Origin of the sequence: Mycobacterium sp. 5-140-3-2 (assembly GCF_035666375.1) — a bacterium.
Taxonomy (GTDB): Bacteria; Actinomycetota; Actinomycetes; order Mycobacteriales; family Mycobacteriaceae; genus Mycobacterium; species Mycobacterium intracellulare.
Genome location: NZ_CP142025.1, coordinates 1595548 through 2518293, shown reverse-complemented (window position 1 = coordinate 2518293; position 922746 = coordinate 1595548). Strand labels below are relative to the sequence as shown.

At 66.9% G+C, this 922746-nt stretch carries 792 protein-coding genes, 4 tRNA genes, 1 other RNA gene and 26 pseudogenes (2 of these 823 cut by a window edge); 358 read left to right on the top strand and 465 right to left on the bottom strand.

The window, feature by feature from the left end:
- Together P6281_RS11820 and P6281_RS11815 are read right to left on the bottom strand one after the other, a co-directional pair.
- Positions 1-8213: the 5' portion of a type I polyketide synthase gene (locus P6281_RS11820; protein ID WP_324738900.1), read on the bottom strand. The gene continues 4330 nt to the left of window position 1, outside the view; 8213 of the gene's 12543 nt are visible here — the first part of the coding sequence; it begins with the start codon at positions 8211-8213; its stop codon lies beyond the left edge, outside the window.
- 361 nt (positions 8214-8574) lie between these two features.
- Positions 8575-8925: a hypothetical protein gene (locus P6281_RS11815; protein ID WP_324738899.1), complete on the bottom strand. Its 351-nt coding sequence runs from the start codon at positions 8923-8925 to the stop codon at positions 8575-8577.
- A 172-nt stretch (positions 8926-9097) separates the two neighbouring features.
- Here P6281_RS11815 and P6281_RS11810 point away from each other — a divergent pair, with 172 nt between their 5' ends.
- Complete coding sequence (locus tag P6281_RS11810; RefSeq protein ID WP_007770897.1) at positions 9098-9433, top strand: RNA polymerase-binding protein RbpA; 336 nt, start codon at positions 9098-9100, stop codon at positions 9431-9433.
- Between the two features lie 9 nt (positions 9434-9442).
- On the opposite strand, the pseudogene lnt reads toward P6281_RS11810, so the two are convergent.
- The 3 genes and pseudogenes from lnt to P6281_RS11795 all read right to left on the bottom strand — a co-directional run bounded on the left by lnt (position 9443) and on the right by P6281_RS11795 (position 14703).
- A pseudogene (gene lnt / locus P6281_RS11805) lies at positions 9443-12302 on the bottom strand (apolipoprotein N-acyltransferase).
- Complete coding sequence (locus P6281_RS11800) at positions 12295-13827, bottom strand: amidohydrolase (RefSeq protein ID WP_085976846.1); 1533 nt, start codon at positions 13825-13827, stop codon at positions 12295-12297. The pseudogene lnt and the gene P6281_RS11800 overlap by 8 nt, the downstream one beginning before the upstream one ends.
- A gap of 354 nt (positions 13828-14181) precedes the next feature.
- On the bottom strand, positions 14182-14703 hold the full coding sequence (locus tag P6281_RS11795) for an FxsA family protein (protein ID WP_008256375.1): 522 nt from the start codon (positions 14701-14703) through the stop codon (positions 14182-14184).
- Between the two features lie 73 nt (positions 14704-14776).
- Here P6281_RS11795 and P6281_RS11790 point away from each other — a divergent pair, with 73 nt between their 5' ends.
- Complete coding sequence (locus P6281_RS11790; RefSeq protein ID WP_008256373.1) at positions 14777-15484, top strand: dienelactone hydrolase family protein; 708 nt, start codon at positions 14777-14779, stop codon at positions 15482-15484.
- Between the two features lie 3 nt (positions 15485-15487).
- Here P6281_RS11790 and P6281_RS11785 read toward each other — a convergent pair whose 3' ends face one another.
- Positions 15488-15868 (bottom strand): PPOX class F420-dependent oxidoreductase, encoded by a 381-nt coding sequence (locus P6281_RS11785; RefSeq protein ID WP_008256371.1) that lies wholly within the window; start codon positions 15866-15868, stop codon positions 15488-15490.
- Between the two features lie 234 nt (positions 15869-16102).
- Positions 16103-19678: a cobaltochelatase subunit CobN gene (gene cobN / locus P6281_RS11780; protein ID WP_014941855.1), complete on the bottom strand. Its 3576-nt coding sequence runs from the start codon at positions 19676-19678 to the stop codon at positions 16103-16105.
- A gap of 56 nt (positions 19679-19734) precedes the next feature.
- Here cobN and P6281_RS11775 point away from each other — a divergent pair, with 56 nt between their 5' ends.
- Positions 19735-19935 carry a hypothetical protein gene (locus P6281_RS11775; RefSeq protein WP_014941854.1) on the top strand — a complete coding sequence of 67 codons (201 nt, stop codon included), beginning with the start codon at positions 19735-19737 and terminating at the stop codon, positions 19933-19935.
- Positions 19936-19939: 4 nt separating this feature from the next.
- Here P6281_RS11775 and P6281_RS11770 read toward each other — a convergent pair whose 3' ends face one another.
- The 4 genes from P6281_RS11770 to P6281_RS11755 all read right to left on the bottom strand — a co-directional run bounded on the left by P6281_RS11770 (position 19940) and on the right by P6281_RS11755 (position 23963).
- Positions 19940-21490 (bottom strand): molybdopterin-dependent oxidoreductase, encoded by a 1551-nt coding sequence (locus P6281_RS11770; RefSeq protein WP_014384620.1) that lies wholly within the window; start codon positions 21488-21490, stop codon positions 19940-19942.
- Positions 21491-21590: 100 nt separating this feature from the next.
- Positions 21591-22265, bottom strand: a complete 675-nt coding sequence (locus P6281_RS11765) for an alpha/beta hydrolase family protein (RefSeq protein ID WP_041785582.1) — start codon at positions 22263-22265, stop codon at positions 21591-21593.
- 103 nt (positions 22266-22368) lie between these two features.
- Positions 22369-23124 (bottom strand): ABC transporter ATP-binding protein, encoded by a 756-nt coding sequence (locus P6281_RS11760; RefSeq protein ID WP_041784969.1) that lies wholly within the window; start codon positions 23122-23124, stop codon positions 22369-22371.
- 11 nt (positions 23125-23135) lie between these two features.
- Entirely contained in the window at positions 23136-23963 is an 828-nt protein-coding gene (locus P6281_RS11755; RefSeq protein WP_043954818.1) for an ABC transporter permease, read from the bottom strand.
- A gap of 102 nt (positions 23964-24065) precedes the next feature.
- On the opposite strand from P6281_RS11755, the gene cobG reads away from it, so the two are divergent.
- From cobG to P6281_RS11740, 3 genes are read left to right on the top strand one after another with little or no spacing between them, the layout of a single operon-like run.
- Positions 24066-25166 carry a precorrin-3B synthase gene (cobG, locus tag P6281_RS11750; protein WP_201358451.1) on the top strand — a complete coding sequence of 367 codons (1101 nt, stop codon included), beginning with the start codon at positions 24066-24068 and terminating at the stop codon, positions 25164-25166.
- Positions 25167-25185: 19 nt separating this feature from the next.
- Positions 25186-25812: a precorrin-8X methylmutase gene (locus P6281_RS11745; protein WP_036458870.1), complete on the top strand. Its 627-nt coding sequence runs from the start codon at positions 25186-25188 to the stop codon at positions 25810-25812.
- Positions 25809-27302 (top strand): precorrin-2 C(20)-methyltransferase, encoded by a 1494-nt coding sequence (locus P6281_RS11740; RefSeq protein WP_324738897.1) that lies wholly within the window; start codon positions 25809-25811, stop codon positions 27300-27302. The genes P6281_RS11745 and P6281_RS11740 overlap by 4 nt, the downstream gene beginning before the upstream one ends.
- Before the next feature lie 176 nt (positions 27303-27478).
- Here the strand turns inward: P6281_RS11740 and P6281_RS11735 are convergent, their stop codons facing one another.
- Entirely contained in the window at positions 27479-29131 is a 1653-nt protein-coding gene (locus P6281_RS11735) for a PPE domain-containing protein (protein ID WP_201358449.1), read from the bottom strand.
- 61 nt (positions 29132-29192) lie between these two features.
- Here P6281_RS11735 and P6281_RS11730 point away from each other — a divergent pair.
- Both P6281_RS11730 and sigC read left to right on the top strand, forming a co-directional pair.
- Positions 29193-29951 (top strand): annotated as a pseudogene (locus P6281_RS11730) (DUF2275 domain-containing protein); the annotation flags it as partial.
- 162 nt (positions 29952-30113) lie between these two features.
- Positions 30114-30668 carry an RNA polymerase sigma factor SigC gene (sigC, locus tag P6281_RS11725; protein ID WP_225331104.1) on the top strand — a complete coding sequence of 185 codons (555 nt, stop codon included), beginning with the start codon at positions 30114-30116 and terminating at the stop codon, positions 30666-30668.
- Here sigC and P6281_RS11720 read toward each other — a convergent pair.
- The 4 genes from P6281_RS11720 to P6281_RS11705 are packed head-to-tail and all read right to left on the bottom strand — an operon-like array spanning position 30657 to position 34084.
- Positions 30657-31385: a cobalt-precorrin-6A reductase gene (locus tag P6281_RS11720; protein WP_038536122.1), complete on the bottom strand. Its 729-nt coding sequence runs from the start codon at positions 31383-31385 to the stop codon at positions 30657-30659. The two genes, sigC and P6281_RS11720, sit on opposite strands and share 12 nt — an antisense overlap.
- Complete coding sequence (gene cobM / locus P6281_RS11715; RefSeq protein ID WP_038536120.1) at positions 31385-32140, bottom strand: precorrin-4 C(11)-methyltransferase; 756 nt, start codon at positions 32138-32140, stop codon at positions 31385-31387. The genes P6281_RS11720 and cobM overlap by 1 nt, the downstream gene beginning before the upstream one ends.
- On the bottom strand, positions 32137-33303 hold the full coding sequence (cbiE, locus tag P6281_RS11710) for a precorrin-6y C5,15-methyltransferase (decarboxylating) subunit CbiE (protein ID WP_201358448.1): 1167 nt from the start codon (positions 33301-33303) through the stop codon (positions 32137-32139). The genes cobM and cbiE overlap by 4 nt, the downstream gene beginning before the upstream one ends.
- Positions 33304-33334: 31 nt before the next feature.
- On the bottom strand, positions 33335-34084 hold the full coding sequence (locus P6281_RS11705) for an SDR family NAD(P)-dependent oxidoreductase (RefSeq protein ID WP_014384608.1): 750 nt from the start codon (positions 34082-34084) through the stop codon (positions 33335-33337).
- Between the two features lie 35 nt (positions 34085-34119).
- On the opposite strand from P6281_RS11705, the gene P6281_RS11700 reads away from it, so the two are divergent.
- Positions 34120-34530, top strand: coding sequence for a F420-dependent biliverdin reductase (locus tag P6281_RS11700; RefSeq protein ID WP_008256343.1), 411 nt, complete (start codon positions 34120-34122; stop codon positions 34528-34530).
- A gap of 33 nt (positions 34531-34563) precedes the next feature.
- Here P6281_RS11700 and P6281_RS11695 read toward each other — a convergent pair whose 3' ends face one another.
- From P6281_RS11695 to P6281_RS11685, 3 genes are all read right to left on the bottom strand, one after another.
- Positions 34564-35100 carry a TNT antitoxin family protein gene (locus P6281_RS11695; RefSeq protein ID WP_080588013.1) on the bottom strand — a complete coding sequence of 179 codons (537 nt, stop codon included), beginning with the start codon at positions 35098-35100 and terminating at the stop codon, positions 34564-34566.
- The gene (locus tag P6281_RS11690) at positions 35097-38156 is read right to left on the bottom strand and encodes a glycohydrolase toxin TNT-related protein (protein ID WP_014384606.1); all 3060 of its coding nucleotides are present in this window, start codon (positions 38154-38156) and stop codon (positions 35097-35099) included. Before P6281_RS11690 ends, P6281_RS11695 begins: the two co-directional genes overlap by 4 nt.
- 106 nt (positions 38157-38262) lie before the next feature.
- Positions 38263-39390 carry a M24 family metallopeptidase gene (locus tag P6281_RS11685; RefSeq protein WP_014384605.1) on the bottom strand — a complete coding sequence of 376 codons (1128 nt, stop codon included), beginning with the start codon at positions 39388-39390 and terminating at the stop codon, positions 38263-38265.
- A gap of 163 nt (positions 39391-39553) precedes the next feature.
- On the opposite strand from P6281_RS11685, the gene P6281_RS11680 reads away from it, so the two are divergent.
- Positions 39554-40510: a 5'-3' exonuclease gene (locus P6281_RS11680; protein ID WP_020188912.1), complete on the top strand. Its 957-nt coding sequence runs from the start codon at positions 39554-39556 to the stop codon at positions 40508-40510.
- A 7-nt stretch (positions 40511-40517) separates the two neighbouring features.
- Here P6281_RS11680 and P6281_RS11675 read toward each other — a convergent pair whose 3' ends face one another.
- The 11 genes from P6281_RS11675 to dop all read right to left on the bottom strand — a co-directional run bounded on the left by P6281_RS11675 (position 40518) and on the right by dop (position 52613).
- Positions 40518-41279 carry a DUF4333 domain-containing protein gene (locus tag P6281_RS11675; RefSeq protein WP_008256331.1) on the bottom strand — a complete coding sequence of 254 codons (762 nt, stop codon included), beginning with the start codon at positions 41277-41279 and terminating at the stop codon, positions 40518-40520.
- Positions 41280-41344: 65 nt separating this feature from the next.
- Positions 41345-44125 (bottom strand): DEAD/DEAH box helicase, encoded by a 2781-nt coding sequence (locus P6281_RS11670; protein WP_065503838.1) that lies wholly within the window; start codon positions 44123-44125, stop codon positions 41345-41347.
- A gap of 19 nt (positions 44126-44144) precedes the next feature.
- A complete protein-coding gene (gene tatC, locus P6281_RS11665) occupies positions 44145-45101 on the bottom strand; it encodes a twin-arginine translocase subunit TatC (protein ID WP_104150816.1) in 957 nt (318 codons plus the stop codon).
- A gap of 55 nt (positions 45102-45156) precedes the next feature.
- Positions 45157-45435: a Sec-independent protein translocase subunit TatA gene (gene tatA, locus P6281_RS11660; protein ID WP_009953370.1), complete on the bottom strand. Its 279-nt coding sequence runs from the start codon at positions 45433-45435 to the stop codon at positions 45157-45159.
- A gap of 94 nt (positions 45436-45529) precedes the next feature.
- Positions 45530-46501 (bottom strand): helix-turn-helix transcriptional regulator, encoded by a 972-nt coding sequence (locus P6281_RS11655; protein WP_324738896.1) that lies wholly within the window; start codon positions 46499-46501, stop codon positions 45530-45532.
- Positions 46498-47496, bottom strand: coding sequence for a helix-turn-helix transcriptional regulator (locus P6281_RS11650; protein ID WP_014941842.1), 999 nt, complete (start codon positions 47494-47496; stop codon positions 46498-46500). Before P6281_RS11650 ends, P6281_RS11655 begins: the two co-directional genes overlap by 4 nt.
- 75 nt (positions 47497-47571) lie before the next feature.
- Positions 47572-48930 carry a Pup--protein ligase gene (gene pafA / locus P6281_RS11645; RefSeq protein ID WP_008256314.1) on the bottom strand — a complete coding sequence of 453 codons (1359 nt, stop codon included), beginning with the start codon at positions 48928-48930 and terminating at the stop codon, positions 47572-47574.
- 214 nt (positions 48931-49144) lie between these two features.
- On the bottom strand, positions 49145-49924 hold the full coding sequence (prcA, locus tag P6281_RS11640) for a proteasome subunit alpha (RefSeq protein WP_324738894.1): 780 nt from the start codon (positions 49922-49924) through the stop codon (positions 49145-49147).
- Positions 49921-50796 (bottom strand): proteasome subunit beta, encoded by an 876-nt coding sequence (prcB, locus tag P6281_RS11635; protein ID WP_008256310.1) that lies wholly within the window; start codon positions 50794-50796, stop codon positions 49921-49923. The genes prcA and prcB overlap by 4 nt, the downstream gene beginning before the upstream one ends.
- Positions 50793-50987: a ubiquitin-like protein Pup gene (locus tag P6281_RS11630; protein WP_009953377.1), complete on the bottom strand. Its 195-nt coding sequence runs from the start codon at positions 50985-50987 to the stop codon at positions 50793-50795. Before P6281_RS11630 ends, prcB begins: the two co-directional genes overlap by 4 nt.
- A 117-nt stretch (positions 50988-51104) precedes the next feature.
- Positions 51105-52613 carry a pup deamidase/depupylase gene (dop, locus tag P6281_RS11625; RefSeq protein ID WP_008256308.1) on the bottom strand — a complete coding sequence of 503 codons (1509 nt, stop codon included), beginning with the start codon at positions 52611-52613 and terminating at the stop codon, positions 51105-51107.
- Between the two features lie 123 nt (positions 52614-52736).
- On the opposite strand from dop, the gene P6281_RS11620 reads away from it, so the two are divergent.
- A complete protein-coding gene (locus P6281_RS11620; protein WP_009953378.1) occupies positions 52737-53342 on the top strand; it encodes a hypothetical protein in 606 nt (201 codons plus the stop codon).
- A 7-nt stretch (positions 53343-53349) separates the two neighbouring features.
- Here P6281_RS11620 and P6281_RS11615 read toward each other — a convergent pair whose 3' ends face one another.
- The gene (locus P6281_RS11615) at positions 53350-55155 is read right to left on the bottom strand and encodes a hypothetical protein (protein ID WP_201358445.1); all 1806 of its coding nucleotides are present in this window, start codon (positions 55153-55155) and stop codon (positions 53350-53352) included.
- A 34-nt stretch (positions 55156-55189) separates the two neighbouring features.
- Positions 55190-57019, bottom strand: coding sequence for a proteasome ATPase (gene arc, locus P6281_RS11610; RefSeq protein ID WP_008256304.1), 1830 nt, complete (start codon positions 57017-57019; stop codon positions 55190-55192).
- 309 nt (positions 57020-57328) lie between these two features.
- Between arc and P6281_RS11605 the strand changes: the two genes are divergently transcribed.
- Both P6281_RS11605 and P6281_RS11600 read left to right on the top strand, forming a co-directional pair.
- Positions 57329-57940 (top strand): hypothetical protein, encoded by a 612-nt coding sequence (locus P6281_RS11605; RefSeq protein ID WP_201358444.1) that lies wholly within the window; start codon positions 57329-57331, stop codon positions 57938-57940.
- A gap of 8 nt (positions 57941-57948) precedes the next feature.
- Positions 57949-58248: a DUF503 domain-containing protein gene (locus tag P6281_RS11600; protein WP_202377301.1), complete on the top strand. Its 300-nt coding sequence runs from the start codon at positions 57949-57951 to the stop codon at positions 58246-58248.
- A gap of 25 nt (positions 58249-58273) precedes the next feature.
- On the opposite strand, the gene trmI is transcribed toward P6281_RS11600, so the two are convergent.
- The gene (trmI, locus tag P6281_RS11595; protein WP_041784964.1) at positions 58274-59119 is read right to left on the bottom strand and encodes a tRNA (adenine(58)-N(1))-methyltransferase TrmI; all 846 of its coding nucleotides are present in this window, start codon (positions 59117-59119) and stop codon (positions 58274-58276) included.
- 74 nt (positions 59120-59193) lie between these two features.
- Here trmI and P6281_RS11590 point away from each other — a divergent pair, with 74 nt between their 5' ends.
- Positions 59194-60090, top strand: a complete 897-nt coding sequence (locus P6281_RS11590) for a RecB family exonuclease (RefSeq protein WP_009953385.1) — start codon at positions 59194-59196, stop codon at positions 60088-60090.
- Positions 60091-60093: 3 nt separating this feature from the next.
- Here P6281_RS11590 and P6281_RS11585 read toward each other — a convergent pair whose 3' ends face one another.
- From P6281_RS11585 to P6281_RS11565, 5 genes are all read right to left on the bottom strand, one after another.
- Positions 60094-61464: an FAD-containing oxidoreductase gene (locus tag P6281_RS11585; protein ID WP_324738892.1), complete on the bottom strand. Its 1371-nt coding sequence runs from the start codon at positions 61462-61464 to the stop codon at positions 60094-60096.
- A complete protein-coding gene (locus P6281_RS11580; protein WP_026071592.1) occupies positions 61461-61979 on the bottom strand; it encodes a membrane protein in 519 nt (172 codons plus the stop codon). Before P6281_RS11580 ends, P6281_RS11585 begins: the two co-directional genes overlap by 4 nt.
- Positions 61980-62098: 119 nt before the next feature.
- On the bottom strand, positions 62099-62953 hold the full coding sequence (gene hisG, locus P6281_RS11575; protein WP_026071591.1) for an ATP phosphoribosyltransferase: 855 nt from the start codon (positions 62951-62953) through the stop codon (positions 62099-62101).
- Positions 62954-62955: 2 nt separating this feature from the next.
- The gene (locus P6281_RS11570; RefSeq protein WP_009953388.1) at positions 62956-63237 is read right to left on the bottom strand and encodes a phosphoribosyl-ATP diphosphatase; all 282 of its coding nucleotides are present in this window, start codon (positions 63235-63237) and stop codon (positions 62956-62958) included.
- Positions 63238-63283: 46 nt separating this feature from the next.
- Positions 63284-63886, bottom strand: a complete 603-nt coding sequence (locus tag P6281_RS11565; protein ID WP_014382447.1) for a TetR family transcriptional regulator — start codon at positions 63884-63886, stop codon at positions 63284-63286.
- A 303-nt stretch (positions 63887-64189) separates the two neighbouring features.
- On the opposite strand from P6281_RS11565, the gene P6281_RS11560 reads away from it, so the two are divergent.
- Genes P6281_RS11560 through P6281_RS11515 form a run of 10 tightly spaced genes read left to right on the top strand, consistent with a single transcriptional unit; the run spans position 64190 to position 74703 of the window.
- Positions 64190-65032: an MlaE family ABC transporter permease gene (locus tag P6281_RS11560; RefSeq protein WP_008256279.1), complete on the top strand. Its 843-nt coding sequence runs from the start codon at positions 64190-64192 to the stop codon at positions 65030-65032.
- A gap of 1 nt (position 65033) precedes the next feature.
- A complete protein-coding gene (locus tag P6281_RS11555) occupies positions 65034-65897 on the top strand; it encodes an ABC transporter permease (RefSeq protein WP_014380031.1) in 864 nt (287 codons plus the stop codon).
- Positions 65898-65920: 23 nt separating this feature from the next.
- On the top strand, positions 65921-67504 hold the full coding sequence (locus P6281_RS11550) for an MlaD family protein (protein ID WP_324738891.1): 1584 nt from the start codon (positions 65921-65923) through the stop codon (positions 67502-67504).
- A complete protein-coding gene (locus P6281_RS11545; protein ID WP_009953394.1) occupies positions 67501-68556 on the top strand; it encodes an MlaD family protein in 1056 nt (351 codons plus the stop codon). Before P6281_RS11550 ends, P6281_RS11545 begins: the two co-directional genes overlap by 4 nt.
- Positions 68549-69604, top strand: coding sequence for an MCE family protein (locus P6281_RS11540; RefSeq protein ID WP_036455746.1), 1056 nt, complete (start codon positions 68549-68551; stop codon positions 69602-69604). The genes P6281_RS11545 and P6281_RS11540 overlap by 8 nt, the downstream gene beginning before the upstream one ends.
- A complete protein-coding gene (locus P6281_RS11535) occupies positions 69601-70740 on the top strand; it encodes an MCE family protein (protein WP_020822419.1) in 1140 nt (379 codons plus the stop codon). The genes P6281_RS11540 and P6281_RS11535 overlap by 4 nt, the downstream gene beginning before the upstream one ends.
- Complete coding sequence (locus tag P6281_RS11530) at positions 70737-71978, top strand: MlaD family protein (RefSeq protein ID WP_324738890.1); 1242 nt, start codon at positions 70737-70739, stop codon at positions 71976-71978. The genes P6281_RS11535 and P6281_RS11530 overlap by 4 nt, the downstream gene beginning before the upstream one ends.
- On the top strand, positions 71975-73234 hold the full coding sequence (locus P6281_RS11525) for an MlaD family protein (protein ID WP_202349920.1): 1260 nt from the start codon (positions 71975-71977) through the stop codon (positions 73232-73234). Before P6281_RS11530 ends, P6281_RS11525 begins: the two co-directional genes overlap by 4 nt.
- Before the next feature lie 30 nt (positions 73235-73264).
- Positions 73265-73939, top strand: coding sequence for a hypothetical protein (locus tag P6281_RS11520; RefSeq protein ID WP_009953402.1), 675 nt, complete (start codon positions 73265-73267; stop codon positions 73937-73939).
- Positions 73936-74703 (top strand): mannan-binding family protein, encoded by a 768-nt coding sequence (locus P6281_RS11515; protein ID WP_202378119.1) that lies wholly within the window; start codon positions 73936-73938, stop codon positions 74701-74703. The genes P6281_RS11520 and P6281_RS11515 overlap by 4 nt, the downstream gene beginning before the upstream one ends.
- A 248-nt stretch (positions 74704-74951) precedes the next feature.
- Here P6281_RS11515 and metH read toward each other — a convergent pair whose 3' ends face one another.
- Complete coding sequence (metH, locus tag P6281_RS11510) at positions 74952-78746, bottom strand: methionine synthase (RefSeq protein WP_009953405.1); 3795 nt, start codon at positions 78744-78746, stop codon at positions 74952-74954.
- Between the two features lie 479 nt (positions 78747-79225).
- Here metH and P6281_RS11505 point away from each other — a divergent pair, with 479 nt between their 5' ends.
- Together P6281_RS11505 and P6281_RS11500 are read left to right on the top strand one after the other, a co-directional pair.
- The gene (locus tag P6281_RS11505; RefSeq protein WP_014380025.1) at positions 79226-80128 is read left to right on the top strand and encodes a PAC2 family protein; all 903 of its coding nucleotides are present in this window, start codon (positions 79226-79228) and stop codon (positions 80126-80128) included.
- A 75-nt stretch (positions 80129-80203) separates the two neighbouring features.
- The gene (locus P6281_RS11500; RefSeq protein WP_009953407.1) at positions 80204-81649 is read left to right on the top strand and encodes an amino acid permease; all 1446 of its coding nucleotides are present in this window, start codon (positions 80204-80206) and stop codon (positions 81647-81649) included.
- Here P6281_RS11500 and P6281_RS11495 read toward each other — a convergent pair.
- Both P6281_RS11495 and P6281_RS11490 read right to left on the bottom strand, forming a co-directional pair.
- The gene (locus P6281_RS11495; RefSeq protein WP_008256256.1) at positions 81646-82524 is read right to left on the bottom strand and encodes an SDR family oxidoreductase; all 879 of its coding nucleotides are present in this window, start codon (positions 82522-82524) and stop codon (positions 81646-81648) included. The genes P6281_RS11500 and P6281_RS11495 overlap by 4 nt on opposite strands.
- Positions 82525-83334: 810 nt before the next feature.
- Positions 83335-83826 (bottom strand): annotated as a pseudogene (locus tag P6281_RS11490) (acyl-CoA synthetase); the annotation flags it as partial.
- A gap of 124 nt (positions 83827-83950) precedes the next feature.
- Here P6281_RS11490 and P6281_RS11485 point away from each other — a divergent pair.
- A complete protein-coding gene (locus tag P6281_RS11485; RefSeq protein ID WP_041320958.1) occupies positions 83951-85348 on the top strand; it encodes an IS1380 family transposase in 1398 nt (465 codons plus the stop codon).
- Between the two features lie 102 nt (positions 85349-85450).
- Here the strand turns inward: P6281_RS11485 and P6281_RS11480 are convergent.
- From P6281_RS11480 to P6281_RS11400, 17 genes and pseudogenes are all read right to left on the bottom strand, one after another.
- A pseudogene (locus tag P6281_RS11480) lies at positions 85451-86736 on the bottom strand (AMP-binding protein); the annotation flags it as partial.
- Between the two features lie 2 nt (positions 86737-86738).
- Positions 86739-87506 carry a siderophore-interacting protein gene (locus P6281_RS11475; RefSeq protein WP_029384411.1) on the bottom strand — a complete coding sequence of 256 codons (768 nt, stop codon included), beginning with the start codon at positions 87504-87506 and terminating at the stop codon, positions 86739-86741.
- Between the two features lie 48 nt (positions 87507-87554).
- Complete coding sequence (locus P6281_RS11470) at positions 87555-87884, bottom strand: hemophore-related protein (RefSeq protein ID WP_176476793.1); 330 nt, start codon at positions 87882-87884, stop codon at positions 87555-87557.
- Entirely contained in the window at positions 87881-89179 is a 1299-nt protein-coding gene (locus tag P6281_RS11465; RefSeq protein ID WP_008256248.1) for a cytochrome P450, read from the bottom strand. Before P6281_RS11465 ends, P6281_RS11470 begins: the two co-directional genes overlap by 4 nt.
- 18 nt (positions 89180-89197) lie before the next feature.
- Complete coding sequence (gene pks2, locus P6281_RS11460) at positions 89198-95548, bottom strand: sulfolipid-1 biosynthesis phthioceranic/hydroxyphthioceranic acid synthase (RefSeq protein ID WP_324738888.1); 6351 nt, start codon at positions 95546-95548, stop codon at positions 89198-89200.
- A 380-nt stretch (positions 95549-95928) separates the two neighbouring features.
- Positions 95929-97437 carry an MFS transporter gene (locus P6281_RS11455; protein ID WP_139826522.1) on the bottom strand — a complete coding sequence of 503 codons (1509 nt, stop codon included), beginning with the start codon at positions 97435-97437 and terminating at the stop codon, positions 95929-95931.
- Positions 97437-115271, bottom strand: coding sequence for a non-ribosomal peptide synthetase (locus P6281_RS11450; RefSeq protein ID WP_324738887.1), 17835 nt, complete (start codon positions 115269-115271; stop codon positions 97437-97439). The genes P6281_RS11455 and P6281_RS11450 overlap by 1 nt, the downstream gene beginning before the upstream one ends.
- Before the next feature lie 17 nt (positions 115272-115288).
- Entirely contained in the window at positions 115289-115522 is a 234-nt protein-coding gene (locus P6281_RS11445) for an MbtH family protein (protein ID WP_008256233.1), read from the bottom strand.
- A 214-nt stretch (positions 115523-115736) separates the two neighbouring features.
- A complete protein-coding gene (locus P6281_RS11440) occupies positions 115737-115988 on the bottom strand; it encodes a hypothetical protein (protein WP_324738886.1) in 252 nt (83 codons plus the stop codon).
- Between the two features lie 20 nt (positions 115989-116008).
- Complete coding sequence (locus P6281_RS11435) at positions 116009-118642, bottom strand: helix-turn-helix transcriptional regulator (protein ID WP_324738885.1); 2634 nt, start codon at positions 118640-118642, stop codon at positions 116009-116011.
- A 462-nt stretch (positions 118643-119104) separates the two neighbouring features.
- Positions 119105-121762 carry a helix-turn-helix transcriptional regulator gene (locus tag P6281_RS11430; RefSeq protein WP_014380012.1) on the bottom strand — a complete coding sequence of 886 codons (2658 nt, stop codon included), beginning with the start codon at positions 121760-121762 and terminating at the stop codon, positions 119105-119107.
- 549 nt (positions 121763-122311) lie between these two features.
- Positions 122312-123547, bottom strand: coding sequence for a cysteine--1-D-myo-inosityl 2-amino-2-deoxy-alpha-D-glucopyranoside ligase (gene mshC, locus P6281_RS11425; RefSeq protein ID WP_008256229.1), 1236 nt, complete (start codon positions 123545-123547; stop codon positions 122312-122314).
- 163 nt (positions 123548-123710) lie between these two features.
- Complete coding sequence (locus tag P6281_RS11420) at positions 123711-124478, bottom strand: 3'(2'),5'-bisphosphate nucleotidase CysQ (RefSeq protein ID WP_085976493.1); 768 nt, start codon at positions 124476-124478, stop codon at positions 123711-123713.
- A 75-nt stretch (positions 124479-124553) separates the two neighbouring features.
- A complete protein-coding gene (locus P6281_RS11415; protein ID WP_263646723.1) occupies positions 124554-125369 on the bottom strand; it encodes an SCO1664 family protein in 816 nt (271 codons plus the stop codon).
- Positions 125353-125940: a DUF3090 domain-containing protein gene (locus tag P6281_RS11410; RefSeq protein WP_008256222.1), complete on the bottom strand. Its 588-nt coding sequence runs from the start codon at positions 125938-125940 to the stop codon at positions 125353-125355. Before P6281_RS11410 ends, P6281_RS11415 begins: the two co-directional genes overlap by 17 nt.
- A gap of 61 nt (positions 125941-126001) precedes the next feature.
- Positions 126002-126754, bottom strand: coding sequence for a histidine phosphatase family protein (locus P6281_RS11405; protein ID WP_041784961.1), 753 nt, complete (start codon positions 126752-126754; stop codon positions 126002-126004).
- Positions 126755-126828: 74 nt separating this feature from the next.
- Complete coding sequence (locus P6281_RS11400; RefSeq protein WP_014384579.1) at positions 126829-127131, bottom strand: hypothetical protein; 303 nt, start codon at positions 127129-127131, stop codon at positions 126829-126831.
- A gap of 136 nt (positions 127132-127267) precedes the next feature.
- Here P6281_RS11400 and P6281_RS11395 point away from each other — a divergent pair, with 136 nt between their 5' ends.
- The 3 genes from P6281_RS11395 to P6281_RS11385 are packed head-to-tail and all read left to right on the top strand — an operon-like array spanning position 127268 to position 129671.
- Positions 127268-128308 carry a YncE family protein gene (locus P6281_RS11395; RefSeq protein ID WP_225336872.1) on the top strand — a complete coding sequence of 347 codons (1041 nt, stop codon included), beginning with the start codon at positions 127268-127270 and terminating at the stop codon, positions 128306-128308.
- A complete protein-coding gene (locus P6281_RS11390) occupies positions 128305-128574 on the top strand; it encodes a DUF5703 family protein (RefSeq protein WP_008256210.1) in 270 nt (89 codons plus the stop codon). The genes P6281_RS11395 and P6281_RS11390 overlap by 4 nt, the downstream gene beginning before the upstream one ends.
- A 32-nt stretch (positions 128575-128606) precedes the next feature.
- Positions 128607-129671, top strand: a complete 1065-nt coding sequence (locus P6281_RS11385) for a quinone-dependent dihydroorotate dehydrogenase (protein ID WP_162137764.1) — start codon at positions 128607-128609, stop codon at positions 129669-129671.
- A 2-nt stretch (positions 129672-129673) separates the two neighbouring features.
- Here the strand turns inward: P6281_RS11385 and P6281_RS11380 are convergent, their stop codons facing one another.
- Together P6281_RS11380 and P6281_RS11375 are read right to left on the bottom strand one after the other, a co-directional pair.
- Positions 129674-130204 (bottom strand): YbhB/YbcL family Raf kinase inhibitor-like protein, encoded by a 531-nt coding sequence (locus P6281_RS11380; protein ID WP_014380005.1) that lies wholly within the window; start codon positions 130202-130204, stop codon positions 129674-129676.
- Positions 130205-130240: 36 nt separating this feature from the next.
- Positions 130241-131614 carry a M20/M25/M40 family metallo-hydrolase gene (locus tag P6281_RS11375; protein ID WP_268819585.1) on the bottom strand — a complete coding sequence of 458 codons (1374 nt, stop codon included), beginning with the start codon at positions 131612-131614 and terminating at the stop codon, positions 130241-130243.
- A 112-nt stretch (positions 131615-131726) separates the two neighbouring features.
- On the opposite strand from P6281_RS11375, the gene P6281_RS11370 reads away from it, so the two are divergent.
- Positions 131727-131812 (top strand) — tRNA-Leu (locus P6281_RS11370).
- 196 nt (positions 131813-132008) lie between these two features.
- A pseudogene (locus P6281_RS11365) lies at positions 132009-132692 on the top strand (phosphoribosyltransferase); the annotation flags it as partial.
- A 3-nt stretch (positions 132693-132695) separates the two neighbouring features.
- On the opposite strand, the gene P6281_RS11360 reads toward P6281_RS11365, so the two are convergent.
- From P6281_RS11360 to P6281_RS11285, 16 genes are all read right to left on the bottom strand, one after another.
- Entirely contained in the window at positions 132696-133034 is a 339-nt protein-coding gene (locus tag P6281_RS11360; protein ID WP_202377292.1) for a phage holin family protein, read from the bottom strand.
- Positions 133035-133126: 92 nt separating this feature from the next.
- Positions 133127-133924 carry a DivIVA-like cell division protein Wag31 gene (wag31, locus tag P6281_RS11355; RefSeq protein WP_008256153.1) on the bottom strand — a complete coding sequence of 266 codons (798 nt, stop codon included), beginning with the start codon at positions 133922-133924 and terminating at the stop codon, positions 133127-133129.
- 264 nt (positions 133925-134188) lie between these two features.
- Positions 134189-134479 (bottom strand): YggT family protein, encoded by a 291-nt coding sequence (locus P6281_RS11350; RefSeq protein ID WP_003878110.1) that lies wholly within the window; start codon positions 134477-134479, stop codon positions 134189-134191.
- 165 nt (positions 134480-134644) lie between these two features.
- Positions 134645-135289 carry a cell division protein SepF gene (locus tag P6281_RS11345; RefSeq protein ID WP_008256149.1) on the bottom strand — a complete coding sequence of 215 codons (645 nt, stop codon included), beginning with the start codon at positions 135287-135289 and terminating at the stop codon, positions 134645-134647.
- A 66-nt stretch (positions 135290-135355) separates the two neighbouring features.
- Positions 135356-136132: a YggS family pyridoxal phosphate-dependent enzyme gene (locus tag P6281_RS11340; RefSeq protein WP_324738882.1), complete on the bottom strand. Its 777-nt coding sequence runs from the start codon at positions 136130-136132 to the stop codon at positions 135356-135358.
- Positions 136133-136137: 5 nt separating this feature from the next.
- On the bottom strand, positions 136138-136845 hold the full coding sequence (gene pgeF / locus P6281_RS11335) for a peptidoglycan editing factor PgeF (protein WP_202284867.1): 708 nt from the start codon (positions 136843-136845) through the stop codon (positions 136138-136140).
- A 100-nt stretch (positions 136846-136945) separates the two neighbouring features.
- On the bottom strand, positions 136946-138103 hold the full coding sequence (gene ftsZ, locus P6281_RS11330) for a cell division protein FtsZ (RefSeq protein ID WP_008256146.1): 1158 nt from the start codon (positions 138101-138103) through the stop codon (positions 136946-136948).
- 268 nt (positions 138104-138371) lie between these two features.
- Positions 138372-139334 (bottom strand): cell division protein FtsQ/DivIB, encoded by a 963-nt coding sequence (locus P6281_RS11325; protein ID WP_036458811.1) that lies wholly within the window; start codon positions 139332-139334, stop codon positions 138372-138374.
- Entirely contained in the window at positions 139334-140812 is a 1479-nt protein-coding gene (gene murC, locus P6281_RS11320) for a UDP-N-acetylmuramate--L-alanine ligase (protein WP_008256144.1), read from the bottom strand. Before murC ends, P6281_RS11325 begins: the two co-directional genes overlap by 1 nt.
- Positions 140809-142026: an undecaprenyldiphospho-muramoylpentapeptide beta-N-acetylglucosaminyltransferase gene (gene murG / locus P6281_RS11315; protein WP_008256143.1), complete on the bottom strand. Its 1218-nt coding sequence runs from the start codon at positions 142024-142026 to the stop codon at positions 140809-140811. Before murG ends, murC begins: the two co-directional genes overlap by 4 nt.
- Positions 142023-143720, bottom strand: a complete 1698-nt coding sequence (gene ftsW, locus P6281_RS11310; RefSeq protein ID WP_008256142.1) for a putative lipid II flippase FtsW — start codon at positions 143718-143720, stop codon at positions 142023-142025. The genes murG and ftsW overlap by 4 nt, the downstream gene beginning before the upstream one ends.
- 8 nt (positions 143721-143728) lie before the next feature.
- A complete protein-coding gene (gene murD / locus P6281_RS11305) occupies positions 143729-145186 on the bottom strand; it encodes a UDP-N-acetylmuramoyl-L-alanine--D-glutamate ligase (protein WP_036458810.1) in 1458 nt (485 codons plus the stop codon).
- A complete protein-coding gene (gene mraY / locus P6281_RS11300; protein ID WP_009956117.1) occupies positions 145186-146265 on the bottom strand; it encodes a phospho-N-acetylmuramoyl-pentapeptide-transferase in 1080 nt (359 codons plus the stop codon). Before mraY ends, murD begins: the two co-directional genes overlap by 1 nt.
- The gene (locus P6281_RS11295) at positions 146262-147809 is read right to left on the bottom strand and encodes a UDP-N-acetylmuramoyl-tripeptide--D-alanyl-D-alanine ligase (RefSeq protein WP_201408077.1); all 1548 of its coding nucleotides are present in this window, start codon (positions 147807-147809) and stop codon (positions 146262-146264) included. The genes mraY and P6281_RS11295 overlap by 4 nt, the downstream gene beginning before the upstream one ends.
- Positions 147806-149374, bottom strand: coding sequence for a UDP-N-acetylmuramoyl-L-alanyl-D-glutamate--2,6-diaminopimelate ligase (locus tag P6281_RS11290; RefSeq protein WP_201408076.1), 1569 nt, complete (start codon positions 149372-149374; stop codon positions 147806-147808). Before P6281_RS11290 ends, P6281_RS11295 begins: the two co-directional genes overlap by 4 nt.
- Positions 149375-149439: 65 nt before the next feature.
- Entirely contained in the window at positions 149440-150045 is a 606-nt protein-coding gene (locus P6281_RS11285; protein WP_196771126.1) for a TetR/AcrR family transcriptional regulator, read from the bottom strand.
- Positions 150046-150107: 62 nt separating this feature from the next.
- Here P6281_RS11285 and P6281_RS11280 point away from each other — a divergent pair, with 62 nt between their 5' ends.
- The gene (locus tag P6281_RS11280; RefSeq protein ID WP_324738947.1) at positions 150108-151238 is read left to right on the top strand and encodes an FAD-dependent monooxygenase; all 1131 of its coding nucleotides are present in this window, start codon (positions 150108-150110) and stop codon (positions 151236-151238) included.
- Here P6281_RS11280 and P6281_RS11275 read toward each other — a convergent pair.
- The 5 genes from P6281_RS11275 to P6281_RS11255 form a co-directional block, all read right to left on the bottom strand.
- The gene (locus P6281_RS11275; RefSeq protein WP_008256131.1) at positions 151235-153238 is read right to left on the bottom strand and encodes a peptidoglycan D,D-transpeptidase FtsI family protein; all 2004 of its coding nucleotides are present in this window, start codon (positions 153236-153238) and stop codon (positions 151235-151237) included. The two genes, P6281_RS11280 and P6281_RS11275, sit on opposite strands and share 4 nt — an antisense overlap.
- Positions 153239-153306: 68 nt before the next feature.
- Positions 153307-154557, bottom strand: coding sequence for a hypothetical protein (locus tag P6281_RS11270; protein WP_008256128.1), 1251 nt, complete (start codon positions 154555-154557; stop codon positions 153307-153309).
- Entirely contained in the window at positions 154557-155843 is a 1287-nt protein-coding gene (gene rsmH, locus P6281_RS11265) for a 16S rRNA (cytosine(1402)-N(4))-methyltransferase RsmH (protein WP_155254939.1), read from the bottom strand. The genes P6281_RS11270 and rsmH overlap by 1 nt, the downstream gene beginning before the upstream one ends.
- The gene (gene mraZ / locus P6281_RS11260) at positions 155818-156249 is read right to left on the bottom strand and encodes a division/cell wall cluster transcriptional repressor MraZ (protein ID WP_008256120.1); all 432 of its coding nucleotides are present in this window, start codon (positions 156247-156249) and stop codon (positions 155818-155820) included. Before mraZ ends, rsmH begins: the two co-directional genes overlap by 26 nt.
- A 438-nt stretch (positions 156250-156687) precedes the next feature.
- Positions 156688-157092, bottom strand: coding sequence for a DUF3040 domain-containing protein (locus tag P6281_RS11255; protein WP_008256119.1), 405 nt, complete (start codon positions 157090-157092; stop codon positions 156688-156690).
- 326 nt (positions 157093-157418) lie between these two features.
- Here P6281_RS11255 and P6281_RS11250 point away from each other — a divergent pair, with 326 nt between their 5' ends.
- A complete protein-coding gene (locus P6281_RS11250) occupies positions 157419-158027 on the top strand; it encodes a GNAT family N-acetyltransferase (RefSeq protein ID WP_008256118.1) in 609 nt (202 codons plus the stop codon).
- A 166-nt stretch (positions 158028-158193) separates the two neighbouring features.
- The gene (locus P6281_RS11245; protein ID WP_009953480.1) at positions 158194-158844 is read left to right on the top strand and encodes an LppM family (lipo)protein; all 651 of its coding nucleotides are present in this window, start codon (positions 158194-158196) and stop codon (positions 158842-158844) included.
- 10 nt (positions 158845-158854) lie between these two features.
- Here P6281_RS11245 and P6281_RS11240 read toward each other — a convergent pair whose 3' ends face one another.
- Positions 158855-159751, bottom strand: coding sequence for a mycobacterial-type methylenetetrahydrofolate reductase (locus tag P6281_RS11240; RefSeq protein WP_008256116.1), 897 nt, complete (start codon positions 159749-159751; stop codon positions 158855-158857).
- A gap of 261 nt (positions 159752-160012) precedes the next feature.
- Between P6281_RS11240 and idsA2 the strand changes: the two genes are divergently transcribed.
- Positions 160013-161062 (top strand): bifunctional (2E,6E)-farnesyl/geranyl diphosphate synthase, encoded by a 1050-nt coding sequence (idsA2, locus tag P6281_RS11235; protein ID WP_008256115.1) that lies wholly within the window; start codon positions 160013-160015, stop codon positions 161060-161062.
- A gap of 4 nt (positions 161063-161066) precedes the next feature.
- Positions 161067-162614, top strand: a complete 1548-nt coding sequence (locus tag P6281_RS11230; RefSeq protein ID WP_008256114.1) for an alpha-(1->6)-mannopyranosyltransferase A — start codon at positions 161067-161069, stop codon at positions 162612-162614.
- Here the strand turns inward: P6281_RS11230 and P6281_RS11225 are convergent.
- Complete coding sequence (locus P6281_RS11225) at positions 162608-163012, bottom strand: Rv2175c family DNA-binding protein (RefSeq protein WP_008256113.1); 405 nt, start codon at positions 163010-163012, stop codon at positions 162608-162610. The two genes, P6281_RS11230 and P6281_RS11225, sit on opposite strands and share 7 nt — an antisense overlap.
- Before the next feature lie 80 nt (positions 163013-163092).
- On the opposite strand from P6281_RS11225, the gene P6281_RS11220 reads away from it, so the two are divergent.
- Complete coding sequence (locus P6281_RS11220; RefSeq protein WP_008256112.1) at positions 163093-164382, top strand: protein kinase domain-containing protein; 1290 nt, start codon at positions 163093-163095, stop codon at positions 164380-164382.
- Positions 164383-164388: 6 nt separating this feature from the next.
- Here the strand turns inward: P6281_RS11220 and P6281_RS11215 are convergent, their stop codons facing one another.
- The 3 genes from P6281_RS11215 to P6281_RS11205 all read right to left on the bottom strand — a co-directional run bounded on the left by P6281_RS11215 (position 164389) and on the right by P6281_RS11205 (position 167216).
- Complete coding sequence (locus P6281_RS11215) at positions 164389-165777, bottom strand: class II 3-deoxy-7-phosphoheptulonate synthase (RefSeq protein ID WP_008256111.1); 1389 nt, start codon at positions 165775-165777, stop codon at positions 164389-164391.
- Between the two features lie 74 nt (positions 165778-165851).
- Positions 165852-166346: a polyadenylate-specific 3'-exoribonuclease AS gene (locus P6281_RS11210; protein ID WP_008256110.1), complete on the bottom strand. Its 495-nt coding sequence runs from the start codon at positions 166344-166346 to the stop codon at positions 165852-165854.
- A 9-nt stretch (positions 166347-166355) separates the two neighbouring features.
- Positions 166356-167216, bottom strand: coding sequence for a hypothetical protein (locus P6281_RS11205; protein ID WP_172417573.1), 861 nt, complete (start codon positions 167214-167216; stop codon positions 166356-166358).
- Positions 167217-167333: 117 nt separating this feature from the next.
- On the opposite strand from P6281_RS11205, the gene P6281_RS11200 reads away from it, so the two are divergent.
- Complete coding sequence (locus P6281_RS11200; RefSeq protein ID WP_193375232.1) at positions 167334-168626, top strand: glycosyltransferase 87 family protein; 1293 nt, start codon at positions 167334-167336, stop codon at positions 168624-168626.
- On the opposite strand, the gene P6281_RS11195 is transcribed toward P6281_RS11200, so the two are convergent.
- The 5 genes from P6281_RS11195 to P6281_RS11175 all read right to left on the bottom strand — a co-directional run bounded on the left by P6281_RS11195 (position 168623) and on the right by P6281_RS11175 (position 172008).
- Positions 168623-169345, bottom strand: a complete 723-nt coding sequence (locus P6281_RS11195) for a lysophospholipid acyltransferase family protein (protein WP_008256099.1) — start codon at positions 169343-169345, stop codon at positions 168623-168625. The two genes, P6281_RS11200 and P6281_RS11195, sit on opposite strands and share 4 nt — an antisense overlap.
- An 87-nt stretch (positions 169346-169432) precedes the next feature.
- The gene (locus tag P6281_RS11190; RefSeq protein ID WP_014384562.1) at positions 169433-169816 is read right to left on the bottom strand and encodes a hypothetical protein; all 384 of its coding nucleotides are present in this window, start codon (positions 169814-169816) and stop codon (positions 169433-169435) included.
- Positions 169813-171072 (bottom strand): ArsA family ATPase, encoded by a 1260-nt coding sequence (locus P6281_RS11185; RefSeq protein WP_324738946.1) that lies wholly within the window; start codon positions 171070-171072, stop codon positions 169813-169815. Before P6281_RS11185 ends, P6281_RS11190 begins: the two co-directional genes overlap by 4 nt.
- The gene (locus P6281_RS11180; protein ID WP_009953491.1) at positions 171065-171502 is read right to left on the bottom strand and encodes an SRPBCC family protein; all 438 of its coding nucleotides are present in this window, start codon (positions 171500-171502) and stop codon (positions 171065-171067) included. The genes P6281_RS11185 and P6281_RS11180 overlap by 8 nt, the downstream gene beginning before the upstream one ends.
- A 116-nt stretch (positions 171503-171618) precedes the next feature.
- Positions 171619-172008 carry a hypothetical protein gene (locus P6281_RS11175; protein ID WP_009953492.1) on the bottom strand — a complete coding sequence of 130 codons (390 nt, stop codon included), beginning with the start codon at positions 172006-172008 and terminating at the stop codon, positions 171619-171621.
- Positions 172009-172155: 147 nt separating this feature from the next.
- Here P6281_RS11175 and P6281_RS11170 point away from each other — a divergent pair, with 147 nt between their 5' ends.
- Positions 172156-173958, top strand: coding sequence for an AMP-dependent synthetase/ligase (locus P6281_RS11170; RefSeq protein WP_014384560.1), 1803 nt, complete (start codon positions 172156-172158; stop codon positions 173956-173958).
- A gap of 12 nt (positions 173959-173970) precedes the next feature.
- On the opposite strand, the gene pimB is transcribed toward P6281_RS11170, so the two are convergent.
- The 4 genes from pimB to P6281_RS11150 all read right to left on the bottom strand — a co-directional run bounded on the left by pimB (position 173971) and on the right by P6281_RS11150 (position 177613).
- Positions 173971-175101, bottom strand: a complete 1131-nt coding sequence (gene pimB, locus P6281_RS11165; RefSeq protein WP_014711454.1) for a GDP-mannose-dependent alpha-(1-6)-phosphatidylinositol monomannoside mannosyltransferase — start codon at positions 175099-175101, stop codon at positions 173971-173973.
- A 55-nt stretch (positions 175102-175156) separates the two neighbouring features.
- Positions 175157-175972, bottom strand: a complete 816-nt coding sequence (locus tag P6281_RS11160; RefSeq protein WP_008256084.1) for a DUF4157 domain-containing protein — start codon at positions 175970-175972, stop codon at positions 175157-175159.
- A 58-nt stretch (positions 175973-176030) separates the two neighbouring features.
- Positions 176031-177179: a peptidoglycan hydrolase RipC gene (gene ripC / locus P6281_RS11155; RefSeq protein ID WP_014711452.1), complete on the bottom strand. Its 1149-nt coding sequence runs from the start codon at positions 177177-177179 to the stop codon at positions 176031-176033.
- Positions 177180-177358: 179 nt separating this feature from the next.
- Complete coding sequence (locus P6281_RS11150; RefSeq protein WP_014941796.1) at positions 177359-177613, bottom strand: hypothetical protein; 255 nt, start codon at positions 177611-177613, stop codon at positions 177359-177361.
- 107 nt (positions 177614-177720) lie between these two features.
- Here P6281_RS11150 and P6281_RS11145 point away from each other — a divergent pair.
- A pseudogene (locus P6281_RS11145) lies at positions 177721-179589 on the top strand (DEDD exonuclease domain-containing protein); the annotation flags it as partial.
- Here P6281_RS11145 and trpD read toward each other — a convergent pair.
- Entirely contained in the window at positions 179527-180609 is a 1083-nt protein-coding gene (gene trpD, locus P6281_RS11140) for an anthranilate phosphoribosyltransferase (RefSeq protein ID WP_162130197.1), read from the bottom strand. The pseudogene P6281_RS11145 and the gene trpD sit on opposite strands and share 63 nt — an antisense overlap.
- 139 nt (positions 180610-180748) lie before the next feature.
- On the opposite strand from trpD, the gene ctaE reads away from it, so the two are divergent.
- Genes ctaE through qcrB form a run of 4 tightly spaced genes read left to right on the top strand, consistent with a single transcriptional unit; the run spans position 180749 to position 185176 of the window.
- On the top strand, positions 180749-181360 hold the full coding sequence (gene ctaE / locus P6281_RS11135) for an aa3-type cytochrome oxidase subunit III (RefSeq protein ID WP_008256075.1): 612 nt from the start codon (positions 180749-180751) through the stop codon (positions 181358-181360).
- A 29-nt stretch (positions 181361-181389) separates the two neighbouring features.
- Positions 181390-182253, top strand: a complete 864-nt coding sequence (gene qcrC / locus P6281_RS11130; protein WP_026071573.1) for a cytochrome bc1 complex diheme cytochrome c subunit — start codon at positions 181390-181392, stop codon at positions 182251-182253.
- Positions 182250-183476, top strand: coding sequence for a cytochrome bc1 complex Rieske iron-sulfur subunit (gene qcrA / locus P6281_RS11125; RefSeq protein WP_008256067.1), 1227 nt, complete (start codon positions 182250-182252; stop codon positions 183474-183476). The genes qcrC and qcrA overlap by 4 nt, the downstream gene beginning before the upstream one ends.
- The gene (qcrB, locus tag P6281_RS11120; RefSeq protein WP_014384554.1) at positions 183473-185176 is read left to right on the top strand and encodes a cytochrome bc1 complex cytochrome b subunit; all 1704 of its coding nucleotides are present in this window, start codon (positions 183473-183475) and stop codon (positions 185174-185176) included. The genes qcrA and qcrB overlap by 4 nt, the downstream gene beginning before the upstream one ends.
- A gap of 167 nt (positions 185177-185343) precedes the next feature.
- Here the strand turns inward: qcrB and P6281_RS11115 are convergent, their stop codons facing one another.
- The 4 genes from P6281_RS11115 to ctaC all read right to left on the bottom strand — a co-directional run bounded on the left by P6281_RS11115 (position 185344) and on the right by ctaC (position 188636).
- Complete coding sequence (locus P6281_RS11115; RefSeq protein WP_008256063.1) at positions 185344-185988, bottom strand: DUF2561 family protein; 645 nt, start codon at positions 185986-185988, stop codon at positions 185344-185346.
- On the bottom strand, positions 185988-186920 hold the full coding sequence (locus tag P6281_RS11110) for an MmpS family transport accessory protein (protein WP_008256057.1): 933 nt from the start codon (positions 186918-186920) through the stop codon (positions 185988-185990). The genes P6281_RS11115 and P6281_RS11110 overlap by 1 nt, the downstream gene beginning before the upstream one ends.
- 188 nt (positions 186921-187108) lie before the next feature.
- Entirely contained in the window at positions 187109-187528 is a 420-nt protein-coding gene (locus tag P6281_RS11105) for a cytochrome c oxidase subunit 4 (protein WP_008256055.1), read from the bottom strand.
- A gap of 13 nt (positions 187529-187541) precedes the next feature.
- Complete coding sequence (gene ctaC / locus P6281_RS11100) at positions 187542-188636, bottom strand: aa3-type cytochrome oxidase subunit II (RefSeq protein WP_026071572.1); 1095 nt, start codon at positions 188634-188636, stop codon at positions 187542-187544.
- A 145-nt stretch (positions 188637-188781) separates the two neighbouring features.
- Here ctaC and asnB point away from each other — a divergent pair, with 145 nt between their 5' ends.
- A complete protein-coding gene (gene asnB, locus P6281_RS11095; RefSeq protein WP_008256053.1) occupies positions 188782-190740 on the top strand; it encodes an asparagine synthase (glutamine-hydrolyzing) in 1959 nt (652 codons plus the stop codon).
- 150 nt (positions 190741-190890) lie between these two features.
- Here the strand turns inward: asnB and P6281_RS11090 are convergent, their stop codons facing one another.
- A complete protein-coding gene (locus P6281_RS11090; RefSeq protein ID WP_008256052.1) occupies positions 190891-191865 on the bottom strand; it encodes a carbohydrate kinase family protein in 975 nt (324 codons plus the stop codon).
- Between the two features lie 183 nt (positions 191866-192048).
- Here P6281_RS11090 and P6281_RS11085 point away from each other — a divergent pair, with 183 nt between their 5' ends.
- Complete coding sequence (locus P6281_RS11085) at positions 192049-192735, top strand: Rv0361 family membrane protein (protein WP_008256051.1); 687 nt, start codon at positions 192049-192051, stop codon at positions 192733-192735.
- A 79-nt stretch (positions 192736-192814) separates the two neighbouring features.
- On the opposite strand, the gene P6281_RS11080 is transcribed toward P6281_RS11085, so the two are convergent.
- Both P6281_RS11080 and P6281_RS11075 read right to left on the bottom strand, forming a co-directional pair.
- The gene (locus P6281_RS11080) at positions 192815-193171 is read right to left on the bottom strand and encodes a HesB/IscA family protein (RefSeq protein WP_008256050.1); all 357 of its coding nucleotides are present in this window, start codon (positions 193169-193171) and stop codon (positions 192815-192817) included.
- 79 nt (positions 193172-193250) lie between these two features.
- Positions 193251-194327: a glycerate kinase family protein gene (locus P6281_RS11075; RefSeq protein WP_008256049.1), complete on the bottom strand. Its 1077-nt coding sequence runs from the start codon at positions 194325-194327 to the stop codon at positions 193251-193253.
- A 242-nt stretch (positions 194328-194569) separates the two neighbouring features.
- Here P6281_RS11075 and P6281_RS11070 point away from each other — a divergent pair, with 242 nt between their 5' ends.
- Genes P6281_RS11070 through P6281_RS11055 form a run of 4 tightly spaced genes read left to right on the top strand, consistent with a single transcriptional unit; the run spans position 194570 to position 197585 of the window.
- Entirely contained in the window at positions 194570-195202 is a 633-nt protein-coding gene (locus P6281_RS11070) for a DUF3043 domain-containing protein (RefSeq protein ID WP_225331213.1), read from the top strand.
- Between the two features lie 27 nt (positions 195203-195229).
- The gene (locus tag P6281_RS11065) at positions 195230-195766 is read left to right on the top strand and encodes a bifunctional adenosylcobinamide kinase/adenosylcobinamide-phosphate guanylyltransferase (protein ID WP_014382384.1); all 537 of its coding nucleotides are present in this window, start codon (positions 195230-195232) and stop codon (positions 195764-195766) included.
- Complete coding sequence (gene cobT / locus P6281_RS11060; protein ID WP_014384553.1) at positions 195766-196827, top strand: nicotinate-nucleotide--dimethylbenzimidazole phosphoribosyltransferase; 1062 nt, start codon at positions 195766-195768, stop codon at positions 196825-196827. Before P6281_RS11065 ends, cobT begins: the two co-directional genes overlap by 1 nt.
- Complete coding sequence (locus tag P6281_RS11055) at positions 196824-197585, top strand: adenosylcobinamide-GDP ribazoletransferase (protein ID WP_014384552.1); 762 nt, start codon at positions 196824-196826, stop codon at positions 197583-197585. Before cobT ends, P6281_RS11055 begins: the two co-directional genes overlap by 4 nt.
- A gap of 79 nt (positions 197586-197664) precedes the next feature.
- Here the strand turns inward: P6281_RS11055 and P6281_RS11050 are convergent, their stop codons facing one another.
- The gene (locus tag P6281_RS11050) at positions 197665-198771 is read right to left on the bottom strand and encodes a branched-chain amino acid aminotransferase (protein WP_008256044.1); all 1107 of its coding nucleotides are present in this window, start codon (positions 198769-198771) and stop codon (positions 197665-197667) included.
- A gap of 55 nt (positions 198772-198826) precedes the next feature.
- Positions 198827-199930 carry a glycine cleavage system aminomethyltransferase GcvT gene (gene gcvT / locus P6281_RS11045; protein ID WP_014379950.1) on the bottom strand — a complete coding sequence of 368 codons (1104 nt, stop codon included), beginning with the start codon at positions 199928-199930 and terminating at the stop codon, positions 198827-198829.
- Between the two features lie 50 nt (positions 199931-199980).
- On the opposite strand from gcvT, the gene P6281_RS11040 reads away from it, so the two are divergent.
- Positions 199981-201528, top strand: a complete 1548-nt coding sequence (locus tag P6281_RS11040) for a leucyl aminopeptidase (RefSeq protein WP_043954769.1) — start codon at positions 199981-199983, stop codon at positions 201526-201528.
- Between the two features lie 8 nt (positions 201529-201536).
- Here P6281_RS11040 and P6281_RS11035 read toward each other — a convergent pair whose 3' ends face one another.
- Entirely contained in the window at positions 201537-203132 is a 1596-nt protein-coding gene (locus tag P6281_RS11035; protein WP_014384549.1) for a phytoene desaturase family protein, read from the bottom strand.
- Positions 203129-203578 (bottom strand): SRPBCC family protein, encoded by a 450-nt coding sequence (locus tag P6281_RS11030; RefSeq protein WP_008256037.1) that lies wholly within the window; start codon positions 203576-203578, stop codon positions 203129-203131. The genes P6281_RS11035 and P6281_RS11030 overlap by 4 nt, the downstream gene beginning before the upstream one ends.
- A 141-nt stretch (positions 203579-203719) precedes the next feature.
- Here P6281_RS11030 and P6281_RS11025 point away from each other — a divergent pair, with 141 nt between their 5' ends.
- Positions 203720-204061, top strand: a complete 342-nt coding sequence (locus P6281_RS11025; RefSeq protein WP_008256029.1) for a hypothetical protein — start codon at positions 203720-203722, stop codon at positions 204059-204061.
- A 5-nt stretch (positions 204062-204066) separates the two neighbouring features.
- Here the strand turns inward: P6281_RS11025 and P6281_RS11020 are convergent, their stop codons facing one another.
- Entirely contained in the window at positions 204067-205845 is a 1779-nt protein-coding gene (locus tag P6281_RS11020) for an SDR family oxidoreductase (RefSeq protein ID WP_014384548.1), read from the bottom strand.
- Between the two features lie 195 nt (positions 205846-206040).
- Here P6281_RS11020 and sucB point away from each other — a divergent pair, with 195 nt between their 5' ends.
- From sucB to P6281_RS10995, 5 genes are read left to right on the top strand one after another with little or no spacing between them, the layout of a single operon-like run.
- The gene (gene sucB, locus P6281_RS11015) at positions 206041-207834 is read left to right on the top strand and encodes a 2-oxoglutarate dehydrogenase, E2 component, dihydrolipoamide succinyltransferase (protein WP_008256027.1); all 1794 of its coding nucleotides are present in this window, start codon (positions 206041-206043) and stop codon (positions 207832-207834) included.
- A gap of 8 nt (positions 207835-207842) precedes the next feature.
- Positions 207843-208760, top strand: a complete 918-nt coding sequence (locus tag P6281_RS11010) for a TIGR01777 family oxidoreductase (protein WP_008256026.1) — start codon at positions 207843-207845, stop codon at positions 208758-208760.
- 48 nt (positions 208761-208808) lie between these two features.
- Entirely contained in the window at positions 208809-209510 is a 702-nt protein-coding gene (lipB, locus tag P6281_RS11005; protein WP_008256025.1) for a lipoyl(octanoyl) transferase LipB, read from the top strand.
- A complete protein-coding gene (lipA, locus tag P6281_RS11000) occupies positions 209507-210448 on the top strand; it encodes a lipoyl synthase (protein ID WP_008256024.1) in 942 nt (313 codons plus the stop codon). Before lipB ends, lipA begins: the two co-directional genes overlap by 4 nt.
- 28 nt (positions 210449-210476) lie before the next feature.
- Complete coding sequence (locus P6281_RS10995; protein WP_008256022.1) at positions 210477-211229, top strand: DUF4191 domain-containing protein; 753 nt, start codon at positions 210477-210479, stop codon at positions 211227-211229.
- A 23-nt stretch (positions 211230-211252) separates the two neighbouring features.
- Here P6281_RS10995 and P6281_RS10990 read toward each other — a convergent pair whose 3' ends face one another.
- Positions 211253-211675: an RDD family protein gene (locus P6281_RS10990; protein WP_038536009.1), complete on the bottom strand. Its 423-nt coding sequence runs from the start codon at positions 211673-211675 to the stop codon at positions 211253-211255.
- Between the two features lie 244 nt (positions 211676-211919).
- On the opposite strand from P6281_RS10990, the gene glnA (P6281_RS10985) reads away from it, so the two are divergent.
- Positions 211920-213356, top strand: a complete 1437-nt coding sequence (gene glnA / locus P6281_RS10985) for a type I glutamate--ammonia ligase (RefSeq protein ID WP_008256020.1) — start codon at positions 211920-211922, stop codon at positions 213354-213356.
- Positions 213357-213485: 129 nt separating this feature from the next.
- On the opposite strand, the gene P6281_RS10980 is transcribed toward glnA (P6281_RS10985), so the two are convergent.
- Entirely contained in the window at positions 213486-214118 is a 633-nt protein-coding gene (locus P6281_RS10980; RefSeq protein ID WP_009954921.1) for an NAD(P)-dependent oxidoreductase, read from the bottom strand.
- Between the two features lie 338 nt (positions 214119-214456).
- On the opposite strand from P6281_RS10980, the gene P6281_RS10975 reads away from it, so the two are divergent.
- Entirely contained in the window at positions 214457-214900 is a 444-nt protein-coding gene (locus tag P6281_RS10975) for a MarR family winged helix-turn-helix transcriptional regulator (protein WP_008255975.1), read from the top strand.
- Between the two features lie 23 nt (positions 214901-214923).
- Here P6281_RS10975 and P6281_RS10970 read toward each other — a convergent pair whose 3' ends face one another.
- The 6 genes from P6281_RS10970 to P6281_RS10945 all read right to left on the bottom strand — a co-directional run bounded on the left by P6281_RS10970 (position 214924) and on the right by P6281_RS10945 (position 224135).
- Complete coding sequence (locus tag P6281_RS10970; protein WP_009954923.1) at positions 214924-215784, bottom strand: TIGR03619 family F420-dependent LLM class oxidoreductase; 861 nt, start codon at positions 215782-215784, stop codon at positions 214924-214926.
- Positions 215781-216425 carry a PaaI family thioesterase gene (locus tag P6281_RS10965; RefSeq protein ID WP_008255971.1) on the bottom strand — a complete coding sequence of 215 codons (645 nt, stop codon included), beginning with the start codon at positions 216423-216425 and terminating at the stop codon, positions 215781-215783. The genes P6281_RS10970 and P6281_RS10965 overlap by 4 nt, the downstream gene beginning before the upstream one ends.
- Entirely contained in the window at positions 216422-219406 is a 2985-nt protein-coding gene (locus P6281_RS10960; protein ID WP_104150845.1) for a bifunctional [glutamine synthetase] adenylyltransferase/[glutamine synthetase]-adenylyl-L-tyrosine phosphorylase, read from the bottom strand. Before P6281_RS10960 ends, P6281_RS10965 begins: the two co-directional genes overlap by 4 nt.
- Before the next feature lie 50 nt (positions 219407-219456).
- Complete coding sequence (glnA, locus tag P6281_RS10955; protein ID WP_008255967.1) at positions 219457-220797, bottom strand: type I glutamate--ammonia ligase; 1341 nt, start codon at positions 220795-220797, stop codon at positions 219457-219459.
- Between the two features lie 81 nt (positions 220798-220878).
- Positions 220879-222441 (bottom strand): alpha/beta hydrolase, encoded by a 1563-nt coding sequence (locus P6281_RS10950; protein WP_085978340.1) that lies wholly within the window; start codon positions 222439-222441, stop codon positions 220879-220881.
- A gap of 137 nt (positions 222442-222578) precedes the next feature.
- Positions 222579-224135 (bottom strand): alpha/beta hydrolase, encoded by a 1557-nt coding sequence (locus P6281_RS10945; protein WP_008255962.1) that lies wholly within the window; start codon positions 224133-224135, stop codon positions 222579-222581.
- A 189-nt stretch (positions 224136-224324) separates the two neighbouring features.
- Between P6281_RS10945 and panB the strand changes: the two genes are divergently transcribed.
- Both panB and P6281_RS10935 read left to right on the top strand, forming a co-directional pair.
- Positions 224325-225170, top strand: a complete 846-nt coding sequence (gene panB / locus P6281_RS10940) for a 3-methyl-2-oxobutanoate hydroxymethyltransferase (RefSeq protein ID WP_008255960.1) — start codon at positions 224325-224327, stop codon at positions 225168-225170.
- 187 nt (positions 225171-225357) lie between these two features.
- A complete protein-coding gene (locus P6281_RS10935) occupies positions 225358-226566 on the top strand; it encodes a 1,4-beta-xylanase (protein ID WP_324738945.1) in 1209 nt (402 codons plus the stop codon).
- A 10-nt stretch (positions 226567-226576) separates the two neighbouring features.
- Here the strand turns inward: P6281_RS10935 and P6281_RS10930 are convergent, their stop codons facing one another.
- On the bottom strand, positions 226577-226957 hold the full coding sequence (locus P6281_RS10930) for a heme-binding protein (protein WP_026071569.1): 381 nt from the start codon (positions 226955-226957) through the stop codon (positions 226577-226579).
- A gap of 128 nt (positions 226958-227085) precedes the next feature.
- Here P6281_RS10930 and P6281_RS10925 point away from each other — a divergent pair, with 128 nt between their 5' ends.
- The 3 genes from P6281_RS10925 (at position 227086) to P6281_RS10915 (ending at position 230311) form a co-directional block, all read left to right on the top strand.
- Complete coding sequence (locus P6281_RS10925; protein WP_324738878.1) at positions 227086-228297, top strand: FAD-dependent oxidoreductase; 1212 nt, start codon at positions 227086-227088, stop codon at positions 228295-228297.
- 105 nt (positions 228298-228402) lie between these two features.
- Positions 228403-228657: a hypothetical protein gene (locus P6281_RS10920; protein WP_008255952.1), complete on the top strand. Its 255-nt coding sequence runs from the start codon at positions 228403-228405 to the stop codon at positions 228655-228657.
- Between the two features lie 91 nt (positions 228658-228748).
- On the top strand, positions 228749-230311 hold the full coding sequence (locus P6281_RS10915) for a CYTH and CHAD domain-containing protein (protein WP_008255950.1): 1563 nt from the start codon (positions 228749-228751) through the stop codon (positions 230309-230311).
- Between the two features lie 19 nt (positions 230312-230330).
- On the opposite strand, the gene rnpB is transcribed toward P6281_RS10915, so the two are convergent.
- An RNA gene (gene rnpB, locus P6281_RS10910) (RNase P RNA component class A) lies at positions 230331-230732 on the bottom strand.
- An 87-nt stretch (positions 230733-230819) separates the two neighbouring features.
- Here rnpB and P6281_RS10905 point away from each other — a divergent pair.
- Entirely contained in the window at positions 230820-231530 is a 711-nt protein-coding gene (locus tag P6281_RS10905) for a 2OG-Fe(II) oxygenase (RefSeq protein WP_008255948.1), read from the top strand.
- A gap of 3 nt (positions 231531-231533) precedes the next feature.
- Here P6281_RS10905 and P6281_RS10900 read toward each other — a convergent pair whose 3' ends face one another.
- The gene (locus P6281_RS10900; RefSeq protein WP_008255946.1) at positions 231534-232163 is read right to left on the bottom strand and encodes a class I SAM-dependent methyltransferase; all 630 of its coding nucleotides are present in this window, start codon (positions 232161-232163) and stop codon (positions 231534-231536) included.
- Between the two features lie 46 nt (positions 232164-232209).
- Here P6281_RS10900 and P6281_RS10895 point away from each other — a divergent pair, with 46 nt between their 5' ends.
- The 3 genes from P6281_RS10895 (at position 232210) to P6281_RS10885 (ending at position 234067) form a co-directional block, all read left to right on the top strand.
- Complete coding sequence (locus P6281_RS10895) at positions 232210-232782, top strand: helix-turn-helix domain-containing protein (RefSeq protein WP_014379934.1); 573 nt, start codon at positions 232210-232212, stop codon at positions 232780-232782.
- 84 nt (positions 232783-232866) lie between these two features.
- Entirely contained in the window at positions 232867-233709 is an 843-nt protein-coding gene (locus P6281_RS10890) for a helix-turn-helix domain-containing protein (RefSeq protein WP_324738944.1), read from the top strand.
- Positions 233663-234067 (top strand): VOC family protein, encoded by a 405-nt coding sequence (locus tag P6281_RS10885; protein ID WP_014379932.1) that lies wholly within the window; start codon positions 233663-233665, stop codon positions 234065-234067. The genes P6281_RS10890 and P6281_RS10885 overlap by 47 nt, the downstream gene beginning before the upstream one ends.
- Here P6281_RS10885 and P6281_RS10880 read toward each other — a convergent pair.
- From P6281_RS10880 to cobC, 4 genes are read right to left on the bottom strand one after another with little or no spacing between them, the layout of a single operon-like run.
- A complete protein-coding gene (locus P6281_RS10880; RefSeq protein ID WP_008255937.1) occupies positions 234056-235195 on the bottom strand; it encodes a bifunctional RNase H/acid phosphatase in 1140 nt (379 codons plus the stop codon). The two genes, P6281_RS10885 and P6281_RS10880, sit on opposite strands and share 12 nt — an antisense overlap.
- Positions 235192-235929 (bottom strand): zinc ribbon domain-containing protein, encoded by a 738-nt coding sequence (locus P6281_RS10875; RefSeq protein ID WP_008255935.1) that lies wholly within the window; start codon positions 235927-235929, stop codon positions 235192-235194. Before P6281_RS10875 ends, P6281_RS10880 begins: the two co-directional genes overlap by 4 nt.
- Positions 235926-237074 carry a Nif3-like dinuclear metal center hexameric protein gene (locus P6281_RS10870; RefSeq protein WP_008255933.1) on the bottom strand — a complete coding sequence of 383 codons (1149 nt, stop codon included), beginning with the start codon at positions 237072-237074 and terminating at the stop codon, positions 235926-235928. The genes P6281_RS10875 and P6281_RS10870 overlap by 4 nt, the downstream gene beginning before the upstream one ends.
- Entirely contained in the window at positions 237071-238099 is a 1029-nt protein-coding gene (cobC, locus tag P6281_RS10865) for an Rv2231c family pyridoxal phosphate-dependent protein CobC (protein WP_008255931.1), read from the bottom strand. The genes P6281_RS10870 and cobC overlap by 4 nt, the downstream gene beginning before the upstream one ends.
- A 90-nt stretch (positions 238100-238189) precedes the next feature.
- Between cobC and P6281_RS10860 the strand changes: the two genes are divergently transcribed.
- From P6281_RS10860 to P6281_RS10850, 3 genes are read left to right on the top strand one after another with little or no spacing between them, the layout of a single operon-like run.
- Positions 238190-238855 (top strand): HAD-IA family hydrolase, encoded by a 666-nt coding sequence (locus P6281_RS10860; RefSeq protein ID WP_026071565.1) that lies wholly within the window; start codon positions 238190-238192, stop codon positions 238853-238855.
- Positions 238848-239345 carry a low molecular weight protein-tyrosine-phosphatase gene (locus P6281_RS10855; protein ID WP_008255927.1) on the top strand — a complete coding sequence of 166 codons (498 nt, stop codon included), beginning with the start codon at positions 238848-238850 and terminating at the stop codon, positions 239343-239345. The genes P6281_RS10860 and P6281_RS10855 overlap by 8 nt, the downstream gene beginning before the upstream one ends.
- Positions 239345-240175, top strand: a complete 831-nt coding sequence (locus P6281_RS10850) for an SURF1 family cytochrome oxidase biogenesis protein (protein ID WP_008255925.1) — start codon at positions 239345-239347, stop codon at positions 240173-240175. The genes P6281_RS10855 and P6281_RS10850 overlap by 1 nt, the downstream gene beginning before the upstream one ends.
- Here the strand turns inward: P6281_RS10850 and P6281_RS10845 are convergent.
- A complete protein-coding gene (locus tag P6281_RS10845; RefSeq protein ID WP_008255923.1) occupies positions 240157-241101 on the bottom strand; it encodes a cobalamin biosynthesis protein in 945 nt (314 codons plus the stop codon). The two genes, P6281_RS10850 and P6281_RS10845, sit on opposite strands and share 19 nt — an antisense overlap.
- A gap of 139 nt (positions 241102-241240) precedes the next feature.
- On the opposite strand from P6281_RS10845, the gene P6281_RS10840 reads away from it, so the two are divergent.
- Positions 241241-241636 carry a VOC family protein gene (locus P6281_RS10840; RefSeq protein ID WP_008255921.1) on the top strand — a complete coding sequence of 132 codons (396 nt, stop codon included), beginning with the start codon at positions 241241-241243 and terminating at the stop codon, positions 241634-241636.
- A 5-nt stretch (positions 241637-241641) separates the two neighbouring features.
- On the opposite strand, the gene P6281_RS10835 is transcribed toward P6281_RS10840, so the two are convergent.
- On the bottom strand, positions 241642-242769 hold the full coding sequence (locus P6281_RS10835; protein WP_008255919.1) for an epoxide hydrolase family protein: 1128 nt from the start codon (positions 242767-242769) through the stop codon (positions 241642-241644).
- Positions 242770-242853: 84 nt separating this feature from the next.
- Here P6281_RS10835 and P6281_RS10830 point away from each other — a divergent pair, with 84 nt between their 5' ends.
- The gene (locus tag P6281_RS10830) at positions 242854-243567 is read left to right on the top strand and encodes an adenosylcobinamide amidohydrolase (RefSeq protein WP_008255917.1); all 714 of its coding nucleotides are present in this window, start codon (positions 242854-242856) and stop codon (positions 243565-243567) included.
- A 65-nt stretch (positions 243568-243632) separates the two neighbouring features.
- Here the strand turns inward: P6281_RS10830 and P6281_RS10825 are convergent.
- The 4 genes from P6281_RS10825 to P6281_RS10810 all read right to left on the bottom strand — a co-directional run bounded on the left by P6281_RS10825 (position 243633) and on the right by P6281_RS10810 (position 245304).
- Positions 243633-243704 (bottom strand) — tRNA-Val (locus P6281_RS10825).
- A 44-nt stretch (positions 243705-243748) separates the two neighbouring features.
- Positions 243749-244210 carry a peroxiredoxin gene (locus tag P6281_RS10820; RefSeq protein ID WP_324738877.1) on the bottom strand — a complete coding sequence of 154 codons (462 nt, stop codon included), beginning with the start codon at positions 244208-244210 and terminating at the stop codon, positions 243749-243751.
- Positions 244210-244632, bottom strand: coding sequence for a DUF3052 domain-containing protein (locus P6281_RS10815; protein WP_008255913.1), 423 nt, complete (start codon positions 244630-244632; stop codon positions 244210-244212). The genes P6281_RS10820 and P6281_RS10815 overlap by 1 nt, the downstream gene beginning before the upstream one ends.
- Positions 244633-244716: 84 nt before the next feature.
- Complete coding sequence (locus tag P6281_RS10810; protein WP_036390648.1) at positions 244717-245304, bottom strand: hypothetical protein; 588 nt, start codon at positions 245302-245304, stop codon at positions 244717-244719.
- A gap of 183 nt (positions 245305-245487) precedes the next feature.
- On the opposite strand from P6281_RS10810, the gene aceE reads away from it, so the two are divergent.
- The 7 genes from aceE to P6281_RS10775 all read left to right on the top strand — a co-directional run bounded on the left by aceE (position 245488) and on the right by P6281_RS10775 (position 255363).
- On the top strand, positions 245488-248277 hold the full coding sequence (gene aceE, locus P6281_RS10805; RefSeq protein WP_008255911.1) for a pyruvate dehydrogenase (acetyl-transferring), homodimeric type: 2790 nt from the start codon (positions 245488-245490) through the stop codon (positions 248275-248277).
- 192 nt (positions 248278-248469) lie between these two features.
- Positions 248470-249792: a PucR family transcriptional regulator gene (locus P6281_RS10800; protein ID WP_008255910.1), complete on the top strand. Its 1323-nt coding sequence runs from the start codon at positions 248470-248472 to the stop codon at positions 249790-249792.
- A 143-nt stretch (positions 249793-249935) separates the two neighbouring features.
- Positions 249936-250844 (top strand): ACP S-malonyltransferase, encoded by a 909-nt coding sequence (locus tag P6281_RS10795; protein WP_008255909.1) that lies wholly within the window; start codon positions 249936-249938, stop codon positions 250842-250844.
- A 75-nt stretch (positions 250845-250919) separates the two neighbouring features.
- Positions 250920-251267, top strand: coding sequence for a meromycolate extension acyl carrier protein AcpM (acpM, locus tag P6281_RS10790; RefSeq protein ID WP_008255908.1), 348 nt, complete (start codon positions 250920-250922; stop codon positions 251265-251267).
- Entirely contained in the window at positions 251264-252514 is a 1251-nt protein-coding gene (gene kasA, locus P6281_RS10785) for a 3-oxoacyl-ACP synthase KasA (RefSeq protein ID WP_008255907.1), read from the top strand. Before acpM ends, kasA begins: the two co-directional genes overlap by 4 nt.
- A 135-nt stretch (positions 252515-252649) precedes the next feature.
- On the top strand, positions 252650-253909 hold the full coding sequence (gene kasB / locus P6281_RS10780) for a 3-oxoacyl-ACP synthase KasB (RefSeq protein ID WP_008255906.1): 1260 nt from the start codon (positions 252650-252652) through the stop codon (positions 253907-253909).
- Between the two features lie 32 nt (positions 253910-253941).
- Complete coding sequence (locus P6281_RS10775; RefSeq protein ID WP_008255905.1) at positions 253942-255363, top strand: acyl-CoA carboxylase subunit beta; 1422 nt, start codon at positions 253942-253944, stop codon at positions 255361-255363.
- Between the two features lie 62 nt (positions 255364-255425).
- Here the strand turns inward: P6281_RS10775 and P6281_RS10770 are convergent, their stop codons facing one another.
- Positions 255426-256988 (bottom strand): FAD-dependent monooxygenase, encoded by a 1563-nt coding sequence (locus P6281_RS10770; RefSeq protein WP_014941773.1) that lies wholly within the window; start codon positions 256986-256988, stop codon positions 255426-255428.
- Between the two features lie 100 nt (positions 256989-257088).
- Between P6281_RS10770 and P6281_RS10765 the strand changes: the two genes are divergently transcribed.
- Positions 257089-257520 carry a nucleoside deaminase gene (locus P6281_RS10765; RefSeq protein ID WP_008255903.1) on the top strand — a complete coding sequence of 144 codons (432 nt, stop codon included), beginning with the start codon at positions 257089-257091 and terminating at the stop codon, positions 257518-257520.
- Here P6281_RS10765 and P6281_RS10760 read toward each other — a convergent pair.
- Together P6281_RS10760 and P6281_RS10755 are read right to left on the bottom strand one after the other, a co-directional pair.
- Positions 257517-259058, bottom strand: a complete 1542-nt coding sequence (locus tag P6281_RS10760) for a glycerol-3-phosphate dehydrogenase/oxidase (protein ID WP_043954758.1) — start codon at positions 259056-259058, stop codon at positions 257517-257519. The genes P6281_RS10765 and P6281_RS10760 overlap by 4 nt on opposite strands.
- On the bottom strand, positions 259055-259621 hold the full coding sequence (locus tag P6281_RS10755; RefSeq protein ID WP_324738876.1) for a TetR/AcrR family transcriptional regulator: 567 nt from the start codon (positions 259619-259621) through the stop codon (positions 259055-259057). Before P6281_RS10755 ends, P6281_RS10760 begins: the two co-directional genes overlap by 4 nt.
- A 47-nt stretch (positions 259622-259668) precedes the next feature.
- Here P6281_RS10755 and P6281_RS10750 point away from each other — a divergent pair, with 47 nt between their 5' ends.
- Entirely contained in the window at positions 259669-261249 is a 1581-nt protein-coding gene (locus P6281_RS10750; RefSeq protein ID WP_085978370.1) for an FAD-binding oxidoreductase, read from the top strand.
- Positions 261246-262166 carry a diacylglycerol kinase gene (locus tag P6281_RS10745; protein WP_014379915.1) on the top strand — a complete coding sequence of 307 codons (921 nt, stop codon included), beginning with the start codon at positions 261246-261248 and terminating at the stop codon, positions 262164-262166. The genes P6281_RS10750 and P6281_RS10745 overlap by 4 nt, the downstream gene beginning before the upstream one ends.
- 13 nt (positions 262167-262179) lie before the next feature.
- Here the strand turns inward: P6281_RS10745 and P6281_RS10740 are convergent, their stop codons facing one another.
- Positions 262180-262473 carry a hypothetical protein gene (locus P6281_RS10740; RefSeq protein ID WP_009957848.1) on the bottom strand — a complete coding sequence of 98 codons (294 nt, stop codon included), beginning with the start codon at positions 262471-262473 and terminating at the stop codon, positions 262180-262182.
- Between the two features lie 167 nt (positions 262474-262640).
- Here P6281_RS10740 and P6281_RS10735 point away from each other — a divergent pair, with 167 nt between their 5' ends.
- Positions 262641-263126 (top strand): nitroreductase family deazaflavin-dependent oxidoreductase, encoded by a 486-nt coding sequence (locus P6281_RS10735; protein WP_009957846.1) that lies wholly within the window; start codon positions 262641-262643, stop codon positions 263124-263126.
- 96 nt (positions 263127-263222) lie between these two features.
- On the opposite strand, the gene P6281_RS10730 is transcribed toward P6281_RS10735, so the two are convergent.
- The 3 genes from P6281_RS10730 to P6281_RS10720 form a co-directional block, all read right to left on the bottom strand.
- Positions 263223-263735: a DUF3145 domain-containing protein gene (locus P6281_RS10730; RefSeq protein ID WP_008255895.1), complete on the bottom strand. Its 513-nt coding sequence runs from the start codon at positions 263733-263735 to the stop codon at positions 263223-263225.
- A gap of 152 nt (positions 263736-263887) precedes the next feature.
- A complete protein-coding gene (locus tag P6281_RS10725; protein WP_008255893.1) occupies positions 263888-264706 on the bottom strand; it encodes a serine hydrolase domain-containing protein in 819 nt (272 codons plus the stop codon).
- The gene (locus P6281_RS10720; RefSeq protein WP_008255885.1) at positions 264706-265764 is read right to left on the bottom strand and encodes a class I SAM-dependent methyltransferase; all 1059 of its coding nucleotides are present in this window, start codon (positions 265762-265764) and stop codon (positions 264706-264708) included. The genes P6281_RS10725 and P6281_RS10720 overlap by 1 nt, the downstream gene beginning before the upstream one ends.
- Before the next feature lie 77 nt (positions 265765-265841).
- On the opposite strand from P6281_RS10720, the gene P6281_RS10715 reads away from it, so the two are divergent.
- The 4 genes from P6281_RS10715 to P6281_RS10700 all read left to right on the top strand — a co-directional run bounded on the left by P6281_RS10715 (position 265842) and on the right by P6281_RS10700 (position 269148).
- On the top strand, positions 265842-266927 hold the full coding sequence (locus tag P6281_RS10715) for an S-(hydroxymethyl)mycothiol dehydrogenase (protein WP_008255882.1): 1086 nt from the start codon (positions 265842-265844) through the stop codon (positions 266925-266927).
- Positions 266927-267550 carry an MBL fold metallo-hydrolase gene (locus P6281_RS10710; protein WP_008255879.1) on the top strand — a complete coding sequence of 208 codons (624 nt, stop codon included), beginning with the start codon at positions 266927-266929 and terminating at the stop codon, positions 267548-267550. The genes P6281_RS10715 and P6281_RS10710 overlap by 1 nt, the downstream gene beginning before the upstream one ends.
- Before the next feature lie 60 nt (positions 267551-267610).
- The gene (locus P6281_RS10705; RefSeq protein ID WP_008255876.1) at positions 267611-268705 is read left to right on the top strand and encodes a hypothetical protein; all 1095 of its coding nucleotides are present in this window, start codon (positions 267611-267613) and stop codon (positions 268703-268705) included.
- Positions 268706-268779: 74 nt separating this feature from the next.
- A complete protein-coding gene (locus P6281_RS10700; RefSeq protein WP_008255874.1) occupies positions 268780-269148 on the top strand; it encodes a hypothetical protein in 369 nt (122 codons plus the stop codon).
- A gap of 36 nt (positions 269149-269184) precedes the next feature.
- Here the strand turns inward: P6281_RS10700 and P6281_RS10695 are convergent, their stop codons facing one another.
- Together P6281_RS10695 and P6281_RS10690 are read right to left on the bottom strand one after the other, a co-directional pair.
- A complete protein-coding gene (locus tag P6281_RS10695) occupies positions 269185-270897 on the bottom strand; it encodes an Hsp70 family protein (RefSeq protein ID WP_008255872.1) in 1713 nt (570 codons plus the stop codon).
- Positions 270898-271006: 109 nt separating this feature from the next.
- The gene (locus P6281_RS10690; RefSeq protein WP_008255870.1) at positions 271007-272092 is read right to left on the bottom strand and encodes an NAD(P)H-dependent amine dehydrogenase family protein; all 1086 of its coding nucleotides are present in this window, start codon (positions 272090-272092) and stop codon (positions 271007-271009) included.
- A 90-nt stretch (positions 272093-272182) separates the two neighbouring features.
- On the opposite strand from P6281_RS10690, the gene P6281_RS10685 reads away from it, so the two are divergent.
- From P6281_RS10685 to P6281_RS10670, 4 genes are all read left to right on the top strand, one after another.
- Positions 272183-272530 (top strand): MmpS family transport accessory protein, encoded by a 348-nt coding sequence (locus tag P6281_RS10685; RefSeq protein ID WP_026071561.1) that lies wholly within the window; start codon positions 272183-272185, stop codon positions 272528-272530.
- Between the two features lie 38 nt (positions 272531-272568).
- Positions 272569-273876 carry a cytochrome P450 gene (locus P6281_RS10680; RefSeq protein WP_014384515.1) on the top strand — a complete coding sequence of 436 codons (1308 nt, stop codon included), beginning with the start codon at positions 272569-272571 and terminating at the stop codon, positions 273874-273876.
- Positions 273877-273916: 40 nt separating this feature from the next.
- Positions 273917-274459 carry an ester cyclase gene (locus tag P6281_RS10675; protein WP_014384514.1) on the top strand — a complete coding sequence of 181 codons (543 nt, stop codon included), beginning with the start codon at positions 273917-273919 and terminating at the stop codon, positions 274457-274459.
- A 78-nt stretch (positions 274460-274537) separates the two neighbouring features.
- Positions 274538-274942: a septum formation family protein gene (locus P6281_RS10670; RefSeq protein ID WP_225337581.1), complete on the top strand. Its 405-nt coding sequence runs from the start codon at positions 274538-274540 to the stop codon at positions 274940-274942.
- 4 nt (positions 274943-274946) lie between these two features.
- Here the strand turns inward: P6281_RS10670 and P6281_RS10665 are convergent, their stop codons facing one another.
- Both P6281_RS10665 and P6281_RS10660 read right to left on the bottom strand, forming a co-directional pair.
- Positions 274947-276434: a flavin-containing monooxygenase gene (locus tag P6281_RS10665; RefSeq protein WP_201406993.1), complete on the bottom strand. Its 1488-nt coding sequence runs from the start codon at positions 276432-276434 to the stop codon at positions 274947-274949.
- A 66-nt stretch (positions 276435-276500) separates the two neighbouring features.
- A complete protein-coding gene (locus tag P6281_RS10660) occupies positions 276501-276767 on the bottom strand; it encodes a hypothetical protein (RefSeq protein ID WP_014379905.1) in 267 nt (88 codons plus the stop codon).
- A gap of 220 nt (positions 276768-276987) precedes the next feature.
- Between P6281_RS10660 and P6281_RS10655 the strand changes: the two genes are divergently transcribed.
- The gene (locus tag P6281_RS10655; protein WP_014379904.1) at positions 276988-277746 is read left to right on the top strand and encodes a cutinase family protein; all 759 of its coding nucleotides are present in this window, start codon (positions 276988-276990) and stop codon (positions 277744-277746) included.
- 1 nt (position 277747) lies between these two features.
- On the opposite strand, the gene P6281_RS10650 is transcribed toward P6281_RS10655, so the two are convergent.
- A complete protein-coding gene (locus tag P6281_RS10650) occupies positions 277748-278515 on the bottom strand; it encodes an Rv3717 family N-acetylmuramoyl-L-alanine amidase (RefSeq protein WP_201359542.1) in 768 nt (255 codons plus the stop codon).
- 58 nt (positions 278516-278573) lie between these two features.
- Between P6281_RS10650 and P6281_RS10645 the strand changes: the two are divergent.
- Positions 278574-279744, top strand: a pseudogene (locus P6281_RS10645) (acyl-CoA dehydrogenase).
- Here the strand turns inward: P6281_RS10645 and P6281_RS10640 are convergent.
- From P6281_RS10640 to P6281_RS10625, 4 genes are all read right to left on the bottom strand, one after another.
- A complete protein-coding gene (locus P6281_RS10640; protein ID WP_179300660.1) occupies positions 279724-280266 on the bottom strand; it encodes a TetR/AcrR family transcriptional regulator in 543 nt (180 codons plus the stop codon). The pseudogene P6281_RS10645 and the gene P6281_RS10640 overlap by 21 nt on opposite strands.
- Before the next feature lie 113 nt (positions 280267-280379).
- A complete protein-coding gene (locus P6281_RS10635; protein ID WP_324738875.1) occupies positions 280380-280925 on the bottom strand; it encodes a carboxymuconolactone decarboxylase family protein in 546 nt (181 codons plus the stop codon).
- Complete coding sequence (locus P6281_RS10630) at positions 280922-281443, bottom strand: carboxymuconolactone decarboxylase family protein (RefSeq protein WP_231122308.1); 522 nt, start codon at positions 281441-281443, stop codon at positions 280922-280924. Before P6281_RS10630 ends, P6281_RS10635 begins: the two co-directional genes overlap by 4 nt.
- 126 nt (positions 281444-281569) lie before the next feature.
- Positions 281570-282805: an IS256 family transposase gene (locus tag P6281_RS10625; protein WP_046187329.1), complete on the bottom strand. Its 1236-nt coding sequence runs from the start codon at positions 282803-282805 to the stop codon at positions 281570-281572.
- A 210-nt stretch (positions 282806-283015) separates the two neighbouring features.
- Here P6281_RS10625 and P6281_RS10620 point away from each other — a divergent pair.
- Both P6281_RS10620 and P6281_RS10615 read left to right on the top strand, forming a co-directional pair.
- Positions 283016-283325: pseudogene (locus P6281_RS10620) on the top strand (MlaD family protein); the annotation flags it as partial.
- A gap of 1221 nt (positions 283326-284546) precedes the next feature.
- A complete protein-coding gene (locus tag P6281_RS10615) occupies positions 284547-284795 on the top strand; it encodes a hypothetical protein (RefSeq protein ID WP_324738874.1) in 249 nt (82 codons plus the stop codon).
- 875 nt (positions 284796-285670) lie between these two features.
- Here the strand turns inward: P6281_RS10615 and P6281_RS10610 are convergent.
- The 10 genes from P6281_RS10610 to P6281_RS10565 form a co-directional block, all read right to left on the bottom strand.
- Positions 285671-287107 carry a DNA phosphorothioation-associated putative methyltransferase gene (locus P6281_RS10610; RefSeq protein WP_202378692.1) on the bottom strand — a complete coding sequence of 479 codons (1437 nt, stop codon included), beginning with the start codon at positions 287105-287107 and terminating at the stop codon, positions 285671-285673.
- A gap of 76 nt (positions 287108-287183) precedes the next feature.
- On the bottom strand, positions 287184-287603 hold the full coding sequence (locus P6281_RS10605; protein WP_202378691.1) for a T3SS (YopN, CesT) and YbjN peptide-binding chaperone 1: 420 nt from the start codon (positions 287601-287603) through the stop codon (positions 287184-287186).
- Positions 287600-288517 carry a phospholipase D family protein gene (locus P6281_RS10600; RefSeq protein ID WP_202378690.1) on the bottom strand — a complete coding sequence of 306 codons (918 nt, stop codon included), beginning with the start codon at positions 288515-288517 and terminating at the stop codon, positions 287600-287602. The genes P6281_RS10605 and P6281_RS10600 overlap by 4 nt, the downstream gene beginning before the upstream one ends.
- Complete coding sequence (locus tag P6281_RS10595; RefSeq protein WP_202378689.1) at positions 288510-289103, bottom strand: hypothetical protein; 594 nt, start codon at positions 289101-289103, stop codon at positions 288510-288512. Before P6281_RS10595 ends, P6281_RS10600 begins: the two co-directional genes overlap by 8 nt.
- A gap of 9 nt (positions 289104-289112) precedes the next feature.
- On the bottom strand, positions 289113-290951 hold the full coding sequence (locus P6281_RS10590; protein ID WP_202378688.1) for an ATP-binding protein: 1839 nt from the start codon (positions 290949-290951) through the stop codon (positions 289113-289115).
- Positions 290945-292555: a DEAD/DEAH box helicase gene (locus tag P6281_RS10585; RefSeq protein ID WP_237394608.1), complete on the bottom strand. Its 1611-nt coding sequence runs from the start codon at positions 292553-292555 to the stop codon at positions 290945-290947. Before P6281_RS10585 ends, P6281_RS10590 begins: the two co-directional genes overlap by 7 nt.
- 115 nt (positions 292556-292670) lie before the next feature.
- Positions 292671-293519 (bottom strand): phosphoadenosine phosphosulfate reductase family protein, encoded by an 849-nt coding sequence (locus tag P6281_RS10580; RefSeq protein ID WP_202378687.1) that lies wholly within the window; start codon positions 293517-293519, stop codon positions 292671-292673.
- The gene (locus P6281_RS10575; protein ID WP_324738873.1) at positions 293512-296964 is read right to left on the bottom strand and encodes a hypothetical protein; all 3453 of its coding nucleotides are present in this window, start codon (positions 296962-296964) and stop codon (positions 293512-293514) included. The genes P6281_RS10580 and P6281_RS10575 overlap by 8 nt, the downstream gene beginning before the upstream one ends.
- Positions 296961-298034, bottom strand: coding sequence for a DUF4007 family protein (locus tag P6281_RS10570; RefSeq protein WP_202378686.1), 1074 nt, complete (start codon positions 298032-298034; stop codon positions 296961-296963). The genes P6281_RS10575 and P6281_RS10570 overlap by 4 nt, the downstream gene beginning before the upstream one ends.
- A gap of 12 nt (positions 298035-298046) precedes the next feature.
- Positions 298047-299192, bottom strand: a complete 1146-nt coding sequence (locus tag P6281_RS10565) for a cysteine desulfurase family protein (protein WP_202378685.1) — start codon at positions 299190-299192, stop codon at positions 298047-298049.
- 479 nt (positions 299193-299671) lie between these two features.
- On the opposite strand from P6281_RS10565, the gene P6281_RS10560 reads away from it, so the two are divergent.
- Positions 299672-301333 carry a GmrSD restriction endonuclease domain-containing protein gene (locus P6281_RS10560; protein WP_324738872.1) on the top strand — a complete coding sequence of 554 codons (1662 nt, stop codon included), beginning with the start codon at positions 299672-299674 and terminating at the stop codon, positions 301331-301333.
- Positions 301334-301482: 149 nt separating this feature from the next.
- Complete coding sequence (locus tag P6281_RS10555; RefSeq protein WP_324738871.1) at positions 301483-301779, top strand: hypothetical protein; 297 nt, start codon at positions 301483-301485, stop codon at positions 301777-301779.
- Positions 301780-301816: 37 nt separating this feature from the next.
- Here P6281_RS10555 and P6281_RS10550 read toward each other — a convergent pair whose 3' ends face one another.
- Complete coding sequence (locus tag P6281_RS10550) at positions 301817-302269, bottom strand: VOC family protein (RefSeq protein WP_202378683.1); 453 nt, start codon at positions 302267-302269, stop codon at positions 301817-301819.
- A gap of 157 nt (positions 302270-302426) precedes the next feature.
- On the opposite strand from P6281_RS10550, the gene P6281_RS10545 reads away from it, so the two are divergent.
- Positions 302427-303695 (top strand): cytochrome P450, encoded by a 1269-nt coding sequence (locus P6281_RS10545; RefSeq protein ID WP_202378682.1) that lies wholly within the window; start codon positions 302427-302429, stop codon positions 303693-303695.
- Between the two features lie 4 nt (positions 303696-303699).
- Here the strand turns inward: P6281_RS10545 and P6281_RS10540 are convergent, their stop codons facing one another.
- Entirely contained in the window at positions 303700-304296 is a 597-nt protein-coding gene (locus P6281_RS10540) for a TetR/AcrR family transcriptional regulator (protein ID WP_324738943.1), read from the bottom strand.
- 69 nt (positions 304297-304365) lie between these two features.
- Between P6281_RS10540 and P6281_RS10535 the strand changes: the two genes are divergently transcribed.
- The gene (locus P6281_RS10535; RefSeq protein WP_201368376.1) at positions 304366-304857 is read left to right on the top strand and encodes a DUF1707 domain-containing protein; all 492 of its coding nucleotides are present in this window, start codon (positions 304366-304368) and stop codon (positions 304855-304857) included.
- Positions 304858-304930: 73 nt separating this feature from the next.
- Here the strand turns inward: P6281_RS10535 and P6281_RS10530 are convergent, their stop codons facing one another.
- Entirely contained in the window at positions 304931-306412 is a 1482-nt protein-coding gene (locus tag P6281_RS10530) for a serine/threonine-protein kinase (protein ID WP_201368377.1), read from the bottom strand.
- Between the two features lie 187 nt (positions 306413-306599).
- Between P6281_RS10530 and P6281_RS10525 the strand changes: the two genes are divergently transcribed.
- The gene (locus P6281_RS10525; RefSeq protein WP_324738870.1) at positions 306600-307985 is read left to right on the top strand and encodes an FAD-binding oxidoreductase; all 1386 of its coding nucleotides are present in this window, start codon (positions 306600-306602) and stop codon (positions 307983-307985) included.
- A 14-nt stretch (positions 307986-307999) separates the two neighbouring features.
- Here P6281_RS10525 and P6281_RS10520 read toward each other — a convergent pair whose 3' ends face one another.
- Complete coding sequence (locus P6281_RS10520; RefSeq protein ID WP_201408985.1) at positions 308000-308653, bottom strand: carboxymuconolactone decarboxylase family protein; 654 nt, start codon at positions 308651-308653, stop codon at positions 308000-308002.
- A gap of 2 nt (positions 308654-308655) precedes the next feature.
- Positions 308656-309057 (bottom strand): nitroreductase family deazaflavin-dependent oxidoreductase, encoded by a 402-nt coding sequence (locus P6281_RS10515; RefSeq protein WP_201359203.1) that lies wholly within the window; start codon positions 309055-309057, stop codon positions 308656-308658.
- A gap of 85 nt (positions 309058-309142) precedes the next feature.
- On the opposite strand from P6281_RS10515, the gene P6281_RS10510 reads away from it, so the two are divergent.
- On the top strand, positions 309143-309727 hold the full coding sequence (locus P6281_RS10510) for a TetR/AcrR family transcriptional regulator (protein WP_201408984.1): 585 nt from the start codon (positions 309143-309145) through the stop codon (positions 309725-309727).
- A gap of 236 nt (positions 309728-309963) precedes the next feature.
- Here P6281_RS10510 and P6281_RS10505 read toward each other — a convergent pair whose 3' ends face one another.
- Entirely contained in the window at positions 309964-310629 is a 666-nt protein-coding gene (locus tag P6281_RS10505) for a TetR/AcrR family transcriptional regulator (protein ID WP_201408983.1), read from the bottom strand.
- A 120-nt stretch (positions 310630-310749) separates the two neighbouring features.
- Here P6281_RS10505 and P6281_RS10500 point away from each other — a divergent pair, with 120 nt between their 5' ends.
- Positions 310750-312060: a cytochrome P450 gene (locus P6281_RS10500; protein WP_201407504.1), complete on the top strand. Its 1311-nt coding sequence runs from the start codon at positions 310750-310752 to the stop codon at positions 312058-312060.
- A 3-nt stretch (positions 312061-312063) separates the two neighbouring features.
- Here the strand turns inward: P6281_RS10500 and trxB are convergent, their stop codons facing one another.
- The gene (gene trxB / locus P6281_RS10495; protein WP_014941746.1) at positions 312064-313056 is read right to left on the bottom strand and encodes a thioredoxin-disulfide reductase; all 993 of its coding nucleotides are present in this window, start codon (positions 313054-313056) and stop codon (positions 312064-312066) included.
- A 291-nt stretch (positions 313057-313347) separates the two neighbouring features.
- Between trxB and P6281_RS10490 the strand changes: the two genes are divergently transcribed.
- Together P6281_RS10490 and P6281_RS10485 are read left to right on the top strand one after the other, a co-directional pair.
- Positions 313348-315015, top strand: a complete 1668-nt coding sequence (locus tag P6281_RS10490) for a nitrite/sulfite reductase (protein WP_201407413.1) — start codon at positions 313348-313350, stop codon at positions 315013-315015.
- Positions 315012-315728 carry a sirohydrochlorin chelatase gene (locus tag P6281_RS10485; protein WP_324738869.1) on the top strand — a complete coding sequence of 239 codons (717 nt, stop codon included), beginning with the start codon at positions 315012-315014 and terminating at the stop codon, positions 315726-315728. Before P6281_RS10490 ends, P6281_RS10485 begins: the two co-directional genes overlap by 4 nt.
- 102 nt (positions 315729-315830) lie before the next feature.
- Here P6281_RS10485 and P6281_RS10480 read toward each other — a convergent pair whose 3' ends face one another.
- Complete coding sequence (locus P6281_RS10480) at positions 315831-316772, bottom strand: LysR family transcriptional regulator (RefSeq protein WP_014379885.1); 942 nt, start codon at positions 316770-316772, stop codon at positions 315831-315833.
- 224 nt (positions 316773-316996) lie between these two features.
- On the opposite strand from P6281_RS10480, the gene fdxA (P6281_RS10475) reads away from it, so the two are divergent.
- Both fdxA (P6281_RS10475) and P6281_RS10470 read left to right on the top strand, forming a co-directional pair.
- Positions 316997-317323, top strand: coding sequence for a ferredoxin (gene fdxA, locus P6281_RS10475; RefSeq protein ID WP_008255784.1), 327 nt, complete (start codon positions 316997-316999; stop codon positions 317321-317323).
- Between the two features lie 44 nt (positions 317324-317367).
- Complete coding sequence (locus tag P6281_RS10470; RefSeq protein WP_014379884.1) at positions 317368-318642, top strand: alpha/beta hydrolase; 1275 nt, start codon at positions 317368-317370, stop codon at positions 318640-318642.
- Positions 318643-318661: 19 nt separating this feature from the next.
- On the opposite strand, the gene P6281_RS10465 is transcribed toward P6281_RS10470, so the two are convergent.
- Entirely contained in the window at positions 318662-319096 is a 435-nt protein-coding gene (locus P6281_RS10465) for a protease inhibitor I42 family protein (RefSeq protein WP_020415603.1), read from the bottom strand.
- Positions 319097-319243: 147 nt separating this feature from the next.
- Between P6281_RS10465 and P6281_RS10460 the strand changes: the two genes are divergently transcribed.
- From P6281_RS10460 to P6281_RS10435, 6 genes are all read left to right on the top strand, one after another.
- Positions 319244-320848, top strand: coding sequence for a Na+/H+ antiporter (locus tag P6281_RS10460; RefSeq protein WP_014379881.1), 1605 nt, complete (start codon positions 319244-319246; stop codon positions 320846-320848).
- 33 nt (positions 320849-320881) lie between these two features.
- Entirely contained in the window at positions 320882-322060 is a 1179-nt protein-coding gene (locus P6281_RS10455) for an AAA family ATPase (protein WP_008255771.1), read from the top strand.
- A 206-nt stretch (positions 322061-322266) separates the two neighbouring features.
- On the top strand, positions 322267-322899 hold the full coding sequence (locus P6281_RS10450; RefSeq protein WP_014384464.1) for a TetR/AcrR family transcriptional regulator: 633 nt from the start codon (positions 322267-322269) through the stop codon (positions 322897-322899).
- Positions 322892-324418 carry an FAD-dependent monooxygenase gene (locus P6281_RS10445; protein WP_014384463.1) on the top strand — a complete coding sequence of 509 codons (1527 nt, stop codon included), beginning with the start codon at positions 322892-322894 and terminating at the stop codon, positions 324416-324418. Before P6281_RS10450 ends, P6281_RS10445 begins: the two co-directional genes overlap by 8 nt.
- Positions 324419-324507: 89 nt before the next feature.
- Positions 324508-325647 carry a glycosyltransferase gene (locus P6281_RS10440; protein ID WP_014384462.1) on the top strand — a complete coding sequence of 380 codons (1140 nt, stop codon included), beginning with the start codon at positions 324508-324510 and terminating at the stop codon, positions 325645-325647.
- Between the two features lie 58 nt (positions 325648-325705).
- Positions 325706-326554, top strand: a complete 849-nt coding sequence (locus P6281_RS10435; protein WP_014941741.1) for a sulfurtransferase — start codon at positions 325706-325708, stop codon at positions 326552-326554.
- A gap of 1 nt (position 326555) precedes the next feature.
- On the opposite strand, the gene P6281_RS10430 is transcribed toward P6281_RS10435, so the two are convergent.
- Entirely contained in the window at positions 326556-327812 is a 1257-nt protein-coding gene (locus P6281_RS10430) for a cytochrome P450 (RefSeq protein WP_202284806.1), read from the bottom strand.
- Entirely contained in the window at positions 327809-328384 is a 576-nt protein-coding gene (locus tag P6281_RS10425) for a TetR/AcrR family transcriptional regulator C-terminal domain-containing protein (protein WP_202284804.1), read from the bottom strand. Before P6281_RS10425 ends, P6281_RS10430 begins: the two co-directional genes overlap by 4 nt.
- 134 nt (positions 328385-328518) lie before the next feature.
- On the opposite strand from P6281_RS10425, the gene P6281_RS10420 reads away from it, so the two are divergent.
- The gene (locus tag P6281_RS10420; RefSeq protein WP_324738866.1) at positions 328519-329397 is read left to right on the top strand and encodes an LLM class F420-dependent oxidoreductase; all 879 of its coding nucleotides are present in this window, start codon (positions 328519-328521) and stop codon (positions 329395-329397) included.
- A complete protein-coding gene (locus P6281_RS10415; RefSeq protein ID WP_324738865.1) occupies positions 329397-330125 on the top strand; it encodes a hypothetical protein in 729 nt (242 codons plus the stop codon). Before P6281_RS10420 ends, P6281_RS10415 begins: the two co-directional genes overlap by 1 nt.
- Here the strand turns inward: P6281_RS10415 and P6281_RS10410 are convergent, their stop codons facing one another.
- From P6281_RS10410 to P6281_RS10400, 3 genes are read right to left on the bottom strand one after another with little or no spacing between them, the layout of a single operon-like run.
- Entirely contained in the window at positions 330126-330539 is a 414-nt protein-coding gene (locus P6281_RS10410) for an ArsI/CadI family heavy metal resistance metalloenzyme (protein WP_201359192.1), read from the bottom strand.
- 2 nt (positions 330540-330541) lie between these two features.
- Positions 330542-332050 (bottom strand): ACR3 family arsenite efflux transporter, encoded by a 1509-nt coding sequence (gene arsB / locus P6281_RS10405; RefSeq protein ID WP_201359191.1) that lies wholly within the window; start codon positions 332048-332050, stop codon positions 330542-330544.
- Positions 332038-332394: an ArsR/SmtB family transcription factor gene (locus P6281_RS10400; RefSeq protein WP_009952272.1), complete on the bottom strand. Its 357-nt coding sequence runs from the start codon at positions 332392-332394 to the stop codon at positions 332038-332040. Before P6281_RS10400 ends, arsB begins: the two co-directional genes overlap by 13 nt.
- A gap of 74 nt (positions 332395-332468) precedes the next feature.
- Between P6281_RS10400 and P6281_RS10395 the strand changes: the two genes are divergently transcribed.
- Both P6281_RS10395 and P6281_RS10390 read left to right on the top strand, forming a co-directional pair.
- Positions 332469-332981 (top strand): lipoprotein LpqH, encoded by a 513-nt coding sequence (locus P6281_RS10395; RefSeq protein ID WP_041784940.1) that lies wholly within the window; start codon positions 332469-332471, stop codon positions 332979-332981.
- 44 nt (positions 332982-333025) lie between these two features.
- Positions 333026-334015, top strand: coding sequence for an alpha/beta fold hydrolase (locus tag P6281_RS10390; RefSeq protein WP_324738864.1), 990 nt, complete (start codon positions 333026-333028; stop codon positions 334013-334015).
- Positions 334016-334027: 12 nt separating this feature from the next.
- On the opposite strand, the gene P6281_RS10385 is transcribed toward P6281_RS10390, so the two are convergent.
- Positions 334028-335233, bottom strand: a complete 1206-nt coding sequence (locus tag P6281_RS10385) for a cytochrome P450 (RefSeq protein ID WP_008255745.1) — start codon at positions 335231-335233, stop codon at positions 334028-334030.
- Between the two features lie 37 nt (positions 335234-335270).
- Positions 335271-335933 (bottom strand): TetR/AcrR family transcriptional regulator, encoded by a 663-nt coding sequence (locus tag P6281_RS10380; RefSeq protein ID WP_201359189.1) that lies wholly within the window; start codon positions 335931-335933, stop codon positions 335271-335273.
- Between the two features lie 196 nt (positions 335934-336129).
- On the opposite strand from P6281_RS10380, the gene P6281_RS10375 reads away from it, so the two are divergent.
- Complete coding sequence (locus P6281_RS10375; protein WP_065498899.1) at positions 336130-336918, top strand: spirocyclase AveC family protein; 789 nt, start codon at positions 336130-336132, stop codon at positions 336916-336918.
- Positions 336919-336988: 70 nt separating this feature from the next.
- Here the strand turns inward: P6281_RS10375 and P6281_RS10370 are convergent, their stop codons facing one another.
- From P6281_RS10370 to P6281_RS10360, 3 genes are read right to left on the bottom strand one after another with little or no spacing between them, the layout of a single operon-like run.
- Positions 336989-337963: an LLM class flavin-dependent oxidoreductase gene (locus tag P6281_RS10370; protein WP_324738862.1), complete on the bottom strand. Its 975-nt coding sequence runs from the start codon at positions 337961-337963 to the stop codon at positions 336989-336991.
- Positions 337964-338008: 45 nt separating this feature from the next.
- A complete protein-coding gene (locus P6281_RS10365) occupies positions 338009-339088 on the bottom strand; it encodes an NAD(P)H-dependent amine dehydrogenase family protein (protein ID WP_201407402.1) in 1080 nt (359 codons plus the stop codon).
- Between the two features lie 13 nt (positions 339089-339101).
- A complete protein-coding gene (locus P6281_RS10360) occupies positions 339102-339434 on the bottom strand; it encodes a hypothetical protein (RefSeq protein WP_051473039.1) in 333 nt (110 codons plus the stop codon).
- A gap of 151 nt (positions 339435-339585) precedes the next feature.
- Here P6281_RS10360 and P6281_RS10355 point away from each other — a divergent pair, with 151 nt between their 5' ends.
- Complete coding sequence (locus P6281_RS10355) at positions 339586-340680, top strand: NAD(P)H-dependent amine dehydrogenase family protein (protein ID WP_038535901.1); 1095 nt, start codon at positions 339586-339588, stop codon at positions 340678-340680.
- A 66-nt stretch (positions 340681-340746) separates the two neighbouring features.
- Positions 340747-341886 carry a MalY/PatB family protein gene (locus P6281_RS10350; protein WP_442757124.1) on the top strand — a complete coding sequence of 380 codons (1140 nt, stop codon included), beginning with the start codon at positions 340747-340749 and terminating at the stop codon, positions 341884-341886.
- A gap of 11 nt (positions 341887-341897) precedes the next feature.
- Here P6281_RS10350 and P6281_RS10345 read toward each other — a convergent pair whose 3' ends face one another.
- On the bottom strand, positions 341898-342626 hold the full coding sequence (locus P6281_RS10345) for a DUF2652 domain-containing protein (RefSeq protein ID WP_324738857.1): 729 nt from the start codon (positions 342624-342626) through the stop codon (positions 341898-341900).
- A gap of 111 nt (positions 342627-342737) precedes the next feature.
- Between P6281_RS10345 and P6281_RS10340 the strand changes: the two genes are divergently transcribed.
- The 6 genes from P6281_RS10340 (at position 342738) to P6281_RS10315 (ending at position 347539) form a co-directional block, all read left to right on the top strand.
- Positions 342738-343643 carry a haloalkane dehalogenase gene (locus tag P6281_RS10340; protein ID WP_008255736.1) on the top strand — a complete coding sequence of 302 codons (906 nt, stop codon included), beginning with the start codon at positions 342738-342740 and terminating at the stop codon, positions 343641-343643.
- A gap of 139 nt (positions 343644-343782) precedes the next feature.
- A complete protein-coding gene (locus P6281_RS10335) occupies positions 343783-344268 on the top strand; it encodes a MarR family winged helix-turn-helix transcriptional regulator (RefSeq protein ID WP_009952290.1) in 486 nt (161 codons plus the stop codon).
- Positions 344269-344471: 203 nt separating this feature from the next.
- On the top strand, positions 344472-345188 hold the full coding sequence (locus P6281_RS10330) for an NAD(P)-dependent oxidoreductase (RefSeq protein WP_009952291.1): 717 nt from the start codon (positions 344472-344474) through the stop codon (positions 345186-345188).
- A 19-nt stretch (positions 345189-345207) separates the two neighbouring features.
- On the top strand, positions 345208-345576 hold the full coding sequence (locus P6281_RS10325; protein WP_009952292.1) for a DoxX family protein: 369 nt from the start codon (positions 345208-345210) through the stop codon (positions 345574-345576).
- Complete coding sequence (locus tag P6281_RS10320) at positions 345573-345998, top strand: hypothetical protein (RefSeq protein ID WP_009952293.1); 426 nt, start codon at positions 345573-345575, stop codon at positions 345996-345998. The genes P6281_RS10325 and P6281_RS10320 overlap by 4 nt, the downstream gene beginning before the upstream one ends.
- A complete protein-coding gene (locus P6281_RS10315; RefSeq protein WP_014941722.1) occupies positions 345995-347539 on the top strand; it encodes a multicopper oxidase family protein in 1545 nt (514 codons plus the stop codon). The genes P6281_RS10320 and P6281_RS10315 overlap by 4 nt, the downstream gene beginning before the upstream one ends.
- Positions 347540-347570: 31 nt before the next feature.
- Here P6281_RS10315 and P6281_RS10310 read toward each other — a convergent pair whose 3' ends face one another.
- Positions 347571-348299 carry a 3'(2'),5'-bisphosphate nucleotidase CysQ gene (locus tag P6281_RS10310; RefSeq protein WP_008255731.1) on the bottom strand — a complete coding sequence of 243 codons (729 nt, stop codon included), beginning with the start codon at positions 348297-348299 and terminating at the stop codon, positions 347571-347573.
- 146 nt (positions 348300-348445) lie between these two features.
- Here P6281_RS10310 and P6281_RS10305 point away from each other — a divergent pair, with 146 nt between their 5' ends.
- Complete coding sequence (locus tag P6281_RS10305; protein ID WP_009952298.1) at positions 348446-349033, top strand: hypothetical protein; 588 nt, start codon at positions 348446-348448, stop codon at positions 349031-349033.
- Between the two features lie 51 nt (positions 349034-349084).
- Here P6281_RS10305 and P6281_RS10300 read toward each other — a convergent pair whose 3' ends face one another.
- Positions 349085-350260: a thiolase family protein gene (locus P6281_RS10300; protein WP_009952300.1), complete on the bottom strand. Its 1176-nt coding sequence runs from the start codon at positions 350258-350260 to the stop codon at positions 349085-349087.
- Positions 350261-350411: 151 nt separating this feature from the next.
- Here P6281_RS10300 and P6281_RS10295 point away from each other — a divergent pair, with 151 nt between their 5' ends.
- Both P6281_RS10295 and P6281_RS10290 read left to right on the top strand, forming a co-directional pair.
- Positions 350412-351542: an NDMA-dependent alcohol dehydrogenase gene (locus tag P6281_RS10295; protein ID WP_065508046.1), complete on the top strand. Its 1131-nt coding sequence runs from the start codon at positions 350412-350414 to the stop codon at positions 351540-351542.
- Between the two features lie 29 nt (positions 351543-351571).
- Positions 351572-351964 (top strand): DoxX family protein, encoded by a 393-nt coding sequence (locus P6281_RS10290; RefSeq protein WP_008255727.1) that lies wholly within the window; start codon positions 351572-351574, stop codon positions 351962-351964.
- Positions 351965-352216: 252 nt separating this feature from the next.
- Here the strand turns inward: P6281_RS10290 and P6281_RS10285 are convergent, their stop codons facing one another.
- Positions 352217-352576 (bottom strand): bleomycin resistance protein, encoded by a 360-nt coding sequence (locus P6281_RS10285; RefSeq protein ID WP_014711398.1) that lies wholly within the window; start codon positions 352574-352576, stop codon positions 352217-352219.
- 119 nt (positions 352577-352695) lie between these two features.
- Between P6281_RS10285 and P6281_RS10280 the strand changes: the two genes are divergently transcribed.
- A complete protein-coding gene (locus tag P6281_RS10280; RefSeq protein WP_008255725.1) occupies positions 352696-353439 on the top strand; it encodes a sensor domain-containing protein in 744 nt (247 codons plus the stop codon).
- Positions 353440-353483: 44 nt separating this feature from the next.
- On the opposite strand, the gene P6281_RS10275 is transcribed toward P6281_RS10280, so the two are convergent.
- The 3 genes from P6281_RS10275 to htpG all read right to left on the bottom strand — a co-directional run bounded on the left by P6281_RS10275 (position 353484) and on the right by htpG (position 356765).
- Positions 353484-354503 (bottom strand): TIGR03617 family F420-dependent LLM class oxidoreductase, encoded by a 1020-nt coding sequence (locus P6281_RS10275; RefSeq protein WP_008255724.1) that lies wholly within the window; start codon positions 354501-354503, stop codon positions 353484-353486.
- Positions 354504-354545: 42 nt separating this feature from the next.
- Entirely contained in the window at positions 354546-354761 is a 216-nt protein-coding gene (locus P6281_RS10270) for a hypothetical protein (protein ID WP_008255723.1), read from the bottom strand.
- A gap of 69 nt (positions 354762-354830) precedes the next feature.
- Positions 354831-356765 (bottom strand): molecular chaperone HtpG, encoded by a 1935-nt coding sequence (htpG, locus tag P6281_RS10265; protein WP_008255722.1) that lies wholly within the window; start codon positions 356763-356765, stop codon positions 354831-354833.
- Positions 356766-356880: 115 nt separating this feature from the next.
- On the opposite strand from htpG, the gene P6281_RS10260 reads away from it, so the two are divergent.
- Entirely contained in the window at positions 356881-357501 is a 621-nt protein-coding gene (locus P6281_RS10260) for a TIGR03085 family metal-binding protein (protein WP_008255721.1), read from the top strand.
- 81 nt (positions 357502-357582) lie between these two features.
- On the opposite strand, the gene P6281_RS10255 is transcribed toward P6281_RS10260, so the two are convergent.
- The 3 genes from P6281_RS10255 to P6281_RS10245 form a co-directional block, all read right to left on the bottom strand.
- Positions 357583-359124, bottom strand: coding sequence for a class I adenylate-forming enzyme family protein (locus P6281_RS10255; RefSeq protein WP_324738852.1), 1542 nt, complete (start codon positions 359122-359124; stop codon positions 357583-357585).
- Positions 359125-359126: 2 nt separating this feature from the next.
- Positions 359127-359969, bottom strand: a complete 843-nt coding sequence (locus P6281_RS10250) for a thioesterase family protein (RefSeq protein ID WP_201359178.1) — start codon at positions 359967-359969, stop codon at positions 359127-359129.
- 100 nt (positions 359970-360069) lie between these two features.
- Positions 360070-360783 carry a VIT1/CCC1 transporter family protein gene (locus tag P6281_RS10245; protein ID WP_008255713.1) on the bottom strand — a complete coding sequence of 238 codons (714 nt, stop codon included), beginning with the start codon at positions 360781-360783 and terminating at the stop codon, positions 360070-360072.
- 203 nt (positions 360784-360986) lie between these two features.
- Between P6281_RS10245 and P6281_RS10240 the strand changes: the two genes are divergently transcribed.
- Entirely contained in the window at positions 360987-361637 is a 651-nt protein-coding gene (locus tag P6281_RS10240) for a chitin-binding protein (RefSeq protein ID WP_324738851.1), read from the top strand.
- Positions 361638-361733: 96 nt separating this feature from the next.
- Here P6281_RS10240 and P6281_RS10235 read toward each other — a convergent pair whose 3' ends face one another.
- The 6 genes from P6281_RS10235 to P6281_RS10210 form a co-directional block, all read right to left on the bottom strand.
- On the bottom strand, positions 361734-362369 hold the full coding sequence (locus P6281_RS10235) for a class I SAM-dependent methyltransferase (RefSeq protein ID WP_014711393.1): 636 nt from the start codon (positions 362367-362369) through the stop codon (positions 361734-361736).
- Positions 362366-363298 carry a class I SAM-dependent methyltransferase gene (locus P6281_RS10230; protein WP_324738849.1) on the bottom strand — a complete coding sequence of 311 codons (933 nt, stop codon included), beginning with the start codon at positions 363296-363298 and terminating at the stop codon, positions 362366-362368. Before P6281_RS10230 ends, P6281_RS10235 begins: the two co-directional genes overlap by 4 nt.
- 133 nt (positions 363299-363431) lie before the next feature.
- Entirely contained in the window at positions 363432-363731 is a 300-nt protein-coding gene (locus P6281_RS10225) for a hypothetical protein (RefSeq protein WP_242657631.1), read from the bottom strand.
- Positions 363732-363874: 143 nt separating this feature from the next.
- Positions 363875-364306, bottom strand: a complete 432-nt coding sequence (locus tag P6281_RS10220; protein WP_324738848.1) for a nitroreductase family deazaflavin-dependent oxidoreductase — start codon at positions 364304-364306, stop codon at positions 363875-363877.
- An 87-nt stretch (positions 364307-364393) separates the two neighbouring features.
- Positions 364394-364711 (bottom strand): STAS domain-containing protein, encoded by a 318-nt coding sequence (locus P6281_RS10215; protein WP_324738847.1) that lies wholly within the window; start codon positions 364709-364711, stop codon positions 364394-364396.
- Complete coding sequence (locus P6281_RS10210; RefSeq protein WP_324738846.1) at positions 364711-367281, bottom strand: SpoIIE family protein phosphatase; 2571 nt, start codon at positions 367279-367281, stop codon at positions 364711-364713. Before P6281_RS10210 ends, P6281_RS10215 begins: the two co-directional genes overlap by 1 nt.
- Before the next feature lie 116 nt (positions 367282-367397).
- Here P6281_RS10210 and P6281_RS10205 point away from each other — a divergent pair, with 116 nt between their 5' ends.
- The 3 genes from P6281_RS10205 to P6281_RS10195 are packed head-to-tail and all read left to right on the top strand — an operon-like array spanning position 367398 to position 377237.
- Entirely contained in the window at positions 367398-374903 is a 7506-nt protein-coding gene (locus tag P6281_RS10205; protein ID WP_324738845.1) for a BTAD domain-containing putative transcriptional regulator, read from the top strand.
- The gene (locus P6281_RS10200) at positions 374900-375589 is read left to right on the top strand and encodes a Type 1 glutamine amidotransferase-like domain-containing protein (RefSeq protein WP_014379851.1); all 690 of its coding nucleotides are present in this window, start codon (positions 374900-374902) and stop codon (positions 375587-375589) included. The genes P6281_RS10205 and P6281_RS10200 overlap by 4 nt, the downstream gene beginning before the upstream one ends.
- 46 nt (positions 375590-375635) lie before the next feature.
- Positions 375636-377237, top strand: coding sequence for a bifunctional aminoglycoside phosphotransferase/ATP-binding protein (locus tag P6281_RS10195; RefSeq protein WP_324738844.1), 1602 nt, complete (start codon positions 375636-375638; stop codon positions 377235-377237).
- On the opposite strand, the gene P6281_RS10190 is transcribed toward P6281_RS10195, so the two are convergent.
- Positions 377234-378118, bottom strand: a complete 885-nt coding sequence (locus P6281_RS10190) for a TPM domain-containing protein (protein ID WP_238963675.1) — start codon at positions 378116-378118, stop codon at positions 377234-377236. The genes P6281_RS10195 and P6281_RS10190 overlap by 4 nt on opposite strands.
- 216 nt (positions 378119-378334) lie before the next feature.
- Between P6281_RS10190 and P6281_RS10185 the strand changes: the two genes are divergently transcribed.
- Positions 378335-379741: an aldehyde dehydrogenase family protein gene (locus P6281_RS10185; protein ID WP_014379848.1), complete on the top strand. Its 1407-nt coding sequence runs from the start codon at positions 378335-378337 to the stop codon at positions 379739-379741.
- A gap of 109 nt (positions 379742-379850) precedes the next feature.
- Here the strand turns inward: P6281_RS10185 and P6281_RS10180 are convergent, their stop codons facing one another.
- From P6281_RS10180 to P6281_RS10170, 3 genes are all read right to left on the bottom strand, one after another.
- On the bottom strand, positions 379851-380138 hold the full coding sequence (locus P6281_RS10180; RefSeq protein ID WP_014384425.1) for a hypothetical protein: 288 nt from the start codon (positions 380136-380138) through the stop codon (positions 379851-379853).
- Positions 380139-380212: 74 nt separating this feature from the next.
- Positions 380213-380752 (bottom strand): hypothetical protein, encoded by a 540-nt coding sequence (locus P6281_RS10175; RefSeq protein ID WP_041784937.1) that lies wholly within the window; start codon positions 380750-380752, stop codon positions 380213-380215.
- 15 nt (positions 380753-380767) lie between these two features.
- Complete coding sequence (locus tag P6281_RS10170; RefSeq protein WP_029385664.1) at positions 380768-382240, bottom strand: putative alpha/beta hydrolase; 1473 nt, start codon at positions 382238-382240, stop codon at positions 380768-380770.
- A gap of 170 nt (positions 382241-382410) precedes the next feature.
- On the opposite strand from P6281_RS10170, the gene P6281_RS10165 reads away from it, so the two are divergent.
- Entirely contained in the window at positions 382411-382587 is a 177-nt protein-coding gene (locus P6281_RS10165; protein ID WP_201359284.1) for a 5'-phosphate oxidase, read from the top strand.
- Positions 382588-382747: 160 nt separating this feature from the next.
- Here P6281_RS10165 and P6281_RS10160 read toward each other — a convergent pair whose 3' ends face one another.
- Positions 382748-385294, bottom strand: coding sequence for an excinuclease ABC subunit UvrA (locus P6281_RS10160; protein ID WP_201407401.1), 2547 nt, complete (start codon positions 385292-385294; stop codon positions 382748-382750).
- Positions 385295-385414: 120 nt separating this feature from the next.
- Here P6281_RS10160 and P6281_RS10155 point away from each other — a divergent pair, with 120 nt between their 5' ends.
- Positions 385415-386566, top strand: coding sequence for an alpha/beta fold hydrolase (locus tag P6281_RS10155; protein WP_036455106.1), 1152 nt, complete (start codon positions 385415-385417; stop codon positions 386564-386566).
- Between the two features lie 245 nt (positions 386567-386811).
- Here P6281_RS10155 and P6281_RS10150 read toward each other — a convergent pair whose 3' ends face one another.
- From P6281_RS10150 to P6281_RS10140, 3 genes are all read right to left on the bottom strand, one after another.
- Positions 386812-388266, bottom strand: a complete 1455-nt coding sequence (locus tag P6281_RS10150; protein WP_324738843.1) for a hypothetical protein — start codon at positions 388264-388266, stop codon at positions 386812-386814.
- 277 nt (positions 388267-388543) lie between these two features.
- Entirely contained in the window at positions 388544-389395 is an 852-nt protein-coding gene (gene istB / locus P6281_RS10145) for an IS21-like element helper ATPase IstB (RefSeq protein WP_324738710.1), read from the bottom strand.
- On the bottom strand, positions 389392-390753 hold the full coding sequence (locus tag P6281_RS10140) for a Mu transposase domain-containing protein (RefSeq protein WP_324738709.1): 1362 nt from the start codon (positions 390751-390753) through the stop codon (positions 389392-389394). Before P6281_RS10140 ends, istB (P6281_RS10145) begins: the two co-directional genes overlap by 4 nt.
- 221 nt (positions 390754-390974) lie before the next feature.
- Between P6281_RS10140 and P6281_RS10135 the strand changes: the two genes are divergently transcribed.
- The 4 genes and pseudogenes from P6281_RS10135 to P6281_RS10120 form a co-directional block, all read left to right on the top strand.
- Positions 390975-391667 (top strand): hypothetical protein, encoded by a 693-nt coding sequence (locus tag P6281_RS10135; protein WP_324738842.1) that lies wholly within the window; start codon positions 390975-390977, stop codon positions 391665-391667.
- A gap of 62 nt (positions 391668-391729) precedes the next feature.
- Positions 391730-392298, top strand: a pseudogene (locus P6281_RS10130) (transposase); the annotation flags it as partial.
- Positions 392299-392426: 128 nt separating this feature from the next.
- Positions 392427-393662, top strand: a complete 1236-nt coding sequence (locus P6281_RS10125) for an IS256 family transposase (protein WP_046187329.1) — start codon at positions 392427-392429, stop codon at positions 393660-393662.
- Positions 393643-394077 (top strand): annotated as a pseudogene (locus P6281_RS10120) (integrase core domain-containing protein); the annotation flags it as partial. The gene P6281_RS10125 and the pseudogene P6281_RS10120, both read left to right, overlap by 20 nt.
- A 451-nt stretch (positions 394078-394528) precedes the next feature.
- Here P6281_RS10120 and P6281_RS10115 read toward each other — a convergent pair.
- From P6281_RS10115 to P6281_RS10075, 9 genes are all read right to left on the bottom strand, one after another.
- Positions 394529-395688, bottom strand: a protein-coding gene (locus P6281_RS10115) for an IS3 family transposase (protein WP_085978335.1) whose coding sequence is annotated in 2 segments (ribosomal slippage) — positions 394529-395397 and positions 395397-395688 — 1161 coding nt in all. Because the reading frame shifts where the segments join, the coding sequence is not laid out codon by codon here.
- A gap of 82 nt (positions 395689-395770) precedes the next feature.
- Positions 395771-395962, bottom strand: coding sequence for a helix-turn-helix domain-containing protein (locus P6281_RS10110; protein ID WP_324738841.1), 192 nt, complete (start codon positions 395960-395962; stop codon positions 395771-395773).
- A 192-nt stretch (positions 395963-396154) separates the two neighbouring features.
- Complete coding sequence (locus tag P6281_RS10105) at positions 396155-397435, bottom strand: tyrosine-type recombinase/integrase (protein WP_324738840.1); 1281 nt, start codon at positions 397433-397435, stop codon at positions 396155-396157.
- A gap of 98 nt (positions 397436-397533) precedes the next feature.
- Positions 397534-397607 (bottom strand) — tRNA-Ile (locus tag P6281_RS10100).
- Positions 397608-397737: 130 nt separating this feature from the next.
- A complete protein-coding gene (locus P6281_RS10095; RefSeq protein ID WP_014382319.1) occupies positions 397738-398157 on the bottom strand; it encodes a DUF732 domain-containing protein in 420 nt (139 codons plus the stop codon).
- A gap of 325 nt (positions 398158-398482) precedes the next feature.
- The gene (locus tag P6281_RS10090; protein ID WP_009953104.1) at positions 398483-398881 is read right to left on the bottom strand and encodes a hypothetical protein; all 399 of its coding nucleotides are present in this window, start codon (positions 398879-398881) and stop codon (positions 398483-398485) included.
- A gap of 438 nt (positions 398882-399319) precedes the next feature.
- Positions 399320-400186 (bottom strand): carboxymuconolactone decarboxylase family protein, encoded by an 867-nt coding sequence (locus tag P6281_RS10085; protein WP_036455100.1) that lies wholly within the window; start codon positions 400184-400186, stop codon positions 399320-399322.
- A gap of 41 nt (positions 400187-400227) precedes the next feature.
- On the bottom strand, positions 400228-401601 hold the full coding sequence (locus P6281_RS10080) for a TldD/PmbA family protein (protein ID WP_324738839.1): 1374 nt from the start codon (positions 401599-401601) through the stop codon (positions 400228-400230).
- Positions 401598-403115 carry a TldD/PmbA family protein gene (locus P6281_RS10075; protein WP_009954605.1) on the bottom strand — a complete coding sequence of 506 codons (1518 nt, stop codon included), beginning with the start codon at positions 403113-403115 and terminating at the stop codon, positions 401598-401600. Before P6281_RS10075 ends, P6281_RS10080 begins: the two co-directional genes overlap by 4 nt.
- 58 nt (positions 403116-403173) lie before the next feature.
- On the opposite strand from P6281_RS10075, the gene P6281_RS10070 reads away from it, so the two are divergent.
- The 3 genes from P6281_RS10070 to P6281_RS10060 are packed head-to-tail and all read left to right on the top strand — an operon-like array spanning position 403174 to position 406206.
- Positions 403174-404058, top strand: a complete 885-nt coding sequence (locus tag P6281_RS10070; protein ID WP_324738838.1) for a carbohydrate ABC transporter permease — start codon at positions 403174-403176, stop codon at positions 404056-404058.
- Entirely contained in the window at positions 404045-404869 is an 825-nt protein-coding gene (locus tag P6281_RS10065; protein ID WP_008255662.1) for a carbohydrate ABC transporter permease, read from the top strand. The genes P6281_RS10070 and P6281_RS10065 overlap by 14 nt, the downstream gene beginning before the upstream one ends.
- The gene (locus tag P6281_RS10060) at positions 404866-406206 is read left to right on the top strand and encodes an extracellular solute-binding protein (RefSeq protein ID WP_008255661.1); all 1341 of its coding nucleotides are present in this window, start codon (positions 404866-404868) and stop codon (positions 406204-406206) included. The genes P6281_RS10065 and P6281_RS10060 overlap by 4 nt, the downstream gene beginning before the upstream one ends.
- A gap of 8 nt (positions 406207-406214) precedes the next feature.
- On the opposite strand, the gene P6281_RS10055 is transcribed toward P6281_RS10060, so the two are convergent.
- The 4 genes and pseudogenes from P6281_RS10055 to P6281_RS10045 form a co-directional block, all read right to left on the bottom strand.
- A complete protein-coding gene (locus tag P6281_RS10055) occupies positions 406215-407669 on the bottom strand; it encodes an amino acid permease (RefSeq protein WP_008255660.1) in 1455 nt (484 codons plus the stop codon).
- A gap of 42 nt (positions 407670-407711) precedes the next feature.
- Positions 407712-407786 (bottom strand): annotated as a pseudogene (locus P6281_RS26160) (hypothetical protein); the annotation flags it as partial.
- A 10-nt stretch (positions 407787-407796) separates the two neighbouring features.
- Positions 407797-408651 carry an energy-coupling factor transporter transmembrane component T family protein gene (locus tag P6281_RS10050; RefSeq protein WP_008255659.1) on the bottom strand — a complete coding sequence of 285 codons (855 nt, stop codon included), beginning with the start codon at positions 408649-408651 and terminating at the stop codon, positions 407797-407799.
- Positions 408648-410684, bottom strand: coding sequence for an ATP-binding cassette domain-containing protein (locus tag P6281_RS10045; RefSeq protein ID WP_225336764.1), 2037 nt, complete (start codon positions 410682-410684; stop codon positions 408648-408650). The genes P6281_RS10050 and P6281_RS10045 overlap by 4 nt, the downstream gene beginning before the upstream one ends.
- A gap of 109 nt (positions 410685-410793) precedes the next feature.
- Here P6281_RS10045 and P6281_RS10040 point away from each other — a divergent pair, with 109 nt between their 5' ends.
- The 3 genes from P6281_RS10040 to P6281_RS10030 all read left to right on the top strand — a co-directional run bounded on the left by P6281_RS10040 (position 410794) and on the right by P6281_RS10030 (position 415735).
- Positions 410794-411282 carry a MarR family winged helix-turn-helix transcriptional regulator gene (locus P6281_RS10040; protein ID WP_009954612.1) on the top strand — a complete coding sequence of 163 codons (489 nt, stop codon included), beginning with the start codon at positions 410794-410796 and terminating at the stop codon, positions 411280-411282.
- A gap of 114 nt (positions 411283-411396) precedes the next feature.
- Positions 411397-413733 carry an ATP-binding cassette domain-containing protein gene (locus tag P6281_RS10035; RefSeq protein WP_238963673.1) on the top strand — a complete coding sequence of 779 codons (2337 nt, stop codon included), beginning with the start codon at positions 411397-411399 and terminating at the stop codon, positions 413731-413733.
- A 49-nt stretch (positions 413734-413782) separates the two neighbouring features.
- The gene (locus tag P6281_RS10030; RefSeq protein WP_136244017.1) at positions 413783-415735 is read left to right on the top strand and encodes an acyl-CoA dehydrogenase family protein; all 1953 of its coding nucleotides are present in this window, start codon (positions 413783-413785) and stop codon (positions 415733-415735) included.
- A gap of 44 nt (positions 415736-415779) precedes the next feature.
- On the opposite strand, the gene P6281_RS10025 is transcribed toward P6281_RS10030, so the two are convergent.
- Entirely contained in the window at positions 415780-416247 is a 468-nt protein-coding gene (locus tag P6281_RS10025; RefSeq protein WP_008255654.1) for an LppP/LprE family lipoprotein, read from the bottom strand.
- Between the two features lie 329 nt (positions 416248-416576).
- Here P6281_RS10025 and P6281_RS10020 point away from each other — a divergent pair, with 329 nt between their 5' ends.
- The 10 genes from P6281_RS10020 (at position 416577) to P6281_RS09975 (ending at position 429429) form a co-directional block, all read left to right on the top strand.
- Positions 416577-420818: a bifunctional nitrate reductase/sulfite reductase flavoprotein subunit alpha gene (locus tag P6281_RS10020; RefSeq protein WP_014379817.1), complete on the top strand. Its 4242-nt coding sequence runs from the start codon at positions 416577-416579 to the stop codon at positions 420816-420818.
- 117 nt (positions 420819-420935) lie between these two features.
- Complete coding sequence (locus P6281_RS10015; protein WP_369798898.1) at positions 420936-421193, top strand: hypothetical protein; 258 nt, start codon at positions 420936-420938, stop codon at positions 421191-421193.
- Between the two features lie 148 nt (positions 421194-421341).
- A complete protein-coding gene (stf0, locus tag P6281_RS10010) occupies positions 421342-422145 on the top strand; it encodes a trehalose 2-sulfotransferase (RefSeq protein ID WP_008255650.1) in 804 nt (267 codons plus the stop codon).
- 139 nt (positions 422146-422284) lie between these two features.
- Positions 422285-422437, top strand: a complete 153-nt coding sequence (locus P6281_RS10005; protein WP_162130190.1) for a hypothetical protein — start codon at positions 422285-422287, stop codon at positions 422435-422437.
- Positions 422431-423561, top strand: coding sequence for a YeiH family protein (locus tag P6281_RS10000; protein WP_008255648.1), 1131 nt, complete (start codon positions 422431-422433; stop codon positions 423559-423561). The genes P6281_RS10005 and P6281_RS10000 overlap by 7 nt, the downstream gene beginning before the upstream one ends.
- A 485-nt stretch (positions 423562-424046) precedes the next feature.
- The gene (gene cysK, locus P6281_RS09995; RefSeq protein ID WP_008255646.1) at positions 424047-424979 is read left to right on the top strand and encodes a cysteine synthase A; all 933 of its coding nucleotides are present in this window, start codon (positions 424047-424049) and stop codon (positions 424977-424979) included.
- 2 nt (positions 424980-424981) lie between these two features.
- Positions 424982-425665: a serine O-acetyltransferase gene (gene cysE, locus P6281_RS09990; RefSeq protein WP_008255645.1), complete on the top strand. Its 684-nt coding sequence runs from the start codon at positions 424982-424984 to the stop codon at positions 425663-425665.
- 142 nt (positions 425666-425807) lie between these two features.
- Positions 425808-426929, top strand: a complete 1122-nt coding sequence (locus P6281_RS09985; protein WP_008255643.1) for an LLM class flavin-dependent oxidoreductase — start codon at positions 425808-425810, stop codon at positions 426927-426929.
- Positions 426926-428047 (top strand): LLM class flavin-dependent oxidoreductase, encoded by a 1122-nt coding sequence (locus P6281_RS09980; RefSeq protein ID WP_008255641.1) that lies wholly within the window; start codon positions 426926-426928, stop codon positions 428045-428047. The genes P6281_RS09985 and P6281_RS09980 overlap by 4 nt, the downstream gene beginning before the upstream one ends.
- Positions 428044-429429 carry an NtaA/DmoA family FMN-dependent monooxygenase gene (locus tag P6281_RS09975; RefSeq protein ID WP_008255635.1) on the top strand — a complete coding sequence of 462 codons (1386 nt, stop codon included), beginning with the start codon at positions 428044-428046 and terminating at the stop codon, positions 429427-429429. Before P6281_RS09980 ends, P6281_RS09975 begins: the two co-directional genes overlap by 4 nt.
- A gap of 28 nt (positions 429430-429457) precedes the next feature.
- Here the strand turns inward: P6281_RS09975 and P6281_RS09970 are convergent.
- A tRNA-Asn gene (locus P6281_RS09970) sits at positions 429458-429530 on the bottom strand.
- Between the two features lie 142 nt (positions 429531-429672).
- Here P6281_RS09970 and P6281_RS09965 point away from each other — a divergent pair.
- Complete coding sequence (locus P6281_RS09965) at positions 429673-429951, top strand: hypothetical protein (protein ID WP_009953068.1); 279 nt, start codon at positions 429673-429675, stop codon at positions 429949-429951.
- Here P6281_RS09965 and dnaG read toward each other — a convergent pair.
- From dnaG to P6281_RS09950, 3 genes are all read right to left on the bottom strand, one after another.
- Positions 429935-431887, bottom strand: a complete 1953-nt coding sequence (gene dnaG / locus P6281_RS09960; protein ID WP_014382309.1) for a DNA primase — start codon at positions 431885-431887, stop codon at positions 429935-429937. The two genes, P6281_RS09965 and dnaG, sit on opposite strands and share 17 nt — an antisense overlap.
- 30 nt (positions 431888-431917) lie before the next feature.
- Positions 431918-432535: a superoxide dismutase[Cu-Zn] gene (gene sodC / locus P6281_RS09955; RefSeq protein WP_008255630.1), complete on the bottom strand. Its 618-nt coding sequence runs from the start codon at positions 432533-432535 to the stop codon at positions 431918-431920.
- A 67-nt stretch (positions 432536-432602) separates the two neighbouring features.
- Positions 432603-433880: a deoxyguanosinetriphosphate triphosphohydrolase gene (locus P6281_RS09950; RefSeq protein WP_014382307.1), complete on the bottom strand. Its 1278-nt coding sequence runs from the start codon at positions 433878-433880 to the stop codon at positions 432603-432605.
- 87 nt (positions 433881-433967) lie between these two features.
- Between P6281_RS09950 and P6281_RS09945 the strand changes: the two genes are divergently transcribed.
- Positions 433968-435944, top strand: a complete 1977-nt coding sequence (locus P6281_RS09945) for a TPM domain-containing protein (RefSeq protein WP_036458650.1) — start codon at positions 433968-433970, stop codon at positions 435942-435944.
- A gap of 51 nt (positions 435945-435995) precedes the next feature.
- On the opposite strand, the gene P6281_RS26155 is transcribed toward P6281_RS09945, so the two are convergent.
- The 3 genes from P6281_RS26155 to P6281_RS09930 all read right to left on the bottom strand — a co-directional run bounded on the left by P6281_RS26155 (position 435996) and on the right by P6281_RS09930 (position 439656).
- Positions 435996-436283 (bottom strand): hypothetical protein, encoded by a 288-nt coding sequence (locus tag P6281_RS26155; protein WP_369798897.1) that lies wholly within the window; start codon positions 436281-436283, stop codon positions 435996-435998.
- 503 nt (positions 436284-436786) lie between these two features.
- Positions 436787-438013 (bottom strand): PPE family protein, encoded by a 1227-nt coding sequence (locus P6281_RS09935; protein ID WP_014382304.1) that lies wholly within the window; start codon positions 438011-438013, stop codon positions 436787-436789.
- A gap of 251 nt (positions 438014-438264) precedes the next feature.
- Positions 438265-439656: a glycine--tRNA ligase gene (locus tag P6281_RS09930; RefSeq protein WP_041784918.1), complete on the bottom strand. Its 1392-nt coding sequence runs from the start codon at positions 439654-439656 to the stop codon at positions 438265-438267.
- Positions 439657-439839: 183 nt separating this feature from the next.
- On the opposite strand from P6281_RS09930, the gene P6281_RS09925 reads away from it, so the two are divergent.
- Entirely contained in the window at positions 439840-440265 is a 426-nt protein-coding gene (locus P6281_RS09925; protein WP_173662756.1) for an ArsR/SmtB family transcription factor, read from the top strand.
- The gene (locus P6281_RS09920) at positions 440262-440657 is read left to right on the top strand and encodes a Fur family transcriptional regulator (RefSeq protein WP_008255605.1); all 396 of its coding nucleotides are present in this window, start codon (positions 440262-440264) and stop codon (positions 440655-440657) included. Before P6281_RS09925 ends, P6281_RS09920 begins: the two co-directional genes overlap by 4 nt.
- A 3-nt stretch (positions 440658-440660) precedes the next feature.
- On the opposite strand, the gene P6281_RS09915 is transcribed toward P6281_RS09920, so the two are convergent.
- The 3 genes from P6281_RS09915 to recO all read right to left on the bottom strand — a co-directional run bounded on the left by P6281_RS09915 (position 440661) and on the right by recO (position 442921).
- Positions 440661-441089, bottom strand: coding sequence for a hypothetical protein (locus P6281_RS09915; RefSeq protein WP_008255604.1), 429 nt, complete (start codon positions 441087-441089; stop codon positions 440661-440663).
- The gene (locus P6281_RS09910) at positions 441089-441958 is read right to left on the bottom strand and encodes a decaprenyl diphosphate synthase (protein WP_201407036.1); all 870 of its coding nucleotides are present in this window, start codon (positions 441956-441958) and stop codon (positions 441089-441091) included. Before P6281_RS09910 ends, P6281_RS09915 begins: the two co-directional genes overlap by 1 nt.
- Positions 441959-442123: 165 nt before the next feature.
- A complete protein-coding gene (recO, locus tag P6281_RS09905) occupies positions 442124-442921 on the bottom strand; it encodes a DNA repair protein RecO (protein WP_008255600.1) in 798 nt (265 codons plus the stop codon).
- Between the two features lie 62 nt (positions 442922-442983).
- Here recO and P6281_RS09900 point away from each other — a divergent pair, with 62 nt between their 5' ends.
- On the top strand, positions 442984-444474 hold the full coding sequence (locus tag P6281_RS09900) for an amidase (protein WP_014379806.1): 1491 nt from the start codon (positions 442984-442986) through the stop codon (positions 444472-444474).
- Positions 444475-444551: 77 nt separating this feature from the next.
- A complete protein-coding gene (locus P6281_RS09895) occupies positions 444552-446024 on the top strand; it encodes an aminotransferase class I/II-fold pyridoxal phosphate-dependent enzyme (RefSeq protein WP_324738837.1) in 1473 nt (490 codons plus the stop codon).
- On the opposite strand, the gene era is transcribed toward P6281_RS09895, so the two are convergent.
- The 8 genes from era to hrcA form a co-directional block, all read right to left on the bottom strand.
- Entirely contained in the window at positions 446021-446920 is a 900-nt protein-coding gene (gene era, locus P6281_RS09890; protein WP_324738836.1) for a GTPase Era, read from the bottom strand. The two genes, P6281_RS09895 and era, sit on opposite strands and share 4 nt — an antisense overlap.
- Entirely contained in the window at positions 446913-448223 is a 1311-nt protein-coding gene (locus P6281_RS09885; protein WP_008255591.1) for a hemolysin family protein, read from the bottom strand. The genes era and P6281_RS09885 overlap by 8 nt, the downstream gene beginning before the upstream one ends.
- Positions 448224-448261: 38 nt before the next feature.
- Complete coding sequence (locus P6281_RS09880) at positions 448262-449482, bottom strand: hypothetical protein (protein ID WP_263646491.1); 1221 nt, start codon at positions 449480-449482, stop codon at positions 448262-448264.
- A gap of 50 nt (positions 449483-449532) precedes the next feature.
- Positions 449533-450066: an rRNA maturation RNase YbeY gene (gene ybeY, locus P6281_RS09875; protein ID WP_008255587.1), complete on the bottom strand. Its 534-nt coding sequence runs from the start codon at positions 450064-450066 to the stop codon at positions 449533-449535.
- Positions 450067-450086: 20 nt separating this feature from the next.
- Entirely contained in the window at positions 450087-451145 is a 1059-nt protein-coding gene (locus tag P6281_RS09870) for a PhoH family protein (RefSeq protein WP_036428749.1), read from the bottom strand.
- A gap of 113 nt (positions 451146-451258) precedes the next feature.
- A complete protein-coding gene (locus tag P6281_RS09865; RefSeq protein WP_324738834.1) occupies positions 451259-452020 on the bottom strand; it encodes a 16S rRNA (uracil(1498)-N(3))-methyltransferase in 762 nt (253 codons plus the stop codon).
- Between the two features lie 13 nt (positions 452021-452033).
- The gene (gene dnaJ, locus P6281_RS09860; protein WP_008255583.1) at positions 452034-453182 is read right to left on the bottom strand and encodes a molecular chaperone DnaJ; all 1149 of its coding nucleotides are present in this window, start codon (positions 453180-453182) and stop codon (positions 452034-452036) included.
- Positions 453183-453238: 56 nt separating this feature from the next.
- Positions 453239-454270 (bottom strand): heat-inducible transcriptional repressor HrcA, encoded by a 1032-nt coding sequence (hrcA, locus tag P6281_RS09855; RefSeq protein WP_324738833.1) that lies wholly within the window; start codon positions 454268-454270, stop codon positions 453239-453241.
- A gap of 171 nt (positions 454271-454441) precedes the next feature.
- Here hrcA and P6281_RS09850 point away from each other — a divergent pair, with 171 nt between their 5' ends.
- From P6281_RS09850 to P6281_RS09840, 3 genes are all read left to right on the top strand, one after another.
- Positions 454442-454756 (top strand): type II toxin-antitoxin system VapB family antitoxin, encoded by a 315-nt coding sequence (locus P6281_RS09850; RefSeq protein ID WP_008255581.1) that lies wholly within the window; start codon positions 454442-454444, stop codon positions 454754-454756.
- Positions 454757-454839: 83 nt separating this feature from the next.
- Positions 454840-455436, top strand: a complete 597-nt coding sequence (locus P6281_RS09845; RefSeq protein ID WP_014384383.1) for a carboxymuconolactone decarboxylase family protein — start codon at positions 454840-454842, stop codon at positions 455434-455436.
- Positions 455433-456344 (top strand): sigma-70 family RNA polymerase sigma factor, encoded by a 912-nt coding sequence (locus tag P6281_RS09840; protein WP_014379799.1) that lies wholly within the window; start codon positions 455433-455435, stop codon positions 456342-456344. The genes P6281_RS09845 and P6281_RS09840 overlap by 4 nt, the downstream gene beginning before the upstream one ends.
- On the opposite strand, the gene P6281_RS09835 is transcribed toward P6281_RS09840, so the two are convergent.
- The 10 genes from P6281_RS09835 to P6281_RS09790 all read right to left on the bottom strand — a co-directional run bounded on the left by P6281_RS09835 (position 456338) and on the right by P6281_RS09790 (position 479069).
- Positions 456338-456856: a hypothetical protein gene (locus tag P6281_RS09835; protein WP_014379798.1), complete on the bottom strand. Its 519-nt coding sequence runs from the start codon at positions 456854-456856 to the stop codon at positions 456338-456340. The two genes, P6281_RS09840 and P6281_RS09835, sit on opposite strands and share 7 nt — an antisense overlap.
- Before the next feature lie 280 nt (positions 456857-457136).
- Positions 457137-457673, bottom strand: coding sequence for a hypothetical protein (locus tag P6281_RS09830; RefSeq protein ID WP_009976241.1), 537 nt, complete (start codon positions 457671-457673; stop codon positions 457137-457139).
- Between the two features lie 249 nt (positions 457674-457922).
- A complete protein-coding gene (locus P6281_RS09825; RefSeq protein ID WP_008255573.1) occupies positions 457923-458138 on the bottom strand; it encodes an MbtH family protein in 216 nt (71 codons plus the stop codon).
- Complete coding sequence (mbtG, locus tag P6281_RS09820; RefSeq protein ID WP_008255571.1) at positions 458119-459405, bottom strand: NADPH-dependent L-lysine N(6)-monooxygenase MbtG; 1287 nt, start codon at positions 459403-459405, stop codon at positions 458119-458121. Before mbtG ends, P6281_RS09825 begins: the two co-directional genes overlap by 20 nt.
- Positions 459402-463841: an amino acid adenylation domain-containing protein gene (locus P6281_RS09815; RefSeq protein ID WP_324738832.1), complete on the bottom strand. Its 4440-nt coding sequence runs from the start codon at positions 463839-463841 to the stop codon at positions 459402-459404. Before P6281_RS09815 ends, mbtG begins: the two co-directional genes overlap by 4 nt.
- Positions 463838-470413 carry a non-ribosomal peptide synthetase gene (locus P6281_RS09810; RefSeq protein ID WP_008255566.1) on the bottom strand — a complete coding sequence of 2192 codons (6576 nt, stop codon included), beginning with the start codon at positions 470411-470413 and terminating at the stop codon, positions 463838-463840. The genes P6281_RS09815 and P6281_RS09810 overlap by 4 nt, the downstream gene beginning before the upstream one ends.
- 1 nt (position 470414) lies before the next feature.
- The gene (gene mbtD / locus P6281_RS09805) at positions 470415-473462 is read right to left on the bottom strand and encodes a mycobactin polyketide synthase MbtD (protein ID WP_324738831.1); all 3048 of its coding nucleotides are present in this window, start codon (positions 473460-473462) and stop codon (positions 470415-470417) included.
- Entirely contained in the window at positions 473462-474781 is a 1320-nt protein-coding gene (locus P6281_RS09800; protein ID WP_014382294.1) for a beta-ketoacyl [acyl carrier protein] synthase domain-containing protein, read from the bottom strand. The genes mbtD and P6281_RS09800 overlap by 1 nt, the downstream gene beginning before the upstream one ends.
- A gap of 5 nt (positions 474782-474786) precedes the next feature.
- Positions 474787-475557: a thioesterase II family protein gene (locus tag P6281_RS09795; RefSeq protein ID WP_008255555.1), complete on the bottom strand. Its 771-nt coding sequence runs from the start codon at positions 475555-475557 to the stop codon at positions 474787-474789.
- A gap of 8 nt (positions 475558-475565) precedes the next feature.
- Complete coding sequence (locus P6281_RS09790; protein ID WP_036458636.1) at positions 475566-479069, bottom strand: non-ribosomal peptide synthetase; 3504 nt, start codon at positions 479067-479069, stop codon at positions 475566-475568.
- A 94-nt stretch (positions 479070-479163) separates the two neighbouring features.
- Here P6281_RS09790 and P6281_RS09785 point away from each other — a divergent pair, with 94 nt between their 5' ends.
- A complete protein-coding gene (locus P6281_RS09785; RefSeq protein WP_014384379.1) occupies positions 479164-480801 on the top strand; it encodes a (2,3-dihydroxybenzoyl)adenylate synthase in 1638 nt (545 codons plus the stop codon).
- Positions 480802-480940: 139 nt separating this feature from the next.
- Here the strand turns inward: P6281_RS09785 and P6281_RS09780 are convergent, their stop codons facing one another.
- Complete coding sequence (locus tag P6281_RS09780) at positions 480941-482008, bottom strand: 3-deoxy-7-phosphoheptulonate synthase (RefSeq protein ID WP_202349796.1); 1068 nt, start codon at positions 482006-482008, stop codon at positions 480941-480943.
- A 307-nt stretch (positions 482009-482315) separates the two neighbouring features.
- Positions 482316-483176 carry a LysR family transcriptional regulator gene (locus P6281_RS09775; RefSeq protein WP_014384377.1) on the bottom strand — a complete coding sequence of 287 codons (861 nt, stop codon included), beginning with the start codon at positions 483174-483176 and terminating at the stop codon, positions 482316-482318.
- 106 nt (positions 483177-483282) lie between these two features.
- Between P6281_RS09775 and P6281_RS09770 the strand changes: the two genes are divergently transcribed.
- Together P6281_RS09770 and P6281_RS09765 are read left to right on the top strand one after the other, a co-directional pair.
- On the top strand, positions 483283-483993 hold the full coding sequence (locus P6281_RS09770; RefSeq protein ID WP_009976223.1) for an SDR family oxidoreductase: 711 nt from the start codon (positions 483283-483285) through the stop codon (positions 483991-483993).
- Between the two features lie 42 nt (positions 483994-484035).
- Entirely contained in the window at positions 484036-484401 is a 366-nt protein-coding gene (locus tag P6281_RS09765) for a cupin domain-containing protein (RefSeq protein ID WP_014379789.1), read from the top strand.
- Here P6281_RS09765 and P6281_RS09760 read toward each other — a convergent pair.
- From P6281_RS09760 to P6281_RS09750, 3 genes are all read right to left on the bottom strand, one after another.
- Complete coding sequence (locus tag P6281_RS09760; protein WP_009955693.1) at positions 484398-485015, bottom strand: TetR/AcrR family transcriptional regulator; 618 nt, start codon at positions 485013-485015, stop codon at positions 484398-484400. The genes P6281_RS09765 and P6281_RS09760 overlap by 4 nt on opposite strands.
- Before the next feature lie 95 nt (positions 485016-485110).
- On the bottom strand, positions 485111-485857 hold the full coding sequence (locus tag P6281_RS09755) for a maleylpyruvate isomerase family mycothiol-dependent enzyme (RefSeq protein WP_014384376.1): 747 nt from the start codon (positions 485855-485857) through the stop codon (positions 485111-485113).
- 132 nt (positions 485858-485989) lie between these two features.
- The gene (locus P6281_RS09750) at positions 485990-486781 is read right to left on the bottom strand and encodes a hypothetical protein (RefSeq protein ID WP_041784912.1); all 792 of its coding nucleotides are present in this window, start codon (positions 486779-486781) and stop codon (positions 485990-485992) included.
- Positions 486782-486890: 109 nt separating this feature from the next.
- On the opposite strand from P6281_RS09750, the gene P6281_RS09745 reads away from it, so the two are divergent.
- Positions 486891-488522: a diflavin oxidoreductase gene (locus P6281_RS09745; protein WP_014384374.1), complete on the top strand. Its 1632-nt coding sequence runs from the start codon at positions 486891-486893 to the stop codon at positions 488520-488522.
- Between the two features lie 10 nt (positions 488523-488532).
- Here the strand turns inward: P6281_RS09745 and P6281_RS09740 are convergent, their stop codons facing one another.
- Entirely contained in the window at positions 488533-490191 is a 1659-nt protein-coding gene (locus P6281_RS09740; protein WP_041784909.1) for an NAD-dependent malic enzyme, read from the bottom strand.
- 906 nt (positions 490192-491097) lie between these two features.
- Between P6281_RS09740 and P6281_RS09735 the strand changes: the two genes are divergently transcribed.
- The 10 genes from P6281_RS09735 to P6281_RS09690 all read left to right on the top strand — a co-directional run bounded on the left by P6281_RS09735 (position 491098) and on the right by P6281_RS09690 (position 503817).
- Entirely contained in the window at positions 491098-492489 is a 1392-nt protein-coding gene (locus P6281_RS09735) for a condensation domain-containing protein (RefSeq protein WP_036455071.1), read from the top strand.
- 33 nt (positions 492490-492522) lie between these two features.
- Entirely contained in the window at positions 492523-494169 is a 1647-nt protein-coding gene (locus tag P6281_RS09730) for an ABC transporter permease (protein WP_201408172.1), read from the top strand.
- Positions 494169-495515, top strand: coding sequence for a hypothetical protein (locus P6281_RS09725; RefSeq protein ID WP_036458629.1), 1347 nt, complete (start codon positions 494169-494171; stop codon positions 495513-495515). The genes P6281_RS09730 and P6281_RS09725 overlap by 1 nt, the downstream gene beginning before the upstream one ends.
- Positions 495512-496765 (top strand): hypothetical protein, encoded by a 1254-nt coding sequence (locus P6281_RS09720; protein ID WP_036458627.1) that lies wholly within the window; start codon positions 495512-495514, stop codon positions 496763-496765. The genes P6281_RS09725 and P6281_RS09720 overlap by 4 nt, the downstream gene beginning before the upstream one ends.
- Before the next feature lie 195 nt (positions 496766-496960).
- Entirely contained in the window at positions 496961-497290 is a 330-nt protein-coding gene (locus tag P6281_RS09715) for a hypothetical protein (protein ID WP_014384368.1), read from the top strand.
- A gap of 354 nt (positions 497291-497644) precedes the next feature.
- Positions 497645-499036 carry a PPE family protein gene (locus P6281_RS09710; protein ID WP_201408173.1) on the top strand — a complete coding sequence of 464 codons (1392 nt, stop codon included), beginning with the start codon at positions 497645-497647 and terminating at the stop codon, positions 499034-499036.
- A 443-nt stretch (positions 499037-499479) separates the two neighbouring features.
- Positions 499480-499974 (top strand): hemerythrin domain-containing protein, encoded by a 495-nt coding sequence (locus P6281_RS09705; protein WP_014941676.1) that lies wholly within the window; start codon positions 499480-499482, stop codon positions 499972-499974.
- 122 nt (positions 499975-500096) lie between these two features.
- Positions 500097-502421, top strand: a complete 2325-nt coding sequence (locus P6281_RS09700; RefSeq protein ID WP_014941675.1) for a nitric-oxide reductase large subunit — start codon at positions 500097-500099, stop codon at positions 502419-502421.
- A gap of 2 nt (positions 502422-502423) precedes the next feature.
- Entirely contained in the window at positions 502424-503050 is a 627-nt protein-coding gene (locus tag P6281_RS09695; protein ID WP_014941674.1) for a hypothetical protein, read from the top strand.
- The gene (locus P6281_RS09690; protein ID WP_009976204.1) at positions 503047-503817 is read left to right on the top strand and encodes a slipin family protein; all 771 of its coding nucleotides are present in this window, start codon (positions 503047-503049) and stop codon (positions 503815-503817) included. Before P6281_RS09695 ends, P6281_RS09690 begins: the two co-directional genes overlap by 4 nt.
- Before the next feature lie 34 nt (positions 503818-503851).
- Here P6281_RS09690 and P6281_RS09685 read toward each other — a convergent pair whose 3' ends face one another.
- Entirely contained in the window at positions 503852-504949 is a 1098-nt protein-coding gene (locus tag P6281_RS09685) for a 3-keto-5-aminohexanoate cleavage protein (protein ID WP_009976203.1), read from the bottom strand.
- A 330-nt stretch (positions 504950-505279) separates the two neighbouring features.
- Between P6281_RS09685 and P6281_RS09680 the strand changes: the two genes are divergently transcribed.
- From P6281_RS09680 to P6281_RS09665, 4 genes are all read left to right on the top strand, one after another.
- On the top strand, positions 505280-506803 hold the full coding sequence (locus P6281_RS09680; RefSeq protein ID WP_324738830.1) for a PucR family transcriptional regulator: 1524 nt from the start codon (positions 505280-505282) through the stop codon (positions 506801-506803).
- 180 nt (positions 506804-506983) lie between these two features.
- Positions 506984-507610 carry an Rv1733c family protein gene (locus tag P6281_RS09675; protein ID WP_036458622.1) on the top strand — a complete coding sequence of 209 codons (627 nt, stop codon included), beginning with the start codon at positions 506984-506986 and terminating at the stop codon, positions 507608-507610.
- A 132-nt stretch (positions 507611-507742) separates the two neighbouring features.
- The gene (locus tag P6281_RS09670) at positions 507743-509020 is read left to right on the top strand and encodes an NAD(P)/FAD-dependent oxidoreductase (protein ID WP_014941671.1); all 1278 of its coding nucleotides are present in this window, start codon (positions 507743-507745) and stop codon (positions 509018-509020) included.
- Positions 509021-509116: 96 nt separating this feature from the next.
- Positions 509117-509584, top strand: coding sequence for a GreA/GreB family elongation factor (locus tag P6281_RS09665; protein ID WP_014384357.1), 468 nt, complete (start codon positions 509117-509119; stop codon positions 509582-509584).
- A 205-nt stretch (positions 509585-509789) separates the two neighbouring features.
- Here the strand turns inward: P6281_RS09665 and fdxA (P6281_RS09660) are convergent, their stop codons facing one another.
- A complete protein-coding gene (fdxA, locus tag P6281_RS09660) occupies positions 509790-510143 on the bottom strand; it encodes a ferredoxin (RefSeq protein WP_043954708.1) in 354 nt (117 codons plus the stop codon).
- A gap of 52 nt (positions 510144-510195) precedes the next feature.
- Between fdxA (P6281_RS09660) and P6281_RS09655 the strand changes: the two genes are divergently transcribed.
- Positions 510196-510603 (top strand): hypothetical protein, encoded by a 408-nt coding sequence (locus tag P6281_RS09655; RefSeq protein WP_324738829.1) that lies wholly within the window; start codon positions 510196-510198, stop codon positions 510601-510603.
- A gap of 116 nt (positions 510604-510719) precedes the next feature.
- Positions 510720-511466, top strand: a complete 747-nt coding sequence (locus P6281_RS09650; RefSeq protein WP_041784902.1) for a succinate dehydrogenase/fumarate reductase iron-sulfur subunit — start codon at positions 510720-510722, stop codon at positions 511464-511466.
- A 15-nt stretch (positions 511467-511481) separates the two neighbouring features.
- On the opposite strand, the gene P6281_RS09645 is transcribed toward P6281_RS09650, so the two are convergent.
- Positions 511482-511919, bottom strand: a complete 438-nt coding sequence (locus P6281_RS09645) for a group III truncated hemoglobin (RefSeq protein ID WP_014384353.1) — start codon at positions 511917-511919, stop codon at positions 511482-511484.
- Positions 511912-512646: a helix-turn-helix transcriptional regulator gene (locus P6281_RS09640; RefSeq protein WP_014384352.1), complete on the bottom strand. Its 735-nt coding sequence runs from the start codon at positions 512644-512646 to the stop codon at positions 511912-511914. The genes P6281_RS09645 and P6281_RS09640 overlap by 8 nt, the downstream gene beginning before the upstream one ends.
- Positions 512647-512776: 130 nt before the next feature.
- On the opposite strand from P6281_RS09640, the gene P6281_RS09635 reads away from it, so the two are divergent.
- From P6281_RS09635 to P6281_RS09605, 7 genes are all read left to right on the top strand, one after another.
- Positions 512777-513757 carry an Acg family FMN-binding oxidoreductase gene (locus tag P6281_RS09635; protein WP_014384351.1) on the top strand — a complete coding sequence of 327 codons (981 nt, stop codon included), beginning with the start codon at positions 512777-512779 and terminating at the stop codon, positions 513755-513757.
- An 86-nt stretch (positions 513758-513843) separates the two neighbouring features.
- Positions 513844-516639, top strand: coding sequence for an aconitate hydratase (locus P6281_RS09630; RefSeq protein WP_041785536.1), 2796 nt, complete (start codon positions 513844-513846; stop codon positions 516637-516639).
- A gap of 44 nt (positions 516640-516683) precedes the next feature.
- Positions 516684-517010, top strand: a complete 327-nt coding sequence (locus P6281_RS09625; RefSeq protein WP_041785533.1) for a carboxymuconolactone decarboxylase family protein — start codon at positions 516684-516686, stop codon at positions 517008-517010.
- 4 nt (positions 517011-517014) lie between these two features.
- The gene (locus tag P6281_RS09620) at positions 517015-518148 is read left to right on the top strand and encodes a mandelate racemase/muconate lactonizing enzyme family protein (RefSeq protein WP_014384348.1); all 1134 of its coding nucleotides are present in this window, start codon (positions 517015-517017) and stop codon (positions 518146-518148) included.
- A gap of 89 nt (positions 518149-518237) precedes the next feature.
- The gene (locus tag P6281_RS09615; protein WP_014384347.1) at positions 518238-518684 is read left to right on the top strand and encodes an OsmC family peroxiredoxin; all 447 of its coding nucleotides are present in this window, start codon (positions 518238-518240) and stop codon (positions 518682-518684) included.
- A 37-nt stretch (positions 518685-518721) separates the two neighbouring features.
- The gene (locus P6281_RS09610; protein WP_014384346.1) at positions 518722-519195 is read left to right on the top strand and encodes a hemerythrin domain-containing protein; all 474 of its coding nucleotides are present in this window, start codon (positions 518722-518724) and stop codon (positions 519193-519195) included.
- Positions 519196-519232: 37 nt separating this feature from the next.
- Positions 519233-519424, top strand: coding sequence for a ferredoxin (locus P6281_RS09605; protein ID WP_041784900.1), 192 nt, complete (start codon positions 519233-519235; stop codon positions 519422-519424).
- Positions 519425-519520: 96 nt separating this feature from the next.
- Here the strand turns inward: P6281_RS09605 and P6281_RS09600 are convergent, their stop codons facing one another.
- Positions 519521-520288 (bottom strand): DUF2249 domain-containing protein, encoded by a 768-nt coding sequence (locus P6281_RS09600; RefSeq protein ID WP_014384344.1) that lies wholly within the window; start codon positions 520286-520288, stop codon positions 519521-519523.
- Between the two features lie 96 nt (positions 520289-520384).
- Between P6281_RS09600 and P6281_RS09595 the strand changes: the two genes are divergently transcribed.
- Genes P6281_RS09595 through P6281_RS09585 form a run of 3 tightly spaced genes read left to right on the top strand, consistent with a single transcriptional unit; the run spans position 520385 to position 524767 of the window.
- Entirely contained in the window at positions 520385-521095 is a 711-nt protein-coding gene (locus tag P6281_RS09595) for a helix-turn-helix transcriptional regulator (RefSeq protein ID WP_041784898.1), read from the top strand.
- Complete coding sequence (locus P6281_RS09590; protein ID WP_179960065.1) at positions 521085-522176, top strand: hypothetical protein; 1092 nt, start codon at positions 521085-521087, stop codon at positions 522174-522176. The genes P6281_RS09595 and P6281_RS09590 overlap by 11 nt, the downstream gene beginning before the upstream one ends.
- Positions 522173-524767, top strand: coding sequence for a multicopper oxidase domain-containing protein (locus tag P6281_RS09585; protein ID WP_014384341.1), 2595 nt, complete (start codon positions 522173-522175; stop codon positions 524765-524767). The genes P6281_RS09590 and P6281_RS09585 overlap by 4 nt, the downstream gene beginning before the upstream one ends.
- A gap of 152 nt (positions 524768-524919) precedes the next feature.
- Here the strand turns inward: P6281_RS09585 and P6281_RS09580 are convergent, their stop codons facing one another.
- The 3 genes from P6281_RS09580 to P6281_RS09570 all read right to left on the bottom strand — a co-directional run bounded on the left by P6281_RS09580 (position 524920) and on the right by P6281_RS09570 (position 528222).
- Positions 524920-526275: an IS1380 family transposase gene (locus P6281_RS09580; RefSeq protein WP_155254931.1), complete on the bottom strand. Its 1356-nt coding sequence runs from the start codon at positions 526273-526275 to the stop codon at positions 524920-524922.
- 121 nt (positions 526276-526396) lie between these two features.
- Complete coding sequence (locus P6281_RS09575) at positions 526397-526729, bottom strand: cupin domain-containing protein (RefSeq protein ID WP_014384340.1); 333 nt, start codon at positions 526727-526729, stop codon at positions 526397-526399.
- 83 nt (positions 526730-526812) lie between these two features.
- On the bottom strand, positions 526813-528222 hold the full coding sequence (locus P6281_RS09570) for a WS/DGAT/MGAT family O-acyltransferase (RefSeq protein WP_041785530.1): 1410 nt from the start codon (positions 528220-528222) through the stop codon (positions 526813-526815).
- A gap of 322 nt (positions 528223-528544) precedes the next feature.
- On the opposite strand from P6281_RS09570, the gene P6281_RS09565 reads away from it, so the two are divergent.
- Complete coding sequence (locus P6281_RS09565) at positions 528545-529600, top strand: Acg family FMN-binding oxidoreductase (RefSeq protein ID WP_043954702.1); 1056 nt, start codon at positions 528545-528547, stop codon at positions 529598-529600.
- On the opposite strand, the gene P6281_RS09560 is transcribed toward P6281_RS09565, so the two are convergent.
- From P6281_RS09560 to P6281_RS09550, 3 genes are all read right to left on the bottom strand, one after another.
- Complete coding sequence (locus P6281_RS09560) at positions 529597-530793, bottom strand: cytochrome P450 (protein WP_201407038.1); 1197 nt, start codon at positions 530791-530793, stop codon at positions 529597-529599. The two genes, P6281_RS09565 and P6281_RS09560, sit on opposite strands and share 4 nt — an antisense overlap.
- A gap of 386 nt (positions 530794-531179) precedes the next feature.
- A complete protein-coding gene (locus P6281_RS09555; RefSeq protein WP_014941663.1) occupies positions 531180-531791 on the bottom strand; it encodes a nitroreductase family protein in 612 nt (203 codons plus the stop codon).
- A gap of 44 nt (positions 531792-531835) precedes the next feature.
- Positions 531836-532921: an NAD(P)H-dependent amine dehydrogenase family protein gene (locus P6281_RS09550; protein WP_201358767.1), complete on the bottom strand. Its 1086-nt coding sequence runs from the start codon at positions 532919-532921 to the stop codon at positions 531836-531838.
- A 123-nt stretch (positions 532922-533044) separates the two neighbouring features.
- On the opposite strand from P6281_RS09550, the gene P6281_RS09545 reads away from it, so the two are divergent.
- Together P6281_RS09545 and P6281_RS09540 are read left to right on the top strand one after the other, a co-directional pair.
- Positions 533045-533953 carry an enoyl-CoA hydratase gene (locus P6281_RS09545; RefSeq protein ID WP_009956460.1) on the top strand — a complete coding sequence of 303 codons (909 nt, stop codon included), beginning with the start codon at positions 533045-533047 and terminating at the stop codon, positions 533951-533953.
- A gap of 43 nt (positions 533954-533996) precedes the next feature.
- The gene (locus P6281_RS09540; protein ID WP_009956461.1) at positions 533997-534413 is read left to right on the top strand and encodes a PaaI family thioesterase; all 417 of its coding nucleotides are present in this window, start codon (positions 533997-533999) and stop codon (positions 534411-534413) included.
- Here P6281_RS09540 and P6281_RS09535 read toward each other — a convergent pair.
- Positions 534392-535411 (bottom strand): acyl-CoA dehydrogenase, encoded by a 1020-nt coding sequence (locus P6281_RS09535; protein WP_009956462.1) that lies wholly within the window; start codon positions 535409-535411, stop codon positions 534392-534394. The genes P6281_RS09540 and P6281_RS09535 overlap by 22 nt on opposite strands.
- 104 nt (positions 535412-535515) lie before the next feature.
- Here P6281_RS09535 and P6281_RS09530 point away from each other — a divergent pair, with 104 nt between their 5' ends.
- Positions 535516-536676: an acyl-CoA dehydrogenase family protein gene (locus tag P6281_RS09530; protein ID WP_009956463.1), complete on the top strand. Its 1161-nt coding sequence runs from the start codon at positions 535516-535518 to the stop codon at positions 536674-536676.
- On the opposite strand, the gene P6281_RS09525 is transcribed toward P6281_RS09530, so the two are convergent.
- Complete coding sequence (locus P6281_RS09525; protein WP_009976174.1) at positions 536665-537459, bottom strand: TetR/AcrR family transcriptional regulator; 795 nt, start codon at positions 537457-537459, stop codon at positions 536665-536667. The two genes, P6281_RS09530 and P6281_RS09525, sit on opposite strands and share 12 nt — an antisense overlap.
- 299 nt (positions 537460-537758) lie before the next feature.
- Between P6281_RS09525 and P6281_RS09520 the strand changes: the two genes are divergently transcribed.
- Complete coding sequence (locus P6281_RS09520; RefSeq protein WP_009956467.1) at positions 537759-538946, top strand: amidohydrolase family protein; 1188 nt, start codon at positions 537759-537761, stop codon at positions 538944-538946.
- Positions 538947-538962: 16 nt separating this feature from the next.
- On the opposite strand, the gene P6281_RS09515 is transcribed toward P6281_RS09520, so the two are convergent.
- The 4 genes and pseudogenes from P6281_RS09515 to P6281_RS09500 all read right to left on the bottom strand — a co-directional run bounded on the left by P6281_RS09515 (position 538963) and on the right by P6281_RS09500 (position 542871).
- Complete coding sequence (locus P6281_RS09515) at positions 538963-539790, bottom strand: enoyl-CoA hydratase/isomerase family protein (protein WP_009956468.1); 828 nt, start codon at positions 539788-539790, stop codon at positions 538963-538965.
- Between the two features lie 40 nt (positions 539791-539830).
- Positions 539831-540908, bottom strand: a pseudogene (locus tag P6281_RS09510) (hydroxyacid dehydrogenase).
- Positions 540909-540924: 16 nt separating this feature from the next.
- On the bottom strand, positions 540925-542040 hold the full coding sequence (locus tag P6281_RS09505; protein ID WP_014941661.1) for a TauD/TfdA family dioxygenase: 1116 nt from the start codon (positions 542038-542040) through the stop codon (positions 540925-540927).
- Between the two features lie 42 nt (positions 542041-542082).
- Complete coding sequence (locus P6281_RS09500) at positions 542083-542871, bottom strand: HpcH/HpaI aldolase family protein (protein WP_179960064.1); 789 nt, start codon at positions 542869-542871, stop codon at positions 542083-542085.
- Positions 542872-542960: 89 nt separating this feature from the next.
- On the opposite strand from P6281_RS09500, the gene P6281_RS09495 reads away from it, so the two are divergent.
- Positions 542961-544103, top strand: coding sequence for an acetyl-CoA acetyltransferase (locus tag P6281_RS09495; RefSeq protein WP_009956472.1), 1143 nt, complete (start codon positions 542961-542963; stop codon positions 544101-544103).
- A gap of 2 nt (positions 544104-544105) precedes the next feature.
- Positions 544106-544510: a Zn-ribbon domain-containing OB-fold protein gene (locus P6281_RS09490; protein WP_023879882.1), complete on the top strand. Its 405-nt coding sequence runs from the start codon at positions 544106-544108 to the stop codon at positions 544508-544510.
- Between the two features lie 18 nt (positions 544511-544528).
- Here P6281_RS09490 and P6281_RS09485 read toward each other — a convergent pair whose 3' ends face one another.
- Positions 544529-546052: a class I adenylate-forming enzyme family protein gene (locus P6281_RS09485; RefSeq protein ID WP_014941657.1), complete on the bottom strand. Its 1524-nt coding sequence runs from the start codon at positions 546050-546052 to the stop codon at positions 544529-544531.
- 116 nt (positions 546053-546168) lie between these two features.
- Between P6281_RS09485 and P6281_RS09480 the strand changes: the two genes are divergently transcribed.
- Complete coding sequence (locus P6281_RS09480; protein WP_014384329.1) at positions 546169-547035, top strand: SDR family NAD(P)-dependent oxidoreductase; 867 nt, start codon at positions 546169-546171, stop codon at positions 547033-547035.
- A gap of 9 nt (positions 547036-547044) precedes the next feature.
- Here P6281_RS09480 and P6281_RS09475 read toward each other — a convergent pair whose 3' ends face one another.
- A complete protein-coding gene (locus P6281_RS09475; protein WP_014384328.1) occupies positions 547045-547878 on the bottom strand; it encodes an enoyl-CoA hydratase/isomerase family protein in 834 nt (277 codons plus the stop codon).
- Between the two features lie 92 nt (positions 547879-547970).
- Here P6281_RS09475 and P6281_RS09470 point away from each other — a divergent pair, with 92 nt between their 5' ends.
- The 11 genes from P6281_RS09470 to P6281_RS09420 all read left to right on the top strand — a co-directional run bounded on the left by P6281_RS09470 (position 547971) and on the right by P6281_RS09420 (position 558439).
- Positions 547971-549221, top strand: coding sequence for a hypothetical protein (locus P6281_RS09470; RefSeq protein WP_009956478.1), 1251 nt, complete (start codon positions 547971-547973; stop codon positions 549219-549221).
- A gap of 4 nt (positions 549222-549225) precedes the next feature.
- Positions 549226-550032: an enoyl-CoA hydratase/isomerase family protein gene (locus tag P6281_RS09465; protein WP_009956480.1), complete on the top strand. Its 807-nt coding sequence runs from the start codon at positions 549226-549228 to the stop codon at positions 550030-550032.
- Between the two features lie 13 nt (positions 550033-550045).
- A complete protein-coding gene (locus P6281_RS09460; RefSeq protein ID WP_014384327.1) occupies positions 550046-551293 on the top strand; it encodes an acyl-CoA dehydrogenase family protein in 1248 nt (415 codons plus the stop codon).
- Entirely contained in the window at positions 551290-552105 is an 816-nt protein-coding gene (locus P6281_RS09455; protein ID WP_008255430.1) for an enoyl-CoA hydratase/isomerase family protein, read from the top strand. The genes P6281_RS09460 and P6281_RS09455 overlap by 4 nt, the downstream gene beginning before the upstream one ends.
- Complete coding sequence (locus tag P6281_RS09450) at positions 552102-552902, top strand: enoyl-CoA hydratase/isomerase family protein (protein ID WP_009956482.1); 801 nt, start codon at positions 552102-552104, stop codon at positions 552900-552902. Before P6281_RS09455 ends, P6281_RS09450 begins: the two co-directional genes overlap by 4 nt.
- Positions 552899-554362 (top strand): class I adenylate-forming enzyme family protein, encoded by a 1464-nt coding sequence (locus tag P6281_RS09445; protein ID WP_014384326.1) that lies wholly within the window; start codon positions 552899-552901, stop codon positions 554360-554362. Before P6281_RS09450 ends, P6281_RS09445 begins: the two co-directional genes overlap by 4 nt.
- A 366-nt stretch (positions 554363-554728) precedes the next feature.
- A complete protein-coding gene (locus P6281_RS09440) occupies positions 554729-555388 on the top strand; it encodes a hypothetical protein (protein WP_009956485.1) in 660 nt (219 codons plus the stop codon).
- Positions 555389-555422: 34 nt separating this feature from the next.
- The gene (locus P6281_RS09435; RefSeq protein WP_009956486.1) at positions 555423-555827 is read left to right on the top strand and encodes a hypothetical protein; all 405 of its coding nucleotides are present in this window, start codon (positions 555423-555425) and stop codon (positions 555825-555827) included.
- 1 nt (position 555828) lies between these two features.
- On the top strand, positions 555829-556434 hold the full coding sequence (locus P6281_RS09430; protein WP_324738828.1) for an SDR family oxidoreductase: 606 nt from the start codon (positions 555829-555831) through the stop codon (positions 556432-556434).
- Positions 556431-557189, top strand: a complete 759-nt coding sequence (locus P6281_RS09425) for an SDR family NAD(P)-dependent oxidoreductase (RefSeq protein WP_014941653.1) — start codon at positions 556431-556433, stop codon at positions 557187-557189. The genes P6281_RS09430 and P6281_RS09425 overlap by 4 nt, the downstream gene beginning before the upstream one ends.
- A gap of 65 nt (positions 557190-557254) precedes the next feature.
- On the top strand, positions 557255-558439 hold the full coding sequence (locus P6281_RS09420; protein WP_009956491.1) for an amidohydrolase family protein: 1185 nt from the start codon (positions 557255-557257) through the stop codon (positions 558437-558439).
- Positions 558440-558458: 19 nt separating this feature from the next.
- Here the strand turns inward: P6281_RS09420 and P6281_RS09415 are convergent, their stop codons facing one another.
- From P6281_RS09415 to P6281_RS09400, 4 genes are read right to left on the bottom strand one after another with little or no spacing between them, the layout of a single operon-like run.
- Complete coding sequence (locus P6281_RS09415) at positions 558459-560021, bottom strand: class I adenylate-forming enzyme family protein (RefSeq protein WP_009956493.1); 1563 nt, start codon at positions 560019-560021, stop codon at positions 558459-558461.
- Positions 560018-561220, bottom strand: coding sequence for an acyl-CoA dehydrogenase family protein (locus tag P6281_RS09410; RefSeq protein ID WP_009956496.1), 1203 nt, complete (start codon positions 561218-561220; stop codon positions 560018-560020). Before P6281_RS09410 ends, P6281_RS09415 begins: the two co-directional genes overlap by 4 nt.
- A complete protein-coding gene (locus P6281_RS09405) occupies positions 561217-562176 on the bottom strand; it encodes an acyl-CoA dehydrogenase family protein (RefSeq protein ID WP_008255411.1) in 960 nt (319 codons plus the stop codon). Before P6281_RS09405 ends, P6281_RS09410 begins: the two co-directional genes overlap by 4 nt.
- Before the next feature lie 7 nt (positions 562177-562183).
- Positions 562184-563380 carry an amidohydrolase family protein gene (locus P6281_RS09400; RefSeq protein ID WP_008255409.1) on the bottom strand — a complete coding sequence of 399 codons (1197 nt, stop codon included), beginning with the start codon at positions 563378-563380 and terminating at the stop codon, positions 562184-562186.
- 268 nt (positions 563381-563648) lie between these two features.
- On the opposite strand from P6281_RS09400, the gene P6281_RS09395 reads away from it, so the two are divergent.
- Positions 563649-564749, top strand: a complete 1101-nt coding sequence (locus tag P6281_RS09395; RefSeq protein WP_008255407.1) for an acyl-CoA dehydrogenase family protein — start codon at positions 563649-563651, stop codon at positions 564747-564749.
- 10 nt (positions 564750-564759) lie between these two features.
- Positions 564760-565662 (top strand): TIGR03619 family F420-dependent LLM class oxidoreductase, encoded by a 903-nt coding sequence (locus P6281_RS09390; RefSeq protein WP_008255406.1) that lies wholly within the window; start codon positions 564760-564762, stop codon positions 565660-565662.
- 3 nt (positions 565663-565665) lie between these two features.
- Here P6281_RS09390 and P6281_RS09385 read toward each other — a convergent pair whose 3' ends face one another.
- Entirely contained in the window at positions 565666-566112 is a 447-nt protein-coding gene (locus tag P6281_RS09385) for a nuclear transport factor 2 family protein (RefSeq protein ID WP_008255405.1), read from the bottom strand.
- A gap of 74 nt (positions 566113-566186) precedes the next feature.
- Here P6281_RS09385 and P6281_RS09380 point away from each other — a divergent pair, with 74 nt between their 5' ends.
- The 3 genes from P6281_RS09380 (at position 566187) to P6281_RS09370 (ending at position 568555) form a co-directional block, all read left to right on the top strand.
- Positions 566187-566798: an isochorismatase family protein gene (locus P6281_RS09380; protein WP_009956502.1), complete on the top strand. Its 612-nt coding sequence runs from the start codon at positions 566187-566189 to the stop codon at positions 566796-566798.
- A 90-nt stretch (positions 566799-566888) separates the two neighbouring features.
- The gene (locus P6281_RS09375; RefSeq protein ID WP_008255403.1) at positions 566889-568082 is read left to right on the top strand and encodes an amidohydrolase family protein; all 1194 of its coding nucleotides are present in this window, start codon (positions 566889-566891) and stop codon (positions 568080-568082) included.
- Positions 568079-568555: a MaoC family dehydratase gene (locus P6281_RS09370; protein ID WP_008255402.1), complete on the top strand. Its 477-nt coding sequence runs from the start codon at positions 568079-568081 to the stop codon at positions 568553-568555. The genes P6281_RS09375 and P6281_RS09370 overlap by 4 nt, the downstream gene beginning before the upstream one ends.
- A gap of 22 nt (positions 568556-568577) precedes the next feature.
- Here P6281_RS09370 and P6281_RS09365 read toward each other — a convergent pair whose 3' ends face one another.
- On the bottom strand, positions 568578-570977 hold the full coding sequence (locus P6281_RS09365; protein WP_014941651.1) for a CaiB/BaiF CoA transferase family protein: 2400 nt from the start codon (positions 570975-570977) through the stop codon (positions 568578-568580).
- Complete coding sequence (locus tag P6281_RS09360) at positions 570974-572434, bottom strand: aldehyde dehydrogenase family protein (protein WP_008255400.1); 1461 nt, start codon at positions 572432-572434, stop codon at positions 570974-570976. Before P6281_RS09360 ends, P6281_RS09365 begins: the two co-directional genes overlap by 4 nt.
- A gap of 257 nt (positions 572435-572691) precedes the next feature.
- On the opposite strand from P6281_RS09360, the gene P6281_RS09355 reads away from it, so the two are divergent.
- Genes P6281_RS09355 through P6281_RS09320 form a run of 8 tightly spaced genes read left to right on the top strand, consistent with a single transcriptional unit; the run spans position 572692 to position 579402 of the window.
- Positions 572692-573864, top strand: coding sequence for a cytochrome P450 (locus tag P6281_RS09355; protein ID WP_008255399.1), 1173 nt, complete (start codon positions 572692-572694; stop codon positions 573862-573864).
- Positions 573864-575063, top strand: coding sequence for an acyl-CoA dehydrogenase family protein (locus P6281_RS09350; RefSeq protein WP_008255398.1), 1200 nt, complete (start codon positions 573864-573866; stop codon positions 575061-575063). Before P6281_RS09355 ends, P6281_RS09350 begins: the two co-directional genes overlap by 1 nt.
- The gene (locus tag P6281_RS09345) at positions 575060-575611 is read left to right on the top strand and encodes an FAS1-like dehydratase domain-containing protein (protein WP_009976136.1); all 552 of its coding nucleotides are present in this window, start codon (positions 575060-575062) and stop codon (positions 575609-575611) included. Before P6281_RS09350 ends, P6281_RS09345 begins: the two co-directional genes overlap by 4 nt.
- Positions 575611-576024, top strand: a complete 414-nt coding sequence (locus P6281_RS09340; RefSeq protein WP_014711340.1) for a Zn-ribbon domain-containing OB-fold protein — start codon at positions 575611-575613, stop codon at positions 576022-576024. Before P6281_RS09345 ends, P6281_RS09340 begins: the two co-directional genes overlap by 1 nt.
- 20 nt (positions 576025-576044) lie before the next feature.
- The gene (locus tag P6281_RS09335) at positions 576045-577154 is read left to right on the top strand and encodes an acyl-CoA dehydrogenase family protein (RefSeq protein ID WP_009976133.1); all 1110 of its coding nucleotides are present in this window, start codon (positions 576045-576047) and stop codon (positions 577152-577154) included.
- The gene (locus tag P6281_RS09330) at positions 577151-577603 is read left to right on the top strand and encodes a MaoC family dehydratase (RefSeq protein ID WP_009956512.1); all 453 of its coding nucleotides are present in this window, start codon (positions 577151-577153) and stop codon (positions 577601-577603) included. Before P6281_RS09335 ends, P6281_RS09330 begins: the two co-directional genes overlap by 4 nt.
- The gene (locus P6281_RS09325; RefSeq protein WP_014382240.1) at positions 577600-578778 is read left to right on the top strand and encodes a lipid-transfer protein; all 1179 of its coding nucleotides are present in this window, start codon (positions 577600-577602) and stop codon (positions 578776-578778) included. The genes P6281_RS09330 and P6281_RS09325 overlap by 4 nt, the downstream gene beginning before the upstream one ends.
- Positions 578779-578799: 21 nt before the next feature.
- Positions 578800-579402 (top strand): TetR/AcrR family transcriptional regulator, encoded by a 603-nt coding sequence (locus tag P6281_RS09320; RefSeq protein ID WP_009956515.1) that lies wholly within the window; start codon positions 578800-578802, stop codon positions 579400-579402.
- 206 nt (positions 579403-579608) lie between these two features.
- Here the strand turns inward: P6281_RS09320 and P6281_RS09315 are convergent, their stop codons facing one another.
- Positions 579609-580517 (bottom strand): helix-turn-helix domain-containing protein, encoded by a 909-nt coding sequence (locus tag P6281_RS09315; protein ID WP_324738827.1) that lies wholly within the window; start codon positions 580515-580517, stop codon positions 579609-579611.
- Between the two features lie 87 nt (positions 580518-580604).
- Here P6281_RS09315 and P6281_RS09310 point away from each other — a divergent pair, with 87 nt between their 5' ends.
- From P6281_RS09310 to P6281_RS09280, 7 genes are read left to right on the top strand one after another with little or no spacing between them, the layout of a single operon-like run.
- Complete coding sequence (locus P6281_RS09310; RefSeq protein ID WP_014384318.1) at positions 580605-581843, top strand: alkyl sulfatase dimerization domain-containing protein; 1239 nt, start codon at positions 580605-580607, stop codon at positions 581841-581843.
- Complete coding sequence (locus tag P6281_RS09305) at positions 581840-582589, top strand: SDR family NAD(P)-dependent oxidoreductase (RefSeq protein ID WP_009976125.1); 750 nt, start codon at positions 581840-581842, stop codon at positions 582587-582589. The genes P6281_RS09310 and P6281_RS09305 overlap by 4 nt, the downstream gene beginning before the upstream one ends.
- Complete coding sequence (locus tag P6281_RS09300; protein WP_324738826.1) at positions 582586-583791, top strand: sulfotransferase family protein; 1206 nt, start codon at positions 582586-582588, stop codon at positions 583789-583791. The genes P6281_RS09305 and P6281_RS09300 overlap by 4 nt, the downstream gene beginning before the upstream one ends.
- A gap of 1 nt (position 583792) precedes the next feature.
- On the top strand, positions 583793-584557 hold the full coding sequence (locus P6281_RS09295; RefSeq protein ID WP_036458592.1) for an SDR family NAD(P)-dependent oxidoreductase: 765 nt from the start codon (positions 583793-583795) through the stop codon (positions 584555-584557).
- A 25-nt stretch (positions 584558-584582) separates the two neighbouring features.
- Positions 584583-585395, top strand: a complete 813-nt coding sequence (locus P6281_RS09290; RefSeq protein ID WP_009976120.1) for a sugar phosphate isomerase/epimerase family protein — start codon at positions 584583-584585, stop codon at positions 585393-585395.
- A 58-nt stretch (positions 585396-585453) separates the two neighbouring features.
- On the top strand, positions 585454-585939 hold the full coding sequence (locus P6281_RS09285) for a VOC family protein (protein ID WP_324738825.1): 486 nt from the start codon (positions 585454-585456) through the stop codon (positions 585937-585939).
- On the top strand, positions 585936-586946 hold the full coding sequence (locus P6281_RS09280; RefSeq protein ID WP_036458588.1) for a zinc-dependent alcohol dehydrogenase: 1011 nt from the start codon (positions 585936-585938) through the stop codon (positions 586944-586946). Before P6281_RS09285 ends, P6281_RS09280 begins: the two co-directional genes overlap by 4 nt.
- A gap of 345 nt (positions 586947-587291) precedes the next feature.
- Here the strand turns inward: P6281_RS09280 and P6281_RS09275 are convergent, their stop codons facing one another.
- The 3 genes from P6281_RS09275 to P6281_RS09265 all read right to left on the bottom strand — a co-directional run bounded on the left by P6281_RS09275 (position 587292) and on the right by P6281_RS09265 (position 590418).
- Positions 587292-588524: a cytochrome P450 gene (locus tag P6281_RS09275; protein WP_009976113.1), complete on the bottom strand. Its 1233-nt coding sequence runs from the start codon at positions 588522-588524 to the stop codon at positions 587292-587294.
- Positions 588521-589753, bottom strand: coding sequence for a CaiB/BaiF CoA transferase family protein (locus P6281_RS09270; protein ID WP_014379739.1), 1233 nt, complete (start codon positions 589751-589753; stop codon positions 588521-588523). Before P6281_RS09270 ends, P6281_RS09275 begins: the two co-directional genes overlap by 4 nt.
- A 134-nt stretch (positions 589754-589887) precedes the next feature.
- Positions 589888-590418 (bottom strand): nuclear transport factor 2 family protein, encoded by a 531-nt coding sequence (locus P6281_RS09265; RefSeq protein ID WP_009956519.1) that lies wholly within the window; start codon positions 590416-590418, stop codon positions 589888-589890.
- 114 nt (positions 590419-590532) lie between these two features.
- Between P6281_RS09265 and P6281_RS09260 the strand changes: the two genes are divergently transcribed.
- Entirely contained in the window at positions 590533-592152 is a 1620-nt protein-coding gene (locus P6281_RS09260; protein WP_009956520.1) for a class I adenylate-forming enzyme family protein, read from the top strand.
- Here the strand turns inward: P6281_RS09260 and P6281_RS09255 are convergent.
- Positions 592142-592549, bottom strand: a complete 408-nt coding sequence (locus tag P6281_RS09255) for a hypothetical protein (RefSeq protein WP_233425324.1) — start codon at positions 592547-592549, stop codon at positions 592142-592144. The genes P6281_RS09260 and P6281_RS09255 overlap by 11 nt on opposite strands.
- A gap of 137 nt (positions 592550-592686) precedes the next feature.
- On the opposite strand from P6281_RS09255, the gene P6281_RS09250 reads away from it, so the two are divergent.
- Both P6281_RS09250 and P6281_RS09245 read left to right on the top strand, forming a co-directional pair.
- On the top strand, positions 592687-593475 hold the full coding sequence (locus P6281_RS09250; protein WP_201408190.1) for an SDR family NAD(P)-dependent oxidoreductase: 789 nt from the start codon (positions 592687-592689) through the stop codon (positions 593473-593475).
- 31 nt (positions 593476-593506) lie between these two features.
- Entirely contained in the window at positions 593507-594592 is a 1086-nt protein-coding gene (locus P6281_RS09245) for an NAD(P)H-dependent amine dehydrogenase family protein (protein WP_023879872.1), read from the top strand.
- Between the two features lie 145 nt (positions 594593-594737).
- Here the strand turns inward: P6281_RS09245 and P6281_RS09235 are convergent, their stop codons facing one another.
- The 4 genes from P6281_RS09235 to P6281_RS09220 all read right to left on the bottom strand — a co-directional run bounded on the left by P6281_RS09235 (position 594738) and on the right by P6281_RS09220 (position 597935).
- On the bottom strand, positions 594738-595448 hold the full coding sequence (locus tag P6281_RS09235; protein WP_009976107.1) for an alpha/beta fold hydrolase: 711 nt from the start codon (positions 595446-595448) through the stop codon (positions 594738-594740).
- Positions 595445-596368: a dihydrodipicolinate reductase gene (locus P6281_RS09230; RefSeq protein ID WP_014379733.1), complete on the bottom strand. Its 924-nt coding sequence runs from the start codon at positions 596366-596368 to the stop codon at positions 595445-595447. Before P6281_RS09230 ends, P6281_RS09235 begins: the two co-directional genes overlap by 4 nt.
- 252 nt (positions 596369-596620) lie before the next feature.
- Positions 596621-597685, bottom strand: a complete 1065-nt coding sequence (locus P6281_RS09225; protein WP_014384315.1) for a spirocyclase AveC family protein — start codon at positions 597683-597685, stop codon at positions 596621-596623.
- A gap of 1 nt (position 597686) precedes the next feature.
- Positions 597687-597935 (bottom strand): hypothetical protein, encoded by a 249-nt coding sequence (locus P6281_RS09220; protein WP_009976100.1) that lies wholly within the window; start codon positions 597933-597935, stop codon positions 597687-597689.
- Positions 597936-598274: 339 nt separating this feature from the next.
- Between P6281_RS09220 and P6281_RS09215 the strand changes: the two genes are divergently transcribed.
- Positions 598275-599033, top strand: coding sequence for an SDR family oxidoreductase (locus P6281_RS09215; RefSeq protein WP_009976099.1), 759 nt, complete (start codon positions 598275-598277; stop codon positions 599031-599033).
- Positions 599034-599062: 29 nt separating this feature from the next.
- Positions 599063-599866, top strand: a complete 804-nt coding sequence (locus tag P6281_RS09210) for an SDR family NAD(P)-dependent oxidoreductase (RefSeq protein ID WP_324738824.1) — start codon at positions 599063-599065, stop codon at positions 599864-599866.
- A gap of 6 nt (positions 599867-599872) precedes the next feature.
- On the opposite strand, the gene P6281_RS09205 is transcribed toward P6281_RS09210, so the two are convergent.
- The 3 genes from P6281_RS09205 to P6281_RS09195 are packed head-to-tail and all read right to left on the bottom strand — an operon-like array spanning position 599873 to position 603233.
- Positions 599873-600871: a hypothetical protein gene (locus P6281_RS09205; protein ID WP_238963642.1), complete on the bottom strand. Its 999-nt coding sequence runs from the start codon at positions 600869-600871 to the stop codon at positions 599873-599875.
- 43 nt (positions 600872-600914) lie between these two features.
- On the bottom strand, positions 600915-601979 hold the full coding sequence (locus P6281_RS09200; protein WP_324738823.1) for an NAD(P)H-dependent amine dehydrogenase family protein: 1065 nt from the start codon (positions 601977-601979) through the stop codon (positions 600915-600917).
- Positions 601980-601994: 15 nt separating this feature from the next.
- Positions 601995-603233, bottom strand: coding sequence for a cytochrome P450 (locus P6281_RS09195; protein ID WP_009976092.1), 1239 nt, complete (start codon positions 603231-603233; stop codon positions 601995-601997).
- Between the two features lie 131 nt (positions 603234-603364).
- On the opposite strand from P6281_RS09195, the gene P6281_RS09190 reads away from it, so the two are divergent.
- Positions 603365-604423, top strand: a complete 1059-nt coding sequence (locus P6281_RS09190) for an NAD(P)H-dependent amine dehydrogenase family protein (protein ID WP_014379726.1) — start codon at positions 603365-603367, stop codon at positions 604421-604423.
- On the opposite strand, the gene P6281_RS09185 is transcribed toward P6281_RS09190, so the two are convergent.
- Complete coding sequence (locus P6281_RS09185) at positions 604415-605560, bottom strand: ABC transporter substrate-binding protein (protein WP_324738822.1); 1146 nt, start codon at positions 605558-605560, stop codon at positions 604415-604417. The genes P6281_RS09190 and P6281_RS09185 overlap by 9 nt on opposite strands.
- Positions 605561-605705: 145 nt before the next feature.
- Here P6281_RS09185 and P6281_RS09180 point away from each other — a divergent pair, with 145 nt between their 5' ends.
- The 5 genes from P6281_RS09180 (at position 605706) to P6281_RS09160 (ending at position 610890) form a co-directional block, all read left to right on the top strand.
- On the top strand, positions 605706-606830 hold the full coding sequence (locus tag P6281_RS09180) for an NAD(P)H-dependent amine dehydrogenase family protein (protein ID WP_009976085.1): 1125 nt from the start codon (positions 605706-605708) through the stop codon (positions 606828-606830).
- Positions 606831-606885: 55 nt separating this feature from the next.
- On the top strand, positions 606886-607518 hold the full coding sequence (locus P6281_RS09175; protein WP_014382226.1) for a TetR/AcrR family transcriptional regulator: 633 nt from the start codon (positions 606886-606888) through the stop codon (positions 607516-607518).
- 118 nt (positions 607519-607636) lie between these two features.
- Positions 607637-608917, top strand: a complete 1281-nt coding sequence (locus P6281_RS09170; RefSeq protein WP_038535730.1) for an amidohydrolase family protein — start codon at positions 607637-607639, stop codon at positions 608915-608917.
- 16 nt (positions 608918-608933) lie between these two features.
- On the top strand, positions 608934-609704 hold the full coding sequence (locus tag P6281_RS09165; RefSeq protein ID WP_373368690.1) for an SDR family oxidoreductase: 771 nt from the start codon (positions 608934-608936) through the stop codon (positions 609702-609704).
- 22 nt (positions 609705-609726) lie between these two features.
- The gene (locus tag P6281_RS09160; RefSeq protein ID WP_009976079.1) at positions 609727-610890 is read left to right on the top strand and encodes an NDMA-dependent alcohol dehydrogenase; all 1164 of its coding nucleotides are present in this window, start codon (positions 609727-609729) and stop codon (positions 610888-610890) included.
- Positions 610891-610900: 10 nt separating this feature from the next.
- On the opposite strand, the gene P6281_RS09155 is transcribed toward P6281_RS09160, so the two are convergent.
- Together P6281_RS09155 and P6281_RS09150 are read right to left on the bottom strand one after the other, a co-directional pair.
- On the bottom strand, positions 610901-612520 hold the full coding sequence (locus P6281_RS09155) for a thiolase C-terminal domain-containing protein (protein ID WP_038535724.1): 1620 nt from the start codon (positions 612518-612520) through the stop codon (positions 610901-610903).
- Complete coding sequence (locus tag P6281_RS09150) at positions 612517-612762, bottom strand: hypothetical protein (RefSeq protein WP_202349014.1); 246 nt, start codon at positions 612760-612762, stop codon at positions 612517-612519. The genes P6281_RS09155 and P6281_RS09150 overlap by 4 nt, the downstream gene beginning before the upstream one ends.
- Before the next feature lie 7 nt (positions 612763-612769).
- Between P6281_RS09150 and P6281_RS09145 the strand changes: the two genes are divergently transcribed.
- Entirely contained in the window at positions 612770-613033 is a 264-nt protein-coding gene (locus P6281_RS09145; protein ID WP_009976076.1) for a hypothetical protein, read from the top strand.
- A 762-nt stretch (positions 613034-613795) separates the two neighbouring features.
- Here P6281_RS09145 and P6281_RS09140 read toward each other — a convergent pair.
- The 10 genes from P6281_RS09140 to P6281_RS09095 are packed head-to-tail and all read right to left on the bottom strand — an operon-like array spanning position 613796 to position 624392.
- A complete protein-coding gene (locus P6281_RS09140) occupies positions 613796-614458 on the bottom strand; it encodes a hypothetical protein (RefSeq protein WP_324738821.1) in 663 nt (220 codons plus the stop codon).
- Entirely contained in the window at positions 614455-615060 is a 606-nt protein-coding gene (locus P6281_RS09135) for a mammalian cell entry protein (protein ID WP_324738820.1), read from the bottom strand. Before P6281_RS09135 ends, P6281_RS09140 begins: the two co-directional genes overlap by 4 nt.
- A 42-nt stretch (positions 615061-615102) precedes the next feature.
- Positions 615103-616557: an MlaD family protein gene (locus tag P6281_RS09130; RefSeq protein ID WP_324738819.1), complete on the bottom strand. Its 1455-nt coding sequence runs from the start codon at positions 616555-616557 to the stop codon at positions 615103-615105.
- Position 616558: 1 nt separating this feature from the next.
- Positions 616559-617698: an MCE family protein gene (locus P6281_RS09125; RefSeq protein WP_317727642.1), complete on the bottom strand. Its 1140-nt coding sequence runs from the start codon at positions 617696-617698 to the stop codon at positions 616559-616561.
- Complete coding sequence (locus P6281_RS09120) at positions 617695-619020, bottom strand: MCE family protein (protein ID WP_324738818.1); 1326 nt, start codon at positions 619018-619020, stop codon at positions 617695-617697. Before P6281_RS09120 ends, P6281_RS09125 begins: the two co-directional genes overlap by 4 nt.
- A complete protein-coding gene (locus tag P6281_RS09115) occupies positions 619017-620342 on the bottom strand; it encodes an MCE family protein (RefSeq protein WP_324738817.1) in 1326 nt (441 codons plus the stop codon). The genes P6281_RS09120 and P6281_RS09115 overlap by 4 nt, the downstream gene beginning before the upstream one ends.
- Positions 620339-621367 carry a virulence factor Mce family protein gene (locus P6281_RS09110; protein WP_324738816.1) on the bottom strand — a complete coding sequence of 343 codons (1029 nt, stop codon included), beginning with the start codon at positions 621365-621367 and terminating at the stop codon, positions 620339-620341. Before P6281_RS09110 ends, P6281_RS09115 begins: the two co-directional genes overlap by 4 nt.
- A complete protein-coding gene (locus P6281_RS09105; protein WP_324738815.1) occupies positions 621364-622728 on the bottom strand; it encodes an MCE family protein in 1365 nt (454 codons plus the stop codon). Before P6281_RS09105 ends, P6281_RS09110 begins: the two co-directional genes overlap by 4 nt.
- 36 nt (positions 622729-622764) lie before the next feature.
- Positions 622765-623625: an ABC transporter permease gene (locus tag P6281_RS09100; protein ID WP_324738814.1), complete on the bottom strand. Its 861-nt coding sequence runs from the start codon at positions 623623-623625 to the stop codon at positions 622765-622767.
- Complete coding sequence (locus P6281_RS09095; protein ID WP_009953951.1) at positions 623622-624392, bottom strand: MlaE family ABC transporter permease; 771 nt, start codon at positions 624390-624392, stop codon at positions 623622-623624. The genes P6281_RS09100 and P6281_RS09095 overlap by 4 nt, the downstream gene beginning before the upstream one ends.
- A 1557-nt stretch (positions 624393-625949) precedes the next feature.
- Here P6281_RS09095 and P6281_RS09090 point away from each other — a divergent pair.
- Positions 625950-626558: a TetR/AcrR family transcriptional regulator gene (locus P6281_RS09090; RefSeq protein ID WP_324738813.1), complete on the top strand. Its 609-nt coding sequence runs from the start codon at positions 625950-625952 to the stop codon at positions 626556-626558.
- Positions 626559-626562: 4 nt separating this feature from the next.
- Here the strand turns inward: P6281_RS09090 and P6281_RS09085 are convergent, their stop codons facing one another.
- The 10 genes from P6281_RS09085 to P6281_RS09040 all read right to left on the bottom strand — a co-directional run bounded on the left by P6281_RS09085 (position 626563) and on the right by P6281_RS09040 (position 634186).
- Positions 626563-627357 (bottom strand): fumarylacetoacetate hydrolase family protein, encoded by a 795-nt coding sequence (locus tag P6281_RS09085; RefSeq protein WP_324738812.1) that lies wholly within the window; start codon positions 627355-627357, stop codon positions 626563-626565.
- 44 nt (positions 627358-627401) lie between these two features.
- On the bottom strand, positions 627402-627977 hold the full coding sequence (locus tag P6281_RS09080; RefSeq protein ID WP_244324385.1) for a YceI family protein: 576 nt from the start codon (positions 627975-627977) through the stop codon (positions 627402-627404).
- 100 nt (positions 627978-628077) lie between these two features.
- Positions 628078-628674: an aromatic-ring-hydroxylating dioxygenase subunit beta gene (locus P6281_RS09075; protein WP_244324384.1), complete on the bottom strand. Its 597-nt coding sequence runs from the start codon at positions 628672-628674 to the stop codon at positions 628078-628080.
- Positions 628671-630077: an aromatic ring-hydroxylating oxygenase subunit alpha gene (locus tag P6281_RS09070; RefSeq protein WP_324738811.1), complete on the bottom strand. Its 1407-nt coding sequence runs from the start codon at positions 630075-630077 to the stop codon at positions 628671-628673. The genes P6281_RS09075 and P6281_RS09070 overlap by 4 nt, the downstream gene beginning before the upstream one ends.
- A 15-nt stretch (positions 630078-630092) precedes the next feature.
- Entirely contained in the window at positions 630093-630914 is an 822-nt protein-coding gene (locus P6281_RS09065) for an SDR family NAD(P)-dependent oxidoreductase (RefSeq protein WP_324738810.1), read from the bottom strand.
- Positions 630914-631492 (bottom strand): VOC family protein, encoded by a 579-nt coding sequence (locus tag P6281_RS09060; protein ID WP_324738809.1) that lies wholly within the window; start codon positions 631490-631492, stop codon positions 630914-630916. The genes P6281_RS09065 and P6281_RS09060 overlap by 1 nt, the downstream gene beginning before the upstream one ends.
- A gap of 38 nt (positions 631493-631530) precedes the next feature.
- Positions 631531-631917, bottom strand: coding sequence for a nuclear transport factor 2 family protein (locus tag P6281_RS09055; RefSeq protein ID WP_324738942.1), 387 nt, complete (start codon positions 631915-631917; stop codon positions 631531-631533).
- A 47-nt stretch (positions 631918-631964) separates the two neighbouring features.
- Positions 631965-632411 carry a nuclear transport factor 2 family protein gene (locus P6281_RS09050; protein WP_324738808.1) on the bottom strand — a complete coding sequence of 149 codons (447 nt, stop codon included), beginning with the start codon at positions 632409-632411 and terminating at the stop codon, positions 631965-631967.
- 19 nt (positions 632412-632430) lie between these two features.
- Positions 632431-633612, bottom strand: coding sequence for an acyl-CoA dehydrogenase family protein (locus P6281_RS09045; protein ID WP_324738807.1), 1182 nt, complete (start codon positions 633610-633612; stop codon positions 632431-632433).
- A gap of 337 nt (positions 633613-633949) precedes the next feature.
- Positions 633950-634186, bottom strand: coding sequence for a hypothetical protein (locus P6281_RS09040; protein ID WP_324738806.1), 237 nt, complete (start codon positions 634184-634186; stop codon positions 633950-633952).
- Positions 634187-634424: 238 nt separating this feature from the next.
- On the opposite strand from P6281_RS09040, the gene P6281_RS09035 reads away from it, so the two are divergent.
- Positions 634425-634649, top strand: a complete 225-nt coding sequence (locus P6281_RS09035) for a ferredoxin (protein ID WP_009953936.1) — start codon at positions 634425-634427, stop codon at positions 634647-634649.
- 29 nt (positions 634650-634678) lie between these two features.
- Here the strand turns inward: P6281_RS09035 and P6281_RS09030 are convergent, their stop codons facing one another.
- The gene (locus P6281_RS09030; protein WP_324738805.1) at positions 634679-635257 is read right to left on the bottom strand and encodes a TetR/AcrR family transcriptional regulator; all 579 of its coding nucleotides are present in this window, start codon (positions 635255-635257) and stop codon (positions 634679-634681) included.
- A gap of 298 nt (positions 635258-635555) precedes the next feature.
- On the opposite strand from P6281_RS09030, the gene P6281_RS09025 reads away from it, so the two are divergent.
- Together P6281_RS09025 and P6281_RS09020 are read left to right on the top strand one after the other, a co-directional pair.
- On the top strand, positions 635556-636737 hold the full coding sequence (locus P6281_RS09025; protein WP_324738804.1) for a cupin domain-containing protein: 1182 nt from the start codon (positions 635556-635558) through the stop codon (positions 636735-636737).
- Positions 636734-637705: a dihydrodipicolinate synthase family protein gene (locus P6281_RS09020; RefSeq protein ID WP_324738803.1), complete on the top strand. Its 972-nt coding sequence runs from the start codon at positions 636734-636736 to the stop codon at positions 637703-637705. The genes P6281_RS09025 and P6281_RS09020 overlap by 4 nt, the downstream gene beginning before the upstream one ends.
- 336 nt (positions 637706-638041) lie before the next feature.
- Here the strand turns inward: P6281_RS09020 and P6281_RS09015 are convergent, their stop codons facing one another.
- From P6281_RS09015 to P6281_RS08995, 5 genes are read right to left on the bottom strand one after another with little or no spacing between them, the layout of a single operon-like run.
- Entirely contained in the window at positions 638042-639496 is a 1455-nt protein-coding gene (locus P6281_RS09015; protein WP_324738802.1) for an aldehyde dehydrogenase, read from the bottom strand.
- Positions 639493-639690 carry a tautomerase family protein gene (locus tag P6281_RS09010; RefSeq protein ID WP_324738801.1) on the bottom strand — a complete coding sequence of 66 codons (198 nt, stop codon included), beginning with the start codon at positions 639688-639690 and terminating at the stop codon, positions 639493-639495. The genes P6281_RS09015 and P6281_RS09010 overlap by 4 nt, the downstream gene beginning before the upstream one ends.
- Positions 639691-639694: 4 nt before the next feature.
- On the bottom strand, positions 639695-640480 hold the full coding sequence (locus P6281_RS09005; protein ID WP_324738800.1) for a 2-keto-4-pentenoate hydratase: 786 nt from the start codon (positions 640478-640480) through the stop codon (positions 639695-639697).
- On the bottom strand, positions 640477-641271 hold the full coding sequence (locus tag P6281_RS09000; protein ID WP_324738940.1) for a 2-keto-4-pentenoate hydratase: 795 nt from the start codon (positions 641269-641271) through the stop codon (positions 640477-640479). Before P6281_RS09000 ends, P6281_RS09005 begins: the two co-directional genes overlap by 4 nt.
- Positions 641271-642197, bottom strand: coding sequence for a VOC family protein (locus P6281_RS08995; RefSeq protein WP_324738799.1), 927 nt, complete (start codon positions 642195-642197; stop codon positions 641271-641273). Before P6281_RS08995 ends, P6281_RS09000 begins: the two co-directional genes overlap by 1 nt.
- Positions 642198-642614: 417 nt before the next feature.
- Here P6281_RS08995 and P6281_RS08990 point away from each other — a divergent pair, with 417 nt between their 5' ends.
- From P6281_RS08990 to P6281_RS08980, 3 genes are all read left to right on the top strand, one after another.
- Entirely contained in the window at positions 642615-644045 is a 1431-nt protein-coding gene (locus P6281_RS08990; protein ID WP_324738939.1) for an aldehyde dehydrogenase family protein, read from the top strand.
- Between the two features lie 101 nt (positions 644046-644146).
- Positions 644147-644722, top strand: coding sequence for a MarR family winged helix-turn-helix transcriptional regulator (locus P6281_RS08985; RefSeq protein WP_179300135.1), 576 nt, complete (start codon positions 644147-644149; stop codon positions 644720-644722).
- A gap of 28 nt (positions 644723-644750) precedes the next feature.
- The gene (locus tag P6281_RS08980; RefSeq protein ID WP_324738798.1) at positions 644751-645731 is read left to right on the top strand and encodes an amidohydrolase family protein; all 981 of its coding nucleotides are present in this window, start codon (positions 644751-644753) and stop codon (positions 645729-645731) included.
- Between the two features lie 21 nt (positions 645732-645752).
- On the opposite strand, the gene P6281_RS08975 is transcribed toward P6281_RS08980, so the two are convergent.
- The 9 genes from P6281_RS08975 to P6281_RS08935 all read right to left on the bottom strand — a co-directional run bounded on the left by P6281_RS08975 (position 645753) and on the right by P6281_RS08935 (position 652931).
- Positions 645753-646751 (bottom strand): 4,5-dihydroxyphthalate decarboxylase, encoded by a 999-nt coding sequence (locus tag P6281_RS08975; protein WP_324738797.1) that lies wholly within the window; start codon positions 646749-646751, stop codon positions 645753-645755.
- Positions 646748-647533 carry an IclR family transcriptional regulator gene (locus P6281_RS08970; protein ID WP_163714991.1) on the bottom strand — a complete coding sequence of 262 codons (786 nt, stop codon included), beginning with the start codon at positions 647531-647533 and terminating at the stop codon, positions 646748-646750. Before P6281_RS08970 ends, P6281_RS08975 begins: the two co-directional genes overlap by 4 nt.
- Positions 647534-647540: 7 nt before the next feature.
- Positions 647541-648785 (bottom strand): NAD(P)/FAD-dependent oxidoreductase, encoded by a 1245-nt coding sequence (locus tag P6281_RS08965; RefSeq protein ID WP_324738795.1) that lies wholly within the window; start codon positions 648783-648785, stop codon positions 647541-647543.
- Positions 648785-648982, bottom strand: coding sequence for a ferredoxin (locus P6281_RS08960; protein ID WP_009953912.1), 198 nt, complete (start codon positions 648980-648982; stop codon positions 648785-648787). Before P6281_RS08960 ends, P6281_RS08965 begins: the two co-directional genes overlap by 1 nt.
- A 37-nt stretch (positions 648983-649019) precedes the next feature.
- Positions 649020-649826, bottom strand: a complete 807-nt coding sequence (gene hcaB / locus P6281_RS08955; RefSeq protein ID WP_324738937.1) for a 3-(cis-5,6-dihydroxycyclohexa-1,3-dien-1-yl)propanoate dehydrogenase — start codon at positions 649824-649826, stop codon at positions 649020-649022.
- Positions 649823-650080: a hypothetical protein gene (locus P6281_RS08950; protein WP_196771120.1), complete on the bottom strand. Its 258-nt coding sequence runs from the start codon at positions 650078-650080 to the stop codon at positions 649823-649825. Before P6281_RS08950 ends, hcaB begins: the two co-directional genes overlap by 4 nt.
- Positions 650081-650130: 50 nt before the next feature.
- A complete protein-coding gene (locus tag P6281_RS08945) occupies positions 650131-650718 on the bottom strand; it encodes a 3-phenylpropionate/cinnamic acid dioxygenase subunit beta (RefSeq protein ID WP_009953908.1) in 588 nt (195 codons plus the stop codon).
- Positions 650715-652118, bottom strand: coding sequence for an aromatic ring-hydroxylating dioxygenase subunit alpha (locus tag P6281_RS08940; RefSeq protein ID WP_324738794.1), 1404 nt, complete (start codon positions 652116-652118; stop codon positions 650715-650717). The genes P6281_RS08945 and P6281_RS08940 overlap by 4 nt, the downstream gene beginning before the upstream one ends.
- Before the next feature lie 312 nt (positions 652119-652430).
- Positions 652431-652931 (bottom strand): Lrp/AsnC family transcriptional regulator, encoded by a 501-nt coding sequence (locus tag P6281_RS08935; protein WP_317727675.1) that lies wholly within the window; start codon positions 652929-652931, stop codon positions 652431-652433.
- A gap of 159 nt (positions 652932-653090) precedes the next feature.
- On the opposite strand from P6281_RS08935, the gene P6281_RS08930 reads away from it, so the two are divergent.
- The 3 genes from P6281_RS08930 to dmpG all read left to right on the top strand — a co-directional run bounded on the left by P6281_RS08930 (position 653091) and on the right by dmpG (position 658968).
- Positions 653091-656555 carry an indolepyruvate ferredoxin oxidoreductase family protein gene (locus P6281_RS08930; protein WP_442757120.1) on the top strand — a complete coding sequence of 1155 codons (3465 nt, stop codon included), beginning with the start codon at positions 653091-653093 and terminating at the stop codon, positions 656553-656555.
- A 404-nt stretch (positions 656556-656959) separates the two neighbouring features.
- Positions 656960-657892: an acetaldehyde dehydrogenase (acetylating) gene (locus P6281_RS08925; RefSeq protein WP_324738793.1), complete on the top strand. Its 933-nt coding sequence runs from the start codon at positions 656960-656962 to the stop codon at positions 657890-657892.
- Positions 657889-658968 carry a 4-hydroxy-2-oxovalerate aldolase gene (dmpG, locus tag P6281_RS08920; protein WP_324738792.1) on the top strand — a complete coding sequence of 360 codons (1080 nt, stop codon included), beginning with the start codon at positions 657889-657891 and terminating at the stop codon, positions 658966-658968. The genes P6281_RS08925 and dmpG overlap by 4 nt, the downstream gene beginning before the upstream one ends.
- Before the next feature lie 270 nt (positions 658969-659238).
- Here the strand turns inward: dmpG and P6281_RS08915 are convergent, their stop codons facing one another.
- From P6281_RS08915 to P6281_RS08895, 5 genes and pseudogenes are all read right to left on the bottom strand, one after another.
- A complete protein-coding gene (locus P6281_RS08915) occupies positions 659239-659844 on the bottom strand; it encodes a TetR/AcrR family transcriptional regulator (RefSeq protein WP_225342550.1) in 606 nt (201 codons plus the stop codon).
- Between the two features lie 902 nt (positions 659845-660746).
- Positions 660747-661163 (bottom strand): annotated as a pseudogene (locus tag P6281_RS08910) (ATP-binding protein); the annotation flags it as partial.
- Between the two features lie 44 nt (positions 661164-661207).
- Positions 661208-662224: pseudogene (locus tag P6281_RS26150) on the bottom strand (Mu transposase domain-containing protein).
- Between the two features lie 132 nt (positions 662225-662356).
- Complete coding sequence (gene istB, locus P6281_RS08900) at positions 662357-663208, bottom strand: IS21-like element helper ATPase IstB (protein ID WP_324738710.1); 852 nt, start codon at positions 663206-663208, stop codon at positions 662357-662359.
- Positions 663205-664566: a Mu transposase domain-containing protein gene (locus P6281_RS08895; RefSeq protein WP_324738709.1), complete on the bottom strand. Its 1362-nt coding sequence runs from the start codon at positions 664564-664566 to the stop codon at positions 663205-663207. The genes istB (P6281_RS08900) and P6281_RS08895 overlap by 4 nt, the downstream gene beginning before the upstream one ends.
- 269 nt (positions 664567-664835) lie before the next feature.
- Between P6281_RS08895 and P6281_RS08890 the strand changes: the two genes are divergently transcribed.
- Complete coding sequence (locus tag P6281_RS08890) at positions 664836-665291, top strand: nuclear transport factor 2 family protein (protein ID WP_324738790.1); 456 nt, start codon at positions 664836-664838, stop codon at positions 665289-665291.
- A gap of 272 nt (positions 665292-665563) precedes the next feature.
- On the opposite strand, the gene P6281_RS08885 is transcribed toward P6281_RS08890, so the two are convergent.
- The 3 genes from P6281_RS08885 to P6281_RS08875 form a co-directional block, all read right to left on the bottom strand.
- Positions 665564-666961 (bottom strand): IS1380 family transposase, encoded by a 1398-nt coding sequence (locus P6281_RS08885; RefSeq protein ID WP_041320958.1) that lies wholly within the window; start codon positions 666959-666961, stop codon positions 665564-665566.
- A gap of 361 nt (positions 666962-667322) precedes the next feature.
- Positions 667323-667715, bottom strand: a complete 393-nt coding sequence (locus tag P6281_RS08880; protein WP_317727681.1) for a DUF732 domain-containing protein — start codon at positions 667713-667715, stop codon at positions 667323-667325.
- A 172-nt stretch (positions 667716-667887) separates the two neighbouring features.
- Positions 667888-669333, bottom strand: coding sequence for a class I adenylate-forming enzyme family protein (locus P6281_RS08875; protein ID WP_324738789.1), 1446 nt, complete (start codon positions 669331-669333; stop codon positions 667888-667890).
- 118 nt (positions 669334-669451) lie between these two features.
- Between P6281_RS08875 and P6281_RS08870 the strand changes: the two genes are divergently transcribed.
- The 4 genes from P6281_RS08870 (at position 669452) to P6281_RS08855 (ending at position 673076) form a co-directional block, all read left to right on the top strand.
- On the top strand, positions 669452-670273 hold the full coding sequence (locus P6281_RS08870) for an SDR family NAD(P)-dependent oxidoreductase (protein ID WP_163714954.1): 822 nt from the start codon (positions 669452-669454) through the stop codon (positions 670271-670273).
- On the top strand, positions 670270-671412 hold the full coding sequence (locus P6281_RS08865; protein ID WP_324738788.1) for an acyl-CoA dehydrogenase family protein: 1143 nt from the start codon (positions 670270-670272) through the stop codon (positions 671410-671412). The genes P6281_RS08870 and P6281_RS08865 overlap by 4 nt, the downstream gene beginning before the upstream one ends.
- Positions 671409-671855: a Zn-ribbon domain-containing OB-fold protein gene (locus P6281_RS08860; protein ID WP_324738787.1), complete on the top strand. Its 447-nt coding sequence runs from the start codon at positions 671409-671411 to the stop codon at positions 671853-671855. The genes P6281_RS08865 and P6281_RS08860 overlap by 4 nt, the downstream gene beginning before the upstream one ends.
- A 102-nt stretch (positions 671856-671957) precedes the next feature.
- Positions 671958-673076: a phosphotransferase gene (locus tag P6281_RS08855; RefSeq protein WP_324738785.1), complete on the top strand. Its 1119-nt coding sequence runs from the start codon at positions 671958-671960 to the stop codon at positions 673074-673076.
- 19 nt (positions 673077-673095) lie between these two features.
- Here the strand turns inward: P6281_RS08855 and P6281_RS08850 are convergent, their stop codons facing one another.
- From P6281_RS08850 to P6281_RS08825, 6 genes are read right to left on the bottom strand one after another with little or no spacing between them, the layout of a single operon-like run.
- Positions 673096-673917 carry a mycofactocin-coupled SDR family oxidoreductase gene (locus P6281_RS08850; protein ID WP_324738784.1) on the bottom strand — a complete coding sequence of 274 codons (822 nt, stop codon included), beginning with the start codon at positions 673915-673917 and terminating at the stop codon, positions 673096-673098.
- A 15-nt stretch (positions 673918-673932) separates the two neighbouring features.
- Positions 673933-674343, bottom strand: coding sequence for a Zn-ribbon domain-containing OB-fold protein (locus P6281_RS08845; RefSeq protein ID WP_324738783.1), 411 nt, complete (start codon positions 674341-674343; stop codon positions 673933-673935).
- On the bottom strand, positions 674340-675476 hold the full coding sequence (locus P6281_RS08840) for a thiolase C-terminal domain-containing protein (RefSeq protein ID WP_324738782.1): 1137 nt from the start codon (positions 675474-675476) through the stop codon (positions 674340-674342). Before P6281_RS08840 ends, P6281_RS08845 begins: the two co-directional genes overlap by 4 nt.
- Before the next feature lie 13 nt (positions 675477-675489).
- A complete protein-coding gene (locus tag P6281_RS08835; RefSeq protein WP_324738781.1) occupies positions 675490-677640 on the bottom strand; it encodes an acyl-CoA dehydrogenase in 2151 nt (716 codons plus the stop codon).
- 19 nt (positions 677641-677659) lie between these two features.
- Positions 677660-678268, bottom strand: a complete 609-nt coding sequence (locus P6281_RS08830; RefSeq protein ID WP_163714934.1) for a nitroreductase family protein — start codon at positions 678266-678268, stop codon at positions 677660-677662.
- Positions 678268-678633: a DUF4286 family protein gene (locus tag P6281_RS08825; RefSeq protein ID WP_163714930.1), complete on the bottom strand. Its 366-nt coding sequence runs from the start codon at positions 678631-678633 to the stop codon at positions 678268-678270. The genes P6281_RS08830 and P6281_RS08825 overlap by 1 nt, the downstream gene beginning before the upstream one ends.
- A gap of 240 nt (positions 678634-678873) precedes the next feature.
- Between P6281_RS08825 and P6281_RS08820 the strand changes: the two genes are divergently transcribed.
- A complete protein-coding gene (locus P6281_RS08820; RefSeq protein ID WP_163714928.1) occupies positions 678874-679794 on the top strand; it encodes a TIGR03619 family F420-dependent LLM class oxidoreductase in 921 nt (306 codons plus the stop codon).
- Between the two features lie 23 nt (positions 679795-679817).
- On the opposite strand, the gene P6281_RS08815 is transcribed toward P6281_RS08820, so the two are convergent.
- Complete coding sequence (locus tag P6281_RS08815; protein ID WP_163714924.1) at positions 679818-681008, bottom strand: cytochrome P450; 1191 nt, start codon at positions 681006-681008, stop codon at positions 679818-679820.
- 167 nt (positions 681009-681175) lie between these two features.
- On the opposite strand from P6281_RS08815, the gene P6281_RS08810 reads away from it, so the two are divergent.
- The gene (locus P6281_RS08810; protein WP_163714922.1) at positions 681176-681766 is read left to right on the top strand and encodes a TetR family transcriptional regulator; all 591 of its coding nucleotides are present in this window, start codon (positions 681176-681178) and stop codon (positions 681764-681766) included.
- A 6-nt stretch (positions 681767-681772) separates the two neighbouring features.
- Here the strand turns inward: P6281_RS08810 and P6281_RS08805 are convergent, their stop codons facing one another.
- The gene (locus P6281_RS08805; RefSeq protein ID WP_324738780.1) at positions 681773-682813 is read right to left on the bottom strand and encodes a spirocyclase AveC family protein; all 1041 of its coding nucleotides are present in this window, start codon (positions 682811-682813) and stop codon (positions 681773-681775) included.
- Positions 682814-683049: 236 nt separating this feature from the next.
- Here P6281_RS08805 and P6281_RS08800 point away from each other — a divergent pair, with 236 nt between their 5' ends.
- The 3 genes from P6281_RS08800 to P6281_RS08790 are packed head-to-tail and all read left to right on the top strand — an operon-like array spanning position 683050 to position 685068.
- Positions 683050-683964, top strand: coding sequence for a spirocyclase AveC family protein (locus tag P6281_RS08800; RefSeq protein WP_324738779.1), 915 nt, complete (start codon positions 683050-683052; stop codon positions 683962-683964).
- Between the two features lie 16 nt (positions 683965-683980).
- The gene (locus tag P6281_RS08795) at positions 683981-684148 is read left to right on the top strand and encodes a DUF7156 family protein (RefSeq protein ID WP_155254932.1); all 168 of its coding nucleotides are present in this window, start codon (positions 683981-683983) and stop codon (positions 684146-684148) included.
- Between the two features lie 56 nt (positions 684149-684204).
- Positions 684205-685068, top strand: coding sequence for a 3-carboxyethylcatechol 2,3-dioxygenase (locus P6281_RS08790; protein WP_324738778.1), 864 nt, complete (start codon positions 684205-684207; stop codon positions 685066-685068).
- On the opposite strand, the gene P6281_RS08785 is transcribed toward P6281_RS08790, so the two are convergent.
- Complete coding sequence (locus P6281_RS08785) at positions 685060-685509, bottom strand: CoA transferase (protein WP_324738777.1); 450 nt, start codon at positions 685507-685509, stop codon at positions 685060-685062. The genes P6281_RS08790 and P6281_RS08785 overlap by 9 nt on opposite strands.
- Before the next feature lie 160 nt (positions 685510-685669).
- Here P6281_RS08785 and P6281_RS08780 point away from each other — a divergent pair, with 160 nt between their 5' ends.
- Positions 685670-686860: a CaiB/BaiF CoA transferase family protein gene (locus P6281_RS08780; protein WP_167526057.1), complete on the top strand. Its 1191-nt coding sequence runs from the start codon at positions 685670-685672 to the stop codon at positions 686858-686860.
- Between the two features lie 13 nt (positions 686861-686873).
- On the opposite strand, the gene P6281_RS08775 is transcribed toward P6281_RS08780, so the two are convergent.
- The 3 genes from P6281_RS08775 to P6281_RS08765 are packed head-to-tail and all read right to left on the bottom strand — an operon-like array spanning position 686874 to position 689143.
- The gene (locus P6281_RS08775; RefSeq protein ID WP_163714907.1) at positions 686874-688214 is read right to left on the bottom strand and encodes a TetR/AcrR family transcriptional regulator; all 1341 of its coding nucleotides are present in this window, start codon (positions 688212-688214) and stop codon (positions 686874-686876) included.
- A gap of 12 nt (positions 688215-688226) precedes the next feature.
- Positions 688227-688712 carry a MaoC/PaaZ C-terminal domain-containing protein gene (locus tag P6281_RS08770; protein WP_324738776.1) on the bottom strand — a complete coding sequence of 162 codons (486 nt, stop codon included), beginning with the start codon at positions 688710-688712 and terminating at the stop codon, positions 688227-688229.
- Positions 688709-689143: an FAS1-like dehydratase domain-containing protein gene (locus P6281_RS08765; protein ID WP_317727695.1), complete on the bottom strand. Its 435-nt coding sequence runs from the start codon at positions 689141-689143 to the stop codon at positions 688709-688711. The genes P6281_RS08770 and P6281_RS08765 overlap by 4 nt, the downstream gene beginning before the upstream one ends.
- Before the next feature lie 78 nt (positions 689144-689221).
- On the opposite strand from P6281_RS08765, the gene P6281_RS08760 reads away from it, so the two are divergent.
- From P6281_RS08760 to P6281_RS08750, 3 genes are all read left to right on the top strand, one after another.
- A complete protein-coding gene (locus P6281_RS08760) occupies positions 689222-690685 on the top strand; it encodes an aldehyde dehydrogenase (RefSeq protein ID WP_324738775.1) in 1464 nt (487 codons plus the stop codon).
- Between the two features lie 16 nt (positions 690686-690701).
- Positions 690702-691835: an NDMA-dependent alcohol dehydrogenase gene (locus tag P6281_RS08755; RefSeq protein ID WP_163714895.1), complete on the top strand. Its 1134-nt coding sequence runs from the start codon at positions 690702-690704 to the stop codon at positions 691833-691835.
- Between the two features lie 148 nt (positions 691836-691983).
- Positions 691984-692832: an SDR family oxidoreductase gene (locus P6281_RS08750; RefSeq protein WP_324738774.1), complete on the top strand. Its 849-nt coding sequence runs from the start codon at positions 691984-691986 to the stop codon at positions 692830-692832.
- Between the two features lie 30 nt (positions 692833-692862).
- Here P6281_RS08750 and P6281_RS08745 read toward each other — a convergent pair whose 3' ends face one another.
- On the bottom strand, positions 692863-693366 hold the full coding sequence (locus P6281_RS08745; RefSeq protein ID WP_163714892.1) for a hypothetical protein: 504 nt from the start codon (positions 693364-693366) through the stop codon (positions 692863-692865).
- Positions 693367-693549: 183 nt separating this feature from the next.
- Positions 693550-694632 (bottom strand): Gfo/Idh/MocA family protein, encoded by a 1083-nt coding sequence (locus P6281_RS08740; RefSeq protein WP_324738773.1) that lies wholly within the window; start codon positions 694630-694632, stop codon positions 693550-693552.
- A gap of 143 nt (positions 694633-694775) precedes the next feature.
- On the opposite strand from P6281_RS08740, the gene P6281_RS08735 reads away from it, so the two are divergent.
- The 5 genes and pseudogenes from P6281_RS08735 (at position 694776) to P6281_RS08715 (ending at position 698786) form a co-directional block, all read left to right on the top strand.
- Positions 694776-696050, top strand: coding sequence for a cytochrome P450 (locus tag P6281_RS08735; protein WP_324738771.1), 1275 nt, complete (start codon positions 694776-694778; stop codon positions 696048-696050).
- Positions 696047-696850, top strand: coding sequence for an enoyl-CoA hydratase/isomerase family protein (locus P6281_RS08730; protein WP_324738770.1), 804 nt, complete (start codon positions 696047-696049; stop codon positions 696848-696850). Before P6281_RS08735 ends, P6281_RS08730 begins: the two co-directional genes overlap by 4 nt.
- A complete protein-coding gene (locus tag P6281_RS08725) occupies positions 696844-697278 on the top strand; it encodes a Zn-ribbon domain-containing OB-fold protein (RefSeq protein ID WP_324738768.1) in 435 nt (144 codons plus the stop codon). Before P6281_RS08730 ends, P6281_RS08725 begins: the two co-directional genes overlap by 7 nt.
- Positions 697275-698198, top strand: coding sequence for an SDR family NAD(P)-dependent oxidoreductase (locus P6281_RS08720; RefSeq protein ID WP_317727701.1), 924 nt, complete (start codon positions 697275-697277; stop codon positions 698196-698198). The genes P6281_RS08725 and P6281_RS08720 overlap by 4 nt, the downstream gene beginning before the upstream one ends.
- Positions 698195-698786: pseudogene (locus tag P6281_RS08715) on the top strand (YybH family protein). Before P6281_RS08720 ends, P6281_RS08715 begins: the two are co-directional and overlap by 4 nt.
- Before the next feature lie 28 nt (positions 698787-698814).
- Here the strand turns inward: P6281_RS08715 and P6281_RS08710 are convergent.
- From P6281_RS08710 to P6281_RS08670, 9 genes and pseudogenes are all read right to left on the bottom strand, one after another.
- A complete protein-coding gene (locus P6281_RS08710; protein WP_324738767.1) occupies positions 698815-700416 on the bottom strand; it encodes an AMP-binding protein in 1602 nt (533 codons plus the stop codon).
- A 16-nt stretch (positions 700417-700432) separates the two neighbouring features.
- Positions 700433-701252, bottom strand: a pseudogene (locus P6281_RS08705) (mycofactocin-coupled SDR family oxidoreductase).
- Positions 701249-702088, bottom strand: a complete 840-nt coding sequence (locus tag P6281_RS08700; RefSeq protein ID WP_163714873.1) for an NAD(P)-dependent oxidoreductase — start codon at positions 702086-702088, stop codon at positions 701249-701251. The pseudogene P6281_RS08705 and the gene P6281_RS08700 overlap by 4 nt, the downstream one beginning before the upstream one ends.
- Before the next feature lie 55 nt (positions 702089-702143).
- Positions 702144-703301, bottom strand: coding sequence for a cytochrome P450 (locus P6281_RS08695; RefSeq protein WP_324738766.1), 1158 nt, complete (start codon positions 703299-703301; stop codon positions 702144-702146).
- Positions 703302-703525: 224 nt separating this feature from the next.
- Entirely contained in the window at positions 703526-704341 is an 816-nt protein-coding gene (locus tag P6281_RS08690) for a mycofactocin-coupled SDR family oxidoreductase (RefSeq protein ID WP_324738765.1), read from the bottom strand.
- Between the two features lie 20 nt (positions 704342-704361).
- The gene (locus tag P6281_RS08685; RefSeq protein ID WP_324738764.1) at positions 704362-704571 is read right to left on the bottom strand and encodes a hypothetical protein; all 210 of its coding nucleotides are present in this window, start codon (positions 704569-704571) and stop codon (positions 704362-704364) included.
- A 4-nt stretch (positions 704572-704575) separates the two neighbouring features.
- On the bottom strand, positions 704576-705025 hold the full coding sequence (locus P6281_RS08680; protein ID WP_324738763.1) for a Zn-ribbon domain-containing OB-fold protein: 450 nt from the start codon (positions 705023-705025) through the stop codon (positions 704576-704578).
- Positions 705022-706185: a thiolase C-terminal domain-containing protein gene (locus P6281_RS08675; RefSeq protein ID WP_324738762.1), complete on the bottom strand. Its 1164-nt coding sequence runs from the start codon at positions 706183-706185 to the stop codon at positions 705022-705024. Before P6281_RS08675 ends, P6281_RS08680 begins: the two co-directional genes overlap by 4 nt.
- A gap of 40 nt (positions 706186-706225) precedes the next feature.
- Positions 706226-707362, bottom strand: coding sequence for an amidohydrolase family protein (locus P6281_RS08670; protein ID WP_317727714.1), 1137 nt, complete (start codon positions 707360-707362; stop codon positions 706226-706228).
- Positions 707363-707498: 136 nt separating this feature from the next.
- Here P6281_RS08670 and P6281_RS08665 point away from each other — a divergent pair, with 136 nt between their 5' ends.
- Positions 707499-708185: a TetR/AcrR family transcriptional regulator gene (locus P6281_RS08665; RefSeq protein ID WP_163714860.1), complete on the top strand. Its 687-nt coding sequence runs from the start codon at positions 707499-707501 to the stop codon at positions 708183-708185.
- A 4-nt stretch (positions 708186-708189) separates the two neighbouring features.
- On the opposite strand, the gene P6281_RS08660 is transcribed toward P6281_RS08665, so the two are convergent.
- Positions 708190-710655: a CaiB/BaiF CoA transferase family protein gene (locus P6281_RS08660; protein ID WP_317727715.1), complete on the bottom strand. Its 2466-nt coding sequence runs from the start codon at positions 710653-710655 to the stop codon at positions 708190-708192.
- Positions 710656-710879: 224 nt separating this feature from the next.
- Here P6281_RS08660 and P6281_RS08655 point away from each other — a divergent pair, with 224 nt between their 5' ends.
- Positions 710880-711416: a hotdog domain-containing protein gene (locus P6281_RS08655; protein WP_324738933.1), complete on the top strand. Its 537-nt coding sequence runs from the start codon at positions 710880-710882 to the stop codon at positions 711414-711416.
- Between the two features lie 9 nt (positions 711417-711425).
- On the opposite strand, the gene P6281_RS08650 is transcribed toward P6281_RS08655, so the two are convergent.
- Genes P6281_RS08650 through P6281_RS08615 form a run of 8 tightly spaced genes read right to left on the bottom strand, consistent with a single transcriptional unit; the run spans position 711426 to position 719676 of the window.
- A complete protein-coding gene (locus P6281_RS08650) occupies positions 711426-712241 on the bottom strand; it encodes a mycofactocin-coupled SDR family oxidoreductase (RefSeq protein ID WP_317727716.1) in 816 nt (271 codons plus the stop codon).
- A 13-nt stretch (positions 712242-712254) separates the two neighbouring features.
- The gene (locus P6281_RS08645; RefSeq protein WP_324738761.1) at positions 712255-713754 is read right to left on the bottom strand and encodes a class I adenylate-forming enzyme family protein; all 1500 of its coding nucleotides are present in this window, start codon (positions 713752-713754) and stop codon (positions 712255-712257) included.
- Positions 713755-714915: an acetyl-CoA acetyltransferase gene (locus P6281_RS08640; protein ID WP_163714852.1), complete on the bottom strand. Its 1161-nt coding sequence runs from the start codon at positions 714913-714915 to the stop codon at positions 713755-713757.
- Positions 714912-715940 carry an acyl-CoA dehydrogenase family protein gene (locus P6281_RS08635; protein WP_324738759.1) on the bottom strand — a complete coding sequence of 343 codons (1029 nt, stop codon included), beginning with the start codon at positions 715938-715940 and terminating at the stop codon, positions 714912-714914. The genes P6281_RS08640 and P6281_RS08635 overlap by 4 nt, the downstream gene beginning before the upstream one ends.
- A 6-nt stretch (positions 715941-715946) precedes the next feature.
- Entirely contained in the window at positions 715947-717119 is a 1173-nt protein-coding gene (locus P6281_RS08630; RefSeq protein WP_324738758.1) for an acyl-CoA dehydrogenase family protein, read from the bottom strand.
- A 45-nt stretch (positions 717120-717164) separates the two neighbouring features.
- Positions 717165-717929, bottom strand: a complete 765-nt coding sequence (locus P6281_RS08625; RefSeq protein WP_324738757.1) for an aldolase/citrate lyase family protein — start codon at positions 717927-717929, stop codon at positions 717165-717167.
- On the bottom strand, positions 717926-718747 hold the full coding sequence (gene hpaH / locus P6281_RS08620) for a 2-oxo-hept-4-ene-1,7-dioate hydratase (RefSeq protein WP_163714847.1): 822 nt from the start codon (positions 718745-718747) through the stop codon (positions 717926-717928). The genes P6281_RS08625 and hpaH overlap by 4 nt, the downstream gene beginning before the upstream one ends.
- A complete protein-coding gene (locus P6281_RS08615; protein WP_324738756.1) occupies positions 718744-719676 on the bottom strand; it encodes an alpha/beta fold hydrolase in 933 nt (310 codons plus the stop codon). Before P6281_RS08615 ends, hpaH begins: the two co-directional genes overlap by 4 nt.
- Positions 719677-719871: 195 nt before the next feature.
- On the opposite strand from P6281_RS08615, the gene P6281_RS08610 reads away from it, so the two are divergent.
- The 13 genes from P6281_RS08610 (at position 719872) to P6281_RS08550 (ending at position 731730) form a co-directional block, all read left to right on the top strand.
- Positions 719872-720117 carry a hypothetical protein gene (locus P6281_RS08610; protein WP_163714841.1) on the top strand — a complete coding sequence of 82 codons (246 nt, stop codon included), beginning with the start codon at positions 719872-719874 and terminating at the stop codon, positions 720115-720117.
- Between the two features lie 29 nt (positions 720118-720146).
- The gene (locus P6281_RS08605; RefSeq protein WP_324738931.1) at positions 720147-721265 is read left to right on the top strand and encodes a thiolase family protein; all 1119 of its coding nucleotides are present in this window, start codon (positions 720147-720149) and stop codon (positions 721263-721265) included.
- Complete coding sequence (locus tag P6281_RS08600) at positions 721262-721702, top strand: Zn-ribbon domain-containing OB-fold protein (protein WP_324738755.1); 441 nt, start codon at positions 721262-721264, stop codon at positions 721700-721702. The genes P6281_RS08605 and P6281_RS08600 overlap by 4 nt, the downstream gene beginning before the upstream one ends.
- Positions 721699-722994 carry an aromatic ring-hydroxylating oxygenase subunit alpha gene (locus tag P6281_RS08595; RefSeq protein WP_324738754.1) on the top strand — a complete coding sequence of 432 codons (1296 nt, stop codon included), beginning with the start codon at positions 721699-721701 and terminating at the stop codon, positions 722992-722994. Before P6281_RS08600 ends, P6281_RS08595 begins: the two co-directional genes overlap by 4 nt.
- Positions 722991-723506 carry an aromatic-ring-hydroxylating dioxygenase subunit beta gene (locus P6281_RS08590; protein ID WP_317727727.1) on the top strand — a complete coding sequence of 172 codons (516 nt, stop codon included), beginning with the start codon at positions 722991-722993 and terminating at the stop codon, positions 723504-723506. The genes P6281_RS08595 and P6281_RS08590 overlap by 4 nt, the downstream gene beginning before the upstream one ends.
- A 14-nt stretch (positions 723507-723520) precedes the next feature.
- Positions 723521-725128: a class I adenylate-forming enzyme family protein gene (locus P6281_RS08585; RefSeq protein WP_324738751.1), complete on the top strand. Its 1608-nt coding sequence runs from the start codon at positions 723521-723523 to the stop codon at positions 725126-725128.
- Entirely contained in the window at positions 725125-725907 is a 783-nt protein-coding gene (locus P6281_RS08580) for an enoyl-CoA hydratase/isomerase family protein (protein ID WP_163714830.1), read from the top strand. Before P6281_RS08585 ends, P6281_RS08580 begins: the two co-directional genes overlap by 4 nt.
- 6 nt (positions 725908-725913) lie before the next feature.
- Positions 725914-727404 carry an aldehyde dehydrogenase gene (locus tag P6281_RS08575; protein ID WP_324738749.1) on the top strand — a complete coding sequence of 497 codons (1491 nt, stop codon included), beginning with the start codon at positions 725914-725916 and terminating at the stop codon, positions 727402-727404.
- A gap of 19 nt (positions 727405-727423) precedes the next feature.
- Complete coding sequence (locus P6281_RS08570) at positions 727424-728014, top strand: flavin reductase family protein (RefSeq protein WP_324738748.1); 591 nt, start codon at positions 727424-727426, stop codon at positions 728012-728014.
- A complete protein-coding gene (locus P6281_RS08565) occupies positions 728014-729177 on the top strand; it encodes an acyl-CoA dehydrogenase family protein (RefSeq protein WP_324738747.1) in 1164 nt (387 codons plus the stop codon). The genes P6281_RS08570 and P6281_RS08565 overlap by 1 nt, the downstream gene beginning before the upstream one ends.
- A gap of 11 nt (positions 729178-729188) precedes the next feature.
- The gene (locus tag P6281_RS08560; protein ID WP_324738745.1) at positions 729189-730124 is read left to right on the top strand and encodes an LLM class F420-dependent oxidoreductase; all 936 of its coding nucleotides are present in this window, start codon (positions 729189-729191) and stop codon (positions 730122-730124) included.
- Positions 730121-730885, top strand: coding sequence for an alpha/beta fold hydrolase (locus tag P6281_RS08555; protein ID WP_324738744.1), 765 nt, complete (start codon positions 730121-730123; stop codon positions 730883-730885). Before P6281_RS08560 ends, P6281_RS08555 begins: the two co-directional genes overlap by 4 nt.
- Positions 730886-731016: 131 nt before the next feature.
- A complete protein-coding gene (locus P6281_RS08550) occupies positions 731017-731730 on the top strand; it encodes a thioesterase family protein (RefSeq protein WP_244324468.1) in 714 nt (237 codons plus the stop codon).
- Positions 731731-731737: 7 nt separating this feature from the next.
- On the opposite strand, the pseudogene P6281_RS08545 reads toward P6281_RS08550, so the two are convergent.
- The 9 genes and pseudogenes from P6281_RS08545 to P6281_RS08505 all read right to left on the bottom strand — a co-directional run.
- Positions 731738-732049: pseudogene (locus P6281_RS08545) on the bottom strand (CoA transferase); the annotation flags it as partial.
- A 9-nt stretch (positions 732050-732058) separates the two neighbouring features.
- Positions 732059-732289 (bottom strand): annotated as a pseudogene (locus P6281_RS08540) (CoA transferase); the annotation flags it as partial.
- A gap of 145 nt (positions 732290-732434) precedes the next feature.
- Positions 732435-733232, bottom strand: coding sequence for an alpha/beta fold hydrolase (locus tag P6281_RS08535; RefSeq protein WP_324738740.1), 798 nt, complete (start codon positions 733230-733232; stop codon positions 732435-732437).
- A 46-nt stretch (positions 733233-733278) separates the two neighbouring features.
- Positions 733279-733920 carry an enoyl-CoA hydratase-related protein gene (locus P6281_RS08530; protein WP_324738738.1) on the bottom strand — a complete coding sequence of 214 codons (642 nt, stop codon included), beginning with the start codon at positions 733918-733920 and terminating at the stop codon, positions 733279-733281.
- A gap of 10 nt (positions 733921-733930) precedes the next feature.
- Positions 733931-735073, bottom strand: coding sequence for an acyl-CoA dehydrogenase family protein (locus tag P6281_RS08525; protein WP_324738737.1), 1143 nt, complete (start codon positions 735071-735073; stop codon positions 733931-733933).
- A 9-nt stretch (positions 735074-735082) separates the two neighbouring features.
- The gene (locus P6281_RS08520) at positions 735083-736378 is read right to left on the bottom strand and encodes an FAS1-like dehydratase domain-containing protein (RefSeq protein ID WP_324738736.1); all 1296 of its coding nucleotides are present in this window, start codon (positions 736376-736378) and stop codon (positions 735083-735085) included.
- Between the two features lie 8 nt (positions 736379-736386).
- A complete protein-coding gene (locus tag P6281_RS08515; RefSeq protein WP_324738735.1) occupies positions 736387-737238 on the bottom strand; it encodes a mycofactocin-coupled SDR family oxidoreductase in 852 nt (283 codons plus the stop codon).
- 1 nt (position 737239) lies between these two features.
- Positions 737240-738048, bottom strand: a pseudogene (locus tag P6281_RS08510) (enoyl-CoA hydratase-related protein).
- Positions 738049-738084: 36 nt separating this feature from the next.
- Positions 738085-739602, bottom strand: coding sequence for a class I adenylate-forming enzyme family protein (locus P6281_RS08505; RefSeq protein WP_317727740.1), 1518 nt, complete (start codon positions 739600-739602; stop codon positions 738085-738087).
- 93 nt (positions 739603-739695) lie between these two features.
- On the opposite strand from P6281_RS08505, the pseudogene P6281_RS08500 reads away from it, so the two are divergent.
- A pseudogene (locus tag P6281_RS08500) lies at positions 739696-740482 on the top strand (acyl-CoA dehydrogenase family protein); the annotation flags it as partial.
- Here P6281_RS08500 and P6281_RS08495 read toward each other — a convergent pair.
- The 3 genes and pseudogenes from P6281_RS08495 to P6281_RS08485 form a co-directional block, all read right to left on the bottom strand.
- A pseudogene (locus tag P6281_RS08495) lies at positions 740434-741621 on the bottom strand (acyl-CoA dehydrogenase family protein); the annotation flags it as partial. The pseudogenes P6281_RS08500 and P6281_RS08495 overlap by 49 nt on opposite strands.
- A 44-nt stretch (positions 741622-741665) precedes the next feature.
- Positions 741666-743957: an acyl-CoA dehydrogenase family protein gene (locus P6281_RS08490; RefSeq protein WP_324738734.1), complete on the bottom strand. Its 2292-nt coding sequence runs from the start codon at positions 743955-743957 to the stop codon at positions 741666-741668.
- A 76-nt stretch (positions 743958-744033) separates the two neighbouring features.
- A complete protein-coding gene (locus P6281_RS08485; RefSeq protein ID WP_009953795.1) occupies positions 744034-744228 on the bottom strand; it encodes a ferredoxin in 195 nt (64 codons plus the stop codon).
- Positions 744229-744448: 220 nt separating this feature from the next.
- Here P6281_RS08485 and P6281_RS08480 point away from each other — a divergent pair, with 220 nt between their 5' ends.
- Positions 744449-745603 (top strand): acyl-CoA dehydrogenase family protein, encoded by a 1155-nt coding sequence (locus tag P6281_RS08480; protein ID WP_324738733.1) that lies wholly within the window; start codon positions 744449-744451, stop codon positions 745601-745603.
- Here the strand turns inward: P6281_RS08480 and P6281_RS08475 are convergent.
- A complete protein-coding gene (locus P6281_RS08475) occupies positions 745600-746799 on the bottom strand; it encodes an amidohydrolase family protein (protein WP_009953793.1) in 1200 nt (399 codons plus the stop codon). The two genes, P6281_RS08480 and P6281_RS08475, sit on opposite strands and share 4 nt — an antisense overlap.
- 121 nt (positions 746800-746920) lie before the next feature.
- Here P6281_RS08475 and P6281_RS08470 point away from each other — a divergent pair, with 121 nt between their 5' ends.
- Both P6281_RS08470 and P6281_RS08465 read left to right on the top strand, forming a co-directional pair.
- Positions 746921-747235 (top strand): hypothetical protein, encoded by a 315-nt coding sequence (locus tag P6281_RS08470; protein WP_009953792.1) that lies wholly within the window; start codon positions 746921-746923, stop codon positions 747233-747235.
- A 29-nt stretch (positions 747236-747264) separates the two neighbouring features.
- Positions 747265-748563, top strand: coding sequence for a TetR/AcrR family transcriptional regulator (locus P6281_RS08465; protein WP_163714777.1), 1299 nt, complete (start codon positions 747265-747267; stop codon positions 748561-748563).
- A gap of 10 nt (positions 748564-748573) precedes the next feature.
- Here P6281_RS08465 and P6281_RS08460 read toward each other — a convergent pair whose 3' ends face one another.
- From P6281_RS08460 to P6281_RS08450, 3 genes are read right to left on the bottom strand one after another with little or no spacing between them, the layout of a single operon-like run.
- A complete protein-coding gene (locus P6281_RS08460; protein WP_324738732.1) occupies positions 748574-750136 on the bottom strand; it encodes a class I adenylate-forming enzyme family protein in 1563 nt (520 codons plus the stop codon).
- Between the two features lie 3 nt (positions 750137-750139).
- Entirely contained in the window at positions 750140-751333 is a 1194-nt protein-coding gene (locus P6281_RS08455) for a thiolase family protein (protein ID WP_163714771.1), read from the bottom strand.
- Entirely contained in the window at positions 751330-751788 is a 459-nt protein-coding gene (locus P6281_RS08450) for a MaoC family dehydratase (protein WP_163714768.1), read from the bottom strand. Before P6281_RS08450 ends, P6281_RS08455 begins: the two co-directional genes overlap by 4 nt.
- Before the next feature lie 109 nt (positions 751789-751897).
- Between P6281_RS08450 and P6281_RS08445 the strand changes: the two genes are divergently transcribed.
- Genes P6281_RS08445 through P6281_RS08435 form a run of 3 tightly spaced genes read left to right on the top strand, consistent with a single transcriptional unit; the run spans position 751898 to position 754560 of the window.
- Complete coding sequence (locus P6281_RS08445; RefSeq protein ID WP_324738731.1) at positions 751898-753085, top strand: thiolase family protein; 1188 nt, start codon at positions 751898-751900, stop codon at positions 753083-753085.
- A gap of 1 nt (position 753086) precedes the next feature.
- Positions 753087-753521: a Zn-ribbon domain-containing OB-fold protein gene (locus P6281_RS08440; protein WP_163714764.1), complete on the top strand. Its 435-nt coding sequence runs from the start codon at positions 753087-753089 to the stop codon at positions 753519-753521.
- A 10-nt stretch (positions 753522-753531) separates the two neighbouring features.
- Positions 753532-754560 carry a DUF2889 domain-containing protein gene (locus P6281_RS08435; protein WP_324738730.1) on the top strand — a complete coding sequence of 343 codons (1029 nt, stop codon included), beginning with the start codon at positions 753532-753534 and terminating at the stop codon, positions 754558-754560.
- Between the two features lie 5 nt (positions 754561-754565).
- On the opposite strand, the gene P6281_RS08430 is transcribed toward P6281_RS08435, so the two are convergent.
- The 4 genes from P6281_RS08430 to P6281_RS08415 are packed head-to-tail and all read right to left on the bottom strand — an operon-like array spanning position 754566 to position 756158.
- The gene (locus P6281_RS08430; RefSeq protein ID WP_317727752.1) at positions 754566-754712 is read right to left on the bottom strand and encodes a hypothetical protein; all 147 of its coding nucleotides are present in this window, start codon (positions 754710-754712) and stop codon (positions 754566-754568) included.
- Between the two features lie 36 nt (positions 754713-754748).
- Positions 754749-755075 carry a hypothetical protein gene (locus P6281_RS08425; RefSeq protein ID WP_163714759.1) on the bottom strand — a complete coding sequence of 109 codons (327 nt, stop codon included), beginning with the start codon at positions 755073-755075 and terminating at the stop codon, positions 754749-754751.
- A 25-nt stretch (positions 755076-755100) separates the two neighbouring features.
- The gene (locus P6281_RS08420) at positions 755101-755541 is read right to left on the bottom strand and encodes a pyridoxamine 5'-phosphate oxidase family protein (protein WP_163714756.1); all 441 of its coding nucleotides are present in this window, start codon (positions 755539-755541) and stop codon (positions 755101-755103) included.
- On the bottom strand, positions 755538-756158 hold the full coding sequence (locus P6281_RS08415; protein ID WP_324738729.1) for a TetR/AcrR family transcriptional regulator: 621 nt from the start codon (positions 756156-756158) through the stop codon (positions 755538-755540). Before P6281_RS08415 ends, P6281_RS08420 begins: the two co-directional genes overlap by 4 nt.
- 148 nt (positions 756159-756306) lie before the next feature.
- Between P6281_RS08415 and P6281_RS08410 the strand changes: the two genes are divergently transcribed.
- Entirely contained in the window at positions 756307-757536 is a 1230-nt protein-coding gene (locus P6281_RS08410; protein WP_324738728.1) for an amidohydrolase family protein, read from the top strand.
- A 133-nt stretch (positions 757537-757669) separates the two neighbouring features.
- Positions 757670-758611: a class I SAM-dependent methyltransferase gene (locus P6281_RS08405; RefSeq protein ID WP_324738727.1), complete on the top strand. Its 942-nt coding sequence runs from the start codon at positions 757670-757672 to the stop codon at positions 758609-758611.
- Positions 758612-758677: 66 nt separating this feature from the next.
- Here the strand turns inward: P6281_RS08405 and P6281_RS08400 are convergent, their stop codons facing one another.
- Both P6281_RS08400 and P6281_RS08395 read right to left on the bottom strand, forming a co-directional pair.
- Positions 758678-758980 (bottom strand): hypothetical protein, encoded by a 303-nt coding sequence (locus P6281_RS08400; RefSeq protein WP_317727755.1) that lies wholly within the window; start codon positions 758978-758980, stop codon positions 758678-758680.
- A gap of 49 nt (positions 758981-759029) precedes the next feature.
- Entirely contained in the window at positions 759030-760529 is a 1500-nt protein-coding gene (locus P6281_RS08395) for a class I adenylate-forming enzyme family protein (RefSeq protein WP_317727756.1), read from the bottom strand.
- A gap of 173 nt (positions 760530-760702) precedes the next feature.
- Here P6281_RS08395 and P6281_RS08390 point away from each other — a divergent pair, with 173 nt between their 5' ends.
- The 7 genes and pseudogenes from P6281_RS08390 (at position 760703) to P6281_RS08360 (ending at position 769062) form a co-directional block, all read left to right on the top strand.
- The gene (locus P6281_RS08390; RefSeq protein WP_073875854.1) at positions 760703-761857 is read left to right on the top strand and encodes a thiolase family protein; all 1155 of its coding nucleotides are present in this window, start codon (positions 760703-760705) and stop codon (positions 761855-761857) included.
- A gap of 26 nt (positions 761858-761883) precedes the next feature.
- The gene (locus tag P6281_RS08385) at positions 761884-763104 is read left to right on the top strand and encodes a cytochrome P450 (RefSeq protein WP_317727757.1); all 1221 of its coding nucleotides are present in this window, start codon (positions 761884-761886) and stop codon (positions 763102-763104) included.
- A gap of 26 nt (positions 763105-763130) precedes the next feature.
- Positions 763131-764621 carry a class I adenylate-forming enzyme family protein gene (locus P6281_RS08380; protein ID WP_317727758.1) on the top strand — a complete coding sequence of 497 codons (1491 nt, stop codon included), beginning with the start codon at positions 763131-763133 and terminating at the stop codon, positions 764619-764621.
- Positions 764618-765724 (top strand): annotated as a pseudogene (locus tag P6281_RS08375) (acyl-CoA dehydrogenase family protein); the annotation flags it as partial. The gene P6281_RS08380 and the pseudogene P6281_RS08375, both read left to right, overlap by 4 nt.
- Positions 765725-765799: 75 nt before the next feature.
- Positions 765800-766936, top strand: a complete 1137-nt coding sequence (locus P6281_RS08370; protein ID WP_442757123.1) for an acyl-CoA dehydrogenase family protein — start codon at positions 765800-765802, stop codon at positions 766934-766936.
- Positions 766933-768135 (top strand): acetyl-CoA hydrolase/transferase C-terminal domain-containing protein, encoded by a 1203-nt coding sequence (locus P6281_RS08365; RefSeq protein WP_324738726.1) that lies wholly within the window; start codon positions 766933-766935, stop codon positions 768133-768135. Before P6281_RS08370 ends, P6281_RS08365 begins: the two co-directional genes overlap by 4 nt.
- A 15-nt stretch (positions 768136-768150) precedes the next feature.
- Positions 768151-769062: an SDR family NAD(P)-dependent oxidoreductase gene (locus tag P6281_RS08360; RefSeq protein WP_163714731.1), complete on the top strand. Its 912-nt coding sequence runs from the start codon at positions 768151-768153 to the stop codon at positions 769060-769062.
- An 8-nt stretch (positions 769063-769070) separates the two neighbouring features.
- Here P6281_RS08360 and P6281_RS08355 read toward each other — a convergent pair whose 3' ends face one another.
- From P6281_RS08355 to P6281_RS08340, 4 genes are read right to left on the bottom strand one after another with little or no spacing between them, the layout of a single operon-like run.
- Entirely contained in the window at positions 769071-769847 is a 777-nt protein-coding gene (locus tag P6281_RS08355) for an SDR family NAD(P)-dependent oxidoreductase (protein ID WP_317727807.1), read from the bottom strand.
- Positions 769848-769862: 15 nt separating this feature from the next.
- Complete coding sequence (locus P6281_RS08350) at positions 769863-770822, bottom strand: VOC family protein (protein WP_324738725.1); 960 nt, start codon at positions 770820-770822, stop codon at positions 769863-769865.
- The gene (locus P6281_RS08345) at positions 770822-772033 is read right to left on the bottom strand and encodes a CaiB/BaiF CoA transferase family protein (RefSeq protein WP_046183646.1); all 1212 of its coding nucleotides are present in this window, start codon (positions 772031-772033) and stop codon (positions 770822-770824) included. Before P6281_RS08345 ends, P6281_RS08350 begins: the two co-directional genes overlap by 1 nt.
- Entirely contained in the window at positions 772030-773523 is a 1494-nt protein-coding gene (locus tag P6281_RS08340; RefSeq protein WP_046183645.1) for an aldehyde dehydrogenase family protein, read from the bottom strand. The genes P6281_RS08345 and P6281_RS08340 overlap by 4 nt, the downstream gene beginning before the upstream one ends.
- Positions 773524-773638: 115 nt before the next feature.
- Here P6281_RS08340 and P6281_RS08335 point away from each other — a divergent pair, with 115 nt between their 5' ends.
- The 5 genes from P6281_RS08335 (at position 773639) to P6281_RS08315 (ending at position 778672) form a co-directional block, all read left to right on the top strand.
- Positions 773639-774844 carry an acyl-CoA dehydrogenase family protein gene (locus tag P6281_RS08335; protein ID WP_046183644.1) on the top strand — a complete coding sequence of 402 codons (1206 nt, stop codon included), beginning with the start codon at positions 773639-773641 and terminating at the stop codon, positions 774842-774844.
- Complete coding sequence (locus tag P6281_RS08330; protein WP_324738724.1) at positions 774841-775848, top strand: acyl-CoA dehydrogenase family protein; 1008 nt, start codon at positions 774841-774843, stop codon at positions 775846-775848. The genes P6281_RS08335 and P6281_RS08330 overlap by 4 nt, the downstream gene beginning before the upstream one ends.
- Positions 775849-775858: 10 nt before the next feature.
- The gene (locus P6281_RS08325) at positions 775859-777001 is read left to right on the top strand and encodes an acyl-CoA dehydrogenase family protein (RefSeq protein WP_046185448.1); all 1143 of its coding nucleotides are present in this window, start codon (positions 775859-775861) and stop codon (positions 776999-777001) included.
- A gap of 109 nt (positions 777002-777110) precedes the next feature.
- Positions 777111-777851 carry a FadR/GntR family transcriptional regulator gene (locus P6281_RS08320; RefSeq protein ID WP_324738722.1) on the top strand — a complete coding sequence of 247 codons (741 nt, stop codon included), beginning with the start codon at positions 777111-777113 and terminating at the stop codon, positions 777849-777851.
- Complete coding sequence (locus P6281_RS08315) at positions 777848-778672, top strand: PaaI family thioesterase (RefSeq protein ID WP_163714717.1); 825 nt, start codon at positions 777848-777850, stop codon at positions 778670-778672. Before P6281_RS08320 ends, P6281_RS08315 begins: the two co-directional genes overlap by 4 nt.
- A 25-nt stretch (positions 778673-778697) precedes the next feature.
- Here P6281_RS08315 and P6281_RS08310 read toward each other — a convergent pair whose 3' ends face one another.
- The 3 genes from P6281_RS08310 to P6281_RS08300 are packed head-to-tail and all read right to left on the bottom strand — an operon-like array spanning position 778698 to position 781897.
- A complete protein-coding gene (locus tag P6281_RS08310; RefSeq protein WP_085164566.1) occupies positions 778698-779507 on the bottom strand; it encodes an enoyl-CoA hydratase/isomerase family protein in 810 nt (269 codons plus the stop codon).
- A 12-nt stretch (positions 779508-779519) separates the two neighbouring features.
- The gene (locus P6281_RS08305; protein WP_047322080.1) at positions 779520-780680 is read right to left on the bottom strand and encodes a thiolase C-terminal domain-containing protein; all 1161 of its coding nucleotides are present in this window, start codon (positions 780678-780680) and stop codon (positions 779520-779522) included.
- On the bottom strand, positions 780677-781897 hold the full coding sequence (locus P6281_RS08300; RefSeq protein ID WP_324738719.1) for an OB-fold domain-containing protein: 1221 nt from the start codon (positions 781895-781897) through the stop codon (positions 780677-780679). Before P6281_RS08300 ends, P6281_RS08305 begins: the two co-directional genes overlap by 4 nt.
- A gap of 126 nt (positions 781898-782023) precedes the next feature.
- Between P6281_RS08300 and P6281_RS08295 the strand changes: the two genes are divergently transcribed.
- The 4 genes from P6281_RS08295 to P6281_RS08280 are packed head-to-tail and all read left to right on the top strand — an operon-like array spanning position 782024 to position 785907.
- Positions 782024-782863 carry an SDR family oxidoreductase gene (locus P6281_RS08295; protein WP_317727765.1) on the top strand — a complete coding sequence of 280 codons (840 nt, stop codon included), beginning with the start codon at positions 782024-782026 and terminating at the stop codon, positions 782861-782863.
- 9 nt (positions 782864-782872) lie between these two features.
- Positions 782873-784024 (top strand): acyl-CoA dehydrogenase family protein, encoded by a 1152-nt coding sequence (locus P6281_RS08290; RefSeq protein ID WP_324738718.1) that lies wholly within the window; start codon positions 782873-782875, stop codon positions 784022-784024.
- Positions 784021-785115, top strand: a complete 1095-nt coding sequence (locus P6281_RS08285) for an acyl-CoA dehydrogenase family protein (RefSeq protein WP_085164557.1) — start codon at positions 784021-784023, stop codon at positions 785113-785115. Before P6281_RS08290 ends, P6281_RS08285 begins: the two co-directional genes overlap by 4 nt.
- 12 nt (positions 785116-785127) lie before the next feature.
- Positions 785128-785907 carry an SDR family oxidoreductase gene (locus tag P6281_RS08280; RefSeq protein ID WP_085164555.1) on the top strand — a complete coding sequence of 260 codons (780 nt, stop codon included), beginning with the start codon at positions 785128-785130 and terminating at the stop codon, positions 785905-785907.
- Between the two features lie 46 nt (positions 785908-785953).
- Here P6281_RS08280 and P6281_RS08275 read toward each other — a convergent pair whose 3' ends face one another.
- Positions 785954-786781, bottom strand: coding sequence for an enoyl-CoA hydratase/isomerase family protein (locus tag P6281_RS08275; protein WP_317727767.1), 828 nt, complete (start codon positions 786779-786781; stop codon positions 785954-785956).
- 170 nt (positions 786782-786951) lie between these two features.
- Between P6281_RS08275 and P6281_RS08270 the strand changes: the two genes are divergently transcribed.
- The 3 genes from P6281_RS08270 to P6281_RS08260 are packed head-to-tail and all read left to right on the top strand — an operon-like array spanning position 786952 to position 789765.
- On the top strand, positions 786952-787782 hold the full coding sequence (locus tag P6281_RS08270; RefSeq protein WP_085164551.1) for a mycofactocin-coupled SDR family oxidoreductase: 831 nt from the start codon (positions 786952-786954) through the stop codon (positions 787780-787782).
- Between the two features lie 12 nt (positions 787783-787794).
- Positions 787795-788592 (top strand): SDR family oxidoreductase, encoded by a 798-nt coding sequence (locus P6281_RS08265; protein WP_046181806.1) that lies wholly within the window; start codon positions 787795-787797, stop codon positions 788590-788592.
- Between the two features lie 60 nt (positions 788593-788652).
- On the top strand, positions 788653-789765 hold the full coding sequence (locus P6281_RS08260) for a cytochrome P450 (protein WP_231588315.1): 1113 nt from the start codon (positions 788653-788655) through the stop codon (positions 789763-789765).
- Positions 789766-789769: 4 nt separating this feature from the next.
- Here P6281_RS08260 and fadD4 read toward each other — a convergent pair whose 3' ends face one another.
- Positions 789770-791296 carry a fatty-acid--CoA ligase FadD4 gene (gene fadD4, locus P6281_RS08255; RefSeq protein ID WP_317727770.1) on the bottom strand — a complete coding sequence of 509 codons (1527 nt, stop codon included), beginning with the start codon at positions 791294-791296 and terminating at the stop codon, positions 789770-789772.
- A gap of 109 nt (positions 791297-791405) precedes the next feature.
- Between fadD4 and P6281_RS08250 the strand changes: the two genes are divergently transcribed.
- Positions 791406-792023 carry an isochorismatase family protein gene (locus P6281_RS08250; RefSeq protein ID WP_324738716.1) on the top strand — a complete coding sequence of 206 codons (618 nt, stop codon included), beginning with the start codon at positions 791406-791408 and terminating at the stop codon, positions 792021-792023.
- On the opposite strand, the gene P6281_RS08245 is transcribed toward P6281_RS08250, so the two are convergent.
- Together P6281_RS08245 and P6281_RS08240 are read right to left on the bottom strand one after the other, a co-directional pair.
- On the bottom strand, positions 792007-792618 hold the full coding sequence (locus P6281_RS08245; RefSeq protein WP_324738715.1) for a TetR/AcrR family transcriptional regulator: 612 nt from the start codon (positions 792616-792618) through the stop codon (positions 792007-792009). The genes P6281_RS08250 and P6281_RS08245 overlap by 17 nt on opposite strands.
- Positions 792608-793621: a Rieske 2Fe-2S domain-containing protein gene (locus tag P6281_RS08240; RefSeq protein WP_085164545.1), complete on the bottom strand. Its 1014-nt coding sequence runs from the start codon at positions 793619-793621 to the stop codon at positions 792608-792610. Before P6281_RS08240 ends, P6281_RS08245 begins: the two co-directional genes overlap by 11 nt.
- A gap of 179 nt (positions 793622-793800) precedes the next feature.
- On the opposite strand from P6281_RS08240, the gene P6281_RS08235 reads away from it, so the two are divergent.
- The 5 genes and pseudogenes from P6281_RS08235 (at position 793801) to P6281_RS08215 (ending at position 796724) form a co-directional block, all read left to right on the top strand.
- A complete protein-coding gene (locus tag P6281_RS08235) occupies positions 793801-794796 on the top strand; it encodes an LLM class flavin-dependent oxidoreductase (protein ID WP_324738714.1) in 996 nt (331 codons plus the stop codon).
- A gap of 75 nt (positions 794797-794871) precedes the next feature.
- Positions 794872-795654: a FadR/GntR family transcriptional regulator gene (locus P6281_RS08230; protein ID WP_324738713.1), complete on the top strand. Its 783-nt coding sequence runs from the start codon at positions 794872-794874 to the stop codon at positions 795652-795654.
- A 37-nt stretch (positions 795655-795691) separates the two neighbouring features.
- Positions 795692-795829, top strand: a pseudogene (locus tag P6281_RS08225) (CoA transferase); the annotation flags it as partial.
- Positions 795830-796241: 412 nt separating this feature from the next.
- Positions 796242-796385, top strand: coding sequence for a hypothetical protein (locus P6281_RS08220; protein ID WP_324738712.1), 144 nt, complete (start codon positions 796242-796244; stop codon positions 796383-796385).
- A gap of 42 nt (positions 796386-796427) precedes the next feature.
- Complete coding sequence (locus P6281_RS08215; RefSeq protein ID WP_324738711.1) at positions 796428-796724, top strand: integrase core domain-containing protein; 297 nt, start codon at positions 796428-796430, stop codon at positions 796722-796724.
- A gap of 59 nt (positions 796725-796783) precedes the next feature.
- Here the strand turns inward: P6281_RS08215 and istB (P6281_RS08210) are convergent, their stop codons facing one another.
- From istB (P6281_RS08210) to P6281_RS08140, 15 genes and pseudogenes are all read right to left on the bottom strand, one after another.
- Positions 796784-797635 carry an IS21-like element helper ATPase IstB gene (istB, locus tag P6281_RS08210; protein WP_324738710.1) on the bottom strand — a complete coding sequence of 284 codons (852 nt, stop codon included), beginning with the start codon at positions 797633-797635 and terminating at the stop codon, positions 796784-796786.
- Positions 797632-798993: a Mu transposase domain-containing protein gene (locus P6281_RS08205; RefSeq protein WP_324738709.1), complete on the bottom strand. Its 1362-nt coding sequence runs from the start codon at positions 798991-798993 to the stop codon at positions 797632-797634. The genes istB (P6281_RS08210) and P6281_RS08205 overlap by 4 nt, the downstream gene beginning before the upstream one ends.
- A 410-nt stretch (positions 798994-799403) precedes the next feature.
- Positions 799404-799814 carry an MmpS family transport accessory protein gene (locus P6281_RS08200; protein WP_085164599.1) on the bottom strand — a complete coding sequence of 137 codons (411 nt, stop codon included), beginning with the start codon at positions 799812-799814 and terminating at the stop codon, positions 799404-799406.
- Positions 799815-799918: 104 nt separating this feature from the next.
- Positions 799919-800350, bottom strand: a complete 432-nt coding sequence (locus tag P6281_RS08195) for a hypothetical protein (RefSeq protein WP_317727810.1) — start codon at positions 800348-800350, stop codon at positions 799919-799921.
- 942 nt (positions 800351-801292) lie between these two features.
- A complete protein-coding gene (locus P6281_RS08190) occupies positions 801293-801883 on the bottom strand; it encodes a hypothetical protein (RefSeq protein WP_276038143.1) in 591 nt (196 codons plus the stop codon).
- A gap of 163 nt (positions 801884-802046) precedes the next feature.
- Positions 802047-802706, bottom strand: a complete 660-nt coding sequence (locus P6281_RS08185) for a hypothetical protein (protein ID WP_324738929.1) — start codon at positions 802704-802706, stop codon at positions 802047-802049.
- A 47-nt stretch (positions 802707-802753) separates the two neighbouring features.
- Complete coding sequence (locus P6281_RS08180; RefSeq protein ID WP_047324173.1) at positions 802754-803707, bottom strand: MlaD family protein; 954 nt, start codon at positions 803705-803707, stop codon at positions 802754-802756.
- Positions 803704-804705: an MlaD family protein gene (locus P6281_RS08175; protein WP_324738708.1), complete on the bottom strand. Its 1002-nt coding sequence runs from the start codon at positions 804703-804705 to the stop codon at positions 803704-803706. The genes P6281_RS08180 and P6281_RS08175 overlap by 4 nt, the downstream gene beginning before the upstream one ends.
- Entirely contained in the window at positions 804702-805799 is a 1098-nt protein-coding gene (locus P6281_RS08170) for an MlaD family protein (protein WP_324738707.1), read from the bottom strand. The genes P6281_RS08175 and P6281_RS08170 overlap by 4 nt, the downstream gene beginning before the upstream one ends.
- A complete protein-coding gene (locus tag P6281_RS08165; RefSeq protein WP_163716891.1) occupies positions 805799-806758 on the bottom strand; it encodes an MlaD family protein in 960 nt (319 codons plus the stop codon). Before P6281_RS08165 ends, P6281_RS08170 begins: the two co-directional genes overlap by 1 nt.
- The gene (locus P6281_RS08160) at positions 806755-807807 is read right to left on the bottom strand and encodes an MlaD family protein (RefSeq protein ID WP_095795445.1); all 1053 of its coding nucleotides are present in this window, start codon (positions 807805-807807) and stop codon (positions 806755-806757) included. Before P6281_RS08160 ends, P6281_RS08165 begins: the two co-directional genes overlap by 4 nt.
- Positions 807804-808850 carry a Mammalian cell entry related domain protein gene (locus P6281_RS08155; RefSeq protein WP_163714664.1) on the bottom strand — a complete coding sequence of 349 codons (1047 nt, stop codon included), beginning with the start codon at positions 808848-808850 and terminating at the stop codon, positions 807804-807806. Before P6281_RS08155 ends, P6281_RS08160 begins: the two co-directional genes overlap by 4 nt.
- A gap of 10 nt (positions 808851-808860) precedes the next feature.
- Positions 808861-809700, bottom strand: a complete 840-nt coding sequence (locus P6281_RS08150) for an MlaE family ABC transporter permease (protein WP_085164596.1) — start codon at positions 809698-809700, stop codon at positions 808861-808863.
- 32 nt (positions 809701-809732) lie between these two features.
- Entirely contained in the window at positions 809733-810548 is an 816-nt protein-coding gene (locus tag P6281_RS08145; protein ID WP_231614284.1) for an ABC transporter permease, read from the bottom strand.
- Positions 810549-811217: 669 nt separating this feature from the next.
- Positions 811218-811787 (bottom strand): annotated as a pseudogene (locus tag P6281_RS08140) (integrase core domain-containing protein); the annotation flags it as partial.
- On the opposite strand from P6281_RS08140, the pseudogene P6281_RS08135 reads away from it, so the two are divergent.
- Positions 811775-811981 (top strand): annotated as a pseudogene (locus tag P6281_RS08135) (transposase); the annotation flags it as partial. The pseudogenes P6281_RS08140 and P6281_RS08135 sit on opposite strands and share 13 nt — an antisense overlap.
- Positions 811982-812316: 335 nt before the next feature.
- On the opposite strand, the gene P6281_RS08130 reads toward P6281_RS08135, so the two are convergent.
- From P6281_RS08130 to P6281_RS08100, 7 genes are all read right to left on the bottom strand, one after another.
- On the bottom strand, positions 812317-812994 hold the full coding sequence (locus P6281_RS08130) for a CAP domain-containing protein (RefSeq protein WP_167526049.1): 678 nt from the start codon (positions 812992-812994) through the stop codon (positions 812317-812319).
- Between the two features lie 246 nt (positions 812995-813240).
- Positions 813241-814400 (bottom strand): IS3 family transposase gene (locus P6281_RS08125; protein ID WP_085978335.1). Its coding sequence is split into 2 segments (ribosomal slippage): positions 813241-814109 and positions 814109-814400, totalling 1161 coding nucleotides; the frame shifts between segments, so codons are not numbered across the junction.
- Positions 814401-814437: 37 nt separating this feature from the next.
- Positions 814438-815322, bottom strand: a complete 885-nt coding sequence (locus P6281_RS08120; RefSeq protein WP_324738706.1) for an AAA family ATPase — start codon at positions 815320-815322, stop codon at positions 814438-814440.
- Entirely contained in the window at positions 815319-817448 is a 2130-nt protein-coding gene (locus P6281_RS08115) for a Mu transposase C-terminal domain-containing protein (RefSeq protein WP_442757119.1), read from the bottom strand. The genes P6281_RS08120 and P6281_RS08115 overlap by 4 nt, the downstream gene beginning before the upstream one ends.
- Positions 817445-818185 carry a TnsA-like heteromeric transposase endonuclease subunit gene (locus tag P6281_RS08110; RefSeq protein WP_324738704.1) on the bottom strand — a complete coding sequence of 247 codons (741 nt, stop codon included), beginning with the start codon at positions 818183-818185 and terminating at the stop codon, positions 817445-817447. Before P6281_RS08110 ends, P6281_RS08115 begins: the two co-directional genes overlap by 4 nt.
- Positions 818186-818400: 215 nt before the next feature.
- Positions 818401-820182, bottom strand: a complete 1782-nt coding sequence (locus P6281_RS08105; RefSeq protein ID WP_324738703.1) for a UvrD-helicase domain-containing protein — start codon at positions 820180-820182, stop codon at positions 818401-818403.
- A complete protein-coding gene (locus tag P6281_RS08100) occupies positions 820163-822046 on the bottom strand; it encodes an ATP-dependent nuclease (RefSeq protein ID WP_324738701.1) in 1884 nt (627 codons plus the stop codon). The genes P6281_RS08105 and P6281_RS08100 overlap by 20 nt, the downstream gene beginning before the upstream one ends.
- A gap of 979 nt (positions 822047-823025) precedes the next feature.
- Here P6281_RS08100 and P6281_RS08095 point away from each other — a divergent pair.
- The 5 genes from P6281_RS08095 to P6281_RS08075 are packed head-to-tail and all read left to right on the top strand — an operon-like array spanning position 823026 to position 828249.
- Positions 823026-824030, top strand: coding sequence for an alpha/beta hydrolase (locus P6281_RS08095; RefSeq protein WP_080587993.1), 1005 nt, complete (start codon positions 823026-823028; stop codon positions 824028-824030).
- Positions 824031-824032: 2 nt separating this feature from the next.
- Positions 824033-824872 (top strand): SDR family NAD(P)-dependent oxidoreductase, encoded by an 840-nt coding sequence (locus P6281_RS08090; RefSeq protein ID WP_014384200.1) that lies wholly within the window; start codon positions 824033-824035, stop codon positions 824870-824872.
- A 25-nt stretch (positions 824873-824897) separates the two neighbouring features.
- Positions 824898-825818, top strand: coding sequence for a ferritin-like domain-containing protein (locus P6281_RS08085; protein ID WP_324738700.1), 921 nt, complete (start codon positions 824898-824900; stop codon positions 825816-825818).
- Positions 825815-827317 (top strand): flavin-containing monooxygenase, encoded by a 1503-nt coding sequence (locus P6281_RS08080; protein WP_009956564.1) that lies wholly within the window; start codon positions 825815-825817, stop codon positions 827315-827317. The genes P6281_RS08085 and P6281_RS08080 overlap by 4 nt, the downstream gene beginning before the upstream one ends.
- A 14-nt stretch (positions 827318-827331) precedes the next feature.
- Positions 827332-828249 (top strand): MerR family transcriptional regulator, encoded by a 918-nt coding sequence (locus tag P6281_RS08075; protein ID WP_009956565.1) that lies wholly within the window; start codon positions 827332-827334, stop codon positions 828247-828249.
- A gap of 443 nt (positions 828250-828692) precedes the next feature.
- Here P6281_RS08075 and P6281_RS08070 read toward each other — a convergent pair whose 3' ends face one another.
- Positions 828693-830045, bottom strand: coding sequence for a salicylate synthase (locus tag P6281_RS08070; protein ID WP_324738699.1), 1353 nt, complete (start codon positions 830043-830045; stop codon positions 828693-828695).
- Between the two features lie 346 nt (positions 830046-830391).
- On the opposite strand from P6281_RS08070, the gene P6281_RS08065 reads away from it, so the two are divergent.
- Both P6281_RS08065 and P6281_RS08060 read left to right on the top strand, forming a co-directional pair.
- Complete coding sequence (locus P6281_RS08065) at positions 830392-830604, top strand: hypothetical protein (protein ID WP_009956568.1); 213 nt, start codon at positions 830392-830394, stop codon at positions 830602-830604.
- Positions 830605-830886: 282 nt separating this feature from the next.
- Positions 830887-832098, top strand: a complete 1212-nt coding sequence (locus P6281_RS08060) for a sodium-dependent bicarbonate transport family permease (protein ID WP_014384199.1) — start codon at positions 830887-830889, stop codon at positions 832096-832098.
- 8 nt (positions 832099-832106) lie between these two features.
- On the opposite strand, the gene hemW is transcribed toward P6281_RS08060, so the two are convergent.
- Complete coding sequence (gene hemW, locus P6281_RS08055) at positions 832107-833279, bottom strand: radical SAM family heme chaperone HemW (RefSeq protein WP_014711149.1); 1173 nt, start codon at positions 833277-833279, stop codon at positions 832107-832109.
- A 252-nt stretch (positions 833280-833531) separates the two neighbouring features.
- Between hemW and P6281_RS26145 the strand changes: the two genes are divergently transcribed.
- From P6281_RS26145 to P6281_RS08045, 3 genes are all read left to right on the top strand, one after another.
- Entirely contained in the window at positions 833532-833624 is a 93-nt protein-coding gene (locus tag P6281_RS26145; protein WP_350494745.1) for an Ms4527A family Cys-rich leader peptide, read from the top strand.
- A gap of 112 nt (positions 833625-833736) precedes the next feature.
- Positions 833737-835404 carry a nitrite/sulfite reductase gene (locus tag P6281_RS08050; protein WP_008255305.1) on the top strand — a complete coding sequence of 556 codons (1668 nt, stop codon included), beginning with the start codon at positions 833737-833739 and terminating at the stop codon, positions 835402-835404.
- Positions 835401-836144 (top strand): phosphoadenylyl-sulfate reductase, encoded by a 744-nt coding sequence (locus P6281_RS08045; RefSeq protein ID WP_008255302.1) that lies wholly within the window; start codon positions 835401-835403, stop codon positions 836142-836144. The genes P6281_RS08050 and P6281_RS08045 overlap by 4 nt, the downstream gene beginning before the upstream one ends.
- 4 nt (positions 836145-836148) lie before the next feature.
- On the opposite strand, the gene P6281_RS08040 is transcribed toward P6281_RS08045, so the two are convergent.
- From P6281_RS08040 to P6281_RS08020, 5 genes are all read right to left on the bottom strand, one after another.
- Positions 836149-837231, bottom strand: coding sequence for a sulfate/molybdate ABC transporter ATP-binding protein (locus P6281_RS08040; RefSeq protein WP_008255301.1), 1083 nt, complete (start codon positions 837229-837231; stop codon positions 836149-836151).
- Between the two features lie 13 nt (positions 837232-837244).
- On the bottom strand, positions 837245-838063 hold the full coding sequence (gene cysW / locus P6281_RS08035) for a sulfate ABC transporter permease subunit CysW (protein WP_324738698.1): 819 nt from the start codon (positions 838061-838063) through the stop codon (positions 837245-837247).
- Positions 838060-838932 (bottom strand): sulfate ABC transporter permease subunit CysT, encoded by an 873-nt coding sequence (cysT, locus tag P6281_RS08030; protein ID WP_009952316.1) that lies wholly within the window; start codon positions 838930-838932, stop codon positions 838060-838062. The genes cysW and cysT overlap by 4 nt, the downstream gene beginning before the upstream one ends.
- A complete protein-coding gene (locus tag P6281_RS08025) occupies positions 838929-839969 on the bottom strand; it encodes a sulfate ABC transporter substrate-binding protein (protein ID WP_324738697.1) in 1041 nt (346 codons plus the stop codon). The genes cysT and P6281_RS08025 overlap by 4 nt, the downstream gene beginning before the upstream one ends.
- 335 nt (positions 839970-840304) lie before the next feature.
- Entirely contained in the window at positions 840305-840499 is a 195-nt protein-coding gene (locus P6281_RS08020; protein ID WP_009952319.1) for a hypothetical protein, read from the bottom strand.
- 217 nt (positions 840500-840716) lie between these two features.
- Between P6281_RS08020 and P6281_RS08015 the strand changes: the two genes are divergently transcribed.
- A complete protein-coding gene (locus tag P6281_RS08015) occupies positions 840717-842675 on the top strand; it encodes a glycoside hydrolase family 15 protein (protein ID WP_172417567.1) in 1959 nt (652 codons plus the stop codon).
- 17 nt (positions 842676-842692) lie between these two features.
- Here the strand turns inward: P6281_RS08015 and P6281_RS08010 are convergent, their stop codons facing one another.
- The 3 genes from P6281_RS08010 to lepA are packed head-to-tail and all read right to left on the bottom strand — an operon-like array spanning position 842693 to position 846085.
- Positions 842693-843436 carry a sensor domain-containing protein gene (locus P6281_RS08010; protein WP_014384191.1) on the bottom strand — a complete coding sequence of 248 codons (744 nt, stop codon included), beginning with the start codon at positions 843434-843436 and terminating at the stop codon, positions 842693-842695.
- A gap of 16 nt (positions 843437-843452) precedes the next feature.
- Complete coding sequence (locus P6281_RS08005; protein WP_009952323.1) at positions 843453-844211, bottom strand: sensor domain-containing protein; 759 nt, start codon at positions 844209-844211, stop codon at positions 843453-843455.
- A gap of 2 nt (positions 844212-844213) precedes the next feature.
- A complete protein-coding gene (lepA, locus tag P6281_RS08000) occupies positions 844214-846085 on the bottom strand; it encodes a translation elongation factor 4 (RefSeq protein WP_080587992.1) in 1872 nt (623 codons plus the stop codon).
- A 117-nt stretch (positions 846086-846202) separates the two neighbouring features.
- Between lepA and P6281_RS07995 the strand changes: the two genes are divergently transcribed.
- Positions 846203-846805: a type II toxin-antitoxin system PemK/MazF family toxin gene (locus P6281_RS07995; protein ID WP_008255287.1), complete on the top strand. Its 603-nt coding sequence runs from the start codon at positions 846203-846205 to the stop codon at positions 846803-846805.
- 126 nt (positions 846806-846931) lie between these two features.
- On the opposite strand, the gene P6281_RS07990 is transcribed toward P6281_RS07995, so the two are convergent.
- Positions 846932-847360, bottom strand: coding sequence for a CBS domain-containing protein (locus tag P6281_RS07990; protein ID WP_008255284.1), 429 nt, complete (start codon positions 847358-847360; stop codon positions 846932-846934).
- Between the two features lie 168 nt (positions 847361-847528).
- On the opposite strand from P6281_RS07990, the gene P6281_RS07985 reads away from it, so the two are divergent.
- Positions 847529-848371 carry a ribonuclease Z gene (locus tag P6281_RS07985; RefSeq protein ID WP_014384189.1) on the top strand — a complete coding sequence of 281 codons (843 nt, stop codon included), beginning with the start codon at positions 847529-847531 and terminating at the stop codon, positions 848369-848371.
- Positions 848372-848375: 4 nt separating this feature from the next.
- Here the strand turns inward: P6281_RS07985 and P6281_RS07980 are convergent, their stop codons facing one another.
- Positions 848376-849074, bottom strand: coding sequence for a hypothetical protein (locus tag P6281_RS07980; RefSeq protein ID WP_014384188.1), 699 nt, complete (start codon positions 849072-849074; stop codon positions 848376-848378).
- 96 nt (positions 849075-849170) lie between these two features.
- Positions 849171-849539 (bottom strand): DoxX family protein, encoded by a 369-nt coding sequence (locus P6281_RS07975; protein ID WP_041785440.1) that lies wholly within the window; start codon positions 849537-849539, stop codon positions 849171-849173.
- 105 nt (positions 849540-849644) lie between these two features.
- Between P6281_RS07975 and P6281_RS07970 the strand changes: the two genes are divergently transcribed.
- Complete coding sequence (locus P6281_RS07970) at positions 849645-850004, top strand: winged helix-turn-helix transcriptional regulator (RefSeq protein ID WP_014384186.1); 360 nt, start codon at positions 849645-849647, stop codon at positions 850002-850004.
- A 16-nt stretch (positions 850005-850020) separates the two neighbouring features.
- On the opposite strand, the gene P6281_RS07965 is transcribed toward P6281_RS07970, so the two are convergent.
- From P6281_RS07965 to P6281_RS07955, 3 genes are read right to left on the bottom strand one after another with little or no spacing between them, the layout of a single operon-like run.
- Positions 850021-850860, bottom strand: a complete 840-nt coding sequence (locus P6281_RS07965; protein ID WP_014382199.1) for a transglutaminase family protein — start codon at positions 850858-850860, stop codon at positions 850021-850023.
- A complete protein-coding gene (locus P6281_RS07960; RefSeq protein WP_014382198.1) occupies positions 850860-851837 on the bottom strand; it encodes an alpha-E domain-containing protein in 978 nt (325 codons plus the stop codon). The genes P6281_RS07965 and P6281_RS07960 overlap by 1 nt, the downstream gene beginning before the upstream one ends.
- On the bottom strand, positions 851824-853512 hold the full coding sequence (locus P6281_RS07955; protein ID WP_014382197.1) for a circularly permuted type 2 ATP-grasp protein: 1689 nt from the start codon (positions 853510-853512) through the stop codon (positions 851824-851826). The genes P6281_RS07960 and P6281_RS07955 overlap by 14 nt, the downstream gene beginning before the upstream one ends.
- A 145-nt stretch (positions 853513-853657) precedes the next feature.
- Between P6281_RS07955 and rpsT the strand changes: the two genes are divergently transcribed.
- Positions 853658-853918, top strand: coding sequence for a 30S ribosomal protein S20 (rpsT, locus tag P6281_RS07950; RefSeq protein WP_008255272.1), 261 nt, complete (start codon positions 853658-853660; stop codon positions 853916-853918).
- Positions 853919-853927: 9 nt separating this feature from the next.
- On the opposite strand, the gene holA is transcribed toward rpsT, so the two are convergent.
- From holA to P6281_RS07935, 3 genes are read right to left on the bottom strand one after another with little or no spacing between them, the layout of a single operon-like run.
- Entirely contained in the window at positions 853928-854881 is a 954-nt protein-coding gene (gene holA / locus P6281_RS07945) for a DNA polymerase III subunit delta (RefSeq protein ID WP_085977676.1), read from the bottom strand.
- A gap of 30 nt (positions 854882-854911) precedes the next feature.
- Positions 854912-856417, bottom strand: a complete 1506-nt coding sequence (locus P6281_RS07940; protein ID WP_014711139.1) for a ComEC/Rec2 family competence protein — start codon at positions 856415-856417, stop codon at positions 854912-854914.
- 47 nt (positions 856418-856464) lie between these two features.
- Positions 856465-857328, bottom strand: a complete 864-nt coding sequence (locus P6281_RS07935; protein ID WP_009953600.1) for a ComEA family DNA-binding protein — start codon at positions 857326-857328, stop codon at positions 856465-856467.
- A gap of 200 nt (positions 857329-857528) precedes the next feature.
- Between P6281_RS07935 and P6281_RS07930 the strand changes: the two genes are divergently transcribed.
- From P6281_RS07930 to P6281_RS07920, 3 genes are read left to right on the top strand one after another with little or no spacing between them, the layout of a single operon-like run.
- Positions 857529-858689 carry an acyl-CoA dehydrogenase family protein gene (locus P6281_RS07930; protein ID WP_008255257.1) on the top strand — a complete coding sequence of 387 codons (1161 nt, stop codon included), beginning with the start codon at positions 857529-857531 and terminating at the stop codon, positions 858687-858689.
- 7 nt (positions 858690-858696) lie between these two features.
- On the top strand, positions 858697-859812 hold the full coding sequence (locus P6281_RS07925) for an acyl-CoA dehydrogenase family protein (protein ID WP_014379697.1): 1116 nt from the start codon (positions 858697-858699) through the stop codon (positions 859810-859812).
- Positions 859813-859815: 3 nt separating this feature from the next.
- Positions 859816-860238 carry a PPOX class F420-dependent oxidoreductase gene (locus tag P6281_RS07920; protein WP_008255252.1) on the top strand — a complete coding sequence of 141 codons (423 nt, stop codon included), beginning with the start codon at positions 859816-859818 and terminating at the stop codon, positions 860236-860238.
- Between the two features lie 93 nt (positions 860239-860331).
- On the opposite strand, the gene P6281_RS07915 is transcribed toward P6281_RS07920, so the two are convergent.
- Positions 860332-871356, bottom strand: a complete 11025-nt coding sequence (locus P6281_RS07915) for a type I polyketide synthase (protein ID WP_014379696.1) — start codon at positions 871354-871356, stop codon at positions 860332-860334.
- A 320-nt stretch (positions 871357-871676) separates the two neighbouring features.
- Between P6281_RS07915 and P6281_RS07910 the strand changes: the two genes are divergently transcribed.
- The 7 genes from P6281_RS07910 to P6281_RS07880 all read left to right on the top strand — a co-directional run bounded on the left by P6281_RS07910 (position 871677) and on the right by P6281_RS07880 (position 883843).
- Complete coding sequence (locus P6281_RS07910) at positions 871677-873098, top strand: condensation domain-containing protein (protein ID WP_014384183.1); 1422 nt, start codon at positions 871677-871679, stop codon at positions 873096-873098.
- 97 nt (positions 873099-873195) lie between these two features.
- Positions 873196-876204 carry an MMPL/RND family transporter gene (locus P6281_RS07905; RefSeq protein ID WP_324738694.1) on the top strand — a complete coding sequence of 1003 codons (3009 nt, stop codon included), beginning with the start codon at positions 873196-873198 and terminating at the stop codon, positions 876202-876204.
- Between the two features lie 57 nt (positions 876205-876261).
- A complete protein-coding gene (gene pe / locus P6281_RS07900; protein ID WP_009953593.1) occupies positions 876262-877389 on the top strand; it encodes an acyltransferase PE in 1128 nt (375 codons plus the stop codon).
- Positions 877390-877397: 8 nt separating this feature from the next.
- Positions 877398-879164: an AMP-binding protein gene (locus tag P6281_RS07895; RefSeq protein ID WP_009953592.1), complete on the top strand. Its 1767-nt coding sequence runs from the start codon at positions 877398-877400 to the stop codon at positions 879162-879164.
- 82 nt (positions 879165-879246) lie between these two features.
- Complete coding sequence (locus P6281_RS07890; RefSeq protein ID WP_009953591.1) at positions 879247-880305, top strand: NAD(P)H-dependent amine dehydrogenase family protein; 1059 nt, start codon at positions 879247-879249, stop codon at positions 880303-880305.
- Between the two features lie 164 nt (positions 880306-880469).
- Positions 880470-880934 (top strand): MmpS family transport accessory protein, encoded by a 465-nt coding sequence (locus tag P6281_RS07885; protein WP_172417500.1) that lies wholly within the window; start codon positions 880470-880472, stop codon positions 880932-880934.
- Complete coding sequence (locus P6281_RS07880; protein WP_009953589.1) at positions 880931-883843, top strand: MMPL/RND family transporter; 2913 nt, start codon at positions 880931-880933, stop codon at positions 883841-883843. Before P6281_RS07885 ends, P6281_RS07880 begins: the two co-directional genes overlap by 4 nt.
- A gap of 51 nt (positions 883844-883894) precedes the next feature.
- Here the strand turns inward: P6281_RS07880 and P6281_RS07875 are convergent, their stop codons facing one another.
- From P6281_RS07875 to P6281_RS07830, 10 genes are all read right to left on the bottom strand, one after another.
- On the bottom strand, positions 883895-884728 hold the full coding sequence (locus tag P6281_RS07875) for a DegV family protein (protein WP_014711134.1): 834 nt from the start codon (positions 884726-884728) through the stop codon (positions 883895-883897).
- Positions 884729-884733: 5 nt separating this feature from the next.
- Positions 884734-885471, bottom strand: a complete 738-nt coding sequence (gene octT / locus P6281_RS07870) for a diglucosylglycerate octanoyltransferase (protein ID WP_008255242.1) — start codon at positions 885469-885471, stop codon at positions 884734-884736.
- A complete protein-coding gene (gpgP, locus tag P6281_RS07865; RefSeq protein ID WP_008255240.1) occupies positions 885461-886135 on the bottom strand; it encodes a glucosyl-3-phosphoglycerate phosphatase in 675 nt (224 codons plus the stop codon). The genes octT and gpgP overlap by 11 nt, the downstream gene beginning before the upstream one ends.
- Positions 886132-886527, bottom strand: coding sequence for a ribosome silencing factor (gene rsfS / locus P6281_RS07860; RefSeq protein ID WP_008255239.1), 396 nt, complete (start codon positions 886525-886527; stop codon positions 886132-886134). The genes gpgP and rsfS overlap by 4 nt, the downstream gene beginning before the upstream one ends.
- On the bottom strand, positions 886524-887156 hold the full coding sequence (nadD, locus tag P6281_RS07855) for a nicotinate-nucleotide adenylyltransferase (protein WP_014382188.1): 633 nt from the start codon (positions 887154-887156) through the stop codon (positions 886524-886526). The genes rsfS and nadD overlap by 4 nt, the downstream gene beginning before the upstream one ends.
- Positions 887157-887409: 253 nt before the next feature.
- Positions 887410-888858, bottom strand: coding sequence for a vWA domain-containing protein (locus P6281_RS07850; protein ID WP_009953585.1), 1449 nt, complete (start codon positions 888856-888858; stop codon positions 887410-887412).
- Positions 888859-888868: 10 nt separating this feature from the next.
- Positions 888869-889744, bottom strand: a complete 876-nt coding sequence (locus P6281_RS07845) for an AAA family ATPase (RefSeq protein WP_008255233.1) — start codon at positions 889742-889744, stop codon at positions 888869-888871.
- Between the two features lie 36 nt (positions 889745-889780).
- Entirely contained in the window at positions 889781-891064 is a 1284-nt protein-coding gene (locus tag P6281_RS07840; protein ID WP_026071540.1) for a glutamate-5-semialdehyde dehydrogenase, read from the bottom strand.
- Between the two features lie 46 nt (positions 891065-891110).
- Positions 891111-892514 carry a mechanosensitive ion channel domain-containing protein gene (locus P6281_RS07835; RefSeq protein ID WP_009953582.1) on the bottom strand — a complete coding sequence of 468 codons (1404 nt, stop codon included), beginning with the start codon at positions 892512-892514 and terminating at the stop codon, positions 891111-891113.
- Positions 892514-894703: an adenylate/guanylate cyclase domain-containing protein gene (locus P6281_RS07830; protein ID WP_008255227.1), complete on the bottom strand. Its 2190-nt coding sequence runs from the start codon at positions 894701-894703 to the stop codon at positions 892514-892516. The genes P6281_RS07835 and P6281_RS07830 overlap by 1 nt, the downstream gene beginning before the upstream one ends.
- Positions 894704-894857: 154 nt before the next feature.
- On the opposite strand from P6281_RS07830, the gene P6281_RS07825 reads away from it, so the two are divergent.
- The gene (locus tag P6281_RS07825; protein ID WP_324738693.1) at positions 894858-895736 is read left to right on the top strand and encodes a ribokinase; all 879 of its coding nucleotides are present in this window, start codon (positions 894858-894860) and stop codon (positions 895734-895736) included.
- Positions 895737-895761: 25 nt separating this feature from the next.
- On the opposite strand, the gene P6281_RS07820 is transcribed toward P6281_RS07825, so the two are convergent.
- Entirely contained in the window at positions 895762-897804 is a 2043-nt protein-coding gene (locus tag P6281_RS07820) for an NAD(+) synthase (protein WP_014382185.1), read from the bottom strand.
- A gap of 59 nt (positions 897805-897863) precedes the next feature.
- Here P6281_RS07820 and P6281_RS07815 point away from each other — a divergent pair, with 59 nt between their 5' ends.
- On the top strand, positions 897864-898409 hold the full coding sequence (locus tag P6281_RS07815) for a cysteine hydrolase family protein (RefSeq protein ID WP_008255223.1): 546 nt from the start codon (positions 897864-897866) through the stop codon (positions 898407-898409).
- 16 nt (positions 898410-898425) lie between these two features.
- Positions 898426-899274 carry an NAD-dependent protein deacetylase gene (locus P6281_RS07810; protein ID WP_014379682.1) on the top strand — a complete coding sequence of 283 codons (849 nt, stop codon included), beginning with the start codon at positions 898426-898428 and terminating at the stop codon, positions 899272-899274.
- On the opposite strand, the gene P6281_RS07805 is transcribed toward P6281_RS07810, so the two are convergent.
- Positions 899271-900548 (bottom strand): cytochrome P450, encoded by a 1278-nt coding sequence (locus P6281_RS07805; RefSeq protein ID WP_014384176.1) that lies wholly within the window; start codon positions 900546-900548, stop codon positions 899271-899273. The genes P6281_RS07810 and P6281_RS07805 overlap by 4 nt on opposite strands.
- A 103-nt stretch (positions 900549-900651) precedes the next feature.
- Between P6281_RS07805 and P6281_RS07800 the strand changes: the two genes are divergently transcribed.
- Complete coding sequence (locus P6281_RS07800; protein WP_014384175.1) at positions 900652-901302, top strand: TetR/AcrR family transcriptional regulator; 651 nt, start codon at positions 900652-900654, stop codon at positions 901300-901302.
- Between the two features lie 30 nt (positions 901303-901332).
- On the opposite strand, the gene proB is transcribed toward P6281_RS07800, so the two are convergent.
- The 16 genes and pseudogenes from proB to clpX all read right to left on the bottom strand — a co-directional run bounded on the left by proB (position 901333) and on the right by clpX (position 921482).
- Positions 901333-902436 carry a glutamate 5-kinase gene (gene proB, locus P6281_RS07795; protein ID WP_014384174.1) on the bottom strand — a complete coding sequence of 368 codons (1104 nt, stop codon included), beginning with the start codon at positions 902434-902436 and terminating at the stop codon, positions 901333-901335.
- A complete protein-coding gene (obgE, locus tag P6281_RS07790) occupies positions 902433-903932 on the bottom strand; it encodes a GTPase ObgE (RefSeq protein ID WP_014384173.1) in 1500 nt (499 codons plus the stop codon). The genes proB and obgE overlap by 4 nt, the downstream gene beginning before the upstream one ends.
- 90 nt (positions 903933-904022) lie before the next feature.
- On the bottom strand, positions 904023-904289 hold the full coding sequence (gene rpmA, locus P6281_RS07785; RefSeq protein ID WP_008255217.1) for a 50S ribosomal protein L27: 267 nt from the start codon (positions 904287-904289) through the stop codon (positions 904023-904025).
- Between the two features lie 13 nt (positions 904290-904302).
- Positions 904303-904614 (bottom strand): 50S ribosomal protein L21, encoded by a 312-nt coding sequence (gene rplU, locus P6281_RS07780; RefSeq protein WP_009953572.1) that lies wholly within the window; start codon positions 904612-904614, stop codon positions 904303-904305.
- A 214-nt stretch (positions 904615-904828) separates the two neighbouring features.
- Positions 904829-907693, bottom strand: a complete 2865-nt coding sequence (locus P6281_RS07775; RefSeq protein WP_080587990.1) for an Rne/Rng family ribonuclease — start codon at positions 907691-907693, stop codon at positions 904829-904831.
- 343 nt (positions 907694-908036) lie between these two features.
- The gene (gene ndk, locus P6281_RS07770) at positions 908037-908447 is read right to left on the bottom strand and encodes a nucleoside-diphosphate kinase (protein ID WP_014382181.1); all 411 of its coding nucleotides are present in this window, start codon (positions 908445-908447) and stop codon (positions 908037-908039) included.
- Between the two features lie 21 nt (positions 908448-908468).
- A complete protein-coding gene (locus P6281_RS07765) occupies positions 908469-908771 on the bottom strand; it encodes a DUF4233 domain-containing protein (protein ID WP_263645441.1) in 303 nt (100 codons plus the stop codon).
- 44 nt (positions 908772-908815) lie between these two features.
- Positions 908816-910285: a bifunctional tetrahydrofolate synthase/dihydrofolate synthase gene (gene folC, locus P6281_RS07760; protein ID WP_009955948.1), complete on the bottom strand. Its 1470-nt coding sequence runs from the start codon at positions 910283-910285 to the stop codon at positions 908816-908818.
- Positions 910282-912930: a valine--tRNA ligase gene (locus tag P6281_RS07755; protein WP_014384170.1), complete on the bottom strand. Its 2649-nt coding sequence runs from the start codon at positions 912928-912930 to the stop codon at positions 910282-910284. The genes folC and P6281_RS07755 overlap by 4 nt, the downstream gene beginning before the upstream one ends.
- Before the next feature lie 58 nt (positions 912931-912988).
- Positions 912989-914248: a saccharopine dehydrogenase family protein gene (locus P6281_RS07750; RefSeq protein ID WP_009955950.1), complete on the bottom strand. Its 1260-nt coding sequence runs from the start codon at positions 914246-914248 to the stop codon at positions 912989-912991.
- A 113-nt stretch (positions 914249-914361) separates the two neighbouring features.
- On the bottom strand, positions 914362-914916 hold the full coding sequence (locus P6281_RS07745) for a transglycosylase family protein (RefSeq protein WP_324738692.1): 555 nt from the start codon (positions 914914-914916) through the stop codon (positions 914362-914364).
- Between the two features lie 857 nt (positions 914917-915773).
- Positions 915774-916382 carry a molybdenum cofactor guanylyltransferase gene (mobA, locus tag P6281_RS07740; RefSeq protein ID WP_009955455.1) on the bottom strand — a complete coding sequence of 203 codons (609 nt, stop codon included), beginning with the start codon at positions 916380-916382 and terminating at the stop codon, positions 915774-915776.
- Between the two features lies 1 nt (position 916383).
- A complete protein-coding gene (locus P6281_RS07735; RefSeq protein WP_014379675.1) occupies positions 916384-917484 on the bottom strand; it encodes a 2-oxoacid:ferredoxin oxidoreductase subunit beta in 1101 nt (366 codons plus the stop codon).
- Between the two features lie 49 nt (positions 917485-917533).
- The gene (locus P6281_RS07730; RefSeq protein ID WP_085976484.1) at positions 917534-919489 is read right to left on the bottom strand and encodes a 2-oxoacid:acceptor oxidoreductase subunit alpha; all 1956 of its coding nucleotides are present in this window, start codon (positions 919487-919489) and stop codon (positions 917534-917536) included.
- Between the two features lie 230 nt (positions 919490-919719).
- Positions 919720-920169: pseudogene (locus P6281_RS07725) on the bottom strand (MFS transporter); the annotation flags it as partial.
- A gap of 32 nt (positions 920170-920201) precedes the next feature.
- A complete protein-coding gene (clpX, locus tag P6281_RS07720) occupies positions 920202-921482 on the bottom strand; it encodes an ATP-dependent Clp protease ATP-binding subunit ClpX (protein WP_008255183.1) in 1281 nt (426 codons plus the stop codon).
- A gap of 359 nt (positions 921483-921841) precedes the next feature.
- Here clpX and mmuM point away from each other — a divergent pair, with 359 nt between their 5' ends.
- Positions 921842-922746, top strand: partial view of a homocysteine S-methyltransferase gene (mmuM, locus tag P6281_RS07715; RefSeq protein WP_162130209.1) — the 5' portion only. 4 nt of this gene lie beyond the right edge of the window; the window shows 905 of its 909 coding nt (coding positions 1-905); its start codon is at positions 921842-921844; its stop codon lies off the right edge, out of view.

Here is a 922746-nt window from a genome sequence, read left to right as displayed (position 1 = left end):
AGCAGCGGCCGCACCTCGTCTTCGGTGGCCTGCACGGCGACCATCGCCCCGCCCGAAGGCAGCGCCTGCATGAATCGGCCGCGGGCGGCGACGAGGACGGCGGCGTTCTTCAGCGACAGGACGCCGGCGGCGTGGGCGGCGGACAGCTCGCCGATCGAATGGCCCATCACGAAGTCGGGGTGTATGCCCCAGGATTCGAGCAGCCGGAACAGCGCGACTTCCACCGCGAACAGCGCCGGCTGCGCGAATTCGGTGGTGTTCAGCAGGCTTTCGTCGCTGCCCCAGATGACGTCGCGCAGGGGGCGCAGCAGGTGCTGGTCCAGTTCGGCCAGGACGGCGTCGAAGGCCTCGGCGAACATCGGGTACGCGTCGTGCAATCCCCTACCCATGCCGAGTAGTTGGGAGCCCTGACCGGGGAAGACGAACACGGTCTTGCCGCCGGGCGCCGCCGTCCCGCGAATGATTGATTGGGCCAGTTCGTCTGCGGCCAGCTCGTCCAGCCCGGCCAGCAGGCGGTCACGGTCGTCGGCGACGATGACGGCCCGCTGTTCGAAGGTCGACCGGCCCGCCAGCGTCCAGCCCACATCGACGGCGTCCAGATCCGGGTGGGCGCGCAGATGGGTCGCCAGCCGGGCAGCCTGAGACCTCAACGCCGACGGCGATTTCGCCGACACCACCCACGGGAGGACCGGCACCTCGGGGCGCTCGGTGACCTCAACGGTTTCGGCGGGGGCGGCCTCGATGATCACGTGGGCGTTGGTGCCGCTGATGCCAAACGACGACACCCCCGCCCGCCGCGGACGATCCGCACCCCACGGCTGGGCCTCGGTCAGCAACGACACCGCACCCGCCGACCAGTCGACATGCGGGCTGGGCTCATCGACATGCAGTGTCGCGGGCAGCGTTTCATGGCGCATGGCCTGCACCATCTTGATCACACCCGCCACACCCGCCGCGGCCTGCGTGTGACCCATATTCGACTTGATCGACCCCAGCCACAACGGCCCGCCCGAACCACGGTCCTGCCCGTACGTGGCCAACAACGCCTGCGCCTCGATCGGATCACCCAGCGTGGTCCCAGTGCCGTGCCCTTCCACGACGTCGACCTCCGACGCGGCCAGGCCCGCGTTGGCCAGCGCCGCACGCACCACCCGCTGCTGCGAGGGACCATTGGGCGCAGTCAACCCATTGGAGGCACCATCCTGATTGACCGCCGAACCCCGCACCACCGCCAACACCGGATGACCCAACCGCTGCGCATCCGACAACCGCTCCACCACGAGCATGCCGCCGCCCTCGGAGAATCCGGTGCCGTCGGCCGCGCCGGCGTACGCCTTGCACCGGCCGTCGACGGACAACCCGCGCATGCGGCTGAACTCGACGAAGATGTCGGGCGTCGCGTTGACCGTGACGCCGCCGGCCAGCGCCAGATCGCACTCCCCCGAACGCAGCGACTGCACCGCCATATGCAACGCCACCAACGACGACGAGCACGCCGTGTCCACCGACACCGCCGGACCCTCCAGCCCCAGCACATACGACACCCGCCCCGAGGCCACACTCGAGGACTGACCGGTCAGCCGGAAGCCCTCCGCGGTGGGCGCGGCGTCGATGCCGTAGCCCTGCGTGTACACGCCGGCGAACATGCCGGTGGCGCTGCCACGCAGCGCGCCGGGTTCAATTCCCGCCCGCTCCAAGGCTTCCCAGGACAGCTCGAGGAACATGCGTTGCTGCGGATCCATCGCCAGGGCCTCACTCGGCGCGATGCCGAAGAAGGCCGGATCGAAATCCGCGACACCATCGACGAAACCGCCGGTCCGGGTGTAGCAGGTGCCCGGGACGTCGGGATCCGGGTTGTACACGCCGGCCAGATCCCAACCGCGATCGGTCGGGAAATCGGAGAGGACGTCGCGGCGCTCGGTGAGCATCTGCCACAGATCCTCGGGCGAATTCACCCCGCCGGGATAGCGGCACGCCATGCCGACGATCACGATCGGATCGTCCTCGGTGGCGCGCGCGACCGGGGCGTGCTTGATCTCCTGCGGGGCCCCGGCGAGTTCGGTGCGGATGTAGCCGGCCAGGCCGTTGGGTGTCGGGTAGTCGAATATCAGCGTGGGCGAAAGCGCCAATCCCGTCGCGGTTTTGAGCCGGTTGCGCATTTCGACCGCGGTCAGCGAGTCGAAGCCCAACTCCTGGAACGCCTTGTCCGGGTCGATCGCCTCGGCGGAGGTGTTGCCCAGCACGGTGGCGATGTGGGAGCGCACCAGGTCCAGCAGCACGGCGTGCTGCTCGGCCTCGGACAGGCCGTCGAGGCGATGCGCCAGAGCCGATTTGGACTTCGCGGCCGCGAGCGAGTCGTCGACCCGGCGCCGCGTGGGCGCGTTGACCAGGTCGGTGAACATCGGCGGCACCGCGACCGCGTGGGCGCGCAGCGCGCCGAGATCGATGCGGGCGGGCGCCAGGAAGGGTTCGTCGACGATCAATGCCGTGTCGAACAGTTCCATGGCCTCGTCCGAGGACAGCGCCAGGATCCCGTCGCGGCCCAGCCGGGCGAGGTCGGCGGCGTCGAGCCCGCCGGTCATGGCGCTGGCCTGGTCCCACAGGCCCCAGCCCAGCGAGATCGCCGGCAGCCGGTGCGCGCGCCGATGCGCCGCCAGCGCGTCGAGGAACGAGTTCGCGGCGCCGTAGTTGCCCTGGCCCGACGAGCCCACCAGCCCGGCCATCGAGGAAAACATCACGAACGCCGACAGATTCAGGTCGCGGGTCAGTTCGTGCAAATTCCAGGCCGCGTCGATCTTGGCCCGCAGCACCGCGTCGATCCGCTCGGGTGTCAGCGAGGTGAGCATCGCGTCGTCGAGCACGCCGGCCGCGTGGATCACGCCGGACAGGGGCCGAGTCGCCGAGAGTTCGGTGATCACCGCGGCCAGCGCCGTCCGGTCGGCCGCGTCGCAGGCGATCACTCGCGCCCGGGCGCCGGCCGCTTCCAGCTCGGCGATCAGCTCGGCGGCTCCCGGCGCGTCCGGTCCGCGCCGGCTCAGCAGCGCCAGGTCCTCGACGCCGTGGTGCGCCACCAGGTGACGCGCCAGCGTCGATCCCGCCATGCCGGTCCCGCCGGTGATCAGCACGGTGCCCGAGGCCAGGCCGGCACCCGGTCCGGTAGGCACAGTCATGACGACCTTGCCGATGTGGCGGGCCTGGCTCAGATACCGCAAGGCCGCGCGACCGCGCCGCACGTCAAAGGTGGTCACCGGCAACGGTTTCAGGACCCCGGCGTCGAACAGGCCGGCGAGCTCGATCATCCACTGATGCATGCGGGGACGTCCGGGCTCGAACAGGTCGAAGGCGCGGTAGCGGACGCCCGGGTATTCCTGGGCCACCGCGCCCGGGTCGCGGATGTCGGTCTTGCCCATTTCCAGGAACATGCCGCCGGGGGCGACCAGGCGCAGGGAGGCGTCGACGAATTCGCCGGCCAGCGAGTCCAGCACCACGTCCATGCCGGCCCCGCCGGTGACCGAGCGGAACTTGTCCTCGAACTCGAGGCTGCGGGAGTCCGAGATGTGGTCGTCGTCGAAGCCCATGGCCCGCAACGTGTCCCATTTGCCGCGGCTCGCGGTGGCGAACACCTCCAGGCCGAGGTGCCGGGCGAGCTGGACGGCGGCCATCCCGACCCCACCCGCGGCGGCGTGCACCAACACTCGCTGCCCGGGCTGGACCTCGGCCAGGTGGATGAACGCCATGTAGGCGGTGGTGAAAACCGCTGAGATGCCGGCGGCTTCGGCGTAGGACCAGTCGGCCGGCTTGCGCTGCAGCAGACGGACGTCGCCGGGCACCAGGGTGCCGCTGCCGTCGGGGAAGAAGCCGTACACCGAATCGCCGACCTCGAATTCGGTGACTCCCGGTCCGACCTCGACCACGACTCCGGCGCCTTCGCCGCCGAGCAGCGCCTCGTGGGTGAACATGCCCAGGGTGATCATGACGTCGCGGAAGTTGGTGGCGATCGCGCGCAGGGCCACCCGAACCTGACCCGGCTCCAGCGGAGCGTCGGCGTTGGGAACCGGCTCGAGTTGCAGGTTTTCGAAGGTGCCCGCGCTGCTGATGCCCAGCCGCCAGGGGCCGCTTTCCGGGGGTGTCATGATGCCGTCGACCGCACGGCTGCCCCGCACCCGTGCGGTGTGGGCCTTGCCGTCGCGCAGCAGCACCTGCGGCTCGCCGACGGCGAGAGCGGTCGCTATCGCGCTATCGTCCAGCGCGACATCGGAATCCACCAGCACGATCCGGCCGGGATGCTCGGTCTGCGCCGACCGGACCAGCCCCCACACCGCCGCGCCGGCCAGGTCGGAGACGTCCTCCCCCGCCAGTCCCATCGCGCCGCGCGTCGCGACGACCAGCACCCCGGAGTCGTGCTCGGACAGCCACGACCGCACGGCGGCCAGGGCCTCATGCGTGCGACGATACGATCCCGTGACCGGGTCTTCCTCGGCCGCAAGGGATTCGAAGACTTCGTGCGGGGGCGTCTCGCCCGCGCCGGCGGTCGCCGGCGACCACTCCAGCTCGAAGAGCCGGTCGGGACCCGAGGCCGACACCGCCGCGCGCAGCTGCCGCTCGCTCATCGAGCGCGCCACCATCGCGCGCACCGACAGCACCGGCAATCCGAGGCCGTCGGCCAGTTCGATCGACACCGCACTGGCGCCCGCCGGCGCGATGCGTGCGCGCACCGCCGATGCGCCCGCGGCGTGCAGCGACACGCCCTGCCAGGAGAACGGCAACACCACTTCGTCGGTGTGGTCGGCCATTTGGTGGCCGATGACCAGCGCGTGCATGGCCGCGTCGAGCAGCGCCGGGTGCACGCCGAACCCATTGACGCTCCCGGCGGCGTCGGGCAGCCGCACCTCGGCGAAGATCTCGTCGCCGCGCACCCAGGCCGCGGTCAGGCCCTGGAACGCCGGGCCGTAACCGTAACCGCGGGCGGCCAATTGCTCGTAACCGTCGGCCGGGTCGACCGCGACGGCGCCCGCCGGCGGCCAGGCCGACAGGTCCGCGCCCGGCTCGACCGAGCCGGTGCTCAGTGTGCCCTCGGCGTGGCATACCCAGCCCGAGCCGGTGTCCGGCCGCGAGAAGATCGACACGACGCGCTGACCGGTTTCCGTGGCCGGGCCCACCACGACCTGTACGGCCACCGATCCCGCTCCGGAGCCCTTGGCGGGCAACATCAATGGCGCCTGCAGGGTCAGTTCGTCGACCGTCGAACACCCGACTTCGTCGCCGGCGCGGATCGCCAATTCCACAAAGCCGGCCCCGGGGAACACGACCGCACCGGACACGGCGTGGTCGGTCAGCCAGCCCTGCAGGCTGGGCGAAAGGCGGCCCGTCAGCACGACCCCGCCCGAGGACGGCAGTTCGACCACTGCGCTCAGCAGCGGGTGCTCGCTGGCTCCCAGGCCCAGGCCGGTGGCGTCGGCCGCGGCTCCTTCGCCGGACAGCCAAAACCGCCGGCGGTCAAAGGCATACGTGGGCAGCTCGACGAAGCCGGCCCCGTCCAGCACACCACGCCAACCCACGCTCACTCCCGCGACGAACGCGGTGGCAGCGGACGTCAGGAATCGGTCGAGCCCGCCGTCGTCGCGGCCCAGGGTCGGAATGACCTTGGCTTCGGAGGCCTCGGCGTCGCGGCCGGCATGGTGGTTGGCGGTGTCCTCGATGCCCGCGACCAGGGCCGGGTGCGGGCTGGATTCGATGAACGTCCGGTATCCGTGCTCGCTCGCGCTCCGCACGGCCTGGTCGAACTGCACGGTCTGCCGGATGTTGCGGTACCAGTAGTCGGCGTCCAAACCCGCTGTGTCCAGGCGGTTTCCGGTCACGGTGGAAAAGAACGCGATGCGCGAGGAACGCGGCTCGATGCCGGACAGCGCCTGGGCGAGGTCGTCGCGGATCGTCTCGACCTCCACCGAGTGCGAGGCGTAGTCCACGTCGATGCGCCGGGTCCGCAGTTCGAGGTCGGCGCAGAACCCGACGAGTTCGTCGAGCGCGGCCACGTCGCCCGACACCACGACCGCCGACCGGCCGTTGACGGCGGCGATGCTGACCCGACTACCATAGGGCGCCAACAACTCCCGGGCCCGCTCGGTGCTGCAGGCGATCGACAGCATGCCCCCGGGGCCGGCCAGCGAGCGCAGCAGCTTGCTGCGCAGCGTGACCACCCGGGCTGCGTCGCGCAACGACAAGGCTCCCGCGACGTAGGCCGCGGCGATTTCCCCTTGCGAGTGGCCGATCACCGCGTCCGGGCTCACCCCGACCGATTTCCACAGCTCGGCCAGCGACACCATCACCGCGAAGAGCACCGGCTGCACCACGTCGACGCGATCCATTCCGGGTGCGCCGGGTGCCCCGCGCAGCACGTCGATCAGCGACCAGTCGACGAATTCGGCGAACGCCTCTTCGCACGCCTGGATCTGTTGTGCGAATACAGGTGCGGTATCGAGCAGTTCGATGCCCATGCCCAGCCATTGGGAGCCCTGTCCGGGGAAGACGAACACGGTCTTGCCCGCCGGCGTCGCGATGCCCCGCAGGACGGACCCGGTCGGGTCATCGTTGGCCAGCTCGTCCAGCCCGGCCAGCAACCGGTCCCGATCGGCGGCCACCACGACGGCGCGATGCTCGAACGTCGCGCGACCGGCCAGCGTCCATCCCACGTCCGCGACGTCCAATTCGTGGTGGGCACGCAGGTATTCGGCCAGCCGCGCCGCCTGGGCCGCCAGCGCCCTGGCCGACTTCGCCGACAACGCCCACGGCACCACGGGCACCGTGGGCACCGTGGGGCGCTCGGTGACCTCAACGGTTTCGGCGGGGGCGGCCTCGATGATCACGTGGGCGTTGGTGCCGCTGATGCCAAACGACGACACCCCCGCCCGCCGCGGACGATCCGCACCCCAGGGCTGGGCCTCGGTCAGCAACGACACCGCACCCGCCGACCAGTCGACATGCGGGCTGGGCTCATCGACATGCAGTGTCGCGGGCAGCGTTTCATGGCGCATGGCCTGCACCATCTTGATCACACCCGCCACACCCGCGGCGGCCTGCGTGTGACCCATGTTCGACTTGATCGACCCCAGCCACAACGGCCCGCTAGTACCCCGATCCTGCCCGTACGTGGCCAACAACGCCTGCGCCTCGATCGGATCACCCAGCGTGGTCCCGGTGCCGTGCCCTTCCACGACGTCGATCTCCGACGCGGCCAGGCCCGCGTTGGCCAGCGCCGCACGCACCACCCGCTGCTGCGAGGGACCATTGGGCGCAGTCAACCCATTGGAGGCACCATCCTGATTGACCGCCGAACCCCGCACCACCGCCAACACCGGATGCCCCAACCGCTGCGCATCCGACAGCCGCTCGACGACCAGGATCGCCCCGCCCTCAGACCAGCCGACGCCGTCGGCCGCGCCGGCGTACGCCTTGCATCGCCCGTCGGGTGCCAGTCCCCGGTGCCGGCTGAATTCGACAAAGACCGTCGGCGTGGCGTTGACGGTCGCGCCGCCGGCCAGCGCCAGATCGCACTCCCCCGAACGCAGCGACTGCACCGCCATGTGCAAGGCCACCAACGACGACGAGCACGCCGTGTCCACCGACACCGCCGGACCCTCCAGCCCCAGCACATACGACACCCGCCCCGAGGCCACACTCGAGGTCATGCCGGTCAGCCGGTAACCCTCGATCTCCTCGGCGAGCATGCCGTAGCCCTGCACGATGAGCCCCGCGAACACCCCGGTGGCGCTGCCACGCAGGCCACTGGGGTCAATCCCGGCCCGCTCCAACGCTTCCCAGGACAGCTCCAGCAACATCCGGTGCTGGGGATCCATCGCCAGGGCTTCACTGGGCGCGATGCCGAAGAAGGCCGGATCGAAATCCGCGACACCGTCGACGAAACCGCCGGCGTTCACATAGCACTTGTGGCGGGCGTCGGGATCGGGGTCGTACAGCGCCCCGAGGTCCCATCCTCGGTCGGCGGGAAACTCCGAGATCACGTCGCGGCCGTCGGCCACCATTTGCCAGAGCGACTCGGGGCTGTCGACGCCGCCGGGAAAGCGGCAGGACATGCCGACGATCGCGATCGGCTCGCTTGACCGCTCCAGTAGCGCGCGATTGGTGCGCTTCAGGCGTTCAACCTGGACCAGCGCTTTCCGCAGCGCCTCGGTCGCATGCTGGAGTTGGTCCACCATCACTAAACCTCGCCCTAACCCTCACCTAATGTCTGGCCGTCTTGTCCCGCCGGCTGCGGTTGTCGCCGATTCACGGGATTCGCTGCACGAGGCGACGCCGTGTTTCGTTCGACCAGCGTCGTGCAGCTTTCCGACCCAAGAATGTTGCTGGTGAGTATGGCCAACTCCGACTGGATTTCAAAACGTCCGCTGCTCCCGATTGCTACAGGAGGACCGGCTTGGACAGGTGCGGCGCCCGCTCAGGCGAGGTGCGCCGCGCCCAGCCCGGTGAACTCGATGGACCACGGCCCGCTGCAGACGTGGCCCGTGGTCCATGGCGAGACTGTACCCGTCTAGCCATAGTCGGTGGTCAGGCGCAGTGTCAGACACCCGCTCGGCGCCAGCCGTCGGCGGCGCGGGCCGCGTGGATCAGCGCGTCGCACAACTGGCGCAGTTCGGTGGCCTCGGCGCCTTCCTCGAGGGCGGTGGCGACATCCTCTGCGGCGCACCGCACCTGGTAGACGCGGTCGGAGAGGTCGGCCGCGTCGTCGGCCGACAGCACCACCGCGTCGTCGGGCACCGCCGCAGCGCCGTGCCGGTTCAACGCGGCACGTTGCTCGTAGGCCCGCTGCCGGCACGACTGCCGGCAGTACTGGCGGCGGCGGCCCATCCCCACGTCGGCGACGTCTCGACCGCACCAGCGGCAGGGCTGCGGGTGGGTACGGCGACTCACGCCTGCCGACTTTAGTCGGGGATCTCCTGCGATCCCGGTATCATTGAAGGTCGCGTCGCGTACGCCGGCTGTACGCCGGGAACTGCGCAGATCGCCACAGCGTTGCTAATCGAGAGAGAATTGCACCACAGGGGGCCGCAGGGCTCCGAAACGACTTAAAGGAGTAGCACCCATGGCTGATCGCGTACTGAGAGGCAGTCGCCTCGGAGCCGTGAGCTACGAGACCGACCGCAACCATGACCTGGCGCCGCGCCAGCTCGCGAAGTACCGCACCGAGAACGGCGAGGAGTTCGAGGTCCCCTTCGCCGACGACGCCGAAATCCCCGGCACCTGGCTGTGCCGCAACGGGCTGGAAGGCACCCTGATCGAGGGCGACCTGCCCGAGCCCAAGAAGGTGAAGCCGCCGCGCACGCACTGGGACATGCTGCTGGAGCGCCGCTCGGTCGAAGAACTCGAAGAGCTGCTCAAGGAGCGCCTCGAGATCATCAAGACCCGTCGACGGGGCTGACCGCGCGGTTTAGCTGCGGTTGTCCGCCCTGGTGGCCCGCGCGCCCGACCGGCGGCCCTGAATGCCCCATCGGGTCACTTTGACCAGGGCTTCGCGGATGTTGGATCCGCTCATCTTGGACACGCCGAGCTCGCGTTCGGTGAACGTGATGGGCGCCTCGACGATGGTGAACCCGTTGCAGATGGTCCGCCACGTCAGGTCGATCTGGAAGCAGTAGCCCTTGGAGTCGACGCCGTCGAGGTCGATCGCCTCGAGGACCTCGCGCCGGTAGGCGCGGTAGCCGGCGGTGATGTCGTGCACCCCGATGCCCAGCGCCAGCCGCGCGTAGGTGTTGGCGGTCCAGGACAGCGCCCACCGCCGCCAGGGCCAGTTGCGCACCGTCCCGCCGTCGACGTAGCGCGAGCCGATGGCCAGATCGGCGCCGCCGTCGACCGCGTCCAGCAGGCGGTGCAGCTGTTCGGGGGCGTGGCTGCCGTCGGCATCCATTTCGACGAGCACCGAGTAGTCACGGCTCAGTCCCCAGGCGAAGCCCGCCAGGTACGCCGCGCCCAGGCCGTCCTTGGCGGTGCGGTGCATGACGTGCGTGCGACCGGCGTCGGCCGCGGCCAGTTCCTCGGCCAGCTGGCCGGTGCCGTCGGGGCTGCTGTCGTCCACGATGAGCAGGTGCACGTGCGGGCACGCGTCCTTGAGCCGCCGGTGGATCACCGGCAGGTTCTCCAGCTCGTTGTAGGTCGGGATGATCACCAAGACGCGCTGGCTGGGACGATTGCCCGGGGCGTGGGGCGCCGGCTGGCCGGTGGTCATGTAGCTCCTCTGTGTCGCCCGAATTGAAAGCAAGTCGGCCGTCCCCGGGTGGGACGGAGTGTCGTCACCCGCCGTTGTCTGCCGGCGTGCGATCCCCGCCCTCGTCGGGCGCGGTGTCTGAGTCGTGCTCGTCGGGCGGGGATGTGCCCGGGGTCGCACCGGCCGTTTTGGAAGGACGTGCCGATCGACCCGAGGACCTGGTCCTGAGACGACTCGGACGCGGGAACCATCCATTGTGCCGTATCCCTGCCAAAATGACCGCCCCGGCCGCTGCCGCCATGATCCACTGCAACAGCGGCGCCCAGCGGGTTGCCGGCGTCAACTTGGTCTTGAGGCGCACCGGCATGTCCAGGTAGGCGGGCTGGAAGAAGTCGGTACGCGCCAACTCGCCGCCGTCGGGGGCGATCACGGCGCTGATCCCCGTCGTGCCCGCGACCACCACGTATCGGTCGTGTTCGACGGCCCTGACCTTGGCGAACGCCAGCTGCTGTTCGCTCATCGTCTTGTTGAAGGTGGCGTTGTTGGCCGGCACCGTCAGCAGCTGGGCGCCGCCCAGGACCGCGTGCCGCGGGACGCGGTCGAAGATCACTTCCCAGCACGTCGCGACCCCGACGGGGACCCCCGCCATGTGCACGACGTCACTGCCCGGCCGGGGCACCATGCTCCCGGCGCGGCCGGCGTACCCGGACAGATGCTTGAACAGCCAGGGCATCGGCAGGTACTCGCCGAACGGCTGGACGATTTCCTTGTCGTGGCGTTCGGCCGGGCCGGTGGCCGGGTTCCACACGATCATCGTGTTCGTGTAGTGCGGATCCTCCGGGGGGCGTCCGGGGACTTCGAGCACGCTGCCGATCAGGATCGGGGCGCCGATCGCGGCCGCGGCCTGCGATATCTCCAGCGCGGCGTCCGGGTTCACCAGCGGGTCGATGTCGGATGAGTCCTCCGGCCAGATCACGAATTGCGGTTGCGGCGCGGCCCCGGCGCGCACGTCGTCGGCCAGCGCCAGCGTCTCGCGGACATGGTTGTCCAGCACCGCCCGTCGCTGCTCGTTGAACTCGAAACCCAGCCGCGGCACATTGCCTTGCACCGCGGCGACGGTCACGGACGGCTCGCCTCCCGAGCCGGTGCCGGCGTGCCGCACCTGCGGCCAGACCATGGCCGACGCGAACAGCACCAGGCAGATGCAGACGCCGGGCAGCACCACCGCGGGCGGCGGCGGCTCGGTTTCCGCTCCCTCGGCCGCGCCGCGCACCGGGTGGCCCGCGCGCCACCACTTCACGATCTCCCGCGCGATGGCGGTCGCGCTGAAACCCACCAGCATGATGGCCATGGACAGCAGCGCGACGCCGCCGAGCTGAACCAGCGGCAGGAACGGTCCGTGCGTCTGGCCGAACGCCACGGAGCCCCAGGGGAAGCCGCCGAACGGGAAGACCGACTTCAGCCATTCCTGTGCGGCCCACAGCAGCGCGAACCAGATGGGCCAGGCGGGCAGCCGGCGCACGACGACGGCGCACAGACCGAAGGCGGCGGGAAACAGCGCCGACACGGCCGACAGGGCGACCCACGGCACGGAACCGACCAGGAGCCCGACCCACGGCAACAGCGGCAGGTAGAAGGCCAGGCCGAACAGGAACGCGTAGCCCAGCCCGCCCGCCGGCGTCGTCGCGGGATCGGTCAGCACCCACGCCAGCAGCGCCGCGGCAATCACGGCAGCCCACCACCAGTTCAGAGTCGGGAAGCTGGCGCACAGCAGCAGGCCGCCCACCACGGCGCAGATCAGCCGGGTCAGCCGGGGCAGCAGTGCGGCCTGGGCGGCGGGCAGCCTCGCGATCACCGCGGTCACCAGCCCGGTCGCCGCCCGGCGGGCCACGGTCCCCAGTCGGTCGGTCAGCCGCGCGCGCTCGCGGGGCCGTTTCGGGTGCGCGTCGGCGGGCTCGTCGTCGCGCTCGGATTCGGCGTCGTCGCTGATCGGGTCGGGCCGTTCCTCCACCGGGTCGGCGGCGGCGGTTTGGTCCGGTTCGTCTTGGTCCGGGGGCTCCTCACCGCCCGACCAGTGCCTAGCCATGGATGACAGCGCCCCGATGCACGGTTCGCCGGCACCGCGGCAGGGCGTCGTCCGGGCCCAGGCGCGGCAACGCGGGCACGCGGGACCGCGGGTCGGTCGACCACCGCTGCACGGTGTCGCGCGGGGCGTGCACCTCCAGCGCCCCGGCATCCCAGATGGCGTACGACGCCGGCGCACCCGGCGTCAGGGTGCCCGCCTTGCCGTCGCGGTCACCGGCCCCGCGCCAGCCACCGCGGGTGGCCGCAGCAAACGCGGCCCGCGCCGAGACGGCGCTGCCCGCGGTGCGATGGTTGACGGCCGCGCGCACGCTCATCCACGGGTCGAAAGCCGTCACCGGGGCGTCGGAACCTAGCGCGAGGGGCACGCCTTGGGATGCTAACAGCGCAAACGGGTTGAGCCGACTGCCCCGCTCGGCGCCGAGCCGGCGCGCGTACATGCCGTCGGCGCCGCCCCAAAGGGCGTCGAAATTGGGCTGCACGCTGGCGACGACGCCCCAGTGACCCAGTTTGGTGGCCTGCTCGGCGTCGATCATCTCGACGTGCTCGAGGCGGTGCCCGCAACGCGCGACGGCGACCGGCCCGAGGTCCGCGGCGACCCGCTCGAAGGCGTCCACGACGGTGGCGACGGCGGCGTCCCCGATGACGTGGAACCCGGCGGTGATCTCGGCCTCGGTGCACGCCCGCACGTGGGCCTCCACGGCGTCGGCGTCCAGATAGCAGGTGCCCGCGCGGTCCGGCGCGTCGGCGTAGGGCTCGTGCAACCAGGCGGTGCGCGACCCGATCGCGCCGTCGACGAACAGGTCACCGGCCAGGCCGCGCGCCCCGGTCGCGGCCATCAGCTCGCGGGCCTGCGCCGGGGTGCGCACCGCCTCGCCCCAGTAGCCGATCACCTCGACACCGTGCTCGAGAGACCGCAGCTGCAACCAGTCGTCGATCCCGCCGATCTGGGGACCGGCGCACTCGTGCACCGCGACGATGCCAGCCGCCGCGGCGGCCTCGAGCGCCGCGGCGCGGGCATCGGCGAGCTGCTCGGGGGTCAGCAGGGCGCGGGCGGCGGCGCGCACCAGATGGTGCGCGTCGCCGGCAAGGGGCCGCTGCTCACTGAAGCCGGGCGCCGAAGGAAGTTCCGCGACGAGGCGTCGCAGGCCCGTCGAGGCCGCCGCGGAGTGCACGTCCACGCGTGCCAGGTAGGCGGGTCGGTCGCCGAGAACGGCGTCGAGGTCGCTGGTGCCGGGCGGGGTGTTGTCCGGCCACGAGGTTTCATCCCACCCGTGCCCCCATACCGGTTGGCCGGGGTGGGCGGCGGCGTAGTCGGCGACCATCTGAATGCATTGCGCGCGCGAGCCGGCCCGGCGCAGGTCCAGCCCGCTCAGTGTCAGGCCGGTCGCAGTCAGGTGAATGTGGCTGTCGACGAATCCCGGCGCCACGAAACCGCCGTCGACGTCTTCGACGTCGGCATCGGGAAACATGCTGCGCCCCACCTCGTCGCTGCCCAGCCAGGCGATGACGCCGCCGCGGACCGCCATCGCGGTCGCGTCGGGGTGCGAGGGGCTGTGCACCCGGCCGTTGACGAGCAGAGTCACCGGGCTATTGAGACCATCGGTCACGTGCCCTGACGATGCAGGCCGCGAAACGGCCTGAGGAGGAAGGGGACCATCGGTCACGTGCCGTGACGATGCAGGCCGCGAAACGGCCTGAGGAGGAAGGGGACCATCGGTCACGTGCCGTGACGATGCAGGCCGTGAAACGGCCTGAGGAGGAAGGGGACCATCGGTCACGTGCCGTGACGATGCAGGCCGTGAAACGGCCTGAGGAGGAAGGGGACCATCAGCCACAGCCCAAAGCTACGTGCAAAGGCAACTGTGGTCGGCCCCGCCGGCTCAGCGCCCGTCGAAGCGCTGGGTTCGCACCGGTTCGACGTCCTTGACGTCGATGACCTCGCCGTCGATGTAGTCGCCCTGGCCGCGGACGTCATCCGGGTAAGGACCGGCCGGATAGGGATCGGCGCGGAAGGTGGTGGCGTAACTGATTCCGGGCACCCGGCGCCGCAGCGTGCGCACCGCCATGGCGCCCAGCCCGGGGCCGGCGGCCGACCGCACCGGCGGAATGAGCAGCAACAGGCCCAGCGCCGTGCTGACTAGCCCGGGCATGAGGACGAGCAGCGCGGCCAAACTGACCACCGCGCCGTCGCCGGCCGCGTCGCGTGAGCCGGCCGGCCCGGAGCGCAGTCTCCCGATTCGACGGATGAGGTGGGACCCTGCCATCGGAGCGACGATGCCCCACCCGAGCAGGAACGTCGCCAACAGCATCAGCAGGGTCCAACCCCATCCGATCGTCGACACCAGCGCGAAGATCACCGCCAGTTCGACGACGGCATAGACGAGCAACAGCCGCGACACCATGTCAGGCCAACGTCCGCGGACCGCGTTGGAGTTCCCGTGGTGCTCGTCCTCGCGATTGCAGTTAGATGACGCTATGACGACGATTCAGATCGATACCCCCGACGGACCGATCGATGCGTTATTGAGCACGCCGTCGGGACAGGGCCCGTGGCCGGGCGTGGTGGTGATCCACGATGCGTTCGGTTACGGCCGGGACAAGCAGTCGGCCAACGACCGCATCGCCCGGGCGGGATATCTGGCTCTCACCCCGAACATGTATGCCCGCGGTGGCCGGATCCGTTGCATCTCGCGGGTCATGAAGGAATTGCAGACGCAGCGCGGCCGGGCCCTCACCGACATCCTGGCCGCGCGCGATCACCTGAAAGCCATGCCGGAATGTTCCGGTCAGGTGGGCATCGCCGGTTTCTGCATGGGCGGCCAGTTCGCACTTGTCATGTCGCCCAAGGGTTTTGGTGCCGCCGCGCCCTTCTACAGCACTCCCCTGCCCCGCAACCTCGACAAGACGCTCGATGGGGCGTGCCCGATCGTGGCCAGCTTGGGCGGTCGTGACCCATTGGGACGGGGCGCGCCCGAGAAGCTGCGCAAGACGATCGCCGACAAGAACATCACCGCCGATGTGAAGGTCTACCCCGGCGCCGGGCACAGCTTCGCCAACGAACTTCCCGCCCAGGGTCTGCTTCGTATCACCGGCTTCGGCTACAACGAGGACGCCACCGAGGACGCCTGGCGCCGCGTGTTCGCGTTCTTCGGCGAACACCTGGCGGCCGGCGCGACGGCCTAGCGTTCACGCCACTTTCAGCTCGAGCCCCACATTGTTTTCCATGCCGCCGCGCAACTTGCTGAAGAAGTTGAACACCTTGCCCACGATGCCGTAGCGCTTGCCGATCGCGTCGTAGACCGCGGCGGTGTGCGACTTGTCGAGGATGACGGCGGTCCCCTCGACGGCCTCACTGGTGGGGCGGCCGTTCATCGTGCAGGTGGCCAGCGTGACACGCGGGGTGTTGCGGATGCGCTTGACCTTCCACGACTGTTCCTGGGTGATGACCAGGAGCCGGCCTTGATCGGCGGCGGCCCAGATCGGCGTCGGCTTGGGCCTGCCGTCCTTGGTGAACGTGGTCAACAGGATGTATTGCGCCTTGGCGAGATCGGCGAACGTCGGTGTCACGGTGCCAACCTACCGCTCGTGGCAATTCGACGTTGACATCCTTGCCGCCGACGACAACTTTCACCAGCACTGCGACCTCGGCCGTGCCGGCCTCCCCGAAGGGGTCGCCGCCATCACCGCCTACCGGATGGCGGATCGGATTGCATCTGACGGCTCCGCCGGCTCGTGCCCAGCGTGCCGCCAGCCGCACATTGAGTGCCGGGTGTGCGGCCCGCCGCATACTCGCGGGAGGGGTCAGCCCTCCAGGTCGCCCTCGGTTTCCAGTAGCGCCCGGCGCAGCCCGTCGAGGGTTTCCGGCTGCGGCTGCGCCCACATGCCGCGCCCGGCCGCCTCCAGCAGCCGTTCGGCCATGCCGTGTAGCGCCCAGGGATTCGACTCGGCCATGAACTTCCGGTTCTCCGGGTCCAAAACGTAACGCTCGGTGAGCTGTTCGTACATCCAGTCGGCCATCACCTGAGCGGTCGCGTCGTAGCCGAACAGGTAGTCCACGGTCGCCGCCATCTCGAACGCGCCCTTGTATCCGTGGCGGCGCATCGCCGCCATCCAGCGCGGATTGATCACCCGGGCCCGGAACACGCGCGTGGTCTCCTCCGACAGGGTGCGGGTGCGGATCGCGTCGGGCCGGGTGTTGTCGCCGATGTAGGCCGCGGGCGCTTGGCCGGTCAGCGCCCGCACGGTCGCCACCATGCCGCCGTGGTACTGGAAGTAGTCGTCGGAGTCGGCGATGTCATGTTCCCGGGTGTCGGTGTTCTTGGCGGCCACTGCAATACGCCGATATTGCCGGTTCATGTCGTCGACTGCCTCGCGGCCGTCCAGGTCGCGCCCGTAGGCGAACCCGCCCCAGGCGGTGTAGACCGCGGCGAGGTCGGCGTCGTCACGCCAGTTGCGGCTGTCGATGAGCTGCAGCAGCCCGGCGCCGTAGGTGCCCGGCTTCGATCCGAAAATCCTTGTGGTCGAGCGGCGTTGATCGCCGTGCTGAGCCAGATCTGCCTCGGCGTGGGCCCGCACGAAGTTGTCGTCGGCCGGTTCGTCGAGCCCGGCGACCAGCCGCACGGCGTCGTCGAGCATCGTCACCACGTGCGGGAAGGCGTCCCGGAAGAAGCCGGAGATCCGAACCGTCACGTCGATGCGGGGGCGCCCGAGCTCGGTCAGGGGAATCGGGGCGAGGTCGACGACACGGCGTGACGCGTCATCCCACACGGGCCGAACGCCCAGCAGGGCAAGCACTTCGGCGATGTCGTCGCCGGCCGTGCGCATCGCCGAGGTCCCCCAGACCGACAGTCCCACCGATCGCGGCCACCGGCCGTGGTCGTCGCGGTAGCGGGCGAGCAGCGAATCCGCCAGCGCCACACCGGCTTCCCAGGCCAGTCGGGAGGGCACGGCCTTGGGGTCGACGGAGTAAAAGTTGCGCCCGGTGGGCAGCACGTTGACCAGGCCACGTAGCGGGGAGCCCGAGGGGCCGGCCGGGATGAATCGTCCGTCCAGGGCGCGCAGCACCTGCTCGATTTCGGCGGAGCTGCCGGCCAGCCGGGGCACCACTTCGGTGGCGGCGAACCGGAGGACCCGTGCCACCTCTGGGTTGTCGCTGAGCCGTTCGGCCGCATCGGGATCCCAGCCGGAGGCCTGCAGCGCCGCGACCAACTCCCGCGCCACCGTCTCGGTCGCGTCCACCCTGGTTCGTTCGTCGGTGCCGTCCTCGGCCAGACCCAACGCCTGGCGCAGGCCGGGAATGGCGTGCTCGCCGCCGAAGAGCTGACGGGCACGCAGGATCGCCAGCACGAGGTCCAGTTCGGGCTCCCCCGTGGGCTTTTGGCCCAGGATGTGCAGGCCGTCGCGGATCTGGACATCCTTGATCTCGCACAGCCAGCCGTCGACGTGCAACAGCATGTCGTCGAACGAGTCCTCGGCGGGACGTTCGGTGAGCCCGAGATCGTGGTCCATCTTCGCGGCCCGGATGAGGGTCCAGATCTGCTGGCGGATCGCGGGCAGCTTGCCGGGATCCAGCGCGGCGACGTTGGCGTGCTCGTCAAGCAGCTGTTCCAAACGGGCTATGTCGCCGTAGGTTTCGGCGCGCGCCATCGGCGGGATGAGGTGGTCGATGAGCACCGCGTGCGCGCGCCGCTTGGCCTGGGTGCCCTCGCCGGGGTCATTGACCAGGAAGGGGTAGATCAGCGGCAGGTTGCCCAGCGCGGCATCGGGCGCGCAGCCCGCCGACATGCCCAGGGTTTTGCCCGGCAGCCATTCCAGGTTGCCGTGTTTGCCCAGATGCACCACGGCGTGCGCCCCGAACCCGGTGTCCAGCCAGCGGTAGGCGGCCAGGTAGTGGTGGCTGGGCGGCAGGTCGGGATCGTGGTAGATGGCGACCGGGTTCTCGCCGAAGCCGCGGGGCGGCTGCACCATCAGCACCACGTTGTCCGATTGGATTGCGGCGATGACGATTTCACCGTCGGGATCGTTACTGCGGTCGACGAACAGCTCCCCCGGTGGCGGTCCCCAATGCTGGACGACGGCGTCGGTGAATTCGGCGGGCAGGGTCGCGAACCAGGCGCGGTAGTCCGTGGCGGACACGCGGATCGGGTTGCCGGCCAATTGGCCTTCGGTGAGCCAGTCGGGGTCTTGGCCGCCGCGTTCGATCAGCGCGTGAATCAGGGCGTCGCCGTCGTTCGCCTCGACGCCGGGCAGGTCACCGACGTGGTACCCGCGGTCGCGCATCGCCCGCAGCAGCGCGACGGCGCTCGCGGGCGTGTCCAGGCCCACCGCGTTGCCGATGCGGGCGTGCTTGGTGGGGTAGGCCGAGAACACCAGGGCGACCCGTTTGTGGGGCGGGGCGACGTGGCGCAGCTGCGCGTGCCGCACCGCCAGCCCGGCGACCCGGGCGCAGCGTTCCGCGTCCGCGACATAGGAGATCAGGCCGTCCTCGTCGATCTCTTTGAAGGAGAACGGGACCGTGATGATGCGGCCGTCGAACTCGGGTACGGCCACCTGACTGGCCACGTCGAGCGGGCTCAGGCCGTCGTCGTTTTCGCACCACTGGGCGCGCGGGCTGGTCAGGCACAGCCCCTGCAGGATCGGAATATCCAGCGCGGCAAGGTGTTCGACGTTCCAGCTGTCGTCATCGCCGCCCGCGGACGCGGTGGCCGGTTTGAGTCCCCCGGCGGCCAGGACGGTCACGACCATCGCGTCGGCGGCGCTGAGCCGTTGCAGCAGTTCGGGTTCGGCGGTGCGCAGCGATGCGCAGTAGACGGGCAGCGGCCGTGCGCCGGCGTCCTCGATGGCCCCACATAGCGATTCGACGTAGCCGGTGTTGCCGGCCAGGTGCTGAGCGCGGTAGTACAGCACGGCGATCGTCGGCCCATCGACATCCTTGGCATTCGGCCGCGCCAGCTCGCCCCACGTCGGCGTCACGACCGGCGGGGTGAACCCGAACCCGGTCATCAGCACGGTGTCCGAGAGGAAGGCGTGCAGCTGGCGCAGGTTGTCCACGCCGCCGTGGGCCAGGTAGATGTGCGCCTGGACCGCGATGCCGGCCGCCAGCGTGGACAAGCCGGTCAGCTCGGCGTCGGCGGCCTGCTCGCCGCTGACCAGCACCGTGGGCACGCCGCTGGCGATCACCGTGTCGATCCCGCCCTGCCAGGCCCGGTAGCCGCCGAGGATCCGGACCACCACGATGGCGACGCCGGCCAGCAGGTCGGGCAGGTCGTCCTCCGAGAGCCGCGAGGGGTTGGCCCACCGGTAGTTTTTCCCGCTGGAACGGGCGCTGATCAGGTCCGTGTCGGATGTCGACAGCAGCAGGATGGTCGGTTCAGCCACCCGTCATTCGTACCGCAGCGGCTTCGGACGGCCGAATCGGCACGTAGGGTCCCTCTATGAGCAGAGGATTCGTCGTCACTTTCGCGGTTGGGCTGATCGTCGCGTTGTTCGGGGTGATCTGGGCACTGCAAGGGTTCGGGGTGCTTGGCGGCAGCCCGATGAGCAACACCACCACCTGGTCCGTCATCGGGCCGATCACAGCGCTCGTCGGCATAGTGATCGCGGTGATCAGTTGGCGGAAGCTCTCGTCGAAATAGGTTGCTACGCCGGCACGACGGCGAAGTTCACCGTGTGCCAGCCGGTGGCGCCGTCGGGGACGGGATTGGCGCGCTCTTCGGTCTGGACGGCACCGGTGTTGTCGATGGCTCTCACGGTGATGGTTTCCCGCCCGGGGCTTTTCGCCTGCCACGGGAAGCGCCACAATCGCCATGTCTCATTGGAATAACTCGCGCCCAGTTCGGCCGGTTGCCAACCGCCGTCGCCGATGCGGACTTCGACCGCCCGCACGCCACGATTTTGTGCCCACGCAACGCCGCCGAACACCACCGGCCCCACCGGCACCGTCTGGCCGCCCCTGGGCACGTCGATGCGCGACTCCGTCTTGATGGGCGCTTGCGCCGCCCAGCCCTGCCGCGTCCAGTAGGCCTTGGCCCGATCGAACCGGGTCAGCTCCAAATCCACCACCCACTTGGTGGCCGAGACGTAGCCATAGAGTCCCGGCACCACCATGCGGGCCGGGTAGCCGTGCTCGGCCGGCAGCGGTTGACCGTTGAGGCCGACCGCCAGCAACGCGTCGCGGCCGTCCGTGACCGCCTGAACGGGGGTGCCGACGGTGAATCCCTCGATCGACGTTGAGAGCACCATGTCGGCATCGCGGTGTACACCGGCCGTCGCCAGCAGCTCCGCCAGCCGGTAGCCGGTCCAGATGCCCGTTGAAATGAGATCTCCACCAACGGGATTGGATACACATGTCAACGTGGTCACCGTCTCGACGATGTCGAAGCGGGCGAGGTCGTCGAAGCTCAAGGTGATCTCGCGGTCCACCATCCCATGGATCCGCAGGCGCCAGTCGCCGCGGCTGAGCTGGGGAACGCTGAGCGCGGTGTCAACCCGGTAGAAGTCAGCACTTGAAGTGATAAAGCTCGGCAACGCAACGCCTTTCGGCTGCACTTCGGCCGGTATCGGACGCGCCGGGGATCGTGGCCGGGGTAGGGCGAACGTCTTACGGTCGGCTTCCACCGAATGCGCCAGCCGGGTACCGAACGCCCCCGCTACCCCACTGACGACGCCCAGTCCGAGCAACCCGTACATGACCAGCCTGCGCCGGCTTGGATGTGCCACCTCCTGGTCGTCTGCGTCGTCGTCCGGCTCAGCCGAGAACCGCCGGGTGAGCACCCGCAGCACCCCGACGCCACACGCGGCACCGACGATGGTGGGGAGGGTGTCGAGCGCCGTCCCGCCTGGCCGCGACAGCACGGCGATGCAGCCGAGGACGCCCGCCGCGGCGATCACCACGCTGCCGAACGGGCGGCGCCGCGTCTCGAGGGTCCCGGCGATCGCCGCGATCGTCGCGATCACCACGAGCACGACGACGGCCAGGAAGGGTTTGTCCAGCGGGCCAAGCGTTTGGATGGCCCACTCTTTGAGGGGGCCCGGCGTCAGGTCGACGACCGCAGAACCCACGGCGGCGCGGGGTTCGGCTCGCGCACCGAACGGGATGCTGGCCAGTTGGATGACACCGAGCGCGACGGAGGCAGCGGCGACCCCGGCGATCATCCGGTCATTCGACGAAGCCGCGGCCACCGACGTCACTTTACTCGCGCTTCCGCACCACCCGGAAAACTCTTGCGGCACAGCGCTGGTGGCGTCGACGGGGGGCGTCTGAGCCTCGCGGACGGGTGATTCGCGTCGGTCAGTGACCGATCAGGGCCGCAATCCGCGTGGCGACCTCCCCGGCGACGCGCAGCGCCTCCTCGCTCGTGCCGGGCTCGTAGCGATCCGCCACCGGGTCGTAGTCGGCGCCGGCGATCGAACCATGGTCGGCGTCGAGCTCCACCAACTCGACCGGCCAGCCGACGCGGCGCAGGGCGGCGGCGAACTCCCGGCTGGCACTCACGGGGACGGCGTCGTCGGCCAGCCCGTGCAGCAGCGTGAACGGCGTGCCGGCGCGGCCATCCGATAGCGCCTCGGTCGGCGCCTGACCGGAGAGCGGATCGGGCACCATGAACGCGCCGGCCAGGCACACGGTGTGGACGAGGGTGACGTCGAACCGCGCCGCGTTGAGCGTCAGACCCGCCGCGGCGCAACCGCCCATGGACCACCCGACGAGCACGATGCCGTTGCCGGGGCCCGCGAAGTCGCGGGTGAAGTCGAGCGATCCCAACAGATCCGCCCGGCCGCCGTCGTCGGCATGGGAATTCCAGTCCGGCGCCACGACGGCCGCGCCGCGGTCGCTGAGCATGCCGGCCAGGGGTCCGAAGGCCGCGCGGGCATCGGTCTGCATGCCGTGCCACAGCAGGACGGTGGGACGTCGGGAGTCGCCGAAGACGTCGGCTAGGCGTCCGGGGGCGTATTCCACCGTGTCCACGGCCACGAGTGTGCCCCGGGGGCCGTGATCCCAAACGGCGAGCCGGGCGATGCCGTTGCGGTGGAGTTCGATTCGACGTCGCAAGGATCGGCCTGTTCTCGGTTCACGATTGCACACCTAGTCGATCCAGCAACTCGGCGCGATGCCGCTCGGTATGGGCACCGGGATGACCGGGTGTGCGGCGCGGCTCGTCGATCGTCACCGTGTGGATGATGCGCCCGTCCTCGAGCACCAGCACGCGGTCGGCCAACGCCACCGCCTCGTCGACGTCATGGGTGATCAGCAACACCCCGAACCCGTGCCGGCGCCACAGATCCAGCAGCAAGGCGTGCATCGTCAACCGGGTCAACGCGTCCAGCGCCCCGAACGGCTCGTCGAGCAGCAGCAGCCGCGGCTCGGCGACCAACGCCCGCGCGAGCGAAACCCGTTGCGCCTGCCCGCCGGACAGGGTCAACGGCCAGGACCCGGCGTGGTCGGTCAGCCCGACGTCGGCCAGCGCACGCTCGGCGCGCTGTCGCACCTGCGGCCGCGGGAGGCGGCTGCGGGTGAGGCCGTAGCCGACGTTGGTGCGCACGTCGCGCCACGGAAAGAGCCGCGGCTCCTGGAAGGCCAGGGCCAGGGCGCCGGCCACCACGCGCTCGCCGCTGTGGTCACGCGAGAGCCCGGCCAGCACCCGCAGCACCGTCGACTTGCCGGAGCCGCTGCGCCCGACCAGCGCGACGATCTCGCCGCCGCGCACCCGCACCGAAACGTCTTTGAGGACATGGCGGTTCCCGTACCACTTGTCGACGTGGCGCAGCTCCCCCGCGACCTCGGTCCGCACCCGCGGGTGGGCGTCGGATTCTGCGATGACTGTCAACCGTGAACCTTTCAGTGTCGGTAGCGCAGGGCGCGGCGCTCGATGAGGCGGACGATCGCGTCGGTGACGATGCCCAGCAGCGCATAGATGGTCAGTCCGAAGATGATGATGTCGATCCGCAGAAAATCTCGGGCGTTGTTGATCAGGAAGCCAATTCCCTTGTCGGCGTTGATCTGCTCGGCGACGATCAAGGTCAGCCACGCGATCGCCAGCGACTGCCGAAAGCCGACGAGCACTTGCGGCGCCGTGCTGGGGACGAGAATGCGGGTGAACCGCTGCGCGAACGAAAAGCCCAGCACCTGAGCGGTTTCCACCATTTTGGGATCGACCTGGCGGATCGCCGAGAAGGTGTTCAGGTAGAGCGGGAAGACCACCCCCAGCGCCACCAGCAGGACCTTGGGCAGCTCGCCGATCCCGAACCACAGGATGAACAGCGGGATCAGGCCCAGGTGCGGCAGCGCGCGGATCATCTGCATGGGCGGATCCACGGTGGCCTCGAGCCAACGGGACAGCCCGACCGCCGCGCCCGCGCCGACGCCGATCACCCCACCCAGGACCAGCCCCTCGACAACCCGGACGGAGGAGACCTGCAGCGCGGCGGCGAGCTGGCCGTCACGGATCAACTCGACTCCGGCCTCGACGATCAGCGACGGCGCGGGCAGCACATCTTGCGGGATGACACCGACCGCGCTGCCCAGCTGCCACAGGGCCAGCAACGCCAGCGGGGAAGCGATGCGCACGATTTCCCATTTGCGGCGCGCCCATAACCCGCCAGGTGCGCCGGTTTGGGCGCTCCTGGGCTGTTTCGGCGCAGCGTCGAGCGCGGTGGCAATGCTCACCGTGCCGACGGTAGGGCGCGACCGTTGCCGTGGGTAAGGGTTTACGTCTGCCTGAAGCCAATGTCGGCCGCCGTGTTCAGCCGGTGGCCGTACCGTGGACGGGTGGCCAGGACGCGTGACACCGACGCTTGCCCGGGTGCGCTGCAGGTGCACCAGGCCGCCGACGGCGCTTTGGCCCGGGTGCGGTTACCCGGGGGCATGCTCACGGCCGCGCAGCTGGCGGCGTTGAGCGCCGCCGCCACGCAGTCAGGGTCGGGAACGCTCGAACTCACCGCGCGGGGCAACGTGCAGTTGCGCGGGCTGACCGACGTCACCGCGGTGGCCGAGACGCTGGCGGCCGCAAACCTGTTGCCGTCGACGACGCATGAGCGCGTCCGCAACATCGTCGCGTCGCCGCTGTCGGGGCGGGCCGGGGGCGACGTCGACGTGCGCGGCTGGGTCGGCGACCTGGACGCCGCGATCTGCGCGGCGCCACGCCTCGCGGACCTGGGCGGCCGGTTCTGGTTCAGCCTCGACGACGGGCGGGCCGACGTGTCCGGTCTGCGCGCCGACATCGGCGTGCACGCGTCGCCCGACGGTTGCGCGCTGCTGCTCGCCGGACGTGACACCGGCGTGCGGCTGGCCCCCGGCGAGGTGGTGGAGACGCTCGTCGCTCTCGCGACGCGCTTCGTCGAGATCCGCGAAACCGCCTGGCGCGTCCAGGAATTGGCTGACCTCCGTCGGCTACTACCCGACGCCGAGCCGCGTGGGACACCTTTTCCCGTCGTCACCAAGGCGCCGGTGGGCTGGATTGGTCAGGATGACGGCCGGGTGACGCTGGGGGCCGCGGTGCCGCTGGGTGTCCTGCCCGCGCGGGTCGCGGAGTACCTGGCCGCGATCGAGGCGCCGGTGGTGATCACCCCGTGGCGCTCGGTGCTGGTGTGCGATCTGCAGGAATCCGTCGCCGACACCGCGCTGCGCGTGCTGGCACCGTTGGGGCTGGTGTTCGACGAGAACTCCCCCTGGCTGACCGTGAGCGCCTGCACGGGCAGCCCCGGGTGTGGGCACTCGGCCGCCGACGTGCGGGCCGACGCCGCCCAGGCGTTGGACGCCGACGTCACGCAGCACCGGCACTTCGTGGGCTGCGAGCGCGCATGCGGCAGCCCGCCGGCCGGTCAGGTGCTGGTCGCCACCGGCGACGGATACCGGATGCTGCGAACCTGACAAGCCTTAGGGTGGGCGGGTGCTCGACTACATCCGCGATGCCGCGGAGATCTATCGCCAGTCGTTCGCGACCATTCGCGCCGAGGCCGACCTGGCCCGATTCCCCGCCGACGTGGCCCGCGTCGTCGTCCGGTTGATCCACACGTGTGGCCAGGTCGACGTCGCCGAGCACGTCGCGTTCACCGACGACGTCGTCGAGCGCGTCGGCGCGGCCCTGCGCGGCGGCGCCCCGGTGTTGTGCGACTCGTCGATGGTGGCCGCGGGGATCACCACCGCACGGCTGCCCGCCGGCAACGAGGTTGTGTCGCTGGTGGCCGACCCGCGGGCGGCCGAGCTGGCCGCGCGCCGGCAGACCACCCGTTCGGCGGCCGGGGTCGAGCTGTGGGCCGAGCGGCTCGACGGCGCCGTGATGGCCATCGGCAACGCACCGACGGCCCTGTTCCGGCTGCTCGAATTGATCGACGAGGGGCTTGCGCCGCCGGCCGGCGTGCTCGGTGGGCCGGTGGGATTCGTCGGGTCGGCGCAGTCCAAGCAGGAGCTCGTCGACCGTCCGCGCGGAATGTCGTATCTGGTGGTGCAGGGCCGCCGGGGCGGCAGCGCCATGGCCGCCGCGGCCGTCAACGCGATCGCGAGCGACGCCGAATGACCGCCCGGGGGACGCTGTGGGGCGTCGGGCTGGGGCCTGGCGACCCGGAACTGGTGACCGTCAAGGCCGCGCGGGTGATCGGCGAGGCCGACGTGGTCGCCTATCACAGCGCCCGGCACGGCCGCAGCATCGCGCGCGGCATCGCCGAACGGTATCTGCGGCCCGGCCAGATCGAGGAGCACCTGGTCTACCCGGTGACGACCGAGGTGACCGACCATCGGGGCGGCTATGCCGGCGCGCTCGAGGACTTCTACGCCGAGGCCACCGAACGCATCGCCAAGCACCTGGACGCCGGGCGCAACGTGGCCCTGCTGGCCGAGGGCGACCCGCTGTTCTACAGCTCCTACATGCATCTGCACACGCGGCTGACCGAGCGATTCGATGCGGTCATCGTTCCGGGCGTGACGTCGGTGAGCGCCGCGTCGGCGGCCATCGCCACGCCGCTGGTGGCCGGCGACGAGGTGCTGTCGGTGCTGCCGGGCACGTTGCCGGTCGCCGAACTGACCCGCCGGCTCGCCGACGCCGACGCCGCCGTGGTCCTCAAGTTGGGGCGCTCGTATCATGCTGTGCGGGAAGCGCTTTCGGCGTCGGGGCAGCTTGACGACACGTTTTATGTCGAACGCGCCAGCAGCGCCGGTCAGCGCATCCTGCCCGCCGCGGAGGTCGACGAGACCAGCGTGCCGTACTTCTCGCTGGCCATGCTGCCGGGCGGCCGCCGGCTGCACCGACGCGCCCCCGAGGGGCAGGCGACGGGCAGCGTTGCGGTGGTGGGCCTGGGCCCCGGCGATGCGGACTGGATGACGCCGCAGAGCCGGCGGGAGCTGGCCACCGCGACCGACCTGATCGGCTACGGCGGTTACCTGGATCGCGTCCCGGTGCACGAGGGCCAGCAGCGGCACCCGAGCGACAATCGTGACGAGCCCGAGCGCGCGCGGCTGGCCTGCGCGCTGGCCGAGCAGGGCCGGGCCGTGGCGGTGGTGTCGTCGGGCGACCCGGGTGTCTTCGCGATGGCGACCGCGGTGCTGGAAGAGGCCAAACAATGGCCGGGCGTGCAGATCCGGGTGATCCCGGCGATGACCGCGGCCCAGGCGGTGGCCAGCCGGGTCGGCGCGCCCCTGGGCCACGACTACGCGGTGATCTCGCTGTCCGATCGGCTCAAGCCGTGGGAGGTGATCTCCGCGCGGCTTGAGGCCGCCGCGGCCGCCGACCTGGTGCTGGCGATCTACAACCCGGCGTCGAAGACGCGGACATGGCAGGTCGGGGCGATGCGTGACATTCTGCTGGCCCACCGCGAGCCGGGCACGCCGGTGGTGATCGGCCGCAACGTGTCGGGCGACGACGAAGACGTCCGCGTCGTCCGGCTGGCCGATCTCAACCCGGCCGAGATCGACATGCGCTGCCTGCTGATCGTCGGGTCATCGCAAACGCAGTGGTACTCAGCCGATTCCACCGAGGACCGGGTCTTCACTCCCCGGCGCTATCAGCCGTAGGGCTCAGTCTGATTGCCCTACCCCTCCGCACCCCGCTACGCGGGCTGCATCGTCGTAGGGCTCAGTCCGATTGCCCTACCCCTCCGCACCCCGCTACGCGGGCTGCATCGTCGTAGGGCTCAGTCCGATTGCCCTACCCCTCCGCACCCCGCTACGCGGGCTGCATCGTCGTAGGGCTAGTCGCGGTCCCAGGTGCTCGGCATCATCGGCACGCTGGGGCCGTCGCTGAACCCGTCGCGGGTCAGCGTCGCCAATCCGGCCGCCCGGGCGGCGTCGGATTTGGCTGCGGCACCGGCGAATCCGAGCGGTCCCGCACTGTCCTCGGAGGGCCGTGCGGCGAATGGGTCCCCGCTATCGACGCCCGGGTCCCCATCCTGGTCCAGGTCCATGAACTCGTAGCGGTAGGCGCGCTCGGTGGCGGTTCCGCCGCGGCGCCGGCGGGCCCGGGCCTTCTTCTTGGCCGCGGCGGCCGCGGCCGCGCCGGCGGGCGCGTCGAGGTCGTCCGAAGACGGTTCCTCCGACTTGCGCCGTGACCGGCTGCTCGCGCTGCCGCGCGCCGACAGTCCCGACAGCCCCACCGCATACAGGGCGTTGGAGAGGCCCGCGCCGATTCCGTCGGTCGCCGTCGGACCGAAGCCCACCCCGGGTCCGCCACCGACCGGTCCGCCACCGGCCGACCCGGCAACCGTCGTCGCGGGGGCGGTGGACGGTGCCGACACGTGGCTGACACTGGCGGGCGCGGTGGCAATCGTCGGCGCCGGAGCAACCACCGGTGCGGGCGCCGCCGCGACGGCCGGCAGGGACGGGGCAGACGCGAGCGGGATCCCGACGCTGATCGCGGTGACCGCCGCAGCCGCCCCACCGGCCGCGGCCGCGCCGATGGCGGCAACGACGACCGGCGCCAGCACCACGGCCATCTGGATCGCCAGCTGGATGAACGGCCAGAAGATCATCAAGGTGTGGAAGATGGCCCAACCCAGCGCCGTCGACAGCGCCGGGGACAGTCCCAGCTGCCCGAAGAACGAGGCGAGACTGTTGACCCACGGCACCGGCGGGAAGGGCCACCCACCGGGGTTGAGGTCCTTGGACACCGGCCACGCGAAATTCTGGGTGTACTGCTGCAGCCACTTGGTCAGCTGGTCCATCCAGGACGGGTACTGCGTCGTGGTGGTGGCCTGCTGCTGGGCGCTCGAGGTGTCGGCGTTGTTGAGGTTGGAGCCGGAATCCGTCGCCGGCGCCACGGCGGCCGCTTGCATCGCCGCGGCGCCGGCGGTCCCCGCCTCGGCGCCCGGGACGACGATCGGCGGCGCGGGGGTGGTCGGCGGGACCGCGGCCAGGGCGGATTCGCTGACGGCTTGGTAGGTGGTCATCGTCGTCGCGGCCTGCACCCACATGCGCGCGTAATCGGCTTCGTTGACGGCGATCGGGATGGTGTTGATGCCGAAGAAGTTCGTGGCGACCAGCGCCCCGTGCACCGCGTGGTTTGCCGTGAGTTCGCCCATCGTGGGCATGGCGGCCAACGCGGCGGTGTAGGCGGTGGCCGCGGTCTCGTGCAGGCTGGCCGCGGTTGCGCTCTTGGCCGCGCTCTCCACCAGCCAGGCCTGGTAGGGGACGTGCGCGGCCACGTACTGGTCGGCGCTGGGCCCGTCCCACGCGCCGGCCTGCACGGCGCCCAGCAACCCGCTGAGCTCGGCCGCCGCGGTCGCGTAGTCGGTGCTCATCGACGACCATGCCGTCGCCGCGGCCAGCAACGGGGCGGGGCCGGGGCCGCTGCTGAGCAAGGTCGAGTGCACTTCGGGCGGAAACGCGGCAAAGATCGGGGCGGTCATCGTCTAGGGCCTTCAGGCAAGAACACGAATACCTCTTCGGAATCTCGTGGATGGGCTGGCGATGCGTACGACCAGAGGTCGGTTGCGGCGGCGGTTTAGTTCCCCGCCATTTCGTTCGGGTGCCAAAAAGCCGGGCTTCTTTGCGCGCGAACGGTCGTGCTGCAACGATGCAGGGATGCGGTGTGACGTTGCGCGTGAAGCGCTGTCGGCTCGATTGGATGGCGAGCGACCCCAGGTGCTCGCGCAGCAGGTCGACGCCCACCTTGAATCGTGCCGCAGTTGCCGTTCCTGGCTTATCGGGGCGGCGGCGCAGACCCGTCGGTTCGCCTCGGTGGCGCCCGGCGAGGGACCCGACCTGGTCGACAAGATCATGGCCAGCATCGACGACCAAGCCTCCGGACACCCGAGGTGGATGCGCTGGTTGCGGTCGCACTACCGGCGCTGGGGTTTGATCGCGGTGGGCCTGTTCCAGGTGGCGATTGCCGCGGCCCAGATCAGTGGCGTCGATTTCGGCATGGTGTCCGGTCACATGCACGGCGCGATGTCGGGCGAGCACCTGATGCACGAGTCCACGGCGTGGTTGTTGGCGTTGGGCCTGGCGATGGTCGCCGCCGGCGTCTGGCCCGCCTCCGCGTCGGGGGTGGCGGCGATCACCGGCGTGTATTCCGTTGCGCTGCTTGGTTATGTGATTGTCGACGCCTTCGACGGACAGGTCACGGCCACCCGGATCGCCAGCCACATGCCGCTGTTGTTGGGCCTGGCATTCGCGTTGTTGGTGGCGCGCGAGCGCGTGGGCTCGCACCGGCGGCACGGCTCCGACGGCGCGGTCGACGCCGACCATCCCGCCTCGGCGGCCGACCCGTCGAGCGGTCGACGGCGCGGGCACCTGCGGCCGATCAACCACGCCGCCCCCGACCACGCCGCGCCCTCTACGACGACCCGTCGTAGCATCGGAAAACCCGCGCAACTAAGGTGGTTGAGCATGATCGCGCCGAGCGACGACGAGGCGGTAACCGAGCTCGCTTTGTCCGCCGCGCGCGGGAACGCGCGAGCGCTCGAGGCGTTCATCAAAGCCACCCAGCAAGACGTGTGGCGGTTCGTCGCCTATCTCTCCGATGCCGGCAACGCCGACGATCTGGCCCAAGAGACGTTCCTGCGCGCCATCGGCGCCATCGAGCGGTTCTCCGGACGCTCGAGCGCCCGGACGTGGCTGCTGTCCATCGCGCGCCGGGTCGTGGCCGATCACATCCGCCAGCTGCAGTCGCGGCCGCGTGCCGCGCTGGGCGCCGATCCCGAACACGCGGTGCGTGGCGACCGCAACGCCCGCGGGTTCGAAGACCTCGTCGAGGTTACGACGATGATCGCCGGCCTCAATCCCGAACAGCGGGAAGCGCTTTTGCTCACCCAGTTGCTCGGGCTGCCCTACGCCGACGCCGCCGCGGTGTGCGGTTGCCCGGTGGGCACCATCCGGTCGCGGGTCGCGCGCGCCCGCGATGCGTTGCTGGCCGACGGCGAGCGCAGCGACCTAACCGGCTAGCGCGCCAACCCATTCCGCGGCCTCGGCCACGGTGCCGACGGTGGTGACGCCCTCCGGTAGCGGCGGGCGCGCCACCATCACCACCGGCACCTTGAGCGCGGCGGCGGCATCCAGTTTGGCCCGCGTCATCTGCCCGCCGCTGTTCTTGGTGACCAGCGCGTCGATGCGGTGCTCGCGCAACAGCGCGACTTCCTCGTCGTAGCGGTACGGGCCACGCGAGAGCACCAGCCGGTGATGGCGCGGCAGCGAGGCGCTGTCGGGTTCGGTGACCGCCCGGATCAAAAACCACGCGTCGCTGCCGGCGAAGGCGTGCACGCCGGAGCGACCGGTGGTGAGGAAGATGCGCGAATAGCCCTGCCGGGCAACCGTTTGCGCCGCATGCGTGTCCGACCCGACGACAAGTGCCTCGCCGGGATCCCAGGCCGGGCGCGCCAGGATCAGATGAGGTATCCGCAGTTGGCCGCATGCGGTGGCGGCGTGCGCTGTCATGGTGGCCGCGAACGGGTGGGTGGCGTCGACGACGGCGTCGATGCCCTCGTCGTGCAGCCAGCGCCGCAGGCCGTCCACGCCGCCGAAGCCGCCGATGCGCACGGGGCCGACGGGCAGCGCCGGGTCCGGCACCCGGCCCGCCAGGGAGCTGATGACGTCGACGCGGGGGTGCAGGGTTTTCGCCAGCGCGCGCGCCTCGCCGGTGCCGCCGAGCAGCAAGACGCGCATCAATGCCTGCTCCCCCGGGCCCGCCCGGTCGAATACAGATAGCTGTCGGTGAATTCCCCCGCGGTCAGCGCGTCGCCGACGACGATGACCGCGGTCTTGGTGATGTCGGCCTCGTGCATCTGGGCGGCGATGTCGGCAAGCGTGCCGCGCAGCACCGTCTCCTGCGGCCAGCTCGCGAAAGCCACGACGGCGACGGGTGTTTCGCGGCGGTAGCCGCCGTCGAGCAGTTGCGGAACGATGGCGTCGATCTGGGCGGCCGCCAGATGCAGGACCAGGGTGGCGCCGGATCGGGCGAGCGTCGCCAGGTCTTCGCCGGGCGGCATCGCGGTCGACAGGGTCGCCACCCGGGTCAGCGTCACCGTCTGCGCGACGCCGGGGACGGTGAGCTCGCGCTTCAGGGCGGCCGCAGCGGCGGCGAAAGCCGGTACGCCCGGCACGATTTCGTAGTCGATGCCCAGCGCGTCGAGCCGGCGGCACTGTTCGGCCAGCGCGCTGTACAGCGACGGGTCGCCGGAGTGCAGCCGCGCCACGTCGTGTCCTGCGGCATGCGCGTCACGTAGTTCGGCGATGATCTGTTCCAGCGTGAGCGGGCCCGTGTCAACGATTTTCGCGTCCTGAGGGCAGAGCGCCAGCAGGTCGTCGGGCATGATCGACCCGGCGTACAGGCACACGGGGCAGGTTTGGAGGAGCCGTTGACCGCGGACGGTGATCAGGTCGGCGGCGCCCGGCCCGGCGCCGATGAAATATACCGTCATTTGGTCATCACCCACTGGGTGACCGGGTAGTGCGGCTGCCAGCCCGTGAAGGCGCCTAGGGCCTTGCCCTGATAGTGCTGGAAGCGTCGCAGCTCACCGCCGAGGCGCGTATATGCCTGTGTGACAGCGGCTTCCGATTCGGTGGTGACCACGTTGGCGACAAGCCGCCCGCCGGCGGGCAGGTGGTCGAGGCAGGCGTCGAGCAGGCCGGGCTGGGTCAGGCCGCCGCCGATGAAGATCGCCGACGGCGGCGCGGCGCCGTCAAAGGCCTCGGGGGCGTCGCCGCGCACCTCGATGCCGACGCCGAAAGCCGCGGCATTGCGCTCGAGGTTGTGACGGCGTTGTTCGTCGCGTTCGAAGGCTATTGCGCCGCAACCCGGTCCGCTCAGGCACCACTCGACACCGATGCTGCCCGAGGCCGCGCCGACGTCCCATAACCGCTCCCCCGGCCGCGGCGCCAGGGCGGCCAGCGTCACCGCGCGGATGCCCTGTTTGGTGATCTGGCCGTCGTGGGTGAATGCGTCGTCGGGTATTGGGGAGACGCGTTCGTCGGGCAGGTAGCGCACGGCGATCACGTTGAGGTCGTCGACGTGGCCGGGCGCGCCGCCGGCCCAGTCGCGGGCGGTGCCGTCGCGGCGGTGTTCGTCTGGGCCGCCGAGCCTTTCGAGCACGGTGAGCTGCGAATCGCCGCGGCCGTGCGCGTTGAGCAGGGCGGCCAGCTCGGTGGGCGTGGATTTGCCTTGCGACAACACGATCGCCTTCCCGCCGCGGCGCACCGCGGTGTGCGGTTGCGCGGTGACAAGGCTGATCACCTCGGTGTCGTGGACGTTCCAGCCCATCCGCGCGCACGCCAGTGTCACCGAGGACACGTGCGGCAGGACCCGTACCTTCTCGGGGCCGTGCAGGCGGATGAGCGTGCCGCCGATGCCGTGCAGCAGCGGGTCGCCGCTGGCCACCACGTGGATGTCGTCGTCCACCGGCAGCGCTTTCAGGGCGGGCAGCATCGGCGAGGGCCACTCCCGGCGGCGCGCGGGCACCGTGTCGTCGAGCAGGTCAAGTTGGCGCTGGGAGCCGTAAATAACTGTGGCCCTTCGTAATTCGGCTCGCGATGCTTCGGCGAGACCGGCCATGCCGTCGGCGCCGATACCGACGACGATGATCACGAGCGCGGCCCCTCATCGCCGCGGGCGCGCATCATCGCGGCATCCTGCGCCAGACGAACGCGGGCAGCAATCGCATCACGGCGGCCGCGGGTCCCAGCGCCCATGGGATCCACACGGTGCGGCGGCCTTTGGCCAGTGCCCGCGCGGTCGCGGCGGCCACCTTCGTGGGCGTGCTGGGCAGGGGCGCGGGCGTCATGCCTTCCGTCATACGCCCGATGACGAATCCCGGGCGGGCGATCAGCACCCGCACCCCGGTGCCGTGCAGCGCGTCGGCCAGACCGTTGGCGAAGCCGTCCAGGCCGGCTTTGGCCGAGCCGTAGACGTAGTTGGCGCGCCGCACCCGGGCACCGGCGATCGAGGAGAACACCACCAGTCGGCCTTTGCCGGCGTTGCGCATGGCGGCGGCCAGGTGGGTGAGCATGCTCACCTGGGCGACGTAATCGGTGTGCACGACGGCGACCGCGTGCGCGGCGTCGGTCTCGGCGCGAGCCTGGTCGCCCAGGATTCCGAAGGCCAGCACCGCGGTGCCGATGGGCCCGTGGTCGGCGACGACCGAGGCGACCAGGGCGGCGTGCGAGGCCAGGTCGTCGGCGTCGAATTCCCTGGTGTCGACCGCGGCGGCGCCGGCCGCTTTGAGCGCGCTGACCTGGTCAGCGAGCTGATCGGCGCGGCGCGCGGCCAGCACCACCGTCGCCCCGGGGGCCAGGCGTCGCGCCAACTCGACCCCGATTTCGCTGCGTCCGCCCAGGATTAGTACTGGACCCGCGCCCGTGTCGTCCACGGCTGCGATTATTACCTGCGCTAGCGTGAGCGGTGATGGCGAATACCACGACCCGGCTCACCGACGAGGCCCTCGCGTTTCTGTCGGAACGCCATCTGGCCATGCTCACCACGTTGCGAGCCGACAATTCGCCGCACGTGGTGGCGGTCGGCTTCACCTTCGACCCCAGGACGCACATCGCGCGGGTGATCACCACCGGCGGGTCCCAGAAGGCGGTCAACGCCGATCGCGGCGGGCTGGCCGTGCTGAGCCAGGTCGACGGCGCGCGCTGGCTGTCGCTGGAGGGCCGGTCCAAGGTGAACAGCGACGCCGACGCGGTGCGCGACGCCGAGTTGCGCTACGCCCAGCGCTACCGCACGCCGCGCCCCAACCCGCGGCGCGTGGTCATCGAGGTTCAGGTGGAGCGGGTGCTCGGGTCGTCGGATCTTTTGGACCGGGGCGCGTAGCGCGCCGATCGGAACTACAGAGCATCAATTAAGTTATCGACGCTCGAAAAGCGGCTTTCCGTCCGGATCGATCGATGACGATTCAATTTGGTCGATTGTCGCCGACAGATACACCGCGAGTTTCTTTAGTTCCGCTGTTGCAGTTATTTTGTCGGCGCTACCGATTGCTACCGTCGAGCCGTCAGCACCGATTAGCGCAAAGCGCTCGACGCCTTCGTATTCGCGAGTTTCGATACTGAAATTCGAGCATACTGTGTTGGCTGGCATTGGCACGCCCACCCGAGGCAGACCCCTTGCGCTACGGATGTACATCCCGAACCTTCCGAACAGGTACTTCTCGATCGTATCGATCGATGGAGCTGCTAAAACGAAGGTTTCGGATCCCATTCGGTCGGAATCAGTAATGACTAACCAACCGTCTTGCTTTCTGCCAATGAAGAGCCGAGTCTCGCCTAGAGCCGACCAAAATACGGGTCGCCCGTCAGGTGTACTCGGACCAGATGTGAGTGCGTAATCAGCCAATTTAGCCCATTGCTCAAGGCGCTGGGAGACGTCTACGCCGCTTGTCATTTCAGCACTCCAATGTCAGGATCAGTGAGCTCTTCGACCGTCATTGGCCTGCCTTCGGAGTTGAATACCCGTACCTGTAGCGAGCCACCCGGTTGACCTGCTCCGGGCGCGACCTCCGACACTTCAATCGTCCAATTATCCGGCAGGTGGTCAAAGGTATAAGCGTGGTAGGGATCGTGAAGTGAGTTTACATGGAGGGCGCGCTGCTCCCATGATGCCGGTTGTCCGTCCTCTATAACGGCCAAGTATTTTCCATCCGCCTTGCCGATACGATCCAGCAAAGAACCATAATCTCGCAAGTAGGTTGCGGCATCGGTGTAGGCGACTCGCGTGTGGGGGACGGCGCCATGGTTGCCAGGAAAGTTCATCCAAGGTTGACCTTGATCCCCAACCTTATTAAAGCGTTCTGCGTATTGGTCCGCGGTGTAAGCGTGCCCATTGGGGTCGCGACCGAATGGCGCTTCGGGATCACGAATCAGCTTGGCAACAGCGCCGTCGATCTTAGAAGGGTCGACTGGATCGTCGGTGAAATCCCAATGATCGTCCAGCGGCTCACCATAGTGGGGATCAATTTCCTCGTCCGGCAACCGATGCCAACCGTCTCCAGACGACTCGTGCGAATGGACGGGATCCTGGCGTTCGCCGCCCGAGAAGGCACCATGACCGTGCCCCGACGGGTCGTCACCGTCCGGGGCCTTGCCTTCCGGCCGATCGCCCGGCGGGCCCCCATTGTCATCGCCACGTCCGGTTCCATCGCCGCCGCGCGGCTCTCCCGGCGTGTGTCCACCCGGAGGGCCGCCGTCGCCAGGCCCATGCGCGCCACCGCCGCTCGGCGTTGGTAGTTCTGCCGGGCGGCCGCCTGGAGCCTCTACATGCGGCGCCGGCGAGTGGGCGGAGACAGCTGCGGCCTCCCCGGAAGATCCGCTCGGCGACACCGGCACCTGTGCTGACGAATGCTCGAGCAGTTGCGGAGTCGCAGACGGCAGCCCGTCGCCAGCAGCCTGCATGGGCGTAAGGCGTGAACCGGCCGCTGACACCGAGGCCAGTCCATGCGAGCTACCCGCGGGTTCCGCGACTGGATCATGGGCGCCGCCGGCGGGCACGGATACCGGCTCACGCGGCTCCTCCGCCGGCACCGACACCGGTTCGCGCGGACCGCCAGATGGCGTTGACACCGGATCGTGCGGGCCGCCAGATGGCGTTGACAGCGGATCGTGCGGACCGCCCGGGGCGACGGGCGCAGCTGGAGGCGCGGGCTCAGCCGCTGGTTCGTGCAGACCAGAACCACCTGGCGGAGCGCCCGCTGCGGGCGCGGGCGGAGGCGCTGGGTCGTGCAAACCACCAGAACCACCCGGCGACGTCGCGGGGGTGGGCGACGAATCCGGCCCATGGGGACCGCCGCTGGGGCCACCCGAAGGAGTAGGCGAACCGCCGGCCGATCCCGGGGAGGTTGTCGCGGGCGTTGACCCTTGAGGAGCAGGCGGGGCGCCATCGGCGGGCCGCGGCGCCGATTCGACCGGCGACTCAAGCGGCTTGCCGGGTGGCACTGCCACCGGGCTGCCGCTCGCAGGAGGCTTGATCTCGGGCAGATTCCCGGAGACGCCTTCGAGCTTTGTGGGCAGATCGGCGCTCGCCTTGGTGATGTCGGTCAGGGCTCCCCGGGCGCCGGTGATCCCACCAAGCCCTTCGGCGCCTTTCCCAGTGACACGTCCAGCGGCGCCGACGGCCTCGGCCTCCGCTTCGGCGCCGCGTGCGGCCGCACCCGCACCGTCCGTCGCGGCGCCCGCCTCACCAAGACCGGGCGCGATCAACGTGGCGATGTCGAACACGTTTTCCCCGGCACCCAATCCCGGCCGGTCGCCGGTCCAATCCTCGGCATGCACAATGCCTTTCAGCTCCGCAAGCTGTGTGTCCGCGAATTCCTCGGGATTGATGGCAGCGTTGAACAAACTCCCTTTCCACGCGGTCTTCGCCAGCCCGGTCCAGGTGGCGCCCACACCCTGAGGGTCGACGGCGAGCCAATGCGGGCTCAGGTCCACGAGGCCTAACCCCATGCCGACCGCAGCCTTCAGAACACCCTCATGGGCATTGATATAGGTATCGAATACAGTCGCCACCGGGTTACCGACGTCCTCACCCAAGAACTGGACGAGACCGCGCCGCGCGTACTTCTCGCAGGTGACGATCTGGCGATCGGCCGCTTGCATGAGCAACCTGCTCCCCTGTTCGCAGGCCCGCGCTTCCTGTCCCAGATGATGCAGTACGTCGTTGATGTCCTTGGCGATCTTTTTGATCTCGTCCCATGCGTCGCCGTCGATTATCAGCATGATGTCGTGACCCAGGTCGCCCAAAGACCCGATCCGGTGGAGCAGGTCCCGGATCGCGTGCTGGGCATGGTCGACCTGGTCGGCAAACTTGTCGATCGTGGTCGCCAATTTGCCGCACTGCTCTCCGATAGCCGCTGCGGCAGAACCTATTTCGCTTAGCGCATGATCGAGCTTCTCGCCTTCAGGAATGTGTTGGCTATCGAACAGCGCCTTCGCCCCGTTGAGAGTTCCCTGAACCCCTTTGGCCGCCGCGGCGAAGCCACGCCAACGAGATGCGGCCGCACGCAAACCCGCTACATCGCCATCGGGCCACAACTCGAGAACAAACGACTGCACGACCGCCCACAGCAGCGGTGGCGGCTCGCCGGGCCCCATCGTTCCCGGGGCTTTGGGCGCGGCGAGCTCGGCCGGCGGGGACGGCGACTGCAATACGCCGCCACCGCCGCCCAGCGTCGAAGCCGCGTCGACGTTCGAATAGTTCGCCGCGCCCTGCTGGATGATGGCCCCGCATTTCCGGCACGCGTTGACGGCCGCCGCCGCCGCCTTCAGCAGCGATTCCGCCGTGTCTTGATACCCCAAGCCGAACACCTCGCCGGCGCGGTCCACCCCGGTGTGGGCCGAGAAACCAGCGGTCAGGATGGTCAGACTTGCGGCAAGGCCATCACCGGCGGCAACGACCGCGCTGCCCGCGGCGTACATCGCCTCCGGATCAACCGCCAAGGGAGCCACGCGGGAAATTTTCGCTCAGGCCGGTTCGTCGCCGCTACTCACCCAATGATCGCTGCCGCCAAGCTAGCCGCGCCCCCGAGCCGCCACAACTCACTCATCCCCAGCGTCAGCCGACCGGAACCACGATCAGTTCGTGCGGCCGGTTGTTGACGGCCAGGGCGCCGTCCTCGGTCACGACGACGATGTCCTCGATGCGCGCGCCCCAGCGGCCCGGGAAATAGATGCCCGGCTCGATGGAAAACGCCATGCCCGCGGTCAACGGCAGGTCGTTTCCGGCGACGATGTAGGGCTCTTCGTGCACCGACAAGCCGATGCCGTGCCCGGTACGGTGCACGAAATAGTCGGCGAGTCCTTCGGCGGCCAGCACATCGCGGGCGGCCGCGTCGACCTGCTCGGCCGTCACGCCCGGGCGCACCGCCTCATAAGCGGCGCGCTGGGCGCGCTGCAGCACCGAATACTGTTCAGCCACTTCTGGATTCGGCTCACCGATGCTGTAGGTGCGCGTCGAGTCGGAGTTGTACCCGGGTTCATAGGCGCCGCCGATGTCGACGACGACGATGTCACCGGCCTGCAGTTCGCGATCCGAATATTCGTGGTGCGGGTCGGCGCCGTGCGGCCCGGATCCGACGATGATGAACGCCACCTCCGAATGCCCTTCGGCCACAATGGCGTCCGCGATGTCGGCGGCGACGTCGGCCTCGGTGCGGCCGGGCACCAAAAACTCCGGCACCCGGGCGTGCACCCGATCGATGGCGGCACCGGCTTTGCGCAACGCGTCGACTTCGCACTCCTCCTTGACCATTCGCAGCGTGCGCAACACCTCGGTGGCCAGCACCGGCAGGGCGCCGAGCACACCGGCCAGCGGGAGCAGATGTAGCGCCGGCATCGCATCGGTCACGGCGGTCGCCGCGGGGGCACCGCCCAGCGCGGCGCCCACCAGATCGTAGGGATTGTCACCGTCGACCCAATCGCGCACCGCCAGGCCGAGTTCGGCGATGGCCGACCCCTTCAGCGAGGCCAGCTCCAGTCGCGGCACCACCACCGTCGGATCACCGGACGCGGGCAACACCAGCGCGGTGAGCCGCTCCAAGGTCTGGGCGCGCGACCCGACCAGGTAGCGCAGGTCATACCCCGGCGTGATCACCAGCCCGGCCAGACCGGCATCGGCGGCCGCGGCGGCGGCCGCGGCCAATCGACGGGCATACACGGCTGCGTCGAAGCGGTGTGACTCCATGGCAGTCAGGCTAACCCGCCCGCCGAACGTCGACTCGTTGCGCCGATTTCGCCCGCCGGCCGACAACAACTCGACGTTCGACGGGGTGGGGTTGGCCGGCCGACAACAAGTCGACGTTCGACGGGGTGGGGGTTGGCCGCGGCGGCGTGAGACCATATTCGGCATGCCAGGACCACTAGTGCTGCTCGATGGCGCCAGCATGTGGTTCCGTTCGTATTTCGGGGTCCCGTCCTCGATCACCGCGCCAGACGGCCGGCCCGTCAACGCGGTTCGCGGATTCATCGATTCCGTCGCCTTTGTGATCACCCAACAGCGACCAAGCCGGCTGGTGGTCTGCCTGGACCTGGATTGGCGGCCGCAGTTCAGGGTCGACCTCGTGCCGTCCTACAAGGCCCACCGCGTGGCCGAGCCCGAGCCGCCGGGCGAACCGGACATCGAGGAGGTCCCCGACGACCTGACGCCCCAGATAGACATGATCGCCGAATTGCTTGACGCCTTCGGGATTCCGACGGCGGGCGCGGAGGGTTTCGAGGCCGACGACGTGCTGGGCACGTTGGCGGCGCGGGAACGCGACGACCCGGTCGTGGTGGTCAGCGGTGACCGCGACCTGATGCAGGTGGTGTCGGACGATCCGGTCCCGGTGCGGGTGCTCTACCTCGGCCGCGGGCTGAGCAAAGCCACGTTGTTCGGGCCGGCCGAGGTGGCCGAGCACTACGGCGTGCCGGTCGAGCGGGCCGGGCCCGCCTACGCCGAACTCGCGTTGCTGCGCGGCGACCCGTCCGACGGCCTACCGGGCGTTCCGGGCGTCGGCGAGAAGACCGCGGCCTCGTTGCTGGCCCAGCACGGCTCGCTGGAACAGATCCTGGCCGCCGCCCACGATCCGAAGTCGAAGATGCCCAAGGGCCTGCGGGCGAAACTGCTGGGCGCGCTGGACTACATCGAGGCGGCCGGCGACGTGGTGCGGGTGGCCACCGACGCGCACGTCACGTTTTCGACGGCCAGCGACGAACTACCGCTGGTCGCGGCCGATCCGCAACGAACCGCCAAGCTGGCGACCGAACTGGGCGTCGGATCGTCGATCGCGCGCCTGCAGAAAGCGCTCGACGCGCTGCCGACCTAAGGGTCCGCTACTGCGGGCGGCCGACCTCGTAGGTGCCCTTGTTGTCCTGGAACGTCACCGTCACGTGCTTCGGCGCGCCGTCGATGCTGACGTCGCAGTCGAACGTGGCGCCCTTCTTGACGGTCGGGTTTTGCCCGTGGTTGCACTTGACGTCCTTGACGTTCTTGGCGCCGTAGCCGTTCGTTTCGTCGCTGAGGACCTGCTGAACCCCGGCCTGCGCCTTGCTGACGTCGAGCTTGGTGGTGACGAAGAAGCCCGGCTGCCAGAATCCCAGCACCAGCACGACGACGACGAGCAGCAACGCGATGCCGCCGCCCACGCCGGCGATCAGCCCAACCGGTCGCTTCTTGCCGGGCTGCTCATAGGGCGGGTACTGCTGCGGGTACTGGCCCGGCTGGCCGTATTGACCGTACTGCCCGTATTGACCCGGCGGTGGGTATTGGCCCGGCTGCCCGTACTGGCCGGGCTGCGGGTACTGGCCCGGCTGCCCGTACTGACCCGGCTGGGCGTATTGACCCGGCTGCCCGTACTGCCCGGGCTGGGCATAGCCCGGCTGCTGGGGGTACTGCTGCGGATAGGCCTGTTCAGCCGGCTGCTGGTACTGCGGGTATTCGGCCGGCGGCGTGTAGGCGGGCGCCTGCCACGAGGCCTCCTGGGTCTGCTGGTCGTGCCAGGACGGCGCCACCTGGGTCGGGTCCGACGAGTGGTCGCTGCCTTGACCTTGGCCGGGCGGTTGCCACTGCTGGTCCGATCCCTGCGGTCCGCTCATCTTTCTCCTCAGCCCCTTGTGTCTCGGCATGAACTATCGGCGTTTAACGGTAGCTCCGGCCTAGCCTACCCGGCGTCAACTGCAACGACGCCGCGCCGAATGTCGTTGATGGCCCGCTTCGCGGTGGCCCGAACCTCGGCGTCCGGGGCGGCGTTGCGCACCTGATCCAGCAGGTCAAGCGCCTGCCGGCACCAGCGCACGAAATCGCCCGCCAGCAGGGGCGAGCCGCTGCCCGCCGGGTCGGCCGCCGCCAGCGCCGCGGCCAGATCACCCGTCCGGGCCCAACGGTAGATGACGTTGACGAAGCCGTCGTCGGGTTCGCGGCTCGGGGCGATCCGGTGCGTCTGCTCGTCGGCGCGCAACGCCATTGACAGCCGCGACGTCTGCTGCAACGCCTGGCGTAGCGGCTGTGTGGGGGCGTCGGCGGCAAACGCCGCGCCCGGCCCGTCCCCGCCCCGGCTCTCGTACAGCACCGACGAGACCACCGCCGCCAGCTCGGCGGGCTTCAAACCGGACCACGCGCCGGTGCGCAGGCATTCGGCGACCAGCAGATCGCTTTCGCTGTAGATGCGCGCCAGCAGCCGCCCGTCGTCGGTGACGCGGGGATCGCCGTCGCGGCCTTCGATGAAGCCACGCTCGGTGAGCAGCCCGACGATCCGATCGAAGGTCCGAGCCAGCGAATTGGTCGCTGCCGCAACCTTTTTCTCCAATTGCGCGTTGTCGCGTTCGATCCGCAGATAGCGCTCGGCCTGCCGGACCTGTTCTTCCCGGCCGGGCGTGTTGTGCGACGGGTGCCGCCGCAGCTGTTCGCGCAGCTTCGCCAGCTCGGGGTCATGAAATTCTCCGTCGGCGTCCCCGCGGCCGCGGCGCTTCGCCGGAATGGCCAGCCCGGCGGCGGCCGACCGCAGCGCCGACGCCAGATCGCGGCGGACGCGCGGCTGCCGGTGCTCGACCCGCTTCGGCAGGGGCATCGACCCGACCGGCGCCGACATGCCCGAATAGTCGGCCGAGGAAATCCTACCCGCCCAACGGTTTTCGGTCAGCACCAGCGGCCGCGGGTCGGAGCTGTCGCGGGCGGATTCCAGCACCACGGCCAGCCCACCGCGCCGGCCGTGGGTGATGTTGATGATGTCGCCCCGGCGCAGCGCGGCCAGCGCGTCGCTGGCCGCCTGCCGGCGTTGCAGACGCGAGGCACGCGACTGGGCGCGCTCCATCTCGGAGATGCGCGCGCGCATCCGGGCGTATTCGAGGATCGGCGCTTTGGGGCCGCCCAGCTCGCCGGCGATCTCACCCAGCATCGCGTCGCCCCGCTCGATGCCGCGCACCAGCCCGACGACCGAACGGTCGGCCTGATACTGCGCAAATGACTGCTCCAGCAACCGATGTGCTTGCTCGGGGCCCATCTGCTGCACGAGGTTGATCGTCATGTTGTACGACGGGGCGAACGAACTGCGCAGCGGGAAGGTGCGGGTGGAGGCCAGCCCGGCCACCGCGGAGGGTTCGGTGGTTTCTTCGGTGGGATTCCAGAGCACCACCGCGTGGCCCTCGACATCGATGCCGCGCCGGCCGGCGCGCCCGGTCAACTGCGTGTACTCCCCCGGCGTCAGCGCCACATGCTGCTCGCCGTTGAACTTGACCAGCCGCTCGAGCACCACGGTGCGGGCAGGCATGTTGATCCCCAGCGCCAACGTCTCGGTGGCGAACACGGCCCGCACCAGCCCGGCGGTGAACAGCTCTTCGACCGTGTGCCGGAAGGCGGGCAACATGCCGGCGTGGTGGGCGGCCAGACCGCGCAGCAGCCCCTCGCGCCACTCGTAGTAGCCGAGCACGGCGAGGTCGGCGTCGGCGAGATCGCCGCAGCGATGCTCGATCACCTCCGCGATCTGCGCCCGCTCTTCCTGGGTGGTCAGCTGCAGGGGGGAACGCAGGCATTGCTGGACGGCGGCGTCACAGCCGGCCCGCGAGAACACGAACGTGATCGCCGGCAGCAGCCCTTCGGCGTCCAGGCTCGCGATCACGTCCGGACGCGCCGGCGTGCGGTAGAGCCGGGGCCGGCCCGACCGCGCCGGCGGACGCCCACGTCCGGCACTTCGCCGCGGCTGCCAATCCGACATCCGATCCGCCTCACGGCGATGGGTGATGTGCCGCAACAGATCCGGGTTGACGCGGGGCTCGCGCGGGGCGCCCGGCTGCTCGGGGGCGTCCGAATGCCGGTAATCGAAGAGGTCGAAAAGTCGCTTGCCGACCAACACGTGTTGCCAGAGCGGCACCGGCCGGTGTTCGTCGACGACGACCGTCGTATCGCCGCGCACGGTCTGGATCCAGCCGCCGAACTCCTCGGCGTTGCTCACCGTCGCCGACAGGCTGACCACGCGGACTTCGTCCGGAAGGTGCAGGATCACCTCTTCCCACACCGGGCCCCGCATCCGGTCGGCCAGGAAGTGCACTTCGTCCATTACCACGTAGGAAAGGCCCCGCAGCGCAGGCGAATCCGCGTAGAGCATGTTGCGCAGCACCTCGGTCGTCATGACCACGACGGGCGCATCGGCGTTTACCGACATGTCCCCGGTGAGCAGGCCGATGCGGTCGCGGCCGTAGCGCGCCGTCAGGTCGGTGTGCTTCTGGTTGCTCAGCGCTTTGAGCGGCGTGGTGTAGAAGCACTTGCCGCCGGCCGCCAGCGCCAGGTGTACCGCGAATTCCCCGACGACGGTCTTGCCGGCGCCGGTCGGCGCGCAGACCAGCACGCCGTGGCCGCGTTCGAGCGCCGCACACGCCCGATGCTGAAAGCCGTCGAGCGAAAAGGGCAGATCCGTGGCGAATCGGGTGAGCTCGACCAGCTCCGTCACCTCGTGGGGCACCGACGGTTCAGGTGACATCGTCGTGTTGCCCCGCGCTGACCGAGGGCTCCGGTATCGCGGCGGGCCGCTCGATGACCGATGCTTCGTCGTCGGGGACCACCGCCTGGGCGTCGCGCTTGGCCTTCCGCTTGTCGTGGAGCCGGGCGATCTGGATGGCGAACTCGAGGAGCACGGACAGCGCCAGCCCGAGCGCGGTCATCGAGAACGGATCGGAGCCTGGTGTGAATACCGCCGCGAACACGAACATCGCGAAGATCAGGCCGCGCCGCCACGACTTGAGCCGCTGGTAGGTCAGCAGGCCGACGGTGTTGAGCATGACGATCAGCAGCGGGAATTCGAAGCTGACGCCGAACACCACCAGCAGATTGATCAGGAACCCGAAATAGCGGTCACCGGACAGGGCGGTCACCTGGACGTCGCTGCCGACCGTCAGCAAAAAGCCCAGGGCCTTGGACAGCACGAAGTAGGCCAGCGCCGCGCCCGCACCGAACAGCACCACGGCCGGGACCACGAACGCGATCGCGAAGCGGCGCTCCTTCTGGTAGAGCCCGGGGGTGATGAACGCCCACAGCTGGTAGAACCAGACCGGGCAGGCCAGCACCACCCCGGCGGTCAGTCCCACCTTGAGCCGCAGCATGAACTGGTCGAACGGCGCGGTGGCCAGCAGCCGGCATTGCCCGTTGGCGCTGATGTCCGCGCGCGCCGACTGCGGCAGCGAGCAGTAGGGATGACGCAGCCACTCGCCGAGGCTTTCCAGCCCGAAGATCGGATGCGAGTACCAGACGAACCCGAAAATCGTGGTCAGCACGATGGCCGCCAGGGAAATCAGCAGCCGCCTGCGCAGTTCGGTGAGGTGGTCGACCAGCGACATGGTCGCGTCCGGGTTGGTGCGACTGCGTCTGTTGCGTGGGTTGAGGCGCTTCAGCAGGCCAGAAGTGCGCGCTGAAACCTTGAGTGATTTCACGATGCTCGTCTAGGGCTCGGTCAGGGGCGCTCGGGCACCGCGACGATGACGGCGGCTACGCCGGGCGTGCTTCGCTGTGCCCCTGCTCGCTGGGCGCCGGAGGGTCGACCCGCTGCGACTGCACGGGCGTGGGGTTCGCCGCGGGGGCGTCGCTTTGGGTCCCCAAAGCCGAGTTCTCCGGCTTGTTCTCGCTCTGCATTTCCCGGATCTCGGACTTGAAGATCCGCATCGACTTGCCCAACGAACGCGCCGCGTCGGGGAGCTTCTTGGCACCAAACAGCAAGATCACCACGACCGCGAGGATCGCCCAGTGCCACGGACTCAGACTGCCCACTTTGATTACCTCCAGACGTTGACCCGATGCTACCGCAGCAGCGCCGCGTGGCGGTGGGCCCGCGCCGCGCCGAGGGGCCGCGTTGCCTGGACTTTTATGAGCTCAGGGCGTCATACGACGCCACCGCGGCGGCCGCGGCGTCTCGCACCCGCTGCGCCAGCGACTCCGGTGCCAGCACCCGCACGGCCGGCCCCAGGCCCAGCACCAGCCGCGTCATCCAGTCCTCGGAGGCGTAGGTCATCACCGCCTCGCAGGATCCGTCGGGCAACTCGCGCACGTCGCGCATCGGGTAGTACTCGAACATCCAGGACGCCGTGGGCGCGACCCGTAGCTTGGCGAACGGCAGCGAGGGATCACCGTCGAACAGCGAGGTGTCGGGGGGCGCATGCAGCGCCGGCTCGGGCGGCGCGGCGGGCTCGTCGAGTTCGCTGGCCTCCACGATCCGGTCGAAGCGGAACAGCCGGACCCCTTCGGCCTCCCGCGACCAGGCCTCCAGGTAGCTGTGGCCGCCGATCAGCAGCACCCGGATGGGATCGACGACCCGGCTGGTGAGGGTGTCGTGCGAGGCGGAGTAGTAGTCGATGGCCAGCGCGTGTCGCGACTGCACGGCGGCGCGCACCGCGGCGGCGGCCCGGCTTTCCGCCGGCGCGGGCTCGTCGACGGCCGTCGCGGCGGGTGTGGTGTCGTGGCCGAGGGCTCCCGCGGCGTCCTCGATCTTGGCGATCGCACTGCGCGCGGCTTCCGGGTCGACGACGCCGGGGATGTCGGCCAGCGCCCGCAGCGCCACCAGCAGGCCCGTGGCCTCCGGCGAGGTGAGCTTGAGCGGTCGGTCGATGCCGGCGGAGAACGTCACCTCGATGGTGTCCCCGGAGAACTGGAAATCGATGAGGTCGCCCGGGAAGTAGCCGGGAAGGCCGCACATCCAGAGCTGGTTGAGGTCCTCTTCGAGTTGCTTGGCCGAGACCCCGAGGTCGGCGGCGGCCTTGGCCCGGGTGACCCGCGCGTTGGCCTGGAAGTACGGGACCATGTTCAGCAGCCGGACCAGGCGGGTGGAGATGGCGGTCATGCGGACACGCCCGCATGCGCCCGCAACCGGGCCAGCACGTCGTCGCGCAGCGATTGCGGCTCGAGCACCAGGGCGTCGGCGCCGTAGCCGGCGATGTCACGGGCGAGCTGGTCGGTGGATCGGATGTCGAGCTCGATCACCTCGCCGTCGCGCTCACCCAGCCGCCGTTCGCCGACGTGCCTGCCGGCCCGGCGCAGCGCGGTGGCCCGCCCGGCGGCCACCCATACCTGGGCCACCCCGCCGGCCGGTGTCGCTGCAACGTCGGTGACCGTCTGGGCCACGATCCGGCGCAGGTCAATGCCTTCCGGCACGGTGACCGCGCCCGCCGGGCCGATCGGCGTGACGTCGGGACCGATCCGGGAGAGCCGGAAAGTCCGGGTGGCGTCGCGGTCGCGGTCGTGGCCCACCAGATACCAGCGGCCCTTCTCGGTGACGACGCCCCAGGGCTCGACGGTGCGGGTGGCGTAGGGCTCGGCCCGCGACGGCCGGTGCGGAAACTGGACCGCCCGTCGGGAATCGATGGCCGACAACAGGATTCCGAGAACATCCTCCGAGCCACGCAGGCCCGGCACTCCGACCGGCGACGCGATGGCGACCGGCGCGTCGGGATCGACGTCGACGCCGGCGGCGCGCAGTTTGAGCAGCGCCCCCTGGGTGGCGGTGATGAGCTCGGGTGACTCCCACAGCTGGGTCGCGACGGCGACCGCGGCCGCCTCGTCCGGGGTCAGGTCGACCGGCGCGAGCGAATAGGCGTCGCGGTTGATCCGGTAGCCCTCGGTGGGGTCCCACGCCGACACCCTGCCGACCTCGAGCGGGATGCCGAGGTCGCGCAGCTCGTTCTTGTCGCGCTCGAACATGCGGGAGAACGCCTCGGCGCTCGCGCTCTCCGAGTAACCCGCCACACTCGACCTGATCTTTTCCGCCGTGATGTACCCGCGGGTGGACAGCAGGGCGATGACCAGGTTCACCAACCGTTCGACTTTTGACGTCGCCATTGGCACCAGATTATTCGATGGTCGCCGCCCGGCGCTTCCACCCGCGCACCGCGTCGCGCAACCGCATCGGAGCGGCTACATGCTGGCGATCAGCCGCTTGACCCGCTCGTCGACCGCACGGAAGGGGTCCTTGCACAGCACGGTCCGCTGCGCCTGGTCGTTGAGCTTGAGGTGCACCCAGTCGACGGTGAAGTCACGGCCGGCGGCCTGGGCGGCGCTGATGAACTCGCCACGCAGCCGCGCCCGGGTGGTCTGCGGCGGATTGTCGACCGCCTCGGCGATGTCCTCGTCGGTGGTGACGCGGGCCGCAAGTCCCTTGCGCTGCAGCAGATCAAAGACGCCGCGCCCGCGCTTGATGTCGTGGTAGGCCAGGTCGAGCTGGGCGATCTTCGGGTCGGACAGCTCCATGCTGTAGCGGTCCTGGTAGCGCTGGAACAGCTTGCGCTTGATCACCCAGTCGATCTCGGTGTCCACCTTGGCGAAGTCCTGGCTCTCGACGGCGTCGAGCTGGCGACCCCACAGGTCGACGATCTGCTCGATCTGGGCGTTGGGTTCGCGGGTCTGCAGGTGCTCGACCGCGCGACTGTAATACTCGCGCTGGATGTCCAGGGCGCTGGCCTGACGCCCGCCCGCCAGCCGCACCGGCCGCCGGCCGGTGATGTCGTGGCTGACCTCGCGGATGGCGCGGATGGGGTTGTCCAGCGAGAAATCCCGGAACGGCACGCCCGCTTCGATCATCTCGAGCACCAGCGCGGCGGTGCCCACCTTGAGCATGGTGGTGGTTTCGCACATGTTGGAGTCGCCGACGATCACGTGCAGGCGCCGGTACTTCTCGGCGTCGGCGTGCGGCTCGTCGCGGGTGTTGATGATCGGCCGGCTGCGGGTGGTGGCCGACGAGACGCCCTCCCAAATGTGCTCGGCACGTTGGGAAAGGCAGAACGTCGCGGCCTTCGGGGTCTGCAGCACCTTGCCGGCCCCGCAGATCAACTGGCGCGTGACCAGGAACGGCAGCAGGACGTCGGAGATCCGGGAGAATTCGCCGGCCCGCACGATCAGGTAGTTCTCGTGGCACCCGTAGGAGTTGCCCGCCGAATCGGTGTTGTTCTTGAACAGGTAGATGTCGCCGCCGATGCCCTCGTCGGCGAGGCGCTGCTCGGCGTCGACGAGCAGGTCTTCGAGCACCCATTCCCCGGCGCGGTCGTGGGTGACCAGCTGCACCAGGCTGTCGCACTCGGCGGTGGCGTACTCGGGGTGGCTGCCCACGTCGAGGTAGAGGCGGGCGCCGTTACGCAGGAAGACGTTGGAGCTGCGCCCCCACGACACGACCCGCCGGAACAGGTAGCGGGCCACCTCGTCCGGGCTGAGCCGGCGATGGCCGTGGAATGTGCAGGTGACCCCGAACTCGGTCTCGATGCCCATGATTCGTCGCTGCACGTAATCGAGCGTACTGGTTGTCCGAGCGTGACGGTGAGCAAGCCGCGCGTATCGATCGACGAACTTTTGCGCGGGCCGGTTTTATGGCCGCGCCGCCCACGCGGCAATGACGCGGCCGGGGCGCAACCCCGGGGAGATGCGAAGCCTCATCGGCACCTTGAGCACCGGCAGCCACACCAGCACCACCGCCTCAGACGCCATGCCCGACGGTGGTCTAGCCGGGCGAGCCGCCGTTCGACTCCGACTCGTCACCGTCGCCGTCGCCGTCGGAGGCTCCGTTCGAATCCAGTTCGCGCAGCAAATTCTCCAGAGTGGCGCGGTTGATCCGCCGGAACGCCCGCCGCGGGCGGTTGACGTCCAAGATGGCGACCTCCAGGCTGGCCACGTCCAGGGTGGACTGGTCGCCGTTGGAGGATTCGCTGCCGGCCCGCAACGCTTTGACGGCGATGCGGGTGGCCTCGCGCAGGTTGGCGTTTTCGGCGTACGAGTCCTTGAGCGCGGTGGTGATCGGCTCGGTGGTGCCACCCATCACCACGAAATGCGGCTCGTCGGCGATCGATCCGTCATAGGTAATGCGGTACAACTCAGGCGGTTTCGACTCGCCGTAGTGCGCCACCTCGGCGACGCACAATTCCACCTCGTAGGGCTTGGCCTGTTCGGTGAAGATGGTGCCCAGCGTCTGCGCGTAGACGTTGGCGAGCTGGCGGCCGGTGACGTCGCGGCGGTCGTAGGCGTAACCGCGGGTGTCGGCGAATTGGATTCCGCCCCGGCGCAAATTGTCGAATTCGTTGAACTTGCCGGCGGCCGCGAAGCCCACGCGATCGTAGAGCTCGCTGATCTTCTGCAGCGACCGCGACGGGTTCTCCGCGACGAAAAGCACCCCGCCGGCATAGACCAGGGCGACCACGCTCTTGCCCCGGGCGATGCCCTTGCGCGCGAGCTCGCTGCGCTCGCGCATCGCCTGTTCGGGCGAGATGAAATACGGGAAGCTCACTTCTCACCACCATCGGGGCCGAAAGTGTCAGCGCGCGAACGGCTTTGAATCACCTCGCGAGCCAGCTCGGCGATGCGGCCCTCCGGCACTTCCAGCGCCCCCTCGGCGCCGATGGTGACCGCCGTGGGATAGATGCCGCGGACCAGATCCGGCCCGCCGGTCGCGGAGTCGTCGTCGGCCGCATCGTAGAGCGCCTCGATCGCGACCCGCACCGCGGAGTCGGCGTCGGTGACCTGCGAGTACAACTTCTTCATCGACGACTTGGCGAAAATGGAGCCCGAGCCCACCGACTGGTAGCCCTCCTCCTCCAGGTTCCAGCCGCCGGCGGCGTCGAACGACACGATGCGGCCGGCGCCTTCCGGATCGGGCGCGTCGATGTCGTAACCCACCAGCAGCGGCAACGCGACCAGCCCCTGCATGGCGGCGGCCAGGTTGCCGCGCACCATGATCGCCAGCCGGTTCACCTTGCCGGCAAACGTCAGCGGCACGCCTTCGAGTTTCTCGTAGTGCTCGAGTTCCACGGCGTAAAGGCGGGCGAACTCCACGGCGATGGCGGCGGTTCCGGCGATGCCGGTCGCGGTGTAGTCGTCGGTGATGTACACCTTTTTGACGTCGCGCCCGGCGATCATGTTGCCCTGCGTCGAGCGCCGGTCACCGGCGAGCACCACACCGCCGGGGTACTTCAGCGCGACGATCGTGGTCCCGTGGGGCAGCTGCGCCCCGGCGCTTTCCGACTGGACGGCCCCGAAGGAGGCCGGCAGCAACTCCGGCGCCTGACGGCGCAGGAAGTCGGCGAACGACGAAAGGTCTACGGCGGGGTTTCCCGGAAGTGCGGAGTTGATGGGTAGGCGATCAGAGAACTGCCAGGTCACTGGCCGCCCTTTTGGACGTATGCCCGCACGAAGTCCTCGGCGTTCTCCTCGAGAACGTCATCAATCTCGTCGAGCAAATCGTCAGTCTCCTCGGCCAGCTTCTCCCGGCGCTCTTGGCCCGCGGCCGTGCTGCCGGCGAAGTCGTCCTCGTCCCCGCCACCGCCGCCACGCTTGGTCTGCTCCTGAGCCATCGCCGCCTCCTGCGTTGTCTGGGCTTGTTGAATGGCCTTTCAATTGTCCAGCCACGCCGCCCGTTGGTCTTTCCTACCCTACCGGTCAACCCCGACGTTCCCCGGCCGAACCGGCGGCTAGCTGGTGAGTTGTTCGACCAGTTCCGCCGCGCTGTGCACCGAGTCCAGCAGCGCTCCCACGTGCGCTTTGCTGCCCCGCAGCGGCTCCAGCGTGGGAATGCGGACCAGGGAATCGCCCCCCAGGTCGAAGATCACCGAGTCCCAACTGGCCGCCGCGATGTCGGCGCCGAACCGGCGCAGGCATTCACCGCGGAAGTACGCGCGGGTGTCCGTCGGCGGGCTGTCCACCGCTTCGAGCACCTGGTGCTCGGACACCAGGCGCTTCATCGAGCCCCGCGCGACCAGCCGGTTGTACAGGCCCTTGTCCAGCCGGACGTCGGAGTATTGCAGGTCGACCAGGTGCAACCGCGGCGCCGACCAGCTCAGGTTCTCCCGCTGCCGGAACCCTTCGAGCAGGCGCAACTTGGCGGGCCAGTCCAGCAGCTCGGCGCACTCCATCGGATCGCGCTCGAGTTGGTCGAGCACGTGCGCCCAGGTTTCGACGATGTCGGCCGCCCGCGGATCGGGGTCGCGGCTGTCGACGAGCTTCGCCACCCGATCGAGGTAAACCCGTTGCAGCGCAAGCCCGGTCAGCTCTCGACCGTCGGCCAGGGCCACCGCGGCGCGCAGCGACGGGTCGCGGCTGATCGCGTGGACCGCGTGCACCGGCCGCGCCAGGGCCAGATCGCTCAGGTCGATTCCGTGCGCCGGGCCCTCTTCGATCAAGTCCAGCACCAGCGACGTGGTGCCCAGCTTCAGATAGGTCGACGTCTCCGCGAGGTTGGCGTCGCCGATGATGACGTGCAGGCGCCGGTACCGGTCGGCGTCGGCGTGCGGCTCGTCGCGGGTGTTGATGATGCCGCGCTTGAGGGTGGTCTCCAGGCCGACCTCGACCTCGATGTAGTCCGAGCGCTGCGACAGCTGAAAGCCGGGCTCGTCGCCGGAGGGTCCGATGCCCACGCGTCCCGACCCGGTGACCACCTGCCGCGAGACCAGGAAGGGGGTCAGCCCGGCGATGATCGCCGAGAACGGCGTCTGCCGCGACATCAAATAGTTTTCGTGCGACCCGTAGGAGGCGCCCTTGCCGTCGACGTTGTTCTTGTAGAGCTGCAACTTCGCGGCCCCGGGCACGCTGGCGACGTGTCGGGCGGCGGCCTCCATCACCCGTTCGCCGGCCTTGTCCCAGATCACGGCGTCGAGCGGGTCGGTGCATTCGGGCGCGGAGTATTCGGGGTGCGCGTGGTCGACGTAGAGCCGTGCCCCGTTGGTCAGGATCATGTTGGCCGCGCCGACCTCGTCGGCGTCGACCACCGGCGGCGGGCCGGCCGAGCGGCTCAGGTCGAACCCGCGCGCGTCGCGCAGCGGCGATTCCACCTCGTAGTCCCACCGGGTCCGCTTGGCGCGCTGAATGCCCGCCGCGGCCGCATAAGCCAAGACCGCCTGCGTCGACGTGAGGATCGGGTTCGCCGTCGGGTCCGATGGCGAGGAAATGCCGTATTCGACCTCCGTCCCGATAATCCTTTGCATGCTTCAAAGACTAGGCGAGGTGCGGAATTGACCTTCTCCCGGGCGTCGGCGCCCTGGCGCCGCTGGTCATCGGTGATCGCGTTTGCTGTTGACGCCGCCGACGACGGTGATTAGCTTCACGGGATGACCGACCTATCCGGGAAGCGTTACGGCGAAGTGCTTCTCGTGACCCCCGGGGAGGCGGGACCGCAGGCCACGGTGTACAACAGCTTCCCGCTCAACGACTGTCCGGCCGAGCTGTGGTCGAAGCTCGACGCACAGGCCATCGCCAAGGAGCACGGGGCGGCCACGGCGCTGCTCAACGGTCCGCGCTACTGGCTGATGAACGCCATCGAGAAGCAACGGCAAGGGCCGCAGATCACCAAGACCTTCGGCGGGATCGAGATGATTCAGCAGGCCACGGTCCTGCTGTCGTCGATGAACCCCGCGCCCTATACCGCCAATCAGGTCAACCGCCACACGGTCTTCGTCTTCAACCCGGGTGAAGAGGTCTACGAACTGCTCGATCCCGGCGGGCAGCGCTGGGTCATGCAGACCTGGAGCCAGGTCGCCGACCCCACCTTGTCGCGCGCCGACCTGCCCGGCTTGGCCGCCCGGCTCAACCTGCCGCACGGGTGGGCCTATCAGCCGCGCGTGCTGACCGAGGAGTTGCGGGTGGACACCCGCACCCGTTCCGCGCATGTCACGCAGGACGATCTGACGAACAGCTACTCGCTCCAGTTGGACTGACGCCGCGTCACAGGCGGTTTGCCATCCAACTCTGGTGCCGCACTGCCGCTTTGCGCGCGGCCTTGGCCAGTGCTCGGTCCGGCAGGTGACGGCCGAGCGCGTCGAGGACGAGCGCGGTCTCCGGTGCCGGATGACGCCAGATGTCGTCTAGCAACTGGGACGGGTCGGATAAACCGGCGAACAGGCTGCACAACTCCTCGGGCGACTCCAAGGACTCCGCGAGGACGTCGACGAGCACGGCAACGTCGACGAAGCTCGCGAGCGTCTCGGCGTCGGCGCGGTCCCGCTGGATCAGCCAGAGCGCGGCGTGGCCGGCGACCGGGCTGTCCAGCAGCTGACGAACGAAGGGTTCGGCGACGTCGATGTCGAACTCGTTCAGGGCGACGAAGCCCATCGTCCGGCCGGCCGCGGTCTCCATGGCCGCGGCAGCCTCGGTGACCATCTGCACCCGCTCGGCGGCCGGCCGGTCGGACCGCCAGTTTGCTATCAATGGCACATGAGTGTCCTTGCCCACCAACAGCATTGCGCCGATCAGGTCCGTCGCATCCCAGTCGTTGATTCGGTCGAGACGGCGCAGCGCGAATCCGGCGTCCTCCAGGTATTCCGGCACGACGTGACGACCCAGCGCGGTCAGCGCCACCGTCCCACCGGTCCAATTGCTAGGCCCAAGCGGCTGCGGCCGTTCGAGGGCGTCGGTCCAGCGCACCACACCGGCCTGCCGCAGCACGTCGAGGAGTCGGCCCATGTCGTCCTCGACGTATGCCTCCAGCGTGTCCTCCTCGTCGGCATACCAGCGCGGCGACGGCCGTTGCGCGGCAACCAGCGCGTGCACCCACTCCAGCAAGGATTCGAAGGGAAGATTCGCGCCGTCTTGCAGCAGCGGCGCCAGCCAACACGCGATCCCGTCGTCGAGCAGGTCGTGCATGACGTGCTGCTCGGGATAGAGCTGCGCCGAATGCAACGACCGCAACGGACGTGACAAGAGGATCGCCGCGAACAGCGACTCCGCCCGCTCCACGGGCGAGCGCATCCCCCACTCCTGCCCCGGCAGCACCCGGTGGCGATGCACGTCCACCGCGCCCGCCTCGATAGCCACTTGGACGAGGAAATTCAGACGACGCAGCGCCGCCGTCGACCGCGCCGGATATTTCAGCTCGCCCAACTCGAAATCCAACACGTCGCCGGTGTCGAGGCGCTCCACCAGCGCGCGACCATCAGCCAGTTCGAGTTCGTCCTTGTCGGTGAGCGGCTTGCCGTCGGGCCCGAGATAGTCGCGCAAGGCATCGAGTTTGGCGAGCAGCGGGACCGCCGTCGCGGCGGCCGCCAGATCGGTCGCGGACGGCGGAACGTAGAGGAACGGCAGTTCGAAGGGCTCGGGCGCGTCGCCCGGGACCGGAAGATCCTCGACAACGGTAGGGTCGCGTGCTTCGGCCAGCAGGGTCGGCGCAAGGTCGTCGGCCAGCCTGCGCAACCTGGCGGCGCGGTCGGCACCGCCGACCAGACGCCCCGTTGCCTCCATGAAGTCGACGTATACGCCGACCGCGAAGCACAGACTGGCGGCGTCGTCCGGCCGGCCTTCGAACCGCCGCGGACACCACTCCAGCAGAAACTCCGCGATATCGGCGGGCGCGAAATCGTCGAGCACACCGGTGGAGTCGAAGTAACGCCAGTCCAGAAAGACGGCGACGTCGGAGACGACGGCTTCCCGATCCGAGTCGACTCCGGACCACCAACCGTCGAGCTCGTCCAGCAGCACGCCACGAACCTGGTCGTAGGCGTCGTTGTCACCCGGAGCCTCAAAGCGGAGCCGCACGGGTGCGACGCTAGCCGGTGGCGCCGACAAATGTTTACAAGTACTGACCCAGGTTCGACTCGGTGTCGATGGCCCGCGACGCGCTCGAGCTCTTGCCGGTGACCAGCGTGCGGATGTAAACGATCCGCTCGCCCTTCTTGCCCGAAATCCGCGCCCAGTCATCGGGGTTGGTGGTGTTGGGCAGGTCCTCGTTCTCGGCGAACTCGTCGACGATCGAGTCGAGCAAATGCTGGATGCGCAGGCCCGGTTGACCGGTTTCCAGCACTGACTTGATCGCGTTCTTCTTCGCCCGGTCGACGACGTTCTGGATCATCGCCCCGGAGTTGAAGTCCTTGAAGTACATGACTTCCTTGTCACCGTTGGCGTAGGTGACCTCCAGGAACCGGTTGTCGTCGATCTCGGCGTACATCCGCTCGACGACCTTCTCGATCATCGCCTTGATGCAGGCCGTGCGGTCGCCGCCGAACTCGGCGAGGTCGTCGGCGTGCAGCGGCAGCTCCTCGGTCAGGTACTTCGAGAAGATGTCTTGCGCCGCTTCGGCATCCGGGCGCTCGATCTTGATCTTCACGTCGAGCCGGCCCGGCCGCAGGATCGCGGGGTCGATCATGTCCTCGCGGTTGGACGCGCCGATCACGATGACGTTCTCGAGCCCCTCGACGCCGTCGATCTCGCTGAGCAGCTGCGGGACCACGGTCGTCTCGACGTCCGAAGACACCCCCGTGCCACGGGTGCGGAAGATCGAGTCCATCTCGTCGAAGAACACAATCACCGGGGTGCCTTCCGACGCCTTCTCGCGGGCGCGCTGGAAGATCAGCCGGATGTGGCGCTCGGTCTCGCCGACGAACTTGTTCAGCAGCTCGGGGCCCTTGATGTTGAGAAAGTACGACTTGGCCTCGCGCGCGTCGTCGCCGCGGACCTCGGCCATCTTCTTGGCCAACGAGTTCGCCACCGCCTTGGCGATCAGCGTCTTACCGCAGCCGGGCGGACCGTAGAGCAGCACACCTTTGGGCGGCCGCAGCGCGTACTCCCGGTAGAGCTCCTTGTGCAGGAAGGGCAGCTCCACGGCGTCGCGGATCTGCTCGATCTGGCGGGTCAGGCCGCCGATGTCCAGGTAGCTGACATCGGGCACCTCTTCCAGCACCAGGTCCTCGACCTCGGCCTTGGGGATGCGCTCGAACGCGTAGCCGGCCTTGGTGTCGACCAGCAACGAGTCGCCGGGCCGCAGCTTGCGGGGCCGGGTGTCGTCGTTGAGGGCGTCGGGATGACCGTCCGGCAGGTTCTCGGCGACCAGCGGCTCGGCGAGCCAGACGATGCGTTCCTCGTCGGCGTGCCCGACCACGAGCGCCCGGTGCCCGTCGGCCAAGAGCTCACGCAGTGTGGAGATCTCGCCGACCGACTCGAAGGTGCCCGCTTCCACGACCGTCAGCGCCTCGTTGAGGCGAACGGTCTGGCCCTTACGCAGCAACGCGACTTCGATGTTCGGCGAGCACGTCAGGCGCATCTTGCGGCCGGACGTGAACACGTCGACGGTGTCGTCCTCGTGCGTGCCGAGCAGGACGCCGTAGCCGCTGGGCGGCTGCCCCAACCGGTCGACTTCCTCCCGCAACGCCAGCAGTTGCTGGCGGGCCTCTTTGAGGGTCTCCATCAACTTCGAGTTACGGGACGCGAGGGAGTCGATGCGCGCTTCGAGCTGATGCACGTCGCGGGCAGAGCGGGCGCCGCCTTGCGCACCGACCGTGTGCTCGAGCTGCTCGCGCAACATCGCCGCCTCGCGGCGTAGCTGCTCCAACTCGGCCTCGTCGCCGCTGGACATGTCTGATTCGTGGGGGGTTCCGAAAGCTTCAGAACGCTCTGAGCTACCCATCTTGCGCTCCTTTCCCACACCGAATTGGCGCGGCGGATACTTCAAAGCTACCGGCGATTGACGATTGATGTGCGTAGTCAAATACCCACGAAAAGTTAAGATTTTCGTCACGCTGGTAATCTCGGCCACTAATCGTGATGATCGAAACGGTTTCGGGAGGTGGCACAGTGACCGCAAAAAGCCTCGCCACCGGCTCGGCTCGCGTCGCAGTCACCGCCGGTGTGACTTCAGTTGCACCCATCGGCCCGACCTTAGCGACATCGCTCCAACCCGAAGCGGCCAGAGCCGTTTAGCCGGCCGACACACTGGATGCATCGACCACTGTCCGTAGCGCTCAGCACCGCCACAGCCCTGGCGGTGGTCGGTCTCGCCGCGTGTTCGTCGAAGCACCCCGCAAGCGAGTCATCGACCGTCTCGTCGCTGCCGCCGGCCACGTCCAGCCAAGTTGCTGCGCCCGTCACGGCTCCCCTGCCACCGCCCGAAGCCCTCACCGATGTCCTGGCCCGCCTGGCCGATCCGAACGTCCCCGGCGACGCCAAGGTGAGTCTGGTGGAGGGCGCCACCCCGGAGAGCGCGGCCACGTTGGACAAGTTCACCAACGCGTTGCGGGACAACGGCTACCTGCCGATGACGTTCGCCGCGAACGACATCGCGTGGTCGGACAAGAACCCGTCCAATGTGAAGGCCAGCGTCGCCGTCCACACCGCCCAGGCCGACAACGCGAACTTCACCTTCCCGATGGAATTCGCTCCCTTCCAAGGCGGTTGGCAGCTTTCCCGGCACACCGCCGAAACGCTGTTGGCCCTGGGCAAGTCGCCGGCGGCCCCGTCCTCCGGGGCCCCCGCGAGCCCGCCCGAACCCGCACCGCCGCCGCCACCGCCGGCTCCCGAACCCGGTCCGTCCCAAAACCCGCCGGGCTGACGCGCCGGATGTGGATCGGCTGGCTCGAGTTCGACGTGTTGCTGGGCGACGTTCGCTCGCTCAAACAGAAGCGATCGGTCGTCCGTCCCGTCGTCGCCGAACTGCAGCGCAAGTTCAGCGTCTCGGCGGCCGAGACGGGTTCGCACGAGTTGTATCGACGGGCCGGCATCGGGGTCGCCCTGGTTTCGGGTGACCGCGGCCACGCGGTCGACGTGCTGGACGCGGCCGAGCGGCTGGTGGCCGCGCATCCCGAGTTCGAGCTGCTGTCGGCGCGACGCTCGCTGGTGCGCCCCGAAGATCTGGCCTAGTCGACGGCGACCGCTGCGATCGCCACTAACCGTCGCGGCCTTCGCGCTTGCGGCCCAGCGGCGCGGGCGCAACCACCCCGGGGGCGAGCCGTCGCGTGAAGATCAGGAACGCCGTGTGCCCGCGCATCGAATGCTGCGGGCGCACCGCGAGCCCGACGACATTCCACCCGCGTTGCAACGTCTCCCACGACCGCGGCTCGGTCCAGCACTGCTGCGCCCGCAGCGCCTCGACGGCGCGCGACAGTTGGGTGACGGTGGCCACATAGATCATCAGCACGCCGCCGGGGATGAGCAGCCGCGCGACCGACTCCAGCACCTCCCACGGCGCGAGCATGTCGAGCACGGCGCGATCGAAGGATCCGTCCGGCAGCTCGGAGTCGGCCACATCGCTGACGATCAATTCCCAGTTGTCCGGCGCCTCGCCGCCGGCGAACACCGACACATTGCGTTGGGCGTGCTCGGCATGGTCGGCGCGCTGCTCGTAGGAGACCACCCGCCCGCCGGGCCCCACGGCGCGCAGCAGCGAACAGGTCAGCGCGCCCGAACCGGCCCCGGCCTCGAGCACCCGGGCGCCGGGGAAGATGTCGCCCTCGTGAACGATCTGAGCCGCGTCCTTCGGATAGATCACCTGCGGGCCGCGGGGCATCGACATCACGTAGTCGATCAACAGCGGCCGCAGCACCAGGTACGCGGCGCCGTTACTGGACTTGATCACGCTGCCCTGCTCGAGCCCGATGACCGCGTCGTGTGGGATCGACCCGCGATGGGTGTGGAACTCGGCGCCCTCGGCGAGCACCATCGTGTAATGCCGGCCCTTGGCGTCGGTGAGCTGCACACGCTCGCCCACGGTGAACGGGCCGGTTACGGACACGCGGTCTAGCGTGCCAGCCGACTCGCCCGCACGGGTGCTTGGGGGTTGTCGGAGCCCGGTCATAGGCTTTCGACATGATCGTCCAGCCGGAGGCTCCGCAGTCGGTGACGGGCCCGGCGAGGCAGGTGTCCCGCCCGGCGCTGTCACCGTCGCGGGCGGCGGACTTCAAGCAATGCCCACTGCTGTACCGCTTCCGGGCCATCGACCGCCTGCCCGAGGCCCCGTCGCCGGCGCAGCTGCGCGGGTCCCTGGTTCACGCCGCCCTGCAGCAGCTTTACGAGCTGCCCGCCGCGCAGCGCGGCCCCGACACCGCCCTGTCGCTGGTGCAGCCCGCCTGGGAGCAGGTGATGGCCGCGACGCCGGAGATGACTGCGGGATTGGACCCGGCACAGCGCTCCCAGCTGCTGGCCGAGGCCCAGGCGTTGCTCGCCGGCTACTACCGCCTCGAGGACCCGACGCGTTTCGACCCGCAATGCTGCGAAGAACGCGTGGAGGTCGAACTCGCCGACGGCACGCTGCTGCGCGGATTCATCGACCGCATCGACGTCGCCGCCACCGGAGAGCTCCGGGTGGTCGACTACAAGACCGGCAAGGCGCCACCGGAAGCGCGGGCCCTGGCCGAGTTCAAGGCCATGTTCCAAATGAAGTTCTACGCGGTGGCCCTGTTGCGTTCGCGCGGCGTGCCGCCCACCCGGCTGCGGCTGATCTACCTGGCCGACGGTCAGGTCCTGGACTATTCGCCGGATCACGACGAGCTGCTGCGCTTCGAGAAGACCCTGATCGCGATCTGGCGCGCCATCCAATCCGCCGGCCAGACGGGCGATTTCCGTCCCACCCAGTCGCGATTGTGCGACTGGTGCCCCCACCAGCAGCACTGCCCGCTTTTCGGTGGGACACCGCCGCCCTACCCGGGCTGGCCGGAATCGTTTGACCCGCAAAGCGATTCGCGCTCGAGCGAGCCGGCGGCGTAGCGCCTAGTCCAGCGGCGACAACTCCTGCAGCACCGTCGGAATGAGCTCGCTGACCGTGGGATGGATGTGCATGGTGCGGGAGAGCGTGGTGTACGGCGCGTTGGCCGACATGACGTCCAGGATGCAGTGAATGGCCTCGTCGCCGCCGACCCCGAAGACGGCGGCGCCAAGGATCTCCTTGGTTTCGGCGTCGACCACGACTTTCATGAAGCCTTGTGTCTCACCCTTTTCCACCGCACGGCCGACTCTGGTCATCGGCCGCTTTCCGACGAGCGCCTTGCGCCCCGACGCGCGGACCTGCTCGACGGTCAGGCCGGCGCGCCCCAGCGGCGGATCGATGTAGAGCGCGTAGGTGGTGATGCGGTCGCTCACCCGCCGCGGGTCGCCGTCGAGCAGGTTGGCGGCGACGATCTCGAAGTCGTTGTACGAGGTGTGGGTGAACGCGCCCTTGCCGTTACAGTCGCCCATCGCCCAGATGTGCTCGACGCTGGTCTTGAGCTGATCGTCGACGACGATATAGCCGCGGGCGTCGGTCCGCACACCGGCGGCCTGCAGGCCCAGGTCGTCGGTGCTGGGGCGCCGGCCCGCCGCCAGCAGCAGATGACTCCCGCGGATGGGCGTGGCGCCATCGCGCGGGATGAGTTCAAATCCGTTGTCAGTCTTGGTGACCCGCACGTCGTCGGCGTCGACGACGATGTCGATGTCCTCGGCTTGCAGGATTTCTTCGATGGTGGCCGAGACATCCTCGTCTTCGCGCGACGCCAGCCGCGGACCCCGCTCCACCACCGTCACCCGCGCCCCGAAGCGCCGGTACATCTGCGCGAACTCCAGCGCGATGTAGCTGCCTCCCACGATGACGAGATGTGTTGGCAGTTCATCGAGTTCGAGGATCGACGCGTTGGTGAGGAAGTCGACCTCGTCCAGGCCCGGAATGTCGGGCACCACGGCGCGGCCGCCGACGTTGAGGAAGATGCGGTCGGCGTGCAGCACGTCGTCACCGACCCGCACGGTGTGCGGATCGGTGAATACCGCGTGCCCGCGGACGACGGTGCAGCCGTCCATGCCCTCGAGCCAGTCTTCGACACCCTTGCGGTCGTCGAGCATGATCTCGTCCTTGCGGGCCTTGACTTTCGCCATGTCCACGCTGATCTCGCCGGTGCCGACGCCGTAGTCGGCGCCGCGGCGCGCCAGGTGCGCGGCATGCGCGGAGGCCACCAGCGTCTTGGTCGGGATGCACCCGGTGTTGACGCACGTGCCGCCGATCAGTTTGCGTTCGACGATCGCGACGCGCTGCCCGGCTGCCGTCAGCCGCCCCGCCAACGGCGGGCCCGCCTGGCCCGCACCGACGATGATCGCGTCGAAATGTTCTGTCACTTAACCGCCGTCAGCAGGTACTCCGTCAGCACGTGGCCCGTCACGGCCACGATGACGAGTCCCCCGACGATCGCGACCGCGTCCTCGAGCAGCGCGATGGGCAGGTCCCGGCCCGCCGCGGCGGCCAGCCGCTTGCGCGCCTGGTAACCGCCGAGCGTGCCCAGCACCGCGCCGATGACGCCGGCGCCGAGCGCGGTAAAGGTCCAGTGCGGCCAGGCGCCCAGCGCCGCGCCCGCGAGGCCACCCATCACGATGCGGCCCGCGAAGATCGGTGCCGCCGTGCGCGGCGGGGTCTTGGGCAGCTTGTCGTTGATCAATTCGCCGACGGCGAGGACCGTGAAGACGACCACCGCGACGATGCTGGCCATCCAGGACGCCCACGTGCCGTGCAGGTCGATCCACCCCAGGAGGGCGGGGGCGGCGGCCCAGGCGACCACCGCGGGCGCCGTCAGCGAACGCAACCCGGCAACGACACCAATCAACAAAGCCAGCAACACAACAAGCGCGTGAGTCACGAAGACCTCCTGGAGGACGAAACAGCCGGCGACCTTTTCAGGGACGGCCCATACGCCAACCCGGGCAGTCCCCCGAGGCGGACGCTAACACAGCCGCGGCGATCGCACCGCGTGTGCAATCAGAACCGGCAAAACCTGATATCGGACGCCAGGATCGCCTTGGCGCCGATGGCGGCCAGCTCATCCATGATTTCGTTCACTCCCCGGCGCGGGACGAGCGCCCGGATGGCAACCCAATCCGGATCGGCCAGGGGCGCAATCGTGGGCGACTCCAGCCCCGGCGTGATCGCGGTGGCCTTGTCCACCACCGAGCGGGGGCAGTCGTAATCGAGCATCAGATACTGCTGGCCGAACACCACACCCTGGATGCGCGCCACCAGCTGATCGCGCGCGGCCTGCGTCCCGGAGCGGCTGGCCTGGTCGCTCTCAATCAGCACGGCTTCCGAATCGCACAGCGGATCACCGAAGGCCACCAGGTTGTGCAGGCTCAGGGTGCGACCGGACCCGACCACGTCGGCGATGGCGTCGGCGACGCCGAGTTGCACCGAAATCTCCACCGCGCCGTCGAGTCTGATGACGGTCGCCTCAATGCCGCGGCCCGCCAAGTCTTTTCGGACCAGGTTGGGATACGCCGTAGCGACCCGCTTGCCGGCCAGATCGGCGATCTTCCAGTCCCGCCCGGCCGGGGCGGCGTAGCGGAAGCTCGACGAACCGAATCCCAGCGCCAATCGTTCCCGCACCGGGGCGTCTGAATCGCCCACCAGGTCGCGCCCGGTGATGCCGAAATCCAGCTCCCCCGAACCCACATAGATGGCAATGTCTTTGGGCCGCAGGAAGAAGAACTCCACCTGATTGGCCGGGTCGATGACGGTCAGATCCTTGGAGTCGGTACGGCGACGGTAACCGGCCTCCGCCAAGATCTCGGTGGCCGGCTCGCTCAGCGTGCCCTTGTTGGGAACCGCAACCCGCAGCATGGTCACAGCTTCCGATACACGTCGTCGAGGGACAGCCCGCGGGCGACCATCAGCACCTGTGTCCAGTAGAGCAACTGGCTGATCTCCTCGGCCAGCGCGTCGTCGGGTTCGTGTTCGGCGGCCAGCCACACCTCGCCGGCTTCCTCGAGGATCTTCTTGCCCAGCCCGTGGATGCCGCCGTCGAGCGCGGCGACCGTCGCGCTGCCGGCCGGCCGGGTGCGGGCACGCTCGCCCAGTTCGGCGAACAGATCCTCGAAGGTCTTCACGGCCAGCGATTGTTTCACGCGGCGGTCGGCAAAGTCACGGCGGTTTCGTTCAACACTGCCTGGTTCAGTCGAATCCGGCGAGGGTGAGCCGCAGCGCTTGCTCCAATTGCTCGTGAAAAGGCGGACTTTCGCCGACATCGGAGGTCAGCCATCCGTCGAGGACGAATTGGACTGTGGCCAAACTGGTGTGGACCAACAACGCGGGTCGAATGTCGGCCATCGCATCGACACCCATCCGGTGAGCGACCTGCTGGATCAGGTTGCCGTGGTCGGTTTCGCTGATCAGCACGGATTTACTCAACAGGTGCGGCGCGGTGGCCACGGCGAGGCGCCAGGTGTCCAGGTTGTCAACGTCGCTGACGTCCCTGGCGTGCGTGACGAACAGTTGGATCAGCGCCTCTACGGGCGACTCGTGTTGCGGTCTCGCACTGTAGGAACCCACGATCTCGGCGGCCGCATCCCGGACGGGGTCGACCAGCAGGCCCTCCTTTGTGGGCGCGTACCGAAAATAGGTGCTGATGGAGATCCCGGCGGCCGACGCGATGTCCTCGGTCGTCACCGCCTCGAATCCCCGTTCGGCGAAGAGCTGGTGCGCGGTCTGCTGGATCTGGGACAGCAGCTCAGCACGGCGTCGGTCCCGCAACGAACCGGTGTTTGCTGAGGGCATGCCATCACCTTCGTCAATCCGACAAAACAACCCCGCGTGCGTCCAGCGACGAACTCAGATGAGGGACTCTACACTATTGAAAGTCCCTATCAAATAGGCTAGTGTGATGCAGCACACACCGATGAACTGCAGAGACTGGGCGCTTGTTGACACTATTTTAATAAAGTTAGCGTCCAACGGCCGCCCAACGGCCTCTGCTCGGCACTCAGGACTTAGGGGTGGGAAGAGGGCCGATGACAGCGGTAGCTGGTACGCGATGACCTATGCCATGGGTTTGCTAGGCCGACCGCAGGTCGCGCCGCTATGACGACGGCACAGCTTGACGGCGTTGTCGCCATCCGGGACTGGTCCGTCGGATACGTCAAACGTCATCCGGTCGCCTCCCTGACGACCGTGGGCGAACAGTTCGTCCTGGGTGTGCGCACCGTTCAATATTTCTTCGTCGACCTGATCACCGGGCGGTTCCAATGGCACGAATTCGTCCGGCAGGGCGCATTCATGGCCGGCACCGCCGTGCTGCCGACGATCCTGGTCTCGCTGCCGATCAGCGTCACCCTGTCCATCCAGTTCGCACTGCTGGCCGGCCAGGTCGGCGCCACCTCGCTGGCCGGCGCGGCCAGCGGACTCGCCGTCATCCGCCAGGGCGCGTCGTTGGTGGCGGCGGTGCTCATGGCGTCGGCGGTCGGGTCGGCGATCACCGCCGATCTGGGTTCGCGCACCATGCGCGAGGAAACCGACGCGATGGAGGTGATGGGGGTCTCGGTGATCCGGCGCCTGGTCGTCCCCCGCTTCGCAGCCGCGGTGATGATCGGTGTGGCGCTGACCGGCGTCGTGTGCTTCGCCGGATTTTTCGCGAGCTACATGTTCAACGTGTACTTCCAGAACGGCGCGCCGGGCAGCTTCGTGTCGACGTTCGCGTCGTTCGCGACGACCGGTGACATGGTCCTGGCGCTGCTGAAGGCGATCGTGTTCGGCGCCATCGTGGCCATCGTGTCAAGCCAAAAAGGGTTGTCCACCAAGGGCGGACCGACGGGCGTCGCGAACTCGGTGAACGCCGCCGTCGTCGAGGCGATCCTGCTGCTGATGATCGTCAACGTCGCCATCAGCCAGCTCTACATCATGCTGTCGCCCAGGACGGGGCTCTGACGTGACGGCCTCGGCGTATGTGCCTTTCGCACCGATTTCGACACCGCTGGTCCGGCTCTACCGCAGGGGCAAAGTGCCGATCATCCGGCTCGGCCATCTGCTGGTCTTCTTCGTCCGGGCGGCGGTCGCCGTGCCGCTCGCCGTGCGCCAGTACAGCGGCGAATTCTTGCGGCTGCTGTCGAACATCACCTGGGGCAACGGCTCGATCGTGGTCGGCGGCGGCACCGCGGGCGTGGCGGTGGTGCTGGGCATGACGGTCGGCGCACTCGTCGGGATCGAGGGGTATAACTTCTTGGACCTGCTCGGTCTGGGGCCCGCCACCGGGTTCGTCTCGTCGTTGGTCAACACGCGCGAGCTGGCTCCGCTGATGGCGTCGCTCGCCTTCGCCATGCAGGGCGGCTGCCGCTTCACCGCCCAACTGGGATCCATGCGCATCGCCGAGGAGATCGACGCGTTGGAGTCGATCGCGATCCGCCCCATTCCCTACCTGGTGACCACCCGGCTCATCGCCTCGGTGGTGGCGATCATTCCGCTCTACGCCGCCTGCCTGGCGATCGGCTACCTGAGCACGCAAGTCGTGGTGGGCATCGGCAGCGGCGGTTCGACCGGGTCCTACCTGCACTACTTCACGCTGATGCTGGCCGGCCAGGACATCGTCTATTCGTTGATCAAGGCCGTCATCTTCGTGTGGATCGCCTCCACCATCCAGTGCTACTACGGCTATTACGCCAGCGGCGGACCCGAAGGCGTCGGGGTCGCCGCGGGGCACGGCATGCGGGCCAGCATCACGGTCGTGATCATCGTGAACATGCTGCTCACCATGGCGCTGTGGGGTGTGGACTCCGGCGCAAGGTTCGGCGGGTAGGCCCGTGGCGAGGTCGGTGGAAGATGCCCAATTCCCTTGAGCTGGACGGACGCGGCCCGTCCGAGCGCCAGCTGTTCGGCGTCGGCATCGCCGTGGTGGTGGTCAGCGCCCTGGTCACGGCCATGATGTTGGTCAAATCCACCGGCAGGCTGAACGATTACGTAAGGGTGGTTGCCGATCTGATCAACGTGGGCGATGGCCTTCCGCAGAAGTCGGACGTCAAATACCACGGCGTGCTTGTCGGGATGGTCAACGACGTCGTCCCGGCGGCACACGGCGAACCCAACTATGTCCACATCGACCTCAAACCCGAATACGCCCAGGCGATTCCGGCCGCCGTGACCGCACGCGTGGTGCCCAGCAATGTGTTCGCGGTGTCGTCGGTGCAGTTGGTGGGCTCCTCAAACCAAAAGGGCCCGGGGGCGAAAATCCGCCAGGGCGCACATATTCCGGAGGACAAGCAGTTGCCGACCGTGCTGTTCCAAACCACCGTCAGCAAGTTGCGCGACCTGCTGGCCGCCGCGGGGCGCGGCCGCGACGACAGGTCGGTGGGGATCTTGGCCGCCCTGGGCGCGGCCACCGACCACCGTCGCGTCAGCCTGCTCAATGCCGGCGCGCAATTGAATCGCCTTCTCGACCAGCTCAATTCGATTGTCAGCACCGATACCGGCCCGTCGACGGTGTCCGCCCTGCTGGATGCGACGACGGGGCTCGCGCAGACCGCCCCCGATCTTCTCGACGCATTGCATCAGGCCGTCGAACCGATGCGGACCTTCGCCGAGACGCGCGAGCAGCTGGCCTCGCTGGTGTCGGGTGCGGACTACACGGTCGGCACGACGCGCCAGTCGTTCGACAACCACATCGACCAACTCATCCGGATCACCACCGATTTCACGCCGGTGCTCGGCGTGCTGGCGCAAAAGTCGAACAACTTCGTTCCCGCCGTGACCAAGCTGGACAACCTGGCCAACCAGTTCATGGAGCAGGTCTGGAACCCGGAGAAGAACCTGGGCAACATGCACGCGATGCTGACGTTCACGCCCAGTTCCACCTACACACGCGCCGACTGTCCGCACTACGGCGAACTCAAGGGGCCCAGCTGCTTTACGGCGCCGCTGATTCCGGTGCGCCCCGACCTGCCCGAGGTGCTGCTGCCGCAGAACTATCATCCGCCCAAGGATCTGGCGCCCCCGCCGGGCACGGTGATCGGGCCGGACGGAAACCTTGTCGCGGTGGGCCCGCCGCTGATCAACCCGACTCCCAATCTGACCGATCCCAATCCCCCGCTGGCCCCGGGGATCACGCCGTCGCCGCCCGTGCCAGGGAGCGCGAATCCCGACAACCCGTCGCCGGGGGCGCCGGCGACTCCGCAGCCGCACCAGCCGTGGGTCGCCCCGGTGGCGCCCAAGGCGCCGTGGATTCCGCAGTCCGCCTTCGGGGGCTCTCGATTCGGGGGGAACGTGGGGCCCGTCGGGAGCCAGTACGAACGAAACATGTTGGGCGTGATCACCGGAACGCCCGCCTCGCCGGCCACCGAGCTGCTGCTCGGACCGGTCGCCCGTGGCAGCACGGTGTCGCTGGGCCGTCCGGCCGGGGAGGCCCCATGAAGTTTCGCGGTCCACTCATCGCGCTGGCGCTGTTCATGGTCGTCTCGTTGACGCTGACCTGGCTGGTGTATGTGAGCCTGCGCCGTGACGTGGCCGGCGACACCGCACGGTATTCGGCGGTGTTCACCGACGTGTACGGGCTGCGCGAGGGCGACGACGTCCGCATGGCCGGGGTGCGCGTCGGCCGTGTCGAAAAGGTCGAGCTCGACGGGAAATTGGCGAAGGTCTCGTTCGTCGTGCAGCAAGAACAGCGGCTGTTCGGAAACACCCTGGCGTCGGTGACCTACCAGAACATCGTCGGCCAGCGTTACCTCGGACTGTCGTTGGGCAAGGAAGGGAGTCCGGAGCTGCTCGCGCCGGGCAGCACCATACCGGTGGAACGCACCGAGCCGTCGTTCGACGTCACCACGTTGCTCAACGGCTACGAGCCGTTGTTCAGCCTGCTGAACCCGCACGACGCCGACAACCTCACCAAGGGCATCATTCAGTCGCTTCAGGGCGACACCTCGTCGCTGGCCACGCTGGTCGGCCAGACGTCCACGCTCACAGAGACATTCGCGGGCCGGGATCAGGCGCTGGGCAGCGTGATCACCAACCTCAACAAGGTGGTGGGCAACCTCGCGGCGCAGAACGACGATCTCGACGGCGTCATCACCGAGACCCGCAGCGTCGTCGGCGAGCTCGACCGGCGGCGCCCCGACCTGGTCGCCTCCGTGGGCTCGCTGGCGCGGGTGACCGGCCGCCTGTCGACCTCGGCGTCCGACGTCTATCCGGCGCTGCGCGAATTCATCGATCGCAAGCCCGGCGTGGCCCGGCACATCATGGACGTCGAGCCGCAGGTGGCGTTCTTCGGCGACAACATCCCGCTGCTGCTGAAAGGACTTGTCCGGGTCGGCAATCAGGGCGCCTACGGCAACGCCTACGTGTGTGACGTGAACTTCCTGGGGTTCTTCCCCGGCCTCAACGATGTCGTGCCGATCATCATCAACGCCGCCACGCCGGGAAACAGGGCGTGGCACACCCCGAGATGCAGGAGCACCGTCGATGGCTGACAAGACTGTGCGGCAACGGCTTTCGGGGATGAAGCGACGCCCGCTGGAAAGCTACAACAAGACGTGGCTCGGATTCATCGCGGTCGCGGTGGTGGCGGTGGTGATCGGCGTCATGCTGCTGGTGCACGCCATCGGCGCCGGCTATCGCCACTACACCGCGGAGTTCCTGCAAGCCGCCTCGCTGCGGGCCGGCAATCCGATCGTGGTCGCGGGCATCCCGGTGGGCAACGTCACGAGCATGAAACTCGTCGGCGACCACGTCGAGGCCGGGCTGAAGGTTCGGGACAACATCGCGCTGGGCAAGGACTCCCGCGCCCGGATCAAGGTCACCACCATCCTGGGGTCGCGGTACCTCGCGCTGGAACCCAGCGGCCCGGCGCACCTGCCCCACAACACCTTCGACCTGGCTCACACCGAGGTGCCCTACGACCTGCAAGCCGCACTGCAGGACGCGACCACGACGTTCGAGCAGGTCGACTCCGACAGGTTCGCCCAATCGCTGGCGGTGCTGGGCAAGCAGCTCGAGGGCCTGCCCGCGGTTGTGCCGCAGGCGATCACGAACATCAACACGCTGTCGTCGATCATCGCGGTGCGCCGTGACCAGCTGGGCCAGCTACTGCGCAGCACCGAGCAGGTGACGAACACCCTGCGCCGCCAGCAGGCCGGCATCGGCAATCTGATCAACCAGGGCCAAGACCTGCTCGGCCAATTCGTCGCGCGGCGCGCCGTCTTCCACGCGATGATGCAGTCGTTGACAAGTCTCGTTGACACCATGAGTCAGGTCGTGGTCAACGACCGGGCGGGTCTGGACGCGCTGATCAAAGATATGCGGGACTTCACCGCCTTGATGTCCGCGCACGACGACCTGCTGCACAGCATGCTGCAAATCAGCCCGATCTTCTTCCGCGAGGCGGCCAACCTCACGGGCGAGGGCAACGCGGTCAACTTCAACGCCCCCAACGTTCCGCTGATCGACTCGTGGATGTGCGCGATCAGCGGTCGCGCCAAGCAGTTCGGCATGATCCAGTACTTCAAGGACTGCAAGTGAAGGACCGCACGAACAACCCCGGCGCCACGCTCGTCGTCAAGGTGGTGGCCATCGTCGCTGCCGTGGCGGCCATCGCGGTGGTGGCCGTCGCCGGTTGGTGGTACCTGCGCTCCGACGAGGACACGATCACGGTGACCGCCCAATTCGACAGCGCCTCGGGCCTTTACGAGGGCAACGTGGTCGCGGTGCTGGGCATGCCGGTGGGCAAGGTCACCAAGATCAACGCCAAGGGCGGCTATGTCGAGGTCGACTTCACCGTCGACCGCCACGTCAAGATTCCCGCCGACGCGCAGGCCGTGACGGTGTCGACCTCCATCCTCACCGACCGACAGATCGAACTCACGCCGCCCTATCACGACGGGCCGACCCTGCAGAACCACGACACCATCGGGTTGCCCCGCACCAAGACGCCCGTCGAATTCAGCAGCGTCCTCAACGTTTTGGATAAGGTGACCAAATCGCTCGAGGGCGACGGCCACGGCGGCGGCCCGATCGCCGACGTGCTGAACGGTGGCACCGCGGTGGTCAGCGGCAACGGCGAGAAGATCAAAGCCGCTCTCGGCGAGCTGTCCAAGGCGCTGCGCCTGTCCAGCGACGGCGGGACGACGACCCGCGAGCAGATCACCACGATCGTCAAAAACATCAGCACGCTGTTCGACGCCGTGGCCGCCAACGACACGAAATTGCGCGAATTCGCAACCACCATCCACCAAGTCAGCCACATCATGGCGGACGAGGACCTCGGCAGCGGCAGCACCGGACGCAAGCTCGACCACCTGATCCAGCGGGCGGGCGACCTGCTCGACGCCAACCGCGACAACGTCAAGCAGGCCGTCGGCAGCGGCAACACCACGCTGAAGACGGTGGCCGACCAGCGGCGCGACCTGGCCGAGCTCCTGGATCTGGCCCCGCTGCTGGCCGACAACGCCTACAACATGATCGACCGGGCCAACGGCGCCGTGCGGGCCCGCTTCCTCACCGACCGTTTGATCTTCGACAGCCAGTACACCAAGGAGATCTGCAACCTGATGGGTCTTCGGCAACTGGGCTGCAGCACCGGGACCATCCAGGACTTCGGCCCCGATTTCGGGTTGACCTATGTGCTGGACGGTATGGCCGCCATGGGGCAGAAATGATGACCACCCGCGGGCGGGCAATGCCGGCGCTGCTGGCCGCGGTCATGGTGAGCGCCGGATGCGCCACGAATGGCCTTGCCAGCCTGCCCCTTCCGGCGCCGGGGCTGGGTTCGGGCGGCTATTCGCTGAACGCGGTCTTCTCCAACGCGCTCAACCTGCCGATGAACGCCAAGGTCAAGCTCGCCGGCGCCGACGTCGGGCAGCTCGAATCGATGATCGCGCGCAACTACACCGCACTGACCCGGCTGCGGATCAGGGACGGCGTGCAGCTCCCCCGCGGCAGCACTGCCGAATTGCGCACCGCGACACCGCTGGGCGACGTGTTCGTCGCCCTGAAGCCACCGGCCGCCGGTGAAACGGATGCGCCGCTGCTGCGCAACGGCGACACCATCGGCCTGGATTCCACGGCGGCCGCCGCGACGGTCGAGTCGGTGCTGAGCTCGGCGGCGATTCTGGTCAACGGCGGGGCGGTCCGCAATTTCACCAACATCATCAACGGTTTCGGCAAGGCGACCGGCGACCAGGGCCAGGCGTTCGGGGACATGATCCGCAAATCCAACGAGCTGCTCGGGACGCTGGATTCGCGGTCCGATCAGATCAAGAACGCATTGACCCAATTGTCGCACCTGGCCGACCAACTCGACGCCAAGAATCACACCATCAGCGACCTGATGTCGGCCGCCCGTCCCGCCACATCGGCCCTGGCCGACAACACCGCCCAGCTCTCCAATCTGGCCGTGCAGGTGGGCGACACCTCCCGGCTGCTGGCCAGGTTCCCGTCGATTGGCGGAACCGACACCAGCGGCCGCAGCCTGATCCGCGACCTGAACACGGTCGCCGGGGCCGCCAACGATGTGGCGGTGAGCCCCGACACCAGCTGGCTGTCGGTGAATCGACTGATCCCCCCGTTAATCAAATCGACTGCGGGGAACTCGATTTCGGTGAACGTCAGCGTGGACAAGATTCTGCTCGGGTCGCTTCCCGATATCGGATACCCCGGTGACATCGGGCTGCACGGCCCCCACCACTACAACGTGAACCTGCTCGTCGGCACGCTGAAGTACACCCTGTGGCGCCTGCAGGAGCGCGTGGTGGGCCGGGGGCCGGATTCGCCACAGGTTCCGGTGATTCCGGACCCGACCATCCCGGGCCAAATCGACGTCGCCCCCGGTCCCCCGCCTGGGCCCGCCCCGCCACCGGGGCCGCCCGAACCGCCGCCGCCGGGACCCCGCCCATGATCCGCACCATCGCCACGTTCGCGAATTTCGTTGTCCGGGTGGTGCGCAGGGGCCACCGGCAACAGGTTTGGTTGTCGGTGGCCGGATTGGTGCTGATCCTCGTCGTCGCCACCGCCTACCTGCTCGTGGGCGCGTTGCGGGTTAAGCCCTTCGCCTCGTCCTACCGGGTCACGGTGCAGTTGCCGGAATCCGGCGGGCTGCTCCCCAATCAGGATGTCGCGCTGCGCGGGGTGCGCATCGGCCGTGTGGAGTCGCTGCAGATCACCGACGACGGGGTGAACGCCGTCGCCAGCATCACCTCGAAGGTGCGGATCCCCGCGAACGCCGTCGTGCACGTCTCGGCGCTCTCGCCGGCCGGCGAGCAGTACATCAACTTCGAGGCCGCGTCCGACGCCGGACCGTATCTGCACGACGGCAGCCGTATCGCCCTGGACCACACCACCGTTCCCGTCAGCCTGGCGCGGTTACTGGGCGACGCCGACGGGCTGCTGTCCCAGGTCGATCCCCACAAGATCGAATTGATCAAGAAGGAACTGAGCCTGAGCAAGGAGGGCCCGGCGAAGCTGACCGCCATCGTCGACGGCGGCACCTTCCTGCTCTCCACGCTCGACTCGGTGCTGCCCCAGACGACCAGCATCATCAAGACCAGCCGGGTGGTGCTCACTCTGGCAAGCGACAAGAACTCCGGCTTGGGCGCGGCCGCAACGGAACTCAACCGCACGCTTTCCGGCGTGGCCAGGATGCAGGCAGGCTATCGCCGGTTGACTGCGCAGACGCCGCGCACCCTGTCGGCCGTCGACAATCTGTTCGCCGACAATTCCGACACGATGGTGCAGTTGCTGGGCAGCATGGCCACCATGTCGCAGCTGCTGTATCTGCGGGTTCCGGCGCTCAACGCGCTGTTCCCGGACTACCGTGGGTCGGTGTTGGACGCAGTGACGAGCGCGTTCCACGACAACGGGGTGTGGGCGATCGCCGACCTGTACCCCCGCTACGTGTGCGATTATGGGACACCGTCGCACCCGCCGTCGGCCGCCGACTACTACGAGCCCTTCATGTACACCTACTGCCGCGACGACGACCCCGCCGTCTCGATCCGGGGCGCCAAGAACGCGCCGCGGCCGGGCGGCGACGACACGGCCGGCCCGCCGATGGGGGCCAACCTGGGCCGCCGGACCGATCCGACCCCCAAGGGCCGCTTCACCATTCCGACCCCCTACGGCGGCCCGCAGCTGCCGATCGAACCGCCGCACTAGGCCCCGAACCGTCCGCGCCGATCCTAGGAGATGACCGTGATCGTGACCTCCCAAAAGAATCCGAAATCCGAGGCCGTCAAGACGGAGCCGGACGCCGAATCGACGCAAGACGTGTCTGACGATGTCGACGACGTGACCGCCGACGAGGCCGAGGATCAAGACGAGGGCGGTCTGCTCAGGCGCAAGCGTCCGGACGCCGAGCGCCGCAAGCGGCCTCGGAAACAGGATCTGAGGCAATATCTGCGCCGCAGCATCCTGCCGCTGTTACTCGTTGCCTCGCTTGCCGTTTCGGGATTCCTGGGATGGCGGCAGTGGCAGGACCATCGGGTCAGGCTGGCCGGCGAACAGGCCCAGCAGGCGGCGATCTCCTACGCGCAGGTGCTGACGAGCATCGACTCGAACAAGGTCGACGAGAACTTCCGGCAGGTGCTCGACGGCGCGACCGGCGAATTCAAGGACATGTACACCCAGTCCAGCGTGAAACTTCGGCAGCTGCTGATCGACAACAAGGCGACCGCGCATGGGGTGGTGGTGGACTCGGCCATCCAGTCCGAATCCATGAACAAGGTCGTCGTGTTGGTGTTTATCGACCAGACCGTCACCAACACGGCCGCACCCGATCCGCGCATCGACCGCAGCAGGATCAAGATGACCATGGAAAAGGTCGACGGCCGCTGGCGGGCGAGCAAGGTGCAGCTGTTGTGACGCGCCAGCTCATCGCGGCGTTCGTATTGGTCGCCGCCGCAACGCTTCCCACCACCGCCCGTGCGCACGCCTCGGCGCCGTCGTTCTGCGGCGAGCTCGGCGGGAACTGGGACGGCCAGTACTGCCACACCTCGGTCACCTCGGAACGCAACGCCGTGCGCGACATCAAGGTCGCGGTGCCCGAGGACCTGGTCGACAATCCAACCACAGGACCGGTGATCCGCGACTACCTGCACACCCTGGTCAACAACTGGCGAAACGCCAACTCCAGCATGGCCGCCGACAGCTACGGCGAGGAGAACTTCGAAGTCTTCCGGCACGCCAACCTGCTCAGCGCGGTGTTTCACGAGGACTATCACGCTGATGGCCCCCAGTCCAACAACGCCTATCGGACCTTCACGTTTGACATGTCGAGCGGCAGGCGGGTGCAGCTGGCGGACCTGACGACGTCAGACCCGCTGACCGCCATTCCCCCACTGGCTCAACCGTTTGTCCAAACCGCGCTCGATCAGGCGCCGCCGCCGCACGACCCCGGCACCTACCCATTCACCGTCGACCGCTGGACCCCGGACAAGGTCTATTCCGGGGCGTACAAGGCCTGGGCGGTGACCCCCGACGAGTTGATCCTCTACATGCCGGACTACCCGGTCGGCCACGACAGCCCGATCAACTTCACACCCGGTGTCATGCAGTGGTACATGGACGGCGGCACGGTGCAGGCGCACATCCCGCTGTCGGCGCTCAGTTCCGTGCTGCGCATATGAGCCCCGTGTAAGTCGTTGCGCCACAGGCATACCGCCAGTCACAGGAGTATCTGGACCGGGGTACTGCCGACGTGCCCACCTCCGAGCGACAACCTCAGATGGAGGCGGGCGTTGTCGCTCGGAGGCGGGCAAAAGGTGTGATGCCATTGCGGCCGGACTCTGGCCACAGTCCGAGCCCGCCGGGCGCGCCGCGCGTCAGACGTTGACGTACTCGGCGTCGCGGTGACGCGGCACGAAGGCGCCGGAGCTCAGTCCTCCGGGTTGTAGGCGAGGTTGGAGCTGAGCCAGCGCTCACCTTCCTTCAGGGTCCAGCCCTTGCGCCTCGCGTAGTCGGCGACCTGGTCCTGGGCCATCCGGCCGACCACGAAGTACTGCGACTGCGGGTGCGAGAAATACCAGCCGCTGACGGCCGCGCCGGGCCACATCGCCATCGACTCGGTGAGCTCGATGCCGGTGCGCTCGTGGACGTCCATCAACTTCCACAGCGTCGCCTTCTCGGTGTGCTCCGGGCACGCCGGGTAGCCCGGGGCGGGGCGGATCCCCTGGTACTTCTCGGCGATGAGTGCGTCGTTGTCCAAGTGCTCGTCGGGCTTGAATCCCCAGAACTCCTTGCGGACCCGCTGGTGCATCCGTTCGGCGAACGCCTCCGCCAGCCGGTCGGCGAGCGACTCCAGCAGGATCGCGCTGTAGTCGTCGAGGGCCGCCTTGAACTCCGCGATCTTTTCACCGCTGCCGAGCCCGGCGGTGACGGCGAACGCGCCGATGTAGTCGGCCAGGCCGGTGTCCTTGGGCGCGATGTAGTCGCTTAGCGACCGGTTCGGGATGCCCTCCCGGTGCTCCCCCTGCTGACGCAGGTGGTGCAGCGTGGTCAGCACCTCGGTGCGGGTGTCGTCGGTGTAGACCTCGATGTCTTCGATACCCGAGCCGACCGCGTTTGCCGGGAAGAACCCGATCACCGCGTTGGCGGTCAGCCACTTCTCCTTGATCAGGGTATCGAGCATCTCCTGCGCATCGTCGTACAGCTTGCGGGCGGCCTCGCCGGTGGCCGGGTTGTTGAGGATGTCGGGGAAGCGGCCCTTCATCTCCCAGGCGTTAAAGAACGGCTGCCAATCGATGTACTCGCGCAACTCGGCGAGGTCGTACTCCTTGAACTCCCGCACCCCGAGGCCCTGGGCGGGCACCGGTGGCGTGTAGCCGTCCCACTCGATCGGGGTCCGGTTGGCGCGGGCCTTCTCCAGCGTGAGCATCGGGCGCTCGTTCTTCTGAGCGTGCCGCTCTCGCAGCGATGCGTAGTCCTTCTCGGTGGCTTCCAGCAGGCCCGGCCGCTGCTTGTCATCGAGGAGGGCCGCGGCGACCGGCACCGAGCGGGACGCGTCCTTGACCCACACCACCGGACCGGACCGGCGCGGCGATATCTTCACGGCCGTGTGAGCGCGCGAGGTGGTCGCGCCGCCAATGAGCAGCGGGATCTCGAGGCCTTCACGTTCCATCTCGACGGCGAAGTTGGACATCTCATCCAGAGACGGGGTGATCAGCCCGGACAGTCCGATGATGTCGGCGTCGTGCTCCCTGGCCGCGGCCAGGATCTTCTCGGCGGGCACCATCACCCCAAGGTCTATCACTTCGAAGTTGTTGCACTGCAGGACGACCCCGACGATGTTCTTGCCGATGTCGTGGACGTCGCCTTTCACGGTCGCCATCACGATCGTGCCGTTGGTGTCCTTCGCCGCTGCCGTACCGTTCTGTTCTTTCTCTTTCTCGATGAACGGCAGCAGGTACGCCACGGCCTTCTTCATCACCCGGGCCGACTTCACCACCTGGGGCAAAAACATCTTGCCCGAGCCGAACAGGTCACCGACGACGTTCATGCCGTCCATCAGCGGGCCCTCGATCACCTCGATCGGGCGGCCCCCGGCGGCGGCGATCTCGGCCCGCAATTCCTCGGTGTCGTCGTCGACGTGGGCGTCGATGCCCTTGACCAAAGCGTGGGTGATCCGCTCGCGGACCGGAAGGCTGCGCCATTCGGCCGCGGCGGGGTCTTCGGATTTCTCTGACTTGTTGAACCGCTCGGCGATCTCGAGCAGCCGTTCGGCCGCGTCCTCGCGGCGGTTCAGGACGACGTCCTCGATGCGGTCGCGCAGCTCGGGGTCGATCGAGTCGTAGGGCACCAGCGCGCCGGCGTTGACGATGCCCATGTCCAGGCCGGCCTTGATGGCGTGAAACAGGAACACCGCGTGGATCGCCTCGCGGACCGGGTTGTTGCCGCGGAACGAGAACGACACGTTCGAGATGCCGCCGGAGATGTGCACCCCGGGAAGGTTCTCCTTGATCCAGGCGCAGGCCTCGATGAAGTCGATCCCGTACGTCGCGTGCTCCTCGATTCCGGTCGCCAGCGCGAAGCAGTTCGGGTCGAAGATGATGTCCTCGGGCGGGAAGCCGACCTCCTCGGTCAGGATCCGGTAGGCGCGCCCGCAGATCTCCTTGCGGCGCTCCAGGTTGTCGGCCTGACCCTGCTCGTCGAACGCCATCACGACGACGGCGGCGCCGTACTTGCGGCACAGCCGCGCCTCACGGATGAATTTCTCCTCGCCCTCCTTCATGGAGATCGAGTTGACGATCGGCTTGCCCTGCACGTTCTTCAGGCCGGCCTCGATGACCTCCCACTTGGAGGAGTCGATCATCACCGGGACGCGGCTGATGTCCGGCTCGGCCGCGATCAGCTTGGTGAACCGGTCCATCGCGGCGACGCCGTCGATCATGCCTTCGTCCATGTTGATGTCGATGACCTGCGCACCGACCTCGACCTGCTGCAGGGCGACCGACAGCGCGGTGTCGTAGTCCTCGGCCTTGATCAGGTTGCGGAACCGGGCGGAACCGGTGATGTTGGTGCGCTCACCGATGTTCACGAACAGGGAATCGTCGGTGATGTTGAGCGGCTCCAGGCCCGACAGACGGGTGGCCACCTCGATCTTCGGCACCTCGCGCGGCGGTTTGCCCTCGACGACCTTGGCGATCTCGGCGATGTGCGGCGGCGCCGTTCCGCAGCACCCGCCGACCAGGTTGACCAGGCCCGCCTCGGCGAAGTCGGCGATGTAGCCGGCCTGACGCTCCGGGGTCTCGTCGTACTCGCCGAAGGCGTTGGGCAGGCCGGCGTTCGGATAGCAGGAGACGAAGGTGTCCGCGATCCGCGACATCTCGGCGATGTAGGGCCTCATCTCCGGCGCGCCCAGGGCGCAGTTGAGGCCGACCGCGATCGGCTTCGCGTGCCTGATCGCGTTCCAGAATGCTTCGGTGACCTGACCGGACAGCGTCCGCCCGGAGGCATCGGTGATGGTGCCCGAGATGATCACCGGCCAGCGGCGTCCGCGGTCCTCGAACAGCGTCTCGACGGCGAACACCGCCGCCTTGGCGTTCAGCGAGTCGAAGATCGTCTCGATGATGAGCAGGTCTGCACCGCCGTCGACCAGGCCGTTGGCGGCTTCCAGGTAGGCGGCGACCAGCTGGTCGTAGGAGACGTTGCGGGCGCCGGGGTCGTTGACGTCGGGCGAGATCGACGCGGTCCGCGTCGTCGGCCCGATCGCGCCGGCCACGTAGCGGGGCTTCTCCGGGGTGCTGTACTCGTCGGCCGCCTTGCGGGCCAGGGCGGCGCCGGCGTAGTTGAGCTCGTAGGCCAGGTCGGCCATGTCGTAATCGGAGAGCGAGATGGCGTTCGCGTTGAACGTGTTGGTTTCCAGGATGTCGGCGCCCGCCTCGAGGTACTCGCGGTGGATGCCCTCGATGATCTGCGGTTGCGTCAGGTTGAGCAGGTCGTTGTTGCCCTGCAGGGCGGTCGGCCATTCCGTGAACCGATCGCCGCGGTAGCCGGCCTCGTCCGGCCGGTCCCGCTGGATCGCCGTGCCCATCGCGCCGTCGATCACCATGATCCGCTGGCGCAGGGCCGCCGTCAGTTCGTCGGTGCAGTCGGGGCGGATGTTCGGCGCGAAGGCATCCGACGCGGAAGTGTTCGTCGCGGAAGTCTTCGTCTCAACGGCCGTCATGTGCATTCCTTCCGTAGCGGAAGGCGTCCTTGACTCTGCCGAGCGTGGCGGAGACCGGCAGGGGACCAGGCCCCCTCCAGAAACCGTTGCAACGCCTCTCGACCAGAAAAGTCTACGTCGTCACCCGACGCCTGGACGCCCTGGCTCGACCCGACCCGCGCTGCCCCGGCTCGCCAGCGCACGGGTCTTGTCGGCAATGGAGTAGTTACCAAGGTTAACGAGGTTGCAGCCGGCCGTATTTCGCCTTGACCGCGGCGACGCCGTTGTAGCGATCGTCCAGCACAAAGTCCACGGCACGGCCTTCGTCAGCGGCAGTCACGCCATAAGAATAGTCGGCCTATGTAAAGCCCCCGGTGAAACGCTCGGCGGGCGCCAATTCACCGCCACCGCGCCCCGAAGATGGGGGCTAGATCCAATTGCCCGACTCCTCATCGAACCGCGCGCGGTCCGCATCGTCGTCGCGCGGAAGGCCGTACGCTAATTCTGTGACCCCGCCCGATGGCCCTCCCTTTGGCCTCCCTAGTGGTAAGGCCGCTCTGCCCGAACTGCATCAGACCATCGTCGTGGCCGCATTCGAGGGCTGGAACGACGCCGGCGACGCGGCCAGCGACGCGCTCGAACACCTCGAGGCCATCTGGGAAGCCGACCCCATCTTGGAGATCGACGACGAGGCGTACTACGACTACCAGGTGAATCGCCCGGTGATCCGGCAGGTGGACGGCGTGACCCGCGAGCTGGTGTGGCCGGCGATGCGGATCTCGCACTGCCGGCCCCCGGGCAGCGACCGCGATGTCGTGCTGATGCACGGGGTCGAACCCAACATGCGCTGGCGCACCTTCTGCGCGGAGTTGGTGGCCATCGCGGACAAGCTCAACGTGGACACCGTGGTGATCCTGGGCGCCCTGCTGGCCGACACCCCGCACACCCGGCCGGTTCCGGTCTCGGGCGCGGCCTACTCCCCCGAGTCGGCGAAGCGCTTCGGCCTTGAGGAGAGCCGCTACGAGGGGCCCACCGGAATCGCCGGGGTGTTTCAGGACGCCTGCGTGGCCGCCGGGATCCCGGCGGTGACGTTCTGGGCGGCCGTGCCGCATTACGTGTCGCAGCCACCGAACCCGAAGGCGACGGTAGCCCTGCTGCGCCGCGTCGAAGACGTGCTCGACATCGAGGTTCCGCTGGCGGACTTGCCGACCGACGCCGAGGAATGGGAGCAGGCGGTCACCGAGATGACCGCCGAGGACGAGGATCTCGCCGAATACGTGCAGTCGCTGGAACAGCGCGGCGACGCCGAGGTCGACATGAACGACGCGCTGGGCAAGATCGACGGCGACGCCCTGGCCGCCGAGTTCGAGCGCTACCTGCGCCGTCGCCGTCCCGGCTTCGGGCGTTAATGACGCGGTCGCCGAACTTGCCGGCGACCGATCAACTACGGAAACATCGCTTCGCACCCACCGATTGGACGTTTCATGCCCTCGTTGCCCGATGACGGCAACCCCAACCCAGGAGCCGGCGACTTCGGCGAAGACGCCGGCTACCGCAAGGGCCTCAAGCCCCGGCAAGTGCAGATGATCGGCATCGGCGGCGCGATCGGCTCCGGGCTGTTCCTGGGCGCGGGCGGTCGGCTGGCCAAGGGCGGCCCCGGGATGTTCCTGGTGTACGCCGTGTGCGGGTTCTTCGTCTTTCTCATCCTGCGGGCGCTGGGCGAGCTGGTCCTGCATCGCCCGTCGTCGGGCTCGTTCGTGTCGTACGCGCGCGAATTCTTCGGCGAGAAGGCCGCTTACGCGATCGGCTGGATGTATTTCCTGGGGTGGTCGATGACGGCCATCGTCGACACCACCGCGATCGCCACCTATCTGCGGCGGTGGACGAGCTTCGAATCGATCCCCCAGTGGGTGTTGGCGCTACTGGCCCTCATCGTCGTGCTGTCGATGAACCTGATCTCGGTGGAATGGTTCGGTGAGCTGGAGTTCTGGGCGGCCCTGATCAAGGTTTTCGCCCTCATCGCCTTCTTGGTCGTGGGCATCATCTTCCTGGCGGGGCGCTATCGGATCGACGGCCACAGCACCGGACTGAGCGTGTGGGCCGACCACGGCGGCATGTTCCCCTCCGGCGTGCTGGCGATGCTGCTGACCACCTCGGGCGTGGTATTCGCCTATGCCGCCGTCGAATTGGTGGGCACGGCCGCCGGGGAGACCGCGGAGCCGGAAAAGGTCATGCCGCGCGCGATCAATTCGGTGATCGCTCGCATCGCGATCTTCTACGTCGGGTCGGTCGCGCTGCTGGCGTTGCTGCTGCCGTACACCTCGTACAAGGCTACCGAAAGCCCTTTTGTCACTTTCTTTTCCACGATCGGCTTCCACGGCGCCGGGGACGTGATGAACGTGGTGGTGCTCACCGCCGCGCTGTCGAGCCTGAATGCGGGGCTGTATTCCACCGGCCGCATCATGCACTCGATGGCCTCCAGTGGCAGCGCCCCCGGCTTCGCGACCCGGATGTCCAAGAACGGGGTGCCCTACGTCGGCATCACGATGGCGGCCGCCATCTGCCTGTTCGGCATTGCCCTGAACGCGGTCAATCCCGGCGAAGCCTTCGAGATCGTGCTCAACATCGTGGCGCCGGGCATCATCGCGTGCTGGGCGACCATCGTGCTGTGTCAGCTGCGCGCCTACCGGATGGCCAAGGCCGGGCTGTTGCAACGGCCCCGGTTTCGCATGCCGTGGGCGCCCTATTCGGGCTATCTCACCCTGGCGTTCTTGGCCGGCGTCCTGGTCATGATGGCCTTCGACAAACAGACCGGCACCTGGACCATCGCCACGGTCGTGGTGGTCATCCCGGCGCTGAGCGCCGGGTGGCTCCTGGTGCGCAACCGGGTGGCGGCCATCGCGTCGCAGCGCGCGGCCCAGACCGGCTAGGACTTGCCAAGTCCCTGGTTATAGGCGCTGGTGGAACGGCCGAGCGCCGCGACCTGGGCGTCCAGTTGGGGTAACAGCTCGGCGGTCGATTTGTGCAGGGGCGCTTCGCCGACCGCGCTGGACAACACCGGCTTGACCCACCGGAACAGGGCCACCCAGCGCGGGCAGTAGACGCGGGTGCGCCGGCGCCGGATGCCCTTGACGAACGCGGCGGCGCATTTGTCGACGGTCGTCGTCTTGTTCAGCGGCCACGGGAAGCTGGCCAGCAGTTGGTTGAACGCGGACAGGTCGGTTTGGGTGTCGCGGACCAGCGCGGTGTCGATCCAGGACATGTGCGCCGAGCCGACCCGCACGCCGTGGCGGGCCACCTCCAGCCGCAGCGCATTGGCGAACATCTCGACGGCGGCCTTGGAGGCGTTGTACGGCGCCAGCCCGGGGCAGGCCGTGTAGGCGGCCAGCGAGGAGACGATCAACACGTAGCCGCGGCGCTCGGTCAGGGCGGGCAAGGCGGCGCGGACCGTGTGAAAGACGCCGAGCACGTTGATGTCGAGGACCCGCTTGAACGCCTCGGGGTCGACTTGGGTCACCGACCCGTAACTCATGATGCCGGCGTTGGCCACGACGACGTCGATGCCGCCGAACCGCTCGACGGCGCGGGCGGCGGCCGCCTGCATCGCCGACAGGTCGCGCACGTCGGCCACCGCGGTCAGCACCCGGTCCTCGCCCAGCTCGTCGGCGAGCGCCGTCAGGTCGGCCTCGTTGAGATCGGTGAGGACGAGCTTGGCGCCCTTGGCGGCCAGCCGGCGCGCGACCTCGGCGCCGATCCCCCGCGCGCCGCCGGTGATGAAAACGACTTGGTCCCGCAGCGATGTCATGGCCGACAACGTACCGCGCGGTGGACCGGAGTGACTGCGGCCGCCCGCGCGGGACGGTCGCCATCGGCCTCGGCGGCACGGGCCGAGGACGCTGATCGGTCGGTCGAGGCTCTGCCGCGGATCACCAGGCGGACGAATTATGCACGAATGGAATTAGCGTCAACGAAATTGATTACAGAAAGCGGGCGGTATTTAGCGCGCGTCTCATAAAGTGTCGCCGGGGCGATGGTTATCTCCGCCCACTCTTTGCGGATCGATGAGTCTGTGTAAACACTACGCTAACTTGCCGCCCCCACTACTCTATTCGTTCGCACCTTGCCCGCCGCCACCAATGCCGACCGTAGGCTCCCGGCATGACACGCAGTTGCGCATGTCGGCGGGGGCCACGGGATGACGGTCGACAGCTCTGCCCCACCGCCAGTGACCGTTGTAGAAGTCGAATTCGGCCATACCCGATAAGCCACCGGCGCGCGGTGGCCCCGCCAACCCAGCCACCGCGCGCCGGATTTAACAACGCATCCACCCTCGGCCTAGTCGGCTTCAGTAATTGACGGGAGGGATGATGCACAGAAAATCGACTCCATCGAATCTACCCGTGTGGAAATTTGTGTCCCATGCCAGCTTCGGTGACGTGGACACCTATCTCTGGCATCGTCAGGGCAGCAACCTATTCTGCTGGCGCCCGGTGGGAAAGACGTGGAATGAAGCGACAAAGAAGAACGTCGCGTAATGACGGGCGTAACCAAATTCGCCGGCTAAAAGACGGAGAAATAAGGCGATCAACGCTGTGTCGGCGGCGTGGGTGGTCCCCTACGCGTTCAAGCGGGCGAACTGACCTTGCCGATACTGCTCGACGCACGCCGAGCGCCGCACCTTGCCACTGGTGGTGATCGGTATCGACCCGGGTGCCACCACAACCAGATCCGCGACGCCGACGCCGTGCGAGTGGGAGACCGCGGAGGTGACGTCACGCTCCACGACGGCGAGCGTGTCCACCGCCTCGGCGCGGGACGCGGCCTTGTTCTTGACTTCGGCGATCACGACGAGCTTTTCCATGCCCTGATGCGGAACCGCAATCGCCGCGCACCGGCCCCGGGTGATCTCCTGGACCGTCGCTTCGATGTCGTCGGGCGAGTGGTTACGCCCGTAGACGATCAGCAGATCCTTGATGCGGCCGATGATGAACAGCTCGCCGTCGAAGAAGAACCCCGAGTCCCCCGTTCGCAACCACGTCGCTTCCGGTGCGCCGGCCGACGGAGCGACAAGCCGACCGCCGAAGGCGCTTTCGGTCTCCTGGGGCTTTAGCCTTGATCCACCGATAAACGGGCTGGTTGTCGGGGTGTCGGAATGATGAAAGTGCCCTCTGAGCTGGAAAGATTGGTGTTCTCTACGCAACGATCTAACCGGTTCAAGAAAGGCACTTCCAGTGCAAGTGTCCCACAGGTTCGGCCCTGACTCTGCTGTGTTCGACGAGGACAATCTCGTGTCCTGCGCGGGCCTGGTCCCGGTGATGGCCCTGGCCGAGCAAGCAGGCCTGACACGGTTGTTGGACAACAAGATTCACATCGAGTCGACGCGGGTCAAGTCCGGGGCAGCCAACCCGGCCCCGAAACTGGCCACCCTGATCGCGGGCATGTGCGCCGGCGCGGACTACATCGACGATGTCGACTTGGTCCGCGCCGGCGGCATGAAGACCCTCTTCGGGCCGGTGTATGCCCCCTCCACCGTGGGAACCCTGCTGCGCGAGTTCACCTTCGGTCACGCCCGCCAACTTGACGCGGTACTGGCCGAGCATCTGGCCGGCCTGTGCGAGCAGGTGAGTCTGCTGCCCGGATCAGACGTGCGCGCCTTTGTCGACATCGATTCGCTGGTACGCCCGGTCTACGGACACGCCAAACAGGGCGCCTCCTACGGACACACCAAGATCGCCGGCAAACAGGTTCTCCGCAAAGGACTGTCCCCGCTGGTCACCACGCTGAGCACCGACACCACCGCACCGGTGATCACCGGCATCCGGCTACGAGCCGGCAAGGCTAACTCCGGTAAAGGGGCCGCCCGCATGGTCGCCCAAGCGCTGAGCACCGCGCGCGCGGCCGGAGTCAGCGGACAGATCATCGTCCGTGGTGACAGCGCCTACGGATCACGGGCGGTGATCCGGGTGTGCCGCCGCTACGGTGCGGTGTTCTCCCTGGTACTGACCCGCAACGCGGCGGTGCAACGCGCCATCGATGCCATCGACGAGCACGCCTGGACCCCCGTGCGCTACCCGGGTGCAGTCCGTGACCCCGAGACTGGGGCCTGGATCTCTGATGCCGAGGTCGCCGAAATCACCTACACCATCGCCGAATCCGGCACCCACCAGGCGCTCACCGCCCGCTTGATCGTGCGCCGCGTCAAAGACGCCACCCAACCCGAAGACGGCCTGTTCCCGATCTGGCGGTATCACCCGTTCTTCACCAACTCCACCGAGTCGGCCACCGACGCCGATATCACCCACCGCCGCCACGCCATCATCGAAACCACCTTCGCCGATCTCATCGACGGCCCCCTGGCCCACATACCTTCAGGACGCTTCGGCGCCAACAGCGCCTGGGCCGTCTGCGCGGCCATCGCCCACAATCTGCTGCGCGCCGCCGCAACGCTGGCCGGCGCCCGTCACCGCACCGCCCGAGGAGCCACCCTGCGCCGACACCTCGTCAACGTCCCGGCCCGCCTGGCCCGACCCCAACGCAAACCGATCCTGCACCTACCCACCCACTGGCCCTGGGAACCAGCATGGAACACCCTGTGGCACAACATCATCGGCTACCAATCCAGCGCCTGAACCACCATCCACCCGCCCCGCCAACCAGGACCCAACAGGAAACGCTGGGCAGACCAGCGGCCCTGCCACGCCCACCACCAGCCCAAATCAAGATCAACAGCTCAACCGCCGACCGCAGGGTCTATCGGTGGAATCAGGTTTAGCCAATAGCCCATGGCGACGTTGTCACCATGCACCCAGATCTCACCGACCGTTCCCTGGGGGCACTCAATGTTGGTGTCGGGATCAACGACACGAATCACCGGAGACCGCGGCGCCCCGTAGCTGACAAGTGGTGTGCCGGTTGAACTTTCGCACTGCTGCGCAATCCCGGTGGCCAGTTTCTCGGAGTCGAAGTGGGCGATTTTGGGTGGTTGCGCCGGTGTGCGGGTCAACGCGTACACCGTTGCCTCCGCGAGCCCATAGGCGGGCCGCACCGCTTTGTCGGGCAGATTGAAGCGCGTGAACCGCCCGGTGAAACGCCGCAAGGTCGCCGGATGCACCCGTTCGCTACCACTGAGGATGACCAGTACATCCCCGAGATCCAGTCCGGCCATGTCCTCGTCTGAGGTTTTGCGGGCCGCCAATTCGAAAGCGAAGTTCGGCGACGCGGAAAATGCGTGACTTTCCTTGGCCAGCAATTGCATCCATCGGGCCGGTCGCTGCAGGAACGACACCGGACTCATCAGCACCGTGTGAATACCGCCCAGGACCGGTGCGCACACCCCCAGTACCAAACCCATGTCGTGGTAAAACGGCAGCCACGACACGATGGTCGTATCGGGTGGAGCGACGCCGCCGTACTCCACACAAAAGTCGGACATCACCTGCCCGAAATTGGCCAGCAAGTTCCGATGCGAGACCATGACCCCGGCGGGCTGACGGGTCGACCCGGACGTGTACTGCAAATACGCAAGATCTGCGTGATTCTCGCTCCCGGCGCCGGATCCTGTGCGGGCGTCCAGGCCCAGCAGGTCGACCTCAACCACCGACGGCACGGGCCCGCCGGACTCCGACTTGACATAGTTCGCAACGGTTTCCGCAGCGGCGGACGTGGTGAGGACGACCGTCGGTGACGCATCGCGCAGCACCGAACTGACCCGCTCATCGCTGACGCCACCCAGCGGAACCGAAAGCGGAACCGCGACCCGCCCCGCCTGCAGTGTGCCGAGAAACGCCACGACGTAGTCGAGGCCCTGCGGGGCCATGATGACGGCGCGATCACCCGTCGACCCGCAATCGTGAAGCTGCCGGGCAAGGTTCACCGTTCGCCGCTGCAGCTGAGACCACGTCAGGCTTTCGGCAATTCCGTTCCAGTCCTGCTCGTAGTCAATGAAGGTGAACGCCGTGTCGTTGGGCTGCAAGCTGGCTCGTTCACACAGCAGGTTCGAAATGGACGTCTCAACCATGATCACTCCATGCCGGCTCGGCCGGGGGTCCAAAAGGGTTTGGTGCATATCTGGCGTCGATCCCAGCCACGTTCGGTGGTCAGGATCTTGCGCAAGGTTTGTATGGTGCGGGCCTCGCCGGCGAGGTAGGCGACGCCGGGATGGGCGGGTAGCGGGAGGCTACGTAGGGCATCGGCGAGCACGGCAGAGTCTGCCGCTGGAGCGTCACCGCGCTCGACCCGGGTCAGGGGGGTGGCGAGGGGAAGGTGGTCGGTGTCGGTCGCGGCCTCGACCACGCCGTAAACCTCGGCGGACGGGTGCAGAGAGCGCAGCATCGCGGCGAACGCGACCGACGCGGTTTCTTCGCCGGCGAACACGTGGTAGGGCGCGCCGCGGCGGATGACGAATTTGCCCTGGGGGCGGGTGAACTGGGCCTGGTCTCCGACGGAGGTGGCCGTCGCCCAGCGTCTGGCGGGCGTCGCGTTCTTCGGGTCGCCGTCGTGGTCGACCATCACGATGTCGAGCGCACCGAGGTCGGGGTCGACGTCGTAGATGGAATACGTGCGGAGCACCGGGTACGGGCGCAGCCGAACAACGGAATCACGCAGGTTCGCGACCTGCAGCCGGACATGCTGACCCGGCGTCCAGGTCAGTCCCTGCAGCCGCGGGCCGCTGAACCGGATGCGGCGCATTCTTGGTGTCAGACTTTCGATCTCGCTGACCGTCGCGGAGAGGAAAACAGCGTCTCGCAGCGTGCTGATCAGTGGGAAACGATCGATGAGGGTGGCCACAAAGAACTCCAAAACGCTTTCGGTGGTCGACGGTGGGTGCCGGTCTGCTCAGTAGTTGTTGCAGGTGCCGAAGACGCGCTGGACGAGTTCAAACTGCTGGTCGGCCCCCGGCTGGCCGGCCAGCATCTGGGCCATCTGCTGGCGTTGACCCGGCGGCGAAGCGAGGAACTGACGCAAGAAGGCCCCGCTCTCCGGCGAAGAGTTGAATTGTGCGGCGGCTTGCGGATCCGCCGCCTGCAGCGCCGATATCACCTGTCCGTAATTGCAGGTGGTGTTGACGAACGGACTCAGGTCCCGATCGGCGGACGCAAGACCGGCACCGGCGGTCAACGACAATGCGAGGGCGCAAACGCCGACAGCCACTCGGGTCGTGGTCAATTGGACACCTCCTGAACGGGTGCGAACTCGAGGTGCAATTCCTTGAGGCGCCTGAACAACAGGGTGCGGTCCCAGTCGAGCCGGCGAGCGCCCGGGGGACCGTGCTCGGCCTCGGAAAGCCGAATGTCGCGCATCCGAGCCAGGATTCGTTCCAGGCTCACCCGCACTTCGGCGCGGGCGATGGGCGCGCCCGGGCACGTGTGAACACCACGGCCGAACGCCATGTGATGCAGTATGTTCGGGCGGCCGAGGCGGAATTCGTCGGGATCGTCGAACCGCCGGGGATCGCGGTTTGCCGCACCGTTCATCACCAGAATGCTGGTACCGGCTCGCACATCGACGTCTCCGATCCTGGTGCTACGCCGCGCCAGGCGGAAGTTCGATTTGATCGGGCTCTCGATGCGCAGCATCTCCTCGATGAAGGCGGGAATCTTTGAATTGTCCTCGCGCAGCTGCTCTTGCAGGTCCGGTCGCTCCGCCAACGTGAGCATCGACAGACTCAGCAGGTCGATCGTCGTGCCGTGGCCCGCGGCGTACATGAAGGTGGCAACGCGGGCGACGTCTAACGCGTCGGGGGTCGTGCCGTCGGGAAACTTTGCCAACGCAAGCTCGGTGAGGACGTCGTCGCGCGGATTGCGCCGCCGTTCCTCGATGTACTCCACGAACCACTCCTCTTTCACGCCGACGAAACCGCTGCGGTCGCCTTCGAGCCTGCTGGCTCTCGCCGCGTGGCGGAATCGCTCACGATCGGCCTCGGGTACGTCCAGCAGGTCGGTGATCGCGTCGAGCGTGAACGGGAAGTTGTAGTCGAAGACGATCTCGCACTTACCCTTTGCGACGAAGCGGTTGAGTTGTTCATCGGCAAGGCGCCACAGGAAGTCCTCGTTGTTCTTGAGCTGTTTCGGCGTGAACAACCGGCTCAACAGCGAGCGGTGCGCGGTGTGCTTCGGTGGATCGAACGTGATGAAGTAGTCGCCGAACGTAACCTTCTTGCGGTGCCGCTCGATCACGTCCGAGATGTCATCGCTGTCGGTTTTGGTCGGAATCCCCGACCATGGCCCGCTGACGATGTTGCATACCGACAGGGCCTGCTCGGTGTCGCGTTGCACCGCGAGGGCCTCGTCGTACCCCGACACCATCACCACACCGTGCGCCGGCTCACGCCATACCGGGCAACGCCGGATCGCGTCGTAGTAGTCGTAGGGGTCGTCGACGAGCGCCTTGTCGGTGAAGAAGTCGAGGTGCTCGGGTCCGCTCGGAGCGGACTTTCCTGTGACCATGTGATCGGAAGCCATGATGAAATCCTTTCCGCCTCACGCCGCGTCCGCGGGCGCCAGCTTTGAGCACAGCAGTTCCGCCAGACCGCGAATGGTGCCAATGCTGGCGATGTCGGCGGGCGTCACGCGTATGCCCGTTTCGGTCTGGATGCGGGTAAGTAGTTCGAGACCGCCCAGCGAGTCGAGTCCGTACTCGGACAGCGGACGGTCGGGGTCAATGTTGCGGCGCAGGATCAGGCTGACCTGGTCGGAGATCAATCGCCGCAGCCGGGTGGGCCACTCGTCCAGGGTCAGCTCTTCGAGCTCGGCGCGCAGTCTGCTTGTGCCCGTGGCGCTTTGCCCGTTGGAGCGGAACGCTTCGGCGAAGGGGCTGCGTTGGGCGAAAGCGGCCAACCACGGTGTGGCCGTTATCGGGGCGTAGCCGGTGCAGGCGCGGTCATGGCGCAGCAGCGCTTCCAATGCATAAGCGCCTTCGTCGGGAGCTATAGCAGCGTCGGCGCGGTCGGCCAAGGCGGTGGCGCGTCCTATCTGCGCCCAGGCGCCCCACGCGATCGCGGTGGCCGGCAGACCTCGAGCCCGGCGCCAACGGGTGAAGGCGTCCAGCCAGCTGTTGGCGGCGGCGTAGGCGCCCTGACCGGGCGAGCCGACCAGCGCGGCGGCCGAGGAGAACGAGCAGAACCAGTCCAATGGCTGCGAAGCGGTCGCGGTGTGCAAATTCCATGCACCGTAAACCTTTGGTGCCCAGTCACGCTCGATGAGCTCGTCGGTGATATTGGTCAGCGTGGCGTCCTCGATCACCGCCGCCAGGTGCAGCACACCGCGCACCGGAAGCCCGGTGGCGGTTGCCGTGGCCACCAATCGCCGGGCCGTCTCGGCCTCGGTGATGTCGCCGCAGTCGACCACGACGTCGGCACCGATCGCGCGGATGCGCTCGATCATCTCCAGCGCCTCGGGAGTTGGTTGCGAGCGCGAGGACAGCACGATACGCCCGCAACCGGCTCCCGAACCGGGAGTAGCCATCTTCTCGGCCAGGAACAGCCCCAAGCCTCCCAGCCCACCGGCGACGATGTAAGCCCCGTCGCTGCGGAAGACCCCGACCTGCGCGGGCGGCACCATCACGCGGCTGCGGCCCGTGCGCGGGACATCGAGCACGAGTTTGCCGGTGTGCTGCGCGCCGCTCATCACCCGAATCGCGGTGGCGGCGTCGGCAAGTGGGTAGTGCGTGCTCTGCGGCATCGGCAACGAGCCGTCCGCGGTGAGCCGGTACACCGTGTTCAGCAGGTCTCGCAGCCTGTCCGGGTGGCTGAATGACATCAACCCCAGGTCGAGGGCGTAGAACGTCAGGTTTCGCCGGAACGGGAAGAGTCCCAACCGGGTGTCACCGTAGATGTCGCGTTTGCCGATTTCGACGAATCGGCCACCGAACGCCAGCAATTCGACGCCCGCGCGCTGGGCGGCGCCGACGACCGAGTTGAGCACGATGTCCACGCCATAGCCGTCGGTGTCGCGACGTATCAGGTCGGCGAACTCCACGCTTCGCGAGTCGTAGACATGCTCAATACCCATGTCGCGCAATAATTGTCGACGTTGCTCGCTGCCCGCGGTGGCGAAGATCTCGGCCTTCGCGGCCCGGGCAATGGCGATTGCCGCCTGTCCAACCCCACCGGTCGCGGAGTGGATCAGCACCCGCTCGCCGGCTTTGATTCGGGCCAGCTCATGCAGGCCGTAATAGGCGGTGGCATGCGCGGTGGTGACCGCCGCCGCCTGGTCGTCGGCCAGGCCGGGCGGCAGCGTGACGGCCAGGCGCGCGTCGCAGGTGAGGAACGTAGCCCAACAACCGTTGGCGCTCAGGCCGCCGACATGATCCCCCACCCGGTGGCCGGTCACGCCCGGTCCGACCGCGGTCACCACGCCGGCGAAGTCGGTGCCCAGCGCAGGCAGCCGGCCCTCGAATGCGGGGTAACGGCCGAACGCGACGAGGACGTCAGCGAAGTTGATGCTGGACGCACTGACGGCGACCTCGATCTCTCCGGGTCCCGGTGGAACGCGGTCGCAGGCAACGAGTTCGAGTGACTCCAGGTCGCCGGGCGTACGGATCTGCAGCCGCATCCCGTCGGACTCGTGGTTGGCGACGGCGGTTTTCCGCTCCTCGGCAAGCAGCGGAGCGGGGCACAACCGCGCGGTGTACCACGCGCCGTTTCGCCAGGCGGTCTCGTCCTCGTCCGAACCGGCGAGCAGTTGCCGTGCCAGCTGCTCGGCGTCGGTGGTTTCGTCCACATCGATCAGACTGGCGCCCAGATGCGGGTGTTCCATGCCGATTACCCGGACCAGGCCCCGCAGCCCGGCCTGCGCGAGGTCGGGCACGTCGTTGGACACCACCGTTTGGGCGTTGCGGGTGACGACGTACAAGCGCGGCGGTTCGCCGGGAACGTCCACCAGCTCGCGGGCAATGCGTGCCAGATGTTGCACGTAGTCCCGGCCCAAAAGCGCACACTGCTCCTCGGATTCACCGTTGTCCGGCCCGGTGAGGATCACCACTGCGGCGAATCCACCGGTACGCAGATGATTTCCGAGCTGACCCACGGTGGAGCTGTGGTCGGCGTGCCGCGGCCAGGACATGGTCGTGCACTGCATCCCGTGGTTTTTCAACGCGTCGGCGAGCGAGCTGGCGGCCACGTCCGCGGTGGCGGAAGTGCAAAGCAATAGCCAGCTTCCGGCGTCGGTGTGGTCCGGCTCCGGCAATTCGCGTTGCCGCCATTCGACGGTCAGCAGCCGCTCGGCCAGCACCCGATCTTTGTTGCCGCTCTCGGATGCGCTGGTACCCACCCGCAGGCCCTGCACGGTGAGCAGGACTGCCCCGTGCTCGTCGAGCACGTCGATGTCGGCCTCGACCCCGGAAGTCTCGGCCTTGGTCACCCGTGTGTAGCAGTAGTGGGCATTGCGGGCGGCGCCGTAGGCGCGGAGTCGACGAATACCCAACACCAACCCCAGCGCGCCGTCGCCCAGGGCCCGGACGTCCGGATGAGCTTCAACGGACTGGAAACAGGCATCCAGCAATGCGGGGTGTACGCCGTAAAGAGCTTGTTGCGAGCGGATTTGGCGGGGCAGCGCCACCTCGGCCAGGACGGTGCCGGGCGCCTCCTTGCCGGTGTGGACGACACCCAAACCGGCGAATGCGGGACCGTACTGAACGCCACGTCGGTCCATGCGCGCGCGCACCTCGTCGCCATCATCGCTACCCGTATGCGCGGCGAGGAGCGCGCACATGTCGTACGCGGGGGGCCGGTCATCCTCTGCGGCACGGAGGATTGCGGCGGCATGCCGCGCCTGTTCGCCGCCCCGATTCGACTCGACGGTGAACTCGACGACGCCCGGTGAGGACAACGACGCCAAGGCGCCGATCGTGGTCTGCTCATCCAGCAGGAGCGCCTGCTCGAACCGGATGTCGCGAACCTCGGCCGTCTCGCCCAGCACGGTGCGCGCGGCGGCCAACGCCATCTCGCAGTACGCGGCTCCCGGGAGCACAACCACATTGCGGATCTGGTGGTCGGCGAGCCACGGCTGCGCGGCGGTGCCGACCTCGGCCTGCCACACGTGGCGCTCGGGCTCCTCCTGCAGGTGCACGTGCGAACCCAGCAGTGGATGCACGGAAACGGTGCAGCCGCCGTGTGTCGGGGATTCCTGGCCGCCGCCGCTCAACCACAGCCGGCGGTGCGTCCAGGTCGGCAGCGGCGCGTCCACCAGCCGCCCACTCGGGTAGAGCACGGAGAAATCGACCGCCGCGCCCGCGCTGTGTAGATCCGCCACAAAACCACGCAGCCCGTAGGGAAGCGATTGTTGACGGCGCATCCCGGCCAGAGCGGCCATCGGCATCTCCCGACCGCGCGCGGTCTGCTCGAGAGCGCGGGTAAGCAGCGGGTGCGGCGCCAGCTCGGCAAAGACCCGGAAGCCGTCCTCCAAAGCGGCCTGCACGGCCGTGGCGAACCGCACCATACGGCGCATGTTGTTCGCCCAATAGCGGGCGTCGCACACGGGCTGCTCGCGCGGGTCGAACAGGGTCGCCGAGTAGTACGGAACCTCCGGTGTCATCGGGCTGATCTCTGCGAGCATCGCGGTCAGCTCGTCCATGATCGGATCGACTTGAGGCGAATGAAAGGCGACGTCCGTGGGGACCTCGCGGGCCATCACATCGCGCTGCTCCCAGGCCGCGACCAGGTCGCGAACCGTTTGGGCGGCACCGGCAATCACGGTGGACTGCGGCGAGGCCACCACCGCCACCACGACGTCGTTGACGCCACGCGCCGTCAGCTCCGAAAGCACTTGCTGGGCGGGCAATTCCACCGATGCTGTGGCACCCGCACCGGCGATGCGGGACATCAGCCGCGAGCGGCGGCAGATCACCCGCGCCCCGTCTTCCAGCGACATCGCACCCGCGACGACAGCTGCCGCGGCCTCGCCGAGGGAGTGCCCGATCACCGCGCCCGGGCGCACTCCATATGCCTTCATCGTGGCCGCCAGCGCGACCTGCAAGGCGAACAGGGTCGGCTGGACACGGTCTTGGCCGGCCACGGTCTGCGGCGCCGACATGGCTGCGATCACCGAGAATCCGGACTCCCGCGCGATCAGCGGTTCGACTTCCGCGACGGTGGCGGCAAACACAGGTTCGGTCGCCAGCAGGTCTGCGCCCATCGCCGCCCATTGCGAACCCTGCCCGGAGAACACCCAAACCGGCCCGCGGTCGTCCTGTCCGACCGCGGGCTGATACGGAGCATCGCCGTCGGCAACCTCGCGCAGCGCCACGACGAGCCCGGCCCGGCTATCCGCGATGACCGCGGTACGTACCGGGCGGTGGACGCGCCGGCGCGCCAGGGTGTAGGCCAGGTCGGGCAACGCCAGATCGTCATGTGCTCGCACCCAGCCGGCCAGCCGGCCGGCCGTGCGGCGCAGTTCATCGGCCGAGGTGGACGACAGCGGAAATATCAGCGGTTCCGTGGTCGACGATTCGGCCTGGGATACAACGGTTTTCAGGGCTTGTTCGGGTGCTTGTTCCACGATGGCGTGCACGTTGGTTCCCGACAGGCCGTACGACGAGACCGCCGCCCGTCGTGGGTGGTCCCCGTTGGTAGTCCACGGCGTAGTCTCAAGGGGCACAAAGAGTTTCGTATCGATCTTGGCCAGGTCATCGGGTAGCCGGGTGAAATGCAGATTCCGGGGAACCACACCGTGCTGCAGCGCCAGGATCGCCTTCATCATCCCGAGGGCTCCGGAGGCCGCCTGCGCATGGCCGAAGTTGGTCTTCACCGACGCCAGCGCGCAGGGCCCCTCGACGCCGTAAACGTCGGCCAGGCTGGCATATTCGATCGGGTCACCCACCGGGGTGCCGGGCCCGTGGGCCTCGACCATGGCAACCGTTCGGGCGTCGACACCCGCGGCGGCCAACGCCGCCTGATACACCGCGGTCTGCGCGGTCTTCGACGGGGTGGCGATATTCACGGTGTGACCGTCCTGATTGGCGGCGGTCCCCCGCACGACGGCCAGAATCCGGTCGCCATCGCGCAGCGCGTCGGACAGCCGCTTGAGTAACAGCATGACGCTGCCCTCGCCGCCCACGAACCCGTCGGCCGCGACGTCGAAGGCGTGGCAGCGCCCGGTCGGCGACAGCATGCCCTCGGCCGACCCCGCGGCGAATTTCCGCGGGTCCAACGCCAGCGTGGCGCCGCCGGCAAGGGCGAGGTCGCTTTCGCGCTCGTGCAGGCTGCGGCAAGCCAGGTGGATCGCGGTCAGGCCGGAAGAACAGGCGGTGTCCACGGTCAGTGCGGGACCGTGAACCCCCAGGGCGTAGGCGATGCGCCCGGAGGCCAGGCTGAAGTTGCTGCCGGAAAAGCCGTATGCCCCCTCGACGGAGTGCGCGTCGGCGGCCAGCAGTTGGTAGTCACCATGCGTCAATCCCATGAACACGCCGGTGCGCGAGTCGGCGATTCGCTCCCGCGTAAGACCGGCGTGTTCCATGGCCTCCCACGAGGTTTCCAGAAGTATCCGGTGTTGCGGATCCATCGCGGTCGCTTCCCGCTCGTTGATCCCGAAGAACTCGGGATCGAAGCCGGCGACGTCGTCGATGAATGCGCCCCACCGCGAGACCGACCGGCCCGGCACACCCGGCTCGGGATCGTAGTATTCGTCGGCGTCCCAGCGGTCGGGCGGGATCTCGGTAACCAGGTCGTCGCCGCGCAGCAACGCCTCCCACAACTGCTCCGGGGAATCGATGCCTCCCGGTAGCCGGCACGCCATGCCGATCACAGCAATGGGAGTGACAGGTGTGGCGCCGATCGGCGGCGAGTCGGCCGACGGCCAGCGCTGCATGACGTCGTCGATCGGGTAGGTAGTCATTTCGCGCCCTCACAGCAACGACTGAGTTGGCTGCCAGGGTCGTCGTCGAACGGATTGATACTCACCGGTCCTCCAAATCTCGCGTGGGCAAGGGCCGAACACATCGGTGCACAGCTGTTGCAAGCGCTCTGGGGCATCGCCCGGAACGGCTCGACAAGGTGCATGATTCAGAGCGTTGTGGTTTTGCAATCCTGTTGTCAGGCTTATCAAGTCGGTAGCGTAGTCAGGACCCGCACATAGAGTGGTCGACGCGAGCCAACAGAGTGGTGGCTGCGCCGGCGGCGGGCAGTACTCCACCAGAAACCGGATCGCTGCGCGGATCACGCTCTGCAACAGCATTTTTCGTCGACGCCGCACACTTCGGCCGTGGCCGCGACGAGCTAGATCTCCCCCGCGTCGACGGCTTTCCTGACTTCCTGCGCGCGGGCCACCTGCGCTGCCGTGTACCCGATCAGCAGCGCCACCGCGCCGAGCAGCACGACGACCCCGGCCAGCCACAACAGGCCGTAGGTGTAGCCGCGGTCCAGCGCATGTAACTGCGCGACGTTCATGGACTTCACCGGACCCAGGGTGCCGCCCAGCCGCAGCGTGTGCGATGTGATGGCGGCCTGGATGATGACCAGTACCAGCGGCCCGCCCAAGGTCTGCAGCATCACGGCAATCGCCGAGGTGGGCCCGATCCGGTCGGAGCCGACGCTGGCGATCACCGACAGCGTGAGCGGGACGAAGATCGCGCCGATACCAAGGGCGCCGATGCTGAGCGGCACAAGCAGGTTCGGGAAGTACGGGATCCCGGCGTTGAGTGTCGCGCCGTACAGCGTTGCGATCAGAATCAGGCCGCTGCTGGCGAGCACCACCACCCGCGGCGGGAACCACATCACCAGCTTCGACGCCGCGCCGACCCCGATGGCCACCCCGATGCCGAACGGGATGAAGGCGACACCAGCGCGCAGCGGGCTGTAGCCCATGATGGTCTGCACATACATGCCGACCAGCACGGTCAGGCTGAACAGCACGCCACCGCCGAGGAACATGGCCGCGAACGCGGCCAGCCGGTTGCGGTCGAAGAACAGGCCGAACGGCACGATGGGGTTCTCGGCGGTGCGCTCCGCCACGACGAACGCCACGAGGGCGGCCAGGGCCACCAGGCCCGAACCGATCGTGATGGCCGACTGCCACCCGTGCTCCGGGCCCATCGACAGGCCGAACACCGCGGCGGTACAGCTCAACGTGGCCAGCGCGGCCCCGGTGGCGTCGAGCTTCATCCGCTCCTTCTGGGTTTCCTGCAGCATGATGACGGCCAGGCAGATCACCGCCAGCCCGATCGGCACGTTCACCAAAAACGCCAGCCGCCACGACACGTCGGTCAGCGCGCCGCCCACCACCAGGCCCAGCACCCCGCCGAGACCGGACATCGCGCCGAACACCCCTGTTGCGACGTTGCGTGCCGATCCCCTCGGGAACGTGGTCGCTATCAGCGCCAAATTGGTCGGCGCCATGATCGCGGAAGCCGCGCCGTGCAGCAGCCGCGCCGTTATCAGGGTCCCCCCGTCCCAGGCGATGCCGCACAAGGTCGAGGCGAAAGTGAACAGCGCGACCCCGACGATGAAAGCGCGCTTGCGGCCGATGGTGTCACCCAGGCGGCCACCCAGCAGCATCAGGCCACCGAAGGTCAGCATGTAGGCGGTAATCACCCAGCTCCGCCCGGCATCCGACAAGCCCAGCTCGTTCTGGATCCTGGGCAGCGCAAAGATCGCGACGGGGCCGTCCATCGCCACCATCAGTTGCATGCCGCCGATCGCGACAACGACGGCGACGAACGGGCGAGACCGCAGCAAAGGCGGAAGGCGCCTCTTCGCGGGGCGCGGCGCGCTCGGTTTGACGGCCATCATTCTGTGCGCGCACCTTCGAGTTCTAATAGAACTTTGAGTTGTTGGCCATACTGGGTGAGCGATTCTGTATTCAGCATTTCTTGATGCCTGGAATCGACCGCGTAGCAATGGATTTCGCCAGTAATGTGAGGTCGCCAACTTTGCAGCGGAGACGAACTCTGGTCGTCGTCATCCCCCACGGCAGCGAAAACGTCCACGTCACCGTTGAAAACCCCTGGTTCATGGTCTCGGGCCAACGCCAGATTCGTGTCGTCGTTGCGGACGATCGAATCGAGGAGCGGCTTGTATCGAGCCAATTCGACGATTCCTCGTTCGCGGAGTAGTTCTTCTGCAAGCTCGTAGGTGAGCGGCTCATCGGGAATGTCGATGCGGCAGAACCGCAAAACTTCTTCCAGCGCCTTCTCGACCAACACATCGCTGTTCAGGACGTCGCTGTTCGGGACGGTCAGGAGGGCGTCGAGAAGGATCAGGCGTGCGATCGAGCATCCGCGTCGCTGGAGCTCGATGGCGATCTCATGGGCGACGACGCCTCCGAAAGACCAGCCGAGAAGGTTGTAGGGCCCGGTCGGATCGACCCCCTGAATCCGGTCGGCATAGTTTTTCGCCATGTCGCGGATTGACGCGGGTTCGGCCTCGCCGTTTTGCGGGGCTTGCTGAATTCCGATGACCGGGCAGTCCAGGTAATTTCCGAGGGCGTGATACGGCCAGCTCAGCCCGCTCGCGGGATGGATGCAGAACAGCGGAATACCGGTGCCCTCCTTGAGGAACTCGACGGGCACGACTTCCACCTCGCCGGCATCTTGGGCCAATTCCCGGCTCAAGCTCCTGACGGACGGCGCGTGGAACAGCGTGCGCACCGCGAGGCCGGCGTCCAGGGATTTGTTGATGGCGGCGATGACGCGCATCGCCGATAGCGAATCCCCACCCAGATCGAAGAAGGAGTCGTCGACCCCGACGCGCTCGAGCCCGAGCACCTGGGCGTAGATGCCGGCCACGATCTCCTCGGTGGGCGTGGCCGGGGCCCGGTAGCGATCACCCTCGCAGTACTCGGGCGCCGGAAGCGCCCGGGTGTCCAGTTTGCCGTTGACCGTCAACGGCAGCGCGTCGATCACCACCACCGCCGCCGGGACCATGTAGGCCGGCAGCCGCTGACCCAGCCGGGCCCGAACATCGGCCGGGTCAGCGGTGCCGGTGAGATAGCCGACGAGGCGCTTGTCACCGGGGCGGTCCTCGCGGGCGATCACCGCCGCCTGCTCCACCCCATCCAGCGCGGCCAGCGCCGCGCGGATCTCACCGAGTTCAATGCGATACCCGCGGACCTTGACCTGCTCATCGGCCCGACCCAGATAATCCAGCTGCCCGTCGCGCCCCCAACTCACCAAATCCCCGGTGCGATACATCCGTTGTCCCGGCGCGCCAAACGGGCACGCCACAAACCGCGACGCCGTCAACCCCGGGCGGCGCACATATCCGATACCGACGCCGGTACCGGCCACATACAACTCCCCGACCACCCCGACCGGCACCGGACGCAGCCACCGGTCCAGCACGAAGAACGCCGCGCCGGGTACCGGCGAACCGATCGGCACGACATCCGACCCGGCGGTCAGCGGCGCGCTCAAGGCCACCCACATCGTCGTCTCGGTCGGGCCGTATTCGTTGATCATCACGCGCCCGGGTGCCCACCGTTCGGTCAGCTCGGCGGGGCAGGCCTCGCCGCCCACCAGCAGGGCCACCGACTCCAGACCCTCCGGCGACAACGTCCCCACCGCCGAGGGGGTTTGGCATAGGACGCTGACCTGTTCGGTGATCAGCAGCGCGCGGAAGTCTTCCGGTGCGGCCGCCACCGACTCGGGCACCACCACCAACCGCCCACCGTGTAGGAGGGCGCCGTAGATCTCCCACCCCGAGATGTCGAAGCTGTAGGAGTGCCACTGCGACCACACCTGCTCGGGCCCGGCCAAACTCGGATCAAGAGACCCGAGCAGCTCGGTGACGTTGCGGTGGGTGATGGCGACGCCTTTGGGCACACCGGTGGTGCCCGACGTGTAGATCACGTAAGCGATGTCATCGGGATCCGGCGTCGGCAATCCCGTGTCGGGGAAGCCGTCAATGCGGGGATCGGCCACATCGATGACCGTTAGGTCGCACCCATCCAGCCGCCCGGCCAGCGCCGCGGTGGTGATCGCGGCGATCGGCGCGGCATCGGCCACGACGAACGCGATCCGCTCCGCCGGATGCGCGGGGTCGATCGGCAGATAGGCCGCTCCGGTCTTGAGCACCGCCAACATTGCTACGACTGCCTCGGCGCAACGGTTGAACAGCAGCGCCACGCACTGTCCCGGACCCGCGCCTTGGGCGGTCAGCAGGTGCGCCAGCAGGTTCGACGCCTCGTCGAGCTCCCGGTAGGTCATCGACCGGCCGTCGGAGCTGATCGCCACGGCCTCCGGGGCGCGGGTGAGCTGCGCGGCGAACACCGCCGGAATCGACGGCGAGGGTGACGCCGTCGGGGTCAACGCCGCCCGGTTGCCGATCTCATCCAGCCGAGCGTGCTCGCCCGCGTCCAGCACGTCCACGGACGACAACACTCGGGACGGCTCGGCGGTGACCGCGATCAGCACTCGCTCCAGCCGCTCGATCAGCGCTTCGATGGTGGCCGCGTCGAACACGTCGGTGCGGAACTCCACCGAGCCGCCGATGCCAGCGGGATCACCGGCGGAAGTCCAGCGTTCGCCCAACGTGAAGGTCAGGTCCATCCGGGCAACCCGGGTGTCCGCCGCCAGCGGTGTGACCTGCAGATCACCCAGGGTCAGCCCGGCGGGGACGCCGTCCTCCCGCGCGAAGTTCTGCCAGGCCAATACCGCCTGTATCAGCGGGTGGTGGGCCAGGCTTCGGGTCGGGTTGAGCCGCTCCACGAGCACCTCGAAGGGCACGTCCTGGTGCTCGTAGGCGGCCAGACTGCGCGCGCGCACCTGATCCAGGGATTCGGTGAAGCTCGGGTCGCCGGCCAGGTCGACCCGCAACACCAGGGTGTTGACGAAAAAGCCCACCAATCCATCGAGTGCGGGATCATCGCGCCCGGCGATCGCGAATCCGACCGCCACGTCGCTGCTGGCGGTCACCTTGGCCAGCAGTACGGCCAGGGCGGCCTGGATCACCATGAAGCTGGTCGCGTTGTGCTCCCGGGCCACCGCGCGCACCCGCTGCTGCAGCTCGGGCGGCCACTCCACCATGACGCTGGCGCCGCGGTAGTCGGCCATGGGCGGATAGGGCCGATCGGTGGGCAGCGCCAGGCGCTCGGGCAGCCCGGCCAGCTCCTGCTCCCAGTACGCCAGCTGGGCGGCGATCGGGCTGTCGCTGTCGGTGACATCACCGAGCTGGGTGCGCTGCCACAGCGTGTAATCGGCGTACTGCACCGGCAACGGCGCCCAACCGGGTGCCTGCCCCGCACACCGGCTGGCGTACGCCACCGCCAGATCAGCCACCAGCGGCGACATCGACAAGCCGTCGGCGGCGATGTGGTGCACCACGGCCACCAGCACGTGTTCGTCGTCCGCGATGCGGAAAAGCCGTGCCCGCAAAGGAATCTCGGTGGCCAGATCGAACGAGTGACGCACCGTCGGGTCGACGGCCTCCTGCAGCCGGGTTTCCGGCCAGTCGGTGGCATCGACGACCTGCCAACCGAAGTCGGCCTGCTCGATCGGGATAACCACCTGTTCGGGTATCCCGTCGATGGCCGGGAAGAGGGTGCGTAGGGTCTCCTGGCGGGCTACCACATCGGCGAGCGCCGCCCCTAACGCCTCGGCATCCAGCCGTCCGCTGAGGCGCAGCGCCACCGCCATGTTGTAGATCGGCGAAGGCCCCAGCAACTGGTCGATGAACCACAAGCGTTGCTGGGCAAACGACAACGGCACCACCTCAGGCCGCTCCAGAGCCACCACCGGCTGGCGTCGACCGCCGCCTCCGCCGACGCGGAGCGCCAACTGGCCAACCGTGGGCGCTTCGAACACGGTGCGCACCGAAAGTTCTGCCTTCAGACCCATCTCGATCGCGGCGACCAAGCGCATCGCCAGCAGCGAATCCCCACCCAGATCGAAGAACGACTGGTCGACCCCGACGCGCTCAATCCCGAGGACCTCGGCGAACGCGCCGGCCAGGATCTCTTCGACCGGGTTGGCCGGCGCGCGATAACCGGCGCTCTGGTATTCGGGTGCGGGCAGGGCGCGGGTATCGAGTTTGCCGTTGACCGTCAACGGCAGCGCGTCGAGCACGACCACCGCGGCCGGCACCATATATTCCGGTAGCCGCTCGCCCAGCGCGGTACGCAGCTCGCCGGGATCGACGGTGCCGGTGATGTAGGCGACCAGGCGTTTGTCGCCGGGGCGGTCCTCGCGGGCGATGACCACCGCCTGATCCACCCCACTCAGCGCGGTCAGGGCGGTCTGAATTTCGCCGAGTTCGATGCGGTAGCCGCGGATCTTGACCTGCTCATCGGCGCGCCCCAGGTAATCCAGCTGCCCGTCGGCGCGCCAGCGCACCAGATCCCCGGTGCGATACATCCGTTGGCCCGGCGCCCCGAATGGGCAGGCGACAAACCGTGATGCGGTCAATGACGCACGACCCGCATACCCGGCCGCCACCCCGGCACCGGCCACATACAACTCACCGACCACCCCCGCGGGCACGGGATGCAACCAGCCGTCGAGGACGAACAGGGCGGCCCCCGGTACCGGCGCACCGATGGGCACCACACTCGAGCCGGCCTTTAAGGGCGCGCTGATCGCCACGCACATCGTGGTCTCGGTCGGGCCATAGGCGTTGACCATCACCCGCCCCGGCGCCCACCGATCCACCACCTCGGCCGGACACGCCTCACCCACTACCGCCAAGGCCAGCGACTCCAAACCGTCGGTGGGCAGCGCCGCCACCGCCGATGGCGTCTGGGTCAACACGCTGACGCCTTCGGCGACCAGCACCCGATGCAGATCCTGCGGTGAGGCGCTCACCGCCTCGGGCACCACCACCAGCCGGCCACCGCGCAGCAGGGCCCCGAAGATCTCCCACACCGACACATCGAACGCCAACGAATGACACAGCGCCCACACCCCCGCGGCCGGCAGCCCGGCCCGCAACGACCCCAACAACTGGGTCACGTTGCGATGGCTGATCCCAACACCTTTGGGCACCCCGGTGGTGCCCGAGGTGTAAATCACATACGCGATGTCGTCCGGGGCCGGCCCCGACAAATCCGTGTCCGGTTGGGCGTCGATGGCGGGATCGTTGACGTCGATGACCGCCACGTCATGGCCGTCGAGCCGCTCGGTCAGCGCCGCGGTGGTGATCGCCGCGATCGGCGCGGCATCGGCGAGCACGAAGCCGATCCGCTCCGCGGGCAGGCCCGGGTCGATCGGCAAGTACGCCGCCCCCGTCTTGAGCACCGCCAGGATCGCCACTACCGCCTCGGCCGACCGCGACAACACCACCGCCACAGTCCGCCCCGGCCCCGCCCCCCGCCCAACAAGCAGATGCGCCAGCCGATTCGACGCCTCATCAAGCTCGCGGTAGGTCACCGACAGTCCTTCACTGACCACCGCCACGGCATCCGGAATCCGGGCCACCTGGGCGGCGAACAACTCCGGCACCGACACCGCAACGCTGTGCGGAATGGCCAAAACCGCCTTATTACCAAGCTCTTCCAGGCGAGCGCGCTCACCCTCACCCAGCACATCCACCGACGACAACCGCCGACCCGCATCGGCGGCCATCCCCACCAATACCCGCTCCAACCGACCGATCAACGCCAAGACGCTGTCCGCGTCGAACACGTCGGTGCGAAATTCGACTTGCCCCGAAATCCCGGCGGGCTCACCGGCGTCGGTCCAGCATTCTTTGAGGAAGAAGACGAGATCCATTTTCGCGGTCTGGGTGTCCCCGAGCAGCGGCGTGACCTGAAGGTCTCCCAAGCTCAGCCCGGTCTCGGGGACGCTGACCTGTCCCGGAAAGTTGTTCCAGCCCAACATCACCTGGACCAGCGGGTGGTGGGCCAACGATCGGGTGGGGTTGAGCCGCTCGACGAGTACCTCGAACGGCACGTCCTGGTGCTCGTAGGCGGCCAGCCCGCGTGATCGCACCTGCGCCAGCAGCTCGGCGACGGTGGGATCGCCGGCAAGATCGACACGCAGCACCAAGGTGTTGACGAAGAATCCCACCAGCTCGTCGAGCGCGGGATCGCGGCGCCCGGCGATCGCGAATCCCACCGCCACATCGCTGCTGGCGCTGAGCTTCGACAGCAGCACCGCCAGGGCGGCCTGCGTCACCATGAATCCGGTCGCGTTGTGTTCGCGGGCCATCCGCGCAATCTGCTGCTGCAACAACGCCGGCCACTCGACGGTCACCCTGGCGCCGCGCTGATCGGCCACCGGCGGATAGGGCCGGTCGGTGGGCAGCTGCAGCCGCTCGGGCATCCCGGCCAGCGTCTGCTCCCAGTAGGCCAGCTGCGCGGCGATGCGGCTTTCACTGTCGTCGAGATCGCCAAACTGCGCGCGCTGCCACAGCGTGTAGTCGACATACTGCACCGGCAATGGGGCCCAGTCGGGGGCCCGGCGCGCGCACCGGCTTGCATAGGCCACACTCATGTCTCGCACCAGGCGGGTCGTCGACCAACCGTCGGCGGCGATTTCGTGCAGCACGGCCACCATCACGTGTTCATCGTCGGCGACGCGGAAAAGCCGTGCCCGCAACGGGATCTCGGTGGCCAGGTCAAACCCGTAGCGCACCACGGCGCCGACGGCGTCCTCCACCTGGCCAGCCGGCCATCCGGTGGCATCAACGACGTCCCAGCCGAAATCGGCCTGGTCGGCGGGCACCACCAGTTGCTGCGGTATCCCGTCGACCGCCCGGAACAGGGTGCGCAGGCTCTCATGGCGGCTGACCACATCGACCAGCGCCGCACCCAGCGCGTCCGCATCGAGGCGCCCACTCAGCCGCAACGGCACCACCACGTTGTAAAGCGGTGAAGGCCCTTGCAATTGGTCGATAAACCACAACCGACTCTGGGCAAACGACAACGGAATCACCGCCGGCCGCTCCGCCGGCACCAGCGGCTCCAGGCCTCCGCCCTGACCGATACGGGGCGCCAATTCGGCAACCGTGGGGGCCTCGAACACGGCACGCACCGACAGGTCGGCATCCAGAACGTTGTTGACCGCGGCGATCAGCCGCATCGCCGACAGCGAATCCCCACCCAGGTCGAAGAACGAGTCGTCGGCCCCGACCTTGTCGATCGCCAGCACCTCGGCGAACAGGCCGGCGACGATCTTTTCGGTCTGGGTCTGCGGCGCTCGGAAGACTGTGGTGGCAAAAACGGGCGCCGGCAAGGCCTTACGGTCGATCTTGCCCGAGGACGTCATCGGGAACTCGTCGAGCACCACGATGTGCGTCGGCACCATGTACTCGGGCAACCACGCGCTCAACTGCTGACGCACGGCGGTGATTTTGGTGTTGGTCTGCGGGTCGTTGGCGTGACTGGTGACTCGGTGGGCCGCGTCGGGCGGCAGATACAGATCGGTCAGCGCCCAGCTCCGCTCAGCGTCGGCGGCAGTGACGAACACCGCGTCCACGGTGCCCGGTTGGGCTCCCCAGGTGACCGCGACGCGGTATCCGGCACTCTCGCCAAGGCGGTGGAGCTGTTCGGGGACAACGGCGTCCGCGCTCTCGGCCAGGGCCAGCGCGTCGGACAGGGCGAGCCCGTCGGCGAGGGCGTGTTCGGCATGCACGTCGCTGATCACTCCCGCGCGGGGGATCTCGGTGACGCGAACAATGGCGGGACGCTCGGCCACCAACCGGTCGTTCAGCCCGCCCAGGCCCGCGCACTGGGCCCACGCCCAGCTGTCTGCGCCGGCCAGTGAGCGCACCGGCGCCGGGGTTTTAAAGACGACGAGGTCGTAGCGATACCGGTTGAGTTCGTTGTCGGCCGCGCCGCGCTTGACTTCAATATCCAGCCCGGCCACCGATGCATGGCCAGCGGCCCAGGCGGTGAAAAACTCTGGGGCCAATAGTAATTCGGCTTCGCCGAGCATGGCGCGCTGAACTCGTTGGCGAATCTCGTCAACGTCGGCGGTGTCGTTGGCGGCCCGGACAAGCGCGACGCCGGTTTGAAACGCGCCCTGCAGGCTGTGATTACGCACGTCGCCGACGAACAGTGCCCCGCCTGGTGCCAGCAATCGCATCGCGACCGCCAGCACGTCGGTGAGATAGCGCGCGCTCGGGAAGTACTGGACCACCGAGTTGAGCACCACCACATCGAAATGGCTCTCCGGCAACGCATCTGCCACATCGGCGGGCTGCACCCGCAACCGCACCCGATCCCCCCACGGCTGCCCGGCCACGGCGGCCTGCAGCCTCTGGATCGTCGGCGCGGAGAAGTCCGTGGCCCAGTACTCGGCACAGACCGGCGCCAACTGGGAAAGCAATAGCCCCGAACCCACGCCGATCTCCAGCACCCGCGCGGGATGCAACTCGAGGATCCGATCCACCGTGGCCGAACGCCACTCGATCATCTCCTCGAGCGGGATCGGATCGTCGGTGTAGCTGCTGTTCCAGCCGCGGAAATCCATGCCGAATTCCGGCGCGTCCACGTCGGCGCCATACGCCTCGTCATACAGGTGTTGCCACGCTTGGACGGTTTCGGCGTCGTGCTCGGCGGTGGTGGCCTGCTCGAGGGTGACATAGGCGACGAGGTGCGAGCCGGTTCTGCTCTCGTGCACGCTGGCGGCCGCCCGGGCGACCTGCGGGCAGCCCAGCAAGGTGTTTTCGATTTCGCCCAGTTCGATGCGGTGCCCGCGCAGCTTGATCTGAGCGTCGGCACGGCCGAGGTAGTCCAGGGTTCCGTCGAGCGTCCAGCGCGCCAGGTCGCCGGTGCGATACAGCCGCGCGCCCGCGGGCCCGTAGGGATCGGCCACGAACCGTTCCGCGGTCAGATCCGCGCGGCCCAGGTAGCCGCGCGCCAGCGCCGGTCCGCCCAGATACAACTCGCCGATCACCCCGATGGGGGCGGGGTTCAGCCGCGCGTCGAGCACCAGCGCGCGCATCCCCGGGAGCGGGCTGCCGATGCGGACCGGCTGCCCCGCCACGAGCGGCACCGTGGTGGCCCAGATTGTGGCCTCGGTCGGGCCGTAGCCGTTGAACATGCGCCGCCCCGGCGCCCACGCGGCCACCAACTCGTCGGGGCAGGCCTCACCGCCGACGATCAAGGTGGACAACACATCCAGCCGGCTTCGATCCAGCGACGACAGCAACGTCGGGGTCATCACGGCCGCGTTGACCCGTTGCTCCTGCAGCAATGCGGTCAACGCCTCGCCGGCATACACCTCCGGCGGCGCGACCACCAACGCGCCGCGCGAACCCACCGCGACCAACAACTCACCGAGCGCGGCGTCGAATGTCGGGGAGAGCACCGCCAGCATTCGGGTGTCCGCGCCCAGCCCAAACGCCTCGCGGTGCGCCGCGGCGACCCCGGGCAGACCGCCGTGGGTGACCGCCACGCCCTTCGGGGTGCCGGTGGACCCCGACGTGAAGATCACATACGCGGTGTTGTCCGGTCCCAACTCCGCCAGCCGGTCGGCGTCCGTGATCGGTTCGGCGCACCGCCCGGACAGGTCCAGGCCGTCGATGCGCAGCACCGGGCGCGTGCCGGCGCCGGCCACCGTGTCTGCGTCGCGGGTCAACACGCACACCGCGCCCACGGCGTCCAGCACCGTCACGATCCGCTCGACCGGGTGAGCGGGATCCACCGGCACATACACGCCGCCGGCTTTCTGCACCGCCCACCACGCCACCACGAGTTCCGTGGACCGGCCCATCGCCACGCCCACCGCGCGTTCGGGGCCCACCCCCGCCTCGATCAGCACCCGCGCCATCCGCGTCGACCACGTGTCGAGCTCGCGGTAGGACAAGCTCCGGGCCCGATCCACGATCGCCACCGCGTCCGGGTCGGCGGCCACCGCCGCGTCCAACAACTCCGGCGCCACCCCCGCCGGCGCCCCAACTCCGGCGCCAGACCACCGCGACAGCACCAGATCACGCTCGTCGCGATCCAGCAGCGCCAGGTCGCCCACCACCACCGACGCATCCGCGACGACCGCTTCGATCACCCGCGTGAACCAGGTGACGAAGCGCTCGATGGTGGCCCGTTCATACAGGTCCGTGGCATAGGTCACGACCCCGGCGGCCATCGGTGCGGCCGGGTCGTCGGAGGGCACCTCCCGCAGGTCGACATCCAGATCGAATTTGGCGGTGCGGCTGTCCACCGCCAGCGGCTCGACGCTGAGCCCGTCGAGCGCCACCTCGGGGCGCACATTGTTCTGGAAGGCCAGGGCCACCTGAAACAGCGGATGGTGCGCCGTGGAGCGCACCGGGTTGAGCTGCTCGACCAGTCGCTCGAACGGCACATCCTGATTGGTGTAGGCGTCCAGCGCCTTCTGGCGCACCTGCTCGAGCACATCGCTGAACCGGTGCGCAGGCCTCACACCCACCCGCAGCACCCAGGTGTTGACGAAGAACCCGACCAGCTCATCCAGCGCCGCATCCATCCGCCCGGCGATCGGGGTGCCCATGGTCACGTCCTCGCCGACCCCGGCCCGGTGCAGGACCACCACCATGGCCGCCTGCAACACCATCGAGGCGGTCGCGTTATGCGCCGCCGCCAACGCCTTGATCCCCGCCCACAGCCGCGGGTCGAGGTGCATGTCCACCGCATCGCCGCGGTAGCTGGGCACCGGCGGGCGCGCCCGATCCGTCGGCAGCGACACCACCTCGGGCAAATCGGCCAACTCCTGCCGCCAATAGGCCAGCTGCCCGGCAATCACACTGTCGGGATCGGACTCGACGCCCAACCAATCCCGTTGCCAGAGCGTGTAATCGGCGTACTGCACCGGCAACGGCGCCCATTGCGGGGCCCGGCCCCCCCGCCGCGCCAGATAGGCCTCGCCGATATCCCGGGCCATCGGAGCCAGTGACCAGCCGTCAAATGCGATGTGGTGCACCACAATTCCCACGACATGCTGCTCGGGGCCCACCTCATAGATCTGCGCGCGAATCGGGATCTCGGTTGCCAGATCGAACCGATATCCCGCCAGTTCCACCAACTCGCCGAGCAGATCCTGTTCGGTCAACGACACCACTGCCGCGTCGCCACGCCGCCACATCCCGGCCTCGGCCGACAGCACCTGCTGGAACGGCACACCGTCCATGTCGGGAAATATGGTGCGCAGCGCCTCGTGGCGGGCGATGACGTCATCGACGGCCGCCGTCAACGCCTCGACGTCCAGCGCCCCGCTGATCCGAAACGCGGTCGGCATGTTGTAGGTCGCCACCCCGCCCTCGAACCGGTCGAGGAACCACAACCGGCTCTGCGCATACGACAACGGCACCATCGGCGGCCGCGTGCCGGCCACCAACGGCTGACGCGTACCGCCGTCCCCGCCGATACGGGGCGCCAACTGGGCAACGGTGGGTGACTCGAACACGGTGCGCACCGCGAGGCCGGCGTCCAGGGATTTGTTGATGGCGGCGATGACGCGCATGGCTGATAGGGAATCCCCGCCCAGGTCGAAGAAGGAGTCGTCGACCCCGACGCGCTCGAGCCCGAGCACCTGGGCGTAGATGCCGGCCACGATCTCCTCGGTGGGCGTGGCCGGGGCCCGGTAGCGATCGCCCTCGCAGTACTCGGGCGCCGGAAGCGCCCGGGTGTCCAGTTTGCCGTTGACCGTCAACGGCAGCGCGTCGATCACCACCACCGCCGCCGGGACCATGTAGGCCGGCAGCCGCTGACCCAGCCGGGCCCGAACATCGGCCGGGTCAGCGGTGCCGGTGACATAGCCGACGAGGCGCTTGTCACCGGGGCGGTCCTCGCGGGCGATCACCGCCGCCTGCTCCACCCCATCCAGGGCGGCCAGCGCCGCGCGGATCTCACCGAGTTCAATGCGATACCCGCGGATCTTGACCTGCTCATCGGCCCGACCCAGATAATCCAGCTGCCCGTCGCGCCCCCAACTCACCAAATCCCCGGTGCGATACATCCGTTGTCCCGGCGCGCCGAACGGGCACGCCACAAACCGCGAACCGGTCAAAGCGGCCCGGCCCAGGTATCCGTACGCCAGCCCGCCGCCGGCCACATACAACTCCCCGACCACCCCGACCGGCACCGGACGCAACGACGCGTCCAGCACAAAAAAGCCAAGGTGCACCAACGGCACCCCGATGGGGCTGACACTGCGGTCGACGTCGGCGACGCTGATCTCGCGGAACGAGGCATGCACGGTCGTCTCGGTGATGCCGTACATGTTGATAAGCCGCGGTGACCGGCGGTGGCGGTCCAACCAGGTTCCCAGGCGCTGGGGTTCTAGCGCCTCGCCGCCGAACACCACCGTCTCGAGCTTCAGCTGAGATCCCCGCTCGGGTGCCCGCGCATCGGCGGTTTGCAGCGCATAAAACGCCGACGGCGTCTGGCTCAATACGCTGACCTGTTCGGCGATGAGCAACGCGTGCAGGTCTTCGGGTGAGCGCGTCACGGACTCCGGTACCACCACCAGCCGCCCGCCGTGCAACAGCGCACCGAAGATCTCCCACACCGAGTAGTCGAAGGCCAGCGAATGGCACTGCGTCCACACCTGCTCCGGCGACAGCTCCAGGTCGGCGCTCAGTGCCGTCAGCAGGCGGGTCACGTTGTGGTGGGGAATGGCAACGCCTTTGGGAACCCCGGTGGTGCCCGACGTGTAGATCAGGTAGGCGATCTCCTCGGCAGCCGGCGTCGGCAGGCCCGTGCACGGGCAGCCCAGGATGCGCGGATCGTCGACATCGATGACCGGCAGGTCACGGCCGTCGAACCGGTCAACCAGCCCTGTGGTGGTGATCGCCGCGATCGGTCCGGCATCGGCAACCATGAACTCCATTCGCGCCGTCGGGTGCGCCGGATCGATCGCCAGATACGCCGCCCCGGTCTTGAGCACCGCCATTACCGCCACGACCGCCCCGGCCGACCGTGGCAAGAGCAGCGCCACACACTGTCCCGGGCCGGCGCCCAGGGCGGCCAACAGGTGCGCCAACCGGTTCGACGCCTCGTCGAGCTCCCGGTAGGTCGTCGACCGGCCTTCAAAAGTGATCGCCGCCGCCTCCGGCGTGCGCGCCACCTGAGCGGCGAACACCGCCGGAATCGACGCCGCGGTTGGCACCGGCCGGGCCAACACCGCCCGGTTACCGATCTTGTCCAGGTGTGCGCGCTCAGCGGCATCCAGGACATCCACCGACGACAATCGCCGGCTGGGATCGGCGGTCATCGCCGCCAGCACCCGCTCCAACCGCTCGATCAATACCTCGATGCTGGCCGCGTCGAACACGTCGGTGCGGAACTCCACATCCCCGGCGATCCCGGCGGGCTCACCAGCCTCGGTGAACCGTTCGGCCAGCGTGAATGTCAGATCCATGCGCGCCGACTGAGTGTCCACCGGCAAACGCGTGACCTGTAGCTCACCCAAGTCCAGCCCGGCGGCGGGATCGCTGGTGTGGCCGGGGAAGTTCTGCCAGGCCAACACCACCTGTATCAGCGGGTGGTGCGCCAGGCTTCGGGTCGGGTTGAGGCGCTCCACGAGCACCTCGAAGGGCACGTCCTGGTGCTCGTAGGCGGCCACGCTGCGCGCCCGCACCTGAGCGAGCAACTCGGCCACGGTGGGATCCCCGGCCGCATCGACCCGCAGCACGAGGGTGTTGATGAAAAACCCCACCAGCTCGTCGAGCGCCGGGTCGCGCCGCCCGGCGATCGCGAACCCGACCGCCACATCGCTGCTGGCGGTCAGCTTGGACAGCAGTGCGGCCAGGGCGGCCTGGATCACCATGAACCTGGTCGCGTTGTGCTCACGGGCCACTTGAGCAATCCGCAGCTGCAGCTCAACCGGCCAGTCCACGACCACGCTGGCGCCGCGGTAATCGGCCACGGGCGGATATGGCCGGTCGGTGGGCAATGCCAGGCGCTCGGGCAGCCCGGCCAGCTCCTGCTCCCAGTACGCCAGCTGCGCGGCGATCGGGCTGTCGCTGTCGGTGACGTCACCGAGCTGGGTGCGCTGCCACAGCGTGTAATCGGCGTACTGCACGGGCAATGGCGCCCAACCGGGTGCCTGCCCCGCATACCGGCTGGCATAAGCCAGTCCCAGATCACGCACCAGAGCGGTGATCGACCAGCCGTCGGCGGCGATGTGGTGCACCACGGCCACCAGCACGTGTTCGTCGTCGGCGATGCGGAAAAGCCGTGCCCGCAAAGGAATCTCGGTGGCCAAATCGAACGTGTGGCACGCTGTGGCTTTGACGGCCTCACTCAGCCGGCTTTCCGACCAGCCGGTGGCATCAATGATCTGCCAGCCGAAATCGACTTCTTCCCTTGGGATAACCATCTGCTGCGGTGTTCCGTTGGGCGCCGCAAAGAGCGTGCGGAGGCTCTCATGGCGGGCCACGACGTCGGACAGCGCCGCCCCTAACGCCTCGGCATCCAGCGGTCCGCTGAGCCGCAACGCCGCCGGTATGTTGTAGATCGGTGAAGGCCCTTGCAGTTGGTCGATGAACCACAAGCGTTGCTGGGCAAACGACAACGGCACCACCGCGGGCCGCTCAACCGCCACCACGGGCTCGCGTCGACCGCCATCCCCGGCGACGCGGAGCGCCAACTGGCCAACCGTGGGCGCGTCAAACAGGGCGGGTACCGAAAGCTCGGCATCGAGGCTGGTGTTGATTACGGCGACCAGGCGCGTCGCCAGCAGCGAGTCGCCACCCAGATCGAAGAACGACTGGTCGACCCCGACGCGCTCAATCCCGAGGACCTCGGCGAACGCGCCGGCCAGGATCTCTTCGACCGGGTTGGCCGGCGCGCGATAACCGGCGCTCTGGTATTCGGGTGCGGGCAGGGCGCGGGTATCGAGTTTGCCGTTGACCGTCAACGGCAGCGCGTCGAGCACGACCACCGCGGCCGGCACCATATATTCCGGTAGCCGCTCGCCCAGCGCGGTACGCAGCTCGCCGGGATCGACGGTGCCGGTGCCGGATTCGGTGATGTAGGCGACCAGGCGTTTGTCGCCGGGGCGGTCCTCGCGGGCGATGACCACCGCCTGATCCACCTGACTCAGCGCGGTCAGGGCGGTCTGAATTTCGCCGAGCTCGATGCGATAGCCGCGGATCTTGACCTGCTCATCGGCGCGCCCCAGATAATCCAGCTGCCCATCGGCGCGCCAACGCACCAGATCCCCGGTGCGATACATCCGTTGGCCCGGCGCTCCGAATGGGCAGGCCACAAACCGCGACCCGGTCAACCCTGGTCGGCCCACATAGCCGCATCCCACGCCGCGACCGGCCACATACAGCTCGCCGACCACACCGGCCGGCACCGGGCGCAACCACCCATCGAGCACGAACAACGCCGCCCCCGCCACCGGCGCACCGATGGGCACCACACTCGAGCCGGCCTTTAAGGGCGCGCTGATCGCCACGCACATCGTGGTCTCGGTCGGGCCATAGGCGTTGACCATCACCCGCCCCGGCGCCCACCGATCCACCACCTCGGCCGGACACGCCTCACCCACTACCGCCAAGGCCACCGACTCCAGCCCCTCGACCGGCAGCGCGGCCACCGCCGACGGCGTCTGGGTCAACACGCTGACGCCTTCGGCGACCAGCACCCGATGCAGATCCTGCGGTGAGGCGCTCACCGCCTCGGGCACCACCACCAGCCGGCCACCGCGCAGCAGGGCACCGAAGATCTCCCACACCGACACGTCGAACGCCAACGAATGACACAGCGCCCACACCCCCGCGGCCGGCAGCCCGGCCCGCAACGACCCCAACAACTGGGTCACGTTGCGATGGCTGATCCCAACACCTTTGGGCACCCCGGTGGTGCCCGAGGTGTAAATCACATACGCGATATCCTCAGGCTCCGGGCCCCGCAACCCCGTACACGGTTGGGCGTCGATGGCGGGATCGTTGACGTCGATGACCGCCACGTCATGGCCGTCGAGCCGCTCGGTCAGCGCCGCGGTGGTGATCGCCGCGATCGGCGCGGCATCGGCGAGCACGAAGCCGATCCGCTCCGCGGGCAGACCCGGGTCGATCGGCAAATACGCCGCCCCCGTCTTGAGCACCGCCAGGATCGCTACCACCGCCTCGGCCGACCGCGACAACACCACCGCCACAGTCCGCCCCGGCCCCGCACCCCGCCCAACAAGCAGGTGCGCCAACCGATTCGACACCTCATCCAGCTCGCGATACGTCAGCGACTGGTCCTCGCACACCACCGCCACGGCATCCGGAATCCGGGCCACCTGGGTGGCGAACAATGCCGGCACCGACACCGCAACACCGTGCGGGCTCGTTAAAACCGCTTTATTACCAAGCTCTTCCAGGCGCGCGCGCTCACCCTCACCCAGCACATCCACCGACGACAACCGCCGACCCGCATCGGCCGCCATCCCCACCAACACCCGCTCCAACCGACCGACCAAATCGCGGATGTCACAACGAGAAAGCCACTGCCCAGCGCCGCCGAACCCACTCGTCTTCGCGCCGGGTTGCAGGCCGAGGAAGAGCCGATCGTGGTCGCTGAAGAAGTCCAGCCCACATTGATCGACGAGATTCGTATGGGTCAGGGTGCCAGAAATCTTGGCACCGGCGATATTCGCCAGATTTGTAGTCGGGATGAAATTGAGGATTACGCGATTCGACCTCTGCGCGGAGCCGCGGGGTCGCCTGTACTCGATGAGATGCACCGGGAACCGCTGATGGTCCAACGCTTCTCGCAGTCGCCTGTCGACATGCTCACAAAAACTGGCAATCGTGGATTCCGGCGAAGCCTTCAAGACTAATGGGACGAACCCGGTAACCATTCCGGGCACCGTCTGTGTCTCCGGACGGACCCGCCTGCTTACCGGAAAATCGAAAACCACCTCCGAGCCCTCGACGTCGCACCCTCCCACCAGGAGCGCGCATGCCGCGGCAATCACCGACGAGCGACGCACCCCCAACGCCTGCGACAACTCTCGGATCCCAGAGACAGCAACAGGGTCCAATTCCACCGGTGCAGAAGATTCGTAGGGTTCACGGCCGTCCGCGGCGGGCGCCAACCCATAAGGCGGTTCGCTTTCGGCCGGCAGGTTCTTGGTCCAATAGGCCTGATCGTCGAGATAATCGGTGGACGCTTCGTATTCCGCCTCGCAAGCAATCAGATCACTCAGCGATCCGAAAAAAGCGGGGGGAATCGGCGCGCCCGACGCCATGGCATTGTAGACATCGCCGATCCGATGACAAATAAGAGCGAGGCCGATTCCGTCCGCCACTATATGGTGGCAGCAGACGAACAAATAAAATTCATCTGCCCGCGTCTGCAACAACGCGAATTTGAACAGCGGCCCGCTGAGCGGCATCACCGTGCGCTGAATCGAGGATGCCAGCCGATAGGCTTCCTGGACAGGATCCTGCGAGCCCATCCGCTCATAGCGAGCAAGCTCGACATCCGGGTAATCAACCGCCGCTTGGAACACCTGGCCATCCACCTGGAAAAAGGCGGCTCTAAATGGTTCGGCCTCGCGCACCACTTGACGGATCGTGTGCTCCAGCAACCAAGGGTCGAGCGTGCCCTCGATTCGCAGAAGATAGCCCAGTTGCCACCTCGCGCCTCCGCGATCGGTTTCCTGCGCAAGCCATATATCCAGTTGCCCGCGTGTCAGCGGGAATGGCCCACCGTCAGATTCCGTCAGTCGTTCGCGCCCAACCGACAGCGCCCGGTCATCGATCGTCATCGGATTCCCTTTGCCGTCTACCTGTCAGAAGCCTGGCGCGCTGCCGCCAGCCTGTTCCGCAGCGTCTTCGGCCGGATATCGGGCCAGTTCTGTTCGATGTACTCCAGGCACGCGGCGCGATCCGCTTCGCCATAAACCGTCTGCCAGCCGGCCGGAATATCGGCGAACGCAGGCCATAGGCTGTGCTGCTCTTCGTCGTTGATCAAGACGAAAAAGCTGCAAGTGTCGTCGTCGAACGGATTGGTACTCACCGGGCCTCCAAACGTCGTTGTCGCATGGGTCGCGCACTTCACTGCACGTGCTGTTTTGGACCGGGCGCCAGGGGGCTTGACCCAGCATCGGTCTCGACATGACCGGGAGCGTATGGGTTTCAATCCTGTTGTCGGCCTTATCAAGCCGGGTAGCGTAGTCCGGACGCGCACATAGAGTGGTGAGCGCGATTTGCGAGAGTGACCGTTGGTAGCGTCAGGCAGAGTTCGCCGAGAATTCGCGTGGTAGCGCGGATTTGATTCTGCTGCAGCGTGTTTCGCGATATTGCTGCCTTTGTTGTTCGGCGAAGACGCGGGCGCCGGCCTGTGTTGACGGCCGCAGGGAGAGACAGAGGGGCGTGCCGCAGACGACGGGCCACGGCTCCCCCGCGGCGATGGACCCGCAAATGCGGCAGCCGGGCCGGGAAAGGTCGGCTTGAGCGGCCAGCGCGGCCTGTTCGATGGCCATCCGCCGGCGCGGAACCGTCGTCATGACGTGCTCGAATCGTCGTCGTGCGTCGCGGACCAATCCAGGTTCAGTAGCTGAACGAGCTGGTCGCGATTGTTGACGCCGAGTTTGGTGAAAAGCCGGTACAGGTGCCCCTCGACGGTGCGCACCGAAATAACCAGCCGGTCGGCGATCTGACGATTGGACAATCCGGCCGCGACCAGCAGCACGATCTGACGTTCACGCCCACTGAACGGGAGGGGGCGCGCCGCGGCCTCGAGCGCCGGTGTACGCACGCCGCACTGGCCCGCCAAAGCATGGGCCCAGCTCGACGACTCGACCTCCTTGCGCCGCTCGCCGCGCCGGGCATGCTCGCCGGCCGCCTGGGCCGACGCGTCGGCGGCAAAAGCCAACGCACCGAGATCGGCGAATTTGTGCGCGGCGACATCGAGCAGATCACCGTCGTGCTGCGCCAGACCGCGGGCTTGGTCAGCGACCGCCTGCGCCGATGGAGAGCCCAGCATTCGGGCGAGCTCATCCACCCGGGTGGCCTGTGACCGGTCCCCGAAGCGAACGGCGGCATGGCGCGCCCGCATCTCCGCCACGTGCATCCCGGCCGCTCGCGCGATCTGCGCCGCCTGCATCGCATGCGATTGGGCGGCCGTCGTGTCGCCGGCGGCTGCCCGCTCCCAGGCCCGGGCCAGCTCGAGTTCGGGCAAAAACACCCCGACGTGGGGTCCATACGTTTCCTCCGCACGCCGTAACGCCGCGACGGCCGCCGCGCCGTCGCCCCGCGCCCCCTCGGCCTGGGCCAGCAGGGCAGCCACCACCAGTAGCCACGGCGACGGAAAGCCTTGGGACAGCTGCGAAATGGACCGGTCAAGTGTGGCGCACGCCGACGACAGCTCGCCGCGGCTCACCTGCACGAGCCCGAGCATGGCGTCAACCATGGCCTTCGCCGCGGGGAGACCGGTGGCCAGCGCGGCGTAGCGCCTATGGATTCGGTCGGCCGCCGGGTAGTCGCCGGCCGCGGTCGCGACCATGACCTCGGCCATTCCGATGGCGAATCGCTGCGCGCCCGCCCTGCAGAGTGCCGTCGCGCGCACACCGGCAGCGGCGATGCGGCTGACTTCGGAAAAGCGCCCGGCCGCCATCAAGGCGCCGCATGTCGCGACGGCCGCCCACACGGTCGCCATCGGCACTACGTCGGCCTCGCACAGACGCGGCCCGAGCTCGATCGTCGTCTCAATGTCGCCGCAGAAGAACCCGATTGATATCTCCAGCGCGGCGAGCAGCTGGAGGGCGCCCTCGGCCACGAGGCGCTGCCTCGCCTCGGCCACTACGCGCGTCGCGGTTTCGGCGTCACCGCAACCCCACGCCAAGTTGGCGGCGCGCAGGCAGCCCCACCGCGCGATCAGCCAGTCGTCGGCGTCACTGAGGTCGACGTCCAGCAGAATGGATTCGGCCTCCTCGCCGCGCCCCTGCCAACTCACCGCCTCGGCAAGCACCAGAGCGGCCGGCAGGCCACCACCGCGTTCGACCGCGAACTTGGCCAGTTCCTCACCAAGCGCCACGTTCGACATCGCCAGTGCGCTGGCCGCCGCATCGATGACCACCTCTAGGTCGGGCTCCAGGTCGCTGCGCAACATGAACTGAGCCAACCGGATTCGGCCTCGCGGATCGGCGAAGTGCGAGCGCCGCCCGCCCGCCCTCAGGTGCCTCCGAAGGGTTTTCGCCAGGATGCCGTTGAGCTGCCGCGAGCGCACTATCCCCGCGTGGCGGGTGGCCGCTTCACCGAGCATGGGGTGATTGAGTTGCGCCAGGGTGTGGGTTCCGTCGGCGACCAACTGGATCAGACCACGACGCTCGAGGTTTGCCATCGCGTCGGCATCGCAGATGTCGCGCAGGATCTCCCACTCCAACACCTCGGCGATGGCCAAGACCTCGACCACCTCCAACTCCTCTGGAGTCAGCGACTGCAACCGGAATTCCAAAGCGTCGCGCAGTTCGCGATCCGCCCGCAGCGGGCCTTGTAGTTGCCAGCCATGCTCGGCGTGAACCAAGGTCCCGCTTTCGCGGCCGGCCGTCAGAAAGCCCCGCAGTAGCAACGGGTTGCCGGCGCTGCGCTCGAACAACTCGTCGACCAGTCGCGGGTCGACCGGACCACCCAGAACCGTGCCGGCCAATAGCTCGGTCTGCTCGCGCGTAAACGGGTCGATGTGAACGGTCAACAACAGGCGCTCTTTCAGCAACACCGTCAACGCGTCCAGCACCGGCTCACCGGATCGGATCGTCACGATCAACCGCGCGCCGCCGCCGGCCGCAAGCTGATTGACCAAGGTGGCCGACAGCGGATCGAGCAGCTGCGCGTCGTCGACCACCACCACCAGGTTCTTGTCCTGGCTCAGGGTGTTATGGGCGGCGGCCAGCATGATTGCCGGTTCATGCCCCACCCCGAGGCTCACCGCGCGCGAAAAGGCGCCCAGCGGCACGGCCCAGCCCGTTTGGGTGCCCAGTGCAAATCGCACCGTGCGCCCGGCCGACTCCACCGTCTTCGCGAGCATGCGCGCCAAGGTCGACTTGCCCACGCCACTGTCGCCGATCAGCGCCACACCGTGGAAGTCCCCGTTGTTCAGCGCGGCCAGCGACCGGCGCAACTCCGCATCGCGTCCCACGATGGGCCACGTCGACCCATTTGCCCTCTGTGTCAAACGATGTATCTCCCCGCTCCCCCCAGCCGGCGACGTCGCGGCCAGACTGCTGCTGGTCCGTGACGGGCGCGAGCCAGTGCCGTTGTCGTCCACCGGACGACGCCCTGGGCCGCCGCTACACAAACCCGGACCGCGCGCCCGCCAGATAAAGCCTGAAGGCGTCCAACGAAGTCGAGGCCGGCGCCAACGGCTCCGATGCGCGTCGGTCCTCGACTGTCGGCGACTCCCACGGCGAGGCCGTCTCTGCGGGTACGGACGGGCCGACATCGTGATTAACGATCGCGACCGCGTGCTTGCGACTGCCACTCATGTGCCGGAGGGTATGGTCCCTCGAGCAGGCATCGCCGGAATCCGGACACAAGTCGAGTGGTGCGCGCCTGGAGATCGAGTGGCGGCCCGTCGAATCGATCGGTTGCCGACGAAGACTCAGCCGGTCCGCGGGTGATCGTGGCGCTCGTAACGCAGCGACTCGTCGCCGCGACGTGACAACTCGCTTCGCATGGACGGCTCCCTGCGCATCAGGCAGATGAGCTGCTCGCGAGTGTTGATCCCGAGTTTGGCGAAAAGCCGATACAGGTGTCCCTCCACCGTGCGCACCGAGATGACCAACTGGTCGGCGATCTGCCGGTTGGACAAACCGGCCGCGACCAGCATGACGATCTGGCGCTCACGGCCGCTGAAGGGAAGTGGGCGTGCCGCGCTCTCGACCGCCGGTGTGTGCAACTCGCAATGGCTCGCCAAAGCGTGCGCCCGGGTCGACGACTCAAATTTCTTGCCGCGATCGCCTCGGCGGCCATGCTCGCCCGCCGCCTGCGCCCACGCGTCCGCGGCAAGCGCCAATGCGCCGAGATCAGCGAACCGACCCGCAGCGGCATCGAGCAGGGCACCGTCGTGTTTCGCCAGAGCGCAGGCATGGTCGGCGACCGCCGCGGCCAACGGGGTGTTCAGGATACGAGCGAGTTTCTCCAGCGGCGTGGCCTGCGAGGGATCGCCGAAGCGCACGGCCGTGTGGCGTGCCCGCATCTCCACCGCATGCATCTTGGCCGCTCGCGCGATCTGCGCCGCTTGCGTCGCGTGCGCTTGGGCGGCCGACGTGTCACCGGCAGCTGCCCGTTCCCAGGCCCGGGCGAGCTCGAGTTCGGGCAGGAACACCGCGACATGCGGTCCGTAGTTTTTCTCCGCTCGCCGCAGCGCCGCGGCGGCCGCCGCACTGTCGCCCCGCGCCCCCTCGGCCTGGGCATGGAGGGCGGCCACCACGATCAGCCACGGCGACGGAAACCCCTGGGCGAATACCGCAGTGGCATTGGTGAATACAGCGCACGCTGACGCCAGCTCACCGCGGGCTACCTGCACCAGCCCGAGCATCGCGTCGACCATGGCCTCCGCGGCAAGAAGGCCGGCGGCCATCGCGGCGTAACGCTCGTAGATCTGCTCCGCCGCCCGATAGTCGCCGGCGGCCGTCGCCGCCATGACCTCGGCCATGCCGATGTTGAATCGATGCGGTCCCAATCCGCACAGCTCGGCCGCGCGCGCCCCGATGGCCGCCAAGCGGGGAACCTCGGAAAACCGCCCGGCTCCCGCCAACGCACAACATGTCGGGAAAACCGCCCACACGGTCGCCATCGGCAGTGCATCGGGTTGGCATAGGCCCGGCCCGAGTTCGATCGTCGTCTCTACGTCGCCACGGAAGTACGCCATGGAGACCTCCAGCCCGTTGATGAGGCGGAGGCACAACTCGGACGAGACAAGCTTTTTCACGTCATCGAGTACCTGGGTGGCGGATTCGACGTCCCCGCAACCCCAGTACAAGTTGGCAGCGCGCAGGCAGCCCCACCGCGCGATCAGCCACTCGTCGCCGCCGTCGGGCTCGGCGTCGACGAGCACGGCGTCGGCCTCCTCGCCGCGCCCCTGCCAGCTCACCGCCTCGGCGAGCACCAGAGCGGCCGGCAGACCGCCGCCGCGATCGACCGCGAACCTCGCCAACTCCTCGCCCAACCCCACATTCGACATCGCCAGCGCGTCCATCCCCGCCTTGATGACCATCTCCAGGTCGGGCTGTAGGTCGCTTCGCATCATGAACTGGGCCAGCCGAATTCGTCCCTGTGGGCCGGGCAACCCCGGCAGCCGGCTCCCTGCCCGCTGCTGCTTTTGAAGGGCTCGCGCCAATTCGCCGTTGAGTTCCCGGATGCGCACCATCCCGGCGTGGCGGGTCGCCGCTTCACCAAGCATCGGGTTGTTCAACTGCGCCAGAGCGTGGGATCCGTCGGCGACCAACTGGATCAGACCACGACGCTCCAGGTTCGCCATCGCGTCGGCATCGCAGATCTCCCGCAGGACCTCCCACCCCAGCACCTCGCCGGTGGCCAAGATCTCCACGACCTCCAGCTCCGCTGGGGTCAGCGAGCGCAGCTGAAACTCCAGAACGTCGTAAAGTTCGCGATCTGCGCGCAGCGGGCCTTGGAGTTGCCAGCCGTGTTCGCCCTGAACCAGGGCCCCATTTTCGCGGCCGGCGGTCAGAAATCCGCGTAGGAGCAACAGGTTTCCCGCACTGCGCTCCGACAACTCGTCGACCAAGCGTGGGTCGACCGGACCACCCAGGACCGCACAGGCCAATAGCTCGGTTTGCTCGCGCGTGAACGGATCGATGTGAACGGTCAGCAACAGGCGCTCTTTCAACAATGCGGTCACCGCGTCCAAGACCGAATCGCCGGACCGGATGGTCACGATCAACTTCGCGCTGCGGCCGGCCGCAAGCTGATTGACGAAGGTGGCCGACAGCGGATCGAGCAGCTGCGCGTCGTCGACCACCACCACCAGGTTCTTGTCCTGGCTCAAGGTGTGATGCGCGGCGGCCAGCATGATCGCCGGCTCGTGTGCCACCCCAAGGCTCACCGCGCGAGAAAACGCACCCAACGGCACAGCACGACCCGTTTGAGTGCCCAGCGCAAATCGCACCGTGCGCCCCGCCGACTCCACCGTCTTGGCCAGCATCCGCGCCAGCGTCGACTTGCCCACGCCACTGTCGCCGACCAACGCGACGCCTTGGAACTCGCCGTTACTGAGCGCCCCCAGCGATCGTCGCAACTCGACATCGCGCCCAACTACAGGCCACGCTGACCCCTTACCCCCGTGCATCTGAAGCCCTACTTAATTCAAGGGCGCAGTGCGCGTATTTCGTGCATACATATCAGGCAGCTTCCGTGGGTTCGGTCGTAACTCTCCATCGGGGCCGGCACGGCCCAGCGGTAGCCGCCACACGTTGTTTGTGCCGCCGACTACGATCGCGACTTGCCGGTCAGCCTCGCCGTCTGCCCGATATCCACCGAGCTGACCCGCTCCTCGTACGCGCGGGACCTCACCCCTCTAGAACCAGTATTACTTGAAATATACTCGGGTAGGCCGCGGACAGCAAATTATTTTCTACCCCTCAATTCACACATATGTAAATTAAATATGCTGATTGTACAGCTGTTTCATAAGTTTGCCGGGGCACCGGCCGAGGCCCCCTCAGCAAACTCATAGGAACGGCTTGAATCGGCTCAAGCGCCGTCCGCGGATGCATGACTTTCGCGTCGACTCCGCTAGAGGTTGCAGAACGTGCGAGCGGTTTTCCTCGCGATAGGTTTACCGCGACTACAGGGCCACGCCCAGGAGCGCATCGACCGCGGTCGCCACCAAGCGGGGCGCCTCGGCGTCGTGGCCACCGTACTCGAGCGCATCGGTTGACCAACCATCAAGCGCCGCAAGCGCTTTGGGCGTGTCGAGGTCGTCGGCCAGATATTGGCGCACCCGCGCGATCACGTCGGCGGCGTCGGGGCCGGTCGGGAGCGCGGTCGCGGTGCGCCAGCGCTGCAGCCGGGCGACGGCCTCGTCGAGCACCTGCTGGCTCCAGTACCGGTCGCCGCGGTAGTGGCCGGCCAGCAGGCCCAGCCGGATGGCCGCCGCCTCGACGCCTTGGGCGCGCAGCGTCGACACCAGCACCAGGTTGCCGCGGCTCTTGGACATCTTGTGCCCGTCCCAGCCGATCATCCCGGCGTGCACGTAGTGGCGCGCGAATCGCCTTTCGCCGCGGACACATTCGGCGTGCGCGGCGGTGAATTCGTGGTGCGGAAAGATCAGGTCGCTGCCCCCGCCCTGAATGTCCAGGCCGCTGCCGATGCGGCTGAGGGCGATCGCCGCGCACTCGACGTGCCAGCCGGGCCGTCCGTCGCCGAACGGCGAGGGCCAGCTGGGCTCCCCGGGCCGCGCCGCCCGCCATAGCAGGGCGTCGAGCTGATCGGTCTTGCCGGGCCGCTGCGGGTCGCCGCCGCGCTCGGAGAACAAGCGCAGCATGGTTTCTCGGTCATAGCCCGACTCGTAGCCGAACTGGGGCGTGGCGTCGGCGCGGTAGTAGATGTCGGGGTATTCGCCCTCGACGACGTAGGCCGCCCCGGACGCCAGCATCTTCTCGACCAGCTCGACGACCTCGGCGATCGCCTCGGTCGCCCCGACGTACTCGCGGGGTGCCAGCATGCGCAGCGCGGTCATGTCCTCACGGAACAGCGACACCTCGCGCTGCGCCAGCTCCCGCCAGTCGATGCCGTCGCGCTCGGCGCGCTCCAGCAGAGGGTCGTCGACGTCGGTGACGTTCTGGACGTAGTGGACGTCGTGGCCGAGATCCAGCCATTGGCGGTAGATGAGATCGAACGCCAGATAGGTTGCGGCGTGGCCCAGGTGGGTCGCGTCGTACGGGGTGATGCCGCAGACGTACATCGTGGCGGTCGACCCGGACGCCACGGGGCGCACCTGCCGGTCAGAGGTGTCATACAGCCGAAGCTCCGGGCCGCGCCCCGCCAATACGGGGACCTGTGGGGAAGACCACGACTGCATGGCAATCAGCCTAAGCGCGTCGACGAAGCGGCCCGCGCAGTGGGCCGCGGAGGAGCCGCGCAATCAGCCCCAGCGCGTCGACGATGCGGCCCGCGCAGTGGGCCGCGGAGGAGGCGCGCAATCAGCACAGCGCGTCGACGAAGCTGCCCGGAATCGCCCACCCTTAGCGCCAGGCGTCGCGGATGGCTCCCAGCAGGATCGGGGCCAGCTCGGCGCGGCACATGACGAAGTCGGGCAGGTACGGGTCGAGCTGGTTGTAGCGCATCGGCGATCCGTCGAGCCGCGAGGCGTGCATCCCGGCGGCCATCACCACCCCGGCCGGGGCGGCCGAGTCCCACTCCCACTGGCCGCCGGCGTGCACGTAGGCGTCGACGTCGCCGTCGATGATGGCCATCGCCTTGGCGCCCGCCGAGCCGATCGCGACCGGCTGAATGGGCAGCGTCTGCCGCATCCGGTGCAGGACCGCCGGGGGCCGGGTGGCGCTGACGGCGATGCGGATGGTGTCGGTGACGCCGGCGCGGGCGGCGCCGGCCGTCACGGTGTCGCTGCGGTAGACGATGTTGCCACGCGCGGGCAATGACACCGCCGCGTCGGTGATCTCGCGTTGGCCATCGCTGGGTCGCTGCCACAGCGCGATGTGGACCGCCCAGTCGTCGCGGCCCGGCGTGGAGAACTCGCGGGTGCCGTCCAGCGGGTCGATGATCCACACCCGGTCGTGCTGCAGCCGGGACAGGTCGTCGTAGGCCTCCTCGCTGAGCACCGCGTCGCCGGGCCGCTCGACGCGCAGCCGCCGCAGGATCAGGTCGTTCGCCAGGCTGTCACCCGCGTCGCCCAGCGCCCAGGGATAGCCGAACCCGACCTCGTCGCGGACCTTGAGCAATAACTCCCCCGCTTCGGCGGCGAGATCGGCGGCCAGCGCGGCATCGGTCATCTCGTCCGACTCGTCGTCGGGGGCATGGCTCACCGGTTCAGTATCGCCGACGCCGTGCCGCGCTTGCGATCACCGCTAGAAAGCCGGCCACGGGATCGGGCGATGCCGGTTGGGTCCCGGCATCACCGGATTGTCCAGCAGCGCGTGCGCGCGCATGCGCAGCGCGGCGATCTCCGCGGACGTGATGTGCTCGGCCAGTTCGTCGCCGAACGAGCCGGTGAGGGCCTCGGCGAGGCCGGCGACGGCCTTGCACGTCTGACTGTCGATCGGCTTGCCGGCCCACCCCCACAGCACGGTCCGCAGCTTGTCCTCGACGTGCAGGCACACACCGTGGTCGACCCCGAAGATGTGGCCGTCGAGGTCGCGCAGGACGTGGCCGCCCTTGCGGTCGGCGTTGTTGACCAGCACGTCGAACACCGCCATCCGCCATAGGCGAATGTCGTCGGCGTGCATCAACACGACCTCGTCGCCGGCGTAGTCGTAGGCGCGCAGCACCGGCAGGTAGCCGGGCTGGGCCTTGCCCGCGGGAAACAGGTCGACCAGATCCGGGCCCGGCCGCGGCTCGGTGTCCACCGTGTCGCCGGGTTGCTGCACCCACTGCTGCAACATGCCCGGGCCCGCCGGCCCGTGGCGAATGATCGTGTAGGGCACGATGTTCCAGCCCAACTGCGCCGACACCAGGTATGCGGCCCGCTCGCGGCCGGCCAGCGTTCCGTCGGGAAAGTCCCATAGCGGCGCCTCGCCGGCGACCGGCTTGTAGACGCAGTGCACCGCGCGCTCGTCGAGCGTAGATTCGCACAGGAAGGTGGCGTTGCTGGCCGAGCGGATCCGTCCGATGACCGTCAGCTCGCCGTTGCGCAACACCTCATGGTCGTCACACCTCGGGGTCATCGTCAGACCCGAGAAGCGCATTGCGCCGATAGCCGTTGGCGCGCGCGCAGATATGTCCCTCCGGGTCCAACGGTTCGTCGCACAGCGGGCACGGCGGACGCCCGGCCGAGATCACCCGGTTGGAGCGGCTGGCGAACTGCCGCGCCGACTCCGGCGTCAGGAACACCCGCACCGCGTCGGGACCCTCCTCGGTGTCGTCGAGCACCACCGACGCATCGAACTCGGCGTCGGTGACGGCCAGCAGCTCGACCACCACGGTCTGGGCCTCCGAATCCCAGCCCAGACCCATGGTCCCGACCCGGAACTCGGCGTCCACGGGCGTGATCAACGGCTTGAGGTCCTCGACCTCGGCGGGCTCGGGCGGAACCGGCGTGCCGAACCGGCGATTCACCTCGAGCAACAGCGCGCCGATGCGTTCGGCCAGTACGGCAACCTGCTGCTTTTCCAGGATCACCGACACCACGCGCGCGTCGTGCACCGCCTGGATGTAGAACGTGCGATTTCCGGGCTGGCCAACGGTCCCGGCCACGAAGCGGTCGGGGGTGCGGAAGACGTGAATTGCGCGGGACATGGCACCTCCAAAATACCGGCTGTTGCCGTCGCCGTGCGATCCGATAGTGGTGGCAGTCGAATTAATCCGTCGAACCGCCGACCACGGCGTCGCTGGACGGGACTCCGGCGGCCGGTGGTGCCTGCGCCTCGCCGTTGGGCTGCCCGTCGGTTTCCGCCTTTGCCTCTTCCTTCGGCTGCGGTCCGGCCCGCAGTGCGGCGGACAGCCGCGCGCCGGTGTGGTTGACGTGCAACACAAACGGGCGCAGTTCGGTGTACCGGATCACACTGACCGACGCCGGGTCGGCGGTGACGCGCTGGAACCCGTCCAGGTGTATGCCGTACGCGTCGGCGATCACCGCCTTGATGACATCACCGTGGGTGCAAGCGACCCACAGCGCGTCGCCACCGTGCTCCGAGGCCAGCCGGCGGTCGTGCTCGCGGACGGCGGCGACCGCCCGGGCCTGCACCTGCGCCAGGCCCTCGCCGCCGGGAAAGACCGCCGCGCTGGGATGGGCCTGCACGACCTTCCACAACCGCTCGCTCACCAGCTCGGCGATCTTGCGGCCCGTCCATTCCCCGTAGTCCACTTCGGCGAGCCGGTCTTCGACGAGCGGCGCGAGACACAGCGCGTCGGCCAGTGGTTCGAGGGTGCGACGGCAGCGCAACAGCGGCGAGGTGATCAACTCGCGGATCGGCAGATCACCGATCCGGTCGATCAGCGCGGCGGCTTGCTCGCGGCCCTTGTCGTCGAGGTCGACGCCCTCCGAACGTCCGGCGAGGATGCCGGCGGTGTTCGAACTGGATCGGCCGTGTCGCAGCAGAATGACGGTCATGTCGACCACGACGCTACCCGGTAGGAGGCCCCGAGACCGCAGCTGAGTGGCCCGACGCCGGCGACGCGCGCGGCCTAGCGGGAAACCGGCTCCGCGTGCGCCACGGAGTCGCGCACCGCCGCGCTCAGGCTGCGCTCGTCGGTGAGGTCGATATCGACCAGGCTGCGGACTGCGGTGGCGACCACCTCGTCGGCCTGCGGAACGGGCCCGGCCAGGCGTGGCCGGTAAACTTCCACGACAAGTGATCGGTTCTCGATGTGGAACGAGAAACTTCGCCCATCACCGACTTGTCCGTATCCGCTAGCGAAAATACCTGTCGACATGTCTTCGACAGCAAACTCTTCCTGCGTCATATGACGGTCAGCGGTGACGGCCATGAGCCGACGATACCTCGCCGGTCCGGCCAGACGCGGGCAGCATGGCCCTGTGGGACCGACCTCGTTCCTTAGAATTTGTGTTCCACCGCCGCACCACGAGGGAAAGCACTTGCTGTCACAACCATGGCGCCACAAGCTGGCAGCTCAAGGCGGTGTGTTGAGCCTCGCGGTTTTGCTCGGTGCGACGGTCGGTTGCTCGTCGAATCCGCTCGCCGGCGCGCCGCGCACCATCGAACCCGCGGCGGCGGCCGTGTCGCCGCCGCCGTCGCAGTCGCCGGCCGGCGCGGTGCGGCCGCTGCCCGCCCATGCCGCCGCGGCGGTGTTCGATGCCGGCACCCGCCGGCTGGCGGTCCTGGCGCCGGGCAGCGACCCGGCAGCGCCGGGCAGCATCACCGTTTTCGGTGAGGCGCAGGCCCCGCCGCGCGTCGTCGACCTGCCGGGGCCGGCCAGCGCGTTGACCGACGACGGCCAGGGCACCGCCTATCTGGCCGCGCGCGGCGGCTACTTCGCGGTCGACCTGTCCACCGGCCACACGGCGCAGGTGAGCGTGAGCGACGCGGCCCAGACCGAGTTCACCGCGGTGGCGCGACGCGCCGACGGCCGGCTCGTGTTGGGCAGCGCCGACGGCGCCGTCTACACCCTCGCCTCCCCCAAGCCGGGCGCGGTGAGCGCCGCGAGCGTCGCCAGTCGCAACAAGGTCTTCGCGCGCGTCGATTGTCTTGTCACACAAGGCGATACGACGGTGGTGCTGGATCGCGGGCAGACGTCGGTGACGACGATCGACGCCGACGGCCACGTCCAGCAGGCCCTGCGTGCCGGCCGGGGCGCCACCACCATGGCCGCCGACGCGCTGGGCCGCGTTCTGGTCGCCGACACCCGCGGCGGTCAGCTGCTGGTCTACGGCGTGGACCCGCTGATCCTGCGGCAGGCCTACCCGGTGTCGCAGGCGCCCTACGGCCTGGCGGGTTCCCGCGCGTTAGCCTGGGTTTCGCAGACCGTTTCCAATATCGTCATTGGTTACGACCTGTCCACCGGAATCCCCGTCGAAAAGGTGCGCTACCCGACCGTGCAGCAACCCAACTCACTGGCCTTCGACGAAGCGTCGGACACCTTGTACGTGGTGTCGGGATCCGGTGCGGGAGTTCAGGTCATCGATCACGCGGCGGGTAGGCGTTGACCGCGGCGCGGCACAGCCGCCTGCCCGCGGGCTGGGACACCGAGATGTCCGACGAATACGAATGGGTGCCGCTGCGCCTACCCCCGGAAGTGACCCGGGTCAGCGCGTCGACCCGATTGTCCATCGAGGCCGAATACCGCGGCTGGGAGTTGACCAGGGTGCGGCTCTACAACGACGGCAGCAGACGAGTGTTGTTGCGCCGCAAGAAGTCTCGCCTGGACGGTACCGGTTACGAGGGGCGGCGGCCCGACCAGCCGCAACTGTGACACCCGACCGGCCACGCGCGGGCGGCCACCGGCTGTACGGCCTGCTGCGGCAGCTGTTTTTCGTGATCCCGCCCGAGCGCATTCACACGCTGGTCTTCGGCTTCCTGCGCGGCGTCACGGCCGTCGCCTGGGCGCGCCGGGCCTTGCGCCGGTTGCTGGCCCCGACCGATCCGGCGCTGGCCAGCACCGTGTTCGGGGTGTGTTTCCCGGGTCCGCTGGGCCTGGCGGCCGGCTTCGACAAGGACGGACTGGGCGTACTCACCTGGGGCGCGCTGGGTTTCGGGCATGCCGAGGTCGGAACCGTCACCGCCCACCCGCAGGCCGGCAACCCGGCCCCCCGCATGTTCCGGCTGCCCGCCGACCGGGCCCTGCTCAACCGGATGGGCTTCAACAACCTCGGCGCCGGCGCGCTCGCGATGCGGCTCGCGCGCCAGCGGCCGGAGGTGCCGATCGGGGTCAACATCGGCAAGACGAAGGCAACGCCGGCCGATCAGGCAGTCGACGACTACCGGGCGAGCGCGCGGCTGGTGGGTCCGCTGGCCTCCTACCTGGTGGTCAACGTCAGCTCGCCGAACACCCCGGGGCTGCGCGACCTGCAGGCGGTCGAGTCGCTGCGGCCCATCCTGTCGGCCGTGCTCGCCGAGACGACCACACCGGTGCTGGTGAAGATCGCGCCGGACCTCTCCGATGCCGATGTGGACGCCATCGCGGACCTGGCGGTCGAGCTGGGCCTGGCCGGCATCGTCGCCACCAACACCACGATCTCGCGGCAGGGTTTGCGGACGCCCGGCGTCGACGAGCTGGGCGCTGGCGGCATCTCCGGGCCGCCGGTGGCGCGCCGCGCGGTCGAGGTCCTGCGCCGGCTCTACGGCCGGGTCGGCGACCGCCTGGTGTTGATCAGCGTCGGCGGCATCGAAAACGCCGACGACGCCTGGGAGCGGATCACCGCGGGCGCCTCGCTGCTGCAGGGCTACACCGGCTTCATCTACGGAGGAGGCTTGTGGGCCAAGCAGATTCACGACGGCGTCGCCCGGCGGCTGCACGACGGGGGGTTCGCCTCGCTTAGTGAGGCGGTCGGCGCGGCGGCTCGGGGCTGAGCCTACTTCTGTTCGTAGGTGGCGTGGATGACCGCGCGGGCGATGGCGTGCTGGAACAGGTTGAACCCGAGGAAGGCCGGGCTGGCGTCCTCGGGCAGATCCAGCTTGTCGGTGTCCACGGCGTGCACGGCGATGTAGTAGCGATGCGGGCCGTGCCCGGCCGGCGGCGCGGCGCCGAGGTAGCGGCGCAGCCCGGCGTCGTTGACCAGCGTGAGCGCGTCACCGGGCAGGTTGCTGCCGTCGCCGGCGCCCTCGGCCAGCTCGGTGACGTCGGCGGGCAGGTTCGCGACCGCCCAGTGCCAGAACCCGGAGGCCGTCGGCGCGTCGGGGTCATAGACGGTGACGGCGAAACTGCGGGTCCCTTCCGGGAATCCCGACCAGCTCAGCTGGGGGCTGACGTCCTCACCACCGGCGCCCATGATGCCGCTGACCTGGGGCTTGGCCAGGGGCTGACCGTCGGTGACCGATTGCGAGGTCAACGTGAACGTCGGCAGCTTGGGCAGCGATGCGTATGGGTCGGGCGCAGTGCTCATGGCGGTCCTCTCGGGTGATCGGCTTGCGTTCGTCAACTAGCAGTGGGTCAGGAAGTGGGTCAGCACGTCGGTGCCGAACCGCAACGCGTCGATGGGTACCCGTTCATCGACGCCGTGGAACAGCGCGGTGAAATCCAGGTCCGGCGGCAACCGCAGCGGGCTGAAGCCGAAACAGCGAATACCCAAGCGCGCGAAGGATTTCGCGTCGGTACCACCGGAGAGCATATACGGCACGGTGCGGGCGTCCGGGTCGAGCGCCAGCACGGCGGCGTTCATCGCGTCGACGAGGTCACCGTCGAAGCTGGTCTCATAGGACGAGAAGTCCTTGATCCATTCGCGGGTCACGTCCGGCCCGAGCAGCTCGTCGATCTCGGCCTCGAACGCCTCCTTGCGACCGGGCAGGATCCGGCAGTCCACCACCGCCTCGGCGATCGCCGGGACGACGTTGGCCTTGTACCCGGCCTTGAGCATCGTGGGGTTGGCGGTGTCGTGCAGCACGGCCTTGAGCATGCGGGCCATCGGACCCAGCTTCTCGACCGCTCCCCGCAGGTCGCCCGACTCGGTGTCGAAGGTCAGCCCGGTTTCCTCGCTGACGGCCGCGAGGAACTGCGCGACGGTGTCGGTCAGCACCAGCGGAAACTGGTGCCGGCCCAGCCGGGCGACGGCCTCGGCGACGGCCGTGACGGCGTTCTGGTCGTGCACCATCGATCCGTGACCGGCGGGGCCACGGGCGGTGAGCCGCATCCACGACAGCCCCTTTTCGGCCGTCTCGATCAGGTAGAGCCGACGTTCTCCCCCGTCGCGGCGCGGCACGGTCAGCGAGAACCCGCCCACCTCGCCGATCGCCTCGGTGACCCCGTCGAACAGATCCGGCCGGTTGTCGACCAGCCACTGCGCCCCGAAGGTGCCGCCGTGCTCTTCGTCGGCGATGAACGCGAAGACCAGGTCGCGCGGGGGGACGATGCCGGCCCGCTTCAACTGCCGGGCCACCACGATCATCATCCCGACCATGTCCTTCATGTCGATCGCCCCGCGGCCCCAGACAAAGCCGTCTTTGACCGCGCCGGAGAACGGGTGCACGCTCCACTCCGTGGGCTCGGCCGGCACCACGTCGAGGTGCCCGTGGATGAGCAGGCCACCGCGTGAGGGGTCGGCGCCGGGCAGGCGGACGAAGACGTTGCCGCGGCCGGGGGCGCCGGATTCGACATATTGCGGGGCGTAGCCGACCTCGGCGAGCTGCTCGGCGACCCATTGGGCGCACTCGGCCTCGCCCTTGGTGGTCTCGGGTTCGCCGGTGTTGGTGGTGTCGAACCGGATCAGCTTGCTGACCACCTCGACGACGTCGTCACTCGGGTTGGTCGGCTCCTCGGTCGCCCCGCTCTGAATGGTCACAACCCCCTTTCCTACCATTGCCGCGGCCGGACGGCCCGATGCCGAGCATCGCGGCGTCCCGAGGAGTCGGATTGGGTTCGCGGCAGGCAATCCGATAGCCTTAGCTGCCAACCCATGCTGGTTTGGCCTTGTCCGAGTGGCGGAATGGCAGACGCGCTAGCTTGAGGTGCTAGTGCCCTACTAATGGGCGTGGGGGTTCAAGTCCCCCCTCGGACACACGACTGAGCCGAATGGAATGAATGCTCGCATTCATTCCTGAGCCGATGGACCATGTTGAGCGGCGAAGCCGCGATCACACCGATGCTGCGCCGCCGGCCAAATCCAATCGCCTTCCCGCGCAACCGTATTGCGCTTGCGCCGGCCGTCCCACCGAACATGCACCGCCGAAGTGAGCTTTCCCACGTAGGCTGGTATACGACCAATGAATCGACCGAACGGCTTTCTCCGGCGAACGGCGACGCGCAACTTCCGTGACCGCCGCGAGGCCGGTCGCGCGCTGGCCGAGGAACTGACGTCCTACCGTGGGCGCGACGTGCTGGTGTTCGGGCTGGCGCGCGGCGGCGTGCCGGTGGCCTGGGAGATCGCCGCGGCCCTGGGCGCCCCCTTGGACGTGTTCCTGGTGCGCAAGCTCGGGGTGCCGAACTGGTCGGAGCTGGCGATGGGCGCCCTGGCCAGCGGTGGCGGCCTGGTGATGAACGACGACGTCGTGGCCAGCTTGCGCGTCACCGATGAGCAGGTGCGCGAGGTGATCGACAGCGAGACCACCGAACTGCTCCGGCGCGAGCACGCCTACCGGGGCGGCCGGCCGATCGCCGACCCGCGCGACCGGGTCGTGATCCTGGCCGACGACGGGATCGCCACCGGCGCCAGCATGTTGGCCGCCGTGCGAGCGGTGCGCGCCGCGGGGCCGGAATCAATCACCGTCGCGGTCCCGGTGGGGCCGGAGTCCGCCTGCCGCGACCTGGCGCGGGAGGCCGATGACGTGGTGTGCGCGACGATGCCGCCCGGATTCGAAGCCGTCGGGCAGGTCTACGACGATTTTCATCAGGTCAGCGACGACGAGGTGCGCGAACTGCTCGCCACGCCGACGGCCTGAGCGTTACTTGGCGGACTCGTCGCCGCGGCCCTCGGCCGCGACGCTGGATTCCCCCGTCGGCTCGGGCCCGTCGGTGACCGCCTCCTCTTCGCCCTCGGCGGAAGCCTCCTCGGGATAGTCCACGTAGTCGTCCTCGTCGGGACGGGCCTCACCCGCATCCTGGTCTTCGGCACCACCGGGCTCGCGGTGCTGGCGCTCGCGCAAGGCGTCGAGGATCAACAGGACCACACCCACCACGCTGGCGGCGATGCACAGCCAGGCGACCAGCTCGTTGCTCGTGACGACGGCGAACACCAACGCGACGAGCCCGATCAGGGCCAATACCAGCGCAATGACGAGCATCGGGCATCCTCCAGGCGACGAGCGGGACTGCGGTGTTCAGGACCTAGTGTGCCAACCCCGAGCTCGGCGAGCGTCCGGCACAGCTGAAAACGCTAGTTGTTGCCCCGGTTGAATTGGTCGAACCCGCCGGCATCGGCGCTGGAGTCCACGGGGGCCGCCGACCCGCGCTGGCCGAGTTCCTCGAGCTGAGACTCCAGGTAGGTCTTGAGCCGGGTCCGGTATTCGCGCTCGAAGGTGCGGAGCTGTTCGAGGCGACCCTCCAGGACCGTGCGCTGCTGGTTGATGGTGCCCATGATCTCGGAATGCTTGCGTTCGGCGTCGGCCTGCAGGGCGTCGGCCTTCTCCTGGGCCTGGCGCAACTGGGTCTCCGAGCGGGTCTGCGCGTCCGCCAACATCGCGTCGGCGCGCTGCCGGGCCTCGGCGACCGTGGTCTCGGCGGTGCTGCGGGCCTCGCTGAGGATCTGGTCGGCGTTGGCGCGGGCGTCGGACAGCATCTTCTCCGACTCGGCCTGCGCGGTGCTGGTGAGCCGGTCGGCGGTGTCCTGGGCCAGGCTCAGCACCCGAGCGGCCTTCATGGCCTGTTCCTCGTTGTTGACCGCGGCGGCCGGCGCGGCCGCGGCCTTGACGGGCTCGGGCTCGGGCTCGCGGACCGGAATGGCCTGCGTGGGCGCGGCGGCCGCGGCCGGGGCGGCGGCCCCGCCGCCGGAGGCCAGCTCCTGGTCGAGCTCTTCAATCCGTTGGCGCAGATCGCTGTTCTCTTCGATGAGTCGCGTCAGCTCGGCTTCCACCAGATCGAGGAAGGCATCCACCTCGTCTTCGTTGTAGCCCCGCTTGCCGATCGGTGGCTTACTGAACGCCACATTGTGGACGTCGGCTGGTGTAAGCGGCATTGTTTCGTCCCCTCAAGTTCCTGTCGAACGTTCTGGAAAGTGTAGAACGCAGTGGTAGCCGTGGTGCAACTGCCGTCCATCCTGTCACACCAGGCGCGACGGTTGCTGATTAGCCCAATAAATAAGAGCCAATTTCAAACATTGAGGCCAATAAAATCCGAAACCTTAGAAATTTTAAATCGCGGGAACCAAACCGACGCTAAAACGTGTCCGAACCGTCTCCGGGGGCGGCGCGGGGGCCTCAGGCGGCGGGCCGGAACGGGGTCACGCCGCGGCGCCGAACGCCAGCTGCATCCCGATGAACGCGACCAGTAACAGCACCATGATCGACAGGTCGAAGCGGACCGCTCCGATGGTGAGTTGGGGGATCAGCCGGCGCAGCAGTTTCACCGGCGGATCGGTGATCGACATGATGATCTCCAGCACCACCACGGTGATCCCGGTGGGATGCCAGTCCCGGCTGAACGAGCGGATGAACTCAACGACGACCCGAGCGATGAGCAGCAGCCAGAAGATGAACAGCGCAAACCCAAGGATCTGAAAGAACAACACCAACTGAAGTGCCCCGACCTTATCGATGAGATGCCAAGCGCCGCGGACGTGCGCGGCGCCTGCCAGCCTACCGACTCCGGGTCAGCGGCCCCACCTCACGTGGTCTCGGGACTCGTTCAACCGTTCGAGGGTGCGGTCAGCTCTCGCTGCCGAGCGCGGCGGGTGCGCCTATTGGTAAGCGTAGAAACCGGTTTCGGCGATCCGGCGACGCTCCTCCGGGGACACGTCGACGTCGGCGGGCGACAGCAGGAACACCTTGGTCGCCACCTTGTCGAAGGATCCGCGCAGCGCGAAGGCCAGGCCGGCCGCGAAGTCGACGAGCCGCTTGGCGTCGGCGTTGTCCATCGACACCAGGTCCATGATGACCGGGGTGCCGTCGCGGAAGCGTTCGCCGATGGTGCGGGCCTCGCTGTAGTCCTTGGGCCGCAGCGTGGTGATCTTCGACAGCGGGTGGCCCTCTTCGAACATCATCGCCATCCGGCGGGGGTCCATCGCCAGCGCGCCGCGGGTGGAGTTGCGCAACCACGAGCCGAAGCGTGGCCCGCCCCGCTCGGCCCGGTCGAATTCGCGGGGGTGCACGGAGCCGTAGCGGGGTTCGTCGGCGTAGCCGCCGCGGTAGCCGGCGGGCGGCGGGTAGTCGGCGGGCTCGCGACGCGGGTCCTCGTAGTCGTCGCCGTCGTAGCGGCCGTAGCCGTCATCAAATCGGGGGCGCGGGAAACCGCGGGACGGCGCGCGGTCGTCGTAATACTCGTCCTCGTAGTCGTCCATTGGGGCCATACCGAAATAGGCCTTGACTTTGTGCAGTGTGCTCATTGCGTTGACCCTTCTAGCCCCTGGGATTCCTGGTGTTAGTGATAAAGCTGTTACTGCAGTGACTACTTACGGTGACGGTAACCTCCGACGGCCCAATAGGGCGGTACCGACACGCACACATGTCGATCCGTGTTTGACCGCGATTTCGAAGTCGTTGGACATGCCGGCGGAGAGCCCGACCGCGTTCCGGTGCGACTCCAGGACCCGCCGATGTTCCGATTGCAGCCGGTCAAAGGCCTCGTCGGGATCGGAGTCCAGCGGCGGGATGGCCATCAACCCGGCCAGGTCGAGATTGGACGCCTCCTCGACCTGGGCGCACATCTGGTCGACGGCCCCCGGCCGGGAAATGTCCACACCGCCGCGGGACTCGTCGCCGTCGAGGCTGACCTGGACGTAGATCCGCATCGGGTCGGTGCGGCGCCCTTCGGCCAGCGCCGCCGCCACCCCCCGGTCGAGGGCGGTCACCAGCTGGGCGCTGTCGACCGAGTGCGCGGTGTGGGCCCAACCGGCCACCGACCGAGCCTTGTTCCGTTGGATATGACCCACCATGTGCCAGCGCGGATTTCCCACGTTCGCCCGTTCGGGAGCCGCCAGGAGCCGAGTGACTTCGGCCACTTTTGCGGTCGCTTCCTGGTCCCGCGATTCGCCGACGGCCCGGCACCCCAATCGGGACAAAGTCACGACGTCGATTGCTGGAAAATATTTGGTAATCGGCAAAACCTCGATTTCCGCGGCATTGCGGCCCGCGGCTTGTGCTGCCGCGGCAAGGCGGGAGCGCACCGCCGCCAATGCGCGGGTCAATTCCGATTCGCGATCTCCCCCATTGGACATGTCCACCGCCATCGCGGTCACTCCATCCAGACCAGCGAGGCCAGCCGGCCGGTGGGCGCCTCCCGGCGATGACTGAACAACGTCGGGTCGGCGACCGTGCACCGAGGATCGATATCGATCGCGGTGACGCCCAAACCCTTGAGCTGGCAAGCGATTCCGGCCCGCAGGTCAAGCCCGGGGGTTCCGGCACCGGTGATGGTGCGACTGCCCGGCAGCGCAGCTTCGACCTCGTCAACCATCGCCTCCGGCACCTCGTAGTTGTGGCCGCTGACCGCCGGACCCAGCAGGGCCGAGATGTCGTCGGGCTGCGCCCCCAGCTCGAGCATCGCCTCCACCGTGCGCGCCACCACGCCGCGCTGGGCACCGACCCGGCCGGCGTGCACCGCCGCGGCCACCCCCGCGCGCGCATCGGCCATCAACACCGGAACGCAGTCGGCGGTCACCACCGCCAGCGCCAGTCGCGCAGTGCGGGTCACCAGCGCGTCGGTGTCCTCCACGGCGGCCTCGCGTGGCCCGTCCACCACCTCGACCCGATCGCCGTGGACCTGGTTCATCCACACCACGCGGCCGGGGCGCAGACCGACGGCGGCGGCCAACCGGGCCCGGTTCTCGGCGACCGCGGCCGGGTCATCACCGACGTGGTCGCCCAGATTGAAGGTGTCGAAGGGCGGCTTCGAGACACCACCGGCGCGGGTGGTGGTCACCCGTCGGACGCGAACGCTCACGTGATCAGTATCCGGAAGTTGTTGCCTGCCAGGCTGCATCGACGTAGGGCCACTATCTTTCGAGGCCGGTTTGTCGCGCAGTGGCAAGCAAATCGAGACCTCAGCGGCGCATGAACGGCGGCACGTCGACGTCGTCGTCATCGCCACCGATATTCAAGGTCGAACCGTTCGTGTGCACCGGCACGCTGACCGCGTCGACCGGTTCGAACAACGTCGAGGTGAGCTTGCCGGCCTTCGCCGACTCGATGCGGTGCGCGCCGACTTTCTCTTCCTTGTCGGCATTGCCGCCGATGACGGGTTTGCGGCCGGGGCCGGTGGCATCGAAGCCCGCCGCGATGACGGTGACGCGCACCTCGTCGCCCAGCGAGTCGTCGATGACCGTACCGAAGATGATGTTGGCGTCCTGGTGGGCGGCGTCCTGCACCAGCGAGGCCGCCTCGTTGATCTCGAAGAGCCCAAGGTCGCTGCCACCGGCGATCGACATCAGCACGCCCTGCGCACCCTCCATCGACGCTTCCAGCAGCGGCGAGTTGATGGCGATCTCGGCGGCCTTGAGCGAGCGGCCCTCGCCGCGCGCCGAGCCGATGCCCATCAGCGCGGTGCCGGCGCCGGACATGATGCCCTTGACGTCGGCGAAGTCGACGTTGATCAGACCCGGGGTGGTGATCAGGTCGGTGATGCCCTGGACACCGTTGAGCAGCACCTCGTCGGCGCTGCGGAAGGCGTCCATGAGTGACACCGCGGCGTCGCCCATCTGCAGCAGCCGGTCGTTGGGGATCACGATCAGGGTGTCGCAGCTCTCGCGCAGCGCCGCGATGCCGCTTTCGGCCTGGTTGCCGCGCCGCTTGCCCTCGAACGAGAACGGGCGGGTGACCACACCCACGGTGAGCGCGCCCAACTTGCGGGCGATGCTGGCGACGACGGGAGCCCCGCCGGTGCCGGTCCCGCCGCCCTCGCCGGCGGTGACGAACACCATGTCCGCCCCGCGCAGGAGCTCCTCGATCTCGTCCTTGGCGTCCTCGGCGGCCCTGCGCCCGACCTCCGGGTCGGCGCCGGCGCCCAGGCCACGGGTGGAGTCGCGCCCGACGTCGAGTTTGACGTCGGCGTCGCTCATCAACAGCGCCTGCGCGTCGGTGTTGATCGCGATGAACTCGACGCCTTTGAGGCCCTGTTCGATCATTCGGTTGACGGCGTTGACGCCGCCGCCACCGATACCCACGACCTTGATCACGGCCAGGTAGTTGTGCGGGGGGGTCATCATTCGTCTTCCTCCCTGATGGGCTCGGCTCTCCCGGTGGTGGGCTCCTCCGGACGGTGGCGGTCCTCCCTGGCAAACCCTCAACCTCAACCATAGAGTTAGAGTTATGTCAAGTAGTTCCGCGCAACCAGAACGGTATGGGCATGGCGCGCGCGAACCCCGCAGGCGCGCCGACGCGCGTCCCGCAAATTTTGGGCATTTTTCCGCGGCTGGGCGGGCGTGAGCGCTGTTCGGCGGCGCCGCGGCGCGCGCGACGTGACGAAGATCGCTACTTGACCGTCGGCAGGTCCGGGCTGGACACGTCGTAGGTCTTGCCGGGCTGGGTCAACAGCGCGGACAGCTTCTCGGCCTTCTCGTCCGTGCGGTCGGTGGTCCCCCAGATCACCACTCGGCCGTCGCCGAGTGTGAGCGTGATCGAGGCCACCGAGGGCGCCGCGACCCGGCCGACCTGGTCTGCGACCTCGGGACGCAGCGCGGTGAGCACCTGCAGGGCGGCCTTGGTGGCCGGGTCGTTGGGCCCGGGGTCGGCGACATCGAGGTAGGGCAGCGCCGGTGGCGGCGGTCCGGTCGCAAAGTCCACGCCGTCCCGGTCGAACAGGTGTGGCCCGTCGGGAAAATCCTTGACCGCCACCGGGACTCGCTCGACGATGGTGATCCGCAGCGCGGACGGGTACTGGCGCTGCACGCGCGCGCTGGCCACTCGGCGGATCGCCGCCACCCGGTCGGCGACCTGGCTGGTGTTGATCTGCAGCAGCGGCGTTCCGAGCCGCACCTGAGCCGCATCCAGGACCTCTTCGCGGGTCACCACCCCGGTCCCGACGACGACGATGTTGCGGGCCGACATCGCCGGCGTGAAATAGAGGACCAATGCCAGGCCGATGCCGACGATCACCAGCAGGATGGTGACCAACAGCATCTTGAGCCCTCGAACAACGCCGCGCGCAACGGGTTTGGGCTCGTGGACCGGCCGCCCGGTGGCCCTGCGCTTGGCCTCCCGGCGCGCCTCTTCGATGGCCATGGCGCGGGCCTGGGCGGCGCGTCGTTCGGCGCGCTCCCGGCGGGCGCGCCGGCGCGGCCCCTCGACCTCGGCCGGATCGGGCTGTTGATCGGTTGCCGTCGGCTCGGTGCCCGTGCCGGTGACCAGCGGTTCGGTGGCGGCGTCGTCCGGGACCGGGTCGTCGGCCTGGCCGGCCCCGCCGCCCGGCGTGCCCGGGTCGAGCGGCTGGGTCATCACAGGGCTCCCGGCGCGCCGCGGTTGGCCCGCGCCCGCAGCGCCGTGACGATCTCGGGTCCCAGCAGGGTCACGTCGCCGGCCCCCATGGTGACGATGACGTCGCCGGGCCCGGCGACCGCGGCCACCTGCTCGGCGGCGGCGGAGAAGTTCGGCAGGTAGCGCACCGGGACGCTGACGTGCTCGGCGACGCTGGCACCACTGACGCCGGCCAGCGGTTGTTCGCGCGCGCCGTAGACGTCGAGGACGAAGACCTCGTCGGCGGCGTCCAGCGCGTGACCGAACTCCTCGGCGAAAGCCTTTGTCCGCGAATACAAATGGGGCTGGAACACCGCGATGCTGCGGCCGTCGCCGCTCTGCTCGAGCAGGGTTCGGACCGCCGCCAGCGTGGCGACGATCTCGGTGGGGTGATGGGCGTAGTCGTCGAACACGCGCACCGGCTGCCCGTTGCCCGCGGTGCCGACCAGTTCGAATCGGCGCCGCACCCCCTCGAAGCCCGCCAACCCGTCCAGCACCGCGTCGACGGGGGCGCCGATCTCGAGGGCCGCCAGCAGCGCGCCCATCGCGTTGAGCGCCATGTGGCGTCCGGGCACCGACAGCCGCATCACCCGCGGGCGTTGCTCGGGGTCCAGGTCGGGCGCCAGCTGGATCTGGGCGACCGCCTCGGTGCCCTGCTGCTGCCACGACAACAGGGTGGTGGCCAGGGGTTCACCGGGTAACGAGGTCCCGGATCCGTAGCGCAGCACCCGGATTCCCAGTTCGGCCGTACGTCGGGCCAGCGCCGCGGCCCCGGGGTCATCGACGCAGACCACCAGCGCCCCGCCGGGGGCCAGCCGGTCCACGAACGCGTCGAACACGTCGACGTAGGCGCCGGCGCTGCCGTAGAAGTCCAGGTGGTCGGTCTCGATGTTGGTGACGACGGCGACGTTGGGCGTGTACTCGAGTAGCGACCCGTCGCTTTCGTCGGCCTCGGCGACGAAGCAGTCGCCGCTGCCGTGGTGCGCGTTGGTCCCGGCCTCCCCCATCTCGCCGCCGACCGCGAACGACGGGTCGCGCCCGCAGTGTTGCAGCGCCACGATCAGCATCGACGTCGTCGTCGTCTTGCCGTGCGTGCCGGTGACCATCAGCGTGGTGCGCCCGTCCATCAGCTTGGCCAACACGGCGGGCCGCAGGATCACCGGGATGCCGCGCCGCCGGGCCTCGACTAGCTCGGGGTTGGTTTTCGGGATGGCTGCGTGGGTGGTGATGACGGCGGTGGCGCCGCCGGGCAACAGGTCCAGCGACGACGCGTCGTGCCCGATGTTGATCTGCGCGCCGCGGGCCCGCAGGGCATGGATGCCGCGCGACTCCTTGGCGTCGGAGCCGGAGACCAGCCCGCCGCGGTCGAGCAGGATGCGGGCGATGCCCGACATGCCGGCTCCCCCGATGCCGACCATGTGCACCCGCTGCAGCTCCGGCGGCAGCTGCTCGGTGGTCATGGCTGCCCTCCGGCCGACAAGCGGCCGAGCTGCGCCTTCCTGGCGATGTCCAGCGCCGCCTGGGCCACCTGGCGGGCCGCGTCGGGGTGTCCCACGCGCGCGGCGGCCGTCGTCATCGCCGCCAGCCGCGGCGGGTCGCCCACCAGGGCGGCCACCTCCCGGGCGACCAGCCCGGGGGTCAGGTCGGCGTCGGCGACCACCATGCCGCCGCCGGCGTTGACCACCGGTAGTGCGTTGAGCCGCTGCTCGCCGTTGCCGATCGGCAGGGGCACGTAGATCGCCGGCAGGCCCACCGCCGAGACCTCGGCGACCGTCATCGCCCCGGACCGGCAGATCACCAGGTCGGCGGCGGCGTAGGCCAGGTCCATCCGGTCGAGGTAGGGCACCGCCACGTACGGCGGGTCGCCCGGCAGTGGTTCGCGCAGGTCGAGCGTGTTCTTGGGGCCGTGCGCGTGCAGCACCGCCACGCCCGCGGCGGCCAGCCCGGCGGCCGCCCCGGCGACGGCGCGGTTCAGCGAGGCCGCCCCCTGCGAGCCGCCGAACACCAGCAGCACCCGGGCGTCGTCGGCGAAGCCGAAGTGTCGGCGCGCTTCGGCGCGCAGCGCCGCGCGGTCCAGCGAGGTGATGGCTTCGCGCACCGGCACCCCGACGACCTCGGCGCCCGGCAGGCCGCAGTCGGGCACCGCGGAGAGCACCCGCTCGGCGCTGCGGGCGCCGACCCGGTTGGCCAGCCCGGCGCTGGCGTTGGCCTCGTGGATCACCACCGGAACCCGGGATCTGCGCGGCGAGACACCACGCGCTGCGAGATAGGCCGGCAGCGCCACGTATCCGCCGAAGCCGATCACGACGTCGGCGTCGACCGACCGCAGCACGGCGCGGGTTTCCCGGACGGCCCGCCACACCCGCGAAGGCAGCCGGGCCAGGTCACCGCTGGGCTTGCGGGGCAGCGGCACCGGCGTGATCAGCTCGAGGTCGTAGCCGCGCGCGGGCACCAGCCTGGTCTCCAGCCCCCGCGCCGTGCCCAGCGCGGTGATCCGGACCTTGGGATCCAGCGCGCGCAGCGCGTCGGCGACGGCCATCGCCGGTTCGACGTGCCCGGCCGTTCCCCCGCCGGCCAGCACGACTGACAAGGGCCTAAAAGCCGACAACGCGGCACCGGCGGGCAGAGGGTCTGCCCCCCGCCCGCCGGTCGGCTCGTTGACCGTGTCGTTCACCCGTAACGCTGACCTTCCAATGCGCGTGTGCGCCGTTGCTGGCGCCGGCCGGCGGCCTGATTGGCTCCCAGGGTCGCATAGCGCTGGCCAGATCCATGATGCCCCGCCCGTGAGCGGGGGTTACCCGCAGACCGGCGGACCGGGCGGCCGGCCGCACGCGGGGGTGCCCCGCGCAGCGGCGCCTCGCCGTTGCGGGGCGCCTTGCGCCCGGGCGACCCGGCGCCCTTGCGCGGCGCGGCGCCCGATTGCGGGCGCGACCGCTTGCGGTCGCGGAACGCCTCCAGGCGCGTGGGCGAATAGGGCTCGGGCAGCGGCAGCCGCAGCAGCCGGTTCACCTTGTCGTCGCGGCCGGCCCGCAGCGCGGCCACCGCCTCGGGTTCGTGACGGGCCGCGTTGGCCATGATCCCGATCATGAAAAGCGTTGCCGCCGTGGAGGTTCCACCGGCGGAGATGAGCGGCAGCTGGATGCCCGTCACCGGGAGGATCCCGATCACGTAGCCGATGTTGATGAACGCCTGACCCAGGACCCACATCGTCGTGGTGGCGGTCAGCAGCCGCAGGAACGGGTCGGCCGACCGGCGGGCGATCCGCATCCCGGTGTAGGCGAACAGCCCGAACAGGACCAGTAACCCGAAGGCGCCGATAAAACCGAGCTCCTCGCCGATGATCGCGAAGATGAAGTCGTTGTGGGCGTTGGGCAGGTAGTTCCACTTGGCGGTGCCCTGGCCCAGGCCGTCGCCGAAGATGCCGCCGTGGGCCAGCGCGAATTTCGCCTGCCGGGCCTGGTAGCCGGTGTCCTGCGGGTCGTTCTCGGGATTGATCCAGGACCGCACCCGGTCGGACCGGTAGCCGGCCGACATCGCCAGGATCGCCCCGGCCATGAAGACCGCGAGCAGCGAGGTGGCGAAGACGCGCAGCGGCAGGCCGGCGTACCAGAGCAGGGCGAGCAGGATGATGCCCAGCGACACGGTCTGCCCGAGGTCGGGCTGCGCGACGATCAGCGCCAGCGCGATCACCGCCGCAGGCACCAGCGGGATGAGCAGTTCGCGCAGGCTGGCGCGCTCGAGTCGGCGGGCCGCCAGCATGTGCGCACCCCAGATGGCGAAGGCGATCTTGGCCAGCTCGGAGGGCTGCATGGAGAAGCCGGCGACCACGAACCACTTGCGGGAGCCGTTGGCCAGGTTGCCGATGCCGGGAACGAGGACCAGGACCAACAGGATCACGGTGACGACGTAGCCGGTGAAGGCGACGCGGCGGATGAACCGCACCGACATCCGCAGCGAGGTGTAGCAGGCGATGAGGCCGATCACCGTCCACAGGACCTGCTTGCCGAAGATGATCCAGGCCGACCCGTCGGCGTCGTAGGACCGCACCCCCGATGCCGAGAGCACCATGATCAGGCCGAGCGTCGTCAGCAAGCCGGCGATGGCGATGATCAGGTGAAACGAGGTCATGGGGCGGCCGAGCCAGGCACCGAACCGGGTGGGCGAACCGCCATCGCCACCGGCGGCCTTGTCCTTTTTCGCCTTGGGCGCCTTCGCGGGCTTGGCGGGCTCGTCGGCCTTGTCGCCGTCGTCCGCGGCCGCGTCGGTGACCTCGGCCGTCGCGTCCGCGTCCTCCGCCGGCCCCGGCTCGGTCGCGGTTCCGCCGGTCGCTTTGCCCCGGCCCAGCAGCCGGGTCAGTGCGTTACCCACGCCCCGCCCTACCGGATCGCCGCGCGCACGGCGGCCGCGAACGCGTCGCCCCGGTCGGCATACCCGGCGAACTGGTCGAACGATGCGCCCGCCGGTGCCAGCAGGACAGTGTCACCGGGTGCGGCCAGGCCACGAGCCGCGGCGACCGCCGCGGTCATGACGGCGGCGCCGAGATCTCCACTCGAATGTTTCACTTCTGTCACATCTGCACCAAGAACCACTGCAGTCGCATCCATATCAGCATCCTCGCCTGTCACAACGTGGAGGACGGGGACATCCGGCGCGTGTCGCGATAACGCCTCTGCAACCTCTTGCCGATCTCGGCCGATGAGCACCGCCCCGACCAGCCGCGACGCGATCCTGGCGACCTCGGCGTCGACCGAGGCGCCCTTCAGCAGGCCGCCGGCGATCCAGACGACCCGGGGGTAGGCGAGCACGGACGCCTCGGCGGCGTGAGGATTGGTGGCCTTGGAGTCGTCGACATAGGTGACGCCCTCGGCGACGGCCACCACCTCGGCCCGGTGCCGCCCGACCCGGAAGTCCGCGAGCGCGGACGCGATCGCCTCGGCCGGCACCCCGACGCTGCGGGCCAGCGCGGCGGCGGCGAGCGCGTCGAGCACGCCGACGGGGCCCGGCACCGGTATCGAGTCGACGGGCGCCAGCGTCAGGTCGTCGGCGAACGCGCGGTCGATCAGGTGTCCGTCGCGCACGCCGAGCTCCCCCGGGCCCGGTTCGCCCAGCCGAAAGCCGGCCCGCACCGGCGCCCGCGCCGTGCTCAGCAGTGCCGCGGCCCGGGCGTCGTCCAGCCCGACGACGGCCACCCGGCCGTCGAGCACCCGGGCCTTGGCCGCGGCGTAGTCGGCCAGGGTGCCGTGCCAGTCCAGGTGGTCTTCGGCGATGTTGAGCACCGCGCCGCCCTCGGGCCGCAGCGACGGCGCCCAGTGCAGCTGGAAGCTGGACAACTCGACGGCCAGCAGCTCGGCGGGTTGGTCCAGCACGTCGAGCACCGGGCTGCCGATGTTGCCGCACAACAGGTTTGGAAGCCCGGCCGCGGTGAGCATGGCGTGCAGCATCGATGTCGTCGTGGTCTTGCCGTTGGTCCCGGTCACCACCAGCCAGCGCCGCGGCGGGCCGTAGTGGCCGGCCGCGTCCAGCCGCCAGGCCAGCTCCACATCGCCCCAGACGGGCACGCCCGCCGCCGCGGCGGCGACCAGCAGCGGCGTGGTCGGCGAGAAGCCGGGGCTGGTCACCACCAGGGCGTAGCGGGAGACCTGCTCGGCGGCCACCGATGTCGGCGCGGTCGCCACCCCCGCATCGGCGTACCCGCGCAGGGTGGCCGGGTCGTCGTCGCACAGGGTGGGCACCGCGCCGAAGCGGCTCAGGGCCGCCAGCACCGCCCTGCCCGTCACCCCGCCGCCGGCCACCAGCACCGGGGCGCCCGGCGCCAAGGGGTCAAGCCCACTCATCAGGCACCGATCGCGGCCAGCCACTCACCGTAGAAAAGGGCCACGCCCAGCCCGCAGGCGATCGCGGTGAGCAACCAGAACCGGATGATGACCGTGGTCTCGGCCCAGCCGGCCAATTCGAAGTGGTGGTGGAACGGCGCCATCCGGAACACCCGGCGCCCGGTGGTGCGGAAAGTCAGGATTTGCAACACCACCGAGCTGACCTCGGCGACGAACAGCGAACCCAGCACGACGGCGAGGATCTCGGTGCGGCTGGTGACCGAGATGCCGGCGATGATGCCGCCCAGCGCCAGCGATCCGGTGTCGCCCATGAAGATCTTGGCGGGCGCGGCGTTCCACCACAGAAAGCCGATGCAGGCGCCCGCGGTGGCGGCCGCGACGATCGCCAGGTCGAGCGGATCGCGCACGTTGTAGCAACCCAACCCGGGCGCGGTGACGCACGCGTTGCGGTACTGCCAGAACGTGATCAGCACGTAGGCCGCGGTGACCATCGCCATGCTGCCGGCGGCGAGTCCGTCCAGGCCGTCGGTGAAGTTGACGGCGTTGGACCAGGCGCTGACGACGACCACGCAGAACAACACGAACAGCGCCGGGGCCAGGGCGACGGTGGCGATCTCGCGCACGTAGGACAGGTCCGCGCTGGCCGGGGTCAGGCCGTTGGCGTTGCGGAATTCCAGCACCAGCACGCCGAACAGCACCGCGGCGGCGACCTGCCCGACGGTTTTGGCCGTCTTGTTCAGCCCGAGATTGCGCGACCGGCGGATCTTGATCAGGTCGTCGAGAAAGCCGACGCCGCCGAGCACCGTGGCCAGGCCCAGCACCAGCAGACCCGACGCGGAGACGCCCTCGCCGTCGAACGCCAGCCCGGCCAGGTGGGTCCCCAGGTAACCGGCCCAGATGCCGGCCAGGATCGCCACGCCACCCATCGACGGCGTGCCGCGTTTGGCGTGGTGGGTCGGCGGGCCGTCGTCGCGGGTGTGGTGGCCGAATCCCTGCCGGGTGAACAGCCGGATCAGCGCCGGGGTCAACAGGATCGACACGGTCAGCGCAACGGCGACGGCGATGAGGATCTGTCTCACGGGCGGGCACCGCCCTGCGAGCCTTGTGATACCAGGGCGTCGGCCAGCGCCCCCAGCCCGGCCGCGTTGGAGGCCTTGACCAGCACGACGTCGCCGGGTTGCAGCTCGGCCCGCAGCAACGCCAGGGCGGCCTCGCTGTCGGCCACGTTGACGGCCCCCTTATCGGCCGAGCCCCACGAACCCTCCATGACCGCTCCGTGGTGCATGGCGCTCATCGACCTCCCACTTCCCACGACAACGAGTCGAGACACATCTAAGCGCACGGCCAGCCGGCCGATGCGATCATGCTCGGCGATCGCGTCCTCGCCGAGCTCGGCCATCTCACCGAGCACCGCCCAACTCCTGCGCTTTTCGGCCGGCCGGTCCCCCCCGCCGTGGGCGATCCAGGCCAACGCCTGTAGCCCGGCGCGCATCGAATCGGGGTTGGCGTTGTAGGCGTCGTCGATCACCGTGACGCCGTCGGCGCGCGTGGTGACGTGCATCCGGTGTCGCGAGACGGGGCCGGCGCCGGCGAGTGCGGCCGCCACCTGGTCGACGTCGGCGCCGCATTCCAGCGCGACCGCGGCGGCGCACAGCGCGTTGGTGACCTGGTGGTCGCCGTAGACGCCGAGCCGGACCTGCGCCTGCGTGGTCCCGGAGCCGTCGCGGTGGTGCAGCGTGAAGCATGGCCTGGCCACCTCGTCGAGCGAGACGGGCCCGGCCCACAGCTGGCTGGGGCCCGCGCTGGTGTTCTCGGCGCGGCTGACCCGCACCACCCGGGCCGCGGTCACGCCCGCCATGGCCGCCACCGCCGGGTCGTCGGCATTGAGGATCACCACCCCGGATGCCGGAACAGATTGGGGCAGTTCGGATTTCGTCTGAGCGATGGCCTCGCGCGAGCCGAACTCGCCCAGGTGCGCGGTGCCGACGTTGAGGACGACGCCGATCGCCGGCGGGGCGATCTCGGCCAGCGCGGCGATGTTGCCCGGGTGGCGCGCCGACATCTCGAGGACCAGGAAGTCGGTCTCGGGCGTCGCGCGCAGCACGGTCCACGGATGCCCCAGCTCGTTGTTGAACGACCCGGGCGGGGCGACCACCTCGCCGAGCGGTTTCAGCACGGCGGCCACCAGGTCCTTGGTCGACGTCTTTCCCGACGATCCGGTGATCCCGACGATCCTGAGCCCGCCGGCGACCAGTTCGGCGGCCACCACCTGGGCCAACTTGGCCAGCGCCGCGAGCACCGCCGCGCCCGAGCCGTCCGGGTCGTGCTCGAGCACCCCGGCCCGAGATCCCGACGCGCCCGCGGGGGCGACGACCACGGCGGGAACGCCGACCGGCCGGGCGGCCAGCACCGCCACCGCGCCGGCGGCGATCGCCGCGCCCGCGTGGTCGTGGCCGTCCGAGCGCGCGCCCGGCAGCGCCAGGAACAGTCCCCCGGGTCCGACGGCGCGCGAGTCGAATTCCACCGTCCCGGTGACGCGGCGTCGCGCGGCGTCCTGCGGCGAGATGTCGGCCAGGGTGCCGCCGACGATGTCGGCGATCTCGGCGACGGTCAACTCGATCATCGCGGTGCCCCGTCCAGGTCCCGCAGCGCCTGCGCCAGCTCGACCCGGTCGTCGAAGGGGCGGGTGTGCCCGCCGGCGCTCTGGCCGGTTTCGTGGCCCTTGCCGGCGATCAACACGACGTCGCCCGGGCCCGCCCAGGCGACGGCGTGCCTGATCGCGTCGCGGCGGTCGGCGATCTCGACAATGTCTGCCGCACAACCGCTTTCGGTCGCCCCGGCGAGGATTTCGCGACGAATCGACGCCGGGTCCTCACCGCGCGGGTTGTCGTCGGTGACGACGACCAGATCGGCCAGTTCGGCCGCCGTCGCGCCCATCGGCGCCCGTTTGCCCGGGTCGCGTTCGCCGCCGGCGCCGAACACCACGGCCAGCCGGCGATCCGGACGCGCCAGCGTGGTCAGCACCGCGCGCAACGCGCCCGGTTTGTGGGCGTAGTCGACCAGCGCCAGGAAGTCCTGGCCGGCGTCGATCTCCTCCATGCGTCCCGGCACGCGGGCCTGTAGCAGGCCCGTCGACGCCTGCTCCGGGGACACCCCGACCGCATCCAGAATAGCCAGTGCGACAAGGCAATTGGCGACGTTGTAGTGGCCGGGCAGCCGAACACCCAGCTGATGGCGCGCCCCGGCGGGATCGATGGCGGTGAACTGTTGTCCCGCGGCGCCCATCGGGGCCACGTCGGTGGCGCGCCAGTGGGCGGGCCGGCCCTCGGCGCTGACGGTGATCGCGTCGCCGGCGCGGGCGGCCATGGCGCGCCCGGCGTCGTCGTCGACGCAGACCACGACGCGCCGGGCCCGCAGCGGGGAGCCCGGGTCGAAGAGCATCGCCTTGGCCTCGAAGTAGTCGGCCATCGTCGGGTGGAAGTCGAGGTGGTCGCGGGACAGGTTGGTGAAACCGCCCACCGCGAACCGGGTTCCGTCCACGCGGCCCAGCGTCAGGGCGTGACTGGAGACCTCCATGACGACGGTGTCCACCCCCTGTTCGGCCATCGCCGCCAGCATTGCCTGCAGGGCGGGGGCCTCCGGGGTGGTCAGCGCGCTGGGAATGTCGGCGCCGTCGATGCGGATCCCGATGGTGCCGATCAGCCCGGCGGTGTGGCCGGCGGCGCGCAGTGCGGACTCGATGAGATACGTCGTGGTGGTCTTGCCGGACGTGCCGGTGACGCCGACGACCGTCACCCGCTCGGACGGGTTCCCGTACACCGTGGCGGCCAGCCCGCCGAGCACACCGCGGGGGTCCGGGTGAACGAGGACCGGCACGGATTGCCCTAGGGCGCCCATCTCGGCGACCCCGCCGGCGTCGGTGAGCACGGCGACCGCGCCGCGTTCGATCGCGTCGCCGGCGTAACGCGCGCCGTGGGTGGTGGAACCGGGCAGCGCGGCGAACAGATCGCCGGGCCGCACCTCCTGGGCGCGCAGCGTGACCCCGGTGACCGGCAGGTTCGGGACGGCCCGATCGCCGGCCGGCGCGGCTCCGATGTCAGCCGCCAACGCCGGCAAGCGCACGCCCGCTGCGGCGCTGGGCCGCAGCGCACTGGGCACCGACACCCCGTCACCACCTCCGTCAGCCATGATCGGCCATGACACCCTACCTAGGAGCACCGGCCGACGGATGTTCCCGCGCCCGGGCGCCGGTGTCACGACCCGCTGCGCCGCTCGAGCAGGGGGAGCCAGACGGTGTCGACGATCTCTTCGATGGCTTCGTCGGGCAGGGGCCGCAGCGTCATCAGGACCTCGTAGCGAAACAGGTCCACGGGCAGGCGCGCAATGCGCTCGGTCAACTGGTCGGGCTCGATTTCACCGCGATCGATGGCGCGCTGGATCGCCTGATCCAACGCGGCATCGCGCCGCCCTCGCACCAGCGTTTCGAGATCGGCCAGGCTGCTGCCGGTCTGCTGGTAGAAGCCGCCCAGCCGGGTCAGCAACGGGACCACCAACCCCACCCTGACCTTGTTCGCTTGCCGCAGCAATGCGATCGCGTCACCGCGCAGGCTGCCGGTGTCAGGGGCGACCACGACGTCCTTGGCGACCTCATGTGCCACCGCGGCGAGCACGAGTTCCTGCTTGTTCGGCCAGCGCCGGTAGAGCACCGCACGGCTGGTGCCCGCCCGCACGGCGACGCCGTCGATCGTGAGCTCGTCGTACCCGCGTTCGGTCAGCTCCGTCCACGCCGCATCCAGCAACGCCTCCTCCAACGCGGGACCCCGGCGCCGCCGGGCCACGCCGGTCGAGTTAAGAGACATTGCGTTTCCTAACGGTCGGGTCTACGTTCTTTGGATACAGAACGTATCTTATGCGAACAGGAGTGGAATCGATGCGCATTCTCGTCTCCGGTGCCGGAATCGCCGGCCTGAGCGCGGCGATAAACCTCGGCGCCGACGGCCACGACGTCACCTTGGTCGAACGCGCCAACCACCTGCGGGTGAACGGCTCCCCGATCGACATTCGCGGGGACTCCATCGGTGTCGCCGACAAGATGGGCGTGCTCGCACCGATCCGCGCGCACCGGGTCGACATGACCGAACGCGTCCAGTTCGTCGACGAAAACGGCACCGTGGTGGCCGAACCGCCGCTCGACGAGATCAACGACTCCGCCGGCGACATCGAAATCCCGCGGGAAGACCTCACAACCATCCTGCGCGACCGCCTGGGGCCGACGGTAGAACTGCGGTTCAACGAATCCATCGGCGAACTCGACGACGATGACCGTCGCGTCGATGTGCGGTTCAACTCCGGCGACCGCGAGCGCTATGACCTGGTTGTCGGTGCCGACGGGATGCACTCGGCCGTGCGACGCCTGACGTTCGGTCCCGAGCAACGGTTTCTGCGCCATCTCGGCTTCTATGTCGCGCTGGCCGACTTGCCCGGCTATACGCCGTCCGGGCGCGACAACCCGATGTACAACTTCCCCGGGCACCTCGCCGGCATCGCCGCCTACAACGACAAAGCCTTGGCGGTCTTCATGTTTCGATCGCCCTGGATCGACTACGACTACCACGACCTCGCGGCCCAGAAACGGATACTCGTCGACGCGTTCGCCGGCCACAGCGAGTGGCGGGTACCCGAACTGCTCGACGCCGCGATCGCCGACCCGGAACTGTACTTCGATTCCGTCAGCCAGATTCACATGCCCAGCTGGCATCGCGGTCGCGTCGTCCTCGTCGGGGACGCGGCGCATTGTGCCTCGAGCCTGTCGGGCCGCGGCACCTCCCTGGCCCTGACCGGAGCCTGGTTTCTCGCGCGAGCGCTGCGCGACCATCCCGGCGATCTCGGCCACGCGTGCGAGCAATACGAACGCGACCAGCGACCCCACGCCCTGCGCTGCCAGGCCACGGCGGCACCCGGCGGCGACCTCCTGGTTCCGGCCACCCAGGCTCAAATCGACGCGCGCAACCACGATTTCACCGTCGCAACCGGCCGCGGCCGGGAAGCCTAGGTGGCCTGCAGCGTCAGCGGCGGGCCCGGGTCCGGCGACAGCGGCACGTTCTCGCGCTGCATGAGCCAGCCGGCGATGTTGTGGAACAGCGGGGCCGCCGAGTGGCCCGGCGTGCCGTCGGCGTTGCGCTCCGGGTTGTCCATCATGATGCCGATGACATACCGGGGGTTGTCGACGGTGGCCATGCCCGCGAACGTGATCCAGTAGACGTTGTCGAAGTAGCAGCCGCAGGCCGGGTTGATCTGCTGGGCGGTGCCGGTCTTGCCGGCCATCTGGTAGCCCGTCACCGCGGCGGCGGGGCCGGTGCCCTGCTGATAGCCCATCGGGTCGTGTTGCACGACGGCGCGCAGCATGTTGCGGACGGTCTGAGCCGTCTGCGCCGACACCACCCGCACGCCGTCCGGGCGCGGTTCTTCGGTGCGGGTGCCGTCGGGCGCGATGGTGGCCTTGATGATCCGCGGCGGGATCCGCACCCCGTCGTTGGCGATCGTCTGGTACATGCCCGTCATCTGCAGCAGCGTCATCGAAAGGCCTTGCCCGATGGGCAGGTTGGAGAAGGTGCTGCCCGACCATTGGTCGATGGGTGGCACCAGCCCGGCGCTCTCCCCGGGCAGGCCCACGTTGGTGCGCTGCCCGAGCCCGAACTTGCGGACCATGTCGTAGAAGCGCTCCGGCCCCACCCGCTGTGCGAGCATCAAAGTGCCGACGTTGGAAGACTTTCCGAACACGCCGGTGGTCGTGTAGGGCATCACGCCGTGGTCCCACGCGTCGTGGATGGAGACCCCGCCCATCTGGATCGTGCCGGGAACCTGCAGCACCTCATCGGGATTGGACAGGCCGTACTCGATGACCGACGACGCGGTGATCACCTTGTTCACCGAGCCGGGCTCGAACGGCGAGGACACCGCCAGGTTGCCCAGCTGTTTGTCGCCCTGACGCCCGATGTCCTGGGAGGGGTCGAACGTGTTGTCGTTGGCCATGGCCAGCACTTCACCGGTCTTGGCGTCGAGCACGACGGCCGAAACATTGTGCGCGCCAGACACATTCTTGGCCTGCTGAACCTGCTGCTGCACATAGAACTGGATGTCGTCGTCGAGGGTCAGCTGCACCATCGAGCCGTTGACCGCCCGATGCCGGTTGCGGTAACTGCCGGGGATGACCACGCCGTCGGATCCGCGGTCATAGGTGACCGAACCGTCGGTCCCGGACAGCACGGAGTCCATGGCCTCTTCCAAGCCCAGCAGCCCGTGGCCGTCCCAGTCGATGCCGCCCACGATGTTGGCGGCCAGCGATCCGCCCGGATACTGGCGCAGATCCTGGCGTTCGGAACCGACCTCGGGAAATTTGTCCGAGATCGCGCTGGCGACGGCGGGATCGACGGCACGCGCGAGATAGACGAAGTTCTCGTCGCTTTGCAGCTTCTTCAGCAGGGTCGCCGAGTCGGGTTTGTTGCCGAGGCGCCCCGAGACGTCCTTGGCGATGTCGCGCAAGCGCTGCTGCGGGTCGGGGGCGGCCGAATTCTTGGCCTTGGCCTCCTCCAGCTGCTTGTGAATGCGTTTCGGTTGAAACGTCAGCGCACGAGATTCGATGGTGAACGCCAGTTGATCCTTGCGGCGGTCGATGATGCTGCCCCGCACCGCCTTTTCCACGTCGGTGACCTTGAGCTGCCCGGCGGCCTGGGCGCGCAGCGTCGGGGCCTTGGTCACCTGCAGGACGAACAGCTGGGCGGCGGCCACCAGCATCAGCACCAGGATGACCACGTTGCCGGCGCGATGGCGGAAGACGAACGACCCACCGCGGCCGGCCATTTGCACGATCTGACGGGTGCGCCGCTCCCGCGCCGAATGCCCGGCCCCCACCGGCTCGGGGCGCTGCGCACCCCGGCTGGCCTTGGGCTGCTTGGCTTTCCGGAGTCGTTTCGGTTCGCGAACGTCACGGCCCTGGTCCGCCTGCTGCGGTTTCGCGCGGCGCTTGGGCTGCCGGGCGGCGTTGTCCGCCATGTCCTTACGGGGACCGCGTGTCGGGCGTGCGGCCTGCGACCGGCGTGCCCGTGGGGTGTCGCCGCGGCTCACCTGGGAGCACCTGGCACCGCGCCGGGGGGCCCGGGCAGGGAGCCGGTACCCGGTTGCGGCATCGGGGCGGGCGCCGGAGCGGCGGGGGCGATCGGCTGGGGGCCGGCCGCGCGGCCCAGCGGCACCGGGACGGAAACCTCCGGTGGCAGGGGCGCGGGTAGCTGGCCCGGGGCCGGAATGGGCAGGCCGCCCAACGGGATCGGGACCTCGGCGGGCACCGGGGGGGTCGCGGGTCTGGCCGGCATCGGCAATCCCGGCGTCGGCAGCGCGCCGGTCACCGGCCCGCCGGGCATGCCGGGGAGCGCACCGGTCACGGGGCCGCCTGGCATGCCGGGCAGCGTACCGGCAGGGGGCGCGCCGGCGGCGCCAGGCGCGCCGGGCACCGGCGGAACTGCCGGCGGGAAGTGTTGGCCGCCCACCGTGGAGGCGCCGTCGGGTGCGCGCAGCAGCGCTTCGGGCCCCGACCTGGCCGGGGCGGGGGCGCCGGGGACCGGCTCGAGCCGCATCGGGATCTCCGCGGCGGGCGCCGCGGGTTTCGGGGGCTGCGGCGCTTCGTCGGGGAGCTTGGTGTTCAGCGGCGGCGGCGGAACACCGTCGGCGGGTTTGGGGGTGCCCACCACCACCCAGTTCCCGGACGGGTCCTGGACCAGGTGCGCGGTGTCCCGGGTGGGGATCATGCCCTGCTTGCGGGCGGCCTCCGCCAGCGCGGGCGCGGCTTCGGCCTCACGCACGTCGCGCTCCAGGGCCTCCTTCTGTTGCTGCAGCAACCGGGTCCGCTCGCGGGCGTGGCTCAACTTGTAGGAGCGTTCGGCGGAGTCGGTGGACAACCACAGCGTGAGCCCGAGCCCGACGCCCAGCGCTCCGATGACCAACACGACGAACGGAACCTTGCTCGCAAGTGTCCGCGGCCGCAGGTCGATCGACGCCAGCCGGGCGGCCAGACGCTCGGTGAGCTTGGGCCGAACGACCTTGGGCGCCTTGGCTTTGCGGGCCTTGGCGCGCGCCTTGGCCTGGCTGGCGTTCTTCGGCCGCGCCGACCGCTCGACCGGCCGGGCGACGGGGCTGCTCTGCGGACCGGCCTTGGGCGCGCGGGATTCGCGGGCGGGCGCCGTGGTCCTGGCGCCGCGGGCGCGCCGCGCCGCGCCGGGTTCGGGCGCCGGGCGCCTGCCCCGTCGGGCAGCACCGTCGCGGGCGCCCCGGCGGTCGCTGCCGCCGCGTCGTTTCGACGTCTCGCGGTCCGCTTTCATCAATCGCCTTTCCCGGTTGCCTGCTGTGATTCCATTCGCTGCAGGGCCCGCAGCCGCACCGCGGCGCTACGCGGGTTGCGTTCGATCTCGGTGGCGTCGGCCCGTCCGGCACCCTGCGTCAGGGGCCGGAATCGCGGCTGGTGACCGGGGAGTTCGACCGGCAGGTCCACCGGGGTGCGGGACGCGACCGCCTCGGCGAACAACCGCTTGACGATCCGGTCTTCCAGCGATTGGTACGCCATCACCACGATGCGCCCGCCGACGGCAAGCGCGTCCAGGGCGGCCGGGAGCGCGGCACGCAGCGAATCCAATTCGTCGTTGACCGCGACCCGCAGCGCCTGGAAGGTGCGCTTGGCCGGGTGCCCGCCGGTGCGCCGGGCCGCGGCCGGAATCGCTTCGTAGAGCAGGGCCACCAGGTCCGCGGTCGACGCGAACGGCTGGCGGGCCCGCCGGCGCACGATGTGCGCGGCGATGCGCCGCGCGAAGCGCTCCTCGCCGTAGCGGTGCAGGATGTTCGCCAGCTCGGCCTCGTCGTAGGTGTTGAGGATGTCGGCGGCGGTGAGCGGCGCGTCGGGGTCCATCCGCATGTCCAGCGGGGCGTCCTGGGCGTAGGCGAAGCCGCGTTCGGCGCGGTCGAGCTGCATGGACGACACGCCGAGGTCGAACAGCATCCCGTCGACCGATTCGGTTGCGGCATAGCCGGATTCGGCCAGCGCCGTGGCGACGCCGTCGTAGCGGGTGCGCATCAGCGTGACCCGGTCGGAGAATCGCGCCAACCGCGTTCGGGTGATGTCCAGGGCGGTGGGGTCGCGGTCGAGTCCGATCAGCCGCAGGCCGGGCAGTTCGGTGAGGAACCGCTCGGCGTGCCCTCCCGCGCCGACGGTCGCGTCGACGAGGGTCGCCCCCGTTCCGTCCGGGTGGTGGCGGGTCAATGCGGGCGTGAGCAGCGCGACGCAACGCTCCAGCAGGACGGGCACGTGCCCGCCTGATCCCGATGGCGGCGACCCGCTGCGCCCGGCTGCGCCGCGCTTGCGGTCACCACGGCCGCGCTTGCGATCACCGCGCCCTGAATTGTCAGCCACCGCAACGCCTCCCCGGTTCTGCCGCCACCCGTGGGCCGCACGCCCCGGTATGGCCCGAGCGTGCCGGAAAAGGTGTGGCGCCCTTGCATCGAGGTCCCTGTCCGAAGGCACGAACCTGGCGTTGGGGAAGTACGCCAGGGTCGGTTCGGGCAGAGGCCACGTTGCACGGGCATGCGCCTCAGATGATGTCGCCGAGTGCTTCATCGCTGGCCGCGGAGAAGTTCTCTTCGTGGGTCTGCTGGTAGTCCTGCCAGGCCTGCGCATCCCAGATTTCGAGGTAGTCGACCGCGCCGATCACCACGCACTCCTTGGACAGGCTGGCGTAACGACGGTGGTCGGCCGACAACGTGATGCGGCCCTGGGCGTCGGGGTGCTGCTCGTCGGTGCCGGCGGCGAGGTTACGCAGGAAGGCCCTGGCGTCAGGGTTGCTTCGCGACGCCTTGCTCGCCCGGCGGGCCAGTTGCTCGAATTCCGCCCGCGGGTAGACGGCGAGGCTGTGGTCCTGGCTCTTGGTGACCATCAACCCCCCTGCCAGCGCGTCACGGAACTTGGCGGGCAACGTCAGCCGCCCCTTGTCGTCGAGTTTGGGCGTGTAGGTGCCAAGAAACACCAGCTCACCTCCCGTTCGAGGTCACCCAAACACTGCAGCCACCATACCCCACAATCCCCCACTTCGCCCCATTCATGGCATGTCGCCGTGGCGTTTTCCGGGTTCTCCGTCGTCACGGGGCCCTCGACGCGCTACGAGAGGCGTGTCGGGCGGCCCTCGCACCGGGATTCAGGGCGGCCCCGGCAGCGCAGCTAGCAGGGAAAATGTCGCCGGTGGGGCGTAGTGGGGAACTCTAGTGGGGCCCGGTGGGGATTAACCGCCGGCCCGCGCGTCGGCTAGGGCTCGGTTGGGGCGCAAAACGGTATCGACGGTTGCGCGGCGTCAGTCAGCCGGCCGGAAGCTGCGACGATGACGGCCGGGGCGGCGCGAGGCGCGGACGACGCGGGAGAAATGCAAAACGGGGCAGCCAGCGGCTACCCCGTGCGGGTGGGTCGGCGCTCAGTCGTCGAAGCGGCGGCGGAACCGATCCTCCATGCGACTGGTGAAGGAGCCCCCGCCCTTGTTGCGGCGCTGGCGCAGCGAGGTGGGCGCGGAGCCGGAATGGTCTGGCCTGCCTGACAATCGGGGACCGGTGATGCCGAACACCACGCCGCCGAACATGACGATGAACCCGAAAATGCTGAGAATGGGGACGCTGCCGCCGATCCAGGTGGCCTTGAACGCCACCCCCGACACCAGCATCGCCAGGCCGACGACGAACAGCGCCACTCCCTGCAGGCGCCGGCGGGCCGTGGGCGCGCGAAAGCCCCCGCCGCGGACGCTTGACGCGAATTTGGGGTCTTCGGCGTAGAGAGCGCTCTCGATCTGATCGAGCATTCGCTGCTCATGATCGGAGAGTGGCATTCGTCCCTCCTTGCCGACAGTTTGGCACGTGACTATCGATAGCACGCGATGCCCGTTGCGCGGGCAACTAATTGAATGATACGAGGTCAATCTGCCCCATACCACTGGTTCCGCGCCGATTCTATCCCGGCCGGATCGCGGCAATCCGCCAGACCGGAACGCCCGTGCGCTACAACCGGCTTCCCGACCCGGGGGCGTCCGTTGGTTCGGTGCCACGACCGCTCGTCGCGCCGGCCCGTGGGGGTCCGATAATGATTCTTAGCAGCCGGGTCAGAACGCCGCAGCATCGAACGAGACCGATCACCGGATGAGGAGGGCACCGCGAGTTGGGGATATTCCTCATCGATCTGCTCCCCCACGACATGGAGCGTCGCCTCACCGACGCCCTGACGGTGTACGTCGATGCGATGCGCTACCCGCGCGGCACCGAGCAACAGCGCGCCGCGATGTGGCTCGAGCACATCCGCCGCCGTGGCTGGCAAGGCGCCGGGGTCGTCGAAGCCGACGGGCCCGATGACGAGGGCGCGCCGATGCCCTCGGCGGAGGATCTGACCAGCGCCCCACTGCTCGGCGTGGCCTACGGCTATCCCGGGGCGCCCGGCCAATGGTGGCAGCAGCAGGTGGTGCTGGGCATGCAGCGCGGCGGCTCGCCGCCCCACGAGATCGCCCGGCTGATGAACAGCTATTTCGAGTTGACCGAGCTGCACATTCATCCCCGCGCCCAGGGCCGCGGCCTCGGCGAGGCGCTGGCTCGGCGGCTGCTCGCCGGGCGCGCGGAAAAGAACGTGCTGCTGTCGACGCCGGAAACCAACGGCGAGCCCAACCGCGCCTGGCGGCTGTACCGCCGGCTGGGCTTCACCGACGTCATCCGCCGCTACCACTTCGCCGGCGACCCGCGGGCGTTTGCGATCCTGGGCCGCGAACTACCGCTGTGACACCGCGGAACCGGGCGCGCATCGGACGCCCGCGCTCCGGAGTGGCCTTGTTCAAGTGGCACATCGGATCTGGCACGATGACCTGGTGCGCGCCAGCTCTCCCCCAGCCCGCGGCCGCGGCGTGAAAGCCCCCCGGGCCCGACGGCGCCGTCTGCTGGCCATCGCGATGTTGCTGCTGCTGGTGCCGCTGGCCACCGGATGCCTGCGGGTCCGGGCCTCGCTCACCGTCTCCCCCGACGACCTGGTCTCCGGGGAGATCGTCGCCGCCGCGAAACCCAAGACCCCCAAGGACACCGGCCCCCAGCTCGACAGCAACAACCTGCCGTTCAGCCAGAAGGTGGCGGTGTCGAACTACGACAGCGACGGCTACGTCGGCTCCCAGGCGGTGTTCTCCGATCTGACGTTCGCCGAGCTGCCGCAGCTGGCCAACATGAACTCCGACGCCTCCGGCGTCAACCTGTCGCTGCGCCGCAACGGCAACCTGGTGATCCTGGAGGGCCGCGCGGATCTGACGTCGCTGACCGATTCGGAGGCGGACGTCGAGCTGACGGTCGCCTTTCCGGGGGTGGTCACCTCCACCAACGGCGACCGGGTCGAGCCCGACGTGGTGTCCTGGAAGCTCAAGCCGGGCGTGGTGAGCACCATGACCGCCCAGGCCCGCTACACCGACCCCAACACCCGTTCCTTCACCGGCGCCGTGGTGTGGCTGGGCATCGCGTCCTTCGCGGCCGCCGGCGTGGTGGGGCTGCTGGCGTGGGTCGGCCGGGACCGCTCACCGCGGCTCACCGCGCCGCGCGACCAGCCGCCGCCCACCTAGCCTCGCCGCGCTAACCCTGCTGGGTGGGTGACCAGTACGCGAGCATCTCCGCGAAGGTCTGGAACGCGGGACCGGAGATCCCGTAGGTCGCCTCGAGATGGATGCTCAGCGGGAAACCGAGGTCGGCCACCCCGTCGATGACGCGCTTGTAGAGGTCGACCATCAGCTGACGCTTCTGCGGGGGCTCGCATTCGGCGAGCTTGCGGACGAACTCCTGCTCGGCGGCGACCGCGGCGTTGCCCGGGTCCTGGATGAGCCAGTTGATCAGTCCGACGCGGCTTTCCATCTTCGGCACGAAACCGAAGGACAGCAGGATCTCGGGCCGGTGATCGGTTTGCCTGGCGAACTCGCTCAGGAACCCCACGATCGCGTCGGAATACAGCAACTGGGTCATCCCGTAGGTGGCGCCCTGGTCGCACTTGAAGTTGAACCGGCCCTGTTCGCCGTCGCGGGTGGGGATCAGGATCACCCCGCGGTTGGTCACCAGCTCGCGATAGATCGACAGGGCGTCGGTCGGGGCGACGCCGGAGCCCTCGCCGTCGTTCATGGTGCGCGGCACGCCGACGAACACCACGCCTTCCATTCCGGCCGAGGACAACTCGGTCAGCCGGCCCCGCAGCGACGGCTCGTCCATGAACGCGGTGACCTGCGTGCACAAGCCCCTGATCCCGGTCAGTTCCGGCTTGACCACCGACCAGAAGTCGAGCACATCCAGCTTGGGCTTCATCTGAATGGGACGGTCGTCGTCCTCGGCGATGATCCCGGGGATCATCACGTGCCGGATCCGGCCGTCCAAACCGGCCTCGGCCGAATGCCGCACCACTTTGTGCGCCTCTTCGAGTGCCCGCTCCCGACCTTCGTCGGCGTTTGGTGGCACCAGTTCGAGCGCAATGGTGTTGAGGGTCACGCGGCTTCTCTCCGTCCGACGACTATGGGCCCGGGGCGTCTCTTGGCCGCGCAGCATCCGCGCGAGCCCCAGCGCACCCGCAAGCATAGGGGCGGGTTAGTGAGGCAGTCGAAGCAACTGGGTGCGCCCGGCGACCTCACGCGGGACCCACCCCGGGCCGCGCGACGAATACACTGGTCGGGCCTGGAACACCCAGCCAGCCGAGCAGAAAGGGGCGCCGCGCTGAGCGTCAAAGCCACAGCAGCGGCGGCAACCGTCGAGTTGACCGGCGCCATCACCGAACAGTTGCGGCGGTATCTGGACGAGCGGCGCGCCGAGACCGCCTACATCGGCGACGACTACAACGGCCTGATCGCCGCGCTCGAAGATTTCGTGCTGGGCGGCGGGAAGCGGCTACGCCCCGCGTTCGCCTACTGGGGGTGGCGCGCCGTGGCCACCGACGAACCCGACGAGCAAGTGCTGCTGCTGTTTTCCTCGCTCGAGCTGCTGCACGCCTGCGCGCTGGTGCACGACGACGTGATCGACGACTCCTCCACCCGGCGGGGACGGCCGACCACCCACGTCCAGTTCGCGACCCTGCATCGCGACCGGGGCTGGCAGGGCTCGCCCGAGCGGTTCGGCGCGTCGGCCGCCATCCTGCTCGGTGACCTCGCCCTGGCCTGGGCCGACGACATCGTCTTCGGTGTCGACCTGACGCCGCAGGCCCAGCGCCGCATCCGCCGGGTGTGGGCCAACATCCGCACCGAGGTGCTCGGCGGGCAGTACCTCGACATCGTCGCCGAAGCCAGCGCCGCCGCCTCGATCGCGTCGGCGATGAACGTCGACACCTTCAAAACCGCCTGCTACACCGTGTCGCGCCCGCTGCAGCTCGGCGTGGCCGCCGCCGCCGACCGACCCGACGTCCACGACATCTTCAGCCAGTTCGGCACGGACCTCGGGGTGGCGTTCCAGCTGCGCGACGACGTCCTGGGCGTCTTCGGTGACCCCGCGGTGACCGGCAAGCCGTCCGGGGACGACCTGCGATCCGGCAAGCGCACCGTGCTGCTGGCCGAGGCGGTGGAGTTGGCGGAGACGTCAGACCCGGTGGCGGCCAACCTATTACGGACCTCGATCGGCGCCCAGCTGACCGACGCGCAAGTGGATCGGCTGCGTGAGGTCATCGAGTCGGTGGGTGCCCTGGCCGCGGCCGAACAACGCATCGCCACGCTGACCCAGCGGGCGCTGGCGACGCTGGCCGCCGCCCCCATCAACACCGCGGCCAAAGCCGGGCTGTCCGAATTGGCCAAGATCGCCACGAACCGGTCCGCCTGAACCGATGACGACTCCGACCGACACCCCGGCCGACGACGCGCCGGCAGCCAAACCCCCTCGCGGCGAACGGTTTTCCCAGCTGAGGGCGTTCGTGGCGGCCGACGAATCGCGGCCGGCCAAACTGGGCCTGCTGGGGTCGGTGCTGATCACCCTGGGCGGGCTGGGCGCGGGCAGCACCCGCCAGCACGACCCGCTGCTCGAGTCGATTCACATGTCCTGGCTGCGTTTTGGCCACGGCCTGGTGCTGTCGTCGATCGTGCTGTGGACCGGCGTCGGCCTCATGCTGATCGCCTGGCTGGGCCTGGGCCGCCGCGTGCTGGCCGGCGACGCGACCGAGTTCGTCATGAAGACCACCACCGGATTCTGGCTGGCGCCGCTGCTGGTGTCGGTGCCCGTCTTCAGCCGGGACACCTATTCGTATCTGGCGCAGGGCGCACTGCTGCGCGACGGCCTGGACCCCTACGCCGTCGGCCCGGTCGCCAATCCAAACATCTTGTTGGACAACGTCAGTCCCATCTGGTCGATCACGACCGCCCCCTACGGTCCGGCGTTCATCCTGGTGGCGAAGCTGATCACCGTCCTCGTCGGCAACAACGTGGTGGCGGGCACCATGTTGCTGCGGCTGTGCATGCTGCCCGGTTTGGCGCTGTTGATCTGGGCCACTCCGCGAGTGGCGCGGCACCTGGGCGCCGACCCCTCGACGGCGCTGTGGATCTGCGTGCTCAACCCGCTGGTGCTCATCCACCTGATGGGCGGCGTGCACAACGAGATGCTGATGGTGGGCCTGATGGCCGCCGGCATCGCGCTGACGTTCGGCGGTCGCCACGTCGCGGGCACCGCGCTGATCACGGTCGCCATCGCGGTCAAAGCCACCGCCGGCATCGCGCTGCCCTTCCTGGTGTGGGTGTGGGCGCGGGATCTGCGCGACCGGCGGGGATATCGTTCCGCGCGAGCGCTTCTCGCGGCCGCGGCGGCGTCGCTGCTGGTCTTCGCGGTGGTGTTCGCGATCCTGTCCGCGGTGGCCGGCGTGGGGCTGGGATGGCTGACCGCGCTGGCCGGTTCGGTGAAGATCATCAACTGGCTGACCGTGCCGACCGCGGCGGCCAACCTGATCCACGCGATCGGCAGCGGGCTGTTTCCCGTGAGCTTCTATCCGCTCCTGCGGGTCACCCGGCTGGTCGGCATCGCGATCATCGCGGTCTCGCTGCCGCTGTTGTGGTGGCGGTTCCGGCGTGATGACCGGGCCGCGCTCACCGGCATGGCGTACTCGATGCTGATCGTGGTGCTGTTCGTCCCGGCCGCGTTGCCCTGGTACTACTCGTGGCCGCTGGCGATCGTGGCTCCCCTGGCCCAGTCACGACGGGCGGTGGCGATCATCGGCGGCGCGTCGACCTGGGTGATGGTGATCTTCAAACCCGATGGCTCGCATGGGATGTACTCGTGGCTGCACTTCTCGCTGGCCACCGCCGTCGCGCTGATCGCCTGGTACACCCTGTACCGGACACCCCGCCCTCGGACCGGCCCGGCCGAGGTCGCCGCACCGGCTCAGTAGGCCATCGCCTGCGCCCGGCGCACGACTTCGCGGGCCTGGTGGGCATGCAGCGCGTCGACGGGGCGGGCATTGCTGATGGCGTCCTTGGTGCCGTCGCGGGTCACCGTCAGCGACGGGTCGGGGGTGAACAGCCAGCGCACGATCTCGGTGTCGTGGTAGCCGCCGTCGTGCAGGATCGTCAACAATCCCGGCAGGCTCTTGACCACCTCACCGGACTGGGTGAAGAACACCTGCGGCACCACCACGCCCTCGCCGCGCCGGACCGCGACCAGATGGCCATCGCGGAGCTGTTGGTGGACCTTGGTTACCGGGATTTTAAGCAATTCGGCGACCCGCGGGAGGTCGTAGATCGGCTCGTCGGGATCTAGCACATCGTCGCCGGCAGGAATACTGCTCATCCGCGCAAGTGTAAGCCTTGATACGCGCCGTGAGCCCGTGTTCTTCCGCCCAATCATGGCGCCGCACCTACGATGGCCCCGTGGCCCAAGCTCATCCGCCCGGCCGGGCCGGTCCGCATCGTCCGCCGGCGGAGGCCGGGACGGCGGACCCGTTGGACAACGCGTTGCTGGACGGCCGCTACCTGATCCAGGCGAAGATCGCCAGCGGCGGCACCTCGACGGTGTACCGCGGTCTCGACACCCGGCTCGACCGTCCCGTCGCCGTGAAGGTGATGGATTCTCGCTACGCGGGCGACGAGCAGTTCCTCACCCGCTTCCAGCGCGAGGCCCGCACCGTCGCACGCCTGAAGGATCCCGGGCTGGTCGCGGTCTACGACCAGGGCTCCGACGCTCGGCACCCGTTTCTGGTGATGGAGCTCATCGAGGGCGGCACCCTGCGCGAGCTGCTGGGCGAGCGCGGACCCATGCCGCCCTACGCCGTGGCGGCGGTGCTTCGTCCGGTGCTCGGCGGGTTGGCCGCCGCGCACCGCGCCGGTCTGGTGCATCGCGACGTCAAGCCGGAGAACGTGTTGATCTCCGACGACGGCGAGGTGAAGATCGCCGACTTCGGGTTGGTCCGCGCCGTCGCCGCCGCCGGAATCACCTCTACCAGTGTGATTTTGGGCACCGCGGCGTATCTGTCGCCCGAGCAGGTGCGCGACGGCGACGCGAGCCCGCGCAGCGACGTATACTCCGCGGGCATCCTCGCCTACGAGCTGTTGACCGGGCACACCCCCTTCACCGGCGACTCGGCGCTGTCGATCGCTTACCGGCGGCTGGACACCGACGTGCCGGCGCCCAGCGCGTCCATCGACGGTGTGCCCGTGCAGTTCGACCAGTTCGTGCAGCGGGCGACGGCCCGCGACCCGGCCGACCGGTACGCCGACGCGACCGAGATGGGTGCCGATCTCGACGCGATCGCCGATGAGCTTGCGCTGCCGGACTTCTCCGTGCCGGCGCCACGCAACTCCGCGCAGCACCGCTCGGCCGCGCTGCAGCACAGCCGGATGGGCCAGCGCCCGGCCACCGCGCAGCAGCCCGGGCCCGCCCCGGTGCGCCAGCCCACCCGCCAACTGACCCGGGGCCCCGAGGATTGGCCGCGCCCGCAGCGCCCGGCCGCGGCCGTCGACGAACCCGACGAGGACGACGATGACTACGAATATGAGCCTGTCGCAGGCGAATTCGCGGGCATCCCGATCAGCGAATTCGTGTGGACCCGCCAGCACAATCGGCGCATGGTGCTGGTGTGGGTGGCGCTGGTGCTGGCGTTGACCGGCCTGGTGGCGACCGCGGCGTGGACCGTCGGAAGCAACCTCAACGGGCTGCTGTAGGCGCGCTCAGTCGCGCAGCATCTCGGCGACCAGGAAGGCCAACTCCAGCGACTGTTGGGTGTTCAGCCGTGGGTCGCACGCGGTCTCGTAGCGGCCGACCAGGTCGGTGTCCGAAATGTCTTGCGCCCCACCAAGACACTCGGTGACGTTCTCCCCGGTGATCTCGACGTGGATGCCGCCGGGATGGGTGCCCAGCGCGCGGTGCACCTCGAAGAAGCCCTGCACCTCGTCGACGATGCGGTCGAAGTGGCGGGTCTTGTACCCGTTGGACGACTCGTGGGTGTTGCCGTGCATCGGGTCGCACTGCCAGATCACCTGGTGACCGGTGGCCTGGACCTTCTCCACGATCGGGGGCAGCAGATCGCGCACCTTGTTGTTGCCCATCCTGCTCACCAGTGTCAGCCGGCCGGGCTTGTTGTGCGGGTCGAGCCGCTCGACGTATTCGACGGCCAACTCCGGGGTGATCGTCGGGCCGATCTTGACGCCGATCGGGTTGGCGATCACCTCCGCGAAGGCGATGTGCGCCCCGTCGAGCTGGCGGGTCCGCTCGCCGATCCACACGGTGTGCGCCGACAGGTCGTACAGCTGGGGCTCGCCGCTGTCGTTCTCGGACAGCCGCAGCATCGACCGCTCGTAGTCGAGCACCAAAGCCTCGTGGCTGGCGTAGATTTCGGCGGTCTGCAGGTTGCGGTCGGCCACCCCGCACGCGCTCATGAAGCGCAGGCCGCGATCGATCTCGGTGGCCAGCGCCGTGTAGCGGGCGCCCGCCGGCGAGGTCCGGACGAACTCGCGGTTCCAGTCGTGGACCAGATGCAGCGACGCCAACCCCGACGACGTCAGCGCACGAACCAGATTCATCGCCGCGCTGGCATTGGCGTAGGCGCGCACCAATCGCGACGGATCATGCTCGCGCACCGCGGCGTCCGGGGCGAAGCCGTTGATCATGTCGCCGCGGTAGGACTTCAACCCCAGCGCGTCGATGTCGGCCGATCGCGGTTTGGCGTACTGCCCCGCGATGCGGGCCACCTTGACCACCGGCATGCTCGAGCCGTAGGTCAGCACCACCGCCATCTGCAGCAGGGTGCGCACGTTGCCGCGGATGTGGGGTTCGGTGTTCTCGGTGAACGTTTCCGCGCAGTCACCGCCCTGCAGCAGGAACGCCTCACCCCTGGCCACCTGGGCGAGCTGCTCCTGTAGCCGCACGATCTCCATCGGCACCGTGACCGGCGGCACGCTCTCGAGGACCGTGCGCATCGCCGACGCCTGATCGGCGGGCCAGCTGGGTTGCTGGGCGGCCGGCTTGGCCAGCGCGGCGTCCAATCGCGCCCGCAGATCGGTCGGCAGCGGCGGCAGCGGCGGCAGCTGGTCGATCGGGATGTCGACGGTCCAGTTCATCGGTCCATCGTAACCGGGTCGCGGACGCCCCCGGTCAGGGTTGATCAGCGTGAACGCCGTCGAGCGCGGCCGTCTTAGTCTCCCGCCGTGATCAACCGGAAGCGGCGGAGCTGATCGCGGGCGTCGACCAACGCGTCGTGGGCATCGGGCGACCGCGGGGGCATCCGGGGGCTGCCCCGGTCTTCCCAGAGTTGCCGCAGCTCGCGGGTGAAACGCGGGATGGCCCGCGGCAGGTCCGGCATCGGGCCCCACAACTGGCACAGGGCGACGTGGTCGTAGGCCGCCACCCACGCCCACAGTTCGATCGGCTCAGCGGCCGCCCGCCCGGAATTGACGCCGAAGAACTCCTCCAGGTCCTCGCGGATCCGCCTGCGTGAGCGCCACACCTGCGACGCCGGGGGCGGCAGCTTGGGCAGCACGTTGGCGCGCACCCACGGGCCGGCGCGCTCGGGATCGAATTCCGTGGACACCGCGTAGTACTCGCGGCCGTCCTCGGCGGCCACCCCGATCGAGATGAGCTCGATGGTGCGGCCGTCCTCGATGAATTCGGTGTCGTAGAAGTACCGCACGAAGGGAGATTATCTGCTGATCAGGATCGGACCGGTGGGCGCCGGGGCGGGATGAACCTCGTCGTCCAACCTGGCGTCCACCGCACGTTGATCCGGAAACCGCGGCGTGCCCGCGATGGCGCACTGCAGGTAGAGCTTGGCCCGCACCACCGGGCGGCGCAGCCGCCGTTCGCGCTGCAGCGCGCGGCGCATCTTGTCCGGCTGCGTGGCGTACCGCCAGCGGGCCCAGGGCGCGTGCGGGCGCGACAGCCGGACCGCCCCGATCACCAGCAAGATGACCAGGAACATGCCCAGCAGGCCGGTCCAGACCTTGCCCTTGAGCACCACCACGACGGCCAGCGGCAGCGTCAACGCCATGGCGCCCCCCACCACGGCGCGCAGCGCCCACGAGTTGGCGTCGTGCCAGATCGGCAGGAAGAACATCAGCGGGTGCAGGCCCATCATCAGCAGCCCGGCCACCGCGACCGCGGCAAAGACCGCATCGACCGAGGTGCGGCCGTCCTCGGACCAGTAGACGTCGGACAGGTGCAGGATCAACGCGTACTCGTCGAGGACCAGGGCGGCCCCGATCCCGAAAAACGTGGCGGCCATCATGAACTGGGGCTCGTGCCCGTCGATCGACAGGGTCACCAGCGTCAGCCCGGAGAGCAACGTGAGGACCACCCCGAACGTGACGTGGTGGATGTGCACTCCCCCGACGTGGACGTTGCGCGGGTGCCACCACTTGGTGGGCCGGCCGTTTTCGACGCGGTGCCGGATCAACCGCACGAACGTCCGCGTGACGAAAAACGTCAGGATGAAGGCCACCAGGCAGCACAACAGTGGCAGGTGGCCCCGGTCGTGAATGTCATGTTCGAACCATCGGGACATCTCGTCCACGAACGAGTGGAGCACCCTTGAAACCTACGCCTCCCCGCGCCGCGGCCGTGGGAGCCGCGCTGCACCAGGGGTGTCCGGGCGCGGGCACCCATTACGCTGTTGTGCGACATGAGTACACGGCAGGCGCCCGGGGCGGGCTTCTCAGGTAAGCGTGCCCCCGGGCGGGCGCTGGTGTGGGGCGCGGCTTGGCTGGCGGCCGCGGCGGGGCTGGGTTACGCGGCGTGGCAGCTGTTCGGGCACATCCCGTATCGCATCGACATCGACGTCTATCAGATGGGCGCCCGGGCCTGGATGGACGGCCGCCCGCTGTACCGCGGCGACGTGTTGTTCCACACGCCGATCGTCGATCTGCCGTTCACCTATCCGCCGCTGGCCGCCATCGTGTTCTGCCCGTTCGCCTGGATGCACATGCCGGCCGCCAGTGTCGCGATCACCGCCCTGACGCTGGTTTTGCTGGTCGTGTCGACCGTGATCGTGCTGACCCGGCTCGACGTCTGGAGCGCGTCGGCCGTGCTGCCCGGCCCGGCCTGGCTGCGCCGGTGGTGGCTGGCCGTCGTCGCCGCCGCGGCCGCGACGGTCTGGCTGGAACCCATCAGCTCGAACTTCGCCTTCGGCCAGATCAACGTGGTGCTGATGACGCTGGTGATCGCTGACTGCGTGCCGCGCCGCACGCCGTGGCCGCGCGGGCTGCTGCTGGGGGTGGGCATGGCGCTGAAGCTGACGCCGGCGGTTTTCCTGCTCTATTTCCTGCTGCGCCGCGATCACCGTGCGGCGTTGACCGCGCTGGCCTCGTTCGCTGGGGCGACGCTGCTGGGTTTCGTGCTGGCCTGGAACGACTCCTGGGAGTACTGGACGCACACCGTGCATCACACCGACCGGATCGGTTCGGCGTCGTTGAACACCGACCAGAACATCGCCGGCGCCCTGGCCCGGCTGGGGCTGGGACAGCAGGAGCGCTTCCTGCTGTGGGTGGCGGCGTCCCTGCTCGTGCTGGCGGCGACGGTGTGGGCGATGCGCCGGGTGCTGCGCGCCGGCGAGCCCACGCTCGCGCTGGTCTGCGTCGCCTTGTTCGGGCTGGTGGTCTCGCCGGTGTCGTGGTCGCACCACTGGGTGTGGGTGCTGCCCGCGGTGCTGGTGACGGCCGTCTTGGGCTGGCGGCGCCGCAACGCACTGCTGATGGTCGTCAGCGCCGTGGGGGTGGCGCTGATGAGGTGGACGCCGATCGACCTGCTGCCCAAGCATCACGAGGCGAGCGCGGTGTGGTGGCGCCAACTCGCCGGGATGTCGTACGTGTGGTGGGCGCTGGCGGTCATCGTCGCGGCCGGCGTCACCGTGACCGCCCGCGGCGTTTCGCGGGAGGCCGCGCCGGAGCCGCTGGCGCCGGCTACCGCCGTCGGTTAACCGGCCGCGGTCTCGGGAATCCGCGCGGCCTCACCGTCGGCCGCGTCACCGCCCTTTTTCAGGCTGGCCGCGTAGATGTCGACGTATTCCTGCCCGGACAGCCCCATCAGCTCGTAGATCACCTCGTCGGTGACGGCCCGCTCGATGAAGCGGTTGCCGGCCAGCCCGTCGAAGCGCGAGAAGTCCATCGGCTTGCCGAAGCGAACCGTGACCCGGCCGAACCGCAACATGTTGGTCCCGGGCGGGTTGACGACGTTGGTGCCGATCATCGCGACCGGGATCACCGGGACCCCGGTCTGCAGCGCCAGCCGCGCCAGCCCCGTCTTGCCCTTGTAGAGCCGGCCGTCCGGGGACCGCGTGCCTTCGGGATACATGCCCAGCAGCTTGCCCTCACCCAGCACCTGTTGCGCGGTGGTCAGCGCGGCCCGGGCGCTGTCGGCGTCGGTCCGGTCGATCGGCACCTGCCCGACGGCGGTGAAGAACCACCGCTGGAACCACCCCTTCAAACCGGTGCCGGTGAAATATTCCGACTTGGCCAGGAAGGTGATTCGGCGCCGCACCACCAGCGGAAGATAGAAGCTGTCCATCACGGCCAGGTGATTGCTTGCCAGTATCGCCGGCCCGGAGCTCGGAACGTGTTCTAGGCCTTCAACTTTCGGCCGCCCCAGCAGTGACAGCAACGGGCCGAGGAGCACGTACTTGAATAGCCAGTACCACATGGCCCTCCCTCTCGGCTACACCCCGCTGATGTACTGCGCCAACTGTACCTATCCCCACGGGAAGGGACCACCTGCGACGCAGCGCCCTCACTCGTCCAGCGTGACGGGGATGGGCTGATAACGCGTCCGCGCTTCGGCGTCGCCGCTGTCGGCCGCGCCGCCGGGCGGACCGTCGGGCGGCGGTTCCGGCGTCGGGCGCGACGCCCGGTCGATGTCGTCGACGATGTCGCGGATCACCTGAAGCAGGGCGATGCTGTGGTCGGCGATCGCGGTGAGCAAGGGGTGCTGGTCGCCGGTCGCCAGCGCGGCCAGGGCGCACACCGGGCACCACACCTGCTGGCACTTGCCGGTTCCCGGTCCGGCGCCGGCCGTCAGCGCCGCGGCCGCGCGCACCGCGGGGTCGATGCCGTCCAGGATCGTCTGGGCGAGCCTGCGTAGCTCCGGACCGATTTCGGGATGAGCCCCACTCACTTAGGCCACACCTCCGGATCTGGTCGAAAACGCACTGTCAGCTCACTACCCCGCAGGCGCGCGTCCAGCACGATGCAGCGCCGAAGCACCGACGCCAGCCTCACCCTGCGCCGCAATCCGCCGGCGCTGATGATGAGGTCGTCATCGACCCGCCCGAGGGTCAGCGCCGACGCATCGAGTTGCGGCAACGCTAGCCGCATCCGGTAGACGGACCCAAGTCCCGTCCCGGATTCGAGGTCGACGACGGGCCGCAACGGGCCCGGCGGCGCGGTGCCTCCCCGGCGGCGGGCGGCGTCGAGCAGCGCGCCCAGCGCCTTGGCGCCGATCGGCTCGCCGGACAGGTGTGGGGTCATCACGAGGGCCACCTCACCGATGGTGGCGTCGAGCTCGTCGAGCACACTGCGCTGCTCGGCGATGCGTTCGGTGCACCAGTAGAAGGCCGGGTGCTCGGGCAGGTTGCGGTACTCGTATGAGTCGTCTTGCGGCAGAACCTGATTCACGATCAGCTCTTCGACGCGCACGCCCATCAAGGCCAGCGACCCCAGTGTGCGGGCCGCCTCCGCGGCGACCACCCGCTCGGGGGTCAACACCAGGTGCGCACTGACCAGCTCGCCGTCGGTGAGCAGCGCGCCGAGCGTCTCCACGCTCGCGCTGATGCGCTCGAGCAGCTCGACCACCGCCGCCGAGCGGCCGTCGTCGGCGGTGACGGATAGCCGGCGATGCCGCGGCCACGCCCGCTCGACGTACAGCCCGAAGGTGGCGGGCAACGTCAACATCCGCAACGCGTCCGCGGTCGACGCGCAATCGACCACCACGCGGTCCCATCGTCCCGAGCCGGCCAGCTCACCGACGGCGTAGAGGCCGAGCACCTCCTGGACGCCGGGTAACGCCGAAAGCTCTTCGGGCGCAATGGTGCTCAATTCGGAGTCGGGGAACCGCCGGTCCAACGTGGCGACGGCCTCACGCCAACGGACCTCGAGCAGGGCAAGGGTGTCCAAGGCCAGCGCATCGAGAAATCCGCCGCCGGCCTCCGCGTCATCGGCGAGCACCCGCACCAGTTCGTCTTGGCTGGGCGGGACGGGGGTGCCCAGCACATCACCCAGCGAGTGCGCCTGGTCGGTGGACACCACCAGCACCCGCTGTCCCGCGCTCGCGGAACTGACCGCGGTGGCGCAAGCCAGGGTGGATTTCCCTACCCCGCCTTTCCCAACGAAGAGACTGATCCGGGCCGGGGCGGGCGCAGCCGTCTCACTCAGCCTCGACTCGTTTCTTCAGATCCTTCAACGCTGTGTCGGTCAGACGACGCTCGGCCTTGCGCTTGAGCAGGCCGATCATCGGCATGGCCAGGTCGACGGAGAGTTCGTAGGTGACCTCGGTGCCAGATCCCTTGGGCGCCAACCGATATGAGCCCTCGAGGGAACGCAGCAGCGAGCTCGAGACCAGCGTCCAGCTCACCGATTGGCGATCCTTGGGCCATTGGTAGGACATGACCATGGTGTCCTTGAGGACGGTGGCGTCCATGACGATCCGCGCCACCTTCGGGTAGCCGTCGGCGTCCTTCTCCTGAACCTCGGCTTCCTTGTACTCCGAGATCCACTGCGGGTAGGAATCGATGTCCGCGATCACCCGCATCACGGTGCCCGGGTCGGCGTCGATGTAGATGGTTTGCGTCGTCTTCTCCGCCACCTGGTTGCTGCCCTCTCTCCCGCGAGCGGATGGGTCCCGGCTGCTCCGAACCGGCCGTGCGGGGACCCCCGTGGGTCTCGGTCCGAAACGGTACTCTCCGCGCGGACCCGACCCGGCTAAACTACCGGAGAAACTCCGACCGGACGTGACCGTTCCAGTGTCGTCTTGACCTCGAAGGCCATTTTCTTGCCCGCCACTCGGCGGCGGTGTGTCATTTTCGCCAGATTCAGCTTGGCCAGCTGCCAGGCCGCCACGCCGGTGGGCTCGGCGTGCAGGAAGTAGTGCAGCACCACCCCGTCCAGCGACGGTTCCAGCCAGACCTCCATGGTCCCCGTCAACGCGCCGGTGACCGACCACCGGATGCCCTTGTCGGCGCGATCCTCGACGACCTGCAGCCGCAGGTCCGGCCACCAGCGGCGCCAACTCGCCCGATCTGCGACCGCGGCGCCCACCCGTGCGCCGTCGGCGGCGACAAACGTCTCATCCGCGATCTGGATGCTGTTCATGCCCACAGCTTCACACACCCGCGTGCGGCGGGCGTCGGGGTCCCGGCCGCACGGACTGTGGCCGTGCAGGCTCGATGCTCGGATTAGGCTGGTCGACAGCAACCCGGGCTGCCGGGAAACGTCACGAGGTCAATTGAGGTCATAAGAGTGCGTGAGTACAGCGTCCCCGCCCGCTTTCCGGTCGACGATGACGACAACATCGCGGCGATGGTCTTCGAGCACGAGCGCGATGACCCGAACTTTGTCATCTACCAACGCCAGGTCGACGGCGAGTGGACCGACGTCACCTGCGCCGAGGCCGCCGGTCTTATCCGCTCTGCCGCACTGGGTTTGATCGCCCTGGGGGTGCAGGCGGGCGACCGGGTGTCGATCTTCTGTGCCACCTGCTACGAATGGGCGATCCTCGACCTGGCCATCCTGGCGGTCGGTGGGGTCACGGTGCCGATCTATGAGACGTCGTCGGCCGAACAGGTGCGCTGGGTGCTGCAGGACTCCGAGGCGGTGCTGGCCTTCGCCGAAACCGACGAGCACGCGGCGATGGTCACCGAGCTGACCGCCGAACTGCCCGCCCTGCGCCGGGTGCTGCACATCAACGGGTCGGGCCCCAAGGCGCTCGACCAGCTCGTCGAGGCCGGCGAGTCGGTGGAACCGGCCGAGCTCACCGCACGCCTGGAGGGCCTGCGGGCCGCGGACCCCGCGACGCTCATCTACACCTCGGGCACCACCGGGCGGCCCAAGGGCTGCCAGCTGACGCACTCCAACCTGCTGTACGAGACCCGCGGCGCCAAGGAGAGCCTGCCGACGCTGCTCGATGAGGGCCAGCGGCTGCTGATCTTCCTGCCCCTGGCCCACGTGCTGGCGCGCTCGCTGACCCTGTCCGCGTTCGCCAACAAGGTGACCGTCGGATTCACCAGCGACATCAAGAACCTGCTGCCGATGTTCGCGGTGTTCAAACCGACGGTGGTGGTGTCGGTTCCGCGGGTGTTCGAGAAGGTTTACAACACGGCGGAGCAAAACGCCGCCAACGACGGCAAGGGGCGCATCTTCGCCATGGCCGTGCAAACCGCCGTCGACTGGAGCGAGGCCTCCGACGGGGGCCGGCGGGGGCCGGTGCTGCGCGCCAAGCATGCGCTGTTCGACCGGCTGGTGTACCGCAAGCTGCGCGCGGCGCTGGGCGGCGACTGCCACGCGTCCGTGTCGGGCGGGGCGCCGCTGGGGTCGCGGCTGGGGCACTTCTACCGGGGCGTCGGCCTGACCATCCATGAGGGCTACGGCCTGACCGAGACCAGCTCCGCGATCACGGTCAACCAGGTCGGCAACGTCAAGATCGGCACGGTCGGAACGTTGTTGCCCGGCAACAGCATGCGCATCGCCGAGGACGGCGAGCTGCTGGTGCGCGGCGGCGTGGTGTTCAGCGGCTACTGGCGCAACGAGCAGGCCACCGCCGACGCGTTCACCGACGGCTGGTTCAAGACCGGCGACCTTGGTGTGCTCGACGACGACGGGTTCCTGAAGATCACCGGGCGCAAGAAGGAGATCATCGTTACCGCGGGCGGCAAGAACGTCGCCCCCGCTGTGCTGGAGGACCGGCTGCGGGCCCATCCGCTGATCAGCCAGGCCATGGTCGTCGGCGACGCCAAGCCGTTCGTCGGCGCGCTGATCACCATCGATCCAGAGGCGTTCGACGGCTGGAAACAGCGCAACCAGAAGGGATCCGGCGCGTCGGTGGCCGATCTGGCCACCGATCCCGACCTCGTCGCCGAGGTGGACGCGGCCATCAAGGACGCGAATCAGGCGGTGTCGCACGCCGAGTCGATCCGCAAGTTCCGCATCCTGCCCGTCGACTTCACCGAGGACACCGGGGAACTGACGCCGACGATGAAGGTCAAGCGCAACGTCGTGGCCGAGAAGTTCGCCTCCGACATCGAGGCCATCTACGAAAAGGACTGACCGCGCGCACCGCTAGCCGAGCAGCCCGGCCAGCCGTGTCGCCAGGGTGTCCCAGCGCCACTGGGCCGTCACCCAGTCGCGCCCGGCCGCGCCCATCGCGGCCGCCCGGTCCCGATCCGTCAGCAACTCGGTGACGGCGTCGGCGATCTCGGTCACCGAGCAACCGTCGACGACGAGCCCGGTTTCGTTGTGCCGCACGGTTTCCGGGGCTCCGCCGGACTTTCCGGCGACGACGGGCACGCCACTCGCGGAGGCCTCCAGGAAGACGATGCCCAGTCCCTCGACGTCCAGTCCGGCGCCGCGGGTGCGGCAGGGCATCGCGAACACGTCCGCCAGCGCGTGATGCGTTGGCAGTTCGGCGGCCGGCACGCCGCCGGTGAAGATCACGTCGTCGGCCACCCCGCAGTCGCGGGCCAGCGTCCGCAGTGATTCCAGGTAGGGTCCGCCGCCGACGATGACCAGGGCGGCCCCGTCGACGCGTCGCCGGATCGAGGGCAGCGCCTTGATGAGCATGTCCTGGCCTTTGCGGGGCACCAGCCGAGACACGCACACCACCGTGGGCCGCTCGCCCAACCCGTAGCGCCGACGCAACGCGGCGCGCCCGGCGGGATCGGGCCGGAACTTGTCGGTGTCCACCCCGGACGGCAGGTATTCCAGCGAGGCCTTGGGCCCGAAGGCGGGTGCGAACCGGGACCGCGTGTAGCGGCTGACGAACGTGACGATGTCGGTGTCGTCGCCGATGCGCCGCAGCACGGACCGCGCGACCGGCAGCATCGACCAGCCGACCTCGTGGCCGTGCGTGCTGGCCACCACCCGCTTCGCCCCCGCGCCCCGCGCTCGCCGGGCCAGCAGCGCCAGCGGCGCGGCCGCCCCGAACCAGACGGTCTCGATGCCGTCGTCGGCGATCAGCCGCCGCATCCGGGTGTCGACCGCCCGGCCGGGCAGCATCAGGGTGCCCGGATGGCGCACCACGCGGTAGCCGGCCGCCTCGTCGTAGGCATCGGAGCCCTTCCAGTGCGGCGCGTACACCGTCACCGAATGCGACCCGGCCTCGACGAGTCGGCCGACGAACTCACCGAGGTACGACTGGATGCCGCCCGGGCGGGGCGGAAAGTCGTTGGTTACCAGCAGGACCCGACTCACCTGCGACAGGCTAGCGTGGCGGCGGCGCCGTGCGTGCACACGGCCCGGTGCGTCGTTAGTGGGTCAGCCACTGGCGCCAGGCGGTGAGCAGGCCCGCCTCGCTGGTGTCCAGCACGTCGTGGGCGGCGGTCGCCATGTCGGCGCGCCTGAGGCCGCAGGTCGCCAGGTAGAGATCGTGCAGCTTCGGCGCCCCGAAGGTGTCGGCCACGAACCGGGCGAACCACCAGGCGCGGTCATAGGCCAGCGAGCGCGGCGCCCCCGGCACATCCAGGTCGGCGTCCGAGGGCAGCGTCATGGGCAGCAAACCCTCCTTGGGCACCGGCGTCGGGGGGCGGCCGACGAAGTCGGCGACGCCCTCGGTGAGCCAGCGGGGCGCGTCGGCAACGGTGTCCGCGCGTGCGGCGTAGTGAAAAAGCTCGTGGGCCAACACGATTCGCAGGGACGCCGCGCTCATGTTGGCCGCACCCGGCGCGAACACGATCCGCTGGCCCAGGGCGACCCGGCGAACGGGATCGATCCGGTCGGAGACCGTCGCGGCGGCGATGTCGGCCCACTGCGCCGCCGGTCCCCCGCCGGCGGCGGCGCGAAATTCCTCGTCGGTGCCTGCCGCGACGATCGAGATTTCCCGTGGCCAGTCGAGGCCCCAGAACGCCTCCACGGCGCCGATCGCGGCGCCCATGTCCGAGGCCACCCGAAACAACAGGCGCTCGCTGGACGGGCCGCCGAGGCCCAGCAGCCGGACGGTGCGGTCGCCGACGACGATCGACTTCGTCGAGGCGCTGACCTGGCTGCGCGCGGGCGTGATCAGCTGCGGGGGCCGGATCCGGCTGCTGCGTTCGGCGTCGAACGGCACGGCCGCGGCCACGATCAATTCGACGACGAAGACCCAGGCCAGCAGTAGCGGAAGCCGCCGACGCAGCGTGGAGTGTCTAGTAACGGCGGGCGTCGTAGATCGGGCCCGAGGAGTTCATCGGCACGACCTGTACCGGCACACCGTAGGTGGACGAATGGATCATCATGCCGTCACCGATGTACAGGCCGGCATGCGAGGCGTCGGAGTAGAAGGTGAGCACGTCACCGGGCTGCAGGTCCGACAGCGAAACGGGTTGACCGCCGTGGGCCATCGCCTGGCTGGAGTGCGGCAACGAGATGCCGGCTTGCTGGAACGCCCACATCACCAGTCCGGAGCAGTCGAATCCGCCGGGTGCGGCGCCGCCCCATACGTAGGACGAGCCGACCTGGGTCAGCGCGGCCTGCACGACGGTGGCACGGTCACCGCCGCCGACCCCACCGCCGGGAGCCATACCGGGCATGCCGCCTGGAGCCGGAGCCTCACCCGGCGCCTGCCCGGGTCCCGGGGGTGCCGCTTCCGGCGCCGGGGCACCGGGCGCCGGCGCCGCCGCGGGGACGGCGGCGGGTGCGGGATTGGCCAGCGCGGTGCGCTGGTCGGCGGTCAACGACATGTATTGCGACTTGACCACCGCGATCTGCACCTGCAGCTGACTTTGCTTGGACTGCAAGCTCGCTCGCACCGCGGCGGCCTGCTCGGCCGCGCTCTTGGCGTCGGCGGCGGACTTCGCGGACTCCCGCTCGGCCTTGGCGGCCTGCTCGCCGGCGATGCGGTAGCTCTTCATCTGGCTGGCCATCTGGGTGGCCATCACGCGTTGCACCGCGAGCTTGTCGATCAGCCCCTGCGGCGAACCGGCGGTCAGGATGGCCTGCATGCCGTCGACGCGACCACCCATGTACGCCGCCGCGGCCAGGTTGTTGACGGAGTTCTGGTACGACGCCAGATGGGCCTTCGCCGCGTCGACGGCGGCCTGGTCGTCGTTGTGCTTCTTGTCGGCGGCGCGCTGAGCGGCCAGCTTGTCATTCAGGTCGAGCTGGGCGCTGTGCATCGCCTCGGTGGTCTGCTCCGCCTGGCGCGACAGCTCGTTGAGTTTTGCCATGGCGTCCTGGGCCGGGTCCGCCCACGAGGGGGCGATCACCACACTGCACAGAATCGCGAAGCCAGCTAGCGTCCCTAGGGCCGAACGTGTCAGGACACGCGCAACCAGGCAACTAGAATCAAGCCTCAAGATTTGCTTCCTTAAACGGCCATCGACGAACACTGGTCGTCGAGCGGGTTTAGGTCTCAAACAGGTTACGAAACGATATCGGCGTTTGTCCAAAGCGGGCGGTTAAGAAATTAGAAAGAATTCTGTCATTTTCATGTGATCCATTCCGCCTGACCGAGGGCCGTTGGCGGACAAGGCATTTACGCTACACCAGATCCGCGGTCCCGACGAATCGGCACCAGACGAAGTCGCGGAGCCAGGCCGACCTCGGCGAGAACCTCCAATGCCGCTTGTTCGTCCTGCAATAAAGTATCCGGGACCCCGAGTATCACGCTGACCACGCAGTCGCGGCATCCGGGTCCGCGCACCGCGCAGTCGTCACAGTCGATCACCACCGGCGCGCCCCGCTCGGGCGGCGGCATGGCGACGTCGGTGGGTCCAGTTCTTGGTGCCATCGGGATCGGTCCTCTCGGTCTGGCTCCGACGAACATCACGCCGGTCTGCCCGAACGGTAACCGCGGGCACCGACATCTCCCTGGGGCCGCGGCGTGGGACGCCGCGGATGTCAGCCGTCGTGCTTAACGTCACCCCCGTGACTGCACGCGGGGCGACTCAGCTGAGCTTCGCCGACGTGGGATCACCCTTCACGCCCGACGAACTCTCGTTGCGCGACACCACCTTCGTCGTGGTGGACCTCGAGACCACCGGCGGACGCACCAAATCCGCCGCGGGAACCGAGCCGGACGCCATCACCGAAATCGGGGCGGTCAAGGTGCGCGGCGGCGTGGTGCTCGGCGAGTTCGCCACGCTGATCGATCCGCAGCGCAGCATCCCGCCCCAGGTCGTGCGGCTGACCGGCATCACCACGGCCATGGTGTCCGACGCGCCGACCATCGACGCCGTGCTGCCGATGTTTTTGGAGTTCGCCCGCTTGGATCAGGGGGCCGTGCTGGTCGCGCACAACGCCGGTTTCGACATCGGCTTCCTGCGGGCCGCCGCGCAGCGGTGCGACATCGCCTGGCCGCGGCCGCAGGTGCTGTGCACGGTGCGGTTGGCCCGCAGGGTGCTCAGCCGCGAGGAGGCGCCCAGCGTGCGGCTGGCGTCGCTGGCGCGGCTGTTCGCCGTCACCACCCAGCCCACCCACCGCGCCCTCGACGACGCACGCGCCACCGTCGACGTGCTGCACGCCCTCATCGAACGCGTGGGCAACCAGGGCGTGCACACCTACGCCGACCTGCGCTCCTATCTGCCCGACGTGGCACCGGCCCAGCGCCGCAAACGCGTGCTCGCCGACGGGCTCCCGCACCGGCCGGGTGTCTATTTGTTCCGCGGGCCGTCGGACGAGGTGCTCTACATCGGCACCGCGGTCGACCTGCGGCGGCGGGTCTTGCAGTACTTCACCGGCGCCGATCCGCGCGGCCGCATGAAGGAGATGGTCACGCTGGCCTGCGCGGTCGACCATGTCGAGTGCGCCCACGCGCTGGAGGCCGGTGTGCGCGAGCTGCGGCTGCTGGCCGCGCACGCCCCGCCGTACAACCGGCGATCCCGGTTCCCGCAGCGCTGGTGGTGGGTGGCGCTGACCGACGAGGCCTTCCCCCGCCTGGCGGTGGTGCGCGCCCCGCGCCACGACCGCGCCGTCGGCCCGTTCCGGGCGCGCGCCGACGCCGCTGACACCGCCGCCCTGCTGTCCCGCTTCACCGGGCTGCGCACCTGCACGAACCGGTTGGGGCGCACGGCATTACACGGGCCGCTGTGCGCCGAGGCGGAGGTCTCACCGTGCCCGGCCGCCCGCGACGTCACCGCCACCCAATACGCCGCGGCCGTCGCGCGCATGGCGGCGTTGGTCGACGGCGCGGACAACGCCGCCCTGACGTCCGCCGTGGCCCAGGTCGCCGCCCTCGCCGAGCGGCGTCACTTCGAGAGCGCCGCGCGGCTGCGCGACCGCACCGCCGCCGCGGTCGAGACGCTGTGGCGCGGTCAGCGGCTGCGCGCCCTGGTCGCCCTGCCCGAGCTGGTCGCCGCCGCGCCCGACGGCCAGGGCGGCTATCACCTCGCCGTCATCCGCCACGGCCAACTCGCCGCCGCGGGCAACGCCCGACGGGGGGTGCCGCCGATGCCGGTCGTCGACGCGATTACCGCTGGGGCACAAGCGATTCTGCCCGGGCCGGCCCCGCTGGGCGGGGCGCTGGTCGAGGAGACCGCGCTGATCGCGCGCTGGCTGGGCGCTCCCGGCGTGCGCATCGTTCGGGTCGAGGCAACCGGGGACGGCGCGGGCTGGGCGTCCCCGCTGCGATCGGCCGGCGGGTGGGCGGCGTGGGCGGAGGCGGCCCGCTCGGCGCGGCTGGCCGCCGAGCAAGCCCTGCGCGATTCAGACCTGCTGGCCGAACCGCACCCAACGCGCGAGCAGCTGTTCGGCCGCGCCGGAGTCGATGGCCTTGCCGGCGCGGGCCAACCCGTCCTCCCACGCCGGCAGCCATTCGGCGCGACTGGATAACCCGGCGTGGGCCACGATCGCGCCGGCGGCGTTGAGGACGACGGCGTCGCGCACCGGGCCCTTGGCTCCGGCCAGCACCGCACGCACCTCCGCGGCGTTGGCCTGCGCGTCGCCGCCCAACAGGTCGTCGAGGTCGGCGCGGGGAAAGCCGAACCCGGCCGGATCGAACGTCAGCCGGTCCACGGTGCCGGCCTGTACCCGCCAGATCGTGCTGGTGGTCGTGGTCGTCAACTCGTCGAGCCCGTCGTCGCCGTGCACCACCAGCACGCTGGAGCGGCGGGCGGCGAACACCCCGGCCATCACCTCGGCCAGGTCGGCGAACGCGCAGCCGATCAATCCGGCCCGGGGCCGGGCCGGATTGGTAAGCGGCCCAAGGAGATTGAACACCGTCGGCACGCCGAGCTCGCGGCGCACCGCGGACGTGTGCCGGTACGACGGGTGGAACAACGGCGCGAAGCAGAACCCGATGCCGACCTCGGCGAGGCTGCGCGCCACCTCGTCGGGTCCGAGGTCGATGCGGATGTCGAGCGCCTCGAGCGTGTCGGCGCCACCGGACAACGACGAGGCCGCCCGGTTGCCGTGTTTGACCACCGGCACACCCGCGGCCGCCGTCACGATCGCCGCCATCGTGGACAGGTTCACGGTGTTGACGCCGTCGCCGCCGGTTCCGACGATGTCGACGGTGTCCTGGGGCATACCGGAATCGGGCATCGGCAGCGCGTGGCCGAGCATGACCTCGGCCAGCTCGATCACCTCGGCCGACGTGGGCACCTTCACCTGCATCGCCACCGCGAAGGCCGCGATCTGGGCGGCGCTCGCCGCGCCGGTCATGATCTGGTCCATGGCCCAGGCGGCCTGGCCGCGGGTCAGGTCCTGACCGCCCGTCAGCCGGCCCAGCACCCGCGGCCACGACGTCGCGGACCCGCCGGACGGCGAAACCTCAGATGACAAAGCCACGCGCCGATGGTCCCACGAGCACCACAGCGGCCCCAACCGTCGGCCGCGGGCGGCCCGAACACACGCGCGCGCGACGCGCGAGGCATCAAATTGCGCCCCGGGTGGAGATCAACAACTACAAAGCGTCATACTTGCGGATGTGACCAGCGCTGTCGGGACCTCAGGTACTGCAATCACGTCGCGCGTTCATTCGCTGAATCGACCCAACATGGTCAGTGTCGGCACCATCGTCTGGCTCTCCAGCGAGTTGATGTTCTTTGCCGGCCTGTTCGCGATGTACTTCACCGCGCGTGCCCAGTCCGGCGGAAAATGGCCGCCGCCGCCGACCGAGCTCAACCTGTACCAGGCCGTCCCCGTGACGTTGGTGCTGATCGCGTCGTCGTTCACCTGCCAGATGGGCGTGTTCGCGGCCGAGCGCGGTGACGTGTTCGGGCTGCGCCGCTGGTACGTCATCACCTTCCTGATGGGCCTGTTCTTCGTTTGCGGGCAGGGGTATGAGTACTTCCACCTGGCGACCCACGGGACCACCATTCCCGGCAGCGCCTACGGCAGCGTGTTCTATCTGGCCACCGGGTTCCACGGCCTGCACGTGACCGGCGGCCTGGTCGCCTTCATCTTCTTGCTGGCCCGCACCGCGATGAGCAAGTTCACGCCGGCGCAGGCTACGGCCAGCATCGTCGTCTCGTACTACTGGCATTTCGTCGACATCGTGTGGATCGCGCTGTTCACCGTGATCTATTTCATCCGATGAGCAGGCGCTGGACGAACAGGAGTGCTCGGTTGAAGAAACTGGGGTCTACCCGATCCGGTTCGCGGCTTCCTCAGTCGCACCAGGGGCAGCGTGACCGTTCGCGACGGCGGTTGCGCCGCCGCTTGTCGGGCGGCCTGCTGCTGCTGATCGCGCTGACCATCGCCGGTGGTGTGGCCGCCGTCCTGACCCCCCGCCCGCAGGTGGCCGTCGCGGACGAGTCGAACTCGGCGCTGCTGCGGACCGGCAAGCAGCTGTTCGACACGTCGTGCGTGTCCTGCCACGGCGCCAACCTGCAGGGCGTGCCCGATCGCGGGCCGAGCTTGATCGGCGTCGGCGAGGAAGCCGTCTACTTCCAGGTGTCCACCGGCCGGATGCCGGCGATGACCGGCGAGGCGCAGGCGCCCCGCAAGGAACCGATCTTCGACGAGGGCCAGATCGACGCCCTGGGCGCCTACGTGCAGGCCAACGGCGGCGGCCCGACGACCGTGCGCAACCCCGACGGCAGCCTGGCGATGCACTCGCTGCGAGGCGAGGACCTCGGCCGCGGCGGTGACCTGTTCCGGCTCAACTGCTCGTCCTGCCACAACTTCACCGGCAAGGGCGGGGCGCTGTCGTCCGGCAAGTACGCGCCGGACCTGGAGCCCGCCAACGAGCAGCAGATCCTGGCGGCCATGCGGACCGGTCCGCAGAACATGCCGAAGTTCTCCGACCGCCAGCTGTCCTTCGAGGCCAAGAAGGACATCATCGGCTACATCAAGGCGGTGACCGAAGAGCGCCAGCCGGGCGGCTACGGCCTCGGCGGATTCGGACCCGCGCCCGAGGGGATGGCCGCCTGGATCATCGGGATGGTCGCCGCGATCGGGCTGGCACTGTGGATTGGGGCACGGGCATGAGCGACTCAGCTGACCACGGAAACGTTCGCGGCTCGGACACCGGCGGAAACCCGCACGGCACCGGCGAGCGGGAGCCCGACGACGCCGCGCTGGCCGCGATGTCTCAGCAGGAGCTGGTGGCGCTGGGCGGCAAGCTCGACGGCGTCGAGACCGTGTTCAAGGAAAACCGTTGGCCGGTCGAGGGCACCAAAGCCGAGAAGCGCGCCGAGCGTGGCGTTGCCCTGTGGCTTTTGCTGGGCGGCGGCGGTTTCGGGCTGGCGCTGCTGCTGATCTTTTTGTTCTGGCCGTGGGAGTACAAGCCCAAGGAGGCCGCGGACAGCTGGCTCTACTCGCTGACCACCCCGCTGTACGGCCTGACCTTCGGGATGTCGATCCTGTCGATCGGGATCGGCACCATCCTGTACCAGAAACGCTTTATCCCCGAAGAGATTTCGATTCAGGACCGGCACGACGGCGCCTCCCGCGACGTCGACCGCAAGACCGTCGTGGCGAACCTGGCCGACGCCTACAGCGGCTCCACCATCGGGCGGCGCAAGCTGGTCGGGCTGTCGCTGGGCGTGGGGCTGGGCGCGTTCGGCCTGTCCACGTTGGTCGCGTTTGCCGGCGGCCTGATCAAGAACCCGTGGAAGCCGGTGGTGCAGACCGCCAACGGCAAGAAGGCGGTGCTGTTCACCTCCGACTGGACCCCGCGCTACCACGGCGAGACCATCTACCTGGCGCGCGCCACCGGCAGCTTCGCCGGGTCGCCGTTCGTCAAGATGCGGCCCGAGGACATCGACGCCGGCGGCATGGAAACCGTCTTCCCGTGGCGGGAGTCCGACGGTGACGGCACCACCCCGGAGTCGCAGGAAAAGCTGCGCGCGATCAACCAGGGCGTGCGTAATCCCGTGATGCTCATCCGGATTCGCCCCACCGACATGCACCGCGTGGTCAAGCGGCAGGGCCAGGAGAGCTTCAACTTCGGCGAGCTGTTCGCCTACACGAAGGTCTGCTCGCACCTGGGCTGCCCCGCGTCGCTCTACGAGGAGCAGTCCTACCGAATCTTGTGCCCTTGCCACCAGTCGCAGTTCGACGCGCTGCACTTCGCCAAGCCGATCTTCGGGCCGGCGGCACGTGCGTTGGCGCAACTGCCGATCACCATCGACACCAACGGGTATCTGGTCGCCAACGGTGACTTCATCGAGCCCGTCGGACCGGCATTCTGGGAGAGGACGACATCATGAGTCCCAAACTGAGTCCCCCGAAGATCGGCGACGTCCTGGCCCGCCAGGGCGAGGACATCGACACGCGCTATCACCCCTCGGCTGCCGTACGCAGACAGCTCAACAAGGTGTTCCCCACCCACTGGTCGTTCCTGCTGGGCGAGATCGCGATGTACAGCTTCATCGTGTTGCTGCTCACCGGGGTGTACCTGACGCTGTTCTTCGACCCGTCCATGGGCGAGGTCACCTACAACGGCGCCTACCAGCCGCTGCGCGGGGTGGACATGTCGAAGGCGTTCGCGTCGACCCTCGACATCTCCTTCGAGGTGCGCGGCGGCCTGTTCGTTCGTCAGGTCCACCACTGGGCCGCGCTGATCTTCTCGGCGTCGATCATGGTGCACCTGGCCCGCATCTTCTTCACCGGCGCGTTCCGTCGGCCGCGCGAGGCCAACTGGGTCATCGGTTCGCTGCTGCTGATCCTGGCCATGTTCGAGGGCTACTTCGGCTACTCGCTGCCCGACGACCTGTTGTCGGGCATCGGGTTGCGCGCGGCCCTGTCCTCGATCACGTTGGGCATGCCGGTGATCGGCACCTGGCTGCACTGGGCCCTGTTCGGCGGTGACTTCCCCTGCGGCGGCGTCGGAAACGAATGCGCCACAGCGGGTTACATCATCCCCCGCATGTATGCCCTGCACATCCTGCTGCTGCCCGGCATCATCCTGGCGCTGATCGGGCTGCACCTGGCCATGGTGTGGTTCCAGAAGCACACCCAGTTCCCCGGACCGGGCCGCACCGAGCACAACGTGGTCGGCGTGCGGGTGATGCCGGTGTTCGCCGTGAAGTCCGGCGCGTTCTTCGCCGCGATCGTCGGCGTGCTGGGTCTGCTCGGCGGTCTGCTGCAGATCAACCCGATCTGGAACCTGGGGCCCTACAAGCCATCTCACGTCTCGGCGGGCTCGCAGCCGGACTTCTACATGATGTGGACCGAAGGTCTGGCCCGTATCTGGCCGCCATGGGAGTTCTACTTCTGGCACCACACCATCCCGGCGGTGGTCTGGGTGGCGCTGATCATGGGCGGGGTCTTCGTCCTGCTGATCATCTACCCGTTCCTGGAGAAGCGGTTCAGCGGTGACTACGCGCACCACAACCTGCTGCAGCGCCCGCGCGACGTGCCGGTGCGCACGTCGATCGGCGCGATGGCGATCGCGTTCTACATGGTGCTCACGCTGAGCGCGATGAACGACATCATCGCGTTCAAGTTCGACATCTCGCTGAACGCGACGACGTGGATCGGCCGCATCGGCATGGTGATCGTCCCGCCGATCGTCTACTTCGTCACCTACCGGTGGTGCATCGGGCTGCAGCGCAGCGACCGCGCGGTGCTCGAGCACGGCATCGAGACCGGCATCATCAAGCGGCTGCCGCACGGTGCCTACATCGAGCTGCACCAACCGCTGGGCCCGGTCGACGACCACGGCCACCCGCTGCCGCTCGAGTACCAGGGCGCGGCGCTGCCCAAGAAGATGAACAAGCTGGGCTCGGCCGGGACGCCGGGCAGCGGCAGCTTCATGTTCGCCGATCCGGCGTCCGAGGACGCGGCGTTGCGGGAGGCGGCGCACCGCTCCGAGCAGCGTGCCCTGACCGCGCTGCGCGAACACCAGGACAGCCTCAACGGTTCGACGAACGGTTCGTCCAACGGCTCGACCAACGGCGCGCACTGACCCGCTCAGCCCGGCTCCCCATCGGCCCCCTGGCCGACGCGGGAGCCGGGCAATCGAGCACCCGCAATCACCCACGAGCGCGCGCGACACATAAGCATTGCGACGACGCACGACGTGTCGTCGCAATGCTTATGTGTCGATGGTTTACACCTCGACGGCGATACGCGTCAGCGCTCGTCGACCACGCGGCGCAGCTGGCGGATATGCAGCCACTCGACCGCCGGCATCGCCGCGGTGATGGCACCGGCGAATACATACGCCGTCCAGGACGCGCCGTCGTGGCCGACGGCCATCAGGTAGGTCGCCGTCGCGACCGCGATCAGCGCCGCACCCATGGTGCCGGTCAGTATGACCGTGCCGCGCAACCAGACTCGGTCCACCGTCTCCCCTGACCACTCGGCATCCGTCTTCGCCGGCGCCGCCTGCACCGTGGCCTGCCGGGCCCGCTCGGCCGCCGTGCGCGGCGCCTGAGACATCAGGCGCACCGGCGGCCGGTTCGGCGCTGTCATCGCCCGGGCGGCCGGCTCGGACTGAGACATCCGCCGGGCCCGCAACAGTATTGGGATCGCGCCCGCGATGATCAGCGCGGAAACGATGATGACCGCATACAACACCCAGGTGGTGTGCGGGCTGCTGGCCGATTTGTGAAAGCCCCGGCCCAGATCGGTGAGCGCGACGGCCGCGGCCACGCTGACGCCCAACAGCACCAGGTAGATGGCGGCGCAGGCGCCGAGCAAAATGCGGTCGATCACCTCGGGCGAAACGGTGTCGTCGCCGATTCCGCGCCGGTATGCCGAATATCTGCTGACCATCAGCAGCTCGTCTGCGGCGAGTCGTTGCTGTTCGACGACAGCACGGTTCCGTCGCTCGTCGTGATCGAGCAATTGAGCCTGCTGACCCGGAACAGGCTGGAGGCCTCCACCGAGCCCACGTCGGATTGCGAGATCGGGGTGACGGTCATCGACCAGGGGATGTACACGTTGTGCTGGGTGCGCCGGCGGCCGGACGCGTCGACGTAGGTCACCGAAATGATGTCGCCCGGGGCCTTGGTGCCGGTCACCGAGTAGGTGACCTGCCGCGGCCCGGCCGGCGTCGTCGGCGGCGGTGGCGCCGCCGCGGTGGAGGTCGCCGGCGGTGCCGGAGCGGGTGCGGGCGGGGGCGGCGGTGCCGGAGAGGGCGTCACCGTCACAGTCTGTGTCTCCGTTGCTGTCGGGGGCGGCGGCGGTTCGGTCGTGGGTGGCGGTGGAGGCGGCGGCGGTGGTTTGGTGGTCGTGATCTCGTCCTGCATCGGCGGCGTGGACGGGGCGGTGGTGGTGTTGGGGTTGGCCAGCTTGGTGGTGTCGGTCCGGGCGAACAGCAACGACACCGATACGACGAGCGCGATCGCGGCCACGATGGCGGCGATCCCCACCACCCACGGCCAGCGCGCGGTGCTGCGTTCGTCCTCGTCGGCGGACTCGTCGTAGTCCTCATAGTCGTAGAGCCGCAGATCGGCGGGTAGGTAGGGGCCGCTGGTGAAGTGCTCGGACTCCGGGGCCGAGTAGGCACGCGAGTATGCGTCCGTCTGGTCAGCGGCGGCCAGTTCGGCGCTGTCGTCGAAGGGTTCCGCCGCGCCCTCGACGTCGTGGTCGCCGCCGGGCTCCCCGTCGTCAGCGGGGTCGTCACCGGCGTCCGCGTGGTGGCTGATCGGGTCGACAGGATCGGATTCGTCAGGTTCCCATCCCGGGGGTTTCGACCCGCTCATCTCTGCCCTTTGCCTACCCTGTTCGACTGCATCACCTGCGCGTAAAACTCCGCAATCACCTCGTTGCCGGGCGCGCTGGGAACTTCTCATTGCCTGCGCGAAACACTACCGAACCCAAAACGGGCAGAGCCGCCGTGGCGATCGGCGCAAGCGATCACGTGATCGGATTGTGACCTTTATGCCGCGAATCAGTGCTTCTCAGGACCCAGGTAGTACTCGAAGACCAGTCCGGCCACCGACGACAGGACGAACATGACGCCGGCGAAGATCAGCCACGGCAGCCACAGCCCGATGCCCACCGCCACCACCGAGCCCGACAGCGCGATCAGGATCGGCCACCAGCTGTGCGGGCTGAAGAAGCCCAATTCCCCTGCTCCGTCGCTGATCTCGGCGCCTTCGTAGTCCTCGGGCCGGGTGTCGAGCCGGCGCGCCACGAACCGGAAGAAGGTGGCCACGATCAGCGCCAGCCCACCCGTCAGCGCGAGCGCGGTGGTGCCCGCCCACTCTTCCCCGCCGGTGGCGAACAGCGCGGTCAAAACCCCGTAGAGCAGCGCAACCACAAAGAAGAACCCGGCGATGAACTCGAATAGCCTGGCTTCGATATGCATTTGGTGTCCTAACCTACTGGCTTAACTGGCCGCGGCGGGTGTCGAACGGGTGCGTGGTCACCGCGGCGGGAGGTTGTCCGATCGCCTGCAGCGCCGCGGCGTTGCTCTTGCCATCCATCCGCTGCTGCAGGTAGGCCTTGAAGTCGTTGGGCGACACCACGCGAACCTCGAAATTCATCATCGAGTGATAGGTGCCACAGAACTCGGCGCAGTGGCCGACGAACGCCCCGGGCGTGTTGATCTCTTCGACCTGGAAGACGTGCACGGAGTTGTTCGCGTCGGCGTTCGGGATGACGTCGCGCTTGAACAAGAACTCGGGAACCCAGAACGTGTGGACGACGTCGGCGGACGCCAGATCGAATTCGATGCGCTTGCCGGTCGGGAGCACCAGCACCGGGATCTCGTCGCTGGTTCCCAGCGTCTCGACCTTGTCGTAGTTCAGGTAGGTGCGGTCCGAGGTGTTGAGGCCGCGGACGGGCCCGACCAGCTCTTCGCCGTGCTCGTCCTTGCCTTCCGGCTTGGACACCATGGCCTTCTTGCGCGCCGCGTCCGCCCCGTCGTAGGTCAGCGTGCCGTCCTTGAAATCGACGCGCTGATAGCCGAACTTCCAGTTCCACTGGAATGCCGTGACGTCGATCACCACTTCGGGATCCTTGGCGATGTGCAGCATCTTCTCCTGCACCACGACGGTGAAGTAGAACAGCACCGAGATGATGAGGAACGGCGTCACGGTGAGCGCCAGCTCCAAGGGCATGTTGTAGCCGAACTGGCGGGGCAGCTCGGTGTCGGTCGCCTTTTTGCGGTGGAACGCCGAGGACCAGAAGATCAGGCCGTAGACGATGACGCCGACGACCAGCGAGGCGATCACCGCGCCGATCCACAGCTCCCGGTTGAGCTGCGCCTGCGGCGTGATCCCCCTCGGCCAGCCCAGGGCCAGCGCGTCGGCCCAGCTGCTGCACCCGCTCAGGAACATCGCCAGCACACCCAGCGTCACGGCCAGCGCCAGCGGCCGGAGACGGCGGGAAAGACCGGTGGCGGAGCCCCCAGGACGGCGCTGAAACCTACCCTGCGACAAAGATTGCGAACGGTCCTGCTCGCGAGGGGTCACGTTGGCGCCTCCTGCTCGGATATCGAATACTACGCAGCGTAGACCACGCGCCTGAGGCGGGCGACGAAACCCCGGCCCGCCAGTCTCGCGCCGTGCCGGGTGCGACGTCCACGAGCGGTCGCCAAGTGCGGCATACTGGGGCGCCGTGTGTGGTCTGCTGGCGTTCGTTGCCGCCCCCGAGGACGGGGACAAGGAGGCGGCCGCCGCCCGCGCCGACGACGCGATCGCGCGCGCGTCGCATTCGATGCGCCACCGCGGGCCCGACGAGCCCGGCACCTGGGTCGACCCGGACACCGACGGTTCGGTGGTGTTCGGCTTCAACCGGCTGTCCATCATCGACATCGCGCATTCGCACCAGCCGCTGCGCTGGGGGCCGCCGGAGGCGCCCGACCGCTACGTGCTGGTGTTCAACGGCGAGATCTACAACTACCTGGAGTTGCGCGACGAACTGGCCACCTCCCATGGGGCCGTCTTCGCCACCGATGGTGACGGCGAGGCCGTCGTCGCCGGCTACCACTACTGGGGCACCGATGTCCTGACCCGATTGCGCGGCATGTTCGCCTTCGCGCTGTGGGACACCGTTACCCGCGAATTGTTTTGCGCCCGAGACCCTTTCGGCATCAAACCGCTGTTCATGGCGACCGGTGCCGGCGGCACCGCGGTGGCCAGCGAGAAAAAGTGTCTGCTGGATTTGGCCGAGCTGATCGGGTTCGACACGCGCATCGACGAGCGGGCGGTGCAGCACTACACCGTCCTGCAGTACGTGCCCGAGCCCGAGACGTTGCACCGCGGGGTGCGCCGGCTGGAATCGGGCTGCTACGCCCGGATCCGCCCCGACCGCCTGCAACCCGAGGTCACCCGGTACTTCGTGCCCCGGTTCGCCGCCACCCCGATCGCCCGCGGCAGCGAGCAGGCCCGGTACGACGAGATCACCGCGGTGCTCGAGGACTCGGTGGCCAAGCACATGCGCGCCGACGTGACGGTCGGGTCCTTCCTTTCCGGCGGCATCGACTCCACCGCCATCGCGGCGCTGGCCATCCGGCACAACCCGCGACTGATCACGTTCACCACCGGCTTCGAGCGGGAGGGATTCTCCGAGATCGATGTCGCGGTGGCCTCGGCGGAGGCGATCGGCGCGCGCCACATCGCCAAGGTGGTCACGCCGGACGAGTTCGTCGCCGCCCTGCCAGAAATCGTCTGGTACCTCGACGAGCCGGTCGCCGACCCGGCGCTGGTGCCGCTGTTCTTCGTCGCTCGCGAGGCCCGTAAGCACGTCAAGGTGGTGTTGTCCGGCGAGGGCGCCGACGAGTTGTTCGGCGGCTACACGATCTACCGGGAGCCGTTGTCGCTGAAGCCCTTCGACTATCTGCCGCGTCCGCTGCGGCGGTCGATGGGCAAGGTGTCGCGCCCGCTGCCCGAGGGGATGCGGGGCAAGAGCCTGCTGCACCGCGGCTCGCTGACGCTCGAAGAGCGTTACTACGGCAACGCCCGCAGCTTCTCCGACGCGCAGCTGCGCGACGCGCTGCCCGGCTTCCGCCCGGAGTGGACCCACACCGACGTGACCGCGCCGCTGTACGCCGAGTCGGCGGGCTGGGACCCGGTGGCCCGCATGCAGCACATCGACCTGTTCACCTGGCTGCGCGGCGACATCCTGGTCAAGGCCGACAAGATGACGATGGCCAACTCGCTGGAGCTTCGGGTGCCGTTCCTGGATCCCGAGGTGTTCGCCGTGGCGTCCCGGTTGCCCGTCGACGCCAAGATCACCCGCACGACCACCAAGTACGCGTTGCGCCGCGCGCTCGAGCCGATCGTCCCCGCGCACGTCCTGCACCGGCCCAAGCTCGGGTTCCCGGTGCCGATCCGGCACTGGTTGCGCACCGGCGAGCTGCTGGAGTGGGCCTACGAGCTGGCGGCGTCGTCGCAGGCGGACCACCTGGTGGACCGGGCGGCCGTGCACCGGATGCTCGACGAGCACCGCAGCGGCGCCGGCGATCACAGCCGCCGGCTGTGGACGCTGCTGATCTTCATGCTCTGGCACGCGATCTTCGTCGAGCGCAGTGTGGTGCCGCAGATCAGCGAGCCGATGTATCCGGTGCAGCTCTAGGCCACGCCCGGGCTTCGCGTGTGAATCCTGGGCTTTCATCGTGAACCCTGGGCGCGGTGTGTCGGCGTGTCGGCGCCGTCAGCGCACACGCGACGCCGTGGGTTCACACTCGATGCGGCCCGGGCGAGAAAGGGCGTCGGGGAAACGGCGCTAACCCAGCACCGCGGCGATCTCGGCGGCCGCCTCGTCGCCGTAGGCGTCGGCCAGACGGGTCTTGGCGACCTCGCGGTCCCACGCCCATTCCTGGGTTCCGGTCGACTCCAGCACCAGCACGGCCACCAGCGAGCCCAGCTGTGCCGAACGCTCGAGGTTCAGCCCGGCGCTGCGCCCGGTGAGGAAACCGGCCCGGAACGCATCGCCGACACCGGTGGGGTCGGTCTGGCTGGTCTCGGGGACCACGCCGACGTGCGTGGTGGTGCCGTCACGCTCGACGATGTCGACGCCCTTGGCGCCGAGCGTGGTCACCCGCAGGCCCACCTTCTGCTGCACGTCGGCCTCGGACCAGCCGGTCTTGGAGAGCAGCAGCTCCCACTCGTAGTCGTTGGTGAACAGGTAGGCCGCGCCGTCGACCAGCTTGTCGATCTCCTCCCCGGACAGGCGGGGCAGCTGCTGGGACGGGTCGGCGGCGAACGGCAGGCCGAGCTTGCGGCACTCCTCGGTGTGCACCACCATCGCGTCGGGGTCGTTGGCCCCGATGATCACCAGGTCGGGTGTGCCGACCGACGACGCGACGTCGGCAAGCTTGATGTTGCGGGCCTCGGACATGGCGCCGGGATAGAACGACGCGATCTGGGCCATGTCCTCGTCGGTGGTGCACACGAAGCGCGCGGTGTGCGCGGTCTTCGAGATCAGCACGTGGTCGCAGTTGACGCCGTGGCTCTGCAGCCAGTCGCGGTACTCGCCGAAATCGTCACCGGCCGCGCCGACCAGCGCGACGTCGCCGCCCAGCACACCGATGGCGAAGGCGATGTTGCCCGCCACGCCGCCGCGGTGAATCACCAAGTCGTCGACCAGGAAGCTCAAGGACACCTTCTGCAGGTGCTCGGCCAGCAGGTGCTCGGAAAACCGGCCGGGGAACCGCATCAGATTGTCGGTCGCAATCGAACCTGTCACCGCGATCGTCACGAAATCTCCATCCTTCGTTAGTAAGGTTATCTAGCTTACTCAGGCGCCTCCGACCGTCGTCGCGTGCACGGTCGCCGCAAGGTCTGCGCTAGCCTCCCTAGGGAACTCACTCAAGTCGCCGGGATCACAATGCGTGCGCCGCAACCCGCTTGCAGTCCCGTCTACCACCGTAGGAGAACCACGATGGCAGGCCCGCACTCGCCGAACCACGCTGGCGGCGGCAACGGACCGAGCGGACACGAGCCCCCACGCGAATCCGAGCCACTCGAGTTCCCCGATGACCCCGCCACCGGCGGCCCGGGCTTCACCCCGGCTCCGCAGGCGGGACCCCCTTCGGGCAATTATGCCGGGCCGCCCCCGGGGCCGGCGCCGTATCCGCCGCCACGCTCCAGGCGGCGGCTGATCGTCGGCGTGGCGCTGGCCATCGCGCTCGTCGCGGTGATGACGGTGGCCATCGTCTACGGGGTGCGCACCAACGGGGCCAACACCGGCACCACGTTCTCCGAGGGCGCGGCGAAGACGGCGATTCAGGGATACCTGGACGCGCTCGAGCACCGCGACATCAACGAGATCGCCCGGAACGCGCTGTGCGGCCTCTACGACGCCGTCCAGGACAAGCGATCCGACCAGGCGCTGGCCAAGCTCAGCAGCGACGCATTCCGCAAGCAGTTCTCCGAGGTGGAGATCACCTCGATCGACAAGATCGTGTACCTGTCGCAGTACCAGGCTCAGGCTTTGTTCACCATGCGGGTGTCGCCGGTGAGCGGGGGACCCATGCGCGGGCAGGTGCAGGGCATCGCGCAGCTGCTCTTCCAGCGCGGCCAGATCATGGTGTGCTCATACGTGCTGCGCACCGGGGGCTCGTACTAGAGCTTTTCTTGCCGCGAGACCGCAACCGCCGACGGCCCTACTCGGGGAACGCGTCGGTAGTCGCAGTCTCGCGGTGAAATCAGTTGAACGAGTCGCCGCAGGCGCACGACCCGCCGGCGTTGGGGTTGTCGATGGTGAACCCCTGCTTTTCGATGGTGTCCACAAAGTCGATGGACGCGCCCTCGACGTAGGGCGCGCTCATCCGGTCCACCGTCAGGGTCACACCCCCGAACTCCGCGATCAGGTCGCCGTCCAGCGACCGGTCGTCGAAGAAGAGGTTGTAGCGCAGCCCAGCGCACCCGCCCGGCTGGACCGCGATGCGCAGCGCCAGGTCGTCGCGACCCTCCTGGTCCAGCAGCGACTTGGCCTTGGTGGCGGCGGCCTCAGTCAGGATCACGCCGTGGGTCTTGGCGTTCGACTCGTTTTGCACCGTCATTGCTTCTCCTACATGCCTCATTTGTTGAGCGGGGACCGATCACGCCCGGCGCCGCCGGACTGCCGGAAAGTCCACACCATCAACGGTACCTTGCAGGACCGCTATTCCCGAGTCGCGCCGCCACAACGGAGGCCAGACCCATGAGCTGATTGGCGGCGTCGGCCTGGGCCAGCCGCACCGATCCTGCGTGCTCGGCGATCGACAACGCGGCCATGATCCCCGACGAGCGCACCGTCGCGTTGTCCAGATCGACCTGGCCGGCCAGGACCACCACCGGGATGCCCCGCGGCCGGGCCGCGTCGGCCAGAAAGCCCACCACCTTCCCGTGCAGGGACTGCTCGTCGAAGCGGCCCTCGCCGGTGACGATCAACTCCGCCGTGTCGAGATCGTCGGAAAGCCGGGTGTGTTCGGCGATGATGGCGGCCCCGGACTCACACCGCCCGCCGAGCGCGAGCAGCCCGGCGCCGATGCCGCCGGCGGCGCCCGCGCCCGGTTCGGCGCTCACGTCGCGCCCGGCCACCGCCTCCAAAATGAGCGCCCAGGCCTGCAGCCGAACTTCCAGCGCCGCGACGGTGGCCGTGTCGGCGCCCTTCTGCGGCCCGAACACTCGGGCCGCTCCCCACGGACCGAGCAGGGGGTATTCGGTGTCGGAGGCGGCGATCAGCTCCACGTTGCCCAGTTGGCGGCGGGCGGTGTCCAGGCCGCCCAACTCGGCGATCATGCCCTGGCCGCCGTCGGTGCACGCACTGCCACCCAACCCGACGACGATCCGCGTCGCCCCCACCCGCAGCGCCTCGGCGATCAGCTGCCCCACGCCTTTGCTGTGGGCCGCCATCGCGGTCTCTGGGGTGGGCGGACCGCCGAGCAGCGCCAAACCGCAGGCCTGGGCGCACTCCAGGTATGCGGTCGCCGACCCGGGATCGAAGACCCATTCGGCCTCCACCATGGCCTTTAGCGGCCCCGACACCCGCAATCGCCGCATCTCCCCCAGCCGGCTGGCCAACACCTCGACGAAGCCGGGCCCACCGTCGGACTGCGGCGCGACGATGAACCGGTCGCCCGGACGCGACCGTGTCCAGCCCGTCGCGATGGCGGCGGAGGCTTCCAGGGCGGACATGCTGTCGGCGTAACAGTCCGGGGCCACCAAAACCTGCATCGCGGGTAGCTGAAGGCGGCCGGGCGCCAGGCCGGGGGCAGCATCATCCGAGGCCATCGACCCGTCGTCCATCAAAGGCAGCCATTCATCACGTGTAAGAGTAGGGCCAAGTGCGGCACTAACGCAGGTCTAATAGCAAGGCATTCCAGGCGAATTCCGGCGCGCGTCATCCGCGAAGTAACCTGGCCCCTGTGAAGCTTTTGGGTCGCAAGAAGGGCCAGGACACCGACCTCGACGAAACCGTGGCCGTGTCGGCCGCCTCCGACGTTGCTGGCGGCCCGGACGCCGCACCCCGCCGGACCGGACCCAAGGGGCGCCCCACGCCCAAGCGCAACGAGGCCCGCCGGAACGCGAAGAAGGGCCCCGTCGCGCCCGCACCCATGACCTCCGCCGAGGCGCGGGCCCGGCGCAAATCGCTGGCCGGCCCCAAGCTCAGCCGCGAGGAGCGCCGCGCCGAAAAGACCGCCAACCGCGCGCGCATGTCGGAGCGCCGCAATCGCATGATGGCCGGCGAAGAGGGCTACCTGCTGCCGCGCGACCAGGGCCCGATCCGACGCTACGTGCGCGACGTGGTGGATTCCCGGCGCAACCTGCTGGGCCTGTTCATGCCGTCGACCCTGTTTTTGATGTTCGTCATGTTCGGCGTCCCGCAGCTGCAGCTCTGGATTTCCCCGGCGATGCTGGCGCTGATGGCGGTGATGAGCGTCGACGGCCTGATCCTGGGCCGCAAAGTCAGCAAGCTGGTCGACGCGAAATTCCCCGACAACACCGAAAGCCGTTGGAAGCTAGGCCTTTACGCCGCCGGCCGCGCCTCCCAGATGCGCCGGCTGCGGGCGCCGCGGCCCCAGGTCAAGCATGGCGCCAGTGTCGAATAACCGTTACCCGAAGGCCGGCTGACGCCGGTGCGCACCCTGGTGCTCGGCGGGATCAGGTCAGGCAAGTCACGGTGGGCGGAGGACGCCATCGCCGCGGGGTTGCCGCCCGGCCGGCCGGTCCATTACCTGGCTCCCGGGCCGGCCGGTGCCGACGACGCGGCCTGGGCGCACCGGGTCGCCGAGCATCGTGAGCGCCGGCCCGCGCATTGGTCGACGATCGAAGCCTGCGACATCGCAACGCAATTGCGCCAATCCGCGGACACCCCCACCCTGGTCGACGATCTCGGCACCTGGCTGGCCGGCGCGATGGACCGCGAGAACGCATGGGAGGGCGGCTCGGTGGCGGCGCCGGTCGACGACGTGCTGTCCGCGGTCGAGGGCTTCGCCTCCACACTGGTGCTGGTCAGCCCGGAAGTCGGGCTGACCGTCGTGCCCGCCACCGCCGCCGGGCGCCGGTTCGCCGACGAACTCGGCGGCCTCAACCAGCGCCTCGCCCGGCTGTGCGATCGGGTGGTGCTGGTGGTGGCCGGGCAGGCGGTGCCGATCAAACCGTCGGGGGCCTAATGGAATTCGCCGTCGTGTCACCGCCCGACGCGGGCGCCGCGGCCGCCGCCCGCGCGCGCCAGGACGCCCTCACCAAGCCGCGCGGCGCGCTGGGCCGCCTCGAGGACCTGTCGGTGTGGATCGCGTCGTGCCAGGGGCAATGCCCCCCGCGACAGTTCGAGCGCGCCCGGGTGGTGGTGTTCGCCGGTGACCACGGCGTCGCCCGCTCGGGGGTGTCGGCGTACCCGCCGGAGGTGACCGCGCAGATGGTCGCCAACATCGACGCCGGCGGGGCAGCGATCAACGCGCTGACCGGCATCGCCGGGGCGAGCGTGCGCGTCGCGGACCTGGCGGTCGACGCCGAGGCGCTCAGTCCACCGATCGGCGCCCACAAGGTGCGGCGCGGCAGCGGCGACATCGCGGTGCAGGACGCGTTGAGCGACGAGGAGACCGAGCGGGCCCTGGCCGCCGGCGCCGCCATCGCCGACGAGGAGGTCGACGCGGGCGCGGATCTGCTGATCGCCGGCGACATGGGCATCGGAAACACCACGGCCGCAGCGGTTTTGGTGGCGGCTTTGACCAACGCCGAGCCGGTCGTGGTGGTGGGCTTCGGCACCGGGATCGACGACGCGGGGTGGGGACGCAAGACCGCCGCGGTGCGCGACGCCCTGTTCCGCGCGCGGCAGGTGCTGCCGGACCCGGTCGCGCTGCTGCGCTGCGCGGGCGGGGCGGATCTGGCGGCGATGGCGGGCTTTTGCGCGCAGGCCGCGGTGCGGCGCACGCCGCTGCTGCTCGACGGCATGGCGGTGACGGCGGCCGCGCTGGTCGCCGAGCACCTGGCTCCCGGCGCCCGGATGTGGTGGCAGGCCGGTCACCGGTCCACCGAGCCGGGCCACGCGTTGGCGCTCACGGCACTGGATCTGGAGCCGATCCTCGACCTGCGCATGCGGCTGGGCGAGGGAACCGGCGCCGCGCTGGCGGTGCCGGTGCTGCGCGCCGCGGTGGCCGCCCTGTCGTCGATGGCCACGTTCACCGAGGCCGGCGTGTCCAACCGCCCCGACCAGGCCGCTCCCCCATCGTGATCCGTTCGCTGGCAACGGCTTTCGCGTTCGGGACGGTGCTGCCCGTCCCGGGTGCGCGGACCGCGCCGATGGGCCGCGGCGCCCTGACGGCGCTTCCGGTGGTGGGCGCGGGCCTGGGGGCGTTGGCCGCGGCCATCACCTGGGGCGCGGAGCTGGCCTTCGGCCGGTGCACCCCGCTGGCGGGGGTGCTTGCGGTCGTGGTGCTGCTGCTGATCACGCGTGGCCTACACGTCGACGGTGTCGCCGACACCGCCGACGGCCTGGGCTGCTACGGGCCGCCGCAGCGGGCGCTGGCGGTGATGCGGGAGGGATCGACCGGGCCGTTCGGGGTGGCCGCCGTCGTCGTCGTGGTGCTGCTGCAGGGGCTGGCGTTCTCGGCGCTGGGCGCGGGCGGCGGGGTGCGCGGCGTCGTCGGGATCGCCGTGGCGGTGTTCGCCGGGCGGGTCGCCGCGGTGCTGGCCGGTCACCGCGCGGTGCCGGCCGCCGAGGGCAGCGCGCTGGGTGCCGCGGTCGCCGGCAGCCAGCCGACGGCGGTGGTGACGGCCTGGGTCGCGGTGCTGCTGGCGATTTCACTGGCGGCCGGGCCGCGGCCGTGGCACGGACCGGCGGCGGCGTTGCTGGGCCTGGGCTGCGGCGCGGTCCTGGTGCGGCACTGCGCGCGCCGCTTCGGCGGGATCACCGGCGACGTGCTGGGCGCCGCGATCGAGCTGACGACGACGGTGTGCGCGGTGGCGCTCGCGGCCCTGGTGCGGTTCTAACGCGCCGAGCGCCCGGCCAGCCGGGCGCCGACACCCGAGCGCCCGACTGGCCGGGCGATCGGGCGGCTACCCGAGCTGCCTACCCGAGCCGGGCCATCCAGCCGTGGGTGTCGGCGAAGGTGCCCCGCTGAATCCCGGTGAGCGTGTCGCGCAACGCCATCGTCACCTCGCCGGATTGGCCGTCGGCGATGGTGAATTCGGCGTCGCCGTACTTGACGTGGGAGACGGGTGTGATGACCGCGGCGGTGCCGCAGGCGAACACCTCGGTGATCTCGCCGGCGGCGGCCTTCTTCTGCCACTCGTCGATGTCGATCTTGCGTTCCTCGACGGAGAACCCGGCGTCAATGGCCAACTGCAGCAACGAATCCCGCGTGATCCCGGGTAGCAGTGAGCCGGACAGTTCCGGGGTGACCAGCCGCGCCGACCCCCCGCTGCCGAACACGAAGAAGATGTTCATGCCGCCCATCTCCTCGACGAAGCGTCGCTCGACGGCGTCCAGCCACACCACCTGGTCGCAGTCGTGGGCCGCGGCTTCGGCCTGGGCGGACAGCGAGGCGGCGTAGTTGCCGCCGAACTTGGCCGCGCCGGTGCCGCCGGGGCTGGCCCGCACGTACTCCGTCGACACCCAGACCGTGACGGGGTTGATGCCGCCCTTGAAGTAGGCGCCGGCCGGCGAGGCGATCAGCAGGTAGCGGTATTGCCGGGAGGGCCGCACGCCCAGACCGGGCTCGGTGGCGATGACGAACGGGCGCAGATACAGCGCCTCTTCCCCACCGGCGGACGGGACCCAGGCGTTGTCGACGGCGATGAGCTGGCGCAGGGATTCCATGAACAGCTCTTCGGGCAGTTCGGGAATCGCCAGCCGCCGCGCCGACGAACGCAGCCGGGCGGCGTTGGCCTCGGCGCGAAACGAGACGATCGAGCCGTCGGCCCAGCGGTACGCCTTGAGGCCCTCGAAGATTTCCTGGGCGTAGTGCAGCACGAGCGCCGACGGGTCCAACTCGATCGGGCCGTAGGGGATGACGCGCGCGTCGTGCCAGCCCCGGCCCTCGTCGTACTCGATCGCCACCATGTGGTCGGTGAAGTATTTACCGAAACCCGGCTCGGCCAGGATGGTTTCGCGTTCGGTGTCGGTCGCCGGACGTGTCGAGCGCGAAACCGTGAACTCGAGGGAGCCACTGGTCATCCGCAGATTGTATATCCGCCCGCCGAATCGGATTTCGCCCGCGCAGGCGGCGTGGCTAGCGGGTTTTCACCGCGACGAACGGCGGACGCACGACTTCGCAGGCGGCGCGACGGCCGCGGACGTCGACGGTGATCTCCTGGCCGTCCTCGACCCCGGCGTCGGTGTCGACGAGCGCCAGCGCGATGCCGGCCTGCAGCGTCGGGGAGAAGGTGCCCGAGGTGGTCACCCCGACCGGGGTGTCGCCGGCCAGCACGGTCTGCCCGGCGCGCAGCACCCCGCGGCCGGTCATCCGCAGCCCGCGCAGCAGCCGCCGCGGCCCCGCCTCCTTCTCGGCCAGCAGGGCGTCGCGGCCGAAGAACGCCTCCTTCTTCCAGCCGATCGCCCAGCCGCAGCGGGCCTGCAGCGGGGAAATGTCGAGCGACAGTTCGTGCCCGTGCAGTGGATAGCCCATCTCGGTGCGCAGCGTGTCGCGGGCGCCCAAGCCGGCCGGCTCGCCGCCGGCCGCCTTGACCGCGGCGGCCAGCGCGTCGAACACCACACCGGCGGACTCCCACGGCGGCAGCAGCTCGTAGCCGTGCTCGCCGGTGTAGCCGGTGCGGCAGACCCGCACCGGTACCCCGGAATACGAGGTGTCGGCGTAGGCCATGTAATCCATGTCGGTGGGCAGGCCCAGCTCGCCGAGGACGTCGGCCGAGCGCGGGCCCTGCACGGCCAGCACCGCATAGGAGCGATGCAGGTTGGTGATGGTCAGTTCGGGTGGCGCGGCCGCCTGTAGCGCGTCGACCACGGCCGCGGTGTTGGCGGCGTTGGGCACCAGAAAGATCTCGTCGTCGTCGACGTAGTAGGCGATCAAATCGTCGACGACCCCGCCGGATTCGGTGCAGCACAGGGTGTATTGCGCCTTGCCGGGCCCGATCCGGTTCAGGTCGTTGGTGAGCGCGGCGTTGACGAACCGCGCGGCGCCCGGCCCGCGCACCAACGCCTTGCCCAGGTGGCTGACGTCGAACAGGCCGACCGCGTTCCGCGTCGCGTTGTGCTCGCTGACCGTGCCCGCATACGACACCGGCATCAGCCAGCCGCCGAACTCGGCGAAGCTGGCACCCAGGTCGCGGTGACGGTCTTCTAACGGTCCGTGCAGAAGGTCGGCTTCGTTGCTCACGACTCTTCACCCTAAGGGGCCGCGACGGGCGGCCCGTTAGGGTGATGCGGATGAGCACAGAACCCGGTTACGCCTCCCCCGCTGTCACTGTCGCCTCCTCGCTGCCCCGGCGCGCCGCCGCGTCCACCGTGCTGATCGTGCCCGTCGTCTCGACCGGCGACGACGACAAGCCGGGCGCGGCCGTCGCCGAGGCCGGACCGTTCCTGTCCTCGGATGCGGTCGCCGAGATCGAGTCCGGGCTGCGCGCGCTGGAGGCCACCGGCGGCGCCGACCAGGTGCACCGGCTGGTGGTGGGTTCGCTGCCGGTGTCCAGCGTGCTGACGATCGGCCTGGGCAAGCCGCGGCCGGAGTGGCCGGCCGACACGGTCCGCCGCGCCGCCGGGGTGGCCGCGCGGTCGCTGGGCAGCACCGCAGCCGTGATCACCACGCTGGGCGAGCTGCCCGGTGACGGCGTCGTCTCGGCCGCCGTGGAGGGCCTGATCCTGGGCAGCTACCGGTTCACCGACTTCCGCAGCCCCAAGTCCGCACCCAAAGACAAAGGGCTGGGCAAGATCACGGTGCTCGCCACCGCCAAGGACGCCAAGAAGGACGCCGCGCACGGTGCGGCCGTCGCGACCGCGGTCGCCACCGCCCGCGACTTCGTCAACACCCCGCCGAGCCACCTGTTCCCTGACGAATTCGCCAAGCGCGCAAGGGCTTTGGGCGAGTCGGTGGGGCTCGAGGTCGAGGTGCTCGACGACAAGGCGCTGCGCAAGGGCGGTTACGGCGGGATCATCGGCGTCGGCCAGGGGTCGTCGCGGCCGCCGCGGCTGGTGCGGCTGACCCACCGGGGCGCGAAGCTGGCCAAGCGGTCCAAGCAGGCGAAGCGAGTCGCCCTGGTGGGCAAGGGCGTCACGTTCGACACCGGCGGCATCTCGATCAAGCCGGCAGCCGGGATGCACCACATGACCTCGGATATGGGCGGGGCCGCGGCGGTCATCGCGACGGTCACGCTGGCCGCGCAGCTGCAGCTGCCCATCGACGTGATCGCCACCGTGCCGATGGCCGAGAACATGCCGTCGGCGACGGCGCAGCGCCCGGGTGACGTGCTGACGCAGTACGGCGGCATCACCGTCGAGGTGCAGAACACCGACGCCGAGGGCCGGCTGATCCTGGCCGACGCCATCGTGCGCGCCTGCGAGGACAACCCGGACTACCTGATCGAGACGTCCACGCTGACCGGCGCGCAGACGGTGGCGCTGGGCAGCCGGATCCCCGGGGTGATGGGCAGCGACGAGTTCCGCGACCGGGTGGCCGCGATCTCGCAGCGGGTCGGCGAAAACGGTTGGCCGATGCCGCTGCCCGACGAACTCAAGGAGGACCTGAAGTCCACGGTGGCCGACCTGTCGAACATCAGCGGGCAGCGCTTCGCCGGCATGCTGGTGGCGGGCGTGTTCCTGCGCGAGTTCGTCGCCGACGGCGTGGGCTGGGCGCACATCGACGTGGCCGGCCCGGCCTACAACACCGGCGGGCCGTGGGGGTATTCGCCCAAGGGCGCCACCGGCGTTCCGGTCCGCACCATGTTCGCGGTCCTCGAGGACATCGCCGAAAACGGCTGACGCACAGACTATTTCGTCAGCAGCGACATCGCGGCGCGGGTCAGCCTGCGCCGCGGCCAGCCGCTGACCCCGCCCGCGGCCAGCGCCGCGTTGGCCGCGTTGCGCCCGCAGGCGCCGTGCACCGAACCGCCCGGGGTGGCCGACGCGCTGCCCAGATACAGCCCGTCGACCGGGGTTTCGGCCCGGCCCATCCCGGCCGCCGGTCGAAAGATCAGCATCTGCTGAAGCTGCGCGGTGCCGCCGTTGAGCGCGCCCAGGTGCAGGTTGGCGTCGCTGGCCTCCAGGTCCGACGGCCGCTGCACGAACCGGTCGATCACCGCCGCGCCGAAGCCGGGCGCATGCTCCTCGATGACCCGGTCAACCGAGCCGGCGAGGCGCTCGGCAGAGGAGTCGTCGGCGACATTGCGGGGCAAATGCGTGTACGCCCACACACTTTCGGTGCCCGGCGGCGACCGGGTGGGGTCGGCGGTGGTGGTCTGCCCCAGCAACATGAACGGATGATCGGGCACCGTCTTGGTGTTCAGGTCGGCCATCCAGCGCACCAGCCCGTCGCCGTCGGCCCCGAGGTGCACGGTGCCCACCCCGCGCAGCCGTTGCGCCCGCCACGGAACCGGCTCGCGCAGCGCATAATTCACCTTGACCACCGGCGGATCCCACGCGAAGTGCTCGAGGTCGCGCCGCACCTTGGGCGGCACCGCGTCGGCGGGCAGCATGTCGCAGAACAGTCGCGGCGCCGTCACGTCGGCCACCACCGCCCGACGCGCCCGCACCGTGCGCCCTCCGGCCGTCGTCACCGCGACCGCCCGGCCGCCCCGCACCTCGATGCGAGAAACGTTCTCGTTGCACTCGATTCGCGCGCCGGCGGAGCGGGCACGGCTGACCAGCGCGGCCGTTAGCTGACCCGACCCGCCGACCGGCACCGGCCAGCCGCAGTCCTGGGCCAGCATCGTCATCAAAAAGCCCATGGCGCCACTGATCGGCGCATCGGGCGGGGCGTCGGCGTGCATGGCGTTGCCCAACAACAAGACTCGCGGTGCCTCCCCGGCGAACAGCTCGCTCGCCATGGTGTTGGCCGGCTGCACCAGCAGGCGCGCGACCCGGATCGCTTCCGACGTACCGAGTTCGGCCAGCAGCCGCAGCAGCGGGCGCACAGGTGGGAACGGCGCCAGCATGGCGTCGAGCAGGGGCGCCTTGATGCGCTCCCACAACTTCACGACGCGCCACCAGTTTTCGCCGTCGGCGGGCTCGCGGCGCGCGAATTCCGCGGCGGTGCGAGCCGGGTCGCGGTAGATGATGGGCGGGTCGTCGTCGGCGGCGCCGCGGGGGTGGCCCACCACCGCGGGCGCGTGTGACCATCGCAGGCCGTGGTCCTCGAGCCGCAGCGCGGCGATCGCGGGCGAGGCCACCGTCATCGGGTAGTACGAGCTGAACAGGTCGGTGATGTAGCCCGGGGTCAACTCGGCGCTGCGCACCGCGCCGCCGGGCTCCGGCTGGGCCTCCAGCACCAGCACGTCCCACCCCGCGTCGGCCAGCATCGCGGCGGCAACCAGCCCGTGGTGCCCGGCACCGATGACGACCGCGTCGGCAGCGTCGTGCACGGTCACTTCACCTGGCTCGGCTCCAGACGTTCCGCTAGTGCCGCCAGCCGCAACAGGCACTCCTTGTTACGCGGGTAGGCCGCGGCCAACGCGACCGAATCGGGAACGAGGCTCATCGGTCCCTCGACCGGCACCTCGATCATTTCGATCCGGCACCCCTGCGGAATCTCGTGCAGCAGCATCGTGATCCGCGCGGCGCCCATCGGCCCCAGGCGGGCGCACAACACCAGCCTGTGCGGCGGTTCGCTTTCCTCCACGATGGTGGCGTCGTCGATCACCAGCGGCCAGATCCCGATGGAATGCCTGATCGAGGAGCCGGCCTCCGGCCAGTTCGGATCCACGGCGCGCATGCGGCTGTTGCCGACCACCCACTGGGTGTAGGTCCAGCCCTGCGCAAGCACCTCCCACACCCGCTCGCACGGGACGGGCACCTCTCGCGTCGCAGTGATCACCGCACATCCTTTCCGCTCGTGACTACTGCGGCGGGATACCCACCCACGGGCGCTGTATCCGTCCGGGTTTATCGGCGCTTCGCTCCGGTTAATCTGCAAGCGGTCGTAATCCCCGGCAGGAAATGGCGAGAAAGGCGGACCATGACGGCGCGGCGGTTGATCATCGGTGTGGGCGCGGTGCTGTTGCTGGCCGGGGTCATCGGTTTGTTGGCGCCGGTGTCGGTCACCGACAGCAATGGCCACTCGGTGGGGTGCGGCAACGCCGTCGCGACGGATCTCTCCGAGGCCAGAAGCGCGAACAACAGCAATGGCGCGAATATCCCGATCCTCAACCAGATCGTCCCGCACACCGACTTTGTCGCGCAGTGCCAGTCGTCGGTGGGTGGCCGCCGGGCGTGGGCCATCCCGCTGGCCGTGCTCGGCGTCATCGCGATCGGCGCCACCCTGCTGACCGGGCGCCGCGGCGCGGCCACGGGCCCGTAATCGCCTCAGATCACCCGCATCCGCGCGGCGTTGCGCAGACCCTGCGGCGCCACCCGCGAAAGTCCGTACAGCGCATAGGCTTCCGGCGCGACCGGGCGGATCGGTTTCTTCTTCCTGACCGACGACAGGATCGCGTTGGCGACCTTGTCGGGGCCGTAGCGCCGCAGCGCGAACATCGTGCCCAGCTGCCCGCGGCGCCCGTCGACGGCCTCGGCCAGCTTTCCCGCGGGCGCGTCGAAGCGGGTGGTCTTGATGATGTTCGTGTCGATGACGCCGGGACAGATCGTGGTCAGGCCGACGCCGGCGGTGTCGAGTTCGGCGCGCAGGCAGTCCGAGAACATGTAGGTGGCCGCCTTCGACGTGCAGTACGCGCTCAGCGACTGCAGCGGGGCGTAGGCGGCCATCGACGACACGTTGACGATGTGGCCGCCGGTGCCGCGCTCCACCATCCGCCGCCCGAACGAGCGGCAGCCATTGACCACCCCGCCGAGGTTGACGTCGAGCACCCGGTCGAACTGCTCGGCCGGGGTGTCCAGGAACCCGCCCGCCTGCCCGATGCCGGCGTTGTTGACCACGATGTCGGGTACGCCGTGCTCGGCGCTGACCCGCTCGGCGAACGCCTCCACCGCCTGCGCGTCGGACACGTCGAGCACGTAGGCGTGCGCGACGCCGCCGCGGGTGGCGATCTCGGCGGCGGTGGCCTTGACGGCCGCCTCGTCGATGTCGCTGATCACCACCTCGGCGCCCTCGCGCGCGAACGCGAACGCGGTCTCGCGCCCGATGCCGCTGCCGGCGCCGGTGACCGACACCAGGGTGTCGCCGAACGATCCGCGCGGGCGCCCGATTTGCGCGCGCAACAGGGCGCGGCTGGGCTGCTTGCCCTCGGTCAGGTCGGCGAAGTCGTGCACCGCCGCCGCCATCACCTGCGGGTGCGACATCGGGGAGAAGTGACCGGCCCGGATGTCGCGGCGCCACAGCCGCGGCACGAAGCGCGGGGTGTGGTCGTACCCGTACGGCCGCACGTACTTGTCCCTGGTGTTGACGATCAGCTGCACCGGCACGTCGATGACCGCGACGCCGCCCTTGCGACCGGAGAACGAGCGAAAGTAGTTGGCGGGATAGGTTTTCACGGACTGGGCGGCGTCGCGCGCGAGCTTGTCGGAATGATGGATCTGCTCGACGGGAATGTTGTCGACCGCGTTGCGGCGCAGCGCCGGCACCGACAGCGTCAGCCGCAGGAACAACGGCGCCAGCACCGGGATCGAGAACAGCAGCATGTACGTGAACCGCAGCGCCTGGCTGAGCGCCCGGAGGAAAGTACGCGGACGCCACGGCGCGCGCAGGCCCGTGAAGATGTAGTCGACCAGTTGGTCCTGAGCGGGTCCGGACACCGACGTGAACGTGGCCACCCGGTCACCCGCGCCGGGGCGCTTGAGGTAGTGCCACACCCCCACCGAGCCCCAGTCGTGGGCCAGCACATGCACGGGCGCGCCCGGGCTCAGCTCGCCGGTCACCGCCGCGAAGTCGTCGGCGAAGCGATCCATGCTGTAGGCGGATACCGGCTTGGGCACCGAGGACAGGCCGACGCCGCGGTTGTCGTAGCGGATGATCCGGAACCGCTCGGCCAGCAGCGGCACGACCCCGTCCCACAGCACGTGCGAGTCGGGAAAGCCGTGCACCAGCACCACGGTGGGGCCCTCGCGGTTGCCCTCTTCGTAGACGGCGATGCGCGCGCCGTCCGCGCTGTCGACGAAATGCCGGGGTAGTTGTTGTGATGGCGGCATCGGACCTCCCGCTCTGGCTGCCGTGGCCACACGGTAGCAAGCGTGATCGGGGTCACCCGGCCAGCGCGCGGTATCTGCCCTGGCTGCGTGCCGGCGCGGCCGCAGTGACAGGATAGTTTTGGATTGCTACTTCGCCTTCCACAAGCGAGCTGCACGACCCGCCCCGACCCACGAGCGATCGAGGAGTCAGAAAAGATGGCCTTCTCCGTCCAGATGCCGGCACTCGGTGAGAGCGTCACCGAGGGGACGGTCACCCGCTGGCTCAAGCAGGAAGGCGACACGGTCGAACTCGACGAGCCGCTCGTCGAGGTGTCGACCGACAAGGTCGACACCGAAATCCCGTCGCCGGCCGCGGGTGTGCTGACCAAGATCGTCGCCCAGGAAGACGACACCGTCGAGGTCGGCGGCGAGCTGGCCGTGATCGGCGACGAGGACGGCGGATCCCAGGCGCCGAGCCAGCAAGAGCCGCAGGCGCAGTCGGCGCCCCCCGCCCAGCCCGAGGCGCAACCCGAGCCCGAGCCGCAGCCCCAGGCCCAGCCCGAGCCGCAGCCGGCCCAGCAGAGCTCCGGCGGCGGCGACGCCACCCCGGTGCTGATGCCCGAACTGGGTGAGTCGGTGACCGAGGGCACCGTGACCCGCTGGCTCAAGAAGGTCGGCGATTCGGTCCAGGTCGACGACGCGCTTGTCGAGGTGTCCACCGACAAGGTGGACACCGAGATCCCGTCGCCGGTGGCCGGTGTGCTGATCAGCATCACCGCCGAGGAAGACGCCACCGTGCCCGTCGGCGGCGAGCTGGCCCGCATCGGCAGCGGTTCCGAGGCCGCCGCCCCCGCCGCGCCGCAGCCGCCGCCCGCGCCCAAGGCCGAACCCAAGCCGGAACCCGCGCCACAACCGCAACCACAACCACAGCCCCAGCCCCAGGCGCAGCCGAAGCCCGAACCGACGCCGGCCCCCGCACCGCAACCGAAGGCGGCACCCGAGCCGAAAGCCCAACCCGCACAGGCCCAGCCGGCGGACGCGAGCGGCGACGGCACCCCCTACGTGACGCCGCTGGTGCGAAAACTGGCCGCCGAGAACAACATCGACCTCAGTTCGGTCACCGGCACCGGAGTGGGCGGCCGCATCCGCAAGCAAGACGTGCTGGCGGCCGCCGAGCGCAAGCAGCAGGCCGACAAGGCGCCCGCCGCCGCTGCTGCTCCCACCCCCGCTGCCGGCGAGGCCCGCAAGGCCGCTCCCGCGCCCACCCCGGCGCCGGCGCTGGCGCACCTGCGCGGCACCACCCAGAAGGCCAGCCGGATCCGTCAGATCACCGCCAACAAGACGCGCGAATCCCTGCAGGCCACAGCCCAACTCACCCAGACCCACGAGGTCGACATGACCAGGCTGGTCGGGTTGCGGGCCAGGGCCAAGGCGGCGTTCGCCGAACGCGAAGGCGTCAACCTGACCTTCCTGCCGTTCATCGCCCGCGCGGTGATCGACGCCCTCAAGATCCACCCGAACGTGAACGCGAGCTACAACGAGGAAACCAAGGAGATCACCTACTTCGACGCCGAGCACCTCGGCTTCGCGGTCGACACCGAACAGGGTCTGCTCTCCCCCGTCGTGCACAACGCCGGCGACCTGTCGCTGGCCGGGCTGGCCAGGGCGATCGCCGACATCGCCGCGCGCGCCCGCTCGGGCAACCTGAAACCCGACGAGCTCTCGGGCGGCACGTTCACGATCACCAACATCGGCAGCCAGGGGGCGCTGTTCGACACCCCGATCCTGGTCCCGCCGCAGGCCGCGATGCTGGGCACCGGCGCCATCGTCAAACGCCCCCGGGTGATCGTCGACGAATTCGGCAACGAATCGATCGGTGTCCGATCGATCTGCTACCTGCCGCTGACCTATGACCACCGGCTGATCGACGGCGCGGATGCCGGGCGGTTCCTGACCACCATCAAGCACCGGCTCGAAGAGGGAGCGTTCGAGGCCGACCTCGGGCTCTGAGCGCGAACGTGGCTGGTCAAAAGTTCGTCGTCGCGGTCGCAGGGTCGTCCGGCCTGATCGGCTCCGCCCTCACCGCGGCCCTGCGGGCCGCCGACCACCGCGTGCTGCGCATCGTACGTCGCGCGCCGAGCAACGCCGACGAGGTGCACTGGAACCCCGAGAGCGGCGACCTCGACCCCGACACGCTGGGCGACGTCGACGCCGTCGTCAACCTGTGCGGCGTCAACATCGGCAAGCGCCGCTGGTCGGGCGCCTTCAAGCAGAGCCTGCGCGACAGCCGCATCGCCCCCACCGAAGTCCTGGCGCACGCGGTCGCCGACGCCGGGGTGGCGACCCTGGTCAACGCCAGCGCGGTGGGTTTCTACGGAAACACCAAGGACCGCGTGGTCGACGAAAACGACCGTGCCGGAAGCGGTTTCCTGGCCCGGCTGTGCGAGGACTGGGAGGCCGCCACGCTGCCGGCCCAATACGGCGGCGCCCGCGTGGTGCTGGCCCGCACCGGGCTGGTGTTCTCCCCCGCCGGTGGCGCGCTGGGGCGGTTGCGGCCGCTGTTCCGCACGGGCCTCGGGGCCCGGCTGGGCAGTGGTCGGCAGTACATGTCGTGGATCACGCTGGAGGACGAAGTGCGCGCGCTGCTGTTCGCGATATCGAACACCGCGCTGTCGGGGCCGGTGAACATGACCGGGCCCGCGCCGGTCACCAACGCCGAGTTCACCACCGCGTTCGGGCGGGCGGTCAACCGTCCGACGCCGTTGATGCTGCCCGGGTTCGCGGTGCGGGCCGCGCTCGGGGAGTTCGCCGACGAAGGCCTGCTGACGGGCCAGCGGGCCATCCCGTCGGCGCTCGAGCGCGCCGGTTTTCTGTTCCACCACAACACGATTGGTGAGGCGCTCGGCTACGCCACCGCCCGGCGAGACCACGACTAGCGGCACGTGCGTCGCCCTCGCGCGGGCGGGCCGAGTACCGTCGCGAAGGTGATCGATTCCATCCGGTCCAGCCGGTCCCTGATCGACGTCCGCCAGCTCGGAACCGTCGACTACCGCGTGGCCTGGCAGCAGCAGCGCGACCTGGCCGACGCCCGCGCCGCGGGCGGCGCCGACACCCTGCTGTTGCTCGAGCACCCGGCGGTCTACACCGCGGGACGGCGCACCGAGCCGCACGAACGACCGGCCGACGGCACCCCCGTCGTCGACACCGATCGCGGCGGCAAGATCACCTGGCACGGTCCCGGTCAGCTGGTCGGGTATCCGATCATCGGCCTGATCGAACCGCTCGACGTGGTCAACTACGTGCGGCGGCTGGAGGAAGCGCTGATCAAGGTGTGCGCCGACCTGGGCCTGGACACGGTCCGCGTCCCGGGCCGGTCCGGGGTGTGGGTGCCGGGCACCGACGGCCGGCCCGACCGCAAGGTCGCGGCGATCGGCGTGCGGGTGTCGCGCGCCACCACCCTGCACGGGTTCGCGCTCAACTGCGACTGCGACCTGGGCGCCTTCAACGCCATCGTGCCGTGCGGCATCAGCGACGCCGGGGTGACGTCGTTGTCGGCCGAACTGCGCCGCCCGGTGACCGTCGACGACATCCGCACGAGCGTCGCCGACGCCGTCTGCGACGCCCTGGACGGGGTGCTGCCGGTGCGCGAGCACGACAGCGCCGCGCGCGTAGCATCAGCGATGTGACTGTCGCACCCGAGGGACGCAAACTGCTGCGCCTGGAGGTGCGCAACGCCGAAACCCCGATCGAGCGCAAACCGCCGTGGATCAGGGTGCGGGCCAAGATGGGCCCGGAATACACCGAGCTCAAGAGCCTGGTCCGGCGCGAGGGCCTGCACACGGTCTGCGAAGAGGCCGGGTGTCCCAACATCTTCGAATGCTGGGAGGACCGCGAGGCGACCTTCCTGATCGGCGGTGACCAGTGCACCCGTCGCTGCGACTTCTGCCAGATCGACACCGGCAAGCCAGCCGAGCTGGACCGCGACGAGCCCCGGCGGGTGGCCGACAGCGTGCGCACGATGGGGCTGCGCTACGCCACGGTCACCGGCGTGGCCCGCGACGACCTGCCCGACGGCGGCGCGTGGCTCTACGCCGAGACGGTGCGCGCCATCAAGGAACTCAACCCGTCGACCGGCGTCGAGCTGTTGATCCCCGACTTCAACGGCGAGCCCGCCCGCCTGGCCGAGGTGTTCGAGTCGCGCCCGGAAGTGTTGGCGCACAACGTCGAAACCGTGCCGCGGATCTTCAAGCGCATCCGGCCGGCCTTCACCTACCAGCGCAGCCTGGACGTGCTCACCGCGGCGCGTGACGCCGGGCTGGTCACCAAGAGCAACCTCATCCTCGGCCTCGGCGAGACCCCCGACGAGGTGCGCACCGCCCTGGCCGACCTGCGTCACGCCGGCTGCGACATCATCACCATCACCCAGTACCTGCGGCCCTCGGCGCGGCATCACCCCGTCGAGCGGTGGGTGAAGCCGGAGGAATTCGTCGAGTTCGCGCAGCACGCCGAGCAGCTGGGGTTCTCCGGGGTGCTGTCGGGGCCGCTGGTGCGCTCGTCGTATCGCGCGGGGCGGCTGTATCAGCAAGCGGCCGCCGCCCGCGCCTCGGACGCCGCGGCACGGTGACCGTCGGGGCGCTACGTATTCTTTGACTATGGCTAAATCCCGCACTGCCGCTGAGAACAAGGCCGCCCGAGCGCAGGCGCAGGCCGCCCGCAAGGCCGCCGCGCGGGAGCGCCGCACCCAGTTGTGGCAGGCGTTCAACCTGCAACGCCAGGAGGACAAGCGCCTGCTGCCGTACATGATCGGCGCCTTCGTGCTGATCGTGGGCGTCTCGGTGGGCGTCGGGCTCTGGGCCGGCGGGCTGACGATGATCACCTTGATCCCGCTCGGCGTGGTGCTGGGCGCGCTGGTCGCGTTCATCGTCTTCGGGCGCCGCGCCCAGAAGTCCGTCTACCGCAAGGCCGAAGGCCAAACCGGGGCGGCCGCATGGGCATTGGACAACCTGCGCGGCAAGTGGCGGGTGACCCCCGGCGTGGCCGCGACCGGCCACTTGGACGCCGTGCACCGCGTCATCGGCCGTCCCGGCGTGATCCTGGTCGGCGAGGGCTCGGCGACCCGGGTGCGCCCACTGCTGGCGCAGGAGAAGAAGCGCACCGCCCGCCTGATCGGGGACGTGCCGATCTACGACATCATCGTCGGCAACGGCGAGGACGAGGTGCCCCTGGCCAAGCTGGAGCGCCATCTCACCCGGTTGCCGGCCAACATCACCGTCAAGCAGATGGACACCCTGGAGTCCCGGTTGGCCGCCTTGGGGACGCGGGCCGGGGCCGCCGTCATGCCCAAGGGTCCGCTGCCCAACGCCGGCAAGATGCGCGGCGTGCAGCGCACGGTGCGCCGCAAGTAGTCGCAGCGGGTCGAACTCGGCGCTCAGCGCCGTACCACGGCCGTCGCGGTCAGCCGATCCTGCAGCCCGCGGCCGTCCCAGTCGGTGAACAGCGCCGGGACCACGGTGCCGACGAGGAGGCCGCGCACCACCGCGCGGCCCGTGCCGACCAGCCCGCGCCCGTCCACCGTCACCACCTGCAGACCCAGCGCCAGCTGGCCGGGCGTGAAGCCGAACAGTCGCACCGAGACCACGCCCAGCACGAACCAGATCACCAGCTCGGCGGTCGCCAGCGCCCCTTCGGGTAACCACCCGAGCCGCATGGCCAGCGCCGCCAGGCCCAACGCGATGAGCCAGTCGATGGTCAGCGCGCCCAGCCGTCGTCCCATCCGCGCCAGCGAGCCCGGCCCGCTCTCGGGCAATCCCAGCTTTTCACCGGGGTAGGCGGATCGCGATTCCGGCATCATCGTCGCGGACCGGGGTCCGAATAAACCGACGGCCGGGTCCGGAACGGTGGGCGGACGGTGCGCTCTGCCACCAGAAAAGATACGATCTTGCGATCCATGGCCCCACAATAGAACCCGCCGCCAAAGCGGCCACTTTTAGCGTGTGGCATGGTCACGTAACGTGCGCGCAACATCGGGTTGACTGACGGGCAACATCTGCTCCCTAGCGTCAGGCCGCGGATCTCACCAAGTAAAGGAGCACTCTGTGACGGAAAAGACGCCCGACGACGTCTTCAAACTCGCGAAGGACGAGAACGTCGAGTTTGTCGACGTGCGGTTCTGTGATTTGCCCGGCATCATGCAGCACTTCACCATTCCGATTTCGTTTTTCGACGAGAGCGTTTTTGAGGACGGCTTGGCATTCGACGGCTCGTCCATTCGCGGATTCCAGTCCATTCACGAATCGGACATGTTGCTCCTGCCCGACCCCGCGACTGCGCAGATCGACCTGTTCCGCGAAGCCAAGACCCTGAACCTGAACTTCTTCGTGCACGACCCCTTCACCCTCGAGCCGTACTCGCGCGACCCCCGCAACATCGCCCGTAAGGCCGAGAACTACCTGATCAGCACCGGCGTTGCCGACACCGCGTACTTCGGCGCCGAGGCCGAGTTCTACATCTTCGACTCGGTGAGCTTCGATTCGCGCACCAACGGCTCGTTCTACGAGATCGACGCGATCTCGGGCTGGTGGAACACCGGCTCGCCCAACGAGCTCGACGGCAGCCCCAACCGCGGCTACAAGGTCCGCCCCAAGGGTGGCTACTTCCCCGTCGCCCCCGTCGACCACTACGTCGACCTGCGCGACAAGATGCTGTCCAACCTGATCACCGCCGGCTTCAGCCTGGAAAAGGGTCACCACGAGGTGGGCACCGGCGGCCAGGCCGAGATCAACTACAAGTTCAACACGCTGCTGCACGCGGCCGACGACATGATGCTCTACAAGTACATCGTCAAGAACACGGCCTGGCAGCACGGCAAGACCGTCACGTTCATGCCCAAGCCGCTGTTCGGTGACAACGGCTCCGGCATGCACACCCACCAGTCGCTGTGGAAGGACGGCAGCCCGCTGATGTACGACGAGACCGGTTACGCCGGCCTGTCGGACACCGCCCGCCACTACATCGGCGGCCTACTGCACCACGCCCCGTCGCTGCTGGCGTTCACCAACCCCACCGTGAACTCCTACAAGCGTCTGGTTCCCGGCTACGAGGCCCCGATCAACCTGGTCTACAGCCAGCGCAACCGCTCGGCCTGTGTCCGGATCCCGATCACCGGCACCAACCCGAAGGCCAAGCGCCTCGAGTTCCGTTGCCCCGACTCCTCGGGCAACCCGTACCTGGCGTTCTCGGCCATGCTGATGGCCGGCCTGGACGGCATCAAGAACAAGATCGAGCCGCAGGCCCCGGTCGACAAGGACCTCTACGAGCTGCCGCCCGAAGAGGCCGCCAACATCCCGCAGGCGCCCACGCAGCTGTCCGCGGTGATCGACCGGCTGGAAGAAGACCACGAATACCTCACCGAGGGCGGCGTTTTCACGCCCGACCTCATCGAGACGTGGATCAACTTCAAGCGCGAGAACGAGATCCTGCCGGTCCAGATCCGGCCGCACCCCTACGAATTCGCGCTGTACTACGACGTTTAAGGACGCTTGGCGAAACCACCCGCGCGGTTCGGTTGCCGCGCGGGTGGTTTCGTTTTCGGCCGCCGCGACTGCATCCGCGGCGAGTTCCGCCGCCGAAACTGCCCCTTGGGCAGTTGCCGCTGCGGCGACCTATTTGGCGTCGGTGACGACGACGACCTGACGGATGAACGTGTCCTCTAAGGCGGAGTGGAGGAGAAAGTCGGCGACGTTTCCGCGAGAGGTCGAGGGGAGCATCGGCAACGTCGTGACGTCATCGAGCGCCCTCGCGGTGTAACGGCCGCCGACCCCGTCGTTCAACGCCCCGGGGTATTCGAGGGTCCATTTCAGCCCGCTAGCTTTCAAGAGCACTTCGGACGCAGCTTTGTCTTCGTACTTCTTGCGCAGCGCCGTGCGAAATATCAGGCCGGCGAGAAACGATGCCTTGGCCAGGGAGTCGCCGACTCCGAATGCGGACACGATCACAAACCGGTCAACACCCGATGTTTTGGCGGACGCGATGACGGCGCGGACAGTGTCCGTGATCAGCGTCGGGGTTTGGCGGACGTTTTTGACTCCGAGTGCGCTGATGACCGCGTCGTGCCCTCGGGCTGCTGTTGCGATGACGGCGGCGTCGGTGACGTCGCCGCCGACGACGTGGGCGCGCGGGTCAACGGTGGCGTCGGCCCGCCGAACGAGGGCGGTGACCTGGTGACCCTGGTCGAGGGCCTTCGTGACGAAGAGACGGCCGGTGCGGCCGGTTGCTCCAAGGACAAGAAACTTCACAATATTTCGCTTTCTCTAGAACGGATGAAACGGATGAAAGGGCGGGATGGTGAGCGGGGCCCGCCTCGCGGTAGCCACCCCTCCATCGCCGGGGTATATCGTCAGGAACGTTGACTACTATCGTCCATGCTTTCGGCTAATGTCAAGAATTCATAACAGATTAGGACCAAGCCGACGTCTATGGTGGTCAATGATATTTACTACTCTGATGGTCGGAGGCCATGCCCGCAACAGCGGCAGGTAGCAAGTCACCCAGGTGATGCGCCGCCGAGCGCAGTAGCGGTGGACGTAGGGTGTGAATTTCGTTGGACCACGTGGGCGATGGAGCCGAGGGCGGCATGAACGACGAGCAGCGGATTGATCTAGGGGTGTCGTTGTTCATCCCGTACCGGTACACCGAAGACCGGATTTTCCGGGCGCTCCAGGATGCCGGATTCGACGACTGGACCCTTGCCCAGTGCCGCGTGTTCCAGCGCATCGCCCCGGACGGTTCGCGCCTCACAGACCTCGCTGAACAGGCGCAAATGAGCAAGCAGAGCGCGGGCGTCCTGGTCGATCAACTCGAACGCTTGGGCTATGTCCGCCGGGTCCCCGACCCCGCGGATGGCCGCGCCCGATTGATCGTCATCGAGCAACGTGGCCGGCGCGCGGTCGCGGTAGCCACGGCAACTCTCGACGAGATCCACTCGGAGTGGAAGGCCTACCTGGGTACCCGCAACTTCACACTGCTGCAGCAGATCTTGGATCAGCTCCGCGAGATCACCGACCCCTACGCACGGTAAACCCGCCGCAAAGCAGGTGTCTCCTACCCGTCGAGTGACAGGTCCTTCCGGAAGCGCTGCATGCCGTCGATCTTGTCGTCGAGGGTGGCGTCGGGCCCGGCGTAGAACATCCACGGCATCGTGATGATCCCGGTGATGCCGCCGGCCTCCGCGCGCCGATAGTCGGCGGTGGTGAACGCGTCGGTCAGCGGGGTCAACACAGTGAAATCGTCCATGGACAAACCGTTTTGGGCCCGCATCTCCCGCAGCCGGCCGATGGCATCGAGCGCCCGCTGGGTGTTGATCAGATCCCCGATCCAGCCGTCGTTGCGGGCGGCGCGGCGCAGCGCGATCTCGCTGAGTCCCCCGACGTACACCGGGATCGGCGGCGGGGTGGGCTGCATCTCGAGGCGCGGCGCGGTATAGAACTCACCCTCGAACTCCGTCCAGCCCGGCGACCACAGCGCCCGCATCAGCTCGATCATTTCGTCGGTGCGTTTGCCACGGGCCTCGAATCGCTCACCCATCAACGCGAATTCCTCGCGGCACCAGCCCACGCCGATGCCCAGCTCCACCCGGCCCGACGCCAAAACCGCCGCGGTGCCAATGGCTTTCGCCGCCGAATACGGGTTGCGCATCGCGGGAATGTAGACGGTGTTGACGAAGCGCAACCGCGTGGTGACCTGGGCGAGCGCGCCGACGAGCACCCACGGGTCGGGCCAGTCGGTGAAGGGCTGCCAGCGCCGCTCCCCATCCTTGGTGTACGGGTACGGCGTGTCCAGCGTCTCGAGGTTGACGACGTGGTCGGGAATGCCGATCCCGTCGTAGCCGAGTTCGTCGGCGGCCTTGGCCAGCTCGATGATTTCGCGGGTGTTCAAAAAGGCGCTGCTGATGTAGAACTTCACTGCTCCTCCGCCGCCCACGCCGGCTCGATGAAGACGCCGTCGGCCTCGACGGTGACGCCATTGGAATCCGAAATGGTGCCGCGCGCAAAGACTTTGCGGCCCTCCTTGCCGTCGACCCACGCCTCACAACGAAGCGGGCCCAGCGGCGTGCCGCGCAGATACTTCACGGTGATGGTCCCGGTGAACCGCGCCTTGGACAGGCCCTCGCTGGCCGCCTCGCCGAGCATGTGGTCGAGCACCAGGGCGCTGACGCCCCCGTGCACCAGCTTGGGCGGGCCCTCGTAGGCCGAGCCGAGGACGAACTCGCTCCAGCAGCGCCCGTCGCCCTCGTGGTGCACGACGATCGGCGGGGCGATGGGGTTGCACACGCCGATCGCGGCGTTGCCCAACGGCAGCGGGCGGCCGTCGACGCGGTAGCTCACCCCGATCGGGCGGGTGCGTTCCCGCAGCGATGCGGTGACGGCCTCGATCGCGCGCCGGGCCTCGGCGACGACGTCGTCGTCGGCCTCGGTGCGGATGGTCGCGTCGACGAGCTCGCGGACCGCATCGGCCAACGGTGCATACAGCGCGGTCACGCGATCGGCTTCCGTCGCGCTGAGCACCTCGAATATGGCGTCCAACGCGCCGGCCTCCTGACTCAACTTCCAAACACCTTGCGCACGACGGCCTTTGCGCGTCGCGTCACCCGTAAATAGTTGTCCAAGAATTCGCCGCCCTCGTCGGTCGGCCAGCCCGCGGCCACGGCGACCGCGTTCAGCTGGCGTCCGTGGCCCGGCAGCTGGTCGGTGGGCTTACCCCGGACCAGCACCAGCGCGTTGCGGGCCCGGGTGGCCGTCAGCCAGGCCTGCCGCAGCAGCTCCACCTCGTCGGCGGGCACCAGGTCGGCCTCGGCGATCGCGTCCAGGCACGCCAGCGTCGACGTGGTGTGCAGCGCGGGGATCTCGTGGGCGTGCCGCAGCTGCAGCAGCTGCACGGTCCATTCGATGTCGGCCAGTCCCCCGCGGCCCAGCTTGGTATGCGTGTTCGGGTCGGCGCCGCGCGGCAGCCGCTCGGCGTCGACGCGGGCCTTGATGCGGCGGATCTCGCGCATCGCCTCCGACGACATCCCGTCGGGTGGATAGCGCGTCTTGTCGGCCATCAGCAGGAACCGCTGCCCCAGCTCCGCGTCGCCGGCGACCGCGTGCGCGCGCAGCAGCGCCTGAACCTCCCACGGCTGCGCCCACTGCCCGTAGTAGGCGGCGTAGGAGGCCAGGGTGCGCACCAGCGGACCGTTGCGGCCCTCGGGCCGCAGGTTGGCGTCGACCTCCAGCGGTGGGTCGACGCTGGGCGTTCCCAGCAGCGTCCGGACCTGCTCGGCGACCGTCGTCGCCCAGCGCACGGCGACGGAATCCTCGACGCCAGAAGCCGGTTCGCACACGAACATCACGTCGGCGTCCGAGCCGTAGCCCAGTTCGGCGCCGCCCAGCCGGCCCATGCCGATGACGGCGATGGCCGCCGGCGCCTTACCGTCCGCGGGAAGGTTGGTCCGGATCATCGCGTCCAGCGCGGCCTGCAGCACGGCCACCCACACCGAGGTCAGCGCCTTGCACACGTCGACGACCTCGAGCATGCCGAGCAGGTCGGCCGACGCCACCCGGGCCAGCTCGCGGCGCCGCAGGGTGCGCGCCCCGGCGATCGCCCGCACCGGGTCGGAATAGCGGGCGGCCGAGGCCACCAGCGCGCGGGCCACCGCGGCGGGCTCGGTCTCGAGCAGGTGCGGGCCGCTCGGCCCGTCGCCGTAGTCCTGGATGACCCGGGGCGCGCGCATCAACAGGTCCGGCACGTACGCCGAGGTCCCCAGCACGTGCATGAGCCGGCGGGCGACGGCGGGCTTGTCGCGCAGGGTGGCCAGATACCAGCTTTCCCCGGACAGCGCCTCGGACAGCCGCCGGTAGGCCAGCAACCCGCCGTCGGGGTCGGGCGTGTACGACATCCAGTTCAGCAGCCTGGGCAGCAGCACCGACTGCACCCGGCCGCGCCGCCCGCTCAGGTTGACCAGCGCCGACATGTGCTTCAAAGCGGACTGCGGGCCCTCGTAGCCCAGGGCGGCCAGCTGACGCTCGGCGGCCTCGGAGGTCATGCCGTGCGCGATCTCCAGCCCGGCCGGGCCGATCGATTCCAGCAGCGGTTGGTAGAAGAGCTTCGCGTGCAGCTGCGACACCCGCAGGTTCTGGTGCCGCAGCTCCTCGCGCAGCACCCCGGCCGCGTCGTGGCGGCCGTCGGGCCGGATATGGGCGGCCCGCGCCAGCCAGCGCACCGCCTCCTCGTCGTCGGGCTCGGGCAGCAGGTGGGTGCGCTTGAGCCGCTGCAGCTGCAGCCGGTGCTCGAGCAGGCGGAGGAACTCGTAGGAGGCGGTGAGGTTCGCGGCGTCCTCGCGCCCGATGTAGCCGCCCTGGCCGAGCGCGGTCAGCGCGTCCACCGTCGACGCCACGTGCAGCGACTCGTCGCTGCGCCCGTGCACCAACTGCAGGAGCTGCACGGCGAATTCGACGTCGCGCAGCCCGCCGCTGCCGAGCTTGATCTCGCGGCCGCGGACCTCGGCGGGCACCAGCTGCTCGACCCGCCGCCGCATCGCCTGCACCTCGACCACGAAGTCCTCACGCTCGCAGGCGACCCAGACCATCGGCATCAGCGCGTCCAGGTAGCGCTGTCCGAGCTCCGCGTCGCCCACCGCCGCGCGCGCCTTCAGCAGCGCCTGGAACTCCCAGGTTTTCGCCCACCGCTGGTAGTAGGCGATGTGCGACTCGACGGTGCGCACCAGCTCGCCGCTGCGGCCCTCCGGCCGCAAGCCGGCGTCGACCTGAAAGAACGCCTCGGAGGCCAGCCGCATCATCTCGCTGGCCACCCGGGTGGTGAGGGTGTCGGCGTGCTCGGCGACGAAGATGACGTCGACGTCGCTGACGTAGTTCAGTTCGCGGGCACCGCATTTGCCCATCGCGATGACCGCCAGCCGCGGCGGCGTCTTGTCGCCGCACACGGTGCTCTCGGCCACCCGCAACGCGGCGGCCAGCGCGGCGTCGGCCAGGTCCGACAGGTGCGCGGCCACCACGGTGAACGGCACCACCGGCTCGTCCTCGACGGTGGCAGCCAGGTCCAGCGCGGCCAGCACCAGCAGCTGATCGCGATACAGGGTGCGCAGGCGCACCATCGCCGAACCGGGGTCGGCCAGCACCTCCTCGACGCACTCAGTGAACTTTGTGCACAGCTCGTCGCGGGTGGGCAGGGTGACGTTGCCGCGCAAGAGTTTCCAGGACTGCGGCTGGGCGATCAGGTGATCCCCGAGGGCCAGCGACGCGCCGAGCACACCGAACAGCCGCCCGCGCAGGGGGCGCTCGGTGAGCAGGGCGGCGTTGAGCTCGTCCCACCCGGCGTCCGGGTTCTCGGCCAGCCGCACCAGGGCGAGCAGGGCGGCGTCGGGGTCCGCGGCGCGCGACAGCGACCACAGCAGGTCGACGTGGGCCTGGTCGTCGTGGTCGTGCCAGCCCAGTTGCGCTATGCGTTCGGCCGCTTGCGGATCGACCAACCCGAGCCGGCCCACGCTGGGCAGCCGGGGGCGCTGCGTCGCGGGTTTGGTCACGACCACGACGGTATCGCAACCCGCCGATCTTCAGGCGCGGGCGGCGCATGAAACCGCTACAGCGACAGGTACGTGCTCAGTTCGTACGGGGTGACGTGGCTGCGGTAGTTCGCCCACTCGGTGCGCTTGTTGCGCAGGAAGAAGTCAAAGACGTGCTCCCCCAAGGTTTCCGCGACCAGCTCGGAGGACTCCATGGCACGCAGCGCGCTGTCCAGGCTGGTCGGCAGCTCGCGGTATCCCATCGCCTGGCGCTCGGCGGGGGTCAGGTCCCACACGTTGTCCTCGGCCTGCGGCCCCAACACGTAGCCCTTCTCCACCCCGCGCAGCCCGGCGGCCAGCAGCACGGCGAAGGTCAGGTACGGGTTGCAGGCCGAGTCGGGGCTGCGGACCTCGACGCGCCGCGACGACGTCTTGTGCGGGGTGTACATGGGCACCCGCACCAGCGCGGAGCGGTTGGCCGCGCCCCAGGACGCGGCGGTCGGCGCCTCGCCGCCACCCACCAGTCGCTTGTAGGAGTTGACCCATTGGTTGGTGACGGCGCTGATCTCCGAGGCGTGCTCGAGGACCCCGGCGATGAAGGACTTGCCCACATCGGACAGTTGCAGCGGGTCGTCGGGGCTGTGGAACGCGTTGACGTCGCCCTCGAACAGGCTCATGTGGGTGTGCATCGCGGAGCCGGGGTGCTGCCCGAACGGCTTGGGCATGAAGGACGCGCGGGCGCCGTTCTCGATCGCCACCTCCTTGATGACGTAGCGGAACGTCATCACGTTGTCGGCCATCGACAGCGCGTCGGCGAAGCGCAGGTCGATCTCCTGCTGTCCGGGCGCGCCCTCGTGGTGGCTGAATTCCACCGAGATGCCCATGAACTCCAGCGCCTCGATCGCGTGGCGGCGGAAGTTCGAGGCGGAGTCGTGGATCGCCTGGTCGAAGTAGCCGGCGTTGTCGACCGGGACCGGCGGCGTCCCGTCGTCGGCGCCGGCCTTGAGCAGGAAGAATTCGATCTCGGGATGCACGTAGCAGGAAAAGCCCAGGTCGTTGGCCTTCTGCAGCTGGCGGCGCAGCACGTGCCGCGGGTCCGCCCAGGACGGCGAGCCGTCCGGCATCGTGATGTCGCAGAACATCCGCGCCGAGTGGTGGTGACCGTTGGGCGACGCCCACGGCAGCACCTGGAAGGTGGACGGGTCGGGGTTGGCCACGGTGTCGGACTCCGAGACCCGCGAGAAGCCCTCGATCGAGGATCCGTCGAAGCCGATGCCCTCCTCGAAGGCGCCCTCGAGTTCGGCCGGGGCGATGGCGACCGACTTGAGGAAGCCGAGCACATCGGTGAACCACAGCCGAACGAAGCGGATGTCTCGTTCCTCGAGCGTGCGCAGCACGAATTCCTTCTGACGATCCATAACTCGAACAGTATGCAACGGCTGTTAATTCTGTGTTACCGATGCCCGCTCAGAACCGTTGCGATGGCCGCGACAGGCTGGTCAGGACCGGCAGGTGTAGGCGGCCGGCGGCGGCGTGCCCGCGACCAGGTAGCGCACCACGGCGTTGTCCACGCATTGGTCGCCGTTGAACACCGCGGTGTGCTGCGTGCCGTCGTAGGTGATCAGCGGGCCACCCAGCTGGCGCGCCAGGTTCACCCCGGCCTGATACGGGGTCGCCGGGTCGTGCGTGGTGGAGACGACGACGACCTTGCCCGGCGCCATGGCCGGCGCGGCGTGCGGCGCCGACGTCGGCGGCACCGGCCAGAGCGCGCACAAATCGCGGGGAGCGTTTCCGGTGAACGGCCCGTAGCTGAGGAAGGGCGCGGCCTGGCGGATCCGCTGATCCGCGGTCACCCAGCTGGCCTGGTCCGTCGGGTTCGGGGCATCGACGCAGCGGATCGCGTTGAACGCGTCCTGGTCGTTGGAGTAGTGCCCGTCGCGGCCGCGTCCCTGATAGTCGTCGGCGAGCAGCAGCAGGTCGCCGGCGTCGGTGCCGCGCGCCAGGCCGAGCAGGCCGCTGGTCAGGTATTTCCAGTGCGTCGGGGTGTAGAGCGCGTTGATGGTGCCGGTGGTCGCGTCGGCGTAGCTCAGCCCGCGTGGGTCCGCGGTGCGGGCGGGCTTGGTGGCCAGCGGGTCGACCAGGGCGTGGTAGCGGGCGACGAATTGGGACGGGTCGGTGCCCAGCGGGCAGCCCGGCGAGCGGGCACAGTCGGTGGCGTAGTCGTTGAAAGCCGTTTGAAATCCGGCCATTTGGTTGACGTTCTCGTCGATGGGGCCGACGGTCGGGTCGATGGCGCCGTCGAGCACCATCGCCCGCACGTGGTTGCCGAACTTCTCCAGGTAGGCGGTGCCCAGCTCGGTGCCGTAGCTGTATCCCAGGTAGTTGATCTGTTCGTCGCCCAGCGCCTGGCGCACCGCGTCCATGTCACGCGCGACGGACGCGGTGCCGGCGTTGGCCAGAAACGCGCTGCCCATCCGGTTGACGCATTGCTGGGCCAGCTGCCGGTAAAGCTGCTCGATGTGCGCGACACCGGCCGGGCTGTAGTCGACCATCGGTTCGCGCCGGTACGCGTCGAACTCGGCGTCGGTGCGGCAGCGCAGCGACGGAGTGGAGTGGCCCACCCCGCGCGGGTCGAAGCCGACCAGGTCGAAGTTGCGCCGCACGGGCGAGTTCTCCAGGTCCGGCGCCATCGCGGCCACCATGTCGACCGCCGAGCCGCCGGGCCCGCCGGGATTGACCAGCAACGACCCCATCCGTTGTCCGGTCGCGGGCACGCGGATGACCGCCAGTTTGGCCTGGGCGCCCCCGGGGCTGTTGTAGTCGATCGGGACCGACACCGTGGTGCATCGCGCGGCGGGGATATCGCTTGTGTCCGAGACGAATTGGTCGCAGCTCCCCCAGCCCTGCGGCACCGCGGCCGCCGGCGGGTTCGGCGCCGGGGTCTGCCCGGCACCGGGCTCGGGCGTGGCGCCGGCCACCGGCAGCGCGGCGGAACCACCGAGCACCAGACCGAACGAAAGCAGCGCCGAGCTCAACGATCTCAGGCGCGACATGGCAGTCATCGTTGCAGCCGCGGGTACCCGTGGCAGCGCGAAACGATTACGCCTTGGTCTCGGCTCTCAACCGGCTCGCGTCGCCACCGAGCGTGCACGCACGGCGACGAATCGACGAAAAACCCGCCGGGAGTGCACGTTCGGCGTCAGCACTTGGCGCCGCTGGGCGGCGTGGTGCCGCCGACCAGATAGGCCGTCACGTAGTTGTCGATGCAGCTGTCGCCCTGGAAGACGACGGTGTGCTGGGTTCCGTCGTAGGTCAGCAGCGAGCTGCGCAGCTGGTCGGCCAGGTCCACGCCGGCCTTGTAGGGGGTCGCCGGGTCGTGCGTGGTCGACACCACCACCGTGGGCGCCAGGCCGGGCGCGGAAATGGTGTGCGGCTTACTCGTCGGCGGTACCGGCCAGAACGCGCAGGTGCCCAGCGGCGCGTTGCCGGTGAACTGCCCGTAACTCATGAACGGTGCGATCTCCCGGGAGCGGCGGTCTTCGTCAATCACCTTGGCGCGGTCGGTGATCGGCGGCTGGTCGACGCAGTTGACCGCCACCCGCGCGTCGGTGGCGTTGGTGTAGTGGCCGTGGGCGTCGCGGCGCATGTACATGTCGGCCAGGGCGAGCAGGGTGTCGCCGTGGTGGTCGACGAGTTCGGACAGGCCGTCGGTCAGGTGGTGCCACAGGTTCGGTGAGTACAGCGCCATGATGGTGCCGACGATGGCGTCGCTGTAGCTCAGCCCGCGCGGGTCGTTGGTCGGGACCGGCCGGCCGATCATGGGGTTGTTGGGGTCGACCATCGGGTCGACCAGGCTGTGGTAGACGTCGACGGCCTTGGCCGGGTCGGTGCCCAGCGGGCAGCTCGGTTGCTTCGCGCAGTCGGCGGCGTAGTTGTTGAACGCGTCCTGGAATCCCTTGGCCTGCCGCAGGTCGGCCTCGATGGGATCGGCGTTGGGGTCGACGGCCCCGTCGAGGATCATCGCCCGCACCTTATTCGGGAACGCCTCGGCGTACGCCGAGCCGATCCGGGTGCCATAGGAGTAGCCGAGGTAGGTCAGCTTGTCGTCGCCAAGCGCGGCCCGGATGGCGTCGAGGTCCCTGGCGACGTTGACCGTCCCGATGTTGGCCAGAAAGCCCTTGCCCATCTTGTCGACGCAACGGCCGACGAACTGCTTGGTCTCGTCCTCGATGTGGGCCACGCCGGCCGGGCTGTAGTCGACGTTGGGCTCGGTGCGCAGCCGGTCGTTGTCGGCGTCGGAGTTGCACCAGACCGCGGGGCGCGACGCGCCCACCCCGCGGGGATCGAAGCCGACCAAATCGAACCGTTCGCGGACCCGCTTCGGCAGCGACTGGACGACGCCCAACGCCGCTTCAATGCCGGACTCCCCCGGCCCGCCGGGGTTGATCACCAACGAACCGATCTTGTCGCCGGTCGCGGGAAAACGGATCATCGCCAGCGTGGCGTCGTCGCCGTCGAGGTTGTCGTAGTCGACCGGAACCGCGAGCTTGCCGCACAACGCGCCGGCCGGCAGCTTGACCTTCGGGTTCGCGGCCCGGCACGGCGTCCACTCCACCGCCTGGCCCAGCTTGGGTTCGGACATGACGGCGCGCCCCACCACCACGCGCGCGCAGCCCGCCACCAGCAGCGCGACGGCAGCGACCGACGTCCAGATCAGCAGCGTGCGCGCGCGCGTGCCTCGGCGAGTCAAACCCATGCCAACATATGCTGCCAGAGGAAACCTGAGATCCTGATCAGCGGCACCGCCGCGCGCGGAGCATGGCCTGTCTCACACTGTCGCGCCGTTTCAACCGCGCCGAAGAAATGGCAGAATGACACCGTCAGACGAACCCGGGGACCCGCTTTGGGCCACGAGGATCGACCCGACCACCCACTAGGGACAATGATGTCTGAGCACAACGTTTACGGTGCCAACTCGCCTGCGCCCGCGCAGCCGCTCACCAAGATCCGCACCCACCACCTGCAGAAGTGGAAGGCCGAGGGGCACAAGTGGGCGATGCTCACGGCCTACGACTATTCGACCGCCCGCATTTTCGACGAGGCGGGCATCCCGGTCCTGCTGGTCGGCGACTCGGCGGCCAACGTCGTCTACGGCTACGACACCACCGTGCCGGTGTCGGTCGACGAACTGATCCCGTTGGTCCGCGGCGTGGTGCGCGGCGCCCAGCACGCCATGGTCGTCGCGGACCTGCCGTTCGGCAGCTACGAGGCCGGGCCCGCCGCCGCGCTGGCCGCCGCCACGCGGTTCATGAAGGAGGGCGGCGCGCACGCGGTGAAGCTCGAGGGCGGCGAGCGGGTCGCCGAGCAGATCGCCTGCCTGACCGCCGCCGGCATCCCCGTGATGGCGCACATCGGGTTCACCCCGCAGAGCGTGAACAGCCTCGGCGGCTTCCGGGTCCAGGGCCGCGGCGACGCGGCCGAACAGACCGTCGCGGACGCGATCGCCGTCGCCGAGGCCGGGGCGTTCTCCGTGGTGATGGAGATGGTGCCGGCCGAGCTGGCCACCCAGATCACCGGCAAGCTGACCATTCCGACCATCGGGATCGGGGCCGGACCGAACTGCGACGGCCAGGTCCTGGTCTGGCAGGACATGGCCGGCATGAGCAGCGGCAAGGCCGCCCGCTTCGTCAAGCGCTTCGCCGACATCGGCGGGGAATTGCGCCGCGCCGCAACGCAATATGCGCAAGAGGTGGCCGGTGGGGTTTTCCCCGCCGACGAACACTGCTTCTGATCCGGCGCGCCACCGCACGATTCACGGCACGTCCTGCTGCGCGCCGGGACCACCGCGCTGAGGGTCCCGCCTCGTTGACCACCACGTTACCCCGGTCACAACGAAAGTGCCGAAAAACGTTGTGTGGCAGGCATGTACGATCGTTGTTAAGAGACGATCCGGACTCAAAAGAGCAAAGGTGGACCACATCGACCGGGGGGACCGTGGTGGCTTCGTACACCGTCGAACGGTGCTGAAGTTCCCGCTGCTAGTGGCAGGAGGCATCGTTTTGGCCCGCACACCGCACGCGTCCGCGCAGCCGCCGCGCACCTCGCCGCAGGCAAGCCGATGGTCACCCGAGCGAGCCAACCGCTGGTATCAAGCGCAGGGCTGGCCGGTGGGCGCCAACTACATCACGTCCAATGCCATCAACCAGCTGGAGATGTTCCAGGCCGATACCTTCGATCCCGGGCGCATCGACACCGAACTGGGCTGGGCCCAGTCCAACGGGTTCAACGCGGTGCGGGTCTTTTTGCACGATCTGCTCTGGGCGCAGGACCACCGCGGGTTCCAGGGCCGGCTCGCGCGGTTTGTCGACATCGCGGCCCGCCACGGCATCAAACCCCTGTTCGTGCTGTTCGATTCGTGTTGGGATCCGTTCCCGCGCCCGGGTCCGCAGCCCGCGCCGCGGCCCGGCATCCACAACTCCGGCTGGGTGCAGAGCCCGGGCGCCGAGCGCCTCGGCGACCGCGGCTACGTCCGCACCCTGCGCGGTTATGTCACCGGGGTCCTGACCCAATTCCGCAATGACGACCGCATTTTGGGCTGGGACCTGTGGAACGAGCCGGACAACCCCGCGGACACCTACGCCTCAGTGGAGCGCAAGGACAAGCTCGACCTGGTCGCCAACCTGCTCCCCCAGGTGTTCGAGTGGGCGCGGTTGGTCGATCCCCGCCAGCCCTTGACGAGCGGCGTGTGGCACGGCGAGTGGGCCGACCCGGCGCGCCGCAGCGTCATCGCCGGGATCCAGCTCGACAACTCCGACGTCATCACCTTCCACTGCTACGGCGAGCCGGCGGCGTTCGAGAGGCGCATCGCCGAGCTCGTCCCGCCGGGGCGCCCGATCCTGTGCACCGAGTACATGGCCCGGCCGCTGGGCAGCACGGTGCAAAACATCCTGCCGATCGCGAAGCGCACCGGCGTCGGCGCGTTCAACTGGGGATTCGTCGCCGGCAAAACCCAGACGTACTTTCCCTGGGACTCCTGGGACCACCCGAACCCGGATCCGGCGATGCCGCAGGAATGGTTTCACGACTTGCTCGGTCCCGACGGACGGCCGTTCCGCGACACCGAGATTGAGACGATCCTCGAGTTGAGCGACCTGGCGATGCATCTGCGGCCGCCGCCGGCCGGCTGACCCGCAGGCGTCAGCGGCACCGATTCTGGAAGTCGGTGAGCGGCTGGCGAATGCCCTCGAGGTCGGCGTGGGTCTGCGGGTTGGCGTCCATGTACTGCTTCAACTGATCACGCATGTCGCTGCGCGGCTGGCCCTTCAAGCTGGTGAAGTAGTCGTTGACGTCGGGGTGCGTGAACAGGTACGCCGACGTGGCCGCGGCGACGCCCGAGGACACCTGGGCCAGGTCGGCCGCCGTGCAATTGGGTTGCGACGCGGGCGCCGGCTCCGGCTCGTCGGCCGGCACGTCCGCGGCGGCCCAACCCGCCGTCGCGAAAAGCATTGCCACAGTGGCCGCGCAGGCCGCCATCCCGCCGGCAACGGCCCGGGCCGCCGGGCGAACAAAAGACCCCATGCAAACGCTCCTTCGTCGACCATCGCCCAAGGCGAGCGGTATTCGTACCGCAAACCATAAGGGGTTTGCCCGCCGCGCACGCGCGAATCAGGCGGCAAACGAGTGCGCGACCGCGGTAGGGTCGGGCCGTGGCGGAAGTGCTTCAGACCCAGGCTTGCGTAGCCGGTGGGGGCCCCGCCGGTCTCGTTCACGCGCTCTTGCTCGCCCGCGCGGGGATCCGGGTTGTCGTCTTGGAGAAGCACAATGACTTCCTGCGCGACTTCCGCGGCGACACGGTGCACCCGAGCACCCTGCGGATCATGGACGAGCTCGGGCTGGTCGATGAGCTTCTGCGCCTGCCGCACACCAAAGTCGACCGCGTCGCGTTCGACACCGACGGGACGATCCGCACCTTCGGCAACTTCGGCGTGCTCAAACGGTTGGGTTTCAAACAGCCGTACATCGCGTTGATGCCGCAGTGGGACTTCCTCGACTTCCTCGCCGAAAAGGCCTCTGCCTACCCGGAATTCACGCTGATCCGCAACGCCGAAGTCAAGGACCTGATCTTTGACGGCGATCGGGTGATCGGGGCGCGCACGCCCGAAGTGGAGGTGCGCGCCGACCTGGTCGTCGGCGCGGACGGGCGCAAGTCCGCGGTGCGGGCGGCGGCCGGCCTAAGGACCGCCGCCGCGCACTCCCCGATGGACGTGCTGTGGTTTCGGCTCAACTGGCGACCCGGCGATCCGCAGGAGCTGTACGGGGTGGCCCGTCGGGGCCTCACCATGGCGCTGATCTACCGGGGCGACTATTGGCAGATCGCGTATCTGATGCCCAAGGGGTCCGACCCCCGCGACGGGTCGCTGGAGGCGTTCAAAGAGCGCATCGTGGCGGCGCGGCCACAGCTGCGCGAACACGTCGACGACCTTCGTTCCTGGGACCAGACCAGTCAGCTCGACGTGCGGGTGGACCGGCTCGAGAGGTGGTGGCGCACCGGCCTGCTGTGCATCGGGGACGCGGCCCACGCCATGTCGCCGATCGGTGGCGTCGGCATCAATCTGGCTGTCGCCGATGCGGTGGCGGCCGCCAACATCCTGTGCGCCCCACTGCGCGACGGACGTCTGCGCGACGCGGACCTCGCCAAGGTGCAGCGTCGGCGAGAGCTGCCCGCCCGGGTCATCCAGGCGATCCAGGTGTTCGCACAGGACCGGGTGATCGCGCCCAATCTGAACGGCGGTGACCTGTCACCCATCCCGATCCCCGCGATCGTGGGACGGGGCCCGCTGCGCTCCATCCCGCCGATCGCCTTCGGGCGCGGCCTTCGTCCCGAACACGTCCGCACCCCGAACGTGCACACCGCTTAACACTTTTCTGCGGCGGCGTCGGAGGCGGCGTCGATATTCAGATTCCGGGCCCGCCCGCCGCGCTGTGACGGCACAATGCACTGAGGGGTCGGAAGGAGAGTGCAGATGAATCGCCGCCGCGGGCTTGCCGCATTGCTGGTGTTCTCGGGCGTGGTGTCCGTCCCCGCGATTCTCACCGCGGCGCCATCCGCCGATCGGGTCGAAGCGACCGTGTGCGTGGGCGCGGGCCGACGCATCTCGGTAAGCGGCTGCACCAACATCGCCGACAACATCGCCCGCTATGCCCCTCCACCCGCGGTCTATGCGCCGCTGCCGGAGGACGAGACGACGGCTCCGCCCCCTCCTCCGCCGCCGCCATAACGTCGTCACCTCCGTATGGCAGGCTATGGGTCTCATCCCCACCGTCCACCACGTTCAAGGCCGCGGCGACGCGCCCTCAACGGAGCCGAAGATGCCTGCAAAAACGCCGCAGACCTCGCGTCACCTGGAGGTAGAGCGCAAATTCGATGTCGGCGAGTCCACCGTGTCGCCGTCGTTCGAAGGGATCGCCGCGGTCGCCCACGTCGAGAAGGCGCCGACGCAAACCCTGGATGCGACGTACTTCGACACGCCCGCACATGACCTCGCGCGCAACAAGATCACGCTGCGCCGCCGCACCGGCGGCTCCGACGCCGGGTGGCACCTGAAGCTGCCGGCCGGGCCCGACGCGCGCACCGAGGTCCGGGCGCCGCTGGACGCGTCCGGACCCGACGGCAACAACACCGTGCCCGCCGAGTTGGCCGACGTCGTGCTGGCGATCGTCCGTGACCGTCCGCTGCAGCCGGTCGCGCGCATCACCACCGAGCGCGAGAGCCAGGTGTTGTACGACGCCGCGGGCGTCGCGCTGGCCGAGTTCAGCAACGACTCCGTCACCGCATGGTCGACGCGGGGGCCCGATGACAGCTCCGATGAATCCGGTGCGCCGCCCACCGAGCTCGAATGGCGGGAGTGGGAATTGGAGCTCCTCGAAGCGGGCGGCCACTCCAACGGCGCGGCCGGCACCGAACTGCTGAACCGGTTGAGCAACCGGCTGCTGGACGCCGGCGCCGCGCCCGCCGGACACGGCTCCAAGCTGGCGCGGGTGCTCGGCACCCCGCCACCGCCCAACGGCGCGCAGCCGAGCGAGGATCCGTTGCAGCGCGCCATCGCCGAGCAGGTCCGCGAGCTGCTGGTGTGGGATCGCGCCGTGCGCGCCGACGCCTACGACTCCATCCACCAGATGCGGGTGACCACCCGCAAGCTGCGCAGCCTGCTGCGCGACTACCAGGATTCGTTCGGCTTGCCCGACGAGGGGTGGGTCCTGGACGAGCTGCGTGAGCTCGCCGGGATTTTGGGGATGGCGCGCGACGCCGAGGTGCTCGCCGAGCGCTACGAGCGTGACTTGGACGGGCTCGCACCGGAATTGGTGCGCGGTCCGGTGCGCGAACGGCTGGTCGGGGGCGCGCAGCGCCGCTACCAGACCGGCCTGCGCCGCTCGTTGATCGCGATGCGCTCGCAACGCTACTTCCGGTTGCTCGACTCCCTGGAGGCGATCGCGGTCCAAACCCCCGGCGCCGCCGCGGCCGAGGAGCAGGCCCCGGTCACCGTCGAGGCCGCGTACAAGAAGGTCCGCAAGGCCGCCAAGGCCGCCGCCCAGGTCGATCGGGAGAACCCCGGCGACCACCACCGCGACGAAGCGATACATCGAATCCGCAAGCGCGCCAAGCGACTTCGATACACCGCGGCCGCCACCGGGGAAGCCAAAGTGTCCGAGCGGGCCAAGGCCGTGCAGTCGCTGCTCGGTGATCACCAAGACAGCGTGGTCAGCCGGGAACACCTGCGCCAGGAAGCGGACATCGCACACGCCGCCGGCGAGGACACCTTCACCTACGGCCTGCTGTATCAGCGGGAAGCCGACCTGGCGCAGCGGTGCCGCCGCGAACTCGACGGCACGCTGCGCAAGCTCGCCAAGGCGGTGCGCAAGGCCGGGCACTAGTCGCCGAAGGGGCTGAAGGCGGACGAGTTGGCCTGTAAGCCGGATTCTGTTCCCCACCGCCGCGCGTGAGCAACGGCGGTGCGGCGGCGACCATCCATCTGGACACACCGTCACCGGGTGCCTCGAGCGGCCTACCCGCAGGCTCGGGCGAGCAGCCCTCGAACGCCTGCGCGGCCGCACCAGCGGTACGGCCTTCTTGGCCTTGCTTCGGGTGGGGTTTGCCGAGCCACCCCGGTCACCCGGGATGCTGGTGCGCTCTTACCGCACCGTTTCACCCTTACCACCGCGAGGGTGGCGGTCTGTTTTCTGTGGCACTTTCCCGCGAGTCACCTCGGATTGCCGTTAGCAATCACCCTGCTCTGTGAAGTCCGGACTTTCCTCGAACCGCCTTGCGACGGCCCGCGGCCGCCCGGCCAACTCGTCCGCGACGATAAACGGTACCCGCTGCACCCGGCCGGGGCCAGCAACCGTTTACCGTGGACTCGGATCACGAATGGGAAGGCCCGCGATGTCCCGGTGGAAAAGGCGTGTCGATTCAGGCGATTGGGACGCGATCGCCGCCGCGGTCGACGAGTACGGCGGGGCGCTGCTGCCGCGACTGATCACGCCCAGCGAGGCGGCGCGGCTGCGCGCGCTCTACGCCGACGACGCCCTGTTCCGCTCCACGATCGACATGGCGCCCAAACGGTACGGGTCCGGGCAGTACCGCTATTTCCACGCGCCCTACCCGGCGCCGATCGAGGAACTCAAACAGGCGCTCTATCCGCGGCTTCTGCCGATCGCCCGCGACTGGTGTGCCAAGCTCGGCCGGGACGCGCCCTGGCCGGACCGCCTCGACGACTGGCTGGCGGCCTGCCACGCCGCCGGCCAGACCCGATCCACCGCCCTGATGCTGAAATACGGTGCGGGCGACTGGAATGCGCTGCACCGGGACCTCTACGGGGACCTGGTGTTCCCCCTGCAGGTGGTGATCAATCTCAGCGACCCGGCCACCGATTACACCGGCGGGGAGTTCCTGCTGGTCGAGCAGCGACTGCGGGCGCAATCCCGGGGCACGGCAACACAATTGCCGCAGGGACACGGCTACGTCTTCACCACGCGGGAGCGGCCGGTGCCCTCGGCCCGCGGTTGGTCCGCGGCACCGGTGCGCCACGGCGTGTCCGTGGTTCGCACCGGGCAGCGCTACGCCATGGGACTGATCTTTCACGACGCGGCGTGAGGGTTATCGGTCTCGCCGCAAGGCGATCACGTGGTCGGGCACCCTGGCCGTTTCCCCGTTGACGGTCATTTCGCGTTCGACGGCCTCGGCCCGCAGCCGCGTCCAGGCGGCGGTGTCCAGCCGCAACGAGGCGATCACCTCCTCGATGCCGAGGAAGGAGTGATCGTGGTGCTGCGCCCACGGCGGCACCGCCCCGTGGTCCACGATCAGCAGCACGCCACCGGGATTCACCCGTTCGGCGGCGTGCCGCAGCACGTCTTCGCGGTCCAGGCGGGCCGGCGAATGAAAGTACTGGGCGGAGATCAGGTCGAACATCCCTTGCGGGAACGTCTCGTTGAGGTTGTGCCGCTGAAAGTCGATGCGGGAGGCCATATTCCGCGCCGATGCGGCCGCGCGGGCGCGTTGCAGCGCGGTGTCAGAGACGTCGACGGCCACCACCTGCCAGCCGCGGTCGGCCAGCCACAGGGCGTCGGCTCCCTCCCCGCAGCCCAGGTCCAGGGCGCGGCCCGGCGGCAGGTCGGCGACCACCTCGGCGAGCCGGGGGTTGACCCGGCCGCTCCACACCCGCTCGGTCGAACGGTAGCGGTCTTCCCAGAATTGCTGGGCATCATCGGGTTTGCACGAACTGTCCATACCGCGAGCTTGCCGATTCCGCCCCGACTTGCCAAGCTGAATTGCCATGCAGGCAAAAACCCCCGATATCGACCTGGTGGTGCGGCGCAGACTGCGGGAGCTGCGCGCGCAGCGCGGCATGACGCTGCAGGAGGTCGGCGAGCGGGCGGGCATCGACGTCTCGACGCTGAGCCGCCTGGAGTCCGGCAAACGGCGCCTGGCGCTGGATCATCTGCCGCGGCTGGCCCGGGCCCTGTCGGTGAGCACCGACGAGCTGCTGCAGACCTCGTCGGCGCCGGACCCGCGGGTGCGCGGCGCCGCGCACACCCACCACGGCGTCACCTACTGGCCGCTGACCCGTCAGGGCCCCGCCGGTGGCCTGCACGCGTTCAAGGTTCGGGTCAGCGCCCGGCGGCGCAATCCGCCCGCCGAGCTGCCCGTGCATGAGGGCCAGGACTGGATGTACGTGCTCTCCGGCCGGATGCGCCTCATCCTCGGCGACCGCGACTTCACCATCGACCCGGGCCAGGCCGTCGAATTCTCGACGTGGACGCCGCACTGGTTCGGCGTGGTGGACGGGCCGGTGGAGGCGATCGTGATCTTCGGCCCGCACGGCGAGCGGCTGCACCTGCACAGCTGACCGGTGCGGCGTTAGCGTGGAGCGATGGACCGGGGCTCGGAATACCACTTGGCGCCGCCGCACAGTGCGCCGGGCGTGACGTCCATGGTCGGATACCGCACGCTCGACGTTCCCGAGACCGTGCACCGCGGCATGCCATCCGCGATGTTGACGTTCATCGTCAGCCTCGACGACGGGGTGGAAGCCGGCGACAGCGCCGACGCGCTGGCCGTCGCGCGCCCCAACCCGCTGCTGCTGAGCGGGCTGCACGTGCAGGCCAGCCACGTGCGTCAGCGCCGGGGCCAGGCCGGCGTGCAGCTGGCGGTGCATCCGCTCGCATCGCGCGCGCTGTTCGGCGTGCCGAGCGCCGAGCTTCCCGTCGCCGAGTACGACGCGACCGCCGTGCTGGATCGCGGCGGCCGCGAATTGCACGATCGCGTGACCGAGGCGCACGGCTGGCCGGACGTGTTCGCCCTGGTGGCCCGCTACCTCATCGAGGCGCGGCGGCGCCGCGAGAGCGCGACCGTGCGTCCCGAGGTCGCGCATGCCTGGCACCTGCTGGAGCGCAGCCGGGGCCGGATACCGGTGGCCGCGGTGGCGGAGACGGTCGGCGTGACCACCCGGCACCTGACGACGCTGTTCGGCCAGGAGGTCGGCCGCTCGCCCAAGACGGTGGCGATGCTGATGCGCTTCCAGCACGCGACGGCGCGCATCGCCGCGTCGGCGCGCCGGCACGGACGCGTCGACCTCGCGGGGGTCGCGGCCGCCACGGGGTACAGCGACCAGGCGCACCTGACCCGCGAATTCGTCCGGTTCGTCGGAGTGCCGCCGCGACGGTGGCTGGCCGACGAGTTCCGAAACATTCAAGACGGCGGCCACTCGTTCGACGCACAGTGGGACCATGACCGCTTCGAATCCGACCGTCTGGTTGACATTGCAGGCCCATGACGCCCCCACGCTGATCGATTACTACGTCGAGACATTCGGCTTCGTCCTCACGGCGCGCTACGGCCAGGGCGAGACCGTCGATCACGCGCAACTGAACTGGCCGTACGGCTGCGGAGGGATCATGCTGGGCAGCCACAAGCCCGACGCGCAGTGGTGCCGCGAACCGGGCACCGCCGGCGGCTACGTCGTCACCGCCGATCCCGACGCGCTCTACGAACGGGTGCTGCGGCACAAGGCCGAGGTGGTGCGGCCGCTGGCCGAAACCGACTACGGCGCACGCGAATTCACCGTCCGCGATCCCGAAGGCAACCTGTGGTCCTTCGGCGATTACGGCGGCGCGTCGCCCTCAGCCGGCTAGGTACGCCGTCTGGTTCACCAAGCGCACCGAAGAGGCTCCGTCGGAATAGAATTCGGCGATGCTCAGCGACGCCAGATCGAGGTGCAGCCGGTACAAGATGCCCGGCCCGGCGTCCAGCGCCTCCCGCAGCAGCATCTTGATCGGCGTCACGTGAGACACCACCAGCACCGTCGTGCCTTGCTGGGTGGCGAGGACGCGGTCACGGATCCGTGACACCCGGTCGTGCACCGCGTCGAAGCTCTCGCCGCCCGGCGGGGCGGTGCTGGTGTCGCGCAGCCAACGACGGTGCAGTTCCGGGTCGCGCTCGGCGGCCTCGGCGAACGTCAGCCCCTCCCAGGCCCCGAAATCGGTCTCGATCAGGTCGTCGTCGACGGTCACATCGAGGCCCAGGGCCTTGGCCGCCGCCGCCGCGGTGTCGTAGGCCCGCTGCAGTGGGGAGGAGAAGACCGCCGAAATCCCGCCGCGCTGAGCCAGATACCGCGCCGCCGCGTCGGCCTGCCGCCGCCCCACCTCGGTGAGCGCCGGGTTGCCGCGCCCCGAATAGCGGCGCTGCACCGACAGCTCCGTCTGCCCGTGTCGCAGCAGCAGCAGCCGGGTGGGGGTGCCGCGCGCGCCGGTCCAGCCCGGCGCCGTCGGCGACGGTGCCGCAACGGTTTTCGCCGTCTCGGCGCCGGGGGGCTCGGGCTTTTCGGCCGGCTCGGGCGTCTCCGCCGCACCGTTGGCCCGGGCCGCGGCGTCCATCGCCTCGTTGGCCAACCGATCGGCGTGCGAATTGCGCTCCCGCGGAATCCACGAGTAGCTGATCCTGTCGAACCGCGCCGCCAGCGCTCGGGCCTGGGCATGCAGCTCGATCAGGTCGGGGTGCTTGACCTTCCACCGCCCGGACATCTGTTCCACCAGCAGCTTGGAATCCAGATACACCGCGGCCTCGCTGGCGCCGAGCTTGAGGGCGTCGTCCAAACCGGCTATCAGGCCGCGGTATTCGGCGACGTTGTTGGTGGCCCGGCCGATGGCCTGCTTGTTCTCGGCGAGGACGGTCGCGCGGTCCTCGGTCCACACCACCGCGCCGTAGCCGGCCGGTCCGGGGTTGCCGCGTGATCCGCCGTCGGCTTCGATGACGACCTTCACTGATCGAATCCCTTGACCCGCAGCAGGATCGCGCCGCATTCCGGGCATCGCACCACGTCGTCTTCGGCGGCGGCCGAGATGCGGGCCAGCTCCCCGCGGTCGATCTCGAGCCGGCAGGCCCCGCACCGCTTTCCCAGCAGCTGCGCGGCGCCCGGCCCTCCCCCGGCGCGCTGCCGTTCGTAGAGCGCGGACAGGGCCGGGTCCAGCGCGGCGCTCAGCGAGTCGCGTTGTGACGAATGCAGCTCGCGGGCTTCGGTGAGCTCGGCGAGCGCGGCGTCGAGCGCCTGCCGCGCACCGGCCATTTCGGCCTCCAGGGTGTCGAGGGCCTTCTGCTCGGTGTCCAGCTGGGACTGCAGCTCCTCGCGACGTTCCATCACCTCGAGCAGGGAATCCTCCAGGCTGGTCTGGCGACGCTGCAGGGTCTCCAGCTCGTGCTGCAGGTCCGCCAGTTGTTTGGCGTCGGTCGCTCCCGACTGCAGCAGCGCCCGGTCACGGTCTTCGCGCTGGCGCACCGCGTCGATCTCCGATTCGAGCCGCTTGACGTGGGCGTCGATGTCTTCCAGGGCGATCCGCACCGCACCGATGCGGTCGCCGGCGGCGTCGTATTCCTCCTGCATGCGCCGGCAGGCCTCCTGCTCCGGCAGATGGGCCGCCCGGTGCGTGAGGCGGGACAGCTCGGCATCCAGTTTCGACAACTCGAGCAGCGAACGTTGCTGTGCCACTTCGGCTTTCATGACCCTTCTCCCCCGGACTCGTTGTCACCGCGCTCGACATTCCAAGGGTCGGTGCGAATCGCGCTCACTCGCACCGCAAGCTCCGCACCGAAACGCGACCGCAGCAGGTCGGCGGCCTGTTCGCACCACGGGAATTCACTTGCCCAATGTGCCACATCGATCAGGGCAACGTCCGAGGCGCGGCGGTGCTCGTCGGCGGGGTGGTGCCGCAGATCGGCCGTGACGTAGGCCTGCACCCCCGCGCCGGCCGCGGCGGCCAGCAGCGAATCTCCGGCGCCGCCGCAGACGGCGACCCGCGAAACCGGCATGTCGGGGTCACCCGCGGCCCGCACCCCCCAGGACGTCCGCGGCAACGCGGCGTGCACGCGGGAGACGAAGTCGCGCAACGGTTCCGGTCGGGCCAGCGTGCCGACGCGGCCCAGCCCGGCGTCGCCGGGTGGGGGGACCATCGCGAAGATGTCGAACGCGGGCTCCTCGTAGGGGTGGGCGGCGCGCAGGGCCGCCAGCACCGCGGCCCGGACCCGCGCGGGCGCGACGACCTCGAACCGGTCCTCGGGGACCCGCTCGACGTTGCCGACGCTGCCCACCGCGGGCGAGGCCCCCTCGTGCGGCAGGAACTGCCCGATCCCGGTGACGGTCCAGCTGCAATGCGAGTAGTCGCCGATGTGGCCGGCCCCGGCGTCAAACACCGCCGCCTGCACCGCTTCCGCGTTCTCGTTGGGCACGTAGATGACCCACTTGTCGAGGCCGGGCGCACCCGTCGCCGGCTCCAGCGCGGCCTCGACATCGAGCCCGAGGGCGGCCGCCAGCGCGTCGGACACACCCGGGTTGGCCGAGTCGGCGTTGGTGTGCGCGGTGAACAGCGAACGCCCGGTCCGGATCATCCGGTGCACGAGCGCGCCCTTGGGCGTGCTGGCCGCCACGGTGTCCACCCCCCGCAACAGCAGCGGGTGATGGACCAGCAGCAGGCCGGCGTCGGGAACCTCGTCGACGACCGCGGGCGTCGCGTCGACCGCGACGGTCACCGACTCCAGCTTGTCGTCGGGGTCACCGCATACCAGGCCCACCGAATCCCATGCCTCGGCAAGCCGAGGCGGGTACGCCTCATCGAGCACCGCGATGACGTCGGCCAGCTTCACGCTCACCGGCGCACCTCCGAAATCGCCTGCACCAGCAGCGGCCACTCCCGGCGCACCGCGGCCCGCAGGTACTGCTCGTCCAAGCCGACGAACGTATCACAGCGACGGATGGCAATTCCCCTGTCATGCAGTCGTTTTCGCAATGCAACGGCCTCCGGCATGCGGAACAGCACGAACGGCGCCCGGCCGTCGACCACGTCGGCGCCCACCGACGCCAGCCCGGCCACCATCTCGGCGCGCAGCCGCCCCAGTCGCGCCGCCCCGGCTGCCGCGTCGGCAACCGCCTGCGGGGCGCAACACGCCGCGATGGCCGCCAGCTGCAGCGTGCCCACCGGCCAGTGCGCCCGCGTGGCGGTCAACCGCGCCAACACCTGCGGCGACCCCAGCGCGTAGCCCACCCGCAGCCCGGCCAGCGCCCACGTCTTGGTCAAGCTGCGCAGCACCAGCACGTCGGGCAGCGCGTCACCGGCCAGCGATTCGGGCTCCCCGGGAATCGAGTCTGCGAAGGCCTCGTCGACTACCAGGATCCGGCCGGGCCGGCGCAACGCGAGCAGCTCCTCGCGGCGGTGCAGCACCGAGGTGGGATTGGTGGGATTGCCCACCACGACAAGGTCGGCGTCCTCGGGGGCCACCGCGCCCGCGAGGTCGAACGGCGGCCGCAGCACCACGTGGTGCACCGGCACTCCGGCGGCACTCAGCGCCGCCTCCGGCTCGGTGAATGCCGGCGCGATGATCGCCGCCCGCGCCGGGCGCAGGTTGCCCAGCAGCGCGAAGGCCTCGGCCGCCCCGGCCAACGGCAGCACCTCGTCGCGGGCCCGGCCGTGCCGCTGGGCGGCCGCGTCCTGCGCCGCGCGGACGTCGTCGACGCCCGGGTAGCGCGCCAGGTCGGGCAGCCGCGCGGCCAGCCGCCCCAGCAGCCAGTCGGGCGGTTGGCCGTGACGGACGTTGACGGCGAAGTCCAGCATCCCGGGCGCGACGGCCTGATCGCCGTGATAGCGCGCCGCAGGCGGGCTCAGGTTCAGACTCGCCATCCGTGAAACACTAGTGCGCCGCGCGGGCCGGCCGGACGAACACCGGCAACACCGTCGTACCCGTCCGCGCCCATCGAGGACAATGGTGAGGTGACAGGCGCAACGTCCACCGATCGCCAAGCCCCAGGGGCGCAGCTGGTGATCTTCGATCTCGACGGCACGCTGACCGACTCCGCGGAGGGCATCGTGGCCAGCTTCCTGCATGCGCTCGATCACATCGGCGCCCCGGTGCCCCCGGGCGACCTCGTCGCCCAGATCGTGGGCCCGCCGATGGACGACACCTTCCGGTCCATGGAGCTCGGCGACGCCGCCGAGGAGGCGATCGCGGCCTTCCGCGCGGAGTACGGCGCCCGGGGGTGGGCGATGAACGCGCTCTTCGACGGCATCGAGGCGCTGCTGGTCGATCTGCGCGCCGCCGGCGTCCGGCTGGCCGTGGCCACCTCCAAGCTGGAACCCACCGCGCGGCGCATCCTCGCCCATTTCGGGCTCGACCACCATTTCGAGGTCATCGCCGGGGCGAGCCCCGACGGCTCCCGCAAAGCCAAGGTCGAGGTGCTCGCCCATGCGCTTTCGCAGCTGGAGCCGCTGCCCGAGCGGGTGCTGATGGTCGGCGACCGCAGCCACGACGTGCACGGCGCCGCCGCGCACGGCATCGACACGGTGGTGGTCGGCTGGGGGTACGGCCGCGCCGACACGTTCAGCGGGGTGACGCACGCCGCGACCGTCGACGAGCTACGGAGGGCCCTGGGTGTCTGAGCGCGAGCCGCTGCACATCACGTTCGTGTGCACCGGCAACATCTGCCGGTCGGTGATGGCCGAGAAGATGTTCGCCGACCAATTGCGCCGCCGGGGTCTGGGCGACGCGGTGCGGGTGAGCAGCGCCGGCACCGGCAACTGGCACGTCGGCGAGTGCGCCGACGAGCGGGCCGCCGGCGTGCTGCGCGCCCACGGCTACCCGACCGAGCACCGCGCCGCGCAGGTCGACGCCGAGCACCTGGCGGCCGATCTGGTGGTGGCCCTGGACCGCAACCACGCCCGGATGCTGCGGCACCTGGGCGCCGACGAGGACCGCGTCAAGATGCTGCGGTCTTTCGATCCGCGCACCGGCGCGCACACCCCCGACGTCGACGACCCCTACTACGGTGACACCAGCGACTTCGAACGCGTCTACACCGTCATCGAGGCCGCGCTGCCCGGCCTGCACGACTGGGTCGATGAACGCCTCGCGCAGAACGGGTCGGGGTGATGCGCAGGTTGGCGTTCGTGCTGCGCCCGGGCTGGATCGTGCTGGCACTGGTGGTCATCGCGTTCGCCTATCTGTGCTTCACGGTGCTCGCGCCGTGGCAGCTGGGCAAGCACAACAGGACCTCGCGGGAGAACCACCAAATCGAGCACTCCCTGAACACCGCGCCCGTCCCGGTGAAAACCCTGCTGCCGCAGCAGAACTCGGCCGCCCCCGGCCATCAGTGGCGTCAGGTCACCGCGACCGGGCATTACCTGCCCGACGTCCAGGTGCTGGCCCGGCTGCGGGTGATCGACTCCAAACCGGCCTTCGAGGTGCTGGCGCCCTTCGTCGTCGACGGCGGCCCCACCGTGCTGGTCGACCGCGGTTACGTGCGTCCGTTGGAGGGATCTCGCGTTCCGCCGATCCCCCGCCCGCCCGCCGACACGGTGACCGTCACGGCGCGGCTGCGCAACTCGGAGCCCCCCGTGGCGGGCAAGGATCCGTTCGTGGGAGACGGTGTGCAGCAGGTGTATTCGATCGACACCGGGCAGATCGCCGTGCTGACCAAGGTCCCGCTGGCCGGGTCCTATCTGCAATTGGTCGACGGTCAGCCCGGCGGCCTCGGGTTGGTCGGCGTGCCGCAGCTGGACGCCGGCCCGTTCCTGTCCTATGGCATCCAGTGGATCGCGTTCGGCATCCTCGCCCCGATCGGGTTGGGCTACTTCGCCTATTCCGAGATCCGGGCGCGCCGCCAGGAAAAGCAGTCACCCTCCGCCGCGTCGGCGCCCGCCCCCGAGGCACCGCAGACGGTGGAGGACAAACTCGCCGACCGTTACGGCCGACGCCGATAACCCGACAGCAGCCCGGCCAGCAGCGCGGCGCCCGCTTGCACCAGCGACGACAGCGCGACCGCGCGCCGCAGGTCGGCCACGGTGGGTTCCCGGCCGTCACCGAGCGTCGGCCGGATCTGCAGCTCGTGACGGTATTGGGTGGGCCCGCCCAGGCGCACACCCAGCGCCCCGGCGAACGCCGCCTCGACGGCGCCGGCGTTGGGGCTGGGATGGCGGCCGGCGTCGCGCCGCCACGCCCGCGCCGCCCCCGACGCTGAGCCGCCGACCAGGGGCGCCGACAGCACCGCCAGCGACGCCGTCACCCGCGCGGGAATGTAGTTGGCGACGTCGTCCAATCTCGCTGCGGCCCAACCGAATCGGAGGTAGCGCGGCGACCGGTAGCCGACCATGGCGTCCAGGGTGTTGACGCCGCGGTAGGCCAGCACCGCGGGCACCCCGCCGGCCGCCGCGTAGAGCAGCGGCGCCACCTGGGCGTCGGAGGTGTTCTCGGCGACCGATTCCAGTGACGCCCGGGTCAGGCCCGCGCCGTCCAGCGACGCGGGGTCGCGCCCGCACAGCGACGGCAGCAGCCCGCGCGCGCCCTCGACGTCGCCGCGCTCCAGCAGCTCCGCCATGGCCAGCCCGGTGCGCGCCAACGACGTTCCGCCCAGGCAGACCCAGGTGGCCGCGGCGGTCACCGCGATCGAGCACGGCCGGCCGCCGCGCCCGGCGGCCCGTTGCGCCGCCGCTCCCAGCAGTCCCAACGACCCGATCAGCAGGCCGACATGGACGGCGCCGGCGGCCCTGCTCTCGCGGTAGGTCAGGCTCTCCAGCGCGGCGGCGGCCGTGCCGAACGCGGCGACGGGGTGGCCGCGTCGCGGGTCGCCCAGCGCGCGATCGGCCAGGTAACCGACCAGCACGCCGGCCGTGCGGGGCGTCGCAAACACCCCGGCAGCGTCTCACACCGGAGGTGACCGTCCCCACGAGGCGCCCGGCGCGCGACCCGGGTCGCATCACTTTGCCTGTGGGGCAGGCGATCTCGGGCACGTCTGCGCCGCCGGCCCGTCGAGGGTTAGAGTCGACACCATGGCTTTCCCAGCGCTCAACCACGTCGCGGTCACCGTGCGCGACATCGAAGTCAGCGGCCAGTGGTATCGCAACCTGCTCGGCACCGACCCGATGCTCGACGAACACACCGACGCCGGCTTCCGGCACCAGGTGTGGATGCTCGACGGCGGCACCGTCTTCGGAATTCACCAGCACGACCGCCCGGCTACCGACGAACGATTCAGCGAACACCGCGTGGGCCTGGACCACGTCGGCTTCGGCTGCGCCGGCCGCGCCGAGCTGGAGAACTGGGTCACCCGGCTGGGCGAACTGGGCATCGAGCACGGCGGCATCGTGGACGCCCCCTACGGCTCGGGCCTCAGTTTCCGCGACCCCGACGGCATCGCGCTCGAGTTCTTCGCCCCGCCGGGCTGATTCGTTCAGCGCACCGTCGCGAAAAACGCGCGCAGATCCTCGACGAACAGCTCCGGTTCCTCGAACGCCGCGAAGTGCCCGCCGCGCGGCATGTCGGTCCAGTGGGTGATGTTGTAGACCGGCTCGCACCAGCTGCGCGGCGCCTTGAGCAGTTCGCCGGGGAAAGCCGCGACGCCCGTGGGCAATTCGACGCGGTCTCCCCTACCCCACACCGCGAAGCTCTCCCAGTACAGGCGGGCCGAGGACGCGGCGGTGTTGGTCACCCAGTAGACCATCACGTTGTCGAGCAGCTCGTCGCGGCTGACCGCGTTCTCGGGATGCCCGTCGCAATCCGCCCAGTCCCAGAACTTTTCGACGATCCACGCCAGCTGGCCCACCGGCGAATCGGCCAACCCGTAGCCCAGCGTTTGCGGCCGGGTGGACTGTTGCTTGGAGTAGCCGGTGCCCCATTTGCGGTGATTGGCCAACCCGGCCATGGCTTGCCGCTCCTCCTCGGTGGGATTCGACAGCGCTTCCTTGGTGGGCCTGCCGACCGGCATGTTGAGGTGGATGGCCGCGCAGTGGCCCCGGTTGCGGCCGATCTGGGTGGTGACCGCGGCGCCCCAGTCGCCGCCCTGGGCGCCGTAGCGCTCGTAGCCCAGGCGCACCATCAGCGTTTCCCACGCCTCGGCGATCTTTTCCACGCCCCAGCCCGCGCCGTTGGGCTTGCCGGAGAACCCGTAGCCCGGCAGCGACGGGCACACGACGTGGAAGGCGTCCTCGGCGCGACCCGACGCGGGGTTGGTCAGCGGCTCGATCACCTTGTGAAACTCCACGATCGAGCCCGGCCAGCCGTGGGTGATCACCAACGGGAAGGCGCCCTCGTGCGGCGAGCGCTGGTGGATGAAATGGATGTCGAGCCCGTCGATCTCGGTGATGAAGTGGTCGAAGCGATTGAGCGCGGCCTCCCGCGCCCGCCAGTCGTAGTCGTTGGCCCAATAGTCGGCCAGCTCGCGGGTGTAGGCCAGCGGCATGCCCTGGCTCCAGTCGTCGACGCATTCGGCCTCGGGCCAACGGGTTCGGGCCAGCCGCGCGCGCAGATCGTCGAGAACCTCGTCGGAAACGTCGATGCGGAACGGTTTCACGCGCTTCATAGTGCCGCCGTCGGTGACACCGGCGACGCGCGGGGTGGGTCGGCACGCGAGGATGTGACCATGGATCCCAGGTTGACCACGCGAGTGGAGCACAGTCGGTCGATCCCGTTGCTCGTCTGGCAATTCCGCGAGCCCCGGCTGTGCATCGCGTCGGGCCCGCTCGGCGGCGGCGTCGGCGCCCGCGACTGGTTGGTCAACGCGACGGTCCCCCTGGATTACCACCGGACCGACCCGGACCGCCACCTGACCGAGATCGGCGCCGCGCTGGGTCTCGCCGGCACCGGCTGCGGGCTGCTCACCGCGGTCGACGTGACCCGTTACCACCTCGCCGCCGACGGCGGTGTGCACGCCACCGCGACGGTCGGGCTGTCCAGCCCCGCCTGGGCGGCTGCGCCCGACCGGCACTTCCGCCGGGAGGTGCCGGCCGGCCTGCGCACGACCGCGTTCACCGACTACGAGATCGTCGAGTACCGGCCGCTCACCGATGGCGACGGGTACCGGGTGGGGACCATCAACATCGTGGTCGCGGTGCCGGTGCGGCTGTCCGGGGCGGCGCTGGTCAACGCCGTGGCCACCGCCACGGAGGCCAAGGCGCAGGCGTTGCACGAGGTCGGGGTGCGCGCCACCGGAACCGCGTCGGACGCGGTCGTCGTGCACTGCCCGACGGACGGGGCCGAGGAGACCTATGGCGGGCCGCGCTCGGTGTTCGGCGCCCGGATCGCCCGGGCGGTGCACGCCGCGGTGCTCGCCGGCGCCCGGGCCTGGATTTCGGGGCCCGAGTACCGGCCCTCCGGATAGGGCCGCGCACGTAACATCGGCGCCCAAAGTCGCCGCACGTTACGGCCGCGAACCGCCAAAAGGAGTGGGCGCGGACGGTATCGAACCGCCGACCGCTGGTGTGTAAAACCAGAGCTCTACCACTGAGCTACGCGCCCGTTGCTGCGGGCAGGCTACCCGCCCGCCGGCCAAGTCCCCAAAATCAGGCCCTCAAGGCCGCCAGGGCGTCGGTCCACAACCGTTGATCGCGCGACTCCCCGGGCTGTTTCATCTCGGCGAATCGAATGAGCCCGGCCCGGTCAACGACGAACGTCCCGCGGTTGGAGTAGCCGGCGTCCTCGTTGAACACGCCGTAGCTCTGGCTGACCGCGCCGTGCGGCCAGAAATCCGACAGCACCGGGAAGGTGAAGCCGCTGTCCAACGCCCAGACCCGGTGCGTGGGCGGCGGGCCCACCGAGATGGCCAGCACCGCGTTGTCGTCGTTCTCGAAGTCGGGCAGATGATCCCGCAGCTGGTCCAGCTCGCCCTGGCAGATCCCGGTGAACGCCAGCGGGAAGAACACCAGCAGAACGTTCTTGGCGCCGCGGTAGGAGCTCAACGTGACGCGTTGTTGATTCTGGTCGCGCAGAGTGAAGTCCGGGGCGGCGGTGCCGACCGACAGCATCAACGCTTCCCGGCCCGGGACTTGGGCTGCACCAGACGGCTGGCGGCCCAATCCCCCAGGTTGACCGACGAGGTCGGCATCAGACCGGCGGTGGGGGCCGCCTCGGCGATCTCGGCCGGCAGCACGTGTCCCGGTTTTCCGGTCTTGGGGGTCAGCACCCAGATCACGCCGTCCTCGGCGAGCGGGCCGATCGCGTCCATCAGCGTGTCCACCAGGTCGCCGTCGCCGTCGCGCCACCAGAGCAGCACGACGTCGACTACCTCGTCGGTGTCCTCGTCGAGCAGCTCGCTGCCGCAGGCTTCCTCGACCGCCGCGCGGATCTCATCGTCGGTGTCTTCGTCCCAGCCCCACTCCTGGACAACATGGTCGGGTTGGATGCCCAGTTTGCGAGCGTAGCTCGGGGCGTGATCCGCCGCGACCACCGTGGAGCCTCCTTCAATTCCCTCGCGATGTGCGCTTCGGGATTATCGTCGCACAGCGCGGATCCCGTTCACACTTCCGCCTCATTACGTTGCCAAGCAGAGTTTGATCGCCTTCTTTTTCGTGTCGTTGAGCTGATCGACGCGTTTGTTGAATTCCGACGTCCCCGCGTGTGTGCCAATGGCGTTGGCCACCGAGTGCGCGGCGTCGATGTACGCGTTGAACGCGTCCTTGATCTGCTGCGACATCGCGTCATTGAAGCTGTTGGCCACCGTGGTGGCGCTGTCGTTGAGGGCGTCGATCGCCGGGCCCTCGGTGGGGCCGGTGCCGCGGCCCGAATTGAACGCCTGGACGAATTCGTTGGTCTTGTCGATCGCGTTCTTGCTGGTGGTGATCAGCGAGGCGCAGGCGGTGCGCACCGCCTTGGTGGTCAGCGACTGCTGGCGCTGGGACTCCCGGACGCTCGACGTCGCCGACGAGGCCGACACCGACGCGGACACCGACTGGCGGTAGGCGGGGGCGACTTTGGTGTCCGGGGTCGCCGTTCCGTTGGTGACGGAGGTACATCCCACGATGCCCATCAGCGCGGCCGCGACACAGCCCAGGGCCAGCGCGCCACGCCGGGGGAAAGCCCCCACCTGCCTCGGGGGGACGGCACGCCACCGGATGAGCACAGGCCTGACGTTACCGGGTGGCTTGTGCACCCGCCCCATACACGCCGAGTTGACGCGCACCGGGTGAGCCTTTGACGGCTACCAGATGGCGGCTGCCCGCCTGAAACACCCGTGCGGCACGATGGTGGAGAGGGCGCGACCCGCCCTCACGTCACACATCCCGCCAATTACAGGAGTAGTGGGTTGACAACCGAATTCGTGCGCCACGATCTGGCCACAAGTCCCAACAGCGCAACCGAACCCGACCGCGTCCGGGTGATCCGCGAGGGGGTGGCTTCCTACCTCCCCGACATCGATCCCGAAGAGACCTCGGAGTGGTTGGAGTCCTTCGATGAACTGCTGGCGCGCTCCGGCCCGTCGCGGGCGCGCTATCTGATGTTGCGGCTGCTGGAGCGGGCGGGCGAGCAGCGCGTCGCCATTCCGTCGCTGACGTCCACCGACTACGTCAACACCATTCCCACCGAATTGGAGCCGTGGTTTCCCGGCGACGAGGACGTCGAACGGCGCTACCGGGCGTGGATCCGCTGGAACGCCGCGATCATGGTGCACCGCGCCCAGCGCCCGGGAGTTGGTGTGGGCGGCCACATTTCGACCTACGCGTCGTCCGCGGCGCTCTACGAGGTCGGCTTCAACCACTTCTTCCGGGGCAAGTCGCATCCCGGCGGCGGGGACCAGGTGTTCATCCAGGGCCACGCCTCCCCCGGCATCTACGCGCGGGCGTTCCTGGAGGGCCGGCTGACGACCGACCAACTCGACGGCTTCCGCCAGGAGCACAGCCATCCCGGCGGCGGCCTGCCGTCCTACCCCCACCCGCGGCTGATGCCCGACTTCTGGGAATTCCCCACGGTGTCGATGGGTCTGGGCCCGATGAACGCGATCTATCAGGCCCGGTTCAACCACTACCTGCACGACCGCGGCATCAAGGACACCTCCGACCAGCACGTGTGGTGCTTCCTGGGCGACGGCGAGATGGACGAGCCGGAAAGCCGCGGCCTGCTGCACGTCGGCGCGCTCGAGGGCCTGGACAACCTGACGTTCGTGATCAACTGCAACCTGCAGCGCCTCGACGGCCCGGTGCGCGGCAACGGCAAGATCATTCAGGAACTCGAGTCGTTCTTCCGCGGCGCCGGCTGGAACGTCATCAAGGTGGTCTGGGGCCGCGAGTGGGACGCCCTGCTGCACGCCGACCGCGACGGCGCGCTGGTGAACCTGATGAACACCACGCCCGACGGGGACTACCAGACCTACAAGGCCAACGACGGCGCCTACGTGCGCGACCACTTCTTCGGGCGCGACCCGCGCACCAAGGCACTCGTCGCGAACATGAGCGATTCCGAGATCTGGAATCTCAAGCGCGGCGGCCACGACTACCGCAAGGTCTACGCCGCCTACCGGGCCGCCGTCGACCACAAGGGGCAGCCCACGGTGATCCTGGCGAAGACCATCAAGGGCTACTCGCTGGGCGCGCACTTCCAGGGCCGCAACGCCACGCACCAGATGAAAAAGCTTGCGCTGCAAGACCTCAAGGACTTTCGCGACGCCATGCGGATACCGATCAACGACGCTCAGCTGGAAGAGGATCCGTACCTGCCGCCCTACTTCCACCCCGGCTCCGACGCCCCGGAGATCCGTTACATGATCGACCGCCGGCGCACCCTCGGGGGCTACCTTCCCGAGCGTCGGACGAAGGCCAAGGCGTTGCGGCTGCCCAGCCGCGACATCTACGCCGCGCTGAAGAAGGGCTCGGGCACCCAGGAGGTCGCCACCACCATGGCGACGGTGCGCACCTTCAAGGAAGTGTTGCGGGACAAGGAAGTTGGCCCGCGCATCGTGCCGATCATTCCCGACGAGGCGCGCACGTTCGGCATGGACTCGTGGTTCCCGTCGCTGAAGATCTACAACCGCAACGGCCAGCTGTACACCGCCGTGGACGCCGATCTGATGTTGGCCTACAAGGAAAGCGAAGTCGGCCACATCCTGCACGAGGGCATCAACGAGGCCGGGTCGGTGGGGTCGTTCATCGCGGCCGGCACCTCGTATGCGACGCACAACGAGCCGATGATCCCGATCTACATCTTCTATTCGATGTTCGGGTTCCAGCGCACCGGCGACGGCCTGTGGGCGGCCGCCGACCAGATGACGCGCGGCTTCTTGCTGGGGGCCACCGCGGGACGCACCACGCTCACCGGCGAGGGCCTGCAGCACGCCGACGGGCATTCGCTGCTGCTGGCGAGCACCAACCCGGCGGTGGTCGCCTACGACCCGGCGTTCGCCTACGAGATCGCCTACATCGTGGAAAGCGGGCTGGCCCGGATGTTCGGGCAGGACCCCGAGAACGTGTTCTTCTACATCACCGTCTACAACGAGCCGTACGTGCAGCCGCCCGAGCCGGACAACTTCGATCCCGAGGGCGTGTTGCGGGGCCTGTACCGCTACCACGTCGCCACCGAACAGCGCGCGAACAAGGCACAGATCCTGGCGTCGGGGGTGGCGATGCCGGCGGCGCTGGACGCCGCGAAGATGCTGGCCGCCGAATGGGACGTCGCCGCCGACGTGTGGTCGGTGACCAGCTGGGGCGAATTGAACCGCGACGGCGTCGCGGTGGACAGGGCGAGGCTGCGCTACCCGGACCGGCAGGCGGGCGTCCCGTACGTCACCCAGGCGCTGTCGGACGCCGTCGGCCCGGTGGTCGCCGTCTCGGACTGGATGCGCGCCGTTCCCGAGCAGATCCGGCCGTGGGTGCCCGGCACCTACGTCACCCTGGGGACCGACGGGTTCGGCTTCTCCGACACCCGGCCCGCGGCGCGGCGGTACTTCAACACCGACGCTGAGTCGCAGGTGGTGGCCGTGCTCGAGGCGCTGGCCCGCGACGGCGAGATCGACCCCTCGGTGCCGGTGGCCGCCGCCCGCCAGTACCGGATCGACGACGTGCAGGCCGCGCCGGAGCAGACGTCGGACCCCGGCGTGGCCTAAGGGCTGGCATAAGGCTGGCATAAGGGCTGGCGCGTGACTCCCCGGGCGCTCCAGCCATCCACCGGCCGCCACTCGCCGAGCGTGCGGCCAGCCGCACATTGAGTGCCGAACGTGCGGCCAGCCGCACGTTCGAGCACGGCGCCACGCGCCTCTTTGGCGGAAACTTCCAGAAAAATCGCGTACGTTTTAGGGGTGAGTGACAATCCCTTCGCCGGCCCGTTCGCCAAGCACCCCCGGTCGCCGCTGGAAACGCTGGATTCGGTGCCCGACTCCGTGCTGCGCCGGCTCAAGCAGTACTCCGGGCGGCTGGCCACCGAGGCGGTCAACGCCATGCAGGACCGGTTGCCGTTCTTCGCCGAGCTGGAGGCGTCCCAGCGGGCCAGCGTCGCGCTGGTGGTGCAGACGGCGGTCGTGAACTTCGTCGAATGGATGCAAGACCCACACAGCAACGTCAGCTACACCGCGCAGGCCTTCGAGCTGGTGCCCCAGGAGCTGCAGCGCCGGATCGCGTTGCGCCACAGCGTCGACATGGTCCGCGTCACCATGGACATCTTCGAGGAGGTCGTCCCGCTGCTGGCCCGCTCCGAGGAGCAGCTGACCGCGCTGACCGTGGGCATCCTGAAGTACACCCGCGACCTGGCGTTCACCGCGGCGGGGGCGTACGCCGACGCGGCCGAGGCGCGCGGCACCTGGGACAGCCGGATGGAGGCCAGCGTGGTCGACGCGGTGGTCCGCGGCGACACCGGCCCGGAACTGCTGTCCCGCGCGGCCGCCCTGAACTGGGACACCACCGAGCCCGCGACGGTGGTGGTCGGAACCCCGGCGCCCGGGCGCGACGGGTCGACCGGCCCCGGCGACAGTGAGCGCGCGAGCCAGCACGTCCGCGACATCGCCGCGCAACACGGCCGCGCGGCCCTCACCGACGTGCACGGCACCTGGCTGGTCGCCATCGTGTCCGGGCAATTGTCGCCGACCGACAAGTTCCTCGGGGAGCTGCTGGCCGCGTTCGCCGACGGCCCCGTGGTCGTCGGGCCGACGGCGCCCATGCTGACCGCGGCCTACCACAGCGCCAGCGAGGCGATATCCGGGATGAACGCCGTCGGTGGCTGGCGCGGGGCGCCGCGTCCCGTGCTGGCGCGCGAGCTCCTGCCGGAACGGGCCCTGATGGGCGACGCGTCGGCGATCGTGGCGCTGCACACCGACGTGATGGGGCCGCTGGCCGACGCCGGCCCGACGCTCATCGAAACTCTTGACGCTTACTTAGATTGTGGCGGCGCGATTGAAGCCTGTGCCAGAAAGTTGTTCGTTCATCCAAACACGGTGCGCTACCGACTCAAGCGGATCACCGACTTCACCGGGCGCGATCCCATGCAGCCGCGTGACGCATATGTCCTGCGAGTGGCGGCGACGGTGGGCCAGCTCAACTATCCGACGCATCCCGCCAGCGCCGCCAACAACGCCATGCCCGTCGTTCCGCTGCCGGTCAAAGGGGCTGCGGTGGGCCAGATCGGGTGATAGTGACCCAGGCGACAGGTCGCGGGACGATATCAAACCCGTAGCTTACGGAGCCGTTTTGTAGAGTGTACACAAAAACCTAAGACGAGGTTCATAATCTGTTACACCCGCCAAAACCGTTTCCACAGTGTTCTCTTAAACACGTGATTGCATTGCTTGCGCCCGGACAGGGTTCGCAGACCGAGGGGATGCTCTCGCCGTGGCTGGAGCTCGCCGGCGCCGCCGACCAGTTGGCGCTGTGGTCCAAGGCCAGCGGCCTCGACCTCGTGCGCCTGGGCACCACCGCATCGACCGACGAGATCACCGACACCGCGGTCACCCAGCCACTGGTCGTCGCGGCCACGCTGCTCGCACACCAGGAACTGACCAAGCGCGGCCTGCTCGCCGGTGAAGACCTGGTCGTGGCCGGTCACTCCGTCGGTGAGATCGCCGCCTACGCGATCGCCGGCGTGATGGCCGCGGACGACGCCGTCGCCCTGGCCGCCACCCGGGGCGCCGAGATGGCCAAGGCGTGCGCCGTCGAGCCCACCGGCATGTCCGCGGTGCTCGGCGGTGACGAGGCCGAGGTCCTCGCCCGCCTCGAGCAGCTCGACCTGTTCCCCGCCAACCGCAACGCCGCCGGGCAGATCGTCGCCGCCGGCTCGCTGGACGCGCTGGAGAAGCTCGCCGAAGACCCGCCGGCCAAGGCCCGCGTGCGCGCGCTGGGGGTGGCCGGTGCGTTCCACACCAAGTACATGGCGTCGGCGCTCGACGGTTATGCCGCCGCGGCCGCCGCCGTCCAGACGTCCGAGCCCACCGCGACGCTGCTGTCGAACCGTGACGGCAAGCCCGTCGCCTCGGCCGCCGCGGCGATGGAGGCGTTGGTCGCCCAGCTGACCCGGCCGGTGCGCTGGGACCTGTGCACCGCGACGCTGCGCGAGCTGGAAGTCGGTGCGGCCGTGGAGTTCCCGCCCGCGGGCACGCTCACCGGTATCGCCAAACGAGAACTTCGGGGAGTTACGGCTCGCGCCGTCAAGTCGCCCGCAGACCTGGACGCTTTGGCCGAGCTCTAAGTCGGCCGTATCCAGTACAACCACATAGCACGTCAGTTCGACTATCTCACAACACATTACGAAGGGAAGCACGCTGTGGCTGTCAGCCAGGAAGAAATCATCGCCGGTATCGCCGAGATCATCGAAGAGGTCACCGGTATCGAGCCCTCCGAGGTCACCCCGGAGAAGTCCTTCGTCGACGACCTGGACATCGACTCGCTGTCGATGGTCGAGATCGCCGTGCAGACCGAGGACAAGTACGGCGTCAAGATCCCGGACGAGGACCTCGCCGGTCTGCGTACCGTCGGTGACGTCGTCTCCTACATCCAGAAGCTCGAGGAAGAGAACCCCGAGGCTGCCGAGGCGCTGCGCGCCAAGCTGGAGACCGAGAACCCCGACGCGGTCGCCAACGTCAAGGCAAGGCTGGAAGCGGACACCAAGTGAGTAAGCCTTCCACTGCTAACGGCGGTTACCCCAGCGTTGTGGTAACCGCCGTCACGGCGACGACGTCGATCGCGCCGGACGTCGAGAGCACGTGGAAGGGTTTGTTGGCCGGCGAAAGCGGCATCCACGTCCTCGAAGACGACTACATCACCAAGTGGGACCTGCCCGTCCGGATCGGTGGACACCTCAAGGAGCCCATCGACGAGCAGATGAGCAGGCTCGACATGCGACGTATGTCGTACGTCCAACGGCTGGCCAAGCTGCTCAGCACCCAGCTGTGGGAGAGCGCCGGCAACCCGGAGCTCGATCCCGACCGGTTCTCGGTCGTGGTCGGCACCGGCCTCGGTGGCGCCGAAAGGATCGTGGAGAGCTACGACCTGATGAACGAGGGCGGCCCCCGCAAGGTGTCGCCGCTGGCCGTCCAGATGATCATGCCCAACGGCGCCGCCGCCGTGGTGGGCCTGCAGCTCGGCGCCCGCGCCGGGGTGATCACCCCGGTGTCGGCGTGTTCGTCGGGCTCCGAAGCGATCGCCCACGCCTGGCGTCAGATCGTCATGGGTGACGCGGACGTCGCCGTGTGCGGTGGCGTCGAGGGCCCCATCGAGGCGCTGCCGATCGCGGCGTTTTCGATGATGCGGGCCATGTCGACTCGCAACGATGAGCCCGAGCGCGCATCGCGGCCGTTCGACAAGGACCGCGACGGCTTCGTGTTCGGCGAGGCCGGTGCGCTGATGCTCATCGAGACCGAGGAGCACGCCAAGGCCCGCGGCGCCAAGCCGCTGGCCCGGTTGATGGGTGCCGGCATCACCTCGGACGCGTTCCACATGGTGGCCCCGGCGGCCGACGGTGTGCGTGCGGGTCGGGCGATGACGCGGTCGCTCGAGCTGGCGGGGTTGTCCCCCAAGGACGTTGACCACGTCAACGCGCACGGGACCGCCACGCCGATCGGTGACACCGCGGAGGCCAACGCCATCCGCGTCGCCGGTTGCCAGCAGGCGGCGGTCTACGCGCCGAAGTCGGCGCTGGGCCACTCGATCGGTGCGGTCGGGGCGCTGGAGTCGGTGCTCACGGTGCTGAGCCTGCGCGACGGCGTCATTCCACCCACCCTCAATTACGAAACCCCCGACCCCGAGATCGACCTGGATGTTGTTGCGGGCGAACCTCGCTACGGCGATTTCCGTTACGCGATCAACAACTCGTTCGGCTTCGGTGGCCACAACGTGGCACTCGCCTTCGGGCGTTACTAGAGCTGGCGTCCGGCGACGACGCGGGCCGCAAACGGCCCGAGGAGGAGCCGGACACCACGGAAGGTGGCGACCCGCGTCCCGGCCCCGCCGGGTTCGCGGTCACCACTTAGCAGGAAAGGAACGTTCGCAAGACCCATGACAGAGCTGGTTACCGGGAAGACCCTCCCGAACGTGGTCGTCACTGGCGTTGCCATGACGACCGCACTGGCGACTGACGCCGAGACCACCTGGAAGCTGTTGCTGGACAGCCAAAGTGGTATCCGCAAACTCGAGGACCCGTTCGTCGAGGAGTTTGACCTGCCGGTACGCATCGGCGGTCATCTGTTAGAGGAATTCGACAGCCAGCTGACCCGCGTCGAGCTGCGCCGGTCGGGCTACCTGCAACGGATGTCGACGATCTTGGGCCGGCGGGTCTGGGAGAACGCCGGCTCGCCCGAGGTCGACAGCGACCGCTTGCTGGTGTCGATCGGTACCGGTTTGGGCTCGTCGGAAGAGATGGTCTTCAGCTACGACGACATGCGCGCTCGTGGCATGAAGGCGGTCTCCCCCCTCGGTGTGCAGAAGTACATGCCCAACGGCGCGTCGGCGGCGGTGGGTCTGGAACGGCACGCCAAGGCCGGGGTCCTCACGCCCATATCGGCGTGCGCGTCGGGCTCCGAGGGCATCGCCCAGGCGTGGCGCAACATCGTCTTCGGCGAAGCCGACATCGCGATCTGTGGTGGGGTCGAAACGAAGATCGAAGCGGTGCCGATTGCGGCGTTCGCCCAGATGCGGATCGTGATGTCGACCAAGAACGACGACCCCGTCGGCGCGTGCCGCCCGTTCGACCGCGACCGGACCGGCTTCGTGTTCGGCGAGGCCGGCGCCCTGATGGTGATCGAGACCGAGGAGCACGCCAAGGCCCGGGGGGCCAACATCTTGGCCCGCATCATGGGGGCGAGCATCACCTCCGACGGCTACCACATGGTGGCCCCCGACCCCAACGGCGAACGCGCCGGGCACGCCATGACCCGCGCCATCCAGCTCGCCGGGCTCTCCCCCAGCGACATCCACCACGTCAACGCCCACGCCACCGGCACCTCGGTCGGCGACGTCGCCGAGGGCAGGGCCATCAACAACGCCCTGGGCCCCCACGGCGGCAACGCCGCCGTCTACGCCCCCAAGGCCGCCCTGGGCCACTCCGTGGGCGCCGTCGGCGCCGTCGAATCGATCCTGACCGTGCTCGCGCTGCGCGACCAGGTCGTGCCGCCCACGCTGAACCTGGAAAACCTCGACCCCGAGATCGACCTGGACGTGGTGGCCGGCAAACCCCGCCCCGGCAACTACGAGTACGCAATCAATAACTCGTTCGGCTTCGGCGGACACAACGTGGCCATCGCCTTCGGGCGGTACTAGACCGAGCAACACCGGAATATCAGGAGACTGCGATGACTATCACGGCCCCCGAGGCGGTCGGCGAGTCGCTCGACCCCCGCGACCCGCTGTTGCGCTTGAGCAATTTCTTCGACGACGACAGCGTCGAACTCCTGCACGAGCGTGACCGCTCCGGCGTGCTTGCCGCCGCCGGGACCGTGAACGGTGTGCGCACCATCGCGTTCTGCACCGACGGCACCGTGATGGGCGGCGCCATGGGCATCGAGGGCTGCACGCACATCGTCGACGCCTACGACACCGCCATCGAGGAGCAGAGCCCGATCGTGGGCATCTGGCACTCCGGTGGCGCCCGGCTGGCCGAAGGTGTGAAGGCGCTGCACGCGGTGGGCCTGGTGTTCGAGGCGATGATCCGCGCCTCGGGCTACGTCCCGCAGATCTCGGTGGTCGTCGGCTTCGCGGCCGGCGGCGCCGCCTACGGGCCGGCGCTGACCGACGTCGTCGTGATGGCGCCTGAGAGCCGGGTGTTCGTCACGGGCCCGGACGTGGTGCGCAGCGTCACCGGCGAGGACGTTGACATGGCCTCGCTCGGTGGCCCCGAGACCCACCACAAGAAGTCCGGGGTGTGCCACATCGTCGCCGACGACGAGCTCGACGCCTACGAGCGCGGCCGCCGGCTGGTCGGATTGTTCTGCCAGCAGGGCCATTTCGACCGCACCAAGGCCGAGGCCGGTGACACCGACATCCACGCGCTGCTGCCAGAGTCGGCGCGGCGGGCCTACGACGTGCGCCCGATCGTGACCGCGATCCTCGACGACGAGACGCCGTTCGACGAGTTCCAGGCCAACTGGGCGCCGTCGATGGTGATCGGGCTGGGCCGGCTGTCGGGCCGCACGGTCGGCGTGCTGGCCAACAACCCGCTGCGCCTCGGCGGCTGCCTGAACTCCGAAAGCGCCGAGAAGGCAGCGCGTTTCGTGCGTCTGTGCGACGCGTTCGGCATTCCGCTGGTGGTGGTCGTCGACGTGCCGGGTTATCTGCCCGGTGTCGACCAGGAGTGGGGCGGCGTGGTGCGCCGCGGCGCCAAGCTGCTGCACGCGTTCGGCGAGTGCACGGTTCCGCGCGTCACGCTGGTCACCCGAAAGACCTACGGCGGGGCCTACATTGCGATGAACTCCCGCTCGCTCAACGCGACCAAGGTGTACGCCTGGCCGGACGCCGAGGTCGCGGTGATGGGCGCCAAGGCCGCCGTGGGCATTCTGCACAAGAAGAAGCTGGCCGCCGCGCCCGAGCACGAGCGCGAGGCGTTGCACGACGAGCTGGCCGCCGAGCACGAGCGGATCGCCGGGGGCGTGGACAGCGCCATCGAGATCGGCGTGGTCGACGAGAAGATCGACCCGTCGCACACCCGCAGCAAGCTCACCGAGGCGCTGGCGCAGGCGCCCGCGCGCCGCGGCCGCCACAAGAACATCCCGCTGTAAGGCACCTACTTACCGCGGACGTAACGCCACGGCGAAAAATCGCGACAGAAGTCGCCGCCACGTTACGTCCGCGGCCGGCCCAGGATCGTCGAGAGCGCCCGGCGCAGTTCGCCCTCGGGATCGGCCGGCAGCGTCTCCGCGCGCAAGCCGACGAATCCGTCCGGGCGGACCAACAGCGCCCCGTCCGGCGCGAGCCCGGTGATCGTCGCCCACTCGTGGCTGTCGATGCGATGCGTGGCCAGCGACACCGAAGCCGCTGCCGCGCACCATCGCTCGTCTGTTGCCAGCACGGTGAACCCGGGGCCCAGCAGATCGAGCGTCGACACCCCGTCGCGCACCCACACGTGCGGGACCCGGGTGCCCGGTTGCCCTCGCAGCTCGTCCACCAGTGAGACGGTGCCCGGACCCGCCGGGGCCGGCGCGCCGGAAATGACTGCAGCCGAGTGGTATTGGTAGCCCGCCAGCAAGGCGAACATCGGCGCCTCCTCGTCCGGCTGCAATTGGGGTCGGTCGTCGTCCAGCCTGATCAGCGCCAGCGTCGGACCGGTCAAGGACTGGCGCGCGTTGAACCGCCCGACCGGGTGCCGCTCGGCGTGATACGTGCTCAGCAGCGCGGGATCGGCCACGCCGTTCACCACGGCTGCGAGCTTCCAGGCCAGGTTGTCCGCGCTCTGGATCGCGGTGTTGGCGCCCCCGGCCTTGAACGGCGGCATGGTGTGGGCGGCGTCGCCGACGAAAAATACTCGCCCACAGGCGAATTGGTCGGCAACCCGCTCGTACGGTTGCCACGGTGCAATTTCGATGACGTCGATGTCGATTCGCTCGCCGATCGCCTTGGTGAGCAGCTCGACGCAGCGCTCAGCGGTGAATTGCTCGGCCGTTTCCCCCTCGCCCGGCAGGTATGTGGTGATGAACATGCCGAGGTCGCCCTGCGCCACCAGAAAGATCCCGTCCACGTCGGGGTTCTTGACCTGCACGCCGTCCCCATCGCCCAAAGCCGGAACGAACCGTCGCCACGGTGCCTTGAAGTAGACGAAAACGACGAAGATCGGTAGCGCGCCGTATCCCGACGTGGTCACGCCGAGCGCCTCGCGGATCGGGCTGTGCACACCGTCGGCGGCGACGACGTACTGGGCCCGCACCGTCTCGGTACTTCGCGAATCGCGCTCGCGCACAACTACCGTCACGCCGGCGTCGTCCTGTTCCAGCGACACCAGCTCCGTTCCGTAGCGGACCTCGCTTCCTCGCCGGCGGGTGTCGGCCAGCAGCATCGGCTCCAGCTTGCTCTGCGGACAATACTGCGCGGGGGGTTCCGGGCTGAGTCCCACGAAGGGCGCGAAGATGGCGTCGACGTCGATGGCGGGCGCTTGGTCCACGCTGTTCAGCGTCGGCTTGACCACCATGCCGGAAACCCCATCGGCGACCGCGTGCACCTGATCGCTCAACCCCAGACCGCGCAGAATCTCCAGGCTGCGAAAGCTCAGGTTGCGGGCTTTCGGATAGATGAAGACTTCGCGACGCTTCTCGATCAGCATCGACCGGACCCCATACTTGGCCAGCAGCGCGGAGGTGGCGAGCCCGGCCGCGCCGGCACCGACGATGAGCACGGGAACCCGCGACGCCATCTCGGCCCCTTCCGATGCGACGGATCCCAAGTATCGAGATCGCCTATCCCTGCGCTGGAGCGTAGTGGAGGATGAACGCGTGAGCCTCTCAGCACCGGCAATGCTGGACGTCGCGTTCGAGGAAGCGCGGTCCGGGCTGGCCGAGGGCGGCATCCCCATCGGCGCCGCCCTGTTCACCGCCGACGGCGTCCTGCTCGGGCGCGGCCGCAATCGCCGTGTGCAACAAGGTGATCCGTCGTTGCACGCCGAGGTCGACGCGTTTCGCGCCGCGGGCAGACAGCGCGACTACCGCTCCACGGTGATGGTGACGACGCTGTCGCCGTGCTGGTATTGCAGCGGCCTGGTGCGCCAGTTCAACATCGGCGCGCTGGTGGTGGGCGAATCCCGCACGTTCACCGGCGGGCACGAATGGCTGGCGCAGCACGGCGTGACGGTCACCGTGGTCGATGACCCGCGCTGCACACAAATGATGTCCGCCTTCATCGCCGAGCACCCCGAGCTGTGGCACGAGGACATCGGGCGGGCGCCCTAACCGAACCGCGCCAGAAACTCCTCGGCCACCGCGACGGCCCGCTCCCGATCGCGCGACACCAGGCCGATCCTCGTCCGCCGGTCGAGGAGGTCGGAGACGTCCAGCGCGCCCTCGTGGGTGATCGCGTACTCGAATTCGGCTCGGGTGACGTCGATTCCCTCGACGGCCGGCTCGCTCGGCCGCTCGCAGGCGGCGCTGGCGACGACCTTGGCGGCCTCGGCGCCGTAGCGCGACACCAGCGACTCGGGTAGCCCGACATCCGGCGCCGCGATGATCCCCGGGTTGGCCGGCGCCCCGATCAGCGGCAGGTTGCGGGTCTGGCATTTCGCGGCGCGCAGTCGCCGCACCCGGACGGCGCGATCCAGCACATCCTGTGCCATGTACCGGTATTCGGTCAGCTTGCCGCCGATCACGCTGATCACCCCGGACGCCGACTCGACGACGGCGTGCTCGCGGGAGACGTCGGCGGTGCGGCCCTCGCCGGTGTCGATCAGCGGCCGCAGCCCGGCGTAGGCACCGATCACGTCGGTGGCGGTGAGGCCCGTCCCCAACGCGGTGTTCACCGTGTCGAGCAGGAACGTGATCTCGTCGACCGATGGCTCGGGCACATCCGGGATCGGGCCGGGCGCCGCCTCGTCGGTCAGGCCCAGGTAGACCCGGCCCAGCTGCTCGGGCATGGCGAAGACGAAGCGGTTGAGCTCGCCCGGAATCGGAATCGTCAGCGCCGCAGTCGGATTGCCGAACGTGGCGGCGTCGAACACCAGGTGCGTCCCGCGGCTGGGCCGCAACTTCAACGAGCCGTCGATCTCGCCCGCCCACACCCCGGCCGCGTTGACGACGGCGCGAGCCGAGACGTCGAAGGACTCGCCCGTGCGCGCATCGGTCAACCGCACCGAGGTGCCGGTGGCCCGTGACGCCGACACATGGGTTAGAATCCGGGCGCCGTGCTGCGCCGCGGTGCGCGCGACGGCGGTGACCAGCCGGGCGTCGTCGATCAATTGCCCGTCGTAGGCCAACAACCCACCGTCGAGGCCGTCGCGCCGCACGGTGGGAGCCATTTCCACGACGCGGCGCGCCGAAATCCGGCGCGACCGAGGCAAAGTCGAGGCCGGCGTGCCCGCCAGCGCCCGCAAAAGGTCACCGGCCAGGAACCCACCCCGCACCAGCACCCGCTTGCCCGGGCTCATCGACGGCAACAGCGGCACCAGCTGCGGCATCGCCCGAACGAGGTGGGGCGCGTTGCGGGTCATCAGGATTCCGCGCTCGATGGCGCTGCGGCGGGCGATGCCCACGTTGCCGGTCGCCAGGTAGCGCAGGCCGCCGTGGACGAGTTTGGAACTCCAGCGGCTGGTGCCGAACGCCAGGTCGTGCTTTTCCACCAGCGCGACGCGCAGCCCGCGCGCCGCGGCGTCCAGCGCGATCCCTGCGCCGGTGATGCCGCCGCCGATCACCACGACGTCCAGCGGCTCGCCCTCGGCGAGCGCGGTCAGGTCGGCGGCGCGCCGCGCGGCGTTCAAGGCGGTGGGGTCAGGAATCACGACAGGTATCCGTTCAGCGAGTGGGCCAGCTCGGCGGCCAGCGCGTCGGCGTCGAGCATCGGTGCGACGATGCGCGCCGACTGGATGGTCGACTGCGCGATCAGCAACACCATGGTGGCCATCTGGACCGGATCGCCGCTCCGGACGCTGCCGTGGCGCTGGGCGACTCGCAGGCGGGCGGCCAGGGCGTCGATCAACATGCGCTGGCTGGTCCCGAGGCGCTCGGTGATGTAGGTGGTCGCGAGCTCCGAGTGCAGGACCGACATCACCAGCGGGTCCTGGCGCAGCAGGTCGGCCATCGTAACGATCTGTCGCACAAGCGATTCCCGGTCGTCGCCGAGCAGCGGCGCGTCGCTCATCACCTCGGTGACGTGCCGGGTCAAGAGCGCCGCGACGACCGAGTGGGTGTCCGGCCAGCGCCGGTACACCGTCGGCCTGCTGACTCCCGCGCGTCGGGCAATCTCGGCGAGGGTCACCCGGTCCACGCCGAAGTCGACCACACAACTGGCGGCCGCCGCGAGGATCCGCTCCCCGACATCCAGCTCGTTACGGATTGACAACATATGTAATACTGTAACGCATGACGCATCCCGAGGGGCTCCTGCCGCCCATGAAATGGAACGCGTGGGGAGATCCCGCCGCGGCCAAGCCCCTCTCGGAAGGGATCCGGTCGTTGCTGCAGCAGGCTGTGGGGGTCGAGGGGTCCCCCGCGGCCGAACTGCAACCCGACCAGGTGGAGCTGCGGCCGTCGGCGTTGTCGCCGATCGACCGGGAGGCGCTGGCCGCCATCGTCGGCGCCGACTACTGCCGCACGGCGGACTCCGACCGGTTGCTGCACGCGGGCGGCAAGTCCACCGTCGACCTGCTCAACCGCAAACAACGCGGGCCGCAGGACGCGCCCGACGCCGTGTTGCTGCCCGCCGACGAGGACGCCGTCGCCGCGATCCTGCGCCACTGCAGCGAGCACCGCATCGCCGTCGTGCCCTTCGGCGGGGGCACCAGCGTGGTCGGCGGGCTGGACCCGCATCGCGCCCAGTTCGGCGCCGTCGTCTCGCTCGACCTCCGTCGCCTCGATCGGCTGATCTCGCTCGACGAGGTGTCCGGCCAGGCCGTCTTGGAGGCGGGCGTCACCGGGCCCGTCGCCGAAAAACTCCTTGGCGCACACGGCTTTTCGCTCGGCCATTTCCCGCAGAGCTTCGAGTACGCCACCATCGGCGGCTTCGCCGCGACCCGCTCGTCCGGGCAGGACTCGGCGGGCTACGGCCGGTTCAACGACATGGTGCGCGGACTGCGGGTGATCACCCCGGTGGGCACCCTGGACCTGGGCCGCGCACCGGAATCGGCCGCGGGCCCCGATCTGCGTCAGCTGCTGATCGGCTCGGAAGGAACCCTGGGCGTCATCACCCGGGTGCGGCTGCGGGTCCACCGCGCCCCGGCGGCCGTGCGCTACGAGGCCTGGTCGTTCCCCGATTTCGAGACCGGCGCCGCCGCCCTGCGGGCCGTCGCCCAAAATGCCACCGGCCCCACCGTCGTTCGGCTTTCCGACGAGGCCGAGACGGGCGTCAACCTGGCCACCACCGAGGCTATCGGCGAATCCCAGATCACCGGCGGATGCCTGGCCATCACCATGTTCGAGGGCACCGAGGAGCACGTCGAGAGCCGGCACGCCGAAACCAGCGCGCTGCTCGCGGCCCGCGGCGGAACCTCGCTGGGCGAGGGGCCCGCGCGGGCGTGGGAGCGCGGCCGGTTCGGCGCGCCCTACCTGCGCGACTCGCTGCTCGCGGCCGGTGCGCTGTGCGAGACGCTGGAGACCGCCACCGACTGGTCGAACGTCACCGCCCTGAAAACCGCTGTCACCCAGGCACTCACCGAATCCCTCGCCGAAACCGGCACCCCGGCGCTGGTGATGTGTCACATTTCGCACGTCTACGCATGCGGCGCCTCGTTGTACTTCACCGTCGTCGCGGGCCAGCGCGGCAACCCGATCGAACAATGGAAGACCGCGAAAAGGGCGGCGTCGGATGCGATCATGGCCACCGGCGGGACCATCACCCACCACCACGCGGTCGGCGCCGATCACCGGCCGTGGATGCGCGACGAGATCGGCGAGTTGGGAGTGCAGGTGTTGCGCGCGGTCAAGGCGACCCTGGATCCGGCCGGAATCCTCAATCCCGGCAAGCTGATTCCGTGACTCCGCTGCGCCGGCGCGAGGTCGGCAAGGTGATCGCGCTGACCAACCCGATCTCGGGGCACGGCACCGCCGTGCGCGCCGCGCAGGTCGCGATCGCCCGGCTGCACAAGCGGGGGGTGGAGGTCGTCGAGATCATCGGCGACGACGCCGACGACGCGCGGCACCTGGTCGGCGCGGCGCTGGACAAGGGCGCCGACGCGGTCATGGTGACCGGCGGCGACGGCGTCGTCTCCAACGCGCTGCAGGTGTTGGCGGGCACCGACATTCCCGTCGGCATCGTTCCCGCGGGAACCGGCAACGACCATGCCCGCGCATTCGGCATCCCCACCCAGGACCCCGAGGCGGCCGCGGACCTCGTCGTCGACGGCTGGACCGAAACCATTGACCTGGGCCGGATTACGGACAGCGAAGGGGTGAGCAAGTGGTTCGGCACCGTGGCGGCCACGGGCTTCGATTCGCTGGTCACCGATCGCGCCAACCGGATGCGCTGGCCGCACGGTCGGCTGCGCTACTACCTCGCGATGCTCGCCGAGCTGTCGCAGTTGCGGCTCTTACCCTTTCGCTTGGTGCTCGACGGCACCACGGAGATCGACGCCGACATCACGCTGGCCGCGTTCGGCAACACCCGCAGCTACGGCGGCGGCATGCGGATCTGTCCCGCCGCCGATTACACCGACGGCCTGCTCGACATCACCATGGTGCACTCGGCATCCCGCACCAAGCTGGTCCGCCTGTTCCCCACCGTGATGAAGGGCACGCACGTCGACCTCGACGAGGTGAGCACCGCGCGCGCCCGATCGATCCACGTCGAGTGCCCCGGCATCAACGTCTACGCCGACGGCGACTTCGCGTGCGCGCTGCCGGCCGAGATCTCCGTGGTGCCAGGCGCTCTGCAGATTTTGCGCCCGGCCCGGTAGCCATGCGCACCGTTCACCGCAGGTTGCCGATTTCGTTACGGACGTCATCGAGGTAATCGTCGTAAGCGGCGATGACGTCGTCGAGGTCCAGTTGCGGTGGTAGATCGTCGGGGCGCTGACGCACCGTCAGATAGGCCATGGTCGCGGCGATGACGCGCGCTTCGTCGGCCTCGGGTCCGGCAATCCGCGCGACGACCTCGGGCGTAGCCCGCACCCGGATGGTCACACGTTCCTCGTCCTGGCCGACACGCACGAGGTAATCGTGATCACCGAGCGCTTCGATTACGGGGGTTTCGATATCTTTCATGGCCGCTTCTTACTTCCCGGATGGCTCGTCGCCTGTTTTCCGCCATGGCTGACTGACCCATAGCGTTGCCGTCCCGATGTGTGCACCTGCACAAAGTCTATTTTAACGATTATAATCCTTTAAAAGAAGACCTGCCGAGCGCGCGACCCGAACAAGGAACAGAAACAATGTGGCGTTGGCCGGCTAACACTCGCAGGGTCGACGCCAAGCGGCCCCCCGTCCTCATTTCGGTTCTGGCTCCGCGACTCCTGAAATGGGTTTCCAAGGCGAACGTGGCTATTTATCGCGCCACCGACGGCCGCCTTGCCGGCCACGAGTTGGGACTCGCACTGTGCCTGTTGACCACGACCGGCCGCAAGAGCGGGTTATCCCGCACCACTCCACTGATATTCATGGCCGACGACGCGCGACTGGTCCTGGTGGCGTCACAGGGCGGTCTGCCCACACACCCAATGTGGTTTCTGAACCTCCGCGCCAACCCCGATGTGCGCGTCCAGATCCGAGCGCAGACTCGCAGCATGCGTGCCCGCGTCGCCGACGAGACGGAACGCACACAACTGTGGCCGCGACTCACCGCGCACAACCCGCGGTGGGCCAGATACCAATCCTGGACCGACCGGGTGATTCCGGTGGTGATCTGCGAACCGACCTAGCCGTCCGCGGGTTCCGTAGTCGGCCCGGCCTTTTCGCTAGACCGGTCAGCGCCGTTCACTCGGCGCGAAGGCTCTTGCGTCCCACCGCCGGGAAAACTAACCGACCCCCCGGCTCAGCCAGCTCACCTCGCCGCCGTCGCCGCCGTCGCGATACGCCTCGAGCGCCTCGTCCCAGGCCGTTCCCAGCACGGAATCCAGTTCGGCGGCCAGGGTGTCGGCGCCCTGGGCCATCATCGCCCGCAGCCGCATCTCCCCGACCATGACGTCGCCGTTGGCGCTCATCGCCCCGCTCCACAGGCCGAGCTGCGGGGTGTGGCTGAACCGATGGCCGTCGACTCCGGGGCTGGGGTCCTCGGTGACCTCGAACCGCAGCACGGACCAGGAGCGCAGCGCGTTGGCCAACTTGGCGCCGGTGCCGACGGGACCGACCCAGTTGGTGACCGCGCGCAGTTGACCGGGCATCGCCGGCTGGGGCGTCCAGTTCAGGTTCGCCTTGGCGCCCAGGGTCGACGACAGCGCCCACTCGACATGCGGGCACACCGCCGCCGGCGAAGCGTGCACGTACACCACGCCAGTCGTCACGTCGGCGAATTGATTCGACGCTCGCATTTCCTGCTCCTTCGGTTCCACCAGGGACGTCTTCCCCAACGACCTGTGGACCCGGCAAGCAGGGCAGCTTGCGCGAAATCTTCGATTATTTGTGTGTCGTGCGTGTCTATTGTGCCTTGTGATACCCGTGTTGCGCTAGTGTGCAGTCCGAATTAGCTGTACTCGGCTATCACGGCATCGGAAATCTCCGGCCACGGCCGCAGCGCCCACTCCCCGAATTCGCGGTCCGTCAGCACCACCAACGCGAGCTCGATTTCCGGATCCGCCCAGATAAACCCGCCCGCCTGGCCGAAATGGCCGTACGTTCGCGCCGAGTTCCGCGCGCCCGTCCAGTGCGGCGATTTCGCGTCCCGAAGCTCGAATCCGAGCCCCCAGTCGTTGGGCCGCTGCACCCCGTATCCGGGCAGCACGCCGTCCAGGCCGGGAAACTGCACGGTCGTGGCCTCGGCGTGCAGGCCTGCCGAGACCGTCACCGGGCGCAGCAGGTCCCCGGCGAACGCGGCCAGGTCCGCCACGGTCGACGTCGCGCCGAACCCGGCGGCCACCGCGCCCCCCTCGAGGCGGGTCGCCGCCATGCCCAGCGGCTCGCACACCGCCTCGGCCAGGTAGCGGGCGAAGTCGATGCCGGTCTCGCGTTCGACGGTCTGGCCCAGCACGGTGAAGCCCTGGTTGGAGTAAATGCGGCGGGCACCGGGCGCGGCCAGCACCTTCTCGGAGTGCATCGACAGGCCCGAGGTGTGCGCCAGCAGGTGGCGGACCGTGGAACCGGGCGGGCCGGCGGGCGTGTCGAGGTCGACGGCGCCCTCCTCGAGGGCGACGTGCACGGCCCGGGCCGCCAGCGGCTTGGTCACCGAGGCCAGCTCGAACACCCGCCCGGGGTCGCCGTGGCCGGCCAGCACGCCGCCCGGCCCGACGACGGCGGCGGCCGCGGCCCCGACCGGCCAGTCGGCCAGCACGTCGAGGGGCGCCATCACTTTCGGGCGATGTAGTAGTTGTTGATCGGGTCCGCCTCGATCCCGGCGACCCGCACGTCGTCGAACCCGGCGTCGCCGAGCATCGCGACGGCCAGCTGCGTTCCCCAGGCGGTGCCCAGCCCGGCGCCGTCGAGCGCGAGCGACACCGTCATGCAGTGCATCAGCGACGTCGTGTACAGGTAGGTGCTCATCGGCACGCCGACGTTCTCCTCCAGCCGGCTCGACGCCTTGATGTCGGCCATCAGCAGGACGCCCCCGGGCCGCAGCGCCCGGTAGATGTTCTCGAGCACCCGCGCCGGCCGGGCCTGATCGTGAATGGCGTCGAACACCGTGATGACGTCGTAGGCCTCGGGCTTGTCCAACTCGGACAGATCGTGGCTTTCGAACGTGGCATTCGTCAGGCCACGGTCGGCGGCCTCGCGGATGCCGGTGGCGATGGCCTGCTCGGAGAAGTCGATGCCGGTGAAGCGGCTCGCCGGAAACGCCTGTGCCATCACGTTGACGGCGTGGCCGCTGCCGCAGCCGAAGTCGGCCACGTCGGCGCCGGCGCGCAGCCGCTCGACGAGGCCGTCCACCAACGGCAGCACGACGTCGACGAGCGAGGCGTCGTACATCGCGCCGCTCTCCTCGGCCATCAGCTGGTGGAAGCGCGGGAATTCGCTGTAGGGCAGGCCGCCGCCCGCGCGGAAGCAGCCGATGATCTTCTGTTCGACCTCGCCGAGCAGCGGCAGGAATTGGGCCACCACGGCGAGGTTTTGGGGCCCGGCGGCGCGGGTCAGCACGCCGGCGCGGTGGGCGGGCAGCGAGTAGGTGGCGGTGTCGGCGTCGTATTCCACCACGCGCCCGGTGGTCATGCCGCCCAGCCACTCGCGGACGTAGCGCTCGTCGAGCCCGGCGGCGTCGGCGATCTGGGCGCTGGTGGATGGCGGCAGGCCGGCCATGGTGTCCAGCAGGCCGGTCTGGTGCCCGATGCTCAACAGGATTGTGAGGCTGGCGCCGTCGAGGGTCGCGGCGATGCGTTCGGTGAATTCTTCGGTGGTTTCCCTGGCCGTCACGCCCTGCGACGCTACACCGGCCCGATGGGTGGACGGCCCGCCGCGAGATGTATGGCGGCGATCAGTAGGTTGGAGCCATGAGTCAGACAGTGCGCGGCGTGATTTCACGCAAGAAGGGCGAACCCGTCGAGTTGGTCGACATCGTCGTCCCGGACCCCGGGCCGGGCGAGGCTCTCGTCGACGTGATCGCCTGCGGGGTGTGCCACACCGACCTGACCTACCGCGAGGGCGGCATCAACGACGAGTACCCGTTCCTGCTCGGCCACGAGGCCGCCGGCCGGGTCGAGGCCGTCGGGCCGGACGTGACCGCCGTGGCGCCGGGCGACTTCGTGATCCTGAACTGGCGCGCGGTGTGCGGGCAGTGCCGGGCCTGCAAGCGCGGGCGGCCGCACCTGTGCTTCGACACCTTCAACGCCACCCAGAAGATGACGCTGACCGACGGCACCGAGCTGACGCCCGCGCTGGGCATCGGGGCGTTCGCCGACAAGACGCTGGTGGCCGCCGGCCAGTGCACCAAGGTCAATCCCGAGGCCGACCCCGCGGTCGCGGGTCTGCTGGGCTGCGGCGTGATGGCCGGGTTGGGCGCGGCGATCAACACCGGCGCCGTAACCCGGGACGACACCGTCGCGGTGATCGGCTGCGGCGGGGTGGGCGATGCCGCGATCGCGGGGGCGGCGCTGGTGGGCGCGCGGCGCATCATCGCCGTCGACACCGACAACACCAAGCTGGACTGGGCGCGCAAGTTCGGCGCCACGCACACCGTCAACGCCCGCGAACTCGATGTGGTCACCACCATCGCCGACCTCACCGACGGGTTCGGCGCGAACGTGGTGATCGACGCGGTGGGCCGGCCCGAAACCTGGAAGCAGGCCTTCTACGCCCGCGATCTCGCCGGAACCGTTGTGCTGGTGGGTGTTCCGACCCCCGACATGACGCTGGAGATGCCGTTGGTGGACTTCTTCAGCCACGGCGGTTCGCTGAAGTCGTCGTGGTACGGCGACTGCCTGCCCGAACGCGACTTCCCCACGCTGATCGACTTGTACCTGCAGGGCCGGCTCCCGCTCGAGCAGTTCGTCTCCGAACGCATCGGGCTCGGCGACATTGAGGAGGCGTTCCACAAGATGCACGGCGGCGAGGTGCTGCGCTCGGTGGTGGTGCTCTGATGGCGGCGATCGAGCGCCTGGTCACCCACGGGACGTTCGAACTCGACGGCGGCAGTTGGGAAGTCGACAACAACATCTGGATCGTCGGGGACGACTCCGACGTCGTGGTGTTCGACGCCGCGCACGCCGCCGAGCCCATCCTGGCCGCGGTCGGTAAGCGCAACGTCGTCGCGGTGGTCTGCACCCACGGGCACAACGACCACGTCACGGTGGCCCCCGAACTCGGCGCGGCCCTGGACGCGCCGGTCCTGCTGCACCCCGGCGACGACGTGTTGTGGCGAATGACCCACCCGGACAAGGACTTCCGCACGATCGCCGACGGCGACACGATCGACATCGCCGGCACCGAGCTGCTGGCTCTGCACACGCCGGGGCACTCCCCGGGCTCGGTGTGCTGGTTCGCCCCCGAACTCGGTGTGGTGTTCAGCGGGGACACCCTGTTCTCCGGCGGCCCGGGCGCCACGGGGCGTTCCTATTCGGATTTCCCGACCATCCTGCAGTCGATCTCCGGGCGGCTGGGCACCCTGCCCGGCGATACCGTGGTGCACACCGGCCACGGCGACAGCACCACCATCGGTGACGAGATCGTGCACTACGAGGAATGGGTGGCGCGCGGCCACTGACATCGCCCGGCCCGCTCGCCACGCCGAACTGACCACCAGCCCAACCACTATCGTTGCCCTATGCAGCCTGAACCGCCGATGCCCGAATCGAGCATTGTGGTCCGCCCCGAGCCGACCTTCAGCGAGGCGTCGCGGCTGCGGGCGGCCGGGTTGGCGAAGGCGATCGCGGTGTTCGAGCGGGCCGCCGAACAGGTTGCGCTGCCCCGGTCTCCACAGCCGATGGTCCTCGCCGACTACGGCGCCGCCAACGGCCACAATTCGCTGCGGCCGCTGTCGGCGGCCATCGCGGTGTTGCGCCGGCGCACCAGCCACGACCACGCAATCCTGGTGGCGCACACCGACGTACCGCGCAACGACTTCACGGCGCTGTTCGGCACGGTGGCCGACGACCCCGAAAGCTACCTGCACCTCGACGGGGCCACGTTCACCTCGGCGATCGGCCGGTCCTTCTACAACCAGATCGTCCCGTCCAAGACCGTCAACCTGGGCTGGACGTCCTGGGCGACGCAGTGGCTGAGCCGAACGCCCTGCGAGGTGCCCGATCACGTGCACGTCTCGTGCACCGCCGACGACGCGGTGCGATCCGCCTATTCCGACCAGGCCGCCCTGGACTGGCACAACTTCGTGGCGTTCCGCGGGCGCGAATTGGCGCCCGAGGGCCGGCTGGTGGCGCTGACGCTGGCGGCCGACGAGGACGAGACGGCGGGCTTCGCGCCGCTGCTCGACGCGATCGTCGGCGCGCTGGACGAGCAGCGACGCGACGGCCTGCTGAGCCCAGATGAGCTGCGGCGCATGACAATTCCCACCTTTGCCCGCACCGAGAAGGATTTTCGCGCGCCGTTCGCGCCCAAGGGGCGGTTCGAAGGGCTGATGATCGAGCACCTCGAGATCTTCAACGCCGAGGATCGATTCTGGGCCCGCTTCCAGTCCGACCACGACGCCCACGCCTTCGGCGCCCAGTGGGCCGCCTTCGCGCGGTCCGCGCTGTTCCCCGCCCTGGTGCGCGCGCTCGACGGCGGCATCCACGACCCACGGGCCGGGCAGTTCGTCGAGCAGCTGCAGGCCGCGGTCGCCGAGCGGCTGTCCAGCGCACCCGAGCCGATGCGGATCCCGCAGGCCCTGGTTGTGCTGGTCAAGGGCGACGGGGCGCGCTGAGGAGAGTTTCGGCACAGCCGCGCAACGGGTAATCCCCCGCCATCGTCGAATCTGCGATGCAAGGGGGTAGATGCATGAGCGTGCAGGACGACAAATCGTCCGGTCAGGACGACGAGCAACGACTGACCGAGAAGCCGGAGCCGGACGAGGACGACAAAGAAGAGGCCGCCAAGATGATGGAGGCCTACAAGGACAAGCCCACGATCGTGCTGCCCGGCACCGGCGGGAGCGTGTCCGGCACCGCCGTCAACGAATGGTTGGACGAGGACGGTAACCCGAAGCATGAAGTCGCCGAGGGCACGGACTCCCAGGCCAAGGACGACGACGGCCGCGAGCAGAAGGATCTGCAGGACCAGATCGAGAAGGACAAGGCCCTCAACGAGGTGCTGAGGGAAGCCGCCACCGCGGAGAACAAAGGCGAAAAACGTATCACCGAAAGGTAATTCGTGTACCGGCCCCCGGTGGCGGGTAAGGGTCGTTCAGCGGGCGGGTAACGGCCCGAGTGCGTTGACGCCCAGGCCGCCCTGGATCTCCTGAAGGATCTGGTTGACCCGGTCGAGCCCGGGGATGGGCTCATTGAGCCCGGGAATCGGTGGAATGGGCGGGACGGCCACGCGGCGCGGAGCTGCCGGGCGCGGGGGCGGGGCCGCCTGGGGAGTCGCCCGTGGCGTCGTGGTCATCGGCGTCTCGGTCTCGGCCGGCGGGTTGGTGTCGGAGGTCGACGGCACCGGGACGTCCACGGGCGCGGGTTCCGCGGTCGCCGGCGCCGGCGCCGGCGGCGTGGTGGTCACCGCCGGGGCGAGCGTCGTCGCCGATTTGTCCGGCGGGTTCAGCCCGACCGCCAGCGCGGCCCCCACCAGCAGCACCGCCGCGGCGGTGACGAGGACGGCGGCCGCCGGCAGCAGGCGCCATCGGGCGAACATCCGCTTGCGCCGCGCGGCCGGGGCGGCGATCCGGGTGGTCGGTGCCTCCAAATCGGGCGCGTCGCCGGCCGGCATGACGCGCGACTGGCGGGCCGTGGCCGACCAGGCCCGGATCGGCATCGGCGTTGGGCCCGCGGGCGGCAGTTGGGTTGTCGCGGTGCGGTCGGGCCTCGCCGCCCGAGCCGTCGCGGTCGCGGGCACGGCGGGCGCCGCGGACGTCGCATCGCCGGCGCCGCGCGCCACCCGCAGCGCGGCGCCGACCGCCGCGGTGAGTTGCGGCCGCGGCGTGGTGGCGACCGGGACACGAAGATGCCGCGCCAGCGTGGTCGTGATGGCTGGGAGGTTCGCCCCGCCCCCCGACGACACCACCGCGACGAGGTCGCGGATCCCGTTGCGCGCCAACGTTTCATCCAGCCGCGCGAGGAAGCCGGTCAGCGCCGGTCGGATCGCGTCGTCGAGTTCGTGTCGGGCGAGCCGGATTTCACCTTGCGCCCCGGTCAGCCCATTGGTCAGCGTCGTCGCGGCGCTCGAGGACAGCTGTTCCTTGGCGATCCGGCACCCGGTGCGCAGCCGGCTCAGCGAGCCGATCGCCGCCGTGCCCGTCGGGAACGCGCCGGTGGTCGGCATGTTGGCCACCACGACCCCCAGCAGCGCCTGGTCGATCAGGTCGCCGGAGAAGTCGCGGTGCCGCACGGTCGGCGCCACCGCCCGGTAGTCACCGTCGGCGTCCATCAGCGTGATGCTGGTGCCGCTGCCGCCGAAATCGCACACCGCCACGGTCCCGCGCGCCGGTATGCCCGGGTTGGTCCGCACGGCGAGCAGCGTCGCGGCCGCGTCGGGAATCAACAGGATGGGGCGCGCGCGCCCCGACCATTCGGGGATTTCGCCCAGGGCGGCGCCCAGGGCCTCCACCGCCGGCGACTCCCAATGGGCCGGGTAGGTGACCGCGACGTCGTCGGGCAGCGGGCGTCCGCCGGTCGCGGCGTAGGCCAGCGCCCGCAACCCGTCGGCGAGCAACACCTCGCCCCGATGCACCGAGCCGTCGGGGGCCACGACGCCGCGCGGGTCGCCGACGCGGTTCACGAAGCCGGTGAGCACGACGCCCGGCCCCTGCAGGCGGGGGTTTTCGGCGGGGATGCCGATCTCGGCGGGCTTGTCCGGATACAGGGTCAGGACGGGTTTGCGGGTGATGGCGTTATCGGAGGTCGCGGCCGCCAGGTTGGTGACACCGATCGATAGGCCCAGTGCGGTCCCAGCTCCATTGGCCATAGTTCGATCCCCGTTGTTCGCAGCACCAATTCGCATCCGGCTAGCCGCTATTGTGCCGCCAAATCCTGTATCGCGTGTCGGTGGCGGCTATGTGACCGCTGTGCGCCGGTCAGCGAATGTTGCCGGCCCCGGCGATGAGTGGCAGGTCGAGCGGGGTGACCCAGCCCGGCCGCAGGTCGTTGACCGCCGGCACGGCGTTGAGGGCCCGCAGCCCGGTCGCCAGGCAGCCGGCCGCGGCGGCGTCGCGGCCGGAGCCGTCGGTGAACCGGAACGCGGTCTCCTGGAAGATGCTCGGGGTCCCCTCGATGTCCACACGGTAGACGTCGTTGTCGTGGCCCCGCGGCCAGTCCGGGGCGGCGTCGAGCCCGATGCGGTTGACGTGTTCGAGCTGGATGCGGGTCTCGCCCTGGTAGACGCCGTTGATGGTGAACCGGACGGCCGCGACGTGGCCGCGCTTGATGACGCCGCGGGCCGAGTTGCGCTCCGTCGGTGTCACCCACTTGTCCCAGGTGGTGGTGATCTCGTCGAGCATGATGCCGGCGGCGTGGGCGATCATCGGGACGGTGGCGCCCCACGCGAAGATCAGCATGTCGCGGTCCTGCAGCATCGGCGTGAATTCGGGCTCGCGACCGATGCCCATCTCGAATTCGTAGTCACCCTCGTAGTTGGTGTAGTCCAGCAGTTCCGATGCGCGCACCCGCCGCACCTCCGACGTCAGGCCCATCAACGTCATCGGGAAGAGGTCGTTGGCGAATCCGGGGTCGATGCCGGTGGTGAAGCAGGACGACTCACCCAGTTCGCAGGCCTCGGTGATCGGCTCGATCCAGTTCGGCGGGTTCAGGTGCATCGTCGGCCACACCCACGGGGTCATCGCCGTCGAGCACACGTCGATGCCGGCCCGCAGGAACCGGGTGATCAGCAGGATGTTCTCTTTGGCGTGCATGGCCGTCGGGCCGTAATGCACCAGCGCATCGGGCTTCAAGGCGATCAGGGCGTCGATGTCGTCGGTCGCGAGAATGCCCACTTTCTCGCCCATTCCGCAGATCTCGCCGACGTCGCGGCCGACCTTGTTCGGGTTGCTGACGCCGACGCCCACCAACTCGAACGAGGGGTGTTTGACGATCTCGGGGATCACCATCTTGCCGACGAAGCCGGTGCCGAACACCACCACGCGCTTTGAGCCGTGTCCCGCCATGCCTTTACGCCACCTTTCCACTCACCAGCCCCCGCTTGGAACTTCACATTAAGCTTCCCTACCGTCGCCCGTGGTGACACGATGCAATTCATGACGAAGCACCTCACCGGACCTGCGATCGTGTTGGCCGTCGGTTTAGGGTTCGCGAATGCCGGCGGCGTGGCCCACGCGCTGCCCCAGATGCCGCAGATCCGCTACGAGGTCAACGGGCCCGCGGTCGCCGAATTTATCTACTACCAAACCGACACCGGGCAGCTGCATCAGGTGAATGCGCCGCTGCCGTGGTCGACGGAGTTCACCGGGTTCGGTGGCGAGGTGTTCACGATCAGCGCGCAGGGGCCGGGCCCCATCTCCTGCAAGATCTTGGTCGACGGCAACGTGGTCAGCGCGGCGACGGCCACGGTCGGCACGCCCGCCCGAACGGTCTGCACCCACTGACCGTGCCGCACGCCCCCGCACGACACGAGGAGGTCTAGGTGAGCCTCAAGACGGGTCCCAAAAAGGGCCTGGCGGCGCGGACGAACGGGGCGCCGCCGCCCGAGATCCCGCTGGCCGACATCCACCTCGAGTCGCTGGACTTCTGGGCGCTCGACGACGATGTCCGCGACGGCACCTTCGCCACCCTGCGCCGCGAGGCGCCGATCTCGTTCTGGCCCGCGGTCGAGTACGAGGGGTTCGAGCCGGGCAACGGGCACTGGGCGCTGACCAAGCATGACGATGTGTATTTCGCGAGCCGTCATCCGGACATCTTCAGCTCCAGCCCCAACATCACGATCAACGACAACACCCCGGAGATCAGCGAGTACTTCGGCTCGATGATCGTGCTCGACGATCCGCGGCACCAGCGGCTGCGCTCGATCGTCAGTCGCGCGTTCACCCCGAAAGTGGTGGCGCGCATCGAGGCATCGGTCCGCGAGCGGGCCCGGCGGCTGGTCGCCTCGCTGATCGCGAACCATCCCGACGGGGAGGCCGAGCTGGTCGGCGAGCTCGCCGGTCCGCTGCCGCTGCAGGTCATCTGCGACATGATGGGCATCCCGGAGGAGGACCATCAGCGAATCTTCCACTGGACCAACGTGATTCTCGGGTTCGGCGACCCGGACCTGGCCACGGACTTCGGGGAGTTCCTCCAGGTGTCGATGGACATCGGCGCCTACGCCAGCGCGCTGGCCGAGGACCGGCGGTCGAATCACCACGACGACCTGACCACCAGCCTGGTGGAGGCCGAGGTCGACGGGGAACGGCTCACGTCGGCCGAGATCGCGTCGTTCTTCATCCTGCTGGTGGTGGCCGGCAACGAGACGACGCGCAATGCGATCAGCCACGGTGTGCTGGCGCTGTCGCGCTACCCCGCCGAGCGGGACAAGTGGTGGTCCAACTTCGACCGCCTGACGCCGACCGCCGTCGAGGAGATCGTGCGGTGGGCGTCCCCGGTGATCTACATGCGCCGCACGCTGACCCGGGACTTCAAGCTGTCCGGCACCAAGATGAAGTCCGGCGACAAGGTCACGCTGTGGTACAACTCGGCCAATCGCGACGAGTCGACGTTCGACCATCCCTGGCTTTTCGACGTCGCGCGCACCCCCAATCCCCATTTCGGCTTCGGCGGCGGGGGCGCGCATTTCTGCCTGGGCGCCAACCTGGCTCGTCGCGAAATCCGGGTGGTCTTCGACGAATTGCGACGCGAGATCCCCGACATCGTCGCGACGGACGAGCCCGCGCGGCTGCTGTCGCAGTTCATTCACGGCATCAAGACCCTGCCGGTCGCCTGGACTCCCCCGCGGTAGGTCACCTCCAATCGCGAGGTCGCGGGCTTACGCTGACCACGTGACCATCCCCGCGTTCCCGCCCCCCGAGGTGCTGGCCGCGCGCCAGAAGCTCGTGCTCGACCACTTTCATGACGAGGTCCGCCAGGCATGGGACGACGTCTTGGCGACGTTCCCGCATCCGCGCTACGAGCTGATCCCCCAGATGCTCGTGCACGACGGCGATGCGGCGGTGCGCGGCTACTACGCCGAGACCCGCACGGCGTTTCCCGACCAGGATCACGAAATCATCGCGCTGCGGCACAGCGCCGACGCGGTGATCGTCGAATTCTGGTTGATGGGCACCCACCAGGGCAACCTGGGCAAGGTCCCGCCGACCGGCAGCCGGTTCCGTGTCCGCATGACCGCCTACTTCGTCTTCGACGACACCGAAACCCTTGTCTGCGAACGCATTTACTTCGACAGCCTGACCATGGTCAAACAGCTCCTGGGCGGGCTGGACATGAAAAAGCCGGCGAACTGGTGGCTGGCCGCGCGCTGCGTGCGCGGGTTCCTATCGATGTCGTCGGCAAAACCGGACCCGGCGCTGACCAACACCTCCTAAACTCCACCGCTAAGAGCAACGGAGGCTGCGATGCGCACTTCACCCCTTCACCCGGTGGGCGTCCTCGTCGTCGCGGCCATGTTGGGCCCCTGCGCCGCCGCCATCGCCGCTCCGCTGCCGCCCGGCTCGCACACCGAGAAATGGATCGACCTGCGGGCCGGTGAGTGCGTGGCCGACCTGCCGCCGGCCGACGGCAGCCGCGTCGACGTCACCGTCGTCGACTGCGCGACAGCGCATTTGGCCGAGGTATATCTGCGTGCCCCGATGGCAGTCGACACCGCCATCGCCGCCGTCGCCACCAAGGACTGCGCCGCCGGACTCGCCCCCTACACCGGGCAATCCGTTGACGCCGGCCGGTTTTCGATCACCTATCTGATCGACTCGAACCAGGACCGCACCGGCGCCAACCCCACCCCGAGCACCGTCATCTGCTTGCTGCAGTCCGCCAACGGGCAACCGTTGACCGGATCCGCGCGCCGCTGAGGCGCTAGGCGATCACGTAGTCGCTGAGCGGGAAGGTCTGCGCTTCGCGCACCGAATTGAGCGTCGACGTGGGCCGCAGCAGCGACGCCTCGCCGCTGGGGCTGAAGTAGTATGACCGCGACGTGGCGCAGTCGCCGCTGTAGAACACCGAACTGTCCAGCAGTTTGGTCATGCGCTCCATGAACCGGTCGTTGGCTTCCTCGGTCACCTCGAACGTCGTCGCGCCCCGGCGCTTGACCTCGCCGAGCAGCCGGTCCATGTGCCGCATCTGGTATTCGATGGTGTGGAAGAAGGACAGTCCGGAGAAGGCGAACGGGCTCGCCAGGCCCAGATAGTTCGGGAAGTACGGCACGGAGACGCCCTGGTAGGCCTGGAACCTGGTCTCGCGCCACCACTTACCGAGATTGCGGCCCTTGCGGCCGATCACCTCGATGGCCGGGAAGTTGGCCTCCCACAGGTCGAAACCGGTCGCCAGGACCAGGGTGTCGATGACGGTCTTGCGCCCGTCGGTGGTGACGATGCCGTCCGGCTCGATCCGCTCGATCGAGTTGGTCTCCAGGTGCACGTGCGGCTTGGCGAACGCGGGATAAAAGCTGTTGGACAGGGTGGGCCGTTTGCAGCCGCAGTCGTAGTCCGGGGTGAACTTGGCCCGCAGATCCTTGTCCCGGATCCACCGGAATCGGTTGATCTTGGCCAGGTCGGCGGCCGAGATGTTGCCGCGCCCTCGCGATTCCCGATAGTGCAGCGCCCCGACGACCATGATGATTTCCAGGATGATGTCGGTGACCCACCGCAGCGCGCGCTGCGAGGCCGGCAGCCGGGCGAACAGGCGTCGCACCGCCTGCGGGAACTCGAAGTCGGGCTTGGGCATGATGTGGGTCGCGGTGCGCTGGTAGACGGTCAGCTCGCCGGCCTGCTTGGCAAGCTCGGGAATGAGCTGAACCGCCGAGGCGCCGGTCCCGATGACCGCGATGCGGCGGCCCGTGTAGTCGTAGTCGTGGTCCCAGGCCGTGGTGTGGACGATCTTGCCCTCGAAGCCGGTGATGCCGGGGATGTCCGGCAGGCGCGGCTGGGACAGGAAGCCGGTCGCGGTGATCAGGAAGCGGGTGGTCAGGTTTTCGCCGCCGGCCAGCGTCACCCGCCAGACCGCGGCGTCCTCGTCCCACTCGGCGCCTTCGACGGTGGTGTTGAACCGCATGTGGCGGCGCACGTCGTACTTGTCGGCGACGTCGGCCGCATAGGCCTTGACCTCGGCGCCCGGCGCAAACAACCGTGACCACCCGGGATTGGGCTCGAACCAGTACGAGTACGTGGTGGAGGGGATGTCGACGGCGATGCCCGGGTAGTGATTGACATGCCAGGTGCCACCCAGGTCATCCTCTCGGTCGAGGATGACGAAGTTCTCAAAACCGAGGCGCTTGAGCTGAATTGCGGCGCCGATGCCGCCGAAACCTGCGCCTATGATGATCGCGTCGAAACGGTCCGTTTTCACAGCCTTGCTCCGTGCTACCTGTTTCCATACTTAACGAATCATAAGCTTTCCCTAAGATACGTCACTCTAATAGGGCGCCACGCCGAGCGCACCTGAGCGTTGCCCGTATGTGACCATGCCGACACCTGTGCGCCCGCTCAGCATTTTCGGCTCACGCGGAAACCAATTCGCCGCACCGGCGTCCTCATCGCGGGGCCGGAGGCAATCCCATTCGGTCCCGCGCGGGTTGCGTCGCGCGCGCGGGTCGTCGTCGCGGCCCGATATCACCGAGTGGTGTTGAACGGAAAAGAGATCGAAGGTTACACCGCCGAAACCCGTTTCGCCCGTTGCCATGTCGCCGCCCCTCTGATTGGCAGAGTCCCGCGATCTGCGGCTACCCTCGACAGACGAAATCAAACGACGGCTTAAAGTGTTTTTTGGTAACCAGATGCGCACTGGCCGCGTCGGTCCGATGGAGGCGACGGAGCCGCTATCCACCGCATGCCGGCGCGCGCCGGTATACAGGAAAACATCACGAAATGGTCGGCAAGTTGACAGTTTGGGAGGGGCTCGCATGGGCACGTTGGACGGCATGATCGTGCGTCGCATTGTTCGTTCTTTTGGTCCAGCAGTAGTTATCGCCGCATCGGGCATGGCCGCCTCGGCCGTCTCCGGTTCCCTCATCCCCACCGCCGCCGCCCAATGTCCCGACGTGCAAGTGGTCTTCGCCCGCGGCACCGGCGAAGAACCCGGCGTCGGCCCCACCGGCCAAGCCTTCGTCGACGCCCTGCACCAACGCGTCGGCGACCGCTCCTTCGACGTCTACCCCGTCAACTACCCCGCCACCGACCAATGGGACACCGGCATCGACGGCATCCGCGACGCCGGCGCCCACGTCGTCTCCATGGCCCATGACTGCCCCAACACCAAAATGGTCCTCGGCGGCTACTCCCAAGGCGCCGCCGTCATGGGCTTTGTCACCTCCGCCGCCGTCCCCGAAGGCATCGACCCCGCCACCGTCCCCAAACCCCTGTCCCCCGACGTCGCCAACCACGTCTCCTCAGTCGTGCTCTTCGGCATGCCCAACGTGCGCGCCATGAACTTCCTCGGCGAACCCCCCGTCGTCATCGGACCCGCCTACCAAGACAAAACCCTCAAAGTCTGCGCCACCGAAGACCCCGTCTGCTCCGACGGCATGAACTTCGCCGCCCACAACACCTACGCCGACGACGGCTCCATCATCGACAAAGGCGTCGCCTTCGCCTCCAGCCACCTCGGCCTCGGCGGCCCCGCCCCGGCGCCGCCACCCGCGAGCGGAGGCTTCGGCAGCTGAGTCAGCCGGCCTTGGCGCTGAGGAAGGCGACGATCCCCCGGGTGACCGCGGCGGCGTAGGCCGCCCGGCCGTCCGCGCTTTCCATCCGCGCGGCGTCGCCCGCGTTTTTCATGTTGCCGAGTTCGACCAGCACCGCCGGGTATTGGGCCAGGTTCAGCCCGGCGAGGTCGTCGCGGCCGTACAGGCCGTCGGAGCCGATGTAGTTCGCCGGCTGTAACCCCGACTGGGCCAAGGCATCCCGCATCGCGTGGGCCAGCTGCACGGCGGGCCCGGCCTGAACATCGCCCAGTGGCGGGCTCGAGTAGTTGACGTGGAATCCGCTGCCCGACGGCGGTCCCCCGTCGGCGTGGACGCTCACGATCGCGTCCGGGCGCATGGCGTTGGCCGCGGCCGCGCGTTGGTCGATGCACGGGCCGACGCCGCCGTCGCCGTCGCGCGAAAGCTGGGTGCGAACGCCCATCTGGTTCAACTGCTCGGCGATCAGCCCCACCACCGCCCAGGTGAACGCGTGCTCGGGATAGCCGTCGCCGGCCGCGGCGCCCGAGGTCTGGCACGGCTTGGTGCCGCCGCGACCGTTGGGCACCTGCTGGTTGATCGAGGCGTCGTTGACGGCGTTGTGGCCGGGGTCGAGGAAGACCGACATCCCGGCGACGCTGGCGGCCGCGCGCGGGGCGGGCAGGACGGCGGCGGCGCCGAGGATCGCCGGCAGGACACCGGCGATGCTCAGGACGTCGCGGCGTGATCGCGGCCCGCCCGGGCGATCGCTCACCGGGCGATGGTAACAACCGGCGCCGCTACATACTAAAAAGTATGTTACGGTCGTCGGCATGTCCGTGGTCGACAGCCGTCCCCTGCACGGCATCACCGACGAATTCGTGGCGCGGCTGGCCGAGCGCGCCGAGGAGGCCGAGCGGCTGCGGCGCCTGCCCGCGGCGACGGTGAGCGATTTCCGGCAGACCGAGCTGTTCCGCCTGTTGCTGCCGGCGCGGTTCGGCGGCCTGCAGGCCTCGTTTCCCGAACTGCTGCAACCGATTCGGCGGATGGCGCACGGCTGCGCCTCGAGCGCCTGGACGCTGGGTTTCTACGCGCTGCACAACTGGATGCTGTCGTTGTTCGATCCGCGGGCGCAGGAGGACGTGTTCGCGTCCGGACCGGTGCTGGCGCCGGCGCCCCTGGCCCCGACCGGCCGCGGCGTCCCGGCCGACGGCGGGGTGCGGGTGACCGGCAGGTGGGCGTGGGCGACGGGGGCGATGGACGCCGATTGGATGATCGTCGGCGCGCTGATCGAGCGCGCGGACGGGATCGACCCGGTGCTCGTCGTGCTGCCCGCCGACCGGGTCGAGGTCGTCGACACCTGGCACACGGCCGGCATGCGCGGCACCGGTTCGCATGATCTGGTCGTCGACGACGTGTTCGTCCCCGAGCATCGGTTGGTCGCGGTGGCCGACATCTACGGCGGCACCGCACCCGGCGCGCTGGCGCACGGAGTCCCGACGTACCGGTGGCCGATGGTGCCCGCGCTGGCGCTGACGGCGTCGATGCCCGTGCTCGGGGCGGCCGAACGGGTGACCGAGCTGTTCGCCGAGCGGCTCGGCGGGCGGGTGCTGGCATACAGCGGGGTGGCGCAAAAGGATCAGCCCGCCGCGCAGATCCGGCTCGGCGAGGCGCGGGTGCGGCTGAGCGCGCTGCGGGCGTTGATCGCGGCGACCGCCGACGAGATCGAGGGCGATCGTGGTGAGCGGCGGGCGGGTGAGCCGGTCGGTGCGCGGCGATGCCCGGCTGGCGGCCGCGCGCACGGTGCACGAGTGCCGGGCGATCATCGCTGATCTGTTGGAGGCGGCCGGCGCCAGCGCGCATTTCCTGTCCAGCCCGTTGCAGCGCGCCAAACGTGATGTGGACATCGCCGCGGGGCATGTGGTGTTCGACTACGACACGAGCCGAGAGTTGGCCGGGGCGTTGGCGATTGGCGCGAAGATCTCACCCATCGCCATGATCTGAGCCGGCGGTTCTCGCCTCGCCCAGCATCACGGCCAGGAATCGTTCTCGCTGGGACAGCGATTGGGCCTGCTCGGCCGAGCTGGTGAGGTGCAGCAGTCCGATTCCCGCGGCGAAGGTCAACTCCGCGCGCAGCTTGGCGTCCTCGAAGCTGAACCCGTAGTCGCAGTAGGCCTTCACCACGGTGCGCAGCAGGAGCCGGTCCGCCGCGCGGATGTTTTCGGCCGCGACCGGGTCCAGGCGGGCCCATTCGCGCATCGCCCGCTCGAGCATCCAGTACTGGGGGCTGACCAGCGTGCGCGTCAGGGCCAACAGGCGCTCCCGGGGTGGCAGCTCGTCGAGCTTGGACAGCGCCTGGCGGTCGCGTTCGAGGAATTTGTTCCAGGATTCGACGAGCGCGGCCCGGTAGTGGTCGATGTCCTCGAAGTGCCAGTAGAAGCTGCCGCGGGTGACGCCCGCCTGTTGGCAGAGGCGTTCGACTTTGAGTGCGCGCACACCCTCTTCGGCGAGCACGGTGTAGCCCACCTCGAGCCAGTCCTCGGCCGACAGGCGGGTCGACGGCTGCTTGCGCACCACCACACCGTGGAGATTACGGGAAGGCCGATTGGCCGGTGGGGGAACCGCGGGTTACCGTCGCCTCATCGCGTCGGCGGCACGGGAAGCCGGGCGGTCTCGTCGAGATCCACATCGAGCGCGTTGAGCATCAGGGCCAGGCCCGCGTAGCGGTTGATGACCATCAACGCCTCCATGGTGGCCTCCGAGCCGAGGACTTGGTGGACCTGGGCGAAAAGCTCGGCCGCGACGCGGCGGGTGGTGACCAGGTCGGTGGTCAGGTGCAGCACGGCCAGCTCGGTGGGGTCGAAATCGCCGGTTTGCCAATCGGATTGGGAGGTCAGCGCGTCGATGGTGTCGCTGTCGATCCCGACCGTTCGCGCGACGTCTCTGTGCTGGCCGAGCTCGTAGGCGCAGTCCATGAGATAGGCGGTGCGCAGGACGATGAGTTCGCGCAGCCTTCTCGGCAGCACCGGGCTGGTCAGGGCGGCGTCGCCGGCCACCATCCAGCGGGTGAACACCTTCTCGGCGTTGGCCAGCGCGCGGTAGACGTTGAGATTGCCGCGCCGCGCGGTCAATTCGCGGGCAAGCTCGGGCATGTCCTCGGGTTCGCGGTACGGGATGCGGGTCATGCGGGGGCGTCGATGTCGAGGTCGACGGCGTTGAGCACCAACGCCAGGCCGTAGTAGCAGCTGACGATCATCAGCAGTTCGGTGAGCGCCTCGTCGCCGAGCAGGGCGTGGGCCTTGGTGAAGGAGTCGTCGGACAGGCGGCGGGTGGTGCACAGCTCGGTGACGGTGTCGATGACGAGGCGTTCGTCGGCGCCGAACCCGGCGTCGTCGAGGGTCGCCTTGTCCTGGAGGGCGTCGATCTCTTGGTCGGTGAGCCCTGCCTTTCGGGCGAAGACCACGTGCTGGGCGACCTCGTAGGGCGACTCCTGCAGGTGGCCCACCCTCAGGATGATCACTTCGCGCATCCGCGGGGTGAACGTCGGGCTGTCGAAGAGCTGGCCGGCCATCTGCGCCCACTCTTCGAATACGTTGGGGGCGTTGGCGATCAGGCGTAGCACGTCGAGGGTGCCGGGGCGTTCGAGGAGCTCTTTGATGTGTTCGGGTTGCTCGTCTGCGTTGGCGAGCGGCATTCGGGTCACGCGGTTTCCTTTCGGCCGGGGTATCTCGAGCTTAGTTCCGGCCGGTGGCAGGAAGTGCGCGGAACCGATAGCGAGCCTGTCACGAATTTTGTGTAAGTCAGAGGTGATTTGACTACGAATTGTAGTCTAACACAACGGAATTCGTCCCGGGAACAGTCTGGCGAGTGTGTTCAATGCCACAGTCCAGTTGTACGTTCCGGTGCCCGAGAATCCTCCTCTGTCGCTGGAGATGTTGCGCAATCCGAGATACAGCAACTTCATCGCGGCGTCCTTGTCGGGGAAATGGCCGCGGTTTTTGGTGATCTTGCGCAGCTGGAAGTTGATCGACTCGATGGCGTTGGTGGTGTAAACGATCTTGCGCAGCTCCACCGGATAATCCAGGAACGGCACGAACTCTGGCCAGGCGTTGCGCCAAACGTCGATTGCCCCAGGATATTGGGCCCCGTAGGCGGTGTCGAACTCTTTGAGCGCGAGCTCGGCGGCCTCGGTGGTCGACGCGCCATAGATCGCGCGCATCGAGGTCGCGACCTTCTTGCGGTCCTTGTAGGACACGAAGCGCATGGCGTTGCGGATGACGTGCACCACGCAGGTCTGCACCACGGTGTCGGGAAAGGTCGAGCGGATCGCATCAGGCAGCCCGGTCAGCCCGTCGCAGCAGGCGATCAGGATGTCGCGCACCCCGCGGTTGCGCAGGTCGATGACGACTTTCTGCCAGAATTTGGCGCCCTCGGAGTCTTGGATCCAGACCCCCAGGGCGTGTTTGCGGCCCTCCAGATCCACCCCGATGGCCAGATAGGCCACCTTGGTCGTGACCACCCCGTTGTCCTTGATGCGCAACCGCAGCCCGTCGATGTAGAGGATGGGATAGACCTCATCGAGCGGGCGGGACTGCCAGGCCTTGATCTCATCGACCACGACGTCGGTGACATTAGAGATCAGCTCGCGCGACACGGCAGCCCCGTACACCTCCTGCAGATGGGCTTCAATGTCGCGGGTGGTCATCCCGCGCGAATACAGCGACAACACAACGGAATTGATGTTATTGAGTCGGCGGGTCTTCTTGGGCACGATCGCCGGCTCGAACGATCCGTTGCGGTCGCGCGGCACGGAGATATCCACTGGACCGTTGACCGTGGACACCGTCTTCGAGCTGAACCCGTTGCGCGAATTGCCCGACCCGCGCCCGGCCAGATCCCCGGACTCATAGCCCAGATGATGAGTCATCTCGGTCTGCAGCGAGCGCTCCAGCACCGCCTTAGTCAACTCATTGAGCAAACCGTCCGCGCCGTCGATCGGAGTGCCCGACTTCACCGCATCCTTGATCAGCGAATCCAGCGTCTCCGCCGAAAACGTCTCGGCCAGCCGCCGCGCCGCCGACTTCTCCTCAGCCGACGACTGCGTGGTCTTCGTCACAAAACACTCCTTCTGTCCGCCCCAACGGCGGTCCGATCTTGGACCACCCCGGACTTACACAGATGGAATGACACGCCCCCGATAGCGCATGCGCTGCTTTCGCGCGTTCACCTTCGTCCATGGCGCCCGCCGTAGTCAGGTCACTTCGTCCAGCCCGAGGGACGCCACCGTCACACCTTGGAGCTGCCCGACGCAGGCGGGTTCAGCAATGTCACCTATCGGGGCGTGCAGATCGGCAACGTGACCACGTCGGGCCAGCCACCATCGGCGCAAAATCCACACTGGCGATTGGCACCTCGCCCAAGATCCCCGCCGACGTGCACGCCACGGTGCGCAGCCATGTCGGCGTTGGGCGAACAATACGTCGATGTGGTGCCGCGCTCAGAGAGCGCGCCCCATCTGCGCGACGGATCGGTGATCGCTGCGCGACACCAGCATTCCGCGACCGATCGGGCCGATGCTACGCCGATCACACGTTTCGGAATGCAATCAATCCCAAAGGACTTGCGGGCCGTGATGATCCATCCGCATAGCTGTCTGGCCGCAGTCTGGGCAGGAGGACCCGTCCCACGTGGGCGCGAGGCAGTCGCACTTTGGACAGGGGTATTCGCCCCTTTTCTGAGATTCCCAGCCGTCGTCCCAGGCATTGAGTCCCGTACGAGCGGTCACGATGCCGTGCTCATGGCAGACAACAGGAGTGACGACATCGGCGGAGAAACCATAATCGAAGTCGCGCGTCACGCGTGAGGCGCGATACCCACACGACTCGCATACGTAGTCAGCAGCCGACCCCATAACAAGCAGTATGCATTCATCGGGCCGCCGAAAGCCTATTCAGCAACGGATCGAGGCGCCCCGCCACCCTCCGCGTGAGCGCGTGTATAGCGAGCCCGGTCACCCTCGGAGCTTCGCGCCCTTGCCCCTTCGGCGTTCTAGCGATCGGTGCTGGCGCGCCTTCTCGTGATTCGAAACCGCTGACAGCCTAAACTTGATGTCCATATAGTGCCGGCATGGAGATTGACCTCGTCTATGTCAAAGACAAGGGACCCGTTGCCCACATTTGGGACTACCTAAAGGACCGTACAGACCACGCGCTCTGCGGTCACGGTTACCAGGATCCGCTTGTAATCGAGGAAAGGGGTCGACCCCGAGCGGTGTGCCGCGCCTGCCAAGCCCTTTCTCCCCGAGCCGAAGTCGTACAGTGGCGAGAGATTGCTGAAGAACTGCAGACGTGGCCCGACGACTACGAAGCTCTTCGTATCGAGTACGAAAACCTATGGGCCGAATACGAAGATTTATGGAATACGTACCAGAAGCTATGGACGCACTCCGAAAACCAGCGACGCGAAATCCGAAATCTGCGCGCCAAGGATGGTCGCCCGGCCAAAAAACCGTCTCAGAAGCGGCCTCCCCGACCACCCAAACAACAGAAGTTCTCCAGCGGGGTCAGGGCAAGCAGCCGCGAATCTCCACGCAAACGGCCCAGGGTGAGGCTGTATGGATAGCGGGCGACCTCCAACGAGCTAGTACGCGAGGTGTCCACGACTGCCTGAGTAGACCTTTAGAAACGAATGCTGTCGCCGAAGCGGGACTCGTCCTGGAACAGGGGCGAACGCCGCGGCGGCTTAATCGTCACGGTGTTCGCCCGCTAGTTTTACTGGAAGAAGTTCAGGCCGAAGGGAACTGGTAGATGGATGATGATTTCCGGGCACGGGACGTATGGTTCGACATCCCCGCAGGGAGTGTGCCGGACATGGCATGCCGTGGGGCACGCAACGGCATGCCGGAATACGTAGGAACGGAATATTTCCGACCCGAGTATTTCACTGCACAGTTGAACGATCGCCGGATCACTGAGCTGCGGCTATGGGGCCGTCAGGTCAAGAAGGATGGTTCGCTAGGTGTGCGCCACCTAGACTACCTGTGGCAGTGGGATTAACCGCAGCACTGTGGCGACCGGAACCTCGGCATAGCACGGCCTGAAATAAAGCCATGTCGTACCCGTTCGGCTGAGCACTCAGTAAGGGGTTTTGGGAGTTTCGGCAGGCGGCAGTGGTGGTCGGGACTTGTCGTTTTGCTCGTCGGAGTACGAGGCGACAGTGGGGCGAGTGCGTCTGCGCCTTCTTTAGGACACCGACTACATCCGCTGAGTAACCGCATTCAACCGACGGGCCGTCCCATCTACGTCGTTGTGAGCCACGAAGGGGCGGTAGGTCGTATATCCGGCACCGCCAGCCTAAAGATTTAGATCTTAAAGATTTAGATCAGTTTGATGACCCATTTGGGTCAAGCACGTCTACCTAATCCTGGGGCACCCCCACGAACGATGCGAACGCCTCCATTTGGCAGGGCTTTTCGAGCTGCTAGCTTACCGTAATCACGTGTTTCGTCCCAATCTTTCAGCAGTTTCTTGTTTCCCTTGGACGGCCTATGCATTCCTTCGATGCCTATCAGCCGATACAACATGTTTCGTGCTTGGCGGAGTTCTTGAGACGGTCGACCTCTGCCGCGTGTGCTTAAGTGCTGCTGCTCCAAGTAACCGATGTATTTTCCGAGATGCTTGCGGAACTTCTTCTCTTCCGGTGAACAACGTCGAGGGTGACTCTCCCGAAGCCGGAGGACGTGGGCGTAAAGGGGCTCAAGATCTTTGAGCGTTAGGTCAGGTGGCTCAACTTTCGCGGTGGGTCCTGCATGGCTACCGCTTCCAAGTTGCTTTCTCGAAGTGCGACGCGACATGGCGAACATGCTAACTAATGGGTACGACACTGTGACTGAAACGAGCAACGCCAACGTCCCCGCCGATTTTCGGGAACGTCAATCGACGTTGGTGCCCCGCTTGACAACTCGGTGCCCACGCAGGGTTACGCCGCAGCGCTCAAGTTCGGCATTCCAGCCGTTCTCGAGACCGATCGAGGTTGGGTTTTGGTACAACCCCGCGCGCACTTCTGCAGCGGTCAAGCGGCGGTACATGGGTACCACCGGGTCGTCGGGGGCGAGAAACTCTTCTTTCCGATGCAGGAGCGGCCTATTGAGGCGTTGCCCATACGTTTGAAAGCTTGACTCGAGGCTGGCCATCTCGACGCCGTAAGTCCACTCCAATGTGGGGTGAGGATCGGTATCGAACTCGGGGTAGGAAGACCACGAAACGCGCCGTCCACGATGATCTAACTTCAGAATGTTCCATCCGTCGGGCCGACCTGCAGCAACAAAGCCACAATATTCGTAGAGCCGCAGAACCACCGGGACTTTCTCAAGGGCTCTCCTGTGAACGTAGAGGGCCGTCGCGGTCATCTTGCCCGGCGAGTTCTGCATGGCCCCGCGGATATAGCTATCATCGCGAATCTTCGCCAACAAACGATCCGCTCGAGCACACGCCTCGCGATAGCTCTTGAAGCAGTGCTTGATGTCCGCCTGGATGCCGAGCGGGAGAGCTCCCAACGACGCCCGACCATTGAAAATTGATGTCCCCAAGTACAACAGCGTGTCGAGCGTCGAGCGTCGCAAGCCCTCGGCGACGCGATCGGCTGAAGCACCTTTATTAATCACGTCCAGCAGAGAACGGCGAGAGATTCTTCCTAGCAGCGGTAAAAGATGATCGGGGATCTCCTCGAAAAGTGGTGGACGGCCACGCTTCTCGGCAAACGAAATCACCTCGGCAACCGCAGACACATAGTCTTCGCTGGCTGCCCACTCGAACTCTGTGATCGCTCCTCGGGCCAGATATGCAAAGCGATCCTCGTCCTGGCGAAAGGCATACACAACCCCCGGCACCGGTGAGACACAACGTCGCCCGGTGATCTCTTCGACGATTTTTCGGATCTCGCTTGGGGTGAAGAACCGCTGGAAAGTGTTGCGGCTGCTAACGATCCCATCGCCAGACTCATCTCCCTTAACCGAACTAAGCTCCCAAGTCAGTCGGCAAGAAACAACCATCACTCTAGTTGCGAGTTGCCATGCCTTACTGATGACGTCCCGACGCTCCTCGGAGTCTTCAATGACGTTCAAGACGTATGTCAGTAACACGACGTCTCGTTCAGCCAGCGGGACATCCGGAGCAAAGTATGGATCCCACCCGTCTGCAGTTACACCTATCTTGCGAAGCCGTGCTGTGTCTTGACCGCGACCGCATCCGTAGTCGAGAACTGACAAGCCCGGCCTAACCACCTCGTCGAGAAGAGCTTGCCTCACTGGCATCGAGAGGTCGCCTCGACCGATTGCCGTGCGTTCCCTAGCGCTGTCCCAACCATTCATTGCGACGCCTCGCCTCCGTCGACTATGGACGCATCTTTAAGGGGCGGGGATGGACTCACATCAAAACCGGTCGCCACTAAACTTCGAAGGCTCTGACGCCGCCAAGCTTCTTCTGAAGCAGATCGTCATGGTAGTCGGCGCGACGGGCCAGGGCTGCGAGCGCAGTCATCAGCTCATCTTCCTGAAGATGGTCGCCAAGAAGATCATACTCGATTGAAACCGCTTTCGGCCCTTCGTAGTACACCCAACGGCCGAAGTTTGACGCCACATTCAAAGCGTTCAATTCCTTCAGTATTTGCTTCGTCTTCCCATCGACATTCACGAGAACGTGTGAGCTGATCGCGACCAGCGTCTGGCTACCCCACTCCTTCAGGTCGATCGCAACACCGGCACTCGAAAATCTCAGGTATATGCCCCCACTTGGGGTTTCGCTCCAACTAAGGGAGTTTGCTTCCAAGATTGCCGTAATCTGGCGCAACACTTGCTGCCGAGTCATCGACTCGACTCCGTTGTCGTCGTTGCTCGACTAAGCATCTCGGAATGCCTCTTCACATCATGTGTGTACCTGTTCGGCAAAAACTCCAGCATCCAACGCATTAATGTCTGCCACGCATCCACGGCTTGATCATGATCGAATCCAGTTAACTGACTTACCTTTTGGCGGACCTCACCGAATCTTCGCGGCTGCTCCAAGTGCTGATCAAGGTCTCGGAAAATCGGCTGGCAACCCAGCCTATGACCGACCAGCAACTCGAACTGCCGCTTGTCCAAACCAACCGGTAGATCGAGGACAGCCAGGTCTACTGCGGCCGCAGTTGCTGATCGTGAGGTCAAGGAGCCAGGGCCATTGCAGTAAGCCAAATAAAGATCCGAGGGCATACGCAGCTGGGGAACCCACAGACCATGCTGCCTGGCAGACGGTTGCATCTCGGCAGGTTCCAAAGTCGGACCTGGCAGGAAGCTTGCGATCTCATCGACCTCATGTGCCAATTCTTCGGTCGCCAAGGTGCTTTCTTCCGATAAGCACTGTTCAAGCCCTGTGACCCTGTCGCGGCTAGATAGAACCAAAAGCTCGAGATTCGGGTTCTGTGACCAACCCATCGCGGCGGCTGTGAGATTGGCCGAGCCTAGAAGTACGTCGCTTTCATTTCGATAGAACTTTGCGTGCAGGCGATTGTGGAGGTAAACACTACCTCCACGAGCGTTAAGCACTTGTAGCACTTGCGTGTCTGAGACGCCAGCTGCGACCTCCTCGGGCCTCCATCTCGTATACAGGGCGACCTCAACATGACCTGGAACGACCGACATCACGCGCTCAACCACAGCCCTCTTGGCGAACGGGGCGCACATTACGAATTCGCGCCGCGAAGAGGCGGCAAGTTCGATCAGATCCCCTCCGGGTTCAGTCATTGCCCGATTCTCGAAGCATCTCGATGACTCGCCGTCCCCAAAGAAGTCGCGCATCTTCCGTAGCCCTCTTGATCGATCCGCCAGGAAGAGCATCTTCGTAAAGCGCCCACGCGCTCAGCAGCACTTCGCAGAGCTTCTTGTACGGCGAGGAGTCCTTATTTTCTTCAAAAGGTGTTGGCATGCTCGTAAAGAGCTCATGGGTCGAATTCAGCGTGACAGTTATCGTGTTGCCTGCCGAGCGAATAGTAAAGAAAGCATCCGAGTCAAGGGGCCGGCGGTTGACTGCGATAACAACACCGCTCGACAAGGTTAACGCCCTCAGCTGACGGGGGGCAGGGGATGACGTAATATGTGCGGTCCGCGCATCCGGTAAATCTACTGGCGCAGCAGTAGGGGGCGAGTGCGATTTGACGCTTGCGAGCATCCATTTATGGCCCGGTTGCCAGACGAATTCATGGGGTTCCTGCCACAGTATGGCGTCACACTCGCCGACGTCCCGGCCCAACGCGGTTGCTATCTCCGTCACCGATAGCGGCGCCGCAGCCTGGCTCAAGACTTTAATGATGTCGTCTCGTGTCGTCACCATGCCGTTGTCCTATAAGCGACTCGTCAAGAATGCTTCTGCCATGCGTCCCCAATCATGTCTGATATTTTGCGTCAGCCGGCGCGCTTCGTTAGTCTGCTCATCCTCATAGCGGGCCCAAGCAAACAACATCATCTCCAAACCAGCTTGCGCCGACAAGAGCTGCTGCCTGAGTTTGTCGGGGTCCTCGGGGAGGTCTTTAGGATCGCGTGCACCTAGCAGCAGGCCATAGGCGGGATGGTCTGTATTCAAAGTGACCAGCAAGATTCCGCCTCGAGGCTGCACTGAGAAGAATGCCCCTCCTTCGAGCGGAGCAACTTCAACCCGATATTTCAGCCCTTTGTCAATTGTCTCCGCTGCCAGGATTTCCGCAGACTCACGCGAATGCCCTAGATGCTCAAGCTGATCGGCTACATCAGCTTTCCGCTCGTCGGCCGGCTTACTCTCGTCTTCGTCACTGCGTCCTCGGTGACCGTCCTGTTGGCGTCTGCGAACTGCATCCGTCGCCTGCTCTTCAACACTTTCTTCGGCGTGCCGCGTACGCCGCCGCCTGCCTTCGGCTTGGGTCTGGATCATGCTGCGCATTTGCTTGATGTTCGTCTGAACGCGGTGCACGATTTCAAGCAATGGCTCGAGCGGATCTTCTTCGTCTCTGAGCGCGGCTCGGGCAGCAGAGATCGACCCGGCATGCTCTTTAATGATTGCGCTCGCATCAATTTTGGCGGCCTCCGCGAAGTTGCGGGCAGACTGTTTGTTGTTCGAGACGCCGAACAACTCATCAAGGCCAGGTTCAAACGAGACCTCTACGCCCCACCATCGCTCGCGGGGTTCGTAGGTTGTCGTCCAGCCAGGATCTAGTTCAAGCTCCCTTCCCGCCCGAACAACCGAGACACCTACATTTCGCCCGGCATGCTGTCCGAAGGGGAGGCTGCCCGTCGCTTGGCCCCCTGCACTATCTCGAGCTTCCTCGGACGCTATCGAGAATTTGATGCTCACAACATGGTCTTCGCCATGGAAGCGAACCACCTGTTCAACCACATTGCCTTCTTCCGACGGGAACGGCCTAAACATGGGCTTGGTGTCGAAAGGCGCCGGACAACTTGTATTGGCCATCAGGTAGAGCGGATCGTTGGGCTTGGCGAAGCGCTCAAGCAAAAGGCGTTTCGCATCGTCATAGAGGAAGCTCTTGAGAACGATCGATACCCGGCCATCATTGATCCAGTACCGGTACATCCGACCAATCAGCTCTTCGGAGTTGTCAATCAAGGCTTTCGAGGTTCGCCACAGCACTCGGTCGACAGCACTCCACACAACGAGCGTGCCGGACTTTCCGAACGCGCCTTCGCCAGCTGCCGTCCGCCATACCTCGGGGATTGCTTTGCGCTGAGGAGCCGGCAAAACGCGCATTCGACCGGCATTGATTTCAGGCAGATCGATGTAACTGTGCAGTGCCTCATCCACGCCATCGGTCCAACTCCATACGTCGACTCGCTGGCATTGTGAGATCGAGGCACTAGGTAGTCCCATTCCAAAACGTCCCATACCGTCTTGTTGTCCGCGATCAAGGTGGGTTCCGTTGCCGAATTGGAGCGCGATCTGGAGAGTCTTTGCGTCCATACCCGATCCATTGTCGAGCACGGCTACTTCGTGTAGACGCTTCCGAGTCCTTTGCTCAACTTGCGATTCGCGATCGGCGCATAAGAGTTGAACAGTCTTTGCACCTGCCTGGATTGAGTTGTCCATTAATTCGGCGATTGCGTATGCGGCGTTCTTGTATCCGTTGTCGCGCATCGCTTTTACAGCCAGCGCCGTTGGAACAATGTCGAACTCCGCAGAGGTCTCGGTCACCATACATCCTCCCAGTTATCAAACGCTTCAGCCATGTTGCAAAAGCCCGGCAAGCGCGTGTCAACAACGGTCGCGACTTCGGCCCGCTTGTTGCCACCGGCCTTCTCGCCTCGAGTTGCCCTTCCTACCATCTGACTAAAGAGCACAAGGCTTTTCGTCGGCCTTGCGATAACAGCGGCGCTGGTTTGCGGGGCATCAAAGCCCGTGGTCAATACCCCGTAGTTGACTATCACCCGGGGCTCGTCACTTGCATCCCTGAACGTCGAAATGATTCGAGCGCGCTCGTGGGTCGGCGTTTCACCGGTGACCGCATACGACCAGTACCCACGCGCGCGCAGCACCGTCGCAAGCACCAGTGCGTGATCCTTGGTAGCAGCGAACACAATGATTCGATTGTGCCGACCACACATTGACTCGGTCACGCTCAGAATCAACAGATTTCGCTGTTCGTCTGCGGCAAGGGCACCGATCACTCGGGGCGGAATGTCAAGGGAATCCTCGATTTCCCGTAGCTCCTGTAATGAAAGCTCTGATCCGGCGCTGTATTGAAGCTGAACAAACTTTGTATCTGCCAGATAGCCCTCGTCGATCAAGAAGCGCACCGGGTTGTCGTATCCCTCTACCTCCAGCGACACTTTAGACTCGTAGAAAAACTTCGCTAGACGTTCGTCCTCATCGACGTCGTTCCAGCTTCTGCCTGGTGTTGCCGTGAGACCAAGCAATGGTGTCTGCGTTCCGGACTCCGTCAGCACATCGAGAATCAACTCGTACGTCGGCGCGATTGCCTGATGCGCTTCGTCCATGACGACAAGGCCGACGCGCCCGGCGAGAGTCCCAATTTCCGTGAGTGACGCGCGAACGGAGGCATAGACCTTGGCGAGGCCTGCCACGATGATCCCGTCCTCAAGGATGGGAAGTTTGAGAGAGTGTGGACCCCACCAACGTTGAACTTCCACGGGGCGAACTCCACGTGAAGCCCATGCTTTCTGAAATTCCTCGACAGCTTGTTCACAGAGCTCTTCGGAATGCGCGAGCCACACTACTAGTGTGGGCTCTTCTTGATTAAGCACGTCTGAAATCACGGACATCGCAGTCCGTGTCTTTCCGGATCCAGTCGGCATGTGCAACATGACCCGGTGCGGTTCATGCATCAGCCGCGCTAATACTCTTCGTGCCGCCAAGCGCTGATGCGCGAAAAGGGCGTAAATTGGATTAATGGCTTCGTGCGCTGGGAGCAAAGCTCGCTGCTCGGAATCGTCGGTCAGGGCGAAGAAATCGAGCAAGTCAGTCGCGCGTGCAGAACCACGCCGTACACTCATCGAGCAGAGAACGTCGTACGGTTCACCCGAAAGCCCGAGGCGTCGTGCCAACATTTCGGCGTCAGACGGAGGTAACAACAGCAAGAGCTCACTGCGTAGCTGCGCGTCCAGAAGCATGCTGGCCGGCGACCGCAAACCCACGGTTATCTCACTCAGGCGTTCAGGTCGAGCCAGCTTCGCGTCCAGGCCCGCAAGCAGGCGGACGATATCGCGCCCCACTAGCTGTTGCAAGAGTTGGTCAGAAGCCCGACTGATCAGTTCCTCAAACGTAATCACGGATGGAACCATCGAATCGCAGCCTACGCATCACTTTTCACCATAGATGTTCTAACACAACGCAAAATGTGATGTGTACTAGTTGGCAGGATTTCTAGGGATCTTGGCTAGCTTGACATGCCACGGGTCATAGCGCACATACCGAGCACTGCATCGAGTCGTCGTCATCATCAAGCGCGTCGCCAAGGATCTCCCATACGGGGCGATTCTTTTTCCGCTTCGTCGCTTGCTGTTGAGCTTCTTCGTGACGGGCCAAGATCTCCTCGCGCCGTGCAATCAGATCGGGGAGCGACTCCCCTCCCGACCACGTGTACTGGCGACCCTTCATCGCATACTCACCGAAGGAGGCATCTCCATCCGCCCCGGCATCCCGTCGGACTTTCGTCTCGATCGCTATCGCTCTTTGAAATAGGTCGGGATGCTTGTCCGCGAGCCCAACCCACTCCGCCTTGCGCTGGTAGAAGCAAAAGTAACAACCAGACCGGGTACGCCACTCGTAATACTTCGGGAGACCGATGCCTGCCTCGTCGAGGATTCGGAGGACGCCATCGTGGTCAATGTTCTCTTCCACAAATGGCAGGACTGTCCGAATGTTCGGCTTGGTGCTTACGTAGCCTTTGCGGCCGGACTCGTCGGCGCGGATAGCCACGTACGAGACAGCATGATCATTGCCGATCCACTCTTCGAGGGGTTCGATCTTCATCTTCTTTGTGCACCAGCGCATCTGTGGAGATGGAAGTGCCCCTCGGTACACATCGAACCAGTGATCGAAGCCCTTCTTTGCATTCAGCCGAGCGATCGGCTTCCCCAGGGCGGTCTCGAGACGGTCAAGGTACTCGTACGTCTCTGGAAGCTCTGCGCCGGTGTCGCAGAAGAAGTATTCCATCTCGGGTACGCGGTCACGCAGATACACCGCCAGCGCACTCGAATCTTTGCCACCGCTGATCCCGCATATATGGCGAATGACATTAGCCATAGCGCTTGTCCTTCCCTACTACTTCGCGAATCTCTGCGGATTCGGCCGGCTCAAACTCTTCGGCCAACCTTGCCATGAGCATCCGACAAGCGGTGGGTCGCGGAACCCCGCCGTCCATCAACCTAGCGATAAATTCGTCGAATAATGGAGTGATTGCACTTTTTTCGTGCTCTGTCAGCGACAACAGCTGCACCGCCTCGGTGCCGTCCGGCGAGGTCAGTGTCATCCTGGTCACTGAATACCCATGCTCAACGTTGGACGCGAGACGCTCATGCAGCAATGCCGACGTCCTCCGTAGAGCTCCTCCCATTTCAGCAACCCTCAACGGATAGCGGCTGGCGATCTCGTCTGTCCAGACCCTCGGAGCTTGACCATCGCACACAACCATTGCGACGTTTTCCAGCCACTGCTGATCCTCGAGCGGGCGTTCAAGCGCGCCAATAAATGCCTTGAGTCGCGGCTCAAGGACCTGGCCATTGAGGCGCCTTGCGTCTGCCGCTAGCGCATCTTTCAGTTCCGCTAGCGAGCCCCTGGAAGCTGTCGCATGTGCGAGTTGTCGTTGCACTGAATCAAGCAGACGAGGATAAGCATCTCGAAGCTCACGAATCGAAACCGTGAGCTGGTCGGCGAACCGCTCGATATCGCTTCGCTCTAGCCGGCTGCGCCCAGCAAAGGACTTCAGCCCAAAAATCTTTGGCAGCGTCTCGAAGAGCAAGACGTCAGGCTCCGCCGCTTGGTGGAAGGCGTCGCGAACCGCGATCGATTGCGCAGACAACTCAAGATTTGTCTTCTGGGAGTAAGGCGGCAAGTTTCGAAGTTCACGGTATATAGCGGTCACAACATTCAAGAAGGTGGGCCGTCCGTGACCGCTAATGATGCCGAGCCGGTCCACTAGACAGTCGATGGCGATTGCCCTTCTGCCAGTGGAAGTTTGGGTGTTTTTGATGGAGAAATTAGCCGGGTTCTTGGCAAGCCGCTCAGCAACAGCATCGTCGATCGAGAGTACGAGACTTCCGTGTTCGTAGACGGCGATCTCGTCACTTCGCGCGACAAGTCCGGCGATCAACAATATCGGGATGATGCCGTCCTTCACGCCGAAGGGTGGTAACAACAAATGTGATCCAATGTCTTTCAGACAGAGACGCGAGTCGACAGCGCCGTCAAAGGCCGAATTCATCGCGGCCCAAAGGGGTTTCCAACGCCGATCAGTAGGTGGCTGGATTTTCCAAGTATCGCCCTCTGCCAAACGGTGAATCCCGGTGGATCGGAATATGGCCTCGTACATGGCACGATCTGGGCCGTAGCCTTCGATCGAGAATGCCTCACGGTCCTCGTGTGCGAGGAGCGCGTCAATGAGGAACCGTCGAGCCTTTGCGCCCTGGCTTGTAAGCTCCCGGCGCGCAATCATTTCATTTGCGATCCGTGGCGTGTCGGGGTAAATGACATCAGCAACATCAGAAAGCAACGCCGATGGTCCACGTCGCGGGTCTAGCGAGCGACCGGAACCCGCCAAAATCCAGTCGGCGTCGTTGTTCCAGGTCTGCGCGATTTGGATCTGCAGCTTTTGTTGAGCAGCCGACACGCGCTCGACTAGTTCGCGCCGTGCAACCCAGTCGGCGCCCTCTGCCTCTGCACTTCGGAGGGCTGAATTCAAAGCTGCCGCATCGATCGCCGCCTGACGTACCGTGGAAACGTCGTCGGGGATGACGTATACAGCGGGTCTTCCGTCAGATGGTCTAGGCGCGAGACTCAGATCCGCAAGCGAGTTTGTCGCATAGTAGACGATCCCATCCCACTGGGAATCGAGTACTTCGTCCGGTCCGCCGGTTAAAGTACTGAACTGTCGCTGGAATACCCTCAGGACCCCGGTGCGCTGACTGTGGCGTCCCGCGACAAAAGGTTCAAGCTCAACTGCGTCCCGGAGCAGATTCGCAAAGTCGGCATCTTCGTATGAGTGCCTCGCTGCATCGATCACTCGCCGAAGGTTGTAGTCAGACCCGTGCCAAATCCGATACTCGTCGGAAAAAGCTCGGTAGGTAATCAGTCCGGCCTGGACCAGCGACTCGAGCACAGCGCCAGGGTTCGGTGAATCACCTGAATCGTCAACTGAATTCGCGGGCGCAAGCGCTAACTCGAGCAACTGCCGTGACGCACGAATGCGGCCTCCACTCGACACAAGATTGAGGACACCGATCGTCTTGACCGCCTTGAGCTGAGCGGGCGTCAGGCCGGCAGTGTCACGGATGCGCGTCTCAATTTCAATCCAACGGCTCGCACCATCTGCAACACCGATCATGCTGCTAGACGCTTCGAGGAAGTAGTCGTAAAGCTGGTCGAGGCCGACAAGAGGCAACGCCTTCTTCGGCTGCCAAGCAGCGGCCGCAAGAAATTCTGGGACCGCACACGGTTCCGTTCCTGCAAGGAACGAGAACAACGTTCTTTCGTTCTGGCCATATCTGCTGCAGAGCTCGGGCAGCACTGCCAACGCGATCGGGTGCAAAGGTACCGCTGCAGCGGCATCGTCGATCAGTTCGCGCAGCCCGAGCGACTCCAGCTGAGATCGGTGCGTCTGCACCCACTGTTCTGCCGCTTTGCGAACTGTCGGGCGATGCGTGATCGCCGCAGCAATTAGCCTTCGCGACTGTTCCGCCGTTTCAACGTACGGAATGTCTTGGAAGCGCCCTTGGACCTTGGACCACTCTCTGCGTCGAGCTGTCGAGCCGTCTTGAACATACTCATCGAAGGAAAGATGCTGCATGGTGACGATCACCATGGGGAGAGCATCTTCTCCCTGGGTCATCTCTGCAAGTTCCTGGAGTAGGAACGGATCCCCCTCGCTGCCGGACGACGCAAAGTACTCGAGATTCTTGCCGAATTCGTCGATTAAGAGCAGGAGAGGGCAAGATGCTGACATCTCCCGTATGCATGCTCGAATCTCTGTCGCGCGCGGTGTATGGGTGTGTAATCCGAAGGACGCTGGCACGATCGATTGCCTAGGACCGTACTGCCGGACAGCCCCGCCATGTAGCGCACGGGCGATGGTCGTTGATACTGATTCGCTGTGGGCAGTCGCGAAAGCGCGGATGAATCCTTGTCGTCCAGCGTTGACTGATCGCATCCCTTTGCGCAAAAGCGAGTCGACCGACGGATCAGCGGCCGCCAAGATCGAATGCGCGGTCTTCGACTCTTCACTCGATGCACTGGCAAGAAGCCCGTCAAGAAATACGGCGAGCGAAGACTTTCCGCCTCCGTGCGGACCCGTGATTGAAAAGGTCCGGCCCGCAGCGGAGTCGTGCAGGCCATGGGCGATACGCGAAATGACGTCGAGAGCTCGGCCGGTAGGTACGTACCCTTCTATAGCGTTACGTCCGTGATCTCGCTCGACATTGGCGGATCGGCTGAATCGGCCATTAACAGTGATGAAATCGGCTAATAAGCCACTCACGCTGCGTCACCTCGTTGTTCCGAACGTGCACGGCTTTGCTTCCTTACAGAACGCTCGATCTCAGCGTCCGACTTGCACGGGTTCGTCGCGGCACTTCCCACCAACGCCAGTCCCGACTCGGATACAAGTTTAGAAACTTTCTGTTCCCGCCTGGCCGCAAGCACCTCCAGCGCAACGTCCCCCGGACTAGTGCTGATTGTCATCTGCCTGGACCCGGCTGGCCTAGCCAGACCTAGATGACCTACGACACTTGCCGATTCGTCGATTGCGTCTGCAATGTCCTGCTCCGCAAGCTTCATGATCCGCCCTGGCGAACCGGGGTCGGCGGTCAGACGGGCAAGGGAAATGGTCCGGCTCCCGTCACCCCCGCGGCACAGGTAATCGAGGCACGCATAGGTTATTGCCGTCGCCGACAACGTAGGCTTGCTGCCGATAACCATGCGATAAGCATTTTTCTTCGGTCCCGGAGAAGGGCGGATCAGACCTAACTCCCGAAACGGGGAATCAAGCAGGTCATCTAGTATCTGACGCCCTTGAGTCTCACGCCGTGAGTACATGCGCAACAGGCAGTCAACGTCTTTTTGAAGGCTGCTTGTCATGGGCTGAGACCATGTTGTCGCTGCTATCTCGTCAGTACAGAACTGAAGCAGTTCAGCGTCCGTGAACTCCACCGCCCCAAAATCGTTGAAGGCAAGGCGCCAGACAGGGAGGACCGAACGTGCCGAGATCGCTTGCCAATGCAATATCCACAGAGTCGCCGGGTCTTCAAGGTAGGGATCGAATCCGCACCGTTCGTCGAGCAAAGCCCGACCTATGTGGGTTGGCGTATATACCGATTGGCGTGGCCGATCCGGATGCGGCCGCCGCGCAATCACTTTCGTGGCGAACGACCAGAACCTGATCGCCTCTACCATGTTCTTGCCGACCCCAAGCTCAACAGGAGCCGACTGTTCGTTGAAGATGTTCGGGTCGGACGCGGCCGCGTCGTAGCCTTTCTTGATCCATCCGAAGCGCGGGTGGAAAGTTTGATGGTTAGCGAACATTGGTGTTGCTGCCTGCTCAAGATTCACCGCTTGTTCCTCCTACGCTGCAGTCATGTCGCGGACACGCGATACCGCTGCGACGATCGCGTCGGCAGCGACGTCAACCTCGTCCGAAGTCGTCGGACGCCCGAGCGATATACGGAGCGACTCCGAAGCTTCGGTTCCAGTCATTCCCATCGCCAGCAATACATGCGACGGGGTCGGTGATGCGGACTGGCAGGCGCTTCCAGATGACACAAAAATGTCAGGCATCGATGCCATCACTGCCTCAGCATCTGCGCCCACAAAACGCAGGTTCAGTGTATTTGATAGCCGTTCCGCATCCTCTCCGTTCAGCAGGACATCGCCGAGCTCAACTTGAAGTCGCCGCAATAGGTTCGCGGCTAAGTGCCCAATCCGTTGCGAGTCATTGTCCTGTTCTTTCTCAGCGAGCTCAGCCGCCAGACCAAAACCAACGATCGCTGGCGTGTTATGAGTGCCTCCTCGGATGCCCCGTTCTTGTCCGCCGCCAGACAAGATTGGGACTATGCGCTGTTGAATTCGCCGATCTGCAATAAGAGCGCCGGCCCCTTTGGGGCCATATATTTTGTGACCGCTGCAAATCATCACGTCGGCAAGATTTGCTGTATCACCCAACGGCGCCTTTCCCAAGAGCTGAGTGATGTCGACAAAGTTGAGAGCACCCGAGCGCCGGGCGATTTCCGCCACGTCCATGCCAGGAGATACAACGCCGGTTTCGTTATTGGCTGCCATGACTGCAACGACAGAGACCGAATCATCGACGAGACATTCGAGTGTGGATAAATCAACGCGGCCTGCGTGGTCGACCGGCGCCGTACGAACGTTACCCTCCACTAGCCGCGCTCCGAGCTCCGCCCCAGCAAGAATCGCCTTGTGCTCCGTCGCCGAAACCACAACGTTCGGACGATGCGCCGCGCCGAGCATTGCACCCACTATGCCGATCGCCGCAGCTTCCGACGCCCCGCTTGTGAAGATCACGTCCTGTGTGGGCCGGCGCAACAGGGAAGCGACCCTGCTTCGAGACTCTTCAACAAGCTCCCCCGCCAACTGTCCAGCCTTATGATGCCTGCTGGCAGGATTGGCGAACGCCTCGAGTGCCTGCGCCAGCCCAGGAAGGACCCGCTGGTCAACCGGCGTGGAGGCATTGTAATCGAGGTAGACCATCGATGAGATCCTATTCGTCCAGTTCTGAAATCGGGGACGCCACGCGGGCATAGCCACCATCGCACAGGGGTACGACAACGTAGCTTCTAAATGAATCGGCATGCCACGGGGCCTAGGTTCGGGTTAGTGTCACCGCCCTCAGATCGCTAGGACTGAGTGCTCCCTGGTACGTCAACCACGACACATTCCATTACGTACGGCAGCCACCCAGGTCGAAGCCCAGAACACTAGTGTGCGGAAAACCTCTACAGTCTCCTGGCCTACTTGACTGTCGACCTGAGGTGGTACGAAGTTTCGGGCCTGTCGGCTTTAACGTTGCAGCTACACTCATCGACGAACCTTTGACGTTGTGTAGCACCCGCCAGGGTGGTCCTCGCGCTCATCGGCTACTCACCGTGCCATTGGTTGATGTGGCATACCGGGTCGTTTCCATCGACGCACCAGTTTGCAGAGGCGAAGCAAGGTGAAGGGTTAACAGCGTGGAAGCAGAGTACAACTCGACGACGTTAGCAAAGCTGTTCACACAAAACGACGCTGGAAACCTCCGGCTGCCCCCCTTTCAGCGTCAGTTTGTCTGGTCACTTGAACAGCAAAGAGGCTTGGCTACTTCCGTGCTTCTCAATGTCCCCTCCGGTTCTCTACTGCTTCTCCGTGGAAGCGGCATGGTCTTTCCTGGCCGGACGCTCGGAAGCCGACAAGTTGACGAATTGCAAGAAGGCCACGAATACACCTTCGTCCTGGACGGGCAGCAGCGACTCTCAACGTTGTACCAAGTCTTCGCAGACCCCCTCAGCGGAGAGAACTGGACTACGAAAGTCGACCAATGGTATTGGCGGCTGCGCTACCGTTGGGCCCTGCAAATACAGCCCGAGGAGGGCGCCGAGGATTACTTTGGATACAAATATCTGAACTTCACACAGTTACCTACGGAGCCTGAATCTATACGAGATCGGCTTCGAGAGTTGCGCATTAACAAAACAGGGAAAGTCCCCTGGTATCACCCTAGCAAGCCGGCGACGCACGCTAACCGACTTAGCCAAACTTCGAATGCAAGCGCGCACGGACTGGTGCCTCTTTGGGAAGTGGCTACACCGCCTTCTGCGGAAAACGACCCACCATTGCATCAACTGACGCTTCAGCATCTCGGCGAACAACGAAGAAGAGAGCTCGAAGCAGAAATCAAAGATGGTAGATGCCAAACAGAGTTATTGGCCGCTCTCCGTCGGGCGCAACCCTTTCTTGCCGAAGAGCCAACTCAATCTGATCTGATTGCTGGACTACATAGCCTAGCAGCTAGATGGGTGGAGACGCTTTCGCAATTTATTGGCAAACGCGCTGACTACGGTATCCCTTACGTAGAAATCGGACCGGACCAACTGGACCGCGCAGTCGTGATATTTGAAGCTATGAACAAAGGTGGTACTCCTCTTGCAACTTTCGATCTTATCACGGCGAAAGCGGCGAAGGGCGATCTGAGTGAGAGCCTCGCCGACAAGTTATCGCAACTCGTGACTGACGAGAAGTTCGAGCTTGACGAGCTTTGGGGAGACAATCATGGTTCCAAACCCGCTAGTTGGTCTATTGATCCAGCGGGCGGCATTGCACTGGACAATGATGAACTCTCTGTTCGATTCAAAAACGCGTTTCTTAATGTTATGTCGTTACAATTCAGCCACACCCAGGGTATCGATGCCCTGTCGACAGATGCGATAAAGCAAAAAGCTATTCTATCGATGGCCCCCGACGCCGTTCTACACTATTGGCCGCAAGCGGGAAGGGCAGTGTTGCGGTCCTGGGCATTTCTGCAATTCAGATGCGGCATTCGTCGAGAAAGCGATCTTCGTAACCAGTTGCTGTTGCTGCCGATCGCCCTGTGCCTCTCGTCGGAGGACGCATTCAAAGATCGCGACCGGCTTGACCGCATCGAATATTGGTATTGGTGTTCGGTACTGACCGGGACATATAAAGCTAGGCAGAATGAAAACGCTGTAAATGATGCAAAGAACCTACTTCGATGGCTTGACGATAACATAGATGATCCTTTTTCTGCCCGGTTCGATATGGTCCTCGCCGACCCCCAATACTCTGATGAAAAACACTTCTCAGAACCGATGAAGAGGCTGGTGTATCTACCGACGTAGACAAGTATCTTCTGCAGTATGTCCTCAGTCGCTGCCCCCGCGACTTACTACCCGGCGAGGACAATCCTGACAGTGCGCCACGGCTGACCGCTTGGGGCGCCGACGATCTCGAGGATCATCACCTAATTCCACTCGCTCAAGCTAAAACGGTGAATGAATCGACGCGCGACCTTCGGAAAGCAACCGATGGCATCGGAAGGGTGCTGAATAGCCCGCTAAATCGGACTTACGTTAGTCGTTCAACTAACCGACGGATCGGTCCGTTATCGATCCATCAGTATGTCAAAGATGTTACCGATATTGCAAAATCGGACCACATGATAGCTATTCCGGAGATGGGGGATGTCGATAATTTTGAGGACAACGTGCGCGCGGCCTTAACTAACAGATTTATGATGATTAAAACTGCAGCCCTCAACGAGCTCGGAAGTCTTCGAAAATATTAGATATTGCTTCGATCGCAACTTTGCTCAGCCAATCCAACTACGGCCGCGCAGGCAACGCATTCAACCACCCAGCCGACAACAACTCCAACAACTGCCCATCCGGATCCCGAATCATCGCCGCGCCCGCCGACACTGACGAATCGACCACCGATCCCCCGAACTCCGCCACCCGAGCCAGCACCCCCGGCAGATCCGACACCGAGAACGAGATGTGCGTCAGCCCGATCTGGTCCATCACGCGCTCCGAGCCGGCGTGCACCTGACGCTTCGAGTAGTCCATGAGCTCGAGCACGAACCCGTCCCGCACCAGATAGGTCGCGTGCACGCCGAGCGGCTCGGGCAGTCCGACCAGCTGCGACGTCGCATCATCGGGCGGGTCGAGCCCCCACCAGAACTGGAACCCCAGCAGGCCCTCGTAGAAGCGGCGCGACCGCTCGCGATCCGTGACGCACAACCCAACATGATTGAAAACCGTTCGATGACTACTCAACCCAACCTCCGCAGCAAGTCAGACCCCTGACGAATGCAATCGCTACCGGCCTTTAACCAAGCTTCTCCACGCCACGCGAAAGCGTAATAATGCAAAGATAAACCAATAAGCGCCCGTCACCGCCAACTAAGCAGACCGCTTCCGTGGGAGAGCTTCGATGGTCACACGCCCGAAGGTCCGGCCCGAGGCCACCGTCGACTTCGACCATCACTCCGACGCGTTCAACCTCAACGAGCTGGCCGTCAACGCCGAACTGCGGCAACGATGTCCAGTCGCCTGGAACGAGAACTACGACGGCTTCTGGTACCTCAGCAGCTATGACGCCGTCAGCCACACGGCCCGCGACGGCGACACCTTCGCCCACAAATACGAACCCAACGCCCCCGACGGCGTCGACTACCAGGGCGAGATGGGCGTCCCGCGCCCCGACGGCCAGCCGGCCCTGGGCATCGGCGAGGTCGACGGCCCCTACCACCAAGCCCTCCGCCACGCGCTGGCCCCGTTCTTCTCCCCCGGCGCCGTCGAGAAACTCAAGCCGTTCATGGAGCAGTCCGCGCACTGGTTCCTCGACCAACACATCACAACTGGACAGATGGACCTGGTGCTCGACTACGCCAGCCCGGTCCCGGCCATCCTGACCATGAAGCTGATGGGCCTGCCCTACGACAATTGGCACTTGTACGCCAACCTCTTTCACTCCGTCATGGCCGTCCCCCAAGACAGCGACGAGTACGCCGACGCGATCGCCAAAGTCCCCGCCATGATGCAAGAAGTCATCGAATTCGCCACGGCCAGACGCAGCAACCCCGAAGACGACCTGACCAGCTTCCTGCTGCACTTCGAATTCGACGGCCACCGCCTCACCGACGAGCAGCTGCTCAACATCCTGTGGAACCTCATCGGCGGCGGCGTCGACACCACCACCTCGCAAACCGCACTGACGCTAAGGCACCTGGGCACTCACCCCGACCTCAGACAGCAACTCATCGACCATCCCGAGCTCTACCGCACCGCCACCGACGAATTCCTGCGCTACTTCTCGGTCAACCAAACCCTCAGCCGCACAGTCACTCACGACGTCGTCCTCGGCGGCCAATGCCTGAGAAAGAACGACCGGGTCGTCCTCAGCTGGCTCTCGGCCAACCACGACGAAACCGAGTTCGACCGGCCCGACGAGATCATCCTCGACCGCGCACCCAACCGCCACGTCGCGTTCGGGCTGGGCCCGCACCGCTGCATCGGATCGCATCTCGCCCGGCTGATGTCGGCAGTGATGGTCAAGGCCGTCCTCGACCGCATCCCCGACTATCAGGTCGACGTCGAAAACGTCCACCAATACCTGGGCAACCCGAGCATGACCGGGCTGGGCAAGCTCCCGGTCACCTTCACCCCGGGACCCAGCCGGGACACGTCACGCCCGTGGTGACAGCTCAAAGCGCTTGAGCGACAACACCGTCCACCAGTTCCTCGGGAGCCTGGGCAATGCCCACAGCGCGCAGGTGGCCACCGATGGCCAGCGACGCGATGCCATGCACCAGCGACCAGAGCGGCCCGGCCACCTCGCGGGGATCCTGAGCCGCGACCATCCCGGCCTCCTGGCACCGGGTGATCGCGTCGAGCAGGTCCCCGAACGCCTGCTCTCCGGCCACCGCTAGGCCCTGCTCGGCCTTCAGCGACACCCCAAACATCACCTGATAGTGATCGGGATGGGCGATGGCCCACCGCACGTAGGCGCGGCCGAGCTCGGTCACCCGTGCCTTCGGATCCGACACGCGATCGGCTGCCGCGGCCAACTCGGCGTGCAGGTCAAGGAATCCCTGTTCGGCGACGGAGGCCAGCAACTCGGCCTTGTCGGCGAAGTGCCGGTACGGCGCCGCGGCACTGACCCCGGCGCGGCGCGCCGCCTCCGTGAGGGTGAACCCTTTCGGCCCCTTCTCGGCCACCAGCGACAGCGCCGCGCTGGTCAGCGCGCGCTTGAGATCGCCGTGGTGATAGCTCTCCCGCCGGCGCACGGTCGACCGCTTCACAGCCATGTTGACGACATTAACATTAAGATCTATGTTAATGGCATTCACATCGGCGACCAAGGAGACGACATGACGAATCTGCTTGAGACCACATCCACGCTCGCCGGCACCCGCGACCGGGAGCGCACGGCCGACCTGCTCGGCCAGGCCCTCGCCCAGGGCTACCTGCAGATCGACGAGTACGACCGACGGCTACAAGCCGCTTTCCAGACGCAGACCGACCACGAACTCCGCGAACTCCTCGCCGACCTGCCGGTCGATCGCATCCGGCGCCACGATCCCCGCCGGCGCGCCGCCCGTGTCGCCGCGGCCCGTCGCGGCGTGCGCGCCCACCTCGCCGCGTACCTGGCCATGGTCGTCATCGTGCTCACCGTCTGGGCGGCCGTCGCCCTGACGACCGACGCCACCTATTTCTGGCCGATCTGGCCCATCCTGGGTGCGGGAATCGGACTCGCCAGCCACGCCGTGTCGATACCGCGACTCAAGCAAAGCCGTTGGCAACCAGCGCTTTCGGCCGTGCTTGCACCTGGATCGTGCGCAAACCGCTATCACATCCGCTAGCCCGCTCGAAAGACATGTGCCACCCGCCGCGTTGGCATGGCCGGGTATGCCGAAGACGTTGCCTTCCCAGTGATTACGACGCCGTCGCGTACTGCAGGACGGGTTCCGACGAATCGACGTGCCCGTAGCTGATGATCCGCAGCCGGTGCGGGCGGACCTCGTAGACGACGCCATCGACCGGATTGGTGACATCGAATCCGTCCTCGACGGGCTTGGCGTTGGAAAGCTCGATGTGGGCGCCATCGCGGATCCGCTCACCGCGGTAATAGTAAGTCCCGCTGAGGTTTTGGCACACCACCGCCAGCGATTTGGCGGTGCGCACGACGGCGGCCGGCGGGTTGCCCGGGTCGCAGCGGGCCGTCTCGCCGACGAACCCGAGCCCGTCGGCGCCCTTCACCGGACGCGACAACGTCGGCGTCAGCGGTGGCGGCGAGCTCGACTGCGCGGGAGGTGCGGCCGCGCGCGCTGACGACGGCCCCGGGGAGGCCGAACTGTTGTGATGAGTGCCGACAACGGATTTCACCGACAACACCAGGCCGGCGATCAGCAGCACCGTCGCCACCGCTGTCACCACGAGCGGCGCGTGGCCTACCATCAGTCGGCGCGCGGGCCGCGGCGACGCAGGGGGCGGCTCGGGGGCGTCGCCGTCGGGGCCGGTATCCGGAAGCGCGACCGCCGGGAACGGACGGGTGCGCGGGAGCGGGAGCTGGCCGGCCCCAACGGAAACCGGCTCGTACGCCGCGAACACCGCTTCGCTGGCGGCCCGGGCCAGTGAACCGGCCGTATCAAATCGCGCCGTGCGCTGTTTGGCCATGCCTCGGGTGATGATGTCGTCGTAGTCCCGGCCGACGCCGCGGCGCATGATGCTGGGCCTCGGCGCCGGCGACAGCAGGTGCGCGCTCTTCAGCTCCCCCGCGTCCTCTGTCTCGAATGGCGGCTGCCCGGTGAGGCACTCATAGAGCACGCACGCCAAGGAGTAGACATCGGTCTGCGACCCGATGCGGCCGGTGGTGAATCGCTCGGGCGCCATGTACGTGCGCGAAAGGGACTCGTCCCCGGCGGCTTCGGCGATGCCGAAGTCGGCCAGGTAGGTGAAGTGGTCGTGGGTGAGCAGGATGTTTTCGGGTTTGACGTCGAGGTGCACCAGCCCGGCGGCGTGTGCGGCGTCCAGCGCGCGCGCCACCTGGGCGGTGATCGATGCCGCGCGCGAGGGCTCCAGCGCGCCCTGCTCGCGCAGCAGGTCCTTGAGGCTGCCCCCGTCGTCAACCAGATGCATGTCGATGAACGGCACCCCGTCGATCTCGCCGAAGTCATGCAGCGGGAGGACGTGGGGCTCCTGCAGGCGCGTCACCTTGCGGCATTCGCGCCAAAGCCGTTGCTGGAAGCCAGGGTCCGCGGCCGTCTCGCCACGTAATAGCTTGAGCGCGACCATCCGGTCCTTAACCGTGTCGTAGGCCCGATAGACCTCGCCCAGGCCCCCGGCACCGATCAGTGATCGCAGCTCGTACGGCCCGAACCGGGTACCGAGCCGCGAACCGCGGGACGAGGAGGCCACTGCGCAATCCTTTCGCAACGTCGAAGACAGTCCAGCCCGCGTGTTCCCGAATCGGGCGTCGACATAACGTGCGCAGGCTCACGCGTGTCGCAACCGCACGGCAGCGCCGCCCGCAACTACGGTGCGCCGCCGTCCCCCACACCCCGATACAGTGAGTGGCTGTCCGACGGGAGAAGGTGGGCCTTCGATGACCGACATGGCAACGCGGTTCGCGACGATCGTCGGCGCGCACCACATCCTAACGGGCGACGCCATCTCCGACGACTACGCACACGACGAGGTGCTGACCAAGCCCCCGCAACGACCCGCGTACCTGGCCAAGCCCGCGACCGCCGACGAGGTGGCACAACTGCTCAGGGCCGCCACGGACAACCACGTGCCGGTGACGGCCCGCGGCTCGGGAACCGGCCTGTCGGGCGCGGCGATCCCCCGCGCCGACGGCCTGCTGATCTCGTTCGAGCGCATGAACGCCGTGCTCGAGGTCGACGTCACCAACCAGGTCGCCGTCGTCCAGCCCGGCGTGACGCTCACCGCACTGGACGCCGCGACCGCCGGCACGGGGCTGCGGTACATGGTCCACCCTGGCGAGCTGTCCTCCAGCGTCGGCGGCAACGTCGGCACTAACGCCGGCGGCATGCGCGCGGTCAAATACGGCGTCGCCCGCCACAACGTGCTCGGCTTGCAGGCGGCGCTGCCCACCGGCGAGATCATCCGCACCGGCGGCAAGATCGCCAAGGTCTCCACCGGCTACGACCTGACCCAGCTCATCGTCGGCTCCGAGGGCACCCTGGCGCTGGCCACCGAGGTGATCGTCAAGCTGCATCCGCGCCTGGACCACAGCGCCACCGTGCTCGCGCCGTTCGCCGACTTCGACCAGGTCATGCAGGCGGTGCCGAAGATCCTCGCCAGCGGCCTGGCGCCCTACATCCTGGAATACATCGACAACGTGACGATGGCCGCGCTGGTCCATACCCAGAACCTGGAGCTCGGCGTTCCCGACGACGTCCGCGACAGCTGCCAGGCCTATCTCGTTGTGGCGCTTGAGAACCGGACCGTGAATCGGCTGGACGAGGATGTCGAGACGACAGGTGAGCTGCTCGCCGAGCTGGGGGCCGTCGACGCCTATGTGCTCGACGGCGGCGCGGCGCGCAAGCTGATCGAGGCCCGCGAGAAGGCGTTTTGGACGCTCAAGGCGCTCAACGCCGACGACCTCATCGACGCCGTCGTGCCGCGCGGCGCGATGCCGAAGTTCCTGTCCGCCGCACGCGATCTGGCGACGGCGGCCGGCGGTGCCGCGGCGGGATGCGGGCACGCCGGCGACGGCAACGTGCACCTGGCCATCTTCTGTCCGGACGCGGTGACGCGGAAGAAGCTGTTGACCGACATCTTCGCGCTGGCAATGGAATTGGGTGGAGCGATCTCAGGCGAGCACGGCCTCGGCCGCGCCAAGGCCCCGTACTTCGTCGAGCTCGAGGATCCCGTCAAGGTGGACCTGATGCGCCGCATCAAGGCCAGCTTCGACCCGGCCGGGATCCTCAACCCCGACGTCGTGTTCGCTTCGGGCGACGCGTAATCCCGCTCGACGCTTTAGCCCACTAGCACGTCGTCAAGCGCCCGCAGGGCCGCCGCGGCGCGCCCGATGCCGTACTCGGCGCAGAAGCGAATCACGTCACGGACGTCGTCGGCGCTGAGACCGGCGTCGAGCGCGAGTTCGACGTGCCGGCGTAGGGACTCGTCGAGATCCTGCTGGCCGACATCGGAGGTCAGCGCCATGATGGCGCGCTCGCGCCTGCTCAACAGGTCCTCCGACCACGCCCGGGACAGCTGCCAGTCGACGAATTCGGCGGTCCATTCGTCGGCGATATCGAGGCGCCCCGCGGCGTCGTTCACCGCGCCGGGCTCGGGCTGTTCACCGAGATCGCTTGTGTCCAATCCGATCTCGGCCGCGATCTCGGTGAGACGGGCCAGCGCGTCCGCCGCCGCGGGATAACCCGAGTACGGGGCGACGAACCGGATCGCGGCCAACAATTCGGCGTAGGTAAGACCGTGCATCGTCGCCGCCGTGACGTGCATCCGGAAGGCCAGGCCCAGATGGGCGCGGCAGATGTCGAGCGTCACGGTCTGCAGCAGCTTTTCGCGAACGCTCGTCCCCGGCAGCCCGAACGTGAACGCGCCCACCTCGAGTCCGAGCTTCTCGAATTGCGGATCCAGTTCCCCCAGCGGGCTGCTCGGCAGGTCCATCGTCAACGCGCCGTTGCTAGTTGGTTCACGATGTCGAGGCGGAGGAACTCCGGCGCCTTGATCACCCTGCGCAGCATGAACCGGATGAACGCCGGCATGTCGGTCGCGTCCTCGTCGCGGAACACGACCGGGGCGCCGAGCTGATACCGCCGCCTCCGGGTCTGTAGTTCGCAGCCCCCGGCGGCGAGAACGTTGCGCACCCAATCGGTTTCGGGGCCGTACGTCAGCGCGATCACAAATCCGTTGTGGCGGCGGAAAGCCCACAGCGGGGTGCGGAAGGTGCGCCCCGATTTACGTCCGCGATGGACGACGATTGCCCATCCCGGCGCCCACGGGGCGATGTACTTGGTGAACCGATTGAGGCCGATCTTGTTGGCCCGGGCAACCCATCGCGGTGCTGGCATCTCCTTAACTCCTCACTTGGGGAATTTATGGATCGAGGCTAACGCTGCAGCATCCGGAAGTCAACGACTGTAGAATTTCTGGATTGTGCCCCCCATTGGACGACGCCCGGGCAACCCCGACACCCGGAACGACATCGTGGCGACCGCTCGCCGGCTGTTCGCCGAATCGGGATACGACAAGACCTCGGTCCGCGACATCGCCGCCGGCGCCGGCGTCGACCCGGCGCTGATCCGGCACTATTTCGGCAGCAAGGCCGAGCTGTTCCGGTCCACCATGGGGTGGCCGTTCGACCCGGCCGAGGTCAGCGCGCGCATCGCCGGCGGCGATCGCGAGGAAATCGGCGCGCGCCTGACGCGGGTGTTCTTCGAAGCATGGGAGCGGCCGGACTCGCGCGCTTCCCTACTGGCAATCCTGCGGGGCGCCGCCACCCACGACGAGTCGGCCGCCCTGGTGCGTCAGTTCATTCAGGGCCAGCTGTATCCGCAGATGGCCAAACTGCTGACGGGATCGGATGCACAACTGCGTGTCGATCTGGCCATGGGCCAACTCCTGGGCATCGCCTACTTGCGCCACGTCCTGCAGGTCGAACCGATCGCGTCCGCTCCAGTGGACGAACTCATCGGGCGGGTCACCCCGATCGTCACCGCGCATCTCACGCCGCGGGATTAGGCGACCTCGGGACGTCGCGGGCCGGTGATCCGGGGCCGACGCGGGGCGGTATTCCGGTGCGACGCCGGGCGGTATTCCGGTGCCACCGCGGTCCGGACGACCATACGAAGTGCCCACCTCCGAGCGACAACACACTGCCGCGCATCGCGTTTGTCGCTCGGAGGTGGGCAAAAGATATGTCGTCTCGCGGAGAGACGAAAGTGGCGCATGTGACTCACCGGGCCACCGACAGCCGACTAGCTCGGCCCGGTGACCATCGGCATCAGGTAGTTGCGCACGTAGGTGCGGGTGTCGTCAATGGTGGCCAGGTTGATGCCGGTGTGCGGGGTGACGATGAATGACAGCGTCAGCCGGGTGTGCAGTTCGGCAACGGTGCGCAGGTGGCGCTCCTGAGCCGCCGTGGTTTTCGACGTGCCGTAGAGCGCGGCGCGCAGCAGCCCCATGGCGTGCTCGGTGGCGAAGTCGAGAATGGCGCCCGCGTCGATGGTCAGGCTGGGCAGAATCGTTTCGGGCTCGGTGCGGAGCAGCTTCTTGAGCAAGGCGTGTTCGCGCATGAACGTCACCGAGAACAGCGTGCTGTAGACCATGCGATCTTCGAGTGTCGCGCCACGCGCCCAGGCCTGCGCGTCGCCCTCGAGGAAGCGGCGCGCCTCGGCCAGCACGACGGCATCGACGAGCGCCGCCTTGGTCGGGAACCGCCGATACAGGGTGGCGCGCCCGACGCCGCTGCGCCGCGCGACATCTTCCATGGTGGTCCGGCGCATCCCCACCAGCTCGGCCTGTTCGGCGGTGGCAGCCAGGATGCGGGCAGTGATCTCGTCGGGGTTGTCGACCTGCGCAAGCACGACGGGATCGGGCTCGGTGAGTCGCCGCACGAACTCCGCCGTTCGCGTCGAGGTCACGAATCCCTCCTTGCCCGCTCGTCGCGATCGTCGTATCGTAGCCATCGGAACATGCGAGACATTTAGGGTCTCATTGTATCGCAGGGTGCAAGCGGGGTTGATATTCCGGGAGGGATCCGTATGCGTGTCGGACTCAGGGCCCGGTGGGGGGCCATGCACGGCGTGCCGCGGGCGTACTTCGCCGTTCAGGCCCGCCGCGGCGACCCCCTGGCGCGGCTGCTGCGCAGCGGAACGGCCGATGACCGCTATGCGCTGATGGAGCAGATCCGGGCGCGCGGACGCGTGGTGCGCTCCCCGTACGTGTGGGCCAGTGTCGACCATGCCGTGTGTCGACAAATTCTGCGGGACAAGCGCTTTGGTGTCACCGCGCCCAGCGAGATGGAATTGCCCCGCCCGCTGAAGGCGCTCATCGCCAAAACCGACCCCGGCGTGGCCAACCCGGTCGAACCACCCGCGATGGTGATCGTGAATCCGCCCGATCACACCCGCTACCGGCAACTGGTGGCACAAAGCTTCACCCCGCGCGCGATCGACTCACTGGACACCCGAGTCGCCGATGTGACGATGGAGTTGATTGAGCGCATCGCCGCCACACCGCAGCCCGATTTGATCGCCGACTTCGCGATGCAACTGCCGGTCGCTATTATCGCCGAAATCCTTGGCCTGCCGCCTGATTCGTATCCGCGCATGCTGGGGTGGGGCCGCAGCGGTTCCCCGTTGCTGGATATCGGGATCGACTGGAAGACCTACCGCGACGCCATCGACGGGCTGCGCGGCGCCGACGATTACCTGCTCGAGCACCTCCACAGACTGCGCGCCGGCCAGAAGAGCGACAATCCGTTCGGCCGCATGGCCGCCGACGGCTCGCTGACCGACCGCGAACTCACCGCCAACGCCGCGCTGATCGTCGGCGCGGGCTTCGAGACGACGGTGAACCTGATCGGCAACGGCATCGTGCTGTTGCTGCAGCACCCCGAGCAGTTGGCCCTGCTGCACGACAATCCGGACCTTTGGCCCTCCGCGGTCGAGGAGATCCTGCGGTTCGCCAGTCCGGTTCAGATGACCGCGCGCACCCCGAACTGCGACGTCGAAATCGCCGGGGCCCACATCGCGTCGGGCGACATGGTCGGACTGTTCCTCGGCGGCGCCAACCGCGACCCGAAGGTGTTCATCGAGCCAACGACTTTCGATATCACCCGGGCCAACGCGCGCGACCACCTCGCGTTCGCATCCGGCATCCATGCCTGCCTCGGTGCCGCCCTGGCCCGCATCGAGGGAGCGACCGCCCTGCGCGCACTGTTCGAGAGTTTTCCCGATCTGCGCCTGACGGCTCCCCCACAACCGCGAGGGCTGATCAACTTGCACGGATACACCCGGCTGCCGGCCCAACTCGGCGGTCGCAGAACGACTTCCGCCAAACTTCCCGTCTAAACCTCAGTTACGCAACGGTTCTCGACCGATAGCCGGCGTCACGGACGCGTCCACGTCGGTTTCCTCGTGGTCGGCGAGCCAGCGTTCGGCGTCGATGGCGGCCGAACAGCCGCTTCCGGCGGCGGTCACGGCCTGGCGGTAGGTGCGATCCACCAGATCACCGGCGGCGAACACCCCCTCGATCGAGGTACTGGTGGTGCGGCCACGCACCAACACATACCCGTCCGCGTCGGTCTCGAGCACCTCGCGCACCAACTCCGAACGCGGGTCATGCCCGATCGCCACGAACACCCCGCTCACCGCCAACGTCGACTCCGCACCGCTCACCGTGTCACGCAACCGCAACCCCGTCACCGTCTCGGCACCCTCGACCGCCTCGACCGCCTTATTCGTCACAAACGTGATCTTGTCGTTGGCCCGGGCCCGCTCCAACATGATCCGCGACGCCCGGAACTCCTCACGGCGATGCACCAACGTCACACTGCGGGCAAACCGGGTCAAAAACGTGGCCTCCTCCATCGCCGAATCCCCACCACCGATCACCGCGATGTCTTGATCCTTGAAAAAGAACCCATCACAGGTCGCACACGAGCTCACCCCACGCCCCAGCAACTCCTGCTCACCGGGCACCCCCAAATAGCGGGCCGCCGCCCCCATCGCCAAAATCACCGCCCGCCCCCGAACGGTGTCCCCCTCGCTGGTGGTCACCGACTTCACCGCGCCCTCCAGCGACACCGATTCGACGTCTTCCATGCGCAGATCAGCACCAAACCGCAACGCCTGCTCACGCATCTGATCCATCAACTCCGGACCCATGATCCCGTCGCGAAAACCCGGATAATTCTCCACCTCGGTCGTCGTCATCAACGCCCCACCAAACGACGTCCCCTCAAACACCACCGGCGCCAACTGCGCCCGCGCCGCATACAACGCCGCGGTATACCCAGCAGGACCCGAACCAATAATGATCACGTCATGGATGTCGGAGGAGCTCATAAGCGGCCACACTACTGTGAGTCCGGCCAATCCCTCTGGCCGCCAAGGCAACGCCGTGAAGCAGCGCACACAACGCGAGGTTGTGCCCTCACAACGTCTGACCTCTACTGACGTCGGCGCGACTCGTGCACTATGGAAATCGCGCCCCGTGGGTCCAATGACGAACCTGCGGGTGCCCACAGACCCAACATCATCGCGAATGCCCGGTAGCCGAGAAGGCCCGCAGCCCGCCTCCGGCCGCACGCCGCCAATCTGAGCCGCCGCGACGAAGTTCGCGAAGGAGCAACGCATATGACCACCGCACGTCCCGTCAAGACCCGCAACGAGGGTCAGTGGGCGCTGGGGGATCGCGAACCCCTCAACGACACCGAGAAGATCAAGAACGACGACGGGCCGCTGAACGTCCGCGACCGCATCATCAACGTCTACTCCAAGCAGGGCTTCGACAGCATCGACAAGTCCGACCTGCGCGGACGGTTCCGCTGGATGGGCCTCTACACCCAGCGCGAGCAGGGCTACGACGGCAGCTGGACCGGCGACGAGAACACCGACAAGATCGAAGCCAAGTACTTCATGATGCGCGTCCGCTCGGACGGCAAGGCGATGACGGCGCACACGATGCGCACGCTCGGCCAGATTTCGACCGAATTCGCCCGCGACACCGCCGACATCAGCGACCGCGAAAACCTGCAACTGCACTGGGTCCGCATCGAGGACGTCCCCGAGATCTGGCGGCGCCTCGACTCCGTCGGGCTGCAAACCACCGAGGCCTGCGGCGACTGCCCGCGCGGCATCCACGGTTCGCCGCTGGCCGGCGACTCGCTCGACGAGGTGCTCGACCCGTCGGCCGCGATCGACGAGATCGTCCGCCGCTCGCTGAACAACCCCGAGTACGCCAACCTGCCGCGCAAGTACAAGACCGCGGTCTCCGGACTGCAGGACGTCTCCCACGAAACGCACGACATCGCGTTCGTCGGCGTCCACCACCCCGAACACGGCCCCGGCCTGGACCTGTGGGTGGGCGGCGGCCTGTCGACCAACCCGATGCTGGCCCAGCGGCTCGGCGTCTGGGTTCCCCTGAACGAGGTGCCCGACGTCTGGGAGGCCGTCACCCAGCTGTTCCGCGACTACGGCTACCGCCGGCTGCGCGCCAAGGCCCGGCTGAAGTTCCTGGTCAAGGACTGGGGCGTCGAAAAATTCCGCGAAGTCCTCGAAGAGGAATACCTCAACCGCCGGCTGATCGACGGCCCGGCCCCCACGCCCGTCAAGCACACCATCGACCACGTCGGAGTGCAGCGAATCAAGAACGGCCTCAACGCCGTTGGCGTCGCACCGATCGCCGGCCGCGTGTCGGGCAACACCCTGTCGGCCGTGGCCGACCTGATGGAGAAGGCCGGTTCCGACCGGGCGCGATGGACCCCGTTCCAAAAGCTGGTCATCCTCGACGTCGCTGACGACAAGGTCGACGAACTGGTGGCGGGGCTGGACGCGCTCGGGTTGCCGTCGCGGCCGTCGTCGTGGCGCAAGAACACCATGGCGTGCACCGGGATTGAGTACTGCAAGCTGTCGTTCGCCGAAACCCGGGTCCGCACCCAGACTTTGGTGCCCGAGCTCGAGCAGCGCCTGGCCGACGTCGAGTCGCGACTGGACGCGCCGATCAGCGTGCACCTCAACGGCTGCCCGAACTCGTGCGCCCGAATCCAGGTCGCCGACATCGGGTTCAAGGGCCAGTGGATCGACGACGGTGACGGCAATTCGGTCGAGGGCTTCCAGGTGCACCTGGGCGGCGGCCTGGGTGAGCAGAGCGGCTTCGGCCGAAAACTGCGACAGCACAAGGTCACCAGCGCCGAGCTGGGCGACTACATCGACCGGGTGACCCGCAAGTACCTCGAAAAGCGTGACAGCGGTGAGGCTTTCGCGTCCTGGGCGCTGCGCGCCGAGGAGGACGACCTGCGGTGAGCACGCTCGTCCTCACCGCGCACGGCAGCCGCGACCCCCGGTCGGGTGCCAACGCCGAAGCCGTGGCCGACCGCCTGAAGCGGATGCGGCCGGGCCTCGACGTGCGGCTGGCGTTCCTCGAGCTCAACGCCCCGAACTTCGTCGACGTGCTGGCCGGCCTGCCGGACAGCCGCCGTGCCGTCGTGGCCCCGTTGCTGCTGGCCAGCGCGTATCACGCGCGCCTGGACATCCCCGAACAAATCGCCCGCGCCGGCGCTGAGGGCATCCGGCAGGCCGACGTGCTCGGCGAGGACGACCGTCTTGTCACCGTCCTGCGCGAGCGTCTGACCGAGATCGGCGTGTCGCCCCTCGACGACGATCTCGGGGTGCTAGTCGTCGCGATCGGCTCGTCGAACCTGGCCGCCAATGCCCGCACCGCGAAGGTGGCGTCGCGGCTGGCCGCCGGCACCCGATGGGCCGGCGCCGCAACGGCGTTCGCCACCCGGCCCGAGGCGTCGGTGGCCCGGGCCGCCGACCAGTTGCGCCGCCGCGGCGCGCGCCGGCTGGTGATCGCGCCGTGGTTCTTGGCGCCGGGATTCATCACCGACGGCGTGTCAACCTTCGCCCGCGACAACGGCATTCGGATGGCCTCCCCGCTGGGCGCGCACCCGCTGGTTGCCGAGACCGTCCTCGACCGCTACGACGAGGCGCTGGCCGACGACGCCGCGGCCTGAGCTTTTCCCGCCCGCGCCGCCCCTTCCCTTCCCGCCGAACGTCGAGTTGTTGCGGCAAAACGCCCGGAGACGCCGCAACAACTCCACGCTCGGCCAAGCGTCCTACGCCGTCGTGCGGTTGATGATGTGACTCAACAGGTCGCGGATCGCCCCGGCCGGCGGAGTACGCCCGCCGACCCAGATGGCCCGAAACTTGCGGCGCAGATCCAGCTTTGGGATGTGGACCGCGTACAGACGCCCGACCGCCAGGTCGTCGGCCACCGCCAGCCGGCTCATCGCCGCCGGGCCCGCGCCGGCCAGGACGGCGGCGCGCATCGCCGCCGACGAGGTCAACTCCAGCACGGGTGCGGCTTGCTGCATGTCCTCCCCGAGCACCTGGCGCAGCGCCGCCGCCAGCGAATCGCGGATGCCGGAATGGAGTTCGCGGGACACCAACGGCGTCTGCGCGAGTTCGCGCGCGGTCACGATCCGCGACCGTCGGGCCCACTTATGGTCCGGCGGGACGACGATCACCAGCTCGTCCTCCCCCACCACGCAGCTGCCCAAACCCTTTGGTGTACCGGGGTTTTCGACGAACCCGAGGTCGGCGGAGCCGTCGCGCACCGAGGCGATCGCGTGGTCACTGTTGGTGGCGGTCAGGATGACCTGCGGCGCGGTGTCGCCGCGCCGCGCCGCATCGGCCTGCAGGGACAGCAACCAGTGCGGCATGAGTTGCTCGGAGATCGTCTGGCTGGCCGACACCCGGATGCGTTCGCGGCCTTCCTTGCGCAGCGAGCCCAGCCCGGCGTCGACCTCGTGGGCGACGTCGAGCAGGCGAGTCGCCCAGTCCGCGACGATCAGGCCCGCGGGTGTCAGTTGCGAGCCGCGCGTGGTCCGGACGGCCAGGGTGACGCCGATCTGGGCCTCCATGGTGGCCAGGCGCCGGGAGATCGCCTGCTGGGTCAGCCCCAGCTCGCGCGCGGCCCGGCCGAGGCTGCCCGTCTCGGCGATCGCCAAAAACGCCTCGAACGAGGCCAGTTCGGGCAGCCGCGGGCTGAGTGGCATGGTGCAGCGCTCACAATCAAATCGTGTGACCACAACTATAGCTTGTGACACCACAACGCCAGACCTCTACTCACGCCCCGCGCGGGCCGGAAGCATGGGAAACATTGCCGCCCGAAAGGGCCGGTGAGCCGCGCGGATGCCGCCGCGCTAAATTAGCCAGCCTGACCGAGTTGCTGCGGCCCGCAGCCGGCTGACCCCGCTAGCCAGACGGAAGGACAACATTCGTGGCCTACGTGATCGCCGAACCCTGCGTCGACATCAAAGACAAGGCATGCATCGAGGAATGCCCCGTCGACTGCATCTACGAGGGCGCCCGGATGCTCTACATCCACCCCGACGAGTGCGTGGACTGCGGCGCCTGCGAGCCGGTGTGCCCGGTCGAGTCGATCTTCTACGAGGACGACCTGCCCGACGAGCACAGCGGATACCTGCAGATCAACGCCGACTTCTTCGCCGAGCTCGGCTCGCCCGGCGGAGCCGCGAAGGTCGGGCTGACCGAGAACGACCCCGCCCCGGTGAAGAACCTCGAGAGCAGGGCAGAGGCGTCGTAGCCTGCTAATCCGAGACGAATCCACCCGTTTCGTAAGGTGAGGCAATGCGGACAGCTCGAATCATCCACCTCACCCGGCAAGTCGGGTCGCTAGCGGTCACCGTGGTGACCGCGGCGTCCACACTCAACGCCTACCGCCCCCTGGCGCGCGGCGGCTACCCGTCGCTGTACTCGTGGATGGTCGGGCTCATCGTCACCGAGTTGCCGCTGCAGACGCTGGTCAGCCAGCTCGGCGGGCTGGCCCTGACGGCACGGCGCCTGACGCGGCCCGTGCGCATCACGGCATGGTTGGTCGCCGGGCTCTCGGCGCTCGGCCTGCTCAACCTGAGCCGCGCCGGCCATCGCGCCAACGTGCCGCTGACCGAGGCGTTGGACAGCGGGCTGGGAGCCGACCGGCTCACCGAGTCGGCGAGCCTGTGGCGCCGGCCGAGCGGCAGCGGCACCGCCAAGACGCCCGGACTCCTACGGATGCTGCGGATCTACCGCGACTACGCCCACGACTCCAACATCAGCTACGGCGAATTCGGCGGCGCCAACCGCCTGGACATCTGGCGGCGCCCCGACCTCGATCCGGCCGGCAAGGCCCCGGTGCTGTTCCAGATCCCCGGCGGCGCCTGGACGACGGGAAACAAACGCGGACAAGCGCATCCGCTGATGAGCCACCTCGCCGAACTCGGCTGGATCTGCGTGGCGATCAACTACCGGCACAGCCCGCGCAATACCTGGCCCGACCACATCGTCGACGTCAAGCGCGCCCTCGCCTGGGTCAAGCAACACATCGCCGAGTACGGCGGCGACCCCGACTTCATCGCCATCACCGGCGGCTCGGCCGGCGGCCATTTGTCGTCGCTGGCCGCGCTCACCCCAAACGACCCGCAATTCCAGCCGGGCTTCGAAGACGTCGACACCCGCGTGCAGGCGGCCGTGCCGTTCTACGGCATCTACGACTTCACCCGGTTCGACAAGTCGCTGCACCCGATGATGCCCGGACTGCTGATCAAGTCGATCATCAAACAAAAGCCCGCGACCCACCGACAGACGTTCGAAACCGCGTCGCCGGTCAACCACATCCATGCCGACGCCCCGCCGTTCTTCGTCCTGCACGGCCGCAACGACTCGCTGGCCTACGTCGAACAGGCGCGCACCTTCGTCGAAAAGCTGCGTCAAACCAGCGCGCAGCCGGTGCTCTACGCCGAATTACCTTTCACCCAACACGCTTTCGACATCTTCGGCTCGGTGCGCGCCGCGCACACCGCGGTGGCCGTCGAGCAATTCCTCGCCGAGATCTACGCCCGACAGCGCCAGGTCGCCGTCGCGTAACCGCTGACGCCACAAGGACTTATCGCACGGTCACGGTCAGCGTATAGACGCACCCCGGCTTGGCGTCCTTCTCCACAAAGCTGTTGTACGTCGCGACGATGGTGGTGGTCCCCGGCCTCATGGCCGCGAACGTCCACGTCTCGGTGCCCGGCGCCCCCAAGGCATCGGAGGCCGGCGGCACGAACTCGTGACTGAGCTGCCTGATGATCGCCGAGTCGCCGATCTTGGTGTCGGGCGTCCACCGGTAGGGCGTGGTGTAGTTCGAACCCAATTCCACGACCAACGTGTTGCCGACGTCGAGGGTGATGCTCTGGTTGATCTCGCTCTGGGTCAGCACTTTGGTCATCGGGACCTGGAGGGTCTTGGTCGACGGCGGATTCCTGGACGCGAAATGGCAGCCCACCACCGACGACAACATGAGCACGGCGACTGTTGCCAGCAGCCTCACCTTCACCAGGTCCCCCTTCAATTCCGCTCCGGAGCCTATCGGTCTGATCCAGACCGAAGATAGGCGCCGACGCCATCGTGCGTGACCGGGCGGGCCGTCAGACGTCGAGCGGCCCGCGCAGCCACCGACCGCGTCATCCGGCAGGATGGGCTGGTGTTTGGCCTCGAACTGATCGTCGCCCTGGTGTCCACCGTCATCGTGGGGACGGTCATCGGGCGGCGCTATCGCGTGGGTCCCCCGGTGCTGCTCATCTTGATGGGCGTGCTGCTGGGTCTGGTCCCCCATTTCGGTCATGTGCGGGTCAACGGCGAAATCGTGTTGCTGCTGTTTCTTCCCGCGATCCTGTACTGGGAGGGCCTGAACACCAGCTTCCGCGAGATCCGGGCCAACGCGCGCATCATCGTGTTCCTCAGCGTCGCCCTGGTGATCGCGACCGCGGTGGCGGTGTCGTGGACGGCGCGGGCGCTGGGCATGAATCCGCACGCGGCGGGCGTCCTGGGCGCGGTGCTCTCGCCCACCGACGCGGCCGCGGTCGCCGGCCTCGCGAAGAAGCTGCCACGCCGGGCGCTGACCGTGCTGAAGGCCGAGAGTCTCATCAACGACGGCACCGCCCTCGTCTTGTTCGCCGTCAGCGTCCACGTCGCGATCGGGGGGGCCGCGATCAGCCCACCCGAAGTGACGGCCCGGTTCATCGGCTCCTATCTCGGCGGCATCGCCGCCGGGTTGCTGGTCGGCGGCGCGGTCACGCTGCTGCGCAAGCGAATCGACGCGCCCCAGGAGGAGGGGGCGCTGAGCCTGGTGACGCCGTTCGCGGCGTTCTTGCTCGCGCAATCGATGGAATGCAGCGGGGTGGTCGCGGTGATGGTGTCCGCGCTCGTGCTGGCCTACGCCGGACCCGTGGTCATCCGGGCCCGCTCGCGACTGCAATCCTCGGCCTTCTGGGACATCGCGACCTTCCTGCTCAACGGCTCGCTCTGGGTGTTCGTCGGCGTCCAGATCCCCGGCGCGCTGCGCGGCATCGCCGGCGTCGACGGCGGAATTCGCCACGCGTTGTTCGTCGCGCTGGTGGTCACCGCCGTCGTGATCGTGTCGCGCATCTTCTGGGGCGAGATCACCACGCTGCTGATCCGGCTGATCGACCGGCGTCAGGTCCAGCGCGAACGTCGGGTCAACTGGCGCCAGCGCTTCGTCACCGTCTGGGCGGGGTTCCGTGGGGCCGTATCGCTGGCCGCCGCGGTCGCCGTGCCGATGACGACGCTGAGCGGCGCGCCCTTCCCGGACCGCAGCCTGTTGATCTTCATCGTGACCGTCGTCATCTTGGTGACCGTCCTGGTCCAGGGCAGCACCCTGCCGGCCGTGGTCCGATGGGCGAAAATGCCCGAGGACGCCACCCACGCCGAGGAACTGCAACTGGCTCGTTGTCGGGGGTCCCAGGCCGCGCTCGCCGCGCTGCCGACGGTCGCCGACGAGGTCGGCATCAGCGACGATCTGCGCCGGCGGCTGCAAACCGAATACGAGGAAAAGGCCGCGCTGGTGCTGGCCACCGAGGACGGGTCGACCGACCACCGCATCCTCAAGGGCCGCGAGAAGGTCCGCCAGGTGCGCCTGGGCGTGCTCGAGCACAAGCGCCGGGAAATCACCGCGCTGCGCAACCAGAACCTCATCGACGACATCGTGCTGCGCGAGCTGCAGAACGAGATGGATCTCGAGGAGGTGCAGCTCCTCGCCGCCGCGGCCGACGAGGACGAGGGCGACTAGGGCCAGTCGGTGGCCGACCGTACAGTCGGCCGCATGCTGCAGACCGTCGCGATCCGCGGATATCGCTCGCTGCGCGAGGTGATCCTGCCGCTGGGCCGGCTGTCGGTGATCACCGGCGCCAACGGATCCGGCAAGTCGTCGCTGTATCGCGCGCTGCGGCTGCTGGCCGACTGCGGGCGCGGCGAGGTGATCGGGTCGCTCGCGCGCGAGGGCGGGCTGCAGTCGGTGCTGTGGGCCGGCCCCGAGCAGGTGGCCGGGGCCCGGCGCACCGGCAAGACCGAGGGCACGGTGCGCACCCGGCCCGTGTCGCTCGAAATGGGCTTCGCCGCGGACGATTTCGGATATCTGGTGGACCTGGGCATCCCGCAGTCCGCCGGGAAGTCGGTGTTCGCCCGCGATCCGGAGATCAAACGGGAAGTGTTGTTCGCCGGCCCGGTGCTGCGGCCCAGTACGACGCTGGTGCGCCGGTCGCGGGTGTTCGCCGAGGCCCGCGCGGACTCCGGTGGTGGGTTCGACGAGTTGTCCCGATCACTGCCGTCGTATCACAGCGTGCTGGCCGAATACGCCCACCCGCACGCGCTTCCCGAGCTCGCGGCCGTGCGAGAACGGCTGCGCGGGTGGCGGTTCTACGACGGCTTCCGGGTCGACGGCGGGGCGCCCGCGCGGCACCCGCAGGTCGGCACCCGCACCCCGGTGCTCTCCGACGACGGCAGCGACCTCGCGGCCGCGATCCAGACCATCCTCGAAGCGGGGTTCGACGATCTGGGCCGCGCCGTCGCGGAGGCGTTCGACGGCGCCACCCTCTCGGTGGCCATCCACGACGGGCTGTTCGACCTTCAGCTGCGACAGCGCGGCATGCTGCGCGCGTTGCGCGCGGCCGAGTTGTCCGATGGCACACTGCGTTTCCTGCTGTGGGCCGCCGCGCTGCTGAGCCCGCAACCGCCCTCGCTGATGGTGCTCAACGAACCCGAGACCTCGCTGCACCCGGACCTGGTGGCGCCGCTGGCGTCGCTGATCCGCACCACCGCCGCCAAGACCCAGGTTGTGGTCGTCACACATTCGCGCGTCCTGCTCGAATTCCTGGACGCGGCGCCGATGGGCGAAGACTCCGACGGTGCCATCGAGATCGAGCTGTACAAGGACTGGGGCGAAACGCGCATCGGCGGCCAGACCCTGATCACGACCCCGCGGTGGGATTGGGGCGCGCGCTAGGCGCGCTTGGCTTGGCGTGCTCTCTGCGGCGTTCGCCCCGCCTGCGCGGCGAGTGTGAATCCTGGGCGTTACGAGTTAAACCTGGGCGGGCTTCACCGGCGTGTCGCCGCCGTGGCTTCACTCCGAAAGCCCTCAGTGCACACTCGACGTTAATTGCCTACTAGGCAATATTGCCTAGTAGGCATCTTTTGCGTACGGTGGCGCCTATGTCCGGACTGCGCGAACGCAAAAAGGCCGACACCCGGCGCGCGCTCAGCGATGCCGCGCTGCGCCTGGCTTTCGAGCGCGGGCTGGACAACGTGACGCGCGAAGACGTCGCCAACATGGCGGGCGTCTCACTGCGCACGTTCAACAACTACTTCAGCGGTAAATACGAGGCGCTGGCCTACCGGCAAGCCGAACGCCTGCGTCGCAGCGTCGCATTGCTCCGGGAGCGTCCCGCCGACGAGCCGCTCTGGACGGCGATCGCCCACGCCGTGCTGGAGCCCTTGGAGGACGACTTCGGCGACGTCTACGGCGACGAGAACCGGGCACCCAGCCGCCAGGAACTCGTCGAGGTGCGAAAGCTGCTCATGCAGCCGCAAGTTCGAAACTCGGTGCCGCAGAACCTGTTCGACGAGTTCCTCAGCGTGATCGCCGATCGCACCGGCACCGACCCGAAGCATGACCTGTACCCGCGACTGGTCATGTCCGTCGTGCGGGCCGTCGGCGACGCCGCGGCCGACGCCTATGCATGGGCCGACCCCCCGGTGGCGATCACCACATTGATCCGCTCGGGCTTCGCCGCCGTCGAGGCGGGGCTACCGGAACCCACCAGAAAGAAGGCAGCCCATGGCTGACGAACACGCCGACGTCGTCGTCGCCGGCGCCGGCCCCAACGGGCTGATGCTGGCCTGCGAGCTGGCGCTGGCCGGTATCAGGCCCGTCGTGCTGGACGCCCTGCCCGGCCCCAGCCCCGAGCCGAAGGCCAACGGCCTTGTCGGACAGGTCGTTCGGATGCTCGACATGCGCGGGATGTATCGGGACTTCACCGGTGACGAGGGCCCCCCGCGGCCCAGCCCGGGATGGATGTTCGCGGCCATGCCGCTGATCTTCCCCGAGGGCCGCGACAACCCGATGTACGCGATGCTCATGCCCCAGCCCCGGCTCGTGCGGCTGCTGGAGAAGCGGGCCCGCGACCTCGGCGTGGATGTGCGCTGGGGCCACGAACTCGTCGGGATCGTGCCGGGGCCGGAACCCGTTGCGCTGCACGTCTCGTCACCCGGAAGCGACTACGCCATCGCCGCCGGTTACGCGGTCGGCGCGGACGGCGGGCGCAGCCTGGTGCGCAAGTCCCTGGGCATCGACTTTCCCGGCACCACCTCACCGATGGTCGCTCGGCTGGCCCACGTGCACATTCCCGACCAGTACCGCCGCCCGGACATCGCCAGCATCGAGGTCCCGGGATTCGGTCCGCTTCGCTTCGGGCACAGCCGCTTTGACCGGGGCGGGATGATCTATGCCGAGTTCGAGCCGGGCCGCGCGCTGCTCGGGACCATCGAATTCGGCCCGCCGGTGGACGAGGTGCCGATGAGTCTGGTCGAGTTGCGCGAGAGCGCACGCCGGGTGCTGGGTGTCGACGTTCCGTTCGAGGAGCCGAAAGGCCCCGGGCCCCACGCGCTTCGGCGCATCAACGGACAAAACACCCGGCATGCCGAACGCTACCGGGTCGGCCGCGTCCTGCTGCTCGGCGACGCCGCGCATGTGCACAGCGCGATGGGCGGCCCGGGCCTGAACCTGGGGTTGCAGGACACCATGAACCTGGGCTGGAAGCTGGCCGCCGAGATCAACGGAACGGCGCCGGCCGGACTGCTCGACACCTACCAGTCCGAGCGCCATCCGGTCGGCCAGCGCGTCATGATGCACTCGCTGTCCCAGATCGCGCTCATGGCGCCGGGACCCGAAGTCGCCGCGCTGCGAACGCTGTTGGGCGAGCTGTTCACCTTCCCGGACGCACAAAGGCACATGGCGGCGCTGCTGGCCGGCTCCGACGTGCGCTACGACGTGGGCGACGACCACCCGCTGTCGGGCCACCTCGTGCCCGACCTGACCCTCGATGGCGGCCGACGGGTGGCCGACGTACTCCACGATGGCCGTCCGGTCCTGCTCGACCTCGGCGGCGGCGTCGCGAACGCGGCGCAAGGCTGGGCCGCTCGGGTCGACGTCGTCACCGCAAGTACCGCCGAGCGCCCCGCCGCGGCGATGTTGATCCGGCCGGACGGCTATGTGGCCTGGGCGGCCGACGAATTCGGCAGCACTCACCAAGAGGCGCTGCGCGCGGCGTTGCGGCGCTGGTTCGGGCCGCCGGCCAACGGATAGCGGCACCCGCGAGCGAAATTCATACAGTGTTCAGGCGCGCGTCGGTTCGGCATTGATGTGCGCACACGCGCACCGCGTGTCCTCGCGTTATGCGCGTTGTACAGGTCGCCAATTTCTACGGCCCTCGCTCCGGCGGCCTTCGCACCGCGATCGACCGGCTGGGCGCCGAATACTGCGCGGGCGGTCACGAGGTCTTCTTGATCGTTCCCGGACGGCGCGCCGGGCACGTCCAGCTCTACACCGGCGTGGTCCGAATCACCCTGCCCGCCAGGCTGATTCCCTTCACCGGCGGCTACCGCGCGGTGATGCCGGGTCCCGTCAAGGCCCTCCTGGCAGCGTTGCGGCCCGACGCGCTGGAGGTGTCGGACCGGCTCACGCTGCGATCGCTGGGCCGGTGGGGCCGCGACCACGGTGTCACCACGCTGATGATCTCCCATGAGCGCCTGGATCGCCTTGTGGGCCAGGTGCTTCCGCGCCGGGCCGCGCGGAAGTTCGCCGATGTGGCCAACGCACGCACCGCCGCGAACTACGACACCGTGGTGTGCACCACCGGTTTCGCGCGCGAGGAGTTCGACCGGATCGACGCAAGCAATACCGTCACAATCCCGCTGGGCGTGGATCTGCAGACGTTCCATCCGAGCCGCCACTCGCATCTGGTGCGCCGGCGCTGGGCGGCGCCGACGCAGCTGCTGCTGGTCCATTGCGGTCGGCTCTCGGTGGAAAAACGTGTCGACCGCAGCATCGACGCGCTCGGCGCCTTGCGCCACGCGGGCGTCGACGCGCGGCTCGTGGTCGTGGGCGAGGGCCCGTTGCGGTCCCGGCTGCAGCGCCAGGCCGCGCGCCTACCGATCGACTTCACCGGTTTCGTCTCCGATCGCGAGGTCGTGGCGCAGCTGCTGGCCTCGGCCGACGTGACGCTGGCCCCGGGCCCGCATGAGACCTTCGGGCTGGCCGCGCTGGAGTCGCTGGCGTGCGGAACACCGGCCGTGGTCTCTCGCACGTCCGCGCTGACCGAGATCATCACGCCCGACAGCGGCGCGGCGGCCGACAACGACCCGGCCGCCATCGCGGCCGCGGTCAGCTCCATCGTGGGCCGACCCGAACACCAGCGCCGCGGTGCCGCGCGGCGCCGCGCCGAGGATTTCACCTGGCACCGGGCGGCGGCCGGGATGCTCGCGTCGATGGGCGCGCCCGCCGCTACCGGCGGCGCTTCCGAACGGACGGCATAGCCGCTCACACCGTGCCATTCGCCTGGCTAGTCTCGATGCAGACGACAAGGAGGGGCCAGTGCAAGCACGCGATCGGGTGTTGATCAGCGCCACCGAGTTAGCCGGCGTCATCGACGCCGGCGATCCGGTGAGCGTCGTGGACGTGCGGTGGAGGATCGACGAAACCGACGGGCGCGCGGCGTACCTGGAGGGGCACATACCGGGCGCGGTGTACGTCTCGCTCGAGGACGAACTCAGCGACCACTCGATTTCCGGGCGGGGCCGTCACCCCCTGCCGTCGGGCCGCGACCTGGAGGTCGCCGCGCGCCGCTGGGGAGTCCGGCAGGACACCCTGGTGGTGACCTACGACGACTGGAATCGGGCCGGTTCCGCGCGCGCATGGTGGGTGCTGACCGCGGCCGGACTGGACAACGTCCGCATCCTCGACGGCGGTTTGGCCGCGTGGCGCGCGGCCGGCTACCGCCTCGAGACCGGCCCCGTCGAACCGGCGCCAGGCAATGTGGCTGTGCCGCACGATGATCTGTATGCCGGAAGCCTTCCGACTCTGACGGCCGAGCGGGTGGCCGAGGGCTCGGTGCCGCTACTCGATGCGCGAGCGCCGGAGCGCTACCGCGGCGACGTGGAACCCCTCGACGCCGCCGCGGGCCACATTCCCGGCGCCAAGAACCTTCCCAGTGTCGCCGTCTTGGCGGCCGACGGCACCTTCCTCGACGACGACTCGGTCGCCCGATTGTTGTCCGATCAAGGGATCGAGCGTCACGACACGGTGGGGGCCTACTGCGGCTCGGGCGTCACCGCTACGGTCGCGATCGCGGCGCTCGCCGCGCTGGGCCGAGAGGCCGCCTTGTATCCCGGGTCGTGGTCGGAGTGGAGTTCGGATCCGTCCCGCCCGGTGGAACGCGGCTGAATCACGTTGTGCACGGCAGTCTTTTGATGCCGTGGAAGAACGACGAGCGCAGCCGGTCCGGCGGTCCGGTGACGGCCAGGCCGGGCACGTTCGCATAGAGCTCTTCGAGCATGACGCGCAGTTCGAGCCGGGCCAGTTGTGCGCCGAGGCAGAAGTGCACTCCCCCGCCCCCGAACGCGGCGTGGCCGGCGTCGGGGCGGGTGACGTCGAACTGGTCCGGCCGGTCGAAGACCTCCTCGTCGCGGTTGGCGGACAGGTAGTGCATCAGCACCCAGTCGCCGGAAGGGATTCGCTGCCCGCGGATCTCGACGTCGCGGACCACGGTGCGCCGGAAGTGCATCACCGGGGTCGCCCAGCGCAACAGCTCTTCCACCGCGGGCTTGATCGCCGCGGGATCGCGGGCGAGCAGCGCTTGTTGCTCGGGGCGCTCGGCGAGCGCCAAGATGCCGTGGCTCAGCGTGTTGCGGGTCGTTTCGTTGCCGGCGATGGCCAGCAGTAGGAAGAACTCGTTGAGTTGGTCGCGGTTGAGCTTTTCGCCGTCGACCTCCGCGGCGAGCAGCGCCGACAAGATGTCGTCGGTGAGGCCGTGCTTGCGGCGATGCTCCACCAATTCCCCGCAGTAGGCGAACATTTCGGCCGCGGCCTGGCCCAGTGCTTCCGGCGTGGGGGCGTAGTCGGGATCTTCGATGCCCAGGCTTCCGATGGCGTTGCTCCAGCGGAAGACATCCATCCGGTCCTCGGCCGGAACGCCGAGGACGTCGGCGATCACCTGCAGCGACATCTCGGCGGAAATGTCTGTCACGGCGTCGAATTCGCGCTTGTCGGTGATGGCGGCGACGATGCCGCGCGCCACCTGCCGCATTTTCGGCTCCAGCCGCTGCACGTTGCGGACGGTGAAGCCCTGGTTGATCAGCTTGCGGAAGTGGACGTGACGGGGCGGATCGATGCCGGGCAGCATCGCCGAGTTCGGCCCGGCCTCGGCCTCCACCAGTGTGTTGCCCTTGCTGCTGGTGAAGGTGTCGGTGTCGCGGCTGACCAGGCGCACGTCGGCGTGTTTGGTCAACAGCCACGCCCTGGGCAGCCCGGGCAGCTGCACCGGGTGCACCGGCGAGGCGGCGCGCAGCCTCGTCATCGCCTCGTACGGTGCGCCGGTGACGAAGGTGTCGGGATCCAGCACGGCGGCTGCGTCGCGGTCGGCGGCGGTGTCCAGGTTCTGCGGGACCAGGGATTTCACCAGCGTGGGTTTGGCAATGCTCACAACGGCGCCGATCCGTCCGGTCGCGAGGCCCCGATCCCGGCGATGATCACCTCGAGGCCGGCGCGAAAGTGGTTGGCGGCCTGGCGCTTGCCGCGGTGGGCGGGCCGCGTCTCCTGCAGGCTCACCGAACCCAGCAGGTAGGTGTACAGCACCGAGTGGGCCGCCGCCGCAACCGGTTTGGTGAGGCCCGCCTCGGCGAGCAACATACGGCTGAGCTTGTCGAGCCGACGGGCGGAGTCGCCTCCGCCGCCCGCTTGCAGGACACCCGCGATGCCCGGCACCGACAGGATCACTTCACGGGCCGCGCAATAGAGTTCGGCCAGCCGGGTGTCCCAGGACCCGGTCTCGACGACGGGGATGATCTCGGCCAGCACGGATTCGGCGAGCAGGTCCAGAGCCGCCTGCTTGCCCGGCACGTGGTAGTAGACCGAGGGCACCGCGGCGCCGAGTTCGGCGGCCAGCTCGCGCATCGTCACGCCCTGCACGCCGACGCGGCGGGCCAGGTCGCGCAGCGAGGTCACCACGCGGGCGCGGTCGAGTTCGCCATAGGGCCGGCGCACCGCGGCCGTCATCGCGGCACCCGCTCACCCACGGCGGCGGTTCGACTCCCGCCAGATTCGAGCACTGTTAGAATCTACCCCCGCATGAATCATCCTGGGAAGACCACGTTATGCATCCCCGTCGACGCCGGAGGATGCGTGCACCGATGAGCGGTCACGCCAAACTGTCGGTCGCCACCCCGGTCGTGACGATGTTCCCCCACAGCGCCGGCGACTGGGAGAAGGACGCCACCATCGAGGACCTGGCGCGGATCGCCGAGGCCGCCGACGGGCTCGGCTACCACCACCTGACCTGCAGCGAGCACGTCGCCCTGCCCGCGACCGAGACGGGCCGCCGCGGCACCCGCTACTGGGACCCGCTGGCGACCTTCGGCTACCTGGCCGCGCGCACGCGACGAATTCGGTTGGCCACCAACGTGCTGGTGCTCGGCTACCACCATCCGCTCGAGATCGCCAAACGCTACGGCACCCTGGACCGGATCAGCGGCGGCAGGCTGATCCTGGGGGTCGGCGTCGGCAGCCTCAAAGAAGAGTTCGACCTGCTCGGCGCGCCCTACGACGACCGCGGCCGACGCGCCGACGACGCGCTGCGGGCCCTGCGCGCCGCGCTGTCAACGCCCGAACCGGAATACCACGGCGAGTTCTACTCCTTCGGCGGCATGGTCGTCGACCCGTGCGCGGTCCAAGACCGCGTCCCCCTCTGGATCGGTGGGCAAACGCTGCGCTCACTGCGCCGGGCCGCAACGCTGGCCGACGGCTGGGCGCCGTTCAACGTGAGCCTGCGCCAGGCGCGAGACTGGCTGAGCCGCTTCGACTTCGGCCCTGGTTTCGACGTCATCCTGCCCACGCCCTCGCTGCTGGACCCGATCGGCAATCCGGAACGGACCCGCGATCTCGTGGCCGAAACCGCCGCGCACGGCGCCACCATCGTCAGCGCCGCGTTCCGGCACACCTCGCTGCCCCATTACCTGGAGAACCTCCAGGCCCTCGCCGAACTCCATCCCCCGTCCGGCGGTGCCACGTAATGCGCGTCAAGGCAGGCATATTCAGCCTCACCGCCGCGGCGCCACCCGACGATGACGGCAGCTACCTGCGTTGGCACCTGCTAGATCACATGCCCGAGCAATTTCAGCTGCCGGGCATCGTGCATGGATTGCGCTGGATCGCCGACGGCGACTACGCCGACCATCGCCTGGCCGCCCACGGACCGTTGGGCGAAATCGGCAACGCGGTGCACTATTTGGTCACCGACCCGGTCGAAGAGACCTTCGACGAATTCGTCACCCTCGGCCGCGCGTTGCGCGACAACGGCCGCTTTCCCGTCGTGCGGCCGTCGCTGCAAGTGGCCGGCTTGCGCCTGCTGCAGTGGCGGTCCTCGCCGCACGCGCTGATCTCGCCCGAGGTGGTGCCGTTTCGGCCGCACCGCGGCATCGTGCTGATCGTCGAGGAACCCAGCGACGGCCGCCCGGACGAATGGCTGCAATGGCTGCACGCCGAGCACTATCCGGCGCTGCTCGCCACCCCGGGCACGGCCGGCGCGTGGACATTCGGATCCAGCGCCGGGTGGAGCCACTTGCCCCGGGGGTGGCGCACCGACCACCAGTACATCAGCGTCGCCTATCTCGACGAGGATCCGCTCGCCACCGTCGAAGTCTTGGCTCCGCTCATCGAAGAACGTTGGCGCTCAACGGCTGTGCGGCCGGTGTTCGCCGGGCCGCTGCGCAGCATGATCGCCTGGGAGGCCTGGCCGTAGCTACGAGGCGCAGCAGGTGGACTGCGATTCGTCGGCCGGCCCGAACGTCTCGGAATCGGCCTTCACCGTGTAGATCTCCCAGCGTTCACCCCCCGGGCCGCTCACCCACACCTTGTCTTGGGTGGCGTAGCAACAGGTCGAGTCGATCTCTTCGTCGGTGAGCAGACCCGCCTGCACGAGCCGGCTGTTTTCGGTGAGCACGGCGTCGCTGGTGGGGACCTCGACGCCGAGATGGTTGAGGGTCCCGCCCTGGCCGGCGTTTTCCAGCAGCACCAGTTTGAGCGGCGGGTCGGCGACGACGAAGTTCGCGTAACCGGGTTTGACCTTGGCCGGCTCCACGTCAAAGAGTCTGGTGTAGAACGTGATCGCCTCGTCGAGGTTGTCGACGTTGAGGGCGAGTTGGATGCGCGACATGATCACTGTCCTTTCGTGGCGGGCACATCGATCGTCATCGTGATCCCGAGCAGCTCCCGGATGAGGGCATAGACATGCTCGGCGATGTCCTCGCGGATTTCCCGCACCGTCTCGACCGGCTGACCGGCGGGGTCGCGCAGGGGCCAATCGCGGTACGAGACGCCCGGGAAGAACGGGCAGGTATCACCGCAGCCCATGGTGATGACGACGTCGCTCGCCCGCACCACGTCGGCGTCGAGTGCTTTCGGGACGTCGGTGATATCGATGCCCCATTCGGCCATCACGGCCACCGCCGCGGGATTGATCTGATCGGCGGGTTCCGTTCCGGCGGAACGGACGTCGATGCGGTCGCCGGCCAGGTGGCGCAGCAGCGCGGCGGCCATCTGGGAACGACCGGCGTTATGCACGCAGACGAACAGGACACTGGGCCTGTCGGCGCTCGACCGGGAACTGTCGGCCGCACCAAAGAGCCGGGGCCGCACGGCCAGGGAAACGTAAACCAATGCGACCAGGATCGGAACTTCGATCAGTGGTCCCACCACACCGGCCAGCGCCTGACCCGAGGCGGCGCCGTAGGTCGCGATCGCCACGGCTATCGCGAGTTCGAAGTTGTTGCCGGCGGCGGTGAACGCCAGGGTCGTGGTGCGCGCATAGCCGAGCCGCAGCAGGACCCCCAGCGCGTATCCGCCGGCCCACATGATCGCGAAGTACGCCAGCAGCGGCAGCGCGATCCGGGCGACATCCCAAGGACGGGACGTGATTTGGTGGCCTTGCAGCGCGAAGAGGATGACGATGGTGAACAGCAACCCATACAACGCCCAGGGCCCGATCCGCGGCAGGAAGCGATTTTCGTACCAGCCGCGGCCCCTGGCGCGTTCGCCGAGGTGGCGCGACAGGTACCCGGCCAGCAGGGGCAGCCCCAGGAAGATGAGCACCGATTTGGCTATCTGCCAAGCGGATACGTCGATGCCGGTCGTGCTCAGCCCCAGCCACCCCGGGAGCACGGACAGATAGAACCAGCCCAGGGCGGCGAACATGACGACCTGGAAGATCGAATTCAGCGCGACCAGGACCGCCGCGGCCTCGCGGTCCCCGCGGGCGAGGTCGTTCCAGATGATGACCATGGCGATGCAACGCGCCAGCCCCACGATGATCAGCCCGGTGCGGTACTCCGGCAGATCCGGCAGCAGGAGCCAGGCCAGCGCGAACATGACGGCGGGTCCGACCAACCAGTTCAACGCCAGCGACGTCGCCATCAGTTTGCGGTCCGCGGTCACGGTATCGAGCTGGTCGTACCGAACTTTGGCCAGGACCGGATACATCATCACCAGCAGCCCGATCGCGATGGGCAGCGAGATCCCGTCCACTTGAACGGCGCTCACCGCCCCTCCCAGGCCCGGGACAAGCCGGCCCAGCAGCAGGCCGGCGACCATCGCCATTGCGATCCATCCGGGCAGGAATCGATCCAGCGTCGAAAGCCGCGCGCTCACCGCCTCGCTCATGAGCCGCATCCCGCGCCCGACAGGGCGTCGACGTGCAACACCGATGAAAGCTGTTGCAGCGCTTCGGGAACCACCCAGTAGTACACCCACGTGCCGCGCCGTTCGCAATCCAAGAGCCCCGCCGACCGCAGCGTTTTCAGGTGATGGGAGATCGTCGGCTGCGACACGTCGAACGTCGGGGAGATCTCGCAAACACAGGCCTGACCGCCCGGGTGGCTGGCGACCAGGCTCAACAGCCGCAACCGCACCGGATCGCTGAGCGCCTTGAACATCGCCGCCAGTTCCGCGGCCTGCGGCTCGGCCAGCGCGGCCGCCCCCAGCGCCGGGCAACACGCCGTGGTTTGATTCGACATGCATCTATATAAACGCATATCGAATCAGAAGGCAAGGTTCTATAGTCCTCATGACCGTCTAGCGGAGGACCGATATGACACACCCTCGGCCGTGGATCGTTCGTGCGGGTTCCGCGCTCGGCGCGCTGGCGCTGGGGGCGAGCCTGCCGGCCTGTTCGGGCAAGGAGAGTCAGCCGGCGAGTCCCCCCAGTTCGACACCGGCTTTGACGAGCACGACCGTGATGATCGATGGGAACAAGCACACGCTCATCGCCGCGGTCGACTGCACGAGCTCGGCGGCCCAGCCGAATGCGTCGCCGCCGGAATCGGGAGATCTCACGACCCGCATCAGCGTGCACGACGACGCGGCGTCGGTGTCGCTGGCCGTCTCGGACGAACGGCCCCCCACCGTCGACGGGTTCGCGATTTCACTCAAGCTGCCCAATGGCCAATATCAGCTGCCCTATCAAGGCACCAATTCGCCGACGCAGGTGCAGGCGACCAAGGACGGCAAGGGCTACACGATCACCGGAACGGGCCAGGCGACCACGCCCGGGCAAAGCGGCGTGCGCGACGTGAGGTTCGGGATCCACGTGACGTGCCCCTAGCCGCCGTGGTTGTCTGCCGCGGCCCCCTCTGAGAGGCTGACAGCTTGGACATCTTCGCGCAGTGGCAAAACGGCGGCACCGAACTTCGTTGGCGGTCGACCACCGCGGCCAACGAGGCCCGAGAAGTCACGATCTTCAGCCGCCGTTGCGGCACGCCCGGCGCGCCCGCGCTGGTGCTGGTGCACGGCTTTCCGACGTCGAGCATCGACTACTTCGCCCTGGCGGCCGAACTGCGCGCGGAGTTCGACATCTACCTGCTCGACTTTCCCGGCTACGGCCTGTCCGACAAACCGCCCGAGCCGTATGTGTACTCGCTGTATGACGACGCGCGGCTGCTGGTCTACGCCATCACCGAGGCGTGGCAGCTCACCGACTACCGCATGCTCACCCACGACCGCGGCAGCAGCGTCGGCATGATCGCCCTGGGCATGCTGGCAGCCCTTGATCCGCCGGCGCTGCCCGCCGACCTCATCGTGACGAATGCCAATATCTACCTTCCCCTTTCGAACCTGACCGCGTTCCAGACCGCGCTGCTCGATCCCGGGACCGGGCGCGCCACCGCGGCGGCGACGACGCCGGAGATGCTGGCGGCCGGTTTGGGCGCCAGCACGTTCATGCCGCGGCGGACATTGGACGATCCGGAGATCGCCGCGCTGGCCAAGTGTTTTGCCCACAATGACGGAATCCGCGTGCTGCCCGACACCATTCAATACCTCCACGAGCGAGCCGCCGACGAAACCGGTTGGCTGGAGGCGCTTTCCACGAGCGACGTCAACACCACGGTGGTGTGGGGCCTCCACGACAACGTGGCCCCGTTGCGGGTTCCCAACCACGTCTGGCAGGCCTATCTGAAGAACAAGCCGGGCCGCAATCGCTACTGGGTGGTGCCGGGCGCCGACCATTATCTGCAGTGCGACGCCCCGGAACAGCTCGCGCAGATCGTGCGCCTCACCGCCGACGGCGGGGACATCCCGCTGCAGACGCTGGGAAACCGGCCCGACGGCGCGGTGTTGGTGGACCGGAGCGAGCCCTAGGGGTGCCCCGGCTCAACGAGTGACCACCGGCAGGCGCGCCCATCCGCGCACGCTCGCGGTGTGCGCACGCTCGGCGTTGGCGTAGTCGACCTCCCAGTCCGGCCAGCGCTTGAGCACCTCCTCGAAGGCCACCCGCGCCTCCATCCGGGCCAGCGCCGAGCCCAGGCAGAAGTGCAGGCCCTGCCCGAAGCTGAGGTGGCCGCCCGCCTGCCGGTGGATGTCGTAGCGGTCCGGATCGGCGAACCGCCGGGGGTCGCGGTTGGCGGAACCGTTGAGCAGCAACATGAATGACCCCTCGGGGACGACACGGCCGTACTGCTCGGCGTCCTGGGCCACGTAGCGCGCCTGCACCGGCGACGGGGGTTCGAAACGCAGCGTCTCCTCGATCGCGCCCGGGATCAAGGACGGGTCGGCGACGAGCTCGCGGCGCTGCTCGGGATGGTCCGACAACAGCTGTCCCATGAAACCGATGAGCCGGGCGGTCGTCTCGTTGCCGGCGCCGGCGATCATGGCGGTGTAGGCCAGCACCTCGGTGCGCGACAGCGGGCGCCGGGTCCCGTCGGGCTCGTCGATCTCGGCCCGCAGCAGCTCGGTCATCAGGTCGTCGGACGGATGGCTGGCCCGCCACTCGATGTACTCGGCGAACAGGGCAATGGAGTTCGCGAAGATGTTCGCGTCGACCGCGGCCGGGTCGCTGTCCGTGGACAGTTCGATGTTGGCGACGCTGCGGTCGCGGATCTTTTCCTGGTCGGCCTCGGGGATGCCCAACAGGTAGCCGATGGTCCGCATCGGCATCATCGCCCCGAGGTCGGCGATGAAGTCGAAGCCGCCGGCGCCGACGAGCGGGTCAAGCTCGCGGACGCAGAACCCACGCACCAGGTCTTCGACGGCCAGCATGCGCCGGGGCGTGAAAACGCGCGAGAGCAGGCGGCGGTGCAGGTCGTGCAGCGGGGGGTCCTCGAACAGCAGAATGCCGGGCGGCACTTCGATATTGGCGAACAGGATGTCGGCGGTGGTGCCCCGGCCGGATCGGTAGGTCTGCCAGTTGGGCAGTTCGCGCGCCACGTCTTCGTAGCGGCTCAGCGCGTAGAAGTTGTACTTCTCGTTGTAGTACAGCGGCGCTTCTTCGCGCATCCGCTTCCACACCGGATAGGGGTCGTCGTCGATGACGGAGTCGAAGGGGTCGTAGTACAACTCGATCGCGCTGGTGTCTGTCATGAACCAATTCCTCTGAGTAGAGCGGTCTTTCGAAAGCTCAGCCGTTCCTGTGTAGGAAGCCGTGCAAGATGGCCTGGATGAGTTCGTCGACGATGGTCTCCCTCGACGGCGGCTCGGTCCCGAAGTAGGTCGACCGCAACGCCGCCATGCCGGCGATCATCGCCACCGTCGAGTGGGCCGGCAGGTCGGGATGGTCCGAGCGCAGCCCGCGCAGGTGCATGCCCTCGGCGCTGATCTGCCCGAGCGCCGTGACGGCCCGCCGGATCTCGGCGATGCCGGCGTCGGCCTTTTCCTCCTCGGACAGCGCCTCGGATGCCATCAGGGTCAACAGCAGGCCCTGATGCTCGACGAACACGTCGTAGAGCTGCCCGACGAACCGGCGCGCCAACTCCTCCTCGTCGGTCTCCTCCGGGACGACCGACTGCCAGGTCTGGCGGAACTCCTCGACGAAATCGGTGAAGGGCAGGACGAGCGCCTCACGGAACAACGCCGCCTTGGAGCCGAAGTGGCGAAACAACAGATGCTCGGTAACGCCTGCGGCCTGGGCGATTTCGCGCGTCGTCGTGCTGCGGTAGTCCTGGCGAGCGAAGCGGGCCCGGGCGGTGTCGAGCAGCAGCTTGCGCGGAGCGCCGCGGGGCCGGCGCACCGAGGCCGACGCCTCCGCCGCGCCGCGTTTCGTGCCGGACGACCGCTGAACCACGTCACTGCCTCCTCACCTGATGGTTGACTCCCTTTAGGATAGTAGGCACTATCTAATCAGTCGAGCTCGAATCGGAAGGGATTGCGACTGTGGGCGCTGTCATCATGCTGGGCACGCTGTTCGGCTTGATCGTTGTGATCTTCGGGCTGGTGCTGCGCTTCGACCCGCAGGCACGCCGGAGTCAAGGGGCCGACCGGTGAGCTCCCAGATGACGCCGGTGATGCAGGCGGCCAGCGATTTCGCGCTCGTCGGGGGCATCACGTTCACCGCCCTCGGGATCTATCTGAGCGTGCGCCAGCGGCGCGTGCACCCCCTTCTGCTGCTGTGCATCTCGGCGATGTCGTTCTCGTGGATCGAGGCCCCCTACGACTGGGCGATGTACGCGCAGTTCCCGCCGGCCATCCCCCGGATGCCGTCGTGGTGGCCGCTGAACATGACGTGGGGCGGGCTGCCGCTGTTCGTTCCCGTCGGCTACATCTCCTATTTCGTGCTGCCGGCCGTGACCGGCGCGGCCCTGGGCCGATGGGTGGCCACCCGGTTCAACTGGCGCAGACCACAGACGCTGTTGGTGGTCGGACTCGTCGTCGGCTTCTGCTGGGCGCTGTTCTTCAACGGGTTCCTGGGCGCCAAGCTCGGCGTGTTCTATTACGGCCGCGTGATTCCCGGGCTCGCGATCCGCGAGGGCACCCTGCACCAGTACCCGCTCTACGACTCGCTGGCGATGGGCATCCAGATGATGCTCTTCACCTACCTGCTGGGCCGGACCGACGACCAGGGACGCAACGTCATCGAGATGTGGGCGCAGAACAGGTCGAAGAACCGGGTCACCTCCTCGATCCTGTCCGTCGTCGCCGTGATCGTCATCGGAAACGTCCTCTACGGCGCCGTTTTCGCGCCCCACCTGGCGACGAAGTTGGGCGGCTGGGTGACCACCGAGCCGCCGGCGGGCGAGCTGTTCCCGGGCGTCCCCAACCAACCGCGCTAGCGACGAACGTCGAGTTGTGGCGCGGAATCGCGACCATTTCGCGCAACAACTCCACGTTCGGCACGCGTCCTCAGGACAACGATTGGGGCAGCACGACCTCGCCCACCCGCTTGAGATAGGGCCACGCGATGTCCGGTGGCAGCCCGCCGCACAGTGGCGACAGGTTGAGCACCTGACCGGCCTTCACCCGCGAAACCGCCTCGGGAACAGAGATAATCACGTGTGACGTTCCGGTCTCGCGTAGCTCGTCGACGGTGTTCACGTGCGAGAAGCCGGCCGTCGTCTCGTCGCCGGGGTTCCACGCGGCGTAGGTCCGCACGTCGTGCAGCAGGTGGTCGCCGATCTCTTTCCACGCCCGATCGACGTCGTCGGCGACGAACACGACCGACGGGGTGTTGCGGTCGGGAAACATGGTGGGGCCCGGCGTGTGGCCGTGCTCGCGGCAGGCCTCCTCATAGGCCTCCCGGATGCCCGGGGCGTTGGCGTTGCCCAGCATGCCCAGGCCGTACCTGCCGGCCCGGCGGGCCGCCGCCAACGTTCCCCCACCCCACATCAGCCCCGGGCCGCCGGGGGTCAGCGGGCGCGGCGTCACGGTGATCCGCCGCCCGTCCTCGATCACGGTTTCACCGGCGAGCAATCGCCGCAGCAGCGCGAGTTTCTCGTCGCAGACGCGACCGCGCTTCTTGATCGGCACGCCGAAGTGCTCGAACTCCTCGGGCCGGTAGCCCAGGGCCAGGATGTACGACGCCCGGCCATTGCTGATGATGTCCAGGACCGCCATGTCCTCGGCGAGGCGCACGGTCTCGTAGAACGGCAGGATCAGGATCAGGCTCAGCGCCAGGCGCTGCGTGCGCGCCGCCACCGCCGAGGCCAGCAAGAACGGTGACGGCAAATACCCGTCCTCGGAGCCGTGGTGCTCACACAGCACGGCGGCAAGACCGCCGTGCTCCTCGGCCCAGGCCGACATTTCGGGCGCCGCGGCGTACAGATCGGTTGGGGCCGCGGCCCATTCGGGATCGCGCATGTCGAAGCGCAGTGTGTACACGGCAAACTCCTAGGTGGCCTAATCTTGGTGATGCACGTTACACCTTCAGTCGAAGGCGTAAAGCGGCAGCGTCATCGGAATGTCCAGCGAGCTCAGCAGGCCGGCGGGTGCGGTGACCACATACGGGATCGCGTTGACCACCCGCATCGCCGTCGACGCCATGGCGGCGTGCCCCGCGCCGTGGCCTTCGGCCTCCCCCATCCTCATCTCGCAGTGGACGTCGGGATCGCCGTCGATGTCGACCCGATAGGTGGCGTCGGACTCCGAGGTCGGCCAATCGGGCGCGACGTCGCGGGCCATCCGGATGACGTGTTCGATCACGATGGCCTCGCGACCGTTCACCACGCCCGCCGCCCGGGTCCGCACGGCGCCGCAGGTGCCCGCCTTGATGGTGCCGAATGCCACCTCGATGTCGCGGTCGGCCAACCGTCGGTCCAGGGAGCCACGCACCTCTTCCACCTCGACCCCCAGGCCGCCGGCGATCAGGTATATCGGTGCCTGCCAAGCCATTTCGATGAAGCCGGGCGTGGCGAGCATCGGCTGAAACTCCAGCGGGTGGCCGAATCCCATCCCGTTCATCATCACGTCGGCCACCGGGTAGTGGTCGTTGAGCGCGACCTCGCTGGCCGTGATGGTCCGGATGCGCTTCGACTGCGTCGTCATCAGCAGCGCGAGCTGATCGGAGGCGAAGCCGGGAAAGATGCCCGACGCGTAGAACGAGGCGCCGCCTGCGGTGGCCGCCGCCTCGAGCTGGTCGCGCCAGTCCGGGGCGAAATACGACGGCGGATGCACCAGGCTGGTCGACGACGTCGACACGACGTTGATGCCGGCCGCCAGCAGCCGCAGATAATCGGGCACCGCCGCCCCGTCGCGCTCGGGACCGCTGGCCGCATACACCACGCAGTCCGGCTTGCACGCGATCAGGGCCTCGGCGTCGTCGGTGGCCGCCACCCCGAGCGGGTCGCCGCCGGCCAGCTCCCCCGCGTCCCGGCCGACCTTGTCCGCCGAATGTACCCATACCCCAACGAGTTCCAGGTCCGGGCGCCGGCGGACGGCGTCGATCGCGACCTTGCCGACGCCGCCGGTGGACCACACGACGACACGCAGGGGCTGTTGGATCGACACCGGTGCTCTCCTTTTATTGGGTGGCGGCGCGCGCGGCGCGTTCTAGGTAGGGCCAGGCGACGTCGGGGGCGCTGCCGCCGCACCGCGGGTGCAGCGGCAGCGGCCGGCCGCCACGGACGTACTCGGTTGCCTCGGCGGTGGTGAAGATGCGGTAGGGGCCGCCCTCCGCGCGCAGTGCGTCCACGCTGTCGGCCCGGGTGATGCTGGCCACCGGGTCGTCATGGGGGCGGTAGGACGCGGCCATCACCGCGTCGTGCACCAGGTGCGGGCCCAACTCGTCCCAGGCCCGGCCCACGTCGTCGGCCACGAAGCCCGGAGGCGGGAAAAACTCGGATTCGGCCCTCACCGCTGCAGACTAACCTAAAATTTGTTCGCTAAGATAGTGCCTGCTTTCTTAAACCTGACCGCCCGGACCGGCCGCGCGTCGCGAACACACGAAAACCGCGGCGGCCGTTGGTCTTAGACCGGCGGCTGATATGGACTTGAGGAGGAACGAGATGACGACTCATCGCGTGGTGGTGTGGGCGACCGGCGGCATCGGCTCGATCGCCATCCGCGCCCTCGCCCGGCGCCCGAATCTGGACCTGGCCGGCGTCTGGGTGCACTCGGACGACAAGGTCGGCAAGGACGCGGGCGAACTGGCCGGCGGGGAGGCGATAGGCGTGGCAGCCACCAACGACGCCGACGCGCTGATCGCGTTGAAGCCGGACTGCGTCATCTACGCGGCCAGCGGCCCGGAACGCGACGCGCTGGCCATCCCGGACTACGTCAAGCTGCTCGAAGCCGGGATCAACGTCGTGACGACCAGCACCACGCGGCTGGTCAACCCGCACGCCTACGAACCCGCGGAGTGGCGCGACCAATTGGTCGCCGCCGCCAAGCGGGGCCAGGCATCGCTGTACGCGTCCGGGATCGAGCCGGGCTTCGCCGCCGACTACCTGCCGCTGGTGCTGTCGACCCAGTCGTCGGTCATCGAAAAGATCCACTCGTTCGAGATCGGCCTCTACGACGATTACGGGGTTCCCGACATCATGAGCGACGCGCTGGGTTTCGGCCGCCCGCTCGACTACCAACCCTGGATCGGCTTTCCCGGCGCGATCGCCGGCGAATGGCAGGGCCAGATCCGGTTGATCGCCGACGCCCTCGGGGTCGAAGTCCAGGAAGTCCGTGAGGGTTTCGATCGCGCGGTCACCAACCGGACGCTGGAAGTCGCGATGGGCACCGTCGAGGCCGGAACCTGTGGCGCGCTGCGGATGCAGGCGATCGGGGTGGTCGACGGCCGCGAGGCCATCGTCATCGAGCACGTCACCCGGCTCGCCCACGACGTCGCGCCCGACTGGCCCATCGGGATCGGCGACCTGTCCTATCGCGTCATGATCACCGGCGACCCCGACCTCGACTGCACCCTGGCGGCGACGCTGCGGGATCCCGGCCGGGCCGGGATCGCGGGCATGACCTCGGGGGCCGGCGCGATGGTCGCCACCGCGATGCGCGTCGTCAACGCGGTGCCGTATGTCGTTGCCGCGAAGCCGGGATTGCTCAGCTCGGTCGACCTGCCGTTGACGATTCCGAAGCACGCGTTCGCCACATAATCTGCCCGAGTGACTTTTAATCCCTTCGAAGAGCTCACGCTCGAGCAGTTGCGGCTTCGCACCAGCATGAAATGGCGGGCGCATCCCGCCGACGTCCTGCCGCTGTGGGTCGCCGAGATGGACGTGCACCTGCCGCCGACGGTGGCCGAGGCGCTGCGCAGGGCCCTCGACGACGGCGACACCGGATACCCGTGCGGCACGGCGCTGGCGGAGGCGGTCAGCGAATTCGCGGCGCGGCGCTGGGACTGGGACGACTTGGAGGTGGGCCGCACCGCGCTCGTTCCCGACGTCATGCTCGGCATCGTCGAGGTGTTGCGTCTGGTCACCGATCGCGGTGACGCCGTCGTCGTCAATCCCCCTGTGTACGCACCGTTTTACGCGTTCGTGGCGCACGACGGCCGCCGCGTGATCGAAGCGCCGCTCGCCGAGGGGCGCATCGATCTGGGCGCGTTAGCGGAGGCCTTTTCCCGGGCCCGCGCGACGCACGGGAACGTGGCCTACCTGTTGTGCAATCCGCACAACCCGACCGGCACGGTGCACACGCCCGAGGAGCTGCGCACGGTGGCCGAACTCGCGCGCGGATACGGCGTCCGCGTGGTGTCCGACGAGATCCACGCGCCCGTCATCCTGCCGGGATCGCGGTTCACCCCCTTCCTGACCGTCCCCGGAGCGGAGAACGCCTTCGCCCTGACGTCGGCGTCCAAGGCCTGGAATTTGTCCGGGCTGAAGGCGGCGGTGGCGATCGCCGGGCCGGAGGCGGCCGCCGACCTGGACCGGATGCCGGAGGAGGTCAGCCACGGGGCCAGCCATCTCGGCGTCATCGCGCACGCCGAGGCGTTCCGCAGCGCCGCCGACTGGCTCGACGCGACGCTGTCCGGCCTCGACGCGAACCGGAAGCTGCTGGGCGAGTTGGTCGCCGAGCAGCTGCCCAGCGTGAAATATCAATGGCCACAAGGCACTTACCTGGCGTGGCTGGACTGCCGGGCACTCGGTATCGACGAAGAGGAAAGCGATGGCCTCGCGGTGGTCGCCGACCTGTCCGGACCCGCCCGCTGGTTCCTCGAGCACGCCCGGGTGGCGCTCAGCTCCGGCCACGTGTTCGGCACTGGCGGAGCCGGGCACGTGCGGCTGAACTTCGCCACCTCACGCGCCATCCTCACCGAGGCCCTGTCGCGCATGGGCCGCGCCCTCGCCGGCGCTCAGTAGCGGCACGGGGGCTACGCGGAGATTTCTTCGGTCCCGCGCCCCAAGTTGCGGAACCCCTCGGCGGGCTCCCGCATGCCCAGGGTGAACGGCAGGGTGTTGAACTCCAACTTCATCGTCGCGCCAAGCCGGCGCAAGAAACTGCGCTCGGACTCCACGGCGGGAACCTGCAACGACGCGAGGTCGATGTAGTGCGTCGACGTTTCGCCGATGCCGTCGAACACGTGCAGCATGGGTGTGCACAGCCCACGCATCGACTCGTCGAGGCATTCCGCGACGGGATCGGTCATGAGCACGTATTCGGCTACCGGCACCATGTTTTTCAGCATTCGGTGCACCAGGATTACATCGAAGCCGGCCAGCTCGACATGGCGCTTCACCTTCTGATCCGCCACCTCGCCCACGTGCACGACGAACTTGAGCGACAGCTTCTCCAGCTGCGCGCAACTCGCGCACTGGCAGGCGATGTCGTTTTTCATCCGCTCCCGCCGCTCCACGAACGACGTGCGCATCCGTGACAGCCGCTCGCACACCACCACTTTGGCGTTGGTGTCCGGCGCCCAGAAGAACGCGGCGTCGCCCTCGAGCTTGGCCAGCTTCAGCCCCTTGGCGGCGTTGATGACCGACTCCAGCAGGCCCGCGACCGTCAGCTGGGCGTGGGCAAGGTGCGTCCGGTTCCACTGCATGTAGTGCGTGTAACCGCCGATGTCGGCTATGAGCAGAACCGCGCGCCGAATTGCCATGAATAAGCCAGTTTAATGGCCGGCGCGGCCCAGCTCAATGAATCTCCCACTAGACGAATGCGCCTCGGCGAGAGAGGCTAGCAGAGGTGCCGGTTCACCGGAGGAGCTGATATGCATGTGCTGCGAACCCCGGACTCCCGTTTCGAAAACCTGGAGGGCTACCCGTTCGTAGCGCATTATCTCGACGTCACGGCGAGCGACACCCGGCCGCTGCGCATGCACTACCTCGACGAGGGGCCGATCGAAGGGCCGCCGATCGTCCTGCTGCATGGCGAGCCCACGTGGAGCTATCTGTACCGCTCCATGATCACGCCCCTGACCGACGCCGGGAACCGTGTGCTGGCACCCGACCTGATCGGTTTCGGCCGGTCGGACAAGCCCAGCCGCATCGAGGATTACACCTACCAGCGGCACGTGGAATGGGTGGTCTCGTGGTTCGAGCACCTCAATCTGTGGGATGTCACGTTGCTCGTGCAGGACTGGGGATCGTTGATCGGCCTGCGCATCGCCGCCGAGCAGCCCGACCGCGTCGGGCGGCTGGTGGTGGCCAACGGTTTCCTGCCCACCGCACAGCGGCGCACCCCGCCCGCCTTCCATGCCTGGCGCGCCTTTGCGCGCTACTCCCCCGTGCTGCCGGCGGGACGCATCGTGGGCGCCGGGACCGTCCGCCGGGTGTCGTCGAAGGTGCGGGCCGGGTATGACGCCCCCTTCCCGGACAAGACATATCAGGCCGGGGCCCGCGCGTTCCCCCAGTTGGTCCCCACCTCGCCCAGCGATCCGGCGATTCCGGCCAACAGGAGGGCGTGGGAGGCGCTCGGGCGCTGGGAGAAGCCGTTCCTGGCCATCTTCGGTGCGCGCGACCCCATCCTCGGGCAAGCGGACACCCCGCTGATCAAGCACATCCCCGGCGCCGCGGGCCAGCCGCACGCCCGCATCAACGCCAGCCACTTCATCCAGGAGGACCGCGGACCCGAACTGGCCGCACGCGTCCTGTCGTGGCAGCAGGCCCTGCTCTGAGACGGCGGGAGTACGCGCGGCCGGATGCCGAGAAACTGTACCGGCCGATGACGATCTTGTAGGATGATAATCCCTGCACTGGCAACGCTTCTACTTAAAGCGTTGCGGCGCAAACAGTCCAGTACCCGAGGAGCCGACGTTGGCCAAGCCGCCGAGTGAACATCACTCCGGCATTGCTGAACTCGACGAACGAATCCCGTTTCTCCTCGCGCAACTCGGCGCCCATATCAGCAGCGACTTCCAGCGCCGGCTTTCGTCGATAGGGGCCGACCCCCGCACGTACGCAGTTCTGCTGGCACTCGCTAGTGCCGACGGCCAATCCCAGCGTCAGCTCTCCGAACGCCTCGGGATCCACCGCAATGCCATGGTTGTGGTCATCGACCAGCTTGAACAGCGAGGACTCGCAAAGCGGTTACCGCGCCCCGAGGATCGGCGCGCGGTCGCTGTCACGCTTACCGCCAAGGCCCGCCGCCTGCTGCCCGCGCTGCATGAGCAGGGCCGCAACCTCGAAAACGAAATAGCCGCGCCCCTGTCTGCGAAAGAACGCGACACGCTGCGCCGCCTTCTTCAGCGCGTCGCCGCGGGGGCAGGGCTCATTCCCGGAGTTCATCCCCAACTGGCGTGATCGTCGGTCATTGACCAATCGGCGGGCGCGACGAGGCAATGCGCTCGTCGGCCGCATTCCCTAAGCCATACGGCGCGAAGTCACGACACCATGCTGCTGGCGCCGTGCAGCGCGGCTTCAGTCTCCCTACATTCAGTCTGGCACCGTGCATAATCGTCATGTACCGTGATAATCACTAGTCGTGACAAATTGGGAAGTGAACGATGAAGACGGTCATCTTCGGAGCCAACGGGCCAACGGGCCGACTCGCCGTCAGATGCGCGCTGACCGCCGGGCACGCCGTGGTCGCCGTGACCCGACATCCACGCGAATTCCCCATCACGCACCCGCAATTGACGGTTGTGGCGGCCGACGTGCGGAACGACTCCGCCGTCCGTGCAGCCATCGCAGGGGCCGATGCCGTGGTCTCGGCGCTCGGGGTGCCCTTCGCCCGCCACCGGGTCGACACCTATTCGACCGGAACGACCAACATCGTCAACGCCATGCGTGCGTCGGGGACGCGCCGCCTGATCGTCGTGAGCTCCACGTCGGTACATCCCACGCGACGCCTGCACGCCCCGCGCTTGCTGCGCCTGATCGACCCCATCATCAGGACGACGATCGGTAAGACGGTGTACGACGACATGCGCCGCATGGAAACCATCGTGTGCGGCAGCGGCCTCGACTGGACGATCGTTCGGCCCTCCGGCCTGTTCGACCTGCCCGAACCGACCGACTACATCAGCGGACCCATCGAGCCGGTGGGCGCGTTCACCGCACGTATCGACTTGGCCGACTATCTGATTTCCCTCGTCACCGACTCGGCTTCCCTCCGGCGCATCGTGGTCATCTCGACGACCCAGTCCACCCCGACCCTGTGGCAGATGGTACGTCGAGAGGCACTGTCGGCCAAAGACTCTGACTCGATACCGACGAGATGAATTCCCCGGGGAGGACACGGTGCACACCGCATATTTGATCGTGACATTCACTGCGATCGCCTTCGATGGATTCTCGGGTATCGCGGCGCTGGTTCACTTCGCGCCGATTCTGCCCGGGATGGCGAGCGCGGGCGTGCCGGTGTCGTGGTTGAGGTTTCCTATCGGCACCCTGAAGACATTGGGAACCGTGGGACTCATCGTGGGCCTGTGGATACCGGCAATAGGCATTGCCGCCGCTGCGGGGTTGGTCATATTTTTTGTGTGCGCCGTGTACACCCATGTGCTGGCCCACGACATCACGGGCCAGATGATGTTCGGCGGATTCCTGCTGGCGCTCAACTGCGCCGCCCTCGGCGTGGCGATTGCAGCACACCCGGCGGTCCTGTGAACGCCGGTGGCCGGCGAGGCCCGACCACACGGGGACCGCTGCTGTTGGCGCGTGCCAGCACCGCATCGATGGTGGTGCTCGCGCTCGCGCAGGCCACTTTGGCGGGCAATTTTCTCGGCGGCCAGTACGACGCGCTGATGCTGCACTCGCTCGGGGCGAAAGCGATCACCCTCACCTCTGCGGTGCAAGTCGCTATCCTCGCCTGGATCTGGCGTCTCGGCGGCCCGCGGGGCGCGTTCTTGGGCGGCGTGGCGCAGACGTTGTTGCTCGTCGCCGAGTTCGCCGCAGGCGAACTGCGACTGACTGCCGTACACGTTCCGCTGGGCGTATTGCTCGTCGTCGGGATTGTCCAAGTGGCGACGGTGATTTGGCGCACCCCGCTGCCGGCTCGGCGCGCCGTCGACGGCGAGGTGGCACCGTGAAGCGGCGCACCCTGCTGCGCGCCGGCTTGCTCACGGCGGGCGTCGGTGTCGCAGGAGCGGGATGGCCCGCGGCGCAGCTGGCGCTGGGTCCCGCCGAGCCCGGCAAGCTGCTGCGCAGCCAGGTACCATTGCCGCCGCTCTACCGGACGCGGTTGCCGATCCCAATTCGGCTGGCCGCCGTCGCCAGCGACGCCGCAAGCGATTACTACGAGATCACCCAGTGCGCCGCCGATCTGCCGATACTGCCCGGCCTCACGACGCACGCCTGGACGTATGGCGGAACCTTTCCCGGTCCCACAATCGTCTCCCGGTCGGGTCGGCGCACCGTGATCCGCCACCACAACGCGTTGCCCGTTCCCGTTGCTGTGCACCTTCATGGCGGCCATACCCCGCCCGACAGTGACGGTTATCCGCTCGACCTCATCGAACCACAGGGCCCGAAGGTCACTCCCGGTGACGGCGGCATGGCGGCGGGAATGTCACGCAATTCCGTTGTCGGGCAACGCGAATACGTCTACCCCATGCAGCAACGCGCGGCGACGCTGTGGTATCACGACCACCGAATGGGCTACACCGGCCAAGCCGTCTGGCGTGGGCTCGCGGGATTTCACCTCGTTCACGACGATGAAGAGCTGGCCCTGCCGCTGCCGAAGGGTGATCGCGACATCGCGCTGATGATCACCGATCGATCGTTTGCCGCGGACGGCTCGTTCCAGTACCCGCTCGCCGACGGCGGTGAGGTCGCCGCCCCCTATATGAACGGCGTGCTCGGCGACGTCGTACTGGTCAACGGCGCGCCATGGCCCGTGCTCGACACCGATCCCGCACGGTATCGATTCCGAGTACTCAACGCCTCCAACGCCCGCCGCTACCGATTGCGGCTCGACCCGCCACCACCCGAGGGACCGCCGTTCACCCAGATCGGAAGTGACGGTGGGCTTCTGAGCAGTCCGATCACGCATGACGCGATCGACATCGCGCCGGCCGAACGCTTCGACGTCGTCGTCGACTTCTCCCGCTACCGTCGCGGCACCCGGGTACGGCTCGTCAACACCCTTGGCGCACAGTCCACTACGGAGGTCATGCGCTTCGACGTCCTCGGCACCGACCGCTCAGACGAATCAAGCATTCCCGAACGGCTCAGCGAAAGCGTTGCACCCCTGGACCGGAGGCGTGCCACGACCACCCGCACCTTTCTGTTCGGACAAGGCCGGGCCGGTGTGTGGACGATCAACAACAAGCCCTACAAGCCCGGCACTCCGGTTGCGACGCCGCGCATCGGCGATGTCGAAGTCTGGCGCTTCATCACCGACATCCGGCATCCAATCCACGTCCATCTCAACCCGTTTCAAGTCTTGTCGCGCAACAACAAGCCGCCCGGGCGCTTCGATCACGGTTGGAAAGACACCGTCGACGTGGCCCCGGCCGAAGCCGTGGAAGTGATCGTGCGGTTCACCGACTATCGCGGAACCTATCTGGTCCACTGCCACAACCTCGAGCACGAGGACATGGCCATGATGGCGGATTTCGTCACGGTCTAGCAGTCCCCTGGACGCAGGCCGGCGCGGCCGGTCAGCCGGTAACCGCGAGTACGGCCTCCGCGAGCTCGGGACGACACACCACGAGGTCCGGCAGCTTCGGGTCCGGCTGGTTGTAGGCCAGAGCGGACCCGTCGATGCGGGAGGTGTGCAGCCCCGCGGCGCGCGCCACCGCCACCGGGGCCGCGGAGTCCCATTCATACTGCCCGCCGGCGTGCACGTACACATCGGACAAGCCCTGGACGATCGACGCCACCTTGGCGCCGGCCGAACCCATTTCGACCAGAACGCCGTCCAGCGCGTCCCGGACGTTCAGCGCGATGGCGGGCGGGCGGGTGCGCGAGACCACGATCCGCGGCTTGCCCGGCGCCGCCGGAGGCGACGCGATGTCGGGCGTGGCGAACGTGATGCCCTGCGCCGGCAGCGCCACGGCGCCGGCAACCAGCTCGCCGGCCTCCCACAACGCGACGTGCACCGCCCAGTCGTCGCGCCCGAGCTCGGAGAACTCCCGCGTCCCGTCCAGCGGATCGACGATCCAGACGCGCTCCGCGCGCAACCGCACCGGGTTGTCGGCGCCCTCCTCGGACAGCACCGCGTCGCCGGGGCGCTGCGCGGCGAGCGCAGCCATCAGAAAGTCGTGGGATCGCTTGTCCCCCGCGGCTTTCCGTTCGTTCGCTTCCGCGTCGGCGAACTCCTGCCGGACCCCGAGCAGCAGCTGGCCCGCGTCGGTGGCCAACCGCGCGGCCAGGTCATGGTCATTCATCGGCGCCTCCACGGAATCCTCGATAAGTTGGCAGCGATGACCAACTTTACCCTGAGAAGCCATCGCGGGTTGCCACCCCCGACCAGAAACTGGTCCGTAATCTGGTGGTTGTGAGCGGCAACGCCAACGTCCCTACATCGAGGCGGTTGCGGCACATCTCGCGGGGGCGTTTGATCGCGATCGGCATCGCGGCGGTCGTGCTGGTCGGGGTTTTGGCCGTCGTGGGGGTGCGCGTAACCGAAGGCAACCACAGCGCGACGGGTCCCACCACCAGCCCACCGCCGTCGGCACCGGAGAGCTTCGCCATCCCCGGCTGCTACAACCCGTCCGTCCCTCCGGTCGCGCGTCCCAAGAAGCTCAACGTTCTGGGGTGCGCCAGCGTGGCGGTTGCGCTGCAGGACATGTCGTGGAACTCCTGGGGACCGCAGGGCGCCGACGGAACCGGCACGGCCGTGTTCAAGCTCTGCGACCCGAATTGCGCGACGGGATCTCAGCTGACCGAGCCGGTCGTGGTGCACGCGTGGAATCCACAGCCGCCCCGGCGCGAAGCCATCTGCCAGGCCGGCCTGGAGATTTTCGCCGACATGATCCTGGCCTTCCCCAAAGACGTCCCGCCGCCGTCCGTGCAGCAGATGAACACGCAGTACGACGGAAAACCGGCCGTGCACTTCGCCAACTACGCCAGCGGCGACACGCGCGGCACCCAGTTCATCGGCTACACGTTCTGTAACTGACGCCGCTAGACCTGATGGCGGCGACCCGCTTTGCCGCCCTCGCGATCGCCGCTAGACCTCGATGACGACAGCGCCGCCCTGGCCGCCGCCGGCGCACATCGCCGCGACGCCGATGCCGCCGCCGCGGCGGGCCAGCTCGTAGGCCAGCGTGGTCACCATGCGCGCGCCGGAGGCCGCGATCGGGTGGCCCAGGCTGCAGCCGCTACCGGAGAAGTTCACCTTCTCCTCGTCGAGGCCGTATTCCCGGCACGCCGCGATCGGCACGGACGCGAACGCCTCGTTGATCTCCCACAGCGCCACGTCGCCGGGCGACAACCCGGCGCGCTGCAACACCTTTCCGATGACCTTGACCGCACCCAGGCCGCAGTCCCGCGGCGGCACGCCCGCGGCGGCCCACGCCCTGACCGTGCCCATCACGTTGAGCTTCTCCGCGTCGGCGTACTCGCGGTCGACCAGCGCGACCGCGGCCGCGGCGTCGTTGGTGCCGCTGCTGTTGCCCGCCGTGATCGAGAAGCCCTCGATCTCGGGGTGCAATACCTTGAGGCCGGCCAGCTTTTCGACGGTGGTGTCACGGCGGGGGTGTTCGTCGACGGCGAACTCGATGACCGAACCGTCCGCCTGCGAAATCTTCAGGGGCAGGATCTCATCGACGAACTTGCCCGCGTCCTGGGCCGCGACGGCGCGCTGGTGCGAGCGGGCCGCCCACGCGTCCATCTCTTCGCGCGTGATGCCGACGGTCTGGGCGGTGTTCCAGCCGACCGTGATCGACATGTCCTTGGCCGGCGCGTCGGGCGTCTCGACGTGCGTCGGCGGCATCCACCGCTCCTCGAACTTCAGCTCGGGTCCGGGGATGCGCCAGTTGGTCAGCGGCGTCATCGACAGCGACTGCACGCCGCCGGCGATCAGCACCCGCTCCATGCCGGAACCGATCTGCGCCGCCGCGTTGCCGATCGCGGTGAGGCTGCCCGCGCAATGCCGGTTGACCGATTGACCGGGGACATGCTCGAGGCCGGTCGCGGTGGCCGCATACCGCGCGAGATCGCCGCCCCCGTAATGGGATTCGGCGAAAATGATGTCGTCGATGGCAGCCGGGTCCACACCGGACCGGCGCACCACCTCGGGAAGCACCGCGGTGATCAGCGTCTCGGGCGGCGTGTTGACCAGCGTCCCCTTGAAGGAACGGCCGATCGCCGTTCGGACGGCTCCAACGATGACGGGTGTACCCATGTTTTCAACCTCGAGCGGTCTGGCGGCGTTCAGTCGCGGCGAATCGTTTCAAATACTGTATAGACAATAGTATTGGTCTAAGTTCGGTGGGGGCCGGTCTGTGACCGCGCTAACAATTAAGCGGTTAGTACACGTTCAGGAGGCCTCCCCGTTGAAAACCAAAGGCGCCCTGATCTGGGATCTCAACGAACCCTGGGTGATCGACGAGATCGAGATCGGCGATCCCCGCCCCGGCGAGGTGACGGTCCGGTTGGAGACGGCAGGGTTGTGCCACTCCGACCACCACCTGCTGACCGGTGACTTCCCCATCCCCTGCTTCCCGGTGCTCGGCGGGCACGAGGGCGCCGGCATCATCACCGAGGTCGGCGACGGTGTCGAGCACCTAGCCGTCGGCGACCACGTGGTCATGTCGTTCATCCCCTCCTGCGGCAAGTGCACGCCGTGCCAGACGGGGCTGCGCAACCTGTGCGACCTGGGCATGGGATTGCTGTCGGGTCAATCGGTGTCCGACGGATCGTTTCGGGTCACCGCGCGGGGCCGCGACGTCATCCCGATGTCACTGCTGGGGACGTTCGCGCCGTACGCGGTGGTGCACCAGACCTCGGTGGTCAAAATCGATCCCGCGATCCCGTTCGACGTGGCCTGCCTGGTGGGCTGCGGGGTGACCACCGGCTACGGCTCGGCGGTGCGCAGCGCGGCGGTCGCACCGGGTGAGGACGTCGCTGTCATCGGCATCGGCGGCGTCGGCGTCGCCGCGCTGCAGGGCGCCCGCATCGCCGGGGCCCGACGGATATTCGCCGTCGATCCCTACGAATGGAAGCGCGAGCAGGCGCTCAAGTTCGGCGCCACAGCGGCTTTCGCGGACGTGGGCAGCGCCGCGGCCGGAATTGCCGAGGCGACGCGAGGCATGATGTGCCGCAAGGTAATCGTCACCGTGGGCCACGTGGAGGGCAAAGACGTCGAGTCGTGGATGGCGCTGACGGCCAAGGGCGGAGTATGTTGCCTCACCGGCATGGCCAGCGTGTTGGCCAACGACGTCACCCTCAACCTCGCCGGGCTCTCGCTGCTGCAGAAGAGCTTGCAGGGCAGCATTTTTGGTGGCGGCAATCCCCAGTACGACATCCCGGCGATCCTCGAGTTGTACAAGCTGGGGCAGCTCAATCTCGACGACATGGTCACGCGGGAGTACACCCTCGAGCAGATCAACGACGGCTATCGGGACATGCTCGAGGGGCGCAACATTCGCGGCATCATCCGCTACACCGACGCCGACCGCGGGTAGGCCGTGGCCGCAATGGGCACAATGTCTCCATGACAACGAGACCCCTCGCCGGCCGTGACGCCACCCAGCGACTCGCCTTCCGCGTCGCGGCGATGCTGCTCGGCATCGGCACCCTGCACTTCGTGGCGCCCAAACCGTTCGACTCGATCATCCCCGTCGAACTGCCCGGCAGCCCGCGGCTGTACACCTACGGGTCGGGAGTGGCCGAGCTGGCGATCGGGGCGCTGCTGGTGCCGCGACGCACCCGGCGAACCGCCGCGCTGGCCGCCGTCGCCCTGTTCGTCGGGGTCTTCCCGGGCAACGTCAACATGGTCCGGTTGTGGTGGGACAAGCCGTGGGCGATGCGGATCGTGGCCCTGGCCCGGCTGCCGCTGCAGATTCCCATGATCACCACCGCGCTCAGGATCCGGCGCGAGAGCTGACGCGCGCGTCGCGGCATCACCGCTTGTTGACCACGGCCGTCACGTAGGGAGCTTTGGCGCCGCCCGGGGAGGATGACCGCAAATGCCCACCTCCGAGCGACAACCGCGCGGGGTGGTCCGGTGTTGGGGCGGTGTCCCGCCGCTCCCGCTCGGATTGTCGCTCGGAGGTGGGCATTTCGTCTGTCGCCCGGCGGAGGGACGCGTGTTGCGCCTGTGACCACTGCGCCACGAAGCCGGCGCGACGGCCGAAGATCAGGTCAGGGGCGAGCCGACCCGGTGCGCGGTCCCGTCGGGATCGACATAGGCGAACTCCCGCAATCCGTAGGGCGTGTCCTGCGGCGCGATCAAGCGGCCCTCGAGATTCTCCAGCGCGGACCACTCGGCGTGCAGCGCGTCGGCGTCGCTGACGTAGAAGTACACGCTCGCGGCGGTGCGCAACGGGTCGTGTTCGTCCCACTCGGTGAGGTGCAGCGACACCGACCCGCGGTCGACGAAGCCGTAGCGGTCCGGGCCGTCGTATGCGCGCGCGTCGAACCCGAGCCGCCGGTAGCGGTCCAGGGCGACATCGAGATTCCGAACGGGGACGATCGGCGCGACGGACGCGAAGTTCACTGCGGACACCCCGCGAAGATAGCGCTTCGCGCCGAACCGGCGCGCCGCGGCCAGTGCTGTCGTATGCTCCACCGCAAACGACCCCTGAGGAGTCGGCTCAAGCAGGAAGGGCACCCACCATGCGCCAGCTAACTGCCGCCGTCGCCGTCGCCGGGCTACTGGTCGCCGGGTGCGGTGACAGCAGCGCAGGCGACACCGCGGCGTCGTCGAGCACGACCACCACGGCGTCGCCCAAGACTCCCCTCGCGAAGGCCGCGCTGCCCGACCTGATGCTCAGCCCCGACGACATCGACAGCGCGCTGGGCACCCGGGGAACGACGAGCGACCCGCCGTTCACCAACCTCGGCGAGGACCCGGTGCACCGCACCGACTACACCTTTCCGCCCGAATGCAAGTACACGATCCATGCCGGATTGGCGTCCGAATACGCCGACAGCGGAAGCACCGGCGTGTACGGCTACCACGACATCGCACCGACGCCGCCCCGCGGCAACCAATTGGAAAGCCCCGACGTCTACCAGTTCGTGGTGTTGTATCCCTCCCCCGAGCAGGCGAACGCCTTCTTCTCCACGTCATCTCAGCGCTGGCCCGCCTGCGCCAACCGCCAGGACACCGTCCCCGCCGACGGCACCCACCCCGAGCTTCAGTGGAAGGTGAGGCAGGTGTCCAACGCCAATGGGGTGCTGAGCACGTCGGTGATCGTGACCGTCAACGGGGACGGCACGAACGTCACGATGCCCTGTCAGCGGGCGCTGACCGCCCGCCGCAACGTCGTCATCGACGTCGACGTGTGCCGCAAGGATGTCGGGGACCTCGGCGTCAACATCGCCAATCAGATCGCCGCGAAGGTCGACAAACAGTAGCGGACTCCGATGCTCGACGGCCCCGATAGCCTTCTGCCGTAACGCTATTGGCGGTGCCGTATCCGCCGCGCCACCTCGCCGTAGCGCTCGAAGCGGTCCTGGTCGGCCACGGAGTTGTACATCACCAAACGCGTTGCCATGCCGGCGTATTTGTCGGTCAACGCGTCGGCCAGGCCGTCCCAGCTGGACTCGGTGGCGAAGACGGCGATGTGGTCGTCGCTGACCTGGGCGGCCATGCCGGCGAAGTCTCCGGCCTTTTGTTTCTCCCGGATCCGGGCGGTCGTGCCCTCGAAACCGGCCTCGTCCCAGATGAACGCGTAGTTGGGCGTGCTTCCGTAGAACGCCATGCTGGCGCGCACGACTTCGCGCTGCTTGTCGCGCTCCTCGTCGCTGTCACCGACGATCGTCATGACGGGCACGATGATCGCGAGGTCCGACACCGAACGCCCGGCCTTGGCCGCCCCTTCGGCGACCGTCGGCAGGACGTGGCGGGCCAGGTATCCCGGTTCGCCGATCGGGTGGACGTGCACCCCGTCGGCCACCTCGCCGGCCATCCGCAGCATCCACGGATTCACCGCCGCGATATCGACTTTCGGGTCGACAGCGCCGATGGGTCCCGGGCTCCACTGCGGGGTGATGAAGTCGAGATCGTAGAAGTCGCCGTGGTGGTCGAGCGTCCCGGAGCGAAAGGCCGCGAAACACGCCTTCACGGCGAGCAGGTAGTCGCGCAGCCGCGGCCCGGGCCGTTCGAAGGCCGTGCCGTAGCGCCGCACGACGTGGGTGCGCACCTGAGTTCCCAAACCCAGCCGGAACTTTCCCTCGGTCGCTTCCTGCAGTTCCCACGCCGCGGCGGCGGTGACGAAGGGGCTGCGCGGGAACGCCACCGCGACACCCGTGGACAGCTCGAGACCGGGCGCGGCCTGCGACGCGACCGCGGCGTTCAGGTAGGCGGTGCGGCCCGTCTCGGTGAACAACAAACCGGAGAAGCCGGCGGATTGGGTCCGGCGGGCAAGTTCGCCGATTTGAGCGAGCGGCTGGGGCGTCGTCATCGCGTCGACATGCATGGTGGGAGCCTACGTGGCCGGCCGCGCGCGACGATCGTTGATTCAGCGCTTCGTCGGCCGTCGGCTCACCGGGGCGGTAAAGCCTTCGGTGTCATCGAAGAAGGCCCACTGCCCGTCGTCGTTGACCTCCATGCGCCAGCCCAGCTCGGTGTTGCCGCCGACCGAGTGGACGAACCATGCGTGCGCGGCCTCGGCGTTGGCGAAATTCTTCGTCGCGACCACCCGCCCGTGAGGGTCGATGACGCGGAACTCAGCCATGGGACCTAATTATCCCCACCCGCGGCGTTTCAATCCGAAAAACTTCGGCATCCGGCGCCCAAGCCCGGCCTACACCGTGCGGGCCAACCGATCGGCCAGCATCTCGGCAAACCGCGCCGGATCGTCGAGCGCGCCGCCCTCGGCGAGAAGCGCTGTGCCGTAGAGCAATTCGGCGGTCTCAGCGATGGACGGGTCGTCGCTGCGGTCCTGGTGTGCCTGGCGAAGGCCCGTGACCAGCGGGTGGTTCGGATTGAGCTCGAGGATCCGCTTGCCCACCGGGATGTCCTGCCCCGAGGCGCGGTAGAGGCGCGCGAGCGCGGGCGTGATCCCGAACGCGTCGGTGATCAGGCAGGCGGGCGAGTCGGTGAGCCGAGTGGAGAGCCGAACCTCCTTGACGTGATCGGCGAGGGTGTCCTTCATCCAGGCGAGCAAATCGGCGAATTCCTTCTGCTGCTCTTCGCGCTCGGCCTCGCTCTCGTCGCCCTCGGCGCTCAGGTCCACCTCGCCCTTGGCGATCGACTGCAGCGGCTTGCCGTCGAATTCGGTCACCGTTCCCACCCAGACCTCGTCGACCGGGTCGGTGAGCAGCAGCACCTCGTAGCCCTTGGCTTTGAACGCCTCGAGGTGCGGCGACTTCAGGATCTGCTGACGCGTCTCCCCCGTGGCGTAGAAGATCTGCGTCTGGCCGTCCTTCATGCGCTCCACGTACTGGGCGAGCGTGGTGGCTTCCTCCTCGCTGTGCGTCGAGGCGAACGAGGAGATCTGCAGCAGCGTCTCCTGGTTGTCGAAGTCCGACAGCAGACCTTCCTTGACGACGCGGCCGAATTGGGTCCAGAAGGTCCGATAGTCGTCGGGGCGCTCGGACTGCAGATCCTTGATGGTGGACAGGACCTTCTTCGTCAACCGTCGCCGGATGGCTTTGATCTGCCGATCCTGTTGCAGGATCTCGCGAGAAACGTTGAGCGACATGTCCTGCGCGTCGACCACACCCTTGACGAAGCGCAGGTATTCGGGCATGAGCTGATCGCAGTCGCCCATGATGAACACGCGCTTGACGTAGAGCTGGATGCCGGTCTGGGCGTCGCGGTTGAACAGATCGAACGGCGCGTGCGACGGAATGAACAGCAGCGCCTGGTATTCGAAGGTGCCTTCGGCCTTCATCGCAATGACCTCGAGCGGGTCGTCCCAGGCGTGCGCGATGTGCTTGTAGAACTCCTTGTATTCCTCCTCGGAGACCTCGTCTTTGGGCCTGGCCCACAGGGCCTTCATCGAGTTGAGGGTCTCGGTCTCGATGGTGACGGTCTCCTCGCCGCCCTCCTCGCTGGCCGGTTCCCGGCGCTCGACCTGCATGCGGATGGGCCAGGCGATGAAGTCGGAGTACTTCTTGACCAGACCCCGGAGCTTGAACTCCGAGGTGTAGTCGTGCAGCTCGTCCTCGGCGTCTTCGGGCTTGAGGTGCAGGATGACCGACGTCCCCTGCGGCGCATCGTCGATCGATTCGATCGTGTACGTGCCCTCGCCGCTCGATTCCCATTTAGTGGCGTCGCTCTCGCCGGCCTTACGGGTCAGCAGTTCGACCTTGTCGGCCACCATGAAGCTCGAATAGAAGCCGATGCCGAACTGGCCGATGAGTTCCTCCGACGCGGCCTCGTTCTTGGCGTTCTTGGCCTCGCGGAGTTGCTGGCGCAGCTCGGCGGTGCCCGACTTGGCCAGCGTCCCGATCAGGTCGACCACTTCGGCGCGGGTCATGCCGATGCCGTTGTCGCGGATGGTCAGGGTGCGCGCCTGGTGGTCGACGTCGATCTCGATGTGCAGGTCGGAGGTGTCGACGTCGAGGTCCTTGTTGCGGAACGCTTCGAGCCGCAGCTTGTCCAACGCGTCGGAGGCGTTGGAGATCAGCTCCCGCAGGAACGAGTCCTTGTTGGAGTAGACGGAGTGGACCATCAGATCCAGCAGTTGCCGAGCCTCTGCCTGAAACTCCAACTGCTCGACGCGCGCGTTCATGACTTCTCCTATATCTCCTTTCCAGGGCCGGACGGTCTCAAATTTACCGAGCCGCCGGCCGTCGGTGTGTGGTGGACCCGTCCTCTTCGGGGGTGACCGGCTCTACGCTGAACCCATGTCTGTTGCTCAACGCGAACGCGCCGCCCTGGTGGACACCATGCGCGAGGTCGGTCCGGACGCTCCCACCCTGTGCGAGGGCTGGACGACGCGGGACCTGGCCGCCCACCTGGTGATCCGGGAGTATCGGCCCGACGCCGCCCCGGGCATCCTGATCCCGTTCTTCGCCTCCCACACCGCCAAGGTGCAAAACCAGGTGAGCGAGCGAAACGAGTGGGACGAGCTGGTCGGCAAGGTCGCCGCCGGCCCGCCGGTCTACTCCCCGCTCAAGCTGCTCGACCCGGTCGCCAACGTCGCCGAGATGTTCATCCATCACGAGGACGTGCGCCGCGCGCAGCCGGGCTGGCAGCCGCGCGCGCTGGAGCCCGCGCTGAGCACGATGCTGCGCCGCACCCTGCCGCTGATGGCCCGGATGACGCTCGCCAAGGTGCCCGCCCGGGTGGCGCTGCGCACCCCGGAGGGCAAGACGTTGCTCACCGCCGGTCAGGGTCCGGCGGTCACGGTGACCGGCGCGCCCGCCGAGCTGTTGCTGTTCTCCGTCGGGCGCGCGGCGCAGGTCGAGTTCGACGGCGACGCCGCGGCCGTGCAGGCGGTTCGCGACGCGCCCAAGGGGTTATAGCATCGCGCCGCGGGCGTAACGCCACGGCGAAAAATTCAGCGGAATCTCGCCGTGGCGTTACACGTGCGCGAATAGGGAAGGTCAGCCAAACGCCGCGCGCAGGTCCTTTTTGATCACCTTGCCGAATTGATTGCGCGGGAGCGCGTCGACGACCACGAGATGTTCGGGGTGCTTGTAACGGCTCAGCCCCCGCGATTGGCAGTGTTGCACAAGGGATTCCAAAGTCACACCGTCGGCGGTGGCGGGCACCACGACGGCGCAGACGCGTTCGCCGGTGCGCGGGTCGGGGATCCCGATGACGGCGACGTCGGCGACGGCGGGATGGGTCGCGAGCGCATTTTCGATCTCGAGGGCGGAGATGTTCTCCGCGTTGCGGATGATCGCGTCTTTGGTGCGACCCGTGACGCGGACGTTGCCGTCCGCATCGATCAGGCCGAGATCGCCTGTGCGCAGCCACCCGTCGTTGTCGAAAGCCTCGGCGTCCAGCGAAGGATCGGCGTAACCGAGGAAACATTGGGGGCCCTTGAGTCGCAGCTCCCCCTCCTGGCCGGCGCCCAGTTCGACCTCGTAGTTGTCGACCACGCGAACCTTGACCCCGGGCACCGGCGGGCCGACGGTGTGGTCGAGCACCTCCGGCGAGGCGGTCAGGGGCGGCGAAGTCGCACACGGAAACTCGGTCATCCCCCACGCGTTGGCGATCCCGGCGATGCCGAAGGTCTCCCGGACCTGCCGTCCGAGTTCGGCGGTGATGGGCGCGCCTCCCGCCAGGCCACCCCGCACGGACGGAAACAACGGCCGATCACCGTGGGCGCGTTGGGCTTCCAGGAACGCCACGAAGAACGGGGTGGCGGTGCCCAGGAACGTCGGGTTGTGGGCGGCGATGGCCAGCGGCGTCGTCGCGGGGTCGAACGACGCGAACAGCGCCAGCCGCATGCCGGTCAGCAGGGCCGTCGCCAGCATCGCCGCCCCGCCGATGTGAGCGATCGGGAAGGCGATGGGGTCCACGTCGCTGCTCGTGGCCCCGACCATGCCCACCACCCCCGCCGAGCCGGCGATGACCGAGGTATCGGTGTGGCGGATCCCTTTGGGGTCCGCGGTGGTCCCGGAGGAGTAGTAGACCCAGCGGGCGTCGTCGGCCGATCGTGGGGGCGCGGGCAGGGAGCCGTGGTGGGCGCCGGGCAGCCGCAGCTCGCCGGACGGAGGCGTGTCCAGGTCGAGGGTGATGACCTCAAAACCCTTGTCCCGCGCCAACTCGCGGGCCAGGCCGCCATGGTCGAAGCCGCGCCAAACATCCGGTGCCACAAGGAATTCGGTGTTCAACTGGCCGGTGATGAAGCCGACTTCGCTCTCGCGCAGCAACGGGATGATCGGGTTTTGCACCGCGCCCAGCCGGGCCAGCGCGGACATCACCACCAGGGTTTCCAGGGTGGTGGGCAGCTGCCAGGACACCACGGTCCCCGCGCGGACACCCCGTTCGGCGAAGGCGGCGGCGGTGGCGCACGCGGCGTCGTGGAGCTGGCGTGCGGTCAGGCTGCGACCGTGCTCGTCGGCGAGAAGCGGCCGGTTCGATCCACGTTGCGCCGCATCGGCAATCAACGCCCAGAACGTGCCGGCGCCAGCCAACGTCAGCGCACCGTCGGGTCGGTGGCGGGCGGGCGAAATCCCGAGTGCGCGACGGCGACCGACACACCGGTGCCGATCGGGCCCTTCTCGTCGACGAGTACCGCGGAGCCGCTGGCCACCCCGTCGTGGCTGTGATGCATGAGGGAGGCCAGCCCGATGTGCGGTCCCTCGGGCAGCCGGGTCAGCGTCAGCGTGTAGTCGACGTTGATGAATTCCAGGGAGTTGGTGCCCCAGTTGGCGATCGAGGCCGTGATGTCGCCCGCCATCGCGGCGCGGGTGAAGGCGGACAGCGGTTCGTCGTCGATCAACGGGCGGTTCTCGTGCAACCAGGTGTATTTCGGGCCATCGGTCTGGGGCCAATCCGGCTCGGGGTTCTGCACCTCCGAGCCCCAGCCGTAGGTGCGCATGAAAAGCGTCGGGGAAGTCTCACCCAGCGGCATCGGCGGCATCTGTACCGGCGGTGACCAGATGTGTCCGTCGGGCTGGGGACCGCGCCGCACGAACAGCGCGCTGGCCTGTGCCACGGGGGCGCCGTCCTGGATGATGACGGCCTCGACCAGCCGCAAACGCCGCCGGTCCTGGCGCACCTCGGTGTGCACCTCGAGCGGTTTGAGCGCCGTCGGCCGGGGCAGGTCGACGGTGAGCCGCGCGGGTTGCAGGTGCGCGTCCGGCGCGGCCCGCTCGACCGCCCACGCCAAGAGTCCGCCGACGACGTGGCCGCTGAGCGATGGGCCCCAGCCGCCGCGCGCGATTTGTGTTGGTACGAAATGTTTTTCGTCGCGCACGAAATACGGCGCCGGTTCCGCCCATTGGGCTTCATCCGGAACGAAATTGGGTTCGGCCACTGCATGACCCTTCGCGTGAGGGGATCGCGGAACCCTGCTGAGATCCGCAACGGTGAATGTTACAGTTGCGCTTCCAGTCGCTGGATGCGCACCGTGCCGGTCAGTCGATGGCGGCGCCCACCAGGTGACCGATCACGTAGGTGACCGTCAGTGCGAGGCTGCCCCCGATGGCGTTGCGGAGCACCGCGCGAAGCTTTGGCGCCCCGCCCAGGCCGGCCGAGACCGCTCCGGTGACCACCAGCGCCATCAGCACCGCCACCATGGTGACGGGGATCCGCCACGTGGTCGGCGGGGCCAGAATGGCGATCAACGGCAGCAGGGCGCCGATCGCGAAGGACAGGGCCGACGACGATGCCGCCTGCCACGGATTCGTCAGCTCCTCGGGATTGATGCCGAGTTCGACCTCGGCATGGGCCAGCAACGGATTCTGATCGGTGAGTTCCTCTGCCACGGTGCGCGCGGTGGCGGCCGTCAGGCCTTTCGCTTCATAGAGTTCGGCGAGCTCGTCCAGTTCAGCGGCCGGATCGTCGCGCAATTCGCGACGCTCCTGGCGCAGCAACGCCCTTTCCGTGTCGCGTTGGGTGCTGACGGATACGTATTCGCCGAGGGCCATCGACACCGCTCCGGCGACCAGCGCGGCGCTTCCGGCGGTCAAGATCGGCGCTCGCAGGGTCGTTGCCGCCGCAACCCCGACGACGATGCCCGCGGTGGAGACGATCCCGTCGTTGGCGCCCAGCACGCCCGCGCGCAGCCAATTCAGCTTCGAGGACACCGATCCGACATGCGGTTCGGCCGGATGTGACGTAGTCGACACGGCGGCAACGATATAGAGGAAAACCCTGGCCGACTAGCCAACCTAGCCTTGCCAAACCGGTGCGTGTCGATGCCCCGCCCAAGCATTGCATGGGCCAGACACAGCTAGTCCATAGGGAAGCTATCTAGCGTCTGGGTTGTGTCAGGGGGAGGTTCCGAGCACATCCCTAGTTGAAGAAGTCCCTAGTGGATAGGTGAAGCACCATGAAGTTGAAGCAGCTTGTCGGAGGGGTGACCATCGCCGGCGCGCTCAGCGCTGCGGCCCTGGGAATGGGCGCCGGGTTTGCCAACGCCGCGCCGGGCGGTCCGCCGCCCGGTCCCGGTGGTCATGGCGCACCGCAACCCGGGGGCTTCCACGCCCCCACCGGGCCCAACGATCCCGGCGGACCCGGTGGTCCTGGCGGTCCTGGCGGTCCTGGTGGTCCCGGTGGTCCTGGTGGCCCGCCCGGGGGCCCGGGTGGACCCGGTAATCCCGGTGGGCCTGGCGGGCCTGGCAGGCCGGGTGGACCCGGCGGTCCCGGTCCCGATCACCCCGGCGGTCCGGGCGGTCCCGGCGGCCCCGGTCCCGATCACCCGGGTGGACCCGGTGGTCCGGGCGGACCCGGTGGCCCGGGTGGCCCGTGGCACGGCGATGACCAGCGCGGCTACTTCCACGGCGCCCCGTGGGGCGACGGGCCCGGCCCGTGGGGCCCGGGCGCGCCGCCGCGGCCGGCGTGGGATCGACCGCTCCCCCCGCCCGGCGGTCACTGGGTTTACGGCCCGATCGACTACTGGGGCTACCAGGAAACGCCGTACTGGAACCCTCGTTTCAACCAGTGGGGATTCGACTTCTTCGGGGTCTGGATTCCGCTGTAAAGATCGCTGAACGCGATGCCCGCCTCGCCGATCGGCGAGGCGGGCATCGTCGTTTAATGCGTTGGCGGCGAACGCTTCCGCGGTTCGACGCGAGTTTCAGCGTTTGGTGCCGACGGTCAACAGGTCGGACACGAGGCGGGTCCAGACCGGCCGCGGGATCCGGTGCTGATCGCTGATCACGAACCCGGCGTCTTCGAACAGCGCCCGCATCTCGGGCGCCGACGTGTTGTGTTGCGGCTTCCACCGGTTCTGCGCGGAAGACTGCAGCCGCGGTTGCCGCGTGCTCAGGGCCGACACGGCCACCAGGCCGCCGGGCGCGAGCACGCGATGGAATTCGCGCAGCGCCGCGGGCTGATCGAAGAAGTGGAACGCCGAGGTCGTCACGACCGCGTCGAGCGCACCGTCGTCGAAGGGAAGCTGTTCGGCCGGGCCGCGCAACCACTGCACCCGATCCGATTTGGCCCGGGCCTGGTTGAGCATGCCGTCGGACATGTCGACGCCATAGATCTCGTCGGGATTCAGTTCACGCTGGATCCGGTCACTGAGAATCCCTGTGCCGCAGGCGATATCAGCGATCTTTCGCGCTCCGTGGTTGCGCAGCTGCGCGATCACCTCGTTGTGCGGCGGCCGGTATACCCACTGTTGCAGGAACGGCAGGTCGTAGGCCGGCGCGAGGAAGGTCCACATCCGGGTGACGGCTTCGTTGAGCCCGCGGCGCTGCGGTGCGGTCACTTGGCCAGCGCCGAGCTGAAGTAGACGGTGTCGGCCACCGAGACGGAGTCGTTGGTCTGCGGGATCGAGTCCAGGCCGAAGTCCGCCAGCAGCTGACTCATCTGGACGCCGACCGAGCGCCAGCCCAGGTTGTCGAGGTACGCGGCGACGTCGCTGCGCTCGCCATGGTAGCCGAGATCGCCGAATTCCAGGTCGAAGCCGTGCTCACGCCATTTCGCGGTGGCCCTGCGCATCATTTCCTGAGCCTTCTCGGTGTCTACCTCGGACATGTCCGGAATAGCTTCGCACGCCAGCCGGCTGCCGTCGGCGCTGAGTGCGGTGACGTTGTCCAGGAGGCGGTCCTGCGCCTCGGGCGGCAGATAACCGAAGAGCCCTTCCGCGATCCATGCCGTGGGCCGGCTCTTGTCGAAGCCCGCGTCCGCCAATGCTTTTGGCCAATCGTTGCGCAGATCGACGGGGACCGTGCGCAGCTCGGCCTGCGGGGCGGCGCCCAGCTCTGCAAGGGTGGCGGCCTTGAATTCGATCACCTGCGGCTGATCGATCTCGAACACCGTCATGTCGGCCGGCCAGGCCAACCGGTAGGCGCGTGCGTCCAGGCCGGACGCCAAAATCACCGCCTGCCGGATCCCGGCCTGCGTCGCGGCCTGAAAGAACGAGTCGAAGAAGCGGGTGCGGGCGGCCATCGCGGCGGGCATGTGTTCGAGCTTCCAGCCGGATTCGTGGTCGTCGACATCGGCGGCGACCAGGTCGCCGGAGACCCAGCGCGTGAAGAAGTCCACGCCGACGGCACGGACCAGGGGCTCGGCGAATCGGTCCTCGATCAGCGGGTTGTCGGCGTTGGTCGCGATCGCCCGGGCGGCCGCCACCATCGTGGCGGTCGCGCCCACACTGGTCGCGAGGTCCCAGGTGTCGTTGTCTGTGCGTGGCATGCGGCTGTTGTCCCCCTCGGAATCGGATTACTTAGCCGGTATAACGACCGGCGGGCGGGTGGAGTTCCCGCGCGCCGACCATCCGGCGATGTCGCCGATTCCAGGCGGGCGTTGCCGCAGCTAAGCGGGCCTTTTAGTGCGCTCCTGGGTGGCCGGGCGCCCCGGGTCCACCGGGCCCACCCGGTCCGCCGGGCCCGCCCGGTCCGCCGGGCCCGCCGGGTCCACCCGGTCCACCGGGCCCGCCGGGGCCTCCCGGTCCATTTGCGGCCGGAAGCAAGAACACGCACTCATTCAGCTCGACGCTCCAGCCCCAGCCCGGGGCGCATTCACCGTCGGCGCGGGCGATCGCGGACGTCCCGAGCACCGTCACCGGCAACCCCGCCAACGCGAGGGCGAACACGCCGATCAGGGAGCGCCGCAGGTACCGTCTCATCGCCGACCTCACTTCGTCCTTCGGGGCAGGGCGCGCGGCGTTGGCCCGTCGCATCAGGCCGGACCCGCGCACATCATTGTGCGGTAATCGACGCGTTAGCGTGCCGGATCGGCGGACCTGAATGTTGTTGGCGGCTCGCGCCTTCAGTCGGTCATCAATTCGAAGACCGGGATGACGCGATCGGTGCGTTGCTGGTATTCGCCGAAGCCGGGAGCGCGCTCGACGATGACGGGATAGATCAAATCCCTTTCCTCGCGCGGCAATTCGCGCGCGGTCACCGACTTGGGAGCGTCGGAGCCGATCTCGACGGTCACGTCGGGGATGGCGCGGATGTTGTGCACCCACGCGGGATGCTTGTCCCGGCCCGCCGCCGAGCCGACGATATAGATTTTGCCGTCGATGTCGAAGTAGGCGACCGGGTTGACGCGTTGGGCGCCGCTGCGCGCACCCTCTGACGTCAGCAACAACAGCGGGAAGCCCTCGAACTGTCCGCCGACCTTGCCACCATTGCGGCGAAACTCTTCGATGTTGTGCTCGTTGAACTCCCGTTCCGAGCTCAGCGCGTCCTCACCCATTAAGCCATCGTGGCACGCAGGAGGCACATGGGCCAGCCATGACAGGTTATATGTTGCGCCGCAAGGATATCCAACACCGAGAAAGTCTTAGCGCTTCCCGGTCGGCGGCGCGAGGACGATGGCGGTGAGCTCGGTCAGGCCGCTGACCTTGAGGACGGGCATCAGGATCGGGTGCGCGACCAGCTCAATGCGGTCGGCGTGGGCGGCCAGGGCGTTGATGGCGGCGCTGTCGAGGTACTCCACGGCGCTGAGATCGACAAGCAGCGCCCCGTCGCTGCCGGTGGCGGCGGTGGACAGGGCCAGGGTGAAGGCGTCGACATTGGTCAGGTCGATTTCCCCCGAAGCGACCAGCACGAGTTTCCCGTCGCGCCCGCGCGCGGTGTCGAGCGTGAGCGGCGTGGTCATCAGGTGATCCGCGCCGATAGGTGAACGGTGGTTCCGTCGTGCGCCGGTCGGATGTCGACGTCGTGCATCAGGCTTCGCATCAGCGGGATGCCCCGGCCGCGACGATGACGGGAGGCCGGCTGCGGAGCCTTCCACGAACCGGTGTCCGTGATCGTCAACTTCACCTCGTCGCCGACCGCGGTCGCGCCGAGGCGGATGAGACCTTCCGGTCTGTGCCGGTGGCCGTGCTCGATCGCGTTGGCGACGGCTTCCCCGGCGGCAACCAGCACGTTCAAGGCCTCCTCGGGGCCCACCCGGACGCGGGCCAACCACTTACGCAAGGCGTTGCGGGTGGGCGCGAGCTGGCTGACATCGGCGGGGAAGTTCAGCTCCAACGGCGCCGGATGACGGTAGAGCAGCAGGACGACGTCGTCCTGGTACCCGCCCCGCGGCGCGACGCGGGTCATGACCTGGTTGGCCAGATCTTCCAGGCCCAGCGTTCGGGCGTCCTGCGCGACGTCGGCGACGCGGGAGATGCCCCGATCCAGCGGACTGCGGCGACGCTCGACCAGCCCGTCGGTGTAGAGCAGCAGGGTCGTGCGCGCCGGTATGGTCACGCGGGCCTCCGGGCGCCACCAGTCGCCCCGTATTCCCAAGGCGATGGTGTGGCCGTCGTCGAGCAACTGGGTGCTGCCGTCGCCGTGCACCAGGATGGACGGCGGGTGCCCAGCGCTGGAGTAGACCAGTTCACCGGTGTCGGGGGTCAGCACCGCGCACACCGCGGTGGTGCATTGCGCGCCGGGCAGCCGCGCGGCGAAGCGATCCAACCCCGCGAGAGCGGCAGCGGGGCTTGGGTTTTCGAACAAAAGCGCACGACAGGCGCTGCGCACCTGACCCATCACCGCGGCGGCGGCGAGGCCATGGCCGACGCAGTCGCCGACAACCAACGCGATGCGCCCGCCCTCGAGGTCGACGATGTCGTACCAATCGCCGCCCACCTGCAAGGGCCTTGTGGCGGCCTGATAGCGCACCGCGAATCCGGTGGGCAGATCGGCCGGGCCGAGGATCGCGTGCTGCAGGGCCAGAGCGGTTTCGCGCTGCTGGTCGACTTGGTGCACCCGTTGCAGACCCTGACCGAGGCGGCCGGCCAGCACGGTGAGCAAGGTCTGGTCCTCCAGGGTGAACGGGCGTTGCTCGGCCAGGTCGATCCAGACGACGAGCACGCCCTCGGGGTGCTGCAGCGCGATGCCCGCCGTCCCCGGCTGCGTCGTCGTCGGGGTGAGTAAGTCGCCGTCCCGCAACGAGCTGAGCGCCTCTTGCGTGTGGGATGGCAGGTCGGCCCACTGCGCCGGCTCGCCCACCGACACCACGTGTGGCGCGCCGAAGGCCGTCTCCGCAGACGAGCCGTACGTCGGAAAGGTGACGGCCAGGACCCGGCGCGCCCGCCACAGCCGGCGCAGTTCTTCGGCGGCGGTCTGGACCGCTTCCTCGACCGTATCGGCTTGGGCCAGTTCCTGATTGAGCGCGTGTTCGCGGCCCGCCGCCAGCGCCAACGCGATCGCGGCGTGCCGGGCGAAGTCGCTGACGAGGTCGAGGTAGTCGTTGCCGAACGGGGGCTGGCGCGGGTCGCGCGCGACGGCGATGACACCGAGCACCGCGCCGTCCGCGATGAGCGGGATGACGATCGCTGGGCGTTCACCGACATCGGTGAAGCCCTCGATCGGGTATTGGAAGGAATCGGTGATCAGCGGCAGACCGCGTCGCGCCACACCGCCCGTGGTCGAGCCCTCCATCGGGACCTGCCGACCGATCACTTCCGACGAATAGCGGCCCGCCGTCGCGGCCACGACCAGGGTGTCGGCCTCGTCGGCGGGCGAGTCCGGCTCCCGGGGCACCAGCAAGATCGCCTGCTCGGCGCCGGCCAACTCCAGCGCCCGGTTCACGATGAGCTGCAGCGGCCCCGTCTGCGGGTCGCCGGACAGCAGCGCGGTCGTGATCTCGCGGCTGGCCGTCGTCCATTTCGCCGTTTCACGCTCGCGCTCGAAGAGTCGTGCGTTGTCGATGGCGGCGGCGGCCGCCGTGGCCATCGCTCGTACGGCACCCTCTTGCGAGTCGGTGAAGACGTGCCCGGGCCGGTCGTCGGCCAGGTAGAGGTTGCCGAAGTTGGCCGCCCGCACGGTGATCGGGATTCCCAGGAACGCCCGCAACGGTGGGTCCTGCGTGGGCAGCCCGGCGGTCTGCGGATCGGCGCTCAGATCGTCGACGCGCAGCCCTTCGCCAACCGGGAGGTCGCCGAGCCGTCGCGCCGCCTCCCCGTCGATGCCCGCGTGCACGAAGGACACGAGGCTGCCGTCGGGGGCGCGGATGCCCAGGGCGGCGTAGCGGGCGCCGGTCAGTTCCATGGCCGCTTTGAGGACGCGGTGCAGCGTCACGTCCAGGTCCAGATCGGAGCCGAGCTCGACGATGACCCGCACCAGTTGTTCCATCTGGTCGCGCGCCGCGACCAGCTCATCGAGCTGGTCGTGCATCTGGCCCACCAGTTCGCGCCGGCCCTGCCAGGTGAAGGCGGAGTCATCCCGGTCGCTGTCCATAGGCACCAAGGTAGTGCGTGGTGTTGCCGGCGCGCGGGCGCTGCGGCCTTTACTGAATCTTGACCGGGTATTGAATTGCCCCGCCGACGATAGGCGAGGTGAGTACCCTTTTAGCGGTGGAACTGGGGGTTTTAGGCCCTCTCCAGGTCCGGCGAGGCGGAGCGGCCGTCGGTATCCCGGGCGCGAAACCTCGCGCCATCCTCACCATGCTCGGACTGCACGACGGTTCCGTTGTGCCGGGCGACACGCTCGTCGAGTTGCTGTGGGGCGAGGACCCGCCGCGCACCGCCGACAAAGCCCTGCAGACCCACATCTCCTCGCTGCGCCGCACGCTCGGTGACGGCTTCGTCCTGACGCAAGGGGCGGGTTGGGTCCTCGCCGACAGCGAGGTCGATGCCTCGCGGTACAAGACGGCCACCCGCCTGGGACGCGCGGCCGCCGCCGCCGGCGACACCGGCCAAGCGGTGGCCCGGTTCGACGAGGCCCTCGCCCTATGGCGCGGAATCCCCGAACTTCCCGATGGCCGGCGCGGCACGTCCGAAAAAACGCGGTGGATGGAGGGCCACGCCGCGCTGGTGGAGGATCGAGCCGACGCGTTGCTGGCGACGGGCCGCGCCGCGGAAGTCATCGGCGATCTCGAGGCCGCGATTGCCGATGCTCCGCTGCGCGAAAGGCGGTGGGGCCAGCTGATGCTCGCCCTCTACCGCGCCGGCCGGCAAGGCGAAGCCCTCGGCGCGTACCAACGCGCGAGGGCGCTGCTGGCCGACGAGCTCGGCGTCGATCCCGGACCGGAACTTCGCCGGCTCGAGGCCCTGATCGTCGCGCAGGACTCCTCCCTGGACATTGCTGTGGCACAACATGTTCCGTCGGTGACCCGCGCGGTGACGTTCCTTCTCACCGATATCGAGGGGTCGACGGCCGCCTGGGAGGCCGAGGCCGGGGCCATGGCGGCGGCCCTCGCCCGACACGACGAGCTGATCGAACACGTGGTCACGTCGCGTGGCGGTCGGCTGATCAAGACGCGCGGCGAGGGCGATGCCACCTTCTCGGTTTTCGAACGGCCGTCTGCGGCGGCCTCGGCAGCGGTCGAGTTGCAGGACGCGATCGCGCATGAACCCTGGGCGCTGCGGCAACCCATCCGCGTCCGGGTGGCGCTGCATACCGGCGAGGTCGAGCTTCGCGACGGCGACTACTTCGGCCGGGCCGTCAACCGGGTCGCGCGGCTGCGGTCGCTGGCCGAGGGTGGCCAGATCCTGTGCTCGGGCGCGACCGCCGAGCTCGTCATCGACTCGCTCGCCGACGACGTGGTGCTCACCGACCTGGGGATGCGCCAGTTGCGGAATCTCGCACGGCCCGAGCACGTTTTCGAGTTGCGACTGGAAACCGCTGAGCAGCGTCCGCAGCCGGCGGCGGCCGAAACCCCGATGGAGCGCCCCGGACTTCCGGCGGTGCTCGTCGGCCCCGGGCCGTTCGTCGGGCGGGGCCGCGAACTCGAAGGCCTGCTGTCGGCGTGGCAGGGCGCACTGACGGGGGGCGTGCGCACGGTGCTGATCGCCGGCGAACCCGGCGTCGGCAAGACCCGCCTGGCCGGTGAGTGGTCGCAGCGGGCCTATGAAATGGGCGCGGTCGTGCTGTACGGCCGGTGCGACGAGGACCTCGGAGCGCCCTATCAACCGTTCGCGGAAGCGCTGCGTGCGCTCGTGCCGTGTATGGGCGCTGAGCGGCTACGGGGACTGCGTGGCGTCGAAGCGTTGCTGCCGCTCGCGCCCGGGCTGGCCGATGTGGTGCCCGACCTCGCTCCCCCGGCGCACGCGGATCCCGACACCGAGCGATACGCACTCTTCGATGCCGCCGTTGCCCTGCTCGAAATCGCCTCCGCGAGCGCACCGGTGCTCTTGATCCTCGACGACCTGCACTGGGCGGCCAAGCCGACGCTGCTCCTGCTGCGGCACCTGCTGCGCTTCGGCGACCACGCCCGCGTGCAGATCGTCGGCACCTACCGCAGCACCGACCTCGACCGCTCCCACCCCCTGGCGGCGATGCTCGCCGACCTGCACCGCGACGGCACGGCCAACCGGCTCAACCTCGGCGGCCTCGACGAGGACGACGTGACCACCTACGTCGCCGAAGCCGGCTACGACGACGAGGAACTCGCGCACGCGCTGGCGTCGGTCACCGGCGGTAACCCCTTCTTCCTCATCGAGGCCTTGCGCCACGTCGATGAGAGCGGCGGCGTGTGGGATCAGAGCACCCTTCCTCAGGGTGTACGAGAAGCCGTGAGCCGCAGGCTTTCCCGGCTACCGACCGAGACGAACAAAGCCCTCGCCACGGCGGCGGTTGTCGGCAGCCGGTTCTCCCTTGAACTGGTCGAGCAGGTGGTCGGCAACGACCTCATCGACGCGTTCGACGAAGCGCGCAACGCCGGCATCGTCATCGAAGAACCCGATGGCAACTACCGGTTCAACCACGCGATTGTCCGGCAATCGCTGCTCGCCGAGCTGGCGTCGGTGCGGCGCATGCGATTACACCAGCGCATCGCCGCAACGCTCGAGACGCTGCCCGGCGCCGACGACGAGTTGCTCGCCGAGCTTGCTCACCACTATTTCGAATGCGCCTGGGCCGGAAACGCCGCCAAGGCGGTTTTCTATTGTCGGCGCGCGGCCGACCAGGCGATGTCACGTCTCGCCTACGAGGGCGCGGCCGACCTGTACCACCGCGCCCTGCACGCGCTGGAAGAACTTGACGACGAGCTGCCCGACCGCGACGACCAGACCGCCGAGCTGTTGGTCGCGCGCTGCGAGGCCTTGTTGGCCGCCGGCGATGTGTCCTCGGCCGCGGGCGCTGTCTCCCAATTGCGGGCGGCGACAGTCGATTCGGCCCGGCTCGCGGCGTGGGCGACTTGCTTCGACGGGCAGCTGTCGATGCTGATCCACCCCGAACGGTTGGACGAGGTCGAAGCCGCGTTGGCCGCGGCCGCCGCCAAACTCGCCGAACAAGACGACGCCGCCGGAGAAGCCACGGCGCACACCGTCCGCGCGGGGTGCCTCGCCCGTCTCGGGCGGATCGCCGACTGCGAGGGCGCCCTCGACGACGCGCTGAACGCGGCGCGTCGCGCGCGCGAACACCGCCGCGTGAACGCGGTTTTGGCGGGCGCTCCCCTCGCGGCGCTGTGGGGCCCCAACCCGGTGCCCCGTGCGGGCGGGCGGTGCCTCGACGTGGTGCGGCTGCTGCGGATCACGACCGACTCCCCCGCCGTCGAAGCCACCTCGACACGATGCCAGGCCGTGTTGGAGGCCTTTCGCGGCCGCGCCGCGGCGGCCCGTCGGATGATCGACTCGGCCCGGCGCACGGTGAGCGAGCTCGGCTTGCGTCATGCGCTATTGGAAGTTGAGCAGTTCGCCGGGATCGTCGAGCTCATCGTCGACGATCCGGCCGCAGCCGAGTCGCATCTGCGCAAGGCTTACAACGGCTTTCGTCGCATGGGCCTGGACGCCGACACTGCCGAGACCGCCGCGTTGTTGGGCCGCGCATACCTTGCACTCGGGCGCGAATCCGAGGCAGACGAATTGTGTTCGGTGAGCGAGCGTCTCGCTGGGCACGCGCTGAAGGCATCGATTGCGTGGCGTACGCTTCGGGCGCATCTGCTGGCGCGGGGCAACGACCACGACGGGGCCCGGCGGATCGCCTCAGAGGCGGTCGCTCTGGCCGAGCGCACGGACGCCCTGGTCGATCACGGCGACGCATGTTTCACGCTGGCAACGGTGTTGGGGGCCGCAGGCGACGTGGCCGGGGCCCGGGCCGCCGCCGAGCAAGCGGTCGACCTGTATGAGCGCAAAGGCGCTGCGGCGCTTGCGGAGAGGGCGCGGGAAGTCCTCGGCAGGCGCGAGGTGCCTACCCCACCGATAGCGCCCGCACCTGAAGCGCCACGCGTCGAACTCGACAACGCCTGCGTGCGAGCGATTCGCCAGATAGACGCCGCCTACGATCGCGAAGCCTGGGACGAGATCGGGCAGCACGTCGCAGCCGTCGTCACCTGTGAAAGCCGCCGGAAGATAGTTGGCCTCGGCCGTGATGATCTTTCTTATGACGAATGGGAATGCGAAGCCAGACGTCTCCGCGAATTATTGGCCCCAGTGCGGTACCACCACGTGGTTGTCGCCGTGCGTGGCGAGCGCCTGGCTCTCACCCGGTTAGAGGTAGGTCCTGCAGACCAGAGCCCTGGGGCACCGCGGGACGAGTGGCTTCAGCTATACGGCCTCGACCAGGAAGGTCGAATTGCGCTGCATGTGTTTTTCGACCTCGAAGACATGGACGCCGCACTCGCCGAGCTCGATGCCACGCAGGCCCGATTCGAGACAGAACATCCTCGGGCGCGGCTCGAGAACGCCGCGACGCGGGTATACGAACGCTTCTGGTCGCACTTCGCCGCCCGCGACTGGGCTGCCGTAGGAACCATTGTCTCCGAAAGCCTTTCCGGCGCCGATCACCGACGGGTCGTGAATGCCGGGGACCGAGGCAGCCGAGAATCCGTGATCGAGGATCTGCAGGTGGCCGCCGACCTCGGGTTCACGATCGGGATGGCCGACGTCGTGGCGATCCGCGGCGAGCGCCTCGCCCTCACACGGGTGCGGGCGGCCGGCCGCGACCCGGAAACGATTCAAAACGATGCGATCAATGTCGTCGAGATCGACGCCGACGAGCGACTCACGTTGATCGTCGTCTACGACCTGGACGACTTCGACAGTGCCATAGGCGAACTCGACGCTCGCTATCTTGCCGACGAGGCAGCACCTTACGCAGACGCATGGTCGGCCATCACGCAGGGCTACGGTGCCTTCAACCGGCGCGAACGGATTGCGACGACGCCGGATTGGGTCAACATCGACCACCGGCGGGCGGTAGCCGTCGCCCCCGGCGAGTTGACTGACTACGTCCATGCCGCATGGGACCTCGAACAAGATGTCAGCATCTATATCGAGGCCGTGCATCGGCTAACCAACCGTGGGGCGGTCATCAGCCATGCGACGCGTGCCACCTCGCGGGAAGGCTTCGATGCCGAGTGGCGGATGGTACTTCTGGTGGCGGTGGACGGCGTGGTCAACCACTGCGAAGTCTTCGATGAGGGAGACCTCGACGTCGCGCTAGCGAGATTCGATCACCTCAACAGACCGGCACAGCGGCTGGAAAATGCTGCGAGCCAGATAGCGGAGCGCTTCTTTGCGTACTTCGCAGCCTGCGATTGGGACTCCTTGGCGACGACACTGGCCGACAATGTCTCGCACGACGATCGCCGGCACGTGGTTAACGCTGGGGTCCTACACGGTCGAGATACGCAAATTGCGAACCTGCAAGCTATCGCTGAGGTCGGTATCACGGATTTTTCGTCGACAGTCATCGCGACCCGCGGCGCGCGTCTCGCCCTCGTCCAAACCCGTTCCTCGGGACCAGACCACGCCTCCGACGGCGTCCTCACTGAGGAACTCGGAGTCGTCGAGATCAACTCCGACAACCAGATGGCAGCCTACGTCACGTTCGACCGCGGCGACTTCGACTCCGCCGTCGCCGAACTCGACGCCCGCTATCTCGCGGGCGAAGCCGCTCCTTACGCGCGAACGTGGTCGTTCATCACGCGAGCCTATGCCGCGGTCAATCGAAACGAACTGCCCGCCATGACACCGGATTCAGAGTTCATAGACCATCGAGCGGTCTTAACAGCCGAGCGGGAGGATCTGACGGGCTATCTTCCCGCCCTGTGGGACCTCACGCCAGACGTCAGAGTCTACGTCGAAGCGGTGCATCGGCTGAATGAGCTGGGAGCGGTCATGACCCACACCGCACGCGGCACTTCGGAGGAGGGCTTTGATGCCGAATGGCGGACAGTCGTCGTTGGCGTAACCGACGGCGATCTCTACCGCCGCGTCGAGGTCTTCGACGAGCCCGACCTCGACGCCGCGCTCGCCAGGTTCGATGAGCTGCACCGGCAGGCACCGCGGCTGCACAATGTGGCCAGCCAAGTCAGCGACCGCTTCCTGGCGCACTTCGCGGCGCGCGACTGGGGTGCGATGGCCGAGATGACGGCCGACGACTTTTCGAGTGACGATCGTCGTCGCGTAGTGGGCGCGGGAGTCCAACTAGGCCGAGATGTCGATATCGACAATATGAGGGCGTGGGCCGACGTCGGGATTGCGAGCATGACATCACACGTCATCGCGACCCGGGGCGACCGCCTTTTCCTTGGCCGCACCCGTTTCTTCGGCCCTGAGCAAGGGCCCGACACGTTCCACAGCGAGGTGCTCGGCCTCGTCGAGATCGACACCGAAAACCGAGTCGTCGCGCGGGTCGTATTCGACGCGGACGAACTCGACGCGGCCATCGCCGAACTCGATGCGCGGTACCTCGCGGGGGAGGCCTCCACCCACTCCCACACCTGGACGCTGGTGACGGACGCCTTTGTGGCGCTGAACCAGCGGAAAATCCCTGCGACGACATCAGATTGGGTAAACATTGATCACCGACGACTGGTGCCGATCGGCACGGGTGATCTGGCGGCATATCTCTCCGTCGCGTGGGAACTTTCGCCGCAGTCCTACCTCTACGTTGCCGCCGTGCACCGCCTGAGCAGCCTTGGCGCGGTGATCACTCATGTCGCGGCTGGGACTTCGCCCGAAGGGCTCGACGCCGAGTGGCAGGTAATCGACGTCATGACTTTCGAAGGCGATCGGATCAACCGCTGTGAGCTTTTCGACGAGTCCGACCTAGACACCGCGCTCGCCAGGTTCGATGAGCTGCACGGCCAGACGCGGAAGCTGGAAAACGCGGCAAGCCGCGCAGAACACCGACTCTTTGATCGCTCGAGCACCCACGATTGGGCGGCGATAGCCGAAATCTTGGCGCCGGACAGTTTCGTCGACGATCGACGTCGAGTGGTGAATGTCGGCTTCTGGGACGGTCGCGATGCCGTGATGGCAAAAATGCGAGCACTGGCCGAGGGCCTTGCGCAGGTGTCCTTGACGGTGATCGCGACTCGTGGAAAGCGCCTCTCGCTCGCCCGCGTCCGCTCGTTCAATCCCGACTCCCGGCGGGAGGGATTTGCGGTAGAGCTGCTGGGAATCGCCGAAATTGACACCGACGGGCGGATCGCCGCCCACGTCTTTTTCGACGCCGACGATATCGATGCTGCCTTCGAGGAACTCGATGCGCGCTACCTCGCCGGCGAAGCGGCCGCGTACGCGCACACTTGGTCGGTGACTTCAAGGGCTAACGCCAAATTCAATCGTCACGAGCTTCCCGCGACGACGCCGGATCCGGTTTACATCGATCATCGATCGCTCGTATCGATCGAGGGGGTTGATCTGGCCACATCCGTCGGTGCCCTGTGGGACCTCACTTCGGATACCAGCGCCTACATCGAAGCCGTGCATCAGCTCACCGAAGACGGAACCGTCACTACTCAAGTGCTGAAAATGACCTCGCAAGATGGATTTGACGCGGAATTGCGGTTGACCTACGTGATCGTGGTCGAGGGAAACCTGCTTAGCCGCGTCGAAGTCTTCGAGGGGTCAGATCTCGAGGTGGCCCTTGCGCACTTCGATCAGGTTACTTGCAGAGACCAGCCGAAGTGACAGCGCCACAACGCCAACCGCTCTACCTGCTAGCGGATAGTCAGCTGCTGTTCTGGAAGCGCGACGGCCGCCCGCTACTGGAAACGGCGCTCGACGGATTGGCTCGAGACAAACCGTTGAGCGCCGCCTACATCGGGGCCTCCAATGGCGACCGGCCGGAGTTCTACGAAATCTTCGAGGCGGCCGTGGACGCCGTCGGGATCACCGACCGTCGCATGATCCATTCGTCGTTCGGCCGGGCCGACCGCGCCTTCCTCGAAGGCGCCCAGGTGATCGTCCTCGCAGGCGGCGATGTCCGCCTCGGCTGGAACACCTTCGAGAAAACCGGCATGAAGGAGACGATCCTGAACCGCTACGCCAAAGGCACTGTCCTCGTGGGTATTTCGGCCGGCGCGGTCCAGCTCGGACGCTATGGAATCCTCGAGCTCCCAGGCACCGAACTGCTCGACGTGTTCGGCCTCGTCCCCATGGTGATCGACGTGCACGACGAACGCGCCGAGTGGGCGCGGCTGACGCGGACAATCCAATCGCTGCACGGAGAAGCGACCGGGCTCGGCATCCCCACGGGCGGCGGAGTCGTCGTCCACGCGGATGCCAGCATCGAACCCTTGCGCCATCCCGCGCACATAGTCGCTTATGACGGCACCGCCGTCACGCACTCACTGTCGCGACCGGCGCGAACCTGACGTTCCTTGACGGCCACCCAGCCCACCTGTAATCGTCGGCGGGAGCATGACACACGCCTTCGACCCGAGCGGACCCGACGGCCACCCGCGCATCGTCGCCGACTTGCTACGGCCCGACGCGTACGACCCGCCGGCCCACGACGTGCGTCTCCATGAGACGCACAGCTCGTGGGTCCTGCTCGCCGGCCCCTATGCCTACAAGCTCAAGAAGCCGGTGGACCTCGGGTTTCTCGACTTCACCAGTATCGAGCGGCGTCGCGCCGACTGTGACGAGGAGCTGCGCCTCAATCGGCGGTTCAGTCCCCAGATGTACTTGGGCGTCGTCGAAGTCACCGAGCAGGACGGCCGCTACCGCATCGGCGGCAAGTCCGGGTCGGGCGAGCCGGCGGTGTGGATGCGGCGCCTGCCGGAGGAGGGCATGCTGCCGGCCAAGCTCGCGCGCGGCGAGGTCGACCTTCGACTCGCGCGACGAATCGGCCGCACCCTGGCCAAGCTTCACGGCAGGACCGAAACCGGCCCCGACATCGATGCGTACGGCAGCCCGTCCAGCGTGGCCGCGAACTGGCAGGAGAACTTCGATCAGATTTCTCCGTTCGTCGGCCGGACCATCTCAAGCGACGTCAACGACCACATCCGACGCTACGTCGACGAGTTCCTGCGAACGCGGGCGCCGGTGCTCGAACGACGCGTGGCCGACGGGCACGTGCGCGATGGCCACGGCGACCTGCACGCCGCCAGCATCTGCATCGACGACGGCCAGATTCTGCTGTTCGACAGCCTGCAATTCGCGCCGCGTTATCGTTGCGCCGACCTCGCCTCCGAAGTCGCCTTTCTGGCAATGGATCTCGAATACCACGGTCGCGCGGATGTGGCGTGGGCGTTCGTCGATTCCTACGTGCGGGCCAGCGGCGACGCCGGTCTGCTCGACCTGCTCGATTTCTACGCCTGCTACCGGGCCTACGTTCGCGGCAAGGTCCGCAGCCTGCGCCTGGCCCAGACGGAACAGGCGTCCGGTGGTGACAACCGTGAGCTCATCGCCGAGTCGCGCGCGTACTTCGACCTGGCCTGGGCGCACGGGGGTGGGCTGCCCCGCCCCCCGATGGTGGTCACCATGGGTCTGCCGGCCAGCGGCAAGACCACCCTGGCGCGCGCGCTCGCCGGCCGACTCGGGCTGGTGCATCTCTCGTCCGATATGGCGCGCAAGCGGATGGCGGGCATCGAGCCCACCCAGCGCGGCAGCGACGAATTCGGTTCGGGGCTCTACGATCCGGCGATGACGCGCAGCACGTATGCCGCCCTGCGCCGTGATGCCGCGCGCTGGTTGCGTCGCGGCCGGGGCGTAGCCGTCGATGCGACGTTCGGCAATCCGCGCGAGCGCGCCCAGATGCGGCAACTGGCGCACCGCCTCGGGGCCGACCTCCGCGTCGTGCTGTGCGACGCCGACGACGCCACCCTGATCGCGCGACTCGAGCGGCGCGCCACGGAGAAGGGCGTTGTCTCGGATGCGCGGATCGAGCTGTGGCCCGAGCTGCGCGCCGCATTCACGCCACCCAACGAGCAACCGTCCGTTCTGCGGGTCGATGCGACGCGCGACAGCGAGGAGACCGTCGAGCAGGCGCTGGCGCTGCTGCGCGCTTCCTACCGCTAACGGCGCCGTCGCGTGCCATGGTGTCCTAGCACGTCGGCGTTGGCCAGCGTCTGCGCCTGAGCGGCCAGCGTCGACGCCCTGTTGGCGTGCGCGAGCGCCTCGGCGTCGTTAGTGGATTCCTTGCCGCGCGCCGCCGCCAAATGCCGCTGGGCCTCGTCGAGCCGGGCCTGGGCCTCGGCGCCGACGCTGTCGCGATGCCGGGCCACATAATCCGAGATTTGGCGCACCCGCGCATCCGCGGTGGACAGCGCCTGCGGCAACGAATCACCGTGCCCCGCAACGCTGCCCGGCGCGCGCCGGCGCCGACGTGCGCGATAGAGCACGAACAGCAACAGCAGAACCACGACGACGATGACGCCGATCGCGACCAGCGGCCAGATCGGCTTCGACGAGCTCGCCGGCTTGGCCGAACTCGCCAATTTATCCAACCCGTCGGCCGCGGCGACCGCCGCTCCGCTCCAGTCCTTGGCGCCCAGCATGGGTTCAATCTGGTTGCGCCGCAGGCTATCCAGCCCGGCAGCGGTCGGCCCCTGCACCTGCGGCGGCACGGTGAACGAGTACGCCTTGGTGTTCGTGGCTATGGCCAGCAGCGCATCCTGGCCGCCCAGCCCGCTGGCGCTGCGGGTGCGATCGGCCCAGTTGTCGGGCTTGAAGCGAGAGAAGTTGTCGGTGTAGACCACCCAGAGTTGGATGTGACGATCGCGGTACAGCCGATCGATCGCTTCGCTGACCGCCGCGCGACCGGAATCGGTCAACACCCCCGTGGTGTCGGTGACGTGATCCGTGAGCTTCGACGGCGGTTGCGCGGCGGCGGGGCTTACCAGCAGCAAGTCCGCGGTGAGGATCGTCAGGACGGCACCGAACAGGCGAATAACCCGCATACAGGTAACTTAGCCGCCAATTCGCGTTGGGTCAGGAGGGCGCCGCATCCGCGGCCAACGGGGCCCGTATCGCTCTGCGCACGTCTGCGACCAGCAGAATCCGCCCAGAACCCCCGCCCACCACGACCCCCGCACGCACTGGACACCCACTGGTTACGCGCGTAACCTCTGTCGCGCAACGACAGCATTCTCGCGAGCGAAAGGCCACTGAGAACCGTGAGTAACGCCATTAAGGTCTTCAACCCGTCCACCGAGGAGCTGATCACCGAGGTCCCCGACTCCGACCAGGCGGCCGTCGACGCGGCGGTGGCCCGCGCGCGTGAGACCTTCGAGTCGGGCGTGTGGCGCAAGGCGCCGGCGTCGCACCGGGCCAATGTCCTCTTCCGCGCGGCGCGCATCATCGAGGAGCGCACCGACGAGCTCGCCGCGCTCGAAGGCCAAGACAACGGCATGAACCTGACGGCCGCGCGGCACATCATCCCGGTGTCGGTCGACATGCTGAAGTACTACGCCGGCTGGGTCGGCAAGATCCACGGTGAGTCGGCCAATCTGGTGTCCGACGGCCTGCTGGGCACCTGGGAGACCTACCACACCTTCACCCAGCTCGAGCCGGTCGGCGTCGTCGGCCTCATCATCCCTTGGAACGGCCCGTTTTTCGTCGCGATGCTCAAGGTCGCGCCCGCCCTCGCGGCCGGCTGCAGCGCCGTCCTCAAGCCCGCCGAGGAGACGCCATTGACCGCGCTGAAGCTCGAGGAGATCTTCCGCGAGGCGGGCCTGCCCGACGGCGTCCTGAACGTCATCACCGGCTACGGCGAGACCACGGGCGCCGCGCTCACCGCGCACCCCGACGTCGACAAGATCTCGTTCACGGGGTCGACGGAGGTCGGGCGGCTGATCGTCAAGGCGGCCGCCGGCAACCTCAAGCGGCTGACGCTCGAGCTCGGCGGCAAGTCCCCGCTGATCATGTTCGACGACGCCAACCTCGACAAGGCGATCTTGGGGGCGGGCATGGGCCTGCTCGCCGGTTCGGGGCAGAACTGCTCGTGCACGTCGCGCATCTACGTCCAGCGCGGCATCTACGACGACGTCGTGCAGCGGCTGGCGGAGTTCGCCCAGATGCTGCCGATGGGTGGCAGCGAGGATCCCGACTCGGTGTTGGGCCCGCTGATCAGCGACAAGCAGCGCAAACGGGTAGAAGGCATCGTCAATGACGGCGTGGCCGGCGGCGCGCAAATCATCACCGGCGGCAAGCCGATGGACCGCAAGGGCTACTTCTACGAGGCGACAATCATCACCAACACCACGCCCGACATGCGGCTCATCAAGGAGGAGATTTTCGGGCCGGTCGGCTGTGTGATCCCGTTCGACGACGAGGACGAGGTAATCGCCGCCGCGAACGACACGCACTACGGGCTGGCCGGGTCCATCTGGACCGAGAACCTCTCCCGCGCCCACCGGATGGTGAATGAGCTTCGGGCGGGCCAGGTTTGGGTGAACTCCTCACTCGCGGCCGACCCGTCGATGCCGATCAGCGGCCACAAGCAGTCCGGGTGGGGCGGCGAGCGCGGCCGCAAGGGCATCGAGGCCTACTTCAACACCAAGGCGGTCTACATCGGTCTGTAACCTGCTGCCCCGGGCGGCCGCGCGCGTAACGCCACGGTGGAACTATTGCCGATTTTTCGCCGTGGCGTTACGCCCGGGCCATCCCGGAGACTTTGGGCTACAGCGGCTTTCAGTGGGACGCTACGAGGGCACGGCCCTCGTCGGTGCATCCGGCAATGAAGTCAGGCGCCGAGTCCACTTGAGCGATCTTCCCGCTTTTCAGATCGCTCTGAAGGACCCTCTGGCAGTACTGGTTCCAATCGGTGTCAGCATTCAGCTGCACGTGATAGTGCTGAATCTGCTCATCGATGGCCTGTTTGCCTTGGTTGTACGAGGGCGACCCGGGGTCGGCGTCCGCGCCGGGCGCGAAGACAACGGCGGCGGCACTAAGCACCGCTGCCAACGTCAACCCGCGCATGCGACTCACGCCGACAATCTTACGTGGATTTTGCCGCCAGCACATCCGCCTCGATCGCGGGGGACGGCGGCGGGTTAGAACGTCCACGAGCCGGCGGACTGAAGTACGAAGCCACGGTTGAGGATTGGATCGATGCAGGCGGTCAGGCGGTCAGCGCCCACGACGCATGTGATGTCGCCTTTGGTGAGCTTTTGGCCGACGTTGAGCAGCGGCGAGGTGATGATCGGGCAGCCGGTGCCCTTTTGAAAGCTGTACGGGTTGAGGTCTGTCGGAAGCGATGACGGCGAGGCGACCACCGAGCAGCCGTCGCTGCCGACGGGGGCGTTGTCCGGCAGACCAGGCAGTGGCCCATCGCAGCTGGCGCTGACGTGATCGCCCGGCTTGGGCGGGTTGGGGAGGATGCACTGCAGCCCATCGGGTGTCGCGAAATAGGCCGCGCCGCCGGCGCGGGCCGCGGCGGTATAGGGCGCGGCGTCGACCGCTTGAAATGCGTTCAGATCGGGAAATTTCGGCGGCGGCGTGGCCGTCGCGACGCCGGGGGCGTTGCGGGAACATGCCAGGCTCAGGACCGCAACGCTCGCGGTGATCACCGCTAGGGTCACCCTGCTCAGCATGTGGTGTCCCCCTTCCTAGTGTTGGACGCCAAAGGTTGTCGTCCACGTGTTGGGATCATAGGTCGGCCCGGGCGGCCAGGTGCTCACTCGAAGCTGAATCGTCTCAAGGCCGGTCGCGGGGTCGAGCGTCGTGCCCGTGATGGTGGGGCCGTAGACGGTCGGAAGCTGGTTGGGGGCCACCAGCGTTTGGGGTGTCGCCCCCATCAGCCCTTGCGGTGTGGCGGCGGTGATGCCCTGCACGGGGCCGCCATTGGTCGCGCCGACGAGCATGAATCCACCACCTTTGAGCGAGACCAGTTGGCTTTCACGATCGCCGGGGAGGCTGACGGTGCCGACGCGCTGCAAGTTGTTGATCCAGCTGTTGGGTTTGGCCGGATCGATGGGTCCCGACACCCACATGCCGCGGGTGGTGTCGCCTACCCGGTTGCTGGTGTTGCCGACGATCACCATCTGGTTGGTGGCGGGATCGTAAACGCCGCTGGCCTGGTAAATCCCCGGCAGCTCACCGACTTTCACGGGATGGGTGGGATCGGTGTAATCCCAGACCGACCCGTTGGTCGCGAATTCGTTGAACCCGGGCGTCACGGACCCATCCGGGTGGCTGAAAAACGCGTAGCGATGGCCGTCGGGCCCCAGCGCGGTCCCCGTCGGCAGCGGGCGGGTGCCCGGCGGCCCTTGCGCGAGCTCCGATGCCGGGCTGCGCGGAAAACCGTCTCGGGGGTCGCCGCCAAAGGTGGGGCCCTGGCCGTCTTGGAACTGGTCTTGCAGGTCGTACGTGTTTTGCTCGTGTTGGGGCGGGCCGGCCGGTCCGGTGATCCTGGGGTCGCTGGGCGGAGCGTCTTGCCCGTCCCCGAAGCCCGCCGGCTTGAACTCGGCGACCGCGGCAGCATCCTGCGGGGTGAGGTGTCCGTTCGCCTGTGCCTCACGCAGCGATTTCGTGTAGGTGTCGCGGATCGAGTTCATCTGCTTGAGGGCGTCCCGCGTGTCATCGGCGGCGTCGGCTTTGGCGTCCTTGATCAAGGTCTCGAGCGCCCGGCGGCTCTTCGCATCGAGGGTGGGGTCTTGCAGATCCTTGGTGGCCGCGCCGATCAGTTTGTCCAGCAACTGCAGTTGTCGTTCCAGCGTGGCGATCTCCGCGGAGCCCTCTTTTTGCGCGGCGGCCAGCATGGCGGCGATGTTTTCCAGGTCCGCGGCGATCTTGGGCAACTGGTCGGTCTGCAGGCGAAGCGATTTGGTCAGCCGCTGCACTTCTTCTGAGCCGTTGATCGGATGGTCGCCGTTCTGGTGGTTCCAGGCCTGATCGAAGCGCTTGCGGGCCTGCTCGAACTCCTCTTGGGCGGCGGTGGAGCACCGGCCCGCCGCGTGGAAGGCCTCCGCCAATTGGGAGATCTGAAAGGGGTTACCGGCCTGCAAACTGCGATTGACCGCCCAGGGATCGCCGCCGGCCTGGGCGATCAGATCGGCAACGCTCAACCAGTTCAGCTGCATCGCCCCGCCCATTTGTGCTTTTGACCAGCTTTGACGCTACCTCCGCTGGTTCCCCTGACCCCCTATTCCACCCGAAAAGGCGCTGCAATTCACTTCAGTGCGCTCGGCGCGGAGCTAATCGGGGACACGTGGCGAGGGACGCGCTTCAATAGCATTGTGACCAGGAGGACATGATGGCGCGCTTCAAAACCGAAATGGAAGTCTGCCCGCACTGCCGGCGCTCGGCGGAGGCCACGGTCGAATACAGCTACGACAACAACGGCAAAGTCACCGGCAGGCGGGTGCGGGACGTCAACTGCCGGTATGCGGACTGCCCGGGTAGCGAGGTGCCGCCGCACTGGGGCTAGGCGATGTCGGTCGCCCGCTGCTTCGTGTCGGACTCCTTGTCGGAGAGAAGATCCCCTTCTTGGGGCATTCAAAGTTTGGCGACGCCGCCGATTCCACGCTCAACTCGCTACGGGCGTCCAGGATCACCCGCCGCGCCGAGCCCGCGGTGAGACAACGTCTTCACTGGGTGCCAGACGGCGCCAACCGCTTCGCCAGGTACGGCGCCGTGCGGCTTTGTTTGGCCCGTGCCACCTGCTCAGGTGGCCCCGCCGCGACGACCCGGCCGCCATCGCTGCCGGCTCCCGGTCCCAAGTCGATCACCCAATCTGCACCCGCGACCATCCGCATGTAGTGCTCGGCCACCACCACGGTGTTGCCCGCGTCGACCAGGCGGTGCAGTTGACGATCGAGCAGATCCACATCGGCGGGGTGCAGCCCGGTGGTCGGCTCGTCGAGGACGTAGAGGGTGTGCCCGCGCCGGGGTCGCTGCAGTTCGGCCGCGAGCTTGATCCGCTGTGCCTCGCCGCCCGACAGCTCGGTGGCGGGCTGTCCGAGACGGAGGTATCCGAGCCCGACCTCTTGCAGCGTGGTCAGGCTGCGCGCCGCGCTGGCGACGTCGGCAAGAAACTCCGAAGCCTCATCGACGGTCATCGCGAGGACATCGGCGATCGTACGGTCGCGATAGCGAACCTCGAGTGTCTCGTCGGAGTACCGCGCTCCTTGACACGCCGGGCAGGTGGCGTATGTGCCTGGCAGGAACAATAATTCGACCGACACGAAACCCTCCCCCTGACAGGTGGGGCAGCGACCGTCGGCCACGTTGAACGAGAACCTGCCCGCCGTCCAACCGCGGCGGCGCGCCTTCGGGGTCGCGGCGAATTCACGGCGCACGGCGTCAAACAAGCCGGTGTAGGTCGCCAGCGTCGAGCGCGGCGTGCGTCCGATCGCACGCTGGTCGACCGATACCAGCCGGTTGATGTTTTCGGCCCCCTCTGCCGTCACACCGATACTCGCGTCATGATCGAGATCGACTATCCCGCTGTCGGTTTCGTCGTCGTCGGGTTCGGCAGGCTCGACCGCTCGTCCGGTGCCGAGCTGGCTGTGGACGACATCGCCGAGGACCTTGACGACGAGTGTCGACTTGCCGGAACCGGACACCCCGGTGACCGCGGTGTACACGCCGAGGGGCAGGTCCACGTCGAGGTCTTTCAAATTATGGAAGCAGATCCCGCGCATCCGCAGCTGCCCGGACGGCGTACGTGGTTGTCGACGCGGCGGCCGGGTACCGTCGAAAAGGTAGTGACGAGTGACGGACCCCTCGATGTCGGCGAGGCCGGACACCGGCCCGCTGTAGAGCACGCCCCCACCGAGTTCTCCGGCCCCGGGCCCAACGTCGACGATCCAGTCGGCACGGCGCACGACGTCCATGTCGTGCTCGACCACGAATAACGAATTGCCCGCGCGCCGCAGGCGATCGAGCACCTCGAGCAGCGGCTCGGCGTCGGCCGGGTGCAGGCCGGCCGACGGTTCGTCTAACACGTAGAGCACGCCGAACAAGCCGGCGCGCAGTTGGGTGGCCAGCCGCAACCGCTGCAGTTCGCCGGGTGACACGGTCGGGGTCCGGCGACTGAGCGTGAGATAGCCGAGGCCGAGATCAATGAGTACCTGCAGGCGTGCGACCAGGTCGGCGGCGATCATGGTCGCCACTTCCGTCAGCTCGCCGGATGTCATGGACTCGTACGCGGCGGCGGCGTCGGTCCGAGAAGCCGTCGGGCGCAACGTGTTCGCGAGGTCGCCCAGAGGCATGGCCGTGTAGTCGGCGATGGTGCGGCCGGCGAAGGTCACCCGCAACGCCTCCGGCCGCAACCCAGAGCCGTCGCATACCGGGCATTCGACGGTGTCGACGAATTGCAGTACGCGGCGGCGCATCATCGCGCTATGGGAGTTGGCCAACGTGTGGCGGACATGGCGTTCGGCGCTGGAAAACGTGCCGTTGTAGTAATAATCGGCTTGCACGGGGTGCTGGCTCGGATCGATTTCGACGGTCGGTTGCTCCTCGGTGAACAGAATCCAATTGCGTTGCCGCTTAGGCAGTTTCCGCCATGGCTTGTCGATGTCGTAGCCCAGCGTGACGAGGATGTCGCGGAGGTTTTGGCCCTGCCACGCGCCGGGCCATGCGGCGACGGCGCCTTCGCGGATGGTCAGCGAGGGGTCTGGCACCAGTGTCTCTTCGGTCACCCGATGGATTCGTCCCAGCCCGTGACATTCGGGGCACGCCCCCACCGCGGTATTCGGCGAGAACGCATCGGAGTCCAGTCGTTCCGTAGCCCCCCGCGGGTAGGTCCCGGCGCGGGAGAACAGCATCCTCAACAAGTTCGACAGGGTGGTGACGGTGCCGACCGTCGACCGCGATGTCGCCGAACCCCTGCGCTGCTGCAGTGCAACGGCAGGCGGTAGCCCGGTGATGTCATCGACCTTTGGCGCGCCGGTTGGCAATAGCAGGCGGCGGGCGTACGGAGCGACCGATTCGAAGTAGCGGCGCTGGGCCTCGGCATAGATGGTCCCGAAGGCTAGCGACGATTTGCCGGATCCGGAGATGCCGGTGAACGCGACCAGCGCGTCACGCGGCGCGACGACGTCGACACCCCGCAGATTGTGCACCCGCGCCCCGTAAACGCGCACAGAAGGATCGATTTCGTCGGTGCGTCGATACGGGATTTGCGTCATCTTGCTCAGCCGAGTACCCCCGGTGGCGGCCGCACAAGCCTGCGCTCCCCGGCAGCGACCAGCGAGGGCCTGTCGGCAATCCGTTTTGACCCCCCGCCGGCCGGGAATTCCGCCGTGGCGATGACGGAAACATCACCAAGCCGGATCCGCCTGAGCCATCACGTCGTGGAACTCGATGACGGGCGGCGGATCGGGCTTTCAGTCGGCGGCCGCGGAGTGCCGTTGTTGTTCATGCACGGGCTCCTGCTGAGTCGGAAGGCCTATCTGCGGATGCTCAGCCGGATCGCCGGAATGGGATTTCTGGTCGTCGCCGTCGATGCCGCCGGTCACGGAGATACCGGGCGACTGCCCAGCAACGCGTGCGGCTTCACCGATCGCGCCGATTCGGTGTTGCGCACGCTGGACGCCCTTGGCATCGGACAGGCGTTGTTCGTCGGCCATTCGATGGGCGGGCGAATGACCATCCAGCTGGCCGCACGCGCGCCTGAGCGGGTACTCGCCGCCGTGCTGTTCGACCCGGCGGCCGGAGCGCGGTTCGACACGACCATCCCAAAATTGGTGAGGTCCCCAACCAAGGCGTTGGGCGCGGCCTACACCGCTGTCCGCGACACACTGGGCGACCCGACGCAGCTCTCACCCAGCGAGCAACTCGGATACTTCCGCGTGCTGGCCGCGGTGGCGGTGCCCAACCTGCGTGATCCACTCGCAGCCGTCCGGACGATCAGGGCCATCGTCGAGTCCGGTGATTACACGCCGATGCTGCACACCATGCGCGACGAAGGGATGCCCACGATGGTGGTGCACGCCGAAAAAGACATGATCGTGCCGTTCCCGCACGCGCGCGAAATCGCCAACGAGGCCGACGCGACGCTGTACAGGGTGCCGGACGCGTATCACTCGTGGATGATCGCCAATCCGCGCCAGGGCGCCGATGCGTTTCGCCAACTGCTCGATGGCGAATTGGGCGAGGTGCTTCGCGACGCCGCCGACACGATGGGCATCGCCGACCTCGATGACCACGAGGCGTGGGAGCGCGAATTGCTGGACCCCGATGCGCTGGTGTTGCAGTTCATCCACGGTCGCGACCGAATCGAAATCGGAGCCGAGGAGCTTGACCATGTCGACCTCGAGCTGGTGCGCCGTACGGAGCGCTCGCAGGAGCGGCTGTCCTGGGCTCGACGGACGTATCGCCGGTGGGCGGCCAAGCACCTGCATCAGGCGCGATCGCTGATCCGGCAGAGTACCCGGATCGAGCCGGAGCACCACGAATAGCTACCGGCGGAACTGAGTGGGGCGGGCGGGGCTCGAACCCGCGACCAACGGATTATGAGAACGCCTGACCTGGACGTTGGCAATTACTGGCAGTTCATGGCGGATGACGGCTAATGAGGTTAAGGCTCTCTCTCACAACGACTTTGATAGATGGAGAATGACGATTAGAAGTTTCTCTTGGTGAGCGCCGTGCGGACTGTCTGCGGACTGGTCCCGCAGGAACACCTCTTGGCGTCAGCACGTCACTAGGTCAACAGGATGGCGATTAAAGCGATGGCTGCGGCGATGACCGCGACCACAAGCGAAGCCCATTGGAGTCGGATCGCGCTTACCGCTTGCAATAGTTGAGCCGATGTCTCAATCGACCGCGTAGTGAGTTCCAGTTCGGCGGCAACGATCTCAGCGTTCTCGCGCAGAGCCTCGCGATAGTGCTGCGGCAGCGTGCGAATCTGACCCGCGTCGCCATCCTCTTGGAGCTCTTGAAACCTCATCTCGTTCAAGTCCGCGAAGACCGGCAGGTGTGAGTAAGTGAAGTCGGTCGAAGCGATCCGAATAACGTCCTTGGCTACGACCGCAGCGTCGTGACCGTCAGAAGTTAGAAATCCATAGAGACGTTGTGCGGTCCGCAAAGCGGTCTGGGGAGCGACACTCGAATCACGGACCGCCGAAACATCGTCCTTGTATTTAGCCAGTAATTGCTCAGTCGCCCAGACTCTGAAAATGTCAGGAAAGTCTCGGGCTATGTTGCTTATTATGGCGTTGTCAGAATATTCGCCTTCGCCGTCAATTAAGCGTTGAGCAGCAGACCTTTGCGCTGAAATGATGCCGTTCTGGATTGAGCTCTTGGGCGACCCGTCGCGCTCCATTGAAAAGTAAAAGCCATCTCGCTGCGGCGATGTCCAAACATGATCGGCCCCGTTCAAGCCGAGCGCCTCAAGAGGCCCACGCCGACGGTTCATCCGCTCTTTGTCGCGCTCACTCAAGGGCTTACCAGCGGAGATTACGACCGGCTCATCGTCGATTGGCCCAAATGGCTCAATATCCTCAGTGAAAATTACACGAACGGACGGGCGTTGGTCAGGGGGCAACTCTGCGAACTTGCCGAATGCTCTCTTGCTAAGCCAGTGCCAGCAGTAAGCGTCGAACTCATCGAACTTCTCCCTGCACCACTCGCGCTGCAAGTGGGATGGAACGGAGAAGTTGATCGCGTAGGAAGCCGACTTCGCGCGAGACCAAGGGTTCAGTGCTCTTAGTCTTGCGAAACGCCCTCTGACGGTGAAGCGTGACGTGTCCACACGCATCGCGAAGTCATCCCGCAAGCGATCAGAGAGATCGAACTCATCCTCGTCCGGGTAGAAGATCGCGACGAGCAAAGTAAGCGACGGAGCGGCGCTCATCAGGATCAGCTCGACGGCTTTTATTGGCTTCGCGATCGTAGAATCCCTGGATGCGTCGAAGAGCTGGACTCCTGGCCGCGCCAGGTTAGCAACATGGCTCCAAGCGCCGCCGTACTGAGAATTGCGCCAGTCACGAATATCTCGCTTCAAGCCTTCGCGATATTCGGAAGGCTGAATCGGCCACAAATCAATTGCGCTAAACAGGCCGGCAATGTTGGAAGGCGTAAAGCATTCAACCAGCACTGTAGCGGCTAGCTTTACGCGCTCCCCAGGTCCGAGCCGAATCCTGTCGTTTTCTCTCATGAAGGCGCTATCACGGTTTACCGCGCGTTCAAGTGCCCGTTTCTTCTCAGCCCGTATTGTCGACCGATGCCACCAATCTGGCACTTCACCTTGTCGGAGTGGGCCTGACACCTGCATGCGATAAACGTTAGTAGTCAATGCGGCAAGTCAGCGGGAAGCCGGAGTCCGCGTGGCTACTTTGCCAGAGAGAGAGAAGGCGCTGGCTGTTCAAGGCGTGATCGCGCTCATCGAATGTCCCCAGGTGTGCTCGTTGAAATTCCCCACCTGTGAGCAGCGGTCAGTGTAGTGGTTGGCGGGTGCCGGTGGTGGTTCGGCGCAGGGTTTCGGCGGCGGCCTGGTGGTCACGTAGCCGGTAGGACTCGCCGTCGAGGTTGATGACCACGGAGCGGTGCAGCAGGCGGTCGAGCATGGCAGCCGCGACGGTGGTGTCGCCGAGGATCTCACCCCAGGCTCCCACCCCGCGATTGGTCGTGATGACGATGCTGGTTTTCAAATACCGTTGGGAGACAACCTGAAACAACGCCGAAGCGGCCTCGGCGGGCAACGGTAGATACCCCAGTTCATCGATCACCAGCAAGGTGGGACCGGCGTAGAACCGCATGGTGGTGGCCCAGCGGCCCTCGATCGCGGCGCGGTGGCAGCGGGCGGCCAGATCGGCGGCGGTGGTGAAGTAGGTCCGGTAGCCGGCATGTGCTGCAGCCCGGGCCAACCCGACCGAGAGGTGAGTTTTGCCGGTGCCTGGTGGTCCGATGAGCAGGATGTTGGTCGCGGTTTCCAGGTAGCGGCAGGTGCCCAGCTCGTCGATGAGCTTGCGGTCGATGCCGGCGGCGGCATCGACGTCGAAGTCGGTGAGGGTGGCCGGGGTGGGCAGGCAGGCGAACCGCAGCCGGCCCGCCAACCGTCGGGCAGTGCTGGCCTCGACCTCGACGGCAAGCAGCCGCTCCAACGCGACGGTCAGCGACAGTCCCTCGGCGGTGGCCTGGTCGAGCACCGCGGGTAGGGCTTCGGCGGCCGCGGCGAGTTTGAGTTCGGCCAGGTGTGAGCGCAGCTGCTGATACCGGGACGCCGCCGCCGACGGCGACTCCGTGGTCGTAGTGGCGGTCTTGGGGGTGCGGGGTGTGGAGGTCATTGGAGGGTCCTGTTCTGGGCTGCCCGCTCGTAGACGGACAGGTCGATGACGGTGGAAACGGTTGACGGAATTGAGGATTGATGCACGGAGCTGTCGGCGTGTTTGATCTGGAGTAGTTGTGCGGCAGCGGCTTTGGCCGCCGGGCCCGGTGGGATGCGTTCCTTGCGGCGGTGCGGGCGACCGGTCGCCGCGGTGGCCATCGCGGCGGCGTCCAGCGCGATGACATGACCGCTGTCACGCACCATCACCCCCAACCCGTCAGCGGCCATACGATGCCGAGCGATCACGATCCCGCCCGTGGTGGCGATATCGAGGAAGTCACCTCCGACTGGATGGCTGACCACGACCTGGGCGGCGGCCAGTTCCGGGGGCACCGAGTAGCGATTGCCGCGGTAGGACACCATCGCCTGCCTCGATGCGGTGCGGGCCTCGGCGACGATCACTGGATAGGCCAGCGCCGGCACCGAGGACAGGGGCTCGGTTTTGGCCACCACGGCGACTGAGGAGCGGCCGTTGGCGGTGGCCCGCAGTCGGGTGTCACCCCGCACGCGGGCGAACCGATCCAGGCTCACCTGAGCCTGCTCAGGGGTGGCTTCGTCGGCCAAGGTGCGCCACCAGCGTTGGGCAGCGGTGTGGTTGACCTTCTCCACCACGCCCTTGCGGTTACCGCGCCGGGCCGGGCAGATCGCCACCGCCACTCCGTAGTGCTTGGCCACCCCGGCAAACGACGCGGTCACCCGGCCGCTGCCGGGGTCACAGACCGTGGCCATCCGGTCGAAGCGCCACACCCGGGTGCACCCGCCCACGCCACGGGTGATGCGGTCCAGGCCGGCGACCAGGTGCGGCTGATCCTCGCTCGGTGCCAGGAAGCCGCGCCACTTACCGGAATGCGCCAGCGAGCCGACCAACAGGTGCGCGGTCTTGCCCCAGCCCCACGATGCCGGCGGATCGGGCAATTCCAGCCAGTCCCATTGGGTTTCCTCACCCGGCGGGTGCTGGATCACCGCGTTCGGCCGTTGCGTCACAGTCCGGCACGCCTCACAGACCGGGCGCAGATTCCGGGCCCGGATGTTGCGAGTCAGGCTCTGATACGACAACCCGAACCCCAGGTCCTCCAATTCGTCGAGCAGGGTGCGGGCCCACAGATGCGGGTCCTCGGTCAGCCGCGCGGTGACGTAGTCGACGAATGGGTCAAAAGGGTCCGGGCCCGGGCGGGCACGCACTCCCGGCGTGCCGTCACCGGCCAGATACTTGCGGACCGTCTTGCGGTCGAAGCCGGTGTGGCGGGCGATCGCCGAGATCGTCCAACCACGCTTGGCCAGGGCATGTACTTCCACATCGTCCTCCCATGTGAGCATGAGAAAGCGGGCCTCCTTCGGGCAGTGCTGCAGGCGTCAGACACCAGCAGCATCGAAGGAGGCCCGCCCTTCTCGGCGGAGCCACACGGGTGGGGAATTTCAATGAGCGTCAGTGGGGAATTTCAGCGAGCGCGGTCAGGCGGGCCATGCAGCCATCAGGGGTGACCCCCCACCCCTTCGGACCTGATCACTTCATGCCAAGCCTCGTAGGCTTGAGCAACATGACTGACGCCGGTTCCCTGCTACCCATAGCGATGTTTCCGCCAGAGTCGCTGCGTGTGGTGTATATCGAAATGCTCTACTCGCCCGACGGACGCAAAGCCACGAAGGACAGCGACCTGTTCACGCTTGCCAGAGGAACTGGGTTCCTCTACAGGGTCGATGAACAAATTTATCTCGTTACGGCTCGTCATAACTTTTCAGGCAAGCACTGGGAAACAGATGAGTACCTGCACAGCGCCTACCCTGTCGCGCCAACGCATGTCGCCGTGAGCTTCCGCGCCACCACACCAACGCAGGTCTACAAAACAGGCTTTCAAGTACCGGCCCACCAATATCTGATCAACCTCGTCGATGACTCATGGAAGCCGATTTGGAGAGAGCATCCCCGGTTTGGCCGCAGCATCGACGTGGCAGCTATGCCTTTCAATTTGCCTACGGATCGGGAAGACCTTCTCATAGACGCCTGGGACGAAGCAGCACCGGCGTCCGACCCGACCTCCAAGCTTTGGGTCAGCCAACAAGTTGCAGTCGTCGGCTATCCATACGGCCTAAGGGGAAGTTTCGAGCTTCCACTGTGGAGCAACGGCATCATCGCTTCTGAACCCGCGCTCTTGCACATTTATCGCGACATCGAATACCCGCTATTTCTCATCGACGCAAGGGGACGCACAGGTGAGGTGAGCCCGTCGTAGTGGTCCAGTCGTTGTGGGACTCTGTTGCCCGGTGTTCGGGCAAGGAAGAATCAAACAACGACATGGCGTCGAACAAGCGCCGGCGGCATACGCCGGATCAGATCATCCGCAAGCTGGCCGAGGGCAACAAGCACCTCGGGGCCGGCCAGGAACTCAGCGAGGTGTGCCGACACCTGGAGATCGCTGAGTCGACGTGGCATCGCTGGCTTGCCCAGTACGGCGGTATGAAGGCCAATGAGGCCAAACGACTCAAGGAACTCGAGGCCGAGAACGCCCGGTTGAAGAGGCTGGTCGCCAACCAGGCTCTCGATATCGACATGCTCAAGGAGATCTCGGCGGGAAACTTCTGACCCCGAACCGCAAGCGCAGCGCCGTTAAAGTGCTGCGCGACCGGTTCGGGGTATCTGAACGCCGCGCCTGCGCGGTGGTGGGCCTGCACCGTTCCACGATGCGCCTGACGCCACCGCCGATCACAGCGGAGGAGGCCGAGTTGCGTGCCTGGTTGCGCCGGTTCTCCACTGACCGGCCGCGCTGGGGGTGGCGACGGGCAGCCAAGATGGCCCGCAGGGCGGGCTGGCTGGTCAACAACAAGCGCATCCGCCGGTTGTGGCGGGAGGAGGGCCTGCGGGTGGGCGTGTCATTCCATCTGTGTAAGTCCGGGGTGGTCCAAGATCGGACCGCCGTTGGGGCGGACAGAAGGAGTGTTTTGTGACGAAGACCACGCAGTCGTCGGCTGAGGAGAAGTCGGCGGCGCGGCGGCTGGCCGAGACGTTTTCGGCGGAGACGCTGGATTCGCTGATCAAGGATGCGGTGAAGTCGGGCACTCCGATCGACGGCGCGGACGGTTTGCTCAATGAGTTGACTAAGGCGGTGCTGGAGCGCTCGCTGCAGACCGAGATGACTCATCATCTGGGCTATGAGTCCGGGGATCTGGCCGGGCGCGGGTCGGGCAATTCGCGCAACGGGTTCAGCTCGAAGACGGTGTCCACGGTCAACGGTCCAGTGGATATCTCCGTGCCGCGCGACCGCAACGGATCGTTCGAGCCGGCGATCGTGCCCAAGAAGACCCGCCGACTCAATAACATCAATTCCGTTGTGTTGTCGCTGTATTCGCGCGGGATGACCACCCGCGACATTGAAGCCCATCTGCAGGAGGTGTACGGGGCTGCCGTGTCGCGCGAGCTGATCTCTAATGTCACCGACGTCGTGGTCGATGAGATCAAGGCCTGGCAGTCCCGCCCGCTCGATGAGGTCTATCCCATCCTCTACATCGACGGGCTGCGGTTGCGCATCAAGGACAACGGGGTGGTCACGACCAAGGTGGCCTATCTGGCCATCGGGGTGGATCTGGAGGGCCGCAAACACGCCCTGGGGGTCTGGATCCAAGACTCCGAGGGCGCCAAATTCTGGCAGAAAGTCGTCATCGACCTGCGCAACCGCGGGGTGCGCGACATCCTGATCGCCTGCTGCGACGGGCTGACCGGGCTGCCTGATGCGATCCGCTCGACCTTTCCCGACACCGTGGTGCAGACCTGCGTGGTGCACGTCATCCGCAACGCCATGCGCTTCGTGTCCTACAAGGACCGCAAGAAGGTCGCGACCTCGATGCGCGCGATCTATGGCGCGTCGACCACCGAGGCCGCCGAGCTCGCGCTCAAAGAGTTCGACACCGCCTACGGGGCCCAATATCCTGGGGCAATCGACGTTTGGCGCAACGCCTGGCCAGAGTTCGTGCCGTTCCTGGATTATCCGGTGGAGCTGCGCAAGATCGTTTACACCACCAACGCCATCGAGTCGATCAACTTCCAGCTGCGCAAGATCACCAAAAACCGCGGCCATTTCCCCGACAAGGACGCCGCGATGAAGTTGCTGTATCTCGGATTGCGCAACATCTCCAGCGACAGAGGAGGATTCTCGGGCACCGGAACGTACAACTGGACTGTGGCATTGAACACACTCGCCAGACTGTTCCCGGGACGAATTCCGTTGTGTTAGACTACAATTCGTAGTCAAATCACCTCTGACTTACACAAAATTCGTGACAGGCTCCGTCGATGTCCTGGACCGCCTGGTTGTGCAACACGGGGCGCCGCACTACGTGCGCTTCGACAACGGTCCCGAATTCGTGGCGCACGCCGTGCACGATTGGTGCCGATTCAACAGCGCCGGTTCACTTTTCATCGATCCCGGCTCGCCGTGGCAGAACGCCTGGATCGAATCGTTCAACGGCAGGCTACGCGACGAACTGCTCAACTCTTGGCGCTTCGACTCGGTGCTGGAAGCCCGCGTAATCATCGAAGACTGGCGCTGCGACTACAACGCCAACAGACCCCACTCCGCCCACGGCGAACTCACCCCAGCCGAGTTCGCTCTACAGTGGACCACGACCCACCAACCCCAAGCCGCATAGCGACTGGACCACCAATCGGGTCCCCCTCACCGCCATCTGGCCTTTCGCCCTACTGATCTCGACGTAGGCCTCCACTACCGCCCGCGATGCCTCGAATACCGCTGAGCCGAGCGTGCTCAGACGAGTCGCGCCAATAAGCAACAGGTGGTCGGCGAGGTCTCGCAGTAACTTGATTGAGCTACGCAAAGTGTCCAAGTCACTTGGATCGACCGTCTCGGTCGACTTCCTATCTCGCGCATTTCGCATGGTTATCGATAACTCGACTGCGGCAACATTCGCGTCCGAGGCAAGTCTCAACAGCGTCTCTCGGCGCCACTTCGTCATCTCGCGGTTGTCAGCGGCGGTGATCGCGGCTTCGCTCGTTACATTGCTCTTCCGGATGCCGAAATATGCCACGCCCGAAGCGACGAGGGGACTGCCCCGCATTCAGTTGACTCGCGGGGTGGGATTTTCAGGCCGCGGTTGCGGCTTGTGTGTGGAGCAGTTCGAACTCTATCGGGGTGAGTCTGCCGAGTGCGCGTTGCCGGCGGCGTCGGTGGTAGGTCCGCTCGATCCACGACACGATCGCCAGGCGTAGTTCGGCTCGGGTGGACCAGCGTCGCCGGTCGAGCACGTTGCGTTGCAGAAGGGCGAAGAACGACTCCATGGCAGCGTTGTCACCGCACGCGCCGACACGACCCATCGATCCGTGTAATCCGTTGTGCGACAGTGCATGGACGAACTTTCGTGAGCGAAATTGGCTACCCCTGTCCGAATGAACGATCGTCGCGGCAGGTGAACGCAACGCCACGGCGTGATCGAGGGCGGCCACTGCCAGCGAGGACTTCATCCGCGAGTCCATCGAGTAACCCACGATCCGGTTGGAATAGACGTCTTTGATCGCGCAGAGGTAGAGCTTGCCTTCATCGGTGCGGTGTTCGGTGATGTCGGCCAGCCAGACCTGGTTGGCGGCCTGGGCGCTGAACTGACGCTGCACGAGGTCGTCGTGAACTGGCGGCCCGGATCTGCGGTTCAGTCCTCGCTTCTTGGCGAAGACCGACCAGATGCGCTCCTGGGAACACAACCGTGCGACACGGTTCTCGCTGGCGAAGATACCGCGTCCGGGAAGTTCGTCGGCGATGAATCGGTAGCCGAATGCGGGGTCGTCGGCATGGATGTCGCGGGCGGCGTTGATCAGGTGCGCATCATCCCAATCTCGCTGCGATAGAGGTGCTTTGCGCCATTTGTAGAACGCCTGGGTGGAAAATCCCAGGACCCGGCAGGTCACCGTGACGGGCACGCCGTCATCGGCAAGGTCGAGGACCAGCGGGTACATCATTTTGGGTTGGCATCCCGGGACAAGTAGCCGACCGCGCGACGCATCACTTCAGCCTCCTGCTCGAGGAGCTTGATCCGCTTATGCGCCTCGCGCAGCTGCGCCGACACATCCTCAGAGACCGCCGCAGGCGACAGCCGGTTGGCACCGTCCTCGCGGTCGGCGATCTTAAGCCAGCGATGCAGGCAGGCCTCCGAAATCCCGAAGTCCTTCGCGATCTGGCGCAACGGCGCCTCACCCTTGCGGGCCACAGCGATGACATCGGCTCGGAACTCGGCGGGAAACGGTCTCGGCACGAGGTTGATCCTTCCAGCAAGGACGAATCCTCACAGGTCAGGAGTCAACCAAACCGGGGGCAGACCCTCATCGCCGCCCCGCCTACGCAGCGCCGTCTGCGACGTCAAATTGCGCCTGAATCCACGCCTCAGCATCCGCACGACGAACCATGACCCGGCGACCAATGCGCGCGAACCTCGGACCGTACCCGATCTGACGCCAGAATCGGACGCTGTTGAGCGGCGTGTTCACCATCGCCGCGAATTGCTCAAGCGTCAGCAGATCAGAAGACATACCAAACCCCCTCAAGGACATGCGCTAACCGCGCGGTTCAACAACGAGCTAGGCGCTGGCAACTGTCCTTACGTGGTTGATATCTCTGAGCTGTCGGGGTTTTCATCACTTCTCGCGCCTAACAGTTTGAGACTGTACCGAACGCATGTTCGATGCCCCGATCTAGCCACGCTGGCGTTACCAAACCGTGACCTAGCCCCCGGCTGCCTTGCGAGCCGCGCTATCCATCGCGGAGGCCAGGTTGTCAAAGTCATCAGGCAGCTCATGGGCATAGATGTTCATCGTCGTTGTGACATCCTTATGGCCCATCAATTTGGAGACCGTGACTATCGTGGCGCCAGCGGCGAGAGCGAGCGATCCTGCTGTGTGTCGCAACGTCTTTGGCGTCACATTAACCAGCTCGGCTGCGGCACAAGCTTTGTCGAACCGCCAACGGAAGTAGTCGAGAGGCATCGCCTCGCCGTCCTGGCGGGCAAAGACGAACTCTGACTCATCGTGGCCCCGAATCGTGTCGGCCACCTTGTCCATAACGAAACGGGGAAGTGTTACCCATCGCTCCTGGTGAGTCTTTGTCGGCCCTTCCCGGTCCCCGACGCCGCTGACGTGAGTGATTGAGCGGGCTATCCAAAGCCGAGAGCGGCCCACTTGAACGTTGTTGACTCGCAGCGCGGCCAGCTCTCCGTAACGCATCCCGCCGTAGCCGAGCACGTAAACAACCGTGGATAGCTCGCCCGCAGCGTCGGCAAGCGACCTGATTTGTTCGTGACTTAAGGCTTTATCCCGACGCGAAGCCTTGCGCGGTAGGTGAACGCCATCGGCGGGATTAACCGCGATGTACCGCGAACGGATCGCGTAGTTAAGCACTTGGTCCACAACCTGGAAAGCGTGTATCACGCGAGCGGCGGACAAGCCCTTTGGTTCGTCATCGTCATCATCGTGGGACCTCGCCGGACGTGTTCGGGCATCAGGACTCTCTCGCAGCCAGTTCACCCAATCTTGTATGTCTGGGTGCTGGATGTCGCGGAGGGGCGTATCGGCCCACTTCGGCAGAACCACCACATCTAGCAAGCTCCTGTTCCCGGCAACGGTCTTCGGTTCGAGTGCCCCGCGCTTGCCGTCGAACCACTCTTCTGCGACGGTGGCGAACGTCATCGTGGACCGCCGGGGGTCTGCATAAGTGCCGGTGTTAAGCGCGGTTGCGATGCCTTCGGCATGCTTCTGCGCATCGGCACGGCGCACGAATGACTTGCTCTGTTCCCTGCCTTTGTTATCGACCCAGCGCGAAAGCCACCGCTTACCGATGCCGTGGCGCGCCGTGCAAACGAGCGCGCCGGGAGTCTTCGTGTGTTTCGAATCGACGCACCAGACCGGACCGTCGATGCCATCCGCCGGCCAACTGACTTCCTCGCCACGTCGTGGATCTCGGTGCCAACGATCTTCAACGCCTACACGCACACTCCGCTTAACGACCACGGCCCAAGCATAAAACCTACTGCGGACTGTCTGCGGACTGGCGATCACTGGTGCGTTGGCTAGACAGCCCCGCACAGGCTTTGAAATGCTTAATTCGGTGGGGCGGGCGGGGCTCGAACCCGCGACCAACGGATTATGAGTCCGCGGCTCTAACCAACTGAGCTACCGCCCCCGACGGGGTAGTTCCGTAGGAAACCGTAGCCGAAGACCGGAGTCAGTGTCCGTCGGGCGGCAGGCGCCCACATGGCAGGTCACACAGCGATGGGCGCCACGTCGCGGTGGCGCCCATCGACAAAACGCACTCAGGCGGGCGACGACGCCTGTGCCGCCTGTCCCTTGATCGCGGGGATCATTTCCGGCGCGTAGACGAAGATCGCGGACTCGACCTCCCACTCAGCCTGCTCCGGCTTCAGCGGGGTCGTGTTGGTCACCATGTTCACGAGCCGTTTCCCGGCGGCCAACGGATTGTCAGCGCTGCGGACCTGGTCGGCGAACCAGCGGCCCTCGGCGGTCATGTTGCAGTCGTTGAACTCGGCGGAGTGGATCATCTTGTTCTGCGCAAGCAGGTTGATGTACTGGTCGTCCTTCGGGGTCATATTGCAGGCGGCCGCTGCCTGCGGCGCCGACAGCAGCGCTCCGCCCAGCATCGACGTCGCCACGACGGCGCCGGCCGCCCCCAACGCCAGCAGCTGCCCGCGCGAGCGTGTACGTCTGATGGTCATCTTTCGAACTCCTTCGCGTAGATATTTGCTGATCCACCTGTCGCACACCAATGGGTACACGGACAGAGAGCACGACAAACGGCGGGAGTACAAACAATGGATGAACAAAGAAGGTTGAAAACACTAGCGCGAGAAGCTATTTGAGCGACCGCTCCGCTCAGGGATCGACGAGCTTCTCCACCGGCACGGCGGCTTCCGGCATCGCCGTCAGCGGTTTAATGTGCCGCTATTCAATTAGCTGACAACATCAAATACAGCGGATGAAATTCAAAGCCGTTGCGGCCGTTCGATATTCGTTAGGCAGGGCAGACGCGGGCCCGGGGGATCAAGACTCCGTCGGCCAGTTTTGCTTGGCGGCCTGGTCCTTGATCTTCGGGATCACTTCCGGCGCGTACACATAGATCGCCGACTCGACTTCCCACTCGGCTTTGTCGGCCTTGAGCGGCGTCGTGTTGGTCACCATGTTGACGAGTTCTTTGGCCCGACCGAACGGATCGGACGAGCTCTTCACCTGGTTGGCGAACCACCGGCCCTCGGCGGCCTCATGACAGTCGCTGTACTCGGCGGTGTGCACCATGTTGTTCTGCGCGAGCAGGTTGATGTATTGGTCATCCGCAGGGCTCAAGTCGCACGTCGCCGAAGCCACGGGCGCTGAAAGCACCGCTCCGCCGAACATCGAGGCCCCCAGCGCGACACCGGCAGCCCAGACCGACGACACCCGCATGCGCGAGCGGGTACGGGTGCTTGTCATGTTCGAACCTCCCTCTGCGCAGGAACTCGATTGGCTCCGACGCAAACCCAAGCTACGAATGCTGCAAACAACGAACCGGGAAATCCATCGGCATGACGGCTCATGACGTACGTCCCATGGCCACCCGGCTGGGGCCACGCTGCCATTTCGCTACCGTCACGTCTCAGTGGTCATTTCAGTGTCGGCGACGGGGCTTAAGTTATCCAACGACCCCCGCACACAGCGAAAACGCACGCTTGCGCGTCGATGTACGAATGGTTAACATTTCGTGCCCTCGCGCCCGGATGAGCTCCTGGCTCACCCGCCGGCCACGTCGCGGCGCAAACGTCGCAGAGCCCTGCCGCCGGGCGTCGCGGTGCCCGCAGCTAAACGGCGGGCGGCAATCGACTACCGGGTTAACACCGGCCGCGGTCAGCTAAATACCGTGTGCCCCTCGGCGTCGATCAGATACCGCTCGGTGCCGCTCTCGACGCGTGGGGCGTCGGCGCCCAATGACACGGCGACTTTGTTGCTGGCATTGCGCATGATGTCGAAGGTGAGCTCGACGGATTCCGCCTCGGAGAAGCGGGAGCGCACCTCGGCGGCATCGTCGGCGGCGAGGTGCGCAGGGGTCCAAATTAACCCATCCGCATAGCGCAGCGCTGCTTTTGCGCGGTCGTCGAGCAAACCCGACGATTCGAACCGCTCGATCTCCTCGTACAGCGTTTCCGAACCGCCGGCGTCGAGCGCGCCGCCCTCGCGTAGCGAGTTGCACAGCCGGCAATTGTGTTGCGCCGCGCCCCGCAACCGCACCAGTTCGGAGGTGACCGGGTCCAGCGCACGCATTCGCGCCACGGCGATTAAAAAGTCGTTGAACACCAGATCCGACGGGTCGGTGGTGTGATCCCAATTGATCGGTCCGGCCGCCCAGCCCAGGTACTGCGGGCCGACCCCGAGCGCTTCCAGCCCGGCCCGCACCCGCGGGACGAAGTCGGCGATGTACATCTGCACGACGACCCCAAAGGTGCGGTCCCCGAGGTGTTTCGACAACCGGGACCGTTGCTCGGCGGTGATCGCCGCGACGTCGGCGCTGAATTGTTCGGCGAAGTCGACGACGGCCGCCTCGGCGTCGGATTCCGGCTCGCCCACCTCGACGGCCGAGGGCAGCGGCGGAAGGGACACCGTCTGCGCGCACACCCGCCGGATCAACGCCGCGATGCGCGCGTCGGCGGGCGCCGCGGGAAACAGCGCCACCAGGCGCGTGAGCTGGTCTTCTCGAACCGAAACCGGGGCCGCCATTCGTCACACGCTAGAGCGCGTGTCGCCCGGCGGCAATCGAACTATTGGGCCTGGCTCACCGAGGACATGTGGAAGTCCGGGATCCGCAGCGACGGCATCGCGGCGCGGGTCGCCCAATCCCCCCATTCGCGCGGCAGCGTCTTCTCGCTCGCACCGGCCTCGGTGGCCCGTCGCAGCAGGTCCAGCGGGCTTTCGTTGAACCGGAAATTGTTGGCGGCGGCGGTCACGCGTCCGTCTTCGATGAGGTAGACGCCGTCGCGGGTGAGTCCGGTGAACAACAGTGTGGTGGGGTCGACGACCCGGATGTACCACAGCGTGGTCAGCAGCAGGCCTCGCTCGGTGGCCGCGATCATCTCGTCCTGGGTGGCCGTCCCCCCGGTCATCACCAGGTTATCGGCGGCGACGGCGACCGGGGCGTCGTACTTCTCGGCGGTGGCCCGCGGGTAGGCCAGCGCGTTGATCACGCCGTCGCGGATCCAGTCCACCTGGGTGATCTCCATGCCGTTGTCGAACACCGACAGCGTCTCCGAGGAGCTGCTCGCCGCGACGAACGGCGTGCAGACAAGGCCGGGCGCCATCGGATCGGAGAACAGGGTCAGCGGCAGATCGGTGAGCCGCTCCCCCACCCGGGTTCCACCGCCGGGCGCCGAGAACGCGGTCCGACCCTCCTGCGCGCCGCGGCCGGCCATCGACCACGCCATGTAGATCATCATCTCGGCCACGGTCGACGGCGGCATGATCGTCTCGTAGCGCCCCGCCGGCAGCTCGACGCTGCGCTGCGCCCAGCCCAGCCTGGTCGACAGCTGCTCGAGCAGCGAATCGATTGGCACATCGACGAAGTCGGGTGTCCCGACGCCCGCCCACGCGCTGGCGTCGCCTCGTTTGGCGTTGATCTCCACCGCTCCGGTGGGTTGGCTGAAACGCCGTCGCAATCCGGTCGACGATGCCAGGAACGTCGTCGAAACGCTATGGTGCGCAAAGCCGTAGAGCCGGTCCGCGCCCTTGAAGCCGCGGCTCAGGGAGTCGGCCGCGTCGGCGAAGACCAGCGGCCCGGTCCCCGGCACCGGCGCGTCCCAGCCGGCGGGCACCCCGCTATCGGCGAGCAGCGGCGCGGCATCGCCGGCCTCCGGCGCCGAGCCGGCGGCCTCCTGCGAGGCCGCCACCAGGCCGGGGAGCACCCGCGGATCCGCCTCGGCGGACACGACCGTGCCGATGCGCGCGCCGCCGCCCCGACGCACCACGGAGATCACCGATACGCTGCGGCTCACCGAAACCCCGTTGGTGGTCATCGAATTGCCCGCCCAGCGCAGGGTCGCCTCGACCTTGTCGGTGACCAGCACCATCGTCTCGTCGGCGCCGCCCAGCTTGGTCGCCTCGTCGAGCACGATGTTGACGACGTGCTGCGGGCGGATCATCGCCCGCCCTCCGTCCGGGTGTTCAGCACGTTGACGCCGCGGAACAGCGCCGAGGGACAGCCGTGGCTTACCGCCGCGATCTGCCCCGGCTGGGCCTTGCCGCAGTTGAACGCCCCACCCAGGCGCCAGGTGGACCGGCCCCCCACGGCCTCCATCGAATTCCAGAAGTCGGTCGTGGTGGCCTGATAGGCGACGTCGCGCAATTGCCCGTCGAGGCGGCCGTCGCGAATGCGGAAGAACCGTTGGCCGGTGAACTGGAAGTTGTAGCGCTGCATGTCGATCGACCAGGATTTGTCGCCGACGATGTAGATGCCGTCCTCGACCCGGCCGATGAGCTCGTCGGTGCTGATGTCCTCGGGGGCCGGCTGGAGCGACACGTTGGCCATGCGTTGGATCGGCACGTGGTGCGGCGAGTCGGCGTACGAGCAGCCGTTGGAGCGCTCATGCCCCAGGCGCCGCGCGAACACCCGGTCGAGCTGATAGCCGGTGAAGATCCCGTCGCGCACCAGATCCCAACTCTGCGCGGCAACTCCTTCGTCGTCGTAACCGATGGTGGCCAAACCGAATTCGTCCGTCCGGTCCGCGGTCACGTTCATCACCGACGACCCGTACCGCATGGTGCCCAGTTTGTCCGGTGTAGCGAACGACGTTCCGGCGTAGGCGGCCTCGTAGCCGATCGCGCGGTCGTATTCGGTTGCGTGACCGATGGATTCGTGAATCGTCAGCCACAGGTTGGTCGGGTCGATCACCAGGTCTGTCGCACCCGGGACAACGGTGGGCGCCTTCACCTTCTCGGCCAGCAGCGCCGGCAGCTGCGCCAGCTCGTCGGTCCAGTTCCAGACCTCGTCGCCGGTCAGGACCTCCCAACCCCGGCCCATCGGCGGGATCAGCGTGCGCATCGAATCGAAGCTGCCCGCACCGGGGTCGACGGTCACCGCCTCCAGGGTGGGCTGGATGCGGACGCGCTGCTGGGTGATCGAGGATCCGAACGTGTCGGCGTAAAACGTCTGCTCCTTGACCGCGGTCAGCACGGCTGAGACGTGATCGATGCCGTCGGCGCTGAGCAGCCGCCCCGAGTACTCCTCGAGCACGGCGATCTTGTCGGTGGTGGAGACGTCGAACGGGTCGATACGGTAGTTCGACACCCAGGTCGCGTCGGTGTAGACGGGTTCGGGCGCCAGCTCGACGCGCTCGGTGCTCAGCATCGCCAGCGTGGTGGCGACCTGCACCGCGTGCCGCGCGGTCTCGGCGGCGACCGACGGCACCAACTCGGCGTGCGAGGCGAATCCCCAGGTGCCGCCGACGATCACCCGCACCGCCAGGCCGACCTCGCGGTTGATCACCGACGTCTCGAGCGCGCCGTCGCGCAGCTGGATGATCTCGGTAGTGATGCGATGAACGCGCAGGTCGGCGTGCGTGGCCCCGGCCGCGGTGGCCGCTGCAAGCGCGGCGTCGGCCAGTTCGTGGCGCGGCAGGCCGAGGAAGTCGGCATCGATCCCCCGGTTCGGTGTCACGGCTACACCGTAACGGCCGCTCACCCCAAACCGCGGCAGCGCCCGCTTTAATTACCCCATGGCCGGCGCCGCACGCAGGATTCGTCCTCGATCGACCGCGCTGGGCTATGCGCTGCTGGCGCCAAGCCTGTTCGGGGTCCTCGCCTTTCTGCTGTTGCCCATCCTGGTCGTGATCTGGCTGAGCCTGTGCCGGTGGGATCTGCTGGGACCGCTGCGCTTTGTGGGCCTGTCCAGTTGGCGGTCGGTGCTGACCGACGGCACATTCGGCAATTCGCTGATCGTCACCGCGATCTTCGTGGCGATCGTGGTGCCGGCGCAGACGGCGCTGGGATTGCTGGCCGCGTCGATGCTGGCCCGCCAGCTTCGTGGCACCGGCCTGTTTCGCACCGTGTTTGTGCTGCCATGGATTTGCGCCCCACTGGCGATTGCGGTGTTGTGGCGGTGGATCCTGGCTCCCACCGACGGCGCCGTGAGCACCGTGTTGGGACACAGCATCGAATGGCTTTCCGATCCCAGCTTCGCGCTGCCGCTCGTGTCGGCCGTCGTGGTGTGGACCAACGTCGGATACGTCTCGCTGTCGTTCCTGGCGGGCCTGCTGGCCATCCCCGACGAGGTCCACGCCGCCGCACGCACCGACGGCGCCAACGCGTGGCAGCGGTTCTGGCGCATCACCATACCCATGTTGCGGCCGACGACCTTCTTTGTGCTGGTGACCGGGATTGTCAGCACCGCACAGGTTTTCGACACGGTGTACGCCCTGACCGGCGGCGGGCCGGCGGGCAGCACCGACCTGGTGGCCCACCGCATCTACGCCGAGGCGTTCGGTTCGGCGGCGATCGGCCGGGCGTCGGTCATGGCGGTGGTGCTGTTCGTGATCCTGATCGGCGTCACGTTGCTTCAGCATCTGTATTTTCGGCGACGGATCAGTTATGACCTCACCTAGCCGCGCCAGCAACGCGCTGATCTATTCCGGGCTGACCCTGGGCGCGTTGATCACGTTGGCGCCGTTCACCCTTGGCTTGATGACCGCGTTCACCTCGGCGCACCAATTCGTCACGGGTACGCCGCTGCAGCTGCCGCGGCCACCGACGCTCGCAAACTTCACCGACCTCGCCGGCGCCGGGTTCGGCCGCGCGGCGGCGGTCACCGCGTTGATGACGGCGGTGATTCTGGTGGGCCAGTTGACATTTTCCGTGCTGGCCGCGTACGCCTTCGCGCGCTTGCAGTTTCCCGGGCGCGACGCGCTGTTCTGGGTTTACATCGCGACGCTGATGGTGCCGGCGACGGTCACGATCGTGCCGATGTATCTCATGATGGCCCAGCTCGGCCTGCGCAACACGTTCTGGGCGCTGGTGCTGCCGTTCATATTCGGCTCGCCCTACGCGATCTTCTTGCTGCGCGAGCACTTTCGCATGATCCCGAACGACTTGGTCAACGCCGCCCGCCTGGACGGCGCCAACACGCTGGACGAGATCGTGCACGTGGTGATCCCGTCGAGCCGGCCTGTCCTGGCCGCCCTGGCGCTGATCACCGTGGTCTCGCAGTGGAACAACTTCATGTGGCCGTTGGTGATCACGAGCGGCCACAAGTGGCGGGTGCTCACCGTGGCGACCGCCGACCTGCAGTCGCGGTTCAACTCCCAATGGACGCTGGTGATGGCGGCCACCACCATTGCCATCGCGCCGCTCATCGTGCTGTTCGTGGCCTTCCAGCGCCACATCGTCGCCTCGATCGTCGTCTCGGGGCTCAAATGACCCGGCCCCGGTTTTCCACGCTGGTCGCCGCGGCGCTCGGGGCGGTTGCGGTGCTGCTGGCGGCGACGGCGGTGCTGCTGGATTACTCGGGCCAGCCCCACGGCGGCAAGACCATTGTGACGGTGCGTATCTGGGGCGATCAGATCGCCGCGGCCTATCGGCAATCGTTCCAGGAGTTCAGTCGCGCCCATCCCGACATCGAAGTGCACGTCAACTTGGTGGCGTATTCGACCTACTTCAATACCCTGCGCACCGACGTGGCGGGCGGCAGCGCCGATGACATCTTCTGGCTGTCCAACGCCTACCTCGCGGCTTACGCCGACAGCGGCCGGTTGCTGGATATCGGTGCGGCGCTGGGCCCCACCGCCGCGTCGGCCTGGGAGCGACCGGTCGTCGAGCAGTTCACCCGCAACGGCACGCTTTGGGGCGTGCCGCAGCTGACCGACGCCGGGATCGCGTTGTACTACAACGCCGACCTGCTGGGCGCGGCCGGCGTCGACCCTGCCCAGTTGAGCACGTTGCGATGGGGTCCCGACGAGCGGGACACGCTGCGGCCCGTCCTCGCCCGGCTCACCGTCGATGCCGACGGAAACCGCGGCGATAGCAAGGGATTCGACGCCGGGCGGGTGCGGCAGTGGGGATACAACGCGGCCAATGACCCCCAGGGGATCTACCTGAACTACATCGGGTCGGCCGGCGGTGTGTTTCAGCGTGGCGACGAGTTCGCGTTCGACAATCCCGGGGCCGTGACCGCGTTTCAATATCTGGTCGACCTGATCAACCGCGACCACGTCGCGCCTCCCGCCGCCGACACCAACGACAACGGCGACTTTTCCCGCAACCAGTTCCTGGCCGGCCGGATGGCGCTGTTCCAGTCCGGTACCTACAACTTGGCCCCGGTGGCCCGCGACGCCCGCTTCCATTGGGGTGTGGCGCTAATGCCGTCGGGCCCGGCGGGCCGGGTCAGCGTCACCAACGGCATTGCCGCGGCGGGCAATGCGGCATCACGGCATCCCGACGCGGTGCGCCGGGTGCTGGCCTGGATGGGCAGCAGGCAGGGCAACGAATACCTGGGCCGCCACGGTGCGGCGATCCCCGCGGTGTCGTCGGCCCAGCCGGTCTACTTTCACTACTGGGCCACCCGGGGCGTCGATGTCACGCCCTTCTTCACCGTGCTGAACGGCCCGCGCATCGCGGCGCCCGGCGGCGCGGGGTTTGCCGCGGGCAATGACGCCCTGCAGCCGTATTTCGACGAAATGTTCCTGGGCCGCGGCGATGTCGCGTCGACGTTACGGCGCGCTCAGGCGGCGGCCAACGCCGCCGCGGCGCGTCAGTGAGCGCCTGATCACGGCGAGCCGCTCGAAACCTCTCCGACCGTCTCGTCGTTGAGCGCGCTGTGGTGGCGGCCCCAGACGAAATAGAAAACCAACGCCAGCACGACCCAGCCGCTGAACGCGACCCAGGTGTACCAGTGCAGGCTGGCGAGGATGTACCCGCAGGCCGCCACCGAAAGGATCGGCGTGACAGGGTAACCCGGGACCTTGAAGCCCCGCGGCAAGTCGGGCTCGCGCACCCGTAAGACGATCACTCCGACAGAAACCACCACGAACGCGGTCAGGGTGCCGATGGACACCATGTCCGCGAGCTTTTGCAGCGGGACGAAGGCGGCCAACGTCGAGGCCGCGAGCGCGACGATCACCGTGTTGTTTACCGGGGTCATGGTGCGCGGGTTCACTTTTGCGAACCTCGCGGGCAGCAGGCCGTCCCGCCCCATGGCGAACAGGATGCGCGTCAGGCCGTACATGGTGACCAGCGTGACGCTGAAGATCGAAATGACCGCGCCCGCAGCGAGGATCGAGCCGGCCCAGCTGCCGTGGGTGACGTTCTCGAGAATCGTTGCCAGCCCGGCCTCCTGCTGTCCGGCGAAAGCTTGCCAGGGCTGCGCGCCCAGTGCGGCCACCGCAACCAATACGTAGACGCCGGTGACGGTCAGCAGAGCGGCGATCAGCGCGCGCGGCATGGTCTTCTGCGGGTTGTTCACCTCGTCACCCGCGGTGGACACGGCGTCGAGGCCGATGTAGGAGAAGAAGATGGTGCCCGCGGCCGACCCGATGCCCGCGACGCCGAACGGCGCGAAGTCCCGCAGGTGGTGCGCGTCGAACGCGGTGAAGGCGACGATCGCGAACACGACGAGCACGCCGAGCTTGATCATCACCATAATGGCGTTGACCTTCGCCGATTCGCTGGCGCCGCGGATGAGCAGCAACGCGCACATCCCGATCAGCGCGATCGCCGGCACGTTCAAATAGCCGGGCTGCGCGTCCCACGGCGCGGCCGACAAGGCATGTGGCAGTTGAAATCCCACCACATTGCTCAGCAGCCTGTTGAGGTAGCCGCTCCAGTTGACCGCGACCGCGGCGGTGGCCACCCCGTATTCCAGCAGCAGGCAGGCCGCCACACCCATCGCCACCACCTCCCCGAGCGTGGTGTACGCGTACGAGTACGACGACCCCGAAACCGGCACCGCCGAGGCCAATTCGGCGTAGCACACGGCCGCGAGGCCGGCGGCGAGGCCCGCCAGCAGGAAGGAGACGATGACTCCCGGCCCGGCCTCGGGCACGGCCACGGACATGACGAAGAAGATGCCGGTGCCGATGGTCGAGCCGACCCCGAACATGGTCAGCTGAAAGGTGCCGATGCCGCGCTTGAGGCCCTCCGCGGCACCGGGCGCGACGTGCGCGCCCACCACGGGGCGGCGCCGCAGCAGCTGCTCCTTCAGGCCAACCGACGTGGCTGCCAATTGCGCCTCCTGTTTCCGGTTCGGCGATCAGCGCCGGCGAAGCCCTCCGGGCCCGTCGGCCGCCAGGTGGCGCACCCCGGGCTCGGTCCAGGTGCCCGGATCGTCGAAGGCGCGCACGGCTTCGCGCCTAGTGAAGCTGGAGGATCGAGTCGACGACCACGCCGGCGGCGCCGGCCGCGGCGGTGATCGCCAGTGTCACCCAGTCCGCGAGCTTCGGACGTCCGGGAGCGGCCGAGAGCTGACCGATTCCGCCACGGGCGGTGATCGCATCGCCCATTTCGTCGGCGCGCCGCAACGTCACAACGATTGCCGCGGTGAGCAAGTCGATCATGTCCCGCGCCTGCTGGCGCCGGCGCGCCCGGCGGCTGCGCGGAGTCTCGTTGGGACGCAGGCGCCGGGCGGCGTAGAGCACCTGGAACTCTTCGATCAACATCGGGAAGGCGCGCAGCGCGAGCGCCAGGGCAACCGCCCATTCGTCGCTCGGGATCCGCAACCACCGCAAGGGCCGGCCCAAAGCGGCCAGCGCCGGCCCCATTTCGGCGACGTTGGTGGTCCAGGACAGCATCGCCCCCAACCCGATCAACACGATCGACAGCGCGGTGACCCGCACGAAGTGCAACGTGCCGCCCAGCCCGATATGCACGCCGGCAATCGAGACCACGGGGCTTCCGGCGCCGAGAGCGGCGGTGATGCCGCCCACCGCGAGGACGATCCATATCCAGCGCCGCGGCGAGGGCAGCGCGCCGCGGGGAATGTGCGCGAGCCGGGCCGCCGTGATCAGCAACACCAACATCAGCCCGACGCTCGCCCAACCCGGGTAGAAGGTCAGCAGTATCGAGACGCCCAGCACCACCAACAGTTTGGTGCCGGCCCACAGTTCGTGAATTTTCGACGTTCCGGGCACCGGCACCAGCAGGACGACCGGCCGGGGAGTGCGCCGTGTTTTTCCCTTCGCCGACTTGGCGTCCGCGGGCGCGGTCATGGCATGCCCCCCGCCGCCGTCGACGCCGTCTCGAGCACGCCGTTGCGCAGATACAGGGATCGCGGGCAGAGCTCCTCCAGCCCGACGATGTCGTGGGAGATGACCACCAGCGTCAAACCTCGTTCCCTGCGCAGGTTTTCCAGCAGCCGCAGCAGGCCCCGCTGACTGCCGACGTCCAATCCCGCCAGTGGTTCGTCGAGGACGAGCGCCCGCGGGGAACGGGCCAGCAGCCCGGCCAGCACGACACGGCGCATCTGGCCGCCACTGAGTTGATCGATGCGCCGCGTGCCCATCGCCGGGTCCAGGCCGACCGATATCAGCGCCTCGGCCACCCGATCTTTGTCATGATGCGAAAAGCCCGCTGCGGAAGCGACTTCGGCGTCGACGTGGTCGCGCATCAGCTGCAACCGGGCCGACTGGAACGAGAGCGCGACCTCCCCGACGTGTTCGTGGGTGGGCTCGCCGTCGATCAGGCAGGTACCGCTGGTCGGAGTCGTCAACCCCGCCATGATCCACGCCAAGGTCGATTTGCCCGACCCGTTGCCGCCGTGGATCAACACCCCGTCACCCTGCTCGACCACGAAGCTGACATCGCGCAGGGCGACCTTGGCCCACGGTGTGCCGCTGGCGTATTCGTGGCTGACGTCGACGAGCTCGAGCACCGGCGTGCGCGACGGGGCCGCGACGTGAGGCGTCTGGGCGTGGGTGGCCGGGGTCTCGGCCTTGGCGGTGTTATCCGGTGAATCGCTGAGCGTGATGATGCGGTCGGCGGAGGCGGCCTCGTTGTCGTAGTGGGTGATGTGCACCAAGGCGCTCTGGTGGCGTTTCGCAAGACCAGAGAGCACGCCCAGCAACGCATCTCGCCCCTGCTGGTCGACCATCGTGGTGACCTCGTCGGCGATGAGCAACGCCGGATCGCGCGCCAGCGCCGCCGCGAGCGCAAGGCGCTGCAGCTCTCCGCCGGACAGGCTGCCGGTGTCGCGCTCGGCAAGTCCCTCGAGCCCGACCTCGCGCAGCAATCCGCCCACATCGATCTCCGCCCCCGGCGGCAAACCCCACACCACGTCGTCGGCGACGCGCGTGCCCAGAACTTGACTTTTGGGGTGCTGCAAGACAATTGCGGTGCCGCCCATTTCGCCCAGCCCCACCGCGCCGGGGCGGTCGATGGTTCCCGACGTCGGCTCCCGGCCGGCCAGCATCAACATCAACGTGGTCTTGCCCGAACCGTTGGCCCCGGTCACGGCGATGTGTTCGCCGGCCTGGACGGCGAGGCTGATCTCGCGCAGCGCGTCCCGGTCGGCGCCGGGATACCGGAACGACACCTTGTCAAGCCGCACGGGCACCGGCCCCACCGGAGCACTGCCAGCACCCTCGGAGACGTCCAACTTGTGCACGTCGGGAATCTTGCGCATTCGCTCCAGGAGGCGAGACAGCGCCGACCAGCTGATGAACGAAACGATGACGACCAACAAGACCATGTACGGGAAAATCAGTAGCTGCCAGTGGTGTATCCCGTTGGCGACGTATCGCTTCAAAGCGTCGCCCACGCCCGGCAGGTGTACCCAATTCAGGAATGCCGCGACCCCGTTGGCATTGGCGGTGATGACGTCGAAGAACAGCTGCCGCAGCCGCGTCAGCACCGCCAGGACCGCGACCCACCCGGCGCCCCACAGGACTCCGGCGATCAACGACAAGAAGGCGACCGTCGGCGTGCCCCGGCCCTTGCGCTTGACGATTCCGCACAGTCCGCCGACCCAGGCGCAGTCGACGAGCATGAACAGGCTGCCCAGTCCGGCGATCAAAAAGGCGATCACCCCGCCGGCTACGGTCGCGGCCATCAGGGCGCGGGGGCGGTAGCGGTACGCCAGCAATCCCATGGGCACGGTGCCCAGCACGCCCAACCCCTGAGCGAATGGGATTACCGCGGCGAGGATCTCGATCGCCGCGCAGAGGGCCCCCATGACCGCGGCCTGTGCCAACTCATTCGGACGCAGGGCCCCTTCCCCGGGTTGCCGAATACGCAGCAAGGTCACTTGGGCGATTCTGCCAGTCCCGCGAGGGGGTGTCCGCTGAAGAAGGGTTTTGGCGCGGCACGCCTGGTCGCTTCGCCCTCGCTTAGCAAAGCTATGCAACCATGGATACATGGACAATGTCGTCGACACCGCAAAGCTCGAGGGAGCGCAGGGGCTGGGGGCCGATCTGCTCGCCGTGGTCGCGCGGCTCAACCGCCTCGCCACCCAGCGCATCCAGATGCCGCTGCCGGCCGCGCAGGCAAGGCTGCTGGCCACCATCGAAGTTCACGGCGAAGCCCGAATCGGTGACCTCGCCGCCGTCGATCACTGTTCGCAACCGACGATGACCACGCAGGTGCGTCGCCTCGAGGAAGCGGGTCTGGTGACCCGCATGGTCGACCCCGGAGACGCGCGCGCCGTCCGCATCCGCATCACCGCCGAGGGCAGGCGCACCCTCAACGCGGTCCGGGCCGACCGCGCCGCCGCGATCGAACCCCAATTGGCGCTGCTCGACGCCGGTGACCGCCAGGTGTTGATGCAAGCGGTCGACGTGTTGCGCCGCCTGCTCGACGATGCCTCCCTGGCCACCTCGCTCGCGGGCCGCCGTACCTCGCTGTGAACGTCACAATGCTGGAGAGCGGACCGCGAGCGCGGGTAGACACGTAACCGAACGGGCGACCGGCGCCTGACGGCGAGACCCAATCGAGCTGACCGGTGACGAAAGGTGGCGGCCATGCCGACCGAGGCTTCGGCCGTTCCGGCCTCCCCGCTGACCGTGTGGGCCGGACCGAGCAGGTATGTCTTTTCGCCGGGACGCGACGTGCTCGTCGGCTATGGCCCGGGCTGCGACATCCCGCTGGAGCGCCTCGGAAGTCCCGCGCCGCCACCCGCGCCCCATCCGGATGTGGTGCTCCGGTTCACCGGGGCCCAGTGGGTGGCCATCGATCTGAGCCACCGCGGCATCTTCCTCGACGGATTTCGCGTGCCGACGGTCGAGATCCGCGACGGCCTGGGGATCACCATCGGCGATCCCCAGCACGGCCCGCGGCTGATTTTCCAGCTCGCGCCCGCCCCCGCCGCACCGGGACACCCGCCGCCCGGCGGGCCCGATCCGCGGGTCCCCACCCAAAGCGCCACCCAGCGCATGCCCGTGGTGGCGCCCCCACCGACGCCGGCGCCCCCACCCCCGCCAGTAACGCCGCATCCCGCGGCGCCCCCTCCCTTTCAGCCGCCGGTCGCACCGACGCACCCGCCCGTCGCACCGCCCGAACAACCAAAAGGCCCGGGCCTGATCGAGCGGGTGATCACCTCGAAGCTGCGCGCCCAGCGCCCCTCCATTCGCAGCGACGAGGCCAACTCCACCTTCCGTCTGCCGCTGCGAACCGCGGCGCGCACCACCGGGGTGACGGCGTACCAGGTGGGCCTTGCCGTCGACGGGCGGCAGATCCTGTCGGACATCTCGTTCGCGGCACGTCCGGGCACCATGACCGCCGTCATCGGGCCCTCCGCCGCGCGCAATTCCGCGCTGCTGGCCGTGCTGGCCGGCACCAGGGCACCCAGCTCCGGGCGCGCCACCGTCGATGGGCACGACGTGCACGCCGAACTGCAAGCCATGCGCAGCCGCATCGGGATCGTCGCGCGTGACGACCAACTGCACCGCCAGCTCACGGTCGAACAGGCCGTGCAGTACGCCGCCGAACTCCGGCTGCCACCGGAGGCCTCGGCCGAGCAGCGCGAGCGGGTTGTCGGCCAGGTGCTCGACGAGCTCGACCTGACGCCGCACCGCACCACCCGGATCCGCAAGCTCGCCCCCGAGGTGCGCCGGTGCGCCGCCCTGGCGATCGAGCTGATCACGCGGCCGAGCCTGCTCGTGGTCGACGAACCCACCGCCGGGCTGGACCCGGCGCAACAGCGCCACGTCATGGCGGTGCTGCGGCGCCAGGCCAATATCGGCTGTGTCGTCGTCGTCGCGATCTCGGCGCGCGCGTCGCTCACCGACGTCGACACGTGCGATCAGGTGCTGGTACTCACCGGGACGGGCAAGGTCGCGTACCTGGGCACACCCCTCGACGCCGGATCCGCCATGGGCGCCACCGACTGGTCGCAGGTCCTCGCCCGGGTGGGCGCCGATCCCGACGGAACGCACGCCGCATTCCGCGCGCGGCCGCAGCCGTTGACCGCCCCGCCCGAGGTCGCCGCGCCGTGGACGCCGCCGGCCGGGCTGCCCCGGCACCGCCAGATCCGGTTGCTGGCCCGACGGGAGGTCCGCCTGCTCCTGGCCCATCGCAGCTACTTCGCGTTCCTGGCGATCCTGCCGTTCGCGCTGGCGGGGCTGACGCTGCTGATCCCGGGCGACGCAGGCCTGACGCGGCCCGGGCCGAGCGGCGCCAACGGGCACGAAGCCATCGAAATCCTCGCCGCCCTCAACGTCGGCGCGGTGATCCTGGGCACGGCCCTGACCATCCGCGCCCTGGTCCTCGAGCACCGCGTCTTCCGCCGGGAACAACAGGTAGGACTGTCCGCGCTGGCCTACCTGGCCGCCAAGCTCACGGTGTACGCGCTGGCCGCCGCCCTGTGGACCGCCGTCATGTTCGCGATCGTCGTCGCCGTGCGGGGCGGACCGGCGGGCGACGCCGCGTTGCTGCGCAACGCCACGGTCGAGCTCTACGTCACCGCGGCGGCCACCGCGATCGTGTCCGCGGTGATCGGCCTCACCCTCTCGGCGCTGGGCACCGCGCTCCGGCAAGTCCTACCGCTGGTGGTCCCGGTGATCCTGGCGTCCGCGCTCTTCAACGGGAGCCTGGTGCAGCTGGTGAGCCTGTGGGGGTTGCAGCAGATCAGCTGGTTCGTCCCGGCCCAGTGGGGCTTCGCGGCCTCGGCGTCCACGGTGAATCTGCGCAGGACCGACGCGCTGGCCGCCAACGTCTTGACGTGGACCCACTACAGCGGCTGGTGGGTCTTCGACATGGTGATGCTCGGCCTGTTCGGTGCCGTCGCGGCCGGGTTCACGCTCTACCGGCTGCGCTCGCCGCTGCCCGGCGAGCACCGCCCACCGGTCCGCGGCACCTGAACCGTCGTTCTTGTTCCCCGCGGCGCGAGCCGCGCATTACTGTCGGCTTATGGCGCCACAAAAGACAAGCACCGCAGAACATCTCCGCAACGCGCTGGACGGCCGGTGGCGTGACGTCAGAAACCGGATGCGGACGACGCTGACCGAGGACCTGTTCCGCCCGCACTACACCCCCAACACGGTGATCGCCCGCACCAAGGTGGCGGAGCAGATGAGGATCATGGCGGCGTTCGGCGCGGCCGCCGACAGCTTCCGCAAAGAACATGGCGGCACCGGCGACGTCGGCGCGGCGATCACGATGATCGAGATGCTGGCGATGTCGGACCTCTCGCTGATGGTGAAGGCCGGGGTGCAGTGGGGGCTGTTCGGCGGTGCCGTGGAGAACCTGGGCACCGAGCGCCACCACGAGACCTACGTGCCCAAGATCATCAGCCTGGAATTGCGCGGCTGTTTCGCGATGACCGAGACCGGGCACGGCAGCGACGTGCAGTCGCTGGAGACCACCGCGACCTACGACGCCGAGACGCAGGAGTTCGTCATCGACTCCGCCACCCCGTCGGCGCGCAAGGACTACATCGGGGGCGCGGCCGAAACCGCAACCATGGCAGCGGTTTTCGCGCAACTGATCACCACCGAGGACGGCAAGCCGGTCAATCACGGCGTGCACTGCGTGCTGGTCCCGATCCGCGACGAGGACGGCAACGACCTGCCCGGGATCACCACGTCGGACTGCGAATACAAGGGCGGGCTGCCCGGAGTGGACAACGGCCGCATCGTGTTCGACCACGTTCGCGTCCCGCGGGTGAACCTGTTGAACAAGTACGGCGATGTCGCCCCCGACGGCACCTACAGCTCGCCGATCGAGAACCCCAACCGCCGGTTCTTCACCATGCTGGGCACTTTGGTGCGCGGCCGGATCACCGTGGGCGGCAGCGCCGGCGCCGCCGGCCGGGTGGCGCTGGACATCGCGACCCGGTATGCGTTGCAGCGCAGGCAGTTCAGCGCCCCCGACGACGGTTCCGAGGTGCTGATCATGGACTACCTGGTGCACCAGCGGCGGCTGTTCCCGCTGATCGCGAAGTCCTACGCCCTGCAGTTCGCGCAGAACGAACTGGTCAGCAAATGTCATGACGTCCAGAGCGCCGACGCACCCGACGCCGACGAGCAACGCGAGCTCGAAGCCCGCGCGGCCGGGCTAAAGGCCGCCAACACCTGGCATGCCAGCCGCGCGATCCAGGAATCCCGCGAGGCGTGCGGCGGCGCGGGCTACATGGCCGAGAACAGGTTGATCGGGCTGCGCGGTGACACCGACGTCTTCACCACGTTCGAGGGCGACAATCACGTGCTGACCCAGCTGGTGGCCAAGGAACTGCTGACCGCGTACGCCGACGACATCAAGAGCATGAGCCCGGTCGAATGGGTGCGCTTTGCCGCCAACACCGTCGGTGAACGCGTCATCAAACGCACTGCGGCGGAAGCGATTATCCAAACGATCGTGGACTCCCGCCAGGACAGCGAGGAAGAGGGCAGCCTGTTCAATCGCGGCACGCAGATCAAGATGTTCGAAGACCGCGAGGAATACCTGCTGGCGTCGGTGGCGCGCCGGCTGCAGGCGAAATCCAAAGAGATGTCGGAATTCGACGCGTTCAACTCGGTGCAGGACCACGTGCTGCACGCGGCGAGCGCCCACATCGACCGCGTGGTGCTCGAAGCGTTCGTCGCCGGGATCGACGGCTGCGCGAACGAGGAGGCCCGCGAGCTGTTGGGGATCCTGTGCGACCTGTACGCGTTGTCGGTGATCGAGGACGACAAGGCGTGGTACATCGAGCACCGGTACCTGTCCACCGAGCGCGCCAAGGCCGTCACGCGGGGAATCAACGACCGCTGCCGGGCGCTGCGCCCGCACGCCGCGACACTGGTCGACGGCTTCGGGGTTCCCGAGCAACTGCGTTACGCCGAGATGCTGCACCCGGAGAACTTGGCGGACGCCGTCACAAGCTGACAGGCGAAGCCGATCGGCGTCGTCGAAGCCCTTGGCCCGACGGGTTATTGGTTGGGAACCTTGCCGACGGTTTGCAGCTTGCCGTCCGGGCCGATCCGGAACTTCACCGTCCCGATCCCGCTGGGACAGCACAGCTGATCATTTCCCTTCTGCCACTGGTACTGAACGGTCACGGTGTCATCCGAGGGCGGCAGCACGGTGATGTACGGCTTTGGGTTCGGGGTGGCGGTCCCGAGCGGCCTGTTGTGGTCGAAGAAGAGCAGCTGCTGGGGAGTCGACTCATTCGCGATCGTGGGGATGATCTGCACCCACGACAACCGGCAGTTGCGGGTATGGCCGCGCCCGATTTCAACCCAGATGGTGCCGGGGATCGCGATGGGGACCGCGGTGATCGCCTGGCGCACGGTGTCGGCGGTCGGCCCGTCGGAGGCCTTGCAGGTGTCGGGCTTGGCCTGCGGTGGCGTGGGCGCTTTGCCGCCGCAACCACAGGCCAGCAAAACCAGCACGATCACAGTGAGCCGACGCACGCGGTGAGCTTAGCGAAGACTGTGAATGTTCCGTCGGTTTGGTCGGAAAGCCCGTTCTGAGAAGCGTCGTGCGGGGTGCGCGACGTAACCTCGTGCGGGGCGGGTGGTCAACGGTGACCTGCGGTAACGCGATCCCCCGCCGCGAATTCCCCCGGCGATTTCACATTGGCGTGTCGGCCGGTGAGAGAAGAAAGTAAACGGGGGGAAATTTCGGGGAGCGGCGGCGAAACATGCCTGCTCCACAATGAACTCACTCGATACGGAGCTAACCCGTACGCACTCGACGGAGGGACGTGAGCGTGGCCACGGAGTCCATGGCGGAGGAGAACGCCGTGAACACCATGTGCGCGTATTGCGGCGTCGGTTGCGGCATGGTGTTGCAGATCACAACGGACCCGGAAACGGGTCGCGGTCACGTCACCAAGTCGGTTGGCAACAAAGAACATCCGGCCAACTTCGGCCGGCTGTGCACCAAGGGCGCCACCACCGCGGACATGCTGGGCGCCCCCGGCCGCATGGACTCGGCGTACGTGCGCACCGATCGCGGCGAACCGCTGCAGGCCATCGACACGGATCAGGCGATCACCCAGTGCGCGAGACGGTTACGGGCGATCATCGACGAACACGGCGCGGACGCGTTCGCGATGTACGTGTCCGGCCAGATGTCCATCGAGGCGCAGTACCTGGCGAACAAGCTGACCAAGGGGTTCATCGGCACCAACCAGATCGAGTCGAACTCGCGACTGTGCATGGCCAGTGCGGGTTCTGGCTACAAGCTTTCGCTGGGCGCCGACGGCCCCCCGGGTTCGTATCAGGACTTCGAACACGCCGACGTCTTCTTCGTCATCGGCGCCAACATGGCGGACTGCCACCCGATCCTTTTCCTGCGCATGATGGACCGCGTCAAGGCCGGCGCAAAACTGATCGTCGTCGACCCGCGCCGCACGGCGACCGCCGACAAGGCGGACCTCTTCCTGCAGATCGCCCCGGGGTCGGATCTGGCGCTGCTCAATGGCCTGCTGCACCTGATCGTCGAGAACGGCCACACCGACCCCGAATTCATCGCCGAGTTCACCGAGGGCTGGGAGGTGATGCCCAGCTTCCTGGCGCAGTACACCCCCGCCAAGGTCAGCGAAATATCCGGCATCCCCGAAGACGACATCCGCGCCGCGGCCCAGATGATCGGCGAGGCCGACAATTTCGTGAGCTGCTGGACGATGGGGCTCAACCAGAGCACCCACGGCACCTGGAACACCAACGCCATCTGCAACCTGCATCTGGCCACTGGGGCCATCTGCAAGCCCGGCAGCGGTCCCTTCTCCCTCACCGGGCAGCCCAACGCGATGGGTGGCCGCGAGATGGGTTACATGGGACCGGGCCTGCCGGGGCAGCGGTCGGTCGCCTCGGCCGAGGACCGCGAGTTCGTCGAAGACCTGTGGGGCGTCCCCCGCGGAACGCTGCGCACCGAGGTCGGCACCGGCACCATCGACATGTTCTCCCGAATGGCCGCCGGACAGATCAAGGCGTGCTGGATCGTCTGCACCAATCCCGTTGCCTCCGTTGCCAACCGCAAGACGGTGCTGGCCGGACTGGAGCGCGCCGAATTGGTGATGGTCCAGGACGCGTTCCTCGAGACGGAGACCACCGAATACGCCGACGTGTTATTGCCAGCGGCCCTGTGGGCGGAGTCTGAGGGGGTGATGGTCAATTCCGAGCGCAACATGACGCTGTTCCAGCCGGCGGTCCCCGCACCGAGTCACGCGATGCCGGACTGGCAAATCATCGCCCGGATCGCCTGCGAGATGGGCTTTTCGGAGGCGTTCAGTTACGACTCCGCCGAGGAGGTCTTCGAGGAAATCAAGCGGTTCTCGAACCCGAAGACCGGTTACGACCTGCGCGGGATCAGCTACGAGCGGTTGCGCCGGAGTCCGGTGCAGTGGCCGTGCGCGCCGGACAGCGAGGCCGATCGCAACCCGATCCGCTATCTGAACGACGGTGTCAGCCAATCACAGTTGGTCCGCGACGACGGCACGGTGCCGCGACTGGCCTTTCCGACCCCGAGCGGCCGTGCGGCGTTCTTCGCCCGCCCGCACCTGCTGCCCGAGGAGATGCCGGACGACGACTACCCGTTCCTGCTGAACACCGGCCGGCTGCCGCACCAATGGCACACCATGACCAAGACCGGCAAGGTCGCCAAGCTCAACAAGCTCAACCCCGGACCGTTCGTCGAGATCCACCCCGACGACGCCGCGAGGCTTGATATCGCCGACGACGATCCGATCGAAATCGCTTCTCGCCGCGGCCGCGCGGTGCTGCCCGCGGTCGTCAGCGATCGGGTGCGTCCGGGCAACTGCTTCGCGCCGTTCCACTGGAACGATGCCTTCGGCGAGTACCTGTCGATCAACGCCGTCACCAACGACGCCGTCGACCCGATCTCGAACCAGCCCGAATTCAAGGCGTGCGCCGTCACCTTGACGAAAGTAGCTGTCTCCCAACCCGATCCGGACACCACGACGACGGCGAACACCGACGCACCGGACGCCGCGGCCAGGGAGGTACGAGAAATCAGCGTGCCCCAACTCGACACCCTGGGCGAATTGCTCGGCGTCACAACACTGCCCAAGCCGGAATTCAACGAACTCGGCCGCGCCTACCTCGCCGGGATGCTGACCGGGCTCCGCTCGGACGCCGGCCGCCGCGCCGCCGGGGTGCCGACCTTGCCGCCGAGCGCGCCGTTCGATTCCGGCACCCGGTTGTGGGTGGACGGCCTACTGGCGGGATTGTTCTCGCGCGCCGACGGACCCAAGCCGGTGGCGCTGCCCGTGGCGCCCCCATCGGCTCCGGCGCCGGCCGTTGGGCAGCCGCCCGTCGCGCCGGCCGGCCCCCCACCCGCGCCCGAGCGCGCTCCCGTCGTGGTGCTGTGGGCGTCGCAGACGGGGACTGCGGAGGAGCTCGCCGCCGACATCGCCGCCCGACTGGCCGACGCCAAGCTGCCGGTCTCATTGCACAGCATGGACGACTTCCCGGTGGCCGAGCTGACGAAAACGCGGGAGCTATTGCTCATCACCAGCACCACCGGTGACGGCGACGCGCCCGACAACGGTGCCGGCCTGTGGCGGGCGCTGACGTCCGAGACCGCGCCGCGATTCACCGATACCCGCTACGCCGTGCTCGCGCTGGGCGACTCCAATTACGACGACTTCTGCGGCCACGGACGCAATCTCGACGCGCGGCTCGCCGAGCTGGGCGCGACCCGCCTCACCGGCCGGGTCGACTGCGAACCCGACTACGACGACTCCGCGGCGAAGTGGCTTGGCGACATCATCGACGCCCTGACCCGGACCCCCACCTCCGTCGGTGGCGACGGCAGGGCGGCGGCGCCGGCCCGCGCCTCCACGGTGGTGGCGCCGTCGCGCCCGGGCCCGCCCGCGCCGAGCACGTACAGCAAGAAGCATCCGCTGATCACCGGCATGGTCCGCAACACCGTGCTGAGTCGGCCGAAATCGGCAAAAGACGTGCGGCACTTGGTTTTCGACCTGCCGGAAGAAACCGTGACCTACGAGGCCGGTGACGCGCTCGGGGTGTGGCCGCGCAACAGCGACCAGCTGGTCGACGAATGGCTGTCCGTCACCGGGCTGGACGCGCAGACACCCGTCGAGGTCGGCGAGCACGGGCTGATGTCGTTGCGCTCGGCGCTGACCGAGCGCATCGAAATCGCCCACATCAGCCGGGACCTGGTGCGGTTCGTGCAGGAGCGCACGGGCGATGCGAAACTCGCGGAGCTGCTGAAGCCGGAAAACAAGCGCGCCCTGGCGGATTGGTCGTGGGGCCGGCAATCCATCGACCTGCTGGCGCAGCTGCCGGTCATCGCGTCGGCCCACGAGTGGCTGCGAGTGCTCAAACGCCTTCAGCCGCGGCTGTACTCGATCTCATCGAGCCCGAAAGAGTGCCCGGGCGAGGTTCACCTGACGGTCTCACCGGTGCGCTACAACTTCCAGGGCGTCCCGCGCCGCGGGGTGTGTTCGACCTACCTCGCCGACCGTTCCCCTGGCGATCGAGTCGCCGTGTACCTGCAGTCGTCGAGCAATTTCCGCCCGCCGAGCGACCCGGACACGCCGATGATCATGATCGGTCCGGGCACCGGCATCGCGCCCTTCCGCGGCTTTCTGCAGGAGCGGCGCGCGCTCGGCCACACCGGACCCAACTGGTTGTTCTTCGGCGAGCAACATGCCGCCACCGACTACTACTACCGCGACGAACTCGAACAGATGCGTGACGACGGCTTTCTCACCGAGTTGGACCTCGCGTTCTCCCGGGACCAGCAGCAAAAGGTCTACGTGCAGCACCTGATGCGCAACCGCGGCGCGCAGCTGTGGAGCTGGTTGCAGGACGGCGCCCAGCTCTACGTCTGCGGCACCGCCGACCCGATGGCCAAGGACGTCGACCGCGCGCTGTGCGACATCGCGGCCGAATTCGGCAACCTCGACCCGGACGCGGCGCAGGCGTACGTGCAAGGGCTCAGCGCCGACAAGCGCTACCACCGCGACGTCTACTAGCGCCGATCCGCCGCTGACATCGAACTTGTAATACGGCGGAAACATCGCGCATCCGCCGATGAAACATCCGCGTCGCACCATGCACTCAGAAGGTCGCGCACCTGAAGGGGTCGTCGTATGACTCGGGACTGTGATGGACCCGATCGGGTCCTCGAGAACGGCTGCCCGCTGCGATGCCGCCTACGACGCGTCGGCGTGACGGAGGAGCGGGTGGATTGGGCGGGGCTGCCCGTCAACCTGGACTTCGCGTTCTCGCGCGATCAGCGCGACAAGGTTTACGCCCAGCACCTGATGCGCAGGCGCTTGTGCGTCTGCGAGATCGCCGCCGAGCAGGCTCCTTTGGCTGCGACGAAACAAAACCTCGAATATTCCTGAATCCCTTGGGTTCACGAAACCGTGGCTTTGGCTGGCCGTCCGCGCCGGAGCTATAAGGGCAACATCGGGGCGACGCAAGGTTTTCATTCACGCCGACCCTAATCGTGCTTGACAGATTGGGATTTCAAATTCTGGTTAGACTCTGCGGGTGACAAACAGGCCGTCGTCATACCTGGTGTTGGCGTCGCAGCGCAGCGGCAGCACGCTGCTGGTCGAATCGCTGCGCGCGACCGGCGTGGCCGGCGAGCCGCAGGAGTTCTTTCAGTATTTGCCGGCCACCAGCCAGTCGCCACAGCCACGGGAGTGGTTCGCCGGCGTCGACGACGAGTCGATCCTGAATCTGCTTGACCCGCTGGACGCCGGGACCCCGGACCTCGCGCCGCCCGAGATCTGGCGCGCCTACATCCGTACGGTCGGACGGACGCCGAACGGGGTGTGGGGCGGCAAGCTGATGTGGAACCAGACACCGCTGCTGCTCGACCGCGCCAAGAACCTGCCGGACCGAAGCGGCGACGGCCTGCTCGCGGCCATCCGCGACGTGGTGGGCGAAGACCCGCTACTGATTCACGTCTACCGGCCCGACGTGATTTCGCAGGCGGTGTCCTTCTGGCGCGCGGTGCAGACCCGCGTCTGGCGGGGCAGGCCCGACCCGGCCCGCGACGCGCGCGCCACCTACCACGCCGGGGCGATCGCTCACGTGGTCACCATGCTGCGCGCGCAAGAAGAGGGCTGGCGGAACTGGTTCGCCCAGGAGGGCATCACGCCCATGGAGATTCCGTATCCGGTGTTGTGGCGCAACCTCACCCAGGTGGTGGCCTCCATCCTCGAGGCGCTGGGTCTCGACCCGCAGCTGGCGCCGGAGCCGGTGCTCGAACGCCAGGCCGACCATCGCTCCGACGAGTGGGTGGACCGCTACCGTGCCGACGCCGAGAAGCGCGGCCTGCCAACCTGATCGACCGCCCCGGCGAGCTAAATTCTGCCCGAGTCAATCACTTGGACGCGCCGGACCCACGGGCCACGATTCCCCTCAACGGGATGCGGCTGCGCAAGCCGCCACTGTCGCCCGGGGAGTCGCGTGAGGAGTGGCCATCGTGGGTGAGGGCGTGCCAGAGGACGACGCGCTGCGGGGACCGCGCTGGACCGCGAGGCTCGGCGCGATATCGGTGGACTGGTGGGCGACCGCGGTGGCCGGCGTGATCGTCGCGCTGGCGGTGGCCGACGTGCTTCCGAAGGTTCCGTGGTGACCGGCGTGAGCACGGTGCGCGTCGAGCCCGGCGAAGCATCTGCCGAAACCACGTTCACCAGTACCCGTCCGCTCGACTATGTCCCGGGCATCCTGCTGCTGATCGGCGTCGGGGTGCTGGGCAAGTACGCCCAGATCTGGTGGAACGCGCTGGCCAAACACGAGCACTGGACGGTGCCCGACATCGAATACGTGTTGTGGGCGATCGTGATTGGGCTGCTCATCACCAATACCGTTGGCCTGCACCCGATCTTTCGCTCCGGCGTGCTGACCTACGAATTCTGGCTCAAGGTCGGCATCGTGGCGCTCGGTTCGCGTTTCGTGCTGGGCGACATCGCCAAGCTCGGCGGGATCAGCCTGGTGCAGATCCTGGTGGACATGACGATCGCGGGGACGATCATCATCGTCGTGGCCCGCGCGTTCGGGTTGTCGGGCAAGCTCGGCTCGTTGTTGGCGATCGGCACGTCGATCTGCGGGGTGTCGGCGATCGTGGCGGCCAAGGGCGCGATCCGGGCCCGCAATTCCGATGTCAGCTACGCGATCGCGGCGATCCTGGCGCTGGGCGCGGTGTCACTGTTCGTGTTGCCGCCGCTGGGCCACGCGATCGGGCTCACCGATCACGAATTCGGTTTGTGGGCAGGGCTTTCCGTGGACAACACCGCCGAAACCACCGCCACGGGCTACCTGTACTCCGACCACGCCGGCAAGATCGCGGTGCTGGTGAAGTCGACCCGCAACGCGCTGATCGGTTTCGTCGTGCTGGGCTTCGCGCTGTATTGGGCCGCGCGCGGGCAGGCCGACGAGATCGCGCGGGGCGCCAATGCCAAGGCCGCGTTCGTCTGGAACAAATTCCCGAAATTCGTGCTCGGCTTCCTGGCGGTGTCGGCGATCGCCACCGCCGGCTGGCTGACCAAAGGCCAAACCGCCAACCTCGCCAACGTGTCGAAATGGGCGTTCCTGCTGACCTTTGCTGGCGTGGGCCTCAACACCGATATCCGTCAGATCGCGCGCACCGGCTGGCGCCCGCTGGTCGTCGCGGTCATCGGGCTGACGGTCGTCGCCACCGTCTCCCTCGGCATCGTGCTGCTGACGTCGCGGCTGCTCGGGTGGGGTGTCAGCGCCTAGGCACGGCGCCGACACATGCGGAGACCCTCGCGCCGAGCCGATCGAAGCGATGACCAGCCCAGACGGCGCGGATCCCGGCTGAGCCCAACGGGCGAAAACCTCGCCTGTCCTATAGTGGACGCATGCAACACTCCGTACAGCTGCGCTTTGTCCCGTCGCGCGTCGCGGACTGTTCGTGTCGCTGTTGTTGATCCGCACGCCTCTGACACTGTAGAAATCCGCGCGCTAGCCCATGTCAGGGCGGTTTCGGTGTATTTGTCCGGCGGCGTCAAGACGCGGGCTCACGGAGATTTTCAGGAAAATTAGCGACCGATGACCGTATCGTCCGAGCCGATTCACGCCCTGGCGGGAGCTAGCCGCAGCGGCCCTGATCAGGCTCGACTCGATTATGCGGCGCTAGCCATCCCGACCGAGATGAACATAGAGTTCGATATTAGCTGGCAGGCTGAGAGGCCTGGTCCTACATCGTTGGAGACAAAAGGTAGATGAGCATCGCCGAGAACGTCACGGAACTGATCGGAAACACCCCGCTGGTCCGGCTCAACAGGGTCACCGACGGTGCGGTCGCCGACGTCGTCGCCAAGCTGGAATTCTTCAACCCGGGAAACAGCGTCAAGGACCGCATCGGGGTCGCGATGATCGACGCGGCCGAAAAGGCGGGCGTGATCAAGCCGGACACGATCATTCTCGAACCGACGAGCGGGAACACCGGCATCGCGCTGGCGCTGGTGGCGGCCGCACGCGGCTACCGCTGCGTGTTGACCATGCCGGAGACGATGAGCGTCGAGCGGCGAATGTTGTTGCGCGCGTTGGGCGCCGAGATCGTCTTGACACCCGGTCCGGAGGGCATGCCGGGCGCCATCGCCAAGGCCGAGGAATTGGCCAAGAGCGACCAACGGTACTTCGTGCCGCAGCAGTTCGAGAACCCGGCCAACCCCGAAATCCACCGTAAGACAACGGCGGAGGAAGTCTGGCGCGACACCGACGGCAAGGTGGACATCTTCGTCGCCGGGGTCGGGACCGGCGGCACCCTCACCGGGGTGGCTCAGGTCATCAAAGAACGTAAGCCCTCCGCACAATTCATCGCCGTCGAGCCGGAGGGGTCCCCGGTGCTCTCCGGTGGACAGAAAGGGCCGCACCCCATCCAGGGCCTCGGCGCCGGTTTCGTCCCGCCGGTGCTGGCGATGGATCTGGTGGACGAGGTCATCACCGTCGGCAACGAAGAGTCGATGACGTTGGCCCGGCGGCTGGCCGCCGAAGAGGGACTGCTGGTCGGCATCTCCTCGGGGGCCGCGCTGGCGGCCGCGCTGAAGGTCGCCCGCCGCCCGGAAAACGCCGGAAAGCTCATCGTCGTCGTGCTGCCCGACTTCGGCGAGCGCTACCTGAGCACGCCGCTGTTCGCCGACCTGGCCGATTAGTCATGCTCGACGCCATTCGCACCGACATCCGGGCCGCCAGGGAGCGAGACCCCGCCGCCCCGACCACGCTGCAGGTGATCTTCGCCTATCCCGGGGTGCACGCCATCTGGCTTCACCGCATCAACCACTGGCTGTGGCTGCGCGGGGCGAGGCTGATCGCGCGCATCACCGCCGAGATCACCAGGATCCTGACCGGCGTCGAGATTCACCCCGGCGCCGTCCTGGGGCCCGGGCTGTTCATCGATCACGCCACCGGCGTGGTGATCGGCGAGACCGCCGAGGTCGGCGAGGACGTGACGATCTACCACGGCGTCACCCTCGGCGGCAGCGGCAGGGACACCGGCAAGCGCCATCCCACCATCGGCGACCGGGTGATCATCGGCGCGGGCGCAAAGGTCTTGGGCGCGATAAAAATCGGCGACGACAGCCGCATCGGCGCCAACGCCGTGGTGGTCAAAGAGGTTCCGTCCAGCGCGGTGGTCATCGGGGTGCCCGGACAGGTCATCAGCCGTAGCCGTCCCGGCAGTCCGGATGACTCGATGATGCCCGATCTCGTCGGTGTCAGCCTGCAGTCGCTGCTGACCCGGGTGACCAAACTCGAGGCCCGGGCGGACGGCGCGCAGACCAACCACGTCATCCGGCCCCCCGAAGCCGGAGTCTGGTACGGCGAGGACTTCTCCATCTGATTCTTCGGCGATGAACTCGGCAGAGTATTACTCACGCTGACGTTAACTCCGCCCCGGAATGCATTGCCGCGCTGAGCGTTGCACAGTGGGTTATGGACACGATGCACGACGGCGTCCCGACGGCAGATTCCGCGGCCCGGTCATGACCGAGCTGCATCTGGCCGTGGGGCTCGACGGCTACGGGTGGCACCCCCACGCGTGGCGATACGCCTTCGCGCACAACGCAACCGGCGGCGGGCAACTCAGCGGGCGATACTGGGCCGCGCTGGCCGCCACCGCCGAACGTGGCCTGCTGGACTTCCTGACCATCGACGACAGCCTGGATGCGCAGCCGGGCCGCCGGCCCGAGATCTCGCCGCGGCGCCTGGCGGGGCGCGCCGACGCCACGCTCGTGGCCGCGCGCATCGCGCCGGTCACCGCACACATCGGACTCATCCCCGTCGCGACGGTCACCCACACCGAGCCGTTCCATGTCTCGAAAGCGATTGCGACGCTTGACCATATTTCGCACGGCCGGGCCGGCTGGCAGGTGCGGGTGAGCGCGACGGCACACGAGGCGGCGCTGTTCGGCCGGCGATCCGCCCCCGACGGCGACGAACTTTTCCGCGAGGCCGCCGACGCCGTGGAGGTGGTGCGCCGCCTCTGGGACAGCTGGGAGGACGGCGCCGTCATCCGCGACGTGGCGACCGGCCGCTACATCGATCGCGACAAGCTGCACTACATCGACTTCGCCGGCGAGCACTTCTCGGTCAAGGGACCGTCCATCACCCCGCGCCCTCCCCAGGGCCAGCCGGTGGTGGCGGCGCTGGCGCACGCGCCGCGCGTCTACGAATTCGCCGCCGCCAGCGCCGACCTGGTGTTCGTCACCCCACGCGACGAGGAATCGCTGCGCGCGATCCTGGCCGAGGTCGGCCACGCGCAGCGTGCGGCGGGCCGCACGATCCAGGCCTACGCCGATCTGGTGGTGTCGCTGGGTGAGGATCTGCTGACGCCGGGCGCGGCCATCTCCTCCGACGCGCACGTGTTCCATGGCCGCGCAAGCGATTTGGCGGAGCTGCTGCTCGCCTGGCAGGACGCCGGGGTCGACGGGGTGCGGCTGCGGCCCGCGGTCAACGCGATCGACCTGCCCGCGATCGTCGACGACCTGGTGCCGCTGCTGCAGCGCGCCGGGCGGTTCCGCACCCGCTACCGCGAGGGCGAGACGCTGCGCGACCGCCTTGGCCTGGCGCCCGCCCCCAACCGCTACGCGACGGCGCCGTCATGAGCCTCACTCCCCTGTCGATCCTGGACCTGGCACCCATCAGCGCCGGCAGCGACGCCGCGACGGCGCTGCGCAACACCATCGACCTGGCCCAGCACGCCGAACAATGGGGCTACAAGCGTTACTGGCTCGCCGAGCACCACTTCGTCGCGGTGGCCAGCTCGTCACCGGTGACGCTGATCGGCCAGATCGCCGCGGCCACCGAACGCATTCACGTCGGATCGGCCGCCGTGCAGGTCGGCCACACGACGGCGCTTGCCGTGGTGGAGAGCTTCGGCATCCTCGACGCGTTGCATCCCGGCCGCATCGACATGGGCCTGGGCCGCTCCGGGCAGCGGCGGCAAGAGGCCGCGACCTCGCGCGCCCCCCAGCCCGACCGCGCGCCCGAGCCGTGGCGGGACGTCGACGGCCTGCTCGTCCCCACACCGTTCGACCAAACCCCGCTGATGAGATCCGAACGGATGCGGGCGCAGGCGTCGGTGCTCGCCCAACCGTGCGCGCAGCCGGCGGATTTCGCCGACCAGGTCGCCGACATCGAAGCGATGCTGGACGGCACCTACGCCGTCGACGGCCATCAGCTGCGGGCGGTTCCCGGCGAACACGCGCAGCTGACACCGTGGATCTTCGGCAGCACCAAGGGACAGAGCGCCGAGGTGGCCGGCGCCCGCGGGCTTCCGTTCGTCGCCAGTTACCACATCACCCCCGGCACCGCGCTCGACGCGATCACCGCGTACCGCAACGCCTTCCGCCCCTCCGCCCGGCTGGCGCGGCCGTACGTGGTGGTGTCGGCCGACGTCGTGGTCGCCGAGGACAGCGCCACCGCGCGCTACCTCGCGTCCAGTTACGGCCACTGGGTGTATTCCATTCGTAGCGGCCGGGGCGCGATCCCCTACCCGGATCCCGACTTCTGCGAACCCCTGACCGAGGCCCAGCAGGCATTGGTGGCCGACCGCACTTCAACACAATTCGTCGGCAACCCCGATGAGGTCGCCGACCGGCTCGAGCTGCTGCGCCGGGTCACCGGTGCCGACGAACTTGTCATCACGTCCGTCACCCACCGGCACGCCGACCGGCTGCGCTCGCATGAACTGATCGCCAAACGATGGGGGCTGACCGGATGACCGTTCGAGATGCGGGACAGCGCAAGCAGATACACCTGGGCGCCCACTTCCCCGGGGTGAACAACACGACGGTGTGGTCGGATCCGAGCGCGGGCAGCCAGATCGCGTTCGAATCGTTTGTGCACCTTGCCCAGACCGCCGAGCGGGGGCTGTTCGACTTCTTCTTCCTTGCCGAGGGGCTGCGGCTGCGCGAGCACCGCGGCAAAATCCACGATCTCGACGTCGTCGGCCGTCCCGACACGTTCACCGTGCTGGCCGCGCTCGCCGCGGTGACCGACCGACTCGGCCTGGCCGGCACCATCAACACCACCTTCAACGAACCCTTCGAGGTGGCAAGGCAATTCGCGACGCTGGACCACCTGTCCGACGGGCGTGCGGCGTGGAACATGGTCACCTCCTCCGACGCGTTCACCGGGGAGAACTTCCGCCGCGGCGGATTCCTCGCCCACGCCGACCGATACCACCGGGCCGAGGAGTTCATCCGCGTCGCGCGCAAGTTCTGGGACAGCTGGGCACCCGACGCCGTGATCGCCGACGTCGACGCCGGCACCTACGCCGACCCGACGCGCATCCACGTCGTCGACCATTTCGGTCCGCAGTTCGGCGTCCACGGCGTGGCCGCGCTGCCCGCCGGGCCGCAAGGCCACCCCGTGCTGTTGCAGGCCGGTGACTCCAGCGACGGCCGCGACTTCGGCGCCAGGCACGCCGACGCCCTGTTCACGCTGCACGGTTCGCTCGAGGCGGGGCAGCGCTACTACGCCGACGTGAAGGGCCGCGCCGCCGCCCACGGGCGCGACCCCGACCAGCTCAAGGTCCTGCCCGGCGCGACGTTCGCGCTGGGAGACACCCCCGACGAGGCGCAGGACAACGCGCGCCACATCCGCGAGCAGCAGGTCAGCGGTCCGACCGCGATCGCGTTTCTCGAGCAGGTGTGGGGCGTGGACCTGTCGGCCTACGATCCCGACGGACCCCTGCCCGACGTCGACCCCGTCGAGAACCCGAACATCACGAGGGGACGCGTCCGGCACGGCGATCCCACGACGGTCGCCCAAACCTGGCGGGCGCGAGCGGAGGCCGAAAACCTCTCGATCCGGGAGCTGATCATCGAGGTGACCAGCCGCCAGCAGTTCGTCGGAACGCCGCAGCAGGTGGCCGCCGAGATCGACCGCTACGTGCAGTCGGACGCCTGCGACGGCTTCATCCTGGTGCCGCACCTGACGCCGCACGGCCTCGACGAGTTCGTCGACAAGGTGGTCCCGCTGCTGCAGGAGCGCGGCAGCTTCCGCACCGAGTACCGCGGCCACACGCTGCGCGAGCATCTGGGTTTGTCGCCGACGCCGGGATGGGCGGGAAATCCGGCCGGTATCGCGAGCGGGCAGTGACGGCCGGGCGGCCCGCTGAATTTTGCTGCTCCCCCGCCTGGACTCGAACCAGGAACCCTTCGGTTAACAGCCGAATGCTCTGCCAATTGAGCTACAGGGGACTAACCCGATCGCGGGACGACTCTAGCGTACTGGCACGACCGCGCCCAACTGGCGCGGGTCGCCACCGTCTCACCCGGTCGACCGCGCACGCACCCCACCCGGTGAGGCAGGATGGAGCCATCGATAGTCGGGAGGAACGCTTTGATCCGGTATGTCGTGGTGCTGGGATTGGGTTACGTGCTGGGCTCGAAAGCCGGTCGTCGGCGATACGAGCAGATCGTCGGCACCTATCGAGCGCTGACCAGCAGCCCGGTGGCCAAGTCGATGATCGAGGGGGGACGCCGCAAGATCGCGAACCGGATCTCCCCGGACGCCGGCTTTGTCACGCTGGCGCAGATCGACGACCAAACCGCCATCATGGAACGCGACGTCGAGCCGCTGCCCGACGAGGAGCTCGAGACCTCTACTCGTCGCCGCTAGCCTGCTCCAGCAGGCTGCGCCGGTAGGCCTCCATCGCTACCAGGTCGCCGAACAACGCGTGATACTCGTCGCCCTGTTCGATCGGCGACATGCGCTGCAACTTCGACTTCACCTCGGCGATCTGCCGGCCCATCCACACCTCTTGCAGGCGGGCCAGCACGCCGGCGATGTAGCGCGGCATTTTCTCCTCGTCGACCTGGATGGCCTCGACGCCCAGCTCGCTGATCAGCGCGGCCGTCAAGGGCGACGACGCCCGATCGCGCACCACCTCGAGCCACTGCGCCCCGGTGACCCCGCTCGACGTGCCGCCTGCGGTCTCGATCGCCGCGCGGATGGCGGCGTAGCCGGGGTGGGTGAAGCTCTCGACGGTCAGCGTGTCGAAGACCGGGCCGGCCAGCGCCGGATACTGCAACGCCGACTTGAGTGCCTCCCGTTGGGGCCACAGGGTGGGGTCGCGGGGGTCGGGACGGCTGGCCGCGGCATGGGCCGCGGCGGCGGGTTGCTCCGCGCGCCGCGACGCCTTGGGTCCGGCGCCGCCGCGGGCCGGGATTTTGGCGTTCTTGGATTGGCCGCGCACCCGGTCGATGACCTGCGCGACGTCGTCCCAGCCGACCCACCCGGCGAGCTGGCGGGCGTACTCGTCGCGCAGCGTGGGGTCCTTGATCTGGCCCACCATGGGCACGCAGCGCCGCAGCGCGGCCACCCGGCCCTCGGCGCTGTCCAGGTCCATCTCGGCGAGCGCCGACCGGATTGCGAACTCGAACAACGGCGTTCGCCGGGCCACCAGGTCGCGCAGGGCGCCGTCGCCGGACTTCAGCCGGAGATCGCAGGGGTCCATGCCGTCCGGCGCGACGGCCACGAACGACTGCCCCGCCAGGTTCTGCTCGCCGCCGAACGCCTTGAGGGCGGCGGCCCGCCCGGCCGCGTCGCCGTCGAACACGTAGATCAGCTCGCCGCGAAAGAAGCTGTCGTCCATCATCAGTCGGCGCAGCATCGCCAGGTGCTCGTCGCCGAACGCGGTGCCGCACGACGCCACGGCGGTGGTGACCCCGGCCAGATGCATCGCCATCACGTCGGTGTAGCCCTCCACGACGACGGCCTGATGGCCCTTGGCGATGTCGCGTTTGGCCAAGTCGATGCCGAACATCACGTTCGACTTCTTGTACAGCAGCGTCTCCGGGGTGTTGATGTACTTGGCTTCCATCGGGTCGTCGTCGAAGAGCCGCCGGGCGCCGAAACCGATCACCTCGCCGGCCGAGGAACGGATGGGCCACAGCAGGCGGCGGTGGAAGCGGTCCATCGGCCCGCGGCGCCCCTGCCGCGACAGGCCCGCCGCTTCCAGCTCTTTGAACTCGAAACCCTTGCGCACCAAGTGCTTTGTCAGTGAGTCCCATCCCGACGGCGCGAACCCGCAACCGAAGTGACGGGCCGCCTCGGCATCGAAGTTGCGCTCGGTCAGATACTGCCGTGCCGGCGCCGCCTCGTCGGATTCCAGCGCCGCGGCGTAGAACTCTGCCGCGGCCGCGTTGGCCGCGACGAGCCGGCTTCGGCTGCCGCGGTCGCGCTGCACGCTGGTCGCCGGGCCGGAGTAGGTGATGGTGTGACCGATCCGGTCGGCGAGCAGCTCGACCGCCTCGACGAAGCTGACGTGCTCGATCTTCTGGATGAAGGCGTACACGTCGCCGCCCTCGCCGCAGCCGAAGCAGTGGAAGTGGCCGTGGTTGGGGCGGACGTGAAACGACGGCGACTTCTCGTCGTGAAACGGACACAGCCCCTTGAGCGAATCCGCGCCCGCGCGCCGCAACTGCACGTAATCGCCGACCACTTCGTCGATGCGCACCCGCTCGCGGATGGCGGCGATGTCGCGGTCCGGAATCCGGCCGCGGCCCCGGGCGCGCGCGTCGCCGTCGCTCCGTGAACTTGCCGGGCTTGACATCGGCTCAGTCTAAGCGCGCGGCGGCGAACGCTATCCCGTTCCGATGACGCCGCACGCGACGCGATCCATCGCGTTCTCGGTGTCCTGGGCGCCGTGCAGCATCAGCGCGGTCTTGGTACCGGCCAGCAGGTCGTCCCGGGTGAACGAATCGGTGGTGGTGACCAGGTAGGCCGCGCCGTCCTGGCGCACCTCGAGCGTCGCCAGGTCGCCGCTCTCGGGCTTGCCGGTGTGGCCGGGCGCCTGGTAGTGGCCGCCGGCGGACAAGAAGTTGCCCGGCGCACCGCCGGTGGGGGCCACCGAGTTCGGCTCGCACTTGCCGATCTCGTGGACGTGCAGGCCGTGCAGGCCGGGGGTCAGGATGCCGGTCGCCACCGTCTTGACGGTGACGGTCACATAGTTGCCGGTGAAGTCGAAGGTCGCGGTGGCCGCCGTCCGGCCGTCGGGTGTCTTCAACTCCGCGCTGAGCGAGCCGCCGGCGGGTGCCGGGGTCGTCGCCTCCCCGGAGGACGTCGGTGCGGCGGTTTTCACCGGCGGGGTGGTGCCCGGCTGGCTGCTCTCGTGCTGCGGTGAACTGCAGGCGGTCATGGCGACGACGGGAAGCCCCATCAGAAGGGAGGCCATCAAAGGCGAGCCGCTGAATTTCTTCATGTCGGGCAGCCTAACTCGCGGCGGCCGCGCCGATCCCCGGGCCGGACGAGTTGCGCCCCCCGACCCGCTACGGGCCGGCCTGGCGGGCGTCGATCCGTTCCAGCCGGCCCTCGGTGTAGGAGGCGATTTGATCGACGATGACCCGCCACCGGGCGCCGTCGTCGGCCGCGGTGTTGAAGGCCGCAGCGAAGACCGGGTCGAGGGTTCGGGGGGCTCCCGCGTACAGCCAGTGGGCCACCCGGTGGATGCGCTCACGCTGACCGGCCTGGGTTTCCTGATGGCGCGGGTCGGACATGATGAACTGCAGCGCCAGGATTTTCAGCAGCGCGACCTCGGCCCGCACCAGATCGGGAACCTGCAGCTCGGCCCGGTAGCGCACCAACGGTCCGGGTCCGGCCGCCGCGCGGGTGGTGGCGATGGCGGCCGAGGCGAACCTCCCGACCAGCTCGCTGGTCAGCCGCTTGAGCGCGACCGACGCCGCGAGCGTGGCGTCGTACTTGCCCACGGCGGCGACCACCGGCAGCGCCGACAGCCGTCGCGCGGCCGCCATGAAATCGTCGGCGCGCACCCGGGAAAATTCGGTCTCGCCGAGTTTGGCCAGCGCGGCCGCCTCGTCGTCGTCGGCCAGCACCCGCAGGTCGATGCGTTGGGAGACGACGCCGTCCTCCACGTCGTGCACCGAATAGGCCACGTCGTCGGCCCAGTCCATCACCTGCGCCTCCAGGCACATCCGGCCCTCCGGGCCGCCCGCGCGCATCCAGGCCGCCGCCTCGCGGTCGGCGTCGTAGAACCCGAACTTGCGCGCCGCGCTCCCATGGCCTTCGCCGCGGAACCACGGGTATTTGGTGACCGCGTCCAGCGACGCGCGAGTCAGGTTCAGACCCGCGCTGTTGCCTTGGGCGTCAAGCACTTTGGGCTCGAGGCTGGTCAGGATTCGGAAATTCTGGGCGTTGCCCTCGAAGCCGCCATAGTTCGCCGCGACCTCGTCGAGGGCGCGCTCGCCGTTGTGGCCGTAGGGCGGGTGGCCGATGTCGTGGGCCAGGCCGGCCAGGTCGACCAGGTCGAGGTCGCAGCCCAGGCCGACGGCCATTCCCCGCCCGATCTGGGCGACCTCGAGGGAGTGCGTCAGCCGGGTGCGCGGCGTGTCCCCTTCCCGCGGCCCGACGACCTGGGTCTTGTCGGCCAGCCGGCGCAGGGCGGCGCTGTGCAGCACCCGGGCGCGGTCGCGGGCGAAGTCGGTGCGGTGCTGACCTTCGGTGCCCGGCAGACCCGCGGTCTTCGCGGCTTCGGTCACCCGTCGCTGACGGTCGAAGTCGTCGTAGGGGTCGCGCTGATTCCTGGTCACCGACGCACAGTCTGCCAGGGAATGCCCGCCCAAGTCCGGCTCGACTCGGGCCCGCTGGCGTGTGTCGGCCGGGGCTAGATTGGCCCTATGCGCACCGCTCGCCTGCTCGCCGTGCTCGCGACGCTCCTGACGGTCGGCCTCGGCGGCGGGCTGCTGTCGGCACCGGCCGCCGGCGCGCAACCATCATTCCGGTTGGCCGACTACGTCACCGACAACGCGGGGGCCCTGTCGGATTCCGGTCGCAGCACCGTCACCGCCGCCGTCAACAAGCTCTACACCGACCGCCACATCCGGCTCTGGGTGGTCTACGTCGACGACTTCTCCGGGCAGAGCCCGACCGGGTGGGCACAAGGCACCGTGCGCGCCAGCGACCTGGGCGGCTACGACGCGCTGCTGGCCGTCGCGACCACCAGCCGCGCCTACGCCTTCCTGGTGCCGTCCACCATCAAGAGCGTCAACGCCGGTCAGGTCGACAGCTTGCGGCGCAACAAGATCGAACCCGCCCTGCACAACGGTGACTGGAGCGGCGCCGCGGTGGCCGCGGCGAACGGGCTCGACGCGTCGCCCGGTTCGTCGGGGCGGGTGATCCTGCTGGCCACGCTGGCGGGCATTCTCATCGCGCTGGCCGGCCTGCTGCTGGTGATGCGTCATCGCGGGCAGCGCCGACGGGCCGCGGCGTTGGCGGCCGCGCGGCGCGTCGACCCCACCGACGTCGACGCGCTCGCCGCGCTGCCGCTGCAGACGCTCGACGACCTGTCCCGCGCGCTGGTGGTGGACGTCGACAACGCGCTACGCACCAGCGCCAACGAATTGGACCTGGCGGTCGGCGAATTCGGCGAAGAGCGCACCCGACCCTTCACGAGCGCGGTGGCCAACGCCAAAGCGGCTCTGTCCCAAGCGTTCACGGTGCGCCAACAACTCGACGACTCCACACCGGAAACACCCGCCCAGCGGCGCGAACTGCTCACCCAGGTGATCGTCTCGGCGGCGCGGGCCGACCGCGAGCTGGAGTCACAGACCGAGGCCTTCGAGAAGCTGCGCGACCTCGTGATCAACGCCGCGTCGCGGCTGGATGCGCTGACGCGGCAGTACGTGGAACTCACCACCCGTCTGGCGCCGGCGGAGCAACGGCTGGCGGCGCTGCACCACGACTTCAGCGCTGCCGCACTGACTTCGGTGTCCGGCAATGTCACGACGGCCAAGGAGCGGCTGGCGTTCGCCGACCGCAACATCGGCACCGCCCGTGAGCTGGCCGCCCACGCCGTCACCGGTGGGCAGGCCGGCTTGGTCGATGCGGTCCGGGCCGCCGAGTCCGCCCTCGGGCAGGCGCGGGCGCTGCTCGACGCGGTGGACAACGCGGCCAGCGACATTCAGCACGCGATCGACGGGCTGCCGTCGGCCGTCGCCGACACCAAGGATGACATCGCACGCGCCAACGAACTGCTGCAGAAAAAACCCACGCGCAGCGGCGATTTGGTGGCGGCCCGCGACGCGGCCACCAGGGCCGTCGAGAGCGCCCGCGCCGGCGGATCCGAAGATCCGCTGGCCGCCTTCGGACAGGTGACCAAGGCCGACGCCGCGCTCAACGGGCTGCTGGCCACCCTGGCCGAGGAACAGGCCACCGCCGAGCGACTCAACCGATCACTGGAACAGGCCTTGTTCACCGCGCAATCGCGGGTGCGCGCGGTGTCCGACTACATCGACACGCGCCGCGGCAGCGTCGGCCCCGACGCCCGCACCCGGCTGGCCGAGGCCAAGCGCCACCTGCAGGCCGCGCAGGACAAGGGCGCGACGAACCCGAACGAAGCGATCGCCCACGCCAATGCGGCGTCGACGCTGGCCGCTCACGCTCAGTCACTGGCGAACGACGACGTGCAGGCGATGCAGCGCGCCTACACGCGTGGCGGCGGCAGTGACATGGGCGCGATGCTCGGCGGCATCATCATCGGCGACCTGCTCAGCGGGGGGATGCGGGGCGGATTCGGCGGCTGGAGCCCGACGTCGTTCGGTGGCTCGCCGGGTTCTTCCGACGGCGGGTTCATGGGTGGTGGCGGCCGATTCTGACGCGCCGCGCGCGGTGACCGCGGCGGCTTTCGGTTCTCTACCTACCGGTCTTCAGCCGGCGGCCGGGGAATGCGGGATCACGCCCACGGGCCGTGCCCCGGCTTCGCCTTCCCACCCGCTCCAGACGCCGTCGGCGACCGCCGTCGGGCGGGGCGCGTCGAGTGTCTCCTCCGTGGTGTCGGCGCTCGCGTCCGACTTCGGCGCCCAGTGGTCGTAGTCGTCGGGCGGAACGACCACCCCCCACTTGAGTGGGACCGATAAACCGCCGAGCACACCGCACTCACCGCGTACTGCCGCCACCGTGTCATCGGGTAACGGCGAACCGAGAGGCAAAAGCACCCCTGCCCCCTTCCACAGCCGATCTAAGCGTTCGGGCGCTGTGGCGAACCTATTTACACCAACCGGTGACATCGTAAGACAAACCGAAGAAAATATGCGGGAATTGCCAATTTTCCTTAATTTGAGCGTGTATCGGACCACGCGGGCCTCTCGCCGACCGGTAAGGGGACCGCCGCGCGGGCCACGCGGGCCGGCGACACCGGGGAACTCGGGCGCCATCCCGGACGATCGGCCGTCGATTCCTACGGACAAACTCCTTGCCGCACAGCACGTTAGGTTAAACCGTCGTGATCGGATCGAGCGGTCGGCCGCGGGTGCGCAGGGGGTCCGGCTCCGCGCTTCCCGCTCGGGGCAACGCATGCGAGCGCGCGTTGTTACGGGACGAATTATATGAATTCGCATATTGCGGTACGGCGTTGCTTGGCCGCCCCGGCCAACCTAGTCGGAATTTCCGGTTTCTCACGCAGTGCACTCCATGCACATCCGCAACAGCGGCACCGCGATTATCGGGTTCGCGGCACCACTTTGGGCCGTGACCGCACCACCTCCGCCTTGGTGCCGCGCTTGTCCCCCTCGGGCCCCTTGTCGCCCACCGGCATGGCCGTCATCGGCACGCCGTTACCCGACCCGGCCGCGGCCGACGTCGCCGCGGGCGCTCCGGTGGCCACACCCGACACCGCCGGTGCGGGCACGTACGCCGGCATCGACCCTTGCCACGCCGCGGGCACCGACATCGCCCCGACGAACCGCGCGGTCCCCAGGCCCGCCGACGCGACGCCCAGCGCGCCCAGCCCCCCGCCCGCCAGCGGTTGCAGGTCGGACAGCACGCTATGGGCGCTGCGCGGGGCCTCGGCGGCGGCCACGTTGGTGGCGCTGAGCAATATCGGCGCCGGCGCCGCCGGCGCCGCGGCCGCCACCGGGCCGGTGCTCTGGGCCAGCGCCACCATGGGCGGCATCAGCGCGCCGGCCGGGTACATGCCGGCCTGGGCCACCGTCGTCAAGGTCGCCACCGGCGTCGAGGTCATCAACGACGTCAGCGACGAGACCGCCGGGGAGAGCGCCATGAACACCGACTGCAGCTGCGACGCGAACGCGGTCCCCAGCGAGGACAAGCCCTGGAAAAACTGGGACGCGAGCGTCAGAGGCGCCGTCACCAGGTCGGCCAGGCCCGCCAGGCCCGCGGACGCCGCGCCGCCGCCGAGACCCGCGGGCGGCGGGGTGAACGCCGGCAACGTCTCCACCAGCGTTTGGGCCCCCGCGTGATAGCCCACCATCGCGGCCACATCCTGCGCCCACATCTCGACGTACTCCAGCTCGGTCTGCGCGATCGCCGCCGTGTTCTGGCCGAAGAAGTTGGTCGCGATCAGGATCAGCAACCGGGCACGATTCGCCAGCACCGCCGGCAGCGGCACCGTCGCGACCACCGCCCCCTCGAACGCCAGCGCCGCCAGCCGGGCCCGGATCGCGGCCACCTCCGCCTCCGCGGCGGCGATCAGCAGCCATTGCACGTAGGGCGCCGCGGCGGCCGTCATCGATGCCGACGAAGGACCCGTCCAGGGGCCCGCCGCCAGGTCCGTCACCACGGTGTTGAACGAGGCCGCCGAGGACGACAGCTCCGCCGCCAGTCCGTCCCACGCGGAGGCCGCCTCGAATAGAGGTCCAGCACCGGGGCCGCCGACTATCAAGGCCGAGTTGATTTCCGGAGGGAAGAACAAAAACGCGGGAATCATCCACACCCCAACCGACCGAGTCAACGGCTCCAGCGACAGACGCCCGACATCCGCCCATGGCTCAACTAGCTATCTACTTATGCCCCACGGCAGATCCTAGGGCACCGCCACCATCGCGGCCCGATTTTTAAGCAAACCTTATTTCGCAAATGCGAACCGGCGACGGCGCATCATTCACGGCGGCGCGAGTCGGCCAGACGCGCACCGACGCAACGGGACCCGATATGGCACCGCCGACGGCGGCCCGGTGATTAGCAGCCTTTGAGCCGTGCCGCCAGATAATCGGCCACGGTGTTCATCGCGACGCGTTCCTGGGTCATGTCGTCGCGCCGGCGCACCGTCACGGCGTTGTCCTCGAGTGAGTCGAAATCCACCGTCACACAGAACGGCGTGCCGATCTCGTCCTGGCGCCGATAGCGCCGCCCGATCGCGCCCGCATCGTCGAAATCGATATTCCAAAACTGGCGCAGTTCGGCCGCCAGATCGCGGGCCTTGGGGCTCAGGTCGGCGTGCCGGGACAGCGGCAGCACCGCCGCCTTGACCGGGGCCAGCCGCGGGTCCAGCCGCAGCACCGTGCGCTTTTCCATCTTGCCCTTGGCGTTCGGGGCCTCGTCCTCGACGTAGGCGTCGATCAGGAACGCCATGAACGACCGCGTCAAACCCGCCGCGGGCTCGATGACATACGGGATGTAGCGTGCGTCGGTCGCCTGGTCGTAGAAGGACAGGTCGACGCCGGAATGCTTTGAATGCGTCGCCAAGTCGAAATCGGTGCGGTTGGCGACGCCCTCCAGCTCACCCCACGGGTTACCGGCGAAGCCGAATTTGTACTCGATGTCGACGGTGCGATCGGAGTAGTGCGACAGTTTGTCGGCCGGGTGTTCAAACAACCGCAGGTTCTCCGGATCGATACCCAACTCGACATACCATTGCAGCCGGGTGTCGATCCAATACTGATGCCATTCCTTCGCGGTCGAGGGCTCGACGAAGAACTCCATTTCCATTTGCTCGAACTCGCGCGTGCGGAAAATGAAGTTGCCCGGGGTGATCTCGTTGCGAAAGCTCTTGCCTATCTGGCCGATGCCGAAGGGCGGTTTCCTGCGCGCGGTCGTCACCACGTTGGCGAAGTTGACGAAGATGCCCTGCGCGGTCTCCGGACGCAGATAGTGCAAGCCCTCCTCGGTCTCGATCGGACCCAGGTAGGTCTTGAGCATCATGTTGAATTCGCGGGGCTCGGTCCACTGCCCGGGCTCGCCGGTGTCGGGGTCGCGGATGTCGGCCAGTCCGTTGGGCGGCGGGTGGCCGTGCTTGGCCTCGTAGGCCTCGATGAGATGGTCGGCGCGGTAACGCTTATGGGTGATCAGCGACTCGACCAGCGGGTCATGGAAGACCTCGACGTGGCCCGAGGCCACCCACACCTGCCGCGGCAAGATGATCGACGAATCCAGGCCGACGACGTCGTCGCGCCCGCTGACCACCGCGCGCCACCACTGACGTTTGATGTTCTCTTTGAACTCCACACCCAACGGGCCGTAGTCCCACGCCGACCGGGTTCCGCCGTAGATCTCTCCCGAGGGAAAAACGAAGCCGCGCCGCTTGGCCAGGTTCACTACGGTGTCGATGACGGACGCCACGGGGTGGTGCACTCCCTTTCCGGGGTTGGGTGGGCGCGCTTGGCGGCCGACCGCCGTGCGCAGAGCATCAGTCATGGTAGCGATCGGCGCCGCGGTCTTTGACATGCGTCATCATGCATGTGACAGTGGAGTGCAGCCGATACGGCGGATACTTTCCCACTACCTGGCACTTCTCGAGGTGATGCCGCTCCCATGATGTCCCCCTCACGTTCTGCGTCGATGCCGTCCGCCACCGACGGCGACATGGGAACGGACCTGGACGCGGTCACCCACGACCACGGCGGACTCGGCGCCGGTGGGCACTCCGTACTGGCCGATTACCCCGTCCCACCCCCGCGGGAGATCCTCGACGCCGCGGGCGAGTTGTTGCGGGCGCTGGCGGCGCCGGTGCGCATCGCCATCGTCCTGCAGCTGCGCGAGTCGCATCGCTGCGTGCACGAGCTGGTGGACGCGCTCGGCGTGCCCCAGCCGCTCGTCAGCCAGCACCTGAAGATCCTCAAGGCGGCGGGCGTGGTTGCCGGCGAGCGGTCCGGGCGCGAGGTGCTGTACCGGCTCGCCGATCATCACCTCGCGCACATCGTGGTGGACGCCGTCGCGCACGCGAGCGAGGACACCCCGTGACCTCAGGAGCGAGCGTTCGCTCGACCCGTCAGCGCGCGGCGATCTCGACGCTGTTGGAGACACTCGACGAATTCCGCTCGGCGCAGGATCTGCACGACGAGCTGCGCCGGCGCGGCGAGAACATCGGGCTGACCACCGTCTACCGGACGCTGCAGTCGATGGCCGCGGCGGGAATGATCGACACGCTGCGCACCGACACCGGCGAGTCGGTCTACCGCAGGTGTTCGGAACACCATCATCACCACTTGGTCTGCCGCAGTTGCGGATCCACGATCGAGGTGGGCGATCACGAGGTCGAGGAGTGGGCGACGGCCGTGGCCGCCAAGCACGGCTTCTCCGACGTCAGCCACACCATCGAGATCTTCGGCACCTGTTCGGAGTGCATGCCCTGACGATTACGCCGTCAGCGTGCGGCGTACCTGGGCGCCGGTGTCGAGCACCAGCAGGATCAAGGTCCTCAGCGCATCGTCGGTGAGGCCGGCGCCGGGAAAGTTGTAGCGCAGCATCACATCGGCGTTCTTGGCCGCGCCCTTGCCCGAATTACGCTGCACGGCTTTGTCATTGACCTTCTCGATGAGGCTGACGCTGCCGAAGTTGCTGTCGCGCGCCTGCTTGGCCACCTGATCGCTCAGCTTCTTGGTCAGCGGCAGATCCCACGCCAATATCTGGGTGAGCGATACCAGGTCGAGGCCCTCGGCGATGTTCACCACCCGCAACGAGGCGATGGTGCCGTCATGGTGAACGGTCAGCGCGCCGTCGGTCTCCTCCTGCAGCGCAAGGACATCGCGGAGGATCGACGCCAGACGCTCCTGCAGCGAGGGCACTATGCGCTCCCGAACCGGCGATCGCGGGAGGCGTATTCCTCGCAGGCGGCCCACAGGTCGCGCCGGTCGTAGTCGGGCCACAGCTTGTCCTGAAAGACGTACTCGGCGTAAGCGGCCTGCCACAGCATGAAATTGCTGGATCGATGCTCCCCCGAGGTCCGCAGGAACAGGTCCACGTCGGGGATGTCGGGCCGCTGCAGGTGGTTCGCCACCGTCGACTCGGTGATGCGCTCCGGGTTCAGTCGTCCGGCCGCGGCCAGCCGTGCGATTTCCTTTGTGGCTTCGGCGATTTCGGCGCGGCCACCGTAGTTCACACAGTAGTTGACGGTGATGACGTCGTTGTCCTTCGTCAGGTCTTCTGCGATCGCCAGCTCATTGATCACGCTGCGCCACAGGCGGGGCCGCGACCCGACCCACCGGATCTTGACCCCGATCGCATTCAGGTTCACCCGGCGCATCCGCACCACGTCGCGGTTGAAGCCCATCAGGAAGCGGACCTCTTCGGGCGAACGCTTCCAGTTCTCGGTCGAGAAGGCGTACAGGCTGAGCCACTTGATCCCGATTTCGATTGCACCACAGACGATGTCGATGACGACGGCCTCCCCGGCTCGATGACCGTCGGTACGGGTCAGCCCCTGCTGGGTGGCCCAGCGGCCGTTGCCGTCCATGACGATGGCCACATGGTTGGGCAGCCGGTCGGCCTCGATCCTGGGCGCGGCCGCCTTGGAGGTGTGCTGCGGCGGCCGGCACGGGCCGCCGTCGGCGGACGGCGGCAGCTCCGGAAACACGACGGGCCAGGTCGACTTGTCGGGGAAGACCGGATAGTCGTGGGGGGCGGCGGGCAGCTGCGGGAAACCGCGGTGTGTCACTAGCGCCCCACTGGCCTCGGTCGGACGGCGTGTGTCTTGTGCCCACCTCCGAGCGACACGTTCGGGTGACCCGCTTTTGTCGCTCGGAGGTGGGCACAACACATGCCGGCTGACGCGGATGCGGGTGTGACGGATGTGATCACCGCCCGCCCGCCGGCCCAGACTTTAGCCACAGTCCATATCCTGCCCGATCAGCGTCGCGCGCTGATCGGCGATGGTGCGGTCGACGTGATACGTCCGTTCGACGAGCGGCAACGTCTTGAGCTGCCGCTCCAAATGCCATTGCAGGTGCGCCGCCACCAGACCGCTGACGTAGTTGCGGTGCGACTGCGGCGTCTTCTCGGCGAAGTCCCAATCGCCGTCGTGCAGCGCCGACATCAGGTCCAGCACCCCCGGCGGCGGCGTCGTCGAACCGGCCGGGCGGCAGTGGGTGCAGACGCTGCCGCCGGCGCCGACATGAAACGCACGATGGGGACCGGGCGTGGCGCAACGGGCGCACTCGTTCAGCGCCGGCGCCCAACCGGCGATGCCCATCGCCCGCAGCAGGTAGGCGTCCAGCAGCAGGCCCCGGGACCGGCGGCCGTCGGCCACCGCCCGCAGGGCGCTCACCGTGAGCCCGTGCAGGGCCGGGGCGGGCGCCCGCTCCTCACCGGCGAGGCGTTCGGCGGTTTCCAGCATGGCGCACCCGCAGGTGTAGCGGCCGTAGTCGCTGACGATGTCGGTGGCGAACGCGTCGATCGAGACGACCTGGGTGACGATGTCGAGGTTGCGGCCGGGATGCAACTGCGCGTCGATGTGCGCGAATGGCTCCAGCCGCGCACCGAATTTGCTGCGGGTACGACGAACGCCCTTGGCCACCGCGCGGACCAGCCCGTGATCACGGGTCAGCAGGGTGACGATCCGGTCGGCTTCGCCGAGCTTGTGCTGGCGCAGCACAACAGCTCGGTCTCGGTATAGCCGCATCCCAATAGTTTTGCACCCCGCCGCGACATTGCGGGTATCCGCGCCGTCTAGTCTCGTACCCCGTGATTGGCGCTTCGGGGTCGGGAGTCGGGTCCATTTCCGGGTCCGGCAACCAGCGCCTGCCCACGCTGACCGACCTGCTCTATCAGTTGGCCAGCCGCTCGGTGACGTCCACCACCCTGGTGGGTCGTTCGCTGCACGCCATCCACGCCAGCCAGCCCACGCTGAACGCCTTCCGGGTGGTGCTCACCGAGTCGGCGCTGGCCGACGCGGCCGAGGCCGACCGGCGCCGCGCGGCCGGGGACACCGCCCCGCTGCTGGGCATCCCGATCGCCGTCAAGGACGACGTCGACATCGCCGGCGTGCCCACCGCGTTCGGCACCGAGGGGACGGTTCCGCCGGCGATGCACGACGCCGAGGTGGTGCGCCGCCTCAAGGCCGCCGGCGCGGTGATCGTGGGCAAGACCAACACCTGTGAGCTCGGCCAGTGGCCGTTCACCAGCGGGCCCGGTTTCGGGCACACCCGCAACCCCTGGTCGCGGCGGCACACCCCCGGCGGGTCGTCGGGCGGCAGCGCCGCGGCGGTGGCCGCGGGCCTGGTCACGGCCGCCATCGGGTCCGACGGCGCCGGCAGTATCCGCATCCCCGCGGCATGGACGCACCTGGTGGGCATCAAGCCGCAGCGCGGACGGATCTCGACCTGGCCGCTGCCGGAGGCGTTCAACGGCATCACGGTCAACGGCGTGCTGGCCCGCACGGTCGCCGACGCGGCGCTGGTGCTCGACGCCGCGTCCGGCAACGTCGAGGGGGACCGTCACAAACCGCCCGCGATCACCGCCTCCGACTATGTGGGCAAGGCGCCCGGCCCGCTGAACATCGCGCTGTCAACCCGGTTTCCCTACACCGGTTTCCGGCCCAAGCTGCACCCGGAGATCCTGGCGGCGACGCGCGCCGTGGGTAACCAACTCGAACTGCTGGGCCACACCGTGGTGTCCGGCAACCCCGACTACGGCATGCGGTTGTCGTGGGACTTTCTCGCCCGGTCCACCGCGGGCCTGCGGGATTGGGAGGAGCGCTTGGGCGACGGCGTCGTGCTGGACCCCCGGACCCTGTCCAACCTGCGCATGGGCGCCGCGCTGGGGCAGGCGATCCTGCGCAGCGCCCGCCGCCACGAGGCGGCCGACCAGCGCCGGGTCGGTTCGATCTTCGACATCGTCGACGTGGTGTTGGCGCCGACCACCGCCCAGCCCCCGCCGCTGGCGCGGGCCTTCGACCGGTTGAGCGGCTTCGGCACCGACCGGGCCATGATCGCGGCCTGCCCGCTGACGTTCCCGTGGAACGTCCTGGGGTGGCCGTCCATCAACGTTCCGGCGGGCTTCACCTCCGAAGGCCTGCCGATCGGCGTGCAGCTGATGGGCCCGGCCAACAGCGAGGGCATGCTGATCTCGCTGGCCGCCGAGCTCGAAGCCGTGTGCGGATGGGCCAGCAAGCAACCCCAACCCTGGTGGCACCAGAGCGCGGACACCCCTCCGGCGCCCGCGCCCAGCGGCTGAGATCACCGCCGCGTCCCGCCCGTCTGGGCAGGTCGGCGCGGTGAATTTACTGCCGACGAGGCGGGTACACGTTCGCCATGGACCAATCCGACGCCCCACTGCTCGATGCGCTGGCCGACTATCGGGAAAAGAACCGATACGGGTTCACGCCGCCCGGCCACCGGCAGGGCCGCGGCACCGACGAGCGGGTCCTCGCGGTCCTGGGCCGTGAACCCTTCCTCGACGACGTACTGGCCAGCGGCGGCCTGGATGACCGCCGGACCAGCAACAAGTACTTGAAGAACGCCGAAGACCTGATGGCCGAGGCAGTGGGCGCGGACACCGCGTGGTTCTCCACCTGCGGCAGTTCCCTGTCGGTGCGGGCGGCGATGATGGCGGTGGCCGGCGGCGAGGGCAGCCTGCTGGTCAGCCGCGACAGCCACAAGTCGATCGTGGCGGGGCTGATCTTCTCCGGCGTGCAGCCGCGCTGGATCACCCCCCGCTGGGACGCCGCGCACCACTTCTCTCATCCGCCCTCGCCGGAGCAGGTCGAACAGGCCTGGGACAAGCACCCCGAGGCCGCCGGCGCGCTCGTCGTCAGCCCCAGCCCCTACGGCACCTGCGCCGACATCGCCGGGATCGCCGAGGTGTGTCACCGGCGCGGAAAGCCGCTGATCCTCGACGAGGCGTGGGGCGCACACCTGCCGTTCCACGAGGACCTGCCGACCTGGGCGATGGACGCCGGCGCGGACGTCTGCGTGGTCAGCGTGCACAAGATGGGCGCCGGTTTCGAGCAGGGTTCGGTGTTTCACCTGCAGGGCGACCTGATCGATCGGGATCGCCTGTCCGCCTGCGCGGATCAGCTGATGACCACCAGTCCCAGCGTCCTGTTGTACGCCGCCATGGACGGCTGGCGCCGGCAGATGGTGCAGCACGGTCATGAATTGCTCGGTGCCGCACTCGATTTGACGCGACACGTGCGTGAGGAGATCGAACTCATCCCGGATGTGGAGGTTCTCGACGACGAGTTGCTCGGCGCGCAGGCGTCCCACGACCTGGACCGGATGCAGGTGCTGATCGACGTATCCGCAACGGGCACATCGGGTTATCAGGCCGCCGACTGGCTGCGGGCGCACGCGCACATCGACGTGGGGATGAGCGATCACCGCCGCATCCTGGCCACCCTGTCGATGGCCGACGACAAGGAGACCCTGGGGCGTCTCACCGACGCGCTGCGCGCGTGGCGCACCGCGGCCGACGACTTCGAGCCGCCGCCGAGCATCGCGCTGCCCTCGCCCGACGAGCTGCAACTGGAGTCCGTCGAGTTGCCGCGCGACGCGTTTTTCGGGCGGGTGGAAACGGTGTCCACGGACAGCGCCGCGGGCCGCATCGCCGCCGAGCAGATCACCCCCTATCCCCCGGGCATCCCCGCCGTCGTGCCGGGTGAGCGTCTCAACAATGCCGTGCTGGACTATCTTTGCTCGGGCGTCAATGCCGGCATGAACCTGCCCGACGCGGCCGATCCGTCGCTGAACACCATCCGGGTGCTCGCCACGCAGAACGCCCGCTAAAAGCCCAGCCGGCCAAGCTGTTTGGGGTCGCTCTGCCAGTTCTTGGCGACCTTGACGCGCAGGTCGAGGTACACCTTGGTGCCCAGCAGCTTCTCGATCTGGGCGCGCGCGGCGGTGCCGACGTCGCGCAGCCGGGCCCCGCCCTTGCCGATGATGATGCCCTTCTGGCTGTCGCGTTCGACGTAGAGCAGCGCGTGCACGTCGATCAGGTCGTCGCGGTCCTCCCGCGGGTTGACCTCGTCGATGACCACGGCCAACGAGTGCGGCAGCTCGTCGCGCACCCCCTCGAGGGCCGCCTCACGGATGAGCTCGGCCATCAAGACCTCTTCGGGTTCGTCGGTCAGTTCCCCGTCGGGGTAGTAGGCGGGCCCGGGCGGCAGCGCCCCGGCCAGCACGTCGATCAGGACGTCCATTTGCGTCCCGGCCACCGCCGACACCGGGACGATCTCGGCCTGCTCGCCGACCAGCGCGCTGACCGCGACCAACTGCGCGGCGACCCGGTCCTTGGGCGCCTTGTCGATCTTGGTGACGATGGCGACCAGTGTCGCCTTGGGCGCGGTCGCCCGAATCTGCTCGACGATCCACCGGTCGCCCGGGCCGATCGCCTCGTCGGCCGGGATGCACAGCCCGATCACGTCCACCTCGGCGTAGGTGTCGCGCACCAGGTCGTTGAGCCGCTTGCCCAGCAGGGTGCGCGGGCGGTGCAGACCCGGCGTGTCGACCAGGATGATCTGGAAGTCGTCCCGGTGCACGATCCCCCGGATGGTGTGCCGGGTGGTCTGTGGCCGTTTCGAGGTGATCGCGACCTTGGTCCCGACGAGCGCGTTCGTCAGGGTCGACTTCCCGGTGTTGGGCCGGCCGACCAAACATACGAAGCCGGAACGGAATTCAGTCATGCTGCGGGGGTTCCTCGCCATCGGGTGAGCCGTCGGATTCGACGGGGCTGAGCAGGACGGTGCCGATGCGTACCCGCCCACGGTGATCCGTGCCGCCCTCGGCGTGCAGCCGCAACCCGTGGGAGATCACCTCGGCGCCCGGCAGCGGCACCCGGCCCAATTCCAGGGCGAGCAGGCCACCGACGGTGTCGACGTCGAGGTCGTCGTCGAACTGCACGCCGTACAGTTCGCCGAGGTCCTCGATCGGCAGCCGAGCCGACACCCGAAAACGTTTGTCGCCCAGGTCTTCTATCGGCGCCGTCTCCGCCTGGTCGTACTCGTCGGCGATCTCGCCGACGATTTCTTCGAGCACGTCTTCGATGCTGACCAGGCCGGCGATCGCGCCGTACTCGTCGACGAGCAGGGCCATGTGGTTGCGGTCGCGCTGCATTTCGCGCAGCAGGGCGTCCAAGGGCTTGGAGTCCGGCACGAAGACCGCCGGCCGCATCACCTGCGCCACCGGGATGGTGCGCCCGCCGCCGCCCGACAAAAACGTCTGCTGGACAAGGTCTTTCAGGTACACGACGCCGACGATGTCGTCGACGTTCTCGCCGATCACCGGGATGCGGGAATGGCCGCTGCGCACCGCCAGGTTGATGGCCTGGCTGGCGAATTTGTCGCTTTCGATCCAGATCATCTCGGTGCGCGGGACCATGACCTCGCGGGCCGGGGTGTCGCCGAGTTCGAAGACCGACTGGATCATCCGGCGTTCCTCGGCGGCGACCACGCCACGCTGCTGAGCCAGGTCGACGACCTCGCGCAGCTCGATCTCCGAGGCGAACGGCCCGTTCCTCAACCCGCGCCCCGGGGTGACCGCGTTACCCAGCACCACCAGGAGCCGGCTGATCGGCATCAACAACCACGAGATCGCTTGCAGCGGAAGCACCGTCGTCAACGCGATGGAATAGGCGTGTTGGCGGCCGAGGGTGCGCGGGCCCACCCCCATGACGACGAAGCTGGTCACCACCATGATGGCCGCGGCGCCGAACAATCCCCACTTCAGTCCGAAGTTGTCATAGAGGAACACCACCAGCAGCACGGTCGCGGTGATCTCGCAGGTGATCCGCAGCAGCACAACGAGGTTGATGTAGCGGGGACGCTCCGACATCACCTTGGACAGCGCCACCGCGCCCGGCCGCTCGTCGCGCACCATTTCCTGAACACGGGCCAGCGACACCGTGCTGATGGCCGCATCGATCGCGGCGAAAAGCCCGCCCAGCGCGATCAACGCGACCGCGGCGAACAGCTCAGACCAGCCGGTCAACGGTCATCCCTCGACGTGGTCACTATTCCCCTGTGGCATCACGAGGACTCAGCGGCGTCGTCCTCGCTGCGATTCCGGCGATTGAGCAGCCAGGCGACCAGGCCCACCACCACGGCGAACCCACCGAAGCGCAGCGCCATGGTCCACACGGATTGGTGGGGTTGGCCGGGCTCCGGGTGGTGAACGGCGAGCAGCACCAAGAAGCCGCCGTCGTCGGTGAGGCCGACGCCCGGCGTCGGCTGGGTCTTGATCACCCGGATCTGGGCGGGCGCGCTGCTGGAGTTGTCGATCTGGCCCCAGGCCAGGGTGGAGTCGTCGAGCAGGAACGTGTCCTGGCTCCCCGGGGATTGGCTACCGTCGTGGCCCACCACCGCCACGTGGCCCACTTCCACGGTCTCGCCCTTGGCGGGAACGGACACGACGACGTTGTCGTACAGCTTCGGGGGCGCCGGCGGCTTGTAGTCCGGCGGCGGTGGCCCGTTGTATCCGTTGAGCGGTAGCGAGCCACCCCCGTAGAAGCTGCCCGAGGCCACATAGCTGTCGCCGACCGCGGTGAACGGGACGACGCCGACGGTCGCGGCGTCGAGCACCATCCGCGCTCCGCGCGGGAGGTACAGCTGCTGGTAGGCGCCGTTGTAGAAGTAACGGAACGTCATCGCCTGATTGAGCGGGTTGTAGAGGGTTGGGCGGCGGTAGGCATCGTCGTAGTCGACGTAGTCCCAGTGGCGCGGCCGCACGAACCGGTGCTCGTCGATCTTGAGGATGTCGACGTTTTGCCGGTGGGCATTCACCACGTTTTGCACCTGCTGGTTGAAGTCCACCTCGGTCGGCGGCTTCGGCGGGTTGGCGGGGTCGGCGCGGGTTACCGGCGCGGCCTTCGCCGCTGCGATCGCCACCGAGGGCGCATCCAGCCCTCGCGGCGGCGCGACCACCGGGGCGTTTCGCGGCGCATCGGGGCCGGGCGGATTGATCTCGAGCACCGGGACGGTGTTTTGGCCCGCGTTGGGCGGCGGCAGGACCACCGGTTGCTGCACCGGCGGCGGAAGCGGGGGCGGTTCGTACGCCGGGATGGGCACCTGCGGAACCGGTGTCGGCGCGTTGCTCGCGGGCCCCTGGACGCCGCGCTTGTCCTCGTTGCACACGTTCGCCGTGTGATAGGCGTTCACGTAGAACATGCAGCGCTGGCAGGACACGGGGTTCGAGCCCGCGCCGGCGCAGGGCGCCGCCTGCGCCACCGTGCCGGGGATGGCGACGATCATCGAGATCGGCGCGAACGCGATGGCTGCCGCCACCAGGATCCAGAGTCGGCTCAATTGTCGAAATACCTTGACTTGTCCAGCAATCGGCGGTCGCGCTCTTCCTGGCGGTCCTGGCGGTAGGCCTCGACCTGGTCGGCGACCCACTCCTCGAGCAACCGGTCCTGCAGCGCGAACATCTCCTTTTCCTCGTCCGGCTCGCCGTGGTCGTAGCCGATCAGGTGCAGCACACCGTGGATGGTCAGCAGCGCCAGCTCGTGCCCCAGGCTATGCCCCGCCGCGGCGGCCTGACTGGCCGCGAATTCCGGGCACAGCACGATGTCGCCCAACATTGAGGGCCCGGGCTCGGGGGCGTCCGGGCGCCCGCCCGGTTCGAGCTCGTCCATCGGGAAGCTCATCACGTCGGTGGGCCCGGGCAGGTCCATCCAGCGCATGTGCAGGTCGGCCATCGCCGCGGTGTCCAACAGCACCATCGACAGCTCGGCCGCCGGATTGACGTCCATCTTGGCGATGACATGCCGCGCGACGCTGATCAACTCGGCCTCGGAGACGTCGATGCCCGACTCGTTGGATACCTCAATGCTCATGGAACCCGCTCACCGCACCATCATCGGCGACCGCGCGAGCCCGACGCCCGCCGGGCCGCCCGGTTCATCGTCAGGTCGGGCTCTTCGAACTTGGCGTAGGCGTCGACGATTTCCGAGACCAGCCGGTGGCGCACCACGTCCACGCTGGTCAGTTCCGCCACGTGGATGTCCTCGACGCTGTCGAGGATCTCCATCGCCGAACGCAGACCCGACCTGGCCCCGCCCGGAAGGTCGACCTGGGTGATATCGCCGGTGACGACGATCTTGGATCCGAAGCCCAAGCGGGTAAGGAACATCTTCATCTGCTCGGCGGTGGTGTTCTGCGCCTCGTCGAGCACGATGAACGCGGAGTTCAACGTCCTACCACGCATGTATGCCAGCGGCGCCACCTCGATGACCCCCGCCGACATCAGCTTGGGGATCAGTTCGGCGTCCATCATGTCGTAGAGCGCGTCGTACAGCGGCCGCAGGTACGGGTCGATCTTCTCGCTGAGCGTGCCCGGCAAAAAGCCAAGGCGCTCACCGGCTTCCACGGCCGGGCGGGTCAGGATGATGCGGCTGACCTGTTTGGTCTGTAAAGCGTTGACCGCCTTGGCCATTGCGAGGTACGTCTTGCCGGTGCCGGCCGGGCCCACCCCGAAGACGACGGTGTTGGCGTCGATGGCGTCGACGTAGCGCTTCTGGTTGAGCGTCTTGGGCCGGATCGTCTTGCCGCGTCGCGACAGGATGTCCAGCGTGAGCACTTCGGCCGGTGACTCGTTGTCGGTGCCGGCCAGCATGGCGACGCTGTGCCGGACCACCTCCGGGGTCAACGGCTGCCCACCGGCGACGATCGCGATCAGTTCGGAGATCACCCGTTCGGCGAGCGCGACGTCGGCGGGCTCACCGGAGATGGTGACGGTGTTGCCGCGCACGTGCAGATCCGCGTCCAGGGTGCGTTCCAGCGAGCGCAGGTTCTCGTCTGCCGAACCCAGCAGGCCCATGACGGAATGGGGCGGAACGTTGATGCTGCTGCGAACTTGAGCGTCGGCCTGGAGGGGTCCGGCTGCGTCAGCAGCGCTGGTCTCGCGGGGCGTCACGTGGTTTTCGATGCCTGCCTTGTGTGAAGTGCTCGCCGATTCCGGCGTTTTCTAGCGTTTTTATCCTACCGCCGGGTCGACGCTGGCCCCAATGTGCAGCGCGCGACGAGTCTTTACAGGCTCGACGGGTGGTCCCATCGCGGGGTCAGCACCCCCAGCGCACCGAGCGCCACGGCCGCGGCGGTCGACGTCCGCAGCACCTGCGGACCCAGCCGCACCGCCGTCGCGCCCGCGTCGGACAACGCCGCCATCTCGTCGTCGGCGATCCCGCCCTCGGGGCCGACCACCAACAACACCGATGTCGCTCCCGCGAGGTCGGCGTCGGCGAGCCGCTCGGTGGCCGACTCGTGCAAGGCCAGCACCGTCGCGCCGCCGGCCACCTCGTCGCGGATGCGCGAGGTCAGCGCCGGGGTGGACAGCACTCCGTCGACCGGCGGGATGTGGGCCCGGCGGGATTGCCGGGCCGCCGAACGGGCGACCGCACGCCAGCGGCGCAGACCTTTCTCGACCCGGGGGCCGTGCCAGTTGGCCACGCAGCGGGCGGCCTGCCAGGCCAGGAACCCGTCGGCCCCCGCCTCGGTGGCCAGCTCGATGGCCAGCTCCGATCGCTCCGACTTCGGCAGGGCCTGCGCCACGGTCACCGGCGGGGTTCCGGGCGCGACGTTCCAGCGCTTGAGCACCCGCGCGCGCAGCCCGTCACGCCCGGCGTGCTCCACCTCGCAGTGCGCCAGGCCGCCGGCGCCGTCGCCGAGCACCAGTTGCTCACCGGGGCGGATCCGCCGCACGCTGGCGGCATGAAACCCCTCGTCACCGCCCAGGACGGCCAGCGCGCCGGTCTCGGGCAGCGCGTCGGCGTAGAACAGGGTCGCGACCATCGGCGCGCCTTGACTAGCGTCCGGTGAACGTCTCGCGGAGGCGGCTGAACAGGCCGCCGCCGGCGTGGGTCGAGCGCACCTCGGGGACGTCGCGGCTGCGGCGGGCCTTCAGTTCGCGCAGCAGTTCGGTGTCGCGGGCGTCCAGGCGGGCGGGGACCACCACCTCGACGTGGACATGCAGATCGCCGCGGGTGCCGGTGCGCAGGTGCGGCATCCCGTGGCCGCGCAGTGTGATGACCGAAGCCGGTTGGGTGCCCGGCGGAATGGTGATCTCGCTGACGCCGTCCAGGATGGCGTCGACGGTGACGGTGGCGCCCAGCGCCGCGTCGACCATCGGCACCGACACGGTGCAGTGCAGGTCGTCGCCTTCGCGGACGAAGACGTCGTGGCTCTGCTCGTGCACCTCGACGTACAGGTCACCGGCCGGCCCGCCGCCGGGTCCCACCTCGCCCTGGGCGGCCAGTCGCACGCGCATGCCGTCGCCGACACCGGCGGGGATCTTGACGCTGATCTCCCGGCGGGCGCGCACCCGGCCGTCACCCATGCACTGGTGGCACGGGTCGGGGATGACGACCCCGACGCCGCGGCAGGTCGGACACGGCCGCGACGTCATCACCTGCCCCAGCAGGGAGCGCTGCACGGTCTGGACCTCGCCGCGACCACCACACGTGTCGCACGGCACCGGAGCCGAGTCGCCGTTGGTGCCCTTGCCCTGGCAGCGGTCACACAGCACTGCGGTGTCGACGGTGACCTGCTTGGTGACGCCGGTCGCGCACTCTTCGAGATCGAGCCGCATCCGCAGCAGCGAATCCGAGCCGGGCCGTACCCGCCCGATGGGACCTCGGGAGGTCGCGCCGCCACTGAAACCGCCGCCGAAGAAGGCCTCGAACACGTCGCCCAGGCCCCCGAAACCGCCGCCGAAACCGCCGCCGGCCGCGGCCGCGTTCTCCATCGGATCGCCGCCCAGGTCGACGATCCGCCGCTTCTCGGGGTCGCTCAGCACCTCGTAGGCGACGCTGATTTCCTTGAACTTCGCCTGCGCGGCCTCATCGGGATTGACGTCGGGATGCAGTTCGCGCGCCAACTTGCGGTACGCGCGCTTGATCTCCGCGTCACCGGCGTTTCTGCTCACGCCGAGCAGCCCGTAATAATCGCGTGCCACGCCTGACTCTCCTATACCTGGTCTTCTCCGCGCCTACCCACACTGCGGGTGCGCGTTCATCGAGCACCCACGACTTCGCCGATATATAGGGCAACCGCGGCAACGCTGGCGATAGTTCCCGGATAGTCCATCCGGGTGGGCCCCAGCACACCCATTCCCCCGTACACGGTGTCGGAGGTGCCGTAGGCGGTGGTCACCACGGAAGTGCCCAGTATCTGATCGGCGGCCGTCTCGTGGCCGATGCGAACCGTCACCTTACCGGCTTCCTGCTGGGCGGCCAGCAACCGCAGCACCACCACCTGCTCCTCGAGCGCTTCCAGGATGGAGCGCAGCGAGCCGCCGAAATCGGCGGCGTTGCGGGTCAGGTTGGCGGTGCCGCCCATCAGCAGGCGTTCCTCGGTGTGCTCGACGAGTGACTCCAGCAACACCGTCGCCGATCGGCCCACGGCGTCGCCCAGCCCTTCCGGGCTGCTCAACTGCCCGGCGAGGTCGGCCACCGCGACCGAGGCGGCCGACAGTTTCTTGCCCACCAGCGCCTGGCCGAGCATCTCCCGCAGCTGGGAGAGTTCGTGGTCGTCGATGACGTCGCCGAGTTCGACCACGCGCTGGTCCACCCGGCCGGAGTCGGTGATGACGACCATCAGCAGCCGAGCGGGCGTCAGGGCGATCACCTCGAGGTGGCGCACGGTCGACGACGACAGCGTCGGGTACTGCACGACGGCCACCTGCCGGGTCAGTTGCGCGAGCAGCCGCACGGCGCGGCGCAGGACGTCGTCGAGGTCGACACCGGACTCCAGGAATCCCTGGATCGCGCGCCGTTCGGCCGAGGACAGCGGCTTGACGTCGTCGAGCCGGTCGACGAATTCGCGGTAGCCCTTCTCGGTGGGCACCCGCCCGGAACTGGTGTGCGGCTGGGTGATGTAGCCCTCGGCCTCGAGCACCGCCATGTCGTTGCGGACGGTGGCCGACGAGACACCCAGGTTGTGGCGCTCCACCAGCGTCTTGGAACCGATCGGCTCTTTGGTGGCGACGAAATCAGCGACGATGGCCCGCAGCACCTCGAACCGTCGGTCATCGGCAGTTCCCACTGGTCGTCACCTCCTTCGATACCGCTTTGACCCGGTTCATTTTACGGTCTCGGGCGCCGTCGCCCGCACCGGTGGAGCGCAAGCGTCTGCTCGCCGGGACGGCCGGTGTCCGGCTAGCCTTTCCAGCATGAACCGGTCGGGCCACAGCTATGCGTCGGGGGAGATCGGCCAATGATTTTCAAGGGCGTGCGCGACGGCAAACCGTATCCCGAGCACAACCTGTCCTATCGGGATTGGTCCCAGATACCGCCGCAACAGATCCGGCTCGACGAATTGGTCACCACCACAACGGTGCTCGCGCTGGACCGCCTGCTCTCGGAGGACTCCACCTTCTACGGCGACCTGTTCCCGCACGCGGTGCGGTGGAAGGGCACCACCTATCTCGAGGACGGCCTGCACCGCGCGGTGCGCGCCGCGCTGCGGAACCGCACCGTGCTTCACGCCCGCGTGTTCGACATGGACATGCCCCTGGGCCAGCCCGGGTGAGTTAGTGGTCACGTTTGGGCCTTCCCGCGTGTCGACCTAGTGAGGACGTTGGTTCACGACCACAACTTGCCGGGAGGATCGCCATGCCACGGCTACAGGGAGTCTCCGACCGCGACGCCGGCCTGGGCGCCAAGATCGCCTTCTTCTTCACCAGGCGCAAGCTCGCGCAGATGACCGGGCTGGAAACCGCGGGAATGCTGGAACCGCTGCGGATGTATGCGCACATCCCGAGACTGCTCAACGCCTACGGCAAGTTGGAGCAGGCCGAATCGAAGCTGGACGTTCTCAGCCCGCGCCACCGAGCGCTGGCGGAGCTGAAATCGGCGACGACGGTGCGCTGCGAATACTGCATCGACCTCGGCTCGCAGATCGCCCGGCAATGGGGCATCACCGACGAAGAGCTGCTGGGGATGGCCAATTATCGGGACGCGCCGTGCTTTTCCGACGTCGACAAACTGATCCTCGAATACGCGACCGCGATCAGCCGCACCCCCGTCGAGGTGAGCGATGAGCTTTTCGAGGCGCTGCGCGCGCACTTCGACACCGCCCAACTGGTCGGCCTGACCCACGTCATCACGCTGGGCAATCTGCGCGCCCGCTTCAACATCGCGCTCGACATCGGGTCGTCAGGCTTTTCCGGCGACCGCGTGTGCGCCCTGCCGGAGACTGGTCGCCCGTGACCAATCCCGATGCGTCTGCGCCGTCATCGCCGTCACTGCGGGCATTGACGGCGCGCTTCGAGGCGGCCCGGCCGCGGTTGGGCGCCCTCGCCTATCGCATGCTGGGCTCGTTCGAGGACGCCCAGGACGCCGTGCAGGAGGCCTGGCTGCGGTTGAGCGGCAGCTCCGGGGAGATCGTCAACCCCGACGCGTGGCTGACCACCGTGGTCGCCCGCATCTGCCTGAACATGTTGCGCGAGCGCCGAACTCACGGCGGCGAGGAGCTGAGCGTCCGCCTGCCCGACCCGATCGTGGAAGCCGACGAGGAATTCGATCCCGAACACCGCGCCATGCTGGCCGACGCGGTGGGGCTGGCGCTGTTCGTGGTGCTGGACACGCTGCCGCCGGCGGAGCGATTGGCCTTCGTGCTGCACGACGTCTTCAGCGTGCCGTTCGATCAGATCGCCACCATCGTCGATCGGACGCCGGAGTCGGCCCGCAAGCTGGCCAGCCGCGCGCGCCGGCGGATCGAGCGGGCCGATCCGGTTCCCGACGGCGACCTCGCCGCCCAACGCGAGGTGGTGGACGCCTTCTTCGCGGCGGGCCGCAGTGGTGACTTCGAGCGTTTGGTGTCGGTGCTGCATCCCGAGGTGGTGCTGCGGGGTGACTTCGGCCCGCCCGCGGCGGCGTTCCGGGCCGACGGTGCGGCCTCGGTGGCCAGGCTGGCCCGAAGCTACGCCGGGCCCGACCGCGAGGTGCGCGCCGCGACCGTCAACGGCGCCGCCGGCGCCGTCATCTTCGTCGCCGGACGCGCGGCGTCCGTCATGGGATTCGTGGTGCGGGGCGGCCGGATCCGGGCGATCGATGTGCTGGCGGATCCGGCACGCATCGCGAAATTAGGCCTGCGCGCGCCCGGCGCCGATCACTGACCGGCGGCCTGCAGCAGCTCCATCGCCGAGGCCCGGGACAGCACCCAGCCGCCCTGGTTGACGAAGGTGACGTTCTGGGTGACCGGGGACGTCAGCTTGGGACCGGAGACCGACACGTCGGCGGTCGCCGAGCCGGCGGCGGTGGGTTGGATGTTCGTCACGTCGAACGACAGCGGCAGGTCACCGTTTTTCGCGGCCTTCTGCAGCTTCTTGTCGGCGACGTGCGCCTCGATGCCGCTGATGCCGCCCTGCACCAGGTTGCTCTTGTTGCTGAACGACACGCTCGGGTCGGCCAGGCTGTTGAGCAGGCCGGTCAGCTGATCGGGCGTCGGGACATTAGCGCCCGCGATTGGCTGCGCCGGCGGCGGATCCTGCGGAAGCGGCGCGCCGATCGTGGCGAGCTGCACCCCCACCTGCGGGCTCGGCTCCGACATCGAGGTCAGGCCGGCGGCCGCGCCGCCGACGATCGCCAGAGCTGCCACGCTGGTGGCAAGGGTTTTGACAGTGTTCATGGTTCCCCCTTCGGTGGGCACGAATCTCGACGCTCGGGTGGTGTCAGCGTGCCCGTTGCGTCTCGTACTTCGTGTCTCGGCACCGATACGTTACGGCCGCCCGTTGTGCGAACGACATGAGCACCCTGTGCGCCGGCTGTGCGGGCGCCCTTGCCGGTGGCCGCAGATGCCAAACCCCATGCGCCGCCAGAAGGCGACGCATGGGGTGTCCTCGAGTATCGGAACGTCCGGCGAATGCGCCAGACCGCCTTCGGTTTGCGCGGTAGGCACCGCGCGGTCATCAGTTGGTGGCGGTCGCGGCCTGTATCAGCGCGATCGCCGCGTCGTGCTGCAGGACCCAGTTCCCACCCTGGTTGACGAACGCGAGGTGCTTGGTCACGGGGCCGGCGAACTTCGGGCCCGTGATGGCGACGTCGGCCTGGGCCATGTTCGGACCCGCCGGCGCGATGTTCGTCACGTTGAACTGCTCGGGAAAGTTCCCGTTGCGGTAGGCCTTTCGCAGGTCATGGTCGGCCACCATGCCCTCGTTTTGGCTGACGCCGTTTTCAACGAAGTTGGCCTTCTCCCTGTAGTTGACGCCGGGGTCGGTTACCTGGTTGCACAGAGTGGCCAACTGATCGGCGGTCGGCAACTGGCCCGGCGCACCCGGCGGCGGGGGCGGAGGCGGTGGCGGGTCCTGCGGCAGTGGCGCGCCGACCGCAGCCAGTTGCACATGATCCAGACCCATCGGTGCTGCAATGGAAGCCACACCGGCGGCGGCGCCGCCAATGGCGGTCAGCGCCGCCACGCCCGTGGCAATGGACTTCACGGAATTCACAGGTCCCCCTTCGATACACATGGACCGTGGCGGAAATCTTGGGGATCGCCGCACACGGTCACACGTCTTCATGGTTGAAGATGGTGTAAGTGTGCCCTGTGACTCCGGAATTTGCGTCTCAACTTGGTCACGTTACGGCGACGCTACGGCGGCGACGCGGGACATACCCCGAATAGCCTTGTACCGCAGGCGTGTAGCGGCTGGGAAATCGTCCCTGCCTGCATAGTGCAAGGACCCCGCGGTGGGCCTTTACTCCCCCGCGAGCGCCTCAATCAGGCTCTTGGGGCGGATATCTGACCAGTTCTGCTCCACGTACTCCAGGCAGTCCGCGCGGCTTGCTTCACCGAAGACCACCCGCCAGCCGGACGGCGTGTCGGCGAAGGTCGGCCAGAGGCTGTGCTGGTTCTCGTCATTGGCGAGCACCACGAAGGTGGCGTTGTCGTCGTCAAAGGGGTTGGCGCTCATCATGTCTCCTTCTCAGGGGATACGCGGACGGGCTGACGGTGGAACCCAACACCCGATCGGATAGCAGCCCCAGGCAGCTCAGGTTCGGGAATCCGGGGCCCTGGGTGAGTCCGGACAGGTTGGGCAGGAACAACTTAGGGGTGACGTCTGTGACGGACAGGTCATAACCTATCGCCTCCTGCAGCCGCTCCGAAGTCAGGGGCCCACCCAGACCGAGTTCGAGCAGATCAAGCGCGTCCTGGCTGAACAACGGTGCGAACCACAGCGAGTCGGCGCCGGAGCCGTCGATGACGAGATCAAACCCGTGGACCGTCTCGAGGTTCTCGCTTCCTCGGTTGGTGGACAACGTCAGCCGGATCTGCCCCTGCCTGCCCACCGCGTGGGCGACGCGGCCCCGCAGGTGGTGGATGCGGTCATCGGCCAGCAACGCCTCCTGCACGTTCGACGAAAACACGCCCCGGTCCGTGCGGGCCAAGGCATCTCGACGTTCGGCCAGGGTGAGGGCCGGCCAGTTGGTCGGATCGGAGAACAGCGAGTTCTCGAAATACCCCTCGCCGCGCGTGAACAGCGTCGCCTGCGGGGAGATGACGGTGATGCTCGAGACCCGGTGCCGGAACAGCTCATTGAGCATCGCGGCGGCCGTCTCACCGCCGCCGATCACCGCGACCCGCTCCGCGCTGATCCGGTCGTGATTGGCGGCGCGGTCCCAGAACTGGGCGATCGAGAGCACGCGCGGATTGCCCGGAAGCAACGATTTTTCGGCCTGGCCGGGCCCGGTGATCATCAACGCGTCGGCGTGCACGGTGGTCTCATGGGTGTGGATCGCCCAGCGGTCCCCGGTGACGGCCAGCCGTTCGACCTCGCCGTGCACCACATTCATGCCCACGTGGTCGGCGACCCAGCTCAGATACTGGCTCCACCGCCGATGCGGCGGCGCCGGCCTGCCGCGGTCGATCCACTCGGCGAACGACGCCGTGGCGATCAGGTAGGACTGCCAGCTGTAGCGGGTCATCCGCTCGTCCAGCTCGGCGTTGCGGCGCGGCACCAGCGCCGAGCGGTAGGGAAAGCCGACGTCTTTTTCCGGGCTGGTGCCCAGCCGGTGCGCACCGTCCGTCCAGCCGCCGCTGGCCTGCCAGTTCGCCGCGACGCCGATGCGTTCCACGGCGACCACGTCCGGAACCTCGACGCCCATGTCGCGCAATACCGACGCCTTGGCGGCGACGGCCACCGCCTTGGCGCCGGCGCCCACGATCGCCAGTGTGCTCATTTCACCACCTCCCGCAGTGAATCGATCCAAAGTCCTTGCAGCGCGGTGATGTCCGCGTCCGTGAGAATGTCGGGCAGCGCGCGCCACTGGGCCGCCAGCACCCGCTCCCCGCCGTATGTCAGCACCATCGCCGCGATGGTGAGCTCGTGGCGCACCGCCAGCTCGGGCTCGGGCACGGGCGACACCCCGGCGAGCAGCTCGCGCTCGAGCGTCAGCCCGGTGCCGCCGTCGGTGTGGGCGGCGCCAAGGTAATTCAGCAGCAGTTGCGGCGGCGGGAAGCCGGCGAGCCGCGCGGCGGTGTCGTCCCGCAGGTAGCGCAGCAACCCGAAGTCGAGGCCATCGCCGGGGATCGAGGCCAACTTCTCCGCCACCTTGTGCGGGTCGTCGGAGTCCAGCCGCACCGGGTAGATGGAGCTGAGCAGGCCGACCGTGTCGCCGGTGTCGATGGTGTGCGCGCCGGGCCCGTCGACCAAAGTGTCCGCGCGGCCATGGGTTTCGAGCGCCAGCAGCGGAGGCGGGGTCGCCTGACCGCGTAGCCGGCGCCAGCTGGTCACCGTCGCCGCGGTGGCGGCGACCAACAGCGTGGGCAACGCCAGACCCGAATTCAGCAGCCGGCGAGTGAGGTCGGCGTCGGTCGCGACGTTGCGGACGATCAGATCGCGGGCCCGATCGCGGTCAGGGTCGAGCCGCCGGGCGCCGAGGTCGGGGTCGTCGCCGTCCAACTCCGACGCCCAGTACGGCGTGGTGTCCAGGCCGTGCGCCCGCGCGGTGAGCGCCTCGGCCCAGCGCCGATAGCTGGTGTGTTCCCGTACGGGGGCCGGTGAGTGACCGGTCGCCGCCGCAGTCAGGGCGGCACCGAGTTCACCGAGGATCACCCGCCACGACGCCGGGTCCAGCGCCACGACGTGCGCGGCCAGCAACAGCACGCTCTCGCCGGCCGGGGGCCGGAGCCACACCGCGGCCAGCAGCGTTCCCCGTTCGGGGTCCAACCGGTCGACGGCCCGGGCGACGTGGGCCGGCACCGCCGCGGCCAGCTCTGCGTCCACCTCAACTTCTTCGAGTGCCCCCAGGACGTCGGCGTCGGGCACCGGAACCAAGGTCATCGTGGAGCGGTCGACCCGGGTGCGCAGCACCTCGTGGCCGTTGATGATGCTTGCCAGCGCGGCGTCCAGCTGTTCGCGGCGCAGCGTCTCGGGCAGCCGGATGGCCTCGGTCTGGGCGAGCCGGCGCGGGTCGCCGTGCTCGTAGAGCCATCGGCCGTTGGGCAGCAACGGCATTGGCCCGCTTGCCTCGTCCACCTGCTGGGCCGCGGCAGTGGTTTCCGAGTCGATCGCTTCGGCCAGTTCGCGGATGTTGGTGCAGTCGAGGATGAGTCGGGCGCGCAGCGCCATTCCGCGCGCCCGGGCCGCCTGCACCACCGACAACGCCATGATGCTGTCCAGTCCCAGCTGCAAAAAGTCCGCGGTGACGTCGACGCTCGGGTGCCCGAGCAGTTCGGCGAGCAGGTCGGCCAGCGCGGATTCCGTGGCGGTCTCGGGTGTTGCCGCGCCGCCGGCTGATTCGGCGACGTCGGCGGCGGCCAACGCGGATTCGTCCAGTTTCCCGTTGGGGGTCAACGGGATTTCGTCGACCAAAACGATGCGCTGCGGCACCATGTAGCGCGGCAACCGGGTGCCGAGCATGGCCCGCAGTTCGGTGGCCGTCGGCTTGGCCCCCGCGGTATCGGTGGTCGCCACGTACGCGGTCAGCCGCGGGGCTCCCCGGTGCTGATGTACCAGCACGCCGGCGTGCCGGACGGCGGGATGCGATTCGAGGGCGGCGGCGATCTCCCCGGGCTCGACGCGGTGGCCACGGATCTTCACCTGGGCGTCGGCGCGACCGATGTATTGCACTGTGCCGTCGGGCAATCGGCGCACCAGGTCGCCCGTGCGGTACATCCGCTGCGCGGGCGCGAAGGGGTCGGCGACAAAGCGCGCCGCGGTCTCCCCCGCGCGGCCGATGTAGCCGCGAGCCAGCTGGGCGCCGCCCAGGTACAGTTCGCCCGTCGCGCCGCACGGCACCGGGCGCAGCCCGGAATCCAGCACGTATCCGCGGGTGTGCCGGGTCGGTCGGCCGATGCAGGGCTCGTCGTGCTCGGCGATCGCGGCGACCACCGCCTCGACCGTGGTCTCGGTCGGCCCGTAGCAGTTGTACGCCGTCATCGACGTGGCGTTGCACGCCTCGCGGATTCGGTCCCAGGCGGCGCTGCCGAGCGCCTCTCCCCCGAGCGCCAACACCGTCAACGGCACGTCGGTCAGCAGGCCGAACGCCTGCAGCTGGGCGAACATCGACGGGGTGGTGTCGATCATGTCGATGCCGTGCTCGGCGATCAGCGCGACCAGCGCCTCGGCATCGGTCTGGGTCTGCTCGTCGACCACATGCACGCCATGGCCGTCGAGCAGGGCGACCAACGGCTGCCAGGCGGCGTCGAAGGCGAACGACCAAGCGTGGGCGATGCGCAGCGGTCTGCCCAGTCTTGCGGCCGCGGGCCGCAGCACGCGGTCCAGATGGTCATCGGCGTACGCCCCCACCGCGCCATGGGTTCCGATGACGCCCTTGGGTTCTCCCGTCGTGCCCGAGGTGAACACGACATACGCGGCCCGTTCGGGCGCGACGTCGACCGGCGTGAATTCGTCGTGCGGCCGGCCGGCCTCGAGGAGCTGTGCGGTCAGCTCGTCGTCCAGGACGATCGACGCGCCGGATTGGCGCAGGATCGAGGTGACCCGCTCCGGGGGCATCCCCGGCACCAGCGGCACGCACATGCCGCCGGCCTTGAGCACCGCGAGTATCGCGACGACGTACTGCGGATCGCGGAAAAGGCTTATGGCGACCGGTGTTTCGGGCGCGACGCCCTTGCGGACGAGCTGGGCGGCCAGCCGGGTGGACCGGTCATCCAGCTCGCGATAGCTCAGCGTGCCACCCGCCCAGCTGACCGCCGGGCTGTCGGCCGCGCTGGCCACGACGTCGGCGAACCGCGCGTGAATGCTCCGCGGTGACGTCGCGGCGGGCGCCCCGGCGGCACGCAGCGGGGCAACCTCGTCGTCGAAGAGGACGCTGATCTCGCGCAGCGGCCGCGCCCAGTCCCGCAGCAGCCGCTCGGCGGTGGACAGCACCCGACGACCGAACGTGGCCGCGGGAATGGCGCCCAGCGCGCCGTCGATCACTTCGATCAGCACCACCAGCTCGCCGGCATCCATGTGGGCGGCGACGGCGATCGGGAAATGCGACAGGGTTTGCAGGGCGGATGGCCGGAAGGTCGCACCGCCGGCGGTCAATTCGCCACTGGAGGACAGCCCGTTCATCGGGAAGTTCTCGTAGACCAGCAGGGTGTCGAACATCTCCCCGACCCCGCCGAGGGCACGCAATTGGGCGTGCCCGAGATAGCTGTGCTCGCGCAGCAGGGCGGCGTCGCGCTGCACGGCGCGGCATTGTTCGCCGGCGCTGGCGGCCGGGTCCAGCCGCACCCGCAGGGGCACGGTGTTGATGAACAGACCCACCATGGTCTCGACGCCGGTCAGTTCGGGCGGCCTGCCGGACACCGTGACCCCGAAAACCACGTCGTCGGTGTCGGTGAGACGGGACAACACCAGCGCCCACGCCATCTGCATCAGGGTGTTGACGGTGATGCCACGCGAACGGGCCTCGTCGACCAACCGCGCGGTGGCCTCGGCCGGCAGGCGCAGTTCGGTGGTGCGCGGCAGCGCCGTCTGCCGTCCCTGCGTCGTCTCCACCGAGCCCAGGGCGGCGGCCAGCAGGGTGGGGCCGGGCAGGCCGGCGAGGTGCCGGCGCCAGACCTGCTGGCTGGCCTCCGGCTCGCGACTGGCCAGCCAGCCGATGTAATCGCGGTACGGCCGCGGCGCCACGGGCAGCGCCGACAGGTGCCCGCCCGCCTGGTACAGGATCATCATCTCGTTGATGAACACCGGCATCGACCAGCCGTCGATCACGATGTGGTGGGCGGTGAGCACCAAACGCCATTGCGCGCCGGGCAATTCGATCAGCAGGAAGCGGATGGCCGGCCCGTGTTCCAGGTCGAAGGGCCGGCGGCGTTCGCCGGTTTCCAGCGCCGGCACGTCCTCGCGCGCGGCGCTGACGGATCGCCACGGCAACTCGACGCGGGAGGGCACGATCTGCACCGGCCGCGGGATGCCGCGGCTGAAGAAGCTGGCCCGTAGGTTCGGGTGGCGCACCAACATCTTCTCCGCGCACTCGCGTAGCAGCGCGACGTCGAGTGCGCCGGAGATGTCGGCGGCCATGCCGATCACGTACGGGTCGTCCGCGGCTTCGCCGTCGGCGAACTCGGCGAGCGTGGTCAGCGAGTACAAGCCCTCCTGCAGGGGGCTCAGCGCCATCACGTCCTCGATGTCGGGCGCGACGTCGGTGTCGGCGGCCGTCATGTCGTGCCCTCACGTGACGACGACCAAAGTTGGGTCACCGCAGCCAGATCCGTGGACGAGAGGCCGGAGGTGCTCATCGGCTCGAAACGGACGTCGGCCGCCTGGTCGTCCCGCTCGGTGTCAGCCTGCCCGTTCCCCAGAGCGTCCACGGCGGCGGCCAGCTGCTGCACCGTCGGATTCTCGAAGATCATGCGCGGGCTCACGGCCAGGCCGACGGCGCGCGCCCGCGAGGCCAGCTGCACGGACAGGATGCTGTCGCCGCCGAGGGCGAAGAAGTCGTCGAAGCGCCCCACTTCGGGGGTCGAAAGCAGTTCGGCGAACACCTTGGCCAGCGCCCGTTCGGTGTCCGTGCGCGCCGGTTCGGTCAGGCCACCGGTGCTGACCGCCGGGAGCGGCAGCCCGGGCCGGTTCAACTTGCCGGACTCAGTCTTGGGCAGGACGTCGAGAACGGTCAGCGACGACGGCATCATGTAGCCCGGCAGGGTCGTGGCGATCGCGGCGCGCACCTCCCCCGCGAACGCCGCCTTGTCGACGTCATCGACGATGGGCCGTTGGGGCACAACATATCCGGCCAGCGACGTGCCGCCGTGCACCTCCCAGGTGCGCGCGGCCGCGGCGGCGACGCCGTCGGCCGCCGCGAGGGCCGCCTCGACCTCGGCCAACTCGACCCGGAAGCCGCGGACCTGCACCTGGTGGTCGGAGCGTCCGACGAATTCCAGTTGGCCGTCCTCGGTCCACCGAGCCAGGTCACCGCTGCGGTACAAGCGCGAACCGGGCTCCCCGCCATAGGGGTTGGCGACGAACCGCGTCGCGGTCAGGGCGGGCCGTTTCCAGTACCCGCGCGCCAGCTGGTCACCGGCGTAGTACAGCTCGCCCACCACGCCGACCGGCACCGGACGCAGCCCGTCGTCGAGGAGGTAGGCCTGCGCGCCCGGGACCGGCTTTCCGACAAGCGGATTCGGCAGGCCCAACGGCCCGCGGGAAACCGCGCCGGAGGTCTCGGTGGAACCGATGTTGTTCAGCAACTCGGTCGCACCGTCGTCGGCGCACACCGACACCAGCCGTTGCAGCAGCGACGTGCTGACCGGCTCGCCACCGCACACCAGCCGCGACAGCGCGCGCACGGCGTCGGGCCGGCTGTCCACCAACGCCGAGACCAGGCTGGGCACGGCGGTCACCTGGGCGACCGAATACCGGGTCATCAACTCCCCGAGGGCCTCGGGGTCGCGGTGCTCGTCGTCGTCGGCCAGGATCATGGTCGCACCGGCGGCCAGGCCGGCCAGCATCTCCATCCCGCCTTCGAGGAAGGTGATCGACGCCTGCGCCAGCCGCACATCCTCGGTCCTCGGCGGGTAGTGCCGCAGCTGCCAATCCAGCCGGGCGGCCATCGAACGATGGGTGCCCACCGCGCCTTTCGGCTTGCCGGTCGATCCGGAGGTGAACACCAGATACATCGGGTCGTCGGGATGGGGCCGCGGCAAATCCCGCGACTGGGGATCGACGTCATCGCGGTCCACCAGGTCGCGCACGTGGGGATCGTCCAGCGAAATCAACTCGACTCCCGCAACGTGTGGCATGGTCGCCACCGCTTCGGTCGTTGCGACCACCACCGGCGGCGCGACGTCGTCGAGCATGAATTGCTTTCGCGCCAAGGGGTAACCGGGGTCGATGGGGAAGTAACCGGCGCCGGCCTTCATGATGGCCACCAGCGTCACGACCAGGTCGATGCTGCGGCGGGTCGACAGCCCGACCAACGCGCCCGGCCCCGCCCCGTTCTTGGCGAGCAGCGCGGCCAGGTTGTCCGAACGGCGGTGCAGCGCAGGGTAATCGATCCGCTCGTCCCCGCAGCGCACCGCGATCCGATCCGCGTCCCACGCCCGACTCGGTTCCAGCAGCTCGGGTATGGTGCGCGGCCTGTCGTGCGGTGCCGGCGCGCCGCGGCTCCAGTCCTGCAGGATGCGGTGCTGTTCTCCCGCATCGATCAGCGCAACGTCGCGCAGGCTCAAGTCGAGATCCTCGGCGAACGCGGCGACCGCCCGCGACAGCCATTGCGCCAACCGCTCGATGGTCGTTCTGGCGTAGAGCTCGGTACGGAAGATGACATTGCAGTTGTAGCCGACGTCGTCGGTGCCGTCGGTGCCGAAGAAGTTGACGCTGAGGTCGGCGTGGGCCATGTCGAAGATGGGGTCCAGCGACGTGCACACGGTGTCGCGTCCATCGCCGCCCGCGGGGGCGGTTTCGATGACCCGCGTGGCGGACAGGTGATCCCGGACGTGCACGACGACCTGGAACAGCGGGTTGCGCGACAGCGAGCGCACCGGGCTGACACTGTCGACCACCCGGTCGAACGGCAGGTCTTGGTGGGCGTAGGCGGCCAGGGCCGTCTCGCGGGCCCGTTTCAGCAGTTCGCGCAGCGTCGGATTGCCGTCCATGTCGTTGCGCAGCACCAGGATGTTGACGAAAAAGCCGATCAGTTGGTCCAATTCGGCTTCGGTGCGGCCGGCGACCGGGGTGCCCAACGGAATGTCCACGCCGCCACCGGCCTTGTGCAGCACCACTGCCACAGCCGTTTGCAGCAGCATGAATTCGGTGATGCCCAGCTCGCGGCACAGCTCGCCGAGCTTGGCGCGGGTGGCCGAGTCGATCTGGAAGTCGACGGATTCGCCCTCCCCGCTGGGCACCGGCTGGCGGGGGAAGTCCGGGCGCAACCCGGTGTCCTCCGGCAGCCCGGCCAGCTTGCGGGTCCAGTACTCCCGCTGCTCGGCGGCGATAGCGGACTCCTGGCCGCTGGCGTCCCCCAAAAACGTGCGCTGCCATGCCGCGTAGTCGGCGTACTGCACGCGCAGCGGCGCCCAGGACGGCGCTTCGCCACCGCGTCGGGCCCGGTAGGCCGTCATCACGTCGGAGAACAGCACACCCGCCGACCAATGGTCAGAGGCGATGTGGTGCACGACCACCGACAGCACGTGCTCGTCCGCGTTCTCGGTGCGCAGCACCGCGACCCGGATCGGCAGTTCCGAGTCCAGCTCGAAGCAATGGCGCCGCTCGATGTCGAGCTGCTCTTGCAGCCACGCCTCGCCGACGCCCTCCGCGCGGCGCACCGGAACCTCGACCCCGACCGGGCCCACAACCTGATAGGGCACGCCGTCCAGCTCGACGTAGCTGGTGCGCAGGATTTCGTGCCGCGCGAGGACATCGCCGACGGCGGCGATCAGCGCGTCGACGTCCCACGGACCGGTCAGCTTGGCCGCGAAGGGAATGTTGTTGACCGGGCTGGGCCCGTCCAGGCGGTAGGCGAACCAGCTGCGCAGCTGCGACGCCGACAGCGGCATCGGCTCGTCGTGTGCGGTTGCGATCAGCCTGGGGCGCGACTGCGTCAGTTGGCCCGAGCTCAGCTGGTCGATCCGCTCCGCCAGCAGGCCCACGGTGGCGAGCTCGAACACGTCGCGGATGCCGAGTTCCACACCGCACTCCGCGCGGATCGCGGTGACCAGCTTGGTGGCGACCAGCGAGTGGCCGCCCAGATCGAAGAACGAGTCGTCGACGCCCACCCGCTCGTGTCCGAGCAGCCCCGAGAACAGCTGGGCGACCCGGATTTCGGTGGGGGTCGTCGGGTCGCGGTACTCGGTGCCGGCCGCCAGTTGCGGTTGCGGCAGCGCGGCGCGGTCGATCTTTTGATGGGCGGTGATGGGGATCTCGTCGAGCACCACGTAGGCGGCAGGGGTCATATAGTCCGGCAGCGCGGCGGCCACCCGGGCGCGGATGCGTTCGACGTCAACGGTTTCCGTGCCGGCGCCCTCGGCCGGAGTCACGTATCCCACCAGGCTCTTGCCCAACTGCGGCAGGTCCATGGCCAGGACGACGGCTTGCCCGACACTGGGGTCGACCGAGATGGCGGCGGCGATCTCGCCCAGCTCGATGCGGAAGCCGCGGATCTTCACCTGCTCGTCGGCGCGGCCGACGAACTCGATGTCGCCATTGGCGTTACGCCGGGCCAGGTCGCCGGAGCGGTACATCCGCCCGCCCGGGGTGAACGGGTCGGCGACAAAGCGCTCGGCCGTCAGCTGCGGCCTGCGGTGGTATCCGTGCGCGACATGTGTTCCGGCGATGTAGATCTCACCGATCACCCCGGCAGGGACGGGCCGCAGCGCGTTGTCGAGCAGGTACACCTGGGTGTTGATCTTGGGCCGGCCGATCGGCACTATGCGCGTGCCCTGGGCGCCTTCCACCGGGTAGCTGGTGCAGTTCACGACCGTCTCGGTCGGTCCGTAGAAGTTGTGCAGCGACGCGTCGAAGGTGGCGTGGAACTTGTCGGCGATCTCGCCGGGCAGGGCCTCCCCGCCGATGGGCACCCGCCGCAACGTGCGCCACTGGCTGACACCGGGTAACGACAGGAAGAGTCCCAGCAGCGACGGCACGAAGTGCATCGACGTAATGCCTTCGCGCGCCAGAAGATCGGTGAGGTAGCCGATGTCGCGCAGTCCGTCCGGGCGCGGAATCACCAGCCGGGCACCCATGATCAGGGTGCCGAAGATTTCGCCCATCGACACGTCGAAACTGGGCGACGCGACCTGCAGCAGCCGGTCGGTCTCGTCGATCCGGTACTCGTCGCCGAACCAGACGAAGTACTCGGCGATGGGCGCGTGGGGCACCGGCACGCCCTTGGGCAGTCCTGTCGAACCCGAGGTGTAGATCAGGTACGCGGTGTTCTGCGGGCTCAGCGGCCGCAGCAACGCGGTGGGCGCCGTGGTCGGATAGCTCTCCAATCCGGAAACCGGTTCGCGCAGCACCAGTTTGGCGTCCGCATCCCCGAGAATGAAACTCAGCCGGTCCTCCGGGTAGGTGGGATCCACCGGAAGGTAGACGCCACCGGCTTTGAGCACGCCCAGCGCGGTGATGACCAGTTCGGGTGACTTGTCCAGCAGGACCGCGACGCGATCCTCGGTGCCGATTCCTTGCTCGATGAGCCAGTGCGCCACGCGGTTCGACTCTTCATCGATTTCGCGGTAGGTGTAGGCGCGCCCTTCGTAGACGACCGCAACGGCGTCGGGCGTGCGCGCCGCTCGCCGGCTGACCAGCTCGGACAAGGTGCTGGCCGGGGTGACGAATTCTTCACCGGTCGACACGGACCGCAGCCACTCGGCGTCTTCGTCGTTCATCAGCGCGCACGCCGACAGCGTCACGTCGGGGTCGGACAGCACGCTGTCCAGCAGGGCGGCGTAGTGGCGCAGCAGTTGCTGCACCAGCTGCTGATCCAGCACCTCGACGAGGTACTCGGCCTCGATGACGCCGCCGCCCAGGCCATCCGGCGTGCGGTTCAACTCGACCATCAGACTCAGCGGCAGCTGGTTGAAATGACCGCGCAACTCGGCGCGCTCGCAGCGCACGCCCGGCGGGCAAAAGCCGGCGCCGTCGGGCTCCCGCTGTCCGAAGCTGACCCGGGTCATCCGGTCCGCGCCGTGCCGGCGGTCCGGATTCGACTCACGCACCAGCCAATCCAGGTCGGCGCGCGAATGAGCGAAGGCGCCCACCGCGCCGTCCCGGGTCTGGGCCAGCAGTTCGCGGAACGTCTGGTGTGGCCGCGGCCGCAGCCGGACCACCACGGTGTTGCCGTGGTACCCGATGACATCCTCGGTTCCCACCCCGCGGTTCAGCACCGGGGCCGCGAACAGGAAGTCCGTCGACTGCGTGTAGCGGTGCACCAGGGCGCCGAACGCGGCCATCAACACCATGTAGGGCGTGGCGCCCGTCTCGCGGGCCAGCGCGGCCGCCCGGTCGACGACGTCCGCCGACAGTGGCGCGGTCGCGCGTTGCGCGCGCCAGGTGCTGGGCACCACCGACCCATTGGGGCCGGGAAGTTCCAGTGGCTCCGGGAGATCGGCCATCAGCGGCCGCCAGTAGTCCAGATCGGCCTGACGGATCGCGGTCGGGTCGGTGGCGAGATCCGGCAGCGCCGGCGCCGCGGCAAAGCCGTCCGGGTCGGTGTACGCACGGGTCAGGTCGGCGAAAAACGGCGCCCACGAGCCGTCGTCCCAGGCGATGTGATGCGCGGTGATCAGCATTATCAGCTCGTCGGCGCCCAGGTGCGCCACGGTGACGCGCAGGGGTGAATCCTTGCTCAGGTCGAACGGACGGCGAAAGTCCCGCTGCGCCAGCACATCCAGCCGCAACCGGCGGGCTTGATCGGCCAGTCCGGACAGGTCGTGCTCGGACCATTCGGGGTGTAGGTCGTCGCGGACGACGGGCCGCGGGTCGCCGTCACCGTCGGTGTCATACGTCGTATGCAGTACGGGGTGACGCGCGGCGACGGCGTCGACGGCGCGATGTAGCCGAGCGGCGTCCACGGCGCCGAGGAGGCGATAGGAGACGCAGATGTTGAGCAGCGCGCTGTCGGGATCGACCGACTGCACGAACCACATCCGGTGCTGGCCGGCGGACATGCGCGGCTCGTCGTAGGTGGCCACGGAAGCCGCGCCCGTCGGCCTGGCCAGGCCGCGTTCAGCGAGCTTGCGGCGCAGCAGTTCCAAGCGTTCCTCGTCGAGACGGGTGCCGGCGCCGGTGGTGTCTGTCACGCTAGGAGTCCAACCTTTCGAGCATCGCGAGCGTTGAGTGGTGCGCACCGTTGGCGGCGCCGGTGCGCTCGATGGGCGGCGGCGTGGGGCCACCGGGTGAGTCGGCGCGCAGCGCGTCGATCAGCTCGTTGACGGTGATGCCGCCGAGCATGCGCGCCACCGGAACCGAGTTCCCGACCGTCCGCCGCAGCCGCTTACGCAAATCGAGGGCGAGCAACGAGTCCACCCCAAGGTCGATCAGGGAGGTGCCCGGGTCGATCGACAGCGAATCACCCAGATGCAGCGTCGCGGCCAATTCGGCCCGTACCACCTCGGCGAGCGGCTTCGCGACGGCGACGTCTTCTTTTGCGCCGCCGTCACCGCTGTGCGAAGCACTGAACGGCATTGGCATTCCCTGGCTTTCGAAGAACACCTGCAGCCGGTCGAAGTCGCCGTCGAAAATCAGCGGGTCGCCGTCGTAGCGGTGCAGGCTGGCCTCGATCGCCGCCTCCGGCTCCATCGCCACCAGGCCCGAGCGTTCGGTGCGGGTGATCTCGTTGCCGACCACCACACCGGCGCCCTGCCACAGCCCCCACCGGATTGCCGTGCAGTCGCGGCCGTCGGCCCGCAGCTGGGCGGCCAGCACATCGAGCATCCGGTTGGACGCCGCGTAGGCCGCGTGGCCGTAGCCGCCCCAGGTCCCGAACACCGACGAGCAGGCGAGGATTCGGCAGTCCGGCCGCAGCGGCCAAACCTCGGCCATCAGCGCCAAACCGCGGACCTTGGCGTCGCACACGGCCGCGACATCGACACCGGTGAGGTCGGCGCGCGAGCGTGCCTGCGCGATGCCCGCGGTGTGGATCAGCAGCGACGCCCCCGAACCCGCGTGCGTCGCGGCCACGGAGGCCAGCGCGGCGCGGTCGGTGATATCGCATTGCGGGGCACGCACTTCGGCGCCGTGGCCGTCGGCGAGCTCGCGCAGCGCGGCCGGGTCCACGCCGGTGCGGCTCAACAGGGTGACGGTCCGCGCCCCGCGTTCGAGGCAGTACCGCGCGTACTGCAGGCCGATCGCCCCGCTGCCGCCGGTGATCACCACGTCGTCCAGGGCGGCGGCGTCGAGGGCCCGGCTGGTCGCCGATTCGCGGCATTCGCGGAATGTCCGTACGTGGCTTCGAACATGGCTCAGCGGCGGCTCGCCGCCCCGCAACGCCACCTCGGCCGCCTCGCCCGAGAGCGCGTCGGCGACGGCCCGCGCGGTCGCGGCGTCCACATCTGCCCGCTCGAGGTCGAGATGTCCGAAGGCCTGGTCGGGGAATTCGAACCCGACGCTGCGATGCATCGCCGCCAGGGCCGCCTGCGCCGGCGAGAGGTTGGTGTCGTCTCGATCGACCTGTTCGGCGCCGACGGTCAGTAGCCAGACGGCCCGGCATCGCGGCCCGATGAGCGCGGGGTAGTCGGGTAGGCCGGCATCGGGACGGGCGGCGATCTGCTCGATGGCGGCCGTGGCGTCGTGCTCGTCGAGACGCGGCGCCACGATTGCCAGGACCTCCGCCTCGTTCGGTGCCACCACGCGGCAGTCGCCTTGCGCCGCAACGGCATCGGCGAGCGAACGGGCGAGAGCGTCCGTACCGAAGAAGCCGATGTCGGGACGTGTCGCAACGGTGTGCGAGGTGGCGTGCTGCCAGTCCTCGACGGCCACGGTCGGCGCGGACGGTGAGGCCGCTTCGGTCACTCGTTCCGGCGCCGCCCAGAGGTGCACCGCGCGCATCGGCGCGTTCGGGAAGCCCCGCAGCGGAGGCTGATCAGCGTTCGGGACGGCATCGGCCCACCGGCAGCCGGGGTCGGCGGTCGCGACCGTGGCGATACTCGCCGAGAGCGACTCGGTGACCGGCCGCTCGCGGTGGCCCGAGCCGACGACAACCGACTCGTCGCCGACGATGTCGCCCAGCGGATAGAGCAGTGAGGGGTGCGCCGAGAGCTCCACGAACGTGTCGGCCCCGCAGGCGCGGGCGTACTGCACGGCAAGATCGAAGCGCACGGTGCCGCAGAGGTTTTCATACCAATAGTCCGAGAAATCGGTCCCTTCGCCCAACTCGGCACCGCGGGTGGAACCGACGAAGCGCACCGGCCCGTCCCGGAACGCCGACCGCGGCGTCAGCTCGGCCAGGCTGGCACGCAATGGCCGCAGCGCACTGGTGTGGCCCGGATAGTCGACGGACAGTTGATGGGTGAACACGTCGCGCCGTTGCGCCAGGCGCACCGCGGCGGCCACCGCGTCGTGATCGCCGGCGACCACGGTCGACGACGGGCCGTTGACCGCCGAGACCTCCACCCAGCCGGGCGCCTCGGCCAGCAGCGACTCGGCGACGTCGAGGCCGGCGCCCAGCACAGCCATCGCGTAGCGGCCCGTCAGCCGGCCGACCACGGTGGCGCGGGCGACCACGAGGGCGACGGCGTCGGGCAGCGAGATCGCCTCCGCCACATAGGCCGCCGCCACCTCGCCGAGGCTGTGGCCGATGGCGATATCGGGCAGCACACCGCAGCATCGCCATGCCTCGGCCAGGCTGACCGCGTGGGTGAACTGCGCTCCCTGAATTTCGGGACGTGACCAGCTACGCTCTTCCTCCCCCACCAGATATGGCAGCGGAGAGGCGAATCCGGCGACGACGAACTCTTCGGCGCACCGGTCGGCCGCCTCCCGGTAGGCGGGCAGCTCCCGGTAGGCGCCGGCGCCCATCGCCTGCCATTGATTTCCCTGGCCGGGGAACACGAACGCGATGCGCGGCGGCGTGGTCTTCGCGGAGTGCGTGACCAGCTCGTGTTCCTCGCCCCGCGCGATCGCCGCCAGCCCGGCGGCCAGCTCGGCGGCGTCGGCCGCGCGCAGCACGGCGCGGTGCCGGCGGGGGCGCCGCAGCCGCAGCAGGGTGGATGCGATCGCGGCGGTCGCGTTCGGCGAGTCGATGCGGCCCAGGTAATCGAGGATCGCCGCGGCGTCCCGGCGGATCAGCTCCGGGTCGTGGGAACTGAGCAGCACCGGGATGCGCCCGTCCGGCAGATGATGGGTGAGCATCACGCGACCTCGGGAACGGAGACGATCAGATGCGCGTTGGTGCCGGCGATCCCGAACGCGGACGCCGCGGCGATGCGCTGCCCGTCGGTCGCGGGCCACGGTGTCAGGGTCTGCGCCAGCCGCAAACCCTGTTTGTCCCAGTCGATTTCGGGGCTTGCGTTGTCGGCGTGCAGCGTGGGCGGGACGGCCCCGTGTTCGGCGGAGACGAGCACCTTGGCCAGTCCCAGCGCGCCGGCGGCGGCCAGCGAGTGGCCCACGTTGGACTTCACCGACCCCAGCAGCGCCCCGGCGCCGGCCTCGGTGTCGCCGTAGGTTTGTGCCAGCGAGCGCAATTCGGTGCGGTCGCCGAGCCGGGTGCCGGTGCCGTGCCCCTCGATCATGCCCACCTCGGCGGGCTTGATCCCGGCCTGGGTGATGGCCCGTTGGAAGAGGCGGACCTGGGCGTCGCCACTGGGGGCGCTGAGCCCGGCGCTGCGCCCGTCCTGGTTGATGGCGGTGGCGCGCACCTCGGCCAGGATCCGGCGGCCGGCGCGCACCGCGGCCGATTTGCGTTGCAGCACGAACATCGCCGCCCCCTCGGCCCACACGGTTCCGCTGGCCTGCGCGCTGTAGGGGCGGCAGTAGCCGTCATCGGAGAGGGCGTGTTGTTTGGAAAACTCGACGAAGAACCCCGGTGAGCCGAGCACATTGACCCCGCCCGCGATGGCCATGCCGCAGTCGTCGTTCTGCAGGGAACGCACCGCGACGTGGAAGGCCACCAGCGCGGACGCGCACGAGGAATCCAGGGTCAGTGCCGGGCCGGCCAATCCCAGCGTGTAGGCGATGCGGCCCGAGATGACGCTGAGGGCGGTCCCGGCGAGCAGATGGCCGCTGTGTTCGGAGAACCTGGCCATCTCGGGCCCGTAGCCCGTGGCGGAGGCGCCCACGAAGCACCCCACGTCGTGGCCGGCAAGGTCGTCGGGATTGATGCCGCTGTTTTCCAGGGCGCGCCAGGCCACGCGGAGCGACACCCGCTGCTGCGGGTCCATCACCACGGCCTCGCGGGGCGAGATGCCGAAGAATTCCGGGTCGAATGTGGTTGCCCCGCTGAGGAATCCACCGCGATCGTGAATCTCCTTGAAACCGCTGCGGCGCGAGCCGGCGAGCAGTTCGCGCACGGCCCACCCGCGGTCGGTGGGAAAGGGTCCCAGCGCCTCCCGGCCGTGCACCAGCAGATCCCAGTAACCTTCGGCGTTTTCGATGCCGCCAGGCGCCTCGACACCCATTCCCACGATCACCACGGGGTCGACGCTCTCGGCGTCATACGCATCGTTCGACATCGGTATCACCCGGCATTCACCTGCGCGGCGACCGCGTCGACATGGTCGTAGACGTAGAAGTGCCCGCCCTCATACAGCGACACGGCGAAGGATCCCGCGGTGTGTTTTTCCCACTGGCGCAGCACACCGGTCCCGATGCGGTGGTCGTCATGTCCACCCAACACGTGGATGTCGGCGCCGATGCGGACGTCGGGGCTCGGGTCGTAGCGGTTGAAGGCCTCGTAGTCGGCGCGCACCGCGGTGGTCAGTAGTTCCGAGAACTCTTCGTCGGCAAGCAGTTCCGGGTCGGTGCCGCCCAAATCGGCGATGTCCGCCAGCAGCCCGTCGTCGCTGGTCGGCAGTTCGGGCATGTCGGCGACGACGCACGGCGGCGGACCCGCCGATACCCAGAGTTTGCGGACGGCCGCACCGTGCGTCTCGGCGACGCGGGCGAATTCGAAGGCGACGACGGCACCCATGCTGTGGCCGAACAACGTCAGCGGTGCGACGCTGGGCCATGGTGCGGCCTGGAAGAGGCCGGCGGCCAGGTCGTGCACGCTTTCGTGTGCGGGCTCGCTGAGGCGGTCGGCCCGCTGTGGATACTGCACGACGTAGGTGTCGCCACCGGCGGCCAGCGCCGCCGCCAGCACCCGATAGCTCGCGGCGGCCGCACCGGCATGCGGAAATACCACCGTGGCGCCCGCACGGCGGTCCGCCGACCCGTCGTTGCGGCCCCGGGTCAGCTTGATCCAGGACGGGAACGTGGAAGACACGGTGATCAGATTATTCAATGTCATTGCACCGTTTACGATTTCGCGGGTTGCTGAGAGGCCGCCAGAACCGATTCGGCGTCCATGCCGATAACCTCCAGATATAGCTCGGCGACCTGGTCAAGCCGGCCGGGGTCGCGCTCACCGGCCCCGAGGACCGCGGCCAGCGCCGACACGGTTCGGTTGGCGAAGATGTCGGCGACCATGATGTCCGGCGCGTCCAGCCAGGCCCGAATTCGCGCCACCGCCTGTGTGGCCAGCACCGAGTCACCGCCGAGGGCGAAGAAGTCGTCGTCGATACCGATGTTCTGGCGGCCGAGCAGGTCGCCCACGATCATGGCGAGCGCGGATTGAAGTGGCGTCGACGGCGCGCGGTGGCCCGGCCGCTGCGATTGCGAAACGGCGCTTTCCAATTCGCGCGCCACGGCGCGCCGGTCGAGCTTTCCGGCATCGGTGAAACCGATCCGCTCCACGACCGTGATGTGGCGCGGAATCATGTGCGCGGGAACGAGGTCGGCGAGAGCCTGCCGGATTCCCTCGGCGGTCACGGAGGCATCGTCCGCGCACACCTGCGCGGCCAGCACATCGGATTCGCCGGACACGGCGATCAACGCGGCCACCGCCGTGCGCACCCCCGGCACGCGCCGCAACGCGGTCTCGACCTCGCCGAGCTCGACGCGGTACCCGCTGATCTTGACGCGGTGGTCGGCTCGGCCGACGAATTCGAGGGTGCCGTCGGGCCAGTAGCGGACCAGATCGCCGGTGCGATACCAGATTCGGCCGTCGTGTTCGACGAAGCGTTCGGCGGTGAGATCGGGGCGTCCGCGGTAGCCGCGCGCGATGCCGCGGCCGGACACCCAGTACTCGCCGGGCACCCAGTCGGGACAGTCGGCGCCGGTGTCGTCGACGACGCGGCAGGCGTTGTTGGGCAGCGGGACGCCGAACGGCAGCGCCGTCCAGTCGTCGGGTATCGGCTCGGTCACCTCGAAAATGCTGTTGTGCACCGGGGTTTCGGTAGCTCCCCCGAGGCCGGCGAACCGGAGGTTGGGGGCTTCGGCCCGCAGCCGGCGCACCACCTCGGGGCGCACCCAGTCGCCTCCGGTGGGCACCACCCGCACCGAGGACAGCCGCCCGCGGCCGACCTCGACCAGCATCTCGAGCCATCCGGGCATGAAATGCAGCACGGTCACCTGGTGGGCGTCGATGAGCCGGGCCCAGGCGTCGGGATCGCGTCGCTGGGCTTCGTCGACCACGACGATGGAGCCGCCGGTGCGCAGGGTGACGAACACGTCCATGACCGAGATGTCGCCCTCGAGGGTCGACAGGGCCAGGCATCGATCCGCGGGGCCGATGTCGAAGTGGCGGCCGATGAATTCCACGGTGTTCATCGCCGCGTCGTGGGTAACCTCGACGCCTTTGGGTTCGCCGGTGGAGCCGGAGGTGAACAACACGTAGGCGAGCGCGGCGGGATCGACTCTCGCTGAAGTGATCTCGGTGCTCGCGGGCGCGCCGCCGAGGATGTCGGCGAGCACCACCTCGGGCACCGGCATGGACAGGCGTTGTCCTCCGCACACCACGGCCAGGCTCACCCCGCCGGACTCGAGGATGCGCTCGGCGCGGTCGCGTGGCTGGTCGACGCCGATCGGCAGATAGACGGCACCGACGGACAGGATGCCCAGCAGCGCGGGAATCTGCTCGGCGGTTTTGGGGCCCATCACCGCGATGGTGTCCCCGGCGGTGACGCCGGCCGCACGCAGCGCGGCCGCCACGGCCAGCGCCTGGTCGCGAAGCTGCGCGTAGCTGAGGTCACCGGAACTGGCGAAGACCGCCGGCGCATCGGGTCGCTGCTCGGCTTGCCGAAAGAACCCGTCGTGCAAGGCTTCTCCGCTCGGTTCGGCGGTGCGGCCGTTGGCCGCCTCGCGTACCGCGCGCTGAACCTCGGGCAGCGCCGGGGGGCCCGGCGCCTCCCAGGCTTCGTCGGCGGAGGCCAGCCGGAGCAGCTCGTCGATGTGATGCGCGAACATCGCGTCGATGACGCCGGCGGGGAAGACGCCTTCGCGCACATCCCAATTCACCAGGACGCCGCCGTCGAATTCGGTGACTTGCGCGTCCAGCAGCACCTGCGGCCCCTGGGAGATGATCCATCCCGGTGTGCCGAATTGGCCGGTCACGTCGGAGCTGAACAGCTCGCCGAGTCCGAGCGCGCTGGTGAAGACGACGGGCGCGAGCACCTGGGTGCCGCGATGACGGCTGAGGTCACGAAGGACCGCCAAACCGGGATAGGCCGAATGGGCGGCGGCGGTGCGCATCGCGTCCTGCACCACCTGGGCCCGTGCCGCCGCGGTGTTCGCGCGGGTGAGGTCGACGTCGAGCAGCAGCGAGGAGGTGAAGTCACCGACCAGGGAGTCGACATCCGGGTGCAGCGCCTGGCGCCCGAACAGCGGGACGTTCAGCAGGAAGCGCGAGGTGGTCGACCAGCGCGCCAAGGTGTTGGCGAACCCCGCGGCCAGCGCCATCGCCGGGGTGAACCCGCGGGCCTGGGCGCGGGCGAAGAGCGCATCGCGGGTGTGCGGGTCCAGCCAGTGCCAGCGCCGGGTGCTTTGGTTCTCGGCGCGGCCCCCGGTGGTCGGCAGGGCGGGCGGGTCTGGCAGCTCGGGAAGGCGCCGCGCCCACCAGGCGCGGTCCGCGTCGCGGGCCGGTTGCGGCCGCGCGTCCTCGGCCTCGATGGCGTGGCGGTACTGCCGGTAGGTGTAGCCAAGTTCGGGCAGGTCGCGGCCGAGGTAGAGCGCCGCCAGGTCGGCCATCAGGGTGCGGTAGCTCATCGCGTCGGCGGCCTGCATGTCCAGGTCGACGTGCAGCCGCGACCGTTCGGCCGGCAGCAGCGTCACCGCGAGCTCGAACACCGCGCCGTCGAGCTGCTGGTGTGATTTGGCGGCGCGGATGGCGGCGAGCCGCCGGTCGGCCTCGCCGGTGCTCCGCTCGCGCAGGTCCTCGACGTGGACCGGGAAGGGGCCGAACTCGTCGGCCGGGGCGATGCGCTGGGTGCCGTCGGGCAGGAACCGCACCCGCAGCATCGGATGGCGCCGTGCCAGCGCGGTGGCCGCGGCGCGCAGGCGTTCCGGATCGATTCCTCCGCCGTCGAATTCGACGTAGAGGTGTCCCGCGACGCCGCCGAGCTGCTGGTTTTCCTGGCGGCCGACCCACATCGCGTGCTGCATCGGGGCCAGCGAAAAGGGCTCGTCCTCCCCGGACCGCCCAGCGTCCGCGGGTGCATCGGCGGGCTCGGCCGGCCGATCAGCGCTCGGCTTGCCGGCGTTGACCAATTCCGCCCAGGCCTCGACCGTCGGCGTTTCGGCGAGCGTGGCGAAGTCGACCGCGATGCCCTGGCGGCGCCAGCGTCCGGCCAGGGTCATGATCCGGATCGAGTCCAGGCCCTGACCGATGAGGTTGCTACCCGGCTGAACTGCATCGACGTCGACGCCGAGGAGTTCGGCCACCTCCGCCCGGATGTCCTCCGAGCGTGCCGGGGCGTGCACCACAGACCCTCCCTGAATTAGCACAGGCTGCCCTAATTTTTTGGTTACCCTATCCTTACTCCGTGCATCCCCGCTACTAAGCCCCGTCTAAGGAGCCATGACCCCGAACACAACGCCGCCGGCCGGAGTCCTCGACGGGTTCGTGCCCTTCCCCGCTGATCGCGCCGCCGCCTATCGGGCGGCCGGCTATTGGGCTGGACGGACGCTGGACACGATCCTGACCGACGCGGCTCGGCAGTGGCCCGATCGAACCGCGGTGCGCGACGCCGTGGGCGGTACCGGCTTCAGTTATGCGGACCTCGACGACCAGGCTAACCGCGCGGCCGGCGGCCTGCGGGCACTGGGTATCGCGCCGGGCGACCGGGTGCTGCTGCAGTTGCCGAACAGCTGCCAGTTCGCGGTGGCCTTGTTCGGGTTGCTGCGGGCGGGGGCGGTCCCGGTGATGTGCCTGCCGGGACACCGGGCCGCCGAGCTCGGGCATTTCGCCGCGGTCAGCGCGGCCACCGGTCTGTTGATCGCCGATACCGCGGCGGGTTTCGACTATCGCACGATGGCGCTCGGCCTCATCGAGGAACACCCAACGCTGCGGCACGTCATCGTCGACGGCGATCCGGGGCCGTTCACCTCGTGGGCGCAGTTGTGCGAGCAGGCGCCCGGCCCGCCGTCCTCGGCCGACCCGGGATCGCCTGCGCTGCTTCTGGTTTCCGGCGGGACCACGGGCACACCCAAGCTCATCCCCCGCACCCACGACGATTACGTGTTCAACGCGACGGCCAGCGCCGAACTCTGCCGGCTCACCTGCGATGACGTCTATCTGGCGGTGCTGTCGGCCGGTCACAATTTTCCCCTCGCCTGTCCCGGCCTGCTCGGCGCGATGACGGTGGGCGCCACCACCGTCTTCGGCACCGATCCCAGCCCCGAGGCGGCCTTCGCCGCCATCGACCGCCACGGCGTCACGGTCACCGCCCTGGTGCCGGCCCTGGCCAAACTGTGGGCGCAGGCCTGCGAGTGGGAACCGGTGACTCCAAAAACCTTGCGGCTCTTACAAGTCGGTGGGGCCAAGCTGGAGCCCGAGGACGCCCGCCTGGTGCGCACCGCCTTGACGCCGGGCCTGCAGCAGGTGTTCGGGATGGCCGAGGGGCTGCTGAACTACACGCGCCCCGACGATCCGCCCGAACTCACCGAGCACACGCAGGGCCGGCCGTTGTCCGCCGCCGACGAACTGCGCGTCGTCAATGCGGCCGGTGAGCCCATGCCCCCCGGCGAGGAAGGCGAATTGCTGGTCCGCGGACCCTACACGTTCAACGGCTACTTTCGCGCCGAGCGCGACAACGAGCGCTGCTTTGACGCGCAAGGTTTCTTCCGCAGCGGTGACCTGGTCCGGATCACCGACGACGGCTACGTCGTGGTCACCGGCCGCGTCAAAGACGTCATCTGCCGCGGCGGCGAAACCATCTCCGCGGCGGACCTCGAGGAGCAGATGCACAGCCACCCGGCGATCTTCTCGGCGGCCGCGGTGGCGCTCCCCGACCCTTATCTGGGCGAGAAGATCTGTGCAGCAATCGTTTTCAACGGCCCTGAGCTATCGCTCGCGGAGCTTAACGGCTACCTCGACGGGCGTGGCGTGGCCGCGCACGCGCGTCCCGACGTCTTGGTTCCGATGACCACGCTGCCCACCACGCCGATCGGCAAGATCGACAAAAAGGCGATCGCCGGCCAGATTTCGGCGCGCTAGCACCACGCCGTGCGTATGGTAGCCGCGATCACTAGTTGGTTTGCAAGGGCGCTGGGTTCACCGAGTGGATGGACGAAAAATGAACCAAATCCGTGCCTAGGCCCCACACTCGGCGCGGCCCTGTCCGCCTCAGGGCCACCTACCCGCGATCACCCATCGCCGCGTAAAGCTTCGCCAGCAATTCCGCCGTGGTCGCGAAGTCCATGCAGGCGTCGGTGACGGATTGGCCGTATGTCAGTTCGCCGCTGAGCGATTGGGCGCCGGCCACCAAAAAGCTCTCCAGCATCAGGCCGGCGATGCCGCGCTCGCCCGCCGCGATGCGCGCGCTCACCTCGGCGGCGACCTCGGCCTGTCGCACGTGGTCTTTGGCGGAGTTGGCGTGTGAGCAGTCGATCATGACCAGCTCGGACAGCCCGACATTGCGCAGCCGTTCGATGGCCGTGACCACCGAAGCCGCATCGTAATTCGGGCCGGCGGTACCGCCCCGCAGGATCACGTGGCAGTCGGGATTGCCCATGGTCTCGACGACGGCCGCGCGGCCCACGTCGTCGGTCCCGAAGAAATGGTGGGGCGCCGCCGCAGCTTTGACGCCGTCGATGGCGACTTGGATGTTGCCATCGGTGCCGTTCTTGAATCCGATCGGCATCGACAGCCCCGATGCCAACTGGCGGTGCACCTGCGACTCGGTGGTCCGCGCGCCGATGGCGCCCCAGGCGACGGCGTCGGCGATGTACTGCGGGCTGGTGGGCTCCAAGAATTCGCAGCCCACCGGGAGGCCGACGTCGATGATGTCGAGCAACAACCCTCGTGCGGTGCGGATCCCACGTTCCACGTCGAAGCTGCCGTCCATGGCGGGGTCGTTGATGAGCCCCTTCCACCCGACGGTGGTGCGCGGCTTTTCGAAGTAGACCCGCATCACGATCTTCAGCCGTTCGGCGTACCGGGCCGCAAGCGGGGCGAGCCTGTGTGCGTAGTCGAGCGCGGCGGCCGGATCGTGCACCGAGCACGGGCCGACCACGAGTAGCAGGCGGTCGTCGTGGCCGGCCAGGATCGCCGACACCTCGTCGCGGTCGCGCTGGACGGCCTCGGCGCGCGCGGGTGTCAGTGGCAGTTCGGTGCGAATCGCGGCCGGAGCCGAGAGTTCTCGGAACGAGACGATCCGATGGTCGGACGTGTCGACAGCTGTGGTGACGTCGGTGAGGGACATGGTGGGTGTGTCTTTCTGTGTTGGCTGCCAGGGCACGCCCGCTGGTTCCCGATGCCCTGAAAAGCGAAAAGCAGCGACCGTGTGGTCACTGCTGGGCTCCGGGTCTCAGTCGTGCGGGTGCGTCAACCAGACGCCTCATCGCCGGCTCCGCCCGGAGCCTCGATAAAGCGCCAATACGCGCGCACGCCGATGTTCACGACGGCGAACATACCACGTGGGGCTCGACCACTTGACAGCCCGTTACGGCATCCGAGGGCAACAGACAGGCGTGAAGCCATGTGCGACCGCAAAGCCGTTGTCACCGAGCCTAATCCAGATCGAGTGCGGCGATCTGGTCGAGAAAAGCCCGTGCGGGCGCCGACGCACTCGCGGACACCGCGATGCCCAGACGCCGTTCGGTCAGGGGCAACAGCGGCCGCACTACGACACCGGGCAGCTCGGGGAGGCCGGCGCTGGGCAGGATGCTCACGCCCAACCCGGCTCGCACGATTTCGAGCGTCGCCCCGATCTCGCGGGCTTCGAAGGCCAGGTCGAATTCGATGCCCTGCCGCCGCGCAATCGGCATGAACACATCGGCGCAGCCGCCGGTGCCGCGAACAAAAGGCTCCTTGGCCAGGTCGGCGTAGGTGACGATGTCCTTGGCCGCCAGCCGGCTGTCGGCCGGCACCACCGCGACCATTTCTTGCACGCCGAGTACCGCCGCGTCGAGGCCCTTGCTCGGCAAGCTGACCACACCGGCTTCGGCTGCGCCTTGGTCGAGCCAGTCCAAGATTTCTTCCTTGCTCCCCTCCAGCAGCCGAATGGTGACGGCCGGATGCCGCCGGGCGAAGGTCCTTAGTTGCGGCGCGATGAGCGTGGCGGTCGCTGTCGGCAGACTGGCCAGACTCAGCGTCCCGGTGATGTCGCCCGCCAATCCGGCGACTTCGGTGCGCATCAACGTCAACTGCCGCACCGCTTCCCGCGCATGTGTCAGCGCAACGGCTCCGGCTTCGGTCAACGCGAGGCCATCCCGGCGGCGCATGAACAGCGGCAACCCCAATTCTTTTTCGAGGGTGGCGATCGTGCGGCTGACGGCCGGCTGCGAGAGCCCCAGCCGTCGGCTCGCCGCCGTGAAGCCGCCCTGGTCGACCACCGCAATAAACGTCTTGAGCTGCGACAACGTCGTCATCCGTCCTCCATAAGGCCAAAGTCATCAGCCATATCAACAACGTTATGTCTGATTGGCTTTCCAAAATGTTTAAGTAATCATCGGAATACGTGCCAAGGAGGACACCATGACCGCAAAGCGAGTGCTGATCACCGGGGCGTCGAAGGGAATCGGCCGGGCCGTCGCCGACCGTCTCGCGGTGTCGGGCGACATGCCGGTTGGCCTCGCGCGCGCCAGGCCGGACGACTTCCCGGGTGAGTTCTACGCGGTGGACCTCACCGACCGCGCCGCCACCGACGCGGTACTCGAGCGAGCCCTGCGGGATGGGCGCGTCGACGCCGTGGTCAACAACGTCGGCGTCGCGCGGTTCGGCCGGATCGGTTCGATCGAGTTGGATGACCTGTTCACCACCTACGACCTGAACGTGCGCACCGCGGTGCAGGTCGTGCAAGCGGTGCTGCCCGGGATGCTGTCGGCCGGGTGGGGCCGCATCGTCAATGTCACGAGCATGACGACACTGGGCACCGCGGAGCGCACGCCCTACGCCGCCACCAAAGGGGCGCTGGAAGCGTGCACGCGGATCTGGGCGGGAGAGCTCGCGCAGTCCGGCATCACGGTCAACGCGGTGGCGCCCGGGCCGATCGAAACCGAGATGTACCGCGAGCTCAGTCCGGCCGGATCCGAGCGCGAAGCGCGTCTCCTGCAAACCATTCCGCTGCGCCGGCTTGGCGCACCGCGCGAGATCGCGCACGCCATCTGCGCATTGCTGGACGAGGACGCCGGCTATATCACCGGTCAGATCATTCGCGCCGATGGCGGCGGCAGCATTGCCGCGTGACGATGCCGGGGCACCAAGGCTTTCGCTGCGAAGGAGAATCCCATGAGCCACAACGTGTTACAGAATGTCATCGCACCCGAGGAGATCGTCTGGCACGAGACCGGTCTGGGACCGAGTTTCTGGGTCAGTGACGAGCTGGCCGGCGATAACTACTCCACACGTTTCAGTGCGCAGTTGACGAAGTTCGGCCCCGGCGGGGGATCCTCGCCGCATCATCACGATTACAACCATGCTTTCTGTTTCCTGCGCGGGGCCGGCCTCGTTCAGCTGGGCGAGCATTGCTGGGAGACCAAGGCGGGCACCTTCGTCAAGGTGCCCGCCTACGTCGTGCACAGTCTGAAAAACGTCGGTTCTGACGAACTCGTTTTCCTGGTCATCTACGACCCGCCGCACGTGGCGACAGATTAGCCAATCGCGTTGGTGCGCAACGCGCTAAGGAGTCTGTCCATCACCACGCCGGCGTCCGCCCGCGCCTGGTGGTAATCGTCCGCACGCGCGATGTAGAGCGTCGCTTCGCGCAGCGCCCCCATGATCGTCAGGGCCGTCGCCTCGATCGGCTGGCGCGGGATGCTGCCCGACTCAATGGCCTCGGTCAGCAGCGCCGTGACGAATCCGATGTTGTACCGGTGCCCGATGGCGCTCCAGCGTTCCCATCCCAGCACCGCCAGCGCCTCGAGCAAAACGATGCGTTGAATCTCGGGATCGGCGCACGCGTCCAACCACAGGGCGGCGCACAGCCGCATGATCTCGACGGGATCGCCGTGCCCCGCCGCCGCGACGGCGTCTCCCATTCGGGCGGCCATCTCCCCCTCCACCTGCTCGAACACCGCCGCGAATAGCTCTGTCTTGTCGGCGAAATGGTGATACAGGGCGCCGCGGGTCACCCCCGCGTTGCGAACGATCGTTTCCAGGGATGCGTCGGCAAACCCCAACGACGCAAACAACGGCCGGGCGGCAGCGACCAGCGCTTCACGCGTGCCGGCCGCGCGCTCTGCCTGTGTGCGACGACCGCCCTTCGCCATCAATCCCCGCCTCTCACGTGTGCATTCTCATACATACCGCGCGGAGGTCGTGGGATGTCCCGCCCGACGGCGTAGCGTCGAGGTCCGCGGTGGACTCAAAACACCCTGAGCCGGCGAATCACGTTCAGAGTCGATGGATCCCCTTCGGCTTGAACGCCCAAGCTTTCCCAGGTACCGCGCTGGGTAACCCACCGCACGAAAGCTTGCGAATCAGACGTGATGTGCGAGGCGACATCGTCGTGGTCGCCGATGCGGAGGATCCGAGCGCACAGGCCGTCGAGGCGAAGCTCCACGCCTGTCTGTAACTCGTTGAGCAGACTCGTGTTCTGCTGCGGCAGGGCCGCTTCGATCCAATCGAGGGTGGGCGCGAGCCGTAGCTGGTCGACGGGCGGCGGTGCACCTTGCAGCGGCCCACCCGGAGAAAAAAGGTCGTACCGGATGTGGACGAAGGCTTCGAAGACGAAGGTTGTCGGCACGACCGACGCCGGATAGGTGCCGACATCGCCTATCGGAATGTCGACGTCCTGACCTTCGATGGCGGCGAGCACCTCTAGACCCCGCGCGCTCACCGATTCGTAATCGGCCACGACCTCTTGGGGGGTCATCGAGCGTCGCGACTCGACATAGATGTCCGCCGCGCGCTCGGCCGGCAAATCGCCGGGATCGGGCAGGGCCGATGGGTCGACCGCCAACCAGAAGCTGCACGCCATATGGGACACGAGATCCTGCACCGACCAACCCGAACACCCACTGTCCTTGGCCCACATCGAATCCGGCATCTGCGAGCAAAGCTCCAAAACGGTCCTACGTTCTTCCGCTATGGCCTCGAGCACGGCACTCATGATCCCACCTCCACATACATACAGTATGTATTAACATACACACGGTATGTATGTGGTTCAAGGGGAACATCGAAGTTGGTATCGACCGGCCAAAGACGTCGGCCTTCCCGCATTCGTAGGGGGCCGCCCGTGTCAGATTGAGCCGGCGTGTGCGGCGACCAAAGCCGCTGTCGCGCGGCGTGATCGGCGTACTGGCAGCCCGAATCCGACCATCGCATCGAGGATGGCCTGGCTTCGGCGGGTGATCACATGGTCGTCCACGGGCGCCGGGCGCGGGATCTGGGCGGCCACCCCGATGATCGCCGACCCCACGATGTGCCACATCGCCGTGACCGCGACGGCGCCGTTGCTGATTGCGTGCACGGAGTCGAACAGCCGCGACAGGCTCCGGTGGCAGCGATGCGCCACCCAAATCGCCAGTGCCGCTTCGTTCGGCAGCGTGAGCACGCCCTCTCGGCGCGGGCGCCGCCCGAAGGCATCGCCACTGCGCGCGGCCGCGCAGGGATCGTCGGGCAGCACGCGCAGCGTGGGGTCCACCACCGCGGCCCAATCGATTGCACCGTCGCGATCGCGGTGCAGCCAGAGATTCTCCAGGCCGACGTCCCAGGCTCTTCCTTCCAGCAGCACCAGCGGCAGCATCCGACCGATGATCTCGTGGATGAAGCTGGCCACCAGTTGCCGCGCGGCGGCGTGGGGACCGATGTTTTTCGCCGCATCGTCGAACATCGCCCGCAGCAACGCGTCGGTCCGCTGTGAATCGAGAGGCCACCAGCGCTGCCGCGAGACATCGTCGAGCACGGCGATGCCATACACCAAGGGACCCCCGGGAAAGAGTGCACGCAGGCGACGGCTGGACTCATGCACCGGAAGCTCCCGGCGGATGTCCATCCCCGATACCAGCGGATGGTGAATCGCGGTGCGCATGTGAGCAACCTCCATGTCAGTTAGGTTAGGCTACCCTATGCTAGGCCTGGGTCGGGCGGTGCTCCCGCCCGGTCGGCGACACAGGTCCGCGCACACAGAGGAAGCGACCATGACCGCCCAACCGAAGTTTTCACTGATCGTGGGCTACGGCACCGACATGGGTAACGCCGAAGACGCGGCCATGTCGTTCGCCGAGGCCGTCCAGGAAGCCATGGGCATCGAATCGGAAGCGGTGGAACTCAACCAGGTCGAAATCGCCGACCTGCAATCGGCGAGCCATTTCATCGTGGTCACCTCGACGTTCGGCGACGGCGAGTTCCCCGACAGCGCCGCGTTGTTCTGGGAGGCGATCAGCGCCGAAAGCGCCGACCGGCTCGACCATTTGAAGTTCGCCGTGCTGGCGCTCGGCGACAGCAGTTACGAACTGTTCTGCAATGCCGGCCGGCTCCTCGACGAGCGCCTGCAAGCGCTGGGAGCGGTCAGGCTGACCGCGCGTGTCGATGTGGACGGCGCCTACCAGCAACTCGCGACGGCGTGGACGGGCGACCTGGTCAAGCTGCTGGCCGCCGACCGCGCTCATGCGGGACCGCGTGTCGCGACGGTTGCCAAGGAGGCAACGGCCGCTCCTCCCCCGCCGAGCCGGGATCACCATCAACGTTTCGAGGCACCGATAGTCGTGAACCGGCTGCTCAGCGCGCCGGGTTCGGAGAAGGAGGTTCGTCACTACGAGTTGGACCTCACCGGCGCCGGAATCGCCTACAGCGCCGGCGATTCGATCGCGGTGCATGTCGCCAACGACCCCGACTTGGTCGACGCAGTGCTCGCCGAACTCGATGCGGGCCCCGACCATGCGGTGGCCGGCTACGACGAGCCGCTCGGCGTCCTGCTGACCCACCACCTGGATATTCGGGCTCCGTCGCGGGCGCTGCGGGCGCTGGTGGCATCCCGCGCCGGGGATGCCGACGCGGTCGCCGCCCTCGCCGGTGACGGAACCGCGAAGCCCGGCACGTGGTTGTACGGCAGGGACGTGCTCGACCTGATCAGGCTGGGCGAGCTGAGTGTGGACGAACTCGTGGACACCTTGCGTCCCTTGCAATTCCGTGACTATTCGATCGCGTCGAGCCCGGTGGTCCATCCCGATCGCGCGCATTTGACGGTGGCGACGGTGCGGTACACCGCCCGTGGGCGCCGGTATGGCGGGGTGGCCTCGACCTTCCTGGCCGACCGCAGCGAGACGGCACGCGTGCACCTGCGACCGAATCACACCTTCCGCCTGCCCGGCGCTGACGTCCCGATCATCATGGTCGGTCCGGGGACCGGCATTGCGCCGTTCCGCGGCTTTCTGCAGGAACGGCAGGCGGCCGGGGCGCCGGGTCGGGCGTGGCTGTTCTTCGGCGCGCGGAATCGGGCGCTGGACTTCCTCTACGCCGACGAGCTGCACGGCTTCCGGGAATCGGGCGTGCTCACGCGACTCGACCTGGCGTTCTCCCGCGACGGAAACAAGGATGCCACGAAACAGTATGTGCAGCATCGCATGTGGGAGAACGCCGCGGAAATCTTCGGCTGGCTCGAAGAGGGTGCGCACGTGTACGTGTGTGGCGACGCCGAGCGAATGGCCAAGGACGTCGACGAGGCGTTGCGAGCGCTGGTGGCCCACGCCGGCGCGATGGAGGCCGAGGCCGCCCACGCCTATGTCAACGAGCTGATCAAGAATCACCGGTACGTGCGCGACGTCTACTGACGGCCGGTGTTCACTGACTCACGGCGGTGGGATATTCCGGGCGCCAACGCACCTCGGCGATACGGTCGGCGAGCTCCGCGTCGCCGCGCGTCGGGGCGACGCCGTCCACCACGGCCTGCATGGCGACCGCGTGCGCGATGCGGACGGCGACATCGGGCACGTCCGACCACGCGGGCAGCAACGGCCGGTCGGGGTCCGCGAGGGCGGGCGACGCCTCGCCCAACGTCTCCGCGGCGACGCGCATCATCTCGTCGGTCACCCGGGTCGCCTGGGCAGCTGTGACGGCCAAACCCATCGCGGGGAAAATATAGACGTTATTGCATTGGGCGACAGGGCGTTCCACCCCGTCGCGGCGCAGCGGCGCGAACGGCGATCCGGTGGCGATCAGGGCACGCCCGTCGGTCCACCGATCCAACTCCGCCGGGTGCGCCTCGGCCCGGCTCGTCGGGTTGGACAGCGGGAAGATGATCGGTCGGTCAGTCTTGCCCGCGAGTTCCCGCACGATCGCTTCGGTGAACGCGCCCGCGGCGGTGGACAAGCCGAGCAGCACGCCGACGTCGACACGGTGGACGACATCGGCGAGCCGGGCGCGCCCGGACACGCCCCAGCCCGCCACCCGGGCGGCCGGCTGGGCAAACCCGCGCTGCGCGGCGGACAGATCGGTGCGGTCATCGGTGAGGAGCCCTTCCACGTCGACGACCCAGATGCGCTCCGAGGCAGCGCCTTCGGACAATCCCTCGTTCACCATTTGGCGGCGAATCATGTCGAGCACACCGATGCCGGCCGAGCCGGCGCCGAGCATGACAACCTGTTGCTGCGACAGGGGGCGTCCCGCGACCTTGGCGGCACCGTGCAGCGCCCCAACGGTGACGGCGGCGGTCCCCTGGATGTCGTCATTGAAGGTAAGGAGTTCGTCGCGGTAGCGAGCGAGGATCGGCTGCGCATGTGTGGACGCGAAGTCCTCCCACTGCAGCAGCACATGGGGTAGCTGCTTGCGTACCGCGGCGACGAACTTGTCGATGAACGCGTAGTAATCGTCGTCGTCGACGCGTCGGTGCCGCCATCCCAGGTACCGAGGGTCATCAAGCAGTTCGCTGTTGTCGGTTCCCACATCGAGCACGATCGGCAGTGTGCGAGCGGGGTCGATGCCGCCAATGAGGGTGTAGAGGGACAGCTTTCCGATCGGGATGCCTATGCCGCCGATGCCCTGATCGCCCAGGCCGAGGATCCGCTGCCCGTCGGTCACCACGATCACGTCGACCTCGCGCTGGGGCCGATTGTTGAGCACCTCGTCCAGGCACTCCCCCTCGGCGTAGGACACGAATAATCCCCGCGGCCGGCGGTAGATCTCGCTGAAACGCTGACAGGCCTCCCCCACCGTGGGCGTGTAGACGATCGGCAGAGCCTCGGGGATGTGGTCGAGCAAAACCCGGTAGAACAACGTCTCGTTGCGGTCCTGCAACGCCCGCAGGTAGATGTGTTTGTCGAGATCGTCGCGGCGCGTGGAGAATTCGTGCCAGCAGTGCTCGGCCTGTTGCTCGAGGGTCTTGACCGTCGTCGGCAGCAGACCCATCAGGCCCAATCGCCGTCGCTCGTCCTCGGTGAAGGCGGTGCCCTTGGTGGTCAGGGCATCGAACAACCTGGCCGGCCCCCGGAGCTCATCGGGCATCGTCAACGTCCCTTCTGTACGAATCTCGCGGGAGGGGAACGAGGGAGTGTCCGAACCATCATCGATGATCCCGGGCTGTTTGTCTGCGCGTAACCCGGCGCCAAAGCCGTCAAAGTGTCAGTGCGCTGCCAAAACGACCTGGGCCTGGGCTCGTCGAATGCCTTGAGGGGCATAGGGGAACGATGCGTTCTCAGATGTGAGGAAGCCCGCGACGCCCCCTATTGACCGGATTCCCAGTTGGCCGCAGTTTGCTGCCGGAGTCGGGAATCGGCCCGAATCCCATGCGAGGCTTCGCATCAACGGGAGCATGTGATGCAGCGCCGCGGAACTTATGCGGATCGTGTGATTGTTTGCCCGACTCACCGGTGCAAGAAAGGTTTTGCTGACACTATTCCAATACGGCCATACATCACGATATGGTAACCGAAGCGCCGTTTCGGCAGGCCCAGCATCGTCTCGGGTGGCCTCGCCGAGACAGCGCCGCTCTGTGGGTGGGAATCGACAGATTGGGTCATCGCGTCGAGAGAAATGCTTGTTCGGCCAACGGTTCTGTGTTAACCGCGCGATTTAATTCGGCTCCCTGTCGTTGACTACCTCACACGGGCACACCATGGGTTGTCAGAAGTTCCTGAGAGATTGCTCGGGCCCGAGAGGGGAATTCTATGATTGCGCCGCGGGTGCGCCGGCGGGTCATGACTTTGCGCCGCTTGACAACATGCGGGTCGCCAACTCACATCACGGTGAACTTATTCCCTCGCGCGCATTGGTCGACGCATCCGGCGGTGCGGCGATCGGGAGGCCCGCGTAACGGGGCTCCTCGGGTCCTCAACTTGTTCAGCAACTCATGCGCTGTGCCATTAAGGTCATCCGAACTGGCGTCACCGGCTGACGGACGAAAGGTAGCGCATGTTCTTGGGAACGGTTGAGGACTGGACGGCCGAGGGCACCGTCGTATCCTGGTACCCCACCGCGACCACCTACCGGCGTGTTGCCGAAGCGCAATACCATCCGGCGCCGGTGAGTTATCAGCAGTCGCAGCATCTTCGATACTACCGACGCCAGGTCAGCCGGGGTCGTGATATCCCACGGTTGTGCATTGGGGCCTGGGAAATCAGCGGTGTCTGTGATATCGATGCGATGACCTACGCGGTGAATGCGCACCTGCGGCGGCACGACACCTACCACGACCGGTTCGCCTTCGGTGACGACGACGAGGTCCTTCGCTACGTCATTGCCGAGCCGGAGGTCATCACTTTGGCGCCAACGGATCTCGGAAAGATGGGACCGCCGCAGATCCGCAAACTCCTGCTCGACACGCCCGATCCCCTGCAATGGGACTGCTTCACCTTCGGCGTCATCCAGGGTGATGACCGGTTCACGGTCCTGATCGCCGTCGACCACCTGCGCGCCGACGGTATGTCGGCCGGGGTGATCTTCCTCGACATCCAGACGATGTACTTCAGCGCGTTGCAGCAGGCACAGTGTCCGCTGGCACCCGCCGCCAGCCATCGCGAATACAGCGCGAATCAGCATGCGTACACCAGGGGCCTGACCGAAGAGTCACCCGAGATCCGTTCGTGGCGAGCCTTTCTCGCGGCGAACAACGGGGCGCTGCCGAAATTTCCGCTGGAACTTGGCGAGGCGGCCGCCGATACCCCGGGGGCCATCGACGTGTTCGACCTGATCGATGACGACCAGGGACGGCGGTTCGAAGCGGCGTGCCGCGCCGCGGGCGCGCGTTTCAGCGGTGGCGTGTTCGCCTGCGCCGCCCTGACCGAGCACCGGTTGACGGGCGCCGCAACGTATTTCGGCCTCACCCCATTCGACAACCGGCGGGATCCCGCCCACGCCACCGCGGTCGGATGGTTGGCCAGTTTTGTCCCGTTGGCAATTCCGACCGCCGGCGCTTCGTTCGACGAGGTCGTCAGCGCCGCCCAGGCATCGTTCGATGCAAACACGGCCCTGGGTGCCGTGCCGTACTACCACTTGCTCGAGTCGCCGGACGGATCGTCAGGCCCCATCGAGGTTCCGGACCGTCCGGTCCCGATGCTGTCGTACATCGATATTCGCAAGTTGCCGTTCGGCGACTACTTCGACGGTCTGCGTGCCGGGGTGTGGGGCGACAACAGGCTGTCGGAGACGGTGTGCATGTGGGTCAATCGCATGCACGACAAAACGCAGCTGGTGGTCGCTTACCCCGGCACCGACGTCGCGCGTAGGTCGGTCTCCCGCTACGTCGAGACGATGCGCGCCGAGTTCACCCGGGTGGCCGACGCCGGGCTGAACACCGATGCGTGACGCGGAATTGTCTCCGCCGACCGAGGTCTCGGCATGAGTGCCTTGGCGGCACTCACCTTGCGCACACTATCCGGCTCCCGGCGCGATGCCGACCTGCTGTTCGCGGCGCTGGCGCCCGTGGGCTGCTTCCTGGGATTCACCTTGGTGTTGGGCAGCCTGATCCATCCCGGCTCGATGACCTATCCGCAATATGTCCTCCCGGTGGTCATCGTGCAGGCGATGCTGTTCGGGGCGATGACGACCGCGGACCGTGCCGCACGAGACCGGCTCTCCGGCTTCGGGTCTCGTCTCAAGACTTTGCCGGTTCCCGCGGCGGTGCCGCTGGCCGCGCGGATGCTCTATTGCTTGATACGCTCGGTCGTCGCGCTCGTCGCCGCTGTCGCCGTCGGGTGGTCGTTCGGCTTCCGGATGGCCGGCGGTCCGGGCGACACGGGCCTGTTCGTGATCATCGTCGTGGCGTTCGCGATGGCGGTGTGCCTCGGCGCCGACGCCCTCGGCTCGCGGGTCGGCTCCGTCGAATCGTCGAGCCAATTGCTGCTGCTGCCCCAGCTGGTGCTGGTCCTGTTGTCCACGGGTATCGCTCCCGCGGAGTCGTTTCCGGCATGGCTGGGCCCGTTCGTCCGTCACCAACCGGTCTCCCGGGTCACCGACACGTTGCGCGGACTCGCCGCCGGTCACGCAACGGGTAGGGATCTGGCGGCGGCATCGGCGTGGTGCCTGGGGCTGCTGGCGTTGTTCGGTGTTTTGGCGGTGCGGATGCAGCGACGCGTCGGCGGCGGACGCCCCCGCGCGCCCCGCACGGTCCGGATCCCGTCTCAGGGCGCTCGGCAGGCGCGGGATGCGTCCGCGCGGCCGTCGCGGGGGGCGGTGGCTACCCGTGCGACGCAACGGGTTTCGTATGCACCGTCACTGACGGCCTTCGTCAGCCACAGCGCTTCGGAGGCCGGCCGGCTCCTGCGCCGCTGGCGGCGCGACCCGATCGTCGCGGTGCAGGCCCTGTTGTTCCCGGCCTTCCTCCTCATCGTCTACAAATTGCTGATCGGCAAAGCCGTTCTGGCCGTCACCGGACACGACAGCCTGTACGGGCTGGTTCCAATGTGTGCGGTGGTGGGCGCCGTGTTCGGAACCCTTGGTGCCGGTTTGGCTTTGCCGGCGGAACGAGAGTCGGGCGTACTGACGAGGTTGTGGGTGCAGCCGGTGCATCGGGCCAGCACGGTGGCGGGCCGGCTGGTCGCCGAGGCCGCCCGCACCACCGCGTCCGCCGTTGTGCTCACCATCTTCGGTGTCGCCCTGGGGCTGCGATTCAGCTACGGCTGGATCGCGGCGCTGGCCTTTGTGCTGGTGCCCGTGGCGATTTCGGCCGGGATGGCGACGTTGGTGATCGCGATCGCCGCCCGCGCGGACGGCAAAGCCATGGTGACCTGGCTGGGTGCGGGATGCGTGCTGCTGCTGTTCCTCAACACCGGTGTCGCGCCCGCCGGGGTCTTTCCAGGCTGGCTGCAACCGGTGGTCCGTTTTTCGCCCATTTCGCCGACGATCGAGGCGATGCGCGCGCTCGCAGAGGGCGGGCCGGTGCTCTCGCCGCTGTGGCAGGCCGCCCTGTGGGCCGGCGTCCTGGTCGCGGTGTTCGCGCCGGTGGCGGTGCGCGGATATCGCGCCGCGGCCGAGGCGGGGTGCTAGTGACGAGGCTGGCACTGTTGGACCAGGCCGCGTTTCTGCGGCTGCGCGCCACCGGTCAAGGGAGCACGGTGCAATGCACATGGGTCTATGACCGCGCCGTCGATATCGACGAATTGCGGTCCTTCAGAGACAGTCTCGGTGCCGGTCTGCTCGGGCGCCGGATCGAGCGTTCGCCGCTGCCGTTCGGGCGCCATCGCTGGGTGGCCGACAGCCGCTCACCGGACATCGCGTGCGAACCGCCGCGCCCACGGAGCGAGATCGGCGCGTGGATCGAAAGGCGCGCGCGGGTGCGCGTCGACCCCGAGCACGGGCCGACATTTCACCTCGGCGTGCTGCCGTTGGACGACGGTGGGGCGGCGGTCACCCTGGTGGCGTCACACTGCGTTGTCGACGGCCTCGCGATGGCAGCGGCCGTCACCGAAGCGGTCAAGGGAGAACCGCTCAATCGCGGCTACCCACAGCCGAATTCGCGTGGCCGGTGGCGCGCGATTCGTGAGGACCTGTCCCACGCCGTTCTCAGCCTGCCGGCGGCCGTCCGGGCGCTGATCGCGACGCTGGCGATACTGGCCAAGGCCTCGGCGGATCGACAGGCTCGGCCGCAAACGCGCGCACCTCGGGCGTCCGGCCCAATGGGACAGCGCCAGAACGGATTCGGGTCGGTGACGATTCAAACCGATGCCGCGGCATGGGAGGCACGTGCGCGCAGCCTCGGCGGGAGCAGCAACACGCTGTGCGTCGCGTTCGCCGCTCGCCTGGCGCACCGGATGGGCAGGGTGCTCCCCGGCGAAAACTCCGTGACGGTGGTGCTTCCGGTCAGCGATCGCACCGCCGATGACGACCGCGCCAACGCGCTGACCTCGATCACGCTCACCGTCGACGCCCACACCGTGGCTGGCGACTTGAGCGGCGTGCGTGCGGATGTCAAAGAGCTGTTGGCGTCTTTGGCTCGCCAACCCAACGAGATGCTCGCCGGATTGCCACTCATTCCGTTCACGCCACGATGGCTGGTCCGTCGCGCCGAAGGCATCGCCATGTCGGCCGGCCAGCTGCCGGTGGGCTGCTCAAACCTCGGCAGCCTCGATGCCGCCGTCGGCCGCATCGACGGTGCGGACGCCACCGAGTTCTCGATGCGGCTGGCCGAGCAGGGCATCACCCGGTCGCGCATCGAGCAAACACACGGCCAATTGTTCTGCGGCACAGGAACGGTCAACGGCAGCCGGTTTCTCACCATCGTCGGCTACCACAGCGCCGCCCACCCCATCACCGCGGCCACGAGCGAGCTCGCATGCGACGCGCTGGCCGACCTGCGTTTGTCCGCCACCACGGTCTATGGGGACGGGTCGTGACGGTGGAGGACCTCGCCCTCGAGGCCGATCAACGCGCGCGTCGCATTCACGTGGGTGTCGCCGTCGCGATCGCGGCGTGGGCGGCGGCCGTGCTGTGGTTCGCGATCAAGGTCGTTCCCCTCGACGTGTACTGGATGTCGTATTACACGGCCGACTACACGCATGGCTTCGTCCGCCGCGGGCTCGCCGGTGAACTGGTCCGGCTGGCCCCGAACCACTACTTCGCGGCCACGCTCGGTCTGCGCTGGCTGTCCACGCTGGTCTATTTGGGCGGGCTGGCAACGGTTGCCGGTGTGGTGGTCTCGGGTCGCCATCGGTCTGAACGCAGACTGATGCTCGCGGCGGTGTTGCCGCTGTTGCCATTCGGTGTCCCGTTCGCGGCGTTCTCGGCTCGGCCGGACCTGTTCGGTGGGGCGGCCCTCGCGGCGTTCAGCTCGGCGTTGGCGCTCACACGATCCCGGCCCGTCGCGACTGTATGGTGCGCCGCCTACGGCGCCGTCATCGCCGCCTTGACGCTGGTGCACGAGGCGGTAGGGCTGCAGTTCGCATTGGGGGCATTCCTGGCAATCATCGTCCTCGGCGGGGCCCTGGAAACCACCTGGCGCCGTGGCATGCTCCTGGCCGTGCTGCCGGGAGTCCTCACCACGGCTGCCGTGGCGGCGTTCGGTCGCCACGACATCGCCCCTCAACTGTGCGCGGCGGTGCCACATCACCCGGTGCCCAACCCCTTTGCCACGGTCACATCGCCCGCGACGCTGATGCACTACGTGCTTGCGGGACAACCGAGCCAAACCGATTATCACGACTGGGTGTGCCGCAATGTGATGCCCAACTACGCCAACGGAATCGCGGACGCAATCCGAACCGTCGGCCACATCGGCGCACTCGGCCTCACCGTCTCACTGCTCTTCGGCGCCGGTGCCGCCGCGGTGACGGTGTGGGGTCTCAGCGCCCTTTCGGGCGTCCCGCTGCGCGCGTTCGTCGACGCCTTGCGCGGGCGAACTGCCTGGGTAATCGCCGGCCTGCTGCTGGTCATCCCGGTCTTTCTGACCGGGTTCGACTGGACCCGTTGGCTGACGATCGTAGCGTTCGACTTCGCGATCGTCTTCCTCCTTTTCGCGGCGCGCAGGCCCGAGATCGATCGGCGACCTACACCAAAGACGGTGCGGCTGTTCATCCTTCTCGTCATCGCGCTGGCACTGATCCCGGTGGGCGCGGTTCCGGGTTTCGGCGGACCACGGATGGTCTGACGAGGGCGCCCGATCGGGTTTTGCTGGACGTGACGCGTTGCCTGTCGATGTATCGCGGCTGGTAGAGTGCATGGCACTGTGAATTTCGGAGTTGGACTGCTTTCACGGTGGCCGCGACGGCAACCCGCGTTGGCCATCGTTGCTGCGCTGGCGCTCGTTGCAGCTGTACTCGGTTGCGGGGCTTTGCGAGCCGAAATGGCCGCCAACGCCTCGCCGCCCGAGGCGGCCGCCTCGTCGGTCAGCCCGCTTTCCAACCCCGTGCACTCCGACCACGAGTCGGTTCCGGTACGTCGCCTCGGCGTCGGATCCACGGTGAACGACGACAAGGCGTTCAAGAGCGTCGCGTTAAAGCGTGATCGTGGAAGCACTTTCGCTCTTTCCACGCCTCGGCAATCCGGATCGTCCGCCCCACCCACCCTCGGCATAATTTGGTCCCAGCAGCGCGTCGATACGCCGGCACGCGCGCCGGCGTCCAGCCCCGCCGGGCACAATATTTTGATTCAGTTCTGCGTCGCCCGTTGCTGATCGGGCGCGTCACCTCGCCGGCGCGCAATACCCGCCCGCGGCGGATCAGACACTAGCCGCGATCAGCTCCGGTGCCCCCGGCATCTGCTGATCGGCGCGTCTGGGCCGTTCAGCAGATGCGTTGTGGCCATCACACACACCCCGGTGCTGCCGGGAAACAGGTGTGCCAAATTCGCGCAATGGCGAGGTCAATCCAACGAACCCGGGTAATGCGGGCTCACCAGGTCGCGTCGCGTGATGCGTTGGGGACTTGGGCTTTTCATCACCACATCGATTGCGTGACCGGATGTCGTGTGCGACCGCCGCGGCGTCAGGACGGTCCGCCCAGAGAACTGACAAGGGACAGAGATAGGCATGGATTTTGGCGCGTTACCACCGGAGATCAACTCTGGTCGGATGTATTTGGGGCCCGGTCCCGCAAGTTTGCTGGCCGCCGCGGCGGGATGGGAGACGCTGGCGGCCGAGCTGACTGATGCCGCCGGCAGCTACCAAGCCGTGATCGCCGTCCTCACCGACGAGTCCTGGTCGGGACCGGCGTCGATGTCGATGGTGGCCGCGGTCATGCCCTACATCGCGTGGATGACGGCGACCGCCGAGCAATGCCAGCAGGCCGCCGCCCAGGCCACGGCCGCCGCGGCGGCCTTCGAAACCGCATACGCGATGACGGTCCCCCCTCCGCTGGTCGCGGCCAATCGCATTCGGCTGCTGGCGCTGATCCAAACGAACATCTTTGGACAGAACACGCCGGCGATCATGGCGACCGAAGCCGAGTACAGCGAAATGTGGGCGCAAGACGCGACCGCGATGTACGGCTACGCCGCCAGTTCGGCGTCGGCCTCGGCACTTTCGCCCGTGGCGTCGCCGCCGCCCCAAACGGCGACTTCGACCGCCGTCGCCGGCCACATCGGCGCCGTCACCCACGCGGCGCTGCAATCCGGCAGCACCGCCCACGCGACGGCGACACAGTGGGCCTCCTCGGTGCCGCAAACCCTGCAAGGCCTTTCGACACCCGGCTCGTCCTCGAGCACGGGGCTGTCGCAGGCGGCGATGGGCACGGGCGCTTCGCTGGGATCGTCGGGGGCCACCGCCCCGCTCAGCGCGCTGTCGGGTCTGACCAACGCCTCCGGCAAGGGCGCGACGAAGAGCGCGAGCACGGGCGCGGGCGCCGCGACGGGACTGGCCTCCACACTCGCCGCCGCGCCGGCGCTCGACGGCGGTACGGGCGCGCTGGCGGGAGAGGCGGCGGGTTTCGGCGCCGACGGCGCTGGCCTGATCGCCGACACCGGGGGAATCGGCATAGACCTCTACGGGCTCGATTTGGATTACCAGGGGCTCGGTTTGGACTACCAGGGGTTGGCGCTGGACTACGCGGGCGCCGGTTCCATTTTGGGGGCCGAGGGCGCCGGCGGCGTGGAGGGCATCAGCGGTATGGACGCCGCCGCGGGTCTGGGCAATCTCCCGCCGGTCGCGGGATTGGGTCACGGAGTTGCGGCGGGCGTGGGCCAAGCCAGCTCGCTGAGCACGTTGTCCGTGCCCCCGAGTTGGGCCGCCACCGTTTCCTCGGTCACGCCGCTGCAGGCCCTCCACTCCAGCGCCATGCCGGGCGGATGGGCCGCGGCGCCGTCCCCCGGCCCGACCGTGTCCAAGCTGCCCCTGGGCGGCATGGTCGGTCGCGAGTCCGAGGGTGCGGTTCAGCGCGTCGGTTTGCGTGTCTCGCTCATCCCGCATTCGCCGGTGGCCGGATGATGCAGCGCCCCCGTCCGCAGCCCGTCACGGGAGGCGCAAGCTCGTCGAATCCGACGGAAATCGCAATGGACACACCCACACCACACCGGTCTGCGCACCGGCCGCCGAACCGAAAACCTTTGGCGCTCCTGACAAACGCGGCGATGTGCGCCGCGGTCATCGTGGCGCTCGGGGCGTCGACGCCGATCCACGCCGGCGCCGACCCGGATCCGGGTGACGACGGCCCCAATCCCTTTGGCGGCCTCAGCTGCAGCTGCGCACAGACCAGCCCTGCCGGCGCCCCCGCCCAGCGACAGCAGCTCATCGGGGGCTTACAGCAGGGACTCGCTGTCGGGCAGCGGGAACCGAACCTTGCCTCGTCGCCGGCAACACCACCGGCTTGACCCGCCGCCTTCTAGGAACTGGCCCGCCCCGATCTGCACATTGACGTAGAGGAGCACGTGATGCCCGACCGGGTGTTATCCGCCGAACTCATGCGGCAACACCGCGAAATAGGCGCTGCAATCGAATGTTTCGTCGGAAAGCTCGACGGCGGCGACCGGCAACCCGAGCTGCTGAGGGCGACGATGGACGCGCTGCGCCGGCACATCTACCTGGAGGAGACCTTCCTGTTCCCGCCGATCCGCAAGGCGGGGATCATGATGCCCGTCTTCGTGATGATGCGTGAACACGGCGAGCTATGGCGGACGATGGAAGCCCTGACACGACTGCTCGCCGACCGGACAGGCGGTCCACTGCTCGACGCCACCTGCAACCAGCTGCTGGACCAACTGCACGGGCACAACTTCAAAGAGGAGCCGGTGGTGTATCTGCACGCCGACTACGATTTGCCGGCGCCGACGAGCGCGCAGCTCACCCGGTTCGTCGTCACGGGCCGCATACCCGATGGATGGGTTTGCCAGCAGGCGGGCACGAAACGCGGTCCGCTAACCGGCTAACCGGGGTCATGCGCCCCCGCACTCGGGCGTGATGCAGCTCATAGTGAATTTCTACAATCGCCATTGTGTAATTACCCGGACACGTTTCCCTCCTTCCTTCAGCCCGAGGAGCGCACCGGCACATGGCAATCCGATCAGCACCGTCACGAACGTCGACACCGGCACCCGCCACGTCATTGATCGGCAAGGGCTGGGCTCAAGGCGTGGCCCTGGTGATGATCTTCGGGTTCCTGGTGATGGGCATCTTGGTGTATCGGACCTACACCGCCTCAATGCCGTTGCCGGCCAACGTCGTTAGTGAGTCGGGTGAGACGCTGTTCACCGGCGCCCAGATCACCCGCGGCCAGGAGCTCTATCAGGCGCGCGGCCTAATGCAGTACGGCTCGGTGCTGGGGCATGGCGCTTACCTCGGACCCGATTACACCGCGGAATACCTGCGCATGTCGACCAACGATGTGGCCGAGCAATGGCGGGCGCAGGGGGCGGCCGACGCGAAGGAACGGGTGGTGGCCGAGTTTCGCACCAACCGTTACAACGCCGACACCAAGACGTTGGTGTTCACCGACAAGCAGGCGGCCGCGTTCGACCACATCCAGCAGCATTACGCCGATTACTTCGGCGAGAACTCCACCAAGTACGGCCTCTTGCCGCGGATGATCACCAGCAAGGCCGACATCCATGACCTCACTGCGTTTTTCGCCTGGACGGCCTGGGCGTCCGCGGCCGAGCGGCCGGGTCACAGCTACAGCTACACCAACAACTGGCCGGCCGAGCCGCGCGTCGACAACGGTCCCACCGCATCGATCGTGGTGTGGTCGGTGTTGTCGCTGGTCACGTTGCTGGGCGGGACCGGCATCATGTTCGCCGTGTACGGGCGGTGGAGCCAGAAGATCGGGTGGCACAGCGCGGAGGCATCCACGTTGTCGTTCCGCCAGCCCGGCGAGGTGGGACTGACCGCCTCGCAGCGCGCCGCGATCTGGATCTTCGCGATCGTCTCGGTGCTGTTCTTGGCGCAGACCCTGATGGGTGGCGCCGTCGAGCACTACCGCGCCGACCTGTCGGCGTTCTACGGGCTGGATCTGGCCAAGCTGTTGCCCTTCAACCTCGCCCGCACCTGGCACGTGCAGTTGTCGCTGTTTTGGACGGCGGCCGCGTTTCTGGCGGGGGGAATCTTCCTGGTGCCCTTCATCAGCCGTCGGGAACCGCGACGGCAGAGTTGGCTGGTGTACGGGCTGCTGGGCGCGCTCGTCTTGGTGGTGGGCGGCTCATTGATCTGCGAGGCCCTCTCGATCTACGGGGTGATTCCCGCGGGTGGCTTGTTCTCCCAGCAGTGGGAATTCCTCGACCTGCCGCGGCTGTGGCAGATCCTGCTGACGGTCGGCCTGTTCCTGTGGATCGCGATCATCTGGCGCGGCATCCGCGGCAAGCTCAAGGGCGAGTCGAAGATGAACCTGCCGTGGATGTTCTTCTTCACCGGTCTGGCGATCCCGGCCTTCTACGCCGTGGGCCTGTTGGCGGGCCACGACACCCACTACTCGGTGGCCGACTTCTGGCGGTTCTGGGTGGTCCACCTGTGGGTGGAGGACTTCCTCGAGCTGTTCACCACCGTGATGGTGGCCTACATCTTCGTCCTGCTCGGGGTGGTGCGCGAGCGGATCGCGCTCGGAGTGATCTTCCTCGACATCATCCTGTACTCCGCCGGCGGTGTGATCGGGACGATGCACCACCTGTATTTCTCCGGCACGCCCGTGGAACACATGGCGCTGGGCGCGTTCTTCTCCGCCGCCGAAGTGATCCCGCTGACCTTCCTGACCGTCGAGGCCTGGGCGTTCCTCCAGCTGGGATCTCGCCAACAAAGCCACGAAACACCGTTCCCGCATCGCTGGGCGGTCATGTTCCTGGTGGCGGTCGGATTCTGGAACTTCTTGGGCGCGGGCATCTTCGGGTTCCTGATCAACCTGCCCATCGTGTCCTACTACCAGATCGGCACCGCGCTGACCGCCAACCACGCCCATGGAGCGATGATGGGTGTGTACGGCATGCTCGCCGTCGGGCTGGCCATGTTCGCCTTCCGTTACGCGATCCCGGCCGACAAGTGGCCGGAGAAGTGGGCGCGGCTGTCCTTCTGGTGCATGAACATCGGGCTGGCGTGGATGGTGTTCGCCACCTTGCTGCCGCTGGGGGTGTTGCAGCTGTACCACTCCGTGAGCACGGGGTATTTCGAGGCGCGGTCGCTGGGCTACCTCACCCGTCCCGGCAACTCGCTGATCGAATGGCTGCGGCTGCCCGGCGATTTCGTCTTCATCCTCGGCGGTGTCTTGCCGTTCGTCTGGATCGCGTGGACCGCGATACGCAACGTCCGACGCGCGCCGACCAGGGACGAGCTGCACGAACATCCGCTCTACACCGAACTCGACCCGACTCCGGCTGCATCGCAGAAGGGTTGACGATGACATCCCCCACCGCCGCGGCATGGCTGGTTGCCGGGTACGCACTGGCACTGGTGGCCACCGCCTGGGGTGTCGACGCGATGGCACGGCGCGTGTCGCAGCGCGCCGCGCAGTGGCGTAGCGGCCAATTCCGTTACCACGCCGACCATGACGCGTGGGTGTGCCCGGAGGACCACTGGCTGTGGCCGAGTTCCTTCGATCCGAAGCACCGAGTGATGCGTTACCGGGCCAAGCCCAGCGTGTGCAACAGCTGCCCGATCAAATCGACCTGTACGACTTCGGAGCACGGGCGCGAGATCAGCCGCGAGATCGACCCCTGGCCGCATTCCGAAGCCGGACGCTTTCACCGCGGCATCGCTTGCTGCGTAGCAGCTTTGGGGGTGGTGATGCCGCTGGTGATGCTTGCCAGGCTGCACTCCCCCGCCGACCTGCTGGTACTGATCGGCGTCATAGCCATCGCCCTGGCGGCGGGGACGCCGCTGGCGGGCCATTTGTGGCGTACCCCGTCCAACGCTCCCGGGCACGTGGCGCACCGCTCCGCGCTGGAAGACCAGGCGGCTCTCGCGGTCGACCGCTATTCGACCCGCTGGGGCGCGGGCCGACCGGAGAAGGACGCGGCGACGTGAGCGCGCTGCTGTGGGTGGCCGGGGTGACAATCGCGGTGCTGGTGGTCGTGCTGACATTTCTTTCGCTTGCGGTGGTGCGCGAGTACGAGCGTGGCGTGGTGTTCCGGATGGGCCATGCCCGCCCGTTGTACGGGCCTGGCCTGCGGTGGTTGATTCCGTTGGTGGACAAGATGATTCGGGTCGATCAGCGGGTGGTGACATTGACCATCCCGCCGCAGGAGGTGATCACCCGCGACAACGTGCCCGCCCGGGTCAATGCGGTGGTGATGTTTCAGGTGGTCGACCCGCTCAAAGCGATTCTCGCCGTGGAGAACTACGCGGTGGCCACCTCACAGATCGCGCAAACCACCCTGCGCTCGCTGCTGGGCCGCGCGGACCTCGACACCCTGCTGGCCCAACGCGAGGACCTCAACAACGATCTTCGGACCATCATCGAGGCGCAGACCCGGCCCTGGGGGATCGAGGTCCGCGTCGTGGAAATCAAGGACGTCGAGATCCCCGAATCCATGCAGCGGGCGATGGCCCGGGAGGCCGAAGCCGAGCGTGAACGCCGTGCCAAGGTCATCAACGCCCGCGGCGAACTACAGGCGTCCGACGAGCTGAGCCAGGCCGCCGAGACCCTGTCGAAGAATCCGGCCTCGCTTCAACTCCGGTACCTGCAAACACTTTTGGAGTTGGGCGCCGATCAGAATTCGACCGTGGTTTTCCCACTGCCCGTCGACATACTCACGCCTTTCCTGCAGCGCTCGGTGACACCCCCGCCGTGATCCTCGCTGGGCATCGTCCGGCCGCGAGGCGATGTCACACCTCGACGCGGATCGCCCGTTCCGGGCAGCTCGCTGCGCCCTCGAGGGCCTTCTCCAGCAGGCTGGGGTCGACGTGGGGCTTCACGACGACACAGTAGCCCTCGGCATCGGGTTGGTAGATCTCTGGCGCGTGCGAGTAGCAGACGCCCCATCCCATACACCGGTTCCGGTTGACGACGACCCTTACCAACTCGCTTTCATCCACCTCGGCCGCGGCGAAGCGGGCGCGTACGTCATCCTGCGTGGCGGGCGTGAGTTCCCGTTTGGTCACGAGGTTGACCGCGCGATCCACCAGCTGGGCGTTGGTGGTGGTCCGCGATATCGTCGGGCAATCCCCGATGCCCACCCGGATGCCGAGCCCGCGGTTGAGCGCATGTTCCCAAAGCTCTTGGCGCCGTTCGGCGGAGCTCATCGCATACGGAACGACAACGATCTCGTGGTCGATCCACTTCGGGATGCGCGAGACCAGGTAATCGAGGACATCGGGGTCGGGATCGTTATAGGAGACCCAGCGATCGGAAAAGAACAACTTGATGTTCAGCGGTTGCCGCAAGATCCCGATGCGGGCCGCCAGTATCACCCAGCGCAAGTCGACGTCGTTGAACACACCGATGCTGGGCACCAGGCCCAGCTTGGTGAACCGGTCGAGTTCGGGCGGGTAAGACGGCTGCGAACCGTTCGAATCGTCGAAACCGACCGTCTTGAACTGGTTTTCGTCCTCCTGCCACAGCACACGCTTGACGTGTTGGGCGGGGTCGAACGGCGCGAGCAGCAGTCCCGTACCGGCGGGTGGGTGCTCGGCCAGCGCCCAGATGTGGTCGAGGCTACCGGCGTAGCCCGGGTAGGCCAACGGGTCGACGTCGCGGGCCGCGGCAGCCAGGATGGTGCGGGAGACCTCGTCGTCGGCCCACGCCTGCCGGCCGTCGTCGTAGCGGGCATGGAATTGGACGGCGGTGGCTCCGCGCTGCATGCACTCGACCACGTCGCGCGCCGTCTCTTCGGCGCCGTAGGGCACATTCGGGTTTTCATCCTTGCTGGCGTCTTCGTTGACCCCGACTTCGAGGTACACCTTGCCGTCGTCGCGAAAACTCATTGCGCCGCTGCCCTTTCTTCGCAGATGCCCATCGCCGGCCGGTGGCTGATCGCGGCCCGCGCGGCACATGCCCGCCCTATGTTTTTACAAATGAAATTGTGAAAAGTCTAGACGTCGTCGGGCGCGTTGACCAGAACGGACCGCATGGGACGGCTGGCGCGGCGTAATGGCTTGCCTCACTGCGGCTGACCGCCTAGGGCGGTCCGGCCGAAACCCGCGGTAGACCGCTGCGAATTCCGACTCCGCAGCCACAATCGGCTTACCGCTCGCGATCCGGGGCACAATACAAGGCACCTACCTCTCGTTTCTGCACACCGTTGGAGCCGGCGCATGATCACACTGGACCGCCTGGTGAACGTCCTGGGTGGGTATGGCGTCCGGTTGCGTTGGTCGTCGGTGCCCCGCTCGACCGAGCTGCGCAGCGTGGTCGTCCACGAGCCGCCCTCCGAACGGCCGGTCGTCCGCGACGTTTTGCTGGCCATCGGCGCCGGCTCCCACGACGAGGCGGTGCGCTGGGCGGCGTCGGCCCGCGCGATCGTGGTGGTGCTGCGCGACCGTGACGCACCGGTGACCTTTGACAGCGACGCCGGTGTCGGCGCGGTGATGGTCATCGACGAGGCGGTGTCATGGAGCGCGGTCGCGGCGGTGGTCTACGGCCTGGTGCTGGAAGGTCGCGAGACGGAATCCGGGCGCGGCCCAACCGATCTGTTCGCGCTGGCCGATAGTTTGGCAGACGCGATCGGTAGCGCCGTCGTCATCCACGACCGTCTGTTGCGGGTGTTGGCGTACTCGAGGCTGCAGCAACATGCAGACCCGGCACGGGTCGAGACGATCCTTGGACGGCAGACGCCGGAACCACTACGCGCGCTGTTCGAGGCGCGTGGGGTGCTGGCTCACCTGGCGGTCTCCGACGAGCCGCTGTTTATCGCCGAGGCCCCTGACCAGGGTCTGACCGGACGCATGGTGGTTGCGGTGCGATCCGGCGCGGAACTGATCGGGTCGGTGTGGGTGGCATGCCCGGCGCCGCTGGACGACGCGGCGCGCGGGGCCCTGGCCGATGGCGCGCACACCGTGGCCCTGCACCTGCTGCGGTCACGCGCGAGCGCCGACCTGGAGCGCCAGGTCGAGTCCGAACTGGTGATCCGGTTGCTGGAGGGCGCGGCCGACGCGTCCACGGTGGCGAGCAGGCTGGGCCTGGCGCACAACGGTTTGCGCGTGATCGCGGTGCAGGCGTTCGTCGGGGCCGACCGCGATGCGGCGTTGCTGTTGGCGTTCGAGCGCGCCACCACGGGGTTCGGCTGGTCACGGCCGGGGCGCAGCGCGTTGGCGGGCAATATCGTCTACACCGTGCTCCCCGGCGAGGACGCGGCGACGGCGCGGCGCTGGGTGACGACTTTGCACGCGGCCCTGCCCGAGCGGGTGACGGTGATCGCCGGGATCAGCGGTGTGGCCGAGCTGGCGGACCTCGCCGCCGCCCGCCAGGAGGCCGACGAATGCCTGGCATTGCACGAGATGTCGCCGACCGGCGCGCCGCCGGCCTACGACGAGTCGTGGGACGACATCCTGCTGCAGCGGCTGCGAGCCGCGGCACGCTCAGGGCGCGCCCCGACCCGCGGACCGGTGGCCGAACTGCGCCGCCACGACCAGGCCAACGGCACGGACTACGTGCTCACGCTGCGAGCGTGGCTACAGGCCCAGGGCGACCCGACCGAGGCCGGCGAACGCCTGGGAGTGCACGAGAACACCGTCCGTTACCGGCTGCGCAAAATGGCCGAGCTCACCAACCTGTCGTTGGACGACGCCAGAAAGCGGCTGGCGATGATGATCGAGCTCGCCGCAACCGACACCGACTGACCGACGGGGCTGTCGGGATCCGACAAAGCGCCGCGGCCCGGTTGTCTTGGCTCGGCAAACCCTCTGGCGATCATGCCCGCCATCATGAGGTTGTCACCCGTGGCCGGTTTCAGTGGCGGCGTGTTTCCGGCTGCCGTGTGCGATCGAAGCCCGCGCCGACCCGTCGATAGGAAACATCCGATGAGCACCCACCGTCCCGATCATCTTCGGCCCGCAGGCGACCCGGACGATGGCGCCGCCATGGAGAGCTTCACCGTGCCGTTGCCGCGGGGACTGTCCTCGCGGCTGTTCGGGCACAACCCGCTGATACGCGCCAGCGACCGGCTCGAGGCGCTGATGTTGGTGTTGGTCATAGCAATCTCGCTGCTGGCGATACCTATCGGGGCCGCCGTCGGAACCGCCGTCCACGAGTCCAGTAGCCGCGTTCACGCCGAACAGGCGCAGGGTCGCCGGCAGCTGACCGCGACGTCCATCGGGGACAGCCACCCGCGCAGGGATCTCGAAAGCCCAACGGTGACGGTGCCCGCACGATGGTCGGTCGACGGGATCGAGCACACCGGCGACGTCGCCGCACCCCTGAACGTGAAAACCGGTGACGCGATTGAGATTTGGGTCGACGCCAAGGGCGCCCCGGTGCGCCCAGCGGTGCGGACCGCTGTCGACGCGGGTGTGGCGTTCGCCGTGGCGACCTGGTCCACCATGAGTTTGTTGGCGGCAGGCTTATTCGCCGTCGTCCGCGTCGCGCTCGACCGGTCGCGCTATGCCCGATGGCAACGGGACTTCGACAGCCTGGTCGGGCATCGGTGAGGTGACGGCAAACGCGTTGTCGGTTCGGAACAACGGTTCACGCCCGCGTTGTCGAATTCCGGCAAACCTAGCGGCAGCCACCCACACCACCATGGACCTCACCAGTCAGAAGACCAGCTGCGGAGGTGCGCGATGGGTGGCGTCGAACCGATTGACGGCGGACCCCGATCGGTGATCGTCGTGGGCGCCGGCATCGTCGGATTGTCCACGGCATGGTTCCTCCAGGAACGTGGCGTCGACGTCACGGTGATCGATCGCACCGGCGTTGCCGCGGGTGCGTCGTGGGGCAATGCGGGATGGATCGCCCCGGCGCTGACCCTGCCGCTGCAGCCGTCGGGTGGGCTGCGCGACGAGCTGCACGCCCTTCGCGATCCGGTAGCGCCGGCACAGACGCCGTCGACCGTGGGCGCGCAGCTGGGGGCGTTTTTCATGCAGTTGTCACCGTCTTATCGGCGTTCTTCGCCGCTTCGGGCCCTGCGGGCCGGCGTGGCGCTCAACGAAGACTGCATCGAAGCCTTCGATGTGCTGATCGCCAACGGCGTCGACACACCGGTCACCGACGCGCCGATCACCGCGCTGTTTGGCAGCACCAAAGAAGCGCAGCGCATGCTGCAAATGCTGCAGCAGCTCGAAAACGCCGGACAGCCAATGTATGTCACCGCGCTCTCCGGCGCGGCGTTGCGCGAGCAAGTGCCCTTGGCCTCGCCGGCGGTCACCGCGGGGCTGAACATCAACGGCCAGCGATTCGTCGATCCCCGACGGTTCGTCGAAGCCCTGGGCCGCTCGGTGCTGGCCCGCGGGGCGGCGATGCACAGGCTGGAAATCGAGGACGTTCACGGCTCCCCGGGCGGTGCCGTGGTGCGGCCGCGCCGCGGTGACCCGCTGACCGCCGATGCCGCGGTCATCGCCACCGGTGATCGGTTGTCGCGGTTGGCCGGTCGCTGGCTGCGCGTCCCGGTCCAGGCCCAGAGTGGCTATTCGTTCACCGTGCCCGTGGCACGCCCGATACTGGCGCCCATCTACCTGCCGGACATCCGGGTGGCGTGCACGCCCTACAAAGGCGCGCTGCGTGTTTCGGGTGCGCTGGAATTCCGTCGCCGCCACCAGCCGCACCCACGCGAGCGGGTGGAGGCCATCGCCACCGCCGCCAGTTCCCTGCTGGACGGGGTGGATTGGGCCGCGCGCAGCAATGTTTGGGTCGGTGCGTGCACGGTCACCCCCGATGGCCGGCCACTGATCGGTGAGCTGGCGCGTGGCGTCTACGTCGCCGGCGGGCACGGCATCTGGGGTTTGGCGCATGGCCCGGTGACCGGGCGGCTGTTGGCCGAACAAATCACCACCGGCAAGCAGCCCCAGGCCCTCGCGGAGTTCGACCCGCGGAACAGAACCCTCCGCAACGCCACCCGATAACCCCCACGTCAAACCTTCGGCGAGGGCTCGCCCGCGCCGGCGGGACCAACCCCACATTCTCGCGCACTCGAACGCTGTCAGAAGAAAGGGAAAGATATGACCAGCACTCAACCCGCATGGATTTCGCCGCAGGCCTATGAGCGGCTCCAACGGGAACTGGCGACGCTGCGGGAGTTGTGTGACACCAACGCCGTCGGCAGTGCCAATGACGACAACTCGATCGCTGTCCAACGCGCGTGGCAGGTCCGCATTCGACGGATTCATGAGTTGTTGGTCGACGCGGTCGTCGGTGAGGATCCACCCGACGACGGGATCGCCGAGCCCGGCATGGTTTTGACCATCCGCTACGACGACACCGGCGAGGTCGAAACCTTTCTGTTCAGCGTGCGCGGCGCCGAATACGGTGGCATGGAGGTCTATTCGATCCGATCACCGCTGGGCGCCGCCATCGCCGGTGCGCGTCCAGGCGAGCAGCGAAGCTATACCCTGCCCAGCGGTGTCGCACTCAGCGTCACCCTCCTGAAGGCCGTCCCCTACGGCGTTCACCTCGCGGGCCTCAGCTGACGGCGATCCCATGATTTTCGATGTGATCGACCCGCTGGCGACGATGTTTCTTCTGGTCGCGGGGATCTTTCTTCTGATGGCCGTCGCGTACGGGCGGATGTGATGGGCGAGGCGAGGATCACGTCACGAGGCGACGAGCAGCGGCACGCCCGCGACATTCACCCCGAGATTCCCCGCGGCGCCTCGCGTGGCATGACGACCGCGCTCACCCTTCCTCGGGTTCCTGCTTGGGCAGGCTGGCCACCAGCGGTGTGTCGACGCCGAGCGGGCCGATCTTGGCGGCCCCGCCCGGCGACCCGAGAGGCCCGTCACGGCCCTCCAGCGTGTCGGAAAAGAACGCCGCGTTGTCCGCCTGATACGGCTGCAACTCCTCGGGCAGGTCATCCTCGTAGTAGATCGCCTCGACGGGGCAAACGGGTTCGCACGCCCCGCAATCCACGCACTCGTCGGGATGAATGTACAGCGCGCGGCCACCCTCGTAGATGCAGTCGACCGGGCACTCCTCGACGCAGGCCCGATCCATCACGTCCACGCATGGCTTCCCTATCACATATGCCATGCTGTAGAGTTTACACAAGTGCGGTTGTATAAACCAGATGGAGTGGGCGCCGATGACCGACAACGCGAAACCCCTGGCCGACAACGAACTCGGCGCCGCGCGGCTGCCCAAGGCCGGCACGCGATCGACGGTCCTGGCCGCCGATGCCGGCTTGCCGACAGGCCGATTGCCCGAAAACGCCCGAGTGGCCAAGCGGTCCGGCATGCGCGAACAACACCTGGACTGGAACATTGTCATGCTGCCGCCCGACGGCGAAATCGACGCCCCCGGAACCGAAGTCGACGCCATGATCCACGTGCGGTCCGGTAGCGGCCGGCTCACCACCGCAAAGAACACGATCCAACTGGCGCCCGGCGCCGTGTTATGGCTCCCAGGTCGGGCGCGTCCGCAGTTCATCGCCGGCCCGGACGGACTTCGCTACCTGACGGTGAACCACAAGTGGAAAATCCTGCCGCCGTAGTTGAAGGACGCGATGGCAACAATCCTTGATTCAAGGAAGTTGTCGGCTCGCTGGCTATTTCCTGCGCGGCAGGGACCGATTGGATGCATAGCCTACTGACGGGACGGAGGCGTTTGATGACTTACAACGGGAATATTCGAGTGTGGCGCGGCGACGAGCACGGGGGCGAATTCCACGAGTTCTCCGTCGAAGTCAACGAGGGCGAGGTCGTACTTGACATCATCCACCGGCTGCAGGCCACGCAAGTTCCCGACTTCGCAGTGCGCTGGAACTGCAAAGCGGGCAAATGTGGGTCGTGCTCCGCGGAGATCAACGGCTACCCGCGGTTGATGTGCATGACCCGCATGTCGAGCTTCACCGAGAACGAAGCCGTCACCGTCACCCCGATGCGAGCCTTCCCGGTAATTCGCGATCTCGTCACCGATGTCTCGTTCAACTATGAAAAGGCCAGAGAGATACCGTCTTTTGCACCGCCGAAGGATCTTGGTCCCGGTGAGTACCGGATGGCCCAGGTCGACATCCAGCGCTCGCAGGAGTTCCGCAAGTGCATCGAATGCTTCCTGTGCCAGAACGTCTGCCACGTGATCCGTGACCACGAGGACAACAAGCGAGCGTATGCGGGACCACGCATGTTCATTCGCCTCGCCGAACTGGAGATGCATCCCCTCGATACCGCCGATCGACGAGACCTCGCCCACGATCAGCAGGGACTGGGACTGTGCAACATCACCAAATGCTGCACCGAGGTCTGCCCGGAGAACATCAAGATCACCGACAACGCCATCATTCCCATGAAGGAACGCGTCGCCGGCCGCAGATACGACCCGGCGGCCTGGCTGGGGCGCAAATTCTTTCGCCGGTAGTACGCCCCTCGGCGTTCAGCGCGGGACCAGGCTGTCGAGTTCCGGCGAGTCCGCGCCCGTCAGCCGTCGGTGCATCGCCCAGGCGATGCGGGCGCCCTGGATCTTGGCGCGCTCCGCGATGGGCCCCCGGAACATCTCATCGACGGTGTCGTTCCAGACGGTCAGCCAGCGGACAAAGTGACGGTCGCCCAACGGGATTCGTTCGTGGACGTGCCGGTGGGCGTGCAATGCGCTGCCGCGGTACAGTCCGGCGCGGAACAGCACCGTTTCCCAGAAGTTGGCCATCACCGGGATGTGCGACTCCAGGCCCTTGCTCCGCAACTCCGAGAAGGGTTCGGCGAGGGTGTCGTCGAACATCACCCGGCCATAAAACCGGCGCAACAGCGCCTCGATGTCCGCGCGGGCGACCAGATCTGCGTCCGCCTGGCCAACGGGAACACACAACTCAGTCATGCGCGATCACCGTGGCCAGACACAATTCGGGTTCGACGAACGGCTCCAATTCGACCTCCATCCCCGGCGCCGAACCAACCGGCTTCGTCGGGCCCGCCAGGCCCTGCAGCAGGCCCCGGTGCAACGCGCAGGCCACCTCGGGATGATCACGAGCCAGATCACGGACCGGGCAGCTGTGCAGGCGAATGGTCCGCTGGTCGCCACGGGACGATCGTCGAGCGGGAACCGGTTCGGGACCGAATCCCATCCGTTCGAACATCGTCGTGATCATCGCCGACCGCTGCTCGACGGCCTCCTTCGGTGCGGTGTCGGCGCGAACATGTTGTCCCGCAGCGTCTTCGTCCGGGCCGTCGTCGGTGATCCGTTCCGCCCAGCGCCGGCCGGCGGCTTCGGCGCGGCGGCGCCTCTTGTCGGCGGTGTCACCGAGCTCCAAGGCCAATATTTCGGCAAGGATTCGATAGTCCAGTCGCTCGCGCACCGCGCGGTAGCCGGTGCGGGGCCGGCCCACACCGGTCCTCGTGATCCGGGTCCGCTCGACCAGTCCCTCGGCGCACAACGCGTCGAGATGAAAACGCACCGTCGTCGTGTGCAGCCCAAGCCGCGCGGCGAGTTCGGCCGCATCGACCGGTTCGCCATGCTCGCGCACCAGTTCAAGAACTCGTTGGCGCTGCCGGTTCTGTGCCGCGCGGTGCGGCCGTCCGGCCTCGTCTCCGTGCTGCTCGCCCACCCCGTCCGTCCTCTCGTCCGGTTGCCTTCCAGCTATTTCGATGATATTATTCATTAATAATAGCACCACACGCCCCACATGTCTTCGGTAGCGAACGACATTGGGACACCAGAGAAACCGGAGGTGCGCCGTGTTGGACACCATGGTGGAAGCCCAGGTCATCGAGAACGCGGTCCGGTTGGCATGCCGCGCCCCGTCCCTGTACAACACCCAACCGTGGCGGTGGGTGGCCGATGGCCCCCGGCTGGACCTGTTTCTCGATGTGACCCGTGTCGTACACGCGGATCGATCGATGCGCGAGGCCCACATCGGCTGCGGCGGTGCGCTCGAACACCTTCGGGTGGCGATGGCCGCCGCGGGCTGGAGCGCCGAGGTCGACCGGTTTCCCGATCCGGACAATCCCGCGCACCTGGCCCGGGTGACCTTCGTCCCCACGGACGCAGTGACGGACGAGCAGCGGCGACGCGCCGACGCGATCCTGCGACGCCGAACCGATCGGCTGCCGTTCCTCGCGCCCGTCGACTGGGAATCGTTGGAGGCCGCGCTTCGCGGCCGGCTCGGCACCGGCGCGGTGCGATTGGATGTACTGCCGGAGGAGATGCGCCCGCGGTTGGCCGAAGCCGCCGCGTTCACCGAGTCGCTGCGCCTGTATGACTCCTCGTACCATATCGAACTCGACTGGTGGACAGCGCCGTTCGAAGCATCGGAAGGGATCCCCTACAGCTCGTTGATTTCGGCCGCCGAGTCGGAGCGGGTAGGCGTCAATCGCCACTTTCCCTTCACCCGCAATCTGGACAGGCGCGGCGGGGTGACGCGGGATTTCTCGAAGATCCTGATGTTGTCCACCGAAGATGACAGTCACGCCAACGCGCTGGCGTGCGGCGAGGTGCTGTCGAGCGTCCTTTTGGAATGCACGATGGCCGGTTTGGCCACCTGCCCCGTATCGCAACTGACCGAACTATCGGTCAGCCGTGAACTACTCGCGGCACTGACGGGCCACACCGACCTCCCCCAGGTGTTGATCCGAGTGGGTGTCGCACCGGCACTCGACGCGGCACCACCACCCACGCCGCGGCGCGCGCTCGCCGACGTCTTGCGGCTGACGAGTTGAGTCTCGCCCCCGCGACCACTGTCCTTTGATCCGCTTCTTTGACTACGGTGGTGAAGGGGTCGCCCACAACCGGTGAGGTGAATGCGATGGCATTGAACAGCTTTGGAACCCTGGACCGGCTTACGGTCGACGAGCAGACATACCTCATCCACCGCCTTGATCGAATCGACGGTTCGGCCCGGCTGCCGTACAGCCTGAAGGTTCTGCTGGAAGATCTGCTGCGCAACGAAGACGGCCATCTGGTGACCGCCGAGCAAGTCCAGGCACTGGCAGATTGGGATCCGGCCGCCGAACGTGGGCGGGAGATCGCCTACACCCCCGCCCGTGTCTTGATGCAGGACTTCACGGGCGTGCCATGTGTGGTCGACCTGGTCGCGATGCGCGACGCCATCACCGATCTGGGCGGCGACACCAAGAGGATCAACCCGCTGTGCCCGACCGAGTTGGTGATCGACCACTCGGTGATCGCCGATGTCTTCGGACGCGCGGACGCGTTCAAGATCAACGCGGAGCTGGAGTTTCAGCGGAACGCTGAGCGCTACCAACTGCTGCGCTGGGCGCAGCAGTCATTCGACGACTTTTCGGTAGTGCCTCCAGACACCGGCATCTGCCACCAGGTCAACCTGGAATACCTGGCCCGAGTGGTGTTCACCCGCGACAGCGCGGACGGCCCGCTGGCCTACCCCGACACCCTGGTCGGCACCGACTCGCATACCCCGATGGTCAACGGCCTGGGGGTGCTGGGCTGGGGCGTGGGCGGCATCGAGGCCGAGGCGGCGATGCTGGGCCAGCCGATGAGCATGCTGCTCCCGCCGGTCGTCGGCCTCAAACTCAGCGGCGAACTACCGGCCGGCACCACGGCCACCGACCTGGTGTTGACCGTGGCCGAGCTGCTGCGTCGTACCGGCGTGGTCGGCAAATTCGTCGAATTCTTCGGTCCCGGGGTGGCCAACGTGCCGCTGGCCAACCGGGCCACCATCGGCAATATGAGCCCGGAGTACGGGGCCACCTGCGCGATCTTCCCCGTCGACGCCGTCACGTGCGACTACTTGCGGCTGACCGGCCGCTCCGAACACCAGATCAAGCTGGTCGAGGCTTACACCAAAGAGCAGGGCATGTGGCACGACCCCGACCGCGAGCCGACGTACTCGCAAGTCCTCGAGTTGGACCTGGGCAGCATCGAGCCGTCGATCGCCGGGCCGAAACGGCCGCAAGATCGCATCCCGCTGCGGTTGGCGCCGCAGACCGTGTGCGCGCTGCTCGGCGGGGCGAAGACAACCGAGGAGGCCTTGTCCGAACTCGATGAGGCTTCAGCAGACTCGTTCCCGGCCAGCGACCCGATCGCGTTCGGCAACACCAGCAGCCCTGCGGGCAGACCGCGTACGCCGGACACCGACTGCGTCGAGGGTGAGTGGCTATCGACCGCCGTGGCCGTCGAATTGTCCGATGGCACCCGCACCGAAGTCGACAACGGTCACGTGGTGATCGCGGCGATCACGTCGTGCACGAACACCTCCAACCCGTCGGTGATGGTAGGCGCCGCACTACTGGCCAAGAAGGCGGTGGAGAAGGGGCTGTCGCGCAAGCCCTGGGTGAAGACGTCGCTGGCGCCGGGTTCGCGGGTGGTCACCGACTACTACGAAAAGTCGGGACTGACACCGTATTTGGACAAGCTCGGCTTCAACCTGGTGGGCTATGGCTGCACCACGTGCATCGGCAACTCTGGCCCGCTGATCCCCGAGGTGAGCACAGCGGTGACCGACAATGACCTGACGGTATGTTCGGTGCTATCGGGCAACCGCAACTTCGAGGGCCGCATTCACCCCGAGACCAAGATGAATTTTTTGGCCTCCCCACCGCTGGTGGTCGCCTACGCGCTGGCCGGTACCTTGCACACCAACCTGCTGAGCGACCCGATCGGCACCGGCAGTGACGGCGAGTCGGTGTACCTGCGCGATATCTGGCCGTCGGCGGACGAGGTCGCCACCGTCGTCGGCGACAACCTGCAGGCCGAGATGTTCGCGGCCAGCTACGCCGACGTGTTCACCGGCGACGAGAACTGGCGTTCCCTTCCGGTTCCGGACAGCGACACCTTCCAATGGAATGCCGGCTCCACCTACGTGCGACAGCCGCCCTACTTCGACGGCATGACCCCCGAACCCCAGCCGGTCGCTGACATCACCGCCGCTCGGGTGCTGGCCAAGCTGGGCGACTCGGTCACCACCGACCACATCAGCCCGGCCGGCTCGATCAGGTTCGATTCGCCGGCCGGAAAGTATCTGTCCGAGAACGGCATTGAGCGCAAAGACTTCAACTCCTACGGATCCCGGCGCGGCAACCACGAGGTGATGATCCGCGGGACGTTCGCCAACATCCGGCTGCGCAACGAACTTGCCCCGGACACTGAAGGCGGTTTCACCCGCGACTTCACCCAGTCCGACGGGCCGGTTACCACCATTTACGACGCGTCGGTGAACTACATCGCAGCCGGCACGCCGCTGGTGATCCTGGCGGGTAAGGAATATGGCTCGGGCTCGTCGCGAGACTGGGCGGCCAAGGGTACCCTGCTGCTGGGCGTGCACGCCGTATTGGCGGTTTCCTATGAGCGCATCCACCGCTCCAACCTGATCGGGATGGGAGTGTTGCCGCTGCAGTTCCCGGACGGACAGGATGCCGAGTCGTTGGGACTGACCGGTGAGGAAACCTTCGACATCACCGGTGTGAGTGCATTCAACGACGAGCTGCCCGACACCGTGCACGTCAAGGCCGGCGACATCGAGTTCGACGCCAAGGTAAGGATCGACACCCCCGGTGAAGCCGACTACTACCGGCACGGCGGCATCATGCAGTACGTGCTGCGGAAACTGCTGGGCAAAAAGTAGTCCAAACTGCCCGCCGGACAACACAACTCGATAAGGAGATGCTCATGGCAGACGGAATGTACCCACAGGCCACCCAGGAGGTCTACAACCGTCGCAAAGAACTCGCCCCGCATACCCACGAGGCCTTCGAGGCGTTTTCCCGCGCGGTGTTCGCCGAGGGCGCCCTGCCGGAGAAGACCAAACAGCTCATTGCCGTCGCGGTGGCACACACCACCGAGTGCCCGTACTGCATTCAGGGCCACACCAAGCTCGCGCACCGCAAAGGCGCCAGCGACGAGGAGATCATGGAGGCCGTCTGGGTGGCCGCCGAAATGCGCGCCGGCGGCGCCTACGCCCACTCCACCCTGGCCCTCACGGCACTCGCCAAATAGTCGCATGCCTCCGATCGCCCGCGACCGCGCCGCAGTCATCGCCAAGGTCGAGACGGTTCCACTGCGCATCCCGCTCAAGGTGGACAGCACACCCGGAGCGTCCCTGTGGGGAGACACGCTGACTGCCGCAGACTCGCTGCTCGTCAAGGTGACGACCCGCGACGGGGTCGAGGGTTGGGGGGAAGCCTTCGGCTTTCGCGCCGTCGATTCGGCCAAACTTGCTGTCGAGCAACTGATCTCACCGCTCTGCATCGGCCAGGACGCTGCGCGGATCGCGCCCCTGATGCTGGCGGCGCAAAAGAAGCTGCACGTTTTCGGGCGCGGCGGCGCGTTGACCTATGGGCTCTCGGCGGTCGACATCGCCCTGTGGGACATCGCCGGTAAGCTCGCCAACGCTTCCGTCTGCCGGCTTCTCGGTGGCGGAGCCGCCACCATGCCGTGTTATGCGAGCCTGGCCTGCTATTCGGACCCATCGCTGGTGCGCGCCGTGGTCCGGCAAGCAATCGACGCCGGCTTCCGCGTGCTCAAGCTGCACGAGGCGGGCATGCCGGCAATCCGCGCGGCCCGTGAAGAAGCCGGCCCCGACGTCGAGCTGATCGTGGACGCCGGATGCCCCTGGACCTTGGCCGAGGCCGGTGCCGCCGCTGGCGAACTCAGGCAGATTCGGCTCAAATTTCTCGAGGAGCCGCTGTGGCCGCCGGAAAACTTCGACGGACTGGCCGAACTGCGAAGAAGAACCGGCATTCCGATCTCGTCCGGCGAGAACGCTTCGACCTTACTGGAATTCGAGCGGATGCTCAGCGCGGGGGCGGTGGACTTTGTGCAGCCGAGCCCGGCCAAGATGGGCGGCATCAGCGAGTTGTGCAAGGTGTTTCCCATCGCGGCCGTCCACAACATTCCCGTGATGACGCACTCCTTCTACGACGGCCCCGGGTTGCTCGCGGCGCTTCATGCGACCGCTGCGCTGGGCAACGTCGACTCCATGATCGAGTGGCGCTGGTTCGAGCTGGAAGCGTCCGTCTACGGCGATGCCCTGAGCCCGAAAGGGGGCCGGATTGCGGTCCCGCAGGGTCCGGGCCTGGGAATGGACCCCGACCCGGACGTCATCAGCGCTTACCGTCGGCAGACGACACCATGACGGCGCTCTGGCCAACACACGACGGAACGGTCTAGAGTTTACACAATTGGACTTGTGTAAATGGCAGGCAACAGAAAGAGGTCGAAGATATGAGCATCGCAGAACGGGCCGCACGGACCACCTGGGAAGGCCCGCTGGCATCCGGCGAAGGCACGCTGTCGCAGGGCAGCAGTGGAGCCCTTGATGGGTTGCCGCTGACCTGGGCCTCGCGCACCGAGCAGCCCGGCGGCAAGACCAGCCCGGAAGAATTGGCCGCGGCGGCGCACTCGTCGTGCTTCTCGATGGCGTTGGCCTTGAAGCTGGGTGAGAACAACACGCCGCCACAGCGGCTCGACGTCACGGCCACCGTGACCTTGGACGCGGTCGATGGCGTGCCGACCATCACCACATCGCAGTTGAAAGTCATCGCAAGCGTTGCGGGGCTGGACGCCGAATCCTTTGCCGCCGTGGTCGATCAGGCCGCCGCCCTGTGCCCGGTATCGCGATTGTTCGCCGGCGCCACGATCAGCGTCGACGCCAAGCTCGACGAGACGTAACCCGCCCGTCCCGCGGGCTGACGCACAGGAGGCACGAATGACCAGCCTGACATTATCCGCCGAGCTGACGCGAGAACACCGCGAAATCGATGATGCGATAGAGGCTTTCATCGAAAAGCTCGACTGTGGCAGCGTGCAGCGCGAACTAATGACCGACACGCTGGAGGCGCTGCGCCGGCACATCTACCTCGAGGAGGTCTTCCTGTTCCCGCCGCTGCGCGAGGCCGGGATCGTGATGCCGATCTTCGTGATGATGCGTGAGCACGGCCAGCTGTGGCACACCATGGGCGAGTTGGCCGAGCTGCTCGCTGACGGGAGCGACAGTCAGCGGCTGAGGGATACGTGCACGCAGCTGTTGGACCAGCTTCACCAGCACAACTCCAAAGAAGAGCCGGTCATTTATCCGAACGCCGACACCGACCTGCCGCCGCACACGAGCGCGGAACTGACCCGGTTCATCGAGACCGGACGCACTCCCGAAGGATGGGTGTGCCAGCAGGCCAGTGCGTGAGGCTTTCATCCCGCTGAAGTACCGAAGAAGATTCTCAATGCGCGTGGTAGTGGACCGTGATCGCTGTGAGGGCAATGCCTTCTGTGTGAACATCGCACCCGATGTGTTCGAGCTCGACGACGACGAGTACGCCGTGGTCAAAACCGACCCCATCCCCGCTGAGCAGGAAGCACTCGCCGAGCAGGCCATCGCCGCGTGCCCTCGCGCGGCGCTATCGCGCGAAGACTAGAAGCCACGAGGTCTGGCCTGACTCGTCGAGCCTGCAGCCTTACGAATTACCCTGACAACCAACGGGATTCAGGCTGCTTCTCAAACATGTCGCCACTCACCCCTTGATCAGCCGTAACCGCCACGCCTCCGGCCCGCGCTGCTCGTAGTAGACCTCAAGCCGCCCCGACGCGCGGTCGTTGAGCTGGTGCAGCAATGGGATCGGGTCGTGGGGCGCCACCAGCACCAGGGCGCCGCCGGGCGGAACGGCATCGAACGCACCGAACACGGTGGCGTGCCGGATCGAGTGCGGCACCTCGCGGACGTCGAGCACGGGATCGTCGACATCGGTCTCGCCGCAACCGCAGTTGTGTGAGTGCTCGTCGCCGTTGGCGGAGGGGGCATAGCCGAGGAGTTCGTTAATGCCCTCGGCCACCTCCATCAGGGAGATATCCGGGTCGGCGGCGACGATCGGCAGGATCCGCTCGTTCTCGTCAACCAAATGTGCGTCGAACAGCACCCGCAGGGCGTGGGCGGAACCGGCCGCGCGCACCGGCGGTTCCGTACGGATGCCGTCGACGAGGGAGCCGATGATGCGGTGCGCCGCGATCATCGATTCGATCAGGGGCCGCGCACGTTGGGTGTGGGTGGCGGCCGAGTACAGCCGCTCCTCTTTGGCGGCGGCAATGGGCAGCAGCTGATCGGCCAGGAATGCCAGGGTCGAGGATCGCGCCGACTCGAAGTCCGCACCGCGCTCGAGCGCCGACACCATCGCATCGGTCAGCACCGCGAGCTGCCCCGCGAGCTGCGCGTTGTGGTTGGTGATGGCTTCGACCGCCGCGGCGTCGGCAGCTGTGGACGCCACGATCACATCGTTGGCTGGCATGTTTTGGTTCCTTTCCGTTGAGCCCGGTCGCTCCGCTGAGCGAATGTGACTCATTGCCCTATGTGCATCGTCCAATAATTTACTACAGTAAATTCCATGAAAAAAGAGCCTATCGTCCTGGGCCCCCGCCCCACGCCGGTGCTGGAGGCGCCGGTGGCGCTGTCCGGGCAGCGGCTACGGGTGCTCGAGTACGTGCGCGCCCACTCCCCCGTCCGGGTCGCGGAGGCCGCCGCGGCGCTTGACCTGCACGCCAACACCGTTCGCGAACATCTCGACGCGGTCGTCGAACTCGGGCTCGTCGAACGCTCCATCGCCAGGACTTCCGGGCGCGGACGTCCGGCCACGTTGTATCGGGCGTCGGCCGCCGACCCCGCGGTGGCGATACGTGACTACGCGGGCTTGGCGACCGCGCTGGCCGGACAGCTCGCTCGCACCAGCGCTCACCCGGAGCGCGACGCGCGCGCCGCCGGCGTCGAGTGGGGCCGCGAACTCATCGACGAGTACAGCCAGACCGGCGGTGATGCGCGGCAGTCCGTGCTCGAGGCGCTGGCCCGCCTCGGCTTCGCGCCGGATGACGACCCAGACGCGCTGAGTGCGCACCGAGGCATCGCGCTGCGCCGCTGTCCTCTGCTGAACGCGGCCCGTCGCTACCCGACCATCGTCTGTCAGGTCCACCTCGGCATCGTCGAGGGAATGCTGGAGCGGCTCGGCGCCGCCGACACACCGGGGCTTGGTCTCATCCCGTTCGCCGAACCCGGCGCCTGCCGGCTGTTCTTACCCGATCCCGTTGTGCGGCATGATGACTGACCGAGCCCTCCCGCCCCGGGCGCTGCTGCTGGTGCCCGGCGGGTTCGCGCTGTTGGCCGGGCTTGACGCGGCGCTGATGCTGCTTGGCCTCCCCGCACCGATCGAAACCACCCGGCTGACCGAGGTGCACGGCATCCTGCTGGTGCTCGGGTTCGTCGGCACGGTGATTGCGCTGGAGCGCGCCGTGGCCGCGCAGCACTGGTGGGCCTACCTGAGCCCGCTGTTTCTCGGCGCCGGCGCGGTGTTGCTGGTCACCCGGGTACCCCGCAACCTCGGCGGCGTCCTGTTGCTCGCCGGATCCGCGATGTTGGTCGCGGTGTACGTGCCGCTGTGGCGACGGGCCGCCGATGTGTCGGTTCTGGTCCAGGTCGGCGGTGCCGTTTTGGCGACCGGCGCGGCACTGTTGTGGCTGGGCGGCGTGCCGATCCCCGATCTGTTGCCCTGGCTGTCGGGATTTTTGATCCTCACGATCGTCGGGGAGCGCCTCGAACTCGCCCGCGTCGCCATGCTCGGCACCCGGGCCGAGGCGCTGCTCACGGCGATCGTCGTGGCGATGGTCGCGGCCACCGTCGCCGCGCTGTTGTGGCCGACGTTCGGCTATCCGCTGCTCGGGGCGACGCTGTTGGCGACGGTGGCGTGGCTGGGTCGGTTCGATGTCGCCCGCCGCACCGTGCGCGCGACGGGGCTGCCCCGATACATGGCGGTGTGCCTGCTCGCCGGCTACGGATGGCTGCTGGTACCGGCGTCGACATGGCTGCTGGTCGGCCAAACACCTGCCGGCGCAAGCTATGACGCGGTGGTGCACGCGGTGATGCTGGGCTTTGTGCTGTCGATGATCATGGCGCACGCACCCGTGATCCTGCCGGCCGTGTTGCGCCGCCCACTGCCCTACACCCCCCTGATGTACGGCCCGGCCGCGGTGTTGCATGCGTCGCTGCTGCTGCGACTGGCGGTCGGTGACGCACGCGGCGTCCACTGGGCGCTGCAGGCGGGCGGCGTGCTGAACATCGTCGCCGTCCTCGCATTCGTTGCCGTCGCCCTCAATTCGGCCCTGCGCGCGGCCCGTCGGGTGCCGGCATGAATCGTTCGGGATGGCACCTGCGCGCCGGTGCGGTCGTGTTCGCCTGGCTCGCCGCGCTCGTCGTGGTGGCGGCCGCGCATCGATTCATTCCGCTGTCCGGCTGGCTGTTGGTCCATCTGCTGGCCCTGGGCGCCGCCGGCAACGCGATCCTGATCTGGAGCCGCCATTTCGCTGATGCGCTGCTGCGCCGGCCGCCGGATCCGGCGCGGACGGCGGAAGTGTTGCGTATCACGGCCTTTAACGCCGGTGCCGTCACGGTGGTCGCCGGCATGCTGGGCCGGTGGTGGCCGGTGGTGCTGGCGGGCGGTGTGGTGGTCGCCGTCGCCGCCCTGGCGCACGGCGCGACACTGCTGCAGCAGATGCGCACCGCGCTACCCGCCCGCTTCGGCGTCACCGTGCGCTACTACGTCGCCGCGACGGTGTGTCTGGCCCTCGGCGCGGGATTTGGTGTGGCGATGGCGAATTCGGCGCTCCCCGGCCGCGTCCACGAGCGATTCGTCATCGCGCATGCGGCGGTGAATTTGTTCGGCTGGGTGGGGCTCACGGTGCTGGGCACGCTGGTCACGCTGTGGCCGACGATGCTGCGCACCCGGATGGCCACCGGGGTCGAGGTGGCCGCTCGCCACGGCCTGCCGGCCCTGCTGACCGCGCTGGCCGTGACCGTCGGCGGTGCGGTGGTGGGATCACCGCCGATCACCGGACTGGGCGCCCTCGGGTATCTCGGTGCCGCCGGGATCGTGCTGCGGCCGCACCTCGACGAGATCCGCCGCAAGCGCCCCAACGACTTTGCAACCCTCTCGGTATTGGCGGGTGTGGCCTGGCTGATCGGGTCGCTGGCCTTCGCCGCCGTCGCACTGGCCATCGCGCCGAGCTGGCCGGCGGCGGTCGCGGCAGCCGCTGAACTCACCGCGCCGGTGCTGGCCGGCTTCCTGGTGCAGGTGCTGCTCGGTTCGCTGACCTATCTGGCGCCGGTCGTGATGGGTGGGCGCGCGTCGACGCTGGCCGCCGGCGCAGAGCTCGAGCGCGGGGCGCCGTGGCGGCTCACCGTCGCCAACGCCGGGCTGCTGCTCTGTGTTCTTCCGGCTCCCAGCCTGGTGCGGGTCGCGGCTTCGATTCTGGTGCTGGTGTCCTACGCGGCCTTCCTGCCGCTGCTGGTTCGGGCGGCGTGGCGGGCGCACCGGGACCGCGACAAGCCCACGACCCCGGGCCAGCCGGAGGGGGTGCCCCCGCGCCGGCGCCGCGGCGTCGCCGCCGCCGGACTCGGGGTTGTCGTGCTGTCGACCGCGGCCGGCGTGGCGGCCGACCCGGCGTCGTCGCTCGGTATCGGCACCTCACCCCGGGTGGCCGTGGCCGCCACCGGACACACCACCACAGCGTCGCTCCGAATCGAGGGGATGCGCTTCGTGCCGGACACGGTCGAGGTTCCCGCCGGTGACCGGCTGCAGATCACTCTTGCCAATACCGGCACCGACCAACACGATCTGGTGCTGTCCAACGGCACTCGCACCGGACGGATCTCACCGGGCGAGTCGACCGTCCTGGATGCGGGGGTGATCGGCTCCAACCTCGACGGCTGGTGCGCCGTGGCCGGACACCGACAGATGGGTATGGTCTTTTCGGTCCGGGTGACCGGTGCGCCGATGCCCACAACGCATTCGGTGCATCCCGGTCACCACGGGCCGGCCCCCGGCGCGACGATCCCTCCCGGCGACATCGCCCGCAGCCTCGGTGCCGACCGCGGGCCGGGCTTCACCCCGCGTGACGCCACGCTGCCCCCGGCAACGGTCGAGCATCGCCTGACGCTGCCGGTGACCGAGATCCAACGGGAGGTGTCACCCGGGATCACCCAGCGGCTCTGGACATTCGGTGGCACCGCCCCCGGACCCACGTTGCGCGGCAAGATCGGTGACGTCTTCGAAATCACCCTCGTCAACGACGGCAGCACCGGGCATTCGATCGACTTCCACGCCGGGGCGCTGGCCCCCGACCGACCGATGCGCACCATCCAACCCGGCCAGCGCCTGGTGTATCGGTTCACCGCCACGCGGGCGGGAATCTGGCTGTATCACTGCTCGACGATGCCGATGTCACTGCACATCGCCAACGGCATGTTCGGGGCGGTGATCATCGACCCGCCGGACCTGCCGCGCGTGGATCGCGAATACCTGATCGAGCAGTCGGAGATGTACCTCGGCCGGCCCGGAGGCGAGGCCGACGCCGACAAGGTCGCCAAGGACACGCCCGACCTGGTGGTGTTCAACGGCTACGCCCGCCAATACGACCACGCGCCGCTGACCGCTCGGGTGGGCGAGCGCGTTCGCATCTGGGTGCTCGCCGCGGGACCGAACCGGGGCACGTCCTTCCACGTCGTCGGGGGGCAGTTCGACACCGTGTGGTCCGAGGGCGACTACCGGCTGGGCGGTAAGGGAGGCCCGGGCGCGGGCGGCGCGCAGACGCTCGGATTGTTCGCGGCCCAAGGCGGATTCGTCGAATTGACCTTCGGCGAGCCGGGTCGATACCCGTTCGTGTCACATGCGATGGTCGACGCCGAACGCGGCGCCCACGGCATCATCGAGGTGGCCGGGCGGTGATCGGGCGACCGCTAACCTCGATCTTTCTTGAGGTGGGTTGGTTGTTGTCGATTGGTCGGTTGTTGCCGGTGCGGTGGGTTGGGCGTGGAGCGTCCCCGGCGCTGGGTCGCCGGTTCTCCTGGGTCCTGGGCCGTAGGGATGTTGTGGTGAATTCAATTGAGTGCGGCGAGGTTTCGTTGACCCCTGGTCAGTAGTTCTGACCAGGGCCATCGTCTGCTCAGGCGCAGGATGCGACGGCGTCCGGTGGTGATGACCCGGCCGGCCACCGAAAGCAGGCGCAGGCGCAGTCGTTTGGGTTCCCAGCTGCGGGCGGGGTGATCGGGCCAGGCCAGTAGTTGGGTCCAGGTCAGCAGCTCGTAGGCCAGAGCGGCCAGCTCGAGCCAGATCTCGTTCTTGCCGAAGGCCTGCAGCGGCAGGTTGGCCAGGCCGGTGTCTTTGAGGGTGCGGATGCGGTCCTCGGCGCGGGCCCGCAGTCGGTGGCGTACTTCGAGGTCGGCGAGTCGCCCGCCGGTGGTGTTGGTGGCGAACATCGTGATGCGCCAGCCGTGGGCATCGGTGATGCGCAGTTGGGCACCGGGATGTGGGCGTTCCCGGCGGGCGATCACCCGCATCCCTGGCGGCCAGCCAACGAACGTCGCCGGCAGCCAGCGGGTCAGTTCGGCAACCTGAGCGCCCTCGCGCAGACACCCATCGGCGTCCTTAGCGCGCCGCCAGGCCTGGCGTGGCAGGGCGGCCAGGGCATCCAGCACGGGTTGGCGACCGTAGACACCGACCGAGTAGGACAGACCCAGGTGGTGGATGTGCCAGAGGAATTCCTTGACTCCCGAACCGGTGTCGCCTCGCACCAGCACCCGATCGCGCACCCCCTGGGGCAGTTGGGCCAACGCGGCATCAAGGACCGCGATCTGATCGGCGGCGTCGCTGGCGTTGGCCCGCCCGGGACGCAACATCGCCGCCAACGGCTCCCCGGTACCGCCGGCACCGTGATCAACGAACGCCATCATCGGATGAAACCCGTATCCCCGCTTGAAGTTCGGGGTCGCGCCTTCTTTATCCGAATGCGCCCCGATCAAGGTGGCGTCCAGATCGACGACGACCTCCCCAGCTACAGGAACCGGGCAGCACAGCTGCCACACCGTCGCCCGCGCGCTCGCCCGCGCATGACGGATCGCGGCGATCGCCGCGGCGGGATCCCCGCCGAGAGTCTCCAGCAGCCGGCTGATCGTGGGATCAGAGGCCACCGCACCGAACAACTCCGGCTGAGCACGCAGCAGCGCCGCATCGGCCAAGCAGTCACCGCCGAGCGCGATCGCCACCGCCAGATCCAGCACCATTTTGCCCGGATCGTGGACCGAGCGCGGCGCCCGCCACGACCGCAGCTGATCCGAGAGAACCGACGTCAAGCCGCTGACCTGCGCAGTCTGCACGAGCAGCGCCGCACCAGTCGAGGAAATCAACGACTCGCGACCAGCCTCGACCCTAAACCCACCACAACGGCTACGCTTCACCTACGGAGTGCCTTCCCGCTTGCAGAACATGGACCCTAGACAAGTCACATTTTCTCAAGCAGGACAGGCACTTCCGTGCATCACACGCCCGTCACCACCCCATCTTCACGAAAGATCGAGGCTAAACGTGTTTGGCGACGGTGAGCAGGACGACGGAGTCTTCGACGGCCTGTAGCCCGTGGCGGGTCGGTGGGATCACCAGGTGATCGCCCGGGGCCCCGTCCCAGCTGGTCTCCGGTGACGTCAGGCGGACGCGTCCGTGCAATACCTGCAACGTGGCTTCGCCGGGGCTGTCGTGGTCGGACAGCGCCGATCCGGCGGTCAGGGCGACCATGGTTTGCCGCAATGTGTGTTGATGACCGCCGTACACCGTATGCGCGCTGCGGCCGCTGGCCGCTCGGTGCGCGGCCGCCAGCTGCTCGCGCGCGAGAGCTGTGAGCGAGATCTTGTCCATCGGTCAGGCTCCTTTCTCGTCGCACAGCATGGCACACGGCGACGGCGCACCGGCGGCGACCAACCAGTCATCGTGGGGTCCTGTCAGCTGTTGGCGACGAGCGTCAGCCCTCGGCGACCATGTATTCGTTTGCGCTGCTTACTGATCGCCACCAGGTGGGCCACCGCCAGCTCGATTCCGCGGCCCAGTGCGTCGATGTCGGCCACCGCCTCGTAGTCGGCGAGGACGCCGAAGAACAGGTCCTCGGCATAGCTCAGCATGGCCACTCCGGTTCGCAATTGCATCGCAATCGGCGGGACCGGGAACACGCTGAGCACCCGTTGCCCCATGAGCTGCAACGGCTGACGGGGCCCCGGAACATTCGTTGCCAGGGTGGTGACGCCACGCTGCGGCAGCTGGGTCAATAACCGGACCGCCCACGCGGTCAGGGGAAATGGAATGCGATTGGCCAACGACACGAAGGCGTGGCCCGCCTGGCGCTGACCGTGAGACTTCGTGCGGTCCAAGCGGGAGTGGACTGTCCGCAGCCGCTCGATCGGGTGCTCCTCGTCGACCGGTAGGTACGGCAGCATCACCGACACCCGGTTATCGGTTTTGTCCAACGCGTCGACGGACCGCATGGACACCGGCACCAGCGCGCGAAGCGCATCCGGTAGCGGTGCCTCGCCTCGCTGAACGAGGATGTTGCGGTAGCTCTCCGTGATCGCGGCCAGCGCAACGTCATTGATGGTGACATCGAAGGTCTGGCATACCTGCGCTATGTCGGCGAGTGGCACGCGCGCGACGCCGTACCGGCGCAACGTGGTGATCGGCCCGTTCAGAGACGTCGTCGTAGGGCGCAGCAAGCCCACGGCGATTTCCGCGGCGCCCAACGCTGTGCGGGCAGCGGTCGCCGTGATGGCCGTCGACGCATTCCACAGGCCACCCAGCATGTTAAATGGATTGAGTCCCGGTCTGCTGCGTGAAACCCCTTGCGCTTCAGGTTCTTTAATGGCACGGATATGACTTGCGTAGCTCTCGCCGATGCCGTCATCGCACAGGCCGGCAAGCATGTGGGTGGCGGCAATTCCGTCGGCCATGCAGTGGTGGATCTTGGTGAGCATCGCCCACCGGTTGTCACTGAGGCCTTCGATGATCCAGATTTCCCACAGCGGGCGATCGCGGTCCAGGCGCCGGGAGATCACGTCGGCGGCAAGCTGGAAGAGCTCTCGGTCGCCGCCGGGCCGCGGGAGGGCGACGTGCCGGACGTGACGACCGAGATCAAAGTTTGGATCGTCCACCCATTCGGGCGCACCGAGGTCGAACGGGCGCGTGCGCAGGCGCTGCCCGAATCGGGGGCACGCGCGGATCCGCAGCGCGAGGGTCGTCATCAACTCGTCCCGGTCCGGGATCGGGCCCTCGATCACGGCCAGACCGCCGATTGCCAAACTCACGTGCCGGTCGGCGTCTTCCGCCTTGAGAAAACCGGCATCAAGAGTGGTCAATTGGTCCACGGCCGCCACCTCCCAACTTTATATGCAACTGTTCGTAACACCATTATCCGTTGCGCGGGACCGTCGACAGCAGGGCCAAAAGTCCCAAGTCCGGGCGCTCATGCACCCAGATGGGCGGCGGCACCGGCGTTATCCCCCACTCAAAGGCGTGTCGGCGCCGCCGATAACCCCCGGTGCCGTGAGTTTCAGCGAGTGTTGCCGTCCTGGTGGACATCCGACCCAAGCGCCTTTCGTGCTTGCAGGTGTGCCTATTTAGAGGATATTATTCACTTATATAGACTTTGCGCAAGCAGGGCTCGGTCATCGGAGATCGGAGGCAGTCGTGTTGGATACGGTGAAAACGAAGGCCTTTGCCGAGAACGCCCGGCCCTTTCCCGATGCGCAGGTCGTCGACGCCGTCCTCACGCTGGCAACCCGGGCACCCTCGATCGACAACACGCAGCCGTGGCGGTGGCGGGTGGATCGCACCAGCCTGCACCTCTACACCGATCCGGGCATGCGGTTACCGAGTACCGACCCGGACGGCCGCGACATGATCCTGAGTTGCGGTGCAGCACTTCATCATTGCGTTGTCGCTCTGGCGGCGATGGGCTGGTGCGCCGACGTGCGCCGCCTCCCCGATCCGGCCGACCCCAGCCAGCTCGCCGCCATCGAGGTGTCCCCATCCACACCCGATCGCAACGACCTCCTCCTGGCGGCGGCAATCCCGCAGCGGCGAACCGATCGGCGGAACTACAGCGCACGCCCGGTCGCGGCGCGCGATATCGCCGCGATGGCTGCCGTGGCCGCTCGAATGGGAGTGACGCTGCGCGTCGTCGACGCCCGGGAAAGGCTGCACGAGATCGTCAAGCGAGCCGCGCTGTCCCACGCGACCGACCGAGATTACCTTGTCGAACTCGCCAAGTGGAGCGGCCGATACGGGTCGCGGGCCGGCGTGCCTGCCCGCAACATCCCCGAACACGATTGCGGCGCACCGATCCCCGGCCGCATCTTCGCCGGACCGGGCCTGGCGCAGCCGCCGGGCACCTCACCCGCCGAGGACAATGCCATCATCCTGGTGCTCGGCAGCGAGGCCGATGACCGTCTGGCTCAACTCCGCGCCGGTGAGGCCACCAGCGCGCTGCTGTTGACGGCGACGGCGATGGGGCTGGCGTCTTGTCCGATCACCGAGCCCCTGGAAATCCCGGAAACGCGCGACGCCGTCCGCGACGACGTGTGGGGTGCGCAGGGCTATCCGCAGATGCTGCTTCGGGTGGGATGGGCCGCGGACAGCGCGGCCGCCTTGCCGCCCACGCCGCGGCGCGCGCTCTCCGACGTCGTGCAGTGGTCAGACGTCGTGCAGTGGTCAGACGTGCAAGCGACGTGCACTGCGCGTTAGGAACGGGAAACCAACGTAGGCATGGCCGCCCAGCCGCGGACCGCGGCGGTCTCCGACGGCACCGCGTTGGCCCAGTCGACCTCCCACGCCGGGAAGCGCTTGAGGATTTCCTCCAGCGCAATACGGCCCTCCAGCCGTGCCAGCGCGTTGCCCATGCAGAAGTGCGTGCCGGCGCCAAAGGTCATGTGCGAGCGCTGTTCCCGGTGAATGTCGAAGACGTCACCGTCCGGTGCGAAGCGGCGGTGGTCGCGATTGGCCGCGCCGACCAGCATGAGCATCGCCGAGCCCTCCGGCACGGTTTGTCCGTAGTACTCGACGTCGCGGGTGACGTAGCGGGCCATCTGTAGCGCCGGCGGTTCCCACCGCAGGATCTCCTCGATCGCCTGGGGGATCAGGTTCGGGTTCCCCACCAGGTCACGGCGCTGATCCGGGTAGTCGGCCAGCGTCTTACCGGCCCAGCCGATCAGCCGGGTGGTGGTCTCGGAACCGGCCGTGGCGATGACCGTCAGGTACATCAACAGCTCGTCGCGGCGCAGCTTGCGCACCGTGCCGGTCTCGTCCTCGAACTCGGCGTTGAGAAGGTCGGTCATGATGTCGTCGGACGGGTGTTCGGCGCGCCAGTCGACGAACTCCGCGAAGACCTCGCCGGTGGCCAGCGCGTCGACGGTCTTCCCCTGCAGGGTCTCCTCGCCGTGGTCGGTGATCTGCCGCTGCCGGTCTTCCGGGAGCCCCAGCAGCATGCCGATGACGCGCATGGGCATCTGCTCGCCGAGGTCGTTGACGAAGTCGAACCGACCCGACCCGACCAGCGGATCCAGGCACCGTGCGGTGAACTCGCGGATCTGCGGCTCGAGTGCGAGCACCTTGCGCGGAGTGAACACCCGCGACAGCAGGTTGCGGTGAATGTTGTGGATCGGCGGATCCTCGAAAATCAGTGTGCCCGGCGGTATTTCCATGCCCGACTTGATGATCTCGAGCAGGGCTCCGCGCCCGGAGATGAACGTCTCGTGGTTGATGACCGCCTTGTTGACGTCGTCGTAGCGGCTCAGCGCGTAGAAGTCGTGCTGTTCGTTGTAGTACAGGGGCGCCTCTTCCCGAATCCGGGCGAACACCGGATAGGGGTTCATGTTGAGGTCGATGTTGTAGGGGTCGTAGTACAGGTCGGATTCGGTGGGGGCGGTGGGCACGGTCATCAGAACTCCGTCGGGGCTGCAGGGCTGTTCAGCTGAATGGGACCGACGCCGTCGGCGCCGGGCTGCACGATTTCGATGTCGAATGTCGCGGTGTAAGCGAAGTGCTCATGACTTCGCCGACGTCGTTGTGGCTCCCTGCGGCGATCTCGGCAGGCATGACTTGCTCAGCGGTCATCAGTTTCCCGTCGGCCCGTTGCGACAACGCAGTTACACTAGCACAGGCAAATGTAACGCCAGCCGTGCTCACTCACCCCCCGCTGGGCAGTAGGTGGGGCGGCTCATCTCGCGTCCCGTCGACCGGGTGAGGCGCGTCAGACCACGCGGCCGCCCGCACATTGGCGACAGGAATGCTGTTGAAGCAGCGCGATTTTCTACCGCTGGGTGCCTCACGCCATCCTCTTGCTCCAGGATTGATCCCAACGATCGATCGACGCCACCTCATCAAGCGGTTTGCGCCGCACCGCGTGGTGCCCGCCCTTGGGCCAGCCCACCGTGAGCAGAGTCGCGATGAGCCAGTCGTCAGGGATTGCGACCATGGACCGCAGCTGATCCTCGCAGGACCCGTGCCACAGGGTGATCGCCGCGCCCAGGCCTTGCGCCCGCGCCGCCAGCAGGAAGTTCTGGACGGCGGGAAAGATCGACCCTCCCTGCTGTAGTTCGGTGGTTCCCCGCTGCGGCTGGACACAGAACAGCACCAGCACGGGCGCCGCGCCTCCGACGCTCATGTGCTCAGCCATCGCGCGCAGCACGCGCGACTTGGGGTCGTCAGCCTCGTCCTCGGGCATTGAAAGCCGATAGAACTCGGTCATGACGTCCCATGTCTTGTGAGCCGCCGCCGTGACCACGTCGCGCAGAGGGCTCGATCTCAGCACCACAAACTTCCACGGCTGCTGGTTGCCGCCGGACGGAGCCCAACTCGCCGCACGCAGACAAGCGTCGATGGCCTCGTCGGAGACGGGTTCGTCGCGATAGCGCCGTACCGCCGACGCGGTCCGCATGACCTCCCATAGATCCACCGATGCGGGCGGGACCGGTTGTTCGCTCACAGCTTCGCCTTTGCGGGCAGCACGCCCCGCCAGGTTCCACCGCGCACGGGACCGGTGACCAACGGCAGATCGAGGGTGGACAGCAAACCAACTGGTGCGGCCATCACCGCGGGGATGGCATTGAGTTCGCGCATAACCGTCGCGTAGGTCAGGCCGCGCATGTTGTCCCCGCGGCCGTGCATCTCGATGTCGACGGTGTAGGTGGGCAGGCCGTCCACGATGACCCGGTAGCCACCGAGCGGTGATGGATGCCGCGGCCAATCCGGCGCGGCACCGTCGCCCATTCGGGTGATGTGTTCCAGCACAACGCGTTCCTCTCCACCGGCCATTCCGGCGAGCTTGAATCGCATTCCTCCCATGGTTCCCGGTTCGATCCACCCCGACGCCACTTCGTAACGCTCTGTCGCCAACCATTTCTCGATCGTCGTCTCGACGCGATCGAGTGGCAGGCCAACACCATCCGCGACCAGATGCACGGTGGGTCCCCACAACGCGGCGAGGCGGTCGGGGTCGAAGAGCGGCGCCGGATGATCGGGGGTATGCCCGAACCCCATGAAGTCGAACATGATGTCGGGTTGACGGATCGGGCCGTAATCGAGCATCTCGAGCATGGTGATGCCGTCGACACGGCTGCTGAAGCCCGTCATCGTCAGCGCGATCACATCGTTGGCCCAGCCCGGATCGACACCGCTGTTGAAAAAGCTGGTCCCGCCCTCCGCGCAGGCCGCCTCGAGCAGTTCGACGGTTTCCTGGTCGGCAGCGGGCGGATAACACATGGGCACCAACGAGGTACACACCACGTGCTTGCCAGCGCGCAGGCAGCGGGCGATGTCCACCGCCGCGTCGTGGTAGCGATAGTCACCCGACGCGAAGTAGGCCACCACGTCGGCGTCCACCGATAGTGCGGCACCGATGTCCCGCGTGGCGATGACGCCGGTCGCGGGCATCCCGCACAGGTCGCCGGCGTCCTTGCCGTCCTTGGCTTCCGCGTGCACCACGACGCCGGCCAGCTCCAGGCCGGGATGGGCGATGAGGGCACGCAACGCGCCGATGCCGACCTGACCAGGACCCCACAGGATCACTCGTGGCTTACCTCGACCGTCCGCCATCGGCACCCCTTCCGGTCGTCGCCCGCCGACCTGTGAGAACATATCTTCTCATATAGAGATAACACCATTACCGGATGCGGGACGAAGGGTCGAACGGTGAGCGATTACGAATTCTTGAAGTGGGAGACCTTCGACGACGGCATGATCGTTCGGATCTCGCTGAACCGCCCCGACCAGCGCAACGCCCAAAACCGCGGCATGCTGGTCGAACTCGACGAGGCGTTTGCCCGCGCCGAATCCGATGACAACGTCCGCGTCGTCGTCTTGGCCGGCGAGGGCCCGATGTTTTCGTCGGGCCACGATATCGGCTCCAAGCAGGCGCGTGCCGAGTTCGGCCCCGGGCCCGGCCAGCACCCCACCGTGACCATCAACGGCGGTACGCGCGATGGAGCGGAGCGGACCATGCTGCAGGAATGGCACTATTTCTTTCAAAACAACCTGCGCTGGCGCAACCTACGAAAGATCACCATCGCCCAGGTGCACGGCGACGTGTTCTCGGCGGGACTCATGCTGATCTGGGCCTGTGACCTCATCGTGGGCAGCGAAGAGGTGCGCTTCGCCGATGTGGTAGGCACGCGGCTGGGCATGTGCGGCATGGAATACTTCGGCCATCCCTGGGAATTCGGACCGCGGCGCACGAAGGAGCTCATGCTCACCGGTGACGCGATCGGGATCGAAGAGGCCTACCGGCTCGGCATGGTGAGCAAGATCTTCCGGCGCGACGAACTGGCCGAACGCACTCTCGAGTTGGCGCGACGCATCGCGGAGGTGCCCACGATGGCGGCCCTGCTCATCAAAGAGTCGGTAAACCAATCAGTCGACAACATGGGTTTTTACAACGCGCTGCAGTCGTGTTTCGCGTTGCACCAATTGAATCACTCGCACTGGGCCCAGATCCGGGAGGACAAGCTCCCCACCGCCGGCGAGGCGCAAGGGGTGCCGAACTGGCGGAGCGCTCCCCCGGTTGTCTTGGCCGTGAAAGATCAGGTCCGGTCCAGCGTCTAACGTTGTGCCGGTGACCAATAACTCGCCCGCGGCGCCACGCCCTATGGACGTCACCGTTCCGGGACATCTTTTCGCCCAGCTGCCGTTCTACGACGTCGTCGACACCGATGACTCGGTCGTCGTTGACCTGCACAACCGAGGAGACCTGAGGAACATTCGCGGCGCGCTGCAGGGTGGGCTGGTAGCCACTCTCATCGATGTCGCCGCAGGGCGCCTTGCGGTCAAATATGCCGGCGACGGCGACGGCGCGGGAACCGCGGACATGTCCATCCATTTCCTGGCACCGATCGTCGATGGCCCCGCGCGTGCGGTCGCCACGTTGGTGCGCGCGGGAAAACGGATGATCGTTGTTGCCGTCGACGTCTTCGACGTTGGCCGCGACCGACTCGCGGCGCGTGCGACGCTGAGCTTCGCGATCCTTGCGCGTCGCGATTCTGTTCACTCCGCGGCGGCGCCATAGCGCGCATCGGCCACCCGGTCCAATGCGACCGCGGGTTCGCCGAAAACCATTGCCCATCCCCGAACCCGGCGATAGTAAAGCTGGATGTCGCCCTCCATGCCGAACCCGTATCCGCCCTGAATGTGCAGGCTGCGCCGAGTGGCGTCGCGCGCCGTCTCATAGGCGAATGCGAACGCCATCGCAGCCAGTTCGCGAACGCAATCCGGCTCGTCGGCGAATGCGCACGCGGCCTTGAGCCCGAGCAGCCGCGCCCCATCGGCGGCGGTGGCGCTGTCGGCCAGCGGGTGAGACACCGCCTGGAACGAGCCGATCGCGGTTCCGAACGCATGACGTTGCTGGGCGTAGTCGACGCCGATCTCCACGGCCCTCTTGGCCGCGCCCGCCAAAGCCGCGGCGGTCAGCGCGAGCCACAGGTCAAGGGCGCCATCGAATAGGCCGCGCGCCTGCGGCCCGTCCGCAAGGACGACGGGACCATCGTCAATCATGATGTCCGCCAGCGGCATTGACCCAAGGTTTTCCACTATGGTGCGGTTCTCGCCGATCGGCACCACCAGCAGCCGCCCCTGGGTCAGGGCGATGACGTGGTCTGCCACCGCCCCGCCGGGCACCAACCCCAACCGACCACCGCGACCGGTGCGGGGCGCGAACGTGACCAGCTGCTCACCGGCGAGGACCTCATTCAAAAGCCCGGTACCGGCCTCGCCGGACGCCGCCAGCAGCCGCGCGGCAACCTGCGCTTCGATGACGGGAGCGGACGCGACCGCGCGTCCGAACTGTTCGGCAATCAACGCGAGTTCCAGTTCGGGCGCGCCCCATCCGCCGGCCGCCTCGTCGACCGCCATCTCCACCGCCCCCGTCTCCAGCAGGGCCTTCCACAGCTTGAGGTCGAAGCCCAACGGCTCGGCCGCCCGGACTCGTTCGGATGTCGACTCGCGCGCAAACAGCGCGGCGAACGAATCCACCAACTGTCTCTGTTCGCCCGTCAGGCTCAGGTCCACGTTATCGCCCCGTCACGTGCGGATATGGTTACTCTCAAAATTGAGATTAACATTGCCATGCGTACCGTCCTGGGCCGCGTGCCACGACAGATTGGCGTGCATACATGCACTTTCAGCTCGATACGGAGACCGAGACCTACCGCGACGGACTCCGTGCCCACTTGCACGACGTGTTGACCCCCGAATTCGAGGAACGCATCTACCGCAGCGGGGTCGCACACGACGACGAGTTCGCCAAAAGTCTCGTCGACAAGGGCTATTTCGCTCCGGCCTGGCCCGTCGAGTTCGGCGGACAGAGCCGCAACGCATGGGACGATCAGGTCGTCAAAGAGGAACTGATGCGGTATGACGCGCCGGTGTACCTCTCCGAGACAACCAGGATGGTTGCGGCGATCATCCGTGAGATCGGCACCCCCTTCTTGAAGGACCGCATCCTCACCGGAGCCATCAACGGCGACATCACCATTGCGCTCGGCTTCACCGAACCCGAATGCGGGTCGGACGTCGCGGCGGCCGCCACCCGCGCCGTGCGCGACGGCGACGGGTGGGTGATCAACGGCTCCAAGATGTTCACCACCAACGGTCACCTCGCCGACTTCGTGTTCCTGCTTGCGCGCACGAACCCGGACAAGCCGAAACACAAAGGCCTGACGATGTTCCTGGTGCCGGGCGACTCTGATGGCTTTGCGGCACAAGCCGTATGGACGCTTTCCGGGGAACGCACCAACATCACCTTCTACAGCGACGTCCGGATCGGCGACGAGTGGCGCATCGGCGAAGTCGATGGCGGCTGGCAGGTGCTCAGCCTGTCGCTGCAAGACGAGCACGCGTCCGGATGGGGGCCCCACCTGATCCGGCTGCTGCACCATGCCGAGCATTGGGCAACCACCAGCGCGTCCGGCGACGGCTCACTGCCGATCGCCAATACCGACGTCCGGCGCCGGCTCGCCCGCGTCGCGATGGAGGCCGAGGTGTCGATGCTGCTGCAGCGCCGGTGCGTGTGGATGGTCGAGCAGGGCGACATACCGGTGGCCGAGGGGTCAATGTCCAAGGTGTTCAGCACCGAGGCGCTCGAGCGTGCCAGCCAGGACGTGTTCGAACTCGTCGGCCCGGACGGTCTACGCAGCTACCTCGAGCCGACCGCTCCCGAACGCGGGCGGTTTGACCACTCGCTGCGATTCTCGTTGGGCACGACGATCTATGCGGGCACCAGCGAGATCCAGCGCAGCATCATCGCCCAGCGCGGGCTCGGCCTACCCCGTTAGTTTCTTCGGCCGTCCGGCCCGTCCGCCGGCTGCGGCACGCGGCGCCTTGCGCGCCGGCTTGGCTTTGACGTCCGACGCGGGCGGCGTGACGGCCTGTTTGCACCACGCCCACAACTGGTCCTCCGTCAGCTTGGAACCCTTGCCGCCCAGATGAAAAACGCCGATTTGAGCGAGCGCCGTCAGCGTGGTGTTCAGCAACGTGGTCAGCTGCGCGGGGGTCAGATCCGTGCGTACCAATCCGGCCCGAGCACACGACGTGAGGATCTTCGTCAGCAGCTTCAGGTGCGGCTCCCAGACCTTTGCGAAGTCGTCCGGCCGCTCGATCTCCAGGCTCAGGTTGTAGATCGTCATGACCCGGCCCCCGACGGCTTCCGACGACTCCGCGCGGGACAGAACGCCCCGGCAGAAAGCCTCGAGTTGCTCCATCGGACCGTCGGCGGCCGCGACATCGTGGCGAATGTCCTCGGTGAACTGACTCGTGACGTTCTCATAGAGCGCCAACATCAGTTCTTCTTTACCCGCGAAGTGTTGGTAGAACGCTCGCAGGCTGAGATTCGACCTGTCGATGAGGGTCTGGATCGTGAAATCGGCCTTGCCCGACTCCTCTACCAATTCCAGCGCGGTGGCCAGGAACCGCGAACTGCGCGCGAGTGCACGCGCTCTGGCAGAACTCAGACGCCGCTCGATCGTGCGTTGCTGCCACGAGCCGTGCAGCTCGACGTTGTTGTCGACCAATTCCAAGCCGGTTTCGGTTTCGGGACCGGCGGGCTTCTTCGTAGGCATAATGCGGAAAGACTACCCGCCCGACGCGGAAAATGTGCGATCTACCTACACGTGCATGTTGATTCTCACTGCGGGTAAGTGATTACTGCCGGCATCGGCCCCGAAGGTTCGACGGCGGCCCGCACTGGGGCGGTTCTCCCAGAGCCGGTACGCCTCCGAGGAGCCTTGGTCCGACGGCAGTCCAGAGGTGCCCCGGCGCGCCGGGCCGCCTGATGCGGTACCGTGGAAACGGTCATTCTCATTTCTGAATCCGTGTGCCACTCACTGAAGCCATGGGCCGTTTTCGAAGGAGTGCAGCGTTGAGCGCAGACATCCTCATCGTCTCGCCGGACGACCATCTGGTGGAGCCGGCCGATTTGTGGACCAGCCGGCTGCCCGAGCGCTATCGCGACATCGGCCCGCGGATCGTTCGCACGCGCGGGCGCATGGATCCATCCGTCACGTCCGATGTGGCTTTCGTCGAGGACGACGAGGGCCGCGACGCGGACATCTGGCACTACGAGGACGCGGTTATCCCGATCCCGCTCATCAGCGCGGCCGCCGGCTATGAAATCGACGAACTCACCACCGACCCGATCACCTATGACGAGATGCGCCCCGGCTGCTACCGTCCCGCGGATCGGCTCGCGGACATGGACATTGCCGGCATCGAAGCCTCGGCCTGCTTTCCCAACACCCTCGTACGCTTTTGCGGCCAACGCTTCCTGTACGGCAAGGACAAGGAGCTCGCCAGGCTCTGTGTCGAGGCCTACAACGACTTCCAGATCGACGAGTGGGGTGGCAGCTCGAACGGTCGGCTGATCCCGCTCGGCATCATCCCGCTCTGGGACGTCGAGCTCGCCGCGAAAGAGGTCGAAAGGGTGGCCGCCCGGGGGATGCGCGCGGTGTGCTTCTCCGAGCTGCCCTCTCGCCTGGACCTGCCGTCCATTCACAGCGGCTATTGGGACCCGTTCTTCGCCGCGTGCGAGCGAAACCAGGTGGGGATCATGCTCCACATCGGATCGAGTTCTTCGCTGACCAAGTCCTCTCCGGACTCCCCGCATGTCGTGACGAGCGCACTGATGGCCGTCAACTGCACCATCGCCATGGTCGACTGGCTGTTCTCCGGCAAGCTCATGCAGTTCCCCGGCCTCAAGCTCGCGTTCGCCGAGGCGCAAGCGGGCTGGATCCCCTACTACCTGCAGCGTGTCGACGAGGTCTGGGAGGACCGGCGCGCGTGGGGCGGCATACACCCCCTCTTGACCGAACCGCCGAGCAGCCAGGTGCCCGGACGAGTGTGGTTCTCCACCTTCGGCGATCCGGTCGCGTTCCGCATCCTGGATCTGGTCGGGCCGGACCAACTCATGTTCGAGACCGATTACCCGCACAACGACACGAACTGGCCGCGGAGTCTCGAGGTCGCAAACAAGGCGACGGAGGGCCTGGACGAGGAGACCAAGCGAAAGGTGCTGTCCACCAACGCAAAGAACTTCTTCGGGATGGTGTAACGCAGCCGGTCGAGCCCTACAGCGCCTTCCACTGCGGCTGGCGCTTCTCGAGGAAGGCGCGCGGCCCCTCGATGGCATCCTTCGTCAGCGCCACCTTCATCCGGTAATTCTCGGCGAGCAGTTCCGCCTCGTATATGGGCATCGTCAGACCTTTGCGCACGGCCATACGTGAACCACGCACCGCCAGCGGTGCATTCGAATTCACGATGTCGGCGATCTCCCAGGCGCGCGCCATGAGCTCATCGTGCGGGACCACTTCGGTGAAGACGCCCAAGTCATAAGCGCGCTGCGCGTTGAGCTTTTCGTGTTTGCCCATCAGGATCAGCCGCATCGCCACGGGCAGCGGGAGCACACGGGCGAGCCTGACCCCTTCGCGCCCGGATGTCACGCCGATGCTGACATGCGGGTCCATCAACGTCGCGCGCTCGGACGCGATGGTGATGTCCGCCGTGGTCACCAGGTCCATTCCCGCCCCACAGGCGATGCCGTTCACCGCGCAGATGATCGGCTTGGTCATCTGCAGCCACGGCGGTGTCGCCTCCTGCGGGGCGTCCCACTGCCGCATCGAGCTGAGGATGGGTTCGCCCTGGTTGTCGATGCCTGCCGCGTTCTCCATGTCGTGGTCGGCGGCCTTGTTGACGTCGGCTCCGACGCACAACGCACGGCCGGCACCCGTGATGATCACGGTCCAGATATCTTGCGAGCGTTCGATTTCCGCATAAGCCACGGCCAGTTCGGCGATCATCTCGTCGTTGATCGCGTTGAGCACCTCAGGACGGTTGAGGGTCACGCAGGCGGCATGGCCCCTGACCTCGACCTCGATCGTGTCGTAGTGTGTCGCCAAGTCACGGTCCTTCTCTCACACTCGTTGGGGGGTAGTCGTTTCACTCCGCCGCCGCGGGGACGCGCGCGGTCGGGTGAACACCAAGGATGTCGTGGAATCGTTCGCAATAGCGAGGCCAGACTTGCGGGTTTAACAAGCGAGGCGGCATGCGGCCTTCGAAGATCGTCTGCCACTGAGTCGCGGTGGCGACGGCGATGTCCCGCGCGGCCTCCACCGTGATGCCCGCTGTGTGCGGCGTCGCAACGACGTTGTCGAGTTGCAGCAGCGGGTTGTCCTGCCGGGGCGGCTCCTCGTGGAACACATCGAGGCCCGCGCCGGCGATTCCGCCGCTGACGAGCGCGTCGAGCAGCGCCGCCTCGTCATGGACAGGCCCGCGCCGTGGTGATGAAGAAGGCGGTCGGCTTCATCGCGGCGAATTGCGTTCTGCCGATGAGTCCGCGCGTCTCGCTCGTCAGAGGGCACGTAACCTGCACGAAGTCCGAACGTTCGACGAGCTCGGCGAGCGTCACTTGCTGCACACCGCGAGACCGCGCGGTCGTCTCGTCGAGGTATGGATCGAAGACCAGCACCTCCATGCCGAACGGCGCACACAACTCGACGAGGCGGCCCCCGATGGCACCGAGCCCGACGACACCGAGCGTCTTGCCGAACAGCTGAGTTCCCCGCAGGGCCAGCCGATCGCGAAGCGGACCGCTCCGTAGCGCGCGGTCGGAGACGGTGATCTTCTTGGCGAGGTCGAGCATGAATCCCAGAGCGTGCTCGGCCACCGCCTCCGCTCCCGGCCCAGAGTTGTTACACACCGCTATCCCCGCGCGGGTGCAGGCATCGACATCGATGACGTCATATCCGGCTCCTGCCGAGCAGACGGCCAGCAGGCACGGGCAGCGCGCGATCAATGCCTCACCGGCCAGCCACTGTGCGCCGTCGGCCACGGAGGCAACATCGGTTCGCGTGGCGACTTGGTAGCCGTGCGCGGACTCCAATGCCGCCCAGCCTGATTCGGCGGGTGCGGTCAGATCGAGTTTGACGATGTCGATGCCGGACAGTTCCAGGACGTCCGCCGCGGCGGGGTCAGTCCACCGCTCGACGACCAACCGCGGTCGTAGCGCGCCGGTCATCTTTGTCGTGCGCCTTTCATGGCCGTGCCTTGGGTTTGGCCTGTGCCGCCTTGAACATGTCGGCCAGCGCCGTGTCGACGTTGCGGTAGTCGTTGCGCGCGATCGCGCCGTCGCGCCCGGGCACCACGTCGTACCCGAGCCGCAGATCCTTGTTTTCCATGTGGAAGTACTCGCGACCGATCGGCAGCCGACGATCTTCGCGCGGGACCTCCATCCAGGCGCGCAGGAAGCAGCGGGCCTTCTTGGGGTCGTCGCTGCTGACAAAGTCCGACCGGGAGTGGCACATCGCGAAGTTGTTCGCCACGGCCGCTTCCCCGGACTCCAAACGGAATTCGACCTGTTGGTCGACGAGTATGTTGCGCAGCAGTTCGATGGCCTCCTCTTGCTTCGGGGTGAATTCACGCCCGAGCGTCTTCATGGCCGGCAGGATGCTGCTGTAGGTGAAGTTGATGCAGATTCGCCCGTTGATCTGGGAGAAGACCGGGACGTTGTAGGGCGTGACATCGGGCTGGTCATCGGGTTGTTCGCTGCGTCGGTGGTGCGGAAAGCCCTCGTAGAGCACGTCGAGCAGGTCGGGGCGTTCGGCCAGGATCCGATTGTGCGCGGCCGGGCCGCTGGCGAACTGGCTTTCGCCGCCTTGGGCCGCCGGGTAGACGCACAGCAGCGACAGGATGTCGGCGGCGTCGTTGTGCATCGCGAGTTCGGCACGAGACTTCGTGCCGCGAGCGGGCTGCACGCCGCCCGGCAGGATCTCTTCCTGAACGCGCACCATGCGGTGACCAAAGGAGTTGTTCGACACCAGATAGCCGAGGTGCGTGCAGAACGCCCAGTAGATGCGCTCGAGGTCCTCAATCGAATGCTGCTCGACCGGGAAGCCGCGCACGCAGGCCAGACCCTTGCCGAACATCAGATCGTGGTAGAGTCGCGCCAGATCGTCGTCGAGGTCGGGGTGCCGAGCATCCTGTGGCGTGATGTCATCGCGGTCCTTGTTCGCCGTCTTGGCCAGGATCGATTCCAGCGCAGCCACATTGCGGGCGGACAGGTCGAAGGCGAAGTCTTCCTTGCTCGTGAAGTCCGCGCCGGTCCACGCCATTGGGTCGGTGACGCGTTCGGTGTAGATGGCTGTCGGCATCCGGTCCTCCTGGTGTGTGGGCGTCGCTTTCGGTTGTCGATGTCAGTCGTCGCGGTGGCTCTGCAGTCCGCGAAGCGCTTGCGCACGGGCTGAGGCCGCCTCGGTCATCATCCCGACATCGGTCCCCGCCGAGATGAATCGCAATCCCAATCCCACGAATCGATTCAGCAGGTCAACCGACTTTATTCCGGCGATACCGAGCGCCACGCCGTGACTACGACAAGCCGCCGCGACCGATTCTACTGCACTGTGGAAATGCTCATTCTCATACTGTCCATGGATGCCCATTTCGGCGGTCAGATCGCTCGGTCCGATGAGAATCATGTCGACACCGTCGACGGCCGCGATGGAGTCGGCTGCCTCGACGGCTTCCGGGGTCTCGATCATCACGGCCACGACCGTGCGCCGTTCGAGCAGCTCCACCAATTGGGGCGCTGTTCGCGGTGCGTATCCGCTGACCGCGTTGGGACCCGAAATGGACCGGTTGCCGATCGGTGGAAATCGTGCGGCCTGCACGACTCCTTCGACCTCTTGTTTCGAATTTATATGTGGCACAATAACTCCCACCGCGCCGGCGTCCAGGACGCGGGCGATGACACTGGGATCGTTAGACGGCACCCGCACCAGGCCGGAGATCCCCGCGCCGAGCGCGCTCGCGCACAGCATCTGCGCGGTATCCAGGGACGTCGATGTGTGTTCGAGATCGACGTATACCGCGTCGTATCCACACGCCGCAGCGATCGCCGGAACGTCGGGCGTGCGCGCGTGGAGCAGCGCGAGGCACAACACCAGCGTCTCTGCCCGCAAGGCGTCCCGCAGCGCCGTCGTCATAGGCTCACGGTAGCCGACCGAGAATAACGTTTCCACAATATTGTCAACGGTCGTTATCGGACGCCACGTCGATGTGATAACCATGAGCTATGTCATCGAACCGCGTCGCCATCGTCGGCGCAGCCTTGTCCGACTGCGGCCGGGTGCCCGACAAGACCGCCATGGCGCTGATGGCCCAGTCCTCGCGGCGGGCGGTCGCCGATGCGGGGCTCACGAAGGAGGACATCGACGGTTTCGGCGGGCACGGAACATTGCTTCCCCCCGTGGAAGTCAGCGAGTACCTCGGCCTGCGGCCTACCTGGGTCGATGCGACCAATGTCGGCGGATCCTCCTGGGAAGTGATGGCCGGCCATGCCGCCGCCGCGATCGCGGCCGGCGAAATCGAGGTCGCTCTGTTGACCTACGGATCGACCGCACGCTCCGACGTCAAGCGACAGCTGCGCGCGTCGGCTGCCGCGATGGCAACCGGCGGTGCCCTGCAGTACGAGGCCCCCTACGGCGCGACCCTCATCGCCAAGTACGCCATGGCAGCCCGGCGCCACATGATCCAATTCGGCACCACCGTCGACCAACTGGCCGAAGTCGCCGTCGCGGCCCACGAGTGGGCAGCCATGAACGACAACGCATTCGAGCGAGACCGCATCACCGTTGCCGACGTCGCAGCCGCGCCGCTACTGGCGGACCCGTTCACCTCCAAGCATGTGTGCCTGCGCACCGACGGTGGCGGTGCCGTCGTGCTCGCCAGCGAGCGCGTCGCCAGAGATTGCGCGAAGGATCCGGTGTGGATTCTTGGCACGGCCGACGCGGCGTCGCACGTCAGCATGGGCCAGTGGCCCGATTTCACGACGTCGCCGGCGGCGCGCTCGGGGCCACTCGCGTTCGCGCGGGCGGGGGTCAGCCCGGCCGACATCGATGTGTGTCAGCTCTACGACTCCTTCACGTCCACCGTCCTGCTGACCGTGGAGGACCTCGGCTTCTGCGCCAAGGGAGAAGGCGGCCCCTTCATAGAGTCCGGAGCGCTTCGCCCGGGCGGCTCGCTGCCGACCAACACCGATGGCGGGGGCCTGGCGTCGTGTCACCCGGGTATGCGAGGAATGTTCCTCATGGTGGAGGCGGTGCGGCAGTTGCGCGGTGAATGCGGAGCGCGTCAGGTCGCCGACGCCAGGTTGGCATGCGTCCACGCGATGGGGGGCTTTTTCACCCACAGCGCCACAATGATTCTCGGAAGGTAGCGATGACGGCTCCTGATCGCCCCACGATCGACGCCGATGGTCAGGCGTGGTGGTCAGCCACGCAGGACCGGCGGCTGTTGGTGAATGCCTGCCGGTCCTGCGGTCGCAAATCGTTGTACGCCAGGCCGTTCTGTCCGCATTGTTGGGCTGAGGACGTCGAGTTGGCGCCGGCAACCGGTCGCGCGCGGCTCTACACGTGGAGCGTCATCCACCAAAACGCCGCACCTTTCGACGTGCGCATGCCGTACGTGCTGGCGATGGTCGACCTCGAGGAGGGACCGCGGCTGATGACGGTCGTGGAGAATTGCCGCGTCGAAGATTTGCGCGCCGACATGCAATTGGTGATCGCCTTCCGCGACGACGAAGACGGATTCGTCGTCCCGGTCTTCCGTCCCGCTGCCGACTAGGTTCGGCGGCGGGATCTCTCATCCGGTAGTGGCGAGACGGTCGGCGAGCAGCCGCTGCCGCCCGACCGACCGCGCTTCGAGTTTGGAGCGGTCGACTTTGCCGTTGGCGTTGACGGGCAGCGGCTCGTCCCAGAAGACAAGTTCTTCGGGCAGTTTGTATTTCGGCAATCCCTCCGCGCCCAGGGTCCGGGCGATCTCGGCGAGCGAGATCTCGACGCCGGGTTCGAGCACGACCGCCATAGCCAATCGCTCACCGGTGGTGGGATCGGAAACGGAATAAGCGGCGCATTCGCGTATCCCACCGATCCTCGAGACCGCTTCCTCCACTTCGGCGGCCGGGATCTTCAGCCCGTTACGAATCACGATGTCCTTGATCCGGCCGACGATCCGAACCCGGCCGCCGACCACCTCCGCCACATCACCGGTTCGGAACCACTCCCCCTCGAACGCGTATTCGTCGTCCTCGGCGTCGGTGTAACCGAGAAACGTGTGCGGACCCTTGATGCAGCACTCGGTGGGTTCGGACTCGGATCCGACGCGCACGTCGACGTCGCCGAGCGCCACACCGTCGTCGGCATGGCGGATGTCTCGGGGTTCGGTCCGCAGACCGGACGTGCTGACCGGGGTCTCCGAGGATCCATAGGCGCGCATCACAACGATGCCGAACTCGTCTTCGATGCGTTCGACGATCCGCCGGTCCAGCATCGTGCCGCCCAGATACACCGCGCGTAACGGGACGACGGCGCCGCGCGCCACGGCCTGGTCGAGCATCCGGTCGAGCAACCGGTCCGGGCCCCCGTACCACGTCGCACCCGAGCTGACCAGGAGGTCGCAGGTCGCCGCCGGGTCCCAGCGATCTTCCAGAATCACTGGAGCCGCCAGCATCGGACCGATGAACAGCGCCTGCAACACCCCGGTGACCGACGCGAGCGGGCTGATCAAGAAGATGCGGTCGTCGGAACCCAGGCCCGCCGCCGCAATGTAATTCGCCGAAGCCTTGGCCAGCGTGCTCAGCGAATGAATCACGCCCTTGGGCCGAGCGGTTGTGCCCGAGGTGTAAAGCACAAAGCACGGCTCATCGGCTGACCGCACCGGCCGCGGCGGCCGGGTGGTACCCGTTCGGCCATCGTCACCGAGTTCGATCCAATCGCAGAGACCGGACAGCTCCGCGTCGGCGATCGTCGCCCAGTTCGGCGCTACGCCGAATCGTGCACCGGTGCGGGTGAGGATGTCGGCGATCTGCGTCGCCCCGGCACTGCGCGGCACGAGCAGAACCACCGCGTCCACCCGCAGCGCCGCGTGGACCGACACCACCGAGTCCACGTCGTTACCGACTACCGCGACGATTGCGCCACCCGGAGCAAGGCCGGCGTCGACCATCGCTCGGGCGGCCGAGTCGATGCGCTTGTCCAGTTCGCCGTAGGTCAGTTCGGCGCCGCGATCCGCGACGGCAACCCGGGCAGGGTGCCGCGCCGCGGTGGGTCCCACCAGGTCGATCGGCTCCGCCGTCCAGAAACCGGCCGCTCGGTAGCGGGGCCGCAATTCTTCGGCTCTGCGGCGCGCATGTCGTAGCAACTCAGCCGGGCCAGTCATGAGCCTCCTCCGACGCCTCAGATGCAAATGGTTGTTCTCGGTTAGGTAAATGTAACCTCTCACCCATGCATTCAATGACTTTCGACAACCAGGTAGCCATCGTCACGGGGGCCGGCGGCGGACTGGGTCGCTGCCATGCACTCGAGCTCGCCCGCCGCGGCGCCCGGGTCGTGGTCAACGACCTGGGCAGTTCGGTGGACGGCGACGGGGCGTCGATATCAGCCGCCCAGGCCGTGGTCGACGAGATCACCGCGGCCGGGGGTACGGCGATCGCCAACGGTGACTCGGTGGCCACCGAGGAGGGCGGTGCGGCGATCGTGGCCGCCGCGCTGGAGGCCTTCGGGCAGGTCGATGTGCTGGTGAACAACGCGGGGATTCTGCGCGACGCGGCGTTCAAGAACATGACCGCCGAGCAGGTCGACACCGTCATTGCCGTGCACCTCTCCGGCGCATTCAACGTCACGCGGGCGGTGTGGCCGATCATGCGGGCGCAGAATTACGGCCGAATCGTTCAGACGACCTCGGGCACCGGCCTTTTCGGAAATTTCGGTCAAGCCAACTACGGCGCCGCCAAGATGGGCCTGGTCGGCATGATGCACGTTCTCGCGATCGAGGGCGCCCGCAACGGCATCGCCGTCAACGCCATCGCCCCGATAGCGCGGACCCGGATGACGGAAAACATCATGGGTGACGCCGGCAAGGCCATGCATCCCGAGCTCGTCACGCCCGTCGTGGTCTATCTGTGTCATCGGTCGTGCGACCGCACCGCGCACATCTACTCGGTGGGCGCGGGCAAAGTGTCACGCGTGTTCATCGGTGTCACCAAGGGAATCGAGGACACGGCGCTGACCGCGGAGTCGGTGGCGTCGTCTATCGACGAGATCGACGACAGCGCCGCGTTCACCATTCGGGGCGGACCCATCGCGGGCTGACGCGGAAGGTCAGCGGCCGAGGAACTTGGGCTTCCGGCGTTCGGCGAACGACACCAGGCCTTCTTGCAGGTCCGCCGTGCGCGACACCACCTCCTGCGCCCAGGCCTCCTGCTCGAATGCGCGGTGCCGATCCGACTCCGACGACACCGACAGCAGCCGCTTGGTCAGCGTCAGCATCACCGTCGGGCCCGCGGCCAACCGTCCGGCGAGTTCCTCGGCGACCGCGTCGGTGTCGTCCGGCGCGGTCACCCGATTGACCAGTCCCAGCCTTTCGCAGGCGGCCGCGTCGACCGGCTCACCGAGCATCAGTAATTCGGTCGCCTTGCGCAGGCCGACGATCCTCGTCAGGAGGTGGATGGCGCCGGAATCCGGCAGGATTCCACGATGCACAAACGCCTCGACAAGCTTTGCCTCCGTTGACATCACGACGAGATCGGAAGCCAGAACCAAGCTCGCGCCCGCCCCGGCGGCCGTGCCCTTGACCGCCGCGACCACCGGCTTGTCACAGTCGAGAATGGACGCGACCAGCCGCTGCCAGCCCTGCTGAAGCATCCGCGCGATGTCACCCGGACGCTTTTGCACCGGCTCGACGGCGGCCCCGGCGCCCGCCGGTTGCGGTGCGAGGCCGGCCCCGGCGCAGAAGTGCCGGGTGCCGCTGGCGCTCAACAGCACCGCGCGGACGGCGGGGTTGTCATTGGCCCGTACGAAGGCTTCGGTTAGTTCGTCACGCGCCAACGGAGACAACGAGTTTCCCGTTTCCTGGCGATCTATTGTCACCCGCGCGACGCCGTCGGCGCCGATCGCACACACGATTCCGGATGCTTGTTCTGACATCTCGTTCACCCCTGCGTTAACGGCGTTTCCGTTTTTCGGGTATCTTAATTTCCACCTTGTCCGGGCGACGACACGGGCCGCCACAACGAGGAGGCAATCCGATGGGGCAGACGGGGCGGATCACCGACGAGGGATTGGCCAGGTTGCGGGCTACCATCGGCATTGCCGTCCCGCACACGCAGCCACCGCACTACTACCGCCCCAACGAGGACACGTTTCGTCACGTCGCCGAAAGCTACGGTGACGCCAACCCGCTGTGGGCCGATCCCGAATACGCCGCGAAGTCTGTATGGGGAGAGTCTGTGGCCCCACCGGCCCTCGTCGGCGGCGACACGCTGATCGGGGAGGACGAAGTCACGACACTCTCGGACGAGGACCGCGCACTGACCAAGGGCGATCCACTGCGCGGGGTGCATGCCTTCTACGCCTCATCTGCTCGGGAATGGTGGGCGCCGCTGCGCGCCAACCACCGCGTCTTCAGGCGCAATGCCCTGGTGGCCGCGCTCGACAAGAGCAGTGAGTTTGCCGGCCGCGCCATCCACGAATGGTCCGCCCAGGTGTTCCGCGACGACGAGGGCACGATCTTGGGCGGCCAGTACCGCAACATGATTCGCACCGAGCGCAGCAAGGCGCGGGGCCGGAAGAAATACGAAGCCGTCCAACTCAAGACGTGGACCGCTGACGAGATCGCCGAGCTCGACGAACGCTACGGGCGCGAAAGCCCGCGCGGCGCCGAGCCGCGGTGGTGGGAAGACGTCGACGAAGGCGACGATTTGGGGTCGCTGACAAAGGGCCCGCTGACGGTCACCGACATGGTCTGCTGGCACGTCGGCATGGGTATGGGCATGTACGGTGTGCGTCCGTTGAGACTGGCGTGGCGGAACCGGCAGCGCATCCCCCGCTTCTACACGCCCAACGAGTACGGCGTCCCCGATGCCCAGCAACGCGTGCACTGGGAGCCCGACGCCGCGCGCAACGCGGGCAATCCCACCACGTTCGACTACGGGCGCATGCGCGAGACGTGGTTGATCCACTTGTGCACGGACTGGATGGGTGATGACGCCTGGCTGTGGAAGCTCGATTGCGAGTTTCGTCTGTTCAATTACGTCGGCGACGTCCACACCGTCACCGGTACCGTCGTCCGCAAGTACCTCGCCGACGGTGAACGCCCCGCCGTCGACCTCGAACTCGCGGCGACCAACCACCGCGGCCAGATCACCGCGCCGGGACACGCGACCATCCTGCTGCCCAGCCGCGACCGAGGGCCCGTGCGCCTGCCCGACCCGCCGGGCGGCGCGACGAACCTCGGCGAATTGCTGACCGCCGTAACGGAACAGTTCGCCGAGCGCTGAGCACATGAGTTACCGCAGTGTTCCCGGCCTTCTGGCCGAACAGCAGGGCCCGACCCTGCGGCTGACCCTCGACCGCGCCGAACGCCGTAATGCCGTCAACGACGCGATGCTGGACGCGATGATCGGTCATCTGGTCGATGCCGGCACCGACGAATCGGTGCGGGTCATCAGGATCGACGCCACCGGACCGGATTTCTGCGCGGGCGCGGACCTGATCGCCAACAACGCAAAATCCGAACGGAAACCACGCGTGGGCAGCACGCAGCGCCGCCTACCGAACAAGGCAAATCGGCTGATTCCGTTGATGCTTCAGACGCAGGTGCCCATTGTCGCCGTGGTCCGAGGTTGGGCGATCGGCCTGGGCTTCCACATCGCGCTGGCATCAGACTTCTGCGTCGCCGCCGACGACGCCCGGTTCTGGGAGCCGTTCATGGCGCGCGGCTTCACCCCCGACAGCGGCGCAGCCTGGTTACTGCCACGACTCATCGGATTGGTACGCACCCGACAGCTGCTGATGCTCGGCCGGGAAATCGACGGAACGTGCGCCGCCGAGTGGGGCATCATCCACGGCGCCTGCGCATCCGACGAATTGCCCTCGGTGGCCGAACAACTCGTCAGAGAACTGGGTGAAGCGCCCACGGTTTCGCTCGGACTCACCAAGTGGTTGCTGCACAGCGCCAACGGCCTCGACCTTGACCGCCATCTCCAGAACGAGGCATTGGCACTCGAATTGTCGAGTCGTAGTGAGGATTTCAAGGAAGGCTTGGCGGCCTTCCGCGACAAACGCGGTGCAGCATTCAAGGGCCGCTGAAGAGGTTGAGATCATGACGCAACTACCGATCCGCCCTGACACGCCGGTCGACGATGCGGTCGCGGCGGTGCGGCAGTGGATCGAGGCCGAGGTTCCGGCCGCCTGGCGCTCGGCCGCGGCCAAGGACCCCGCGACCCTGCGGGCGGTCCGCAGCCCTGCGGATTACCAACAGTGGTATCCGACCTTCGCCGAATCCGGCCTAGTCGTACCCACGTGGGCGCGTGAACACGGCGGCCTGGGTGTTGGCAACGAAGTCGCGCGCGCGATCGACGAGGTGCTCCGCCCGCTTCGCCTGACGCGTCTGAATCCCTTGGGGCTCAACAATGCGGCGGCAGCATTGTTCAGCCACGGTACCGAGGATCAGCGGCTGCGCTTCCTGCCGCCGATCGTGCGCAACGAGGAGAAGTGGTGCCAGCTCTTCAGCGAGCCTGGCGCTGGCTCCGACCTCGCGTCGTTGGCCACCCGCGCAGTGCGCGACGGTGATTCCTGGGTGATCTCCGGTCAGAAGGTGTGGACCACGTGGGCCGATCAGGCGGATTTTGCGATCCTGTTGGCGCGGACGGATCCCGAACAGCCCAAGCACAAGGGCATCACGTACTTCCTGCTCGACATGCACCAGCCGGGCGTCGAGGTGCGACCGCTTCGCCAGATCACCGGCGAGGCCGAATTCAACGAGGTCTTCCTCGACGGAGCGCGGGTGCCCGACGTCCACCGCGTCGGCGCCGTCAACGACGGCTGGCGCGTGAGTGCGTCGACGCTGTCCAGCGAGCGACAGATGGTGTCGGGTTCGGGCTCGGGTGGGATGGGCCGCCTCGGCGGGTCGAGCGCCGAACGACTGATCATCCTCGCCAGGGAGACCGGACGCTGGGCAGATCCCGTGATCAGGAACAAGGTGATGCGCTTGTGGGCGCAAGAGCGGGTACGCGGCTGGACCAATGAGCGCGTGCGCGCAGCGCTTTCGGCCGGCCAGTCCCCCGGCGCGGCCTCGTCGATCGGCAAGGTGCACCAGGCCACCATCAATCAGCAGATCCAGGACCTCATGGTCGATCTGCTGGGCACGGATGCGATCGCCTGGCCTGCCCACGACGATCCGGACGCTCTGCCGCGGGATGTGCAGGGCATGATGCGCAGCCTCGCCAACGGCACCGAGGGCGGCACCACCGACATCAACAAGAACATCCTCGGCGAACGCGTGCTCGGCTTGCCGAAGGAGCCGGACCCCTGGAAGGGCAAGCCCTGGAAGGACATTCCCCGTTCGTGAGCGCCTATGAACGCTTGATCGTGTCCAAGGCCGACGGGATCGGCTGGTTGATCCTCGACAGGCCCGAGGCGGGCAACGCCTTCGACGCGCTGATGCTCGACGAGCTCGAGGCCGCCTGGGCCGACCTCGATACCGATCCGGACGTCAAGGTGATCGTCAACGCCGCCAACGGCAGGGCGTTCTGTACCGGGATGGACGTGGTCCAGGTCGCGCGGGACAAGGCGGCCATGCGACGACACTCCCGCCGAACCAGGGATGCCGAGCTGAAGATCTCGTCCTGGCACTGCGACGTGTGGAAACCGGTGATCGCCGCGGTCAACGGGGTGTGCGCGGGAGGGGGCCTGCATCTGGTCGCAGACGCCGACATCGTCATCGCCGCCGAGCAGGCGTCCTTCACCGACCCCCACGTCTCCATCGGGCAGGCCGTCGCGTACGAGGCGATCACGCTGCTGCGCAAGTCGCCGATGGAGGCCGTTCTGCGAATGACACTGAGCGGCAAGGGTGAACGCATCTCGGCGCAGCGTGCCTACCAGTTGGGCATTGTGTCCGAGGTGGTGCCGGCCGATCAGCTCCGCGCGGCGGCGGGACGTCTCGCGGCCGCGATCGCCACGAATTCGCCGACCGCGATACGCACCACGAAGAAGGCGCTCTGGCACAGTTTGGAAGTCGGAATGACGCAGGCGCGCAGCGACGCCGCCGAGGAGATCTGGCGGCTCCGCAATCACCCCGATCATGCCGAGGGTGTCCGGGCGTGGCGCGAGAAGCGTGCGCCGCAGTGGCAACCGCTGCCCGACGTAGCGGAGGTTCCATGACATACCACAGACTCATCGTTGAACGACGGGGTCCCGTCGGATGGATCATCAACGACCGCCCTGACCGTCTCAATGCCTACGACGCCGTGATGCGCGAGGAATTTCCCAGGGCGTGGGCGGAATTGAACGCCGATCCCGACGTCCGCGTCATCGTGCACACCGGGAACGGCCGGGCGTTTCAGGTGGGCGCCGATGTCGAGGACCTCGACGGCGAGGCCGTGCTGCAATTCCAGGAGACCATGCGCACACTGGATCTGAAGCTGAGCGCCTGGCACTGCAATGTCGAGAAGCCGGTCATCACTGCCGTCAATGGGGTGTGCGCGGGCGGCGGGCTGCACTGGGTGGCTGACGCCGACATCGTCATCGCGTCGTCGGATGCGACCTTCGTCGACCCCCACGTCTCGATCGGTCAGGTCAGCGCGCTGGAGACCATCGCACTGATGCGAAAGATGCCCGCCGAAGCGGTGTTACGGATGGCACTCGTCGGCAGTCACGAACGGCTCACCGCCCAGCGCGCCTACGAACTCGGCATGATCAGCCAGGTGATCGACCCGCCCGACAAGCTGCGTGACGCCGCCCAGGAGCTCGCCGAGAAGATCGCCAAGAATTCGCCCTCGGCGATGCGCGCCACCAAACGGGCACTATGGGGCGCGCTCGAATACGGCCTCACCGATGCGTGCCGCGAAGGTGCGAAACACCTGACATCGATGTGGGGCCATCCGGACCAGAACGAGGGCCCTCTGGCCTTCGCGGACAAGCGAACTCCGAACTGGGCTCCCCTGGAGGCTGATTCGTGAACCTCGCAACGCTGCTGGACGGTCTACCCGACGTCGCGGTGCACACGGTCGGCGCCGAGGTATCCCGTGACGAGCTGTCGGCCAGTGCCCAGCGACTCGGCAAGCTGCTCGCCGAGTCCGGGCTGGCGACGGGACAGGTCGTCGCCGCGATGCTGCCCAACGACGCCACCACCATCGCCGCGCTGTTCGGCACGTGGCACGCCGGCGGCGTGTACACACCGCTAAACCCCAGGGCGGCCGATCCCGAGATCCTCGCCCAGCTGGAAACGCTGCGCCCCGTTGCCATCATCACGACCCCCGCACTCGCACAACGTTTCTCGACTCATCACCTGCCCGTAATCACCGGCGAGGCGCTGTCGTGGACCAGGGTCGCGTCGTCAGGCCATCCGGCCGGCGAGCCGTGCTACGACGACGACGTCGCGCTGCTGCAGTTCACTTCCGGCACCACGGGACCGCCGAAGCCGGTGCCGCTTCGTCACAGCACGGTGCTCGATCTGATCGACCGGCTGCTGGCCAAACTTCGCGGCACGAAACCTGGCTTGGAAAATGCGTCGGCCCCACCGAAGAGGCCCCCCATGCCGAACCTGGTGCCCTTGTCGTTGTCGCTGTGGGCCGGCATCTACCAGGTGCTGTTCGCGTTCCGGGCCGGTTCGGGCGTCGTGCTGATGGACCGGTTCTCACCGACGGATTTCGCCGCGCTGGTCCGGCGCCACCAGCTGCGATCCACGGTGCTGCCGCCCCCGGCGCTGACCATGGTTCTGCACGACGACTCGCTGGCCGACCTCTCGCCACTGAAGATCGTGCGGTCGATCACCGCTCCCCTGTCGCCCGTGCAGGCGCGCCGGTTCCGCGACAAGTTCGGGGTGATCGTGCTGAACTCCTACGGCCAGACCGAACTCGGGGGCGAGGTGGTGGGCTGGTCGGCCGCCGACGCCCGGGAGTGGGGCGAGACCAAACTGGGTTCGGTCGGCAGGCCGCTGCCCGGCATCGACGTCACAATCGCCGACGACGAGGTGATGGTCCGCACGCCCACGACGGCCGCCCGGAAGATCGATCCAGCCTTCCTGGACCGGCTGACCGACGACGGCTGGTTCCACACCGGCGACCTCGGGTGGTTCGACGACGACGGCTTTCTGTGGCTCGACGGCCGAGTATCGGACATGATCAATCGTGGTGGCCTCAAAGTGTTTCCCGGCACGGTAGAGGACGTCTTGCTGGCCGCCGACGGGGTGCGCGAAGCCGCCGTCGTCGGCGTTCCGGACGAGCGGCTCGGGGAGGTGCCGTGGGCGTTCGTCGTCAGAGGCGATGAGTCGGTCTCCGAGGCCGGCCTCGTGTCGTGGTGTCGAGAGCGTCTGACGCCCTACCGGGTTCCGGTACGCATCGTGTTCGTCGAACAGCTGCCCCGCAACGATGTCGGCAAGGTGGTCAAACGCGACCTCGCTGCGCTCGCGGACGTGTGACCCTTTCCCTCCAACGCCTACGCGACGAAAACGATTGTTCTCATTTCTGAGAGTGATGTTAACGTTTGGTGGCAAGTCGTCACCCCGCTAGGAGGGTCTCATGTGGCAGGAACTGGTAAGACTGGCTGTGACCTGGGCAGTGATGTGTGGCCTTGTCGCATTCTTCTACTGGATGCTGGCCAACATCGGCACCTTCTGATAGACGCAGGAGACACAGTGGACGAGCAGGATCGACGACGCAAACGTGGATTGATCGCGTTCCAGGTCTTCATCTACGGAGTGCTGATCGCGATGTTCGCGATCCAGCTCCAGATGTATCTCACGAGGGATTGGTGATCAATGACGAGTCCAACCCGATCGACCGCCATGGACGAGCACGAGGCACAAACGCGTGAGATGCAACGGCGCGCGGATCGATGGTGCATCGCCGGCACCGCGCTCATGGGCACCCTCGTCCTCGGCATCGTCGGCCTGCCCATATTTTGCCGAGGGATCTATCTGTTGAGAAAGGCGCAGCGCGACGGGCTGTCGGTTCGGCCAATGATGGTCACGCTCATCGGATACGTCATCATCCTCGACGCCGCGCTCAACAGCATCGGCTGGGCGCTCGATTTATTCGCCAACCACGCCCTGATCACCCGCACGGTCTTCACCGCATGGGGCAACCTCATCGACGCCGGCTACTTCTGGCACTACAACGAACTCTGGATCGGCGGAGCCGCTGCGCCAGGCGAGAAGGCCTGGGTCATGGTCTGCGTGCTGATCGCCTTTCCCATGCGCATCGCCGCCGCCATCGGGCTGCTCCAAATGAGACGCTGGGGCCACCAGTGGACGATCGTGACGTGCTGGTTCGGAGTGATCGTGTGGACCGGCTACATCCTCAACATGACGATGTACGCCGACGTCCGCTATACGGCAGTCGGGCTACCGGTTCTCGGGTGGTGGGCATTCAACATCTTCTACGTGACGCCGTTCCTCGCGATCCCGTACCTGCACACCGTCAACCGAGAGATCTTTTCCGACTAGCACCGAAGGAGGGACCGCCGTGTCTAATTCCAGTGTGGGGACCGAGGATTCGGTCGAGCCGTTGCCGGTCGGAACCACCCCGACGTGGGCGCGAATGCACAAATGGCTCAAACGCGGGCTGTACGTCTGCCTGTTCGGGCTGGTCATCGAGGGCTCGTTGACCGTACCTGTGATGGCGGTCTGGTACGGCTGGCCGACGCTATCGCTGACCGAGATCTGCAGTGAGCTCATGAAGGTGCGCTTCTCCGACGACAGTCTCCAGTGCCAACAGCCCTATCCACTCGGTGGGCCCCCGTTCGGGGGAGCACCCGAAGCGGCCGGCCAGCACACCGCCCGCGACGACTGGGGCATCCAACCCAAACCCCGGTACGTACGTATCGGGTTCAGGGAGTTGGTGAAAATTCACGATGACCGCCTAGCGCGCCAGCCGAGTCGATGACGTGGCGTCGTCCACAGTCGTCTTGGGCGCGGCCGACGGTCTGGCGCGCGAGCTGGCAGACGGACTCGACGGCATCGTCGCGGTACCCGGACGTGGGCTGGCATCGGGCATCACCGGAGCGGTCGTAGTCGTCGGTACCGATCCGGCCCCGCGGCCGTCCGACGCGGCCGGCCTCAGTGGCGAGGAATGGGATCACATCGTCGACGGGATGATGTGGCCCGCCCTCGCTGCGCTCCAGCGGGCACGGTCCGCGTTAGCACCGCACGGGGGACGAATCGTCGTTGTCGTGCCGACAATCGGCATGGCGGGCGCGGCCCGACTGGTGGCGTACACCACCGCAGTGGAAGGCATCCGCGCGATGGCGAAATCCGCTGCGCGGCAATGGAAGCGCGAAGGCGTGTCCGTCAACCTGGTCGCGGCCCCTCTGCGACTGTTCACGCCCGAAATGGACTCTTTTACCGCGCACCTCACCGCGGCTGTGGTCCACGACGATTCGACGCTTCTCCACACCGTCGTCGAGGCGGTGAAATTCCTCTTGCGGCCGGATATCGATCACCTCGTCGGCGAGACGATCGTCGCCGACGGAGGGGCGGTGATGCTGCCATGAGCCTGCACGGTCTCACCGCGCTGGTGACTGGTTCGGGCGCCGGGGTTGGCCGCGGCATCGCCATGGCTCTCGCCTCGGCCGGGGCGCACGTCGTCGTCGCCACCCGGTCCGAGACCGGGTTGGCCGTCGCCGAGGAAATCACCGCGCGGGGCCACGATGCGACGTGGGCACGATGCGATGTGACCGACGGTGACGCAGTGGCGGGCGCGATACAGCTGTCCCTGGCGACCACCGGGCGGCTCGATGCCGTGGTGCACAACGCCACGAGCAACGCCTCGAGCCAGCCGCACCAACTGGCTGATGTCGATCGTTCCGTTTGGGGCGACCACTACTCGGTGTCACTTCGTGGAGCGCACTTCTGCGCCGTTTCAGCATTTCCCGCGTTGAAGAAGCGGGGCGGCACCTTCCTCGTCATGACCTCGCCCGCCGGCAGCGAAGGCAGCGCGACCCTGCCGCTCTACGCCACAATGAAGGGCGCGTTGCGCGGTTTCGCCAAGAGCCTCGCGCGGGAATGGGCCCCTCACGGCATCACGGTGAATGTTGTTTCACCGCTGGCATATTCACCCGCGATGACCTTGGCGATAAGCGCCGAGCCGGCGATGGAGGAAAGGCTGGCACGCCGAATCCCGCTGGGACGCATCGGAGACCCCGAAATCGATATCGGCTCAGCCGTGGCATACCTTATCGGTCCCGCCGCTCGCTACGTCACCGGGCAAACCCTCGGTGTCGATGGCGGCCATTTCATGAACCTCTGAGCCCGTTCGCTGCAGATACCAACGTTCGCTATGATTGAGAATCAATATTCTCACGCCTGCTGGAGGTGCTGGTGAGCGACGACAAAGCGTTTGAGGTCTGGGACGCCGACAACCACATGTACGAGACGATCGACGCCTACACGCGATATCTGCCGGAGAAATACTCCGAGGCGCTGAAATTCATCGACGTCAACGGGCGCAAGAAGTTGCAGATCTTGGGCACGGTCACGGAGTGCATCCCCAACCCGACATACGAGGTGATCCCCACACCCGGCGCCTGGTCCGATTACTTCCGGGGCATAAACCCAGAGGGCAAGACGTTGCGGGAGCTCGCCGAACCGATCCGCTGCCCCGATGAGTTCAGGCGGCCCGACCTACGCCTGGCGCTGATGGACCGGCAGGGCGTCTACGGCGCCGTGATGTTCCCGACGACAGCGGGCATGCTCGAAGAACGGACCAAATCCGACACCGAGCTCACCCACGCGGTCACGCATGCGTTCAATCGGTGGTTACTCGACGACTGGACATTCAACTACCAGGACCGGATCTTCCCCGTTCCTGCGATCTCGCTGAACGATCCCGCGCTGGGCGTGCAGGAACTCGAATGGTGCCTGAACAATGGCGCCCGGACGGTATTGATCCGGCCGGCACCCGTTCCGCGCGAGGACGGCACGTCGCGGTCACCGGCGCTGCCGGAGTTCGACGATTTCTGGCGACTGGTCGAGAATTCGGGTATCTCGGTGCAGATGCACAACTCGGACTCCGGCTATGAGCGCTACGTCGACGACTGGGAGGAAGCCACGGAGTTCAACGGATTCGCGCTGAGCAAGCTGCGTGGTTTCATCTACGAGGAGAGCCGAAACATCTTCGACACTCTTGCGGCGTTCATCGCGCACGGGGTGTTCGAGCGCTTCCCCGGGGTACGCATCGGCGTGGTCGAGAACGGCGGCTCGTGGGCACACCGCCTGTTGGACGTGTTCGACCGCGTATACCGCAAGAGGCCATACGACTTCAGCGAGCATCCCTGCGATGTCTTCCGCAGACACGTGTGGATCAATCCGTTCCACGAGGAGGACATGTCGCACCTCGTCGACATCCTGGGTGCGGATCGGGTGATGTTCGGCTCGGACTACCCGCACCCCGAGGGGCTGGCCGAGCCCGCGGATTTCGTCAAGGAACTCGAGGATCTTCCGGAGGACACCAGGGCACGAGTGATGGGCGGCAACCTCAAGGAGCTCATCGGCGTCTAGCCGGGCCCGATGAAGTGCTTCAGCCGAACCGCGCCCGCAGCTCGGTCTTGAGGACCTTGCCGGTGCTATTCCGGGGCAGCGCATCCACGATTTCGAGTCGTTCGGGCGTTTTGTGCTTGCTCAGTCCCCGCGCTTGACAGTGATCGAAGACCGACGAAAGCGTCACCGCCACACCCGGGCGCGCGACGACGACAGCGCAAACACGCTCGCCGGTCCGCTCATCCGGCACCCCGATGATCGCCACGTCGGCCACCGCCGGGTGGCTGGCCAGGACACCCTCGACCTCCAAGGCCGAGATGTTCTCCGCATTGCGGATGATCGCATCCTTGATCCGGCCGGTGACGACGACGTTGCCGTCGTCGTCGATGCGGCCCAGATCTCCTGTGCGAAACCATCCTTCGGCGTCGAACGCGTGGGCATCCAGAGTTGCGTCGACGTAGCCGAGGAAGCACTGCGGCCCCTTGAGCCGCAACTCCCCCTCCGTGCCACGCGACACCTGCTGTCCAGCTTCGTCGACGACCCGTACCGCAACGCCGGGCACCGGTTTGCCGACGGTGTGATCCAGCAGCTCCGCCGGACCGTTCGGCGCCTGAGAGGTGGCGACCGGAAATTCGGTCAAGCCCCACGCATTGGCCACGCCGTCGACCGAAAGCGTTTGTCGCACTTGGTGACCGAGCTCGGCGGTGATTGGCGCACCCCCTCCGACGCAGCCCCGCAGATCGGGGTAGAGCGGTTCGTCGCCATGCTTCGCCTGCGCCGCCATGAAGGCGACGAAGAAAGGCGTCGCGCTGCCCAGCAGAGTCGGGCGGTGCGCCGCGATGGCGACAGGGGTCTCGACGGGGTCGAAGGCGTCGAACAGCACCAGCTTCATCCCGGTGAGCAGGGCCGCGGCGAGCATCGCGGCGCCTCCGATGTGCGAAACCGGAAACGCGATGGGGTTGACGTCGCGACTGGACGCCCCGACGATCCCGATGACCCCTGCCGAACCGGCGATGACCGACCGGTCGCAGTGCCGCGCTCCTTTCGGTGCCGCCGTCGTGCCCGACGAATAGTAGATCCACCGCGGTTCCTCGCCGCCGCGCGGCGGTGGAGGCAGCTCTTTTGGTTCCCCCACCGGCAGCCGAAGCCCGCCGGTGACGGGTGCGTCGTGGTCGACGACCACGACGGACATGGGCCGCTCACCGGCACGTTCACGGGCGAGCTGATACGCGAGCGCGGTGTGGTCGAAGTCGCGCCACAATCCCGGGACGATGATGACTTCGGTCCCGAGTTGTGCTGTCACAAACCGCAGTTCGCTCTCCCGCCATATCGGCAGCACCGGGTTCTGCACCGCACCGAGGCGCGCCAGCGCCGTCATGACGACCATCGTCTCCAGCGTGGTCGGCAGTTGCCAGGACACCACCGTGCCCGCACCGATCCCCCGCTGCGCCAGCGCCGCCGCACAAGTCAGTGCGGAGTCCCGCAGCTGCGCGCACGACAGGCTGCGCCCATAGTCGTCCGCGAGGACAACCCAGTCGGGGTGCGCCCGCGCGGCGGTCTCCACCAGGGACCAGTAGGTCTGCGCCGCAGGACGTGAGGTCATCGGCTCGGCAGGTGCAGTCGGCGCTTGGCAAGAATGTTGCGCATCATCTCCGAACTGCCGCCCGAAATCGTGTAGGCGCGCGACCACAACCAGCATTCCCGCAACCGTTGTTTGGCGTTCTGCACCTCCGGGTCCGCGACCCCGGCGACGGTCGCGGACGCCGCCAACTGGGCGCCGTAAGCCGCGACGCGGTGGTATGTCTCCGCAAAACTCAACTTCGCGATCGAGCCGTCACCCGGTCGTTCGTCGCCCGATGTCAGCCGCTCCACGTGATCGTCGATGAACGCCTTGGCCACTTCGACCTCCACGGCCAACTCGGCGACCTTCTGGCGTATGTCGGCGGACTCCAGCGCGGGTGCGCCGTCGACCTGCGCGTGGCGGGCCACGACGACCAGATCATCGATCAACAGTTCCAGCAGAACGACGTTTCCACCGATGCCGAATCGTTCAAAGTCCAGGCCCGCCATGATGATTGACCAGCCGTCGCCCGCTGCGCCGATCAGGCTCTCGGCACCGACGCGGACTCCGGTGAGGAAGACCTCATTGACCTCGATCGCATCACCGATCGTGCGGATCGGACGAACCTCGACGCCGTCTGCCGAGAGCGGCACGGCGAAGACCGACAGGCCGTGGTGGCGCGACGACGCCGGGTCGGTGCGCATCAGAGCGAGGCCCATGTCGGCCCAGTGGCCGTCGGTGATCCAGGTCTTCTGCCCGTCGAGGCGCCAGCTGCCGTCGTCTTGCCGCGTACCGCGGCTGCGCACTCCGGCGATGTCGCTGCCGGCGTCGGGCTCGCTGAGCAACTGGCACCAGACATGTTCGCTGCGCCGAATCGATGGCAGCAGCATTCGTTTCTGCTCGTCGGACCCGAAGTGCAGAAGGACATGGGCGGCCAGGTTCACCTGGTCCACCGGGCGCGGCGCGCGGGCGCGCAGGATCTCCTCGCTCACGATGCGGTCGTGCAGCGGGTGGTAGTCGTCGCGACCGCCGTATTCGACCGGCCAGTCCGCACCGGCAAACCCCGCCTCGAACAAGCCGGCGAACCACGTGCGCAACAGGGCTTCCTGCTCGGCGGTCTCGGGCGCTCGGTGGCCTTCGCGCGCCTCGATCGCCGGTGCGTGTTCGGCGATGTGTGCCCTGACGCGATGCCTGAACTCGGTCAGCTGCGCCTCGGTGGGCCGGTTGACGAAAGCGCTCACCAGCCGGACACCTCCGCCAGCAGCGCGCGACTCGACCGCGCCGTGCCGATCAGGTGAGAGTTGGTGAAGACGCGACGCAGTTCGTAGTGCAGCGGGTACTCCCAAGTGAATCCGATGCCGCCAGACAGTTGCATGCATTCGTCCACGGCGGCCGATGCTTTCGCCGCCACGAACGCGTGCGCGGCCGCCGCCAGGGCGGTCGCCCTTTCGTCGCCGGAGGCTATGGCGCGCGCCGCTTTCATGATGACGGCCCGGGCTTTGACCTCGAAGACCAGCAGCTCGACGAGCCGGTGCTGAATCGCTTGGAAGCTCGCGATCGGCGCCCCGAACGCCACGCGCTCCCGCAGGTATGCCGTCAGACGTTCAAGGGTCATCGAGGCGGCGCCCAAGGAGTCGGCGGAAACGAGCAGCCGAGCCACGGCCATCAGCTCTGTGGCCCTGCCGGGCGGCCCGATCAGGGTGCTGGGCGCGTCGGTGAGGTCGATACGCCAGACCGTTCTGGTGACGTCAAGCAGGTCGCCGTCCAGCACCGTCCGCGCGGGATCCGGGTCACGAATCAGGTGAATTCCGTTGCGTCCCAGAAGCACAATGATGTCGACTTCATTGCCGCGAATGATCCGTGCGGAGGCGTCCGCGGCGGCGAAGCCCGCTACCGTCGTGCCGGCGAGCAGACCGGGGAGCAACTGTTCCCTCACATCGGCGGGCGCCGAGGCAAGCGCGCCGGCCGACATTGTGGTACCGAACCATGCCGACCTGTCGTTCGCTCGTCCGAGTTCTTCGGCTATGACGCACGTTTCGACGGGACGCCAGCCTGCGCCACCCGCCTCCTCACCGACGAGCAGCGCGGTCCAGTCCATCGCGGCAAGGTCCTTGACGGATTCCTTTTCGCCGCGCTCGGCCAAAAACTCCCGCGCAGACCCGCGCAGCAGGTCGAGGTCGACGTCGTCGTCTGCCATCGGGCGGTTAGCTCCGGGAGAGCAACTGGTCGGCGTTGTCACGCATGATCCGCCGCTTGGTGGCGTCGTCGAGCGGGTCGAGCAGCTTGGCAAATTCGGCCGGCACGGCCAGGCCTTCGGCGTGCGGGTAATCCGAGCCCATCACCAAGCAGTCGTCGTATCCCAAGCCCGCGACGATTCCTGGGATGTCGTCCTCGGGGTACGGCACGACACGGACATGACGGCGGAAGATCGCCGAAGGCCGCTCCGTCAGCTTCCCACCAATCCAAGGCCCGTTGCGGCCCATCCCTCTGCTCTTGTCCATGTGTTTGACGAAGAACGGCACCCATTCCGCCCCGTGCTCGGCGACGAGGACGTTCAGGCCCGGGAAGCGACCGAAGAGGTTGTCGAAGATGAGAGCGGACAACGTCTCCTCGATCGGGCGCTGGCCGTAGACATTCATCCACTGCCACGCCGACATGTGCCAAGAAGCCGGGTCGGAGTTTTGTCCCCAGGCGGGCGAGATCGCATTGAAGTACCAGAACGGCATGATGTGGAACACCAGGATGCAGCCGGCCTCCTGCAAGCGTGCATAAATCGGGTCGAAGTACGGGTCGCCAGGCGATCGACCGTAAGCCGGCCCGGTCGGCAACAGCACGAACTTTGCGCCCTGCGCGATGATGGCCTCCGTCTCGGCGATCGCAGAATCCAAGTCGCGCAACGACATCAGCGCCGTGGCGAAAATTTTGTCTTCGTAGTTGAAACCCCACTCTTCGTCGAACCATCGGTTGAACGAGCGCAGGTTGGCGTACAGTGCCGCTGTGTCGTCGACGTAGTGTTCGGCGGCCAGGGCCATACCGCTGGGATAGATGACCATACGCTCGATGTTCTGCTCCGCCATGACGGCAAGGCGTGCACCGCGCTCGATGAATTCCGGTTGCATGGGTTGCGGCTCGTAGGACTCCTCGGGGTTGCCCGATCCCATCTGCTTGAGCATCTCCTTGAGCGAGCCCGGCCGATAAGCGACATCGAGGCCCAGTCCCCCTTCGCTGTTGAACGTGGCGACCCGATGTCCCGCAAGGATCACCTCGACGCCGTCCGCTCCGCGCACGGTGGTGATCGCCCGGTCCCGAAACTCCTCCGGCAGATAACGGGTGAACGCGTCCCGCGTCTCGTAGCAGTGGGTGTCGCAGTCAAAGATGCCGTAGTCGAGTTTCGTCGTCACCGCTTCGCTCCTTAAGCGCGAGAATGATTATTCTCTATTTTCACAAAACATACTATCCTGATCCGACAATGGCCATCTCGCGCGGGATGGCCAGGCGCCCGAGTGAGGGACGCCGGCGTCAGCCGCGATCGCGCAAAGGAAGACATGACTCCATCAAAACCGCTGTACGACAACATGATCGGGTGGGCACCGCTGAGCGTTCGGTCTGCCGCGTTGCGCATCACAGATCCCGCAGCAGCCCGGGTGAGGCCGAACCGGGAGGCCCGGCGTGCCGTCAAGTGAGGTCGACGAACTTCGCAGCGTCGTCCGCGACTACTTGAGCGCGACATCGCCCAGCGAGACCGTTCGCAAGCTGATGGCGACGGACATCGGGTACGACGAGGCGTCGTGGCGCCAGATGGCGGGCGAGTTGGGACTGCAGGGCATAGTCGTGCCGGAACGATGGGGCGGGGCCGGTGCCGGTGTGGTCGAACTTGCGGTGGTGTTCGAGGAAATGGGACGCGCGCTGGTGTGCTCCCCCTTCTTCGCCACCGTGGCGCTGGCGACCCAGGCCATTCTCGCCAGCGAGGACGACGCGGCGGTGGAGCGGTTCGTTCCTGGGTTCGTCGACGGTTCCACCACCGCGACGCTGATCCTCAACGGCCAACTCGGCGCGTGGGACCCGGATGCCGTGACGTTGCGGGCCGACCGCCGGGGCGCCGGTTATCGGATCCGTGGTGAGGCGCCGCTCGTTATCGACGGTCACACCGCGGACGTCGTCTTGGCGCCGGCCATCACCGACGCGGGCGTGTCGTTGTTCGCGGTACGTGCCGGGCCAGAGGGGCTTTGTCGCACGCCGTTGGCCGGACTCGACCGCACCCGCAAGGTGGCGCGGGTGCAGTTCGACGGCGCACCGGCGGAGCTGATCGGAACAGACGGTGGTGCCGCGAACTTCCTTGCCCGCACATCGGACCTCGCGCTCGTCGCGCTGACGGCCGAACAGGTCGGCGCGGCGCAACGGTGCCTCGATATGGCCGTCGACTACGCCAAGAATCGAATTCAGTTCGGTCGGCCGATCGGTAGTTTCCAAGCGGTGAAGCACCGGTGCGCGGACATGTTGGTTCAGGTGGAGGGCGCGCGATCGGCCCAATCGCATGCGGCCGCAGTGGCCGGCACCGATGATCTCCCGACCGCCGCGTCGGTCGCGAAGATGGTGTGTTCGGAAGCCTTCCTGCAGGTTGCGCTCGACAACATGCGCATCCACGGCGGAATCGGCTTCACCTGGGAACACGACGCCCATTTGTACGTCCGGCGCGCCAAGGCCAGTCAGCTGATCTTCGGCGACCCGGACTACCACGCGCAGCGCCTGGCCACGCTCGTCTCTGAATGAAAGGATCCTCGTGACCGTCTCCTTTTCCCTCGAACTGCCGACTCATCGTGTCGAAACGGTCGATGAGTTCGTAACCGCTGAAGCGATCGCCGAAATCGCGCGAGTGGCCGAGGAGAGCGGGTTCGCAGCCGTCCACGTCACCGATCACCCCGCACCCGATGCGAAGTGGCTCGACCACGGCGGCCACCACGCCCTTGATCCGTTCGTCGCGTTGGCTTTCGCGGCCGCCGCAACGACCGACGTCAAGCTGTTGACCAATGTCTACATCGCCGCTTACCGCAATCCGTTTCTCGGCGCCAAATCGATCCAGAGCCTCGCGGCGTTGTCCAACGGGCGCCTCATCCTCGGAACTGCCGCCGGATATCTCAAACCCGAATTCAAGGCGCTCGGAATCGATTTCGACAACCGCGGCGCTCTGCTCGATGAGGCGCTGGACGTGCTGGACAAGGTGCTCACCGGTGAGGACATCGCCTACCAGGGGACGTCATTCGCCGCCCGCGGTGTTCGGCTGCGCCCGCTGCCGACGACTCCCCCACCGGTATGGGTCGGCGGCAACAGCAAGCCGGCCGTGCGCCGGGCGGTATCGCGCGCTCAGGGGTGGGCGCCGTTCAACACGTTCGGCTACGCCGCCGCATCGCGCACCGCGGAGATCTCGACCATCGAGGATTTGGAGGTCGCGATCGGCTGGGCCAAGCAGTACGCGGCCCAAATCGGCCGCACCGCACCGCTGGACATCTGCTTCTCCGCGGGAAACCTCTTGGAGGACAGCAGATCGGCCGACGAACGTCACGCCATCATCGCGCGGCTCGCTGCCGCCGGGGTCACCTGGTTGACCATCGCCCCGTCCGGCTCCGACCGGAGCGAACTCATCGAACGTTCGCGCGCTTTCGCCAAGGAGTTCATCACGGCATGACCCTTAGGCCATCAGGCTGTCGGCCGCGAACGCGTCCACACTGATCCGGCGATGGGCGAACAGCCACCGACCATTCAGGGGCACAAGAACGTCGCGGTAGCGGCCCCAGTGGTCGAGTCCGATGTCGGTGTGGACCGCGAAGTAACTGCTGACCTCGACCCTGGTGTTTGCCACCGACCCGAACCGAATGCTGGAGACATGGTGGCGGACGTGGGTCGGAGCGCGCCGTGCCGGCTGGCCCGGTGTCGAAGGCCGGGTCACCGCGGCGCCGAGGCCGGCCTCGATTTGCGCGGGCCCCGTCAAGCGCTCGGCACCGCCGGTGAATTCCAGCACTCCCTCGTCGCAGAAACACGCCGCCAGCGCACGAAGATCGAATCGATCGGTGGCGGCGGTGTAGTCGGCCAAAGTCTGCCGTACCGACTCCCGCACTTCAAGCTCCCAAGCCTCCATCGGTCCTCCTCGTGGAAATTGAGTTCCAGCACACGATAACGTCTATTCTCATGCCACAACCCAGCCTTCAAGCCATGCTCGATCCCGCAACCACCGCGCTGGTGACCCAGGAGTGCCAGGGCGGGGTGATCGGGCCGCAGGCCGGCCTTCCATTGCTCGCCGAAGAGGCCCGGCGCGAAGCCATTCCCAACATCGCCAGGCTGCTCGGCGCCGCCAGGGCGGCCGGTGTCGCGGTCGTGCACTGCCTGATCGAGAAGCGCCCGGACAACCGGGGATCGAACAGCAATGCCCGGCTGTTCATGGCCGGAAAATCGTTCGCCGCCGACCTGACTCCCGGCAGCCCCGGCGCATCGGTCCTGCCCGAACTCGGTCCGGTACCCAGCGACCTCGTGCTGACCCGCACCCACGGCGTCGGACCGATGACGGGTACCGATCTTGACTCGGTGCTGCGGAACATGAACATCAAGACCATTGTGGGAGTGGGCGTTTCGGTCAACATCGCCATCCAGAACTTCGCGATGGACGCGGTGAACCGCAGCTATCAGTTCGTGTTGCCGCGTGACGCGGTGAGCGGGTATCCACGGGAGTACGCCGAGTCCATCATCGATAACACGCTGTCCCTGCTCGCCACGGTGACCACCACCGATGCCGTGATTGACGCGTGGAAAGGGATCCCGGCGTCCTGACCCCGTCTGGATGTTGAAAAGCCAAAGTGATAACGTCGTTCTCACTTATCGTAAACGATCATATTCGCTGCTCGGAGGAGGGATAGCCTCATGTCACCCCGGTCTCTGCCGTACCCGGTTTTCGACATCGACAACCACATGTACGAGACGACGGACGCGCTCACCAAGTACCTGCCGAAGGAGCACCGCGGAAAGGTCGGCTACGTCGAGGTCAACGGCCGACCCAAACTCGTCGTCAAGGACCACATCAGCCACATGATCCCCAACCCGACGTTCGAGCGAGTCGCCAGGCCGGGCAGCGCGGAGGACTATTTCCTGGGCAACAATCCCGAAGGCCTCAACTTCCGCGAATTCATCGGCGAGGCAATGGATGTCATCCCGGCATACCAGTCACCCGCGCCGCGACTGGAACTGATGGACGAACTCGGCATCGATCAGTGCGTCATGTATCCGACGCTCGCCAGTCTCATCGAGGAACGCACGACCGACGACGTCATCCTCACGCACGCGATCATTCATGCGCTCAACGAGTGGATGCACGAGCACTGGACGTTCAACTACCACGACCGGATCTTCGCCACCCCCGTGATCTGCCTGCCCCTGGTGGACGAAGCCATCAAGGAATTCCACTGGGGCCTCGAGCGCGGCATGAAGACATTCCTGGTGCGGCCCGCACCCGTGCCCAGCCGGTTCGGCGGTTCGCGCTCCATGGGCCTCCCCGAGTTCGACCCGTTCTGGGAAGAGGTCGTCAACGCCGGCATGCCGGTCACCATGCACGCCTCGGACAGCGGCTACCAAAAACACCTCATGGAGTGGGAAGGCGGCGACGAGTATCTGTCCTTCAAGCCGAGCGCGTTACGCGAAGTCGTGATGGGCCACCGCGCCATCGAGGACACCCTGGCCGCGATGATCTGCCACGGCGCGTTGTCGCGCTTCCCCGATCTGAAGATCTTCTGCGTCGAGAACGGCAGCGGGTGGGTCCGCAATCTGCTCGAGCAGCTCAACACCGCGTACAAGATCATGCCCAAGGAGTTCGACGAGCACCCGGTCGAGGTGTTCAAGCGAAACATCTACATCCATCCGTTCCTCGAGGACGACCTCAAGGGGATTATCGACATCATGGGCGAGGATCACGTGATGTTCGGCTCCGATTTCCCGCACCCCGAGGGCATCGGTGATCCGCTGAGCTTTGTCGACCGGCTCGACGGTGTCTCCGAGGCCGCCAAGGCGAAGATCATGGGAGGCAACGCTATCGAGCAGTTGGGGCTCAAGGTTCCGGCATGACCCGGGCGCGCACATCCCCGAAGGTTTACGACGGAATCGCCGACTTCGAGGCTCACGTCGGCGAGCACCTTGGTTTCAGCGACTGGCGCCAGGTCACGCAGAAGGAAATCGACTTGTTCGCCGAGGCGACCGGTGACCATCAATGGATCCATGTCGACCCTGAGAAGGCGGCCGCCGGTCCCTACGGCAAGACCATCGCCCACGGCTATCTGACCTTGTCGCTGGTACCCATTCTCGTGCAACAGATCTACCGGGTAACCGGCTTGGCGATGCAAGTCAATTACGGAAGCGACAAGCTGCGCTTCCCCGCCCCGGTACCGGTCGATTCCCGCATCAGGGCTGGCGCCGAACTGCTCAAGGTTGAGCGCAACGACAAAGGCGGCCGGGCCACGGTTCGCGTCACCGTCGAAGTGGAGGGCAGCGATCGCCCGGCGTGCGTCGTCGACACGATCGCCGCGATGATCGACGCCTGACCGAACGGGCCGAGTTCATCGACTATGCGTTGAGAACGCGTTCCCCGATCACTCGTTGCTCCCGCAACGCGGCAATCTCCTGAGCGGAAAGTCCAAGCGCTCCAAGCACCTCGGCGTTGTGCTGCCCGAGTGTCGGCGCGGCGGCCCTGTGCTGGTGTATGGGTCCCGGCGAGATGCGAAAAGGCCAGCCGGGAAACCTCTGTCGGCCGGTGATCGAATGGTCCAGGTCCTGATAGAAGCCGCGCGCGTCGAGTTGCTCGACGTCATACATCCGATCGGCCGTCAACAGTCGCTCGGCGGGCACACCATGCCGGCCAAACGTCGCCACGACCTCCTCCGCGGTTCGCTCGCACGTCCAATTCGCCAGTACCTCGTCGAATTCGTCGTGGTGTTCCCGGCGCGCTGCAGCGGAGGCGAATCTCGGGTCGTCGCGCAGGTCGGGGCGGTCAATGGCGTCCAGCACCGCTCGCCAGTCATCGTCATGACGCACCGAGAGCGCGACCCACTCGTCGACATTGCCGGTCGAATAGACGCCCTGCGCGTATTCGCGGTGGCGGTTTCCCTCACGCGGGCGCACCGATCCCGTCAACGAGTATTCGATGACGGGTTCGGCTGTCACCGCCGCGCCGACCTCGATTTGCGCCGCCTCGATCAGCTGCCCCTCGCCGGTGGACCGCCTGTGCTCGAGGGCGGCCAGCAGCGCGACGCAGGCGTGTACGCCGGCGATCGGGTCGGCGGGCCCCTGCAGATTGCACGGCGGGCCGTCCGCATAACCGGTCGCGGCCGACATGCCTGACACCTGTTCGATGTTCAGCGCCCAGCCCACGTAGTCGCGCCACGGCCCCTGGAGCCCGAACCCGGGCATCCGCACCATGATCACGCCGGGATTGACCCGCGCGATGGAGTCGTAATCCAGTCCGAATTGTTCGACGACGCGCGGCGAGAAGTTCTCCACCACCACGTCGGCCTCCGCAGCCAGTCGCAGCGCCAACTCTCGACCGGTGGCAGAGGTGAGATCCAGCGTGATGTCGCGCTTGTTGAGATTGGTTCCCTGCCACAGCGGCCCGCGCTCGTACCAGTCGTCGCCCTCGCGCAGCAGCGAGCCCGAGTAGCGGTGTCCGTCGGGCCGCTGAATGGATTCGACCTTGATCACGTCCGCCCCGAACGCACCGAGGTAGCACGTCAGATACGCGCCCGCCCAGAAAGTGCTCAAGTCGAAGACCTTCAACCCGGCGAACGGCAAAGAGACGTCGGCGACGTCACCCGTCGGGCGCGGTGCGTCGCGCTTGCTCCACTTGGCCTGCGCTCCGTTTGTTCGGAGGGCGGGAGCGGGCAATGGCGGCGGTACCGGGGTCTTCGAGAGCCGGAACGGCGCGCCTGGCCTGGTGAATCGCCATCCGTCGGTGGCCGCGTCGACGAAAAACCCTCGCTCCGCATACTGCGGGCAGCCCAGGATCGTGTCGCCGTCGGTGATCGGCGCCGCGGGTATGCGCATGGCCTGGCTCAATTCGACCAGATCGGCGACGGACATCGATTCCAGGAACGGCTGGGCCTTGGCGAAGAACTCGTCGCGCTCGGGCCCGCCGAGCATGATCGCGAGCTGGTGGTCGCCGAACTCGGGCAACCCGACCATCGCGCAGACGTCCAGCCAATGCTGACCGGTCAGGCAGTTGATCCCGATCCAGCCGTCGGAGGCACGCACAATACCCAGCATCGGCGCGGCTTTGGAATTCGTCGGCAAGCCAAGGCTTTTCAAGCGGGCGGCCATCAGCATGGGATAGGGCAGCGTCGCCAACAGCGACTCGAACATCGACACGTCCACCTCGACCGGCCGGTGCGTTTCGGCCGTGGCGACGCGTAGGGCCGTCAGCGCGCCGAGGGCCGCGTATCCGCCCGCGATGTATTCCGGGATGCGGGCGCCGGCCTGTAGCGGCGCCCGGCCGGGCTCGCGCACGTTGATCCAACCCGCCGCCGCCTGCAGGGTCAGCGGAGTCGTCACCCGGTCACGCAGTGGCCCCTCCTGGCCGAAGCTGGAGATCCGGACCACGACGAGATCCGGGTTGACCCGGGCCAGGGTTTGCGCGTCCAGACCCCACGCCCGGCGCTCAGGTGCGCCCCCCGGTAAGTCTTCGACCAGGACATCCGCCTGCGAGATCATCTCGCGCAGGACCTCAAGGCCACGTTCCTGCGCGAAATCAACCGTGGCGCCGCACTTTCCGGCGTTCAGGTACTCGAACAGCCCGCTTCGCTCCGGATGAGGGCCCTCTGGGGGAAAGGGACCCCAACGGCGCAGTGGGTCACCTGACGGGGGCTCGACCTTGCGCACGTCGGCGCCCAGGTCCACCAGCAGCTTCGCGCAATAGGGACCCGCGATCTCGGAGGCCAACTCGACGACGCGCAAGCCCGCCAGGGGTCGGTTCACGCGGGTATCCCGATGGCCTTGGGCTCCATATAGGCCCGCAGTCCCATCACGCCGCCCTCCCGACCGATGCCGCTCTGCTTGAAGCCTCCGAACGGCGCGTCTCCGGGGATTGTGCCGTTGACCGATACCTGTCCGGTCCTCATCCGCCGGGCGATGGCCACCGCGCGGTCGATGTCGCTTCCCCACACCGCGCCGCCGAGGCCATAAGACGAATTGTTGGCGATGGTCACCGCGTCATCGTCGTCGCGATACCGCAAGACGGTCAGCACGGGACCGAACACCTCCTCCTGCGCGATATACGAATCGGCGGCGGCATCGGTGAGTATCGTTGGCTCGAAATAGAAACCGCTGTTCAGATCCTTCGGGCGGGCTCCCCCGGCCACGACGGTCGCACCGTCGGCTTCGGCGCGTTTGACGAAGCCCTCGACACGGTCGAGGTGCTCGCGGCTGATCAACGGACCCATGGTGACCGCCGGATCGACGGGATCGCCGATCACGACTTCGCGGGACAGTGCGGCGAGCCGGTCCACCACCTCGTCGTGGATCGCCTCGGGCAGCAGCAACCTGCTGTTGAGAATGCAGGCTTGACCAGCATGCATCGTGCATCCCTCGAACAACAGCCGTTCCAACAGGTCGTCGGTGACGTCGACGTCGGGCAGCAGGATGGTCGCCGACTTGCCCCCGCATTCCAGCAGAACGCGCTTCATGGTGGTCGCCGCTCCCGCCATCACGTCGCGGCCGACGACAGAGCTACCGGTGAAGCTCACCATGTCGACCCTGGGATCCAGGGTCAGGCTCCTGCTGGCCTCGACGCTGGTCGGCGTCACCACGTTGACGACGCCAGGGGGAATGTCCGTGTCCTCGTCGATGATTCGCGCCAACGCCAGCCCGGCCAGCGGTGTCAGCGGGGAAGGCTTGAGCACCAGCGTATTTCCCGCCGCCAGTGCCGCGCCCAACTTCATGACGTTGAGGGTGTGCGGGAAGTTCCACGGCGTCATGGCCGCCACCACACCGAGGGGTTCGTAGCGCAGCAGTGTGGTGCCCGCGGCCCCCCAGGCATCCATCGGTGCCTCGGCGGGCTCCGCCGCGAGCTCGGCGGCATGGCCGACCATGAATGCCGGTCCGTCGACGTGAATCAGCCGTTCGTTCGCGGAACAACCCCACTCGGCCAGCGCGAGTGCGTAGATCTCCTCGCTCCTGGCCATCAGCGCATCGCTGAGTTGTTGCAGGCATCGGGCCCGTTCCGCGGGCTCTGCCGCGGGCCACGGGCCCGTGTCGAAGGCGGACCTGGCCGCTGCGACCGCCTGCCGGACCTGCGCCACGCTCGCATCGGGCGCCGTTTGGATCACCACCTCGGTGGCGGGATTGACGACGTCGTAGCGTCCGCAGTCCGGGTCGGTCCACTGGCCGTCAATGTAGTGACCGTAGGCCTCGAGGAGCGAACCCGACCCAGCCATCCTGCCTGCCTTCCTGACTGCACGATCGTGAAGCAGCGCGGGCGACGCCACCGAGATAACTTACATACTCAACCTGTGTGTACACGCCGACCGCGACGCCGTCAACGGCTAATTTGAGCCAGTTTTAGCCCAATATGCGGCGATTGACAGATGATCTGGCTCTCCTGTAGACAGCATGGAAACGGACATTCTTGCGTTATCTGTCCGGCCAGCCCAGTGTCCAAGGAAGGCATGCGGTGCCCACTACTACTGTTCCCTTGCACTCTCCGGACTTCTACGCCGGCGATCCCTACCCGGTCTACCGGGAACTCCGCAACACGACGCCAGTGGTGTGGAACGACGTCACGAACTTCTGGGCGCTGTTGAAGTACGAGGACGTCCGCTACGTTTCGGGCCACCCACTGACCTTCTCGTCGACGAAGGGCATCACGATTCCGGATCCCAGCCAGCCTGAACCCGTTCAGGAAGGCAACCTCATTTTCACCGACCCTCCCCGCCACCGGCAGCTCCGCAAGCTCATCAACTCCGGCTTTTCCCGCCGGCAGGTGCAGTTGCTCGAGCCCAAGGTGCGCCAGATCGTGAAGGGCATCGTGGACAGTGTCGAGCCGTCGCGAGAGTACGAGTTCGCCGAGGAGATCGCCGCGCCCCTTCCCACCCGGATGATCGCCGAGATGCTCGGTGCCCCTCCCGAAGACTGGGAGCAGTTCCGCGCGTGGTCGGACGCGGCGGTCGGCACCGCCGACCCGGACATCGAACTGGACTCGATCGTCGCCCTCGGTGAGCTGTACGAATACTTCACCAAGCTCATCGCCGCGCGGCGGTCCGGCGAGGTCAGCGGGCAGGACGACCTGCTGAGCATCCTGGCCGCGGCCGAGGTCGACGGCGAGCGGCTCACCGACGCGGATCTGCTCAACTTCTCCTTCCTGCTGTTGGTCGCCGGCAACGAAACCACACGCAACCTGATCGCGTTGGGCACGTTGGCGCTGATCGACCACCCCGACCAGTTCGCGCTGCTGCGATCGGACCCGTCGCTGCTGCCCAGCGCGGTCGAGGAGATGCTGCGATTCACCAGCCCGGTCACCCACATGGCCCGCCGCGCGACCGAGGACGTCGAGATCCGCGGCCAGCAGATCAGGGCGGGCGACACAGTGGTCATGCTCTACGGCTCCGCCAACCGCGACGAAGAGATCTTTGGGCCCACCTGCGAAGAGTTCGACATCACCCGTAATCCCAACCCGCACATCGCGTTCGGGGCCGGGGAGCACGCGTGCCTTGGCGCCCAGCTCGCGCGCCTGGAAGCCAGGGTGATGTTTGAGGTGCTACTGGGCGCCTTTCCCACGATCGAGCTCACCGGTGACGTGACCCGGCTGCGCGCAACCATGGTGCCGGGCGTGAAACGCATGCCAATCCGACTGGGGGCGGGCAACTGATGGACTTCGACTACACGCCCGAACAGGAGCAGCTCCGAAAGGACTACCGGACGCGCCTGGAGGCGGTGATGACCCCGGAGCGCCGCGCCGCCGTCGCCAACCTCACCGAGGGGGGCGCCGCGATGACCGAGTGCCGGCGGGCGCTCGGCGATGCCGGGTTGCTCGGCGTCGCCTGGCCGGTCGAATACGGTGGCGGCGGGCTGACCGCGTTGGAGCAGTACATTTTCTCGGAGGAAGCGCGCAGGGTCAACGCACCGTTGCCGTTTGTCACCCTAAACACTGTGGGCCCCACGCTCATTCAGTACGGCACCGAGGAGCAGAAGGCCAAGTTCCTCCCGGCGATCCTCAAGGGCACCGTTGATTTCGCGATCGGTTACTCGGAGCCCGGCGCCGGGAGCGACCTCGCCTCGCTGCGGACCACCGCGGTCAGGGACGGCGACGAGTTCGTCATCAATGGTTCAAAGATGTTCACCAGCGGCGCGGAGTTCGCCGACTACATCTGGTTGGCGGCGCGCACCGACCCAACCGTCAAGAAACACAAGGGAATCACCCTGTTCATCGTGCCGACGGACTCGCCCGGGTTCTCCTGGAAGCCGCTACACACCATGCCGGGGGTGTCCACGTACTACACGTTCTACGATGACGTCCGGGTACCCGAGAGCGCCATCGTGCTCGGCGAAAACCAGGGTTGGACGCTGGTGACGAACCAGCTCAACCTCGAACGCGCCGCCCTGGGCAACCTCGGTGCCCTGGAGCCGCTCTTCGCCAAGACGCTCAAGTGGGCGTCGACGACACCGCTCGACGACGGCATGGTCATCGATCAGCCCTGGGTGCAGCAGGCCCTGGCCCGGGTGGAAGCGCAGGTCGCCGCCTACCGGCTGCTGAACCTGCGCGTGAACGCGACGATGAGCTCGGGTGCCCTCGGTATGGGCGAGGCCTCGGCGGCAAAGGTTTTCGGCACCGAACTCACTCAACAGGTCGCCCGCGAGCTGCTCGAAGTCGTCGGGCAGGCGGGTGTCCGCAAGGACTCGGCGGCTCCGCTCAAGGGCGAGCTGGAGAGCGCCTACAGGCTGGCGGTCATCAACACATTCGGCGGCGGAGCCAACGAACTTCAACGCGACATCATCGCTATGGCCGGCCTCGGGATGCCCCGCGCACCCCGAGACGTGCGGGCCTCCGGAAAGGAGAAATCCACGTGACAGAGCTAGCCAAAGACGACCTGCGCGAGCGCCTCGACGCGTTGATCGGGACGCCCACCGACGGAGTCGGCAGACCCTCCCGCGCCCCTGATCCGGTGAACGCCGCGATGATCCGGCACTGGGCGTACGCGTTGGACGACATGAATCCCGCCTACCTTGATCCCGAGTTCGCGGAGAACTCCCGCTACGGTGGCCTGGTTTCCCCGCCGGTGATGCTGCAGAGCTGGACGATGCCGCCGCCCAAGCTCGCCGGCATCCATGAGCGCGGCGGCGTGCCGATCGAGATCAAGACGAACCCGCTGCAATTCCTCTCCGACGCCGGTTACACGGGCATCATCGCGACGAACTCTGAGTTTGAGATCGAACGCTATCCCCGCGTCGGCGACGAGATCACCGGTGAGACGGTGTTCGACTCGATCTCCGACGAGAAGACGACCGCGATGGGCAAAGGATTCTTCGTCACGTGGGTGACCACCTACCGCGATCAGAACGGCGAAGTCATCGGCCGCCAATGGTTCCGCACGCTGCGATTCAAGACGGGAAGCTGATGGCGACCAGACTTGCTCCGTCGATCAGCCCGGACACCGAATTCTTCTGGTCGGGCCTCAAGGACCACAAGCTGCTGATCCAGCGCTGCGCCGACTGCAAGACGTTGCGGGTGCCGCCCCGCCCGATGTGCGGAAATTGCCAGTCGCTCAACTGGGATTCCATCGAATCAACCGGGCGCGGAACGGTTTACAGCTTCGTGATGCCGCAATACCCGCCGCTCCCCTTCCTCCAATACCCCTACGTCGTGGCACTGATCGAGCTCGACGAAGGTGTGCGCATCGTGTCGAACCTGTGCGATATCGAACCGGCGGCCATCGACGTCGGTATGCCCGTCGAGGTCTTCTACGAGACGTTCGAAGCAATCCCGAGCGGGGACGAGCTGGTGCTGCACCAGTTCCGGCCCGCCCGCTGAACACGAGGCACCAGGCGAACATGGATTTTTCCTTCACCGAAGAACAAGAGACCGTCGGCAAGGTGGCCCGCCAGCTCTTCGAGCACCGCGCCACCACCGAGCACCTCACCGAGTTGGAATCGGGCGAGATTCGTTTCGACCCCGCACTGTGGCGTGAGCTGGCGGCGTCGGACTTGCTGGGCATCGCGCTACCCGAATCGGTTGGCGGCAGCGGTGGCAGCTTCCTCGACCTCGGCGTGCTGCTCGCGGAAGTGGGCTGGAGTGTTGCGCCGGTGCCGGTCTATGCGACCCTGGTGCTCGGCGCGGATACGATTGCGCGGCACGGTGACTCGACCACTCAGCGACGGTACCTACCGAAGGTGGTGGACGGAAGCACGATACTGACCGCCGCGCTCGCCGAACCGGGAAGCTCCGACCCGGCCGCCCCACGCACCACCGCACGGCCCGATGGCGACGCCTGGATCCTGGACGGCGTCAAGGAACTCGTGCCCGCAGCGCAGCTTGCCGACGCCATCGTGGTTTCGGCACGCGCGGACGACGGACCGGGCCTGTTCGTCGTCGAGACGGCCACCGAGGGCGTCGTCGTCACACCGGCAATCACCACCAACGGTGAGCCCTACGCCGACGTCGAGTTCGCTGGGGCCGTCGCGCTCCGACTCAACGAGGCCGGTGGCCGGGATGCCGTCGACTCGCTGTACACCAGGGCGCTCGTCGGACTGTGCGCCATGCAGGTCGGGGTGACCGAGCGCGCGTTGAAGATCGCGGCGTCCTACACCGGCGAGCGCGAGCAGTTCGGCAGGCCGATCGGCTCATTTCAGGCCGTGCAGCAGCGGTTGGCCGATGCATTCATCGACGTCGAGGCGATTCGGTGGACCACCTGGCACGCGGCGTGGCTGATCGCGGAAGGCCGACCCGCCGCCCGCGAGGCCGCCATCGCCAAATTCTGGGCCGCCGAGGCGGGTGCACGGGTCGTCGCATCAGCCCAACAGGTCCACGGCGGCATGGGCATCGACGTCACCTACCCGCTTCATCGCTATTTCCTGTGGGCCAAGCAGATCGAGCTCTCGCTCGGCTCTGCCCCCCAACAACTCGCCCGGCTCGGCGCGACATACCCGGAAGGAAACGCATGACCTCCACCGTCGACCGCACCACCACGCGCGCATGGAATTCCATCAACGTGGGCGAGGAAGTCACCCCGATGGACGTCCCGGTGACCACCACACTGATCGTCGCCGGGGCCATCGCGTCCCGCGACTACATGCCCGTGCACCATGACCGCGACTTTGCGAATTCCCAGGGATCCAAAGACATTTTCTTGAACATCCTGACGACTAATGGGCTTTGCGTGAAGTTCCTTCATGACTGGGCGGGCCCCGAGGCGATGATCAAAAAGTTGTCCATTCGCCTCGGCGTCCCGGCCTACCCGAATGATCCGATGCGCTTCACCGGATCGGTCACGGACAAATCGTCGGCCGACGGCGAAGGATTCATCGAGGTCACGTTCAGGGGCGCCAACAGCCTCGGCGACCACGTCTCGGGAACCGCGGTGCTCAGCCTGCTCGAAGGCGTGGATGCATGAACAGGGGCTCCTGCGGGATTGGCGGCAAGGCCGCGCTCGTCGGGATCGGGCAAACCGAGTTCTCCAAGGAATCGGGCCGCAGCGAGATGCAACTGGCCTGCGAGGCAGTCAAAGCCGCCATAGGCGACGCCGGTCTTCGTCCCGCCGACATCGACGGCATGGTCACCTTCAGCGTCGACGACAACGAGGAGATCGAGGTCGCCCGCAATGTCGGGATCCGGGACCTGACGTTCTTCACCAGGGTCCCCCACGGCGGTGGCGCCGCCGCGGGAACGGTGATGCAGGCCGCGATGGCGGTCGCGACGGGCGTGGCGGAGGCGGTGGTGTGCTACCGAGCGTTCAACGAGCGCTCCGGGTTCCGCTTCGGTGGCGCCGGCCGTCAGCCGGGAGTGACGCCGCTGTGGATGGCTCCCTATGCGCCGTTCGGGTTCATGACGCCGGCCGCCTGGGTCGCGTTACACGCGCAGCGCTATATGACCACATACGGCGTCACCAACGCCGATTTCGGGAAGATCTCGGTCATCGACCGCAAGCACGCCGCGAACAACCCCGACGCCTGGTTCTACCAGAAGCCGATAACCCTTGAGCAGCACCAACAATCGCGGTGGATCATCGAGCCCGTGCTGAGGCTGCTCGACTGTTGTCAGGAAAGCGACGGGGGTGTCGCCATGGTGGTGACGAGCGTCGAGCGCGCCCGCGACCTGGCCAAGCCGCCCGCCGTCATCACGGCCGCCGCGCAAGGAGCCGCCTACGACGGCGAGGTGATGACCAGCTACTACCGCGAGGAGATCACCGGCCTGCCCGAAATGGGAGTCGTTGGCGACAAGCTGTGGCGGGATTCCGGTCTTAAACCGCAAGACATTTCGACGGCTTTCCTCTACGACCACTTCACGCCTTTCGTCTTCACTCAACTCGAGGAGCTCGGATTCTGCGGCCGCGGGGAAGCCAAGGACTTCGTCTCGGTCGAAGAACTGTCGCTGGGCGGCCGGATGCCGATCAACACCAACGGCGGGTTGCTCGGCGAGGCTTACATTCACGGCATGAACGGCATCACCGAGGGCGTCCGACAGGTGCGCGGCACGTCCCACAATCAGGTGGACAACGTCGAACACGTGCTGGTCACGTCGGGTACAGGCGTTCCGACGAGCGGACTGATCCTCGCGCCCGATCGCTGAGCGGGGAAGCCGGGAATCGAGATGACGTACGCGACGGCGGTCGACACCCGCGAGGTGCTCATCTCGGCTGCGTTCGCCTGTTTCCGCACGCACGGGTTGCGGAAGACGACGATCGTCGACATCGCACGTGTCGCGGATGTGTCCAGGAGCACGTTCTACGAGTACTTCCGGGACAAGGAGACGATCGTCGAAAGCTGTGCGGAGGCGGCGTCCCAGCGCTTCTATCGCAGGCTGGCCACGGCGATCGATCGGCACGGCGGCAGCACGCTGGAGGAAAAGCTAACGCGTGCAGGCGTTTTCGTCGCTCAGGCGCGCCGAGTCGTGGAGCCCGAATCGTATTTCGACCAGGACGAGGTCAGCTTGATGTTGACCAAGAATGCGTCGACCCTCCTGCGGGAATGCAGCGAGTTTCTCGCACCGTATGTCTCCGCGGCGCGGCTGACCGGCGAGGTCCGCGGTGACCTTGACATCCGGTCGGCGACCGAGTGGTTCGCGCGGATGTTGTTCTCGTTGTTCACCACCCCGTCGCCCTATCTCGACATGGGCGACGACGACGTGGTCGCCGACTTCGTCCGTGCCCACGTCGTGCGGGGATTCCTGAGTGACGGACTCAAGAGGCGCTAGTGTCGAGAGTCGTTAACTCGCATTCGGATCGTAGGCTTGGCGTGTGCCGGGCCCCGTTGCTGCGTCTGTGGCTTTGTCTAGTGCCTAGCGTGAGCAGTTGAGGGCGTGGACCCGCCGTGAACTACTGCAAGCGAATTGATGACTCACGACACTAGAAAATTCTGGCGAGACGGTCAGCTCACACGGGAATTTGTCCGGTGCCGCATTTACGTCGCCTCGTAGCGAGCAATGACCGTTTCGAGTTCGGCGGCGGCGTGACACATTCGCTGACCTAACTCCTTCACGGCGGTCGCTTCCAGCGACGCGAAGGGGATCGCCGAGACCGACATGACGACCGCGCCGTCGCTGTTCCGCACCGGGGCCATCACCATGGCCACTTCATTCAATTGGCCAGGGGGAAGCTCCGCGGTTAGGAAGTCGACCACGGTGCCGTCGGCGATGGCAGTGGCGAGGCTGGTGGTCACGATGTCGATGTCACCATGCCCGCTCAGCGCTTGAAGCGCAGTGTGCACCCGCAGCCATTCAGGGCTCAGACGCTCGATGGCGTAGCCGCGGTCGCGTACGTCGGCCAGTACTTCGTCCATGCGAGAACGAAATTCGGGCCTCGCCGATTTCAAGCGTGCGAGCCAAGCTCCATGCGTTTGGTCATCGGCCCACGCGACGAACTCGCGGCCGAAAGGGGCCAGGAACGGGATGTGGAAGCCAAGGCCTACCTGGGCAGCCGTCGCCGTCTGGCCGGCGGTCTCGATCACCGTCATGTCGGTTCCGTTGCGCCGTACCAGCAGAACTTGCATCTGAAGTTCAGTCGCCAGTTCGGCCAGGCGGGCCCGCACGAGCCGTCGTCCTGCTCCGGAAGGACGAGCCAATGCCGCGATGGCCGGGCCGCAACTGAATTGACCGGTCTCGGGGTCCCGGATTACCCAGTCGTGAACGGCCAATGCATTCAGCACTGCGTGTGCGGTCGCTCTGCTGATCTCCAACGCTCGGCCGACTTCGGTCACCGTGAAGCAACGGTCGGGGGCACCACCCAGCAGGCTCATGACGGCGACCACCCGATCGGTGGGTGGCGAAACGGATTGACGCGGTTGGGAATCCAAGGTTACGCTCGGTGTCATGATATCGATGCTATATCGAATATTCGATATAGCAAAGTCCGGCCGGCTGAACCACGCCGCGCGGCTGGCGGAGAGGAAGTACGGCGTATGGGGTCAATTCATCACCGCCGACCCGGCGTCGAGGCGATTGCTGCCGCATCGGGTCAGCCAGCGACGTCGCTGGGCGATGGCATCTGGATGTCACCGGGAGTGTCGAACACCTATGCCGTAGAGACCGGCAGCGGGCGGATCATCATCAACACCGGAGTTTTCTACGAGGGGCCACTGCATCGCGACGCCTACCAGGCGGTGCCGGGGCCGACCCACACGATCATCGTCACGCAGGGCCACGCTGATCACTGGGGCGGAGCGGCCGCGCTCCGAGACCCGGACACGGCGGTGGTGATGCACGCCAACTATTACTACTGGCGCGACGACAACGAACGACTAATGCCGGCCCGTGTGCGCAACACCGCCTTCGCCTTCGAGAAATTCACCAGGGCAACCCTCGAACACCTCAAGGACGTCGACATGTCGCTCTTCGACATGTCTTTTCCTGAACCGACTATCACGTTCGATCGTCACCTGGGTCTGAACGTCGGCGGGAGGCAAGTGGACCTGCACTGGACGCCCGGAGGCGAAACCACCGATGCACTGGTCGCATGGTTACCAGACAGCCGAGTCCTGTTCACCGGTAACCTGTTTGGCCCGCTGTTCGGTCACGTGCCAAATCTCGTGACGATCCGCGGTGATCGGTATCGCGATCCGATCCAGTACATCGAGGCGCTCGATCTGGTGCTGTCCCTGCAGCCCGATCGCCTCATCACCGGGCACTTTGACCCCATCGAAGGTGCCGACCTTATCGCGACCGAGGTCACCGCCATGCGCGATGCCATGCAGTGGGTACACGACCGCGTCATCGATGCCATGGTGTCGGGCTCCGATATCTACAGCCTGATGAACGAAATCCGGCTGCCCGAACGTTTCGACGTCGGCGAGGGTTATGGGCGGACCACGTGGAACTCCCGCGCCATCTGGGAGCTCTACGGCGGCTGGTTCCACCACCGCTCCACCACCGAGCTGTTCCCCATCCCGCCGTGGTCGGTCGCGCCGGACGTCGTGGCGGCCGCTGGCGCCGAACGGCTCGTCGCGGCCGCCCGCTCGCGTTTAGACGCCGGCCAGGCGGTCGAGGCGCTGCACCTAACCGATCTAATTCTGGCCGGCGACGACACCAACGCGGCCGCCAAGGACGTCGCCATTGCCGCACACGAGCGTCTGCTCAGCGATGCAGACAACTTCTGGGTGAAGGCCTGGATCCAGCACTCCATCAAAGGATTATCGGCATGAACGCGGTCACCTTCGACTTCGCCGGCGCCAAGGTTCTCGTCACCGGTGGCACGAGCGGCATCGGACAGGAGATTGCCACCCAATTCGCCAAAGCGGGTGCCGCCGTGACCATCACCGGGACCCGTGCCTCCACCGAAGACTATGACGATGACCTGAGCGCATTCACCTACCGGCAATGCCAGATCCGCGACGAAAAATCAGTCGACGACCTCGCCGCGTCGCTTGGAGAACTGGACATCCTGGTCAACAACGCGGGCGGTCCATTCCCGGAGTGGAAGGATGAATGGACCCCCGAGGGCTTCGCCCTATCCCTGACGCAGAACCTCTTCGGAGCGATGCGTTTGACTATGGCATGCGAGGGTCTGCTCAAGAGCAGCACGGCACCCGGCGGAGCCAACGTCGTCAACACCACCTCGATGTCGGCCTTCCGCTCGGCGATCCTGTCACCGGGATATGGATCGTCGAAAGCGGCACTCACCGCACTGACGTGGAATCTCGCGCGACGCTGGTGCAACGACGGCATCCGCGTCAACGCCGTCGCACCTGGCCTCATCCACACGCGACTGAGCGACCCCGGTATCAATCTCCCGCAAGTCGTCGATGTTGAAATCGGATTCCATACTCCGCTCGGGCGTCCAGGAAAGCCTGAAGACTGTTGGGCGGCAGTGCTTTTCCTGTGCAGTGAACCGGCCCGGTACATCACTGGGGCCACCATCGCCGTCGACGGAGGGTACCTGACGGTATGAGCACCGACACGCCGTCCGCGGTGGATTACCGTGCGGTCCGCAGCCCCGATGACGTCCTGCGCCTCGCGCAGCAGCGCAGCGGTTTACACGAAATCGATTCCGATTCCTGGCGCGAAGGATTGGCGATCCTGCTCGACGAAATTCACTCCTCGCCGCTGGTCACCGACTCCGGTCGCGAATACCTGATCAGAAACTTCGCGCGGGTCCTCGCGAGCCGCCTGGAAGTGCACGACTACGCGAAGCGCCACCCCGAAGTGCGCGAGCAGGAGATCAAACGGCCCCTCGTCACCCTTGGGATGCCGCGCACAGGTACCACCGTGATCAGCTATTTACTGGGCGAAGACCCGGCACGCCGCTCGCTGCTGCACTGGGAGTGCATCCACCCGGTGCCGCCCGCGACCACTGCAACTTTGAAGAGTGATCCGCGATGCTTGGCCCTCCTTGAAGAGCAGCAGGCGATGCTGAAGATGGTGCGGAAGGCCAAAGTTGCCATCCCGCACTGGGAAGACGCCGATGGTCCGACCGAGGACATGTTCATCCACGCCGCCGATTTCAAGGCCCTGTCGTGGGAATCATGGCAGCCCACTGCTCGATACTCCGAGTGGCTCATCGGCGAAGCGGACATGACGAGCACTTACGAGTATCAGAAGTTGGTGCTGCAAATCCTGCAGTCGAAGGCGCCTGGCACCTGGAACTTGAAAATGCCGTCGCATGCGGTGCACATCGAAACCCTGCTGACCGTATTCCCCGACGTGCGTATGATTTGGGCCCATCGTGACCCGTTCAAGGCCACGGGTTCGCTGTGCAACCTCCTGATGATGCCCCAGCAGGTGGTGATGCGTGAAGCAGACATCGACCGCCGCGCGCTCGGCCGCAAGGCCACGGATCAGATGCGCGCGCACGTCACCCGCCCGCTTCGAGTCCGCGAGCGCATCGGAGATGACCGCTTCTTCGACATGTACTACTCGGAGATGATGCGTGATCCGATTTCAGTGATGCGCAGTCTGTACGACTGGGCCGGCGATGAACTCACCGATGACACCGTTCAGCGGATGCGTCGATGGCTTGCCGAACATCCTCAAGATCGGTTCGGTTCTGCCGCCTACTCATTGGAGCAGTACGGCTTGACCGTCGACGGGATCCGGCCCGTGTTCGACGAGTACTTAGCCGCCTTCGACATCGAACTTGAAGGGACTCCGTGACATGCCCGGGACAGGTGCGAACATATCCGGTCGCAGACGAGTCTTGGTTACCGGCGCGGCCACGGGCATCGGCGCGGCCATCGTCGACGTCTTCGTGAATTCCGGCGCCGACGTTGTCGCCACCTTCCATGAGGCGCCGGCTCCCGAGCGATCCCCAGCCTCCTGGCTTCGCTGCGACGTCACCAGTGTCAACAGCGTGGACGAGACGGTCGACGCAGCGGCGGCAGCCATGGGGGGCTTGGACGCCGTCATTCATGCCGCCGGCCTGTGGCTACCGGGCATCGCGGGAACGATTACCGACGCGGACATCGATCGGCTCGTGTCGATCAATGTGCGCGGGACCATTCACGTCAATCAAGCCGCTCACCGCATCATGCAGGGCTCAGGAGGCCGGATCATCAATTTCGGCTCCGCAGAAGCGGTCATGGGCAGTCCCATCTCGGCGGTCTACGCGGCCACGAAGGGAGCGGTACACGCGTGGACGCGCTCCGCCGCCAAGGCCTGGGGCAGTGAAGGCATCACCGTGAACGCGATCGCGCCGGCGATGCAGACGCCCGGAGCCGACCGCCTGCGTAGCTTTCTCGGTCCGGAAGGTTCGGCGTTCATGGACGAGAACCTGAAGTTGGCCATCCCATTGCGCGGAGCCCTCGGCGACCCGGCCACAGACCTTGCTCCGCTGCTGGTTTTCCTAGCCGGCGAGGGGTCTGGATTCATCACCGGCCAACTGCTCGCCGTCGATGGCGGCCTCATCATGCTGGGCGCCTGAGAAATCACACCGATCGGAGTACACCATGGACCGGCTGGGCATCGAATTCCTGAGCATCTTCGGCATGCCGCCACTCGAATTCATCTCTCTCACTGCGGAGTTGGGCTGCCACTACATCTCCACGGCGCTGTACGGGGTGCCGCTGCCCGAATTGGGTTACCCGACGTATTCGCTCAAGGACGACACACGTCTGCGGCGCGAGGTGATCGCCGCCCTGGCCGATACCGGTGTGAAAATCTCGTTGGGCGAGGGACTGCTGATCCTGCCCGAACGCGACTCCGCCAGTCTGGCAGCCGATCTCGACCTGATGGCCGAGCTCGGCGCCCAGAAGGTCAATGTCGTGAGCTTCGAACCCGATCTACGCCGAAGCTGCGACGAGTTCGCCGCGATCACCGAGATGGCTGCCCAGCGTGGAATGAGTACAGTCACGGAGGTCGTGCCGGGCTTCACCATCGGAGACCTCCGCACGGGCATGACGGTGGTCGAGTACGTCGACCGGCCCGAATTCCGCCTGCTGATCGACACCATGCACATCGCCCGGTTGGGCACGCGACCCGCAGACCTCGCAGAAATTCCGGCGGCCTGCATCGGATACATCCAGCTGTCCGATACCACTATGACCAGCCGATTCGACGACTACAACTTCGAGGCCATGAACGAGCGACTGGTCCCCGGCGCCGGTGAGGTGCCCCTCAAGGAGTACCTGGCCGAGCTCCCCAGGGACGTCGTCGTCGGCCTGGAGATGCCGCAACGCGAGGCGGCCCTCGCCGGTACCGGGGCAGCCGAGCGACTGCGTCCCGGCATCGAAGCGGCGCGGCAACTACTCGCGTCCATCTGAACGCCGTCCCACAACGCGCACGAAGAAAGGCAATGAAAATGGAAGAAGGGCAACGAGAATGAAGGCAGACGATCTGTACCACTGCGGACTCGTCGTCGAAGACTTCGACGCCGAGATGGCTTTCCTCACCGACGTAGTCGGTCACCGGTGGACTCAGGCTTTCGAGGTGGACCAGACGGTCGAACTCGACGGCCGGGTCGACACCATCCCCCTACGGCTGGCGTTCTCACTGACCGAACCACGACTGGAACTCGTCCAGGCCGTTCCCAACACCCTGTGGACCCCTTCGACCTCGGGCCTACACCACCTCGGATACTGGTCCGACGACATCGATGACGACATCGCGGCGCTGCGAGCAAATCACTTTGCTGTCGAGGGGCGGGGTCTAACCCCCGAAGGCGAAACGCTCTGGGCGTACTGCAAAGGACCGATCGGTCCCCGGATCGAACTCGTCAACCGCGTGATGCAGCCCGTAATGGAGAGCTTCTTCGCCATGGGGGCGGCCGATCCTGCGCGCGTTGACGGCGATCGGCCGATGCCATGAAGCAAGCGACAGTCATTGCCGTCGGCGAGACGGGGTTACTCGATGTTCCGAAGCCGCAAACCGGACCGAACGACGTCCTGTTGCGAATGCGTGCCTGCGGCGTGTGTGGGTCCGACGGGATTTACATATCCATGGGCGGGGTCCCACCGATGCAGGGTCGCATGCCTCTGGGCCACGAACCCGCCGGTGAAGTCGTCGAGGTGGGCGCGGACGTCGTAGGGATCCAGGTCGGCGATCACGTGGTCGTCAACCCGATGAGCGCCCCGAGCGGCATCATCGGAAACGGCGGCACCACAGGGGCGTTGGCACCGTACCTACTCATCGAGAACGCGGCGCGGGGACGCAGTCTCGAGGTCATACCCGACCACATACCGTGGGAGGTCGCAGCGCTCAACGAGCCCATGGCCGTCGCCCTGCACGGCGCCAATCGCTGCAACCCTCGAACCGGAGACAAGGTCGTCGTCTTCGGCGCCGGACCGGTGGGCCTCGGGGCAATACTGGCGTTCAAATCGCTCGGCGTGGGCCACGTGGTCGTGGTCGACCCAATTTCGGGCCGTCTCGAAAAGGCGCTGCAGGTCGGCGCCAACGCCGTGATAGATCCCACCGAGGAGGACGTCGTCACCCGGCTCTTGGAACTGCACGGCGAGGGCGAGTCGATGTTCGGCGGTCGGGTCGGGACTGATGTCTACCTCGACGCTGCTGGCGCGAACGCCGTCGTCGACACCGTCCTGTCGGCGGCGAAGCGGGGCGCGCGATTGACCATCGTGGGCGTCCACAAGGAACCCGTGTCCGTGGAGCTGCTCAACGTGATGGGCAACGAAATCGAGATCGTCGGATCCTGTGGATACCCGGACGAAATCTTCGAGGTGACAAAGGATCTGGTGGCCAACTGGCAGAAGTACGCCGTCATCATCAGCCACACAATTCCGTTCGATGACGTCGAGGAGGCACTGCGGCTGGCGGCCACCCCCGGCGCCGCGGACAAGGTCGTCGTGACGTTCCCCTGACGTCGCGCACGATCATCTTTGGGATTCGATCGCGTTTAGCGTCGGATCGCAGCGGCCGGCCCTGGGCCTCCGTCGACTGTGTGCTGTCAGCTCGACTCCAGCCCATTCACGCTCGCCGACCCCGGCTCTTGTTGCACGATTCGAGTTCTCGGGCGAGCTGATGCTTGTTCAACTTTCACGCGTCGGTGCGCGGGAGGCACCGCGTGAATGAAATCGACCGAGGCACTTGTATCTCGCCAGCCGCGCGTACAGCCACGCCAGCAATTCTCCGGCGATCACGTCGCCGGCGTCGGCGAGGTCGGCCAATTCGATCACCGCCTGGCCAATGTCGGCGTCCGCAACACTTCATCTAATTCTGCGCACGGGGACATTGGACCACCCGCAAACATTGGACATTGCCACCCGCCGCAACCCGCTGCGATCGACTTCGTACTCGGGGAGGAGATCGAGCAGCGCGCCTAGGGCGATGCGGCTCTCCATCCTCGCCAACGCGGCCCCCAAACAACTGTGTATGCCGTAGCCAAAGGCGAGATTGAAGCCCATTTTGCGCTCCCTGTCGATGTCCAATCGGTCAGGATCAGGGAACATCCGCTCATCGCGCGTCGCTGAACCCGTGACGAGCAGGACGGCGCTACCCTCGGGAATTGTCTTGCCGTGCAACGTCACATCGCGGGTAGCGGTGCGGACCTGGTACTGTGACGGCGCTTCGTAGCGCAGCAACTCTTCGATCGCGGCCGGAATCTTGCTACGGTCCTTCTGCAACTTCTGCCACTGGTCGGGAAAGTCGGCGAAGGCGACCATGGCATTGCCGATGAGCTTGGTGACGGTCTCCGCGCCCGCTCCCCCGAGCATGGTCGCGAAGCCGGTGATATCCACATCGGTGAGCTTCTCGACCTGCCCGTCTCGCTCGATCTCGGTCTCGATGAGCCGGCTGATCATGTCGTCGCAGGGTTCGGCACGGCGCTTCTGCACCAGGTTGTAGTAATAGATCCCCGTCTTCGTCGAGGCCTCGAAACCCTCTGCGGTGGTGGCGATCTCACCGGGGCGCCGTTCAAGCAGCAGATCGAGCCAGAGACGAATCTGGTCGCGGTCCTGCTTCGGCACTCCCAGCATGGTGGTGATGACCTCGTTCGGAAACAGGGCCGAGAAGTCGGCTACCACGTCGAAGGAGGACGGGTCGAGCGCATGAATGCGCTCGTAGACCTTCTCGCGCACCATGTCTTCCAGCGCGGCGATGGCGCGGGGGGTGAACACGTTGCTCACCAGCCGGCGCATCTTCTGATGTTCGGGCGGGTCCATCGAGATGATCACTTTGGGCACCGGCAGCGCATCGTCGTGCGCCTGCACCATGTCCAGCGTGGCGCCCTTGGCAGACGAGAAGGTTTCGTAGTCTTTGGTAGCGGGCGCCACGTCGTCGTAACGGGTCAAGGCCCAGAAGTCCCACTTTGCGTTGTAATAAACGGGAGCCTCGTCGCGCAGCCGACGGTACGTGTCGAACGCTCCATTGAAGAAGTCGTCCGAGAACGGGTCGAAATCAACAGGATTCTCAGAAGCGATCTGCGATGGCGTTGCACTCATAGGATCGCCCCGGTTTCCTTGTAGGTCGCGATGGTGTCCCAGTCCAAGCCTGCCTCCATCAAGACCTCTTCGGTGTGCTGGCCGTGTTCGGGTGCGCCCGGCGGGACAACGGCCCGTTCGTCGAACTGGACGGGGTTTGTGGGCAACGAGTATGGCGAGCCGTTCATCGTGGCGGTGTTCGCGACATAGCCGTTGGCGGTCACCGCCGGGTCATCACAGAGTTCTCCGGGGGTTTGGACAACCCCCCAGGCGCCAGAGAGTTCGGCCAGCTGTTCGCGCCATTGCGCGAGTGTGCGTTTTGCGAACACCTCGTCCATGAGCGAGATGAGTTCCGTGCGGTTGGCGAAACGTGCTGCGGGACTGGCAAACCGCTCATCCTCGACCAATTCGGGCAGGCCGATGGCGCGCATCGCTTCCGGGTAGAACTTGTCGAGTTGCAGCATCATCAGCTGGACGTAGCGGTCGTCCTTGGTGCGGTAGGTCCCCACCAGAGGGTTGGGTGCGTCGGCGTGGCTGTACTTCGGGATCGAGCTGCCACCGTGAATCTGGCTCACCGCGACGTCGGGGCTGAGGTTCCACGCGGCCAGCCCGAGCAGGGAGACATCCACCACCGAACCCTGGCCGGTGGTCGCCTTCCTGTACAGAGCGGCCGCGATCCCGCCGGCGATCGCCATGCCCCCGAGGAGATCTCCGAAGGCGGGCCGCGACCGCACCAACTCGTCGCCGTCTTCGGTGAGCATGGCGGCGATGCCGCCGCGCGCCCAGTAGGAGACGCCGTCGTAGCCAGGCTTGTCCGAATCGGGACCCTTCGGGCCGTGGCCTGACCCGCGCACGTACACGATGCCGGGATTCGCTGCCCTGATGTCGTCGACGTCGATGCCCATCTTCTTGCGGCGAGTCGGCAGATAGCTGGTGAGGAATACGTCGCACGTGGCAGCGAGCTTACGGATGACGTCCTGGCCGCCGGGTGTGCTCAGATCGACGCCTATCGACTTCTTCCCCCGATTCGGTATCTCGATCATGTAGTTGACCGTGCCGCCGCCCTCGTCCACGATGCCCATCGTGACCAGGCCACGCTGTGGATCACCGCCCTCGCGGGGCTCGACCTTGATAACCTCGGCGCCCCACTCGGCGAGCACGGCGCCGGCCGACGGGACGAAGGTCCACGCCGCGACCTCCAACACGCGGACGCCGCTGAGCACTTTGTCGTCGGAAATGACGGCCTCCATTGGTCTCAGTGGTACGGGTGCGAGCGCACCGGCAGGCTTGCAACGGCGAAAACGCACGATTGCATTATGTGAGAATGTCAGTTTCGAACGGATTTGTAAACCGCGTCGGCGCGTGAGGCAACCGGCGCCGGAGGCTATGGGCGCGCCGATAACCGCTCGGGCAGCGCGGGATCTCCGTCGGCCCAGAAGGCCCGCCACGTCGGCATGCGCTGGGGCATGGCCGCACGCAACCGAACGTCGGTCGGCCAGCGCATGAATTCCGGACCCGGGCGCTCCGTCACGTCGACCGAGTACCAAGGATGCTCCCGCCGCTTGACGAAGCACCACTGGCCGCCGCGGCGCTCGTAGACGTCGTCGTAACGCATCGTGATCACAAACCACCCGTCGCCGTCCTCGTGTTCGGCGCGGCAATACACCGATCCGGTCGCGTGGTCAGGGTCGATGAAATCGAACTGGTGGCCGCAGATCAGGTGGATGCTGCGGTAGAACCGCCGAAGTACCCGGTCGTACCAACGCTTCAGCGCATCCCTGCCGTGGCCCTCCGCGCCGGCGTCGACGTCGTCGACGAACAACGCCACCAGCGCGTTGAGATCCCGGGCGTCGAGGGCCATCGCGTATCTACTGGGCAGCTGGCTGATCGCGAGACTCGATTCGACCCGGTCCAAACGATCGCCAGTGGACCGACGCCCCGCTTCTGCGGCCATGGCGGAATTGTAGACCGAAAGCAACGAATGAGAACCTTTGTTCTCGTTTTCTGCAAAGGCTACTATCCTGCGCTCATGCCCTTCCCGAAGATCTTGCCCACGATTCCCGCTCTGGTGAGATCCTGCGCGGCACGTTTCGGGGACAAGCCGTTCCTCATCGCCGATGGTCAGGAATTGACCTATATCGACCTCGACCGGCGCTCGGCTGCGCTGGCGATCGCCCTGCTGGCGGAGGGTATAAGCAAGGGCGATCACGTCGGAATCTTGATGCCGAACAGCGTCGATTGGGCCCTGGCCTGGTTCGCCACCACACGCATCGGCGCGGTCGCGGTGCCGCTCAACACCTTTTACCAGGCGTCCGAACTCGCCTGGACCGCACGCCATGCCGACCTGCACGCGATCCTGACGTGGTCGCGGTTCCGCAATCACGACTTCCTCGCCCGCCTCCGGGAGGCGCTGCCGGGGCTGTCGGATCAGCGCGAGCCGGGCCGCATCGCCGTACCCAAAGCGCCGTTCCTGCGGACCGTTGCCGTGTGGGGGCCATCCGATCAGGCCTGGACGACAACGATCGACGGCGATGGCAACATGTCGGCCAGCGACACCGACTTCCTGGTCGATGTGGAACTGTGCGTAACGCCGGCCGACGACGCGACGATCATCTACACCTCGGGCAGTACCGGAGACCCGAAGGGTCCCGTCCACACCCACGGCGCGCTGGTGCGGCATACCTACAACCTCACGTTCACCTATGGGGTCACCCACGACGACGTGATGTTCACCGCCATGCCCTTCTTCTGGGTGGGAGGTCTGATCACCGGATTGCATGCCGTGATCCACCACGGCGCAACGCTGGTCACCCAGCCCGCGTTCGACGCGGCCGAGGCCCTGGAACTCATGGAGCGCCACCGGGCGACGATCACGCTGGGCTGGCCCCAGCAGGGCAAGACTCTGGCCGAGCATCCCGATTTTCCTGGACGCGATCTGAGCTCGGTGCAACGGACCAGCATGCCCGCGATGGTGCCGCCCGCGCGTCGACCCAAGGGACCTAACGCGCTGGGGATGACGGAACTGTGCGGCAACCACATTGGGGTCGACCCCTATGTGCCGCAGCCGCCCGAGCGGTCCGAAACCGGTGGCGTATCCATCGAAGGGCTGCACCATCTGATCGTCGACCCTGACACGGGGCGGCCGGTGCCCGTCGGCGCGCCGGGCGAAATCTGGGTTCGCGGATACTCGTTGATGCAACGCCTGCACAAACGTGAGCGCGAAGAGGTGTTCACGCCAGACGGCTACTACCGGACGGGCGACTGCGGCGTCGAGTACAACGACGGTTGGATCAGGTTCACCGGTCGGTTGGGCGATCTGATCAAGACGGGTGGCGGCACCAACATCACACCCAGCGAGGTCGAGCGGGCGCTGGCCGACTGCGACGGCGTGCTGGAGGCATACGTGGTGGGCGCCGAGAGCGAGGAGCACGGCACTGTGGTCGCGGCGGCGGTGGTACCGCGCGGCGACTCGGCGCTCGACGGCGAGTCCTTGCGGGCGCAACTGCGTGGCCGGTTGTCGGCGTACAAGGTTCCGAAGTTCATCTGGGTCACCGCGAAGCAAGAACTCCCTTTCACCGCGAGCGGAAAGGTCAAGAAGTCGGAGCTGGCGCAACAGCTCAGCGAACTGTTGGCGCACCCTAAGGGGTGACCGGCTGCCCGTCTGCCATATTCGTGGTCATCAGTGTCAACGGAATGCCGAACAACGGCTCCAGCTTGACTTCGGTCAGCTCGAAGCCGTCACCTTCGTGCCGCTGCCGGAAGTCGGGCTTGACGCCGTATCGCGCCGCGATGTGTTCGCCAGCATCACAATCCGCGGTACGAATCACGACAGAGAACAGGCCGTCGCCGTTGCGGGACAAGAACTCCGCCGCGGTGCCCGCGTCCGTCGGTGCAGCCGCGGTGGGAGCGATGAGCTCGAAACCGCGGTCCCAGTCGAGTCGGATTTGCAGGCCGAGGTGCTCGAGCTCGAAAGCCTCGAACTGAAAGCCCAATGCGCTCAGGTACTCCGCAGCGCGGTCGAGCCGCTCGAGGCCGATCGCGAACACGACGTGGTGCAACTGTGGCTGCGGCATACGAACGACTCTACGACACCCTAAAGGGCGCTTTCCGATAACCGGAAATATTGATTCTCATTACGGTAGATTCGCCGCTGCGAACCCAAAACCCGTGCGGAGAGGCGCTCATGGCACTCGAACAATTCAAGCTGGACGGTCAGGTGGCGATAGTCACCGGCGCCGGACGCGGCGTCGGCGAAGGCATCGCCAAGGTACTCGCAGAAGCGGGCGCCACCATCGTTGGCACGGCACGAACTTCGTCCGAGGTGGAAGCGACGGTCAAGGATATCGAACTAGCCGGCGGTACAGGCCTCGCGCTCACTGCCGATGCACTCAAACGTTCGGACAGCGAACGCGTGGTGCAAACCGCCGTCGACAAGTTCGGCCGAATCGACATCCTTGTCAACAACGTTGGTTTCGCAACGTATGGCCCATTTCTGAGCCTCACCGACGACAACCTTCGGCAGACGTTCGACTACTGCGTCACTTCTGCCTTCATCATGAGCCAGCTCGCGGTGCCCCACATGTTGAAGGTGGGACGGGGCTCCATCGTAAACATCTCCTCCGGTGCAGGTCGATTCGGAATCCGTGGATTGTTGCCCTATTCCGTGGCCAAGGGCGGGCTCGAAGCTCTGACCCGAGCCATGGCGCAGGAGCTCGCCCCCAAGATCCGGGTAAATGCCATCGCCCTGGGCGCCTTTATGACGACCGGACTGCAGTCAAGCTTCGACCTCATGCCGGGCTCCGAGGGGAAGCTGAAGGAGCTGACGCCCCTGCATCGTATCGGCGACGTCGCGGACCTCGGCCGACTGACGCTATATCTGTCCACCCGCGATTGCTATGCCACCAATTCGACCTTCATCGTCGACGGTGGCCTCCAGGGGCCGAATTCGTCCCTGCCAATTCCCGACCTGTAGCGCAAAAGCACCCTACGAAGGAGCAATTGACGTGGTAGACCAAATCTTACGCGTCGCAGTCATATCCACCGGTGGAGTGGGCAGCATCGCCTTGCGCGCGATCAACCGCCGCGCACACCTCGACCTGGTCGGCGTATGGGTGCACAGTCCCGAGAAGGCGGGCCGCGACGCCGGTGAGGTAGTCGGGGTCGGCCCCATCGGCGTCACGACCACCGCCGATCTCGACGACATCATCAAGCTCAAGCCCGACTGCGTGGTGTATGCGGCCATGAGCGACGAAATGGATGCGGCCGCGGTGCGCGACTATCTCCGCATTTTGAGGGCCGGCATCAATGTGGTCACGACCAACACGCCCGGAATGATGTTTCCCGACCGGTGGATTCCCAACCTGGCCGATCAGGTGCGGGCCGCGGCGCTCGCCGGCGGCGCCACGATATACACGTCCGGTATCGAACCCGGCTTCGCCGGCGACCAGTTCGCCGTCATACTGTCCACCCTGTCTAACACGATCCGCTCGGTCCGTGCACAAGAGATCTTTGACTACTCGGCCTATCCCAACGAGTACCTGATGTTCGACGCCATGGGTTTCGGTCGCCCACTGGATTTCAAACCGATGCTCGAACTCGAGGGCGCACAGCAGTTCGCCTGGGGACCACCGATCGGTCTCGTCGCCCGCGCCCTCGACGTCGAACTCGACGAGATCACCGAACGCTACGAGCGCGTGATCACGCCACGCGACCTACACGTGGCGTGCGGCTTGATTCCGGCCGGCACCTGCGGAGCAGTGAGGGCCGAGACCACCGGGGTAGTCGCCGGCCATCCGGTGATCACCATCGAGCACATCAACCGCATGGCTCCCGACCTGGCGCCGCAGTGGGCGTCGGCGCCACACGGCACTTACCGCATCGTGATCGAGGGTGAACCGCACATCCACTGTGACCTTCGCTTCGGTACCGAAGGCACCGCGGCATCGGCGAATGACAACGCCATGGAGGCGACGGCCATGCGCGTTGTCAACGCCATCCCGTACGTCATCGATGCGGCTCCCGGCATCGCCACATCACTGGATCTGCCGATCACCGCGCCCCGCAACGCGCTGGATTTCGCGAGACGGTGAACATCGGACCGCGCCGTTACCCTCATCGACAATACGGCTTCACCAAGCAACTGCTGCCTACGCGGCGACGATGCCCGCGGACGTCGCGAACGCGGTTGCGTGGCTGGCATCAGATGAGTCGAAGTTTGTTACCGCAGCTGCAATTTCAGCTGACGTCGGGGTCGTCCAAGCTTAGCAGCACCGCACTCAGCTCGGCCGGACGGGCAAAGAACGGCGAGTGGCCGCCGTCCAATTCGACGACCCGTGCCCCGATCCTGCCGACCGCGTTGCGCCGAGCCCACGACTCCCCCACGGCGCGGTCGTCCCGCATGAGCACGTAGGTCGACGGCGTATCGGGCCAGCGGCTGATCGGGCAACGCTCCGTGAACACGGTGAACGCCTGGTGCCGTAGTTCGCTGAACGCATGACGTGCCATCGATTCCGGGCAATCATGGTAAAAGCCTTCCCGCACCGATTCCCAGGTAAGACCGAACGGTCCGGTACCTTGTTCTTGCGGCTCGGGAAATGTGATCGCATCGGGGTTGGCGGCCAGGTGTTCGACGAACGAGTGGCCCGGGACGGGCAGGAGGCCACCGACAAACACCATTCGGCGCACCGGGTACAGCGTGGCGATGACCGGTGCGCAAAGTCCCGAAATCGAGTGCGCGACAACGACAACGTCGTCGGATGCGCCGTCAGCTTCTCGCTCAATCGCAACGATCGCCACTTGCGCCCACTTCAGCGCCCCGGCCGAGTCGTCGTCGACTGGGAGATCAGGTGCGATCACGCGATGGCCTCGCCGCGCCAGCTCCGTGGTGACCGCATCCCAGCAGGAGCCGTAATGCAGCCCGCCGTGTAACAGCGCGAATAGGGTCACCGTCCGGTGCGGGAGAGTCGAGTAACGATCTCGGGTCCGGCCAGGGGCCATTCGATGACGCCAGGCGCTGCGGCCACCACGCGAGGAATGGCATTCACCGCGGCCATCGCGGTGGCCGTGATTCCCGGATTGACGTGATTTTCCTTGGACGGTTCGAGGTACAGTTCCAGGCTCATGCTGGGATTTCCTTCGACACGAAAGACCATTCCGCCCTGTTCCACGCGCGAGGGCTTCGGCCAGTGTTCGGGCCACGGTGTCGAACTCACCGTCGCGAAATATTGGACTGCCACTACTGGCCGGTCGTTGGCGACTCCGGAAAGCTGCCAGCGATGCCCGCAGATCGTTCCCGACGGCACCACGCCCACAGCAGTTGGTAGATCAACGGGAGCGAGCAGAGTCTCCCAGTCGAGTTCCACACGGTCGAGTTCGATCCCAAGTACGTCCGCAAGGTAACGCACGACCGCCTCCCAGTCGTGATTCACCTTGCCCGAAGCTATCCGGGCGGGTACGTGGCCATCCGGCTTGCCGAAACCCATTGACTCGTGCAACACATCCCAGATCGGATAGGACTTGTCCAAGTCCACCGCGTACTCGTCCATCCGATACGAATCGACGGTGCCCGCGCCGGCGAGCAGGGCGGTCGGAAGGTTGAGGCTTATGAATCCGGGTTCGCTACCCGTAGCGTAAAGGGTCGAATTGCCCTTCTTCGCGGCCGAATCGAGCGCGGTACGCCAGTGTTTCGGCGCAGCCGGCGGGTAGACCATCGGGATGGTCGAGATTGTAACGACGTTGATCCCTGATTCCAGCAGCGCGGCAATATCCGCGATCGCGTCCTCCTCCCGCCGCACCGCCGTCGCACAGTAGGACACACAATCGGGCTTTAGCGCAATGATTTCCGCCATGTCGTCGGTGGCCGTCACTCCCACGTCCGCCACCCCGCAGAGCCGACCCGCATCTGTGCCGACCTTGCTCGGTGTCGACACCTTTATCCCGACAAGGTCCAGTGCCGGATCGAGAATCGTGGCCCGCAACGCTTCTCTTCCCGTGAGACCCGTACCGATGTGGACGACTCGATGGCGGCCGAAACCGTGGTCAGTCATCACCGCTGCCTCCGATCAACGAAATTGCGATTATCGATTCGACACGCTGGTGGGGGACCCTTCGGATCGGGCTCATGTGTAGAAGGGCCCCGGCTTGCCCGATTCCTCGAGATGCCCATACGGGTCGTATACCTTGACATTCGGATACGGGTTCTGCTCATATGCGGGTGCGGACAGCCCCGCGACCCGTAGCCCGGACAACACCGCCAGCGGTACCCCGAACGATACGAGGCCCGCCGAAGCCGAAACGAGGAGCTGGCGCGTCAGCGTGACCTGTTTGCGGCCCGACCGCGCCGGAAGCCGGCGGGCGATCCGGTTGATCAGCACCAGCTCGCCCCCTTGGTCGCGGACACACATGACGGCAACCATCGCGAAGATGAACGAGTCGTACACCGCCATGATGAGCGGGAAATGGATGTGGCCGATCCGCAGCGTCGGGCCCACCGCCTCGGAGTAGTAGAAGATACCGAACCTCAACCAGCTGAACTGGACGAACCCGTTGAGCGGTATGGCGATCACGAACGCACCGAAGAAAACCGCGGCAAGCCGATGGCGCGCAAGCCAACTGGTTCTCCGGACCATAGGATCCAAGAAGCGGTCGTGCAGTTGCAGGATTCCCAGCCCATTGAGTAGGTAATAGGCCGCGTAACCCCCCAGGAATGACAACGCGGGCTCCAGGTTGGGCGAGATGTTCATATACGGCCATGACCGCGGGAAGTGCAGCATGCGCGGGTCGAACATCGCGAACGTCGCCCAGTTAGCCAACGGATCCAGTGCGCCGGTGATCAGGCCTGCGAACGCGATTACCACCGCCCAATGCAGCCTGCGCTGTCGCACCGAGAGCCACACCAACGATCCGATCAGGCCGAGCGCCATCGGAATGGAACTGAAGGCGACTACCAGCGGCCAGTTATCGAACCCGAGGAAGGGCGGATATGGCACGGGGCCCGGGGTGGGATTGGTGGTGCGGGGATCCCCGTGAGTGCCCGTTTGAACGGTCGCGACGGTCAATACCGCGAAGGCCAGGTAAGCGACGGTGAAAAGCCCCCACCCGGCCCTGGTCAGCAGCGTTGACGCGCTGGCATCAACCGGTTCGACGGAGCCCGTAGCAGTGTTGGAGTCAACGGTATTCGCCACGTCATGACCTCGCAGGGAGGGAGGCCTTGAGGATGACTTCGATGATGGTGCCCTTGCCCGAGCGGTAGTCGTCGCAACTGGTGAGATCGCGCGCGACGCCCTCGGATCGGCTCAGCGCACAGAATCCATACTTCTCGTGGTGGTAGAGGGGCAGGGCATCACGCATGCGCTGCCACACCGGATACGGGGCGTCGTCGATCTCGAAGTCGGACGGGTGGAAGTACGGCTGGCCGCCCACGGTTTGCGTCACGCGGTCGTCCTTCCTTACCCGCCGAGCAGGTCGTCTCGTCGAGAGTATTCGCTATCGCAAATCGCAAACAAGCCTTCCGCCCAGTTTGGTCAGACTTTGCCCGTGACCTCCGCGGGTTTGCCGGCGGTTTCTTTTGCTGACGGACACGCGTCCCGTTCGTCGCACCGCACATGTCAGCGCCGATCGACGAAAGGCAGCACAGCTGCCCCGGAACCGGCCGTTTTGCCCGAGTCGAGCGCGGCCGATCCGGCCCGCCTGAGAATAATGATTCTCATATGCGAGAATCAAGGTAGTGTCGGCGCAGCCGTCAATCATGAAAACATCCAAAGGAAGCAGGCAATGAGCGACCGGCACTCCAGCATCGCGGGGACGCGGATGTTGATCATCGGGGCATCGTCCGGCATCGGGCAGGCGTTGGCCCTTGCCGCCCACTCCAGGGGTGCTGCGGTGGCCCTCGCCGCTCGGCGGGTAGACCGCCTTTCGGAACTAGCTGATCGGCTCGGTGGAACGGCCCACGAACTCGACGTGTCCGATCCGCGCGCCATCGAATCCGTCATCAGCGCCGTTGCCGCCAACTTCGGGAAGCTCGACGCAGTGGTTTTCACCAGTGCCGTGGTGCCGTTCGCGCTGATCGAAGAGACCGACGTGGAGACCTGGCTGCACGCGTACGCCGTCAACGCCGTAGGGGCCTCCCACGTACTGCGGACGGCCCTCCCCCACTTGACCGACAGCGCGACGGTCGTCATCGCGTCGAGCCACGATGTAGGCCGCCCCCGCGCGGGTGTGGCCGCGTATCACGCGAGCAAGGCCGCGCTCGACGAGATCTTGCGCTCCTGGCGGGCCGAACATCCCGAGATCGCCGTGATCCGGGTCAGCGTCGGCCCCACTTGTGACACCGAGATCCTGCGCGGAGCCGACCGGGACCTGCTGGCCGATCTATATCGCGCCTGGGCGCACGGGGGTCAGATCCCGGACGAGATGTCTACGGTGGAGGACGTGGCCAACGCAATGCTTTCCCTGATCGCGATGTCGCGCGCCAACCCGACAGTGGTCAGCGAGATCGTTCACCTGGCGCCCCGAATCATCAAGGGCCAGTAGCCCTTCACAGCACCTCAGAGGACGGCTCAATGGACCTGGGTTTCGACGGCGCCACCGCGGTTGTCACCGGAGGCAGCAAGGGAATGGGGCTGGCGATCGCCGAGGGGCTCGGCGCCGAGGGCGCTTCCGTGGCGATCATGGCGCGCGGCCAGGCCGCCTTGGACTCGGCTGCGAGGCAAATCCGCAGTGCGGGAGCTCCCGAAGTGCTGACGATCAGCGTCGACATGTCCGACACCGAATCCATCGCATCGGCGTTCGCGTCCGTTGGTCATGCCTGGGACAGCCTGAACGTCCTGGTGCACACCGTCGGACCGAACGCGGGCGCATTCGAGGATCTCGATGACAACGACTGGCACGCCGCGTTCGAACTGGGAACGCTCTCTGCTGTGCGCTCGGTGCGGGCCGCACTGCCGATGTTGCGAGCCGCCGAGTGGGCCCGCATCGTCACCCTCTCGGCGCACTCGATCCAGCGCCAGAGCCCGCGCCTGGTGGCTTACACGGCCACCAAATCAGCCCTGTCCAGTTTCACCAAGAACCTGTCTAAAAGCCTTGGCACCGAGGGAATCCTGGTCAACTGCGTCTGCCCCGGTACCATCGTGACGGCCAGTTTCACCGAGATCTTGCGGGATGTGCTCGACGCCGACGGACTCGACTCATCGGATCCGAAACATGTGATGACCTGGGTCGAGAAGACCTACGGCCATCCCTGCGACGTCGGTCGTGCCGGGATGCCCGAAGAGATCGCGTCCATCACCGCGTATCTGGCTTCACGGCGAAACGGCTACGTGACGGGGGCCACCGTCAACGTCGACGGAGGTTCGGACTTCATCTGACCCACATCACCGGTCGAGCACGCGAGCCAGCGCGAACATCGCGGTGGCCGCGTCGAGCAGCTCCGGTGTCAGCAGGGTTCCGGTGTATTCGACCCAGCACCAGCTTCGCGCCGGCCGCATCCCCGACGAGGTGCGTGTCACGGAACCGAAGACGTGCAGCGGGCTCCCGCTGGATTCGAAGGTGAAGGTGTAAGAATCGGCGCCGATGGTCGCGTCGAGCGCGGTCATCCTTCCGGCCTGGTTGAATGTCGGCTCCGCGGCGATGTCCTTATATACCGTGGTGACACCGTCTTTGAGCTGATAGCCCGGACCGAAATCGACACCTTCGCGGCCCTGCCAGAAGCTGCCGCCACCCAACTGCCCATCGTCGAACTCATGCAGCCAGGACACCCACATGCCTTGCAGATGACGGGCGATGGGGAGTTCGGTGTACACCTTTTGCGGCGGCCCATACGCGAAGTCCTGGTGTGCGTAGCCGGACACCTCGACACCATCGACCGTGCCGGTGGCGTACATCAACTCGTGACGGTAGTAAACATCGTCGTCGATACCGTCCTGCGTGGGCACGTGCGTGAGGACGATGTCGCTGACGGTCCGTCCGTGTATCTCCCATCGATTGCTGGCGTCATACCAGTGAAACTCGTTGGTGTCGCGCTCGATTCGTCCGCTCGGATACGACAGCTTCACAATCTTGCCGTCATCGACGTATTGCAGCGGTTCAAACCAGTCGAGCGTCGAGTACTCGGGGTATAGGTGGGGTGCGTCGATGCCAAGGTCTTTCGGCAGTGATCGGAATCCGCACACCGGGGACACGACGTGAGTCATTCCGGTGAGAAAGTCGTCGCATCCCCGCACCCCCCAGTAGTTCTGACCGGATGCGTCGGCGACGACTGCGCCGAGCCAGATTCCCGACAGTCCCATGCCGAGACTCGGGACCCATTCGCGCCGGTAGTGGGCCAGGGACGGTGCCTCGCGAAGGACCTGGAAATCAATAGGTTTGACCACTCAACTCTCCTCGCTGGGTCGCGGCGGATGTAGGGGTAAGCGCCTACGTCGTGGGCACGGCGCCGCGCTCAGTCCAGTGCGCGACGAACGGCGTAATCGTCGACAAGTCGTAGAGCCCCGGCTCAGCCGCGATCACGGCCGGGATGGCGTTGATGGCGTGCATCGCGGTGGCCAGACAGCCCTGTTCGGCGTGATCCTCCCCGTGGGAGCCGATCACCAGTTGAACGGTCACGGTGGGCTTGCCCTCCAAGGTCACCGCATAACCGATCTCCGTCGGCCAATCGGGGGCCAGGTCGTCGGCCATCCGGGTCAGGTGTTCGACGGCGAGTGTGGTCTCGCCGCAGTCGACCACGACGCCGAAGCGCATGGCGCCCACGGTCCCTGCCGGAATCTCCCCGGCGGCCACCGTCAGCGCCCTCGGCGTCGTCACGACCTCGCGGAACCCCTCGACGGACCGGATATGGAGTCCGAGCGCCTGCGCAAGAATCGTCGCGCTGCCGATCCATGCGCTCGCGGCATAGTCGGTGTTGGTCAGCAACGGGGTGGGATCATCCGGCGCATGACCGAAGCCCATCGCATTGAAGATCAGGTCGCGGCTTGCGTAGGTCGAGTAGTTCAGCACCTCCCGCACACTGATCCGGTCGGTGCGCTCGGTCAGCCGGGACAGGATCGGCGCGAGCGACTCGCCGACGAAGCCCGGATACAGGCCCAGCCCCAGGAACGACGAACCGCCGGTGCGGCAAGCTTTTTCGATGGCGTCGGCCAGCGATTCGTGCAGTGAGCGGGGATGAACAAACCGACTGCCGGTGGCTACGACATTTTTGCCCGACGCCAAGAGATCACAGACATCGGCGAAGCAGCCCGGCGTGTCGGTCTCGACTTTTCCCATGTAGAGCACCACGTCGGCATCGGTTCCGATGATGGTGTCGCGATCGGCGGTCGTCAACACTCCCGCTTCGGGGACCCCGCACAGCGCGCCCGCGTCGACCCCGGCTTTGCCCGCGTCGTAGACCCGCACGCCGACCAGTTCCAGGTCCGGCCGGCTCAAGACGTGACGCAAGGACATCGTTCCGGTCACCCCGGTGGCCCACTGGATCACGCGAGTCATGTCAGGCGGCTTCCTCTAGTCCCATACCACGTCGAGGCGCGACGGTGATCGAAACATGGTGCCGGTCACGTAGGGCGGCGGGGCGTCGGGGTCCAGCCGCAGCCCCGGGAGTTCGTCGAGCAAGGCGTCGAAGATCTTGGTGCTCTCCAACCGCGCCAGGTGCATTCCCAGGCACACGTGCGCGCCATGACCGAACCCGATGTGCGGCTTGCGCTCCCGGAAAATGTCGAAGGACTCGGCGTCCTCCCATCGCGTCTCGTCATGGTTGGCACTGCCGAGGTTGACCATCATCGTCGAACCCTTCGGGATATGGAGCCCGAAAAAGTCGATGTCGGCAGTGACCTCTCGGATGAAGTTGAGCAGCGGCGTCTCCCACCGGATGCCCTCCTCGATCGCCTGCGGCAACAGGCTGCGATCGGCGCGCAGCGCATCGAGCTGGTCGGTGTGGGTCAACAGACCCAGCGCGAGGCTGGCCGTCGAGCGCGACGTGGTCTCTGCTCCCGCGGGCAAGAGATTGCGCATGAATCCGTAGATTTGTTCATCGGACATTTTGACGCCGTCGATCTCGGCCCGAGACAGGATGGTCACCATGTCGTCCTTCGGCGACTTGCGCCGGTCGGCGAGGACTCCGACGAAATACTCCTTCATCTGAGCCGAGGCCTTCATCGCCGTTTCCATGTCGGCACGAAAGCCCAGCAGGTCGATGGCCAGCCGGTGAAACTCGCCGACATCGGATTCGGGCAAGCCGAGCAGGGCGGCGATGATCCGGACCGGGATCGGCATGAACACCGCATTGACCACGTCGGCGCGCTTGTTGTCGCGGAACTTCGCGATCGTGCGGTCCACTAGGGGCCCAACGAGTTCGGTGTCCCAGCGTTTCATCGAGGACCTGGCGAACGCGAATTCGTGCAATCTGCGATACGTCGCGTGTTCGGGTTCCTGCATTTCCAGGATCGTCGGGCCTTGCAGCGGTCGCACCATGTCCTCGTAGATCCGGGTGCTGAACGTGATGTTGTCGGTGAAGACGGCCTTGACCGCGTCGAACGAGTACGCCGTGAATGTCTTCGTGCCGTCCGGTCCGTCCTCGGGGACGCCCATCTCCGGCCAGCCGGGGTGAACGGCCGCCTTCCGCCGCAACTCGCGCAGCAGCGGGTAGGGGGTCGCGGCGCCGTCGGCGCCCATTCCGGCGTTGAACTTCTCCTGCGCATCACGGATGCGCTGCTCGATGTCGCCAGCAACCGCAGGCTCCGTCACGTGCCCACCTCCCGTACGACCGTTCAACCTACACCTTGTCGGTTGCAAACCTACATCATGTAGGTTGAACCAACCAGAACTCGGGGAAGTCCGAAAGAGCAACCTGGAGCGTTCGATTGGTTATTCGAGTCGTGCAATGGGCGACCGGCGCCGTCGGCCGGGCCGCACTGCAGGAGCTTATTGAAAACCCGCGTTATCAGTTAGTGGGCGTGCTCGTGTACGACCCGGCGAAGGCCGGCCTCGACGCGGGTGTGCTCTGCGGGCGGCCACCGACGACGGGTGTGATCGCCACGACGGACAAGGACGAGATCATCGCCCTGGGCGCCGATGTCGTCGTGCACGCGGCCAGCAAGGCCCACGCCGTCGAGACGAACGCTGCGGACATCTGCCGCCTGCTCGCGGCGGGTAGCACCGTCATCACCACCACGTCGTACAACCACCTACCCACCTACGGCGAAGAGACCGAGGCAATGTTCGCCAGGGCGTGCCGAGCGGGCGGGTCACGCTTTCACGCGGCGGGTGAGAACCCCGGTTTCATGTTCGAGCGGCTCGTCGCGACGGTGACGGGGCTGAGTAAGTCCATCGACCGCATCGACCTCTACGAGGCCACCGACGTCTCCGCCGTGGACAGTCGGCCGATGCTCGTCGACCTGATGGGCATGGGCAGACCGCCGGAAGACGTCAGCATTGACTCCCCGATCATCAAGAAGCTCGACATGGCCTACCGCCAGGCCCTCAATGCGACGGCCGACGTCCTCGGGATCACCCTGTCCCACATCGACGTGGCGGTCGACGCCACCACACTGCCCCACGACATCGACGTCCTGGCCGGCACGATCGAGGCGGGAACGGTTGTCGGGCAGCGATTCTCGTGGGTCGGCCACTGGTCGGGACGCCCGTTGCTGGCCATTCACGAGGAGTGGGTGCTCACCCGCGACCTTCCACAATGGGGCATGGCTCCATTGGCGCCCGGCGAAAAGGCGCCGCTGATCCGCGCGGTCATCAAAGGTGAGCCCAGCTTTGAACTCCAGCTCGACGTGGCATTCGACGGCGCGCCATCGACGGGCCAGCACGCCATGCCAGGTCACCTGATGATCGCGATGAGCGCGGTTCGCGCCATACCGTACGTGCTGGCCCGGCCACCCGGTGTCGTGACAGCACCGGTGTTCGGCGCGATCCAACTAGCCTGAGGCACCACCGACCGCGCGGGCGATGTGGTCGCTGGGCGCCGCATGGAAAACGTGCGCGCTGCCGTCGGGCAAAACCCTTCGGGCCACGAGATAATCGGAACCCATCCACCCCTGTCGGATGAACCGGCCGAATCGCAGGAACGTTCCCGGCGCGCCGCTGGCCGACGGGACGAGCTTCACCTGCTCCATCCCGTTCTTCACACCCTCCCCGGTCAACGGCCGTGCCGCGGCGAGACCACGCACGATCACGGTGGCCGCGTCGTGCGACAGGCCCGGCATCGAGTGTCCGGGCCGGCGACCGTATCGCGCCTCGAAGCGGTCGAGGAAGGCCTGTCCGACCGTGTTGCGCTCGTCGTAGCTGTCCAGGCCGATCCATCCGGATAGGTGCCGCCTCCACTCCGCGCTGATGTGTGCCATTTCGAACGCCGTCGTCGTGTATCGCGGCGGATCCCAGCCCGCGGCGCGCAGCGCATCCGTGAAGCCCCACAGCCCGTGCCCGAACCCGACGTGCACCAGCGCGTCGGGTTCCGCCGCACGCAACGCAGTGACCGTCTCGGACTTGTCGGCTTCGACCTGGGGAATCGCCACGGTCGCAACGACCTTCAAACCCGCGGCGTCGTAGGCTCTCTCGGCGAAGGCGAGGTACTCCTTACCGATGAGCGATGCCTCGTAGGCAATGGCGATGCGCGATCGACCGTCGCCGATCATCACCGCGGCCAGCATCACCGGCTCCTCGGGCATCGAGCCGTTGTTCAGTGCGAAACACCAGTCGCCGAGAGCCCCCTCCGAACCCGACAGGGTGACGATCGGAACCCGTGCGGTGGCCTCGACGTGGGATCGCAGCGGCACCACGTTGTCGGACACCCAGGGGCCGAAAATGGCCAGACACCCCTCCGCCACGAGCTCGTCGAAGGCCCGTTCGACCGCAAGATAGGTACCGTTGGGCAAGCCCACCGCGTTGCGGGTGACGAGTTCGATCGGCCGGTCGAGCAGCCCGGAGGAAAGGGCTTCGTCCATCACCAGCCGCAGCGCGTCGAGGCTGTCGTTGTCGGTGTCGCCTGTGGTCGGATAGTCGTTGAGCAAGCCGACTTTCAGAGGAGCGACCGACCCGTACGCGCGAACCTCATCGTCTGCCATAGCGGCAACATACAGTATGGAGGTTGAGGCCCACCGCGCCACCGCAAACTCGCACCCGCCGAAAATGGTGGTTTACGAAAAGTGCAAAGCGAACTTTCGGCATGTTAGTTTTTCCGAGCGGGGGATCACATCCGGAGGAGACGGAATGACGCTCACATCGACGCAGGAGTCCCACGCGCCGTCAATCCAGAAGAAGTACCGCGTGATCCAGTGGGGCATGGGTAATGTCGGCACGATCGCACTGCGCCACTTCGCACACAACCCTCTCTACGAAGTGGTCGGAGTGCTTTGTAATCGCCCGGAGAAGGTCGGTAGGGACGCCGGTGAACTCGTCGGGGTAGGACCGATCGGGGTACACGCAACCACCGATAAGGCCACCTTGGAGACACTCGACGCCGATTGCGTGTTCTACGCGCCGCTCTGGTCGGACGTCGACGAGATCTGCCGACTGCTCCGCGGAGGAAAGAGCGTCGTTGCCTCGGGTGGTGCGTGGTGGCATCGGACCGAAACCAACACCGCGGACATCGACAAGATCGAAGCGGCGTGCCAAGAAGGCGGTACTTCGTTCCACGGAGGTGGCATCCACCCCGGCTACGCCGCGGACCTTCTCGTTCTGACGCTAGCCCGGATCGTCGGCAAGACCGACCACATCCACATCTACGAGGCGGTGAACTTCAATAAGGACACCCTGAAGTACTTGGACGAGATGGGGTTCGGAAAAACCCCGGTCGAATTTGCGAAGGGAAATCTCTTCCAAGACGCGTGGTCGTTGTTCGCACAGTCGCTGACGATGGTTGTCGAAGGGCTGGGTAAAACCGTGGAGAAGTTCACGACAGACGTGCAGCTCGGCACGGCCACCCGCGATATCCCGTACGAGGGATCCCCGGACATGGACATGCCCGGCCTCAAAGGTGTGATCAAGACGGGCACCGTCGCGTCCCAGCATCATCTCTGGACGGCGTGGGTGGACGGCAGGCCATTCATCACGCTGCACGAGCTCTACTCGTTTGTTGAACACGACGCCATCGAGCCGAAACCTGATTGGGAGCCCTACTACCACTACCGCGTGGTGATTGACGGCGACCCGGGAACCGAGCTGATCCTGCGGGGCAGCGAAGATGCACGAGACCACGCGAAGCCCGGCTATATCGGCTACGCCTGGACCGCGATGGAACCAGTGAACGCCATCCCCGCCATCTGTGATGGCCCGCCGGGTTTCAAGTCCCACGCCGACCTTGGGCTCATGACTGTTCGCGGGATCGTGCGCTGATAACACCTGGGCACGCCCCTCAACATGCAGACTGAATGTTGCTACGATCATCGGCATGGCGCAGCGCGGTGGTGCGGACGATGAACGGCGTGCCCGTGGCGAGCAGACTCGCCGCGACCTGATCGAGGCGGGCCGGGAACTGTTCGTGGAGCACGGATTCTTCAACACGAGCATCGGTGACCTCGTGGCGAAGTCGGGCGTCGGCACGCGCGGTGCCTTCTACCACCACTTCAAGGACAAGGCCGAGCTGTTTCGGGCCGTATTCGAAGACGTTGAGAACGACCTTACGCTGCGGTCCATCGCCACTCCCCCGCCCGGCACGGACCCGTGGGAACGGCTCACGAGCGGTCTGCACGGATTTCTCGAAGCCGCAACGGAGCCCGCCGTGCAGAGGGTGATACTCGTCGACGGTCCGGTGGTGCTGGGCTGGCAGACCCTGCGCGAAATCCAGGAGGGCAACAGCATCGCCCTCATCAACGAGTTGGTCCGCGAGGCGATCGCAGAGGGCATCATCGACGACCAGCCCGTCGGGGAGCTGACGCACATGCTCGTCGCGGCGCTCGAGGAGGCTTCACGTCTGGTCGCGCACGCCGCAAATCCCGCCAGGGCACGCCGCCGAGCCGCCAAGGTCCTCGACCGGCTGTTGCTCTCGTTCGCCATAGCGCCCCGAAAAGTATTGCGGCGGTAGCGTTTCTGGATTTGCTCATGGTCAAACGCTACCGTTCTGAAAATGTACATTTCCGTAATTGAATATAGTTCCTCTACAACCTGATAGTCTCGCTCTCAACCTCTGCACAAGGAGTCCCATGCAGCCCGAAGAGATGATCCTGGTGAGCGTCGACGACCATCTGGTGGAACCACCGAACCTGTTCGAGGGCAGGGTTGTGAACAAGTACGCCGACGAGACGCCCCGGGTGATCCGGCAGTCCGACGGCTCGGAGGTCTGGACGTTCAACGGCGCGATCATCCCCAACATCGGCCTCAACGCCGTGGCGGGCCGCCCGCGCGAGGAGTACGGCATCGAACCCACTGCCTTCGACGAGATGCGCCCGGGGTGCTACGACATCCACGAGCGAATCAAGGACATGGACGCGGGCGGTGTGCTCGCGTCGATGTGCTTCCCGTCCTTTCCCGGCTTCGCGGGCCGGCTGTTCGCCACCCACCCCGATAAGAGCCTCGCGCTCGCCGTCACCCAGGCGTACAACGACTGGCACATCGACGAGTGGTGTGGGTCGTATCCCGGACGCTTCCTGCCCATGGGATTACCCGTACTTTGGGATCCGGAGTTGTGCGCCAAGGAGATCCGTCGCAATGCCGAGAAGGGTTGTCACTCAGTGACCTTCACCGAGAACCCCGCCACCCTCGGCTTCCCGAGCTTCCACGACGACTATTGGGATCCGATGTGGCGGGCGCTGTCGGACACCAACACGGTGCTCTCGGTCCACCTGGGCTCGTCGGGCAAGATCACGATGACCGCCGACAACGCGCCCATCGACGTGATGATCACGCTGCAGCCGATGAATGTCTGCTCGGCGGCCGCAGACCTGTTGTGGTCGCGAGTCATCAAGCAATTCCCCGACGTACGGTTCGCGCTCTCGGAGGGCGGCACCGGGTGGATCCCGTATTTCGTCGACCGGCTCGACCGCACGTACGAAATGCATCACCTGTGGACGGGCCAGGACTTCGGCGACAGACTGCCCAGTGAGGTCTTCCGGGAGCGCTTCCTGACCTGCTTCATCGCCGATCCGATCGGGGTCAAGCTGCGCCATGACGTCGGCATCGACAACATTGCCTGGGAGTGCGACTACCCGCATTCCGACTCGTCGTGGCCCGCGGCGGCCGAGGAACTCGCCCTCGTCATGGCCGGGCTGCCCGACGACGAGATCAACAAGATCACCTACGAGAATGCGTGTCGGTGGTATTCGTTCGACCCGTTCGAACACCGCACCCGAGAGCAGTGCACGGTGGGCGCCCTGCGTGCCGGTGCCGGTGACCACGACGTCGAGATCCGCAGCTTCGACCACGGTCGGTTCGAACGCACCGTGGGCTCGACCCTCGGCTCCGTGAGTGCCAAGCTCGATGTCTGACAACGGAAATCAACCGATGCGGGTCGCCATCGTCGGCGCCTCCGCGGGCCTCGGCCGATGCATCGGCACCGGGCTCGCCCAACGCGGTGCGCACGTCGCGCTACTGGCGCGTCGATACGACCGGCTGGTCGAGGCCGCCAAGGATGCCGGCAACGGCGCGGTCGCCATCGCGTGCGACGTCACCGTCACCGACAGCTGCAAAAACGCGATGTCCGAGGTTGTCGGCGCGCTCGGCGGTCTTGACGCCTTGGTGTACACGACCGGCATGGGTGTGTTGGCTCCACTGCGCGAGGTGACCGCGGAACAATGGGCACAGTTGTTCGCGACCAATGTCACCGGCGCCGCGCTCGTCACCGCGGCCGCCGCCCCGCATTTGGCGGCGACGGCCGGCTCTGCCGTATACCTGTCCTCACTGAGTGCGTCCTACACGACGCCTTGGCCGCTGCTCGGGGCCTACTCGGTTACCAAGAGCGCCTTAGACAAGCTCGTTGAGGCCTGGCGTATCGAACATCCGGAGATCGGCTTCACCCGTCTCGCCGTGGGCGACAGCCTCGGCGGCGCCGGCGACGCGCAGACCGAGTTCAACAAAAGCTGGGACCCCGACGCTCTGGAAGCGGCCATCAGGTACTGGATGGAGAACAAGTACATGGTGGGCGGCCTCGTTGACGCGGAACACCTGACCGAGGTCGTCCATTCCGTGATCCACTGCGGCAACAGCAGTTTCATCCCTTACCTGACACTGGCCCCGCGCGCCTCCGACGCGGTGAAGGAACTCCGCCAATGGTGAAACCCCTAACGAAAGAGACGCAATGAAGTCCAAAGCAGCGGTGTTGCGCGGTGTCGGTGTGGATTGGGAAGTCACCGAAGTGGAGCTCGATCCGCCGCACGCGGGCGAAGTGCTGGTCAAGATGGCCTATGCGGGCATCTGTCACTCCGACGAACACTTCTATACCGGCGACAGTGTGCCGACAGCGGAGATGGAAGAGATGATGCGGGCGTCTGGCCTTCCGGTGCCCGAATGGTTCCCCATGCTCGGAGGACACGAGGGCTCCGGTGTGGTCGAAGCGGTCGGGCCCGGGGTGACATCACTGAAGCCCGGAGACCATGTGGCCATTTCGTTTCTGCCCGCCTGCGGCAATTGCCGATGGTGCGCCAGTGGCTACACCTACCTGTGCGACGTGGGCGCCGACATCTACAGCAAGGCGATGACCACCGACGGCACCCGCCGTCGCCACCTCGGCGGCGAAGACCTGATGGCGATGATGCAGGTCGGCACCTTCTCCGAATACGTGGTGGCCTCCGAGCGCTCGCTCGTCAAAGTCCACGACTGGATCCCCCTAGAGGCCGCCTCGCTGGTGTCCTGCGGGGTGACAACAGGATTCGGGTCGGGATCGGTCGCGGCGGGTACCCAAGCCGGCGATACCGTCGTCGTGGTCGGTGTCGGCGGAATCGGCATGAACGCCGTGCAGGGCGCGAAAGTCGCCGGCGCCAAGCACATCGTCGCCGTGGACCCCAACGAGTTCAAACGCGAGATCGCGCCGACGTTCGGGGCCACCCACGCCGCTGCCGACATCGGTGCCGCGCTGGAACTGGTCAAGGAGATCACCTGGGGGGTGATGGCCGACCGGGTCGTTCTCACGCCCGGGGTCGTGCCGGCGGACATGATAATGACGGCGATGATGTTGTTGCGCAAGGGCGGAACCTGCGTGCTGACCGGGATGCCGAAGATCACCGACCTGATGGTGCCGATCGTCCTCACTGACATGGTCAGTTCGTGCAAGACGTTCAAGGGGGTGCTCTACGGCGAAATGAACCCCCGCGAGGCCATGCCGAAACTATTGGCGATGTATGAGGCGGGGCTGATCAAGCTCGATGAGCTGGTCACGCAGAAGTACAAGCTCGATGACATCAACGAGGCCATGAAAGACCTGCGCGCGGGCAAGAACATCCGGGGCGTCATCGCCTTCGAATAGCGTCGCGACGTCACGTCGCGCGGTGCAACAGCATGACGCCGGATGGAACTCCCCCACCGGTACTGACGACGGCGGTGCGTGCGTCTTTGACTTGGCGGTTACCGGCCTGGTGGCGCAATTGCAGCACCGCTTCGTAGAGGAAGCCGAATCCGTGCAGGCGTCCCTCGGACAGCTGGCCGCCGTGCGTGTTCAGTGGAAGCTCGCCGTCCAGCGCAATGCGCCGGCCGCCATCCAGCCATCCCTGGGCCTCGCCGAAGCCGCAGAAGCCGAGGGCCTCGAGCCACGACACGCAGTTGAACGTAAAGCCGTCGTACAGCAACGCAAGGTCGACGTCCTCGGGCCGCAGATCAGTTCTGCTCCACAAATGCGCGGCCTGGCCGATGACCTGGGGCTCGTGAGTGAGCGTCCCCTGATCCCACGAGATACGTTCGGCCACTTGCGTTCCGACGGCGTCGCAGCGTATGGCCAGTCGCGGCAGATCACCGCCGATCGACGCGTCGGACACCACCACCGCGATCGAGCCGTCACAGGGAACGTCGCAGTCGTAGAGGCCGAACGGTGACGTGATGGGCCGCGCGGCGAGGTAGTCGTCCATGGTCATCGGTTCGCGGTAGATGGCCGACGGGTTGAGCGCGGCATTGCGCCGCGCGTTCACGGCGATCATGCCGAAGAGTTCCCGATTCGCACCGTATCGATGCAGATACTGGTTGGCATTCACACCGATCCAATTGGCCGCCGAGGCGGCGCCAAACGGCAACGACCATTGCTGGGGCCCCGGTACGCGCCCGCCGCCCCCGGGTAGCCGAAGCGCGGCATACGTCGATTCCCACACCGTCCGGAAGCACAGGACGTGTCGGCAAAGGCCCGCGGCCACCGCCATCATCGCGGCTATGATCGCGCCACCCTGGCCGGGTAGATCCATGCCGCCGTTGATCCACGTGGGATGTATGCGCAAAGCCTCCTCGACGGCAGCGATGCCGCCTTCGCTCATACCCATGCCCACGGGTCCCGGGTACGTCGAAAGACCGTCAATATCAGACAGTTCCAAACCGGCATCGGCAACCGCGGCAAGACATGCGTCCATCGTGAGCGACAACGGATCGACCATCAGCCGGCGGCCGGTGGCTGACCGGCCGATGCCCGATATCACGGATCGATGCTCAAACCGCTCCGTCGTTACCGGCTGACGCGGAACGGGAGAAGCGGGCGGCCCCAGCAGGTCCCGCTCATCGGTGCCACCCGTGGGTTCGAACAGCGGGATCCAGACGTCGTCGACATTTTCGAATCGCACGGAGACGCGCTGACCGACGTGCACGTCCTCGGGTGAGCAGCCGACGATGTTGGTGGTCAGGCGCACCTCGGCGCACTCATCGAGCGCAACGACGGCAATGACGTAGGGCGGCTCGAATCCGGGCAGCCATGGGTGCGCGTTGACGGTATAGCCCACCACTGTCCCCCGACCGGAAACCACCTCGGGCTCGGCCGTTGTCGCCCGGCATGAGGGACAAATCGGCACTGGAGGGTGCACGTACGTCTCACACTCGGTGCAGCGCTGAATGCGCAGATTGCCGTCCTGGCCGGACGTCCAGAACCATTGATTCCACGGTGTGAGCTGCGGCAGCGGTCTCATGCCTTGCCCCCGGGCGCACGCCGGTCGCGAAGGCCGTCAGCTTCCGTGAGTTGCCGCCGCGCTATGGGAGGCATCCGCGCCGGGTAGCTGCGCATATATTCATTCTCATAATTGCAATTGCCCATTGTCGCCATAGTCTCACATCGGTCGGCCCAGCTACCGGCCGGCTGGCCGATGCGCATCAGTTCGAGGTTGTCGTCGTCCATGGTCAACGAATGATCAGCGACGACCGGCTCGAGCATCGGCCGGTTGCAGTGGGTATTGGTCGGGCTTAGTCGTGGCCTTGACCTGAACGTGGTGGACCGCAACATCATTCAATTCGATCGCGAAATCGACGATGTCGTCGTTCGCGTCATCGGTATCTTTGAGCATCGGTTCCACGACCAGACCCGCGCACGGAATCAACTCGGGGTGTTCGCGCAGGTGTCGCAGAAAATACTCGAGCGTCGCCAGGTACTGATATTTGAGGCCGTAAGCCGCAGCAGAACCTCCGCCCCAGTAGTCATGAGCTGACTTGTCTTACGGCCAGACGACGATCCACGGGTTCAGCCGTCTCACTCAAATGTCCAATTGGACATCAAGTGGACATTTCATTTGAGAATTGGAAACGGGATTTGAGAACCTACAGCTTTCTGTAGGTTCTCAAGCTGCGTGGCGGCCGGCGATGCCCTGACATGCAGGTCTCTAGAATTCTCATGGAAATGGCGGACATATTGTTCTCATCTTCGTGGCGGATCCTAAAACCAGAGGGTTGTGTTGAATTTCAATGCGCGACCTGGCTTGGTTTCGTATCGCAACGGCCGCCGGGACAACGATTTCGCTAAATCGTGCCCGCCGAAGGATTCCAATTGTTAAGATGACACGTTGGGTGACACGAAAGTGTCGCTGTGACAGCGCTTTAGGACATTACGCGTCGTGTCGGTGTCAGCCGGGGCCTAACACACTGCGTATCAACGAGTTTGGCCCGAGGGGGGTAAATGACCCGGGCGCTCATCTCCGAGGCCGAGTCAGACTATCGGTAGTTTGCGCTGACTCCGACGCCCCTCGCTCCCAAATTCGTCCGCTCGGAAAATCATGACGGTCGATGTAGAGTGCCTCGCCCCCTGGGACCACTACATAGCGAAGCCGATCTGGCGCAGCGACTCCTGTACCCACTGGCTCGCGACTCGCGCCGCGGCCTGACGGAGCCTCGCTCGGGAGCCCAGCGCGACTAATGAGATTCTCATATTGGTGGCGGATCCGCAGGAAAACGATTGGTGCGGCATCACCGTGGGCTCAGATGGGATCGAACTCAGCGATCAGCCACCGACCGTCGACTTTGTCGAGCGTGACTCGGACGCTGGAGGCGCTGTTGGTCGGCGAATCTTGGCCAATGGTGACGGTCTGGTTTACGAACAGCAAAACAACGGCATGGCTGCCGGTCGCCTCTATCGGCGCTGCGGCCGGCACCGTGGCCGACGCAGAGATGTGCTTCTGCTTGGCTCCCGGGATGACTACGTCGTGGGTCAGTGACGTGTAGGCGTTAAGGAACTTGCCGGTGAGTCTGCTCCGGGCGGCCTCGAGGTCCTTTTCCACGCTATTGGCCCGATACGACAGCACAGCGATGGTGCTTTCGGTGGCGGTGCGCACGGATTCCGTGGCGGCCAACTGAGCGGTGCGCGCGGAGCCGTCCTGCCACTTCAGGAAGCCTGCGGCCACGGCCAGCGACAGCGCGAGGCCGGGCAGTAGTGCGTACGCGATCGCCCGCGCCCAGCGGATGTGATGCTTCGCAGGTGTCGAACTTTGACGGTCGCCTGACTCGTCGACCTCGGTAGTCGCAACATCGGTGTCCGGCTTGTCCCCGGCGATCGCCGTCGGGCCCGGCGTGGCAGGTGCTTCCTCCGATGAGGCGACATTGGTGTGATCGTCCGCGCGGCGGAGCAACTTCGGAAACTTCATGGCACGAACTCGACGTTGGAGACTTTGACCTGACCGTCGGTCTTCTGCACGAAGATCCGCATTCGCCATGCTCGTGGCGCCTGATCAGACGCAGCGGCGTCTGACGTTTGCACAGTCATGGCCACCAGCACCTGGGCGGTGTCGGCCGTCTCCGACTCCAGCCCTGCCGAGCTGATGGTACCGACCGTGATGGCTTTGGCTTGCTTGACGACCTCGATAAACGGCTTCGACCGTTTGGCGAAATCGTCGTGTAACTGTCCTGTCGCCCCATCCAGGATGCGCTGTACATCGGTGTCAGCATGCCGCCAGTCGATCGTAGTTAGGTTCAGCGCGCCCTGCCTGGCCACTTGCAGAAATTGGTTTCGTTGGATCTGCGCCTGGTGCGTCTGGTAGCTGCGAAATCCCAACCATCCAACCAACACAGACAAGGCAACGACGATAGTCAGACCGACGCGAATTGTCGGCCGCAGGTGGAACACCGATTCTGCGGAGCGTGGTGTAGATGCGTTCTCCGTGGGGTCTATATCAGACTCGATGGTGTCCCCATCCGCGTCGACGATGTCGCCGCCCGGGGACGCGTGGAAGTCAACCGCCTCACGCATACCGTGCTCCGTCCGTCGTCGTGATTCTGCGCGTCATATTCGTCAGCTGCCCGGCGGCATCAGCATTGTTTGCCATGTCTTATCCTTGGGCGCGGTTTGGGCTAGATCGGATTGCGTGTATTGATGCCCGTCGGGCCCGATGTAGGTGCCGGTGGCCGGGTCGTACTGGGCGGCGGCGATCGGCGACGGCGCCGAGGCGGGGGGGCCCGCAACCGCTGGCGGTGAGCCGGGTGGCAGCTGCGGGATGCCTTGGCCCGATAGGGTGGCGTTCGGGTCACCTTTCCAGTTGAAGCCGTCGTTAAGCGGCACATACTGTTCGTTGCTTTCACACATCTTGACCGTGGGTGCGCGTTTACCCGGAACCGTCTCGCAGGGCACATTGCGCACGCCGCGCACGGCCAAGGGCGAGTCCTGGGGGGCCCGGCAATACAGGTCACCTGCCGGGCGATCGGGATAATCAGTTTCGGGCACTCGGTGCTGCTGAGCCGGCAGGAAGCCGGTGGTGCATAGTGGGGGCAGGTTCAGGTTCAGATTGAAGTCGAGATAATAGCCCCGGTAAGCCTGTTTGGTGCCCATATTGGGTACGTCGCCGCCGGCCTGCACCGCGGTCGCCTGGGGCAGCAGTACTAACAACTGCTCGATGTCGTTCCGGTAGGTGACGGCCACCTGACCGATGCTGACCAAGTTGGCGAGCATGATCGGTAGTGTGGGCCGCAGCCGGTCGAAAAGTTGACGTACTTCGTTGGCGGCCGGGCCGCCCTTTTCGAGTACACCGGCGACGGCTGCGTCATGGCTTTGCAGCTGGTCGGTGATGGTGGCGAGATGCTTTGACCATGCCAGGATCGAGGGCGAGGTGCCGGCCTGCGAGTCGAGCACCGGCTGTGATTGGTCGATCAAGGCGGTGAGAGAGTCCACGTTTTTCCTCGCGTCCGTGGCCAGGGCGGTGGATCCTTTGACGATGCGGGAAAGTTCCGGGCCGAGTCCACCGACGGCGGTGTAGCTCTCGTCGATCACCGTTTTCAGGTTGTCGCGCGGGATCGCCTCCAAGGCTCGGTTGGTCGCATTGAGCAGTGTGTTGATGTCCGGGGGCACCGACGTGTGGTTCTCCGGTATCACGTCACCGTCACGCAGTGGCCGGGAGTTGCCGTTGCGCGGCAGCAGTGAAACGTATTGTTCGCCGACGGACGATTGGCTGTGGACTTGCGCGTCGAGATCGGAGGGGATGTCGAGCCCTGATTTGAGGAGGAGCACGGCGTCGACGCCGGTGGGGGTTATCCGTACGTCCTTGACCCGGCCGACGTAGGTGCCGCGGTAGGTGACGTTCGCCCGCTTGTATAGACCCCCAGCTTGTGAGAGTTGGACGGTCACCTTGTACTGCCCAAGACCGGGTATCAAATTCTCGACCTTGATGTAGCCGAAGACTGTCACCGCGGCGGCGATACCCGACACCGCAGCAAAAATGCTCAGCTTTATCCAGATTTGAAGGCCCAAACGCATGTTACGGTCCTTGATCCAGGTGATAGGGAATGATGAGTGGGTTCCCCTTGGTGTACGGACTGGGCTGCTGTCCAATGGTGCGACCCCACTGCAATTCCAGTTCGGTCAAGTTCCCCTCAAATCGGGTGCCGGTAAATAGCGCCGAATCAATCCGGCTCAGCGTCAGGTCAACAATCAGTGTGAGGTTGGCGTAGTCACCCCGGAGCCAGTTGGTGAGCGGCTCTTTAACCCATGGAAACACCGTAAAAAAGCTCAGCGAGCGGGTGAGGGAGGGACCTGCGTTAGCCAGCGATTCGAGTACCGGGCCGAGGTCCTTCAACTCCTGGACGAGCGCATCTTTGGTCTGATTGACGGAGTCGGCGGCCAGCGCGCTGAACTTGCCCAGCTGGTCGGCCGCGTCGGCCAGTTTTGCCCGCTCGTCTTTGAGCACCGCCAGCGCGTCGGGAAGGGTGCTTAGCAATCGGTCAACGACGGGTTTCTGTTCGGCGAACTGTCCCGCGAGGTTATTTACGCTGTCGGTGGCTTTGATGATGTCGTCGGTTTGCTCGTTGAGATGACCGATGAACTGGTCCAGTTGTTGGATCAGGTTCTTCAGATCCTTCTCACGTCCCGCAAACGCCGTGCTTAACGTCTTGGTGATGTCTTGAACCTGGCCCAGGCCCCCACCGTTGAGGACTAGCGACAATGCAGCCAGCGTCTGCTCGGTCGTCGGGTATTCGCCCGCGGCCGAGAGCGGAATTAGGGACCCGTTTCGCAGCCTGCCTTCGGCCGGGACATTGGTGGGCGCTGCGAGTTCGACCTCCAGCGAGCCGAGGAGGCTGGTCTGACCGATCTTGGCGGTGGCGTTGGCGGGGAGTTTGACGTTGCCGTCGAGCCGCATGGTGAGCAGTGCATGCCAGCCCTCACGTTCAACGTTAGTGACAGTGCCGACCGTCACGTCGCCTACCTGGACGCGGGAGTTCGGCTGGACATTGACGACGTCCGGCATTTGCGCCTTCACCTCGTAGGAGCCAGGGCCGCCGCCTGCAGTGCCGGGTAGTGGGATGGAGTTCAGGCCTCGCCAGCTGCAGCCCGATAATAGGCTGCCGGCGAGCGCCACCAGCAGGCCTGCGGTGACGCCCACCCAGCGGGACCGTCTCATGATCCCCCTTCTGGGGGGACCATCATGCCGGAAAGCCCCTGGGCGGGGTTGGTTGCCACCACCTCGGCGGGCGAGGGCGGGGCGGTGTGGGCCGGCGCTGGTTGCCCGGCCGGAGCCGCCGTGGTTTCCGGGGCATCCGGACTTGGCGGCACGTAGTCCGGACGCAAGCGGTCCTCGCTGTACGTAACCTCGTTTGGACGAGCGCTTTCGCCGACGAACAGGTTCTCCCCCAGCGGGGGAAAATTGTACTGACGGTTCTTCATGATCGGGGCCAAGTACTGCACGCATAGCTTCGCGGCCTGCTGACTATTCAGCCGCGACGCCGCCTGTACGGCTCCGCACAGAAAGGAGATTGGATCGGCGAAGTTGTTGACCGCCAGCGCACCGGTTATCGCCCCTTGCGTGGGCTGCCAAATGTTGGTGTAGTTCGCCAGTGCTGTCGGCAGGACGTGCAGGGTCTGCTTGATGTCGTCGAGGCTGTCGGTGACCGTCCCGGAAAGAGATGCCAGTTTGTCTGACGTAACGCCGATGGCCGCGCGGTTTTCTGCCACGAAACGCTGGACGTCCCCGGCGGCGGTATCGAGGTCCCTGATCGCCGCGGCTACTTCATCGGGATCATTAGCAAGCAATCCGGTCACAAATGCCAGGTTCCGATTCAGCTGGCTCATCGAATCCGAACTGCTTTGAAGGGCCGAGACGATTGTCGCCAAGCTCTTTACGGTGCCGAAAATGTCGCTGCTGTGGTCCCCGAGCACCGAGAAGGCTTGCGATAATTTGATCACCGTGTCGCGGATATCGGTGCCCTGGCCGCGCAGGTTGTCCGCGGCTGTATTGATTAACGATCCCAGCGGAGCGACGCCGCCTGGTTGAGTCGGCTGCAGCGTCTGCGTGAGCTTGTCGAGCTGTGTGCGCAAGTCGACCCATTCAACGGGGACGGCGGTGCGATCCTCCAGAATCACCGCGTTGTTGCGCAGGGCCGGCCCCGCCGTGTAGGCAGGCGTGAGCTGAATAGCCCGCGAAGTAACCAGCGCCGGGGACACGATCACGGCCTTGACGTTCGCGGGCACCTTGTATTTGCGGTCGTACCAGAAAGTTATCTTCACCCGTTGGGGTTGCGGTTCGATTTTCGCTATTTTCCCTACCGGTACACCCAGGATCAGCACCTCGTCGCCGGCAAACACACCGTTGCTGTTAGCGAAGTACCCGATGACGTTCGTCCGGTCGATCTGATCAGACGCGCGCTGAACGGTCACAAGGCCGCCGATGAGCAACAGACTCAGGACGACGGCCAGGCCCGTCTTAGCCTTGCGCGGTGCCCTCACCGTCCTGTCTCCCCGGGCGGCCCCACGGGCACGGGCGATGGTCCGCCTGTTGGCCCTCCGCTGGACGGTCGCGGGACCGGCGCAGAGGGACGATCGGGCGCGGGCTCATAACCAGCCGGCGGGCCGGGCGGCGGCCCCCCAGGGGGAGGCTGGGGCAACGGCGGCCGGTAGGGGTAGCGAGGGTCGCCAGGTTTGCCCGTGATCGCATCGGGCAGCGTCAGTTTGGGATCCCCGCCCTGGCCGGTGCGCGGGTACGGAACCGGCAGAGGAGGCGTCCCCGGCTGGCCCAGCGGCGGCTCGGTGCGCTGCGAAGGCAGCAAGACGCTGGGGTCCAGACCAAGATCGGAGAATGCGGCGTCGATGAATGGTTGCACGAACTGTCCCGGAAGCAGGTTGACCACATAGCCTTTGAAGAATGGGCCCGAGGCGACCGCCTCACCCAACGACATCACGTAGGCGTTAAGCATTCGAATCGACTTCTGCACCCGATCTTTGCGATTGTCGACAATCGTCAGCACGCCGTTGAGCTTGTCCAGCGCCGGGCGCAACTGGGCGTGGTTCTCCGCGATGAACTCAGACAGCTGCTTTGACAGTGCTGAGACGTTGTAGGAGATCGAATCCAGTGCGCTGCTCTGGTTCTTTAGCTCGATCAGCAAGGCGTTGGTGTTGGCGATCAAACTGGCTATCTGGGCGGCGCGGTCGGCCAGCACGCCCGTCACTTTGTTGGTGTTGGCCAGTAAGTTGCGCAGCTGCCCGTCCCGCATGTCGAGGGTTTGTGAGAGTTGGGCGACGCCCTGAACTGCTGCCTTGAGATCCGGGGGGGTGTCGGAGAACGTCTGCGCCAGCGTTGCCATCGAACCGGATAACTGATTGGTGTTCAAGCCGCTGATCGTGTCTGCCAAATCACCAAGCGCGTCAGGTAATTGATAGGCCGGAGTTGTCCGATTGAGGGGAATCGGTTCAGACAGCCGGCCGTCCCCGCGGGGGGTGACCTCAAAGACCTTGGTGCCCAGGACGCTTTTGGTCTTGACCGCTGCCTCGGTGCGGTCTCCAAGCCGGATGTTTTTCGCAACGGTGAATTTCACCAGCACCCGGGGTCCGTCAAGGTCGATGCGCGACACCTGACCCACCCGGGCACCGAAGACTTGTACGGCGGCCCCTGTCTTGAGGCCGCCGGCCTCGGCAAGGTACGCCGCATACTGGCCGCCGCCGGAGAAGAACGGCAGCTTGTCGTACTCGGTTGCCGCCAGCACCGCCGCAGCCGTCACGGCGCAGCCGACGATACCAACGACGAAGGAGTTACGTTCGGCGAAGGATTTCATTTCGGCGTGCACCTTCCCGAGGACTGGCCAGCCAGCTTGATGTAGACGGGTTGGCCGCCTTTCCCGTTGACCTTGAGCAGCAGATCGCACAGATAGAAGGAGAAGTAGTCGCCATAGAGCCCCTGCCTGTCCAACGCCTGGTAGGCGTCGGGGAGTGTGTTGAGGAGGTCGTCGAAATAATCGTGATCAGCGAGGACGATCCCGCTGACTCGGTCAGTCTGATGGATGGTGTTCTGCAGGGCCGGGCGAGCCTGTCGAAGCAGGTCGGCGATCGAACCAGATGCTGCGTTGATGTGGGCCACGCCGTTACTGATGTCTGATTTGCGGGCCGCGAGCCCCTGCATGAGCTCTTGCAAGGAATCGACCGCCTTAGCGAACTGGTCGTGCTGATCGCCGAGGGAGGCCAGCACGGTGTTGAGATTGGCGATCACGTGCCCGATCAGCTCGTCGCGGTCGGCAAGGGTGCTCGTCAGCGTGGCAGTCTGCGCCAGAAATGAGCTGACAGTCGCGCCCTGACCCTGGAAAGTCGAGATCAACTGGCCGGTAAGCGCATTGACTTGTGCGGGGTCTAGCGCCTCGAACAACGGGTGGAAGCCCCCAATCAGCGCGTCGAGATCCAGCGCCGGGGCGGTCCTCGCCAGCGGGATAGTCTGCCCCGGTTTGAGTGGTTTGACGTCGCCGGCACCCTCTTCGAGAGCCAGGAACCGGTCGCCGACTAGATTGCTCCAACGGATCACCGCTTTGGTGCCCTGGGTCAGCACGACCGACTCGTCGGCGGAGAACTCGACCACTGCGAACGCGTTTTGCTCGATTGAAATGTTTTTGACCTTGCCGACCTCGACGCCGGCGATGCGCACGAAGTCGCCGCTTTTCAAGCCGGCCACGTTGGTGAACTCGGCATGATAGGTCTTGTCCTTCTGGAATCGCAGCTGCGCGAATACCGCGAAGAGCGCAAAGAGGCTTAGCAGACAAACCGTTGCGAAGATGGCGAGCCGCCAGACGGCGCTTCCCAGGTTGTCTCTCATGGATGTGTTCCCGACGTGTCGGACGGACTGTGTTGCGGCCCGGGTGGCGGTGGGTTGATCGGTGTCCCGTCCGGTCCGTATTGCGGTGCACCGTATGGTGGCGCGCCGGAGTACGGGATCGGCCCCGGTGCCGGACCCGGGATGCACTCGCGAATGCTGGGCGGCTGCGGCACGGCGCGCGTCACCGGCAGGTAGTCCGCATAGCAGGGATGGCCGATGCCGGGGTTCGGCCGGATGTCGAGTCCGGTACCCCAACCAGTGTCTGTAATTAGTTGACGGACCGGATAGTTTTTGCTGGGGTCGGGCAGTGACCCGCAACTCGGCTTGCCGCCGGGTCCGCCTTTTGCGGCCACAATTGGCAGGTTTTGCGGGTACTGGTATGGGTCGTCGCCGAGCAGCAAGGCGGCATCCACAACCATCGAGTAACCATTGGAACCACCCAGCGCGTCCCTGCCACCGTTGTCTACATACCAGGTGGCGCCGAGAAGCATGCGGGTGTACTCGGGGTTGTATTTCATCAGTAGGTTTGTCGTTGGTTCAAGCAGGTTGATTCCACGGACGAAGTTGCTCTGGTTGGGCGCGATCAGATCGGTACCGGACTGCGACAGACCAATCGCATTCAGCAGCAAGGCGTCGAGTGCCGATGTATGGCTTGTGACGGTCGCGCTCGTGGTACTCACGGCCGCGAGCGTCCTCAGGATGTCTTGTCCGGCCGCGCTGTATGCGTCGCTGAAACCGCTCAGCGATCGGAGGTCTTGCTGCACGGTGCCCATGCGCGGATTCAGCGCCAGCAGCACCTGATTGGCGTCGGTGATGGCCTGCCCGATGGTCTGGCCCTCACCGCGCAGACCGATTGCCCACGCGGTCAGAGTCGCGTTGAGCTTGGCGGGGTCGATTTGTTTGAGCACCAAGGCGAGGTTCTGGAAAACGGTGTTGACCTCGGTGCTGACATTGCGGGATCGCAGAAGCGCTCCTGCGGCTATGTGCTTGGTGCTGGGATTCTCGGGGTAGACCAGATCGACGTACTTGGAGCCAAACAACGTTGAGGCTTTGATCTGGGCTTCGATATTTGCCGGAATATTTCTGACCTGATCGGGGTCGATCTCTAACTGCAGACTGACTGGTTCGGTCCCACCGGTTACCGAGGCGACGCGGCCTACTTGTACGCCACGTAGCATCACCTTGCCGCCGGGCTCCATGACAAGGCCGGAGCGATCAGAGGTCAATGTCAGCGGAACGAAGGAACGGAATGTCCCGTTGAACAATGCGGTCGCTAAGGTGATCAGCGCAACGATGACTCCGCAAGAGATGGTCGCCCAGCGCCCCAGGTGAGCATCGTCTGCTGAAGACGAAGGTTTCATTGCGCTATCCCTTAACGATGTTGGGCATAATCAGGGCTATCCACCCGAGAAGTGGAAATTGCCGGTCTTGCCGTAAATGGCAAGCGAGGAGAATAGAATTACTAATACTGCGGAGACCATTGAGCTACGCACCGCTCTACCCACGGCTTCACCCACCCCGGCGGGCCCACCGGAAGCGGTATAGCCGTAGTAGGTATGCACCAGCATCACCACGAGGCCCATCAGGACTGCCTGCAGAAGCGACCAGATGATGTCGGTGGGCTGCAGAAATGTCGAAAAATAGTGGTCGTAGACGCCCGTCGGTTGCCCGTACACGGAGGTTGTGGCGAACCGGGCAGCATAGAAGGACATCCAGAGCCCTATGCAATACAACGGGATCACTACTACCACGCCGGCAATTACCCGGGTGGAAACCAAATAAGCAATCGAGCGGATGCCCATCACCTCGAGGGCGTCGATTTCCTCGTTAATCCGCATTGCACCCAGTTGCGCGGTGGTGCCGGCCCCGATGGTGGCGGACAGGCCGATTACCGCGGTCAGCGGCGTGACGATACGGCCGTTAACGTAGGCGGAAACGAAACCAGTCAACGCCTCCACACCAATACCGCTCAATGAGCTGTAGCCCTGAATCGTGACGAGGGAGCCCCCCGATAGTGTCAGAAAGCCAACGATTCCCACGGTGCCGCCAATGACCGCCAGCGCGCCGGCGCCTAAGCCCATCTCGGCGATCATGCGCAAAGTCTCGTGCTTATAGGAGGACAAGGCGTCCCGGATCGCGCCCAGAGTTCTCGCGTAAAAACGCGCTTGCGCGCCGACCCGCCGCCAGCCCGCAACCCAGCCATCCAGTGTGTAGCTCAATCGCGGAAATAGCTGGCTGGCAATCGTGCGGCTACTCATGATGTCGCCTTCACGCCCACCGCGGTCACGACGACGTCGATGAAGAATAACGACATAAAGGAAAAGACCACCGTTTCGTTCACCGCATTACCGACGGCGGCCGCCCCCCTGCCCACCGAGATGCCCTTGTAGCACGCGATGAGACTGGCGGTCAGACCGAACAGCCCAGCCTTGACTAGCGCGATGACCAACTCCCGCGCGCCGGTGAGCAACGTCAATCCTGCGGCGAAGGACCCGGGCGTAACGTGCTGGACAAAGACGGAGAACTCGAACCCACCAACGAGGCCGGTTACGATTACCACGCCGGATAACAGCAACGAGACGAAGGTGGCCGCGAGCACGCGGGGCACTACCAACGATCCGATCGGGTTAATGCCGAGCACGCGCAGCGCGTCGAGTTCCTCACGAATAGTGCGTGCACCCAGGTCAGCGCACATCGCTGTTGCGCCGGCACCGGCAACCACCAGCACAGTGACAAGCGGGCCAATCTGCGTGACCGTGGCCAGTGCCGCGCCGCTGCCAGAAAAGTCTCCAGCACCGAACTCGATCAACAGAATATTTATTGTGAATACCGTGAGCACGGTGAAAGGAATTGACAACATCATCGTCGGCGCTATTGATACTCTGGCAACGAACCAGCTTTGCAAAAGGAATTCGCGCCCAGCAAACGGGCGCCGCGGTATCTGCAACAATGTGTCAAGCGCCAGGGCAAAAAAGTCTCCCACGGAGCGAACCGGTTTGGCGAAGGTATTCGGCGAGATCAACACCGGCCTCCGTTCACATCACACGCCATGGTGATACCTGTACCGACGGGCGGCCATAGCGGATCTCGTCCGTCCCCTCGCATTTCAATGACATCCACAAGGTTCAACTTGCCGTACTTGTCGTAGGCAGCCGGTGCTTGAAGATGACCGCAGGCCCCCAAGGTGACTGTTCGGCAGCCGACTCATCCCCACCCGCAAACCGCCTACCAACCTGATTCCCACCGCCACGCTCAGAACATGGCGGTCTACCAAAGCCGAGAAGCTGAAATGTTTGGGGCCGACGGCACCGTCTTCATGCCGCCGATCGGCAGCCTCTGCAGTGAGCTTGGGACCACGAGAACCCTCCCCGATTCGTAGAGTCTGGTAGCAGAACTTTATTTTCATAACAAAACTTTGTCAAGCATCCGTCAGGGGGTGGAGTGGCCCTCGATCAGTCTGGCGGTTCTGCGCCAGGACTGGGGTTTTCGAGCAGGCCGTCACCGACCGGTTGTCTGCGTGAGGGGGCGACGGATTGGGGAGACGCTCGGATTTCGCCGACCCGATTCTGGAACTGCCTCCCAATCCGCGCGGTGGGATTGTGCGGTGCTGGACGCCCAGGTAGATGTGCCGCACCGGCCCAATTCCAGTGGCGCGTTGGCGAAATCGCGGTTTCCCCGCACCGTACCGGCAACCCAAGCGGTGCTATCGACGTACGCGGACTACCAGATCGAACGTATGGAGATCCTCGGTGACGCCGACTGCGACATGGTGTTCGTCGCCCTCTACCACGAGAATCGCTGGGTGCGCCGATCACATAATCGTGCACATAGCGGTGCTTTGCGCGGCTGGCCACCGACTGCGGCTTTGCGGTACGGGCGCATATGTCCCGCCATCATACGGCGGCCAGGAACTGGGTGCTCCGCGGTGAATCTCGGTGTGTACAACAGGTTTTGGCCAAGGTGCGTTGGACTCGACCGTAATTGACTGCATGCGCGGGGCCGAGGACAAGCGGCGAGCCATAGAGGCTGTAACTACCGGGGACGCCACCTGGGCGAGCACTGTCCCGGTTCCCCGGTCGTCCGCGAGAGGCCGCGGATTGCGGCCCAGCAGCCGCGCTTGGTGGCCTGCCCCAGCTGGTGGGCTTTGAGCTGCGCTTAGCACTGCAACGCCGCGATGAGGTTCGAACTCCGCTGGATCAGTTGCCGGTTCGGGCTCCTTCTCAGTCACCTCGACGGGGCCCGCGCGGTCCGCCGAGCCGACCCTGAACGGTGTGTGAAACCATTGGCGCGCAAGACAACCTCGCTATCACGCGCTTGTTCCGTCACTACACCGTTATGTGGAACGAGACTGGACCCATTCCACCGGCACCAACGCTTATGCCGGCGACGTCGTGTGGCGGGTGCAGGTGCTGGTCCGCAGTCCAACGGCTAGCGCCGCCGGCCGGCCTTCGGCCTGATCGAGCTGCGCTGGCTGCGCGAGGTGCTCACGGACTGGCCCGTGACACCCGCTTCATAAGACGAGCTGCGATATAATCTTTTAAATGTTGGTCGGCAGCGGCAGCTGCTTCATTCCTGAAAGGCTTTGTCCTTGGCGTCCAGGGCAGGTACCGAGGCCCGTATCTTCGACGGTGCCCTGAAGGCGATTGCTCGGCAAGGCCCCAAGAAGCTAGCAATGAGCGATATCGCGCACGAAGCCGGCGTATCTACTGGGACGCTATACCGGTATTTCAAGAATAAGGACGAACTCCTTCGGTCGTTGGGCGACCATTTCGTAACGCGGCTGCAGGCGGTCCTCGACGCCGCGATCGAGGCGAACCCGCGGCCAGCTGACCGCTTGCTGATCGTCATTGACGTCATGCTGCGATTTTGGTTGGAGAACCCTGCCACAATGCAGATCGGAGAACTTGAACCGGGATTCGTTGTGGACTATATCAAGCGGGTTGCGCCTCAGCTCTCCGGTGTTCTGAGCGATGCGTTGGAGCCTGCACTGGTCGACAGCCCTGCGGTACTCAATGGATCGGCCGAACTGAATGAGATTGCGGACTTAATCGTGCGGATGGCGTTTTCGCACTACTTCATGCCTTCGCGCGACTATCGGAGGTTCCGCGACATTCTCGTCGTGCTCGGTGAGTCAGGTGGACTCAGACCCAGAAAGTCGCGCTTCCGTTCACAGCGACGAGCCGTGGGCTGAGATCTCAACCTAATCTGGCGCCAACGGCGTTGCGCAGTACCCCGACTCCTTCGATTTCCGCCTCAACCACGTCGCCCTCACGAAGGAATCGGCCGTCCTCGAACCCCACCCCGTCGGTCGTGCCAGTAAACACGATATCACCGGCGGTGAGCGGCATCCTTTCGATGATGTACTCAAGGCATTCGTCGATGCTGAAGATCATCTTGCCGGTGCGGTCATGCTGGCGCTGTTCACCATTGACGCGTAACGATATGGCGACATCAATCTGGCCTGACCCGCCGAACTCGTCCCTGGTGGTGATCCACGGCCCCACCGGCGTCGCCCCTCCGAGTGCCTTGATGGAAAACAGGTCCAGCCCACCACTCAGAGGCGTGGCCGCGTCACGGGCACTGACATCGTTGCCGACTGTGTAGCCGAGCACCGCACTGGTCGGCTGCTCGCCGAGGCGACTCATCGACTTCGCCATCACCGCAACAAGTTCGACCTCGAAGTCCAGTTGCTCCGTGATCGAAGGATTCGCCAGGACGTCTCCGTGGCCGATGATCGCCACTTGGGGTTTGAGGAACCCCAAGGTGGTCTTAGGACGCTCGGTGACACCCAGCTTCTCCAGGTGCGACCAGTAGTTCATGCCGACCCCGATGATCGTAGACGTAGGGGTGATTGGTGGTCGCCAGCGAACGTCGGTCATCGCTAACGGAGGACCGACCTCCTCGAAATGCGCCGCACCATCGGCAGCCGCCGAACCCCACTCCTCGATACCACCCCGAATCGGCTGCACGGTACCGGCATCGACGTCCACCAGACCCCAGACGTCGGCGCCCCCTCGATGAATCCTTGCGATTTTCAGCGTCCTATCCCTTCGGTCGCGGCGGCTGACGCCGCCTCGAGCCGTACCTTAACGCCCACACTCGACGAGATCGCGCGATCGAGGAAGCGCGGCCGGGCCTGATATATCAACCCGAAGTCGCGGCGGGTGAACTCACCCGCCGCGGTGATGACCGGCTGGTGCGAACCACCAGAGGTGGAGCGCTGCAGCCGGATCCGCATCGGTACTTCCCGCGTGACACCCAGCAATTCCAGATCTCCATGTAGCAGGAATTCACCGGGAGGTTCGGCGAGATCAAGCCGCTGGGACCGGTAGGTCGCCGTGGGCCGGCTGGATACGTCGAGTAGGTGCGCCGACCGGATCGCCTCGTCCCGGCCCTTGCTTCCGGTGTTGACCGAGCCGAGGTCGATCGTCGCGTCAACCGCCGAATCGAGCGGATCTTCGGCCATGACGATCCGGCCTGACACGCTGAGCGTCCCATGCACGGTGTGCACCCCGAGGTGGCCGACCGAGAAGGTGAGACCGGACCGCGCTGGATCGATTGCCCAGATGCCAGGCAGATAACCGGGCATCTCGTCTGTTGCAGAAGACAATTCACACCTTTGACGTCAGAGTGCCGGCCATGCGGGTAGACACTCAGCCAACATCTCGATAGGTAGTCAGCTTTACTGAGGACCGGATACGGGTAACGGACTACAAATAGACGGCCAGGTTCTGCACCCCCAGCGTGGCCTGCTCGAAATAGACCGTCCGCGCTGCGAGCTTCCACTCGTCACCCGTTCGGATGGTGTCGACCCGGCGGGCCGGCAGGAACTCCAGTGCCGGCTCGTCATAGCGCGACCGGATGAGCACGATGGAGCTGAAGACCTCGTATTCGTCTGCCTTTTCGGTCTCGTATGACCGCACCTTGTGCACGATCCGCTGCGTCCGGGACAGCGGATTCTCCGACCAGGCGCTGTCGGTCTGGGTCAATCGCATCAGCTTCAACATCAGGGTCATGATGTTCTCGTTGAAGTGGTACATCTCCGCCTCGAACACCCCTTTGGTCCGGTGATCGCGGGTGGTCCGCACCGGTGCCCGGTAGATGATGTCGGGCGCGAGCAGCGCCAGCCAGCCGGTCAGGTCGTCCTCGTCGAGCAGGGTCGACTCGTCTTCCAGCCACGCGACGATCTCAAGGTGCCGCGGGTCGGTGACCTTGATCCGCGTGCCCTTAGGCGTCGGGTAGTCGACGGTCCCCATTGTTGCGCGTGCGGCGGGCACCGCCCGTTCTCGAGTTGCTTCCGTGGTCACCACGCTCTCCCTTCCATGAACTCGCTGTAGCGCAGCCAGAAATTCCACTGCGTGTCATCCTTCGGGAACCCGGCGTAGACGTGCGCAGGACCCGGCCAATCACTGGGCTTGTTTTCGCCGGTGATCGCCTGGTAACGCAGCTTCTGCTGGGCTCCAAGCGCACCCTTGGAGGCATAAGTCTGCATGGGCCACGTGTCGGTGTCGTCGGCCTCGACGAAACCGCTGATACCAAAGGTGGCCGCCGTCATCAGGTTCACGGTGTCGCGGAGCTCCTCAGGCGCGTCGCGTTCGACCAAACTCCAATGGAACAGCTCGAAGTGTTCCGGTCCCCTGGGCACCCAGACCCGCCAGCTGAGGAAGGCCGACGGGGTGCCGTCGGGGAATTGGAACGGCATGCAGAGCGCAGCCGTATTCGGCCACAGCTGACCGACCTGCGGGGTGTACCCTGCAAGGATCTTCAGTTGCCCATCGTCGAATCGATCTGGCAGCCCCTTCACCATCTCCGGTGACATTCCCGGCGGGGGAACCAGGTGCAGCCGCTCCAGCGGCGACATGTCCGCAAGATTCTTGCCCTTGAGGGCATTGACGTAGTGCTCGTTGGCCAGATCGAAGCACCGCACGAAATGGCCGTTGTGGCTGGCGCTGACGCCGGCCATTGCGGGCTCCTGTGACTCGCCCTCGGTGGAGAGCAGTTGCAGTTCCTGCATCGAACGGTGCAGCGACAGCGTGTGGAAGATGTCTCCGGCGAACTGCTCGGCAGCGCTCTTCCAGTTCGCCTTGATGATGAACCGCTGCGGGTGGCCGAGCACCGTCATGCCACCGGCCGTGCGGTCAAACATCAGGTCCCAGTACCAGGTCATCGGGCCGAGGTATTCGCGCAGAGTCGGGGCGTTCTCGTCGAAGGTGACGAAGATCATGCCGCAGTAGGTCTCTGCCCGCCCCTTGGTCAGACCTAGCTCAGACTTGGGCCGCAACAGACCGTGCATGTCCTCCCGAGCGATGGGCGCGCCGACGAAGCTGCCGTCGGACTTGTAAACCCAACCGTGGTAGGCACATTGGAATGTCTTGGCGTTGCCGGCCTCGAACCGGCACACCTTGGCGGCCCGGTGTGCGCACACGTTGAGCGCCACCGTGAAGGTGTTATCCGCCGCCCGGCTGACGATTACCTGGTCTTCGCCCACATACCGCAGTACGTAGTCGTCGACATTTGGGACTTCGTCCTCGTGCGCCACCACCGTCCACGCCTTGGCGAACAGGTGTTTCAGCTCCAGCTGGTAAAGCTCGGGGTCGGTCAGAACCCGAAGCGATACCTCCCGGAAGTCTTTATCGATCAGCTCCGACAGCGGGGTCCCGTCTGAAAGAACAGGTCCGGTCGGAGCGTGTTTCACCTCATCTATACTCATTTTTGCTCCTATTCCTTAGTTGTTGCCGCTGGCGGGCGCAGAGTCGAACACCGAGGGATCCGGTGGTTTGGTGTTCACCCGAGGCACGTGCAGGCCGCCGTCGACCGGGATGGTGGCCCCGGTGATGAAGCGGGCTTCCTCGCTGGCCAGGAAAGCCACCACGGGGGCGATGTCGTCTTCTGGATCACCCATGCGTCCCATCGGAATCATCGTTGGAATCGCCGCACCCAGTTCTGGGTTGTCGGCCACCATCTTCTCGAAGGCGGCCGATGCGGCTATCGGAGCGATGGCGTTGACACAGATGTTGTGCCGGGCCCATTGGAACCCGGCGGTCCGTGTCAGCGCCTGCACGCCGCCTTTCGCGGTGTTGTAATCACCGTGCAGCCAGTGGCCGTCGTCGGCGTCGATCGAATAGAAGTTGATGATGCGGCCTCCGCCGCGGTCCTTCAACAGTGGGAACGCGGTCTGCATGCCCCACCAGACACTCCACAGCCCGACTTTCATCGTCTGCTCGAGCATTTCGTCCGTCTTGCACTCCAACGGAACGTCCGGCGTCAGCGCGATGGCGTTGTTCACCAGAATGTCCAAGCCGCCGAAGGACTCCCGGGCGGCAGCGATGGCGCCCTCGATATCGGTCTTCCGGGACACATCGGTCTGCACGAACAACCCTTCGCCACCGAGCTCACCAAGGTCCCCGACCACCTGCTTGCCCGCATCCGAATCGAGTTCGGCGACCACGACTTTGGCGCCTTCGCGGGCAAACCGGCGAGCGATACCGCAGCCGATGCCCTTGCCGGCTCCCGTGACGACGGCGACCTTACCGTCCAACCGGCCCATTATGCGGTGCTCTCGGATGCGGCTTTGGCTTCGACGATCTGACGGACCCGCGCGCGGAAGTCGGGGTCGTGGGTGTGGCTGAAGTTCACGTTTCCAGTCTCGCCGTCGAATTCGTGCAAACCGGTGAGATCGCGGTCGCGATCGGCGAAGTCTGCAGCGTAGCCATTCTCGCGAACCGCCACGATCTCCCACCAGTTACCATCAGGATCGGTGAAGTAAAAGGATGTGTCGCCGTGCATGTGACGGGGCTCGGTGATCTGCTTGATTCCCCACTGGTCTTTGATCTCGAGCAGCTTTTCGTGCGCGGCGTGGACTTCTTCCACGCTGCCGACGTCGAGCCCGTTGTGGGCCAGCATGGTCATCGTGCTCGCCTTGCCGGTCTCCACCACGGCGTAGGCGTGGTTGGTCCCGAGCCGGATCATCATCGACCTGCTGCTCGGCTGAATCACCTCCAGGCCGAGCACTTCCTCATAGAAGCGGCGTGCCCTGGCCAGATCCATGGTCTCGAGGGTGCCGTGACCCAGGCGCTGGAGCTTCAGGACAGGTTCACCGGTGAACTTGTCTGTGATTGCGGGCATCAGGAGCGTCCTTCTCGTGGTTGGGAATATCGGTCCGGTCACACCGGGGTCTGGGGGCTGGGTTGTATTGCTTGCACTGCGGCCGCGATTTGGGCCGAATCCATGTATTCATCGATCCGCCGAATCTGGCCGTGTACCACGGAGATTCGCTGAATGGCGGGGATGGAGGCAGGCTGGCCTCCGGGCAGCGTGAGGTGGACCACGTGGCGTTGAACGCAGGCGTCGTCGACCAAGTCGCGACCTGCAATCTCGTATCGGGGCGCAAGCGCCGCCAGCCCGGCCAATGCCGCAAGCGCCTGCCTGGCGGGCTGTCCGACCTGGTCGTAGTTGTGCCAAATCACCGCGTCGTCCGTGAACAGCGCGTCGAGATTGGCGGTGTCGCCAGTCGTCAGCGCCGCGACGAACCGTTCGACGGTGGCCAACACATCATGCTGGTTCTCAGCCATGGGACTCGCTTCCGTTGTCCTGCCAGTCACGGCCATACCTCGGGAGTGAAGATGGGCCGCGCGATCCGCGACGAGATGCGCCAGCCCTCTGAGGTTTTGGCGTACGTGTCGTGAAACTCGATGACTCGTCCGTTGTCAGTGGCGTAGACCACCGGGCCGCCGTCCTTCGCGAGCGGACCGTGATAAACCATGGCGCATACCACCGCCTCCGCGGAGTCGTCGTCGGCCTTGGTCAAATAGAAGTTGGTCAACAAGTGACGAGTGGTCACCTTCGGCCGATCACGCATCCCCTGGCGCATCTCCTCATGGCCGTGATGGACGATTCCGGCTCGGTCAAACACGGCGTCTGAGGTGAAAAGCCCAATCATTGAATCGAATTCACCATTGTCCATGAAGTAGGCGAAAGCGTTGTTCAGGCGGCAGAGCTCCCAGTGGACTGTCACGGCCTGTGGCGTCAGCGCGTCTGTTGTCATCGTGTCGGTTGTCCCGCCGCTAGGCCAAGGCGGCCGGCGGGACGCCCTCTCCGACGAGCAGCGCCCCGACGATCGTGTAGATCTCCCCACTGGCGGCGGCGTGTTGCGCCGCTGTCCGCACGTCGCGAAGTCGTCGCTGCAACATCGACCTGTTGTACATGGCGTTGCTGCCTGCCAGTCCGAACGCCTCATTGACGATCTCGACACACTCGGTGTGGGCCCGTGCCACCATTGCGCGCTGGCGTGTGGCCTGCAGCGGCGAGATGGGTTCACCTGCCGACGCCGCGTCCCACATCAGCCGGACCTCTTTCTCGGCCAGTGCACGAACCGAAGCCAATCGGATGTCGAGTTGCCCTAGCCGGTACTGGAATACGGGGTCTTCAGCCAGCCGCATCGTGGGGTTGAACGCGGGTCTTTTCGTCTTGGCCAACTGACGAAGGTCGCTCAGAGCGCCCTCGGCGATTCCCACGACCACCGCGACATGGGTCGGGCCGAGCGCCAACCGGATAGGCAGCCGGAACAGCGTCGTGTCGACGGTGGCCGGTCCAAAGAAGTTACCGATATGCTCATCGGGAACGAAGACATCCTTGAGTACAAAGTCATTGCTGCTCGTCCCGCGCAATCCAACAGAATCCCATGTCTGAACGAAATCAGCCTGCTCTGCAGGCACCATCGCGAGCACCATCTCGGGCACACCCGCGTCGGTCATGACCGGCGCGCCCTGCTGCAGCACGATGCAGCTGCCCATCATCCACTGGTGCTCATAACTACCGCTGGCGAGGGGCCACTGACCGTTGACGAGATAGCCACCGTCGGTGCGGATCGCCACGCCTTTGGGCGCGAACGCCCCGCGGGCCATGGTGTCGGGTCCTTCTGGATAAATTTCCCCGTCGAGGACGTTCTGGGGAAAACGGCCGAACACCGGCGCGAAGTCAGCACCGATCATCACGGTCCACCCGGCCGAGGCGTCGGCCTTTGCGACCTCTTCGATGACAGCCATGCCCTCGAGGAGGGTCATCTCTTCGCCGCCGTACTGGCGAGGCACGAACATCCTGAAAGCCCCTGCATCCGTGAGCCTTTGGATTAAATCGGATGGGATCAGCTTGGCCGCCTCGATCTCATTCGCGCGCTGGGCGATCTCGGGGACGAGTGCCCGAACGGCGTCCAGCACGGTGGTGGTGTCGGCCTCGAGGGCTGTCATGTGGGGTCCTCCAATTGACCAATGGTTGGGGCTTCGCCAGCCTGCTTGTTCGAGCGTCGGCCTGCTTGAATGAAAAGTTCTATTTGAACAATACTTGCATTATGTGTTCATCATCACCGTGTGGTCAAGGTCTTGGCTGAAGTTCCTTCGCACGGGAGCCGCCGCGCACCGGTGATCTGATCGGACCATCCGAGTGGGCCCGACGCGATCTTGGTGCTCACGGCCACCTCGAACCGACGAAATTCGCTGCCGCGTAACACCAGTGGGGCCATGCCGGGCTTCATGTGCAGCCGATGAATCTTCAACATGGCGACGGTGTGGGTCGCCGGCCGCGACCTCATGGAACAGCCTCCATTCCACCCCAGGCGCCTCGCACGAACGCGACGCCATCGCCCGTAGGCTCCCGGTCGATGTCGCTGAAGCGGTCGCCCGTGCCCGATACCGAACGCAGGCATCCTCCGGAGAAGGACGCGCTCGGCAGGCAGACTGCCATCCACAGCGGATCCAGCGACAGCGACACGAACGAGGTCACCGCCATGCTGACTGGGTTGCCTTCTGCGCCGACGCCGCACACAGCGGTCACTCCACGGGGAAAGCACCCAGATCCGTACGTAGCGGTCCGGGGCGGATGACACTGAATTCAATTCCGTGGCAGGCTGTTTCGGGTCAGCTGGCCTGCGCTCCTATGGCGATCGCGCACTCGCCACGCGAGAGACAATATGCGATTAAGACACTATCTGTATAGTATGTCTAATGCTGGAAATTGCCTCGGGTAGTTTTCACGTCCCAGCCCACCGGAGGAGCCGATCATCATGGCAGACAGCCAGCTACCCCTTCTGATCACTGTCGACCGGTCGAAGTGCTGCGGCTACACCCTGTGTGCCGCCGAAGGTCCCGACGTCTACTCGATCGATGACGCCGGATACGCCGTGGCACCTGAGAGCGTGCCGACTGAACTCGAGGCGCAGGCTTGCCGAGGTGCGGAGGCGTGCCCTGACAGCGCCATCACGGTGCGCCGCGCCGACGCGGGCGAATGACGTGGCGACGCTTGGGGTCGCCTCAGGTTTCAAACCAGGTACTGGTCGGGAGTCCACCGGGCCAGATATGGCATTGCCAGGATCACGCGCGGCAGGTCGGCCACATCGCGAGTCGGAAAGACGTACGCCGACATTACGATTCGAAGGATGAGTTCACAGAGTTGACCACTGGTCATACCCATGGACCGCACGCCAAGGGTCAAGCTCAGCGCCGGCGCCAGTAGCTCTTCCAGCACGCCGACGAATTCCGGGAAGATCTGCTGCAAGAAGTCCACTCCGAAGCCCGGTTCAAGGGCAATTACCTGCATGATTTCCGGATGCGCCCGGCCGACGTCGATCATTGCCTCTACGACCGCCCGGACACGAACCTCGAGTTCGGGCCGCTCTTCGACGGCGTTGACTACCGCCCCTTCGAACAGCTTCACGACTCGTACGCCGACCGCATACAGTAGGTCCTGCTTCCTACCGAAATAGTGATACAGCGTTCCGCGGGGGATCCCCGCTTCAGCGCTGACGTCGGTCATCGAAAGCTCTTTGGCGCCACCGCGTGCCAACGTCGTAGTGGTCGCATCGAAGATACGCGCAAGCATGTCGCCGTTCGCCGCCATCAGGGTCCTCCTCGTCTTCCCGCTTCGCAGAGTGTATTCCCGCCCTGCAGAGGAAGAGGTGGGATCCACAGCATTAGGCGTTTCTTTTTGAAACGGATCACGATCCCCGGTCAACGGCCTGCCAGAAGCTACCGCCTGCATAAAAGGCGTAGTACGAGAAGTACTGTTTAGACACAAACCATACTAAGTGTCTTGTGGACGGCTGCGGCCGGTGCTAGCGTCAGCGCTGCGTCATCATCACCGGGAGTGGTCCCGCCGACCCGAGGCATCGACACTCGAGCCCGCCGGGACCCTTCGGTTGACCAGCGACGCGGTCGATCGCGACCTGTCTCTAACAGCCACGGTTTCTTCACGAGGACAAGGGATTATGACGACTACACAGGAACCCGCTTCAGATCTGGCACAGTTCGACAGGAAGCTTGACGAACTGCACCTCCGTGGCCAGTGGCAGTACGATGCGCAGCTGGTCCAGCTCACCGACGGTCCCGTCCCGGCGGGTGTGCCGTTCCGGTGGTCATGGGAACTCGCGGATCGCGCCCTGACCGAGATGTGCACGGCGGTGTCCGGCGAAACCGCCCGCAGGAACTTCACTTTCATCAACCCGGCTCCTGACGTCAACGGCACGACGCAGACCTTGGCGATGGGTATGCAGATCACCCTGCCTGGCGAGATCGCCCCGGCGCACCGGCATTCCATCAACGCCTTGCGCTTCGTCGTGGACGGTAGCCCCGACCTGTTCACCGCGGTCGACGGGGAGAAACTTGCGATGGAGGACGGTGACCTGATCATCACGCCGGCCTATTCCTGGCACGATCACCACAATGAAAGCGACAAACGCGGCGTCTGGGTCGACATCCTCGACGTGCCGCTCATGGGTTACCTGCGGCAGATGTTCTTCGAACCGTTCGGTGGGCGCACGCAGCCGTTGCACGAAGACGCTGCTGCCTTCACCAGCAGTCGCGCCTCCCACATACGCCCCGCGTGGGAAGCTCGACAGGGTGAACGGATTCCGTTCCGTTACGCGTGGAGCGAGGTTCGGGCCACCTTGGACACGCATCGCGCCAGTAGCGGAAGCCCGTTCGACGGCGTCATCCTGCACTACGCCCACCCGATCAGCGGGGGCCCGACACTGCCCACTATCGACTGCTTCGCACAGCTGCTCCGTCCGGGTCTGTGCACCGAACGCCACCGCCACACTTCCAGTGCGGTCTACTACGTCGTCGAAGGCGAAGGCACCACAGTTGTCGGTGACGGGGAAATTCAATGGTCTGCCGGCGACTCGTTTGTAGTGCCCAACTGGATGTGGCACGCGCACATGAACCGGTCCTCCGAGGTCGACGCCGTGCTCTTCTCCGCAACCGACGCTCCCATGCTCGAGGCGCTCGGAATGTACCGCGAGGAGCCGCGCCACTCGTTCGGTACTCAGCCGTATCCCGCGGTGCCTGGCGATCTGGCATCCCCGGCGAAGAAGAGGGTATGACCATGACGATCACCCGTGCAGACATCAGAGGGATCGTGGGCATCGTTCCGACGCCTGCGACCAGCGACGCCGATGACTGGCGCTGCCTGAACAGCGTCAATGTCGCTGAGACCGAGAAAATGGTCGAGCAGGTCGTCGAGGCCGGGATCGAGCTCGTGATGTCCACCGGAACCTTCGGCGAGTGCGCATCGCTGACTCATCAAGAATGGCTTCAGTTCTCGTCCTGCGTCGCCGAGACGATCCGGGGTCGGGTGCCCTTCTTCGCCGGCGTGACGACGTTGAACACCCGCGACACCATCGCACGAGGTCGCGAAGCGATCGATGTGGGCGCCGACGGACTGTTCGTCGGTCGTCCGATGTGGCTGCCGCTCGACGACGCCGGCATCGTGCGCTTCTATCGCGATATCACCGAGGCGTTGCCCGGGATACCGGTCGTCATCTATGACAACCCCGCCGCGTTCAAAGGAAAGATTAGCGTCGAGGCGTACCGGCAACTTGCCGATGCGCCCGAGATCGTGGCGACCAAGCACGCAGGCGGACCGACACTGGAGGGCGACATCGAGGCCTTCGGCGACAAGGTTGCCGTGCTGCCCCTCGACAGCGACTGGGTCCGCGTTGCCAAGCGCTTTCCCGCCAGGGCCATGGCTTGCTGGTCGGGGAACGTGGCCTGTGCACCGTCCCCGTTGGCTGCGCTGTCGCGCGCCGTGCTGTCCGAGGACTGGGCACAGGCGGATCGCATTTCCGAGCAGGTGAACTGGGCGTTGGCCCCGCAGTTCGGCGGTGACATGTCGCGCTTCATGGATTACAGCATTCCGGTCGGGCGTGGCCGGTTCCGCGGAGCGGGCTTGATCGACTGCGGGCCCAGCCGGCCGCCTTACACCGATGCTCCGCCCGACATGGTCGCCGGCGGTGAGGAGACCGGCCGCCGGTGGGCAGAACTGGAGCAGAAGCACCGCGGTTTGCGCTGAGGTGACCTAGGACGGTGCCGTTGTAGTGACTGAGTTTCGGTGGGCGGGAGCAGGTTTGGCGCGGGTGGGCCACCAGGATCACATGCAAGGCACTTAGACGGATATCAGCTGGGTCGATTTGATGGAGTGCTGCTGCTGGTCGGCGATCGGTTGTCTGCGGGCAGTATCCGTCTGCCGGCCGAGCACGGTGGGGCCATGACGGCGTGTTTCAGATCGTGCGGCGGGTGCCCGAGATCGGCTGATTTGCACCGTTCACCTTCAAGCCCCCGTGGTCATAAGTCGCGAGCACGGACCGCCAATTCCGGCACCGCTGCAGGTCACTACATCAGCGGCGTCCTAGGCGGTGCCACCGTCACTGATCGCCATCACCACCGCCTTCGGCTCGGTGAAGAATTCGCGGCTGAATGTGCCACCCTCACGGCCGATTCCGGAATCACCCACCCCGCCGAACGGCGCCCGCAAATCACGAATGAAAAAGCAATTCACCCACACGGTGCCCGCGTTCAGCGCTGCTGCCACGCGGTGGGCACGCGAGAGGTTCTCGCTGAACAACATCGCGTTTAGCCCATAGGGTGTGTCGTTGGCTGCAGCAATGCCGTCTGCCTCGGTGTCGAACGGCGCGACGACCGCGACGGGGCCGAAGATCTCTTCACGGCAGAGGCGCGCGGTTGCAGGCAGGTCGGTTACGACCGTCGGGTGGATGAGCCACCCCTCGCCCGGACCACCCGTGCGCATGGTGCCCCCTTCGGCGGGGATCCCCTCGACGTAGGAGCGGACCTTCTTCCAGTGTTCTTGCGAGGCCAGTGGTCCAACCTGGGTGTCAACGGCTTTCGGATCTCCAGCGATCAGCGATTCGGAGGCTCTCACAAAACGTGCCAAGAACTCGTCGTAGACCTGCCGCTGGACGTACAGGCGGCTACCGGCGAGGCACACCTGCCCGGCATTGGAGAAGATGGCCCGGATCGACCAGCTCACCGCGCTGTCGAGGTCGGCGTCGGCGAAGACCAGGTTGGCACCCTTTCCGCCCAGTTCCAGGCTCACCGGGGTCAGGTGGGCCGCCGCCGCCGCCGCGATGGTTCTGCCGGTACCGGTTTCGCCGGTGAAGGTGATCCTGTCAACGCGGGGATCGCCGGTGAGCGCGGATCCCACAGAATCGGGACCATATCCGTGCACGACATTCAGGACGCCATCGGGCATCCCGGCCTGCAGGGCAAGTCTCGCCAGGATGGTCGCCGACGCGGGAGTGTCCTCGGCAGGTTTGAGGACGACCGTGTTTCCCCACGCGAGGGCCGGCGCGACCTTCCACGTCTCGAGCATCAGCGGGAAATTCCACGGCGCGATCGCGGCGACGACACCCGCCGGCTCGAATCTGGTGTAGGCATGGTGACCGGTGTCCATCGGCAGTGCTTCACCGGCTGAGAGCCGCGCATGGTCTGCGAAGAAACGGAAGTTCTGCGCAGACCGCGGCACGTCGTTGCCTCGTGTGTCGGTGATCGGCTTTCCCATATCGGTGGTGTCCGCGAGGGCCAGCTCGTCGCGATGCTCGATGATTAGATCGGCCAGCCGGTGCAGAATCGCGCCCCGCTCAGCCAAACCCATTCGTGGCCAGGGGCCTTCGTCGAAGGCCCGGCGCGCCGCGGTTACGGCCCGGGCGGCCTCCTCAGCGCCGCCGAGCGCCACCCTGGCCCACGGCTGGCGGGTCCACGGATCGACGGTGTCGAAGCACGCCTGACTGGCCGACTCGGTCTCTTCACCATCGATGACGTGAGGTATGAGCTCGGTCATCATCATGAACTCTTGTTGCGCTCGGCGATGGTCACGTCACCGGCGGCCCAATGGGTATCGGGAACTTCACGCAGGACCACCCGGATGGCGGAACGTGAGACGCCCAGCGCCGTCTCGACCGCGTCGGTCAACTCGCTGATTAGCGTGCGTAACTGGTGTTGTGCCCGGCCCTGGACCAGGGTGACTTCGACTAACGGCATCGCGTTACTTCCCTTCGTGGACGACCAGTGAGCCTAGGTTCGAAAAATGCATTCTCACAACGCTTTTAGGACCGAGCGCAACCGCATCGGTCATCCCGCCGGTGAGCACAATCCAACCGCGTTCGATCGCCAACCCCCGGTCGGCGAGCACGTTCGCCGCCAGCGCCAGCGCCTCCGCAGGGTGACCTTGAACCGCGGCTCCGGTGGCGCTGTCGACGATGACGCCGTCGACTTCGACCAAGCACGCCTCCAGTGAAAGGTCCAGTTCTTCCGGCCGCAATCCGATTGGGCCCGTCAGATATCGACCCGATGAGGCGTTGTCGGCGACGACGTCAGGCAGGGTGAACCGAAAATCGCGATAGCGGGAGTCAATGATCTCCATGCCCGCGTAGACGTGCCCCACCGCTGACATCGCTTGTGCCGCTGTAACACCGGGACCGCTCAACCGCTCCTTCATGACGAAGACGAGTTCCGGCTCGACGCGCGGATGAATCAACACGCCCGCCGGCAACGGCGCCCCGGCGGGCAGCGTCATCGCATCGGTCAGCCATGCAACGAGCGGCGACGAAATACCCATTCGCTGCTGCTTGGCTCGAGACGTCAGGCCCAGCTTCACACCGACGACGCTTTCACCACGCTCGACTCGGCGGCACAACGCCTCGTCCTGAACCGCATAGGCGGTCCTTAGGTCGAGCTCGGCCCAATCATCGGTGATCGGGTTGCGGGCGGTTCGCGTGTCCTCTGCGTCAAGCAGCGCGGAGGCCGCCCGATCAACGGTCCATTTATTCACGACTCTCCTGCGGCGAAACGTGCGGTGACGAGCCCGAGTTGGGCAAACTGCGCGGTCCAGACATCTCCTGGTCGCACCGGTTGTGCCGCGGTCACCGAACCCGGTAGCACGACATCACCGGCTCTCAGGCAGTCGTTCTGCTGACCCAGGGTGTTGGCCAGCCATGCCAGCGATATCACCGGCGAGCCGAGCGCCGCTCCCCCGGCACCCGTCGCGACCACCTCGCCGTTGCAGTACAGGTTGCATCCGAGGAGCCGAAGGTCCGCATCTGTGGGTCGAACAGGACGCCCGCCGAGCACGACTCCCCCTGACGAGGCGTTGTCGGCAACCGTGTCGGCGACGCTGATACGCCAGTCGGCGATGCGGCTGTCGATGATTTCCAGTGCCGGCAGCACGAAGTCCACCGCGGCCAGGGCCTCGGCGACTGTCACGCCGGGACCGGCAAGGTCACGCTTGATTACTAGGGCGATCTCCGGTTCTACACGCGGCTGCAGGAAAGCAGTCACCGGGATGGGATCGGACTCTGGGTGGAACATCTGGTCGTGCAAGACACCGAAATCCGGTTGATTCACTCCCATTTGGCGTTGCATGGCCGCAGAGGTCAGGCCAACTTTGTGGCCCTTGATGATCCGGCCTTCGGCCATCCACCGATCGACCTGTGCTCGCTGGATGTCGAAGCCCTCCGCCACGGTCAAGTCAGGGAATCGGTCGGTCAGCGGGGCGATCGGGTTGCGCGTCTGGTAGGCAGCCAGCAGCTCCTCGGCCATCTGATGGCACTCTTCGGTACGCATCACACGCTGAGCTCAGGCGCAACGACAGAAAGCGATGCTGTCGAGCGGCCTACGAGTTGACTCTGGGAGACGGTCCGCTGGGTTGGACCCAACCACATATCGATCGAGCCCGGCTCTCCGAGCTCGAACATGCGGGGAGTCCACGCCTCGTCTTCAATCAACTGGACCCCGAATGAGTACTCGTAGGTCAGGTTGTCGGGCCCGAGGAAGTAGACGAAGATGGCCGTCGACGTCGGGTGACGGCCTGGCCCATGCAGAATCTGCACATCGTTCTGTTGCAGGAATCGCCAATTGCGCATCACATCGTCGAGCGTCTCGACCTGGAAGTTGATGTGACAGAAGCCTGGTCCGGCGTCGCTCTGGAAGAACGCGAGCTTGTGATGGACGGGGTCGATTCGCATCAGGCAAGCGCCCTCACCGATCCAGTCGGACACCTTGGCGCTGAACACCGTAGACCAGAAGGCGTGCGCAGCCCGTACATCGGGGGCATCGAGGCACAGGTGGCCGAACTCCGCGATACCTGCGGCGGGTCGACCGAAGTTGATCGGACGCACCAGGGTGCTCTGGCCCGTGACCAGTTCGACGTGATTGCCGAAGGGGTCGTCGAAAGCGATGAAATTGCGAACATGTCGGTGTCGCGCTTCCTGTTCGGAGCCACGCGAAACTGTGCAGCCGTACTGCTGCAACTCGACTTCGGCTGACTCGAGCGCGGCATCGTCTCGCAACGAGAACGCCGATGCGAGGACGCCGGGCCGGTTGCTTTCGATCAGCGCTAGGCAGTGATGACGGCCGTCGGCCCGCAAATAGGTGACACCTTGGTCCTGCGCGACCGGATCCAGTCCTACGATGTCGACCGCGAAGCGGGTCGCACGCTGGAGATCGGTCACCCCCGATCGCACGTAAGCAATGTCCTGCAGTTCGATCATCTCCGACCTTCCTGAACCTGACGAGGCAACTCAGCCCGCACCGCGACATCCCAGATGCGCCACTCGGTTTTTACTTATGCTTGTGAACTATATTGCGTACTGCCCTTCGGGTCAAAGCCGTCCCTGCACACCTAGGGAGGTGGCGAGCGCAATGACCCCTGTCGGGTCGAAGTCGCAAGATTCGCGCTGCGCAACAGGCCATTACGTGACATGGTCGCGGCCACGTGGCGGCGTGCGGTAGCGTCCGAATTAGTTATAGTTATGAAATATTTGTGGATATAGGCTAAACGGCAGGTTTAACCGCTAGAGTCGGCTTACGCCGACGAGTGGTCCTCCAGAAAGTGGGCATAGCACGTGCAATCCTCTCTCGAAAGCAACAAGACGGACGTCGCTAGGCTGCTCGACCGTGACTGGCGGATGCTCATCGGGGGCGACCGCGTCAGCGCCGCTGACGGCGCGGCGATGGAGATCACCGCCCCGCATGACGGCTCCACCATCGCCCGCGTTCCTGCCGCGGGCCTCCCCGACGTTGACGCAGCTGTCGCGGCGGCGGTGGCGGCGTTCCCGCAATGGCGCGACACCACATTGCTTGAGCGATCGGAGATGATTAGGTCGTTCGCGCAGAGATTGCGTGCCCGCGCAACCGATTTCGGTCTGCTCGACGCTATCGACACCGGCAATCCCGTGACAGCCATGGTCGGCGACGTCATTATGGCTAGCCGGTGGCTCGACTACCACGCGGCGGTGGCCTTCAGCGTCACCGGCGACACCCTTCCGTCGATGACGCGCAGCTGGCTGATGACCCGCAAAGAACCGTACGGCGCGGTCGGGCGGATAATTCCCTTTAACCACCCCATCCTGTTCGCCGCCGCCAAAGTAGGCGCTCCGCTGATCACCGGCAACACACTGATTCTCAAGGTGCCCGATCAGGCTCCGCTGTCCTCGCTGCTGATGGCCGAGGTGGTTCTCGAGTCGTTTCCGCCCGGCGTTGTCAACATCATCTCGGGAAGCGGTGCGGTGGCGGGAGACGCACTGGTCCGACACCGCGACGTCAAGCGCATCGCACTCATCGGCAGCGTCCCCACTGGCCAGAAGGTGATGGCCGCGGCAGCCGAGGCGGGCATCAAACACGTCACCCTGGAACTCGGCGGCAAGAACGCGATGATCGTCTGCCCGGACGCCGACCCGAGCGCCGTCGTCGAGGGCGCGGCTTTCGGCATGAACTGTCATTGGAGCCAGGGACAGTCCTGCGGATCGACGACCCGGCTCTTTCTTCACGAGTCACTTCACGACCAGGTGGTTTCCGGCCTGGTCGAGCGATTGAAGTCGATCAGGATCGGTCATCCGCTGGATCCGGCCACCGAGATGGGATGCCTGGTATCCCAAGCGCAGTTCGACAAGGTGAATCACTACATCGACGTCGCGAAACGCGAAGGGGCTAGCTTGGTCACCGGCGGCGGACGGCCGCCGGGGAAGCAATTCGAGGCGGGCTTCTACGTCGAGCCGACGGTCTTCGCCGACGTCGACATGTCGATGACCGTTGCGCGTGAGGAGATTTTCGGTCCGGTCTTGTCGGTGCTGCGGTTCACAGATCTTGACGCCGCCATCGCTCAGGCCAACGCACTACCGTTCGGTCTAACCGGCGCGATCTGGAGCAACGACATCACGACCGCAGTCTCGGTGGCAGACAGGCTTGACACCGGCTATGTGTGGATTAACGGCAGCGGCAGCCACTTTCTGGGTGCGCCGTTCGGCGGGCGCAAGGACAGCGGAACAGGTACCGAAGAGGGAGTCGAGGAATTGGAGAGTTACCTCCAGACCAAGACCGTCAACATTCCTCTCCCGTGAGTTGTTAAACCCTTCACCCGACACCGCGACAAATTTGTTGACGTCGGTACTGTACAGAACCGGAACTATCCACCATCGTGATCAAATCGGGAGGCGATCCCATGCCGCGACGGCCCCGTAACCCACGCTCGATCGCCGAGGAGATCGCAAGGGCGGCCGACCGGGAGGATCCGGGATTCGACACCGCAGTCCTGGGACTGACGTTGGCGCTGTTCCGTACCGCGACCGCCTTTGAGCGGGCTCACGTCAGCGAACTACTGCCGCACGACCTGAACATCAGCCAGCTCAATATCCTCACGGTGCTCGACCGCGCCTCGCAGCCGCTGACGATGGGGGCTCTTGGTCAGGCGGTCTCCGTGCTGCCGGCTAACCTGACCGGTGTCGTGGACGGGTTGGCGCGGCGGGGTTACGTCGAACGCATAACGAATCCCGATGACCGTCGGTCCTTCCTGATCCGCATCGGTAAACCCGGCCGCGCCTTTCTACGCAAGTTTCTGCCCGGACATTGGGCATACCTACAGACCCTGATGAGCGATCTGACACCCCCGCAGAAGCGTCAGCTGCAGACGTTGCTCGGCAAGTTCTACGACTCGATCGAACAGAACTGCCAGACCGTCACCAATGGCGCCGATCTCAAGCGCCCACGCCCGAGGCTCCGTGGTCAGGTGTCGTCATGAGACTACCGGCGTCTTTTCAGGCGATATTGTGATCGATCTCCACACCCATGGCCTGCCCCGCTCCCTACCCAACTTCGGCCGACGCTTCGCGGGTTCCTGGCTGGAACTGGTGGAAACCGGTCCGTGTAGCGCCGATATCATGCTCGGCGACCGGCACTTTCGTTCGATCACGGACCAATGCTGGAACCTGGAGCGACGACTCGCCGACATGGAGACTGACGGCGTTGCAAGACAGGTTATTTCACCCATACCGATAACTTTCTCTTATGGTCTGAGCGCCGATGGCGTGGCCGAGATGGCGCGGGTGCAGAACGAATGGATCGCCGACGCGGTTCGCGCATATCCGGCGCGGTTCAGCGGGCTGGGCACAGTTCCGCTGCAGGACCCGGACCGGGCCGCGGAGATGGTCGTCGAAATTCGGCAGGTTCTCGGCCTCGCTGGTGTCGAGATCGGCTCGAACATCCGCGGACTTAATCTCGACGACCGCGCGCTGGATCCCTTCTTCGCGGCCTGTGCCGATCACAGCGCTCTGGTCTTTGTACACCCGTGGCAGGTGCTGGGTTCGGATCGGCTCACGAAGTACGGTCTCGCCGATTCCATCGGAATGGGCGCTGAGACGGCGACGGCTGCAGCGTCATTGGTGATAGGCGGCGTTCTTGACCGCCATCCCAACCTCGACATTCTGCTCGCTCACGGCGGAGGTGCGTTTCTGGCACTGCTTCCGAGAATCGAGCGATTCTGGGAGAACTCATCGGCAGTGACGTACTGCAGCGACCGTCCGTCGAGTTATGCCGGCCGCTTCTATTACGACTCGCTGCTCTTCGACGAGGACGCGGTTGCGGCTCTGGTCGGGCGGGTCGGGGCAGATCGGGTGGTGGTCGGCACCGATTATCCGTTCGCCATCGCCGAACGACCAGCAGGAGCGGCCCTGCTCGGCGCCGGTCTCCCCGACGCGGTCACTTCGGCGGTCAGCGTGCTGACCGCCGAGAGGATCCTTGGACTCGCTTGAGTCACAACGGGTTTGTTGGGGCTACACGCGCGCTGCGCTGACGGTCGACGGTACGAACACATCCTCGAGTCGCAGCGGGCGTTCGCTGAACCCCTGCTCGTGCGCGTAGGCCAGCAATGCCTGTAGGGCGGCGAGGTTCTCAGCGACGCCGCAGCGGAAGGGATCGCCGAGAATGTCTTTTTCTGCTTCCGCGTAGGAGGACTCCCATATCAGGCTGGTCGTGCAGACTGCGGTGTCGATAAGCTCCCGCTGTACGGGTTTGCGGGCCCGTTCGAACGCATCGACGAGGTTGTTGGCCACCCATGGATGAGCGGTCAACACCGAACGTTTGACGACCACCACATGCATGATCGGAACAATTTGAGTCGCCTCGAAATAGGCGCGCTCCACGGCACGGAAGTCTGGCCACAACCGTCGAATCCGCGGATCGCCTTGCAGGAACGCCCGTGGGGCACGCGCTGTGATCAGTCCGTCCAGTTCACCGCGGATCAGCTGTTCGCTGAGGGTGTCCTCGTCGTCGATGCGGGACACGTCGAAATAGGCAGGGGGTGTCACCGGCGCCTTCTCCTGACGACCCGGCTCCTCGAGACCACCTGTGCGCCAACGGACCGACGCGAGATCGACACCGTGGTGCTCGCCCAGTATGCCGCGCATCCACAACGAGGCGGTCATGCTCCATTCGGGGGTCCCGATGACGCCGGCGTTGAGGTCGGCCGCCTCGGACACATTCGCGTCGTCGCGCACGTAGACACTGGAGTGGCGGAAAAGCCGAGACGGGAATACCGGGAGGGCGACGAAAGGCCGATCGGGATCGTCAACCGTGGACAGGTATGCGCCCATCGAATACTCGGCCACGTCGAACTCGCCGTACTTGCCCTGGCGCCAGAAGAGGTCTTCGATCGCGGTGTGCAGGTAGCGCATCCGTATACCCTCAGGTGCGACCTCGCCCGTGTACAGGCGACGCGTTCTGTCATAAAGTTCGCCACCGTAGGTCAATTCGAGACGCTCTGCCCGGTTCATGGCAGCAGTCCATCAATCTCATTGGTAGCAGCAATCAGCTCACTGAGCACTGTTCTGCGCAAGCGCTTAGTCATTCGGCTGACGGGCACCGAGGCGTTGAGGGCATACGATCCGCCGCGCAGCGCTACTGCGATGGAGATCACGCCCACCTCGCCCTCTTCATTACTGATGGCATACCCGCGCTTGCGCACCTCGGCGAGCTCCGCATCGAGCGCCACCCTCGATGCAATGGAATTCCGCGTCATCTGGATCAGATCGGCGTGGGGATAGAGCCGGTCGAGCTCCCCGGGCCCAAGAGCGGAAAGCAACGCCTTGCCGGTCGACGTGCAGTGTGCGGGCATCGCCACGCCCAGACGGTTAGACACCCGCAGCGCCTGCGGACTCTCGATGGACGCGACGAAGTCGACCTCGGCGCCTTCCAGCCTTCCCAGATGCACGGTTTCCCTTAGACCGGCGTTCAGTTTTTCCAACACCGGCCGGGCACGGTCGCGGACATCCAGCTGGCGCAGCACGCTGAAGGCGAGCAGATCCAGACCCGGTCCTACACGGTAGGCCCTAGTTTTCGGATCCTGGCGGATCAGTCCGCGGTAGGACAGCATGGCGAGTAGCCGGTGCGCCGTTGAACTCGCCACGCCGAGGTAGGCGCTCACATCGGTAAGCCGGAGTTCATTCCGGGTCGCCAGGAGCATGACGATCTGCAAGGCGTTGTCGACCGATTCCACGGGGTACTGGGGTGTCGGCCCGTATGCCCGGGCAACGATCGGTTCTGCTTCCATAGTCATCCGGTGATCACCCTCCGGCCGATTGGCCTACGTTGAGCTGCGGTAAGCGTTCCACTTCCGCCAGGCAGTCGGCGACGGTCGTTCCCGCGCCAATCATTCTGCGGCACAGCATCAAGGCCTTCGGCCAGTTGACGGTGACAGCCGCAGTCAGCATCCCGTCCTGATCGCCGAACACTGCTGCACTCTGCGGCGGGTCGACGTCCATGTCGCCAACGATCCGATCGAGCGTCGCTCGGTGCGGCCGCCCGGCGATTTGTATCTTCCAGTCGTACTGGTCACTCCACACGTATTCGGTCGGAGCGTAGGAACGCAGTTCGTCGGGGTGGGTGATGTTGTGGGCCACACAGGCGGCCTGCTCGGCGGCGTTGGTCCAGTGCTCGACGCGTACATCTTCCTGATGCCCAGGATGACGCCAGCGCACCACGTCACCGACCGCGAAGACGCCCGGATGCCCTACCGCGCGGGAGAATTCGTCGCACACCACGCCATCGTCGATCAGCAGTCCGGAGGAGGATAGCCAGGCGTCGTTGGGGATGGCGCCAATACCGACGACCACGATGGCCGCGCGCAGCGTCTCGTTGCTCGTTAGGGTGACGCGAAGATCGCCCTCGCGACCATCGACCGACTCGACACCGGCGCCGAATCGCGTCTGCACCCCGTGCCTCGCGTGCACGCTGGTGAGGATGGCGCCGAGTTCAGCCCCGACGATCCGGCCGATCGGTGCGGTGAGCGGATCGACGATGGTTACGTTCCGCCCCGCGGCGTGCGCAGTCGAGGCCACCTCGGCGCCGATGAACCCGCCGCCCACGACTACCACCGGTCCGGCGGCCGCCAGCGCGCGAGCCAGTCCACGGCTGTCGTCGAGCGTCCGCACGAGATAAACGCCGGAGGCCACCGGCCACGGGGCCGGTCGCGCATCAGCGCCGGTGGCGACGACCAGGATGTCGAATGGGACGCGGGCGCCGTCGGCGAGGACCACCGCTCGATCAGCAAGATAAAGTTGCTCAGCTGCGTTGCCGAGGCGCAGTTCGATACCCGCCTCGTCGGCTTGCTCGGCGGTGAGCATCGTCAGCCGGCTCTGATCCCACGAGCCTGCGAGGAACTGCTTAGAGAGGGGCGGCTTGTCGTAGGGCAGATTGCTCTCGCGGCCGATCAACACGATTCGGCCGCCGAAGCCCTGGGATCGTAGCGCCTTTGCGGTGCGCACTCCGCCGACGGACGACCCCACGATGACGACGGTCTGCCCGGACATCAGTCGGCCTCGATGCTCAAGGCGTTCACGGGGCAACTGCCAACCGCGTCCTCGATTCGTGAGCGCTCAGGCTCTGCGAAGGTGTCGCGCAACAGCACCACCACGCCGTCGTCGTCGACATCGAAGGTGTCGGCAGCGCCGGTTACGCAGTTGCCATAACCCTGGCACGACTGGTAGTCAGCGTGGAGTCTGGGCATAGTTGTCCCCTCTCTTCCGATCGTGCGGTGCGAGTGCTCAACTGCGCTTCCTCGGGGCCGCGGCAACGCTCATGCCTCCGTCGGGGTGGATCACGTCGCCGGTGATGCCACGGGCGCGATGCGATGCCAGGAAAACGTAACTCCACGCGTGGTCCTCAGCGGACAAGGCGACCTGCAGGGGAACGCGCGCCGACACCTCTTCGGCACGACCGGGCACTTTCGAGATGCTGCGGTCCGCCATGCCCAGAACGGCCAGGCCGCGAAGGTCGGTACCCAGGGTGGCGCCGGGGGCAACGCCGTTGACCCTGATCTGCGGCGCCAGGTCATGAGATAGCGCGGTGACCAATCCGCGGACGGCGAATTTGGAAGCCACGTAGAGCACCCCACCTCGCCCCGCGTAGTACCCGGACGTTGACTCGGTCAGCACGATGGCGGGCCGCTCGGATTCACGCAGCGCGGGAAGCGCCGCCTTGACCGAATGCAGGTAGCTTCTGACGTTGACGCGAAAGATCTCGTCGAATGCCTCGTCGAGCACGTCCACGTCGATTTCTTCAATGCTGCGGTAAAAGTCGAACACCCCAACGCAGTTGACGAGCACGTCCAGACCGCCGAACGCCTCGACAGCGGCGTCGACGGCCGCGTCATTGGCGGCGCGCAAGCTCCCATCGCCACACACCACGGGGACGTCGGGATGCTGGGCGCTCAGCGCCGAGCACTTCTCCTCATCGCGTTCCAGAACAGCCACGCGCGCACCTTCATCCAGGAAGGCGTCGACCACCGCCCTGCCGATCCCCGAACCGGCGCCCACGACAAGAGCCCGCCGACCGGTGAGCCAGCCGGTCACCACGACTCCGGAGCGGACTGACCCGACCGCTCGTCGACCAGGGACCCGAAGGGGTGTCCGATCATTGCCGAGAATGTCGCGGTCGACTGCCACGTCAGGGCCTCGACTTCGAGAGGACACAGCGCCACCCACTGCCCGGACTTCTGCGATTCGATCAGCAGCCGCGAGCCGTTGCGGGTATCGACCCGGGTGAGGCGCACCTCACTGAACTCGTTACCGATTGTGATCGGTTCGCCGACAACATGTTTGAGCAGCTCACTGCGTGCCGCGCCCGCCGAGCCAGTCTGCTCATGCTCGGGGGGCGTCACAGAAACACCGCCAGATTCTGCATCCGGATGACGGATTCGTCGACCGAGATGATGCGACGGGCCAGCCGCCACTGCTCGCCCTCGAGCCGCAGCAGGTCCTCCCGGCCCGCGGATAGAAAGGCACCTTCCCGCACGTCGCCTCTACTACGGAACAGCAGGGTGGCGGACTCGACGATCAGGTGGTCCGGGTCGTCGGTAGCGAAGGTCCGCACGTTCGACAGGTGGTGGCGCAGCCGGGACGGCGGATCCTCGGTCCAGGCGTGTTCGGTGAGGAAGCGGGCTACCCGGCGAGACAACGAGTACTTGTCTTCATCGAAATGTGCCATGCCAGGCGAAGTGTCGTAGCCGGCGGCCAGTGCCGTCGTGACCCTGACCGGCATCAGATAGTGGATGTCCTCAGAGAGAACCTCGAGCCACTGCGAATACGCTTGTGCGTCCAGCAGATAGGACTCGTCCACCAGCCACTGGTGGGCGACCAGGTGCCGCTCATCGTCGAATCGCAGTGTCTTGCCTGTCCGGGTGACGCGCGATGCCGACCCTCCGAGGCGGGACCGGCTGGAATGGGTGTCGGGGGCGGTGCTCATACTCGCGTCACCGTCCCGGGGCCGCCGTTGACCGTCACACCATTGGATGGTTCCGGGTGTGCCGTCTCAGCAGAACCTGCTTGTAGATCATTTGCCCAGCGCCGCAAGAACTCTCGCTGATTGAACTCGCTGTAACCTTGACGGGCGATACCCGGTCCGCTGAATCGGTCGGCAGGCAGTGGAGGCGCTACCTCCGAGTCGTCGGCGAGCAGACCCATCCGGCTGTTGAGCAGTAATCGCCGCGCCATCGAGCCGGCCGCGGTGTTGGTCAGCGACACCCAGTTCTCGACATCGTCCTGTTCGAACATGCCGGTACTACCGAAGCACATGAGATAGGCCTTGTAGGACAGCGCCTTGAACTCTTCCGGGGCGTCGGCGTCCACGGCGAACCATGACAGCACCTCGGTCTCGTCCTCGCTGATCGGCTGCCACTGCCGCAGCGTGATGAACGGAAGCACATCGTCGCTGTCGGCGACCTTCGGCCAGTTGTGAACGAATGACAGGTTGGGATACAGCGTTGCGGCACTGAACATGAAGCCGTCGGTACCGATAACGGCGATCTGTTCCGGCGACCAGCTCTGCTTCATCCGCTCGATCATCTGGTCGGGATAGCCGACGTACCGAAGCCGGTCCTCCAACGATCCGTCAGGCAGTTTGTAGGTGGTTCCGCCACCATTGCCGGCCCAGTACAGCGCGCCCTCTTTGCGCTTCTGCGCGTTGGGCTCACGAAAGAGCCCGATCTCGACCACCGAGGTGTGCGTTTGGGGCGTGTGGTACATATCGCCGGCGAAGTTCTCGGCGCCTATCTTCCAGTTGGCCTTGATCCGCCAGCGTTGTGGTCCGTGCAGCTCAATGCCACGCGAGCTCTGCCGCGTGTAGAAGTCGAGGTAGAACCGGAAGTCCCCCAGGTAATCTTCCAGTGGCGGCGCCTGGGCGTTCAGGCTGAGAAAGATCATGCCGTTGTAGACGGCAACGTTGGGAGCCGGCAGCAGCCGTTGTCCCTTGCGGGCAAATCCTTCCTCGCCGCCGTAAGCATCCTGATGGAAGGGTAATCCCACGATCCTGCCGTCATTGCGGTAGGACCACCCGTGATACGGACACCGGAAGTGCGAGGCGTTGCCCATCTCCGCTCGGCATACCTGCATGCCGCGGTGCAGACACATGTTGAAATGCGCACAGACATTGCCGTTTTCGTCGCGGGTGATGATGAACGAGTCCTCGAGAATCCGCCGCACGACATAGTCTCCCGGCTGTGCGATCTCCGATTCGTGGCCGACGAAAATCCACGCCCGGGCGAAGATGTGCCGCTTCTCCAACTCATAGATCTCCCGGTCGTTGTAGATGTGGGCCGGGATCATGCCTCGGCGAACCTCATCGAAGACCACGGACTGGTCGGTCATGACACCTTCCTTCTGCAACGGGGCAACGCCCCCTTGGTGGCAGGACCGCTCTCTGCTGGAAGACATGAGCTGCAAATGAGTTGGGTCCTATGATCGGGGGCTACGTTGGACAACGCCTGTCCCACAACGACGGAATCGATACCCATGCCTGGTCGCAACTCTCCGTTCGTTGGCCCCGCGGGTACGAATTAAGTCAGCTCAGATGATGAAACGTCTACTATGGATAGTACAGATTGCATAATATGTGTTCAATAGGTAACCCTTGCCCGCCCGTACGGTGCTGACAGCGAACAGGCCCCGACCGCCGACCCCTCAATCCTTCGGCGTCGACCGTCCCCAACCAGCGTTGCGCGTCATGTCCTTGAGCAGCGGCACGGCCCGAAAGGTCAGCGGAGTCGTCAGCGCCAACGTCGTCGTCGAGTGCACCACCCCCGGAATACCGACCACCTGCTCGATCAACTGTTGGAGTCCGGCCTGTGTCTCGGTAGCGACGCGGACCAGAAGATCTTCTCGCCCTGCGGTCGCGTGGATCTCCAGCACCTGAGGTATCCCGATGAGAGCTTCCACGATTGGGCCGAGGCGGCCCTGTTGCACCTCCAGTCCGATGAAGGCCTGCGTGGCGATTCCGATCCGTGCGAGGTCGAGTTCGGGGCGGTAGCCGGCGACCAGCCCGCCCTCTTCGAGTCGCTTCAGGCGGGATTGCACGGTGTTACGCGAAATGCCCAGCCTGGACGCCAGTTCCAGGACTCCGGCCCGCGCGTCGCGCGCGAGCATCTCGAGCAGATCGACGTCGAGCCGATCAATGCTGACCATTCGAGTCACCTCACTCAGTTGTTTTACCTGTACAACTGAACTATTCGCTCAGTTGAAACAAGATTAGTTGACCTGAAATCCATTCCAGACCAACCTGATAGGAACTTTCGAACCACATGCCACCCGCGCATCTCATTAACCCCTGAACGGCGCATCACCTTGACTGATCTTTATACAGCCGGGCCTGACCCCGACCTCAACGCGCGGTACCGGCCATCCTCCGGGCCAGTCCTGCTGACTGGAGTGCAAGCAATCGCTCGATTGATGGTCGAACAGCACGAACGGGACGCCCGCAATGGCCACCACGTCGCCACCTTCGTCTCGGGGTATCAGGGCAGTCCGCTTGGCGGACTGGACCAGCTGCTAGCCAGCCTGCCCAACCTCGAATCCGAGCATCATGTCTACCTTGTGCCGGGAGTCAACGAAGAACTCGCCGCCACGTCGGTGTGGGGTAGCCAGAATGACCTGCCCCGGGGTAGCCGCAGCTACGACGGGGTGATCGGTGTCTGGTACGGCAAGGGCCCTGGGCTCGACCGCGCCAGCGACGCCCTGCGCCACGGAGCGATGTACGGGGCAAACCCCGGAGGCGGTGCGCTCGCCCTGGTCGGTGACGACCCCGGCGCGAAGTCCTCGAGCCTCCCGGTCGCCAGTGAGCGATCCCTGGCGGCCCTATCGATGCCGATCCTGTTCCCCCGCAATGCCGAAGAGGTCATCAGGTTCGGCATGTACGGCATCGCGTTGTCGCGCGCCTCGGGATGCTGGGCTGCCATGAAGATCGTCGCCGACGTCGCAGACGGACTCTGGACGCTGGACCGCGACTTCTCCGACTTCGACATCACCGTCCCCACCATTGAATGGGACGGCCGACCCTGGACCTACCGCCAACGCATCTGCGCCGCTCCGCCGGACAGCCTGCTCGCCGAGGCGGACCTATACGGCCCCCGCTGGGCGATGGTGCGAGCATTCAACGCCGCCAACGACCTCGACCGTATCGAGGTTGATCCCGCGCAGGCATGGCTGGGCATCGTCGCCGTCGGCACGGCCTACGACACGGTGCGCGAGGCGCTAGTCGATCTAGGGTTGACCGACCCGGACCTGACCCGATCAGGCATCCGCATCCTGCGCATCGGTATGCCCTATCCCCTTGACCCACAAATTGTCTCCCGCCTGGCCGACGGCGTCGAGCGGATACTGGTGGTCGAGGACAAATCGGCGTTCGTCGAGACGCAGGTCAAGGACATCCTCTACGGCCGCCGCGCGGCGCCCGAGATCCTGGGTAAGAAGGCGTCCAACGGGAGCACGCTGATACCCCCGGATGGCGAACTCACCACCGCACGCCTGCTCGTACCGCTTCGCGCGGTGTTGAAGGAACGGGTGGCACTCGCGCCCGCCCCGCCGCCGACGCTCGACCTGACGGTGCTGCCCTCCACCCGGACCGCCTACTTCTGCTCCGGTTGTCCACACAACCGCTCCACCGCGGTGCCGGACGGATCGCTGGCCGGCGGCGGAATCGGCTGTCACACGCTAGTCACAATGTCCTCGCGAACAGATTCTGCGGTCACTGCCCTCACCCAGATGGGAGGCGAGGGCGCGCAATGGATCGGCCAGGCGATGTTCACCGATGTCCGACACATTTTCCAAAACATCGGCGACGGAACCTATTTTCATTCTGGACAGCTTGCGGTGCAGGCCTGTGTCGCCGCCGGTGTGAACATCACCTACAAGATCCTCTACAACAGCGCGGTCGCGATGACCGGAGCCCAGGACGTCGCGGCAGGACTGACGGTTCCCGAACTCACCCACAAACTCATCGCCGACGGTGTGTCAAAAGTGATCGTCTGCGCCGACGAGCCCGAGCGACACAAGGGTGCGGTGTTCGCGGACGGAGTGCTGCTGTGGCCCCGCGATCGCCTCGACGAGGCACAGCGTCTGTTGCGTGACACCCAAGGCGTCACGGCACTGATCTACGACCAGCAGTGCGCGGCAGAAGCCCGCCGCAAGCGTAAGCGCGGAATGCTGCCGCCCCGGCGCACTCGGGTGGTGATCAACGAGGCGGTCTGTGAAGGCTGCGGCGATTGCGGCGTCAAGAGCAACTGTCTGTCGGTTCAGCCGGTCGAAACTGAACTCGGCCGCAAGACCCGAATCGACCAGAGCACCTGCAACACCGACTACTCCTGCCTGGACGGCAACTGTCCGTCATTCGTGACCGTGGAAATGCCCGCGACAAAGGGCCCATCCACTGAGATCGAGCGACCCATCCCGCCATACGCGCCCGACCCCGAGGTGGCACCGATCTCCGGTGTCTACAACGTCTTTCTGGCCGGCATCGGGGGAACGGGAATCGTGACCGTCAACCAGGTGCTGGCGATGGCCGCCCTGCGCACCGGCTTTTACGCCGAGGGCCTGGACCAGACGGGCCTCAGCCAGAAGGCTGGACCGGTCACCTCCCACCTACGGCTCAGTACCGAAGCCGTCCCCTCATCCAACCGAATCAGCGCCGGGGCGGCCGATTGCATACTGGCCTTCGACCTGCTCACGGCCGTCGATTCCCAGAACCTCCGCTATAGCAACCCGGTTCGCACCGTCGCGGTCGCCTCGACCAGCAGGACGCCCACCGGCGACATGGTCTACGACGCCGCCGTCGAGCACCCGAGCGATGACTCGCTGCTGTCTCGGTTGAAGGTTCGGACTCGGTCGCTCGTGTCCTTTGACGCGCTGGCCGCCGCCGAACGCCTCTTCGGAAACACCACCACCGCGAACTTTCTCTTGGTCGGCGCCGCGTATCAACTCGGCGCGCTCCCGGTGACCGCCGCCGCGATCGAGGACGCGATTTCGATCAACGGGGTCGCCGTGCAGATGAATCAAGCGGCCTTCAGGTGGGGTCGGGTCGCCGTCGCCAACCCCGCGGAATTCCGGACCGCCACCGCAGACCCGGCCGACGACCCGACGCCTCGGGTGCCGAGCCATCTCTTCACGACGAGCACGGTCACGGGCGCCGTGCGTGAACTCTTGGAACGGCGGGCGGCGGACCTGGTCGCATACCAGGACGACCACACGGCTGCTCGGCTGATCAACCTGACACAGCGTGCGTGGGATCAGGAGCGCGAAATCACCGACCGCACCGACCTGTCTGAAGCCATAACCCGAAACTTCTTCAAGCTCATCGCATACAAGGACGAGTACGAGGTCGCCCGCATGCTCACCGACCCGGTGTTCCTCGCATCGGTGCGGTCACAGGTCCCCGGCGGGGAAAACCTGACCTTCAAGCTGCACCCACCGATATTGAAGGCACTCGGTCGCAAGAAGAAGATCAGCATGGGTCCGCGCACCCACGTAGCGCTTCGGCTCCTGGCGAAGGCTAAACGTCTCAGGGGAACGCCTCTGGACCCCTTCGGCTACACCGAGATGAGACGGCTCGAACGTCGGTTGATCACCCACTACGAAGCAACCATCAACGACCTCCTGCGGTCGCTCACACGCGACTCCTACGAATGGGCACTGGCCGTCGCCTCAGCCCCCGATCTCATTCGCGGCTACGAGGAAGTCAAGGTGCGTAACCTCGGCGCCTATCTGGCACGTCTCGACGAACTTGGGATCGCTACCGACGCGCTGCCGCTCACGTGACGGACGACGGGCGGCTTGTTGTTGGCGCAGCCGGGGCCGCGTGCTGGAACACGACCACACCGCATGATCCTGGCGCGCCGACCGCATCCCGGTCAGCTGCGCCGACTAACCCTGGTACCCGATCCGGAACTTGCTGTGCGCGCGCACATCCCCGAAGTCCGTGCGATGAAGCGCTAATCCGCCGCGGGCTCGGCGTGAACTGCAACGCTGGAGCCCAATCCTGCTTGGGTCACCGTCGTCTCGTGCTGGGCGCCCACCTGTTGCCGCCATCGGAGACGTGGCCAGGGTCGACCTCAAACCACGGCCAACGGCGGCCGGGTGAAGTTCGGGCTCAGTCGGAGATTCCAGTCGCGCTGGCTGAACCAGTTCTTTTCAAACGCTGCACGCCATTATGAGGAGCACATATGCCGTCTAAGTCGTCCATCGCCATTGTCGGGTCGGGGAATATCAGCACTGACCTGCTCTACAAGCTGCTGCGATCGGATTGGCTGGAACCGCGGTGGATGGTGGGCATTGACCCGGAAAGCGAGGGTTTGGCCCGGGCCCGCAAGCTGGGTTTGGAGACCACCCACGAGGGTGTGGACTGGCTGTTGGCGCAGTCGGAGAAGCCCGACCTGGTGTTCGAGGCGACCAGCGCCTATGTGCATCGCGACGCGGCGCCCAAGTACGCGGCTGCCGGCATCCGGGCCGTCGACCTGACGCCGGCCGCGGTGGGTCCCGCGGTGATCCCGCCGGCCAACCTGCGCGCGCACCTGGATGCGCCGAACGTCAACATGATCACCTGCGGCGGGCAGGCGACCATCCCGATCGTGTACGCGGTGTCACGCGCTGTCGCCGACCTCGGTGGGGTGCCGTATGCCGAGATCGTCGCCTCGGTCGCCTCGCTGTCGGCCGGCCCCGGCACTCGCGCCAACATCGACGAGTTCACCAAGACCACCAGCCGGGGTGTGGAGACCATCGGTGGCGCCAAGCGCGGCAAGGCGATCATCATCTTGAACCCGGCGGACCCGCCGATGATCATGCGCGACACCATTTTCTGCGCCATTCCCGAGGACGCCGACCGGGATGCGATCGCCAAGTCGATTCACGACGTGGTGGCCGAGGTGCAGACCTATGTGCCGGGTTACCGGCTGCTCAACGAGCCGCAGTTCCACGACCCGTCGATCAACTCTGGCGGCCAGGCGCTGGTCACCACGTTCGTCGAAGTGGAGGGTGCGGGCGACTATCTGCCGCCTTACGCTGGAAATCTGGACATCATGACCGCCGCGGCCACGAAAGTCGGCGAGGAGATCGCCAAGGAGTCCTTGAGCGCGACGGCCGGAGGAGCGGCGCTATGACTTCTGACATCTTCTTCAACCCGGTCTGGGACGTCCGGATGACCGACACGTCGTTGCGGGACGGCTCCCACCACAAGCGCCATCAGTTCACCAAGGATGAGGTCGGTGCGATCGTGGCCGCCTTGGATGCCGCGGGTGTGCCCGTCATCGAGGTCACCCACGGCGACGGCCTGGGCGGCTCGAGCTTCAACTACGGGTTCTCCAAGACCCCCGAGCAGGAGCTGATCAAGCTGGCCGCCGAGACGGCCAAGGAGGCCAAGATCGCCTTCTTGATGCTGCCCGGCGTGGGCACCAAGGAAGACATCAAAGAGGCCCAGAACAACGGCGGCTCGATCTGCCGGATCGCCACGCACTGCACCGAGGCCGACGTGTCGATCCAGCACTTCGGCCTGGCCCGCGAACTCGGACTGGAAACCGTCGGGTTCCTGATGATGAGCCACACCATCTCGCCCGAGAAGCTGGCCGCGCAGGCCCGCATCATGGCCGACGCGGGTTGCCAGTGCGTCTACGTGGTCGATTCGGCCGGGGCGCTGGTCCTCGAGGGCGTGCGTGACCGGGTCGCGGCGCTGGTCGCCGAGCTCGGCGATGACGCCCAGGTCGGCTTCCATGGCCACGAGAACCTCGGGCTCGGCGTGGCCAACAGCGTCGAGGCGGTCCGCGCGGGCGCCAAGCAGATCGACGGCTCCTGCCGCCGGTTCGGCGCCGGGGCGGGCAACGCGCCCGTCGAGGCTCTGATCGGGGTGTTCGACAAGATCGGCGTGAAGACCGGCATCGACTTCTTCGACATCGCCGACGCCGCCGAAGAGGTGGTCGCCCCCGCGATGCCCGCCGAGTGCCTGCTCGACCGCAACGCCCTGATCATGGGGTATTCCGGCGTGTATTCGAGCTTCCTCAAGCACGCCATCCGACAGGGCGAGCGCTACGGCGTCCCCGCTCACGAGCTGTTGCACCGGGCCGGCCAGCGCAAACTCATCGGCGGCCAGGAAGACCAGCTCATCGACATCGCCCTGGAGATCAAGCGCGAGGACCACACCGTCAAGGCCGTCACCGCTGACCAGACACCGCAGGGGGGCTAACCGAATTCTTTCGAGCATCAGGCGACTCGCGTGGCCGAAGGCGGTGAGCACACATAGTAGGCAACAACGTGGCTCGCGCACCACCACAGCCACACCTGTCAGCATCTCGTCATCCGCGACGGCAAAGCAGTTATTACCGGCACCGCCGCGTGATCCGCAACTCAAACAGATACCGCATGACCGGGCTTCGCCGGGTGCCTTGGCCCTGCCTACTCATCACCGACGAAGTGCCGGTACGGGACTGCCGGGCGGCCTCGCCGAGTCCTCCGATCAGGTAGAGGTCGCAGCTGCCGGCCTTGCCTGAGTGCTGTTTGGGCTCGCGGCGAACAGCGCCGTCACGACCGCGGGAACCTCATCCTGCTGGCTTCCCGGCAGGAGCAATGTCGATATCACACTGCGCAGAAAGAGATCTGCAAGTTGGCGTTCCGTCAATGCTCCACTCATCACCAGCGGTGACTCGTGGGTGGCCGGACCAAGCGCTTCGACGACCAAGTCAATCAAGTTCGGGAATATGTCACGGATTAACGACAACGTGAACTCTGGTGCTACGTCAAGCATCCGAGTCAGATCCGCTCCGGCGGCGTTATAGCCGGTCAGAGTATCCATAACGACTTTGACCCGCGATGAAGGATCGGGAGTAGCCGCGATAGCTTTTGCGAACGCCTCTGCGGCGCCCTCCTCGAAGTGGCGTCCCAGGCGCGTCAAAACGTCGTCTTTGCTGTCGAAATAACGATAGAAAGTGCCACGCGCTACCTGTGACGCCGCGCAAATGTCACTCACCGAGAGCTTCTGGGTGCCCTTTCGGTTAAGCGCCTTCATAGTGCCTGTCAGAATCTTCTGCACGGCACTATTGGATCGCTGGCGGTCAACAGCCATTTGCTCTCCTCTGTCATTTGCTAAAGCGATTGGACCACCGGCTCGCCCGGAGGATAAAACCTCCTGGCTAACTTAGACTCAATGTTGGTCGTCGAGCCGTGGACGGCTGGGCGGTGTCGGCGGTTTGATACTGCCGCCGCAGATGTTTTCGATATTCATGAGCCTCGATACCGACGCGGTCGCCGACGGCGAGGCCGGCGGCTTCATCCTTAGGGGCAGGTAACGATCCTCGATCTCCGTCTCGGGTTGGCAGTGCCGAGGCGGCCACAACAGTATCGACCCGCACTCCAACAACCTGGCGCAGCGTAGCGCGCTGCGCGAACGCCCGCAGGACTTTTGCGGTCGGCCGGGCGGCGATGGTGTCGTCGACGACGATCTGGCCTGGCCCGCCGCCGGCCGCGCTGGCGGTGGAGTCGCGGCTTCGGCTGCCACATCGGTGAGGGCGCTCAGTTGGTCATCCTCGCCAGTGGTGAAGGTGTCGATCCGCGCGCTCAGAGGGTGCCAATCAAGGCGCCGTGTTTGATCCGCATCCGGGCACTGGCAAGTCAGCGAGTCGTCGGGCGTCGCGCTCGCCAGCGATCAGACGCCGCAAGCATGTCGCGCACCGAGACGGTATCTAGTTTCGACTGGCCACCGCCCGACACCTTAATCAATGCGCCCTCGAGCAGCTTCTTCAGCCGCTTCCAGTAGCGCGGTCAAGACGCTGGGCGGACGACGGGTGCCGGTCTGTCGGTTCCGGTCGAAAAGTGAGCACCCGCACCGACCGACGCTTCCTGCCGCGCCGGAACGTGAGGTCTCCGAACCTGTCGGAGTTGTCGTGCACGATGACGAGGTGGGCGCTGTTGACGACGGTCGAAAACTAGGCCAGGAGCGACGGTGAAAAGTAGGCCACGTGGTCGTGGTTATTGTGCCGTGTTGTCGGCTCTGGCGGAGGGCAAGGTGTCGATTCCGGTGTCTTTGAGGCGGTAGCTGGAGCCTTTGAGGGTCAGGACGTCGGCGTGGTGGACGATGCGGTCGATCATGGCCGCGGCTACCGCTTGATCTCCGAACACATCACCCCAGCGGGCGAAGGGCAGGTTGGAGGTCAAGATCAGCGAGGCGTGCTCGTAGCGGCTGGAGACCAGTTGGAAGAACAGGTTCGCGGCGTCCTGTTCGAAGGGGATGTAGCCGACCCCGTCGACGACGAGCAGCCCGATGCGGCGCAGCTTGGCCAGCTCGGCCGGTAGTCGCCCGGCGTTGTGGGCGGATTTGAGCCGGGCCACCCAGTCCACCGCGGTGGCGAACGCGATTCGGTGCCCGGCCTGTGCGGCCTTGAGTGCTTGGGCGTAGTGCAGGACGGATTTGATGGGGTCTTCGGCCATGATCAGGCCACCTCCCCACCGGAACTGGTTATGGCGGTGGTGAAGTCGACGCCGAAGGCGCGGTCGCAGTCGGCCAGATCACGCACCAGGTGATCACCCGCCGTCGGCGGTGGGCCGACTTGGCACAGCTGGCGCAACGCTGCAGCAGCCGCCACGTGGACGGGTCGGTGAGGGTTTGTCGTGCAGCCCAGCAGCGGTCGTGGACCGCCAGCAGGTGCCCGGCTCGGCTTACCGTTACCAGGGCCGGGGTGGTGCTCACCTCGACGAGCTGGCCGATCGCGCTCGGGTCCACCGAGTAGTAATTGCCGGCCGCCCGCACGTAGTAGTCGCGGCCCAGCCGCACCGAGGTCATCGTCTGCACGACCGGCGCCACCGGAGGCAGGGTCAGGATCTGGACTCGGTCGGCATCGAGGAAGTCGATCGGAAGACCACCGAGGACTCGCACCCGGCGATGGTTGGCCGTGGGAAGCCATTGCGGCAGTTGATGATTGAAGTCCGCAGGTGACGAGAAGGTGCGCCCGGGCACGAACGAGGTCTCCAGATATCGATTGGCTCGCTCCACCATCCCCTTGGATTCGGGGTCATAGGGTTTGAGTTGCACCAACCGCGATCCTAGAGTGCCCATCAAGGCAGTGACCGGATCGGTCAACCGGCCCCGGCGGCCGATCCCGGCTTCGTTGTCCCACCACAACTCATCAGGCACCGCGGTGAAACTGCCCGCAAGCAGCTGCACATCCCGGCGACCAGATCCATGGTCTGGCGCGAGGGCAGCATATCCAGCCGACCCGCTCGGCGAGCACCGTGGCCGGCAGCTTCGGATAGGTCGACAACAAGGCCCGGATCCGCGGCTCCACTGCGTCGATCGCCGACGGCTCCGAGGTCCGCTCGTACTTCGGCGGACCATGGCTGGCCACCGCGGCCGCCACGGTGTCACGCGCGATGCCAAGTTGTCGTGCGATGGCCCGCTGCGACAAACCCTCGCTGCGGTGAAGATGCCTGATCAAGGCCCAGTCTTCCAAGAGATCACCCCATCCAATCTGATTGGGTGGCCTACTTTTCAACCGTCGCAACTGGCCGGCTCTTCAACCGTGATCGCGCTCATCGAATGTCCCCAGGTGTGCTCGTTGAAATTCCCCACCTGTGAGCAGCGGTCAGTGTAGTGGTTGGCGGGTGCCGGTGGTGGTTCGGCGCAGGGTTTCGGCGGCGGCCTGGTGGTCACGTAGCCGGTAGGACTCGCCGTCGAGGTTGATGACCACGGAGCGGTGCAGCAGGCGGTCGAGCATGGCAGCCGCGACGGTGGTGTCGCCGAGGATCTCACCCCAGGCTCCCACCCCGCGATTGGTCGTGATGACGATGCTGGTTTTCAAATACCGTTGGGAGACAACCTGAAACAACGCCGAAGCGGCCTCGGCGGGCAACGGTAGATACCCCAGTTCATCGATCACCAGCAAGGTGGGACCGGCGTAGAACCGCATGGTGGTGGCCCAGCGGCCCTCGATCGCGGCGCGGTGGCAGCGGGCGGCCAGATCGGCGGCGGTGGTGAAGTAGGTCCGGTAGCCGGCATGTGCTGCAGCCCGGGCCAACCCGACCGAGAGGTGAGTTTTGCCGGTGCCTGGTGGTCCGATGAGCAGGATGTTGGTCGCGGTTTCCAGGTAGCGGCAGGTGCCCAGCTCGTCGATGAGCTTGCGGTCGATGCCGGCGGCGGCATCGACGTCGAAGTCGGTGAGGGTGGCCGGGGTGGGCAGGCAGGCGAACCGCAGCCGGCCCGCCAACCGTCGGGCAGTGCTGGCCTCGACCTCGACGGCAAGCAGCCGCTCCAACGCGACGGTCAGCGACAGTCCCTCGGCGGTGGCCTGGTCGAGCACCGCGGGTAGGGCTTCGGCGGCCGCGGCGAGTTTGAGTTCGGCCAGGTGTGAGCGCAGCTGCTGATACCGGGACGCCGCCGCCGACGGCGACTCCGTGGTCGTAGTGGCGGTCTTGGGGGTGCGGGGTGTGGAGGTCATTGGAGGGTCCTGTTCTGGGCTGCCCGCTCGTAGACGGACAGGTCGATGACGGTGGAAACGGTTGACGGAATTGAGGATTGATGCACGGAGCTGTCGGCGTGTTTGATCTGGAGTAGTTGTGCGGCAGCGGCTTTGGCCGCCGGGCCCGGTGGGATGCGTTCCTTGCGGCGGTGCGGGCGACCGGTCGCCGCGGTGGCCATCGCGGCGGCGTCCAGCGCGATGACATGACCGCTGTCACGCACCATCACCCCCAACCCGTCAGCGGCCATACGATGCCGAGCGATCACGATCCCGCCCGTGGTGGCGATATCGAGGAAGTCACCTCCGACTGGATGGCTGACCACGACCTGGGCGGCGGCCAGTTCCGGGGGCACCGAGTAGCGATTGCCGCGGTAGGACACCATCGCCTGCCTCGATGCGGTGCGGGCCTCGGCGACGATCACTGGATAGGCCAGCGCCGGCACCGAGGACAGGGGCTCGGTTTTGGCCACCACGGCGACTGAGGAGCGGCCGTTGGCGGTGGCCCGCAGTCGGGTGTCACCCCGCACGCGGGCGAACCGATCCAGGCTCACCTGAGCCTGCTCAGGGGTGGCTTCGTCGGCCAAGGTGCGCCACCAGCGTTGGGCAGCGGTGTGGTTGACCTTCTCCACCACGCCCTTGCGGTTACCGCGCCGGGCCGGGCAGATCGCCACCGCCACTCCGTAGTGCTTGGCCACCCCGGCAAACGACGCGGTCACCCGGCCGCTGCCGGGGTCACAGACCGTGGCCATCCGGTCGAAGCGCCACACCCGGGTGCACCCGCCCACGCCACGGGTGATGCGGTCCAGGCCGGCGACCAGGTGCGGCTGATCCTCGCTCGGTGCCAGGAAGCCGCGCCACTTACCGGAATGCGCCAGCGAGCCGACCAACAGGTGCGCGGTCTTGCCCCAGCCCCACGATGCCGGCGGATCGGGCAATTCCAGCCAGTCCCATTGGGTTTCCTCACCCGGCGGGTGCTGGATCACCGCGTTCGGCCGTTGCGTCACAGTCCGGCACGCCTCACAGACCGGGCGCAGATTCCGGGCCCGGATGTTGCGAGTCAGGCTCTGATACGACAACCCGAACCCCAGGTCCTCCAATTCGTCGAGCAGGGTGCGGGCCCACAGATGCGGGTCCTCGGTCAGCCGCGCGGTGACGTAGTCGACGAATGGGTCAAAAGGGTCCGGGCCCGGGCGGGCACGCACTCCCGGCGTGCCGTCACCGGCCAGATACTTGCGGACCGTCTTGCGGTCGAAGCCGGTGTGGCGGGCGATCGCCGAGATCGTCCAACCACGCTTGGCCAGGGCATGTACTTCCACATCGTCCTCCCATGTGAGCATGAGAAAGCGGGCCTCCTTCGGGCAGTGCTGCAGGCGTCAGACACCAGCAGCATCGAAGGAGGCCCGCCCTTCTCGGCGGAGCCACACGGGTGGGGAATTTCAATGAGCGTCAGTGGGGAATTTCAGCGAGCGCGGTCAACCGTCGCCAACAGGCGCAACCTGATGCTCACCGGACCGCCACCGAAGTTCCACGGAGCTCGGGATATCTTCGAGTTGTTGCTGGGCCAGCCCTAGTCGGCTAAATCGGTGCTTGTGCACCTTCAGAGAGGATGGTCGTGAACGACTACGAAGCGATCAGACGCGTTATCGCGTTGCACGCTCAGCTACTCGATGAGCGTCGATGGCCCGAACTTGCGGCGTTATTTTGCCCGGATGGTGTGCTGCCGTGGGGTGGAAACACGTTTCGGGGGCGCAAAGAGATCATCGAGGGACTGCCCGGGACGCAACCGAAGATCCCGCACAGGATCAAACATTTCGTGTACGCACCGGTAATCGAGATCTTTGGAAACGATGCCAGAGCCTGGAGCGATGTGATCGTGTCGCTGGTACCTGAAGCGGGCCCCGCCGAGATGTCGTTTGTAGGGCGCTATCACGATCACCTTCGTCGTGAAAATGGGCGCTGGCTACTGTCCAAGCACATCACGGTGAAAACCGGCGACGCTCTGCCTGACGACGAACGATTGCCGTCAGGGCTTTACGCCGACGACCGGACCCACCAGGACTAACCGCTGATGCTCACTGAGCCGCCACCGAAGTTCCACTGAACACGGGACATCCTCTCGCAGACAAGAGGATTCAATGACGATCTATCTAGACGATAAGTGGTCAGGGTAACGCAGGCTTGCCGATAATGACTAAGCCTGATTCCACCGATAGACCCTGCGGTCGGCGGTTGAGCTGTTGATCTTGATTTGGGCTGGTGGTGGGCGTGGCAGGGCCGCTGGTCTGCCCAGCGTTTCCTGTTGGGTCCTGGTTGGCGGGGCGGGTGGATGGTGGTTCAGGCGCTGGATTGGTAGCCGATGATGTTGTGCCACAGGGTGTTCCATGCTGGTTCCCAGGGCCAGTGGGTGGGTAGGTGCAGGATCGGTTTGCGTTGGGGTCGGGCCAGGCGGGCCGGGACGTTGACGAGGTGTCGGCGCAGGGTGGCTCCTCGGGCGGTGCGGTGACGGGCGCCGGCCAGCGTTGCGGCGGCGCGCAGCAGATTGTGGGCGATGGCCGCGCAGACGGCCCAGGCGCTGTTGGCGCCGAAGCGTCCTGAAGGTATGTGGGCCAGGGGGCCGTCGATGAGATCGGCGAAGGTGGTTTCGATGATGGCGTGGCGGCGGTGGGTGATATCGGCGTCGGTGGCCGACTCGGTGGAGTTGGTGAAGAACGGGTGATACCGCCAGATCGGGAACAGGCCGTCTTCGGGTTGGGTGGCGTCTTTGACGCGGCGCACGATCAAGCGGGCGGTGAGCGCCTGGTGGGTGCCGGATTCGGCGATGGTGTAGGTGATTTCGGCGACCTCGGCATCAGAGATCCAGGCCCCAGTCTCGGGGTCACGGACTGCACCCGGGTAGCGCACGGGGGTCCAGGCGTGCTCGTCGATGGCATCGATGGCGCGTTGCACCGCCGCGTTGCGGGTCAGTACCAGGGAGAACACCGCACCGTAGCGGCGGCACACCCGGATCACCGCCCGTGATCCGTAGGCGCTGTCACCACGGACGATGATCTGTCCGCTGACTCCGGCCGCGCGCGCGGTGCTCAGCGCTTGGGCGACCATGCGGGCGGCCCCTTTACCGGAGTTAGCCTTGCCGGCTCGTAGCCGGATGCCGGTGATCACCGGTGCGGTGGTGTCGGTGCTCAGCGTGGTGACCAGCGGGGACAGTCCTTTGCGGAGAACCTGTTTGCCGGCGATCTTGGTGTGTCCGTAGGAGGCGCCCTGTTTGGCGTGTCCGTAGACCGGGCGTACCAGCGAATCGATGTCGACAAAGGCGCGCACGTCTGATCCGGGCAGCAGACTCACCTGCTCGCACAGGCCGGCCAGATGCTCGGCCAGTACCGCGTCAAGTTGGCGGGCGTGACCGAAGGTGAACTCGCGCAGCAGGGTTCCCACGGTGGAGGGGGCATACACCGGCCCGAAGAGGGTCTTCATGCCGCCGGCGCGGACCAAGTCGACATCGTCGATGTAGTCCGCGCCGGCGCACATGCCCGCGATCAGGGTGGCCAGTTTCGGGGCCGGGTTGGCTGCCCCGGACTTGACCCGCGTCGACTCGATGTGAATCTTGTTGTCCAACAACCGTGTCAGGCCTGCTTGCTCGGCCAGGGCCATCACCGGGACCAGGCCCGCGCAGGACACGAGATTGTCCTCGTCGAACACAGCAGAGTCAGGGCCGAACCTGTGGGACACTTGCACTGGAAGTGCCTTTCTTGAACCGGTTAGATCGTTGCGTAGAGAACACCAATCTTTCCAGCTCAGAGGGCACTTTCATCATTCCGACACCCCGACAACCAGCCCGTTTATCGGTGGATCAAGGCTAAGTGCCGGAAGGCGCTCGCGATCTACCCCGTTCTAATGTGACCCGCACACCAGCCAGTCTAGTGGACACACGCGATTCTTCAGTCGCAGACGCCAATATCCTTGGTGCACAACACGGGTCTGCTGCACGGATAGGTGACATGTAGACCTGATCGTGCAGCAGACTGCCTGCGAGCCAACGCTTGTCGTAACATCGAGTGCGGGCAGTCAGGCCCTGAGTGAGTACGAAAAGGTTGCCTCAGTAATAGGTACCGGGCGCGGATGCTCCGCCCGGAGGTTGGTAGCCAGCGGCTGAGTTCCGCAGCTGCCATATCAGCTCAGGGCAAAGCAAGTTAACCGCATAGGAAACTAGGTAATTAGCCGCGAACTCGTCGTTGGGGGTGACGTCACCTTTGACGTCAGCCATGACTTGTCCGTAGCCCTCGCCACGGCCGACCTTGTCGCAAATCCCGTGGCCGTAGCTGAGCGCGTCATTGTCAGGAAATCCGTAATGCCGCCGCACCACCACGTCGTACACGTACTCGACCTCGGGCGCCGGAGCGGCATGCGCCCGCGGTGATGACGTCGACAGGACGCCGCCGACGGCAACTGCGCCGACGATCAAAGGGACCGGCGATTTCCAACTCTTCATGGCTGTCGGCTCGAATGAAGGGCCAGCGTTCCCGCAGTCGGCCAATGAAAGGCCGACGTGTTGACGACCGAGCTCCGCATGGCTATCGACATAGATTCAGACGTTAAACTAAATAACGGATGAGATCCAAGCCCGCCACCATACAAGTCCAGTCAGAACCCACTGCCTAACCTCAAGTTGACGCGCCGTGCTGACGCTCAAGATGTGACGCCCGAAGTGTGGCACGAACGACCTTGCCTGCACTATTCAGCGGCAGCTCGGTGACCAAATACCAATACTGCGGAATTTTGAAGCCGGCGAGCTTGACCCGGGCGAAAGACCCTAGCTCCTCGGGCCGTGGCGGATGAGCCAAGTCTGTCGGAACTATGAACGCCGCCAGGGTTTCTCCGAGTCGGGTCTCTGGGACGCCCACGACGCCGACCGCGGCAACCCCGGGGTGGGCGCTGAGCACATTCTCGACTTCGAGCGGATAAACGTTCTCTCCACCACGAACCACCATGTCGTGCCGACGACCGCAAAGACGGAGATATCCGTCAGCATCCATTACACCCAAATCCCCGGTGTGCAACCATCCATCGGCGGAATGGGCGGAAAGGTGCGCCGCAGCGGCGAACACTTCGCCGATTCCATCCCGGTCCGGCTCGTCGAGCTGCAGCCGAAGCCCGTCCACCGGCCGGCCGACGGTAGACAGAATGTCGGGATCCTTGACCGCGGCCAACCGGTGGTCCGCTGGGCCCAAGCTGGTGATCGGACTGCCCTCGGTTTGGCCGTAGAGGCTGACCATCGCGACGTCGGGCAACACGTCAAGAACGCGCCGCAGGGTGTCGACGGTGATCGGCGAGGCGCCGTAGATCAATGTCTTCAGCGGAACCGCGTCGAGAAGCCCCTTGCCGAGCAACATCTCGATCATGGTCGGAACGAGCAAGCAGTGGGTGGCACGGAGGTGCTTCAGGCTGTGCCACCAATCGAAGGAGAATCTGTTGGTACAGATAACCGCCGCCCCGGCCGTGAGCGCCACCAGGACGTTGCCCAGTCCCCCGATGTGATGCAGCGGTGAGCCGGTGGCATAACGATCGTCAGGGCCGATGCCGATCACGCGACGCAATAGCTCGGCGCGGGCGTCGAGCACTCGCTCGGTGAGCGATACGCGCTTGGGGACTCCGGTGGTCCCGGCGGTGTGCAGGCAGATCGCTGTGGGACCGCGGTGTGGATGCAACGACCGATCCGACACCGGCAGGAAAGGTAATGTCACCGCCCGTATCCCAACCGCGTCGGCGACCTGCCGAGCCGTCTCAGCGAACGCGGCCTCGGCGAGAAGGACCGATGAGCCGCTCCTACGCACCATTTCGGCCAACTCCGCAACGGTCTGCCTCGGTCCGAGCGGAGCGAGCGGTCGGTTTGCGGCGGCACCGCCGAACAGCAATGCCAGCGCGTCGGCATTGGTGGTCAACAACCCTGGGATGGGCTGACCTGGCTGCACGTCGAGATCGACGAGCAGGTCCGCAGCTGTGACGCCCTTTCCGATCAGTTCGCGGCCAGTGACGGAGCCCGCTTCGCCGATGACAGCGGGACGTTCACTGCGTTCGTGGACGGCGCACATCCGCTCGAGCCACGTCATCCGAGCGGGTGAACCGAACTGGTTGAAAAGGGACTTCTCAACGTTCTCCTCACCGTTTCACCAAAACGATAAATAGTTTACTGTTTATGTGACTTGGCACGAAGGAGGGTGCGACGACGTGCGGATCATCGTCACAGGCGGAAACAGCGGCGTCGGGAAAGCGACCGCGCACGCGATGGCCGCTGCCGGCCACGATGTGGTCATCGCATGCCGCACCCTGACAAAGGCCAACGAAGCCGCGGCGTCCATGCCCGGCGACGTGGAGGTGCGCGAGCTGGACTTGGCCGACCTCACCAGCGTGCGCAAGTTCGCCGATACCGTCGACTATGTCGACGTGCTGGTGAACAACGCCGGTGTGCTGGGCTTGCCACTGACTCGGACGGCCGACGGCTTCGAGGCTCATATGGGCATCAACCACCTCGGCCATTTCGCGTTGACGTGCCTGCTCGGCGACCGGATCCGCGACCGGGTCGTGGCGGTGGCCAGCACCAACTACAACACCGCCCGTATGCACTTCGACGACCTCAACTACCACCATCGCCGCTACAACCCGTGGTCCGCATACGGGGAGTCCAAGCTGGCGAACCTGTTGTTCGTGCGCGAACTGGTCGCCCGCGGCAAGACCGCCTACGCCTCCGATCCCGGCATGACCGACACCGGGATCACCCGCAACGGTTCGGGCGTATTGCAGTGGGCAGGCCGAGTGCTCTCGCCACATATCGCGCAGAACCCGGCCGACGGTGCCCGCTCGACCATTCAGGCGATCACCACGACGCTGCCCAACGGCACCTACATCGCGCCGCGCGGCCTGATGCACCAGTGGGGAAAACCAAAGCCCACCACACTCAGAGACAAGGCCCGCGACGCGGACAGCGCGCGACGACTCTGGGAGATCTCTGCCGAATTGACCGGTTGCGAGTGGCAGGACAGCCGTCCATGACCGTTGACCGACTGCTGCCGACACCCGAAGCACGCGAGCTAGTTCGACTCGCGGCCGATGTCGCGGACAAGGTGCTTGACCCGATCGTCGATGAGCATGAGAAGAACGAGACCTATCCCGAGGGAGTCTTTGCCACCCTGGGTGAGACCGGGCTGCTGACACTGCCGCACCCGGAGCAGTGGGGCGGTGGCGGGCAACCGTACGAGGTGTACCTACAGGTCCTCGAGGAGTTGGCGGCTCGGTGGGCGGCAGTCGCCGTAGCAGTCAGCGTCCACGTCCTGTCCTGCCATCCGTTGATCGCATTCGGCACCGACGAACAGCGACAGGAGTGGCTGCCGACCATGCTGGGTGGTCACACGATCGGCGCCTACAGCTTGTCCGAGCCGCAGGCCGGTTCCGACGCCGCCGCCCTGACCTGTAAGGCCACCGCGACCGACGGTGGTTACCGCGTCAACGGCGCCAAGGCCTGGATCACCCACGGCGGCATAGCCGATTTCTACAGCCTATTCGCCCGCACTGGTGAAGGTGGACAAGGTATTTCGTGCTTTCTGGTCGATAAGAACACCGAAGGACTCACGTTCGGCAAACCCGAGGAGAAGATGGGCTTGCATGCCATTCCGACTACCACGGCGCACTATGACAATGCGCTCGTGTCTGCCCAACGCAGGATCGGCGCCGAAGGGCAGGGCCTGCAGATCGCCTTCAGTGCATTGGATTCCGGACGCCTGGGCATCGCCGCGGTAGCCGTCGGACTGGCGCAGGCAGCCCTCGACGAGGCCGTTTCCTACGCTCAGCAACGGACGACGTTCGGTCGCAAGATCATTGACCATCAGGGCCTGGCTTTCCTGCTGGCCGACATGGCTGCCGCGGTCGACTCCGCGCGTGCCACGTACCTGGACGCGGCGCGGCGCCGCGACGCAGGACTTCCTTACTCACGCAACGCTTCCGTGGCGAAGCTGATCGCCACCGATGCCGCCATGAAGGTCACCACCGACGCCGTGCAAGTGTTCGGCGGCTACGGCTACACCAGGGATTACCGTGTCGAGCGCTACATGCGCGAAGCCAAGATCACCCAGATCTTCGAGGGCACCAACCAGATTCAGCGGCTGGTGATCGGTCGATCGTTGGTCGGATCATGAACTACCAACGTCCCCAGTTGCGATTGGCGCCCAGCCCTACCGCCGAGTCGCTTGCGTTCTGGACCGGTGGTCGCAACGGCGAATTACTGATCACCCGCTGCCACGGCTGCGGCCACTTTTTTCACCCGCCGGGGCCGGCCTGCTGGCGCTGCCGCAGCACCGACGTTGGACCAGAACCCGTCTCCGGCCGGGCAACAGTCGCCGCATATACGGTGAACCGCCAGAACTGGATTCCCGGTTTCGAACCGCCCTACATCGTCGCGATGGTCGAGCTTGCCGAGGAACCCGACACCCGGTTGATTTCGAATGTGGCCGACGTTGCCCCGGACGCGATCAGCGTCGGGATGGCCGTCGAGGTCTTCTTCGAAGACTGGACCGCGCTCTCGGGCGAAGAGGACAGCCGGGTGTGGGTGCCGCTGTTCCGGCCGGCCAAGACGAGGTAGCTAGTCCGTCCATCCAAAGGGTCCCAAAACCAGTTCATGCCTTGGCTTCGGTGATAACGTGACAGTCAACTGTCATAATTGAAATCACCGATGAGGATCGTGATGACCGGACAAGCCCTGCACGTCACGCTTCAGTCCGCCGAGGACATCACGCCTGCGATTCTGACGTCGCTGTTACGCCGACACGATCCCAAGGCGACGGTCACCCGCGTCACGATTGGGCACACCTGGCAGGGCACTACCTCGCATCTGCACCTCGACGTGGCCTACGCCGATCCGCAAACCCGACTTCCACAGCGGCTCTTCATCAAAACGCAATTGACAACGGTCCACGACCTGCCGGAGGCGTTCGACGAATCGCTGTCCGAAGGCGGCGGCGGGACCGTGTTGTATGACGACGAGACAAGGTTCTACCGCGACGTGCGCCCGGACCTGAACGTCGAGACCATGACAACGTACTTCGCCGACCATCTCGACGGTCCATCGCAATTTCTCATCCTCGGGGAGGACATCACACTGCGCGGCGCGCAGGTCCCCGACGCGGTAGCCGGTCTAACTGTCGAGCAAGCCGACGCGCTGCTCGCAACGTTGAGCCAGCTGCACGCACCGTTCTGGGGCAGCCGACGGCTGGCCAACGGCGGCGACCTGGCCTGGCTACAGGATCCCGTCACCGGCGGGTTCGCACACTTTCTGCGCGACAACGGGTTCGCGATAATCCGCGCTCTCATCGACGCCCCGTACAAGAAGGCGCTGCTCGATGCTGCCGGCACTGACATGGACGGTATGGAGGCCGCTTTCTGGAGACTCCAGGACCGGGTGGCCCGCGAGCCGGTCACGGTGCTGCACGGGGATCCTCACCCACGCAACACGTATGCGCTGCCCGACGGCCGAGTGGGTCTCCTCGACTGGCAGCTGATTCGGCGCGGCTCGTGGTCACACGACGTCGGCTATGCGTTGATCGCCGCGCTATCCCCGGAGCTTCGGCGGGCCCACGAGCGCGAGTTGCTGGACAACTATCGCGGCCGGCTGCTCGATGCCGGCGTCACCTCGCTACCCGACCGCGAGTCCATGTGGACCGCGTATCGCGAGAGCCCGGCCTGGGGCTTCTGCATGTGGGCGATCGCGCCCGACCAGATGTATTCGGTCGAGGTCGTGGGCGCGGTGCTTGGCCGCTTCGCGGAGGCCTATTACGACCTGGGCACCGGCACGTTGTTGAGCTGACTCCGTGCGGCAGCAGCCGTCAGGTCATGTTCATGCCGGCGTCGAGCATTAGCGTTGTGCCCGTGTAATACCGGCCACTGTCCGAGACGAGGAACAACACCGTCTCCGAGACATCAAACGGTTCGATCACCGTTACCGGTAGGGCGTTAGCCATCGCCTTAGCGAGATGCGCATTCTGGGCGATCACCTCAAACAGCGCCGGATTCTCCACGATCATGGCGGTGTTGACACCGGTCGGTGCGATCGCCATGACACGGATGTTTTTGGCTGCCATACGCTGTGCGTAGGCCCGTACCAGTCCAGTGACGCCGATTTTGGCCGCGGCGTACGCATCCGCGCCGCCGCTGCCGTCAGTCAGTGCCTTCAGACCAGCCATCGAGCTGGTGGCGACTATGGCACCGCCGCGATCTGACTTCATCATGTGGGCGCTTGCGATCTGCAGGGTGTTCCACACACCGGTGAGCAGCACGCCGATGCCGAGTTCCCACGCCGCCTCGGGATCGGGCTCGTCGACCCGGTTCAATACGATCCCCGCGTTAGCCACCACCGTATCTATGTAGCCGAATTCTGCGACGCCATCGTCGAAGGCGGCCTGTAGTGTTTTGCGGTCGCGGACATCAGCCTGACGGGCGATCATCCGCTGACCGGTCTTCTCCACCAAGTTGACGGTCTCGTCGAGGTCGTCCGGCGTGGCCATCGCATACAGCACGCCGTCGAGTTGGCGACAGATGTCGACACCAACGATATCCGCACCTTCCTCGGCTAACCGGACAGCGTGCGACCGTCCCTGGCCCTTGCCAGCTCCGGTGATGAAGGCGACGCGACCGTCCATTCTGCCCATCTGCTGCTCCCAGCTTTACTTGATGACGAATTCGGGTATGCGATAACCACTTTCGCCGAGATCGACGATGCGTAGCTCAACGTCTTGTCCGACTCGGACGTCGGCGGGATCGACGTCGATGACGGCGTTGATCCGCAAGCCCGGCTGTTCCGCAAGTTCGACCAGCCCGACGACATACGGCGGCATCCGGCCGGGAACGAGGGCCTGTCGCGCAACGATGTAGCTGAAGATCGTGCCGTCACCGCTGACTTCCTCGAAGTGCACGGGACCACCGGTGTACCGGCTGCGTTCCAACGGCGGATGGATCCATTTCCCGGTGTCGTCACAGCGGCACAACATCAACTTACCGTTCTTCAGACCCTCCCAATACGGCGCCGAATCAGGGTCGGGCACCGGAATTGGGGCTACCAGTGCAGGATTCGTCACGGGTGCTCCTTGCTGTAGACGTTCGCACCGCCGAAGGGCCCGCCGCCCGCGGTCACCAGTGCCAGTTGAGCGCCCTCGACCTGACGCACACCGGCCGCGTGCCGTAGTTGCAGCGCTGCCTCGTAGTGGTGGTTGAGGCCGTGGATGTAGCCCTCGGACAGCAGCCCACCGTGCGGGTTGACCACCACGTCACCGCCGTAGGTGGCGCGTCCGGTCGAGAAGAACTTGCCCACTTCGCCTTTCTCGCAGAAGCCGAAACCCTCCATGGTCGCCATCACCGTGTACGTGAAACAGTCGTACATGCAGGCCACATCCATGTCGGCAGGGGTAAGCCCCGTCTTCTCCCAGATCTTCGGCCCTGCCGTGCGCGAGTACATCTCGGTGGGATCGTCCCACTCGCTCCAGCCGGCACCACCCTGCGAATTCGACGATCCGACCAGCCACATCGGCGGTTGCTTGGTGTTGCGGGCGATGTCTTCCCCGACGATCAACACCGCTACCGCGCCGTCGACCTCCGAAGTGCAGTCCAGTACCCGGAACGGCTCGTTGATCCAGCGCGCCGCTAGATAGTCGTCCATGGTCAGCGGTTCGCGTCTCAGAGCGTGTTCGTTAGGCCCCGCATGATTGCGCTGAGTGATCGCGATGTGTCCCAAATCCTCGCAGGTGGAACCATACTCATGCTGATGGCGACGGGCCCACATCGCGAACCACTGCGGCGGCACCATGAAACCGGACGCCGTGTCGAACTGGTCGTGGTGCTGCACCTGCATCGGTCCCTCGATATGGCCGAACCGGTAGCCCGAGCGGCCGTTGAGCGACCGGTACACCAGCACCGCCTTGCACATGCCGGCCTCGATCACCGCGGCGGCGGTGGCGATTTGGTCAGCCACGAGATTGCCGCCGCCGTACATGGCGTTGGCCCAAGCTAATTCGTCGATGCCCAGCGCCCACCCGACAAAGATCGGCTGCTCGGAGTCGTTGGCCATGAAGGTGCAGATGCCGTCGACGTCGGCCGGCGTCAGGCCTGCATCAGCGATGGCATCGCGGCAGGCAGCCACAGCCATCCCGCGGGTCGTGCGGCCGGAGTTGCGGGAGTACTCGGTACGACCGATCCCGACGACGGCACAGGTCATGTGGCTCTCCGATCTACTTAGGTGCCGGATCGCGGGGCAGGCCCAGAATGCGCTCCGCGATCAGGTTTCTGACGATTTCCGACGTACCGCCAGCGATCGTCAGGCACCGGCTGAACAGGTAGTCGTGCACGACCTGTTGTTCCTCGCCGACCAGAATGGCCCGGTCGGCAATCCGCAGCGCCAACTCTGCCACCCGCTGAGCATGCTCAGCCCCGAACAGCTTGGCGATGTTGCCTTCGATCCCGGGCCCGGCGTCGAAGACGGCTCGGGCAGCCTGCCGCAGGTTCAGCGTGGCCAAGGTGTAGGACTCGATCAGCAATGCACCGACCTCGCGGGCAACGCCACTGTCGCCGGGTCGGTGCCGCTCCAACAGATCGATCAAAGCTTCGGCGGTCATGGTGACAGAGCCACCGCCGATCGACACCCGCTCGTTGCCGAACGCCGCCATCGCCACGCTCCAGCCGTCGTTCACGGCGCCGACCACATCACGATAGGGCACGAAGACGTCGTCGAAAAAGACTTCGTTGAACAGCGTCTCGCCAGTGATCTCGGTGAGCGGGCGGATCCGCACGGCCGGATCTGAGAGGTCAATGATCATCGCCGTAATGCCCTTGTGCTTACGCACGTTCGGATCGGTGCGCACGGTGGCCAGCCCGCGTTGGCAATTCACCGCATCACTGGTCCACACCTTTTGACCGCTGACCACCCAGCCGTCGGCGACCCGCGTGGCCTTGGTGGCAACTGCCGCCGCGTCCGAGCCCGCGCCGGGCTCACTAAAGAGTTGGCACCACCGCAGCTCGCCCTCGAGGCTCGGCCAGATCAATCGGTCTACCTGCTCCTTGCTGCCGTGCTGCAGCAGAGTCGGAACCACCCATTCGCCGAGTCCGAGGCTGGGTTTGTCCAACCCATCCAGGGCGTCCTCGATGATCAACTGCTCGACGCTGTCAGCGGCCCGTCCGTACGGCGCGGGCCAGTGCGGTTGCAGATAGCCGCTACGCGCCCAGATCCGTTGGTGCTCGACGGGGTCGGACGCCTCGAGTTCGGAACGGAAATCCAGTGCGGCCTGCCGATATTGCTCGGCACCCTCGGGTAGGTCCACCGATCGACGCCGGCGCACGCCGTCGAGCTGCAGCGCGATGACCTTGTCCCGCAGTGCATCCTGATCACCGGCGAAGGCCTGCAGGACGGTGGCCCGCCTGATGTAGAGGTGGGCGTCGTGCTCCCACGTATAGCCGATGCCGCCGTGCACTTGTACGTTCTGCAGCGACACCCGCTGATAGGCGGTCAGCGCGTGTCCGGCGGCCATCGTGGCGGCCAGTTCGGCCTCCGCACCGACGGCGCGCGCCGCGTCCCATGTCGCGGCAGTGGCGAGCTCGGTGTCGACAAGCATGTTCGCGCAGTGATGTTTGATCGCCTGGAACGAGCCGATGGGCCTACCGAACTGCTCACGGCCGGCGGCGTACGCCGTGGCCATCTCGGTACAGGCGCCCAAACCGCCGACGGCTTCGGCCGCGGCCAGCAGACGAAGAATCCGCACCGCCACCCCGGCTGCGCCGGGGAAAACCTCGGCGACGTGAACGGAGTCCAGGCTGGCCACGATCACCGGTGTGAGCAGCTGATCCACTGAGTCAATGGTTCGGATGCTGACCCCGTCACCGGCCTGCACCAGGACGAGGTCGTCGCCGGAAGGAAGCAAGAAAAGGTCGGCGGCCGCCTCGGCCAGGGCGGGCACCGCAGCGGCTGAGACCGTCGAATCACGAACGGCGACATCGCTGTTCGTGCCGATACCCGCGACCACGTCACCGGATACCAGCCGCGGCAACCACCGCTCACGCTGCTCGTCGGTCCCTACTTCGGCGATCACCGCGGACACCGCGACCGTGGGAAGAAATGGCCCGCCCACCGCGGCGCGACCGAGCTGCTCCAACACAATCGTCAGTTCAGGCAGTCCGTAACCCTGACCGTCGAACCGTTCGTCGAGATGCAGCCCAAGCCACCCGGTGGAGACCATCTCTTTCCAGAGTCCGTCGGTGGACCACCACCGATCAGTCTTGTCGCGGTCGAGCAGAACACGGCGCGCACCCGCGGTGCCCGCGCGCCCGGCTACCATCGCGGCCGCAACTTCGGCGAGCGCGCGGTGATCCTCCGTTATCGCCAACGGCATTGGCAACTCTCCGTTCTCGTCACCACGGGTTACCGAAACCCTCGCGGTAGGTCACCGACGTCGCCGGGCGGCGGCGCGGTGGTGAAAGCTTGCGTGCGGGCAGGCCCACGTAGACCGCGGCCATCGGTATCAGGTTCTGCGGCAGCTGCAGCAGTTCCCGCACACGATCGACACCAAAGGTGGTCAGACCGGTGGTCAGACACGAGCCATATCCCAGGTCGGCAGCGGCAAGCAGCATGTTCTGCACGGCGGGGTAGATCGACGACGGTGCATAGATCTCCGGCACGCGATCCGTGTCGGCGCACACCACTATGACGACCGGCGCCGCGGCGAAGCCGCCTTTGCTGAAACCGAATTCGAGGTCGGCGACCAGCACCTTGTCTTCGACGCTTTGCTTGACGAAGTCGCCGCCGCCGGCATTCCACGTCTCCGTCCACCAAGACGCGAGAAGTGCACGGTTGCCCTCGTCGCGAACCACGATGAACGTCCAGGGCTGAGAATTCTCCGCGCTCGGCGCGTGCACGCTGGCCGCCAACATCTGCTCGACGTCGGAATCGGGTACTTTGCCTTCTGGGTCAAATCGCCGACACGCCCGCTGGGCGCGAATACCGGCGAGCAGCTCGCCCACTAGCGGTCCGCCGGCACGCGTTCGCCGCGCGGCGCCCATCCCGTGAGCGAAACCGTGGTCAGATCAAGCCACTCCCCTAGCGTGAGGGTTCCGGCCATGACACGTTTCAGAAATTCCGCCATGACGACATCGGGCTCGTTGTCCAGCTCGTAGATCACCATGTAACGGTGGGTCGGCGGCGGGAGCTGGGCCGGCAGATCCTCGTCGTCGGGCACCTTCAGTTCGGTGATGTCGTAACGCTGCGCCGCAACCACTCCCGGAACGTCGAGCACCTCCGGTACATGCTGAGCGTCATACCACTTGTTGAAGGCATCATCTTCACCCTCGATCGGGTTGGTGAGCGCTATGAACAGGTTCGGAGCCACGTGACACGCCTTTCGCAACAGCCAGGGATTGGACCCACACTATGACAGTCCACTGCCACAGTCAACGTCAGAGTCATGGTTCGCCGACGGCGTGACCTGACCGGGCGCCGAACCGACTGGGTCCGCCGCCGGAACCTTGACGTTTGTCAGTAGACTGCCATAATGGGCGGGCCACGGTCGGGTGCGCGAGAACCATCAGTCGGCGCTCCGCCCCCGGACCACGAAATCGGAAGGCGCCAGATGAGATTCACGGTTTACCTGCCCAATTGCATGCACGTCGCCGCCATCACCCAGCCCTGGGAACATCAGCTCTCCGGTGCCGACATTGCGCGAGTCGCCCAACACGCCGAGCAGCTGGGTTATTCGATGGTATTTCTGCCAGAGCACTTCCTCACCCCGACGGCTCATCTCGAGTTGTCCGGGGATCATTACTTCGACGCCACCACTGCCCAGGCCTTCGTCGCAGGCGCCACCTCGACGATCACCGTCGGCTCGATGGTCACCATTCTGCCGCTGCACAATCCGATCATCGCCGCGAAGCAGATCGCAACGTTCGACTGGCTTAGTGGCGGTCGCGCTCAGACCACCGTCGGTGTCGGCTGGCTTAAAGAGGAGTACGACGCGATCGGTGTCCCCTTCACCAAGCGCGGCCGCATGGCAGACGAATATCTCGAGGCGATGTTCGAGTTGTGGCATAGCGATTCGCCAAGTTACGACGGTGAATTCGTCAAGTTCGACGACATCGCGTTCGGGCCCAAGCCAATTTCCAAACCCCACCCGACGGTGTGGATGGGCGGAGACGCCGACGCGGTACTGCGCCGGGCGGCCCGGTTCGGAGACGGCTGGGCGCCATGGCTCACCAAGCCCGACGAGCTGCCGGCCAAATTGGATTACCTACGCTCGCAGCCCGGGTTCGACGACCGTCCGTTTTCGGTGTTCTACAGCCTGGCGGTGTTGTCCGTCGGTCAGGAGCACGCCATCGTCGACGATCCGGATGCGCAGTTCGGCCAGAGCGCCCAGCAGGTCATCGACAACTGCAACATGCTGGCCGAGCGCGGCGTCACGGACACTTGGGTGAATCCCCCTGCGCTGGACGGGCTCAGCGCCTACCTCGACCACATGCAGTGGGTAGCCGAGGAAATCATCCCCAAGGTCGGTTGAGCGTTCCGCGACAGCCGCGAGATCTATTGACCCCTCGACGACGGCTTGATGTTCAGCGGCACCGATTGCAGCGACATCGTCCCGGTCGGCCAGGGCATCTGTGGCGGCTTGCCCAGCGCCAGAGTGTATTCGGGAATGCGTGAGTGCCACTCCTCGAGGATGAGCCGTAGTTCGAGACGCGCCAGATGTGAACCCAGACACCGGTGCGGTCCACGCCCGAATGCGAAGTGCACGACCTTGCTGTCAAGATGAATCTGGTCGGCATCCTGGTATCGACGCGGATCGCGGTCGGCGCTGCCATAACTGAGCATGACCGTGGTGTCCTTGGGCACGAACCTGCCCGCCACTTCGACCCCCTCCGTGGTGACACGTGGCGCAAACGGAACCGGGCCGTCGACGCGCAAGATTTCTTCGATGAACGCCGGTATGAGCGTGAAGTCGTGCGCAATACGCCGACGCATGTCGTCGTCGGCCGCCAGCCTGGCCAAGGAGAACCCGACGGCAGAGGTGACGGTGTCGAGCCCGGCCAGCACGAACATGAAACACAGGCCCAAAATCTCGTTGTCCGACATTCCGCCCTCGTCGGTATCTTGGATCAGCTGGGTCAGCATGTCGTTACCGGTTGCATCGGCGCGCCGCTCGGCGATGTGCTCGGTCAAATAGCTGAACAGTTCCAGCGCATGAGCCATCACCTCCGGGGTCGCTTCGGTGCTACTCGGATCGGTGAACTGCAAGATCGCGTCCTTCCACTTGACCAGCCGGTCGCGGTCGGCCATGGGCAGCCCGAACAGCGTCAAAAACACCTGGGAGGGAAAAGGTGTCGCGAGATCGGGTACCACGTCGCACTCGCCCCTCGCGACAATGGCATCGATCAATTCGCCTGCCTGCCTGCGTAGTTCGGGCTCACGCTCGGCCATTTTCTTCGGGCCGAAGAACGGGTCAAGCATTCGGCGGAAGCGGGTGTGATCTGGCGGATCGATCGCGATCGGTACCAACGGAACCGGACTTCCCAGCCGGTCGAAAGCCCTCGCCGACGAGAAGATCTCAGGTTTCTTGGCCGCGAACTCGACGGCCTCGGCACTGGTGAGCACGACCTCCTCGCCAGAACTCACCGCCTCGCCGGCCTCCCGCAGCTCGCGCCAAGCGCGCGTGCGGTCCTCCGCGAAGGGCAGATCGTTGATGTTCAGCGTTCCGGTGATGCCAAGCTCGGTCATTGAGACGAGATCCTCCCTACCCGCGCCGGCTGGCGCTCAAGTAACACTATGACAGTTCACTGTCATATATTGGAAAGTATCGTCGGTATCACAACGAGTGTCAACGATGTGCCGGCACCCGGAGCCGTTGTACTGTCGGGATACCCAGACGGGAAAGGGGATGGCGGATGGCCCGGGGCGACCGATCACCGCGGGACGCGCATGCGGACCGGGTCCGCAATGCTCTGCTGAACGCGGCCCTGAACCTGTTCAGCACCAACGGTTACGACGAGACCACCACGGACCAGATCGCCGAGAGCGTGGGCGTTTCGCCGAGGACCTTCTTCCGCTACTTCCCAACCAAAGAGTCGGTGCTTTTCTTCGGCGAGTACGACTTCATCGACGCCGTGAGCGGGGTCTACCTCGCTCAACCGGAGGAGGCATCAGACTTCGAGGCGTTGGCGAATTCATTCGCGTTGCTTGCACCAGGACTCAAGCGCATCCGTAAAAGGATCGCGCAGTACCACGACGCCGTCGCGTCGTCGCTCGTGTTGCTGGGCCGCGAACGCAAAAACCACGAGGCCAACGCCGAGACCGTCGCTCACGTGATCGCCGAACGGCGCCGGATGCCCGCCCCCGACAGCGAATGCCGGCTCTTGGCGGCCGTTGGCATGCTGCTCGTCGAGCGCGCCCTCAATCAGTGGCTTTCGACGCCAGGCCGTTCACTCGACGACCTGATCCGCCAGGAGTTCGCCGCCCTGCCCGCGGTACTGAAGTAGGGCGAGCTAGCGATCGTCGAAACGGGTGCCGTCGGGGCACGCCCGCGGGGTGTCCGGTCCGCAGTACTGCGTGCGCAGATAGCTCGGGTAGGTCTGGGTCGGCCCGGCGTAAAGGCCCGCGAAGTTCACCGGCAGGTCGTACACGCCGATCGCCACGACGTGCAGAAACCCGGTGACCGCGAGCACCCTCAGCAGTCCTCTGGCCCATGGCCCTGCCCACCCCAGCGTCTCCACACCCGCCTCCACCCTGATTTGGCCGGCGCGGTTGCGAAAGAACATCAGCGCTCCGCTGGAGCTGAGCACCAGCGACCACAGGATGGGGCCGTAGAGCGGTATCTGCATCGTCTGACCCGCCCAGAGCGTGACGCCGGGAATCGACGCCGGATAGCCGAGCAGGCCGTGGCGCACCGCAAAGATCTCGAGCGGAAACTCGATGACGTACACCGCAAGCCAACCGGTGCAGAACGTGCGAACGGGCCCCAGCGTCGGCCATCGGTGCCGCGCCTGCCCCATGGTCCACCGGGCGAACGAGCCCATGGCCAGCGGCATCCAGATGTAGATCATTCCGATCATCAGCACCGGCTCGGCCATCAATCGACCGTCGGGGCTGAGCCAGCCCGGGATGTTCTGCGTCCAGTTGCCGAAATTGAGCAAGCCGGCGTTGTAGAACAGTGCCGGCTGAAACCAGTTGATCAGGGGATCGTGCCACCATGCGATCGCCGATCCGATCACGATGGCAGCTTCGACGCAGAGTTGACGCTCGCGCACGCTCTTGCGGATAACGTAGCCGATGGCAGCCATCGCCAGTATGGGGCAGGCGATCTGGAAGGCGGTCATCGCCCAGTGGGTGGCCGCGGGGATCGGGTCGGGACCGGGATTCACCGGGGTCGCATTCCCCGACGCGATCCACGAGATATAGACGTAGGCGGCGATTACTACGCACACCGTGCCGAGGCTCGACCACAACAACACCGGCCGAATCGTCTTGATCTGCGGAGGCTCGATGGCAGATGACTCTGCCCGGCTAGAGGACTTCAGATCAGTCACTAGGTAGCTCCTTTTGCACGACCTACCAAAGATGACAGTTCACTGTCATAGTGTCAACGTCCGTCATCGGATGCCGGGCTGCTAGCGGTATGCCGCAGCATTCGAGCCGTCATACAGCGGCACCCTCCATCACAGATTCTGGTGACGAACGAATATAGTCAACTAGGTTACATATGTAGAAAGATCGGCTGAACGAAATGAGGTCCGCTCCCTCACCTGCCCGCTGAGAGGCAACGATGCTTTTCGCCACATCACAATTGGCACCACCAGCAACCCTCAACCCATCTGGCGTCTGGTTCTTCAACTGGGTGATACCGATCGCCGGCAGCATCTTCATCGTTCTGGCGATAGCCGACGTCATTCGTCGGCGGCGCCTGACCTGGGGATTCCTCTTCCTGTTCAACAGCCTCGCGGTGTATTGGATGGAGACCATCGGCGACTGGGGCCAGATGCTCTTCTACAGCCCGGCGTTCGCCCAGCACCATCTGCTCGAATGGCTACCGATCAAGACCCCTAACGATCCGTTGTTCATGCCGTTCGCCTACGCGGTGTACTGGGGAGTGCATGCGCTTCTGGTGTTGTGGCTGAGTCAATGGGTGTCCGCGCGGTTCGGCTGGAGCATGCTCAAATCCATGTTGGTGCTGGCGATTCCGGTCAACTACATCTGGGACTTCGCCGTCGAGGGCACCGCGACGGCGATGGGTTGGTGGACCTACGATCCCGGCATCGGGCCGGTTCTGGAGTGGGGCAACGGCGGTCGCATCACACTGCTCTGGACCATCGGCATCATGTGCGTATGGCCCAACCTGATCGCCTATTGGGCCGGCAAGCCACCGATTCGCGGCCTCAACCATTTTGAGCGATTCTGCCGGTTAGATCGTTTCACCGTCCCGCGGACCAGGTTGCATCCGCCTGCCGACACCGAAAGTCGCGGCGGGACAGCCGTTGCCACCAACCAATTGGTCTCGACTAGACAGCAAGAATTCGACGACTACCTCAACTACGACGTGGCGATTCCGCGGTGGCGCTTCGAAATCATGCGACTGGGCGCCTGGTTCATCGTCTTCCAGGTCACCTTCTTTGTGTTCCTGATCATTCCGCTGGTGGTGTTGCGCACCGTGACCGGCGCCGACAGCCCCTACATTCCGTGATCCGAAAGGAGTCCTGGTGGCAAGCGAACGCATGAACAAGCTGCCCGCTGAATTCTTTCTTCCTCCGCAGACCAATGCCGCGCTGCAGCGAGAAACCGTCCGGCTTGTCGCGGCATGCGTGGCGTTCATCGTGATCCTCGGCGTCATCGTGGCGTTGACGCAAGGCATCGTCATCACGGTGTGATGCCGTGGTCGGCCGGCGACTGATCTAACATTAGTGTCATTTCTAGCGGAGAGGTGATGGACGTGACGTCAGACCGGCTGGTCGTCTGCGCGAGCCACAGCCCGGGTAAGGAACGCGATGTCGAACACGCCTTCGGTCGCCGGTTCCGCTCGGCGCTGACGTCAGCGGCCGAACGCGCGCAACGCTTCGATCCCGACGTGGTGATCGTGTTCGGCGGTGACCACCGCCGCGCGTTTCGACACGTTGTACCCGCCTTCGGGGTCGCGTTGTCCGGATCGATTCTGGCCGAAGGCGGCCACCCGGCCGGCAACCTTGATGTGCCGTCCGCGGTGGCACGCGGATTGTGCGAACACCTGCTGTCGGCCGGGTTCGATGTCGCGGCATGTCGTGACATCGGACTGGATCACGCGTTCGCCCAGCCCGTTCGGGATCTGCTCGGCGACTTGGCGGTCAAGCCGGTCATCCCGGTGCCGGTGAACTGTGCCACGGCTCCGCTGCCGACGGGCCGTCGGGTCGCAGAATTCGGCGCGGAGGTTGGCCGGTTCCTGGACGGGATCGCTGAGCGGGTGCTGGTGATCGGCACCGGCGGGTTGTCGCATTCCCCGCCGAGTCTGGAGGTCGACACCTACGACCTCAGCGACGAAGACCGGGCTCGGATCATCGCCGAGGGTATGGCGGCAGCGCGCACCAAGATCCGTCCCGATTGGGACGCCGAAGTGTTGGACGCCATGTCGAACTGGGACGTCGCTTCGCTGATTCGGCTCGTCGACACCGCCCACACCCGTGCGGGCGCGGGCGCCAACGAGGTCAGGACCTGGCTTGCCGCGGGCGCCGCGGGCGGTGGGCGGCCGGTAACCCCGATGGTCTATGAGCCTGTGCCGGAATGGATCACCGGGATGGCCGTCGCGGCGTCAGCGTGACCGAGGCGCCACGCGCGTGGGCCGCGGTTGCGCGGCCGGGGTTCGGGAGAAGCGCGGCGCGGACGCCGGTTGACGGATCCCGTCGACGTCGACGAACACGTTGCATGCCCGCATATGCGGATCGTCGATCGCCTCGGTCGCGGTCAGAACCGGCGTGACGCACGCGTCGCTATCCGCGAAAACCCGCGCCCAGTGGTCCCGAGTTTCCTCCCAGAATTTGTCCGACAGGGCATCGCGCATCGCGGGCCAGCCGGCACGCGCCCGTTGCGGGCCCAGGGTGTCCGGGTCGATCTCCAGCAGCCGCAGCAACTCGGCGAAGAAGGCCGGTTCAAGCGCACCCACGGCGACGTAGCCACCGTCCGCGCATTCGTAGGTGCGGTAGAACGGCGCCGAGCCATCTAATCTGACACCGCATACATATGGTGTTTTCTGTCTGCGCAATGCATCCGGGGGCTACTAGGTCACCCTGATATGATTTTCTGACGTATCCGTCATCTAATCCTCAGAGGTGCTGCACTGTGTGCGTCCGCGGTTCGGGTATTACAGCCGAATACGAGGCAGGCGGTTGGACCGGTCAGCCGGCCCGGAATTCGCCGGCGACATGACGAATGCGCCACTGGCCGGCATAACCGTCGTGAGCCTCGAGCAGGCGGTCGCCGCGCCGTACGCCACCCGACAGCTGGCGGACCTCGGCGCACGGGTAATCAAGGTCGAGCGTCCGCAGGGCGGCGATTTCGCCCGCGGCTACGACCGCACAGTGCACGGGGAGTCGAGCTACTTCGTCTGGCTCAACCGTGGCAAAGAGTCGTTGACTGTCGACCTCAAGCAGCCCGAGGGCAGGCGCATCGTTGAGCGTCTGCTCGAGGGCGCCGACGTGCTGGTGCAAAACCTGGCGCCGGGTGCCGCGGCTCGGATGGGATTGGATGCCGAATCGGTGGCCCGCGCGCACCCACGGACCATCACGGCGACCATCAGCGGCTATGGACAGGACGGACCTTGGCGCGACCGCAAGGCCTACGACCTTTTGGTACAAGCCGAGGCCGGGTTGTTGTCGGTGACCGGTTCGCCGGCGGAGGTGGCGCGCACCGGTGTATCGATCGCCGATATCGCCGCCGGCATGTTCGCCTTCTCCGGAATCCTCACCGCGCTTTACACCCGCGCCACCTCCGGCGCGGTGCGGCCGGTCTCGGTGTCGTTATTCGACGCGTTGGTCGAATGGATGTCCCAACCCCTTTACTACGGCCGCTACGGGGGAAAGGCGCCGCCACGCACCGGCGCGCGGCATCCGACGATCGCCCCGTACGGCCCGGTCACCGCGGGCGACGGCGGCACCGTGTTGCTGGGCGTGCAGAATTCAGCCGAATGGCTGCGGTTCTGCGAAATCGTCTTGGAAAGAAGAGATCTCGTCGACGAACCGCGGTTCGCTACGAACCCTGATCGGGTAGCGCACCGCGACGAGTTGGAGTCGATTATCACCACCGTGGCGGCGCGGCTGAGCGCTGAGGAACTCGAAGGGCGCCTGCAGAGCGCAGGCGTGGCGCACGCGCGCATGAACGGTGTTGACCACTTGTGGCTACATCCGGTACTCGTCGGCCGGGATCGATGGCACGAGATTCAGACGCCCGGCGGTCCGGCTGCCGCGCTGCCGCCGCCCGCGGGCCTGGCAGGCGTCGATCCGGTTATTGGCGACGTGCCCGCGCTGGGCGAGCACAACCGAAAGATCTTGCGCGAGTTGGGATATTCTGCACAGGCGACCGACGAACTCATCGCCGCTGGTATTACGACGGCATAGCCCAGGACTCGATCTACTTCGCGCGTCCGAAGAATCCGCGGTTGATGCAAGTCATTAAGACATTGACGAGCTCGTCGTCGTCAATCGGTTCGGGCAGATCGAGAGCGGCCTGCGGCACCCGGGTGACGAGCGCACGCAGGATCAGTGCGGAGACCACCGGGTCGAACGGATACCGACCCGGTCCGCGGATCAGCATCCTGGCCGTGCCGATATCCATCTGCACCTGGCCGTTCTCCCCGATGCTCACGATGGTGGGGTCGTCGGTGGCACCTTCGGCCCACGCTTCGATGCATCCCGAGTACCGGTCGTAGAACTCGACGTAGGTACGCAGCCAGTGCCGCAGCATCGACTTCTTGGCCACTGGGTCGACGTCGGCGATCCGGTGGGCGAATGCCGTTCCGGCCCCGTAGATTTCGGCGGCCATGGCGGCAAGCAGATCCTGCTTGTCGCTGAAGTACTTGTAGAACGTGCCCCGCGCCACGTTGGCCGCTTCGACAATGTCATCGACACTGGTGCTGCGATAGCCCCGGGCACGGAACTGGGCTGCGCCGGCGTCGGCCAAAGCATTTACGGTGGTGACGGCGCGCTTGCTGAGGCTGGTGGTGCGCTCGCTGATCGAGAGCCCCGCGACGTCTGGGGCCGGAGGCACCTTGAGGGCGTTGATGTCGGCCGCCGCATCCGTGCTGGCGTGCAAAGGCAGTGACCGCAGCACCGATCGTGGGGTGTCGGGGAACAACATCAGCTGCAGGAATACCGACAACGTGTCGACCGCATCCTTGGCGCTACGGCCATAAGCGCGGTCGGTATGTACGAACAGATTGATGCGGTGCACCAGCGCGGTCATCGCCATGGCCGCGACCTCCGGGTCCAGGCCGTTGAGCCCCGACCCGGCGAGCCGCTCGGCGAGACGGTGGTTATAACCGCGCACAAACCGGGTGATTTCGGGACGCACCTTGGTGTCAGACGAGGCGATCGCCGTCCACTGCACGAACATCGTGGAGTATTTTTCGAACACCCAACTCCACTCGCCTAGCCACCAGTTCAGATTGTCGAAGCCGACCTCGTCCGGGCCGAGCGGACCGATGCGACGCGCCACCCGAAACAACGCGCTGCCGCATTCGTTGAGCAGCTCCAGGAAGATCTCGTCCTTGCCTTTGAAGTACTGGTACAGGGTGGCCCGGGACACCCCGGCCGCTTTGGCTATCGCGTCGACCGAGGTGTCGAAGTAGCCCACCCGGCCGAATAGCTCCAGCGAGACCTCAGCGATACGGCCCCGGGTGTTGGCACCACGAGCGCCCACTGCGGGGCTGGAGGGACCATAGCTGGCCCGGCGGACGATCGAGGCCTCCGACATAGTGTTTCCAGCCTATGGCCGATTTGCGTCACCGGCGCCGCATCGAGCGGCGTTTCGCGGATTGACGAACTCGGCGGTGCCGGTGATCGCGACGCCGCCCGTCTGCCGGGTAGCGGTCAACTCCACGATCACCCGTTCGGCATCAGGCTCCGCCGACACGGCGGTCACAGTGCCCGAGCAGGTCAGCACGTCACCCGGCCAGACCTGCTCGCGAAAGCGGACGCCGAAACGGCGCACGCTGCCCGCGCCCAGCCAATCGGTGGCGAACCCGGCCAGCAGCGCCGCGGAGAACATGCCCTGGGCGAACACCGAAGGGTAGCCGGCGGAACGCGCAAGTTGATCGTCGTAATGCATGGGGTTGAAATCACCGGACGCACCTGCGTAGCGGACGAACATCTGCCGAGTCAGTGGTCCGAACTCGCGGACCGGCGCCTGCAGGCCGACACGCAATGCGGTGGTCGTCGTGGTCTGTCCGCCTGCGCCGTCGCCGGGACTCATCGGGCGGCCGTCTCGATGAAGGTGGCTTTGGCCTCAGCGACGAGCGCTCCGCCGGCGTCGCGGTACTCAGTAACCACGGTGGCGAAACGCATCGTGCCCCCACGTTTGCCCGGTTTCGAGTACCGGTCGACGACCCTCTCCCGTGCAGTCAGGACGTCACCGGCCGCGGGCGGGGCGGAGTGAAAGGTGTATTCCTGTTCGCCGTGCAGCAAGCGCTTGCGGTCGAAACCCACGTCAACCCGGACACCGGCCGGGGCCCAGCGGCCTGCGGTCGTCAGGAATGTCGGCGGGATGATCGCGTCAGGACCACGGTAGGCGGGATCGTCGCACAACATGGCCTCAGCGAACTCGGCGACCTTGCCCTGCTCCACGACCAGGTCCCACGGCCGTCCGGAATTACCGTCGGCGTCGTTATCGGACGATGCAGTCATAGTGACCAATACTGTCAGAAAAAGTGAAGACCTGGAACTAAATCGTCGCTTCGTAGCCAATGGGCTGCTTGTCGAAAGATGACATTGCTGCCAGAATCGGTGCCCATGGTGGAGTTGGCGGCAAGCTATGTCGCAGGCAAATGGGTGTCGGGTGCGCACGCCGGAACACTGGATGTGACGTCGCCGGCCACCGGCGAGCTGCTGGGCACCGTCGGTATTGCCGGCCCTGACGACGTGGGCGCCGCGGTCGCCGCCGCCCGCGGCGCCCTGCAGTCGTGGGGGCGGGTCGCTCCTGCCGATCGCGGTGCCGCATTGGGGCGACTCGCCGACGCGCTGAGCGCCCGCAAGGGTGAACTGGCCGACCTGACCACCGCGGAGATCGGCTCGCCGCGATCCTGGAGCACCTTCGGTCAGGTCATCACCGCGGTCGGCGTCCTGCGCGCCTACGCGTCGATCACCCCACACTATCCCTTCTCGACCACCCGTCCATCGGTGACGGGCGGCACCGTCGAGGTGCGTCAGCTTCCCGTCGGCGTGGTCGGCGCCATCGTGCCATGGAACACACCGCTGTTCATCGCAGCGTTAAAGCTCGGTCCCGCCCTGGCGGCGGGGTGCACAGTGGTGCTCAAGCCGGCGCCCGATGCCCCACTCGAATTCGGCGTGCTGATGGAAGCGATCGAGGAAGCTGGACTGCCCGACGGAGTCGTCAACGTCGTCAACGGGGGCGCTGAAACCGGCGAGCTGCTCACCGAACATCCGCGGGTCGACAAGGTCAGCTTCACCGGCTCGACGGCCGTCGGTGCCAGGATCGCAGCGTCGTGTGGCTCCCGAATCCGCCGCTGCAGCACCGAACTGGGCGGCAAGTCCGCGGCCATCGTGCTGCCCGATGCGCCGCTTGAGACGACGGTGCCAGGTCTGGTCGCCGGCGTGATGGGCAACAATGGTCAGCTGTGCGCCGCTCTGACGCGAATCTTGTTGCCGCGCAGCCGCTACGACGAATTGGTGGCCGCACTGACGGCCGCCGTCGCCGGGCTGGTTGTCGGAGATCCCGCCGACCGGGCCACCGATATCGGTCCGCTGATCAGCGAGGCTGCGCGCGACAGGGTCGAGGGGTTCCTGCGGCGCGCGCGGCAGGACGGCGCCACCGTGCTGGTCGGCGGCGAGCGACCCGACCGCCCAGGGTGGTTCGTCTCTCCCGCGGTCGTCGCCGCGACCAACGACATGGAGATCGCCCGCGAAGAGGTCTTCGGACCGGTCGCGGTCGTGATCGCCTACGACGACACCGGCGCCGACGACGTCGCTGAGGCGGTGGCCATCGCCAACGACTCCCGGTACGGGCTGGTCGGCGCGGTGTGGTCTGCCGACGCGGAACGGGCGGCGGCGGTGGCGGCCCAGCTGCTGGTGGGTTCAGTGGCCGTCAACTCGACCGCCGTGCTCGACTTCGCCAGCCCGTTCGGCGGATTCAAGCAGTCCGGCATCGGCCGCGAGGGGGGCCCCGAGGGCATCGCCGGGTTTGTCGAGCATCAAGCCATCATTCGTTGAGCCGGAAAGGATTCCAGTGCAGACTCAAGCAGCGGTCTTGTTCGAACGCAACACACCCTGGTCCATCGAGTCCATCGAGCTCGACGCGCCGAAGGCGACCGAGGCGCTGATCGAACTACACGCTTCGGGCATGTGTCACTCCGACGACCATCTCGTCACCGGCGACATGCCGATCCGATTGCCCTGCATCGGCGGGCACGAGGGCGCGGGCGTGGTCAAGGCCGTCGGCGAGCACGTGTCGTGGCTGTCGCCGGGCGACCACGTGGTGTTCAGCTTCATCCCGTCGTGCGGACGGTGCCCGTCATGCTCGACGGGGCACCAGAGTCTGTGCGACCTCGGCGCAAAGATCTACTCGGGCATGCAGATTCACGACGGCACTGCTCGCCACCATCTCGGTGGCGACGACCTCGCGCTGGCCTGCGGTGTCGGCTCGTTTGCCCACCACACCGTAGTGCACGAGGCCAGTTGCGTGAAGATCCCGGACCACTATCGCCTCGATCTGGCCTGCCTTCTGGGCTGCGGCTTCATCACCGGTTGGGGATCATCGGTCTATGCCGCCAACGTCAGGCCGGGCGACACAGTTGCCATCGCCGGGGTCGGTGGCATCGGCGCCGCGGCAGTCCAGGGCGCGCGGCTCGCGGGTGCCCGCACCATCACCGTCATCGACCCCTCGGAGTACAAACGGGCCGAAGCGGTCAAGATGGGAGCCACTCATACCGCGGCGGACTGGAACGAGGCGAAAGCCGTTGTCGCCGAAGCTACCTGGAACCGCGGCGTAGACAAGTTCATCTGTGCTATGGGAGTCGGTGACGGCCAACTAGTCGGCCAGGCGCTGGCCATGACGGCCAAGCGTGGCCGGCTGGTGGTCACCAACATCCACCCGATGCTGGAACGGGAGATCCGGGCTAATCTGATGGACCTCACCCTGACCGAGAAGCAGATTGTCGGAACCCTCTACGGCTCGGGCAATCCGCGTGCCGACATCCCTAAGATCCTCGAGTTGTACAGCGCCGGGCAGGTCGACCTCGAATCCATGGTCACCCGCACCTACCCCCTGGAGAAGGTCAACGACGGCTACGCCGACATGCACGCCGGCGCCAATATCCGTGGCGTACTGATTTATCCGCCCGCCGAGGGATCACTCGGCTGAGGCAATGCGGTGTCACATACGAGGTCCGCTGGGCACGTGACCGGACGATCTGGCGGCACATCGACCGAGTGCAGCGTGAGAAAGGAAGCGAGATGTCATCTGCTCGGCTGAAGTGCGTGGACACTGCCGGGACGCTCGCGACCGCGGGATGGCTCTGGGGAGGAGTGACGTGATCAGCAGACGTCTGGCAGGCAAGGTGGCGCTCGTCACTGGTGCAGCCAGAGGACGGGGTCGAAGCCACGCGCTACGTTTGGCCCGCGAAGGCGCAGACATCATGTTGGTAGATCTGTGTGACAACATCCCTTCGTGTGATTATCCGCTTGCCACTAGCGAAGACCTCGACCGCACCGCTTGCATGATCGAGAAGCTCGAACGACGAGCGGCGGTGTACCGCTGCGATGTCTGCGATCGAACCGAAATGGAGATCGCAGTCGACACCGCGGTACGGCAACTCGGCGGGCTCGACGTCGTCGTCGCGAGCGCCGCCATCGCCCCAACTCGGGCGGAAGCCCCGATCGCCGCCTTCATCGACACGTTCGACGTCGACTTCCTCGGCGTGGTAAACAGTTTCAGCGCCGCGATGCCACGATTGAGCGAAGGCGCGTCTCTTATCGCTTCCGGTCCCTCATCGTCGGCGCAAGGACCTCTCCACGATCGGCTGCAGGGGCCCGGCGGGGCGGCGTATGAACTCGCGCAGTCGATGGTTTCGCAGTATGTGCAGATGCTAGCTAAACAGCTTGCGCCACTTGGTATTCGGGTGAATACCGCCAGCGGTTCGGAGAACGGCTACGACTCTGGCTACGCCGGACGGCTGTATCGGCCCGTCATGCTCGACGTTGATCGCGTTGGCGCGGCGTCGCTTTCCACCATGTCGTGGCCTGTTACGACCTGGGCTGACACGGATGCGTCCGCCGCGGTGGCGTTCTTGGCGGCGGACGAATCGCGAGCGATAACCGGCCGGCACGTGACGGTTGATGCCGGCTCGTCCCTCAACTAACCCGACGACCGGGCGCTACACGCGCGCGGCTCAGGTCGACGCCACCCAGTTGGTAATCGATGAGGTGAATGAGGCGCCCAATTTGGCAAGTATCCACGGCGGTAGATTTTTTGGCATCGGTAACGGTACCGACCGGGCGCCACGCGCCTCGAGCAGTGCCTCGTACGCGGCGGTATCGCCGCCGAACGGTTGTCCCTCACCGGCGATGAACCCATACAGTTCACACCCCTGCGGGCCGGCCTCCCAAGGTCCGAATACGTCCCCCCACTCAAGCATGATGTGCGTGCCTGCGCGGGCGACCACGTCGCCGCAGCGGATCTCGCCGGCCAGGATGAAATTGCTGTGATCGCCGGTGTGACCGTGCTGCGAGGAGATGGCCCCCGGGTCCCACTTGTTCCAGAACGCGAAGTACCGGGGAGACAGCTCAATCCACTTCTCCCATATCGACGCCGTACGGCCATCTGCGAACTCATAACGCAGCATCTCCTCAGCCGGTACGTCGTCGAGATGCTTGATCGACGGTCCGCCTCTCATTGGGCACTTCCCTTCGGCTAGTGATTACGTCTTGACTACAGCCCTCTGCGTTTGACGATCAATCACATCGTCGGAGCGAACGGCAGGCGATCACGACGTTGCACGCCGCGCCGTTGTTCACTCTTGACGCAGTTCATTCGCGTCCCGCCACCGTCGAGGTGAAGCCTATTTTCAGTGCACATCTCAAGCCCGCACCTGCTCCCAGCCGCCGCCTTCGGACGAGCGGTGCGCGGCGTCGATCACCGCGAGCGACAATAACCCGTCCTCGAAGGTGGCCGCGCCGCTCGGGCCGCCGTCGAATGCGGGCAGCCAGTCCTCCAGCATCAGCGCCATCGCCCTGCTGGCGTGACCCGCAAGGCCCCCGGGCAACCGCTCGGGGTGCGCGGGCTCGCGTTCATCCACCGTCAGGGGGCTCAATCCGGTATCGGTGGCGGCGCCGAGGCTGTATGCCGCGGAACGCAAGTCGCCGTCGCCGATGATGGTGCCGTCGGAACCGAACAATTCGAGGCGATAGTGATCGGCGTGGGCGCCCATTACCGAGAGGCTCAAAATGACGGTGACCCCGGACTCCATGCGCATCAGCAGTGCCGCGGTGTCGTCGGCGGTGACGGGTAGGGTCCCTCCGTCGGGCAGTTCGCGGACAGGATCGCTGGTGCGCACCTCCGCGCACACCGACACCGGGCGGCCCAGCAGGCTGCACAAGAAGTCCAGGTCGTGCACCAGCATGCCGGCCAGATAGCCGCCGCCCTGCTCGCGGTCGTACATCCAATGTGCCTGCAGTGGATGACTCGGATGCCAGTACGACGCGCTGCGACTGACCCGCGCAAGGTACTGCGAGCCGAGGAAGCCCGAGCGCACCCGGTCCCCGACGGCCAACCAGTCCGGGTTCCACCGGTTCTCGAAACAACAGGCAGTGGGCAGTTTGGAGTCGGTCGCGGCACGCACCATGTGGCGGGCCGTTTCCAGGTCGCCCGCCAGCGGCTTCTCGCACAACACCGGCTTACCCGCCGCCAGTGCGGCAATCGTCATTTCGTGGTGCAGCACGGTGGGAGTCACGACCGAGATGACGTCTAGGTCGTCGCGGGTAACGAAAGACTGCCAATCGGTGGAGGTCTGTTCGATGCCCAGTTTGGCCGCCGCACGCTCCAGCCGATCGGGTGTACGCGCACAGAGCGCGACGGGCTCGAAGCCCTTGGCCGCCCGGAAACCGGGCACCTGCACACGTGCGCCCCACCCGACGCCGATGATGCCGACCCGTAAAGTCATGTGCTCTTCTCCGTTCCTCCGTTTGCAGTGACACTAACGTTAGATAACTCGTGCCGCGAGCGAACGAATATTGAGACATTGCCCGATCTGATCCAGTACCCCGGCATTGCCTATAAGTGACATGGGTGCCAGAATCGGGTGCTGTGAGCGCGATCGACACCGACGAGCAGCAGTTCGCACCACTGATCGATCTGCGGTGGTGGCAGGAGCGTCCGGCTGAACGGAGCGAGCTCTACCGGCGCCTTCGCGAGGCCGGCGGCCCCGTGTTCGTCCGCACCAACCGACCCGACTCGCCGCGGCCCCGCGGGTTCTGGGCGATCGGCGCCCACCGCGACGTCGTCGACATCAGCCGCCGTCCCGGCGACTTCAGTTCCGGGCAGGGCACGCAGATCTTCGACCAGACCGCCGAGATGCGCGAATACCGTGGCTCCATCATCGACATGGACGATCCCGAACACATGCGGCTGCGCAAGATCGTCTCGCGGGGCTTCACCCCCCGCATACTCTCCGAGCTGCGTGGCCTGGTCGAAGAGACCACCGCCGAGATCCTCGAGGAGATGCCGCGCACGGGTGAGTGCGACTTCGTCTCTTCGTTCGCCACGCTGCTGCCGCTGCGCATTATCGACACCATGCTCGGCGTTCCACGCGAACACGAACAGTTCATCCTGCGGGCGACCAACATCGTGCTCGGCGCCTCGGACCCCGAATACGTACCCGACCAGACCGTCGCGGGCATCGGAGCCGCGGTCACCGAGGTCAGCGAGCAGCTCATCGAGTTGCTCAAGGGCATCGCGGAGGACCGCATCGCCCATCCCCGCGACGACGTGATCAGCAAACTGGTCAACTCCGACGAAGAAAACCTCACACCCCAGGAGCTGGCGAAGTTCTTCATCCTGCTGATCGGCGCGGGCAACGAGACCACCCGCAATGCACTGACCCACGGGCTGCTCATTCTCAGCGCCCACCCCGAGCAGCGCGACCGACTGTTGGCGAACTACCACGATATGGCGTCCACCGCGGTCGAGGAGATCCTGCGATACGCCAGCCCGGTGATCCACTTTCGCCGTACGGTGACCCGCGACGGCGTGACGCTGACCGACGCCCACGGCGAGGTCACCCACACCTTCAACGCCGGCGACAAAGTTGTGGTCTGGTATCCCGCCGCCAACCGCGACCCCGCGGTCTTCGACCAGCCGGAGCGCTTCGACATCGCGCGAAAACCCAACAACCACATCGCTTTCGGCGGCCCGGGACCGCACTATTGCCTGGGTGCGCACCTGGCCCGGCTTGAGCTGAACGTGGCATTCCAGATGCTCTACGCGCGCTACCCCGACATCACCGCCGCGGGCGAACCGGTCATGCTGAGGTCGAACTTCGTTAACGGCATCAAACACCTGAAGGCCACGTACACACCATGAACACGCAGGCAGCAGTTTTGTCCGACATCGCGGACGGCGTCTTGACGATCACCCTGAACCGGCCCGAAGCCGCCAACGCGGTACGTCCCGACGACCGCGATGCCCTCATCGCGCTACTGGCCGCCGCCGACGCCGACGAGAAGGTACGTGTGGTGGTGTTGCGGGCCAACGGCAAGCACTTCTGCTCCGGCGCCGACGTTGAATCGCTCGCCGAACGGCGCGCGCGGGACGAGAAGCGAGTGCTGGAGCCGACCCGGCGCATCATGAACGGCGCCCAGAAGCTGGTGGCCAGCGTGCTGGACTGCAATAAACCGGTGATTGCCGCAGTGCATGGTGCGGCGACGGGCCTCGGGGCCCACGTCGTGTACGCCTCCGACCTGGTGATCGCTACCGAAAACGCCTACTTCGCAGAGTCATTCGTCAAGCGTGGGCTGGTTGTCGACGGCGGCGGCTGTTATCTACTGCCCCGCCGCATTGGCATGCAGAAAGCCAAGGAGATGGCGTTCTTCGGCGAAAAGCTCTCAGCCACCGAAGCATTCACGCTGGGTCTGGTGAACCGGGTGGTCAGCGCCGCCGACTTCGACGCTACGGTCGCCGACTTCGCCGGCCGGCTGGCCGGTGCGCCGACCTCCGCGATCGCGTTCACCAAACGGTTGCTCAACGACTCACCCGACACCGACCGCTCCGGTGCATTCGTCGCGGAGGCAATGGCACAGGAGATCCAGTCGTATTCACACGACTCCACCGAGGGCGTGCAGGCGTTCGTGGAGAAACGACCGACCGAGTTCACCGGGTGGTGAAGGTGGCTCGCGCTGACATTCCGACCATCGACCCGGCAAGCGCTCCCTACTGGGAGGCCGCCAGGCAGGGTCAATTGCTGATCGCCGAATGCTCAGCGTGCGGCAAGGTCCATCACTACCCCCGCCCGTTCTGTCCGTTCTGCTGGAGCGAGGACGTTGCGCCCGTAAAGGCCAGCGGAACTGGAACCCTCTACACGTATTCGACTGTCTACGTGAACGATCTGGCGCCGTTCAAGGAGCGAGTGCCGTATGTCGCCGCGCTCGTCGAACTGACCGAAGGTCCTCGGCTGATGACGACGATCGAAGTCGCGGACTTCGACGACCTTCGGGTCGGAATGCCGGTCACCGCCGTCTTCCGCCCGGTCGACGACACCGATCCCGACAGCCCCTATCTGACGGTCTTCAGACCTAGCGAGGAGAACCCATGACCGGACTGCTCGATGGCAAAGTCGCCCTGGTGACCGGGGCGGGGCACGGCATCGGCCGCGGCCACGCTCTCGAACTCGCCAAGCACGGCGCCACCGTGATCATCAACGACCTCGGCACCAGCCTGTCCGGCGAGGGCACCGGCAAGGTAGCCGACGAGGTGGTGGCGATCATCGAAAGCCGCGGTGGTACCGCTGTTTCCGACTTCAGCGATGTCGGCGACGAGGAGCAGGTCGACCTCGCCGTCGAGCGTGCCTACTCGCAGTTGGGGCGGCTGGACATCGTCGTCAACAACGCGGGAATCGTTCGCGACAAGGCGATCTGGAACATGACCGCCGACGATTTCGACCTGGTGATGCGGGTGCACGTTCGCGGTAGCTGGCTCACCAGCCGCGCGGTCGCTCGCAAGTGGCGCGCGGAATCGAAGGAATCCGGCGGCAAGGTCTACGGCCGAATCATCAACACCACCTCCGGCGCCGGTCTGCACGGCCACTTCGGGCAGACGAATTACAGCGCGGCCAAGGCCGCAATCGTCGGTCTGACCCAGACACTGAGCCTGGAATTGGCGTCGATCGGCGCCACCGTCAACGCGATCAGCCCGGGCGGGCGCACCCGGATGTCGGCCTCCATGCCCGGCGCGCAGGCTCCGATCGAGCCCGACGAGCGCGCGGAGGACGAGTTCGACCCCAAGGACCCCTCACTGGGGTCGCCGGTGGTGGCCTGGCTGGCCAGCCCCGAGGCCGGCCACGTCAGCGGTCAAGTGATCCGTGCGATGGGCGAACATCTCCAGCTCCTCAAGGGCTGGCACCCCGTCGCGTCTGTCTCGAATGGCGAAAAGCGCTGGGATGCACAGAAACTCGGCGCCATCATGGCCACCGACGTGTTTGGCACCCGAAACACGGGCCTGCGGCTCGGAGGATGACTACCACGGCGGACGTCGAAGAGGTCGAGCGGGAGTTCCGGCGGTACTTCATGACCGGGCCGGGTACTCGAGGACTGGCACGCCTGGGCACACCTGTTCACCGACGACGCGACGTACTTCGACCACTTCTACGGAACGTTCACCGGCCCGGCGGAGATCACCAAGTTCCTCGAGGGGACGATGGGAGCGGCACCGCAGGTCTACAGCCCGCTTGTCTGGTACGTCCTCGACGGCGCCCGCGTCGCGTACCAGGTGGTCAACCGTGCCGACAACCCGGAGCCGGGCGGGGCGCCCATCGACTTCCCCTCGTATCAAGTCATCGAGTATGCCGGCGGCGGTAAGTGGCGTTCCGAGGAGGACGTCTGGTTGCTGCCCGAGATGAAGGGCTTCTCCCTTCGCTACGCGGCCGCCGAGGCCGCACACCCGCAGACGCTGGAGCAGAAGCTCCGTCGCGACGATTGAGGTTCGTGGGTGGATTGGGCGCATCCGGAACCGGGACACCAAACATCCCCGTCGTGGCTGAACAAGGCCGGCTTCAAGGCTTTCTCTCGCATTCAGGACATCGACTTTGGGGTCCGGTCACACTGACGCCGTGATGTGTTGCTGCGCTTGATCGTTAACCGCCGCTGACACCGAAGTGGTCGTCGCGCAGCTGCGCTTTGCGTACCTTGCCCAACGACGTGCGGGGTAATTCGTCGACGATGGCCACGCGTTCCGGGGTCTTCTGCCTAGCCAGCCCGGATGCCGCGAAGTGGGCCCGCAGGTCGTCGAGGTTGAGCGCATACCCCGGTTTGAGCACCACGACCGCGGCGACCACGTCGCCGTAACGCGAATCCGGGGCCGCGACGGCAACACCGTCGGCGACCGCAGGGTGTGCGTTGAGCACCTCGTCGACCTGACCGGAGGAGATGGTCTCGCCACCGCGGATGATGACGTCCTTGATCCGGTCGGTGATGGTCAATCTGCCGTGGGCGTCAAGGTGCCCGAGATCGCCGGTGCGAAACCAACCGTCGTCAGTGAACGCCTCAGCGCTCAAAGCGTAATCCTGGTAGCCGATGAATTGATCGGGACCGCGCACGACAACCTCGCCATCTATCCCGATCGGGCAGTCCGCGCCGTCGGACCCGACGATGCGAATCTCGGAGCCCGGGAGCGGTTTTCCATCGGTACTCAGCCGGGCCCACTGCGGTTGTCCCTCGTGTTCGCCGGTGACGGTGGGATGTTCGGTGGCGCCGTAACTGCGGAAGGTGCTGATCCCGGCTTGCGCAGCACGCCGGCCCATCTCCTCGGCGACCGGTGCGGCGCCGACCAGAAACTCCCGCAGACTTTCCAGCTTGTCTCCGGTGTCACCCAGATCAAGGATGCCCGCGAGGTGAAATGGTGTGCCTGCAGTGCAGGTCACGCCGAAACGGTGCACCACCTCGACCGCCCGCGCCGGGTCCCAACCATCCATGAAGACAGTCCGGGCGCCGCTGAGCAACGGCCGCAGCATCGACCCGACGCCTGCGATGTGGCCCGGCGGAAACGTCACCAGCGACACGTCGTCGGGCTTACCGGCCAACAGCGCCGGCATGGTTCTCTGCTCGGCGAGAACCGTGTTGTGGGTGTGCTGTACGCCTTTAGGCGCCGACGTGGTGCCCGACGTGTACAGCAGCAGACAGACATCGTCGGCGGCCACTACGGGGCGCCGGTACCAGGCGGCGGGTGTGTCCAGTTGCGACCACGCGAGATAGCCCTCGCCCGGCTCGGCGTCCAGCATGACGACATGCTGCAGCGAATCGATTTGTGAAAGTTCTTGCAGCCGTTCGCTATATACGATCGGACCGTGCCGCTCGGGCATGATCAGCACCTTGGCGCCCGACTGCCCGACGATGAAGGCCACCTCGGTCAGACCGTAGATGTGCACGATCGGCACCAGCACCGCGGCGCATAGCAACACTGCCTGATACGCGACCGCACATTCGACACGATTGGTCAGCTGTACCGCGACAGCGTCCCCGTCGCGCACCCCAAGCCGCTGCAGCGACGCCGCCGACGCCACGGCCCGGTCGTGGATTTCGCGGACCGTCGGACTACACACCGAATCGCCGACGATGAAAGTGAACGGCACATCCTTGTGCTCGACCGCCCCCGCTTCGAAGGCGTCCAGGCAGGTGCGGTCGGAGTACCAACCGTCGCGATACCACTTGTCGCGCAGCTGACGGTGGTCGAAAGGCATCAGATCCGGCGATTCGCTAGAACTGCGCCATGCCCTGGTCGACCGACAAACGGGTGGCGGTGACATAGCGCGACTCGTCGGACGCCAGCCAACACACTGCGGCGGCAACGTCCCGGCTCGCAGGCCCACTGCGGCAGGAATGGCGTGCCCATGTTGTTCAGCGCGGGGTTGGTCTCGATCGCGGCGAACAGCGCGGCAATCATGTCGCCGCCGCCCATCGGGGTGTTGACCGGACCGGGATGCACGCTGTTGACCCTGATGTCGTGCTTGCCCAGCTCCGCGGCGAACGCCCGGGCCATCCCTGTGACGGCATGCTTGCTAGCGGTGTAGTGCACCATGTACGGCTGCACCTTGACACCGGCGTAGGAGCTGATCAGGATGATCGACCCGCCGCGGCCTCCGTCGATGATCCGCTGCGTGCCGGCCATCACCGTGTTCCACGTGCCAGTCACGTTGACGTCGATGATGTCGCGAAACGACTCGGGCGTGATCTCGTTCCACGGCGCCGGGACACATATTCCAGCGTTGGCCACGATGACGTCCAGTCGCCCGTAGGCCTCGACGCCCTCGTCGACGGCCGCCCGCAGCGCGTCCAGATCGCGGATGTCCGCGGCAGTAGCCATGATTCGGCCACCTGTCGCTTTCACCATCTCCACCGTCTCGGCGAGGTCATCAGCGGTGGCCGACGGGTAGCGCACTGAGTCAGGTAATGGGCCCGCTAGGTCGACCGCGATGATGTCGGTCCCTTCTTCGGCCATCCGCACCGCGTGTGCACGGCCCTGTCCCCTGGCGGCGCCGGTAATGAAGGCCACCTTCCCCGCGAGCCGACCCGTCATCGGTCTGACCCTGCGGTCGCCGAGTTGACATCCAGGGCCAGCGGCCCCTCGCGCACCGCGGTGCCCAACAGTCCCAGCTCCACACCCGCCTCGGCCGCCGCCCCACGGCACGCCGCGATGTCCTTCCGCAGGAACGGCCCCGCCAGTTCTTCGAAACGATCCATCCCGCCGATGCGATGGGCGTGGGCGGCCACATGGCTCCCGGCGCTGCACACCTGCAGCGTGGACAGCAACACACTCGGGTCGACACCTAGCCGAACGCCCAGTTGCGTCGCTGCACAGAGAAGTTGAGCATTGGCTGCGAATAGAAGATTGTTGATCAACTTGAGCGCCAACGCGCTGCCCAGTGCGCCGGTCGCCACCACCGGGTCGGCATAAGCGGCCAGGATCGGCGTCACCGAGGCGACGGCGTCACTCGGCCCGCCGATCAACACGGTCAGCGTGCCCGCATCGATGTTCTCGACGGTGCCACTGACCGGCGCATCGAGGATGACCGGCGCCGAAGGAGAACTAGCCCGCAACGCCTCGAGGGTGGACAGTGTGCCCGTCGTATGAGAAACGAACACGGCACCCGGCTTCGCGTTGGCGATGAAACCGCCCGCGCCGAACCCAGTTTCGCGGAGTTGCGCGTCGGAGAACAAGCACGAAATGAGGACGTCACTGCCGCGGGCCAGGTCGGCCACCGAATCGGCCATCGCCGCGCCCTTCACCTCCAGTCGGCGACGAACCTCCTCGCGGCGGGCATACACCACGACATCATGGCCGGCGCCGAGCAACCGCTCGACCATCTGCCCGCCGAGTTGTCCGGCACCGAGGAATCCGACGGTGTTGGGCATTGTGCTTTCCTTTGCGTCGACCGTTTCGGCACCAAAGGCGAGCGGCACACTCACGTCAGCGCCACGTGATGTTCAGTGAATCCACGCCAAACACCTGACCGCCGTGCTCGATAGGCTGCCCGGAAACCTCGTAATCCGGTATGCGCTTGTGCCATTCCTCCAGCACCACCGCCAGCTCCTGTCGGGCGAGGTGCGAACCGAGGCACCGGTGCGGGCCACCGCCGAAGGACAAGTGACGTGTGACGCCGCGGTCGAAGTCGACCGTGCGGGCATTGAGGTGGGCCGATTCGTCCCGGCCTGCGAAGGCCAGAGAGAACGACGCCATGTCGCCCGCCTTGACCGGGCATCCATGAAAGTCCATGTCCTGGGTCGCCTTTCGCGCGGTCTGCACGATCGGATAGACCCGCAGCAGTTCCTCCACCGCCCTTGGGATGAGCTCGGGTTCGGCTACGACCCGGGCGCGGTCGGCCGGATGGGTGGCCAGATGCAGCATCGCGTAGGACAGCTGGTTGGACACCGTGTCGAGCCCGGCCATGAACAACAGCAGCAGGCAGTTGAGCAGCTCCAGGTCGTTGATCGGTTCGCCGTCGATAGTCCAGTCGATGGCCTTGCTGACGATGTCGTCGGCGTCCGGGTCACGGCTCTCACGTCGCTGTTGAATCAGGCCCGAGAAGTAGCCCATCACATGCGTCATGCCCTCGAGGCGGGCGGCGTTGACTTCGTCGCCGACCCCGCTCTGATGCAGGATCATGTCCTCCCAGGTCAGGAACTTCTCGAGATCCTCGACGGGCATGCCCATGATCGTCAGGAAGACCGTCGACGGGAACACCCGCGAGATCCGCGCCACGAAGTCGCACTCGCCCTCGCCGGCGACTTGGTCGATCAGTTCCGCGGCGAGCTTCTGCTGCGCGTCGCGCAGGCCCTTCACCCGGCCCGGTGAGAAGTACTCCGCCAGCACATGGCGCCATTTCGCGTGGTCGGGCGGGTCGACCATGATCGGAATCCACTTGTACGGGGGCTCCGGTTCGGTGGGCACGATGACGCTGCTGGACCAGAGTTCCGGGTGCTGGAGTCCGTCCAGGATCACCGAGCTTTCGGTGAACACCCAGTAATCCATGCCAGCTTCGGTGTTGCGGAAGACCGGCCGGGCGTCGTCCTGGCACTCATCGAGCAGATGGAAGTGCGTCAGAGCAGGCGAGTCCGGCTTGTTCATATCGACGCTCTTTACGGGACATGTTGCCGTTGGCTGGTTCTGGATGATGACGTCCTTCCGTACCGCCGAGAACGAGCGCGATTACAGGCACGCGCGGCTCGCCTACTACGACAGTCCACTGCCAATCTAGCGCGAATTGCTACGACGGATCAAAGCGGACTCGTCGAACTAGGTTAACTATGTCGGGAGGCGAACGCAATACTCCTCGACATCCGCCCGGACCGTCAACGGACGGCGAAGCCGGCGTCGAGCGGCCAGGCGGTGCCGGTGATGAAATTCGCCTCATCAGACACCAGGAACGCCACCGCGTTCGCGATATCCTCCGGCATCAGGACCTGGATGGGCAGCGCGTTCTGCATCGCCGCGACCGCGGTGTCATTGGCCTCCAACAGCTTGCCCATCGTCTCGTTCATCACCATGCCGGTCGCGACACCCGTTGGATGGATGGTGTTGACGCGGATCGAGTACTGCGCGAACTCGTTCGCCCATACCTGCATCAGGCCGACCAAGCCGCGCTTGGCCGCGGTGTACGCCTGTCCACCAGCCCGATCCGTGCCGGTGCCTTTGAGTCCAGCACTCGATGAGGTCAGCACGATCGACCCGCCGCGACCGCCGTCGATCAGTGCGCGATTGGTGGCCTCGACGGTGTTCCACACGCCGATGAGGTTGACGTCGATGATGTCGCGAAACGTCTGCCTGCGGTCGCCGCCGGGGCCCAGTCGAATGACGCCGGCATTCGCGATCACGATGTCGAGGCGGCCGAACTCGGCGAGCCCGTCTGCCACCACCTGTTCGACGGCGTCGGCGTCACGCACGTCGGCCTGCCGGGCCACGACGCGTCTGCCTTCCTTCTCGACGAGCTTGACGGTCTCGTCGAGATCCTCCGGACTGGCGTTGGGATAGTCGATGGAGTCGATATCGCGGCAGATGTCGAGCGCGATGATGTCCGCGCCGTCCGCCGCAAGTCGGACCGCATGTGCGCGACCCTGGCCGCGGGCCGCTCCGGTGATGAAGGCGACTTTGCCGTTCAGATTACCCATGGGCCTTTGCTCCTCAGCATCTATCCAGTCACGCTGCCGGTGTGAATCCTTGCTTGCCGCAAGCCTTCCTGCGCATCATCGACCTCGACGTCCCAGTCACCGCACGAGCACCTACAGCGGAAATGACCATTGACGGGCAGGATCGCCTGACCGTCACAGGATCCGCCGGTGTTGGCGATGCTGGTGAGGAACTCGAGGGGCTTCTCATGCAGAGAGCTGTCGTCGGACACGGCGTTACTCCTCGCCCCGAGCGCCGACTCGAAAGACAGGCAGCAGCCAGCCGTCGGCGATCGGCGAGAAGTCAACGTGGACAGGCATTCCTATCGTGACGTCAGCGGGTGCGATGTCGACGATGTTGGAGACCAGTCGCGCACCGGGTGCGTCGGGCAGGTCGAGGACCGCCGGCACCAACACCAGATCCGGCATGCCGGGGAAACCATGCACGACGGCGAAGCTGTAAACGACGGCATTGCCGCTGAGTTCGACCCAGTTCACCGCATTTGATTGGCAATTGGGGCAGAACGGTGTCGGGGGCAGCCGGAAGGCCTGACAGTCGCCGCACTGCGGGGCCACCAGCCGCCGCTCCTTCGCGGCGATCCAGAACGGCTCGGTGTCCTTGTTGACCGCGATCCGCACGTGCTCGCCCGGAATGGTTGTGGCCAGGGTGACCGCGGCGGTGCTCATGCGGCGCTTCCCAGAATCAGCCCGCTCACGGGGAGGCTTGCCGGCCCGCCGGTGACCAGAGCGAGTTCGGCGTCGCGGACCTGGTTGATGGCGGTGCCCCGCATCTGCTCGACTCCTTCCATGATGTGGGTCATTCCGATGATGTAGGCCTCGGAGAGCTGGCCGCCGTGGGTATTGACCGGAATCGAGCCGCCGTCGTACCGGATTGCTCCGCTCTCGACGAACGCGCCGCCCTCCCCCTTGCCGCAGAACCCGTAGTCCTCGAGTTGCATGAGCACCATCGGGCTGAAGTGGTCATAAAGCAGAGCGACGTCGATATCGGCGGCGCTGACAGCGGCCTGCTCGTAGAGCCGCTTGGCGATGGGCGCATTGCCCGAGGAGGCGAAGTATTCGTCGGGCATGCCCATCCAAGCGAAGGCCCTTCCCCAGTCGCGGACTCCACCGTGGGCAGCGGCAACCACCGGTACCGGTGGCTGCCGCAGATCTTTGGCCCGGTCCATGCTGGTGGTGATCACCGCGACAGCACCATCGGTCTCCTGACAGAAGTCGTAGAGACACAAGGGTTCTGCGATCATTCGCGCATTGAAGTAGTCGTTTAACGTCAGCGGTTGGCGATGCATGGCCTTTGGGCGATTCAACGCATTGGCCCGCGTGGAGATCGCGATCTCGGCGAACGCCTCGCGGCGCGTGCCGTAGAGGTGCATGTGCCTGCGCGCCAGCACCGACATCAACTGACCGGGCCCGAACAGGCCGGATGGTTGGAGGAACGAGTTGATCGGATCGGGGTCCATGGCCGAAAACACCGAGCCCAGGCGTTGTTTGGACTGTTGCAGCGCCATCACCGTCACCACCACCGAGGCGTCCCCGGCGACGATGGCCGCCCGCGCCAGGCCGATTGCGCCCGCGGAGCCGCCGCCGCCGGAGGTCAGTGCGGCGGTGAACCGGACTTCCGGAATGCCAAGCGTTTCCACAAAGTCGGCGGTGTCCATCTTCTCCGTGTAGCCGGCACTGGCGCCCGAGTAGTAGGCGAAGCCGTCGACGTCGGTCACGGGAAGGCCGGCGTCCTCACACGCCGCCAGGATGGCCTCGCCGGCCAACTCGGTGATCGACTTGGGTAATGACCCGCCGCGCTTGTAATAGGGCGTGGCACCGACGCCCACAATCGCAACGTCGCGCAGTCCGGACGAAGTAGCCACGCGCTCAGAACTTTTCGGCCGGGATGGGCGGGACGTCGGGGAAGAGTTCGTAGAACGTGCCCTGGGTGATGCGCAGCCGGGTCTCCTCGCTCACCCCGTCGAAGAGCCCCTTCAGGGTGTCCTGTGTGTGGCCGAAGGTGCCTTCCATGTGCGGGTAGTCGCTGCCGAACATCACGTTCTTGTAGCCCATGTGCTCGTAGGCAGCGACCGCGGTCTCGTCGTGCTGGAATGACGCATACACCTGGCTGTAGAGGATCTCCTTGGGACTACGACTGAGCTTGGGCCGCACGGCCATATGGTGTTGGCGGTAGCCCTCGACCATCCGGTCGCCGAGGAACGGCACCCAGGTGGCGCCGCCTTCAGAGATCAGCACCCGAAGGCCGGGGTGCCGGTCCAACGCGCCGGAGGCGACCATCTTCATCGCCGCCCGCTGTCCTGAGAACGTGGTCTCGGCGTAATTCATCACCGCCCCGCCCGGCCCGCGGTACACCATGCCCGCCCCGCCGCTCGCGCCACCGACCGTCATGTCGACCGGGTCGGTGCCGATGTGGAACGCGATCACCATGCCGGCTTCCTCGGCCGCCGCCCAGAAAGGTTCCCACTCCTTGCGGTGCCAGTCCGGAGCGCTCGGATGGGGTGTCGTGGGCAAGAACACCGCCTTGAAGCCCTTGCCCGCCGCCCAGTTCAGTTCCTCGATCGCGTCCTCCACGATGAGTGTCGATACCTGTGCGGTCACCACATAGCGCGGCGACACCGCGCAGATCTCTTCGAGAGCCCACTCGTTGCTGGCGCGCATGCACGCCTTGAGCAGTTCGGGGGTGCGGAAAGTAGATCCCCACATGCCCAATGACGGGAAGATCACCTCACCCCAGACACCCTCCTTGTCCAAGTCCGCCAACCGCGCCTTCGCGTCGCGGATGCCCTGCGGCTTCATGCTCTCCTCGATGAAGGCCTCCATCGCCGAGGAGGGCAGCTTGCGCCGGAAGATCTGTCCGTCGACCGAGACCGTCTCGTACTCGCCGTCGGGATCCTTCTCCGCGTGCGGCGTCAGCTCGGCGAGCGCCTTGGGCAACCGGGACTGCCACAGGTCGTCGGGCTCCAGGAAGTGGGAGTCACCCGAATTCGTCCAGATCATGCTCATTGGCCCTCCACGGATCCGTCGCTCCTTCGAATGATGCCAGCTGCTCTCGCGCAAGTCCAGTATTTCTAATACATAGCCATTACTATTTGGTTCCAGGTGCGACGCCGGTAAGACTGAGGCGGACTGGAGGAGGCCCATGGCGGAGCTGCGAACTGAGTCGGCCGCGGGCGCGCGGAGGCGCAACGCGTCGGGTGAGTCGACCCGGGTGATGTTGATGGAGGTCGCCGAGCGGCTGTTCGCCACGCGCGGCATCGAGGCGGTGACGTTGAGGGAGATTCAACTAGCGGCCGGGCAGTCCAACACGTCGGTGATTCGCTATCACTTCGGCTCTCGCGAGGGTCTGATCCGCGCCCTGATCTCCTACCGCCAGGCGTCCCTCGGGATCGATCGCCAGAAGATGCTCGCGAGCATGCGCGAGGAAGGAAAGGAGGCGGACCCGCGCGCCGTGGTGTGGCTGATGGTGCGCCCACTGGCCAACAGCATCGCCGCGGGCGAGATGTTCGCGCCGTTCCTGGCCCGGCTCATGGAGGATCCGCGGGCCCGCAGCGACTACTGGCCGGACCACGTCGACGACGAATGGACGCAGGAGAAGCTGGAGAAACTGGTCGACGCGGCGCTGCAGGACCTGCCTGAGCGGATCCGGCGCGGCCGTACGTTTCAGCTGTACATCAGTCTGATCAACGTGCTGGCCGCCTCCGCCCGCGCGGGGCATGGACTCAGCGAAGCGCAGTTGCACAATTACGTGGACACCTGGGTCGGAATGCTGACGGCGCCGGTGTCCTACGAGACCCGCGCGCTGATCGCTGAGCGCGACGATAACTGAACGCTCAGCCGCCGCCGACGATCTCTCTGGCTCTCAGGTCGGCGATCGCCGCCTCGTCCAGTCCGATTTCGCGCAGCACCGCCTCGGTGTGCTGGCCGATGGTGCATCCCGCGTCGGCCCGTGTCCGCGAGCGCGAGAACCGGCACAGCGGCGCGAGCCGACGGTGCTCCTCGAAAATCGGGCTGTGGGCGTCCACGGCATAGCCTGCCTCGTAGTACGGATCGCTCTGCAGCACCAATTCGGAGTTGGCCTCCACCACCTCAACACAGCCGACATCCTGGGCGGACAGTTCGCGCTCCCAGTCCAGCTTGGTCTTCGTCGCGAAAACCGGTGTCAGTGCGGCGATCAGCTCGTCGTCGTGCTGGGCGCGGGAGTCGGCGTCGGCAAATCGCTCGTCGGCGTGAAGGTCGACATAGGGCGACATCGCCTTCGTCAACGCGGGCCATTCGTGGGGCAGCGGCGCGGCCAGGAAGACGTAGCCGTCGGCCGCGCGGTACATCCGGTAGAGCGCGTTCATGCCGAAGAATTGGTCGTCGGCCGGCCTCGTCGCCGGGCGCGTCGCGTAGCTCGCGTTGTAGGCGATCATCGCTTGCTGCGCGGTGGCGAGCATCGTGGTGACCACGTCGGACAGCGGCCGTCCCATCCGCTTGGCGTACAACGCGACCATTAGCGCCGAACCGACACCGTGCGCCGCGATCCCATCGGCCTGCACGGCAGGCACCGCCCCGCCCGCGTGGAGTTTGACCGCTCTGCGGTGCAGATCATCCAGGTCAGTGGGTGGTTCACCCGTGTCGTGGCTGTCAACCAGTGCCAGGCCGGACGCCGCACCGACCGACGGTGCATAGGCAGCACGGTGTGCGAACGGTCCGTCGACGCCATAACCCGAGGTTGTCACGAACGCCAGCTCCGGGTTGACCGCCTTAAGCGAGGCCTCGTCGATCTTCGCCCGCTCTGCGGCCTTGCCCCGGAAGCACTGCAGCACGATGTCGGACCGCTTGGCCAGTTCGTACACCAGCCCGAGGCCCTCGGGCTTGGTGAAGTCGATCGCGACACTTTCCTTGCCCTGCAACACTTTTGCGCCGCCCGCCTCGGGGAACGCAACCAGGTTGCGGATGTTGTCGCCCTCCAGTGGCTCGACCTTTATCACGCGGGCGCCCAGGTCTGCCAGCAGGGTCGCGCCGTACGGTCCGGCGAACATGCTGCCGAACTCCAGCACCGTCACACCCTTCAGCGGTGGCGCCTCGTGATCCCCTTTCCGTGCGGGTAGCGCGGCCCTGCGCACTTGGCCGACCTGCTCGAAGTTGACCGAGCCGTTGTGCTCGCCGACTCGCGGGGCTGGCCGAAGCGGGGTCAACGGCTTGCCGTCGGCGTGAATGAGGGTCGACGGCTGCCGTACCGGCCCGAGATCGGGATCGATCACGGTGGCGGCGCGGCCTTCGTGAGTGGTCTGCGGGTGATCCAGCGACTCCTCGGGAGTTCGGAACAGTTCGCCGCTCAGGTCGAGATTCTCGGTCATGGCCCGCTGCCATTCGGCGAGCGTGCGGGCCCCCACCCGCTCGATCATCATGTCCCACCACTCGGTGCGCAGTTCGGGGGTCGGCAGCATCGGAAAGCCCTGCCACTTCGGGTCGGCGAGCTCCCCCAGCAGGTCCAGTTCCGTGAGCCAGGCGCCGATCAACTTCGGCGACACCTGAGCGAACTGCAGCCAGCGACCATCCTTCGTCGGACACACGAGGAGTGCGTAGATGAGGTAGGCCTGGGGCCGGCCCTGGTCGTCGTAGGCGGCGTCCATCGGTTCGAAGGCGCCCGGATACCGTTCCAGCACCATCTCGTAGAACCAGTTGTAAGGATCCATCGATCCCATGCCGGTCACCATGTTGGTCTCGACGACCTGCCCGAGCCCGCTGGCCTCCCTCTCGAAGAGCGCCGCCAGCACACCCTGAACGGCGGCGTGGGCCGCACCCCAGGAGGCGTAGGCCGCGGTGATGAACGCCGGCCCCGGTCGCAGCGCGAGCCCACGTTTCTCGTGCATGACGCCGGTCTTGGCCATCACCAGCGCCTCCCAGCCCTTGTAATTGCGGAACGGCCCGGTCGAACCCCAGCCGGTGACGTTGGCGACCACCAACCGGGGATAGCGCTGCGACAGCGACTCGGCACTTAGACCGAGGCGCTCGGCCGTGGTCGGCCGCATAGTGTTGACCATGACGTCGGCGCGGCGCAACAGAGCATGCAAGCGCTCCAGATCGGCGTCGGCGTGCAGGTCCAATGTCACGCTGCGCTTGCCGCGCAGCAGGGCGGGCCAACTGGCGAGCTCGCGCAGTGGACTACCGTCGGGCGGCTCGACCATGATCACCTCGGCGCCGCAATCGGCGAGGAACTGCGTCGCCTGCGCTCCGGGCAGGGTGGTCGACAGGTCAATCACCACGAGACCGGCCAGCGGCCCGTCGGACGCTGGGTCGACTGCCGCCATTTTCTCTCCCTACGGGTATGGCTCAAGGACTCACACGGGCTTGTGACGCGCGCCACGCCAGCATCGCAGCGGCCGAGATTAATGTCAATGCATTATTCTTGTTCGATGACGGCGCGGACAGACTGGTGACCAACGAGCCTGCGCCACGAGGCGGCTTCCCGCAGATTCGGGCCTGGCATGGGCCGAACCTGCACAATCCGGGCGGAGGTGTCGAGTACGGCGAAATGGTCGCCGGGCTGCGGGACTTCCTCGATGCTGTCGCCGCCGCGGTTCCGGACTCCGCGACGACCGTGGAGTTGATGCAGGACCTGCGAGCGTGGACCGACCGGCTGGCCGACGTAGCGGTCTCGGAACGGCGGCAGCTCTGGGGGCGGCGCCTCGACCTGCCCGGCCACGGCCAAACCATGGCGCCCAGCTTCGCTGCGATCTCGGGCGATCAGGACAGCGTCCAGGGTACGGTCACGTTCGGTCGCTATTTCCTCGGCGGTGGTGGCGCCGCGCATGGTGGAGCGATTCCACTGCTTTTCGACGAGGTGTTGGGCCAGCTGGCCAACTCCGGGGGTCGGGCGCCGTCGCGAACCGCCTACTTGCACACCGACTACCGATCGATCACGCCGATCGGCGAGGAGCTCGCGGTGCGCGCCTGGTTCGTCAGCGAGCAAGGACGTAAGCGGATTCTGCGGGCGACGATCACTCACGGTGACACTCTGTGCGCCGAAGCAGAAGGACTGTTCATCGTCCTGCGACCCGACCAGCCCTGAGCCGTCCGCTCAGCGCACCGCGAATCCGGCATCTAGCGGCCACGCCACCCCGGTGATGAATTTCGCCTCGTCGGAGACCAGCCACGCCACTGCGCCGGCGATGTCTTCGGGCATCAGGATCTGAATCGGCAGCGCGTTCTGCATGGCGGCCACTGCCGTGTCGTTGGCCTCGAGCAGCTTGCCCATGGTTTCGTTCATCACCATGCCGGTCGCCACGCCGGTGGGGTGGATGGTATTGACCCGAATCGAATACTGCGCCAACTCATTCGCCCACACCTGCATCAGCCCGACCAATCCTCGCTTCGCGGCGGTGTAGGCCTGCCCGCCTGCCCGGTCGGTGCCGGTGCCCTTCAATCCCGCACTGGAACTCGTCAGCACGATAGATCCGCCGCGGGCGCCGTCGATGAGGGCGGGGATAGCGGCCTCGACGGTGTTCCAGACCCCGATGAGGTTCACGTCGACGATGTCGCGGAAGATCTGGCTGCGGTCTCCGTCGCCGCCGAGTCTGATGATGCCGGCGTTGGCCAGGACGATGTCGAGGCGGCCGAACTCGCGGACGCCTTCGTCGACGGCCTGTTTTAAGGCGTCGGCGTCGCGGACGTCGGCTTGGTGGGCAATGATCCGCCGACCTTGGTTCTCGACGAGCTTGATGGTTTCATCGAGATCGTCGGGTGTGGCGTTGGGGTAGTCCATCGAGTCGATGTCGCGGCAGATGTCCACGGCCACGATGTCGGCGCCTTCGGCGGCGAGCCGAACGGCATGAGCGCGGCCCTGCCCTCGCGCCGCGCCGGTGATGAACGCCACCCGTCCGTCGTGTCTTCCCATAGCCAGATTCCTCTCATCGTGTCGGTTGTCGACGCTGAATATCTCTGTCACGCTGGGTGATCAATTCGCGCAGGGTTAGCCGGTCCGGCTTGAGCATCGCCGTCAAGGGCAGCTCATCAACAATGAGCAGCTCGTCGGGGGCCTTGTAGTCGGCCAGTTCACTTGCCACGTGGGCGCGCAGTTCAGCCAGTGTCGGCGGAGCGGTGGCGTCCGCGGGTACCACGCACGCGACGCCGAGCTCCCCGATCACCGGTGCGGAACGGCCAATCACGGCAGCCTGTTTCACACCCGGGTGTCCGGTGAGCGTCCGCTCCACCTCGCCGGGATGCACGTTGTAACCACCCCGGATGTACATGTCACCGCGGCGCCCGACAAGTGTGATATTGCCGTCGTCGCCGAGCACGCCGACGTCGCCGGTGCGCAGCCACCCGTCGCGCAGCACCTCGGCGGTGAGTTCCGGGTTGCGCCAGTAGCCGCGCATCACACACGGGCCGCACACCTCAAGTACGCCGTCCGATCCGATCCGCACGTCCATTCCCGCGGCAGGCCGTCCCACGGTGCGGAATTGAACCTCGGGGGCGTCGTCCGGTTCGGTGCCGCTGATGGTCGGGCACTCGGTCATCGCGTACCGCACGACCAGCGGGACCCCGATGTCCTCGGCGACCCTGCGTACCAGTTCGGGTGGCGCCGGCGCTGTGGCCACCACTCCGATCCGCAAGTGCGGCAATGCCTTCGAGGTCACCCCATCGACGTCGAGCAGCTTGGCCCACTGGGTCGGCACCGCGCCCGCCACGGTGACTCGCTCGTCGCGAAGGACGTCGAACATGCCCTGGGCCGACCACGGTGCCGGGGGCACCACCAGCGTGCTGCCCCAGACCAACTGATCCCAGAGCTTGAACATGTAGCCGGCGTGGGCGAACGGCGTGGACGTGAGGCGCCGGTCATAGGGCGCGCTCATCACGCCTGACGCGGCCGCGCCCGCGGCCAGCCGGTCGGCGTCGAAGGCTGCGCCTTTTGGCGTCCCCGTCGTGCCACTGGTGAAGATCAACGCAACAACGTCCCGGCGATTCGACTCCACCGAAGGCGGCGCCGAGCGCGATGTGTCACTGCACAGCGCATCCCGCGACAGCAGCCGATGCCCGGTGTCGGGTAACGCATCAAGCAGTCCGTCGGCGACGACCAACGCCGGATCTGCCTGCTGCAGAATCGATTCGATCTCCCTGCGGCCCAGTCGCGGGTTCAGCCCGGTGGTGATCGCACCGATCATGGCCGCCGCGGCATAGCATGTCGCGTAGTCGATGCCCGACGGCAGCCACAGCACGACCACATCGCCCTTGCCGACGCCGAGGTCGGCAAACTGGGTCGCGACGCTACGCGCCCGAGCGATCCACTCCGCGAACGTGATTCGCGCCCCCGGCTCGACGTAGGCCTCGATATCGCCGTGAACGGCGGCCGCCAGCTCCAACATCGCGCGGGTATCCACGACGTCGGAGCTCAGCGGTGCGCGGTCCACCTACGGCTCCTCGGCGCCGAGAATCATTGTGCCGCTGGAGCAGAACCAGCCGCCGGTGCCGCTGACACAGGCGATCTTGGCATCGGGCACTTGGCGGGGGCCGCATTCGCCGCGCAACTGTCGCGCAGCCTCGACCAGCAGGAACAACCCCCGCTGACCGGGGTGGCACGCCGACAGCCCGCCACCGTCGGTGTTGGTGGGAAGCGCGCCGCCCAGGCGCAGCGAGCCTTTCTCGACGAAGGCACCGCCCTCCCCCTTGGGGCAGAAGCCGAGGTCTTCGATGGTGAGCAGCAACATGTAGGTAAACGCGTCGTAGATTTCGGCGACGTCGACGTCGGACGGCGAGACCCCGGCGCGGGCGAAGGCCAGCGGTCCGCTGACCGCGGCCGGGCCAACGGTGAGGTCGTCCCACTGGGAGGTGAGCATGTGCGAGGTCGTTTCCGCTGAACCCAGCACCCACACTGGCTTACTACGTAGATCCTTCGCACGTTCCGCACTGACGAGCACTGCCGCGGCCCCGCCGTCGCTGCGAATGCAGCAGTGCAGCTTGGTGAACGGGTCAGCGATCATCGGTCCGCCGAGCACGTCGTCGATAGTGATCGGTTCGCGATAGTAGGCCTCGGGATTGTCGGTTGCGTTGAACCGCGCGGACACGGCGACCTCGGCCAGCTGCTCGATCGTGGTGCCATAAGTGAACATGTGCCGCCGCGCGGCCATGGCGTACTTGGAGATCAGGGTGTGGCCGTAGGGCGCTTCCCACTGTAGGGGTCCGCGTGCGCCCCAGTTGATGTTTGCCCCCCGCAATCCCTTTCGAAGATCCGAGCGGGCGGTCGAGCCGTACGTCAGCAGGACCACGTCGGCGTGCCCAGCGGCGATCGCATCAGCCGCGTGGGCGGCCATCACCTCCCACGACGCTCCCCCGACCGCGGTGGAGTCGATCCAGCGGGGCCGCAGACCGAGATACTCGCCGACATCGACCGGGGGCAGTGTGCCCTGGCCGGTGGAGGCCAACCCGTCGACGTCATCGGGGGTCAGACCGGCATCCGCCAGGGCGCGTCGGCTGGCCTGGGCGATCAGCTCGTAGGGTCCCTTGTCGTCGACCCGGCCGACGTCGGACAGGGCGACGCCCGCGATGGCTGCGGCCCTGGCGGCGCCGCTCACTGGGCGCGGTCCTGGGCCAGCAGTTCGGCCAGCACGTCGGTGGGCTCACCGAACAAGTGCCGAAACACGTGCGCGCGCTTCAGATACAGGTGCATGTCGTTCTCGAATGTGTAGCCCATCCCGCCGAAGACTTGGATGCCCGCGGCGGCATTCTCGACGGCCGCTGACCCGGCCACTGTGAGGGCCGACAGCACCTGCATCAAGGCGTCGGCGCGGCCACTGCCGACAGCGATCGCAGCGAAGAACGTTTGCGCCTGAGCGGCCTCGGCAGCGATCTCCATGTTGACGCAGGAGTGCTTGATCGCCTGGTGCACCCCGATCGGCTTGCCGAACTGCACACGAGTCTTGGCGTGTTCGGTCGCCGACGCTGCCGCGGCCGCGGCCAGTCCGGTGAGGTAGCCCGCCGCGAGTACCGTGGCGCGTCCCCAGATCCATTCGTCCTCGGCGGGCAACCAGTGCAGGGGTTCGGCGGATTCGACCGTGGCCGAGGATATTCGAGTACCCGGGTCTGCGGCGGTCACGGATTTAAGCGGTCCGAAGGAATCGATGCCGGCCAGTGCGGCACCGCTGCGGGCCACCAGCAGGGCGTGCGAGACACCCGCCGGGTCGAACAAATCGAAAGTGCCTTTGACCGGCCGCACGTCGCCGTCGCCGCGCAATACCGCGAGGGCCACCGATGCCGCCCCGGAGCCGATCCGCTGCGCCAGCGCGTCGTCGCCGCAACGGGCGGCCACCCGGGCGCCCAACGTGCATGCCAGGAACGGCCCCGGCGCGAGCCGCTTTCCGAGCTCGACGAACAGCAAAGCCTCGTCGTCCAACCGCCGGCCCGACCCACCGGACTCCTCGTCGAGCCCGAGTGTGAGCAGGCCCAGCTCGGCGCATTCTCGCCACAGTGACTCGGGAATCGGCGCTTCGGCGTGACGATTAGCGCGAATCCGGTCCACTGGCATCCGATCGGCGAGGAATTCTCCTGCTGCCGTAATGATTTCGAGTTGCTCAGGTCCGGGCAGCAGGTCCACCGTCATCTCCTCTCATCGCGGCAGCCCCAACACTCGTTCGCCGACGATGTTGCGCTGAATCTCCGACGTTCCGCCGCCGATGGCTTGGGAGAAGCTGTAGTAGTAGTAACCGACCCAGCCGTCGACGTCCCAGCGCGATGAATACCGGATCGAGGCGGGACCGACAACATCCATCGCCAATCTGCCGATCTCCTTGGCCAATTCGGCATACATCAGCTTGACGATCGAACCCCGCGGGCCGGGCGTCTCGGTCTTCATGGCCTCGCAGATATTGGTGTAGGTGAGCGCCCGCAGCGACGCCACCGAGGCGCGGGCCCGCGCCAGCCGTCGTGCGATGTCGTCGTCGGCGATGGCGGGCCTGCGGCCGTCCGGCCCGACATGGTCGCGGGCGTAGTCGATGAGGTCCTCGATGATCTTCGCCAGCCGCACCTGGTTGGCGGTGAACGCGGTGCCGCGCTCGAAGGACAGGGTGGCCATCGCAACCGACCAGCCTTCGCCGACGTCGCCGACCACGTTGCTCAGCGGGATTCGCACATCGTCGTAGAACACTTCGCAGAATTCCGAGCCGCCCTCGATGGTCTCGATAGGGCGGACGTCGATGCCCGGCGTGTTCATGTCACAGATCACCCAGGTGATGCCCTTGTGCTTGCTACCGGTGTTGTCGGTGCGCACCAGCAGCTCCTGATAATCGGCGACGGTGGCGAAGCTGGTCCACAGCTTCTGCCCCGAGACCACCAGGTGCTCGCCGTCCACCACCGCCTTGGTGCGCAATGCCGCCAGGTCCGATCCGGCGTCGGGCTCGGAGAAGCCCTGACACCAAATCACTTCACCACCAAGTATTTTCGGCAAGTGAAAAGACTTCTGTTCGTCGGTGGCCCTGGTGATCAGGGTTGGCCCGGCGTGCGAGTTACCAACGAAGCATGCATCGATGCCGGGGAACCCCCGCGCGGCGTACTCCTCGTACCAGATCAACTGCTGAAGCAGCGTCAGCCCCTTGCCGCCGTATTCGGTGGGCCAAGCGATGCCGGCCCAGCCGCCCTCGGCCTGAGTGCGTTGCCAGGCAAGGTCGTATTCACGGATCCCCGCGTCGTCGCGCGGGCGGGGTTCAGCCGGTTTGTTCTCGTCGAGCCATGTGCGGACCTGGTCACGGAACTCGAGCTGGTCAGGCGTGAAGTCGAGGTCCATGATCCGGAATTCTAGGTGACACGACAGTCAGAAACAATGCGTCGTTCATTGGCGGCGATACATCGCTGCCAGCTGCTCGGTGCCACGGGCCAGCAGTGCCACGTCCGCTCCTACGAGCACGAAGCTCGCCCCGGCCGCCATGTAGCGGCGCGCCAGTGGCTCGCTGAACGCATTAACCCCGGCGCGCTTGCCGTGTTCCACGATGGTCGCCAGCGCGGTTTCTATGGCGCTCACGATGTCTGGATGCTCCGGCTGCCCAAGCTTGCCCATCGAGGCTGCCAGGTCGGCCGGTCCGATGAAGACGGCGTCCACTCCGTCGACGTCGGTGATCTCTGCGAGCTGTGCCAGACCGGCCACACTCTCCACCTGGACGGTCAACGACACGGCCGTGTCAGCGGTGACGAGATAGTCAGAAATGCGGTTCCAACGAGACGCTCGGGCCAACGCGCTGCCGACCCCGCGGATGCCGTTGGGCGGATAACGCGTGGCGGAAACCGCCGCGACCGCCTCACCGGGGCCATCGATCATCGGGACGATGATGTTCTGAGCCCCGATGTCGAGCAATTGCTTGATGAACACCGGGTCAGCCGAGGGCGGACGCACCAGCACGTCGACGTCCGGGTAGCCGGCCAACACCTGCAGCTGTTCGAGCGTGGTGCGCACATCGTTGGGCGCGTGCTCCTGGTCCAACAGCAGCCAGTCGATCCCGGACCCCGCGCAGATTTCGGTGACGTAACCGCTGCCTGAGGCCACCCACATGCCGATGCGCGGGTCGCCGTCGCCGATGCGCTGTGTCCACCCGTTTTTCACGATGCCTCCGAATCGAACGTCACCGACACCGTGCCCAGCGGTCCATAGTCGGCGACAAAGGTGTCCCCCGGTTCGGCGAACACCGGCTTGGTGAACGATCCGGACAGGATGACCTCGCCGCGTTCCAGCCAAACACCGTGCGGAGCAAGCCGATTGGCCAGCCAGGCCACGCCATTGCCGGGATGGTTGAGCACCGCGGCGGCCACCCCGGATTCCTCGATGGTGCCGTTGCGCAGCAGTAGGGCCGCCACCCAGCGCAAGTCGACGTCCAACGGGCGAAACACCCGCCCGCCCAGGACCAGACCGGCGTCCGCGGCGTTGTCGGCGATGGTGTCCACGATGGTGCGCAGATGACCGGTTTCGGGGTCCGACATCTGCACCCTGGCGTCGAGGATCTCCAGTGCGGGAGTCACGAACTCGGTGGCCCGCAGCACGTCGAACAACGTGACGCCTGGGCCGGATAGCTGCTCGCCCATTACGAACGCCAACTCGACCTCGACGCGCGGACGGATATAACGGCCCAGCGGTATGCGGCCGCCATCCTCGATGAACATGTCGTCGAACAGCGCGCCGTAATCCGGTTCGTCGATTGACACCGCCCGCTGCATCACCTTCGAGGTCAGACCGATCTTGCGACCCTTGACTTCTCGCCCGTCGGCGACCTTGAGCGCGACGAATGCCCGCTGCACCGCGTAGGCGTCCTCGATAGTCATGTCGGGATAGTCCAACGACAACTGCCGGATCGGCGTGCGGGTCTGCTCGGCCTCGTAGAGCCGCCGGGCTATGTCCGACAGCTCGTCCTCGGCGGGTCTGCTCATCTCGTAAGGAACTCGATCGCCGCGGCGTTGAACGCCTCGGGATCCTCGAAATGCGGCCAGTGCCGCACCGAGGGCATCTCGAACAACTCCGAATTCGGGATCAGGTCGGCGATGGTGCGCGCCGTGTCCTGATACACGCCGTGGTCCTTGCCCGATGCCACGATCATCACCGGCGCCTCGATGCCGCGCCAGTTGTCGTCGGGAATCAGGTTGCGGTGACGCACCTTCTCGTCCTGCAGGATCAGCAGCCGGTCGATGGTGTTGCGGGTGTCCTCGCGCCGATACACGGCCTGGCGTAGGCCGATGAGATCGGGCAGCCGATTGGCTTCGTCGGCGATCAGGTGGGCGAACACGGCGTGCAGCGATTCCCACGTCGGCTCGTTGACCGCCTTGGTTCGTTCCGTGCGGATGCGCGCCATGTTCGACGCCGAGGCTTCCCGTCCGGCCGGCGACATCAGGATCACTTTCTCCACCCGATCGGCGTGGCCGACGCAGACCGCGGACGCCACGAACGCCCCCAGCGACATGGCGATGAAGTTAGCCGACGCCATGCCGAAGTGGTCCATCACCCCCAATACGTGTTCGACGTAAACCGCGATCTCATAGTCGTAGTCCGGCTTTCCGGAGAACCCGTTGCCGACCATGTCGATCGCCACGCAGTGGAAGTGCTGCGCCAGTGCGGCGAGGTTGGGCGCGAACGTCTCCCAGTGCCCGCCGGTGCCGTGCAGCAGGATGGCGTGCGGCTTGTCCGGACCGCCGGCCTCGGCATAGCGGGTAGGGACGAGGACTCCGTTGACCGGGATGTCAATGAACCCCTGCCGGAACTCGAGCTCCTTGAGGTACATCCAGATGCTGCGGTAGTTCTCGGTGTCGACTCGACTCACATCGACCGCGTCGGCCGGTGCTGGTGCTGGTGCTTGGCTCATCATCACCTTCTCAAATCGTCGTATCTGACATACATGTCATCTGGCGCTGGCGTCGCCGTGCATGCGCCTCATCGTCGCACAAGCTCTATGTTCGCATGTAGGGAATGGCTCCCGCCGCTCGGCCTGCAAGTCATACGCCTAGCGTCATTCCGCTCCATTCCATTGATTCTGACACTTGTATGCGGTAATACTGGGCAGGTGAACACTCCGGCCGGACGCCGCGTCCTCGCCGACCTGGTCAACGAGTTCGCGGCCGTGCGGTTGTCGCTCGACGTCAACGGCAACGGCCCCCGCCTGCTCGTCGAGGACCTGGAGGGCGGCGAGCAGGTCTTCTTGTGCCCCTTGGAGTTGGCCAGTTTCACCATGGCCACCGCCGAAGACCGCGAGGATTGGATCAGGGTGGGCAATTACCGCGGCGAACGCGGCTCAACGGAGCGGCCGTGAGCGCCGCCGCCGACCTGGTGGGTCTGGGCATGACCGCGATGTCGCTGCGTCCCGGCGCGACGCCGCTCGAACTGGCCGTCAAGGCGAGCGCCGCCGCATTGGCCGACGCCGGACTCGAGCGGGCTGACATCGACGGGATCCTGGTCGGCTCGTCACAGGGGGTTCGGCCGGAACGACTGGGCGTCGGCTTCGCCGCCGCGGCCGGCTTCTCGGATCTGCGCCTGTTGGAGCACGTCGAGATCAAGGGCGCCACGACCATCGCCATGATCCAGCGCGCGTGCCACGCGATCGTCACCGCTGAGGCGGCAACCATACTGTGCGTGTTCGCCGACGCGCCCCTGGTGGCCGGCCGCGGCGCGGGCTCGACCTACGCGCACAGTGGCGGCAACGCTGGGGTGCGCGGACTGGAGCGGGCCTCGGGGCTGCTTGGCTCGGTCCCGACGTATGCGCTGCTTACCCACCGCTGGCTGCACGTCACCGGCACCCGCACCGACGCGCTGCGCTCCGTGGCCACCACGGCAAGGGCATGGGCGTGCGGCAATCCCGACGCGGTCAACCGCGAGCCGCTCGACGACGCCGGCTATGACTCTTCCCCGATGGTTGCCGAACCACTTCGACTGCTCGACTGTGCTCGGCCGGTGAACGGGGCGGTCGCCGTAGTGCTCACCGGGCGGCCCTCGGTCGGGGGCACCCGACTGCGGGTTCGCGGCACCGGGCGCGAACATCCGGTGCGCCGCCGTCGCGCGGGAGGCGAGTCGTGGTTCGGTGGCGGTGGCCGCGCGGTGCAGGACGCGCTCGACCAAGCCGGCATGGCCCGATCAGACCTGCACGTCGCCGAACTGTACGACCCGTTCTCGATCGTCACCCTGGTGTTGCTCGACGAATACCGTCTCACCGGTGACGTTCCGGCGGGTGCGTTCGTGCGTGACGGCCACACCGGGCCGGGCGGCACGCTGCCGATCAACACCGGCGGTGGTCAGCTGTCCGGTTTCTACCTACAGGGCATGACGCCGTTGGCGGAGGCGATGATTCAGCTGCGTGGCACCGGCGGGCAACGTCAGGTTCCCGGGGCCACGGTGGCACTGGTCGGCGGTATCGGCGGCCGAATGGACCACCATGCCGCGTTGGTGCTGGAGCGTGCCGCATGACCGCCACCGCGGTCGAGGACTGGCTGCTGGACAGCGCACTGGCGCCCGCCGCAGATGACGACATGCTGGCGCCGCTGTACCGAGCGGCCGCACGCAATGAGCTCGCATTGCCGTTCTGCGCGGCTTGCGCCCTGCCACTCGAGCTCGATCAAGAAGTCTGCGACCAATGCGGGAACGCCGAACAAGATTGGCGCACAGTTGATCCGCGCGGGACCGTACACGCCACGACGCTCATGCACCGGCGTGAGGCGGGCCTGGTGCGCAGCGTGGCGCCCTACCCCATCGTCGACGTCGAGCTGGCGAGTGGGCACCGGATTGTGATGACGACCGTGCAACCCGCGGACACCGCACCGCCCATCGGCACGGCGGTCCGCATCGGTTTCCGCCACCTCGGCGACATCGCCATCCCGGCCATCGACATCCTGGAGGACCAGTGACGACACTTGAATCCGCTCCCGCCGTCGACGACTTCGACGTCAGGACCGTCATACGCAGCGACCGCGTGCACGGGACCGTGTACACGTCCGCTGAGATCTTCCGACGCGAAATGGACACTATCTTCAAGACCGGATGGGTCTACGTCGCCCACGAGAGCGAGGTCAGCGAGCCGGGTGACTACCTCACCCGAATGATCGGCCACGACCCGGTCGTCGTCGCACGCGGTAAGGATGGCGTGGTTCGCGTGATGCTCAACCGCTGCACTCACCGTGCCAACAAGCTGTGCAACGCCGAGAAGGGCAACGCCAACTCGTTCCGGTGCCCGTATCACGGCTGGACATTCGGCAACACCGGTGCGCTGCAGGGTGTTCCGATGCGTGAGGGTTACGGCGAGGAGTTCAACAAGGTGCGTTCGGAGCTGAGCCTTGCCCAGGCGCCTCGGGTCGACAGCTACGGCGGATTCGTCTTCGCATCATTGGCGCCAGACGGTATCTCGTTAACCGAGCACCTTGGCAAGGCAACACGCGCCATCGACCGTCTGCTCAACCTGTCCCCCACCCGCGAGATCGACCTGCGGGCGAACTGGATGAAGCACTTGCACCACGCCAACTGGAAGATGGTGGTGGAGAACAACGTCGACGGTTACCACGCGCTGTTCACCCATGCCTCGGTGTACGACGCGATCAAGCCCGCCAAGGTGTCGCATGTCCCGACTAAGGTCGACGTGCTGGTCCGCGACCTCGGTAACGGCCATTCCGAGATCGACTACAGCGACGAATACCGGAAACTCGACGAGGAATTCGTCTGGTACGGCCGGATCCCGCGAGCCAAGCTCGCCGACTACGTCAGCGCGCTGGAGGGTGCGTACGGCCCCGAGCAGGCGCACGACGCACTGGTGGTGGGTCCACCACACACGTTGATATGGCCCAACCTCTTCCTCGCCGAGATGAACGTCATGTTCGTCGAACCGCAGGCGCCCGACCGGACCATCGCCTACACCACCGCGGTCCTGATACCCGGCCAGGATGCGTTGAACGAGCGCACGCTGCGCCGTTCCGAGGGGGCGATGGGTCCTGCGGGGTTCTTGATCGCCGACGACGGAGAGATCGGGATGCGCAACCAGGCCGGGCTCGCTGCCGAGCTGCCGGAGTGGCTGATGCTGGCCCGCGGCATAGAAAGCGATGTCGACGACACGACCGGAATCATCAACCGCGACAAGAGCGCCGAGACTCCCCAGCGCGGTTTCTACTCACACTGGGCCTCAGTCGTCGGTGGGAGAAGCGAAGCATGACCGTCAACTCCGAAGCCCAGTCACGTCCCGCTCTACGCGCGCTGCCCGCCCCCGAGATCCTGTCGTTTCTCTATCTGGAAGCGCGGCTGGCCGACGAGGGCCGCTACTCGGAGTGGGAAGCACTGTGGGCCGATGACGACGACACGGTCGAGTACCGCGTCCCAATGCACCCCGACGATGACCCGCGCACCACGCTGGCCTATATCAACGACAATCGGCGACGGATCAAAAGCCGGGTGGCTCAGCTCAACACCGGCAACCGGCACTCCCAGACACCGCCGTCGGTGATGCGGCGCGTGGTCTCCAACAGCGAGGTGGTGGAAACGGGCGCCGACTCCGTCACGGTGGAATCCAACTTCGCTCTATTCGAATACCGTCTACGTCAACGGTTCTGGGCCGGCCGGGTTATCCACACGATTCGCTTGTCACCGGACGGCCCCCGGCTAATTCGCAAGATCGTGCACCTGATCGACGCAAGCGGCCCTGTCGAGACACTCGCTTTCCTAATTTGAACGGACTTCATCTGATGCTCATCGGTGACATCGCAACCAACAACTCCCGCCGCTACCCCGACAAGCGTGCGCTGGTCGATGCCGACCGGGCGCTTACCTGGTCGCAGGTCGACGACAGAGCTCGGCGGCTCGCCGCCTTCCTGATCGGACGGGGGCTGGTACCGGGCGACCGGGTGATGGTGATCGCCCGCAACTGCATCGAATGGCCTGAGATCTCGTTCGGCCTGGCCAAAGCCGGGCTGATCACGGTGCCGGTAAACATCAGGCTGGCTCCCGACGAAGTCGCCCACGTCCGCGACGACTCCGGCGCACGAGCGGTGATCATCCACGCCGACCACTTGGACAAGTTCCTGGGCGAATTAACCGAGCTGGCACTGATACTGGGCGTGGGCGCGCACTCAATGCTCGGCACGAGCGAGTTGGTCACCGACTACGAGACGGCGCTGGCACAAGCGCAGCCCGGCGCCGAGCGCCGCGACATCACGCCGGACGACGTGGCGTTCATCTTGTACACCAGCGGTACCACCGGTCGCGCCAAAGGTGTGATGCACACTCATCGCGCCCTGCTCTACCAGGCGGCCGACACGAACCTGGTTACCGAGGCCAACCGCTCCGACGTCATGCTCGCGACGACACCGTTCTTCACTGCAGGCGGCATGGTCCGCACGGTGTCTTGGCTCTATCTCGGTCAGACCATGGTGATCCATCAGAGATTCGACCCGCAGGCGGTGATCGACGAGATCGAACGCAGTGCGATCACGTTCACGACGTTCATCCCGACGATGCTGCACCGGACGCTGGCGATCCTCGAAGATGGCCCACCGCGGGACATGTCGAGCCTACGGCGCATCTCCTATGGTTCGGCCCCAGTGCCGCCGGGCCTGGCACGTAAGGCGATGGACCTGCTCGGCTGCGACCTGCAACAGCGCTACGGGCTCACCGAATGCGGCGGACAGGCAACGATTCTCACACCGCAGGATCACCGCGATATCGTCGCCGGTAAAACCTCAATTGCGACTTCATGCGGGCAGGAAACCCCGATGTGCGTGATCCGCGTCATCGACGTCGACGGCAACGACGCCCCACCCGGCGACGTCGGCGAAATTGTGATCACCAGCCCCGCCAACGCGATCGGCTACTGGAACCGACCCGAACAGACGGCGGAGACGTTCCGGCCCGACGGGTTACGCAGCGGTGACTTGGGCTATCTCGACGAGGAGGGCTACCTGCACATCACCGGTCGCAAGACCGATCTGATCATCTCCGGCGGCTTCAATGTCTACCCGGCGGAGATCGAGCGGGTGATCGCGCAGCACTCCGATGTCGACATGGTTGCGGTGGTCGGGGTGCCTGACCCTGAGTGGGGTGAGACGCCGGTCGCCGCCGTGATTCCGAAATCCCACGTCGGCGATCAGGACGCACTGACTGCGGAACTGGCTGCGCTGTGCCGCGCCGAATTGGCCGGCTACAAGCAGCCGCGCCGATTCGTGTTCTGGCGTGAGTTCCCGTTGGGCCCCGCGGGCAAGGTACTCAAACGCGAGATCGCTAACCAGGTGAACCATGCGGTCGGGTCGGGTGGGAAGATGCCGGTATCGACCGGATCGACCGAGGAGCGACGATGATCGAGCAGACCGACCTTGCCACTATTGAATTCCAGGTCACCGACCACGTCGCCACCGTTGCGCTCAACCGGCCCGAGAAACTGAACAGCTTCACCGAACAGATGGCCGCCGAACTCGGAACAGTCTGGGCCCGAATCCGCGACGACGAGGACATCCGGGTCGCAGTGCTGTGCGCCAACGGCGAACGTGCCTTCTGCACCGGCATCGACGTGACCGAAGGCACTTGGTGGAAGCACCGACCGATCTTCAACCAGGAGGATCCGGGCGAACTACTGGGGCCGAAGGCACACAGGGTGTGGAAGCCGGTCATCGCGGCACTGCATGGGATCGTGGCCGGCGGCGCCATGTACTTCGTCAACGAGTGCGACTTCTCGATCTGCAGCGAGACGGCTACGTTCTTCGACCCACATGCCAACGCGGGCATCGTCTCGGCGCTGGAGCCGATGGGCATGCTGGCCCTCGGCGTGCCGTACGGCGAGGTGATGCGCTGGGCACTGCTCGGCAGCGAGGAGCGGATGTCGGCGCAGACCGCTCTGCGGATTGGGCTCGTGACCGAGGTGGTACCGGACGATCAACTACGCGTCCGCGCCTTCGAACTGGCCTCCGAAATCGCCGCGCGCAGACCCAATGGCGTGCAGGGCACCGTTCGCGCGATGTGGGAGGCCCGCGATCTGACCCCCAGTGTCGCCGCCCGGCACGGCAAGTTCTTTACCGACCTTGGCAACGCCGGGGCCACCCCGGACTCGTTGAACAACAAGAAGAAACCGCGCATTCGATGAGGACGCATGACTGACACCGCGACGGAGACGTTGGTCCACTTCGAGCTCTTGATCGGGGGCGAATCATCGCCCGCCGAGTCGGGATTGACCTACGACAGTGTCGATCCCTTCACCGGTATGCCGTGGGCACGCGTGCCCGACGGCGGGGCGGCCGATGTGGATCGCGCCGTCGCCGCCGCCCGTGCCGCGCTGAATGGACCGTGGGGTGCGCTCACTGCGACCGCCCGCGGCAAGCTGCTGCACCGACTCGGTGAGATCATCGCCCGCGAGGCCGAGCAGCTGGCCGAACTCGAGGTGCGTGACGGTGGCAAGCTGGTTCGCGAAATGGTCGGCCAGATGCGGTCGCTGCCGGATTACTACTTCTACTATGGCGGGCTGGCAGACAAGCTGCAGGGCGACGTCATACCGGTGGACAAGCCCAACTACTTCGTCTACACCCGCCATGAGCCCGTCGGCGTGGTCGGCGCGATCACGCCCTGGAACTCACCGCTGCTGCTGTTGACCTGGAAGTTGGCCGCCGGGCTGGCCGCGGGTTGCACGTTCGTCGTCAAGCCAAGCGATCACACCCCGACGTCGACATTGGCGTTCGCAAAGCTGTTCGCCGAAGCCGGTTTCCCGCCGGGCGTGATCAACGTCGTCACCGGCTGGGGTCCGGAGACGGGCGCCGCGCTGGCGTCGCACCCAGGCGTCGACAAGGTCGCGTTTACCGGATCGACGGCCACCGGCATTCACGTCGGCAAGGCCGCGATCGAGAACATGACCCGGTTCTCACTCGAACTCGGCGGCAAGTCGGCGCAGGTTGTGTTCGCCGATGCCGACCTCGACGCGGCGGCCAACGGCGTGATCGCCGGCGTGTTCGCCGCCACCGGCCAGACATGTCTGGCGGGCTCGCGCCTTCTCGTGGACCACAGCGTCGCCGACGCACTGGTGGACAAGATCGTCGCGCGGGCGGCGACCATCAGACTGGGCGACCCGAAGGACCCGTCGACCGAGATGGGCCCGGTATCAAACCAGCTGCAGTACGAGAAGGTGCTGTCGCACTTCGCTTCTGCCCGCGATCAGGGTGCGACCGTCGCCTACGGCGGGGAGCCCGCCAGCGACCTCGGCGGCTTCTTCGTCAAGCCAACGGTGCTGACCGGCGTCGACCCGTCGATGCGGGCCGTCGCCGAGGAGATCTTCGGACCCGTGCTGGCGGTGATGACCTTCGAAGACGAAGACGAAGCCGTCGCCGCGGCCAACGGCACCGAGTTCGGACTGGCCGCGGCGGTGTGGACCAAGGACGTCCACCGGGCGCACCGGGTGGCCGCCAAGCTGCGGGCCGGCACGGTGTGGGTCAACGCTTATCGAGTCGTCGCGCCTCATGTTCCGTTCGGTGGCATCGGCTACAGCGGCATCGGACGGGAGAACGGCATCGACGCCGTGAAGGACTTCACCGAGACCAAAGCGGTCTGGGTGGAGCTGTCCGGAGAGACTCGCGACCCGTTCACGCTCGGCTGAATCGACAAAAGGGAAAGACATGACGCTGAATCTCGCGGCCGCCGACAAGGTGCTGGCCGGACTGCGGCCGTTTCCGGTGGCAGTCACCACGATTGACGACGGAGTCGCTAACGGACTGATGTCGCTGTCGGCCGGCTCGGCCAGCATCGTGCCGGAGCTGCCACGCGCGACCGTCAGCCTGACCAAGTACAACAAGACCCACGACATGCTGGTGAACTCCGGCATTTTCGTGATGCACATGCTGTCGGCCGGCCCGCACGAGATCGAGAAGTCGATGGAGATCCTGATGACCCTCGGCGGCAGCTCGGGCCGGGACGGCGACAAGATCTCCAAGCTGCGGACCAAGCCGGGCGTCACGGGTGCGCCGATCCTGCTTGACGCACACAGCTACGTGGAATGCCGCATCACGGGGTCGCTGGACAACGACGAGAACACCATCTTTGTGGGTGATGTCGTCGCCGCGGAGGTGTTCAGCTCCGAGCAGCGGCTGCGGATCGGTGAGGCATGGGGCAAGTTGCCGCACGAATGGATCGAGCAGTACGAGGCCAACCACGAGCCGCAGCTGCAGAGTGCACGCGACCTGCGGGCTGCTGCTGCGGCACGGGTCTGATGTCCGAAGGGCCTTCTGGCGCATGGCAGCTGCCGGAAGAATTGGTGATGCTGCGCGATACGGTGCGGCGGTTCATGGATGCGCATGTGCATCCCGTCGAGGAGAAGCTGGACCACGACACAGTCGGGCTACCCCGCGAACAGCTCGTCGCGCTGCAGGCAAAAGCCAGGGAGGCCGGACTGTGGTCACTGCAGACGCCCGAGGAGTACGGCGGCGCCGGGCTCAGTGTCCTCGGCCAAGTGGTGGTCGCCGAGGAGGCAGCGAAATGCCGGATGGGGGCCTTCTTTCCGGCCCTCGGAGCCTTCGGCGGCAACCCCCCCAACATTATGTTCAAGGCGACACCCGAACAGTTCGAAAAGTACGCCCGACCTGTCATCGATGGGATCATGTCCAAGGCGTACACCGCGATCACCGAGGGTTCCGGTGGGTCGGATCCGGCGCGGGCGATCAAGCTCAAGGCGACGCGTGACGGCAGCAGCTACCTGCTCAACGGCTCGAAGATGTGGATTTCACATGCTCCCGACGCCGATTGGGGGGTGGTGTATGCCCGCACCGGCGAGGGGCGCCAGGGTATCTCGGCTTTCATTCTCGAAAAGGACACCCCAGGAGTCACGTTCAGCCGGATCCCCGTGATGGCGTCCTTCGCCCCTTACGAGCTGCACTTCGACAACGTTCGGCTCCCGGCCGAACAACTGATCGGCGACGAGGGACAGGGCTTTTCGTTAGCCGGGGAGTTCCTGGTGCACGGCCGCATCGTGTACGCCGCCGGGCCGATCGGCATTGCGCAGAGCGCGCTGGACATGGCCTGCCGATGGGCCAGGGACCGAGACGTGTTCGGCGGCAGGCTGGCTGACAAGCAGGGCATCCAGTGGATGCTGGTGGACAGTGAGGTAGACCTGCGGGCCGCACGGCTGCTGATGTACCAGGCCGCATCGAACGCCGACCTCGGACGCGACGTCCGGGTGGATGCGTCGGTGGCCAAGATGTTCGGAACCGAAGCAGCCTACCGAGTTCTGGACCGGTGCATCCAGATTCACGGCGCGCTGGGAATCTCTACCGAACTGCCGCTGGAGCGATGGTTTCGCGACCTGCGCGTCAAGCGTCTGGGCGAAGGTGCGACGGAAGTCCAGCGCGAGATCATTGCGCGATCGCTGGTGCGATAGCCGCGGCGACAATGGAGCTGAAAGGGACCGAAGTGCAATACAACCTGATGTTTCCGATGCGGGCCGTCAAGCACTGGAACCGGTGGTGCGAGGGCGTAGACATCGGTGAGATCGCCCGACTGGTGGAAGATGCCGGCTTCGATGGCTTTTCCATGTCCGAACACCCCTATCCGGATCGGGAGTGGCTGGCCCGCGGCGGCCACCACGCTTTCGATCCGTTCGTGTCGCTGAGCTTCGCCGCGGCCGCCACCACAGGCATCCGATTGATGACCTACATTCTGGTGTCGGGTTATCGCAACCCGTATCTGACGGCCAAAGCGGCCGCGAGCTTCGATCTGCTCTCGGGTGGTCGGTTCACATTAGGCACGGGAGCCGGGTATCTCAAGGCCGAATTCGAAGCGCTAGGAGCCGATTTCGATCGGCGAGGCGCACTGCTCGACGAATCGATCGCGGCGTGGAAGGCGACGTGGGCGGGCGTCGATCATGACGGGCCGGAGTTCGGGGTGAGCGGTCACGTCGCGCTGCCGCCGCCGCTGACGACGGGTGGTCCCCCTATCTGGATCGGCGGCAACGGCGCCGCCGCGCAACGCCGTGTCGTCGAGGTCGCCGACGGCTGGATGCCGATGGCCGCGTCGGGCGAGATGGCCGCGATCACCCGCGCCCGCCCACTCGAGGACATCGACACGCTTGGTGACTGGATCGCGAGGGTGAACAAGCAGCGGGCGGAAGCGGGCCGCGGCGCTGCTGACGTCGCCTTCGTTCCGTTCGAAGCGCACCTGCTCGCCAGCGGCAACTGCACGGGATTCTGCGCCGCGGTGCAGCCGCGGCTGGACGCCTACGCCGAGGCGGGTGTCACGTGGATCACCATCGAGCCGGCCAGCAGGAGCTACACCGACTTCCGGACCGACATCGACATGCTGAGCTCCCAGTTGATCAACCCCCGATGAACGGCGCCGCCAAGTCCCTGCCCGACCTCGTGCTCGTGCACGGCGGCGAGCACGCCGGTGACTGCTGGGATCTCGTCGTCGCCGAATTGCGCCGCCAGGAACCCGAATTGCGCACTCTCGCAGTGGATCTGCCCGGACACGGCAACAAGCCAGGCGACCTCGCGACCGTCACGATCGCCGATTGGGTGGACTCTGTCGTCGCGGACATCGAGGAAGCGGGTCTCGGTGACATCGTGATCGTGGGCCACTCGATGGCGGGTGTGACCGTCCCCGGCGTCGTCGCCAAGCTCGGTTCATCGCGCGTCCGTGAGATGGTTCTCGCGACGGCATTCGTACCGCCTCAGGGTTCGGCCATCGCGGACACGCTCGGTGGCCCGCTGGCGGTCTTCGCGCGGCGCGCCGCCCGAATCGGCAGACCCATGAAGATTCCGGCACCGGCGGCGCGGTGGGCGTTCTGCAACGGCATGACCGCCGCGCAGCGCCGACTGACGATGTCGAAGTTGCATGCTGAATCCGCGCGGGTGCCCGGGGAGCCGGTGGATCGCAGCGGACTGCCCGCCGATGTGCCGCGCACCTGGATATTGACCACCCGAGACCGCGCCCTTTCGGTGGCGTCGCAGCACGCGAGCATCGCCGCGCTCGGCGGCGTGGAAACCGTCATCCCGGTTGATGCCTGCCACGAGGTGATGTTCAGCCATCCAGAACGATTGGCACAGATACTGATCGAGCGATGCCGGTTACGGGGGGTAGGGATCAGGTGACGGATTCATCGCCGAAGGCCGCCCGCCCTGCGCCGACGTGCTTCTTCGTCACCGACGGAAAATACTATGTGCCTACTCCTTTGGCGAGAGGGCCATGGGGTCCGTCGCTCAGCGGCAATTACATCGGTGGGTTGTTGGGGCGAGCGGTCGAGCAAGAAGTCGACGATGTCGACCTTCAGCCCGCCCGGCTGACCGTCGACCTGCTCAGGCCGGTGGCGCTGCAACCACTGCAGATGCATTCCTCGGTTGCGCGTGACGGCCGCCGACTTCGACTGGTCGACGCGGTCATGACTCAGAACGACGTGATCGTGGCGCGGGCCAGCGCATTGTTCCTCCGCCGCAGTGAGCACGCCGTGGACACCGTGTGGACGTCACCCGTCACGATGCCCGCAGTGCCGGCGGAGCCCGACGTGCTGAATGACGATGTCCCGATGGTGTTTCACTCGTTCGGCCGGGACCCGGTCGCGGGAAGTCCGGGTGTCGGCATCAAAGAGTGGCGACACCACGGCCAGAAATTCGCGTGGATGCGGGAGACCAAGTTTCTCGTCGATGACGAGCCATTATCGCCTTTCACTCGCGCCGTCATGGCCGGAGACGTCACCAGTTCGCTAACCAATTGGGGTACTGAGGGATTGCAGTTCATCAACGCCGACTACACGATCACGCTCAGTCGCCTGCCGGAAGGTGTCTACATCGGATTGGCGTCGGTGACCCACTACAGCCATGCGGGGGTCGCCACTGGGGTGGCGACCCTGTTTGACGAAACCGGGCCGATCGGCAGCGGGATGGCAACGGCGTTGTCGAACCCGGGATTCACGCCACCACCGTCAATGGTGGTGAGCTGACCGGAGCTCAGGTGATGGCACCTTCGAGCTTCAGTTCGATCGAGTCGTGGTCGTCCATGCCGAGTTCCCGCAGCACCTCGTCGGTGTGTTCGGCGAACATCGGCGCGCGCTTCATGTGGGCGGCAGCTTCGTCGAACTTCACCGGGTTCGCCACCAGCCGTTGATGATTGCCCTGGGCATCCCTGACGTCGGCAATACGCCCGTTGGCGATCAACGACTCGTCGTGGGCGACCTCCCAGGCGTCCTGCACCGGAGACCACTGGCCCTTGAGAATGCTCAGCAGTCGCGTGCACTCGTCGAAGGTCCGCGATCCGATCGCGTAGGGGTCGCTGTGCCCGAAGGCGGCGATGGAGACCACGACCAGTACCGGGCGGCGCTGCCGCATGACCGCGGGACCGACACCCAGGTCGGGCAGCCTTCCGGGGGAAAGGGATTCGACGACGGTGTCGGCGCGATCCACGAGTGACAGCAGCTCCGCTCGACCCTCTTTGGTGGTCAGGTCAAGGACGACGCCCCGTTTGTTGGCGTGCGGTAAGAAAAGGCAGTCCGAGACCGTCATGTCGCGGGTGTGCGCGTCGAGAGGCGAGTCCCTCGGGCGACTCGATGAGCACCACGTCAGCGCCCGGTTCGGCCAGCAGGCGTGTCGGCGCACTGACGATGCGGGAGAAGCGTTCAGCCGCTTACGCGTTCGGGGGCTTAACCGGTCATCCGTTGCGGATCGCCTCAGCGAGTTTCCCGGGCGCATCGATCATGACAAAGGCGGAGCAATCCGGGATCTCGATCAACGCGGCATGTGGAAACGCGTCGCGTAGCCGGCGAGCATGGTCGAGGGGGAACAGTTTATCCTCGGTGCCCCACGTCAATGTGACTGGTCTGTCGAACGCCTTGATCGCAGGTGCGGCACGCAGAGTCAGCGCCGGATCCAGTGAGGCGGTCACCATGACTGCGTCGCGACGGGCCGCTCCACTGGTGGCGAACGCACCGAAGATCTCCCGTTGCCGCTCGCGGGAGGGCGGGTGCTTGGACACCGCCTTCAGGAAGAAGCTCTGCCCTGGTCCAGTGGCCAACAGGCGGACAATTCCTCCACCCACCCGGGAGCTGAGACGGCACAGCTTGACGATCTGAGCGAAGGAGCCAGGCGGAAAGTGTTCGTAGCTATCGCAATTGGTGAGTACCAGACGGGCGATGCGGGATGTGTCCAGACCTGGATCGCCCAGCGATGCCAGCACCAGTCCACCACCGGTGTCGTTGGCCACCACGGTGACGTCGGTCAGATCGAGGGCTTCCATGAAGTGGACGATGCGCCGCGCTGCCGCCTCAGCGCCCAGGTCGGCGCCGCCGGTGGGGGTGCTGTGGGCGCCCAGCGGCCAGGTCGGCGCGATGCAGCGGAAGCCCTCCCCTAGTTCAGCCACGACGTCGTTCCACACCGCGCCGGTGACATAGACGCCGTGGACGAAAAGGATCGTCGAGCCCGTTCCGCTGTCGGTATATTCGATGTCCACGTTGTCTACTCGTACTGTCTGGGTTGTCACGTCGACTCTCCTGTGTTCAGTGGCCACGAAAATTTGGGGTGCGCCGCTCGCGGAAGGCGCGTGCCCCTTCTCTGAAGTCAGCGGTCTCGACCAACGCCAACTGCCCCTCGGCTTCGATAGCTTGCACCGGCTCGAGCTCGGCCAGGGTCGCTGCGGCCAGCGCACGCTTCGTCCAGCCGAACGCCAACGTTGGACCGCCGGAGACCGACCGCAGCACGTCGGTCAGCACCGACTCGTATTCGTCCGCGGAAGTGATGTGCGAGATCATCCCCCATTCGAATGCGGTTGCAGCGGAGATCTTTTCCGCGGCCATGGCCATGCGAGCGGTGCGCGCTCGACCAATCAGCAGTGGCAGCAGCGCGGACGCACCCCCGTCCGGCATCAGCCCGACCCGGGTAAAGGCCAACTGAAAGTACGACGCTGGCGCGGCCACCACCAGATCGCAGGCGAGCGCCAGCGCACACCCGAAGCCAACGGCCGCTCCATGGACACCGGCGATCACCGGCTTGGGTAACGAGGTGATCGCCCGGACCACCCGGTTGGCGGCATCAGCGGCGCCCGCAGTGTCACCGCCGGTCAGGTCGCCGCCGGAACAGAATGCTCGACCGGCACCGGTGAGCAGCACCGCGCCGTCGTGCTCGACCGAGATGCCGTTCATCGCAACGGGATCATAGGCCGAGGTCGCGTCCGATGATGTCCTTCATGATCTCGGTGGTGCCACCGAAGATCGTCATGATGCGATTGTCCATATAGTCGCGCGCGACGCGGTATTCCGTCATATAGCCATAGCCGCCGTGCAACTGTACGCAGCCATCGATCACCTTCTTGGCGGTCTCGGTGCACCACCATTTTGCCTTCGATGCCTCGACTGCGGTGAGTTCCCCGTCCACTACCGCCTGGAGGCACCTGTCGATGTATTGCTCGCCGATCTCGAGCTCGGTTTCCATCTCGGCTAACAGGAATCGGTTGTGCTGGAAGCTGCCGATCGACTGGCCGAAAGCCTTGCGGTCCTTGGCGTACTGCAAGGTCTGCCGCCAGGTCTCGCGTGCGCCGGCGATGGCTGAGATCGCGATGGACAACCGTTCCGACGGAAGGTTGTGCATCAGGTGATAAAAGCCGCGTCCCTCTTTGCCCAGGAGGTTCGCCGATGGCACCCGAACGTTCTCGAAGGCCAGCTCGGCGGTGTCCTGGTAATGCAACCCCATCTTTTCGAGCTTGCGGCCGCGACTGAAGCCCTCCATGCCCGCCTCGACCACGAGCAATGTGAAGCCCTTGTGACCGGCCTCGGGGTCTGTGCGGCATACCACCACTACCAGATCGCAGTTGATGCCGGACGAGATGAATGTCTTGGCGCCGTTGATGATCCAGTCGTCACCGTCGCGGACGGCCGAGGTGCGGATCCCGGCCAGGTCGCTGCCCGCGCCAGGCTCGGTCATCGCGACGGCGACGATCAGTTCGCCGCTGATGATGCCCGGCAGCCAGCGCTCCTTCTGCTCATCGTTGGCCAACGACGAGAAGTACGGGCCCACAACGTCGTTTTGCAGGCTCAACGACGGCGACGGCCCTCCGTATCGGGCGATCTCCTCGTCGATGACCGCGTTGAACCGGAAGTCGTCGACTCCCCCGCCGCCGTACTGCTCGGGCATGTTGAACCCGATCAACCCGTATTTGCCGGCGGCGACGAACGCCGAGCGGTCGACGATGCGGTCGGCTTCCCAACGCTCGGCGTTTGGCACGAGTTCACGCTCGATGAACTGCCGGACCGTCTCGCGGAATGCTTCGTGCTCCGGCTCCAGAACTAGTCTTTTCATGTGGTGATCTCACTCTCCATACAGTCGTCGCATTTCTTCACCGACTTTGCCAGAAACTCGCGAAACGACCTGTGCTCCCCGCCTTCGCAGATCGGCATCCGGGATCGGCAGCACAACAGCACCGGTCGCCTTCGACGGCAGCAACACCTTGGCGGTGCCTCGCGTGGTGGTTTCGCCCCGCTGGCTGGTGGCGAAGACGTCCAGCGACACTGGGTCTTCAGCCCCCTCTCCCTTTGAGGTGACCGTACCAGTGCAGCGGTGCACGTCTCCGTGGTAGTTGAAGCCGCGTAGTTGCAGATCCATCTCAGCCAGCCAGCCGTCGTCACCGATCCAGTTGGTCAGCAGGTGGCTTACCCACGCCGCGCGCATCTGACCATAGTCGTACGGCGCCGGAATACCAAGTGCCTGAGCGCGTTCGGCATCCCAGTGCAGTCGTTGCACGACGTCGGGGACGCCATACTCATCCTGCTGGTAGAAAGCGGGCATCCGCCTGCGTAATTGGTGGGCGAATTTCAGCGGCCCCACGCCGTAGCCGCCCCAGCCCCACCCCATGTGCATCGAGATGATGTCGACGACAGTCAACGGGCCCTTGATGATTCCGGGGAGTTCGTCGCCCACCGAGACGTCCTCCCACCACTGGGGATCAGCGCCTCGCCGTCGCTCTGCCTCGTACTCCTCCTCGACCTGGGCGAACTCCTCGGGAGTCCAGTGCTTGCGCGCGATGTCCTTAAGCTTCCCGGACTTCTTCGAGCCGTGACGCTCGGCGGTGATGTAGGACTCGTCGCGGGTCGCGATCGGGTTGCCGTCGACGTCGACGTAGAGGTAACGGTAGGTTTCCTTGACCGAACGCCCACCGGAGAATTCGCTTTCCTTCACCTGGACGTCGAGGGTGTAGTTCTCCGCTAAGACCGGCCTGCCCGCGTAGATCGGGCGGTACCACGTCCACTTCACCCCCGAGTAGTACTTGCCGGTCCCGCGAAACAAACCGCGGAACAGTTTCTTCCGCTCCGGATCGGTGAACTTGGGGGTCTGATCCAGGCCCGTCGCGATCGGGAAGGTCGGCGACGCGATCTGTCCGTGCCAGCGTGTCGACGGCCCGTACGTCGGGTCGTGGAACAACGGGTTGTCGTCACCGCAGCCGAAGGCGAAGTGCGTGATGGCGTCGGCCGACGGCAGCTTGTTCCACGCTTCGTCGCGCTGGTGAACGGGAATTCCGATCTGCCCTTTGGCGCGTTCGATGTCCTCGTCGGTGATGCGGCCCTCTTCGGCGGCCGCGTCGGCGGTGTGCTTGTCTGTGGTGGTCATCGGTCCTCCTAGAACTTCAGCATTGCGCCGGCGTCGACCTTGAACTGCAGGCCCGTTACGTACCGGGACTCGTCAGAGGCCAAGAAACAGACTGCGTTCGAAATATCCGAGGCTTCGACGTAGGGGGTGGGCATCGCCTGCATGGCGGGGAAGGCCAGCAGGGCGTCGTCGCGGCTCGGCGCCTCGAGGTCTGGTCGGAACTGCCGGTACATCGGCGCACTGTTGAGCATGTCGGTGTTCACGTTCGTCGGATGAATGACGTTGGCGCGGATGGATTGTGGAGCGAGCTGTGCGGCGAGCTGCAAGGTGTAGGAATCCACCAGCTGTTTGGCGTAGCTGTAGCCTGCGCCGCCCGGGCCCTGCGGGCCGCCGGCGCCGGGGGGCTGGGCGGCTGCGATGAGGCCGGCGGCCGATCCGGTGGTGATGATCGACGCGCCGGACGTCAGGTACGGCAGCGCGGCGTGGACGGTGTTGATGACGCCGACGAAGTCGACGTCGAAGGCATCGGCGAAGGCCTGAACCGGCAGATGAGCGCCCAGCGGGCAGATGCCGGCATTGGCAACTACCACGTCGAGTTTGCCGAATTCGGCGACCGCGTTGGCGAGTTCGCGGCTCACGGCCGCCCGGTCTCGCACGTCGACCTCGGCGGTGTAGGCCTTGCGGCCGGTCTTCTCCACCTCCAGACCGGCTTCCTCGAGATCACGCGATGTCGCCAGTGGGTATTCGTTGGTCTCGATGTCGTGACAGATGTCGAAGAGGATGACGTCAGCGCCCTCCTCGGCCAGCTTGACGGCGTGGCTGCGGCCCTGACCGCGGGCTCCTCCGGTAACCAGAACCACTTTGTCCTGCACTCGACCCATTTCAGCGTGCCTTCCATACGGGTTGACGCTTCTCTGCGAAGGCCAACGGACCTTCCTTGGCGTCCTCAGACTTCAACAACTCGGTGAATTCGCGAAGCGTGCGTTCCCACTTGGGTTCCTCCGCGCCGATGATCCCGTCGTCGGCACCGTAGGCGACCCGCTTGCTGGCTTGCACCGACAACGGCGCGTTGCACGTGATCCGCTCGGCGAGTGCCAGGGCGGCTTCCACGACGGTGCCGTCCGGCACTACCTCATTAATCAGGCCCCACCGCAAGGCGTCGGAGGCTGTCATCGGCTCACCTGTCAACACCAACTCCAACGCGACCTTGCGTGGCAGCTGCTCGACGATCCGGAACACGCCGCCCGCACCCGCCATCAGGCCGCGTTTCACCTCAGGCAGTCCGAAACTCGCACTCTCGCAGGCGATCACCAGATCGCTGGCCAAGGCGAGCTCTGAGCCGCCGCCGAGCGCGGTGCCGTTCACTGCGGCGATGGTGGGTTTGTCGATGAAGTGGTGCACGTAACCGGCGAAGCCCCATTCGGGGTGCTCGGCGTGGTAGAGGTTCTCACCCCGTGAGATGGCCTTGAGATCCGCGCCGGCACAGAATGACTTGTCGCCGGCACCGGTGATGACGACGGCCCACACCCCGGGATCGCGCTGCGCCTCCTCGAGCGCGTCACCCACGGCCGTGCTGACCGCGCCGTTGACGGCGTTGCGCGCATCTGGCGGTCGATGGTGATGAGCGCGACGTTGCCCCGCCGCTCGACGACGGCGGCTTGGCGGGTCACCTCTGTCAGGGTTTCAGCCACGATGTCTCCTTCCGATTGGATTGGCAGTGCCGGAGTTCAGCCTGCGGCGGCCGGTTGACCGATCGGCACGCCAAGGTCCTCGAGCAGTGCGATTAGACGCCGACGATCGACCTTGAGTGCCGCTCCACGAGGCAACTCGTCGACGACGAAGATGCGGGCCGGCACCTCATAGGGCGTCAGTGTGGCCCGACAGTGTTCCCGGAGCGCCTCGCCGTCGGCGGCGGCGCCTGGGCGCAATTCAACTGCGGCAACCGGAATCTGGCCCAACCGCTGATCCGGCATGGGCGCGACGGCGGCATCTGCCACCGCCGGGTGCGCACGCAATGTGCGGACGACCGTCTCCGGGGACACCTTGAAACCGCCGCGCACGATCACGTCGTCCGCGCGGCCGTCGATGTAGAGGAAACCATCTTCATCGAGATGCCCTAGGTCACTGGTCGTGATCCAGTCTCCGGCGCCGCCGGCCTGCAGTGTGGCGACCTGCAGCCTGCCGGTGACCCCCCGGCTGACCGCAGCGCCATCGTCGTCGACGACCCGCAACCGCACACCGGGAAAGGCGCGTCCGACGCTGCCCTGCTTCTCGGTCCATCGCGCGTGGAAGTCCTTGACCGTCCATCCGGCCACCGCGCCGGAAAACTCGGTCGCCCCATAGACGACCAGGATCGGGATCTGGTACCGCTGGTAAAACGCGTCGACCAGCTCGGGATCGACGTGGCTGGTGCCCGCGTTGATGGCGCGGATGCTCGCCAGATCCTCGCGCGGAATGTCAGAGTCGAGCACCGATCGCATGGCCGCCGGGGGCAGCCCTGCCACCGCGGGCCGATACTGCTTCACCACGGCGTGCCAACCCGGCACCGTGAATCGATCGAGCATCGCGATCGGCCGGGCCGCGACCAGAGACTGCAACAACGACCAGAGCCCGCCAATGTGCACGATCGGCAACGTCACCAGGCCGACCGCTCCGGTCAGCGGCGGCTTGGTTCTCACTTCCGGACGATCGTTGTGCCGCAACGCCGAAGCCAGGGAGGCCTCGAGCTGCGCGCGGGTCAGGGGGATGCGCTTCGGGACACCCGTCGTGCCCGAAGTCAGCATCTCGATGGCTACCGCTGGATCACCGCTCACCGCTTCCGTCGTTCCCCGTACCTGCAGCTCGAGTTCGCCGTCGTCGAGCCTCCAGCCGGTCGCCCCGAGATCGGCGACGACGCGGTTGAACACCTCGTCGGACCACAATGCGGCAGGCGCAAGGACGAAGGGAGCGGTGGACGCCGCGAGGTCGTCGCTCAGCCGGTCCGGCGGCTGGAGCGGGCTGATGGTTACCAACGTGCGTCCGCCCCGAAAGATCGCGATGAGCGCCGCGACAGACTCCATTCGATTGGATAGCACGACGGCGACTCGGCCGCCGGTCTGACACCCAGCGGCGGTCAGTTCCTGGTCGATCCGCTCGGTGAGTGACCGAACGGAACCCCAAGACGCCCAGCGTCCGTCGCACTCCAACATGCGGTCGCCGTCGTCGGCGTCCCAGAGCCGTCCCAGCGCATCGTCAATGCTCGTCATCGTGACTTTCCGGATCGACTTCCGCGGCGGATAGCCGTTCTCCTGAACCTAGTGGACATGGTTTACTAGGTCAACTTTGTGAAAGGTTTTGCGATGGACTTCGGCTTGACGGACGAACAGGATCAACTCGCCGCGGCGGAGCGGGCCTGGCTCACCAAAAACGACCCCATCGCCAGGGTCCGCGCGACGCTGGACGCGGCTGCGGTCACCGTCGATCCTGCGGCGGTCGCGCATGCGGCGGAATCGGGTCTTCTGGAGCTGCTCACTGCCGAAATGGGCGGCACCCATGTGGATCTCGCCATCCTCACCGAGGAGCACGGATACGCGGCCAGCTCGCTCCCGGTTGCGGATCTCAATATCGCGGCCTGGCTGCTCGACCACGTCGACTCGCCCGCCGGAGACGGCGAACTGACCGGATTGACGCTCGGTCCCGACGCCATTCTCGATGGCGATGCGCTGCGGCTGAGCGGTGTCACGCGCCCGGTGCCGATGGCCGCCGATATGGACTCCATCGCGGTGGCAGGCCACGTGGACGACGGCGAGTACCTGGCGGTCCTGAATGCCCCGACGCTGCCGGGCATGTCGACGCTCGACCTGAGCCGTTCGTGGGCACGCCTGGACCTCGACGCGACGATCGCCGACTGGACGCAGCTGCCTGCCGGCACGCTGGCCCTGCTGCGCGACGCTTTGGCGGTGCACCGGGCGTTCGACGCATTGGGCGCGGCGGCCCGACTGCTCGACATGACGGTGTCTTACGCCAAGCAGCGGGAGCAGTTCGGCGCGCCGATCGGGTCGTTCCAGGCAGTCAAGCATCACTGCGCCGACATGGCCGTCGCGGTGGAGGCCGGCCGGGCCACGCTGTGGGCCGCACAGGTTGCGCATGATCTCCGAACTACCGCCGGCGATGGTGTAGGCCCGAGCGTACAACCACTCGTCCTGCCAGCGGCCGCCGTCGAGAACGTCCGGGTCGCCCTCCACCAAAACGCCTGCCTCGCCGCCGAGTTCGACTGCGAAGCGTGCCATCTCGAGATTCAGCTCGCTGAACATCAGCTTGGCCATCGCGCCGTCGTGCAGGCGCTCGGTGCCACGCAGCCAACGCGTGAGATTGGCGTACGTCAGCGCGGACAGCGCCTCCACCTCGGCGCTGAACTCGCCGATCCGATCACGGATCCGGTCGTTGTTGATCGCGAGGCGACCGTCGACGGTGAGGTGCGAGGCGAGTTGCACCAGTGCCTCAATGGCCAGCCTCAACTTGACGACCGCAGCGCCCACGCTGGTACGTTCATGCCCCAACGTGGCGTTTGCGATCGCCCAGCCCTGTCCCGGTTCTCCGATCATCGCCTCGGCCGGCACCTCAACGGAATCGAAGAAGACCTCGTTGAAGTCCGAGGTGCCGGTCAGCTCGCGCAGCGGGCGCACCGTGATGCCCGGGCTGGACATGTCGAGGATAAACGCACTGATGCCTTTGTGCTTGGGGACGTCGGAATTGGTGCGCGCCAACAGATATCCGTAGTCGGCCCAGTGTCCGTCGGTGGTCCACACCTTCTGCCCGTTGACGGTATAGGTATCACCGTCGAGCACAGCGCGGGTACGCAGCGACGCCAGGTCGCTTCCTGCACCGGGCTCGCTGAACAATTGGCACCACAGCTGTCGACCCGCGCGGATCTCGGGCAGATGCCGGCGGCGCTGGTCATCGGTGCCGTGGTGGATCAGCGCATGCGATGCCAGCGCGTTACCGCTCGGCACGCCCGGCACCGCGGCCCGGGCCAGCTCCTCGCCCACCACGATGGCGTGTTCAGCGGAGCGGTCATCGCGGCCGCCGAACTCCACGGGCCAGTCGGCGCCGACGTAGCCGGCTTCGAACAGACGCGCCGTCCAACCCTGAAGCGCCTTGAGTTCGGCTTCATTCTCGGCGCTGCGCACGCCCGCCCGCGGCGGTATGGGCGGTGCATGCTCCGCAATGAAAGCCCGCACCTCCGCGCGAAAGACCTCCAGTTCGGGACCCATTCCGTATTCCACGTCTCCGTCTTCCTGTTCGATACGAACGTCTCAGCGCCTCAACGTTATTCGGAGCGCTGTTGTCGGTTTGGCGCCAACAGTTCGCCGGCCGCCCGGTCTCGCAGCGCGTCGGCACGGCCGACCAACACGGAGTTGGCCCGAGCGCGGCGCAGCAGCAAATGGATCGGGTGCTCCCAGGTGAAGCCGATGCCGCCGTGGATCTGCAGCGCACCCTCGGTGGCGGCGACACCGGCATCGAGTGCGGCCGCGGCGGCCAAATCTGCCAGGTAACCCGACTCCTCGAGGTCGGACTCGGCGGCCTCGAGGATCTGGCTGCGGGCGCCCTCGAGTGCGACCAGCATGTCGGCGCACCGGTGCGAAACGGCCTGGAAGCTGCCGATGGGGCGGCCGAACTGATGCCGTTCGCGTGCCCACTGAACGGCCATCGCCAGCGCGCGCGACGCAACCCCAACGGAATCCGCGGCCACGGCCAGGGCCGCCCTGCGGTGCGCCGCGGCCAACATCCGAGGCACATCGGTTCCGTCGGCCAGCACCTCCCCCGCCGCCCCGCTGAAGGTCACCGCGCCGATGGTGCCGGTGAGGTCGAGCGGCTGCTGGGCCGTCACCTCAGCGCCGTCGGCGGATGCGTCGACGGCCACCAATACCTCACCCACCCCGGTTGCGACGCGAGCCAATGCCACGAGCACCTCGGCGTGTGGTGCTCCCGCCACGATCGGGACCACACCGGAGAGACCAGTTCCGTCCCACTCGGGCAGCTCAGGGCCGCTGGTCACCCAGCCGTTGTCGTTCACGGGTACGGCGAACGCCGCCGTTGCACCGCCCGTGATTCGCTGGACCAAAGCCTTTGCGCCGCAATGTAACGCGACGTCGAGCCCGATCACGGTCGGGACTAGCGGCGCCGGGGCCAATGCCTTCGCGGCCTCTTCGACGGCCGTGTACAGCAACCGCGGTCGGGCGCCGGCGCCGCCCAAGGCTTCATCGACGGCAAGGCCCGGTAGGCCGAATTCGACGAGCGCCGACCACACTTCGGGCTCGGCCGCATCGACGGGACGCTTGCGGTCGAGCAATGCTGCTTCGTCCACTTTGGCCCGCAATGTCGCCGCCAGCACCTCGCGCAGCTCGCGTTCATCTTCCTCGGGCACGGCGAGCGGGGCGCCGGGCGTGACGGCCGCTTCCCGGGTGCCCTCGCCGCGGTGTGACGGCAGCCCGAGCACACTCTCGGCGATGGTATTGCGTTGGATCTCCGCGGTGCCCGCGCCGATCGTGGTCGCACGGCTCATCAGATAGCCGAACGTCCAGCGCCCCTTGTCGACGGCGTCAGATGCGCGGCTACCCAGCGCCGCATAGGGACCGGCCGCGCGCAGGGCGAGCGCGTGCATGTGCTGCTCAAACTCCGACTTCACCAATCGGTTCACCGACGCCACACCGCCGGGATCCTCGCCGCGCAACACCGCGGCCAGCGCGCGGGCGCTGTTGGCGGCGATGGTGCGGACCCCGGATTCCAGGCGAGCAACGTCCTGGCGGACCAGCGGGTCGTCGTCGAGCTGTTGTGCGACGACAAGATCGATCACCCGGTCGGCCGTGCGCCGGTACTTGAACTCGTCGGCCAGAAAGGCGGTGGCCCGCTCGTGGCCCAGCGATGTGCGCATGATCGACCACCCCGCGCCCTCATCGCCGACCACATTCTCGACGGGCACCGCGACATCGTCGAGGAAGACCTCGGCGAAATGCGCCGCGCCACTGATGTCGCGCAGGGGACGCACGGTGATCCCGGGGCTCTTCATCGGGATCAAGAGATAGGTGATCCCGTCCGATGGTTTGTCCCCCGACCCCGTCCGCACCAGCGCGAACATCCAGTCGGCGCGATCGGCCATCGTGGTCCACACCTTCTGCCCCGTCACCCGGTACACGTCGCCGTCGCGTACCGCGCGGGTGGACAGCGAGGACAGGTCACTGCCCGCCCCAGGCTCGGAAAACCCTTGACACCAGAACTCATCCGCGCGCAGCAGCGGTGTGAGGAAACGATCCTTCTGTTGCTGGGTGCCGTGCGCGATGAGCGTGGGGGCGAGGATGAACGACAGCGGACACGGATGCGGTGGCACACCCGCATCCGTGGTCATCCGGTAGTAGTCCAGCTGATCCGCCAGCGATAGGTCGAGTCCACCGACCTCGCGGGGCCACCCAGGCGCAGCCAGCTGGTGGTCGACGAGTTCGGCGTGCCAAGCGCGGGCCACCTCGATACGGTCGGGTTCAACGCCCGACCGAGCGACGTCGGCCTGACGACGAAACTCGGCGAGTAGCAACTCGAGACGCGGCCGCCAATCAGCAGTCTGCATGGCACTCCACAAAGTCAACCTGGTTAACTATGTCTGCAGTGTGCCGGTTAATGCAGCCGCTTGGCAAGCGCGCCCGTCAGCCGTCTTCGAGAATGAGGGCAAGCTCGGGGCATGCCGCTACCCCGTCGCGGGTGAGCTGCTCGTCTTCCGGTCGCACCTCACGCTCCCCCAGGATGGAGTAGCCGGAGTCGTCGATCGGGAACAAATCCGGGTCGACGGCGTAACACTGGGCATGGCCCACGCACTTCGACTGCTCGAGCCGAACCTTCATAAGACCTCCTCCGCTCGACCGTCCAGGCGTACGGTCTCATCCAAGTTTTCAGCATAAGACTAAAGCTTTAGCTATTTCGACACACCGCTAGGCCACACTTGTTCTGACACGTGTGTCGCTACATATTCCTGCCTTATATCGCAGATTCAGTGCACATTTGTGGCGATCAACCCGGCTATGTTCCACTTGGTTCTGACATCTATGTTCGATAGGAGCTGCAATGACAGTCGCGCTCAGCGATGAAGAGACCATGCTGGTCGAAACCGTGCGGGCCTTCGTCGACCGCGACGTCAAGCCCACGGTCCGCGCAGTCGAGCACGCCAACGAGTACCCGGAAGCGTGGATCGAGCAGATGAAGCGGATCGGAATCTTCGGGCTTGCCGTGCCCGAGGAATACGGCGGTTCACCGGTATCGATGCCCTGCTATGTAAAAGTGACCGAGGAGTTGGCCCGTGGCTGGATGAGCCTGGCCGGTGCGATGGGCGGACACACCGTGGTCGCCAAGCTGATCTCGTTGTACGGCACCGAAGAACAGAAACAGAAGTACTTGCCACGCATGGCGAGCGGGGAGATGCGTGCCACGATGGCGCTCACCGAACCTGGTGGCGGCTCCGACCTGCAGGCGATGACGACCACCGCACGAGCCGAGGGCAACGAGCTGGTGATCAACGGCGCGAAGACCTGGATCAGTAACGCGCGTAGGTCCGGCCTCATCGCACTGCTGTGCAAGACCGATCCACAAGCGCAGCCACGCCATAAGGGCATCTCGATAGTCCTGGTCGAACACGGTCAGGGTCTGACCGTCTCGCGCGACCTGCCCAAGCTGGGCTACAAGGGCGTGGAGAGTTGCGAATTGTCGTTCGACGACTGCCGGGTACCGACTTCGGCAGTCCTCGGCGACGAGCCGGGCAGAGGATTCGCCCAGATGATGAAAGGCCTTGAAACGGGCCGTATTCAGGTTGCATCGCGGGCACTGGGGGTGGCAAGCGCAGCACTCGAGGACGCGCTGAAATACGCGCAGGAGCGGGAGAGCTTCGGCCAACCGATCTGGAAGCACCAGTCGGTCGGCAACTATCTGGCTGACATGGCCACCAAACTCACCGCGGCGCGCCAACTCACCCGCTACGCCGCAGAGAAATACGACAGCGGTGAGCGATGCGACATGGAGGCCGGGATGGCCAAGCTATTCGCATCGGAGGTCGCCATGGAAATCGCGCTCAACGCCGTCCGAATCCACGGCGGCTACGGCTATTCCACCGAATACGACGTCGAGCGCTACTTCCGCGACGCACCTCTCATGATCGTCGGCGAAGGCACCAACGAGATACAGCGCAACGTGATTGCCGCACAGCTGGTCTCGCGGGGCAAACTCTAGACGCCGGCGAGTTGCCGATCGACCGCCCCCACCCGCGGGAAGTTGAGCATCCGGCGGGCGTTCTCCTCGACGATCAGCCTGCACTCGTCGTCGGGTACGTCGGCAAGGACCTCGGCTGCCCGCTTGCGCGAGTTCGGCCAGTTGGAATCGCTGTGCGGGAAGTCGATCTCGAGCATGATCCGGTCGATGCCGATGCTGTGCCGGTTCGTCAGGCCGTGCTCGTCGTCGATGAAGCATCCCCAGAAGTGCTTGCGGAACAGATCCGAAGGCCGGGTGTCGAAGTCAATCTTCTGGTAGTAGCGGTGCCGCTCCCACACGTAGTCGGTTCGCTCGAGGATGTAGGGCACCCAACCGATGCCGCCCTCAGCGAGCGAGATCTGCAGATCCGGGAACTGCTGCAGCTTGCCGGAGAACAGCAGGTCGACCGTGGACCACATCAGGTTCGTGGAGAATAGTGCCGTCGCGACCGCGAACGGTGCGTCGGGCACCGCCATCTGCCCCGGGACCGGCTTGATCGTCGAGAACGAGAAACCCGGCACGAACGAGCCGGACCCGAAGTGCAGCGACACCGGCATCTTGGCGTCCGAGCAGACCCGCCACAAGCCGTCCCAGTGATCGGAGTGGAACGACGGCAGACCCAGCGGCACCGGGCTGTCCGGGAACGAGATCGTGCGCGCGCCCTTGGCGGCGACGCGCTCTGCCTCGGCCACACATGCGTCGATATCCCATGTCGGCAGGATCGCCAGCGGGATGTAGCGCTCGGGCGCCACCGCGCACCACTCGTCGATGTAGAAGTCGTTCCACGCCTTGACGCACAACAGCGCCAGGTCCTTGTCCTCGGCACGCTGGAACGTGCCGCCGCCGAATCCCGGGAACGACGGGAAGCACAATGCCGACTGCACACCGTCGAGGTCCATGTCGGCGACCCGCGCGACCGGGTCGTAGCAGCCAGGAATCATGTCCTCATAGCGGACGGGATCCATGCCCCACTCCTCGGGCGGTTTGCCGGCGACCGCGTTCAGGCCGATAGTCGGGAAGACCTGACCGTCGTAGTGCCACAGATGCATGCCGTTTTCCTCGACGATGCGCGGGCCCTGTTCGAGGTATTTCTGCGGCAACCTGTCCTGCCACACGCGTGGGTGCTCGACCAAGTGGTCATCAACGGACACGATCTGGTGGTCATCCTGAAGCGGCATGATGCTCCTTCGCATCTGAGGATCAGTCGTATTTTTCTGACATATCGTCTTGTTTTCTGACGGTTCGTCTCACAGACTATATGACACACGCCACATCCGTCCAGCAGTTGAGAGGCGCGACATGGAATCCACGGACCGACCCGCCGAAGACGCAGGCCGGAACAAGGTCGATGAAGACGACCACGATCTGTTGACCTTCGGCGAAGCGGGCGAACGACTGCGCCTCGAAATCGCCGCGGCTGCGCGAGAGGTGCAAGGCCTGCAGCAATCCGGGCCGGTCGAGGCGCTCGAGAAGGCCCAGGCCCGCCTCGATGCACTGCGGTCCGCTGCAGCCCGCAACAGCGCGCAGCCCATAAACGACGCCAACTTCGAGAAGTTCTTCGGCTATCCGGGCAAAGCCAAGCGCAACCTGCCCGGAGCGCCGTCGGCCCGATGAGCGTGTCGGCGCTGACGGATAATTCACACATGGCCCGCACTCCCGACAAGTTGCGGCGCTCCGGCTATGCCCCCGCCGCCAATCACGGTGTGGGACGCCGCGGCCTGCACACCCGCGAGCGCATACTCGGATCCGCCGCGGAAGTGTTCCTGGCCAACGGATTTCACGCCACCTCACTTGACGCCATCGCGAAGACGGCCGGCGCCTCTCGTGCGACCGTGTATCAATACTTCGCGGGCAAGGAGGAGATCTTCCGCGAACTGAGTGCGCTGGCCGAACGCGACGTGCTGGCACACGGTGAACACCTCGGTGAACTCGGCCCGACAGTCGACGGAGTGGATGCGCTGCACCGTTGGCTCGTCGCATGGGCGGATATCTACGACGCCCACGCCGCGGTGTTCGCCGAGTTTCCAGGCATCGGCACGGCCACCGGGTTGGCCGTCATCGATGCCAGCTCGGCCGCCGCCCAGTTCCATCAGACCGTCACCGATCGGCTGCGGCGGACACGCCTGCGGGATCTGGAAGCCGACGATGCGGCCGCAGCACTCGGGCGGATCCCCCACATGGTTCACCTCTACCGGTACCGGGACATGTTCCCTTTGCCCGCTCGCGCGACCGTGACGTGGTCGTTGACCGGTGCATTGCAGCTGATGCTGTTCCCCGAGACCCCAGCCGACGTGTTGCAGGTGGTAGCACCGGCAAGAGACGGATGCGCGCGAACCACGCCCCGCGCCCTCGACAATGCCGCGGCGACACCGGCGGCCGTCGAGGCGTCGGGATCGCCGATTCCGCAGGATGTGCTGTCGGTCAGTTCGGCGTTGTTCGCCGAACGCGGCTACTACGCCATCGGCATGGAGGAGATCGCGGCCGCCGCCGATGTCAGCCGCGCGACCTTGTACCGGTACTTCAGCACCAAGGACAAGATCCTGGCCGAACTGACCCGCCGAGCAGTCGCCGAGATCGAGAAGCACGCCGCCGCCCTGCCTGCCAAGGCCGCGGATTCGCTGACCGAATGGATGCGTGGCTACGTCCGATTCCATCGCACCTACCGCGGCGTGATCCGGGCGTGGTTCGACGGCACGGTCGCAGAACAGCTCTCCAACGCCGATGTGGACCACGGTATCGGCGCGATTTTTCAGGCGGTTGCCGCGTTGTTGTCCACCGTCGACCTGCCGCCCGGCATCGACGCTGACGTGGCAGGCGCGGTGTTCGTGGCGGTCCTGGGCCGGATGTCCGAGCCGACGGGGGCTAGCGGACCGAACAGCGACGAGCAGGCCGCTGAGTTGATGGTCAAGCTGTTGCGCCGTTCGCTCCTGCGTAAAGCGTGAACATAGGAGCTCAGCCGGCGGCGCCCTTCAGCTCGGCGCGCAGTCGCTTCTTGTCCACCTTGCCGCTGGCCAGTACAGGCAGATCGGCGACCAACACCAGTCGACGAGGCACCTTGTAGCGCGCCAGTCGTTGCCGCACGCCCTCTTGCACCATTTCCAGCGTCGGCGACGCACCGCCGCGCGGCACCACAACGGCGCAGACCGCCTCGCCCCACTTGTCGTCGGGCACCCCGACGACCGCGCAGGCGGCTACTCCGTCAACCGCACTGACCGCATCCTCGACCTCGGGCGAATAAATATTCTCCCCGCCGCTGATGATCACGTCCTTCTTGCGGTCCATCAAATAGAGCAGCCCGCGCTCGTCCAGTCGACCCATGTCGCCGGTGCGACACCACCCATCCTGCAGCGTCGCCTGCGTCGCCGCCGCGTCCTGCCAGTAGCCGCGAAACATCGAGTCGGACCGCACGACGATCTCACCTGCCTGCCCCACCGGCAGGACGCCACCGTCCGCATCGACCACACGTACCCGGGTGTCGGGAAATGGGAAGCCAACCGAGCTCAGCCGCTCGGCAGCGTTGGGGTCGTCCAGGATGTGCAGTTCGCGGGGCAGTCCAGAGACAATGGCTTCCGTCTGTCCGTAAAGGTTGAGGAAACCCGCGTCCGGTAGAACGGCGAGTGCCCGCCGCAGGATAGCCGCGGTCATCGGCGCAGCCGAATAGACCACCGTTCGAACCGATTCCACCGCCAAGCGATCACTCACCTCATCGAGGAGCGCCCTGAGCATGACCGGCGCCAGATGCAGCACCGTGATGCGCTCGTCGGCGATCAGCCGCACCGCATCGGCCGCGTCGAACTGTTGCTGCAGCACCACGGTTCCGCCTCGAGCATGCAGTCCACCGATAATCCCGAGCGCACCGAAGTGGAACATCGGCATGTTGATCAGCCCGCGATCGGCGCTGCCGCAACGCATCTCGTTGTTCATGGTGAATGCGACCCTACGCATCTCTCGCTGTCCGAGGATGCAGCACTTGGATGCGCCGGTCGTGCCGCTGGTGAACAGCAGATACGCGGTGTCGTCCGGCCGGGCTACGAAGTCGGGCTCCCCACTGCGGCCTTCCTCCATAAATCGTTCGTAGCCCGTGATCCCCTGCGAAGCCTGTCCGCCGATGACCACCAACATCGGCGGCGACGGCATATCCGCGATGAGATCGCCGATCACCGGCACGAACTCGGCGGCGCAGAACACGATCGACGGGGCGACGCGCCGCAGCGCATCATCCATCTCGGGTGGCGAAAGCCGAAAGTTGATGGTGGCCATGATGATTCCGCCGAGTTGGGCGGCCGCGTTCAGTTCGCCGAACTCGATGCTGTTGCGGCTCAACACCGCGATGCGGTCCTGGCGCTTCACCCTGTTCGCGGCCATGGCCGACACCAATCGGGCTGCCCGGTCCCGTAATTGTGCGTGGGTCACGGTGCGCTGGCCGTACCGGTAGGCGACGACGTCGGGAAAGCGGACCGCGTTGTCGGTCACGATGTCACCGAGCGTCATGTCGTCGACTTCGGCCCTCGACATGGGCTACCGGCTACTCAGCAGCATCGATCCGGCCACCGGCCCGCCGCCCACACCGACGGCCACCACCTCGGGGGTGCGGGGCGCCTGCCGATCGCCGCCCTCGCCCCACAGCTGGACACACGCCTCATGCAGGAAGCCCATTCCGTGCAGCCGACCGCCGGAGAGTTGCCCGCCACTGGTGTTGATCGGCAGCGAACCGTCCAGTGCGATAGCCGAACCGTCGCCGACGAACTCGCCGACCTTGCCGTGCTCGCAGAAGCCCATCGCTTCCAGCCACATCACGGTCAGGAAGGAGAAGCCGTCATAGAGCTGGGCCATGTCGACATCGGCGGGGGTCAGGGTGGTGTGCTCCCACAGCGTGGCCGCCGAATCGTGCGCGGCCATCGTGGTGATGTCGCAGCGCTGATCCCAGGTCGCCCGCTCGAACATCCCGGACCCGACGGACTCCACCGTCAGCGGGTGTCGCGGCAGACCATTGGCGGCGTCGCGGCGCGACACGATCACGGCGGTGGCCCCGTCGCAGGGCACATCGCAGTCGTAGAGGCACAGCGGCTCGGAAATCATCCGCGCTTCAAGGTAGTCGTCCATCGTCATCGGTTCGCGATAGACCGCATCGGGATTGAGTCCGGCGTTGGTGCGGGCGTTGATCGCGATGCGGCCGAGGTGCTCGCGGGTCAGACCGAAGTCGTGCATATAGCGCTGAGCGGGCATCGCCAGCCAGTTCGCCGCCGACAGTGCGCCAAAGGGCGCCATCCACTCAAGGTGCGGGGGCAATTCCCCGCCGCCGAACAGCACCGAGGCGCGGCCGCCGCCGGCCTGCTGCGCGGCGGTGGACTCCCACACCGACCGATACACCACGACATGGTTGGCCAGCCCGAGCGTGACCGCCATACAGGCCTCGATTGCCGGCCCGATCTGCCCCGCTGTCTCCATCGCCGAGACGTACCAGCGGGAGCGCAGTCCGAGTGCGTTGCGGACCTCCTGGACGGTGGCACCGGAGAATCCCGCGTCCGGCACACCCGGTCCCGGGTAGCTGGCGATCCCGTCTACGTCGTCGACGCTCAGCCCGGCGTCGGCGATCGCCCGCAGCACCGCCTCGAGGGTGAGGTCCAATCCCGTCCGGCCCAGCCTGCGGCCGACCTGCGACTTACCCGCTCCGGTCAGGACGGCTTTGCCGTTGAACGGGCCACTGGTCACCAGACGAACCTAGCGATCAGTTCGGCCACGGCGGCCGGTTTGTCGACTCCGTCGATCTCGACGGTGTGTCGCACGGTCAGGTTCACGGTGTCGTCGGCGACCTTGGTGGCGTCGGCGAGGTCAGACCGGACTCGGATGCGGCTACCGGCGGTGACCGCGGACAGGAATCGCACCTTGTTCAGTCCGTAGTTGATGCCCATCTTGGCGTTCTCGACGCGGTAGTTGTCCTTGCTCACACCGGGGATGAGCGAGAGCGTGAGAAAGCCGTGCGCGATCGTTGCGCCGTAAGGACTTTCGGCCTTGGCCTTCTCGACGTCGACGTGGATCCACTGATGATCCATCGTGACGTCGGCGAAGGCGTCGATCCGGCTCTGGTCGATTTCCACCCACCGGCTGACGCCCAGTTCCTCACCGATCGTCGCGAGTGCATCGTCCACGGACCTGATCACCTTCATCGCTGCTCCCAACGTCGCCTGCGCCGATATACCGATATCTATTTAACGGTATAGACTGGCCTCGCTCGTCGGGCAAGCAGCCCGTCAACTCTGACGACTTGGGAGACACATGGCCACCACCACGTCCCGCGCAGCGATAGTGGCCGCTGCCCGCACACCGATCGGAACGGCGCGCAAGGGCACGCTGGCCAACATGCCCGCGATCGAGCTCGCCAAACCCGTCGTGCAGGCCGTCGTCGAACGCTCCGGACTGGACGCGGCGGACTTCGACGACCTGGTGCTGGCCGAGAGCATGCAGGGCGGCGGCGACAGTGCCCGCTACATCGCGGTGGCCCTCGGCATGCTCGACATTCCCGGGCTCGCCGTGAACCGCCAGTGCGCATCGAGTCTTTCGGCCATCGCCGTGGGCGCTGGGCAGATCGCGTCCGGGATGAGCCGCGCCATCCTGGCCGGCGGTATGGAGTCGCTGTCGACCGGCCCAATCATGCAGAAGCGCAAGCTCTTCACCACAGGCAAGTCGCCCGAGGACTACTCGCAGTGGTTCCCCGAGTCGCATCCGCCGACTGCGGAAGCGCCCGCCATGGACATGTCCATCACCGTCGCGCACAACTGCAACCTTCAGTACGGGATCACGCGCGAGGACCAGGACAAGTGGGCGCTGCGCAGCCATCAGCGTGCGATCAAGGCCATCGACACTGGGGCGTTCACCGACGAGATCATCCCGCTCCAGGTGCCCCAGGCCGACGGCAGCGTAATTACCTTCGCCGAGGACGAGCATCCACGCCGCGGGAGTTCGATGGAGTCGCTTGCCGGGCTGAAGGTGCTGCATCCTGAGATCGACGGCTTCACCGTGACGGCAGGAAACTCCTCCGGGATCAACGATGCCGCGGCAGTGGTCGCGCTGGCCAGCCCGGACACCCAGCAGGATGTGCTGGCAAGCGTGCTGTCCTGGACGCAGGTCGGACTGGACCCGACGCGGACCGGCAGCGGGCCGATCAAAGCTATCCCGAAGGCGCTCGAGTTGGCGGGCCGCAAGCTCGAGGATGTCGCACTATTCGAAATCAACGAGGCGTTCGCCGCCCAGGCGGTGGCGTGCGCGCGCGAACTCGGTCTCGACGAGGAGATCGTCAACGTCTACGGCTCGGGTATCAGCCTGGGCCACCCGATCGCCGCAACCGGCGCCCGCATGGTCACCTCGGCGATCTACGAATTGCGCAGGCGCGGTGGGGGTATCGGCGTGCTGTCGATGTGCGCCGGCGGTGGTATGGGTGCCGCGATGGTCATCGAGGTGGCCTGAGATGACCGCACTGATCACCGAGGGACTGTTCCGGGTCGACGGCGGCCGTGCGGTGCTGTTCGCTTCGCGCAGGCGTTCGTCGGGTGCGGTGAAGTTCCCGGCAGAGCGGCCCGAGCTGTTCGACGGCGACTCCGACATTCAGCAGGACATCGAGCCGATCGAATTGTCCACCGCGGGAACGTTGTACACGTATACGACGCAGGAGTTCCCGCCACCGCTGCCCTACAAGGGCAATCGGGATCCGAAGGTGTTCCAGCCGTATGTGGTGGGCTTCGTCGAGCTGGCCGAGGGCGTGCTGGTGGAGACGCTGATCGTCGACGCGACCGCCGACGAACTGCGGATCGGCCAGCGCCTGGTCTCGACCACCACCACCCTGGAGACCGCCGACGGTCAATCGCTGGTGACCTTCGCGTTCCGACCGGCCGAGGAGAGTTAGAGTCCATCCAGTGACGGACCTGGGCTCTCCGCAATTCGGGCTTCATCCCCTGCACGGCGTGCACGAACCCACGACCGGCAATCCGCCGCGCCGGCCGCGATCCGCGCGCCGGACCACGTCGATCGACATGACCCGCGACGAGGGCTCGCTGGACCCGGTGTATCTGAGTGGGCGGGCGCGCGATCTGTGGACAGCCGGCGACAAAACGGTGACCGAACTCGGCTCCGCGACACTCTCGGCCACCATCGAGCTGGTCGCCCGGGTCGTCCGTCACATCGAGGTGACGCCAGCCGTCGTCGCGATGTCTCGACTGGCGGGCGCACCCGCGATGAGCGGGTTCCGCGCCGCGGCCGACGTGGTGGCTCCCGAGCTGCGGCTCGCCCGCGACCTCCGCTACACCCTGCTCGATGACGTTCCCGTCACCACGCTGATCTCCGGCCACGCGCTGTCGGCGTCCAACCTGCTCGGCGATGTCGCGAAGTCCGGGTACTACCTGCCGGTCGCTGACCAGTGCGCCGGCTTCGCGACCGGGGGTCTGCTAATGACTTCGTTCGAGGCGGGCGATCCCGCGATCGTCACCGGCCCAAAGGCTCCCGACCTCGACCACGGCCAGGATCCTGGGGACCCCTGGGCCTGGCACGAAGTGGCGGCGCTGCCGCGCCACGCCATGCGCCGCAGGCGGCGCATCGACGTCTACGAAGAACGCGCCGGGCGAGTCGGCATCGATGCGATGTTCCGCGACACCTACGTGCGAAGCGACGGGGTGGAGACGATCATCCACGAGTACACCCTGGACGCCGTCGTGGACACCGAGACCGGCGTCATCGTCGATTCGCGGGCCACACCGCGCGTGCTGCCGTGGCAGGAATGCCCCGGAGCCGTCGCCAGTGCTGCGCGAATCACCGGAATGACGTTGCAGGAACTTCACTTTCGTGTGCGCCGAGAATTATGCGGCACCAGCACATGCACCCACCTCAACGACCTGCTGCGTAGCATGGCCGATGCCGAGGCGTTGATACGCCTCACGAAGGAAGCCTGAGCGCGTCAGCGCGGGCCCGGCGTCGCGTCGCCCAGCTCGTCGGGTTGAGCGGGAGGTGTGGCGGACTTCGGCCTGGTCGCGCCGTCAGTCTCGTCGATGTCCTCGAGGGACGCCTCGTCGGTGATCGGTTGGCTGGTATCGAATCCTGACATGGCTACTGAATAGCCAGAATCCCGGCGTTCAATCCTCTAAGCGTTGGCGAACGAGAACGTACGTGTGCGGCTAACCGTCAGCGTGGTCACGTGATTCGTTGCGGGTGGCCAGATCACTGTTCCCTGCGAGATCACACCGCGAATGTCCCGATAGGCGGTGAAGGTGTCAGCCACCACGCACGCATGGATTTCAGCGCGTTGTGCGGCGTCACCCTTCACACCATCAACGACGACGGCGATTGTGGCGGAATCGAAGTCGACCACCCGCGCCGGTAGGGCCAGCAACTGGCCGTCGGTGTCGACGACACAGATCGCGCCGGACGGTCCTTGCGCCAAGAACTCGGCTAGTTCGTCCTCGGCCATCGCAATCGGGCCGGAGCTGCGCGGATTAGGCACGTCGATCGGGGAGATCTGCGGCGCGGATCTGGTTGAGCGTCAGGCCGATGAAGCACCGCTTGCCGCTGAGGAGGCGGTCGCGGACGTTCGTCACGACCGCCTCCGGCACGCGTTGATCCGGTGAGCTTTCGCCGATGAGTTCGTCGACCTCGGCTGCGGACGGTTGGTAGACGGACGCATGACCACAAACAGAGACCCAACCCTCGTCGTCGCCGACTAAGCAGGCGACCTCGGGAGCCGAGCGCAGGTGTTGGACCTTGGCGCTTTTGGCGTAGGTGGCGAAGTAGAGGCAGCGGGTGGCGGAGCGATAGGCGACCGAACGCATGGCGTAGCCGATCGGCCGTCCGGCGCCGTCGCGGCAGAAGAGAAACACGCGGTGGTTGGCACGGATGAGCTCGATGACGTCCGGCGCGTCGAGCGACAGCGGGGTCACGACGCGAGCGGCCCGGACGTAACCGCCATCGCGACGACCATCTCCGCGACCACCGCGATCATCTCGTCGCGGTCGACGGCCACGGTCTGCCGGTGCACCGTGTGCCAGGCGCGGTCCAGCAGCCCCATCACCGCGACGCCGATGACGTCTGGCGAGTGTGTGCCGTTTCCGGCAATCGCCTGGCCAAGCTTCCACGACGCCCGAGTCACCATGCGGTTGCGGGAGTTTCGGAAATCGTCGTCGTCGGGCGCCGACTGCGCCGAAGCGAGTACGAACGCGCCGTGGTGATCCATGTAGTCGAAGTAATGACCGACCCAGGCCCGGATGTCGGCTGGGCCGAACGCTGCGTCGGCCTCGGCCCATTCCGCGATGACGGCCAGGGCTTCGCGGTAGGCGTTTTTGCCGAGGACGTTGAAGATCTCGCGCTTGTCTTTGAAGTAGGTGTAGAAGCCGGCCCGAGAGATGCCACACGCCTCAGTGATCGCATTGACCGGCGTGCCCGCGTAGCCGCGTTCCAGAAACAGGCGGCGACTGGCGTTCAGGATCGCCGCGCGGGTGCGCTCACCGCGGGTGGGGTCCGATTCCCGTTCGGTGGCCGAAGCCGAGGTCACCGTCATGCGGCGACCTTATATGACAGTGTCGTCAACTGCAATCAATACACCTATTCGACAAATCATGGCATGGAATCATCCGAACTTGACACAAGTGTCAAGTTCGGCGAAGCTCATAGCCAAGCCCAAAAGTCGAGTAGCGAGAGGCACCACGATGACGCAGTTCACCGACGCACCGATCTTCGATGCCGATCAGCACATGTATGAGACCCCCGATGCGCTGACGAAATATCTGCCGGAGGAGTTCCAGTCCAAGGTGCAGTTCGTCCAGATCGGCAGGCACACCCGCATCGCGATCCTGAACAAGATCACCGACTACATGCCGAACCCGACGTTCGAACGGGTCGCAGCCCCCGGCGCGCACGAGAAGTTCTACTCGGGCCAAAACCCCGAGGGCCTGTCGATGCGAGAGATGTCCGGTCGTGGCATCGACACCCCGCCGGGCGCGCGCAACCCCGAAGACCGGATCGCCGAACTCGACCGCCAGGGCGTCGACGCGTGCCTGAACTACCCCACGCTGGCCAATCTGGTCGAGCATTCGGCGGCCGAGGATCCCGACCTGACGGTAGCGATCATCCATGCCCTCAACCAGTGGATGCTGGAGCACTGGGGCTTCAGCCACGCCAATCGGATCTATTCGACCCCGGTGCTCAACCTCGGCATCGTCGACGAGGCCCGGCGCGAGCTCGAGTACATCCTCGACAACGGCGCCAAGGTCGCGCTGATCAAGCCGGCGCCGGTGAATGGCTACAAGGGGTGGCGCTCCCCCGCGCTTCCCGAGTTCGACCCGTTCTGGCGCGACGTCGAGGACGCGGGGCTGCCAATCGTGTTGCACGCCAGCCAACCTCCGCTGCAGGAGTACATCGACAGGTGGGAGCCGCCGTCGACCAGTAGCGCGTTCGAGATGTCGGCATTCAAGTGGACGGCGCTGGGCCACCGCGAGATCGCCGACATGTTGACCAGCCTGATCTGCCACGGCACGTTGACCCGGTTCCCGAAGCTGCGCATCGCCAGCGTGGAGAACGGCAGCGCATGGATCAAGCCGCTGTTCGACGACCTGCAATCGACATACGGCAAGATGCCGCAGAACTTCCCCGAGCATCCGCACGACGTGTTCCGACGCAACATCTGGGTCAGCCCGTTCTGGGAGGGTTCCGTGGCCGACGTCGTACAGACCGTCGGATGGGACAAGGTGATGTTCGGCTCGGATTGGCCGCATCCCGAAGGCTTGGCGGAGCCAAAGCGCTATTGGCAGTACGCCGAGGGTATGGACGAGCGTCGCACCTATGACTTCATGGGTGACAACGCCCGTCGCTTCATGGGGCTGCCGATCGCCAACCCCGACCCGGAGGCCGTCAAGCCCCCGCAATTGGCGAATGCCTGAGTCACCGACAGTCCACAGCAGCCAATAGCGCAGGAGGCCACACGCAGCGCAAACAGGCATTTAGTAAGCACGGCTAACTTTTCGGGTAGGCTCGGAATAGCTCGTTTCGCCGAGAGCCACGAAAGGGACCGTGATGGCCAGAACCGATAATGACACGTGGGACATCAATGAGAGCGTCGGCGCTACCGCGTTAGGGGTTGCCGGCGGGCGGGCCGCGGAGACCAACAGCGCCGATCCGCTGATCAGCGATCCCTACGCAAAACTGTTCCTCGAAGCTGCCGGCGACGGCATCTGGCGGGTTTATCTGGACGATGAGTTACCGGCCGAATTGGTCGGTGCCGATCCACAATTCGAGGACCGGATGCAGGCGATGCTGGGCTATACGGCGTGCCGGACGAAGTTCTTCGACGACTACTTTCTGGCGGCGGCCGGCGAAGGCATCCGGCAGATCGTGATCCTGGCGGCCGGTCTGGACTCACGCGCCTGGCGACTCGCCTGGCCCGCAGGGTGTGTGGTCTACGAGATCGATCAGCCGAAGGTGCTGGAATTCAAGACCGGCACCTTGAATTCGCATGCGGTCGACTCGATCGCTTCTCATGTCAGCGTCGGCATCGACCTCCGTCTGGATTGGCCGAAGGCACTGGTGCAGGCTGGGTTTGACGCGTCGGCCCCGACGGCGTGGTCGGCGGAAGGGCTGTTGCCTTATCTAACAGCCGATGCCCAGGACCTGTTGTTCGATCGAATCCAGTCGCTCAGCGCTCCTGGGAGCCGTGTCGCGGTCGAAGCGTTCACCAACGAGTTCTTCAGCCCAGAGAGTTCCGCGCGCCGCGAGGAGCAAACGGAACGCTACCGACAGGCCGCAATCAAGCTGGGCGGCAAAGACATCACCGAGTCTGGCAACCTGCTCTATGAAGAAGAGCGAACCGAGGTCGTCGACTGGCTGCAAGCGCATGGCTGGACTGTCACCGCTGCGACGAGCGCAGAGGATCTGATGGCCGCAAGCAACCGAGCCGTCCCGGCGGCCCTCGATGCCGCCGTCCCGGAAAGCGTGTTCGTCGAAGGCCGGCTGCGCTGACCCCAACGACCCGCCCGATATGCTAAACGGCCTGGCCTCGAGACAGCGGCCACTCCCCATTCGCTGTCAGTCGCTGGCAGGCAGCGGCTTGGCTTCCTTGAGCGCCAACGGCTTTCCCCCGACGCTGAGTGAACCGGCGCCGGCCTTGGTGACCAGCACCTCGGCGTCGCCGTCGTCGACGTAGCGCTTGCCCATCGTGGTGCCGTCGGCGAAGGCCGGGTCGAGCGTGGCGTCGGCGGGCCGCTCGGCGTCCAGTGGCAGCATCGGCCGGCCTCCGCAATGCAGATCGTCGAGGCTTTCAGCGGCTTTGACCACGATCACCTGGGTATCACACACCTGGCTCCGCAGGCGCGTGCCGTTCTTGATCATGTCGGACTCCTTGTTGTTGTCTGGGAGAGTTGTTGTCTGGGAGACGGATTCAGTGCTCGGCTGCCGCCGGCTTGAGGTCTTCGAGGATCTCCCGGCGCAGCACCTTGCCGGTCGGCGTGGTCGGCAGCTCATCCCGGAACACGATGCGGTCCGGCGTGCGGGACCCGCGCAGCTTGTTGCGGGCGAACTCGCGCAACTGCTCGGGTGCCGGCGCGGCACCCGCCTCGGGCACGATCACCGCTACGATGGCCTGCCCCCACTCGGCGTCATCCAGCCCGACGACGACGACCTCCCGGACGTCGGGGTGCTCAATCAGCACGTCCTCGACCTCCGACGGGGCGATATTCTCGCCGCCCCGGATGATGGTGTCGTCGGACCGCCCTCCGATGAACAGGTAGCCATCCTCGTCCAGCATCGCGACGTCCCTGGTCGGGAACCAGCCGTGGTCATCGAGCACCGAACCGATCTCGGTGTAACGGCCCGACACCTGGGGGCCGCGCACGAACAGCTCACCCGTCTCGCCCGGCCCTAGCACGGTGCCGTCCCCCGCTCGAATCTGCACCTCGATGCCGGGGACCGGTCGACCGACCGAAGTCAGTCGACGGGCGACGGCGTCGTCTCGCGCCTCGTGGGCCAGGCGATGGTCGTCGGGTGTGAGCACCGCAATGGTCGAACTGGTCTCGGTCAGCCCGTAGGCGTTGACGAAGCCGACCTGCGGTAGCAGGTCGAGCGCCCTTCGGACCAGGGGTCGCGCCACCTTCGATCCGCCGTACGCGAAGTTGCGCAGCGTCGGAAGCTCGGCAGACTGCTCCTCGAGGACCGCCACAATGCGGGACAGCATGGTCGGCACCACCGTTGCGGTGGTGACCCGCTCGTCGCGGACCAGTCGAACCCATTCGTGCGGATCGAACCGGCGCAGGTACACGATCGCCCGTCCGGCATACAGGTTTGACAACGCGGCCCCGACCCCCGCGATGTGATAAGGCGGGACGCATACCAGCGCCGCATCGGCGGGATCGGCGGAACCGAATTCGACAGTGCCGGTGACATAACTGGTCAGGTTGTTGTGAGTCAGCTCAACTGCTTTGGGCCGCGACGTGGTACCAGAGGTGAACAACACGACCGCCACGTCGTCGGGGTCGGCGAAGACCGAGACGGGCTCGGTGGATCGTGCGGACTCGATGAACTCGTCGGACGTCATCAGCTGCTGCCCGAAACCGGCCACGATCTCGCGGTACTCGGCGTCAACCACGACCAACGGTGAGGGCAGCCGATCGATGAGTTCGCGCAGCGCCTCTGGACTCAGCCGATAATTCAGTGGCGTGAACGCCGTGTTCGCGCGCGCCGAAGAGAACAACAACAGCGGGAGTAGTACTCCGCCGGTGCCGACGTAAGCGACATGGGATGCCCCAGATGCGACGATAACCCCTGCACCGCCGTCGGCGAGTTCGCTGAGGTCGGCGGTGGTCAATCGAATGTCGCCGTCCACCACGGCAACCCGGTCGGGATCACCCGACGCCGCCATCTCCAGCAGCAAAGAAATACTCAACGCCCTCAGCCCTCACCTGCGAGTTGATGCCCTAACGCCGTTAGTGCGCAGTGATCCGATTCTAGACCCGCACCGACTAATCAGATATATAGTTATAGGCTTAGTGGTATCTGAGTCAACGCGCGCTCCCGTCGACGGCTGGTTCGACAGTGACGCCTGCCGGAAGGAACACGATGAGCAGCACGCCCGACATCGCCATCATCGGCGTTGGACTTCACCCGTTCGGGCGGTACGAGGACCGGTCGGCGCTGGAGATGGGCGCCGTGGCGATCAGCAGGGCACTGCGCGATGCCGGGGTGGCGTGGTCCGACGTGGGCAGCCTGTATGCGGGCAGCCTCGAGGTGGCCAATCCCGAGGCGGTGACGGGGTTGGCCGGGATGACCGGCCTGCCGGCGCGAGCCACGTTGAGCGGCTGCGCGACCGGTAACTCGCTGTTGACCCTGGCCGCGCGAGACGTCCAACTCGGCGAAGCCGACATTGCGGTCGGCGTCGGGCTGGACAAGCACCCGCGCGGCGCGTTCGGCGCCGACCCGTCGGTATCGGGGTTGCCGCAGTGGTACGGCGATCAGGGCATGTTCCTGACCACGCATTACTTCGGCACCAAGATCATGCGCTACATGCACGATCACGGCATCACCGAGGAAACCCTGGCCCGCGTTGCCGCCAAGAACTTCGACAACGGAGCGCTGGCGCCGCACGCATGGCGCCGCAAGCCGATGAGCGTCGACGCGATCCTGAGCTCTCCGGTCGTGAACGCACCGCTGCGTCAATACATGTACTGCAACCCGAACGAAGGCGCTGCCGCCGTCGTGGTGTGCCGGGCAGATAAAGCCAAGCAGTACACCGATACCCCGATCTACCTGCGCTCGACCGCGCTGCGCAGCCGCCGCGAAGGCGCCTACGAACTGCTGCGTACGTCGATCGAGCTGCCGATCGTGCCCGGCACCACCGCGGAGGCCGCCCGCGCCGCCTACGAGTTGGCCGGGATAGGCCCCGAGGACGTCGACGTCGCGCAATTGCAGGACACCGACTCGGGTTCCGAGATCATCCACATGGCCGAGACGGGGCTGTGCAAGGACGGCGAACAGGAGGCGCTGCTCGCTGACGGCGCCACCAAGATCGGCGGACGGCTGCCTATCAACACCGACGGCGGCCTGCTGGCTAACGGCGAACCGGTCGGCGCGTCCGGCCTTCGCCAGGTCTACGAGCTCGTCCAGCAGTTGCGCGGTATCGCCGGTGACCGTCAGGTGCCGAACGATCCGCAGGTCGGGCTGGCCCAGCTGTATGGGGCCCCCGGAACCGCAGCCGTCGCCATCTTGTCCAAGTAACCGCCATCCCGAAGGGAGTACTGCCGATGACCGACACCCAGGCGGAATCGCGCCCGCGCGCCGAGGTCGACCTCGACCACCACTCACCCGAGTTTCGCGATGACCCCTACGGCCGGTTCCGTCAGATGCGCGAATCAGGCTGTCCAGTAGCATATTCCGAGCACTACGAAGGCTTCTGGGCGTTGGTCGACTACGCATCGGTCTTCGAAGCGGCCCGCGACGACGACCTGTTCAACTCTTTTCCCTCGGTCGGTGTGCCCGCCAGTGAGCTGCCATTGCCGATCCTGCCGATCGAGTCGGATCCTCCCGAGACGCAGGAGTTGCGCGAGGTCACCCTCAAGCGATTCTCCCCGGGTTCGGCGGAACGGTTTCGTGAGTCCGCCATCGAGATGACCAATGAGGCGATCGATGCCTTCATCGAGCGGGGTGAGTGCGACCTCGTCGGCGAGCTCACGACGCCGCTGCCGGCGCGGTTGATCTTGCGGCTGTTGAACTTCGACGAGTCGCGGTTCATGGACTGGGTCGGCTGGGTGCACACCACCGTGCACGACCGTGCCCATGACCCGGAGAAGGCCGGAATCGCGGGGATGGAGATGTTCGGCGAGATCGTCAAGCACATGGAGCAGCGTCGGGCCGAGGGACTCGGCGATGACCTGTTCAGCGACATCCTGCGCGGGACGCTGAACGGCGGACCGCTCGACGATGGCCAGATCACCATGTACACCGTGCTGATGATGCTCGGTGGTATGGACACCACCAGTGGCTTCACCGCCAATGTGCTGTTGCGGCTGTGCAAGGACGCCGAGCTGCGCGCCAAGTTCACCGCCGATCCGAGCCTGGTGAAGAAGTCCACCGATGAGCTGCTGCGCCTGTACACGCCGACGCTCGGCCTGGCGCGCACTGTCTCGCGCGACGCCGACTTTCACGGCCAACACCTGTGCCAGGGCGACCGGGCGATCCTGATGTGGGCTGCGGCGAACCGTGACCCCGCAATGTTCGAGAACCCCGACGAACTCGACCTCGATCGCCCAAATGCCAAGAAGCACATGGCTTTCGGTGTGGGCATGCACCGCTGCCTTGGGTCGCACTATGCCAAGCTGATGTTCGACGTGATGATCACCCAGGTGCTCAAGCGGCTACCCGACTTCGAGCTGGCCGGTGAGGCGAAACTGTTCGAGGACGCGGGCGAGGTGTACGCCGTGCGCGAACTGCCGGTCAGTTTCACGCCCGGGCCGCGGGTGGGCTGACGGCCGGCCGGGACGGGAGGAACGCGGTGACGGCTGGCACCATCGCCGGGCTGCTGGACGAGTGCGCCGCCGGCCGGCCGGATCGCCCGCTGCTGCGCGACGTCGACGGCGAGACACTCACCGTGTCGCAGGTCGCCGGACTGGCTTCGGCTGCCGCGGGATGGCTGACAGATGCCGGTGTACGTCCCGGCATGACGGTCGCCTGGCAGCTACCCTCACACGTCAACGCGGCGGTGGTGATGCTGGCGCTGGCCCGCATGCCCGTTGTGCAGGCCCCGGTGTTGCACCTCTATCGGTGCCGCGAGGTGTGCGCGGCGGTCGACGTCGCGCGCGCTGACATCCTGCTGGTTGATGAGTCGACGGCCGCCAATGCCGCACCAGGGCTACCGACAATCACGGTGCCTGCCGACCTTGTCCGCCGACTCCAGACGTCGCCGGTCACAAGCGCCGAGTACGAAGCGCTCCACTCCGCAGCGGAGCCGCGCTGGGTGTACTTCACGTCGGGCACCACCGGGCGCCCGAAAGCCGTGCGTCACTCCGACGCCACCTTGCTCAGCGCGGCCCGCGGTTATGTCGCGCATCTTGGTGTGGGCAGTCATCCGCGGGAAGTCGGCACCATCGCATTCCCCATCGCCCACATCGGCGGCATGGTCTACCTCGCCACCGCTCTGTTCGGCGACTTTCCGGTGGTGCTCATCCCTAAGGTTTCCGCAGCCGACCTGCCCCGGGTGCTCGCCGAACGCCAGGTGACGGTGACCGGAGCGAGCACCGCCTTCTACCAGATGCTGCTGGCGGCCCAAATGGCCGCGCCGACAAGCGAATTGCTGATGCCGTCGCTGCGGATGCTGATCGGCGGGGGTGCCGCGTGTCCGCCCGAGGTGCACAGACAGGTGCGTGAGCACCTATGCGTTCCGGTCGTGCATGCCTACGGAATGACCGAGGCGCCGATGATCTGCGTCAGCGAGGCCACCGACACCGACGAACAACTGGCCAACAGTGCCGGCCGACCCATCCCTGGATCACAGGTGCGGATCGCAGCGAGCGGCGAGATCGAGCTGCGCGGCGACAACCTGACACCGGGATATCTGCAGTACGACCAGTGGGCCGACGCGCTCACCGCGGACGGGTGGTTCCGCAGCGGCGACCGGGGACACCTTCGCCCGGACGGCCGCATCGTGGTCACCGGTCGCACCAAGGATTTGATCATTCGCAAGGGCGAGAACGTCGCCCCTGACGAGATCGAGAACGAACTGCTGGCCCACCCTCTGGTCGACGAAATCGCCGTTCTCGGCCAGCCCGACGAACTGCGCGGCGAGCTCGTGTGCGCGGTCGTGCGTCGTTCGCCACGCCATCGCGACGTCACCCTCGACGAGCTCTGCGCATTCCTCGACGAACGCGGGCTGATGAAGCAGAAGTGGCCCGAGCGGCTCGTCCTCGTCGACGAGTTCCCGCTGACGGGGCTCGGCAAGGTCGCCAAGTCCGAGCTGGCCCGGCAGATCGCAGGAGGAACCCGATGACGGCGTTGTCCGCTGACGAACGTCAGGAACTCGCGCAGTCGGTGCGCTCCGCCTGTGAGCGACTGGCATCCGAGGACCGAGTGCGCGCCGTCGCATACGGCGAGGGCGACCGCGGCGGCGGAGCCGGACATTCCGGCTTCGACACGGTGCTGTGGGACGTGCTGTGCAACCAGGTGGGGATAGCCGCCATAGCACTGCCCGAACACCTGGGCGGCGCCGGTTACGGCGCGTCAGCGCTGGGCGTGGTCGCTCACGAGCTCGGCCGCGCGCTGGCCCCGGTGCCCTTCGTCAGCTCCACGGTGCTGGCCACCGGCCTGCTGCTCGACCTGACCGAGCGCGACCCGGATGCCGACAAGCGACTCACCGGGCTCATCGAAGGTCGCCGCACCGCCGCCGCCGCCCTTACCGGCGACGGCGGGTTGTGGCGACGGTCCGCGGTGACGCTGAGCGCCACCCGTGCCGGGGATGATTGGAACCTCGACGGCACGGTGCGCCACGTGCTGGGCGGCTCCGTTGCCGACGACCTCGTCGTGGTCGCCATCGACGAAGATGGCGAGCCGGCGGTGTTCCTGCTCGACCCGACGATCGACAGCGTCGTCGCGAAGGCCGAACGCGTGCTCGACCGCACCAGGCCGATGGCCACCATCACGCTGAGCTCGGCGCCGGCACTGCGGCTGTCCGGCGACGCACCCCTTGGCGACGTCGTCGACCGCAACGTCGACATTGCGCTGGCGGTGTTGTCGGCGGAACAGGTCGGCGCCTGCGAGCGGGTGCTCGAGATCGCCACCGACTATGCCCGCACGCGTGAGCAGTTCGGACGGCAGATCGGCAGCTTTCAGGCCATCAAGCACAAGTGCGCCGACATGCTGGTCGATCTCGAGTGGGCGCGCTCGGCCTCACAGGCGGCCCTGGAAGCTCTCGACGATCCGGACTCCGCGGCCGCCGGCGAAGCGGGCTGGCGGGCGAGCATGGCGAAGGCGGTCTGCTCAGAGGCGCTGCGCAACGCGACTAAGGCAAACGTCCAGATTCACGGCGGCATCGGCTTTACCTGGGAGGATTCCGCACACCTGTACTTCCGGCGCGCCCGCACGGACGAGGTGATACTCGGCACCCCGGGCCAGCACTGGGACCGTTTATCGACGCTGGACCCGTCGACTCAGCTGCCGGATTCGCCAGAAGTGACGAAAGAGCTCAACGATGTCGACGCCCTACGCGCGGAGATCCGCTCGTTTCTGCACAGCGCACCGAGGCCGGCCGGTCTGCGGAACTACGGGCCCACGCCCACCGCGGATGATGTTGGGCCCGGACGGATCTGGCACCGCTACCTCGCCGACCACGGCTACGCATGTCTGCACTGGCCGCGCGAGTTCGGCGGTGCCGCAGCGACGGTGGCCTATCAGGCTGTGTTCGCCGAGGAGTGCGCACGCGCCGGCGTGCCCCGCCAGCTCAACATCACCGGCGCCGACCTGGTCGGTCCGGTGCTGATCAAGTTCGGCAGCCAGGAACAGAAGGGCCGCTACCTCGAGCCGATCCGGTTGGGCGACGACGTCTGGTGTCAGTTGTTCTCCGAACCCGGTGCAGGATCAGACCTCGCCGGCGTTCGCACCCGAGCCGAACGCACCACGACCGGTTGGCGGATCGATGGCCAGAAGGTGTGGAGTTCGGCGGCCGCCTCGGCCCGATTCGGGCTACTGCTCGCTCGCACAGGTCCAGACAAGCACCGTGACTTGTCGATGTTCGTTGTGCCCATGGACATCCCGGGGGTCACGGTCCGTCCGCTGACGCAGATGGACGGTGAGAGCAAGTTCAACGAAGTCTTCTTCGACGGCGCGGAACTCGACGACGACGCCCTGATCGGTGACGTCGGTCAGGGCTGGACCGTGGCGATGGTGACGCTGGGGCGTGAGCGCCTGACATTGGGTTCGCAAGCGGTCTCGATGTTCCGCCTACACGAACGCATGGTCGACGCTGCCCGTGACCGCGACCTGCTCGACCCGGTGCTCTCGAGGTCGATGACCCGATTGTGGGCCCGGATGTGGCTGCTGCGCTACACCTGGCAGCGCGCCATCGACACCGGCGACCTCACGTCGCCGGCTTTCTCGGTACTCAAGCTTATGACCTCGGAAACCGATCAGGACCTGGGTGATATGACCACTGAGGTGCTGGGCATCGACGCCTGCGTCGACCCGGCCGACGACGGGCTGGTGCATCACATGCTGGTCGGGCGGGCGCAGACCATTCTGGGCGGTACCAGCGAGATTCAGCGCAACATCCTCGGTGAGCGGGTACTCGGCCTTCCCAAAGAACCGCGATGACAACCAGTTTGACCCCTTTGAGCAGGGCCGGCTTCACTGCCGCGCTGCGCGGCGCGCTGCGCCCCGGAGCGACGGTTGCCGTCGGCGACGGAGTTGGCGCGCTGGGCTGCCTCGACGACGGCGGGTCGGTTGGCGCGGCGCTGAGCGCCGCGGCCAGGGAGGTCGGCTCGGTGCGGCTGGTACTGGGCTGGCTGCCCGCCCCGATCGACGGCCTCGACGCAGACGCGTTCGGTGAGGTGGTTGCGTTGATGCCCGGGTGGGGTGTGCGTGAGGTGCTGCGCAGCCCGAAGGCGCGGTTCCTGCCGACGCGGCTGGCGGCGATTCCCGCCCTGCTGGCCGATGTGCTGCGGCCCGACGTGCTGCTCACCCGACTGGTCCGCCGGGATGGCTTGCTGCACTTCAGCAGCGAGGTGTCCTGGCAGCGCGCGGTAACCGACAGCGGGACAAGGACTCTCGCGATCATCGACACCTCGGCGCCCGCAGCGGCTGCCGGGCCTGCACTCGATCCGTCGAGTGTCGAGGTGATCGGCACGGTCGCGACCGGACCGCTGCGAGTACCGCAGCGCGACCCCGAGCCGATACACGACAAGCTCGCGGACGCAGTACTGAAGTTGCTCCCCGAAGATGCCCGGATACAGTACGGGCCAGGCCAGCTCGGCACCGCACTGCTACGCCGGGCACAGGTGCCGTTGCATATCGACACCGGGTTACTCACCGACGCCGTCGTCGACCTCGACAAGCGCGGCCTGCTGGCGGGTACACCCTCCGCGACGTATCTCCTGGGCAGCGACGTGCTCTACGACTGGGCCGATGGACGCCGGATCCTGCGCGGACTCGACTACACCCACGACCTCACCCGGCTGTCGCGCGGTGCACCGCTGGTCGCGGTGAACACCGCCATCGAGATCGATCAATACGGGCAGGTCAATGTCGAAGGCGTGCGCGACAAGGTGGTTGGTGGAATCGGCGGACATCCCGACTATTGCGCCGCCGCCCGAGTGAGTAGCGGCGGACTGTCGATCATCGCCGTTCCGACGCGGGTGAACGGGCGATCACCCCTGGTCGAGCAGCTCAGCAGGCCCACCTCCACCCCCGCCCACGACGTCGACCTGATCGTCACCGAGGCCGGACACGTCGACCTGCGCGCGGCAGACTGGTCGCAACGCCGGCAACTCATCACCGAATTATTCACGAAATGAAGGAGATAACGCGCAATGCCTGAAGGTCCGCTGACCGGTAAGGTCGTCCTGGTCACCGGAGGTGGACGGGGTATCGGCCGCGGCCACTGCCTCGAGTTGGCCAAGCAGGGTGCGGCCGTCGTTGTGAACGATCCAGGTGTCGGCAGGGATGGCTCAAGCAGCGACGAGGAAGGTCCCGCGGCGGACGTCGTCGCCGAGATCGAGGCGTCCGGCGGCAAGGCCGTCGCGCACACGGGTTCGGTGTCGGCGTGGGACGACGTCGCTGACATGATCTCCACCGCCATCGACACTTTCGGTTGCCTGACCGGAGTGGTGAACAACGCGGGCATCCTGCGGGATTCCATGGTGGCCGCCTCCAGCGAGGCCGATTGGGACGCCGTCATCGCCGTACATCTCAAAGGTACCTTCGCCGTCACCCGACATGCCTGCGAATACTGGCGTGCTCAGTTCAAGGCAGGCAACCCGATTGACGCGCACATCGTCAATACGGTGTCCGGCGCGGGCTTGTGGGGCAACGTCGGGCAGAGCGCTTACGGCGCGGCCAAGGCCGCGATCGCCAACCTGACGCTCGTCACCGCGATGGAGGCACAGCGTTACGGTGTTGCGGTCAACGCGATCTCGCCACTGGCGATGTCGCGAATGACCGCCGATGTCTTCGGCGCCCGGGCTGACGATCCCGCGCTGGATCCCGCCCGCAGCTCCGCTGTGGTGGCCTGGCTGCAATCTGCGCAGTCGTCGTGGCTCACCGGGCAGATCCTGCGCATCAACGGCGACAAGCTCACCCGCATCGAGGGCTTCACCGAGGCTCCTGGCGCCTACCACGCCAAAGACGGTTCTTCCCTGACCTTTTCGGAGATCGGACAGGCCGTCAGCTGGCTCTACGGCACTTCACCCCGCGGGCTGGCCGGGCCGCTGCCGACGGCCTGAGTTCGTTACTAGGGCGCGCCACCGTCGGCGTAGATGGTCTGGCCGGTGACGAACGCGCAGATGTCCGACAGCAGGAAGGCGATCAGCGCGCCGATCTCATCGGGCTGTCCGGGGCGCCCGAGCGCGGCGTCGAACCCGAAATCCTCCACCAGTGCCCGCTCGAGGGCCTCGTCGTAGGGATAGCCCTTGCTTTCGGCGACGTACCCCCGGACGGCATGCAGCGCATCGGTTTCCACGGCGCCGGGGGCTACGCTGTTCGCCCGGATGCCCGATTTGCCGTGGGTGCGCGCGATGCCGCGGGTGAAGGTGGCAACGGCCGCCTTGAGGCTGGCGTAGGGCAGCCGGGGCTCGTGCGGCGAGCGCGCCGAGTACGCGGCGGTGGTCACGATCGCGCCGCCGTTGACCGCGAGGTGCGGCAGTGCCGCCTGCACGCTGCGGACGGTGGCCAGCAAGACGTCGCGAAACGCGGTGTCCCAGGCGTCGTCGTCGGAGTCGATCGGCATCATTCCGGCGGTGCCCATAGTGACCGCGATGCCGTCGAGCCTGCCGAGAAGCCGCATTGCCTCGTCGACCGCGGCCACTGCCGCTCCGGGCTGACTCACGTCGAAGACCAGGTCATGCGCCGAGGCCGCACCCGCTGCGGCGACTTCTTCCGCGGCGTTCTTTCCCCGCTGTGGGTCGCGCCCGACCACGACGACCGACGCACCCTCGCGAGCCAGCGCCCGTGCTGCCGCCAGTCCCATACCCGCCGTCCCGCCGACGACGACATAACCCTTGCCGCGCACTCCCAGGTCCAACGCTCAACCCCTTTCCACGGCCGGACTGAAGTGCTTCAGCGGCCGCTCGACGAATTCGAATACCACCCCGTCGGGCGAACGCAGGAAGGAGATATACAGCCCCTCGATCTTCGTCCCCGGCAACGGGCACCACACCGCATCACCCATGACCTCAACGGAATTCGGTACCAACGCCATTGCCGCCTCGGTGTTTTCCACCCGCAGCGCGCAGCGGTACAGCCCTTGATGGTTCCCGCCCCACGGCACCGGGTCCGCGTCACGGGTGTCGGGATGTTCCACAACGGTGAGGCTGAACTGATGGGCGTCCTCAGGAAGCGCGTAGCGCGACACCGCGCATTTGACGGCATCGGGTGACCCGCCAGGCGTGAGTTGGTCGCCGGCCACCTCGACTTGAGTCGGCGCCTGCACCTGAGTGAAACCGATCGCGCCAAGGAACTCTCCGGTGGCCACTGCGTCGATGGCGGCGATGCGGATTCCGGCGAACACCGCCCCCGGCTTATCGCTCGGGGCTTCGGTGAGCTCGATGACCGCTCCGTCGGGGTCGACCGCGAGAACCGACTTAGAGCCGGAGATCAGGCCGTCGACCGGCCCGCCCACGGTGATGCCGGCCTCACGCAACGCGTTGACGGTTGCATCGAGATCGGCCACTGTCAGCAGCGTCGACCGAATGCCGGGACGAGTCGGGTCACTGTTCGGGTCGGCTTTCAGCGCCGGGCTGTGAAACTCGATGGCCTCCAAAGCGCAGCCGGCGCGGCCGCCTCGCGAATCATAGAGAAACGATGTCTCACAGAATGTTTCGTCGCCATCGATGCCGAGGATGCTGCCGTCGGTCGGAACTTTGGGATCGGTGCGCATTCGCGCCGACAGTCCAAGCTGCCCGACATAGAGCCCCTCGGTACCGTCCAGCGATTCGCAGTTGAGATTGACGTGCAGGAACCGCCGCGCAAGTTCCTCGGAAGTCACTACAGCACAACCGAATTGATTTTGAACTCGATGATTTCTTCCTCACTGAAGCCGAGCTCAGCGAGTAGCGCATCGGTGTGCTCACCGTGGCCCGGCGCACACGTCAGGTCCAGAGGGACCTCGTCGAACTGCACGGGGCTGGCCGCCAGCGCGAACTCGTTGTCGTTCGCATCGGTGACCCTTGGCAGATACCCATTCGCGATCACCTGCGGGTCGCTGTGCACCTCGTGAGCGGTATGCATGACGTCCCACACCCCGTCGAAACCAGCAAACGCCTTCTCCCAGTGGGAGAGATCTTCGGACTCGAACGCGCTGCGCAACTCGCCGATGCACTCCTGACGGTTGCCGAACCGCACGACCGCGTTGGCGAACCGCTCGTCCTCGATCAGATCCGTGCGGCCCAGCCGGGTGCAGAAGTCCGCCCAGAATCGGTCGGCCTGCAGCAGCACGAAGGCGATGAACCGGTTGTCCCGGGTCTTGTAGATGCTGGCCACCGGGTTGGGCATCTCGTCGAGGTTGAACTTCGGGATGTCCTGACCGGTGACGCCTGATCCGACGATGTCCGGACCCAACTGCCAGATCGCGGCGTTGAGCAGCGACACGTCGACCACCGACGGTTCGCCGGTGCGCTCGCGCTTCACCAGGGCCGCTGCGATTCCGCCCGCGATCGCCAGCCCGCCGTAGGAGTCGCCGAATGCCGGTCGCTGAATCGGCGGGTAGGTGCCGTCGCCGGCCGAATAGGCATCGCCGATGCCGCCGCGCGCCCAGTAGGCGGCCAGGTCGAAGCCGCCCTGCGAGGCGAGGTCGCCACGGGTGCCGTAGCCGTGACCGCGGGCATAGATGATCTTGGGGTTGCGCGCCCGCACCTGCTCGACGTCGATCCCCATCCGCTGGCGCGAATCCGGCAGCAGATTCGTGACAAAGACGTCGGCGGTTTCGAGCAGCTTCATCAGCAGCTCGAGCCCGTCCGGGGTCGAGGTGTCCAGCCCGATGCTGCGCTTGCCGCGGTTCGGTTGCTCGATGAAGTGATTCACCCCCCCTGCGCCAGTGACGATCCCGGAGCTGATCAGGCCACGCTGCGGGTCACCGGTCTCGGGGTGCTCGATTTTGATGACGTCGGCACCCCAATCGGCGAGCACGGCGCCGGCGGCCGGAACGAATGTCCACGCCGCCAGCTCAACGACGCGTATTCCGCTGAGGATGTCGCTCACAGGGGGTATCCGATCGTCTTGGTCTGTAGATGCTGTTCGAAGCCCTCGATGCCGTTCTGCCTGCCGATACCGCTCATCTTGTAGCCGCCGAAGGGGGCGTCGGCGCCGTAGTACATGCCGCTGTTGATCATCAGTGAGCCAGTGCGGATGCGGCGGGCGACGGCCATGGCGCGCTCGTCGGAGCCCATGATGCCGCCGGCCAGGCCGTAGGTGGAGTTGTTGGCCAATTCGACGGCGCCGTCGTCACCCCCGTCGTACGGCGTGATGGACAGCACCGGCCCGAACACTTCCTCCTGGAAGATCGTGTGGTCCGGTGCGACGTCGGCAACGACGGTCGGGGCCACGAAGTATCCGCGGTCCAGGCCGTCGGGGACTTTGCCGCCGGCGGTGACGCGGCCTCCGTCACGCTTGGCTATCTCGATGTAGTTCAACACCCGGGCCTGTTGCTTGGCCGAGACCAGCGGCCCGCAGAAGGTATTCGGATCCGCAGGGTCGCCGACGGTCAGGGAGCCGAATGTCGCGGAGGCGACCTCGACGGCCTGGTCGTAATGGGAACGCGGGACGAGCATCCGGGTGGCCAGCGCACAGCCCTGCCCGGAATGCATCAGTGCGCCGATACAGCCGGGCAGCGCCATGCTCATGTCGGCGTCGTCGAGCACCAGATACGCCGACTTGCCGCCGAGCTCGAGCATGTTGCGCTTCATGGTGTCGGCCGAGAGCCGCTGGATGAGCTTGCCGACCGCGGTCGATCCGGTGAACGACACCATGTCGACCCGCGGGTCGGTGGCGAGCACCTGGGCGATGTCGTTGTCCGATGCCGGGACGATGTTGACGACGCCGGCCGGGATGTCGGTCTTCTCGGCGATGATCCGGCCCCACCGCAGGGCGCTCCACGGCGTCTCCATGGCCGGCTTGAGCACCATCGTGTTGCCGGTGGCCAGGATCTGGCCCACCTTGTTGCTGATGATCTCGAACGGGAAATTCCACGGCGTGATCGCGCCGACGACACCCATCGGCTCCTTGACCACGACGCGGTTGTACGGCACGCCCATCTTCGCGTCCTGATCGAGCATCCGCTCCCACTGGAAGGTCGAGATCAGCTGGGCCGGCCACCGGATGGCGTCGGCCAGCGGCCATCCCATCTGTGCGATGTGGGTCATCCCCACCGTCGCACCGACCTCGGCGATCAGCTCGGCGCGGATGTCTTCGGCTTCCTCCTGCAGCGCGTCGTGCAACTGCATCAGGCAGCGTTGACGTAACTCGTGGTTGGTGGACCAGTCGGTGGAGTCGAAGGCACGCCGGGCGGCGGCGATGGCCTCCTCCATGTCTTCGGCGCTGGCGTCGGTGGCTAGCCCGAGCACTTCTTCGTTAGCCGGATTGATGTTGTCGACGGTCTTACCGGTCGACGAATCCCGCAGCCGGCCGTCGATAAAAAGCCTGGCCTCGGGATTGAACTGGACAGTCGTAGCGGCGACCGGTGAAGCCGTCATTGGCGCTCCCTCTCGCAGAGTTGTCGGCGTGGGGCTAGTGTACCTTGTTATAGATAACTGTTTAGCGGATTCAGCTCCGGCTGGCGAGACGCGAGAACCAACGGAAGGGCAGCAGTTGTCCGCCCCTGTCGATAGCGCCCTGCATAGCGGTCGCCACCCCGAATACCTGTCCGGCATCGCGGCGTACCGCGAGGACTTCCGACGTTACCTGCGTGATTTGAAGACAGCCGACGAGTGGCGCGCGGCCGCGTTCACCAGCGCCGAGGACGGACTTGCGCACGACGCCACGGTGATGGCCACTCTGAACGCCGACGGCTGGAACCGGTACGGCTGGCCGGAGGCCGCGGGTGGGTTGGGCGGCAACGAGATTCACCGTGCGGTGTACTACGAGGAACTCGGCCACGCGATGCTGCCCATTCCGGCCCAACACTGGACGCTGGAGACGCTCGGCCCCGCTCTGTTGAAGTTCGCCCCCGGTCTGGCCGCGGCGTATCTGCCGGGTTACCTCAGCGGCGTCGAGTGGTGGGGCCAAAGTTTCTCAGAACCCGAGTCGGGCAGCGACCTGGCCAGCCTGCGCACCCGCGCGGTCGACGACGGGGCCGGGGGGTTCGTCGTCAACGGCCAGAAGATCTGGACCAGCCAAGGGCCCACCGCCACGCGCCTGTTGGCGTTGGTGCGGACCGGGACACCCGAGAGCCGACACCGCGGGCTGACGATGATCATGGTCGACGCCGACGCACCGGGCGTCACCATTCGCCCGATCGCGCTGGCCAGCGGACGCCGCGAACTCGCCGAGGTGTTCTTCGACGACGTCCGGGTCGACGGTGAGCGGGTCGTCGGCGACGTCGGCGGCGGCTGGGCCGTGGCGATGCATCTGATGCAGTACGAACGCGGCATGTACGGCTACGCGGTGCTCAACAAGGTGCTCACCGAATTGGGTCGATTGCGTGAGCACATGGTGACCGCCGGCGCTACCGACGCGCAACGCCAGCGCTTCGCCAGGGTATATGTCGACGTGGCGGCCGCCCAGGCACGCACCGCCACCACCGTGCGCCGATTGGCCACGGGCGAGGCGGTCGGTGCCGATAGCAGCATCGACAAGCTGCTGTTCGGCCGCGCCGAGAAGGAGGTCAACGACCTCATCCTGGAAATCGAGCGAGAGCACCTGATCGCCGGCACGGGCCGTGGCGGCGCGGAACTGGACACCGCGCGGGCCGAGTGGTGGTACTCGCGGGCCGCCACGGTGATGGGTGGCACCGCCGAAGTGCAGCGCGGCATCATCGCCGACCACCTGCTCGGGCTGCCCAAGGAGAAACGATGAGGAACGCGCCGGCGCCCGACGAGTCGTGGCAGATGGTCGAGGAGGCGGTGTTTCGCCTCTTCGAGGAGCTGGCGGGCAAGAACGCCGGTGAGCACCTGGCAATCGGTGGGCGGCTGGCCGAGTTGGGCTGGTCGGAGATCGAGGCCGAGTACCCCGTACAGGCGGGTGAGCTGTTGTTCCGCGCGCAAGGCAGATCACTGGCCCTGACGGACTGCTTGGACCGCATCGTGTTGGCCGAACTGGCCGCAGTGCTCGACGGTCCCGCGGATCACGTGCTGCTGCCCGACCTGTCCACCGGTTGTGTGGCGGGTTCCGATGCTGACCGGGTCTCAGGCATCGTCCTGGGGCCGCTGGAGGGTCGAATCGTGGTGCCGGTGTCCGGGTCGACGGGCACGGTGTCGGTAGGCGTGGTCGACGCAGCGCGACTCGACGGACAGCGGCTGGACACCTTTGATGTGTCGGCCCACTGGACCCGGGCGAGCGGATCACTTGACGTCCCGCTAATCGAGGCCTCCACCGAATGGAAGCAAGCCGTCGCCGCGGCCCATCGGGGTCTGGCCACCGAACTGGTCGAACTGGCCGAGCAGGCGCTGCGCATCGCGGTCGAGCACGTCGGCGTGCGCGTCCAGTTCGGCGCACCGATCGGGTCATTTCAATCGCCGCGGCATGCACTGGCCGATGCCTCGGCGGTGCTCGCGGGCGCGCGGGCGCTGCTAGGCGAGTCATGGCGAGACGGCGGCGAACTGTTGGCGCTGGCCGCCAAGGCCGCCGCGGGCCGGGCGCACCGCGCCGTCAGCGACGTGGCACTGCAGGTGTGCGGGGCAATCGGACTGACCGCCGAGCACGGCCTGCACCGCTATGTCACTCGCGGATTCCAGGTCGACGCGCTCTGCGGGTCGCACGATCAGCTCGAAGGGCTGCTCGCCGAGCGGCTCTTCGAGGACTCTGACAAGGGCTGGGCACCCGGCCGCGCGCTGCCCGCCGTCGTGACGTGGGCCGAGTAGAAGGAAGCATATGCGCCGCAACATCTTCGACGAGATCCACGACGAGTTCCGCGCCACCGCCAGGAGCTTCTTCGAACGCGAATGCGTGCCGAACGTCGAGAAATGGGAACGCGACGGCAAGGTGAGCCGCGAGGCCTGGCTGGCCGCGGGCGAACACGGATTGATCGGTTGGGAGTTCGACGAAAAGTACGGCGGACTCGGAGTCAAGGACTTCCGGTTCAACCAGATCATCTCCGAGGAAATGTTCCTGACCGGCTCGGTCGGCATCGGCCTCGGCGTGCAGAACGACATCCTGGTGCCGTACCTCAATGATCTGACCACCGAGGAGCAGAAGGAACGCTGGCTGCCCAAGTTCGTCGCCGGCGAGTACATCGGTTCCATCGCGATGTCCGAACCCGCGGCCGGATCCGACCTGGCCGGCATCAAGACCACCGCCCGCGACGAGGGCGACCACTGGGTGGTCAACGGCCAGAAGACGTTCATCAGCAACGGGCTGCTGTCCAAGCTGGTGCTGACGGCTGTGAAGACCGATCCTTCCGCGCGGCACAAGGGCATCAGCCTGCTAATGATCGAGGACGGGATGGAGGGTTTCACCCGTGGCCGCAAGCTCGACAAAATCGGCCAATACTCCGCCGACACTGCCGAATTGTTCTTCGAGGATGTCAAGGTGCCCAAGGAGAACCTGGTGGGAGAGCTCAACCGCGGCTTCTATCATCTGGTCTCCAACCTGCCCAGCGAGCGGGTCGGCGTGGCCTGCTACGCGCTGCCCGCCGCCCGCCGTGCGCTCGACCTGACCAAGGCCTACGCGTCGGAGCGCACCGCGTTCGGGCAGCCAATCGGTAAGTTTCAGGTCAATAGGCACTTCCTCGCAGAAATGCAGACCAAACTCGACGCCGCACAAACTTATCTCGATCAATGCGTGCTCTCGGTCAATGACGGCACATTGTCCGATCAAGATGCCGCAGGCTTGAAATGGTGGACCTCCGAAGTCCAGTGGGAGATCATCGACCGATGCCTGCAGCTGCACGGCGGCTACGGCTATATCAACGAGTACGAAGTGGCCAGGCTCTGGCGGGACTCGCGGGTGCAGCGGCTCTATGCGGGCACCACCGAGATCATGAAGGACCTCATGGGACGGGCGATGGGGTATTAAGGGTGACGTTGCTAACTGACCGTCGCCAATTCCCGGTTCAACCGGCTAGTTCGGCTAACCTGCTAAATGGTTAGTTAATTCGCATATTCGCATAGCGGCGGAGGTTGCAATGGAGGTCACCAGTCTTCGAGAACCGAAGATGGCCGATCGGGTGGCCGCGGTGCTGCGGCGGATGTTCATCCGCGGCGAGATCACCGAAGGCACCATGTTGCCGCCGGAATCGGAGCTGATGGAGCGTTTCGGCGTGTCCCGGCCAACACTGCGGGAAGCGTTCCGCGTGCTCGAATCGGAGTCGCTGATTCAGGTTCAGCGCGGGGTACGCGGCGGGGCCCGCGTCACCCGCCCCCGGCGCGAAACACTCGCCCGCTACGCCGGCTTGATCCTCGAATACGAAGGCGTCACGGTGAAGGACGTCTACGACGCACGAGTGACGCTCGAGGTTCCGATGGTCGAGCAGTTGGCCAAGGACCGCAATCCCAAGGTGATCGCCGAACTCGAGCAGATCGTCGAACGCGAATCGCAGCTGAATCCCGGCAGCGAAGCCGTCGATCAGCTCACCGACTTCCACGCGGCAATCGCGCGGTTGTCCGGCAACAGCACCCTGCAAATCGTCAGCGACATGCTGCATCACATCATCGAGAAGGCCAACCGGTCGCTGCAGCCCACCAAGGGCACGCGCGCCGAGCAGGCGGTCCGCCGCTCGGCGAAAACCCACCGGATGGTGCTGGACATGATCAAGGAGGGCGACGCCGAGAAGGCCGGCGAGCTCTGGAAGCGCCATCTGCAGAAGGCAGAGGAGTTCGTCCTGACGGGGGCTGAATTGTCCACTGTCGTAGACCTTCTCGAATGACCGGCGTCGACGAAGAGGTAAACCAGCACGATCTCGAGACACCCGACTCGATTCAGGTCCGGTTCGGTATCGAATACGTCGAATCACACCCGGCCAAGGCCACCGCCGTGCTGTCGATGCCGATGCACCGATTCCGCAATCCATACACCGGCGCTCCCACTGTGGGCCCCTTGGCGATCCTCGTCGACGCCGCTGCCGGGATCGTCAACCATTACCGCAGACGGCCGGGCCAGTGGACGGTGTCAAGCGAGCTGTCGATGGACCTCAGCCCCGACGTCGGTGACCTCGACGGCACGGTGCTGGCCAGCGCGCACTCGGCGGGTCCACTGGGTGCCACGTCGCTGGGAATCTGCACACTGACCTATCGCGGCATGGTTATCGGCACCGGCATAGTGCGGTCGTTCTTCATCCACGCCGGCGACGTCGTCCCCCAGCAACGGCCGGAGACGCTGCGCCGGTCGGGCGAGACCTCTTTCGCCGACCTGATGGCGGTGCACGTTGCGCAGGACGGTCCGGCGACGGTGCTGGCGCAGCGTGTCGACCGCAACCTGAACAACGACATCGATATCGTGCACGGGGGTGTCGCCGCCGCCGGCCTGGAGCTCGCGGCCTCGGCGGCGGTAAACCGGGACCCCTCCGACGGTCTGCTGCAGACCGGCTCGCTGCGAGTGAATTTTCTTCGTCCGTTTTTCGCCGGCACCGAATCCCGCTATGAGGGCACCACGATGCGGATAGGCCGCAACACCGGTGTGAGCGATGCGCAGGCCATCGGCGACGACGGCAAGGTGGCGATCACCGCGCGAGTGACCGCCTACCGCTGACTGATTCCCGCGCCGGCCCCTCGAGCTACTTCTTCGAGCGCGCCCGGAACGCGGCGACCCGCTCCTTGAACTCCGGGGTCGAGAACGACGTGTATTCCTCGGCCAGCGCGTACTCCAGCACGCCGAGCGCGGCCCGCGACAGGTGCATGTTCATCGCAACCTTGCTGGCGCGCAGTGCTTGAGGCGGCAGACCGGCGAGTCGCTCCCCGATCGCGAGCGCCTCGTCGAGCACGGTGTCATCGGTGGCCACCTTGGTGACAAGGTTCAGCTTGTCTGCGATCGCCGGGGTGATCCGATCCCCCAGCAGCACATACTCTTTGGCCTTCATCAGGCCGATCAGCAGCGGCAGCATCGCCGCGCCACCGTCCCCGGCCACCAACCCGACCGCGACGTGCGGATCGGCTAGATAGCTGCTCTCCCCCATCACGAGGAAGTCACTCAGCAACGCGATCGAACAGCCGAGCCCGACAGCCGGGCCGTTGACCGCCGACACCAGCGGCTTGGGGAAGTTGATCACCTCCAGGAACACCGTGCGGGCCTCGGTGATCTGGAACTGGCGCGCCACCGCGTCATCAATCAGGCGTCCGAACATCACCATGTCGCCGCCGGCCGAGAACGCCTTACCGACACCGGTCGTCACCACCGCCCGTACGTCGTCGTCGGCAGTCAGCACCCGCCAGATCGTGGCGAACGCGTGGTGGACCTGTTCGTTGACGGCGTTGAACGCCTCGGGCCGGTTGATGCTCACGACGTGGACGTTGCCGCGCTTCTCCACCAGCAGCCACGGCGCAAACTCTTCGTAGCCGGGCAGCGTGGCGATCTTGGATGTGGTCATGTGATGGTCCCGTCAGTTCTTCTCGTTGGAAAGGACAGTGACCGCGGAGACCGCGGTCGGCCCGCCGATGTTGTGGGCCAACGCGATTCGCGCACCGTCGACTTGATTCTCGGCTTCACCGCGAAGCTGGTTGAACAGTTCGTAGCACTGCGCCACGCCGGTAGCTCCCGGCGGGTGCCCTTTCGCCTTCAACCCGCCGCTCGGGTTGATCGGAATCGACCCGCCCACATAGTGTTCGCGGCCTTCCACCAATTTGTAGGCCTCGAAACGGTGTGCGAACCCCAGATCTTCGTAGCTGATCAGCTCGACGCCGGTGAAGCAGTCATGCACCTCGGCGACGTCGATGTCGCGCGGCGTCACCCCGGCCATCGCCATCGCGGCCTTGGCGGCACGCACCGTCGGCGGAAACGTCGTCATGTCCGTCTTGTGCTGGTGCATCACCCGGTCCATACCCAGCCCCACGCCGCGAACCCAGACGGGACGGTCGGTGTAGCGGTCGACGACGTCCTCGGCAGCCAAGATCACCGCGGCCGCGCCGTCGCTCTGGGGGGTGCAGTCGTAGAGCCCGAAGGGTTCGACCACGATCGGCGCGGCCAGCGCCTGCTCGACGGTGATCTCATAGCGCAGTTGAGCTTTCGGGTTGTTCACCGCGTGGAAATGGTTCTTCACCGCCACCATCGCCATGTGCTCCTTCGTCGCCGGAGACTCGTGCAGATATCGCATCACGTGCAGCGCGAAGTTGGCGGGCGCAACCAGCCCCAGCGGGTAGTCCCACGCGTTGTCGCGGGTCATCGCCGCCCAGTCCCAGAACGTGGTGTTCGAGGAGGTCTCGCGGACCTTGTCGGCCCCGACGACGAGCACCACATCGTAGAGGCCGGAGGCAATGGCCAGCGTGCCGTTCCGGATCGCGTCATTGCCGGTGGCGCAGGCATTTTCGACGCGGGTTACCGGGATCTCGGTCAGATCGAGGGTGTCGGCCAAAATGCCGGACGGGAACCCGTCGGTGGTCGCTAGCTCGCCGAACCACGCGGCTTCGAGCTCAGACTTCTGAATGCCCTTGTCAACGTTGGCGACCGCTTCGGCGTAGGCCATCGGCACCAGGTCCTTGATACCCAGTTCGAAGTGTTCGGCGAAGGGCGTCATCCCCGCGCCGACGATGGCGACTTTTCTCATGCAACCGCTCCTTCCAGCGTCCGTCCGGGCCAGAAGGCGTAGCCGTAATCGGGAATGCCGGTGCGAGTGGCGAGCCTGCGCAGCACCACCGACCCCGGCTGTCCGATCCTCGCCTCGCCCGCGGGCACACCGGTGACTTTCAGCAGCACCCGCACCGGGCTGTCGTCGAGTTGAACGACGGCCAGGGAGTACGGGCTGGGCAAGTCGGGCACCGGAATCCGCACCGTGGTGTGGGTGTAGACGGTGCCGGTTCGCGGCAGCGACTCGAGCCGGTACTCGGTGGCCAACCGTCCGGCATTGTCGACTCGCAGCCGCGGTGGAAACTGCGGCGCGGTATCGATGCCGGGGCTCTCTTCGAAAACCGCCGCCTCCCAACGGATCTTCGGCTCGAAAGCGCGCGCATACGCGGGCATCGAAATCGGAATGCCGACGCCGTCGGCAACGCGCGTCTTGGGTAGCTCCCGCGCCGGAAACTCGTCGCGGGCGATCCGGGGCGTGGTACCCCCCTGCGCGAGATCGGCCGCGCTGACACTGGATTGCTCGACGGCGATCAACAAGCCTTGTGCGCCAGCCTCGATCGCATCGGCCAACAGCAGAATGATCGCCGTGGCGGAGACGGTGGGGATGCCGACGGCGTGCGATGTGTCGAAGTCACCCCCGACCTGCGCGACCGGCACGCCTGCGACCGCTGCCACCGCCGAATTTGGGGCCAGGCCCAATCGGGCGAGTGTGGAACGCACCCCGACCTCACGTTGCAGCCGGGGGTCGACGTAGGAGTGGCGGGCACCGTCGGCACCACGGGCCGTCAGCGGCAGACTGCGGGTCTGGCGTGCCAGCGGGGTCACGCTGGCGCCGCCGTCGCCCGTGAGCACCGCGCCCGCCCCCGCCGCGAGATTGTTGTCGTCGGCGGCGATCACGAGGGTCCTTTCGCCGGCGTTGCCGATTTGGTCCAGCACCGCGGGTGCACCGCCGAGCACCTCAGTCACAGCTGTGTCGGCCGGCAGCGACAACGCGGCCAATAGCACCGCACCGTTGCCGCCTTCCAGTAACGGAAAATCGCGCGACACCAGCACCACGCGTTCCGCCGTGGCGTCGGGATCGGCAGCGCGGCCGGCGGCGACGGCCATCGTCAGCGCGTCCTCGTCGGGCCCCTTGACCCGCCGGTCGCGCACCGTCCATGGCGGCAGATAGGTGCCGATCGACAGAACCTGAGTCATGTGGCCTCGCTTCGGTCAGGCGGGTTCATCCCTCCCACTAATGAGCTATATAGTTATAGCATTCTTCGAATCACCGCAGCGACGGCGGAAGGCCAACAAACCGTGGGTAGTCCCGATTCTCGCACCTTGAAGCACCGCGTGGTCGTGGTCACCGGCGCGAGCCGCGGCATCGGAGCCGCTGTCGCCGTGCGAGCCGCCGCCGATGGCGCTGCTGTGGCCCTGTTGGCTAAGACTCAGATGCCGAATCCCAAGATCGCGGGCACCCTTGCCGAGACCGCGGACGCCGTGCAACGTGCCGGCGGGCGGGCGCTGTCGCTGACCTGCGATGTGCGCGACGCGGCAGCGGTCGCAGCGGCAGTCGAGGCGGTAGCCGACGCGTTCGGTGGCATCGACGTCGTCGTCAACAACGCCGGAGCCCTGGATCTACGACCGACCGCGCAGCTACCGCCCAAAAGTCTGCGCCGGCTGCTGGAGGTCAATGTCGAAGGGCCGTTCGCGGTTGTGCAGGCCGCACTTCCGTACTTGCGCCGGTCGGGCAACGCGCACGTGGTCAATGTCTCTCCCCCGCTGAACATGGACCCCCGGTGGGTTGGTGCCCATGTCGCGCACACCGTGGGCAAGTACGCCGAGAGCCTGCTTACCTTGGGATGGGCCGAGGAGTTCGCCTCGGTGCCGATCGCGGTGAATTCACTGTGGCCGGCCACCACGATCGCCAGTACGGGAATGATGGTCGCAATGGGCGAGGAAACGGTGCGTGCGCAGGCCCGTAGCCCACAGATCATGGCCGAGGCGGTGCACGCGCTGGTCACCCGTCCCGCCGCGGCGTGCAACGGCCACTTCTACACCGACGAGGAGATCCTTCGCGAGGAGGGCCGCGCCGACCTGTCCGAGTACCTACTGGCCGCCAACGAGGATGACCTGACCCCCAACTTTTACCTCCCGTCGGCCCCGGTGCCTACGGTTTAGGAAGCGGCAGTGGTGAATTCGTTCGACGCGTTGAGCGCCCGTGAGCCCGAGTTGGTCAAGCTGCGGCACGCCGTGCGCGACTTCTTGGAGTCCGACCGCGCTGAATTCGGCTGGCAGCCCGGCGTCGATTCATGGCTGGCCGGGTGGGACGAGGAGTTCTCAGCGCGGCTTGGCGCCGCCGGATTCACCGGCCTGACCATCCCGCAGCGTTACGGCGGCCACGGGCTGGGGCACCTGCACCGCTACGTGGTGACCGAGGAGCTGATCGCGGCGGGTGCGCCCGTGGCCGCGCACTGGACGGCCGACCGTCAGGTCGCACCGGCCCTGCTGACCTACGGCAATGAGGAGCAGCGCGAACATTTGTTGCCCAAAATTGTTGCAGGACGGCTTTTTTCGTCAATCGGCATGAGCGAGCACGGCGCCGGGTCCGACCTTGCTGCTGTGCAAACCAAGGCTGTCCGCGCCGACGCCGGCTGGTTACTCTCCGGCAGCAAGGTTTGGACCAGCGGGGCCCACCATGCGCACCAGGTCGTCGTGCTAGCCCGCACCAGCCCGCCGGATTCAGAACACCGCCACGCCGGCTTCAGCCAATTCCTGGTGCCGTGCGATGCCGAGGGCGTCCGCATCGAGCCCATCATCTTGATGTCGGGCGCACATCACTTCAACGAGGTGCTGTTCGATCAGGTCTTCGTATCCGATGCCGATGTGCTCGGCGAGGTCGGCAACGGCTGGCACCAGGTCACCTCCGAGTTGTCGTTCGAACGCAGCGGGCCCGAGCGGATCCTGTCCACCGGCCCCCTACTGTTCGCCGCCATCCGCGCACTCGGTCGTGGACCGGTGCCCGATGGCCGCACCGCCGCCGACATCGGCGACCTGATGGCACGGTTGATCTCGCTGCGGCAGCTGTCGTTGTCGGTGGCCCGCACGCTCACCGACGGCGGCGATGCGGCGAATCAGGCGGCGCTGGTGAAGGACCTCGGCACCCGCTTCGAAGCCGAATCCGTGGGATTGATCGCCGATCTGCTCGAGGCGGTACCGCCGAATTCCGAGCTGGAGACGATGCTGAGCACCGCGTGGCTGCACAAGCCCATGTTCACCCTGCGCGGCGGTACCAATGAGGTGCTGCGCGGCGTGATCGCCCGCGGAATGGGGCTACGATGAGCGCGCTGGCTGGCGGGGTATTCGCCGTGACCGGCTCTCAAAATGACGACACGCAGCTGCGTCAGCTCGTCGACGACCTCGGGCAGCGCTCCTACGACGCCGGGCTGGGCCACCGCGGCATCCCCGACCAATTCGACGCCGATCTGTGGGGCAACCTCGAGGACACCGGGCTGGCCAGGCTGACGAGCACGCCCGACATGGGAGCCGGCCCGCACGAGTTGGCCATTGCGCTTTACGGCGTGGCCCGCCACGCCGGCGCGGTGCCGTTGGCCGAAACCGACGTGCTTGCCGGATGGCTGGGCCAGCAGGCCGGGATCGAGCTCCCCAACTGTCCGCTGACCGTTGCCGTCGCCGATGCCGAAACCGACGGCGCCAGGGTCACCGGCACCGCGACCGGCGTGCCATGGGCTCGAGCGTGCGCCGCCGCCCTGCTGGCCGTCACCACGCCCGCCGGCCTGCGGGTCGGCGTCATCGACGTGGCCTCTGGTGATCTACAGGAAGGCCACAACCTGGCAGGCGAGCCCCGCGATTCGCTCGTGTTCGACGTGCCGGCCGACCAGTTGCATGACGTCGACCCGGCACTCGGCGCCGAGCTGACTCGGCGCGGCGCATGGTCACGCTGTGTGCAGACCATCGGGGTGCTGGACGCCGCCGCAGCGCTGTCGGTGCAGCACACCCGGCAGCGCGTCCAGTTCGGTCGTCCGCTCAGCGCCTTCCAATCCGTGCAGCAATCACTGGCCGGCATGGCCGGAGAGATCGAAACCGCCCGTGCCGCTGCGGAATTAGCCGTCGCAGCCGCGGCCGAGCACGGCTTCAACTCCCCCCACACCGACTATGCCGTCACCGTCGCGAAGGTCGCAGTCGGCCGCGCCGTCGGCCCGGTCACCAGCGTCGCCCATCAGTTGCACGGCGCGATCGGCGTCACCAGTGAGCACCCGCTGTGGCTGTTCACCCTGCGCGCTCAGAGCTGGACCGCGGATTACGGCACGACCGCGAACTACGCACGACGACTCGGCCGGCTGGTGCTGGCCGCGGAGGATCCGTGGAGCTTGGTGACGGGCGATCCGCCTGAAGTGGAAAACAATGGTTAATAAGGAGAATTGGTGACTGTAGCGAAATTCGACGGAGCGTCGGCGATTGTCAGCGGCGGCGCGGGTGGCCTGGGCGAGGCGACGGTCCGTCGGCTCCATGCCGACGGACTCGGCGTGGTGATCGCCGATCTCGCCGCCGACAAGGGTAAGGCTCTGGCCGACGAACTGGGCAGCGGGGCACTGTTTGTCAGTACCGATGTAACCAGTGACGACAGTGTGCAGGGCGCCATCGAGCAGGCCAACCAGCTCGGTCGGTTGCGCTACGCGGTCGTTGCGCACGGCGGCTTCGGGGTGGCCCAACGGATCGTGCAGCGCGACGGCAGTCCCGCCGACATGGCCGCATTCACTAAGACGATCAACCTGTATCTCAATGGCACCTACAACCTGACACGGCTGGTAGCGGCTGCGGTAGCCGCCGCCGAACCTCGTGAGGACGGCGAACGCGGTGCCATCGTCATGACGGCCTCGGTTGCCGGCTATGAGGGCCAGATAGGCCAGACCGCTTATGCCGCAGCGAAAGCCGGCGTGATCGGGTTGACCATCGCTGCCGCTCGCGACCTCAGTTCGGTGGGTATCCGAGTCAACACCATCGCACCTGGAACGATGAAGACGCCGATCATGGAGTCGGTCGGCGAAGAGGCGATCGCAAAGTTCGCCGCCAACATCCCGTTCCCCAAGCGACTAGGCACTCCTGCCGAGTATGCCGACGCAGCAACGTTTCTGCTGTCCAACGGCTACGTCAACGGCGAGGTGATGCGCCTAGACGGCGCGCAGCGCTTCACTCCGAAGTAGCCGACGCGGACTGCGGGCCGACCTCGCGTCGGCCCGCAGCGGCGGGCTACAACCGGCCCTGGACCCGGAGTTCCGGGTGCACCCAGTCCGGCGAGTCCTTCTGCTTGAACGCCCGAAAGCCTTCGGCCGCCTCAGGACCGAACAGACTGGTCGTCATGCCGATCCGGTCGTACAGCCCGAGGTAGTTGTCCAGGCTCGCTTTGATCACGCCCCGCGCCCCGGGTGCGGTCCGGCAGCATTGCGCGAGAAGCTCCTTGGCCACGTCCAGCAGGTCGTCGTGGGGAACCATCCTGGCCACCATGCCCCAGTCGACGGCCTCCTCTGCGGAAAGCGTGCGGCCGGTGAACATCAGGTCCTTCGTGCGGACCGGGCCGATCAAGCGTGCCAACACCTGGCTGTAGTAGGTGTCGGCGATGCCACGAAACAACTCGGGCACGCGGAAGGTGGCCCGCTCGCTGACCACCGCGATGTCACTGCACATGGCGATCTGCAGGCCGCCACCTTGGCACAGCCCATTGACTGCGGACACGACCGGTTTCGGAGACTGTCGCAAGACGTCGAAAGGCGTGACGTCCATTCCCATGGTGGAGGCGAAGTCCATCCAATTGTCCTCGGCGGCCTGTCCCAAATCTCCACCCGGCGCGAAGACGTCGCCGGTTCCGGTGATGAGCAGGCCGGCGAGATCGGGATCGGCGTTGACGCGGCTGACCGCGTATCGGATCCCGAAATACATGGCGGGCGTCATCGCATTGCGTGCCTGCGGACGGTCCAAAGTGCAGATCGCGAATGCACCTTCGCGTTCGAACCTCAGGTAGGGGCTCCCCAACCAGTCACCATCGGGAGGACGGGGACCACCATTGAGGCCTTCAGACATGTGGGATTCCCTTCGAGACAGATTGATCGTTCGCCTGACCCCCAAAGTAGCGAAATAGTTGTATGATTCCAACCTCGGGGCGTAGCATCGTCCACGTGGCGCACGTCACTACGCCGCGCCCGCTCCATCCCGCAGAGCGCGGCCACTAGCGAGCTACTGGAGGCAAACGAATGGGTTCACTCGACGGCCGGGTCGTCTTCATCACCGGCGCCGCCCGTGGGCAGGGCCGCTCGCACGCGGTCATGTGCGCCGAGCAGGGTGCGAACATCGTCGGAGTCGACATCTGTGAAGACCTTGACGTCGTGCCCTACAAGCTGGGCACCTACGAGGACCTTGAGGAGACAGCGCGCCTGGTCGAAAAGACTGGGCAGGAAATGCTTTTCCGTAAGGCGGACGTCCGCGACAAGCCTGCCCTGCAGGCAGCGTTCGACGCGGGTGTCACCGAGTTCGGCCACGTCGACACGGTGCTCGCCAATGCCGGGGTCGTGCTCACCAACGCCGATGAGCGCGACGCTTCAGAGGCGCTGAGGCTAGGGCTCGACATCATGCTCATCGGGGTGTGGAACGCCTTCCAAGTAGCGATCCCCCACATGAAGGAACGTGGCGAGGGTGGCAATCTGATCGCGACGAGTTCGATGATCGCCCTACTGGATCTCACCGACGGCCGCGGCGGCAGCGACGCCTACCTGATGTCCAAGGTCGCCGTCGTCGGCCTGGTCCGCGCGTACGCAGCCATGCTTGCCCCCGACCGTATTCGCGTCAATGCGGTGGCGCCGACGAATTGCGCGACCCCGATGATCACTGACAACCCGGCACTGTTCAAAGTGATCGAGGACAACCCCCGCATGGTCAATGCAGTCCAGACCGCGCTGCCGGACTTGCCGCTGATCGAGCCACGCGACGTCAGCAACACGATCCTCTTTTTGATCAGCGACGCGGGCCGTTCGTTCACCGGAAGTATGCTCAAGGTGGACGCTGGCATGGACGTGCGGCGGGGCTAGTCGGCGCACCGGATGCATTACGGAATCGACGGCCGATCGGCGCTGGTCGTCGGCGGCAGCAAGGGAATCGGCTTCGAGGTCGCCAAACTGCTTGCCGCGGAAGGTGCGCGGGTTGCGATACTGGCGCGGACTAAGACCGATGTCGACGCCGCGGTCGAGGCAATCCGCACTGAAGGGGGCACTGCCATCGGTGTCACTGCCGACGTGGCCAACGACGGGCAGCTCACCGACGCCGTCCGCGAGATTGCGGCCCAGCACGGGGCGCCGCTGATCGTTGTCGGGCAGGCCAAGTACCAGCGGCCCGGCGATTTCGCCGATATCACCGATGTGAACGTCTACCGTGAGTCCTTCGAACTGCACACGATGAGCCAGATCCTTCTGCTGCACGCGGTCCTGCCTGCCATGCAGGATGCCGGCTGGGGCCGATTCGTGCACATCGGCTCCGCCACCGCCAAGGAGCCGGCGGGCAACATCCACCACGCAGTGGCCAACACCAGTCGCCCCTCGACGATCGGCCTGCTCAAGACGGTCTCCGACGAGTACGCCCAGTACGGCATCACGGTCAACACCGTCGCGCCCGGCTGGATTGAGACTGACAACGCACTGGCCTACCTGGAGCAGCACCTCGGCGCGAGCACCGATCAGGAGCGACGCGAGTTCATGCTGCGCGAAGCTCGGGTGCCGGCAGCGCGAATGGGCAAACCGAGCGAGATTGCCTCGCTCATCGCCTATCTTTGCTCAGAACCTGCCGGCTACCTCACCGGTAGTTGGATCGAAGTCGACGGTGGCTTGCACCGGTCGGCATTCTAACCTTTAGGAGCATACGTGGAAACCCATGGCGCACCCGAACTTTCCTTCGCCAGCCTGCCGATGGCGGCAGACCGCGGGGTGGGGTGGAAGGTCCTGCGTGACGCAGGGCGGGTGGTGTCCGTCGACGGAATCTTCTATCTGACCCACCGCGAGGACGTGCTGGCCGCGCTGCGCGATCCCGAATTGTTCTCCTCGAAGAAGGCTTTCGACGTGCTCGGCAGCCCGCTGCCGTTGGTGCCCATCTCGTTCGATCCGCCGGAACACACCCGGTTCCGTAAGATCCTGCAGCCCTTCTTCAGTCCGCACACCTTGAAAGAGATGCTGCCCTCGCTGCAGCAGCAGGCGATCGAGATCATCGAACGGGTAGCCGCACAAGGCGAGTGCGAAGTCGTGGCCGACGTGGCGATCCCCTATCCCTCACAGGTATTCCTGACCTTGTTTGGGCTTCCGCTGGAGGATCGCGACAAGCTCGTCGCGTGGAAAACCTCGGTCATCGCGATCTCGGAAGCGCCGTCACTCGAGGATGCCGACCTGACGCCGGCACTCGAATTGGTCGCGTACCTCACCGAGGCGATCAACGCGCGGCGCGCCGACCCCGGGCCGGACATCCTGTCGCAGTTGCTCAATGGCGAGGAGCCACTCGACGACGCCGAAATCATGGGCCTGAGCTTCCTTTTCGTCCTGGCCGGGCTGGACACCGTCACCGCGGCGATGAGTTCCGCCCTGCTCGAGCTCGCCCGCAACCCGGAGCTGAGGGCCACCCTCCACGACGATCCCGACCAGATCGATGTGTTCGTCGAGGAGATCGTCCGGCTGGAGCCGCCGGCGCCGATGCTGCCCCGCGTGACCACCACCGAGGTCACCATCGGGGACGTCACGCTGCCCGCCGACACCATGGTGCGGTTGTGTGTCGCCGCCATCAATCGCGACGACAGCGACGCGATCTCGACCAACAATGTGGTGATGGATGGAAAGGTGCACCGGCACTGGGGCTTCGGTGGCGGGCCACACCGCTGCCTGGGGTCGCACCTGGCCCGCCTCGAGCTGAAGTTGATCGTGGACGAATGGCTCCGGCGCATTCCCGAGTTTTCGGTGAAAGTCGGTGAGGAACCGCAGATTGTGTTCCCCGCGAGCACCTTTTCACTTGAGCGCTTGCCTCTGAAACTGGGCTGATCACCTATCCCTTCGCCGAATACTTGCCGACGAGCTGCTGCTTGTACAACTTACCGGCATCGGTCCGGGGCAGCTGCGCCTCGAATGAGAGAGACCGCGGACACTTATAGTGCGCCAACCGGTTTCGCAGCCACTCCAATAACTCTGCCGCGAAGCCGTCGTTGGCATCAGCCGGATCTACCGTCTGCACCACGCCTTTGACAGCCTGACCCATCTCGTCATCCGGAATACCGAAGACTGCGGCGTCGAGCACCTTGGGATGGGTGATCAGCAGGTCTTCGGCTTCTTGCGGGTAGATGTTCACCCCACCCGAAATGATCATGTGATGACGGCGATCAGTGAGATAGAGGTAGCCATCCACGTCGAGATAGCCGATGTCACCGACGGTCACCCAGCCGTGCGCGTCGTGGGCCGCCGCCGTCTTCGCATCGTCTTTGAGGTACTGGAACGAATGCCCTCCCTCGTAATAGATCTCGCCGGGCACACCGGGCGGTAGCTCATGGCCGCTCTCGTCGAGGATGTGTGGGACCCCAACCAAGGGTCGGCCGACCGAGCCGGGGTGGGTAAGCCAGTCCTCGGCGCGGATGAAGGAGGCTCCCACCGCCTCCGAAGCGGCGTAGTACTCGTCGATGATCGGCCCCCACCATGCGATCATCTGTTTCTTGATGTCCACCGGGCATGGCGCGGCCGCATGCACCACCCGCTGCAGGCTGGAAACGTCGTAGGACATGCGCACCGCTTCGGGCAGTTTGAGCATCCGCACGAACATCGCCGGGACGAATTGGCCATGAGTGATGCCGTAGCGCTGGATGCACTCGAGCGCGTGTTCCGGGTCGAACTTCTCCATCACGACGGTGGTGCCGCCCAGCGACTGCACCACCATCGACCAGAACGACGGCGCGGTGTGATACAGCGGCGCCGGGCTCAGATACACCGACTCGCTGGTGATTCCGACGGCATTCATCAACGGCATCAGGATGTTGGGTGCTTCGCTTGGTGGTAGATGCGGAAGCTCACGGCGGATCCCCTTGGGTCTGCCAGTGGTTCCCGACGAGTACTGCAGCAGATCGCCTTCGCTTTCGTCGGGGATCGGCGTCTCGGGTTGGTCGGCAACACATTCCGGGTAGCGGTACCATCCGTCCAGATCGTCGTCGGCGATCAGCAGCAGCTCAGGTAACCCCCTGGGGGAATGCTCGGCAAGGCCTTCGCAGACGTCGCGTGTCGCGCGTGACCCGATCAGCGCCTTTGCTGAACTGTTGTCGACGATGTAGGCGGCCTCGGCGGCCGTCAGGTGAGTGTTGATCAACGTGTAGTACAGACCGCTTCGGCGCGCCGCCCACATCACGGCATGGACGTGTTCATTGTTCTCGAGTACTGCCGCAACCGTGTCGCCCTCGCGAAGTCCGGCGGCATACCAGAAGTGAGCCAGACGATTGGCACGCTTCTCCAGCTCGGCAAAGTCGATCACCGTGCCAGTCCGAGCGAGGACCAGGGCAGGTTTACCGGATGAGATGTGATCGCGGATCTCCACGACTTCACTTTAGAGTCTTCCGAGGTGAAGAAGGCGAAACTCCATATTTTGTAAGGGATCTACCGAATTTTTCGTCACAGGTGTCAAAAAAATCGACTAGGGTGCAGGCATGCCTCCAACACCATGGGACCCCGAGACCACGGCCGTTGTCTGTGTGGAATGCCAGAACGGTGTGCTGGGCCCCGAGTCCGTCTTGCCCGCTTTGGCCGCCGACAGCTCTGAACTCGTCTCCAGTGTGCGCCGACTTCTCGATTCCGCCCGCCAGTTCGGCGCACGGGTTGTGCACGCGACCTACGAGGGCAACCTCGGCGGCCGGCCGACCGGGACGGCGCGCATCTGGCGGGCCCTGGGCCCCGCAACCGCTCACTGGGCCCCCGGAACCGCCTCCACTACAGTGCTTCCCGAGCTACTGGCACCCACCGATCTGGTCTTACCGCGCCACCACGGCCTTTTCCCAACGCTCGATTCCGAACTACTGCCCGTGCTCGAAGGCTTCGGTGTAAGCACCATCGTCCTTGCCGGCGTTTCGCTGAACCTGGCGATCACCCACACTGCCGGGCATGTTACGCAGGCCGGTTTCGAACTCGTCGTCCCGCGCGACGCCGTCGGCGGCACCCCCAAGGACTATGCAGAACAGGTGCTGGACAACACTATTGCCGTGCTGGGTCGGCTGACCACGATCGATAAGCTCATCGACGAATGGACATCGGTCAGGTCTGACCGTTGACCGTTCGCCACAGCATCTCGGTGGCCGCCATGAGCACCGCTTGGCGCGTCGTCGACGGGACCTCGTTGTGGCGAACCATCAGCCATGAGCGTTCGAGCATCGCCATAATCACCAGCCCGGTAGCCACGGGGTCAAGGTCGGGCGGTGTCGGCGCCATCTTTGCGATGCCCTCACCGAGCGCGGCGGCGGTTCGACGGTGCGAGCGGGCGACCGCGGCGCGGAATTTGCGATCGGGAGGCATGTCCTCCGTGGAGCGGATGACGAACGCACCGTTGCGGTCGAGGTAGTCGAAGTAGCCGGCAACCCAGGCCTCGACTTCCTCCCGGCTGGGCGGGCTCCCCTGCTCCATGAAACCCTCGACAACCGCCAGCGCTTCGCGGTAGGTGTCGGTGCCGAGCTCGATGAAAAGCTCGGTCTTGTCGGAGAAGTAATAGTAGAAGTTCGCCCGGGTGACCGGCGCGAGGTCAGTGATGTCCTTGATGGTGACGCCCGAGAAACCCTTGCGCGCAAACGCGGTCCGCGCAGCGTCCAGGATCGACTCTCGGGTGCGGTCGGACTTGCGTGTTACCCGCGGGGGCGAGCCCTCAGACACCATGCGTGACCGGCTCGGCGGCGGCCTCCGGTTCGGGATAAAACCCGCTCGCCCACCGACGCAGCGCGCGAAAGCCTGCCGCCTCCGAGGTCGCCAGACCCGGAGGTTCGAGGTACTTCTGGTGCTCCCAGATCCGGATGTCGTCGGGCAGGGCGAGTTTCGCTGCGGCCAGACGCGCCTCGAAATCACCCGGGCCTTCTGACGTTTCCTCGCTGATCCAGTAGCCGGCGAAGATGTCGGATCTGGTGTCGTCCACCGGTGTCGCGCAGATGGAGATGACTCGGATTCCGTCGCGGACGTGTTCGCCGTTGTAGCTGAGCCCGATTCCTGACCAATAGATTTCGATCGTGTTCATCGTGTCGCCGGTGCGGTCCAGGCCGTCGCTCCACCTCCGGCCAAAGCCGACCTTGGCCGACCAGGTCGAGCTATCGGTGCTTTCACGCAGTACCACGGGACTGATCGGGGTGCGATGGACGAATTGGAAGTGGTGGGGATCGACGGCGTTCTCGGCGATCACCTGGGGATGCACCTTTACCCGCTCATGCCGCGTCCGGCAATCGGCGCCAAAGGGGTGGAACCGCCGCGAGCGGACATGATCTCCGAGCACCGCGAAAGCGTCCGGCGCATCCCATAGCGGCTCCCGGCCTGCGCTGTCGTGCCAGATCAAGATCGAGTCGTTGAGCTCCGCGACCGGATAGGAACGTACTCGTCGGGCCTTGTTGGGCCGATCCTGGTACGGGATGTGGACATTGCGTCCGGCGCCGTTCCACACCCAGCCGTGAAAAGGGCACTGGATGCCTTCTTCGACTACGCAGCCGCCGTAGGCCAGGCTCGCGCCAAGATGTTGGCAGTGCGCGTCAAGCACCTTCACCACCCCGTCCAGCTGCCGGAAGGCGACCATGTCTCGGCCGAAGTAGTGCAGTGGGACGACCTCGGCGACGGCGATGTCGGCGCTCCAGGCCACCTGGAACCAACCGGTGGGCAGCATGCTCGGCAGGGTTTGCATTATCCGAACGCCCTTTCCACGCGGAACACCTAAACAGCTGTGTTTCGAGGCTACTCATTTTTGACACTTTTGTCTAAACGAGCGTGCCGGCCGGCGAAATTCCCCGCGGCGACCAATCAGGACGTACAATCACTTGTCTTACTAGGTTAATGATGTGCTATGGATGGATGTGAGGACGCATGGACTGGGGTCTGCCGTGGCCGGGGCCTGCGCTGGCAACACAGGCGGAGACCGCCGGCGCGCAGGCGTTTTGTGCCGGTGAGTTCGCCGAACTCAACGCGTACATCACAGCGACCGAGATGGCCCTCGACACTTCGCGGGCCTACATCGGACCGGGGATCGCATATGCATTCGCCCGGTCCCCCTTCGTGCATGCCGCGGCCGTGCGACATCTCTGGACACTCGCGCCGGGCAGAATCTTCTTGGGACTTGGGTCGGGCACCTCGCGAATGAACCAAGACTGGTTCGGTGTCGACGCCACCCACCCCGCACCCAGGATGGCCGAACTGATCGAGGTGATCAGGGCGTTCCTGAACGTCGAGAACGGCGAACGCGTTCGATACGAGGGCCGGTTCTACACGATCGACGCCGACATCCGGGCACCCGTGCTCGGCCGGTTGGACGTGCCCATCTTGATCGGCGCCTTCAACAAGATCATGTTGCAGACGGTAGGTCGCACCGCCGACGGCGTACTGGGGCACGGCCTGTTCACCGATCGCTGGTGGACCGAACTCGTCGAGCACGAACTGGCCCGCGGCGCCGAATCAAGTGGGCGTGACGCGGCCGAGCTACGCCGCTGGGGCTGGCTGATCACCGCGATCGACAACGACGACCCGGCCCGGGCCATCCGGGACGCGCGGCTGCAGATCGCCTTCTACCTCACCGTGAAGACCTACGACTCACTCGTCGAACTGCACGGCTGGACAGACGAGGTCGCCCGGATCCGATCGGCATTCCGCAGCGGCCATCCGGAGAAGATGGCCGACCACGTCCCCGACGATATGCTGTGGTCGATCGCGATCTGCGGCGACGACACGCAGGCACGCGAAATGCTGGCGACTCGCAAACGACTGCCCGACTTAGCATTTGCATCACCGCCAAGCTTCCTGGTCGGACGCCGACGACGTGCCGGCTATGGTGCGGCCGCGACGCGCGTTCTTTCGCAACTGCGTTGACGCCAGCCACGGATGGGCCGGATGGGCGCCTTACATGGTGTACTGAGTACTACATGTCGAGTTCAGGAGGTCGCGATGGCCAAGCGGGAACCGCTCGCGCCGATGACCACGTCACAGCATAACGACGCGGTGCGGTCGCCGAAGACGGCCGAGATCGTGGCGGACACGTTGCGGCGGATGATCGTCGAGGGACAGCTCAAAGACGGCGATTTCCTCCCCTACGAGGCCGAACTCATGGATCACTTTCAGGTCAGCCGGCCGTCACTGCGAGAAGCGGTGCGAGTCCTGGAGTCCGACCGTCTCGTGGAGGTGCGGCGCGGCTCACGCACCGGGGCCCGGGTTCGCGTGCCGGGCCCCGAGATCGTTGCGCGGCCGGCGGGCTTCCTGCTCGAGATGGCGGGAACGACGCTCGCGGACGTGATGACGGCACGGATGGGGATTGAACCGTATGCGGCCCGGCTGCTCGCAGAGGATGGCACCGCTGCGGCCCACCGCGAGTTACGCGAACTCATCGAGGAGATCCCCGCTGCGTGGGAGACGGGCAAGCTGGGCGTGGCGTCCACTGCATTGCACCGCCGGCTAGTCGAACTGTCGGGCAACGCGACACTGACCGTGATCGTCGGCATGCTGCACGAAATCTTCGAAAGGCACATCACCGCAGCATTTCTCAGCGTTCAGAACGTCGTGCCCAAGGTTCAGTACACCAAGCTGATGCGGTCCTACACCCGACTCGCCGACTTGGTGGCCGCCCGGGATGGCGCTGAGGCCGAGGCGCATTGGCGGCGACACATGGAGAACGCCAGCGCCGAGCTACTCAAGGGCTACGAGAAGACAAAGGTCCGAGACATCATGCATTGAGTGGGCCCCGTGCCCACCCTCACTTGAAGGACCTCTGATGCGTAAACCGCTCACCGGAGTTCGCGTGCTGGAGGTCGCCCAGTTCACCTTTGTTCCCTCGGCAGGCGCGGTGCTCGCCGACTGGGGCGCCGATGTGGTGAAGATCGAGCATCCTGTCATCAAGGAGCTTGAGCGGGAGAATCAGAGGCTTAAGAAGTTTGTCACCGAGCAGGCCCTCGATATCGACATGCTCAAGGAGATCAGCCGGGGAAACTTGTGAGCCCCGACCGTCGGCGGCGAGCGGTGGTTGTGCTTGTTGAGCGGTTCGGGGTCTCGCACCGGCGTGCCTGCCGGGGGGTCGGCCAACACTGTTCGGTGCAGCAGTATGGGCCGCGCCGACCCGATGGCGACGAAGCGCGGCTGCGCGCCCGATTGCGCGAGATCGCCTTCGGGCGTCCGCGGTGGGGCTGGCGCAAGGCGCATGCCATCGCCAAATCCGAAGGTCTGGTGGTCAATCCCAGACGCACCCACCGATTGTGGAAAGACGAACGGCTGCAACGTCCGTCGAAGGCCCGCAAGCGGCTGCGCCTGGGCCACAGTTCGAAGCCATGGCGCATGGCGGCGGTCCGCCCGATCACGTCTGGGCGCTGGACTACCAGCACGACCTCACCGTCGACGGCCGTGCGCTGCGCTTCTGCAACGTCATCGACGAGTTCGCCCGTAAGGCGTTGGCGACACGGCCACGTCGATAATTGAATGCCGATCGGACCACCGGCCTCCTCGATGAGCTGATCATGACCACGGGCCGCAAGCCCGAACACATCCGCATGCACAACGGACCCGACCTGACCAGTCATGCCCTCGCGGATTGGGCACCCTTGGGTTCGGTGGGCGCGGTGTTCATCGAGCCCGGCGCACCCTGGGAAAACGGGCACTGCGAATCCTTCAACGGACGCTTTCGCGACGAATTCCTGACCACCGAGACCTTCGGTAGTCTGCTCGAAGCCCAAATCCTCGCTAAGGACTGGCGCACCGAATGCAACACCTACCGACCCCACAGCGCACTCAACGACCTCACCCCCGAGGGGTGATCGCGCTCATCGAATGTCCCCAGGTGTGCTCGTTGAAATTCCCCACCTGTGAGCAGCGGTCAGTGTAGTGGTTGGCGGGTGCCGGTGGTGGTTCGGCGCAGGGTTTCGGCGGCGGCCTGGTGGTCACGTAGCCGGTAGGACTCGCCGTCGAGGTTGATGACCACGGAGCGGTGCAGCAGGCGGTCGAGCATGGCAGCCGCGACGGTGGTGTCGCCGAGGATCTCACCCCAGGCTCCCACCCCGCGATTGGTCGTGATGACGATGCTGGTTTTCAAATACCGTTGGGAGACAACCTGAAACAACGCCGAAGCGGCCTCGGCGGGCAACGGTAGATACCCCAGTTCATCGATCACCAGCAAGGTGGGACCGGCGTAGAACCGCATGGTGGTGGCCCAGCGGCCCTCGATCGCGGCGCGGTGGCAGCGGGCGGCCAGATCGGCGGCGGTGGTGAAGTAGGTCCGGTAGCCGGCATGTGCTGCAGCCCGGGCCAACCCGACCGAGAGGTGAGTTTTGCCGGTGCCTGGTGGTCCGATGAGCAGGATGTTGGTCGCGGTTTCCAGGTAGCGGCAGGTGCCCAGCTCGTCGATGAGCTTGCGGTCGATGCCGGCGGCGGCATCGACGTCGAAGTCGGTGAGGGTGGCCGGGGTGGGCAGGCAGGCGAACCGCAGCCGGCCCGCCAACCGTCGGGCAGTGCTGGCCTCGACCTCGACGGCAAGCAGCCGCTCCAACGCGACGGTCAGCGACAGTCCCTCGGCGGTGGCCTGGTCGAGCACCGCGGGTAGGGCTTCGGCGGCCGCGGCGAGTTTGAGTTCGGCCAGGTGTGAGCGCAGCTGCTGATACCGGGACGCCGCCGCCGACGGCGACTCCGTGGTCGTAGTGGCGGTCTTGGGGGTGCGGGGTGTGGAGGTCATTGGAGGGTCCTGTTCTGGGCTGCCCGCTCGTAGACGGACAGGTCGATGACGGTGGAAACGGTTGACGGAATTGAGGATTGATGCACGGAGCTGTCGGCGTGTTTGATCTGGAGTAGTTGTGCGGCAGCGGCTTTGGCCGCCGGGCCCGGTGGGATGCGTTCCTTGCGGCGGTGCGGGCGACCGGTCGCCGCGGTGGCCATCGCGGCGGCGTCCAGCGCGATGACATGACCGCTGTCACGCACCATCACCCCCAACCCGTCAGCGGCCATACGATGCCGAGCGATCACGATCCCGCCCGTGGTGGCGATATCGAGGAAGTCACCTCCGACTGGATGGCTGACCACGACCTGGGCGGCGGCCAGTTCCGGGGGCACCGAGTAGCGATTGCCGCGGTAGGACACCATCGCCTGCCTCGATGCGGTGCGGGCCTCGGCGACGATCACTGGATAGGCCAGCGCCGGCACCGAGGACAGGGGCTCGGTTTTGGCCACCACGGCGACTGAGGAGCGGCCGTTGGCGGTGGCCCGCAGTCGGGTGTCACCCCGCACGCGGGCGAACCGATCCAGGCTCACCTGAGCCTGCTCAGGGGTGGCTTCGTCGGCCAAGGTGCGCCACCAGCGTTGGGCAGCGGTGTGGTTGACCTTCTCCACCACGCCCTTGCGGTTACCGCGCCGGGCCGGGCAGATCGCCACCGCCACTCCGTAGTGCTTGGCCACCCCGGCAAACGACGCGGTCACCCGGCCGCTGCCGGGGTCACAGACCGTGGCCATCCGGTCGAAGCGCCACACCCGGGTGCACCCGCCCACGCCACGGGTGATGCGGTCCAGGCCGGCGACCAGGTGCGGCTGATCCTCGCTCGGTGCCAGGAAGCCGCGCCACTTACCGGAATGCGCCAGCGAGCCGACCAACAGGTGCGCGGTCTTGCCCCAGCCCCACGATGCCGGCGGATCGGGCAATTCCAGCCAGTCCCATTGGGTTTCCTCACCCGGCGGGTGCTGGATCACCGCGTTCGGCCGTTGCGTCACAGTCCGGCACGCCTCACAGACCGGGCGCAGATTCCGGGCCCGGATGTTGCGAGTCAGGCTCTGATACGACAACCCGAACCCCAGGTCCTCCAATTCGTCGAGCAGGGTGCGGGCCCACAGATGCGGGTCCTCGGTCAGCCGCGCGGTGACGTAGTCGACGAATGGGTCAAAAGGGTCCGGGCCCGGGCGGGCACGCACTCCCGGCGTGCCGTCACCGGCCAGATACTTGCGGACCGTCTTGCGGTCGAAGCCGGTGTGGCGGGCGATCGCCGAGATCGTCCAACCACGCTTGGCCAGGGCATGTACTTCCACATCGTCCTCCCATGTGAGCATGAGAAAGCGGGCCTCCTTCGGGCAGTGCTGCAGGCGTCAGACACCAGCAGCATCGAAGGAGGCCCGCCCTTCTCGGCGGAGCCACACGGGTGGGGAATTTCAATGAGCGTCAGTGGGGAATTTCAGCGAGCGCGGTCAGGGGTTCCGAATGCACTGCGAAACTACCCACCAACAACTGTCATAGATCCTGGCCCGGAAAGCTGAGACCCCGTCACCTTCACACTCTGGGGGAAGCTCCGTGATCGAGCTTGCGGCCATCGTCGCGCACACTCCAAGTGTTAGCCGGCACCGTTGGAACGTGCGACATCTGCCGGCATGTCTCGACTTACTTAAGACCGCTTAATAATTCGAATAATGCGCACACCACCCCGACAGGTGGCGCGTGCCACGAGGTTTGGTGTTATCGACTGTCAGGATTTAAAAGATGTGCTGCCGTAGCATGCCGCGTTGCCCACATCAAGGGTGCTTTCGCAGATGACCTTCCCGCGAAAATAGATCCGGACCGTTACCCAATTATTAGGCCTAGCCTCTGGGCACCAGGCTCGCCCATCACACACGCGAGGGCGCCAGTCGGCGCGAACTTCCGCGCCGTCTACTGATGGACTGAGAGCATTCATCACCGTCACGGTGGTTCGCCATGGCAGTGGCACGCCGTCCAGTACTTTTCGCTCAGAGGAGTCGAAGTACTCGAGATTTGCTGCGGCGACATCGTTTGAAACGACCTCGTATGTAACGCTGTCCTCAGCGCGAGCGTCCGGCGCCACCGCGACGGCAGAAATGCCGGTAATCAGCGCAATAATTATCAGCTGGGTACGAATCATTAATCCCTCCGGCAGGTATCACTGTCGAGCTCAACGCTGACCAGGCCGGACAGCAACAATGCACCGAGCTAGTGAGACGCCTGTCAATGCCAAACCCGATGCAATCATGGTTGCTGGGCCCCCGCTAACAGTAACAAAACCAAGCTATTACCAGTCGCTTCATTGCGTCGCACATCTATCCCTAAGTCTGTGTAGGAGCAATCAGGGATGGCGGTGGAGCCTTGTAGTAACGCGCCCTTTATCGCATCAGCTTCGTTCATGCGGGCACCTTGAAGCAGGACGGCCTTGTCGCCGCCGTAGCCGAGATCCTTTAGCCCGGGCAGCGGGTCAGTGATCGGGAGGTGTGTTGAGTTGTGGCTAAGGTAGTCATCGGTCGACTGATTAATGATCCTCGCTGCCTTTTCGACTACTGGGTTGTAGCTCAACGGCTGACATGACGTTCCGCCACGGGCGATCTCCATTGCGTCTTTCAGGTTGTCTTCCGAATCCGCCAGAGCCGATGGTGTCAGCACCATAGCACCGGAAAAGGCCAGCATGAACACGACTACCAGTCGGATCGCCGTCCTCCGGCACGGGAGTATCGGCGCCGACTTGCGGCCACCGAGCGGCGCAAGTGATTGTCTTAGCACTTACAACTCCTTCTCTGGAAATCAATTACGAGCCACTGAAGTGCGGGACAACATGTGGCTTTTCTCGTCGTGCGGTTAGAACTCGCCGGCCTCACTGGTAGCAGAGAAGCCTTCCGTCAACAAGACCCGTAGCTTAGGCACACCCGCGTGGAGGCCTCGTCGTAGCCTTTGAACCATGTTTCTGTGTGGGTTATCAAGAACTTAAATTCGCCGTGCCCGCAATAGGTGCTGCCGTCTGGCTCGATCGCACAAGTCGTTGAGTTGTACGTTACGTAGCTGCGCGGCGGCAGGGTTTGATCCGCTTGTCCGGCAGGGAACTGAATGGCCGCCGTCCAGCCGTGGTGCACGGAGCGGTTTCCGTTGAACCAAGCGATGTGATTGCTGTCCGGGGGTGCACCCGGAATAACGCCGCTGCAACCAAAGCTTCCCCTATCCCAGATGCCGCAGTTGAGTCCAGAGGGTGACAAGAACCAGACACCGGGATGGTCAGCAAGGAAGAATCGGTCTGGCTCGAATTGGTCGTACCACGCCGATATGTGCGCCATCTCTGGAAAAGGATTCGCGGGAGCACCGCCAGGCGGGTCCGCGTGTGCCGGAGCGACGGTACCCAAGACCAACCCGATCGCAGAGGCAGTGGTCGCCAACCACCGGCGACTGCCAATACAGCGATACATTCTGTGATTCTCCTCCTCTGGAGCAGCGCGCAAGCTGCGAACGGCAACCACGTCGGCCCAGCTCACCGCCACCGCTCACCCTCACCAGCGACTGGTTTAACCCAGAGATCGGAGTCCGCTGTGAATTGACACGAAGCGCACGCTCGGCGCATCCACTCAGTTACCGGACTACGTTCTACTGACATACGTGCGAACGGCGGATTCGAGTTCCCCAACGCAATACTCTTTGCACCGATGGACCTGTGAACCAGTCGGGTTGATGGCTTTTGATCCCTGCGCTGACATTGGACAGGTGCTGCCACAGTAGGTAGAAACTCTTACCTTCATAGAGCGGGAAGTAGACATCACCCGCAGGGTCCGTGGACTGAGTAAGCGCCTGAACGCGCGGGGCGAGGAAGTCTACCGACTGGTCGATATTTGCGGTAACGATGTCAGCTTGCCGTTGAAGGTCGCCGATGCTGTAGTCCCAGTCGGAACCGGCGCCCGAGATGACCCCCGGTCCATTCGGTGTGATCCGGTTGAATTGCAGCCTGTTGATCTGGCGCGTCAATTCGTCATATTGAGCGTTGAACCACTGGCACATCTCCCGTTCCGCATTGATGTCCGCATCGGTGACGCTTCCTTTCGTTTCGTCATAAGGGAATGGAAATTTGGGCGCCCAGTTTGAAGGCGTCGGAGTGACCACCGGTAATGGCTCGGGAGGCCGCTCGTAATCGGACGGATCGGCTCGAGAAGCGGGCTCAGTCGCGACGGTCACACCGGACAACGTAATCAGGACGGATGTCAAGACCACAATCGGACGGGCAAACGCGCTTCGCCTCGCTATAGCTTTAACAGCAGGCACTCCTACTATGCGGAGACAGCTATGAACGCAGCCATCCAGATCCGGCCACCTAGTTCGAGCCATCATAATCTCCTGTTCGGGAGTTCTATTTCTGTTCTAACGCGTCGCCAACTCCGCCAACCTCGGTAATTTGCCAATCCTTACTGCTGTCGATTGTGACGCTATACGTTGCCGTCGACTGCAGTGGCTCCGGAGCTTGCGCGGTCTTGGTAAGCACCATTACAAAAGAGTCGACGACGTAGGTAGCGCCGGTTACTTTGCGAACCTTGGCCGCCAGCGGACGTGCCGTTGAATTCCATTGCAGCGGCACCAGAATCTGTTCCATTGACGTTGCGGCCTTGGTCAACTTGTCTTTCAGTTCGGGACTGGTGCCGCCGACAAGCTTGCTTTTCCACGAGTTGAGATCTTGGTAGTTCATCGCTGCCGCGTCGACCGCGTAGTGCAAAGCGACGTTTTCGGCGTGCACCTTGTTTTCGGATTGCCGAGCCTGCTCGTCCAGCTTGTGTTTCGCTCCAACATATAGCCAGCCCAACACTGCGACGCCGCCGACAAGGACGGCGATCGCGACGGCGATCACCAGGCTAGAAAGAGAAACCGAGAGCTGCGCTCGTCTGGACTTCTTGCCCTGAGGCTCGTCCGTAGTCGACGAAGTGTCCTCAGTGGGTGTCTCGTCCGCTGGCTCAAACTCGGCTGAATCGGCCTGGGCCGCGTCCGGTCCGGGGGTGTTTATTTCGGTATCAATCATCACGCAAATTCCTTAATTCGTGGTCTCGCACGGCCATGCCTGCCTATTTAATTCTGGGGGATGGCGACGTGCAGCGTAATCGCGCCATCTTCGGGCACCGTGTCCAGGATGTTGGACAGGATCTGACTGGGGTCGAAGTTCAACAACGCACCGGCGATGGCCTTCACCCGTGGCCGAAGCGCTTCACCCAGCACTTTGAGGTCACCGCCATTCTGATCCAATAACTTCTGGACCCGGCTAAGCAGGTGGCCGAATTTGCGCATACCGTCCGGACCGATCTCGAGGGCACCTACCGAAAAGCCTTGCAGGATCTTTTTAGAATTGTCGGCGCTATCCCGGATTCCGGGTATCAGGCCAGCGAGCGTGGGCCCGACCCACCCAGCGTTGCGTAAGAGGGTCTGGAAGTTGCTCAGCAGCACTCGCCCATGGCCATGCATATCCGCTGCTGTGTTTCTCAGCAACTCGCTAGCGTGCGACAGGTTAGGCAGCACCAAGTTTGGATCAGGCAGTGCAGCGTCACCCTCGTGGATGATGCGTTCGACCGCTTCGGGATCGAGCTGATTGAGTATCCGCGTGACACTTACCGCCAGCTCTGTTATCGATGGTGGTTGTATTACCGACTCGGTTGCGATGTGCTGGCCGTCGTGCAACATTGGGCCGTCCCGACGCCGCGGGAACAGGCCGATATAGGTTTCACCGAGGGCAGACAGATTCTCGAGTCGCACATCGCAGTCGGCGGGGATGCGCAGGTGGCCGTCAACGTAGAAGTCGATAGTAGCTCCGTCGAGAGACGATGCTATACGGCTGACTTTGCCGACTGGCACGCCACGCAGCAGGATATTTGAATCGACAACGAGACCATTGATATCTCCCACCGTCATGGAGAGATTGGTACGGTCAGAAGGCGCTCTAACCCGCACGCCGAGCGAGCCAATGTAGCTCACGGCAAACGCAATCATCAGGGCAAATGCAATGAAGGACAAAATGGCTCGCACCCTCATGGTGTCGCACCTAAGATCCGTAGCACATCCTGCACGTTGCCCGACATTTCCCGACCGTCGGGTCCAACTATCGACGTAATGTTGATCGCTGGATATTTATCTTCCGGAAGGAAGAAGCCAGTGAATAGCCGGCGCCATGCGGGCCACTCCTTTTCAAACTCCCATTTGGAATGCTGAAGAGCGCCCATCTCATCACTCAATGATCGCAGTAACGGCACCAGCCAGAAACCACCGGCGTAGATACTACCGGTAGACGGAAGAATGGTACCCACATACGAAAAGATCTCCAAGAACCGTTTAATCGCTGTCATGCCTTGCTTCGAGAACATTTCCTGGAGTACCAGGATCCTCCTGTGCATGACATCGACCGTTTCGGACACGCCATTGAGCCATTGGTCGACCAGATTCATGTTGTCAGACAGGTCCCCGAGGTCGGCTGCCACTTGGGAAGCCACCTTCCGAATCGCACCTTCTCCTCCCGGCGGCTGGACTCGGTTGATACGGATGATCGAGTTCTGTATGCGCTGGATGGATCCGCTCGACACGAAGTTCGCCATGTTCGCGATTGTGTCTTCCAGTTGTTGCGGAGACGTAGTCTGCGCCAGCGGGATGCGGTCGCCGGACCTCAACGGTGGTGCCGCAGCCTGGTCGGTTTGCGGTCGCTCGAGGGCGACATAGATGTCGCCCAAGACAGTGTCCTGCTGCAGGACCGCTCGGATGTTCGACGGCACCGCGACGTTGGGGTCGATTCTCGAGGTGACGTCGACCGCACGGCTGGATAGTGCCACCTTGGTGACGACGCCGACCGTGGTGCCGTCCAACACCACCTTTGCCCGATCCGGCAAGTTGAGCGCGTTGTTAAATTCGATGACGATGTCATATCCACCGCGATAGCTATTACCAGGCTGAGGCAACGAACTCACATTGAGCGATGCACACGATGAAAGTGCGACGACACCAGCAGTGACCGCGGCCAACCGCCACATCCGGCGGATCATCGGTTCGCCTGGTTGAGGACGTATTGAAGCAGCGCAACATCAACCGCGTACGGTTGCCCAGCAACATCCGCGCAGCTTCCGGGCATCGAAGCGTTCATCACGCCACACAGCGCAAGTCCATTGGGGGTACGGACGCGATACAGCGGCGGACGGTAGGTGATATGGAACGCACGGTTATTGAAGTGGTTGGCTAGCGTATTGACCCACCAAGGCACCGGATTCAGGAGATTCGCCAGCCACGGCGCGTGTGCACTGAACTTCCTCAGGGCAACCGACGTCGAGTCGAGCGTGAACTGAAGCTCGTCACCGAGGTTGTCTTCCACGTCGACACCCGCTTTGACCAAGCCCATAAATCCTCCGACCATATGGTTGCCGCCATCCACCGTCACGGCGAAGTCCGACATGTTCTGTTCCGCGTTGAGCAGAACCTCCTTCAGCGGGCCTCTGATCTCGGTGAGCGCCGAACTCAGTTCAGCAAGGTTCGTGATCACGGATCCGATGTCGCTGATCGTTTGATCAGGGCTATCGACTACCGCCGATGACGTGGTCAGCAGCTGATTGACGCCGGCTCCATTGTTGTGCAGCGCCTGATCGAGCTCACGCACGACATCGCCGACATTCGTCGACCCACCCGGGTTGATCTTGTTGAGGAAATTGGTCGCCGAGCCGATCACTTCGGACAGGCTCTTCGGCGTCCACGAACGGGTAAGCGGAATACACTCACCGGCACCGAGGTGAGGTGCCGCATCACCAGGGTTGCCGACAAGCTCCAGCGACCGGTCAGCAAGGATCGATGTCGACCTGATTATTGCCTTGACATCCGCTGGCAACGGACGCCGCTCAGTCACACTGAAATCGACACGGACGTCCGTTGTACCGGGGGTGATGCTCGTGACTTTCCCGATCTGATAGCCCATCTGCGTGACCGGATTGCCGACATATAGCCCGATGCTGTCGGGCATCATTGCGCAGTATTCGGCGTGGGGCTGTCTTTCATGCAGCCGCCCGCATGAGGCCACAAAGGTCACCACAGCCGCTGCTGTCAAAGCGATCGCGCCGAGCCGACCAAGGCGATGCGAACCTGACACGGCCATTAGCACGGACTCCCCGGTATCGGCATACACAGATCGGTGGCCAATAGCTCCGGAGCCTCCTGCTGTGCGCCCAGGACCCGTTCGATTTTTCTCCGCCCCAGGCGCAGCGCCCGGATTATTACACCGTTGCGGTCCGACCACATTCGTGCTTTTTGCACCCAGTCACGGATCCTAGCGAGAGCCGTGTCGCGATGATTCTCGTAGTAAATGAAGATTGGTGATAGGCCATCCATGGTGTCGCCCATGCCTTTAAGCGCCCTGGCGAGTCCCTCGCTGTAGAGCGTAAGTGACTGTTCAATGATCGACAATTTGCGGACCATGTCCTTGAGGTCGTCACTGTAATTGTTCAGCTTTCCGACATACTCATTGGATAGATTTAGGATGGCACTCACTTGCCCACGTTGCTTCTCAATTGTCGACATAAGCTTGTTGCCCGCATCGATAACCGCCGAGATTGATTCCACGTTGGTGCCGTTAAGCCCCTGCTGCACCTGGTTGAGCGATTCATTTATCGGCTTTGGGTCAACCTTGTCGGTGATCTTCGTCGCGTCGGTGAGAGTCTGTATCAAGCTGTAAGGCATCGTCACGCGTTCGACCGGAATAGGCTTAGCGCCTAAAGAACTGTCACCTAGTGACACGATGCTCACATAATAGCCCCCAACCACCGTGAGCATGCGGACTTGCACCTGCGAGCGATCACCGACAAATGCACTACCGTCAACCCGTGCTCGGACGCGCACTCGGTTCGATTCCAGTGCCAGATCCTTCACCTTGCCCACGTTGATTCCGGCAATGCGTACCGGGTCTCCTGGACGGATCGCCGCCGCGTCGTCGGTGTAGAAGGTGACGATCTTCTGCCCGGGGGGGCTGATATAGAGCATCGCCGTCGCGAGCGCCACAATCGTCACTAGGGCAAGGGCACCAGCACCCCACAGAGTCGGATTACGTAACGCTTTCATCGGTTGCACAACACCACTTTTCGGCCGTTGAGAAGTACGTCCATTTGCTCAGGTAACTGGGCCTTGCCCCGGGAACAGGCCAGGGGCGCGCCGGCCTCCGGCGGTGGTGGGATGTTTTCCCACATGACCGGAACGAGCTTGAAGGCGTCCGTAAAGTCGTCGAGGACGGTGAACGCACGGTCCAGACCCTGGTCCATGTCACTGGCATTCTTGTTGGCGGCCGGGCCGTAGGTGAAGTAATCGCCATTATTCACACCAGGTGGAAATCCTAAGTTAGCCACCAATTGCGCGACATCACCTGTAAACTCACCGTAGAGGTAAGCTTTTCGAAACTCGTCCAATATTCCAAAGATGCCAGCTACCGGCCCTTTATTAAGCCAGTCCGCTATCTGGATCAGGTCTTTTCCATGTCCGCCCATAGTATCGGAAATTTCCTTCAGATTGCGCATCAGCGTTGCGATGACTTGTTGACGGTCCGATGCAAACCTGGTGAGCTTGCGGATGCTCTCCAGCATCGGCGCCAAGCCGCCGCCATCACCGGAGAGATATGCTGCCGCATTGGCGGTAAAGGTGTTTACCTCGTCAGGGTTCAGAGTGGCAATCACGGGTTGTAGCCCGTTGAATAACGTAGTGACGTCGAAAGACGGTTGGGTCATCGCGGTGGTCACATGGGTGACAAGAGCGGCCTTCGAATACCCCTCTGTCGCGTCCACGACATCTAAATACCGCAAACCGGTAAGAGCCTCGAACTTGATGGCAAGCCGGGTTCCGGGTACCACGCCATATCGCTTGTCGAGCGTAAACCCGACCACGGCGATGCTTTGACCGTGCCTTCGCTCGAGGCCGACTGAGTGGACCTTCCCGACTCGGACTCCGCGGACCCGCACGTCGGCGTCCTGATGCAATCCCGATGCGTCAGTGAACTCGGCATCGTACGATCGCGTTTCCGCCGCCATGGGCTGCCTAATGACATTCGCAACCAGAATAAACAGAACGATCGCGACGACCCCGCTGATCGCGAGTCGCCACAACGCCGCTCTAGGCTTCATCGGGCACCTCCCAAAGCGGCAAGTGGCGCCGCGACACCCGGAAGGCTGTCAAGAACAATGCGAACCTGAAGCGCACGTTGCTCAGGCGTTCCCGCGTACATTTTCTCAAGCCGGGAACGCAGTTCCACGAGCATCTCCGAAATGCCTTGAGGCCTGATCAGTGGCGGCACCACATCGGTCAGCGCCTTGACAGTGTCAACCATGGGCGCCAGATCGTCGATATGCGTGTACTCCAGCCTGCCGATCGCACCAAACAGGTTATCCGCTACGAATTGCATGAACGGTAGAATAGTATGCGAGTATTCGTCATCGCTGGCGTTCCATGTACCCTTGTTCAATTTATTAGTACCGTGCGTTAAATCGGCGCCGGCATCGAGCATCGCGTCGGTAAACGACGGAAATGCAACACTCACTCCCGTCGCGTTTCTTAATAGTTGCGCGGTACTCACTGTTTGCGTGTTGGCAAGCGCATTAGCCGAAATCAAGAGGGTCTCGGCCAGCGGATCCAACGCATCAGTGTATCGAGTGGCCTTCTCGACCACCTGGATCAGCCGCGTGGTTAATGTTCCCGTAGCAAGTCTTCCAAGGCGAGATAGCAAGGCTTGAAGCGTAAAGTTGCCCTTCGGCGTGATCTTCAGGTGGGTCCCATCGCGGAGTGGTCGCCCACCCGCACCTGCGATTAGATTGATACCGGTCACGCCAAAATAGTTGACGGGCCGGAAATCAATAGCCATGGCATCAGTTAATCCCGCTATTGGCGTTTTTTGCAGATCAGCATTGAGCCGAACACCTCCCCCGGACAATCTGGACACCGCCGTGACCTCGCCGACCTTTACCCCATGCATGACCAACTCCGTACCCTTGGCCACCCCGGGACCGACATATGGCGTATCGATCGCCATGGAAATTGCATTAGCTGGTCTCCCGCCGAATGGCTTGAAAACCATAAGTAGGCCACCCACGGCAACGACGCAGAGCACAAGCGCCGCGCCGACGATGGTCAGCGTTCGCTTCTCAGATTCCGCAGAAGCGTGCAGTAGCATGTCTGCTCACCTAACCTTTGAACACGAATACTGGATGAAGGCCCCACAGCGCCACGGTCAGTATCAAATCCAAGACAATGATCGTGATCAGACTGGTCCGCACGGCGCGACCCGACGCTTGACCAACGCCGACCGGGCCACCCGAAGCAAAGTATCCGTAATAGCAATGGATCAAAGTCACGGCCGCACAGTAGACGGCTATTTTGATCACAGAGTATGCAAGATCCCTAGGTACCAAAAACTCGGCAAAGTAATGATCATATGTTCCGCCGGGCTGATTGTGAGATACCCGGATGACGGCGTCCATGACGAAGAAGTTGGCTATCAGCGCCACTAGAAATCCCGGCACCACACATATCATCGCGCCGACCAGGCGAGTGCCGACCACAAACGGTATCGGCCTGAGCCCCATCGCTTCTAGGGCATCGATCTCTTCGGCGATGCGCATGGCACCGATCTCGGCGGTCATCCGGCACCCCGTTTGTCCAGCGAACGCGACGGCGCTCACTATCGGCCCGATCTCGCGCACCCCTCCTATCCCGCCGACAATCCCAGACAAACCACCGAAGCCAATAATATTCAAGACAGCAAACGCCTCAACAGCTAACGAGGCACCGACCGCAATACCGAGGAGCAATAATACGCTTATCGCCCCACCATCCACGATCAGCGAACCCCTACCCCAAGCGAGGCTGTTCATTTGTTGCAATGTTTGTCGCCGATACTTAACGACCGCTACTGGCACCGAGCTGAATGTCTTGGCAATGAACACCACCCACTGCCCAAGGTTATGGAACATCCCGCCGATCGGCTCGACTGCCGCTGTTGCCAGTCGAGTACTGAAATGCATACTCGGTACTGTTGCGCCGCTACCGGGAGTCATTACGCTACCTCCAGCGGAGCAAACATCGACTGCAACTGCGTTATCGCGAGGTTTGCGAAAACAATCCAAACGACATTGACCACAACCGATGAGTTCACGGCGTCTGCTACGCCTCGCGGGCCACCCTTCGCCTCCATTCCGCGTAGCGATGAAACTAAGCCCACGATTGCCCCAAAGACAAGCGTTTTGCCGATGGCGAACCATACGTCCACCACCTTCGAGAATGTCCCGAACGACATCCAGAAACTTCCCGGCGCCACGTCGGACGCTCCCACTGCCATCAAAAATGAGGACGCCATTCCCGACGCCACAATAAATATGCATAAAATCGGGGCTATCAATAGCAGTGCGAGAAAACGTGGGACCACCAGGTGGCGGACCGGATCAATACCCATTACCCGCATTGCGTCAAGTTCTTCACGGATTGCGCGTGCCCCAAAGTCCGACGCAATGGCCGAAGCTGCTGCGGCACCCATCAACAATCCCGCCGTCATCGGCGCTCCCTGCCGAACAACACCCACCCCGGCGGCCGCGCCAAGCAGCGAGGTTGCCCCCAGTTGGTTGACAAGACCCGACGTCACAATAGTTGTGATTGCGCCGATCGGAACAGCCATCAGCAGCGCGGGTATGGTCGTCACTTTGAGCAAGATCCATGCCTGCACAACGACTTCGCCGACTGGGAGCCTCATGGCAATGGTGTCGGCAACGATGTAGCGCACCACGTCCGCAAACAGCTGCACACCACGACCCGTCGTGGCCGCGGTACGCCTTGGAATCATGCCCACGTGGCGCGCAGCTCTGAGCGGGTAAACCATAAGCAGTGATCGGCCCACGTTGCTGGAGCCCGGACTCAACGCGTCCTGAGGTAGGTCGTTGTCGATGCGAGTGGTCATGAATCACCGCCAGGACACTTGTGAAAACGCACGCGCCCCCACGGGTCAACAGCGATAGACGCTAGCGGCAGCAGGCTAGCCGGCATGCCAAAAGCCTTGCGTGAGGAGTAGGTCTCCAGACTGCGCAGCACGGCCGAACCGTCTTCGCGACGCTTTGGTAGTACCACCCTCATTGGCCCTGCACCGATGAGCCCGAGGTCGTCAGCGCTGACGCGCCCACGCCGGGCGCCGACCATCCGTGGGGAGACATAGGTTGCCTGGCGCCAAACCTTTTAGCATCGGACCCGATCTGAGGCCACGCCTTCATCCAACGTCCTCCCCTTCTGGCACGCTCGTCCCGCTGGCACGTTCGTGGCGTGGTCAGTGCGATTGTCATCACACTGACCACGGCTCTGTGAGCAAAGTCGTTATTTGTTTAGCGGTTACCGTAGAGGACTAGCCGCGCGGTTGACAAGCCGCCAACTACTGAGACATTTGCACGAACCCAACGAGACCCGGCTCGGCCTCGACCGGAGGTTTCTCGCGGCAAGGCTTTTGGGGACGAGGTGGAGACAAAGTTCTGGTCTGCGTTGAGACTAATCCGGCGTGCCAGCTGTAGGAGGTCACCACGTTGGTGATGCCGGTGGTGAGTCGTGATGCTGGTGGCTGGCCGTCGGCGGCAGAGTGTGGTCGATGGTAGTTGAAGTGGATGTTCCAGATCTTGAGCGCTTCGCTGCGTTGGGCTTCTGAGGTCCAGGTTCGGGCGTAGAGGAACTCTTCGGCCAGGATGCGGTGATATCTCTCTATTTTGCCGTTGTGGCGTGGGGTGTAGGGCGTGATGCGCTGGTGGCGTGCGCCATGCAGGACGCGAGCGAAGTCCTTCGCGCGGTAGCACGAACCGTTGTCGGTGACGATCCGTTGGATGCGGTCGATCCCGTGTGCGGCGAACCAGACCCGGGCCCGGTGCATGAATCCGATTGCTGTGATGGCTTTTTCATCGGTGAGTGCTTCGGTGTAAGTCAATCGGGAGTAGCCATCGACCGCGGAATGCAGATAGACATAGCCGGCGCGGGCCGCTCGCGAGGCTCTGCCCTGTGCGCTGTTCTTGCCGTGCACCCGCCACCCGCCACCGTCGGGGGTGCGGCCGACCTTCTTGATGTCGACGTGCACCATGTGCCCGGGGCGGCAACTCCCGCAACGGCCATGGCCGCAAAACGGTGCTTACCACGGCTGGGCCGGTCGAGCTCGAAGTGCCCCGAGACCGCAACGCCACGTTTAGCCCGGCGATCGTGCCCAAACGCAAACGCCTGGGCCAGGTCGAAGACATGATCTTGTCGCTGTACGCGCGCGGCATGTCCACCCGTGACATCACCGAGTCACCAAGGCCCGAGGATCATTCCCCTCCGACGCCGCAGCGATGACACTGCTTTATTGGCCATCCGCAACATCAACCAGAAACGAGGAAACCAAGGACAAGGAACCTACAACTGGACCGAAGCACTCAACACCTTAGCCATCCAATTCCCCGACCGACTCCCACTATGACCCAAAGATGAACGGCTGCAACACCTTACACAGTTATCTTGACAAGCCCGGTAGACAGGTCAAATTGTCACCTAGTCGTGCAGCAGCGCCGACGCCGCCGCAGGTTCGTCTCTGACGGAACGTTCCAAGCCTGACGCACGTTCGCCAACGATGGACGCCTCCCGCTCTACTGGGGAGGATTGCCGGGCGGCGGATACACCCCCCTCAGGATCCACGGGAACCAGTTGAGACCGAACTGGAGTTCATCGCTGGCGTCATAGTCGGGACTGGGATCGAGGGGAATGTTCTGCCCGTCGGTGTTCAGCGGTGTTGCTCCTCCGCCCTGTCCCCTGGCAGCGGCTTGTGGCTGGCCGTAGACCGCAACCACAACGGTCCGATCCGGACTGTTTAACGACCACACCCCCATTTGGCTGTTGGCGCAGTTGGACATGATCTTGAAATAGTCGGGGTTGTAGTACCACCGGTTGATTAAGTCATTGCCGCTGATCGCGATTGACTGATTGATCGCCACCGTCTCGGCCACAGGGCCGTGGAAACCAGCCGCATTGGCGCGGTCTTGGGGGCTAGACCCGTCCGAACCGATATCACCATCGAGGGCCCGGTTGTTCAACACATCCTGGGTGTGCCGCTGAGCAGCGGCTTGAAGCTGGGGGCTGATTCTCACGTCGTTTGTGCAGCCCGCTTGATGCTGCACGGTGAAGACGTTAGCGACGACACCGTCGTTGAGTCGCTTGTTGTTCGGTACGAGCGTGTTGTTGTCATTATCCGCATGCGCGACGGGAAGGCTCAACAGAGCGCCGGTGGCAACCACCAAGGCCGGCAGGCGCTGCGGCCGATACTGCATGTCCAAGTCCTCCTTCTCAGCCACCGAGCGGTGGTCGGCGGTGCTGGGCGCCGGACGCTCTGCGACCGAGAGCTGGCCGGGCCGATCGGATCGACTGAAACCTAGCCGATGTAGGACCGAAATGAACCTGATATGCATATAGGCTACTCACGGCGCCGCGAAGTCGTCTAGAGGTTTTTATTACTTATATGAATATAGGTTTATGTGGGACTGCCCCGCATTCAGTTGACTCGCGGGGTGGGATTTTCAGGCCGCGGTTGCGGCTTGTGTGTGGAGCAGTTCGAACTCTATCGGGGTGAGTCTGCCGAGTGCGCGTTGCCGGCGGCGTCGGTGGTAGGTCCGCTCGATCCACGACACGATCGCCAGGCGTAGTTCGGCTCGGGTGGACCAGCGTCGCCGGTCGAGCACGTTGCGTTGCAGAAGGGCGAAGAACGACTCCATGGCAGCGTTGTCACCGCACGCGCCGACACGACCCATCGATCCGTGTAATCCGTTGTGCGACAGTGCATGGACGAACTTTCGTGAGCGAAATTGGCTACCCCTGTCCGAATGAACGATCGTCGCGGCAGGTGAACGCAACGCCACGGCGTGATCGAGGGCGGCCACTGCCAGCGAGGACTTCATCCGCGAGTCCATCGAGTAACCCACGATCCGGTTGGAATAGACGTCTTTGATCGCGCAGAGGTAGAGCTTGCCTTCATCGGTGCGGTGTTCGGTGATGTCGGCCAGCCAGACCTGGTTGGCGGCCTGGGCGCTGAACTGACGCTGCACGAGGTCGTCGTGAACTGGCGGCCCGGATCTGCGGTTCAGTCCTCGCTTCTTGGCGAAGACCGACCAGATGCGCTCCTGGGAACACAACCGTGCGACACGGTTCTCGCTGGCGAAGATACCGCGTCCGGGAAGTTCGTCGGCGATGAATCGGTAGCCGAATGCGGGGTCGTCGGCATGGATGTCGCGGGCGGCGTTGATCAGGTGCGCATCATCCCAATCTCGCTGCGATAGAGGTGCTTTGCGCCATTTGTAGAACGCCTGGGTGGAAAATCCCAGGACCCGGCAGGTCACCGTGACGGGCACGCCGTCATCGGCAAGGTCGAGGACCAGCGGGTACATCATTTTGGGTTGGCATCCCGGGACAAGTAGCCGACCGCGCGACGCATCACTTCAGCCTCCTGCTCGAGGAGCTTGATCCGCTTATGCGCCTCGCGCAGCTGCGCCGACACATCCTCAGAGACCGCCGCAGGCGACAGCCGGTTGGCACCGTCCTCGCGGTCGGCGATCTTAAGCCAGCGATGCAGGCAGGCCTCCGAAATCCCGAAGTCCTTCGCGATCTGGCGCAACGGCGCCTCACCCTTGCGGGCCACAGCGATGACATCGGCTCGGAACTCGGCGGGAAACGGTCTCGGCACGAGGTTGATCCTTCCAGCAAGGACGAATCCTCACAGGTCAGGAGTCAACCAAACCGGGGGCAGACCCGCGCCACTGGCGGCGTCCCTGTTCGGTATCGACTTGGTAGGGAAGCATTTCAAGCATGGTCGTGCGGCGCGTCGTCTGTTCCAAAACAATGTCCTTATAGCCAGCGCTGTCAACATTGCAGCACAGGTCTTCCATCAATAGGCCGCGGTCCCCCAAACCGATACCGATCGACAGCAGCGTCAACGGAAACTCGTTAGCGATGTACTTGAAGTGATTGCTGATCTCCACTCCGCCGCTTCGCTGCCAGTGCAGAAAATGGAGGTCATCGATGATGAGTAGCCTTGTCTCGCAACTGAGCACACAATCCAACGCCCGCCGGCCCAGTTCTTCGGCTGTGCCGCGGCGAGCCCCCGGATGCGCGTAGAAGTCACACAAGGCGGCGTTGAAGTCCTTCATGCTGGTGTTGCCGCGCATCCCGATACGGCATACCGGCCATCGTTCATCGCCCGCCCGGGTGAACTCGCCGTGGCGCCGTACTTCCCGACGGTGAAATTCCTTGGCGAAGGCCTCGACCGCCCACGTCTTGCCCAGGCCCGGGTAGCCATCGAGCGCGACAGCGCCTTTGGCGTGGTTGCCATCCTGAGTGCTGCTATCCGTGATGACCCAGAGGTCCTCATGCAGGGCCGCCAACTGCGGCATTCTTAACGGTCCGATGTTGTTGTGCCAGTCGGCGCGCCGCCGGTTGTAGATATCGGCTGCGGGCTCGCTGAGCCGCCGAATCTGGCTTCGTGACAACGTCTCTGGTCGGGTCCGCTTCGGCGCTTCGACATAGTCGCGCCAGCCCTCCTTGCGCGATAAGGTCAGATTGTCGAGGTTAGAGGGCCTAGCAGGAGATGAGGCGGGTGCGGTGCTCATACGTCCTCCAAGACCTCATCGTAGAAATGGCCGCCGTCGACCATGACGTCTTCGTCGAGTTCGTCGACGCAGGTGCTGACATCATCAGCTTGAGCAGATTCCGGTGTGTGGAGAAGCCGCTGTGCCGTCGGCAATTCGGGAACGCTGGTCGCCGCTTGAACGTCAATGCCCAAAGTGGATTGTTGTCGTGAGAGCCGCAGGGCGGCACGGCGCTCGGCCATGGTGTGGCCTTGGCTGAGCTTGCGCCGCTCCAACAGTTCGGTCAGAGCCAGCTTGTCGTCGAAGTAGCGATATTTGGTTGCGGCAAGTTTGCGGGCGTACTTGAGCCCGTCCTCGTTCATCGGGCCGTCACAGGCGTCGGCCTCGGTCCATCGCAATGCGTGCCAGTCACGCGTGTTTTTGAGGTCGAAGAAGTACACCTGGCGCAGGTCGTCGGGATCGACGTGGACTGGCCATTGCCCTTTGCGATCCTTATATGGGCTCTTCTCGCGAGCCTTATATCCGATGAGTCCAGGACCGCGGTAGATGCGGTGATCGATCTCAAAGCCATAGTGCTGGATGGTGCGCCACTCGACCCGCAGGAAGTGATAGGCCAGGCGCGGATCACGGGGGGCTTCGATGTAGCCGGCGCGGGCGATACCGTGCTCGAACATCTGCGAGGGGGACATGCCGAGCGCCCACAAGCCAGGCTCGCCGATCCCGTCGTGGGGCCGCAGGTGATAAACCGCGGCCACCCACTCTCGAAGCAGCGCTTCAAGCTCGTCGATAAAGAAGAAGGCGTCCTGCTCGGGTGCCACACCGCGCGAATACAGGTCCGGCCCTTTGTACCCGGGAAGCTCCTGTAGAAAGCCCTCACGGACTGTCCGGAAAAACCGTTCCACCGGGCCCTTGTCGTAACCGACACGCACCCGGGCGGGTTGAATCGAAATCCCCATCTGCCGGCACGCACTGGTCAACTGCTCACCGACATAGATCTTGCCGTGATCGACCACCACGGTCTCGGGAACGACCGCCGGCTTTGCCGCGAACCCACTCTGAGGATCCACCGCCTGCTGCTCAACCAAAACCGAGCGCGGTATGCCATGTGGCGGCCACACCGCCTCAGCGGGCCAGTCGCGGCCCGCTGGCATTGGGCGAAAACACTGGTAGAGCACCGATGCGGCATCGATTGCTTTGGTCGATACCGGGGTCAGCCGCAACCCGGTGATGCACCGGGAATACCAATCCATCCCCACGGTGAGATCCACGCCGACCCACCGCAACGTGTGCGGATCCATCGCGAACACATCCAAATGGGTCGTGTCCATCAACAAGTACTCACCGGGACGGGCAGGATGCATCTTGCCGTAAGGCAGCACGGGACGGGCCGCGATGTCGCGGTTGCGTTTGGTGCTGTTGGAGAAAAGCGGATACAGCCGGTCCAGCTTGTCGAGGATGCGATACGCCGTCGCTTGTGATGGTAGCCGCACCGCCCCGGCGCCATAGGTAGCGGCCAGGCGTGCCGCCGCGTGCGCAATCACGTAGCCCCGCGTCGGCCTGGACATATCGGTATGCTCACGCATGACGTCCAACGCGGCTTGTTCAAATAGCTCAAAAGCCCTGCTGCCCAAAGCAGGTTGCATCGCTTTAGCCGAAAGCAATCCGACTTCGCCCTCCGCCTCATACCGACCGACCCAGCGTTCGAAAGTTCGCAACCCGATGCCGAGCTCTTTCGCCTTGGCCGCCATACGATCTCGTTTGGACAGCCCTATCCTGTAACGGCGCCGCGGCTCTCCCGGTAAAGCCGTTAGCGCACAACCAGATCGATACCCTGTGAGCGCCTCACGCACATGAGCGGCGTGCTCACGCGCTTGGCTACGCGCCGACTCGGGCACAGCCGACCACTTCACCGATGCAACATCACCGCCGGCCTCCGGGGCCTCGACGACGAGATCTTCGCTGAGTAGACGGGAGCGATCGGAGAACATCAGCTCATCCAACGCGAACCGGCGGACTGACTGAGACCGCAAGTCTCGAGTCATGACTTCTGGCACGCCGGCGACAGGGTTGATCTCGACGACTTCGACGATTTCTCCGTCGTAAGTGAATCGCGTTCCTACGCCTACCCGTACACCCGCTCGTCTCATAGCGGCGCCTCCAATACTGTTGATGGACGAAGTGGTACGTCGAGATCCGCGCGGTACTCTTGGCGCCACAACAGATGCATCAACGCGGGGCGGACCAGCTGCCGCGGGTATCCCCGGACCGTTTGTTCGGCGTCAGCAATCGACATGCCTGCGAAGTGCCCAGGACAACAACGGATCTCATCCAAGATGGATTGGTTGATCAGCCAGTCGCGTCGATAACCGGCAAGGAAGCGCACGTTCGCTAACAGGATTCGGGGTGGTTCATTCACCACCAGATACGACCAGCCGAATGATTCGACGATTTCGCGTGTCCAAGCGCACAACAGCACAACCTTCGGTTCAGTCATCCGCTCGCCGCGGACGACATCGACCACCACCGGTCCGCCCGTGCTGTCCAGCAGATAGTCTGGAATGTGTTTGCGTGCCTGCCCCTCCACTTCGACACGCAACATGAATGGTTGGGCGACAATGCGGTGTACTGCGGGATCAAAGTCAGCCAACAGCAAATTCGCCAACTCTAGCCGCGACTCGTAGATGACGTGGTCATGCTGCGTGGCAGACCAATACGTTCCCGAGTAATGGCGCTGCCCGAAATACCAACGGAAAGTGCGCCAAGGAGCCGCGTCAAACAGCGCGGCGGCTGACACCTTCTCCGCAGATACCGACCGCTCTTCTCCCACCGCAGGCCGATAGGCAATGGTCGCGGTACTCAGGTCGACAGCAAGCTCGAGCGACACCGTAATGCTCCGAACACCATACGCACTGCCAAATGCAACTTGGCACCGCCACGGGCATTCTCTGGCAATCATCGAGGACTTTGTGGCGAATTACAAGACTTCCTGGTATCGAAGCACGCGGAGACAAATACCTGACGCGGAACCGAGACAGCAGGATCAAGCGCGACAACAGATTTGGCTCGTCAACTTTCGGACCGTGGAGGTGCTCGTCACCCTTATTCGACGATGTACGCCGCAATCACCGAGGACCTATTTAGAACTGCCCGGAGGGCCTCAAGTCGATGCGGGGCGACTGCCAAGACGAGCAATCGGCGAGCCCTGCTGGCGCCAACGTAGAGAACACGGCGCGCCTCATGGGTGTCGGGCGCCGCCCACAATTCGATAATGTGGGGTCGAGCCCCCTTTGGCTCGTCCTCGATGTCGAGGAGCACGGCATCTCGTTCGCCGCCCTTGACCGCGTGGATGTGCGCACTTGCGAGTCCCTCCGAGTGGTCAGTCGCCTCACCCGCGCGGCTCCAGGCCGACCAGTCGGCACTCTTTGCCTTCTGAAACCGCTGCCCAGTTGGGGTGTAACCGAGTTCAATTTTTGAGAGCAGGCCCGACACGGTCGTTCTGATGGATACGGTGGCTGAATCGGCATCGGCCCAGGTGTTGGATGCGTCGGTCAGCCGGGCGACCATAATTCGCAGCTGCGATCGATCGATGCCGGCTGCGTTGAGTTGCTCGTCGCGTGGTGCGCGGCGCAACTCGCTTGGCAGCTTTATCGTTCCCAGCAGGATCTCTTCGACCACTGTGATCGCGGCTTTGCGTTCGGTCGCATCCGGCGAATAGCGCAGGATGGCGATACTTCTGATCAGACGTGAGGTGTTGGTGGTTGAGTCGCCGACGCGCGGTACTCGTCCCGACAGGTCGTAGGCCGCTTTGCGGGTGGCAGCCAGGATGAGTCGTTGGGAGGGGATAATGTTCAATTCCGTTGCCAAACGGTCGAACTCACCGCGAATGTATGCCGGTGTTCCGGCCACGACGTAGACGGTCTCAGCGTGTGGCGATTCAGAGGCATCGCGCCGTGACACGATCGGCCGGACGCTGATGGAACGAAGGCTTGAAGTGATGGCGCAGATCGCCGGTGAGGAACGCCAGTTGTCGTCGAGGTAGACGATCTGGTCGGCGTGCAGCGACGCACGGTAATTCAGGTAGGAACTCGGTTCGGCTTGACGGAATTCGTAGATCGCCTGGTCCGGGTCGGCCACGACGACGATGCGGATACCCAGGGTCTCCAGTGACCGCAGGATTTCGTGTTCGATCGCCGAGCAGTCCTGGAACTCATCAACGATGATTTCGGCGAACCGTGCTGTCAGACGCAGATGCAGCCAGGCCGCATCGGCATTGCGCAGGATGCCCAGAGCTTTGAGTCGGGACTGTTCGCAATCGTAGATACCCGAGGTTGTCAGCTCGTTAATCCGGCGCTGCGCGAGGTCGGTCAGCGCGCTGGGTGTAAAGCCGGCCTTGCCCAGCTGTGCAACGTAGGCGCGGTCGGCGGATGGAGCGCCGGCGGGGTCATCGGAGGGGTAGTGGAGGTTACCGGAGGCGTCAGCGTGGAAGTGCCCCAACGCAAGTCCTGCGCCCGGCACTTTGCGATGACGCACCCTGGTGTCGAATGCGGCCGGGAGGTCATTGTACGAGTCGACGTAGCGCGGCGGTTGACCGTTTACGCGCACGAGGGCCGGAGTAACGAGGTACCGGTGAAGGAATCGATCGAAGGTGCCGACGAAGTTGGGGGCCTCGAGGGCCTGCGGAGCGTTCGCACACCGCCGAGCTGCTTCGTCGACGGCAGCGTTGGTGAACGAAAGTAGCGCTGCTGCTTGGCCTTTCAACGTGGCCGCGGTGATGTAGCGTTTGGCGATGGCACGGGTTTTGCCTGCGCCCGGGCATGCCTCGACGAGCCGGACGTCGGCCGCCAGGACTACCTTCTGTTCCTCACTGAGGTCCGTGTGCATCAGCATTCACATTCTCGGGGTCGACGACGTCGGCCATTAGGGCGTCGATGGCATGTTGGAGGTAAGCTGGAATGTCGAAGGTCGCCGAACCGTCCTGCCCGCGTCGTTCGGCGATGGCTTCGCAGACGAGTTGCGCGAAATCGCCCTTTCCCAAGTCGATGTCGCCGGTCTTCCGTTTGATCGCATTGGCGAACGCCGCCGCACGCGCTGGTATCTCGGTGGTCAACCCGCTAAATAGCCCGTCCCATTTGTCCTCCGATAGTGGGTGCATCTTGAGATAGACCTGCTTGAGCAGTTCCTCGTTACCGACCATCGAGAACAACTCCGCTTCCAGTGTGGTCCCACCGACGAATACCTCCAGACGGGGCTCGCCCGGGAACATTTCCAGATACCGTTGCTTACGCAGATCTCCCAGACGCCGCTGCGTCGGCTTGGTGACAGGATCACCGTCGGTGACGACGATGACCTTGTCCACGCGGTGCGCCGTCCCATTGAGGAGCAGCTTCACGTAGGGTTCGAAGTCGACGCCGTCGATGGCGACGAACGACGCCGCGGCCAAATGGCGCAATCTGATCTGGTCCCCAGCGCACGCCAATCGCGCGAGTTCAGGCAAAACGATGGCCTCAGCGATCCCCTCGACGAGTACGACGTGCCGCGCGAATAACACTGCCGATCGGGTGACGGAGAGGTAGCGATCGAGTTTGCGGACTTCCGGCGGCGCCAACCCGATTTTCCGAAGGGCGGTGACCTCGGTGCGCCATCCTGCACGGTCGCCCGCCCCGCCGGTTTCCACGGCGCGTTTCGTGCGCGAAGAAACGACGAGTTTGTCCACCGATACGCTGCTGGCGAGGTTCGGTGAGTGCGTCGACACGACCACCTGCACGCGGCCGGCGGGATTGAGGCTGTCGTCGGCGGCGGCTTCCCTTCGTGACTGAGCCGCTTGGTCTTCGAGATATTTCAGAAGAACTGATTGCAGTTGCGGGTGGAGGTGGGCCTCGGGCTCCTCCACCAACAGCAGGGTCAGGTCGTAGTTCTTGGCGTTGACGAGTTGCACGATGATAGTGGCGATGTAGGCCAGGTTCGCGTAGCCCAGTCCGGAAGATGCCAGGCGGATGGGGTCGATGTGCTCGTCGGCGAGTTGGATGCGCAGCAGGCCGGCCAGGCGGCGCAGGTCCTGGTCCTTGCCGACGAGCTGCAGGTCGTGCCGTCGCGACGGCGGCGTGATCTGATCCATGTGCTCGGAGATCCGGCTGCGCGCGGTTTCGGGCAGCGGAAGCATGGCAATGGAGTGCAGCGCGGCATTGGCCGCGAGCCGGAACTCCTCACGCTTGGGCTTATCATCGTCTGCCGAAGTGAGCACCTTGAGCACGTCAGCGATGCGCTCGCCGCTGCCGGAATCAAGTTCTCGGATCGCGTCACGCAGCGGCGGCAGGTACACGTGCGCGACCCGTTTACGATTCACGGGTTCGGGATCCTCGACGCCTAATCGTCCGGTGGAGTATCGAGCCGAACGCCACAGGGGCAGGTCGACGTCGCGCGAGTAGGTCACGTTGTACGTGAGCACATCGTCGGAATCGACGAGTTCGGCAAGGTAGATTGCCTTTTCGGCCGATGTCAGCTCGTCATAGGAAGCGGCAATCTTCACCTCAGCGGTGTTGTCGGTTCCTCGGGTCGGGTCGGTTTCCGCGGAGAAACTCACACCGGGGCCCTCGATGGCCGCCGTCGTCGCCAACCGGATCGCGTCAATGACCGCACTCTTGCCCGAGGCGTTCTCCCCGACGAGTACCGTCAAGTCCTCCGCGAAACACACCTCGACGTCTTCACAACTGCGGAAGTTCGATAGTGACAGACGAGAGAGCCTCATGATCGATCGACGTCCCTCATTTCCGGAGAGGACTTGGCGGAAGTGCAACGGTCACTACCATGCCGGTGCCGCATCTCGGCGTTCAAGCCTGCGATGACGCGTTGCATCCGCCGACCAAACCGCGTAGGGAGCGGTCGTCGTCGCGCCAGCGAAGGAGACGGTGATCACCAAGACGTTGACCATTCGCAATTGCCGTATATCTCCTCGTATCTTCTCGTGCACATCGCCAGCTACGGATCCCCGATCACATTGACACCTCCGCCGACTGCCGCCGTCACGCCACGCCGGGCAACGGGTGCGACAGGCGGTCTACGGGGCCATAACGAACCGATTCGACCTTGACAGCTGCGCGCGCGGCGTGGGTGAGCTCAGGCGTGTGACCAAAGTGGCGCAAAGTCTCTGCGGTGGATAGCACACACCGACGCGTCCTGGCATAGTCCGTTAATCGGCAGACCGACCAGATGTCAGCGGCAGAGTAGGTCACCGATCAGGCGGAGAGTTGGGTGAGGGGCCCAGTTCGCCGCCCCAGTGGGCAGCAAGGCCACCGATGAACACCGCATGCGGCGATCACTCAGATGTGCGCAGCGCTAGTGCTGGACCAGGTTAGTGCACAAGAATGCTCGGTCGTGGGCACGCCTTCGATTCTCACAATGTCGCGGCATTGAGCGGGGAACACCACCCTATCGCCCTACCCCAGACTAGAGACTCCCGGTTTCGGGACGCGAATGCTTTTGGTGCGCAATGCACTTCGCGGCTCGGTTAATACCGATGGTGGACCGGTAAATTGCAAATCTGAGGTTCGAAGCTTAGCCCCACTAGCCAGATTCTCATCTTTGTGGCGGATCCGCCATCTTGACGTCACGAAGATGAGAATTCCGCCACGTTGGATGAGAACCTACACTTTCGTAGGCGACCGGCTCGACACCCCACCGCGAATCTGCCATTGACGAATGTCACCATTTGGTATTGACTGCGTTGTATGACGGACGGTGTTCCGGCTCGCGGGTCGCTGCGATCCCGCGGGGCGGCAGCGGTAAGTGCCTACACCTTGCGGCCGATCACCAGCGTGATCCCGCCCGAGCGGGCATGGGGGCTATGGCTCTCGCGTCAGATCATCGCCAGGATCATGGGCACCTTTGGACCCTCGCTCGCGGGCACGCGCGTCGAACCGGTCGACACCAGGCTGCCCGACGGCCGCCGCGTCAAAGGGGAATGGGTCTACGGGCCGCGCACCCCCACCAGCGAAGCTGAGCGCTCATCGACAACCGCGGGAGCCATCTACTACGTGCACGGCAGCGGGTACGCCGTGTGTTCGCCAAAGACGCACCGCCGGTTGACATCCTGGCTTTCGTCCTTGACCGGCCTTCCGGTGTTCTGCATCGACTACCGACTCGCCCCAAAGCATCGCTTCCCCACCGCGGCCGACGATGTCCGCGCGGGCTGGGACTGGCTGGTCGACACGTGCGGCCTACTGCCCAAACACATTGTGATCGCCGGAGATTCGGCGGGCGGTCACCTGTCCGTCGATCTGCTGCTACAACCCGGGGTCGAGCACCCCGCCGCCATGGTGCTGTTCTCGCCGCTGTACGACCTCTCGTTCGAATTGGCGCTCGCTCGTGAGCGGATTCGCCCCGATCCCGCCACCAGCGCCGCGAACGCGGTGCGGTTGGTCGGCCTCTACCACAGCGGCGTCGAGCTGACCCATCAACGGCTGACACTCGACGTCGCGGGCGGCCCCGCGCTTCCACCCACGCTGATCCAGGCCGGCGGCGCCGAGATGCTGCAAGAAGACGCGCGCCAGCTCGCCGCCGACATCCGAACTGCCGGTGGCAGATGCGAACTGCAGATCTGGCCCCATCAGGTGCACGTCTTTCAGGCGCTGCCACGCATGACACCCGAAGCCGCCAAGGCGATGGCCTATGTCGCGCGCTTCATCGCGCACGCCCTGCAGGATGCGCGCGCCGTCACCGAAGGGGCCCGCTGACGATGTTCGGACTCAATAAGCCCAAAATCAGCCGCGGCGCTTCGGCGGTGGTGACCGGTGCCGGAAGCGGCATCGGCGCCGCCTTCGCCGTCGAACTCGGCCGTCGCGGCGGCGCGGTCGTGTGCAGTGATATCGACCAAACCGCGGCGCAAAAGACCGCCGACGCGATCACCGAGCAGGGCGGCAAGGCGATCGCGATCCGTTGCGACGTATCGCGATTCGACGAGGTGCAGGCGTTGGCCGAGCAATCGCAGGCGTGGTTCCCGGCGGCACCCACGTTGGTGATCAACAACGCCGGTGTCGGTGCCGGCGGCGCCGCGATCGGCGATGCGCCGCTCGACGATTGGGCGTGGACGTTGGGGATCAACCTCTGGGGCCCCATTCACGGCTGCCATGTGTTCACCCCGATCCTGCGCGACGCCGAGTCGCGTGCGAGGCGGGGCATCATCAACGTGGCCTCCGCGGCGGCGTTCGGCGCCGCCCCGGGTATGGCCGCCTATAACGTCAGTAAGGCCGGCGTCCTTTCACTCTCGGAAACCCTGGCCGCCGAACTCGCCGGAACCCCGGTGCGGGTCACCGTGCTGTGCCCGACCTTCGTAAAGACCAACATTCTCGAGTCCGGCCGCATCAGCGAACAATCCAGCGAACTCGCCACCAAATTGATGCGCTGGACCGGATTGTCCGCGGAGAAGGTCGCGCGAACCTGCCTGGACGCACACGACCGCGGCGAGCTCTACTGCATGCCGCAGTTCGACGCCAAGGTCGGCTGGAACATCAAACGCCTGGCCCCGCAGGCCTATACGCGCACGGCCGGCTTGCTCTCCCGCATCAACCTGCCCTGAACACGTCGACGCAAAGGAGTTCCCGATGGCCATCGACATGGAAGTCATGCTCGCCAAGATCAAAGACCGGCAGTGGGCACTCGCCGATATCGACTGGGACGCCCCCGGCGCCGACATGATCAGTGACGAACAGCGGCCCCAGCTCAAGGCGTTCATGGCCGACCTGTGCTGGATCGAGAACATCGGCGCCAGAGGCTTTGCGGCACTGGCGAAGAAGGCCCCCACACCGACCATCGCCGAGATCTACCGCTACTTCCACGCCGAGGAGCAGCGCCACGCCAACGCCGAACTGGCGCTGATGAAGCGCTGGGGCATGCTCACCGACGGTGAGATTCCCGAGCCGAACGTGAACATCCGACTGGCCATCGACTGGCTGGACCGCTGGGCCGACGACATGCCGCTGTCTCTGCTCGGCACCGTCATCCCGATGCTCGAAGTCGCGCTGGACGGCGCCCTGTTGAAATTCCTCCTCGACGAGGTGCACGATCCCGTTTGTCACCAGGTCTTCGAGAAGATCAACAACGACGAATCGCGCCACCTGGTCGTCGATTTCGAAGTTCTCGACATGATCGGGCACGCGAAGATCCGGCGGTTGCTGATCGACTTCGTCGGTCACAATGCCACTCCGGGTCTCATCATCGGTGCGATCATGGGTGCACCGCTGATCAACAGGATCCGCAACGAGATCATCGCCATGGGTATGGAGCACGAGCGGCTTTACCGGGCCGTGAAACGCTTTAGAGAGCTTGGCGACCGCGGCGATCGCACCAGCCGGGTACCGACTTACCGGTTCCTAAGGCGCTACGCCGGAGTGGTCACGAATCCACGCCACCCGTACCACCTGCTGGCGAATTCGATGGTATGGCTTTCCGACCGGTATCCGCGGCCGCTGCTACCGTCGGTACCGACGTGGGTCAGAGAACTCACCCACGAGCCGGCGGCATGAGCATGGCGAACAACAACGGCGCCCATGCGGCGCTCATCATCGGAGCCGGCTTCACCGGACTGGGCGCGGCAATCCGGTTGGCCGAAGCCGGAGTCGATGACATCGTGATACTCGAGCGCGCGGACCGCGTCGGCGGAACCTGGCGCGACACAACATATCCGGGTGCCAGCTGCGACGTCCCGTCGCTGCTGTACTCCTACTCATTCGTCAAAAATCCGACCTGGTCGCGAACCTACTCCCCCGCCCCGGAAATCTATCGCCACCTCGAGGACATGGCGGACCGCTTCGACATCCGCAACCGCATCAGGTTCGGCCACGAGGTCAAGGGCTTGTCCTTCGACGAGGACGCCGGCGTCTGGACCGCCACCACCAAGAACCGCAAGAAATTTCGCGCCCGCACCGTCGTGCTGGCTTCCGGTCCCCTGTCCGACGTCAGCTTCCCCGACATCCGCGGCCTCGACAGCTACCAGGGGCACAAGATCCACAGCGCCCGCTGGGATCACGATTACGACTTCGCGGGCAAGCGCGTCGCGGTCATCGGGACCGGTGCCAGCGCCATCCAGATCATCCCCGAGCTGGTCAAACGCGCCGAATTCGTCAAGGTTTTCCAGCGCACCCCATGCTGGGTGCTGCCGCGCTTGGACGTCGCCACCCCACCTGCCGTGCAAGCCTTGTTCGCCAAAGTTCCTGCCACCCAACAGCTTGCGCGCCAGACGCTGTACTGGGGGCATGAAGCCAGCGCCACGGCGCTGGTGTGGGACACGCCGCTGACGTCGTTGGTCGCCCGGCTGGGGCGGGCCCACCTGCGCGCTCAGGTGAAGGATCCGTGGCTGCGGCGCCAGCTGACGCCCGACTTCAGGCCGGGGTGCAAGCGCATGCTGGTCTCCAGCGACTACTACCCGGCGCTGCAACGGGACAACTGCAAGCTCATCGACTGGCCGATCGCCACGTTGAGCCCGGCGGGCATCCGCACCAGTGATGGCATCGAGCACCGCCTCGATTGCATCGTGTTCGCCACCGGCTACGACGTGCATCTGACCGGTCCGCCTTTCGCCGTGACCGGACTCGGTGGGCGCTCGCTGGCCGCCGAATGGGCCGACGGCGCACAGGCTTACAAGAGCATCAACGTGCACGGGTATCCGAACCTGTTCGTCATGACCGGCCCCAACTCCGGGCCGGGGCACAACTCGCTGCTGGTCTACATCGAGGGCCAGCTGGACTACGTGGTACGCGGCATCACCACCATCCTCGACGAGGACCTGCGCTATCTCGATGTCCGCGAACAGGTCCAGCGGCGCCACAACGAGGATCTCCAGCGCCGGCTGACCAGGACGACCTGGATGTCGGGATGCCGCAGTTGGTACCTCACCAAGGACGGATTCAACGGGTCGATGTATCCCGGATTCGCCACGCAGTATCTTCGCCAGATGAGGGATTTTCGGTATGAGGACTATCAGGCGGTGGCGCACGCCCGGGCGCGCGCCAGCCGATCCGCCTGAGATCGCGCCCTGACATGGCAACCGAGCGTGCGTCGCGGCCCGAACCCGGCACCATCGCCAGCGTGCTGCACAACGTGCGCCGCGCCCCCAAACGCGTGCGGCGCCAATCGCGGGAATATCGACAACTCATCGAAACGGCGGTGTCCCAGCTGTTCGACGCGGCGGTCCGACACCCGCACGGCGCCGCGAACTCCGGGGAGTACCGCATCGACGACCTGGCCCGGCTGGCCGGCACCACCACCCGCAACATCCGCGTCTACCGCGACCGCGGGCTATTGCCGCCCCCGCTGCGCGTCGGGCGCATCGCGCTGTTCAACGACACCCACCTGACCCGGTTGCGGCTCATCACCTCGATGCTCGACCGCGGCTACACCATCGCGCACGTACGAGAAATGCTCAGCGCGTGGGAGGAAGGCAAGAACCTCGGTGACGTGCTGGGCCTCGAAACCGCCATCGCGGGCCCGTGGACGACCGAGAAGCCGGAAACCATGCCGCTCGCCGACGCCCAGCGACTCGTCGACGACCCGCAAGCCTTCGAGCGGCTCGTCGCGCTTCAAGTGATTCGGATTGACGGGTCCAACGCGACGATCACCCGCCCGAAACTGATCGAGGCGTTCAATGAAATCCGCGGCTACGGTGTCGAATTCGACAAGCTCATCGACCTGCACGAGCAGATCGTGCCCGAGATCGACAAGATCAGCGACATGCTCGTGCGCGCCGGCGCCGAACACGTGCTGGACCGCATCAGGCCCGGCGAGCCGCTCCCGGCCGACGCCGAGATCGCCGAGCTGATCACCATGCTCGTGCGCTTTCGGACTCAAGCCGTGGCCACGGTCACCGCGACGCTCGCGTCCTCGATCGAATCCAATATCGAGTCGCTCGTGAGCCGCATTCTGGCGGACTATCTCGCCGAGTCGAGCTCTTCGGCCTGAGCGGCGGTGGCTTTCGGGATTGTCCTCGGCCGCCTCATGCCGTGAGCGCGCGACCTAACGGTGGAGCGCTAAAAAGGGACGACAGTGCAGGTTGGGCACGTAAAAGTGCCCGTGCAGGCCGCTGCCGTGGGAAAAGTGAGCGCCAGCATGACGGCAAGAACGACTTTCGACTTGAGACCAGCCACGAATACTCCATCCCGTTGAAGTTGGGACAGATGCTAAACGCAACACCGCGAAAAAACTTGAGAATGACGGATATTCGCTGTCAACCCTTTACCGGCCGTTGAGAATTCACCCGTCGCGCGGCCATAGCCGCCGCTTGCGCTGCATATCACGTTAATCAGTGTCAGTGTTCCTTCTGTTTGAAGGACTTTGCTGGCGGTGATCTTCTCGGCCCTTCGCGCCTCACCTTCGGAGGCGCTTGGACTCGTCGAATTCCTCGCCTAGGCGCGCGCAATCAGATAGGGCGCGAGCGTGGACAGCTTCTCGCACGTCTCTTCGAATTCGCGTTCGGGCGTGGACTCTTCGATGATGCCGGCACCGGCCCGCAACCAGGTCCTGCCGTCACGTTCGTAGGCCGCGCGCAGCGTCAGCGCCGCGTCCAGCCCGCCGTCAGCCGAAATCATCACGACCGCACCCGAATAGAGGCCACGGGGTCCTTCGTCGAGGCGCATGATCGCTTCGACACCGCCCGCTTTCGGGATGCCCGAGGCGGTGACCGCAGGGAACAACGCTTCGAGCGCGTCCATCCGGTCGTTCGACGTGCCCAGGCGCCCGCTGACCGTGGACCCGAGGTGCTGGACACTCCCCCGCTCGCGCACCGTCATGAAATCGGTGACGACCGCAGTGCCGGGCTCGGCGATCTCGGTCATCTCCTGCAGCGAGCTGCGCACCGAAATCGCGTGCTCGACAATCTCTTTGGAGTTCGACTCCAGGTCATCTCGCGCCTCACGGTCACGCGCCTCGCCACGACCGAGCGCCCGGGTGCCCGCCAGCGGCTCGGTCACCACGACACCGTCGCGCCGGACCGCCGCGACCAGTTCGGGGCTGTAGCCCACGGCACGAATCCCACCCAGCGACAACAGAAACGATCGCACCGGGGTGTTGTGCCGGCGCGCCAGCCGGTAGGTGGACGGGAAATCGAGCGCGAAAGGCACTTCGAGAGAACGGGAAAGGATCACCTTGTGGTAGCGGCCCGCCGCGATCTCCGCCACGGCCGACGCGACACGATTGCGGTAGTCGGAGGTGTCGGCGATGACGTCGATCGCGGAGGCCTCGCGCAGCCCGGAGACGCCGTCGCCGAGCACAGCCAGCACTACGTCGCGGTGGTCGGCCGACGCGTCGAACAGACGAATCGCCTCCCGGGACACCACGATGCGGCCCCGCGGCCAAAACACCCGCGCCAGCGGGGTTTCCGGCGCCAGGCGCTGTTGCAGCCCGCAGCGATAGACCCCGAATTCGAAGGCGATCCAGCCGAAGAGTTGGTCTGTTTCCAGCAGCAGCCGGTCGATGGCCTCGCCCAGCGCCGGCCCGGGTCGCCCCGACCACTGCTGGCGCTGCGTGACCCCATCGCGGATCACCCGCAGCTCGTCGCTGTCCAACTCGATCATGGCGTGCACACCGGTGGCCAGCACCCATTCCCCGCTGCGCTCGTAGAGCAGATACTCTTCCCCGACGCGTTCGGAGAGCACCACGGCCAACTCGGCCGCCAGGTCCGCCGGGTCGATATGGGCGGGAAGCGGGATCGATGGCGACGCAGAACCGGCGGAACTTGTCTCGACGCTGACCTCGGTCACGGTTAGTAAATGTAGCCTAACCTATGTAGCTGTGCGCAACCGATCCCATCGAGTTGCCCCCCGCGGGGCGCCTTCGGCTAAAACTCCCTCGGAGTTAAAGCCCGGCCCCGCCCGAGGCTACCCGCCGGAACGCGCCGATTCGTCGCTCCAGCCGTTCCGTTCGCGCAGCTAGGTCGGGGTCGCCGCCGGCGCGGAAGGTCAGGCGCTGCCGATCCGGTGTGAGGCTCGCCACCTGGAACGTTTTCCCACCGTTTACGTCGTGGTCGCGCACCGAACGGCGTGGGCCGCGAGACTCGTCCTAGTGGCACTGGCCCGTCCGCCCGGATTCGCTGATTGGAGGAACGACGTGTTCAGCATTCGCCTCAGCAGTGGCGAGGAGGTCCAGGCGAGCGCAGGCGACGAGCTCGAAATCAATCAAGAGACCGGTGTGCTTTCGGTGTCCCGGGTCGACGGCTTCGAGGAAATCACGACGCACTACTCGCCCTCGGCCTGGCTGTCGGTGACCCACCGGCAAAAGGGAGCCGGGGTCAGGCCGTCGCCCAACTGGCCGCCCCACTGACTCAGATTTTGACTACACAGTAAATAGACAGCATCTTCACACCAATCTCACGGCTGATGGGACGCCTGCCGGCACCGGATTTCGTTCCGCTAGATCGGGCCTGACCAGCGCATTTGCGGCGCTAGGCGGGTCTGGAAGGCCCGTCCTTCCCGCCGTGCTTTCGAGTGGCAGGTCGACCGCCACGGGGATAAATTTCTGACGGTCGTCGGGATGTTTCGTGGTTGCTCCGCGTTTGCGGACGGTGCTTCCCCCTGATCGCGGGTCTACTCAACGGAGGCATCGATGCTGCAAGAGTTTTGGCACAACTTCACCCACAACCTCTTCAAGCCGCTCTTGCTGTTTTTCTACTTCGGCTTTCTGATCCCCATCCTGAAGGTGCGCTTCGAATTCCCCTATGTCATCTATCAGGGGTTGACCATGTATCTGCTGCTGGCCATCGGCTGGCACGGCGGCGAAGAGCTCGCGAAGATCAGCGCCTCGAGCGTCGGCGCCATCGTCGGATTCATGGTCCTGGGCTTCGTGTTGAACTGTGCCATCGGCGGTTTGGCCTACGTGGGCCTGAGCCGACTGAAAACGCTGCGGAAGGTGGACCGCGCGACGATCGCGGGCTATTACGGGTCGGACTCGGCCGGGACCTTTGCCACCTGTGTGGCCGTGCTGGCCGCCGTGAACATCGCCTTCAACGCTTACATGCCGGTGATGCTGGCCGTGATGGAGATCCCGGGCTGCCTGGTCGCGCTGTACTTCGTGGCCCGACTGCGCCACCGGGGCATGGACGCCGGCGGATACATGCCCGACGAGCCCGGCTACACGCCGCCCGTCAAGGTCGGGGTCGGCCCCGGCAGCGCCGCGCGGCCCCCGCAGGGCCAGAGCCTCGAGAGGCAGGAAGCAAGCCTGGAGCACGAGCTGGAGGACTGGGAGCCCGAGCAGAGCCCGGACGACGCCAAGGCCAAGCGGATGCCGATCCTCTCCCGCGAGCTGTTTCAGGAGGTGTTCCTCAATCCGGGGCTAGTCCTGCTGATGGGCGGCATCATCATCGGTCTCGTCAGCGGGCTGCAGGGCCAGAAGGTCGTCGCCGACGACGACAAGTTCTTCGTGCTGGCGTTCCAGGGCGTGCTGTGCCTGTTCCTGCTCGAAATGGGCATGACGGCGTCGCGCAAGCTGAAAGACCTGCGCACGGCGGGCCCCGGATTCATCGTCTTCGGTCTCGTGGCGCCGAATGTCTTTGCAACGCTGGGCATCTTCGTCGCCTGCAGCTACGCCTCGCTGACCCACACCGACTTCAAGACGGGCACCTATGTGCTGTTCGCGGTCCTGTGCGGCGCGGCGTCCTACATCGCCGTCCCGGCGGTGCAGCGGCTCGCCATCCCCGAGGCGAGCCCGACGTTGCCGCTGGCCGCCTCGCTGGGTCTGACGTTCTCCTACAACGTCACCGTCGGAATCCCGCTCTACATCGAGATCGCCCGGGTCTTCGAGCAATGGTTCGGGGTCTGACCGGGCCGCTACCCCAATAGCGTCCGCACCACGGCGTCGGCCAGCAGCCGTCCCCGATCCGTCAGGACGAGCCTGTCACCGGTTGTCACCAGCAACCCGTCGGAGACGACGCCCTCGGCGCGTTCACGCTCTTCGGAATTCAACAGGCCAACCGGAAGGCCTTGGCGCAGGCGGACTTTCAACAGCACGTCTTCGGTGTGCAACGTGTCGGCGTCGAGCCGCTCGAATCCCGCGACCGGCAGCGCGGCCGTGCCCAGCCTCTCGGCATATGCGTTGGGATGCTTGACATTCCACCAGCGCGTGGTGCCGACGTATCCGTGCGCGCCCGGTCCCGCGCCCCACCACTGGCCGCCGTCCCAGTAGCCCAGGTTGTGCCGGCATTCACCCCCTGGCCGCGACCAGTTGGACACCTCGTACCACGACATGCCCGCCTCGCTCAGGCGCGCGTCGACCAATTCGTAGCGGTGGGCCAGCACGTCGTCGTCGGGAGCGGCCAGTTCGCCGCGACGCACCCGCCGGGCCAGGGCGGTGCCTTCCTCGACCACCAGCGCATAGGCCGAGACGTGATCGACGCCGGTCTCGATCGCGGTGTCGACCGATCGCAGCAGGTCGTCGTCGGACTCCCCCGGGGTTCCATAGATCAGATCGAGGCTGACGTGTTCGAAGCCCGCGGCCAGCGCCTCGCGGGCGGCATCGGCCGATCGGTTCGGCGTGTGAATGCGGTCGAGGACACCCAGCACCCGTGGCGCCACCGATTGCATCCCCAGGGACACCCGGGTGTAGCCGGCCGCGCGGATGGCGTCGAAGAGGTCCGGCCACGCCGACTCGGGGTTGGCCTCGGTGGTGATCTCGGCATCCGCTGCCAGCGGAAAGTGCTCGCGCACCATGTCCAGCAGCGTCACCAGGCGCGCACCGCCGAGCAACGAGGGCGTCCCACCACCGACAAACACGGTGCTCACCGGCGGCGCTTCCAGTCGCGCGGCCGCCAGTTCCAATTCGGCCCGCAGCGCACCCAACCAGGCGTCTGGATTGACGCCCCCCAGCTCCGCTGGGGTATAGGTGTTGAAATCGCAATAGCCGCAACGCGTTACGCAGAACGGGACATGCACGTAGATGCCAAACGGCTGCCCGGCGGTCACCCGCACGTCGGGCAGGTCGACCAGCTCCTCGCGAATGGCCATGCCAAATGATCCCACGCAGACGCCCGGCGCCGGCGCCGTCGATCCCGGCTGCCGGGGGCTGCCCGTGCGCCGAGCGTGCGCCGGCTGCGACATTCCGGCCGGATTTTCGCGCTGGGTGCACGCTCGGCGTTGCCGCGCGGTGGATCCCCCGGACTTGATGCCGCGGTGGCCCGTCAGCGGCACTTTTAATCATCGTGAGCCCAGATTTGACCTGCTCGCACGGCCCCCCGGCATCCATGGCACAATGGGGGCGTGACTGTCGCCCAGCCCAGCCCGCACATTGTGCTCGTGGCGCGACGGCACATCGATCTCAAGCGCGTTTGCAGCTGTATCTGTCTGCCTTGACTTGGTAGACCCAGCCCACTGTGTCTCCAGCAGGCCGACGGTTTCGTGCCGCCCATAAGTGCCGGTGAACTGTGCTGGCCGCGCTGGCGATCTTTTTGAAGGAGAACTTCCGATGACCACCGCCCGACCCGCGAAGGCCCGTAACGAGGGCCAATGGGCACTGGGGAATCGTGAGCCGCTGAACCCGAACGAAGAGATGAAGCAGGCCGGCGCCCCACTGGACGTGCGCGAGCGCATCGAGACCATCTACGCCAAGAACGGCTTCGACAGCATCGACAAGAGCGACCTGCGTGGGCGCTTCCGCTGGTGGGGCCTGTACACCCAGCGTGAGCAGGGCTACGACGGCACCTTCACCGGCGACGACAACGCCGAGCTGCTCGAGGCCAGGTACTTCATGATGCGGGTGCGCTGCGACGGCGGTGCGCTGTCGACGGCCGCACTGCGCACCGTCGGCCAGATCTCCACCGAGTTCGGACGCGACACCGCCGACATCACCGACCGGGAAAACATCCAGTACCACTGGATCGAGATCGAGAACGTCCCCGAAATCTGGCGGCGGCTGGCCGACGTCGGATTGCAGACCGCCGAGGCGTGCGGCGACTGCCCCCGCGTGATCCTGGGATCACCGCTGGCCGGCGAGTCGCTCGACGAGGTGCTCGACCCGACCTGGGCGATCGACGAGATCGCCCGCCGCTACATCGGCCAGCCCGACTTCGCCGACCTGCCGCGCAAGTACAAGACCGCCATCTCGGGCCTGCAGGACGTGGTGCACGAGGTCAATGACATCGCGTTCATCGGCGTCAACCACCCCGAGCACGGCCCCGGGCTGGACCTGTGGGTGGGCGGCGGCCTGTCGACCAACCCGATGCTGGCCCAACGGCTGGGTGCCTGGGTGCCGCTCGAGGAAGTGCCCGAGGTTTGGCACGCGGTCACCTCGATCTTCCGTGACTACGGGTACCGGCGGCTGCGCTCCAAGGCGCGGCTGAAGTTCCTGGTCAAGGACTGGGGCGTCGAGAAGTTCCGTGAAGTCCTCGAAACCGAGTACCTCAAGCGTCCGCTGATCGACGGACCGGCGCCGGAGCCGGTCCCGCGTCCGATCGACCACGTCGGTGTGCAACGGCTCAAGAACGGGCTCAACGCCGTGGGTGTCGCCTCGATTGCGGGACGGGTCTCGGGCACCACCCTGTCCGCGGTGGCCGACCTCGCCGAGGCGGCCGGCTCGAACCGGATCCGGTTGACCCCCTACCAAAAGCTGGTGATCCTCGACGTCCCCGACGACAAGCTCGAGGAGCTGATCGCCGGTTTGGAGGCGCTCGGCCTGCAGTCCCAACCGTCACACTGGCGCCGGAATGTGATGGCCTGCACGGGAATTGAATTCTGTAAGCTGTCATTCGCCGAAACACGAGTCAAGGCGCAGTCTTTGGTGCCCGAGCTGGAAAGTCGGCTCGCGGACATCAACCTGCAGCTCGATGTTCCGATCACCGTCAACCTCAACGGCTGCCCCAATTCGTGCGCACGCATTCAGGTCGCCGACATCGGGTTGAAAGGCCAGATGGTCGACGACGGAAACGGCGGCTCGGTCGAGGCTTTCCAGGTACACCTGGGCGGCAGCCTGGGTCAAGACAGCGGCTTCGGCCGAAAACTGCGTCAGCACAAGGTCACCAGCGACGAGCTCGGCGACTACATCGAGCGGGTCGCACGTAACTTCCTGAAATATCGCGGCGAGGGTGAACGTTTCGCACAGTGGGCCATGAGGGCAGACGAGGACGATTTGCGATGAGCGAACGAACAACCAGACATTCCGAGGCCGAGCTGCGCGAGCTCGCCGCCCGGGGAGCGGCCGAGCTCGAGGGCGCCAGCGCCAGCGACGTATTGCGTTGGACCGACGAGACGTTCGGCGGCGTCAACGGACCGCGCGGATGGGCGACCTGCAACTACGTGGTGGCCTCCAGCATGCAAGAGGCGGTGTTGATCGATCTGGCCGCCAAGGTGCGCCCGGGTGTGCCGGTGGTGTTCCTGGACACCGGCTACCACTTCGTGGAGACCATCGGTACACGCGACGCCATCGAGTCCGTTTACGACATCCGGGTGCTCAACGTCACGCCCGAGCAGACCGTCGCCGAGCAGGACAAACTGCTGGGCAAGGACCTGTTCGCGCGTGATCCCGGTGAATGCTGCCGGCTGCGCAAGGTCGCCCCGCTGGGCAAGGCGCTGCGCGGCTACTCGGCCTGGGTGACCGGGCTGCGCCGGGGCGAAACCGCCGCACGCGCCAACGCCCCGGTGGTCGGCTTCGACGAGGGCTTCAAGTTGGTGAAGGTCAACCCGATGGCGACCTGGTCCGACGACGACGTGCAGAACTACATCGACGAGCACAGCGTGCTGGTCAATCCGCTTATCTACGACGGCTATTCGTCGATCGGCTGCGCCCCGTGCACGGCCAAGCCGCTGGCGGGCGCCGACCCGCGCAGTGGGCGCTGGCAGGGGCTGTCCAAGACGGAGTGCGGTCTGCACGCCTCGTGACGAATCACGCTGAGGTCAGCGTGTTCTCATCCTCGTCCGCTTTGTGACCGGGCTCCGCCGCAGTCGGGGCGATCGGTGGGACCCGGGTGGCACGCACGTAGACGGTGTCGCCGTCGCGTAATGCCAGGGCCTCGGCGTCGCCGCGTGTGATCTGCGCCGTGAAGAAGCCGCCGGTGGCCGCGCTGGTCAATTCGACCCGCACCTCGAAACCCAGCGCCACCACCCGGTCAACGGTGGCCCGCACCACCCCGATCGACTCCGCGGTGCCGTCGCCGCCGGCGATCGCCATCTCGGGGTTGCGACCCACCCGGATGTCGTGCGGACGCACCAGGGCGCCGTTGAGGGTGGACACCGCGCCGAGGAACGACATCACGAACGCGTTCGCCGGGGCGTCATAGACGTCGGTCGGGGATCCGATCTGCTCGATGCGACCGTGATTGAGCACCGCAATCCGGTCGGCGACATCCAATGCCTCCGCCTGATCGTGGGTGACCAGCACCGTGGTCACGTGCACCTCGTCGTGCAGGCGGCGCAACCACGCCCGCAAATCCTCACGCACCTTGGCGTCCAGCGCACCGAACGGCTCGTCGAGCAGCAGCACCTGCGGGTCGACCGCCAGCGCTCGAGCCAGCGCCATCCGCTGTCGCTGACCACCGGAGAGCTGATTGGGATAGCGGCTCTGAAAACCGCTGAGCCCCACCACTTCCAGCAGGTTGTCGACCTTGGCTTTGATTTCGGCTTTGGGCCGCTTGCGAACCTTGAGCCCGTAGGCCACGTTGTCGCGGACGGTCAGGTGCTTGAATGCCGCGTAGTGCTGGAAGACGAACCCGATGCCGCGGCGCTGCGGTGGCACCCGGGTCACGTCGCGACCGTAGATCGTGACGGTTCCGCTGTCGGGCTGGTCGAGACCGGCGATGGTGCGCAGCAGCGTCGATTTGCCCGAACCGCTGGGACCCAACAACGCCGTCAGCGACCCGGTCGGCACGACGAAGTCCACGTGGTCCAGCGCGACGAAGTCGCCATAGTGCTTGTAGGCGTCGCGCACGATGATGGCGAGGTCGTCCCGGCCGGTACCGGTGTCTGTCACGTCATCCTCCTCGTCAGGCCTGCTTCGCCGCTCGGGCGCGGCGGGCGTCGAGAACCACCTGGAAAATCAGCACCAGCACCGCAACCCCCATCAGCAAGGTCGACAGCGCATAGGCGCCGTACTCGACGCCGCGGTTGTATCGGTCCGAAACAAGCAATGTCAGTGTTTGCGACTTTCCCGGCAGGTTCGACGACACGATGAGCACCGCACCGTATTCCCCCAGGGTACGTGCGATTGTCAACACGATGCCGTACGTCAGGCCCCACCGGATGGACGGCAGCGTGATCCGCCAAAACGTCTGCCACCAGCCCGAACCCAGCGTCGCCGCCGCCTCCTCCTGGTCGGTTCCCAGCTCGTGCAGCACCGGCTCCACCTCACGCACCACGAACGGCAGGGTGACGAAGATGCTGGCGAGCACGATGCCCGGCAGGCCGAAGATGATCTTGAACCCGAGGTCGTTTTCGACGAATCCCAGCGCACCCGCCGAGCCCCACAACACGATCAACGCCACACCCACGATGACGGGTGAGACCGCGAACGGCAGGTCGATGATCGCCTGCAGCACGCCCTTGCCGCGAAACCTGTTGCGCGCGAGCACCAATGCCGTCGGGATGCCGAAGGTTACGTTGAGCGGCACCACGATGGCCACCACCAGCAGGGTCAGGTTCAGCGCCGATATCGCCGCGGGAGTGCTGACCCAGGCGTAGAACTGGCCGAACCCGGGCCGAAACGTCCTCCACAGGATCAACGACACCGGCACGACCAGCAACACGAAGATGTATCCGAGCGCCACGAATCGCAGGGAATAGCGGACTCCGGCGGACGACGTCATGCGGCCAGCTCCTCGCGTTTGGCCGCGTGCCCACCCACGATCCGCAAGATGAGCAGGACCACGAACGAAATCGCCAACAGCACAATGGATATCGCGGCGGCGCCGGTGCGGTCGTCGTTTTCGATCAGGGTCCGTATCCACTGCGATGACACTTCGGTTTTGCCCGGCACCGCGCCGCCGATCAGCACCACCGACCCGAACTCGCCGATCGCGCGCGAGAACGCCAGGCCCGCACCGGACAACAGCGCGGGCAGCAGCGCCGGCAGCACCACCGAGGTGAAGATCTTCGGGCCGCTGGCGCCCAGCGACGCCGCCGCCTCCTCGACTTCGCGATCCAACTCCAGCAGCACCGGCTGAACCGCGCGGACCACGAAGGGCAGCGTCACGAAGGCCAACGCCACCGTCACACCCCACGCGGTGTGCTGCAGGTGCAGACCCACCGGGCTGTTGTTGCCGTACAACGCCAGCATGACCAGGCTGGCGACGATGGTGGGCAGCGCGAACGGCAGGTCGATGATCGCGTCGACCAGTCGCTTCCCGACGAAGTCGTCGCGCACCAGCACCCACGCGATCACCAGACCAAAAATCAGGTTGAGCACAGTCACCCCGGCCGAGATCGTCAGGGTCACTCGGAAGGATTCCAGCGCGGCATTGGAGGTGACCGCGAGCCAGAACGCGTGCCAGCCGCCGCCGGCGGACTGCCAGGCGATCGCCGCCAGCGGCAGCAACACGATCACCGAAAGCCACACCGTTGCCGCCCCGACCCGCAGGGCGGTGGTCCCGCGGCCACGCCCGGGCAGCGGCCCGTGCCCGGGGTCGCCGCTGAGTTCGGGCCGGATTGCCAGCGGGTCCGGCGTGATGGCCGTCATCCGGTGGCCTGCGTGTAGACCTTGGTGATGCTGCCGGTGCTCTTGTCGAACAGCTGCGGATCCGCCGCGCTCCAGCCGCCGAGGTCGGCGATGGTCCACAGCTTCGTCGGCACCGGATATTGGGCGCGGAAGTCGGCGGCGACCGACGGGTCGACCGGCCGGAAACCGGCCTGCGCCCAAACCTTTTGGGCCGCGGCCGTGTACTGGAAGTTCTTGAACGCGACGGCGGCCTGCAGGTGGGGGCTGGTGTTGACGACGGCGACCGGATTGTCGATCTTGAAGGTCTGCGGCGGGTTGACGTGGTCGACGGGCTTGCCCGCCCGCTCGGTCGCGATGGCCTCGTTCTCGTAGCTGATCAGCACGTCACCGCTGCCCTGGATGAAGACGTCGGTGGCTTCGCGTCCCGATCCGGGACGGAGTTTGACGTGCTCGGTCACCAGCTTCTTGATGAAATCCACGCCGGCGGCGCTGTTGGCGCCGCCTTCGCTCTTGACGGCGTACGGCGCCAGCAGATTCCACTTGGCCGACCCCGAACTGAGCGGGCTGGGCGTGATGACCTCAATGCCGGGCCGCAGTAGGTCATCCCAGTCCTTGATGTGCTTCGGATTGCCCTTGCGCACCACCAGCGTGACCACCGAGCCGAACGGGATCCCCTTGGTGGCGTCGGTGTTCCAGTCTTTGGAAACCTTGCCGGCCTTGACCAGTCGCGCGATGTCGGGTTCGACGGAGAAGTTCACGACGTCGGCCGGCTTGCCGTCGACGACACCGCGGGATTGGTCACCGGAGGCCCCATACGAGGTCACCACCTGCACGCCCTTGCCTTCTTCGGAGGCATTGAACGCCGGAATTATCTTGCTCCACCCGGGTTCTGGGACCGAATAGGCGACCAGCGTGATGGAAGTGCGTGCGCCGGCCAGCCCGCCGCCGCCGACGGCATCGCTAGCGCCCCCGTGGCAGCCGGCGATACTTGCGGCCACGCCGGCTGTCGAAACCAGGGCAAGTACAGGCCGCCAACGCAATGCGGTCCTGATGTCCATCGAAGGCCTTCCGGTGGGGGACTTATCGGATCTCGGTCCCGTCTCAGCGGAAAGGCAACTAGAACTTCAGGAGGATTCGAGAACTCCAGAACCAGACCGCACACGGGTTTGGGAGTCAGCGACAACAGTGCACGAAGGCATAGCACCCCGGGATGCCAATCGCCACGCGCATGGCGGGAAGCCTAACAGGAATTGACGGTGCCGCCACCGCAGCCGGCGCACGCCACCGCGGCGGGCGCCTCACCGGTGCATCAGGTGCGTGACCAGCCACGTGCCGATCACCAGCGCCACCAAGATGAGGAGAACCAGCGTCACGTGTGACCGAGGCATGCGCGTCACCCGGAGGTCTCACCGACATGGCGGGCACGGCGCATCAACTCGATGCCCTTGCCGAGGAGGCCGTCGAGCAGGGCCCCCGTCACGTAGGCCACCGCCAGCACGACCGGCATCACCACCATGGCCTGCAGCACGAAAGGGAGCCCCGAAAGCCACAGCTCGTTGCCGTCCCACCAGTTGAGGAACGCGTTCACGGAGCTCACCCTATGTGGCGCCGCCACACAAAACCAATGCGTGAACATCGGCGCCCGGGAAGGGGTACGCCACGCCGCGTCGGCGAAACGTTGGACGCCGGGCCGCCGTGCGGTCGATGATGTCCAGATGGTTCTGCATGTTCAGCCCGACGACCAACCGGCCCAGCCGGACGAAGACATGCCCGAGGAAGCGTTTCCAGCGGCGTCCGCCACGTCGATGTCGTCGTCCATCGACCTGCGCACTCCCGGGCCCCTCGCTCCCAGCGCGGCCCTGCGTAACCCGTTTCCGCCGATCGCCGATTACGCGTTCCTGTCGGACTGGGAAACCACCTGCCTGATCTCGCCGGCCGGGTCGGTGGAATGGCTGTGTGTGCCGCGGCCGGACTCGCCGAGCGTGTTCGGGGCGATCCTGGACCGCAGCGCCGGCCATTTCCGGCTGGGCCCCTACGGCGTCTCGGTGCCCTCGGCCCGCCGGTATCTGCCGGGCAGCCTCATCATGGAGACCACCTGGCAGACGCACACCGGATGGCTGATCGTGCGTGACGCGCTGGTCATGGGGCCCTGGCACGACCTGGACCGCCGGTCGCGGACGCATCGCCGCACCCCGATGGACTGGGACGCCGAGCACATCCTGCTGCGCACCGTGCGCTGCGTCAGCGGCACCGTCGAACTGATGATGAGCTGCGAGCCGGCGTTCGACTACCACCGCGTCGGGGCCACCTGGGAATACTCCGCCAACGCGTACGGCGAGGCCATCGCGCGCGCCACCAGGCAGCCCGACGCCCACCCCACGCTGCGACTCACCACCAACCTGCGGATCGGGCTGGAAGGCCGCGAAGCGCGCGCACGCACCCGGATGAAGGAGGGCGACGACGTGTTCGTGGCCCTGAGCTGGACCAAGCACCCGGCGCCGCAGACCTACCAAGAGGCCGCCGACAAGATGTGGCAGACCACCGAGTGCTGGCGGCAGTGGATCAACATCGGTAACTTCCCCGACCACCCGTGGCGGGCCTACCTGCAGCGCAGCGCGCTCACGCTGAAGGGGTTGACCTACTCGCCTACCGGCGCGCTACTGGCGGCCAGCACCACGTCGCTGCCGGAAACACCGCAGGGCGAACGCAACTGGGACTACCGCTACGCCTGGGTGCGCGACTCCACGTTCGCGTTGTGGGGCCTGTACACGCTCGGGCTCGACCGCGAGGCCGACGACTTCTTCGCGTTCATCGCCGACGTCTCGGGGGCCAACAACAACGAGCGGCACCCGCTGCAGGTGATGTACGGCGTGGGCGGGGAGCGCAGCCTCGTCGAGGAGGAATTGCATCACCTGTCCGGCTACGACCAGGCCCGGCCGGTGCGCATCGGCAACGGCGCCTTCGACCAGGTCCAGCACGACATCTGGGGCTCCATCCTCGACTCCTTCTACCTGCACGCCAAGTCGCGCGAACAGGTCCCGGAGACGTTGTGGCCGGTGCTGAAGAAGCAGGTGGAAGAGGCGATCAAGCACTGGCGCGAGCCCGACCGCGGAATCTGGGAGGTGCGCGGGGAGCCGCAGCACTTCACGTCGTCGAAGGTCATGTGCTGGGTGGCGCTCGACCGCGGGGCGAAGCTGGCCGAACGGCAGGGCGAGAAGAGCTACGCCCAGCAGTGGCGGGCCATCGCCGAGGAGATCAAGGCCGACATCCTGGCGCACGGCGTGGATTCCCGCGGGGTCTTCACCCAGCGCTACGGCAGCGACGCGCTGGACGCCTCGCTGCTGCTGGTGGTGCTGACACGGTTCCTGCCGCCGGACGACCCGCGGGTGCGCAACACCGTCCTGGCGATCGCCGACGAACTCACCCAGGAGGGCCTGGTGCTGCGCTACCGGGTCGAGGAGACCGACGACGGGCTGTCCGGCGAGGAGGGCACGTTCACGATTTGCTCGTTCTGGCTGGTGTCGGCGCTGGTCGAGATCGGGGAGGTGCGCCGCGCCAAACGCCTGTGCGAGCGGTTGCTGTCCTACGCCAGCCCGCTGCACCTGTATGCGGAGGAGATCGAGCCGCGCACCGGCCGCCAGCTGGGCAACTTCCCGCAGGCGTTCACCCACCTGGCGCTGATCAACGCGGTGGTGCACGTCATCCGGGCCGAGGAGGAGGCCGACGGCTCCGGGATGTTCCAGCCCGCCAACGCGCCGATGTAGCCGGAAGGGAGCCCGCGTCAGCTGCGGGCGCCGAGTTTGTCCATGAGCGCGTGGGCGAGGTCGATGGCGGTGGTGTTGATGTTGCCGTTGCCCTGATCTCCCGGACCATAAATGGGAATGAAGTCGACCCTCACCTCGACAACGTAAGGCCCCTTGACGCCGAGGGCCCGGGCCACGGGTGTTGCGTTCAAAACCGAGTACGGGGCGGACCCCATCGAAACCGTAGCCGCGACAACCGAATTCAGGACGCGCACGTCGGAGATGGCATCCGTACCGTAGATATCGGTCGGCGGCGCTATCAGCGTGGTCCCGTCGCACTTCTGCCACCGCGCGACGAACCTGGCGAAGAGCGCGTCGGCGTCAGCGGCCGTCCGCAACGCGACGATGCCTTGCTGGACAATGTCGATCTTCACCGAATCCCTTTTGCCCACCCACATTTCGGCGGCCGTTTCTAGTATCGGCGCCGAGCCATACGGGCCCCGCTGCATCAAATGGACGACGCCGATGCACTCGGCGGGCTTCGCCTTATCCCACGCGGTTCCCAATTTGTCGCCGCCCCCGAACAACGAGTAATGCGGGTATGGCTGGAACGGCTGGTCGAGCAGCTTCGCCAGCGCGGTACCGTCGAACAAGGCCCGCTTGATGGCCGGCACCCGACCCGCGTTCGGCGCCAGAGTGCCTGTGCCGGAGATGGTTTGGGTGCACCCGCTCACCAGCAGCACCGCGACCACAGCGGCCAGCGAGTGCCAGGTGCTTTTCACTTCACCCCTCCCGACCTCAGCTCAGGGCGTTGACCCTGTCCATCATGGCGCGCGCGATGTCGAGCGCGCTGCTGTTGACGTTGGCCGATCCCGGGTCGGTGGATCGCCGCCCGCCGAAGAAGACCACCTCGACCTCCACGAGGCAGTTCGACCGGATACCGATGGCCCGCGCCTGGGGGGTGGGCCGCAGGGCGGGCATGTTGGGCAGCACCGAGGTGGCGGTTTTGGTCGCCGCGATGGTGGTAGCGGTGCCGCGGACATCGCTGATGACGTTCGTCGTGCTGATCGGGCCGGTCTGTTCCGAGGTCGTCATGCCGTTGCATTGCTGCCACTGCTGCGAGAACTGCGCGAACAACGCCTGAGCCTGCGCGGCCGAAGGCAGCGTGACCACGCCCTCCATCACGGTGATCACCTGCGCCGGTTCGCCGTTGTTCCACCACGACACCGAGGCGACGTCCTGGACCTGGGCTGAGCGGTACACGCTCTTTTGCAGCATCGCCGTCACGCCCAGGCAACCGGCCTGCGACGTCGACCGCTTGACCTGGTAGAGCTTCTCGGGGCCGCCGACTTGCGCCGGCTCGCGGGAGATCAGCGTCTGGTCCAGCATCCGCGACAGCATCGCGCCGTCGAGCAGCACCTTGCTGACCGTCGCGCCGCTCAGCGGACGCAGCTTCAGGTTCGGTGCCGGCTTCGCCGTTCCGTTCACGACCGCGCCGCATCCTGTCACCAGCGTGGCCAGCGCTGCGAGCGTCGCCGCCGCTTTGAGTATCCGCATGGCTACTTCTTGCCCTTGTCCCCCGCCGCGTCCGCGGACAGCGCCGCGACGAACGCCTCCTGCGGTACGTCGACCCGCCCGATGGTCTTCATCCGCTTCTTGCCTTCCTTCTGCTTTTCCAGAAGTTTGCGCTTGCGGGTGATGTCACCGCCGTAACATTTGGATAGCACGTCCTTGCGGATGGCTCGGATGTTTTCGCGCGCAATGATTTTCGATCCGATCGCCGCCTGGACCGGCACCTCGAACTGCTGGCGTGGGATCAGCTCTTTGAGCTTGGTGGTCATCTTGTTGCCGTAGGCCGAGGCGCCGTCCTTGTGCACGATCGCGCTGAACGCATCGACCGCCTCGCCCTGCAACAGGATGTCGACCTTGACCAGCTGGGCCTCTTGCTCGCCGGCCTCCTCGTAGTCGAGGCTGGCGTAGCCGCGGGTGCGTGACTTCAGGGAGTCGAAGAAGTCGAAGATGATCTCGCCCAGCGGCATGGTGTAGCGCAGCTCCACGCGTTCGGGTGACAGGTAGTCCATCCCGCCGAGCTCGCCGCGGCGCGACTGGCACAGTTCCATGATGGTGCCGATGAATTCGCTGGGCGCGATGATGGTGGTCTTCACCACCGGCTCGTAGACGGTGCGGACCTTGCCTTCGGGCCAGTCCGACGGGTTGGTCACGACGACTTCGGTGTTGTCCTCTTTGACCACGCGATAGACGACGTTGGGCGACGTCGAGATCAGGTCCAGGTCGAACTCTCGCTCCAGGCGCTCCCGGGTGATCTCCATGTGCAGCAAACCCAAGAAGCCACAACGGAATCCGAAGCCCAGCGCCACCGACGTCTCCGGCTCGTAGGTCAGGGCCGCGTCGTTGAGTTGCAGCCTGTCCAGCGCGTCGCGCAGAACCGGATAGTCCGAACCGTCCACGGGATACAGCCCCGAGTAGACCATCGGCCTGGGCTCGCGGTATCCCGTCAGCGCTTCGGCGGCGCCGCGCTTGGCCGTCGTCACGGTGTCACCCACCTTGGACTGGCGGACGTCCTTGACCCCGGTGATCAGGTAACCCACCTCGCCCACGCCCAGGCCCTCGCTGGCCTTCGGCTCGGGCGAGACGATGCCGACCTCGAGCAGTTCGTGCGTGGCGCCCGTGGACATCATCGCGATGCGTTCGCGCGGTGTGATCTTGCCGTCGACCACCCGGACGTAGGTCACCACGCCGCGGTAGATGTCGTAGACCGAGTCGAAGATCATCGCCCGCAGGGGCGCGTCGGCCTTGCCCTGCGGGGGCGGCACCTGGCGCACCACCTCGTCGAGCAGCTCGGCCACTCCCTCGCCGGTTTTGCCGGACACCCGCAGCACGTCGTCGGGCCCGCAGCCGATGATGTGGGCGAGCTCTCCGGCGTAGCGGTCCGGGTCGGCCGCCGGCAGGTCGATCTTGTTGAGCACCGGGATGATGGTCAGGTCACGGTCCAGCGCCAGGTAGAGGTTGGCCAGGGTCTGCGCCTCGATGCCCTGGGCGGCGTCGACCAGCAGCACCGCGCCCTCGCAGGCCTCCAGCGCGCGCGACACCTCGTAGGTGAAGTCGACGTGGCCCGGGGTGTCGATCAGGTGCAGGACATGGTCTTCGTCGTCGACTTTCCACGGGAGCCGGACGTTCTGCGCCTTGATGGTGATGCCGCGCTCGCGCTCGATGTCCATCCGGTCCAGGTACTGGGCGCGCATCGAGCGCTCATCGACGACGCCGGTGAGCTGCAGCATCCGGTCGGCCAGCGTCGACTTGCCGTGATCGATGTGGGCGATGATGCAGAAATTCCGAATCTGCGCCGGCGCGGTGAAGGTCTTGTCGGCGAAACTGCTGATGGGAATCTCCTGGTCTACTTCAAACGTGATGGGCGCGGCGCGGCCGTTTTACTGGCGGTTCGCGGGCATGTCCAGCGTATCTATGCAGCGTCGCCCGGACCTACTTGGACACAGTCGCCCCCGGTTGCTCGCGTCTATGCTGCGAATATGGCGTCTGCCCGGAAATCGCAGTGGAAGACGTTCCAGCGGTTTGCCGAGAATCTGGTGTTCAACGGGGCCCCGCGGCTGGCCCGGCACGTCCAGAATTCCCAGACCGTCCTGCGCGAGTTGCAACAGGCCGTGCGGATCACCGCGAACGTCATCGCCGCCGCGGCGCCGCCACCGTCCGACACGACGGTCGCGGGCCGGCCGGTGACCAGCAACAGCCGGCCCACCGCGCAGCGGGCCCGCAAACTCGTGTACGCGCCGAGCCTGGACGGCCGGGCCGATCCCGGCGAGATCGTCTGGACGTGGGTGGTTTACGAGGACGATCCCAGCCGGGGCAAGGACCGGCCCGTGCTGGTCGTCGGACGCGACCGCGGCACCCTGCTGGGCTTGATGGTCTCCAGCCAGGAGCGCCACGCCGCCGATCCGGAGTGGGTTGGAATCGGCTCGGGCAGTTGGGATTACGAGGGACGATCCAGTTGGGTTCGGCTGGACCGCGTGCTCGACGTGCCCGAAGAGGGCATCCGCCGCGAGGGCGCGATCCTGGACCGCGAGATCTTCGACGTGGTGGCGGCGCGGCTGCGCGCCGACTACTCGTGGCGCTGAGTCGGCCGTTCCGCCGAGCCCTGGCACTTCGCCGAGCGTGCACTCACGGCGAGAAAACCGCCGAATTTTCGCCCTGATTGCACGTTCGGCGAGCGGGGCCGGCGGGTTGAGCAAGCCCCCGCCGAGTCAGCCCTGGGTGATGTAGGACTGCAGCTGCTGCTGCTCGGCCTCGAGTTCTTCCATCCGGGTCTTCACCACGTCACCAATGCTGACGATGCCGATCAGCTTCTTCCCGTCCAGCACCGGCACGTGACGCACCCGGTTCTTGGTCATCAGCACGCTGATCGCATCGACGGTGTCGGCCTTCGTGCACGTGGCCAGCATGCTGGTCATGATCTTGGAGACCGGGCGTGACAGCACGCTGGCGCCATGAGTGTGGAGCTGGCGCACGACGTCGCGCTCCGACACGATGCCGACGACCCCCTCGTCGCCGACCACCACCATGGCGCCGATGTTCTGCTCGGTCAGACCCGCCAGCAGCTCACGAACCGTCGCGTCCGGGTTGATGGTCACCACCGCCGCGCCCTTGTTCCGCAAGACGTCCGCAATCCGCATTAAGGCCTCCAGCCGGGTTTGTGATCCGCTTCACATCAGGCTACGGCTAACTCGCGCGGCGGAAAAGCCACCACGAGAACCTGCACACAGATCGTGTCCAAGCGCCGCCGGCCGGCCGGATCGTTCGATCGGGCCACCGCAAACCGAGGGGACCTGCAAGATAGGGCCATGATCGAGGTCACTCTGCTGGGCACCGGAAGTCCGATCCCCGACCCGAACCGGGCCGGGCCGTCGACCCTCGTGCGGGCCGGCGGGCAGGTGTTTTTGGCGGACTGCGGGCGCGGGGTGCTGCAGCGGGCGGCGGCGGTCGGGGTGGGTGCGGCCAGCTTGTCGGCGCTGCTCCTCACCCACCTTCACAGCGATCACGTCGGCGACCTCGGAGACGTCCTCATCACGCGGTGGATCAGCACCTTCACCCCCGATCCCGCGCCGCTGCCCATCATCGGGCCGCCCGGCACCGCGGAACTGGTGGAGGCGACGCTGAAGGCGTTTCACCACGACATCGGCTACCGCATCGCCCATCACGCCGATCTGAATGCGCCGCCGGCCGTCGAGGTCCACGAATACACCGACGGTCCGGTGTGGGACCGCGACGGCGTATCGATCCGGGTGGGCGCCACCGATCACCGGCCGGTGGCCCCGACCATCGGGTTCCGCATCGAATACAAGGGGGCATCGGTGGTGCTGGCCGGCGACACCGTGCCGTGCGCGAGCCTGGACGAGCTCGCGGCCGCGGCCGGCGCCCTGGTGCACACCGTGATCCGCAAGGACATCGTCGCCGCCATCCCGCAGCAGCGGCTCGTCGACATCTGCGATTACCACTCCTCGGTGGAAGAGGCGGCGGCGACCGCCGCCCGCGCGGGCGTCGGCACCCTGGTCATGACGCACTACGTGCCCGCGCTGGTGCCCGGCCAGGAAGAGCAGTGGCGGGCGCTGGCCGCCGAGCAGTTCGGTGGGCGCATCGAGCTCGGCGACGACCTGCACCGGGTTCAGGTCGACGCGCCCACCTGACGCCCTACCGGGACGACGAATCGCGTTGCGCCGCACGGGTAATCGCGACACCCGCCACCACCAGCCAGGTCAGCGCCACCACCCGGGCGACCGGCAACAGCACCCCCAGCGCGGGCCAGATCAAAACGCCGGCCGCCGATTCGGCGAGGACGGCGGTCGCCAGGCCGGCCCGGGCGAGCGGGCCGGGCAGCACTCCCCCGGGCGCCGCCATCGCGGCCACCAACAGGCCCAACGCCACGATGTGGGCCGGGCCGCCGGTGAGAAAGACGAGCAAGTACAGCGCTCTCGCCACGGGGGTGTCGGCGCTGACTTCCGGCCACGACATCGCCCAACCCAGCGCGCCGGCCAAGCCGAGCGCGCCGGCGGCCAAGGCGCCGGCCGTAAGCGCGGTCGCGGCCGCCGCGCGGCCGGCGCCGAGTTGCCTCAGCCGCGCGGCGGCCGTCGCCGCGTAGACCGCCAGCGGGACGGCCGACGCGAACGTCGCAACGGCCATGACGCGCAGGGCGGTTGGCTGGGCCCGCACGTACGCGGCCACCGCGCCGACGGGGCCGTACGGCAACGGCATGACACCGCCGATCCCGACGCCGATCGCGATCCCCCCGAAGAGCAGCCCGACGCACAGCAGAGACAGCGGCGTCAGGGGCGGCCCGCGGTGGGGGCCGTTCGCCTCGGGGTGGGCCCCGGTTTCGCGGATACCGTTCATTGCCAAACGGTATCGCGCACCCGTTCGCCGTTGGCGCCTCTGCGTCGGGCTACCGAGCGCGTCGGGCGAGAGGACAGCGGCACCCTCGCGGAGGGCTCAACTCACGGATCGGCCGACGGCGACGAAAGCCGCGAGCAGCAGGAGAATCACGTTGATGGGCAGAGGTTCTCGCTCGTTACGCGTCAGGTGCACGCGCATCGCGCCGATCTGCACGATGACCAGACCCACCGCAGCGATCGGGGTCAGGATGCGGGCGATGCCGGTGGCCCCGGGCAGGATCACGCCGAGCGCGCCGACGATCTCGACCGCGCCGACAGCCTTGACCGCGGCGTCCGAGTGGTCCTTCATCCAGTCGAGCCGGCCCGACGCTACGAGTTGTTCGCGCGGCCGAACGACTTTGAGCCCGCCCGCGACGAGATAGGCGAATGCGAGTAGACCCTGCACGGCCCACAGCGCAATGTTCACGATGATCCCCAATCCTTACCATTTGTGCGTAGCCACATCGTGTGTCAGCGCTGGGGCGGCCGCATAAGGCACATCGGTGTATGTATCCAGGACGGAGACCTCGCTATGACCAACGTCACACGAAAGACGCCACGGATACCCGAGGGCGGGGCGGTCCGGGAGGTCCTGGATCGCATCGGCGACAAGTGGAGCCTGCTGGTAATCGGCACGTTGCGTGACGGGCCAATGCGGTTCGGTGCGCTGGAGGCGGCCGTGGAAGGCATCTCGCAGCGGATGCTCACCCTGACGCTCAAGCATCTTGTCGTGGATGGCCTGGTCGACCGCACGGCCTACGCCGAGGTGCCACCGCGAGTCGAGTACGAATTGACCGAACTGGGGCGGACATTGCTACCGCTGGTGATCTCGTTGGCCCAATGGGCCATGGCGCACCGCGAGGAGATCAACGCCAACCGCACGTCACGGTAGCGGTGCATACCGGCCCCTAGGCGAGCCGGGTCACCTCCACAATCACGTCGAGATCGGTGGCGCCCTCCCCGGAGTAGATGCCCTTCAATGGGGAAACATCGGCGTAGTCGCGACCCGCACCCACGCCGACGTACTGCTCGGTGATCTCGGTGTCGTTGGTGGGGTCATAACTCCACCAGGCCCCCGTCCACGCCTCGATCCAGGCGTGACTGCGCCCTTCCACGGTGTCCCCGACGACGGCGTCGCGTTTGGGATGCAGGTATCCCGAAACGTAGTGCGCGGGAATCCCCATGCCCCGCAACAACATCAGCGTCAGGTGTACGAAGTCCTGGCAGACACCCGTGCCCGCCTTGAGCGCGTCCAGCCCCGACGAGTGCACGCTGGTTGTTCCCGGCAGGTAGTCCAGTTCGTCGCGCACCCAATGGGCTGCGGCGACAACGGCTTCGGCCGGCGCGTGGGTTTTGCTGATCTTCTTGCCCACCGAGGCCACCCGCTTGCTGGCCGGGGTGTGCCCGGTGGGGCGGAGCAGGTCGTCGAAGCGATCGATCACGGCATCCGAGCGCAGGTCGTCCCAGCCCGCCTCGGTGGCCGGCCCCTCGGCGCGTTCGGTCTCCACGACCGAAGAGGACATCACCGTCAGATCGGTGTGCGGCGCGTGCAAATCGAACGCCGTCACCGCGGTACCCCAATAGTCGATGTAGCGGTAGGACCGGGTTGCCGGGATGGTTTCGACGCGGTTGAGGATGACGTTCTGGCGGTTGTTCGACCGCGGCGTCAGCCGGGCTTCGTTGTAGGAGGCGGTCACCGGTGACTGGTAGGCGTACCCCGTGGTGTGCACCACCCGCAGCCGCCACATCAGCCGTCCTCTTTCCTGCTGACCAGTCGGGGGCGCTGACCGGCGTCCGACCACGCCACCCACGGCGCGATGTGAAAGTACTGCAGCGCCAAGGCTTCCCCGACGTCGCGGCAGGTGCGCTGCAGGCCCGCCAGCCGGCCCTCCAGCGTCTCGAGCAGCACCCCCGGCTGGACGAACTCCAACTCGCTGCGGGCCTGCCCCAGCAACCGCTGGGCCTCGGCGGTCGCCCCGATCCGGCTCTGCCGATTGCGGACCAGTTCATCGAGGTTGTGTTCGGCCAGCCGCAGCGAGTAGAACACCGAACGCGGAAACAGCCGGTCGAGCAACATGAACTCGACCACCCGCCCCGCGTCGAGCACACCGCGATACGTGCGCAGATAGGTGTCGTGCGCGCCCGCCGACCGCAGCAGCGTCACCCAGGCCGGGGACGAGGCGCTGTCTCCGACCCGCGACAGCAACAGGCGCACCGTCATGTCGACGCGCTCGATCGCCCGACCCAAGACCATGAAGCGATACCCGTCGTCGCGCGACAGCGTGGAGTCGGCCAGCCCGGCGAACATCGCCGCCCGCCGTTCCACGAACGACAGGAAGTCATGCGGCCCAAGGCGTTTGGCGGCGCGCTCGCGTTCGGGCAGGGCGTGGTAGGTGGTGTTGAGGCACTCCCAGATCTCGCTGGACGTCACCTCCCGCGCCGACTTCGCGTTTTCGCGGGCCGCGGTGATGGCGTCGACGATCGAGCAGCCGCCCTGGGCGTTTTTGCTGTAGGCCACCAAATCGGTCAACGACCACACGTCGAGTTCATGATCCGGTGGATCGATGCCGAGCACCCGCAGCAGCAGGCGCGAAGCCTGATCGGGGTCGACGCTGGAATCCTCGAGCAACTGGTGCAGGACAACGTCCAGAATCCGCGCGGTGTCGTCGGCGCGTTCGACGTAGCGCCCGATCCAGTAGAGCGCCTCGGCGTTACGTGCCAGCATCGAACACCGCCCGCTGTTGCTGCTGCTGTTCGAGCTGCTCGCGCACGGGCCGTTCGGTGGGTTGCGGCTGTTGCGAGGCCAGCCGCGGCGAGTCGTCCAGCATGGGGTCGGGCATGGAGGTCGGCAGCGCCCGCACCACCTCCGCCGCCTCGAGCTCGTGGTCGCCGGCCGATGCCCGCGACGCCAACACCCAGGTGTCCTTCGAGCCGCCGCCCTGGCTGGAGTTGACCACCCGTGATCCCTCGACCAGCGCGGTCCGGGTCAGGCCACCGGGCAGCACCCAGACGTCGTTGCCGTCGTTGACCGCGAACGGACGCAAGTCGACGTAGCGGGGGGCGAGCGCGCTGCCGACCTGTGTCGGCACCGTCGAAAGCTCCATCATCGGCTGGGCGATCCAGCTGCGCGGATCGTCGCGGATCTTTTTGGCGACGGCGGCCAACTCCTTGTCGGAGGCCTCCGGGCCGAACACGATGCCGTAGCCGCCGGATCCCTCGACCGGCTTGAGGACCAACTCGTCGATCCGGTCGAGCACCTCTTCGCGTTCGTCGTCGAGCCAGCAGCGCAGCGTCTCGACGTTGGCCAGCAGCGGCTTCTCGCCCAGGTAGTACTCGATCATGGTGGGCACGTAGGTGTAGACGAGTTTGTCGTCGCCGACGCCGTTGCCGATCGCGCTGGAGATGACGACGTTTCCGGCGCGGGCGGCGTTGACCAGGCCGGCCACCCCCAGCACCGAGTCGGCGCGGAACTGCAGCGGGTCCAGGAAGGCGTCGTCGATGCGCCGGTAGATGACGTCGACCTGGCGCTCCCCTTCGGTGGTGCGCATGTACACCTGGTTGTCGCGACAGAACATGTCGCGCCCTTCGACCAGCTCGACACCCATCTGACGGGCCAGCAGCGAATGCTCGAAATACGCCGAGTTGTAGACGCCCGGGGTCAGCACCACCACCGTCGGGTCGGCCTCGTTGGTGGCCGCGGAGTTGCGCAGCGCCCGCAGCAGGTGGGAGGCGTAGTCGTCGACGGAACGCACGCGATGCGTGGCGAACAGGTTCGGGAAGACGCGGGCCATGGTGCGGCGGTTCTCCATTACATAGGAGACGCCCGACGGCGAGCGCAGATTGTCCTCGAGGACCCGGAAATTGCCCTTTTCGTCGCGGATCAGATCGATGCCGGCGACGTGGATCCGGACGCCGTTGGGCGGGACGATGCCCATCGCCTGGCGGTGGAAATGCTCGCACGAGGTGACCAACCGGCGCGGGATCACCCCGTCGTTGAGGATTTCCTGGTCGCCGTAGATGTCGTCGAGGTACATCTCGAGCGCCTTGACCCGCTGGGTGATGCCGCGTTCGAGCCGGGCCCACTCGGCGGCCGAGATGACCCGCGGCACCAAGTCCAGCGGAAAGGGCCGCTCCTGGCCCGACAAAGAGAAGGTGATGCCCTGGTCGAGGAACGCGCGCGAGAGCGCTTCGGCGCGAGCCTTGAGCTCCGAGGCGTCCGACGGCGCAAGTTCGGCGTAGATGCCCTTGTAGGGGCCACGAACGGCGCCCTGGGCGTCGAACATCTCGTCGAAGGCCATGTCGTAGGCGTCCGAGGATGTGTTGTATCCACCGAAAATCCGCTCAGAACGCGCAGCGCGAAAACCCCGCCTGGTCTCCTCAAGCTGGTTCGTCAGACTCACTGTTCAGATGCTGCCTCAAATCGATGTTCTGGCAGCCGACGTGTTCCCGTTTTGGGAGAAAACGTAACTCACTGATAACCTGGGCAATCGCTGTGGTGATTTCCGGCGCCCCAACCAAACGTCTGATCGAAGAAGGAACTCGAGCGTGGCCAACATCAAGTCGCAGCAGAAGCGCAACAAGACGAACGAGCGCGCTCGCCTGCGCAACAAGTCGGTGAAGTCGTCGCTGCGCACCGCCGTCCGCGCGTTCCGCGAGGCCACCAGCGCCGGCGACAAGGAGAAGGCCGCCGAGTTGCTGGTGTCGACCAACCGCAAGCTGGACAAGGCCGCCAGCAAGGGCGTGATTCACAAGAACCAGGCCGCCAACAAGAAGTCGGCGCTGGCGCAGGCCCTCAACAAGCTCTGAGGCCCGGCCTCAGCGGCTGCGCTGGGCGGCTAGCTCGGCAACCTGCCTGACCGCGGATTCCAGGGCGTAGTCGGCGTCCGCCACCGCCCCCTTGACGTTCGCGTTGAGCGCCGCGACAACCTGCATCGCCGCGGCCACCGTGTCGCGGGACCAATGCCGGGCCTGTTTCTGGGCCTTCTGCACCCGCCAGGGCGGCATGCCCAGCTGCGACGCCATCCGGTAGGGATCGCCGGACAGCGGTCCGACGCGGCCGATGGTGTGGATCGCCTCGGCCAGGGCGTCCGCCAGCACCACGAGGGGCTCGCCTCGCATCATCGCCCAGCGCAGCGCCTCGGCTGCTCCCTCGATGTCGCCGGCCACCGCCTTGTCGGCGATGTCGAAGCCTTTCACCTCGGCCTTGCCGCTGTGATAGCGCCGCACCGCGGCGGCGTCGACGGCGCCGCCGGTGTCGGCGACCAATTGGGAGCAGGCGGACGCCAACTCGCGCAGGTCGGAGCCGACCGCGTCCAGCATCGCGGTCACGGTCTGCTCGTCGGCCTTGACGCGCAGGGCGCGGAACTCCTTGCGGACGAAGTCGATGCGTTCGCTGAGCTTGGTGATCCGCGCGCACGGGTGCACCTGGGCGCCGAGCTTCTGCAGGTCGGTGGCCAGCGCCTTGGCCCGCCCGCCGCCCGAGTGCACCACCACCAGCACGACGCCCGCCGGCATGTCGGTCGCGGCCGAAACAATCACTGCGGCAGCGTCTTTGCCCGCTTCGCCGGCGGCCTCCAGCACGACGATGCGTTCGTCGGCGAACAGCGAGGGGCTCAGCAGCTCGGCGAGCTCGTAGGTGCTGACGTCACCCGCTCGCATCCGGTTGACCGGAATGTCCGCGTCGTTGCCGGCCCGTTTCCGCGCCGACCGCAGCACGTCGGCCACCGCCCGCTCGACCAGCAGCTCCTCATCTCCCAGCACCAGGTGCAACGGCGAAACCTCGCTCACCCCATGATGGTGTCACGGCCGACCGACGATCCCGGACAGCGCCCAGGCCAGCCCGGCCAGCGCGGCCACCCCCGAGACGAGGCGGAACGGGCGCCACCGCCACAGCACGATCGCCAGCACGGTCACACCGCCGACGAGCATCGTGCCGGGCGTGCCCTCCGGGACCGGCACCGTCGCCCCGGGCAGGCCGGCCGCCCAGCGGGCCACGCCGGCCACCCACCACAACTCGGGGCCGGTGAAGCGAATGAGCAGCCGCGCGGCGGCCGGCCATACCGGGCAGAGTGCCGCGGCCGCGGTGCCCAACACCGTGATCGGCGCGATCACGGCCGCCACGACGAGGTTGGCGGCGGCGGCGACCACGCTGAACCGGCCGGAGATCGCCGCGACCAGCGGCGCGGTCACGATCTGCGCGGCCCAGGCTACGGCCAGCGCATCGGCCAGCGGCTTGGGGCAACCTCGGGCCGTCAGCCGCCGCGACCAGACCGGTGCGACGACGATCAGCGCGGCCGTGGCGAGCGCCGACAACGCGAACCCGACGTCGACGGCCAGCTGCGGGGCGACGGCAAACAACAGCAGCACCGCGGCGGCAAGGGCCGGAATGGCTTGGCGCCGACGCGAAGACAGCATTCCCGCCAACGCGATGGCGCCCATCACCGCGGCCCGCAACACGCTGGCGGTCGGTTGCACGACGATGACGAAGGCCACCAAAGCCAGCGCGGCAAGGACGACGGCCGTCCGGGGGCCGAGTAATCGGGCCGAGAACAGCACGGCGGCACACACGATCGTCACGTTGGCCCCCGACACCGCCATCAGGTGCGTCATGCCGGCCGCGCGGAAGTCACGGCCCGTGTCGCTGGACACCGCCGAGGTGTCGCCGAGCACCAGCGCGGGCAGCAGCGCGGCCTGCTCGCCGGGCAACGCCTCGCGGACCGCCGCGGAGAACCGGCTGCGCACGCCGTGCGCCACACGTTGCACGGCGCCCGCGGCGCCCATGGTCGGCCGGCCCGACGCGTTGAGCACCGCGACCGTCAAATCGCGCCGCATCGGGCGGCCGATGCGCGCGCTGAACCGCAGTGGTTGTCCCACCATCAGCCCACCGAAATCCGCGGCGCGCGCGAAAACGACCACCCGCCCGGAGATCTCGTCGTCCCGCAGGCGTTGCAGGGTGGCCCGAAACATCAACCGGGCGCTACCCAACGACACCGGGCTCTCGGTGGGGGTGACCGTGACCGCGGCGGTCATGCCGTACACCGCGGCGATCGGGTGGCGATCGACCGCGTCGGCGCGCAACGCGATCGCGAACCCGAAACCCGCCCCCACGACGCCGATCGCCGCGAGCGCGGCGCTGATCGCCCGTAACCGCGCCCCTGCAGCGGGACGGTCTCGCGCGCGCCACGCCAGCGCTGCCGAGGCGCCGATCAACACGACGCAGCACCAAGCGAGGGCGCGCCCGATCGGCCACCAGATCCCGCCGGCGGTCACCGCCCAGCAGGTCAGCGCCGGCGGCACCAGGCGCACATCGACTCGGGCGCCGGGCGGGGCACCCAACCCGGGGTGATGCACCCTCAGACACGGACCAGGGCGCGTAGCTTCTCCAGCCGCGCCGGCCCGATGCCCTCGACATCGGCGAGCTGGTCCACGCTGGTGAACCTGCCATTGGCCTGCCGCCACGCCACGATCGCGGCGGCGGTGACCGGCCCGACGCCCGGCAGCGCGTCGAGTTCCTGGACGGTCGCGGTGTTGAGGTTGACCGCCTCGCCCGCTTTCGGCTTGGCCGACCCGGGCCCCGCCCCCGGCCGAGGGGGCGGCGCTTTGGACGTGGGCGGCGATCCGGAGGCCACCGAACTGCCCAGCGCCGTCGGCTGTCCCGGAGCGGGAGCGAGACCGACCACGATCTGCTCACCGTCGCCGAGCGGTCGGGCCATGTTCAGTCCGATGGTGTCGGCGCCGTTCACCGCGCCGCCGGCGGCCTGCAGCGCGTCGGCGATGCGGGCGCCGGGCGCGAGCGTCACCAGCCCAGGGGTGTGCACCAGGCCGACGACGCTGACCACCACCGGGTGGTCCGGTTCGGCGGCGGGGCTCGCCGAGGAGCGCGGGCTCGCCGTCGCCACCTTCTCGACCGGCGGCAGCTTGGCCGACATCACCGGCGCCGGCCGGTCGCGCACCAACGTGAACACCGTGACCAGCACCGCCAGCGCCGCCACGATCGCCAGCCCGATGGCGCCCGCGCGTCCCGGGTCGGCGCGCACCTTCGCCACCCAGCCCCGATCGTCGGACGCGTCGGGCAGCCAGCGCGGCAGCAGCGAGTTCTGGTCGTCGTTCGCGGAGTCCTCGGCCGACGTCGTCCCGGAATCCCCGGCGGCCGCATCGGCATCCGGTTCGGCGCGGAGCCGCCGCTGCAGGCGCTCGGCCGGAAGTTCTGTTCGCATGGGCCGACCGTAGGTCCGCCCGCCGCCGCAACCGGCCCGGCGCAGGACGCCTCGGGGCCGATCTGTGGATTAACCCGAGGCTGTGCACAGCGCCCGCAGGGGATGGGTCAAGATGGAGGTTGAGCGAACGACCAGCATCGCCAGAAATCGGCTCTGGGTGATGGGTCGCCACGGTCACCCCGACACGACAGGAGGCTGCCATGCAACTGGCGCTCACACCCGAGGAAGCCGCGTTCCGCGACGAACTCCGCAGCATCTACACGACCAAGATCCCCCAGGAGTTGCGCGACCGGGTGCGCCAGGGCTCGGCGGAAGTGAACCGCGACGACATCGTCACCAGCCACAAAATCTTGCACGAACACGGGTTGGCGGTACCGAACTGGCCGGTCGAGTGGGGCGGCAAGGACTGGACGCCGACCCAGCACCAGATCTGGGCCGACGAGATGCAGCTGGCGTGCGTCCCGGAGCCGCTGAACTTCAACACCAAGATGGTGGGCCCGGTGATCGCCGAATTCGGTTCGGAGGAAGTCAAACAACGCTTTCTGCCCCCGACGGCCAGCCTCGACATCTGGTGGTGCCAAGGGTTTTCCGAGCCGGAGGCCGGGTCGGACCTGGCGTCGCTGCGCACCACCGCGGTCCGCGACGGCGACAGCTACGTCGTCAACGGCCAGAAGACCTGGACCACCCTCGGCCAGTACGCGGATTGGATCTTCTGCCTGGTCCGCACCGACCCCCAGGCGCCCAAGCGCCAGGCCGGCATCTCGTTCCTGCTGTTCGACATGAAGACGCCGGGCATCACGCTGCGGCCCATCAAGACGATCGACGGCGGCCACGAGATCAACGAGGTGTTTTTCGAAGACGTCCGCGTGCCGGCCAATCAGCTTGTCGGAGAAGAGAACAAGGGCTGGACGTACGCGAAATTCCTGCTGGGCAACGAGCGCACCGGCATCGCCGGCGTGGGCCGGACCAAGGTGCGCCTCGCCGAGGTGAAGAAGCACGCCGCGGCCACCGGGGTGCTCGACGATCCGTTGTTCGCGGCGCGGCTGGCCGAAGCCGAAAACGAGCTGCTCGCACTGGAACTCACGCAGTCGCGTGTAGTCACCGACTCCGCCAACGGGCAGCCCAACCCGGCCTCGTCGGTGCTCAAACTGCGCGGCAGCCAGTTGCAGCAGATCGCCACCGAACTGCTCGTCGAGGTCGCCGGGCCGGATGCGCTACCGGCCAACGGCGAAGACATCTCGTCGCCGTCCTGGGCGCAGCACAGTGCGCCGCACTACCTCAACTACCGCAAGACGTCGATCTACGGCGGCAGCAGCGAAGTGCAACGCAACATCATCGCGTCCACCATTCTGGGATTGTGAGGCAGCCATGGACTTTCAGTTGAGCGACGAGCAGTCCCTGCTCCGAGACACCACCCGCGACCTACTGGCGCGCACCTATGACCCGGAAAGCCGCAACAAGGTCATCGGCTCCGATCTGGGCTGGAGCCGCGAGGTCTGGAGCCAGCTCGCCGACACCGGGATCCTCGGGCTGGGATTCGAGCCCGACGAGTCCGGCCAGATCGAGATCGCGGTGGTGCTGACCGAGATCGGGCGCCGGCTGGCCCCCGAACCCGTCCTGCACGCCGCGCTGGGACCCGGCGCGCTGGTCGCCGAGCTGGGCAGCCAGGAACAGAAGCAGCTGCTCGACGAGGTCGCGTCCGGGCAGCGGCTGTTGGCCTTCGCCCACCTCGAACCGGGCCAACGCAGGCCGTCCGCCGCGTTGACCACCAAGGCTGCGCAGCAAGGTGATTCGTGGACGGTGAGCGGCCGTAAGAACCCGGTGCTCGCCGGGGACTGCGCCGACACCCTGGTGGTCAGCGCCGCCCTGCCCGACGGCGGCACGGGCCTGTTCCTGGTCGACGCGAGCGTCGAAAAGACTGTGACACGGCACCCGTACCGCACCTTCGACGGGCAGCGCGGCGCCCAGATCGACCTCGACTCCGCCGCCGCCGAACCTCTGGGTGAGGCGGCCGACGCGTCGGGCGCCATCCGCAACGCCATCATCCGCATCCAGTCGGCGCTGTGCGCCGAGGCGCTCGGGGCGATGGAGGAATCGCTGCGCCTGACGACCGATTACCTCAAGACCCGCAAGCAGTTCGGTGTCACGCTCAACAAATTCCAGGCGCTGACACAGCGGGCCGCCGACATGTACGTGTCGCTGGAACTGGCCCGCAGCATGAGCCTGTACGCGGCGATGTCGATCGCCGACGGCAACCTCGATCCGGTGATCGCCTCGCGGGCCAAGCTGCAGATCGGCCGCTCGGGCCGGCACATCGCGCAGGAGTCGATCCAGATGCACGGCGGCATCGGCGTCACCGCGGAATATCCGATCAGCCACTACGCCGCCCGGCTCACCGCCATCGAGCACACCCTGGGCACCTCCGGCGAGCACCTGCACAACCTGATCGACCGGCTCGGCGACTACGAGCTGGTCCGCCTCTGACCCATGGCCGAGCTGTCGGACAGGGTCATCGAGTTTCTGTCGGCCGGCACCCGCACCGGGATGCTGGGGTACGTCGCCGCCGACGGCCGGCCGCTGGTCACCCCGGTGTGGTTCGTCGTCGACGAGGGTCAGCTGGCCTTCAACACCGGCCGTGACACGTCGAAAGGGCGTGCGATAGCGCGTGATTCACGCGTCGTGATCTGCGTCGACGACCCGCACCCGCCCTACTCGTTCGTCCAGGTGCAGGGCGTGGCGACGGTGAGCGAAGACCCCGCGGACGTGCTGGACATCGCCACCCGAACCGGCGCCCGGTACATGGGCGCCGAGCGCGCCGAGGAGTTCGGCCGGCGCAACTCCTCGCCCGGCGAGCTCGTGGTGCGGGTGCGACCGACCAAGATCAACGCGGGATTCGACATCAGCGACTGAGCGCGTAACCGGCCGAACGTCGAGTTGTTGGGCCGACACGCCGGCTTTCCGCGCCACAAGTCCACGTTCGCGCCGGCGCGCCGGCGCCGGATGTTACGACGCCTCCTCGACCGGTTCCGGTTCCGCATCGGGCAGCTGGGCCACGAGATATTCGGCGAGCCCCCCGATGGTCGGATAGTCGAAGACCGCCGTCGCGTTGATGGTGAACTTGCCGCCGAACTGGCTGTGCAGCCGGTTGCGGAGCTCGATGGCCATGAGCGAATCCGTGCCCAGGTCCAAGAACCGGCTGCTCGCGGCGGGCGGCGACGCGAGCCGCAGGAAGTTCTGCACCTCGCGCTGCAGGAATTCGGTCACGAAACCGGCACGCTGGGGCACCGGAATCTCCATCAGCTGCTTGAGCAACTCGCTGTCACCGGTCACCTCCCCGGCGGCACTGGGCAACACCAGATCGAGGATCGGCGGACGCGAACTGCCCAGCACCTTCGCGGCACGCTGCCAGTTGGCCTTGAGGACGGTGGCCTGACCGGTGCCGTTCGCCACGACCTCGGCGAGGGCGCCGAGCGCGGCCGACGGTTCCAGCGGAATCAGGCCCTGCGCACTGATATTGGCGGTCGCGGCGTCCGAAGACGCCATGCCCCCTTGGGCCCAGGGACCGAAGTTGACCCCCGTGGCGGGCAAGCCTTGCGCCCTGCGCTGCGCGACCAGACCGTCGAGCAGCGCGTTGGCAGTCGCGTAGTTGGACTGGCCGGGCGAACCGAACAAACTCGACACCGACGACGACACGATGAAGAAGTCCAGCTCGTCGGCCTTCGTCAGCCTGTCGAGGTGGTAGGCGCCGATCGCCTTGGGCAACAGCGTCGTTCGGAATCGCTCCACGGTCTGCTGCGACAGCAGCGCATCGTCGAGCACGCCCGCCAGGTGCACCACACCGGCCAGCGGCGGCAACTCCGACCGGATGCGCTCCAGCAGACCCGCCACCGCGGACTCGTCGCCGACGTCGGTGGCGAAGACGTGGACGCGGCACTTGTAGCGCTCGGTGATCTCCTCGATCAGCCGTTGCGCGTCCGCACCGGGCTCGCGCCGGCTGGTCAGCACGATGTCTCCGGCACCGAGTTGGGCCAGATGCGACGCTGTGTGCAGACCGATCGCGCCAAGCCCGCCGGTGATCAGGTAGCTCCGATCGGGCCGCGGCTGCAGCGGATTCGGTATCTGGACCACGATCTTCCCGATGTGCCGCGCCTGCTGCATGCGGCGGAACGCGGCCCTCGCCTCGGTCAGGGGATAGATCTCGGCGGGCAGCGGCGTCCACTCGCCGTCGGCCAAGCCTTGCGACACCTCGGTGAGCAAGTCGCGAATGCGATCGGGTTCGGTGAACATCACCGTGTCCAATGCCACGATCTCGTAGGCGATATCGGGACGCGCCTCGGCCATCTGCTCGGGTGTCCAGATGTCGCGCTTGGCGATCTCGGCGAAGCGGCCGTTCTGGGCGGTGGCCTTCAGCGTCGCCTCGATGAACCCCTCGCTGGTCAGGGAGTTGAGGACCACGTCCACGCCGGCACCGCCGGTGTCCGCCAGGATCTGATCGGCGAAATCCGTTGTCCGCGAGTCGTAGACGCGCTTCACGCCGAGCTTGCGCAGCGTCGCACGCTTGAAGGTGCTCGCCGTGGCGAACACTTCGGCACCGAACCGCTGCGCCATTTGCACCGCCGCCAGGCCCACACCGCCGCTCGCGGCGTGGATGAGGACCTTGTCACCAGGTTTCAGCTGCGCCCAGTCGAAGGACAGCCGCACCGTCAGCGCCGCGGCGGGAATGGTGGCCGCCTCGACCGCGCTCACCCCATCGGGGATCGGCGCCAGGAACTGGGCTGGCACATTGAACCGGCTGGAGAACGCGCCCTGCATGGAGCCGTAGACACGTTGTCCCACTTCGACTCCGGTGACGCCGGCGCCCAATTGGGTGACGACGCCGGCGAAGTCGCCGCCGATCGGTCCGGGATCGCCCGGGTAGAGGCCGAGGACGTTGAGCACGTCGCGGAAGTTGAGGCCCGCGGCCTCGACCCGGACCTGCACGTAGCCCTCGTCCGGCGCGGGCACCTCCGCCTCGGTCAGCCGCAGGTTGTCGATCGCGCCGCGTTCGGTGGGCGCCAGGGCAAAGTCGCGCCCGCGTGGCACCGTGAGATGACCGCTGCGCGCCCACGGCAACAACCGCGAGGCCAGCAGCTTTCCTTGCCGCACGGCCAGTTCCGGTTCGTCGACCGGGGTGCCAAGCAGCGCGGCCAGCGCGTGCACGGCCTCGGGTGAGCCGTCGCAATCGACGAGCTTGGCGCGCAGCGCCGGTTCCTCGTTGATCGTGGTGCGGCCGAAGCCCCACAGCGCCGCCTGCACCGGTTCGACGGGCTCGCCGGATTCGGTGGCCACCGCACGCTCGGTGACGATCCACAATCCGCCGGGCAGCTTCACCTCCCCGCGTTGCACGGTGTGCACGGCGCTGAGCAGATTGGCGATCTCGGTCTCGAGGCGCGCCGTGACGTCCGCGCTCGTCTCTTCCCCGTTCGGCGCCGTGCTGCGCCAGACGACACCGGAGAATGGCAACCCGCGCTCGTGGGCTTCAGTCAGCACCTGCCCCAACGGATCCGGATCGTTGGCGCGGTCGAGCGGGATGCACCCGGGGACCTTGGCGGCCAGTTCGTCGAAGCCGGCGATCAGCCAGGTACCGGCGGGCTCGCCGGCTTCTTCGCTCGCCGGTGGCGGCACCTCGTGCCAGCCGAGGGTGTAGAGCAGCCGGGTGGCGTCCCCACCCAGGCCCCGCAGCAACGCCTCGCGCGGTGCGCGCTTGACCGTGAATTCGCGAATTCCGCCCAGGTGACGGCCATCCCGGTCCACGAAATCGAGGTCGAAGACCTGGGTTTCGCTGTTGAGCTCGCTGCTGTGCCACCTCGCGTGGCAGTAGAACCGCCGAGGCATCTTCTCCCGCAACGCCACTTGGCCGTAGCGCAGCGGCAGGAACAGATCGTTGACGCCCTGTTCGGCCGCGAGCAGCGCGGGGAAGGCCGGGAATGCGACACCGGTGCACAGGTCCATCAGCACCGGATGCATCGGTTCGCTGCCGAGTTGTTCGGCGAGTTCTTCGCCGACGAGGATGTCGCCGATCGCCTCACCCTCGCCGAGCCACAGCGACTTCAGCGACCCCGACCAGGTCGGCCCCCACGCCAGCTCCAGGTCGGCGAAGGTCTCGAACAATTCCTGCGGGCGCATGCGGTTCAGGCGCTCGATCGTTTCGTCGATCGGATCACCCTCGGATACCGGCTCGTCATCCGCGCCGGTGCCGACGGTGCCCTCGGCGTTCAGCGACCATTCGGCGCCGCGTTCACCGTACGGGCGGCTGTGCACTTGGAACGTGGACCCACCGCCGTCCTGCAGCGGGTGCAGGGTGAGCTGCACCTCGCGAGAGCTCTTCTCGGGCAGGATGATCGGCTCGTAGAAGAAGACGTCCTTCACCCGCGCCGGGGCGCCGACCGCGGCGAGGGCCATCGCCGCGTAGGTAGCCCCAGGGACGACGACGGTCCCGTAGATGACGTGATCGGACAGCCACGGCTGCGATTTGACGGACAGTCTGCTGGTGTAGACCGAGTCGCCGGAGGCGAGGTCCTTCGCGTTGCCGAGGATGCCCGAGGACGAACCGGCCCCTCCGTCGACGGCGATGCCGGACGTCTTGGGCCAGAAGCGGCGGCGCTGGAAGGGATAGGTGGGCAGCTCGAGCCTGCGACGCGGCTGACCCTGCAGCGCAGCGAAATCGGGGCGAAGCCCGCCGACGTAGGCCGCGGCCAGCGCGTCGGCGATCTGGCGCCGATCGCCAATACCCTTGCGCAGCGAGACGATCGCGCGCGGCGCGGACAGGTGCTCCGGCCAGACCTGCACCGCGGCGCCCGTCAGTACGGGTTGCGGCCCGATCTCCATCAGCACCGAGCAACCCAGGGCCGCCACCGTGCGCACACTTTCGGCGAACTGCACCGGCTGCCGGGAATGCCGACGCCAGTACTGCGCGTCCAGCGGCGTCTGGGTCGTCAGCACGGCGCCGGTGCGGTTGCACACCAGCGGCATCGTCGGGGCGGCGAACCGGAATTGCGCCGCGTACGACTCGAATTCGTCGAGCACCGGATCCAACAGTTCCGAGTGGAAGGCGTGGCTGGTCTGCAGCCACGTGCAGCGGATCCCCTCGTCACCGCACTTGGCGACGATCTGCTCGAGGTCCTCGCCCGGCCCAGACAGCACGGTGTTGGGTCCGTTGTATGCCCCGACCGACACTCGCGGGAATTCGCCGGCGGCCTGCTCGACGTGCTTGGCGTCGGCGAACACCGCCACCATGCGCCCACCTTCGGGCAGGCTGCCGAACATCCGGCCGCGCTCGGCCATCAGCCGGGCGCCGTCCTCGAGGCTGAACACGCCAGCCACACATGCCGCCGCGTACTGGCCCACGCTGTGCCCCAGCACCACATCGGGTTGGATCCCCCACGACTGCCAGAGCCGGGCCAGGCCCATCTCGACGGCGAACAGCGCCGGCTGCGCAAAGGACGTGTGCCGCAGCCTTTCTCCGGCTTCGCCTCCCGTTTCGCGATCGGTGGCGAACAGCACCTCCAGCAACGGATGCGGCAGGATCTCGCCGACCGCGTCGGCACAACGTGTCACGGTGTCGGCGAAAACCGGCTCGGTGTCGAACAATTCACGCGCCATCCCCGGGTACTGGCTGCCCTGGCCGGTGAACAACCAGGCCGTCGTCGGGTGGTGGGTGTGCTCGCCCCGCACGACGCCGGGTCGCAGGCGGTTCTCGGCCAATTCGGCCAGCGCCTCGCGCGCACCCTCGACCGAGTCCACGACCAGCGCGGCGCGGTGTTCAAAGTGCGAGCGGCCCGTTCCGGCGGTGAGGCACACCTCGGCGAGATCCGCGTCCGGGTGGGTGGTCAGCCACTTCTGGTAGCGCCGCGTCAACGCCACCAGCGCTTCCGGTGACCGCGCGGACAGCGCCAGCACGCTCGGCTGTCCATCCCGGGCCCGGTCCGTCGACTCCGTCGCGTCGTCGTCGACAGGGTGCCGGTCGGCGGAGGCGGCTCTCGCCGGCGCCTCCTCGACCAGCACGTGCGCGTTGGTGCCCGTGAACCCGAAGGAACTCACCCCGGCGCGCCGCGGTCTGCCGTTGGCCCGCCACGGCATCGCCGTGTCCACGACCCGCACCGGCAGCGAATCCCACGGGATGTGCGGCGACGGCTCGTCGAAGTGCAGGCTTTGCGGCAGGACCTCGTGCTGCAGCGACAACACGACCTTGATCAAACCGGCTGCGCCGGAAGCCGATTCGGTGTGCCCGATGTTGGTCTTCACCGAGCCCATCAACAGCGGCCGGTCCGCGTCGCGGGCATCCCCGTAGGCGGCCGCGGCCGCCTGTACCTCGATCGGATCACCGAGCGGGGTGCCCGTCCCGTGCGCCTCGAGATAGTCGACGTCCCCGCCCGTCAGGCCGGCGCGAGCCAGCACCGAGCCGATAAGCCGTTGCTGCGCACCGCCATTGGGCACCGTCAGGCCGCTGGACGCCCCGTCCTGGTTGACCGCGCTGGCGGGGATGACCGCGCATATCCGGTCGCCATCGCGCTCCGCGTCGCTCAGCCTCTTCAGTACGAGAATCCCGCAGCCCTCGCTGCGCACGTAACCGTCGGCGGAGGCGTCGAAGGTCTTGCAGCGCCCGACGGGCGAAAGCATCCGCGCGCGGGAGGCCGCGACGACCGTCACCGGACTCAGCAACACGTTCACGCCGCCGGCCAGCGCCATGTCGCAGTCACCGGAATGCAGCGCCTGGCAGGCCTGGTGGACGGCGACCAACGCCGAGCTGCATGCGGTGTCGATCGCCACCGCCGGTCCTTCCAATCCCAGCGCGAAGGCGACCCGGCCGGAGATGGCGTTGAGCGCGTTGCCGGTGATGAAGTGGGGTTCGATCTTGTCGATCGACTCCGAGGACAACAGGTGCGCATATTCGTTGGCCGCCACGCCCACGAAAATCCCGGTTGGGCTGCCGCGCAAGGCGGCCGGCGCGTACCCCGCCCTTTCGAGGCCCTCCCACACCGTTTCGAGCATCAGCCGCTGCTGCGGCTCGATCCAGACGGCCTCGCGGGGTGAGATGCCGAAGAATTCGGGATCGAACCCGTCGATTTCGTCGAGGAAGCCGCCGAACCGCGTGTAGGTCTTGCCCGCTGCGTCCGGATCGGGGTCGTAGAACTCGTCGATGTCGAAGCGGTCCTCGGGGACCTCGCGGATCGCATCGACCCCGTCGGACAGCAACTCCCAGAACGCTTCCGGGTCGGGTGCGCCGGGGAAGCGGCAGGACACCGCGACGATCGCGATCGGTTCATCCGTGCGCGTCGTCACGACCGATGCCGGCTGCGGTCTCGGTTTCGGCGACCCCGGGTCGCCGAGTTCGAGCACGTCGCGCAGCAGGTAGTCGGCCACGTCGGACAGCCGTGGGTGGTCCATCGCCAGGGTGGCCGGGATCTCCTTGCCCACGCCCTGTTCGATGCGGCGCCGCAATTCGACGGCCATCAGCGAATCCATGCCGAGATCGAAAAAGCCTGCGTCCTCCCGGATCTCCGCGGCATCGACGCGCGTCACCTCCGCCACCGCGTCCCGCAGGTAGTCGGTCAGAAGTTTCTTGCGCTGCTGCACCGGGGCGCCGGTGAGCCGCTCCACCAACGGGGTCTTCCCCGCGACGATCGCGGACGGCCCCGCCGTACTCGTCAGCCCGGGCACCTCGCGTTCCAACTCCGCCAGGAACGCCCGCCTGCCCGCCTGCTGATAGAGCGGCAAGAAGCGGGCCCAGTCGATGCGGGCCACCACACCCTGCACGAGGCCCTGCCCCGCCGCAGCGGCCACGGCATCGGCCAGACCCGCGAGCGCATCGGCGGGAGACAACGTCCGGACTCCGCGCTGATCGAGTCGGGCGCGGGATTCCGCGTCGGCCATGCCCGCCGACCACGGCCCGAAGTTGACGCTGACGGCGAAGATGCCCTGCCCGCGCAGGCGCCAGGCCAGCGCGTCGAGGAAGGCGTTCGCGGCGCCGTAGGCGGTCTGGCCGAATCCGCCCCACACCGAGGCGATCGAGGAGGTGCTGATGAAGAAGTCGAGATCGAGGTCGGCCGCCGCCTCGCTCAGATGCCAAGCGCCCCAAACCTTGCCGGCGAAGACGCGATCGATCTCGGCGTCCTGCAGCGCGCTCAGCGGCGTGGTGCCGATCTCGCCCGCGGCGTGCACGATGCCGGCCAGCGGTGGCAGCTCGGCCTGAACGCTTGCCAGCAGGCGTGCCACGTCGTGCGCGTCGGCGACATCGGCGGCCACGACGCGGATTTGGCAGCCGTGCTGTTCGCCCAGGGCGTTGATGCGCTGTTGCGTGGCATCGCTGGGATCGCGCCGGCTGGTCAGAACCAGATGCCGGGCGCCATTCGCGGCCAGGTGGCCGGCGATCTCCAGTCCGATCGCGCCCAGCCCGCCGGTCACCAGATATGTTGCGTCGCCGCGCAGGTGCAGCGGTGTCCCGCTCGGCGGCGCAGAGCGCCGCGCCAACCGGGGTGTGTAGACCGCCCGATCACGCAGCGCGAGCTGGTCTTCCCGGACGGCCGAGCCGTGCGGCGCGGCGATCCGGTCGACGAGCGCAGACCATTCGTCGGCCGCGTTGTCGCCGCCCTCTGACAGGTCCGCGAGTCCGCCCCACACGTGCGGGAGTTCCAGCGAGGCGGCTCGGCCGAATCCCCACAGGCAACTCTGATGCGGCGCCACCGTGTCCGTGTCGGCGACGCGCTGCGCGCCGCGGGTCACGATCCAGATGGGGCCGCGCAGTTCGGCGGCCACCGCCGCCCGAAAGACCCGCCGCGTTCCGCCCAGGATCCGGTGTTGCATCCGCAACAGTGACCGCATCGACGGTGTGGCCCCGGCTTCCAGGGCCGCGACATGCACGATGCGTAACGTCGCATCCTCGGTTGCCGCAGCGCGCAACGTTTCCGCGAGCCGTTCCTCGTCGGCGTCGGACGCCGGCAACCCGACCACTTGGTGCGGTTCGTTGCGCGCGGCCAGCAGGTCGACCAACGGCGGGACCGCGTCGGCATCGTCGGAGACGACGATCCAGCTGCCTGCCTGGTCCACGTCGGCACCGGAGAGCGGAGAGGTTGACCTGTCCCAGCGGATCTCGTAGCGGTCGTCCGCGATGGACCGGGTCGTGCGCTGTTGATTGTGTTGCGCCGCAAGCTTGGTGAGCACCTGCAGGGTGTGCTGGTCGTCGCTCGCACCGCCGAGCAGGGCGGCGAGTTCCTCGATTCGGCCGTCCTCGAGCAGGCGGACGGCTTCGGTTCGCGGTCCGCCGGTGTCCCGGGGTTGCTCGGGGCGCTCGCGAGCGTCCCGGAACCAGTATTGACGGCGCTCGAACGGATAGGTGGGCAGGTCGAGCTTTCGCGCGTGCGGCCGCCGCAAGGCGGCGAAATCGGGCAGGTGGCCCAGCACATACGCGTCGGCGACCGCTTCGGTGATCTGGCGGTGGTCAGCGGTATTGCGCCGCAGCGACGTGATCACCCGGGGCGCGGTGGCCGGGTCGGGCCACGCGCCGAGGGCCGCGGCGGTAAGGACCGGTCGCGGGCCGATCTCGAGCAGCAGTTTGCAGTTCATCTCGGCAAGCGTGCGCACGCTCTTGGCGAATTGCACCGGCTGGCGCGCGTGCCGGCGCCAGTAGGCACCGTCGAGCTTCACGCTGCGACCCAGCGCGGTTCCGGTGCGGTTGTCGATCAAAATCCGTTGCGGCGCAGCGAAGTCGAATCCTCCCGCATACGCCTCGAATTCGTCGAGGATGGGGTCCAGGAGCGCCGAGTGGAACGCGTGACTGGTGTCGAGCCAGTCGCACCGGACACCATCGGCCGACAATGCGGCCACCGCGCGTTCCAAATCGGCTGCCGGACCGGACAATACGGTGTTGGCGCCGTTGTAGGCGGCCACCGACAGGCTGGGAGACTCGTCGGTCAGCCGCTCGACCCGCTCGGCCGCGGTGAACACCGCGACCATCCGGCCACCGGAAGGCAAGCTGCCGAACAGACGGCCGCGTTCGGCCATCAACAGCGCGCCGTCCTCGAGGCTGAGCACGCCCGCGACGCAGGCCGCAGAGTACTGGCCGACGCTGTGGCCCAGCACCACGTCGGGCTCGAAGCCCCACGACTGCCACAGCCGGGCCAGGCCCAGCTCCACGGCGAACAAGGCCGGCTGCGCGTAGGAGGTCTGCTGCAGCGTCGCTTCGCTGTCCGGGCTGTCCACATCGAAAACGACGTCCAGCAACGGCTTTTCGAGAATGTCGGCGACGGCAGCGGCGCAACGATTCAGCGTCTCGGCGAACACCGGCTCGGTGTCGAACAACTCCCGGGCCATGCCGGGGTATTGGCTGCCCTGACCGGTGAACAGCCACGCCGTCTTCGGTGTGTCATGGGATTCTCCGCGATACAAACCGGGCGCCGGGCGCTCCTCGGCGAGCGCGCCCAGCAGCTCCATGGCGGATTCGCGCGAATTGACCACCAACGCGGCCCGGTGCTCCAGGTGCGCCCGCCCCGCCCCGGCGGTAAAGCACACGTCCGCCAGGGTGGCCTCCGGGTTCGCGCCCAGCCAGGCGCGGTATTCATCGGCGAGCCGCATCAATGCGGCGGGCGTTCGGGCCGACAGCGGAAGGATGCTGAACCGCCGGCCCCCGGGCGCATCGACCGGGGCCGGTACCGCGGGGGCCGATACCGCCTGTTCGGGCGCTTCCTCGACAATGACGTGAGCGTTCGTCCCGGCGAAGCCGAATGAGCTGATCCCCGCAATGCGCCGTTGTCCGTTGCGTTTCCAGGGCGTGGCCTCCTTGACGACTTCCACCGCCAGCCGATCCCAGGGGATGTGGGGCGACGGGTTCTGAAAGTGGAGGTGCTGGGGCAGCAGCTCGTTCTCCAGGGACAGGATCACCTTGATCACGCCCGCGATGCCCGCGGCCGCTTCCAGGTGTCCGATGTTGGTCTTCACCGACCCCATCAGCAGGGGCTGGTCGGGTTCGCGCCCGGCCCCCAGCACCGCTCCCGCGGCCTGGGCCTCGATGGGGTCGCCGAGCGATGTCCCGGTGCCGTGCGCTTCCAGGTAGCCGACATCGCGGGGCTCGAGGTCGGCACGCTTGAGCGCGTCGGCGATGACCCGTTGCTGGGCAACCCCGTTCGGAACCGTCAACCCACCCGAAGCGCCATCCTGGTTGATCGCGCTGCCGCGGATCACCGCCCGAATCCGGTCCCCGTCGCGCAACGCGTCCTCGAGGCGCTTGATCACGATGACGCCACATCCCTCGCCGCGCACGTAGCCGTCGGCGGCCGCATCGAATGTCTTGCACCGACCGTCGGGCGCGAGCATGTGTGCGCTGGAGAACGTGATCATGGTGGCCGGGGTGAGCAGGACGTTGGCGCCGCCGGCCAGCGCGAGGTCACATTCGCCGAGGCGCAGGGCCTGGCACGCCTGATGGATGGCCACCAGCGACGAGCTGCACGCGGTGTCGACGGCGACAGAGGGACCCTGCAGCCCCAACCGATAGCTGATCCGCCCGGCCGCGGCGGCGTTGGACGTCCCGATGGCCATGTAGGCCTCGATCTCGGGATAGGTCAGCTCGTCGGAGGCCATTCCGAGGTAGTCGTGCGTGGCCAAACCGACGAAGACACCGGTGTTGCTGTCAGCGAGATCCGTTGGTGCGTAGCCCGAATGCTCGACCGCGCGCCACGCCGTTTCCAGCAAGATCCGGTGCTGCGGGTCCATCAACCTGACCTCGCGCGTCGACAAGCCGAAGAACGGGGCGTCAAACCCCGTTACGTCGTCGACGAAGCCCGCACGGCGGGTGACGACCTTGCCCGGCGCACCAGGCTCGGGGTCGAAGAATTCATCGGCATCCCACCTGTCCTGCGGCACTTCGGATATCGCATCCCGGCCGTGCCGCAAGACGTCCCAGAACTCATCCGCGTCGGCGGCGCCCGGAAATCGCGCCGCATAACCCACGATCGCAAAACCCGATGCCGATTCCCCCAGACCTTCGACGGATGCCATGCGCTTGTCCTCTCTTGGCCGGTCAAGATCGATCCGCGCGGGGGCCCAGTTGCACTCGGAGAATCATGTCCTTTAGGCCAGCACCGCGTGTGCAGCGCCGCACTGCGCAGCGACAGCCGGCGCGGCCGCCGCCCTGCGTCCCCGCCCGGCCGCACGATCGCCACAACTCGATCGCCGCAACTCGGTCGCCAAAGACCGGTCGGATCCGTGAGCGAGTGTAGGCGGTGGCCCGCGCACGGCTGCGACGGCGATCACTTCGAGGGTTATCTTGGTCGCGACGCCAGCGTGCCGCGGCAGTTCAAACCGAGGAGGACGAAGTTTTGCGCATCGGGAAGATAACGATCGGCTCACTCGATGATTGGACGCTGACGCCGGGCTCGGTCACCTCATGGCACCCGACCGCCGCGGCCGCCGAAAAGGCACGACAAGCCCCGGTCAGCTCGGTGCCGGTCAGTTACATGCAGGGCCAACACCTTCGCAACTACCGCGACCGCACGGCCGCCGGGCTGAATTTCTCACGGCAGATCATCGCCACCTGTGAGGTCGCCGGGACGTGCGACATCGCCGCCATGAACCACGCCGTCAACACCTACCTGCGCCGGCACGACACCTTCCGCAGTTGGTTCGAGGACACCGGTGACGGGGAGTTCATCAGGCACACCATCGGCGATCCCGCCGACATCGAATTCGCGCCGGTTGAACACGGCGAGATGACGGCTGAGGAAATTCATGCTCACGTGGTGGCCATACCGAATCCGCTGGAATGGGGCTGCTTCACGTTCGGAATTATCCAGAGCGAGAACCATTTCACGTTCTTTGCGGCCATGGATCATGTCCACGGGGACGCGACATTGATCGGCACCACGATGATGGAGGCCAACGGCATGTACACGGCGTTGAGCGGGGGCGGTGAGGCCCTTACTCTTCCCGATGCCGGCAGCTTCGACGATTTCTGCATCCGCGAACGCGAATACACGTCGACGTTGACTCTTGATTCGCCTGAGGTGCGCGCGTGGATTGACTTCGCCGAGAACAATAATGGGGGCTTTCCCGAATTTCCGCTGCCGCTGGGTAACCCGCAGGAATCCAGTAGGAGCGACATGACGTCCGAACTGTTGATGGACGACGCGCAGACGGAGCGATTCGAATCGGCCTGCGCGGCGGCCGGCGCGCGCTTTGTCGGGGGCCTGTTCGCCTGCCTCGCCCTGGTGGAGCACGAATTCACCGGCGCCCTGACGTATTACGGTCTCACTCCCCGGGATTCACGCAAAGCCACCGACAATTTCATGACGCAGGGTTGGTTTACCGGCTTGATTCCGATCACCGTGCCGATAGCCGCCGCCTCTTTCGGCGACGCCGCATGGGCGGCGCAGGCTTCTTTCGATAACAGCCTGGACATGGCAAAGGTGCCCTACTACCGCGTGTTGGAACTGGCGCCGTGGCTGAGCTGGCCGCAGCCAAACTTTCCGGTGTCGAACTTCTTTCACGGCGGCGCCGCCCCCCTCAACGCCATTCTTGCCGCCGCCGACCTGGGACTCGCAAACAATATCGGGATCTACCCGGACGGCCGGTATTCACATCAGCTGACCATTTACATATTCCGGTACGGCGAGGGCACGGTCATGGCGATTATGCATCCCGACAACCCGGTCGCCCGGAAATCGGTTGTCCGCTATATGGAAGCGATGAAGTCGGTCTGTGTGCGGGTCGCCGGCAGCGGGAGCTGGGGGCGCGTCGCGTAGCGTGGAGCACTTCGATGGCACGTGATGCGAAATCGCGTGGTTTGACCGGGCCCGGTCGAGGGCGGCTGAGTTGCCGCCGACCGGGGGTGAGGGCGGTATGCGACGGCTAGCCGATTTTGTGGTGCGGTGGCCCTGGGCAGTGATCGGGATCTGGGTCGCGATTGCGGTCGCGCTGCCGCTGACCTTCCCATCGCTCGGCGAGATGGCCGAGAAGCACCCGCTCGCCATCCTGCCCAGCGACGCGCCATCGAGCGTCACGGCCCGAAAGATGACCGAGGCGTTTCACGAGGCGGGCTCGGAAAACCTCCTGCTGGTGGTCCTGACCAACGACAAGGGTCTGGGCCCCGCCGACGAAGCCACCTACCGCACACTGGTGGACACGCTGCGGCAGGACACGCGAGATGTGTTGATGCTGCAGGATTTCGTCAGCACACCGGCCCTGCGCTCGGCCGTGACCAGCAAAGACCACAAGGCCTGGGTGCTCCCGGTCGGCGTTGCGGGCGAGCTGGGCACTCCCAGCTCGTATGCCGCGTTCAACCGGATCGACGGCATCGTCCAACGCGTCGTCAGCGGCACGCCGCTGACGGTCAACCTGACCGGCCCCGCGGCGACCGTCGCCGACCTCACGGTCGCCGGCGCTCGGGATCGGATGCCCATCGAGCTGGCGATCGCGGTTCTGGTGCTCGTCGTCCTGCTGATGATCTACCGTAGCGCGGTCACCATGCTGCTGCCGTTGCTGAGCATCGGCACATCCCTGGTCATCGCCCAGGCGGTGGTAGCGGGCTACTCCCAACTGACCGGGTCGGGCGTCTCAAACCAGTCCGTCGTCTTCCTCAGCGCCATAATGGCCGGCGCCGGAACGGATTACGCGGTCTTCCTCATCAGCCGGTATCACGACTATTTGCGGTCGGGTGCGAATTCCGATGAGGCGGTACAGCGTGCGATGTTCTCGATCGGCAAAGTGATCGCCGCATCCGCCGGCACCGTCGGCATCACGTTTCTCCTCATCAGCTTCGCCCGGATGGGCGTGTTCAAAACGGTCGGGGCGTCGGCGGCGATCGGGATCGGTGTGGCATTCCTCGCCGCGGTGACGTTACTGCCGGCGATCCTGGTGCTTGCGGGGCGACGCGGCTGGGTCAAACCCCGGCGCGAACTGACCACACGATTCTGGCGGCGTTCGGGCATCCGCATCGTGCGCCGACCGAAGGTCAATCTGATTGCCAGTGTGCTGGTGTTGATCGTCCTGGCCAGCTGCGCCGGCCTGGTGCGCTACAACTACGACGATCGCAAGGCCCTGCGGACTTCGGCGCCGAGCTCCATCGGGTACGCCGCGCTGGATCGCCATTTCCCGGTGAATCAGTCCATTCCGCAATACATCCTGGTCCAATCGCCGCATGACCTGCGCACGCCCAAGGCCCTCGCGGACCTGGAACAGATGGCGGACCGGGTCAGCCAACTGCCGAATGTTGCTGCCGTCAGCGGCATCACGCGCCCGACCGGCAATGTGCCGGAACAATTCCGGGCGACGTATCAGGCCGGTGCCATCGGCACCCTGCTGGCGGACGGGTCCACCCTGATCAAAGATCACACAGGCGACCTCAACCGGTTGGTCGCCGGCGCGGGCACGCTGGCCGACAACCTCGGCAACGTGCGAGGCCAGGTCGTCCAGCTCGCCGCGAGTGTGCAGGAACTGGAGAGCGCCTTCGCGTCGGCGAAGAACCAGTACAGCGGCGACGCGCTGGTGAAACAGGTCGACCTCACGGCCCAGCTCGTCGACCATGTCAACGCGATCAGCAATTCCATGGGTTGGAACTTCTCGGCGGCCAAGAACGTCTTCGCCTGGATAGGCCCGGTGCTGGCGGCGCTGCAGGGCAACCCGCGATGCGATGCCGATCCGTCGTGCAGCGACACCCGCGGGGCGTTCGAGCAACTGGTCGGCCCGCAAAACCAAGCGGACCTCGATGCGATCAACGAGTTGGCCCATCGACTGCAGGAGTCCCCGGACAAACGGACGCTCAAGGCGTCGACCGACCGCGTGCGCGCCTCGCTGGCCAAGCTCACCAAGGTGTTGCACTCCATGGGGTTGGACAAACCCGGTGGCATGCAAACGAATCTGAACACTGTGCAAGACGGCGCGAACCGATTGGCCGGTGGCAGCCGCCAGGTGGCCGACGCCGTTGCTCAACTCGTCGACCAACTCAAGCAGCTCGGTAGCGGACTCAACGAGTCGGCGGCGTTTCTGTTGTCACTGAAACGCGATGCGGCACATCCGGCAATGGCCGGGTTCAATATCCCGCCCCAGCTGCTGCAATTGGAGCAGTTTCAGAAGGCGGCCAAGGTCTTCATTTCGCCGGACGGCCACTCGGTGCGGTATTTGGTTCAAACCAAACTGAATCCGTTCAGCACGGAAGCCATGGATCAGGTCAACGCGATCATCGCGGCGGCTCGTGGAGCGCAGCCGAATACCGCGTTGGCGGACGCCACCGTGTCGATGGCCGGATATACCGTCGCGCTGAAGGACACGCGTGACTACTACCAGCACGATATCCGGTTCATCATCGCGGTGACGCTCATCGTCGTCCTTTTAACCTTGATCGCCCTGCTGCGCGCGGTTGTCGCGCCGCTGTATCTGGTTGCTTCCGTGGTCATTTCGTATTTGTCGGCGGTGGGCATCGGCGTGCTGGTATTTCAATATCTATTGGGCCAGCAATTGCATTGGAGTGTGCCCCCGCTGGCATTCGTGGTGTTGGTCGCGGTGGGGGCCGACTACAACATGCTGCTCGTCTCGCGAATGCGCGAGGAGTCTGGACACAGCATGCGTTACGGCATCATCCGGACGCTGGGCTCGACGGGCGGCGTGATCACCGCGGCGGGTCTGATCTTTGCGGCCTCGATGTGTGGCCTTTTGTTCTCCAGCATCAGCACCGTGGTCCAGGGCGGTTTCGTGATCGGGGTGGGCATATTGCTGGACACCTTCTTGGTGCGCACCATCACCGTTCCCGCCATCGCCGCGCTGGTCGGACGGGCGAACTGGTGGCCGTCACAGGGGGGCGTGCCGTCGCCAAAACCGTCACTGGATGGACGCGCCGAGCCGCGGCCCGGTTAGCACCTGCACATGATGTATGTGAGACTACGAGGCGAATTCGAGCGGTCAGGAGTAGGGATGAAGAAACTACTCGCGGGAGTGACGGCGCTGGTAACCGTCGGTGCCACAGGGTGTTTCGGCGTCAATACCGCGACCGCCGACGAGTCGCCCATCGGCGGTCCGCCGACTCCGGGGGCCCCGGGCGACCAGACTGCGTTCGCGCTCGGCGGCGCTCACGTTCTGGGCATCCCCTACGACGAGTACATCCGTCAGGAGGGCGCCCAATGGTTCCCCGGTCAGAAGCGCGAAATCGTCCGTTACCCGGCGGGCCAGGTTCAGGGGCACGTGCTGGAGCGGCTCTTCCCGGGCATCGGCAAGCTCGATGAGCAGTTCCCGGGGCTGGGCGCGGACGGCCCCAGCGTCGGCGAGTCGGTGGACGTGGGAATCGACAACCTCGATGCGGCGATCCGCACCGGCCGCCCGGGTACGGCGATCGGCTTGTCGGAGGGCGCGTTCGTGGTCGACGGCGTGCAGGCTCGGCTGGCGAACGACCCGACCGCTCCCCCGCCCGACAAGCTCAACTTCGCCACGTTCGGCGATCCGATCGGGCGTCACGCCTTCGGTCAGAGTTTCCTGACCGCCATGTTCCCGGTCGGCAGCGTCGTCCCCGCGCTCGACTACACCATGCCGCCGCCGTATGAGAGCCAGTACGACACAAACAGGTTCGTGGCCGCGTACGACTCGATCGCGGACTTCCCCGACCGGCCGGACAACATGTTCGCGCTCGCCAACACGCTGCTCGGCCTCGCCACCGGTCACACGGCGGTGGCCTTCACGAACCCGAGCATGGTGCCGCCGCAGAACATCAGGACGACGATCAACTCCAGGGGCGCGAAAGACACGACGATCATGGTTCCGGAAAAGCACCTTCCGCTGGTCATGCCGCTGAAATACGTCGGGATTGACGAGGACACGCTGAACAAGCTCGACGCGATCCTGATTCCCCGCGTGAATGCGGGCTACTCGCGAAACGACGACCCGTCGACCGCCCCGGTTCAGGTGGACCCGGTGCACGGCTTCGACCCGGCGGAGGTCACCGCGCCGGCCAACCAGGCGACCTTCGGCGGCGACGCCGACCCGCTCTCGCAGATCCTCGCCGGTGCCACGTCCGTGTTCTCGCACGGCGCAAGCGAAGTTACCGACTGAGCGCGCCTATGTCTCAGTCGTCGATCCTCGCCATGCTGCACGGACGCGCCAGCCTGCGGCCCCACGACGTTGCCTACACGTTCACCGACTACCAGCACGACTGGGACGGTGTGCGCGAGACGCTCACGTGGTCGCAAGTCTCGCGCCGCACACTCAATGTGGCACGGGACCTCGGCCCGCACGGGTCGGTCGGCGACAGGGCGGTGATCCTGGCGCCCCAGGGCCTGGATTACATCGCGGCGTTCCTGGGGTCTATGCAGGCCGGGCTCATCGCCGTGCCGCTGCCGCTGCCGCATCGCGGTTCCAGTGATGCGCGGGTCAGCGCGGTCCTCGCCGACACGTCGCCGTCGGTGGTTCTCACGACGTCCGACGTCGCGGAGGATGTCGCCGAATACGTCGACCGGGCACGCATGGACGATGTCCCCAAGATCGTCGAAATCGATTCGATGAACCTCGATGTCGAGGGCGAAGCAAACGTTCCGACGGATGATTTGCCGACCGTCGCGTATTTGCAGTACAGCTCGGGTTCGACCCGAACGCCGACCGGGGTGATGATTTCGCATCGAAACCTCGAGGCCAATTTCGAACAGCTGATGCGCAGCTTCTTCGTGGACTTCGGAACCAAGTTTCCGACCGAGGCCACGATCGTGTCGTGGTTGCCCTTCTACCACGACATGGGTCTGGTGCTGGGCGTCTGCGCGCCCATCCTGAGCGGCCACCGCGCCGAGCTGACGAGTCCGGTCGCGTTCTTGGAGAGGCCGGCCAGGTGGATGCGAACGCTGGCCGAACATCCGCACACCTGGTCGTCGGCGCCCAACTTCGCCTTCGACCTGGCCGCCCGCAAGACCACCGACAAAGACCTGGCCGGCCTGGACCTCGGCGACGTGCTGGGCATCATCAGCGGCGCGGAGCGTGTCGAGGCGGCCACCCTGCACCGCTTCGTGGATCGGTTCGCGCACTTCAATTTCCGGGACCACATGATGCGTCCCTCATACGGCTTGGCCGAGGCGACCGTCTTCGTGGCGACCGGCACCTGGAGTGAATCCGCGCCGGCGGGCCACTTCGACGCCGAAGAGCTCGGGGCGGGCCGCGTTCGGCCGTGCGCACCCGGAAGGGGAACGGCGACCGCGAAAGCGACGGCGCTCGTCAAGTACCGGGTGCCGCAGTCGCCCATGCTCCGGATCGTCGACAGCGAGACGAGCCGCGAATGCCCGCCCGACGCGGTCGGCGAGATCTGGGTGCATGGCGAGAACGTCGCCGACGGATACTGGCGCAAAACGCCGGCCGAGCAGCGATGCTTCGGCGCCACGCTCGTCGACCCGTCACCGGGGACGCCCGACGGTCCCTGGCTGAGGACCGGCGACCTGGGTTTCATCCACTCCGGCGAGCTGTTCATTGTCGGCCGCATGAAGGACCTGCTGATCATCCGCGGGCGCAACCACTATCCCGAGGACATCGAGGCGACGGTCCAAGAGATCACGGGTGGTCGGGTCGCGGCGATCTCGGTGCCGGTGAACAGCACCGAGAAGCTGGTCACGGTCATCGAGCTGAAGAAGCGTGGCGATTCCAGCGGGGAGACCCACGACGTCAGGCACTGGCTCACCTCCATCAAAACCGACGTCACCTCGGCGATTTCCAATAACCACGGCGTGAATGTCGGGGACCTCGTCCTGGTACCGCCCGGGTCCATTCCGACCACGACAAGTGGCAAGATCCGGCGCGCCGCCTGCGTGGAGCAGTACAGCCAACACCAATTCGCCCGTTTGGACGCCTGAGCCCGCCCGGTGGACGCGCGCGCGCCGGCCGGTAGCGCGCTTCGCATAATGGTTCCACCCCCGCAGCGGCAAAGGAGCCACGATGAGCGCAACCAGCACTGACCGTCCCCTACGCGTCATCCAGTGGACGACCGGGAACATCGGGCGGCGCTCGCTGCACGCCATCATCGGGCGGCCCGACATGGAACTCGTCGGCGTGTACGCCCACGGCGAGGAGAAGGTCGGGGTCGACGCCGCCGAATTGGCGGGCTGGCCGGAGCCGACCGGGGTGCAGGCCACCAACGACATCGACGCGCTGATCGCCCTGGGCGCCGACGCGTGTTGCTACAACCCGTTGTGGCCCGACATCGACGAGCTGGTGCGGCTGCTGGAATCGGGGGTCAACGTGTGCACCAGCGCGGCCTGGATCACCGGCGGCAAGCAGACGCCGCAGGACCGCAAGCGAATCGAAGACGCCTGCCGACGCGGCAATTCGACGATCTTCGGCAGCGGCGCGCACCCGGGCATGACCAACATGGTCGGCATGGTGCTGTCCGCCTCGTGCGAGCGCGTCGACGAGATTCGCATCACCGAGTCGGTGGACTGCTCGACCTACGAATCGGCCGAAACCCAAACCGCCATGGGGTTCTCGCAAGACCCCGACACCCCGGGGCTGGCCGACAGTGTGCGCCGGGAGAGCGAGGTCTTCGCCGAGTCGGCCGCGATGATGGCCGACGAGATCGGCGCGAAGCTGGACAAGATGACCTTCGACGTCACGTTCACCGCGGCGACCGGCGACTCGGATCTGGGGTTCATGAAGATTCCCGCCGGAACCGTCGGCAGCGTCTACGGCTACCACCGCGGCTGGGTCGGCGATCGCAACGTCGTCAGCGTCGGGTTCAACTGGACCATGGGCAACCATGTCGTCCCGCCCAAACCACTCGAGCACGGGCACGTCATTCAGGTGTTCGGCCTGCCCAACATGCGCACGGTTCTGCACTGCCTGCCGCCCAAGGACTGGACGGAGCCCGGGTTCATGGGATTGGGAATGATCTACACCGCGATGCCGGTGACCAACGCCGTCCCGGCGGTGGTGGCGGCCAGGCCGGGCATCGTGACGCTGGCGGATTTGCCGCCGGTCACCGGCCGGCTCGCCCGATAGGGCCTATGCCGTTCGCCACAGCCGGCCGCCCCAGGAGGAACGCTTGCGTGCACTATGGTTAGGATGCCTAGCTGAGCAAATTTTCCGTTGACATCGATGTCGTCGGCGATGGTTGGTGAGCTTTGCGGCGAGGCCCGAAGCGGTGGGCGAAAGGCGGTCGGGTGATGGCTGATCCGAAATCAAGTCCTCGCCCCGGTGTCTTGACCCGCGTGCTGCAAAAGGCGTGGATCCCGCTGCTGCTGGTGGTCGTTTTGGCTTTGTCTGCACTCGTGGTGTCACGGCTGCACAAGCTCTTCGGCTCGGAAGATCTCAACGCGAACGCCGGCAAGGGGATCGAAATCGTGCAGTTCAACCCGAAGGTCGTCGTCTACGAGATTTCCGGCGCCCCGGGCACCACGGCAAACATCAACTATTGGGACGAGAACGCCAACACGCATCAGGTCGACAACGCGCCGCTGCCGTGGTCGACGACGATCTCGACCACGTTGCCCTCGGTGAGCGCCAACATCATGGCGCAAAGCAACGGCCCCACGATCAACTGCAAGATCACCGTGGACGGCGTCGTCCGCGACAACCAGAACTCCGACGGCCATAACGCCCAGACCTTCTGCCTGGTGAAGTCCGCATGAGCAATGTGAACAACGAGACCGATTCCGGCGCCAGAAGCGCCGAAGACGACGCAGCCACCGGCCCGATCAGCACTCGCGGCCTGTCGAAGGCCGAGCGCGGCCACCGCCCCTACCTCCCCCACGCGATCCGCATCTTTGCGATCCCGATCATCCTGGGCTGGTTAGTGATCACCGTCTTGGTGAACGTCCTGGTCCCCTCCCTGGAAGTGGTCGGCGAGGCGCATTCGGCGCCGATGACTCCCCTGGACGCGCCGTCGATGAAGGCGATGATGCGGCTGGGCAGTAACTTCCACGAATTCAACTCGAACAGCACCGTGATGATCGTCCTGGAGGGTCAGCAGCCGCTGGGCCCGGACGCGCACAAGTACTACGACAAGCTGATCCGAGACCTGCGCAAGGATCCCGCGCACATCCAGCACATCCAGGACTTCTGGGGCGACCGCCTGACCGCTGCGGGAGCGCAGAGCGCCGACGCCAAGGGCGCGTACGTGCAGGTGAACCTCGCCGGTAATCAGGGCACCACGCAGGCCAACGACTCCGTGGACGCCGTCCGCAAGGTGATCGATGAGAACAAGGCGCCACCCGGCGTGAAGGCCTATGTCACCGGCCCCGCGGCGCTATCCGACGACATGCACATCATCGGTAACGCCAGCCTGGCCAAGATCACGCTGTTCACTCTGGGCGCGATCGCGATCATGCTGCTGCTGGTCTACCGGTCGATCGTCACGACGCTGATCCAGCTTTTCATGACCTTCGTGGCGCTGGCGTGTGCGCGGGGCGTCGTCGCGGTTCTGGCCTATAACAACGCATTCGGGCTCACCACGTTCGCCGCCAACATCCTCACCATGCTGGCGATCGCCGCGGGAACTGACTACGGCATCTTCCTCGTCGGGCGATATCAAGAAGCGTTGGCCGCCGGTGAGGACCGAGAAACGGCTTACTACACCACATTCAAGGGCGTCGCCCCGGTCGTCCTGGGCTCCGGACTGACGATCGCGGGAGCGACCTACTGCCTGAGTTTTACCCGCCTGCCCTGGTTCAACACCATGGGCGCGCCGGTGGCGATCGGCATGCTGGTCGTGGTGCTCGCCGGGCTTTCCCTCGGCCCCGCGGTCGTCTTCGTCGGCAGTCGCTTCCACTTCTTCGAAAGGCAGGCGAAGCGAGGGCGACTGTGGCGCCGGGTGGGCACCGCGGTAGTGCGTTGGCCCGCACCGATTTTGGCCGTCAGCGCCGCCATCGTCCTGGTCGGCATGGTGGCACTGCCGGGCTTCAAGCCCAGCTACAACGACCGTCACTACCTGCCGTTGTCAGCCCCCGCCAATCAAGGGCAAGAAGCCGCGAATCGGCACTTCTCCGAGGCCCGGATGAACCCCGACTTGTTGATGGTCGAATCCAACCATGACATGCGAAACCCGGCCGACATGCTGGTATTGGACCGGGTGGCGAAAAACGAGATGCGCACGCTCGGCATCGCCATGGTTCAGGACATCACCAGGCCGCTGGGCATCCCGATTCAGCACAGCTCGATTCCGTTCCAGAACAGCGTCCAGAGCCAGACGACGATGCAGAACATGGGCTTTCTCAAGGAGCGCATGAACGACATCCTCAAAATGGCTGATGACTTGCAGACCCAAATCGACACCACGCAGCGCCAGTACGAGGTGTCGCTCGATTTGGCCAACGCCGCCGACGACAGCGCCAAGACCACGCAGGTGACGTCGCAGATCACCGACAGCCTGCGCGACCACATCGCCGATTTCGACGACACGTTCCGGCCGGTCCGCACGTACTTCTACTGGGAGAAGCACTGCTACGACATTCCCGTGTGCATCGGGCTGCGATCTTTGTTCGACACGTTCGACGGGTTCGACCAATTGGCCGAGCAGTTCCACTATTTGACGACCGACATCACGCACACCGCCAAAGCGTCACGCGACCTGACCGAGCTGTTTCCCACGCTGATCGCCACTTTGAAAACGACCAGAGGCATCACGCTGACGCTCTATCAGACGTTCAAGGCGATGATCGACCAGATGGAGGCGATGAGCAACACCGGGATCGTCATGGGTCAGAGCTTTGATCAGTCGAAGAACGACGACTTCTTCTACCTGCCACCAGAAGCCTTTGACAACCCCGACTTCCAGACGGGTCTGCGCATGTTCTTGTCGCCGGACGGTAAGTCGGCGCGATTCTTCATCACCCACCAGGACGATCCGATGACGCCGGAGGGAATCGAACGGGTGGCGGCCGAACGCACCGCCGCGCAGGAGGCGCTGAAGCAATCCTCGCTGGCCGACGCCAAGGTGTATCTCGGCGGAACCGCCGCGACGTTCAAGGACATGGCTGACGGTGAGAAGTACGACCTGATGATCGCCGTCATCGCGTCACTGACGCTGATCTTCATGATCATGCTGCTGCTGACCCGAAGCGTGGTGGCCGCGCTGGTCATCGTCGGCACCGCTGCCAGCTCGATCGCGGCGTCTTTCGGTCTGTCCGTGCTGATTTGGCAGGATTTGTTCGGCATCAATATCCACTGGATCGTGATGGCGCTGGCGGTCATCATCCTGTTGGCCGTGGGATCCGACTACAACCTGCTGCTGGTGTCCCGGTTCAGGGAAGAGATCCATCACGGCCTCAAGACCGGGATCATTCGGTCGATGGCCGGGACCGGTGGGGTGGTGACGGCCGCGGGTCTGGTGTTCGCGTTCACCATGGCGTCCATGCTGGGGAGCGATCTGCGCGTGCTCGGTCAGTTCGGGTCGACGGTCTGCATCGGTCTGCTGCTCGACACGCTGATCGTGCGCACACTGCTGATGCCGTCGATCGCTACCCTGCTCGGGCGGTGGTTCTGGTGGCCGCAGGTTGTTCACCCGCGCGGCGACAACGCGCGACGGCCGGTCAGCGCCTAGGCCGATGGTGGCGACCCGCAGCGCCCGGCTACGCCGCGCTTGCGATCGCCACTAAGCTTCGGCGAGCGCCACGCTCACCGCGACCGCGCCCGCGCCGACGTGCAGCGCCAGCACCGGTCCCAGCTCGGTGACGATCGCGGGCTCACACGCCGGTAGCCGCTTGCCCAGCGCCGTCGCCACCTCGGTGGCGCCGTCCGGGTTGTTGACGTGGTGCACCGCCAGGGCTGCGGTGCCGTCGCCGACGACCTGGCAGACCCGGTCGATCATCGCCTCCGTCGCGTGACTGATAGTCCGGACCCGTTGGGCCAGAACGAGTTTCCCGTCATCGATACGCAACAACGGTTTGAGCGCCAACGCGGTGCCCAGCCAGGCCTTGGCGCCCCCGATGCGGCCGCTGCGGCGCAGGTTGTCCAGCCGGTGCACCACGATGAAGGCGTGTCCGCGGGCCACGGCCTCGCGGGCAGCATCCGCGACGGTGTTCAGGTCACCGCCCGTGGCCGCCGCCCGGGCGGCGGCCAGGGCAACGAATCCGGTGCCCATCGCCGCCGATTTGGAGTCGATGACCCGCACGTTGGGATCCAGGTCGGCCGCGGTGCGCTCGGCGGCCCGGCAGGTTCCCGACAGCGCCGACGAAATGTGCACGGCCACCACACCATCGGCGCCGCTGTCGGCCAGCGCCTGTTGGTACGCGTCGGCGAGTTCGGCCGGGGTCGCCGCCGCGGTGGTCGCCGCCAGCTTGTGGATGTCACCCGGAATGTCGTCCACGCCGTCACGCAGGTCGGTGCCGTCGAGCAGGATGTGCAGGGGCACAACACGTATCCCCCACTTGTCGAGCAGGTCGGCCGGCAGACGGGCCGACGAGTCGGTCACCACCACGACAGTCACGAGCGCTACCCGCGGGGTTTCTCGTTCGAGATGCCGGCCTCGGCGAGCGCCTTGAGCATCAGCTCCGCGACCGCCTGGTGGGCCTCGAAATTCCAATGGATTCCGTCGGGGTTTCCCCGTCCGTTCATCACGTGTTCTGCGACAGCGGCTTTGAGATCGACCAGCGGTACATCGTGGCTTTGCGCCCACGCGGTGATGGCGGCCACGGTCCCCGCCCGACCGTGGTGGGCCCGGCCGTAGGTGTCGGCGATGTGCACCGACGGCAGCGAGGCCACGATCGGGATCCCGGGGCGGTTGAAATCGATTGCCCCACGAGTCTGTTCGAGATAGTCGGCGCTCAGGTGCGGCGGCAGGGCGGGCCTGGCCACCGGGGAGAGCCTGGGCTGCAGCCACCCGTAGCCGTCGCGCACCCACCGTCGCAGCCACGGCGGTCGCACGTAGCGGATCAGCTCACGCAGCGCGGTGGGCAGCACCGACGGCAGCGAATCCATGCCGCCGGTGGCGAAGATGACGGCTCCCGCGCGCGGTAGCGCCGCCCACGCCCGCGGGTCCTGGGTTGCCGCCCACCAGACGTCCCGACACGTCCAGCCGATGCGACCGATCAGTTCCACATCCCAATCCAATTGGGCGGCAACGATGTTCGGCCAGATGCGGGGATCGTCGGCTGGTAGGCCGCCGGTGGGGCCATAGTAGGCCAGCGAGTCGGCGAAGATCAGCAGTGTGGGACGTTGTTCAGAGGACATCGTTGGACACCTGTGCCGAGGCGTTCCATACGTCCAGACGCCAGCGGATGCTCTCGAATTCGTCGTCCTCGTCGCCGGAATGGCCGGAAAGCTGAACCCAGCTGGCGTTGCCCATGCCACCCAGAACCGGCCAGTTGCCGACGGGAAGCTTCAACAACGCGGCCGACAGCGCGGCGATCAGCCCGCCGTGGGCCACCAGCACCACCGGGCGGTCCGGCCCGTCGGGATCACCCCATTCCGGCTCGGCGGCGGCCAGTTCGGCGACCAACGGCACGCTGCGCGCCGCGACGTCCACCCGGCTTTCGCCGCCATGCGGGGCCCAGGTGGCGTCTTCGCGCCAGGCCAATCGGGCGCCGGGGGCCTGCGCGTCGACCTCGGTATGGGTCAATCCCTGCCAGTCACCCAGATGCGTCTCCCGCAGCCGCTGATCCACCCGGATCGCCAAGCCGGTCACCTCCCCCAGCCTGACCGCGGTGTCGTAGGCGCGATGCAGGTCCGACGACACGATCAGCAACGGCTGCACCTTGCCCAGCACCTCGGCGGCGGCGATGGCCTGCGCCCGTCCGAGTTCGCTGAGTTCGGAATCCAGCTGGCCCTGCATCCGGCTGCCGGCGTTGAACTCGGTTTGCCCGTGCCGCAACATGATCAGCCGACGAATCTTCATTGCGCGCTCGAGTCTTCGGAGTCCCCGCCGCGCTCGTCCAGGTCCACCGGCACCACCGGGCAGTCGCTCCACAACCGGTCCAGGGCATAGAAGTCGCGGTCGTCCTGGTGCTGAATGTGGACGACGATGTCGCGATAGTCCAGCAGCGTCCAGCGGCCTTCGCGGGTGCCCTCGCGCCGCGCGGGTTTGTAGCCCGCCTTGCGCATTTTCTCCTCGACCTCGTCGACGATGGCGTTGACCTGTCGCTCGTTGGACGCCGAGGCGATCACGAAGCAGTCGGTGATGGCGAGCTGGGCGGAGACGTCGATGACGACGACGTCGTCGGCGAGCTTCGCGGCGGCGGCGCCGGCGGCCACCGTCGCCATGTCGATGGCTTCCCGCGTGGCGCTCACCTGGGCTCCTCGCCGCCCGGCTTGCTGTAGAGCCGCCGCTTGGAGACGTACTGCACGACGCCGTCGGGCATCAGGTACCACAGCGGACGGTGCTCCTCGGCGCGGCGGCGGCAGTCGGTCGACGAAATCGCCAGCGCCGGAATCTCGACGAGCGTCAACGCGTCATCGGCGAGCTCGCCCAGGACGCCGGTGATGTGGTCGTGGCTCAACTCGTAGCCGGGGCGGCTGACGCCGACGAAGCGGGCCAGGTCGAACAGTTCCTCCCAGCCTTGCCAGGACAGGATGGATTCCAGCGCGTCGGCGCCGGTGATGAAGAACAGCTGGGAATCCGGGTTCAGCGCGCGCAGGTCGCGCAGCGTGTCCTTGGTATAGGTGGGGCCGGCGCGGTCGATGTCGACCCGGCTCACCGAGAACCGGGGATTGGACGCCGTGGCGATCACCGTCATCAGATAGCGGTCCTCGGCGGCGGAGACGTCGCGGTCCTTCTGCCAGGGCTGGCCGCTGGGCACGAACACGACTTGGTCGAGGTCGAACAGGTCGGCGACCTCACTGGCGGCAACCAGGTGGCCGTAATGGATGGGGTCGAACGTCCCACCCATCACTCCTAACCTGCGAAGCTGCTTTTGCACGATGTGCCAGCTTACTTGAGGCGGTGATCAGGGCCTGTCCGAGCTGTCGTCACATGCGCCCCATCAGTCCCCGCTCGGGGTCGCATGCCTTGTGCCCACCTCCGAGCGACAACACCGGAGGCGGGCCGGCTTGTCGCTCGGAGGTGGGCGCAAGCAGTGTCGTCTCGGACGGAGACTGCCGTGACTGGTGTGACAAGAGGTGCGGCCAGGACCTCCCACGGGCAGCCGTGGCCTCACACGGGCAGCAGCGACCTCACACGGGCAGCAGCTGGTCGATCACCGCGGCCAACTGCTTGGCGGACCGGCATTCGTGCATGGCGATGACCTCTTGATAGCGCGGCACCGCCGAGTCGCCGCTTCCCCACAGATGCTTGGGCTCGGGGTTCAGCCAGTGTGCGTGCCGGCTGGCGGTCACCATGTGCGACAGCAGCTCGGTTTCCGGGTTGCGGTAGTTGGTGCGGCCATCCCCCAGCACCAACAGCGAGGTGCGCGGGGAGAGCACGTTCGGGAACGCCTGCACGAAAGACGCAAACGCGTTGCCGTAGTCGGAATGGCCGTCGCGGCTGTAGACGCCCGACTCGCGGGTGATCCGCTGGATGGCCACGGCCAGGTCGGCCTCGGGCCCGAACATGTGGGTCACTTCGTCGGTGGTGTCGATGAACGCGAACACGCGAACGCGCGAGAACTGTTGGCGCAGAGCGTGTACCAGAAGCAGGGTGAAGTGACTGAAGCCGGCGACCGAGCCGGAGACGTCGCACAGCACCACCAGTTCGGGCCGGGCGGGGCGCGGCTTGGCCAGCACCACGTCGATCGGCACCCCGCCCGTGGACATCGACTTGCGCAGCGTCTTGCGGAGATCGATCGACCCGGCGCGGCTGCGCCGCCGGCGCGCGGCCAGCCGGGTCGCCAGGGTCCGCGCCAACGGCGCGACCACCCGGCGCATCTGGCGCAGCTGCTCGCCGGAGGCGCGCAGGAATTCGACGTTCTCGGAAAGCTGGGGTATGCCGTACATCTGGACGTGATCGCGGCCCAGTTGCTCCGCGGTCCGCCGCTTGGTCTCAGCGTCGACCATCTTGCGCAGCTGGGTGATCCGCTGCGCCGCAAGGGCTTTGGCGATCTCCTCCTGTGTGGGTGTGGGTTCGTCGCCGTAGGAGGCGAGCAGCCCGGCCAGCAGCTTGCCCTCGAGTTCGTCCAGGGCCATCGCCTTGAGCGCCTGGTAGGACGAGAAGGACGGGCCCCGGCTGGAACTGTATTTCCCGTAGGCCTCTACGATGCGGGCGATCATCGCCACCAGGCGCTCGTCCATGTCGGCCAGATCGGGGTTGTCGGCCAGCAGATCCAGCAGCATCTGGCGCATCGCCTCGACGTCGTCGGGTGGCAACGCGTTGTCGTCTGGGGTGTCGTCGGCCTCGTCCTCGGCGACCACCGCGCGCGCGCCCAGCGCCGCCGGGAACCACAGGTCGAACATGGCGTCATACGTTTCGCGATGATCCGACCGGCGCAACACCGCGCACGCGATCCCCTCGCGCAGCACCTCGCGGTTGCCCAGACCGAGGGTGGCCATCACCCGGCCGGCGTCCACCGTCTCCGACGGGCCGACCGAAATCCCCGCTGCCCGAAGCGCTTCCACGAAGCCGACCAGGTGCCCGGGCAGCCCGTGCGGGGCGAGCGGCCGGGAGGGGCGTATGCGGCGGGCGGCCATGGCGGTGTTCCTAGTTAAGCCGCAGCTCGCCGGCCGCGCGCTGTTGGTCGGATTGATGCTTGAGCACCACGCCCAGTGTGGCGGCGACGACCGCGTCGTCGATGGTGTCCAGGCCCAGCGCGAGCAGCGTGCGGCCCCAGTCGATGGTCTCGGCGATGGACGGCACCTTCTTGAGTTGCATCCCGCGCAGCACGCCGATGATGCGCACCAGCTCCTCGGCCAGGTGTGCGGGCAGCTCGGGAACGCGGGACAACAGGATGCGGCGTTCCAAATCGGGGCTGGGAAAGTCGATGTGCAGGAACAGGCAGCGACGCTTGAGCGCCTCGGACAGTTCGCGGGTCGCGTTGGAGGTCAGCACCACCAGGGGCGTGCGCTCGGCGGTGATCGTGCCCAGTTCGGGCACGGTCACGGCGAAGTCGGACAACACCTCCAGCAGCAGGCCCTCGATCTCGATGTCGGCCTTGTCGGTCTCGTCGATGAGCAGCACCGTGGGCTCGGTGCGCCGAATGGCGGTCAGCAGCGGACGCTGCAGCAGGAACTCCTCGCTGAACACGTCGTCCTTGGTCTGGTCCCAGTCCCCGGAGCCGGCCTGGATGCGCAAAATCTGCTTGGCGTGGTTCCATTCGTAGAGCGCGCGGGCCTCGTCGACCCCCTCGTAGCACTGCAGGCGCACCAGGCCCGACCCCGTGGCCTGGGCCACGGCGCGGGCCAATTCGGTCTTGCCCACGCCGGCCGGGCCCTCCACCAACAACGGCTTGCCGAGGCGGTCGGCCAGGAACACGGCCGTCGCGGTGGCGGTGTCGGGCAGGTAGCCGGTCTCGGCCAACCGCCGCGAGACGTCGTCGATGTCCTCGAACAGCGGCTTTGACCGGGCGGGCACACTCACAATCGGTTCTCCTAAAACGCTTTCTGCACGGGGATCTCAGGCCGGACGCGTCTGTCCGTCTCCCCACGCGATCCATTTGGTCGAGGTCAGTTCGGGCAGCCCCATGGGACCGCGGGCGTGCAATTTCTGGGTGGAGATGCCGATTTCGGCTCCGAAACCGAATTGCTCCCCGTCGGTGAACGCCGTGGACGCGTTCACCATCACCGCCGCGGCGTCGATAGCGTCGGTAAACCGTTGCGCCGCAGCCATATTGGTGGTCACGATGGCCTCGGTGTGGCCGGTGCCGTACTCGTTGATGTGGGCGATCGCGGCGTCGATACCGTCGACCACCGCCACCGCGATGTCCATCGACAAGTACTCGCGCCGCAGATCGTCCTCGTGTGCGTCCTGGGAAAAGCCCCCATGCACGGTCACGCCGGCGTCTTGCAGGGCGGTCACCAGACGCGGCAACGCCTCCTCGGCGATCGTGGCGTCGACGAGCAGCGTCTCCGCGGCGTTGCAGACGCTCGGCCGACGCGTCTTGGAATTCAGCAGGATCCGCTCCGCGACGTCCAGATCGGCGCCCTCGTGGACGTATACGTGACAATTGCCGACCCCGGTTTCGATCGTGGGCACCTGCGCGTCGCGGACCACTGCGTTGATCAGGTTGGCTCCGCCGCGCGGGATCACCACGTCGACCAGGCCACGCGCCTGGATCAGATGCGTCACCGTGGCGCGGTCGTCGGACGAAAGCAGCTGCACCGCATCGGCCGGCAGGTCCTCGCTGACCAGCGACGCCCGCAACACCTGCACCAGCGCCTGGTTGGACCGGGTCGCCGACGAGCTGCCGCGTAACAGCACGGCGTTGCCGGACTTCAACGCCAAGCCGAACGCGTCGACGGTCACGTTGGGTCGGCCCTCGTAGATCATTCCGACGACGCCGAGCGGGACCCGCTGCTGGCGCAGCTGCAGCCCGTTCGGCAGCGTGTAGCCGCGCAACACCTCCCCGACGGGATCGGGGAGCCCGGCGACCTGACGCAGGCCCGCCGCGATGCCCTCAACTCGCTTGGTATCCAAGGCCAGTCGGTCGAGCATCGCGGTCGGCGTTCCGGCGGCGCGGGCGGCCTCGACGTCTTCGGCGTTGGCGGACAGGATCAATTCCGCGTGGGCGGTGACGGCGTCGGCCGCCGAGCGCAGCGCTTGGTCTTTGGCGACGGTCGGCAACAATGCCAGCACACGGGAGGCGACGCGGGCGCGGCGGGCGGCGTCGTGCACCTCCCGGCGCAAATCAGGCTCCCGCTGTTGGGCCGCTCCGCTGCGCAATGGTGCCTGCAGACTCATTGAACCAGGGTATCCGGCCGCAAAAGCCCGGGTGACGCGGGCCGATCTACCCGACGCGCTCGCCGCGCCGGGCGGTGCGCACCTTGCTGCGCCGCTCCTCGAGGATGGTGCCGAAGTTCTGCAGCAGCGCCGGTGCGCGCATCACGAGATGCTCGATGTGTTCTCGGTCGATTTCGAGCGCCGTGACCTCTTCGACCGCATACGCGCTGGCCAGGTTGGGTTGGCGGGTCAACGCCGTCAGTCCGAGGAACGCCCCCTCGGACAGGGTGCTGATGGGCACGACCGTCCCGTCGTCGGCGGTGGCGGTGAGCTGCACCCGGCCGGCCACCAGGAACGTCATCGCCGTGGGCACCTGTCCGGCGTCCTCCACGAGCTCGTCGGTGCCGTATCGGACGATTCGCGCCGAGGAGCGCAATGACCGCTGTTCTTCGGTGCTGAGCCGCAGCGCCGGCGCCACCACCTCGTGCAGCGCGTGCTCCACGCGTTCGACCGTCGAGAAGTCGTCATCGGCGTCGTCGAGGTGCAGATTCTCCCGTCGGGCGGCGTACCAGGCCCACCGCAGGAACGTGGCCGTCGCGGCGCCGGCGTCGGCGGGTGAGTCCAACCCGATCGTCGTGCGATACTCGCCGGCGCCCACGGGCACCGAGCGAGGCACGCTGCCGGGCTTGAGCTGTGGCAGCGCCCGGGCCACCCGCGACAGCACCGCGCACACCCGGTCGGGCGCGTCGGCGGCGGAGAAGGTCGTCGTGATCGCCACTTTGTGCGGCCCGGGCGGGCGACTGAGGTTGGTGAACGACGTGGTGGCCAGCGCCGCGTTCGGCATGATCCGGATTCCGCTGCCGGTGTCGATGTGTACGGCGCGCCAGTTCACCTCGACGACGCGTCCGCGCGCGGTGCCGGTGTCGAGCCAGTCGTCGATCCGGAACGGTTGCTCGAACAGCATGAACAGGCCCGAGACGATCTGCCCGACCGAGTTCTGCAGCATCAGACCGATGACGACCGACGTGACGCCCAACGCGGTGAACACCCCGCCGATCCGCACACCCCAGATGTACGACGACATCACCGCCAGGCCAACGCAGATCAGCGCTATGCGGGCCACGTCGATGAAGATGGTGGGAAGCCTTTTGCGCCAGCTCTTTTCGGGAGCCCGCTCGAACACGGTCGCGTTGAGCCCGGACAACAGCAGCACCACCACCAGCAGGCCGAACACGGTGGTGAGGATGCGCACCGGGATGTCGCCGGCCGGAATCCCCGAGGCCTGAACCAGGAGCAACAACAGCGCGGCGAGCGGCAGCAGGTAGTTGCGCAGCAATCCGACCTGCCGGGCCAGGGGGCTTTGCCTGCGCAGCAGCGCATCGTGTAGTTCGGTCAGCAGGATCATCCCGACCGGCAATCCGATCGCGATACCGACCGCCCAGTAGAACCATGACGAGCCGAAGATGTTCATCACCGCTCCAGCAACCGGTAGATGGCCTGATCGGTCCCGCCGACCGAAATCGTGCCCGCCGCAGTGAACTGCCGGACATCGCGCATCGCTTCGTACACCTGCGAGCTGACATAAATGCCGGCCTGCGGTGCGCCGCTGTGCATTTGGTAGGCCAGACTCACCGCGCCGCCCCACATGTCGTAGACCAGGCCGGAGCGGCCCACCAATCCGCTGACCACGTTGCCGGTGTTGACGCCGACGCGAAGGCCCAGCTGATGGCGGCTTTGGCTGTTGAACCGATCGATGATGCGGCCGATTTCGAGGGCGAAGTCCACGGCACGGTGGATGCTGTCCAGTCGCGGGGTGACGACCCCACAGCTGGCGAGATAACCGTTGTGGAACGTGCGGATCCGTTCGACACCAAGGGATTCTGCGGCCGAATCGAACTGCCGGAAAAGTTCGTCGACGGTGCCCACCAATTCGTCTTCCGGCATCTCGGTGAACATTTCGTCGAGGCCGACGATGTCGGCGTAGATGATGGCGACGTCCTGATGTTTTTGGGCGATGGTCTCCTCGCCCTCGCGATAACGCTGCAGCACCGACTCGGGCATCAGGGCCAGCATCAGGCGATCGTTCTCGCGGCGCTGCTCGTTGAGCAGCTCCTCCTTGATCGCGAGGTTGCGGCTCATCTCGTTGAAAGCCGCCGTGAGATCGCCGATTTCGTCGCGGGTGCGCACCGGGATGTTGATGTCGTAGTCGCCGGAGCTGATCTTTCGGGTTCCCTCCTCGAGGCGCCGGACCGGGCGCACCGCCGCCTGGGCGACGAACATCGAGGCCACACAGATGGCGAAAATCATTGCCGTGACTGCGATCACGAGGTTCTTGCTGAACCGGCCCAGCCGCGCAAAAGCGTCGGAGTTGTCGCGGGTCGCCAGGATCGACCAGTGCAGATCGGAGTTGGGGATGTCCAGCGGCGCGTAGGCTTCCAACTCTCGATTGCCCGTGTAGTCGGTGGCGCTCATGACGCCGGTTTCCCCGCGCTGCGCGGCGCGAAGACCCGCGGTCGGCACCGGCTGGACCAACGTGGTGCCCCCCAGCCGCAGGGCCCGGTCCACGACGTCGGGCGGGGTGCCGGCCTCGATGGCCTCGTGCCGGTATTGTTTCGGGTCTTCGATGAATACCCTTGAGTCGGAACGCATCAGGTCGTCGGGGCCGGCCAGGTAGGTCTCGGTGGCCGGACCCATCCCCGCGGCTTCCCAATGCTTGTTGGCGGTCATGATCGTGTTGATCTTCCCGATCGGCACCGGCAGGGCCATGACCCCTTCGAATTTGCCGTTCATGCCGACCGGCGACACCACCCACGCGGTGGGGGTGTCCAGTTGCGGCTGATACTGCTGAAAGTCGGTGATCCAGACGAAGTCGACATCGTTGGACGCCACGGCTTTTTGGTAGGCGCCACGCAGGTTGGATCCGCGATAGGGACCGGTGAGAATGTTGGTCCCCAGATCCGGACCCTTCATGACGCTGTAGACGACGTTGCCCTGCATGTCCAGCAGGAGCGCATCCCGGTAATCGAAACGCGTGACGATGCCGCGCAGGAAAAAGTCGAAGCGGGCGTTGGCGGCCGACCACGCGCTGCCGTCGCCGGCGTCCTCGGCGGGCGGCGAGTCGGCCGTCGGCCTGGGCGCCGCGGTGTAGTGCGCCTGAAGGTATTTCTGCGCGTTGGAACTCGGCAGCACCGCCTTGAGATCGATCGCGTTACCGGTGATCCGTTTGATCGGTTTGATCATGTCGTTTTCGTAGTAATTGACCAGGGTCTGTTCTTCGGCCGGCGTGATGTTCGCGTTGGCCAGTTGGGCGAAGGCGGTGCTGAGGTTCGCCGTCGCTTCGTTGATGCCGAAACCGCCACTTTGCACGATCAGCGAACTCGTCAGCTCCCTGAACAACGCCTGCACTGCCCGCTTCTGGGACTCGCGCATCTCGATGAGCCGTTCGGATTCGACTTCCCGCAATGCGGTGCGGCCGGACACGGCTCCGATGAGACCGATCACCGCGACGCCCAAAATGCTCGAGAGCAGCATGGTGATCAGGATTTTGGATTGGATGCCGAACCGGAAACGGCTGCGCGGCTGGCGCGTACGCGTGACGGGCTGGTGAGCCGGGCCGGGTTCGATGCGGGGTGCGGCATCGGTTAGCTCGCTGGTCGTCAATTGCCTGCCCCTTTTCTCGGGATCCAGCTCCTCACGCAGCAGACTAGCGCGCGCACGCCGAGATATTGATGCGTTTGCCGTGACGCGATTGGGCGTCAAAGCGCCGGTGCCCCACGTGTGCATCGCCATCGCGACGCTACTAACGTCGGGCCCCATGGCAGGGGTATGCGTAGTGGGCAGCGTGAACATCGATCTGTCGCTGGGCGTCGGCGCCCTCCCGCGGCCCGGCGAAACGGTGTTGGCGTCGTCGATGACACAAGCCCCCGGCGGCAAGGGCGGCAACCAGGCGGTGGCAGCCGCGCGCGCGGGCGCGCGCGTGCAGTTCGTCGGGGCCGTCGGCGACGACCCGGCCGCCGAGCAGTTGCGCGCCCACCTGCGGGCCAACGGTGTCGGGCTCGACGGGGCCGTGGAAATCCCCGGGCCCAGCGGCACCGCCGTCGTCGTCGTCGATGCCAACGCCGAGAACACCATCGTCGTGGCGCCGGGAGCCAACGGGCGGTTCACGCTGACCGATGACCGCGCGCGCGGCGTGGTCGCCGACTGCGATGTGCTGTTGACCCAGCTGGAGATTCCGGTCGACACGGCGATCGCGGCGGCGCAACACGCCCGGTCGGCCGGAGCGGTCGTCGTCGTGAACGCCTCACCGGCCGGCCAGGATCCCGCTTCGCTGGGCGAGCTGGCGGCCGCCGCCGACGTGGTGATCACCAACGAAGAGGAGGCCAACGAATGGCCTTGGCGCCCAGCACACCTGGTGGTCACCCTGGGTTCGCGCGGCGCGCGCTACGCCGGCGCCGACGGCGAGTACTCGGTGCCCTCCCCCGCGGTGGACGCGGTGGACACCACCGGCGCCGGCGACGTGTTCGCCGGTGTGCTGGCCGCGAACTGGCCGCCCAATCCCGGCTCGGCGGGTGAGCGGCGACTCGCGCTACGCCGCGCCTGCGCGGCCGGCGCGCTGGCGACGCTGGTTCCCGGCGCCGGTGATTGCGCACCGGACGCCGAGGCGATCGACACGGCGCTTCAGAACGCGTCCTAGCCGCTTTGCCCGCGGCGGCCGCGCCCTAGTCCTCGGGGATTTCGCGTTCGATCTCGTCGAGCCAGATGCGCGCGGACATGTCCGAGGGGGCGCGCCAGTCACCCCGCGGCGACAGCGCGCCGCCGTGCGACACCTTGGGCCCGTTGGGCAATGCCGAACGCTTGAACTGGCTGAACGAGTAGAACCGCTGCACGAATACCTGCAGCCAGTGCCGGATTTCCTTGAGCGAGTACGACGGACGCTTGTCTTCGGGAAATCCCGGCGGCCAGTTGCCTTGCTCGGGATCGCTCCACGCATGCCAGGCCAGAAACGCGATCTTTGACGGCCGGAATCCATACCGCAGCACGTGGAACAGTGAAAAGTCTTGCAGCGCAAACGGGCCGACTTTCGCCTCGCTGCTTTGCAGCTCTTCCTCTTCGCCGCTGGGAACCAGCTCAGGCGTGATCTCGGTGTCGAGCACGGACTGCAGCACCTCGCTGACCTTCGACTCGAACTGCTGCGAGGAAATCACCCAGCGGATCAGGTGCTGGATCAGCGTCTTGGGCACGCCGCCGTTGACGTTGTAGTGCGACATCTGGTCGCCGACACCGTAAGTCGACCAGCCCAGGCCCAGCTCGGACAGGTCGCCGGTGCCCAGCACGATGCCACCGCGCTGGTTGGCCAGCCGGAACAGGTAGTCGGTGCGCAAGCCGGCCTGGACGTTCTCGAAGGTGACGTCGTAAACCTTCTCACCGCGCGAGAACGGGTGATCGATCTCCTTGAGCATCAGCTGCGCGGTCTCGCGAATGTCGATCTCGGCGAACGTCACACCCAGGGCGCGGCACAGCTCGATCGCGTTGCGCTTGGTGCGGTCCCCGGTGGCGAAGCCCGGCAGGGTGAACGCCAGAATGTCGCTGCGCGGGCGTTGTTCGCGGTCCATCGCCCGCGCGGCGACGATCAACGCGTGCGTCGAGTCCAGCCCACCGGATATCCCGATGACGATCTTCGGGAAATCCAGCGCGCGCAAACGCTGTTCGAGGCCGGCTACCTGGATGTTGTAGCCCTCGAAGCAATCCTGTTCCAGCCGTTGCGGGTCGGCGGGCACGAAGGGGAACCGCTCGATCTCACGCCACAGCCCGATGTCGCCGCCAGGCGGGTCAAGCCGGAACTCGATGCGCCGGAACGACTCCGCCGTCGTCCGGTGGTGGCGCCGGTTGTCGTCGAACGTGCCCATCCGGAGCCGTTCCGAGCGAAGCAATTCGAGGTCGACGTCGGCGACGCTGCGCCGCTCCCCCATCGGAAAGCGCTCGGACATGGCCAGCAGGACACCGTTTTCGAACACCATGGTCTGCCCGTCCCAGGCCAGATCGGTCGTCGATTCGCCCGCGCCCGCAGCCGAATACACGTAGGCGGCCAGGCAACGAGAGGAGGCCGAACGAGCCAGCAGGCAGCGGTCCTCGGCGCGGCCGATGGTGATCGGGCTACCGGAAAGGTTGGCCAGCACCGTCGCACCCGCGAGCGCGGCCTCGGCGCTGGGCGGAATCGGCACGAACATGTCCTCGCAGATCTCCACGTGCAGCACGAGGCCGGGCACGTCGGAGGCGGCGAACAGCAGATCGGGACCGAACGGCGCCTCGACCCCCGCGAGCCGGATGGTGCCGCGCTCGTCGTCGCCGGGCGCGATCTGGCGGCGCTCGTAGAACTCCCGATAGGTGGGCAGGTACGACTTCGGCGCCACGCCGAGCACCTCGCCGCGGTGGATGACCACGGCGGCGTTGTAGATGCGGTGCCGGTGGCGGACGGGCGCGCCGACCACCAGGACCGGCAACAACTCGGCGGAGGCCGCGACGATGTCCGCGACGGCCCTGTCGACGTCGTCGAGCAACAGGTCCTGCAGGACGATGTCTTCAATGGAGTAACCGGACAGCGTCAGCTCCGGGAAAACGGCCAGCGCTACGCCGTCGTCGTGGCACTCCCGGGCCATCCGCAGGACCGCCTCGGCGTTCGCCGCGGGGTCACCGATGACGGTGTGATGCGTGCACGCGGCGACGCGGGCAAAGCCCTGGCTGTAAGCGTTGTAAAAGTCCATCGCCCTTCCATTGTCGCCTCGGGGGTGTCAACTCCTCGCCGCCGGGTATCCCCAACGCCATGAGCGACACTGCGGTCCTGGTCGTCGACATGATGAATACCTATCAACATCCCGACGCTGACGATCTAATACCCAATGTCGAGAAGATCATCGAGCCTTTGACCGATTTGGTCCGGCGGGCACGCACGTCCGACGAGGTCGACCTGATCTATGTCAACGACAATTACGGCGATTTCACCGCCGAGTTCTCCGGGATCGTCCGCTCGGCGCTCGACGGCGCGCGGCCCGATCTGGTGAAGCCGATCGCGCCCGCCGAAGGCAGCCGGCTGATGACCAAGGTCCGCCACAGCGCCTTTTATTCGACCGCGCTGGCGTACCTGCTGAGCCGGCTGGACACCAAGCGGTTGATCATCACCGGCCAGGTCACCGAGCAATGCATCCTGTACACGGCCCTGGACGCGTACGTGCGGCACTTCCCCGTCGTGATCCCGACCGATGCGGTCGCCCACATCGACGCCGACCTGGGCGCGGCGGCCTGCAAGATGATGGAGCAGAACATGTCCGCCGAGCTCACGACCGCGGCGGACTGCCTGGACCCGGCCTGATCCGTACCCTGGGCAGGTGACCGTCTCCCGCGCAGAATCCCCCGAGTTGGTCACGCTGCTGGCCGGGCGCCGGATCGCGGTGCTGACGGGCGCGGGCGTATCGACCGATTCCGGCATCCCCGACTACCGCGGGCCCGATTCCCCGCCCAGCAACCCCATGACCATCCAGCAGTTCACCGGTGACGCGGCGTTTCGGCAGCGGTACTGGGCGCGCAACCACGTCGGTTGGCGGCACATGGCCGACACGCTGCCCAACGCGGGACATCGGGCGCTGGCGGCGCTCGAGGACGCGTCGGTGGTCACCGGCGTCATCACCCAGAACGTCGACCTGCTGCACACCAAGGCCGGCAGCCGCAACGTCATCGACCTGCACGGCACCTACGCGCGGGTGATCTGCCTGAGCTGCGGCCACACCGTGAGCCGCGCGGCGCTGGCCGAGCAGCTGGAGGCGCTCAACCCCGGATTCATCGAGCGCGCCGAGGCGATCGGCGGGCTGGCGGTGGCTCCCGACGCCGACGCCGTCGTCGCCGATACCGCGTCGTTCCGCTATCTCGACTGCGTGCGCTGCGCCGGCATGCTCAAACCCGACATCGTCTATTTCGGCGACAGCGTTCCCAAAGACGTTGTGGCAGCAGCCTATAGGATGGTCGACGAGGCCGACGCGCTGCTGGTCGCGGGGTCGTCGCTGACGGTGTTCTCCGGTTATCGATTCGTGCGGCACGCGGCCGCCCTGGGCATCCCGGTCGCCATCATCAACCGCGGCAGCACCCGCGGCGACGACCTGGCCACGGTGAAGGTCGACGGCGGCTGCTCCGAACTGCTCGCGCTGCTCGCCGACGAGTTATCGCCGCTGACAACGCATTAGAAGGTGCACGGCATGCTGCGCACGGCGTGCACGAAGTTGCCCGCCAGGTACGTCGGCTCGCCCGCCTGGATGCCGGGCAGCTGACGAAACAGCTCGTGAAAGATGGCGCGCAGCTGCGCGCGGGCGACGTGCGCCCCGAGGCAGAAGTGCAGCCCGCCACCGCCGAAACCGACGTGCGGATTGGGGTCGCGCGCCAGGTTCAGGCGTTCGGGATGGTCGAACGCGTCGGTGTCCCAGTTGCCGGACGGGTAGAACATCACCACCTTCTCCCCCGCCAGAATGGTCTGACCGCCCAGCTCGATATCCGTTGCCGCCGTGCGGCGGAAGGTCATGACCGGGGTCGCCCACCGGATGAACTCCTCGACGGCGGTACCGATCCGGTTGTCGAAATCATGGAGAAGCCAAGCCTTTTCGTCGGGAAAATCGGTGAGCGCCTTCAGGGTGTGGCTGATGGTCTGGCGGGTGGTGTCGTTGCCCGCCACCGAGAGCAGCACGAAGAACGCGGCCACCTCCGCGTCTTCCAGGCGGTCCCCATCGACTTCGGCGGTGACCAGGCTGCTGATGAGGTCGTCGCCCGGGCGCTCGCGGCGTTCCGTGGCCAGGGTGCCGACGACCTGGTGAAGGTACAGCTGGTTCTCGACCAGGACTTCCATCGCCGGACGTCCGTTGAGGAATTCCGGGTCGGCCCAGGAGACCAGGGCGTCGGTGGCGTGCGCCATGCGCTCGCGCTCGGATTCCGGGATTCCCGTCATGTCCGAGAGGGTCCGGATGGGCAGCTCCTTGGCGCAGTGGTCGACGAAATCCGCACCGCTGCCGGCGGTCCGCAGTTCTTCGACGATGGTCTTGGCGTTGGCCTTGATCGAGTCTTCGATGCGGCGCACCTGCCGCGGGCTCAGCGCGGCGTGGGCCAGCTTGCGCAACTTGGTGTGCCGCGGCGGATCCATCGCCAAGAACGACTGCGACGCCTCGAGCAGCTCGACGGGAATGCTCTCGAACATCACCCCCTGGCCGGACAGGAAGGCGTCGTTGTTGCGGCTGACCGCGACGATGTCGGCGCGCCGGGTGACCGCCCAGAAGCCGGGATCGGTGGGATCGGGCATCAGCGAGTCTTCGACCGGAGGATGCCAACTGACCGGGCGCTCGGCGCGCAGCACGGCGAAGGAGCGTTCGCGATCCGCCGCCGTCGTGGACCAAAACGCCCGCGAGGACAGGTCGATCTCGTCGTAGGCGCGGCCGGACTTCTCGGCCCCGGGTGTACCCGTCATCACGGCCATGGCGCTGTCCCCTCCTGTATGACGCCGGTCACAAACTCCACGCGACGATATGCCTAGACAGTATGTCTAGTCAAGATGTCGAAAGCTCGGCTATGCTCGGCGCATGCCGTCGCTCACCCGCAAGCCGCCAGGCCATCGAAGCGTGGGGCGCGAGCAGCGGCGCGAGCAAATGGAGCGCCGGCTGCTCGACGCCACCGAACGGCTGATGCGCGACGGCGCGAGCTTCACCGAGCTCAGCGTGGATCGGCTCTCCGGCGAGGCGGGCATCTCCCGCGCCAGCTTCTACATCTACTTCGAGGACAAGGGCCATCTGCTTCGCCGGCTCGCGGGCCAGGTGTTCGGCGACCTGGCCGACGGCGCGCGGCGCTGGTGGACGGTGGCCGGGCGGCACGACCCCGACGACGTGCGCGCGGCGATGAGCAGCATCATCGCCATCTATCGACGGCACCAAGCGGTGCTGGTCGCGCTCAACGAGATGGCCGCCTATGACCCACTGACCGGGGAGGCGTATCGCGAACTGCTGACCGGCATCTCCGAACAGCTCACCCGGGTCATCGAAGAGGGCCAGGCCGACGGCTCGATCCGCCCCGAGCTGGCGGCGCTCACCACGGCCAGCGCGCTGACCTGGATGGTCGAGCGCGCCTGCCAGCAGAACCTGCCGGCGCAGCCGCCCGACTACGACGCCGAGCTGGCCACCACCCTGGCCGAGATCGTCTGGGGCGCACTGTATCTCAAGCCCGCCTCGGAGCATTGATCGCGTCGGTCCGGACCGCGCCGGGCTCTGCTACACCGCCACCAGATCGTCGGCGTGCACCGCGGGCCGGCGCAGCTCGCCGGGCAGCTCGCTGGTGGAGCGGCCCATCATGGTGAGCAGTTCCGTCGCGTCGTAGGCGACCACGCCACGGGCCACCATCGCCGCGTCCGGCCCGCGCAATTCGACGACGTCGCCGCCGAAGAACCGGCCGGACACCGCGGTGATCCCCGCGGGCAGCAGCGAGCGGCGCTGCCCGACGACCGCGCGCACCGCCCCCTCGTCGAGGGTCAGCGCGCCGGCGGCCTCGGCGGCGTAACGCACCCAGAACCGCCGCGCCGACATCCGGGCCGGCCGCGCGGCGAACACAGTGCCGACCGACGCGTCGGTGAGCGCGGTCGAGGCATCGGACGCCGCGGCCAGCAGCACCGGGACGCCGGCGTCGGCGGCCAGCAGCGCCGACGACATCTTCGAGGTCATGCCGCCGGTGCCCAAATCACTGCCGGGCCCGGCGATCACACCGACCAGATCCGCCGAACCCGATACCTCCGGGATGAACCGGGCGCCTTCGGTTTTGCGTGGATCGGAGTCGTACAGCCCGTCGATGTCGGACAACAACACCAGCGCCTCGGCGCCGACCAGGTGCGCCACCAGCGCCGAAAGCCGGTCGTTGTCGCCGAACCGGATCTCGTTGGTGGCCACCGTGTCGTTCTCGTTGACGATGGCCACCGCATGCAGGGCCCGCAGCCGATCCAGGGTGCGCTGAGCGTTGGTGTGCTGGGCGCGCATCGAAATGTCGTGCGCGCTCAGCAGCACCTGCCCGACCGTGCGGCCGTACCGGGCAAACGCGGCACTCCACGAATTCACCAGCGCGACCTGACCGACGCTGGCCGCGGCCTGCTTCGTCGCCAAATCCCGTGGGCGACGGGACAATCCGAGAGGTTCGATGCCGGCGGCGATGGCACCCGAGGACACGATGACGACGTCGGTGCCCGCCTTCATCCGCGTCTCGATCGCGTCGGCGAGACCGGCCAGCCGGCCGGCGTCGAATACGCCGGCTTCGGTGGTCAACGCGTTGGTGCCCACCTTGACCACCAGGCTGCGCGCGTTCCGGATGGCGTCGCGCTGCGGGGTCATGACTCCTCACCGCCGCCTCTGGTTCTGCGCCGCCCCTCCGCATCGCTGCGCTCTGCATCGTCGCCGGTGCGGCGCTGCCGCCGGGCGGCCTTGCGCTCCGCGGCCCCGACCCGCTCGCTGCGCTCGAGCCGCGCGTCGGTTCCCCTGCCCGACAACGTAACCTGCTGTCCCGCAGGCGTTTGCGGCTCCCAATCGAACGTCATGTCGCCGATGGTCACTTCGCACCCCGCGCGCGCACCCAGCCGCAGCAGTTCCTCCTCGACTCCGAGGCGCGCCAGGCGGTCGCCGAGATACCCCACGGCCTCGTCGTTGTCGAAGTTGGTCTGACGCACCCAGCGTTCGGGCCGCGCGCCGCTGACCACGAAGGCGCCCGGCTGCTGCGGATCCGGCTCGACGCGAAAGCCGCTGTCGTCGACGGGGATCGGACGGATCACCGGGCGGCGCGGCACGATCTCGGGTTGGGCGGCCTTGTATTCCGAGATCATCGTCCACAGCCCAAAGATCAATGGCTGCAGACCTTCTCGCGCGACGGTCGACACCAAGAACACCGGCCATCCGCGCTCGGCGATCTCGTCGTAAACGAATTCGGCGAGCTCGCGCGCCTCGGGGACGTCGATCTTGTTGAGCACCACCGCGCGGGGCCGGTCGGCGAGATCGCCCAGCGTCGCGTCCCCCCGCAGGGTGGGCGTATACGCGGCGAGTTCGGCCTCGAGCGCGTCGATATCGGAGATCGGGTCGCGGCCGGGCTCGGCGGTGGCGCAGTCGACGACGTGCACCAGCACGGCGCATCGCTCGATGTGCCGGAGGAAGTCCAGGCCCAGGCCGCGGCCCTGCGAGGCGCCGGGGATCAGGCCGGGAACGTCGGCGACGGTGAAGGTGTGCTCGCCGGCCGACACGACGCCGAGGTTGGGGACCAGCGTGGTGAAGGGGTAGTCGGCGATCTTGGGTTTGGCCGCCGAGATGGTGGACACCAGCGACGACTTGCCGGCCGACGGGAAGCCGATCAGGCCGGCGTCGGCGACGGTCTTGAGTTCCAGCGTCAGGTCGCGGGTCTCGCCCTGCTCACCCAGCAGCGCAAAACCGGGAGCCTTGCGCGCGCGGGAGGCGAGCGCGGCGTTGCCCAGGCCGCCGCGACCACCGGCGGCGGCTTCGAAGCGGGTGCCCGCGCCCACCAGGTCGGCCAGCAGCCGGCCGTTGTCGTCGAGGACGATGGTTCCGTCGGGGACTTTGACTTCCAGGTCGGCGCCGGCGGCGCCGTCGCGGTTGCTGCCCATCCCCTGCTTGCCCGACGGCGCGGTGACGTGGGGATGGAAATGGAAGTCGAGCAGGGTGTGGACCTGGGGATCGACGACGAAGACGATGCTGCCGCCGCGGCCGCCGTTGCCGCCGTCGGGGCCGCCGAGTGGCTTGAACTTCTCGCGATGGACCGAGGCGCAGCCGTTGCCCCCGGAACCGGCGCGCGCATGGATGACGACGCGGTCGACGAACCGAGGCATCGTGGGTCCTCTCACCCGTCTCGCTCGCCGAACGTGCGGCTACTGCGAGAATTGCCTCGAATTATCGCAGTGGGTGCACGCTCGCGGCGCTCAGTCGGTGGCTTGTCCGGCCGCGACGATGTTGACGGTCTTGCGGCCGCGCTTGATTCCGAATTCGACGGCGCCGGCTTCCTTGGCGAACAACGTGTCGTCGCCGCCGCGCCCGACACCAACGCCCGGGTGGAACTTGGTGCCGCGCTGACGAACGATGATCTCGCCGGCCTTGACGACCTGGCCGCCGAATCGCTTCACGCCCAGCCGCTGTGCGGCGGAATCGCGACCGTTGCGCGAGCTAGAAGCGCCCTTCTTGTGTGCCATGCCTTCGCCTTTACTACTTGATGCCGGTGACCTTCAGGACCGTCAGCTGCTGACGGTGGCCCTGACGCTTGTGGTAGCCGGTCTTGTTCCGGAACTTGTGGATGCGGATCTTGGGGCCCTTGGTGTGCTCGAGCACCTCGCCGGTGACCGCGACCTTGGCCAGCGCCGCCGCGTCGGTGGTCACCTTGGCGCCGTCCACCACCAGTGCGACCGGCAGCGACACATTCGAACCCGGCTCAGAGTCGAGCTTCTCGACCTTGACCACGTCCCCGACGGCGACCTTGTACTGCTTGCCGCCCGTCTTGACGATTGCGTAGGTCGCCATCGTTGCTCTGCTCCTTCTTCTAGCCGCTGCTCGGCGCGTCGCGCGCGAACCAGCCGCGGTGCACGTGGTGGGTCTGGGTTGCGGGCCTGCTCCGATTCCCCGGGAGTCCCACTGCCGCCGGCCAAAGCTTAGTCGCCCGGCCTGACGACAACTGTCCAAGGGTACGTGACCAGCGGCTACAGGGTCAAACCGGACACGACCTGGCTGTCGGGGCTCAGTCCGCGTGGATCGGCGGCCCGGCGGGCCTGCCCGCCGCGCGTCGGCGCCGGGGGCGGCCCTGGGTTGGGCCGCCCTGGTCCGCCGTGGCCGAACCGCCGTCGTCATCGTCGGAATCGTCGGAGTCCTCGGTGTCCAGGTCGTCGTCGTCGTCGAGTTCGAGGTCCTCGTCGTCGTCGCCCAGGTCTTCCTCGTCATCGAGGTCGTCGTCATCCGAGTCGTCGTCCGAGTCGTCGTCGGAATCGTCGTCCGAGTCGTCGTCGGTGTCGTCGTCCGAGTCGTCGTCGGAATCGTCGTCCGAGTCGTCGTCGGTGTCGTCGAAGTCCTCTTGGTCGGTGTCGGAGACGTCCTCGTCGCGCCGCGCCTTCTTCTCGTCGAACTCGTCGCTGGTTTCCTCGGTGGCCTCGTCGGATTCGTCGTCCTCGGATGCCGTCTGCGTGGACGAGCCGGCCGCCATCGCTTTGAACATCGGGTGCTCGCCGGGCGAATGGACGGGCACCTTGGCCACGACCGGCTCCTCGGCCTTGTTCTTCTTGCGCCGGCCGCGCCGGCCCCCGGACTCGGACTTGCGGCCGTTCGACGGGGCCGAATCCACCGGGTCGGTGTGCAGCAGGATGCCGCGGCCGCCACAGTTCGGGCACGACGTCGAGAAGGCCTCGACCAGTCCGGTGCCCAACCGCTTGCGGGTCAGCTGCACCAAACCGAGCGACGTCACCTCGGACACCTGATGGCGGGTGCGGTCACGGGCCAGCGCCTCGGTGAGCCGGCGCAGCACCAGATCGCGGTTGGATTCCAGCACCATGTCGATGAAGTCGATGACGACGATGCCGCCGATGTCGCGCAGCCGCAGTTGGCGCACGATCTCCTCGGCCGCCTCGAGGTTGTTCTTGGTGACCGTCTGCTCGAGGTTCCCCCCGGAGCCAGTGAACTTGCCGGTGTTGACGTCGACCACCGTCATCGCCTCGGTCCGGTCGATCACCAGGGTGCCGCCCGAGGGCAGCCAGACCTTGCGGTCCATCGCCTTGGCCAGCTGCTCGTCGATGCGGTGCACGGCGAACACGTCCGGCCCGCTCGACCCGTCCGGCCCGGCGGGCGGCTCGTATTTGCTCAGCTTCGAAACAAGGTCGGGCGCAACGGAATTCACGTATTCGTTGATGGTGTTCCAGGCCTCGTCCCCGGAGACGACCAAGCCCGCGAAGTCTTCGTTGAACAGGTCGCGGATGACCTTGACCAGCACGTCGGGCTCTTCGTAGAGCGCCACGGCGGCCCCGGCGGCCTTCTCCTTGATCTCGATGGCCTTGGCCTCGATTTGCTTCCAGCGCTCCTGCAGGCGGGTGACGTCGTTGCGGATGTCGTCTTCCTTGACGCCCTCGGACGCGGTCCGGATGATCACCCCCGCGTCGGACGGCACCACCTCGCGCAGGATCTCCTTGAGGCGCTGGCGTTCGGTGTCGGGCAACTTTCGGCTGATCCCGGTCGACGACGCCCCCGGCACGTAGACCAGGTAGCGGCCCGCGAGCGACACCTGCGTGGTGAGCCGCGCCCCCTTGTGCCCGACCGGGTCCTTGCTGACCTGGACGACGACATAGTCGCCGGGCTTGAGCGCCTGTTCGATCTTGCGGTCGGACCCGCCGAGTCCGGCGGCCTCCCAGTTGACCTCGCCGGCGTAGAGCACGCCGTTGCGGCCGCGGCCGATGTCGACGAAGGCCGCCTCCATCGAGGGCAGCACGTTCTGCACGATGCCGAGGTAGATGTTGCCGACCAGGGACGCCGACGCGGCCGAGGTCACGAAGTGCTCAACGACGATGCCGTCCTCGAGGACGGCGATCTGGGTATACCGCGAACCCTGGTGTGGCGGCTCGCTGCGGACCCGGTCCCGGACGACCATGACGCGTTCGACGGCCTCGCGGCGGGCCAGGAATTCGGCCTCGGTCAGCACGGGGGGGCGGCGCCGCCCGGCGTCGCGGCCGTCGCGGCGTCGTTGGCGCTTGGCCTCCAGCCGAGTCGAGCCGTCGATGCCCTTGATCTCGTTGCTCGCGCTGCCGCCGTCGCCGCCGTTCTTGCCATTGCGGGGCGGCCGCTCGTGCACGACCGTGTTGGGCGGGTCGTCGGGTGAAGGCCCTTCGTCGTTGTCGTCGCCCGATCCGGATTTGCGGCGCCGGCGCCGGCGGCGGCGACGGCTGCCACCATCCGCCGAACCGTCGTCACCGCCCTCGGAGTCGTCGCCGTCGTCGGAGTCCTCGTCGTCGGCGTCGTCGGAATCGCCGGAGTCGGACTGGGCGCCCTTCTTGCCCCGGCCCTGCGGCTCGTCGTCGTCGTCGCCGTCGTTCTGGCCCTCGGGTCCGCCCTGCTCGCCGCGCCCGCGGCCGCGGCCCCGGCGGCCGCGACGGCGCCGCCGGTTCGACGGGCGGTCGACCTGCTCGTCGTCGTCGCCGTCGGAATCGTCGGAGTCGGCACCCTCGTCGGTGTCGGTGTCGGTGTCGGTGTCGGTGTCATCGTCGCTGTCCAGTGGCTGCGGCGCGACGAAGAGCGGCATGTAATGCGGCCGCTCGGCGGCGTTGTCGGGGGTTTCCAGCATCAGCCGGGATTCGGGTTCGCCGGCATCCACGACGGGTTCGGTGGCGGCGTCCGGGGATTCCTGGGCCTGGGCGGCCAGCAGGTCACGCACCCGCACCGCGTCGGCGCGGTCCACGGTGGAGTGTGCGCTGCGAATCCGCCCGTCCAGCTCGCTGAGCGCGTCCAGGACCCGTTTGCTGGTGGTTCCCAGCGTCCGGGCCAACGAATGGACCCTCAACCGGTCGGGCAGCTCCCCGGACCGGGCCGATTCTTCTGATGGGTCTGCAGTTGGTGCACCGTCTACCACGTATTCTCCTCAAGCCCCCGGGCGCGTCGTTGCGACGCGGCCACGCGAGGGCTTCGCTATGGGCCCGGGTCACTTCTCCCGGGCTTGTGATGGTCTCGCCCCGAGCGGCTCAGGTTAGAACCCACTCGGCGCCGTGCTGAATGACGGCCTGACATGCAGCGAACCAAGGCGACGGGGCTATGGTCGCGCTTGTCTAAGTCTTCATTCGGGTGTCTGACGCCGGTCCGGCGACGTTCACCCGACATCAGTATCCCACATCACGTCGGCGCCCAAGCCACACCTGATGCAGCCCGGTCGGACGAACCCCGGTCCGCAACGCGCCGCGGGGACGATCGTCGCAGCTCTAGGCGTCGGGAAACCAGAGCCCGATTTCTCGCTTGGCCGACTCGATCGAATCCGAGCCGTGCACCAGATTGAACTGCGTCTCGAGCCCGAAATCGCCCCGGATCGTGCCGGGGATCGCCTTCTCGACCGGGTCGGTACCGCCCGCGAGCTGCCGAAACGCCGCGATCGCGCGCGGTCCCTCCACGATGGCCGCGACCACCGGCCCCGAGGTGATGAATGCCAGCAACGACTCGAAGAAAGGCTTGCCCTCGTGTTCCGCGTAGTGCTGGGCGGCGAGGTCTTGGCTGACGTGCCGGAGTATCAGCGCGGCGAGGGTGAGGCCTTTTCGCTCGATCCGGCCGATGATCTCCCCCACCAGCTGTCGCTGGACGCCGTCCGGCTTGATCAGTACCAATGTCCGTTCGGTCACGGCGGACAGCGTACCGCCGGGCTACCCCTGCCTGCGCCGGACCTCGGCCCGGAAGTAGGCGATCAAGCCCCACAACCCGGTGAACAACACGCCGATGAACCCCACGCCGGGATACACGGCGAAGCCGGCGAGCAGGATCACCTGCACTCCGAGGTTGGCCCAGATGGCCCAGGGTTTGCGCTGCACCCCGCCCATCAGGATCAGCAGTACGGCCAGGCCGATCAGGTAGGCCAGCGACGCCGTCGTGAGGCCTCCGCCGACCGCGCCCACCACCGGGATCGCGAGCAGCACCACGATCGCTTCCAGAAACAGCGTGAGGGCCATCACCGCGCCGAAGCTGCGCCAGGGGTCGGGCCGGTTCTGGTCGGTCACTGCGGATCACGCCCGAACAGGGTGCGCGCCGCGCCGGCGGTGACGACCGAGCCGGTGATGACGATCCCGGTCCCGGAGAAGTCCTCGGCGTGGCCGTCGAGCGCGGCCCCCTCCACCTCGGAGTCGACCAGCGCGGTCGCGACGTCGATGGCGTCGCGCAGGTTCTCGGCGGTGCTCACCCGGTCGGGCCCGAACGTCTCGCGCGCCGCCAGGGCCAGCGATTCGACATCGACCGCCCGCGGGGACCCGTTGTGGGTGACCACGACGGCGTCGAACACCGGTTGCAGGGCGGCGAGGATGCCGTCGACGTCCTTGTCGGCCAGCACGCTGAGCACCCCTACCAGATAGCGGAAGTCGAATTCGCCCGCCAGCGTCTGCGCCAGCGCGGCGGCACCGGCGGGGTTGTGCGCGGCGTCGATGAACACAGTGGGCGCGCTGCGCATCCGCTCCAGCCGGCCCGGGCTGACGACGGCGGCGAAACCCGCGCGAACCGCCTCGACGTCGAGCTGACGCTGCGCGCCGGCGCCGAAGAAGGCCTCGACGGCGGCCAGCGCCAGGGCCGCATTGTGCGCCTGGTGTTCTCCGTGCAGCGGCAGGTAGACGTCGGAATACACCCCGCCCAGCCCCTGCAGCTGCAGCACCTGCCCGCCGATGGCGACCTGGCGGCCCAGCACGGCGAACTCCGAATCCTCGCGGGCCACCGCGGCGTCGGCTTGAACGGTTTGGGCCAACAACACTTCCATCGCCTCGGGCGCCTGACGCGCGATGACCGCCACGGTGTCGGGTGCGCCCTCGGGCGCCCGGGTGATGATGCCGGCCTTCTCCCCCGCGATGCCGGCGAGGTCGTCGCCCAGGTAGTCGACGTGGTCGAGGGCGATCGGGGTGATGGCCGCCACCGGGGCGTTGATCACGTTGGTGGCGTCCCAGCGCCCACCCATCCCCACCTCGACCACGGCGACGTCGACGGGGGCGTCGGCGAACGCGGCGAACGCCATCGCGGTCAGCACCTCGAACTTGCTCATCGCGGGCCCGCCGGCGGCCTGCGATTGCGCGTCGACCATCTGCACGAACGGCTCGATCTCGCGGTAGGTCGCCACGTACTGCGCGGGGCTGATCGGCTTGGCATCGATCGAGATGCGTTCCACCGCCGATTGCAGGTGCGGGCTGGTGGTGCGCCCGGTGCGCCGGTGCAGCGCGGTGATCAGCGCGTCGATCATCCGGGCCACCGAGGTCTTGCCGTTGGTGCCCGCGACGTGGATCGACGGGTAGGCCAATTGCGGTGAACCCAGCAGGTCCATCAGCGCGCTGATCCGGGTCAGGCTCGGCTCGATCTTGGTTTCGGGCCAGCGCTGGTCCAGCAGGTGCTCGACCTGCAACAGGGCAGCGATCTCGTCCGGGGTCGGGTCCGGGGTGGGAACCGCGCCGGGAACTTCGGGGTCCTCGGCCCACTCGGGCGGCTCGGTCATTGCAGCCCGGCTAGCCGCGCGTTGATCCGCTCGGTTTCCTCCTGGGCCAGGCGTTGACGGTCCCGGATCTTGTCGACGACGTTTTGGGGGGCCTTGCCCAGGAAGTCCTCGTTGGCCAATTTGGCGGTGGTCGACGCCAGCTCCTTGTGGGCCGCGGCCAGATCCTTTTCCAGCCGGCGACGCTCGGCGGCGACGTCGATGGTGCCCGAGGTGTCCAGTTCGACGACGACGGTGCCGCCGCTCAGCCTGACTTCCACCGACGCCGACGGGCGGAATTCCGGCCCGGCGGCCGTCAGCCACGCCAGCGACGTCACCGCGCTCACCTGGGTGCCCAGATCGGCTCCCTCGACGCCCGTCATCCGGGCCGGCACCTTCTGGCGGTCCGCCAGCCCCTGATCGCTGCGGAACCGGCGCACCTCGGTCACCAGCTTCTGCATGTCGGTAACGCGTTGCGCGGCAACCTGATCCAGGGCTATCCCGGACGGCTGCGGCCAGTCGGCGATCACCAGGGTCTCGTTGTGGGTCAGCGCCTGCCAGAGGGCCTCGGTGATGAACGGGATCACCGGGTGCAGCAGCCGCAGCAGGGTGTCCAGCGTCGCCGCCAGCACCGCCGTCGTGTGCGCGACCCCCTCGGCCAGTTGCGTCTTGGCCAATTCCACGTACCAGTCGCAGAATTCGTCCCAGGCGAAGTGGTAGAGCGCTTCGCAGGCGCGGCTGAACTCGTAGTTGTCGAACGCCGAATCGACTTCCGCGCGAACCTCTTCCAGTCGCCCGAGGATCCATCGGTCGGCGTCGGTGAGTTCGGCCGGCGGGGGCAGGGGCGCCAGCTGCGCGCCGTTGAGCAGCGCGAAGCGGGTGGCGTTGAACAGCTTGGTGCAGAAATTGCGCGACGCCCGGACGTGGTCCTCGCCGATCGCCAGGTCACCGCCCGGGCTGGCGCCGCGGGCCAGCGTGAACCGCAGGGCGTCGGCGCCGAAGAGTTCCACCCAGTCCAGCGGGTCGATGACGTTGCCCTTGGACTTGCTCATCTTGCGCCCGGATTCGTCGCGGATCAGCCCGTGCAGGAAGACATCGGTGAACGGCACCTGCGGGCCGCGGCGACCGTCCAGGGTGATGGCGTCGTCGTCGCCGACGAACGTGCCGAACATCATCATCCGGGCCACCCAGAAGAACAAGATGTCGTAGCCGGTAACCAGAACGCTTGTGGGGTAGAACTTTTCGAGCTCGGGGGTCTTGTCCGGCCAGCCCAGGGTGGAAAACGGCCACAGCGCCGAGGAGAACCAGGTGTCCAGCACGTCGGGGTCCTGTTCCCAGCCTTCCGGCGGCGTCTCGTCGGGACCCACGCACACCTGCTCCCCGTTGGGCCCGTACCAGATCGGGATGCGGTGGCCCCACCACAGCTGCCGCGAGATCGTCCAATCGCGCATGTCGTCGACCCAGGCGAACCAACGCGGCTCCAGGCTTGCGGGGTGAATCACGGTGTCGCCGTTGCGCACCGCGTCGCCGGCCGCCTTGGCCAGCGACTCGACGCGGACAAACCACTGCAGCGACAGCCGCGGTTCGATCGGTTCACCGCTACGCTCGGAGTGCCCGACGCTGTGCAGGTATGGTCGCTTCTCCTCGACGACGCGGCCCTCGGCGGCCAGCGCCTCGCGGACCGCGACGCGGGCCTCGAAGCGGTCCATCCCGTCGAATTGCGTTCCGGTATCGACGATTCGGCCCTTGGTGTCCAGGATCGAGATCATCGGCAACCCGTGCCGCAGCCCGATCTCGAAGTCGTTCGGGTCGTGTGCGGGCGTGACTTTGACTGCGCCGGTACCGAATTCGGGGTCCACGTGCTCGTCGGCGACGACGACCAGCTCACGGTCGACGAAGGGATGCGCCAGTGTGGTGCCGACCAGGTGGCGGTATCGCGCGTCGTCGGGGTGCACGGCGATCGCGGTGTCGCCGAGCATCGTCTCGACCCGGGTGGTCGCGACCACGATGTGCGGCTGCGAGTCGTCGAGCGAGCCGTAGCGGAACGACACCAGCTCGCCCTCGACGTCGAGGTAGTCGACCTCGATGTCGGAAATCGCGGTCTGAAGCACCGGCGACCAGTTGACCAGCCGCTCGGCCCGATAGATCAGCCCGGCGTCGTAGAGCCGCTTGAAGATGGTGCGGACGGCCCGCGACAGGCCCTCGTCCATGGTGAACCGGTCGCGGCTCCAGTCGACCCCGTCGCCGAGCCGGCGCATCTGGCCGCCGATGGCGCCGCCGGACTCGCGCTTCCAGTCCCAGACCTTCTCGACGAACAGCTCCCGGCCGAAGTCCTCCTTGGTCTTGCCGTCGACCGCGAGCTGCTTTTCCACCACGCTCTGGGTGGCGATGCCGGCGTGGTCCATTCCCGGCTGCCACAACACCTCATATCCCTGCATCCGCTTGCGGCGGGTCAGGGCGTCCATCATGGTGTGTTCGAGCGCGTGACCCATGTGCAGGCTGCCGGTCACGTTCGGGGGCGGCAACACGATCGAGTAGCCGGGCTTGGCGCTGGCCGGGTCCGCCGCGAAGTATCCGGCGTCGACCCACTTCTGGTAGATCGCGCCCTCGGCCGCAGCGGGATCCCACGACTTGGGCAGGTCGGTGGCGGGGCTGGGGCTGGCGGTCACCCGTCAATTCTAGGGAGCGCCGTTTACCCTCGTGTAAGTGCCCGAACCGTGAGCCGGGTCACCCCGCGAGCCGTTCAACCTGCAAGGACACACCCGCGGCGGGGAACCGGTCCAGCAGCGCGTCGCCCATCGCGGCGGCGGGCGTGAGGACGCCGTGCAGGTCCGGGAGCTTGTCACGGTCGAATGCCAGCGCCATGCCGCACTCCCCCAGCAGCACCGACGTCGCCTTGTAGCCCGGGTCGCCGCGCTGCTCCATGCGCGCCACGTAGCGGGCCCCGGTGCTGGTGGTGGTGTAGGTCTCGATGCGGTAGTAGCCGCGCTCGCGGGCGGACTCGCTCGGGCCGGTGCCCGGTTTGGGCACGATGCGCTCCACCAGCCGGCGCGGCAGGAGCCGGAAATAGCGGCTGCCCAACCCGAAGGTCGCGGCGCCCACCCCGCCGACCACGGCGGAGGCCACCGGCGCGATCGGCGACGAGCCCAGGCTCATGCTTTCGCTGTAGCGCAGCTGGCGGCCGTAGGCCCAGTCCAGCAGTGCGTTGCTGCGCCGCACGATCCGGGTGTTGTAGGGCGCCATGACGAAGCCCGCGGTCCACAGCCCGCTCAGTTCCGGCGCGATCCGACGACCGCGACGCCAGGGCAGGTCGGGCTGCGGACCGATGTCGGGTTCGGCGCCGCGGTCGCTGCTGAGCGTGTACGGGTCGGCGAGTTGGCGGCGGGCCTCGGGATCGCGGGACGCGGTGTCGAGCACCTCCAGCATCGACGCGACGGTGCCGCCGGACACCCCGCCCGAGAAGGAACGGACCACCAGGTCGGTGTCGGCGAGCTCGCCGGCGCCGTCGTCGCGCGCCGCGCGGTACAGCGCATACACACTGAGGTCCGAAGGCACGGAATCGAATCCGCACGCGTGCACGATGCGGGCGCCGGTATCCGCGGCCTGCTTGTGGAATTGGTCGATGCTGTCGCGGACGAACATCGCCTCCCCGGTCAGGTCGGCGTAGTCGGTGCCCGCCGCGGCGCAGGCGGCCACCAGCGGCAGCCCGTAGCGCGTGTAGGGCCCGACCGTGGTGATGACGACCTGGGTGCGCGCCGCCATCTCGTTCAGCGTCGAGGGCGATGAGGCGTCCGCGTTCAGGACGGGCCACGACCGCGCGGTTTCGCTCAGCGTGTCGCGGACGGCGCGCAGCCGGTCGGGCGACCGGCCGGCCAGGGCGATCCGTTTGTCCGGTGCCGAGCGGGCCAGGTAGTCGGCGGTGAGCTTCCCGACGAAGCCGGTCGCCCCGTACAGCACAATGTCGAATTCGCGCGGCGTTGCGGTCACGGGCCCGACGCTACCCGACTACGGGGGTGGCGACCGCTGGAGACAAGGAGTGCCGGGCACGGGGCCCGGCACTCCTTATATGTGCGGCTTATATGTATGCCAGAAGCCGTCGGTCAGCCGCGGCGTCCGCACACCGGCCAGGCGCCGATGCCCTGAGAATGCAGCACGTTCTCGGCGACGCGGATCTGCTCCTCGCGGCTCGCGCCGGACGGGGAACCGCTACCGCCGTTCGCGCGCCAGGTGCTGGGCGTGAACTGCAGGCCGCCCGCGTAGCCGTTGCCGGTGCTGATGCTCCAGTTACCGCCCGACTCGCACTGCGCGATGGCGTCCCAGTTGACGCTGTACGCCCTGACGGGCAGGGGCGGCGGGACGTCCGGGCCAGGAGGCGGCGGAACGTTCGGGTCGAAGCCCACGGGCGCCGGCGGGGCATCCGGAGCCGGAGGGGCATCCGGAGCCGGGGGCGGAGGCGCGTCCGGGGCCGGGGGCAGGGCTTCCGGGGCCGGAGGCGCGTCTGGCGCCGGGGCGTCCGGCGCGGGGGCGTCCGGGGCGGCAGCAGGAATGTTCGGGTCGAAGCTCACCGCTTCGTCTGCGTGGGCGGTGGCCGACGGGATGGTCACGAGCGTGCCCGTGACCGCGGCAAGCATGAGCGTCTTACGGACGTTCTGCAATATCTTTCCTTTCGCTGCGCGCGCGCCAAAGCAAGCCCACGCAGGTGGGCTGAAGGTGTTGGCTTGAATGCCTGCTTTGGAACGTGCCGTCTGGGTCAGGCACGACAGCGGCGGGCCAGGTATGCCCGGCGGGTTGTCACCCGCCGACCACGGTTGGGCTCTCGCCGTCCGTGGCGCCGCTCACACGCGGGTCCGTGGATTCAGTTTTGTTGATTACTTTTCCGTAACCCGTTGCGGGCTAACAGGGACCGTAGAGAACGCCGGCGCGTTCGTCATCTTCGGAAATCGCAGATCTCGTTTCGATAACGACGCGATCACGCGGTGATAGCAGGCCCATTCACGCAGGTCACGGTCGGATTTTCGGCGCGGGCGCGTCGGCCGGATCCGCAAACAAATGGTGAGCCTAATCACGCGTATTTTGTGAGCTGGCGCACGATTATTCGGGTCGATATTGCCGATTCGCCGCAGTGACAACGCATCTGCCGTCCCCGTCGGAAGGGGGCGTAGCGTACCGCATGCCGGCACCGCTTCTCACGTCGCCACGGGGGAAAGGCAAGAAAAAGTCCAGAGCCGCCGAATTGCGGTGTCTTACAGAGATATTCGTCCGTCACAGTCCCACCCAGCCGAGTCGGTCGGTCAGACCTCGTGGATTGCGCCTTCTGGCAATAACTTTCGCTAAATGTGTTCAGCGACAAAATTTTTCAGGAATGGAGGCGACGTTGCCGCAGGCCGGGATCGCCTGGGGCGGATGCACCCGGACGACGTCAAGACGGCCGCGGGCATTTCCGCGAGGAATCCTCAAATCGACACTGCCCCAACGGATCACGACGGCTTACAGACCGGCGCAGCGGACGGCGTCAGGCCTGCAGCTGCGCCAGAGCGCGCAGGTCACTCTCCGAGTTGACGTTGGCCAGGAAACGCGATTCCGGCAGCACGATCTGCTGGGCGTCGGAGGCGTCGATCAAGGCACGCATCGAGCGGGCACCGGCGGCGACCAGGCCGTCGATCCGCTCGGCCAGATCGGTGCGATACACCGCGGCGAGGTAGTGACTGCGGCCGTCCCACGGCAGCACGATTTCGGCGTTGGTCTCGGTGGCCAGCCCGATCAGGTCGTCGATCAAACTCGCTGACAGCAGCGGCATGTCGACGGCGCAGACGAAGGCGAAGCGTGCGCCCGTTTCCGCCGCGGCGCGCAGGCCGCCCCCGGTCGCCGGCAGTGGCCCCTGGCCGCGCACCTCGTCGCGAAGCACGCGCGCCGGCACCTCGGGCAGCGGTTGCCCCGGCGCGGCCATCACGAAGATCGGCTCGCAGCGCTGGGAGACCACCCCGACCACGTGCTCGAGCAGCGTGGCGGCCCCGCCGGGACCCGGCAGAGTCGCCTTGTCGCGGCCCATTCGCCGCGATTCGCCACCGGCCAGCACTATTCCAGCCAGGGACACTGTGGTGTCCGGCACCCGCTCGGCCACGTCAGTCGACGGTCCAGGTGTCGCGGCCCCGCAGCAGCGACTGCAGTGCCGCGGAGTCGAACGGCTTCGCCGACTGGGCCGCCTGAATCTGCGAGCGTGCCGCGTCGTCGTAGGTGGGCCGGTTGATGTTGCGGAAGATGCCCAGCACCGTGTGCTCGAGGTTCTGATCCGACAGCCGCGACAGGGCGAACGCGTAGGCCGAGTTGTCGCTGTGCGCGTCGTGCACCACGATCTCGTCGACGGAGACGTCGGCGGTCTTGGCCACCTCCAGGCCGAAGCCTGACTTCACCACGCAGTATTCGCCGTTGGCGCCGAACACAATTGGCTCGCCGTGACGGACGTTGATGACCCGCTCCTCGGCGCCTTCCTTGCGCAGCGCGTCGAAGGAGCCGTCGTTGAAGATCGGGCAGTCCTGCAGGATCTCGACGACGGCGGCGCCCCGGTGCCCGGCGGCGGCGCGCAGCACCTCGGTCAGGCCGTTGCGGTCGGAGTCCAGCGCGCGGCCCACGAAGGTCGCCTCGGCTCCCAGGGCCAGCGACACCGGGTTGAACGGGTGGTCCAGCGACCCCATCGGGGTCGACTTCGTGACCTTGCCGACCTCCGAGGTGGGCGAGTACTGCCCCTTGGTCAGCCCGTAGATCCGGTTGTTGAACAGCAGGATGGTGATGTTGACGTTGCGGCGCAGCGCGTGGATCAGGTGGTTACCGCCGATCGACAGGGCGTCGCCGTCGCCCGTGACCACCCACACCGACAGGTCCTCGCGGGCCAGCGCCAGGCCGGTGGCGATGGCGGGTGCACGGCCGTGGATCGAGTGGAATCCGTAGGTCTCGAGGTAGTAGGGGAAGCGGCTCGAGCAGCCGATGCCGCTGATGAACACGATGTTCTCGCGGCGCAACCCGAGGTCCGGCAGGAAGTTGCGGATGGTGTTGAGGATGACGTAGTCCCCGCAGCCCGGGCACCAACGCACCTCCTGGTCGCTGGTGAAGTCCTTGGACTTCTGGGGCTGGTCCTCGGCGGACAAGGTGGGGACCCCGTCGTTCTTGGTCAACTTCGGGGTCACACCGAGGTCTTTGCCCGCCAGATTGCCGATCAGGTCAGTCACGAGCGCCGCTCCTCCTCATCGCTTCGCTCTGCGTCGGCGCCGGCGCGAATCATGCGCCCGCCCCAACCGTTGCCGCCGCCATTCTGGCGACCATCGTCTTGTCGTTCTCGACTTCGGCCAACGTCCCGCCCAGCGCGGCGCGGATGACGCGGCCGATCTCGTCGGCCAGGAACGCGACACCCTGCACCTTGCTGACCGACTGCACGTCGACCAGGTACTTGCCGCGCAGCACCAACGCCAGTTGGCCCAGGTTCATTTCGGGCGCCACCACCTGCGGGTAGCGCCGCAGCACCTCGCCCAGGTTGGCCGGGAAGGGGTTGAGGTAGCGCAAGTGCGCGTGCGCCACCTTGATGCCCTTGCGCCGGGCGCGCCGGCAGGCCTCGCCGATCGGGCCGTAGGAGCTGCCCCATCCGATCAGCAGCAGCTCGGCGTCGCCGGTCGGATCGTCGACCTCGAGATCGGGAACGGAGATGCCGTCGATCTTGGCCTGCCGCAACCGGACCATGAGGTCGTGGTTGACCGGCTCGTAGGAGATGTTGCCCGAGCCGTTCGCCGCTTCCAGACCGCCGATGCGGTGCTCGAGCCCCGGCGTGCCGGGAACGGCGAACTGCCGGGCCAGCGTCTCCGGGTCACGGGCGTAGGGCTGGAACGGTTCGTCGGGCTTGGCGAAGGCGTGCGTAATGCGCGGCAGCGTGCTGACGTCCGGAATGCGCCAGGGCTCCGAGCCGTTGGCGATCGCGCCGTCGGACAACACGATCACCGGGGTGTGGTACGAGACCGCGATGCGCGCGGCCTCGAGCGCGGTTTCAAAGCAGTCCGACGGCGACCGGGGCGCGAGGATCGCCACCGGCGACTCGCCGTTGCGGCCGTACAGCGCCTGCAGCAGGTCGGCCTGTTCGGTCTTGGTGGGCAGCCCGGTCGAGGGCCCGCCGCGCTGCACGTCGACGACGAGCAACGGGAGTTCGGTCATCACGGCCAGCCCGAGCGCCTCGGACTTGAGCGAAATGCCCGGCCCCGACGTGGTGGTTACGCCCAGCGCGCCGCCGTAGGAGGCGCCGATCGCCGCGCAGATGCCGCCGATTTCGTCCTCCGCCTGAAACGTCAGCACGTTGAAGTTCTTGTGCTTGGACAGCTCGTGCAGGATGTCGGAGGCCGGCGTGATCGGGTAGCTGCCGAGCAGGACCGGGATGTCCGCGAGCTGGCCGGCCGCGACGATGCCGTACGCCAGTGCGGTGTTTCCCGAGATCTGGCGGTATTCGCCCGACGGCAGGGTCGCGCGGGACACCTCGTAGGTGGTGCCGAACGCCTCGGTCGTCTCGCCGTAGTTCCAGCCGGCCTTCAGCGCCAGCACGTTGGTCTCCGCGACCTCGGGCTTGCGGGCGAACTTCTCCCGGATGAACTTCTCGCTGGTTTCGATCGGCCGCCCGTACATCCACGACAGCAGGCCCAGCGCGAACATGTTCTTGGCGCGCTGGCCATCCTTCTTCGTCGCGCCGATGGCCTCGACCGCGCCGAGCGTCAGCGTCGTCATCGCGACGGAATGCACGACGTAATCGGACAACTCGTCGGTCTCGAGCGGGTTGGTGACGTAACCCACCTTGGTCAGGTTGCGCTTGGTGAACTCGTCGGAGTTCGCGATCACCATGCCGCCGCGGGGCAGGTCGCCGATATTGGCCTTGAGCGCAGCCGGATTCATCGCGACGAGCACGTCCGGCCGGTCGCCGGCGGTCAAGATGTCGTAGTCGGCGATCTGAATCTGGAAGGACGAGACGCCGGGCAGGGTGCCTGCGGGGGCGCGGATCTCGGCGGGATAGTTCGGCTGGGTCGCCAGGTCGTTGCCGAAAAGCGCTGCCTCGGAAGTGAACCGGTCGCCGGTGAGCTGCATGCCGTCTCCGGAGTCACCGGCGAAGCGAATGACGACCTGTTCGAGGCGCTGACGGGCAGATCCGTTCGGGGAAGCCCCGTTCTGTGAGTCTGATCCGGCTCCGCTGCCGTTCGGATCCACGTCTTTGCCCTCCATTTGTTCACCGGACAGACAGTTCGCGCAGCTTCAGGTTACGCGTCGGCGAAGGGAGTCTCCGGCCATCACGGTTTTATGTCACTGGCGGTACCAATTATGGCACTGATTTTCGATCGCCATGGCCGACTCCGCCGCGTCATCTCGGCCGCGTTCTCGGGCAAAAGGCGACGTCAGCGCCGTCTACTGACGAGTAGCCCAGCAAACTGTGGTGTTGGTCACGTCTTGCGCGTTACCCAACCGTCGTTCATACCGTGTCTGCTTCCGGATGCCGCGCCTCCGCCGCCGCTTTTGGCCGCCGCCGTTTCCGGCATCGCAACCAGATACAACACGAACCCGGCGCCCGCCAGAGCACCCAAGAACGCGAAGGCGACGTTGTAGCCGGCCGCGACCACGATCGAGCCCGCGACGAGGTTCGACACCGCCGCGCCGACGCCCGTCGCGGCCGTCACCGCGCCCAGGCTGACGTTGAAGCGACCGGTCCCGTGCGTCACGTCCTGCACGACGAGGGGAAACAGCGCGCCGAACACGCCGGCCCCGACGCCGTCCAGCATCTGCACGCTCACCAGCCAATAGGGATTGTCCGAGAGCGTGTAGAGAAAGCCACGGGCGCCCAGGACGGCGAACCCGGCCAAAAAGATCGGCTTGCGGCCCCAGGAATCGGCCTTGGCGGGGCGTGCTGGGGAGCTCCAGGAGCTAGTTAGGCGCTCTTGTCGCGACGCTCGGTGCGCGACGGCTTGCGCGGCACGATCGTCGGCAACACGTTGTCCTGCACGGTCTCCTTGGTCACCACGACCTTGGCGACGTCGTCGCGGCTCGGGATGTCGTACATCACCGGCAGCAGGACCTCTTCCATGATGGCGCGCAGGCCGCGCGCGCCGGTGCCGCGGTGGATCGCCTGATCCGCGATCGCCTCCAGGGCGTCGTCGGTGAACTCGAGCTCCACGCCGTCCATCTCGAAGAGCCGCAGGTACTGCTTGACCAACGCGTTCTTCGGCTCGGACAGGATCTTGACCAGCGATTCGCGGTCCAGGTTGGTGACCGAGGCGACCACCGGCAGCCGGCCGATGAACTCCGGGATCAGGCCGAACTTGATCAAGTCCTCGGGCATGACCTCGGCGAAGTGGTCGGTGGTGTCGATCTCGGCCTTCGAGCGGACCTCGGCGCCGAAGCCCAGGCCCCGCTTGCCGACGCGCTCGTAGATGATCTTCTCCAGGCCGGCGAACGCCCCCGCGACGATGAACAGCACGTTGGTGGTGTCGATCTGGATGAACTCTTGGTGCGGGTGCTTGCGGCCGCCCTGCGGGGGAACCGACGCCTGGGTGCCCTCCAGGATCTTCAGCAGGGCCTGCTGCACGCCCTCCCCGGAGACGTCGCGGGTGATCGACGGGTTCTCGCTCTTGCGGGCGATCTTGTCGACCTCGTCGATGTAGATGATGCCCGTCTCGGCGCGCTTCACGTCGTAGTCGGCGGCCTGGATGAGCTTGAGCAGGATGTTCTCGACGTCCTCACCGACGTAGCCGGCCTCGGTCAGGGCGGTCGCGTCGGCGATGGCGAACGGGACGTTGAGCATCTTGGCGAGCGTCTGGGCCAGGTAGGTCTTGCCGCAGCCGGTGGGACCGAGCATCAAGATGTTGGACTTGGTCAACTCGACCGGCTCGTGGCGCGAGTCCCGGCCCTTTTCCCCGGCCTGGATCCGCTTGTAGTGGTTGTAGACCGCGACCGCCAGCGTCCGCTTGGCGGTGTCCTGCCCGATGACGTAGCCCTCGAGGAACTCCCGGATCTCGATCGGTTTGGGGAGCTCATCGAGCTTCACGTCGTCGGCGTCGGCAAGCTCCTCTTCGATGATCTCGTTGCACAGATCGATGCACTCATCGCAGATGTACACACCGGGGCCAGCAATGAGTTTCTTGACCTGCTTCTGGCTCTTCCCGCAGAACGAGCACTTCAGCAGGTCCCCGCCGTCTCCGATGCGTGCCATGGTGCGTCAGTGCCTACTTCCTCTTCGCCGTTGGACTTCCCTGTCCCGCATGTATTCACCGACGCTACCCGCTTGATCGGGCCCGCCGCGACCATAAACGCCGAATCGCGCCCATGGTATTTGCGGGAGTTCATGCCGCTTCCGTATGGAGGAAAGATATAGCCAGACGGTGCCCGTCGCTCGCGAAAGACGCGCTTTGCGTGTCTTTGGCGTGTCGCGGTTGTAATGCGACCGAGTCCGGCGGCCGCCCGATCCCGCCTCCGACGGAGGTGCCGACCCGACCCCGAAACGATCACACGAGGCGTGCGTGAACCCCCAAGAAATCACCCTACAGTGGCCACGTGGGTTTGGCCGTGGGCTTGCGGTGGCCCAGCGGAACCGTGCTGCTCGATGGTGGCTTGGCCACCGAGCTGGAAGCGCGCGGCCATGACCTGTCCGACCGGTTGTGGTCGGCCAGGCTGCTCGCGGACGCCCCACGCGAGATCGTCGCCGTCCACGCCGCCTACTTTCGCGCGGGGGCCACGATCGCGACGACGGCCAGCTACCAGGCGTCGTTCGAGGGTTTCGCGGCGCGCGGACTGGATCGTCGGGAAACCGACCTGCTGTTGCGCCGCAGCGTCGAGCTCGCGAAGGCCGCGCGGGACGAGGCCGGCGCGGTGGGCCTGCTCGTCGCGGCCTCGGTCGGACCGTACGGCGCGGCGCTGGCCGACGGCTCGGAATACCGTGGACGCTACGGCCTGTCGGTCGGGGCCTTGGCGCGCTGGCATCGGCCCCGGCTGGAGACCCTGGCGGACGCCGGGGCCGACGTCCTCGCCTGCGAGACCGTTCCCGACGTCGACGAGGCGGAAGCGTTGGTCGACGTGGTGCGCTCGGTCGGGATGCCGGCGTGGCTGAGCTACACCATCGACGGGGCCCGGACCCGCGCCGGGCAACCGCTGACCGAGGCCTTCGCGGTGGCCGCGGGCGTCGACGAGATCGTGGCCGTCGGGGTCAACTGCTGCGCGCCCGACGACGTGTTGCCCGCGATCGCGAGCGCATCAAAGATCGGCAAGCCCGTCATCGTCTATCCGAACAGCGGCGAACGCTGGGACGGTCGCGCGTGGGTCGGCCCGCGCACGTTCGCGACGGAGCTTGCGGCGCAGTGGGTTTCGGCGGGCGCCCGCATTGTCGGCGGCTGCTGCCGGGTCGGCCCGGCGGACATCGCCGAGCTAGCCCCCTTGCGCCGAGCGTGCAATCAGGGCGAAAAATCAGCCGAAAACTCGCC

What these genes read in the sequence shown, in the direction of transcription:
- P6281_RS11455 (WP_139826522.1), bottom strand. Translation starts at nt 97,437, where the DNA reads ATGGCCGTCAAACCGAGCGCGCCGCGCCCCGCGAAGAGGCGCCTTCCG.
- P6281_RS10820 (WP_324738877.1), bottom strand. Translation starts at nt 244,210, where the DNA reads ATGCTGTCGGTCGGCACCGCCGCCCCGGACTTCACTCTGCGCGACCAG.
- P6281_RS10715 (WP_008255882.1), top strand. Translation starts at nt 265,842, where the DNA reads ATGAGTCAGACAGTGCGCGGCGTGATTTCACGCAAGAAGGGCGAACCC.
- P6281_RS10355 (WP_038535901.1), top strand. Translation starts at nt 339,586, where the DNA reads ATGACGACTCATCGCGTGGTGGTGTGGGCGACCGGCGGCATCGGCTCG.
- fdxA (WP_043954708.1), bottom strand. Translation starts at nt 510,143, where the DNA reads ATGGCATATGTGATAGGGAAGCCATGCGTGGACGTGATGGATCGGGCC.
- P6281_RS09800 (WP_014382294.1), bottom strand. Translation starts at nt 474,781, where the DNA reads ATGTCGAACGATGCGTATGACGCCGAGAGCGTCGACCCCGTGGTGATC.
- P6281_RS09035 (WP_009953936.1), top strand. Translation starts at nt 634,425, where the DNA reads ATGGCAGACAGCCAGCTACCCCTTCTGATCACTGTCGACCGGTCGAAG.
- trxB (WP_014941746.1), bottom strand. Translation starts at nt 313,056, where the DNA reads ATGAGCTCCTCCGACATCCATGACGTGATCATTATTGGTTCGGGTCCT.
- P6281_RS11050 (WP_008256044.1), bottom strand. Translation starts at nt 198,771, where the DNA reads ATGACCAGTGGCTCCCTCGAGTTCACGGTTTCGCGCTCGACACGTCCG.
- qcrB (WP_014384554.1), top strand. Translation starts at nt 183,473, where the DNA reads ATGAGTCCCAAACTGAGTCCCCCGAAGATCGGCGACGTCCTGGCCCGC.
- P6281_RS08690 (WP_324738765.1), bottom strand. Translation starts at nt 704,341, where the DNA reads ATGGGTAATCTGAACGGCAAAGTCGCCTTCATCACCGGAGCGGCCCGC.
- P6281_RS08530 (WP_324738738.1), bottom strand. Translation starts at nt 733,920, where the DNA reads ATGAACGGCATCTCGGTCGAGCACGACGGCGCGGTGCTGCTCACCGGT.
- P6281_RS07850 (WP_009953585.1), bottom strand. Translation starts at nt 888,858, where the DNA reads ATGGCCGCCCGCCGCATACGCCCCTCCCGGCCGCTCGCCCCGCACGGG.
- P6281_RS09185 (WP_324738822.1), bottom strand. Translation starts at nt 605,560, where the DNA reads ATGGCAGACGATGAGGTTCGCGCGTACGGGTCGGTCGCTCCTCTGAAA.
- rplU (WP_009953572.1), bottom strand. Translation starts at nt 904,614, where the DNA reads ATGGCGACCTACGCAATCGTCAAGACGGGCGGCAAGCAGTACAAGGTC.
- P6281_RS10995 (WP_008256022.1), top strand. Translation starts at nt 210,477, where the DNA reads ATGGCTAAATCCCGCACTGCCGCTGAGAACAAGGCCGCCCGAGCGCAG.
- P6281_RS08720 (WP_317727701.1), top strand. Translation starts at nt 697,275, where the DNA reads ATGACCGGACTGCTCGATGGCAAAGTCGCCCTGGTGACCGGGGCGGGG.
- P6281_RS11245 (WP_009953480.1), top strand. Translation starts at nt 158,194, where the DNA reads ATGTTGCTGCTGCTGGTGCCGCTGGCCACCGGATGCCTGCGGGTCCGG.
- P6281_RS10610 (WP_202378692.1), bottom strand. Translation starts at nt 287,107, where the DNA reads ATGAATGGTTGGGACAGCGCTAGGGAACGCACGGCAATCGGTCGAGGC.
- P6281_RS11290 (WP_201408076.1), bottom strand. Translation starts at nt 149,374, where the DNA reads ATGGCTGACGGAGGTGGTGACGGGGTGTCGGTGCCCAGTGCGCTGCGG.
- P6281_RS10660 (WP_014379905.1), bottom strand. Translation starts at nt 276,767, where the DNA reads ATGGCAACGGGCGAAACGGGTTTCGGCGGTGTAACCTTCGATCTCTTT.
- P6281_RS09260 (WP_009956520.1), top strand. Translation starts at nt 590,533, where the DNA reads ATGCCCTTCCCGAAGATCTTGCCCACGATTCCCGCTCTGGTGAGATCC.
- P6281_RS10170 (WP_029385664.1), bottom strand. Translation starts at nt 382,240, where the DNA reads ATGCAGCTGAACTGGTTGAGCGTTGCCGATCTGATCGCCCAGGCCGGC.
- P6281_RS09980 (WP_008255641.1), top strand. Translation starts at nt 426,926, where the DNA reads ATGAGCCTCACTCCCCTGTCGATCCTGGACCTGGCACCCATCAGCGCC.
- P6281_RS10765 (WP_008255903.1), top strand. Translation starts at nt 257,089, where the DNA reads ATGCTGGACGTCGCGTTCGAGGAAGCGCGGTCCGGGCTGGCCGAGGGC.
- P6281_RS09985 (WP_008255643.1), top strand. Translation starts at nt 425,808, where the DNA reads ATGACCGAGCTGCATCTGGCCGTGGGGCTCGACGGCTACGGGTGGCAC.
- P6281_RS08085 (WP_324738700.1), top strand. Translation starts at nt 824,898, where the DNA reads ATGGCCATCGACATGGAAGTCATGCTCGCCAAGATCAAAGACCGGCAG.
- P6281_RS07895 (WP_009953592.1), top strand. Translation starts at nt 877,398, where the DNA reads ATGTCTCAGTCGTCGATCCTCGCCATGCTGCACGGACGCGCCAGCCTG.
- P6281_RS11295 (WP_201408077.1), bottom strand. Translation starts at nt 147,809, where the DNA reads ATGATCGAGTTGACCGTCGCCGAGATCGCCGACATCGTCGGCGGCACC.
- P6281_RS08760 (WP_324738775.1), top strand. Translation starts at nt 689,222, where the DNA reads ATGACATTGCTGCCAGAATCGGTGCCCATGGTGGAGTTGGCGGCAAGC.
- P6281_RS09585 (WP_014384341.1), top strand. Translation starts at nt 522,173, where the DNA reads ATGAATCGTTCGGGATGGCACCTGCGCGCCGGTGCGGTCGTGTTCGCC.
- P6281_RS10070 (WP_324738838.1), top strand. Translation starts at nt 403,174, where the DNA reads ATGGCCGGCGCCGCACGCAGGATTCGTCCTCGATCGACCGCGCTGGGC.
- P6281_RS08970 (WP_163714991.1), bottom strand. Translation starts at nt 647,533, where the DNA reads ATGACTATGGAAGCAGAACCGATCGTTGCCCGGGCATACGGGCCGACA.
- P6281_RS09670 (WP_014941671.1), top strand. Translation starts at nt 507,743, where the DNA reads ATGGGTGGCGTCGAACCGATTGACGGCGGACCCCGATCGGTGATCGTC.
- P6281_RS10885 (WP_014379932.1), top strand. Translation starts at nt 233,663, where the DNA reads ATGACCGCTTCGAATCCGACCGTCTGGTTGACATTGCAGGCCCATGAC.
- P6281_RS08585 (WP_324738751.1), top strand. Translation starts at nt 723,521, where the DNA reads ATGCTCATCGGTGACATCGCAACCAACAACTCCCGCCGCTACCCCGAC.
- P6281_RS09845 (WP_014384383.1), top strand. Translation starts at nt 454,840, where the DNA reads ATGCCACGGCTACAGGGAGTCTCCGACCGCGACGCCGGCCTGGGCGCC.
- P6281_RS11075 (WP_008256049.1), bottom strand. Translation starts at nt 194,327, where the DNA reads ATGCAGGTTTTGGTGGCCCCGGACTGTTACGCCGACAGCATGTCCGCC.
- P6281_RS09700 (WP_014941675.1), top strand. Translation starts at nt 500,097, where the DNA reads ATGGCAATCCGATCAGCACCGTCACGAACGTCGACACCGGCACCCGCC.
- P6281_RS08590 (WP_317727727.1), top strand. Translation starts at nt 722,991, where the DNA reads ATGACCGTCAACTCCGAAGCCCAGTCACGTCCCGCTCTACGCGCGCTG.
- P6281_RS08310 (WP_085164566.1), bottom strand. Translation starts at nt 779,507, where the DNA reads ATGACCACATCCAAGATCGCCACGCTGCCCGGCTACGAAGAGTTTGCG.
- P6281_RS10095 (WP_014382319.1), bottom strand. Translation starts at nt 398,157, where the DNA reads ATGACCATCAGACGTACACGCTCGCGCGGGCAGCTGCTGGCGTTGGGG.
- P6281_RS10350 (WP_442757124.1), top strand. Translation starts at nt 340,747, where the DNA reads ATGAAATGGCGGGCGCATCCCGCCGACGTCCTGCCGCTGTGGGTCGCC.
- P6281_RS07995 (WP_008255287.1), top strand. Translation starts at nt 846,203, where the DNA reads ATGGCGTCTGCCCGGAAATCGCAGTGGAAGACGTTCCAGCGGTTTGCC.
- P6281_RS11150 (WP_014941796.1), bottom strand. Translation starts at nt 177,613, where the DNA reads ATGGCACCAAGAACTGGACCCACCGACGTCGCCATGCCGCCGCCCGAG.
- P6281_RS10410 (WP_201359192.1), bottom strand. Translation starts at nt 330,539, where the DNA reads ATGTCGCGCATCCAACTCGCCCTCAACGTCGACAACCTCGACGAGGCG.
- hemW (WP_014711149.1), bottom strand. Translation starts at nt 833,279, where the DNA reads ATGGCCATTCGCGAGGAGCTGGTCGACCTGCCCGACGTGCGGGTGACC.
- P6281_RS09795 (WP_008255555.1), bottom strand. Translation starts at nt 475,557, where the DNA reads ATGACATTGAATAATCTGATCACCGTGTCTTCCACGTTCCCGTCCTGG.
- P6281_RS08460 (WP_324738732.1), bottom strand. Translation starts at nt 750,136, where the DNA reads ATGTCGAGGGCCGAAGTCGACGACATGACGCTCGGTGACATCGTGACC.
- P6281_RS11735 (WP_201358449.1), bottom strand. Translation starts at nt 29,131, where the DNA reads ATGACCGCCCCGATCTTTGCCGCGTTTCCGCCCGAAGTGCACTCGACC.
- P6281_RS10020 (WP_014379817.1), top strand. Translation starts at nt 416,577, where the DNA reads ATGGCGGAGGAGAACGCCGTGAACACCATGTGCGCGTATTGCGGCGTC.
- P6281_RS07990 (WP_008255284.1), bottom strand. Translation starts at nt 847,360, where the DNA reads ATGCGGATTGCGGACGTCTTGCGGAACAAGGGCGCGGCGGTGGTGACC.
- P6281_RS10330 (WP_009952291.1), top strand. Translation starts at nt 344,472, where the DNA reads ATGAAGACGGTCATCTTCGGAGCCAACGGGCCAACGGGCCGACTCGCC.
- P6281_RS09215 (WP_009976099.1), top strand. Translation starts at nt 598,275, where the DNA reads ATGAGCGACCGGCACTCCAGCATCGCGGGGACGCGGATGTTGATCATC.
- P6281_RS08940 (WP_324738794.1), bottom strand. Translation starts at nt 652,118, where the DNA reads ATGACCGACCAGTCCGTGGTCTTCGATGAGGTTCGCCGAGGCATGATC.
- P6281_RS08770 (WP_324738776.1), bottom strand. Translation starts at nt 688,712, where the DNA reads ATGAGTCCCGGCGACGGCGCAGGCGGACAGACCACGACGACCACCGCA.
- metH (WP_009953405.1), bottom strand. Translation starts at nt 78,746, where the DNA reads ATGCACATGACGGCCGTTGAGACGAAGACTTCCGCGACGAACACTTCC.
- P6281_RS08025 (WP_324738697.1), bottom strand. Translation starts at nt 839,969, where the DNA reads ATGGACATCAGGACCGCATTGCGTTGGCGGCCTGTACTTGCCCTGGTT.
- P6281_RS10565 (WP_202378685.1), bottom strand. Translation starts at nt 299,192, where the DNA reads ATGGTCTACCTCGATTACAATGCCTCCACGCCGGTTGACCAGCGGGTC.
- P6281_RS09370 (WP_008255402.1), top strand. Translation starts at nt 568,079, where the DNA reads ATGACCCGGGCGCGCACATCCCCGAAGGTTTACGACGGAATCGCCGAC.
- P6281_RS09480 (WP_014384329.1), top strand. Translation starts at nt 546,169, where the DNA reads ATGCATTCAATGACTTTCGACAACCAGGTAGCCATCGTCACGGGGGCC.
- P6281_RS10735 (WP_009957846.1), top strand. Translation starts at nt 262,641, where the DNA reads ATGTGGCGTTGGCCGGCTAACACTCGCAGGGTCGACGCCAAGCGGCCC.
- P6281_RS08480 (WP_324738733.1), top strand. Translation starts at nt 744,449, where the DNA reads ATGACAGTCGCGCTCAGCGATGAAGAGACCATGCTGGTCGAAACCGTG.
- P6281_RS10590 (WP_202378688.1), bottom strand. Translation starts at nt 290,951, where the DNA reads ATGGTGACCGAGACCTCTGCGGAGTTCGACATTGTTCCAACGGCGCTG.
- P6281_RS09975 (WP_008255635.1), top strand. Translation starts at nt 428,044, where the DNA reads ATGACCGTTCGAGATGCGGGACAGCGCAAGCAGATACACCTGGGCGCC.
- P6281_RS11685 (WP_014384605.1), bottom strand. Translation starts at nt 39,390, where the DNA reads ATGGAGTCACACCGCTTCGACGCAGCCGTGTATGCCCGTCGATTGGCC.
- P6281_RS09320 (WP_009956515.1), top strand. Translation starts at nt 578,800, where the DNA reads ATGACGTACGCGACGGCGGTCGACACCCGCGAGGTGCTCATCTCGGCT.
- ybeY (WP_008255587.1), bottom strand. Translation starts at nt 450,066, where the DNA reads ATGAGCATTGAGGTATCCAACGAGTCGGGCATCGACGTCTCCGAGGCC.
- P6281_RS08115 (WP_442757119.1), bottom strand. Translation starts at nt 817,448, where the DNA reads ATGAGACGAGCGGGTGTACGGGTAGGCGTAGGAACGCGATTCACTTAC.
- P6281_RS07970 (WP_014384186.1), top strand. Translation starts at nt 849,645, where the DNA reads ATGACCAACGTCACACGAAAGACGCCACGGATACCCGAGGGCGGGGCG.
- P6281_RS08520 (WP_324738736.1), bottom strand. Translation starts at nt 736,378, where the DNA reads ATGACCACCACAGACAAGCACACCGCCGACGCGGCCGCCGAAGAGGGC.
- P6281_RS10655 (WP_014379904.1), top strand. Translation starts at nt 276,988, where the DNA reads ATGGGCACGTTGGACGGCATGATCGTGCGTCGCATTGTTCGTTCTTTT.
- P6281_RS11520 (WP_009953402.1), top strand. Translation starts at nt 73,265, where the DNA reads ATGACCGTGATCGTGACCTCCCAAAAGAATCCGAAATCCGAGGCCGTC.
- rpmA (WP_008255217.1), bottom strand. Translation starts at nt 904,289, where the DNA reads ATGGCACACAAGAAGGGCGCTTCTAGCTCGCGCAACGGTCGCGATTCC.
- P6281_RS08840 (WP_324738782.1), bottom strand. Translation starts at nt 675,476, where the DNA reads ATGACCTGTGCCGTCGTCGGGATCGGTCGTACCGAGTACTCCCGCAAC.
- P6281_RS08965 (WP_324738795.1), bottom strand. Translation starts at nt 648,785, where the DNA reads ATGTCCGGGCAGACCGTCGTCATCGTGGGGTCGTCCGTCGGCGGAGTG.
- P6281_RS09620 (WP_014384348.1), top strand. Translation starts at nt 517,015, where the DNA reads ATGCCTCCGATCGCCCGCGACCGCGCCGCAGTCATCGCCAAGGTCGAG.
- P6281_RS09560 (WP_201407038.1), bottom strand. Translation starts at nt 530,793, where the DNA reads ATGACCGTGCCCACCGCCCCCACCGAATCCGACCTGTACTACGACCCC.
- P6281_RS10065 (WP_008255662.1), top strand. Translation starts at nt 404,045, where the DNA reads ATGACCTCACCTAGCCGCGCCAGCAACGCGCTGATCTATTCCGGGCTG.
- sucB (WP_008256027.1), top strand. Translation starts at nt 206,041, where the DNA reads ATGGCCTTCTCCGTCCAGATGCCGGCACTCGGTGAGAGCGTCACCGAG.
- P6281_RS08855 (WP_324738785.1), top strand. Translation starts at nt 671,958, where the DNA reads ATGACCGGACAAGCCCTGCACGTCACGCTTCAGTCCGCCGAGGACATC.
- P6281_RS08680 (WP_324738763.1), bottom strand. Translation starts at nt 705,025, where the DNA reads ATGAGCACCGCCGCGGTCACCCTGGCCACAACCATTCCGGGCGAGCAC.
- P6281_RS11375 (WP_268819585.1), bottom strand. Translation starts at nt 131,614, where the DNA reads ATGGTAGGAAAGGGGGTTGTGACCATTCAGAGCGGGGCGACCGAGGAG.
- P6281_RS08415 (WP_324738729.1), bottom strand. Translation starts at nt 756,158, where the DNA reads ATGACGGTGACCTCGGCTTCGGCCACCGAACGGGAATCGGACCCCACC.
- P6281_RS08740 (WP_324738773.1), bottom strand. Translation starts at nt 694,632, where the DNA reads ATGACTTTACGGGTCGGCATCATCGGCGTCGGGTGGGGCGCACGTGTG.
- P6281_RS08565 (WP_324738747.1), top strand. Translation starts at nt 728,014, where the DNA reads ATGTCCGAAGGGCCTTCTGGCGCATGGCAGCTGCCGGAAGAATTGGTG.
- P6281_RS10215 (WP_324738847.1), bottom strand. Translation starts at nt 364,711, where the DNA reads ATGACCACGCCGCTCACGCTCGACACCGCGCGCGGGCGCGACGGGAAA.
- P6281_RS09625 (WP_041785533.1), top strand. Translation starts at nt 516,684, where the DNA reads ATGGCAGACGGAATGTACCCACAGGCCACCCAGGAGGTCTACAACCGT.
- P6281_RS10175 (WP_041784937.1), bottom strand. Translation starts at nt 380,752, where the DNA reads ATGCTGAGCAGGGTGACCCTAGCGGTGATCACCGCGAGCGTTGCGGTC.
- P6281_RS11565 (WP_014382447.1), bottom strand. Translation starts at nt 63,886, where the DNA reads ATGCCCTCAGCAAACACCGGTTCGTTGCGGGACCGACGCCGTGCTGAG.
- P6281_RS09460 (WP_014384327.1), top strand. Translation starts at nt 550,046, where the DNA reads ATGACGCAACTACCGATCCGCCCTGACACGCCGGTCGACGATGCGGTC.
- P6281_RS08665 (WP_163714860.1), top strand. Translation starts at nt 707,499, where the DNA reads ATGGCGGAGCTGCGAACTGAGTCGGCCGCGGGCGCGCGGAGGCGCAAC.
- P6281_RS08995 (WP_324738799.1), bottom strand. Translation starts at nt 642,197, where the DNA reads ATGATCGAACTGCAGGACATTGCTTACGTGCGATCGGGGGTGACCGAT.
- P6281_RS08960 (WP_009953912.1), bottom strand. Translation starts at nt 648,982, where the DNA reads ATGCCCAGACTCCACGCTGACTACCAGTCGTGCCAGGGTTATGGCAAC.
- P6281_RS08975 (WP_324738797.1), bottom strand. Translation starts at nt 646,751, where the DNA reads ATGAACCGGGCAGAGCGTCTCGAATTGACCTACGGTGGCGAACTTTAT.
- P6281_RS11495 (WP_008256256.1), bottom strand. Translation starts at nt 82,524, where the DNA reads ATGACATCGCTGCGGGACCAAGTCGTTTTCATCACCGGCGGCGCGCGG.
- P6281_RS08450 (WP_163714768.1), bottom strand. Translation starts at nt 751,788, where the DNA reads ATGAAGGTGATCAGGTCCGTGGACGATGCACTCGCGACGATCGGTGAG.
- P6281_RS11545 (WP_009953394.1), top strand. Translation starts at nt 67,501, where the DNA reads ATGAAGTTTCGCGGTCCACTCATCGCGCTGGCGCTGTTCATGGTCGTC.
- P6281_RS11775 (WP_014941854.1), top strand. Translation starts at nt 19,735, where the DNA reads ATGAGCAGAGGATTCGTCGTCACTTTCGCGGTTGGGCTGATCGTCGCG.
- cobT (WP_014384553.1), top strand. Translation starts at nt 195,766, where the DNA reads ATGGAATTCGCCGTCGTGTCACCGCCCGACGCGGGCGCCGCGGCCGCC.
- P6281_RS08005 (WP_009952323.1), bottom strand. Translation starts at nt 844,211, where the DNA reads ATGCGGATACTCAAAGCGGCGGCGACGCTCGCAGCGCTGGCCACGCTG.
- P6281_RS08985 (WP_179300135.1), top strand. Translation starts at nt 644,147, where the DNA reads ATGCCGCGACGGCCCCGTAACCCACGCTCGATCGCCGAGGAGATCGCA.
- P6281_RS08180 (WP_047324173.1), bottom strand. Translation starts at nt 803,707, where the DNA reads ATGAGGGTGCGAGCCATTTTGTCCTTCATTGCATTTGCCCTGATGATT.
- panB (WP_008255960.1), top strand. Translation starts at nt 224,325, where the DNA reads ATGTCTGAGCACAACGTTTACGGTGCCAACTCGCCTGCGCCCGCGCAG.
- pks2 (WP_324738888.1), bottom strand. Translation starts at nt 95,548, where the DNA reads ATGACTACCTACCCGATCGACGACGTCATGCAGCGCTGGCCGTCGGCC.
- P6281_RS10140 (WP_324738709.1), bottom strand. Translation starts at nt 390,753, where the DNA reads ATGCTCACATGGGAGGACGATGTGGAAGTACATGCCCTGGCCAAGCGT.
- P6281_RS09125 (WP_317727642.1), bottom strand. Translation starts at nt 617,698, where the DNA reads ATGAGACGGTCCCGCTGGGTGGGCGTCACCGCAGGCCTGCTGGTGGCG.
- P6281_RS10695 (WP_008255872.1), bottom strand. Translation starts at nt 270,897, where the DNA reads ATGGCCAATGGAGCTGGGACCGCACTGGGCCTATCGATCGGTGTCACC.
- P6281_RS11270 (WP_008256128.1), bottom strand. Translation starts at nt 154,557, where the DNA reads ATGAAAGCGGACCGCGAGACGTCGAAACGACGCGGCGGCAGCGACCGC.
- P6281_RS10890 (WP_324738944.1), top strand. Translation starts at nt 232,867, where the DNA reads ATGGTCGGATACCGCACGCTCGACGTTCCCGAGACCGTGCACCGCGGC.
- P6281_RS10160 (WP_201407401.1), bottom strand. Translation starts at nt 385,294, where the DNA reads ATGACGCAAATCCCGTATCGACGCACCGACGAAATCGATCCTTCTGTG.
- P6281_RS08150 (WP_085164596.1), bottom strand. Translation starts at nt 809,700, where the DNA reads ATGCATTTCAGTACTCGACTGGCAACAGCGGCAGTCGAGCCGATCGGC.
- folC (WP_009955948.1), bottom strand. Translation starts at nt 910,285, where the DNA reads ATGACCGAGCCGCCCGAGTGGGCCGAGGACCCCGAAGTTCCCGGCGCG.
- P6281_RS10685 (WP_026071561.1), top strand. Translation starts at nt 272,183, where the DNA reads ATGACGAAGCACCTCACCGGACCTGCGATCGTGTTGGCCGTCGGTTTA.
- P6281_RS08800 (WP_324738779.1), top strand. Translation starts at nt 683,050, where the DNA reads ATGCTTTTCGCCACATCACAATTGGCACCACCAGCAACCCTCAACCCA.
- P6281_RS08105 (WP_324738703.1), bottom strand. Translation starts at nt 820,182, where the DNA reads ATGCACACGGACCTCAGTGAGGAACAGAAGGTAGTCCTGGCGGCCGAC.
- P6281_RS08160 (WP_095795445.1), bottom strand. Translation starts at nt 807,807, where the DNA reads ATGAAGCCTAGAGCGGCGTTGTGGCGACTCGCGATCAGCGGGGTCGTC.
- P6281_RS10195 (WP_324738844.1), top strand. Translation starts at nt 375,636, where the DNA reads ATGACACACGCCTTCGACCCGAGCGGACCCGACGGCCACCCGCGCATC.
- P6281_RS08400 (WP_317727755.1), bottom strand. Translation starts at nt 758,980, where the DNA reads ATGATCAAGAACGGCACGCGCCTGCGGAGCCAGGTGTGTGATACCCAG.
- P6281_RS09405 (WP_008255411.1), bottom strand. Translation starts at nt 562,176, where the DNA reads ATGGCAGACGACGACGTCGACCTCGACCTGCTGCGCGGGTCTGCGCGG.
- P6281_RS09375 (WP_008255403.1), top strand. Translation starts at nt 566,889, where the DNA reads ATGTCACCCCGGTCTCTGCCGTACCCGGTTTTCGACATCGACAACCAC.
- P6281_RS11465 (WP_008256248.1), bottom strand. Translation starts at nt 89,179, where the DNA reads ATGGCTTCCGATCACATGGTCACAGGAAAGTCCGCTCCGAGCGGACCC.
- P6281_RS07985 (WP_014384189.1), top strand. Translation starts at nt 847,529, where the DNA reads ATGATCGAGGTCACTCTGCTGGGCACCGGAAGTCCGATCCCCGACCCG.
- P6281_RS08505 (WP_317727740.1), bottom strand. Translation starts at nt 739,602, where the DNA reads ATGACGAGCATTGACGATGCGCTGGGACGGCTCTGGGACGCCGACGAC.
- murC (WP_008256144.1), bottom strand. Translation starts at nt 140,812, where the DNA reads ATGACCACCGAGCAGCTGCCGCCGGAGCTGCAGCGGGTGCACATGGTC.
- P6281_RS11105 (WP_008256055.1), bottom strand. Translation starts at nt 187,528, where the DNA reads ATGCATATCGAAGCCAGGCTATTCGAGTTCATCGCCGGGTTCTTCTTT.
- P6281_RS09330 (WP_009956512.1), top strand. Translation starts at nt 577,151, where the DNA reads ATGACCTCCACCGTCGACCGCACCACCACGCGCGCATGGAATTCCATC.
- P6281_RS10750 (WP_085978370.1), top strand. Translation starts at nt 259,669, where the DNA reads ATGAAATGGAACGCGTGGGGAGATCCCGCCGCGGCCAAGCCCCTCTCG.
- P6281_RS10930 (WP_026071569.1), bottom strand. Translation starts at nt 226,957, where the DNA reads ATGGGGTCTTTTGTTCGCCCGGCGGCCCGGGCCGTTGCCGGCGGGATG.
- P6281_RS08170 (WP_324738707.1), bottom strand. Translation starts at nt 805,799, where the DNA reads ATGGCCGTGTCAGGTTCGCATCGCCTTGGTCGGCTCGGCGCGATCGCT.
- P6281_RS10275 (WP_008255724.1), bottom strand. Translation starts at nt 354,503, where the DNA reads ATGCATGTCGACGCGATGACGACGCCCCAGCCGCTCGCTCAAATCGGC.
- P6281_RS08320 (WP_324738722.1), top strand. Translation starts at nt 777,111, where the DNA reads ATGGAGGTCACCAGTCTTCGAGAACCGAAGATGGCCGATCGGGTGGCC.
- P6281_RS08650 (WP_317727716.1), bottom strand. Translation starts at nt 712,241, where the DNA reads ATGGGAAGACACGACGGACGGGTGGCGTTCATCACCGGCGCGGCGCGA.
- P6281_RS10210 (WP_324738846.1), bottom strand. Translation starts at nt 367,281, where the DNA reads ATGGACAGCGACCGGGATGACTCCGCCTTCACCTGGCAGGGCCGGCGC.
- cysE (WP_008255645.1), top strand. Translation starts at nt 424,982, where the DNA reads ATGCTCGACGCCATTCGCACCGACATCCGGGCCGCCAGGGAGCGAGAC.
- P6281_RS08230 (WP_324738713.1), top strand. Translation starts at nt 794,872, where the DNA reads ATGGCCAAGCGGGAACCGCTCGCGCCGATGACCACGTCACAGCATAAC.
- P6281_RS07935 (WP_009953600.1), bottom strand. Translation starts at nt 857,328, where the DNA reads ATGCGAACAGAACTTCCGGCCGAGCGCCTGCAGCGGCGGCTCCGCGCC.
- P6281_RS08465 (WP_163714777.1), top strand. Translation starts at nt 747,265, where the DNA reads ATGGCCCGCACTCCCGACAAGTTGCGGCGCTCCGGCTATGCCCCCGCC.
- P6281_RS09645 (WP_014384353.1), bottom strand. Translation starts at nt 511,919, where the DNA reads ATGACTGAGTTGTGTGTTCCCGTTGGCCAGGCGGACGCAGATCTGGTC.
- P6281_RS08865 (WP_324738788.1), top strand. Translation starts at nt 670,270, where the DNA reads ATGACCGTTGACCGACTGCTGCCGACACCCGAAGCACGCGAGCTAGTT.
- P6281_RS08895 (WP_324738709.1), bottom strand. Translation starts at nt 664,566, where the DNA reads ATGCTCACATGGGAGGACGATGTGGAAGTACATGCCCTGGCCAAGCGT.
- P6281_RS08425 (WP_163714759.1), bottom strand. Translation starts at nt 755,075, where the DNA reads ATGGCCGAGGACGAACTAGCCGAGTTCTTGGCGCAAGGACCGTCCGGC.
- P6281_RS10600 (WP_202378690.1), bottom strand. Translation starts at nt 288,517, where the DNA reads ATGACTGAACCCGGAGGGGATCTGATCGAACTTGCCGCCTCTTCGCGG.
- P6281_RS09250 (WP_201408190.1), top strand. Translation starts at nt 592,687, where the DNA reads ATGGCACTCGAACAATTCAAGCTGGACGGTCAGGTGGCGATAGTCACC.
- P6281_RS10165 (WP_201359284.1), top strand. Translation starts at nt 382,411, where the DNA reads ATGATGGCGCGCTTCAAAACCGAAATGGAAGTCTGCCCGCACTGCCGG.
- P6281_RS09495 (WP_009956472.1), top strand. Translation starts at nt 542,961, where the DNA reads ATGTCATCGAACCGCGTCGCCATCGTCGGCGCAGCCTTGTCCGACTGC.
- P6281_RS11500 (WP_009953407.1), top strand. Translation starts at nt 80,204, where the DNA reads ATGCCCTCGTTGCCCGATGACGGCAACCCCAACCCAGGAGCCGGCGAC.
- P6281_RS09850 (WP_008255581.1), top strand. Translation starts at nt 454,442, where the DNA reads ATGATTTTCAAGGGCGTGCGCGACGGCAAACCGTATCCCGAGCACAAC.
- P6281_RS09835 (WP_014379798.1), bottom strand. Translation starts at nt 456,856, where the DNA reads ATGAACACTGTCAAAACCCTTGCCACCAGCGTGGCAGCTCTGGCGATC.
- P6281_RS08100 (WP_324738701.1), bottom strand. Translation starts at nt 822,046, where the DNA reads ATGAGGCTCTCTCGTCTGTCACTATCGAACTTCCGCAGTTGTGAAGAC.
- P6281_RS09450 (WP_009956482.1), top strand. Translation starts at nt 552,102, where the DNA reads ATGACATACCACAGACTCATCGTTGAACGACGGGGTCCCGTCGGATGG.
- P6281_RS10705 (WP_008255876.1), top strand. Translation starts at nt 267,611, where the DNA reads ATGCAGCCTGAACCGCCGATGCCCGAATCGAGCATTGTGGTCCGCCCC.
- arc (WP_008256304.1), bottom strand. Translation starts at nt 57,019, where the DNA reads ATGGGTAGCTCAGAGCGTTCTGAAGCTTTCGGAACCCCCCACGAATCA.
- P6281_RS07815 (WP_008255223.1), top strand. Translation starts at nt 897,864, where the DNA reads ATGAGCGACACTGCGGTCCTGGTCGTCGACATGATGAATACCTATCAA.
- cobC (WP_008255931.1), bottom strand. Translation starts at nt 238,099, where the DNA reads ATGGCGAGTCTGAACCTGAGCCCGCCTGCGGCGCGCTATCACGGCGAT.
- P6281_RS08780 (WP_167526057.1), top strand. Translation starts at nt 685,670, where the DNA reads ATGACGAATGCGCCACTGGCCGGCATAACCGTCGTGAGCCTCGAGCAG.
- P6281_RS09770 (WP_009976223.1), top strand. Translation starts at nt 483,283, where the DNA reads ATGACCGCAAAGCGAGTGCTGATCACCGGGGCGTCGAAGGGAATCGGC.
- P6281_RS08890 (WP_324738790.1), top strand. Translation starts at nt 664,836, where the DNA reads ATGGTCGTGAACGACTACGAAGCGATCAGACGCGTTATCGCGTTGCAC.
- P6281_RS09335 (WP_009976133.1), top strand. Translation starts at nt 576,045, where the DNA reads ATGGATTTTTCCTTCACCGAAGAACAAGAGACCGTCGGCAAGGTGGCC.
- P6281_RS09110 (WP_324738816.1), bottom strand. Translation starts at nt 621,367, where the DNA reads ATGAGAGACAACCTGGGAAGCGCCGTCTGGCGGCTCGCCATCTTCGCA.
- P6281_RS10615 (WP_324738874.1), top strand. Translation starts at nt 284,547, where the DNA reads ATGGATGATGATTTCCGGGCACGGGACGTATGGTTCGACATCCCCGCA.
- P6281_RS08015 (WP_172417567.1), top strand. Translation starts at nt 840,717, where the DNA reads ATGTCGTCGTCCATCGACCTGCGCACTCCCGGGCCCCTCGCTCCCAGC.
- P6281_RS10135 (WP_324738842.1), top strand. Translation starts at nt 390,975, where the DNA reads ATGACTGACGCCGGTTCCCTGCTACCCATAGCGATGTTTCCGCCAGAG.
- P6281_RS09755 (WP_014384376.1), bottom strand. Translation starts at nt 485,857, where the DNA reads ATGAGTGCCGTGCTCGAGGCCATAGCGGAAGAACGTAGGACCGTTTTG.
- P6281_RS10450 (WP_014384464.1), top strand. Translation starts at nt 322,267, where the DNA reads ATGTCCGGACTGCGCGAACGCAAAAAGGCCGACACCCGGCGCGCGCTC.
- P6281_RS07930 (WP_008255257.1), top strand. Translation starts at nt 857,529, where the DNA reads ATGCAACTGGCGCTCACACCCGAGGAAGCCGCGTTCCGCGACGAACTC.
- P6281_RS08570 (WP_324738748.1), top strand. Translation starts at nt 727,424, where the DNA reads ATGACGCTGAATCTCGCGGCCGCCGACAAGGTGCTGGCCGGACTGCGG.
- P6281_RS10595 (WP_202378689.1), bottom strand. Translation starts at nt 289,103, where the DNA reads ATGGTGACGACACGAGACGACATCATTAAAGTCTTGAGCCAGGCTGCG.
- P6281_RS10180 (WP_014384425.1), bottom strand. Translation starts at nt 380,138, where the DNA reads ATGCGCGGGTTGACGTTGGCAGCGGTGCTTAGTGCCGCCGCCGTTGTC.
- P6281_RS10920 (WP_008255952.1), top strand. Translation starts at nt 228,403, where the DNA reads ATGAATCGCCGCCGCGGGCTTGCCGCATTGCTGGTGTTCTCGGGCGTG.
- P6281_RS09780 (WP_202349796.1), bottom strand. Translation starts at nt 482,008, where the DNA reads ATGTCCCTCACCGACGTCACCACAGCTGTCGACACGTCCGACCATCGG.
- P6281_RS08080 (WP_009956564.1), top strand. Translation starts at nt 825,815, where the DNA reads ATGAGCATGGCGAACAACAACGGCGCCCATGCGGCGCTCATCATCGGA.
- P6281_RS11400 (WP_014384579.1), bottom strand. Translation starts at nt 127,131, where the DNA reads ATGGCCGTCACCGCTGACCGTCATATGACGCAGGAAGAGTTTGCTGTC.
- P6281_RS08575 (WP_324738749.1), top strand. Translation starts at nt 725,914, where the DNA reads ATGACTGACACCGCGACGGAGACGTTGGTCCACTTCGAGCTCTTGATC.
- P6281_RS09715 (WP_014384368.1), top strand. Translation starts at nt 496,961, where the DNA reads ATGGCCGCCAACGCCTCGCCGCCCGAGGCGGCCGCCTCGTCGGTCAGC.
- P6281_RS08700 (WP_163714873.1), bottom strand. Translation starts at nt 702,088, where the DNA reads ATGCCCAACACCGTCGGATTCCTCGGTGCCGGACAACTCGGCGGGCAG.
- P6281_RS09525 (WP_009976174.1), bottom strand. Translation starts at nt 537,459, where the DNA reads ATGCCTACGAAGAAGCCCGCCGGTCCCGAAACCGAAACCGGCTTGGAA.
- P6281_RS10875 (WP_008255935.1), bottom strand. Translation starts at nt 235,929, where the DNA reads ATGAAAGCCGAAGTGGCACAGCAACGTTCGCTGCTCGAGTTGTCGAAA.
- P6281_RS08300 (WP_324738719.1), bottom strand. Translation starts at nt 781,897, where the DNA reads ATGACTCAGGTTCTGTCGATCGGCACCTATCTGCCGCCATGGACGGTG.
- P6281_RS08165 (WP_163716891.1), bottom strand. Translation starts at nt 806,758, where the DNA reads ATGAAAGCGTTACGTAATCCGACTCTGTGGGGTGCTGGTGCCCTTGCC.
- P6281_RS08850 (WP_324738784.1), bottom strand. Translation starts at nt 673,917, where the DNA reads ATGGGCAGAATGGACGGTCGCGTCGCCTTCATCACCGGAGCTGGCAAG.
- P6281_RS11405 (WP_041784961.1), bottom strand. Translation starts at nt 126,754, where the DNA reads ATGACCGTCATTCTGCTGCGACACGGCCGATCCAGTTCGAACACCGCC.
- P6281_RS09010 (WP_324738801.1), bottom strand. Translation starts at nt 639,690, where the DNA reads ATGCCGTTAGTCGAAGTCACCCTGGTCCAGGGCCGGGCACAACACCAG.
- P6281_RS09945 (WP_036458650.1), top strand. Translation starts at nt 433,968, where the DNA reads ATGCGCACCGCTCGCCTGCTCGCCGTGCTCGCGACGCTCCTGACGGTC.
- P6281_RS08655 (WP_324738933.1), top strand. Translation starts at nt 710,880, where the DNA reads ATGGTCGCCGGGCTGCGGGACTTCCTCGATGCTGTCGCCGCCGCGGTT.
- wag31 (WP_008256153.1), bottom strand. Translation starts at nt 133,924, where the DNA reads ATGCCGCTTACACCAGCCGACGTCCACAATGTGGCGTTCAGTAAGCCA.
- P6281_RS09505 (WP_014941661.1), bottom strand. Translation starts at nt 542,040, where the DNA reads ATGCCGACAGCCATCTACACCGAACGCGTCACCGACCCAATGGCGTGG.
- P6281_RS10280 (WP_008255725.1), top strand. Translation starts at nt 352,696, where the DNA reads ATGCGCCAGCTAACTGCCGCCGTCGCCGTCGCCGGGCTACTGGTCGCC.
- P6281_RS08990 (WP_324738939.1), top strand. Translation starts at nt 642,615, where the DNA reads ATGCTCATCGGGGGCGACCGCGTCAGCGCCGCTGACGGCGCGGCGATG.
- P6281_RS11440 (WP_324738886.1), bottom strand. Translation starts at nt 115,988, where the DNA reads ATGGCCATCGAACAGGCCGCGCTGGCCGCTCAAGCCGACCTTTCCCGG.
- P6281_RS10605 (WP_202378691.1), bottom strand. Translation starts at nt 287,603, where the DNA reads ATGACTCGGCAGCAAGTGTTGCGCCAGATTACGGCAATCTTGGAAGCA.
- P6281_RS09705 (WP_014941676.1), top strand. Translation starts at nt 499,480, where the DNA reads ATGCCCGACCGGGTGTTATCCGCCGAACTCATGCGGCAACACCGCGAA.
- pe (WP_009953593.1), top strand. Translation starts at nt 876,262, where the DNA reads ATGAAGAAACTACTCGCGGGAGTGACGGCGCTGGTAACCGTCGGTGCC.
- P6281_RS11255 (WP_008256119.1), bottom strand. Translation starts at nt 157,092, where the DNA reads ATGCCACTCTCCGATCATGAGCAGCGAATGCTCGATCAGATCGAGAGC.
- P6281_RS10420 (WP_324738866.1), top strand. Translation starts at nt 328,519, where the DNA reads ATGAGCGGTCACGCCAAACTGTCGGTCGCCACCCCGGTCGTGACGATG.
- P6281_RS10850 (WP_008255925.1), top strand. Translation starts at nt 239,345, where the DNA reads ATGCGCAGGTTGGCGTTCGTGCTGCGCCCGGGCTGGATCGTGCTGGCA.
- P6281_RS08200 (WP_085164599.1), bottom strand. Translation starts at nt 799,814, where the DNA reads ATGATTCGTACCCAGCTGATAATTATTGCGCTGATTACCGGCATTTCT.
- P6281_RS08145 (WP_231614284.1), bottom strand. Translation starts at nt 810,548, where the DNA reads ATGGTTTACCCGCTCAGAGCTGCGCGCCACGTGGGCATGATTCCAAGG.
- P6281_RS11680 (WP_020188912.1), top strand. Translation starts at nt 39,554, where the DNA reads ATGCCAGGACCACTAGTGCTGCTCGATGGCGCCAGCATGTGGTTCCGT.
- P6281_RS07825 (WP_324738693.1), top strand. Translation starts at nt 894,858, where the DNA reads ATGGCAGGGGTATGCGTAGTGGGCAGCGTGAACATCGATCTGTCGCTG.
- P6281_RS10030 (WP_136244017.1), top strand. Translation starts at nt 413,783, where the DNA reads ATGGCGCCACAAAAGACAAGCACCGCAGAACATCTCCGCAACGCGCTG.
- P6281_RS08485 (WP_009953795.1), bottom strand. Translation starts at nt 744,228, where the DNA reads ATGAAGGTTCGGCTCGAGCAGTCGAAGTGCGTGGGCCATGCCCAGTGT.
- P6281_RS09285 (WP_324738825.1), top strand. Translation starts at nt 585,454, where the DNA reads ATGAAGGCAGACGATCTGTACCACTGCGGACTCGTCGTCGAAGACTTC.
- P6281_RS10755 (WP_324738876.1), bottom strand. Translation starts at nt 259,621, where the DNA reads ATGTTGTCAATCCGTAACGAGCTGGATGTCGGGGAGCGGATCCTCGCG.
- P6281_RS10300 (WP_009952300.1), bottom strand. Translation starts at nt 350,260, where the DNA reads ATGGGTACACCCGTCATCGTTGGAGCCGTCCGAACGGCGATCGGCCGT.
- P6281_RS10060 (WP_008255661.1), top strand. Translation starts at nt 404,866, where the DNA reads ATGACCCGGCCCCGGTTTTCCACGCTGGTCGCCGCGGCGCTCGGGGCG.
- P6281_RS11655 (WP_324738896.1), bottom strand. Translation starts at nt 46,501, where the DNA reads ATGACCGCCATCTCCACCCGCCTGGTCCGGCTGCTGAACATGGTCCCG.
- P6281_RS09305 (WP_009976125.1), top strand. Translation starts at nt 581,840, where the DNA reads ATGAACGCGGTCACCTTCGACTTCGCCGGCGCCAAGGTTCTCGTCACC.
- mbtG (WP_008255571.1), bottom strand. Translation starts at nt 459,405, where the DNA reads ATGAGCACACTGGCGATCGTGGGCGCCGGCGCCAAGGCGGTGGCCGTC.
- P6281_RS11450 (WP_324738887.1), bottom strand. Translation starts at nt 115,271, where the DNA reads ATGACGATCGATGACCGGGCGCTGTCGGTTGGGCGCGAACGACTGACG.
- P6281_RS10545 (WP_202378682.1), top strand. Translation starts at nt 302,427, where the DNA reads ATGGTCACACGCCCGAAGGTCCGGCCCGAGGCCACCGTCGACTTCGAC.
- P6281_RS07980 (WP_014384188.1), bottom strand. Translation starts at nt 849,074, where the DNA reads ATGAACGGTATCCGCGAAACCGGGGCCCACCCCGAGGCGAACGGCCCC.
- P6281_RS07915 (WP_014379696.1), bottom strand. Translation starts at nt 871,356, where the DNA reads ATGGCATCCGTCGAAGGTCTGGGGGAATCGGCATCGGGTTTTGCGATC.
- murD (WP_036458810.1), bottom strand. Translation starts at nt 145,186, where the DNA reads ATGAGTGGGCTTGACCCCTTGGCGCCGGGCGCCCCGGTGCTGGTGGCC.
- P6281_RS10455 (WP_008255771.1), top strand. Translation starts at nt 320,882, where the DNA reads ATGCTGCAGACCGTCGCGATCCGCGGATATCGCTCGCTGCGCGAGGTG.
- P6281_RS11525 (WP_202349920.1), top strand. Translation starts at nt 71,975, where the DNA reads ATGATCCGCACCATCGCCACGTTCGCGAATTTCGTTGTCCGGGTGGTG.
- istB (WP_324738710.1), bottom strand. Translation starts at nt 797,635, where the DNA reads ATGACCTCCACACCCCGCACCCCCAAGACCGCCACTACGACCACGGAG.
- P6281_RS09275 (WP_009976113.1), bottom strand. Translation starts at nt 588,524, where the DNA reads ATGAGTGCAACGCCATCGCAGATCGCTTCTGAGAATCCTGTTGATTTC.
- P6281_RS10080 (WP_324738839.1), bottom strand. Translation starts at nt 401,601, where the DNA reads ATGATCCGCCCGCAGCACGTCGTCAACATCGTGCTCGACGAGGCGACC.
- P6281_RS10220 (WP_324738848.1), bottom strand. Translation starts at nt 364,306, where the DNA reads ATGGGTGAGGACGCGCTGAGCTCGGAACGGGAGTTCAACGAGCACAAC.
- P6281_RS09895 (WP_324738837.1), top strand. Translation starts at nt 444,552, where the DNA reads ATGGACCAATCCGACGCCCCACTGCTCGATGCGCTGGCCGACTATCGG.
- P6281_RS10290 (WP_008255727.1), top strand. Translation starts at nt 351,572, where the DNA reads ATGACAACGAGACCCCTCGCCGGCCGTGACGCCACCCAGCGACTCGCC.
- sodC (WP_008255630.1), bottom strand. Translation starts at nt 432,535, where the DNA reads ATGAAGAAATTCAGCGGCTCGCCTTTGATGGCCTCCCTTCTGATGGGG.
- P6281_RS11230 (WP_008256114.1), top strand. Translation starts at nt 161,067, where the DNA reads ATGACGACTCCGACCGACACCCCGGCCGACGACGCGCCGGCAGCCAAA.
- P6281_RS10345 (WP_324738857.1), bottom strand. Translation starts at nt 342,626, where the DNA reads ATGGCAATTCGGCGCGCGGTTCTGCTCATAGCCGACATCGGCGGTTAC.
- P6281_RS08555 (WP_324738744.1), top strand. Translation starts at nt 730,121, where the DNA reads ATGAACGGCGCCGCCAAGTCCCTGCCCGACCTCGTGCTCGTGCACGGC.
- P6281_RS08130 (WP_167526049.1), bottom strand. Translation starts at nt 812,994, where the DNA reads ATGCAGTATCGGCCGCAGCGCCTGCCGGCCTTGGTGGTTGCCACCGGC.
- P6281_RS09160 (WP_009976079.1), top strand. Translation starts at nt 609,727, where the DNA reads ATGAAGTCCAAAGCAGCGGTGTTGCGCGGTGTCGGTGTGGATTGGGAA.
- P6281_RS10270 (WP_008255723.1), bottom strand. Translation starts at nt 354,761, where the DNA reads ATGGCTGAGTTCCGCGTCATCGACCCTCACGGGCGGGTGGTCGCGACG.
- P6281_RS11340 (WP_324738882.1), bottom strand. Translation starts at nt 136,132, where the DNA reads ATGGCGGTGGACATGTCCAATGGGGGAGATCGCGAATCGGAATTGACC.
- P6281_RS09595 (WP_041784898.1), top strand. Translation starts at nt 520,385, where the DNA reads ATGAAAAAAGAGCCTATCGTCCTGGGCCCCCGCCCCACGCCGGTGCTG.
- P6281_RS08945 (WP_009953908.1), bottom strand. Translation starts at nt 650,718, where the DNA reads ATGAGCACCGCCCCCGACACCCATTCCAGCCGGTCCCGCCTCGGAGGG.
- P6281_RS10490 (WP_201407413.1), top strand. Translation starts at nt 313,348, where the DNA reads ATGACCACCGCACGTCCCGTCAAGACCCGCAACGAGGGTCAGTGGGCG.
- P6281_RS11695 (WP_080588013.1), bottom strand. Translation starts at nt 35,100, where the DNA reads ATGACAAGCGGCGTAGACGTCTCCCAGCGCCTTGAGCAATGGGCTAAA.
- P6281_RS10710 (WP_008255879.1), top strand. Translation starts at nt 266,927, where the DNA reads ATGGCGGCGATCGAGCGCCTGGTCACCCACGGGACGTTCGAACTCGAC.
- P6281_RS10840 (WP_008255921.1), top strand. Translation starts at nt 241,241, where the DNA reads ATGGCTTTCCCAGCGCTCAACCACGTCGCGGTCACCGTGCGCGACATC.
- istB (WP_324738710.1), bottom strand. Translation starts at nt 389,395, where the DNA reads ATGACCTCCACACCCCGCACCCCCAAGACCGCCACTACGACCACGGAG.
- P6281_RS08215 (WP_324738711.1), top strand. Translation starts at nt 796,428, where the DNA reads ATGACCACGGGCCGCAAGCCCGAACACATCCGCATGCACAACGGACCC.
- P6281_RS10050 (WP_008255659.1), bottom strand. Translation starts at nt 408,651, where the DNA reads ATGACCGCGCCCGCGGACGCCAAGTCGGCGAAGGGAAAAACACGGCGC.
- P6281_RS09730 (WP_201408172.1), top strand. Translation starts at nt 492,523, where the DNA reads ATGAGTGCCTTGGCGGCACTCACCTTGCGCACACTATCCGGCTCCCGG.
- hpaH (WP_163714847.1), bottom strand. Translation starts at nt 718,747, where the DNA reads ATGAGCAGACCCGCCGAGGACGAGCTGTCGGACATAGCCCGGCGGCTC.
- P6281_RS08410 (WP_324738728.1), top strand. Translation starts at nt 756,307, where the DNA reads ATGACGCAGTTCACCGACGCACCGATCTTCGATGCCGATCAGCACATG.
- clpX (WP_008255183.1), bottom strand. Translation starts at nt 921,482, where the DNA reads ATGGCACGCATCGGAGACGGCGGGGACCTGCTGAAGTGCTCGTTCTGC.
- P6281_RS11560 (WP_008256279.1), top strand. Translation starts at nt 64,190, where the DNA reads ATGACGACGGCACAGCTTGACGGCGTTGTCGCCATCCGGGACTGGTCC.
- P6281_RS10090 (WP_009953104.1), bottom strand. Translation starts at nt 398,881, where the DNA reads ATGCGGGTGTCGTCGGTCTGGGCTGCCGGTGTCGCGCTGGGGGCCTCG.
- P6281_RS08580 (WP_163714830.1), top strand. Translation starts at nt 725,125, where the DNA reads ATGATCGAGCAGACCGACCTTGCCACTATTGAATTCCAGGTCACCGAC.
- cysT (WP_009952316.1), bottom strand. Translation starts at nt 838,932, where the DNA reads ATGACGGCCATCACGCCGGACCCGCTGGCAATCCGGCCCGAACTCAGC.
- P6281_RS08790 (WP_324738778.1), top strand. Translation starts at nt 684,205, where the DNA reads ATGGACGTGACGTCAGACCGGCTGGTCGTCTGCGCGAGCCACAGCCCG.
- P6281_RS09765 (WP_014379789.1), top strand. Translation starts at nt 484,036, where the DNA reads ATGAGCCACAACGTGTTACAGAATGTCATCGCACCCGAGGAGATCGTC.
- P6281_RS08605 (WP_324738931.1), top strand. Translation starts at nt 720,147, where the DNA reads ATGACCGCGATGTCGCTGCGTCCCGGCGCGACGCCGCTCGAACTGGCC.
- P6281_RS08390 (WP_073875854.1), top strand. Translation starts at nt 760,703, where the DNA reads ATGAGCAGCACGCCCGACATCGCCATCATCGGCGTTGGACTTCACCCG.
- P6281_RS08120 (WP_324738706.1), bottom strand. Translation starts at nt 815,322, where the DNA reads ATGAGCACCGCACCCGCCTCATCTCCTGCTAGGCCCTCTAACCTCGAC.
- P6281_RS09000 (WP_324738940.1), bottom strand. Translation starts at nt 641,271, where the DNA reads ATGCGTACCGAAGAGTGCCATCAGATGGCCGAGGAGCTGCTGGCTGCC.
- P6281_RS10535 (WP_201368376.1), top strand. Translation starts at nt 304,366, where the DNA reads ATGACGAATCTGCTTGAGACCACATCCACGCTCGCCGGCACCCGCGAC.
- P6281_RS10040 (WP_009954612.1), top strand. Translation starts at nt 410,794, where the DNA reads ATGGACAATGTCGTCGACACCGCAAAGCTCGAGGGAGCGCAGGGGCTG.
- P6281_RS08475 (WP_009953793.1), bottom strand. Translation starts at nt 746,799, where the DNA reads ATGCCGCTTCAGGATGACCACCAGATCGTGTCCGTTGATGACCACTTG.
- P6281_RS08635 (WP_324738759.1), bottom strand. Translation starts at nt 715,940, where the DNA reads ATGACGGTGGACCTGCTGCCCGGACCTGAGCAACTCGAAATCATTACG.
- P6281_RS08265 (WP_046181806.1), top strand. Translation starts at nt 787,795, where the DNA reads ATGCATTACGGAATCGACGGCCGATCGGCGCTGGTCGTCGGCGGCAGC.
- P6281_RS09605 (WP_041784900.1), top strand. Translation starts at nt 519,233, where the DNA reads ATGCGCGTGGTAGTGGACCGTGATCGCTGTGAGGGCAATGCCTTCTGT.
- P6281_RS07965 (WP_014382199.1), bottom strand. Translation starts at nt 850,860, where the DNA reads ATGTGGCGGCTGCGGGTGGTGCACACCACGGGGTACGCCTACCAGTCA.
- P6281_RS08260 (WP_231588315.1), top strand. Translation starts at nt 788,653, where the DNA reads ATGGCGGCAGACCGCGGGGTGGGGTGGAAGGTCCTGCGTGACGCAGGG.
- P6281_RS09710 (WP_201408173.1), top strand. Translation starts at nt 497,645, where the DNA reads ATGGATTTTGGCGCGTTACCACCGGAGATCAACTCTGGTCGGATGTAT.
- P6281_RS08075 (WP_009956565.1), top strand. Translation starts at nt 827,332, where the DNA reads ATGGCAACCGAGCGTGCGTCGCGGCCCGAACCCGGCACCATCGCCAGC.
- P6281_RS08205 (WP_324738709.1), bottom strand. Translation starts at nt 798,993, where the DNA reads ATGCTCACATGGGAGGACGATGTGGAAGTACATGCCCTGGCCAAGCGT.
- P6281_RS08775 (WP_163714907.1), bottom strand. Translation starts at nt 688,214, where the DNA reads ATGTCGGAGGCCTCGATCGTCCGCCGGGCCAGCTATGGTCCCTCCAGC.
- P6281_RS08925 (WP_324738793.1), top strand. Translation starts at nt 656,960, where the DNA reads ATGCCGTCTAAGTCGTCCATCGCCATTGTCGGGTCGGGGAATATCAGC.
- P6281_RS08470 (WP_009953792.1), top strand. Translation starts at nt 746,921, where the DNA reads ATGGAATCCACGGACCGACCCGCCGAAGACGCAGGCCGGAACAAGGTC.
- P6281_RS10730 (WP_008255895.1), bottom strand. Translation starts at nt 263,735, where the DNA reads ATGCGAGCGTCGAATCAATTCGCCGACGTGACGACTGGCGTGGTGTAC.
- P6281_RS08285 (WP_085164557.1), top strand. Translation starts at nt 784,021, where the DNA reads ATGAGCGCGCTGGCTGGCGGGGTATTCGCCGTGACCGGCTCTCAAAAT.
- P6281_RS09490 (WP_023879882.1), top strand. Translation starts at nt 544,106, where the DNA reads ATGACGGCTCCTGATCGCCCCACGATCGACGCCGATGGTCAGGCGTGG.
- P6281_RS08430 (WP_317727752.1), bottom strand. Translation starts at nt 754,712, where the DNA reads ATGTCAGGATTCGATACCAGCCAACCGATCACCGACGAGGCGTCCCTC.
- P6281_RS10670 (WP_225337581.1), top strand. Translation starts at nt 274,538, where the DNA reads ATGTTGGGCCCCTGCGCCGCCGCCATCGCCGCTCCGCTGCCGCCCGGC.
- P6281_RS11540 (WP_036455746.1), top strand. Translation starts at nt 68,549, where the DNA reads ATGGCTGACAAGACTGTGCGGCAACGGCTTTCGGGGATGAAGCGACGC.
- P6281_RS10580 (WP_202378687.1), bottom strand. Translation starts at nt 293,519, where the DNA reads ATGGCTAATGTCATTCGCCATATATGCGGGATCAGCGGTGGCAAAGAT.
- P6281_RS07805 (WP_014384176.1), bottom strand. Translation starts at nt 900,548, where the DNA reads ATGGCCGTGATGACGGGTACACCCGGGGCCGAGAAGTCCGGCCGCGCC.
- P6281_RS08325 (WP_046185448.1), top strand. Translation starts at nt 775,859, where the DNA reads ATGCGCCGCAACATCTTCGACGAGATCCACGACGAGTTCCGCGCCACC.
- P6281_RS08045 (WP_008255302.1), top strand. Translation starts at nt 835,401, where the DNA reads ATGAGCGAACGAACAACCAGACATTCCGAGGCCGAGCTGCGCGAGCTC.
- P6281_RS11215 (WP_008256111.1), bottom strand. Translation starts at nt 165,777, where the DNA reads ATGAACTGGACCGTCGACATCCCGATCGACCAGCTGCCGCCGCTGCCG.
- P6281_RS11205 (WP_172417573.1), bottom strand. Translation starts at nt 167,216, where the DNA reads ATGTCCCGATGGTTCGAACATGACATTCACGACCGGGGCCACCTGCCA.
- P6281_RS08330 (WP_324738724.1), top strand. Translation starts at nt 774,841, where the DNA reads ATGAGGAACGCGCCGGCGCCCGACGAGTCGTGGCAGATGGTCGAGGAG.
- P6281_RS08730 (WP_324738770.1), top strand. Translation starts at nt 696,047, where the DNA reads ATGAACACGCAGGCAGCAGTTTTGTCCGACATCGCGGACGGCGTCTTG.
- P6281_RS09735 (WP_036455071.1), top strand. Translation starts at nt 491,098, where the DNA reads ATGTTCTTGGGAACGGTTGAGGACTGGACGGCCGAGGGCACCGTCGTA.
- P6281_RS09415 (WP_009956493.1), bottom strand. Translation starts at nt 560,021, where the DNA reads ATGACCTCACGTCCTGCGGCGCAGACCTACTGGTCCCTGGTGGAGACC.
- P6281_RS07905 (WP_324738694.1), top strand. Translation starts at nt 873,196, where the DNA reads ATGCGACGGCTAGCCGATTTTGTGGTGCGGTGGCCCTGGGCAGTGATC.
- P6281_RS09050 (WP_324738808.1), bottom strand. Translation starts at nt 632,411, where the DNA reads ATGACAACAGACGCGCTGACGCCACAGGCCGTGACAGTCCACTGGGAG.
- P6281_RS11175 (WP_009953492.1), bottom strand. Translation starts at nt 172,008, where the DNA reads ATGAACAGCATCCAGATCGCGGATGAGACGTTTGTCGCCGCCGACGGC.
- P6281_RS10905 (WP_008255948.1), top strand. Translation starts at nt 230,820, where the DNA reads ATGTCCCGGTGGAAAAGGCGTGTCGATTCAGGCGATTGGGACGCGATC.
- P6281_RS09760 (WP_009955693.1), bottom strand. Translation starts at nt 485,015, where the DNA reads ATGGCGAAGGGCGGTCGTCGCACACAGGCAGAGCGCGCGGCCGGCACG.
- P6281_RS07840 (WP_026071540.1), bottom strand. Translation starts at nt 891,064, where the DNA reads ATGAGTCTGCAGGCACCATTGCGCAGCGGAGCGGCCCAACAGCGGGAG.
- P6281_RS11225 (WP_008256113.1), bottom strand. Translation starts at nt 163,012, where the DNA reads ATGAGCAGTATTCCTGCCGGCGACGATGTGCTAGATCCCGACGAGCCG.
- P6281_RS10240 (WP_324738851.1), top strand. Translation starts at nt 360,987, where the DNA reads ATGAAGTTGAAGCAGCTTGTCGGAGGGGTGACCATCGCCGGCGCGCTC.
- P6281_RS08275 (WP_317727767.1), bottom strand. Translation starts at nt 786,781, where the DNA reads ATGTCTGAAGGCCTCAATGGTGGTCCCCGTCCTCCCGATGGTGACTGG.
- P6281_RS09015 (WP_324738802.1), bottom strand. Translation starts at nt 639,496, where the DNA reads ATGATGATGACCGAGCTCATACCTCACGTCATCGATGGTGAAGAGACC.
- P6281_RS11275 (WP_008256131.1), bottom strand. Translation starts at nt 153,238, where the DNA reads ATGGCGGACAACGCCGCCCGGCAGCCCAAGCGCCGCGCGAAACCGCAG.
- P6281_RS07820 (WP_014382185.1), bottom strand. Translation starts at nt 897,804, where the DNA reads ATGGACTTTTACAACGCTTACAGCCAGGGCTTTGCCCGCGTCGCCGCG.
- P6281_RS11345 (WP_008256149.1), bottom strand. Translation starts at nt 135,289, where the DNA reads ATGAGCACACTGCACAAAGTCAAGGCCTATTTCGGTATGGCCCCAATG.
- P6281_RS10895 (WP_014379934.1), top strand. Translation starts at nt 232,210, where the DNA reads ATGCAGGCAAAAACCCCCGATATCGACCTGGTGGTGCGGCGCAGACTG.
- P6281_RS08385 (WP_317727757.1), top strand. Translation starts at nt 761,884, where the DNA reads ATGACCGACACCCAGGCGGAATCGCGCCCGCGCGCCGAGGTCGACCTC.
- P6281_RS11550 (WP_324738891.1), top strand. Translation starts at nt 65,921, where the DNA reads ATGCCCAATTCCCTTGAGCTGGACGGACGCGGCCCGTCCGAGCGCCAG.
- P6281_RS09540 (WP_009956461.1), top strand. Translation starts at nt 533,997, where the DNA reads ATGGACGTCACCGTTCCGGGACATCTTTTCGCCCAGCTGCCGTTCTAC.
- P6281_RS08195 (WP_317727810.1), bottom strand. Translation starts at nt 800,350, where the DNA reads ATGCTGGCCTTTTCCGGTGCTATGGTGCTGACACCATCGGCTCTGGCG.
- P6281_RS08660 (WP_317727715.1), bottom strand. Translation starts at nt 710,655, where the DNA reads ATGGCGGCAGTCGACCCAGCGTCCGACGGGCCGCTGGCCGGTCTCGTG.
- P6281_RS09020 (WP_324738803.1), top strand. Translation starts at nt 636,734, where the DNA reads ATGACCATGACGATCACCCGTGCAGACATCAGAGGGATCGTGGGCATC.
- P6281_RS10725 (WP_008255893.1), bottom strand. Translation starts at nt 264,706, where the DNA reads ATGGCGCCCCTCGACGTGCTGGCCGACTGGCCGGTCGGGGCCGCGGCC.
- P6281_RS09100 (WP_324738814.1), bottom strand. Translation starts at nt 623,625, where the DNA reads ATGAGTAGCCGCACGATTGCCAGCCAGCTATTTCCGCGATTGAGCTAC.
- P6281_RS10310 (WP_008255731.1), bottom strand. Translation starts at nt 348,299, where the DNA reads ATGAATGACCATGACCTGGCCGCGCGGTTGGCCACCGACGCGGGCCAG.
- P6281_RS09775 (WP_014384377.1), bottom strand. Translation starts at nt 483,176, where the DNA reads ATGACGACGTTGTCGCAGCTCAAGACGTTTATTGCGGTGGTCGACCAG.
- P6281_RS11620 (WP_009953378.1), top strand. Translation starts at nt 52,737, where the DNA reads ATGACCGACCTATCCGGGAAGCGTTACGGCGAAGTGCTTCTCGTGACC.
- P6281_RS09060 (WP_324738809.1), bottom strand. Translation starts at nt 631,492, where the DNA reads ATGCCCGCAATCACAGACAAGTTCACCGGTGAACCTGTCCTGAAGCTC.
- P6281_RS11085 (WP_008256051.1), top strand. Translation starts at nt 192,049, where the DNA reads ATGGCAGGCCCGCACTCGCCGAACCACGCTGGCGGCGGCAACGGACCG.
- P6281_RS11360 (WP_202377292.1), bottom strand. Translation starts at nt 133,034, where the DNA reads ATGCTCGTCATTGCGCTGGTATTGGCCCTGATCGGGCTCGTCGCGTTG.
- P6281_RS09070 (WP_324738811.1), bottom strand. Translation starts at nt 630,077, where the DNA reads ATGAGTATAGATGAGGTGAAACACGCTCCGACCGGACCTGTTCTTTCA.
- P6281_RS11720 (WP_038536122.1), bottom strand. Translation starts at nt 31,385, where the DNA reads ATGCGCGTCTTGCTGCTCGGCGGCACCGGCGAGGCGCGCGCGCTGGCG.
- P6281_RS09815 (WP_324738832.1), bottom strand. Translation starts at nt 463,841, where the DNA reads ATGACGGCCGCCGACACCGACGTCGCGCCCGACATCGAGGACGTGATG.
- P6281_RS10035 (WP_238963673.1), top strand. Translation starts at nt 411,397, where the DNA reads ATGCCGACCGAGGCTTCGGCCGTTCCGGCCTCCCCGCTGACCGTGTGG.
- P6281_RS11675 (WP_008256331.1), bottom strand. Translation starts at nt 41,279, where the DNA reads ATGAGCGGACCGCAGGGATCGGACCAGCAGTGGCAACCGCCCGGCCAA.
- P6281_RS08250 (WP_324738716.1), top strand. Translation starts at nt 791,406, where the DNA reads ATGCCTCCAACACCATGGGACCCCGAGACCACGGCCGTTGTCTGTGTG.
- P6281_RS09045 (WP_324738807.1), bottom strand. Translation starts at nt 633,612, where the DNA reads ATGACAGCCCTCGAGGCCGACACCACCACCGTGCTGGACGCCGTTCGG.
- P6281_RS11080 (WP_008256050.1), bottom strand. Translation starts at nt 193,171, where the DNA reads ATGACGGTGCAAAACGAGTCGAACGCCAAGACCCACGGCGTGATCCTG.
- P6281_RS07890 (WP_009953591.1), top strand. Translation starts at nt 879,247, where the DNA reads ATGAGCGCAACCAGCACTGACCGTCCCCTACGCGTCATCCAGTGGACG.
- P6281_RS10945 (WP_008255962.1), bottom strand. Translation starts at nt 224,135, where the DNA reads ATGGGTTTGACTCGCCGAGGCACGCGCGCGCGCACGCTGCTGATCTGG.
- P6281_RS09440 (WP_009956485.1), top strand. Translation starts at nt 554,729, where the DNA reads ATGGACGAGCACGAGGCACAAACGCGTGAGATGCAACGGCGCGCGGAT.
- P6281_RS10835 (WP_008255919.1), bottom strand. Translation starts at nt 242,769, where the DNA reads ATGAAGCGCGTGAAACCGTTCCGCATCGACGTTTCCGACGAGGTTCTC.
- P6281_RS08060 (WP_014384199.1), top strand. Translation starts at nt 830,887, where the DNA reads ATGCTGCAAGAGTTTTGGCACAACTTCACCCACAACCTCTTCAAGCCG.
- ftsZ (WP_008256146.1), bottom strand. Translation starts at nt 138,103, where the DNA reads ATGACCCCCCCGCACAACTACCTGGCCGTGATCAAGGTCGTGGGTATC.
- P6281_RS08360 (WP_163714731.1), top strand. Translation starts at nt 768,151, where the DNA reads ATGCCTGAAGGTCCGCTGACCGGTAAGGTCGTCCTGGTCACCGGAGGT.
- P6281_RS08175 (WP_324738708.1), bottom strand. Translation starts at nt 804,705, where the DNA reads ATGATCCGCCGGATGTGGCGGTTGGCCGCGGTCACTGCTGGTGTCGTC.
- P6281_RS10385 (WP_008255745.1), bottom strand. Translation starts at nt 335,233, where the DNA reads ATGACAGACACCAGCGCGATCGAGTTGTACTACGACCCCTTCGACTCC.
- P6281_RS10445 (WP_014384463.1), top strand. Translation starts at nt 322,892, where the DNA reads ATGGCTGACGAACACGCCGACGTCGTCGTCGCCGGCGCCGGCCCCAAC.
- P6281_RS08880 (WP_317727681.1), bottom strand. Translation starts at nt 667,715, where the DNA reads ATGAAGAGTTGGAAATCGCCGGTCCCTTTGATCGTCGGCGCAGTTGCC.
- P6281_RS09150 (WP_202349014.1), bottom strand. Translation starts at nt 612,762, where the DNA reads ATGCTCGAGCCGGTCGTCGCTGATCATTCGTTGACCATGGACGACGAC.
- P6281_RS09530 (WP_009956463.1), top strand. Translation starts at nt 535,516, where the DNA reads ATGCACTTTCAGCTCGATACGGAGACCGAGACCTACCGCGACGGACTC.
- P6281_RS08515 (WP_324738735.1), bottom strand. Translation starts at nt 737,238, where the DNA reads ATGGGTCGAGTGCAGGACAAAGTGGTTCTGGTTACCGGAGGAGCCCGC.
- P6281_RS11415 (WP_263646723.1), bottom strand. Translation starts at nt 125,369, where the DNA reads ATGACCCCGAGGTGTGACGACCATGAGGTGTTGCGCAACGGCGAGCTG.
- P6281_RS09695 (WP_014941674.1), top strand. Translation starts at nt 502,424, where the DNA reads ATGACATCCCCCACCGCCGCGGCATGGCTGGTTGCCGGGTACGCACTG.
- P6281_RS09665 (WP_014384357.1), top strand. Translation starts at nt 509,117, where the DNA reads ATGACCAGCACTCAACCCGCATGGATTTCGCCGCAGGCCTATGAGCGG.
- P6281_RS08365 (WP_324738726.1), top strand. Translation starts at nt 766,933, where the DNA reads ATGACAACCAGTTTGACCCCTTTGAGCAGGGCCGGCTTCACTGCCGCG.
- P6281_RS10425 (WP_202284804.1), bottom strand. Translation starts at nt 328,384, where the DNA reads ATGACGGCCGCGGTGCGCCGGCCCTATGGCGAACTCGACCGCGCCCGC.
- P6281_RS07885 (WP_172417500.1), top strand. Translation starts at nt 880,470, where the DNA reads ATGGCTGATCCGAAATCAAGTCCTCGCCCCGGTGTCTTGACCCGCGTG.
- dnaG (WP_014382309.1), bottom strand. Translation starts at nt 431,887, where the DNA reads ATGTCAAGCCCGGCAAGTTCACGGAGCGACGGCGACGCGCGCGCCCGG.
- P6281_RS08710 (WP_324738767.1), bottom strand. Translation starts at nt 700,416, where the DNA reads ATGCCTTTCGACCACCGTCAGCTGCGCGACAAGTGGTATCGCGACGGT.
- P6281_RS10690 (WP_008255870.1), bottom strand. Translation starts at nt 272,092, where the DNA reads ATGGCGGGACACGGCTCAAAGCGCGTGGTGGTGTTCGGCACCGGCTTC.
- mshC (WP_008256229.1), bottom strand. Translation starts at nt 123,547, where the DNA reads ATGCAGTCGTGGTCTTCCCCACAGGTCCCCGTATTGGCGGGGCGCGGC.
- P6281_RS08305 (WP_047322080.1), bottom strand. Translation starts at nt 780,680, where the DNA reads ATGAGAAAAGTCGCCATCGTCGGCGCGGGGATGACGCCCTTCGCCGAA.
- P6281_RS11410 (WP_008256222.1), bottom strand. Translation starts at nt 125,940, where the DNA reads ATGTCCCGCGCAATTCACGTCTTCCGCACCCCCGACCGCTTCGTGGCC.
- P6281_RS11700 (WP_008256343.1), top strand. Translation starts at nt 34,120, where the DNA reads ATGGCGAATACCACGACCCGGCTCACCGACGAGGCCCTCGCGTTTCTG.
- P6281_RS09680 (WP_324738830.1), top strand. Translation starts at nt 505,280, where the DNA reads ATGATCACACTGGACCGCCTGGTGAACGTCCTGGGTGGGTATGGCGTC.
- P6281_RS08525 (WP_324738737.1), bottom strand. Translation starts at nt 735,073, where the DNA reads ATGAAAAGACTAGTTCTGGAGCCGGAGCACGAAGCATTCCGCGAGACG.
- P6281_RS08440 (WP_163714764.1), top strand. Translation starts at nt 753,087, where the DNA reads ATGACCGCACTGATCACCGAGGGACTGTTCCGGGTCGACGGCGGCCGT.
- glnA (WP_008255967.1), bottom strand. Translation starts at nt 220,797, where the DNA reads ATGGATCGTCAGAAGGAATTCGTGCTGCGCACGCTCGAGGAACGAGAC.
- P6281_RS09315 (WP_324738827.1), bottom strand. Translation starts at nt 580,517, where the DNA reads ATGACACCGAGCGTAACCTTGGATTCCCAACCGCGTCAATCCGTTTCG.
- P6281_RS09065 (WP_324738810.1), bottom strand. Translation starts at nt 630,914, where the DNA reads ATGGGCCGGTTGGACGGTAAGGTCGCCGTCGTCACGGGAGCCGGCAAG.
- gpgP (WP_008255240.1), bottom strand. Translation starts at nt 886,135, where the DNA reads ATGAAGATTCGTCGGCTGATCATGTTGCGGCACGGGCAAACCGAGTTC.
- P6281_RS09615 (WP_014384347.1), top strand. Translation starts at nt 518,238, where the DNA reads ATGAGCATCGCAGAACGGGCCGCACGGACCACCTGGGAAGGCCCGCTG.
- P6281_RS09300 (WP_324738826.1), top strand. Translation starts at nt 582,586, where the DNA reads ATGAGCACCGACACGCCGTCCGCGGTGGATTACCGTGCGGTCCGCAGC.
- P6281_RS10340 (WP_008255736.1), top strand. Translation starts at nt 342,738, where the DNA reads ATGCATGTGCTGCGAACCCCGGACTCCCGTTTCGAAAACCTGGAGGGC.
- P6281_RS08935 (WP_317727675.1), bottom strand. Translation starts at nt 652,931, where the DNA reads ATGGTCAGCATTGATCGGCTCGACGTCGATCTGCTCGAGATGCTCGCG.
- P6281_RS10110 (WP_324738841.1), bottom strand. Translation starts at nt 395,962, where the DNA reads ATGTCTTCTGATCTGCTGACGCTTGAGCAATTCGCGGCGATGGTGAAC.
- P6281_RS09030 (WP_324738805.1), bottom strand. Translation starts at nt 635,257, where the DNA reads ATGGCGGCGAACGGCGACATGCTTGCGCGTATCTTCGATGCGACCACT.
- P6281_RS08860 (WP_324738787.1), top strand. Translation starts at nt 671,409, where the DNA reads ATGAACTACCAACGTCCCCAGTTGCGATTGGCGCCCAGCCCTACCGCC.
- P6281_RS08270 (WP_085164551.1), top strand. Translation starts at nt 786,952, where the DNA reads ATGGGTTCACTCGACGGCCGGGTCGTCTTCATCACCGGCGCCGCCCGT.
- P6281_RS11020 (WP_014384548.1), bottom strand. Translation starts at nt 205,845, where the DNA reads ATGCCGCCATCACAACAACTACCCCGGCATTTCGTCGACAGCGCGGAC.
- arsB (WP_201359191.1), bottom strand. Translation starts at nt 332,050, where the DNA reads ATGCGGCTCATGAGCGAGGCGGTGAGCGCGCGGCTTTCGACGCTGGAT.
- P6281_RS09750 (WP_041784912.1), bottom strand. Translation starts at nt 486,781, where the DNA reads ATGCGCACCGCGATTCACCATCCGCTGGTATCGGGGATGGACATCCGC.
- P6281_RS09380 (WP_009956502.1), top strand. Translation starts at nt 566,187, where the DNA reads ATGCTCGATCCCGCAACCACCGCGCTGGTGACCCAGGAGTGCCAGGGC.
- P6281_RS10700 (WP_008255874.1), top strand. Translation starts at nt 268,780, where the DNA reads ATGAGCGTGCAGGACGACAAATCGTCCGGTCAGGACGACGAGCAACGA.
- proB (WP_014384174.1), bottom strand. Translation starts at nt 902,436, where the DNA reads ATGACCCCGCAGCGCGACGCCATCCGGAACGCGCGCAGCCTGGTGGTC.
- P6281_RS11530 (WP_324738890.1), top strand. Translation starts at nt 70,737, where the DNA reads ATGATGACCACCCGCGGGCGGGCAATGCCGGCGCTGCTGGCCGCGGTC.
- P6281_RS10900 (WP_008255946.1), bottom strand. Translation starts at nt 232,163, where the DNA reads ATGGACAGTTCGTGCAAACCCGATGATGCCCAGCAATTCTGGGAAGAC.
- cysW (WP_324738698.1), bottom strand. Translation starts at nt 838,063, where the DNA reads ATGACGTCGTCCGCCGGAGTCCGCTATTCCCTGCGATTCGTGGCGCTC.
- P6281_RS11790 (WP_008256373.1), top strand. Translation starts at nt 14,777, where the DNA reads ATGACGACGATTCAGATCGATACCCCCGACGGACCGATCGATGCGTTA.
- P6281_RS09740 (WP_041784909.1), bottom strand. Translation starts at nt 490,191, where the DNA reads ATGCCCGATGAGCTCCGGGGGCCGGCCAGGTTGTTCGATGCCCTGACC.
- P6281_RS09105 (WP_324738815.1), bottom strand. Translation starts at nt 622,728, where the DNA reads ATGAAACCTTCGTCTTCAGCAGACGATGCTCACCTGGGGCGCTGGGCG.
- P6281_RS09470 (WP_009956478.1), top strand. Translation starts at nt 547,971, where the DNA reads ATGGGGCAGACGGGGCGGATCACCGACGAGGGATTGGCCAGGTTGCGG.
- recO (WP_008255600.1), bottom strand. Translation starts at nt 442,921, where the DNA reads ATGCGGCTATACCGAGACCGAGCTGTTGTGCTGCGCCAGCACAAGCTC.
- P6281_RS10990 (WP_038536009.1), bottom strand. Translation starts at nt 211,675, where the DNA reads ATGATGCCGGAATCGCGATCCGCCTACCCCGGTGAAAAGCTGGGATTG.
- P6281_RS08560 (WP_324738745.1), top strand. Translation starts at nt 729,189, where the DNA reads ATGGAGCTGAAAGGGACCGAAGTGCAATACAACCTGATGTTTCCGATG.
- P6281_RS09200 (WP_324738823.1), bottom strand. Translation starts at nt 601,979, where the DNA reads ATGACTCGCGTGATCCAGTGGGCCACCGGGGTGACCGGAACGATGTCC.
- P6281_RS09115 (WP_324738817.1), bottom strand. Translation starts at nt 620,342, where the DNA reads ATGAAATCCTTCGCCGAACGTAACTCCTTCGTCGTTGGTATCGTCGGC.
- P6281_RS11590 (WP_009953385.1), top strand. Translation starts at nt 59,194, where the DNA reads ATGATCGTCCAGCCGGAGGCTCCGCAGTCGGTGACGGGCCCGGCGAGG.
- sigC (WP_225331104.1), top strand. Translation starts at nt 30,114, where the DNA reads ATGATCGCGCCGAGCGACGACGAGGCGGTAACCGAGCTCGCTTTGTCC.
- P6281_RS08155 (WP_163714664.1), bottom strand. Translation starts at nt 808,850, where the DNA reads ATGCTACTGCACGCTTCTGCGGAATCTGAGAAGCGAACGCTGACCATC.
- P6281_RS08695 (WP_324738766.1), bottom strand. Translation starts at nt 703,301, where the DNA reads ATGAACAAGCCGGACTCGCCTGCTCTGACGCACTTCCATCTGCTCGAT.
- P6281_RS11115 (WP_008256063.1), bottom strand. Translation starts at nt 185,988, where the DNA reads ATGGTCAGCAGATATTCGGCATACCGGCGCGGAATCGGCGACGACACC.
- P6281_RS10085 (WP_036455100.1), bottom strand. Translation starts at nt 400,186, where the DNA reads ATGGCGGCCCCGGTTTCGGTTCGAGAAGACCAGCTCACGCGCCTGGTG.
- P6281_RS09630 (WP_041785536.1), top strand. Translation starts at nt 513,844, where the DNA reads ATGGCATTGAACAGCTTTGGAACCCTGGACCGGCTTACGGTCGACGAG.
- qcrA (WP_008256067.1), top strand. Translation starts at nt 182,250, where the DNA reads ATGAGCGACTCAGCTGACCACGGAAACGTTCGCGGCTCGGACACCGGC.
- P6281_RS08820 (WP_163714928.1), top strand. Translation starts at nt 678,874, where the DNA reads ATGAGATTCACGGTTTACCTGCCCAATTGCATGCACGTCGCCGCCATC.
- P6281_RS08835 (WP_324738781.1), bottom strand. Translation starts at nt 677,640, where the DNA reads ATGCCGTTGGCGATAACGGAGGATCACCGCGCGCTCGCCGAAGTTGCG.
- P6281_RS11285 (WP_196771126.1), bottom strand. Translation starts at nt 150,045, where the DNA reads ATGTCTCTTAACTCGACCGGCGTGGCCCGGCGGCGCCGGGGTCCCGCG.
- P6281_RS09350 (WP_008255398.1), top strand. Translation starts at nt 573,864, where the DNA reads ATGGACTTCGACTACACGCCCGAACAGGAGCAGCTCCGAAAGGACTAC.
- P6281_RS09340 (WP_014711340.1), top strand. Translation starts at nt 575,611, where the DNA reads ATGGCGACCAGACTTGCTCCGTCGATCAGCCCGGACACCGAATTCTTC.
- P6281_RS07800 (WP_014384175.1), top strand. Translation starts at nt 900,652, where the DNA reads ATGCCGTCGCTCACCCGCAAGCCGCCAGGCCATCGAAGCGTGGGGCGC.
- P6281_RS09880 (WP_263646491.1), bottom strand. Translation starts at nt 449,482, where the DNA reads ATGATCGTCGCCATCCCCGGCACGGTGGCGCAGGCGGCGCCCTGCGCC.
- P6281_RS09180 (WP_009976085.1), top strand. Translation starts at nt 605,706, where the DNA reads ATGACGCTCACATCGACGCAGGAGTCCCACGCGCCGTCAATCCAGAAG.
- P6281_RS07880 (WP_009953589.1), top strand. Translation starts at nt 880,931, where the DNA reads ATGAGCAATGTGAACAACGAGACCGATTCCGGCGCCAGAAGCGCCGAA.
- P6281_RS09385 (WP_008255405.1), bottom strand. Translation starts at nt 566,112, where the DNA reads ATGGAGGCTTGGGAGCTTGAAGTGCGGGAGTCGGTACGGCAGACTTTG.
- P6281_RS09865 (WP_324738834.1), bottom strand. Translation starts at nt 452,020, where the DNA reads ATGGTCGCGACCCTGTTCTACGCCGACGCGCTGCCCGAGACCGGCGCG.
- P6281_RS07925 (WP_014379697.1), top strand. Translation starts at nt 858,697, where the DNA reads ATGGACTTTCAGTTGAGCGACGAGCAGTCCCTGCTCCGAGACACCACC.
- htpG (WP_008255722.1), bottom strand. Translation starts at nt 356,765, where the DNA reads ATGAACGCGCGCGTCGAGCAGTTGGAGTTTCAGGCAGAGGCTCGGCAA.
- P6281_RS08090 (WP_014384200.1), top strand. Translation starts at nt 824,033, where the DNA reads ATGTTCGGACTCAATAAGCCCAAAATCAGCCGCGGCGCTTCGGCGGTG.
- istB (WP_324738710.1), bottom strand. Translation starts at nt 663,208, where the DNA reads ATGACCTCCACACCCCGCACCCCCAAGACCGCCACTACGACCACGGAG.
- P6281_RS10515 (WP_201359203.1), bottom strand. Translation starts at nt 309,057, where the DNA reads ATGCCAGCACCGCGATGGGTTGCCCGGGCCAACAAGATCGGCCTCAAT.
- P6281_RS10015 (WP_369798898.1), top strand. Translation starts at nt 420,936, where the DNA reads ATGACTCGGGACTGTGATGGACCCGATCGGGTCCTCGAGAACGGCTGC.
- cysK (WP_008255646.1), top strand. Translation starts at nt 424,047, where the DNA reads ATGAGCATCGCCGAGAACGTCACGGAACTGATCGGAAACACCCCGCTG.
- P6281_RS10470 (WP_014379884.1), top strand. Translation starts at nt 317,368, where the DNA reads ATGCGGACAGCTCGAATCATCCACCTCACCCGGCAAGTCGGGTCGCTA.
- P6281_RS09575 (WP_014384340.1), bottom strand. Translation starts at nt 526,729, where the DNA reads ATGGACAAGATCTCGCTCACAGCTCTCGCGCGCGAGCAGCTGGCGGCC.
- P6281_RS11200 (WP_193375232.1), top strand. Translation starts at nt 167,334, where the DNA reads ATGAGTACACGGCAGGCGCCCGGGGCGGGCTTCTCAGGTAAGCGTGCC.
- P6281_RS08490 (WP_324738734.1), bottom strand. Translation starts at nt 743,957, where the DNA reads ATGCAGACTGCTGATTGGCGGCCGCGTCTCGAGTTGCTACTCGCCGAG.
- P6281_RS08600 (WP_324738755.1), top strand. Translation starts at nt 721,262, where the DNA reads ATGACCGCCACCGCGGTCGAGGACTGGCTGCTGGACAGCGCACTGGCG.
- P6281_RS08315 (WP_163714717.1), top strand. Translation starts at nt 777,848, where the DNA reads ATGACCGGCGTCGACGAAGAGGTAAACCAGCACGATCTCGAGACACCC.
- P6281_RS08630 (WP_324738758.1), bottom strand. Translation starts at nt 717,119, where the DNA reads ATGGACCTCGACTTCACGCCTGACCAGCTCGAGTTCCGTGACCAGGTC.
- P6281_RS08745 (WP_163714892.1), bottom strand. Translation starts at nt 693,366, where the DNA reads ATGAGAGGCGGACCGTCGATCAAGCATCTCGACGACGTACCGGCTGAG.
- P6281_RS09170 (WP_038535730.1), top strand. Translation starts at nt 607,637, where the DNA reads ATGCAGCCCGAAGAGATGATCCTGGTGAGCGTCGACGACCATCTGGTG.
- P6281_RS08240 (WP_085164545.1), bottom strand. Translation starts at nt 793,621, where the DNA reads ATGCAAACCCTGCCGAGCATGCTGCCCACCGGTTGGTTCCAGGTGGCC.
- P6281_RS08815 (WP_163714924.1), bottom strand. Translation starts at nt 681,008, where the DNA reads ATGACCGAGCTTGGCATCACCGGAACGCTGAACATCAACGATCTGCCC.
- kasB (WP_008255906.1), top strand. Translation starts at nt 252,650, where the DNA reads ATGACAGAGCTGGTTACCGGGAAGACCCTCCCGAACGTGGTCGTCACT.
- P6281_RS09360 (WP_008255400.1), bottom strand. Translation starts at nt 572,434, where the DNA reads ATGGCTGGGTCGGGTTCGCTCCTCGAGGCCTACGGTCACTACATTGAC.
- P6281_RS11380 (WP_014380005.1), bottom strand. Translation starts at nt 130,204, where the DNA reads ATGAGCACTGCGCCCGACCCATACGCATCGCTGCCCAAGCTGCCGACG.
- P6281_RS08445 (WP_324738731.1), top strand. Translation starts at nt 751,898, where the DNA reads ATGGCCACCACCACGTCCCGCGCAGCGATAGTGGCCGCTGCCCGCACA.
- P6281_RS11600 (WP_202377301.1), top strand. Translation starts at nt 57,949, where the DNA reads ATGTGGATCGGCTGGCTCGAGTTCGACGTGTTGCTGGGCGACGTTCGC.
- P6281_RS11795 (WP_008256375.1), bottom strand. Translation starts at nt 14,703, where the DNA reads ATGGTGTCGCGGCTGTTGCTCGTCTATGCCGTCGTCGAACTGGCGGTG.
- P6281_RS09210 (WP_324738824.1), top strand. Translation starts at nt 599,063, where the DNA reads ATGGACCTGGGTTTCGACGGCGCCACCGCGGTTGTCACCGGAGGCAGC.
- P6281_RS09135 (WP_324738820.1), bottom strand. Translation starts at nt 615,060, where the DNA reads ATGCGTGAGGCGGTTGACTTCCACGCGTCCCCGGGCGGCGACATCGTC.
- P6281_RS10440 (WP_014384462.1), top strand. Translation starts at nt 324,508, where the DNA reads ATGCGCGTTGTACAGGTCGCCAATTTCTACGGCCCTCGCTCCGGCGGC.
- P6281_RS10775 (WP_008255905.1), top strand. Translation starts at nt 253,942, where the DNA reads ATGACTATCACGGCCCCCGAGGCGGTCGGCGAGTCGCTCGACCCCCGC.
- P6281_RS09610 (WP_014384346.1), top strand. Translation starts at nt 518,722, where the DNA reads ATGACCAGCCTGACATTATCCGCCGAGCTGACGCGAGAACACCGCGAA.
- P6281_RS08615 (WP_324738756.1), bottom strand. Translation starts at nt 719,676, where the DNA reads ATGATGAGCCAAGCACCAGCACCAGCACCGGCCGACGCGGTCGATGTG.
- P6281_RS10480 (WP_014379885.1), bottom strand. Translation starts at nt 316,772, where the DNA reads ATGCCACTCAGCCCGCGGCTGCCCGAACTGGCCTCGTTCGAGGCGTTT.
- obgE (WP_014384173.1), bottom strand. Translation starts at nt 903,932, where the DNA reads ATGCCTCGGTTCGTCGACCGCGTCGTCATCCATGCGCGCGCCGGTTCC.
- P6281_RS10525 (WP_324738870.1), top strand. Translation starts at nt 306,600, where the DNA reads ATGACCGACATGGCAACGCGGTTCGCGACGATCGTCGGCGCGCACCAC.
- P6281_RS09155 (WP_038535724.1), bottom strand. Translation starts at nt 612,520, where the DNA reads ATGAGACCGCTGCCGCAGCTCACACCGTGGAATCAATGGTTCTGGACG.
- P6281_RS09280 (WP_036458588.1), top strand. Translation starts at nt 585,936, where the DNA reads ATGAAGCAAGCGACAGTCATTGCCGTCGGCGAGACGGGGTTACTCGAT.
- P6281_RS09290 (WP_009976120.1), top strand. Translation starts at nt 584,583, where the DNA reads ATGGACCGGCTGGGCATCGAATTCCTGAGCATCTTCGGCATGCCGCCA.
- P6281_RS10770 (WP_014941773.1), bottom strand. Translation starts at nt 256,988, where the DNA reads ATGGCGTCGCGGGTTCCCGTGCTCATCGTCGGTGCCGGCGCGGCCGGG.
- P6281_RS10915 (WP_008255950.1), top strand. Translation starts at nt 228,749, where the DNA reads ATGCCTGCAAAAACGCCGCAGACCTCGCGTCACCTGGAGGTAGAGCGC.
- P6281_RS09555 (WP_014941663.1), bottom strand. Translation starts at nt 531,791, where the DNA reads ATGCGGACCGCGTCGGCGGTACGGCGCTATCGCGACGAACCCGTCTCC.
- cobM (WP_038536120.1), bottom strand. Translation starts at nt 32,140, where the DNA reads ATGACGGTATATTTCATCGGCGCCGGGCCGGGCGCCGCCGACCTGATC.
- P6281_RS09745 (WP_014384374.1), top strand. Translation starts at nt 486,891, where the DNA reads ATGACCGCCCAACCGAAGTTTTCACTGATCGTGGGCTACGGCACCGAC.
- P6281_RS09270 (WP_014379739.1), bottom strand. Translation starts at nt 589,753, where the DNA reads ATGGAGGCCGTCATTTCCGACGACAAAGTGCTCAGCGGCGTCCGCGTG.
- P6281_RS07960 (WP_014382198.1), bottom strand. Translation starts at nt 851,837, where the DNA reads ATGCTGGCACGTAACGCCGAGGCGCTCTACTGGATCGGGCGCTACGTC.
- P6281_RS08875 (WP_324738789.1), bottom strand. Translation starts at nt 669,333, where the DNA reads ATGACGTGGCTCGAGCGGATGTGCGCCGTCCACGAACGCAGTGAACGT.
- P6281_RS08050 (WP_008255305.1), top strand. Translation starts at nt 833,737, where the DNA reads ATGACCACCGCCCGACCCGCGAAGGCCCGTAACGAGGGCCAATGGGCA.
- P6281_RS09295 (WP_036458592.1), top strand. Translation starts at nt 583,793, where the DNA reads ATGCCCGGGACAGGTGCGAACATATCCGGTCGCAGACGAGTCTTGGTT.
- P6281_RS11195 (WP_008256099.1), bottom strand. Translation starts at nt 169,345, where the DNA reads ATGTGGTACTGGCTATTCAAGTACGTGCTCCTCGGCCCGTTGCTGTCA.
- P6281_RS08095 (WP_080587993.1), top strand. Translation starts at nt 823,026, where the DNA reads ATGACGGACGGTGTTCCGGCTCGCGGGTCGCTGCGATCCCGCGGGGCG.
- octT (WP_008255242.1), bottom strand. Translation starts at nt 885,471, where the DNA reads ATGTCCTCTGAACAACGTCCCACACTGCTGATCTTCGCCGACTCGCTG.
- P6281_RS11325 (WP_036458811.1), bottom strand. Translation starts at nt 139,334, where the DNA reads ATGACCCAGCCGCTCGACCCGGGCACGCCGGGCGGCGGGGCCGGCCAG.
- P6281_RS10400 (WP_009952272.1), bottom strand. Translation starts at nt 332,394, where the DNA reads ATGTCGAATCAAACCACGGCGTGTTGCCCGGCGCTGGGGGCGGCCGCG.
- P6281_RS08185 (WP_324738929.1), bottom strand. Translation starts at nt 802,706, where the DNA reads ATGATTGATACCGAAATAAACACCCCCGGACCGGACGCGGCCCAGGCC.
- P6281_RS11800 (WP_085976846.1), bottom strand. Translation starts at nt 13,827, where the DNA reads ATGGCGGTCCGCGGCGGCGTCATCGCCTGGCTGGGCAGCGACGAGGTG.
- P6281_RS11040 (WP_043954769.1), top strand. Translation starts at nt 199,981, where the DNA reads ATGAGCACAGAACCCGGTTACGCCTCCCCCGCTGTCACTGTCGCCTCC.
- P6281_RS11110 (WP_008256057.1), bottom strand. Translation starts at nt 186,920, where the DNA reads ATGAGCGGGTCGAAACCCCCGGGATGGGAACCTGACGAATCCGATCCT.
- P6281_RS09935 (WP_014382304.1), bottom strand. Translation starts at nt 438,013, where the DNA reads ATGATTCCCGCGTTTTTGTTCTTCCCTCCGGAAATCAACTCGGCCTTG.
- P6281_RS09590 (WP_179960065.1), top strand. Translation starts at nt 521,085, where the DNA reads ATGATGACTGACCGAGCCCTCCCGCCCCGGGCGCTGCTGCTGGTGCCC.
- P6281_RS08670 (WP_317727714.1), bottom strand. Translation starts at nt 707,362, where the DNA reads ATGAGCATGATCTGGACGAATTCGGGTGACTCCCACTTCCTGGAGCCC.
- rsmH (WP_155254939.1), bottom strand. Translation starts at nt 155,843, where the DNA reads ATGAAGCACTCGGCGACATCATCTGAGGCGCATGCCCGTGCAACGTGG.
- P6281_RS08245 (WP_324738715.1), bottom strand. Translation starts at nt 792,618, where the DNA reads ATGGTGTCTGAGGGCTCGCCCCCGCGGGTAACACGCAAGTCCGACCGC.
- P6281_RS08765 (WP_317727695.1), bottom strand. Translation starts at nt 689,143, where the DNA reads ATGACTGCATCGTCCGATAACGACGCCGACGGTAATTCCGGACGGCCG.
- P6281_RS11810 (WP_007770897.1), top strand. Translation starts at nt 9,098, where the DNA reads ATGGCTGATCGCGTACTGAGAGGCAGTCGCCTCGGAGCCGTGAGCTAC.
- P6281_RS11740 (WP_324738897.1), top strand. Translation starts at nt 25,809, where the DNA reads ATGACCGCCCGGGGGACGCTGTGGGGCGTCGGGCTGGGGCCTGGCGAC.
- P6281_RS09600 (WP_014384344.1), bottom strand. Translation starts at nt 520,288, where the DNA reads ATGCCAGCCAACGATGTGATCGTGGCGTCCACAGCTGCCGACGCCGCG.
- P6281_RS10395 (WP_041784940.1), top strand. Translation starts at nt 332,469, where the DNA reads ATGACACACCCTCGGCCGTGGATCGTTCGTGCGGGTTCCGCGCTCGGC.
- P6281_RS11605 (WP_201358444.1), top strand. Translation starts at nt 57,329, where the DNA reads ATGCATCGACCACTGTCCGTAGCGCTCAGCACCGCCACAGCCCTGGCG.
- P6281_RS10260 (WP_008255721.1), top strand. Translation starts at nt 356,881, where the DNA reads ATGTCTGTTGCTCAACGCGAACGCGCCGCCCTGGTGGACACCATGCGC.
- P6281_RS09685 (WP_009976203.1), bottom strand. Translation starts at nt 504,949, where the DNA reads ATGAGTTTTCGCGACGACGGCAAGGTGTACCTCGAAGTCGGGGTCAAC.
- P6281_RS08750 (WP_324738774.1), top strand. Translation starts at nt 691,984, where the DNA reads ATGGCTCTGGGGAGGAGTGACGTGATCAGCAGACGTCTGGCAGGCAAG.
- P6281_RS09650 (WP_041784902.1), top strand. Translation starts at nt 510,720, where the DNA reads ATGACTTACAACGGGAATATTCGAGTGTGGCGCGGCGACGAGCACGGG.
- P6281_RS11630 (WP_009953377.1), bottom strand. Translation starts at nt 50,987, where the DNA reads ATGGCTCAGGAGCAGACCAAGCGTGGCGGCGGTGGCGGGGACGAGGAC.
- P6281_RS08220 (WP_324738712.1), top strand. Translation starts at nt 796,242, where the DNA reads ATGGCGCATGGCGGCGGTCCGCCCGATCACGTCTGGGCGCTGGACTAC.
- P6281_RS09425 (WP_014941653.1), top strand. Translation starts at nt 556,431, where the DNA reads ATGAGCCTGCACGGTCTCACCGCGCTGGTGACTGGTTCGGGCGCCGGG.
- P6281_RS10975 (WP_008255975.1), top strand. Translation starts at nt 214,457, where the DNA reads ATGAACGACGAGCAGCGGATTGATCTAGGGGTGTCGTTGTTCATCCCG.
- hisG (WP_026071591.1), bottom strand. Translation starts at nt 62,953, where the DNA reads ATGCTGCGGGTTGCGGTTCCCAACAAGGGCACGCTGAGCGAGCCGGCC.
- P6281_RS09655 (WP_324738829.1), top strand. Translation starts at nt 510,196, where the DNA reads ATGACCGACAACGCGAAACCCCTGGCCGACAACGAACTCGGCGCCGCG.
- mbtD (WP_324738831.1), bottom strand. Translation starts at nt 473,462, where the DNA reads ATGCTCACCCATCATCTGCCGGACGGGCGCATCCCGGTGCTGCTCAGT.
- P6281_RS11420 (WP_085976493.1), bottom strand. Translation starts at nt 124,478, where the DNA reads ATGACCGATGCCGCGCTGGCCGCCGATCTCGCCGCCGAAGCGGGGGAG.
- P6281_RS09165 (WP_373368690.1), top strand. Translation starts at nt 608,934, where the DNA reads ATGCGGGTCGCCATCGTCGGCGCCTCCGCGGGCCTCGGCCGATGCATC.
- P6281_RS09130 (WP_324738819.1), bottom strand. Translation starts at nt 616,557, where the DNA reads ATGCGTTTGGGCCTTCAAATCTGGATAAAGCTGAGCATTTTTGCTGCG.
- P6281_RS08405 (WP_324738727.1), top strand. Translation starts at nt 757,670, where the DNA reads ATGGCCAGAACCGATAATGACACGTGGGACATCAATGAGAGCGTCGGC.
- P6281_RS09175 (WP_014382226.1), top strand. Translation starts at nt 606,886, where the DNA reads ATGGCGCAGCGCGGTGGTGCGGACGATGAACGGCGTGCCCGTGGCGAG.
- P6281_RS09825 (WP_008255573.1), bottom strand. Translation starts at nt 458,138, where the DNA reads ATGAGCGCCAACCCCTTTGACGACGACAACGCCACCTTCGTGGTGCTC.
- dop (WP_008256308.1), bottom strand. Translation starts at nt 52,613, where the DNA reads ATGCAAAGGATTATCGGGACGGAGGTCGAATACGGCATTTCCTCGCCA.
- P6281_RS07765 (WP_263645441.1), bottom strand. Translation starts at nt 908,771, where the DNA reads ATGGCCCTCACGCTGTTTCTGGAAGCGATCGTGGTGCTGCTCGCGATC.
- P6281_RS08340 (WP_046183645.1), bottom strand. Translation starts at nt 773,523, where the DNA reads ATGACGGCTTCACCGGTCGCCGCTACGACTGTCCAGTTCAATCCCGAG.
- P6281_RS08915 (WP_225342550.1), bottom strand. Translation starts at nt 659,844, where the DNA reads ATGGCTGTTGACCGCCAGCGATCCAATAGTGCCGTGCAGAAGATTCTG.
- P6281_RS10190 (WP_238963675.1), bottom strand. Translation starts at nt 378,118, where the DNA reads ATGCGGGTTATTCGCCTGTTCGGTGCCGTCCTGACGATCCTCACCGCG.
- P6281_RS10225 (WP_242657631.1), bottom strand. Translation starts at nt 363,731, where the DNA reads ATGAGACGGTACCTGCGGCGCTCCCTGATCGGCGTGTTCGCCCTCGCG.
- P6281_RS09310 (WP_014384318.1), top strand. Translation starts at nt 580,605, where the DNA reads ATGGGGTCAATTCATCACCGCCGACCCGGCGTCGAGGCGATTGCTGCC.
- P6281_RS10150 (WP_324738843.1), bottom strand. Translation starts at nt 388,266, where the DNA reads ATGAGAGAAAACGACAGGATTCGGCTCGGACCTGGGGAGCGCGTAAAG.
- P6281_RS10155 (WP_036455106.1), top strand. Translation starts at nt 385,415, where the DNA reads ATGACGGAAACATCACCAAGCCGGATCCGCCTGAGCCATCACGTCGTG.
- P6281_RS09925 (WP_173662756.1), top strand. Translation starts at nt 439,840, where the DNA reads ATGTCCCCCTCACGTTCTGCGTCGATGCCGTCCGCCACCGACGGCGAC.
- P6281_RS07835 (WP_009953582.1), bottom strand. Translation starts at nt 892,514, where the DNA reads ATGAACATCTTCGGCTCGTCATGGTTCTACTGGGCGGTCGGTATCGCG.
- P6281_RS08810 (WP_163714922.1), top strand. Translation starts at nt 681,176, where the DNA reads ATGGCCCGGGGCGACCGATCACCGCGGGACGCGCATGCGGACCGGGTC.
- P6281_RS10520 (WP_201408985.1), bottom strand. Translation starts at nt 308,653, where the DNA reads ATGGACCTGCCGAGCAGCCCGCTGGGGGAACTGGATCCGCAATTCGAG.
- P6281_RS08235 (WP_324738714.1), top strand. Translation starts at nt 793,801, where the DNA reads ATGGACTGGGGTCTGCCGTGGCCGGGGCCTGCGCTGGCAACACAGGCG.
- P6281_RS09140 (WP_324738821.1), bottom strand. Translation starts at nt 614,458, where the DNA reads ATGAAGTTTCCGAAGTTGCTCCGCCGCGCGGACGATCACACCAATGTC.
- P6281_RS10740 (WP_009957848.1), bottom strand. Translation starts at nt 262,473, where the DNA reads ATGAAAGATATCGAAACCCCCGTAATCGAAGCGCTCGGTGATCACGAT.
- P6281_RS11650 (WP_014941842.1), bottom strand. Translation starts at nt 47,496, where the DNA reads ATGGCGACGTCAAAAGTCGAACGGTTGGTGAACCTGGTCATCGCCCTG.
- era (WP_324738836.1), bottom strand. Translation starts at nt 446,920, where the DNA reads ATGACTGAATTCCGTTCCGGCTTCGTATGTTTGGTCGGCCGGCCCAAC.
- P6281_RS10500 (WP_201407504.1), top strand. Translation starts at nt 310,750, where the DNA reads ATGCGTGTCGGACTCAGGGCCCGGTGGGGGGCCATGCACGGCGTGCCG.
- P6281_RS10635 (WP_324738875.1), bottom strand. Translation starts at nt 280,925, where the DNA reads ATGACCCGCATCCCGTACCGCGAACCCGAGGACATGCCCGAGCTTGCC.
- dmpG (WP_324738792.1), top strand. Translation starts at nt 657,889, where the DNA reads ATGACTTCTGACATCTTCTTCAACCCGGTCTGGGACGTCCGGATGACC.
- P6281_RS09500 (WP_179960064.1), bottom strand. Translation starts at nt 542,871, where the DNA reads ATGACGACGGCGCTGCGGGACGCCTTGCGGGCAGAGACGCTGGTGTTG.
- P6281_RS11025 (WP_008256029.1), top strand. Translation starts at nt 203,720, where the DNA reads ATGACGGCGCGGCGGTTGATCATCGGTGTGGGCGCGGTGCTGTTGCTG.
- P6281_RS07920 (WP_008255252.1), top strand. Translation starts at nt 859,816, where the DNA reads ATGGCCGAGCTGTCGGACAGGGTCATCGAGTTTCTGTCGGCCGGCACC.
- P6281_RS10415 (WP_324738865.1), top strand. Translation starts at nt 329,397, where the DNA reads ATGCGCGTCAAGGCAGGCATATTCAGCCTCACCGCCGCGGCGCCACCC.
- P6281_RS10230 (WP_324738849.1), bottom strand. Translation starts at nt 363,298, where the DNA reads ATGCCACGCACAGACAACGACACCTGGGACCTCGCGACCAGTGTGGGC.
- P6281_RS09325 (WP_014382240.1), top strand. Translation starts at nt 577,600, where the DNA reads ATGAACAGGGGCTCCTGCGGGATTGGCGGCAAGGCCGCGCTCGTCGGG.
- P6281_RS09785 (WP_014384379.1), top strand. Translation starts at nt 479,164, where the DNA reads ATGACCCCGAACACAACGCCGCCGGCCGGAGTCCTCGACGGGTTCGTG.
- P6281_RS10585 (WP_237394608.1), bottom strand. Translation starts at nt 292,555, where the DNA reads ATGGTTCCATCCGTGATTACGTTTGAGGAACTGATCAGTCGGGCTTCT.
- P6281_RS10950 (WP_085978340.1), bottom strand. Translation starts at nt 222,441, where the DNA reads ATGACTGCCATGTCGCGCCTGAGATCGTTGAGCTCGGCGCTGCTTTCG.
- P6281_RS09465 (WP_009956480.1), top strand. Translation starts at nt 549,226, where the DNA reads ATGAGTTACCGCAGTGTTCCCGGCCTTCTGGCCGAACAGCAGGGCCCG.
- P6281_RS09675 (WP_036458622.1), top strand. Translation starts at nt 506,984, where the DNA reads ATGAGCACCCACCGTCCCGATCATCTTCGGCCCGCAGGCGACCCGGAC.